At 68.7% G+C, this 922,746-nt stretch carries 750 protein-coding genes, 10 tRNA genes, 3 rRNA genes, 40 pseudogenes and 3 riboswitches (2 of these 806 only partly in view); of the genes and pseudogenes, 368 read left to right on the plus strand and 435 right to left on the minus strand.

Annotated features, from left to right (window positions below):
• On the plus strand, nt 1-749 hold the 3' portion of the coding sequence (gene clpX / locus ABS361_06915) for an ATP-dependent Clp protease ATP-binding subunit ClpX (protein XBY45964.1). Its footprint begins 514 nt before the window's first position; only the last 749 of its 1,263 coding nucleotides appear in the window; its start codon lies beyond the left edge, outside the window; it ends in the stop codon at nt 747-749.
• Nucleotides 750-890: 141 nt separating this feature from the next.
• On the opposite strand, the gene ABS361_06920 is transcribed toward clpX, so the two are convergent.
• Nucleotides 891-1,343 carry a hypothetical protein gene (locus tag ABS361_06920; GenBank protein ID XBY45965.1) on the minus strand — a complete coding sequence of 151 codons (453 nt, stop codon included), beginning with the start codon at nt 1,341-1,343 and terminating at the stop codon, nt 891-893.
• Between the two features lie 797 nt (nt 1,344-2,140).
• On the opposite strand from ABS361_06920, the gene lon reads away from it, so the two are divergent.
• From lon to ABS361_06935, 3 genes are all read left to right on the plus strand, one after another.
• Nucleotides 2,141-4,567 carry an endopeptidase La gene (lon, locus tag ABS361_06925; protein ID XBY45966.1) on the plus strand — a complete coding sequence of 809 codons (2,427 nt, stop codon included), beginning with the start codon at nt 2,141-2,143 and terminating at the stop codon, nt 4,565-4,567.
• Nucleotides 4,568-5,043: 476 nt separating this feature from the next.
• Nucleotides 5,044-5,319 (plus strand): HU family DNA-binding protein, encoded by a 276-nt coding sequence (locus tag ABS361_06930; protein XBY45967.1) that lies wholly within the window; start codon nt 5,044-5,046, stop codon nt 5,317-5,319.
• 340 nt (nt 5,320-5,659) lie between these two features.
• Nucleotides 5,660-5,735 (plus strand) — tRNA-Val (locus tag ABS361_06935).
• 124 nt (nt 5,736-5,859) lie between these two features.
• Here the strand turns inward: ABS361_06935 and ABS361_06940 are convergent.
• The 3 genes from ABS361_06940 to ABS361_06950 all read right to left on the minus strand — a co-directional run bounded on the left by ABS361_06940 (nt 5,860) and on the right by ABS361_06950 (nt 10,700).
• Nucleotides 5,860-7,050: an MFS transporter gene (locus ABS361_06940; protein XBY46839.1), complete on the minus strand. Its 1,191-nt coding sequence runs from the start codon at nt 7,048-7,050 to the stop codon at nt 5,860-5,862.
• A 275-nt stretch (nt 7,051-7,325) separates the two neighbouring features.
• Nucleotides 7,326-8,753 (minus strand): HlyD family type I secretion periplasmic adaptor subunit, encoded by a 1,428-nt coding sequence (locus tag ABS361_06945; protein ID XBY45968.1) that lies wholly within the window; start codon nt 8,751-8,753, stop codon nt 7,326-7,328.
• Nucleotides 8,754-8,756: 3 nt separating this feature from the next.
• The gene (locus ABS361_06950; protein XBY45969.1) at nt 8,757-10,700 is read right to left on the minus strand and encodes a type I secretion system permease/ATPase; all 1,944 of its coding nucleotides are present in this window, start codon (nt 10,698-10,700) and stop codon (nt 8,757-8,759) included.
• Nucleotides 10,701-11,045: 345 nt separating this feature from the next.
• Here ABS361_06950 and ABS361_06955 point away from each other — a divergent pair, with 345 nt between their 5' ends.
• Both ABS361_06955 and ABS361_06960 read left to right on the plus strand, forming a co-directional pair.
• Complete coding sequence (locus ABS361_06955; protein ID XBY45970.1) at nt 11,046-11,438, plus strand: MbcA/ParS/Xre antitoxin family protein; 393 nt, start codon at nt 11,046-11,048, stop codon at nt 11,436-11,438.
• Nucleotides 11,398-12,174, plus strand: a complete 777-nt coding sequence (locus tag ABS361_06960) for an RES family NAD+ phosphorylase (GenBank protein XBY45971.1) — start codon at nt 11,398-11,400, stop codon at nt 12,172-12,174. Before ABS361_06955 ends, ABS361_06960 begins: the two co-directional genes overlap by 41 nt.
• Nucleotides 12,175-12,238: 64 nt before the next feature.
• Here ABS361_06960 and ABS361_06965 read toward each other — a convergent pair.
• A tRNA-Lys gene (locus ABS361_06965) sits at nt 12,239-12,313 on the minus strand.
• Between the two features lie 447 nt (nt 12,314-12,760).
• On the opposite strand from ABS361_06965, the gene ABS361_06970 reads away from it, so the two are divergent.
• Nucleotides 12,761-14,629, plus strand: a complete 1,869-nt coding sequence (locus ABS361_06970) for a diguanylate cyclase (GenBank protein ID XBY45972.1) — start codon at nt 12,761-12,763, stop codon at nt 14,627-14,629.
• Nucleotides 14,630-14,653: 24 nt separating this feature from the next.
• On the opposite strand, the gene ABS361_06975 is transcribed toward ABS361_06970, so the two are convergent.
• The gene (locus ABS361_06975; GenBank protein ID XBY45973.1) at nt 14,654-15,640 is read right to left on the minus strand and encodes an alpha/beta hydrolase; all 987 of its coding nucleotides are present in this window, start codon (nt 15,638-15,640) and stop codon (nt 14,654-14,656) included.
• A gap of 416 nt (nt 15,641-16,056) precedes the next feature.
• On the opposite strand from ABS361_06975, the gene ABS361_06980 reads away from it, so the two are divergent.
• The 12 genes from ABS361_06980 (at nt 16,057) to ABS361_07035 (ending at nt 26,392) form a co-directional block, all read left to right on the plus strand.
• Nucleotides 16,057-16,938, plus strand: coding sequence for an SDR family oxidoreductase (locus tag ABS361_06980; GenBank protein ID XBY45974.1), 882 nt, complete (start codon nt 16,057-16,059; stop codon nt 16,936-16,938).
• 256 nt (nt 16,939-17,194) lie between these two features.
• The gene (locus ABS361_06985; protein ID XBY45975.1) at nt 17,195-17,530 is read left to right on the plus strand and encodes a septum formation initiator family protein; all 336 of its coding nucleotides are present in this window, start codon (nt 17,195-17,197) and stop codon (nt 17,528-17,530) included.
• A gap of 175 nt (nt 17,531-17,705) precedes the next feature.
• Nucleotides 17,706-18,719, plus strand: a complete 1,014-nt coding sequence (pdhA, locus tag ABS361_06990; GenBank protein XBY45976.1) for a pyruvate dehydrogenase (acetyl-transferring) E1 component subunit alpha — start codon at nt 17,706-17,708, stop codon at nt 18,717-18,719.
• 19 nt (nt 18,720-18,738) lie between these two features.
• Nucleotides 18,739-20,151: a pyruvate dehydrogenase complex E1 component subunit beta gene (locus tag ABS361_06995; GenBank protein ID XBY45977.1), complete on the plus strand. Its 1,413-nt coding sequence runs from the start codon at nt 18,739-18,741 to the stop codon at nt 20,149-20,151.
• A gap of 107 nt (nt 20,152-20,258) precedes the next feature.
• Nucleotides 20,259-21,632, plus strand: coding sequence for a pyruvate dehydrogenase complex dihydrolipoamide acetyltransferase (locus ABS361_07000; protein XBY45978.1), 1,374 nt, complete (start codon nt 20,259-20,261; stop codon nt 21,630-21,632).
• A gap of 78 nt (nt 21,633-21,710) precedes the next feature.
• Complete coding sequence (locus tag ABS361_07005; protein XBY45979.1) at nt 21,711-21,959, plus strand: hypothetical protein; 249 nt, start codon at nt 21,711-21,713, stop codon at nt 21,957-21,959.
• Between the two features lie 37 nt (nt 21,960-21,996).
• Nucleotides 21,997-23,409, plus strand: a complete 1,413-nt coding sequence (gene lpdA, locus ABS361_07010) for a dihydrolipoyl dehydrogenase (GenBank protein XBY45980.1) — start codon at nt 21,997-21,999, stop codon at nt 23,407-23,409.
• A gap of 189 nt (nt 23,410-23,598) precedes the next feature.
• Nucleotides 23,599-23,847, plus strand: coding sequence for a GlsB/YeaQ/YmgE family stress response membrane protein (locus ABS361_07015; GenBank protein ID XBY45981.1), 249 nt, complete (start codon nt 23,599-23,601; stop codon nt 23,845-23,847).
• A 17-nt stretch (nt 23,848-23,864) separates the two neighbouring features.
• Nucleotides 23,865-24,137, plus strand: a complete 273-nt coding sequence (locus ABS361_07020) for a GlsB/YeaQ/YmgE family stress response membrane protein (protein XBY45982.1) — start codon at nt 23,865-23,867, stop codon at nt 24,135-24,137.
• A 65-nt stretch (nt 24,138-24,202) separates the two neighbouring features.
• On the plus strand, nt 24,203-24,715 hold the full coding sequence (locus ABS361_07025) for a hypothetical protein (GenBank protein XBY45983.1): 513 nt from the start codon (nt 24,203-24,205) through the stop codon (nt 24,713-24,715).
• Between the two features lie 239 nt (nt 24,716-24,954).
• A complete protein-coding gene (lipA, locus tag ABS361_07030; protein ID XBY45984.1) occupies nt 24,955-25,911 on the plus strand; it encodes a lipoyl synthase in 957 nt (318 codons plus the stop codon).
• Nucleotides 25,912-25,936: 25 nt separating this feature from the next.
• Nucleotides 25,937-26,392 carry a type II toxin-antitoxin system RatA family toxin gene (locus tag ABS361_07035; GenBank protein ID XBY45985.1) on the plus strand — a complete coding sequence of 152 codons (456 nt, stop codon included), beginning with the start codon at nt 25,937-25,939 and terminating at the stop codon, nt 26,390-26,392.
• 11 nt (nt 26,393-26,403) lie between these two features.
• Here the strand turns inward: ABS361_07035 and ABS361_07040 are convergent, their stop codons facing one another.
• Nucleotides 26,404-26,928, minus strand: a complete 525-nt coding sequence (locus ABS361_07040) for a CinA family protein (GenBank protein XBY45986.1) — start codon at nt 26,926-26,928, stop codon at nt 26,404-26,406.
• A 57-nt stretch (nt 26,929-26,985) separates the two neighbouring features.
• A complete protein-coding gene (locus tag ABS361_07045) occupies nt 26,986-28,188 on the minus strand; it encodes a bifunctional 2-C-methyl-D-erythritol 4-phosphate cytidylyltransferase/2-C-methyl-D-erythritol 2,4-cyclodiphosphate synthase (protein XBY45987.1) in 1,203 nt (400 codons plus the stop codon).
• A 279-nt stretch (nt 28,189-28,467) separates the two neighbouring features.
• Between ABS361_07045 and ABS361_07050 the strand changes: the two are divergent.
• The 6 genes and pseudogenes from ABS361_07050 to ABS361_07075 all read left to right on the plus strand — a co-directional run bounded on the left by ABS361_07050 (nt 28,468) and on the right by ABS361_07075 (nt 33,333).
• Nucleotides 28,468-28,992: pseudogene (locus tag ABS361_07050) on the plus strand (tRNA-dihydrouridine synthase family protein).
• 88 nt (nt 28,993-29,080) lie between these two features.
• Nucleotides 29,081-29,410, plus strand: a complete 330-nt coding sequence (locus ABS361_07055; protein ID XBY46840.1) for a tRNA-dihydrouridine synthase — start codon at nt 29,081-29,083, stop codon at nt 29,408-29,410.
• Nucleotides 29,407-30,534, plus strand: coding sequence for a nitrogen regulation protein NR(II) (locus ABS361_07060; GenBank protein ID XBY46841.1), 1,128 nt, complete (start codon nt 29,407-29,409; stop codon nt 30,532-30,534). Before ABS361_07055 ends, ABS361_07060 begins: the two co-directional genes overlap by 4 nt.
• Nucleotides 30,535-30,549: 15 nt before the next feature.
• On the plus strand, nt 30,550-31,992 hold the full coding sequence (ntrC, locus tag ABS361_07065; protein ID XBY45988.1) for a nitrogen regulation protein NR(I): 1,443 nt from the start codon (nt 30,550-30,552) through the stop codon (nt 31,990-31,992).
• 24 nt (nt 31,993-32,016) lie between these two features.
• Complete coding sequence (locus ABS361_07070) at nt 32,017-32,652, plus strand: LysE family transporter (GenBank protein ID XBY45989.1); 636 nt, start codon at nt 32,017-32,019, stop codon at nt 32,650-32,652.
• A gap of 123 nt (nt 32,653-32,775) precedes the next feature.
• Complete coding sequence (locus tag ABS361_07075) at nt 32,776-33,333, plus strand: HupE/UreJ family protein (protein ID XBY45990.1); 558 nt, start codon at nt 32,776-32,778, stop codon at nt 33,331-33,333.
• Between the two features lie 50 nt (nt 33,334-33,383).
• On the opposite strand, the gene ABS361_07080 is transcribed toward ABS361_07075, so the two are convergent.
• The 12 genes from ABS361_07080 to ABS361_07135 all read right to left on the minus strand — a co-directional run bounded on the left by ABS361_07080 (nt 33,384) and on the right by ABS361_07135 (nt 45,500).
• On the minus strand, nt 33,384-34,061 hold the full coding sequence (locus ABS361_07080) for an HAD family hydrolase (protein ID XBY45991.1): 678 nt from the start codon (nt 34,059-34,061) through the stop codon (nt 33,384-33,386).
• Between the two features lie 100 nt (nt 34,062-34,161).
• Nucleotides 34,162-34,785 carry a hypothetical protein gene (locus tag ABS361_07085; GenBank protein XBY45992.1) on the minus strand — a complete coding sequence of 208 codons (624 nt, stop codon included), beginning with the start codon at nt 34,783-34,785 and terminating at the stop codon, nt 34,162-34,164.
• Between the two features lie 169 nt (nt 34,786-34,954).
• Nucleotides 34,955-36,085, minus strand: a complete 1,131-nt coding sequence (locus ABS361_07090) for an ABC transporter ATP-binding protein (protein XBY45993.1) — start codon at nt 36,083-36,085, stop codon at nt 34,955-34,957.
• Between the two features lie 116 nt (nt 36,086-36,201).
• Nucleotides 36,202-37,131, minus strand: coding sequence for a carbohydrate ABC transporter permease (locus ABS361_07095; protein XBY45994.1), 930 nt, complete (start codon nt 37,129-37,131; stop codon nt 36,202-36,204).
• Complete coding sequence (locus tag ABS361_07100; protein ID XBY45995.1) at nt 37,128-38,036, minus strand: sugar ABC transporter permease; 909 nt, start codon at nt 38,034-38,036, stop codon at nt 37,128-37,130. The genes ABS361_07095 and ABS361_07100 overlap by 4 nt, the downstream gene beginning before the upstream one ends.
• Nucleotides 38,037-38,170: 134 nt before the next feature.
• Nucleotides 38,171-39,433, minus strand: a complete 1,263-nt coding sequence (locus tag ABS361_07105) for an ABC transporter substrate-binding protein (protein XBY45996.1) — start codon at nt 39,431-39,433, stop codon at nt 38,171-38,173.
• A 169-nt stretch (nt 39,434-39,602) separates the two neighbouring features.
• A complete protein-coding gene (locus ABS361_07110) occupies nt 39,603-40,712 on the minus strand; it encodes a LacI family DNA-binding transcriptional regulator (protein ID XBY45997.1) in 1,110 nt (369 codons plus the stop codon).
• 355 nt (nt 40,713-41,067) lie between these two features.
• On the minus strand, nt 41,068-41,634 hold the full coding sequence (locus ABS361_07115) for a cytochrome b (protein ID XBY45998.1): 567 nt from the start codon (nt 41,632-41,634) through the stop codon (nt 41,068-41,070).
• Between the two features lie 186 nt (nt 41,635-41,820).
• On the minus strand, nt 41,821-42,681 hold the full coding sequence (locus tag ABS361_07120; protein ID XBY45999.1) for a hypothetical protein: 861 nt from the start codon (nt 42,679-42,681) through the stop codon (nt 41,821-41,823).
• 5 nt (nt 42,682-42,686) lie between these two features.
• Nucleotides 42,687-43,754 (minus strand): glycosyltransferase family 4 protein, encoded by a 1,068-nt coding sequence (locus ABS361_07125; protein ID XBY46000.1) that lies wholly within the window; start codon nt 43,752-43,754, stop codon nt 42,687-42,689.
• Between the two features lie 7 nt (nt 43,755-43,761).
• The gene (locus tag ABS361_07130; protein XBY46001.1) at nt 43,762-44,178 is read right to left on the minus strand and encodes a 6-carboxytetrahydropterin synthase; all 417 of its coding nucleotides are present in this window, start codon (nt 44,176-44,178) and stop codon (nt 43,762-43,764) included.
• A complete protein-coding gene (locus ABS361_07135; protein ID XBY46002.1) occupies nt 44,145-45,500 on the minus strand; it encodes a zinc-binding alcohol dehydrogenase in 1,356 nt (451 codons plus the stop codon). Before ABS361_07135 ends, ABS361_07130 begins: the two co-directional genes overlap by 34 nt.
• A gap of 141 nt (nt 45,501-45,641) precedes the next feature.
• On the opposite strand from ABS361_07135, the gene mdoH (ABS361_07140) reads away from it, so the two are divergent.
• From mdoH (ABS361_07140) to ndk, 6 genes are all read left to right on the plus strand, one after another.
• A complete protein-coding gene (gene mdoH, locus ABS361_07140) occupies nt 45,642-48,527 on the plus strand; it encodes a glucans biosynthesis glucosyltransferase MdoH (protein XBY46003.1) in 2,886 nt (961 codons plus the stop codon).
• 205 nt (nt 48,528-48,732) lie between these two features.
• Nucleotides 48,733-51,159, plus strand: a complete 2,427-nt coding sequence (locus tag ABS361_07145) for an ATP-binding protein (GenBank protein XBY46004.1) — start codon at nt 48,733-48,735, stop codon at nt 51,157-51,159.
• A complete protein-coding gene (locus ABS361_07150; protein ID XBY46842.1) occupies nt 51,152-52,921 on the plus strand; it encodes a DUF3369 domain-containing protein in 1,770 nt (589 codons plus the stop codon). The genes ABS361_07145 and ABS361_07150 overlap by 8 nt, the downstream gene beginning before the upstream one ends.
• 107 nt (nt 52,922-53,028) lie before the next feature.
• The gene (locus ABS361_07155) at nt 53,029-53,742 is read left to right on the plus strand and encodes a response regulator (GenBank protein XBY46005.1); all 714 of its coding nucleotides are present in this window, start codon (nt 53,029-53,031) and stop codon (nt 53,740-53,742) included.
• A gap of 416 nt (nt 53,743-54,158) precedes the next feature.
• Nucleotides 54,159-54,551, plus strand: a complete 393-nt coding sequence (locus ABS361_07160) for a hypothetical protein (protein XBY46006.1) — start codon at nt 54,159-54,161, stop codon at nt 54,549-54,551.
• A 301-nt stretch (nt 54,552-54,852) separates the two neighbouring features.
• A complete protein-coding gene (ndk, locus tag ABS361_07165) occupies nt 54,853-55,275 on the plus strand; it encodes a nucleoside-diphosphate kinase (GenBank protein XBY46007.1) in 423 nt (140 codons plus the stop codon).
• 100 nt (nt 55,276-55,375) lie between these two features.
• Here ndk and ABS361_07170 read toward each other — a convergent pair whose 3' ends face one another.
• From ABS361_07170 to ABS361_07185, 4 genes are all read right to left on the minus strand, one after another.
• Complete coding sequence (locus ABS361_07170; protein ID XBY46008.1) at nt 55,376-56,641, minus strand: polysaccharide biosynthesis C-terminal domain-containing protein; 1,266 nt, start codon at nt 56,639-56,641, stop codon at nt 55,376-55,378.
• Nucleotides 56,638-57,477, minus strand: a complete 840-nt coding sequence (locus ABS361_07175; protein XBY46009.1) for a glycosyltransferase — start codon at nt 57,475-57,477, stop codon at nt 56,638-56,640. Before ABS361_07175 ends, ABS361_07170 begins: the two co-directional genes overlap by 4 nt.
• Nucleotides 57,478-57,616: 139 nt before the next feature.
• Nucleotides 57,617-58,294: a class I SAM-dependent methyltransferase gene (locus ABS361_07180; protein XBY46010.1), complete on the minus strand. Its 678-nt coding sequence runs from the start codon at nt 58,292-58,294 to the stop codon at nt 57,617-57,619.
• Between the two features lie 5 nt (nt 58,295-58,299).
• On the minus strand, nt 58,300-59,514 hold the full coding sequence (locus ABS361_07185; protein ID XBY46011.1) for a DUF3419 family protein: 1,215 nt from the start codon (nt 59,512-59,514) through the stop codon (nt 58,300-58,302).
• A gap of 306 nt (nt 59,515-59,820) precedes the next feature.
• Between ABS361_07185 and ABS361_07190 the strand changes: the two genes are divergently transcribed.
• From ABS361_07190 to ABS361_07205, 4 genes are all read left to right on the plus strand, one after another.
• Complete coding sequence (locus ABS361_07190; protein ID XBY46012.1) at nt 59,821-61,923, plus strand: molybdopterin oxidoreductase family protein; 2,103 nt, start codon at nt 59,821-59,823, stop codon at nt 61,921-61,923.
• A 213-nt stretch (nt 61,924-62,136) separates the two neighbouring features.
• Nucleotides 62,137-62,487, plus strand: coding sequence for a hypothetical protein (locus ABS361_07195; protein ID XBY46013.1), 351 nt, complete (start codon nt 62,137-62,139; stop codon nt 62,485-62,487).
• Nucleotides 62,488-62,966: 479 nt separating this feature from the next.
• Complete coding sequence (locus ABS361_07200) at nt 62,967-64,949, plus strand: HAMP domain-containing methyl-accepting chemotaxis protein (GenBank protein ID XBY46014.1); 1,983 nt, start codon at nt 62,967-62,969, stop codon at nt 64,947-64,949.
• Nucleotides 64,950-65,094: 145 nt separating this feature from the next.
• Complete coding sequence (locus tag ABS361_07205) at nt 65,095-65,355, plus strand: hypothetical protein (protein ID XBY46015.1); 261 nt, start codon at nt 65,095-65,097, stop codon at nt 65,353-65,355.
• Nucleotides 65,356-65,468: 113 nt separating this feature from the next.
• Here the strand turns inward: ABS361_07205 and tyrS are convergent.
• Together tyrS and ABS361_07215 are read right to left on the minus strand one after the other, a co-directional pair.
• Nucleotides 65,469-66,721, minus strand: a pseudogene (gene tyrS, locus ABS361_07210) (tyrosine--tRNA ligase).
• Nucleotides 66,722-66,897: 176 nt separating this feature from the next.
• Nucleotides 66,898-67,173 (minus strand): hypothetical protein, encoded by a 276-nt coding sequence (locus ABS361_07215; GenBank protein XBY46016.1) that lies wholly within the window; start codon nt 67,171-67,173, stop codon nt 66,898-66,900.
• A 171-nt stretch (nt 67,174-67,344) separates the two neighbouring features.
• Between ABS361_07215 and ABS361_07220 the strand changes: the two genes are divergently transcribed.
• Nucleotides 67,345-68,484, plus strand: a complete 1,140-nt coding sequence (locus ABS361_07220) for an anhydro-N-acetylmuramic acid kinase (protein XBY46017.1) — start codon at nt 67,345-67,347, stop codon at nt 68,482-68,484.
• Nucleotides 68,485-68,586: 102 nt separating this feature from the next.
• Here ABS361_07220 and dapB read toward each other — a convergent pair whose 3' ends face one another.
• On the minus strand, nt 68,587-69,393 hold the full coding sequence (gene dapB, locus ABS361_07225; protein ID XBY46018.1) for a 4-hydroxy-tetrahydrodipicolinate reductase: 807 nt from the start codon (nt 69,391-69,393) through the stop codon (nt 68,587-68,589).
• Between the two features lie 11 nt (nt 69,394-69,404).
• Nucleotides 69,405-70,058: an alpha/beta hydrolase gene (locus ABS361_07230; GenBank protein XBY46019.1), complete on the minus strand. Its 654-nt coding sequence runs from the start codon at nt 70,056-70,058 to the stop codon at nt 69,405-69,407.
• Between the two features lie 242 nt (nt 70,059-70,300).
• Between ABS361_07230 and ABS361_07235 the strand changes: the two genes are divergently transcribed.
• Nucleotides 70,301-71,212, plus strand: a complete 912-nt coding sequence (locus tag ABS361_07235; protein XBY46020.1) for a 5'-methylthioadenosine/S-adenosylhomocysteine nucleosidase — start codon at nt 70,301-70,303, stop codon at nt 71,210-71,212.
• 75 nt (nt 71,213-71,287) lie between these two features.
• Here ABS361_07235 and ABS361_07240 read toward each other — a convergent pair whose 3' ends face one another.
• Together ABS361_07240 and ABS361_07245 are read right to left on the minus strand one after the other, a co-directional pair.
• Nucleotides 71,288-71,941, minus strand: a complete 654-nt coding sequence (locus ABS361_07240) for an energy-coupling factor ABC transporter permease (protein XBY46021.1) — start codon at nt 71,939-71,941, stop codon at nt 71,288-71,290.
• A gap of 57 nt (nt 71,942-71,998) precedes the next feature.
• A riboswitch (cobalamin riboswitch) is annotated at nt 71,999-72,205 on the minus strand.
• A 109-nt stretch (nt 72,206-72,314) separates the two neighbouring features.
• A complete protein-coding gene (locus tag ABS361_07245) occupies nt 72,315-73,085 on the minus strand; it encodes a response regulator transcription factor (protein XBY46022.1) in 771 nt (256 codons plus the stop codon).
• A 556-nt stretch (nt 73,086-73,641) separates the two neighbouring features.
• Here ABS361_07245 and ABS361_07250 point away from each other — a divergent pair.
• Entirely contained in the window at nt 73,642-74,697 is a 1,056-nt protein-coding gene (locus tag ABS361_07250) for an HD domain-containing phosphohydrolase (GenBank protein XBY46023.1), read from the plus strand.
• 159 nt (nt 74,698-74,856) lie between these two features.
• The gene (locus ABS361_07255) at nt 74,857-75,243 is read left to right on the plus strand and encodes an Hpt domain-containing protein (GenBank protein XBY46024.1); all 387 of its coding nucleotides are present in this window, start codon (nt 74,857-74,859) and stop codon (nt 75,241-75,243) included.
• Between the two features lie 47 nt (nt 75,244-75,290).
• Here the strand turns inward: ABS361_07255 and ABS361_07260 are convergent, their stop codons facing one another.
• The 3 genes from ABS361_07260 to ABS361_07270 form a co-directional block, all read right to left on the minus strand.
• Nucleotides 75,291-75,836 carry a hypothetical protein gene (locus tag ABS361_07260; protein ID XBY46025.1) on the minus strand — a complete coding sequence of 182 codons (546 nt, stop codon included), beginning with the start codon at nt 75,834-75,836 and terminating at the stop codon, nt 75,291-75,293.
• 571 nt (nt 75,837-76,407) lie between these two features.
• Nucleotides 76,408-79,050, minus strand: a complete 2,643-nt coding sequence (locus ABS361_07265) for a hypothetical protein (protein ID XBY46026.1) — start codon at nt 79,048-79,050, stop codon at nt 76,408-76,410.
• A 136-nt stretch (nt 79,051-79,186) separates the two neighbouring features.
• Nucleotides 79,187-80,071 carry a protein-L-isoaspartate O-methyltransferase gene (locus tag ABS361_07270; protein ID XBY46027.1) on the minus strand — a complete coding sequence of 295 codons (885 nt, stop codon included), beginning with the start codon at nt 80,069-80,071 and terminating at the stop codon, nt 79,187-79,189.
• Between the two features lie 425 nt (nt 80,072-80,496).
• On the opposite strand from ABS361_07270, the gene ABS361_07275 reads away from it, so the two are divergent.
• The 8 genes from ABS361_07275 (at nt 80,497) to ABS361_07310 (ending at nt 91,460) form a co-directional block, all read left to right on the plus strand.
• Nucleotides 80,497-82,872: a Tex family protein gene (locus ABS361_07275; GenBank protein XBY46028.1), complete on the plus strand. Its 2,376-nt coding sequence runs from the start codon at nt 80,497-80,499 to the stop codon at nt 82,870-82,872.
• 147 nt (nt 82,873-83,019) lie between these two features.
• Nucleotides 83,020-83,673 (plus strand): CDP-alcohol phosphatidyltransferase family protein, encoded by a 654-nt coding sequence (locus tag ABS361_07280; GenBank protein ID XBY46029.1) that lies wholly within the window; start codon nt 83,020-83,022, stop codon nt 83,671-83,673.
• The gene (locus tag ABS361_07285; GenBank protein ID XBY46030.1) at nt 83,670-84,836 is read left to right on the plus strand and encodes an AI-2E family transporter; all 1,167 of its coding nucleotides are present in this window, start codon (nt 83,670-83,672) and stop codon (nt 84,834-84,836) included. The genes ABS361_07280 and ABS361_07285 overlap by 4 nt, the downstream gene beginning before the upstream one ends.
• The gene (locus ABS361_07290; GenBank protein ID XBY46031.1) at nt 84,829-85,560 is read left to right on the plus strand and encodes a hypothetical protein; all 732 of its coding nucleotides are present in this window, start codon (nt 84,829-84,831) and stop codon (nt 85,558-85,560) included. The genes ABS361_07285 and ABS361_07290 overlap by 8 nt, the downstream gene beginning before the upstream one ends.
• 129 nt (nt 85,561-85,689) lie before the next feature.
• Entirely contained in the window at nt 85,690-87,879 is a 2,190-nt protein-coding gene (locus ABS361_07295; protein XBY46032.1) for an RNA degradosome polyphosphate kinase, read from the plus strand.
• A 7-nt stretch (nt 87,880-87,886) separates the two neighbouring features.
• Complete coding sequence (ppx, locus tag ABS361_07300) at nt 87,887-89,434, plus strand: exopolyphosphatase (protein ID XBY46843.1); 1,548 nt, start codon at nt 87,887-87,889, stop codon at nt 89,432-89,434.
• Nucleotides 89,434-90,489: a lysine-2,3-aminomutase-like protein gene (locus tag ABS361_07305; GenBank protein XBY46033.1), complete on the plus strand. Its 1,056-nt coding sequence runs from the start codon at nt 89,434-89,436 to the stop codon at nt 90,487-90,489. The genes ppx and ABS361_07305 overlap by 1 nt, the downstream gene beginning before the upstream one ends.
• Before the next feature lie 68 nt (nt 90,490-90,557).
• Nucleotides 90,558-91,460, plus strand: a complete 903-nt coding sequence (locus ABS361_07310; protein ID XBY46034.1) for a homocysteine S-methyltransferase family protein — start codon at nt 90,558-90,560, stop codon at nt 91,458-91,460.
• Nucleotides 91,461-91,565: 105 nt separating this feature from the next.
• Here the strand turns inward: ABS361_07310 and trmFO are convergent.
• Nucleotides 91,566-92,971: pseudogene (gene trmFO, locus ABS361_07315) on the minus strand (methylenetetrahydrofolate--tRNA-(uracil(54)-C(5))-methyltransferase (FADH(2)-oxidizing) TrmFO).
• A 101-nt stretch (nt 92,972-93,072) separates the two neighbouring features.
• On the opposite strand from trmFO, the gene ABS361_07320 reads away from it, so the two are divergent.
• A complete protein-coding gene (locus tag ABS361_07320; GenBank protein XBY46035.1) occupies nt 93,073-93,936 on the plus strand; it encodes a hypothetical protein in 864 nt (287 codons plus the stop codon).
• Nucleotides 93,937-94,741: 805 nt separating this feature from the next.
• On the opposite strand, the gene uvrA is transcribed toward ABS361_07320, so the two are convergent.
• Nucleotides 94,742-97,729, minus strand: coding sequence for an excinuclease ABC subunit UvrA (gene uvrA, locus ABS361_07325; GenBank protein ID XBY46036.1), 2,988 nt, complete (start codon nt 97,727-97,729; stop codon nt 94,742-94,744).
• Between the two features lie 95 nt (nt 97,730-97,824).
• Nucleotides 97,825-98,367: an SRPBCC family protein gene (locus ABS361_07330; GenBank protein ID XBY46037.1), complete on the minus strand. Its 543-nt coding sequence runs from the start codon at nt 98,365-98,367 to the stop codon at nt 97,825-97,827.
• 258 nt (nt 98,368-98,625) lie between these two features.
• On the opposite strand from ABS361_07330, the gene ssb reads away from it, so the two are divergent.
• From ssb to tmk, 5 genes are all read left to right on the plus strand, one after another.
• Nucleotides 98,626-99,156, plus strand: a complete 531-nt coding sequence (gene ssb / locus ABS361_07335) for a single-stranded DNA-binding protein (GenBank protein ID XBY46038.1) — start codon at nt 98,626-98,628, stop codon at nt 99,154-99,156.
• A 328-nt stretch (nt 99,157-99,484) separates the two neighbouring features.
• Nucleotides 99,485-100,558 (plus strand): septal ring lytic transglycosylase RlpA family protein, encoded by a 1,074-nt coding sequence (locus ABS361_07340; GenBank protein ID XBY46039.1) that lies wholly within the window; start codon nt 99,485-99,487, stop codon nt 100,556-100,558.
• Between the two features lie 234 nt (nt 100,559-100,792).
• The gene (locus ABS361_07345; GenBank protein XBY46040.1) at nt 100,793-100,951 is read left to right on the plus strand and encodes a hypothetical protein; all 159 of its coding nucleotides are present in this window, start codon (nt 100,793-100,795) and stop codon (nt 100,949-100,951) included.
• Nucleotides 100,952-101,223: 272 nt separating this feature from the next.
• Nucleotides 101,224-102,522 carry a D-alanyl-D-alanine carboxypeptidase family protein gene (locus tag ABS361_07350; protein XBY46041.1) on the plus strand — a complete coding sequence of 433 codons (1,299 nt, stop codon included), beginning with the start codon at nt 101,224-101,226 and terminating at the stop codon, nt 102,520-102,522.
• A gap of 4 nt (nt 102,523-102,526) precedes the next feature.
• Nucleotides 102,527-103,189 (plus strand): dTMP kinase, encoded by a 663-nt coding sequence (tmk, locus tag ABS361_07355; GenBank protein XBY46042.1) that lies wholly within the window; start codon nt 102,527-102,529, stop codon nt 103,187-103,189.
• Between the two features lie 56 nt (nt 103,190-103,245).
• Here tmk and mazG read toward each other — a convergent pair whose 3' ends face one another.
• Complete coding sequence (mazG, locus tag ABS361_07360) at nt 103,246-104,073, minus strand: nucleoside triphosphate pyrophosphohydrolase (protein XBY46043.1); 828 nt, start codon at nt 104,071-104,073, stop codon at nt 103,246-103,248.
• Nucleotides 104,074-104,262: 189 nt separating this feature from the next.
• Between mazG and arfB the strand changes: the two genes are divergently transcribed.
• The gene (gene arfB, locus ABS361_07365; protein ID XBY46844.1) at nt 104,263-104,688 is read left to right on the plus strand and encodes an alternative ribosome rescue aminoacyl-tRNA hydrolase ArfB; all 426 of its coding nucleotides are present in this window, start codon (nt 104,263-104,265) and stop codon (nt 104,686-104,688) included.
• A gap of 16 nt (nt 104,689-104,704) precedes the next feature.
• On the opposite strand, the gene ABS361_07370 is transcribed toward arfB, so the two are convergent.
• Nucleotides 104,705-105,397: a DUF1345 domain-containing protein gene (locus tag ABS361_07370; GenBank protein XBY46044.1), complete on the minus strand. Its 693-nt coding sequence runs from the start codon at nt 105,395-105,397 to the stop codon at nt 104,705-104,707.
• Between the two features lie 189 nt (nt 105,398-105,586).
• Between ABS361_07370 and ABS361_07375 the strand changes: the two genes are divergently transcribed.
• On the plus strand, nt 105,587-105,850 hold the full coding sequence (locus ABS361_07375) for a GlsB/YeaQ/YmgE family stress response membrane protein (protein XBY46045.1): 264 nt from the start codon (nt 105,587-105,589) through the stop codon (nt 105,848-105,850).
• A 93-nt stretch (nt 105,851-105,943) separates the two neighbouring features.
• On the opposite strand, the gene ABS361_07380 is transcribed toward ABS361_07375, so the two are convergent.
• The 10 genes from ABS361_07380 to adh form a co-directional block, all read right to left on the minus strand.
• Nucleotides 105,944-107,647 carry a HAMP domain-containing methyl-accepting chemotaxis protein gene (locus ABS361_07380; GenBank protein ID XBY46046.1) on the minus strand — a complete coding sequence of 568 codons (1,704 nt, stop codon included), beginning with the start codon at nt 107,645-107,647 and terminating at the stop codon, nt 105,944-105,946.
• Between the two features lie 384 nt (nt 107,648-108,031).
• Nucleotides 108,032-108,871: a DUF1932 domain-containing protein gene (locus ABS361_07385; protein XBY46047.1), complete on the minus strand. Its 840-nt coding sequence runs from the start codon at nt 108,869-108,871 to the stop codon at nt 108,032-108,034.
• Between the two features lie 62 nt (nt 108,872-108,933).
• Entirely contained in the window at nt 108,934-109,851 is a 918-nt protein-coding gene (locus tag ABS361_07390; protein XBY46048.1) for an AEC family transporter, read from the minus strand.
• 54 nt (nt 109,852-109,905) lie between these two features.
• Nucleotides 109,906-111,120: a hypothetical protein gene (locus ABS361_07395; protein ID XBY46049.1), complete on the minus strand. Its 1,215-nt coding sequence runs from the start codon at nt 111,118-111,120 to the stop codon at nt 109,906-109,908.
• 72 nt (nt 111,121-111,192) lie between these two features.
• Entirely contained in the window at nt 111,193-111,627 is a 435-nt protein-coding gene (locus ABS361_07400; protein ID XBY46050.1) for a c-type cytochrome, read from the minus strand.
• 11 nt (nt 111,628-111,638) lie between these two features.
• Nucleotides 111,639-113,408 (minus strand): GMC family oxidoreductase, encoded by a 1,770-nt coding sequence (locus tag ABS361_07405; GenBank protein XBY46051.1) that lies wholly within the window; start codon nt 113,406-113,408, stop codon nt 111,639-111,641.
• Nucleotides 113,409-113,452: 44 nt separating this feature from the next.
• Nucleotides 113,453-114,151 carry a gluconate 2-dehydrogenase subunit 3 family protein gene (locus ABS361_07410; protein ID XBY46052.1) on the minus strand — a complete coding sequence of 233 codons (699 nt, stop codon included), beginning with the start codon at nt 114,149-114,151 and terminating at the stop codon, nt 113,453-113,455.
• 403 nt (nt 114,152-114,554) lie between these two features.
• Nucleotides 114,555-115,511, minus strand: coding sequence for a LysR substrate-binding domain-containing protein (locus ABS361_07415; protein ID XBY46053.1), 957 nt, complete (start codon nt 115,509-115,511; stop codon nt 114,555-114,557).
• A gap of 205 nt (nt 115,512-115,716) precedes the next feature.
• On the minus strand, nt 115,717-116,109 hold the full coding sequence (locus ABS361_07420) for a DUF779 domain-containing protein (protein XBY46054.1): 393 nt from the start codon (nt 116,107-116,109) through the stop codon (nt 115,717-115,719).
• A gap of 176 nt (nt 116,110-116,285) precedes the next feature.
• Nucleotides 116,286-117,806: an aldehyde dehydrogenase gene (adh, locus tag ABS361_07425; GenBank protein XBY46055.1), complete on the minus strand. Its 1,521-nt coding sequence runs from the start codon at nt 117,804-117,806 to the stop codon at nt 116,286-116,288.
• Between the two features lie 383 nt (nt 117,807-118,189).
• Between adh and ABS361_07430 the strand changes: the two genes are divergently transcribed.
• Nucleotides 118,190-118,567 (plus strand): winged helix-turn-helix domain-containing protein, encoded by a 378-nt coding sequence (locus ABS361_07430; GenBank protein ID XBY46056.1) that lies wholly within the window; start codon nt 118,190-118,192, stop codon nt 118,565-118,567.
• A 199-nt stretch (nt 118,568-118,766) separates the two neighbouring features.
• On the opposite strand, the gene ABS361_07435 is transcribed toward ABS361_07430, so the two are convergent.
• The 11 genes from ABS361_07435 to ABS361_07485 all read right to left on the minus strand — a co-directional run bounded on the left by ABS361_07435 (nt 118,767) and on the right by ABS361_07485 (nt 129,951).
• Entirely contained in the window at nt 118,767-119,717 is a 951-nt protein-coding gene (locus tag ABS361_07435) for an energy transducer TonB (protein XBY46845.1), read from the minus strand.
• Nucleotides 119,674-119,874 (minus strand): hypothetical protein, encoded by a 201-nt coding sequence (locus ABS361_07440; GenBank protein XBY46057.1) that lies wholly within the window; start codon nt 119,872-119,874, stop codon nt 119,674-119,676. The genes ABS361_07435 and ABS361_07440 overlap by 44 nt, the downstream gene beginning before the upstream one ends.
• Nucleotides 119,874-120,230 (minus strand): biopolymer transporter ExbD, encoded by a 357-nt coding sequence (locus ABS361_07445; GenBank protein XBY46058.1) that lies wholly within the window; start codon nt 120,228-120,230, stop codon nt 119,874-119,876. Before ABS361_07445 ends, ABS361_07440 begins: the two co-directional genes overlap by 1 nt.
• Nucleotides 120,227-120,859 (minus strand): MotA/TolQ/ExbB proton channel family protein, encoded by a 633-nt coding sequence (locus ABS361_07450; protein ID XBY46059.1) that lies wholly within the window; start codon nt 120,857-120,859, stop codon nt 120,227-120,229. The genes ABS361_07445 and ABS361_07450 overlap by 4 nt, the downstream gene beginning before the upstream one ends.
• A 77-nt stretch (nt 120,860-120,936) precedes the next feature.
• Entirely contained in the window at nt 120,937-123,255 is a 2,319-nt protein-coding gene (locus ABS361_07455) for a TonB-dependent receptor (protein ID XBY46060.1), read from the minus strand.
• Between the two features lie 68 nt (nt 123,256-123,323).
• Complete coding sequence (locus tag ABS361_07460; GenBank protein ID XBY46061.1) at nt 123,324-123,728, minus strand: DUF2946 family protein; 405 nt, start codon at nt 123,726-123,728, stop codon at nt 123,324-123,326.
• 162 nt (nt 123,729-123,890) lie between these two features.
• A complete protein-coding gene (locus ABS361_07465; GenBank protein ID XBY46062.1) occupies nt 123,891-126,023 on the minus strand; it encodes a TonB-dependent receptor plug domain-containing protein in 2,133 nt (710 codons plus the stop codon).
• Between the two features lie 147 nt (nt 126,024-126,170).
• The gene (locus tag ABS361_07470) at nt 126,171-126,581 is read right to left on the minus strand and encodes a hypothetical protein (GenBank protein XBY46063.1); all 411 of its coding nucleotides are present in this window, start codon (nt 126,579-126,581) and stop codon (nt 126,171-126,173) included.
• Nucleotides 126,574-127,269: a helix-turn-helix domain-containing protein gene (locus tag ABS361_07475; protein XBY46064.1), complete on the minus strand. Its 696-nt coding sequence runs from the start codon at nt 127,267-127,269 to the stop codon at nt 126,574-126,576. Before ABS361_07475 ends, ABS361_07470 begins: the two co-directional genes overlap by 8 nt.
• Nucleotides 127,270-127,279: 10 nt before the next feature.
• A complete protein-coding gene (locus tag ABS361_07480; protein XBY46065.1) occupies nt 127,280-127,936 on the minus strand; it encodes a DUF2244 domain-containing protein in 657 nt (218 codons plus the stop codon).
• Nucleotides 127,937-128,523: 587 nt separating this feature from the next.
• Complete coding sequence (locus ABS361_07485; GenBank protein XBY46066.1) at nt 128,524-129,951, minus strand: FAD-binding oxidoreductase; 1,428 nt, start codon at nt 129,949-129,951, stop codon at nt 128,524-128,526.
• Between the two features lie 194 nt (nt 129,952-130,145).
• Here ABS361_07485 and ABS361_07490 point away from each other — a divergent pair, with 194 nt between their 5' ends.
• The 10 genes from ABS361_07490 (at nt 130,146) to xylB (ending at nt 141,367) form a co-directional block, all read left to right on the plus strand.
• Nucleotides 130,146-131,165, plus strand: a complete 1,020-nt coding sequence (locus tag ABS361_07490) for an alcohol dehydrogenase catalytic domain-containing protein (GenBank protein ID XBY46067.1) — start codon at nt 130,146-130,148, stop codon at nt 131,163-131,165.
• Nucleotides 131,166-131,282: 117 nt separating this feature from the next.
• Nucleotides 131,283-132,638 (plus strand): sugar ABC transporter substrate-binding protein, encoded by a 1,356-nt coding sequence (locus tag ABS361_07495; protein ID XBY46068.1) that lies wholly within the window; start codon nt 131,283-131,285, stop codon nt 132,636-132,638.
• A 228-nt stretch (nt 132,639-132,866) separates the two neighbouring features.
• Complete coding sequence (locus tag ABS361_07500; protein XBY46069.1) at nt 132,867-133,430, plus strand: SIS domain-containing protein; 564 nt, start codon at nt 132,867-132,869, stop codon at nt 133,428-133,430.
• A 4-nt stretch (nt 133,431-133,434) separates the two neighbouring features.
• A complete protein-coding gene (locus ABS361_07505; protein XBY46070.1) occupies nt 133,435-134,397 on the plus strand; it encodes a sugar ABC transporter permease in 963 nt (320 codons plus the stop codon).
• Entirely contained in the window at nt 134,397-135,221 is an 825-nt protein-coding gene (locus ABS361_07510; protein ID XBY46071.1) for a carbohydrate ABC transporter permease, read from the plus strand. Before ABS361_07505 ends, ABS361_07510 begins: the two co-directional genes overlap by 1 nt.
• A 26-nt stretch (nt 135,222-135,247) precedes the next feature.
• The gene (locus ABS361_07515; GenBank protein ID XBY46072.1) at nt 135,248-136,147 is read left to right on the plus strand and encodes a TIM barrel protein; all 900 of its coding nucleotides are present in this window, start codon (nt 135,248-135,250) and stop codon (nt 136,145-136,147) included.
• 8 nt (nt 136,148-136,155) lie between these two features.
• Nucleotides 136,156-137,133: a sugar-binding transcriptional regulator gene (locus ABS361_07520; GenBank protein XBY46073.1), complete on the plus strand. Its 978-nt coding sequence runs from the start codon at nt 136,156-136,158 to the stop codon at nt 137,131-137,133.
• Nucleotides 137,134-137,167: 34 nt separating this feature from the next.
• Nucleotides 137,168-138,781, plus strand: a complete 1,614-nt coding sequence (locus ABS361_07525; GenBank protein ID XBY46074.1) for an FGGY-family carbohydrate kinase — start codon at nt 137,168-137,170, stop codon at nt 138,779-138,781.
• Between the two features lie 2 nt (nt 138,782-138,783).
• On the plus strand, nt 138,784-139,869 hold the full coding sequence (gene ugpC, locus ABS361_07530; protein XBY46075.1) for a sn-glycerol-3-phosphate ABC transporter ATP-binding protein UgpC: 1,086 nt from the start codon (nt 138,784-138,786) through the stop codon (nt 139,867-139,869).
• 37 nt (nt 139,870-139,906) lie between these two features.
• Nucleotides 139,907-141,367 (plus strand): xylulokinase, encoded by a 1,461-nt coding sequence (gene xylB, locus ABS361_07535; GenBank protein ID XBY46076.1) that lies wholly within the window; start codon nt 139,907-139,909, stop codon nt 141,365-141,367.
• Nucleotides 141,368-141,437: 70 nt separating this feature from the next.
• On the opposite strand, the gene ABS361_07540 is transcribed toward xylB, so the two are convergent.
• From ABS361_07540 to ABS361_07565, 6 genes are all read right to left on the minus strand, one after another.
• Complete coding sequence (locus ABS361_07540; protein XBY46077.1) at nt 141,438-142,304, minus strand: sugar phosphate isomerase/epimerase family protein; 867 nt, start codon at nt 142,302-142,304, stop codon at nt 141,438-141,440.
• A complete protein-coding gene (locus tag ABS361_07545; GenBank protein XBY46078.1) occupies nt 142,304-143,407 on the minus strand; it encodes an ABC transporter permease in 1,104 nt (367 codons plus the stop codon). Before ABS361_07545 ends, ABS361_07540 begins: the two co-directional genes overlap by 1 nt.
• Nucleotides 143,404-144,399, minus strand: a complete 996-nt coding sequence (locus ABS361_07550; protein XBY46079.1) for an ABC transporter permease — start codon at nt 144,397-144,399, stop codon at nt 143,404-143,406. The genes ABS361_07545 and ABS361_07550 overlap by 4 nt, the downstream gene beginning before the upstream one ends.
• Complete coding sequence (locus tag ABS361_07555; protein XBY46080.1) at nt 144,392-145,891, minus strand: sugar ABC transporter ATP-binding protein; 1,500 nt, start codon at nt 145,889-145,891, stop codon at nt 144,392-144,394. Before ABS361_07555 ends, ABS361_07550 begins: the two co-directional genes overlap by 8 nt.
• A 113-nt stretch (nt 145,892-146,004) precedes the next feature.
• Nucleotides 146,005-146,931, minus strand: a complete 927-nt coding sequence (locus tag ABS361_07560) for a substrate-binding domain-containing protein (GenBank protein ID XBY46846.1) — start codon at nt 146,929-146,931, stop codon at nt 146,005-146,007.
• Nucleotides 146,932-147,034: 103 nt separating this feature from the next.
• A complete protein-coding gene (locus ABS361_07565) occupies nt 147,035-148,135 on the minus strand; it encodes a LacI family DNA-binding transcriptional regulator (protein XBY46081.1) in 1,101 nt (366 codons plus the stop codon).
• Nucleotides 148,136-148,448: 313 nt separating this feature from the next.
• Here ABS361_07565 and ABS361_07570 point away from each other — a divergent pair, with 313 nt between their 5' ends.
• Nucleotides 148,449-149,024, plus strand: coding sequence for a cytochrome b/b6 domain-containing protein (locus tag ABS361_07570; protein XBY46082.1), 576 nt, complete (start codon nt 148,449-148,451; stop codon nt 149,022-149,024).
• A 19-nt stretch (nt 149,025-149,043) separates the two neighbouring features.
• On the opposite strand, the gene ABS361_07575 is transcribed toward ABS361_07570, so the two are convergent.
• The gene (locus ABS361_07575) at nt 149,044-150,168 is read right to left on the minus strand and encodes an FAD-binding oxidoreductase (protein ID XBY46083.1); all 1,125 of its coding nucleotides are present in this window, start codon (nt 150,166-150,168) and stop codon (nt 149,044-149,046) included.
• 166 nt (nt 150,169-150,334) lie between these two features.
• Between ABS361_07575 and ABS361_07580 the strand changes: the two genes are divergently transcribed.
• The 8 genes from ABS361_07580 (at nt 150,335) to ABS361_07615 (ending at nt 159,202) form a co-directional block, all read left to right on the plus strand.
• On the plus strand, nt 150,335-151,213 hold the full coding sequence (locus ABS361_07580; GenBank protein ID XBY46084.1) for a MurR/RpiR family transcriptional regulator: 879 nt from the start codon (nt 150,335-150,337) through the stop codon (nt 151,211-151,213).
• A 49-nt stretch (nt 151,214-151,262) separates the two neighbouring features.
• A complete protein-coding gene (locus tag ABS361_07585; GenBank protein XBY46085.1) occupies nt 151,263-152,834 on the plus strand; it encodes an ABC transporter substrate-binding protein in 1,572 nt (523 codons plus the stop codon).
• A gap of 21 nt (nt 152,835-152,855) precedes the next feature.
• On the plus strand, nt 152,856-153,782 hold the full coding sequence (locus ABS361_07590) for an ABC transporter permease (GenBank protein ID XBY46086.1): 927 nt from the start codon (nt 152,856-152,858) through the stop codon (nt 153,780-153,782).
• 63 nt (nt 153,783-153,845) lie between these two features.
• The gene (locus ABS361_07595) at nt 153,846-154,628 is read left to right on the plus strand and encodes an ABC transporter permease (GenBank protein ID XBY46847.1); all 783 of its coding nucleotides are present in this window, start codon (nt 153,846-153,848) and stop codon (nt 154,626-154,628) included.
• Between the two features lies 1 nt (nt 154,629).
• Nucleotides 154,630-155,592, plus strand: coding sequence for an ABC transporter ATP-binding protein (locus ABS361_07600; GenBank protein ID XBY46087.1), 963 nt, complete (start codon nt 154,630-154,632; stop codon nt 155,590-155,592).
• Nucleotides 155,585-156,571: an ABC transporter ATP-binding protein gene (locus ABS361_07605; protein XBY46088.1), complete on the plus strand. Its 987-nt coding sequence runs from the start codon at nt 155,585-155,587 to the stop codon at nt 156,569-156,571. The genes ABS361_07600 and ABS361_07605 overlap by 8 nt, the downstream gene beginning before the upstream one ends.
• Nucleotides 156,572-156,590: 19 nt before the next feature.
• Nucleotides 156,591-158,084, plus strand: coding sequence for a M81 family metallopeptidase (locus ABS361_07610; GenBank protein ID XBY46089.1), 1,494 nt, complete (start codon nt 156,591-156,593; stop codon nt 158,082-158,084).
• Nucleotides 158,085-158,644: 560 nt separating this feature from the next.
• On the plus strand, nt 158,645-159,202 hold the full coding sequence (locus tag ABS361_07615) for a GNAT family N-acetyltransferase (protein ID XBY46090.1): 558 nt from the start codon (nt 158,645-158,647) through the stop codon (nt 159,200-159,202).
• 161 nt (nt 159,203-159,363) lie between these two features.
• On the opposite strand, the gene ABS361_07620 is transcribed toward ABS361_07615, so the two are convergent.
• The 7 genes and pseudogenes from ABS361_07620 to ABS361_07650 form a co-directional block, all read right to left on the minus strand.
• Nucleotides 159,364-160,176, minus strand: a complete 813-nt coding sequence (locus ABS361_07620) for an MBL fold metallo-hydrolase (protein XBY46091.1) — start codon at nt 160,174-160,176, stop codon at nt 159,364-159,366.
• Between the two features lie 75 nt (nt 160,177-160,251).
• Entirely contained in the window at nt 160,252-161,031 is a 780-nt protein-coding gene (locus ABS361_07625; protein ID XBY46092.1) for a TatD family hydrolase, read from the minus strand.
• A 161-nt stretch (nt 161,032-161,192) separates the two neighbouring features.
• Entirely contained in the window at nt 161,193-162,749 is a 1,557-nt protein-coding gene (gene metG, locus ABS361_07630) for a methionine--tRNA ligase (GenBank protein XBY46093.1), read from the minus strand.
• A gap of 84 nt (nt 162,750-162,833) precedes the next feature.
• A complete protein-coding gene (locus ABS361_07635; GenBank protein XBY47008.1) occupies nt 162,834-163,358 on the minus strand; it encodes a hypothetical protein in 525 nt (174 codons plus the stop codon).
• Nucleotides 163,359-163,425: 67 nt separating this feature from the next.
• A pseudogene (locus ABS361_07640) lies at nt 163,426-163,983 on the minus strand (hypothetical protein).
• A 73-nt stretch (nt 163,984-164,056) separates the two neighbouring features.
• Entirely contained in the window at nt 164,057-164,455 is a 399-nt protein-coding gene (locus ABS361_07645) for a DUF1801 domain-containing protein (protein XBY46094.1), read from the minus strand.
• A gap of 42 nt (nt 164,456-164,497) precedes the next feature.
• Nucleotides 164,498-165,601 (minus strand): pyridoxal phosphate-dependent aminotransferase, encoded by a 1,104-nt coding sequence (locus tag ABS361_07650; protein ID XBY46095.1) that lies wholly within the window; start codon nt 165,599-165,601, stop codon nt 164,498-164,500.
• Between the two features lie 194 nt (nt 165,602-165,795).
• Here ABS361_07650 and ABS361_07655 point away from each other — a divergent pair, with 194 nt between their 5' ends.
• From ABS361_07655 to ABS361_07675, 5 genes are all read left to right on the plus strand, one after another.
• Nucleotides 165,796-167,265 carry a deoxyribodipyrimidine photo-lyase gene (locus ABS361_07655; GenBank protein XBY46096.1) on the plus strand — a complete coding sequence of 490 codons (1,470 nt, stop codon included), beginning with the start codon at nt 165,796-165,798 and terminating at the stop codon, nt 167,263-167,265.
• A 64-nt stretch (nt 167,266-167,329) separates the two neighbouring features.
• The gene (locus tag ABS361_07660) at nt 167,330-168,637 is read left to right on the plus strand and encodes an FAD-dependent oxidoreductase (protein XBY46097.1); all 1,308 of its coding nucleotides are present in this window, start codon (nt 167,330-167,332) and stop codon (nt 168,635-168,637) included.
• The gene (locus ABS361_07665; protein XBY46098.1) at nt 168,634-169,548 is read left to right on the plus strand and encodes a DUF1365 domain-containing protein; all 915 of its coding nucleotides are present in this window, start codon (nt 168,634-168,636) and stop codon (nt 169,546-169,548) included. Before ABS361_07660 ends, ABS361_07665 begins: the two co-directional genes overlap by 4 nt.
• Entirely contained in the window at nt 169,545-170,774 is a 1,230-nt protein-coding gene (locus ABS361_07670) for a cyclopropane-fatty-acyl-phospholipid synthase family protein (protein XBY46099.1), read from the plus strand. Before ABS361_07665 ends, ABS361_07670 begins: the two co-directional genes overlap by 4 nt.
• A 28-nt stretch (nt 170,775-170,802) precedes the next feature.
• Nucleotides 170,803-172,392 (plus strand): MFS transporter, encoded by a 1,590-nt coding sequence (locus ABS361_07675; protein ID XBY46100.1) that lies wholly within the window; start codon nt 170,803-170,805, stop codon nt 172,390-172,392.
• A 143-nt stretch (nt 172,393-172,535) separates the two neighbouring features.
• Here the strand turns inward: ABS361_07675 and ABS361_07680 are convergent, their stop codons facing one another.
• Both ABS361_07680 and ABS361_07685 read right to left on the minus strand, forming a co-directional pair.
• Nucleotides 172,536-173,330, minus strand: coding sequence for an SDR family NAD(P)-dependent oxidoreductase (locus ABS361_07680; GenBank protein ID XBY46101.1), 795 nt, complete (start codon nt 173,328-173,330; stop codon nt 172,536-172,538).
• A 4-nt stretch (nt 173,331-173,334) separates the two neighbouring features.
• Complete coding sequence (locus ABS361_07685; GenBank protein ID XBY46102.1) at nt 173,335-173,985, minus strand: ChrR family anti-sigma-E factor; 651 nt, start codon at nt 173,983-173,985, stop codon at nt 173,335-173,337.
• Here ABS361_07685 and ABS361_07690 point away from each other — a divergent pair.
• The 5 genes from ABS361_07690 to ABS361_07710 all read left to right on the plus strand — a co-directional run bounded on the left by ABS361_07690 (nt 173,893) and on the right by ABS361_07710 (nt 179,271).
• Nucleotides 173,893-174,246, plus strand: coding sequence for a hypothetical protein (locus ABS361_07690; GenBank protein ID XBY47009.1), 354 nt, complete (start codon nt 173,893-173,895; stop codon nt 174,244-174,246). The genes ABS361_07685 and ABS361_07690 overlap by 93 nt on opposite strands.
• A gap of 79 nt (nt 174,247-174,325) precedes the next feature.
• Nucleotides 174,326-175,369, plus strand: a complete 1,044-nt coding sequence (locus ABS361_07695; protein XBY46103.1) for a cysteine synthase A — start codon at nt 174,326-174,328, stop codon at nt 175,367-175,369.
• A gap of 50 nt (nt 175,370-175,419) precedes the next feature.
• On the plus strand, nt 175,420-176,157 hold the full coding sequence (locus tag ABS361_07700) for an alanyl-tRNA editing protein (protein XBY46104.1): 738 nt from the start codon (nt 175,420-175,422) through the stop codon (nt 176,155-176,157).
• Nucleotides 176,158-176,295: 138 nt separating this feature from the next.
• A complete protein-coding gene (gene sseA, locus ABS361_07705) occupies nt 176,296-177,153 on the plus strand; it encodes a 3-mercaptopyruvate sulfurtransferase (GenBank protein XBY46105.1) in 858 nt (285 codons plus the stop codon).
• Between the two features lie 249 nt (nt 177,154-177,402).
• Nucleotides 177,403-179,271, plus strand: a complete 1,869-nt coding sequence (locus ABS361_07710; GenBank protein ID XBY46106.1) for a cation:proton antiporter — start codon at nt 177,403-177,405, stop codon at nt 179,269-179,271.
• Nucleotides 179,272-179,311: 40 nt separating this feature from the next.
• On the opposite strand, the gene ABS361_07715 is transcribed toward ABS361_07710, so the two are convergent.
• The 5 genes from ABS361_07715 to ABS361_07735 all read right to left on the minus strand — a co-directional run bounded on the left by ABS361_07715 (nt 179,312) and on the right by ABS361_07735 (nt 184,427).
• On the minus strand, nt 179,312-179,821 hold the full coding sequence (locus tag ABS361_07715) for a DUF523 domain-containing protein (protein XBY46107.1): 510 nt from the start codon (nt 179,819-179,821) through the stop codon (nt 179,312-179,314).
• Nucleotides 179,818-180,615, minus strand: a complete 798-nt coding sequence (locus ABS361_07720; protein XBY46108.1) for an amino acid ABC transporter ATP-binding protein — start codon at nt 180,613-180,615, stop codon at nt 179,818-179,820. Before ABS361_07720 ends, ABS361_07715 begins: the two co-directional genes overlap by 4 nt.
• A 17-nt stretch (nt 180,616-180,632) precedes the next feature.
• Nucleotides 180,633-181,763, minus strand: coding sequence for an amino acid ABC transporter permease (locus ABS361_07725; protein ID XBY46848.1), 1,131 nt, complete (start codon nt 181,761-181,763; stop codon nt 180,633-180,635).
• A gap of 68 nt (nt 181,764-181,831) precedes the next feature.
• A complete protein-coding gene (locus ABS361_07730; GenBank protein ID XBY46109.1) occupies nt 181,832-183,043 on the minus strand; it encodes an amino acid ABC transporter permease in 1,212 nt (403 codons plus the stop codon).
• Nucleotides 183,044-183,413: 370 nt separating this feature from the next.
• Nucleotides 183,414-184,427 (minus strand): amino acid ABC transporter substrate-binding protein, encoded by a 1,014-nt coding sequence (locus ABS361_07735; protein ID XBY46110.1) that lies wholly within the window; start codon nt 184,425-184,427, stop codon nt 183,414-183,416.
• 354 nt (nt 184,428-184,781) lie between these two features.
• Here ABS361_07735 and metC point away from each other — a divergent pair, with 354 nt between their 5' ends.
• Nucleotides 184,782-185,957 carry a cystathionine beta-lyase gene (metC, locus tag ABS361_07740; protein XBY46111.1) on the plus strand — a complete coding sequence of 392 codons (1,176 nt, stop codon included), beginning with the start codon at nt 184,782-184,784 and terminating at the stop codon, nt 185,955-185,957.
• Here metC and ABS361_07745 read toward each other — a convergent pair.
• Nucleotides 185,935-186,765 (minus strand): phosphatase PAP2 family protein, encoded by an 831-nt coding sequence (locus tag ABS361_07745; GenBank protein XBY46112.1) that lies wholly within the window; start codon nt 186,763-186,765, stop codon nt 185,935-185,937. The two genes, metC and ABS361_07745, sit on opposite strands and share 23 nt — an antisense overlap.
• A gap of 339 nt (nt 186,766-187,104) precedes the next feature.
• On the opposite strand from ABS361_07745, the gene ABS361_07750 reads away from it, so the two are divergent.
• Nucleotides 187,105-187,503, plus strand: coding sequence for a metalloregulator ArsR/SmtB family transcription factor (locus tag ABS361_07750; GenBank protein ID XBY46113.1), 399 nt, complete (start codon nt 187,105-187,107; stop codon nt 187,501-187,503).
• Between the two features lie 424 nt (nt 187,504-187,927).
• Here the strand turns inward: ABS361_07750 and ABS361_07755 are convergent, their stop codons facing one another.
• The 3 genes from ABS361_07755 to ABS361_07765 all read right to left on the minus strand — a co-directional run bounded on the left by ABS361_07755 (nt 187,928) and on the right by ABS361_07765 (nt 192,202).
• Nucleotides 187,928-188,215, minus strand: coding sequence for a hypothetical protein (locus ABS361_07755; GenBank protein XBY46114.1), 288 nt, complete (start codon nt 188,213-188,215; stop codon nt 187,928-187,930).
• Nucleotides 188,216-188,703: 488 nt separating this feature from the next.
• Nucleotides 188,704-190,794, minus strand: coding sequence for a hypothetical protein (locus tag ABS361_07760; protein XBY46115.1), 2,091 nt, complete (start codon nt 190,792-190,794; stop codon nt 188,704-188,706).
• A gap of 436 nt (nt 190,795-191,230) precedes the next feature.
• A complete protein-coding gene (locus ABS361_07765) occupies nt 191,231-192,202 on the minus strand; it encodes a radical SAM protein (protein ID XBY46116.1) in 972 nt (323 codons plus the stop codon).
• A gap of 562 nt (nt 192,203-192,764) precedes the next feature.
• Here ABS361_07765 and ABS361_07770 point away from each other — a divergent pair.
• A complete protein-coding gene (locus ABS361_07770; protein ID XBY46117.1) occupies nt 192,765-194,006 on the plus strand; it encodes a sodium:proton antiporter in 1,242 nt (413 codons plus the stop codon).
• A gap of 96 nt (nt 194,007-194,102) precedes the next feature.
• Here ABS361_07770 and gyrA read toward each other — a convergent pair whose 3' ends face one another.
• Nucleotides 194,103-196,943, minus strand: a complete 2,841-nt coding sequence (gene gyrA / locus ABS361_07775; protein ID XBY46118.1) for a DNA gyrase subunit A — start codon at nt 196,941-196,943, stop codon at nt 194,103-194,105.
• Nucleotides 196,944-197,044: 101 nt separating this feature from the next.
• Nucleotides 197,045-199,099: an EAL domain-containing protein gene (locus ABS361_07780; GenBank protein ID XBY46119.1), complete on the minus strand. Its 2,055-nt coding sequence runs from the start codon at nt 199,097-199,099 to the stop codon at nt 197,045-197,047.
• Nucleotides 199,100-199,436: 337 nt separating this feature from the next.
• On the opposite strand from ABS361_07780, the pseudogene ABS361_07785 reads away from it, so the two are divergent.
• From ABS361_07785 to ABS361_07795, 3 genes and pseudogenes are all read left to right on the plus strand, one after another.
• Nucleotides 199,437-199,664: pseudogene (locus ABS361_07785) on the plus strand (MarC family protein).
• The gene (locus ABS361_07790; GenBank protein XBY46120.1) at nt 199,600-200,058 is read left to right on the plus strand and encodes a MarC family protein; all 459 of its coding nucleotides are present in this window, start codon (nt 199,600-199,602) and stop codon (nt 200,056-200,058) included. Before ABS361_07785 ends, ABS361_07790 begins: the two are co-directional and overlap by 65 nt.
• Before the next feature lie 173 nt (nt 200,059-200,231).
• Nucleotides 200,232-200,321, plus strand: a tRNA-Ser gene (locus ABS361_07795).
• A gap of 78 nt (nt 200,322-200,399) precedes the next feature.
• On the opposite strand, the gene ABS361_07800 is transcribed toward ABS361_07795, so the two are convergent.
• Together ABS361_07800 and ABS361_07805 are read right to left on the minus strand one after the other, a co-directional pair.
• Nucleotides 200,400-200,828 carry a type II toxin-antitoxin system VapC family toxin gene (locus tag ABS361_07800; protein ID XBY46121.1) on the minus strand — a complete coding sequence of 143 codons (429 nt, stop codon included), beginning with the start codon at nt 200,826-200,828 and terminating at the stop codon, nt 200,400-200,402.
• Entirely contained in the window at nt 200,825-201,109 is a 285-nt protein-coding gene (locus tag ABS361_07805; GenBank protein XBY46122.1) for a hypothetical protein, read from the minus strand. The genes ABS361_07800 and ABS361_07805 overlap by 4 nt, the downstream gene beginning before the upstream one ends.
• A gap of 129 nt (nt 201,110-201,238) precedes the next feature.
• Between ABS361_07805 and ABS361_07810 the strand changes: the two genes are divergently transcribed.
• From ABS361_07810 to purN, 9 genes are all read left to right on the plus strand, one after another.
• Nucleotides 201,239-201,634 carry a hypothetical protein gene (locus tag ABS361_07810; protein ID XBY46123.1) on the plus strand — a complete coding sequence of 132 codons (396 nt, stop codon included), beginning with the start codon at nt 201,239-201,241 and terminating at the stop codon, nt 201,632-201,634.
• A 72-nt stretch (nt 201,635-201,706) separates the two neighbouring features.
• Nucleotides 201,707-202,012 carry a hypothetical protein gene (locus tag ABS361_07815; protein XBY46124.1) on the plus strand — a complete coding sequence of 102 codons (306 nt, stop codon included), beginning with the start codon at nt 201,707-201,709 and terminating at the stop codon, nt 202,010-202,012.
• Nucleotides 202,013-202,520: 508 nt separating this feature from the next.
• Entirely contained in the window at nt 202,521-203,897 is a 1,377-nt protein-coding gene (locus ABS361_07820; GenBank protein ID XBY46125.1) for an ABC transporter substrate-binding protein, read from the plus strand.
• 85 nt (nt 203,898-203,982) lie between these two features.
• Complete coding sequence (locus tag ABS361_07825; protein XBY46126.1) at nt 203,983-204,855, plus strand: sugar ABC transporter permease; 873 nt, start codon at nt 203,983-203,985, stop codon at nt 204,853-204,855.
• Nucleotides 204,852-205,700 carry a carbohydrate ABC transporter permease gene (locus ABS361_07830; GenBank protein ID XBY46127.1) on the plus strand — a complete coding sequence of 283 codons (849 nt, stop codon included), beginning with the start codon at nt 204,852-204,854 and terminating at the stop codon, nt 205,698-205,700. Before ABS361_07825 ends, ABS361_07830 begins: the two co-directional genes overlap by 4 nt.
• Before the next feature lie 98 nt (nt 205,701-205,798).
• Complete coding sequence (locus tag ABS361_07835; protein ID XBY46128.1) at nt 205,799-206,584, plus strand: TIGR00266 family protein; 786 nt, start codon at nt 205,799-205,801, stop codon at nt 206,582-206,584.
• Between the two features lie 76 nt (nt 206,585-206,660).
• The gene (locus ABS361_07840) at nt 206,661-207,983 is read left to right on the plus strand and encodes an Hsp70 family protein (GenBank protein XBY46129.1); all 1,323 of its coding nucleotides are present in this window, start codon (nt 206,661-206,663) and stop codon (nt 207,981-207,983) included.
• Nucleotides 207,984-208,107: 124 nt separating this feature from the next.
• Nucleotides 208,108-209,181, plus strand: a complete 1,074-nt coding sequence (gene purM, locus ABS361_07845) for a phosphoribosylformylglycinamidine cyclo-ligase (GenBank protein XBY46130.1) — start codon at nt 208,108-208,110, stop codon at nt 209,179-209,181.
• A 5-nt stretch (nt 209,182-209,186) separates the two neighbouring features.
• Nucleotides 209,187-209,855, plus strand: a complete 669-nt coding sequence (gene purN / locus ABS361_07850; protein XBY46131.1) for a phosphoribosylglycinamide formyltransferase — start codon at nt 209,187-209,189, stop codon at nt 209,853-209,855.
• Between the two features lie 58 nt (nt 209,856-209,913).
• Here the strand turns inward: purN and ABS361_07855 are convergent, their stop codons facing one another.
• Nucleotides 209,914-213,582: a DUF3971 domain-containing protein gene (locus tag ABS361_07855; protein ID XBY46132.1), complete on the minus strand. Its 3,669-nt coding sequence runs from the start codon at nt 213,580-213,582 to the stop codon at nt 209,914-209,916.
• Between the two features lie 43 nt (nt 213,583-213,625).
• Here ABS361_07855 and ABS361_07860 point away from each other — a divergent pair, with 43 nt between their 5' ends.
• Entirely contained in the window at nt 213,626-214,087 is a 462-nt protein-coding gene (locus ABS361_07860) for a peroxiredoxin (GenBank protein ID XBY46133.1), read from the plus strand.
• 68 nt (nt 214,088-214,155) lie between these two features.
• On the opposite strand, the gene ABS361_07865 is transcribed toward ABS361_07860, so the two are convergent.
• Complete coding sequence (locus ABS361_07865; GenBank protein XBY46134.1) at nt 214,156-214,677, minus strand: hypothetical protein; 522 nt, start codon at nt 214,675-214,677, stop codon at nt 214,156-214,158.
• 228 nt (nt 214,678-214,905) lie between these two features.
• The gene (locus ABS361_07870; protein ID XBY46135.1) at nt 214,906-215,325 is read right to left on the minus strand and encodes a hypothetical protein; all 420 of its coding nucleotides are present in this window, start codon (nt 215,323-215,325) and stop codon (nt 214,906-214,908) included.
• On the opposite strand from ABS361_07870, the pseudogene ABS361_07875 reads away from it, so the two are divergent.
• Nucleotides 215,243-215,668 (plus strand): annotated as a pseudogene (locus tag ABS361_07875) (M23 family metallopeptidase). The gene ABS361_07870 and the pseudogene ABS361_07875 sit on opposite strands and share 83 nt — an antisense overlap.
• A gap of 68 nt (nt 215,669-215,736) precedes the next feature.
• Here ABS361_07875 and prfB read toward each other — a convergent pair.
• Nucleotides 215,737-216,871, minus strand: a protein-coding gene (gene prfB, locus ABS361_07880) for a peptide chain release factor 2 (protein ID XBY46136.1) whose coding sequence is annotated in 2 segments (ribosomal slippage) — nt 215,737-216,801 and nt 216,803-216,871 — 1,134 coding nt in all. Because the reading frame shifts where the segments join, the coding sequence is not laid out codon by codon here.
• 233 nt (nt 216,872-217,104) lie between these two features.
• On the opposite strand from prfB, the gene ABS361_07885 reads away from it, so the two are divergent.
• Nucleotides 217,105-217,974, plus strand: coding sequence for a hypothetical protein (locus ABS361_07885; GenBank protein ID XBY46137.1), 870 nt, complete (start codon nt 217,105-217,107; stop codon nt 217,972-217,974).
• Nucleotides 217,975-218,049: 75 nt separating this feature from the next.
• On the opposite strand, the gene ABS361_07890 is transcribed toward ABS361_07885, so the two are convergent.
• Nucleotides 218,050-220,551, minus strand: a complete 2,502-nt coding sequence (locus tag ABS361_07890) for a penicillin-binding protein 1A (protein ID XBY46138.1) — start codon at nt 220,549-220,551, stop codon at nt 218,050-218,052.
• A 236-nt stretch (nt 220,552-220,787) separates the two neighbouring features.
• On the minus strand, nt 220,788-222,074 hold the full coding sequence (locus ABS361_07895) for an N-acetylmuramoyl-L-alanine amidase (GenBank protein XBY46139.1): 1,287 nt from the start codon (nt 222,072-222,074) through the stop codon (nt 220,788-220,790).
• Nucleotides 222,075-222,902: 828 nt separating this feature from the next.
• Here ABS361_07895 and ABS361_07900 point away from each other — a divergent pair.
• The 4 genes from ABS361_07900 (at nt 222,903) to ABS361_07915 (ending at nt 228,116) form a co-directional block, all read left to right on the plus strand.
• Complete coding sequence (locus ABS361_07900) at nt 222,903-225,713, plus strand: Rne/Rng family ribonuclease (protein XBY46140.1); 2,811 nt, start codon at nt 222,903-222,905, stop codon at nt 225,711-225,713.
• A gap of 236 nt (nt 225,714-225,949) precedes the next feature.
• A complete protein-coding gene (locus tag ABS361_07905; GenBank protein ID XBY46141.1) occupies nt 225,950-226,369 on the plus strand; it encodes a hypothetical protein in 420 nt (139 codons plus the stop codon).
• The gene (locus ABS361_07910) at nt 226,366-227,541 is read left to right on the plus strand and encodes a glutathionylspermidine synthase family protein (GenBank protein XBY46142.1); all 1,176 of its coding nucleotides are present in this window, start codon (nt 226,366-226,368) and stop codon (nt 227,539-227,541) included. Before ABS361_07905 ends, ABS361_07910 begins: the two co-directional genes overlap by 4 nt.
• Before the next feature lie 5 nt (nt 227,542-227,546).
• Nucleotides 227,547-228,116 carry a DUF1566 domain-containing protein gene (locus tag ABS361_07915; protein XBY46143.1) on the plus strand — a complete coding sequence of 190 codons (570 nt, stop codon included), beginning with the start codon at nt 227,547-227,549 and terminating at the stop codon, nt 228,114-228,116.
• A gap of 12 nt (nt 228,117-228,128) precedes the next feature.
• Here ABS361_07915 and ABS361_07920 read toward each other — a convergent pair whose 3' ends face one another.
• The 4 genes from ABS361_07920 to ABS361_07935 form a co-directional block, all read right to left on the minus strand.
• On the minus strand, nt 228,129-229,043 hold the full coding sequence (locus ABS361_07920; protein ID XBY46144.1) for a LysR substrate-binding domain-containing protein: 915 nt from the start codon (nt 229,041-229,043) through the stop codon (nt 228,129-228,131).
• A complete protein-coding gene (locus tag ABS361_07925; GenBank protein XBY46145.1) occupies nt 229,040-230,104 on the minus strand; it encodes a putative sulfate exporter family transporter in 1,065 nt (354 codons plus the stop codon). Before ABS361_07925 ends, ABS361_07920 begins: the two co-directional genes overlap by 4 nt.
• A gap of 174 nt (nt 230,105-230,278) precedes the next feature.
• Nucleotides 230,279-230,809 carry a peroxiredoxin gene (locus tag ABS361_07930; protein ID XBY46146.1) on the minus strand — a complete coding sequence of 177 codons (531 nt, stop codon included), beginning with the start codon at nt 230,807-230,809 and terminating at the stop codon, nt 230,279-230,281.
• 176 nt (nt 230,810-230,985) lie between these two features.
• A complete protein-coding gene (locus ABS361_07935) occupies nt 230,986-231,894 on the minus strand; it encodes a LysR substrate-binding domain-containing protein (protein XBY46147.1) in 909 nt (302 codons plus the stop codon).
• Nucleotides 231,895-232,101: 207 nt separating this feature from the next.
• Here ABS361_07935 and ABS361_07940 point away from each other — a divergent pair, with 207 nt between their 5' ends.
• The 5 genes from ABS361_07940 (at nt 232,102) to ABS361_07960 (ending at nt 238,224) form a co-directional block, all read left to right on the plus strand.
• A complete protein-coding gene (locus ABS361_07940; GenBank protein XBY46148.1) occupies nt 232,102-233,289 on the plus strand; it encodes an aminotransferase class V-fold PLP-dependent enzyme in 1,188 nt (395 codons plus the stop codon).
• A 355-nt stretch (nt 233,290-233,644) separates the two neighbouring features.
• The gene (locus ABS361_07945) at nt 233,645-234,607 is read left to right on the plus strand and encodes a CoA ester lyase (protein XBY46149.1); all 963 of its coding nucleotides are present in this window, start codon (nt 233,645-233,647) and stop codon (nt 234,605-234,607) included.
• A gap of 390 nt (nt 234,608-234,997) precedes the next feature.
• Nucleotides 234,998-236,164, plus strand: a complete 1,167-nt coding sequence (locus ABS361_07950) for a malate--CoA ligase subunit beta (GenBank protein ID XBY46150.1) — start codon at nt 234,998-235,000, stop codon at nt 236,162-236,164.
• A gap of 14 nt (nt 236,165-236,178) precedes the next feature.
• Nucleotides 236,179-237,087 (plus strand): succinate--CoA ligase subunit alpha, encoded by a 909-nt coding sequence (gene sucD / locus ABS361_07955; protein ID XBY46151.1) that lies wholly within the window; start codon nt 236,179-236,181, stop codon nt 237,085-237,087.
• A 165-nt stretch (nt 237,088-237,252) separates the two neighbouring features.
• Nucleotides 237,253-238,224, plus strand: coding sequence for a D-glycerate dehydrogenase (locus ABS361_07960; protein XBY46152.1), 972 nt, complete (start codon nt 237,253-237,255; stop codon nt 238,222-238,224).
• Nucleotides 238,225-238,369: 145 nt separating this feature from the next.
• On the opposite strand, the gene ABS361_07965 is transcribed toward ABS361_07960, so the two are convergent.
• From ABS361_07965 to ABS361_08035, 15 genes are all read right to left on the minus strand, one after another.
• Entirely contained in the window at nt 238,370-239,851 is a 1,482-nt protein-coding gene (locus ABS361_07965) for an MDR family MFS transporter (protein ID XBY46153.1), read from the minus strand.
• A gap of 222 nt (nt 239,852-240,073) precedes the next feature.
• The gene (locus ABS361_07970) at nt 240,074-241,198 is read right to left on the minus strand and encodes an ABC transporter permease (GenBank protein XBY46154.1); all 1,125 of its coding nucleotides are present in this window, start codon (nt 241,196-241,198) and stop codon (nt 240,074-240,076) included.
• Nucleotide 241,199: 1 nt separating this feature from the next.
• Nucleotides 241,200-244,025 carry a ribosome-associated ATPase/putative transporter RbbA gene (gene rbbA / locus ABS361_07975; protein XBY46155.1) on the minus strand — a complete coding sequence of 942 codons (2,826 nt, stop codon included), beginning with the start codon at nt 244,023-244,025 and terminating at the stop codon, nt 241,200-241,202.
• Nucleotides 244,012-245,004 carry an HlyD family efflux transporter periplasmic adaptor subunit gene (locus ABS361_07980; protein ID XBY46156.1) on the minus strand — a complete coding sequence of 331 codons (993 nt, stop codon included), beginning with the start codon at nt 245,002-245,004 and terminating at the stop codon, nt 244,012-244,014. The genes rbbA and ABS361_07980 overlap by 14 nt, the downstream gene beginning before the upstream one ends.
• Nucleotides 245,005-245,213: 209 nt before the next feature.
• Nucleotides 245,214-246,716 (minus strand): GTPase HflX, encoded by a 1,503-nt coding sequence (hflX, locus tag ABS361_07985; GenBank protein XBY46157.1) that lies wholly within the window; start codon nt 246,714-246,716, stop codon nt 245,214-245,216.
• A 354-nt stretch (nt 246,717-247,070) separates the two neighbouring features.
• Nucleotides 247,071-247,310, minus strand: a complete 240-nt coding sequence (hfq, locus tag ABS361_07990; protein ID XBY46158.1) for an RNA chaperone Hfq — start codon at nt 247,308-247,310, stop codon at nt 247,071-247,073.
• A 223-nt stretch (nt 247,311-247,533) separates the two neighbouring features.
• Nucleotides 247,534-248,397 carry a D-amino-acid transaminase gene (locus ABS361_07995; GenBank protein XBY46159.1) on the minus strand — a complete coding sequence of 288 codons (864 nt, stop codon included), beginning with the start codon at nt 248,395-248,397 and terminating at the stop codon, nt 247,534-247,536.
• Nucleotides 248,398-248,416: 19 nt separating this feature from the next.
• Nucleotides 248,417-249,781, minus strand: coding sequence for a sigma-54 dependent transcriptional regulator (locus ABS361_08000; GenBank protein XBY46160.1), 1,365 nt, complete (start codon nt 249,779-249,781; stop codon nt 248,417-248,419).
• Nucleotides 249,771-252,116 carry a PAS domain-containing sensor histidine kinase gene (locus ABS361_08005; protein XBY46161.1) on the minus strand — a complete coding sequence of 782 codons (2,346 nt, stop codon included), beginning with the start codon at nt 252,114-252,116 and terminating at the stop codon, nt 249,771-249,773. The genes ABS361_08000 and ABS361_08005 overlap by 11 nt, the downstream gene beginning before the upstream one ends.
• 320 nt (nt 252,117-252,436) lie before the next feature.
• The gene (locus tag ABS361_08010) at nt 252,437-253,909 is read right to left on the minus strand and encodes a hypothetical protein (GenBank protein ID XBY46162.1); all 1,473 of its coding nucleotides are present in this window, start codon (nt 253,907-253,909) and stop codon (nt 252,437-252,439) included.
• Between the two features lie 219 nt (nt 253,910-254,128).
• Nucleotides 254,129-254,779, minus strand: coding sequence for a glutathione peroxidase (locus tag ABS361_08015; GenBank protein XBY46163.1), 651 nt, complete (start codon nt 254,777-254,779; stop codon nt 254,129-254,131).
• A gap of 96 nt (nt 254,780-254,875) precedes the next feature.
• Complete coding sequence (locus tag ABS361_08020; GenBank protein XBY46164.1) at nt 254,876-255,424, minus strand: GNAT family N-acetyltransferase; 549 nt, start codon at nt 255,422-255,424, stop codon at nt 254,876-254,878.
• A gap of 27 nt (nt 255,425-255,451) precedes the next feature.
• Nucleotides 255,452-256,018, minus strand: coding sequence for an XRE family transcriptional regulator (locus ABS361_08025; protein ID XBY46165.1), 567 nt, complete (start codon nt 256,016-256,018; stop codon nt 255,452-255,454).
• 162 nt (nt 256,019-256,180) lie between these two features.
• Complete coding sequence (locus tag ABS361_08030; GenBank protein XBY46166.1) at nt 256,181-257,800, minus strand: EAL domain-containing protein; 1,620 nt, start codon at nt 257,798-257,800, stop codon at nt 256,181-256,183.
• A 184-nt stretch (nt 257,801-257,984) separates the two neighbouring features.
• Nucleotides 257,985-259,649, minus strand: a complete 1,665-nt coding sequence (locus ABS361_08035; GenBank protein XBY46167.1) for an EAL domain-containing protein — start codon at nt 259,647-259,649, stop codon at nt 257,985-257,987.
• A gap of 373 nt (nt 259,650-260,022) precedes the next feature.
• Here ABS361_08035 and ABS361_08040 point away from each other — a divergent pair, with 373 nt between their 5' ends.
• The 3 genes from ABS361_08040 (at nt 260,023) to ABS361_08050 (ending at nt 265,039) form a co-directional block, all read left to right on the plus strand.
• A complete protein-coding gene (locus tag ABS361_08040; GenBank protein XBY46168.1) occupies nt 260,023-262,002 on the plus strand; it encodes a hypothetical protein in 1,980 nt (659 codons plus the stop codon).
• Nucleotides 262,003-262,168: 166 nt separating this feature from the next.
• Nucleotides 262,169-263,323, plus strand: a complete 1,155-nt coding sequence (locus ABS361_08045) for a hypothetical protein (protein ID XBY46169.1) — start codon at nt 262,169-262,171, stop codon at nt 263,321-263,323.
• A 519-nt stretch (nt 263,324-263,842) separates the two neighbouring features.
• Complete coding sequence (locus tag ABS361_08050; GenBank protein XBY46170.1) at nt 263,843-265,039, plus strand: D-Ala-D-Ala carboxypeptidase family metallohydrolase; 1,197 nt, start codon at nt 263,843-263,845, stop codon at nt 265,037-265,039.
• 111 nt (nt 265,040-265,150) lie between these two features.
• Here ABS361_08050 and aspS read toward each other — a convergent pair whose 3' ends face one another.
• Nucleotides 265,151-266,938 (minus strand): aspartate--tRNA ligase, encoded by a 1,788-nt coding sequence (aspS, locus tag ABS361_08055; GenBank protein XBY46171.1) that lies wholly within the window; start codon nt 266,936-266,938, stop codon nt 265,151-265,153.
• Nucleotides 266,939-267,214: 276 nt separating this feature from the next.
• On the opposite strand from aspS, the gene rnd reads away from it, so the two are divergent.
• Complete coding sequence (rnd, locus tag ABS361_08060; GenBank protein XBY46849.1) at nt 267,215-268,405, plus strand: ribonuclease D; 1,191 nt, start codon at nt 267,215-267,217, stop codon at nt 268,403-268,405.
• Between the two features lie 448 nt (nt 268,406-268,853).
• Complete coding sequence (gltA, locus tag ABS361_08065) at nt 268,854-270,146, plus strand: citrate synthase (protein XBY46172.1); 1,293 nt, start codon at nt 268,854-268,856, stop codon at nt 270,144-270,146.
• Between the two features lie 105 nt (nt 270,147-270,251).
• On the opposite strand, the gene ABS361_08070 is transcribed toward gltA, so the two are convergent.
• Both ABS361_08070 and ABS361_08075 read right to left on the minus strand, forming a co-directional pair.
• Nucleotides 270,252-271,082, minus strand: coding sequence for a DUF502 domain-containing protein (locus ABS361_08070; GenBank protein XBY46173.1), 831 nt, complete (start codon nt 271,080-271,082; stop codon nt 270,252-270,254).
• A gap of 196 nt (nt 271,083-271,278) precedes the next feature.
• Nucleotides 271,279-272,502 (minus strand): alpha-D-ribose 1-methylphosphonate 5-triphosphate diphosphatase, encoded by a 1,224-nt coding sequence (locus tag ABS361_08075; protein XBY46174.1) that lies wholly within the window; start codon nt 272,500-272,502, stop codon nt 271,279-271,281.
• A 214-nt stretch (nt 272,503-272,716) separates the two neighbouring features.
• Here ABS361_08075 and ABS361_08080 point away from each other — a divergent pair, with 214 nt between their 5' ends.
• From ABS361_08080 to ABS361_08090, 3 genes are read left to right on the plus strand one after another with little or no spacing between them, the layout of a single operon-like run.
• Nucleotides 272,717-273,190, plus strand: coding sequence for a MarR family winged helix-turn-helix transcriptional regulator (locus tag ABS361_08080; protein ID XBY46175.1), 474 nt, complete (start codon nt 272,717-272,719; stop codon nt 273,188-273,190).
• Complete coding sequence (locus ABS361_08085) at nt 273,187-273,639, plus strand: hypothetical protein (protein ID XBY46176.1); 453 nt, start codon at nt 273,187-273,189, stop codon at nt 273,637-273,639. Before ABS361_08080 ends, ABS361_08085 begins: the two co-directional genes overlap by 4 nt.
• 47 nt (nt 273,640-273,686) lie before the next feature.
• A complete protein-coding gene (locus tag ABS361_08090; protein ID XBY46177.1) occupies nt 273,687-274,220 on the plus strand; it encodes a cytochrome b/b6 domain-containing protein in 534 nt (177 codons plus the stop codon).
• 114 nt (nt 274,221-274,334) lie between these two features.
• Here the strand turns inward: ABS361_08090 and glmS are convergent, their stop codons facing one another.
• Together glmS and glmU are read right to left on the minus strand one after the other, a co-directional pair.
• Nucleotides 274,335-276,191 (minus strand): glutamine--fructose-6-phosphate transaminase (isomerizing), encoded by a 1,857-nt coding sequence (gene glmS / locus ABS361_08095; GenBank protein XBY46178.1) that lies wholly within the window; start codon nt 276,189-276,191, stop codon nt 274,335-274,337.
• Between the two features lie 234 nt (nt 276,192-276,425).
• A pseudogene (glmU, locus tag ABS361_08100) lies at nt 276,426-277,786 on the minus strand (bifunctional UDP-N-acetylglucosamine diphosphorylase/glucosamine-1-phosphate N-acetyltransferase GlmU).
• A gap of 311 nt (nt 277,787-278,097) precedes the next feature.
• Here glmU and ABS361_08105 point away from each other — a divergent pair.
• Entirely contained in the window at nt 278,098-279,519 is a 1,422-nt protein-coding gene (locus tag ABS361_08105; GenBank protein XBY46179.1) for an SPOR domain-containing protein, read from the plus strand.
• 129 nt (nt 279,520-279,648) lie between these two features.
• Here ABS361_08105 and ABS361_08110 read toward each other — a convergent pair whose 3' ends face one another.
• Nucleotides 279,649-280,389 (minus strand): cytochrome c biogenesis protein CcdA, encoded by a 741-nt coding sequence (locus ABS361_08110; protein XBY46180.1) that lies wholly within the window; start codon nt 280,387-280,389, stop codon nt 279,649-279,651.
• Nucleotides 280,390-280,795: 406 nt separating this feature from the next.
• Between ABS361_08110 and ABS361_08115 the strand changes: the two genes are divergently transcribed.
• A complete protein-coding gene (locus ABS361_08115; GenBank protein XBY46181.1) occupies nt 280,796-281,179 on the plus strand; it encodes a hypothetical protein in 384 nt (127 codons plus the stop codon).
• Between the two features lie 190 nt (nt 281,180-281,369).
• Here ABS361_08115 and mfd read toward each other — a convergent pair.
• The 4 genes and pseudogenes from mfd to ABS361_08135 form a co-directional block, all read right to left on the minus strand.
• Nucleotides 281,370-284,857: pseudogene (gene mfd, locus ABS361_08120) on the minus strand (transcription-repair coupling factor).
• On the minus strand, nt 284,854-285,153 hold the full coding sequence (locus tag ABS361_08125; protein XBY46182.1) for a succinate dehydrogenase assembly factor 2: 300 nt from the start codon (nt 285,151-285,153) through the stop codon (nt 284,854-284,856). The pseudogene mfd and the gene ABS361_08125 overlap by 4 nt, the downstream one beginning before the upstream one ends.
• Before the next feature lie 147 nt (nt 285,154-285,300).
• A complete protein-coding gene (locus tag ABS361_08130; GenBank protein XBY46183.1) occupies nt 285,301-285,597 on the minus strand; it encodes a type II toxin-antitoxin system RelE/ParE family toxin in 297 nt (98 codons plus the stop codon).
• A complete protein-coding gene (locus ABS361_08135) occupies nt 285,594-285,851 on the minus strand; it encodes a type II toxin-antitoxin system ParD family antitoxin (GenBank protein ID XBY46184.1) in 258 nt (85 codons plus the stop codon). Before ABS361_08135 ends, ABS361_08130 begins: the two co-directional genes overlap by 4 nt.
• 126 nt (nt 285,852-285,977) lie before the next feature.
• Here ABS361_08135 and recG point away from each other — a divergent pair.
• Nucleotides 285,978-288,076 (plus strand): annotated as a pseudogene (recG, locus tag ABS361_08140) (ATP-dependent DNA helicase RecG).
• A gap of 31 nt (nt 288,077-288,107) precedes the next feature.
• Here recG and lpxB read toward each other — a convergent pair.
• From lpxB to ABS361_08220, 16 genes and pseudogenes are all read right to left on the minus strand, one after another.
• Entirely contained in the window at nt 288,108-289,367 is a 1,260-nt protein-coding gene (gene lpxB, locus ABS361_08145) for a lipid-A-disaccharide synthase (protein ID XBY46185.1), read from the minus strand.
• Complete coding sequence (lpxI, locus tag ABS361_08150; GenBank protein ID XBY46186.1) at nt 289,364-289,756, minus strand: UDP-2,3-diacylglucosamine diphosphatase LpxI; 393 nt, start codon at nt 289,754-289,756, stop codon at nt 289,364-289,366. Before lpxI ends, lpxB begins: the two co-directional genes overlap by 4 nt.
• A 142-nt stretch (nt 289,757-289,898) precedes the next feature.
• Nucleotides 289,899-290,294: pseudogene (locus ABS361_08155) on the minus strand (hypothetical protein).
• 4 nt (nt 290,295-290,298) lie between these two features.
• Nucleotides 290,299-291,102 (minus strand): acyl-ACP--UDP-N-acetylglucosamine O-acyltransferase, encoded by an 804-nt coding sequence (gene lpxA / locus ABS361_08160; GenBank protein XBY46187.1) that lies wholly within the window; start codon nt 291,100-291,102, stop codon nt 290,299-290,301.
• 134 nt (nt 291,103-291,236) lie between these two features.
• Nucleotides 291,237-291,701, minus strand: a complete 465-nt coding sequence (fabZ, locus tag ABS361_08165; GenBank protein XBY46188.1) for a 3-hydroxyacyl-ACP dehydratase FabZ — start codon at nt 291,699-291,701, stop codon at nt 291,237-291,239.
• A 73-nt stretch (nt 291,702-291,774) separates the two neighbouring features.
• A pseudogene (lpxD, locus tag ABS361_08170) lies at nt 291,775-292,832 on the minus strand (UDP-3-O-(3-hydroxymyristoyl)glucosamine N-acyltransferase).
• A 257-nt stretch (nt 292,833-293,089) separates the two neighbouring features.
• Entirely contained in the window at nt 293,090-295,567 is a 2,478-nt protein-coding gene (gene bamA, locus ABS361_08175; GenBank protein XBY46189.1) for an outer membrane protein assembly factor BamA, read from the minus strand.
• A 568-nt stretch (nt 295,568-296,135) separates the two neighbouring features.
• The gene (rseP, locus tag ABS361_08180) at nt 296,136-297,269 is read right to left on the minus strand and encodes an RIP metalloprotease RseP (protein XBY46190.1); all 1,134 of its coding nucleotides are present in this window, start codon (nt 297,267-297,269) and stop codon (nt 296,136-296,138) included.
• 205 nt (nt 297,270-297,474) lie between these two features.
• Entirely contained in the window at nt 297,475-298,332 is an 858-nt protein-coding gene (locus ABS361_08185) for a phosphatidate cytidylyltransferase (GenBank protein ID XBY46191.1), read from the minus strand.
• The gene (locus tag ABS361_08190; GenBank protein XBY46192.1) at nt 298,329-299,105 is read right to left on the minus strand and encodes an isoprenyl transferase; all 777 of its coding nucleotides are present in this window, start codon (nt 299,103-299,105) and stop codon (nt 298,329-298,331) included. Before ABS361_08190 ends, ABS361_08185 begins: the two co-directional genes overlap by 4 nt.
• Before the next feature lie 121 nt (nt 299,106-299,226).
• The gene (gene frr / locus ABS361_08195) at nt 299,227-299,784 is read right to left on the minus strand and encodes a ribosome recycling factor (GenBank protein ID XBY46193.1); all 558 of its coding nucleotides are present in this window, start codon (nt 299,782-299,784) and stop codon (nt 299,227-299,229) included.
• A gap of 272 nt (nt 299,785-300,056) precedes the next feature.
• Complete coding sequence (gene pyrH / locus ABS361_08200; GenBank protein XBY46194.1) at nt 300,057-300,776, minus strand: UMP kinase; 720 nt, start codon at nt 300,774-300,776, stop codon at nt 300,057-300,059.
• A gap of 182 nt (nt 300,777-300,958) precedes the next feature.
• Nucleotides 300,959-301,882: a translation elongation factor Ts gene (gene tsf, locus ABS361_08205; GenBank protein ID XBY46195.1), complete on the minus strand. Its 924-nt coding sequence runs from the start codon at nt 301,880-301,882 to the stop codon at nt 300,959-300,961.
• A 355-nt stretch (nt 301,883-302,237) separates the two neighbouring features.
• Nucleotides 302,238-302,984, minus strand: a pseudogene (gene rpsB, locus ABS361_08210) (30S ribosomal protein S2).
• Between the two features lie 585 nt (nt 302,985-303,569).
• A complete protein-coding gene (dnaE, locus tag ABS361_08215; GenBank protein XBY46196.1) occupies nt 303,570-307,055 on the minus strand; it encodes a DNA polymerase III subunit alpha in 3,486 nt (1,161 codons plus the stop codon).
• Between the two features lie 351 nt (nt 307,056-307,406).
• Nucleotides 307,407-307,688, minus strand: coding sequence for a hypothetical protein (locus tag ABS361_08220; GenBank protein XBY46197.1), 282 nt, complete (start codon nt 307,686-307,688; stop codon nt 307,407-307,409).
• A 159-nt stretch (nt 307,689-307,847) separates the two neighbouring features.
• A riboswitch (cobalamin riboswitch) is annotated at nt 307,848-308,027 on the plus strand.
• Nucleotides 308,028-308,068: 41 nt separating this feature from the next.
• Between ABS361_08220 and bluB the strand changes: the two genes are divergently transcribed.
• The 3 genes and pseudogenes from bluB to ABS361_08235 all read left to right on the plus strand — a co-directional run bounded on the left by bluB (nt 308,069) and on the right by ABS361_08235 (nt 311,259).
• Complete coding sequence (bluB, locus tag ABS361_08225) at nt 308,069-308,788, plus strand: 5,6-dimethylbenzimidazole synthase (protein XBY46198.1); 720 nt, start codon at nt 308,069-308,071, stop codon at nt 308,786-308,788.
• Nucleotides 308,789-308,930: 142 nt separating this feature from the next.
• Nucleotides 308,931-309,862, plus strand: a pseudogene (locus ABS361_08230) (dihydrodipicolinate synthase family protein).
• A 287-nt stretch (nt 309,863-310,149) separates the two neighbouring features.
• Complete coding sequence (locus ABS361_08235; protein XBY46199.1) at nt 310,150-311,259, plus strand: TonB family protein; 1,110 nt, start codon at nt 310,150-310,152, stop codon at nt 311,257-311,259.
• 18 nt (nt 311,260-311,277) lie between these two features.
• Here ABS361_08235 and ABS361_08240 read toward each other — a convergent pair whose 3' ends face one another.
• From ABS361_08240 to ABS361_08290, 11 genes and pseudogenes are all read right to left on the minus strand, one after another.
• Nucleotides 311,278-312,081 (minus strand): methyltransferase domain-containing protein, encoded by an 804-nt coding sequence (locus ABS361_08240; protein XBY46200.1) that lies wholly within the window; start codon nt 312,079-312,081, stop codon nt 311,278-311,280.
• A 64-nt stretch (nt 312,082-312,145) separates the two neighbouring features.
• Nucleotides 312,146-312,871: pseudogene (locus ABS361_08245) on the minus strand (ABC transporter ATP-binding protein).
• Entirely contained in the window at nt 312,868-313,893 is a 1,026-nt protein-coding gene (locus ABS361_08250; protein ID XBY46201.1) for an iron ABC transporter permease, read from the minus strand. The pseudogene ABS361_08245 and the gene ABS361_08250 overlap by 4 nt, the downstream one beginning before the upstream one ends.
• Nucleotides 313,893-314,936 (minus strand): ABC transporter substrate-binding protein, encoded by a 1,044-nt coding sequence (locus ABS361_08255; GenBank protein XBY46202.1) that lies wholly within the window; start codon nt 314,934-314,936, stop codon nt 313,893-313,895. Before ABS361_08255 ends, ABS361_08250 begins: the two co-directional genes overlap by 1 nt.
• Nucleotides 314,937-315,070: 134 nt before the next feature.
• A complete protein-coding gene (locus ABS361_08260) occupies nt 315,071-315,382 on the minus strand; it encodes a hypothetical protein (GenBank protein ID XBY46203.1) in 312 nt (103 codons plus the stop codon).
• Nucleotides 315,383-315,601: 219 nt separating this feature from the next.
• Nucleotides 315,602-315,800, minus strand: a riboswitch (cobalamin riboswitch).
• A gap of 63 nt (nt 315,801-315,863) precedes the next feature.
• A complete protein-coding gene (locus ABS361_08265) occupies nt 315,864-316,673 on the minus strand; it encodes a 5'-nucleotidase C-terminal domain-containing protein (protein ID XBY46850.1) in 810 nt (269 codons plus the stop codon).
• Between the two features lie 65 nt (nt 316,674-316,738).
• On the minus strand, nt 316,739-317,773 hold the full coding sequence (locus ABS361_08270; GenBank protein ID XBY46204.1) for a metallophosphoesterase: 1,035 nt from the start codon (nt 317,771-317,773) through the stop codon (nt 316,739-316,741).
• A 243-nt stretch (nt 317,774-318,016) separates the two neighbouring features.
• A complete protein-coding gene (locus ABS361_08275) occupies nt 318,017-318,613 on the minus strand; it encodes a MotA/TolQ/ExbB proton channel family protein (protein XBY46205.1) in 597 nt (198 codons plus the stop codon).
• 2 nt (nt 318,614-318,615) lie between these two features.
• The gene (locus ABS361_08280; protein XBY46206.1) at nt 318,616-321,198 is read right to left on the minus strand and encodes a TonB-dependent receptor; all 2,583 of its coding nucleotides are present in this window, start codon (nt 321,196-321,198) and stop codon (nt 318,616-318,618) included.
• 61 nt (nt 321,199-321,259) lie between these two features.
• On the minus strand, nt 321,260-322,174 hold the full coding sequence (locus ABS361_08285) for a hypothetical protein (protein XBY46207.1): 915 nt from the start codon (nt 322,172-322,174) through the stop codon (nt 321,260-321,262).
• A gap of 6 nt (nt 322,175-322,180) precedes the next feature.
• Nucleotides 322,181-322,639 carry a biopolymer transporter ExbD gene (locus tag ABS361_08290; protein XBY46851.1) on the minus strand — a complete coding sequence of 153 codons (459 nt, stop codon included), beginning with the start codon at nt 322,637-322,639 and terminating at the stop codon, nt 322,181-322,183.
• 518 nt (nt 322,640-323,157) lie between these two features.
• Between ABS361_08290 and ABS361_08295 the strand changes: the two genes are divergently transcribed.
• Nucleotides 323,158-323,823 carry an alpha/beta hydrolase gene (locus ABS361_08295; GenBank protein ID XBY46208.1) on the plus strand — a complete coding sequence of 222 codons (666 nt, stop codon included), beginning with the start codon at nt 323,158-323,160 and terminating at the stop codon, nt 323,821-323,823.
• Between the two features lie 6 nt (nt 323,824-323,829).
• Here ABS361_08295 and ABS361_08300 read toward each other — a convergent pair whose 3' ends face one another.
• From ABS361_08300 to ABS361_08320, 5 genes are read right to left on the minus strand one after another with little or no spacing between them, the layout of a single operon-like run.
• Nucleotides 323,830-324,627: a carnitinyl-CoA dehydratase gene (locus ABS361_08300; GenBank protein ID XBY46209.1), complete on the minus strand. Its 798-nt coding sequence runs from the start codon at nt 324,625-324,627 to the stop codon at nt 323,830-323,832.
• Nucleotides 324,624-326,684 carry an acetate--CoA ligase family protein gene (locus ABS361_08305; protein XBY46210.1) on the minus strand — a complete coding sequence of 687 codons (2,061 nt, stop codon included), beginning with the start codon at nt 326,682-326,684 and terminating at the stop codon, nt 324,624-324,626. The genes ABS361_08300 and ABS361_08305 overlap by 4 nt, the downstream gene beginning before the upstream one ends.
• Before the next feature lie 5 nt (nt 326,685-326,689).
• Entirely contained in the window at nt 326,690-327,850 is a 1,161-nt protein-coding gene (locus ABS361_08310; protein XBY46211.1) for an acyl-CoA dehydrogenase family protein, read from the minus strand.
• A 16-nt stretch (nt 327,851-327,866) separates the two neighbouring features.
• Nucleotides 327,867-329,360: a carnitine 3-dehydrogenase gene (locus tag ABS361_08315; protein ID XBY46212.1), complete on the minus strand. Its 1,494-nt coding sequence runs from the start codon at nt 329,358-329,360 to the stop codon at nt 327,867-327,869.
• Nucleotides 329,361-329,364: 4 nt separating this feature from the next.
• Nucleotides 329,365-330,261 carry a 3-keto-5-aminohexanoate cleavage protein gene (locus ABS361_08320; protein ID XBY46213.1) on the minus strand — a complete coding sequence of 299 codons (897 nt, stop codon included), beginning with the start codon at nt 330,259-330,261 and terminating at the stop codon, nt 329,365-329,367.
• Between the two features lie 450 nt (nt 330,262-330,711).
• On the opposite strand from ABS361_08320, the gene ABS361_08325 reads away from it, so the two are divergent.
• From ABS361_08325 to ABS361_08380, 12 genes and pseudogenes are all read left to right on the plus strand, one after another.
• Nucleotides 330,712-332,280: an ABC transporter substrate-binding protein gene (locus ABS361_08325; protein XBY46214.1), complete on the plus strand. Its 1,569-nt coding sequence runs from the start codon at nt 330,712-330,714 to the stop codon at nt 332,278-332,280.
• A 12-nt stretch (nt 332,281-332,292) separates the two neighbouring features.
• Nucleotides 332,293-333,240, plus strand: coding sequence for an ABC transporter permease (locus ABS361_08330; protein ID XBY46215.1), 948 nt, complete (start codon nt 332,293-332,295; stop codon nt 333,238-333,240).
• A gap of 2 nt (nt 333,241-333,242) precedes the next feature.
• Nucleotides 333,243-334,067, plus strand: a complete 825-nt coding sequence (locus tag ABS361_08335; protein ID XBY46216.1) for an ABC transporter permease — start codon at nt 333,243-333,245, stop codon at nt 334,065-334,067.
• A gap of 3 nt (nt 334,068-334,070) precedes the next feature.
• Nucleotides 334,071-335,717, plus strand: coding sequence for an ABC transporter ATP-binding protein (locus ABS361_08340; protein XBY46217.1), 1,647 nt, complete (start codon nt 334,071-334,073; stop codon nt 335,715-335,717).
• A 123-nt stretch (nt 335,718-335,840) separates the two neighbouring features.
• Nucleotides 335,841-337,859 (plus strand): CocE/NonD family hydrolase, encoded by a 2,019-nt coding sequence (locus ABS361_08345; protein ID XBY46218.1) that lies wholly within the window; start codon nt 335,841-335,843, stop codon nt 337,857-337,859.
• Nucleotides 337,860-337,907: 48 nt separating this feature from the next.
• The gene (locus ABS361_08350; protein ID XBY46219.1) at nt 337,908-338,933 is read left to right on the plus strand and encodes a GlxA family transcriptional regulator; all 1,026 of its coding nucleotides are present in this window, start codon (nt 337,908-337,910) and stop codon (nt 338,931-338,933) included.
• Nucleotides 338,934-339,016: 83 nt separating this feature from the next.
• Nucleotides 339,017-340,135 carry a DNA topoisomerase IB gene (locus ABS361_08355; protein ID XBY46220.1) on the plus strand — a complete coding sequence of 373 codons (1,119 nt, stop codon included), beginning with the start codon at nt 339,017-339,019 and terminating at the stop codon, nt 340,133-340,135.
• A 99-nt stretch (nt 340,136-340,234) separates the two neighbouring features.
• A complete protein-coding gene (locus ABS361_08360) occupies nt 340,235-341,056 on the plus strand; it encodes a metallophosphoesterase (GenBank protein XBY46221.1) in 822 nt (273 codons plus the stop codon).
• Between the two features lies 1 nt (nt 341,057).
• Nucleotides 341,058-342,047, plus strand: a pseudogene (locus ABS361_08365) (ABC transporter ATP-binding protein).
• Between the two features lie 183 nt (nt 342,048-342,230).
• Nucleotides 342,231-343,178: a sugar ABC transporter permease gene (locus ABS361_08370; GenBank protein ID XBY46852.1), complete on the plus strand. Its 948-nt coding sequence runs from the start codon at nt 342,231-342,233 to the stop codon at nt 343,176-343,178.
• Nucleotides 343,175-344,029, plus strand: coding sequence for a carbohydrate ABC transporter permease (locus ABS361_08375; protein ID XBY46222.1), 855 nt, complete (start codon nt 343,175-343,177; stop codon nt 344,027-344,029). Before ABS361_08370 ends, ABS361_08375 begins: the two co-directional genes overlap by 4 nt.
• Before the next feature lie 69 nt (nt 344,030-344,098).
• The gene (locus ABS361_08380; GenBank protein ID XBY46223.1) at nt 344,099-345,370 is read left to right on the plus strand and encodes an ABC transporter substrate-binding protein; all 1,272 of its coding nucleotides are present in this window, start codon (nt 344,099-344,101) and stop codon (nt 345,368-345,370) included.
• A gap of 190 nt (nt 345,371-345,560) precedes the next feature.
• Here the strand turns inward: ABS361_08380 and ABS361_08385 are convergent, their stop codons facing one another.
• A complete protein-coding gene (locus tag ABS361_08385) occupies nt 345,561-345,887 on the minus strand; it encodes a hypothetical protein (GenBank protein ID XBY46224.1) in 327 nt (108 codons plus the stop codon).
• 444 nt (nt 345,888-346,331) lie between these two features.
• Between ABS361_08385 and ABS361_08390 the strand changes: the two genes are divergently transcribed.
• The 4 genes from ABS361_08390 to ABS361_08405 all read left to right on the plus strand — a co-directional run bounded on the left by ABS361_08390 (nt 346,332) and on the right by ABS361_08405 (nt 353,057).
• Nucleotides 346,332-347,861 (plus strand): glucan biosynthesis protein, encoded by a 1,530-nt coding sequence (locus ABS361_08390; GenBank protein XBY46225.1) that lies wholly within the window; start codon nt 346,332-346,334, stop codon nt 347,859-347,861.
• Between the two features lie 277 nt (nt 347,862-348,138).
• On the plus strand, nt 348,139-350,343 hold the full coding sequence (gene mdoH, locus ABS361_08395; GenBank protein ID XBY46226.1) for a glucans biosynthesis glucosyltransferase MdoH: 2,205 nt from the start codon (nt 348,139-348,141) through the stop codon (nt 350,341-350,343).
• Nucleotides 350,344-350,496: 153 nt separating this feature from the next.
• Nucleotides 350,497-351,903 carry a cytochrome P450 gene (locus ABS361_08400; protein ID XBY46227.1) on the plus strand — a complete coding sequence of 469 codons (1,407 nt, stop codon included), beginning with the start codon at nt 350,497-350,499 and terminating at the stop codon, nt 351,901-351,903.
• Nucleotides 351,904-352,028: 125 nt separating this feature from the next.
• On the plus strand, nt 352,029-353,057 hold the full coding sequence (locus tag ABS361_08405; GenBank protein XBY46228.1) for a hypothetical protein: 1,029 nt from the start codon (nt 352,029-352,031) through the stop codon (nt 353,055-353,057).
• A 101-nt stretch (nt 353,058-353,158) separates the two neighbouring features.
• Here ABS361_08405 and eno read toward each other — a convergent pair whose 3' ends face one another.
• The 3 genes from eno to ABS361_08420 all read right to left on the minus strand — a co-directional run bounded on the left by eno (nt 353,159) and on the right by ABS361_08420 (nt 355,521).
• Nucleotides 353,159-354,436: a phosphopyruvate hydratase gene (gene eno, locus ABS361_08410; protein XBY46229.1), complete on the minus strand. Its 1,278-nt coding sequence runs from the start codon at nt 354,434-354,436 to the stop codon at nt 353,159-353,161.
• Between the two features lie 157 nt (nt 354,437-354,593).
• Nucleotides 354,594-354,881, minus strand: a complete 288-nt coding sequence (locus tag ABS361_08415) for a YciI family protein (GenBank protein ID XBY46230.1) — start codon at nt 354,879-354,881, stop codon at nt 354,594-354,596.
• A gap of 52 nt (nt 354,882-354,933) precedes the next feature.
• On the minus strand, nt 354,934-355,521 hold the full coding sequence (locus tag ABS361_08420; GenBank protein XBY46231.1) for a TetR/AcrR family transcriptional regulator: 588 nt from the start codon (nt 355,519-355,521) through the stop codon (nt 354,934-354,936).
• A 287-nt stretch (nt 355,522-355,808) separates the two neighbouring features.
• Between ABS361_08420 and queF the strand changes: the two genes are divergently transcribed.
• The 3 genes from queF (at nt 355,809) to ABS361_08435 (ending at nt 357,435) form a co-directional block, all read left to right on the plus strand.
• The gene (queF, locus tag ABS361_08425; protein XBY46232.1) at nt 355,809-356,267 is read left to right on the plus strand and encodes a preQ(1) synthase; all 459 of its coding nucleotides are present in this window, start codon (nt 355,809-355,811) and stop codon (nt 356,265-356,267) included.
• Between the two features lie 145 nt (nt 356,268-356,412).
• Nucleotides 356,413-356,721 (plus strand): hypothetical protein, encoded by a 309-nt coding sequence (locus tag ABS361_08430; GenBank protein ID XBY46233.1) that lies wholly within the window; start codon nt 356,413-356,415, stop codon nt 356,719-356,721.
• A 6-nt stretch (nt 356,722-356,727) separates the two neighbouring features.
• A complete protein-coding gene (locus tag ABS361_08435; GenBank protein XBY46234.1) occupies nt 356,728-357,435 on the plus strand; it encodes a YafY family protein in 708 nt (235 codons plus the stop codon).
• Nucleotides 357,436-357,477: 42 nt separating this feature from the next.
• On the opposite strand, the gene kdsA is transcribed toward ABS361_08435, so the two are convergent.
• The 6 genes from kdsA to tpiA all read right to left on the minus strand — a co-directional run bounded on the left by kdsA (nt 357,478) and on the right by tpiA (nt 363,521).
• Nucleotides 357,478-358,305 carry a 3-deoxy-8-phosphooctulonate synthase gene (gene kdsA / locus ABS361_08440; GenBank protein XBY46235.1) on the minus strand — a complete coding sequence of 276 codons (828 nt, stop codon included), beginning with the start codon at nt 358,303-358,305 and terminating at the stop codon, nt 357,478-357,480.
• Between the two features lie 230 nt (nt 358,306-358,535).
• Nucleotides 358,536-359,453, minus strand: a complete 918-nt coding sequence (locus ABS361_08445; protein ID XBY46236.1) for a VOC family protein — start codon at nt 359,451-359,453, stop codon at nt 358,536-358,538.
• 128 nt (nt 359,454-359,581) lie between these two features.
• Nucleotides 359,582-360,001 (minus strand): DUF350 domain-containing protein, encoded by a 420-nt coding sequence (locus ABS361_08450; protein XBY46237.1) that lies wholly within the window; start codon nt 359,999-360,001, stop codon nt 359,582-359,584.
• A 124-nt stretch (nt 360,002-360,125) separates the two neighbouring features.
• Complete coding sequence (locus tag ABS361_08455) at nt 360,126-361,754, minus strand: CTP synthase (GenBank protein XBY46238.1); 1,629 nt, start codon at nt 361,752-361,754, stop codon at nt 360,126-360,128.
• Between the two features lie 158 nt (nt 361,755-361,912).
• Nucleotides 361,913-362,563 carry a preprotein translocase subunit SecG gene (gene secG / locus ABS361_08460; GenBank protein XBY46239.1) on the minus strand — a complete coding sequence of 217 codons (651 nt, stop codon included), beginning with the start codon at nt 362,561-362,563 and terminating at the stop codon, nt 361,913-361,915.
• A gap of 202 nt (nt 362,564-362,765) precedes the next feature.
• Nucleotides 362,766-363,521 (minus strand): triose-phosphate isomerase, encoded by a 756-nt coding sequence (tpiA, locus tag ABS361_08465; GenBank protein XBY46240.1) that lies wholly within the window; start codon nt 363,519-363,521, stop codon nt 362,766-362,768.
• Between the two features lie 404 nt (nt 363,522-363,925).
• Here tpiA and ABS361_08470 point away from each other — a divergent pair, with 404 nt between their 5' ends.
• The 9 genes and pseudogenes from ABS361_08470 (at nt 363,926) to lexA (ending at nt 374,387) form a co-directional block, all read left to right on the plus strand.
• Complete coding sequence (locus tag ABS361_08470; protein XBY46241.1) at nt 363,926-365,821, plus strand: SurA N-terminal domain-containing protein; 1,896 nt, start codon at nt 363,926-363,928, stop codon at nt 365,819-365,821.
• 11 nt (nt 365,822-365,832) lie between these two features.
• Complete coding sequence (gene trpE / locus ABS361_08475; GenBank protein XBY46242.1) at nt 365,833-367,353, plus strand: anthranilate synthase component I; 1,521 nt, start codon at nt 365,833-365,835, stop codon at nt 367,351-367,353.
• A 133-nt stretch (nt 367,354-367,486) separates the two neighbouring features.
• A complete protein-coding gene (locus ABS361_08480) occupies nt 367,487-368,095 on the plus strand; it encodes an aminodeoxychorismate/anthranilate synthase component II (protein XBY46243.1) in 609 nt (202 codons plus the stop codon).
• Between the two features lie 30 nt (nt 368,096-368,125).
• The gene (trpD, locus tag ABS361_08485; GenBank protein ID XBY46244.1) at nt 368,126-369,139 is read left to right on the plus strand and encodes an anthranilate phosphoribosyltransferase; all 1,014 of its coding nucleotides are present in this window, start codon (nt 368,126-368,128) and stop codon (nt 369,137-369,139) included.
• Between the two features lie 8 nt (nt 369,140-369,147).
• Nucleotides 369,148-369,939 (plus strand): indole-3-glycerol phosphate synthase TrpC, encoded by a 792-nt coding sequence (gene trpC / locus ABS361_08490; protein ID XBY46245.1) that lies wholly within the window; start codon nt 369,148-369,150, stop codon nt 369,937-369,939.
• A 213-nt stretch (nt 369,940-370,152) separates the two neighbouring features.
• Nucleotides 370,153-371,628: a pyridoxal-dependent decarboxylase gene (locus ABS361_08495; protein XBY46246.1), complete on the plus strand. Its 1,476-nt coding sequence runs from the start codon at nt 370,153-370,155 to the stop codon at nt 371,626-371,628.
• Between the two features lie 56 nt (nt 371,629-371,684).
• Complete coding sequence (moaC, locus tag ABS361_08500) at nt 371,685-372,167, plus strand: cyclic pyranopterin monophosphate synthase MoaC (protein ID XBY46247.1); 483 nt, start codon at nt 371,685-371,687, stop codon at nt 372,165-372,167.
• Nucleotides 372,167-373,402 (plus strand): gephyrin-like molybdotransferase Glp, encoded by a 1,236-nt coding sequence (glp, locus tag ABS361_08505; protein ID XBY46248.1) that lies wholly within the window; start codon nt 372,167-372,169, stop codon nt 373,400-373,402. Before moaC ends, glp begins: the two co-directional genes overlap by 1 nt.
• Nucleotides 373,403-373,659: 257 nt before the next feature.
• A pseudogene (gene lexA / locus ABS361_08510) lies at nt 373,660-374,387 on the plus strand (transcriptional repressor LexA).
• 40 nt (nt 374,388-374,427) lie between these two features.
• Here the strand turns inward: lexA and ABS361_08515 are convergent.
• Nucleotides 374,428-376,938, minus strand: a complete 2,511-nt coding sequence (locus ABS361_08515) for a ComEC/Rec2 family competence protein (GenBank protein XBY46249.1) — start codon at nt 376,936-376,938, stop codon at nt 374,428-374,430.
• Between the two features lie 546 nt (nt 376,939-377,484).
• Between ABS361_08515 and gltX the strand changes: the two genes are divergently transcribed.
• A complete protein-coding gene (gltX, locus tag ABS361_08520; protein XBY46250.1) occupies nt 377,485-378,906 on the plus strand; it encodes a glutamate--tRNA ligase in 1,422 nt (473 codons plus the stop codon).
• Between the two features lie 106 nt (nt 378,907-379,012).
• Here the strand turns inward: gltX and ABS361_08525 are convergent, their stop codons facing one another.
• The 5 genes from ABS361_08525 to yajC all read right to left on the minus strand — a co-directional run bounded on the left by ABS361_08525 (nt 379,013) and on the right by yajC (nt 383,510).
• Complete coding sequence (locus ABS361_08525) at nt 379,013-379,885, minus strand: phytoene/squalene synthase family protein (protein XBY46251.1); 873 nt, start codon at nt 379,883-379,885, stop codon at nt 379,013-379,015.
• Between the two features lie 11 nt (nt 379,886-379,896).
• A complete protein-coding gene (locus ABS361_08530; GenBank protein XBY46252.1) occupies nt 379,897-380,283 on the minus strand; it encodes an MTH938/NDUFAF3 family protein in 387 nt (128 codons plus the stop codon).
• Between the two features lie 115 nt (nt 380,284-380,398).
• Nucleotides 380,399-381,367, minus strand: coding sequence for a protein translocase subunit SecF (secF, locus tag ABS361_08535; GenBank protein XBY46253.1), 969 nt, complete (start codon nt 381,365-381,367; stop codon nt 380,399-380,401).
• An 18-nt stretch (nt 381,368-381,385) separates the two neighbouring features.
• The gene (gene secD, locus ABS361_08540) at nt 381,386-382,987 is read right to left on the minus strand and encodes a protein translocase subunit SecD (GenBank protein XBY46254.1); all 1,602 of its coding nucleotides are present in this window, start codon (nt 382,985-382,987) and stop codon (nt 381,386-381,388) included.
• A gap of 166 nt (nt 382,988-383,153) precedes the next feature.
• Nucleotides 383,154-383,510 (minus strand): preprotein translocase subunit YajC, encoded by a 357-nt coding sequence (gene yajC / locus ABS361_08545; GenBank protein XBY46255.1) that lies wholly within the window; start codon nt 383,508-383,510, stop codon nt 383,154-383,156.
• A 365-nt stretch (nt 383,511-383,875) separates the two neighbouring features.
• Here yajC and ABS361_08550 point away from each other — a divergent pair, with 365 nt between their 5' ends.
• Nucleotides 383,876-384,775, plus strand: a complete 900-nt coding sequence (locus tag ABS361_08550) for an ATP-binding protein (protein ID XBY46256.1) — start codon at nt 383,876-383,878, stop codon at nt 384,773-384,775.
• A 158-nt stretch (nt 384,776-384,933) separates the two neighbouring features.
• Here the strand turns inward: ABS361_08550 and ABS361_08555 are convergent, their stop codons facing one another.
• The 15 genes and pseudogenes from ABS361_08555 to ABS361_08625 all read right to left on the minus strand — a co-directional run bounded on the left by ABS361_08555 (nt 384,934) and on the right by ABS361_08625 (nt 403,398).
• On the minus strand, nt 384,934-386,559 hold the full coding sequence (locus tag ABS361_08555; GenBank protein XBY46257.1) for a peptidoglycan DD-metalloendopeptidase family protein: 1,626 nt from the start codon (nt 386,557-386,559) through the stop codon (nt 384,934-384,936).
• A 308-nt stretch (nt 386,560-386,867) separates the two neighbouring features.
• Nucleotides 386,868-387,548 carry a protein-L-isoaspartate(D-aspartate) O-methyltransferase gene (locus tag ABS361_08560; GenBank protein ID XBY46853.1) on the minus strand — a complete coding sequence of 227 codons (681 nt, stop codon included), beginning with the start codon at nt 387,546-387,548 and terminating at the stop codon, nt 386,868-386,870.
• 167 nt (nt 387,549-387,715) lie between these two features.
• Nucleotides 387,716-388,474, minus strand: a complete 759-nt coding sequence (gene surE / locus ABS361_08565; GenBank protein XBY46258.1) for a 5'/3'-nucleotidase SurE — start codon at nt 388,472-388,474, stop codon at nt 387,716-387,718.
• Nucleotides 388,475-388,550: 76 nt separating this feature from the next.
• Nucleotides 388,551-390,533: an EAL domain-containing protein gene (locus ABS361_08570; GenBank protein XBY46259.1), complete on the minus strand. Its 1,983-nt coding sequence runs from the start codon at nt 390,531-390,533 to the stop codon at nt 388,551-388,553.
• Nucleotides 390,534-390,723: 190 nt separating this feature from the next.
• Entirely contained in the window at nt 390,724-392,106 is a 1,383-nt protein-coding gene (gene serS / locus ABS361_08575) for a serine--tRNA ligase (GenBank protein ID XBY46260.1), read from the minus strand.
• Nucleotides 392,107-392,264: 158 nt separating this feature from the next.
• Entirely contained in the window at nt 392,265-393,059 is a 795-nt protein-coding gene (gene tatC, locus ABS361_08580) for a twin-arginine translocase subunit TatC (GenBank protein XBY46261.1), read from the minus strand.
• On the minus strand, nt 393,056-393,673 hold the full coding sequence (gene tatB / locus ABS361_08585; protein ID XBY46262.1) for a Sec-independent protein translocase protein TatB: 618 nt from the start codon (nt 393,671-393,673) through the stop codon (nt 393,056-393,058). Before tatB ends, tatC begins: the two co-directional genes overlap by 4 nt.
• Nucleotides 393,674-393,931: 258 nt before the next feature.
• Nucleotides 393,932-394,174 carry a twin-arginine translocase TatA/TatE family subunit gene (locus ABS361_08590; protein ID XBY46263.1) on the minus strand — a complete coding sequence of 81 codons (243 nt, stop codon included), beginning with the start codon at nt 394,172-394,174 and terminating at the stop codon, nt 393,932-393,934.
• Between the two features lie 203 nt (nt 394,175-394,377).
• Nucleotides 394,378-395,490: an ABC transporter ATP-binding protein gene (locus ABS361_08595; protein XBY46854.1), complete on the minus strand. Its 1,113-nt coding sequence runs from the start codon at nt 395,488-395,490 to the stop codon at nt 394,378-394,380.
• 31 nt (nt 395,491-395,521) lie between these two features.
• Nucleotides 395,522-396,316: an SMC-Scp complex subunit ScpB gene (gene scpB / locus ABS361_08600; GenBank protein ID XBY46264.1), complete on the minus strand. Its 795-nt coding sequence runs from the start codon at nt 396,314-396,316 to the stop codon at nt 395,522-395,524.
• 97 nt (nt 396,317-396,413) lie between these two features.
• Nucleotides 396,414-397,241 (minus strand): annotated as a pseudogene (locus tag ABS361_08605) (ScpA family protein).
• A 43-nt stretch (nt 397,242-397,284) separates the two neighbouring features.
• A complete protein-coding gene (nagZ, locus tag ABS361_08610) occupies nt 397,285-398,304 on the minus strand; it encodes a beta-N-acetylhexosaminidase (GenBank protein XBY46265.1) in 1,020 nt (339 codons plus the stop codon).
• A 110-nt stretch (nt 398,305-398,414) separates the two neighbouring features.
• A complete protein-coding gene (locus ABS361_08615; protein ID XBY46266.1) occupies nt 398,415-400,184 on the minus strand; it encodes an SPOR domain-containing protein in 1,770 nt (589 codons plus the stop codon).
• Between the two features lie 78 nt (nt 400,185-400,262).
• A complete protein-coding gene (gene argS, locus ABS361_08620; GenBank protein ID XBY46267.1) occupies nt 400,263-402,026 on the minus strand; it encodes an arginine--tRNA ligase in 1,764 nt (587 codons plus the stop codon).
• A 91-nt stretch (nt 402,027-402,117) separates the two neighbouring features.
• Nucleotides 402,118-403,398, minus strand: a complete 1,281-nt coding sequence (locus ABS361_08625; protein XBY46268.1) for a deoxyguanosinetriphosphate triphosphohydrolase — start codon at nt 403,396-403,398, stop codon at nt 402,118-402,120.
• 249 nt (nt 403,399-403,647) lie between these two features.
• Between ABS361_08625 and erpA the strand changes: the two genes are divergently transcribed.
• The 3 genes from erpA to ABS361_08640 all read left to right on the plus strand — a co-directional run bounded on the left by erpA (nt 403,648) and on the right by ABS361_08640 (nt 405,516).
• Nucleotides 403,648-404,001 carry an iron-sulfur cluster insertion protein ErpA gene (erpA, locus tag ABS361_08630; protein XBY46269.1) on the plus strand — a complete coding sequence of 118 codons (354 nt, stop codon included), beginning with the start codon at nt 403,648-403,650 and terminating at the stop codon, nt 403,999-404,001.
• 148 nt (nt 404,002-404,149) lie between these two features.
• Nucleotides 404,150-404,929, plus strand: coding sequence for an exodeoxyribonuclease III (xth, locus tag ABS361_08635; protein XBY46270.1), 780 nt, complete (start codon nt 404,150-404,152; stop codon nt 404,927-404,929).
• A gap of 119 nt (nt 404,930-405,048) precedes the next feature.
• Nucleotides 405,049-405,516, plus strand: a complete 468-nt coding sequence (locus tag ABS361_08640) for a hypothetical protein (GenBank protein ID XBY46271.1) — start codon at nt 405,049-405,051, stop codon at nt 405,514-405,516.
• Between the two features lie 549 nt (nt 405,517-406,065).
• Here the strand turns inward: ABS361_08640 and ABS361_08645 are convergent.
• The 9 genes from ABS361_08645 to ABS361_08685 all read right to left on the minus strand — a co-directional run bounded on the left by ABS361_08645 (nt 406,066) and on the right by ABS361_08685 (nt 416,840).
• Nucleotides 406,066-406,848 carry a tetratricopeptide repeat protein gene (locus ABS361_08645; GenBank protein XBY46272.1) on the minus strand — a complete coding sequence of 261 codons (783 nt, stop codon included), beginning with the start codon at nt 406,846-406,848 and terminating at the stop codon, nt 406,066-406,068.
• Nucleotides 406,849-407,704: 856 nt separating this feature from the next.
• A complete protein-coding gene (locus tag ABS361_08650; GenBank protein XBY46273.1) occupies nt 407,705-410,488 on the minus strand; it encodes a valine--tRNA ligase in 2,784 nt (927 codons plus the stop codon).
• Nucleotides 410,489-410,785: 297 nt separating this feature from the next.
• Nucleotides 410,786-411,628, minus strand: coding sequence for an SGNH/GDSL hydrolase family protein (locus ABS361_08655; GenBank protein ID XBY46274.1), 843 nt, complete (start codon nt 411,626-411,628; stop codon nt 410,786-410,788).
• On the minus strand, nt 411,598-412,686 hold the full coding sequence (locus ABS361_08660; GenBank protein ID XBY46275.1) for an OpgC domain-containing protein: 1,089 nt from the start codon (nt 412,684-412,686) through the stop codon (nt 411,598-411,600). The genes ABS361_08655 and ABS361_08660 overlap by 31 nt, the downstream gene beginning before the upstream one ends.
• Nucleotides 412,687-413,200: 514 nt before the next feature.
• Entirely contained in the window at nt 413,201-413,353 is a 153-nt protein-coding gene (locus ABS361_08665) for a DUF2497 domain-containing protein (protein XBY46276.1), read from the minus strand.
• Nucleotides 413,350-413,928 carry a hypothetical protein gene (locus tag ABS361_08670; GenBank protein ID XBY46277.1) on the minus strand — a complete coding sequence of 193 codons (579 nt, stop codon included), beginning with the start codon at nt 413,926-413,928 and terminating at the stop codon, nt 413,350-413,352. Before ABS361_08670 ends, ABS361_08665 begins: the two co-directional genes overlap by 4 nt.
• A gap of 311 nt (nt 413,929-414,239) precedes the next feature.
• On the minus strand, nt 414,240-415,613 hold the full coding sequence (locus tag ABS361_08675; protein XBY46278.1) for a TolC family outer membrane protein: 1,374 nt from the start codon (nt 415,611-415,613) through the stop codon (nt 414,240-414,242).
• Between the two features lie 291 nt (nt 415,614-415,904).
• Nucleotides 415,905-416,558, minus strand: a complete 654-nt coding sequence (locus tag ABS361_08680) for a protein-L-isoaspartate O-methyltransferase (GenBank protein ID XBY46279.1) — start codon at nt 416,556-416,558, stop codon at nt 415,905-415,907.
• Nucleotides 416,559-416,766: 208 nt separating this feature from the next.
• Nucleotides 416,767-416,840 (minus strand) — tRNA-Cys (locus ABS361_08685).
• A 260-nt stretch (nt 416,841-417,100) separates the two neighbouring features.
• On the opposite strand from ABS361_08685, the gene ABS361_08690 reads away from it, so the two are divergent.
• On the plus strand, nt 417,101-417,292 hold the full coding sequence (locus tag ABS361_08690; GenBank protein ID XBY46280.1) for a hypothetical protein: 192 nt from the start codon (nt 417,101-417,103) through the stop codon (nt 417,290-417,292).
• 2 nt (nt 417,293-417,294) lie between these two features.
• Here the strand turns inward: ABS361_08690 and cobU are convergent.
• A pseudogene (gene cobU, locus ABS361_08695) lies at nt 417,295-417,833 on the minus strand (bifunctional adenosylcobinamide kinase/adenosylcobinamide-phosphate guanylyltransferase).
• Between the two features lie 391 nt (nt 417,834-418,224).
• On the opposite strand from cobU, the gene ABS361_08700 reads away from it, so the two are divergent.
• Nucleotides 418,225-418,300, plus strand: a tRNA-Asn gene (locus ABS361_08700).
• 136 nt (nt 418,301-418,436) lie between these two features.
• Here ABS361_08700 and ABS361_08705 read toward each other — a convergent pair.
• The 4 genes from ABS361_08705 to ABS361_08720 all read right to left on the minus strand — a co-directional run bounded on the left by ABS361_08705 (nt 418,437) and on the right by ABS361_08720 (nt 423,857).
• The gene (locus ABS361_08705; GenBank protein XBY46281.1) at nt 418,437-420,557 is read right to left on the minus strand and encodes a methyl-accepting chemotaxis protein; all 2,121 of its coding nucleotides are present in this window, start codon (nt 420,555-420,557) and stop codon (nt 418,437-418,439) included.
• Between the two features lie 160 nt (nt 420,558-420,717).
• Nucleotides 420,718-421,101, minus strand: coding sequence for an MAPEG family protein (locus ABS361_08710; GenBank protein ID XBY46282.1), 384 nt, complete (start codon nt 421,099-421,101; stop codon nt 420,718-420,720).
• Between the two features lie 24 nt (nt 421,102-421,125).
• Nucleotides 421,126-421,800 carry a response regulator gene (locus tag ABS361_08715; protein XBY46283.1) on the minus strand — a complete coding sequence of 225 codons (675 nt, stop codon included), beginning with the start codon at nt 421,798-421,800 and terminating at the stop codon, nt 421,126-421,128.
• Nucleotides 421,797-423,857 (minus strand): PAS domain S-box protein, encoded by a 2,061-nt coding sequence (locus ABS361_08720; protein ID XBY46284.1) that lies wholly within the window; start codon nt 423,855-423,857, stop codon nt 421,797-421,799. The genes ABS361_08715 and ABS361_08720 overlap by 4 nt, the downstream gene beginning before the upstream one ends.
• Nucleotides 423,858-424,188: 331 nt before the next feature.
• On the opposite strand from ABS361_08720, the gene ABS361_08725 reads away from it, so the two are divergent.
• The 9 genes from ABS361_08725 to ABS361_08765 all read left to right on the plus strand — a co-directional run bounded on the left by ABS361_08725 (nt 424,189) and on the right by ABS361_08765 (nt 433,940).
• Complete coding sequence (locus tag ABS361_08725) at nt 424,189-425,439, plus strand: PQQ-dependent sugar dehydrogenase (protein XBY46285.1); 1,251 nt, start codon at nt 424,189-424,191, stop codon at nt 425,437-425,439.
• Between the two features lie 127 nt (nt 425,440-425,566).
• Nucleotides 425,567-425,884: a cytochrome c gene (locus ABS361_08730; protein ID XBY46286.1), complete on the plus strand. Its 318-nt coding sequence runs from the start codon at nt 425,567-425,569 to the stop codon at nt 425,882-425,884.
• Between the two features lie 235 nt (nt 425,885-426,119).
• Nucleotides 426,120-427,595: a hypothetical protein gene (locus ABS361_08735; protein XBY46287.1), complete on the plus strand. Its 1,476-nt coding sequence runs from the start codon at nt 426,120-426,122 to the stop codon at nt 427,593-427,595.
• Nucleotides 427,596-427,787: 192 nt separating this feature from the next.
• On the plus strand, nt 427,788-428,780 hold the full coding sequence (locus ABS361_08740) for a TRAP transporter substrate-binding protein (GenBank protein ID XBY46288.1): 993 nt from the start codon (nt 427,788-427,790) through the stop codon (nt 428,778-428,780).
• Nucleotides 428,781-429,289: 509 nt separating this feature from the next.
• Nucleotides 429,290-429,916, plus strand: coding sequence for a TRAP transporter small permease (locus tag ABS361_08745; GenBank protein ID XBY46289.1), 627 nt, complete (start codon nt 429,290-429,292; stop codon nt 429,914-429,916).
• Nucleotides 429,916-431,238, plus strand: a complete 1,323-nt coding sequence (locus tag ABS361_08750; protein XBY46290.1) for a TRAP transporter large permease subunit — start codon at nt 429,916-429,918, stop codon at nt 431,236-431,238. Before ABS361_08745 ends, ABS361_08750 begins: the two co-directional genes overlap by 1 nt.
• 48 nt (nt 431,239-431,286) lie before the next feature.
• A complete protein-coding gene (locus tag ABS361_08755; protein XBY46291.1) occupies nt 431,287-432,042 on the plus strand; it encodes a hypothetical protein in 756 nt (251 codons plus the stop codon).
• Between the two features lie 12 nt (nt 432,043-432,054).
• Nucleotides 432,055-433,404 carry a 30S ribosomal protein S12 methylthiotransferase RimO gene (rimO, locus tag ABS361_08760; GenBank protein ID XBY46292.1) on the plus strand — a complete coding sequence of 450 codons (1,350 nt, stop codon included), beginning with the start codon at nt 432,055-432,057 and terminating at the stop codon, nt 433,402-433,404.
• 326 nt (nt 433,405-433,730) lie between these two features.
• Nucleotides 433,731-433,940: a hypothetical protein gene (locus ABS361_08765; protein ID XBY46293.1), complete on the plus strand. Its 210-nt coding sequence runs from the start codon at nt 433,731-433,733 to the stop codon at nt 433,938-433,940.
• An 87-nt stretch (nt 433,941-434,027) separates the two neighbouring features.
• Here ABS361_08765 and ABS361_08770 read toward each other — a convergent pair whose 3' ends face one another.
• Nucleotides 434,028-435,005 carry a quinone oxidoreductase gene (locus tag ABS361_08770; protein ID XBY46855.1) on the minus strand — a complete coding sequence of 326 codons (978 nt, stop codon included), beginning with the start codon at nt 435,003-435,005 and terminating at the stop codon, nt 434,028-434,030.
• A gap of 446 nt (nt 435,006-435,451) precedes the next feature.
• On the opposite strand from ABS361_08770, the gene ABS361_08775 reads away from it, so the two are divergent.
• The gene (locus ABS361_08775) at nt 435,452-437,116 is read left to right on the plus strand and encodes a SulP family inorganic anion transporter (protein XBY46294.1); all 1,665 of its coding nucleotides are present in this window, start codon (nt 435,452-435,454) and stop codon (nt 437,114-437,116) included.
• A 162-nt stretch (nt 437,117-437,278) separates the two neighbouring features.
• On the opposite strand, the gene ABS361_08780 is transcribed toward ABS361_08775, so the two are convergent.
• Nucleotides 437,279-438,010 (minus strand): TerC family protein, encoded by a 732-nt coding sequence (locus ABS361_08780; protein XBY46295.1) that lies wholly within the window; start codon nt 438,008-438,010, stop codon nt 437,279-437,281.
• Between the two features lie 152 nt (nt 438,011-438,162).
• The gene (locus tag ABS361_08785) at nt 438,163-439,086 is read right to left on the minus strand and encodes a DUF2182 domain-containing protein (protein ID XBY46296.1); all 924 of its coding nucleotides are present in this window, start codon (nt 439,084-439,086) and stop codon (nt 438,163-438,165) included.
• 323 nt (nt 439,087-439,409) lie between these two features.
• Between ABS361_08785 and ABS361_08790 the strand changes: the two genes are divergently transcribed.
• Both ABS361_08790 and ABS361_08795 read left to right on the plus strand, forming a co-directional pair.
• Nucleotides 439,410-439,706: an FAD-dependent monooxygenase gene (locus ABS361_08790; protein ID XBY46297.1), complete on the plus strand. Its 297-nt coding sequence runs from the start codon at nt 439,410-439,412 to the stop codon at nt 439,704-439,706.
• Nucleotides 439,628-440,662, plus strand: a complete 1,035-nt coding sequence (locus ABS361_08795) for an FAD-dependent monooxygenase (protein ID XBY46298.1) — start codon at nt 439,628-439,630, stop codon at nt 440,660-440,662. Before ABS361_08790 ends, ABS361_08795 begins: the two co-directional genes overlap by 79 nt.
• 25 nt (nt 440,663-440,687) lie before the next feature.
• On the opposite strand, the gene ABS361_08800 is transcribed toward ABS361_08795, so the two are convergent.
• Nucleotides 440,688-441,644, minus strand: coding sequence for an AEC family transporter (locus ABS361_08800; GenBank protein XBY46299.1), 957 nt, complete (start codon nt 441,642-441,644; stop codon nt 440,688-440,690).
• Between the two features lie 89 nt (nt 441,645-441,733).
• On the opposite strand from ABS361_08800, the gene ABS361_08805 reads away from it, so the two are divergent.
• From ABS361_08805 to hspQ, 3 genes are all read left to right on the plus strand, one after another.
• On the plus strand, nt 441,734-442,903 hold the full coding sequence (locus ABS361_08805; GenBank protein ID XBY46300.1) for a lauroyl acyltransferase: 1,170 nt from the start codon (nt 441,734-441,736) through the stop codon (nt 442,901-442,903).
• 144 nt (nt 442,904-443,047) lie between these two features.
• A complete protein-coding gene (locus ABS361_08810) occupies nt 443,048-444,088 on the plus strand; it encodes a CoA ester lyase (protein XBY46301.1) in 1,041 nt (346 codons plus the stop codon).
• 170 nt (nt 444,089-444,258) lie between these two features.
• Complete coding sequence (hspQ, locus tag ABS361_08815) at nt 444,259-444,591, plus strand: heat shock protein HspQ (protein ID XBY46302.1); 333 nt, start codon at nt 444,259-444,261, stop codon at nt 444,589-444,591.
• Between the two features lie 141 nt (nt 444,592-444,732).
• Here hspQ and ABS361_08820 read toward each other — a convergent pair whose 3' ends face one another.
• Nucleotides 444,733-445,425 (minus strand): invasion associated locus B family protein, encoded by a 693-nt coding sequence (locus ABS361_08820; protein ID XBY46303.1) that lies wholly within the window; start codon nt 445,423-445,425, stop codon nt 444,733-444,735.
• Nucleotides 445,426-445,999: 574 nt separating this feature from the next.
• Here ABS361_08820 and ABS361_08825 point away from each other — a divergent pair.
• From ABS361_08825 to ABS361_08845, 5 genes and pseudogenes are all read left to right on the plus strand, one after another.
• The gene (locus ABS361_08825) at nt 446,000-447,715 is read left to right on the plus strand and encodes an extracellular solute-binding protein (GenBank protein XBY46304.1); all 1,716 of its coding nucleotides are present in this window, start codon (nt 446,000-446,002) and stop codon (nt 447,713-447,715) included.
• A 157-nt stretch (nt 447,716-447,872) separates the two neighbouring features.
• A pseudogene (locus ABS361_08830) lies at nt 447,873-448,235 on the plus strand (AMP-binding protein).
• An 823-nt stretch (nt 448,236-449,058) separates the two neighbouring features.
• A complete protein-coding gene (locus ABS361_08835; protein ID XBY46856.1) occupies nt 449,059-449,529 on the plus strand; it encodes a hypothetical protein in 471 nt (156 codons plus the stop codon).
• Between the two features lie 150 nt (nt 449,530-449,679).
• Nucleotides 449,680-450,987 (plus strand): diguanylate cyclase, encoded by a 1,308-nt coding sequence (locus tag ABS361_08840; GenBank protein ID XBY46305.1) that lies wholly within the window; start codon nt 449,680-449,682, stop codon nt 450,985-450,987.
• A gap of 207 nt (nt 450,988-451,194) precedes the next feature.
• The gene (locus ABS361_08845; GenBank protein ID XBY46306.1) at nt 451,195-451,869 is read left to right on the plus strand and encodes a DsbA family oxidoreductase; all 675 of its coding nucleotides are present in this window, start codon (nt 451,195-451,197) and stop codon (nt 451,867-451,869) included.
• 75 nt (nt 451,870-451,944) lie between these two features.
• On the opposite strand, the gene ABS361_08850 is transcribed toward ABS361_08845, so the two are convergent.
• The gene (locus tag ABS361_08850) at nt 451,945-452,928 is read right to left on the minus strand and encodes a ChbG/HpnK family deacetylase (GenBank protein XBY46307.1); all 984 of its coding nucleotides are present in this window, start codon (nt 452,926-452,928) and stop codon (nt 451,945-451,947) included.
• Between ABS361_08850 and ABS361_08855 the strand changes: the two genes are divergently transcribed.
• The 6 genes from ABS361_08855 (at nt 452,927) to ABS361_08880 (ending at nt 459,487) form a co-directional block, all read left to right on the plus strand.
• Nucleotides 452,927-453,988, plus strand: coding sequence for a glycosyltransferase family 2 protein (locus ABS361_08855; protein XBY46308.1), 1,062 nt, complete (start codon nt 452,927-452,929; stop codon nt 453,986-453,988). The genes ABS361_08850 and ABS361_08855 overlap by 2 nt on opposite strands.
• The gene (locus ABS361_08860; protein ID XBY46309.1) at nt 453,978-454,772 is read left to right on the plus strand and encodes a hypothetical protein; all 795 of its coding nucleotides are present in this window, start codon (nt 453,978-453,980) and stop codon (nt 454,770-454,772) included. Before ABS361_08855 ends, ABS361_08860 begins: the two co-directional genes overlap by 11 nt.
• Nucleotides 454,745-456,358 carry a YfhO family protein gene (locus tag ABS361_08865; GenBank protein XBY46310.1) on the plus strand — a complete coding sequence of 538 codons (1,614 nt, stop codon included), beginning with the start codon at nt 454,745-454,747 and terminating at the stop codon, nt 456,356-456,358. The genes ABS361_08860 and ABS361_08865 overlap by 28 nt, the downstream gene beginning before the upstream one ends.
• Nucleotides 456,359-456,579: 221 nt before the next feature.
• A complete protein-coding gene (argE, locus tag ABS361_08870; GenBank protein XBY46311.1) occupies nt 456,580-457,743 on the plus strand; it encodes an acetylornithine deacetylase in 1,164 nt (387 codons plus the stop codon).
• A gap of 136 nt (nt 457,744-457,879) precedes the next feature.
• The gene (gene fae / locus ABS361_08875; protein XBY46312.1) at nt 457,880-458,419 is read left to right on the plus strand and encodes a formaldehyde-activating enzyme; all 540 of its coding nucleotides are present in this window, start codon (nt 457,880-457,882) and stop codon (nt 458,417-458,419) included.
• A gap of 102 nt (nt 458,420-458,521) precedes the next feature.
• A complete protein-coding gene (locus ABS361_08880; protein ID XBY46313.1) occupies nt 458,522-459,487 on the plus strand; it encodes a diguanylate cyclase in 966 nt (321 codons plus the stop codon).
• A 58-nt stretch (nt 459,488-459,545) separates the two neighbouring features.
• Here the strand turns inward: ABS361_08880 and ABS361_08885 are convergent, their stop codons facing one another.
• From ABS361_08885 to recJ, 5 genes are all read right to left on the minus strand, one after another.
• Nucleotides 459,546-460,790: an alpha/beta hydrolase gene (locus tag ABS361_08885; protein XBY46314.1), complete on the minus strand. Its 1,245-nt coding sequence runs from the start codon at nt 460,788-460,790 to the stop codon at nt 459,546-459,548.
• An 81-nt stretch (nt 460,791-460,871) separates the two neighbouring features.
• On the minus strand, nt 460,872-461,138 hold the full coding sequence (locus ABS361_08890; GenBank protein ID XBY46315.1) for an EscU/YscU/HrcU family type III secretion system export apparatus switch protein: 267 nt from the start codon (nt 461,136-461,138) through the stop codon (nt 460,872-460,874).
• Nucleotides 461,139-461,145: 7 nt separating this feature from the next.
• A complete protein-coding gene (locus ABS361_08895) occupies nt 461,146-463,209 on the minus strand; it encodes a flagellar hook-length control protein FliK (GenBank protein XBY46316.1) in 2,064 nt (687 codons plus the stop codon).
• A gap of 483 nt (nt 463,210-463,692) precedes the next feature.
• Complete coding sequence (locus ABS361_08900; GenBank protein XBY46317.1) at nt 463,693-463,902, minus strand: hypothetical protein; 210 nt, start codon at nt 463,900-463,902, stop codon at nt 463,693-463,695.
• A 102-nt stretch (nt 463,903-464,004) separates the two neighbouring features.
• Nucleotides 464,005-465,837 (minus strand): single-stranded-DNA-specific exonuclease RecJ, encoded by a 1,833-nt coding sequence (gene recJ, locus ABS361_08905; protein ID XBY46318.1) that lies wholly within the window; start codon nt 465,835-465,837, stop codon nt 464,005-464,007.
• Nucleotides 465,838-466,058: 221 nt separating this feature from the next.
• Here recJ and ABS361_08910 point away from each other — a divergent pair, with 221 nt between their 5' ends.
• Nucleotides 466,059-466,580 (plus strand): DinB family protein, encoded by a 522-nt coding sequence (locus ABS361_08910; protein XBY46319.1) that lies wholly within the window; start codon nt 466,059-466,061, stop codon nt 466,578-466,580.
• A gap of 86 nt (nt 466,581-466,666) precedes the next feature.
• On the opposite strand, the gene ABS361_08915 is transcribed toward ABS361_08910, so the two are convergent.
• A complete protein-coding gene (locus tag ABS361_08915; protein XBY46857.1) occupies nt 466,667-467,698 on the minus strand; it encodes a DMT family transporter in 1,032 nt (343 codons plus the stop codon).
• 133 nt (nt 467,699-467,831) lie between these two features.
• Between ABS361_08915 and ABS361_08920 the strand changes: the two genes are divergently transcribed.
• The gene (locus ABS361_08920; GenBank protein ID XBY46320.1) at nt 467,832-469,409 is read left to right on the plus strand and encodes a PLP-dependent aminotransferase family protein; all 1,578 of its coding nucleotides are present in this window, start codon (nt 467,832-467,834) and stop codon (nt 469,407-469,409) included.
• Nucleotides 469,410-469,701: 292 nt separating this feature from the next.
• The gene (locus ABS361_08925) at nt 469,702-471,381 is read left to right on the plus strand and encodes a peptidase S10 (protein ID XBY46321.1); all 1,680 of its coding nucleotides are present in this window, start codon (nt 469,702-469,704) and stop codon (nt 471,379-471,381) included.
• 91 nt (nt 471,382-471,472) lie between these two features.
• On the opposite strand, the gene glpX is transcribed toward ABS361_08925, so the two are convergent.
• The 5 genes from glpX to ABS361_08950 all read right to left on the minus strand — a co-directional run bounded on the left by glpX (nt 471,473) and on the right by ABS361_08950 (nt 476,319).
• Nucleotides 471,473-472,453 (minus strand): class II fructose-bisphosphatase, encoded by a 981-nt coding sequence (gene glpX, locus ABS361_08930; GenBank protein ID XBY46858.1) that lies wholly within the window; start codon nt 472,451-472,453, stop codon nt 471,473-471,475.
• Between the two features lie 53 nt (nt 472,454-472,506).
• The gene (locus tag ABS361_08935; protein ID XBY46322.1) at nt 472,507-473,829 is read right to left on the minus strand and encodes a homoserine dehydrogenase; all 1,323 of its coding nucleotides are present in this window, start codon (nt 473,827-473,829) and stop codon (nt 472,507-472,509) included.
• 153 nt (nt 473,830-473,982) lie between these two features.
• Nucleotides 473,983-474,483, minus strand: coding sequence for a GrpB family protein (locus tag ABS361_08940; protein XBY46323.1), 501 nt, complete (start codon nt 474,481-474,483; stop codon nt 473,983-473,985).
• A gap of 27 nt (nt 474,484-474,510) precedes the next feature.
• Entirely contained in the window at nt 474,511-475,728 is a 1,218-nt protein-coding gene (locus ABS361_08945) for an LL-diaminopimelate aminotransferase (protein XBY46324.1), read from the minus strand.
• A gap of 252 nt (nt 475,729-475,980) precedes the next feature.
• On the minus strand, nt 475,981-476,319 hold the full coding sequence (locus tag ABS361_08950) for a hypothetical protein (protein XBY46325.1): 339 nt from the start codon (nt 476,317-476,319) through the stop codon (nt 475,981-475,983).
• Nucleotides 476,320-476,544: 225 nt separating this feature from the next.
• On the opposite strand from ABS361_08950, the gene phaC reads away from it, so the two are divergent.
• Nucleotides 476,545-478,350, plus strand: coding sequence for a class I poly(R)-hydroxyalkanoic acid synthase (gene phaC, locus ABS361_08955; GenBank protein ID XBY46326.1), 1,806 nt, complete (start codon nt 476,545-476,547; stop codon nt 478,348-478,350).
• A gap of 174 nt (nt 478,351-478,524) precedes the next feature.
• Here the strand turns inward: phaC and ABS361_08960 are convergent, their stop codons facing one another.
• The 6 genes from ABS361_08960 to ABS361_08985 form a co-directional block, all read right to left on the minus strand.
• Nucleotides 478,525-478,956 carry a hypothetical protein gene (locus ABS361_08960; GenBank protein ID XBY46327.1) on the minus strand — a complete coding sequence of 144 codons (432 nt, stop codon included), beginning with the start codon at nt 478,954-478,956 and terminating at the stop codon, nt 478,525-478,527.
• A gap of 169 nt (nt 478,957-479,125) precedes the next feature.
• Nucleotides 479,126-480,166, minus strand: coding sequence for an N-acetyl-gamma-glutamyl-phosphate reductase (gene argC / locus ABS361_08965; GenBank protein XBY46328.1), 1,041 nt, complete (start codon nt 480,164-480,166; stop codon nt 479,126-479,128).
• Nucleotides 480,167-480,298: 132 nt separating this feature from the next.
• On the minus strand, nt 480,299-480,784 hold the full coding sequence (rpsI, locus tag ABS361_08970) for a 30S ribosomal protein S9 (protein XBY46329.1): 486 nt from the start codon (nt 480,782-480,784) through the stop codon (nt 480,299-480,301).
• A 2-nt stretch (nt 480,785-480,786) separates the two neighbouring features.
• Nucleotides 480,787-481,248 (minus strand): 50S ribosomal protein L13, encoded by a 462-nt coding sequence (rplM, locus tag ABS361_08975; protein XBY46330.1) that lies wholly within the window; start codon nt 481,246-481,248, stop codon nt 480,787-480,789.
• 286 nt (nt 481,249-481,534) lie between these two features.
• Nucleotides 481,535-482,032: a hypothetical protein gene (locus tag ABS361_08980; GenBank protein XBY46331.1), complete on the minus strand. Its 498-nt coding sequence runs from the start codon at nt 482,030-482,032 to the stop codon at nt 481,535-481,537.
• Between the two features lie 181 nt (nt 482,033-482,213).
• Nucleotides 482,214-482,645, minus strand: coding sequence for a PaaI family thioesterase (locus ABS361_08985; protein XBY46332.1), 432 nt, complete (start codon nt 482,643-482,645; stop codon nt 482,214-482,216).
• A gap of 257 nt (nt 482,646-482,902) precedes the next feature.
• Here ABS361_08985 and ABS361_08990 point away from each other — a divergent pair.
• The 4 genes and pseudogenes from ABS361_08990 to ABS361_09005 all read left to right on the plus strand — a co-directional run bounded on the left by ABS361_08990 (nt 482,903) and on the right by ABS361_09005 (nt 485,955).
• Nucleotides 482,903-483,702: pseudogene (locus ABS361_08990) on the plus strand (enoyl-CoA hydratase).
• 49 nt (nt 483,703-483,751) lie between these two features.
• The gene (locus ABS361_08995) at nt 483,752-484,030 is read left to right on the plus strand and encodes a hypothetical protein (protein XBY46333.1); all 279 of its coding nucleotides are present in this window, start codon (nt 483,752-483,754) and stop codon (nt 484,028-484,030) included.
• Nucleotides 484,027-484,563, plus strand: coding sequence for a CoA-binding protein (locus tag ABS361_09000; GenBank protein XBY46334.1), 537 nt, complete (start codon nt 484,027-484,029; stop codon nt 484,561-484,563). Before ABS361_08995 ends, ABS361_09000 begins: the two co-directional genes overlap by 4 nt.
• 111 nt (nt 484,564-484,674) lie before the next feature.
• A complete protein-coding gene (locus ABS361_09005) occupies nt 484,675-485,955 on the plus strand; it encodes an O-acetylhomoserine aminocarboxypropyltransferase (GenBank protein ID XBY46335.1) in 1,281 nt (426 codons plus the stop codon).
• A 75-nt stretch (nt 485,956-486,030) separates the two neighbouring features.
• Here ABS361_09005 and ABS361_09010 read toward each other — a convergent pair whose 3' ends face one another.
• Nucleotides 486,031-487,092: a COX15/CtaA family protein gene (locus tag ABS361_09010; protein ID XBY46336.1), complete on the minus strand. Its 1,062-nt coding sequence runs from the start codon at nt 487,090-487,092 to the stop codon at nt 486,031-486,033.
• Nucleotides 487,093-487,267: 175 nt separating this feature from the next.
• On the opposite strand from ABS361_09010, the gene ABS361_09015 reads away from it, so the two are divergent.
• Nucleotides 487,268-487,501, plus strand: a complete 234-nt coding sequence (locus ABS361_09015; protein XBY46337.1) for a DUF2842 domain-containing protein — start codon at nt 487,268-487,270, stop codon at nt 487,499-487,501.
• 177 nt (nt 487,502-487,678) lie between these two features.
• Entirely contained in the window at nt 487,679-488,893 is a 1,215-nt protein-coding gene (locus ABS361_09020; protein XBY46338.1) for a GNAT family N-acetyltransferase, read from the plus strand.
• 97 nt (nt 488,894-488,990) lie between these two features.
• On the opposite strand, the gene ABS361_09025 is transcribed toward ABS361_09020, so the two are convergent.
• Nucleotides 488,991-491,078 (minus strand): exopolysaccharide transport family protein, encoded by a 2,088-nt coding sequence (locus ABS361_09025; protein ID XBY46339.1) that lies wholly within the window; start codon nt 491,076-491,078, stop codon nt 488,991-488,993.
• A gap of 196 nt (nt 491,079-491,274) precedes the next feature.
• Between ABS361_09025 and ABS361_09030 the strand changes: the two genes are divergently transcribed.
• The 5 genes from ABS361_09030 to ABS361_09050 all read left to right on the plus strand — a co-directional run bounded on the left by ABS361_09030 (nt 491,275) and on the right by ABS361_09050 (nt 497,567).
• Nucleotides 491,275-491,814, plus strand: coding sequence for a polysaccharide biosynthesis/export family protein (locus ABS361_09030; GenBank protein XBY46859.1), 540 nt, complete (start codon nt 491,275-491,277; stop codon nt 491,812-491,814).
• A gap of 158 nt (nt 491,815-491,972) precedes the next feature.
• The gene (locus ABS361_09035; GenBank protein ID XBY46340.1) at nt 491,973-493,196 is read left to right on the plus strand and encodes a glycosyltransferase; all 1,224 of its coding nucleotides are present in this window, start codon (nt 491,973-491,975) and stop codon (nt 493,194-493,196) included.
• Nucleotides 493,197-493,262: 66 nt separating this feature from the next.
• Entirely contained in the window at nt 493,263-494,825 is a 1,563-nt protein-coding gene (locus ABS361_09040) for an undecaprenyl-phosphate glucose phosphotransferase (protein ID XBY46341.1), read from the plus strand.
• Nucleotides 494,822-496,093 (plus strand): O-antigen ligase family protein, encoded by a 1,272-nt coding sequence (locus tag ABS361_09045; protein XBY46342.1) that lies wholly within the window; start codon nt 494,822-494,824, stop codon nt 496,091-496,093. Before ABS361_09040 ends, ABS361_09045 begins: the two co-directional genes overlap by 4 nt.
• Nucleotides 496,094-496,565: 472 nt before the next feature.
• On the plus strand, nt 496,566-497,567 hold the full coding sequence (locus tag ABS361_09050) for a GlxA family transcriptional regulator (protein ID XBY46343.1): 1,002 nt from the start codon (nt 496,566-496,568) through the stop codon (nt 497,565-497,567).
• Between the two features lie 103 nt (nt 497,568-497,670).
• Here the strand turns inward: ABS361_09050 and ABS361_09055 are convergent, their stop codons facing one another.
• From ABS361_09055 to ABS361_09065, 3 genes are all read right to left on the minus strand, one after another.
• The gene (locus tag ABS361_09055) at nt 497,671-498,192 is read right to left on the minus strand and encodes a DUF2852 domain-containing protein (protein ID XBY46344.1); all 522 of its coding nucleotides are present in this window, start codon (nt 498,190-498,192) and stop codon (nt 497,671-497,673) included.
• Between the two features lie 117 nt (nt 498,193-498,309).
• The gene (locus ABS361_09060) at nt 498,310-498,648 is read right to left on the minus strand and encodes a MazG nucleotide pyrophosphohydrolase domain-containing protein (protein ID XBY46345.1); all 339 of its coding nucleotides are present in this window, start codon (nt 498,646-498,648) and stop codon (nt 498,310-498,312) included.
• Between the two features lie 38 nt (nt 498,649-498,686).
• Nucleotides 498,687-499,343 (minus strand): TetR-like C-terminal domain-containing protein, encoded by a 657-nt coding sequence (locus tag ABS361_09065; GenBank protein ID XBY46346.1) that lies wholly within the window; start codon nt 499,341-499,343, stop codon nt 498,687-498,689.
• Nucleotides 499,344-499,576: 233 nt separating this feature from the next.
• Between ABS361_09065 and ABS361_09070 the strand changes: the two genes are divergently transcribed.
• A complete protein-coding gene (locus ABS361_09070; GenBank protein ID XBY46347.1) occupies nt 499,577-501,259 on the plus strand; it encodes a cache domain-containing protein in 1,683 nt (560 codons plus the stop codon).
• Nucleotides 501,260-501,295: 36 nt separating this feature from the next.
• Here the strand turns inward: ABS361_09070 and ABS361_09075 are convergent, their stop codons facing one another.
• Nucleotides 501,296-502,267 (minus strand): hypothetical protein, encoded by a 972-nt coding sequence (locus ABS361_09075; GenBank protein ID XBY46348.1) that lies wholly within the window; start codon nt 502,265-502,267, stop codon nt 501,296-501,298.
• A gap of 286 nt (nt 502,268-502,553) precedes the next feature.
• On the opposite strand from ABS361_09075, the gene ABS361_09080 reads away from it, so the two are divergent.
• The 5 genes from ABS361_09080 to ABS361_09100 all read left to right on the plus strand — a co-directional run bounded on the left by ABS361_09080 (nt 502,554) and on the right by ABS361_09100 (nt 509,185).
• Nucleotides 502,554-504,224, plus strand: a complete 1,671-nt coding sequence (locus ABS361_09080; protein XBY46349.1) for an ABC transporter substrate-binding protein — start codon at nt 502,554-502,556, stop codon at nt 504,222-504,224.
• A gap of 204 nt (nt 504,225-504,428) precedes the next feature.
• On the plus strand, nt 504,429-505,463 hold the full coding sequence (locus ABS361_09085; GenBank protein XBY46350.1) for an ABC transporter permease: 1,035 nt from the start codon (nt 504,429-504,431) through the stop codon (nt 505,461-505,463).
• Nucleotides 505,460-506,338 carry an ABC transporter permease gene (locus ABS361_09090; GenBank protein XBY46351.1) on the plus strand — a complete coding sequence of 293 codons (879 nt, stop codon included), beginning with the start codon at nt 505,460-505,462 and terminating at the stop codon, nt 506,336-506,338. The genes ABS361_09085 and ABS361_09090 overlap by 4 nt, the downstream gene beginning before the upstream one ends.
• 21 nt (nt 506,339-506,359) lie before the next feature.
• Complete coding sequence (locus ABS361_09095; GenBank protein XBY46352.1) at nt 506,360-508,423, plus strand: ABC transporter ATP-binding protein; 2,064 nt, start codon at nt 506,360-506,362, stop codon at nt 508,421-508,423.
• 183 nt (nt 508,424-508,606) lie between these two features.
• Complete coding sequence (locus ABS361_09100) at nt 508,607-509,185, plus strand: hypothetical protein (protein ID XBY46353.1); 579 nt, start codon at nt 508,607-508,609, stop codon at nt 509,183-509,185.
• A 108-nt stretch (nt 509,186-509,293) separates the two neighbouring features.
• Here the strand turns inward: ABS361_09100 and cobT are convergent, their stop codons facing one another.
• Entirely contained in the window at nt 509,294-510,319 is a 1,026-nt protein-coding gene (gene cobT, locus ABS361_09105) for a nicotinate-nucleotide--dimethylbenzimidazole phosphoribosyltransferase (protein ID XBY46354.1), read from the minus strand.
• 341 nt (nt 510,320-510,660) lie between these two features.
• Between cobT and ABS361_09110 the strand changes: the two are divergent.
• The 4 genes and pseudogenes from ABS361_09110 to ABS361_09125 all read left to right on the plus strand — a co-directional run bounded on the left by ABS361_09110 (nt 510,661) and on the right by ABS361_09125 (nt 512,420).
• Nucleotides 510,661-511,122, plus strand: a pseudogene (locus ABS361_09110) (adenosylcobinamide-GDP ribazoletransferase).
• 155 nt (nt 511,123-511,277) lie between these two features.
• Nucleotides 511,278-511,373, plus strand: coding sequence for an adenosylcobinamide-GDP ribazoletransferase (locus ABS361_09115; GenBank protein ID XBY46860.1), 96 nt, complete (start codon nt 511,278-511,280; stop codon nt 511,371-511,373).
• Nucleotides 511,374-511,507: 134 nt separating this feature from the next.
• The gene (locus tag ABS361_09120) at nt 511,508-511,720 is read left to right on the plus strand and encodes a DUF1289 domain-containing protein (GenBank protein ID XBY46355.1); all 213 of its coding nucleotides are present in this window, start codon (nt 511,508-511,510) and stop codon (nt 511,718-511,720) included.
• Nucleotides 511,721-511,727: 7 nt separating this feature from the next.
• The gene (locus tag ABS361_09125; GenBank protein XBY46356.1) at nt 511,728-512,420 is read left to right on the plus strand and encodes a TIGR02281 family clan AA aspartic protease; all 693 of its coding nucleotides are present in this window, start codon (nt 511,728-511,730) and stop codon (nt 512,418-512,420) included.
• A 27-nt stretch (nt 512,421-512,447) separates the two neighbouring features.
• Here ABS361_09125 and dusA read toward each other — a convergent pair whose 3' ends face one another.
• From dusA to ABS361_09150, 5 genes are all read right to left on the minus strand, one after another.
• A complete protein-coding gene (gene dusA, locus ABS361_09130; protein XBY46357.1) occupies nt 512,448-513,497 on the minus strand; it encodes a tRNA dihydrouridine(20/20a) synthase DusA in 1,050 nt (349 codons plus the stop codon).
• A 167-nt stretch (nt 513,498-513,664) separates the two neighbouring features.
• A complete protein-coding gene (locus tag ABS361_09135) occupies nt 513,665-514,291 on the minus strand; it encodes a GNAT family N-acetyltransferase (GenBank protein ID XBY46358.1) in 627 nt (208 codons plus the stop codon).
• Nucleotides 514,292-514,302: 11 nt separating this feature from the next.
• Nucleotides 514,303-514,851, minus strand: coding sequence for a tail fiber protein (locus ABS361_09140; GenBank protein ID XBY46359.1), 549 nt, complete (start codon nt 514,849-514,851; stop codon nt 514,303-514,305).
• A gap of 132 nt (nt 514,852-514,983) precedes the next feature.
• On the minus strand, nt 514,984-515,523 hold the full coding sequence (locus ABS361_09145; GenBank protein XBY46360.1) for a tail fiber protein: 540 nt from the start codon (nt 515,521-515,523) through the stop codon (nt 514,984-514,986).
• Nucleotides 515,524-515,549: 26 nt separating this feature from the next.
• The gene (locus ABS361_09150; GenBank protein XBY46361.1) at nt 515,550-516,065 is read right to left on the minus strand and encodes a tail fiber protein; all 516 of its coding nucleotides are present in this window, start codon (nt 516,063-516,065) and stop codon (nt 515,550-515,552) included.
• Nucleotides 516,066-516,844: 779 nt separating this feature from the next.
• On the opposite strand from ABS361_09150, the gene ABS361_09155 reads away from it, so the two are divergent.
• Nucleotides 516,845-523,219 (plus strand): Ig-like domain repeat protein, encoded by a 6,375-nt coding sequence (locus ABS361_09155; GenBank protein ID XBY46362.1) that lies wholly within the window; start codon nt 516,845-516,847, stop codon nt 523,217-523,219.
• Nucleotides 523,220-523,358: 139 nt separating this feature from the next.
• On the opposite strand, the gene ABS361_09160 is transcribed toward ABS361_09155, so the two are convergent.
• The 14 genes and pseudogenes from ABS361_09160 to ABS361_09225 all read right to left on the minus strand — a co-directional run bounded on the left by ABS361_09160 (nt 523,359) and on the right by ABS361_09225 (nt 535,222).
• A complete protein-coding gene (locus ABS361_09160; GenBank protein ID XBY46861.1) occupies nt 523,359-523,889 on the minus strand; it encodes an MOSC domain-containing protein in 531 nt (176 codons plus the stop codon).
• A 77-nt stretch (nt 523,890-523,966) separates the two neighbouring features.
• Entirely contained in the window at nt 523,967-525,181 is a 1,215-nt protein-coding gene (locus ABS361_09165; GenBank protein XBY46363.1) for an alpha-D-ribose 1-methylphosphonate 5-triphosphate diphosphatase, read from the minus strand.
• On the minus strand, nt 525,178-525,825 hold the full coding sequence (locus ABS361_09170; protein XBY46364.1) for a DapH/DapD/GlmU-related protein: 648 nt from the start codon (nt 525,823-525,825) through the stop codon (nt 525,178-525,180). Before ABS361_09170 ends, ABS361_09165 begins: the two co-directional genes overlap by 4 nt.
• Nucleotides 525,822-526,527, minus strand: a pseudogene (gene phnL, locus ABS361_09175) (phosphonate C-P lyase system protein PhnL). Before phnL ends, ABS361_09170 begins: the two are co-directional and overlap by 4 nt.
• Before the next feature lie 11 nt (nt 526,528-526,538).
• The gene (gene phnK / locus ABS361_09180; protein ID XBY46365.1) at nt 526,539-527,375 is read right to left on the minus strand and encodes a phosphonate C-P lyase system protein PhnK; all 837 of its coding nucleotides are present in this window, start codon (nt 527,373-527,375) and stop codon (nt 526,539-526,541) included.
• Complete coding sequence (locus ABS361_09185) at nt 527,372-528,274, minus strand: alpha-D-ribose 1-methylphosphonate 5-phosphate C-P-lyase PhnJ (protein XBY46366.1); 903 nt, start codon at nt 528,272-528,274, stop codon at nt 527,372-527,374. Before ABS361_09185 ends, phnK begins: the two co-directional genes overlap by 4 nt.
• Nucleotides 528,271-529,374 (minus strand): carbon-phosphorus lyase complex subunit PhnI, encoded by a 1,104-nt coding sequence (locus tag ABS361_09190; GenBank protein XBY46367.1) that lies wholly within the window; start codon nt 529,372-529,374, stop codon nt 528,271-528,273. The genes ABS361_09185 and ABS361_09190 overlap by 4 nt, the downstream gene beginning before the upstream one ends.
• A 9-nt stretch (nt 529,375-529,383) precedes the next feature.
• The gene (phnH, locus tag ABS361_09195) at nt 529,384-529,986 is read right to left on the minus strand and encodes a phosphonate C-P lyase system protein PhnH (protein XBY46368.1); all 603 of its coding nucleotides are present in this window, start codon (nt 529,984-529,986) and stop codon (nt 529,384-529,386) included.
• A gap of 143 nt (nt 529,987-530,129) precedes the next feature.
• Nucleotides 530,130-530,592: pseudogene (gene phnG / locus ABS361_09200) on the minus strand (phosphonate C-P lyase system protein PhnG).
• Nucleotides 530,593-530,760: 168 nt separating this feature from the next.
• Nucleotides 530,761-531,624, minus strand: coding sequence for a phosphonate ABC transporter, permease protein PhnE (phnE, locus tag ABS361_09205; GenBank protein ID XBY46369.1), 864 nt, complete (start codon nt 531,622-531,624; stop codon nt 530,761-530,763).
• On the minus strand, nt 531,624-532,553 hold the full coding sequence (phnE, locus tag ABS361_09210) for a phosphonate ABC transporter, permease protein PhnE (protein XBY46370.1): 930 nt from the start codon (nt 532,551-532,553) through the stop codon (nt 531,624-531,626). The genes phnE (ABS361_09205) and phnE (ABS361_09210) overlap by 1 nt, the downstream gene beginning before the upstream one ends.
• A 155-nt stretch (nt 532,554-532,708) precedes the next feature.
• On the minus strand, nt 532,709-533,623 hold the full coding sequence (phnD, locus tag ABS361_09215) for a phosphonate ABC transporter substrate-binding protein (GenBank protein ID XBY46371.1): 915 nt from the start codon (nt 533,621-533,623) through the stop codon (nt 532,709-532,711).
• A gap of 93 nt (nt 533,624-533,716) precedes the next feature.
• Nucleotides 533,717-534,508, minus strand: coding sequence for a phosphonate ABC transporter ATP-binding protein (gene phnC, locus ABS361_09220; GenBank protein XBY46372.1), 792 nt, complete (start codon nt 534,506-534,508; stop codon nt 533,717-533,719).
• A 96-nt stretch (nt 534,509-534,604) separates the two neighbouring features.
• Nucleotides 534,605-535,222: a nucleotidyltransferase family protein gene (locus tag ABS361_09225; GenBank protein ID XBY46373.1), complete on the minus strand. Its 618-nt coding sequence runs from the start codon at nt 535,220-535,222 to the stop codon at nt 534,605-534,607.
• Nucleotides 535,223-535,383: 161 nt separating this feature from the next.
• Between ABS361_09225 and ABS361_09230 the strand changes: the two genes are divergently transcribed.
• The 3 genes from ABS361_09230 to ABS361_09240 all read left to right on the plus strand — a co-directional run bounded on the left by ABS361_09230 (nt 535,384) and on the right by ABS361_09240 (nt 538,126).
• Entirely contained in the window at nt 535,384-536,001 is a 618-nt protein-coding gene (locus ABS361_09230; protein ID XBY46374.1) for a chloramphenicol acetyltransferase, read from the plus strand.
• A 53-nt stretch (nt 536,002-536,054) separates the two neighbouring features.
• Nucleotides 536,055-537,344 (plus strand): NAD(P)/FAD-dependent oxidoreductase, encoded by a 1,290-nt coding sequence (locus tag ABS361_09235; protein ID XBY46375.1) that lies wholly within the window; start codon nt 536,055-536,057, stop codon nt 537,342-537,344.
• Between the two features lie 116 nt (nt 537,345-537,460).
• Entirely contained in the window at nt 537,461-538,126 is a 666-nt protein-coding gene (locus ABS361_09240) for a DUF4142 domain-containing protein (protein XBY46376.1), read from the plus strand.
• Nucleotides 538,127-538,224: 98 nt separating this feature from the next.
• On the opposite strand, the gene ABS361_09245 is transcribed toward ABS361_09240, so the two are convergent.
• Nucleotides 538,225-539,433, minus strand: a complete 1,209-nt coding sequence (locus ABS361_09245) for an NnrS family protein (protein ID XBY46377.1) — start codon at nt 539,431-539,433, stop codon at nt 538,225-538,227.
• Nucleotides 539,434-539,858: 425 nt separating this feature from the next.
• On the opposite strand from ABS361_09245, the gene ABS361_09250 reads away from it, so the two are divergent.
• Complete coding sequence (locus ABS361_09250) at nt 539,859-540,557, plus strand: Crp/Fnr family transcriptional regulator (GenBank protein XBY46378.1); 699 nt, start codon at nt 539,859-539,861, stop codon at nt 540,555-540,557.
• A 21-nt stretch (nt 540,558-540,578) separates the two neighbouring features.
• Here the strand turns inward: ABS361_09250 and ABS361_09255 are convergent, their stop codons facing one another.
• The 3 genes from ABS361_09255 to nirK all read right to left on the minus strand — a co-directional run bounded on the left by ABS361_09255 (nt 540,579) and on the right by nirK (nt 543,084).
• The gene (locus tag ABS361_09255) at nt 540,579-540,767 is read right to left on the minus strand and encodes a DUF1858 domain-containing protein (protein XBY46862.1); all 189 of its coding nucleotides are present in this window, start codon (nt 540,765-540,767) and stop codon (nt 540,579-540,581) included.
• Between the two features lie 141 nt (nt 540,768-540,908).
• Nucleotides 540,909-541,796: an SUMF1/EgtB/PvdO family nonheme iron enzyme gene (locus ABS361_09260; GenBank protein XBY46379.1), complete on the minus strand. Its 888-nt coding sequence runs from the start codon at nt 541,794-541,796 to the stop codon at nt 540,909-540,911.
• 154 nt (nt 541,797-541,950) lie between these two features.
• A complete protein-coding gene (gene nirK / locus ABS361_09265) occupies nt 541,951-543,084 on the minus strand; it encodes a copper-containing nitrite reductase (protein ID XBY46380.1) in 1,134 nt (377 codons plus the stop codon).
• Nucleotides 543,085-543,419: 335 nt separating this feature from the next.
• Between nirK and ABS361_09270 the strand changes: the two genes are divergently transcribed.
• Genes ABS361_09270 through ABS361_09280 form a run of 3 tightly spaced genes read left to right on the plus strand, consistent with a single transcriptional unit; the run spans nt 543,420 to nt 546,024 of the window.
• Nucleotides 543,420-544,682 carry a diaminopropionate ammonia-lyase gene (locus ABS361_09270; protein ID XBY46381.1) on the plus strand — a complete coding sequence of 421 codons (1,263 nt, stop codon included), beginning with the start codon at nt 543,420-543,422 and terminating at the stop codon, nt 544,680-544,682.
• Nucleotides 544,679-545,590, plus strand: a complete 912-nt coding sequence (locus ABS361_09275) for an N-carbamoyl-D-amino-acid hydrolase (protein XBY46382.1) — start codon at nt 544,679-544,681, stop codon at nt 545,588-545,590. The genes ABS361_09270 and ABS361_09275 overlap by 4 nt, the downstream gene beginning before the upstream one ends.
• Before the next feature lie 38 nt (nt 545,591-545,628).
• A complete protein-coding gene (locus tag ABS361_09280) occupies nt 545,629-546,024 on the plus strand; it encodes a RidA family protein (protein XBY46383.1) in 396 nt (131 codons plus the stop codon).
• 13 nt (nt 546,025-546,037) lie between these two features.
• Here ABS361_09280 and aroQ read toward each other — a convergent pair whose 3' ends face one another.
• Nucleotides 546,038-546,484 (minus strand): type II 3-dehydroquinate dehydratase, encoded by a 447-nt coding sequence (gene aroQ / locus ABS361_09285; protein XBY46384.1) that lies wholly within the window; start codon nt 546,482-546,484, stop codon nt 546,038-546,040.
• A gap of 327 nt (nt 546,485-546,811) precedes the next feature.
• On the opposite strand from aroQ, the gene ugpC (ABS361_09290) reads away from it, so the two are divergent.
• From ugpC (ABS361_09290) to ABS361_09320, 7 genes are all read left to right on the plus strand, one after another.
• The gene (gene ugpC / locus ABS361_09290; GenBank protein ID XBY46385.1) at nt 546,812-547,873 is read left to right on the plus strand and encodes a sn-glycerol-3-phosphate ABC transporter ATP-binding protein UgpC; all 1,062 of its coding nucleotides are present in this window, start codon (nt 546,812-546,814) and stop codon (nt 547,871-547,873) included.
• Between the two features lie 131 nt (nt 547,874-548,004).
• Nucleotides 548,005-549,312, plus strand: a complete 1,308-nt coding sequence (locus ABS361_09295; GenBank protein ID XBY46386.1) for an ABC transporter substrate-binding protein — start codon at nt 548,005-548,007, stop codon at nt 549,310-549,312.
• A gap of 185 nt (nt 549,313-549,497) precedes the next feature.
• Complete coding sequence (locus ABS361_09300) at nt 549,498-550,349, plus strand: sugar ABC transporter permease (GenBank protein ID XBY46863.1); 852 nt, start codon at nt 549,498-549,500, stop codon at nt 550,347-550,349.
• Between the two features lie 95 nt (nt 550,350-550,444).
• The gene (locus ABS361_09305) at nt 550,445-551,290 is read left to right on the plus strand and encodes a carbohydrate ABC transporter permease (GenBank protein XBY46864.1); all 846 of its coding nucleotides are present in this window, start codon (nt 550,445-550,447) and stop codon (nt 551,288-551,290) included.
• A 144-nt stretch (nt 551,291-551,434) separates the two neighbouring features.
• A complete protein-coding gene (otnI, locus tag ABS361_09310) occupies nt 551,435-552,214 on the plus strand; it encodes a 2-oxo-tetronate isomerase (protein ID XBY46387.1) in 780 nt (259 codons plus the stop codon).
• A gap of 163 nt (nt 552,215-552,377) precedes the next feature.
• A complete protein-coding gene (locus ABS361_09315) occupies nt 552,378-554,006 on the plus strand; it encodes a GMC family oxidoreductase N-terminal domain-containing protein (GenBank protein XBY46388.1) in 1,629 nt (542 codons plus the stop codon).
• Between the two features lie 225 nt (nt 554,007-554,231).
• Nucleotides 554,232-555,740 (plus strand): acetyl-CoA hydrolase/transferase family protein, encoded by a 1,509-nt coding sequence (locus tag ABS361_09320; GenBank protein XBY46865.1) that lies wholly within the window; start codon nt 554,232-554,234, stop codon nt 555,738-555,740.
• Between the two features lie 39 nt (nt 555,741-555,779).
• Here ABS361_09320 and ABS361_09325 read toward each other — a convergent pair whose 3' ends face one another.
• The 11 genes and pseudogenes from ABS361_09325 to ABS361_09375 all read right to left on the minus strand — a co-directional run bounded on the left by ABS361_09325 (nt 555,780) and on the right by ABS361_09375 (nt 565,326).
• Nucleotides 555,780-557,075, minus strand: a complete 1,296-nt coding sequence (locus tag ABS361_09325) for an FAD-binding oxidoreductase (protein ID XBY46389.1) — start codon at nt 557,073-557,075, stop codon at nt 555,780-555,782.
• Between the two features lie 171 nt (nt 557,076-557,246).
• Entirely contained in the window at nt 557,247-558,206 is a 960-nt protein-coding gene (locus ABS361_09330; GenBank protein ID XBY46390.1) for a Pnap_2097 family protein, read from the minus strand.
• Between the two features lie 4 nt (nt 558,207-558,210).
• On the minus strand, nt 558,211-559,518 hold the full coding sequence (locus tag ABS361_09335; GenBank protein XBY46391.1) for an MSMEG_0569 family flavin-dependent oxidoreductase: 1,308 nt from the start codon (nt 559,516-559,518) through the stop codon (nt 558,211-558,213).
• Between the two features lie 14 nt (nt 559,519-559,532).
• The gene (locus tag ABS361_09340; GenBank protein XBY46392.1) at nt 559,533-559,820 is read right to left on the minus strand and encodes an MSMEG_0570 family nitrogen starvation response protein; all 288 of its coding nucleotides are present in this window, start codon (nt 559,818-559,820) and stop codon (nt 559,533-559,535) included.
• Nucleotides 559,813-560,559, minus strand: coding sequence for a glycosyltransferase (locus tag ABS361_09345; GenBank protein XBY46866.1), 747 nt, complete (start codon nt 560,557-560,559; stop codon nt 559,813-559,815). The genes ABS361_09340 and ABS361_09345 overlap by 8 nt, the downstream gene beginning before the upstream one ends.
• A pseudogene (locus tag ABS361_09350) lies at nt 560,547-561,023 on the minus strand (glycosyltransferase). Before ABS361_09350 ends, ABS361_09345 begins: the two are co-directional and overlap by 13 nt.
• A pseudogene (locus ABS361_09355) lies at nt 561,020-562,029 on the minus strand (sll0787 family AIR synthase-like protein). Before ABS361_09355 ends, ABS361_09350 begins: the two co-directional pseudogenes overlap by 4 nt.
• The gene (locus ABS361_09360; GenBank protein ID XBY46393.1) at nt 562,026-562,565 is read right to left on the minus strand and encodes an MSMEG_0567/Sll0786 family nitrogen starvation N-acetyltransferase; all 540 of its coding nucleotides are present in this window, start codon (nt 562,563-562,565) and stop codon (nt 562,026-562,028) included. Before ABS361_09360 ends, ABS361_09355 begins: the two are co-directional and overlap by 4 nt.
• A complete protein-coding gene (locus ABS361_09365) occupies nt 562,562-563,698 on the minus strand; it encodes an MSMEG_0568 family radical SAM protein (GenBank protein XBY46394.1) in 1,137 nt (378 codons plus the stop codon). Before ABS361_09365 ends, ABS361_09360 begins: the two co-directional genes overlap by 4 nt.
• Nucleotides 563,619-564,674: a Nit6803 family nitrilase gene (locus ABS361_09370; GenBank protein XBY46395.1), complete on the minus strand. Its 1,056-nt coding sequence runs from the start codon at nt 564,672-564,674 to the stop codon at nt 563,619-563,621. Before ABS361_09370 ends, ABS361_09365 begins: the two co-directional genes overlap by 80 nt.
• Before the next feature lie 169 nt (nt 564,675-564,843).
• Nucleotides 564,844-565,326, minus strand: coding sequence for an MSMEG_0572/Sll0783 family nitrogen starvation response protein (locus ABS361_09375; GenBank protein XBY46396.1), 483 nt, complete (start codon nt 565,324-565,326; stop codon nt 564,844-564,846).
• Between the two features lie 545 nt (nt 565,327-565,871).
• Between ABS361_09375 and ABS361_09380 the strand changes: the two genes are divergently transcribed.
• Nucleotides 565,872-567,251 (plus strand): PLP-dependent aminotransferase family protein, encoded by a 1,380-nt coding sequence (locus tag ABS361_09380; protein XBY46397.1) that lies wholly within the window; start codon nt 565,872-565,874, stop codon nt 567,249-567,251.
• Nucleotides 567,252-567,264: 13 nt separating this feature from the next.
• Here ABS361_09380 and ABS361_09385 read toward each other — a convergent pair whose 3' ends face one another.
• Together ABS361_09385 and tam are read right to left on the minus strand one after the other, a co-directional pair.
• Entirely contained in the window at nt 567,265-568,053 is a 789-nt protein-coding gene (locus tag ABS361_09385; protein ID XBY46398.1) for an inositol monophosphatase family protein, read from the minus strand.
• A gap of 54 nt (nt 568,054-568,107) precedes the next feature.
• Nucleotides 568,108-568,893 carry a trans-aconitate 2-methyltransferase gene (tam, locus tag ABS361_09390; protein XBY46399.1) on the minus strand — a complete coding sequence of 262 codons (786 nt, stop codon included), beginning with the start codon at nt 568,891-568,893 and terminating at the stop codon, nt 568,108-568,110.
• A 196-nt stretch (nt 568,894-569,089) separates the two neighbouring features.
• Here tam and ABS361_09395 point away from each other — a divergent pair, with 196 nt between their 5' ends.
• The 3 genes from ABS361_09395 to ABS361_09405 all read left to right on the plus strand — a co-directional run bounded on the left by ABS361_09395 (nt 569,090) and on the right by ABS361_09405 (nt 572,261).
• Nucleotides 569,090-569,539, plus strand: coding sequence for a response regulator (locus tag ABS361_09395; GenBank protein ID XBY46400.1), 450 nt, complete (start codon nt 569,090-569,092; stop codon nt 569,537-569,539).
• A gap of 169 nt (nt 569,540-569,708) precedes the next feature.
• Nucleotides 569,709-570,992 carry a family 1 glycosylhydrolase gene (locus ABS361_09400; GenBank protein XBY46401.1) on the plus strand — a complete coding sequence of 428 codons (1,284 nt, stop codon included), beginning with the start codon at nt 569,709-569,711 and terminating at the stop codon, nt 570,990-570,992.
• A 42-nt stretch (nt 570,993-571,034) separates the two neighbouring features.
• Entirely contained in the window at nt 571,035-572,261 is a 1,227-nt protein-coding gene (locus ABS361_09405; protein ID XBY46402.1) for a glycoside hydrolase, read from the plus strand.
• A gap of 8 nt (nt 572,262-572,269) precedes the next feature.
• On the opposite strand, the gene ABS361_09410 is transcribed toward ABS361_09405, so the two are convergent.
• Both ABS361_09410 and selD read right to left on the minus strand, forming a co-directional pair.
• Nucleotides 572,270-573,115 (minus strand): 3-keto-5-aminohexanoate cleavage protein, encoded by an 846-nt coding sequence (locus ABS361_09410; protein XBY46403.1) that lies wholly within the window; start codon nt 573,113-573,115, stop codon nt 572,270-572,272.
• A gap of 24 nt (nt 573,116-573,139) precedes the next feature.
• On the minus strand, nt 573,140-574,198 hold the full coding sequence (selD, locus tag ABS361_09415; GenBank protein XBY46404.1) for a selenide, water dikinase SelD: 1,059 nt from the start codon (nt 574,196-574,198) through the stop codon (nt 573,140-573,142).
• A gap of 516 nt (nt 574,199-574,714) precedes the next feature.
• Here selD and fdnG point away from each other — a divergent pair.
• The 11 genes and pseudogenes from fdnG to ABS361_09470 all read left to right on the plus strand — a co-directional run bounded on the left by fdnG (nt 574,715) and on the right by ABS361_09470 (nt 585,757).
• Nucleotides 574,715-577,804, plus strand: coding sequence for a formate dehydrogenase-N subunit alpha (gene fdnG, locus ABS361_09420; GenBank protein ID XBY46405.1), 3,090 nt, complete (start codon nt 574,715-574,717; stop codon nt 577,802-577,804).
• A 14-nt stretch (nt 577,805-577,818) separates the two neighbouring features.
• Nucleotides 577,819-578,733 carry a formate dehydrogenase subunit beta gene (gene fdxH, locus ABS361_09425; GenBank protein XBY46406.1) on the plus strand — a complete coding sequence of 305 codons (915 nt, stop codon included), beginning with the start codon at nt 577,819-577,821 and terminating at the stop codon, nt 578,731-578,733.
• Nucleotides 578,730-579,380 carry a formate dehydrogenase subunit gamma gene (locus tag ABS361_09430; protein ID XBY46407.1) on the plus strand — a complete coding sequence of 217 codons (651 nt, stop codon included), beginning with the start codon at nt 578,730-578,732 and terminating at the stop codon, nt 579,378-579,380. Before fdxH ends, ABS361_09430 begins: the two co-directional genes overlap by 4 nt.
• A 176-nt stretch (nt 579,381-579,556) precedes the next feature.
• On the plus strand, nt 579,557-580,474 hold the full coding sequence (gene fdhE / locus ABS361_09435; GenBank protein ID XBY46408.1) for a formate dehydrogenase accessory protein FdhE: 918 nt from the start codon (nt 579,557-579,559) through the stop codon (nt 580,472-580,474).
• Between the two features lies 1 nt (nt 580,475).
• Nucleotides 580,476-581,918 (plus strand): L-seryl-tRNA(Sec) selenium transferase, encoded by a 1,443-nt coding sequence (selA, locus tag ABS361_09440; protein ID XBY46409.1) that lies wholly within the window; start codon nt 580,476-580,478, stop codon nt 581,916-581,918.
• A gap of 46 nt (nt 581,919-581,964) precedes the next feature.
• Nucleotides 581,965-582,750 carry a tetratricopeptide repeat protein gene (locus ABS361_09445; GenBank protein XBY46410.1) on the plus strand — a complete coding sequence of 262 codons (786 nt, stop codon included), beginning with the start codon at nt 581,965-581,967 and terminating at the stop codon, nt 582,748-582,750.
• On the plus strand, nt 582,747-583,931 hold the full coding sequence (gene selB, locus ABS361_09450) for a selenocysteine-specific translation elongation factor (protein XBY46411.1): 1,185 nt from the start codon (nt 582,747-582,749) through the stop codon (nt 583,929-583,931). Before ABS361_09445 ends, selB begins: the two co-directional genes overlap by 4 nt.
• Nucleotides 583,932-584,119: 188 nt before the next feature.
• Nucleotides 584,120-584,581: pseudogene (locus ABS361_09455) on the plus strand (DNA/RNA-binding winged helix domain-containing protein).
• 102 nt (nt 584,582-584,683) lie between these two features.
• Nucleotides 584,684-584,779 (plus strand) — tRNA-Sec (locus ABS361_09460).
• A gap of 26 nt (nt 584,780-584,805) precedes the next feature.
• Nucleotides 584,806-585,369: a hypothetical protein gene (locus ABS361_09465; GenBank protein XBY46412.1), complete on the plus strand. Its 564-nt coding sequence runs from the start codon at nt 584,806-584,808 to the stop codon at nt 585,367-585,369.
• The gene (locus tag ABS361_09470) at nt 585,356-585,757 is read left to right on the plus strand and encodes a hypothetical protein (protein XBY46413.1); all 402 of its coding nucleotides are present in this window, start codon (nt 585,356-585,358) and stop codon (nt 585,755-585,757) included. Before ABS361_09465 ends, ABS361_09470 begins: the two co-directional genes overlap by 14 nt.
• A gap of 41 nt (nt 585,758-585,798) precedes the next feature.
• Here the strand turns inward: ABS361_09470 and ABS361_09475 are convergent, their stop codons facing one another.
• The 4 genes from ABS361_09475 to ABS361_09490 all read right to left on the minus strand — a co-directional run bounded on the left by ABS361_09475 (nt 585,799) and on the right by ABS361_09490 (nt 590,473).
• Nucleotides 585,799-587,340 (minus strand): ABC transporter permease, encoded by a 1,542-nt coding sequence (locus ABS361_09475; GenBank protein ID XBY46414.1) that lies wholly within the window; start codon nt 587,338-587,340, stop codon nt 585,799-585,801.
• A complete protein-coding gene (locus ABS361_09480) occupies nt 587,333-587,992 on the minus strand; it encodes an ATP-binding cassette domain-containing protein (GenBank protein XBY46415.1) in 660 nt (219 codons plus the stop codon). The genes ABS361_09475 and ABS361_09480 overlap by 8 nt, the downstream gene beginning before the upstream one ends.
• 2 nt (nt 587,993-587,994) lie before the next feature.
• Entirely contained in the window at nt 587,995-588,873 is an 879-nt protein-coding gene (locus tag ABS361_09485; protein XBY46416.1) for a putative selenate ABC transporter substrate-binding protein, read from the minus strand.
• Nucleotides 588,874-589,147: 274 nt separating this feature from the next.
• Nucleotides 589,148-590,473, minus strand: coding sequence for an FAD-binding oxidoreductase (locus ABS361_09490; GenBank protein ID XBY46417.1), 1,326 nt, complete (start codon nt 590,471-590,473; stop codon nt 589,148-589,150).
• Between the two features lie 238 nt (nt 590,474-590,711).
• Between ABS361_09490 and ABS361_09495 the strand changes: the two genes are divergently transcribed.
• Nucleotides 590,712-591,194 carry an Lrp/AsnC family transcriptional regulator gene (locus ABS361_09495; GenBank protein ID XBY46418.1) on the plus strand — a complete coding sequence of 161 codons (483 nt, stop codon included), beginning with the start codon at nt 590,712-590,714 and terminating at the stop codon, nt 591,192-591,194.
• A 52-nt stretch (nt 591,195-591,246) separates the two neighbouring features.
• Here the strand turns inward: ABS361_09495 and ABS361_09500 are convergent, their stop codons facing one another.
• The 8 genes from ABS361_09500 to ABS361_09535 all read right to left on the minus strand — a co-directional run bounded on the left by ABS361_09500 (nt 591,247) and on the right by ABS361_09535 (nt 601,338).
• A complete protein-coding gene (locus ABS361_09500; GenBank protein XBY46419.1) occupies nt 591,247-591,972 on the minus strand; it encodes an FkbM family methyltransferase in 726 nt (241 codons plus the stop codon).
• 772 nt (nt 591,973-592,744) lie between these two features.
• The gene (locus ABS361_09505; protein ID XBY46420.1) at nt 592,745-594,409 is read right to left on the minus strand and encodes an ABC transporter ATP-binding protein; all 1,665 of its coding nucleotides are present in this window, start codon (nt 594,407-594,409) and stop codon (nt 592,745-592,747) included.
• Complete coding sequence (locus ABS361_09510; GenBank protein ID XBY46421.1) at nt 594,409-595,251, minus strand: ABC transporter permease; 843 nt, start codon at nt 595,249-595,251, stop codon at nt 594,409-594,411. Before ABS361_09510 ends, ABS361_09505 begins: the two co-directional genes overlap by 1 nt.
• Nucleotide 595,252: 1 nt before the next feature.
• Nucleotides 595,253-596,203 carry an ABC transporter permease gene (locus ABS361_09515; protein ID XBY46422.1) on the minus strand — a complete coding sequence of 317 codons (951 nt, stop codon included), beginning with the start codon at nt 596,201-596,203 and terminating at the stop codon, nt 595,253-595,255.
• Between the two features lie 119 nt (nt 596,204-596,322).
• Complete coding sequence (locus ABS361_09520) at nt 596,323-597,891, minus strand: ABC transporter substrate-binding protein (protein XBY46867.1); 1,569 nt, start codon at nt 597,889-597,891, stop codon at nt 596,323-596,325.
• Nucleotides 597,892-598,001: 110 nt separating this feature from the next.
• Complete coding sequence (locus ABS361_09525; protein XBY46868.1) at nt 598,002-598,688, minus strand: HAD-IA family hydrolase; 687 nt, start codon at nt 598,686-598,688, stop codon at nt 598,002-598,004.
• A gap of 342 nt (nt 598,689-599,030) precedes the next feature.
• Entirely contained in the window at nt 599,031-600,407 is a 1,377-nt protein-coding gene (locus tag ABS361_09530; GenBank protein XBY46423.1) for an aspartate aminotransferase family protein, read from the minus strand.
• Nucleotides 600,408-600,420: 13 nt separating this feature from the next.
• On the minus strand, nt 600,421-601,338 hold the full coding sequence (locus tag ABS361_09535; GenBank protein ID XBY46424.1) for a GNAT family N-acetyltransferase: 918 nt from the start codon (nt 601,336-601,338) through the stop codon (nt 600,421-600,423).
• Nucleotides 601,339-601,648: 310 nt separating this feature from the next.
• On the opposite strand from ABS361_09535, the gene ABS361_09540 reads away from it, so the two are divergent.
• Entirely contained in the window at nt 601,649-602,317 is a 669-nt protein-coding gene (locus tag ABS361_09540) for a haloacid dehalogenase type II (protein XBY46425.1), read from the plus strand.
• 160 nt (nt 602,318-602,477) lie between these two features.
• The gene (locus ABS361_09545) at nt 602,478-603,755 is read left to right on the plus strand and encodes an FAD-binding oxidoreductase (GenBank protein ID XBY46426.1); all 1,278 of its coding nucleotides are present in this window, start codon (nt 602,478-602,480) and stop codon (nt 603,753-603,755) included.
• Between the two features lie 82 nt (nt 603,756-603,837).
• Here ABS361_09545 and ABS361_09550 read toward each other — a convergent pair whose 3' ends face one another.
• The 6 genes from ABS361_09550 to argE (ABS361_09575) form a co-directional block, all read right to left on the minus strand.
• Nucleotides 603,838-605,298, minus strand: a complete 1,461-nt coding sequence (locus ABS361_09550; protein XBY46427.1) for an NAD-dependent succinate-semialdehyde dehydrogenase — start codon at nt 605,296-605,298, stop codon at nt 603,838-603,840.
• 71 nt (nt 605,299-605,369) lie between these two features.
• Nucleotides 605,370-606,413: a tartrate dehydrogenase gene (locus ABS361_09555; GenBank protein XBY46428.1), complete on the minus strand. Its 1,044-nt coding sequence runs from the start codon at nt 606,411-606,413 to the stop codon at nt 605,370-605,372.
• A 13-nt stretch (nt 606,414-606,426) separates the two neighbouring features.
• Nucleotides 606,427-607,899 carry an aldehyde dehydrogenase family protein gene (locus tag ABS361_09560; protein XBY46429.1) on the minus strand — a complete coding sequence of 491 codons (1,473 nt, stop codon included), beginning with the start codon at nt 607,897-607,899 and terminating at the stop codon, nt 606,427-606,429.
• A gap of 229 nt (nt 607,900-608,128) precedes the next feature.
• Entirely contained in the window at nt 608,129-608,482 is a 354-nt protein-coding gene (locus ABS361_09565) for a cupin domain-containing protein (protein XBY46430.1), read from the minus strand.
• A gap of 35 nt (nt 608,483-608,517) precedes the next feature.
• Nucleotides 608,518-609,441: a glyoxylate/hydroxypyruvate reductase A gene (locus ABS361_09570; GenBank protein ID XBY46431.1), complete on the minus strand. Its 924-nt coding sequence runs from the start codon at nt 609,439-609,441 to the stop codon at nt 608,518-608,520.
• Between the two features lie 67 nt (nt 609,442-609,508).
• The gene (gene argE, locus ABS361_09575) at nt 609,509-610,633 is read right to left on the minus strand and encodes an acetylornithine deacetylase (GenBank protein ID XBY46432.1); all 1,125 of its coding nucleotides are present in this window, start codon (nt 610,631-610,633) and stop codon (nt 609,509-609,511) included.
• A 259-nt stretch (nt 610,634-610,892) separates the two neighbouring features.
• On the opposite strand from argE (ABS361_09575), the gene ABS361_09580 reads away from it, so the two are divergent.
• Entirely contained in the window at nt 610,893-611,780 is an 888-nt protein-coding gene (locus ABS361_09580) for a GNAT family N-acetyltransferase (protein XBY46433.1), read from the plus strand.
• A 19-nt stretch (nt 611,781-611,799) separates the two neighbouring features.
• Here the strand turns inward: ABS361_09580 and ABS361_09585 are convergent, their stop codons facing one another.
• Entirely contained in the window at nt 611,800-612,693 is an 894-nt protein-coding gene (locus ABS361_09585) for a LysR family transcriptional regulator (GenBank protein ID XBY46434.1), read from the minus strand.
• A gap of 195 nt (nt 612,694-612,888) precedes the next feature.
• Here ABS361_09585 and ABS361_09590 point away from each other — a divergent pair, with 195 nt between their 5' ends.
• Together ABS361_09590 and ABS361_09595 are read left to right on the plus strand one after the other, a co-directional pair.
• Nucleotides 612,889-614,385, plus strand: a complete 1,497-nt coding sequence (locus ABS361_09590; GenBank protein ID XBY46435.1) for a CoA-acylating methylmalonate-semialdehyde dehydrogenase — start codon at nt 612,889-612,891, stop codon at nt 614,383-614,385.
• A 154-nt stretch (nt 614,386-614,539) separates the two neighbouring features.
• On the plus strand, nt 614,540-614,887 hold the full coding sequence (locus ABS361_09595) for a helix-turn-helix transcriptional regulator (GenBank protein ID XBY46436.1): 348 nt from the start codon (nt 614,540-614,542) through the stop codon (nt 614,885-614,887).
• A gap of 31 nt (nt 614,888-614,918) precedes the next feature.
• Here ABS361_09595 and ABS361_09600 read toward each other — a convergent pair whose 3' ends face one another.
• The 4 genes from ABS361_09600 to ABS361_09615 all read right to left on the minus strand — a co-directional run bounded on the left by ABS361_09600 (nt 614,919) and on the right by ABS361_09615 (nt 619,022).
• On the minus strand, nt 614,919-615,533 hold the full coding sequence (locus ABS361_09600; protein XBY46437.1) for an alpha/beta hydrolase: 615 nt from the start codon (nt 615,531-615,533) through the stop codon (nt 614,919-614,921).
• A gap of 187 nt (nt 615,534-615,720) precedes the next feature.
• Nucleotides 615,721-616,761: a zinc-dependent alcohol dehydrogenase family protein gene (locus tag ABS361_09605; GenBank protein XBY46438.1), complete on the minus strand. Its 1,041-nt coding sequence runs from the start codon at nt 616,759-616,761 to the stop codon at nt 615,721-615,723.
• Between the two features lie 208 nt (nt 616,762-616,969).
• The gene (cysE, locus tag ABS361_09610; GenBank protein ID XBY46439.1) at nt 616,970-617,842 is read right to left on the minus strand and encodes a serine O-acetyltransferase; all 873 of its coding nucleotides are present in this window, start codon (nt 617,840-617,842) and stop codon (nt 616,970-616,972) included.
• A gap of 235 nt (nt 617,843-618,077) precedes the next feature.
• Nucleotides 618,078-619,022, minus strand: coding sequence for a sulfonate ABC transporter substrate-binding protein (locus ABS361_09615; protein XBY46440.1), 945 nt, complete (start codon nt 619,020-619,022; stop codon nt 618,078-618,080).
• Nucleotides 619,023-619,489: 467 nt separating this feature from the next.
• Here ABS361_09615 and ABS361_09620 point away from each other — a divergent pair, with 467 nt between their 5' ends.
• From ABS361_09620 to ABS361_09665, 10 genes are all read left to right on the plus strand, one after another.
• Complete coding sequence (locus ABS361_09620) at nt 619,490-620,644, plus strand: transporter substrate-binding domain-containing protein (protein XBY46441.1); 1,155 nt, start codon at nt 619,490-619,492, stop codon at nt 620,642-620,644.
• Nucleotides 620,644-621,309, plus strand: coding sequence for an ANTAR domain-containing protein (locus ABS361_09625; GenBank protein ID XBY46442.1), 666 nt, complete (start codon nt 620,644-620,646; stop codon nt 621,307-621,309). The genes ABS361_09620 and ABS361_09625 overlap by 1 nt, the downstream gene beginning before the upstream one ends.
• Before the next feature lie 12 nt (nt 621,310-621,321).
• Nucleotides 621,322-622,560, plus strand: coding sequence for an urea ABC transporter substrate-binding protein (locus tag ABS361_09630; protein XBY46443.1), 1,239 nt, complete (start codon nt 621,322-621,324; stop codon nt 622,558-622,560).
• 103 nt (nt 622,561-622,663) lie between these two features.
• Complete coding sequence (locus ABS361_09635) at nt 622,664-623,536, plus strand: branched-chain amino acid ABC transporter permease (protein XBY46444.1); 873 nt, start codon at nt 622,664-622,666, stop codon at nt 623,534-623,536.
• Between the two features lie 14 nt (nt 623,537-623,550).
• On the plus strand, nt 623,551-624,615 hold the full coding sequence (locus tag ABS361_09640) for an ABC transporter permease (GenBank protein ID XBY46445.1): 1,065 nt from the start codon (nt 623,551-623,553) through the stop codon (nt 624,613-624,615).
• On the plus strand, nt 624,612-625,331 hold the full coding sequence (locus ABS361_09645; GenBank protein XBY46446.1) for an ABC transporter ATP-binding protein: 720 nt from the start codon (nt 624,612-624,614) through the stop codon (nt 625,329-625,331). The genes ABS361_09640 and ABS361_09645 overlap by 4 nt, the downstream gene beginning before the upstream one ends.
• Nucleotides 625,324-626,037, plus strand: a complete 714-nt coding sequence (locus ABS361_09650) for an ABC transporter ATP-binding protein (protein ID XBY46447.1) — start codon at nt 625,324-625,326, stop codon at nt 626,035-626,037. The genes ABS361_09645 and ABS361_09650 overlap by 8 nt, the downstream gene beginning before the upstream one ends.
• A gap of 45 nt (nt 626,038-626,082) precedes the next feature.
• A complete protein-coding gene (locus ABS361_09655) occupies nt 626,083-627,072 on the plus strand; it encodes an acetamidase/formamidase family protein (GenBank protein ID XBY46448.1) in 990 nt (329 codons plus the stop codon).
• A 109-nt stretch (nt 627,073-627,181) separates the two neighbouring features.
• On the plus strand, nt 627,182-628,930 hold the full coding sequence (locus ABS361_09660; GenBank protein ID XBY46449.1) for a nitrilase-related carbon-nitrogen hydrolase: 1,749 nt from the start codon (nt 627,182-627,184) through the stop codon (nt 628,928-628,930).
• Between the two features lie 34 nt (nt 628,931-628,964).
• A complete protein-coding gene (locus tag ABS361_09665; GenBank protein ID XBY46450.1) occupies nt 628,965-629,726 on the plus strand; it encodes an SDR family NAD(P)-dependent oxidoreductase in 762 nt (253 codons plus the stop codon).
• 32 nt (nt 629,727-629,758) lie between these two features.
• On the opposite strand, the gene ABS361_09670 is transcribed toward ABS361_09665, so the two are convergent.
• Entirely contained in the window at nt 629,759-630,172 is a 414-nt protein-coding gene (locus tag ABS361_09670) for an MAPEG family protein (GenBank protein XBY46451.1), read from the minus strand.
• 128 nt (nt 630,173-630,300) lie between these two features.
• On the opposite strand from ABS361_09670, the gene ABS361_09675 reads away from it, so the two are divergent.
• On the plus strand, nt 630,301-630,930 hold the full coding sequence (locus ABS361_09675) for a TetR/AcrR family transcriptional regulator (protein XBY46452.1): 630 nt from the start codon (nt 630,301-630,303) through the stop codon (nt 630,928-630,930).
• 5 nt (nt 630,931-630,935) lie between these two features.
• Here ABS361_09675 and ABS361_09680 read toward each other — a convergent pair whose 3' ends face one another.
• Together ABS361_09680 and ABS361_09685 are read right to left on the minus strand one after the other, a co-directional pair.
• Nucleotides 630,936-631,925, minus strand: a complete 990-nt coding sequence (locus tag ABS361_09680; GenBank protein ID XBY46453.1) for a transporter — start codon at nt 631,923-631,925, stop codon at nt 630,936-630,938.
• A 162-nt stretch (nt 631,926-632,087) separates the two neighbouring features.
• Nucleotides 632,088-632,816, minus strand: coding sequence for a GntR family transcriptional regulator (locus tag ABS361_09685; GenBank protein XBY46454.1), 729 nt, complete (start codon nt 632,814-632,816; stop codon nt 632,088-632,090).
• Between the two features lie 268 nt (nt 632,817-633,084).
• On the opposite strand from ABS361_09685, the gene ABS361_09690 reads away from it, so the two are divergent.
• The 5 genes from ABS361_09690 to ABS361_09710 all read left to right on the plus strand — a co-directional run bounded on the left by ABS361_09690 (nt 633,085) and on the right by ABS361_09710 (nt 637,849).
• Nucleotides 633,085-634,134, plus strand: coding sequence for an ABC transporter substrate-binding protein (locus tag ABS361_09690; GenBank protein ID XBY46455.1), 1,050 nt, complete (start codon nt 633,085-633,087; stop codon nt 634,132-634,134).
• 2 nt (nt 634,135-634,136) lie between these two features.
• Nucleotides 634,137-635,240 carry an ABC transporter ATP-binding protein gene (locus ABS361_09695; GenBank protein XBY46456.1) on the plus strand — a complete coding sequence of 368 codons (1,104 nt, stop codon included), beginning with the start codon at nt 634,137-634,139 and terminating at the stop codon, nt 635,238-635,240.
• Complete coding sequence (locus tag ABS361_09700; GenBank protein ID XBY46457.1) at nt 635,237-636,073, plus strand: ABC transporter permease; 837 nt, start codon at nt 635,237-635,239, stop codon at nt 636,071-636,073. The genes ABS361_09695 and ABS361_09700 overlap by 4 nt, the downstream gene beginning before the upstream one ends.
• Nucleotides 636,070-636,870, plus strand: coding sequence for an ABC transporter permease (locus tag ABS361_09705; protein ID XBY46458.1), 801 nt, complete (start codon nt 636,070-636,072; stop codon nt 636,868-636,870). Before ABS361_09700 ends, ABS361_09705 begins: the two co-directional genes overlap by 4 nt.
• A 241-nt stretch (nt 636,871-637,111) precedes the next feature.
• Entirely contained in the window at nt 637,112-637,849 is a 738-nt protein-coding gene (locus tag ABS361_09710) for a polysaccharide deacetylase family protein (GenBank protein ID XBY46459.1), read from the plus strand.
• On the opposite strand, the gene ABS361_09715 is transcribed toward ABS361_09710, so the two are convergent.
• Together ABS361_09715 and ABS361_09720 are read right to left on the minus strand one after the other, a co-directional pair.
• Complete coding sequence (locus tag ABS361_09715; GenBank protein XBY46460.1) at nt 637,791-638,267, minus strand: hypothetical protein; 477 nt, start codon at nt 638,265-638,267, stop codon at nt 637,791-637,793. The two genes, ABS361_09710 and ABS361_09715, sit on opposite strands and share 59 nt — an antisense overlap.
• Nucleotides 638,264-638,674 (minus strand): hypothetical protein, encoded by a 411-nt coding sequence (locus tag ABS361_09720; protein ID XBY46461.1) that lies wholly within the window; start codon nt 638,672-638,674, stop codon nt 638,264-638,266. Before ABS361_09720 ends, ABS361_09715 begins: the two co-directional genes overlap by 4 nt.
• A 311-nt stretch (nt 638,675-638,985) precedes the next feature.
• Between ABS361_09720 and ABS361_09725 the strand changes: the two genes are divergently transcribed.
• On the plus strand, nt 638,986-640,110 hold the full coding sequence (locus tag ABS361_09725) for a helix-turn-helix transcriptional regulator (GenBank protein XBY46462.1): 1,125 nt from the start codon (nt 638,986-638,988) through the stop codon (nt 640,108-640,110).
• Nucleotides 640,111-640,159: 49 nt separating this feature from the next.
• Here the strand turns inward: ABS361_09725 and ABS361_09730 are convergent, their stop codons facing one another.
• Both ABS361_09730 and ABS361_09735 read right to left on the minus strand, forming a co-directional pair.
• Entirely contained in the window at nt 640,160-640,630 is a 471-nt protein-coding gene (locus ABS361_09730; protein ID XBY46463.1) for a hypothetical protein, read from the minus strand.
• Nucleotides 640,631-640,710: 80 nt separating this feature from the next.
• Nucleotides 640,711-641,232, minus strand: a complete 522-nt coding sequence (locus ABS361_09735; protein ID XBY46464.1) for a hypothetical protein — start codon at nt 641,230-641,232, stop codon at nt 640,711-640,713.
• A 157-nt stretch (nt 641,233-641,389) separates the two neighbouring features.
• On the opposite strand from ABS361_09735, the gene ABS361_09740 reads away from it, so the two are divergent.
• Nucleotides 641,390-641,728, plus strand: a complete 339-nt coding sequence (locus tag ABS361_09740) for a hypothetical protein (protein XBY46465.1) — start codon at nt 641,390-641,392, stop codon at nt 641,726-641,728.
• Between the two features lie 39 nt (nt 641,729-641,767).
• Here ABS361_09740 and ABS361_09745 read toward each other — a convergent pair whose 3' ends face one another.
• Nucleotides 641,768-642,778: a hypothetical protein gene (locus ABS361_09745; protein ID XBY46466.1), complete on the minus strand. Its 1,011-nt coding sequence runs from the start codon at nt 642,776-642,778 to the stop codon at nt 641,768-641,770.
• A 208-nt stretch (nt 642,779-642,986) separates the two neighbouring features.
• Here ABS361_09745 and ABS361_09750 point away from each other — a divergent pair, with 208 nt between their 5' ends.
• Nucleotides 642,987-644,087, plus strand: coding sequence for a helix-turn-helix domain-containing protein (locus ABS361_09750; protein ID XBY46467.1), 1,101 nt, complete (start codon nt 642,987-642,989; stop codon nt 644,085-644,087).
• 278 nt (nt 644,088-644,365) lie between these two features.
• Nucleotides 644,366-651,862 carry an autotransporter-associated beta strand repeat-containing protein gene (locus ABS361_09755; GenBank protein ID XBY46468.1) on the plus strand — a complete coding sequence of 2,499 codons (7,497 nt, stop codon included), beginning with the start codon at nt 644,366-644,368 and terminating at the stop codon, nt 651,860-651,862.
• Between the two features lie 123 nt (nt 651,863-651,985).
• Here the strand turns inward: ABS361_09755 and ABS361_09760 are convergent.
• Nucleotides 651,986-652,835: pseudogene (locus tag ABS361_09760) on the minus strand (helix-turn-helix transcriptional regulator).
• Between the two features lie 121 nt (nt 652,836-652,956).
• Here ABS361_09760 and ABS361_09765 point away from each other — a divergent pair.
• Entirely contained in the window at nt 652,957-653,862 is a 906-nt protein-coding gene (locus ABS361_09765) for an SDR family oxidoreductase (protein ID XBY46469.1), read from the plus strand.
• A 21-nt stretch (nt 653,863-653,883) separates the two neighbouring features.
• Here the strand turns inward: ABS361_09765 and ABS361_09770 are convergent, their stop codons facing one another.
• The 17 genes and pseudogenes from ABS361_09770 to ABS361_09850 form a co-directional block, all read right to left on the minus strand.
• Nucleotides 653,884-654,417: a flavin reductase family protein gene (locus ABS361_09770; protein XBY46470.1), complete on the minus strand. Its 534-nt coding sequence runs from the start codon at nt 654,415-654,417 to the stop codon at nt 653,884-653,886.
• Nucleotides 654,414-655,589 (minus strand): HlyD family secretion protein, encoded by a 1,176-nt coding sequence (locus ABS361_09775; GenBank protein XBY46471.1) that lies wholly within the window; start codon nt 655,587-655,589, stop codon nt 654,414-654,416. The genes ABS361_09770 and ABS361_09775 overlap by 4 nt, the downstream gene beginning before the upstream one ends.
• Nucleotides 655,586-656,761 carry a thioesterase domain-containing protein gene (locus ABS361_09780; protein ID XBY46869.1) on the minus strand — a complete coding sequence of 392 codons (1,176 nt, stop codon included), beginning with the start codon at nt 656,759-656,761 and terminating at the stop codon, nt 655,586-655,588. The genes ABS361_09775 and ABS361_09780 overlap by 4 nt, the downstream gene beginning before the upstream one ends.
• Before the next feature lie 524 nt (nt 656,762-657,285).
• The gene (locus ABS361_09785) at nt 657,286-664,809 is read right to left on the minus strand and encodes an amino acid adenylation domain-containing protein (protein XBY46472.1); all 7,524 of its coding nucleotides are present in this window, start codon (nt 664,807-664,809) and stop codon (nt 657,286-657,288) included.
• Nucleotides 664,802-666,733 (minus strand): SDR family oxidoreductase, encoded by a 1,932-nt coding sequence (locus ABS361_09790; protein ID XBY46870.1) that lies wholly within the window; start codon nt 666,731-666,733, stop codon nt 664,802-664,804. Before ABS361_09790 ends, ABS361_09785 begins: the two co-directional genes overlap by 8 nt.
• A 143-nt stretch (nt 666,734-666,876) precedes the next feature.
• Nucleotides 666,877-670,353: pseudogene (locus tag ABS361_09795) on the minus strand (SDR family NAD(P)-dependent oxidoreductase).
• Nucleotides 670,296-670,772 carry a hypothetical protein gene (locus tag ABS361_09800; GenBank protein XBY47010.1) on the minus strand — a complete coding sequence of 159 codons (477 nt, stop codon included), beginning with the start codon at nt 670,770-670,772 and terminating at the stop codon, nt 670,296-670,298. The pseudogene ABS361_09795 and the gene ABS361_09800 overlap by 58 nt, the downstream one beginning before the upstream one ends.
• 146 nt (nt 670,773-670,918) lie before the next feature.
• Nucleotides 670,919-671,476, minus strand: a pseudogene (locus ABS361_09805) (polyketide synthase dehydratase domain-containing protein).
• A gap of 94 nt (nt 671,477-671,570) precedes the next feature.
• Nucleotides 671,571-673,535, minus strand: a pseudogene (locus ABS361_09810) (type I polyketide synthase).
• Nucleotides 673,536-673,588: 53 nt separating this feature from the next.
• The gene (locus ABS361_09815; protein ID XBY46473.1) at nt 673,589-677,077 is read right to left on the minus strand and encodes an amino acid adenylation domain-containing protein; all 3,489 of its coding nucleotides are present in this window, start codon (nt 677,075-677,077) and stop codon (nt 673,589-673,591) included.
• A complete protein-coding gene (locus ABS361_09820; protein ID XBY46474.1) occupies nt 677,074-677,505 on the minus strand; it encodes a hypothetical protein in 432 nt (143 codons plus the stop codon). Before ABS361_09820 ends, ABS361_09815 begins: the two co-directional genes overlap by 4 nt.
• 88 nt (nt 677,506-677,593) lie before the next feature.
• Nucleotides 677,594-680,212: a type I polyketide synthase gene (locus ABS361_09825; GenBank protein XBY46475.1), complete on the minus strand. Its 2,619-nt coding sequence runs from the start codon at nt 680,210-680,212 to the stop codon at nt 677,594-677,596.
• Nucleotides 680,213-680,287: 75 nt separating this feature from the next.
• Nucleotides 680,288-681,160, minus strand: a complete 873-nt coding sequence (gene fabD / locus ABS361_09830; protein ID XBY46476.1) for an ACP S-malonyltransferase — start codon at nt 681,158-681,160, stop codon at nt 680,288-680,290.
• 82 nt (nt 681,161-681,242) lie between these two features.
• Nucleotides 681,243-682,927 (minus strand): annotated as a pseudogene (locus ABS361_09835) (ABC transporter ATP-binding protein).
• Nucleotides 682,924-683,844 carry an ABC transporter permease gene (locus ABS361_09840; GenBank protein XBY46477.1) on the minus strand — a complete coding sequence of 307 codons (921 nt, stop codon included), beginning with the start codon at nt 683,842-683,844 and terminating at the stop codon, nt 682,924-682,926. Before ABS361_09840 ends, ABS361_09835 begins: the two are co-directional and overlap by 4 nt.
• Nucleotides 683,841-684,782 (minus strand): ABC transporter permease, encoded by a 942-nt coding sequence (locus ABS361_09845; protein XBY46478.1) that lies wholly within the window; start codon nt 684,780-684,782, stop codon nt 683,841-683,843. The genes ABS361_09840 and ABS361_09845 overlap by 4 nt, the downstream gene beginning before the upstream one ends.
• Before the next feature lie 14 nt (nt 684,783-684,796).
• A complete protein-coding gene (locus ABS361_09850) occupies nt 684,797-686,248 on the minus strand; it encodes an ABC transporter substrate-binding protein (protein XBY46479.1) in 1,452 nt (483 codons plus the stop codon).
• 349 nt (nt 686,249-686,597) lie between these two features.
• On the opposite strand from ABS361_09850, the gene ABS361_09855 reads away from it, so the two are divergent.
• The 4 genes from ABS361_09855 to ABS361_09870 all read left to right on the plus strand — a co-directional run bounded on the left by ABS361_09855 (nt 686,598) and on the right by ABS361_09870 (nt 689,477).
• Nucleotides 686,598-687,878, plus strand: a complete 1,281-nt coding sequence (locus ABS361_09855) for an SfnB family sulfur acquisition oxidoreductase (protein ID XBY46480.1) — start codon at nt 686,598-686,600, stop codon at nt 687,876-687,878.
• Nucleotides 687,879-687,943: 65 nt separating this feature from the next.
• Nucleotides 687,944-688,234, plus strand: coding sequence for a hypothetical protein (locus ABS361_09860; GenBank protein ID XBY46481.1), 291 nt, complete (start codon nt 687,944-687,946; stop codon nt 688,232-688,234).
• A 26-nt stretch (nt 688,235-688,260) separates the two neighbouring features.
• On the plus strand, nt 688,261-688,641 hold the full coding sequence (locus ABS361_09865) for a 4'-phosphopantetheinyl transferase superfamily protein (protein XBY46482.1): 381 nt from the start codon (nt 688,261-688,263) through the stop codon (nt 688,639-688,641).
• Complete coding sequence (locus tag ABS361_09870; GenBank protein XBY46483.1) at nt 688,638-689,477, plus strand: metallophosphoesterase; 840 nt, start codon at nt 688,638-688,640, stop codon at nt 689,475-689,477. The genes ABS361_09865 and ABS361_09870 overlap by 4 nt, the downstream gene beginning before the upstream one ends.
• A 15-nt stretch (nt 689,478-689,492) precedes the next feature.
• Here the strand turns inward: ABS361_09870 and ABS361_09875 are convergent, their stop codons facing one another.
• Nucleotides 689,493-690,926: an amidase family protein gene (locus tag ABS361_09875; protein XBY46484.1), complete on the minus strand. Its 1,434-nt coding sequence runs from the start codon at nt 690,924-690,926 to the stop codon at nt 689,493-689,495.
• Nucleotides 690,913-692,421 carry a DHA2 family efflux MFS transporter permease subunit gene (locus ABS361_09880; protein XBY46485.1) on the minus strand — a complete coding sequence of 503 codons (1,509 nt, stop codon included), beginning with the start codon at nt 692,419-692,421 and terminating at the stop codon, nt 690,913-690,915. Before ABS361_09880 ends, ABS361_09875 begins: the two co-directional genes overlap by 14 nt.
• Between ABS361_09880 and ABS361_09885 the strand changes: the two genes are divergently transcribed.
• Nucleotides 692,399-693,406 carry a hypothetical protein gene (locus tag ABS361_09885; GenBank protein XBY46486.1) on the plus strand — a complete coding sequence of 336 codons (1,008 nt, stop codon included), beginning with the start codon at nt 692,399-692,401 and terminating at the stop codon, nt 693,404-693,406. The two genes, ABS361_09880 and ABS361_09885, sit on opposite strands and share 23 nt — an antisense overlap.
• A 100-nt stretch (nt 693,407-693,506) precedes the next feature.
• Here ABS361_09885 and ABS361_09890 read toward each other — a convergent pair whose 3' ends face one another.
• A complete protein-coding gene (locus ABS361_09890) occupies nt 693,507-694,415 on the minus strand; it encodes a LysR substrate-binding domain-containing protein (GenBank protein ID XBY46487.1) in 909 nt (302 codons plus the stop codon).
• A gap of 236 nt (nt 694,416-694,651) precedes the next feature.
• Here ABS361_09890 and ABS361_09895 point away from each other — a divergent pair, with 236 nt between their 5' ends.
• From ABS361_09895 to ABS361_09945, 11 genes are all read left to right on the plus strand, one after another.
• Entirely contained in the window at nt 694,652-695,689 is a 1,038-nt protein-coding gene (locus ABS361_09895; GenBank protein ID XBY46488.1) for an ABC transporter substrate-binding protein, read from the plus strand.
• Between the two features lie 288 nt (nt 695,690-695,977).
• Nucleotides 695,978-697,021 (plus strand): ABC transporter ATP-binding protein, encoded by a 1,044-nt coding sequence (locus ABS361_09900; GenBank protein ID XBY46489.1) that lies wholly within the window; start codon nt 695,978-695,980, stop codon nt 697,019-697,021.
• The gene (locus tag ABS361_09905; GenBank protein ID XBY46490.1) at nt 697,018-697,923 is read left to right on the plus strand and encodes an ABC transporter permease; all 906 of its coding nucleotides are present in this window, start codon (nt 697,018-697,020) and stop codon (nt 697,921-697,923) included. Before ABS361_09900 ends, ABS361_09905 begins: the two co-directional genes overlap by 4 nt.
• Complete coding sequence (locus ABS361_09910) at nt 697,920-698,726, plus strand: ABC transporter permease (GenBank protein ID XBY46491.1); 807 nt, start codon at nt 697,920-697,922, stop codon at nt 698,724-698,726. The genes ABS361_09905 and ABS361_09910 overlap by 4 nt, the downstream gene beginning before the upstream one ends.
• Before the next feature lie 16 nt (nt 698,727-698,742).
• Entirely contained in the window at nt 698,743-699,882 is a 1,140-nt protein-coding gene (locus ABS361_09915) for an FAD-dependent oxidoreductase (protein XBY46492.1), read from the plus strand.
• A 34-nt stretch (nt 699,883-699,916) separates the two neighbouring features.
• Nucleotides 699,917-700,213, plus strand: coding sequence for a (2Fe-2S)-binding protein (locus tag ABS361_09920; GenBank protein XBY46493.1), 297 nt, complete (start codon nt 699,917-699,919; stop codon nt 700,211-700,213).
• Nucleotides 700,214-700,218: 5 nt separating this feature from the next.
• A complete protein-coding gene (locus tag ABS361_09925; protein ID XBY46871.1) occupies nt 700,219-701,667 on the plus strand; it encodes an NAD(P)/FAD-dependent oxidoreductase in 1,449 nt (482 codons plus the stop codon).
• Nucleotides 701,664-702,779, plus strand: a complete 1,116-nt coding sequence (locus ABS361_09930; GenBank protein XBY46494.1) for an FAD-dependent oxidoreductase — start codon at nt 701,664-701,666, stop codon at nt 702,777-702,779. Before ABS361_09925 ends, ABS361_09930 begins: the two co-directional genes overlap by 4 nt.
• A gap of 23 nt (nt 702,780-702,802) precedes the next feature.
• Complete coding sequence (locus ABS361_09935; GenBank protein XBY46495.1) at nt 702,803-703,150, plus strand: RidA family protein; 348 nt, start codon at nt 702,803-702,805, stop codon at nt 703,148-703,150.
• A gap of 159 nt (nt 703,151-703,309) precedes the next feature.
• Nucleotides 703,310-703,567, plus strand: a complete 258-nt coding sequence (locus tag ABS361_09940; protein ID XBY46496.1) for a hypothetical protein — start codon at nt 703,310-703,312, stop codon at nt 703,565-703,567.
• A gap of 365 nt (nt 703,568-703,932) precedes the next feature.
• Entirely contained in the window at nt 703,933-716,049 is a 12,117-nt protein-coding gene (locus tag ABS361_09945; protein ID XBY46497.1) for an autotransporter-associated beta strand repeat-containing protein, read from the plus strand.
• A gap of 224 nt (nt 716,050-716,273) precedes the next feature.
• On the opposite strand, the gene ABS361_09950 is transcribed toward ABS361_09945, so the two are convergent.
• Genes ABS361_09950 through ABS361_09980 form a run of 7 tightly spaced genes read right to left on the minus strand, consistent with a single transcriptional unit; the run spans nt 716,274 to nt 722,103 of the window.
• Nucleotides 716,274-716,804, minus strand: coding sequence for a flavin reductase (locus tag ABS361_09950; protein ID XBY46498.1), 531 nt, complete (start codon nt 716,802-716,804; stop codon nt 716,274-716,276).
• Complete coding sequence (locus tag ABS361_09955; GenBank protein XBY46499.1) at nt 716,791-717,504, minus strand: aspartate/glutamate racemase family protein; 714 nt, start codon at nt 717,502-717,504, stop codon at nt 716,791-716,793. The genes ABS361_09950 and ABS361_09955 overlap by 14 nt, the downstream gene beginning before the upstream one ends.
• A gap of 8 nt (nt 717,505-717,512) precedes the next feature.
• Nucleotides 717,513-718,298, minus strand: coding sequence for an SDR family oxidoreductase (locus ABS361_09960; GenBank protein XBY46500.1), 786 nt, complete (start codon nt 718,296-718,298; stop codon nt 717,513-717,515).
• Nucleotides 718,299-718,324: 26 nt separating this feature from the next.
• Nucleotides 718,325-719,659, minus strand: a complete 1,335-nt coding sequence (locus tag ABS361_09965; protein XBY46501.1) for an LLM class flavin-dependent oxidoreductase — start codon at nt 719,657-719,659, stop codon at nt 718,325-718,327.
• Nucleotides 719,656-720,387, minus strand: a complete 732-nt coding sequence (locus tag ABS361_09970; GenBank protein ID XBY46502.1) for a cupin domain-containing protein — start codon at nt 720,385-720,387, stop codon at nt 719,656-719,658. The genes ABS361_09965 and ABS361_09970 overlap by 4 nt, the downstream gene beginning before the upstream one ends.
• Entirely contained in the window at nt 720,363-720,650 is a 288-nt protein-coding gene (locus ABS361_09975; GenBank protein XBY46503.1) for a hypothetical protein, read from the minus strand. Before ABS361_09975 ends, ABS361_09970 begins: the two co-directional genes overlap by 25 nt.
• Before the next feature lie 10 nt (nt 720,651-720,660).
• Entirely contained in the window at nt 720,661-722,103 is a 1,443-nt protein-coding gene (locus ABS361_09980; GenBank protein ID XBY46504.1) for an amidase, read from the minus strand.
• A gap of 239 nt (nt 722,104-722,342) precedes the next feature.
• On the opposite strand from ABS361_09980, the gene ABS361_09985 reads away from it, so the two are divergent.
• The 7 genes from ABS361_09985 to ABS361_10015 are packed head-to-tail and all read left to right on the plus strand — an operon-like array spanning nt 722,343 to nt 728,038.
• The gene (locus ABS361_09985) at nt 722,343-723,353 is read left to right on the plus strand and encodes an ABC transporter substrate-binding protein (GenBank protein ID XBY46505.1); all 1,011 of its coding nucleotides are present in this window, start codon (nt 722,343-722,345) and stop codon (nt 723,351-723,353) included.
• 29 nt (nt 723,354-723,382) lie between these two features.
• Nucleotides 723,383-724,249, plus strand: coding sequence for an ABC transporter ATP-binding protein (locus ABS361_09990; GenBank protein XBY46506.1), 867 nt, complete (start codon nt 723,383-723,385; stop codon nt 724,247-724,249).
• Nucleotides 724,246-724,995: an ABC transporter permease gene (locus ABS361_09995; GenBank protein ID XBY46507.1), complete on the plus strand. Its 750-nt coding sequence runs from the start codon at nt 724,246-724,248 to the stop codon at nt 724,993-724,995. The genes ABS361_09990 and ABS361_09995 overlap by 4 nt, the downstream gene beginning before the upstream one ends.
• Nucleotides 724,977-725,732, plus strand: a complete 756-nt coding sequence (locus ABS361_10000; protein XBY46508.1) for an ABC transporter permease — start codon at nt 724,977-724,979, stop codon at nt 725,730-725,732. The genes ABS361_09995 and ABS361_10000 overlap by 19 nt, the downstream gene beginning before the upstream one ends.
• Nucleotides 725,733-725,734: 2 nt before the next feature.
• A complete protein-coding gene (locus ABS361_10005) occupies nt 725,735-726,514 on the plus strand; it encodes a class II aldolase/adducin family protein (GenBank protein ID XBY46509.1) in 780 nt (259 codons plus the stop codon).
• A gap of 50 nt (nt 726,515-726,564) precedes the next feature.
• Nucleotides 726,565-727,290: a GntR family transcriptional regulator gene (locus ABS361_10010; protein ID XBY46510.1), complete on the plus strand. Its 726-nt coding sequence runs from the start codon at nt 726,565-726,567 to the stop codon at nt 727,288-727,290.
• 7 nt (nt 727,291-727,297) lie between these two features.
• On the plus strand, nt 727,298-728,038 hold the full coding sequence (locus ABS361_10015) for an alpha/beta hydrolase (GenBank protein XBY46511.1): 741 nt from the start codon (nt 727,298-727,300) through the stop codon (nt 728,036-728,038).
• Nucleotides 728,039-728,439: 401 nt separating this feature from the next.
• Here the strand turns inward: ABS361_10015 and ABS361_10020 are convergent.
• The 15 genes from ABS361_10020 to ABS361_10090 form a co-directional block, all read right to left on the minus strand.
• Nucleotides 728,440-728,516 (minus strand) — tRNA-Met (locus ABS361_10020).
• 231 nt (nt 728,517-728,747) lie between these two features.
• Nucleotides 728,748-728,862: ribosomal RNA gene (gene rrf, locus ABS361_10025) — 5S ribosomal RNA — on the minus strand.
• 115 nt (nt 728,863-728,977) lie between these two features.
• Nucleotides 728,978-731,701: ribosomal RNA gene (locus ABS361_10030) — 23S ribosomal RNA — on the minus strand.
• A 429-nt stretch (nt 731,702-732,130) separates the two neighbouring features.
• Nucleotides 732,131-732,206: transfer RNA gene (locus ABS361_10035), tRNA-Ala, on the minus strand.
• A 22-nt stretch (nt 732,207-732,228) separates the two neighbouring features.
• Nucleotides 732,229-732,305: transfer RNA gene (locus ABS361_10040), tRNA-Ile, on the minus strand.
• Between the two features lie 266 nt (nt 732,306-732,571).
• Nucleotides 732,572-734,051 (minus strand): 16S ribosomal RNA (locus ABS361_10045).
• Together the 16S, 23S and 5S rRNA genes with 3 tRNA genes alongside form the textbook arrangement of a ribosomal RNA operon.
• Before the next feature lie 851 nt (nt 734,052-734,902).
• Nucleotides 734,903-735,301, minus strand: coding sequence for a DUF2147 domain-containing protein (locus ABS361_10050; GenBank protein XBY46512.1), 399 nt, complete (start codon nt 735,299-735,301; stop codon nt 734,903-734,905).
• A 330-nt stretch (nt 735,302-735,631) separates the two neighbouring features.
• A complete protein-coding gene (locus ABS361_10055; protein XBY46513.1) occupies nt 735,632-737,686 on the minus strand; it encodes an NADH:flavin oxidoreductase in 2,055 nt (684 codons plus the stop codon).
• Between the two features lies 1 nt (nt 737,687).
• Nucleotides 737,688-738,125: a GFA family protein gene (locus ABS361_10060; GenBank protein XBY46514.1), complete on the minus strand. Its 438-nt coding sequence runs from the start codon at nt 738,123-738,125 to the stop codon at nt 737,688-737,690.
• 165 nt (nt 738,126-738,290) lie between these two features.
• Entirely contained in the window at nt 738,291-740,429 is a 2,139-nt protein-coding gene (locus ABS361_10065) for a methyl-accepting chemotaxis protein (GenBank protein XBY46515.1), read from the minus strand.
• A 179-nt stretch (nt 740,430-740,608) separates the two neighbouring features.
• On the minus strand, nt 740,609-743,032 hold the full coding sequence (locus ABS361_10070) for an FAD-dependent oxidoreductase (GenBank protein ID XBY46516.1): 2,424 nt from the start codon (nt 743,030-743,032) through the stop codon (nt 740,609-740,611).
• Nucleotides 743,033-743,135: 103 nt separating this feature from the next.
• A complete protein-coding gene (locus tag ABS361_10075; GenBank protein ID XBY46517.1) occupies nt 743,136-744,302 on the minus strand; it encodes an MFS transporter in 1,167 nt (388 codons plus the stop codon).
• 51 nt (nt 744,303-744,353) lie between these two features.
• Nucleotides 744,354-744,578 carry a GNAT family N-acetyltransferase gene (locus tag ABS361_10080; protein ID XBY46872.1) on the minus strand — a complete coding sequence of 75 codons (225 nt, stop codon included), beginning with the start codon at nt 744,576-744,578 and terminating at the stop codon, nt 744,354-744,356.
• Nucleotides 744,497-744,805, minus strand: coding sequence for a hypothetical protein (locus ABS361_10085; protein XBY46518.1), 309 nt, complete (start codon nt 744,803-744,805; stop codon nt 744,497-744,499). Before ABS361_10085 ends, ABS361_10080 begins: the two co-directional genes overlap by 82 nt.
• A gap of 38 nt (nt 744,806-744,843) precedes the next feature.
• Nucleotides 744,844-746,430, minus strand: a complete 1,587-nt coding sequence (locus ABS361_10090; GenBank protein ID XBY46873.1) for a trimethylamine methyltransferase family protein — start codon at nt 746,428-746,430, stop codon at nt 744,844-744,846.
• Between the two features lie 249 nt (nt 746,431-746,679).
• Here ABS361_10090 and ABS361_10095 point away from each other — a divergent pair, with 249 nt between their 5' ends.
• The 4 genes from ABS361_10095 (at nt 746,680) to ABS361_10110 (ending at nt 751,116) form a co-directional block, all read left to right on the plus strand.
• Nucleotides 746,680-747,789, plus strand: coding sequence for a mandelate racemase/muconate lactonizing enzyme family protein (locus tag ABS361_10095; GenBank protein XBY46519.1), 1,110 nt, complete (start codon nt 746,680-746,682; stop codon nt 747,787-747,789).
• A 66-nt stretch (nt 747,790-747,855) separates the two neighbouring features.
• Nucleotides 747,856-748,824 carry a LysR substrate-binding domain-containing protein gene (locus tag ABS361_10100; protein ID XBY46520.1) on the plus strand — a complete coding sequence of 323 codons (969 nt, stop codon included), beginning with the start codon at nt 747,856-747,858 and terminating at the stop codon, nt 748,822-748,824.
• Between the two features lie 94 nt (nt 748,825-748,918).
• On the plus strand, nt 748,919-750,112 hold the full coding sequence (locus ABS361_10105; protein XBY46521.1) for an MFS transporter: 1,194 nt from the start codon (nt 748,919-748,921) through the stop codon (nt 750,110-750,112).
• Nucleotides 750,113-750,204: 92 nt separating this feature from the next.
• A complete protein-coding gene (locus ABS361_10110) occupies nt 750,205-751,116 on the plus strand; it encodes a DMT family transporter (protein XBY46522.1) in 912 nt (303 codons plus the stop codon).
• 191 nt (nt 751,117-751,307) lie between these two features.
• On the opposite strand, the gene ABS361_10115 is transcribed toward ABS361_10110, so the two are convergent.
• The 4 genes from ABS361_10115 to ABS361_10130 all read right to left on the minus strand — a co-directional run bounded on the left by ABS361_10115 (nt 751,308) and on the right by ABS361_10130 (nt 755,099).
• A complete protein-coding gene (locus ABS361_10115; GenBank protein ID XBY46523.1) occupies nt 751,308-751,730 on the minus strand; it encodes a hypothetical protein in 423 nt (140 codons plus the stop codon).
• Nucleotides 751,731-751,787: 57 nt separating this feature from the next.
• Entirely contained in the window at nt 751,788-752,255 is a 468-nt protein-coding gene (locus tag ABS361_10120; protein ID XBY46524.1) for a type III secretion system chaperone, read from the minus strand.
• A gap of 524 nt (nt 752,256-752,779) precedes the next feature.
• Entirely contained in the window at nt 752,780-753,832 is a 1,053-nt protein-coding gene (locus ABS361_10125) for an FAD-binding oxidoreductase (protein XBY46525.1), read from the minus strand.
• A gap of 7 nt (nt 753,833-753,839) precedes the next feature.
• Nucleotides 753,840-755,099, minus strand: a complete 1,260-nt coding sequence (locus tag ABS361_10130) for an aromatic ring-hydroxylating dioxygenase subunit alpha (GenBank protein ID XBY46526.1) — start codon at nt 755,097-755,099, stop codon at nt 753,840-753,842.
• Between the two features lie 310 nt (nt 755,100-755,409).
• Here ABS361_10130 and ABS361_10135 point away from each other — a divergent pair, with 310 nt between their 5' ends.
• Both ABS361_10135 and ABS361_10140 read left to right on the plus strand, forming a co-directional pair.
• Nucleotides 755,410-756,297 (plus strand): protein-methionine-sulfoxide reductase heme-binding subunit MsrQ, encoded by an 888-nt coding sequence (locus tag ABS361_10135; GenBank protein ID XBY46527.1) that lies wholly within the window; start codon nt 755,410-755,412, stop codon nt 756,295-756,297.
• Entirely contained in the window at nt 756,294-757,016 is a 723-nt protein-coding gene (locus ABS361_10140) for a hypothetical protein (protein ID XBY46528.1), read from the plus strand. The genes ABS361_10135 and ABS361_10140 overlap by 4 nt, the downstream gene beginning before the upstream one ends.
• A 4-nt stretch (nt 757,017-757,020) precedes the next feature.
• On the opposite strand, the gene ABS361_10145 is transcribed toward ABS361_10140, so the two are convergent.
• The 3 genes from ABS361_10145 to ABS361_10155 form a co-directional block, all read right to left on the minus strand.
• Nucleotides 757,021-759,057 (minus strand): ASKHA domain-containing protein, encoded by a 2,037-nt coding sequence (locus tag ABS361_10145; protein XBY46529.1) that lies wholly within the window; start codon nt 759,055-759,057, stop codon nt 757,021-757,023.
• A gap of 65 nt (nt 759,058-759,122) precedes the next feature.
• Complete coding sequence (locus tag ABS361_10150; protein ID XBY46530.1) at nt 759,123-760,034, minus strand: dihydropteroate synthase; 912 nt, start codon at nt 760,032-760,034, stop codon at nt 759,123-759,125.
• A 187-nt stretch (nt 760,035-760,221) separates the two neighbouring features.
• Nucleotides 760,222-761,325, minus strand: a complete 1,104-nt coding sequence (locus tag ABS361_10155; protein ID XBY46531.1) for an acyltransferase — start codon at nt 761,323-761,325, stop codon at nt 760,222-760,224.
• A gap of 318 nt (nt 761,326-761,643) precedes the next feature.
• On the opposite strand from ABS361_10155, the gene ABS361_10160 reads away from it, so the two are divergent.
• The 4 genes from ABS361_10160 to ABS361_10175 all read left to right on the plus strand — a co-directional run bounded on the left by ABS361_10160 (nt 761,644) and on the right by ABS361_10175 (nt 764,821).
• Nucleotides 761,644-762,003 carry a ribbon-helix-helix domain-containing protein gene (locus tag ABS361_10160; protein XBY46532.1) on the plus strand — a complete coding sequence of 120 codons (360 nt, stop codon included), beginning with the start codon at nt 761,644-761,646 and terminating at the stop codon, nt 762,001-762,003.
• Between the two features lie 92 nt (nt 762,004-762,095).
• Complete coding sequence (locus ABS361_10165; GenBank protein ID XBY46533.1) at nt 762,096-762,491, plus strand: VOC family protein; 396 nt, start codon at nt 762,096-762,098, stop codon at nt 762,489-762,491.
• Nucleotides 762,492-762,572: 81 nt separating this feature from the next.
• The gene (locus ABS361_10170; protein XBY46534.1) at nt 762,573-763,175 is read left to right on the plus strand and encodes a gluconate 2-dehydrogenase subunit 3 family protein; all 603 of its coding nucleotides are present in this window, start codon (nt 762,573-762,575) and stop codon (nt 763,173-763,175) included.
• Nucleotides 763,176-763,252: 77 nt separating this feature from the next.
• Nucleotides 763,253-764,821: a GMC family oxidoreductase gene (locus ABS361_10175; protein XBY46535.1), complete on the plus strand. Its 1,569-nt coding sequence runs from the start codon at nt 763,253-763,255 to the stop codon at nt 764,819-764,821.
• A gap of 96 nt (nt 764,822-764,917) precedes the next feature.
• Here ABS361_10175 and ABS361_10180 read toward each other — a convergent pair whose 3' ends face one another.
• From ABS361_10180 to ABS361_10195, 4 genes are all read right to left on the minus strand, one after another.
• A complete protein-coding gene (locus tag ABS361_10180; GenBank protein ID XBY46536.1) occupies nt 764,918-765,970 on the minus strand; it encodes a methylenetetrahydrofolate reductase in 1,053 nt (350 codons plus the stop codon).
• 17 nt (nt 765,971-765,987) lie between these two features.
• The gene (locus ABS361_10185; GenBank protein ID XBY46537.1) at nt 765,988-766,446 is read right to left on the minus strand and encodes a methylenetetrahydrofolate reductase C-terminal domain-containing protein; all 459 of its coding nucleotides are present in this window, start codon (nt 766,444-766,446) and stop codon (nt 765,988-765,990) included.
• Nucleotides 766,447-766,724: 278 nt separating this feature from the next.
• The gene (locus ABS361_10190; protein ID XBY46538.1) at nt 766,725-767,087 is read right to left on the minus strand and encodes a cupin domain-containing protein; all 363 of its coding nucleotides are present in this window, start codon (nt 767,085-767,087) and stop codon (nt 766,725-766,727) included.
• Nucleotides 767,088-767,249: 162 nt separating this feature from the next.
• The gene (locus ABS361_10195; protein ID XBY46539.1) at nt 767,250-767,561 is read right to left on the minus strand and encodes a virulence factor; all 312 of its coding nucleotides are present in this window, start codon (nt 767,559-767,561) and stop codon (nt 767,250-767,252) included.
• Between the two features lie 65 nt (nt 767,562-767,626).
• On the opposite strand from ABS361_10195, the gene ABS361_10200 reads away from it, so the two are divergent.
• Both ABS361_10200 and ABS361_10205 read left to right on the plus strand, forming a co-directional pair.
• Nucleotides 767,627-767,884: a type II toxin-antitoxin system ParD family antitoxin gene (locus tag ABS361_10200; protein ID XBY46540.1), complete on the plus strand. Its 258-nt coding sequence runs from the start codon at nt 767,627-767,629 to the stop codon at nt 767,882-767,884.
• A gap of 1 nt (nt 767,885) precedes the next feature.
• The gene (locus tag ABS361_10205; GenBank protein XBY46541.1) at nt 767,886-768,185 is read left to right on the plus strand and encodes a type II toxin-antitoxin system RelE/ParE family toxin; all 300 of its coding nucleotides are present in this window, start codon (nt 767,886-767,888) and stop codon (nt 768,183-768,185) included.
• A 6-nt stretch (nt 768,186-768,191) separates the two neighbouring features.
• Here the strand turns inward: ABS361_10205 and ABS361_10210 are convergent.
• Nucleotides 768,192-769,749 (minus strand): annotated as a pseudogene (locus ABS361_10210) (trimethylamine methyltransferase family protein).
• A gap of 292 nt (nt 769,750-770,041) precedes the next feature.
• Here ABS361_10210 and ABS361_10215 point away from each other — a divergent pair.
• Nucleotides 770,042-770,623 carry an SCO family protein gene (locus ABS361_10215; GenBank protein XBY46542.1) on the plus strand — a complete coding sequence of 194 codons (582 nt, stop codon included), beginning with the start codon at nt 770,042-770,044 and terminating at the stop codon, nt 770,621-770,623.
• 93 nt (nt 770,624-770,716) lie between these two features.
• Here the strand turns inward: ABS361_10215 and ABS361_10220 are convergent, their stop codons facing one another.
• From ABS361_10220 to ABS361_10240, 5 genes are all read right to left on the minus strand, one after another.
• Nucleotides 770,717-772,678, minus strand: coding sequence for an RICIN domain-containing protein (locus ABS361_10220; protein ID XBY46543.1), 1,962 nt, complete (start codon nt 772,676-772,678; stop codon nt 770,717-770,719).
• Between the two features lie 199 nt (nt 772,679-772,877).
• Entirely contained in the window at nt 772,878-773,480 is a 603-nt protein-coding gene (locus ABS361_10225; protein XBY46544.1) for a hypothetical protein, read from the minus strand.
• 20 nt (nt 773,481-773,500) lie between these two features.
• Entirely contained in the window at nt 773,501-773,950 is a 450-nt protein-coding gene (locus ABS361_10230; GenBank protein ID XBY46545.1) for a pilus assembly protein TadG-related protein, read from the minus strand.
• Between the two features lie 275 nt (nt 773,951-774,225).
• A complete protein-coding gene (locus ABS361_10235) occupies nt 774,226-775,278 on the minus strand; it encodes a neurotransmitter-gated ion-channel ligand-binding protein (protein ID XBY46546.1) in 1,053 nt (350 codons plus the stop codon).
• A gap of 16 nt (nt 775,279-775,294) precedes the next feature.
• The gene (locus ABS361_10240; GenBank protein ID XBY46547.1) at nt 775,295-776,287 is read right to left on the minus strand and encodes a cache domain-containing protein; all 993 of its coding nucleotides are present in this window, start codon (nt 776,285-776,287) and stop codon (nt 775,295-775,297) included.
• Nucleotides 776,288-776,618: 331 nt separating this feature from the next.
• Here ABS361_10240 and ABS361_10245 point away from each other — a divergent pair, with 331 nt between their 5' ends.
• Nucleotides 776,619-779,126, plus strand: a complete 2,508-nt coding sequence (locus ABS361_10245) for an FAD-dependent oxidoreductase (GenBank protein ID XBY46548.1) — start codon at nt 776,619-776,621, stop codon at nt 779,124-779,126.
• A gap of 165 nt (nt 779,127-779,291) precedes the next feature.
• On the opposite strand, the gene ABS361_10250 is transcribed toward ABS361_10245, so the two are convergent.
• Nucleotides 779,292-780,320 carry a sugar-binding domain-containing protein gene (locus ABS361_10250; protein ID XBY46549.1) on the minus strand — a complete coding sequence of 343 codons (1,029 nt, stop codon included), beginning with the start codon at nt 780,318-780,320 and terminating at the stop codon, nt 779,292-779,294.
• Between the two features lie 357 nt (nt 780,321-780,677).
• On the opposite strand from ABS361_10250, the gene ABS361_10255 reads away from it, so the two are divergent.
• From ABS361_10255 to ABS361_10290, 8 genes are all read left to right on the plus strand, one after another.
• Nucleotides 780,678-782,081 (plus strand): PTS transporter subunit IIC, encoded by a 1,404-nt coding sequence (locus ABS361_10255; GenBank protein ID XBY46550.1) that lies wholly within the window; start codon nt 780,678-780,680, stop codon nt 782,079-782,081.
• A gap of 2 nt (nt 782,082-782,083) precedes the next feature.
• Entirely contained in the window at nt 782,084-782,569 is a 486-nt protein-coding gene (locus tag ABS361_10260; protein XBY46551.1) for a PTS sugar transporter subunit IIA, read from the plus strand.
• 2 nt (nt 782,570-782,571) lie between these two features.
• The gene (locus ABS361_10265) at nt 782,572-782,859 is read left to right on the plus strand and encodes a PTS sugar transporter subunit IIB (protein XBY46552.1); all 288 of its coding nucleotides are present in this window, start codon (nt 782,572-782,574) and stop codon (nt 782,857-782,859) included.
• A 256-nt stretch (nt 782,860-783,115) separates the two neighbouring features.
• Nucleotides 783,116-783,817, plus strand: a complete 702-nt coding sequence (locus ABS361_10270) for a B12-binding domain-containing protein (GenBank protein XBY46553.1) — start codon at nt 783,116-783,118, stop codon at nt 783,815-783,817.
• 7 nt (nt 783,818-783,824) lie between these two features.
• Nucleotides 783,825-784,580 carry a DUF1638 domain-containing protein gene (locus tag ABS361_10275; protein XBY46554.1) on the plus strand — a complete coding sequence of 252 codons (756 nt, stop codon included), beginning with the start codon at nt 783,825-783,827 and terminating at the stop codon, nt 784,578-784,580.
• Between the two features lie 140 nt (nt 784,581-784,720).
• Entirely contained in the window at nt 784,721-785,458 is a 738-nt protein-coding gene (locus ABS361_10280; protein ID XBY46555.1) for a hypothetical protein, read from the plus strand.
• Between the two features lie 89 nt (nt 785,459-785,547).
• Entirely contained in the window at nt 785,548-785,871 is a 324-nt protein-coding gene (locus ABS361_10285) for a hypothetical protein (GenBank protein XBY46556.1), read from the plus strand.
• A 165-nt stretch (nt 785,872-786,036) separates the two neighbouring features.
• Complete coding sequence (locus ABS361_10290) at nt 786,037-786,915, plus strand: DMT family transporter (GenBank protein XBY46557.1); 879 nt, start codon at nt 786,037-786,039, stop codon at nt 786,913-786,915.
• 29 nt (nt 786,916-786,944) lie between these two features.
• On the opposite strand, the gene betA is transcribed toward ABS361_10290, so the two are convergent.
• From betA to betI, 3 genes are all read right to left on the minus strand, one after another.
• Complete coding sequence (gene betA / locus ABS361_10295; GenBank protein ID XBY46558.1) at nt 786,945-788,597, minus strand: choline dehydrogenase; 1,653 nt, start codon at nt 788,595-788,597, stop codon at nt 786,945-786,947.
• A 64-nt stretch (nt 788,598-788,661) separates the two neighbouring features.
• Nucleotides 788,662-790,137, minus strand: coding sequence for a betaine-aldehyde dehydrogenase (gene betB, locus ABS361_10300; GenBank protein XBY46559.1), 1,476 nt, complete (start codon nt 790,135-790,137; stop codon nt 788,662-788,664).
• Nucleotides 790,134-790,787, minus strand: a complete 654-nt coding sequence (gene betI, locus ABS361_10305) for a transcriptional regulator BetI (protein ID XBY46560.1) — start codon at nt 790,785-790,787, stop codon at nt 790,134-790,136. Before betI ends, betB begins: the two co-directional genes overlap by 4 nt.
• 700 nt (nt 790,788-791,487) lie before the next feature.
• On the opposite strand from betI, the gene ABS361_10310 reads away from it, so the two are divergent.
• The 3 genes from ABS361_10310 to choV all read left to right on the plus strand — a co-directional run bounded on the left by ABS361_10310 (nt 791,488) and on the right by choV (nt 794,954).
• Entirely contained in the window at nt 791,488-792,432 is a 945-nt protein-coding gene (locus ABS361_10310; GenBank protein ID XBY46561.1) for a choline ABC transporter substrate-binding protein, read from the plus strand.
• A 430-nt stretch (nt 792,433-792,862) separates the two neighbouring features.
• Entirely contained in the window at nt 792,863-793,702 is an 840-nt protein-coding gene (gene choW, locus ABS361_10315; protein ID XBY46562.1) for a choline ABC transporter permease subunit, read from the plus strand.
• Between the two features lie 4 nt (nt 793,703-793,706).
• The gene (gene choV, locus ABS361_10320; protein ID XBY46563.1) at nt 793,707-794,954 is read left to right on the plus strand and encodes a choline ABC transporter ATP-binding protein; all 1,248 of its coding nucleotides are present in this window, start codon (nt 793,707-793,709) and stop codon (nt 794,952-794,954) included.
• An 18-nt stretch (nt 794,955-794,972) separates the two neighbouring features.
• Here the strand turns inward: choV and ABS361_10325 are convergent, their stop codons facing one another.
• Nucleotides 794,973-795,668 carry a winged helix-turn-helix domain-containing protein gene (locus tag ABS361_10325; protein ID XBY46564.1) on the minus strand — a complete coding sequence of 232 codons (696 nt, stop codon included), beginning with the start codon at nt 795,666-795,668 and terminating at the stop codon, nt 794,973-794,975.
• Between the two features lie 92 nt (nt 795,669-795,760).
• Between ABS361_10325 and ABS361_10330 the strand changes: the two genes are divergently transcribed.
• Together ABS361_10330 and ABS361_10335 are read left to right on the plus strand one after the other, a co-directional pair.
• Nucleotides 795,761-796,096, plus strand: a complete 336-nt coding sequence (locus ABS361_10330) for an NIPSNAP family protein (protein ID XBY46565.1) — start codon at nt 795,761-795,763, stop codon at nt 796,094-796,096.
• Nucleotides 796,093-796,437: an antibiotic biosynthesis monooxygenase gene (locus ABS361_10335; protein ID XBY46566.1), complete on the plus strand. Its 345-nt coding sequence runs from the start codon at nt 796,093-796,095 to the stop codon at nt 796,435-796,437. The genes ABS361_10330 and ABS361_10335 overlap by 4 nt, the downstream gene beginning before the upstream one ends.
• 41 nt (nt 796,438-796,478) lie before the next feature.
• On the opposite strand, the gene bmt is transcribed toward ABS361_10335, so the two are convergent.
• The 8 genes and pseudogenes from bmt to ABS361_10375 all read right to left on the minus strand — a co-directional run bounded on the left by bmt (nt 796,479) and on the right by ABS361_10375 (nt 803,262).
• Entirely contained in the window at nt 796,479-797,510 is a 1,032-nt protein-coding gene (bmt, locus tag ABS361_10340) for a betaine--homocysteine S-methyltransferase (GenBank protein ID XBY46567.1), read from the minus strand.
• A gap of 215 nt (nt 797,511-797,725) precedes the next feature.
• Nucleotides 797,726-797,802: transfer RNA gene (locus ABS361_10345), tRNA-Pro, on the minus strand.
• A gap of 1,127 nt (nt 797,803-798,929) precedes the next feature.
• Nucleotides 798,930-799,190, minus strand: a pseudogene (locus ABS361_10350) (MerR family transcriptional regulator).
• A 24-nt stretch (nt 799,191-799,214) separates the two neighbouring features.
• Entirely contained in the window at nt 799,215-799,529 is a 315-nt protein-coding gene (locus ABS361_10355; GenBank protein ID XBY46874.1) for an integration host factor subunit alpha, read from the minus strand.
• Between the two features lie 200 nt (nt 799,530-799,729).
• Entirely contained in the window at nt 799,730-800,707 is a 978-nt protein-coding gene (locus ABS361_10360) for a beta-ketoacyl-ACP synthase III (protein ID XBY46568.1), read from the minus strand.
• On the minus strand, nt 800,704-801,771 hold the full coding sequence (plsX, locus tag ABS361_10365) for a phosphate acyltransferase PlsX (GenBank protein ID XBY46569.1): 1,068 nt from the start codon (nt 801,769-801,771) through the stop codon (nt 800,704-800,706). The genes ABS361_10360 and plsX overlap by 4 nt, the downstream gene beginning before the upstream one ends.
• A 128-nt stretch (nt 801,772-801,899) precedes the next feature.
• A complete protein-coding gene (locus ABS361_10370; protein ID XBY46570.1) occupies nt 801,900-802,472 on the minus strand; it encodes a DUF177 domain-containing protein in 573 nt (190 codons plus the stop codon).
• A gap of 208 nt (nt 802,473-802,680) precedes the next feature.
• Nucleotides 802,681-803,262 carry a ubiquinol-cytochrome C chaperone family protein gene (locus tag ABS361_10375; protein ID XBY46571.1) on the minus strand — a complete coding sequence of 194 codons (582 nt, stop codon included), beginning with the start codon at nt 803,260-803,262 and terminating at the stop codon, nt 802,681-802,683.
• Nucleotides 803,263-803,557: 295 nt separating this feature from the next.
• On the opposite strand from ABS361_10375, the gene ABS361_10380 reads away from it, so the two are divergent.
• The 3 genes from ABS361_10380 to ABS361_10390 all read left to right on the plus strand — a co-directional run bounded on the left by ABS361_10380 (nt 803,558) and on the right by ABS361_10390 (nt 806,582).
• Nucleotides 803,558-804,013, plus strand: coding sequence for an outer membrane protein assembly factor BamE (locus ABS361_10380; protein XBY46572.1), 456 nt, complete (start codon nt 803,558-803,560; stop codon nt 804,011-804,013).
• 333 nt (nt 804,014-804,346) lie between these two features.
• Complete coding sequence (locus tag ABS361_10385; GenBank protein ID XBY46573.1) at nt 804,347-805,633, plus strand: FAD/NAD(P)-binding oxidoreductase; 1,287 nt, start codon at nt 804,347-804,349, stop codon at nt 805,631-805,633.
• Nucleotides 805,634-805,805: 172 nt separating this feature from the next.
• Nucleotides 805,806-806,582 (plus strand): SRPBCC domain-containing protein, encoded by a 777-nt coding sequence (locus ABS361_10390; protein ID XBY46574.1) that lies wholly within the window; start codon nt 805,806-805,808, stop codon nt 806,580-806,582.
• A gap of 143 nt (nt 806,583-806,725) precedes the next feature.
• Here ABS361_10390 and ABS361_10395 read toward each other — a convergent pair whose 3' ends face one another.
• The 10 genes from ABS361_10395 to nrdR all read right to left on the minus strand — a co-directional run bounded on the left by ABS361_10395 (nt 806,726) and on the right by nrdR (nt 815,459).
• A complete protein-coding gene (locus ABS361_10395; GenBank protein ID XBY46575.1) occupies nt 806,726-807,358 on the minus strand; it encodes a hypothetical protein in 633 nt (210 codons plus the stop codon).
• A 172-nt stretch (nt 807,359-807,530) separates the two neighbouring features.
• Nucleotides 807,531-809,678, minus strand: a complete 2,148-nt coding sequence (locus tag ABS361_10400) for a sodium-translocating pyrophosphatase (protein ID XBY46576.1) — start codon at nt 809,676-809,678, stop codon at nt 807,531-807,533.
• Between the two features lie 228 nt (nt 809,679-809,906).
• Nucleotides 809,907-810,908, minus strand: coding sequence for a thiamine-phosphate kinase (gene thiL / locus ABS361_10405; GenBank protein ID XBY46577.1), 1,002 nt, complete (start codon nt 810,906-810,908; stop codon nt 809,907-809,909).
• A 35-nt stretch (nt 810,909-810,943) separates the two neighbouring features.
• The gene (locus ABS361_10410) at nt 810,944-811,300 is read right to left on the minus strand and encodes a type II toxin-antitoxin system RelE/ParE family toxin (GenBank protein ID XBY46578.1); all 357 of its coding nucleotides are present in this window, start codon (nt 811,298-811,300) and stop codon (nt 810,944-810,946) included.
• On the minus strand, nt 811,236-811,511 hold the full coding sequence (locus ABS361_10415) for a type II toxin-antitoxin system ParD family antitoxin (protein ID XBY46579.1): 276 nt from the start codon (nt 811,509-811,511) through the stop codon (nt 811,236-811,238). Before ABS361_10415 ends, ABS361_10410 begins: the two co-directional genes overlap by 65 nt.
• A gap of 75 nt (nt 811,512-811,586) precedes the next feature.
• Nucleotides 811,587-812,078, minus strand: a complete 492-nt coding sequence (gene nusB, locus ABS361_10420) for a transcription antitermination factor NusB (protein XBY46580.1) — start codon at nt 812,076-812,078, stop codon at nt 811,587-811,589.
• 238 nt (nt 812,079-812,316) lie between these two features.
• The gene (locus ABS361_10425) at nt 812,317-812,805 is read right to left on the minus strand and encodes a 6,7-dimethyl-8-ribityllumazine synthase (GenBank protein XBY46581.1); all 489 of its coding nucleotides are present in this window, start codon (nt 812,803-812,805) and stop codon (nt 812,317-812,319) included.
• A gap of 148 nt (nt 812,806-812,953) precedes the next feature.
• Nucleotides 812,954-813,559: a riboflavin synthase gene (locus ABS361_10430; protein ID XBY46582.1), complete on the minus strand. Its 606-nt coding sequence runs from the start codon at nt 813,557-813,559 to the stop codon at nt 812,954-812,956.
• Between the two features lie 79 nt (nt 813,560-813,638).
• The gene (gene ribD, locus ABS361_10435) at nt 813,639-814,784 is read right to left on the minus strand and encodes a bifunctional diaminohydroxyphosphoribosylaminopyrimidine deaminase/5-amino-6-(5-phosphoribosylamino)uracil reductase RibD (GenBank protein ID XBY46583.1); all 1,146 of its coding nucleotides are present in this window, start codon (nt 814,782-814,784) and stop codon (nt 813,639-813,641) included.
• A gap of 201 nt (nt 814,785-814,985) precedes the next feature.
• Nucleotides 814,986-815,459 (minus strand): transcriptional regulator NrdR, encoded by a 474-nt coding sequence (gene nrdR / locus ABS361_10440; GenBank protein ID XBY46584.1) that lies wholly within the window; start codon nt 815,457-815,459, stop codon nt 814,986-814,988.
• A gap of 262 nt (nt 815,460-815,721) precedes the next feature.
• Between nrdR and ABS361_10445 the strand changes: the two genes are divergently transcribed.
• Together ABS361_10445 and ABS361_10450 are read left to right on the plus strand one after the other, a co-directional pair.
• On the plus strand, nt 815,722-817,446 hold the full coding sequence (locus tag ABS361_10445; protein XBY46585.1) for a bifunctional metallophosphatase/5'-nucleotidase: 1,725 nt from the start codon (nt 815,722-815,724) through the stop codon (nt 817,444-817,446).
• A gap of 98 nt (nt 817,447-817,544) precedes the next feature.
• Nucleotides 817,545-818,048: a methylated-DNA--[protein]-cysteine S-methyltransferase gene (locus tag ABS361_10450; protein XBY46586.1), complete on the plus strand. Its 504-nt coding sequence runs from the start codon at nt 817,545-817,547 to the stop codon at nt 818,046-818,048.
• Between the two features lie 7 nt (nt 818,049-818,055).
• Here the strand turns inward: ABS361_10450 and ABS361_10455 are convergent, their stop codons facing one another.
• From ABS361_10455 to ABS361_10465, 3 genes are all read right to left on the minus strand, one after another.
• Nucleotides 818,056-818,694 carry a LysE family translocator gene (locus ABS361_10455; GenBank protein ID XBY46587.1) on the minus strand — a complete coding sequence of 213 codons (639 nt, stop codon included), beginning with the start codon at nt 818,692-818,694 and terminating at the stop codon, nt 818,056-818,058.
• A 178-nt stretch (nt 818,695-818,872) separates the two neighbouring features.
• A complete protein-coding gene (gene glyA, locus ABS361_10460; GenBank protein ID XBY46588.1) occupies nt 818,873-820,174 on the minus strand; it encodes a serine hydroxymethyltransferase in 1,302 nt (433 codons plus the stop codon).
• A gap of 407 nt (nt 820,175-820,581) precedes the next feature.
• Complete coding sequence (locus ABS361_10465) at nt 820,582-820,773, minus strand: serine hydroxymethyltransferase (protein ID XBY46589.1); 192 nt, start codon at nt 820,771-820,773, stop codon at nt 820,582-820,584.
• A gap of 329 nt (nt 820,774-821,102) precedes the next feature.
• Between ABS361_10465 and hemB the strand changes: the two genes are divergently transcribed.
• The 3 genes from hemB (at nt 821,103) to ABS361_10480 (ending at nt 824,365) form a co-directional block, all read left to right on the plus strand.
• Nucleotides 821,103-822,143: a porphobilinogen synthase gene (gene hemB, locus ABS361_10470; protein ID XBY46590.1), complete on the plus strand. Its 1,041-nt coding sequence runs from the start codon at nt 821,103-821,105 to the stop codon at nt 822,141-822,143.
• 107 nt (nt 822,144-822,250) lie between these two features.
• Entirely contained in the window at nt 822,251-823,609 is a 1,359-nt protein-coding gene (locus ABS361_10475; GenBank protein XBY46591.1) for a branched-chain amino acid ABC transporter permease, read from the plus strand.
• Nucleotides 823,610-823,852: 243 nt separating this feature from the next.
• Nucleotides 823,853-824,365: a winged helix DNA-binding protein gene (locus ABS361_10480; GenBank protein ID XBY46592.1), complete on the plus strand. Its 513-nt coding sequence runs from the start codon at nt 823,853-823,855 to the stop codon at nt 824,363-824,365.
• A 205-nt stretch (nt 824,366-824,570) separates the two neighbouring features.
• Here the strand turns inward: ABS361_10480 and ABS361_10485 are convergent.
• Nucleotides 824,571-825,410: pseudogene (locus ABS361_10485) on the minus strand (DUF1295 domain-containing protein).
• A 200-nt stretch (nt 825,411-825,610) separates the two neighbouring features.
• Between ABS361_10485 and ABS361_10490 the strand changes: the two are divergent.
• From ABS361_10490 to ABS361_10535, 10 genes and pseudogenes are all read left to right on the plus strand, one after another.
• Nucleotides 825,611-826,912: a L,D-transpeptidase family protein gene (locus ABS361_10490; protein ID XBY46593.1), complete on the plus strand. Its 1,302-nt coding sequence runs from the start codon at nt 825,611-825,613 to the stop codon at nt 826,910-826,912.
• Between the two features lie 181 nt (nt 826,913-827,093).
• Nucleotides 827,094-828,233, plus strand: coding sequence for an acyl-CoA dehydrogenase family protein (locus ABS361_10495; GenBank protein XBY46594.1), 1,140 nt, complete (start codon nt 827,094-827,096; stop codon nt 828,231-828,233).
• Nucleotides 828,234-828,278: 45 nt separating this feature from the next.
• Nucleotides 828,279-829,355 (plus strand): enoyl-CoA hydratase/isomerase family protein, encoded by a 1,077-nt coding sequence (locus tag ABS361_10500; GenBank protein ID XBY46595.1) that lies wholly within the window; start codon nt 828,279-828,281, stop codon nt 829,353-829,355.
• 24 nt (nt 829,356-829,379) lie between these two features.
• The gene (locus tag ABS361_10505; GenBank protein XBY46596.1) at nt 829,380-829,835 is read left to right on the plus strand and encodes a DUF6163 family protein; all 456 of its coding nucleotides are present in this window, start codon (nt 829,380-829,382) and stop codon (nt 829,833-829,835) included.
• Between the two features lie 46 nt (nt 829,836-829,881).
• Nucleotides 829,882-830,768 (plus strand): annotated as a pseudogene (gene mmsB / locus ABS361_10510) (3-hydroxyisobutyrate dehydrogenase).
• Between the two features lie 129 nt (nt 830,769-830,897).
• On the plus strand, nt 830,898-832,127 hold the full coding sequence (locus ABS361_10515) for a threonine ammonia-lyase (protein ID XBY46597.1): 1,230 nt from the start codon (nt 830,898-830,900) through the stop codon (nt 832,125-832,127).
• Between the two features lie 126 nt (nt 832,128-832,253).
• The gene (locus ABS361_10520; GenBank protein ID XBY46598.1) at nt 832,254-832,760 is read left to right on the plus strand and encodes an RDD family protein; all 507 of its coding nucleotides are present in this window, start codon (nt 832,254-832,256) and stop codon (nt 832,758-832,760) included.
• Between the two features lie 115 nt (nt 832,761-832,875).
• Entirely contained in the window at nt 832,876-833,952 is a 1,077-nt protein-coding gene (locus tag ABS361_10525) for an endonuclease/exonuclease/phosphatase family protein (GenBank protein ID XBY46599.1), read from the plus strand.
• Between the two features lie 185 nt (nt 833,953-834,137).
• A complete protein-coding gene (locus ABS361_10530; protein XBY46600.1) occupies nt 834,138-834,917 on the plus strand; it encodes an arginyltransferase in 780 nt (259 codons plus the stop codon).
• Nucleotides 834,914-835,426 carry an N-acetyltransferase gene (locus tag ABS361_10535; GenBank protein ID XBY46601.1) on the plus strand — a complete coding sequence of 171 codons (513 nt, stop codon included), beginning with the start codon at nt 834,914-834,916 and terminating at the stop codon, nt 835,424-835,426. The genes ABS361_10530 and ABS361_10535 overlap by 4 nt, the downstream gene beginning before the upstream one ends.
• A 26-nt stretch (nt 835,427-835,452) precedes the next feature.
• Here ABS361_10535 and ABS361_10540 read toward each other — a convergent pair whose 3' ends face one another.
• The 11 genes from ABS361_10540 to acpS form a co-directional block, all read right to left on the minus strand.
• Nucleotides 835,453-835,869 carry a hypothetical protein gene (locus ABS361_10540; GenBank protein ID XBY46602.1) on the minus strand — a complete coding sequence of 139 codons (417 nt, stop codon included), beginning with the start codon at nt 835,867-835,869 and terminating at the stop codon, nt 835,453-835,455.
• 439 nt (nt 835,870-836,308) lie between these two features.
• Nucleotides 836,309-838,579, minus strand: a complete 2,271-nt coding sequence (gene parC / locus ABS361_10545) for a DNA topoisomerase IV subunit A (protein ID XBY46603.1) — start codon at nt 838,577-838,579, stop codon at nt 836,309-836,311.
• A gap of 110 nt (nt 838,580-838,689) precedes the next feature.
• Nucleotides 838,690-839,307, minus strand: a complete 618-nt coding sequence (locus ABS361_10550; GenBank protein XBY46604.1) for a LysE family translocator — start codon at nt 839,305-839,307, stop codon at nt 838,690-838,692.
• Nucleotides 839,308-839,380: 73 nt separating this feature from the next.
• On the minus strand, nt 839,381-840,694 hold the full coding sequence (locus tag ABS361_10555) for a porin (GenBank protein XBY46605.1): 1,314 nt from the start codon (nt 840,692-840,694) through the stop codon (nt 839,381-839,383).
• A gap of 219 nt (nt 840,695-840,913) precedes the next feature.
• Nucleotides 840,914-841,666, minus strand: a complete 753-nt coding sequence (recO, locus tag ABS361_10560) for a DNA repair protein RecO (protein ID XBY46606.1) — start codon at nt 841,664-841,666, stop codon at nt 840,914-840,916.
• Nucleotides 841,667-841,880: 214 nt separating this feature from the next.
• Nucleotides 841,881-842,624 (minus strand): metallophosphoesterase family protein, encoded by a 744-nt coding sequence (locus ABS361_10565; protein XBY46607.1) that lies wholly within the window; start codon nt 842,622-842,624, stop codon nt 841,881-841,883.
• 51 nt (nt 842,625-842,675) lie between these two features.
• Nucleotides 842,676-843,182 (minus strand): DUF2867 domain-containing protein, encoded by a 507-nt coding sequence (locus tag ABS361_10570; GenBank protein XBY46608.1) that lies wholly within the window; start codon nt 843,180-843,182, stop codon nt 842,676-842,678.
• A 40-nt stretch (nt 843,183-843,222) separates the two neighbouring features.
• Complete coding sequence (gene era, locus ABS361_10575) at nt 843,223-844,116, minus strand: GTPase Era (protein XBY46609.1); 894 nt, start codon at nt 844,114-844,116, stop codon at nt 843,223-843,225.
• Between the two features lie 138 nt (nt 844,117-844,254).
• Nucleotides 844,255-844,995 (minus strand): ribonuclease III, encoded by a 741-nt coding sequence (rnc, locus tag ABS361_10580; protein ID XBY46610.1) that lies wholly within the window; start codon nt 844,993-844,995, stop codon nt 844,255-844,257.
• Nucleotides 844,996-845,071: 76 nt separating this feature from the next.
• A complete protein-coding gene (gene lepB / locus ABS361_10585) occupies nt 845,072-845,893 on the minus strand; it encodes a signal peptidase I (GenBank protein ID XBY46611.1) in 822 nt (273 codons plus the stop codon).
• A 111-nt stretch (nt 845,894-846,004) separates the two neighbouring features.
• Nucleotides 846,005-846,448 (minus strand): holo-ACP synthase, encoded by a 444-nt coding sequence (gene acpS / locus ABS361_10590; GenBank protein ID XBY46612.1) that lies wholly within the window; start codon nt 846,446-846,448, stop codon nt 846,005-846,007.
• A gap of 32 nt (nt 846,449-846,480) precedes the next feature.
• Between acpS and ABS361_10595 the strand changes: the two genes are divergently transcribed.
• The gene (locus tag ABS361_10595; GenBank protein ID XBY46613.1) at nt 846,481-847,245 is read left to right on the plus strand and encodes a hypothetical protein; all 765 of its coding nucleotides are present in this window, start codon (nt 846,481-846,483) and stop codon (nt 847,243-847,245) included.
• Nucleotides 847,246-847,313: 68 nt separating this feature from the next.
• Here the strand turns inward: ABS361_10595 and ABS361_10600 are convergent, their stop codons facing one another.
• On the minus strand, nt 847,314-849,530 hold the full coding sequence (locus ABS361_10600) for a bifunctional (p)ppGpp synthetase/guanosine-3',5'-bis(diphosphate) 3'-pyrophosphohydrolase (GenBank protein XBY46614.1): 2,217 nt from the start codon (nt 849,528-849,530) through the stop codon (nt 847,314-847,316).
• Nucleotides 849,531-849,907: 377 nt separating this feature from the next.
• Nucleotides 849,908-850,282, minus strand: a complete 375-nt coding sequence (rpoZ, locus tag ABS361_10605) for a DNA-directed RNA polymerase subunit omega (protein ID XBY46615.1) — start codon at nt 850,280-850,282, stop codon at nt 849,908-849,910.
• Between the two features lie 463 nt (nt 850,283-850,745).
• Here rpoZ and ABS361_10610 point away from each other — a divergent pair, with 463 nt between their 5' ends.
• From ABS361_10610 to ABS361_10620, 3 genes are all read left to right on the plus strand, one after another.
• The gene (locus ABS361_10610) at nt 850,746-851,363 is read left to right on the plus strand and encodes an NYN domain-containing protein (protein XBY46616.1); all 618 of its coding nucleotides are present in this window, start codon (nt 850,746-850,748) and stop codon (nt 851,361-851,363) included.
• A gap of 16 nt (nt 851,364-851,379) precedes the next feature.
• Nucleotides 851,380-852,057 carry a uracil-DNA glycosylase gene (locus ABS361_10615; GenBank protein ID XBY46617.1) on the plus strand — a complete coding sequence of 226 codons (678 nt, stop codon included), beginning with the start codon at nt 851,380-851,382 and terminating at the stop codon, nt 852,055-852,057.
• 69 nt (nt 852,058-852,126) lie between these two features.
• The gene (locus ABS361_10620) at nt 852,127-852,486 is read left to right on the plus strand and encodes a hypothetical protein (protein ID XBY46618.1); all 360 of its coding nucleotides are present in this window, start codon (nt 852,127-852,129) and stop codon (nt 852,484-852,486) included.
• Nucleotides 852,487-852,533: 47 nt separating this feature from the next.
• Here ABS361_10620 and smpB read toward each other — a convergent pair whose 3' ends face one another.
• Together smpB and dapA are read right to left on the minus strand one after the other, a co-directional pair.
• Nucleotides 852,534-853,004 (minus strand): SsrA-binding protein SmpB, encoded by a 471-nt coding sequence (gene smpB / locus ABS361_10625; GenBank protein ID XBY46619.1) that lies wholly within the window; start codon nt 853,002-853,004, stop codon nt 852,534-852,536.
• 94 nt (nt 853,005-853,098) lie between these two features.
• Entirely contained in the window at nt 853,099-853,977 is an 879-nt protein-coding gene (dapA, locus tag ABS361_10630) for a 4-hydroxy-tetrahydrodipicolinate synthase (GenBank protein XBY46620.1), read from the minus strand.
• A gap of 430 nt (nt 853,978-854,407) precedes the next feature.
• Here dapA and ABS361_10635 point away from each other — a divergent pair, with 430 nt between their 5' ends.
• A complete protein-coding gene (locus ABS361_10635) occupies nt 854,408-856,423 on the plus strand; it encodes a lytic transglycosylase domain-containing protein (GenBank protein ID XBY46621.1) in 2,016 nt (671 codons plus the stop codon).
• 140 nt (nt 856,424-856,563) lie between these two features.
• Nucleotides 856,564-857,496, plus strand: a complete 933-nt coding sequence (locus tag ABS361_10640; GenBank protein XBY46622.1) for an alpha/beta hydrolase — start codon at nt 856,564-856,566, stop codon at nt 857,494-857,496.
• Nucleotides 857,497-857,592: 96 nt separating this feature from the next.
• Here the strand turns inward: ABS361_10640 and ABS361_10645 are convergent, their stop codons facing one another.
• The 4 genes from ABS361_10645 to ABS361_10660 all read right to left on the minus strand — a co-directional run bounded on the left by ABS361_10645 (nt 857,593) and on the right by ABS361_10660 (nt 864,744).
• Nucleotides 857,593-858,882, minus strand: a complete 1,290-nt coding sequence (locus ABS361_10645; GenBank protein XBY46623.1) for a porin — start codon at nt 858,880-858,882, stop codon at nt 857,593-857,595.
• 657 nt (nt 858,883-859,539) lie between these two features.
• The gene (locus ABS361_10650; protein ID XBY46624.1) at nt 859,540-860,805 is read right to left on the minus strand and encodes a porin; all 1,266 of its coding nucleotides are present in this window, start codon (nt 860,803-860,805) and stop codon (nt 859,540-859,542) included.
• A 573-nt stretch (nt 860,806-861,378) separates the two neighbouring features.
• A complete protein-coding gene (locus ABS361_10655; GenBank protein XBY46625.1) occupies nt 861,379-862,698 on the minus strand; it encodes a porin in 1,320 nt (439 codons plus the stop codon).
• A 732-nt stretch (nt 862,699-863,430) separates the two neighbouring features.
• Complete coding sequence (locus ABS361_10660) at nt 863,431-864,744, minus strand: porin (GenBank protein ID XBY46626.1); 1,314 nt, start codon at nt 864,742-864,744, stop codon at nt 863,431-863,433.
• Nucleotides 864,745-865,218: 474 nt separating this feature from the next.
• Here ABS361_10660 and ABS361_10665 point away from each other — a divergent pair, with 474 nt between their 5' ends.
• Nucleotides 865,219-866,130 carry a ribokinase gene (locus ABS361_10665; protein ID XBY46627.1) on the plus strand — a complete coding sequence of 304 codons (912 nt, stop codon included), beginning with the start codon at nt 865,219-865,221 and terminating at the stop codon, nt 866,128-866,130.
• An 82-nt stretch (nt 866,131-866,212) separates the two neighbouring features.
• Nucleotides 866,213-867,319: an S-methyl-5-thioribose-1-phosphate isomerase gene (gene mtnA, locus ABS361_10670; protein XBY46628.1), complete on the plus strand. Its 1,107-nt coding sequence runs from the start codon at nt 866,213-866,215 to the stop codon at nt 867,317-867,319.
• A 187-nt stretch (nt 867,320-867,506) separates the two neighbouring features.
• Here the strand turns inward: mtnA and galE are convergent, their stop codons facing one another.
• Complete coding sequence (gene galE / locus ABS361_10675) at nt 867,507-868,496, minus strand: UDP-glucose 4-epimerase GalE (protein ID XBY46629.1); 990 nt, start codon at nt 868,494-868,496, stop codon at nt 867,507-867,509.
• Nucleotides 868,497-868,727: 231 nt separating this feature from the next.
• Between galE and ABS361_10680 the strand changes: the two are divergent.
• Nucleotides 868,728-869,913, plus strand: a pseudogene (locus ABS361_10680) (DUF1501 domain-containing protein).
• A gap of 85 nt (nt 869,914-869,998) precedes the next feature.
• Here ABS361_10680 and ABS361_10685 read toward each other — a convergent pair.
• The 3 genes from ABS361_10685 to ABS361_10695 all read right to left on the minus strand — a co-directional run bounded on the left by ABS361_10685 (nt 869,999) and on the right by ABS361_10695 (nt 872,307).
• The gene (locus ABS361_10685; protein XBY46630.1) at nt 869,999-870,691 is read right to left on the minus strand and encodes a glutathione S-transferase family protein; all 693 of its coding nucleotides are present in this window, start codon (nt 870,689-870,691) and stop codon (nt 869,999-870,001) included.
• A gap of 219 nt (nt 870,692-870,910) precedes the next feature.
• Complete coding sequence (locus tag ABS361_10690) at nt 870,911-871,099, minus strand: hypothetical protein (GenBank protein ID XBY46631.1); 189 nt, start codon at nt 871,097-871,099, stop codon at nt 870,911-870,913.
• A 374-nt stretch (nt 871,100-871,473) separates the two neighbouring features.
• Nucleotides 871,474-872,307, minus strand: coding sequence for a cyclase family protein (locus ABS361_10695; protein ID XBY46632.1), 834 nt, complete (start codon nt 872,305-872,307; stop codon nt 871,474-871,476).
• A gap of 219 nt (nt 872,308-872,526) precedes the next feature.
• Here ABS361_10695 and ABS361_10700 point away from each other — a divergent pair, with 219 nt between their 5' ends.
• Together ABS361_10700 and ABS361_10705 are read left to right on the plus strand one after the other, a co-directional pair.
• Nucleotides 872,527-873,234 (plus strand): MgtC/SapB family protein, encoded by a 708-nt coding sequence (locus ABS361_10700; protein ID XBY46633.1) that lies wholly within the window; start codon nt 872,527-872,529, stop codon nt 873,232-873,234.
• A gap of 60 nt (nt 873,235-873,294) precedes the next feature.
• Nucleotides 873,295-875,199 (plus strand): ABC-F family ATP-binding cassette domain-containing protein, encoded by a 1,905-nt coding sequence (locus ABS361_10705; protein XBY46634.1) that lies wholly within the window; start codon nt 873,295-873,297, stop codon nt 875,197-875,199.
• 100 nt (nt 875,200-875,299) lie between these two features.
• Here ABS361_10705 and ABS361_10710 read toward each other — a convergent pair whose 3' ends face one another.
• The 5 genes from ABS361_10710 to ABS361_10730 form a co-directional block, all read right to left on the minus strand.
• Entirely contained in the window at nt 875,300-875,710 is a 411-nt protein-coding gene (locus ABS361_10710) for a BLUF domain-containing protein (protein ID XBY46635.1), read from the minus strand.
• Nucleotides 875,711-876,128: 418 nt separating this feature from the next.
• On the minus strand, nt 876,129-876,773 hold the full coding sequence (locus ABS361_10715) for a TetR/AcrR family transcriptional regulator (GenBank protein XBY46636.1): 645 nt from the start codon (nt 876,771-876,773) through the stop codon (nt 876,129-876,131).
• Nucleotides 876,774-876,906: 133 nt separating this feature from the next.
• Nucleotides 876,907-877,356 (minus strand): DNA polymerase III subunit chi, encoded by a 450-nt coding sequence (locus ABS361_10720; GenBank protein ID XBY46637.1) that lies wholly within the window; start codon nt 877,354-877,356, stop codon nt 876,907-876,909.
• Nucleotides 877,357-877,466: 110 nt separating this feature from the next.
• A complete protein-coding gene (locus tag ABS361_10725; protein XBY46638.1) occupies nt 877,467-878,990 on the minus strand; it encodes a leucyl aminopeptidase in 1,524 nt (507 codons plus the stop codon).
• 207 nt (nt 878,991-879,197) lie between these two features.
• Nucleotides 879,198-881,342, minus strand: coding sequence for a bifunctional diguanylate cyclase/phosphodiesterase (locus tag ABS361_10730; GenBank protein ID XBY46639.1), 2,145 nt, complete (start codon nt 881,340-881,342; stop codon nt 879,198-879,200).
• A gap of 528 nt (nt 881,343-881,870) precedes the next feature.
• Between ABS361_10730 and lptF the strand changes: the two genes are divergently transcribed.
• The 7 genes and pseudogenes from lptF to rsmA all read left to right on the plus strand — a co-directional run bounded on the left by lptF (nt 881,871) and on the right by rsmA (nt 890,072).
• Nucleotides 881,871-883,085: an LPS export ABC transporter permease LptF gene (gene lptF, locus ABS361_10735; protein ID XBY46640.1), complete on the plus strand. Its 1,215-nt coding sequence runs from the start codon at nt 881,871-881,873 to the stop codon at nt 883,083-883,085.
• Nucleotides 883,082-884,173 carry an LPS export ABC transporter permease LptG gene (gene lptG / locus ABS361_10740; GenBank protein ID XBY46641.1) on the plus strand — a complete coding sequence of 364 codons (1,092 nt, stop codon included), beginning with the start codon at nt 883,082-883,084 and terminating at the stop codon, nt 884,171-884,173. Before lptF ends, lptG begins: the two co-directional genes overlap by 4 nt.
• 112 nt (nt 884,174-884,285) lie before the next feature.
• Nucleotides 884,286-886,790: an LPS-assembly protein LptD gene (locus ABS361_10745; protein XBY46642.1), complete on the plus strand. Its 2,505-nt coding sequence runs from the start codon at nt 884,286-884,288 to the stop codon at nt 886,788-886,790.
• 367 nt (nt 886,791-887,157) lie between these two features.
• The gene (locus tag ABS361_10750) at nt 887,158-888,117 is read left to right on the plus strand and encodes a SurA N-terminal domain-containing protein (protein ID XBY46643.1); all 960 of its coding nucleotides are present in this window, start codon (nt 887,158-887,160) and stop codon (nt 888,115-888,117) included.
• A 185-nt stretch (nt 888,118-888,302) separates the two neighbouring features.
• A pseudogene (locus tag ABS361_10755) lies at nt 888,303-888,554 on the plus strand (4-hydroxythreonine-4-phosphate dehydrogenase PdxA).
• Between the two features lie 100 nt (nt 888,555-888,654).
• Nucleotides 888,655-889,221, plus strand: coding sequence for a 4-hydroxythreonine-4-phosphate dehydrogenase PdxA (locus tag ABS361_10760; GenBank protein XBY46644.1), 567 nt, complete (start codon nt 888,655-888,657; stop codon nt 889,219-889,221).
• Nucleotides 889,221-890,072: a 16S rRNA (adenine(1518)-N(6)/adenine(1519)-N(6))-dimethyltransferase RsmA gene (gene rsmA, locus ABS361_10765; protein XBY46645.1), complete on the plus strand. Its 852-nt coding sequence runs from the start codon at nt 889,221-889,223 to the stop codon at nt 890,070-890,072. The genes ABS361_10760 and rsmA overlap by 1 nt, the downstream gene beginning before the upstream one ends.
• A 19-nt stretch (nt 890,073-890,091) precedes the next feature.
• Here the strand turns inward: rsmA and gmk are convergent, their stop codons facing one another.
• The 8 genes from gmk to ABS361_10805 all read right to left on the minus strand — a co-directional run bounded on the left by gmk (nt 890,092) and on the right by ABS361_10805 (nt 897,959).
• On the minus strand, nt 890,092-890,778 hold the full coding sequence (gene gmk / locus ABS361_10770) for a guanylate kinase (GenBank protein XBY46646.1): 687 nt from the start codon (nt 890,776-890,778) through the stop codon (nt 890,092-890,094).
• 81 nt (nt 890,779-890,859) lie between these two features.
• Complete coding sequence (locus tag ABS361_10775; GenBank protein XBY46647.1) at nt 890,860-891,744, minus strand: YicC/YloC family endoribonuclease; 885 nt, start codon at nt 891,742-891,744, stop codon at nt 890,860-890,862.
• Nucleotides 891,745-891,880: 136 nt separating this feature from the next.
• Nucleotides 891,881-893,296: an endolytic transglycosylase MltG gene (mltG, locus tag ABS361_10780; protein ID XBY46648.1), complete on the minus strand. Its 1,416-nt coding sequence runs from the start codon at nt 893,294-893,296 to the stop codon at nt 891,881-891,883.
• Nucleotides 893,297-893,644: 348 nt separating this feature from the next.
• On the minus strand, nt 893,645-894,907 hold the full coding sequence (gene fabF / locus ABS361_10785) for a beta-ketoacyl-ACP synthase II (protein XBY46649.1): 1,263 nt from the start codon (nt 894,905-894,907) through the stop codon (nt 893,645-893,647).
• 203 nt (nt 894,908-895,110) lie between these two features.
• The gene (locus ABS361_10790; GenBank protein XBY46650.1) at nt 895,111-895,347 is read right to left on the minus strand and encodes an acyl carrier protein; all 237 of its coding nucleotides are present in this window, start codon (nt 895,345-895,347) and stop codon (nt 895,111-895,113) included.
• A gap of 439 nt (nt 895,348-895,786) precedes the next feature.
• A complete protein-coding gene (fabG, locus tag ABS361_10795; GenBank protein XBY46651.1) occupies nt 895,787-896,524 on the minus strand; it encodes a 3-oxoacyl-[acyl-carrier-protein] reductase in 738 nt (245 codons plus the stop codon).
• A 128-nt stretch (nt 896,525-896,652) separates the two neighbouring features.
• The gene (fabD, locus tag ABS361_10800; GenBank protein ID XBY46652.1) at nt 896,653-897,597 is read right to left on the minus strand and encodes an ACP S-malonyltransferase; all 945 of its coding nucleotides are present in this window, start codon (nt 897,595-897,597) and stop codon (nt 896,653-896,655) included.
• 26 nt (nt 897,598-897,623) lie between these two features.
• Nucleotides 897,624-897,959, minus strand: coding sequence for a hypothetical protein (locus ABS361_10805; protein XBY46653.1), 336 nt, complete (start codon nt 897,957-897,959; stop codon nt 897,624-897,626).
• A 177-nt stretch (nt 897,960-898,136) separates the two neighbouring features.
• Here ABS361_10805 and rpsF point away from each other — a divergent pair, with 177 nt between their 5' ends.
• From rpsF to rplI, 4 genes are all read left to right on the plus strand, one after another.
• Entirely contained in the window at nt 898,137-898,592 is a 456-nt protein-coding gene (gene rpsF, locus ABS361_10810; protein XBY46654.1) for a 30S ribosomal protein S6, read from the plus strand.
• Nucleotides 898,592-898,840, plus strand: a complete 249-nt coding sequence (rpsR, locus tag ABS361_10815) for a 30S ribosomal protein S18 (protein XBY46655.1) — start codon at nt 898,592-898,594, stop codon at nt 898,838-898,840. The genes rpsF and rpsR overlap by 1 nt, the downstream gene beginning before the upstream one ends.
• A gap of 184 nt (nt 898,841-899,024) precedes the next feature.
• Nucleotides 899,025-899,990 (plus strand): DUF2232 domain-containing protein, encoded by a 966-nt coding sequence (locus ABS361_10820; protein XBY46656.1) that lies wholly within the window; start codon nt 899,025-899,027, stop codon nt 899,988-899,990.
• A gap of 47 nt (nt 899,991-900,037) precedes the next feature.
• The gene (gene rplI / locus ABS361_10825) at nt 900,038-900,595 is read left to right on the plus strand and encodes a 50S ribosomal protein L9 (protein ID XBY46657.1); all 558 of its coding nucleotides are present in this window, start codon (nt 900,038-900,040) and stop codon (nt 900,593-900,595) included.
• 193 nt (nt 900,596-900,788) lie between these two features.
• On the opposite strand, the gene ABS361_10830 is transcribed toward rplI, so the two are convergent.
• Nucleotides 900,789-901,631, minus strand: a complete 843-nt coding sequence (locus ABS361_10830) for a quinoprotein dehydrogenase-associated SoxYZ-like carrier (protein XBY46658.1) — start codon at nt 901,629-901,631, stop codon at nt 900,789-900,791.
• Between the two features lie 309 nt (nt 901,632-901,940).
• Between ABS361_10830 and ABS361_10835 the strand changes: the two genes are divergently transcribed.
• Nucleotides 901,941-903,431 (plus strand): replicative DNA helicase, encoded by a 1,491-nt coding sequence (locus tag ABS361_10835; GenBank protein ID XBY46659.1) that lies wholly within the window; start codon nt 901,941-901,943, stop codon nt 903,429-903,431.
• 49 nt (nt 903,432-903,480) lie between these two features.
• Here ABS361_10835 and ABS361_10840 read toward each other — a convergent pair whose 3' ends face one another.
• Entirely contained in the window at nt 903,481-904,980 is a 1,500-nt protein-coding gene (locus ABS361_10840; protein ID XBY46660.1) for a cytochrome P450, read from the minus strand.
• Nucleotides 904,981-905,278: 298 nt separating this feature from the next.
• Between ABS361_10840 and alr the strand changes: the two genes are divergently transcribed.
• A complete protein-coding gene (gene alr / locus ABS361_10845; protein XBY46661.1) occupies nt 905,279-906,418 on the plus strand; it encodes an alanine racemase in 1,140 nt (379 codons plus the stop codon).
• Between the two features lie 34 nt (nt 906,419-906,452).
• Here alr and ABS361_10850 read toward each other — a convergent pair whose 3' ends face one another.
• Nucleotides 906,453-907,229 carry an isocitrate lyase/phosphoenolpyruvate mutase family protein gene (locus ABS361_10850; protein ID XBY46662.1) on the minus strand — a complete coding sequence of 259 codons (777 nt, stop codon included), beginning with the start codon at nt 907,227-907,229 and terminating at the stop codon, nt 906,453-906,455.
• Between the two features lie 304 nt (nt 907,230-907,533).
• Here ABS361_10850 and radA point away from each other — a divergent pair.
• The 4 genes and pseudogenes from radA (at nt 907,534) to ABS361_10870 (ending at nt 912,655) form a co-directional block, all read left to right on the plus strand.
• A pseudogene (radA, locus tag ABS361_10855) lies at nt 907,534-908,993 on the plus strand (DNA repair protein RadA).
• A gap of 251 nt (nt 908,994-909,244) precedes the next feature.
• Entirely contained in the window at nt 909,245-909,916 is a 672-nt protein-coding gene (locus ABS361_10860; GenBank protein ID XBY46875.1) for a CvpA family protein, read from the plus strand.
• Nucleotides 909,917-910,360: 444 nt separating this feature from the next.
• The gene (gene purF / locus ABS361_10865; protein ID XBY46663.1) at nt 910,361-911,842 is read left to right on the plus strand and encodes an amidophosphoribosyltransferase; all 1,482 of its coding nucleotides are present in this window, start codon (nt 910,361-910,363) and stop codon (nt 911,840-911,842) included.
• Nucleotides 911,843-911,929: 87 nt separating this feature from the next.
• Nucleotides 911,930-912,655, plus strand: coding sequence for an SDR family NAD(P)-dependent oxidoreductase (locus tag ABS361_10870; protein ID XBY46664.1), 726 nt, complete (start codon nt 911,930-911,932; stop codon nt 912,653-912,655).
• A gap of 40 nt (nt 912,656-912,695) precedes the next feature.
• On the opposite strand, the gene ABS361_10875 is transcribed toward ABS361_10870, so the two are convergent.
• The 7 genes and pseudogenes from ABS361_10875 to ABS361_10905 all read right to left on the minus strand — a co-directional run bounded on the left by ABS361_10875 (nt 912,696) and on the right by ABS361_10905 (nt 919,480).
• The gene (locus tag ABS361_10875) at nt 912,696-913,619 is read right to left on the minus strand and encodes an alpha/beta hydrolase (protein ID XBY46665.1); all 924 of its coding nucleotides are present in this window, start codon (nt 913,617-913,619) and stop codon (nt 912,696-912,698) included.
• Between the two features lie 65 nt (nt 913,620-913,684).
• Nucleotides 913,685-915,061: a ribosome biogenesis GTPase Der gene (gene der / locus ABS361_10880; GenBank protein XBY46666.1), complete on the minus strand. Its 1,377-nt coding sequence runs from the start codon at nt 915,059-915,061 to the stop codon at nt 913,685-913,687.
• 193 nt (nt 915,062-915,254) lie between these two features.
• The gene (locus tag ABS361_10885; protein XBY46667.1) at nt 915,255-916,619 is read right to left on the minus strand and encodes a PQQ-binding-like beta-propeller repeat protein; all 1,365 of its coding nucleotides are present in this window, start codon (nt 916,617-916,619) and stop codon (nt 915,255-915,257) included.
• Entirely contained in the window at nt 916,619-917,329 is a 711-nt protein-coding gene (locus ABS361_10890; GenBank protein XBY46668.1) for a tetratricopeptide repeat protein, read from the minus strand. The genes ABS361_10885 and ABS361_10890 overlap by 1 nt, the downstream gene beginning before the upstream one ends.
• A gap of 244 nt (nt 917,330-917,573) precedes the next feature.
• Nucleotides 917,574-918,152, minus strand: coding sequence for an NnrU family protein (locus tag ABS361_10895; protein XBY46669.1), 579 nt, complete (start codon nt 918,150-918,152; stop codon nt 917,574-917,576).
• 143 nt (nt 918,153-918,295) lie between these two features.
• Nucleotides 918,296-918,650, minus strand: a pseudogene (locus ABS361_10900) (arsenate reductase).
• A gap of 131 nt (nt 918,651-918,781) precedes the next feature.
• Entirely contained in the window at nt 918,782-919,480 is a 699-nt protein-coding gene (locus ABS361_10905) for a glutathione S-transferase N-terminal domain-containing protein (protein XBY46670.1), read from the minus strand.
• A gap of 188 nt (nt 919,481-919,668) precedes the next feature.
• Between ABS361_10905 and ABS361_10910 the strand changes: the two genes are divergently transcribed.
• Nucleotides 919,669-920,436 (plus strand): hypothetical protein, encoded by a 768-nt coding sequence (locus ABS361_10910; GenBank protein ID XBY46671.1) that lies wholly within the window; start codon nt 919,669-919,671, stop codon nt 920,434-920,436.
• Nucleotides 920,437-920,550: 114 nt separating this feature from the next.
• On the opposite strand, the gene ABS361_10915 is transcribed toward ABS361_10910, so the two are convergent.
• Together ABS361_10915 and ABS361_10920 are read right to left on the minus strand one after the other, a co-directional pair.
• Complete coding sequence (locus ABS361_10915; protein ID XBY46672.1) at nt 920,551-921,081, minus strand: GNAT family protein; 531 nt, start codon at nt 921,079-921,081, stop codon at nt 920,551-920,553.
• Nucleotides 921,082-921,332: 251 nt separating this feature from the next.
• Nucleotides 921,333-922,238, minus strand: a complete 906-nt coding sequence (locus tag ABS361_10920; GenBank protein XBY46673.1) for a LysR family transcriptional regulator — start codon at nt 922,236-922,238, stop codon at nt 921,333-921,335.
• Nucleotides 922,239-922,337: 99 nt separating this feature from the next.
• On the opposite strand from ABS361_10920, the pseudogene ABS361_10925 reads away from it, so the two are divergent.
• A pseudogene (locus ABS361_10925) lies at nt 922,338-922,746 on the plus strand (MFS transporter); it runs 757 nt beyond the window's last position.

Below are 922,746 nucleotides of genomic sequence, written 5' to 3' on the forward strand. Positions count from 1 at the left end.
TCGAACGCGCGCAGCGCGGCATCGTCTACATCGACGAGGTCGACAAGATCAGCCGCAAGTCGGACAACCCCTCGATCACCCGCGACGTGTCGGGCGAGGGCGTCCAGCAGGCGCTGTTGAAGATCATGGAAGGCACGGTCGCCAGCGTGCCGCCGCAGGGCGGCCGCAAGCATCCGCAGCAGGAGTTCCTGCAGGTCGACACCACGAACATCCTGTTCGTCGTCGGCGGCGCCTTCGCGGGTCTCGACAAGATCATCGCGGACCGCGGCAAGGGCACCTCGATCGGCTTCAAGGCCAAGGTCGCGGCCCCGGAAGAGCGCCGCACCGGCGCGCTGTTCCGGATGGTCGAGCCCGAGGACTTGCTGAAGTTCGGCCTGATCCCGGAGTTCATCGGTCGTCTGCCGATCATCGCGACGCTCGAGGACCTCGACGAGGACGCGCTGATCAAGATCCTGACCGAGCCGAAGAACGCGCTCGCGCGCCAGTATCAGCGGCTGTTCGAGATGGAGGGCGTCGAGCTCGTCTTCCACGAGGACGCGCTGAAGGCGATCGCGCGCAAGGCCATCGAGCGCAAGACCGGCGCGCGCGGCCTCCGGTCGATCCTGGAGGGCATCCTGCTCGACACGATGTTCGACCTGCCGGGCCTGAAGGGCGTCAAGGAGATCGTGATCTCCGGCGAGGTCGTCGACGGCAAGGCGCGCCCGCTCTACATCTACGAGGATCAGGCCCAGGCCGCGACGTCGGCCTGAGCAGGATCTGTCGCTTCGCCGACCTGAGCCTCGATCGATGGTTCGGGCTGACGGCACAGACCAGAACGCCCGCCTTTCGGCGGGCGTTTGCGTTTTGGGGGCGGACGTCGAAGCCGGGGCTTCGGCGTCCGGCGCCGATCGTCAGGTGAACGAGCCGGTGCCGCCACCGGGCGTCCCGAGCTGGACGCCGGCGCCGGCATATTCGCCATGGCCGATGTACTTGTTGTTCTTGTACCAGGTGATCTGGAAGCCGCCGCCGCCGATGGAGAGGCCGGCCGCCTCGAAGGAGATGCCGGAGGCGCCCTTCAGCGTGTTCGGATCGACGTTGAAGCTGGCCTTGCCGGTGAGCGATCCGGTCGCGCCGAGGCCGAGCACGCCGCCCTTGCCGGTGAAGGTCAGCGTCGGGCCGCCGGGAAAGGTCAGCGTGCCGTTGACCTGCAGGTACACGAAGACATAGGCGCAGGACATCGACGACGACGAGGTCGTCCAGGTCTGCTGGCTGGCGTCGAGATCGGCGTAGAGCTTGCCCATCTCGGCGTAGTGCTGCATCAGCGCGACGTGGGTGCTGGTCGGGCTCAGATCGGTGCTGCTCATCGGACTGCCTCCTCCGGGCGGCGCCTTCGGGCGTGACGGATCGCTTCCGGTCCGCCGCCGCGACCGGGTCCGCCGACCGTCGCGGGGGCCGCGACGGATCCTGGAATGAGTTCGTCCCGGCATGCGGCCCCGGTGCGACCTGTGTGCGTGGTCCGACACGGCGTCGCCGAATGGGCCGCGGCGGCAACCGGCGCGCCGCCGCGAGGAACCCGTGGCCGGTGCCGCCACGGTGCTCCGTAGGGTACTTCTCGTGATTGTTTGGCTTTCAACTGCAACCGAGCAGACGGTAGCGCGTTGTATGCAATAGCGCAAGCGGCGGGTGCATCGCATGGGCGAAATCGGCCGGCGCGTGCAGGCGAAGATGCGGCCGAACCTTGGCTGTTCTGGGCGGGGCGCCGTCGAATCTCCGGCAGGCCCGGTGCCGGTTCCGTCGCTTCGCCGCGCCGCGGGCGGAGGTCATCCACCGGTCGTCCCAGATGCACCCAGCGGAAGCGTCTAGAATTGCTAGGTAATTTTCAGTGTCTCAATTCGTTCACACAGTCCTCGCGTCGTTCTTGACACCCCCCCGGTCGAGCGCCACCTAATAGTCTCGAACGGTGGTCCGGGAGGACCGGCGGCGGGCCTCAGGGACGCCGGCGGTTCGGCCGATGAAGGGACTGAAACGGGAGCGCGGATCGGACTGTCGTCCGGTCGACAGCGGGCTCGGCGGAAGGCCCAAGGACCGCCCGCTCGGACGGTCCGAGGATCGAGCGCCCGCTCGCGCCTCTGAAACGTCCGGCGAGAAAGGACATCACGCAATGACCGTCGAAAGCACCCGGTCCGGCGCGGGCTCCGCCGGGACGGACGTCTACCCGGTTCTTCCGCTCCGGGACATCGTCGTCTTCCCCCATATGATCGTCCCGCTGTTCGTCGGCCGCGAAAAGTCGATCCGCGCGCTCGAACAGGTCATGCGCGCCGACAAGCAGATCCTGCTGGCGACGCAGAAGAACGCCTCCGACGACGATCCGGCCAAGGACGCGATCTATACGGTCGGCACACTCGCGAGCGTGCTGCAGCTCCTGAAGCTGCCCGACGGCACCGTGAAGGTGCTGGTCGAGGGCGCCTCGCGCGCGGAAATCGTCGCCTTCACCGATCGCGACGATCTCTACGAGGCCGAGGCGCGCGCGCTGCCGGAGAGCGTCGGCCCGCGGGTCGAGATGGAAGCCTTGGCGCGGTCCGTGGTCTCGGAATTCGAGAACTACGTGAAGCTCAACAAGAAGGTCTCGCCCGAGGTTCTCGGCACGGTCACGCAGATCGACGACCACTCCAAGCTCGCCGACACGGTGGCGAGCCATCTCGCCGTGAAGATCCCGGAGAAGCAGGAGCTGCTTGCGATCGTCTCGGTTTCGGAGCGGCTCGAGAAGGTGCTCGCCTTCATGGAGTCCGAGATCTCGGTGCTCCAGGTCGAGAAGCGCATCCGCTCGCGCGTCAAGCGCCAGATGGAGAAGACGCAGCGCGAGTACTACCTGAACGAGCAGATCAAGGCGATCCAGAAGGAACTCGGCGACAACGAGGACGGCCGCGACGAGCTGGCCGAGCTCGAGGACCGGATCAAGAAGACCAAGCTCTCGAAGGAAGCCAGCGAGAAGGCGATGGGCGAGCTGAAGAAGCTGCGCCAGATGTCGCCGATGTCGGCTGAAGCCACCGTCGTGCGCAACTACCTCGACTGGCTCCTGAATATCCCGTGGGGCAAGAAGTCGAAGCTGAAGCAGGACCTCGTCAACGCGCAGGCCGTGCTCGACGACGACCACTACGGCCTCGACAAGGTCAAGGACCGCATCGTCGAGTATCTCGCCGTGCAGGCCCGCGCCAACAAGCTGAAGGGGCCGATCCTGTGCCTCGTCGGCCCTCCCGGCGTCGGCAAAACTTCGCTCGGCAAGTCGATCGCCAAGGCTACCGGCCGCGAGTTCGTGCGCGTGTCGCTCGGCGGCGTGCGTGACGAGGCGGAGATCCGCGGTCATCGGCGGACCTATATCGGCTCGATGCCGGGCAAGGTCGTGCAGTCGATGCGCAAGGCCAAGAAGTCCAACCCGCTCTTCCTGCTCGACGAGATCGACAAGATGGGCATGGACTTCCGCGGCGATCCGTCGTCTGCGCTGCTCGAAGTGCTGGATCCGGAGCAGAACGGCACGTTCATGGACCACTATCTGGAGGTCGAGTACGACCTCTCGGACGTGATGTTCGTGACGACCGCGAACACGCTGAACATCCCGGCGCCGCTCATGGACCGCATGGAGATCATCCGGATCGCGGGCTACACCGAGGACGAGAAGCTCGAGATCTCCAAGAAGCACCTGATCCCGAAGACCATGAAGGACCATGGCCTGAAGGAGAAGGAGTTCACGATCGACGACGACGCGCTGCGCCAGGTCATCCGCCGCTACACGCGGGAGGCCGGCGTCCGCAATCTCGAGCGCGAGATGGCGACGCTCGCCCGCAAGGCGACCAAGGATCTCGTGCTCAAGAAGAAGGACGTCGTGCATCTGACGGCCGATAACCTCGAGGACTATCTCGGCGTGCCGCGCTATCGGTACGGCGAGGCCGAGCGTGAGGATCAGGTCGGCGTCGTGACCGGTCTTGCCTGGACGGAAGTCGGCGGCGAGCTGCTCACGATCGAAGCCGTCATGATGCCCGGCAAGGGCAAGATGACGGTGACCGGCAACCTCAAGGACGTGATGAAGGAATCGATCTCGGCGGCGGCGTCCTACGTCCGCTCGCGGGCGATCGACTACGGCATCGAGCCGCCGCTGTTCGACAAGCGCGACATCCACGTCCACGTGCCGGAGGGCGCGACGCCGAAGGACGGGCCGTCCGCCGGCATCGCGATGGCGACGACCGTCGTGTCGGTGATGACCGGCATTCCGGTGTCGAAGGACATCGCCATGACCGGCGAGGTCACGCTGCGCGGCCGGGTGCTGCCGATCGGCGGCCTCAAGGAGAAGCTGCTCGCCGCATTGCGTGGTGGCATCAAGAAGGTGCTGATCCCGGAGGAGAACGCCAAGGATCTGGCGGACATCCCCGAGAACGTGAAGTCGGAGCTCGAAATCGTGCCGGTCTCGCGCATGGAGGAGGTGCTGAAGCACGCCCTCGTGCGCATGCCGGAGCCGATCACCTGGGAAGAACCGGCGACTTCTGCTACCGCCGTGGTCGCGGAGGACGACGCGGCCGGCATCACGGCGCACTGACGCCGCCGACGGGCCGGGCCGGCACGATTCGCCGGTGCGGCCCGGATCCTGACCGAATGCCAACACCGAGCCCCGCAGGCCGCCGCCTGCGGGGCTTTTTCACGATCGTCGATACGGTTGGTTCGGGATTTCGGACACGTTCACGCAGAAACGGTCGGAAAACAGCCGATTCTATCGAGAATTCGCTTGCGGTCCGGCCGTTTTCGGGGCTTCTGGCAGCCGGACGTGGCGGGTGGCGCTCGGGTGGTTTCGGGCGCGGCGTCACGGGCGAAGTCCGGGGCTGCACGGTCTGCTCGACCGTCCGGACCGGCCGTCGGGACCCAGCCGTTGCGGCGCGGATCCCGGCGCGGGCGCAAGTCCGATCGGCGCGATCCGCGCCGGTCGAACGACTTGCGGTGACAAGGACAAGGGAGCGATGGCGGATCGGAGCCGATCCGGATCGCTCCACGAGTTGCAACGAAGGAAGGAACTCCGCGATGAACAAGAACGACCTGATTGCCGAGGTCGCCTCCAAGACCGGCCTGACCAAGGCCGCGGCTGGCGAAGCCGTCGATGCGACCTTCGAGGCGATCACCAGCGCGCTCAAGGGCGGCGACGAGGTGAAGATCGCCGGCTTCGGCAATTTCGTGGTCGCCACCCGCGCCGCTTCCGAGGGCCGCAATCCGCGCACCGGCGAGACCATCAAGATCCCGGCCCAGAAGGCCGCCAAGTTCCGGGCCGGCAAGGGCCTCAAGGACGCCGTCAACGCCTGAGGCGGACGGGGATCCTGTCGTCCGCGGGGAAGCGCGCTCCGGTCTTGCGACATGGACGCTGCGACGATGCCCCGGGCGAATGAACTGCACGAGGGCCGATCGGCCCTCGTGCCGCTTTCCGGGACCGGCTGCCGCATTTCGAGCCGGCGTGCCGCTTTCCCGGTTCGCGTGCAGCGATCCCGGCCAGACCAAAACCGGCCAGACTGAAGCCGGCAGGCTGACGGTGGCGGGCTGACGGCGGCGAGACCATTGCGCCGGGTTCTCGGGACTGCCATAAGGGCCCCGATGGTCCGGCGCTTTTCGTTTGCCGTCTCCGTGCGCCGTTTGCCGGACCTTGGACGGGCGGTTAGCTCAGTTGGTAGAGCGCCTCGTTTACACCGAGGATGTCGGGGGTTCGAGTCCCTCACCGCCCACCAGATCCAACGTTTTCAACGACCTGTGTGGCTAAATACCAGTGTGTCCTGCTCGTGGTTGGTCGCCGGTCGCATCAACGGGCCCGCGCGGCGGCCTCGGTTCGCGTCGACCGGGCGGCTTCGCGGTTCAGCCGTGGCGCAGCTTTCCGACATTCGGCAGGAACCAGGTCAGGAGCCCGAGCGCCGGCAGGAAGGCGCAGAGGTTGTAGACGAAGCCGATCGAGGTCCGGTCGGCGATCTCGCCGAGGATCGCCGCGCCGAGGCCGCCCATGCCGAAGGCGAAGCCGAAGAACAGGCCGGCGATCATGCCGACCTTGCCGGGCACCAGATCCTGCGCGTAGACGACGATCGCCGAGAAGGCCGAGGCCAGGATCAGGCCGATCGGGATGGTCAGCGCGACGGTCCAGAACAGGTTGGCGTGGGGCAGGGCGAGCGTGAAGGGCAGCACGCCGAGGATCGACAGCCAGATCACGAACTTGCGGCCGAACCGGTCGCCGATCGGGCCGCCGAGGAAGGTGCCGACCGCCATCGCGGCCAGATAGACGAACAGATAGAGCTGCGCGTCCTTCACCGACACCTTGAACGTGTCGATCAGGTAGAAGGTGTAATAGCTCGCCATCGAGGCCGTATAGAAGAACTTCGAGAAGATCAGCACGGCGAGAATGGCGATCGAGCGGACGACCACCGGGCGGGGCAGGGCGGCGACCTTGGCGGCGACCTTGGCCGCGCCGGCGCTGGCGCGGCGCTTGGCGCGATACCAGAAGCCGACGCGCGACAGGATCATGATGCCGGCGAGAGCGACCACCGAGAACCAGGCGACGCTCTTCTGGCCGTTGGCGAGCACGATGTAGGCCGCCAGGATCGGCCCGAGCGCGGTGCCGGCGTTGCCGCCGACCTGGAACAGCGATTGCGCGAGCCCGTGCCGGCCGCCGGAGGCCATGCGGGCGACTCGCGAGGATTCCGGATGGAACACCGCCGAGCCGGTGCCGACCAGCGACACGGCGAGCAGGATCATCGGATAGGTCGAGGCGATCGACAGCAGGAGCAGGCCGCAGAGCGACATGGTCATGCCGATCGCCAGCGAGAACGGCTGCGGGTGCTTGTCGGTCCAGAAGCCGACGACCGGCTGCAGGATCGAGGCGGTCAGGTAGAAGGCCAGCGTGATCATGCCGATCTGGCCGAAGTCGAGCGCATAGTCCTGCTTCAGGATCGGGTAGATCGACGGGATCAGCGACTGGATCAGGTCGTTGAGGCCATGCGACAGGCTGATGAACAGCAGGATGTCGAACTCGGTCCGGCGCACGGCGGGGGCGGCGATGGGGGTCGCGGCGGGCGTGGCGGACGAGGAACTGGGCGCGGCGGCGTCGGTCACGGCGTATTCTCCCGGCGATTGGATGCCGTCGTGCTTCATCTGTCCGGACGCGGGCCGGAAACGGCGGTGTTTCCTCGCACGATCACGACGGCGCGGGAAAGGCGGTTTCGCGCAGGGCAGTTCTTCCGGCGCCAAGGCTCGCGCAGATGTGTAGCCGCGGCGCGCCAGATCTCGTCGAGTACGGCCGGGCGGTTCGGCGACCCGGCCGTGAACGGCGGCGATCAATACTCGCGGAAGCTCTTGTGGATCGAGTCGTAGAACGGCTTCACCAGGTACTGCAGCACGGTCCGGCTCTCGGTCGCCACGATGACGTCGGCGGGCATGCCGGGGGTCAGCTTGCCGCGCAACTCCTCCGGTAGCTTGGCCGGGTCGACCCGCACGCGCGCCTGATAGAAGCTGCCCTGCGGATTGCGCTCGTCGACCATCGAGTCGGCCGAGATCGCCTCGACCCGGCCGAAGATCACCGGCGTCTGCCGTGACTTGAAGGTCGGGAAGCGCACCTCGGCCTCGAGGCCGGTATGAAGGTGGCTGACGTCGAAGGGCGACACCCGCACGGTGACGACCAGATCGTCGTCGATCGGCACGAGGTCCATCACCGCCTCGCCGGGCTTCAGCACGCCGCCGACGGTATGGACGCGAATGTTCTGCACGACGCCGGCGATCGGCGCCTTGAGCTCGATGCGCGAGAGCACGTCGCGGGCGACGCGCAGCTTCTCGGCCATGTCGCCGATCTGGATGCGCACGTCGCGCAGACCCTGGGCGGCCTCTTCCTGAAGCTTCTGGTCGGCGAGATCGATCTGCAGATTGGTCTCGCCGATGGTCTTGCGGGCGCGGGCGATCGCCGACTGGACCTCGCCGAGCTTGCCCTCGTAGACGTCGCGATCGCGGCTCAGCTGGTTGAGCCGGTTCATCGGGAACAGGCCCTTCTCGGCGATCGATCGGATCTTGGCGATCTCCTCGGTCAGGCTCATCAGCTGTCGGTTGACGGCGGCTTCCTGCGACTGGAAGCCGGAGATCTCGCTGTCGGTCTGCTGGATGCGCGCTTCGAGGATCGCGAGCTGGTTCATGAACGAGGCGCGGCGTTCGCGGAACTGGTTGCGCTGATCGTTGAGCACCGCCGCCGTCTCGGGGTTTTCGCGCGCGCGGGCGAGCAGATCCTCGGGGAAGGCGATCGCCTCGGCGCGATCCATCTCGGCGCGGTGGCGGGCCTCGAGCGCCAGCAGGCTGTCGAACTGCTTGCCGAGGATGTCGGCGTTGGCGCGGGCCTGCACCGGCAGCATGCGCACCAGCGGCTGGCCGGGCACGACGCGGTCGGCCTCGCGGACCAGGATCTCCTCGACGATGCCGCCCTCGAGATGCTGGATCGTCTTTCGGTTCGATTCCGGCGCGACCACGCCGCTCGCGATCACCGCGCTCGACAGATCGGCGAAATAGCTCCAGGTGAAGAAGAACAGGAACACGGCGCCGATCACCGCATAGCCGAAGCTCGCCGCGCCCTCGACGTTGGTCGGCCGCTTCGGCACGAGGTCGGAGGCGGCGGCGCGGACGGTCGAGATCGCGCTGCCGATCTTCTGCGCGGGCGCCCCGCCTGTCGGGGCGGCCGACGTTACAGAACCGGATGCGAGCGCGGGGGCGGGCATCTGAGCCATGACTCAGCCTCTCTCGGCGCGGCGGAAGCCGGCGACTTCCGACGCGGGCATCTTGACCACCGGCACGCGGCCGATGGCGGTTCCCTGGGGGGTGACGGCGGCGGGGGCGGCATTGACGACCATCACCGGCGCCGGCTGCATGCCGCCGTTCGGAATGGCGCCGGCGGGGCCGGCGCCTTGCGGCATCATGCCGGGCTGCATCGGCTGGGCCATGCCGACCGGCTGGAAGCCGGGCTGCGGCGGGCCGCCCTGGACGGCACGCGGCGCACCCATGACCTGGGTCAGAACCTTGTCGCGCGGGCCGAACATGCGCACGAAGCCCTGTTCGAGCACCAGGATCTTGTCGACCAGGCCGAGCAGGTTGACCTTGTGGCTCACCACGATGACGGTCTTGCCGCGCGTCGCGAGCCGCTTCAGCGCCTCGGCGAGCGCCTCCTCGCCGGCACCGTCGAGGTTCGAATTCGGCTCGTCGAGCACGATCATCGCCGGGTCGCCATAGACCGCGCGGGCGAGGCCGACGCGTTGGCGCTGACCGCCGGAGAGCACCGCGCCGCCTTCGCCGATCTGGGTGTTGTAGCCCTCGGGGAGCTGCTGGATCATGCCGTGCACGCCGGCGAGCTGGGCGGCCTCGATCACCGCCTTCTCGTCGACCTCGCCGAAGCGGGCGATGTTCTCGGCGATCGTGCCGGCGAAGAGCTCGACGTCCTGTGGCAGGTAGCCGATGTGGCTGCCGAGCTGGACAGGATCCCAGTGCCTGAGTTCCGAGCCGTCGAGCCGCACCGCGCCGCCGGCGGTCGGCCAGACGCCGACCAGGATGCGCGCGAGCGTCGACTTGCCGGCCGCGCTCGGGCCGACGATCGCCAAGGTCTCGCCCTCGCCGAGGCTGAAGGAGACGTTCTTCAGGATCATCGCGCGCGAGCCGGGCGCGCCGGCGACCAGGCTCTCGACCGCGATGGCGCCGCGCGGCTCCGGCAGCGTCATGCGCTCGGGCTCGGCGGGCAGGCGATCGAACAGGTTGTTCAGCCGGGCGAGCGATTCGCGCGCGGTCTTGAAGCCCTTCCATTGCGAGACCGCGCCCTCGACCGGGGCGAGCGCGCGGCCGACCATGATCGAGGCGGCCATCATGGCACCGGGCGAGATCTCGCGCTCGATGGCGAGCCAGGCGCCGACCGCCATGATCGCCGACTGCAGGAACAGGCGCACGAACTTGCCGGTCGCGATGATGATGCCGGCGCGGTCGGAGGCGCGGCTCTGCCAGCCGATCATCTCCTCGTGGCGCTCCAGCCAGCGGCGACGCAGGTCGCGCTGCATGCCGAGCGCCAGAATGACTTCGGCGTTGCGGAAGGTGGCGTTGACGAAGTTGCTGTTCTCGTTGCCGGCCTTGCCGGACTCGGTCAGCGGCTCGCGCACGGCGAACTCGGTCGCGAACGTCAGCGCGATCAGGATCGCCGCACCGATCAGCGCGACGAGGCCCATCAGCGGGTGCAGCAGGAAGCACAGGAACAGGAAGATCGGGAACCAGGGCGCGTCGCAGAGCGTGATGAAGCCGGCGCCGGTCCAGAATTCGCGCACGGTGTTCATGTCGCGCAGCGCCATCGCCGGCGTGGTGTTGCGCTGGAGCAGGGTCGCGCGCAGCGCCGCGTCGAAGGTGTCGGCGGCGAGGATCTCGTCGAAGCGGTTGCCGGCGCGGACGAGCACGCGCGAACGGGCGAATTCGAGCGCCGCATAGGCGACATAGACGCCGGCGAGCACCAGCGTCAGGAACAGAAGCGTCATCTCGTTGCGGCTCGACAGCACGCGGTCGTAGACCTGCATGGAATAGATCGAGCCGGCGAGCGCCGAGAGATTGATGAAGAACGAGAACACGAGCGTCGGCACGAGCGCCCGCGCAAAGGCGCGGATCGCGATCCGGACCGGGGTTGCCCGCGGGTTCGTTACCGTGCTCAAACGTCCACCTTCCGGCCTGCAGTTCCGTCCGCGACGGATTTCCGCGATGTGTCCAAGGCTTGAGCCTCGGAATCCGTGTTTCCGGACGTGTCGACTGTGTTCCAGATTGGTTAATGAATTACGTTAATGCACCGTCAAGGTTCGGTCAGGTGGGTGGGATGCTCGGCCGTTCCCGGTGTTGCTGCGCCTCGGGCGGTGCCTTTGCAGTTTTGCGGGGTGCCGGCCGCCCCCGACCGCCGCCGTGCAGGGGCGGCGAGCGCTGGGCGCGGCGAGGCGATTGCGGGCATTTCTCTTTCCTTCGGAAGTCTCTTGTGCCATATTTTCTTCAGAAAGAGAGGTGTGCCGATGTCCGCCTTGCAGACAGCTCTTCCATCCGCCGTTGCCCCGGTGCAGGCCGGAGCGGTGGTCACCAAGGCCGTGCTCCGGGCGGCGGAGCGGCTGGCGGTGACCGCTCGTGTGCTCGCCGTCGTAATCGGCGTCAGCGAGGCGACGGTGTCGCGCATGAAGCGCGGCGAGTTCGCGCTCGAGCCGGGCACCAAGCCGTTCGAGCTCGCGGTGTTGCTCGTGCGGCTGTTCCGGTCGCTCGATGCGATCACCGGCGGCGACGAGAAGGTCGCCGCGCGCTGGCTCACGAGCCCCAACCTCGCGCTCGATGCGCGACCGATCGAGAAGCTGCAGACCGTGAGCGGGCTCGTCGATGTCATCGCTTATCTGGACGCGCGCCGCGCTCTCGTCTGAGCTGCGCCGGATCGACGGCCTGTGCTGGCGGCTGGTGGAGGCGCAGCATCGGGTTTCGACGCTGAAGCTGACCGATACGATCGCCGAGCAGGTGTTGCTGGAGGAGCTGATCGAGGCGACCAAGCCGGTCGTTCCGCCGGAGTGCCGGTATCTCGACTTCCTGCTCGCGACGCCGTTTCGCTATGGGGCTCCCTATCCGGTCGGCTCGCGGTTCCGGCGGGCAGGGCGCACGCTCGGCGTCTATTACGCGGCCGAGGCACCGCGAACCGCCGTGGCGGAGATGGCGTTCTACCGGCTGCTGTTCTTCGCCGAATCGCCCGAGACGCCCTGGCCGTCGGACGCCGGCGAGTACACGGCCTTTTCCGCCGCGCTCGCGACCGATCGGCTTCTCGACCTGACGGCCGAGCCGCTCTGCAGCGACGAGGTGCTCTGGACCGATCCGACCGATTACAGCGCCTGTCAGGCGCTCGCCGACGAAGCCCGCGGCGCCGACGTCGATGTCATCCGCTACCGGTCGGTGCGCGATCCCGGCGGCGGGGCCAATCTGGCGATCCTCGTCTGCCGCGCCTTCGCGCGCCCCGCACCGATCGAGCGACAGACCTGGCGCATGCGCCTCAGCGCGTCGGGTGTTCAGGCTCTCTGCGAGTTCCCGAAGCAGGCGATCGAGTTTCCGCGCGACGCCTTCGCCGCGGATCCACGAATCGCGGCGCTCGGCTGGGATCGCGGGCGCTCGTAATGTGCCTAGGATGTCGAAGGCGCATGCGGCGATACGCGACGTTCGAGCCACGGCACGGAAATATTGGTGAGCCGGGCGGGGATCGAACCCGCGACCACATGATTAAAAGTCACGTGCTCTACCGCTGAGCTACCGGCCCATCGTCCCTCAGCGGCAAGACGCCCGGCGGCGCGGGGCCTCGGGCGCATCTCGGCGGGTCTCTCCGCGGGGACGTCCGCGCGATGCCCTCGGGCCTCGGTCGCGAAGTGCGGCGGACCATAAGGTCAGCGTCAGGAAGGGTCAAGCGCCCCGTCACCCTGATGCCTCGGCGGAGGACCGGGATCGAGCGGCGCGCGGTCTTCGGTCGGATAGTGGGGGGCGCCGTCCTCTTTTGGGCGCTCCGATCAGAACGCGGTTCCCTTCGCGGGGCTGATCCGAGGAAAGTGACGACCTATTCCGTTGGGGTATTAATACTTTCGACATGTTCCGAAGCGTCAATGCGCGACGGGTCGTGGCCGATCCGGCGATCGCGTCGGATTTCGTGGGGCGAGAGCACGCGGTGTCGATGTCGGTGTTGTCGATCCGGGCGGGACGGAAGTTCAGGCTCATGGCGGCCTGTCTGTTCGTCGTGCTCGCCTGTGCGTCGGCGGTCGGCTTTTCGGTCTGGCGCGAGTATGTCGCGCGCGACGGCGAGATCCGCAATGCCGAGGCCGAGATGTCCAATCTCGCGCGCAGCCTCAGCCAGCAGGCCGAGGACACGATCGAGATCGCGCATTCGGTCCTGAACGGCCTCATCTTCCGGGTCGAGAACGAGGGCGCCGCCCCGCGCACGATCGCGCGGCTCACCGAGTTCATGCGCATCCGCAAGGCCACGATCCCACGCATCAAGGGGTTGTTCATCTACGGCCCCCATGGCGAATGGGTCGCCAACAGCGAGGGTGTGACGGACCCGGCCTTCAACGAGGCGAGCCGCGATTATTTCACCCATCATCGCGACCATGACGACCACGAGCTGCTGATCGGTCGGCCGGTGCGTAGCAAGATCGACGGTCGGTGGGTGATTCCGCTGTCGAAGCGGTTTCGGGCGCAGGACGGCGGTTTCGGCGGGGTCGTGCTGGCGAGCATCGAGGTGGCCTATTTCCGCGATTTCTACGCCGGCTTCGGCATCGGCGAGCGCGGCGTCATCGGGCTCTATCTGAACGACACCTGGACGCTGGTCCGATATCCGGAGCTCGGGGGGGCGATCGGCGCCGACATCTCGCCGGTCGTCGCGTCCGAGCCGGCGCTCGATCGGTCGTTCCGGCAGGGCACCTACCGGATGCGCTCGCGCTGGGACGGGCTCGAGCGCGTGGTGGCGTTCAACCGTAGCCAACGCTTTCCCGTCATGGTCATCGCGGCAAAATCGCTCGATGACGTCCTCGCCGAATGGCGCGACGGCGCCACGCACCGGCTCGCCGTGTCGATCGCCATGGCGCTCCTGTTCGGCGCCAGCGGTATCGTGATGCTGATCGGCGTCCATCGCCGGCAGGGCCTGGCGGCCCGGCTCGCTGCGCGCGATGCCGAGTTCCGCCTGATCACGGAAGGGGTCGGCGATCTGGTCGTGCGGATCGCGGCCGACGGGACGCTGACCTATGTGTCGCCCTCGGCCGGCCACGTGCTCGGCTGGGAGGCCGAGCGACTGGTCGGCACCTCGGCTCTGGCCGGCGTCCATCCCGACGACCTCGATCGGGTCCGCCGCGATATCGCCGCGCTGCTCCGCGGGGCGGTGAGCGTCAGGACCATGAGCTATCGCAATCGCCACAGGACCAAAGGGTTCATCTGGGTCGAGACCACGCTCAGGGTCATGGCCGACAGCAGCAGCGGCACGACGGCCGGCTTCGTCGGCGTCACCCGCGACGTGTCGGTTCAGAAGGCACTGGAAGCGCAGCTCGCCGATCTCGCCACCAGCGACGCGCTGACCGGCATCGCCAATCGCCGCCGCTTCGACGAGGCGATGGAGGCCGAGTGGCGGCGCTGCCGGCGCCGGCAGACCTGTCTGTCGGTGCTGCTCGTCGACGTCGACCGCTTCAAGGCGCTCAACGACCACCTCGGTCATGCCGCGGGCGACGTGGCCCTGCGCGGCATCGCGCAGGCGCTGGCGTCGGCGGTACCGCGCGCCGACGATCTGGTCGCCCGCTATGGCGGCGAGGAGTTCGCGGTCCTGTTGCCCGACACCGACGAGGCGCAGGCGGCCCAGATCGCCGAGGTGATCCGGGCCACGGTGGAGGCGGCCGGTATCAGTCACCCGACCGCGCCCGGCGGTCGGGTCACGGTCAGCGTCGGCACCGCCACCGCCTCTCCCAACCATGCCTTCGCGACGATCGAAACCCTGCTCGCGGCCTCCGACAGCGCGCTCTATCGGGCCAAGCGGGACGGGCGCAACCGCGTCGTGGCCGGTTCGCGGCTCGCGGCGCTGCCGCGCGAGCGAACCGCCTGATCGCGCCCGTCTTCTCGCCGCCGCTCAGCGCATGATCACCTCGGCGAGCCGCGTCTGGGCCTCCGGCGCATAGTGGATCATGTGGCCGACGTCGGGCAGGACCTCGAGCCGGCTGCGCGGGATCGCGCGGGCGAGCTCGGCGGACTGACGATCCGGATCGCAGACCCGGTCGTCGTCGCCGGTGACGATCTCGACCGGGACGCCGATCTCGCCGTAATGCGCCGCCAGCCGGCGGGCGGCCGGCACCATCATCGCGCTCTCCTCGGCGCTGGCGCGGATCTGCGACGGCCGGAAGCACATCTCGAGCGGGAACAGCCGCCAGAAGCGCTCCGGCACCGGCCGCGGCGCAAAGATCGTGCGCACAATCCGCTTGGCGATGGCGCGGGCGACCAGCGGCGACACCGTATGGCGCAGCATGTCGCCGACCACCGGCAGCGCCGGGGCCGAGAAGAAGGCGAGATCGGCGCGCGCGGTCGGGAAGTAGTAGCCGGAAGCGAGCACGATCTTGCTCGCCTGCGCGGGGTGGCGCAGTCCGAAGGCGGCGGCAATCAGCGCCGCCCAGGAATGGCCGACGACGATCGCGCGCTCGACACCGAGGCCTTCGAGCAGCGCCGCGAACAGGTCGGCCTCGGCCTCCGGCGTCCACTCGACGTTATGCGGCCGCGCGGAGTGGCCGAAGCCCGGCCGGTCGGGCGCGATCACGCGGTGGGTGGCGGCGAGCCGATCGATGAGACCGCTTGCCTGCCAGTCGGCGAAGCAGGCGCCGTTGCCGTGCAGGAGCAGGATCACCGGCCGATCGACCGAGCGGCGGCCGCTGTCGAACACGTGCAGGCGCACGCCCTGGACGTGGATCATGCGGCCGGTCGGTGGATGGGCACGCTCCGCACGGCGCGCGGCCGCGTCGTTGATCAGCGCGCCGGCGCCGAACGAGGCGGCGAGGGCGACGGCACCGAGCGCCGGGGAGGGCATGAAGCGGGACCGCTCGGCCGAGCGGTCTTCGGAAAAGGGCATCTGGGAGCTTTCGTCGCGCGTCGTGCGGACGGAACAGCCGCACCGACGCTGGGTGTCGAGAAAATGGGAGCCGCGGTTCGAGACGCCGCGAACATGTCCCGGCTCAACGGTGGGGGCGCCCTTGGCGTTCCGCCCGGGTGTCCCTGACTGGGACCCGCCCTGCGGGCCCCGATGCTTGGCCTTCGGGCCGTCATCGCAACGGTCGCGATCGGCGCATCGGCGGCCGATCCGGGACGAGGCGCGCATCCCGCGCGATCCTCTGTGAAGGAGAACGATACCACAACGAACGTGGCGTCACCATGGCCGCACGCGCCAGTCCAGCGCCGCGGGACGGGCGGAAATGCCGCGGCCGATGCGCTACCGTCGCAAACCTCGGGTTATCGTACCGGTATGACGTTCGGCGTGCGGGAGCTGGTATGGGGCAGGCGGTCGACGGGCAGGGCGTTGCGGAACCGGTCGGGGCGAGGACGGGGCTCGTCGCGCGTCGGCATGTGGTGATCACCGGGGCGGCGTCGGGGATCGGCCGCGCCACGGCCGAACGGCTCGCGGCCGACGGGCACAGGTTGACGCTGGTGTGTCGTCCGGGCACGGAGACGCGGCTGGCGCCCTTGGCCAAGGCGGGCGCGGCGGTGGTCGGCTGCGATCTTTCCCGGCCGCGCGAAGTGGCGCGGCTCGCCGCGCGTCTGGTCGCCGAGGGTGGCGCCGTCGACGTGCTGTTCTGCAATGCCGGCGTGCAGCCGTGGCGGCGCGAGCGCACGCCCGAGGGGCTGGAGCTCGGCTTCGCGGTCAATGTGCTCGCGGCTTACGTGCTGGTGCGCGACAGCCTTCCGTCGCTCCGTCGCTCGAGCGCGCCGCTCGTGCTCGTCACCGGCTCGCTGGTCGAGGCCTGGGGCGCGGTTCGGCTCGACGACCTGCAGTCGGCGCGCGACTTCGATCCGAACCGGGCCTATTGGACCCAGAAGCTCGCGGTGCTGCAGCTCGTGCATCACTTCGCCGGGCTCTATCGCGATGCGGGCATCGCCGTGCATGCGATCGAGCCGGGTATGACGCGCACGGCCTTTGCCCGGCACTTCCGCGGCTTCTATCGCTTCATGTCGATCGTCTGGCGACCGTTCATGCGCCGGCCGGAGGCGGTGGCGGCGGAGATCGCCGCGCTGATCAGCCGTGCCGATCTGCTCGAGACGACCGGCACGAACTGGCACCGCGGCCGGCCGAAGCAGCCTTCGGCCGCGGCGACGGACGCGGTCGCGGCACGCGCCTTGGCGGAGGCCTGCGAGCGGCTGGCGGCGGTTGGCTGAGCGCGCGCCCGGCAGATGTCCGGACTGGCGTCGGGGCAGGGCGCCTCCGCCGAAAGTGGCGGGGAAACAGCGCCGCGGAGCCATTTCCTGCCGGCTGCCCGCCGATGGCAAGTGATCCTTAACCATATGCCGGCGTAATGGAAATCGTCACGCTTCATCGCAGCGTGGCCCTCCCGGGTGCCAGCGTCCGGGCGGAGCATCCTCGCCGGGCAGCTCCTCCGGCGGCGTTCTGGTTCAGTCGAGTTGCTTCGGTTCCATGTCCACGCGTCAGCACCGCAAATCCTATCTCCGGCCACTCATCGTGCCCCTCGTCGCGGTCGCCTTCTCCGGATATTTCGCCTGGCACGGCTGGCACGGCTCGTTCGGGATCGAGGCGCGCCGCCAGCTCGACCGGGAGGCGACGCGGCTCGCCGCTGAACTCGACGCGATCCACAAGGAACGCGCCACGATCGAGCGCCGGGTCGCGCTGCTCCGGGCCTCGAGCCTGGAGAGCGACATGCTCGACGAACGCGCGCGCGAAATCCTCGGTTTTGCCAATGCCAACGAGGTCGTGGTGTTCGCCGGCGGACGCAAGCCGGTCGTGAAGAACTGAAAAACAGTTCATGCCGTGCGTTGAACCGAGGTCCGGTTCATCGCATCTTTCATTCGGAAATTCAGCACGTTACTATGCGATAATCCGAAATGGGCGGCCGCTTGATCGCCGTCGCGTTCCGACTATGCTCCGCACCGGACATAACGTCGCAACCCGTTTCCCACGGGAGGAACGCATGGCAGCAGCCAAGGCCACAAAAATCAAGGCCCAAAACGAGTCCGGACCGGCGCCGCTCACCAACGAGCAGGAACTGGACGCCTACCGCATGATGCTCCTGATCCGCCGCTTCGAGGAGAAGGCGGGCCAGATGTACGGCATGGGCCTGATCGGCGGCTTCTGCCATCTCTATATCGGTCAGGAAGCCGTCGTGGTCGGCATGCAGCTGGCCATGGAGGAGGGTGATCAGGTCATCACCGGCTATCGCGACCACGGCCACATGCTCGCCTGCGGCATGGAAGCCAACGGCGTGATGGCCGAACTCACGGGCCGCCGTGGAGGCTACTCCAAGGGCAAGGGCGGCTCGATGCACATGTTCTCCATCGAGAAGCAGTTCTTCGGCGGCCACGGCATCGTCGGCGCCCAGGTCTCGCTCGGCACCGGCCTCGCCTTCGCCAACCGCTATCGCAAGAACGGCAAGGTCTCGGTGACCTACTTCGGCGACGGCGCGGCCAACCAGGGCCAGGTCTACGAGAGCTTCAACATGGCGGAGCTCTGGCGGCTCCCCGTGGTCTACGTGATCGAGAACAACCGCTACGCCATGGGCACGGCGGTGTCGCGCGCCTCGGCGCAGGCCGACTTCTCCAAGCGTGGCGCCTCCTTCAACATCCCCGGCGAGCAGGTCGACGGCATGGACGTCCGCGCGGTGCGCGAGGCGGCCCTGCGCGCGCTCGCCCATGCCCGCTCCGGCGAAGGCCCCTACATCCTCGAGATGCAGACCTACCGCTACCGCGGCCATTCGATGTCCGATCCGGCCAAGTATCGGTCGAAGGAAGAAGTCCAGAAGATGCGCAACGAGCACGACCCGATCGAGCAGGTGCGCAATCGCCTGCTCGCCAGCGGGGCGGTCAGCGAGGACGATCTGAAAAAGATCGACGCCGACGTGCGCGCCGTCGTGCAGGACGCGGCCGAGTTCGCCCAGACCAATCCGGAGCCGGACGTGTCCGAGCTCTGGACCGACATCGTAAAGTGACCGGGAGGGGATCGGACCAATGGCTACGCAGATCCTGATGCCCGCGCTCTCCCCGACGATGGAGGAGGGCAAGCTGTCGAAGTGGCTGAAATCGGTCGGTGACACGATCAAGTCCGGCGATGTCATCGCCGAGATCGAGACCGACAAGGCCACGATGGAAGTCGAGGCGGTCGACGAAGGCACGCTCGCGCAGATCCTGGTCGAGGCCGGGACCGAGGGCGTGAAGGTCAACACGCCCATCGCCGTGATCGCGGCCGAGGGCGAGGACGCCTCCGCCGCGGCTGCCGCCGCCCCGGCGCCCGCGCCCGCCGCCGCTCCGGCGCCGGCCGTGCTCGCCGGCGAGCCGGCCAAGGCCGACGCGCGGACCGAAGCGGCCCGCGAGGACCGCGTGCCGGCGCAGCCGAAGACCGAGGCCGAGGTGCCGGAAGTCGACGTGCCGGCCGGCACCGAGATGGTGCAGATGACCGTCCGCGAAGCGCTGCGCGACGCCATGGCGGAAGAGATGCGCCGCGATGCGGACGTCTTCGTCATGGGCGAGGAGGTCGCCGAGTACCAGGGCGCCTACAAGATCACGCAGGGCCTCCTGCAGGAGTTCGGCGCCGATCGCGTCATCGACACGCCGATCACCGAGCACGGCTTCGCCGGTCTCGGCGTCGGCGCGGCGCTGACCGGCCTGAAGCCGGTCGTCGAGTTCATGACGTTCAACTTCGCCATGCAGGCGATCGACCACATCATCAACTCAGCCGCCAAGACGCTCTACATGTCCGGCGGCCAGATGGGTTGCCCGATCGTGTTCCGCGGGCCGAACGGCGCCGCGGCCCGCGTCGCCGCCCAGCACAGCCAGGATTATGCGGCCTGGTACTCGCAGATCCCCGGCCTCAAGGTGATCCAGCCCTATTCGGCCGCCGACGCCAAGGGCCTGCTCAAGGCCGCGATCCGCGATCCGAACCCGGTGATCTTCCTGGAGAACGAGATCCTCTACGGCCACTCGTTCCCGGTGCCGAAGCTCGACGACTGGACCGTGCCGATCGGCAAGGCCCGCGTCGTGCGTCCGGGCCACGACTGCACGCTCGTCTCCTTCGGCATCGGCATGACCTATGCCCTGAAGGCGGCGGAGGAGCTGGCCAAGAAGCACATCTTCGTCGAGGTGATCGACCTGCGCTCGCTGCGCCCGCTCGACATGGCGACGGTGATCCGCTCGGTTCAGAAGACCGGCCGCTGCGTCACCGTCGAAGAGGGCTGGCCGCAGGGTTCGATCGGCTCGGAGATCGCCTCGCGGCTCGTCTCGGAGGCGTTCGACTATCTCGACGCGCCTGTGCTCAAGGTCACCGGCAAGGACGTGCCGATGCCCTATGCGGCGAACCTCGAGAAGCTCGCGCTGCCGAACGTTCAGGAAGTGATCGACGCCGTTCGCGCCGTCACCTACCGCTGATCGTTGCCTGAGGGACCGCGGGCGCGCCTCGCGCGCTGCCTGCGGTCTGGCCAACGGACGTTGTCGAAGCGTCCGAGATCCGAACACGAGCCCCGAGGGGGGACCCCATGCCGATCGACGTTCTGATGCCGGCCCTGTCTCCGACGATGGAGAAGGGCAATCTGGCCAAGTGGCTGAAGCAGGAAGGCGATACGATCAAATCAGGCGATGTCATCGCCGAGATCGAGACCGACAAGGCGACCATGGAGGTCGAGGCCGTCGACGAGGGTATCCTCGCCAAGATCCTCGTCCCGGCCGGTTCCGCCGACGTGCCGGTCAACACCAAGATCGCGATCATCGCGGCCGAGGGTGAGGACGTCGCCGCGGCCGCCGCCGGCGGTTCGTCCGCCGCGGCGCCCAAGGCCGAGGCCACTCCGGCGCCGGCCGCTGCGACGCCCGCTGCCGCCCCGACGCCCACTGCCGCTCCGGCGCCTGCCGCCGCATCCGGCGAGCGCATCTTCTCCTCGCCGCTCGCGCGGCGTCTCGCCAAGGAGAAGGGCCTCGATCTCGCGCTGATCAAGGGTACCGGCCCGCACGGCCGCGTCATCCAGCGCGACGTCGAAGCCGCGGTCGCTTCCGGTGCCGCCAAGGCCGGCGCGCCGGCGCCTGTTGCTGCCTCGGCCGCCGCCCCGGCGCCCGCCGCCCCGGCGCCCGCCGCCGCGGCTCCGGCCCCGAAACCCGCTGCTGCGGCTGCGCCCTCGGGCATGTCCGACGATGCGATCCTGAAGCTGTTCGAGCCGGGCAGCTACGAGGTCGTGCCGCATGATGGCATGCGCAAGACGATCGCGCGCCGGCTGACCGAGTCGAAGCAGACCGTTCCGCACTTCTACCTGTCGATCGATGTCGATCTCGACGCGCTGATGGCGCTGCGCGAGCAGCTCAATGCGGCGGCGCCGGTCAAGGACGGCAAGCCGAGCTATAAGCTGTCGGTCAACGACTTCGTCATCAAGGCGATGGCGCTGGCGCTGCAGAAGGTTCCGGACGCGAACGTCTCCTGGACCGACAGCGGCATGCTCAAGCACAAGTCCTCGGACGTCGGCGTTGCGGTCGCGATCCCGGGCGGGCTGATCACGCCGATCATCCGCAAGGCCGAGACCAAGACGCTGTCGGTCATCTCCAACGAGATGAAGGACTTCGCCGTCCGTGCCCGCGCCCGCAAGCTCCTGCCGCAGGAGTACCAGGGCGGCACGACCGCGATCTCCAACCTCGGCATGTTCGGCATCAAGGACTTCGCCGCGGTGATCAACCCGCCGCACGCGACGATCCTGGCGGTCGGCGCGGGCGAGAAGCGGGCGGTCGTGCGCGGCGGCGAACTCGCCATCGCGACGCAGATGACGGTCACGCTGTCGACCGACCACCGCGCGGTGGACGGCGCGCTCGGCGCGGAACTGATCGGCGCCTTCAAGGAGCTGATCGAAAAGCCGATGTCGATGCTCGTCTGAGCACACGCCAAAGGTGAAATTCGGTTTGCCGCTCGGATATGTTCACGTTATATTCTCGTCAAAAGCGAGGACGTGGACATGTCCGAGGTGACGGATCTGGTGATGCCGGTTCTGAAGCGCGTGCAATCCGACATCGCTGATATCAGGACGAGCCAGCAGGGATTGGAGACCAAGGTCGATCGACTGGCCGAACGCATGGATGTCATCGAGGGGTCTTTCACCTCCACGATGGGCATCACGGCGCAGCACAAGATCGACATCGCGACGCTCCAGGCCCAGGTGAAGGAACTCACGGCGCGCATGCCTCCCACGGGTGCGAAGCCCTGACCGCGGCGACGAGGGTCGCCGCTTCGGAGTGATCCTCATGTCGCAATACGACGTCATCATCATCGGCGCAGGTCCCGGCGGCTACTATTCGGCGATCCGCGCCGCCCAGCTCGGGCTCAAGGTCGCGGTCGTCGAGGCCAAGCATCTCGGCGGCATCTGTCTCAACTGGGGCTGCATCCCGACCAAGGCGCTGCTGCGCTCGGCGGAAGTCTACGACCATATGAAGCACGCCTCGGCCTACGGCCTGACGGCGGAGAAGTTCGGGTTCGACATCGGGGCGGTGGTCAAGCGCTCGCGTGGCGTCTCGGGCCAGCTCGCGACCGGTGTCGGCTTCCTCCTGAAGAAGAACAAGGTCGATGTGATCTGGGGCCGGGCGACCATCAAGGCGCCGGGCAAGATCGCGGTCGCGGCGGCCGAGGGGGCGCCGAAGGGCGCGCTCGGCGGCGGTGACTACGAGGCCAAGCACATCGTGGTGGCGACCGGCGCGCGGCCGCGCGTGCTGCCGGGGCTCGAGCCGGACAAGAAGCTGATCTGGACCTATTTCGAGGCCATGGTCCCCGAGATCATGCCGAAGTCGCTGCTGGTCGTCGGCTCCGGCGCGATCGGTATCGAGTTCGCGAGCTTCTACAAGACCATGGGCGCGGATGTGACCGTGGTCGAGGTGCTGCCGCAGATCATGCCGGTCGAGGATCACGAGATCGCCGGCATCGCACAGAAGCAGCTCACCAAGCAGGGTCTCAAGATCTTCACCGAGACCAAGGTGACCAAGCTCGACAAGGGCGCCGACAGTGTCACGGCGACGCTCGAGTTCAAGGACGGCAAGACGCAGCAGATCACGGTCGATCGCGTGATCTCGGCCGTCGGCGTGGTCGCCAACGTCGAGGGTCTCGGGCTCGAGGCGCTCGGCGTCAAGATCGAGCGCGGCGTGGTCGTCACCGACGCCTATGGCCGCACCAATGTGCCGGGCATCTACGCGATCGGCGACGTCGCGGGGCCGCCGATGCTCGCCCACAAGGCCGAGCACGAGGGCGCGATCTGCGTCGAGGCGATCGCCGGCAAGCATCCGCATGCGATGGACAAGCTCAAGATCCCGGGCTGCACCTATTGCCATCCGCAGGTCGCCTCCGTCGGTCTCACCGAGAAGAAGGCCAAGGATGCGGGCTACGACATCAAGGTCGGCCGCTTCCCGTTCATCGGCAACGGCAAGGCCATCGCGCTCGGCGAGCCGGACGGTCTGGTGAAGACCATCTTCGACAAGAAGACCGGCCAGCTGCTCGGCGCCCACATGGTCGGCGCGGAAGTCACCGAGCTGATCCAGGGCTTCGTGATCGCGATGAACCTCGAGACCACCGAGCAGGAGCTCATCGATGCGGTGTTCCCGCATCCGACCCTGTCGGAGATGATGCACGAGAGCGTCATGGACGCCGAGGGCCGCGCGATCCACATCTGATGCGACGACGCGGCACCTGCCGCGACGGCGCGGGTTCATGTCGGGTTCATGCGCATCGGCCGAAATGGGGCCAGCCACCGCGAGCGTCGCACGGCGATCGCGGTGGCCGGCATCTCGAGCCAATCCATTGAACAACCCTTTGAACCGACGCTTCGAGCCGGTTCATCGAGCCACAAGGGAGACCCCGGCATGGACGGACGTTCGATCCTCATTCAGATCTTCATCAGCCTGGTGGCGGGCTGGCTGGCCAGCTTCGTGGTCGGTGGCGGTGGCCTGATCCGCTATATCGTGATCGGCTTCATCGGCTCCTTCGTCGGCGCCTTCCTGTTCCAGCAGCTCGGCGTCCGGCTCGGCATCGGCAACCCGATCGCCGAGCAGATCCTGATCTCGGCGGTGGGCGCGACGGTCGTGGTGCTGATCGCGCGCATGATCCAGTGAGGTAACCGATGGGCGGCATGGCGACGGGTGGCGGCTTCGACGGCGGCGGTCCGGGTCTTTTCGCCATGCTGCTGATCGGCCTGATCGCCGGCTGGGTCGCGGAGAAGGTCACCGCGTCGCGGCACGGGCTGTTCACCAATCTGGTGGTCGGCGCCCTCGGCGCCTATATCGGCGGGACGATCGCGCGGATGTTGCGGCTCGACTTCGCCGGCTTCATGGGCCATCTGATCGTGGCGACCGTCGGCGCGATCCTCGTTCTCACGCTCTGGCGGCGCATCACGGCGCGCTGAGGCGTCGAGGACCACAAAGACCAGAGGCCGCGGACGTGTTCCCCGGCCGGGAAGGCGAAGCGGCGTTGAGCGAGCAACAAGATCCGAACCGGACCGTGCGCCCGGACAGCGAGGCCGATGCGGACGCCACGCTGCTCAAGGGCGCGATCGAGGCAGCGCGTCGGCAGAACCGGCGCAACCGGGCGATCATCCTGATCTTCGTCGTGCTGGCGCTCGTCTTCGTGGTGTCGCCGCCGGTGATCCGGTGGTGGATGCAGCAGGGCATCTGTCCGGCCGAGGTGACGGCCAAGGGTCGCAACTCCGGCACCGACTGGGAAGTGACGCGGTCCGATTGCGGTGCGGCGGTCGGCACCGTCTGGCAGGTCCGCATCGTGCCGACCGCCGGCGCGTCCTGGGCGGCCTATGACGCGCGCGGCGGCCCGGTGCCGCTCGCCTACGAACAATCCGGCTTCACCGGCACGGTGACGCTCCAGACGCCGCCGAAAGGCGCGACCGAGACGACAATTCCGATCGAGCTCGACATGAAGGGGCGGCCGAAGAAGACCGTCCGCTTCGTCGACGGCGTCAGGCAGGACTGATCGGCGTCCGTGCGCTGCGACTGGCGCCGTACTGCGATGCTCGGCGGCCGCGCCCGCACCGAGAGCCCGGAACCTGGAGCCCCGGAGCCTAGCGCTCCGCGTCTGCTCTCCGCGCCAAGTTGATGCGGTCCGGACGGGCGGGGCTGCCCTGCGGGTTTCACCGCCTTGCCGCATGGGCGGGGCGACTATATCAGAGACACGACGGTGGGCCGGGCCGAGAGCCGGCGGAGCGAGGCTCGATGGTCACGGTTCTGGATCAGTCCAAGGGTTTGAAGCCGCGTCACCCGGAGAAGGCGCATCGGCCGGATCAGCCGGTCGCGCGCAAGCCGGAATGGATCCGCGTGCGCGCCCCCGGTTCGCCGGTCTACAACGAGACGCAGAAGATCGTCCGCGACAACAAGCTCGTCACCGTGTGCGAGGAGGCCGGCTGCCCGAATATCGGCGAGTGCTGGTCTAAGAAGCACGCGACCTTCATGATCATGGGCGACACCTGCACGCGGGCCTGCGCCTTCTGCAACGTCAAGACCGGCGTGCCGGAAGCGCTCGACCGCTCCGAGCCGGCCAGCGTCGCGGAGGCGGTCGCCAAGCTCGGCCTGACCCATGTCGTGATCACCTCGGTCGATCGTGACGATCTCGAGGATGGCGGCGCGCGTCATTTCGCCGAGGTGATCGGTGCGATCCGGGCGAAGAGCCCGAAGACGACGATCGAGGTGCTGACGCCGGACTTCCTGAGGAAGCCCGGCGCGCTCGAGATCGTGGTCGCGGCCAAGCCCGACGTGTTCAACCACAATCTCGAGACGGTGCCGTCGAAGTACCTGACGGTCCGCCCCGGCGCGCGCTATTTCCACTCGATCCGGCTGTTGCAGCGGGTCAAGGAACTCGATGCCGACATCTTCACCAAGTCCGGCATCATGGTCGGGCTCGGCGAGATCCGCAACGAGGTGCTGCAGCTCATGGACGACCTGCGCTCGGCCGAGGTCGACTTCCTGACCATCGGCCAGTACCTGCAGCCGACGCGCAAGCACCATCCGGTCGTGAACTTCGTCACGCCGGACAAGTTCAAGGCCTACGAGACGGTCGCCTATGCCAAGGGCTTCCACATGGTGTCCGCGAGCCCGCTGACGCGGTCCTCGCACCATGCGGGCGAGGATTTCGAGAAGCTGCGCGCGGCCCGTCGGGCGGCGATCGGCCGCTGAGCGGGCAGGCGGGACGGGTTCGACGATGCCAGCCTTTGAGACCAGCCGGCGGGTGAAGCACGGGGCGGACGACATGTTCGCCCTCGTCGCGGATGTCGAGAACTATCCGAAATTCGTGCCGCTCTGCGAGGCGCTGCGCGTGCGCGGTCGGCAGGATCTCGGCGATGGCCGGACCGTGCTGGTCGCCGACATGACCGTCGCCTACAAGATCGTGCGCGAGACCTTCACAAGCCGGGTCACGCTGATGCCGGCGGAGAACGTCATTCTGGTCGAATATCTCGACGGGCCGTTCCGGCACCTGGAAAACCGCTGGACGTTCAAGCCGATCGACGACAAGAGCTGCGACGTCGGCTTCTACATTTCCTACGAGTTCCGCTCGCGCACGCTCGGTGCGCTGATGGGCGCGATGTTCGATCGCGCCTTCCGCAAATTCGCCGACGCCTTCGAGGCGCGCGCCGACGCGGTCTACAAGCCGGCGTGAGGCTGCGGGGTTCAGAACAGCCCTTCGAGCAGATCCAGCGCCTGCGTCACGGTCGCGAGCCGGACCGGCGAACGGCCGAGATCGCCGAAGCGGCGTTCGACATGCACCACCGTGCCGCCGCGCCGGAGCGCGCCGAAATGGACGAGGCCGACCGGCTTGTCCGCCGAGCCGCCGCCGGGGCCGGCGATGCCGGTGACCGCCACGGCGAGGTCGGCGCGCGAACGGGCGATCGCGCCTTCGGCCATGGCGACGGCGACCTCGCGGCTGACCGCGCCCAGTCGGGCGATCAACGCGGCATCGACGCCGAGGAGATCGGCCTTCGCCTCGTTCGAATAGGTCACGAAGCCGCGATCGACCACGGCGGAGGAGCCGGCGATCTCGGTCAGCACGCCGGCGATCAGGCCGCCGGTGCAGGATTCCGCCGTTGCGATCATCAGGCCGGCGGCCTTGGCCCGCGCGACGAGCGCAGCGGCCGGGGCGAGGAGGGGGCGAGATCGGTCACGCGAAGTCCTTCGTGCTTGGAAAGTCCGTGCCACGGGTCGGGCCGGTGTGCCTGAGGCAGTGTGCCACGTCGCCCGGTCCGCCGGTCGGGCTCAGAGCGCGGGCAGTCGTACCGTCGCTGTCGCGATCGCCGCGATGCCTTCGCGGCGGCCGACGAAGCCGAGCTTCTCGTTGGTGGTCGCCTTGACGGCGACGCGGTCGAGCGTGATGCCGCAGATCGCCGCGATGCGCGCGCGCATCGCTTCGCGGTGCGGGCCGATCTTCGGCGCCTCGGCGATCAGCGTGATGTCGGCGTGGGCTAGGAGGCCGCCGCGTGCGGCGACCCGGCGCACGGCGTGCTCGACGAAGATCGCCGAATCCGCGCCGCGCCACTGCGGGTCGGAGGGCGGAAAATGGCTGCCGATATCGCCCTCGCCGAGCGCGCCGAGGATCGCGTCGGTCAGCGCGTGCAGCGCGACGTCGGCGTCGGAATGGCCGTTCAGCTTGGCGACATGCGGGATGCGCACGTTGCCGAGCACGACCGCGTCGCCCGGTTCGAAGGAATGGACGTCGTAGCCTGTGCCGACGCGCACGTCGGCGAGGCGCAGATAGTCTTCCAGCCGGACGCGTCGGTCGGCGGCGTCGAGATCGAAGGCGGTCGTGACCTTGGTGTTGCCGGGGTCGCCCTCGACCACCATGACGGTCGAGCCGGCCCATTCGGCGACCGCGGCATCGTCGGTGAAGTCGTGGCGGCCCGCTTTGACCGCACGGGCGTGGGCGGCGCGGATCAGGTCGTAGCGGAACGCCTGCGGCGTCTGTGCACCCCACATGCGGTCGCGCGAGACCGTGTCGACGATGCGGCGCGCGTCGTCGGTCTTCTTCAGCGTGTCGACCAGCGGCACGGCGACCAGTACGGCGTCCGAGGCCGCGAAGCCCTCGAGGATCCGGTCGATCACCGCATGGGTGATGAAGGGGCGGGCGGCGTCGTGGATCAGCACGTAGTCGGGCGGATCGCCGGCCAGCGCCTCGATGCCGGCCCGGACCGAATCTTGCCGTGTCGCGCCGCCGAAGGTCGGGGCCGCGAGCCCGTCGAGGCCGGCGACCGCATCCTGATAGGCCTCGGCCCAGTTCGGATGGATCACCGCGGTGACGCTGGAGACGGCCGGATGGGTCAGGAACTGGCGCAGGGTGCGCCGCAGCAGCGGCTCGCCGCCGATCGCTCGATATTGCTTCGGCAGCTCGATCGTGCCGCCGATCCGGGTGCCGGAGCCGGCAGCGACGATGATGGCCGCGATCCGCGGGCGTGGGGTGCTCATGCGCTCATCAACAGGGTTCGTTCCGGCGCTTGTCTATCATGTTCCCACGACATGCAAAGTGCTCCGCTCTTCGCGATGCGGCGCTTGCCCTCGGGCAAACTCCTGCCTAAGATATAGTCATCAAAAAACGCTGCGCAGCGAATGAGCAAGGTTAACCCGATCTTCCCCTGTCCCGAGTCTGCTCCGGTGCCGTCCGAGCAGGCCGCGTCCGCGCGCGCCTTCGCACGCAGCTTCGCCCTGGGGCGCTTCGCCTTCGATCGTCCCGTTTTCCTGGCGCCGATGTCGGGCGTCACAGATCTACCCTTTCGCCGTATTGCAGCGCAACATGGCGCTGACGTGGTCGTCACCGAAATGGTCGCGAGCGAATCGCTGACCGCGGGCGACGACGAGATGCGGCTGCGCATGGCCGGCGAGGGCATGAGCCCGCATGTCGTCCAGCTCGCCGGGCGCGAGGCGCATTGGATGGCCGAGGCCGCGCGCATGGCGGAAGCCAATGGCGCCGATATCATCGACATCAACATGGGTTGTCCGGCCAAGCGCGTGACCACCGGCTGGTCGGGCGCGGCGCTGATGCGCGATCTCGACCATGCCCTGACGCTGATCGAGGCGACCGTCGGCGCCGTGTCGGTGCCGGTCACGCTCAAGATGCGGCTCGGCTGGGACCGCAGCTCGATCAACGCGCCGGAGCTCGCTTGGCGGGCCGAGGACGCCGGCGTGCAGCTGGTCACCGTCCATGGCCGCACGCGCGACCAGTTCTATGAGGGGTCGGCCGACTGGCACGCGATCCGCGCCGTGCGCGAGGCGACGCGTCTGCCGCTGGTCGCCAACGGCGACGTCGAGAGTTTCGAGGATGCTCTCGTCATCCTCGAAGCGCTCCGGCGCCGATGCCGTCATGATCGGCCGCGGCGCCCAGGGGCGGCCGTGGTTCCCGGGGCAGGTGTCGCGCTTTCTCAAGGGCGCCGCGCCCGAGGCCGGTCCCGATGCGGTCGCGCTCGGCGCTCTCGTCGCCGGGCATTATGCCGCGATGCTCGATCACTACGGCATCCCGAAAGGCCTGCGCGCCGCGCGCAAGCACATCGCCTGGTATCTCGACCGTTTCGAAGCGGAGACCGGCGCCGAGACGCCGCTCCGCGCGCCCCTGCTGACATCGACCGATCCCGCGACGGTGCTCGCCCTGATCCGCGAGGCCTTCGCCGACGGGAACACCCGGAGAGCCGCATGAGTACGACCCTCAAGAAGACGGTCGAGCCGAGCGCCGGCGAGATCGCGGCGCTGGCCGTGCTGAACGCGCTGCCGCATCCCGTCGTCATGATCGACGCCGAGGGCCATATCGCCGAGGCCAACGACGCGGCGCAGAACTTCTTCCAGGCGAGCGCGGCGTTCATGCGCCGGCATGCGCTCAGCTATTTCATTCCGTTCGGCAGCCCGCTGCTCGAGCTGATCGGCCAGGTGCGCGAGCGGCAGGCGCCGGTCTCGGAATATCGCGTCGACATCGGATCTCCACGCATCGGCGGCGAGAAGATCGTCGACATCTATGCCGCGCCGATGGTCGAACGGCCGGGCGACGTCGTGGTCATGCTGCAGGAGCGCACCATGGCCGACAAGATCGACCGCCAGCTCACCCATCGCGGCGCCGCGCGCACCGTGACCGGGCTCGCGGCCATGCTGGCGCACGAGATCAAGAACCCGCTCTCCGGCATCCGCGGCGCCGCGCAGCTGCTCGAACAGTCGGTCGAGGACGACGACCGCGCGCTGACCCGGCTGATCACCGACGAGGCCGACCGGATCGTCAAGCTGGTCGACCGCATGGAGGTGTTCTCCGACGAGCGGCCGATCGAGCGCTCGGCGGTCAACATCCACACCGTGCTCGACCACGTGAAGCGGCTGGCGCAGTCGGGCTTCGCCCGCAACATCAAGATCTCCGAGGAGTACGATCCCTCGCTGCCGCCGGTGCTCGCCAACCGCGACCAGCTGATCCAGGTGTTCCTCAATCTGGTCAAGAACGCCACCGAAGCGCTCGGCGACCAGCCGGACGCCGAGATCGTGCTGACGACGGCCTATCGCCCCGGCGTGCGCCTGTCGGTGCCCGGCTCGCGCGACAAGGTCACGCTGCCGATGGAGTTCTGCGTGCGCGACAACGGCCCCGGCGTGCCGGAGGACCTGCTGCCGCATCTGTTCGATCCGTTCGTCACAACGAAGACCAATGGGTCCGGGCTCGGTCTGGCGCTCGTCGCCAAGATCGTCCGCGACCACGGCGGCGTGGTCGAATGCGAGTCCCAACCTCGGAAGACCACCTTCCGCGTCCTCATGCCGGCCTACGCCGCCGGCCAAAAACCCCTGTCCTGACGAGGGCCTACCCTGATGCCTTCCGGCAACATCCTGGTCGCTGACGACGACGCCGCGATCCGCACCGTGCTCAATCAGGCGCTCTCGCGCGCCGGCTACGAGGTCAGGCTCACCTCGAACGCCGCCACGCTCTGGCGCTGGGTCGCGCAGGGCGAGGGCGACCTCGTCATCACCGACGTCGTCATGCCCGACGAGAACGCCTTCGATCTCCTGCCACGGATCAAGAAGCTCCGGCCGGACCTGCCGGTCATCGTGATGAGCGCGCAGAACACGTTCATGACGGCGATCCGCGCCTCCGAGCGCGGCGCCTATGAATATCTGCCCAAGCCCTTCGACCTGAAGGAGCTGATCACGATCGTCGGCCGCGCGCTCGCCGAACCGAAGCAGAAGCGCGCCGACAAGGATGGCCAGCCGGATCAGGAGGGCATCCCGCTCGTCGGCCGCTCGCCGGCGATGCAGGACATCTACCGCGTGCTCGCCCGCCTCATGCAGACCGACCTCACCGTGATGATCACGGGCGAGAGCGGCACGGGCAAGGAACTCGTGGCGCGCGCGCTGCACGACTACGGCAAGCGCCGCAACGGTCCGTTCGTCGCGATCAATATGGCGGCGATCCCGCGCGATCTGATCGAGTCCGAACTGTTCGGCCACGAGAAGGGCGCCTTCACCGGCGCGGCCTCGCGTTCGGCCGGCCGGTTCGAACAGGCCGAGGGCGGCACGCTGTTCCTCGACGAGATCGGCGACATGCCGATGGACGCGCAGACCCGGCTCCTACGCGTGCTGCAGCAGGGCGAATACACGACCGTCGGCGGTCGCACGCCGATCAAGACCGACGTTCGCATCGTCGCGGCGACGAACAAGGACCTGCGCCAGCTGATCAACCAGGGTCTGTTCCGCGAGGACCTGTACTTCCGCCTCAACGTCGTGCCGATCCGGCTGCCGCCGCTGCGCGAGCGCTCTGAGGACATCCCGGATCTGGTGCGCCACTTCTTCTCGCTCGCCGAGAAGGAGGGCCTGCCGGCCAAGCAGATCGAGCAGGCCGCGCTCGACAAGCTCCGGCGCTATCGCTGGCCGGGCAACATCCGCGAGCTCGAAAACCTGATCCGGCGTCTCGCGGCGCTCTATCCGCAGGACGTCATCACCGGCGGCGTGATCGAGCAGGAGCTGGCGCAGCCGACGCTCGTCAACGAGCCGCAGGAGAAGGGCGGCGACGAGGGCCTCTCGCATTCGGTCGAGAAGCACCTCACGGCCTATTTCGACGAGTTCGGCGACAACCTGCCGCCGCCCGGCCTCTACCACCGGATCCTGCGCGAGGTCGAATATCCGCTGATCTCGGCGGCACTCGCCGCGACGCGCGGCAACCAGATCAAGGCGGCCGAGCTGCTCGGGGTCAACCGCAACACGCTCCGCAAGAAGATCCGCGATCTCGACATCCAGGTGATCCGCTCGTCGCGGTGAGCGACCCAAACGGGAGACCCTCGCATGACGCTTTGGCTGTTTCTCGAGGCGGTCGTCGCCGGGATCATCTATGTGATCGTGCCGGGTCCGGCCACGCTCGCCGTGCTGGGGCTCAGCGCGAGCCACGGACGCGGGCGGGCGGCGCTGTTTCTCGCGGCGCATTTCGCCGGCGATGTCGTCTGGTCGGTCCTGGCGCTCGCCGCGCTGCTCGGGGCGAGCCGGCTCGGGCCGGAGCTGTTCCACCTGCTCGGCCTCGCCTGTGGCGGCTACCTGATCTACGTCGGCGTGCAGGCGATCCGCACCCGTCGCGGCGCCGGCGGCGCGGCCGAGGCGGTCGGGGCGGCCAGTCCGCTGCGGACCGGGCTGCTGTTCGGCCTGACCAACCCGAAGGCCTATCCCTTCGCGCTCGCCATGTTCGGCGCGCTCGCGGTCGAGGTCGGCGGCGGCATCGCCTTGCGCGAGGCGGTGTTCCTGTTGATCGGTACCTCGCTCGGTATCGCCATGGGCGGGTTCTTCACGATCTACTGGACCGGGCTCGCGCCGATCTCTCGGCTGTTCGGCCGGTTCCGGGTCGGGCTCGTGCGCGCGGCGGGCGTCCTGTTCGTGCTGATCGGCGCCAAGACGGCCTGGGATGCCGCAGCGGCGCTCCGGCGCGGCTGAGCGATACCCCGCATATTTTCAGTCCTGACGACGCTGTGACCAATTTGCGCTGCCCGATAGGTCGGATTTTTGCTATTTGTTAACGACGATGGAATCGGACGCGGGACGGCGAGGGCGATCGCGATGAGGGGCATTCGGGCGCTTGTGCTTGCGGGCGCGACGGCGGTGACGCTGTCGCTGCCGACGGCGGCTTGTGCCGCCGGCACCGGCGGCGCCGTCGAGGGCTTCGCGGCCGGCTTCGTCCGCCCCTTTGTCAGTCTCGAGCACGTGTCCGCGGCGATCATCGTCGGGCTGCTGGCCGTCCACCTCGGCGGCCGTGCGCTCAATCGTGTGCCGGGCGGCTTCCTGATGGTGATGATCCTCGGCGCGATGATGGGCGCGGCCGGGGCCGGCATGCCGTTCGTCGAAGAGATCTGCCTCGCCGCCGTCGTGATGTTCGGCGCGCTGGCCGTCCTGTGGTCGCGGTTGTCGGTGGTAATCGCGCTCAGCATCGCCGGCGTCATCGGCGTGATGCAGGGCCATCTGCACGGCGCCGCCATGCACAACGGGATCGCGTCGACCGGTTCGCTGGTCGGGCTCGTGCTCGGCATGGCGATCCTGCTCGGCGTCGGCATCATGCTCGGCGCCTTCGTCGACACGATCGTGGTCGGCGAAATCCGCCGCCTGACGCGGCGGCTCTGACGCCGCCGCACCGCCTCCGATCGCTATTCGACGTTTCACATCGGTCGCTGTCAGCGCCGGCCGCCGACCTCGTCGATGTGCAGCAGCAGATCGGCCGGATCCTCGTAGACCCGGTAGGCGCCGGCCTTGCTCAGCTCGTCCTCGCCGTAGCCGCCCGAGAGCAGGCCGATGCCGAGCGCGCGGGCGCGGCGGGCGGCGAGCAGGTCCCAGATCGAATCGCCGACCACGCAGGAGTTCTCGATCGGCACGCCGAGCTTGTCGGCGGCGGCGAGGAACAGGTCCGGATCGGGCTTGGCGTATTTCACCATGTCGCGGGTCACGACCGGCACCTTCGACCGGTCGACGCCGAGCGTGTCGAGCACGGGGCCGGCGGTCTCCATCCGGCCGCTGGTGGCGATCGCCCAGGGGATCTCGGCGTCGGTCAGCCATGCCAGCAGTTCGCGCGCGCCGGGCAGCGGCCGGATACCGTGGGAGCGGCTGTTGTAGGCCTCGGCGTGCTTCTGGCGCAGCCGATCGAGGCGCTCGGCGCTCATCTCGGTGCCCGTCTCGCGCGCGAGCATATTGGTGAACAGCCCGCCGCTCATGCCGATGCGACGATGGATGCGCCAGATCGACAGCTCGATGCCCTCCGAGACCAGCGCCTCGTGCCAGGCGAGCACATGGTCGTAGACGCTGTCGATGAGCGTGCCGTCGAGATCGAACAGGAACGCGGTTTCGGTCCGGGCCATGCGGGTCTCCTCTGCTGAAGTCGGGCGATTGCGGTCGCGCGATCCTGCGCGACGCATGCGGCGAAAATCGCGGGCCCGGCGTGTTCGATCCGGGACGACGTCACTTTCCGTCGGCGCGGGCGAACCAGAGCCGGGCGCGCAACAGCGCCCTGCGTGCCGGCCGCAGCATTGTGCCGAGGAATGCCTTCGAGCGTGCGACGGCGGCGCGGAGGCCGGCGACCAGATCACGCCAGACCGCATTGACGCCCATCGCTTCGAGATGGCCGAGCGCCCAGTCGCGCAGACGCATGGCCTGCGTGAAGCCCCAGGCGAACCAGCCGATCCGCATCAGCTGCGGCTTGGTGACGTGGAACAGCCGCTCGATCAGGACGATCGACAGGAGATGGGCCGTGACCAGCATGATCAGGCCGGTACGGAAGTGGCCGGTGCCGAGCAGGAACAGCGCAAACAGCTTTGGCGGCTCCAGGATCACGAAAGGCACCGCGAACAGCACCAGCGTCGTGTAGGGCGACAGCGTCTCGATCCAGGCGACGAAGCGCGTGACGAGCCGGAGCTCGGCCATCCGCCGCACCAGCGGCCGGATCGCGGCGAGCACGACGTCGTCGAGCAGGAAGTACAAGCCGACCAGCACCACGAAGGGAAAGCGCAGGATCGACCGCAGCAGGCTGTTGCGGGCGCCACGCCTTTGGGCCCGTTCGGGTTCGTCTTGTTCGAAATCGGGCACGATGAAAGACCTCGTCTCGGCAATGATCGAGCGAAGATAGGGGTTGGCGCCCCCGGGGACCAGAGGGGAAGCCAGTGCCGAGGGTCCGTGGCGGGGTCGATGGCAAGAAAAGCGGCCGGCCCGCGGGTCAGGACGGGCCGGCCTTCAGGGGGAGTTCAGTCCGGTCGCTTCAGAGCCGGAGCCCGGTTGCCGGGTCGAAGACCACCGCCTTGTCGAGGTTGAAGGCGAAGGGGATGCGGGTGTGGGGCCGCACGTCGGCGTCGGCGCGCATGCGGGCGACGACCTCCTTGCCGGCGATGCGGGTCACGACGAAGGTGTCCGAGCCGGCGGGCTCGACCACGTCGACCTGCGCCTCGACGATCTCGACGGAGGAGGAGCCGCGATCGGCGCCGTCGCGGTCGGTGATCGCTTCCGGGCGGATGCCGAGGATCACCTTGGCGCCGAGCTCGAGCGCGGGGGCGCCGGGCGCGCCGGCCTTGACCGAGGCGGGCACCGGCAGGCGGATGTCGCCGGCCGCGCCGTCGCGGGCGAGCGACAGGACCGTCCGTCCGGCATCCGAGCCGACCGTCGCCTCGACCAGGTTCATCGCCGGCGAGCCCATGAAGTCGGCGACGAACAGGTTGGCCGGGCGGTTGTAGATCTCCGCCGGCGTACCGACCTGCTGGACCATGCCGTCCTTGAGCACCGCGATCTTGGTCGCGAGCGTCATCGCCTCGATCTGATCGTGGGTGACGTAGACGATCGTGGTGCCGGTGGTCTGGTGCAGACGCTTGATTTCCGTCCGCATGTCGACGCGCAGCTTGGCGTCGAGGTTCGACAGCGGCTCGTCGAACAGGAACACCCGCGGATTGCGCACCAGCGCCCGGCCCATGGCGACGCGCTGGCGCTGGCCGCCGGAGAGCTGGCTCGGCTTGCGATCGAGCAGGTGACCGATCTGCAGCGTCTTGGCGACGCCCTCGATCGCCTTGTCGCGGTCGGCCTTCGAGACGCCGCGCATCTCGAGCGCGAAGCCGATGTTCTCGGCGACCGTCATGTTCGGATAGAGCGCGTAGGACTGGAACACCATGGCGATGTCGCGCTTCGACGGATGCAGGTCGTTGACGACCTGACCGTCGATGCGGATCTCGCCGGCGGTGATCGTCTCCAGCCCGGCGATCGTGTTGAGCAGGGTCGACTTGCCGCAGCCGGACGGGCCGACCAGCACCAGGAAGCCGCCCTTGTCGAGCGTGATGTCGATGCCCTTGAGGATCTCGACCGCGCCGAAGCGCTTGCGGAGCCCGACCATTTCGAGGAACGCCATACCGCGTCTCCCACTGTTTAAACTCTGTCCGGCCGGGCGCACGCGCGCCCGGCGTTCGTCTCTCGAAAACGCTCCTGCGGAAGCGTTTCGTCGGCGGCCGGGCCGCCGACCGTTCCTCACCCTTTGACGGCGCCCGCCATCAGCCCGCGGACGAAATAGCGTCCGGCGACGACATAGACGAACAGGGTGGGGAGGGCCGCGATCATCGCCGCGGCCATGTTGACGTTGTATTCGACGACGCCGGTCGAGGTGTTGACGACGTTGTTGAGCGCCACCGTCATCGGCATCACGTCGCCGGAGCCGGCATAGGCCGAGGCGAACAGGAAGTCGTTCCAGATGTTGGTGAACTGGTAGATCACCGTCACCACGATGATCGGCGTCGAGTTCGGCAGCAGGATGCGGCGGAAGATCTGGAAGAAGCTCGCGCCGTCGACCTGCGCGGCCTTGACCAGTTCGGTCGGGAACGCCTCGTAGTAGTTGCGGAAGAACAGCGTCGTGAAGCCGAGGCCGTAGATCGTGTGCACGATCACGAGGTTCACGGTCGGGTCGCCGAAACCGAAGTTGACGCCGAACATGCCGCGCAGGTCGTTTCCGAACCGGCCGAGCGCGCCGAGGATGGTCGCCATCGGCAGCAGCACGGCCTGGAACGGGATGAAGCAGGCGAACAGCATCAGCCCGAACACCAGCTTGTGGCCCCGGAACCGCCATTTGGTCAGCACGTAGCCGTTGAGCGCGCCGAGCATGGTCGAGATCGCCACCGCCGGCACGACCATCTTGATCGAATTCCAGAAGTAGCCCTTGATCCCGGCGCAGGTCAGTCCGACGCAGGTCTCGCCCCAGGCCCGCGCCCAGGGCGCGAAGGTCGGGTCCTTCGGCAGCGCCAGCATGTTGCCGGACTGGATCTCGTCCATCGACTTGAACGAGGTCACCAGCATCACGAACAGCGGGATCAGGTAGAACGCCGCGAACAGCGCGAGCATCCCGTAGATCACCACGCGGGTGACGGCCGATCCGCCGGCCGGCGAGGAGGTCGCAGCCGCGCTCATCGACCCTTCTCCTTCAGTTCGGAATAGAGGTAGGGCACGATGATCGCGGTGATGGTCATCAGCATGATCACGGCCGACGCCGAGCCGACGGCCATCTCGTTGCGCTTGAAGGTGTATTCGTACATGAAGTTCGACGGCAGCCAGGCCGAGCCGCCGGGGCCGCCGGAGGTCAGCGCCACGACGAGGTCGTAGGACTTGATCGCCATGTGCGCGAGCACGATGAAGGCGGACAGGAACACCGGCCGGAGCATCGGGATCACGATGCGGCGGTAGAGCTGCCAGGGCGTGGCGCCGTCGATCTGCGCGGCCTTCATGATCTCGCCGTCGATGCCGCGGAGCCCCGCGAGGAACATCGCCATGACGAAGCCCGAGGCCTGCCAGACGCCGGCGATGACCACCGTGTAGATCACGCGGTCCTTGTTCTTGATCCAGTCGAAATGGAACGAGGTCCAGCCCCACTGGTGCAGCGTCTGTTCGAGGCCGAGGCCCGGATCGAGGAACCACTTCCAGGCGACGCCCGTGACGATGAACGACAGCGCCATCGGGTAGAGGTAGATCGGCCGCAGCACGCCCTCGCCGCGGATCTTCTGGTCGAGCAGGATCGCGAGCAGCAGGCCGAGCGCCAAGCACAGGCCGATGTAGAGCACGCCGAAGATGCCGAGATTGGTGATCGACGTGTACCAGGACGACGGCGGATCGGTCTCGAAGGTCCAGGTCCACAGGCGCTGATAGGCGCGGGCGCCGGTCAGCGTGTAGTTCGGGAAGGTCTTGGAGTTCGTGAACGACAGGTAGATCGTCCAGAGGATGAAGCCGTAGACGAACACGACGACGGCCGCAAAGCTCGGCGCCAGCACGAGCTTCGGCAGCGCCTCCTGCAGGCGTCCGCGGATCGACCGCGTTGGCACGGACGCGACCTCGGCTGGTCTGGATGTGGCCGTGATGGACAAGGGGCGTGTCCTCTCGATGAATTCCGCGCCGGCGCGCCGGCGTACCGTCCCGATGGAGGCACGGCGCCCCTCGCGAGGCGCCGTGCGGAGGATCACTTCGCGTCGTTGATCGCGCGGACCAGTTCGGCGACGGCCTGGTCGGACGTCTTGATCTGGTCGTGCACGAACTTGGTCACGACGTCCTTGTAGGCGTTGGCGACCGCCGGCGGGGCGCCGTAGCCCTGCGCCAGCGAGCCGAACAGCGTGCCCTTCTCGTTGGCCGCCTTCAGATCGGCGATGCCCTTCTTGCCGCAGGCGTCGAAGTCGGTGTCCGGCACGTCGGTGCGGGCCGGAACAGAGCCCTTCACGACGTTGAAGGCCGACTGGAAGCTCTTCGACAGCGTGGCGGTGGCGAGCGCGACCTGCGCGGCCTTGCGGTCGGCGCCGACGTTGAACATGCCGAACATGTCGGAGTTATAGACGACCGAGCCCTCGGTGCCGGGGAAGCGGTAGCAGAGGAAGTCCTTGCCCGGCTCCTTCTTGGCGGCGACGAACTCGCCCTTGGCCCAGTCGCCCATGACCTGCACGAGCGCGTCACCCTTGATCACCATCGCGGTGGCGAGGTTCCAGTCGCGGCCGGAGAAGTTGGCGTCCACATAGGGCTTCAGGCGGGCGAGGTTGTCGAAGGCCTTCTTCATGGTCGGCGACTTGAGCGAGGCCTCGTCGAGGTCGTTCATCGCCTTCTTGTAGAACTCCGGACCGCCGGTCGACAGCACGATGCTGTCGAACATGGTGGCTTCCTGCCAGCTCTGGCCGCCGAGCGCGAGCGGGATCACGCCGGCCTTCTTGGCCTGGTCGAGCAGCGTGACGAATTCGTCGAAGTTCTTCGGCTGCTTGCCCTCGATCTTGTCCATGACGGACTTGTTGATCCAGAGCCAGTTGACCGAGTGGACGTTGACCGGCGCGGCCACCCACTTGCCGTTATAGACAGAGAACTTCTGCAGCGCGGCCGGGACGGCCTTGTCCCAGCCTTCCTTCTTGGCGGTGTCGGTCAGGTCGCCCATCACGCCGGCGGCGGCGTAGTCGAGCACCGTGTAGCCGAGCATCTGCGAGGCGGTTGGATAGTTGCCGGCCGCGACCATCGCCTTCAGCGCCGTCATGGCGGCGTCGCCGCCGCCGCCGGCGACCGGCACGTCCTTCCAGCCGTAGCCTTCCTTGGCGAGATCCTGCTTCAGGACATTCAGCGCGGCCGCTTCGCCGCCCGAGGTCCACCAGTGCAGCATCTGCACTTCCTTGGTCTGGGCGAAAGCCGAGCCCGAGAACGCGACACCGGCGGCGAGCGCCACACCGGCGAGGATTTTCGACCGATACGTCATGGTGCATTCCTCCCAATCCGCCGGAACCGCCGGTCTTCCTGCCGGCCTTCCGGGATTTGCTTGTCATGGTGGTGCCCGTCGAAAGGACGGACGCCGGTCTTCCGGCCGGGGAGCGCCCCGGCGGCGATTCACCCGGCCGATCGGCCGGAGAAAGGACTTTCCGCGCCGCTCATGCCGACGCGCCGATCTTCAGCGCGGCAGGCTGCGCGGGCGTGTTCGAAGTCTGGGGTGCGGGGCCCGCGCCGGAGGAGGCGCGCACCACCAGCCGCGTCTCGCCGACATGGCCGACTTCGGCCGGATCGGCGCCATGAATCAGGCCGAGCAGCACCTCGGCGGCGCGCTGGCCGATGCCGCGCGTGCCGGCGTCGATGGTGGTCAGTGGCGGGTTGTTGTCGGCGGCCTCGGCAATGTCGTCGAAACCGACCACCGCGACGTCGCGGCCGACCACCAGGCCGGCTTCGGCGATCGCGCGCGTGGCGCCGATCGCGACCACGTCGTTGTAGCAGACGATCGCCGTCGGCCGCCGCGACGAGGCGAGCATGGTGGCCGCGGCCTCCAGGCCGCCGGCGCGGGTGGGCATCGATTCGAAGATCAGCGAATGGTCGGCCGGCAGCCCGGCGGCATGGAGCGCGTCGCGCCAGCCGGCGATCCGCTCCTGCTGCGTGGTGATCGAGGCATAGCCGCCGACATAGGCGATGCGGCGATGGCCGAGGCCGATCAGATGCTCGGTCGCCTTGCGCGACCCGGCGCGATTGTCCGGGCCGACATAGGGCAGGGGGCTGCCCTCGACCCGGCGCATGGTGATGACGGTCGGCACGGAGCGGGTCGGCAGGTTGGCGAGATCCCAGGCCCGCGAGCCGCGCGCCGGGCTCATGATCACGCCCGCCAGATTGTGCTCGCGCAGCGAGCGCAGCACATGGGCCTGACGCTCCAGATCCTCGTTGGTGTTGGCCAGGATCGGCACGAAGCCGAGCCGGTAGAGCGCGTCCTCGACCCCGACCGCGAGCTCGGTGAAGAACGGGTTCATCAGATCGGAGATCAGGAGACCGACGAAGCTCGAGGTCGCCTTGCGCAGGTTGGCGGCGCCGCGATTGTAGACGTAGCCGTAGCGCTCGATCACGCGCTCGACCTTCTCGCGGGTCTCCGCCTTCACGAGCGGCGAGCCGCGCAGGACGAGCGAGACCGTCGACTTCGAGACGCCGGCGGCGGCCGCAATGTCGACGATCGTCGCAGGTCTGCCGGCGCCCGCCTTCGGCGCGCCGGACCGCGTCTCCACCATGTCGCTCCTCCCATCCGCCGGTTTTCCGGCGGCGCGCGGCCATCTGTGATGGTCCGCTTCTTGGAACGTTCTCAAGACGATCGGGGCGGGCTGGCTTCCTTGGCTGGAAGTCACTGGAAAACTGAGAGGAATTTCCAGCTGCGCGCCGACTGCTCGTCTTTGGAACGTTCTAATTTTCCAGATTGATGAGACAGCGTCGCCGAACTGTCAAGCGGAACTCAATCGGTTTAAGGCGGCGGCCGCGGCGCCGTTCGGGGCGAGCGTAGGCAAAACCGTTTCGGCTCAAACGGTTGCGCTCAAGTCTTACCTTGGCGACGAATTCAATCGATTGATCACGAGACCGTGCGCCGGATCCTCAGATCGGCCACATGCGGCCGATCAGGCCGTCCTTGCGGACGAACTGGTGGTAGAGCGCGGCGGCGACATGCAGCGCGACCAGTCCGGCGATGACGAGGCCGAGGGTCTCGTGCAGGCCGAACAGCACCTTCGACAATGCCTCGTCCTTGGCAACCAGCACAGGCAGTTCGAACAGGCCGAAGATGCCGATCGGTGCGCCATAGGCATTGGTCGCGATCCAGCCGACCAGCGGGGTCAGGATCAGCAGCGCGTAGAGCGACCAGTGCACGACCGCCGCGATCGAGCGCTGCCAGAGAGGGATCGCCGCATCGAGTTCCGGCGGCCGGTTACCGAGCCGCCAGGCCAGGCGCAGCACGACCAGAACCAGCACGACGAAGCCCACCGCGCGGTGATTGTCGAACAAGCGGTTCTGCAGCGGACCGTCGCCGATGCGGACCATGGTCAGGCCGGCGGCGATGGCGCCGATGACCAGGACCGCGACCAGCCAGTGCAGAATGCGGGCGACGCGTCCGTAGCGGGGCGACCCCGGTCGGAGCGCGGCGGCGGAAGCGAGCTCGGCGGGCATGGGCGGCTTCTCCGTCTGGGCCGGCGGTTCCATGCGCGGCGGCGCGCGTCCCGGCTCCGTCGAAGATAGTTCGCTCCCGGCCATCGGGGGAGGGGCGGCGATGTTGAAACGTCCGGGATCGACGCATCGAGGCAGGGGAGGCACGGCGCCGTGAGGGGGCTCCGGGACGCCCCGCATCGGCGGCGCTCAGCGGATCGTCGGGACGGCCAGCATGTCCAGGTGACCGACGACGATCCGCAGCCGGCCGGCCGCGGCCTCGGCCGCGCGGCGCTCGCGCCAGCGGGCGAGGGCGGTCCGATCGACGAGGTCGGTCTCCGCGGCGGCGGTCGCCCAGCCGTCGACCAGCGCAGCCGCAAGCCCGGCGTCCTCGGGCCCCAGCACCCAGTCCGACCGGCCGAGTTCGACCCGGAAGCCGTTGGCGCGGAACACATGCGAGGCGATGTCGGGCGCCCGGGGCCCGAGCGCCGGCCCGAAGCCCTTGTCGCGCGTCATGTGGGCGTTGAAGGCGTCGAAGATCGCGGTGTCGACCGGATCGGACGGCTCGATCGCCAGCCGCCCGTCGACCGACAGGGTCGCGAGCACCAGGGCACGCGCGGCGGCGGCCGCTTCGGCGAGGCGCTCGGCGAAGCCGCGCGAGGCGAGATCGAGGAAGGCCGACATTGTGACCAGGTCGGCGCCCTCGATCGCCTCGTCGAGCGCGCCGTGCGCGAGATCGAAGACCTCGGCACCGACCGCGATCGGGCGACCAGCGGCATCGACGACATCGGTCAGGCGTTCGGACGCGGCGGCGAGCAGCGCCGCGTCGCGATCGACCAGAATCCATCGCTGCGGACCGGCGAGATGCGGCGCCAGCGCCCGCGCGCTCGCGCCATGGCCGGCGCCGAGATCGACGATCGCGAGGCCGTCCGCGCCGTGCTCGGCGGCTGCGAGCAGATCGGCGAGCTTTGTCACCAGGCCCTGGTTGCGCGCGCGCCGGTCGGCCGGCTCGCGCAGATCGAGCCAGGTGAGATCGAAGGTCGCGGAGTCGGGCCGGTCGGTTGCGCTCATCGCCGTCATCTCGCCTTCTGGATCGCGGCCTCGACCACACGAGCGAAGAGGCGTGCCGTGTCGGCCCATCCGGGCAGCCGCAAGGCCGCCGCGCGCGCCCTGGCGGCCAGCGCGGCGCGGCCGTCGGCATCCTCGATCATACGGCGCAACGCATCCGTCAAGGCCGGTCCGCCGCCGGGCGGCACCAGAATGGCGGCGTCGCCGAGCGTATCGGGGATGGCGCCGCCGGTCGTGCCGATCACCGGTAGGCCGTGCGCGATCGCCTCGGCATAGGCCATGCCGTAGCCCTCGTAGTACGAGTTCAACACGAAGACGTCGGCGCGGTCGTAGAGCTCCGCCAGCGTATCGCGGTCGATGGGGCCGGTCCGGGTCACGCGTGCCGTCAGTGAGGTATGGCGGCGGATCGTCTCGTCGAGGCGCAAGGCCTCGTTCGGATCGAGGCGCGGGTCGCCGACGATGTCGAGCGTCCAGTCGCTGGAGGGCAGCGCCGCCAGTGCCTCGACCAGTTCGACATGGCCCTTGCGCGGGATGATCGAGCCGACCGCGAGCAGGCGCACGGTCGGACCGCCGCTGCCGCGGGCCGGCGGCATACGGTCGGTGCCGGGGACGGCGATCGCGATCTCGTCGCGCGGAACGCCGAAGTCGGCGGCGAGAATGCCGGCGGTCGCCGGGCTCGTCACCACGATGCCGTGGGCGGCGGCGAGCGCGGTGCGCTCCGAGGCGGCCAGCGCGGCGACGGTCGCGGCATCGAGGCCGGTCTCCAGCGACAGTGGATGGTGGATCAGCGCCACCAGCGGCGCGCGGCTGGCGAGCCGCGCCATCGCCTCGGGCAGCACGGCATAGGCGAGGCCGTCGACGGCGACCGGGCCTCCGGCGGGCAGCGCATCCAGGAGACGCTCGGCTTCGGCGCGTTCGGCCGGGTTCGGAAACGGAAAGGTGTCCGGCAGGTGCAGGACGTCGATTCGCCAGCCGATCGTCTCGAGTTCCGCGAGCAGGCGGCGGTCGTAGCCATAGCCGCCGGTCGGCTTGTCGAGCGGACCGGGGACGACGAAGGTCAGCGTGCGCTCGGTCATGGTGGGGTCACGCGGCCGCGGCGGTGGCGAGCGGCGCCTCGTACCAGGCCCGCGCGACGTGGCTCTCGTGCAGCATGACCTTCAGCCGCGCGATCGCGCGGGCATCCTCGCCGAGACGTCCTTCGACGATGGCGCGGGCCATCTCGTCGAAGATGTGCTTCGCCAGCACCTCGGTCGTGGTGTTGCGGCCGGCGAAGGCCTCGACGTCGTCGAGGTTGCGATAGGCGAGCGGCGCGAGCGTTGCCTTCAGGGCGTCGTGGGCGAGGCCGATGTCGACCACGATGCCGTTCGGATCGAGCGCGGGGCGGAAGAAGGCGACGTCGACCACGAAGGTCGCACCGTGCAGCCGCTGTGCCGGCCCGAAGACGTCGCCCTTGAAACTATGGGCGATCATGATGTGGTCGCGCACCTCGACTGCGTACATCCGGGCTCTCCCCCCCTGTGCGGCCTCGGTCGCCGCCGGCTGCGTCCACCGGCCTCGCTGGGCCGGCGGGGACCAAGGGAACATGCCGGGCCGGCGCTTGTCGAGGCTCCGATCAGGCGCCGAGGATCACGATCTCGCCGGGTGGCGCATCGTCGTCGGCCCAGAGGCCCGGAGCCTCCGGAACGGGGCGGGATCGCCGCGCTCGGCGGCCGGATAGACGATGACCGCGCAGGGGCTCCCGGCCCGCCGGCCAGGATGCGCGGCATCGCCGCCGGCAGATCGGCGAAGGCGACCGGCTCGGCGAGCAGCACGTCGAGCGCCGGATCGTCGAGCAGTTCCAGCGCGGTCGTCAGCCGGCGCCGGCCGTCCCAGCGCGGCACGCGCTGCGGCGGCACGCGGCCGACCTGGCTCGACACGATCCGGAGCCTGCGGGCATGGAACGCCTCGCCGAGCGGCACCGCGACCGAACGGGCGCCGTACCAGCTCGCCTCGACCACGGTCGCCTCCGAACCGGCGAGGCCGAGCGCCGTCGTCAGGCCTTCGGCGGTGGCCGAGGCGTGGACGACGACGTCGAAGTCGCGTCCGAACAGCAGCGGCGCGTCGATCGGGGTGGCGAAGCGCGCGCCGAGGGTCTCGGCGATGAACCGGCGGCTCGGCTGTACGTCGATCAGTGCCACCTCGGTGCCCGGAATGCGGGCCGCCAGGCGTGCAACCAGCGCGCCGACCGTTCCCGCGCCGACCACAGCGACCCGGTCGCCGGCGGCGACGCCGGAATCCCACAGCACGTTCAGCGCCGTTTCCATGTTCGGGCCGAGCACCGCACGCCGGCTCGGCACATTGTCGGGCAATGGCACGGCGGCCTCGGCTTCGATCACCAGCCGGTCCTGATGCGGATGCAGCACCAGTACGCGGCGGTCGCGCAAGGGACGCGGGCCGTCGATCACGCGCCCGACGAGGCAGTAGCCGTATTTGACCGGGAAGGGGAAGTCGCCGGCCTGATTGGGCCCGCGCATGCGGGCGAACTCGCTGATCGGCACCTCGCCGCGGAACACGAGCCCTTCGGTGCCTCGCGAAACCGCGCCGTAGAGCGCCTCGACCAGCACCTCGCCCGGCAGCGCCGAACGTGAGGGCTCGAAGCGCAACTCGCCCTGGCCCGGACCGACGGTCCAATAGGCGCGCGGACGCGACGGCGGGGTGTCAGATCCGGGCGCGCTCGGTCGTGCCGGGGCCGGACGGGCGGCCTCCTCGGAACGCGCGGCCTCCTCGGGCCGTAGGGAAGGCGCGGGGGCCGTGGACGGGCCGGTCGGGTCGCTCTCGTCCATGATTTCCTTCACTGTCGAAAAGGTGCTTCCGAATTGGTGCCGCGGAACGACGCCGCGACTCTCGTCCGCACCTCCTACTTGAGCTATGCGTATCGGCCCGGTTGTTAACCGGTCCAGCAACGCAACGGCGAAAATTTCAGTATGATTGTCGATCAGAACACGCATCGGGCGAGTTACGCAACGGAGGATCGCGCTGTTGCCGTCGGGTGGCGGCGGCGGATCTTCGCGCTCGCAGGCGTTGCGATCTGGGCCGGGCTTCTGGCGTTGTTCGCGCGCGCGTTCGCTGCAGGCGGATTCGGCATCGTGGAGATCGCGATCCTGATCGCCTTCGCGCTCTATCTGCCGTGGTCGCTGTTCGGGTTCCTCAACGCGACGATCGGTTTTCTCGTCATGCGGCTGGCGCGAGATCCGCTCGCCGCCACCTGCCCGCCGGCCGCGGTTGCGGACCAGCAGGCGCCCTTGACCACCACGACCGCCGTGCTCTGGTGCATCCGCAACGAAGATGTCGATCGGGTGTTCCGGGCGGTCGCGCTGATGGCGGAGGACCTCGCTGCGCATGCGCCCGCCGGGCATTTCGCGATCCACATTCTCTCGGACACGAACCGCCCCGAGATCGGTGCCGACGAGGAGGCCGCGGTCGCGGCATTGCAGGCGCGTTTCGGCGCGGCGCTGCCGATCGCCTATCGGCGGCGCAGCTCGAACGAGGGTTACAAGGCCGGCAACATCCGCGATTTCGCCGTGACCGCGGGCGGGGCCTACGATTTCGCTCTTGTGCTCGACGCCGACAGCGCGATGACGGCGGCGAAGATCCTGTCGATGGTGCGCATCATGCAGGCGACGCCGCGGCTCGGCATCCTGCAGAGCCTCGTGGTCGGACTGCCGTCGACGAGCCCGCTCGCGCGGCTGTTCCAGTTCGGCATGCGGCTCGGCATGCGCTCCTACACGCTCGGCAGCGCCTGGTGGCATGCCGACTGCGGGCCCTATTGGGGCCACAACGCCCTGATCCGGCTCGCGCCGTTCACCGCCCATTGCGATCTGCCGCGGTTGCCGGGCAAGCCGCCGCTCGGCGGCGATATTCTCTCGCACGATCAGGTCGAGGCGGTGCTGATGCGCCGCGCCGGCTACGAGGTGCGCGTGATCCCGGAGGAGGGCGGCTCCTACGAGGAGAACCCGCCGACGCTGATCGAATTCGTGCGCCGCGAGATGCGTTGGTGCCTCGGCAACACGCAATATTGGCGGCTGCTCGATCTGCCCGGCCTGAAGCCGACCAGCCGGTTCCAGCTCGTCATCGCGGTCGTGATGTTCGTCGCCTCGCCGACCTTCCTGATCCTCTGGTCGCTCCTGTTGATCGAGGCGCTGCGGCGGCAGGGCGAGGTCTGGCTCGATCCGACGCTCGGCCTCTGGCTCGTCGCGATCGCGGTCGCGATGATCTTCGCGCCGAAGCTCGCCTCGGTCGCCGACGTGCTCATCGATCCGGCCAAGCGGCGTGGATTCGGCGGCGGCTGGCGGTTTCTCGCCAGTTTCGCGATCGAGACCGCATTCTCGTTCCTGGTGACGCCGATCTCGATGGTGGCACATACGCTGATGATGATTTCCCTGCTGTTCGGCCGTTCGATCGGTTGGACGGCGCAGGTGCGCGACGCCCACACCGTGCCTTGGCGGGAGGCGGCGGCGCGGTTCTGGCCGCAGACGCTGATCGGCGCTCTCGCCTTCACCGGCCTGTGGCGGCTGGCGCCGATCGCGACCGTCTATGCCGCGCCGGTCTATCTCGGCCTGCTCCTCGCGATCCCGCTCGCTGTCGCGACCTCGAGCCCCCGGATCGGGGCGTTCATGCGCCGGATCGGTCTCGCGGCGATCCCGGAGGAGATCGCCATGCCGGCGGAGGTCGCCCGGCTCGTCGGCGTCGATGCGCCCGGCGATGCCGCGCTCGGCGATGCGGCATCGGGCGAGGCCGCCCCCTTGCCGTGGGCGCCGCCGGAGGCTACCTCCCGACACAGTCGGAGTGACGATCGGGAGACGACCATGGCGATTGAGATGACCGCGACGAACGGCCTCGTCCGGGGGACCAGGTTCGGCCGGATGTTCGGGGCGTTGGTCGGCGCGGTCGCCGGCCTGACGGTGTTGGCCGGCAGCGGCGCTGCGGCCGAGCCGATCGCGGTCGATGTCGCCAACAAGTCGGTCAAGACCAAGTGCGCCGAGGAGGACAACGTCTACTACACGCTGTCGTCGGAGAAGATCTCGGGCTTCACCATCGAGGCGCGGACGCCGGCCTATGTGGCGAACATCCTGCGCGATTCCTCCGCGCCGGACTTCTCCGGCTGCACCTTCGGCCATGATCCGGTCGCGGTGCAGGCTAAGCCCTACATCCCGCCGACCGCCGTGCTCTACGAGGACGACCAGTTCATCCTCAAGGGCGTCGTCTATCCGGACTTCTGGCGGCCGACCACCGTGCCGGTCAAGGTTGGCAACCTGACGCAGAACTTCCTGCATCTGGTCCAGCTCTGGAAGAAGACCGCCGGCGGGCCGCTCGAATTCCTCGTCTTCTATCCGCAGGACGGCTACTGGCGCCTCAAGGCGCTGCCGCCGTTCAAGATGCACGAGGTCTCCTACGGCTCGTCGTTCCTGTTCGGCCCGGTCGAGGTGTCGACGCGGCCGTTCGTCGGCTACAAGTCGGTCGAGTTCGATCCGAAGACGCTGACCTTCACGATCGCCTTCGAGCGCGGTGGCGTCGCCAAGGCGCGCGTCACGAGCCTCGAGGTCGGCAGCGCCAAGGTCGACGTGCGCTTCGAGGGCGCGGTCGATCCGAAGTACCCGTTCGCGGGCCTGCGCTCGATGTATGTCGAGCCCGCCAATGCCGACACGGCCGAGACGGTCTGGCGCGCGACGCCGGGCGGGCCGCTCCAGAAGGACACGGTGGTCGACTTCCACTCCGGCAAGGCGGCCGAGGTCGGCTTCGTGCGCTCCGTGCTCTCGAGCCACAACACCAGCGCCCCGGACATCCTGTTCGGCGGCTTCGTCAAGGACTGACGCCTCCGTTCGTGCGCGGGGCGCGGCGGCGCGCCCCGCGCACGAAACATCTCAGTTGCATCCGCCGGCTAATCATCGACATCCCCGGTCGGATGGACAACAATGTACGCTCAGGACGGGTGATGGCGGGGTCGCTGCACGCGGCCGTGTGCGGCGACTCTTGTCTGGTCGCCGAGGATTGGAGCCGGGGCGGAGCTGTGCGGGCATGAGCGGAGGGCGGATCGCGACCGCCGGCGAGGTGCGGAGCGAGGGCGACGCGTTCTGGACCCGGCTCGTGCGCCGGGTCCCGATCGGCTGGCGCATCGTGCTCATCGTCGCGATCAACGCCGCCGGTCTCGGCCTGCTCGCCATCCTGATCGGCCAGAGCGTCGGCGAGGTCGGGCAGGCGTGGCGCGACCTCCGGGTGGTTCGCGAATACGACCGCCTGCTCGTCGACGTCGACAGCGAGGCGAGCCGGCTGCAGAGCCTGATCCACCGCTATTTCAGCCGCCCGACCGACGACGTCCTGCGCGAGATCGTGCGCCGGCAGGACGAACTGCTGTCGCGGCTCTCCGACCGCAATGTCGCCGATGCGGAGCTGCGCAGCGACCTGCGCGGCTTCGAGGAGATCACCAAGCGCTTCCTGTTCGGCTTCGATGCGCTGCGCGAGGTCAACGGCCAGATCCAGTCGACCTACGAGGACGATTTCGTGCCGCTGGCGACCGAAATCTCCGGTCTCTACGGCCAGATCGATCAGGCGACGGAAAAGAGCCGCTCGCCGATCTGGACTGCGCTCGGCCGCTCGCGCGAAGCCTTCTCGCAGATGCTCGTCGAGGCCAACGCCTTCTACCTGTCGCGCTCCACCGAAGCGCTCGACAAGGCTCGCGACCACATCGCGGCGATCGAGCGCGCGACGCCGGGCATGATCGATCTCGCCGAGAACGACGAGCAGCGCGCGGCGCTGCAGCGGCTCGGGCCGTGCGCGGCATCCTTGCGGGCCGCGCTCGAGAAGATCGCCTCGGGTTTCGACCGGCAGGCACGGTTCCTGGGCGCGGCGATCGACGGCAATCAGGCGGCCATGTCGTCCTCCATCGACAAGGCGTCCGACCGCATCCGCGCCCGCGAGGCGGCGGCGCTGCAGCGGTTCGACCAGACCCTGACCAACGCAACGCGCCGCGTCGCGGCGGTCGGCATCGGCTTCGTCGCGCTCAGCCTGGTCGCGAGCCTTGTCGTCGCCCGCTCGATCCGCGCGCCGCTGCGCGACCTGCGCGAGACGATGCGGGCGATCGTCGACGGGCAGTACGAGCGCGTCGTGCACGGGCTCGACGCGCGCGACGAGATCGGCGGCATGGCGGCCTCGGTCGAAGTGTTCCGCGACAATGTCATCGCCAAGCAGCGGGTCGAGAAGGAGCGCGAGGAACAGGAGCGTCGCTGGCGCCGCATCCTCGAGACGAGTCCGATCGGCGTCGTGATCGTGGCCGGCGACACCGGTCGCCCGGCCTTCGTCAACCGCAAGTACGAAGAACTGTTCGGGCTGAAGCCCGGCGAGGACATTTCGTCCAGCCGCTCGCTCGGCGACATCTTCGCCAGCGCCGCCGACGCGATCAGGCTCTCCGACGCCGTCAAGCGCCAGGGCGCCGTTTCGGGCTGGGAAGTCGAGATGAAGCGGGCGAACGGCGAGATCTGGTCGTGCCTGCTCGAAGTCCGGCCGATCGAGTTCGAGGGCCGGCCGGCGCATATCTTCTGGCACTACGACGTCACCGACCGGCGCCGCGCCGCCGACGAGATCCGCTTCGCCAAGGAGCGCGCCGAAGCGGCGCTCGCCGATCTCAAGGACGCGCAGGCGAGCCTGATCGAGGCAGAGAAGCTCGCCGCGATCGGCGGTCTGGTCGCCGGCGTCGCCCATGAGGTCAACAATCCGGTCGGCATCTCGCTGACGGTCGCCTCCTCGATGCAGCGCCGCGTCGAACAGTTCCAGGGCGAACTCGCCGCCGGGCCGCTGCGCAAGTCGAGGCTCGACGACTTCCTTGCCGGCGCACGGGAGGCGGCGACGCAACTCGTCGCGAATCTGACCCGCGCGGGCGAGCTGGTGCAGTCGTTCAAGCAGGTGGCGGTCGACCGGACGCATGCGGAACGGCGGTTCTTCGATCTCGCGGAATCGACCGAGCAGATCGTCGCGAGCCTCAGGCCGACGCTGAAGACCACGCCGCACCGGCTGAGCCTCGATCTCGCGCCCGGCATCGTCATGGACAGCTATCCGGGCGCCTTCGGGCAGGTCGTCACCAACCTGTTCATGAACGCGCTGACCCACGGTTTCGCCGACGGCCGGGCCGGGCAGATCTCGATCCGCGGCCGCATGCTCGACCGCGACACGGCCGAGCTCGTGGTCGCCGACGACGGCACCGGCATGGCCGAGGACGTCGCCAAGCGGGCGTTCGAACCATTCTTCACCACGCGGCGTGGTTCGGGCGGCTCGGGCCTTGGGCTCCACATCGTCTACAACATCGTCAACCGCCGGCTGGGCGGCCGCATCTCGCTGGACTCCTCGCCGGGGCAGGGCACACGATTCCGCATCGTGCTGCCGCTCGTGGCGCCGAGCGAGGAGACCGGCCCGGAGGAGACGCGCAAGGTCATGGATGTCGAACATGTCTGACGAGGATCTGGTTCTCTTCGCCGATGAGGACGGCGGCCAGCCGAGCGTTGCCGCGGTGCCCGAAAAGGTCTGGAAGATCGCGATCATCGACGACGATCAGGCGGTCCACGACGGCACGCGCTTCGCGCTCTACGACTACGCGCTGAACGGCGAGGGCATCGAGATCGTCTCGGCCTTTTCGGCCGAGGAGGGGCGCACGCTGCTCGCCCGGCATCCGGACGTCGCGGTCGTGCTGCTCGACGTGGTGATGGAGACCGAGACGGCGGGCCTCGATCTCGTCGAATACATCCGCAAGGACCTCGGCAACGAGATGGTGCGCATCATCCTGCGCACCGGCCAGCCGGGTCAGGCGCCGGAGCGGCGGGTGATCGTCGATCACGACATCAACGACTACAAGGCCAAGACCGAGCTCACCGCCGACAAGCTGTTCACAGCGCTGACCGCGGCGATCCGCAGCTATCAGCAGCTCCTGCGCATGGAAGAGACCCGGCGCGGCCTCGAGATCATCATCGACGCCGCCGCGCGGCTGTTCGATCTGCACTCGATGCAGCGGCTCGCCGAGGGGGTGCTGACCCAGATCGGTTCCCTGCTCAAGGTCGACTGCGCCGGCATGCTGGTGCTGCGCGAGGCGCTCGAGGGGGCGCAGCCGGACGGGTTTTCGGTGATCGCCGGATCGGGCGTCTATGCTCCGATCGTCGGCGAGGGCGGCGCGACCCGGCTGTCGCCGGAGGTGCGCGGCCTGGTCGAGAAGGCGTTCCAGACCCGCTCGCACCAGTTCCTGGACCGCAATTCGGCGCTCTACATCCGCACCGCCTCGGGACGAGAGGTGGCGGTCGTGCTGGAGGCGGTCAAGCGGCTGACCGACACCGACAAGACGCTGGTCGAGGTCTTCTGCGGCAAGCTCTCGATCGCGTTCGAGAACGTGCTGCTCTATTCGCGGCTGCAGGAGGCCAATGCGACGCTCGAACGCCGGGTCGTCGAGCGCACGCGCGAGCTGACCGAGGCCAATGCCCGGCTCGACGCCCAGCGCGAGACGCTGAAGCGCGCCAATGCCTTCAAGATCGACCTGCTCGGCATGGTCGCGCACGACCTGAAGAACCCGATCAGCGTCATTCTCGGCCGTGCCGAGATCATCGGCGAGCTGATCGACCGGCCGGAACCGCCGAAGGACATGCTCGCCGCGCAGGTCGGCCGCATCGTCGAGCCGGCGCGGACCATGCTCCGGATGATCCAGCAGCTCATCGAGGACGCCATGTCCGATGCGCTCGACATTACGTTGCGCCCGGTCAGGCTCGATGTCGTCGACGTCGTGCGCCGCGTGGTCGAGAGCCAGACGCCGATGGCGGAGGCGAAGGATCAGGCGATCACGATCGACGCCGCCGCTGCCGCCGCTGCGGAGGCCGATCCGGACCGGCTGCGCGAGGCGGTCGAGAACATCGTCTCCAACGCGGTGAAATACTCCCCGCGCGGCGGGCGCATTTCGATCTCGGTCGCGGCCGAAGCCGCCGCCGGCAGCCACTCCGGCGGCCGGATCGTGATCCGGGTCGTCGATCAGGGGCCGGGGTTGACCGCTGAGGACCTGTCGCGGGTGTTCGGCCGGTTCCAGCGGCTGTCGGCGACGCCGACCGGCGGCGAGAGCTCGACCGGGCTCGGCCTGTCGATCGCCAAGCAGATCGTCGAGCTGCACGGCGGCAGCGTCGCGGCGGCGAGCGCGGGGCCGGGGCAGGGTTCGACTTTCGAGATCGTGCTGCCGGGCTTGTGAGTTTCGTTGTCCCGGCATCTTGCGGGGTGCCGGGCATGACGCGAACATGCGATAAGTGTATCTGCGTCGGCGACGCCGCCGGCGCGGGAGTGAGTGGGGCCGATCTGATGACGCAGATTCCGCTGATCGCCGTGGTCGATGACGACCGAGCGACGCGCGAGACCGTGTCGGACTACCTGAAGCTCCATGGCTTCGAGGTCGCGCCGCTGTCGGGCGGGCAGGCGCTCCGCGCCGAACTCGTCCGGCGCGAGCCGGATCTGGTCGTGCTCGATCTCAACATGCCGGAGGAGGACGGGCTCTCGATCGTCCGTTTCCTCAAGGAAAAGGCGCCGCGCGTGCCGGTGATCATGTTGACCGGCACGGCCAGCCCGATCGACCGCGTCGTCGGGCTAGAGCTCGGCGCCGACGACTATATCGCCAAGCCTGCGGAGCTGCGCGAACTGGTCGCGCGTATCCGCTCCGTGCTGCGCCGGGCGACCGCGCCGGCCGTGGCCGCGCCGGTCGAGAAGGCGAAGGAAGTCCGCTTCGGAGCCAAGTGGCTCAATCTCGAGACCCGGCACCTGCGCGACGACGCCGGGTCGCAGCTGCTGACCACCTCCGAGTTCGACCTGTTGAAGGCCTTCGCCGACAATCCGAACCGGGTTTTGTCGCGCGAGCGCCTGCTCGACCTCGCCAATGCCCGCGACCCGGACGCCTTCGACCGCGCCATCGACGTGCGCATCACGCGCATTCGCAAGAAGATCGAGGCCGATCCCGGGACGCCCAAGGTGATCCGGACGATCCGCGGTGCCGGCTACATGTTCGTGCCCGACGGGAAGTGATCGTCGCCGGCGCGGCCGTGATCGCCCGATCAGGCTTGGACGCGGTCGCCCAGCCGCTCCTCCGATCCGCGGAAGGGAACCGCGACCTCGCGCGCGCGTTCGTTTCGGGTAAGGGCGTCTCGGTACACGCCGACGATGTCGAAAGTCTCCGGCACCCGTCACGACGAAATGATTCGAGCGTGATCGAAACAATTTTAGGCGCGGGAGAAAACGGGCTGTAATTCGGGTCGCGTATACCTACCTCAATCGAGTAGCGGAAACGCTGATCCGACCGGCCGGGCGATAGGAGCGCGCGGCCGGACGCACCACTTTTTGCCGGCGCACTGCCGGTCGAGAGCGAGCAAGCGGGCGGCCCGAACGGGGCCGCCGGACCGAGTGGAACCGCGTGACGCGAGGTGTGGCCGAGGGAGGCACCCATGCGCAGTGAGTTCAAGATGGTGACAGCCGGCTTCGTCGCCGGCGCTCTGGTCGGGATCCTGGCCCTGTCTTCGGTCAGTGCCTCGATCGACGCTTTTCACGCCTATCGCGGCGACCGCATCGCCGCGCCGGTCAAGGCACCGCTCGTGTTCGGCGATGTCGATCCAAAGGCGGTCGTCAGCCACGTCGAGCTGATCGGCCCGAAAGGCGCGGTCGTCGAGTTCCGCGATCCGGCCGGCAATCTCGTCTATCGCTCCGACCCGGTCGCCAACACGACCGTGGTGGTGAAGAACGCGGTGATCCCGTCCTTCACCGTGCGTCAGCACGAGGGCGACATGGCCGAGCTGAAGCTGGTGAACAGCGGACAGAAGGCCGACCGCATCCGCAACTGAACCGGCCGAGGCTCGGCTCGTCCGAGCCGGCGATCAGCATCGCCGTGCCGCCCGATTTGACGCGCGAGCCGTGCCGCCGAGGCGCGGCTCGTGCCGTTTCGTCGGCACGCGGACGGCTGTGACACCATGGCGTGCCAACGGGTTAGCGGCCGCGGTTCATGATACGCGCGAAATCCCAGGGCTCGGGCGGTTTTTCGATCGCCGAGGGCCGGCGCTCGGCTTGGCGGAGACGCGACGACACGCTATAAGCCGCGCCGACCCACCGATTTTTCCTCCCGAGACGCCCGAAAGGACAATTTCCATGGCGATCGAACGCACTTTCTCGATGATCAAGCCGGACGCGACCCGTCGCAACCTGACCGGCGCCATCGTCGCCAAGCTCGAGGCCGCCGGCCTGCGCGTCATCGCGCAGAAGCGCATCTGGCTGAGCCTCAAGCAGGCCCAGCAGTTCTACGCGGTGCACGCCGCCCGTCCGTTCTACGGCGAGCTCTGCGAGTTCATGTCGTCGGCCCCGGTCGTCGTGCAGGTGCTCGAGGGCGAGAACGCCATCCTGAAGAACCGCGAAGTGATGGGCGCCACCAACCCGGCCAACGCCGACGCCGGCACCATCCGCAAGGAATTCGCGCTGTCGATCGGCGAGAACTCGGTCCACGGCTCGGACGGCCCGGACACGGCCAAGGACGAGATCAAGTTCTTCTTCTCGGATCTCGAGATCGTCGGCTGATCGGCGCATCCGCGCTGAACCGAACGAGGGCGGTGCCGCGAGGCGCCGCCCTTTTTTCGTGGCGGCGACGGGGGCTTTTGTCGGCCGCGCGCCGGGCCCGCTACTCGGCTGCGCCTGCTCGGGCGATGCGGGGGCGCGTCGGTTGGGCGAGCCGCAGCCGTAGCGCGGTGACGACCACGCCGACCAAGAGGTAGGCGACCGCCGCACCGAGAATGCCGAGGTGCGGAATCAGCGCCAGATTGAGCGCTGCGGCAACCAGCACGCCGGCGATCGACGTCGTCGCGATCTCCCGATCCCGGTGGAGCGAATACAGCAGGAAGCCGGCCGTGTCGGCCGCCATGCGGGCCAGCGTCGCAGCAAGCACGATGGCGAAGATCCACAGGTTCTCGGCCAGCATCGGCCGATCGACCCAGGGCAACAGGACCGGCAGCGCGACGCCGACGCCGCCGGCGAGCAGCAGGCCCCAGACGCGGCTCTCGGCCATGATGCGCCGCCGCTCGGCCTCGAAGCGCCGGCTGTCGCCGCTCGCGTCGGCGGCGACCAGCTTCGGCACCTGCGGCTGGACGATGCCGTTGACCGCGAGCGTGTGCACGACGTTGGCGTAGGACCAGAAGAACGTGTAGACGCCGGTCAGCTCGAGGCCGAGGAAGGCCGAGACCAGAAACCGGTCGAGATAGAGATTGCCGATCTGGCCGATCTCGGCGATCCAGAACGGCACGCCGACCCGAAAGCCCTCGTCGAGGCCGCGCCAGTCGAAGCCGAGATGGCGCCAGCGGCCGCCGCTGAGCGACGTCGCGAGCGCGGAGGCGAGCATCAGCAGGAGACCGCCGAGCCAGCCGAGCAGCACCATGTCGAGCGTGCGCGTGCTCGGGACGAGAAGTCCGACCAGGATGACCACCGGCGGCCAGGCACCGGAGCGCAGGAAGAACTGCAGGTTGGCCGGTCCGGTCCGTTCGCGGCCGATCTCGATCGCATAGAGATCGTAGGCGACGTGTTCGAGCAGCAGGATGCCGGCGATCAGCAGCATCGTCGTCGGTGCCGGCAGGAAGCCGAGTACCGCGAGCAGACTCCAGATCACCGCCTGCACCACGACCTCGACGCCGATCGACAGCGTCAGCCGCGCCATGGCGAGCGGGATCGCCCGGGCGCGGTCGAGACCGACGACCTTGCGCGTCACCCAGTCGGAGAGGCCGAAGCCGAAGACGGCCTGAATGCCGGTGGTCGCGCCGACCAGCAGGCCGAAGACGCCGACATCGCCGAGGCCGAGATAGCGGGCCATGTAGACCGCGAGCGCGAATTTCGCCGCGGCATTCGCAAGGCGAATGCCGAGCAGGAAGCACTGGACGATCACACGCCGCGGGATCATGCGGGCACCGCTCGAGTACGCCGGGCCTTCAGGCGGGTCACGAGGCCGACGGGGGTCGCAAAGAGAACGAGCGTCTTGGCGACACCCGCCCAGGCGCGCCAGTCGAGCGGCGCGAAATAGCGGAGTTGCACCCGCAGGCGATCCCAGAGCTGGCGCCGGCGGCGGCCGAGCGACTGGCCGTTCTGGGACAAGCGGTAGTCGACCAGCACGACGGGCAAGTTGGCGAAGCGCGTGTGGCGCTGGAAGCGCCGGAGCATCTCGTAATCTTCGGCCACGACAAACGAGGTGTCGTAGCCGCCGTGCTTGCGGAACAGCGCGGTGCGCGCCATCAGCGTCGGGTGCAAAAGCGCGAGATTCGAGAACATCGCTGTCCGAATGTCGTCGTCCTCGGTCGGCATGCTCGCCTGATACACCGGCTCGAAGGTCTGCTCCGTCACCACCTGCATCGCGCTGCCCACGGCGCCGATTTCGGGATGAGCGTCGAGGAACGCTGCTTGCGCGGCGAAGCGATCGGCGCGGACGGCGTCGTCGGCGTCGACGATGGCCACGTAAGCGTAATCGGCGGCGAGGATGCGTTCGAGCGCGTGGTTGCGCGCGGCACCCGGGCCGCAGTTCTCGCTCAAGCGGAGGATGTGCAGATTGGGTGCCGTCTCCAGGATGCCGGCCACCGGCACGCGACTGGCGTCGTCGACCACAAAGAGATCGACCGTCGTCGTCGCGGCACCGCCGCGCGCGGCGTCGAGCACGCTTTGTACGGCCCGCCGGATCGTCGCCTCGGCATTATAGGCCGCCATGATCACGGCGATGCGCGCCGTCGGGTTCGTGGTCTGCGTCATCCCGTCCGCCGTCTCGATCGCCGTCTCGAGCCCGAAATGGCTCAGGGGCGTCCGGGCGGATCGACGCCCGATAGACTATGACATAAACGACAGGATGTTGCGGTCGGGTTTACGCCCCGCATTTCAGGCGGAGCGACGATTACGCCACCGGCCCGATCCGCCCGAGCTGGGCATAGCCGCCATAGGGCCGCTCGAATACGATCGGACGCCCGCTTGCGGCGGCGAGGCGGCGCATCTCGGCTTCGAGGTCAGCGCGGGGCGTGACGTGGAACAGCCTCAGCCAGGCATGAAGCGCACCGCGCGCCAGGGATCCAAGACCTTCGCAGAAGCCGAAATCGACCACCGAGAAGCTGCCGTCCGGCGCAGTCAGCCGCAGCCCCTCGGCGAGGGCGGCCTTCCAGTCCGGCACCATCGACAGCGTGTAGGAGAAGTAGACCCGGTCGAAAGCGTCCCGGCCGAAGGCACCGGCGGCATCGAAGCGGGTGGCATCACCCTGGACGAGCCAGGCGCGGCCGTCGAGGCCGGCGCGGGCGATGTTGGCGTCGGCCGTCTTCAGCATCTCGGCCGAGATGTCGAAGCCGAACAGCGCGGCCGAAGGATAGGCGCGCGCGACCGCGACCAGATTGCGCGCGGTGCCGCAGCCCATCTCGAGCACGGCGCCCCCCGGCGGCACGGCGAGGCCGGCGATCATGCGATCGCGGCCGAGCAGGTAGTGGCGGCGCGTCGCGTCATAGACGTGGCGCGTCAGCCGGTACATGCGGTCCATCGCGGCCGCGTGGCCGCGCGAGGGCTCGGCCGTGGGCGCCGGCGCGGTCATGGCCCTCAGTCCTTCAGGACGTAGAGGTGGAACGCGCCGTAGATCGACGAGCGATCCCGCGCGGTGCCCTCGCGGCTCGCCTCGGCGTCATAGGCCCAGCGATCGATCAGGTCGGCGGGCAGGGCGGTCTCCAGCGGGCTCTCCGCGCCAGCGGTGCGGAAGATCACGCGTGCGCCCAGGCGGGCCGTGCGGGTGATCTCGACCCAGAGCTCCGTCATCTGTTCGGCGCTCATCCAGTCCTGCGCGTCGAGCAGCACGTAGCCGTCGAGCGAGGCGGCGTCCTCGCTGGCGAGATGATCGGTCATCGAGGCGTGCTTGACGGCGACGCGGCGCGAGTTGTCGCGCACGCGCTCGTAGGCGTCGCGGCGCAGATAGGGCGGCACGGCGCGGCGGCCGTCGCGATCATAGGAGCGGCCGAAGGCCTGCCAGGCGAAGTAGTTGTCCTCGAGCGGGAAGTCGCAGGCGAGCCGCTCCAGCCGGCCGCGGAGCAGGCCGGCCATGTCGCCGCCCGAGGCCGCGTTCAGGTAGGCGAACTGAGCCGGCGGGATGCCGAGGCCGTAGAGCGAGACCGGCATCCGGCACAGCGCGCGCACGAGCTTGGTGTCGAAGACCGGCGCCAGCGTCTCCTCGAACAGGCGGCGCTGTTCCTCGAGGCTGGTGGCGTTCATCATCTTGCGCGGGTTCTTGCCGTAGGCGCGCGCCACGAGATGCGTGACCGAGATGAAGCGGCCGAGCAGGCCGTACTGGTAGACGTTGCGCGCGAACATGCGGATGCGCCGGCCGGAGAACAGGCGGCGCTTCTCCCAATAGGCGCGGGTCACGGGATCGATCTTGTCGGCGAGGTGGCGGTCGTAGAGCGCGACGTTCGCCTTCTCGTCGGCATGGCCGAAGAAGCGGAAGAACGGCTCGTAGCCCGGCAGTTCGCGGATCGCGGTCAGCTTGAGGTTCAGCAGCGCCACGTGGGCCGGGTTCAGGTCGACGGCGGTGATGTGCTCCGGATCGGCGGTCAGGTAGCTCATCACGTTGCAGCCGCCCGAAGCGATCGTCACGAGCCGCTTGCCGGGGCCGAGGCGCAGCGCGGCCATGTCGACGTCCGGATCCTCCCAGATCTGCGGATAGACCAGGCCCGAGAAGGCGAGCGTGAACAGCCGCTCGAGCATGCCTTGCTTCGAGGCGAGCGGATTGGCGTGCACGGCATCGCTGAGGAGTTCGTTTTTCATCGGCTTTCGAGCCCCGTCCTGTTCTGTGCGGGAAGCCGCGGTTCCCGTCTCGCTCCCGTCCACGGGGCGAGCCGCTCGCGCTCCCTCGGCGCCGCGATTCGGCAGCCGGCTATGGGGTGGGACTTCAACCATGGCTCGATCACGGATTTGCGACAGCGGCGACGGATCGAGAACAATCGTCCGCCCGTGCATAGGTGGCCGCAATCACGTTCGCTTGCGCGGGTCGGTGCCCGCGGCCATTGTCTGGCCGCCGGCGTGGCGTCGCTCCGATCGAGCGGCGTCGCCGGTCGCATTGGGAGATCGATCTTGAACAGGCCCGTCAACATGCGCATCGGCCATTCGGCCTGTCCGCACGATTGTCCGTCGACCTGCGCGCTCGACGTGGAAGTGCTCGACGAGCGCACGATCGGGCGCATCCGCGGCGCCTCCGACAATGCCTATACGGCCGGCGTCATCTGCGCCAAGGTCGCGCGCTATGCCGAGCGCGTGCACCATCCCGACCGGCTGATGCAGCCGATGCGGCGCACCGGCCCGAAGGGCTCGGGCCAGTTCGCGCCGATCTCCTGGGACGAGGCGCTCGACCGCATCGCGGAAGCCTTCATCGCGGCCGAGACCCGGCACGGCGCCGAGACCGTATGGCCTTACTTCTACGCCGGCACCATGGGGCTGGTGCAGCGCGACGGCATTGAGCGGCTGCGCCATGCCAAGCGCTACTCCGGCGAATTCGGCACGATCTGCACCAATCTCGCCTGGACCGGCTATATCGCCGGCACCGGCCGGCTCGCCGGGCCCGACCCGCGCGAGATCGCCAAGTCCGATTTCGTGGTGATCTGGGGCACCAATGTCGTGGTGACCCAAGTCAACGTGATGACCCACGCCGCCCGTGCCCGCAAGGAGCGCGGTGCCAAGATCGCGGTCGTCGACATCTACCGCAATGCCACGATGGATCAGGCCGACCTGCCGCTGATCATCCGGCCCGGCACCGACGCGGCGCTCGCCTGCGCGGTCATGCATGTGCTGTTCCGTGACGGTCTTGCCGACCGCGCCTATCTCGCCCGCTATTCCGACGCGCCGGAAGAACTGGAGGCGCATCTCCAGTCGCGGACGCCGGAATGGGCGGCGGCGATCACCGGGCTCACCGTTGCCGAGATCGAGGAATTCGCGCGGCTGATCGGCACCACCAAGCGCACGTTCTTCCGCCTCGGCTACGGTTTTTCGCGCAGCCGCAACGGCGCGGTTGCGATGCATGCGGCCGCGTCGATCGCGACGGTCGCCGGCTCCTGGCAGTACGAGGGCGGCGGCGCCTTCCACAACAACGGCGCGATCTACAAGCTGAACAAGAAGATGATCGAGGGTCTCGACGTGCGCGACCGGTCGGTGCGCATGCTCGACCAGTCGCGCATCGGCCCGATCCTGACCGGCGATGCGGACGCCCTGAAGGGCGGGCCGCCGGTCACCGCGATGCTGATCCAGAACACCAATCCGGTGACGGTCTGCCCCGAGCAGGCGCTGGTGCGCCAGGGGTTCGCGCGCGAGGATCTGTTCGTCGCGGTGCACGAGCAGTTCATGACCGACACGGCACGGATGGCCGATATCGTCCTGCCGGCGACGCAGTTCCTCGAGCACGACGACATCTACAAGGGCGGCGGCCACCAGTATATCCTGTTCGGACCGAAGCTGATCGAGGCACCGGGCGAGACGCGCGAGAACCATTTCGTGCATGTCGAACTCGCCAAGCGGCTCGGCGTCACGCATCCGGGCTTCGACATGACCGCGCGCGAGCATATCGACTGGATGCTGCGGCATTCCGGCTTTCCGGGCGGATTGCCGGAACTGGAGGAGAAGCGCTTTCTCGACTGCCAGCCGGACTTCGAGACTGCGCATTACCTGCGCGGCTTCGGCCATCCGGACGGCAAGTTCCGGTTCAAGCCGACCTGGACCAAGGTCATGGCGCCGAACGACGGCCCGATGGGGCCTTGGCGGGACATGCCGAAGCTGCCCGACCAGTGGGACGTCATCGAGGCGGCCGACGAGGCCCATCCGTTCCGGCTCGCAACGCCGCCGGCGCGCAACCTGCTGAACTCGACCTTCACCGAGACGCCGACCGCCGGCGCGCGCGAAGGCGTGCCGAGCCTGCTCATGCATCCGGAGGACGCTGCGCGGCTCGGTCTCGCCGAAGGGGCGACGGTCGAGGTCGGCAACGGGCGCGGCGTGGTGCGGCTGACGCTGAAGCTGTTCGACGGCCTGCGGCGCGGCGTGGTGATCCACGAGGGCATTCGCAGCAACACCAGCTTCGCCGACGGGCAGGGCATCAACACGCTGGTCGGCTCCGATCCGGCTGCGCCCTATGGCGGCGTCGCCTTCCATGACAACAAGGTCTGGGTGAGGGACGCGGAGCCGTTACAGTAGGCGCGGGGCGCGCGCCGCTCGAAGACTACCGTCGCGGCGCACGGTGTCCGGTCGGCAACACTGCCGGCGTCATCGCACGGACCGAAACGTCTGTGGGCACCGCCGGGCGCCGCGCCCCTTGAGCGGGCTGCCGGGCAGCGTTAACGAGGTCGCCGCGGCACCGGGCGCGAGTCCGGATATTCGGAACATGAGTTGATTTCAGAGGGGGCGGGCATGGCGACCGTGTCGATCCAGGCCGGAAAGTTGGCGTCTCTCGCGGTGGCGATCGCGCTCGCCGCGGGCAGCATTGTTCAAGGCGGCGCGGCCTTCGCGCAGTCGATCCCGGAGAAGACGGTCACGCGCGACCTCGTGCGGCGTCTCCTGGTCGATTCCTGCGTCTATTCGATCTCCGCGCGCGCCGAGGCCGACCGCAAGGTGGTCGTCGACGCCTGCCAGTGTTCGTCGGCGAAGTTCATCAAGGGCGTCGACGAGAAGGACATCGCCGAGCTCCAGGGCCGCGCCGAACTGCCGGGCGAGTGGGTCCGCACGGTCGAGGCCGGCACTGCCCAGTGCGGCAAGCGCTGATCAACAGATCGACCGAGTGTTTGGGGGCCGTCCGCCGCGAGGCGGGCGGCTCTTGTCGTTTTGAAATGCCTGCCGTGATCGCGGACGCTGCAGACATCGCGGCAGCGCCGGGTCAGATCTTGGGAAACGCTCTGCAGACAAAGGCGGCGGCGCGGCCCTGAGCGACTCCGGAGTAATACGTATGATTTCAGTCCGATCGCTGGCCCGGACAGACCATCCGGACGTCTGTGGCGGCTTCGTCTCGCCCAATTGCTGCGGTGATATGAAATTCGACTGAAGACCGTATACAATCCAATCAATTCCAATACTAAGACGATCTATTTTGTACGAGCCGATGATGTCTAATATTTCTGATAAGGCCCATAGAATATGATCTGGGTGTTTTTGCTCGCGCAAATTTACCTTACGTCATGAATTAGATTCCATTAACTCGACTCTGACATTTTCAAATAGGGAGAACTAATCGACTGAGGAATGAAATGTTCACGCGACTGGACGGCATGGTTTCGACCGCGATCAAACTTCTGGTGGTGTCGATCTTGTTCATGGTCCCGGTCGTGTTGCTGGGGCAACTTTTCGTCACCCAGTCCAACAAGGACATCGCCTTCGGCGACAAGGAGATCGCCGGGGTCGCTTATCTGAAGGTGGTGTGGCCGGTCGTGTCCGGGCTTGCCGCGGACCCGTCCCGAGGCGTCCCGGCGGCTTCGCTGGACGGGCTGGCGCGGGTCGGCGCGGCCTGGGACGCCGACATGGCCAGCGCGGCGGCGCGGCAGTCGCTCGAGGCGGCGTTGAAGAGCTTTGTGCCTGCCGCTCCCGGGCCGGCGCGCGACGCCGCGGCCGCGCTGATCGCCAAGGTGGCGGACGGCTCAAACCTCACGCTCGATCCCGATCTCGACACCTATTATGTCATGGACGCGCTGACGACCAAGCTGCCGGAAGTCGCCCGCGCTTCGGTCGATCTGCGGGACGGTCTCGCGGCCCTGGCGCCGAGCGCCTCGACGCATGAGCGCGCCGAGGTGCTGATCGCGCTCGGCCGGCTGCGCACGGCGCTCGACGGGCTCGGTAACTCGCTCGATTCGGCTCACGCGGCCCGTGTCGACGGTTCGCTCGGCGCGGCTCTGGGACAGGCACGCGGGGCGCTGGCGGATGCGGCCAAGGCCTATGCCGACGCGGTGTCGGTCGCGATCGACGCAGATGCAGGTCGTCGCAAGGCGGCGCTCGATGCGGTCGAGCGCCATCATGGCGCCGTGCAGGCGGCGGCCGACGCCCTGTGGCGCCCGGCGGCGGTGCAACTCGACCGCATGCTGCGCGAGCGTGTCGGCGGGTTCCGGGCCCACCTGCAGTTCGAGATGACCATCGTCGTGTCGGTGGTGACGGCCACGCTGCTGATCGTCGGTGCGATCGGTTGGTCGATCCGCCGCAGCCTCGACAGGCTGACGCAGCGCATGAAGGCGCTGGTCGAGGGCGACGTGCAGAGCGCGATCCCCTACGTCGGCTATCGCAACGAGATCGGCGAAATCGCACGGGCGGTCACGGTGTTCCGGGATGCCCTGGTCAGGGTCGACCAGCTTTCCGCCGAGGCGGCGGATCACGAACGCGCGGCCGCGGCTGCGCGCCGGGAAGCGACGCTGCTGCTCGCCAATCAGTTCGAGGCGCGCGTCTCGGAGGTGGTGACCGTGGTCGCCGCGGCGGCGATCGAGGTCGAGAACACGGCGCAGTCGCTGACGCGCATCGCCGAACACACCTCGCAGGAAGGGACTGCCGCGCTCGGCATGGCGCAGACGTCGGGCTCGCGGATCCGCGCCGTGGCCGGCGGCGCCGGCCAGATCGAGGCGGAGGCGCGCGCCATCGCCGGTCGTCTCGTCGAGGCCGAGCAGGTCGCGGGCGAAGCGGAGCGGCGCGCCGCCGCCACGGGCGACACGATCCGCAAGCTCGCCGATGCCGCGGATCGGATCGGCGAAGTCGGCCGGTTGATCCAGGAGATCGCCGCGCAGACCAACCTGCTGGCGCTCAACGCCACGATCGAGGCGGCGCGAGCGGGCGAGACCGGCCGAGGCTTCGCCATCGTCGCCTCGGAGGTCAAGACGCTCGCCGCCCAGACCGGCCGGGCGACGGAGGAGATCTCCGGCCATGTCGGCGGCATACAGAGCGCCACGCGCGATGCTGTCGCCGCGATCGCGGCGATCAGCGATACGATCGGGGCCATGGGCCGGATCGCGCGCGAGACGACCGCGGCGGTCGATCGGCAGAATCAGGTAATCGGCGGCATCAACGGCGAGGCCAGCGCGGCCGTCAGCGATACCGACGGGCTCGGCCGGACGATCGCGACCGTCAGCGAGGCGGCCTCGGCGACCGACGGGGCGGCGCGAGACTCGCTTGCGGCCGCGCGCGAACTCGGCGAGCAGGCCGATCGCCTGCGCCGCGAGATCGACGATTTCGTCCGTGGTCTCAGGGCCGCGTGACTAGCGGCGGCGCGGCCCGGTCGCGTTTTTGGACATGGAATACCAAACGGTCTGACGTAAGGTTATTCTGCTTCAGACGGCGGCGCCGGTATCGGCACGGCCGTTCGTTCATTGTTGCCCTTCGATCCGAACAAGGTTTTGGTCCATGAAATTCACCACCGTGATCGCGGCCGTTGTCGTCGCCGCATCGATCACCCCTTCTTTCGCCGCCTGCGATCTCAAGGAAAAGGAGAAGGAGCTGACGTCCGTCATGGAAGGCCTCAAGAACAACGAGGCCGCGCAGCAGAAGCTCCTCGATCGCCTGATGGCCGACGGGCCGAAGGTCGAGGCCCTCGAAAAGGACGGCAAGCTCGACGAGGCCTGCGAGGTCGCCGAAGGCATCATCGACTACGCCAATGGCCTCTGATCCGGGCGCGCGCCAGCCAAGCTTTCGAACGAACGAGCCCGGCGCCGCTCTCGCGGGCCGGGCTCGTTCTTTTCGGTGTCTTGCGAGACCGCCGTGCGGCGCAGGCCGGTGCCTCAGCCGGCCTTGATCAGCACGTGCTTCTTCTTGCCCCAGGAGAGCTTGGCGACGCCGTCAGCGTTGAGGTCGGCTGGCGTGATGCGACGGTTCGGGTCGGCGACGACCTCGTCGTTGAGCCGGACGCCGCCGCCGGTCACATAGCGGCGTGCCTCGCTGTTCGATGCGGCGAAGCCGACCGCGGTGCAGGCGGCGAGCACCCGAGGCCGGCCGCGAGCTCGGTCTCGGCGACCAGATGCGTCGGCAGGTCGTCGGCGAGCGCGCCTTCCTCGAAGGTTTTCCGCGCCGTCTCGGCGGCGGCCTCGGCCGCCTCGCGGCCGTGCACGATCGCGGTCGCCTCGGTCGCCAGCACCTTCTTGGCTTCGTTGATCTCCGCGCCGCCGAGCGCGCCGAGACGGGCGATCTCGTCGAGCGACAGGCGCGTGAAGATCTTGAGGAAGCGTACGACGTCGGCGTCCTCGGTGTTGCGGAAGTACTGCCAGAACTCGTAAGGCGAGAACAGGTCGCCGTTGAGCCAGACCGCGCCGTTGGCGGTCTTGCCCATCTTGGCGCCCGACGAGGTGGTCAGGAGCGGCGTCGTCAGCGCGTAGAGCTGCGGGCCGCCCATGCGATGGCTCAGGTCGACGCCGTTGATGATGTTGCCCCACTGGTCGGAGCCGCCCATCTGAAGCTGGCAGCCGTAGCGCCGGTTGAGCTCGACGAAGTCGTAGCCCTGCATGATCATGTAGTTGAATTCGAGGAACGACAGCGACTGCTCGCGGTCGAGCCTGAGCTTCACCGAATCGAAGCTCAACATGCGGTTGACCGAGAAGTGCCGGCCGACGTCGCGCAGGAACTCGACATAGTTGAGCTTCAGGAGCCAGTCGGCGTTATTGACCATGAGCCCGTCGTTCGGGCCGTCGCCGAAGTGCAGGATGCGGCTGAAGATCTTCTTGATGCCCTCGATGTTGGTCGCGATCGTCTCGGGCGTGAGCAGCTTGCGCTGATCGTCGCGGAACGACGGATCGCCGACCATCGAGGTGCCACCGCCCATCAGCGCGATCGGCCGATGCCCGGTCTCCTGGAACCAGTGCAGCATCGTCGCCGAGATGAGGTTGCCGATGTGCAGGCTGGTCGCGGTCGCGTCATAGCCGACATAGGCCGTGACCGGCCCCTTCACGCACGCCGCGTCGAGACCCTGCGGGTCCGAGATCTGGTGGATGAAGCCGCGTTCGTCGAGAACGCGCAGGAAGTCGGACTTGAATGCGCTCATGATGGTCGGAAACCCTGATCGGAGCCGGAAGCGGCTGCCGGCGTCGGGGCCGTCCGAGAGGTCGGACGGGTCGGTTCCGACGCCGTGACGGGCTCATAGCACCGTTCATCGGCGATTTCACGTGGGGAGAGAGAGAGAGAGAGAGAGAGAGAGGAGACGTCGTGGCGTCCGGCTCGTCAGCGGTGGCGCAGGGCGATAAGGCCGACGATCGCGAGGATCAAGGTCGCGGCGATCGTCAGCAGGATCGTCACGGCCAGCCGGCGACCGCGGGAGAGCGGCGGCAGGGTCGCTTCGGCCGGCTCGCGCCGCGCCCGGACCACGCCGAAGAGGCTCGTCACCGCCGCCGCGCCGACGATGGATCCGCCGATCTGCCACAGCATGACACCGCCTGCCATCGGCATCTGGCTCCGGATCAAAAAGGTGCTAAGCACGATACCGATGACGACGCCCATGAGCGCGTGCTGGACAATGATCGCGGAACGCCTGGTCATGGGGCCGATCTCCCTCTTGCGGCCCCAGCCAGACCGGCAAATGCGAGGGCGGTCAAGATCGCGTGGGGGAAGCCCGGTGCGGGGCGCGGGGGGCTGTCCGGCCCGTCGTCGGAGCCTATGGAGGAGCGGTGAATGGCGCGGCGCTTGGCGATCGGTCTGATGAGCGGAACCTCGATGGACGGCATCGATGTCGCGGCGATCACAACCGACGGCGCGGGGTTCGTCCGCTTCGGCCAGACCATGCTCAGGGCCTATACCGAGGCCGAGAAGCAGGTGATCCGCGCGGCGCTCCAGGTTGCGCCGGGGCTCCAGGACCGGGCGGAACGGCCGCCGGAGCTGGCGCTCGCCGAGAGCCTCGTCACCGAGACCCACGCCGAGGCGGTCAATGCCTTCCTGGAGGCGACCGGCTACGAGGCGACCGACGTCGCGGTGATCGGCTTCCACGGCCAGACCGTGTTCCATGCGCCGGACCGGGGTCTCACCGTCCAGCTCGGTGACGGGCTGGCGCTCGCCCGCGCGGTCGGCGTGCCGGTCGTCTACGATTTTCGCGCGGCGGATGTCGCGGCCGGCGGGGAGGGCGCGCCGCTCGTGCCGATCTATCATGCCGCGCTCGTCGCCCGCTCCGAACTGCCGTTGCCGGTCGCGGTGCTCAATATCGGCGGCGTCGCCAACATCACCTATGTCGGCCGCTCGCCGGCGGAGATGGTCGGCATCGAGCCGGAGGCCGGCGACGGGCTCCTGGCCTTTGACTGCGGCCCCGGCAATGCGCTGATCGACGACTTCTGTCTCGCGCGCACCGGGCGCGCCTACGATCTCGACGGCCGGCTCGCGGCGGCCGGCCGGGTCGACGAGGCGGTGCTCGCGGCGCTGATGGCGCATCCGTTCTTCGATCGGCCGATCCCGAAATCGCTCGACCGCAACGCGTTTTCGCGCGCCGCGGTCGATCATCTGTCGACCGAGGACGGCGCGGCGACGCTGACCGCCTTCACCGCGGCGGCGGTGGCGCGCGGGCTCGCGCAACTGCCCGAACGTCCGGAGACGCTGATCGTCGCCGGCGGCGGTGCGCATAACCCTACGCTCACCGGCATGCTCAAGCTGCGCTGCAACACGGCGATCGTGCCGGCCGCCGATCTCGGCTGGTCGACCGACGGGCTCGAGGCGCAGGCCTTCGCCTATCTGGCGGTGCGCCACGTCGCCGGCCTGCCGATCAGCTTTCCGGGCACGACCGGCGTTCCGGTGCCGACGGTCGGCGGCGTGTTGGCGGTGCCCTGAGCCAACGCGCGGGGCGCGGTCCGGACACGAAAGACGGGCGCCGTTCATGCGAACGACGCCCGTTTTCGTGCTCGAAGTTCCCGGATGCGCGGAGCGTCCCGATCAGTCGAGGATTGCGTCCAGACCGCGGGTGAGGCCGACTCGGCCGATCACCTTGCGGGCGGCGAGCAGCGTGCCGGCGACATAAGGCGCAGCCGACGAGCCGGCGTCGTGGCGGATCACGAGCCGTTCGTCCGGCGCGCCGAACACCGCCTCGCAGGCGAGGACGAAGGACGGCAGCCGCAGCGAATGGACCTGCACCGGCTCCGGACCGCCGACCGCGGCGCCGCGGGTCGCTGGCAGACCGGAGAGTTCCGAAACCGGCTTCGAGGTCGCCGCCTGCCGGACGCTCGCCAGCGTCTCGGCCAGCTCGCGCGCCGTGCCGGACGGCGTATCGGGCTTCTTGGCCGAGGCATAGTCGATGATCTCGACATCGGCGACGTACTTTGCGGCCTCGAGCGTGAAGCGCTTCAGCAGCGTCGCGGTGATCGAGAAATTGCCGGCGGCGATGACGCCCTTGCCGGCCGCCTTGGCGGCGGCGTCGATCTCAGCATAGTCGTCGGCGCCGAGGCCGGACGTGCCGATCACGACGTTGCGGCCGGCGGCGAGGGCGGCGAGCGTGTTCGCCTTCACCACATGCGGCTTGGTGTAGTCGATCACCACATCCGAGGGCGCGGCGAGCGCGGCCCCGATCTCGGCGGCGACGGTCACGCCGGTCGGCGCGAGGCCGATCGCCGTTCCGGCGTCCTGTCCGGCCGCGGCACGCGACAGGGCGCCGGCGAGTTCCAGGTCCGGGGCGGCGAGCACGGCCGGCACGAGCGCCTTGCCGACCCAGCCGGTCGCGCCGGCGACGACGATCCGAATGGTCATCGCGGCGTTCCTCAGGCGGCGTCGGAAGCGGCGAGGCGCTTGTCGAGGTAGCCCTCGCAATGCGCCATCAGATCCTCGACCTTGTTTTCGAAGAAGTGGTTGGCGCCCTCGATCACCTTCTGCTCGATGGTGATGCCCTTCTGGGTCTTCAGCTTGTCGACCAGACCCTGGACGTCCTTCAGCGGCACGACCTTGTCGATGTCGCCATGGATGATCAGGCCCGAGGACGGGCAGGGGGCGAGGAACGAGAAGTCGTTCAGGTTCGCCGGCGGGGCGATCGAGATGAAGCCTTCGATCTCCGGCCGGCGCATCAGGAGCTGCATGCCGATCCAGGCGCCGAAGGAGAAGCCGGCGATCCAGCAGGACTTGGCGTCCGGGTGGATGGTCTGCGCCCAGTCGAGCGCGGCAGCGGCGTCGGAGAGCTCGCCCGCGCCATGGTCGAATTCGCCCTGGCTGCGGCCGACGCCCCGGAAGTTGAAGCGCAGCACCGCGAAGCCGCGCTTCGCGAACATGTAGAACAGCTGGTAGACCACCTGATTGTTCATCGTGCCGCCGAACTGCGGATGCGGATGCAGGATCAGCGCGATCGGAGCATTGCGCACCTTGGCCGGCTGGAAGCGGCCTTCGATGCGGCCGGCGGGTCCGTTGAAAATGACCTCGGGCATAGGGTGGTTCGACCTCGGCTCTTGGCGGCGGCGCGCCGGGTATCGGCGCGGCCTGCGGTCGCGGGCTGGCCGCGACGGCGAAAGGGGGTTCCCTGTTAACATGGTGCGGGGGGTGGATTTCAACAATTTCGTGCGGGTCGAAAAGAAGAAGCCGGTGTCGTCCGGTTCGGCACTCGACTTGCTAGGGTTCGGCACCGGCCTCGCTCGAGTGGAGCGGCGCCAGATCCATCCGGAGATGCTTCATGGTTCGCAGTCGATCGTTCGCCCTCGTTCTGGTCGCGCTTCTGGCGTCGATCGCGCTCTGGCGCCCGGCGCGCGCCGACGACACGCCGCGGATCGCTGTCGTCTCGGCCTTCGCGCCCGAATGGACCCTGCTGCTCGGCGCGCTGGAGAACCGCAAGGACGAGACGATCGCCGGCACGACCTTCGCGACCGGACGGCTCGAGGGCAAGGAGGTCGTCTTGTTCCTGAGCGGCGTCAGCATGGTCAACGCGGCGATGACCACCGAACGGGCGCTCGACCGCTTCAAGATCACCGCGATCGTCTTCTCCGGCATCGCCGGCGGCGTCGATCCGGGTCTTTCGATCGGCGACGTCGTGGTCCCGGATACCTGGGGCCAGTATCTCGAGCTGGTCATGGCGCGGCAGGTCGGCGACGGCTGGAAGGTGCCGCCGTTCTTCGGCACGCCTTTTCCGAACTACGGCATGATGTTCCCGCAGCCGGTCGAGATCGCGCGCGCCGGCGCGGCAAAGCCGGAGAAACTGTTCTGGATCGCGGCCGACGCCAAGCTGGTGGCGCTCGCCCGCGAGATCGCGGCGACGGTCAAGCTCGATGCCTGCGCCAAGGGGGGCGCCTGCCTGTCCGCGCCGCCGAAGCTCGCCGTCGGGGGCAAGGGCGTGTCCGGATCGGCCTTCGTCGACAACGCGGCGTTCCGCGCCTGGGTGTTCGACACGTTCAAGGCCGAGGTGCTCGACATGGAGAGCGCGGCTGTGGCGCATGTCGCGTCGAGCCACGGCGTGCCCTTCGTGGTGTTTCGCAGCCTGTCCGACCTCGCGGGCGGCGGACCGGGCGAGAACGAGATCGGCACGTTCTTCCAACTGGCCTCGGACAATTCCGCCAGGGTCGTGAAGGCTTTCGTGGCGGCAATGCCGTGAGGCGCAAGAGCCGGTGCAACGAAAACGGCCCCGGCAATGTGCCGGGGCCGTCGTTCTCATCGGATCGTCTCGGGTTCAGTGCGCCAGATTGAGCCGGCCGAGCTCCGAATAGGTCGCGAGCGGCTTCAGGTCGCGCCAGCGGGCCATCACGGTCACGGTCGTGAAGGTGATCAGCGCCTCGGCCAGGAACACCGGCAGGTAGGCGAGCGCCCAGCGCGCCCAGTCCGCGACCGGCACGGCGTCGTTGGAGATCAGGAGCCAGAAGCCGACCATGGCGGAAACGCCGGCATAGTAGACCGCGTCGATGCGCAGCACGCGGGCGAGCGACAGGCGGTCCGTGCCGGAGGCGGCGAACAGACGCTTGCCGTAGGTCTCGTGGACGGCGATCAGCGGCACCATCAGCGACAGCGAATTGACGCCGATGTGGACGAGATCCTCGGGTTCGACGAGGGTCTGGAGCGCCAAGCCGAGGCCGAAGCCGACCAGCGTCGGCGAAAGGCCGAACAGGAGATACACGGTCGTCGCGCCGATCAGGTGCAGTTCGGACGGGCCGACGGCGAGATGCCAGCTCTGCATCAAAACCGAGAAGACCACTGCGGCCAGCACGGTCTTCACGATGCGGACCGGTTCCTTGATGAAGGACGGAAGCTGCGAGGCGACGAGCGTCAAGGCCACGGCATTGGCCGCGGCAACGCGCACGGGATCGATGATCCCGGGTTCGATATGCATGGGAACCCCCGAGGGCCGTGCCCGCCGCACGGCCGTGATGAACCTGCGGCGCAACGGCAGGATGGCGCCGGCTTCGGCAGGTTTCCCGGCTCGCGGCACTCGCCCCGCCACACCTTCCCAGCCGCTCGGCCAGTGGATCCGTGGGGGACCGCCGCTCACGGTCGCGGGGGCGGCTGCGGTCTCGGAGCGTCCGTGACGGACCTCTCCCCACCGCATTCCCTCTCGGGCGATCCGATCGCCCTCACCGAAGCGGAGCCATGATCGGCCGGAACCCGAGGCGGTTCAAGACCTCGGATTACGTATGGGGCAATCCAGCGCCGGTACTTTGGTCGCAGCCGGCAGTGCCTTGCGCGAGGCCGAAGCGCGCCGTCGTTCAGCGCGTCTCACCCTGGAACAGGTAGCCTTCGCCGCGCACGGTGCGGATGAAGCGCGGGCGGGTCGGGTCCGGCTCGATCTTCTTGCGCAGGCGGGTGATGCGGATGTCGATCGAACGATCGTCGTCGGCGGGGGCGCGGCCGTGGGCGAGTTCGGAGAGCTGGCCGCGCGACAGCACGCGGTTCGGCCGGCTGACCAGAACTTCGAGCAGATCGAACTCCATCGCGGTCAGATCGACGATACGGTGGTCGGCGGTGGTCAGCCGGCGGGATTCGACGTCGAGCGTCATGTCGCCGAACACCAGCCGGCGGCCGGTCGTGCGCGGAACCATCGGTTCGGGGGCCGGCGGCGCCGGGTTGATGCGCCGGAGCACGCAGCGCAGCCGGGCCGCGAGTTCGCGCAGGTCGTAGGGCTTCACCAGGTAGTCGTCGGCGCCGACCTCGAGCCCGACGATCCGGTCGATCGGCCGATCCGCGCCGGTCGCGAAGACGATGCCGGTGTCGCCAGTCTCGCGCAGCCAGCGCGCCAGCGACAGGCCGTTCTCGCCCGGCATGTGGACGTCGAGCACCGCGACGTCGATCGTCTCGGTCTCGACCATGCGCCGGAACCCGACGGCGTCGCGCGCCGTCAGTACCTTGAACCCGTGCAGGCCGAGATAGTCGGCGACCATGTCGCGGATCTCGGGATCGTCGTCGACGAGGCCGACGGTCGGCGCGGGCGCGACGGCGGTCGCGGCAGGGGCGAAGAGATGGGGGGTCGACATACCCATGTTCGTACTCCCTCGGGAGCGCTTACGACCCGCCGCTCGGTGAGCGTGCCCGCCTCGACGGCGGGTGGGCAAAGGTCGGCAGCGCGTTGAAAGATCCGGTATCGAAAAGAGATGCAGCGGCGTTCGCCTCGCAATGCAATCCGGCTCGGCACTCGCGACGGTGCCGGCGGTCCTTTCCCTCCTCGGCGCCGAAACGAGCACCTGACGGATCTGGATCGCGACCGCCGCGGCGATGCTCCGCTGCCGGATACATGCTCTATGGACCGGTTCTGTTGCGCCAGTATCTCGTCGGGGCGGGTGTCGGTGCGATTTGTTGCTTGCACGGCCCGCCGACGCAATGCGGGGCAGGGTTCCCAGTCTGGGATTCCGCCGGGGGTGATCCTACGCACAAAGTCGTACGGCCGGTCGACAATTCCGGTTCCGGCTTGTTAAGCACAGCCGGCGATTGAGACAACTTCTCTGCAATGTATCTATAATTTTATCGACCCTGTTCATGGCTCTTGTGGAATTTCAGCGCGTACCGTCGAGGTCCGAAAACTGAAATATCGGAGCCGCGATGCGTGCCCTCATCGTCGATGACGACGCAGCCAGTCTCTCGCTGACGCAAGCGCTGGTCCGGCGCATGGCCGGGCTGGAAGCGCTCTGCTACGCCGATCCGGTCGCCTGCGTCGCCGATCTCGACCGGCTCGACGTCGATGTCGTGCTGCTCGACCACTGGATGCCGGGCATCGACGGCATTGCGCTGATTCGGCGGCTGCGCGCCCATCCGCGGCACCGGACGGTGCCGATCATCGTCGTGACCGCCGAGCACGAGCGCGCGGTGCGCGTCGAGGCCTTGATCGCGGGGGCGAACGACTTTCTGACCAAGCCTCTGGAGGCAGTCGAGTTCGAGGCACGCGTCGTCAACATGCTGGCGCTCCGGCGTGCCGAGCGGGATCTCGCCGACCGCAACGTGGTGCTGCAGGCCGAGGTCGACCGGGCGACCGCGACGATCGCCGCGCGCGAGGAGGAGATCATCCAGCGGCTCGCCCGCGCGGTCGAATACCGCGACACCGACACCGGCGACCACATTCGTCGCATGGCGGAACTGAGCCGGGTGATCGCCGAGGCGCTGGGCTTCGACGCCCAGGCGGCGCGGACCATCTATCTCGCCGCCTTCATGCACGACATCGGCAAGGTCGCGGTGCCCGACGCGGTTCTGTTCAAGCCCGGTGCGTTCACGCCGGAGGAGCGCCGGACCATGGAGGGGCATGCGCTCGTCGGCGAGGAGATCCTGTCCGGCAGCGTGAGCCCGCTGGTGCGCGCCGCATCCGAGATCGCCGGCGGTCATCACGAACGCTGGGACGGCTGCGGCTATCCGCGCGGGCTCGCCGGCGAGCGGATCCCGCTGCGTGCCCGCATCGCGGCGGTCGCCGACGTGTTCGACGCGCTGACCTCGCCGCGCCGCTACAAGCGGGCCTGGAGCCCGTCGGAGGCCCGCGACTACCTGCTCGGCCAGGCCGGTACGCAGTTCGATCCCGCCTGCGTCGCGGCACTCTTGTCGCGCTGGGAGCGCGCGCTCGCCATCGTCGATCGCTCCGGGGCGCGCCTCGACCTGCGCTCGGTTGCCTGATCCTCTCGTCGAACGGTGCGTTTTTCTGTACTGTGCGGTTTAGATCTTGGTCTTGGGGTCGAGAAAATGCACAAGGGTTCGGCGTTCGACGTCCCTGGATCCGACAAGGGGCGGTCCGATGATCACAGGTTCGATGCTCGCCCGTGCGAACGCTTCGGGGTGCCGGCCGGCGCCCCGTTCTTCGATCTGGCGCGTCGGAACCTGCTCCAGGACCAGCTCGGCGCAGCGGTGCTCGACGAGCTCGATCAGGTCTACTGGGACGGCGCGCCGCGTCTGCTGCAGCGGCTGCAGGACGCGGTCGCGAGCGGCGATCGCTGGGCCTGCGAGGGCTTGCTGCACACGATCGCCGGCTCGTCGCTGGATCTCGGCCTCGCCGCGGTCGCCAAGGCTGCGCGCGAGGAGCGTCGGCACCATGCGGCGGGGCTCGCGATCGACGTCGCGGCGATCGAGGCGGCGTTGCTCGGCACGCTCTCGGCCCGGCTCGGGGTCGGCAATTCCGCAAGCGACGGCGCCGCGAGCACCGCAGCCGGCGCGCCGGCGCAGTAAGGCGGCCTGAGCCCGCGCTTTCCCGATCGGCCCGGCGGCCGGGGCGTCTAACGCCGGCTGAAGCCCGTGACGCGCGACAGGATCAGCTTCAGCGGATCCGGCGCGAAGGCGCGGGTGACGAAGTCGTTGTGGACCGCGTCGCCCGCGTGGACCAGCGCGATGGTGCCGGGCTCGATCCGGCGCGGCAGGCCGCCGAGCGGGCGGATGCCGGCATGATTGAGCCGTTCCGTCAGCTCATGCGTGCCGCTGATCGAGGACGTGCCATAGGCGGCGACCAGGAAGGAGGCGCGGTGGCTGGCGAGGAAGCCGGCGAACACGTCGATCTCGCCATAGAGCGCATCGAGCGTGATCAGGCCCGCGACGCGGCCGTCGATCCGGCCGAGCGCCAGTGCCGAAGCGGCGGGAAAATAGCCGCCGGAATAGGCCACCAGGATCACCGGCGCGCCGGCCAGCGCCTTGCGGACCGCGGGGCCGCCGAGCTGGCCGGCACGATCGGCCGCCTCGCGCAGGAACAGGTCCGCGAAGCCCGGCTCCCAGAATCGGCCGGCGCTCGAGTCCAGCGCATCGACCGCGAATTGCGGCGCGACCAGCACGGCGTTGAGCCCGCTCTCGGCGACCTGCCGGGGACCTGCTGCCGCGCGATAACGTCGCGCGCGAGCGTCGCCTTGTTGCCGTGCAGGAACAGCACGATGGCCGCGCGGCGGTTCGGATCGAAACCGCGCGAGATCGCGATCAGCGCGCGGCGGTCGGAATAGGTGTCTTCGAGCGACAGGAAGCCGCCGCGCGGCGACAGGTGGCCGCGCTGTCCGTTGTGCTCGCCGTCGAGAAACGGCGTGCCCTTGCCGGGCACGGGACCATCATAGGGGAACGGCGAGTGCTCGAACGGCACCAGCGCCATGCGGGCGACGCCCGGCGGCAGCGGCTCGGCGGCTTCGGCGGTCATCGACGGGGCGCCGCGCGGCAGGGCCAGCGGCAGGGCGACAGAGCCGCCGCGGCGCCGAGCAGGCGCCGCCGATCGGTTCCGGCCATGGTTCGCGTCTCCTCAACCGAATCCGTCTCCCAGCCGGGCATGAGGATGGCACGGACGCGCCGCTGCCGGAACCCGGTCTCGTCGTCCGGTGCCGGAGGTGGGCGTTCGGGTGCGGCGCTTCGCGGGCGGCCCGTTCAGGCCGGTATCGGCCGCGCGTTCGGCATCGGCTTCAGCACCGCGAAGAACGACGGCAGGGCGACCAGATAGGCGCAGCCCGCGACGACCAGCACCCAGTTGAGGCCGAAGGAGGTCGCCACAATCGGGACGATCGCGGCGCCGACTACCGAGAAGCAGCCGTTGATGCCCCAGGCCCACAGGAACATCGGTTCCTTGCCGAGGCGCGCCAGCGTCGCCATCGCGGTCGGCATCGGCATGCCCATCAGGAAGGCGGGCGGGAAGATCAGCACGAAACAGGCCGCCAGGCGCAGTCCGTAGGGCTGGCTGCCGATCAGGTCGAGTGCGCGATCAAGGAAGAAGCCGTAGCCGATCAGCAGGGCGCCGATGCCGAGGAACACCAGCGGCATCACGGTGCGGGCGCGGTCGAGGAAGCGCTCGGTCACGAAGCTGCCGAGGCCGGAGAAGACCAGCATGCCGGTGATCAGAACCGAGGCCGAGACCGTCGCGTTCGACAGGGCGAGCACGAAGGTCGAGATCAGGCCGACCTCGACCATGATGTAGCCGAGGCCGAGACAGGCGAAATAGACGATGGTCAGCGCCTTGCCCGGTGCACGCGAGAAGATCGTCCGCCAGCCGAACACGACCGGGATCAGGATCAGCGACAGCGCGGTCAGGCAGGCGATGGCGAGTGTCGCCCACAGGAGCAGATAGCCCCATTCGTCCTGCATGATCTCCAGCCGGTCGAGCACGCGCGGCAGGTCGCCCGGCTTCACATAGGCCGCGAAATAGGGGCGGGCGTTGGTGAGCGGCCTCGCATCGAAGACGTAGTCGCGTTCGAGCGTCGTATGGTCGCCGGCGACGAGATGCTGCCAGGCGAGCCGGCCGAGGCGGGTGGCTGGTAAAGGTCCGTCGCCGACGGGCTCATCGGCATCCGGGGCCGGTCCGGCCGCCGTCTCCGGGCTCGACCCCGCGGGGGCGACGGCCGCGGGCTTCGCCTCCGGCCGTCCGAAGATGCCGTCCTTGTAGGTCCGCAGCAGTTCGGCGTCGCCGGCCGGATCCGCCGCGATGCCCGGATAATAGATCTCGTCGAAGGACATCGCCTTCGTATGCGTCTTCAGCGCCTCGATCTCGGCCGGGGTAAAACCGCCGCGCTTGTAGAGCACGGTCGCGGTCGACAGATAGCTCGAGGCGACGAAGAAGCCGTCGGCGACGTGATCCGGATCGAGCGACCGGGCGGCGGAAGCCATGGTCGCGTAGAGCTTCAGGATCGACTTCGGCGGCTCTTCCTTGTTCCAGAGCGTCACCGACAGGATGCCGCCCGGCGCCAGCGCGCGCATGTAGGTCGACATCGCCTCGCGGGTGTAGCCGTATTTCTCGACGATCGCGAAGCCGCCGGGGTTCGACAGGCCGGCGCTGTCGGCGAGGCTCAAGTCGACCACGTCGAACTTCTCGCTCGTCTGCGCCAGATGCAGGCGGCCGTCGTAGTCGACGACCTTCACGCGCGGATCGGCGAGCACGTCGCCGGTGAAGGCCTTGACGCCGGGATCAGTGCGGAACAGCGTCAGGATCGCCGGATTTCCCTCGGCGACAGTCACCTGTTTCGAGCCGGAGCGCAGCGCGACCGTGGTCGAGATGCCGCCGCCGAACTGCACGACGAAGGTCTTCGCATCCTTCTTGAGGATGTACGGATAGACCATTGGCAGATAACGGAAATAGGCCGTCTGCGCGTCGGGCAGCGTCTTGATGATGCCGCTCGGGCCTTCGCCATCGACATAGAGGCCGAGATAAGCGTTGGCCGGCATTTCGGCGAGGTTGAAGGCGGCGTTGTCGGAGAGGCCCGGCGCGAAGTGGAGATAGGAACTGGCGTAGACCTCGATGTGGCCGAACGGGGTCGGCCGCTCGTAGGTCTTGGTCGCGTCCGGGAACTTCCGCGCGTAGGCGACACCCTTGTAGTCGGAGACCGCGAGCTTGGTCAGGCCGAAATGCGGGGCGGACGCATGGACGCCGAGCGCCAGCACGGCCGAGGCGACGACGACCGCCGCCCCGCGCCGGTCGCCGAGGCCGAAGAACCAGAACAGGCTGCCGGCTAGCCAGACGATCAGCGGCACGACGATCAGGTCTTCGGGCGGGAAGACATACATCATCGCGAGGAACACGAGGCCGGTCAGGCCGGAGCCGGTCAGATCGGCGAAATAGACCCGGCCGAAGCCGGTGCGCGCCTTCAGGAACACCGTGCCGAGGAACACCGCGCCGGCGAGGAACGGCGCCAGATAGAGCACGAAGTTGCCGAACAGGCGCCATTTCTGCGCCGGGTCGGAGACCAGGAAGATCGCGTTGAACGGAATCTGCTGGGCGAGAAGGTTGGCCCCGACCGCGAGCGGCCCGAGCAGGATCAGCGATCCGGCCGCGACCGGTTTCCAGTGCCGGTCGAACCAGCCGGTCGCCACGCACATGACCGCCGAGGTCAGGCCGAAGCCGAGCATGGCGAGCGACACGACGAAGGAGCCGAAATGCGCCCACGAGCCGACCGAGAACAGCCGCATGATGCCGATCTGCAGCGCGATCACGGCGCCGGCGACGAGGCCGACCGAAAGGTAGAGCGCGAGCGGGGATCGGAAGGCGGCGCCGAGGCCGGCGTCGGTGCGGGGCGGGGCGATCATCGGCATCCTTGGTCGCCCGCGGAGCCGGGTTCGGCCCCGCCGCGGCGAGCGGCTGAAAGGGTTGCGGGTTCGCTGCACGCGAAAGGCCCCGTTCGGAGGAACGGGGCCGATCGTCGGGTTCGTCGCGCGGCCGGCCTTACGGCTTGGCGCCGCCGTTGTGGGTGCCGCTGATCGCGTCACCCTCGAGCTTCGTGAAGGGCACGAAGGGCACGATCTTGCCGTTGAAGATGTCGGTGCGGGCGACCGTGATCGAGCCGTCGGCGGCCTGTTCCTTGGTGACCTTCAGCACGCGCTGGGCACCGGGCGGGCCGACCGGAATGCAGATCACGCCGCCGGTCTTGAGCTGCTTCAGGAGCGGCGGCGGGATGTGGTCGATGCCGCAGGTCACGATGATCTTGTCGAACGGGCCGGCCTCTTCCCAGCCGTAGTAACCGTCGGCGTTCTTCGAGGTGATCGACTTGAACTCGGTATAGCCCTTGGCGATCAGCGCGTCGTAGGTCGCGCGGGTGCGCTCGGCGAGCGGCTTGATGATCTCGATCGTCCAGACCTTGTCGGTCAGGTTGGCGAGATAGGCCGACTGATAGCCCGAGCCGGTGCCGATCTCGAGCACCTTCTCGCCGAACTTCACATCGATCGCCGAGGTCATGCGGCCGACCAGATGCGGGCCGGAGATGGTGACGCCGTAGCCGATGTCGAGGAAGGCGTGCTCGTAGGCGCGACCGAGGTTGCGCTCGAGCACGAATTCCTCGCGTGGCGTCATCAGGAAGGCGCGCTTGTTGCGCGCATCCGAGAGATCCTTGTTGGCGAGCAGGACCTGGTAGCGGTCCCAGCGCTGCGCGAGGTACTTGGGATCCTCGCCGCGATTGTCCTGCATCCACTTGATATAGGCGTCCTTCGCCCCGTCGGTCGGCGGCGTCGCCTCCCAGGCGTAGGGCTTGGGCACGGCGGCATATGCGCCGCGGGCGAGGGCGGCGGCTGCAACAGCCGCGGTGCCTCCGAGAATGAAATCACGTCTCTTCAATGGTTTGTCTCCCTTCAGACCGGGTACGGCCAGTGGTCTTGTCGCCACATTCGGGGTACCGCTCGCGCGCGGCCGGATTCGGCCTGGCGACGTCTGACGAAATTCTAACAGCGTTCACCGTCGCGCCGCCACGAGACCTTTGAGAACCCGACGTCATGACCGACGGGCGTGTCGGATCGGCAACGCCGGCGGCGCGGACGACCCGAGCAATGGGCGGTTCGTGTATCGGGATTGTTGCTTGGGGCACGGATCGACCGACAGATATCGGGGCGATCGGCAGGAGCGCCCGCAATCCCCTTCGGACGAGATCGGCAGCGGCTGTCGATAACCGGCATCGTCGGGTTGGCAGCGGCGGCGGGCGTCCGTAAGGTCCGCCGCTCGTCAGTTCGCCGCGTGCCCGCGGCCCGATCCGGAGTACCCGCGCCATGGCCTCGCCCGAGGAAGACCGCATCGCCCGTCTCATCGCCGAGGAGATTTCGGCGCGGCCGCAACAGGTGACGGCCGCGGTCGAACTGCTGGACGGCGGCGCGACGGTGCCGTTCGTCGCGCGCTACCGCAAGGAGGCGACCGGCGGGCTCGACGACACGCAGCTGCGCAAGCTCGAGGAGCGGCTGTCCTACCTGCGCGACCTCGAGGCACGGCGCGCCAGCGTCATCGAGAGCATCCGCGGCCAGGGCAAGCTCACCGACGAGCTTGAAGTGAAGCTCCGCGCCGCCACGACCAAGGCCGAAGTTGAAGACATCTATCTGCCCTATAAGCCCAAGCGCCGGACCCGTGCCGAGATCGCGCGCGAAAAGGGGCTCGGGCTGCTCGCCGAGCGCATCCTCGCCGATCGCAAGGTGGTTCCGCAGGAGATCGCGGCCGAATTCGTCAGCGAGCAGGTGCCGGACGTGAAGGCGGCGCTCGACGGCGCGCGCGACATCATCGCGGAGGGATTCTCCGAGAATGCCGACCTGATCGCGAGGCTGCGCGAGCACATGACGGCGCGGGCGGTGCTGAAGTCGAAGGTGGTCGAGGGCAAGGAAGCGGCGGGCGAGAAGTTCTCGGATTATTTCGACCATCAGGAGCGCTGGGCGACCGTGCCGGGTCACCGCGCGCTCGCCATGCTGCGCGGGCGCAATGAAGAGGTGCTGGCGCTCGAACTGGTCGTCGACGAGGACGTCACCGACGCGGTGAAGCCGGTCGAGCGGATCATCGCCGAGGTCTGCGGCATCGCGCTCGCCGGCGGGGCGGCCGACAAGTGGCTGCTCGACGCGGCGCGCTGGACCTGGCGCGTGAAGCTGTCGCTGCATCTGTCGCTCGAGCTGATGAACACCATGCGCGAGCGCGCCGAGGAGGATGCGATCGCGGTGTTCGCGCGCAATCTGAAGGACCTGCTGCTCGCGGCGCCCGCCGGATCGCGCACCACCATGGGGCTCGATCCCGGCATCCGGACCGGTGTGAAGGTCGCGATCGTCGATCGTACCGGCAAGGTGCTGGCGACGACGACCGTCTATCCCTATCCGCCGAAGAACGACGTGCAGGGCACGATCGCGACGCTGCGCATGCTGGTGCAGCGGCACAATGTCGAGCTGGTCGCGATCGGCAACGGCACCGGTTCGCGCGAGACGGACCGGCTGGTCGCGGCGATGATCGGCGAGATGCCGGCGCCGAAGCCGATCAAGGTGGTGGTTTCGGAGGCCGGAGCCTCGGTCTATTCGGCCTCCGCGCTGGCGGCGGCCGAGATGCCGGATCTCGATGTTTCGCTGCGCGGCGCCGTTTCGATCGCGCGGCGCCTGCAGGATCCGCTCGCCGAACTGGTCAAGATCGAGCCGAAGTCGATCGGCGTCGGCCAGTATCAGCACGACGTCGACCAGGGCCGGCTCGCCAAGGCGCTCGATGCGGTGGTCGAAGACGCGGTCAACGCGGTCGGCGTCGACCTCAACACCGCGTCCGCCTCGCTGCTCGCGCGCGTGTCCGGCCTCGGCACCTCGCTCGCCGAGGCGATCGTCGCGCATCGCAATGCCATCGGGCCGTTCAAGACGCGCAAGGATCTGCTCGCCGTGCCGCGGCTCGGCGCGCGCACCTTCGAGCTCGCCGCCGGCTTCCTGCGCATCCCGAACGGCGACGAGCCGCTCGACGCCTCGGCCGTGCATCCGGAAGCCTATCCGCTGGCAAAACGCATCGTCGCCGCCTGCGGCCGCGACCTGCGGACGCTGATGGGCGACAGCGCCACGCTCAAGGGGCTCAGCCCGGCGAAGTTCGTCGACGAGACCTTCGGCCTGCCGACCGTCCGCGACATCATCGCAGAGCTCGAAAAGCCCGGCCGCGATCCACGCCCGGAGTTCAAGACCGCGACCTTCGCGGAAGGGGTCGAGGAGATCTCGGACCTGAAGCCCGGCATGGTGCTCGAAGGCACCGTCACCAATGTCGCGGCTTTCGGCGCCTTCGTCGACATCGGCGTGCACCAGGACGGGCTCGTGCACGTCTCGGAACTGGCCGACCGCTTCGTCAAGGATCCGCGCGAGGTCGTGAAGGCCGGCGACATCGTCAAGGTGCGCGTGGTCGAGGTCGACGCCAAGCGCAAGCGCATCGCGCTGTCGATGCGCAAGGACGACGGCCGGGCGGCCGAGCGGCGCTCGGGACAGGGGGCGAGTGCCGGCGGGCCCGGATCCGGTCTGAGGCCGGGTGGTCCGGGTGGTGGTTCTGGTGGTCCGCGCTCGGGCGGCCCCGGCGGAGGATCGGGCCGTGGCGCGCCGCCGCCACCGAAGGGCGACAACGCCTTCGCGGCGGCGTTCAAGCGGGCGCTGAAGGACCAGTGATCGGAGCGTAGGGCCGGAAGACGCGGGCTCGCCCGCGTCTGCAGCCCCTCCGGTCGTCCCCGGTCCGGGCTTTCGCCGTCTTGTCGAACCTTCGATGCCTCACCACGTTGACCAAGCGTGACCTGTGCCATCCGCTACGAGGCGTCCTTGCCCGATCAACCCGTGCCCGATCATCCGCTGTCGAACCGCTCGATCACCATCCCGAACATCATCACCGTGGTCCGGCTGGTGCTGGTGCCGGTGGCGGTCTGGGCGATCTCCGACGAGCAACTGGGTCTCGCATTCTGGATCTTCCTGATCGCGGGCGTTTCCGACGGCATCGACGGCTATATCGCGCGGCGCTGGAGCCTCCGGTCCAAGCTCGGCTCGTATCTCGACCCGATCGCCGACAAGGCGTTGCTGGTCTCGATCTACGTGACGCTCGGCATCGAGGGCGTGCTGCCGCGCTGGCTGGTCATTCTGGTGGTGTCGCGCGACCTCTTGATCGTGGGGGGCATCGTGTTGTCGTGGGTCATGGGGCGGCCGGTCGAGGTGAAGCCGATCTTCGTCTCCAAGGCCAACACGACCGCTCAGATCGGCTTCGCCGCCGCGATCCTCGGATCGCGGGCGTTCCATCTCGATCTCGGGGCCTTGCGAGACCTCGGGATCGGGCTCGTCGGCGTGTTGACGGTGGCGTCGGGGGCCGCCTACTGCGTACAATGGCTGCGCGCCATGTCGGAGGGCCCCGATGCGGCCGGCCCTGGAGCGGTCGGCCCTAGAGCGGTCGGACCGAGGCGCGGCGAGGGAGGGGACGCAAGGTGACGCTGGAGCGGCAGATCAAGTTCTGGCTCGGCGCGCTCGCCGTCCTCGTCCTGTTCCTGTGGCTGTTCTCGGGCATCCTGCTGCCCTTCGTGGCCGGCATGGCGCTCGCCTATCTGCTCGACCCGCTGGCCGACCGATTCGAGCGGCTCGGCTTGTCGCGCGGTGCCTCGACGCTGGTCATCGTGCTGATCTTCGCCCTGGTGGTGACACTGGTCGCCGTGCTGATCATGCCGATCCTGGCGAACCAGCTCGGCGGGCTCGTCGAGCGGCTGCCGAGCTATGTCGCCAAGGTGCAGGCGCTGGCGGCGAGCGCCATGGAGGGACCGCTCGGCCGGGTGCTCGGCTCGTCCTCGAAGGATCTGGAGAGCCAGGTCGCCGGGCTCGTGTCGCAGGGCGCCGGCTGGGTGACCAATGTCCTGAATTCGCTCTGGAACGGCGGGCAGGCGGTGGTGTCGATCGTCTCGGTCGCCGTGATCGCGCCGGTCATCGCCTTCTACATGCTGCTCGACTGGGATCGGATGATCGCGCGGATCGATTCCTGGCTACCCTTGCAGCATCGGGCGACCGTGCGCCGGCTCGCGAGCGAGATGAACAACGCGGTCGCTGGCTTCGTGCGCGGACAGATCTCGGTCTGCATGGCGATGGGCATCTTCTACGCGGCGGGGCTCGCGCTGATCGGACTGAACTTCGGCCTGCTGATCGGCCTCTCGGCCGGGCTGCTCGGCTTCGTGCCCTATGTCGGTTTCGGTTCTGGATTGATCGCGGGCGTGATCGTCGCGGTCGTGCAGTTCTGGCCGGACTGGCACTATGTCGTCGCGGTGCTCGCGGTGTTCGGCGCCGGCCAGATCCTGGAGGGCTATGTCCTGCAGCCGAACTGGGTCGGCAAGTCGGTCGGGCTGCATCCGGTCTGGCTGTTGTTCTCGCTGTTCGCCTTCGGCTCGCTGTTCGGCTTCGTCGGCCTGCTGGTCGCCGTGCCGCTCGCGGCGTCGGTCGGCGTGCTGGCGCGCTTCGCGCTCGAGCAATATCTGGCGAGCCCGCTCTACGATCCGAGCGGCGCGGCACATCATCCCCATCCGGCCGTGGCCCATCCGCCCCTCATCGAGCCGGCGCCGCAGGCGGATCGGCCGCAGGTGGCGGCGAGCGTTCGTCCCCTCGATGCCTGAGACCCCGAGACAGATCCCGCTCGACCTCGGCCATGCCTCGCGCCGGGGCCGCGACGACTTCGTCGTCGGGGCGTCGAACCGTGCCGCCTTCGATTGGGTGCTGCGCTGGCCCGACTGGCCGGCGCCGGTGGTGCTGATCGTCGGGCCGACCGGTGCGGGCAAGAGCCACCTCGTCCAGATTTTCGCCGAGGCGAGCGGCGCGCTCGTCGTCGCCGCGGCCGACCTCGACGGTCAGGGCGTCGCGGCGGTCCGCTCCGACCGGCCGGTCGTGGTCGAGGATCTCGGCCCTGGCGTGCCGGAGCGGGCGCTGTTTCATCTGCTGAACGCCGCGCGCGAGGCGGGCGTGCAGGTGCTGCTGACCGCCCGCGACGAGCCGGCGGCCTGGGGCGTCGCTTTGCCCGATCTCGCCTCGCGGCTTCGGGCGGCGACGCCGGTGCATGTCGGCGAGCCGGACGACGCGCTGCTGGAGGCCGTGCTGGCCAAGCTGTTCACCGACCGGCAGACGATCGTCGATCCGCAGGTGATCGCCTATCTGTCGCTGCGCATCGAACGGTCCTACGCTGCGGCCGCGGCGATCGTGGAGGCGCTCGACCGGGAGGCGCTGGCGCTGAAATCGCCGATTACGCGGGCGGTCGCCGCGCAGGTGCTGCGGCGTTCGGGCGGCCGCGAGCCGCTGTTGCCCGGCATCGGCGACGAAGATCCGTCAGGCGACGACGCGGACTGACAGCCGGCTTTGCAAGCGGCCGCGAATGTCGTCAAGCTGACGGCTGCGGGCGCGTGTGACGGTCCGTCACAAAAACGCGACAGCGGCCGTAATAGTGTTTGCCCGTATCAATCTCGGAAGGGGAGAGCCATGGAAGCGATCGTCCGTACTGTCGAGGCGCCGGTTGCGGCGAACGAAACGAACGCAGACGACCTGATGGCGAGCCCCAGCCGTTTTGTGAATCGCGAGATCTCCTGGCTCGGCTTCAATCGCCGGGTGCTCGAAGAGAGCGCCAACGTCAATCATCCCCTGCTGGAGCGCCTGCGCTTCCTGTCGATCTCGGCGAACAATCTCGACGAGTTCTTCATGGTGCGCGTGTCGGGCCTGGTCGAACAGCAGCGCGCCGGCATCCAGACCCGCTCCGACGACGGCCTGACGCCGAGCGAGCAGCTCGACGCGATCGGCAAGTACGTCGACCAGCTGACGGCCGAGCAGCAGCGCCTGCTCGCGGAGCTGAAGCGTGAGCTGGTGCAGGTCGGTATCGCCGTCGTCGATGGTTCCGACCTCGACAAGTCCGATCGGCAGTGGCTCGAGAATCATTTCCTGAGCCACATCTTCCCGGTGCTGACGCCGCTCGCCTGCGATCCGGCGCATCCGTTCCCGTTCATTCCGAACCTCGGCTTCTCGCTGGTGCTCGACCTCGCCAAGGTCGGCGGCGGCAACGGCATGACGGCGCTGATCCGCATGCCCGCGACGCTCGAGCGCTTCATCGAGCTGCCGGCGCGCGAGGGCGTTTCGGCCAAGCGCTTCATGAGCCTGGAAAATGTCGTCGGCCTGCATATCGAGGGCCTGTTCCCGGGCTATCAGGTCCGCGCCAAGGGCGCGTTCCGCGTCATCCGCGACTCGGACATCGAGATCGAGGAAGAGGCCGAGGATCTCGTCCGCGTGTTCGAGAGCATGCTGAAGCGCCGGCGGCGCGGTTCGGTGATCCGGCTCGAGATCGAGGCCGCGACGCCCGAGAAGCTGCGCGGCTTCGTCGCCGAGGCGCTCGGCGTCGATCAGGACGGTGTGTTTCTGGTCGAGGGCATGCTGGCGCTCGCCGAGCTGTCGCAGCTCGTCGGCGTCGAGCGGCCGGAACTGAAGTTCGTGCCCTACGCGCCGCGCTTCCCCGAGCGCATCCGCGAGTTCGGCGGCGACTGCTTCGCCGCGGTCAAGGCGAAGGACCTCGTCGTCCATCACCCGTACGAATCGTTCGACGTCGTCGTGCAGTACCTGACCCAGGCGGCGCGCGATCCGGACGTTGTGGCGATCAAGCAGACGCTCTACCGCACATCCAAGGACAGCCCGATCGTCAAGGCGCTGGCGGAGGCGGCCGAGGCCGGCAAGTCGGTGACCGCGGTCGTCGAGCTCAAGGCGCGCTTCGATGAAGAGGCGAACATCCGCTGGGCGCGCGACCTCGAACGCGCCGGCGCGCAGGTGATCTTCGGCTTCGTCGAGCTGAAGACCCATGCCAAGCTGTCGATGGTGGTGCGCCGCGAGCAGGGCACGCTCGCGACCTACTGCCACATCGGCACCGGCAACTATCATCCGATCACGGCGAAGATCTACACCGACCTCAGCTACTTCACCGCCGATCCGGTGATCGGCCGCGACGTCGCGCGGATCTTCAATTTCATCACCGGCTACGCCATGCCGCAGACGCTCGAGAAGATGGCGATTTCGCCGATCTCCTCGCGCGCCCGGATTCTCGAGCACATTCAGGGCGAGATCGACCACGCCAGGGCCGGCCGCCCGGCCCATATCTGGGCCAAGATGAACAGCCTGGTCGATCCGAAGGTCATCGACGCGTTCTACGAGGCGAGCCGGGCGGGCGTGAAGGTCGATCTGGTCGTGCGCGGCATCTGCTGCCTCAGGCCCGGGATTCCGGGCCTCTCGGAGAACATCCGGGCCCGCTCGATCGTCGGCCGCTTCCTCGAGCACAGCCGCATCTTCGCCTTCGGCAACGGCCATGGGCTTCCCAGCCCGCAGGCGATCGTCTACATCGGTTCCGCCGATATGATGCCGCGCAATCTCGATCGGCGAGTCGAGGCGCTCGCGCCTCTGACCAATCCGACAGTGCACGAGCAGGTGCTCGACCAGATCATGGTCGCCAACCTGAAGGACAACCAGCAGAGCTGGCGGCTGTTGCCCGACGGCAGCCACGAGCGCATCGGTCCGGAGGAGGGCGAGGAGCCCTTCAACGTGCACAATTACTTCATGACGAACCCGTCGCTGTCTGGCCGTGGAAAATCTCTCAAGTCGAACCAACCCCGAAACTTCGCCCACAAGCTGCGGGGCTGAAGGGGCCATCGCGGCCGCGCCCGAGCGGGCGGCCGGCCGGCTCTACGGCCACGGACCGATCGCGGTCATCGACATCGGGTCGAACTCGGTCCGGCTCGTCGTCTATGAGCGGTTGTGCCGGTCGCCGACGCTCTTGTTCAACGAGAAGATCCTCGCGGGCCTCGGCCGGGGCGTCGGCAAGACCGGGCGCCTCGCCGACAAGTCGGTCGATGACGCGCTCGCCGCGGTCTCCCGCTTCAAGCAGCTCGCCGATCAGTGCGAGGCGGCCGAGATCCATGTGCTCGCCACGGCGGCCTCGCGCGAGGCCTCCAATGGCCCGGCTTTCATCGCCGAGCTCGAACGCATCACCGGCACGACGGTGCAGGTCCTGTCCGGCGCCGAGGAGGCGCGCGTCGCCGCGCTCGGCGTGCTCGCCGGCTTCCACGAGCCGAACGGCATCGCCGGCGACCTCGGCGGCGGCTCGCTCGAACTGATCGACGTCGCCGCCGGCGCGATCGGGCAGGGCAAGACCTATCCGCTCGGCGGCATTCGCCTGTCGGAATCGGCCGACGGCTCGATCCGCAAGGCCGAGCGCATCGCCGAGGACGTGCTCAAGGGCTCCGACGTGCTCGCCAAGCTGCAGGGCCGGCCGTTCTACGCCGTCGGCGGTACCTGGCGCTCGCTCGCGCGCCTGCACATGTTCCAGAAGGGCTACCCCCTTCACGTCATGCACCACTACGCGATCCCGGCCGCCGAGGCGCTCGAGTTCTGCCGCGTGGTGGCGCGCGGCGACGTCGACAGTCTCGACCGCATCGAGGTGATCTCCAAGCAGCGCCGCGAACTGCTGCCCTATGGCGCGATCGTGCTCGGCCAGATCATCCGCACCGGCCAGCCGAGCGAGATCGTCGTCTCGGCGCTCGGCCTGCGTGAAGGCCATCTCTACGAGCTGCTCGACGCCGAAGAGAAGGCCAAGGATCCGCTGATCGCGGCGGCGGAAGAGCTCTCCGAGCTGCGGTCGCGCTCGCCCCGGCACACGGCCGAGCTCTACGATTGGACCAGCGAGGCGATCGCCGCGCTCGGCATCGACGAGACCGAGGACGAGAAGCGCCTGCGGCGTGCGGCCTGCCTGCTCGCCGACATCGGCTGGCGCGCGCATCCCGACTATCGCGGCGAGCAGAGCCTCAACATCATCGCACACGCCGCCTTCATCGGTGTCGATCATCCCGGCCGCGCCTATCTGGCGCTGGCGAGCTACTACCGGCACATGGGCCTCGTCGACGACGCGCTGAGCCCGCGGATCCGGGAACTCGCCTCGACACGGCTGAAGGAGCGGGCGCGGGCGCTCGGCGCGGCCTTCCGCGTCGCCTACATCCTGTCGGCGGCGATGCCGGGGGTGATTGCCGACACGCGGCTGCGCGCGCAAGGCGACGCTCTCGTGCTGCAGCTTCCGCCCGCGCGCGCCGCGCTCGCCGGCGACGTCGTGCTGCGCCGGCTGAAGCAGCTCGCGCGGCTCGGGGCGCTCGATGCGCGCATCGAGGTCGCCCCGCTCGACGGCCGGATCTCGGGGCGGGCGTGATGGCGCGTGCCGTCGGCAGCGTGGACGATCTCGTCCGCGCCGGGCTGGTACAGGCGTCGGCCGCGCCGGGCCTCGACGCGGTCGTCGAGCGGTTCCAACTGCGCATCACGCCGACCATGGTCGAGCGGATCGATGCCGGATCGGCGGCCGATCGCGCGGCGCTTGCCGCGCAGTTCGTGCCCGGAACGGCGGAGTTGGAGATCGGGACGCAAGAGCTCGCCGACCCGATCGGCGACGATGCCTTTTCGCCGATCCGCGGCCTCACCCATCGCTATGCCGACCGGGTGCTCCTGAAGCCGACGCATCTCTGCCAGGTCTATTGCCGCTTCTGCTTCCGGCGCGAGAAGGTCGGCCACGGCGAGGAGAACCTCGACGAGGCGGCCATCGCCGCCGCGCTCGACTATGTCCGTGCGCGGCCGGAGATCTTCGAGGTGATCCTGACCGGCGGCGATCCGCTGGTCCTGTCCAGCCGCCGGCTCGCCGCGATCATGGACGGGCTCGCGGCGATCCCGCATGTCGCGGTCGTGCGGTTGCACAGCCGCGCGCCGGTGGTCGACCCGGGCCGGATCGACGCCGAACTGGTCGCCGCGCTCAGGCGCCGCTTCGCGACATGGATCGTGGTGCACACCAACCATCCGGCCGAGATCGGCGAGGCGGCGCGCGCCGCGCTCGGCCGGCTTGTCGACGGCGGTATTCCGCTCCTGTCGCAGACGGTGCTGCTCAAGGGCGTCAACGATGACGCCGCGACGCTCGAGGCGCTGTTCCGCGCGCTCGTCGCTTCCCGCGTCAAGCCCTACTACCTGCACCACCTCGATCTCGCGGCCGGCACGGGCCATTTCCGCACTTCGATCGCGCAAGGCCGCGCGCTGATGCGCGACTTGCGCGGTCGCGTCACCGGCATCGCGCAACCGACCTACGTGCTCGACATCCCCGGCGGCCACGGCAAGGTGCCGATCGGCCCGGATTATCTCGAACCGACGGACCAGGGCGGCTACAGGGTGGAAGATCCGAATGGCCGGGTGCACGACTATGTCGACCCGACGGGCGAGGCGTGACTGCGCCGCGCCGGTCGGCGATCCACATGCATTGCGCTGTTCGGCGCGGAGAAGATGGGGCAGGGCGCATGGTGACGATCCTCGACGGCGGCATGGGCCGCGAACTGAAACGCATGGGCGCGCCGTTCCGGCAGCCGGAATGGTCGGCGCTGGCGCTGATCGAGGCGCCGGATTTCGTCGAACGCGCCCATGACGGCTTCGTCGCCGCCGGCGCCGACGTGATCACCACCAACTCCTACGCGGTCGTGCCCTTCCACATCGGCGACCACCGCTTCGCCGCGCAGGGCGTGGCGCTCGCGGCGGAAGCTGGCGCGCGGGCACGGGCGAGCGCCGCCAAGGGCGGGCGGCCGGTCAAGGTCGCAGGCTCGCTGCCGCCGGTGTTCGGTTCGTATCGACCCGACCTCTATGACGGCGATGCCGCGCCGCGCATCCTCGGACCGCTGATCGAGGGGCTGTCCGCGCATGTCGACGTCTGGCTCGCCGAGACGCAGAGCGCGATTGCCGAGATCGAGACGGTCACGCGCGTGCTCGGCGACGATGCGCGGCCCCGCTGGTTCTCGTTCACGATCGAGGACGATCCGCACCGCATGACCGCCGGGCCGATCCTGCGCTCCGGCGAGCCGGTCGGCGAGGCGGTCAAGCGCGCGCTCGATCTCGGCGCTTCGGCCGTGCTGTTCAACTGCTCGCAGCCGGAAGCAATGGCCGACGCGCTCGATCGCGCGCTCCGGGCGCTCGGCGCTCGGCGTTCGGGCCCGAATGCCGTTGCGCTCGGCGTCTACGCCAACGCCTTCCCGCCGCAGGGCGCGGAAGCCGAGGCGAACTCGACGCTGCACGACATCCGCGCCGACCTGACGCCCGAGCGCTATCTCGGCTTCGCGCGCGACTGGGCCGAGCGCGGCGCGACCATCATCGGCGGCTGCTGCGGCATCGGCCCGGACCACGTCGCGGCGCTGGCGGCGGGCCTGCGCTGAGTTGAGCACCGCCGGCGTGGTCGCCCCGATCGCGCGGGGCTTGATCCACCCGACCTGACGGTCGATCCCTCCGGTTCGGCCGTCAGCTCGTCCGCGACTGCCGGTTCACTCGGCGGCTTGATCAGCCGCCGGCACGAGCGCGGTCTCGGCGAGCCAGCGCTCGCAGTCGACGAGCGCGCGGGCGGCCTGCGCGCGCTTCTTGAGCAGGGTCTTCTCCGCGCCTCGGATCCGCTTGCCGTCCGGCGACTTCGGCGTCTCGATCGAGGGAAAAGGCCGAAGTTGACGTTCATCGGCTGGAACGAGCGCGGGCTGCCGGCTTCCTCGACCGCGATATGGCCGCCCGTGATATGGCCGATCAGCGCGCCCATCGCGGTCGTCGCCGGCGGCGGCACGGGCTCGCGGCCCAGCCGCTCGGCCGCCGCGAACCGGCCGACCATCAGGCCGACGGCCGCGCTCTCGACATAGCCCTCGCAGCCGGTGATCTGGCCGGCAAACCGGAGCCGCGGCTCGGCCTTGAGCCGCAGCGTCGCATCGAGCAGGCGCGGGCTGTCGAGATAGGTGTTGCGGTGCAGGCCGCCCAGGCGGGCGAACTCGGCCTTCTCGAGCCCGGGGATCATCCGGAACACGCGGACCTGTTCGGCGTGCTTGAGCTTGGTCTGGAAGCCGACCATGTTCCACAGCGTGCCGAGCGCGTTGTCCTGCCGGAGCTGCACGATCGCATAGGGCTTTGTTCCCGGATCGCGCGGATTGGTCAGCCCGACCGGCTTCATCGGCCCGTGGCGCAGGGTCTCGCGGCCGCGCTCGGCCATGACCTCGATCGGCAGGCAGCCGTCGAAATAAGGCGTCGAGGCTTCCCATTCCTTGAACGAGGTCTTCTCGCCGGCGATCAACGCGTCGACGAAGGCCTCGTACTGCTCCTTGGTCATCGGGCAGTTGAGATAGTCCGCCCCCGTGCCGCCGGGGCCGGCCTTGTCGTAGCGCGACTGGCGCCAGGCGATGTCATGGTCGATCGTGTCGAAGTGCACGATCGGGGCGATGGCGTCGAAGAAGGCGAGGCCGGCGCTGCCGGTCAGACCCGCAACCGCCTCGGCGAGCGCAGGGGCGGTCAGCGGGCCGGTGGCGATGACCACCGACGACCACTCGGCCGGCGGCAGGCCGGCGATCTCGCCGCGCTCGATCGTCACCAGCGGATGGGCTGCGAGCGCCGCGGTCACGGCGGCCGAAAAGCCGTCGCGGTCGACGGCGAGCGCGCCGCCGGCCGGCACCTGATGGGCATCGGCGGAGCGCATGATCAGCGAGCCGGCGCGCCGCATCTCTGCATGGAGCACGCCGACCGCATTGGACGTCGCGTCGTCGGAGCGGAACGAGTTCGAGCAGACCAGTTCGGCGAGACCGTCGGTCTGGTGCGCCTCGGTGCCGCGCACCGGCCGCATCTCGTGCAGCACCACGGGCACGCCGGCGCTGGCGATCTGCCAGGCCGCCTCGGAGCCCGCGAGGCCGCCGCCGATCACATGGACCGGCGCGAGGCCGGCGTCGGCGGAATGCGCGCGCGGGCGCGATCGGGTCGTTGGTCATGTCGGTCATGGCGCCTCGGTAGCACCGGCCGCGTCGCTTGCAAAGCGCCGGCGCGGCAATTGCGCTGAGGCGGCTTCGTGCGCCGTCGGCAGTGACGGCGATCGTGGGACTTGAGACAATCGCTCGAGACGTGCGATTCGACGGAGGACGCGGAATGCGCATGGCCTGTCTGGCCGTTATCGGCCTGGGACTACTCGTATCCGCGTGCAACAGTACCAAATCGGAACAGACCGGCTCGATCGCAGCATCGGACCTCGCCATCGGCTCAGGTCGTGGCGAAGCGGCGCGTGGAGACGGCGGCGGCGCCGATCCGGTCACGACCGGGTCGATCAAACCGACCGCGCCGGTGCGGTCGGCCGAGGTCGATCCGGGCGTCGTGTCCTGGTACGCCGAGCGTCACGCCCGGTTCCCCGATGGCGAAGTGCTCACCTATTGCCATGCCTATGGCTGCGAGCTTCAGACCGCGATCCAGATCACCGAGGCGGATCTCGGCGAGCTCAAGGCGATCTTCGCCAATGCCAAGACGCCGGCGGACGAGCGGATCGGGATCGACCATGCGGTGAGTTGGTGGGAGAACCGCGCGGCGCCGCATCTCGGCGGTCCGCCCGACCGCCGCGGCTCGGAGCCGAAGGACGCGCATGTGCCCGGGCAGACCGACTGTCTGGACGAGGCGACCAATTCGACGACCATTCTCGTCTACCTCGAGCGCAAGGGGCTCCTGCAGTTCCACCACACCCTGCGACCGGACTCGCGTGGTGGTCTGCTCTATGCCCACGCGACGGCGGTCTTCCGCGACACGGTCGCAGGCAAGGACTGGATCGTCGACAGCTGGATGCGCGACAGCGGTGATCCCAACGACGTGATGCCGCTCGACGAGTGGCTGTCGAAGCCGATGGGGTGAGGGCCGGGGTCCAGGCGGCCAGTCCGGGGCTGGGGCCGGCCTTCTCCGCGTCTGGACTGCCGAGAGCGTTGCACGAGCGCGCGGCGCGGCGACCGCAGTCATCCAAGAACGGCGTCGTGCGTCGCGGCCGGCGCGTTGCCGGCCGTCGCGAAGCGCCACGGCAAGGCGGGCCTGCGGCTGTCGAACGCCGGATCTCGTGCACAGCCGCATCTCGTGCACACCCGCGCGGCGCACGTGGCCTCGCCCGGGCTGACGCCTTCTCTCGCACGTGTTTCGCTCGCCCCAGAATCGAGACGCCCGCCGGTGGGAGGAACCGGCGGGCGCTCGATCAACCGAGAGGGGCGGGAAGAAGATCCCCTCCGGAGCGGGGCGGTCGTTCGGGAGGAGAGAACGAACCGTCCCAGGCAAACGGCCGGCGCAGCCTTCACGGGAACCGGTCTGGGAGGAGTGACCGTTCCGGTGAGTCCGTCATGGGCGAACCATCAACGGGCGGCGCAGCATCGTGCCGTTCACGAAACATACATAAGACTTTTCGCACTGCGGCATAAGGAGGGCCACCGCATGTCCGGCATGCGCATTGTGCAGTGCGATATGGGCGGTCGTTCGAGCCTGTGGCTCTGAACTAGGGGCGGGGCCACGAGATACGAGATCTCCAGGACCGCATCTTTTGGAGCTCCGCATTCCGGGATTGTGCCGTGCCGTGCCGTCCGGACCTTTCCGTCAGAACCGCGCCGCCGGCTGTCGCGATCGGGCGGCCGGGCCGAAATGAACCATGAAGGTGTCCGGTGCCCGAGCCGTGCGACCATCAACCGGCAGCGGCAACCGGCGTCCGGCGCGGCCGCCGCTCCAGCAACTCGGCGAGAAATTGCCCCGTGTAGCTCCGTGGCTCGGAGACGATATCCTCGGGGCGCCCGACCGCCACGATTTCGCCGCCGCCGTCGCCGCCTTCCGGGCCGAGATCGATGATCCAGTCCGCCGTCTTGATCACCTCGAGATTGTGCTCGATCACGACGACAGTGTTGCCCTGATCGACCAGCTCGTGCAGCACTTCGAGCAGCTTGGCCACATCATGGAAATGCAGGCCCGTGGTCGGCTCGTCGAGAATGTAGAGTGTCCGGCCGGTCGAGCGGCGCGACAGCTCCTTGGACAGCTTGACGCGCTGCGCCTCGCCGCCGGAGAGCGTCGTCGCCTGCTGGCCGATATGGACGTAGCCGAGGCCGACCCGTGACAGGGTCTCGAGCTTCTCGCGGATGATCGGCACGGCCGCGAAGAACTCGACGCCCTCATCGACCGTCATGTCGAGCACGTCGGCGATCGACTTGCCCTTGAACACGACGTCGAGCGTCTCGCGATTGTAGCGCTTGCCCTTGCAGACGTCGCAGGTCACGTAGACGTCCGGCAGGAAGTGCATCTCGATCTTGATGACGCCGTCGCCCTGGCAGGCCTCGCAGCGACCGCCCTTGACGTTGAAGGAGAAGCGACCGGGTCCGTAGCCCCGCGCCTTCGCTTCGGGAAGACCAGCGAACCACTCGCGGATCGGTGTGAACGCACCGGTGTAGGTCGCCGGGTTCGACCGCGGCGTGCGGCCAATCGGCGACTGGTCGATGTCGATCACCTTGTCGAGGAACTCCAGCCCATCGATGCGGTCGTGCGGCGCCGGATTCTCCTTGGCGCCGTTCAGCCGGCGCGCGACGGACCGGAACAGGGTGTCGATCAGGAAGGTCGACTTGCCGCCGCCCGAGACCCCGGTCACGCATGTCATGGTGCCCAACGGAATATCCGCCGAGACGTTCTTCAGGTTGTTGCCGCGTGCGCCGATCACCCGGATCTTCTTGGCCTTGTCGATACGCCGGCGCTTGGAGGGCAGCGGGATCTCCAGCGTGCCGGACAGATACTGCCCGGTCAACGAATTCGGATCCGCCAGGATTTCGGCCGGCGTCCCGGCGGCGATGATCCGGCCGCCGTGCACGCCGGCGCCCGGCCCGACATCGACGACATAGTCGGCCGCGAGAATGGCGTCCTCGTCGTGCTCGACCACGATGACGGTGTTGCCGAGGTCGCGCAGATGCCGCAGCGTGTCGAGCAGGCGGGCATTGTCGCGCTGATGCAGACCGATGGAGGGTTCGTCGAGCACGTAGAGCACGCCGGTGAGCCCGGATCCGATCTGCGACGCAAGGCGGATGCGCTGGCTCTCGCCGCCGGACAGCGTGCCCGAGTTGCGCGACAGCGTCAGGTAGTCGAGGCCCACGTCATTCAGGAACTGCAGCCGCTCCCGGATTTCCTTCAGAATCCGGCCGGCGATCTCGTTGCGCTTGGCGTCGAGTTCGGCCGGGAGACATTCGAACCAGGCGCCGGCGCTGCGGATCGACAGGCTCGACACTTCACCGATGTGTCGACCGGCAATCTTGACCGCCAGCGCCTCCGGCTTCAGCCGATAGCCGTTGCAGGCGCGGCACGGCGTATCGGCGAAATAGCGCTCGATCTCCTCGCGCGACCAGTCGGACTCGGTTTCGCGCCAGCGCCGTTCGAGGTTCGGGATCACGCCCTCGAAAGTCTTGCGCGTCTGGTAGCTGCGCAGCCCGTCGTCATAGGTGAACGTGACCTCGGTCGCCCCCGTGCCGAGCAGAATCGCGGTGCGGCCCTCCTCGGGCAGATCGCGCCAGGGCTTGGTCAGCGAGAAGCCGTAATGCTTGCCGAGCGCGTCGAGCGTCTGCATGTAGAAGGGCGACGTCGACTTGGCCCAGGGTGCTATCGCGCCCTGGCGCAAGGACAACGACTGGTCGGGCACGATCAGCTCGGGATCGATCTTCTGCTCCGATCCGAGACCGCCGCAGGTCGGACACGCGCCGAACGGGTTGTTGAACGAGAACAACCGCGGCTCGATCTCGGGAATGGTGAAGCCCGAGACGGGGCAGGCGAACTTCTCCGAAAACATGATCCGGCGCGGCTGACCGTCCTCGCCTGCCGCGTCGGCAAACTCGGCCACCGCGATCCCGTCGGCGAGCTTCAACGCCGTCTCGAACGAATCCGCCAACCGGCTCGCCATGTCGGCACGGACCACGATGCGGTCGACGACCACGTCGATGTCGTGCTTCAGCTTCTTGTCGAGCGCCGGTGCTTCGGCGATCTCGTAGAAGGTGCCGTCGATCTTGACGCGCTGAAAGCCCTTCTTCTGGAAGTCGGCCAGCTCCTTCCGATACTCGCCTTTGCGCCCGCGAACCACAGGGGCGAGCAGGTAGAGCCGCGTGCCCTCGTCGAGCCCGAGCACCCGATCGACCATCTGGCTGACCGTCTGGCTCTCGATCGGCAGGCCGGTCGCGGGTGAATAGGGGATGCCCACGCGCGCAAACAGAAGGCGCATGTAATCGTAGATCTCGGTGACGGTGCCGACCGTCGAGCGTGGGTTGCGCGACGTGGTCTTCTGCTCGATCGAGATTGCCGGCGACAGGCCATCGATCTGATCGACGTCCGGCTTCTGCATCATTTCGAGGAACTGACGCGCGTAGGCCGAGAGGCTCTCGACATACCGACGCTGGCCCTCCGCATAAATCGTGTCGAAGGCCAGAGACGATTTGCCCGAACCCGAGAGACCGGTCATGACCACGAGCTTGTCACGTGGCAAGTCGAGATCGACGTTCTTCAGATTGTGTTCGCGCGCGCCGCGAATCGAGATCGTCTTGCCGGAAAACAGCGAGGCGACCGCCGATGCCGGCGTCGAAGCCGCGGAACCGGTCGAACCCGCCTTGGCACCACCCTGGCCCGCGTCGATCAACCGGTTATCCGTCGCACCCATCGTCATGCTCGCGCTCCTCCGGCGGCCGCCGGTTCGAATTTCCACGGATCGAGGCGGCGACGCCGACCTTATACGCCGACCGGATCACCGGAGGTTCAGGTCTTGTGTCGCTCGGCCAGCGCCTTGAGGCCCGCATCGTAGAAGGCGCGGACCGCGCCCCAGGCCTTGCCAGTGGCGACTCCGTTTGCGGGCGCGTAGCTGCCGGACCAGACGATGCGACTGCCGCCGTCATGCCGACGGACGGCGAGCGTCGCCTGAAGGTCCACGACCGACGCTCCCCCCTCGACGAGCCGATAGGTATAGGTTCGCGCCCGATCATTCCAGTCCACCAGACGTTCGACCTGGGTCGCGCCGTCGGCAAGTGTCAGGGTGCGCGTGAGCTTGCCGTCGACCTCGACGGCGCTGCACGCCTTGACCATGGGATGCCAAGTCTCGATCGCGCAGAAATCGCCGAGTTCCTTCCAGACAGCATCGGGATCACCGGAGACATCGACCCAACGCGCGGTGTCGAGCGCGATCGCGCCAGAGGTGGTCCAGCCGGTCGCGGAGCATGCGACCGCGATAAGGAGGGCCAGGCGGACGAGTTGTTCGCCTACGTACTGTCCGGCGCGCCGCCGGTGCATTCCGTGCCTTGTCATGATCCGCTCCCCGTGCAGGCTCTTGCGAAACACGAGCAGATGCTATAGAACGAACGCGGAACATGTCAAGCGATGTTCCACTAATGTACTCGTCGATCGCGGTTCTCACCTCGCCATCGGGCCGTGTGTCATGGGTGGGATGCGACCATGGCCGGGTGGCAGTTTTCCGTGGATGGTAGCCTGCGGTCGCTGCGTTCCGGTCGCCAAGGGAATGCTACGGGAGTAAGGTGGCCAGCAAATCGAGGTGCGGAGGACGGCATGGCCGGAAGCGTGAACAAGGTCATCCTGGTCGGCAATCTGGGTGCCGATCCGGAGGTGCGGCGTACTCAGGATGGTCGGCCGATCGTCAACCTGAGGCTCGCCACGTCGGACACCTGGCGGGATCGGCAGTCGGGTGAGCGCCGGGAGCGCACCGAGTGGCACCGTGTCGTCATCTTCAACGAAGCGCTTGCCAAGATCGCCGAGCAGTATCTGCGGAAGGGCTCGAAGGTCTATGTCGAGGGGGCGCTGCAGACCCGTGAGTGGGAAGACCAGCAGGGTCAGAAGCGGTATTCGACCGAAGTCGTCCTGCAGAACTTCAATGGACAATTGACGCTGCTGGATCGACCGGGTGGCGGCGGCGGCGACGACTTCGGCGACGAGGCGATGTCCGGGGGGCGTGGCGGCGGCGGAGGCGGTCGCGTCGGTTACGACCGAGGCGGCGATCGGGGCGCTTCGGCGCCGCGGGGCGCGCCGAAGCAGCCGGCCTATTCGGGTGGCGGCGACATCGACGACGAAATTCCGTTCTGAGGCCGAACGGATTACCGCGTTCCGGGTGGGTCTGGCCGCGGCATCCGGCTCGATGGGGCGAGCGGTTTGGTTATGGGGCGTCGAGCCGGCGGCGTTCGACGCCGACGCCTGTCGAGCCGGTGGTCCGAATTCTGTGTGGGAGGAGAGGGCTGCTGCGCGAATGGGGCGCATCGTGGCGGCGGCCGGAGGAACGGCCGGCATGTGTGGAGGATTGGCTTAACCTGTCGTTAATGGGGCTCGCTCAATTTAGGATTCACGATATCCACGCGGGTTTTGTATCCGTTTCGCCGGCTGACGGCGGACAGTTACCCGCCGCGAAAGACGAGCGATGCGCCATACTCCGATCGAGCCGCCGACCGCGAGCCGCCTTTCGCTGTTCGCTTCCGTTTCGGTGGTCGTCCTCGGCGGACTTGTGCTCGCGGGATGCGCCTCGCATCCCGAGAAGGGCGTCCGGCGCGAGAAGATTACGCAGAACAAGGTGATCACCTCCGGACCGATCCCGCCCGGCGGCGGACGGCGGCAGATCGGCCAGCCGTATCAGGTCGGCGACAGGGTCTATGTGCCGCGGGAGGATCCGACCTACGACCGTGTCGGCGTGGCGTCCTGGTACGGCGGCGAGTATCACCACGGCACGTTGACGGCGAACGGCGAGGTCTATGATCGCGGCACGATCTCGGCCGCGCATCCGACGCTGCCGCTGCCGTCCTATGCGCGCGTCACCAATGTCGAGAACGGTCGCTCGATCATGGTGCGCGTCAACGATCGCGGCCCCTATGTCGGCAACCGGATCATCGACCTCTCGGAACGAACCGCGGATCTGCTCGGCATGCAGGGCAAGGGCCTCGGTCAGGTCCGCGTGCAATATGTCGGTCCGGCGGGGCTCGCGGGTTCGGACCAGCGGGTGCTGCTGTCGTCGTTGCGCGGCCCGGGCTCGGGCAATGTCGCGCAGGATCGCACCATGATCGCCATGGCCGATCGCAGCCCGAGCGGCCCGTTGGGCGGCGGCGGGCGCGAGGCGCCGAAGGTTGCGCCGGCGCCCACGATGGTGGCCCAGGCCGAGATTCCGTCGCGGATCGCCAACGAGCGTGCGGGAGCCGCCGAGGCGCGGTTGCCGTCGCCGTCGTTCCAGGCCTCGCTCGCCTCGACGGGTCTGTTCGGTGGAGCGCAGCCGACCCGCGCGGCCAGTCTGGCGCCGACGTCGGGCGCGCGGATCGCGTTGCCGCCCAGCGCAAAGGCCGAACCGCTGCCGGTGCGGGTTGCCAACACTTCGGCGGAGTCGGTCGCGGCCGGGCTCGGCGATGCCGGCCAGCCGCTGTCGATCCTGCCGCCGGCACCGGTCGGCGGCGCCGCTCAGGCCGTGATCCCAGTTTCGGCCCCCGTCCAGTCCGCGCCTGCGGCATAGCCGGCGGGTGCGATCCAATATCGCTGGACGACGCCGCAGCCGCATTCGGTCTATTCCAACTCCTTCGCGGATACGACCGACGCGCGCATCGCCGCCGCGCACGAGGCGTTCCGGGCCATTACGGTCGGCGCGGACTTCGCGTCGCTGGCGCAGGCCGAGGCGCGGGCGCGCCCGGCGACGATCGATCTCGGCCGGCACGCCGGCAAGCGCGAGATCGAGCGTGTCGCGCTCGGGATGCAGCGGTTCGGCACGGTCGTGATCCTGCCAGCGGCGGGGCGGGGCGATGCCAAGCATACGTTGCTTCTGCTCGCCGACGGTTCTGCGCCGGTCGCGGACGTGATCGGTGCGGCGCGCGGGCTCGGCGCGCCGGAGGCCCGGATTCTGGCCAATTGAGCGACGCCGCGGGCGGGTCGACGGGACGAGCGCCCGTCGCCCCGACGGCCTATGCCCCGATTTCCGGCTTGCGTGATACGTCGATTCCGGGCTTTCTCGTCGGGTCCGGTGCGGCGTAACAAATCCGCCGCCTTGGCCGTCGTATTAGCGGGGCACTCAGCGCGTCGCCCGATCGGGCGCATCCGCCGGATGGGCGGTAAGGAGATCGCATCGTGGCGGCATACGTCGATCCGGCTCGATCCGACCGGCCGCGGGCGGATTTTCGCCCGGCCATGGCTTCGCATGAGCATTTCGTCCCGAGGGGGATCGACCCGAATGCCAGCGGACTGTCGCGGCGCGGCGTTCTCACGCGCGGGCTCGTTGCGCTCGCGGGCGCTGCCTCGCCCGCGCTTCTGCTCGGGTCGCGTGACGCCGATGCCAAGCCGCGCGCCGTGACCGGCCGTCAGGCCGCGCAGGCGGGGGCGGCGCAGGCGAAGGATTCGGGCGTCTTCGAGACCAAGGGCGAGAACGCGATCCTGGTCGACTACGAATCCGGCACGGTCCTGTTCGAGAAGAATCCGGACCGACAGTTTCCGCCTGCCAGTCTCGCCAAGATGATGACGGTCGCGGTTCTGTTCAACGAGATCCGTGAAGGACGGGTCAAACTGGAGCAGGACTTCCTGGTCTCCGAACATGCCTGGCGGACCGGCGGTGCGCCGTCGCGGACGTCCTGCATGTTCGCGCCGGTCAACAGCCGGGTGAAGATCGTCGATCTGATCCAGGGCATCATGATCCAGTCGGCGAACGACGGCGCCATCGCGGTCGCCGAGGGCATCGCCGGCTCGGAGGACGCCTTCGCGGAACTGATGAACAAGCGTGCCAAGGAGATCGGGCTGAAGAGCACCAGCTTCGGCAACCCGACCGGCCTGCCGCATTTCAACAACAAGGCGACCGCGCGCGATCTCTATCTGCTGGCGCGGCATCTGATCGCCGAATTTCCGGAATTCTATAAATATTATTCGCAGCGCGAGTTCACCTACAACAATATCCGCCAGTTCAACCGTAATCCGCTGCTCAATGACGGTATCGGCGCGGACGGACTGAAGACCGGCTACATCAAGGAATCCGGCTACAACATCGTCGGCTCGGCCAATCAGAACGGTCAGCGGCTGATCATGGTGATGAGCGGCTGCAAGAGCGAGAAGGAGCGGGCCGAGGAGGCGCGCAAGCTCATGGACTGGGGCTTCCGCACTTTCGAGCAGATAAAGCTCTACGACAAGGACGAGGTGGTCGGGGAGGCGAGCGTCTATGGCGGCGCGTCGGGCCGCGTGCCGCTCGTCTCGGAGAAGACCGTCAACGTGCTGGTGCCGCGCGGCAATCGCGACAAGCTCAAGGGCCGGGTGGTCTATTCCGGGCCGGTCAAGGCGCCGGTCGAGAAGGGCCGGCCGATCGGGCGGCTGCTCGTGCTGCGCGACGACCAGGTGATGCAGGAGACGCCGCTCGTCGCGGCCGGATCGGTCGAGATCGGCACGCTCAGGCAGCGCGCGTTCGATGCGGTCGGCGAACTGCTCGTCGGCTGGATCAAGGGCTGAAGCGGTGGCTGTCGCCGATCCGTCCCATCCGCCCGTCGGCCGCTTCATCACCTTCGAAGGCGGCGAGGGCGCGGGCAAGTCCACCCAGGTCAAGCGTCTGGCCGAGCGGCTGCGCAGGAGTGGCCTGACCGTCGTGGTCACGCGCGAGCCGGGCGGCTCGGCGGGCGCGGAGGTCGTCCGGCATGTGATCTTATCCGGCGCGGCGGAGGCGCTCGGGCCCGAGGCCGAGGCGATGCTGTTCGCGGCGGCGCGGGCGGACCATGTCGACGAGACGATCCGGCCGGCGCTCGAGGCCGGGCAGTGGGTCATCTCGGACCGGTTCGCCGACTCGACGCGCGTCTATCAGGGCGTGACGGGACGGGTGCCCGCGGCCCTGATCGACGAACTCGAGCGTGTGGCGCTCGACGGCGTGGCGCCGGATCTGACGATCCTGCTCGACCTGCCGGCCGAGGTCGGGCTGAAGCGTGCCGCGGTTCGGCGGGGCAGTGCCGACGCCGACCGGTTCGAGAAGGAGGATGTCGCGATGCATGCCGCGCGGCGCGACGCGTTCCTGGCGATCGCGCGTTCCGAACCGCGACGTTTCGCGGTCGTCGATGCGAGCCATGACCCGGACATGGTCGCCGAAGACGTCTGGCACGCTGTGTCCGCGCGGCTGGGGCTGCGCTGACCGGGGGCGGGATGCCGCCGCGCCCCGGCATGGTTCACGCTCGCGCGTGTCGCGCCTCACTCGCGCGTGGCGCGCTTCGCCTGCTGCCAGATCTCCTCCATTTCGTCGAGGCTCGCGGCGCCGAGCGGGCGGCCCTGCTCGGCGAGGCGACGTTCGATGAAGGCGAAGCGGCGGCGGAATTTCTCGTTGCCGCGCCGGAGTGCCTTTTCCGGGTCGAGCTTCAGATGGCGGGCGAGATTGGCGACGGCGAACAGCACGTCGCCGAGTTCCTCCTCGAGCGCCTCGTCGCTGCGCGGCTTCTCGATCTCGGCCTCGATCTCCTCCAGCTCCTCTCGGATCTTGGCGATGACGGCATGGGGATCGTCCCAGTCGAAACCGACCGTGCCGGCCTTGGCGGTCAGGCGCACGGCGCGTTCGAGCGCGGGCAGGCCGGAATTGACGCTGTCGAGCAAGCCCTTCGGACCCTCGACGATGCCGCGTGCCGCCTTGCGGGCGGCTTTGTCGACCTTTTCCTCGGCCTTGATCCGCTCCCAGCTGTCCTTGGCCATGCCGGCGTCGCGGGCTTCGGCGTCGCCGAACACGTGCGGATGGCGGCGGATCATCTTGGTCGTGATCGCCTCGACCACGTCGCCGAAGTCGAACTGGCCGTCCTCCGACCCCATCTGGGCATGGAAGACCACCTGCAGTAGCAGGTCGCCGAGTTCGTCCTTCAGATCCTCGATATCGCCGCGCTCGATCGCGTCGGCGACCTCGTAAGCCTCCTCGATCGTGTAGGGCGCGATCGTCGCGAAGGTCTGTTCGAGGTCCCACGGGCAGCCCGTGACCGGCGTCCTCAGCGCCTTCATGATCTCGAGCAGCCGTGCGATATCGCGAGACGGGGTCATTCAGGGCCTCTCACCCGGAGAAAAAGGAGGGCGGGACCGTCCGTCCCGCCCACGCGAACGCGAGCCTATATCATCGCCGCCGCGATCGGGCCATGATCGCGCCGCATCGAAGACCCGCCGCAACGCCGCGTCCGCCCACGGCTTCCGCGCACGAGACCCCCCGCGAGATCCTCCATGTCCGACGGCCGCATGATCCCCGTGACCCGCCGCATCGCGATCGACGAGCGCGAGCTGTCGGAGACGTTCGTGCGCGCCTCCGGACCGGGCGGGCAGAACGTCAACAAGGTCTCGACCGCGGTCGAACTGCGTTTCGACGTCGCCGGGTCGCCGAACCTGCCGGAGGAGGTGCGTCAACGGCTCGCGCGGCTCGCCGGCCGGCGGCTGACGCTCGACGGCGTGCTTGTGCTGCGCGCCGACCGGTTCCGTACCCAGGAGCGCAATCGCGAGGACGCGCTGGAGCGGCTTCTCGGTCTCATCCGCGAGGCGGCGGTGCCGCCGCCGCCGCCGCGCAAGGCGACCAAGCCGACCCGCTCGTCGCAGATCAAGCGGGTCGACGAGAAGAAGCGGCGCGGCAACGTCAAGGGGCTCAGGCGCGGCCGGATCGACCACGACTGAGCACGGCGAGCCCCGCTCAGATCAGCCCGGCGCCGATGTTGACCATCAGGGCGAGGATCGTGGTGTTGAACACGAAGGCGAGCACGCAGTGCAGGAGCCCGATCCGGCGCACGCGGGTCGAGGCCATGGCGACGTCGGCGGTCTGGCCGGAGGTGCCGACCACGAAGGCGAAGTAGAGAAAATCGCTGTAGATCGGCTTGTCCTGGCCGGGAAACTCCAGGCAGGCCGCATGGCCGCGGCCGATCGCGTTGTAATATTCGTGCGCGTAGTGCAGCGCGAACATGGTGTGGGTGAAAGCCCAGGCCGAGGCGAGCGTCAGGGCGGCGAGGCCGATATGGGCGGCCTTGGAGAAGCCGGTCAGATCCTTGACGACGGTCAGCTCCGCGACGATCGCGACGAGGCTCGCCGTGGCGGCGAGCACGGTCATCACCAGGATCGTCGTCTGGCCCTCGTCCTGGAGCTTGGCGCGGTTGCGCATCTTGTCGAGCGAGGCACGCGCCATCATGGTCCAGGCGAGGCCGAGGTAGAGCACGCTGCCGACGTTCCAGGCGACCAGCAGCCGCGTCTGGACGCGCCAGGCCGTCACCACGTCGAGCAGGATCAGGGTCAGAACCCCGATCAGCGCCGAGAGTGTGAGCCGCGGGCGTGTCCGAGCGTGGCGGATCACCGGCAGGCGGTGCAGGCGATGGGGGAACGGCGGATGGGTCATGCTGGATCCTGGCGGAGGGGCGCGCGTCGACTCGCGCATCTGCGGGGCACTCAGTCTGCGCCACGAGCCCTGTCGAAGCGCTGACCGTGCCTTAGCGCGGAACAATGCGACGGCGCTTGTGCTTTTTCCGCTCGACAGACGCGCCTCGCGACCGGTCACGCCGGCGGCGCGCCAAGCGGGAGAGCCGACATGAGCATTCTATGGACCATCATTATTGGATTTGTCGCCGGCGTCATCGCCAAGTGGATCATGCCCGGCCGCAACGAGCCGAGCGGCTTCATCCTCACCGCCATTCTCGGCATCGTCGGCGCTTTCGTCGCGACCTATCTCGGCCAGTCGCTCGGCTGGTATCGCGCCGGCGAGGGCGCCGGGCTGATCGGGGCGGTGGTCGGCTCGATCATCGTGCTGTTCGTCTGGGGCATGATCGCCGGCCGGCGCGACAGCCTGACCTGACGAACCCATGCGCACGTCCCTTCGGAAGCGGCAAGGCCGCCGGATCGGCGATCCGGCGGCCTTGTGCTTGTCGGGGGCGCCTTCAGGGCGGCGTCAGCCGACGCGGATCTGCTTGACCAGGTCGACGACCTCCTGCTGCAGCTCGTTCGCCTGACCGGAGAGCGAGTTCGACAGGCCCATCAGCTGCGTCGAAGCGGCGCCGGTCATTTCGGCGGCGCGGCCGACGCCGTTGATGTTGCTGGTCACGGCCTCGGTGCCGCGCGCGGCCTGCTGGGTGTTGGCCGAGATCTCGTCGGTCGCGGCCGCCTGCTGCTCGATCGCGGCGGCGATGTCGCCGGAGATCTGCTGGATCTGCGCGATCGTGCCGTTGATCTTGTCGATCGAACCGACCGTGCGATCGGTCGCGGCCTGGATCTCGCCGATCTTGGCGGAGATCTCTTCCGTCGCCTTGGCGGTCTGCGAGGCGAGCTGCTTCACCTCCGAGGCGACGACCGCGAAGCCGCGGCCGGCCTCACCCGCACGGGCCGCCTCGATGGTGGCGTTGAGCGCGAGCAGATTGGTCTGCGCGGCGATATTGCTGATCAGCTCGACGACTTCACCGATCTTGGTCGCGGCGACTGCGAGCGCCTTCACGTCGGTGTCGGTGCGGGTCGCTTCCGCCGCGGCCGTGTCGGCGATCTCGTTGGAGCGTGCGACCTGCCGGGAAATGTCGCGGATCGAGGCCGACATCTCCTCGGTCGAGGCGGCCGTGGTCTGGACGTTGGCCGAGGCCTCCTCGGCCGCGCCGGAAACCGCCTGCGCCTGGCGCGAGGTCTCTTCGGCGGTGGCGGAGAGGTTCTTGGCGCTGTCCGCCACTTCCTGCGCCGAGCGCACGAAGGTCTCGGCGAGCGATCCCATGCGGGCCTGGAACTGGTCGGCGATCTCGATCCGCGCCCGGCGCATCTCCTCGGCGCGCTGCTGCTCGGTTTCGGCGGCACGGGCGCGCAGCACCTCGGCCTCGCGGAGCTGGGTGCGCAGGATCTCCAGCGCGGTGGCGAGCGAGCCGATCTCGTCGGAACGCTTGCCGAGATCGAAGCGCTGATCGAGCTCACCGCGGCCGAGCGCCTCGGTCTGCTTCATCATCGCAAGGAGGGGAGCGACCACGACGCGGCGGGTCATGAAGAAGGCGAGCGCCACGATCGCGATGATCGTCGCGGCGATGCCGGCGAGCGTCACGGTCGCGCTCCACTGCGCGCCGGCGGCGGTCTCGGCCTTCTGCTGATCGCGCAGGGCCTTGAAGTCCTCGATCATCGCCGCGGTGAGCTTCAGCGTCTCGTTCAGCGCCGGTCCGCAGGTGCGGTTCATCAGGTCGTCGGCTTTTGCACGGGCCTCGAGCGTCGATCCGGGCATTTCCGCGAGCCGAATCGTTTCGGCACAGGTCTTGTCCAGTGCCGTGCGATAGACCTTGCGGACCTGGTCGACGCGATCGGCATAGGCGGGTACGAAGCGCGCCGCCTTGGTCATATAGAGTTCGAAACTGTCGATGCCGTCCTTGCGCGCCTTCGACGCGGCGGCTTCTTCGGCGTCGGACTGGGCGACGATGCTCTGGTAGATCCCCGCAACCGTCTTCGACACACCGCCGTCGGCCCGCGCGACCGCGACCGCACCGACGCCCGGACCTTCCAGGATCGCGGTATTCTGCTTGTCGATGATCGAAAACTGGGACGTGGCATAGAGGGCGCCGGCCAGACTGGCGCTCCCGAGGATGAGCAGCAGGCTGACGACCTTCCAGATCATGGGCCAATTCTTGACGTTCATCGATCGTGTCTCCGGCGATGCCTTCGGTGAAGCGCGGCAGGTTCCATGGGGTTTCATCCTCGGCGGGCTTGTCGTCGTTCGGGCTGCTTGTGGCCCGATTGAGTCTGAATCATAGGAGACTGGACTTAATCAATCCTTGATTGGAAAAAGTAATTTCAGTATTCGACCACGTGAATTATAATATGATCGTGTAAAATTACAGAAATACAGAAAGCCGGCAGTGCGGGTGGCACTCCGGTTTTTTCGTTCGGCGCATCGACCCATGGGGTGAAATCGGTCCGCTACATTGAAAGCGCCTCGATGGTCACGATCGATGGAGATGCTTTGACTTGACGCTTGGCGCCGACCGCAGGTGGCCGGCGCCGCGTTCGCGGTACGCCCGGCTCAGCTCCTGCCGAGGAAGCGGTCCATGACGGCCTTCTCGCCCGGACCGAGGTCTTCGGAGGCGATCCGCTCATAGAGGCGAGCGGCGCCCCGGTAGAAGGACGATTCCGGGTAGTCGGCGCCGACGAAGTCGGCGATGGCGTGCATCTCCTCGACCCAGCGATAGGCCTTGCCGTACATGTCGGGCAGGGTCTTCTCGAAACGGGTGAGGAGCTGCGGCTGGCTGGCTGCGAGTTCGGCATGCAGCGCCGGACCGGCGCCGGCGCGGTCGGCGGCGAGGATCATCGCGGCGGCGATCGCGACCAGGCCCTTGGTGATGCCGGCATAGGAGAGCTTCAGCGCCGAGGCGGCGCCGATCGGGCCATCGACGATGCGGACGTCGAGACCGAGATCGCCGAGCACGGCCGCATCGTTGGCGGCGGCGCCGGAGAAGTAGAACGCCGGCCCGCGCTCGCCGTCTTTCGGCGGAAAGCCGATGATGGCGCCGTCGATGCAGCGGGCGCCGGTCTCGCCGAGCGTTTCGGCGATGGCGGCCATGGTCTCGGTACCGACGGCGTTGCAGTCGACGAAGGCCGGCGCACCGCTGCGGCCGATCAACGGCGCGAAGCGCGCGGCCAGCGCCTTGGCATCGGCCGGCGGCACGATCGACAGGATCAGCGAGGCATTTTCGGCGATGGTGCGGTCGTCGGCATCGATCATGCCGGCGGCGGTGGCGCGGGCGCGGCTCGCCTCGCCGCGACCGGCGAGCGAGGTCAGCACGGTGGCGCCGTTGGCGGAAAGGCGGCGGCCGACGGCGCTACCCATGGCGCCGGCGGCGATCACGGCGATGGTCTCGGTCATGGGGCGTGTGCTCCTCGGGTCGAACGGCGCGGCGGCGCCGGATGGAAAAGGGGGCGTCCGGCTCATGCGAAGGCCATGACGACGGCGGTGATGGTGAACAGGGAGGCGGTGGTCGCGACCGCGAAGGCGCAGGCCGCCTCCTCGGCATAGCGGCCGAACTGCGATGCCATGACATAGACGTTGACGCCCGGCGGCAAGGCGGCGGTGATGGTTGCGACGGCCACCGCCTCGCGCGGCAGATCGGCCGCCCAGGCGAGTGCGAACACCAGCACCGGGTGGACGACGAGCTTCAACGCGGCGGCTGCCAGCGGCGGGCCGGCGGCTTCCGGCCATTCGAGCCGATAGACCAGGGCGCCGAGCGCGACGAGGGCCAGCGGCGAGGCGGCGGTCGCGAGCGCGGCGATCACCTGATCGACCGGTCCGGGCAGGGCCAGGCCGCTCATGCGCACCGCGAAGCCGGCGATGAGCGCTAGCGTCATCGGATTGCCGAAGGCGGCGACGAGCGTCGGCCGCAGCCGCACCCTTTCGCCGCCGACGCCGGCCGCGACCAGCAGCGTGGCGGCCGGAATCAGGATCAGCGAGTGAACGGCGATGATCTCGGTGATCTCGACCACGCCGCGGTCGCCGAACAGGGCGTGCACGACCGGCACGCCGATCAGCGAGGAATTCGAATAGACCGCGCCCATGCCGAACACGCCGGCCTCCGACAGGCCGAGGCCGAGCACGCGGCGGGCATAGACATGGGCGATCAGCAGCAGCAGCGCGCAGGCGACGAAGTAGACGATCGCGATCGTCGGCAGTCCGCCGCCTCCGGTCTCGTGCGCGAGCGCCCGAAACAGGAGTGCCGGCACCGCGAGCGTGCCGACCACCTTCACCAGACCGCGCGTACCGGCCTCGTCGACGATGTGAAAGCGCGCGGCCGCCCATCCGACCGCGAGCAAGCCGAACACCGGAGCGAGAACCACGAGGGCTGCCAACACGTGTCTTCCGTCCTTCTTTGTTGCCGCCGCCGGCCCGTTCCGGCGGCGTGCCGGTCACGCGGCCTTGCGAAGCAGCGGCGCGCGCCGCTCGGTGATGTGGGAGGGGTCCAAGATCAGGCTCGCGCCGCAGCGGTCGAGCGCATCCGCGGCGTAGCGGCAGAGTTCGACGTTGTTGGTCGGGCGGACCACGCCGTCGGCACCGAGCAGATACGGGGCGTCCTCCATGCCGACGCGCAGGACATCGACCTCGCTGTCGTCCTGCGCGGCATAGCCGGCAAGGCGACGGACCGGATCGACGATCAGACCCGCATCCGGGCCGACGTCCATTGCCGAGGCGATGCCGGCGGCATGATGGGGCAGGACCGCAGCGCCGACCGTGATCGAGATCCGCCGCCGCTTCGGGCCGCCCGGATAGTCGCGCTCGAGCGACTTCGCCGCGGCGACAACGTTTCGGAACTCGCCGTAGGTCTGCGGGAACGGCAGCTTGGGCGAGAAGCCGAACAGCAGCGTGATGTTGAGCTGATCGGCTCCGGCGAGGGCGAGATCGCGGCGGGCGATCGCCATACGCGACATGGCGAAGCTGCGCACGAACTGCACCCATTCGATCTCGTCGAGCAGGTGCAGGCGGCGCCGCGCGGCGATGGCGCGGGCGTAGGCCTCCATCTGCACGGCCGGCGAGGATTGGCCGTAGCGGTTGCCGTTGGCGGTCGAGTGGGTCTCCATCGTGACGTCTTCCATGCGGGTCGATGGCCGGTAGCGGTCGACGGCGTCGAGGAAGGCATCGCTCTCGATGAAGTCCTTGGTCAGCCGGCCGGTCGCGTGCTCGAGATCGCAGACGATCTGAAGCTCGATCGCGGCCTGCATGGTGATGAAGTGCGCGCCGCCCTCGGCCAGCGACAGGTCGGCGTGGCTGACGCGTTCCCATTCGCCGTGATCGGCGATCCGCTGCATGACCTCCGGTCCGTTGCGGCTGGCGCCGAAGCTGATCAGCATGTCCGGATCGAGCGCCTGGACGAGGCGACCGACGCGGGCATAGACCGCATTGTCGGTCGTCTGCTCACGCGTGGAGAAGTTCCGCGCGTGGTAGTGGTAATAGCGGACGCCGAGATCGGAAAGCTGTTCGACTTCCCAGGCGATCTCGTCCTCGCCGACTGCGATGTCGACACCCGTGCAGATCCGGTCCAGCACCGCATCCCCCGTGAGACGATGGTTTCTCGGCGTGTATTTTGCCCCGGTGGAGCAGCAGCCGAGGATCAGTTCTTTGGGCATGGCCAATTCCTCGTTCCTAGTACGATGAGTTTTGGTCCGAGTACCTAGGGCCCAAGCCGAACGTTATTCTCCCTATTTGCTTACCTTCGTCTCAAGTCTTTTTATGTATGCGACGACATCGAGGCCGTCGTCTTTTGTTTCAAAGCCCGCAAATGGCATGCGATTGCCTGGAACGACTTGTTGCGGATCGACCAGGTAGTCGGAGAGCTTGTCGTCGTTCCAGACGATCGGGCTCTGCTGCATGGCGCGGGAGTAGGGGAAGCCGGGCACCCGGCCGGCGGGCCGGCCGATCACGCCGATCAGCGACGGGCCGCGATCGGTGCCGGCGCCGCGTTCGCCGTGGCAGGCGACGCACTGGCCGAACAGCGTGGCGCCGTGGTCGGCGTCGGCTGCGTGCGCCGGCGCTGCGATCGACTGTGCTGCGATCGACAGCGCCGCGGCGACGAGCGGACCCGTGGCCGCGGCCTTGGCGCGGCTTGCGGAGCGATGGCCGATCGGGCCGGTCACGCGCGCCGCCGTCATGCCGGAACCAGCGGAGCAGGATGCTTGACGTAGGCGCCGGCGATCGCCTGCGCGGCCCAGTAGGTCAGCGCGGCCGCGGCGGCGGTCGGGTTGTAGCCGGCGTTCTGCGGGAAGGCGGAGGCACCGACCACGAACAGATTGTGGGCGTCCCAGTGCTGCAGATAGCGGTTCACGACGCTGTCGGCGGGCGACTTGCCCATGATCGCGCCGCCGGAATTGTGGCTCGACTGATAGGCGGTGACGTTGAAGTCGCCCTTGCGCGGCTTCGGCGCGACGACGGTCGCGCCCATGGCGCGGCCGATCTCGGCGGCCTTGCCGAGCACCCAGTCGGCCATGGCGCGGTCGTTGTCGGTGAAGTTGTAGGTGACGCGCAGCAGCGGGTCGCCAAAGACGTTTCGGTAGTTCGGATCGAGGTCGAGGAAGTTCGCCCGCGAGGAATAGTTGGTGCCTTCAACGAGCATGCTCGCGGTCCGGCGATACCATTTCGCCGTCTCGGACTTCCATTTCGCGCCCCAGCGCGGTGTGCCCGGCGGCGTCGGGCGGAAGTTGATCGGCCGGCCGTTCGTCGAGCCGAGCGAGATGTAGCCGCCACCGAAGAAGTTCAGGTTGGAATGGTCGAAGTTGTCGCCGTTGAAGTCGTCGACGACCATGCCGAGGCCGCCGGCGCCCATGAACGGGTTCAGTTCCTCGGTTTCGAAGAACACCTCGCAGGTCGGCTGGATCTGATAGCAGTAGTTCTTGCCGACGACGCCGCTGCCGGTCTTCGGATCGTAAGGCGTGCCGATGCCGGAATTGAGCAGCAGCCGGGTGTTGCCGAACACCCAGGTGGCGAGCACGACGATCTCGGCCGGCTGGTCGAAGGTCTCGCCCGACCGCACGTCGATGTAGCGGACGCCGGTCGCGCGTTTGGCGGCCTTGTCGTAGAGCACGCGCGAGACATAGGCCTGCGTCAGCTTGCGAAACTTGGCCTCGCCGGTCAGCGCCGGTCCGAGCGTCGACCAGGGTGTGGCCTTGGCGTCGGCCTCGCAGCCGAAGCGGTCGCAGTGGCCGCAATATTGGCAGCCGCCGAGCTTGGCACCTTCCGGGTTGGTGTAAGGCGCGCTCGAATTGGACGCCGGCGCGGGAAACGGGTGCAGGCCGAGGTCGCCGGCGCCCTTGCGGAACAACTCGTTGGCATGGGACGGCGTCAGCGGCTTGTTCGGATATTCGCCGCTGCGCGGGCCTTCGAACGGGTTGCCGCCGGCCTGGATCGCGCCGCGGATGTTGCCGGCCTTGCCCGAGACGCCGCAGACGGCCTCGAACTTCGCATAATGCGGCTCGAGCTCGTCGTAGCTGACGTCCCAGTCCTGGATCGTCATGTAGTCCGGGATGCGCGCGGCGCCGTAGCGTTCGGTCAGATGGCTCTTCAGCCGATGGTCGGTCGGCAGGAAGCGGAAGGTGTTGCCGTTCCAGTGCGTGCCCATGCCGCCGACGCCGTCGCCGGGCAGGAAGGCGCCGAAGCGGCGGATCGGCAGCGCCTCGTCGGTCGGGCGATGGCGGAACGAGACCGGATCGGTCTTGGCGTCCTGCATCAGTTCCTGCCGGATCGAATAGCGCAGCTCGTCGCGGATCGACGGCAGCGCGAAGCTCGACGCGGCATCGCGATCCGGGCCGCGCTCGATCGCCAGCACTTCGAGGCCGGCCTTGGTCAATTCACGCGCCATGATGGCGCCGGTCCATCCGAGCCCGACGACGACCACGTCGACGGGCTTGAGCTGCTGAACCATGGGTCGAGCCTCGCGAGAAACGGGACAGATCGGATGGGGATTGGTCAGGCGAAATCGGCGATCGACTTCGGCTCGGCCTCGTAGCGCTTGCCGCGATGGGTCCGGATCGCCTTGGCGTAGGTCGCCGGCAGGCCGGGGTAGCCGATCATCCGCCAGGCGGCCTTGTCGCGATTGCCGCCGTAGATCGGGTCGGCGAAGAAGCCTTCCATCGTGAGCTGGAGCAGCATCTCGAAGAAGGCGGTCGCCTTGACGCGGCCGAGCGTGATCTTGCCGGCCTCGAGATCCTTCAGAACCGGATCGAGCTCGGCGGCGGGCAGGGCGGCGATCGGCTTGCCGCGCTGGGCCGTGCTCCAGTCGTCGAGCTCGGCCGCGCCGGCCTGGACCAGTTGCAGCGGGGTCATCGCGGACTGGTAGCCGAACACGGCCGGCGCATTCGGCCGGAACGGACCTTCGAGATAGAGCCGCGCACCGGCGCCGAAAGCCCCCGCGAGCTGGCGGTCGATGTAGGTGACCACGCCGCACTGGGAGGCGGAAGGCGACAGGTCGTCGGCCGGGATCAGGCGATCGACCAGCGCCGTCAGCAGCGCGGCCTCCTTGGGCGTCAGGGTGAGCAGTGCCTCAGGCGCGCCCGACGCCGGTGCGGCGACGGTGTCTGCCGTTGCGGAAGGTGCAGCCTCCGCGATCGATGTATTCGTGAGTGCCGCAGTGCCGACACTTAGAATAAAACTGCGCCGATCCAGCATGTTCGCCCCTCGCAACACTGCATCGTCCATGAAGGAAACTATGACAGTGCTGCAGATGAGGCGTCTAATTCCGAGCTAGAATAGTTATATGACGAACTCGCATCGAATCACGCGCTGCTCGTATTCGTTACAATCTGATGAATTTTTGGGATCTTCTATGCCGCATCGCCGGGCACTGCGGGTGCTCTCGGCCGGTCTCGCCCCATCACTGCATCGGCCCAGCGGCACCGAAGGCACCTGATCGAGACATTGGCCGAACCGGCGCTGCAGCGGATCCTGCGCATGACGCGGCGCGCCAGAAGCGGCGGTGGCCGATCCTGGTTGAGGAAAACTCTCTAGAGCGTTGATTAAAACGGATATGTGTGCGGATCAGCTCAGCCTTCGGCGACCCGCGAGCCGTGCCTCAGACCGCAATCGCCTCTGCCGGTTGAGCCCGCGGGCGCTGGGCCGTGAGCAGGGTCTGCCAGAGGTCTTCGGCCTTCTTGGAGAGGCGCTGTTGCGAGCGGTAGACGCGGATGTCGAGGTCGATGGTCATATCCGCGCCACCGGCCCGGACCAGACGGCCGCGCATCATGTCGCCCTCGGTCATGGTCAGCGGCAGCCAGGCGACGCCGAGGCCGGCGAGGGCCATGGTCCGGAGGCCGTCGGCGAGCGAATTGTCGTAGAGCGTCTGCAGATGCGTGAGGGCCGGGCGCCGTCCGAGCAGGCCTTCGACGGCCCAGCCGAGCGAACATTCCGGGCTGTAGGCGAGATAGGAGACCGCGCGGCTCGTGGCGGTCGCGAGCGCGTGCACCGGGGTTACACCGTCCGGCCCTGGCGCGGACAGCGGCACGAGGCTCTCGCGGCCGACCGAGATCCAGGCCTCGCCGGCGAGCGACCGATCGGCGCGGGCCGCGATCTCGCCTTCGCAGTCCATCAGGCAGACGACGAAATCGGCCGTGCCGTCGCGCAGCATGCCGACGCAGCCGGGCAGGTTGTCGGAGGCGACCGACAGGCGCACGCTGCCGAGCCCGGTCTGGATCGCCGGCAGCCAGTGCGGAAAGAACGACACCGAAAGGATGTGCGGCGCGGCGAACCGGATCTGGCGCAGGCGCTCGGTCTTGTCCTGCCGAATGGTGAGGCGGGCGGAATTCAGCCGCGCCAGCGTCTCGCTCGCGGCTTCGAGGAACTTGGTGCCGGCGTCGGTCAGGTCGATCTGGGCGTGGCGGCGGTCGATCAGCGGCGCGCCGACCCAATGTTCCAGGGACTGAATCCGTCGGCTGAGGCCGGACTGGGTGATGTTGCGGAGCTCGGCCGCCCGCGTGATGTTCCGCGTCTCGGCGACGGCGACCAGATCTTCAAGCCAGCGGATATCGAGCATCTGGACCCCATCGCGAGTCGTCGTCCGGGCGGACTCAACCACAGGATCATGTCATGGGGCTCGTGAATTCATCCATCCGCATATGACCGTATGTGTGCGACGCTGCTATGTTTTTTCGACGGATCGGCGCAATGGTCGACGGTTGCGGTCGAGCTTGTCGGTCCGCGGTCCGGCGTCGACCGTGCGGTGACGGTCGGTCGGCCGCTCACGTCAGTGGCGCGAGCGCGTCGCATTCGGCGTCGGTGAACACGCGGCTGCGGGTCAGGAACCGCACGCCCTCGGGCGCCTCGAGCGAGAAGCCGGAACCGCGGCCCGGCACGACGTCGATGATCAGCTGCGTGTGCTGCCAATAGGCGAACTGCGCGGCGCCGATGAAGAACGGCATGCCGCCGATTTCGCCGAGGCGGACGTCGCTGCCGCCGGTGCGGAAGTCGCCGGCCGGGTAGCACATCGGCGCCGAGCCGTCGCAGCAGCCGCCGGATTGATGGAACATCAGCGGTCCGTGCCGGGCCGCGAGCTTGGCGATCAGCGCCAGCGCGGCGTCCGTCGCCGTCACGCGCTCGACCGGCGCGTGTTCGTCCACCACGCGTTCGACCATGATCGGTCTCCTCATCCGATGAAAAACGAAACCCTGGGCGCCGCCCCAGATGCAGGAAGGACGGTGTCCGGGGTGGCCCCGAGGGGTATGGCGCCTCGAGGCGTGTCGGGTCGAGAGAAACGCCGGTCCTTGCGCCTCGGGGCGAGGGACCGGCGTTCGATGCTCGGACGGGCGGCTCAGAAGAAGCCGAGCGCCTTGGTCGAGTAGCTGACCAGCATGTTCTTGGTCTGCTGATAGTGGTCGAGCATCATCTTGTGGGTCTCGCGACCGATGCCCGACTGCTTGTAGCCGCCGAAGGCCGCGTGGGCCGGGTAGGCGTGGTAGCAGTTGGTCCACACGCGGCCGGCCTGGATCGAACGGCCGAAGCGGTAGGCGTGGTTGATGTTGCGGGTCCACACGCCGGCGCCGAGGCCGTAGAGCGTGTCGTTGGCGATCTCGAGCGCCTCTTCCGGGGTCTCGAAGGTGGTCACCGACAGCACCGGGCCGAAGATCTCCTCCTGGAAGATCCGCATCTTGTTGTGGCCCTCGAACACGGTCGGCTGGACGTAGAAGCCCTCTTCGAGCTCGCCGCCGAGATGGGCGCGACCGCCGCCGGCGAGGAGCTTGGCGCCCTCCTGCTTGCCGATGTCGATGTAGGCCAGGATCTTCTCGAGCTGGTCGTTGGAGGCCTGCGCGCCGATCATGGTCGAGGGATCGAAGGGATGGCCCTGGACGATCTTGGCGACGCGGGCGAGCGCCTTCTCCATGAAGCGATCATAGACCGACTTCTGCACCAGCGCGCGGCTCGGGCAGGTGCAGACCTCGCCCTGGTTCAGCGCGAACATCGTGAAGCCTTCGAGCGCCTTGTCGAGGAAGTCGTCGTCCTCGTTCATGACGTCGGCGAAGAAGATGTTCGGCGACTTGCCGCCGAGCTCGAGCGTCACCGGGATGATGTTCTCCGACGCGTACTGCATGATCAGACGGCCGGTCGAGGTCTCGCCGGTGAAGGCGATCTTGGCGATACGCTTGTTCTGGGCGAGCGGCTTGCCGGCTTCGACGCCGAAGCCGTTGACGACGTTGATGACGCCGTCCGGGATCGCTTCCTTGATGATGTCGATCAGCACCATGATCGACAGCGGGGTCTGCTCGGCCGGCTTCAGCACGACGCAGTTGCCGGCGGCGATCGCCGGGGCGAGCTTCCACACGGCCATCAGCAGCGGGAAGTTCCAGGGAATGATCTGACCGACGACGCCGAGCGGCTCGTGGAAGTGATAGGCGACCGTGTCGTGGTCGATCTCGGCGATCGAACCTTCCTGGGCGCGGATGCAGCCGGCGAAGTAGCGGAAGTGGTCGATGGCGAGCGGCAGGTCGGCGTGGGTCGTCTCGCGGATCGGCTTGCCGTTGTCGATGGTCTCGACGAGGGCGAGCACGTCGAGGTTCGCCTCCATGAGGTCGGCGATCTTGTTGAGCACGCGGGCGCGCTCGGCCGGCGAGGTGCGGCCCCAGGCGTCCTTGGCCTTGTGGGCGGCGTCGAGGGCGAGCTCGATGTCCTGCGCCTGGCTGCGCGCCACCTCGCAGACGATCTTGCCGGTGACCGGGCTCAGGTTGGCGAAATACTCGCCGTTGACCGGGGCGACCCACTTGCCACCGATGAAGTTGTCGTAGCGGGCGCGCCAGATCACGCGCGACTTCAGCTTCTCGATTTCCTGATGGAACATGACGTCCTCCCTTCGGCGCGGCGGGTCGACGCCTCGCGCCTTTGTTGTCTTCGGCCTGTGGGCCGATCCGCGCGGTCTTGCCCTGCAGAGGTCGAGGGCAAGTCCTGCGGACCACGCCCGTTCGGTTGCGGTGCAGCATGACCGATCGCGGGCGACGTTATATTCATGCATAAATAACGCAAGCTGTACGCTCGCGTGAAACACCTACACCTTCGTAGTGGATGGTCAGGTGCGGGACAGGTCTCGGCCGGCTCCGCACATGCGGAAATCGGCATACCAGCCGCTGTCCACCTCTGGCGGTGGCGGACGCGGCGGGCCATAGTCGCCGCGGGCGCGTGTGCGCCGAGGCCCCCGCGGCCACCATCAAGACCCGGAACCGCCGAATGCCGACCCTGAGCCTCCGCATCGATCTCGACTCCGACGGCCGGATCGGTCCCGGCAAGATCGAACTGCTCGAGAAGATCGCCGCTTTCGGCTCGATCTCGGCGGCCGGGCGGGCGATGGATATGTCGTATCGGCGGGCCTGGGAATTGGTCGAAGAGCTGAATTCGATCTTCGGCAAGGCGGTTGTCGAGAGCCAGACCGGCGGTCGCAAGGGCGGCGGGGCCCGGCTGACCGTGCTCGGACTGGCGCTGATCGCGCGCTATCGGGCAATCGAGCGCGCGGCGGTCGATGCGGCCGCGCCGCATCTGAAGGCGCTCCAGGACGAGATCGCGCGGTCGCCGGACGTGGCCGATTCCGCGGCGGCGTCCGAGGCCTGAGTCGACCCATCCATACTGCGGCAGGCCTCCGGCCGTGTTGCCCCGCGGCGCAAACGCCGATCCGATGAGCGGTCGGATACGGCGCGCATGCGCGTGTCGCTATCGTCCGAGAAATACAACGAACGACGTACGCTATATTCATTAGGTAATAACGCGAGGTCGGTCTGCGTGCGTTGCGGCATGGCGCATCGCGTGACGCTCACCGCAGATGGAAGCGGATGTTGGTCGAGGTCGAAAACCGCCCGCCGGGGGGCGGCGGTGTGCGTACGCGGCCGAGGATGGTCAGCGCGGCGGCATCGAGGCTCGGATCGCCGGAGGAACGGATCACCGACCGCTCGGTGACCGTGCCCGACGGTCCGACAGTCAGGGAGACGCCGACGCTGCCGGCGGCGTTGCGGGCCCGGGCCTCGGCCGGGAAGAACGTGTTGCGCGCGATCTCGGCGGCCAGCAGCGAGGCGTAGCTCGCGCGTGCTGCGGCGGCCGCCTCGGCCTGCGGCTGCGCCGCCGCGATCGAGCGCGGCGGCGGCCGGACGGGTGTCTCGGGCGATACGGCGTGGCTTCTCCGGCGGGTTCTCCCGACGCTTCGGCGGCTCCGGCGGCGGGGCGACGAAAACGCTCGGTTCGCGCACGGCCGGTGCCACGATGACGGGGGCCGGCCGCTCCGGTTCGGGCGCCGGAGCCGGGGGGCTCGGGCAAGGCCACGGGCTCCGGAGGCTGCGGTTCCGGTTCGGCCGGCTTGGTCTCGACGGGAGACGGCTCGGGCGCGAGAGGGGCGGGCGCCGGTTCGGGCTTGGGCGGCTCTGCCTGCGTCGGCGCCGGCTCGGGAGGAGCCGTCGTCTCGGGCGGAGCCGGCGGAGCCGCGGCGACGGGCACCGCAGCGGTCGTCTCGGATGCTGGTTCGGGAACCGTGGATTCGGCCGCGATCGTGACCTCGATCGTCTCGACCGCGGGCGCGGGAGCCGGGCTCGGCGCCAGCGACCAGAGCGCAACCGCCGCATGGCCCGAGAGCGCGAGGCCGATCGCGGCCGGCCGCAGCCAGCGGGCACGCAGGTCGGTGGGGCGAAGCAGCGGGGCAGGACGCGGCACGAAGGCACTCATGGCGATCGTCAGTGATGATCGTGTACGCCGGCGGGCGCGGCCTGCTCGGCAGACAGGGACTGAGTGGCCGGTGCCTGCGATGCGGGCGGTCCGGCGACGGGGCTTGCGGGCACAGGCGCGTCGATGCCCGATCGGGCGGCGGCCGTTCTGGTGGTTCGGTCGGTGACGATCGCGATCCGGGTCAGGCCGGCGCCGGCGAGGCGGTCCATCACGGCGACGATGTCGCCGAACGGCGTTTCCGATCGCCGCGCAACTGGATGGTCGCGGCCGGATCGCCGCCGGCCGCCGCGCGCACCTTGTCCACCAACGTGTCGAGCGTGACCGGGTCGGTGCCGACCGCGATGCGGCCGTCCTTGGCGACGCTGAGCGGTATGGGCTTCTTCGGGTCGAGCGGCTTGGCGACGGCGGCGGCCGGCAGGTCGAGCTTCAATCCGCTGGCGAGCAGCGGCGCCGTGATCATGAACACGACGAGCAGCACCAGCATCACGTCGACGAGCGGCGTGACGTTGATGTCGGCGAGCGGCCGGAAGCCGCCTCGTCCGGATGACGGGTCCGAGGGGGTCATCGACGGTCCTCCGGGTCCGGGCGACCGGCGAGGCCGGCCGCGATGAGAATCGCGCGGGCATCGACGATGTGGCCGATGCGTTCGGCCCGGCGGGCGAAGCCGGCGCCGAGGCGCGAATAGCCGATCGAGGCGGGAATCGCGGCGACGAGGCCGTAGGCGGTGGCCGCGAGCGCCTCGGCGATGCCGGGGGCGACGGTGGCGAGGCTCGTGTCCTTGGTCGCGGCGATGCCGACGAAGCTGGTCATGATGCCCCAGACCGTGCCGAACAGGCCGACGAAGGGCGCGACCGAGGCGATCACGGCGAGGTTCGGCAGGCCGCCCTCGGCTTGCGCGAGACGAGCCCGCGCGGTTCGGTGCATCGCTTCCGCGACCCGATGGCGTCGCTCGCCGACCGTCTCGCCGGGGATGGCGAGACGGGCCGCGTCGCGGCCGGCGTCGTCGATCTCGCCGATCAGGCCGCCGGCCGCGCCGGCCCTGAGCGTCCGGCCCAAGCGGGCCAGCACGGCGACGGCCTCGATGATCAGGATCCAGCACCAGACGGAGGCGCCGAGCAGCAGGATCATGACGGTCTTGCCGACCGGACCGGCCTGCAGGAACAGACCGACGGGCGACAGGGTGATGCTATCCATGGGGTCGGCTCCCGATCGGGGAACCGGCGGCGCCGCGTCCCGACATCGTCGGGCCCGACGCCACCGGTCTGGCGGGGTCAGAGTTTGATCTTGGCGCTGGCGAAGAAGGTTCGACCCGGGAACGGGTGGAACAGCATGTAGCGGTAGTCGGCGATGTTATCGATGCCGAAGTCGAGCGTGGCCCAGGCGTTGAGCTTGTACTGGGCATGCAGGTCGGCAACGAGGAAGCGGTCGAACGACTGGTAGACCTTCGAGATCACATCGGCGTTGTCGAGGGTCGCGAACTGGCGGCCGCTGTAGCGTGCCGCGAGCGTGAAGGCCCAGACGTCGTTCGGGCGATAGGTCGCGGCGATGGTCGAGCGGAAGTCGGGCACGTAGGGCACGTGCTTGCCGACGACGGAGGTCGCGCCGCCCCAGGAGCGGTCGGCGATGATCCGGCTATCGACCCAGGTCACGCTGCCGGAAAGCTGAAGGCCGTCGATCAGGACGTTGTTCTTCTCCGCGGCGATCTCGATGCCTCGGTTGCGGATGTGATCGACATTGCCGACGACCGTGAACAGCGTCGTCGTATTGGGTGCCACGTAGCTCGACTGCGAAACGAGCGCGTCGAACGTGTCCTCGGTGAACAGAGACAACCGGACGCGACCGCCGTCGAGCCGGCGCTCGATCGCGACTTCCCCGGAGAGTGCCCGTTCCGGCTTGAGGTTCGGGTTCGGCGAGATGATCGTCGTGCCCGATGTGACGGTTTGGTAGAGCTCGGTCACGGTCGGGAAGCGGTTGGCGACGCCGAAGGCGCCGGAGACCGTCCAGTCGGGCGTCGCCTGCCACTCCAGCGCGGCCTTCGGCGAGAAGCGCAGCGCCGAGACGCTCGCTTGGTTCACGCCACTCGTGCCGGTGATCGCGCCGGTCGTTGCATTGGTGGTGGTGTTCAGCGTGAAGCCGTTCGAGGCCGTCCAGTCCTCCAGCCGGCCACCGAGCGTCGCCTTGAAGCCGGGGGCGAACTTCCAGGCGTCTTGCAGGAAAACGGCATTGGTGGCCGTCGTGCCGCGGCTGGTCGAGTAGAGCGTGCCGTCGCCGCCCGAGGGGCCGCTCTCCCAGGTCGCGGTCCGATAGACCGGATTGGACAGGCGATAGAGATCGGCATGGACGCCGAAGCTCACCTCGTGTGCGCCGCCGGGACCGAACGGTCGCCAGATGCCCTTGGCATCGGCGTTGGTCCAGTTGGTGCCGTCGAGGCGGGTGATCTTGCCATAGGTCGAGAAGCCGGTGCCGGTGGTCACCGTCCACGGATTGCGCTGGATATCGTCGAGCACGTCATAGCGCGAGACCGAGACGTCCCAGTCGAACACGTCCTTCATGTCGGTTTTCAGCGACAGGGACTGGGCGAGGTGGCGCTCCTGGATCGAGTAGCGGCCGCTTGCGAAGCCGCTGAGCCCGCCGAAGGTCGGCCGGCCCGTGGCGGTCGCGGTCAGGTAGGTGTCGACGTCGGAGCGGCCGATGTTCTGCCAGAGCGCCGCAGTGTAGGTCGCGCGAAGCCAGGGCGTGATGTCGAGGGCGAACTTCGACTTGAGGTTCACCATGTCGGTGTGCAGCAGGCCGCCGGCGCCGACCACATTGGCGACGCCCCCAGTGCGGTTCAGCGCGGCATATGTGCCAGTGGTGCCGGCCGGCGCGGTCGCACTGGTGACATAGGTCAGCGGCTGGCTGTAGCTGTCCTGGAAGTTGCCGGACAGCAACCAGGAGAAAGCCTCCGACCGACCGCCGATCGAGCCGCTGGTCTGCGTGGTCGGCAGGAGTTTGCTCGTGCCGTATTGCGTGAAGGTCTGCCAGGCCGTCGTCTGCTTCGCCGACCATTCGAACTTGTCGGGCATGCGGGTGGTGAACTGCAGCACGCCGCCGATCGAATTGCCGGGGAAGGCGGCCGCATAGGGGCCATAGAGGAAATCGACGCGCTCGATCTCCTCCGGCGCGACCAGACCCCAGCGCGGGGCGCCGATCGTGTTGTTGTTGGCGATCAGCGCGCTGAGCAGGATGTCGTCGGCGTAGACCAGCGTGCGCGCCGAGGAATTGACGCCCCAGGTACGGGTCGCGAGCACGGGCTGCGTGTCGCCGGCATTGCGTTTGCGCACGAACAGGCTCGGCAGGTATTTCACCGCGTCTTCGCTGTCGATCACGTTGACCTGCGCGTCGATCGTCTCCTTGGTGACGCTCGCGGCGGTCTGCGGCAGGTTCTGCCGGTCCTTGATCGGCGCCGCGCCGGCGCCGACACGGTCGGCGGTCACTTCGATATCGGGCAGGGTGTCGCCGTTGGCGCCGGCGGCGGCTGCGGGCGACGCGAGACAGGCGGCAGCGACGGCGAGAGCGCTCGCGCCGCACAGGATGGAATGACGGATCATGGATGTCTCCCGACGGCCCGCGAGGGGGCCCGGAACGAAAGGATCGGCCGTGAGGCCGGGCTCGATCGTCAGGAGAAGCTTGGTGGCGCGCGGGCGCGGAATCGTTGTTCCAGCGCAAGATTCAGCCGCGTGACATTGGTCGTGCGCCAGCCATGCGGGTCGAGGATGAGGGTAGCGGGCGGCACCGGGGCCGCGAGCGGGACCGGCGGCGTGCCGACCGGCGCAGCCGCTGTACAGAAGGCGCAGCAGTCGTCGCCGGAGGCGGGATGGGCCGGGCCGGCGTCGTTTGGGGTGGCGGCGACATGCGTGCAGATCACCGCGCCGGCGAGCGGATCGAGGGCGGCAACGGCGGCCGTATTCGCCCCGACCGGCGCAATGAATTGCGCCAGCCAAGCGATCAGCAGAAGCGGCAGGATCGCATGGATCCGACGCAAGCCCACGGTGAGCCCCGATCTCGATTGTGTCGAGATCATGGCTAGCACGGGCGATGCCGTCGCGTCGATGCGGCGTTTTTGGAATTACACCGACCATTGGGCCGCGTCTCCTCTGCGCCACAGGCGCGGCGGGGTGTACCGCCGCGCCGGTCAGTAAACCGAGCGGCAGGCGCGACCGCCCGCCGCTCGATCCGCCGGTGGTCAAAACTTCATCGAGACGCCCGCATAGATCGTCCGACCCGGGCCGGGCAGGGCGCTGATCGTGCCGACCGAGCCGCCGGCCTTGTAGTCGGCGAAGTCGACGCCGCCGAGCGGCAGGGCGTAGCGCTGGTCGAAGATGTTCTCGACGCCGAGATCGAACCGGATCGCGCCCCACTGGTAGCCGGTGCGGTAGGCCAAAAGCGCGTAGCCGGGCGTGGTCGGCTCGTTGCGGGTGTTCGACACGCGCGTCTTCTCGGAGACCAGCTGCAGCTCGAGCGCATTCGACCAGGCGCCGAGCCCGTGCTCCAGCGCGATCCGGCCGTTGAGCGGCATGATGCGATAGAGCCCGTCGCGGGTGTCGAGGTTCTCGCCATGGGCATAGGCGAGCGAACCCGTGACGGCGAAGCTGCCCCAGGTCTCGTTGGTCCAAAGACGGGCGCGCGCCGAGGCGTCGAAGCCCCAGAGCTCGGCATCGTGGTTGGCGAAGCGCAGCAGCGGGAAGGCGCCGGTCGAGAGCTGCTGCGGATGCCGGTCGGCGTCGATGTAGTTCTCGACATAGGAGTACCAGGGCGTGACCTTGAGCTCCCAGTCGCGCCGGGCGGCATCGTGCAGGCCGAGCGTGAACGAGGCGATGTGGGCGACCTCGGGCTTCAGGTTGACGTTGCCGACATAGCCGTTGGCGTCGCCGGCCCAGGAGATCATGCGGCTCGCCATGGTGCCGGTCGACCAGGCATAGCGCTCGTAGAGGTTCGGCGAGCGCGTCTTGCGGGCGTAGCCGAACTCGGTGTCGACCAGTTCGGTCGGCTTCCAGCGCGCGAGCGCGGTCAAGTCGAAGTTGATGTCGGTCTTGGCATGGTCGAGCGCGTTGAAGGCGGTGGAGTCGCGCAGGTAGTTCACCATGCCGTTGACGGCGCTGTAGCCCTGGACGTTACCGGTATCCATCCACACCGTGTCGTTGCGGATGCCGAGCAGCGTCGACCACTCCTTCGACCAGGTCTTCTCCCATTCGGCGAAGGTCGAGAGCCGGTCGCGGCGGCCGCCGTTGATGTTCCAGAACGTGTTGCAGCACATGCCCGGATACATGCCGGCGACCGGCGGCCACCAGTCGTCGAGGGTGGTGTGGCGGAACTCGTTGCCGAGACGCAGCAGGTCGGTCTTGGTCAGCGCGAACTCGGCCTTGACCGCCCAGCCGATATCGTCGCCGCGCGTGTACATCGGCATGCCGGTGGTCGAGGTCACGATCCGGCCGCCGTACTTGTCGGCGAGGAAGTTCATGTAGTGCTCGGTGTGCTGGTAGTAGGCGCGCGCGTCGAGCGCCCCCCAGTCGAACGCGCCCTGATAGCGGGCGTTCAGGAAGCCGACGTGATTGCCGAGCATGTCCATGCGGACGTTCGGGAAACCCTGGTAGGGGATGTTCTGGATGCCGCCGGTCAGGGTCGCGACGCCGTTGTCGAGCCGGCGCGACAGCCTGAGCGTATGGTTCAGCGCCTCGTAGAGCGTCGACCGGACGACGCGGCCGCCGCCGGCCTCGTAGTTGGACGCCTTGGTCCAGGAGCCGTCGTAGTCGAGCGCCCAGTCCTTGTTGGCGACCGAGGCATTGAGGTTGGCGGCGACGCCGTTGCCGTTCGAGCGATAGACGATCCCGGCGCCGCCGTGGATCTCGATGCCGGGGCCGGTCGCGAAGCGCGGCGCGCGCGGCTCCACGATGATCGTGCCGCCGATGCTGTCGCCGCCCTTGGAGACCGGCACGAGACCCGCCAGCACCTCGACCGAGCCGACATTCGACGGGTCGATGTAGGAGAGCGGCGGGTTCATGTGGTTGCCGCAGGCCGAGGTGATCGCCATGCCGGCCGTCAGCACGTTGATCTGGTCGTCGGAAAAGCCGCGGATCACCGGCAGCGACGAGACGCCGCCGCCGGCGGCGGTGGTCACGCCCGGTACGGCATTGAGCAGCCCGGCGGTATCGCTGGTCGCGACCGCGCGCTCGGCCAGCGGCTGGCCGGTCAGGGTGAAGCTGGCGAGCGGGCTGTCGAGGCCGCCCTTGCCGGTGCCGACAGGTGCGGTGCGCTCGCCATAGACGACGATGTCCTGCAGCGCCTGCTCGGCGGCCGCTTGGGCCGGTGCCGCGAGCACCGCGAGGCCGAGCAGGCCGGTCGCCCGGCAGATGGCGGCACGGTGGATGGGGAACTGGGCATGAACGTCTCCCGTCCCGACGCCGTCTCGCGGTCATCGGGGACTGTGAACCGAGTGTGGAGCCCTTGCGGGCGTGCCGGATGGGATTCAGGCCGGGAGCGGCGGGGCACGAGCACGCGCGGCGACGCAGCGTCGGCGTGGCAGTGCCTCGTCATCGTGGGCCGGCCAGTCCTGCACCGCCACGGTCTCGACGATCGGAGCGCCTGCTGCGTCCGGTTCGGTCGGCGGCGGCGCGGCCGTGGCGATCGAGCAGAACTGGCAACAATCGGCGTGGATGGTCGGCAGATGGCGCGGGCCACCGTGATCGCCGCAGATCACGACAGCCGCGAGCGGATCGAGACGCGTGACGAAGGCGTTGGTGGTGGCGACCGGCGCCGCGAGAAAGACGAGCCAGGCGAGCAGGAACGGCAGCAGCGCCGCCGGGACGCAGCGACGCCGGACGGCGGTCGTCGCCGCCGTCCGGTCCTGCGTCCCGACGATGTGCCGCGCGTCATGCATGGGCGGCGCCCCCCGGTTCGAGCAGGCGATCGAGCCCGGCGCGGTCGCGGATCTCGAAGCGCGTGAAGCGCGCCACGCCGATCAGGCCGCGTCGCTGCAGCGCGGTCAGGTTCCGGCTCACCGTCTCGATCACGAGGCCGAGCCAGTCGGCGAGATCCTGCCGCGACAGCGGGCAATCGAAGCCGACGCCGTCCGCCGACAGAACCTCGGAGAGCCGCAGCACGCCGGCCGCAACGCGTTCGAGCGCGGTCAGCCGGCCGAGCAGCATCGCGTGACGGTGCTGGCGGGCGATGGTCGCCAGCGCGGCCGCCACGACATCGGCCGCCTGCGTCTGCGCGGAGCCAAACGGCTCGGTGACACAGTCGGTCAGCGCGACGGCGTCGTGGCCATGGACCGGCCGGTCGCTGAGGCCGAACACGTCGCCGGGGCCGAGGATATCGTAGATCTGGCGCCGGCCGTCCGGCAGCGTGCCGACCAGCATGACCGCGCCGCGCCGGACAACGAAGGCGCCGCAGGCAGGATCGCCGCTGCGGTGGATGGTGTCGCGGGCGCGGATAGGGCGCGGGGCCGTCGTAGCGGCGAAAGGATCGGACCGCACCGGCGCGGGTATGGCGGCGGCTGCGAGCGCGCCAGCGAGTGGCGGGGCGATCAGGGCGGCGGGCGAGAGGGCTTCGTTCGAGCGATACATCCGTGCCTCCTCAAGCCGCGAGCAGAGGAAGGGCGGCGGTCGTCTCGACGCGCATCGGCGTGCCGTCCGCGGCGAGGGCGCGGGTCAGGGCGTCGAGGAACGCCACGCGCTCGGCCGGCGCCAGATCGCGGGCGATCTCGACGCGGCGCTGTCGGTGGCGCAGGCGGATCGCACGGCAGCCATAGTCGGGATCCTGGTCGCGTTCGACCACCGATCCCCAGACCGGCAGTTCGATCCGGTCGACGATCGCGTCGCCGCGCCGATGCTCGATCCGGATCGTCCCGGCCTCGACCGTGATCCGCTCGGCGCGATCGGCCTCGGCGCGGAACACGGTCAGCGCGAAGGCGAGGACGACGCCATCGATCAGCACATAGACGCCGGCGACCCAGACGCCGATCAGCAGAAAGAAGATCTGCACCAGCAGGGCGGCGGCGAGCACGCCGACGATCAACCAAGTGTAGCCCCGGTCGGCCAGGGATAGATGCGGCGTGACGATCACGTCGAAGACGGGGGAGCGGGAGGGGCTGTCGGAGGGACCGTCGGAGCCGGGCGCCTGCCGGTCGTGGACCGGGCTTCCGGAATGCACGCCATCGGCAGCGGCCGGACCGCCCTCGCGGGCAGGGCTAAGCGGACGGCCGGGCGCGGCCGTGGAAGTGAGGATCGACATCGGGATTTTCTCCACCACGCGGGGGAGCGAACGGCCATGGGCCGTCGCAAGACCGGTTCCGGATCGCAGGACCGGAGCCTGTTCGGGTCAGTGCGTGGTGTGAGCGGGCGGCCCGCGTGAGGCGGGGCGAAGACCGGCGAGGCCGGAATCAGGTCGGCGACGGTCAGGCCGTTCTCGACCGTCTTGCCCGCCGGCAACGGCAGGTTCGGCGGGGTCGGCAGCAGGCCGGGCGCGGAGGAGACACGGCAGGCGTCGCAGGGGGCATCATGGGCGGCGTGGCCGCCATGACCGGCCGGGGCGCCGGGATGGCCCGAATCGGACGAGCAGATCGCCACGACGGTGCCGTCGGGCAGGGTCAGGGCCGCCTGCACGGCTTCGATTTCGGCGGCGGCTGCGCTGTCGGGGCCGAGGCTGAGCGGACGGTGACCGAAGCCGAGCGCGATCGTCGCGAGCGCGAAGAGCGCCGCGAACCACAGTCGCATCGTTCGGGTCCGGAACCGGATCAGCATCCGCGCACCGTGCCGGCCAAGCTCGCTCCGGTCAATCGGTGGTTTTCCGGGTGCGGCGAATGGGTGGCTGCCGGAGGCTCAGAGCACCTTGCCGGGATTGAGAATGCCGAGCGGATCGAGCGATGCCTTGAGCGTCCGCATCAGGTCGAGACCGACCGGATCCTTCATCTCCGGCAGCAGATCCCGCTTCAGGATGCCGATGCCGTGCTCGGCCGATATCGAGCCGCCGAGCCGGGTCGCGATGGCGTGGACGATCGCGTTCATCGCCTCCCAGCCGGCTATGTAGGCTGCCTTGTCGGCGCCCGGCGGCTGGGAGACGTTGAAATGGATGTTGCCGTCGCCGGCGTGGCCGAAGGCGGCGGGCCGGCAACCGGGCACCAGCGCCTCGACGGCGGCGATCGCCTCGTCGAGGAACGCCGGCATCGCCGCGAGCGGCACCGCGATGTCGTGCTTGATCGAGCCGCCCTCGTGGGCCTGGACCTCGGACATCAGATCGCGGATGCGCCAGAACGCCCTGGCCTGGTCGAGCGAGGCGGCGAGGGCCGCGTCCGTCGCCTCCCCGGCCTCGATGGCCGCGCCGAGGATCGCCTCCATGCGTTCGGCGAGCGCGGCTTCGTCCTGTCCGGTCAGTTCGATCAGCACGTACCAGGGCGCGGTGTCGGCGAGCGGATCGCGGACGCCGGTGCCGTGGCTCAGCACGAATTCGACCGCGCGGCGCATCATCAGCTCGAAGGTGGTCAGCGCACCGCCGGCCTCGCCCCGCGCGCGTTCGAGGATGCGCATCGCGCTCGCCGGATCCGGCACGGCGACGAAGGCGGTCGCGCTGGCGCGCGGCTTCGGGAACAGCTTCAGGACCGCCGCGGTGATCACACCGAGCGTGCCTTCCGAGCCGACGAACAGGTGCTTCAGGTCGTAGCCGGTGTTGTCCTTGCGCAGCCGGCCGAGGCCGTTCCAGATCCGGCCGTCGGCGAGCACGACCTCCAGGCCGAGCACCAGATCGCGGGCGTTGCCATAGGCGAGCACGGCCGTGCCGCCGGCATTGGTGGCGAGATTGCCGCCGATCGTGCAGGAGCCCTCGGCCGCGATCGAGAGCGGGAACAGCCGGTCGACGCCGTCCGCCGCCTCGCGCAGCCGCTGCAGCGTGACGCCGGCCTCGGCGACGATCGTGTCGGTGACGGGATCGACGTCGCGCAGGCGGTCGAGCCGTCCGAGCGACAGCACGATCTGATCGTCGCCGAACGGGATCTGGCCGCCGACGAGGCCGGTGTTGCCGCCCTGCGGCACCACAGGCACGCGCCGTTCGGACGCGAGCCGCATCACCGCCGCCACCTCGGCCGTCGAGCCGGGCCGGACCACCGCGCGCGCCGTGCCGCGATAGAGCCCGCGCCATTCGACCAGATGCGGCGCCATCGCCTGCGGCTCGGTCAGCACATGACGCGTGCCGACGATCGCGGCGAGCGCGTCGATAAGGGCGGTTTCGGGCGAGGACGGCGCGGGCAGGGACATCGGGCGGCTCCCGGTCGGAGGGCGGCGGGCATGATCGCTTATGCCGCGCTGCGATAACAAATGAAAAAATGAAAATCCATATGTTGATTTCGTGGCGAGGCGATTGTATTGGGAATCCCGACGAACACGGGGACGCGTTCCTTGCGGGTCCGGCCACGGCGGACCGTCCGGTACGCGTCGAGGGATCGGATTTCATGAGCCGAGCACTTTTCATCCACGGCCCGAACGACGCGCGCGTGGCGCCCTTCAACCTGCGTGAAGGCCGGCCCGACGAGGTGCTGCTCGACGTCGCCGCCGTGGGTCTCTGCGGCAGCGACCTGCACTACTACAAGGACGGCGGCATCGGCGCGGCGGTGATCAAGGCGCCGTTCGTGCCGGGGCACGAGTTCGGCGGTTTCCTGTGCGAGGATCTGGAGCCGCTCGGCCTGCCCAAGGGCGCGCTCGTCGCGGTCGATCCGAACAAGGCCTGCGGGCACTGCGAATGGTGCCACGAGGGGCATTTCAATCTGTGCCCGAACGTCGAGTTCATCGGCGCGCCGCCGTTCGACGGCGCCATGACGGACCGGATCTGGGTGCCGAAGTCGCAGATCGTGCCGCTGCCGGCGGCGTTCGATCCGCTCGAGGCCGTGATGCTCGAGCCGCTCGGCGTCGCGATCCATGCCGTCGATCTCGCCAAGCCGAAGCTGCTCGAGCGCGTGGCCGTGCTCGGCTGCGGGCCGATCGGCCTCCTGGTGATCCAGGTGCTGAAGGCGGCCGGCGCGGGCGAGATCCTCGCCTGCGATCCGCTCGCCCATCGCCGCGACACGGCGAAGAAAATCGGCGCCGACAAGGTCGGCGCGAGTGTCGCCGAGATCGTCGAATGGTCGGCCGGCGGCTGCCCGCTGACGTTGGAGGCGACCAACTCGCCGGTCGGCTTCCGCGACGCCGTCACCGCGACCCGCATCGGCGGTCGCGTCGTGCTGGTCGGCATTCCGGACGGGGACACCTACACGCTGCCGGCCGCCGACGCGCGCCGCCGCGGCCTCAAGATCAAGTTCGCCCGCCGCATGGGCGAGGTCTATCCGCGCGCCATCGCGCTCGTCGCTGCGGGCAAGGTCGACGTCCGGTCGGTCGTCAGCCACACCGTCGGGCTCGAGGAGGCACCGGCGGTGTTCGCGGCGCTCGCCGTCAACGCGCCCGGTTACATCAAGGCTCTGATCGACCCGCGGGCTTGAGACGCGTTTCGCAGACAGGCGGCTCGCCCGGGCGTCGTTTCGCCGCCCGGATCGGGTCTCCCGAGGAATACCCGGCGCATGGAAAGGCGTCGGTCGAAGAAACGGGAGGAACTTCCAATGAAGAAGTGGCTTTTGGCTTCCTTGAGCGCCTTGGCGATTACCGCCGGCGCGGCCCTGGTCGGCCCGGCTCCGGCCCATGCCGAATGGGCGATCGAAAAGGCGGCGGCGCCCTACAAGGGCACCGAGATCAACGTGATCTTCCTTGATCGGCCGGGCTATCGCGCGGTGATCAAGCTCCTGCCGGAGTTCGAGAAGAAGACCGGCATCAAGGTCAATTACGAGATCGTTCCTTACGAGAACACCCGCGAGAAGCAGGTGCTGAACTTCAACTCGAAGGGCGACCTGACAATGGCGCTCGTCGATCTGGTCTGGATCGGTGAATTCGCCGAGAACGGCTGGATCGAGCCGGTCGAGAAGTTCACCGGTGATGCCTCGATCACCGATCCGAACCTTAACCTCAAGGGCTTCTTCCCGCTGCTCCTCGACGCGTTCGGCTCGTGGGGCGGCAAGGTCTACGGCCTGCCGTTCGACAACTATTCGGGCCTGCTGTTCTACAACCAGTGCATGCTCAAGGCTGCGGGCTTCGACAAGCCGCCGGCGACCTGGGACGAGGTGCTCAACGTCTACGGTCCGAAGCTGACCGATGCGTCGAAGAAGCAGTATGCCTTCGCGCTGCAGTCGCTGCGCGGCGAGACCCAGTCGGCCGACAGCTTCATGCGCGTGCTGTGGCCGTTCGGCGGCTCGCTGCTCGACAAGAATTTCAAGTCGAACCTGCTCTCCAAGGAGAGCCAGGCCGGTCTGAAATTCCGTCAGGATCTCATGAAGTACATGCCGCCGGGCGTGGCGGCGTTCGACCACTCCGAGGCGGTCAACGCGCTCGCCCAGGGTCAGGTCGCGATGATCACCGAGTGGTCGGCCTTCTACGGCACGCTGACCGATCCGAAGACATCGAAGCTCGGCGACTGCCTCGCGGTGGCGCCGGAGCCGGCGGGTCCGGCCGGCCGCTTGCCGGCGCTCGGCGGCTTCTCGCTCGCCGTCGCCTCGCAGGCGACCGAGGCGCAGAAGAAGGCGTCGTGGATCTTCATCCAGTGGGCGACGTCGGAAGACATCGCGCGCGCCTATGTCGAGGCCGGCGGCGTCTCGGGCCGCACCTCGATCTACCAGCAGGCCGACATCAAGGCGAAGTACAAGTTCGTCGAGCCGATGGTCGCCTCTTGGCAAAAGGGCGTGCCGGAGTTCCGTCCGCGCTTCCCGGCCTGGCCGCAGATCTCGGAGATCGTCGCGGAGTTCGGCTCCAAGATGATGCTCGGCGAGGTCTCGACCGAAGAGGGCGCCAAGCAGATCGGCACCCGCATGGAAGAGATCCTGAAGAAGGAAGGCTACTACGACGGCAAGAAGGCGCTGCGTCAGTGACGTGAGCGCCGGGGCGGCGAAGCGGCGTTCCGCGCCGCCGCCCGGCTGTCGAGACCGGCTCCGTTCGGGTGTTCTCCCTCCCGAACGGCGTCGTCCGGCCCCGTCCGCGCCGGGGCCGGGCGACGCTCGGCCGGCACGAGCCTTGATCGCGAAGTCTTCATCCAGAATCCGGCGCTCTCGACCCGCGACGCCGACCGCCTCTCTCGGGGCGATCTCAGGGGACCCGCCATGACGACACTCTACCGCGCCGCGCTCGACGATCTCGCGCGTGTGTTCGACCGCATCGACGAAGCGGCCGTGACCCGGGCCGTCGAGGAGATCGCACGGGCGAAGCGCATCGCGCTCTATGGCGTCGGGCGCGAGGGCTTGCAGATCAAGGGCTTCTGCATGCGCCTGTTCCATCTCGGCCGGCAGGCGGCGATGGTCGGCGACATGACCACGCCGTATCTCGGGACCGGCGATCTCCTGATCGTCTCGGCCGGACCTGGGCATTTCTCGACCGTCGAGGCGTTGATGGGCGTGGCCCGCCGCGACGGCGCGCGCACGCTGGTCGTGACCGCGCAACCGGACGGCGCCTGTCCGAAGGCGGCCGATATCGTGCTGCCGGTGCCGGCGCAGACCATGGCCGACGACATGAACGCCGGGCAGGGCGCGGCGCCGTCGGTGCTGCCGATGGGCTCGCTCTATGAGGGCGCGCAGTACATCCTGTTCGAGGTCATGATCCTCAAGCTGCGCGATCGGCTCGGCGTCACGCCCGAAGCCATGCGCGGCAATCACACCAATCTGGAATGAACCCATGACGGCGTCCGCGGCCTCTTCGCAAGCCTCAGCCTCGCCCGGTTCCGCCTCGCCCGGTCCGGCGCGGCGGCACCATCCCGGCTACGGCCGCTTCACGCCGTTCCTGTTCCTGGCACCGGCGGTGCTGGCGCTGCTCGCGATCGGCATCTATCCGACCATCTTCGCGGTCGTGACGTCGTTCCGGCGCTACAACATCACGCGGCGCGCCGACATGCAGGACGGGTTTCCGTTCGTCGGTCTCGACAACTATCTCTCGGTGCTGCGCGACCAGAGTTTCTGGGACAGCCTGCTGCTAACCGGAAAATTCTATCTGACCGTCGTGCCGCTGCAGATCCTGCTCGGCATCCTGATCGCCCTGATGCTGCACAAGCCGGGCTGGGGATTGCTCCGCGCCGTGACCCGCGTGTCGCTGGTCGTGCCGCTCGCGACGACCTACGCGGTCGTCGGCCTGATCGGCCGTCTGATCTTCAACCGCGACTTCGGCGTCGCCAACCAGTTCATGGGCTGGCTCGGCATCCCGTCGTCCGACTGGCTCGGCAACCAGACCGGCGCCTTCGTCGCGATCGTGATCATGGACATCTGGCAGTGGACCCCGTTCGTGGCGCTGATCTTCCTCGCCGGCCTGTCGATGGTGCCGGTCGAGATCGAGGAGGCGGCGCGGCTCGAGACCAAGAGCCACTGGGCGCTGCTGCGCCATGTCCAGCTGCCCTACATGCTGCCGGGCCTGACCGCCGTGCTGATCCTGCGTTCGGCCGACGTGTTGAAACTGTTCGACATGGTGTTCGTCATGACGCGCGGCGGGCCGGGCGCGGCGACCGACCTGATCTCGATCTACGTCCAGCGCGCCGGCTTCAAGGTGTTCGATCTCGGCGTCGCGTCGGCGCAGGCAATCCTGCTGCTCGCGCTGACCATTCTGCTCAGCCGCATCTATATCCGCATCTTCTATCGGGAGATCGAATGATGAGCCATTCGCGCCTCGGCTCGTTCCTGCACGGCCTCGGTCTCCTGATCGTACTCGCGCTCGCGCTGTTCCCGTTCTACTGGATGGTGACATCCAGCCTGAAGGACCAGACCGAGCTCCTGGCCTCGCCGCCGCACTGGCTGTTCGTGCCGACGCTGGCGAACTATCAGGATATCTTCGCCGACACGAAGGTTACGACTGCGGTCTTGAATTCGCTGATCGTCGCGACGTCGACGACCGCGCTGTCGGTCCTGCTCGGTACGCCGGCGGCCTATGCGCTGGCGCGGTTCGAATTCCGCGGCAAGTCGGACCTGTGGTTCTGGTTCATCTCGAACCGGATGATCAGCCCGATCGTGCTGGCGCTGCCGGTCTATCTCTTGTCGCGGCAGGTCGGGTTGCTCAACACCCACATGGTGCTGATCCTGATCTACCTGACCTTCAACCTGCCGATCGTGGTCTGGATCTGCACCGACCAGTTCCGCTCGATCCCGCGCGATCTGGAACAGTCGGCACGGCTCGAAGGGGCGAACCAGTTCGACATCTTCTGGCGGATCTACCTGCCGCTCGGCCTGCCGGGCGTAGCGGTGTCGGCGATCTTCGCCTTCATCTTCTCGTGGAACGAGCTCCTCTATGCGCTCGTGCTGATCACCAGCCAGGGCCTGAAGACCGCGCCGGTCGTCGCGACCAACTTCATGTCCGGCTACGAGCTGCCGTGGGGAAAGATCATGGCGACCGGCACGGTCATCGTCCTGCCGGTGACCATCTTCGCGCTCCTGGTCAGCCGCCACATGGTGCGCGGCCTGACCATGGGCGCGACCAAGTAACAACAATCGCAAGGGGGAGGGGATCCATGGCCACGCCGTTCGGAGTGAATCTGTCCTTCTGCGTCAAGCGCTGGGTGACGCCGGCGCTTTGGGCGCCGATCGTCGCCGAGGATCTCGGGCTCGATCTCGTACAATTGTCGTTCGACCTGATCGATCCGATGTGGCCGGACGATGTGCTCGACCGAATGGCCGGCGACATCCGCCGCGAGGCCGCAGCGGCCGGCGTGACGGTGCACAGCGCCTTCATCGGGCTCGCGCATTACACCTTCAATCAGATGCTGCATCCGGATCCGGCCGTGCGCGACCTCGCCGAGGCCTGGCTGAAGCGCGCCTACCGTGTGGCCGCGCTGGCCGGCATCACCCGGGTCGGCGGTCCGCTCGGCGCCATCGCCTCGCGCCGCGACGGCCGCGAGGCGGAGAGCATTTCGGAAGCCGACTACGCCGAGTTGATCGTGCGCATGCACCGGCTCGCCGAGGCAGCGAAGGCGGAAGGGCTGACCGAACTCTATGTCGAGCCGACGCCAATGCGGCGGGAATGGCCCTGGACGGTCGCGCAGGCGCAGACAATGGCCTCGGACACGGCCGGAGCGGCCGTGCCGTGGAAATTCTGCGTCGACTGGGGACACGGCACCTTCGAGCCGCTCTATGGCCGCTATCGGGCCGGCATGGCCGACTGGTACGCAGGCCTCGGCGACCGGATCGGCGCGATCCACATCCAGCAGACCGACTTCCAGCTCGACCGGCACTGGGACTTCACCGAGACGGGCGCGGTCGATCCGGTCGCTGCAGTGGCCTTGCAACGGGCGAACGGACTTGAAGACGTGCCCGTCTTCCTGGAGGTTTTCTATCCCTTCGAACGTGACGACGCGTCGATCCTCGACGTGCTCAAGCGGTCGATGGCGATCCTGAAACCCGCTTTCGCCTGAGGTCATCCGTGGACGACACCACCGACGCCCCCGCCGGCCTGCCCGGCCTCTCGGCCGCCGACCTGACCGAGGCGCAGATCCAGGCGCGCGCCTGCTGGTATTACTATGTCGGCGCGATGACGCAGCAGGAGATCGCCGACCGGCTCGGGCTGACGCGGCTCAAGGTCAACAAGATCGTCGGTCAGGCGCGCGCGGACGGGCTCGTCAACATCGAGATCAAGCTGCCGCTCGCCTCCTGCGTGGCACTGGAGGAGCGGCTGAAGGCGCGTTTCGCGCTCGACGACGTCTCGGTCGTGCCGACGCTGCCGGATCCCGACACGCTGCAACAGGTGATCGGCGAGGCGGCCGGCGTGATGCTCGATCCGCTCTTGACCGATGGCGTCGGGCTCGGTGTCGGCTGGGGGCGGACGCTGCGCGCCGCCGTCCGCCGGCTGACGCCCAAGCGCCGCAGCAATTCCTGGGTCACGTCGCTGATGGGCGGGCTGACGCGCGGCTCGGGCACCAACACCTTCGAAGTCTCGACCGAGTTCGCCCGCGTGCTCGGCGCCGAATGCTATTACGTCGCCGCGCCGATCTATCTGCCCTCCGTCGAAAGCCGGTCGACGCTGCTCACCCACTACGGCCTCGCAGAGGTGATGCGCCGGGCGCGCGACGGCGCGGTCGCGCTCGTCTCCTGCGGCGATCTCACCAACCGTTCGCTGCTCGCCTCGACCCATATCGTCACCGAGGCGCTCGACGAGCTCAAGGCGGCCGGCGCGGTCGGCGATCTGCTCGGCACCTTCCTCGACGAATACGGCCGGCCGGTCGCCCATCCGCTCAACGAACGCGTGATGGCGCTGAACCCGCAGGATCTCAAGGCCTATCCGGCCTCGATCCTGGCCTCGGGTGGCGTCAGCAAGGTGCCGGTGATCCGCGGCATTCTCAACGCGCGCTATGTCCGGCGGCTCGTCACCGACGAGGCTGCTGCCGAGGCGCTGCTGGCATGATGCGCGGCCTCAACCTCGATACCGGAGCCCGGCGATGACCCATCTGCTCGCGATCGACGTCGGCACGCTGTCGGCCCGCGCCGGCGTGTTCGATACCGCCGGCACGCTGCTTGCGACCCGCAGCGCCGGCTTTGAACTGATGCGGCCGGCCGAGCACCAGGCGGTCTATCGCATGGACGAGATCTGGGCCGCGATCGTGACCGCCGTGCGCGGCGCGCTCGCCGAAGTGCCGGGCGCGGCCGCCACGATCGCCGGCATCGCGGTCGATGCGACCTCCTCGACCGTGTTCGAGGCGTCCGGCGCGCGGCCGCTCGCCGGCGACGCCGATGTCATCTGCTGGATGGACCACCGCGGCGAGCACGAGGCCGAGGAGATCGCCTCGACCGGTGATCGCTATGTCGACTATGTCGGCGGCACGGTCTCGCCGGAGATGTACCTGCCGAAAATCCTGTGGGTGAAGCGGCACACGCCGGAGGCCTGGGGCCGGGTCACGGCCGTGCGCGACCTCGCCGACGAGATCGCGTTCCGGCTGACCGGCACGGACCGGGCCTCGACCTGCGCGCTCGCCTGCAAGTTCCCGTATCTGCCGAACGATCCGGAGCCGTGGCGGCGCGATCTGCTCGCGCGGCTCGGCGTCGCCGATCTCATCGATCGCGGCGCGCTGGCACACCCGCCCGGCCGGGTCGGCGAGGTGCACGGCCGCGTCTCGGACGAGGCGTCGGCGGCGCTCGGTCTTCCGGCCGGCGTGCCGGTCGCGGTCGGGCTCATCGATGCCGAGGCCGGCGCGCTCGGCGTGCTCGGCCGCGGCTTCCGCGACACGATGAACCGGACGCTGGCACTGATCGGCGGCACCTCGTCCTGCTACATGGCCTGGGCGGCCGACGAACGGCGGATTTCCGGCGTCTGGGGGCCGTTCAAGGACGCGGTGTTCCCGGGCTTCTGGATGCACGAGGCGGGGCAGAGCTTTGCCGGGGCGGCGCTCGATGCCGTGCTGGAGCAGCATCCGGCGAGCCCGTGTCGCGCCGATGGCGGCAAGGCGAGCGCCGAGCTTCACGCCGAGACGATCAGGGACATCCTGGCCTTGCTCGATGCCGAGGGGCCGGCCTTCGCGGCGCGGCGGCACGTCGTGCCGGACTGGCTCGGCAACCGCGCGCCGCTCGGCGATGGCAGCGTGCGCGCGCTCGTCACGGGCGTCGGGCTCGAAGTCACGCGCCGTGCATTCCTCGAGCAGTACTACGCGACCGCTCGCGCACTGGCGCTGCAGGCCCGGCACATTCGCGAGCATCTGAACGGCCACGGCTATGCGATCGACCGCGTCAGCCTGTCGGGCGGGCACAACAAGAACCCGCTCATGGTGCGGCTCTACCGCGACGCGCTCGGCGCGGATCTCGTCATCTCGGAGGCGCCGGAGCCGGTGCTGCTCGGCACCGCGATGGTGGCTGCGGTCGCGGCCGGACTGCACGCCGACCTTTTCGCCGCGCTCGATGCCATGGCGCCGCGCCAGACCGTGCACCGCGCGGATCCGACATGGGTGGCCGCGCATGATGCGGCCTACGCGATCTATCTGAAACTGTTCTCGATCCGCAACGAGATCGAGGCCGACGGCCGCCGCGTGTCCCGCGGCGCGGCCGCGACCGCGGGAGTGTGAGTATGTCGTTCCTTCAGCTCGACAACGTCGTGAAGCGCTATGGCGCGGCCTCGGTGGTGCACGGCGTCAGCCTCCAGGCGGAGAAAGGCGAGTTCGTCGTCTTTGTCGGCCCGTCCGGCTGCGGCAAGTCGACATTGCTGCGCATGATCGCCGGCCTCGAGGAGGTCACGGAGGGCGACGTCTCGATCGACGGCCGCGTCGTCACCGGCGTCGCGCCGGCCGACCGCGAAGTGTCGATGGTGTTCCAGTCCTACGCGCTCTATCCACACATGAGCGTCTACGAGAACATCGCCTTCGGCCTCAAAATGGCGAAGATGCCGAAGGACCAGATCCGCGCCCGCGTCGACGAGGCGGCGCGCATCCTGCAGATCGGGCCGCTGCTCGATCGAAAGCCACGCCAGCTCTCCGGCGGCCAGCGCCAGCGCGTCGCCATCGGCCGCGCCATCGTGCGGCATCCGAAGCTGTTCCTGTTCGACGAGCCCTTGTCGAACCTCGACGCCGAGCTGCGCACGCAGATGCGCGTCGAGATCGCCAAGCTGCACCGCGACCTCGGCGTGACGATGATCTACGTCACCCACGATCAGGTCGAGGCGATGACGCTCGCCGACCGCATCGTGGTGCTGCGCGGCGGCCTGATCGAGCAGGTCGGCTCGCCGGCCGCGCTGTACGACAATCCGGCGAACAAGTTCGTCGCCGGCTTCATCGGCTCGCCGAAGATGAACTTCATCGAGGCGCGGGTCGAGGCGGCAGGCGCTGCCTCGGTGACGCTCGCGCATCCGGCCTTCGTCGATGGCCGGCTCACGGTCGAGCGGCCGCTCGCGCGGGCTGTGAAGCCGGGCGACGCGGTCTCGGTCGGTCTCAGGCCGGACAATCTGGTGATCGGCGACAGCCGTCCGGTGTTGAACCTCACGGCCGATTTCACCGAGAACCTCGGCGGCCAGAGCCAGATCTACGCGACCGCGCCGGAGGCACCCTCGATCGCCATCGTCGCCAATGGCCGGCCGGCGATCGCGCGCGGCGACGCGCTGCGCGTCGGCCTCGGCGAGGGCCGCGTCTATCTGTTCGACGCGGAGGGCCTGGCGCTCTAAACCTGTCGGCAGCGAATAAGAATATCAGGGGAGACGCATGAGCCATCTCGGCATCGACATCGGCACATCGTCGGTGAAGGCCGTCCTGCTGGACGAGAACCAGACGCTGGTCGCCGAGGGTTCGGCGGCGCTCGCGGTCGACCGGCCGCGGCCGCTCTGGTCCGAGCAGGATCCCGAAGCCTGGTGGACAGCGACCGAAGCCGCGGTCGCCGCCGTGCGCGCCGCGGCCCCGAAGGCCTGGGGCGCACTCGCTTCGATCGGTCTCTCCGGCCAGCAGCATGGCGCGACGCTGCTCGATGCCGAGGGACGGGTGCTCCGGCCCTGCATCCTGTGGAACGATGGCCGTTCAGGCGCGGAATGCCGCGAACTGACCGAGCGCGTGCCCGACTTCACCAAGCGCGCATCGAACATCGCCATGCCCGGTTTCACCGCGCCGAAGCTCTTGTGGGTCGCCAAGCACGAGCCGGAGATCTTCGCGAAAACCGCCATGGTGCTGCTGCCGAAGGATCATGTCCGCTACCGGCTCTCGGGCGACACCGTCTCCGAGATGTCGGACAGCGCCGGAACGCTCTGGCTCGACGTCGCCGGCCGGCGCTGGGACGCGACCCTGCTCGACGCCTGCGGTCTCAGCGAACGGCAGATGCCGCGGCTGGTCGAGGGGTCCGAGGTCTCGGCGCTCTTGTCCGAGACGGTCGCGGCGAGCTGGGGCCTGTCGGGCCGGCGGATCCCGATTGCGGGCGGGGGCGGCGACAACGCCTGTTCGGCCGTCGGCATCGGCGCGACGCGCGGCGGGGACGGTTTCCTGTCGCTCGGCACGTCGGGCGTGATCTTTGTGGCGACCGACCACCCGGTCGCGCTGCCGGAGCGCACGCTGCACGCCTTCTGCCACGCGCTGCCGAAGCGCTGGCACGGCATGGCGGTGGCGCTGTCGGCCGCCTCGGCGCTGTCGTGGATCGCGGGAATCGTCGGCGCATCCGGCGATATCGGCGGCTTGCTGGCGCGCGCGGAAGCCTTCGTCGCCGATCCGGTGCGCCGGGCGCATGCGCCGGTGTTCCTGCCCTATCTGACCGGCGAGCGCACGCCGCACAACGATCCGCATGCGACCGCCGGTTTCGCGGGCCTCACGGCCGAGCACGGCGCGGAGGCCATGGCCTATGCGGTCATCGAGGGCGTGTCCTTCGCGCTCGCCGACTGTCTCGACGTGCTGGTTGCGGGCAATGCCGCGCCGACCTCGTGCATGCTGGTCGGCGGCGGCTCGCGCAGTGCCTTCTGGGCGCAGCTTCTGGCCGACGCGACCGGGTTGACGCTCGACGTGCCGCAGGGCTCCGAACTGGGCGCCGCCTTCGGCGCCGCGCGCCTCGGCATGCTGGCGGCCGGCGGCACCGAGGATGCGGTCTGCACCAAGCCGCCGATCAAGCGCAGCTTCGCGCCGGATGCCGGGCAGAAGGACCTGCTCGCCGAGCGGTCGGCGCGGATGCGGGCGCTCTATCGGGCCTGAACGCGCGGTCGGCCCCATTCCGAGACGACGCGGGCGCCGATCGGCGCCCGCTTTGCTTTCCGAGAAGGCGTCAGCCGAGCCCGTAGACCCGCGCGAGGCTCTGCAGATAGGGCACGCCCTTTTCGAGCACGTCCTGCCGGTCGCGCGCGACGTCGCGCCACACGCACAGCGCCGAGGCGATCTCGGGCGGCAGCGTCACGAAGCTTTCCATGACCAGATCGCCCTTGAAGCCGGTCTCGGCCAGCGCCCGGAACGTGTCGGTCCAGTCGATCGTGCCGGAGCCGGGCACGCCGCGGTCGCTCTCGGAGAGATGCACGTAGGAGCAATGCGCGCCAGCGACGCGGATGCCGTGGCCGACGCCCTTTTCCTCGATGTTCATGTGGTAGGTATCGAGGTGGATGGTGACGTTCGGTTCGTCGAGGCGTTCGAGGAACTTGAGCGACTGGTCGGCCGTGTTGAGCAGATGCGTCTCGTAACGGTTGCAGGGCTCGATGCCGATCAGCATGCCGTAATCGCGCGCCTTGCGAACAACCGGCTTCAAAGCCTTGGCCATGTTGGCATATTCCGCCTCGGTCGGGCGCTTGCCGGACTTCCAGCCGAGCACGCCGTAGGTGACGCCGCACAGGATCGAGCAGCCGAGCTCGTGCGCCTTGTCGAGCGCCGGCATCAGGAAGGCGGTGGCGCGGTCCGGATCGAGCGCGGCGTTGGAATGCTCCGGCAGGCAGAGCGAGGCGGTCGGCTCGACGCCGTGCTTCTCGAACAGTTTTCGGCTATGGGCGGCGTCGACGCCGGCGGGGTTCAAGAGCGCGATCTCGAGCACTTCGAGCCCGTGCTCGGCAGCCTCGGGGATTGCCAGCTCGGCCGCCTCGCGCGTCCATTCGGACGCCCAGAGGCTCGTGTGCATGCCGATGCGGATGCGGTCGGGACGGAACGACATCAGGTCTTCTCCTGGGGCGTGGGATTGGATTTGGAAACGGAGAGCGAGGTCCCCCGCGCACTGCGGCGCTGGGCGAGCGCGGTCGCGATCGAGCGGATCGCCATGACGCCGATCAGGGTCAGGCCCCAGATCGCCAGCGTCAGATGCTGGTTGGCGCCGAGCTGGTTCAGCCCGGACGAGATCACCTGCAGGACGATCAGCGCCATCACGAGGCCCGAGACGCGGCCGAAGCCGCCGTTCGGGTCGACGCCGCCGAGCACGGCGGCGAGGATGGTCACGAGCAGGTAGGATTGCGCGTAGCCGGCGCTCGCCGAATTGAACCGCGCCATCATCAGCACCGCGGCGACGAAGCAGAGCACCGACGACATCGTGTAGACGCCGATCAGCACGCGCTTGGTGTCGACGCCGGAATAGCGCGTCGCCTCGAGGTTGGAGCCGATCATCGCGACCGAGATGCCGAACGGCGTGCGGCTCAAGATCACCGCCACCAGCGCGGCGACCGCGACGAAGATCAGGAACGGCAGCGGCAGGCCGAGGATCACCGCGTTGCCGATCGCCTGGAAGGCATCCGGAAAGCCGGCGATCACCAGACCGCGGGTCAGATAGATGCTGACACCATCGATGATCGACATGGTGCCGAGCGTGACCAGGATCGGGTGCACGCCCATGTTGGCGACCAGCCAGCCGGTGGCGAGCCCGACGACGAGGCAATGGACGAAGCCGGCGGCGAGCGCCACCGCGATCCAGAGCGCGACGATCGCGGGCTCCGAGCCCGGCGCGATCGCCTTCGTCATGATGAAGGCCATCAGCAGCGCCGACTGGTTGGCGGTCGCAATGATCGCGAGGTTGAGCCCGCTCGAGATGAGCGGGATCACCATGGCGAGCGCGAGGAGCCCGAGTTCCGGCAGCTGGAACATCATCGACTGCGCGGTGCCGAGCGTCGGGAAGCGGTCCGGCATCAGCACCGAGAACAGGCCGACCAGCCCGACGCAGAGGGCGGCGAGGCCGACCGGGCTCTGGCCATCGCCGTTGCCGCGCAGGAGCCGGGTCAGGTGATCGAGCTGGGCGGCGAGGGGGGATGGGGCGGGGCGGGTATCGATCATGCAAGCGCCCTCCGGCTGCGCCGCGAGGGCCGGTTCGACAGGCCGGTGGCCGAGGTCGACACGAGGATCACGAGGCCGATCACGATCTGGAAGAAGTACGGCGAGACGCCGATCAGGTTCAGGCCGTTCTGGATGATCGCCAGCATCAGGATGCCGAGGATCACGCCGCCGACCGAGCCGATGCCGCCGGTGAGGCTCGCGCCGCCGAGCACGGCGGCCGCGACGACATTGAGCTCGCTGCCGACCATGGCGTTGGGCACGCTCTCGCCGACGCGGTGCGCCTGCAGGAGCCCGGCGACGGCGGCCATGAAACCCATGAAGCCATAGACGAACAGGTGCAGCCGGCCGATGCCGATGCCGACGCGGCGCGCGGCTTCCGGGTTGCCGCCCATGGCATAGACCTGCCGGCCGACGGCGGTCTTGTTCATCAGGGCCCAGGTGCCGACGACCGCGGCGACCATGACCAGGAGCGGCAACGTGATGCGGATGATGTCGCCGCCGGCGGTCTCGGTCCGGTAGAAGGTCACGCGCTTCGACCACCAGTCGGGCAGGTCGTAGATCGACTTGCCGCCGGTAAAGTACATGAGCAGCGCGAAATAGACGCTCATGGTCGCGATCGTCACGATGATCGAGGTGATCTTCACGCCGTGGATCAGCACGGCGTTGATCAGGCCGAGCAGGACGCCCACCGCGAGGCCGATGCCGAGCGCGGCGGCCGGCGGCCAGCCCCAGCGCGCGGCGGCGAGCGCGGCGATGTACTGCGCGACCGAGGCGGTCGCGGCGAAGGAGATGTCGATGCCGCCCGAAACCAGCACGACGAACAGGCCCATCGCGAGCACCGCTGTCACCGTGTAGCTCTCGACGAGATCGATCAGGTTCGGCACTGTGAGGAAATGCGGGGTGGCGATCGTCCAGACCACGGCGAGGACCAGGATCGCGAGCGCGAGCCAGGCCTCGGTGGAGTATTTCAGCGCGCGGATCGCCTCAGGCATCGATGCGGCTCCGGATGGTGGCTTCGTCGACCTGGCCCGGCACGAAGCTCTCGACGATGCGGCCGGCGCGCATGTGCAGCACGCGGTCGCAGGTGGTCATGACCTCGGGGATCTCGTCGGAGATGATCAGGATCGCGACGCCGGAGCGGGCGAGGTCGCGGACGAGCGCGTAGATGCCGGCCTTGTTGCCGATGTCGACGCCGACCGTGGGGCTGTCGAGGATCAGCACCTTCGGCTTGGTCTCCAGCCACTTGGCGAGCACCACGCGCTGCTGGTTGCCGCCCGACAGCGTTGAGACCGGGCGGTCGAGGCCGGGGATCTTGATCCGGAGGCGCTCGATCCAGCCCTCGGCGACGCCGCGCTTGGCGTGTCCGGGGATCAGGCCGAGCGGGCCCTTCAGGCGATCGAGGCTCGCCAGCACGAGATTGTCGGCGATCGACTGGCGCATGTTGAGGCCGAGGTTCAGCCGGTCCTCGGAGACATAGGCGATGCCGGCGCGGATCGCGTCGCGGTTGGAGGCGATGCGGATCTCGCGGCCGTCGAGCCGGATCGCGCCGCGATCCGGCCGGCGCATGCCGAACAGCGCCAGCGCAAGCTCGGTGCGCCCGGCGCCGAGCAGGCCGGTGAGGCCAAGCACTTCGCCGGCATGGAGCGAGAACGACACCTCCGCGAACTCGCCGTCGCGGGACAGACCCTCGACGCCGAGCACCTCCGGGCCGTCGATCGGCCGGGCATGGATCGCGTGATCGAAGTTGCGGCCGGTCATCAGCTCGCCGATGCGCCGCTCGTCGAGCTCGCGCGCGGCCCACGTGCCGACTTTGACGCCGTCGCGCATGACCGTGACACGATCGGCGATCTCGATCACCTCGTCGAGGCGATGCGAGACGAACACGATCGCGAGGCCGTCGGCCTTGAGCCGGCCCACGATGGCGAGCAGGCGATCGACCTCGGAGCGGGTCAGCGAAGCGGTCGGCTCGTCCATGAACAGGAGCCGTGCCCGGGACGCGAGGCCCCGGCAGATGGCGACGATCTGGCGCTCGGCGATCGGCAGATCGCCGACGCGGGCATCGAGCGGGAGATCGAAGGCGAGGCGATCGAGCACGCCGCGGGCGATCTGGCGCATCCGGCTCATGCGGGCAGGGCGGGCGAGGCCCTGCAGCACCTCGTCGATTGCGATGTTCTCGGCGACGGAGAGGTTCGGGAACAGCGACAGGTCCTGAAAGATCACCTGCACGCCGAGCGCCTTGGCCTCGGCCGGGGTCAGGCGATCGAAGCGGCGGCCGGCGATGGTGATGGCGCTGCCGGGATCGGGCGCATGCACGCCGGCGACCATCTTGATGATCGTCGACTTGCCGCAGCCGTTCTCGCCGCACAGGCAATGGACCTCGCCGCTTTTCACGTCCCAGTCGACGCGATCGACGGCGATGGCGCCGCCGAAGCGCTTGGTGACGCTTTCGAGCGTGAGAAAGGGTGGCTCCGTGGCGGTTGCCATGGCGGCCTCTCGATTTTGCAGCAGGGGGGCGTTGCTCCCGGCCAGTCTTGGCCGGGAGACGCGGGCCATGTCGGGCTATCCGCCGAGGGCAGACACCCGGCTCGGAGGCAGGCTCAGAGGCCGATGCCGACGAGCTCGTCGATGGTCGACTTGTTGATCGCCTGCAGCTTCTGGCCGAGGATCAACTTCTTCTCGGCATCGACCTTGACCTTGCCGAGGCCGGGGATCTCCATGCCGTCGGCCGGCTTCTGGCCCTTGGCGAGCATGTCGCCGACCCGCACGATCACCTCGCCGGCGAGCATGGGATTCCAGATGTAGCCTTCCGAGATGGCGCCCGACTTGATGTACTTGGCGCCCTGGCCCGGCGAGAACGGCCCGACGACAGCGACCTTGCCGATCACCTCGCGCGCCTCGACGGCCTTGGCGGCGCCGATCGGGCCCTGGCTGCCGAAGGCGAGAATGCCCTTGAGATCCGGGTTGGCGCGCATCTGGTCCTGCGCGGTCTTGAAGCTGTCGTCGAGGCTCTCGGCGACGCCGAAGCGGTCGGCGACGAGCTGCATCTTCGGGTACTTCGCCTTCTGCAGCGCGATCGCGGCATCGGCCCAGGCGTTGTGCAGCGGCACCGTCAGCGAGCCGACGTAGACGATGTACTTGCCTTCGCCGCCCATGGCCTTGGCCAGCGCTTCCATGTGCTGCTCGCCAAAGCCGGTGACGGTGGTCAGCTCGATGTCCCAGTCGTGGTTCTTCTGGTCAGGGCTCTCGTGGGTGATCACGGTGATGCCGGCGGCCTTGGCGCGGGCGAACACCGGCTCGAGCGCGGTCGCGTCGTTCGGCACGACGCAGATGACGTTGACCTTGCGGGCGATCAGGTCCTCGACCGCGCGGACCTGCTGGGCCGCGTCGGCCTGGGTCGGGCCGATCATCCAGGCGTCGACGCCGAGTTCGCCGCCGGCCTTCTTGATGCCGGCTTCCATGGCGTTGAACCACGGGATGCCGCCGATCTTCACGACCGTGGCGATCTGCGCCTTGCCCGCGGCCATGGCGCCGGTCGCGCCGCCGAATGCACCGGCCGCGGCGACGCCGCCCATCAGTTTCAGGGCGCTGCGGCGCGAGACTTCATATCGAGACATGGAATTCCTCCCTTCATCGTTGCACCGCGTGGGTTTGTTTGCGTCCCACGTCGTCTGCCCCGTCCGCTCCGAGGAGCGACGGGCCGACAGCCCTGGCGGACTGGCGGATTTCGAGCCGACAGCCGAGTTTCAGGCGGTCGGGATGGCTGGGCGTGTCGCTCGAGGACACGCCGTCGATCCGGGCGCGCAGCCGCTCCCAGGCGGCGAGCGCCATGGCATCGACGGGCTGGGCGATGGCGGTGATCGAGGGCTTCGAGATGCGCATCCAGGCGTAGTCGTCGAAGCCGAGCACTGAAATGTCGTCGGGCACGGCGAAATCGAGCCGGTTCAGGCAGGCGATCGCGCCCATCGTGGCGAAATTGGTCAGGGCGACGACGCCGGTCGGTGTGCCCTGCGCGGCCAGATAGCGATCGATGCGCTCGTCGATCTCCTCGAAGGACAGGCCGACCTCGAGTACCGGCGGGCGCGGCAGGCCGATCTCGGCATAGGCGCCGGCGATGCCGGCGACGCGTTCGCGGATGTTGGCGAGATCGAGCGAGGAGGCGACCACCAGCAGGTTGCGATGGCCGAGTTCGAGCATGTGGCGGGCCGCGAGGCGGCCGGCGCCCTCGTTGTCGACGGTGACGACGTCCGAGCCGACATCGTCGGCGACGCGGTCGACCACGACATAGGGCACGCGCGCACCCTCGAGCAGGTCGCGGCCGGCGAAGGCGTCGGTGCTCGGCACCACCACGACCCCGGCCGGACGCCAGGAGAGCAGTGCCGCGAGCCGAGCGCGTTCGACCGCGTCGTCGTCGTGGCCGCTGGCGAGGACGATGTCGTAGCCCTCGTCGCGTACCGCGCGTTCGATCGCCGCGATCAGGCCGGTGAAGAACGGGTTGTCGAGGCTCGGCACCAGCACGCAGACGATGCGCGCCCGGCCCGAGCGAAGTTGCGAGGCGACGCGATCGACCTGATAGCCGAGCGCGGCGGCGGCCGCGCGGACCTTGGCGACCAGCGCGGCATCGACCGGCTTGCGATCGGCCAGCACGTTGGAAACCGTCGCGACCGACACGCCGGCGCGCGCGGCGACGTCCTTCATGGTGGCGGGTTTCGTGGCGGCGGTCTTGCGCAACAGAACCTCGGCGCGGGCTCGTAAAACGATTTACGTAAATCGTTTTACGAGACGTCGCGGACAGGGTCAATCGGGTTTCGACGGGCTGTGGATGGTCGATGCCGGCCGCCGTTTCGGCGCGGATCGCGGGCGGGGCGGGCGACCGGCATCGGCGGCTCGCGGGGCGCCGCGGCTGCAGGACGCCGGTGCGGCGCCGGCGATCTCCATCGAACCTCGACCGTTTCTCGCGGCAATCGCCACGGACGCGGTGTCATTGCTGCTGAGGCACGGGTGAACGGGCGGGGTGGGCGTCGTGCGAGGTGAGGGGACAGCTATGACGGCCGACACGGCGATGGACGCAATTCGCAGCCGCTATCCGCTTTCGATCCGGGTGCTGCATTGGCTGCGCGCGGTGCTGATTCTCGGCCTGCTGGCGTCGGGGTGGTACATGACCCGGCTGCCGGAGAGCGATCTCTCGACCGCCAACCTGTTCTATCCGAACCACAAGCAGTTCGGCGTGCTGGTCTGGCTGCTGGCGATCGTGCATCTCGGCTTGCGCTGGCGCCATGCGCGGCTCATGCCGGAGGCGCCAACGGCGTTGTCCGCGTGGGAGAGGGTCCTGTCACACGCGACCCACCGCGCGCTCATCGTGCTGACCCTGTTCGTGCCGTTCTTCGGCTATGCGCTGTCGAGCAGTTTCGTCGAGAGCGACGGCGTGCCGTTCTTCGTCGTCGCGCATCTGCCCGAGCTGCTGCCGAAGAGCGACGCGGCGTTCAAGGTGTTCCAGGCGCTGCACCGGTACTCGGCGTATCTGCTGCTCGCGCTCGTCCTGCTGCATGTGGCGGGGGCGCTGAAACACCGGATCCTCGATCGCGGCGGGGCGACCGACGTGCTGCCGCGGATGGTCTGAGGGCTGGGCGGAGCCACAGTCAGGCGCGGCAGCGGTCCGGCGCGAGATCGGCGGGGTCGATGCCGGCGGCGGCGATATCGGCGGGGAGGCGGCGGCCGGTCGCCAGCGCGGCGGCGATGCGGGCGAGCGTCGGCGACATCATGATGCCGTAGCCGCCCTGGCCGACCAGCCAGAACAGGCCCGGCTGCTCGGGATCGAAGCCGACGACCGGGTTCTTGTCGGCGACGAAGCTGCGCAGGCCGGCCCAGGTGCGCGGTGCCTTGCGGACCGTCACATGGGTGTGGCTCTCGAGCCAGTCGACCAGCACGGCGATGTCCATGTCGTCGGGCTGCGCGTCCTGCGGCTCGACCGGCGTCTCGTCGGCGAGCGAGGCCATCAGGCGACCGCCGTCCGGCTTCAGGTAGGGCGCGTCGCCGGCGAACTCGACCAGCGGCATGGCGTGGAGATCGAGGCCGTCCGGGCCCTCGGTCACCAGTGCGGTGCGACGCTTCGGGACCAGGCCGACCGGCCGCGCGCCGGCCATGCGGCCGAGCACATCGCCCCAGGCGCCGGCGGCATTGACCACGGTTGCGGCGCGGATCTCCTCGTCGCCGGCGGTGAGGCGCCATTCGCCGTCGACACGAACCAGCGCGGTCACCGGCTGGGCGCGGCGAAGCGTGCCGCCGCGCTGCCGGAAGCCGCGCAGAAAGCCCTGGTGGATCGCGGCGACGTCCATGTCGGTCACGCCGGGCTCGAAGCAAGCCGCCCCGACCGCCTCGGGGCGCAGCACGGGCGCCAGGCGCAGCGCCTCGGCGACCGAAATGCGGTGGATGGGATCGCGCGCCGTGCCGTTGGCGAGCAGAGCTGCGATCGGGGCTTCGTCGTCGGTCTTGAAGATGGTCAGCGCGCCACGCGGCGACAGGAGCGGGGTCTCGGCGAAACCCTCCGGCGGTTCCTCGAAAAAGCGGCGGCCGGCCGCATTCAGCCGTCGGACGACGGAGGGGCCGAAGTTCGGCGTGTAGAGCGCCGCCGAGCGGCCGGTCGAATGGTAACCCGGCTGCGCCTCGGCCTCGATCAGCACGACGCTGGCCTCGTTCTGGAGCTCGTAGGCCACCGAGGCGCCGGAAACGCCGGCGCCGATCACCGCAAAATCATATGTCGCCATATCGACCCGCTCATCCGCGCGGCCCACTGCCGACGGGCCGCATTGGCGCGCCGGCTCGGAGCCGCTGCTCAGGAAATGACCCGAACGCTCAAATTTTGCAAGTAAACAATCTTCTATTGACGCTTTGAAAGAAAACTTTCACTCTTGCCGCCAGAGGAGATCACGGATGGAAGGGACGCTCAGAGATCGGCTCCGCGCCTGTCTGACGACCGGGTCGAAGGCCGACCGGGCGCTGGCGAGCTACATCCTCGCCAAGACCGGCAGCGTGCCGTTCGAGACCGCGACGACGCTGGCGGCCAAGGTCGGCGTCAGCGAGCCGACCGTGGGCCGCTTCTGCCGGTCGCTCGGCTATGCGAGCTTCAAGGATCTCAAGAGCCAGCTGAAGCAGGACATCGGCGATCGGCCCTGGCTGATCTCCGATCGGCTGAAGGCGTTCCAGGCGCGTGCGCTTGCGGGCGAAAACGCGCTCGCGCAGTCGCTGCAGCTCGAGATGGCCGGCCTCGTCGCCGTCTACGAGCTGACCCAGTCGGAGAGCTGGAAATCGTTCGTAAAGCGGCTTTCCGTGTCGCGTCGGGTGTTCGCGGTCGGGTTCCAGACCGAGCGGGCGATGGCGCACATGTTCGCCCATCAGCTCCAGTATCTGCGCGACGGCGTGCAGCTGCTCGACCTCGACGGCGGCCATTTCGCGGAGATCCTGGCAACCGAGCCCGAGGGCGCCACACTCGTGATGTTCGAGGCGCGGCGCTATTCGCGGCTGGCGCGGCTTCTCGCCCGCGAGGCCCGCGCGAGCGGCATCCCGGTCACGCTCGTCACCGATGCCTTCTGCGACTGGGGCGCGGAGCTCGCCGACGAGATGTTCGTCGTGCCGACCGAATTCAACCTGTTCTGGGATTCGACCGCCCAGATGGCGAGCCTCATCAACCTGATGATGAACGCCGTCTCGATCGAGATCGGCCCGAGCGTCGAGGCGCGCATGACGCGGGTCTCGCAGCTCTATGCCCGCTTCACCGGCCACGTGGGCGACGCCCACGGGCCCGAGACCTGATCACCGGAGACACCTCACGGCCATTTCCACTTTTGGGGGGAGAAGCATCATGCGGCATTTCACGAGAATTGCGTTGCTCACGGTCTCGGCGCTGGCCGTCTCCGGCACGGCGCTCAAGGCCCAGGAAGCGACCTTCGCCGTCACGGCGCGCGAGGTCGGCGCGCCCTCCTACAACCCGATCACCGGCACGAAGCTCAACAGCGCCAACTCGCTGATCTTCGACCGCCTGCTGCTGCAGGATGCCGATCAGAGCTTCCATGGAGCGCTGGCGCAGTCCTGGGAACAGACCCCGGACGGCATGCAGTGGACGTTCAAGCTGAAGCCGGGCGTCAAGTTCCATGACGGCGAGCCGTTCAACGCCAAGGTCATCGAGTGGTGGATCCCGAAATTCGCGGGCACCGAGAACGCCTACATGGTCGCCAACATCGACAAGGTCGAGGTGGTCGACGATCTGACCGTGCGCTTTCACATGAAGGCACCGGATCCGAACCTGCTGTTCAACTTCGCCTCGTCGTTCATGGGCGTGCCCTCGCCGAAGGCCTATGACCAGCTCGGCGACAAGTTCGGCGTCACGGCGGCGATCGGCACCGGGCCGTACAAGATGGAGTCCTTCACTGTCGGCCAGCAGACGGTGCTGACCCGCAACGACGACTACACCTGGGGTTCGGACCTCTCGGCCAATCGCGGCCCGGCCAAGATCAAGAAGATCACGGTGCGCGAGATCGCGGAGGACTCGACCGCCTTCCTCGAGTTGCAGACCGGCGGCGTCGACCTGCTCTATACCGTGCCGACCGACTTCCTGCCGCGGCTCAAGGCCGAGAAGACGGTCAAGGTGATGATGATCCCGGGTACCGAGATCGTCTACATGCCGATCAACGTCACGGTCGAGCCGTTCACCGACATCAAGGTCCGCGCGGCGGCGGCCTATGCGATCAACCAGAAGGCCATCTGGCAGACGCTCTATGGCGGCGTCGGCACGCCGGCGAACCAGTTCCTGATCTCGTCCCTGCAGGAATCCAAGGTCGATCCGAAGTTCGCGATCTCCTACGATCCGGCGCGGTCGAAGAAGCTGCTCGACGAGGCCGGCTGGACCATGGGTCCGGACGGCGTGCGCGTGAAGAACGGCCAGAAGCTCCAGGTCAAGCTCTGGACCTCGAACGGCACCGAGTTCAAGCGCATCACCGAGGCCGTGCAGGCCGAGCTCAAGGATGTCGGCTTCCAGGCGGACATCACGGTCTTCGACGCCTCCTCGATCAATGCCCAGTACAAGAAGAAGACCGAGCACCAGCTCGCGGTCCGGTCCTATTCCTGGACCAACGCCGACATCATCGACTGGTTCTTCTCGGGCAAGCGCCTCGGCTATCCGAACGTCTCGATGCTCGACGATCCGAAGGCCGAAGAGCTCAACGTCATCGCGATGACCAAGTCGAAGACCTGGGAGGAGCGCGTCGCGAACTTCAAGGCGTATCACGAGTACATTCTCTCGCAGTACGCCTTCGCCCCGATCTACGAGCCGGCCAACATCTTCGCCTATTCGACGAAGCGGCTGAAGCTGCCGGAGGCGATCCGCGGCACGCGCCTGACCAGCCAGACCATCCTCGACGCCGACGTGACCAAGTAAGGGCCATTGGGATCGACCGGGATGTTCGGCTATTTCCTCAAGCGTCTGCTGCTGCTCATTCCGGTCTTCCTGGCCATGTCGGCGGTCGTGTTCGCCATCGTGCACCTGGTGCCGGGTGATCCGATCGACAACATGTTGCAGATCGGCTCGTCGCCCGAGCGACGGGCCGCGCTGACCGCGAAGTTCGGGCTCGACCGGCCGCTCGTCGTGCAATACGGCGTGTGGCTCGGCCGGGTCTTCCACGGCGATTTCGGCGATGCGATCGTGCTGAAGCAGCCGGTCGCGACGCTGATCCTCACCAATCTGCCGCATAGTCTGGCGCTCGGCGGCCTCGCGCTCCTCTTCTCGACCGTGGTCGGCGTTTCGATCGGAGCGGCGGCGGCGTTCTTCAAGGACAGCTGGTTCGACCGCTCGGTCATGGGCCTGATCCTCGCCGGCGCGACGATCCCGAATTTCTGGCTCGGGCTCCTGCTGATCCTCGTCTTCGCGGTCGAACTCGGCTGGTTCCCCGTGTCGGGCGCCCGCAGCCTCGATGCGCTGGTGCTGCCGGTCCTGACCGTCGGGCTCGGCGGCGTCGCGTTGATCGCGCGCGTCACGCGTGCCGCCATGGTCGAGGTCGCCCGGCAGGACTTCGTCATGATGCTGCACGCCAAGGGGCTCAGCCGGCGACAGATCTACCTCGGCCATGTGCTGCGCCACGCGCTGCTGCCGGTCGTGACCATCCTCGGCCTCAAGGTCGGCTGGGTGGTCGGTGGCGCGGTGACGATCGAATATGTCTTCGCGCGCCCCGGCCTCGGTTCGCTCCTGATCTCCGCGCTCAATCAGCGGGACTACCCGCTGGTGCAGGGCTGCCTGCTGATGCTCGGCGTCGCGGTCATGCTCGGTACGCTGCTCGGCGATCTCGCGCAGGCCGCCATGGACCCGCGCATCCGCAACGGATTGCGCTGACATGGCCGCGCTCTCCGCCCTCCGCACCGCCATCGCGTCCCCCGCGGTGCGCCGTCCGCGGCGATCCTCGTGATCGCGATCGCCGCCGCAGTCGCGGCGCCTTGGCTCGCGCCTTACCCTTATGCGGCGCAGAACCTCGGCGACGCCATGATGGAGCCCTCGGCGGCGCACCTCCTCGGCACCGACGAGTTCGGCCGCGATCTCCTGTCGCGCATTATATTCGGCGCGCGCGTCTCGCTCGGCGTCGCGGTGACGTCGATCTCGCTGTCGGTGCTGATCGGCCTCGTGATCGGCGCGGTCGCGGGCTACGCGGGCGGATGGGTCGACCGCGCGCTGATGGCGGTGGTCGACCTGACCTGGTCGTTTCCCGAGATCCTGATCGCCCTGGTGCTGATCGCGATCCTCGGGCCGGGCCTGTCCTCGGCCGGCGTCGCGATCACGATCGGCTATCTCGCACAGTTCGCGCGGCTGACCCGCAGCCAGATCATCGCGCTGAAGGGCGAGACCTATGTGGAGGCCGCAGTCAGCCTCGGCGCGGGCCACGCGCATCTGCTGCTCCGGCATCTGATCCCGAACGCGCTGACGCCGGTGATCGTCGCCGGCATGCTCGCGACCGGCGATGCGATCATCCTGGAGGCGACGCTCGGCTTCTTCGGCCTCGGCGCGCAGCCGCCGCTGCCGAGCTGGGGCGCCTTGATGAGCTCCGGCGTCGCCCAGATCTATCTGGCGCCCTGGGTGATCCTGTTTCCGGGCATCGCCATCGCGATCACGGTCGTGGCGATCAACCTGTTCGGCGATGCGCTGATCGACGCGCTCGACATCCGCAACCGGCTGAAGGAGCGCTGAGATGAGCCTTCTCGCCGTCGAGGATCTTTCGGTTGCCATCGGAACCGTGCCGCTGATCGATCGCGTCGGCTTCACGCTCGACCGCGGCGAGGTGCTCGGCCTCGTCGGCGAGTCCGGTTCGGGCAAATCGCTGACCGCGACGACGCTGATGGGCCTCTTGCCGCTCATCGGCGGGCGGATCACGGCCGGTGCGGTCCGGTTCGACGGGCTCGATCTCACCACCTTGGCCGAACCGGCCTACCGCCGCCTGCGCGGCGGCCGGATCGCGCTGATCGCGCAGAACCCGATGACCTCGCTCGATCCGATCAAGACCGTCGGCGCGCAGATCGATCAGGTCTCGCGGCTGCATGCCGGCTTGTCGCCGGCTGCCGCGCGGGCGCGCAGCCTCGAACTCATGGACCAGCTCCGGATCCCCGAGGCGGCGGCCATCCACGGTCATTATCCGCACCAGCTCTCGGGCGGCATGAAGCAGCGCGTCGTCATCGCCATGGCGCTCGCCGGCGACCCGGACCTGATCATCGCCGACGAGCCGACCACCGCGCTCGACGTCACCATCCAGGCGCAGATCATCCAGATCCTCTGCGATCTGGTCGCGAGCCGGGGGCTCGCGCTCTTGCTGATCACCCACGACATGGGCGTGGTCGCGCAGGCCTGTCACCGCGTCGGCGTGCTCTATGCCGGCCGGCTCGCCGAGACAGGGCCGGTCGAGGCGATCTTCGCCCAGCCGCGACATCCCTACACCAAGGCACTGATCGGCTGCATTCCGGAGGCGGGGCAGGCGGCGGGCACGCTCGTCGGCATTCCCGGCATGGTGCCGACGCCGATCGCCTATCCCGCCGGCTGCCGCTTCCATCCGCGCTGCGCAGTCGCGCGATCCGATTGCGGCACGACGGTGCCGGCAGGATCGGGCAGGGGAGCGAGCACGGCCTACTGCCTGCACCCGCTGGAGGCGGCCGATGCCTGATCCGATCTCTGCTCCGGTGTCCGATCCGATCGTGCGGCTCGACAACGTCGCCAAGTATTTCACCTCGCGCGCCGGCCTGTTCGGCCGCAAGCGCACCATGCGGGCCGTCGACGGCGTGACGCTGGATGTTCCCCGCGGCGGCGTTACTGGCGTGGTCGGCGAATCCGGCTGCGGGAAGTCGACGCTGGCGCGGCTCGTGCTCCGGCTGATGCCGCCGAGCGGAGGGCGCGTGCTGTTCGACGGCGCCGATCTCGCCAGTCTCGGGCCGGCGGCACTGCGCCAGCAGCGCCGGCGCATGCAGATGGTGTTTCAGGACCCCTATTCGTCGATCGATCCGCGCTTCACGATGCAGGACGCGGTGCTCGAGCCGTTGCGGGTGCAGCGCGTGCGGCTCTCCGGCGCGGAGGCGGCTGAGAAGGCGGCGCGATTGCTCGAGATGGTCGGGCTCGCGCCCGAACTCGCCTCGCGCTATCCGCACCAGCTCTCCGGCGGCCAGAAGCAGCGCGTCGGCATCGCCCGCGCGCTTGCGCTGTCGCCGGATCTCATCGTGCTCGACGAGCCGACAGCGTCGCTCGACGTCTCGATCCAGGCGCAGATCATCACGCTGCTCGCCGATCTCAGGGCGCGGCTCGGGCTCACCTACCTGTTCATCTCCCACGATCTCGGGCTCGTGCGCTACTTTTGCGACCGGATCGTCGTCATGTACCTCGGCTCGGTGGTCGAGATCCTGCCGTCGCCCGACGCGCCGCAGCGCCATCCCTATACGCGGACGCTGATGGAGAGCGCCTTCGTGCCCGATCCGGCACGGCGCAAGACAGTCGCGCGGCTGACCGGCGAGATCCCGAGCGCCTTCGATCGCCCGCCGGGCTGCGCCTTCGTGGCGCGCTGTCCACAGGCGAGCAGCCGCTGCCGGACGGAAAAGCCGGCGCTGACCGCCTCGCATGGTCATCCGGTCGCCTGCCATCACCCGCTCGATTGAGATTTCGGAGCCGTTCCCCATGTCGTTCACGGTGCTCACCGCCGAGTTCCAGCACGAGAGCAACACGTTCTCCTGCCGCAGGACCGACCTCAAGGCGTTCCACGAGCGCTACTATTACGAGGGCGAGGCCGCGATCGCCGAACGCGGCGACGCCAATACGCCGCTTGCCGGATTCCTCGATGTCGCCCGGCGTGAGGGCTGGAAGGTGGTCCATCCGATCAGCACCGGCGCGACGCCGTCCGGGCCGGTGACCGAAGCCGCCTACGAGCATATCGCCGGCATCATCGTCGATGCCGTCTCGGCGCATCGCGGCGCGATCGACGGCGTCCTGCTCGGCCTGCACGGCGCCATGGTGACCGAGCACCTGGAGGACGGGGAGGGCGAGCTCATCGCGCGCATCCGCGCCGTTCTCGGGCCGGATATTCCGATCGGCATCACGCTCGACCCGCATGCCAATGTCACCGAGGCGATGGTCGCGCACGCGCAGATCGTCATCGGCTACAAGACCTATCCGCATGTCGACATGCGCGAGCGCGGCAATCAGGCGGCGGAGATTCTCGCGCGTGCGATGGCCGGCGAGATTCGGCCCGTGACGCTGCGCGAGCATCGGCCGATGCTCGAGGAGGCGACCGGCGGGCGCACCGACAAGGGGCCGATGGTCGATCGGCTCGCGCGGGCCGTGGCCTATGAGCAGGAGCCGGACGTGTTCGCGGTATCGGTCAACGGCGCCTTCGGCAATGCCGATATCGCCGAGGTCGGCCCGACCGTGCTGGTGACCTGCCAGGGCGATCACGCCAGGCATCGCGCCTTCATCCGCGAGATCGCCGACGATATCTGGAACCGGCGCAACGAGGTGGTCAACACCTATCTAACGGTCGAGCAAGCGGCGGGGAGGGCGCGCGACTATCGGGCCGACAAGGGGCCGCTGGTGATCGCCGACTATGCCGACAATCCCGGCGGCGGCGCCTATGGCGACTCGACCAATCTGCTGGCGGCGCTGATCGCGGCGGGCGCGACCGAGGCCTGTTTCGGCGGTCTGGTGGATCCGGAGGCCGTCGCGACGCTGTCGCGCTCCAAGCCCGGCGAGACCGTCCGTCTCGCGCTCGGCGGCAAGACCGATCCGAGCTTCGGCGGCGGGCCGCTCGACGTGACGGCGACGCTGGTCGGCCTCTTTGCCGGGGACTATCGCGGCGAGGGGCCGATGATGGCGGGGCTGAAGGGCAGCTTCGGGTCGACGGCGGTCGTCCGGATCGGCGGGATCGACGTGCTCGTCATCGCCAATGCCGCACAGCTGCTCGATACCGGACAGTTCCGCGCCTTCGGCATCGCGCCGGAGCGCTATCGCTCGGTGACGGTCAAGTCGATGCAGCACTTCAGGGCGTCGTTCGAGCCGATCGCCGGCGAGGTGATCGTCGCCGACAGCGGCGCCTTGTGCACGCCGGATCTGACCAAGCTGCCGTATCGCCGCGCGCGTCGGCCGATCTTTCCGCTCGACCGCGACATGGTGCTTTGATCGACGGCGGCCGAACCGTCGCGCCGACCCGATGGATGCCGACCCGATGGATGACGGATGTCGCAAGCCGATCGTCTGCTCGCCGCAGAGCGCGGAGGGCAACTGCGCCCGGTGTGCTGCAAGGACGGTTCGGCGGGCGTGAGATTGACGACGGCGATCCGTCGGTATCGCGCCATGCAAGGCGATCGGTCGGCGCACCCGACAGGGGAGCGCGGCCTGCGCTGCCGTCTGCGCAAGGCGGCGAGGTCGAGCCGGCAACGGGGCGACCGGGATAAGACAAAGGCAGCGAGATCGCGACGGCGACAGGCGACCAGATCGCGGAGCCCATCGGCCCGTGTCTGCCCATCCTTGATTCGCATAAGGATGATTATGGAATAATTTTATATGCGTTGAATGGGTGTTTTGGGCTCCTTATGGTTCTGCGGCCTCCGTTTCGGGCTCGGTAAAGCGTGCCTTCGGGCGCTGTAGTGCGCCAATATGGCGCCGAAACGTCTCGAAACGTCTCTCTCTCTCTCTCTCTCTCTCTCTCTGGGCCGTCTCGGCACGCTGGAACCACACTGATGTCGTCCGTCGCACCCGTCGATCTCCACATCGCGCCGGCCACGGCGGACGATCTGCCGACTATTGCCGAGATCCATGTGCGGTCATGGCAAGCGGCCTATCGAGAGCTGCTGCCGGCCGCCTATCTCGCCGGGCTCGATATCGCCGATCGGCTGGCGCGTTGGCGGATGGTCGTCGACCGGCATGGCCCGGACGACGCGCTCATGATCGCGACCACCGCGGTGGGTCCGGTCGGCTTCGTCAGCGCCGGCCGCGGTCGGCAGGCGCCGCGCACGGATCAGGGCGAGATCCATGCGATCTATCTTGTCGAGAACGCCTGGGGTCTGGGTGTCGGCCGCGCCTTGTTCGAGGTCTGCGCAAGACATTTTCGGGACCGTGGCTTCGCCCTTGCGCATCTGTGGGTGCTGGCGGACAACGCGCGGGCGATCCGGGCCTATCGTGCCTGGGGCGGCACGCTCGTGACCGACGATGCGATCGAGACGACCATCGCGGGTCGGACACTGCGGGAGTTTGCCGTCGAGTTCGACCTGGTGGACCCGGATCCAACTGCGAGCTGACATCCGATTATATACAGATATATCAGCTATGTTTTCGGCATTGGTGTGCCGCGTCGAACCCGGTCGGGCGTGGTTCGCGTGAGAAAAGACGTGTATAATATTGATATGTCAGTATAATCGACCTGATGGCGATGAGGGGGAGGCCCTTACCTCCGAACCCCTCAGTCCCGCACGCTGAACGTCAGGCCGTCATAGGCCGGTTCGACGCCGGGCGGCACGTAGGCCGCGAGTTTCTCGTAGTCGAGCTCGGTGTGCATGTGGGTCAGGATCGCGCGTTTCGGCGCCATGCGCGCGATCCAGCCGAGCGACTCGTCGACCGAGAAATGGCTCGCATGCGGCTTCCAGCGCAGTGCGTCGACGATCCAGACGTCGAGATCGCGCAGGTGGTCGAAGCTCTCTTCGGGGATGTCGCTGACGTCCGGCGAATAGGCGATGGCGCCGAAGCGGAAGCCGAGGCTGTCGATTTCGCCGTGGACCTGGCGATAGGGCATCGCCGTGATCGGACCGCCCTCGCCTTCGACCGTGACCGGCTCGCCCGGCCGGATGCGATGCTCGTTGAGGATCGGCGGATAGCTCGAACCCGGTGGGGTCGTGAAACAGTAATCGAACGCCTCGCGCACGCGCGCCGAGGTCGGCGCGTCGAGATAGACGTCGACGCGGCGGCGGCGATTGAGCACGAAGGCGCGCAGGTCGTCGATGCCGTGGATGTGGTCGGCGTGGGCGTGCGTGTAGAGCACGCCGTCGATCCAGTCGACGCCGGCGTCGAGCATCTGGTCGCGCAGATCCGGGCCGGTGTCGACCAGCACGCGCGTCATCCGGCCGGCCGCATCGGTCCTGGTCACGAGCAGAGCGGCCCGGCGGCGACGGTTCTTCGGGTTCGACGGATCGCAGGCCCCCCAGTCGTTGCCGATCCGGGGGACGCCGGGCGACGAGGCGCAGCCGAGAATTCGGAAGGTCAGCGTCGCGCCGGTCATATCGGGATCCGTGCCTCGTGGTTCGGGTGGCGTCGGTCGATTGTTCGGGTCTGGTGTTCGGGTCTGGCGTTCGGCTCAGGCCGGAACCTTCGAGAACAGCCGATGGAAATTCTCGGTGGTGATGCGCGCGATCTCGGCCTCCGAGACGCCGCGGACCTCGGCGAGCACCGCCGCGGTCTTGGCGACATAGGCCGGCTCGTTGCGCTTGCCGCGCCAGGGCGGCGGCGCGAGATAGGGCGCGTCTGTCTCGACCAGCAGACGATCGAGCGGGATCTCGCGCGCGATGGCGCGGATATCCTCGGAGTTTTTGAAGGTGAGAATCCCCGAGAACGATACGTAGAGACCGAGCTCGACGCCTTTCAGGGCCAGATCGCGGCCGGACGAGAAGCAGTGCAGCACGGCCGGGAAGGCGCCCTTCCCCGTCTCGTCCTCGAGGATCTCCGCGATGCGGGCATCGGCCTCGCGGGCATGGATCACGAGCGGCAGCTGCATGATCCGCGCGGCGGCGATGTGGGTCAGGAAGCCGGCTTCCTGAACGTCGCGTGGGCTCGATTCATAGTGATAGTCGAGGCCGGCCTCGCCGATGGCGACGCATTTCGGATGCTCGGCCAGACGGCAGAGATCGTCGACCGTGATCTCCGGCTCCTCGGCCGCATGCAGGCAATGCGTGCCGACCGAGCACCAGACGCTGTCATGGCGTTCGGCGATCGCGCGGATCTGATCGAAGCGCTTCACGCGGGTCGAGATCGTGACCATCTTGGCGACGCCGGCCGCATGCGCGCGCGCGACGACATCGTCGAGCTCGGCCACGAGGTCGGGAAAGTCGAGATGGCAGTGGCTGTCGACGAGGCTCATGGGGGGCTTGCTCGGTCGGGATCGGGGCGGAACGGCGTTCGGTCGAGATCGGCCGGTCTGACGCGGCGATCGCACGAGACGAACGCCCGCGCCGGGGAAAGGGTAGCAATCGGCGTGCCGCGAAAGGGTTGCGGGGCCTCTGAAGGCCCGCGCGAGCCCCCTCACCCGGCGGTCTCGTCCGCCGGTTCGACGTATTTCGGGAACACCGGGGTCGGCGCCGGCAGCGTGGTGCCGCCGGCGATGCGCGTCGACAGCGCCGCGAAGCTGCGCGCGGCTTCGGGCTGGCCGAGCAGGTCGAGCAGCTTCGCCGACGAGTCGGGCATCACCGGCTGGGTCAGGATCGCGACGATCCGGATCACCTCCGCCGTGACCCACAGGACCGTCTCCATGCGCGCGAAGTCGGTCTTGCGCAGCGCCCAGGGTTCCTGCGCGGTGAAATAGCGGTTCGCCTCCGCGACCACGGCCCAGATCGCCTCGAGCGCGCGGTGGATCTCCTGCGTCTCGAAAGCGGCGCGGGCGGTCGCGAGCAGCGCATCGGCCTGGGCGAGCAGCGCCTGATCCGCCTCGGCCAGCGGGCCCGGCGCGGCCAGCACGCCATTGCAATTCTTGGCGATCATCGACAGCGAGCGCTGCGCCAGATTGCCGAGGTCGTTGGCGAGATCGGCGTTCATGCGCGCCACGATCGCCTCGTGGCTGTAGCTGCCGTCCTGGCCGAACGGCACCTCGCGCAGGAAGAAGAAGCGCATCTGGTCGACGCCATAGGCGGCGGCGAGCGAGAACGGGTCGACGACGTTGCCGACCGACTTCGACATCTTCTCGCCCTTGTTGAAGATGAAGCCGTGGGCATAGACCCGCTTCGGCAGCGGCAGGTTCGCCGACATCAGGAACGCGGGCCAGTAGACGGCGTGGAACCGGACGATATCCTTGCCGATCACATGCAGGTCCGCCGGCCAGTATTTCTTGTACTTGTCCGAGGCCTCGTCCGGGAAGCCGGCGCCGGTGATATAATTGGTCAGCGCGTCGACCCAGACGTACATGACGTGCTTGGGATCGTTCGGCACCGGCACGCCCCAGTCGAAGGTCGTCCGGCTGATCGACAGGTCCTCGAGGCCGCCCTTCACGAAGCTGATCACCTCGTTGCGGCGCGTCGCCGGGCCGATGAACTCCGGATGCGCCTCGTAATGGGCGAGCAGGCGATCCTGATAGGCGGAGAGCCGGAAGAAGTAGGTCTCCTCGACCGTCCACTCGACCGGTGTGCCGGTCGTAATCGCGCGGCGCACCTCGTCGCTGCCGAGTTCGGTCTCGGCCTCGGCGTAGTAGGCCTCGTCGCGGACCGAATACCAGCCGGAGTAGGTCGACTTGTAGACGTCGCCGTTCGCCTCCATGCGGCGCCAGATCTCCTGCACCGAGGCGTAGTGCCGGGGTTCGGTGGTGCGGATGAAATCGTCGTAGGAGACTTGAAGAAGCGCGTCCATCTCCTTGAACACGCTGGAATTCCGAGTCGCGAGATCCGCGACGGACAGACCCTCCTTCGCCGCGGTCTGCAGCATCTTCAGGCCGTGCTCGTCGGTGCCGGTCAGGAACAGGACGTCGTAGCCGTCGAGGCGCTTGAAGCGGGCGAGCGCGTCGGTCGCGATCTTCTCGTAGGCGTGGCCGACGTGCGGACGGCCGTTCGGATAGTCGATGGCCGTGGTGATGAAATAGGTCGGCTTGGTCATTTCGCGTCCTCGGGGCCGGTTCGGGCGGCGGGGGCCGGCGGCGGTCCCGTCAGGGTTCAGATCGGGTTCAGGCCAAGGGATTACTCAATGATCGGCTGCTTCCGCAAGTCTGCGAAAGGCCGCGATCAGGGCTGCCTTGCGATCGAGGTTGAGCGCGTCGGCGGTGCCGAGCAGGCTGCGGATCGCCGACAGCGCTTCGGCGAGCGCGGCGGCGCGGCCGAGACGGCCGGTTTCGGCGGCCGCAGCCGCGCGGGCGGCAATCTGGTCGGTCAGGAAGTCGAGCGCGATCTCGAAGCGATCGTCGGCGCCGCGCTGGGTGACGAGATCGGCGAGCTGGTAGAGCGCCGCGACGTCGAGCTTCGGGATGCCGCGCGTCAGGCCCTCGATCATCCGCCAGAGCTTTGCGCCGTCGTTCTCGACCATCAGGATCGCGCGGCGGATCGAGCCGGCGGCGAGTTCGGCCGCGGTGACGGCGGTCGCGGGATCGTCGTCGTAGCCGAATTCGGCTAGCGCGCCGGAGACGACGCCGGCTTCGAGCGGGGCCATGTCGAGGCGGCGGCAGCGCGAGCGGATCGTCGGCAGGAGCCGGCCGGGCTGGTGGGCGACCACCAGGAACAGCGAGCGGCGGCGGCTCCTCGAGGATCTTTAGGAGCGCGTTGGCGGCGTTGGCGTTGAGATCGTCGGCCGGGTCGACGACGGCGATGCGCCAGCCGCCCTCGCCCGCCGTCGAGCCGAAGAAGCCGACGGTCCGCCGCACCTCGTCGACCGGCAGTTCGGTCTTGAAGCGCTTGGCCTTGTCGTCCCAGGGCCGGCGCAGGTGCAACAGGTCGATGTGGGCGCCGACCGCGACGCGGCGGGCGACCGGATGATCCGACGGCACCGCGAGGCTCGTGGCGCGCTGCACGTCGGGCGCGCGCGGATCGGGATGGGCGAGCACGAAGCGGGCGAAGCGGAAGGCGAGCGTCGCCTTGCCGATGCCCTTCGGGCCGCCGAGGATCCAGGCGTGATGGATGCGGCCCGAGCGATAGGCGTCGAGCAGCGCCGTTTCCGCCGCCGTCTGGCCGAGCAGGATTTCGCGCTCGCGCGGCAGCGGCAGGCCGTCGATCGCGTCGACTTCCGGTGCGGCTTCCAGGGCGGTGGCGGCGCGAGCCATGGGGGTCCTCGGTGTATCGGCGGCGGACGGCAGGGTGGCCCGGCCGCGATCGGTGGATTGCGAGTGCGGCGTACGAGGCATCGTACGGCCGCGGCGCCGATCGCGCTCCCCTTAGAGCATAGATCGAGCGCAATGGGCGAGGTTCGAGACGCGCCTAGCGTTTACCGCGGGCGGTGTTCAGCGCGATCGCGGCGCGGATCAGCGCCTTGAACGCCTCCTCGTCGATGGTTGCCGTCTCGGAAATATCGATGGCGCGGCGGGTGTTGCCGTCGAGACTTGCGTTGAACAGGCCGGCCGGATCGTCGAGCGAGGCCCCTTTGGCGAAGGTCAGCTTGACCACCGTCTTGTAGGTTTCGCCCGTGCAGACGATGCCGGCGTGGGACCAGACCGGCACGCCGCGCCACTTCCAGTCCTCGACGATGTCCGGGGCGGCCTCATGGATCAGGCGCCGCATCCGCGCGAGTGTCGCCCCGCGCCAGTCGTCGAGTTCGGCGATGCGGGCATCGATCAGCTCGGTGGGCGATTTCGCCGGGCCGGTTGGGTCTTCGGTCATGGTCGTCACCTCGTTCGCTGGTTCGGTCGGCCCGCGCGCGGCTCAGCCCGCGGCGGCGAGCGCTTCCGGCAGAACCTCGGCGAGGTAGTCGAGTTCCGCATCGAGCCCGCAGCCGATGCGGATGCAGCGGTCCTGCGGTGCGACGCCGGGCATGCGCACGAAGACGTCGCGCTCGACCAGCGCCGCCAATACCCTGCGGGCGTAGTCGCCGTCGCGACCGAGATCGACCGTGACGAAGTTGGTCGCGCTCGGCAGCGCCTGCAAACCGTTGTCGGCGGCGATGCGCGCGATGCGTTCGCGCGCGGCGCCGACCTTGCCCCGGATCCAGGTCAGATGGTCGGTATCCGCCAGCGCGGCAAGCGCGCCGGCCTGGCCGATCCGGTTGACGCCGAAGTGGTTGCGGATCTTGTCGAAGGACCGGACCAGTTCCGCCTCGCCGATCGCATAGCCGATGCGGATGCCGGCGAGGCCATAGGCCTTCGAAAACGTGCGGAACCGGAGCACGCGCGGATCCGCACAGTCGAGCCTCGGCGCCGTGCCTTCGGGCGCGAACTCGACATAGGCCTCGTCGAGCACGAGCAGCGTGCCCTCGGGGATCGCGGCGGCGAAGCGCTCGACTGTCTCCGCCGGCCACCACGAGCCCATCGGATTGTCGGGATTGGCGAAATAGACCATGGCCGGGCGTTCACGGCGCACGGCGTCGATGAGCGCGTCGGGGCTCTCGCGGTCGGCGACGTAGGGCACGGTGACGAGCCGGCCGCCGAAACCGGCAACATGAAAGTTGAAGGTCGGGTAGGCGCCGAGCGAGGTCACCACCGCCCTGCCCGGCTCGACCAGCAGCCGCACGGCGAGGCCGAGCAGGCCGTCGATGCCCTCGCCGACCACGACATTCTCGGGGCCGACGCCGTGGACGGCCGCGATCGCCTGCTTCAGGTCGTGATTTTCGGGATCGCCGTATTTCCAGGCCTCGCCCGCGGCGGCCGCCATCGCGGCGACGGCCGTCGGCGACGGTCCGAATCCGTTTTCGTTGGCGCCGATGCGCGCCTTGAACGGACGGCCACGCCGACGCTCCTGCGTCTCGGGGCCGACGAAGGGCACCGTCGACGGCAGGCTGTCGACGAGCGGCGTATAGGGCGGTCGAAGCATCGCGGGATCCGAAAGCGGGCATGGGCACGACGCGCGGCAGGAGCCGGCGCGCGGTCCGCCTTTCTGGCAGATCCGCACGGACTTTCACAAGCCATCCATTTTCCTGACGCCAAGGTCATGATGGAATTGATCCGCTGCGGAACGAGACGCGTAGACCATGCAGTTCCTCACGTCCGTCCAGGATCGTTCGACCGATGCCCGCCGACCCGTCCGTTCAGCACCGCTCCGCGATCGTCTGGTTCCGAGATGATCTGCGCGTCGCCGATCATCCGGCCCTGACGGCGGCGGTCGACAGCGGGCGGCCGGTCGTCTGTGTCTACTGCTTCGACCAGGTTTCGGCCGATGTCCGGCGGCTCGGTGCGGCGTCGCTCTGGTGGCTTCATCATGCGCTGGCGGCGCTTGACCAGGATCTCGCCGCGCTCGGCGCCCGGCTGGTGCTGCGGCGCGGACCGGCCGGCGACGCGATCCGCGCTCTGGTGCGCGAGGTCGATGCGGGCGCGGTCTACTGGAACCGGCGCTATGACGCGGCCGGGATCGCGATCGACAGCGCCCTCAAGACGGAGCTCAAGGCGGGCGGTTGCGAGGTGAAGAGCTTCCACGCCAACGTCCTCTACGAGCCGCAGGCGATCCGGACCCAGACCGGCGGACCGTTCCGCGTGTTCACGCCGTTCTGGCGGGCGGCGCGGGCGAGTGGCGTGCCGCGACGGCCGCTGCCGGCGCCGGTAGCGATCGCCGGGTTCGACGGGGCCGTCGCGTCCGACGCGCTGGAGGACTGGCGCCTGTTGCCGACGGCACCGGACTGGGCCGGCGGCCTGCGGGCGACGTGGACCCCGGGCGCCGCCGGAGCCCAGTCGCAGCTCGCGCGCTTCATCGCGGACGGGCTTCCGAACTATGCCGACGAACGCGACCGTCCGGACCTGCCGGCGACGTCGCGGCTGTCGCCGCACATGCGTTTCGGCGAGATCTCACCCTTCGAAGTCTGGCATGCGGTGGCACCGCTCGCCCTGACCGGCGACATCGGCCACGCGCATGTCGAAAAATTCCTCGCCGAAGTCGGCTGGCGCGAGTTCGCGCATCACCTGCTGCACCATTTCCCGGCGCTCGCGACCGAGAATTTCCAGCCGGCCTTCGATGCCTTCCCGTGGCGGGCCGACGAGGCCTTCGTCGCCGCCTGGCGCAAGGGCCTGACCGGCTATCCGATCATCGACGCCGGCATGCGCGAGCTGTGGGCGACCGGCTGGATGCACAACCGCGTCCGGATGATCGTCGCCTCGTTCCTGGTCAAGCATGGCTTACAAGACTGGCGCGCCGGCGAGGCCTGGTTCTGGGACACGCTGGTCGACGCCTGCCCGGCCAACAATGCCGCGAGCTGGCAATGGGTCGCCGGCTCGGGCGCGGATGCGGCGCCGTATTTCCGCATCTTCAATCCGGTGCTGCAGGCCGCGAAGTTCGACCCTGAAGGCGCCTACGTGCGCCGTTGGGTGCCCGAACTCGCGGATCTGCCGGCGAAATGGCTGCACGAGCCCTGGAAGGCGCCGCGCTCGGTGCTCGCCGCCGCCGGCGTCACGCTCGGCGCGACCTATCCCACCCCGATCATCGATCTCGACGCGGGCCGCGAGCGCGCGCTCGCCGCCTTTGCCACGCTCAAGGCGCATGCGGCCTGAAACCCGGCTGCGCCTCCCTCCGTATCTGCGCTCGTGACATCATAGAAGAAGGATTTCAGCACCCATGCGCATCGCCATCGTCGGAACCGGCATTTCGGGCAATGCGGCCGCCTGGGCCCTGAACGAGACGCACCAGATCACCGTCTACGAGAAGGAGGCGCGGCCGGGCGGCCACGCCCATACCGTCGAGATCGATTACGACGGCGCCCGGATCGCGGTCGATACCGGGTTCATCGTCTATAACGAGCTCAATTATCCGAACATGACGGCGCTGTTCGACCTGCTCGGGGTCGAGACGCAGGCGAGCGACATGAGTTTTGCCGTCTCGGTCGACGGCGGCCGGCGCGAGTGGAAGGGCGGAGAGCCGCTGCTCTCCGGCCTGTTCGCCATGAAGCGCTCGATCTTCTCGCCGACGCATTACTGGATGCTGCGCGAGATCATGCGCTTCAACAAGCTGGCGCTCGCCGAGCGCCGGGACGGGCTGATCGGCGAGCAGAGCCTCGGCGAATGGCTGGCGAAGCACGGCTTCAAGGGCCGCTTCGTGTCGGACTATATCCTGCCGATGGGCGCGGCGATCTGGTCGACGCCGGTCGAGGACATGCTGGCCTTCCCGGCGCGGTCGTTCATCACCTTCTTCGAGAACCACCGGCTCGTGCACATGGAGCGGCCGGTCTGGCGCACCGTGACGGGCGGCAGCCGGCGCTATGTCGAGAAGCTGATCGCGCCGTTCCGGCATCGCATCCGCTACGGCGCGGAGGTCGTGCATGTCGAGCGCCGCGACGGACTTGTGTTCGTCACCGATCGCTCGGGGACGACGGACGTCTATGACGCGATCATCCTCGCCTCGCACACGGACGAGACGCTCGCGATGCTCGGCGATGCGAGCGAAGCCGAGCGCTCGATCCTGTCGGCGATCCAGTATCGGCCCAATGTCGCGATCCTGCATCGCGACGCGAGCCTGATGCCGAAGCGGACCTCGGCCTGGGCGGCCTGGAACGTGCTGACCTTCCCGTCCATGCCCGCGCGGCCGAAGGACGTCGCCGTCACCTACTGGATGAACGCGTTGCAGGGTATCGATCGAGCGACGCCCTTGTTCGTGTCGCTGAACCCGCCCTTCGCGCCCAAGCCGGAGACGGTGTTCGCGCGGTTCTCCTACGATCACCCCCAGTATGATCAGGCAGCGATCGCCGCGCAGGCGCGGCTGCCGGCGATCCAGGGCGAGCGCAACACGTTCTTCTGCGGCGCCTGGACCAACTACGGCTTCCACGAGGATGGCCTTGCGTCCGGGCTCTCGGTCGCCGAGCGGCTCGGCGCGCGCATTCCGTGGCGGGCGCCGGTCGCCGCCGCGCCGCTGCTCGAGGCGGCGGAATGACCCTCTCGCGCGTCACCACGTTGGCGGACAACGGTCCGCCGCCGGACGATCCGGCCGTGCTCTACGACGGCACGGTGATGCATGCGCGCATGAAGCCGGTCGCGCATCGCTTCACCTACCGGATCTTCACGCTCGTCATCGATATCGACCGTCTCGCCGAAGCGGGACGGCTGTCGCCGCTGTTCTCGATCGGCCGCTTCAACCTGTTCTCGTTCTCCGAGGCCGATCACGGCGCGGCCGACGGCACGGCGCTCCGCCCCTGGGTCGAGCGTGCGCTCGGCGAAGCTGGGCTGCCGGCCCCTGCCCGCGTGCTGTTGCAGGCGACGCCGCGCGTGCTCGGGCGCGTGTTCGATCCGCTGTCGATCTTCTACTGCTACGACGATGCGGGCGCGCTCGCGGCGATGATCTACGAGGTTCGCAACACCTTCGGCGAGCGCCATGCCTATGTCGCCAAGGTCGAAGCGGGCGATATCGGCCCCGAGGGGCTCCGGCAGGAACGCGCGAAGCTCTTCTACGTTTCCCCGTTCGTGCCGATGGAGATGCGCTACCGGTTTCGCATCCTGCCGCCGGGCAAGACCCTGCGGGTCCGGATTCTCGAGACCGATGCGCAGGGGCCGCTGCTCGCGGCCACCTTCGTCGGTGCGTCTCATCCCTTGACGTCCCGCCGGCTGGTGGGAACATTCGTGAAGGTTCCATTCCTCGCTCTCAAGATCCTCGGCGCCATCCATTGGGAGGCGCTGAAGCTCTGGCTGAAAGGCGTGCCGTTCTTCACGCGACCGCCGGCGCCACCACCGGTCAGCGCGACCGACGGCACCGCTGCCCGTGCAACGGCCGGCGTGGGGAACCGGAACCCATCGGCAACTCCGGGTGCCGCTGCGCTGGCGCCCGTCTCAGAGGGGCACCCCGCATGACGACTGCGATCGAACTCACGCGTCAAAACGTTGCCACCCTGACCCGCGGCCTGCCGCGCTCGGCGCGGTTCGGGCTCAAGGTCGCGCTGGCGATCCGCAAGGGCGACCTCGTCATCGAACTGCCGACCGGCGAGCGCTTTCGCGTGCGCGGCGCCGAGGCGGGGCCGTCGGCCGAGGTGAAGCTGTTCAACTGGGGGCTCGTCTCTCGCGCGCTGCGCGCCGGCGATCTCGGCGTCCACGAGAGCTATCTCGCGGGCGAATGGACGAGCCCGGACGTGACGGCCTTCCTCGAGCTCTTCTGCGTCAACGACGAGATCCTGACGCGCGAACTCGCCGCCGGGCCGTTCGTGCGGATCTTCCTGCGGCTGAGGCATTGGCTGAACCGCAACTCGCGCTCCGGCTCGCGCCGCAACATCGCCGCGCACTACGATCTCGGCAACGACTTCTACCGGCTCTGGCTCGACCCCTCGATGACCTATTCCTCGGCCGTGTTTGAGCCGGGCGAGAAGGATCTGACCGCCGCGCAGATCGCCAAGTATCGCTCGCTCGCCGAGCGCACCGAGATCGGTGCCGGCGACCACGTGCTCGAGATCGGCTGCGGCTGGGGCGGCTTCGCCGAATTCGCCGCGCGGGAGCGCGGCGCGCGGGTTACGGGGCTGACGATCAGCCGCGAGCAATACGATTTTGCCCGCCGGCGGATCTTCGAGGCCGGGCTCGCCGATCGGGTCGACATCCGGTTTCAGGACTATCGCGAGGTCGAGGGCAGCTTCGACCGCATCGCCTCGATCGAGATGTTCGAGGCGGTGGGCGAGGAATATTGGCCGGTCTACTTCGATCGGATCGGCCGGGTGCTGAAGCCGGGCGGCCGGGCGGGCATCCAGGTCATCACGATCCAGGACCGGATCTTCCCCAATTACAAGCGCACGCCCGACTTCATCCAGCGCTACGTCTTCCCCGGAGGCATGCTGCCGACCCCGACCCACATGAGCGAGCTCGGGCATCGGTTCGGTCTGGCATTGACATCGGAGAAGGTGTTCGGGCAGGACTACGCCCGCACGCTGGCGGAGTGGCGCCAGCGCTTCCTCGACGCTTGGCCGCGCATCGTGCCGCTCGGCTTCGATGACCGGTTCAAGCGCCTGTGGGAGTACTATCTCCACTACTGCGAGGCCGGATTCCGGTCGGGCAACATCGACGTGAGACAGCTCGTCTACGTCAAGGGCGCCTGATGGGGCGCCTGGAGGATATTGGTTCGGCATGAGCGTTTCCACGACGTCCCCGGTCGAGGCCAAAGGGCCCAAGGCCAAAGGGGAACTGAGCCTCGCCCAGCTGGTCGCCTTCGCGCTGCCGGCGCTCCCGGTGGCAGCATTCCAGCTTCCGTTCGTGATCATCGTGCCGAAGTTCTACGCCGAGACCGTGGGGCTCAGCCTCACGGCGGTCGGCGTGATCATGTTCGTCGTGCGCCTGATCGATGCGGTGCTCGACCCGATCATCGGCTTCAAGGCCGACCATGTCCGCTCCCGCTGGGGCCGGCGCCGGACCGTGTTCCTCGGCGCGGCCATCCCGACCACCATCGGCGCGCTGATGGTGTTCAACCCGTTCCCCGCGGTGCCCGAGAGCGCGGCGTGGTTCTGGGGCCTGTGGTTCTTCGTCTGGAGCATGATGCTCTCGATCGGCTACACGGCGCTGTCGCTGTCGCACCAGAGCTGGGCGGCAGAATCGAGCCCGAGCTACCTCGGCCGCAACCGGATCTTCGCCGCGCGCGAGGTGATGGTGGTCGGCGGCACGCTGGTCGCGACCGGGCTGCCCTTCGTCCTGTCGCTGATGGGCTACAAGGGCGACGGTCCGGTGCTGATCTCGCTCTCGGTGCTGGTCGGCATCACGCTGCCGCTGTTCGCGATCCTGACCGTCTTCGTCGTGCCGGAGCCGCGCGACACGACGCAGCATCCGCTGAACTTCTGGGCCGGCCTCAGGGGTATGACCAGCAACAAGGCCTTCGTGCGCCTGCTGATCGCCTTCGCGCTGTCCTACATGGCGAACGGCGTGCCCGGCGCGCTGATCCTGTTCTTCGTGCGCGACTATCTGCACGGCAACGAGGAGACGCAGCGCCTCTTCCTGCTGCTCTACTTCCTGTTCGGCGTGCTCTCGACGCCGCTCTGGCTCTGGCTGTCGAAGAAGACGTCGAAGCACCGCGCCTGGTGCATCGCCATGCTGGTCGCCTGCGCGGCCTTCATCTGGCCGCCGTTCATCGGCCAGCATTTCGTCGGCGAGTGGAGCCTGTGGCTGTTCGGCGTGCTGATGCTGTTCACCGGCCTCGCCGTCGGCGCCGACCTCATGCTGCCGCCGTCGATGCAGGCCGACGTCATCGACGTCGACACCGCCAAGTCGGGCGAGCAGCACACCGGCTTCTATTTCGCGATCTGGGCGCTCGCGACCAAGGTCGCGCTGTCGGTGGCGCTCGGCCTCAGCCTCGCGATCCTCGCGGCCTTCGGCTTCAAGACCGAGAACCACGGCGCGGTCGATCCGGTCGCGCATCTGGAGCAGGTGCAGACGCCCGGTGCGTCCGATGCGCCGGTGCCGACAACCCGCGTGCCGGTCGACCCCGAGAAGAAGAAGACCGAGCAGCAGAAGCGCCACGAACGCGGCTCGGCCGAATCGAAGCCGGTCAAGCAGACGCCGATGGCGCTGTGGGCGCTGGCGATCCTCTATGCCTGGGTGCCGGTGGTGCTCAAGCTGATCGCGGTCGCCTTGATGTGGAACTTCCCGATCGACGCCAAGGAGCAGGCCCGCCTGCGTCGCGAGATCGACGAGCACCTGAAGGCCGAAGGTGGCGCGCCGGCGGCGTGAAGCCGCCTGTCCGAGGTGCCCGATAGACCCATGTGAACGGCCGGCGCCCTTGTGGCGCCGGTCTTTTTTGTGGCTCGATGATGGGGACCAACGACAGGCGCGCTCGTGCCGCCTTCAGGTGGCCCGCTTCCGGGCCCCCACTTTCAGGGGCGCTTGCCCCGCCATCCCGTCGCGCGGGCGACCAGCGGGAAATAGAGCCCGTAGGGCAGCATCCGGAGCAGCTTCAGCACGTAGGTGAAGCGCCGCGGGAAGGTGATCTCGAACCGGCCGCTCGCCAGACCTGTCGCGATCCGCGCGGCGGCGGTTTCGACCGGCACCAGACACGGCATGGGGAACGGGTTCTTGGCGGTCGCAGGCGTCTCGACGAAGCCGGGATGGACGATCTGGATCAGCACGTCGGCGCGGTCGAGATCGAACTTCAGCGACTCCGCCAGATTGGTCAGCCCCGCCTTGGTCGCGCCATAGGCGGCCGAGGTCGGCAGGCCGGAATAGCCGGCGACCGAGGAGACGATCGCGATCTGACCGCGCCGGCGCGCGACCATGCGCTCGATCAGCGGCGCGAGGCAATTGACCGTGCCGTCGAGGTTGACCGCGAAGGATTTCGTGAAACGCCCGATGTCGGGGGCGAGGCCGTCGACAGGCAGGTAGATGCCGGCGTTCAGCACGGCAAGCGCGATCGGGCCATGGCGGGCCTCGATCGCGGCGATCAGGTCCTGCGCCGCCGCGCGGTCGGTCACGTCGAGCACGGCCGGCACGATGCGAGTGCCGGCGCTTTGCGCTTCGGCTTCGAGCGCGGTGAGATCGTCGGCGCTACGGGCGCTCGCGACCACGGTGAAGCCCTGCGCGGCGAGCTTCAGCGCCAGCGCACGGCCGATGCCGGAGCTGGCGCCGGTCACCCAGGCGATGCCGTCCTTGGGGCCGACCGGCGTCGGGGCCATGGCGTCAGCGCATGAAGGCGTTGAAGAAGCGGGAGAACCGGCCGGTCAGCCGGATCGGCGCCTCGGTGACGGCGAAGCAGATGCAGTCGCGGCCCATCTCGGCGATCGGCGTGTGATCGATGTCGTCGTCCGCCACGGCCACGTCGCCGCGACCATAGCGCCCGGATTCGTCGGCGAAGGCGCCGTCGAGCACGAGGGTCAGTTCCAGGCCGGTGTGGGTGTGCGCCGGCAGCGGCTTGCCGGCGCGGATCGAATAGAGGATCGGGTTGAAGCCGTCGACCGTCGTGCCGCGATACTCGCGGATGCCCGGCAGCAGCGTGCGCCAGGGGATCGCGTCGAGTTCACGGCCGAGGAACCGCGACAACGCCTGCGGCATCGTGTGGCTGGCGATCGGTGCGCGCGGCCGGGGCGGCGCGATGCGCGCGGCCGGCCGCTCGGCCAGGATCGCAGCCAGCATGGCGTCCGGATCGCGCAGGCCGGCGGGCGGCAGGCGCTCGAGCTCGTTGCCGGCGAGAACCTCGAGGTCGGTCACGAACGACCGGTTCGCTCCGGAGATTTCCAGATGCGATTCGACCAGAACCCGAACGGGCTCGGGCAAGTCGCCGGCCACGTAGCCCGCGAGGATCTGATCGAATGCGCTGTTCACCTGTTTCATCCGCCGTTCTTCCGTCTGTCTCGGGGCGACCGGATTGCCTTATTTGCCTGGCGTAATACGGTCGGCCGCGGGACGCGGATCATCAGTATGACGGAGCAAAGGCCGAGGGAAGCACGTCGTCCGCAGAAAAACGTCGCGGTCATTCTCGTCCCAGGCAACAATGTCGGATCGGATCGCCGGACCGCTTTGGCCCGAGCCGGACAAATCCGTACCTCGATACCGGCATTCGGCGCAAATCCATACCTGAACATCGGCCGGTGAGCATGGTATTTCCGAAAGCCGTTGCGCGCGGCGGGGTTCGGGGTCTGCCTGCGCGGTTCGGTCGATTGGAGAGGGTCCCATGCACATCCGCAACGGCGTCGTCGAGGCGATCGGCAATACGCCGCTCATCCGCCTGAAGAAGGCCTCCGAGCTGACCGGCTGCGAGATTCTCGGCAAGGCGGAGTTCATGAACCCCGGCCAGTCGGTCAAGGACCGCGCCGCGCTCGCCATCATCGAGGATGCGGTCGCGCGCGGTGAGTTGCGGCCCGGCGGCGTCATCGTCGAGGGCACGGCCGGCAACACCGGCATCGGGCTCGCGCTCGTCGGCAACGCGCTCGGGTTCCGGACCGTGATCGTGATCCCGGAAACGCAGAGCCAGGAGAAGAAGGACATGCTCCGGCTCTGCGGCGCGGAGCTGATCGAGGTGCCGGCGGTCCCCTACAAGAACCCGAACAACTACGTGAAGCTCTCCGGGCGCCTCGCGGCGGAACTCGCCAAGACCGAGCCGAACGGCGCGATCTGGGCCAACCAGTTCGACAACGTCGCCAATCGCGCCGGCCACTACCGGACCACGGCGCCGGAGATCTGGGAGCAGACCGGCGGCAAGGTCGACGGTTTCGTCTGCGCGGTCGGCTCCGGCGGCACGCTCGGCGGCGTCAGCCTCGGGCTTAAGGAGAAGAGCCACGACGTGAAGATCGGCATCGCCGATCCGAAGGGGGCCGCGCTCTATGCCTGGTACACGCGCGGTGTGCTCGAGGCCGAAGGCTCGTCGATCACCGAGGGCATCGGCCAAGGCCGCGTCACCGCCAATCTCGAGGATGTCGCGGTCGATCTCGCCTGGCAGATCCCCGACGAGGAGGCGCTGCCGATCGTGTTCGACCTGCTGCAGGACGAAGGCCTGTGCCTCGGTGGCTCGTCCGGCGTCAACATCGCCGGCGCGATCCGCATGGCGCGCGAACTCGGCCCAGGCCATACGATCGTGACAATCCTCTGCGACTACGGCACGCGCTATCAGTCGAAGATGTTCAATCCCGACTTCCTGCGCGAGAAGAACCTGCCGGTTCCCGCTTGGCTCGCCGGCCCGAAACGCGATATCCCGGTGCCCTACCAGCCGGTCGGCTGACCGGAACGGAGCGCGATGCGGCCGTCCGGGGCGATGGGGAGTTCGATGCCGTGACCGAAGCGCTGTTCCGCGACGATCCCTACCTGAAGACGCTGGAGGCGACCGTCGTCGACCGGCGCGACGACGGCGCGCTCGTGTTTGACCGCACGCTGTTCTACGCCGTCGGCGGCGGTCAGCCGAGCGACATCGGTACGCTCGCCCGGGCCGACGGGACGACGATCCCGATCGTCTCGGCCGCCTATGGCGACGACGCCAAGGTGACGATCCTGCACCGTTCGGCCGACGGCGCGGCGCTGCCGGGGATCGGCGAGCGCGTCGTGCTGTCGCTCGACTGGGCGAGCCGCTACCGGCACATGCGCATGCACACCGCGCTGCATCTCCTGTCGGTCGCCCTGCCCTACGCCGTGACCGGCGGCTCGATCGGCGCGGCCGAGAGCCGGCTCGACTTCGACATTCCCGATCCGGATATCGACCGCGAGGCGATCGAGGCGGCCGTCAACGAGACGATCGCGGGCGATCATCCGGTGTCGTTCGAATGGATCACCGATGCCGAGCTCGACGCCAATCCGGGCCTCGTGAAAACACTGAGCGTGAAGCCGCCGCGCGGCAGCGGCCGGATCCGGCTGGTGCGCATCGGCCGCCCCGATGCGACCGTCGATCTGCAGCCCTGTGGCGGCACGCATGTGCGTTCGACGGCGGAAATCGGCCGGATCGCGATCACCAAGATCGAGAAGAAGGGCAAGATCAATCGCCGCGTGCGCATCGCACTCGTCGACGACGCCGTCTGAGCGCGGCGGGGCCGCGCCGCCGATGCGGGGCGGCCATGTGGCCGCGGGGCTGGTGGCACAGCGGCGGCTCGGGTTCCACTCAGCCGGTGCCGCGCCCGACAAGCGAGACCAGAACAAACTATCCCAGGAGGATGTCCGATGCCGTCGACCGATCGTTCCCGCTGGTTCGTCACGACCGAGTGGCTCGCGGAACACCTCTCCGCGCCCGATGTCGTGGTGGTCGACGCCTCCTGGTACATGCCGGCGATGAACCGTGACGGCCGGCAGGAATATCTCTCGGCGCATATTCCGGGCGCCGTGTTCTTCGATCTCGACGGCATCTCGGACCACAGCTCCGGCCTGCCGCACATGCTGCCGTCGCCCGAGCAGTTTTCCTCCGCGATGCGCAAGCTCGGCATCGGCGACGGCATGAAGGTCGTGATCTACGACGGGCTCGGCCTGTTCTCCGCGCCGCGGGTCTGGTGGACCTTCAAGGTGATGGGCGCGCGCGATGTCGTGCTGCTCGACGGCGGCCTGCCGAAGTGGCGTCGCGAAGGCCGTCCTCTCGAGGACGGTCCGGTCGCGCGTCCTCCGCGGCACTTCACGGCTCGGATGGATCATGGCCTCGTGCGCGACCTCGAAGACGTGCGCAAGGCCTCGGAAAGCGGCAGCGCGCTGATCGTCGATGCACGCGCGGGCGACCGGTTCCGCGGCGAGGTGCCGGAGCCGCGTGCCGGCCTGCGCTCGGGCCATATGCCGGGGTCGGTGAACGTGCCCCATTCGGAGATCGTCGCGGATGGGCGGCTCGCCGATCCGGCGACGGTTGCGGCGGTCTTCGCCAAGGCCGGCGTCAGCGGCGACAAGCCGATCATCACGAGCTGCGGCTCGGGCGTTTCGGCCGCGATCCTGTGGCTGGCGCTGGAGACGCTCGGACACACGCGCCTCGGCCTCTATGACGGTTCGTGGACCGAATGGGGCGGGCGCGAGGACACCACGGTGCTGACCGGGCCGGCGTGACGGAATTCTTCGTCAGATCCGCTCGGAAGCCCTTGTATTTCCGCGGCCTTCGGGCTTGACGCGCGGCGCTCGCTCCCCACATCCGGTCAAGGTGCCGGCGTGATCGCGTCTGCGCATCTGTGGTCGCGCTTCCTTCGGCTGAACCTAGCCGGCGCGGCTTTCCGGCCCTCGATTCGGGCCGATGCCTCGATCGGGTTCCGTCCGGTCGCCCAGACAACGGACGCCGACGTCCCGCACGAGGAGAGCCCCATGCCGCATGCGACGCCCCTGATCTCGACCATCGTGGCCGGTCTCGGGCTCGCATTCCTGCTCGGTGCTCTCGCGCATCGGCTGCGGCTGTCGCCGCTGGTCGGCTATCTGATCGCCGGCATTCTGGTTGGGCCGTATACGCCCGGCTATGTCGCCGACCAGAGCCTGGCGCCAGAGCTCGCCGAGATCGGCGTCATCCTCCTGATGTTCGGCGTCGGGCTGCATTTCTCGCTCAAGGATCTGTTGTCGGTCCGCGTGATCGCCGTGCCGGGCGCGCTCGCGCAGATCGGGTTCGCGACCGCGCTCGGCTGGGGCCTCGGCACGCTGATGGGCTGGTCGACCGGCGGCAGCCTCGTTTTCGGTCTGGCGCTGTCGGTCGCCTCGACCGTCGTGCTGCTCAAGGCGCTGCAGGAGCGCCGGATCGTCGACACCGGACGCGGGCGGATCGCGATTGGCTGGCTGATCGTCGAAGATCTGGCGATGGTGCTGGCGCTGGTGTTGATCCCGGCGGCGGCCAGCGTCGCGGGCGGCGAGCATGCCGCGCCGGATCCGCTGGCCGCGACGCTCTCCGACTGGCTCGGCTTCGATCCCGGCCTCTGGGGCATCATTGCGATCACCCTGCTGAAGGTCGCGGCCTTCGTCGGCTTCATGCTGGTGGTCGGTCGGCGCGTGATTCCGTGGGTGCTGCACCGGATCGCACACTCCGGCTCGCGCGAGCTGTTCCGGCTCGGCGTGCTCGCCATCGCGCTCGGCGTCGCCTACGGCGCTGCCAAGCTGTTCGGCGTCTCGTTTGCGCTCGGGGCGTTCTTCGCCGGCATGATCCTGTCCGAAAGCGAGCTCTCCCATCGCGCCGCGCAGGAGAGCCTGCCGCTGCGCGACGCCTTCGCGGTGCTGTTCTTCGTTTCGGTCGGCATGCTGTTCGATCCGGGCATCGTGCTCAAGAGCCCGCTGCCGCTGGTCGCGACCGTGGCGATCATCGTGCTCGGCAAGTCGATCGCGGCGTTCCTGATCGTGATCGCCTTCGGCCGCTCGGTCGGCGCGGCGGCGATGATCTCGGCCTCGCTCGCCCAGATCGGCGAATTCTCGTTCATTCTGGCCGATCTCGGCGTCGGCCTGAAGCTGCTGCCCGAGGAAGGCCGCGCGCTGATCCTCGCCGGCGCGATCATCTCGATCATCCTCAATCCGCTCGTGTTCCTGCTCGTCGAGCGCGTGACCCCGACATTGGAGGCGCGGCTGTTTCCCGGCCGTGCCCGCGAGGGCGCCGAGACCCTGCCGCCGGGCGCGACGGCCACGGGGGCGACGCTGACCGCGGCGGTATCCGCCTCGGCTCCGGTCGGCGAAGCGTCCGGCACCGAGCGGGTCGACCAGGTCGCCGGCACGGTCGTCGGGGACGCCCGGGCGCCCGAACCGACCACGCTCACCGGGCACACGGTGCTGGTCGGCTATGGCCGTGTCGGCGGGGTCGTCGGCGACGCGCTGCAGGGGCGTCAGGCGCCGCTGATCGTGATCGAGGATGCCGGCAAGCCGGTGCAGGCGCTGCGCGATGCCGGCATCGAGCTGATCGTCGGCAATGCCGCCTCGGACGAGGTGCTGGCGCTCGCCAATCTCGCGGCGGCCAAGAGCCTCGTCGTCGCGATCCCGGAGTCCTTCGAGGCCGGTCAGGTGGTCGAGAAGGCACGCAAGGCCAATCCGGCGCTGCTGATCGTCGCCCGCGCTCACTCCGACGCCGAGGTCGACTATCTGACCAAGCGCGGCGCCGACACTGTCATCATGGGCGAACGCGAGATCGCGCTGGCGATGCTGAACCGGCTCGACGGCGGTGCGGTCTCGCAGCGGGCCGCAGGCACGCCTGAGGCCGGCGCGGCTTGAGGGCGGTTCTGGTCGGAAGACCGGCAGTGGGTGATCGCGGTCAGCGCCCCAGCGCCGCCAGGCGCGCGTCGAGCGCGTCGATCTCGGCGGGCGCATAGACCTCGATGCCGTTCCGGCGCAGGAGCGCCGTCGTGACACCCGCGCCCGGCTGGCGGCGTCCGGAAAAGCTGCCGTCGTAGATGAAGCCGCTGCCGCAGGACGGACTGCCATCGATCAGCAGGGCAAAGTGGCAATCGTGCTTACGAGCGAGCGCCAACGCGGCCTCCGCACCGGCGACGAACAGCGCGGTCACGTCCGCCCCGCCGATCTCGCGCACGGCCGCGCGGCCGTCGAGCACACCGGCACCTTCGACTTGGTCCGTGGCAGTCGCCGCGATCTCGGCCGGCGGGCGCGGGATCGCGAAGCCGGCGGTGACTTCCGGGCAGATCGACACGATCCGCCCCTCCTCGTGCCACCGCGCCAGCGTCGGGTGACGGAGCGGCTTCGCCGCCCCGTCGTAGCGCACCGCCTGCCCGAGCAGGCAGGCGCTGACCAGGATCTTCTCGCTCAATGCAGGATCTGGCTCAGGAACAGCCGCGTGCGCTCGTGCTGCGGGTTTTTGAAGAACTCGTTCGGCTCGTTCATCTCGATGATCTGGCCGGCGTCCATGAAGATGACCCGGTTCGCCACCTGCCGGGCGAAGCCCATCTCGTGGGTCACGCAAAGCATGGTCATGCCGGACTCGGCGAGCCCGATCATGACCTCGAGCACCTCCTTGACCATTTCCGGATCGAGCGCCGAGGTCGGCTCGTCGAACAGCATGATCTTCGGGTTCATGCACAGCGAACGCGCGATCGCCACGCGCTGCTGCTGACCGCCGGAGAGCTGGCCGGGGTACTTGTTGGCCTGTTCGGGAATGCGGACGCGCTTCAGATACTGCATCGCGATCTCTTCGGCGTCCTTCTTGGGCATCTTCTTGACCCAGATGGGCGCCAGCGTGCAGTTCTCGAGGATGGTCAGGTGCGGGAACAGGTTGAAGTGCTGGAACACCATGCCGACCTCGCGGCGCACCTCGTCGATGCGCTTCAGGTCGTTGGTCAGTTCCGTGCCGTCCACGACGATCTGACCGGCCTGATGCTCTTCCAGGCGATTGATGCAGCGGATCATCGTCGATTTGCCGGAGCCCGAGGGGCCGCAGATCACGATGCGCTCGCCCTTGCGGACGGTCAGATTGACGTCCTTCAGCACGTGGAACTCGCCGTACCACTTGTTGACGCCGGTCAGTGAGACCGCGACTTCCTTGCTCACGTGCATCTTCGAGCGGTCGGCGTGGAGCTCGTTCGCGTCGATGGTGTTGTCGATCATGGGAGGAACTCCGGGACTCAACGTTTGTGGCCGGTATTGAGGCGACGCTCCATCCATTGGGAGTAGCGGCTCATACCGAAGCAGAAGACGAAGAAGGTGAGCGCGGCGACCAGATAGCCAGTCGTCACCGTCGAGGGCGCGAACCAGTTCGGATCGGTGCGGCTCGACTGGATCATGCCGAGCAGGTCGAAGATCGAGACGATCAGCACCAGCGTCGTGTCCTTGAACAGCGAGATGAAGCTGTTGACGATGCCGGGGATCACCAGCTTCAGCGCCTGGGGCATGACGACGAGGCCCATCATCTTCCAGTAGCTGAGGCCGAGCGCCATGGCGCCCTCGTACTGGCCCTTCGGGATCGCCTGCAGGCCGCCGCGAATGACCTCCGCGAGGTAGGCCGCGGTGAACAGCGACACGCCGACCAGCGGCCGCACCAGCTTATCGACCTCGACGCCCTGCGGCATGAACAGGGGCAGCATGTTCGAGGCCATGAACAGCACGGTGATCAGCGGCACGCCGCGCCAGAACTCGATGAAGATGATCGAGAGCAGGCGGATCACCGGCAGCTTCGAGCGCCGGCCGAGCGCGAGCAGCACGCCGAGCGGCAGCGAGGCGACGATGCCGGTCACGGCGACGATCAGGGTGACGAGCAGGCCGCCCCACAGCGTCGTCTCGACGTGGACGAGGCCGAAGCCGCCCGAGAGCAGGATCGTCGCGACCACCGGGAACACCAGGAAGAACAGGATGGCGTTCAGACGCTTGAACGGCACCTTCGGGATCATCAGCGGCACCAGCAGCACCGCGAAGAGCGCGAAGACCAGCGTCGGGCGCCAGCGCTCGATCTCGGGATATCGCCCGAACACGAACTGCTTCCAATAGGCCTGGACATAGGGCCAGCAGGCCCCTGCCCCGGGCTTGCGGCACGCCTCGCCGCTCGTGCCGGTCCAGATGGCGCGGAGAATCGCGAAATCGACCAGCGTCCACACGACCCAGGCGAACAGCGCCGCGCCGATCACCGTCAGCACCGTGTCGAGCGGGGTCGCAAACAGGTTCTTGCGCATCCAGGCGACCGGGCCGACCACCGAGCGCGGCGGCGGGCTCGCCTGGAGCATCTCGCGGCGCACGAAACCCAGCAGGGCGTCGGAGCGCATCGGGCCGGTCGGTTGCGTCGGGCCGGTCGCGGGGCTCTGGGAGCCCATCGGAACATCCGTCATGGGTCTCACCTCTCCACGATCGCCACGCGGGCGTTGTACCAGTTCATGAACACCGAGGTCGCGACCGACAGGCCGAGGTAGATCGCCATCCAGATCGCGATGATCTCGATCGCCTGGCCGGTCTGGTTCAGCACCGTGCCGCCGACGTAGACGAGATCGGGGAAGCCGATCGCGACCGCGAGCGAGGAGTTCTTGGTCAGGTTCAGGTATTGGTTGGTGAGCGGCGGGATGATCACGCGCATCGCCTGCGGGATGATGATCAGCCGGAGCGTCGGCCCGTTCGGCAGGCCGAGCGAGCGCGCCGCCTCGGTCTGGCCCCAACTGACGGCCAGGATGCCGGCGCGGACGATCTCGGCGATGTAGGTGCCGGTATAGACCGACAGCGCCACGACGAGGGCGGCGAACTCCGGGATCACGCGCGTGCCGCCGGCGACGTTGAAGCCGCCCTTGACCGGGGCGACCAGCGTCAGGCCGAGGCCGGTCACGACGAGGCCGAGGATTGGCAGGCCGAGGATCAGCGCGAGCCCGACCTTGCCGGCCGGGAACTGCGCGCCGGTCGCGATCTGCCGCTGGCGCGCCCAGCGCGACACCGCGATCGCGCCGATGACGCCGACGACGAGGCCGCCGAGGATCGCCCAGCCGGTCGCCTCGGTGAGCTTGACCTCGGGCAGGAACAGGCCGCGGTTGTTGAGGAAGATCCAGCCCGGGATCGGCTCGACCGAATTGCGCGGGTTCGGCAGCACCTGCAGAACCGCGAAATACCAGAAGAAGATCTGCAGCAGCAGCGGCACGTTGCGGCAGACCTCGACATAGATGGTCGAGACCCGCGAGATCAGGTAGTTCTGCGACAGCCGCCCGACGCCGGCCAGGAAGCCGAACAGCGAGGCAAAGATGATGCCGATCGCGGCGACCAGCAGCGTGTTGACCAGGCCGACCATGATCGCGCGGCCGTAGGTCGCGTCGCGCGGGAAGTCGATCGGCGTCATCGCCAGATCGAAGCCGGCGCTGGTGGTCAGGAACCCGTAGCCCTGCGCGATGTTGCGCGAGGCGAGGTTGACGGCGGTGTTGTGAATGATGATCGCGGCGAGCGCGACCACGGCGCCGAGCGTGATCACCTGATAGATCACGCCCCGGACCTTCGGATCGTAATACCACGTCACCTTGGCAGAGCCGCTCGGCCCTGCGCCAGACGTGCCCGCATTGGACGATGTGCTCATCGGCTGCTTCCCACGCCCCAACGGCGGGACCGGCGCCGCGGCGCGATCCCGGCGGATGCCCTTCACCCCCGCCGGCAGGCTCCGAGCCCGGCCGGCGTTACGACGTCGTCGCGAAACATCGATTGTCGTTCGGATCGCAGTTCCGGCGTGCATGATGCCGCCCGAACGCGTGCCGGCCCGACCTCTCCCGATTTCGCAGCCGGAGGGCGGGACATCGACGCCCTTCCGTAGCCGATCCGGTGCCCCACCTGGAAAACCCGATCGGAAAGCACTGGATCGGAAGACATTAGACCGATGCGGACCGCCGGATGGCGCCGCCGGTCGGATCCGGTCCGAACCCGCGGGGTTCGGACCGGATCGGCTTCACCGATCAGCGGATCGGCGGGGCGTACTGGAGACCGCCCTTCGACCACAGCGCGTTGACGCCGCGCGCGATCTTCAGCGGGCTGCCCATGCCGACGTTCTTCTCGAACATCTCGCCGTAGTTGCCGACGGCCTTGATCGCCTGGTAGGCCCAGGCGTTCGAGAGGCCGAGCGCCTCGCCGAACTTGCCGTCCTTGCCGAGCAGACGCTTCACTTCCGGGTTGGTCGAGTTGAGCTGCTCGTCGGCGTTCTTCGACGTGACGCCCATCTCCTCGGCGTTGATAAGCGCGAAGAGGGTCCACTTCACGACGTTGAACCACACGTCGTCGCCCTGGCGCACCAGCGGGCCGAGCGGCTCCTTCGAGATGATCTCCGGCAGCACGACGTGGTCGTCCGGGTTGGTGAGCTTCAGGCGCACCGAATAGAGGCCCGAGGCGTCGGTGGTGTAGACGTCGCAACGGCCCGCGTCGTAGGCGCGCACGGCCTCTTCGTTCTTTTCGAAGGTGACCGGGTCGTACTTCATGTTCTTGGTGCGGAAGTAGTCCGCGAGGTTCAGCTCGGTCGTGGTGCCGGTCTCGGTGCAGACCGAGGCGCCGGAGAGCTGCAGGGCCGAGGTGATGTTCATCGACTTGCGGACGATGAAGCCCTGGCCGTCATAGTAGTTGACGCCGGCGAACAGCAGGCCGAGCGAGGTGTCGCGCGACATGGTCCAGGTCGAATTGCGCGTCAGCAGGTCGATCTCGCCCGATTGCAGCGCGGTGAAGCGTTCCTTGGCCGAGAGCGGCGTGAACTTCACCTTGGTCGGGTCGTTGAAGACCGCGGCGGCGACCGCGCGGCAGACGTCGACGTCGATGCCCGACCAGTTGCCCTTGTCGTCCGGGTTGGAGAAGCCGGCGAGGCCCTGGCTCACGCCGCACTGCAGGAAACCCTTGGCCTTGACGTTGTCGAGCGTGCCGGCCGAGGCGCCGGTGGCGAACCCGACGACGGCGGCGAACGCGGCCGCGAAGACTGACTTTTTCATGTTCGACAGAGCCCCTGTGCACTCTTTTCGTTGGTAGGACCGCATGTGGATCGTCCGGCCTCGCGGCCGACGTTTGGACTACCCGGCCTCGCGCCCGCCCGGCCGCCGCGGTTCACGCGGCAAGGCCAGACAACGGTCGCGGTCCAGGCGCGCAGGACGGCGCCTCCTCCTCTTCGAAAACGCCGCCGACTGCCCGCTTTAACGGCATGCAGGAATGCATGGCCGCTATCGCCCGATCCATGAGCACATAGCAGGCCAATTGCGGCCAACGGTCAAGGGGGGCAGAATGGTTGTCGAAATCCATGCGGCGAATCCTGGCCGGTCATCAGCAGCAAATTCCAAGAGTTGTGTAAAATGTCGAAATCCATTCCAAACAGGAACCGCTCCGTAGAAACGATTGTCACGCACAGCGGTCGCCCCGATCCGCGCGACACGCCGTTCGTCAACACGCCGGTCGTGCGCGCCTCGACCGTGCTGTTCGAAAATCTGGCGGCGACCAAAAATCCAGGCACCAAATATGTCTACGGACGGCGCGGAACGCCCACTTCGGAGGCACTGACCGACGTACTGTCCGAGCTCGAGGGCGCGGCCGGCACGCTGGTGACGCCGTCCGGCCTCGCCGCGGTCTCGATTGCGCTGCTGTCGGTGCTGTCGACCGGCGACCATCTGCTGATGACCGACAGCGCCTATGGCCCGACGCGCCTGTTCTGCGAGGGCGTGCTGAAGCGCTACGGCGTCGAGACCACCTACTACGATCCCCTGATCGGAGCGGACATTGCCGGGCTGATCAGGCCGAACACACGCGCGGTGTTCATGGAGAGCCCGGGCTCGCTCACCTTCGAGGTGCAGGACGTGCCGGCGATCGTCGCGGCTGCCAAGGCGCGCGGCATCGTCACGCTGATCGACAACACTTGGGCGACGCCGGTCTATTTCAAGCCGCTGGCCCACGGCATAGACATCGCGCTGATGGCGGGCACCAAATATGTCGTCGGCCATTCCGACGCGATGATCGGCACCATCGCCTGCGCAGAGAGCGTCTGGGCGGCGGTCAAGCGGACCTATGGCGACATGGGCATGTTCACCGGTCCGGACGACATGTATCTGGCGCTGCGCGGCCTGCGCACCATGCCGGTCCGGTTGGCACGGCACTTCGAGAGCGCATTGACCGTTGCCCGCTGGCTTGAACAGCGGTCGGAGGTCGCGCGCGTGCTGCACCCGGCGCTCCCCTCCGATCCGGGCCATGCGATCTGGAAGCGCGACTTCGGCGGCGCGTCGGGACTGTTCGCCTTCGAGCTGCAGCCGGTCGCGCACGAGCGCATCGCGGCGATGATCGACGGGTTGGAACTGTTCGGGATCGGCTATTCCTGGGGCGGATTCGAAAGTCTGGTCACGCTCGTCGATCTCAAGGGGATCCGGACCGCGTCCGCCGCACCGACGCGTCCGGTCGTGCGGCTGCACGTCGGGCTCGAGGATCCGGCCGATCTGATCGCCGATCTGGACGCCGGCTTCAGCCGACTTGCGGGCGGCTGAACAGCGCGGCCAGGGAACGGAACGACTCGCCGGGGGCCGGCACCAGCCGGCCCTCCCAGTCGTAACGGAACACGAAGTCGCGGCGGGCCAGGAGATGGGCGAACAGCAGGGTTCCTGCCATCCCCAGGCCGACACCAGCGACGACGTCGGACGGAAAATGCGCTTCGAGCAGCGTCCGTGTCACCGCGACGAGCAGGCCGGCGATCAGGATCGGCCAGCGCCAGCGCGGGAACATCAAGGCGAGCACCATGGCGGTCGCGCCGGCCGTGGTCGAATGTCCCGATGGGAACGCCGCGTAACGGGGTTGGAACGCGAAGGCGTGGAACTGGAGCACCGCATCGCCGTCGATCGCATGCGGCCGCGCCCGGCCGATGGCGTTCTTGACCAGCGCCGCCATCAACCCGCTGCCGGCGACCGACGCAAAGGCGAAGGCTGACAGCGCAGCCAGCCGCTGCAGGGCCGCGCGGGTCGGCGCCGGCAGACGGCGCGAATCGATCACCAGGAAGCCGATCACCACCAGGCCGGAGCCGACCAGGATCTCCCAGCCCTCTCCCAGGGCGGTGACGCGCTGAAGCGACGGCCGCCACTCGGGCGCGATCAGGCTCGACATCGAGAACGCGACCGCATCGACGAGCGGGATCGCCGCGATCGCGACCACCAGCGCCATCACGAGCACCACCGCCGGGCTCTCGCCGAGCGGCGAGCACCGGGGACAGGGCTTTGGTCGGGCCGCAAGAACGGCCGCGATCGCCGCGCGACACCGTTCGAGCGCGCCGACCGGATCGAAGATCGCGAGCCAGGACCTCATTCTTTCTAGCTATCACGGACAACCACAATTGACGAGAGCGCTCGTCCTTCCGTTACTGGAACCTTACGGTGCAGCCGACGTTATGTGATTGTTGGCATCTAACGATTGGAAAGGCGCGCATATGACGCAGCTAATCGGATACAATCGCCAAATATCGAATATGAAATCCCTGAAAGCGTTGATGTGGGTATCGGAATAAATCCTATTATATTCATAATAGATGCATGCGTGATGACTATAATTACAGATAACCAGCTTGTAACTGATTGTGTCTAACGTTAGTGTCGTCAATAACTTTACCTCGCAGGTGGGGCCGAGGTTTGGGAGTCAATATTGGTGATGCCGCAGACTGATGTTCCTGATCATGACGTGAGCCTCGATGGATCGGAAGCTAGCGGAACGTCCCATCTGAACTTCGAACTTGCACGGCCTCACATTAGGGAAGCCGCGGAGTTCCTCAAGGCGCTCGCGCATGAGCATCGCCTGTTGATGCTGTTTTTGCTCGCCGGTCGGGAGTACTCGGTCCGCGAGCTCGAGGTTGCGCTCGACCTTCGGCAGCCTGCCGTCTCTCAGCAACTCGCGCGCCTGCGCACCGACGGTCTCGTCAGCACCCGCCGTCAGGGCAAGATGATCTATTATTCGCTGGCGAGCGTGGAGATCCGCTGCTTTGTCGTCACGCTCTACCGGCTGTTGTGCCGGTCTGGCGGGGGTGGCGACCAGACGGATCAGGCGGGGTAATCGAGGCTTGGCAGCGAGACCCGGCGGCGAGACGTGGCGCCCCGGTGTCGCGTGTGGCGAGCCGGTCCTGATCCATGGCCGCCTCATAGCCGCGTGATCGTATCTGGTCCGGAGATGCTGCGATTCCGTGTGCAGGACGGTCGCGCGGAACTCTGCCGCGCGCGGTCGCAGGCGTGGATGAGCCGCGGCCGTCCTTGGTGTTTCGGCCGCAGAGACGATGTCGCGCGGCCATCCGGTGCCGGACGCGCGTTGCTTTACAGATGGATTGGCGAGCCGTCATCGAGGGGGTGTCGCGGCCGGTCTTCCCCGGACGCGAACATGCGCCAAATCGACGCTCGCCAAACGCGATCATCCGATCGCGGGCGGCCGAACTCGACCGCTCCATCGCGCGGGGGCATGTCTCGCCCAGCCCGCCGGGAGGGCCTCACTGAAGCGTGGTCGCACCGGCATAGGCGGTCCGCGCGTTCGACGGCGGCACCGGCGGCAGCAACGGCATCTTGCCCGCACGCGACGGAGTGGGCTCGATCGGCATCATCATGTTGGCATTGGCGACCGGCTGGGGAGCCGGCTGCGCGCTCACGACTTGCGGCGCGATGGACTCGAAGCGATCCAGCCCGTCCGAGCAGGCCGCGAGGCCCAGCATCGCGCTGCCCGACAGGACGGCGATCCCGAGACGGCGGACGGAGGCGGAAAGGACGTCGATCATCGCCATCGGGGCTCCCTTCTGTCGGTCGGCTGCGCGCGCCTACGGTTCCGAAACAATCGCTCCGCACTGATCCGGCGCTGTGAGATCATCGGTGCGACGGCCAATCTCGCCAGACGGTTTGAACAATTCCTTAAACCTAAGGAGGCGCTAAGCCGCATGGTTAGCGGGGCGTTGCCCGTTCCCCTCCCTGCCCTGCGTCCTATCCGGCCCCCTCCTCCCCTCACCTTGTGCTTGCGCTGTTTGGGACAGCGGTCGGCCGGTGCCCCTGATCCTCGGCGGCCTATCGCCTCATATGTATGCAGCAATGATCGGCGGACGGTGCTCGGCCAAAGGATCACAAGGGCACCGCCCACGATCGCGCGCTGCCCGAGCGGCACTCGCGATCGTGCTTCGCATCCGCGGACGCTCCCGGGCGACACGGTCGCGATATGCGCGCTGCACGCATGTCGAGGCGCGGGGGGCGCGCCGTGATTTCGCGACGATCGGGCGAGCGGTCAGCCGGCGGCGCGCAGGAGCGCGACCGTCTCGGCTGGCTCCTCGGTGTGACGCGCCTCGGCCGCCGCGGTCCCCGGCTCGGCCGCGTGCTTTCCTTCCGAGCCGTAGGCCTCCGAGACCGCCCGTTCGAAGAAGGCTTCGAGCGCGCGCGTCGGTACCGTGTCGCCGAACAGGCGGTGCTTCTCGGATTTCACCTTGGCGATAGCCAGCACGCGACGGGTCGGATCGGCGAGATCGACGGCACGCGCCACATAGTCGGCCGTGCTGTCGGCGATGAAGGCATCGATGCCCATCATCTTGGCGATCGCGTAGCTGTGCCGGCCGCGCATCGGGCCGACCGGCAGCGTCACGAACGGCAGATCGCAGGTCACGGCCTCCAGCGTCGTGTTGCCGCCCGACCAGCCGATCGAGTCGAGATAGACGTCGCCGCACTTGAGGAACGACGGGAACAGCTCGAACGGCACCGGCCGGCAGATGACGACGTGGCGGCCGAAATCGAGATCGGCCTCGGCGAACACCTTCGCCAGGCGCGTCCGGAACGTCACGGTCACCGGGCTCGCCGGATCGCCGATGAACAGGAAGGTCGCGTCGGGCACGCGGCGCGCGATCTCGACGAAGACGGCGTCGTAGCGCGGCAGATACTTGAACAGCGACTGGCAGCAGACATAGACGGTCGCGTCGGCGCGCAGTCCGATGTCGGCGCGCGCCAGGCGCCCGCCCTCGGACGGCAGCGGGCTATAGGCGACCGACAGGTTCGGCAGCCGGATCAGCCGCTCGGTATAGTGCTTCTCGCCGTCGGCCGGCTCCATCAGGTCGCTCGACAGGAAATAGTCCATGTCGGGCAGACCGGAGGTTTCCGGGTGGCCCCATGTCATGCACTGAACCGGGGCGAGCCGGGTCGCGGCGACCTGGATCGCGGTCTGGTCCATGCCGAGTTCGAGATAGACCATCACATGCGGCGCGGCCTCGCGGATCGTGGCGACCCACTCGGCGGCCGATTTCTGGGCCGAGTGATAATGATCGACGGCCGCGATCGCGCGCTCGGTCAGTCCGTCCTGCGCGGTGCCGAAGTGGAACAGGCTGATCTCGAAGCGCGAGCGGTCGATCGTCTCCAGCCAGCCGAGGAACAGCTTCAGGACCGAATGGGTGTAGGCGTAGAGCGTGGCGAAGCCGATGCGGATCTTCTCGCCCGGCTCCGGCGCGGCCGGAGGCGTCCAGCCCCGGTTGACGCCGGATGCTTCGATGAGCCGCGCGATGACGCCGCCGTAGACGGCCTGCAAGGCGCGATCCTCATAGCCCTGATAGGCGAGGAAGAACGGCTTGGCGACGCCGACGATCGACGCGGCCGCGGCGAGCTCCGTCTCGGGCGCCGCGGTGACCGCATCCGCGACCGCGGCGATGGCGTCGTGATAGCGCCGGCGGCGCTCGTCGATCTCGTCCTCGGACGCATGTACGATGGCAAGGCCGGCCATCGCCTTGGTCATGAGCGCCGGGATATCGGCCGGGCGATGGGCGAGGCGCAAGGCGAGCAGCCGCAGCGCCTCGTCCTGCCGTCCGGCGATGCGCAGCAGATTGGCGAGTACAATCGCGGTCTTCGGCTCCAGGCCGATCGCCTCGATCGCTTCGATCGATTGCGCGATCCGCGCGCCGTCGGCGACCTTCAGCGCGCGCTCGGCCAGCACGCCGAAGACGTCGGCCGCGCCCTGCCGGTCGCCGGTCGCGAGCAGTTCACCGGCCAGCATCTGGTGCAGGCCGAGATGATCGGGCGTGCGGGCGAGCGCCTCGCGCGCGAGCGCGATCGCATCCTCGTGCCGTCCGGCGCGGGCGAGCGCCACCGTGGTGTTGAAGGCGATCCGCGTGTCCGGCGACAGCGTGCGCGCGGCTTCGAGCAGGCGCACGCCCTCGGCGACCGCGCCGCGCTGGAGCGCGCCGAGGCCGAGCCGATGCAGCACCTCGGCGGTTTCGCCATGGCCGGCGAGCGCGCGCAGCAGCGTCTCGGCGGCGGCAAAATCGCCGGCGACCTGCAGGCCGATCGCGCGATCGATGGCCGCCTTGGGCGTCAGGGGCGCAGGCGCCGGCGGGGGCGACATCGGGGGCGACATCTGGGGCGACATGGGCGCTGGTATCGCGGCCGGCCTGCCGCCCGCGCCCGTTGCGGCGGGGGCGTCCGCCTGCGCGACGGAATGGGGCGCCGCGGCTGGCGGCGCCGAGCGCGGGGCTTCGGGGATCCGGCCGGCGGTTCGCGCTTCGCTGTCTCGGCAGCGGTCGTGACGGCCTCGGTCGCGACGGTCTCGGTCCCGGTGGGCGCTTCGTCGTCCTTGGCCGACGCGGTCGATACGGGTGCCGATGGTGCGCTCGCGACCGGCGCCGCCGGCGCGACGATTTCCGGTCTTGTGCCGCCTTCGGCCGCAACCGCCTCGGCGATCGGGGGCAGAGTGGCCTCGGCAGGCACGGCTTCCGGGATCGGACTGCCCTTGGGCGTGGACGGTTCACTCGCGCGGCGGGCCGGTTTGCTGGAACGGGTCATCATCGTCTCCGCGGCCGGATCGATCGGCGCAACCGTCGCCGGATCGAGGGCCGGATTGAAACCGCAGCCGTGGCAGGCCGCGGGGGCGGTGGTGCGATAGGCATCGAGCCAGGCCGCCAGGGCCGGATCGGATCGCCGGGTCTCGAAGGCGCGCTCGGCGAGGTCGAAGCGTCCGAAGGTCGCGTCGTCCCGGTTCGGTCCGCAGGGGACCGCGATCCCTCGACCGTCACGGTCAGCACCCGCTCCGGCAGCGCGCAGCGGCCGCCGGCCGGCTGAAGCGCCGGAGCGCCGAACAGGCCGATCTTGCCGAGGGTCGGGCCGAAGGCGGCGAGCCGCGCGACAAGGCTCGCCCGCGCTGCGTCATCCAGGCACCACGCGGCGTGGTCGGGATGGTGCGCTTGCACGGGAACGACTTCGATGGCGCGAACGCCGGTCTGAGCCAGTCGCGCCAGGGTGGCCGTAATCGCATCACTATTGAGCCGGCTTATACATAATTTAGCCGTCGTAATTTCGATCGAGCGGGCGATTTCGGTGACCGCGCGCGCTAGGCGATCGACGTCCGTGCCGGCGCGCAGCCGAGCCGCGGCGGCCGGATCGAAGGTATCGACCGAGATCGTTGCGCGCCGGAGCCCGGCGGCGGCGAGGCCCATAAAATAGCTGGGATCTCGCGCCAACCCGTTGGTGGTGACGCCGATCACCCCGAACTTAGCCGTTGCGCGCGCCGCCGCGACAAACGCCGGAAAATCAGGGTGCAGGGTCGGCTCGCCGGCGCCGTCGAACTGCAGGACACGGGCGGGCGGCAGGTTCTCCAGGATGCGGCGAAAACGGGCAAGCCGCATATGGACCGTCGCCGGTGCACCGCGACCGACCGCAACCGTGCGCGGGCACGCGGCGCAACCGAGATTGCAGGCCGTCGTGACCTCGATGTCGATCCGGTCGACCCCGGCGCCGGCCACCTGCTCGTCCGACACGCTGCCCCCTGCTCCGACTCGCGCGGAAACTCTTGTCCCAGTTGATCTTGAGTTGGCGCCGATCGTGGTTAACGAAGTATTAGCGGACACCTTGAAGACGGCGCCCAGCCGCAGGCCTGGCGACCCTGGCCCGGACCGTTGGGTGCAGCGTTATCCTCCGCGCCCACACCGATTGCTGCCGAGGACGAGGCGGCCGCATCGCTCCTCCCCTCTCGTCCGGCACAAGCGCGTGCGTTCCGCGTTGGCCTCGGTGACGTCCGGCCCGCTCGACTTGTCACGGGCTCGGCCGGGGTCCGCCACACGTGCCGGCCCACTGATGCGTGGGCGGTCGGCCCGGCACCATTTCGTCCGACTCCAATTCGCCGGAGGCCGGTCCGCCCGACACCATTTCGTCCGAGCCCGGTTCGCCCGGAGCGGTCCCGACCGGAGGGGGCGGCGCTGTTCGGGGCCAGCCGGTGCCGAGCCGACGAAGCTGCGGTGGCCAGCTGGCGAGGGCACCGCGCCCTGCCCCTGCTGTCCGCCGCTGTGTTTCGTCCGCGGGCGCGATCGAGAGGGAGGCTTCATGTCGTGGTTCGAGATCGTTGCGCTGTTGCTGGTGTCGACCGCAGGCTTCGGCTGGCTCAATCGGCGCTGGTTCGGCCTTCCGAACGCGGTCGCCTTCGTGGCGAGCGGACTCGCGCTCTCCGGCGCCGTTGCGCTCGAGGAGTGGCTCTGGCCCGGATCGGGGCTTCACGACGTGGTCGGTGGTGCGGTTCGGCAGATCGACTTCTCGGCCGTTGTGATGAACGGCATGCTGGCGTTCCTGCTCTTCGCCGGCGCGTTCGACCTCGATCTCGGCCGGCTGCGGGCGCGCGCCGGGCCGGTGTTCGCGCTGGCGGCGATCGGCTCCGCGCTCTCGGCGGTCCTGGTCGGCGGAGCGCTCTGGTGGGTCGCCGATTGGCTCGGGGCTGCCATCCCGCTCGTCTGGTGCCTCTTGTTCGGCGCCCTGATCAGCCCGACCGACCCGGTCGCGGTGATCTCGATCCTGCGCGGCGTCGAGGTACCGGAGAAGATCGAGATCGAGTTGCAGGGCGAGGCGCTTTTCAATGACGGGGCCGCCGTCTTCCTGGTGACGCTCCTGCTCGGCGCACTCGCCGGCGGCGAGACGCCGCGCGGGTGGGACGAGGTCGTGCTCGTCGGTTTGCGCGAGGTCGGCGGCGGTATCGCGATCGGGCTTGCGACCGGCTTCGTCGCCTATCGCGCGATCCACGCGATCGATGATTTTCGCATCGAGGTCCTGATCACGCTCGCGCTCGTGTCGGGCACCAATGTGCTCGCCCAGCGGCTCGAGGCCAGCGGGCCGCTCGCCGTCGTGACCGCCGGGCTGCTGGTCGGTGATCGCGGCCCGCGCTTCGCGATGAGCGATCGCAGCCAGCGCATCGTGTCGGGTCTCTGGCGGCTGATCGACGAGGTGCTCAACGCCGTCCTGTTTCTGCTGATCGGTCTCGAGGTGCTCGTGCTGCGCTTCGCGGACATCGATCTCCGCTTCGTGCTTGCCGCGATCCCGATCGTGCTGGTCAGCCGGTTGATCGCGGTCGCGGCCCCCGCGCTCGTGACACCCTGGAGCCGAGCGCTGTCGCTCGGCAACGTCCCGCTGCTGACCTGGGCGGGCATTCGCGGCGGTGTCTCGATCGCGCTGGCGCTGGCGCTCCCGGATGCGCCGGCGAAGCCGGCCGTGCTCGGCGCGACCTATGCGGTCGTGATCTTCTCGATCCTGGTGCAGGGCCTGACGCTCGGCGCGGTGGCGCGCCGATACGCGAAATGAGCCCTCGCGTCGCACGTGCCGCCGAAACGGACGAGGGCGGGACACCCGAGGTGCCCCGCCCCTTTTAAGTCGTCCGGTTGTCGTGCCGGTCGGCGATCAGGCTTCCGGCGGCATCTCGCCTTCGCCCGGCCCGGCCTCACCGTCCGGACCGCCCTGCTCGCCCGACGGATCGGCAGCATCGGAACCGAGCTCGCTCGCCCCCTCGGCGCTCCCGGCCTCGGCACCATCGGCGGCGGCGTCCTCGTCCTCGCGGATGCGCTCGACCGAGACGACATGTTCGCCCTCGGCCGTATTGAAGACGATGACGCCCTGCGTGGCGCGGCCGGCGATGCGGATGCCGTCGACCGGGCAGCGGATGAGCTGGCCGGCGTCGGTCACCAGCATGATCTGGTCGGCGTCCTCGACGGGGAAGCTCGCGATCAGCTTGCCATTGCGGGCGTTGGTGGCCATGGCGGTGATGCCCTTGCCGCCGCGGCCGGTGATCCGGTACTCGAAGGACGACGTGCGCTTGCCGTAGCCGTTCTCCGAGATGGTCAGGATCAGTTGTTCGGCCGTGCTCATCACGGTGTAGCGGTCGCCGAGCTCGATGCCGCCGGTCGCCTCCTCGCCCTCGGCCTCGATCGCGTCGACTTCGGCCTCGAGCTCGCCGCGCATGGCGCGGCTGCGGCGCAGGTATTCGGCGCGCTCCTCGGCCGAGGCCTCGAAGTGGCGGATCACCGCCATCGAGATCACCCGATCCTCGTCGGCGAGCGAGATGCCGCGCACGCCCATGGAGTCACGGCCCTTGAACACGCGCACGTCGGTGACGGGGAAGCGGATGCACTGGCCGTTCGCGGTCGTGATCAACACGTCGTCCTGCTCGGTGCAGGTCTCGACCGACACGATGCCCTCGCCCTCGTCGAGCTTCATGGCGATCTTGCCGTTGCGGTTCACCTGCACGAAGTCGGAGAGCTTGTTGCGCCGGATCGTGCCCTTGGTGGTGGCGAACACGACGTCGAGCGTCTCCCATCTCGTTTCGTCCTCGGGCAACGGCAGGATCGAGGTGATCCGTTCGCCCTGCTCGAGCGGCAGCATGTTGACCAGCGCCTTGCCGCGCGCCTGCGGGGCCGCGAGCGGCAGGCGCCAGACCTTGGTCTTGTAGGCCTGGCCGCGCGAGGAGAAGAACAGGATCGGCGTGTGCGTGTTGGCGACGAAGAGCCGGGAGACGAAATCCTCGTCCTTGGTCGCCATGCCGGAGCGGCCCTTGCCGCCGCGTCGCTGCGCCCGGTAGGTCGACAGCGGCACGCGCTTGATCCAGCCGGCATGGGTCACGGTGACGACCATGTCCTCGCGCTGGATCAGATCCTCGTCGTCCATATCGCCTTCGACGTCGAGAATCTCGGTCTGGCGCGGCGTGGCGAACTCGGCCTTCACCTCGGCGAGCTCGGTCTTGACGATGCCGAGGATCTTCTCGCGCGAGCGCAGGATCTCGAGATAGGTCTCGATCTCCTTGGCGAGCTTTTCCAGTTCCTCGGCGATCTCGTCGCGGCCGAGCGCGGTCAGGCGCTGCAGGCGCAGGTCGAGGATCGCCTTGGCCTGCTCTTCAGACAGGTGATAGGTGTCGTCGGCGTTGAGCGAATGACGCGGATCGGCGATCAGCGCGATCAGCGGCGCCATGTCCTTGGCCGGCCAGGCACGCTCCATGAGCTGCGCGCGCGCGGTCGCCGGATCCGGCGCGTTGCGGATCAGGTGAATCACTTCGTCGATGTTGGCGACCGCAATGGCGAGGCCGACCAACACATGGGCGCGGTCGCGCGCCTTGGCGAGCAGATAGCGGGTGCGCCGGCCGATGACCTCCTCGCGGAACGCGACGAAGGCCGCCAGCATGTCCTTGAGGTTCATCAGCATCGGCCGGCCGCCGTTGAGTGCGACCATGTTGCAGCCGAAGCTCGTCTGCAGCGCCGTGAAGCGGTAAAGCTGGTTCAGCACCACGTCGGCATTGGCGTCGCGCCGGAGTTCGATCACGACGCGGTAGCCCTCGCGATCGGACTCGTCGCGCACCTCGGCGATGCCCTCGACCTTCTTCTCGCGCACCAGCTCGCCGATGCGCTCGACCATCGAGGCCTTGTTCACCTGATACGGGATCTCGGTGATGATCAGCGCCTCGCGGCCGCCGCGCACGGTCTCGACCTTGACGCGGCCGCGCATCAGCACGGAGCCGCGGCCGGTGTGATAGGCCGAGCGGATGCCGCCGCGGCCGAGGATGACGCCGCCGGTCGGGAAGTCCGGACCCGGCACGATCTCGATCAGATCCTCGATCGTGATCTCGGGGCGCTCGATCAGCGCGATCGCCGCGTCGATGACCTCGCCCAGATTGTGCGGCGGGATGTTGGTCGCCATGCCGACCGCGATGCCGCCGGCGCCGTTGACGAGCAGGTTCGGGAAGCGGGCCGGAATGACCACCGGCTCCCGCTCGGAATTGTCGTAGTTCGGCTGGAAGTCGACCGTGTCCTTGTCGATGTCGTCGAGCAGCTTGTGCGCGACCTTCTCGAGCCTGACTTCGGTGTATCGCATCGCCGCGGCGCTATCGCCGTCGACCGAGCCGAAGTTGCCCTGGCCGTCGATCAACGGCACGCGCATGGAGAAGTCCTGCGCCATGCGGACGAGCGCGTCGTAGATCGACTGGTCGCCGTGCGGATGGTATTTACCCATCACGTCGCCGACGATCAGCGCCGACTTGCGGTAAGGCTTGTTCCAGTCGCGGCCGTTTTCGTACATCGAGTAGAGAATGCGTCGATGCACCGGCTTCAGCCCGTCGCGCGCATCCGGCAGCGCGCGGCTCACGATCACGCTCATCGCGTAATCGAGATACGAACGCTTCATTTCATCGGCGATGGAAACGGGCTTGATTTCGGACGGCAGGCCGCTCGGGGCGGGTGTCTTCTCGGTGTCGGACAAAGGGATCTCGCTGTCTCGATTCTGGACGACAGTCTATCCCATCAGACGGCTTGACCGCAACCCGCGCAGCCCAAATCCCCAAGCTGCTTTATCTTTTCATATCAAGTGGTTACGGTATTAGCCCCGGCTATTTCCCGCTTGAACGGCCGGAAGCCGGCCTGCGCCTTCGGCGTGACGACCGAAAGCCATGCGATCACGTCGCTCGGCGGCAGCGCCGGCGAGAACAGATAACCTTGCGCAACCGAGCAGCCGAGCTCGGCGACCGTCTCCAGCTGCTCGAAGGTTTCGATGCCCTCCGCGACCAGTTCGATATCGAGGCTGCGACCGACCGCGGTGATCGCCTGGAACAGCGCCCGGTCGCCGGCATTCTCGGCGACGCCCTGGACGAAGCGCTTGTCGATCTTCAACCGGTCGATCTTCAAATCGCGCAGACGGGCGAGCGAGGAATAGCCGACGCCGAAATCGTCGACCGCCAGCGGCACGCCGAGCCGTTCCAGCCGCTCGAGCTGCGGACCGGCGGCGTCGAGGTTCAGCATCGCGTCCTCGGTGATCTCGACCTCGATCAGCGACGGCGGCAGCTGCCGGCGCCGGATCACGGTCTCGACCAGTCCCGCGACGTCGAAAGCGAGGAAGTCGAGCGGACTGACGTTGACGGCGACGCGCACGCGTTCCTGGCCGATCTGCGCGAGCCGGTGCAGCATGTCGGCGGCGGCATCGAGCGCGAGCTCCAGCAACGCCTCGGCCTGATTGGAACGATGGGCGGCGGCGACCACCACGTCCGGGGCCACGGCGCCATGCACGGGGTGCGTCCAGCGCATCAGGGCCTCGAAGCCGATCGGGCGGCGGTCGAGGATCGAGATCTGCGGCTGGAAATGGTAGCGGATCGCGCCGTCGCGGATGGCGACACGCAGATCGGCCTCGATCTCGCGTTCTTCGCGCGCCTTCTCGCCGAGCCGGCGATCGAACAGCGCCCAGCGGCTGCGGCCGTGCTGCTTGGAGGCATAGAGCGCGATATCGGCATGGGCGAGGAGGTCGTCCGGCGACGTGCCGTCGACCGGATAGACCGCGATGCCCATGCTGACACCGATGGTCGACTGGCGGCCCTGGAGCAGGAACGGCGCCTCGAAGGCCGCCAGCACCCGATCAGCGACCGAGGCCGGATCGCGGCCCTCGCCGAGATCGAACATGAGCGCGAACTCGTCACCGCCGACACGCGCGACCATATCCTCCTCGGCGAGCGCCCCCCGCAGCCGCGAGGCGACCTCGACGAGGAGCCGGTCGCCGGTGGGGTGGCCGAGCACGTCGTTGACCTGCTTGAAGTGATCGACGTCGAGCATGACGACGCCGACCTGACGGCGCGCCACGGCGGCGCGTTTCAGGCGCATGTTGAGCCGATCCGAGGCGGCGGCGCGGTTCGGCAGACCAGTCAGCGCATCGTGGGTCGCCAGCCGTTCGAACTCCTGGGCGGCGGCGCGGGCCCGCTGGTTGGCGATCCGCAGCGACCGGACCAGCACGGCGCGGTCGGCGGCCGTGCGGCTCGACTTGTCGAAGGCGCGCTCGGTCCTGAGCGCGATCATGATCAGGAAGCCCGACAGGGCAAGCGTGCAGAAGGCGAGCAGCGGGCCATCGACCGACGGATCGATGATGAAGAACACGGTGATGCCGAGGACCGCCGGCATGGCGAAGGCGAGCGAAAACGTCGTCATGGCGCCCGATAGCGCGACGACGCCGGTCGCGCAGCCGACCGAGGCGACGGCCGCAACGAAGCCGAGGCGCGAATCGACCGTCAGCGCCGCCACGACCGGGCAGAGTCCCCAGAGCGCGCCGTTCAGAAAGCTGCCGATCACGGCGAAGCGGATCACCGTCCACGGCGATGTTTCGGCCATCGATCGTCGCTTGAGCGGGATCGCCATCAGCACGCGAATGACCTGAAACACGCAATAGGGCACGAGGATCCACAGCACATCGAGCTTGCCGGTGCGCAGTTCGGCCGCAAAGGCGACCACCATCGCGCAGAACGTGCTGCCGAGGACGCCGATGTCGACCGAGCCGAGCAGAGCGCGCGCCTTGTCGCGCAGAACGATCTGCTCGACATCGTCGCTGAGGTCGACCTGCCCCGGAATATCCGGGGTTGAAATGTCAGGACTCTGGACCACGCTCCGCTCCGAAGGTCGATCGACGTAAACACCTTGTAACGCAGATCTTTTACTGAAACAAAAACGCCAGGCCCGCTCACTCGACCTGAACGGCTGCTACACGCCAGCCGCGAACACCTACCCGAACGTCATGCTTCCGATGCGATGACGGCACGCGGACTGGACAAACACCCCTGCCCCGCTCACGATCCGCGACAGCGCAGTCGCGCGCGGATCTGAGGGGCCCACCGGCTTGGCGAGGCGCTCCGGTGATCGCCCCGGCAGTCCACCCGGACCGCGCCGCCCGCCGGCACGGCAAGGGCGGCCATGGCGCGGGGAATCAGCGAGGAGCGGCCCTATGCTTGATTATCTCACGACGGCGTTCGTGACGATCTTTGTCACGGTCGATCCGCCCGGCGTGGCGCCGCTGTTTCTCGCGCTGACCGCCGGCCTCAGCCGCGAAGAACGCCGCGTCGTCGCCTGGCGCGGCGTCGCGACCGCGACGCTGGTGCTGATCTTCTTTGCGGTGGCGGGCGAGATCCTGCTCCGGGCGCTCGGCATCTCGATCGCGGCGTTCCGGACCGCGGGCGGATTGCTGTTGTTCTACATCGCCTTCGAGATGGTTTCGCCCAGCGCACCGAGCGCAAGGCGGGCGCGGTGCGCGAGCCGGCGACGGCCGAGCGGCTGCATGCCATGGCCGTGTTCCCGGTGGCGATCCGCTGCTCGCCGGGCCCGGCGCGATCTCGGCGACCATTCTGGCCGCCGCGAAGGCGCTGAACCCGCTGTCGCTCGCGCTGTTTCTCGGCGCGCTCGTGGTGGTGATGGCGATCGCGCTCGCCGCGATGCTCTCCGCCGGCCGCATCGACCGCGCCCTCGGCGCCACCGGCCGCGCGGTTGTCGAACGCCTGCTCGGCCTGATCCTGTCGGCGCTGGCCGTCCAGTTCGTCGCCGACGGCATCAAGGCGCTGATCGCGGCGTGAGCGCGGAGGTACCCGCCCTTACTCATCGCTTCCCGCCGAGCGCAACGTCCCCTGCCGCAGTGCCCGGACGGCTCGCGTCGATCGGCTCGAAGGGCACGCAGCAAGCTCGGGCGCGGGCATCGTCGGGAGGGGGCTTGTGTTTCGGCGCGCGACCTTTCATTGAAAGCCGGACCGGATGGGTGGCCGAGTGGTTTAAGGCAGCGGTCTTGAAAACCGCCGAGGGTGCAAGCCCTCCGTGGGTTCGAATCCCACCCCATCCGCCATTTTTATTTGCGCGCAGCCGCCACGCCAACCCTGCGCGCGTGGCTCCGAGTTCGAACTTATGTTCTCACTCTCCGCCATCACCGATGATCGGCTTCAGCACTGAACGGGTTGAACACGCTGGCACCGAGGCCCGCCACATCGCGTTCGTTACGCGTAACAAGTGTCAGACCGTTGGCCAGCGCGGTGGCGGCGAGAAGGCCGTCGATGACAGGGATCGGACGGATCGCGGTCATGCGTCCCCATTGATCGGCGACGGCATTGTCGATCCCGAGCACGCGGCCGGCAAAGGCAATCTCGATGGCGCGCAGCCAGCGCTCGAGCGCCGAAGCCTTGTCGCGATCTCGTGCGCGCGCCAGTTCGATCCCCTTGCGGATCTCTCCGAGCACGAGCGTGCTGAGGAACAAGTCGGCGTCCGCGATCCCGGCATACCAGGCGGCGACGCCGGTATTGCAACGTTCGCCCTTGCGGATCTCCGAGATGATGTTCGTGTCGATCAGATAGGTCAAAGATCGACGTCCCTGCCGAGGTCGCGAGCACGATCGAGGTCGATGCCGTCGAGCGGCGCCGAGGCCAGCAATGACTTCAAGCCGATCTCGGCAGGATCGGCAAAGGTCCGGCGAAGGGCGGCACGCGCCTCTCCCTGCCGGACCGGATCCGACAAGGCCGACGCGACACGGCGGACCAGAACTGCGTCCTCCTTGCGAACGCTGACCTCGACGCGAACGTATCCTTCATCGCTCCTTCGGGCCCGGTGGGCCGCGACAGGGGACTTTGACTTGATGGTCATTTCGGCTGCCTCGATTTTCCGGAAGTATATCCGGAAACGCCGGACAAGGCAAATCGCCGTTCAGGTGATGATCCAACCCCGCGCCCATCCGTATCTCCCGTTACCCCCAACGACGACGGAGATCAGGGCATGCGCAAGGTTTCTTCCCTCGCTGTCATCGCGCTCCTGGCGGTGGCCGGTGCCACGCCGGTGAGCGCGAACGAAAAGCAGCTCTCGGGCCAGGAGATCGACCGGACCGTGCGCGGCAAGCGGGTCTATCTCTCGGTGCCGCTCGGCGGCGAGTTTCCGCTCTATTACAAGGCCAATGGGCAGGTCGACGGCTCGGGCGAGGCGCTCGGGCTCGGGCGCGTCATGGCGCCGAAGGACAAGGGGCGCTGGTGGGTCGCCGGCAACAAGCTCTGCCAGAAGTGGGAGCAGTGGTACGACGGCAACGTGTTCTGCTTCCAGATCCGCCAGACCGGGCCGACCTCGATCGCCTGGGTGCGCGACGACGGCTATTCGGGCACGGCGCGCATCGGGCAGTGATCGGCCGCGCCCCCTGTTCGACGGACGAGCGGGCGCGGCGCCCCGTCCGGGCCGCGTGATGCCGATCAGCCGGTGGCTCGGCGCCTCAAGTCTGATATTCTATTCGCCTGCCCGATGGGAAACCGCTATTTTGAGCGGGTTATCGTCACCGGGAGTTGGTCCCATGAAAAGATCCTCGCATTCGTTCTTCTCGCCGCCGCCGCCGTTTCGGCGCTTCCCGATCCCGCCGAGGCGTGGATGTGCGTCGCAACCAGTTCGCGTGCTCGCGGCTGGGGCACCAGCGGCAGCATGGTCGCCGCCAAGAACCGCGCACTTGCCGAATGCGCTATGCGCACGCCCCGTGGCCGCACCTGCTACATCCGCTATTGCCGCCCCTGAGCGGCGCGCGCTGCGCCGGTCCGCGCGGGCTCCATCGCTCGGCTTGAGGGGCCGGCTCCGGGACCTCGGAGCCGGCCTTTGCTTTTCGCCGCCCGCGTAGGACACTGGAGATCGGCCGCGAGGGGGTGGACAAAGCCGCCGCGCGCGGCGAATGTAATATATCAATTCGGTGCAACCCGTTCGAGAAGTCGCGACAAGCGATCGGCGGGTCCGAGGGGAGGAAGCGCGTCACCGCGTGGTCTTGGGAAGAGACCGCGGCGGTGCGGAGATGAGGCGGCGCACGGCCGTCGGTCGTCGGGAGCGACCGGCGCCGGCCGACCCTCTTCTGTGGCCTCGGGCCACCATCCTTCCATCCCAGGCTGTGCCGAAGTGCGAGAGACCGTGCGGGTTCCAGAGACCCGCAGGCACAAATCCGCCTCCGGCCCGGGCGACCGGAGGCGAACGGGCGCGACGCCCGCAAGCCCGACGACAAGAGCCGCCAAAAGGCTCGGCCATGGGAGGAAACAGGATGCGCAGACCCTTGCTGTCGGCACTCGCCGGCGCCGTATTCTCGGTCGCGGCCGGCGCCGGCACGGCCGGCGCCCAGGAAACCCTGACCGTGTGGTGGGTGAAGGGCTTCTACAAGTCGGAGGACGACGCCCTCTATGCGGCGATCAAGAAGTTCCAGGACAAGACCGGCGTCAAAATCGAGCTGTCGCAGTATCCGGTCCAGGACATGATCCCGAAGACCGTCTCGGCGCTCGACAGCGGCAACCCGCCCGACGTGTCATTCGGCGATGTCTACGACTTCCAGGTCACCGGCAAATGGGCCTTCGACGGCAAGCTCGAGGACATTTCCGACATCCTGACGCCGATGAAGAGCGCCTTCGCGCCGAACACGCTGGAGACGACCTGGCTCTACAACGACAAGGACAAGAAGCGGGCCTACTACGCCTTCCCGCTCAAACAGCAGACGATGCATATCGAATACTGGACCGATATGCTCGAGCAGGCCGGATTCAAGGAAGCCGATATTCCGAAGGGTTGGAGCGACTACTGGTCGTTCTGGTGCGACAAGGTCCAGCCGGCCTATCGCAAGGCCTCGGGACAGCGCGGTTTCGCGATCGGCCAGCCGATGGGTGTCGACAGCTCGGACAGCTTCTTCTCGTTCCTGACCTTCGCCGACGCCTACGGCGTCAAGATGGTCGATGACGAGGGCAAGCTGACCGTCGACGATCCGAAGGTGCGCCAGGGCCTGATCGGCGCGCTGACCGATTACACCTCGATCTACACCAAGGGCTGCACGCCGCCGTCGTCGACGAGCTGGAAGGATCCGGACAATAACGTCGCCTTCCACAACCGCACGACGATCCTGACCCACAATGCGACGATCTCGATCGCCGCGAAGTGGCTCGACGACATGAACAACACGACGCTGACCGATGATCAGCGCGCCGCGGCCAAGGTCAATTACTACGAGAAGATCCGCACCGCCGGCTTCCCGAACCGGCCGGACGGCAAGCCGATGCAGTATCGCTCGGCGGTGAAGACCGGCGTGGTGTTCGCCGGCGCCAAGAACAAGGCGCGGGCGAAGGAGTTCGTCACCTTCCTGATGCAGGAGGAGAATCTGACCCCCTACGTCGAAGGCGCGCTCGGCCGCTGGTTCCCGGTGACCAAGGCCGGTCAGGCGCGGCCGTTCTGGCAGGAGGATCGGCACCGGAAGTCGGTGTTCGACCAGTACGCCTCCGGGACCGTGACGTTCGAATTCACCAAGAACTACAAGTTCACGATCCTGAACAACGAGAACGTCTGGGCCAAGGCGATGAACCGCGTCGTCAACGAGAAGGTGCCGGTCGACAAGGCCGTCGACGAGATGATCGCACGGATCAAGCAGGTCGCGGGCTGAACCGCACTGCCCTGCCTTTTCCCCGCCGGTCCGCTTGCGCGCGGGCCGGCGGGTCGTCCGCGTCAAGATCCGATCGGAGACACCGATGAGCCTGACGGCCACGTCCGCCGAGGTCGAAGCCCCGCCCGCCGCGCGCCGACCGATGTCGGCCGCGGAGGCGTGGGGGCTGATGATGCTCGCCCCTTATGTCCTCGTCTTCCTCGTCTTCGTGGTCTATCCGGTCGGCTACGGCCTGTGGCTCGCGCGGCATCCGGCGAGCTACGTCCATCTGTTCGAAGACCCCATCTTCACGCGCGCGATCTGGAACACGCTGGCGTTCCTCTTGATCGGTATCAACGCCAAGATGCTGATCGCGCTCGTGCTTTCCGGCTTCTTCGTCACCGAACGGGTCTGGATCCGCTGGCTGTCGCTCCTGTTCATCCTGCCCTGGGCGGTGCCGTCGATCCCGACGATCCTGTCGATCCGGTTCATGCTCAATCCCGAATGGGGCATCGTCAATTCGCTGATCTTCCGGCTGACCGGCGACGATGGTCCGAACTGGCTCAACGACCCGACGCTGGCGCTCGCCTTCTCGATGGTCGTGCATGTCTGGAAATCGCTGCCGTTCTGGACGCTGATCCTGATCGCCGGGCGGCTGGCGATCCCGGCCGATCTCTACGAGGCGTCGTCGGTCGACGGCGCCAGTTCCTGGCAGAAGTTCCGCTATGTGACCTGGCCGTCGATGCAGAACCTCTACCTGACCTGCACGGTCCTCTCGATGATCTGGACGCTCGGCGACTTCAACAGCGTCTATCTGCTGACCGGCGGCGGACCGGCCGATCTGACCCACGTGCTCGCGACGCTCGGCATCCGCTATCTGAGGCTCGATCAGGTCGACATGTCGCTCGCGGCCGTCGTCTGCGCGCTGCCCCTGGTGCTGCCGCTCGTGTTCTTCATGATGCGGAGGCTGGCGAAATGAGGCTGTCGCTCCGCGCCATCACCACCGAGGCGAAGCTGCTGTTGATCGGCATTCCGGTGCTGATCTGGACCATGCTGCCGATCTACCATCTCGTGCTGTTCTCGATCAGTCCGAAGGACAGCGCGCTGTCGGGCAAGCTGTGGCCCGATCATCCGACGCTCGACAACTTCCGTAAGGTATTCCTGCAGCAGCACCACTACCTCGACCATTTCTGGCAGCAGATGTGGAATTCCTTCGTGATCTCGGCGGCGACCGGCATCCTGACCCTGCTGGTCGCGACGCTCGCCGCCTTCGCGATCAGCCGGCTCAAAGTGCGGTTCGGCGGGCTGGTGCTGAACCTGGCGCTGTTCACCTACTTCATTCCGGCGGCGTTCCTGGCCGTGCCGATGTACCGGACCATGGGGCTCTACGGGCTGCTCAACAATCAATGGGCGCTGATCCTGGCGATGGTCACGATCGCGAGCCCCTATGCGATCTGGGTGCTGAAACAGGCGTCCGACAAGCTGCCGCACGAGCTCGACGAGGCGGCGGTCATGGATGGCGCGACGCCCTTGCAGATCTTCCGGCTCGTCTATCTGCCGCTGATGGCGCCGTCGCTGGTCGCGGTCGGCACCTATGCGCTGCTGCTCGCCTGGAACGAATATCTCTATGCGTTCCTGCTCCTGTCGCGCGACACGGACGTCACGCTGTCGGTCGGGCTCGGCAACTTTCTCGCCGCGGATGACAGCCCGTGGGAGCTCTTGATGACCACAGGCCTGATCTACGCCCTGCCGCCGGCAGCGATCTACTACGTGTTCAAGCGCTACATGGTCTCGGGGCTCACGGCCGGTGCCGTGAAGAGCTGACGCGCGGCGACGCAATCAATCGCACATGCGGCCGGGCGTAGCATGCGCCCGGCGCGGCGGGTCGACCGCTCCGCGCCGGCCCTGCGGAGACAGCGACGATGCGCTACGAAGTTCACGGCACGACCATGCAGACGGTCGCGATCGACCTCGCGCCCGGCGAGACCGTCTATAGCCAGACCAACTCGATGGCCTGGATGAACGATGCGATCGAGATGAACACCCACACCGGCGGCGGGCTCTGGGCCGGCATCAAGCGCAGCCTCGGCGGCGGCGGCCTGTTCATCACCGAGTTCGCAGCGCACGGCCGCGAGGGCCATATCGCCTTCGCGCCGCGGTTTCCCGGCGCGATCGTCGTGCGCCGACTGGCACCCGGCGAGTCGCTGATCTGCGAGAAGCGCGCGTTCCTTTGCGCGGAGACCTCGGTCACGCTGGACATCTTCCTGCGCCGGCAACTCGGCGCCGGCTTCTTCGGCGGCGAAGGTTTTATTCTGCAGAAGGTCACCGGTCCGGGATATGTCTTCCTCGACCTCTCCGGCGAAGTGGTCGAGCGCGTGCTGGCGCCGGGCGAGAAGCTGCTCGTCCATGCCGGACATGTCGGCGTACACGAGCCGACCGTCGGCTTCGACATCCAGATGGTGCGCGGCTTCCGCAATGTGCTGTTCGGCGGCGAAGGCCTGTTCCTCGCGACGCTGACCGGCCCCGGCAGGGTCTGGCTGCAGAGCATGCCGATCGTGAACCTCGCGGAGGCGATCGCGCCCTACCTGCCGCTCGGCGAGAAGACCACCTCCGGCAGCATCGGCACCGCCGCCGCGATCGGCGGTCTCGGCGGCATTCTCGGCTCGATCCTGTCGAGCGGCGGCAAGGACGGCGGCACGGAAGCGTGACGCCGGCGGCTCTTGCCAGCACGCGGGCGTGCCTGTAGACACCGCGCTCCCGTTTCCCAGCCCCGCGAGAGCCCCCATGTCGAGCGCCCCCGTCTCGAGCGCTGCCGCCGTCGCGTCGATCGGCGTCGACTTCGGCACGAGCAATACCGTCGTCGCGCTCGTCGCCGAGGACGGTTCGGTCGAGACGCTGCGCTTCGAGCATGGCGGCACGCGGCACAGCGTCTATGCCACCGCGCTGTGCTTCCAGCAGGAACGCGCCGGCCTACCACCGAGCGCGGAGGGTGGGCCATGGGCGATCGAACGGCTGGTCGAGGCGCATTCGGCCGTGCGTTTCGTGCAGTCCTTCAAGACCTTCGCGGCGAGCGCGGCGTTCCAGACCACGCAGATCTTCCAGCAGCGCTATACGTTCCAGGATCTGCTCGCGGCCTTCCTGCGCACGCTGACGCGCCATGCCGGGCCGCGGCTCGACCTTGGCGCGCCGCGTGTCGTGGTCGGACGGCCGGTGACGTTCGCGGGCGCCAATCCCGACGAGGCGCTGGCGATGGAGCGCTATCGCGACGCCTTCGGCCGGCTCGGCGCGGCGGAGGCGCACTACGTGTTCGAGCCGGTCGGCGCCGCCTTCTCCTACGGCCGCAGGCTCGATCGCGACGCGACCGTGCTGGTTGCCGACTTCGGCGGCGGCACCAGCGACTTCTCGATCATCCGCTTCGCCCGTCACGGGGGCCGGCTCAAGGCCGAGGCGCTGGGCAGTTCCGGCATCGGCGTCGCCGGCGACACGTTCGATGCCCGGATCGTCGAGCGCGTGGTCGCGCCGCGACTCGGGCGCGGCGGCAGCTATCGCTCGTTCGGCAAGGTGTTGCCGCTGCCGACGCACTACTACACGCGACTGACGCGCTGGAACGAGCTCGCCATGATGAAGGGCAGCGGCGACCTGCGCGAATTGCGCGAGCTCGCCCGCTCCGCGCTCGAGCCCGAACCGCTCGAGGACTTCATCACGCTCGTCGAGATGGATCTCGGTTTCTCGCTCTATCGCTCGGTGTCGGCCGCGAAAGTCGCGCTCTCGGCCGAAGATCAGGTCGACTTCCGCTTCGCCGACGGCGGGGTCGAGATCGGCTCGACCATCCGCCGCGCCGACTTCGAACAGTGGATCGCGGACGATCTGACGCGGATCTCGGCGACCGTCGATCGCGTGCTCGCCGAGACACGTCTCGCGCCCGCCGCCATCGACCGGGTGTTCCTGACCGGCGGCACCTCCTTCGTGCCGGCGGTGCAGGCGCTGTTCGCGGACCGGTTCGGAGTGGACAAGCTGGTCTCGGCCGACCAGTTCGAGGCGATCGCGACGGGCCTGGCGCTGATCGGGGCATCGGAAGAGCCGGCGCGCTGGGCGGTCGCGGCGTGACGGTTTCGCCCGTGCAGACGGACTCGCGCGCGTGCAGTGCGGAAAGACCGGCGCGGACCCTTGCATTTCCCGCCCTAATCGTCCAATCCCACGGCCTGTGAAGATCGGACGACAAGAGGACCGGATGAGCGACGACACGAACCGCTGGACCTACGCCAAGGCGGGCGTGGACATCGATGCCGGCAATGCGCTCGTCCGCCGGATCAAGCCGGCGCTGAAGCTGACCGCGCGTCCGGGCGCGGACGCCGAGATCGGCGGCTTCGGCGGGCTCTTCGACCTCAAGGCCTGCGGCTACAAGGATCCGGTGCTGGTCGCCGCCAACGACGGGGTCGGCACCAAGCTCAAGGTCGCCATCGACGCCGGCATTCACGACACGGTCGGCATCGACCTCGTCGCCATGTCGGTCAACGACCTGGTGGTCCAGGGCGCCGAGCCGCTGTTCTTCCTCGACTACTTCGCCACCGGCAAGCTCGACGTCGATACCGCGACACTGGTCGTCGAAGGCATCGCGTCGGGTTGCCGCGAGGCCGGCTGTGCGCTGATCGGCGGCGAGACGGCCGAGATGCCCGGCATGTACCAGCCGGGCGACTACGATCTCGCCGGCTTCTCGGTCGGTGCGGTCGAGCGCGAGGCGATCCTGCCGCGCCGCGACGTCGGCCCTGGCGACGTGATCCTCGGCCTGACCTCGTCGGGCATCCATTCGAACGGCTTCTCGCTGGTGCGCCGCCTCGTGGCCGAGACCGGCCTCGGCTGGGGCGACGACGCGCCGTTCCAGCGCGGCTCGACGCTCGGCCGCGCGTTGCTCGCGCCGACCCGCATCTACGTGAAGCCGCTGCTCGCAGCGATCCGCGCGACCGGCGGCGTCAAGGCGCTCGCGCATATCACCGGCGGCGGTTTCTGGGAGAACATCCCGCGTGTGCTGCCGGCCGGGACCGCCGCCAAGGTCGACCTGTCGGCGATCCCGGTGCTGCCGGTGTTCCGCTGGCTGTCGTCGATCGGCGGCGTCGAGGCGCGTGAGATGCTGCGCACGTTCAACTGCGGCATCGGCATGGTCGTGGTGGTCGAGGCCGACAAGGCCGAGGCGGTCACGGCGGCGCTGACGGCCGAGAGCGAGACCGTCGTGCGGCTCGGCGTCATCGAACTCGGGCCGGACGAGCCCTTCGTCGATTCCATCGGCACTCTCGATCTTTCCTGGTGAACGGCATGCGCAAGAAGCGCGTCGGCGTCCTGATCTCCGGCCGCGGCTCCAACATGGTCGCGCTGATCGAGGCCGCGCGCGATCCCGCCTTTCCGGCCGAGATTGCGGTCGTGCTGTCGAACCGGCCGGACGCTGGCGGCATCGAGCGCGCGCGGGCGGCCGGCATCCCGGCGCTGGCGATGGACCACAAGGCGCATGGCTCGCGCGAGGACTTTGAACGGGCCATGCACGCCGAGCTCGAGCACCACGGCGTAGAGCTCGTCTGCCTCGCCGGCTTCCTGCGGCTGCTGACGCCCTGGTTCATCGAGACCTGGCGCGACCGGATGATCAACATCCATCCGGCGCTGCTGCCCTCCTACAAGGGCCTGCATACGCATGAGCGCGCCATGGCCGACGGCGTGCGTATCGCCGGCTGCACGGTGCATTTCGTCCGCCACGAGATGGATGTCGGCCCGATCGTCGCGCAGGCTGCCGTGCCGGTGCTGCCGTCCGATACCGCCGACAGCCTTGCCGCGCGCGTGCTGGAGGCCGAGCATCGGCTGTTCCCGCTCGCGCTCCGGCTGGTCGCGACCGGCGCGGCGCGGGTCGAGACCCGCGCCAACGGCTCCGAGCATGTCGTCATCGACCGGATAGCCGCGCCGCCGGCCGCCCTGGTCTGGCCGCAGGTCGACTGAGGCTCGCCTCGGGACCGCCCGCCGGCGCCGCCTCGCCCTTCCCTAACCTTCGTTCCGATCAGTTCGGCAAGATCCGTGTCGGCCCTGCCTCGCCCACCGGGGCCGGGGGCGTCGGGCTGCGCCGCTCGTCGGAGCGGAACTCGAAGATGCGGCGGAAGATGCCCGGCGCAATCGCGGAGATCGGGTTGATCTGGAGCACGGGATCGTCGAGCGGACCGACGATCCGGAACGTCACGCCGACCAGCCCCTCGTTGCGCCCGGCGCCGGCGATCTCGCCGATCAGCGGGATGCGGCCGACCAGATTGTTGAGCCCGTAGAGCGGGATGTAGGTGCCGGCGAGACCGGCGCGCTGATTGTTGAGATCGAGCTGGCCGTTCACGGTCGCGCCGGTCTGCTGGCCCTTGATGATGCCGTCGGTGACCGTCACGACGCCGCGCCGGAGCGCGAAATGCGCGGTCGCGCGGTCGAAGTCGGTGCCGGGCGGGATCGGCGCGCGGCGGACGTAGATCTGCTCGGTGCCGTCGGCGAGGCGCTCGATGCCGGCGCCGCGGCCAGATTTCGGTTGTTCGAGCAGCCGGAAATCGGTCAACCGGATCTGGCCGTCGGCGCTGCCGACCGCCGGCATCGCCGCCTGCACGGCCAGCGAACCGCCACGGATGCGATCGAAAACGTCGAGGAAGCTCAGAACCGAGCCGGCATCGTCGGTCTGCAGCACCATGATCCGGCGCGCGCCGTCGGGCTGGATGCGGATGTCGACCGACCGGCCGCCAGACACGCGGCCAGTCATCTGCAGGCGCGCGATCGTGCCGGCCTTGACCTGCGCGTCAATAGCGACGTCACTCAGCACGACATCGTTGAAGCCAACCAGCTTGGCGACCCTAGCCTTGATGTTCAGATCGGCCGAGCGCGTCTTCGGGTCGTTGTCGGATGCCGACGACGACTGCCGCGCCGACAGGATCAGGCCGCGGATATCGAAGGTGCCGGCCTCGAAACTGGCATTCATCGACTGATCCGGGGCGCGGACGAGCTTCAGCTTGGCGTCGTCGCCCTTGCGGAGCTGGAGCCTGGCGATATCGACCTGCGCCAGGTGCTTGTCCTTGTCGACGACGGCCGAGCCCTTGACCGCGAAGTTCTCCGACTCGATCGACAGGTTGTCGATCCGCGTGCCCTTGTCGTCCTCGACGAGGTCCATCACCGCCTTGGCCGGTACCCCCGGGCCTTTCGACCAGCCGAACTGGCCGAGCGTCAGGCGTGCCTGTGCCAGATCGGCCTCGATGTGGCGGGTCTTGTCAGTCGGCTGACTGATCGCGAGCGTGACCGGGCCGGACATCATGTCGGCGAGGTCGAGGCCCATGCGCTGGCGGGCCGCGTCGTCGAGCACGATCTTCAGATCGCGGCGGTCGCCCTGGCCCGAGCCGCGTGCGGTGTACATGTTGAGATCGGCCGGCACGCCGTCGATCGAGGCCTTGCCGGTGATCGCGGTGCCGTTCTGGTCGGCGACGATCTTGAGCTTGCCGTCCTGAATGCGCCGGCCACCGACCGGGGCTGTGCTCGAGAACTTGTCGACGGTCGCATCCATGCGGAAGGTGACCGAGCTCGGCTTGATCGGATCCTCGAACAGGATGTCGATGTTGGCCGTGATCGCCGCCGCGCCCGACAGCGTCTCGGGCTTGATGCCGGCCTCGTCGAGAACCGCGAGCGGTTCGGCGTTCAGCACCTCGCCGATCGATGCGACATCGCCGGAAACCTGCAACTTGACGGCAGCGCGCGGCGGCTTCTGGAACACGTCCGGCATCGTGAAGCGCAGCATGTCGACCGACGGCCGCTTCGGCGCCTTGGTGGCGATCTGCGCGCGGTCGATCACGACCTCGAGCTTCTTGTCGGCGAGCGTCACCCGCCCCTCGGCGCCGGTGACCGGCGGCAGGTTGCCGAACGAGCCGGCGGAGCCCTGCTCGATGCGCGCGCGCACGTCGATCGCCTTCGCCGGCCAGTGCGGCGGATCGTCGGTGAACGGGATATCGAGCTTCATGACCGCGTCGATGAAGCGGCCCTGGTTCATTTCCTTCAGGAACCACTCGCGCGCCTCGGGCGCGGTGAAGGTCGGCCACCAGCGCTTGGCCTGCTCGACGTCGAGCGGCGAGAAGGCGATGTTGGCCAGAAACCGGGGCTTCGGCCCGGTCAGATCGAGGCGAGATGTGATGCCGAAGGCGCCGCCGGCATAGTGGATCTCGCCCTTGGGCAGATCGAGCACCTTGCGGACCGGATCCCAGGTGCCTTCGATGGTGCCGCCCTCGACTGCGAGTGGCTCGCCCTCGACGTCGCGCGCCTTGATGCGCCCGGGATCGGCGACGATCGACACGGTCCAGGGATCGTCGGCTCCGGCGCCCGGTACCACGCGGCCGTGCAGCGCCATGTGGGTCTCGCCCGAATCGATGGTGATCCGGTCGAGCGAAAAGGCGCCGTCGGTCCGGTTCCAGGTGAGCGCGGACTGCGCGGCGTCGATGAACACCTCGTCGCTCGCATCCTTGCCGAACCGGAATAGGCCGGCGCCGAACCGCGTCTCGACCTTGACCCGATCGACGGCGTCGTCGGCGCCGAGGCCGACGCGGATCGTCGGGTTGCCAGGCAGGCGCGGATCGAACTGGTCGACCGGCGGGCCGAACAGGTCGCGATGGGTCACGTCGGCGCCCTCGAAGACGAAATCGCGGCCGGTGCCATCGGCACGCGCGAGTTCGCGCAGGCGCATGGTCCAGCGCCCGACTTCGCCGCGCGCGGAAAAGCCCATGTCGAAGGCGCCGCCCGGCCCGTCGATCAGGCCCGAGATCTCGATCTCGGGGACGACCACCTTGCGCGGCCGGCCGAGCGCATCGGTGCGGGTGATCTCGATCGTGCCTTGCGTGACCGTCGTGGAGCGCAGGCCCTCGCTGCGCGAGGCCTCGACGCCGCGGTGGATCGCCTTGGCGAAGCCCTCGAGAATCGCGATCGAATCCGGCAGCGGCCGTTTGCCGGCAGCGCCTGCGGTCGCCGCCGTGCGCGCGCCGGGCTGCGTCTGGGCGGACGATGCGCCAGTCGCCGCCTGGCCAGCAGTCGCCGCCGGGCCCGCGGAAGCCGGGGCCGCGTTGTCGTCGCCGAGCAGGCGTGACAGATCGATCGAGAGGCGCGGCGAGGCGATCTCGAACCCGCTCGGCTTCACCGATCCGACCAGGATCGGCAGCATATTCAGGGTGATGCGTGCTTGCGGGATCGCCGCCGCGACGGCGCCGCTGCCGTCGGCGACGGTGATGTCGCGCAGTTCGACCGCCAACCCGTCGGAGAGGCTCCAGCTCAGCCGCGCCGCGTCGACCTTGGCCTTGGCGCCGTCGCCGATCGTTGCCGCGAGCACCGTCTCGGCGGAGCGCGCGGCGGCCGCGAGCTCGACCGGACCGCGCATGAACCATGCGAGCGCGCCGACGAGGCAGAGCCCGGCCAGAAGGACGATCACGCCGAGCCCGACAGCCGCGAGGCGGCAGGCCCTCAGCGTATGACGACGCAGTCCCGGACCGTATCGTTCGATCTTGGCTCTCATTCCGTGCCGATCATCTCCGGCCGGCCCCCCCACGGCGCCGGTTGGTACGGTCGGTCGCAGCCGCCGCCTGAGGCCGGTCTGCGAACGGGCAGATGCATGGCAGACCCGGATCGACCGTCGCCGATCCAAACGATCCGCCGCAGCGTCTGCCGCGTATGCCATAGTGACCTGTCCTCACCACCCAAAGGCGACGAAAGGAAGGCATATGGCTCTCGGTATCGGCGATTCGGCCCCGGATTTCGACCTCGAAACTGCCAACGGCCGCGTACGACGCCAGGATTTCGTGGGAAAACCCTACGTCATCTATTTCTATCCGAAGGATGACACGCCCGGCTGCACCAAGGAGGCGATCGGTTTCTCTTGCCTCGCCTCCGAATTCGCGAATGCGGGCGTCACGGTCATCGGAATTTCTCCGGACAATACCAAGTCGCATGAGAAATTTCGGGTCAAGCACGAGCTGAGCGTGACCCTCGCCTCGGACCCCGAACACCAGCTCATGGAGGCGTTCGGCGTCTGGGTCGAGAAGAGCATGTACGGCCGCACCTACATGGGCGTCGAACGCGCGACCTTCCTGATCGGCGCCGATGGCCGCATCGCCGCCGCCTGGCCCAAGGTCAAGGTCGACGGCCACGCCGAGGCCGTACTCGCCGCCGCCAAGGCGCTCTGAGAGAGGCTCCCACGGCCGCGCGCGATCCCCTCGCGCCGGCCGTTGCGCCTCCATCGCGCAAGGCGATGTTAACCATAACAAATCGATACTCCCAGTCGCCGGTGGTCGAGCCGGCGGCGGGCAACCCCCGCCCTCAGGCAGTACGGCGTGGGCGCGACATGAACGGCACCGGGGACGGCACCGACAGGGAAGAGACCGAGAAGCGCATCCGCAGCTTCGGCAAGCGCTCGGATCCGCCGCGCATCACGATCGCGGCCGGCGACACGGTCCGGACTTTCGAGATCGACACGACGATGATCGTCGGCGGCGTCGTTGCGGTGACGATCTTCACCGTCGTCTACGTCGGCGCCACGGCCTATGCCTTTTTCCGCGACGACCTGATGACCGGCATGATCCAGCGACAGGTCAATCAGGCGCGCGCCTACGAGGACCGGGTCTCCACGCTCCGCGCCGAGATCGACCGGATCAACGCGCGCCAGCTGATCGATCAAGAAGCCTTCGAGGCCAAGATCGACACGCTGCTCGCCCGCCAGACACAGCTGTCGAAGAGCCAGGTCGACATCGCGGCCATCATCGATCGGGCCCGGCAACAGGGCCTGAAGCTCGCGACGCCGGCATCGGCATCGCTTGTCGCTCCGGCGGCGGCCAAGGCCGGCGCGGCCGGGCTCCCGCGGCTGCCGGCCCTCGGCGGCGCGACGGAGATGGGCACGACGCAGACGGGCGCGCCGGGCGCGGGATCGCCGGGCGCAGCCCTCGCCCCTGCGGCGCCCGCGCCGCTCGATATCGACGGTTTCCGCGCGCCGCTTCGGAGTTCCTGGCTACCGTCGCTGATCGGCACCGCGCATGCCGCGAACCCGGTGCGCGATCCGGCGGCGCGAATTGCCGCGGTCGAACACCAGCTCGATTTGATCGCCGGCGCGCAGATGCAGGCGTCCGAGGCGATCGCGCGCGCGGCCGAGACGGACGCGGGGCGCATCGAAGGCATCGTCGGCCGGCTCGGTTTCCGCATTCCGGACCCGAAAGCCGGCCAGCCGCGGCCGAAGCCGCTCGCCGAGGACGTCGGCGGGCCGTTCGTGCCGGCCGATCCGTCGGTGGCGGCCGACCGCGCCGCCGATCAGCTCGAAGCGCTTCGATCGGGCGACCCGGGCGGCGCGCAGCCTGCCGCTCGGCAAGCCGGTCGACGGCGATCCGCCGATCACCTCGCCGTTCGGCACGCGGCCGGATCCGTTCCTCGGCACGATGGCGCTTCACACCGGCCTCGATCTGCGCGCGCCGGAAGGCGAGCCCGTGCATGCAACCGCCGCCGGCACGGTCACCGACGCCGGCCGGCAGGGTGGCTACGGCATCATGGTCGAGATCGACCACGGCAACGGCGTCTCGACGCGCTTCGGGCATCTGTCGCGGGTGGCGGTCGCCGACGGCCAGAAGGTCGCGACCGGCGACATCATCGGCTACGCCGGCTCGACCGGCCGCTCGACCGGTCCGCATCTGCACTACGAGACCCGCGTCAACGGCGAACCGCTCGATCCCGAACCCTGGCTCGAAGCCGGCAGGCGGCTGCGCGCCGTGTTCGCGCGCTGATAAAGACAAAGGGCGCCGGATCTCGCGATCGGCGCCCTCGATTATTTCCGGCAGCGTCCGATCGTGGATCAGTCGATATCGGTGTCGTGCACGTCGACCGAACCGCCCTTCACGCGCTGCGCCAGCGCCGCTTCCATGAAGGCGTCGAGGTCGCCGTTCAGCACGCGGTCCGGATCGGTGGTCTGCACGCCGGTGCGCAGGTCCTTGACCATCTGGTAGGGCTGCAGCACGTAGGAACGGATCTGGTGGCCCCAGCCGATGTCGGTCTTCGACGCGGCCTCGGCGTTGGCCTTCTCCTCGCGCTTCTTCAGCTCGATCTCGTAGAGACGGGCGCGCAGCATGTCCCAGGCGGTGGCGCGGTTCTTGTGCTGCGAGCGTTCCTGCTGGCAGGCGACCGCGATGCCGGTCGGGATATGGGTCAGGCGCACGGCCGAGTCGGTCGTGTTGACGTGCTGGCCGCCGGCGCCGGACGAGCGGAACGTGTCGACGCGGACGTCGGACTCGTTGATCTGGATGTCGATCGAGTCGTCGATGACCGGATAGACCCAGCAGCTCGCGAAGCTCGTGTGCCGGCGCGCGTTCGAATCGAACGGCGAGATGCGCACGAGGCGGTGCACGCCCGATTCGGTCTTGAGCCAGCCGTAAGCGGCCGGGCCCTTGAACAGCATGGTCGCCGACTTGATGCCGGCCTCTTCGCCGCCCTGATACTCGATCGTCTCGACCTTGTAGCCGTGCGCCTCGCCCCAGCGCATGTACATGCGCATGAGCATTTCGGCCCAGTCCTGCGACTCGGTGCCGCCGGCGCCGGCGTGGATTTCGACGTAGGTGTCGTTGGCGTCGGCCTCGCCGGAGAGGAGCGCGGCGACCTGGCGCTTGGCGACATCGTGGCCGAGCTGCTTCAGGAGCCCCTCGGCCTCGGCGATCGAGCCCTCGTCGCCCTCCATTTCGCCCAGTTCGAGCAGGGTCAGCGCGTCGTCGAGCTCGCGCTCGATCGCCTTGACGACGTCGACGGATTTGGCGAGCTGGTCGCGTTCGCGCATCATCTTCTGCGCGGCGGTCGGATCGTTCCAGAGGTCGGGGTGCTCGGACTTGGCATTGAGCTCATCGAGCCGCTTCAGCGCGATGTCCCAGTCAAAGATGCCTCCTCAGCAGGCTGAGCGCCTGCTGGATCTCTTCGACGATCGAAGAAATCTCTGCCTTCATCGGATCGGTTCCCCTGGAATGGACCACGGATTCGTTCCGGCCATGCGGCGGCCGGCCGAGAGGCGCGGACCATAGCGACGGCCGGCGGGGATGTAAACGCCGGCCGGGCGATGGCCGACCGCGATGGCTCTCGTCCGGCCGGGCCTTGCTCGCCGGGCGCGGGAGCGGGCATGGTTTCGCTACGACAAGCCATGCTCGGCCCTTCGACCTCGGGGGCCGATGCGGAGACCCTGATGCCGCCCCGTTCCGCCCTGCCCCGCGCCTGCTTCGCCCGATCTGCCGCGTTGTCGGCCGTCGCGCTCTCGATCTTCACAATCGCCTGCGCGACGCCGGCCCGCGCGGCCGAGATGGTGCAGATCCCGTCGCGCAACGGCACGATGGTCGCGGAGGTGTTCAAGCCTTCGACGCCGCCGCCCTACCCTGTCGTGGTGTTCTCGCATGGTCGTTCGGGCGATCCGGCGACGCGCGCGGCGCTCAGTCATCCGATGCCGGCGCATCATGTCGCGTTCTGGACCGCCCGCGGCGTGGCGGTCGTCGCGCCGATCCGGCCGGGCTATGGCGCGACCGGTGGGCCTGACGTCGAGGCCAACGGCGTCAGCCACTGCAATGGCGTCCCGAACTACGCGCGGACGGCCGGCAATGCGGCGCTGGCGATCGAGGCGACGGTCGCCTGGGTCCGGCAACAGCCCTGGGCGCGGCCGAAGGCGATCCTGCTCGAGGGCCAATCGGTCGGTGGGCTCGGCACGGTCGCGGCCGCCGCGCGTCATCCGCCGGGGGTGGTCGCCTACGTGAACTTCGCCGGCGGCTCGGGCGGCGATCCGGACCGGACGCCCGGCGCGAGCTGCCGCCCAGATCTGCTGACCGCGCTCTACGGCCGCTCGACGTCGTCGCTGCCGGGTCTCTGGTTCTACGCCGCCAACGACGAGTACTGGGGCGCCGAGGCGCCGCGCGCCTGGGCGAGCGCCTACCGCGCCGGCGGCGGCCGCGCGCAGTTCGTGTTCACGGCGCCCACGCCGAACGGCAAGGGGCACTCGCTGCTGCGATCCGCGCCGTCGCTCTATGAGGGCGCTCTTGCGGAATTCGCGGGCCGGCATGGCTTCTGAAGCCGATCGGCTGCCCGTCGAACAGGTCGCGAAAAACGAAAACGGCGCCCGCCGGGCGCCGCTCTGGTGTCTTGCTCAGTACAACCCGCCGGGCTCGAGGCCCTTCTCCTGCTCCGGCGTGACCTTGCGGGCCTTGCCGAACTCGGTCTGGTCGTAGCCGATGATCGAGTAGGTGTCGGCCGGGCCGGTGCCGGGCTTGTAGGCTTCCATGATCGTGTCGGGATCGCCCGGGCCGGCGCGCATGCCGGACTTGCGGTTGATCGCGATCAGCTTGATGCCGGCCGGTACGCGGAACGGCACGGCGGGCGTGTCTTTCAGGGCTTCGGCGAAGAAGTCCTTGACGATCGGCGCCGCGGTATGGCCGCCCGAGGTGCCGTAGCCCATGGGCTTCGGCGTGTCGTAGCCGATGTAGGTGCCGACCACGAGGTCCGGCGTGAAGCCGACGAACCAGGCGTCCTTCTCGTCGTTGGTCGTGCCGGTCTTGCCCGCGATCGGGCGCTTCAGGTCGGCGAGCGCCGTCGCGGTGCCGCGCTGGATGACGCCTTCCATGATGTAGGTGATCTGGTAGGCCGTCATCGGGTCGAGCACCTGCTCGCGGTCGTCGACCAGCTTCGGCTCCTCCTGGTTCGCCCAGCTGTTGGCGTCGCAGGTGTCGCAGATGCGCTGATCGTGGCGGAACACGGTGTGGCCGTAGCGGTCCTGGATACGGTCGATGAAGCTCGCCTTCACCTTGCGGCCGCCGTTGGCGATGGTCGCGTACGCCGCGGTCAGACGCAGCACGGTGGTCTCGCCGGCGCCGAGCGACATCGGCAGATAGGGTGCGAGGTCGTCGTAGATGCCGAAGCGCTTGGCGTATTCGACCACGAGCGGCATGCCCATGTCCTTGGCCAGACGCACCGTCATCGTGTTGCGCGACTGCTCGATGCCGATGCGCAGCGTCGAGGGGCCGTAGAACTTCTGGGAATAGTTCTCCGGCCGCCAGATCGGCTGGCCCGGACCCGGCTGGATCTCGATCGGACCGTCGAGCACCACGGACGACGGCGTGTAGCCGTTGTCGAGCGCGGCCGAATAGACGAAGGGCTTGAACGACGAGCCCGGCTGGCGCCACGCCTGCGTGGCGCGGTTGAACTCGGATGCCGCGAAGGAGAAGCCGCCCGAGACCGCCAGCACGCGACCCGTGTGCGGATCCATGACGACCATCGCGCCGCCGACCTCGGGCACCTGACGCAAACGGTAGATCTGCCGGTCCGGATTGCCGTGCGCGGTGCTGTTGGCGGGGCCGGCCAGCTTCTCGACATAGACCACATCGCCGGCCTGCACGATGCCGGCGAGGCCGCGGCCGATCGCCGAGCGCTTGGCGCCCTCGGCCCACTTGTTCGCCCATTTGGCATATTCGAGCGTGACGACACCACGCTCGCGATTGAGGCTGATCGCGCCGACGGCGTCGCGGCCGGGCTGCAGACCGATCTGCGCCTCCTGTTCGCTGACCGACAGCACGACCGCAAGGCGCCACTCCGGCACGTCGCCGAGCGCCTTCACCTCGGCGAGTTTCGGACCCCAGTCGCCGGCGAGGTCGAGCTTGGCGACCGGACCGCGCCAGCCGGCGATGGTGGTGTCGTATTCCATCAGGCCCTTGTTCAGGGTCTTGCGGGCGATCAGCTGCAGGCGCGGGTCGAGCGAGGTGCGGACCGACAGGCCGCCCTGGTAGAGGCCCTTCTCGCCATAACGCTCGATCAGCTCGCGGCGCACTTCCTCGGCGAAATAGTCGGCGGCGAAGATGTGCGGGCCGGTCGGGCGCTGGGTGACGACCAGCGGCTCCTTCTTGGCCTTTTCGGCGTCGGCGGCGGTGATGTAGCCGTTGCGCGCCATCAAATCGATGATGTCGTTGCGGCGGCCGATCGCGCGCTCGCGGTTGCGGATCGGATGATAGTTCGACGGCGCCTTCGGCAGCGCGGCGAGGTAGGCGCACTCGGCGATCGTCAGTTCATGGACCGACTTGTCGAAATAGAGCAGCGAGGCGGCGGCGACGCCGTAGGCCGAGAAGCCGAGATAGATCTGGTTCAGGTAGAGTTCGAGGATCTGGTCCTTCGAATAGGCCTGCTCGATGCGGATGGCGAGAACCGCCTCCTTCATCTTGCGCTCGATCGAGACCTCGTTGGTCAGGAAGAAGTTCTTGGCGACCTGCTGGGTGATCGTCGAGGCGCCCTGCGCCTTGCGGCTGCCGCCCGACAGGCGGTCGGCGGCGAGCGAATAGACCGCGCGGGCGAGACCTTCGGGATCGAGGCCGACGTGCTGGTAGAAATTCTTGTCCTCGGCCGAGATGAAGGCTTCCTTGAGCAGCGCCGGGATCGCCTGGCTCGGCAGGAACAGGCGCCGCTCGGTCGCGTATTCGGCGACGAGCGAACCGTCGGCGGCGTGGACGCGGCTCATCACCGGCGGCTCGTAGCGCTTCAGCGCGGCGAGATCGGGCAGATCGGCGGCATAATGCTCATAGGCGAGCCAAGTCGCGCCGGCAGCGCCCAGGACGACGACGACCCCGAGGCCGAACAGGTAGCCGATGAACCGGAACAGGAACATGCCGTCCGTTCTTCCTCTCGTTGATCGCAATCGGGGCCGGACCGCAGTCGGTCGGGCCTGCAAGGATCGGGGCGCCGCACGCGCGACAATGCCCGCGGTCCGGCCATGCCGGACGCGCCACCGCCGCATCGGCGGTGTTTAGGCGCTGAGCCTTTCTTTTTCAAGTTTATGGCGAAGCTGGGGCGCCCACGGAAACCGGCCGTCCACCGCTGTTTTCGAGCCGCGTCCGGACGACGTCAGTTCGGCGCGCGCGCCACATGCTTGGCGAAGAAGCCGTCGATCGAGTCGAGGATCGCGGCGGTCGACTTCTCCTGCCATTCGGGCGAGCGCATCAGGGCCTCGTCCTCCTTGTTCGACAGGAAGCCGATTTCGACCAGCGCCGAGGGCACGTCGTGCGCCTTCAGGACGCGCAGGTTGCCATAACGGTGCGGATTGCCCTTCACCAGCCGGCCGACCGTCTTCATGCGATCGAGCAGCGCGGTCGCGAAATCGTGGCTGAACTGCTTGGTCTCGCGCATGGTGAGGTCGATCAGGATGTCGGCGACCTCCTCGCCGGCCTCCTCCGGCAGGATGCCCGCGATCTGGTCGGACTGGTTCTCCTTGGCCGCGAGCGCCGCGGCCTGGGCGTCGGAGGCCTTTTCGGCCAGTGTATAGACCGTCGTGCCGCGCACCGAGTGGTCATACTCCGCGTCGCAGTGGATCGAGAGCAGCAGGTCGGCGTGGTGCGAACGGGCGAATTTCACCCGATCGCCGAGCGGCACGAAGCGATCGTCGGTGCGGGTGAGCAGCACCTCGTAGCGGCCGGAGGCCTCGATCTTCTTCTTCAGCCGCTGGGCGATTTCGAGCACCACGACCTTCTCGGGCGTGCCGGTCGCCGGGCTGACCGTGCCGGCATCGAGGCCGCCGTGACCGGGGTCGAGCACGATCAACGGCTTGGCGCGCCGCGGTTTGTCGGTCTGCGGCAGCGCCACGGCGGTCGCGGTTTCCTCCGCGAGGCCCGCGTCGCCTTCGGGGCGCCAGGCGCGCATGCGCCCCTGTTCGGCGGTCGCCTCCTGGCGGGTCGCAGGCGCAAAGCCGACGACGAGCAGCGCCGCGCCGTCGTCGCCGACGCTGACATCGAGGCGCTCCAGCCGGACGGGGCCCGAAAGATCGAAGACGAGCCGCGAGCGGCCGGTCGCGAACAGGCCGTAGCGCCAGCCGGTGATCGACCCTGCCTTCAGCCGCGTCGGATCGGTGCCGAGGTCGAAGCGGACCTCGGGGAGATCGATGACCACGCGGTTCGGGGCGGTCAGCACGAAGGCGTCGACCGCGACCGGGCGGTCTATGCGGATCTCGAAGCGGGTTTCGCCGCCCGCCTCGAACAGGCGGACGTCGCGCGCGACCGGGACGCCGGCCTTGGGAGACCGCGCGATCTTGGGCACGACCGAGGTCGCCGGCGCGGCCACGGCCGTCGCCTTCGACGTCGTTTCGGCGCCGATCAGCGCAGGTTGCGTGCAGATCAGCGCCGCGCTCGCGATCAACACGCGCGCGACACCGCCACCGCCCAAACCGAATCGCCCTGCTCTCATGGTCGTCGATCGGTCCCGCTTATTTCGGTCATCTCGACCGCGCCCCCGTCCAGTACATGGCCAGAGGGCGGTTAACCGTGGCTTTACGATCGCGGCTCTCGACGCGGTCGCGAGAAGTCATCGTTCGGGCAAGACTTGCAAAGTCTGGTCCCGGGCCTTAAAGATGCGGACAAGGAATTCGTCCTCAGTCCGAGTCCGTTCCGGGCCACTCAGCCGCCCTCACGACGTTCGGATCCGGTACGTTCCGATCCCGGTCCGCCTCGTGCATACGATCGCGGGCCCCATGGCATCAAGAGGGTCGAGGGCGTGATGCGCCCCGGCACTCCGATCCGCCGATCAAGGGATCGTCGACGCAGTCCTCCGGGTCCCACGTCCGCGGCCATCGCGCCCGGAGCTCCGGCTCACCGCCGGATCGCTTCGGAGGGCGTTCTCGATGCCGCAAACCGGGGTTTTCCGGTCGGCGTGGACATCGATCCGACATGTGGGCGTGACGCGTTTCGCAGGCCCGCTTCGCGAAGTACTTCGGGCCGGTTCCCACAAGGGACGCCGGCCCGTCCAAGAAACAAGGGTCGTGTCAACGGCCATGGTCGATACGAATGGCACTGTCGTGGCGAACGATCGGGGTGAAGTGACCCCCGGTTCTTCGTTGCGTCGCCGTTCACTGACCGCTGCCCCGACGGCGACCCCATCTCTCCCAACTTTCGAACCATGCGGCCTGCGCGCGACGGTTCCGTCCCCGAGGGGACGGCGGATCGCGGACGCGGGCCGTGGAGCTTTGCATCCATGGCCAACAAGATGCTCATCGACGCCACCCATCCGGAGGAGACCCGGGTGGTGGTGGTCCGTGGCAGCCGCGTCGAGGAATTCGACTTCGAGGCGGCCTCCAAGAAGCAACTGCGCGGGAACATCTATCTCGCGAAGGTGACCCGGGTCGAACCGTCGCTGCAGGCGGCGTTCGTCGACTACGGCGGCAACCGGCACGGCTTCCTCGCCTTCTCCGAAATCCATCCGGACTACTATCAGATCCCGATGGCCGACCGGCAGGCGCTGCTCGAAGAGGAAGCGCGCATTCAGGCCGAGGCCGATCGTGACGAGGGCCGTCGCCGGCCGGCGCGCGCCGCGGCGGCGTCCGAGAACGGCGACGAGGTGTCCGACGAGGACGCCGAGGACCAGGTCGAGGTGACCGGTGCGGAAGACGCGCTGGAAGAGCTGCCCGAGCGCCGGTCCAACCCGCGCTCCAGCCGTCGCCAGTACAAGATCCAGGAAGTGATCAAGCGCCGGCAGATCCTGCTGGTGCAGGTCGTCAAAGAAGAGCGCGGCAACAAGGGTGCGGCGCTCACGACCTATCTGTCGCTCGCCGGCCGCTATTCGGTGCTGATGCCGAACACCGCACGCGGTGGCGGCATCTCCCGCAAGATCACCTCGCCGACCGACCGCAAGCGTCTGAAGGCGATCGCGACCGATCTCGAAGTGCCCGAGGGCATGGGCGTGATCGTGCGCACCGCCGGCGCGGCGCGCACCAAGGCCGAGATCAAGCGTGACTTCGAGTACCTGCTGCGCCTGTGGGAGAACGTGCGTGAGCTCACGCTCAAGTCCTCCGCGCCGAAGCTGGTCTATGAAGAGGGTTCGCTGATCAAGCGCTCGATCCGCGACCTCTACAACAAGGACATCGACGAAATCCTGGTCTCGGGCGACGACGGCTATCGCGAGGCCAAGGACTTCATGCGCATGCTCATGCCGAGCCATGCCAAGAACGTCCAGCACTACAAGGAGCCGACGCCGATCTTCACCCGCTTCTCGGTGGAGAGCCAGCTCGACGCGATGTTCTCGCCGCAGGTCACGCTGCGCTCCGGCGGCTACATCGTGATCAACCAGACCGAGGCGCTGGTCTCGATCGACGTCAACTCCGGCAAGTCGACCCGCGAACACAACATCGAGGACACCGCGCTCCAGACCAATCTGGAAGCGGCGGAAGAGGTGTCGCGCCAGCTCAGGCTGCGCGACCTCGCCGGCCTGATCGTGATCGACTTCATCGACATGGAGGAGAAGCGGAACAACCGTTCCGTCGAGCGCAAGCTCAAGGATTGCCTCAAGAACGATCGCGCGCGCATCCAGGTCGGCCGGATCTCGCACTTCGGCCTGATGGAGATGTCGCGCCAGCGCATCCGCACCGGCGTGCTCGAGAGCTCGATGGTGATCTGCCCGCACTGCGCGGGCACCGGCATGGTGCGCTCGACCGAGTCGGTCGCGCTGCATGTGCTGCGCAGCCTGGAGGAGAGCCTGATCCGCCACGTCACGCACGACCTGATCGTGCGCACCCGTTCGGCGGTCGCGCTCTACATCCTGAACCAGAAGCGCGCGCATCTGTTCGATCTCGAGCGCCGGTTCGGCCTGGAGATCACGATCCTCGCCGATGATCATGCCGCCTCCAACGGCCACCTGTTCACGGTCGAGAAGGGCGAACCGGTCACGCCGCGGGCCATCCCGGTCCAGCAGATGGTCACGCCGCAGTCGGTCGCGATCGACGACGAGGTCGAGGATCTGGTCGACGAGGTCGAAGAGGACGAGATCGAAGAGGACGAGGAGGCCGGCGAGAGCCGCGAGCCGTCGCGTCGCGACGAGCGTCCGCGCGGCGAACGCGGCCAGGGTGAGCGTGGCCAGGGCGAGCGCGCCTCGGGCGAACGGGCCCAGGGCGAACGTCCGCAGGGCGAACGCGGCGAAGGTGACGAAGGCGGCCGCCGGCGTCGGCGCCGGCGTCGGCGCGGCCGGGGCCGCAATGGCGAGGGTGATCGTCCGGTGGGCGGCCAGCCGCGTGCCGATCGCGGCGAATTCGTCGACGATCAGGCCGAGGAGGGCGACGCCGAGTTCGAGGAGAACGAGGATCTCGCCGCCGAGGGCATGGAGACCGAAGGCGCCGAGACCGAGTCGAACGGCGGTGACGCCGAGGGCGGCAACGGCGACCAGCCGCGCAAGAAGCGCCGGCGCGGCCGTCGCGGCGGCCGTCGCAACCGTCGCGAAGGCGGCGAGAATGGTGCCGAGGGCGGTTTTGAAGCCGGTTCCGAGGACGAGGGCGACGACAGCGACGCCGATGGCGACGAGTCGGATGCGGGCGAGATCCGCGGTGACGCGGTCGAGGCCGTGCCGGCGCCCGCCGTCGAGGCGCCGACCGTCGAAGCGCCCGCAGCCGAGGAGATCCCGGACGTGGTCGTGATCGACCGCGAGACGCTGGTCGCCGAGGTCGAGGCGCAGAAGAAGCCGCGCAAGCGGGCGCCGGCCAAGCCGCGCGCGCCTCGCAAGACCAAGGCCGGGGCCGCCGCGGAAGCGGCCGCCGCCGAAGGCGTGCAGGCCGAGGCCGAGCCGGTGGTGCCGGTGCCGGCGGTCGAGCCTGTGGTCGAGGCCCCTGCCCCGGCGATCGAAGCGACGGTCGTCGAGGCTGCGCCGGCGAGCGAGGCTCCGGTCAACGTCGAGGCCGAGGTTGCGTCCGAAGCCGAACCCGAAGAGGCCGCGCCGGCGAAGCCGGAGTTGACCTCCACGGAGGCGGATCCGACGAAGCCGAAGCGGTCCGGCTGGTGGGCGCGCAAGGGCTTCCTCTGATCCCGGCGACCGATGCCGCCCGGTCTCCCACGCGGGATGATCTGAAGGTGACATCACAGTGAAACGGACCCCGGCCCAGTCTCCGACTCGGCCGGGGTTTTCGTCTCGCGGCGCGGCGCGGCCTCCCCCCCGGCGGCTCGACAGAGACGACGAAAGGCAAGTGGGCGTGGACGGGGCCGGTATCGGTGCATGATCGTTGCCGGATCGGCGCGTCGACCAGGGAGGGTCGCGTCGGAATGAAGAGTTCGACCCAGATTACCTTGCTCGCGGCCGGGCTGTCGGTCGTCGGTGCCGGCGCGATGAGCGAGATCATGCGCGGCCGCGACGCCTGCCGCGGCATCAGTCCGGAGATGCTGCAGCGAAGCATCCCGCTGTCGCCGGAACAGCTCCAGCGCGTCGAAGCCTGCGAGAAGGACCGGGCCGGCCATCGCGGCAGCGGCTCGTCGAGCAGCCGGCGCTGGTGGTCGTGGTCGTCGGGGTCCGGATGGTCGGGGTCGTCATCCGGCTCCGCGTCGACCGCTCCCTCCTCGAGCCTATCGTCAGGCGGCACGCGCGCGCCCGCCGGCACCGTATCGAAGAGCGGGACCAGCACGACGCACGTCTCGACCGGGGGCTTCGGCTCGACCGGTTCCTTCCACATGTCGGGGGGCTCATGAAGCGCATCCGCTCGCGGCCGCGTGCCAACCTCGATGTGCGCGCCGCCGAACTCGGCTTCGGGCTTATCACCATCGACGGCGCGCCGTACTGGGACGAGAGCGCCTACTACGCCTTCACGCTGGACCAGATCGAACAGGATCTGGAAGCCCCGAGCGCCGAGCTCGCCGAGATGGCGCTCGCGCTCGTGTCGCTGGTGGTGCGCGACGAGCGCCGCCTCGCCCGGCTCGGCGTGCCCGAGCATGCCTGGGATCTGGTCCGCGAGAGCTGGAGCCGCACCGATCCGAGCCTCTACGGCCGCTTCGATCTCGCCTATGACGGCCAGGGGCCGGCGAAACTGCTCGAATACAATGCCGATACGCCGACCGCGCTCTACGAGGCGGCGGTGTTCCAGTGGTTCTGGAAGGAGGATCTGCTCGCCGCCGGGCAGTTGGCGCCCGGCACGGACCAGTTCAATTCCATCCACGAAAAGCTGGTCGCGCGCTTCGCGGCCATCGCGGGCGGGCGGTTCCTGCACCTGACCGCGATGGCCGACAGCGACGAGGACCGGCTGCTGGTCGACTATCTCGCCGATTGCGCCCGGCAGGCCGGCATGGCGACGCATTTCGTGGCGCTCGGCGCGATCGGTCTCGAAACCGGCGCGGCGCCGTTCATCCCGCGCTTCGTCGACGACGAGCGCCGGCAGATCGACCTGCTGTTCAAGCTCTATCCCTGGGAATGGGTGTTCGCGGACAGTTTCGGCCAGGCCGAGCCGATGCGGCATGTCGGCTTCATCGAGCCGGCGTGGAAGGCGATCCTGTCGAACAAGGGCATCCTGCCGATGCTCTGGGACATGGAGCCCGGCCACCCGAACCTGCTGCCGGCCTTTTTCGAGGACGATCCGCGCGCGGGCGAACTCGGGCGGTCCTATGCGCGCAAGCCGCTCCACTCGCGCGAGGGCGCCAATGTCACCCTCTACGACGGCAGCCGCATCGTCGATCGCGAGGGCGGCACCTATGGCGCGGAAGGCTTCATCCGCCAGGCGCTGGCGCCGATCCCGAACTTCGACGGCAATTTCGCCACGATCGGAAGCTGGATTGTCGGCGACGAGGCCTGCGGCATCGGCATCCGCGAGGACGCGACGCCGATCACCAAGAACACCAGCCGCTTCGTGCCGCATGTGATTGTCGGATGAGGCCCTTGATCCATCGTTTCCGGCCCCTCCGGACCGTCACGCGCGGCGGTTCGATCGTCGGCACCGTTTTGGCGCTCGCCCTTTCGGCCGCGTCGCCGGCGCGTGCGGCCGGGCAGCAATGCGATCCGGCCCGACCGCTCGATACGCCGACCAAGAACTTCGAGATCAAGGGGGCGACCGCCATCGACAGCCAGACCGGGCTCGAATGGCAGCGGTGCGCCCACGGTCTCACCTGGAGCGACGGCGCCTGCACCGGCACGCGCAAGGGCTTCACCCTGAACGAGGCCCTGGCCGCGGCCGAAGCGGCCGGCGACGGCTGGCGTCTGCCCTCGGCGCAGGAGATGGATTCGATCCTGGAGAGTGCCTGCACCGGTCCGGCGATCAATCTCGACGTGTTCCCGGACGTGCGCCCGACGGCCGACGATTCCGAGGACGACTGGGTCTTCTGGAGCACGACCCACTACGACATCATCCCGGAGATGGCCTACATCTTCAATTTCGCGACCGGCATCGCCGACGTCCGCTCGCCGGCCTTTCCGTTGTCGGTCAGACTGGTGCGACCGGTCAAACGCTGACGCACAAGGCTTTCACGTGTCCGCATCCGCCAGCCGCTCCGCCTCGCTGCGATAGCGGTCGACCAGCGCCATGAAGGCGGTCGCGGCGCCTGTCGGGGTGCGGTCGGCGTTGCGGAGCATCTGGAACGGGCGTTCGGCGAAGAAACTGTCGAGCGCGACGAGGCGACCGCTGGCGATGGCGCCGGCGGCGGCGAGCGCCGAGACGGCGGTCACGCCCGCGCCGGCGGCGACCGCCGCCATGACCGCCTCGTTGGACGGCAGCTCGAGCGCGACGTCGAGCGCCTTCGGGTCGCCGCCGCGGCGGATCGCGGCCTCGAATTCCGAGCGGGTGCCCGAACCGCGCTCGCGCAGCACCCAAGTGCGTCCGACGAGCGCTTCCAGCGCGAGCGGCGCCTCCGGGCCCGTGTGCCGCGCGGCCGAGCCGACGATCATCAGCCGGTCGCGCGCGACGGTGCGTACCGAAAGCCCCTCGCCGCGCACCTCGCCCTCGACGAAGCCGAGATCGGCCGTGCCCTCCGCGACCGCGCGCGCGACCGCCTCGGTGTTGCCGATCGCGAGCTCGACCGCGACATCCGGGTGGGCGGTACGGAAGGCGACGATTCGCGCCGGCAGCCAATAGGCCGAAATCGTCTGGCTCGCCTCGATGCGCAATGCGCCGGCAATGCGGCCGGCGAGTTCGGCGAGCCTGAGTTCGGCCCGGCGCGCCTCGGCCAGCACGGCGCGAGCGTCGTCCAGGAAGGCGCGGCCGAGATCGGTCAGCACGATCCGGCCGGCCGGCCGGTCGAACAGGCGGACGTCATGCCGGGTCTCGAGCGCGCGGATCGCGGAACTGACGGCGGACGGGGTCAGACGCAGCACCGCCGCGGCGCGGGTCAGATGTTCCGCTTCCGCGACGGCGATGAAGATCCGCAACTGTTCCAGCGTCATGCACCGCCTGCGACGAAGACTGCCACCATCAGATAAGAGAACACCGTCACGAAGGTCCAGGACAAGGCCGCCAGCGCGAGGGGCCGCCATCCTTCGCGCGCAAGGTCGGCGGGGCGGATCGCGAGGCCGAGCGCGCCGAGCGCCCCGGTCAGCAGCACGGTGGCGACCACGCCTGCGATCGAGACCACCACGGGCGGGATGTCGATCACGCTCCCGGCGAAGGCCAGCGCCGCGAAGCCGAGCACGAACAGAGGGAACGGCACCTTCGCCGCCGCCTCGCCCGCCTCCGCGCGGCGCAGTCGGCCGACGAGCAGGACCATCGGTGCGAGCAGCACGACCCGATCGAGCTTGGCGATGGTCGCGATCGTGCCGGCCTCGGTGCCGCGCTGGAAGCCGGCCGCGACCACCTGCGCCACCTCGTGGATCGCCGCGCCGGTCCAGATGCCATAGGCGCGCGCGGTCAGGCCGAAAAGGTCGCCGAGCAGCGGAAACAGGATCATCGAGACGCTGCCGAACACGGTCACGCAGGCGATCGCATAGGCGACGTCCTCGCGGCGGCTCCGGCTGACCGAGGTCATCGCGGCGATCGCCGAAGCGCCGCAGATCGAGGTTCCGGCGGCAACCAGATCGCCGAGTTCGCGGCGGATCCCCATCCAGCGGCCGACGAGGCTCGTGAAGGTGAAGGTCGCGACCAGCGTCGCGGCGGCGATCGCAAAGCCGATCCAGCCAAGGCCGGCGAGCTTTTGCGGCGTGATCTGGAATCCGAGCAGCACGACGCCGAAACGCAAGGCGAAGCGCGCGATGTCGGACAGACCCGGCCCGGCGAAGGTCGTGATCCGGCCGCCGGCGACAAAATTGGCGAGCATGCCGATGGCAATGGCCAGAATCAGCGGCGACACCGCGCCGAACAGCGACACGGCGTGAAGTCCGAAGGCCGCGGCGGTCAGCCCGGCGGCGGCGACGAGGGCCGGGCCGAGCACGGCCAAGCGGGCAAGGGCCGGCGTGACGCGGCCGGTCAGGCCGACCGGCGGGGCGGACGATGGGGCGGCGTGGTTCGACATGGACGGCACTCCCGAGGATGTGCGTCATCCATGCGACCGGGCGGACGATCCTTGCCATGTCGAAATATCGAACGCGGCGTTCCGATCCAGCGAACGGCGGCGCCGAACGCCGCGTTCGAGCGGCTCGAAGCGCACTCGGCAGCGGCGCCCCCTGCATCGCCCCGGAGCGCTGGATCAGCGCGCCCGGAGATACTCGAGCATGGTCTCCGCGCCCGAGACGGTGACGCCGACGCCCGGTGGATCGTCGCGGAGGCCGGGCTCGACGAAGAACTTCCTGACCGCGCCGTCCTCGACATGGGCCGAATAGCGCCAGCTTCTCAGGCCCATGCCGGTCGACGTGCGCTTGACCAGCAGTCCCATCAGGCGGGCGAAATCGCCGTTGCCGTCCGGCAGCATGAACACTTTCGAGACGCCGAGCGCCTTCGCCCATTGGAACATCACGAAAGCATCGTTGACCGAGGTGCACAGGACGGCGTCGATGCCGAGCGCGCGGAACTGGTCGTAGGTGGTCTCGTAGCCGGGCAGATGCGTCTCGGAGCAGGCCGGCGTGAAGGCACCGGGCACGCCGACGAGCACGACGTTGCGGCCGGCGAACAGATCGGCCGTGGTCACCGACTTCCATTCGTAAGGGTTCGGGCCCGCGAGCGCGTCGTTGCGGACGCGGGTCGCGAAGGTCACGTCGGGTACGCGGTCGATGGTCGGCATGGGCTCTGGCCTCCCGAGGCGGTCGAGAACGGCGGCGTCTTCAGCGCCGCCTTTGCGCGGCGGATGCTAGTCAGCGGCGCCGCCGCGGCCAAGCCATCGGAGGGCTCGCGGCTCGATAACCGTCCCCGTCCGGTGACCGACTACCGCGGAGCCATGATTCTTTTTCATGGAGTACCTCACGCCGCGGCCTTGCCGCCCTCGGCGATGAGCCAGTCCTTGAACAGCGCGGCCGGCTCGGAGAGCGGGATATCCTTCGGGTGAACGACGTAGAACGACCGCTCCGAAGTCAGCGCGACAGGCACCGGGCGCACCAGATCGCCGCGGGCGATGAAGTCTTCGGCCAGACGCTGGCCGCACAGCGCGATGCCTTCGCCGCGCACCGCAGCCTGAAGCAGGATGAGGTAGTTATCGAAAGTAAATCCGCGCTTCAATTTTTTTAAATCGATACCAAGACCCTTGAACCACGTGTCCCATGTCACCCAGTTGCGATCGAATGCTCCGAGATGGAGTAGAGTTTCTTCGGCGAGATCTGCGGCATTCTGAAGCGGTGGGCGCTTTTCGAGATATTGCGGTGCACAAACGGGCCATATCTCATTGCCGAAAAGCGGCTCGACCTCGACACCGTCCCAGCCTCCCGAGCCATAGCGGATCGCAATGTCGATACCGGCCGAGACCAGGTCGGCGACCGGGGCCGAGGCGACCAGCCGGAGGTCCACATCCGGGTGCTCGGCACGGAACTTCGCCAGCCGCGACATGAGCCAATAGGAGGCAAAACTGACGCTCGACGAGACGGTCAGTTCGCGGGGGTGACGCTTCCTGCGGATATCGACGCAAGTCTTTGAAATATATTCAAGACCCATGGTCACCGCATACTGCAGCCGCGTGCCCTCGCGCGTCATCGTCAGGCCGCGGGCCTGACGGATGAACAGCGTCACGCCGAGGTTCTCCTCGAGCACCTGGATCTGTCGACTGACGGCCGCCTGGGTGAGGCCCATCTCGGCCGCGGCCCGGGTGAAATTCAGGTGCCGGGCGGCGGCCTCGAAGATGACGAGACTGTTCACCGGCGGCAGTGTGCGACGCAGCATAGCCATTACCTCCGCTTATGCCTCCATCATGACGCCGGGGTTTTCTTTTTCAATGACCGAATGCATGGTCTGTCCATCGAGACGGTCACGGGCGACGACGCGGCAACGACAAGCCGGCGCCGGGCGGTCCGGGCGGAGAGCGATCTCCCCTCGGCAACGAGCCCCCTCCCCGGCCGTCGGAGGCAAACATTCATCGAGGCGAGACCCATGCGCTATCATCCCGGCCTGTTCATCCCCGGCCCCACCAATGTCCCGGACGCGGTCCGGCGCGCCATGAACCTGCCGCAGGAGGACATGCGCTCGCCCGACTTCCCGAAGCTGACGCTGCCGCTGTTCGCCGACCTCAAGAAGGTGTTCAAGACCGAGACCGGCCAGCCGTTCATCTACCCGTCGTCGGGCACCGGCGGCTGGGAAGCCGTGCTGACCAACACGCTGAACCCCGGCGACAAGGTTCTGATCTCGAGCTTCGGCCAGTTCTCGCTTCTGTGGGCCGACATGTGCCAGCGCCTCGGCTTCGAGACCGAGGTGGTCGAGGTCGAGTGGGGCGAGGGCGTGCCGGTCGAGCGGTTCGAGCAGATCCTGTCGGCCGACAAGAGCCACAAGATCCGCGCCGTGCTGACGACGCAGAACGAGACCGCCACGGGCGTGACCTCGGACATCGCCGGCGTCCGCAAGGCGCTCGACGCCGCCGGCCACCCGGCGCTGCTCTACGTCGACGGCGTGTCGTCGGTCGCCTCGATCGACTTCCGCATGGACGAATGGGGCGTCGACGGCATCGTGTCGGGCTCGCAGAAGGGCTTCATGCTGCCGACCGGCCTCGCGATCATCTGCGTGAGCCAGAAGGCGATGGAAGCGCACAAGTCCTCGAAGTTCCCGCGCTGCTTCTTCTCCTTCGAGGACATGCTGCGCACGAACAAGGACGGCTACTTCCCCTACACGCCGGCGACGACGCTGCTGCGCGGTCTGCGCGCCTCGCTCGACCTCCTGTTCGAGGAAGGGCTCGAGAACGTGTTCGCCCGCCATCATCACGTCGCCGAGGGCGTGCGCCGCGCGGTCGACGCATGGGGCTTCAAGCTCGTCGCCAAGGAGCCGAAGTGGCACTCCGACACCGTGTCGGCGATCTGGGTGCCGTCGAACGTCGACGCCGTGCAGGTGATCCGCCGCGCCTTCGATCGCTACCAGGTGTCGTTCGGCTCGGGCCTCAACAAGCTCAACGGCAAGGTCTTCCGCATCGGCCATCTCGGCGCGACCAACGAGCTGATGCTGCTCGGCGCGGTCGCCGCGGCCGAGATGGCGCTGGTCGACTGCGGGGCCGAGATCGAGTTCGGCTCGGGCGTCGCCGCCGCGCAGGCCTACTACGGCAGCCGCCGTAACGATCTCGCCAAGGCGGCGTGATCGGCCGGTCGGGGCGGCAACGCCACGGCCTGGGATAGCAGCAACAGGTGCCGGGGCGCTGAGCCCCGGTCATCGAGACAAGTGCCCGATCCGCTTTGCGCCCGGAAGGCGAGAAGCTGATCGGGGACAGAGGTGTAGCCGGATTATTTCCTTTTTGGAAAAAGACCTCATGCGGGACGGAAGCCCCGCTCGCGGTCTCCGGCGGCCCCTCGGTGCCAAGAAATCGGCTAGGGTCGCGGCCGGGGACGGAGAACCGTTTCCCCGAACGGGCGAGCCTTGCCCCGACCCTTCAATGTCGCGGATCAGGAACGATCGCTCGATCGAACAACAATTCGGCGAGCAGCAGGAGTTTTCGATGAGCCATACCCTCTACAAGCCCGTCGCGACGCGCGTGCAGCGTTCGGAGCTCGCGTGCCCGGGCTCCAACCCGACGATGATCGACAAGGCCGCCGACAGCGCCGCCGACTACGTGTTCCTCGACCTCGAGGACGCGGTCGCGCCGGGCGACAAGGAGCAGGCGCGCAAGAACATCATCCAGGCACTGAACGACATCGACTGGAAGGCCAAGGGCAAGACCGTCTCGGTCCGCATCAACGGCCTCGACACGCACTACATGTACCGCGACGTCGTCGATGTCATGGAACAGGCCGGCGACAAGCTCGACACGATCCTGATCCCGAAGGTCGGCACCCCGCACGACGTCTACATGGTCGAGGCGATGGTCAACCAGATCGAACAGGCCAAGAAGCTGCCGAACACGGTCGGCCTCGAGGCCCTGATCGAGACCGCGCTCGGCATGGCCAACGTCGAGGAGATCGCGCGCCAGCAGTATACGCGCCGGCTCGAGGCGCTGCACTTCGGCGTCGCCGACTTCTCGGCCTCGCGCCGTTCGCGCACCGTCGTCATCGGCGGCCTGAACCCGGACTATCCGGGCGACCAGTGGCATGCCGCGATCGACCGCATGGTCACCGCCTGCCGCGCCTTCGGCCTGCGCGCGATCGACGGTCCGTTCGGCGATTTCTCGTCGCCCGACGACTACATCAAGTCGGCCAAGCGCGCCGCCGTGCTCGGCTGCGAAGGCAAGTGGGCGATCCATCCCTCTCAGATCGCACTCGCCAACGACGTGTTCTCGCCGCCGCCGGCCGAGGTCGACCGCGCCCGCCGCATCATCGCGGCGCTGGCGGAAGCCGCCGCCCAGGGCAAGGGCGCGGCCTCGCTCGACGGCCGCATGATCGACGCAGCGTCGGAGCGCATGGCGCAGAACGTCGTGCAGGTCGCCGATGCGATCGCGGCCAAGCAGGGCGCCGCGGCTGCCTGATCGGAATTCCGTTCCGGGCGGCTCGCGCCGCCCGGAACCGCCAAGTTCGAACCGCGCCGCTGGCGCGGTTCGGGCGGCGGGCCCCGGCTCGCACCGCCCGAGGTTTACCGAGTTCGAACCGCACCACCGGTGCGGTTCGGGCGGCAGTCGCCCTCCCCTCGGGCCTTGATCGAGGTGAGCGCCGCTGCCGTTCAGCGACTTCAACGACGAGCCGGCTCCCACGAGGAGCGACGCGGCGCGGACGAGCTTTCGTCCGCGAACGGCAAGGTGCGCCGGCTCGGGCGATACGCATGCGTCATGAATGCCATACGTATGCATGGCGCATGCAAGTCGATCGTTGCTGACGGCATACGGATCAAAATTCGGATTTCAGGGATCGGAGGAAAACCCATGGATATCCACGAGTATCAGGCCAAGGAGATCCTGGCCAAGTTCGGCGTGCCGGTGCCGCGCGGCGGCCTCGCCTATTCGCCCGAGCAGGCCGCCTACCGCGCCCGCGAGATCGGCGGCTCGGTGTGGGTCGTCAAGGCGCAGGTGCACACCGGCGGCCGCGGCAAGGCCGGCGGCGTCAAGGTCTGCAAGTCGGAGCACGAGGTCGAGGAAGCCGCCGACCGCATGCTCGGCCGCAAGCTCGTCACCCATCAGTCCGGCCCGGCCGGCAAGATGGTCAACCGCCTCTACATCGAGGGCGGCGTCAACATCGCCAAGGAGTTCTATCTCGGCTTCGTGCTCGATCGCTCGCTGCAGCGCGTGATCGTGATCGCCTCGTCGGAAGGCGGCATGGACATCGAGGAGATCGCCGAGAAGAACCCGGACTCGATCGTCCGCGTGCCGGTCGAGCCGGCGGTCGGCATGCAGGCCTTCCAGGCCCGCGAGATCGCTTTCGCGCTCGGCATCCCCGGTGCGGCCGTCACCGAGGCGGCGCAGACGATCCTCGGCTGCTACCGCGCCTTCCGCGACAAGGACGGCACGATGCTCGAGATCAACCCGCTGGTGCTGACCGGCGAGAACCATCTCGTCGCGCTCGACGCCAAGATGAGCTTCGACGACAACGCGCTGTTCCGCCATCCGGACATCTCGGAGCTGCGCGACAAGAGCCAGGAGGATCCGCGCGAGACGCAGGCCGCCGACCGTGGCCTCTCCTACGTCGGTCTCGACGGCGACGTCGGCTGCATCGTCAACGGCGCCGGCCTGGCGATGGCCACGATGGACATGATCCTGCTCGCCGGCGGCGCGCCCGCGAACTTCCTCGACATCGGCGGCGGCGCGACCCCCGACCGCGTGGCGAAGGCGTTCCGGCTCGTCACCCAGGACAAGAACGTCAAGGCGATCCTGGTCAACATCTTCGCCGGCATCAACCGCTGCGACTGGGTCGCGCAGGGCGTCGTCAAGGCGGTCGAAATGACCGACCTCAAGCTGCCGCTGATCGTCCGCCTCGCCGGCACCCACGTCGAGGAAGGCCGCCGCATCCTCGCGGAGTCCGGCATCAACGTCATCACCGCCGCCAACCTCGCCGAAGCCGCGAGCAAGTCGGTCGCCGCCGCCAAGGCCGCGTGAGGGAGACAAGACCAATGTCCGTTCTGATCAACAAGAACACGCCCGTGCTCGTGCAGGGCATCACCGGCAAGATCGGTTCGTTCCACACCGAAGAGATGATTGCCTACGGCACCCCGGTCGTCGGCGGCGTCACGCCGGGCAAGGGCGGCACGACCGTCCACGGCGTGCCGGTGTTCGACACGATGAAGGAAGCCGTCGCCAAGACCGGCGCCGTCGCCTCGATCGTGTTCGTGCCGCCGCCCTTCGCGGCCGATTCGATCATGGAAGCCGCCGATGCGGGCATCAAGACCTGCGTCTGCATCACCGACGGCATCCCGGCCCAGGACATGATGCGCGTCAAGCGCTACATGTACCGCTACAAGGCCGAGAACCGCATGCGCCTGCTCGGGCCGAACTGCGCCGGCGTGATCACGCCGGGCGAGAACCTGCTCGGCATCATGCCCGGCCACATCTACCTGCCGGGCCGCGTCGGCATCGTCGGCCGCTCGGGCACCCTCGGCTACGAGGCGGCCGAGCAGCTGAAGGCGCGCGGCATCGGCATCTCGACCTCGGTCGGCATCGGCGGCGACCCCATCAACGGTTCGTCGCACCGCGACATCCTCGAGCTGTTCGAGAACGATCCGGACACCGACGCGGTGATCATGATCGGCGAAATCGGCGGCCCGCAGGAGGCTGAGGCCGGCATGTACGCCCGCGACCACATGACCAAGCCGGTGTGCGCCTATATCGCAGGCCTGTCGGCGCCGAAGGGCCGCAAGATGGGCCATGCGGGCGCGATCGTGTCGTCTTTCGGCGAGAGCGCGGCGGAGAAGGTCGAGATCCTCAAAGGCTGCGGCGTGACGATCGTGCCGACGCCGGCGGAGTTCGGCTCGACCGTCGAGCGCATGCTCGCGGAATGGAAGAAGCCGGTCGCGGCCGAGTGATGATGATGCGCCCGGTCCCGCTCAGGACCGGGCGTTTCGCCGTCGCCGAGGGTTGGGCCCCGACGCGCGGGCTCTGAGCCGCCGATCGGCGCACGCATCGAACGAAACGCCGGCCCGTCGCCATGCCGACCGGTGGGCCGGTCCAGAACAGAAGCGGGAGGAACGATGACGAAGAAGAAGGTTCTGATCACACGGCGCTGGCCGGAGGCGGTCGAGGCCCGGTTGAAGGAGCTCTACGACGTCACGCTCAACGAGACCGACACGCCGATGACGGCCGAGGCCATGCGCGCCGCGCTCGCCGACTACGACGCGGTCTGCCCGACGGTCTCCGACAAGGTCGACGCCTCGGTGCTGGCGGTCTCCGGCCAGCGCGCCAAGATCCTCGCCTCCTACGGCGTCGGCTACAGCCATATCGATACCGAAGCCGCCAAGAAAGCCGGCCTCGTCGTCACCAACACCCCGGAAGTGCTGTCGGAATGCACCGCCGATCTCGCGCTCACGCTCATGCTGATGGCCGCGCGCCGCGCCGGTGAAGGCGAGCGCGAGGTCCGCGCCGGCAACTGGACCGGCTGGCGGCCGACCCACATGATCGGCACCAAGGTCTCCGGCGGCGTGTTCGGCGTGCTCGGCTTCGGCCGTATCGGCCGCGAGGCCGCCAAGCGCGCGCACCACGGCTTCGGCATGAAGGTGATCTATTTCGACCCGTTCCCGGTCAAGCCGGAGCTGGCGGCGGAAACCAATGCCGAGAAGCGCGACACCATCGAGGAGGTGCTGCGCGAGGCCGACGTCGTGTCGCTGCATATGCCCGGCGGCAAGGACAACTACCACCTGATCAGCACCGAGCGCCTCAAGCTCATGAAGCCGACCGCGATCCTGGTCAACACCGCGCGTGGCGAGGTCGTCGACGGCAAGGCGCTGGCCGCGGCGCTGAAGGCCGGCACGATCGCGGGGGCCGGCCTCGACGTGTTCGAGGGCGAGCCGAAGATCGAGCCGACGCTGTTCGAGTGCGAGAACGCCGTGCTGCTGCCGCATCTGGGCTCGGCCACCAAGGCGACCCGCGATGCCATGGGCTACCGCGTCATCGATAATCTGGAAGCCTTCTTCCGGGGCGACGCGCCACGCGACCGCGTGGCGTGATCGAGACGGGCCCGATCTCGCCGGCCTCTGACCGGCCGGCGAGGCCCCCCTGAACGATCGATCGGAATGACCGACGGACTTCAAACACATGCAGCGGGATCGTGAGATCCCGCTGCTCTTGTTTGGTCGGGACTTGCGCTGCCGATCACTCGACCGTCGCGGCCACGGCCTCCTTCGCCACCCGGCCGCGCAGCGGCAGTTCCTTCATCAGGGCCATCGACACGAAGGCGAAGCACTGGATGATCGCCGCGGCGCCGAAGACATGGACGAAGGCCGCGGCCGCCTTGACGCGTTCGACCCCGGCCGCCGCCGCGACTGGGCCATGGCCGGCGCCCTCGAGCCCCTGCACGATGCCGTTCGCCAGCACGATCGCACCGAGCACGGCGATGCCGATCACGCTGCCGAGCGAGCGCAGGAAGCCCATCGCAGCCGTCGCGGTGCCGAGATCGTGCGGATCGGCGGCGTTCTGGACCGAGACCGTGCCGATCGGCCACTGCGTGCCCTGGCCGAGACCGGCGATCACGAGCAGGATCTCGAAGGCCCAGAACGGCAGATAGGGCGCGCCGAGCGCGAAGGTCGTCATCGCGGCGATCGCGACGGCGCTGCCGCCGAGCGCGATGTGCTTGTAGTGCTTGACCCGCGGCGTGAAGCGGCCGGCGATGTTGGCGCCGGCGACCGTGCCGGCGAGCAGCGCGACCAGCGCCGTGCCGGAGAGCGACGGCGGCATGTCGTAGACCTGCTCCAGGAAGATCGGCACGTAGACCGCGAGGCCGACATAGACCGCCGAGGTGAAGAACAGGCTGGTCGCGGCCGCCGCGATCACCTTGTTGCCGAGCACGCGCGGCGGCACGAGGGCCTCTTCGGCGCGCACGACATGGAAGCCGAACACCGCGAACAGGATGACGGCCGCGGCGCCGAGGCCGAGGATCTCGCGCGAGGTCCAGGCGTAGCGCGTGCCGCCCCAGGTCAGCGCCAGCATCAGCGACACGGTCGCGACGACCATCAGCACCGCGCCCAGGATGTCGAGCTTGTGCGGCCGGTGCACCGGCGGCAGGCGCTTCAGGATCGGCGAGGTGATCGACAGCGCCATGGCGCCGATCGGCAGGTTGATCCAGAAGATCAGCGACCAGTGCAGATGCTCGGCGAAGACGCCGCCGAGCACCGGTCCGGCGATCGAGGCGATCGCCCAGGTGCCGGAGATATAGACCATGTAGCGGGCGCGCTCATAGGGCGGCACGATATCGCCGATGATGGTCTGCGCCAGCGCGATCAGGCCGCCGCCGCCGATACCCTGCAGCGCGCGGGCGACGATCAGCACGCCCATGCTCGGCGCCAGCGCGCAGAGCACCGAGCCGACCAGGAAGATCGCCACACCCGCGATCATCACCGGCCGGCGCCCCTTGATGTCGGCAAGCTTGCCGTAGAGCGGCGTCACGGCGGTCGCGGTCAGGAAGTAGGCCGAGACCACCCAGGACAGCCAGTCCGGACTACCAAGGGACGCGCCGATGGTCGGCAGGGCGGGCGCGACGATGGTCTGATCGAGCGCGGCGAGCATCATCGACACGAGCGCGCCGATGACGATCCAGCGGCGGTCCTCGTCCGAGACCGTTTGCGCGGGTGCGTGCATGGGATCTCATCCTGGGGTCTGGCGGCGGCGCGCGCAACGCGCGGAGCGGCCGGACCATAGAGCGGGGAAACTACGGATGCGAGGGGAGATTAGCGCGGAACCCGCACGCGGCCAGCGCATGGCGGCGTGGATCCGGTCGACAGCGGCGAAACCTAGCCGACCCGCGCTCCGGCGGGGTTCAAAGATCGGTGAACCGCCTGCCCTCGTCCGCTGCGCTCGCCCTCACCCCGCCTTCGCCAGCATCGCCCGGAACCGCGTGATCGCCCAGACCAGGAACACCGCGCCGATGCCGGCCATGGTCAGGAGCTGCGGCCAGACCACCGAGAGGCCGGCGCCGCGGTAGAGGATCGCTTGGGCGAACTGGACGAAATAGACCGAGGGCGAGACATGCATCGCCTTCTGCAGCGCGTCCGGCATCGACTCGAGCGGCGTGATGCCGCCGGAGAGCAGCTGCATGGTCACGAAGACCGGGATGGCCAGCAGGCCGAGCTGCGGCATCGAATTGGCGACGGTCGCGAGCAGGATGCCGAGCGAGGTGGTCGAGAACAGGTAGATCGCCGTGCCGGCCAGGAACAGCGGCATCGAGCCGGCGACCGGCACGCCGAGCAGCTTCTTGACCACGATCTCGACCGAGAAGGTCACGACGACCAGGATCACGAGACTGTTGGCGAGCACCTTCGACAGCGCGATCTCGGCGGCGCTGACCGGCATGACGAGCAGGTGCTCGATCGTGCCGTGCTCGCGCTCGCGCACGACCGCCGCGCCGACCAGGATGATCGACAGGATCGTGATCGAGTTGATCACCTGCATCACCGCGTTGAAGCGGGTACCGTCGAGGTTCGGATTGAAATACATCCGCATGGTCGTCGCGATCGGCAGGCGCGCGTCGACCCCTTGCGCGAGCAGATAGGTCGCGACCTCCTGCGTCACGATCTGCTGGATATAGGCGACGCCGTTGCCGGCCTGCGCCATGGCGGTGGCGTCGACCGTGACGCCGATCTCCGGGCGCCGCCCGCGCAGGACATCGGCCTCGAAAGCCGGCGGGATCTCGATGGCGAAGGAATAGGCGCCGTGGTCCATGCCGCGATCGGCTTCCGCCCGCGAGACCTGCACGGGCCTGCGGAAATAGGGCGCGGTCAGCGCATCGGCGAGGCGGCCGGAGAGCACGGAGTGGTCGAGGTCGACCATCGCCACGGCGGCGTTGGAGACCTCGAGCTTGACGCCCTTGGCGACCGTCACGACCGCCGCCGTGAAGGCGTAGACGATCAGCACCATCATCACCGGGTCGGCGCGCAGGCTCCAGAGTTCCTTGACCGACAGGCGGAAGACGTTGAGCACCCGGCGCATATCACGGCTCCTGCTTTCTGAGCCCGACGCAGGCGATCGCGATGAAGACGAGGCCGAAGGCACCGAGCGCCAGATAGGGGCCGATGAAGTCCGTCGGCCCGAGGCCCTTGGCGAAGGTGCCGAGGCAGATGGTCTGGAACCATGCCGCCGGGAAGAACTGGCCGACGATGCGCGGCGCCCCCTCGATCGAGGAGACCGGATAGAGGAAGCCGGAGAAGTTGATCGCCGGGATGATCGTCACGATCGCGGTCGCGAAGATCGCCGCGACCTGGCTGCGCACCATGGTCGAGATCAGGAGCCCGAAGGCGGTCGTCGCCAGCACATAGAGCGCCGCGCCGATCGACAAGGCGATCAGCGAACCGGTGAAGGGCACCCGGAAGAAGAAAACCGCCATCGCGACCAGCGTCGCATAGGAGAGGAAGCCGATCGCCACATAGGGGATCTGCTTGCCGATCAGAAATTCCGGCACGGTCGCGGGCGAGGCTTCGAGATTGGCGATCGAGCCGATCTCGCGCTCGCGCACCACGCCGAGCGCGGTCATCATCGCCGGCACCAGCACGAGCAGCAGCATGATGACGCCGGGCGCAATCGCGTTGACCGACAGGAACGCCTGATTATAAGCGAAGCGCGGCTCCAGGCCGACGGTCGCGAGCTGCACCGAACCCGGGCCGAGCTCGCGGCCGGCGAGATCGGCGACATAGTTCGAGATCACGCCGGAGATGTAGGAGCGCGTGGTCTCGCCGCGATAGGTGTTGGCGCCGTCGACCCAGAACGATACTTCCGGCCGCCGGCCGAGCAGCAGGTCGCGGCCGAACTCGGGCGGCACGCCGATGACGAGCCTGAGTTCACCATCGATCAGCCGCCGGTCGGCCTCCGCGTCGGAACGCGCGGGCGGTTGCTCGACGAAATAGCGCGAACCGGCGAAGGCGTCGATCAACACGCGGGATTCGATCGACTGATCGCGGTCGTAGGCCGCAAAAGGCAGCTTCTCGACGTCGAACGAGATGCCGAAGCCGAAGGCGAGCAGCAGGACCAGCGGTCCGGCGACCGCAAAGGCGAGGCGGACCTTGTCGCGCATGATCTCCAGCGCCTCGCGACGGGCGAAGGCCCAGACCCGGCCGAGCGGACCGAGGCGCGACAGGTGGATCTTCGGCAGATGCCGGTGCGCGGCGCGGGAGCCTTTAGCCTCCGGCGCGGCCCCCGCCGCCGCTGCCGGCGATGGCGCTTCGGCCTTGTCGGCCCCGGCCTCCTCCAGATGGGCGATGAAGGCGGCTTCCAGATCCTCGGCACCCTTGCCCGCGACGATCTCGGCCGGCGTGCCGACCACCAGCACGCGGCCCTGATGCATGAGCGAGATCCGGTCGCAGCGCTCGGCCTCGTTCATGAAATGGGTCGAGACGAAGATCGTGACCTTGTCCTCGCGCGACAGCCGGGCGAGATGGCGCCAGAAGCCGTCGCGCGCGGCGGGATCGACGCCGGAGGTCGGCTCGTCGAGGATCAGCACCTCGGGCTCGTGCAGCAGCGCGGCGGCGAGCTGCAGGCGCTGGCGGATGCCGAGCGGCAGGCTCGAGGGGTAGTCGTCGGCGTGTGCGGCGAGTTCGAAGCGCTGCATCGCCTCGACCACCCGGCCGTGGACGCGCGGTTCCTCGACCCGGTAGAGCCGCGCGTGCAGCACGAGATTGTCGCGGACGGTCAGTTCCTCGTAGAGCGAGAAGCTCTGCGACATGTAGCCGACGCGCATGCGCACGGCCATGTCGCCGGCGTCGACCGGCGTGCCGAGCAGCTCGGCCGAGCCCTCGGTCGCTGGCAGAAGGCCGGTCAGCATCTTCATGGTCGTGGTCTTGCCGCAGCCGTTCGAGCCGAGGAAGCCGAAGATCTCGCCGCGCGCGATCCGAAAACTCACATGATCGACGGCCGTGAAGTCGCCGAACCGGCGGGTCAGGCCCTCGGCGGCGATCGCGATGTCGTGGTCGTCGGCGACGAGCGGCGCGATCGTGAAGGCGCCGGGGGTGGTCCCCTCACCCGCTCCGGCGGTCTGGAGCGCGACATAGGCCTCTTCGAGCGTGCGCGTGCCGGTCTTCGCCAGGATGTCGGCGAGCGCGCCGTCGGCGATGACCCGGCCGTCGTCCATGGCGACGATACGCTCGAAGCGCGCGGCCTCGTCCATGTAGGCGGTGGCGACGAGCACGGTCATGCCCGGCCGATCGGCGCGGATCGCCGCGATCAGCTCCCAGAACTGCCGGCGCGACAGCGGATCGACGCCGGTGGTCGGCTCGTCGAGCACGAGCAGGTCGGGATCGTGGACGAGCGCGCAGCAGAGCGACAGCTTCTGCTTCATGCCGCCGGAGAGTTTTCCCGCCGGCCGGTTCGGGAACGGATCGAGCCCAGTGGCGGCGAGGAGCCGCGCGATCCGCGCCTCGCGCTCGGCCGTGCCGAGGCCGAACAGGCGGCCATGAAAGTCGATGTTCTCGGTGACCGAGAGCGTCGGGTAGAGATTGCGGCCGAGACCCTGCGGCATGTAGGCGATGCGATTGGCGACGACATCGCGGTGGGCACGATCGGCCATCGAGCCGCCGAAGACGGCGATCGCGCCGGCCTGCAGCCGGCGCACGCCCGAGATCAGGCCGAGCAGCGTCGACTTGCCGACGCCGTCCGGGCCGATGATCGCGGTCGAGGAGCCGGTCGGAAAGGTCAGGGTGGCGTCGGCGAGCGCGGCGGTTTTGCCGTAGCGATGCGAGACGCCGGCGACCTCGACCGCCGGCCCCGCATCGCCCGCGCCGTGCGTGCCCTCGCCGATCGCTGCCGCCGTGCCGTCAGGATTTGACATCGGGCAGCTTCGGCTCGAGCCAGGCCGGCCAGGCGGCATCGGGCGAGACCAGAACATAGGCCATGCCGGTCAGGCCGGACTTCACGTAGTCGCGGTAGGTGTCGAGGATCTTGCGATCGACCTGCACCTTGATCCGGTACATGAGCTTCTCGCGCTCGCTCTCGGTCTCGACCGCCTTCGGCGTGAACTGCGCCTCGGCCGCGACGAAGGAGATCCGCGCCGGGATCACGTAATCCTTGGCGGCGTCGAGCACGATGCGCGCCTCGCCGCCGAGCTTGACGCGGCCGGCGTAACGGGTCGGCAGGAACACGGTCATGTAGACGTCGGTCAGGTCGAGCAGGGTCGCGACCTTGCCGCCCGCACCGACCACCTCGCCGGGTTCGACCAGCCGATATTCGACCCGGCCGCCCATCGGCGCCTTCAGTGTCATGTCGGCGATCGAGGCCTCGATCTGGGCGACCTGTGCCTCGGCGACGTCCTTCGCGGCGACGGCGTCGCCGACGGCGGCCTTGGCGGAATTGACCGCGGCGGCGGCGACATCGCGCTGGGCGGTGCGCTGGTCGAGATCGGCCTGCGAGTTGACGGCGCGGTCGCGCAGTTCCGCGGAGCGCTTCAGCACGACCTCGGCGAGGTTCAGATCCGCCTCGCGGGCCGCGACCTCGGCATGGGCGCGGGCGATGCCCTGCACGGCGCGCTGCGCGGTCGCGCGGGCGGCGGCGAGCTGGGCGCGCACCTCGGCCTGATCGAGCACGGCGACAATCGCGTCCTGCGCGATGTAATCGCCTTCGCGGACGCGGATCTCGGCGATGCGGCCGGGAACCTTGGCGGCGATATCGACGCGGTTGACCTCGATCCGGCCGTTCGCACTGGTGATGCCGGCCGGAAGCTTCGATGCTTCGGCCTTGCGCCACTGGTCGAAGCCATACCATCCGCCGGCCACAAGGGCGGCCAGCACCACGGCGACGGTCGCTGCACGCATGAAGGACAACATCCTCTCGACACCAGATCGGCCGCGCGCCTCCGGATTCGGGCGATGCGGCAGGGGTCGGAACGTTTTCGTCCGATCCGCCGTCCAATACCATGAGAATGATCAAGGCCGATGACGCGATGCAGCATCGACGAGCGATCGTCGTCCCGGCGTGGCCGCCGGATCACGGCGACCAGACGGAAGGCGTCAGTCCGTCCCGATCACGCGCGACGGCGCTTCGGCCCGGCCTCGACGATGTAGCGGCCCGCGCGCGACCGGAACAGATCGAGCGCCTTGGGCGGAATGCGCACGTTGAGCGCGACCGTCTCGTCGCGATCCTCGCGGCCGAGCACTTCGGCCGAACGGTAGAGCCAGGCGAGCAATTCGCCCTCGGTCGAGGGCACCGCGAGCCGGAAGGCCGCGCGGTCGCGGTTCAGCCGCTCCTCGACCAGATCGAGCAGGATATCGACGCCCTCTCCGGTCAGCGCCGAGACCGGCACGGTCGCGGGGCCCTCGCCGGCGGCGCGGCCTCCTTCGGCGAGGAGCTTGTCGCGATAGTCCGGATCGAGCCGGTCGATCTTGTTCCAGACCTCGATGACCTTCTCGGCGTCGGTCACGTCGACCCCGAGGATGCGCAGCACCTCGGCGACGTCCTTCGCCTGTGCGGCCGTGTCCTCGTGCGCGATATCACGGACGTGCAGGATCAGGTCGGCCTCGATCACCTCCTCGAGCGTCGCCCGGAACGCCGCAACCAGGGTCGTCGGCAGATCGGAGACGAAGCCGACGGTGTCGGACAGGATCACGTCGCTGCCGCCCGGCAACTTCACACGCCGGAGCGTCGGGTCGAGGGTCGCGAACAGGAGGTCCTTGGCGAAGACGTCGGCGGCGGTCAGGCGATTGAACAGCGTCGACTTGCCGGCGTTGGTGTAGCCGACCAGCGCCACGACCGGATGCGGCACCTTCTTGCGCGTCTTGCGATGCAGCGCGCGGGTGCGCTTGACCGCCTCGAGCTCGCGCTCGAGCTTCGAGATGCGCTCCTGAATGACGCGCCGGTCGGCCTCGATCTGGGTTTCGCCCGGACCGCCGAGGAAGCCGAAGCCGCCGCGTTGGCGCTCCAAGTGGGTCCAGGAGCGGACGAGGCGGCTCTTCTGATAGGTCAGATGCGCGTGCTCGACCTGGAGGCGACCCTCCTTGGTGCGCGCGCGCTCGCCGAAGATCTCCAGGATCAGGCCGGTCCGGTCGAGGACCTTGGCCTCCCAGGCCTTTTCGAGGTTGCGCTGCTGGATCGGCGTCAGCGCATGATCGACGATCACGAGTTCGACCTCGTGGGTCTTCACTAGGTTGCCGATCTCCTCGACCTTGCCGGAGCCGAGCAGCGTGCCGGGCTTCGGATCGGCGAGGCGCACGACCAGGCTCTCGGCGATGTCGAGATCGATGGCACGCGCGAGCCCGATCGCTTCTTCCCGGCGCGCCTCCACCGAGCGGCGCACGTCGGGCGATCCGGCGGCGCCGGCCGTGTCCAGCACGCGCTCGCGGGCCTCGGCGCTGGAGCCGGTGCGCACCGGCACGACCACGATGGCGCGGGTGCGCTTCGCCCGGCGATCGACGCCTTCGCGGCGGCCACCACGGCGGCGCTTCGGTTCGGCTTCGATGGCGTCGTCGAGGTCCAGCCCTGCGGCAGCTTCCTCAGCCCGATCTTCGTCGGCGTTCGTATGATCGACCAAATACCCTCACTCCCGCGCAACCGATCGGGTCCGCGGTTCGTGCGACGTTCCTGCCCGCGCCAAGGGGCCTGTCCACACCAGAGCGGGACCGCCCGTGGACCCGGCAGGGTCGCGCCCGTACGCACCGACGTGCGCAGCAACGCGCGCATCATACGCGCGCTCTCGATCGGTATCGACGGGCAATTCACGGATCGCGAAGGCGGTTCCGCGCCGCCGCGACCAATCACATCCGGATCGACGCGGCGCGGTCGCGCCTGCGTCCGGCGCCTTCGAGGCCGCTCGACCGGATCGACCATGCGCCCGGCTCCCGCGCCAACCCCGCCCCCGGGGCGCCGTATCGGGAGCCGATCGCGATCAGGCCTCTTCGTTCGGCTCGAACAGCTGCAGCGGCGCGCCCGGCATGATCGTCGAGATCGCATGCTTGTAGACGAGCTGCGAATGTCCGTCGCGCCGGAGAAGAACGCAGAAATTGTCGAACCAGGTCACGACACCCTGGAGCTTGACCCCGTTGACGAGAAAGATGGTCAGAGGAGTCTTGTTCTTACGAACATAGTTCAGGAACGTGTCCTGGAGATTTTGTGCGCGGTCCGCCATTTTTGATCGGCCTTTTTTCTCATTAGCGTGACTTACGACTGGGATCCCGGTTGTTCCCGGAAAGTTTTCACCCCGAACGGCCGAGGCTACCCAGGCGTCACCTGCCACAATGATACGGTCAACCTGTTCGAGAGAACAGCCCTCGTATGCAACAGTCACGCGGTCATCGTGATGAAAAATGCATCAACGAGAAATTTCTGTTGTCGTTCAAAGCACTTGACCATCAGATCTCGAGAAATTCCGCAGCCTCGTGAAAGCGACGGCGCAATTCGGTGGCGACGGAACCGGGATGGCCATTGGCAATCGCCGTCTCGTCGATGCGGACGACCGGCATCACGAGCGTCGACGCCGCGGTGATGAACGCTTCGCGCGCGGCCTTGGCCTCGGCGACGCTGAACGGCCGTTCCTCGACCGTCAGGCCGAGGCGGCCGGCGAGATCGAGCAGTACGGTGCGGGTGATGCCGCGCAGGATGCCATGGTCGGCCGGCCGGGTCACCAGCTTGCCGTCCTGGGTCACGATCCAGGCGTTGGTCGAACCGCCCTCGGTGACGTTGCCGGCGGCATCGACGAACCAGGCCTCCTTGGCGCCCTGCTCCTTGGCCGCCTGCTTGGCGAGCACGTTCGGCAGCAGGCCGACGGTCTTGATGTCGACGCGGTCCCAGCGGTTGTCCGGCACGGTGATGACCGAGATACCGGCCTCCGCGGCCTTATTCGCCTTGGCGCGATCGGTCGCGCGCGCGGTCACGACCAGCGTCGGCGGCGTCTCCGGTGCCGGGAACACGTGATCGCGCGGCGCGACCCCGCGGGTGACCTGCAGGTAGAGGAAACCGTTGCGCACCCGGTTGCGGCGCGCGACCTCGCGCAGCACGATTTCCAGCGCCTTGCGGCCCATCGGCGGCCGGATCCGCAGTTCGGCGAGTGACCGGTCGAGGCGATCGAGATGCCGGCGGCTGTCGACGATCCGGCCCTCGAAGATCTCGCAGGCCTCGTAGACGCCGTCCGCGAACTGATAGCCGCGATCCTCGATATGCACGGCGGCGGCGGCATGCGGCAGGTAGCGGCCATTGACGTAGGCGATGCGGCTCATTGGTGCAGTTCCCTTCAACTCAGCCCACGCCGAGCGACTTCAGCTTGCGATGCAGCGCCGAGCGCTCCATGCCGACGAATTCCGCGGTGCGCGAGATATTGCCGCCGAAGCGGTTGATCTGCGCGACCAGATATTCGCGCTCGAAGATCTCGCGCGCATCGCGCAAGGGCAAGCTCATCAGGTGCTCGCCGCCGGTGGTGGTGGGCAGCGCCGGCAGCATGGCTCCGATCTCGGACGGCAGAAGATCGGCCGTGATCACCGCCTCGGCGTCGCCGCGGGTCAGAATCATCAGGCGCTCGACGTTGTTGCGCAGCTGGCGGATGTTGCCGGGCCAGTCGTGGGCCTGCAGCACGGCCATGGCGTCGTCGCCGATCCGGCGGATCGGCAGGCCGGAGGCGCGCGCGATCTGCTCCTGGAAGGTCGAGATCAACAGCGGGATGTCCTCGCGCCGCTCTGCCAGCGCCGGCACGCGGATCGGCACGACCGCCAGGCGGTGGAACAGGTCCTCGCGGAAGCGGCCGTCCTGGATCTCGCGCGGCAGGTCGCGCGCGGTCGAGGAGATGATGCGCACGTCGACCTGCACCTTGGTGGTGCCGCCGACGCGGGTGAAGCTCTGCTCGACCAGCACGCGCAGGATCTTGTTCTGCGTCTCGCGCGGCATGTCGGCGACCTCGTCGAGGTAGAAGGTGCCGCCGTGCGCCTCCTCGAAGGCGCCGACCTTGCGGCCACCCTCGCCGCCCTCCGTGCCGAACAGCTCAATTTCCATGCGTTCCGGCGTAATCGCGGCGGCATTGAGCGCCACGAACGGGCCGTTGGCGCGGCCGGAGAGCTGGTGGATCATGCGCGCGACCAGTTCCTTGCCGGAGCCGGACGGGCCGTTGATCATGATGCGCGAATTGGTCGGCGCGACGCGCTCCACCGCCGAGCGGAGCTGGTTCATCACGGTCGAGGTGCCGATCAGCTGGCCGGCATCGCCGGAGCGCTCCTTGAGGTCGCGGATCTCGCGCCGGAGTTTCGAGGCTTCCAGGGCGCGCTCGGCGATCAGCACCAGCCGGTCGGCCTTGAACGGCTTCTCGATGTAGTCGTAGGCACCGCGCTTGATCGCGGAGACGGCCGTCTCGATGTTGCCGTGGCCCGAGATCACCACGACCGGCAGGTCGGGATGCTGGCTCTTGATCACGTCGAGCAGCGCCAGACCGTCGAGCTTGGAGCCCTGCAGCCAGATGTCGAGGAACACCATGGTCGGCCGGCGCTTCTCGACCGCGGCGATCGCCTCGTCGCTGTTGCCGGCGGTGCGCGTGCCGTGGCCCTCGTCCTCGAGGATGCCCGCGACCAGTTCCCGGATGTCGTGCTCGTCGTCGACGATGAGGATGTCAGACGCCATGGTTTTCGTTTTCCGTTTGTGGCGGGGATGACGGGGATGGGTGCGAGGTGGAGCGCGACGGCGCGGTTCCGGCCTCTGCGCCGACGCCTGGGCGACCGGCGGCCGGCTCGTCGCGATCCGCGGCCGGCAGGGTCATGCGCACCATGGCGCCGCGGCCGCCATGCGCGACGGCGGGCGCATCGACGAGGTCGATCGTGCCGCCATGGTCTTCCAGGATCTTGCGCACGATCGCGAGCCCGAGGCCGGTGCCCTTCTCGCGCGTCGTCACATAGGGCTCGAGCAGTCGATGCCGGTTCTCGCTCGGCAGGCCGATGCCGTTGTCGATCACGTCGATGACGATCTCGCCGTCGGTTCGGCGGATGTCGACCTCGATCCGGCCCTTGCCGCGCAGCTCCGGCGGCACAGCCTCGACCGCCTCGCAGGCGTTCTTGACGATGTTGGTGAAGGCCTGGCGAAGCAGCCGGTGATCGTAGCGGCCGTAGATCGGCTCGACCGGCCAATCCGAGACGAAATCGATGTCCGGCTCCTGCACCGACAGCAGGAACACGCTCTCCTTCAAGGCCTCGAGCACATCGGCGCGCTCGAGCTGCGGCTTCGGCATGCGGGCAAAGGACGAGAACTCGTTGACCATGCGCTCGATGTCGCCGACCTGGCGGATGATCGTGTCGATGCACTGGTCGAACACCTGCCGGTCGTCCTCGATCTTCTTGCCATAGCGCCGCTTGATGCGTTCGGCCGAGAGCTGGATCGGGGTCAGCGGGTTCTTGATCTCGTGGGCGATGCGGCGCGCGACGTCGGCCCAGGCCGAGGAGCGCTGCGCGGTGACCAGATCGGTGATGTCGTCGAGCGTGACGACGAAGCCGGTATGCGCGGCTTCGGTCGTTTCGGAGGTGATGCGGACGATGACGGTCCGCTCCTTGCCGGCGCGGATCAGCGTGATCTGCGCCTGCCGGCCGCGATGGGACGGATCGTCCATCGCCTCGCCGACCGGGCCGACCAGTTCGGGCACGGCGTCCTCGACCGCCTTGCCGAGAAGGTTCGCCTCGCCTGTGTCGAGCAGCGCGACCGCCGAGCGGTTCGCGAGCGTGATCCGGCCGTCGCGGTCGAGGCCGAGCACGCCCGCGGTCACGCCGGCAAGCACGGCCTCGGTGAAGCGGCGCCGGAGGTCGATCTGCTCGTTGGCGTCGATCAGTTCGGCGCGCTGCGAGCGCAGTTCCGATGTCATGGTGTTGAAGGTCTCGGCCAGATGCGCGAGATCGCCCTCCTTGCGGCGGACCGGCACCTGCACCGCGAGATTGCCCTTCGAAACATAGTCCGCGGCGAGGATCAGGCGGCGGATCGGCGCGACCAGCCGGTTCGCAAAGCCGATGCCGATCCAGATCGCCGCGAGCAGGAAGATCAGCGACACGCCGACGAAGATCAGGCCGAAGGCGAGCTGCGCGCCGAAACGGCTCGATTCGAGCTGCGTGTAGTCGGCCGCCGCCTCCTTCGACAGGCCGACCTGGCGCAGGATGCGCGGATCGAGCGGCCGGGCGACGTAGAGGACCATGTCCTCGTAATCCTTGAGCTTCATCACCGCGCCGACCTGATTGGCCTGGCCCGGGCCGATGACGATCGGCTCGTCCTTCTCCATCGCCTGGGTCAGCGCCTCCTGCGGCGGCTGCAAGACGTCCGACCAGCGGGGATCGAGCAGCGTGCGGGTGACGACCGTGCCGTCCGACTTCAAGAGATAGGCAGCCGGGATGCCGCGGATCGAGCATTGGGCTTCGAAAAGCTGATCGAAGCGCGAGGGCTCGAAGTCGTAGACCGATTTCAGCCGGTCGATGTCGGTCGCCATCGCGAAAGTGTCGGCGCGCAGCGCGCGCGCATGTTCGGCGAGGTAGGCCTCGCCGACATTGGCGGCGTTCTCGACGATCGTGCGCGTGCGGCTCTCGAACCAGCGATCGAGGCCCTGGTTGAGCGTGACCGAGGCGAGCACCGCGACGATGATGGCCGGCGCGGCGGCGATCAGGATGAACAGCGCGATGACGCGCCAGTGCAGGCCGGCGGCGGCTCGGCCGTCGCGCCATGCGACCCAGAGGCCGACCAGTTCCCAGGCGATCAGGCCGGTCAGCGCCACCAGGAGCGCGCCGTTCACGCCGAGCGTGACCTGCAGCACATCGGTGGTGACGTCGATCGGCGTCATGCCGGTCAGGATCGCGAAGGACGCCGCTACTGAGATAAGCGCCGCGACGACCGCGACGAGACCCGAGATCCGGACAAGGCGCGAGGATTCTCCGATCGGAGCCGACACGCTGCGCGGGATCGTCAGGATCTTCTCGGCTTCTGTCGTCATGCGGTCGACTTGGGCTCCTGGCGAACGGGTCGCGACGATAGCCGGCTCGCATCGCGGCGCTGGACCGAACCGGCCGCGCAGCGGCGCTGATGCCGATCCGATTCTCTTCCTCGGCCCGAATTGTTGCAAATTTACGGCACTGTGACCAGCAGGGCACAGGCATCCCCACCGAACCGAGGGCCAAGGCCGAGCAGAAACCGGCAGCGCCGATCCGTTATGACGGCCGCCCGGGTGGGGGCACGCCAGCCCCCGGCCGAACGCCCTGATGTCGGCGGTGAGACCGAAGGCGCTACGATCGGTGGCGCGGGGCGAGCCGCGGCTCAGAACCGCCCGACCACCTTGAGGCTCGCGTCGCGGATCGAACCGTCGATCTGCTTCAGCTTGTCGTCGGCGCCGGCGCCCTCGCGCGGCATCACCGAGACGACGAAGAAGCCGCCCTTCTTGCGCGAGAGGATGGTGTAGCGCGAGGCGGTCGGCGTGCCGGTCCGGTCGCAGCCGGTGAAGACATGCGCGACGTCCTGGCGCCCGTCCGCCGCCGGGACGACGCCGGAGGCGAACTGGCCGGTGCAGGTCTGCGAATCCTGCGTCACGAGACTGGTCGCGATCGCCTTCGGATCGGTACCGGGGTTCAAGCGGACCGCGCCGACCAGACCATCGGCGGCGAAGACGACCTCCGCGCCGACCATCGAGGCGGGCGCCTCGGACGGCGGCAGGATGCGATAGCCGGAGATCCCGGCGCTCGCCATCAGGTTCGCCAGCATCACGGTCGCCTCGACGCGGGTCTCGATCGAGCCGCCGGTGACGGCGTCGAGCGCGGCATTGGTCGAGGGCGCGGCGGCCGGGCTCGATGAAGCGGCGCTCGGGGTGGTCGCCGGAGCGGCGGCGGTCTGGACCGGCGTCTGTCCCGGCGTCTGCGGCTGATTCGCCGGCGCGGCGTTCGGCTTCGGCGGCACCGGATCGGGCGCGCGCGCCTCGATCAACGGCGGCTTCGCTGGCGTGGCCGGCGTCGTCGGCGCGGTCTCGATCACCGGCGGCGGATCGATGCGCGGCGGGATCGCCGGTGCGGTCTTCGGTACCTCGATCGCAGTCGGGCTGTCGGGCGCCATGCCCCTGTCGGCGGCCATCGCGCCGATGCCCCAGGCTTTGGCGGCGAAGGTGGCGATCGAAATCCGGCGTGTCTCGGTTCGACCCGGCACAGCTTCGGTCTTGGCGGCCTGCTGCTTCGGCGGCGTCCCGTCAAACGGGTTGCCGGCCTTGGCGGTCGGCGGCACCCAGGTCTCGTAGCGCTTCACGCAGGAGACCAGCCAGGCGAGGCCGTCGCTGGTGCCGTCGAGGCGGAACTGGAACGTGTCGGACGCCGCGCGGATCTCGAGCAGTTCGCCGGCGCGGAAGGCGTTGAACAGCGCGGCATTGTCGGCGAGCGGGATGCCGACCATGGTGCGCGACAGCACCTTCGCCTGCGCATTGAAGGGCTTCAGATCGTCGATGGCGAAGCGGATCGGGTGCACGGCGCCGACGGTCAGCTTCCAGTCCGGATCGACCAGCGCCATCGACCACTCGTACTTCTTGTCGATCGAGAACAGGAGCGTGATGCCGCTCTTGTAGCTGACCGACATGGTGCAGCGGGTGAAGGCGCCGGTCTGGTCGTCGCTATAGGCCCCCGCGGTCCAGTTGCGGATCTTGCGGGCCTCGAGTTCGGCTGCGGCCGCGGGAGACGCGCAGGCGGCGAGACATGCGAGGCCGGCCGCCAAGGCCGTGACCGCCCGCAGGCGATCGGAAACAAAGGGCTTCATCGATCGTGTCCCAGTCGTCTGATCAAAGGGCGCGACCCGGACGGCGGTCGCCCGCCTTGCCCCGTGCCGCTTGTCGCTCGAAACGAGCGCCGGCGGACTGAGCGTCCGACCGACGGATGGCGCGCCGCGCTCGAAATGACGTCGCGGCGAACCTCCGGCGGGACAATGACCGAGTTGGCGGCGCTCGGCAACTGGCCGAGCCGCCGAAGCGATGCGAGATCAGCTCTGGGCGCGTTCCGCGAGTGCGGCCTCGATGGCGGCGATCAGCGTCGGGTTCTCCGGCTCGACCAGACCGCCGTAGCCGCCGCGCAGACGGCCGTCGCGGCCGACGAGGTACTTGTGGAAGTTCCAGCGCGGCACCCGATCCGGGCCGAGCGTCTCGGCGGCCCAGCGATAGAACGGATGCGCTTCGGGCCCGCGCACCACAGATTTCGCCGCGAGCGGAAAGGTCACGCCGTAGGTGCCACCGCAGAAGCCCTTGATCTCCTCGTTGGAGCCCGGCTCCTGGCCGCCGAAATCGTTCGAGGGCACGCCGACGACCACGAGGCCGCGGCCCTTGAACCGGTCGTAGACCGCCTGCAAGCCCTTGTACTGGTAGGTGAAGCCGCAGTGCGATGCGGTGTTGACGACGAGCAGCACCTTGCCGCGCCATTGGGTGAGCGGCATCGGCGCGCCATCGACAGTCTCGAAGGCGAAGCGCCAGGCTTCACCGGGCGTGCCGGCCGCGCGGGCCTCGTTCCGGGGCAGGAACGGTGCCGCGATCGCGCAGAGTGCTGCACCCAGGCCAGCCCGGCGCGTCTGCGGCGACCGCACGAAGCTGGCGAACCGGGACCAGGCGTTGGCAGATCGATCGTCGGGCCTGTCGGACATGGGAGCCGCCTCCTTGGCTGTCGTCCTTCGTCACACAGTGCCACTTACGAGGCCGGGCGGGAATCGGTTTCGTCCGCGTCCGTCGCAAGAGCGGCGTCAGGCGGCGGCGCCGATCCGCTTCCAGTAGAGGAGCGTGCCGGTCAGCCCGCCATGCGGCTTCAGCGCATAGTCGGGGATCTCGCCGGCGAGGCGGAAGCCGAAGCGCTCGTAGAGCGCGGCGGCGCCGCCGTCGCTCGCGGTGTCGAGCACGATCAGCGTTCGACCGGCCGCGACCGCCGCCGCTTCCGCCGCCTCGATCAGGGCCGAGGCGACGCCGCGGCCGCGCGCCGCGACGCGCGTCATCATCTTGGCGAACTCGGCGCGGTGCGGCTGGTTCGGCGGGCAGTCGAGGAGCAGCGTCAGCGTCCCGACGAGCTGCCCGCGCTCGAAGGCTCCGAACACGACGCGCTCGCCCCGATCGGCGGCGGCGAGCGAGCCGGTCCAGAAGCGTCGGGCGTCATCGCGCTCGAGCGGATGCATGAAGCTGACCGAGCCGCCGTGTGCGACGACTTCGATCAGAAGGTCGCTCAGGGCTTCGAGGATGGCGGGATCGGAGCGCAGCGCGCGGATCTCGACGGCGGAACGGGTGATCTCGGCAGCGGTCATGATGATGTCTCCGGCGGACCGGTTCGGTCAGTTGCGGGCGAGTGCCACGACATAGAGGCAGGGTGCGTCGGTCTCGTTGGCGAAGACAACGTCCGAGGGCGGCCCGAAGCCGAGGCAATCGCCGGTGCCGACGCGGGTGGTCTCCGGCCCCTCGACCACGGTCAGGGTGCCGGCGCGGACCCAGACCACCTGCCGGATCCGGGCATAGGACGAGGCCGGGATCGCGACCCGGCCGCCGGCCGGCATCTCGACCTCGACCAGTTCGACCGGATTGCCGGGCCGGCTGTAGATCTGCCGGCGCACATAGCCGGTTTCCGGGTCGCGCCAGAGCGGCTGGTCGGCGGCGCGCGACAGGCGGTCGTCCCCGCCCTCGACGCGCAGCAGGAGACCCGCCAGCGTCAGCTCGAACGCGCTCGCCAGCCTGAGCAGGATGGTCGCGGTCGGGCTCATCTCGTCGCGTTCGATCTTGCTGATCGTGGCCTTCGAAACGCCGGACCGCTCGGCCAGATCGGCGAGCGACCAGTTGCGGGCCTCCCGCTCGAGCCGGATGCGACGGGCGATGGCAGGGCCGGGATCTTCAACTATGTTTGACATTCGTCTCTTATACGAGACGATCCGATCGCGGGCAAGAGGCCGCGAAGCGAGGCGTGAAGGATCGCCGGGGCGTCTAAGGGGGCGGCGCTAGGGGGCAGCCGTTCGGGGGCGGTCGGCGACGGAACCGGAGCGATCTCCGCGGGTCTCGGGGCCGGACCGTGATCAGGCCGCCTGCCGGTCCTCGGGACCGCCGGCTTCGGCGGCCGGCGTGCCCTCGCCCTCGCCGAGCAGCGCGCTCGCGAGTTCGATGAACATCTTGCCCGGCAGCGGCGGGGCGAAGATGTAGCCCTGCGCGGCGGTGACGCCCTTTTCGCGCAGACGCTGGAGCTGGTCCTCCCGCTCGACGCCCTCGGCGACGATGCCCATGCCGAGCGAATTGGCCAGTTCGACCAGCACGTCGACGATGGTCGAGGCGCCGAGGTCGGTGCCCATCGCGTCGATGAACATCTTGTCGATCTTCACGATGTCGATGCCGAGCTGCTGCAGGTAGGCGAGGCCGCCATGGCCGGTGCCGGTGTCGTCGAGCGCGACACGGCAGCCGAGCACGTGCATCTCGGCGATGATCTTGCGCGCCTTGTCGATGTCGCGCAGCGGGTAGCGCTCGGTGACCTCGAAGACCAGCTGATCGTAGGAGATCCGGCCACCCTCGAAGATCGAGACGATGTCCTCGAGGATGCGGCGGTCGTCGAAATGGCCGGCGAACAGGTTGATCGAGATCTTCAGCTCCGGGTGATCGCCGAACAGCGGCCCGAGCTCCTCGCGCGTCTTGCGCATGAGCTGCCGGGTCATCTCGAACACGTGGCCGGAGGTCTCGGCATAGGTCATGAATGCGCCGGGCGAGACGACCTTGCCGTCGGGCTTCACCCAGCGCACCAGCACCTCGCAGCCTTCGATGCGGCCCGTGTCGATATTCATGACCGGCTGGTAGAACGGCTTGAACTCCTCGCGCTGGAGCGCGGTCAGGAATTCGTCGTCGACTTCGGCGACCGGGCGGAAGAACATCCAGAACACGATGCCGCCGAGCACCACGCCGGCGGCCATGGTGGCGACCGAGAGTGTGATCTCGAGCGGTGTGACCAGTTCCAGCACCGCGGCGGCCGGAACCTCGACCATCACCTCGACCGGGAAAGTCGCGGATCGGGCGACCGCGCGAATCATCTCGCCGTCGCCCCCGCCCGAAGGCGACTGGCCGATGGCGACCCAGGTCTTCGAACCGTCGATGGTCACGACGACATGGCGCACGACGCGCAGATACTCGGGGCCGGGATCGAGATCGAGCGCGGCGGCGGCGACCTCGGCCACCAGCCGGGCGCCGTTGGCCGACCGCCACGCCACCATCAGGGTCCCCGGCGCGGCGTCCGTGACCCTTTCGGGATCGAGCAGCGTCAGCGTGACCTGCCGATCACCTTCGGCGACCGGCGGCAGCACGGCGCCACGCCGGGCCGCGGGCGCCGGGTAGAGGCACATCGCATAGCCCTGGCGATCGACCACGCCGAGGCGGCGCAGAAACTGCGAGCGGGCGGTCGTCTCGCCGAGCAGGACCAGATCGTTGGTGGCGCAGGAGCCGCCATTGCGCCGGTCGACATCGCGCAGCGCGCTCACGGCCTCGGCGAGAATGCGTTCGGCGCGAACCAGATAGCGATCGGCGTTGGAGCGCATTTCCTCATTGCCGAACCGCATGCCATAGGCGCGCAGAATCATCTTGCCGACGACCAGCGGCGCGAGCGCGATGGTTACGACGGCCAGAATGGCCAGCACGAAGTTGACTGTCTTCTTCGGCACCGATCGGATCCGGACAAAACCTGGTCCGACCTTGGATGAATTCGGTAAACGCCCGATCAACAAATATGACCGAAGGCGACGAAAGGCCCGATCGGCACGGCGCTGCGCCGCATCCGGGCCGAGACAATCGGCCGGCAGAGTTCAAGCTGTGGAAACAGGCGTGCGGCGGTCGCGCCCCGGATGATCAGGCGGCGCGCGCGCGATCGCGGCCGATGGCGCCAGCGGCGGTCGGCCAAGGCCGCGCCGCGCCCTCCCCGGCCGGATCGCCGGACGACGCCCCGCCGGAACCCGCGGTCGTGGCGCGATCGATCGGGTCCATGCGCTCGAGCAGGTCGAGGTACGACTTCGTGCTCAGCGCCGGCGCGAAGACGTAGCCCTGCGCCTGTTCGACGCCGCGCTGGCGCAGATAGTGCACCTGATCGAAGGTCTCGACGCCCTCTGCGATGACCAGCATGCCCATGCGGCGGCCGATGTCGATCAGCGCGTCGACGATCGGGGCACTGGTGGTCTCGGCGTCGATCTGATCGATGAACAGCTTGTCGATCTTGATGACGTCCATGCCGAGCTGCTGCAGGTAGGCGAGCCCGCCGTGGCCCGTGCCGGCGTCGTCGAGCGCGACCCGCGCGCCGAGGTCGCGCAGCCGGCGGATGATGACCTTGGCCTTGTCGATGTTGGGCAGCGGCTGGCGCTCGGTGATCTCGAACACGAGCTGGTCGTAGCGCACGCCAGCGCCGTCGAAGATGGTCTGGACGTCCTTGACAATGCCGAGATTGTCGAAGTGGTCGTCGAAGAGGTTGATGCTGACCTTGAGCTGCGGCCGTTTCTCGTAGGCGGCTGCGAGCTCGTCGCGGGTCTTCTCCATCAGCGCGCGCGTCATCGGGATCGCGAGGCCCGTCGCTTCGGCAAGCCCGATGAAGGCGCCGGGCGAGACGATCGTGCCGTCGGGCTTGCGCCAGCGGATCAGCACCTCGCATCCGGCGAGGCGGCCGTTCTGGATGTCGATGACCGGCTGGTAGAACGGCACGAACTCGCCGTTGCGGATGCCGCGTTCGATCTCGCTGGCGGGGGACGGCGGCTGCGTGGTCAGGTGGAAGATCAGGCCGATCATGACGAAGCCGACCGCCGCGGCCGCGATGTTCACGATGCTGCGGAGCTCCTCGACATCGTGGAGATATTCCGCCAGCGGCACGGCCAGCGTCACCTCGAGCGGAAAGCGCTCCGACTTGCGCGCGTCGCGCACCCAGCGGACGCTGTCGGACAGGGCCACGAGATCCTCGTCGGTCTCGCGGGCGACGTGACCTTCGCGGATCTGCACGAGCATCGTGCCGTCCGAGAGCTGGATCCGTACCAAGCCCGCCTTCGCCAGATGCGGCGGCAGATAGCCGGCCGCGAACCGCGAGGACGACACGAAGGCGGCGAAGGCGAGCGTATCCGGCGGCGTGCGACGCATGACCCGCACCGCCGAATAGGGCGGATCGACGAACCGCACCGCCGCTATCTGAATGTCGGTCTCGCCGGCGTCGAGCACGGACGACCGCACCTCGACGCGACGCGAGATGCCCAGTGGATCGCAGACCACCTGCCCGACCGGACCGACGATCGCCGTCGACTTGACGCCGTTCAGAACCAGCGTCCGCGACAGCATCGCCTCGCGTTGGGCGGGCGCGCAGAGCGTGGCGCCGTCGTCGAAGGACTGCGACAGGTCGTCGACGAGGCTCGCGGCGCTCGACAGATGGCGGTCGGCCTGCTCGAGCAACACACCGGAGACAGCATCGAGATCGGCACGGGCCCGATCCAGCGCGGTCCGGTCGAGCATGGCGTTCAGCGTCACCAGGACGAACGCCAGCACGGTCACTCCCGCCAGGGGTATGATCCACCGCCGAACCGACACCGAATCCCGTCCTCTCGAGACCTGCTCCACCAAGTCCCGAATATGCCGCACAGGTTAATGGTTCGTTAACCATACCGATGCACGTCGTGGGGCGGGCTGCCTCAGGCATTGCGATTTTGCACTTGCGTCCGGGAGGACACACGGTCGAAACAAGAAGCGCTTTGACCTTATGGTCGACGCGGCTTATCCGGCCGGCATCACCGGACATCGAAGAGGATCGGATGGTCCGCTTCGGGCATCGAGACCACTCGCTTCTTGACACGGGTCCGGGCGATCCGTCCGATGCGAGCCGCACGCGCTGAGATTTCAACGACCGGGGCACGAGACGACCATGCTGGCTCGCCAACCACGCAGCACGATCCGCCGAACCACGCTCGCCGCCTGTGTCCTGACGGTCGCGCTCGGCGCGACGGTACCGGTCGCGCTGGCGGCGTCGGAGGCCGAAACGCTGGTCGGTGGCTGGCTGGACCAGATCCGCGCCTCCGGTGCCAAGGTCGAGACGGGCGCGATGGTCTACACGGCCGGCGACGATCGGCTCGAGATCAAGGATCTCAAGATCATCCCGCCTGGCAAGGACGGCAAACCGGACGGCGCGATCAGGGTGCCGTCGGCGGTGTTCGTCGGCCTGTCCGCCGGTCCGAACGGCGGCCTGGCCGCCAAGGCGCTCGCGATCGGCGGCGTCGAGGGCGGCTCGGACGACAAGACCGTGACCTTCTCGCTCGCCGCCATCGAGGGGCGCGACATCGTCCTGCCCGGCTTCGCCGACTATCGCTACGACGAGAAACAGCCGTTCCGCTCAATGTCGGACCTGTTCCGTCGCCTCGCGACCACGCGGATCGGCGGCTTCACCATCGGTCGCTTCGCCGCGCATGTGGTGATCGACGACGGCCCGCTCGACATCACCTATGACGGCGTCGCGGTCGCCGACCTCGCCGAGGGTCGGCTCGCGCGGCTGTCCTCCGGCGCGGCCAGCATCAGCGGCCCGAGCAAGGACGGTCCGGTCGATGTCCGGATCGGCACGATCGAGCTCACCGGCTACGATTTCGGTGCCTACGCGCGCATCTTCGACGACACGGCCTATGTCGGCGGCAAAGGTGACGGCATCTGGAGGACCGTGCAGGGCTCGGTCGCGATGAACGGCATCAGCATCAATGCCGGTCCGGTCAAGGTCGCGCTGGCTCGGATCGCCGGCGCCGACGTGCGCATGCGCCAGTTCGACCGCGCCCCCGGCGCGGTGCTCGACAAGCTCGTTCACGATCCGAAGGCAGTGCCCGAAGCCGAATCCGCGCGGTTCAGCCTGGACATGATGCGGTCGATCTCGATCGGCTCCTACGCGCTCGAAGGCTTCACCATTGCGGCGCCCGACCTCGACAGCGGCGCGATCGGCCGCGTGCTCGTCTCGCAGGTCTCCTCGGAGGGCATTGGCGAGATCTCGATCGACGGGCTCGCCTTCCAGGCCAAGGGCGGCGCGTTCCAGCTCGGCCGGTTCGCGATCGCCAAGGTCGGCTTCCCGGACTACGCCGACGTGCTGCGCGCGCTCGAGGCCTCCAAGAGCCCGGGCGTCGAGATCGATCCGATGTCGCTCGTCCCCACCATCGGCCATTTCGGCATCGACGGGCTGGTGGTCGACGTACCCGACAAGGGGCGGCTGCAGCTCGGTGCCTTCGCGATCGATCTCGGCCGCTTCATCAAGGCGATGCCGACGGTCGCGACGGTCGCGCTGCGCCATCTGATCATCCCGGCCGGCTTTGCCGACACCGCGGAGGAGCGCCAGCTGTTCAAGCGGCTCGGCTACGAGCGGCTCGACATGTCCGGCGACATCGCGATGGCGTGGGACGAGAAGAGCCAGGATCTCAAGATCGAGACCGTCGCGGCCTCGGTCGCCGATGCGGGCGTTGTGACCGCACAGGCGAGCTTTGGCGGCATTCCGCGCGTCGTGTTCGAGCGGCCGGATCAGGCGCAGGTCGCGCTGGCGACGGCGACCGTGAAGAGCTTCTCGGTCACGGCGACGAACGGCTCGCTGATCGACCGCATGCTGCGGATGGTCGCCGAGGACAAGGGCAAGTCGCTCGAGGCCTATCGCGCCGAGCTGATCGGCCGCTTGGTGCAGCAACTCGAGGTCCTGCCGGACGTTGCACAGAGGCGTCGTTTCCAGGAGGCTGTGACGACGTTTCTCAAGGTACCGAAGGCGATCCGCGTCACCGCGAAGATCGCCGCGCCGGTGCCCGCGACGCAACTCGTCGGCATCGGCGTGACCGCGCCGCAGCAGATCCCAGGCCTTCTGAAACTCGACGCCGAAGCCGAACGGTGACGGTGGTCGAGCGGACTGCGATCCCTTTGGGATCACTGGCGACCGGACCGGGACCCCGGCCGGATCGCCCCTCCAGGAACACGCGCCGGATCCTCGCGGCTCCGTGCGGGCAAGACAGGTTTCACGCCGACCGGTGCCCGGTCGGCCCGAACGAAGGACGATTTCGATGACTTCCAGGTTCTTCCGAACGACCCTCGCCTCGGCGTCGCTGCTGACCGTGATCATGGTCGGCAGCGCGCAGGCGCAGTCCGCCCGTGACGCGGTGATCGCCAATATCGAAGCCGCCGCCAAGGCTGGCGGTGTCGCCACCGTCAGCCACGGCGCGGTGACCGGCGACGACGCCAAGTTCACGGTCGCCGACCAGACCTTCGTGATCAAGGACGGCAAGGACGAGACGACGATCACCGTCGCCACGACCACCTACACCAACGCCAAGCCGACCCCGACCGGCGGCTACTCGGCCGACCGCGTCGAATTCGGCGAGATCGGCGTCGAGGCCAAGGACGGCAGCGCCTCGATCGACAAGCTCGTCGTCGAAGGCCTCGTCGGCCCGTCGGCGGACGACATCAAGGCGAAGAAGCCGAACGGCAAGTTCGACCGTCTCGAGATCGCGACGCTCGAAGCCGGCACCGACGACAAGACCGTCACGCTCGACAGCATGGTGGTGACCGCCGCCAGCTACGTGGACGGCATCCCGCACAAGACCCTGATCGACATCAAGGGCCTGGTCGTGCCGCTCGACAAGGACGACAAGGACGTCAAGGACCTGATCGCCCTCGGCTACGAGGAGCTCAACCTCGACGTGTCGATCGGCTCGAACTGGATGGACAAGGACGGCAAGCTCGCCGTCGAGCCGGTCGCGATCTCCGGCAAGGACATCGGCGCGCTGCGTCTGTCGTTCAACCTCGGCGGTGTGACGCCGGAGTTCGTCGCCCAGCTGAAGGCCGCCGAGGGCGACAGCAACAAGCAGGTCGAGCTCCTGCAGAGCCTGCAGGTCCAGGACGTGTCGATCCGCTTCGACAATGCCTCGATCGTCGATCGGCTGCTCGACAAGCAGGCCAAGGACCAGGGCGTCAAGAAGGCCGATCTCGTCAAGCAGCTCTCGACCATGGCGCCGATGCTGCTCGCCCAGCTCAACAACAAGGACTTCGAGAAGAAGGTGGCCGACGCGATCGGCGCGTTCCTCTCGGCGCCGAAGTCGCTGACCGTGACCGCCAAGCCGCCGGCCGCGATCCCGGTCGCCCAGCTCGTCGGCACGGTGCTGGTCGCCCCGCAGACGCTGCCGAACGTGTTGGCCGTCGACGTCGTCGCCAACAAGTGATGCTTCCGGGACCGTCGCCGGTCCCGGTACCCTTTCGAGCACGGCGCACCGGCCCTCCGGCGCGCCGTTTTCGTTTCCGGTCGATGACGGAACGTTGCCGCGCCCCGGACCGGCTCCCGCCTTTGCCTCATCTCCGCCGCGATCTCGACTTACCCGGACGGTCGCCGTTCGTGCGATCCGCTCCTGCCCCGTTCGGCAGCCGGCGCGCGCGAGCACCGGCTCGTGCAAGGCTCGGTAGGTTTGCCTATGGCGCGAGCGCGGCTATTTACGGGGCGGCTACGATATCCTAGTGTCGTGCGCCAAAAGTCGGGGTGGCTCCTCGGATTCCGCCGGGTGCGGATCATGTGTGCGGGCTGCATTTCGACTGCCGGGAGGCGATCGACTTCGGCGCAAGCGCCAGCCGCGGTAACGCGGTCGGACCGGGGCACCAAGCGCCTCGGGATCAGCTGCGCGCCGATGGTTCTTCGGAGGTCTTCGGTCGAGATGCCATGAGGCACCGGCCGGATCGGGAGGCAGCGGATGATCGATTACCGTCGCTTGAGCGCCGCAGTGGCGCTCATCAGCGCAGGTGCCGTCGTCCTCATCACCGTTGGCCCGTGGTCGAGCGCGCCCGCCGACCCGAACAAGGCCTATGCCATGGCCCTGGTCGAGGCCCACAACGGCCGTGAAGCCACGGCGCGCGACACGGCCGAACGTGCCTCCGACGCAGCCATCGCAACGACGGTCGACGTCGCCTCAAAGGCGGACCGGCTCGCCGTCACCTTCGCGCGCGTCTCGGCCATCCCGGTCGCGAACGGCCCGGACGCCGAGCACGCCGCCTTCACCATCACCACCAACATGCCCGACGAACCCGGCACGATCGCGATGCCGCTGTTCGCCTTCGCCTCCTTCGAGCCGACGCAGGATGCCGCCGCCGCGATCTCGCGGCTGGTCGATCCCGACGCCTATCTGCCGGATCGCGGCCAGCGCGCGCGTGCCGTCGAGACGCCGTCGGTGGCAGAGGAAGACGAAGAGGTGGCGATCCCGCTACCGAGCCCGCCGCAGCCGCGGCCGCAATTCGCCGATCACGGCCTGCCGATGCCGCGGCTCAAACCGAGCCTGCCGCCGCCGGGCGGCCCGATCGACCTCGCGCGCCTGCCGCCGCCGCCCTCCCGGCCCGGCGCCATCGGCGGCCCGCCGCCGGGCGTGGCGCTGCCCGACCCGTCGAAGGGTCGGCCGCTCGACGCGCAGCAGGGCAAACAGGGCAACACGATCCTCGCCTATCTCGGCGCGGATCCGACCGCGCCGACGCCGTCGGACCGCGACAAGGTCATCCTCAACACGCCGTTCGGCGTGCCGTTCATTCCCCAGACCGCCAGCGTCGAGACCGCCTGCCTCCGTCCGGAGCTGATCGACATCCTGCGCAAGATGGAGAGCCACTACCACAAGAAGGTGATCATCACCTCCGGCCAGCGCAGCCGCGGCCGGCCCGGCTCGCTGCACCGCCAATGCGCGGCCGCGGACATCGTGGTGCCCGGCGTCGACGCCAAGGCGCTGGCGACCTTCGCCCGCTCGATCCCGAACGTCGGCGGCGTCGGCACCTACTGCCACCCGGAAATGATTCACGTCGACATCGGCACGCCGCGCGACTGGAAATATGGCTGCGGCAGCTACTTCGCCATGCGCGACGGCTCGGCCCATTGGGGCAAGATGCCGGCCGGCATGGGGATGGAGTGAGGGCAGCGGCACCGCATGACGCTGTGGCAGCTCGGCCACTGAACAAAAAAGGCCGGGGCATGCCCCGGCCTTCTCGCATCTCTCAAGCCATTCGCGGCGGGCGATCCGCCCTCACCCCTGCTGCGGCAGGTTCAACCGGATGTGCAGTTCGCGGAGCTGCTTGGTGGTCGCCGCCGAGGGGGCGCCCATGAGGAGGTCCTCGGCGCGCTGGTTCATCGGGAACAGCGTGATCTCGCGCAGGTTCTCCGCGCCGCACAAGAGCATCACGATGCGGTCGATGCCGAAGGCGCAGCCGCCGTGCGGCGGGGCGCCGTACTGGAACGCGCGGTACATGCCGCCGAAGCGCTCCTCGACGTCGGCCTTGGTCAGGCCGGCGATCTCGAAGGCCTTGACCATGATGTCCGGCAACTGGTTGCGGATCGAGCCCGAGGCGATCTCGAAGCCGTTGCAGACGGCGTCGTACTGGTAGGCCTTGATGGTCAGCGGATCCTGCGAGGTCAGCGCCTCCATGCCGCCCTGCGGCATCGAGAACGGGTTGTGCGCGAACTCGACCTTCTTCTCCTCCTCGTCCCACTCATAGAACGGGAAGTCGACGATCCAGCAAAGCTCGTAGCGCTCGGTGTCGACGAGGTTGAGGTCGAAGCCGACGCGATTGCGCGCTTCGCCGGCGAACTTGTAGAACTTCGACGGATCGCCGGCGACGAAGAACACCGCGTCGCCTTCGGCCAAGCCCAGCTGGGTGCGGATCGCCTCGGTGCGCTCCGGGCCGATGTTCTTGGCGAGCGGGCCGGCGCCTTCGAGCGCGCCGTTCTCCGTGCGCCAGAAGATGTAGCCGAGACCCGGCTGGCCGACCGACTGCGCCCAGCCGTTCATGCGGTCGCAGAAGGCGCGGGAACCGCCGGTCTTGGCGGGGATCGCCCACACCTCGACCTTCGGGTCGCTCTCGATCATGCGCGCGAACACCTTGAAGCCCGAGCCGGCGAAATGCTCGGTCACGGCCTGCATCTCGATCGGGTTGCGCAGATCCGGCTTGTCGGAGCCGTACTTGCGGATCGCGACATCGTAGGGGATGCGCGGCCAGTCCTTGGTGACCGGCTTGCCCTCGGCGAACTGTTCAAAAACGCTGGTGATCACCGGCGTCATCGTCTCCCAGACGTCCTCCTGGGTGACGAAGCTCATTTCGAGGTCGAGCTGGTAGAACTCGCCCGGCAGACGGTCGGCGCGCGGATCCTCGTCGCGGAAGCACGGCGCGATCTGGAAATAGCGGTCGAAGCCGGCGACCATCAGCAGCTGCTTGTACTGCTGCGGCGCCTGCGGCAGCGCGAAGAACTTGCCCGGATGGATGCGGCTCGGCACCAGGAAGTCGCGCGCACCCTCGGGGCTCGAAGCGGTCAGGATCGGCGTCGAATACTCGGCGAAGCCGGCCGCGTCCATGCCGCGGCGCATCGCCGAGATGATCTTGGTGCGCTTGACGATGTTCGCGTGCAGCGTCTCGCGGCGCAGGTCGAGGAAGCGGTAGCGCAGGCGCACGTCTTCCGGATAGTCGGGCTCGCCGAACACCGGCAGCGGCAGGTCCTTGGCGGCCGCCAGAACCTCGATCTCGCGGGCGTAGATCTCGATCTCGCCGGTCGAGAGGTTCGGGTTCACGGTCTCCGGCGTGCGCGCCTTGACGTTGCCGTCGAGGCGGATGACCCACTCCGAGCGAACCGCCTCGGCGGTCTTGAACGCCGGGCTGTCCGGATCGACCACGACCTGAGTGATGCCGTAGTGGTCGCGTAGGTCGACGAACAGCACGCCGCCGTGATCGCGCACGCGATGCACCCAGCCCGACAGCCGGACGGTCTCGCCGACGTTCTTCGCCGAGAGCTGACCACAGGTATGGCTACGGTAGCGATGCATGGAGGCATGATCCTCGAGAGGCGCGCGGTCGCGGCAAGGGCGGCGCAGCGCGGAATGCGGGGCGGCCGGGGAAGCGCACCGCGCCCCGGCGAAATCGCGCGGACAAACGCATGCAGGGCGCAGCTTGTCAAGAACGGCGCCGGCTGGGCTCCGGAACGTCGGCGGCCGAGCTCGAGGCGCTGCGAATCCGCAACGCCGCCGGGCAGATTTGCGGCAGAACAGAGGCCCGACCGGCGACAGCGGCCGAGACTCGCGCTATAGACCGCATTCATGCGCATGATCACCAAGACTCAAGACCTCGCCGCCGCCTGTGAACGCCTCGCCGCCCACGATTATGTGGCCGTCGACACCGAATTCCTCCGCGAGACGACCTATTGGCCGAAGCTCTGCGTCGTCCAGCTCGCAGGGCCGGACACGGCCGTGGTGATCGACGCGCTCGCCGAAGGGCTCGACATGGCGCCCCTTCTCGATCTGATGAAGAACGAGAAGGTCCTCAAGGTCTTCCACGCCGGCCGCCAGGACATCGAGATCGTGTTCAACATGGGCGGCTTCGTGCCCCACCCGGTGTTCGACACGCAGGTCGCGGCCATGGTCTGCGGCTTCGGCGATTCGATCTCGTATGATCAGCTCGTCTACCGCATCAACGGACACCACATCGACAAGTCGTCGCGCTTCACCGACTGGAGCCGGCGGCCGCTCAGCGACAAGCAGCTCAACTACGCACTCTCCGACGTCACGCACCTGCGCGACGTCTATCATTATCTCGCACAGAGCCTCGCCGAGCAGGGCCGCGCCGATTGGGTGTCGGAGGAGATGGAGGTGCTGACCTCGATCGATACCTACGACCTCAAGCCGGAGAATGCTTGGGAACGGCTCAAGATGCGGGTGAAGAAACCCATCGAACTCGCTGTTCTCAAAGAGCTTGCCGCTTGGCGAGAGCGCGAGGCGCGGGCCCGCGACGTGCCGCGCTCGCGCGTCATCAAGGACGAGACGATCTACGAGATCGCCGGCGACCAGCCGACCGACGCGGCCGCGCTCGCCAATCTGCGCAGCCTGTCGAAGGGTTTCGAGCGCAGCCGGGCCGGCGAGGAGATCATCGCCTGCGTGAAGCGGGCGCTGGCGCTGCCGAAGTCGGAGCTGCCGCAGGTGCCGAAGGGCCGCGTGGTGCCCGAGGGTGCCGGCGCGGCGGTCGACCTGATGAAGGTGCTCCTGAAGCTGATCTCGGAGCGCCACGGCGTCGCCGCCAAGGTCATCGCGACGGTCGACGAGCTCGAGGCGATCGCCGCCGACGACGAGGCCGACGTCGCGGTGCTCAAGGGCTGGCGGCGCGAGCTGTTCGGCGAGCAGGCGCTCCGGCTGAAGCGCGGCGAGCTGGCGCTGTCCTTCGACGGCCGCAAGGTGATCGCGGTCGAGACCGGCACCTCGCACGAACGCCAGCCGGGCCGGACCAAGCGCGCCGCGGGTTGAGGGCCCCGCCCTCCCCGCCTCGCCGCCCCGTTATGCGAATCCCGACCGCCGGTCGACAGCTTCTGTCCGAGCCCCGCCGGAGGCTGACGTCCCGCGCCCGCTTTGCGCTGCGGTAGGCGGCGCATCACTTTGTCGTGCAATTTTCGGGCTTTGCGCCGTGCGAACGGGCAATTTCCGCCGCCGCGGCCGAACTTCCGCAACGCCTTGGCGCGAGAGCGCTTTTGAATTGATTTTGCACTGCACAGGAAATAGCGTGTCGGGGACGAGCCTTTCGCACTGCACTCAGACCTTGGCAGTGCTTGTTAGGTGGTCCTGGATGGGCTACGCAGCCGGTCCAGGCACCCTCAGCGCGACGACGGGCACCCCGCGGACGTCCCCCGCCCGCATGCCCGCCCGAACCGTACGGGTTCGCCGCCCCACACCCTCCTTCCGAGCTCGGGGGTAGTTCATGAGCGACAAGTCCGCGACGTTGACGATCGGCAATCAGTCCTGGTCCATGCCGATCAAGCCGGGCACGATCGGCCCGGAAGTCATCGACATCTCGAAGCTGTATGCCGGCTCCAAGATGTTCACCTACGACCCGGGATTCACCTCTACCGCCTCGTGCGAGTCGAAGATCACCTATATCGACGGCGACGAAGGCGTTCTGCTCTACCGCGGCTACCCGATCGAGCAACTGGCCGAAAACGGCAACTTCCTCGAGACCTGTTATCTGCTGCTCTACGGCGAGCTGCCGACCGCGGCGCAGTACGAGGATTTCGCCTCGCGTGTGACCCGTCACACCATGGTGCACGAGCAGATGAACCGGTTCTTCTCCGGTTTCCGCCGCGACGCGCATCCGATGGCGGTCATGGTCGGCACGGTCGGCGCGCTGTCGGCCTTCTACCATGACAGCCTGGACATCGCCGATCCGTTCCAGCGGATGGTCGCCTCGATCCGCATGATCGCGAAGATGCCGACCATCGCCGCCATGGCGTACAAGTATTCGGTCGGCCAGCCCTTCGTCTATCCGAAGAACAGCCTCGACTATACCGCCAACTTCCTGCAAATGTGCTTCTCGATCCCGTGCGAGGAGTACAAGGTCGACCCGGTCCTGTCGCGCGCGCTCGACCGGATCTTCATCCTGCACGCCGACCACGAGCAGAACGCGTCGACCTCGACGGTTCGTCTCGCCGGTTCGTCGGGTGCCAACCCGTTCGCCTGCATCGCGGCCGGCATCGCCTGCCTCTGGGGCCCGGCGCACGGCGGCGCCAACGAGGCGGCGCTGGCGATGCTTCAGGAGATCGGCTCGGTCGAGCGGATCCCCGAGTACATCGCCAAGGCCAAGGACAAGAACGATCCGTTCCGTCTGATGGGCTTCGGCCACCGGGTCTACAAGAACTACGACCCGCGCGCCAAGATCATGCAGAAGACCTGCCACGAGGTTCTGACCACCCTCGGCATCAAGGACGATCCGCTGCTCGACGTGGCGATCGAACTCGAGCGGATCGCGCTGCACGACGAGTACTTCATCGAGAAGAAGCTCTATCCGAACATCGATTTCTACTCGGGCATCACGCTGAAGGCGATGGGCTTCCCGACCTCGATGTTCACCGTGCTGTTCGCGCTGGCCCGTACGGTCGGCTGGATCGCGCAGTGGAAGGAGATGATCGAGGACCCGTCGCAGAAGATCGGCCGTCCGCGTCAGCTCTACACCGGCGCCACCCGCCGCGACTATATCGCGGTCGAAGACCGCGTCTGAGCCGCGGCGACACGGATCCCGACCTCAACGGGGCGCCTTCGGGCGCCCCGTTTCGTTTGGCATGGTGTGTCCGCGCGTATTGCTCCGGGAGTTCGGTTCCGCCGCTCAGGACGCTGACCCGTGCTCGGGCGGCGCGCTCGGCGCGGCGACCGCCTCGGACGCTCCCCGCCCCTCCGGCGCGACGATGCCGCCGGAGATGACGAACTTGGCGGCATCTTCAACGGACATGCCGAGAATCGTGACGTCCGCAGCTGGCAGGAACATCAGATAGCCGCCGGTCGGATTGGGTGTGGTCGGGATGAACACCGCCAGCACGTCGTCCTCGGCCGTGGATCCATCGGCCCCCAGCGCACCGGAGGCCGTGCCGACGTCCTCCGGCACATTGTCCGGCTCGGTTGCCTGCGCACTCATGAGCCGCTCCGCCTCGGCGAGCCGCGCCGCGCGGGCCTCGCCGATCCGGCGCGCGATCTCGCCGCGGACCGGGCCGGCGACGAAGACGATCGACCAGATCCCCGGCCGCGGCCATTCGATCAGGCCGACCTGCCGAAAGCTCTGTTCCTTGTTGGCGACGAAGGTCTCGAAAACCTGCTTCAACGTCTTGTAGACCGGTCGCACGAAGGGCATGCGGTCGACGAGCTGTTCGCCGTAGGACAGCATGGTGCGGCCGAGCAGGCTCGCCATCAGCGCACCGAGCATGGTGAAGCCGAGGAGCGCCACGACCAGGCCGAAGCCCGGCAGGGCGAAGGGCAAATAGCTGTCCGGGTTCCAGGCGGCCGGCACCATCGGCTTGACGGTCGCGTCGACCCACTCGAGGAACGACTTCGCCAGATAGACCGTGATCGCCAGCGGACCGGCGACGACCACGCCGGTGATGAAGCTGTTTCTCAGCCGAGCCGTCCAGCTCGTGCCGTGCAGACCGTCGGGACGTTCGGCCATCCGGTTCTCCGCCAAGGCAGGCCTGCGCGCTGGTGGTCCGCCCCGCGTGCGCGGCAGGCGCGCCGTTGGCCGGGCCCTCATCCGGGCCGCCGAACCGGATCTAACCGTGCTGCGCTGCAACGCAAGGGCGGCGCGCCGCCGCTTCTGGCGAGGGGTCGATTGCGCCGGTCGGATCGCGTCGGCCGAGCGGACTTTCTCAGCCGGCCGGGATCGCGCGATAGGCTTCGCGGCCGGCGACGAAGGTGCGCCGGATCGCCGGCGCGCCGGCCTCGGGCCAGTCGACCAGAACGAGGTCGGCGCGCTTGCCCTCGGCGATCACGCCGCGATCGTCGAGCCCGGAGGCGCGGGCGGCATTGCCGGAGACCAGCGGCCAGAGCTGTTCCAACGGCGCGACATCATCGGCCTTCAGCCGCGCCATGGCGAGCAGCATGGCCGGATAGTAATAGTCGGAGGCGAGCACGTCACAGAGGCCGGCGCGGATCATGTCGGCCGCGCCGGGCGAGCCGAGGTGGCTGCCGCCGCGCGCGGCGTTCGGCGCGCCGAACACCAGAATGTCGCCGGCCTCGCGCGCCGCACGCGCGACGGTCAGGTTCATCGGGAACTCGCTGACACGCGCGCCGAGGCCGCGATAATAGTCGCGCGTCTCGGTTCGGCTGTCGTCGTGCGAGAACATCGGCACGCCGCGCGCGCGGCCGGCGCTCGCGACCTTGGCGATCGCCGCGGGCACCTCGGGACGGCGGTCCCAGATGTTGCGGATCAGCCGGACGAAGTCCTGCTTCGTCATGTGCGAACGCTTGGCGCGTTCCTCCATCTTGCCCTCGAAGGCCGGGCTGTCGATGTCGACCACGGGGAAGTTGGGATCCTGATCGAACGGCCGGTCCTGCATCGGCACGGCCGGGTCGAGCAGCGCCATGGACGTGTGATCGTTGAAGGCGATCGAGGGTGCGAGCGGGCCGGCGAGCGCCGCCTCGATCAGCTCGATCGCCTCGAAGCAGAAGGTCTCCCAGCGCAGCTGCACCCGGTTCTCGACCGTCAGGCGGGGCGCGAGGTCACGCAGACCCTCGACGATGGCGCGCCCGTTGGCGACCGAGCGCAGGCCCGGCTCCCAGCTCAGCGTCAGTGCGTGATAGGTGGTGGCGATGCCGTTGGCGGCGAGCTGGCGATCGGTCTCGAGCAGCGCCGGCGCGATCGGCAGGCCGACGCCGGGGCGCGGCATGACCTGGCGCTCGAAGGCGTCGCCATGGACGTCGATTAGCGCCGGCGCGAGCAGGAAGCCGCGACCGTCGATCACGGTCGCCCCGTCGCGGGCGCCGTCAATTGCGGTGATCACGCCATCCTCGAAGCGAACCGATGCGGTCGCGACGCGATCCGCGAAAATCACCCGCGCCCCTTCGATCACCGTCGCCGATTGCTCCGCCATCTGCCGCCCCTTCTCGAATCGCGATGCGCCCGTCCCCAGGGCGCCGAGCGGCGACCTTTGGAGCGCGATCGTGACGTTGCGATGTCGCGGGAGGACGATGGCGGGCATGGCTGGGTGGCCGAGATGCGCGGGGGGGGGACGGGCGGTACGCCCATCGACAAGATGCCCACCTTAAGTGTTGGACAGCATACTGCCAATTTGGCAGTATGCTGTCATGACAAACGACAGCGCCCCTTTCGATCATCCCGCGAACGCGCTCGTGCTGGAGGTTTTCCGCCTCAACGGCGCCCTGATCCGGTTCGGCGACGCGCTGGTCCGGCCCCTGGGTCTGACCAGCGCCCGCTGGCAGGTGCTGGGCTCGATCGCGCATGGCCGAGGCACGTTCTCGGTCGCCCGGCTCGCCGACAACATGGGTCTGGCGCGCCAGTCGGTGCAGCGGGTCGTCGACGAGCTTGCCGACGCCGGGCTGGTCGGCTTCGCGCCGAACCCGGCCCATAAGCGCGCCAAACTGGTCTTGATGACACCGGCCGGCGAAGACGCATTCAACCGGGCCAGCGCGCTCTGGCGGCCAGTCGCCGAGGCGATGCTGGCATCGCTCGAAGCGCGACGGATCGCCGAAACCACCGAGGCTCTCGCCACGCTGCGCGTGCAGATCGAGGAGCGAGACATGGACAGGAGTGAGGAATGATCAAGATGCTGCACCCGGTCGCCGGGATCATCGCCTTTTTCACCATCCTCGCCTTCTGGACGTCCTCGGTCGCCGCCGAGCTCGGCGGCGTCGAAGCCTGGATCGCCGTCGTCAAGCGCGACATCCTCTGGGGATTGCTGCTGCTGATCCCCTGCATGGCCATCACCGGCAGCACGGGTTTCAGGCTGGGCGGCACGTCGCCGAGCCCGGTGGTCGCGAGGAAGCGGTGCCGGATGCCGCTGATCGCTCTCAACGGCCTGATCGTGCTCCTCCCCTGCGCCGTCATCCTGCATCTGCGCGCGAGCGCGGGCCTGTTCGATCTGACGTTCGGCATCGTCCAGGCGGTGGAACTCATCGCCGGCGCGCTCAACCTGACCCTGATCGGCCTCAACATTCGGGACGGCTTCAAGCGGACCGGCCGCTTCCGTCGAAAAGCATCGGCCACCTAACAACCGCCGACCATGGCCCGCTCCGAGAAGACGGAAGGACTTGACCCATGTCGCTGAAGAGCTCACCCGATCGGTACGGGATCGTCGCGGTCACGGTCCATTGGCTCGCCGCCGGTCTGATCGTGGCCCTGTTGTTTTCCGGCTTCCGGGCTGCCGGACTGCACGACGCCGCCGCCAAGGCCATGGTGCTGCGGATCCATTTTATGGCCGCCGTTCTCGTCCTGAGTTTGACGGCGTTCCGGATCGGCTGGTGGCTGTTGTGGGACGACAAACCGTCTCCGCCACCCGGCTCCACGCGACTGCAGGCCTTCCTGGCCGCTGCCGTGCACGGGCTGCTCTATGTCGTGGTGCTCGGCATGATCGCCAGCGGCGTCGGCATGGTCGGCGTCAGCGGCGCCATTGCGATCCTCACCACCGATGTGACCGTCCTACCGGACTTCTGGCGCTATCCCCCGCGCATCCCGCACGGATTGGGCGCCAGTCTCATGCTCGGTCTCCTCGGCCTCCACGTCGCGGCCGCGCTCTATCACCATTTCGTCCGCCGGGACGGAGCGCTCGGACGCATGTGGCTCTCAAGGTGAGAGGCGCCTTTCGGTCAGCGCAGCTCTGCCGGGCCGCCGGAGACCTCGTCCGGCCCATTCAGGATCATGGCGGACACAGGTCGAGACCCGGTCTGCCATTCGTCCCCTTCTCCCTCACTCCACCGTCACCGACTTCGCCAGGTTGCGCGGCTGGTCCACGTCCGTGCCCATCAGCACCGCCGTGTGGTAGGCGAGCAGCTGTACCGGTACGGCGTAGACGATCGGGGCGACCAGGTCGGACATGGTCGGCAGCACGATCGTCTCGGTCGCCTCGAGGCTGATCGCCTCGGCGCCGGCCTCGTCGGTGATCAGGATGATGCGGCCGCCGCGGGCGGCGACTTCCTGCATGTTCGAGACGGTCTTCTCGTAGAGCCGGTCGTGCGGCGCGATCACCACGACCGGCATGGTCTCGTCGATCAGCGCGATCGGGCCGTGCTTCAGCTCGCCTGCGGCATAGCCCTCAGCGTGGATGTAGGAGATCTCCTTGAGCTTAAGCGCGCCCTCGAGCGCGAGCGGGAAGCTGGTGCCGCGGCCGAGATAGAGCACGTCCTTGGCCTTCGAGATGCGCTTGGCCAGCCGCTCGATCGTCAGTTCGAGCCGCAGCGCCTCGGTGACGAGGCGCGGCACGGCGGCGAGTTCGGCGACCAGCGCCTGTTCCTCGGCCTCGTTGATGGCGCCGCGCGCCCGACCGGCGGCGACCGCCAGCGCGGCGAGCACCGAGAGCTGGCAGGTGAAAGCCTTGGTCGAGGCGACGCCGATCTCGGCGCCGGCGAGCGTCGGGAACACGATGTCGGCCTCGCGGCCGATGCTCGAGGCCGGCACGTTGACGACCGCGCCGATGGTCTGGCCGTGCTGCTTGCAGTAGCGCAGCGAGGCGAGCGTATCGGCGGTCTCGCCCGACTGCGAGACGAACAGCGCCAGGCCCTTCTCCGGCAGCGGCGCCTCGCGGTAGCGGAACTCGGAGGCGACGTCGATATCGACGCCGATGCGCGCGATCCGCTCGAACCAGTACTTGGCGACCAGGCCCGCGTAGTAGGCGGTGCCGCAGGCCGAGATGGTGATGCGGTCGAGCGAAGCCCAGTCGACCCCGCCGACACCGACGCTGGCACGGGGGCCGCTCGCCTCGGGCAGGCGCGTGCGGCCGGCGGTCAGGTCGAGGTAGTGGCCGAGCGTATGGCCGATCACCTCGGGCTGCTCGTGGATCTCCTTGGCCATGAAGTGCCGATAGTTGCCGCGATCGACCGTGAAGGCGGCGGCGTTGGAGATCACCATCGGACGCTGGACCGGATTGTCAGCGGCGTCATAGATCGCCGCGCCCGAGCGATGCAGCACGGCGTAGTCGCCGTCTTCGAGATAGGTGACGCGGTCGGTGAAGGGGGCGAGCGCGATCGCATCCGAGCCGAAATACATCTCGCCGTCGCCCCAGCCGATCGCGAGCGGCGGGCCGGAGCGGGCGCCGATCAGGAGATCGCCGTCGGTCGGAAACAGGAACAGCAGCGCGTAGGCGCCGGTCAGCAGCTTCAGCGTCGCGGCGACGGCCTCCTTGGGCGGCAGCCCTTCGTCGAGATAGCGCGTGACCAGATGCGCGACGACCTCGGTGTCGGTCTCCGACTTGAACTCGTGGCCGGCGCCGATCAGGAAGGTCTTCAGCTCGCGGAAGTTCTCGATGATGCCGTTGTGCACGACCGCGACGCGCTCGGTCGCGTGCGGGTGGGCGTTCTTCTCGGTGACGCCGCCGTGGGTCGCCCAGCGGGTGTGGCCGATGCCGATCGCGCCGGCGAGCGGCGATTCGCTAAGCACGGCCTCGAGATTGCGCAGCTTGCCGACCGCGCGGCGGCGCGCGAACGTGCCGTCCGGCTCGATCGTGGCGACGCCGGCGGAATCATAGCCGCGGTATTCGAGACGCTTCAGCGCATCGACGAGTTCGTGGGCGACCGAGCTCTTGCCGAGAATTCCAATGATGCCGCACATGAAGCCGTCTTCCTCTCATCGATCGATCGCCGACGCCCGCCCGGTCTTCAACGACCCGCGTGCCTTCCGCTTGTCACATCCGCCGAGAGACCATGTGGTCCCGGCCGTCCCATTCCGAGCACTGCGGCGAAACACGTAGCCGAGCGCGTGCAAGCCTCGAAATCACATTCCGTGTCGGAGTTTGACAGGCAGGCCGGACGACGCCCGGCCGATGCCCGAACCGGACACGGATTTTCATCCGCGCTTCTTCGCCGCCACCTCGGCCGCCTTGGCGGCGCGGAACGTCGCCGCCCAGCCATCCTTGACCACCTGCCGGCCGCGACCGATCGCCAGCGCATCGGCCGGCACATCGTCGGTGATCACGCTGCCGGAGCCGATATAGGCGCCGTCGCCGATCTTGACGGGGGCGACCAGCGACGAGTTCGAGCCGACGAAGGCGCCGGCGCCGATCTCGGTCAGGTACTTGCCGAAGCCGTCGTAATTGCAGGTGATCGTGCCGGCGCCGATGTTCGACTTGGCGCCGACCACGGCATCGCCGATGTAGGTCAGGTGGTTGACCTTGGCGCCATCGCCGATGCGGCCGTTCTTGATCTCGACGAAGTTGCCGACATGCGCGTCGGCGCCGATGTCGGCCCCCGGGCGCAGACGCGAATAGGGGCCGACGATTGCGCCGCCCGCGACCTTGGCGCCTTCGAGATGGGAAAAGGCGCGGATGCGCGCGCCCGCCTCGATCGCGACGCCGGGGCCGAACACGACGTTCGGCTCGACGATCACGTCGCGACCGATGACCGTGTCATGGGCGAAGAACACGGTCTCCGGCGCGACCAGCGTGACGCCGGCGGCCATGGCACGGGTGCGGGCGCGGGTCTGGAACACCGCCTCGCAGGCGGCGAGCTGGGCGCGATCGTTGACGCCGAGGAACTCCTCGGCCGGGCCTTCGACCGCGACCGCCTGGAGCCCGCGCGCGGTGGCGATCTCGACCGCATCGGTCAGATAGTACTCGCCCTTGGCATTGGCGTTGCCGATCGCGTCGAGGATCGACAGCAGGCCGGCGCCGCGGAAGCCCATGATGCCGGAATTGCAGAAGTCGATCGCCTTCTCGGCGGCGCTGGCGTCCTTTTCCTCGCGGATGGCGACGAGCCGGCCGCCCTCGGTCAGGAGCCGGCCGTAGCCGGTTGGCGTCGGCGTGCGGAAGCCGAGCACCACGACATGGGCGCCGCCGGCAAGCCGATCGCGCACGCCGCGCAGGGTCTCGGGCGTGACTAGCGGCGTGTCGCCATAGAGGACAATGACGTCGTCTACGCCGGCCTCGATGGCGGTGCGCGCCTGGAGCACCGCATGGGCGGTGCCGAGCCGGTCGGTCTGAACGAAGACGCCGGCCGCCGGCGCGGCGGCGCGCACGGTCTTCTCGACGGCGCTCGCGTTCGGACCGATCACGGCGGCGAGGCTGTCCGCGCCCGCGGCCTGCGCCGCCGCGATCACATGCCCGACCATCGGCCGACCGGCGATCTCGTGCAGCACCTTGGGCAGGGCGGACTTCATCCGCGTCCCTCGCCCGCCGCGAGCACGATCATCAGACAGGAACGCTCAGCCATCGGCTCCTCCGCCCTTCGCACCGCAAATGCGCGGCCCGGAGCGCCGGGACCGCCGGCCTGCCGCCGCGGCGGTGCCTCGGCTGCGCGGAAGACCATGCCGAACCGGCGCCGTCAAGCGCAACGGTCGCCCCGGACGGCCGCCCGCCGCGGCCGGCGAGCCCGCCCTTTGGGAAAGCGTGCCTTTTCGGCCGCACCGGGCGAGGACCCGCACCCTTCGCCACGCAAAAGTCTTCGCGCGGGTGCTATCGTGATCCATCATGATTCCCAGACGCATGGCCGGAGCCGGAGCCGTGGCGGATACCCGCAGTGCCTTGAGTGAACTGATCGAAGACGAAGACCGCCGCACGACCGGGCTCGCGCTCGCGGGCTGGGGATTCGTGGCCGTGCTCGCGACCGTCGGCGCGGTCGGCGCTTGGCAGTTCGCGCCCGCCCGCTCGATCGCGGGTGGCGATCTCATCGCGCGCGCCGCGCCACTCGGCGATCCGGCGGAGACCACCGGTTCGATCGCCCGGGCGTCCGGCGATGCGTCGGGGCGTGCAGCGCGGCCCGCGCCGCAGGTTCTCCCGGCCGACGGCCAGGCGGCGTCGATCCAGGATTTCGAGGCACTGCGCGCCGACATTCGCGAGCTGCAGAAGAAGGTGCAGCAGGGCACGACCGCCGGCCTGCCCTCGGGCGCCTTCGAGCAGCTCTCGCGCCGGCTCGCGACGGTCGAGGACCGGCTCGACAAGCTCGAAGCGGGGACGTGGCGACGGCACGGGGCCGCAGGCGCGGCTCGGGACCGGCACGGCCGCGCCGCTCGCCGCCGCCGATCCCGCCACGCGCGCCGCCGCCGATCGTCTCGCCGCGGCGGACCGGATCCTGCAGGCCGAACGCGAGGTCGCCGCGCACGCGCGGCTGCCGCCGCCGAGGAACGGCCGGTTCAGGTCGCGCAGGCGGACCAGCCGCCCGCTCGGCCGCCCTTGTCGGTCTCGGTCGGTCAGGGCAACGCGCAGCCGCCGCAAGGCGCGCGCGGTGTCGACATGACGTCGACCGGCACGGTGGCGAAACCGCCGATGCCGGTGAAGCCGGTGCCGGTGCAAGTGCCGTTGCAGCCGGTCACCTCGGTCGACGACGACATGAAGTCGCTGATGGACAAGGCCAACGGCGGCATCGACAAGCCGATCAGCAACGAGCCGAAGCCGGTCACCTTCGCGATCCCGATGCCGAAGCCGGCCGATCTCGCCGGCCCGAAACCGACCGAAGCCTCCGTCGCAGCCGATGCCGCGGCCAAGGCCTCACCTGCGCCGGCGGCGCGCGCGGACACGCTTCAGACAGCCGTGGCTTCCGCCCAGGCACCCTCCGCCCAAGCACCTTCCGCTCAGGCCCCTTCCGCGCAGGCTGCACCCGTTCAGACGGCGACCGCCCAGGCGCCGGCCGGACAGGCCCTCGCACTCCAGGCCGCAGCACCGGCGGCCGGCGGCGGCGCCGAAGGACCGATCGCCGTCGATCTCGGATCGTACAAGTCGCTCGCCGGCCTGAAACGGACCTGGGTCGATCTGGAGAAGCGTCATGCCGAGGCCACGAACGGCATCGGTGCGCTGGCGCAGATCAAGGAGACCAAGGACGGCACGGAGATCCGCCTCGTCGCCGGCCCCTACGCCAACTCGGCCGATGCGGCCAAGGCCTGTGCGCGGTTCAAGACGGCCGGGTTCTCCTGCTCGGCCGGCACCTTCATCGGCCAGCCGATCCGCTGAGGACACGCGTCCCGGCCCCTTCATCGATGGAGCGTGCGGAGGGCGGCGTACGGCGACGCGCGCATGGTTGCCGTCGCCGCGCCTTGCGCGGGCCGCCAGGCGCGTCCCTGCGTTCGCGGTGCGGGCCGATCAGCCGAGGTTCGAAAAGGCCGGGAAGGTTTCCAAGAGCCAGAAGGCGATGCGCTCGATCTGGCCGGTCAGGAACATGACGCCGGTCACGACCAGGAGCACGCCCATGCCCTTCTCGACCTTGCCGAGATGGCGGCGGAAACGGACCATCACGCTCATGAACGGCTGCGAGAACAGTGCCGCGATCAGGAACGGCACGCCGAGGCCGAGCGAATAGACCGCCAGCATGAGCGCGCCCTGCCCGACCGTGTCGCGGCTGCCGGCCACGGCGAGAATCGCGGCCAGCACCGGGCCGATGCACGGCGTCCAGCCGAAGCCGAAGGCGAGCCCGATCACATAGGCGCCGAGCGGGCCGGCGCTCTGCCGCGCCCCGGCCTGAAAACGCGCCTCGCGATAGAGCAGCGCGATCCGGAACACGCCGAGAAAATGCAGCCCCATCACGATGATCGCCGCGCCGGCGATCCAGCCGAGCACATCGAGATACTGGCGCACGACCTGCCCGAGCACCGAGGCGGTCGCGCCGAGCAGCACGAACACGGTGGAGAAGCCGAGCACGAAGCACAGCGCCGACAGGATCACGCGGATGCGTGCCGCATGCAGGCCGCGCGTCTCGGAGAGTTCGTCCAGGCTGACGCCGGCCATGAAGGCGAGATAGGGCGGCACCAGCGGCAGCACGCAAGGCGACACGAAGGAGATCACGCCCGCGCTGAAGGCGCCGAGGAGGGTCACGCTGTCGTTCATCGTCGGATCTCGTGTCCCTTCGGGTGCTTCTCACCGGTCGCATCGCCCGGCGCGTCCGGGCGAACGGCATCGCGCCTCGCGATCTCCGTGGGGCTCCTATAGGGCATGGCCGCGGATAGCGAAAAGTCACCTTCGCGCGAACGGTGGCACTACGGACCTTTCCGGGGCCGGGTCATGGACCGATATCGGGTGGGAGACGCCGGGCACGCGGCCGCGCTATGAGGTGCCCGCGTTTGCGGAATGCCGTTCCACGGTCATCGCCGCGTCGGAGATGTTCGCACCGGACATGTTCGCACAGGAGACGGCCGCCGCGCCCCTGACTGATGGCGGGTCTGCAAGACGTGGCCAGAGCGGTGCCGATCCCGGCCTCGACCCCGTCCGGCCGAGGAAACTACGAGGAGACGTCATGGGTTCGAACCGTTGGTCGCATCGCTCCGGTCGATCGAGGTCGCTGGCGCTCGCGGTCTGCCTTGCGGCCGCAACGCTGCTCGCGGCCGTCGCCGCGACGCCTGCCGCCGCCGACCCTCCGGTGGCCGGCCGCTGGATCTATTCGATGGAGCGCGGCGGCTGGCGGTTCGAGCCGGCCGAGGGCACGCCGGAGGGCGATGCCTACGGCTCGCGCGTCTACAGCCCGAATCGGGGCGTCGAGTGGCAGGGCGGCCCCGGCCCCGGTCAGCAGTTGGAGCGGTTCGGCACCGCGCCGGCCGTACCGAACCGCGTGGTGCCGACCATCCCGCCGGCGGTGGTTCCAGCCCCGCCGGCGATCAAGATCTGCCCGGGCGGTTGCTGAAGGGCGTCCCGAATGCCGGGGTCGCGGGTACGGCTCAGAACCGCCGCTTGCCGATCGACTGAAGCGACGGATAGCGCCCGCGCCGGGTCTGCGGCGGTGGCGGCGGCGGCGGGGTCGGTTCGAGCTTGAGGTTGCCCTTGGTGCCGGCGTTCGGCGGCGGCACGACCGGGGCGCCCGAATCCGTGGTCTCGGCGATCTTCACGAGCTGGGCGAGGATCACCGCCGCGCCCTTGAGCCGCGCCTCCGGTTGCGGCCAGTCGCGGGTCAGCACGATCTTCTGGTCCGGCCGGATCTTCGCCAGGCTGCCCTGCTCGCCGATGTAGCGGACGAGCCCGGCCGCGTTGGCGAAGTAGTTGTTGCGGAAGGCGATGACGATGCCCTTCGGGCCGGCGTCGATCTTCTCGACATTGGCCCGCCGGCACAGCGCCTTCACGTAGACGATCTTCAGGAGGTGCTCGACCTCCTCCGGCAGCGGGCCGAAGCGGTCGATCAGCTCGGCGCCGAAGCCGTCGATCTCCTCGGGCGTATTGAGATCGGCGAGGCGCTTGTAGAGGCCGAGCCGCAATTGCAGATCGGCGACATAGGTCTCCGGGATCATCACCGGCGTCCCGACCGTGATCGACGGCGACCACTGGTCCTCCGGCATCTCGGTATCGCCCGATTTCAGCGAGGCGACCGCCTCCTCGAGCATCTGCTGATAGAGCTCGTAGCCGACCTCGCGGATGTGGCCGGACTGTTCCTCGCCGAGCAGATTGCCGGCGCCGCGGATGTCGAGGTCGTGGCTTGCGAGCTGGAAGCCGGCACCGAGGCTGTCGAGCGACTGCAAGACCTTGAGCCGGCGCTCGGCACCGGTGGTCATCTTGCGCTCGGCCGGCGTGGTCAACAGCGCATAGGCGCGGAGCTTCGATCGGCCGACGCGGCCGCGCAGCTGATAGAGCTGCGCCAGACCGAACATGTCGGCGCGATGCACGATCAGCGTGTTCGCGGTCGGAATGTCGAGGCCGGACTCGACGATCGTGGTCGACAGGAGCACGTCGTACTTGCCCTCGTAGAAGGCGTTCATGACGTCCTCGAGTTCGGTCGAGGCCATCTGGCCGTGCGCGACCGCGACCTTAACCTCCGGCACGGTCGCCGTCAGGAACTCGCGCATCTCCGCGAGGTCCGACACGCGTGGCACGACGAAGAACGACTGTCCGCCGCGATAGTGCTCGCGCAGCAGCGCCTCGCGGATCGTCAGCGGGTCGAATGGCGCGATGAAGGTGCGGACAGCCAGACGGTCGACCGGCGGCGTCGCGATGATCGACAGTTCGCGCAGGCCCGTCAGCGCCGACTGCAGCGTGCGCGGGATCGGCGTCGCGGTCAGGGTCAGCACGTGGACGTCGGCGCGCAGTTCCTTCAGCCGCTCCTTGTGCTTCACGCCGAAGTGCTGCTCCTCGTCGATGATCAGGAGCCCGAGGTCGCGGAAGTCGACGCCCTTGCCGAGCAGCGCATGGGTGCCGACGACGATGTCGACCTGCCCGTCCTTGAGGCCCTGCTTGGTCTTCGCGAGATCCTGCGCCGAGACGAGCCGCGAGGCCTGTTCGATGCGGAACGGCATGCCGCGGAACCGCTCCTGGAAGGTGCGGAAATGCTGGCGGGCGAGCAGCGTGGTCGGCACGACGACCGCGACCTGCTTGCCGGAGGCCGCGACCGCGAAGGCGGCGCGCAGCGCCACTTCGGTCTTGCCGAAACCGACGTCGCCGCAGACCAGCCGGTCCATCGGCCGGCCGGAGTTGAGGTCCTCGAACACCGACTGGATCGCGTTCAGCTGATCCTCGGTCTCGTCGTAGGGGAAGCGCGCGGCGAACTCGTCGTAGAGCCCTTCCGGCGGGCTGATCGCGGTCGCGGTCTTCAGGAGACGCGCGGCGGCGGTCTTGATCAGCGCGTCCGCGATCTCGCGGATGCGCTTCTTCATCTTGGCCTTGCGCGCCTGCCAGGCGACGCCGCCGAGCTTGTCGAGCTGGGCGTCGGTCTCGTCCGAACCGTAGCGCGACAGGAGCTCGATGTTCTCGACCGGCAGATAGAGCTTGTCGCCGCCGGCGTATTGCAGTTCCAAGCAATCGTGCGGCGCGCCGGCTGCGGTGATGGTCTTCAGGCCGGTGAAGCGGCCGATGCCGTGGTCGACATGGACCACGAGGTCGCCTTCCGAGAGGCCGGCGACCTCGGTCAGGAAGTCCGAACCCTTCGAGCGCTTGCGCTTCTGGCGGATCAGGCGGTCGCCGAGGATGTCCTGCTCGGCGATGACGGCGAGATCGTCGACCTCGAAGCCGGTCTCCAGCCCGACGACGCCGAGGCCGACCACGCCGTGACCGAGCGCGAGGCTTTCGGGATAGGTCTTCACGACCGCGGTGTTCTTCAGGCCGTGGTCGGCGAGCACCTGGGTCAGGCGATCGAGCGCGCCGTCCGACCAGCCGGCGATCAGCACGCGCTTCTTGGCCTCGCGCAGGCTCGCGACATGGGCGAGCACCGCATCGAAGACATTGACGTCGCCCGCCGCCCGCTCGGCCGCGAAGCTGCGGCCGCCGCGGCCGCCGAGGTCGACAATCGTGCCGGGCCCGCGCCGTCCGGCCGCGCGAAGGGCGTGACCTCGGCGGTCTTGAGGTCGGCGAGCCGGCTCGTCCACTCGTCCTTGGTGAGATAGAGCCGCGCCGGCTCGATCGGCTTGTAAGGGACGGCGCCCGCCGAGGGCTGCGCCAGCGCCTCGCGGCGATTGTCGTAGTGATCGGCGATCATGGCGAGGCGTTCGTCGAGCGCCTCGGTCGCGAGCGGATCGGTCATGACGACCGCGCCGTCGCAATAGTCGAACACCGTGTCGAGCCGGTCGTGGAACAGCGGCAGCCAGTGTTCCATGCCGGCATAGCGCCGGCCGTCGGAGATCGCGGCATAGAGTGCGTCGTCGCGCGTCGTCGCGCCGAAGGCGGCGACATAGTTGCGCCGGAAGCGCGAGATGTTCTCGGGCGTGAGCGTCACTTCGCTCATCGGCACCCATTCGAGCTTCTTCAGCGTGCCGGTCGAGCGCTGGCTCTCCGGATCAAAACGGCGGATCGATTCCAGCGTGTCGCCGAAGAAGTCGAGCCGGACCGGCGCCTCGGTGCCCGGCGCATAGAGATCGAGAATGCCGCCGCGCACGGCGTATTCGCCGGTGTCGCGGACGGTGGCGGTGCGCTCGAAACCGTTGTTCTCCAGCCAGCGGGTCAGCTCGGCCATGTCGATGCGGTTGCCGGGGGCCGCCGCAAAAGTCTCGCCCGCGATCAGCGACTTCGCCGGCACGCGCTGGAGGCTGGCGTTGATCGTGGTCAGCACGACGAGCGGCTTCGTCCGCTCGCGCGGCCGCGCCAGGTGCGACAGCGCGGTCATGCGCCGGGCGACGATCACCGGGTTCGGCGAGACGCGGTCATAGGGCTGGCAGTCCCAGGACGGCAGGGACAGGACCGCGATGTCCGGCGCGAAGAAGCCGAGCGCCTGTTCGAGCATCGCCATGCGCGTGCCGTCGCGGGCGACGAACAGCACCGCCGGCTTGCCGTCGCGCGCCCCGAGCGCGCGGGCGAGATCGCCGAGCACGAGCGCCTCGAGCCCGTCCGGCACGCTCGACAGCGTGACGTAGGCGGCGCGGTCGAACAGTCCCTTGAAACTCTTCACGGACGCGTCTGCCCCAGGCCGTCGAGGTGGAAGGTGCGGATCCGCTCGACGAGCGGGGTCGCGTGCGCGGTCGGCATGGTCGCGGGATTGGTCATCCAGCCGAACAGGTCGACGTCGGGCAGGTCGAGCAGGCGCTCGAACGCGTCGAGGTCCGCGTCCGAGAGATCGCCGATATGAGCGTCGGCATAGGGCCCGAGCACGAGGTCCATCTCCTTGGTACCGCGGTGCCAGGCGCGATAGAGCGCCTTCTTGCGACGGGGCTCGAGGCCAGCGGTCGAACGGGTGGTGCCGGTCATGGGACGGTCTCCGGAGACGTCGCGCGTAATAGCCGATCTCCGCCGTGGCTCGGGCGAGCGACGTCGGTTCGCCGACTATCTAGCGCGGTATCGTGCGCATGTCAGGGGGAGTTTTGGTTATGGGCGCCCGCAAGTTCGAGGCGAACGTCAGAGGTCACGCTCCAGGATCGCTTCCCAATCCTGGGCCGCATGCAGAACGTGGACGATCTCGATGGCTTCCCTGATCCGATAGAAGATCAAGTAGTTGCCGTACGTCCGTCGTCGGAGACCGAGCGCGGCGAAGCGCGGGACGACCTCGTAGCCGCGTGGCGTATCGGCGATCCTCAGGCACTTCTCGACGAGTTCGCGCACGAATGTCTCTGCGCGATGCGGGTTATCGGCGGCGATCCAGTCCGAAATGCGCTCGAGCTCCCGCTCGGCCGCCTCGGTAATGACGACGATCATCGTATGCCGCGCGTCATCGCCGAGTACTTCGCTGCGAGCCGCGCCAAAACCTCTTCGGCCGGCTTTACACGACCGGCGTCGGCATCTGCGATTCCGCGGGCGATCGCCTCGTCCAAGGCCGCGAGCTTGTGCTCTTGGGCCTGCAGCAGGCGCAACGCTTCGGTGACCACTTCGGCTTCCGACCCGTACCGGCCGGAACGCACCAGTTCTGCGACGAAGCCTTCGAGCTTGCCCAGATCGACGTTGATCGTCATGGCACCAATCCTCCGCCGTGCAGTGTGCCTGTCGCCTCGGGGGTTATCAAGGCTGCCGTTTCCGTAGCTCCGATGGCCTGACCCGGCTAAGTTGGTCGCCCGATCGAATCCAGTGCCCCATACCCCATGCGCCCCGAGATCCTGAACCCCTATTTCGCCGGCCTCGAAGGTCTGCCGGGCGTCGGCCCGAAGACCGCGGCGCATTTCGCGCGGCTGTTCGGCGGCGACGGACGGCCGGCGCGGGTGGTCGATCTCCTGTTCCACCTGCCGACCGGGCTGATCGACCGGCGCAATCAGCCCGGCGTCGCGCGCGCGGCCGAGGGCGCGATCGTGACGCTCGACGTGCGCGTCGACCGGCACAAGGCCGCCGCCGCGGCACGCGCCTGCCCTACCGGGTCTATGCCCATGACGACACCGGCGAGATCGCGCTCGTGTTCTTCAACGCGCGCGCCGACTGGCTGCAGAAGATCCTGCCCGAGGGCGAGCGGCGCTGGGTGTCCGGCAAGGTCGAATGGTTCAACGGCGCGCCGCAGATGGTGCATCCGGACCATGTCGTCGCGCCGGAGGAGTTCGGCTCGCTGCCGCTGGTCGAGCCGGTCTATGGCCTGACCGAGGGCCTGTCATTGCGCGCGGTCGGCCGCGCGGCGGTCGCGGCGCTCGACAAGGTGCCGGTGCTGCCGGAATGGCAGGAGCCGGACTGGATCGCGCGCAAGCGCTGGCCGGGCTTTCTCGATGCGCTGAAAACCTTGCACAGGCCGGAAGGCGCGATCGAGGCCGAGCCGCAAGCGACCGCGCTGGCCCGCCTCGCCTATGACGAACTGCTCGCCAGCCAGCTGGCGCTGGCGCTGGTGCGCGCGGAGGTCCGGCGCGGGGCGAAGGCGCCGCGGATCGGCACGGGCGCCTTGTCCGAGAAGGTTCTCGGCGCCCTGCCCTTCTCCCTGACCGGATCGCAGACGCGCGCGGTCGAGGAGATCCGCGCCGACATGGGGCAGCCCGTGCGCATGTTGCGGCTCCTGCAAGGCGACGTCGGCGCCGGCAAGACCGTCGTCGCCATGCTCGCCGCCGCCACGGCCTGCGAGACCGGCGGTCAGGCGGCGCTGATGGCACCGACCGAGTTGCTTGCCCGCCAGCACGCCCGCACGCTGCAACCGCTCGCCGAGGCCGCCGGCATCGGCTTTGCGGTGCTGACCGGCCGCGAGAAGGGCAAGGAGCGCGCGCGCATCCTCGAAGGGCTCGCGGACGGCTCGATCGGCCTCCTGGTCGGCACGCATGCGTTGTTCCAGGACGACGTCGTCTTCGCCGACCTCGCGCTCGCGATCATCGACGAACAACACCGGTTCGGCGTGCACCAGCGGCTCGCGCTCGCGGCCAAGGGCCGCGGCACCGACCTGCTGATCATGACCGCGACGCCGATCCCGCGCACGCTCCTGCTCTCGGCCTTCGGCGACGTCGATGCCTCGCGCCTGACCGAGAAGCCGGCGGGTCGGCAGCCGATCGATACGCGGCTGGTCTCGGCCGAGCGCATCGGCGAGGTGGTCGAGGGTCTGAAGCGCAAGATCGCCGAGGGCGCCAAGGTCTATTGGGTATCGCCGCTGGTGGAGGAGTCCGAGCAGATCGACCTCGCCGCGGCCGAGGAGCGCTTCGGCGATCTGACCCGCACGCTCGGGCCGATCGTCGGCCTCGTCCACGGCCGCCTGAAGCCGGCCGAGAAGGATGCCGCAATGCGCGACTTCCAGGAGGGGCGCACGCGCTTGCTCGTTGCCACCACCGTCATCGAAGTCGGCGTCGACGTGCCGGACGCCACGATCATGGTGATCGAACATGCCGAGCGCTTCGGCCTCGCCCAGCTCCACCAGCTGCGCGGCCGGGTCGGCCGCGGCAAGGCCGCATCAACGTGCCTGCTCGTGTACAAGGGCCCGCTCGGCGAGGTCGCCCGCGCGCGGCTCGAGATCATGCGCGAGACGGAAGATGGCTTCCGGATCGCCGAGGAGGACCTGAAGCTGCGCGGCGGCGGCGAGGTGCTCGGCACCCGGCAGTCGGGCCTGCCCGGCTTCAAGCTCGCCAGGCTCGACCTCCACGCCGAGATGATGGAGACCGCGCGCGACGACGCCCGGCTGATCCTCGCGCGCGATCCCGATCTCGCGAGCCCACGCGGCGCGGAGCTGCGCGTGCTGCTCTATCTGTTCGAGCGCGACGAGGGCGTGCGGCTGCTGAAGGCCGGGTGATCGGTCCCGTGTGCACGGGCTCGGCGTCCGGTCAGGGCTTCGGCAGCAAATTCCGGCGCTGCGCCATGGTCGCGACGACTGCCTCGGCGGCCACATCCGAGGGCGAACGACCGCCGGGCAAGGCCATCACCGCCTCGAGGCGCGCGAAGGCATCGATCTGCGCGCGCCGCTCCGGGCTGTCGCGCAGCAGCGCGGCGAGCGCGCCGGCGAGATTTTCCGGCGTGCAATCCTCGTCGATGAATTCCGGCACGGCCTTCTCGCCGACGATCAGGTTCGGCAGGATCGCCGAGCGCACTTTCAAGAGCGGCCGGACCGGTTCGGGGATATCGAGGAAGCGCTTCACCACGCGACCGAGCGCGTCGAGCTTGTAGGCCGCGACCGTCGGAAGGCCGGCGAGCGCCAGTTCGAGCGTCACGGTGCCGGAGGCCGCCAGCGCGGCATCGGCAGTCCGGAACGCCTCGAATTTGGCCGCTTCGCCGGCGACCAGCGTCGGCGCGACCGGCCAGCCGGCGACGGCCGCCTCGATCGCCGGCCGGACATGGTCGACGGCGGGCAGCGTGAGGTCGAACGGCCCGATCCGATCGCGCAACAGGCCGAGCGCGGCGCCGAACGGCGCCATCAAACGGCGGATCTCGCCGGTGCGGCTGCCGGGCAGCACGACGATGCGGGGCCGACGCCCGGCGCCGAGCGGCGCGGTGCGCGGCGTCGCCGGGCGGACCAGATCGCGCTTCTCGATGAAGGGATGGCCGACGTAAGTCGTTGGCGGGCCGCCGAGCACCGCGTGGGCCGCCGGCTCGAACGGCAGGAGCGCCAGCAGGCGATCGGTGAAGGCCGCGATCTTCTTCGCCCGGCCCGGCCGCCAGGCCCAGACGGTCGGCGAGACATAGAGCACGATCGGCAGATCCGGCATGGCGGCCCGGAGCGGCGCGGCGATGCGATGGCAGAAATCCGGGCTGTCGATCAGCACGAGCGCGTCGGGCCGGGCCGCCAGCGCGGCCTCGCGGGTGATCTTGATCCTGTTGAAGATCGTCGGCAGCCGCGCCAGCACCGGGCCGATGCCCATGACCGCGATGTCGCTCATCGGGAACAGGCTGGCGAGGCCGGCCGCCGTCATCGCCGGACCACCAACGCCGACGAAATCAACAGCGCCGAGCCGCGCGCGCAGGCCCTGCATCAGCGCAGCACCGAGCGCGTCGCCGGAGCTCTCGCCGGCGACGATGAAAATGCGGGGCGTACGGCCGCCCGCCGGAGTCATCCCGTCACCGGAGGCGATCGCGTCGAAATCGGTCATGGCGCGCCCTCACCGGCTTCCGGCCCGTGTCGGCCTGCGGACCCCGAGGCCTCGCCATCGCCAGCGGTCCCATAGACGAACAGTGCCGCCGCATCGGCCGCCGCGATCGTCGCGCCGCGATGGGCGACGATCGCGCGGCCGGTTTCGACCGCAACGCCGGCGAGGCCGGCGGCATGGGCATTGGCAACGGTGTCCGGCCCGATCGCCGGCAGGTCGAGACGGGGATCCTGCGTCGGCTTCATCGCCTTGACCAGCACGCCGCCCTGCGCCGTACCGGCGGCCGCGACGCGCGCCAGCATCGCGTCGGTGCCATCGGGGCCTTCTTCGGCGACCACGCGGCCGGCCGCGACCACGACGCCCTGCCCCTTGTCGCGACGGCCGAGGCGCACGCGCGGCGGCGAGCCCCACGGCGATGTCCGCGAGCGCGGCGTCGGTCGGCACGACACGGCCGAGCGGGCCGGCCGGCGCCAACAGGCCGGGCGCGACGTCGGCGATCGACAGGACGCGAAAACCCTCGGCCTCGATGATGCGTGCGATCCGACGCAGGACGCCGTCGTCGCCGCGCGTCAGCAGGTGCCAATGGCGGATCACCTGAAAGACACCGCCGAGATCGATTTCGGAGAGGCGCGGCATGCGGCGCTGGCGCATGCCGCCGATCATCACGAGCTCGCGCGCGTCGGCCCGCCGCAAAGCCCGGAAGAAGCGGCCGAGCTGGCCGCGCCGGATCGGGACGGTCTCGAAGCCGGCGAGCGCGGCGAGATCGGCTTCGTCCTCGATGGCGACGACCACGACGCGCCGGCCCTCGGCCTGTACGCTCGCCGCGACCAGCGCCGGAAACGCGCCGCCGCCGGCGAGGATGCCGAGCGGCGGGAGCGCGCCGCCGTTCGCGACGGAGGGTTCGGCCGGCGGGGCAGCGCGCGCCGGCACGGGATCAGACTTCCTTGGCTGTGGCGCGCGGCGCGCAGAGGCCGCGGTCGCCGACGCCGCGCACGAAATCGACCACCTGCATGACCAGCGGCTCGCCGCCGAACATGGTCGCGACGTCCTCGACGCGCTCCATCAGCGTGCCCTCGTCCGAGAACAGCATGCGATAGGCGGCGCGCAGCTTGTGGATGCTCTCGCGCTCGAAGCCGCGGCGGCGCAAGCCGACGAGGTTCAGGCCGCCGAGCCGCGCGCGATCGCCGATCGCCGAGCCGTAGGGGATCAAGTCGCTCTCGAGACCCGAGAGGCCGCCGAGGAAGGCGTGTTCGCCGACGCGCACCCACTGGTGCACGGCCGAGAGGCCGCCGAGGATCGCATGATCGCCGACCGTCACATGGCCCGCGAGGGTCGCATTGTTGACCAGGATCACGTGATTGCCGACGCGGCAGTCGTGCGCGACATGGGCGCCGACCATGATCAGGCAGCCATCGCCGACGGAGGTGATCATGCCGCCGCCCTCGGTGCCGGGGTTGATCGTCACCTGTTCGCGAATGACGGTCTTCCGGCCGATCACGACCTTGCTCGGTTCGCCCTTGAACTTGAGATCCTGCGGCGGATGGCCGATCGAGGCGAAGGGGTAGACCTTGGTCTCGGCGCCGATCTCGGTGATGCCGGCGAGCGACACGTGGCTGACCAGTTCGACGCCGTCGCCGAGGACGACGTCCTTGCCCACCACGCAGAACGGCCCGACGACGACATCGGCGCCGAGAACGGCGCCATCCTCGATCACGGCGGAGGGGTGGATTTTCGACATGGAGATACGAATCCTCGAAGGCGCGGCGACAGGTCCGATCTAGCGGCCCCGGTTCCGCGCCGGAAATCACATTGCGTGTCCGATTGTGACCGTGCGGGCGGCGGCCGTGCGGGCGCCGCGATCACCGCATCGCCTCAGTCGCGCACCAGCATGGCGCTGACCTCGGCCTCGGCGACGGTCTTGCCGTCGACCTTGGCCTCGCCGCGATACCACCACATGTTCGACCGCTGCTTCAGCTTGGTCAGGTGGTAGTGAACCACGTCACCCGGCTCGACGGGCTTGCGGAACTTCACCTTGTCGATGGTCATGAAGTAGACGACCTTCGGCGGGCCGGCTTCCGCCGTCGCGGCCACGCACATGGCGCCGGCGGTCTGGGCCATGCCCTCGATCAGCAGCACGCCGGGGAACACCGGCCGACCGGGAAAGTGGCCGAGGAACTGCGGCTCGTTGAACGTGACGTTCTTGATGCCGATGCCGGCGTTGTCGCCGTCGATGTCGATGATGCGATCGACCATCAGGAACGGATAGCGGTGCGGCAGCAGTTCCAGGATCTTCAGGATGTCGGCCGTTGCCAGCGTCTTCGGCGGCGCTTCGGACATGCGGTCTGTCCCCTTTTCTCTCGATCATCGGTCGCCGGCCCGCCGTGCTGGCGCTCCGGACGACCGATCGTCTTCAGTCTTCGGATGGTCCCGTATCGCGGGCGGCGAGTTTCTTCAAGGTCGCGATCTCGCGCGCGAACTGCAGCACGGGCTTCGCCGGCGAGCCGACGATGCGCGCGCCGGCCGGCACGTCGCCCATGACGCCGGCCTGGGCGCCGACTTGCGCGCCGCTGCCGATCTTCAGATGACCGGTGATGCCGGCCTGGCCGGCGACGACGACGAAGTCGCCGAGCGTGGTCGAGCCGCTGATGCCGGACTGCGATACGATCACGCAATGCCGGCCGATCGTGACGTTGTGGGCGATCTGCACCAGGTTGTCGATCTTGGTGCCCTCGCCGATCACCGTGTCGCGGTTGGCGCCGCGGTCGATCGTCGTGTTGGCGCCGATCTCCACGTCGTCCTGGATCACCACCCGGCCGATCTGCGGCACCTTCAAGTGACCTTTCGGCCCCATCGCAAAGCCGAAGCCGTCCTGGCCGACGCGCACGCCGGAATGGATGATGACCCGGTTGCCGATCAGGGCATGAAGAAGCGTGACGCCCGAGGCAATGAAGCCGTTGCGACCGATGCGGACGTCGTGACCGATCACCGTGCCCGCGCCAATCACCGTGCCGGCGCCGATCTCGGCGCGCGCGCCGATCACCGCGCCGGGCTCGACCGTCACGCCCGGCTCGAGCCGGGCGGAGGGATGCACATGTGCGCCCGGCGCGATCGTCCCCGCCGCCTCGCCGAAGGCCCTTCGAGCCGCATCGCGGCCGGGTAGAGCTTAGCGACCGCCGTCGCGAAGGCGCGATAGGGTTCGTTGGTCTCGAGCGCGACGACGCCCTCGGGCACGCGGTCGGCGAAGCGCGGATTGATCAGGCAGGCGCTGGCACGGGTCGCGGCGAGTTCGCCGAGGTATTTCTTGTTGTCGAGGAAGGTCAGGTCGCCGGGGCCGGCGAGATCGAGCGGCCCGACGCCCTCGATGCGGACATAGGCCGCGTTGCCTTCGGCGAGGCGCGCGCCGGTCCAGGAGGCGATTTCGGCGAGGCTCGCCGGCTTCGGCTTGGCAAAGAAGGTCGGATCGCTCATCGGCGGCTTTCGTCTTTCTCGATCTCGCGCGCCCCGGCCCGCGCGCGCTGGTCGCCCGGCCGGATGCGACGCCTACCCCGTCTCCCTGGTCGGATCCGGGCCGGCGGCGCCGGCGGGGCGCGGCGCGACGGACCGGCTATGGCCCCTCGGCCCGGCCGCACCGTCGCAGCGCCCGTCCTACACCGTCGGCGACGTCCCGTCATAGAAAAAGGCCGCCACCCGAGGGGTAGCGGCCTCGATCTTCCACTGTTTCGCGATCAGAACTGGGTGCCGCCCGAGAAGCGGAACACCTGGGTGCGATCGTAACGCGACTTCGTGACCGGAACCGCGAAGTCCGCGCGCAGCGGGCCGAACGGCGAGCGCCACAGGATACCGAAGCCGACCGACGACCGGATCGTGTTGTCGTCGACGTAGGTGAAGCCGTTGGAGAAGTTGTTGCCGTTGTACTTGCCCGAGATGATCGTGCCCGACGCCGGCAGCGAGCCCTTGTCGATGCCCCAGGCGGTGCCCGCGTCGGCGAAGACGGCCGTGTAGAGACCGAACTCCTCCGGGGTGAACGGGAACGGCGCCATGAGTTCGGCCGAACCGGCGACGTAGTTCTTGGCACCGAGCGCTTCGTTCGACGTGTAGCCGTTGGCGGCGCTGCCGATCCGCGTGATGTCGCGCGGGCCGATGCCCATCGACGCGAAGCCACGGATGGTTTCGCCGCCGATGAAGAAGTTGTCGAAGATGCGGACGTTCTTGCCGAGACCCGAGATGTTGCCACCACGGACACGCAGCATGCCGACCAGACCCCAATCGGCGTTGAGCTCCTTGTAGAAGCGGCCGTCGAAGGTCGTGCGGATGAAGGCGACGTCGCCGCCGGCGCCCGCGTAATCCTGCTGCAGCTTCGCGTAGAAGCCGTCACGCGGGAATTGGATGTTGTCGAGCGAGTTGTAGGTCAGGCTGATGCTCGGCATCGAGACCCAGACCTGACGGTTCCACTTGCTCGTATCCGCCGGGCAGCCGACCGGATAGGTCGGGCAGACGTAGGTCTTGTAGGCCAGCGACGCTTCGCCGTTGTCGAAGTTCATGTCGACGTCGGACGACTGCAGCGAGATCTTCTGCGCATAGAGCGAGTAGCTCGCGCCGAAGGTCAGGTTGTCGGTGATCGGCAGGCCGAAGCGGACCGCGCCACCGTTCGTCTCTTCGTTGTAGTTCCGGTACGTCGAGACCAGATACTGCTTGTGATAGAGATCGAAGCCGGCCGAGATGCGCTGACCGAGGAAGTACGGCTCGGTAAACGAGAAGTCGTAACCGCGCTGATACTGACCGTACTGGACCGCCGCCTTGATATACTGGCCGCGGCCGAGGAAGTTGCGATCGGAGTACGAGACGTCGCCGATCACGCCTTCCGTGGTCGAGTAACCGGCGCCGAAGCCGATTTCGCCCGTCGACTGTTCCTCGACATCCACGTTCACGACCACGCGGTCGGGCTGGCTGCCGGGCTCGGTGCCGATCTTGACGTTCTTGAAGAAGCCGAGGCGGTTCAGGCGACGCTCGGCCTTCTGGACGAGGACGCGATTGTAGGCGTCGCCCTCGGCCATATCGAACTCGCGACGGACCACATATTCACGCGTGCGGTTGTTGCCGCGCACGTTGATCCGCTCGACGTAGACCCGCTGGCCTTCCTCGACATAGTAGGTGATGGCGATCGTGTGACCCTGGTAGTCGCGCGTGGCGCGCGGACGGACCTGGGCGAAGGCGTAGCCGGCCTTGGACGCCTCAAGCACGAGGGCTTCCATGGTCTTCTCGACTTCCTCGGCGCTGTAGACGCCGCCGGCCCGCGTGCCGACCGCGCTCTTCAGGCGGGCGGTGTCGAGGCCGGAGAGCGACGTCTGAACGTCGATGTCGCCGTAGGTGTACTGATCGCCCTCGTCGACCGTGAAGGTCACGAAGAAGATGTTGCGTTCGCGGTCGAGGTCGGCCGTCGCGGAGACCACACGGAAGTCGGCGTAGCCGTTCTTCATGTAGTAGCGGCGCAGGGCCTCCTGGTCCGACTGCAGGCGATCCGGATCATAGGTGTCGGTCGTGCGCAGCCAGCCGAGCAGGCCGGTTTCGCGCGTCTTGATGACGTCGCGCAGGCGACCCGACGAGAAGGCGTGATTGCCGACGAACGAGATGCGCGACACGGCGGTCTTGTCGCCCTCGTCGACCTCGTAGACGAGGTTCACGCGGTTGTCCGGCAGCTGGATGATCTTCGGCACGACAGCGGCGCGGAAGCGGCCGTTGCGGCGATAGGCCTCGAGCAGGCGCTGGGTGTCCGACTGCACGCGGGATTTCGACAGGAAGCCGCGCGCCTTCGACTCGATCACCGTGCCGAGCTGCTCGTCGGTGAGACGCTTGTTGCCCTCGAAGGCGACCTTGTTGATCAGCGGGCTCTCGACCACGGTCACGGCGAGCGCGCCGCCCTCGCGGGAGATCTTCACATCGCTGAACAGGTCGGTCGCGTAGAGCGCCTTGAGGCTGTCGTCGATCTCCTTGGCGGAGAAGCTCCGGCCCGGCTTGACGGCGACATAGGACCGGACCGTCTCGGCCTCGACCCGCTTGTTGCCACGCACCACCACGGAGGAGACCGAATCGGCCTTGGCAATGCTGACACCGAGAATGTCGATGCCGGCGCCACCTGCCGGGACAAGGGTCATGAAGACGGCAGCGAGCGCGGTCTTCTTAACTACAGTCGCGAAAGCTCGCATCGAATCCGGGCCCTGTTTCAAAATTCCCCTCGGCGCACCGAGCGGTACGCCTCGCAATCCGGCTCCCCCACGAGAGGCCCCGGCTTCCACGGTCGCATCGACGAGCGATGCGCCTGGATCAGTCGACGCCCCAACCGGCACGTCGCCTGAATTCGTCACGCCGCGAGGCGCTTCGAAATACGGAATCCTTCGATCCGTAGAGGGTGTTGTACAAGCTTTCGAAGCCGTTGCAAGCGCACCGGTCGCCTCCGGAGTGCCGAATGAACCGGACCGTTGCCCCGGAGCCACTCCCGAACCCAGATCATTGCCGCGCATGCCGCCCACCGTTGGAGTTACGCAAAACACAAGAGACCCCAAGCTTCCCCACAGCGAAAGCGCCGCGTCGGACGCCCTCTACTTGACCCTTCCGCCGGAGAGACCACGTCAGGCCGCTCTCCGGAGCCGGACACATGCCGAAAAAACGTCGGCATGCGCCTGCAGATTTCTCCAGCCCCGACCCGCTCGACTATCCGGCGGCGGCATTCGCCCCCGCCGGCGCGGGTCTCGGCGCACCTAATCGACCGCTCCGTCAGAGCGAGCGAAAGTGCACCACGTCGTTCCAGGTCGCGAACACGACCAGCATCAGCACGATCGCCATGCCGATGCGGAATCCCATATCCTGCGACCGTTCGGACAGCGGCCGTCCACGGGCCGCCTCGATCGCATAGAAGACGAGATGGCCGCCGTCGAGCATCGGAATCGGCATCAGATTGAGCAGGCCGATCGACACCGACAGCAGTGCAGCGAGATTGAGCAGCGCCGAGAAGCCGATCTCGGCCACCTCGCCGGAGATCTGCGCGACCCGCAGCGGTCCGCCGAGCTGGTCGGCCGATTCCCGCCCGGCGACGATGCCGCCGAGATAGGCGCCGGTGCGCTCGACCACGAACCAGGTCTCCTTGACCGCCTCGACCACCGCCTGATGCGGCAGATAGGTCTTCAGCGTCCGATCGGCCGGATCGAGGCTGGCGCGGATGCCGAGCAGGCCGCGGCGCTGGATGCCGAAGCGGCTCTTCTCCTCGACGAGCCGCGGCGTCACCGACAGTTCGATGGTCTTGCCGCCGCGATCGAGTGTCAGCGCGGTCGGTTCGCCCGCGCGCACCGAGACGATGCGCATCAGGTCGTTGAAGCTCTCGACCGGCGTGCCGGCGACGGACAGGATCACGTCGCCCTTCTCGATGCCGGCCTCGGCGGCAGCGCTCTGCGCCGCCACATCACCGACCTTCGGGGCGATGATCTGACGGCCGGCGAGCGTAAACAGTGCCGCGAAGATGACGATGGCGAGGATGAAATTCGCGATCGGGCCCGCCGCGACGATCGCCGCGCGCTGCCCGACGCTCTTGCCGACGAAGCTCGACGCGCGCTCGTCCGGCGTCATCGCCGCGAGCGCCTCGTGGTCGGGAACGCTCGCCGCGTTCTCGTCGCCCTCGAACTTGACATAGCCGCCGAGCGGCAGCAGCGCGATGCGCCAACGCGTGCCATGGCGGTCGTTCCAGCCGACGAGCTCCGGACCGAAGCCGATCGAGAAGGCTTTCACCGCCACACCGCACCAGCGGGCGACGAGGAAGTGGCCGAGTTCATGGAAGAACACGACCAGCGTCAGCACGAAGAGGAAGGGGGGCCCATATGACACGAGCGTGGTCGCCGCCCCTTTCAGGAGTTCCATGATCGTCCTCTTCTCCGCCCACCGGGGGCGTCCGACCCGTGTCGAGATTGGCACGGGAGAAGTGAATAAAACTCTATTGATCGTGGCCCGTTGATGGCACGGCGGCAAGGGCCGCGGGCGCGCCGGAAGACCGGGGCGCCGGTGCCGGCGTCACGATCCACCACTTTCGCGGCCGCTCCCCGAGCCTGCGCGAACGGCGATCCGCTCACCAGCCGAGCAACCCGGCCACCGGATCGGCGAAGCCACCGCGGGCCCAGCCGAGTAGAATCGCCAGCGCCGCCGCGGCGACGAGCCCGTCGACACGATCGAGGATGCCGCCGTGACCAGGGATGATCCGGCCGCTGTCCTTGACCCCGAAATGGCGTTTCACCGACGATTCGAAAAGGTCTCCGGCCTGCGAGGCGATCGAAAGCACCGCAGCGACCACGGCGATCGCGATCCAGGCAAGGAAGCCGAAGCCATGGGCGACGAGCGCGCCGACGATCACGGCGCCGGTGAGGCCGCCGATGGCGCCGGACCAGGTCTTTTTCGGCGAGACGCGCGGCCAGAGCTTCGGGCCGCCGATCGCGCGGCCGGCGAAGAACGCCGCGATGTCGGTTGTCCAGACGACCGCGAACAGGAACACGATCGCCGCGAGCCCGCCGGTGCCGTCGCGCAGCTCGACCAACGCCAGCCCCGGCAGCCCGGCATAGACCGGCCCGGCGACGAGCCAGATTCGGCGTCCGGGCTGCGCGACCAACCCACACAGGGCGGCCGCGCCGATCAGGCCGAGCGCGATCGCGACCACCGTCGGCACCGGCCAGCCGAGCGTCACGGCCAGCGCCGCGAGCAGCACGGCACCGGCCGTCAGCGCGGTCGCCAGGAGCGTCGCGCCACGCGGCGCGGTCCCGGTCACGATCGTCGTCCACTCGACCATCATCACGGTGACGGAAAAAGTCACGAGTGCCCCGAACCACAGGCCGCCGGCCCAGGTCAGAATCAGGGCTGCCGGACCGATCACCGCGGCGGACAGGATGCGCAGCCGCAGTTCGTCGGATCTGGAACGCCCGGCCGGATCGGTCATCGCGCGGTCCCGACCCGCTCGCCGAGGCCGCCGAAGCGGCGCTCGCGTGCCTGGAAGTCCGCGATCGCGCGGCCGAAGGCGTCCTCGTCGAAGTCCGGCCAGAAGCCCGCGGGGAAGACGAATTCGGCGTAGGCCGCCTGCCAGAGCAGGAAATTCGACAGGCGCTGCTCGCCGCTGGTGCGGATCACCAGATCCGGATCCGGGATGCCCGCGGTGTCGAGTGCGGACGAGACCGCGTCGACGTCGATGTCCGCGGCGGCGATCTCGCCACGCGCGACCCGCTCGGCGAGCCGGCGCATCGCGCGGACGATCTCCTGGCGGGCGCCGTAGTTGAAGGCGATGACCAGCGTCAGGCCGGTGTTATTGCGCGTCGCGGTTTCGGCCTCGTCGAGCAGGGCCGCGATGTCGGCCCGGAGATCCGCGCGGTCGCCGATCACGCGGACGCGCACGTTGTTGGCGTGGAGATCCGCGAGATCGCGCCGGATGAACAGCTTCAGCAGGCCCATCAGATAGCCGACTTCGTCGGCCGGGCGGCGCCAGTTCTCGGTCGAGAACGAGTAGAGCGTCAGATAGTCGATGCCGACCTTGTCGGCGTAGGAGACGGCCCGGCGGACCATCTCGACGCCCTTGCGGTGGCCCTCGGTGCGCGGCAGACCGCGGGACAGTGCCCAGCGGCCGTTGCCGTCCATGATGATGGCGACATGCTTCGGGACGGCGGCCGATCCGCCCTCGACGGAGGGCGGCGTGCGGGAGGCGTCAAGGCTCGCCGACATGATGATGTCTATCCCCGGTGGGCCGTCGGACCGCGGCGCGCCGCCGGTCACGGACATTCGATGGAAGCGCCGAACGACATGGGCCCGGTCGCCGCCCCCCGGCGCGACGCGGGACCGGCCGTCACACGCGCAGAATATCCTGTTCCTTGGCGGCGAGAAGCTTGTCGATCTCGACGATCGTCTCGTCGGTCTGCTTCTGGATGCGATCCTCGAGGCGCTTCTCCTCGTCCTCGCCCATGCCGTCCTTGGCCGCCTTCTTCAGAAGGTCCATGCCGTCGCGGCGGACGTGGCGCACGGCCACCTTGGCCTGCTCGGCATATTTATGCGCGACCTTGACGAGCTCCTTGCGGCGCTCGGCATTGAGCTCCGGGATCGGCACGCGCATGGTCGCACCCTCGACGATCGGGTTGAGGCCGAGATTGGCCTCGCGGATCGCCTTGTCGACGGCCGACGCCATGCCGCGGTCCCAGACCTGGACCATGAGCATGCGCGGCTCGGGCACGGTCACGGTCGCCACCTGGTTCAGCGGCATGCGCGCGCCGTAGGCGTCGACGGTGATCGGCTCCAGCAGGTTCACCGACGCGCGGCCGGTGCGCAGACCCGCGAGCTCGTCCTTGTAGACGTTGACCGCCTGGCCCATGCGGCGCTTGAGATCCTCGAGGTCGAATTTCGCTGCCATGATCGTCTCGGCTTTCTCTTCTTCGTTTCGCGACCGCGCCGTCGCGTGTCCGATCCTTGCGCATCGACCCGGACGCGGCCGGTGCCACTGCGAACGCCTGCCGGTATACTGGCGCTCGGCGTCGACCCGTTGCGGTTCGCGCGGTCGTCGCCCGCGGCTCGCGAAACCTGCGGTCCGCCCGAGGGCTCGTCGCGGTTTTGCCCAAGGGCACCATGGGAGTCAACTGTGCCGAAAACGGGCCGGTCGCGCCGCCGCGCCGTCCCTCGCCCTCGTCAGCTCGCCACCACGGTCCCGCGCCCCTCGCCCTTCAGGATATCGACGAGCGCCCCCGGCTCGTCGGCCGAGAACACAATGATCGGCACACGATTGTCGCGGGCGATCGCGAAGGCGGCGGTATCCATCACCTTCAGATTGCGCGCGATCGCCTCCTCGTAGCTGACACGGTCGTAGCGGGTCGCGGTCGGATCGGTCTTCGGATCGGCCGTGTAGACGCCGTCGACATTGGTCGCCTTCAGCACCGCGTCGGCGCCGAGTTCGGCCGCACGCAGCGCCGCCGTCGTATCGGTGGTGAAGAACGGACAGCCGATACCGCCCGGGAACAGCACGATCCGGTCGCTCGCCAGACGCTCGCGCGCGTCGCGCTGCGTGAAGCTGTCGACCACCTCGGGGATCGCCAGACCGGAGAGCGCCGAGGCCTTCACACCGCGGGCGGCGAGCGCCTCGCGCATCGCCAGCGCATTCATCACCGTCGCCAGCATGCCCATGTGGTCGCCGACGACCCGGTCGGTGCCCTGCTTCTGCAGCCAGGCGCCGCGGAACAGGTTGCCGCCGCCGATCACGACGCCGATCTCGGCGCCGAGCGCATGCGCGGCGACGATGTCGTCGGCGATGCGCCCGACCACGTCCGGATCGATTCCCATCGCCGCACCGCCGGCCAGGGCCTCGCCGGAAAGCTTCAGGATGACCCGTTTCCAGCGTAGCGTCATGGACATGCGGCGATCTCCTCACAAAACGGACGAAATGACGGAGCGGGCCCGTCGGGCCTCCGGGCCCAACGAGAGCGCCTGCGGAGGTCGGACCGCCGGATACACGAAGGGCGCCGGAATGTCATCCGGCGCCCTCGCGGATTTCAACATGCGCGCGGTCGAAGCGAACGCCGACCGGGGCGCCTCGATCAGTGACCGGCGGCCGCCGCGACTTCCGCCGCGAAGTCCGTGGTCTCCTTCTCGATGCCCTCGCCGAGCACGTAGCGCACGAAGGCCTTGATCTCGACCGGCGCGCCGGCTTCCTTCGCCACAGCGGCGACGGCGGCTTCGACGGTCTGGTCAGGGTTCACGACGAAGGCCTGCTTCAGCAGGGTGACTTCCTCGTAGAACTTGCGGATGCGGCCCTCGACCATCTTCTCGATGACCGCTTCCGGCTTGCCGGACTGGCGGGCCTGATCGGCGAAGATCGCCTTCTCGCGCTCGAGCGTCGAGGCGTCGACCTCTTCCGGGCGCACCGCGAGCGGCGTCGCGGCGGCGATGTGCATCGCCACCTGACGGGCGAAGCCCGAGACGATGCCCTTGTCGCCGGCCGATTCGATCGCGACGAGCACGCCGATCTTGCCGAGACCGTCGGCGACCGCGTTGTGCACGTAGGTGCCGACCACGCCGGCGCCGACCTCGAGATAGGCGGTGCGGCGCAGCTGCATGTTCTCGCCGATGGTGGCGACCGCGTCGGTCAGACGATCGGCGACCGTCTTGCCCGAATCCGGGTACGGCAGGCCGGCGAGCTTGTCGACGTCGCCCTTGGCGTCGAGGCCGAGGTTGGCGACGGTCGAGACGATCGCCTGGAACTGGTCGTTGCGCGCGACGAAGTCGGTCTCGGAGTTGACCTCGACGACCGCCGCGGCGGTGCCGGCGCTCGCAATGCCGACCAGGCCCTCGGCCGCGGTGCGGCCCGACTTCTTGGCCGCCTTGGCGAGGCCCTTCTTGCGCAGCCAGTCGATCGCCGCCTCGACGTCGCCGCCGTTCTCGGTCAGCGCCGTCTTGCAATCCATCATGCCCGCGCCGGTCTTGTCGCGCAGGTCCTTCACCATAGCAGCCGTAATCGTCATGGCGTCCTCTGAGATGCGGTGGACGGCCCGGTCCGGCCGGTCCGTCGTGATCCTGCCCGAGCGGCGGCGGCGCCGTCCCGGGCATCGTTCGAAATGGGTCGGCGCGATCCGCGGTGGACGGCGCCGGTCTATGACAGCGAGGGTCCGCCCACCCGCCTGCGACCGCACACGACCGAGCGAGTCGGACCGCAGGGTCGCGGGTACGGACAAGGCAAGGAGCCGATGCTCGGCGACGATACGATGACGGCCGCGGGAGACCCGCGGCCGGAGATCGTCGCTCGGGCCGGTCAAGGCGCGGCGCGCGGCCTTACGGCCCGCACATGCCGCGCTTACTGCCTCACTCCGCGGCGGCTTCCGCGACCGCCGGCTCTTCCGGCGGGACTTCCGCGGCGCCGACGTCGTAGCCGCTGTCGCCCTGGGCGCGCGAGATGCCGTCGATGGCGGCGCGCGCGATCAGGTCGCAGTAGAGCGCGATGGCGCGGCCGGCGTCGTCGTTGCCCGGGATCGGGAAGGTGATGCCGTCCGGATCGCAGTTCGAATCGAGCACCGCGGCGACCGGAATGCCGAGGCGACGCGCCTCCTGGATGGCGATCGCCTCACGGTTCGTGTCGATCACGAACACGAGGTCCGGCAGACCGCCCATGTCCTTGATGCCGCCGAGGGCGCGCTCGAGCTTCTCGCGCTCGCGATCGAGCGTGAGGCGCTCCTTCTTGGTCAGGCCGGTCGGGTTGGCGAGGGTCTCCTCGACCTTGCGCAGGCGCTGGATCGACTGGGAGATCGTCTTCCAGTTGGTCAGCATGCCGCCGAGCCAGCGGCTGTTGACGAAGTACTGGGCCGAACGGCGCGCCGCGTCGGCGACCGAGTCCTGGGCCTGACGCTTGGTGCCGACGATCAGCACGCGACCGCCGCGGGCGACCGTGTCGCTGATGGCCTTGAGGGCCTGATGCAGCAGCGGGACCGTCTGGGCGAGGTCGATGATGTGGATGTTGTTGCGGGTGCCGAAGATGAACTGCGCCATCTTCGGGTTCCAGCGATGCTTCTGGTGGCCGAAGTGGACGCCGGCCTCGAGCAGCTGACGCATATCGTAATCGGGCAGAGCCATGGCTCCGTCACTCCTTCATTTTCCGGTTCGTGCCTCCGCGGGTCGTTGCGCTCGCCGCTCGCCCGAAGGCGAAACGAAAAAGCACCGGATGGACGCCGCGCCCAGGGATCCCTCCCCGGCCGCACGCCCGAACCCGCGTGTGGAATGCGGCGGGTTATAGGTGCGCCGGCACAGGATTGCAAGGGTGACCGCCGCACTTCGTGATCGGCGCCGATGCCGACCGCCCCGCGTCTCGGGGGCTCTTGCGCGCGGCACCCCTTGCGGCTCGGGACCCTGGCGTCGACGCGCTCGTCTCGGTCGCGGCGCCGGACGTCGAGCCTCGGACCTCGCCAAAGGACCGGTCCGCAGACCGCCGCCGACCGGCCAGTCCGCGGAGCGCCGCCGAAGGGCCAGACCGACGGAACCGATCGAAGGATTTGGCTCACTCGGACGCTGCCGCGTGGAACCTCGGACTTCGAACCTTCGCCCAGCGATCAAGAACCTCGCTTCGTAGCGGCGAATCGGTTGCGGCATACGCGTGGAGAGCCGCCGTCCGCGTCGGCGCGCCGCTCTCGGCACGGATCCGGCCGCCGGATCGAGCTCACCTCACGCCAGCTGCACCTGCACGACGCCGGGCACGGCCTTCAGCGCGCTCGCGATCTGCGGCGATACCCGGTACTTGCCGGGCAGCTTCACCTCGACCTCCTGCCGGCCCTCGCCGAGCAGGAGAACGAAACTCACCTCGCCCTCGCCGCGCGGCTCTATCTGCCGGCTGAGGCTATCGAGCGGCCCCATGTCGCGCAGGAACACGCGCAGGTTCTGGCTCTGCCGGCCGGCGAGCAGCTCGAGCGGCTCGACCTTCTCGATGCGGACGCTGATGCCCTCGCTGCGTTCCTCGGCCGAGGCGTAGACGACCACCGACTGGCCGCTCTCGAGCAGGTCGCGATACTGCGACAGGCCCTCGGAGAAGATCACCGCCTCGTATTGGCCGGTCGGATCGGACATGCGCACGATGCCCATCTTGTTGCCGGTCTTGGTCTTGCGCTCCTGCCGGCTGGTGACCGTGCCGGCGAGGCGGCCGAAGTTCGAGCCGCGTTTCACCGATTCGGCGAAGTCCGACCACATCTGGACGCGCATCTTCTCGAGCACCGGCCGATACTCGTCGAGCGGATGGGCGGACAGATAGAAACCGACGGCGGCGTGCTCGCGTTGCAGGCGCTCGGCCGGCAGCCAGGCCGGGACTTGCGGCAGGCGGATCGCCTCCTCGCTCGCGACGCCGCCGAACAGCGCGCCCTGCCCTTCCCGCTGGTCCTCGCGCGTGCGGTTCGCCGCCGCGAGCACGACGTCGAGGCCTTCGGAGAGGCGCGCGCGATCGGGCTCGAGCGTATCGAAGGCGCCGGCCGCGACGAGATTTTCCAAGGTCCGCCGGTTCAGGATCTTCGGATCGATCCGGCGCGCGAAATCGCCGAGATCCTTGAACGGCCGGTCGCCGCGCGCCTCGACCAGATGGTCGACCGCACCGCCGCCGACGCCCTTGACCGCAGCGAGCGAATAGATGATCCGGCCGTCGCGGACGTCGAAATAGCCGTTCGAGCGATTGACGTCGGGGGCGAGCACCGCGATGCCGAGCCGCATCGCCTCGCGGCGGAAGTCGTTGATCTTGTCGGTGTTCGACATGTCGAGCGTCATCGACGCCGCCATGAACTCGACCGGATGATTGGCCTTCAGATAGGCCGTCTGATAGGCGACGAGCGCGTAGGCGGCGGCGTGGCTCTTGTTGAAGCCGTAGTCGGCGAACTTGGCGAGCAGGTCGAAGATCGTGTCGGCCTGGTCGCGGGTCAGTCCCTGCTTGACCGCGCCATCGACGAAACGGACGCGCTGGGCGTCCATTTCGGCCTTGATCTTCTTGCCCATGGCGCGGCGCAGCAGGTCGGCTTCGCCGAGCGAGTAGCCCGACAGGATCTGCGCGATCTGCATCACCTGCTCCTGGTAGACGATGATGCCGAAGGTCTCCTTCAGCACAGGCTCCAGCAGCGGGTTCAGGTAGTCGGGCGTCTCCAGCCCCTGCTTGCGCGCGCCGTAGACCGGGATGTTCGCCATCGGGCCCGGACGGTAGAGCGCGACGAGCGCGATGATGTCCTCGAACCGGTCGGGCTTGATGTCGGCGATCGCCTTGCGCATGCCCTGGCTTTCCAGCTGGAACACGCCGACGGTCTCTCCGCGGGCGAGAAGCGCATAAGTCTTCGGATCGTCGAGTGGGATTTGCGCCAGATCGACCGTGATGCCGCGGCGCGCGATCAGCTTCACCGCGGTGTCGAGCACGGTCAGCGTCTTCAGGCCGAGGAAGTCGAACTTCACCAGGCCGGCGCTCTCGACCCATTTCATGTTGTACTGCGTGACCGGCATGTCGGAGCGCGGGTCGCGGTAGAGCGGCACCAGGCGATCGAGCGGCCGGTCGCCGATCACGATGCCGGCGGCGTGGGTCGAGGCGTGGCGATAGAGCCCCTCGAGCTTCATCGCGATGTCGAGCAGCTGATCGACGATCGGTTCCTGTTCGCGCGCCTCTTGGAGGCGCGGCTCGTCCTTGACGGCCTGCGCGAGCGTCACCGGGTTGGCCGGGTTCTGCGGCACCAGCTTGGCGAGGCGGTCCACCTGACCGTAGGACATCTGCAACACGCGGCCGACGTCGCGCAGAACGGCGCGCGCCTGCAGGGTTCCGTAGGTGATGATCTGCGCGACCTGATCGCGGCCGTATTTCTCCTGGACGTAGCGGATGACCTCGTCGCGCCGGTCCTGGCAGAAGTCGATGTCGAAGTCCGGCATCGACACGCGTTCCGGGTTGAGGAAGCGTTCGAACAGCAGGGCGAAGCGCAGCGGATCGAGGTCGGTGATGGTCAGCGACCAGGCGACCAGCGAGCCCGCGCCGGAGCCGCGGCCCGGTCCGACCGGGATGCCATGCGCCTTGGCCCACTTGATGAAGTCCGACACGATCAGGAAGTAGCCGGGGAACTTCATCCGCTGGATGATGCCGAGCTCGAATTCGAGCCGGCTGCGGTACTCCGCCTCGGAGATCCCCGGCGCGGTGCCATGCACGGCCAGCCGCTGTTCGAGGCCTTCCCAGGCCTGGCGCTCGAGTTCCGCGGCCTCCGCCTTCTCGGCGAGCGCCACATCGTCGACGTCCGCGCCGGCGAAGCGCGGCAGGATCGGCTTGCGTTTCAGCGTCCGATAAGAGCAGCGCCGCGCAATCTCGACCGTGTTCTGCAGCGCCTCCGGCAGATCCGCGAACAGCGCTTCCATCTCCGCGCGGCTCTTGAAATAGTGCTCGGGCGTCAAGCGACGCCGATCCTCCTCGGCGATGACCCGGCCCTCGGCGATCGCGATCAGGGCGTCGTGGGCCTCGAAGTCGTCGCGCTTGGCAAAATAGGGCTCGTTGGTCGCCACGATGGGCAGTTGGAGGTCGTAGGCGAGATCGAGCAGGCCGGCCTCGGCCTTCTTCTCCGTGTCGAGCCCGTGGCGCTGGATCTCGACGTAGAGCCGATCGCCGAAGATCCGGTGCAGCGCCACCAGCCGCTCGCGCGCGATCTCTTCGTGATCGGCGACCAGGACGCGGTCGATCGGCCCGTCCGGACCGCCGGTCAGCGCGATGATGCCGGCCGAGAACGTCTCCAGCGCCGAGATCGGCAGATGCGGATCCTCTGCACCCTGCGTGCCGAGATAGGAGCGCGACACCAGCCGGACCAGATTGGCCCAGCCGGTCTCGTTGGCGGCGATCAACACCAGACGCGGCAGGGGCACACCCGGCTTGCGCGTCTCGGCCGGGTCGTCGAAGGCGACCGCGATTGCGCAGCCGACGATCGGCTGCAGCCCCTTGTCGGCGCCCTTCTCGGAGAACTCCAGCGCGCCGAACAGGTTGCCGGTGTCGCAGAGCCCGAGCGCCGGCTGGTAGTCGGCCTTGGCGAGGTCGATGAGCTTGCCGAGCGTCAGCGCACCTTCGAGCAGGGAATAGGCCGAATGCACGCGCAGATGCACGAAGCCCAGCGTCTCCGTGCCGCCCGTCCCCGCACCGCCTGCCGCTGCATCGTCCGCCGCCATCGCGCGTCCCTCCGTCGCGAGCCCCGAGATCCGGACGTGGCGCCGACTTCGGCGCCACCCGCTCCATCAGGATCCGCCGACCGGATCCGTCCGGAGCAAGGCTCTCGGATCGAGCCGGCCGAATCGCGGCACGATCCGTCGGCCCGCCAGCGAGCGACCATGCGGCGCCGGCCGGATCGCTTCAACGGTCAACACCCGTCATCCAACAGCAAATGCGCCGACCTGTGGATGACGCCACCTTTCTCGCCCCCGCCGCGACGAGCCGAACGGCTCGCGACCCCGCCCGGCCCACGCTTGCGACGGTGCGCCTCTCTGCCCAACGGCCCGATATTCACCGTTTGTTCGGCACTCTCAGCCAAGACGGATGATGACGTCGGCCCACAAGGTGAGGACGGCGACCAGCGACAGAAGGCCGATGGCACTCGCGCCATCGCCGACCACGGCGACCGTGTTCTCGATCCAAGCAGGCAGGCGACGGCGACGCGCCTTCGGCACGGTCATGCGCAGCGGGCGGACGAGGAGACGCCGCCGCTCGGGAACGAAGATGCGCCGGGTGTCGACTGCGGAGATCACGCCGGAAGGCGTTGCGGTACGGATTTCGGAAACGCGACCAAACATGCGAACCATGTCCATTTCCTCCGTTCTGTGCCGGATATGATCACAGTATGTTCACATCATGTTCGTCCGTCAAGTCCCCTATTCGTCCCCAACTCCGCAGACAGCCCGATTGTCGCAGCACCGTCCCCCGCACACCGATCCGGCATTCGCGGCTTGGCGCGGCGACACGGGCATGCGATCGTTCAGGCTTCGGGTGCCCGGCATAACCGGGAGAATCGGGAAGACGGTTGAAATCCGTCGCGTGCCCAACGCTGTGAGGGGGACCACCGGGCAAGGTGCCACTGGCTCAGGCCGGGAAGGCGTCCGGGGGGATGAACCCGAGCCAGAAGACCGGCCCGGAGACATAGGCCGCCGCCGTGGACGGGCGAGCGGTCATTCGTTCCGTGAGGGGACCCATGGACACGACAGCGGACGCGGATCACGCGTTCTCCGCCGACGAACGCGCGGCCGTCTACAGGTGCATCTTCGAACGCCGCGACGTGCGCGGCGAATTTCGCCCGGCCCAAGTGCCGGATGCGGTGCTCGCGCGCGTGCTCGTCGCCGCGCATCACGCGCCCTCGGTCGGTTTCATGCAGCCCTGGGATTTCATCGTCGTGCGCGACGCGGCCGTGAAGGCCGCGATCCATGACGGCTTCGCGGAGGCGCATCGCGAGGCGGCCGCGATGTTCGACGACGACCGTGCCCGACAGTACGCGGCGCTCAAGCTGGAAGGAATTCGGGAGGCGCCGGTCGGGATCTGCGTGACCTGCGATCGCGACCGCGCCGGACCGGTCGTGCTCGGCCGTACGCATCAGCCGGACATGGATCTCTACAGCACGGTCTGCGCGGTCCAGAACCTCTGGCTCGCGGCGCGCGCGGAAGGGCTCGGCGTCGGCTGGGTCAGCATCATCCGGCCGGAGCGGCTGCGGGCGGCGCTCGGCATTCCCGAGGCGATCGTGCCGATCGCCTATCTGTGCCTCGGCCATGTCGCCCGCTTCCACGATCGGCCGGAGCTCGAGACGCGCGGCTGGGCGAAGCGCGCGAGCCTCGCCGGGCGCATCGCCTTCGACCGTTGGGGGCATGCGGACCGCGAGGCCGGGCTGATCCGGGAGATCGAGGCGCGGGGTGCGGCGTGACGGTGGCCGGGCACGCCGCTTGCCGAATGACAGGATCGACCACCGAGCGATTTCGCCGCCGTCGATCCTCGTCTAGGGTTCGGCGCGCCGATGGCTGCCGCCATCTTTCGTAGAGCCCGATCGAAGCAGGACGAATCCGCCCATGCCCCTCCTGGATGCCAGCGCCCGCGGCGTTTACATCATCGCCGTCACCCCCTTCCATGACGACGGCCGGATCGACTTCGACAGCATCGATCGGCTGACCGACTTCTATCTGGAGCACGGCGTCACCGGCTTCACCGTGCTCGGCCAGCTCGGCGAGGCGCCGAAGCTCACGAGCGCGGAGAGCGCGGCGGTGGCCGAACGGTTTCTGAAGCGGATCGACGGCCGGGTGCCGACCATCGTCGGCGTCTCGTCGCCCGGCTTTGCCGCCATGGGCGAGTTGACGGCGCGGGTCATGGACGGCGGTGCGGCCGGCGTCATGATCGCCCCGCCCGCGCATCTGCGCACCGACGATCAGATCGTCGGCTACTACGCCGGCGCCGCCGCGACGATCGGCGCGAACGTGCCGTTCGTGATCCAGGATTATCCGCTGACGCTGACGGTCGTGATGACGCCGCAGGTGATCCGGCGCATCGTCGAGGCCAACGCCAACTGCGTGATGCTGAAACACGAGGATTGGCCGGGCCTGGCCAAGATCTCGACCTTGCGCGCATGGGAAACCGCGGGCGAGATGCGGCGCATCTCGATCCTGACCGGCAACGGCGGCATCTTCCTCGCCGAGGAGATGCGGCGCGGCGCGGACGGCGCGATGACCGGCTTCGCCTTCCCCGAGATGATGGTCGGGGTCGTCGCGGCGCACGGCCGTGGCGATCTCGAGCGCGCGCAGGACATCTTCGACGCCTACCTGCCGTTCGCCCGCTACGAGCAGCAGCCGGGGCTCGGGCTCGCGATCCGCAAGCATGTGCTCGCCCGCCGCGGCGCGATCGGCTCCGCCACCTGCGGGCGCCGGGACCGAAGCTCAGTGCGGCGGACATCGCCGACATCGACTTCCTGCTCGCGCGTCAGGAGTGGCGGCTCGCGGCGCTCGGCTGAGCCGGCGGTCGGGATCAGGGGCGAGATCGGGGTCGGGCGCGCCGACGCGCGTTCGCGCCCCAGGATCCCGGATGCCGGCCGAACCGGCTCCGGACCTGCCGCGACGTCCGGATGGATTTGGATTGGAATAGATCAAAATCATTGTATTTGCAGGGACTTGTATATCCGCTTATCGTCCGCCGCGGCCTCGGACGGGCCGCCGATCCCGGGATTGTCCCGGATGAGTGCGATCGAGACGGATGCCATGACCCTGCGTGCGACGCGCGTCGCCGACTTCTCTGCCGTGAATGCCGCGCCGCGGAGCGCCGCGCGCCGCTGCGGCCGCCATTCCCCGGAGCGCATTCCCGTGCCCGTTGACCCTCGGAGGGCGCCGTGAGTGCGCCGTCGAACGCGGCGAGACCGGGTGCGGCCGGTCTCGACGTTGCGCCGGCGTTCGGCTGGACGCTCGCCTGCGTCGCGGCGACCGGGCTGCATGCGGCGCTGCTCTGGCATCTGGCGACGCGTCCGCCGGTGCTGATCGATCCGATCGGCGCGCCGGCCGTGGCGGTGGAGATCGACCTCGAGCCGGTCGTCTCGACGCCCGATGCGCCGGCGCAGGAGCCCGCGCGCACGGCCGAGGTCGCCCCTGCGCCCCCAGAGGCACCACCGGTCCAGTCCGCGCCGCCCGAACCGCCCCAGCCGGACATCGCGCGGCCAGACATGGCGCGGCCGGAGCCCCCGCTCGCGGACATGCCCCCGCCCGAGACCGTGGCCGAACAGCTCCCGAAGGAGCCGCCGCCCCCGGAGATGCCACCAGAGACGCCACCAGAACCCGAAAAGACCGCCACCGTTCAGCCGGCGCCGCCGCCCGAGCCGACGCCGCCCGAGCCGACGCCATCGGTGCCTGCGCCTCCGGAGCCGGCCCTGCCAATTCCGCCCGATGCCGCAGTCCTGCCGCCGCCTCCCGCCCCGGCGAAGCCGGTCGAGGCGCACAAGCCTCCCCGAAGCGGCAGCCGGCCGAGCGTCGCCAGCCGGAGCCGAAGCATCGGCAACCCGAGCGTCCGACCCCGCCCCGCGTCGCGGAAACGCGGCCGGCACCCGCCCCGACACCGGCGGTCAGCAGCGCGCCGTCTAGCGCCGCGGCGACAGCGGCGTGGAAGGAGCGGCTTTCCTCGCATCTCAACCGGCACAAGCGGTTTCCGCCCGGCGCCGGCACGGGCGTCAGCGTGGTCGCCTTCACCATCGGGGCGAGCGGCGACGTCGTCTCGGCGCGGCTCGTGCGGTCCTCCGGCGATGCCGCGCTCGATGCCGAGGCGACAGCGTTGCCGCGCCGGGCGAGCCCGTTGCCGTCCCCGCCGGCAGAGGTGGCGCGCGGCGGATCGATCACGCTCAGCGTGCCCGTCCGCTTCAGCCGTTGAGCGGAGCGCGTATCGTCCTCAGCGCGATCGCGCGACGCTCGGTCCTTCGACCCGGCAGGACAGGACGAAGCGCCGATAGACGAAGGTTCTCATGCGATTGCGAAGATTGGCGCCGCGCCGTTGCGCGGCGGCGATCGGGGCATGCGAGCCGATCGCGATGTCGGAGAAGCCCGCCGCCGCCAGCATGGGGACCAAGCGCTCGGGCGTCAGGCCATCGGCGAAGGGGAGACGGCCCATGATGCCGCGATGCCGATCGCCGAGCGCGCCGTCATAGTGCCGGTCCGGGCCGAACAGCCGGTCGAGACCGGCGATCGCCAGTGCCGCCACACGGCCGAGGCCGAAGGGGCTCGACCAATCGCCGTCGAAGACGACGAGACGGCCGCCGGGCCGGAGCAGACGGCGCCATTCCACGAGCGCGGCAGCCGGATCGGTCAGCGTCCAGACCAGATGCCGGCAGACGATCGCGTCGAAGCTCGCCTCCGGCAACATCGGGTTTTCGGCATCGGCGAGCAGCAGGCGAAGCCGCGGCCTGCCGGCGTGTTTGGCGCGGGCGACCGCGAGCATGTCCTCGGAGAAGTCGAGCGCCGTCACCTCGTGGCCGAGCGCGAGCAAGAGCGCGGTGACCTCGCCGGTGCCGCAGGCGAGTTCGAGCACGCGCTGGGGCGCGGGCCCGATCCGGTCGGCGATGGCGGCCGACCAGGCCTCGAACTCCGGCCCGCCGCGCGGGATTCGATGGCCGAAGGCGAGATCGAATGTCTTCGACCGCTCCGACCAGTAGTCGCGAATGTCGTCCTTCAGCGAACGGTTGGTCGCGGCCGTCATGCCGCCGCCACCGCGCGAACCGCCGATGCGCCCGGGCGCAGATAGCGGATGAACGGCGCCCCTCGCCGTCGTGCCGGATCTCGGCCTCGACGCGGAACACGTCAGCCAGCCGGCGGCGCGTCAGCACCTCGGCGGGCGCGCCGATCGCGTCGAGCCGACCGTCGCGGAGCACGGCGACGCGGTCGCAGAACATCAGCGCGTGATTGAGGTCGTGCAGCACCGCGACGACGGTGACGCGGAGACCGCGCACGAGATCGAGCAGGCCGATCTGGTGTTCGACGTCGAGGTGGTTGGTCGGCTCGTCGAGCAGCAGGACGCGCGGCTCCTGCGCCACCGCGCGGGCGATGTGCAGGCGCTGGCGCTCGCCGCCCGACAGCGTATGCCAGAGCCGGCCGGCGCGGCCGGCCATGTCGACGGCCACGAGCGCGCGCTCGATGATGGCGTCGTCGCGCGCCGACCAGGGTTCGAGCGCGGAGAGATAGGGCGTGCGGCCGAGTTCGACGACCTGCCGGCCGGTCAGCCGCTCGGCGGTATCGGCCTGCTGCTCGACCAGCGCCAGAAGCCGGGCCAGCGGGCGGCGGCCGATCGAGCCGATCGGTGCACCGTCGAGCGTCACGGCCCCGGTCGCCGGGCGACGCAGCCCGGCGAGCAGCGACAGGAGCGTGCTCTTGCCCGAGCCGTTCGGCCCGACCACGCCGAAGAACTCGCCGGGCCGGACCTCGAGCGAGACACCGTCGACCACGGGCCGGCGACCGGCGATCCAGCTGACTTCACGGGCTTCGACCTTCATCGGTCGATCCTCCTGTGTACGAGAATGACGGCGAAGATCGGCGCGCCGACGAGCGCGGTCATGACGCCGATCGGCAGAACCTGGCCCTGGACGACGACGCGCGATAACACATCGGCGGCGATCATGAACACAGCCCCGGCGACCGCGCTCGCCGGCAGGAGCGCGCCGTGGCGCACGCCGACGAACATGCGCGCGACATGCGGAACCACCAGCCCGACGAAGCCGATCGAGCCGACGAAGCCGACCATCACGGCGGTCATGGCGGCGGCGGCCAGCACGAGCGTGACCTGCACACGCCGGACCGGTACGCCGAGCGAGGCGGCCGAGTCGGTGCCGAAGGCGAAGGCGTCGAGCGCGCGGGCGTGGGCGACGCAGACGGCGGTGCCGATCAGCGCGGCCGGCACGGCGACCGTGACATCCGGCCAGCGCGTGCCGGAGAGATTGCCGAGCAGCCAGAACAGGATGCCGCGCGCCTGATCGGCGGTCGCGGCCTTTGCAACCACGAAGGAGGTCAGGGCATTGAACAGCTGCGAACCGGCGATGCCGGCGAGGATCACCGAGGCCGCGCCCCGCCCGGCCCGCCAGGCCAGAAAGGCCACGAGCGCAAATGCCAGAAGCGCGCCGGCGAGCGCGCCGGAGGTCAGCGACAGCGCGCCGCCGCCGAGGCCGAGCACGGCGACGCTGACCGCGCCCGTCGAGGCGCCGGCCGAGATGCCGAGCAGGTAGGGATCGGCGAGCGGGTTGCGCAGCAGCGACTGCAGCACCGCGCCGCTGACGGCCAGCGCCATGCCGCACGCCGCCGCCATCAGCGCGCGGGCGATGCGGTAGTTCCAGACGATGCCGGCATCGATGGCGTCGACCGAGGTCGCCGCGCCCCATAGCTTCTGAGCGACGGTCGCGGCCACGGTCGAGAGCGGGATCGCGGTCTCGCCGAGCGCGGCACCGGCCGCGACCGCCAGGATGAGGAGGGCGAGCGCGAGGGCGCCCGCCCCTGCCCGGCGCAGGATCAACGCTGGCGTCATCACTCCGAGAGCCGCGCCTTGTCGACCGCTTCGGCCAGGGCCTCGATGCCGTCGATGGTGCGGATGGTCGGGTTCATCGCCTGGGCGTCGAGTTCGACGATGCGGTCGGCCTTGACCGCCGGCATCAGGCTCGTGACCGGGTCGGACTTCAGGAACGCGAGCTTGGCGGTGATGTCGTCGGCCGGATAGCGGCGACGGTCCATCTTGCCGGCGACGATCACGGTCGGGTTGGCGCGCGCGATCGTCTCCCAGCCGATGGTCGGCCATTCCTCGTCGGTCTCGATCACGTTGCGGATGCCGAGCGTCGCCATGATGTAGGCCGGCGCGCCACGGCGGCCGGCGACATAGGGGTCCGCCTTCATCTGCGAGCTGGAGAACCAGAACACCGCCGAGACCTTGCCGCCATAGCCGGCGATCTTCTTGCGCGCCGCCTCCTCGCGCGCCTTCAGCTCGGCGATCAGCTTGTCGCCGCGATCCTTGACGTCGAAGATGCGGGCCATGTCGTCGATCTCGCGATAGATCAGGCCCATGTCGAAGGCGGCCGTGCGCAGGCCGTCGCCGGCGCCGGCGTTGTCCTTGCCCTGGCAATCGGCCGGCGAGGTGTAGACCGGGATGCCGAGGTCGGCGAACTGCTGCGGCGTGCCGACCACGCCCTTCGGGCCGATCTGCCATTCGAACTGGGTCGTGACCAGCTGCGGCTTGCGCGAGACGACGCTCTCGAAGCTCGGGTCGTTGTCGGCGAGCCGCGGCACCTTGGCGTTGATCGCCTCGTAGCCCTTCAGCACCGGCCCGAGCCAGACCGCCGTGCCGGCGACCTTGTCGGCGAGGCCGAGCAGATAGAGGATCTCGGTCGAGCTCTGTCCGACCGAGACGACCCGCTCCGGCGGGTGCTCGAAGGTCAGCGTGCGACCGCAGTTTTCGATCGTGACAGGTGCCGCAGCCGCCGACGAGGCGAGTTGCGGGGCGATCAGGGCCGTCGTCAGCAGCAGCGGCAAGGCGAAGCGGCGCGCTGCGGCGACCGGAATGAAGCTGTTCAGGGACATGGGAAAATCCGCTGGTTCAGGGAAGGAGGCGGCGGACCGATCCGGTTCGCACGGCATATGTTATGTTATAACATAACGTTTGATGGAGATGTCAACGCCCGGACACGTGAGCCGCGCCGGGGCATGTCCGGCGCTCAGCCATCGGCGAGGCTGAGGCTCTTCAGCTCGGCAAAGCGGCGCTCGGCGATGTCGAAGGCGCGCGCCATGTCAGCCCGATCGACGCCGGCGCGGAGCTGTCGCGCGATTAGGCCGATGTCGGCACCGGCCGCGGTTGCCGAGAGCGTCAGGATCACGGTGGCGATATCGGTGGGATCGAGCCTCGGCGGCTGCGGTCTGGAGGGCCGCCGGCGCGTCGGTGCCGGCGTCATCGATCCGGCGCCGCCGCGCCGGGCACCGACGGGCACGGGCTGGCCTTCGATCAGCGTGACGCGGGTGCGGGCGGTCACGTCCGATCCCGGCGGTTCGGAGCCGGTCGCATCCAGCGGGTGGGGATTTCGAAAATGGGACTTACCGCGCATGAGCCCTCCGCTCTGCCGAGACCGGATGGGGCATGACGCAGGATACACGGGCGAGCCGCCGGGCGGCGGCCATCTCCGGACGAACGGCCGCGCGAGGCGACGGGTCGGCGAAGGCCCATGTTTCCGCCGCCGAGGCACCCCGCCCGGTCGAGTTGGAACAGCGTCGGCAGGTCTCCCGGCTCGCGGTTCAGCGGACCCTTCGGCCTTCCCGGGTCACCCCAGTGGCACGCATGAAGGGCCCTCTCCGCTCACGGTTGCGGGGGCAGCTCCGGCCATGCCGGTCTTGCGACCGGCGTTCCGGATTCCCTGTTAGGTCCATCAGGACACCGACACGGCCAAGGGACCATATCGTCTCCGGCGCGTCAACGGTCGGGCTCGAGATTGAACGCCACGGAACAGGTGGCCTCGCTCAGATCTCGAAGGTCACCCGCACATAGCCAGCCTTGGCACCCTCGCCGAGTTTCAGCTTCGGCCGCTCGCCCACGAGCGCACGCGCGGCCGTGCCGGTATCGAAGCCGACCACAATCGGCCCGCCGGTGACCGCGTAGCGCCACGGCGTCGTGGCCGCGACCGAGACCGGATCATGCGCCTTGATCCAGGCGACCACCACGTCGCGGCTGAGGTCCGGCGCGCGCAGGACCACATTGTCGCCGCCGAGGCCCGGAAACTTGCCGCCACCATCGGCGCGGTAGTTGTTGGTGACGACCAGGAATTCCGCCGCCGGATCGATCGGCTTGCCCTCGAAGCTCAGATCGACGATGCGGCCGCCGTCCGGCGTGACGATCGCGCCGTTCTGGTCGGTGCGCGCCGGCCTGGTCGGGTCGATGCCGTAGCTCACGCCGGCGATGGCGTCGAAATTGTAGGACGGCACATGGCCGTCGAGCAGCGGCTGCGGCTCGCCCGCCCCCGGCTTCAGCGTGTTGAACACGCGCGCACCGTGTTCGAGCCACTCGCGCACGGTCGCGCCCGTCACCCGGACGACCGCGAGCGTGTTCGGATAGGTGTAGAGATCGGCCGCGTCGCGCAGCGCGACCGGGCCGGCGGCGACATCAGTGAACCAGTCGGGCGTGTAGCCGGTCTTGAACGGCGCGACCGCCGACAGGATCGGCAGACCGGCATGCGGCGTGCCGGCGAGCATCCGCTTGGCGTAGTCGATCTGGGCGGCGTGGACCACGTTCGACGGTGCGTCCTCGCCGGTCCAGACGAAATAGCTCTGCACCCGCTCGGCGAAGCGGCCGACCGGCGTCTCGATCCAGGCCTTGGTCGCCTCGTGCGCCGGCTTGATCAGCGCCGCGATGGCCGCATCGGGCTCGACGGTGGCGACCAGCTTGCCGTCGATGCGCCTGGCGATCGGGCGGGTCTCGACGTGGAAGTCGGCGAGCTTCCAGCGCTCGCCGTCGCGCACCAGATCGAGATCGAGCACGCCGAGGTGGCTGCCCCAGAAGCCCGGCATCGCGGCCGGCACGCCGGCGAGCGTGCCGCGCGTCGCATCGGCATGGTCGGTCTTGGCGTAGTCCGGGCCGGGAAAACCCGGTGCGAATGGCCGGTCAGCACGATGTCGAGGCCGGCGGCCTCGGCGAGATGCAGCGCGGCGTTCTCCTCGCCGACCAGTCGCGGACCGCCGCCGATGCCGGCATGGCAGAGGCCGACGACGATATCGGCGCGGGCGCGCAGGTCCGGCACGACCGCGTGCGCCGCATCGACGATGTCGAAAGCCTTCAGCCGGCCTTCGAGCTTCGACCTGTCCCAGTTCATGATCTGCGGCGTGACGAAACCGACCACACCGATCCTCAACGTGTGCGCCGCGCCGTTCGCATCGACGAAGGTTCGCTCCAGCACGACGGTCTTCGGCAGGAAGTCCGAGCCGTCGGCACGTTCGATATTGGCGCAGACGAACGGGAACTTGGCGCCGGCGAGCGAGCGCTCGAGGAAGTCGAGGCCGAAGTTGAATTCGTGATTGCCGACTGTCGCCGCATCGGTGCCGAGGGCCTCCAGAACCGCGACCAGCGGATGGCGCTCGCCCGCGGCGAGGCCGCCGGGCCGGGCGACGTAGTCGCCCAGCGGATTGCCCTGGATCAGGTCGCCGTTGTCGAACAGCAGGCAGTTCGGGGCCTCGGCCCGCGCGGCGCGCACCAGCGAGGCAGTGCGGACCACGCCCTGCGAGAGATCCTGCTTCGCCCGGTAGTAGTCCCAGTCCATCACCGCGGTGTGGAGATCCGAGGTCTCCAGCACGCGCAACCTGAGCCGGGGCGCATCGGCGGCGCGTGCTGCGGGGCCGGCGAGGAAGGCCGCGCCGAGACAGGCGAAGCCGGCGAGCACGTCACGACGACGCGGGCCGGTCGTCAGGGGCTCGGCACTCGCAGGGGTCACGGCATGGCGCATGGACAGGCTCCTCGGCGGGTCTGGACCGGCATCGTGGCCGGGAACGGTGACGGTTGTTCGACCGCCCGGGCGAAGCCGGCGGCGGACCGGAAGATGACGGGCAGGACAGCGGCTGCGGACAAAAAGAACGCCCGGGCTTTGGGCCCGGGCGCGAGGAGCTGGAGACGGCGCGGTCGCCGTTCAGGCGCGCGTCGCGGCGAGAAGGAAGCCCTTGAACTCCTCCAGGATCACGTCGGCGATCCGGTGCAGGATGTTGTGGGCGATCAGGCCGTAGAGCGCGGTGCCGATGCCGATCGCGGTGGCGAGCAGCGCGGCGGCGATGCCGCGGCTGACCGCCGCCGGATCGGAGATGCCGCCGGCCGAGAGCGCGGCGAACGTGTCCATGATGCCGAGAATGGTGCCGAGCAGACCGATCAGCGGCGCCGCCGTGACGATCGTGTCGAGCACCCAGAGGCGCGAGGTGACCCGCGCATCGAGGTTCAGGTAGAGCGAGGCCGACAGATCCTCCACCCGCGACCGCGAGGTCGCGGGGTTGTCCTGCTCGGCGATGTAGTCGGCGACCTGGGAGGCGAGTTCGCCCTTGCCCGTGATCGTCCGACCCGGCTTCAGCTTGCCGTCCACCCCGACGCTCCCACGGATCCGACCGACGCGGAACCGCAGGATGCCGTAGTAGACCATCCGCTCGATCAGCACGAAGGTCAGCAACCCGATGCACCCGTAGAGCACGAAGATGCAGATCTCGTGGAAATAGGCGGTGTCGACGTGCAGGCCGAACATGATCAGAACGCCGACTTGAAGGTGACCATGACCGCGAAGCCTTCACCCTGATAGTAGTTCGGTGTGCCGGACGCCTTGATCGTGCCGCCGTTGACGCCGGTCGTGTCCTTGGCGTTGGCCTGCACCGAGTTCACGCCGGTGAGCTGGCGGGCGTCGAGCAGGTTGTAGAAGTTGAGCTTCAGCTCCGGCGCCTTGATCTTGCCCGTCTCGCCGAGCGCGACGTCGGCGAAGCGGTAGCCGATGCCGGCATCGATGCGGCCGAAGCCCGGGATGCTCTCGTCGTTCATGAAGGTCGAATACTGGCGGCCGATGTACTTGTAGGCGAGGTTGCCGAGGATGTGGCCGTCGTCGTAGTCGAGGCCGATCGCGCCGGTGAAGTTCGGCGCGCGCGGCAGCTGCTTGCCGACGGTCGGCAGGTAATCGGTCTTGCCGGCGGTGTTGGTGGTCTGCAGGTTGTTGTTCAGACGGGTCTGCAGCAGCTCCATCGACGCATAGGGCCGGAAGCCGCCCCACAGCGGACGCGTGCCGATCTCGAAGTCGAGGCCGTAGCTCTCGACCGAACCGGCGTTGAAGTTGAAGCTGGTGGTCGAGCCCGGGCTGGTCGGGTCGACGATGTTGCTGGTGACCTGCCGGTTCGAGTAGCGCGTGCCGAACAGCGACAGCGAGGTTGCGAACAGGTCGCCCTGATAGCGGTGGCCGATCTCGCCGGTGACGGCGCGTTCAGGCGCCAGCGAGCCCGTGCCGAGCGTCGAGCGGGCGCCGGTGTTGGTGTTGTACTGGTCGGCGAGCGCGTAGTTCGGCGTGACGCGGAACGAGGTCGCGATGCTCGCGAACACCTGGTTCTGCTCGTTGAGCTTATAGGAGATGCCGGCGGTCGGCAGCGTCGCGGTGTTGCTGGTGGTGACCGACGGGGTCGCGCCCGGGATCCGGTTGTTCAGCGTACGGTCGACGAAGGCCTGCTTGATGCCGTATTCGAGCTTGAGCTGGTCGCCGAGCAGCGACCAGGTGTCGCCCGCGAAGATCACGTTGGTGGTCGTGCGGGTGGTCCAGTCGCGGCGCTGCAGGACCTGGCCGGCGTAGGTGCCGTTCGGGATCACGAAGCCGTCGCTGTTCGACATGAACGCGTCCTGGATCGTGCGGTCGCCGGCGAGCGCCTGATACGGCGCGGTCTGCTTGTGCGAGGCCGACTCGAACCAGTAGCCGAGCACGAACTTGTGCTCACCGATGTCGTAGGTCAGCTTGTTGATGATGCCCGGACGCCAGGTCTCGGTGATCGACGGATTGTAATAGTTGACCTTGCCGCCGGCGGTGACGACGCCGTTGCCGCTCCAGTCGATGTTGTTGAGGCGGGTGTTGCCGTAATAGACGCGGCCGGTCGCGGTGGTGTTGGCACCGGCGTCCTCGGTCATCGTCGACACGCCGCCGCCGGAACCGAAGCCGTACCAGAGATAGGGCACGACGTCATAGGTCAGGTTGTCGGTGATCTTGAAGTCCGACGGCAGCGACGCGATCAGGTTCCGGAACGGATTGATGCGGTAGCCATACCAGCTCGTGTCGGTCGACGCGTTACCGGTCAGGGCCGCGTTGTAATTCGGCTTGTAGCCGGCCGTGTTGAATTGGGCAAGCGACGGGTTGGCGTAGAAGTTGTTCTTCGCCTCGTTGTAGATCAGCGACGCGCGGACGTGGTTCGCCTCGCCGACGTCCCAGACGAACTTGCCGTCGAGATGCCAACGGTTGTCGCCGCCGACGCCCGACCAGTGGTCGCGGGTGTAGCGCGAATAGGAGATCATGCCGCGGAAGTTGCCGATCTGACCGGAGTCGACGCGGGCGAACATGCGGGCGAGGTTGTGCGAGCCGTAGGTGAAGGAGGTGTAGACCTGCCGCTCCTTCGACGGATCGCGCATGTAGAGGTTGATCACGCCGCCGGTCGCGCCGATGTGCGGGCTGTCCAGATCAGCCGCGCCCTGGGCGATCGAGACCTGCTGGATGTTCTCGCTGTCGACGTATTCCTGCGGGTAGAGCGCGTAGTTGCCGGAGTCGTTGACCGGCGCGCCCTCAATCGTCATGCCGAGCTGGTCGGAGTTGAAGCCGCGCAGCGTGATGTTGCCGCCGTTGAGACCGCCGGCGTCCGGCGAGGTCACGTTGGCGCCCGGCAGCATGTTGATCATCTGGTACGGGTTGGCGGTCGGCGACAGCTTGTCGATCGCGTCGCGCGTGACGGTCGAACGGGTCTTCGGCACCTCCTCGGCGATCATGTTGCCGCCGCCGAGATCCTGGCGCGTCACGCCGCCCGGCGTGGCCTGCTGGCCACCGCCGGCGAACACCGTGCCGAAGTCGGTCGGGGCCGAGGTCAGGCCGCCGCCGAGCGCGCGCGGATCGCGCTTCGCCTGGGCGGTGTCGGCCGGCGCGGCCTGAGCCGGCGCCGCGGCAGCCGCCGGAGCGGCGGCCGGCTTGGCGGCGACGGGCTTCTTGACCTGGCGGACGGTGTCGGCGGACGCGCTCGTCGGCTGGGTCGACTGGGCGAGCGCCGGGCCGGCGATCGCCGTCGTCGCGAGCAGCGCGGCGGCTAGGAGACGGAGAGACATGGTTCGCACCCCTGCGTTTTAGACTTCGGAAGACTGGCTGTTTTCTTGGTTTTTGATCCGGTCAGAACACGATCCGACCGGAGAGCGTGGTCGCTCCGCCGGCCAGCGATCCGCAGCCGGAGGAGAGGATGCTGGAGCGCGCCGCGGCATCGAGCAGCGACGAGCCGGAACTCGCGGTGATCGCCACCCCGACGATCGAACCGCCGGAGATCGACACCGTCACGCCGACGGTGCCGTGCGGGTTCTGCAGCCGCGCCTCCTTCGAGGTCGGGTAGCGCGCGTGCCCCTGCAGGCAGGCATTGAACTGCGCGGCGCTCGCCTTCGACGGCGCCGAGGCCGCCGCAGGCTTCGCCGCCTGAGTGGCGGGCTTCGCCTCGGTGCGCGGGCGCGGATCCACCGGCTTCGGCGGTTCCTTGCGCGGCTCCTCCTTGCGAGGCTCGGGGCGCGGCTCGTGCTTCTTCTCCTCGCGCTTCGGCGGCGGCTCCTTCTTCGGCTCCGGCTTGAGAGGCTCGGGCTTCGGCGGTTCCGGCTTCGGCGGCTCGGCCTTGGGAGGCTCGGGCGGCGGCGAGAGCAGCGGCGCGGGAGGCGGCGGCGGCTCCATCGGCTCCGCGTCGGGCAGCGGTGGCTCCGGCGGCGGCGGCGGTGGAGGCGGCGCCTCGGGCGGTGGAGGCGGCGGTGGCTCCGGCGCGGGTGGCGGCGGCTCCGGTGGCGGTGGAGGCGGCGGCGGTTCGGGCGGTGGAGGCGGCGGCGGCTCCGGCTCCTTCGGCGGTTCCGGCTGGGGTGGCGGCGGTTCGGGCTGCGCCGGCGCGACAGCCGGTTCGGCCGGCGCGGCTTCCGGCACGTCCATCGAGATCTCGATCTCGGGCTTCGCCTCGGTCAGATCGGGCTGCGTCGGCATGGCGAAGGCGGACGCCAGCCCGACGGTCGCGAGCAGCGCGAGAGCATTCGAAAGCAGGTCGGCCTTTTCGAAACGCATGCCACACTACCTGGCCCTCGTGACGATCTTCGCGCTGCCGATGCCCGCCGACTTCAGCGTATCCAGCACGTCGACCACCGATTGCAGCGCCGCGCCCTGGTCACCGGCGATCACGACGGCAATCGGCTTGCCCTCGGTGTTCGCGGCCTTCAGGCGATCGGAGATGTCGGCGAGCGCCATCGCCTCGCCGTCCAGGTAGGTCTTGCCGTCCTTGTCGATGCCGACCGTATATTTGGTGCGCTCGATGATCTTGTCCGGCGTCGAGGTCGTCGGCGGCGAGATCTTGAGCCCCAGCGCCGGCAGCACGTTCGTGCTGATCAGCACGAAGAACACCAACAGGAACATCATCACGTCGATCATCGGGATGATCTCGATACGTGCGTGACGCTCTTTCCGCTCCGGCCAGGACCGCATGACCCATTCCATTGTGCAGCGCGATAGAAGGCCTCTCTGACGCAGCGACATGACGGAGCGATCACGGTTCCGTGACGATGAGGTGAATGTGACGACATAACGGCAGCTGTGTTGCCGCTGTTGCCGGACGGCCACCATTGTTCAGCCGGCTTTTATTGTGTAATCAGCATGTTAGCGAGATCGAACCAATACGTTACGGATGGCCGTATTCGGCAGGTTCCGCCGTATTTCCGCCACAGGGGGAGCCACACCCTGACCACCGCACGCTAGGACAGCGGCGCCCATTCGGACGAGGTCCATGAGCCCGATCGACGACCCGGAAATCCTCGCCTTCATCGCCGACACCGAGGCCGCCTACCCCGCCGATACCAACGGCGCGACGGCCGCCGACAATCGGCGCTTCTATGATGCGATGTGCGCGGTGTTCCGGGTCGCGCGGCCGGCGGGCGTCGCGGTCCTGGACGAGATCATCGGCGGGGTTCCGGTGCGGGTCTATCGACACGCGGGAACGCCGGCGCCGGTCGCCGCCGGCGGCGGCGGCGGTCGTCTATGCTCATGGCGGCGGCTTCGTGGTCGGCTCGCTCGAGAGCCACGACGACGTCTGCGCCGAGCTCTGTCTCGCCACCGACGCGGCGGTGGTGGCGGTCGATTATCGGCTGGCGCCCGAGCACCGGCATCCGGCCCAGCTCGACGATGTCGCGACGGTGTTCGCGGCGGTCGCCCGGGCCTTCGCAACGGTCGCCGTCGCCGGCGACAGCGCCGGGGCGACGCTGGTCGCCGGGCTCTGCGTGCGGCTCGCCCGGCAGGGCAAGCCGAAGCCGGCCGGCGCTGTGCTGATCTATCCCTGGCTCGGCGGCGAGCTCGATTGGCCGTCCTATATCGACAATGCCGAGGCGCCGATGCTTCGGACCAGCGATCTGTCGTTCTACGCCGAGGCGCGTTACGGCGGCAGCGTCCCGGCCGGGCCGCTCGACGAGGCGATGCCGCTCGAGGCGACCGATTTCGGCATTTTCCCGCCGAGCTTCGTAGTGACCGCCGATGTCGATCCGCTGCGGGACGACGGCTCGGTGTTCGCGGCGCGGCTCACGGAAGCCGGCGTGCCGGCGACCTGCCGTAACGAGGCACAGCTCGTCCACGGCTTTCTGCGCGCCCGGCATCGCAGCGCGCGGGCGAGGGTCGCGTTCGAGGCGATCGGCGCGGCGCTGCGCGATCTGCTCGGCGCTCGCCAGACCTGAGCCGGCTCAGCGCCCTTTCCAGACCGGGTCGCGCTTCTCGGCGAAGGCGCGCGCGCCTTCGAGCTGGTCTTCGGACTCGTAGAGCCGCTTCACCGTCGGCAGGCTCTTCGATGTGACGAGGCCGAGCGCTTCGTTGAACGGCAGCGCCTCGGTCAGGCGCGCGGTCTCCTTGATCGCGGCGAAGACGAGCGGCGGGCCGCTCGCCAGCAGATCGGCGAGCGCGCGGGCGCGCGGCAGCAGGGAGTCCGGCGCGAGGATCTCGTTGACGAGCCCCCAGCGATGGGCCTCCTCGGCCTCCATCCAGCGGCCGGTATAGAGCAGGTCCATGGCGACATGGTACGGCATGCGGCGCGGCAGCTTGACGGTTGCGGCATCGGCCAGCGTGCCGGCGCGGATCTCGGGAAGCGCGAAGCGAGCCTCCGACGAGGCCAGGATCAGATCGCAGGCGAGCGCCCATTCAAAGCCGCCGCCGACGGCCAGGCCGTTCACGGCGGCGATCACCGGCTTGTTGAGATCGGGCAGCTCCTGCAGCCCGGCGAAGCCGCCGACGCCATAGTCGACATCCGGCCGTTCGCCCTCGGCCGCGGCCTTCAGATCCCAGCCGGCGGAGAAGAACCGGCCGGTGCCGGTGACGATCGCCACGCGCAGGTCCGGATCGTCACGAAAGCCGGCGAAGACCTCGCCCATCTGCCGGCTCGTCGCCGCGTCGATGGCGTTGGCCTTCGGGCGATCGAGCCGCACTTCGAGCACGGCACCGCGGCGCTCGACGATCAGCGGGTGGGCAGCCGGGTCGGCGGTCGTCATTCGGTATCCTCCACCAGCATCACCAGGGCGTCGGCCGCGACCGCGCCGAGACCGGCGGGCCTGACCATCAGCGGATTGACGTCGAGCCCGTCGAGCCGATCGGCGTTCGCTTGCGCGAAGCGGGCGATCGCGAGCACGGCATCGACGGCGGCGGCGCGGTCGCCGGCAGGCTTGCCGCGCCAGCCGTCGATGAGTTTAGACACCTTCAGCGCCCCGATCGCGGCTTCGACATCGGCGCGCTCGGCCGGCAACAGCACGATCGATGTATCGGCGACCAGCTCGGCGAGCACCCCGCCGGAGCCGACCACGAGATGCAGCCCGATGACCGGATCGCGCGCCACGCCGACGATGAGTTCGGCGACCGCGTCCGTCACCATCGCCTCGATGAGCACGGCCTCGCCGAGCGGCGCGAGCCGGTCATAGGCGGCCGCGAGAGCGCCGGGATCGCGCAGGTTCAAGATCACCGCGCCGCGCTCGGTCTTGTGGGTCAGATCGGCGCCGACCGCCTTGGCGACCAGCGGGAAACCGATCGCCTCTGCCGCGGCGAGCGCGGCTTCCCTTGTCGTGACCACCTGCGAGCGCGGCACGGCCACGCCGAAGCGGGCGAGTTCGGCCTTGGCCACCGGCTCGGTCAAGGCGACCACCCTGCCCGGCCGGCGCGCGATGGGTGCAGCGACGGTCCTGGGCTCGTTCGTGCCGAGCCGGGCGGCGGCCGCGATGGCTTCCAGGCCGTCGGCGATGCCGCAGAGCGGCGCCACGCCGCCGGCGACCAGCGCCGCGCCCCAGGTCTCGGGCAGGCATTCCGGCAGGGTCGCGATCAGCGCCGCGCGGCGGCCGGTCCGGGCATGGGCATCCATGATCGCGTAGGCGGAGGCATCCCAGGCCGGCGCCGGACCGAGCTCCGGTCGCGGCCAGTCGAGCACCAGCACGGTCAGATCCTGGCCTGCCTCCATCACGGCCGAGAACGTATCGGCGAGGCGGTCGCGGTTGCCCCAGTCGAAGGTGTGATAGTCGAACGGGTTAGACACGGTCACCAGCGGATTGCAGGTCGCGCGGATCTTCGCCTCGGCCTCGGGCGGATAGGCCGGCAGATCGAGCCCATGCGCTTCCGCCGCGTCCGACATCAGCGACGCCTCGCCGCCCGAGCAGGACAGGCTGACCAGCCGTCGCCCCGGCAGCGGTCCGCCGAGATGCAGGAGCTTCAGCGTCTCGATCAGCGCCGGGATCGAGCCGACCTCGGCGATGCCGATCCTCTCGAGAAACGCGCTCGTCACGCGGTGCGAGCCGGCGAGCGAGGCCGTATGGGTCATGGCGATGCGCGAGCCCATCTCGGAGCGGCCGGCCTTCAGCGCCACCACCGAGACGCCGCGCCGATGCGCGATCTCGACCGCGCTCGCGAGCGCGGCCGGATCCGAAATGCCTTCCACATGCAGCCCGATCGCGGTGACGCGATCGTCGGCGGCCAGCGCCTCGATCGCCTCCGCGAGGCCGACCATGGCCTGATTGCCGACCGCGACCATGAAGGCGATCGGCAGGCCGCGGCGGTTCATGGTCAGGTTGATGGCGATGTTCGACGACTGCGTCACGAAGGCGACGCCCCGCTCGACGCGGGCCGCGCCGTGGTGATCCGGCCAGAGCAGCGCGCCGTCGAGCGCATTGATGAAGCCGTAGCAGTTCGGACCGAGCACCGGCATGGCACCCGCCGCCGCGACCAGCGCCGTCTGCAACGCCTCGCCCTCGGCGCCCACCTCGCGAAACCCCGAGGCGTAGGAGACCGCCCCGCCCGCGCCCATCGCCGCGAGGGTGCGGACGACGTCGACAGTCGCATGCCGGTTGACGCCGACGAAGGCGGCGTCGGGCACGCCCGGCAGGGCGTCGAGACCGACATAGGCGCGGTGGCCGCCGATCTCGGCCTTGTTCGGATGCACGGGCCAGATCTCGCCCGCATAGCCCATGCGGTCGCATTGCCGGATCACCTCGGCCGCGCTCGCGCCGCCGATCACGGCGATGCGGCGCGGGTGCAGGAGCCGGTCGAGACCGGTCGTGAGCGCCGTCATGCGGGTCAGGCTCCGAGCGGGCGCAGCAGATCGCGCGCGATGATATGGCGCTGGATCTCGCTGGTGCCGTCCCAGATCCGCTCGACGCGGGCATCGCGCCAGAACCGTTCGAGCGGCAGGTCGTCCATCAGGCCCATGCCGCCATGAACCTGGATCGCCGCATCGGTGACGCGGCCGAGCATCTCGGAGGCGTAGAGCTTGGCCGAGGATACCTCTCGATTAGCCGGCAAACCCTGATCGATGCGCCAGGCGGCGGCGAGCGTCAGCCAGTCGGCGGCGTCGATCTCGGTGATCATGTCGGCGAGCTGGAAGCCGACGCCCTGGAACCGGCCGATCGGCTCGCCGAACTGCTTTCGCTTCGCGGCCCAATCGAGCGCCAGATCGAAGGCGCGGCGGGCGCGGCCGACGCAGGTCGCCGCGACGGTCAGGCGCGTCGCCGACAGCCACTCGTTCATGACGTCGAAGCCGCGATCCACCTCGCCGAGCACGTTCTCGGCCGGGATGCGGCAATCGTCGAAGCTCAGGATGCAATTGTGATAGCCGCGGTGCGAGACCGAGCGATAGCCAGGCTCGATCGCGAAACCCGGCGTGCCGCGATCGACCAGGAAGCCGGTGATGCGCTTCTTCTTGCCCTTCGGTCCGTCGTCCTCGCCGGTCGCGGCGAAGACGATGACGAAGTCGGCGACATCCGCGTGGCTGATAAAGTGCTTCGTGCCGTTCAGCACGAAGTCGGCGCCGTCCCGCCGCGCCGTCGTGCGCATGCCGCGCACGTCGGAGCCGGCGTCGGGCTCGGTGATCGCGAGCGCGTCGATCTTCTCACCGCGCACGGCCGGCAGCAGATACCGTTCACGCTGCTCGGGCGTGCAGGCGCACAGGATGTTCGAGGGTCGGCCCCAGAACACGGTCAGCGCCATCGAGGCGCGGCCGAGTTCGCGTTCGAGCAGCGTCATGGTGGTGACGTCGAGCCCGCCGCCGCCGTATTCGACCGGCACGTTCGGCGCGTAGAAGCCGAGATCGAGCACCTTGCGCCGGATCTCGGCCCCGACTTCAGGGCGGACTTGGCCGGTCCGCTCGACCTCGGCTTCGAGCGGGTAGAGTTCGTTCTCGACGAAGGACCGGACCGTCGAGACGACCATGTCCTGTTCGGGGCTCAGCGCGAAGTCCATGGTCGTCCCTCCCCGGTCAGGATGCCTTGATCGCCCGGCCCGCCTTGTCGGGCGGCGGCAGATGGGCTTGCGCGGCCGCGATCGTCTTGCAGCGCTCGGCGATCGCTGCCGGCGGCTCCGCGGCCTTTGACGCCTTGGTATCGACGTGGAGCAGCAGGTGCTCGGCCGTCGCCAGCCGGGTGCCGTCCCGATCGCGGAAAAGCTCGTGATAGAGCTGCAGCTTCTTGCCCTCGGCCGCGAGCACGCGGGTCGCGACCGTCATCGGCTCGCCCGCCCGGACCTCGGCGATATGGCAGATGTGGGTCTCGACCGTGTAGCAGGACCGCCCGGTCGCCAGATAATCCGCATCGATGCCGACCAGGCGCAGGAGCGCGTCGGTGGCATCGCCGAAGACCTGGAGATAGCGGTACTCGGTCATGTGGCCGTTGTAGTCGGTCCACTCGGGCAGCACGCTCGGCCGATGCAGCTTCAAGGGCTGCGACAGGTCGGGCTCGGCCGCGACCGCCCCGGCATGGGCGCGATCGTAGAGCGTCTTCTCGAACGCCGCGAGATCGGCGCCATAGGCGAAGTCGCGCGCCTTGAGGCCCTGGAACACATTGACGAGGCAATCGTCGCGCAGACGCTCCAGATCGCGCAGATCCGTGCCGACGGCTTGCGCAGCCGCCTGCGCGTCGGACTGGTCGGCGAGCTTGTCGATCAGCGCGTCGGTCAGGTCCGGCACGTCCATCAGCTTGGTCCAGGGCCATTTCAGCGCCGGGCCGAACTGGGCCATGAAGTGGCGCATGCCGGCCTCGCCGCCGGCGATGCGGTAGATCAGGAACGTGCCCATGAAGGCCCAGCGCAGGCCGGGGCCGAAGCGGACCGCGTCGTCGATCTCGTCGACGGTCGCGACATCGTCATTGACCAGCCACAGCGCCTCGCGCCACAGCGCCTCCATGAGCCGGTCGGCGATGAAGCCGTCGATCTCCTTGCGCACGTGCAGCGGATGCATGCCGAGCGTGCGATAGAAGGCCATCGCGCGCTCCTTGGTCTCCAGGGTCGTCTGCGCACCGCCGCAGACTTCCACCAGAGGCATCAGGTAGACCGGGTTGAACGGATGACCGACCGTGAAACGCTCGGGCGCGATCATCTCGGACTGAAGTTTGGTCGGCAGCAGGCCGGAGGTCGAGGAGCCGAACACGACGTCCTTGCGCGCCGCGCGGCTCGCCTCGGCGAGCAGGCGGATCTTCAGGTCCTCGCGCTCCGGGGCCGATTCCTGGATGAAGTCGGCGCCTTCGGCCGCTTCCGCCGGCGTCCGGACCAGCGTCAGCCGGCCTTCCTTCGGCAGCGGCGCCTGGGTCATGCGGCCCCAGGCGCGGCGGGCGTTGGCGAGCATCTCGCCGACCTTGCGGTCCGCCTCCGGGTCCGGGTCGTAGAGTACGACATCGTAGCCGTTGACGAGGCAACGCGCCGCCCAGCCGCCGCCGATGACGCCCGCGCCGAGCAGGCCGACCGTCTTCACATCCGCCATGGGATCAGCCCCGCTTCTTCAGGTTGAGCTTGGCGCGCACATCTTCGGGACCGAGCACGCGGGCATTCATCGCCGTCAGGATGGTCGCGGCGCGCTCGACCAGATCGGCGTTCGATGCGAGCTTGCCGCGCGACAGATAGATGTTGTCCTCGAGGCCGACGCGGACATTGCCGCCGGCGAGCGCGGCCATCGCCACGTAAGGCAGTTGCATCCGGCCGATCGAGAAGGCCGAGAACACCGCGCCGGGAGGCACCTGCAAAGCCATCGCCATCAGCGTCAGCGGATCGTCCGGCGCGCCGTAGGGGATGCCCATGCAGAGCTGGATCATCAGCGGATCGTCGAGTAGCCCCTCCTTGACCAGATCCTTGACCATGACGAGGTGGCCGGTGTCGAACACCTCGAGCTCCGGCTTAACCCCGAGCGCCTGGATGCGCTTCGCCATGGCGCGTAGCGTGTCCGGCGTGTTGGTCATCACGTAGTCGCCGCCGGCGGCGAAGTTCATCGAGCCGCAGTCGAGCGTGCAGATCTCCGGGAGCAGCTGCTCGACATGGACCAAACGCTCGGTCGCGCCGACGACGTCGGTCCAGGTCGGATCGAGCGGCAGCGGCGTCTCTGCGCCGCCGAGCACGAGATCGCCTCCCATGCCGGCCGTCAGGTTGATCACCACGTCGGTGCCCGAAGAGCGGATCCGGTCGACGACCTCGGCGTAGAGCTTCGGATCGCGCGAGCCGCGCCCCGTGGCCGGATCGCGGACGTGGATGTGGACGACCGCCGCGCCCGCCTTGGCCGCATCGATCGCGGAGGTGGCGATCTGCTCGGGGGTTACCGGCACCTTGTCGGACTTGCCCGTCGTGTCGCCGGCACCGGTCACCGCGCAGGTGATGAAGACGTCCCAGTTCATGGGGTTGCTCCCTTCCTCGTTGCGACGAGCCTAGCGCAGCCTCGGACTGTACGTTCGTGCAAGGAACGGCACGCAGGAAGCAAAATCCGACAAGCATGCCGAAACCGACATGAAGCGCGCCTCAGGTGGCGGATCGAAGGGTTCGATCGGGCGTTTGCATACAATGGTGCAGTGCGAGATTCTCGCTTCTGGGCAATCCCTTACGACATTTGCCCAATGCGATGTCGGATCTTGCGCTCTCATGTCGCTCCTTGCACCATCCTGCCCGACAAGCGGGCGCATCATCCTGTCACAGGGGGCGGTATCGACCGCCTGCCGGTGGTTCGATCGCGGCTTCCATCCGGAGGCGGCTTGTCGGACGGCCAGTTCAGGGACCCTGGTCCAGCAGTCCGTGCCGGCGGGAGGCCGCCATCGGATCTGGATCCGAAACGATGCAGGGGGAAGGCGACAATGACCGAGATCGGAAACGGCCGCCGCAGCGGCTTGGTGGTGGATCGGCGCGAACTCCTGGCCGGCGCGGCGGCGCTCGGCCTCTCCACCGCCTTCGGCGCGCGACCGGCGGCCGCGCAGGCCGCGCCCAAGAAGGGCGGCACCTTGAAGCTCGGCATGTCGGGCGGCTCGACCAGCGACACGCTCGATCCGCGCACCTTCACCGACTGGGTGCCGACCAACATCGCCTACACGATGATGAACGGCCTCGTCGAAATCGACGAGAAGAACCAGGCGACGCCGGAACTGTTCGAGAGCTGGGAAGCGAAGCCCGGTGCGGCGACCTGGGTGTTCGCCGTGCGCAAGGGCGTCACCTTCCACAACGGGAAGACGCTCGACGCCGACGATGTCATCTATTCGCTGAACCTGCATCGCGGCGACACCAAGTCGGCCGCCAAGGCGGTGCTCGCCGACATCACCGAGATCAAGAAGCTCGACACCCACCAGGTCGAGATCACGCTGAAGTCGGGCAATGCCGACCTGCCCTATATCCTGTCGGACTACCACATCATCGTGGTGCCGAACGGCTTCACCGATTTCTCGAAGCCGATCGGCACCGGCGGCTACATGTTCGAGATGATGGAGCCGGGCGTCCGCGCCGTCGTGAAGAAGCACGGCAGCTACTGGAAGCCGAACCGCGCCTGGGTCGACTCGGTCGAATTCCGCGTCATCAATGACGCGACCGCGCGCGTGAATGCGCTGATCTCCGGCCAGGTCGACGTGATCAACCGTCTCGACGGCCGCACGGTCGACCTCCTCGGCAAGAACCCGAACCTGCAGATCATCCGCTCGCAGGCCGGCCAGCACGCCGTGTTCGTCATGAACACAACGAGCGGCCCCTTCGCCAATGCCGACGCGCGGCTGGCGCTCAAGTACGGCATCGACCGCCAGAAGGTCGTCGACACGATTCTCAAGGGCTACGGCACGATCGGCAACGACCATCCGATCCCGAAGACCAACCCCTATCATGCGAGCGAGCTCGCCCAGCACACCTACGATCCGGACAAGGCCAAGTTCCATCTGAACAAGGCCGGCATGACCGGCGAGAAGTTCGTGCTGCAGGTGTCGGACGCCGCCTTCACCGGCGCGACCGATGCGGCCGTGCTCTACCAGCAGGCCGCCTCCAAGGCCGGCATCAATCTCGAGGTCAAGCGCGAGCCGTCCGACGGCTACTGGGACAATGTCTGGATGAAGGCGCCGTTCTGCGCCTCCTACTGGGGCGGCCGGCCGACGGCCGACCAGATGCTGTCGATCGCCTATCTCTCCGACGCCAAGTGGAACGACACCGCCTGGAAGCGGCCGGAGTTCGACAAGATCGTCGTGGCGGCGCGCGCCGAACTCGATCAGGCCAAGCGCAAGGCGCTCTACGTCGAGGCGCAGACGATGATCAACCAGGACGGCGGCGCGCTGATCCCGATGTTCATCGACTATCTCGAGGCCGGCTCGAAGAAGGTCGGCGGCATGGGTCCGCATCCGATGTTCGACTTCCTCGGCCTGCGCCTGGCCGAGAAGGTCTGGCTGAACGCCTGATCGGATAGGCAAGTGCTTCGTCTCATCGCCATCCGGCTCGGGCTCGGGCTTCTCACGCTTCTGGCGGTCTCGGTGCTGGTGTTCGCCGGCACCGAGATCCTGCCGGGCGACGTGGCATCCGCCATTCTGGGCCAGCAGGCGACGCCCGAGGCGCTCGCCAACATCCGCCTGTCGCTCGGCCTCGACCGGCCGGCGACGGTACGCTACCTCGCGTGGCTCACCGGCGTCGTCCATGGCGACTTCGGCACCTCGCTCGCCAACGGCCGACCGGTGATCCAGGATCTCGCCGGCCGGTTCGGCAACACGATCTTCCTCGCGGCCTACGCGGCCGTGGTCGCCGTGCCGCTGTCGGTCGGCCTCGGCATCGTCGCGGCGGTCAACGAGGGCAAGTTCGTCGACCGGGCGATCAACATCCTGACCCTGACCACGATCTCGGTGCCGGAGTTCTTCGTCGGCTATCTGCTGATCATCGTGCTCGCGGTCAATCTCGGTTGGTTCCCGAGCCTCGCCATGGTCGATCCGAGCATGGGCTTCTGGGAGCGGGTCAGCACCACGACGCTGCCGGCGCTCGCGCTGGTGCTGGTGGTGATGGCCCACATCATCCGCATGACGCGCAGCTCGGTGCTGGCGATCATGTCGCTGCCGCACATCGAGATGGCGTTCCTCAAAGGCCTGTCGCGGACGCGCGTCGTGGTGCGGCACGCGCTGCCGGGCGCGGCGGCGCCGATCATATCGGTGATCGCGCTGAACCTCGCCTATCTGATCGTCGGCGTGATCCTGGTCGAGGTCGTGTTCGTCTATCCCGGCGTCGGGCAGATGATGGTCGATGCGGTCTCCAAGCGCGACGTGCCGGTCGTGCAGGCCTGCGCGATCGTGTTCGCGACCGCCTTCGTCGGCCTCAACACGATCGCCGACGTGCTGTCGATCCTGGTCAACCCGCGCCTGAGGCATCCGAGGTGAGCATGAAGCACCGCCCGCCGCTCATCGCGTGGATCGGCATCGCGATCATCGCCGTGAACCTGATCATGTGCCTGATCGGCCCGTGGCTGACGCCCTATGGCGAGGCCGACCTCGTCGGCGGCGTCTGGGAGGGACCGAGCGCGCAGTTCTGGTTCGGCACCGACAATCTCGGCCGGGACATGCTGACGCGCATCATCTACGGCTCGCGCAACACCATCCTGATGGCGCTGCTGATCACCTGTCTCTGCTTCCTGATCGGCGTGACGCTCGGCTTCATCGCGGCGGTCGCCGGCGGCATCGTCGACATGGTGCTGGCGCGCCTCGTCGACGTCATGCAGGCGCTGCCGGTGCTGATCTTCGCGCTGGTGGTGCTGAGCGTGCTCGGCACCTCGATCCCGGTGCTGATCGGCACGATCGCGATCCTGGAGTCGACCCGCGTGTTCCGGGTCGCGCGCGCGGTCGGCATGAACATCGCCGTGATGGAATATGTCGAGGTGGCCAAGCTGCGCGGCGAGGGGCTCGGCTGGATCATCCGCCGGGAGATCCTGCCCAATGCGCTCGCCCCGCTCGCGGCCGATTTCGGGCTGCGGTTCTGCTTCGTGTTCCTGTTCATCGCGGCCTTGAGCTTCCTCGGGCTCGGCATCCAGCCGCCGCATGCGGACTGGGGCGGCATGGTTCGCGACAACGCGCCGTCGATCAACTTCGGCCTGACCGCGCCGCTGTTCCCCGCAGCCGCGATCGCGCTCCTGTCGATCGGCGTCAATCTGGTGGTCGACTGGCTGCTTTCCATCGAGGCGCGACCGTCGGGCGCGCAGGCGGAGCTCTAATCCATGACCGGCACGGCGCCCTCCTCCACCTCCACCGACATCCTGCGCATCGAGGATCTGCGCGTCGAGAGCGTCTCCGGGCAGGTGCTGGTCGACGGCGTGTCGCTCGATCTGAAGCGCGGCGAAGTGCTCGGGCTGATCGGCGAGTCCGGCGCCGGCAAGTCGACGATCGGTCTCTCGGCGCTGTGTTTCGCGCGCGCCGGCTGCCGGATCACCGGCGGGCGCATCGCACTCGACGGCATCGAGCTGCGCGGCCTGTCGGTCGACGACCGCCGCAGCCTGCGCGGCCGGCGCGTCGCCTATATCGCCCAGAGTGCGGCGGCGGCCTTCGATCCGAACATGACGATCATGGATCAGGTCTGCGAGGGGCCGCTCGTCCATGGCCTCATGACCCGGGTCGAGGCCGAGAAACAGGCGGTCGAGCTGTTCCGCGCGCTCGATCTGCCCGCGCCCGAGAGCTTCGGCGCGCGCTATCCGCATCAGGTCTCCGGGGGCCAGTTGCAGCGCGCCATGGCGGCCATGGCGATGGCGTGCCGGCCCGACGTGCTGGTGCTCGACGAGCCGACCACCGCGCTCGACGTCACGACCCAGATCGAGGTGCTGGCGGAGCTGAAGAAGCTGATCCGCGAGCACCACACCGCCGCGCTCTACATCACGCACGACCTCGCCGTGGTCGCGCAGGTCGCCGACCGGATCATGGTGCTGCGGCACGGCAAGACCGTCGAGGTCGGTCCGACCGAAAAGATCCTCGGCACGCCCGACACGGCCTATGCCAAGGCGCTGGTCGCCGAGCGGCGCGCGCACGATCATGTCGAGGTCGCGCCGAAGGCGTTCTTCGGCGAACCGATCCTGGCGCTCGATGCGGTGCGCTCGTCCTATGGGCCGCTGACCGTGGTCAAGGACATCACGCTCGCGGTCCATCGCGGCGAGACGGTCGCGATCGTCGGCGAGTCCGGATCCGGCAAATCCTCGCTGGCGCGGACGGTCGTCGGGCTCCTGCCCCGACAGGCCGGCGCGATCCGCTTCGACGGCGAGGCGCTGTCGCCTGCGCTCGCGGGCCGGACGCGCGAGCAGATGCGGCGGATCCAGTTCGTCTATCAGCTGCCCGACGTGGCGCTGAACCCGCGTCAGACCATCGGCGAGATCCTGGGCCGGCCGGTCGCGCTCTATTTCGGCCGCAAGCGCGACGTGAAGGCGCGCGTCGCCGAGCTGTTGACGCTGGTCGGCCTGCCGGCCGACTTCGCCAAGCGTCGGCCGGGACAGCTCTCGGGCGGCCAGAAGCAGCGCGTCTGCATCGCCCGCGCGCTCGCCGCCGAGCCGGACGTGATCATCTGCGACGAGCCGACCTCGGCACTCGATCCGCTGGTCGCCGAGGAGATCCTGAAGCTGCTCGGCCGGCTCCAGAGCGAGCTCGACCTCGCCTATCTGTTCATCACCCACGATCTCGGCATCGTCCGGCGCATCGCGCATCGCACGCTGGTCATGCTCAAGGGCGAGGCGGTGGCGTCCGGGCCGACGGCCGAGATCTTCCGGCCGCCGTGGCATCCCTACACCGAGCGGCTGATCGCGAGCGTGCCCGAGATGCGCACCGACTGGCTCGACGAGCGGCTGGCGGCACGCGGGGACGGCCTCGCCTTGGCGGCTCCATGATTGGGGGATGAACTGCCCGGTCTGGAATCGTGTCGCGCGGCGCCCGCCGCGTCATGAATCCAGTCGCGCGGCGTCGCCGCGCCATGCAGGCTCACACCGGCGCCCGCCGGCCGAAGGGACATCATGAGCGAAGCGACCAAGTCCGTCCGCGTCATCGAAAATCTGTTCATCCCGCTTTCCGACGGCACGCGGCTCGCCGCTCGGCTCTGGCTGCCGGAGGATGCCGAGGCCCATCCGGTGCCGGGCATCCTCGAATACATCCCCTACCGCAAGCGAGACGGAACCCGCGGCCGCGACGAGCCGATGCACGGCTTCTTCGCCGCCGCCGGCTATGCGGCGCTGCGCGTCGACATGCGCGGCTCCGGCGAGAGCGACGGGCTGCTCGACGACGAGTATCTGGCGCAGGAGCAGGACGACGCGCTGGAGGTGATCGCCTGGATGGCCGCGCAGCCCTGGTGCACCGGCGCGGTCGGCATGATGGGCAAGAGCTGGGGCGGCTTCAATTGCCTGCAAGTCGCCGCGCGCCGGCCGCCGGCCCTGAAGGCCGTGCTCAGCGTCTGTTCGACCGACGACCGCTTCGCCGACGACATCCACTACATGGGCGGCTGCCTGCTCAACGATAATCTCTGGTGGGGCTCGATCATGCTCGCCTATCAGGCGAGGCCGCCGGAGCGTGCGCTCCGGCCCGACTGGCGCGAGGAATGGGTGCGCCGGCTCGAGCACATGCCGTTCTTCCCGGCGCTCTGGCTCGAACACCAGACGCGCGACGCCTATTGGCGGCACGGCTCGATCGGCGAGGACTTTGCGGCCGTCGAATGTCCGGTCTTCGCCGTCGGCGGCTGGGCGGATTCCTACACCAATGCGGTGTCGCGGCTGCTCACCGGCCTCAGCGTGCCGCGGCTCGGCCTGATCGGCCCCTGGGCGCACATCTATCCGCAGGACGGCGTGCCGGGCCCGGCAATCGGCTTCCTGCAGGAGGCCCTGCGCTGGTGGGATCACTGGCTGAAGGGCATCGACACCGGCATCATGGCCGAGCCGATGCTGCGCGCCTATGTCGAGGACTGGCATCCGGCCGGCGCCTGGGCCGATCCGATGCCGGGGCACTGGGTCGCGGAAGCCGTCTGGCCGAGCCCGCGTGTCCATCCGCGCAGCCTGCATCTGGCGCCCGGTCGGCTGGTCGCCCATGCCGGCGAGACCTCGACCGATCTCGCCATCCACTCGCCGGCCTGGACCGGTTCCACCTGCGGCGAATGGATGGGCACGGGCTGTCGCGGCGAACAGCCGAGCGACCAGCGCTTCGACGACGGCCTGTCGCTGGTGTTCGATTCCGAGCCGCTCGCCGAGGATGCCGAGATCCTCGGCACGCCGCTCGCGACGCTGGAACTCGCCTCCGACAAGCCGGTCGCGCAGCTCTGCATCCGGCTCTGCGACGTCGCCCCGGACGGTTCGTCGCTGAGGGTCTCCTATCAGGTCCTGAACCTCACCCACCGCAACGGCTCGGCCGAGCCGGCGCCGCTGGTGCCGGGTCGGTTCGAGACCGTGCGGGTGAAGCTCAACGATTGCGGCCATCGGTTCCGGGCCGGCCATCGCATCCGCATCGCGATCTCGACCGCCTACTGGCCGCTGATCTGGCCGGCGCCGGAAGCCGCAACGCTGACGATCCGTACCGGCGGCAGCAGCTTCGCCCTGCCCGTGCGGTCGCGCGGGCCGGCCGACGACGCGGTGCGGTTCGAGCCGCCGGCCCGCGGCACCCCGGCGCCGATCACGCAGGTCGATCCGGGACGGCTCGGGCGCGAGGTCACGTTCGATCTCCTCAACGGCGTGTCGCGCTACCGGACGATCGGCGAAGGCGGCGTGTTCGGCGAAGGCGTGCTGCGCTTCGACGAGATCGGCGTGGCGCTGTCGCACGACCTGACCCGCGATCTCGAGATCGGCGCCGACGATCCGCTTTCGGCCGCCTACACGGTCTCGCAGGCCTATACGATGACCGGCCCGGACTGGAACATCCGGATCGAGACCGTCGCCGCCATGGAGGCGACCGCGACGGCGTTCCAGATCGCCGGCCGCATGGTCGTGCAGGAGGACGGCGCGGAGATCGCGCGGCGGGAGTGGACGCAGTCGGTTCCGCGGGTGATGATCTGACGGCAGAACAAGCCGGGCACGAACCGGCCGGCGATCGAGGGAGCGCGCATGTCGGCCACGGCACAGAAGACAAGGGATTTTGCCTTCCTGCTCGTGCCGGGCTTCTCGATGATGGCGCTGTTCTCGGCGGTCGAGCCGTTGCGCGTCGCCAACCGGCTCTCCGGCCGCACGCTCTATTCCTGGCGGTTCATCACCTGCAGCGGCGAGCCGGCCGAAGCCTCCAACGGCATGACCGTCATGGCCGATGTCGCGCTCGCCGATCTGGCGACCTCGGACACGCTGGTCGTCGTCGCCGGCTTCGATCCCGAGCGCGGCGCGACCAAGACCGTGCTCGCGGCGCTGCGCCGGCACGCGCGGCTCGGCGCCACGATCGGGGCGCTCGATACCGGCACCTTCGTGCTCGCCGCCGCCGGTCTCCTCGACGGCCGGCCGGCGACCATGCACTGGGAGGCCGTGCCGGCGTTCCGGCAGGCGTTCCCGCGGCTCGACGTGACCGACGAGCTGTTCGAGGTGCACGGCAAGCTGTTCACCTGCGCCGGCGGCACGGCGGCGCTCGATCTGGTGCTGCATTTCATTGCCGAGGCACACGGCTACGGGCTGGCGACATCGGTCTCCGAACAGTTCATCTACGAGCGGATCCGCGACCGGCGCTCGCACCAGCGCATGCAGGTCGCCAACCGGCTCGGCCTCGCCAATCCGAAGCTCGTGCGCGTCATCGAGGCGATGGAGCAGAACATCGAGGATCCCCTTGAGATCTCGGCGCTGGTCGCGATCTCGGGCGTGTCGGATCGCCAACTCGAACGGCTGTTCCGCGCGCATCTGAACACGACGCCGATCGGCTACTACAACCGTATCCGCGTCGCCCGCGCCCGCGAACTCCTGCAACAGACCAATCTCAGCGTCCTCGACGTCGCCTTGTCGACCGGCTTCACCTCCGCCTCGTGTCTGGCGCGCGCCTACCGGGCGCAGTTCGGCCTGTCGCCACGCCGCGACCGCCAGAGCGTCGGCCGCGTCGGCGCCGGGCCGGGCACGGCGATGGGGCGCAGCGACCCGCTCGCGGTCCGCCCATCCTGAGCGTGGGACCATCCTGAGCATCCGAAGATCCTGAGCCGGCTCGAAGGCGCGGAACCGGCCGGCGGCGTGCGCGTTCGCTCGGGATGCTGCAGCACACCGCGCCGATCGATCCCGCCGAAGCCGTCGACCCTTCCACCGCGATCGACAGCCGCGAGGCGGCCGAGAGCGCGGGACTGCGCTATCTGATCGACGATCGGCCCGGCATCACGCGGCGCCGGTCCGGCAAGGGCTTCTCCTACCGCGACCCCAAGGGCGCGCTGATCAAGGATGCGGCCGTGCTCGGAAGGATCCGCGCGCTCGCCATCCCGCCAGCCTGGACGGAAGTCTGGATCGCGCCCAATCCGCGCGGCCACATCCAGGCGACCGGCCGGGATGCCAAGGGGCGCAAGCAGTATCGCTACCACGCCGATTTCCGTGCGGTGCGCGACGAGGTGAAGTTCAAGCATCTGGTCACCTTCGCCCGGCTGCTGCCGAAGATCCGCGAGCGGGTCGACGCCGACATGTCGCGGCGCGGCCTGCCGCGCGAAAAGGTACTGGCGACCGTGGTCCGGCTTTTGGAGACGACGCTGATCCGGGTCGGCAACGACGACTATGCCCGGCAGAACGAGAGCTATGGGCTGACCACGCTGCACGCGCGCCATGTCCGCGTCGAAGGCTCGGATCTGAAGTTCCGCTTCAAGGGCAAGAGCGGCAAACTGTGGAACCTTGGGCTCAAGGATCGGCGCATCGCCCGGATCGTGCGCGCCTGCCAGGAACTGCCGGGCCAGGAACTGTTCCAGTATCGCGACGACGACGGCGAGATCCGCGACGTGACCTCGGCCGACGTCAACGGCTACCTGCGCGAGATCACCGGCGCGGACATCACCGCCAAGGACTTCCGGACCTGGGCCGGCACGGTGCTCGCCGCCATGGCACTCGACGAGTTCGAGGCCTTCGACACGGCCGCCAAGGCCAAGAAGAACCTTCGCGCCGCGATCGAACGGGTCGCGGCGCGGCTCGGCAACACGCCGACGATCTGCCGGAAGTGCTACGTCCACCCGGACGTGGTCGACGCCTATCTCGACCGCTCGCTGCTGCTCGAAATCCGACGCGAGGTCGAGGACGAGCTCCGCGACGCGATCGACGCGCTCGATCCGGCGGAGGCGGCGGTGCTGGCCTTCCTGCATGCCCGCCTGCGCCGCCGGCTCGATGCGGCCGCTTGAGGGACCTTTCCCACAGGCGACGCCTGTCGCGTCGGAATCGTCATCGAACCGTTACGCCCCCGGCCTAGACCCCCCTCCGAAAGAACGAGGGGCCGACCCATGCGGATCATCCAGATCTCCGACACGCACCTGTCGCCGCGCCATCGGCACTTCGCCGAGAATGCCGAGGCGATGCGCGCCTGGCTGGCGGCGGAGCAGGCGGACCTGATCGTCAACACCGGCGATCTCTCCATGAACGGCGCCATCGACGCCGACGACATGGCCTTCGCGGCCGATTGGCATCGCGCGCTCGGCGTGCCGTTCCTGGCTGTGCCGGGCAATCACGACGTCGGCGACGTCGCGACCATCCGCGCCGATCAGGTCGTCAACGACGAACGCCTCGCCCGCTTCCGCGACGAGGTCGCCGACGATCGCTGGACGCTCGACATTCCCGGCTGGCGCCTGATCGGCCTCAACGCCATGCTCTACGGCACCGGCCACCGCGAGGAGGCCGAACAGTTCGAGTGGCTGCGCGGCGCGGTCGAGACGACGTCGAAGATCGCGCTGTTCCAGCACAAGCCGATGTTCATCGAGGCGGCCGACGAGGGGCCGCGCGGCTATTGGACGGTGACGCCGGAGCCGCGCAAGATCCTCCTCGACATCCTGCGCAAGGCCGATGTCCAGCTCGTCTCCTCCGGTCATCTGCACATCGCCAAGAAGGTGCAGCACGGTCCCGTCGAGCACCTCTGGAGCCCGTCGAGCGCCTTCGTCTGCGGCGACAGCCAGGAAGATCTCGGCGGCAGCCGGCGCATCGGCGCGGTGATCCTCGAATTCGATGCCGACGGCGTCGTCAGCCGGTTCGAGCGCCCCGCCGCGGTCGCCGATCTGCAGATCGACCCGCACATGGACGCGATCTATCCGCGTTCGCAGGCGGTGGCCTGAGATGGCGCCCCGCTCCCAGCCCCCCGAGACCCAGATCCGCCTCGACCACATCGCCAAGCACTATGGCGGCAACGGCGTGCTGCACGACCTGTCGCTCGCCGTTGCCGAGGGCGAATTCATCGCGCTGGTCGGCCCGTCCGGCTGCGGAAAGTCGACGCTCCTGCGCATCATCGCCGGCCTCGAGCGGCCGGACTCGGGCGTCGTCTCGATCGCGAACCGCGACGTGACCCCGCTGCGCGCCGCCGACCGCGACGTCGCGATGGTGTTCCAGTCCTACGCGCTCTATCCGCACCTGACCGCGCGCCAGAACATGGCGATGCCGCTGGTGATGCGGCGCATGAACGGCTGGCAGCGCCTGCCGATCCTCGGCCCGCTGTTCGGCCGCGGCGCGATCGCCAAGGGCATCGCCGCCGATGTCGAGACCGCCGCGGCGAGCCTCAAGATCACCCAGCTTCTCGACCGCAAGCCGGCGCAGATGTCCGGCGGCCAGCGCCAGCGCATCGCGCTCGGCCGCGCCATCGTGCGCCGCCCGGCGGCGTTCCTCATGGACGAGCCGCTGTCGAACCTCGACGCCGCGCTGCGCGTCCACATGCGCGGCGAGATCGTCGCGCTGCACCGCCGGCTCGGCGCGACCACCGTCTATGTCACGCACGATCAGGAAGAGGCGCTGAGCATGGCCGACCGCATCGCGGTCATGCTCGGCGGCAAGCTCCTGCAGGTCGCGGCGCCGGCCGAGATCTACCGCAACCCGGCGCATCTCGACGTCGCGGAGTTCATCGGCAGCCCGAAGATCAACGTCATCGCCGCCAAGGTCGAGCGCGACGGCTCGGCGATGCGCTTCGGCGCGCGACTCGCGACGGGTCTCGAGGCGATCGCCGGCGACGACGTCAAGCTCGGGATCCGGCCGGAAGACCTCGTCGTCGACGGCACGCCCGGTCCGGGTGCGCTGCCGGTCAATCTCGACCGTCTGGAGTTCCACGGCGCGCAGGTGCTGGTGCATCTGCGCATCGCCGACGGCGAGGATCCGCTGATCGCCCGCATCGCGCCGGAAGCGGTCGGCACGCTCGGCCAGGGCCGCTCTTCGCCCATGACCGTACCGCCAAGCCGCTGGTCTTCGCCAAGAGCGGCGCGCGGATCGCGGCCGACGGCCTGCCGGTCGGCGCGGAGCTCGCGCATGTCTGACGCAACGCTCTCGCCCGGCCTCGCGCCCGCGCCGATCCCGGTCGCGGCGGCGCGCAAGGTGCGGCGCAACAGCCACGACGAGCGCGCGGCCTGGGGCCTCACCGCCCCGACCGCGGTGCTGATGGCGATCCTGCTGGTCGCGCCGACGCTGGCGATCTTCGCCCTGTCGCTGACCGATGCCGAACTCGGCTCGTCCGACTGGCGGTTCATCGGCCTCGATACCTACCGCGACCTGCTCTCCGATCGCACCTTCCTGACCTCGATCCGTAACACCGCGGTCTATGTCGCGATCGTCACGCCGGTCTCGGTCGCGCTCGGCCTCGGGCTCGCGCTCTTGATCGAGGCGGAGGTGGGGCTGAAGAGCGTGTTCCGCTCGATCTACTTCCTGCCGGTCGTGTCGCTGACCGTCGCGATGGCGACGGTCTGGCAGTACCTGATGCATCCGGTGATCGGCCCGATCAATCTCCTCGCCAAGATGCTCGGCCTGCCGATGCTGAACTGGCTCGGCTCGTCCGACACGGTGCTGATCGCGCTGGCGCTGATCGGTATCTGGCAGTCGGTCGGCTTCAACATGGTGCTGTTCCTCGCCGGGCTGACCGCGATCAACCGCGAGCTCTATCAGGCGGCCGAGATCGACGGCGCGAAGTCGGCGCTCGACCGGTTCCGGCTGGTGACCTGGCCCATGCTCGGACCGACGACGCTGTTCGTCGTCACGATCCAGATGATCAACGCGGTCAAGGTGTTCGAGACGGTGGCGACCCTGACCCAGGGCGGTCCCGGCAAGGCGAGCGAAGTGCTCCTCTACACGATCTACGAGGAGGGTTTCGTCTACCTGCACACCGGCGTCGCCTCGGCCATGGCGGTCGCGTTCATCGCGGTGCTGGTGGTGCTGCTCATCATCCAGACGCGCGTCCTCGACAAGCGGGTGCACTATTCATGAGCGCGGCGCCCTACTCCCAAGGCTCGGCCTATTCGCCCGGCCGGCTGATCCGGCTCGCGGTGCTGATCGCGGGCGCGGCGATCGTGCTCCTGCCCTACGCCTGGATGGTATCGACCTCGCTGAAGCCGCAGGCCGAGGTGTTCTCCTCCGGCCTTTCGCTGGTCCCGCATGACTGGGCGGTCGTCGAGAACTACGGCAAGGCGCTGACGCGCATCCCGATGCTCCGGATCCTGATCAACGGCGTCGTGGTCTGCGCGGCGATCGTCCTGTTCCAGATCCTGTTCGCGCTGCCCTGCGCCTACGCGATGGCGAAGCTCGAATTCCGCGGCCGCGAGGTCCTGTTCGGGCTCGTACTGACCGGCCTCCTCGTGCCGATCCACGCGATCTCGATCCCGCTCTACTGGGCGGCGCGCGAGAGCGGGCTCCTCAACACGCTCGCCGTGCTGATCGCGCCGTTCACGCTGTCGGTGTTCGCGATCTTCCTGTTCCGCCAGTTCATCAAGGCGATGCCGGACGACCTGATTGCGGCGGCGCGCATGGACGGGCTGTCGGAACTGGCGATCGTCTGGCGGGTCGTGCTGCCGAACGCCTGGCCGGCGGCGACCGCCTTCGCGGTGTTCTCGATCGTCGCGCACTGGAACGACCTCTATTGGCCGCTGATCGCGATCTCGAAGACCGATCTCGCCACGCCGCCGCTCGGGCTCCTGTTCTTCCGCGCGGCCGAGGTCGGCGACGACTACGGCGCGCTGATGGCCGCGACCGTCGTCATCACCGCGCCATTGGTCGCGATGTTCCTGGTCGCGCAACGCACCTTCATCGAAGGCATCACCATGACGGGCCTCAAGGGCTGAACCCGTCGGGACTGCCGTCCAACAACCAAGAAGACGTCACCCCGAAAACTCAAGAGAAGGAGAGAACCCATGCGCCGTTGGCTCGCCGGTCTCGCCGCCGGTCTCGCGTTCCTCGCCACGCCCGTCCGGGCCGAGCAGACCGAGATCGTCGTGCACTACCCCATGCCGGGCTTCTTCAAGTCCGTCATGGAGACGATCTCGACCGAGTACATGAAGCAGAACCCGGACGTGAAGATCACCTTCGCGTCGCCGTCGCCGACCTATGAGGAGGGCCTGCAGCTGATCCTGCGTCAGGCCAACTCGGCCGACATGCCGGACATGAGCTTCATCGGGCTCAACCGCCTGCGCGTGCTCGCCGAGCGCGGCGTCGGCGTCGATCTGAAGCCGTTCATCGCGAAGGACGCCGGCTTCAAGGACGAGGGCTTCTCCGAGACGCTCTTGAACCTCGCCCGCTTCAACGGCAAGCAGATGGGTCTCGCCTTCGCGGCCTCGAACCCGATCTTCTATTACAACGCCGATCTGGTCCGGAAGGCCGGCGGCGATCCCGAGCACATGCCGACCAAGTGGGACGACGTGCTGAAGCTCGCCGCCAAGATCGACGCGCTCGGCGACGGCACCGTCGGCATGGGCTACCGCTGGATGGGCGACGACTGGATGTTCTCCGCGCTCCTGTTCGGCAACGGCGGCACCATGCTGACCGCGGACGAGAAGAAGGTCGCCTTCGACGGACCTGAAGGCCTCGCCGCGCTGACGCTGCTCGATCGCATGGTCAAGGAAGGCAAAATGCCGGCGCTGACCTCGGATGCGATGGTGCAGTCGTTCACGGCCGGCAAGATGGGCCTGTTCTTCTGGACCACCGGCGGTCTGAAGTCGATCATCAACGGCGTCGGCGGCAAGTTCGACCTGCGCACGACCAAGATGCCGGTCATCAACGCCGAAAAGGGCCGCCTGCCGACCGGCGGCAACGCCGCGGTGATGTTCACCAAGGACCCCAAGAAGCAGGAAGCGGTCTACAAGTTCATCAAGTTCGTCGCCGGCCCGTTCGGCCAGTCGGTCGTGGTGCCGGGCACCGGCTACGTGCCGACCAACGAACTCGCCGCCAAGGACGACCGGTTCCTGAAGACCTTCTACGAGAAGAACCCGCTCTATCAGGCCGGCCTGTCGCAGCTCGATCTGATGATCCCGTGGTATTCGTTCCCGGGCAACAACGGCGTCAAGGTCACGCAGTCGATGGTCGACAACATCGCCCAGCTCGTCGAGCAGAAGGTCACGCCGGAGCAGGCGCTGAAGGCGATGAGCCAGGACGTCACCAAGCTCCTGCCGAAGGGCAACCTGCCCTGAGCCATGCCCGGGGCGGCGCCCGACGCGGCCTCTCGTACCACCGATCGAAAGGCCGCCGGGAAACCGGCGGCCTTTTTACCATGGGCACACGCCCGCTTGTCTCAGCAGCACAAACTGTGCAGTGCGGCACGCAGATTGTGCACGTACGCCCACCCGCGCCACCGCCGACCCTCCGGACCGACGAGCGGCGTCAACTCCCCGGCGCCAGGATCTCGAACACGTTGCCGCCGGTGGTCGCGTACTGGTTCGAGGCGATCTTGCGGACGCGGTAGCACTTCTCGAGGCCGCCGCGGGCGCGCTGCCAGGTGGTGCAGAGCTGATCGCCGGCGAAGCGCCAGCTGCCTTCGTCGAGCGTCTGCGGATCGTCGCTGGCGATCGCCGCGCGACCGCTCGGATCGAAGACGACCTCGCCGTGGAACCGCTGGTCCTCGGCCCACCAATGGATGGTCGGGCCGATCAGCTCGCGACGGATGTCATCCGCGCCGAGTTCGGCGGCGAAGGCCGGCGCAACCCCCATTGCGACCGCCAAGGCGGCGCATCCCCACGCGGTCGGTCCGAACCCGGTCCAGTCAATCCCAGACGCCATCCCGTGTCTCTCCCTTCGGGCGATGCACAGTTCCGTGACAATGGAATGACGGTTCACGAGTCGTGTCCAGATGAAATTCGGTCGCGGCGCCGGCCGGCGCACGGATTGTCGTTCGTGTCCGGGGACGACCAGAGCGCGCGGGGCCTCGAAAGTGACGTCCGCGCATTCGAACATTTTGAAACACTTGATCGAATGGTCTATGGTCGCGCCGGTTCCAGCGGGGGCGCCGGAGCCGAACGAACGAGGCGTTGCGCGGGCCGGAGACGGACGGCCCCCGGCGCCGATTCGGCGCGCGACCGGCCTGCCGCGGTCGCGTGTATCACATGATCGACCGGCTTCGCCGGTCGCACCTCCGGCCTGTCGCGGATCGCATTGATGGATCGTCGTGAATTCCTGCAGTCCTTCGCTCTCGCGGCCGTTGCGGCGCTCGCGGGCGAGGCCGCCCTGTCTCCGGCCGAAGCGGCGGCTCCGCCCGCGGCCCGCTTCGCCTTCTCCCGGTCCGCCCTGCTCGACGAGGCGCGCAAGCTCGCCGCCGAGCCCTATCAGGAATCGACCCTCGACCTGCCGGCCCGTTTCGCCGATCTCTCCTATGAGCAGTATCGCGAGATCCGCTGGAAGCGCGACCTGACGATCTGGAAGGACGAGGGCCGCGGCTTCCGGCTCGAGCCGCTGCACACCGGCTCGGTCTACCGCCAGCCGGTCATGCTCTATCTGGTCGAGGACGGCACCGCCTCGCGGCTCGCCTTCAACCGCGACATGTTCGACTACGGGCCGAATGTGAAGCCGCCCGAGGATCCCAAGCAGGATCTGGCCTTCTCCGGCTTCAGGCTGCGGCGGCCGCTCGCCGAGCCAGACCGCTGGAACGAGTTCGCGACCTTCCAGGGCGCGACCTATTTCAAGGCGCTGTCGAAGGGTCTCAACTACGGCCTGACCGCGCGCGGTCTCGCCATCAACACGGCCGATCCAGACGGCGAGGAATTCCCGGTCTTCACGCGCTTCTACATCGAGCGGCCGGAGACCGGCGCCAGTTCGGTCATCGTGCACGCGCTGCTCGACAGCAAGTCGACCACCGGCGTCTACCGCTTCACGCTGCGCCCGGGCGACGAGACGACCATCGACGTCGAGCTGACCCTGTTTCCGCGCGTCGAGATCGGCCATGTCGGCCTCGGCGCACTGAACTCGATGTTCCTCTACGACGCCACCAACCGGACCCGGTTCGACGACCAGCGCCCGGCCGTGCATCTTTCGGACGGTCTGGCGATCACGACAGGCTCGGGCGAACGGATCTGGCGGCCGCTCGCCAACCCGCGCAACCTGCAGATCTCCGCCTTCGTCGACCAGAGCCCGCGCGGCTTCGCGCTCGCGCAGCGCCGGCGCAGCTTCGCCGAGTTCCAGGATCTCGAGACCCGCTACGACCTGAAGCCCTCGGCCTGGATCGAGCCGGTCGGCGACTGGGGCCAAGGCTCGGTCGTGCTGGTCGAGATCCCGTCGGAGAGCGAGATCCACGAGAACATCGTCGCCTATTGGCGGCCGAAGGCGAAGCTGCCCGCAGGCCAGGAGTTCTCGGCCGCCTATCGGCTGCACTGGGCGCCCGGCGCGCCGACCAATCCGGAACTCGGCGTCTGCACCGACACGCGCGAGGGTCAGGGAACCAACGGGACGAGCCGCCGTTTCGTCGTCGATTTCCAGGGCAACATGCCCGCCGCCGGCGCCGTGAGGCTCGAAATCTCGGCCTCGGCCGGCAAGATCCTGAACCCGATCCTGCGCCCGAATCCGGTCTGGGGCGGCTTCCGGGTGACCTTCGATCTCGACACGCGCAACGTGCCGCTCTCCGAATTGCGGCTGCTGCTGACCGACGGGACCAAGCCGGTGAGCGAGACCTGGCTCTACCGCTGGACGCCGTGAGCGCGCGCGCGGCCTGACCGGCTCGCCGCAATTCCGGCGTCGGGCCGGGCCAGAGTGCCCCGCCGTCCACAGGCAGGCGTCCCGCTGCAAAGCGACGGCACCGCCTCGCGAAACGCTGTCATATTCTCGAAATTCCGGCGTGTTTCGGAATTCCGCGACGTGACGAAAACGGCTACCAATACGCCGTCGGACGGGCCTCCCGGTCGACGGCAGACCTTTGGCTCCGCCTTGCAGACCCCGTCTGGCGGAGCGATCGATCCCGAGCGGAAGGTCCATGATGGACGGCACGACCACGGAATTGAGACCGGCGACCGACCTGGCACATCTCCCCCCGGTGCCGCCGGAGGTGACGCTCGCCATGCCGGTGCAGAACCTCCGGGCGTGGAAGGGGCCGCGGCCGACTCGCGTCGACGGCCGCCCCTCCGGCTGGACGCTGTTCGCCCGCCTGTTCGTGTTCGGCAGCGCGATCGCGCTCTCCGCCTTCGGCATCCGGCAGATGGTCGAAGTGGTGAAGGCCGGCGGCATCGTCGGCCTGGAATGGCCGCTGATCGTGCTGTTCGGCGTCACCTTCTCGTGGATCGCGCTATCGGCGGCGAGCGGCATCGCCGGCTTCGTCGCGGGCTTCTTCGAGCGCGCGCGCAAGACGCCGGAGCCGCGGCCGCTCCGGACCCGCACGGCGCTGATCATGCCGGTCTATAACGAGAGCCCGGCCCGCACGATGGCCGCGCTCGAGGCCATGGGCAACGAGATCGCGGCGCTCGGCGCCGGCGACAATTTCGAGATCTTCATCCTCTCCGACACGACCGATCCGACGGTCTGGATCGAGGAGGAGATCGCCTTCATGCGGCTCCGGCACAAGCTCGCCGGCCGCATGGCGGTCTGGTATCGCCGCCGGCACAAGAACATCGCGCGCAAGGCCGGCAACGTCGCCGATTTCGTCACCCGCTGGGGCGGCCGCTACGAGCACATGCTCGTGCTCGACGCCGACAGCCTGATGAGCGGCTCGACGCTGACCATGCTCGCGCAGCTGATGGAAGACGATCCGAAGGCCGGCATCATCCAGACGCTGCCGGTGATCGTGAACCGCAACACGCTGTTCGCCCGGCTCCAGCAGTTCGCCGGCCGGGTCTATGGACCGGTGATCGCGCGCGGGCTCGCGGTCTGGTCGGGCCGCGACGGCAACTATTGGGGCCACAACGCGATCATCCGCACGGTCGCCTTCGCGCAGTCCTGTGGCCTGCCCGACATCCGCGGTCGCAAGCCGTTCGGCGGCCACATCATGAGCCACGACTTCGTCGAGGCGGCGCTGATCCGGCGCTCCGGCTGGGGCGTCTACATGGTGCCGTGGCTCGGCGGCTCCTACGAGGAGAGCCCGCCGTCGCTGCTCGACGTCGCCGCGCGCGACCGGCGCTGGGCGCAGGGCAATCTCCAGCACATGGCCGTGCTGCCGTCGCGCGGGCTCGCCTGGCCGAGCCGCATCCATTTCGCGACCGGCATCATGAGCTATCTCGCCTCGCCGATCTGGCTGGCGCTGCTGCTCGTCGGCCTCGCGCTCGCCTTGCAGGCGAAGTTCATCCGGCCGGAGTACTTCTCCAAGGAGTTCTCGCTCTATCCGGCCTGGCCGCGGTTCGACTCGGAACGCGCGCTTCAGCTGTTCCTGATCACCATGTTCGTGCTGCTCTTGCCCAAGCTGCTCGGCACGATCGAGACGCTGTTGCAGCCGAGGCTGCGCCGGCAGTGCGGCGGCGCGCTCGGCATCGTCGCGAGCTTGCTGCTCGAGACGCTGCTCTCGGCGCTGGTCGCGCCGGTGATGATGCTGTTGCAGAGCCGGCACGTGATCGAGATCCTGTCGGGGCGCGACTCCGGCTGGTCGACGCAGCGGCGCGACGACGGCGGCATCCCGGTCGCCGAGGTGATCCGCCACCATTGGCAGCATGCCGCGATCGGCGTGTTCATGGGGCTCGCGGCCTATGTGATCTCGCCGGCGATCGTCGCCTGGATGGCGCCGACGCTCATCGGGCTCGTGCTCGCGGTGCCGGTGTCCTGGGCGAGCGGCTCGGCCGCGGCCGGGCTCGCGCTGAAGCGGCTCGACCTCATGATGATCCCCGAGGAGACCGACGCGCCGACCATCATCGTCGAGGCGAACCTGCTGCAGGCCGAGACCGAGGCCGAGCTGCCGGAAGTCGAGGACGGTCTGACGCTGGTCGTCGCCGATCCGCGCGTGCGCGAACTGCACGAACGGCTCCTGCTGCCGGCCCCGCTGCGCGAGCGCGGCAAGCCGGAGCTCGAGCCGGTCATGGCGGAAGCCAAGATCCGCGAGGCGACGAGCCTGGAGGAAGCGCTGCGCTGGCTGTCGACCAAGGAGCGGCTCGCCGTGCTGGCGCGGCCGCAGCTCGTCTCGGAGCTGCAGCGGCTGGCGACCGTCAGCGAACCGGCGCCGACCATCGTGCCGCAGGGCGAGATGCCGGTCGCGGTTTCCTGAGCCTTATCCACCGCCTAAGCCCGCCATAGGGGAGATGCCGGAGGCGCCGCGCTTCGGGCATCTCCCGGTTGACACGGGCCGGGCAGCGGCGTCTTCTCCGCCTCATTCTCGCGTGGGGGCGAGAGCCTTCAGATCTCTTCAGGGGCCGAGCCCATGCTGCATCTCTTTCACAAGCCCGCGCCTTACCTCGAGGAGAGCGGGCCCGGCTGGTTCGAACCGGCGCGCCCCCGCCCCCCGTCGCACACGCTCGGTACGCTCGACACGATCCTGGCCGCGAAGCGCAGCCTGATCTCGATCTTCCCCGAGTCCGCCTACATGTCGCAGGTGCATTCCCAGCGCGTGCTCGGCCGGCAGGTGATCCTGGCCAATTCGCCGGAATCGGTGAAATACGTCATGGCGACCCGCCACGACAATTTCGAGCGCAAGAGCCCGCAGATGCGGCGCGCGCTCGAATACCTGATCGGCGACGGCCTGTTCATCTCCGACGGCGAGACCTGGAAGCGGCGCCGGCCGCTGGTCGCCGACATCGTGCACAAGAACCGCGTGCCGGTGTTCGGAAAGACCATGGAGGCCGTGACGGTCGCCATGGCCGAGCGCTGGGCCGACTATGGCGACACGCCGTTCAACGCCCTCGTCGAGATGGCCGAGCTCACCGCCGAGATCATCGCGCGCACCGTGTTCGGCAACGACCTCGGCGCCGAGGCCGCGCATGAGGTCATCGAGGGCTTCACGCGCTATCAGGACGTCATCGACAGTTTCAACATCGGCTACTTCCTCGGCATGGACGAGGGCATGCCGATCATCCGCGGCCCGCGGCTGCGCCGCTCGGTGGCGCGCGTCGACAAGGTGATCGGCAAGGTCATCGACGACCATCTGCAGGGCAAGGGCGACCACAACTCGATGGTCGACCTGCTGGTCAAGCGCCAGCAGAAGAGCCCGGAACTCGGGCTCGACGTCTCGGCGCTCCGCAACGAGGCCGCGACCATCTTCATGGCCGGCCACGAGACCACCGCCGCGACGCTGACCTGGGCCTGGTATCTGATCGCCAACGCGCCCTGGGTCGAGGAAGCCGTGCTCGGCGAGATCGAGCGGGTCTGCGGCGGACGCACGCCGACGGTCGCCGATGTCGACAAGCTCGATTGGTGCCGCGCCGTGATCGAGGAGACGCTGCGGCTCTATCCGCCGGTGCCGATCCTGGCCCGGCAGGCCAAAAACGCCGACCGCGTCATCGACGTCGACGTCGATCCGGCCGCGCTCGTGCTGGTCGTGCCGTGGCTCCTGCATCGCACGCGCGACCTCTGGGAGCAGCCGGACCGGTTCCTGCCCGAGCGCTTCGTCGGCACCGGCCGACCGACGCCCTACACCTACATACCCTTCGCGATCGGCCCGCGCATCTGCGCCGGCCTGTCGTTTGGTCTGACAGAAGCGATCCTGTGCTTCGCGATCCTGATCCAGCGGTTCAAGGTCCGCCCGGTGCCGGGCACCAAGGTCGAACCGATCTGCCGGCTGACGCTGCGCCCGGACGGCGGCCTGCCGGTCACGGTGACGCCGCGCGCCTGAGCCGAGGTTGATGTGAGCGAGGGCGGATGATCGAGGGGGGATCGGACCAAGCGACCGGTTCGGCGTCGCATGACAGGACCAACGCCGGGACGGCGGTGGGGGCGAGCGCCGAGACGGCGACGGGGATGCGCGCCGCCGACCCGCGTGGCGCGACGCCCGACGAGGCGCAGCGCGATGCGGCCGGTCCGGCCAAGACGCGCAAGCCGTGGATCTGGACGCCGCCGGACATTCCGACGCTGAAGGATCTCGTCGCCGGGCCCGAGCGGCGCCGGGCCTTTTTCCGCTACTGGCGGGCGAACGGCGCTTCCTGGGCGCTCGAAATCACGCTGCATCATGTGTTCCGGCTGCTGCCGACCGAGGCCTGCTCGTCGGTCGGCGCCTGGATCGGCCGCGTGCTCGGGCCGCGCGTGCAGCCGAACACAGCGATCGGCGCGCGCCGGAACCTCAAGCGCATTCATCCCGACTGGTCGGACGAGCGCATCGAGCGCGCCGTGATCTCGCACTACGAGAACGGCGGCCGGCTGATGACCGAGTTCTCGGTGCTGCATCGGCTGAAGCGCGAGGGCCGCATCGCGGTCGAGGGCGCGGAAGACCTGATGCGCGTGCGGCGCGCCGGGCCGACGATTCTGGTCTGCTGCCACACCGGCAACTGGGAGGTGATGTTCCCGGTCCTGTCCGAACTCGGCTTCGACTGGTCGATCAACTACACGCCGCCGCACGAGCACGCGCGCGACTATGTCGCCCGCGAGGTCCGCACCAGCTTCGGCGCCGGCCTGCTGCCGCCCGGCAAGGCCGGCACGCGGCCGGCGATCCGGCTTCTGGAGGCCGGCGGGGCGGTGTCGATCTATTGCGACGAGACGCACGAGCGAAAGGTCATGGCGCCGTTCTTCGACCGGCCGCCGCATCTCGACGGCAATCTCGCCATCGCGGTCCGGATGAAGCGCATGACCGGCGCGCGGATCTGCGTCTACAACTGCACCCGCGTCGAGGGGGCGCGGTTTCGTGTCCGCTTCCAGGCCCCGATCGACCTGCCGTCCGACCGCGACCCGAAGGCGCCGCTGATCGACGACGTGATCGCGCTCAACGCCGTGATCGAGCCGATCGTGCTGGCACATTCGGATCAGTGGTTTTTTCTCGACAACCGGTTCGAGTGAGGGCCCTCGACGGGCCGGCACATCCGCCATCGTGCCCCGAAAATGCAATCGCCCGCTCACGAGGAGCGGGCGATTTCGTTCGAGCCGATGGATTCGGCGCCTCAGCCCTTCAGGATCGAGCGACCCGCATAGCGCGCGGTGTCGCCGAGCATCTGCTCAATGCGCAGGAGCTGGTTGTACTTGGCGAGCCGGTCCGAGCGGGCGAGCGAGCCGGTCTTGATCTGACCGCAGTTGGTCGCGACCGCGAGATCGGCGATGGTCGAGTCCTCGGTCTCGCCGGAGCGGTGCGACATGACCGCGGTATAGGCGGCGCGGTGGGCGGTGTCGACGGCGTCGAGCGTCTCGGTCAGCGAGCCGATCTGGTTGACCTTGACCAGGATCGAGTTGGCGACGCCCTGGGCGATGCCCTGGCGCAGGCGGGTCGAGTTGGTCACGAACAGGTCGTCGCCGACGAGCTGGACCGACTTGCCGATCTTGTCGGTCACGAGCTTCCAGCCGTGCCAGTCATCCTCGGACATGCCGTCCTCGATCGAGATGATCGGGTACTTCGACGCGAGATCGGCGAGATAGGCCGCCTGTTCGGCCGGCGAACGGGTCACGCCCTCGCCCTCATAGACGTAATTGCCGTCCTTGAAGAACTCGGTCGCGGCGCAGTCGAGCGCGAGGTAGATGTCCTGGCCCGGCTTGAAGCCGGCCTTCTCGATCGCGGCGACGACGAAGTCGAGCGCGGCGGTCGCCGAGGCGAGGTTCGGGGCGAAGCCGCCCTCGTCGCCGACGTTGGTGTTGTGGCCGGCCTTCTTCAGCTCGGCCTTGAGGGTGTGGAATACTTCCGCACCCCAGCGCAGGCCTTCCGAGAAGGTCGGCGCGCCGGCCGGCATGATCATGAATTCCTGGAAGTCGATCGGGTTGTCGGCATGCACGCCGCCGTTGATGATGTTCATCATCGGCACCGGCAGGACGCGGGCGCTCGGGCCGCCGACGTACTTGTAGAGCGGCAGGTTCGCGGCTTCCGCTGCCGCCTTGGCCACCGCCAGCGAGACTCCGAGGATGGCGTTGGCGCCGAGGCGGGCCTTGTTCGGCGTGCCGTCGAGCGCGATCAGCGTCTCGTCGATCTTGTTCTGGTCCTCGGCGTCGAAGCCGGCGATCGCGTCGTAGATCTCGCCGTTGACGGCGTCGACGGCCTTCGTGACGCCCTTGCCGAGATACTTCGACTTGTCGCCGTCACGCAGCTCGACCGCCTCATGGGCGCCGGTGGAGGCGCCCGACGGCACCGCGGCGCGGCCGAAGGAGCCGTCCTCGAGCACGACGTCGACCTCGACGGTCGGGTTGCCACGGCTGTCGAGGATCTGGCGGCCGACGATATCGACGATGGCGGTCATGGACGTCTCCTGGCTATCGAGGCCCGGCGCACCGGATGCGCGGCGCCGGTTTCGGCGCTGCTATAGCCGAGCCACATGACGATGCCTAGACCGATCGCGATGCGACCTAAGGCGGCGGCGCTGACAATCCGCCGCCGCCCTCGGTCGGTGTGGAGCCTCACGCCGCGAGGAACGCCAGCCGCGGATCGGTCCGGCGCGGCGTGATCTCGACGATGTCGACGCGCACGACGTCCTCGGCGACGAACGGATCCTGCTTCAGCCGCGCCTCGAGCTCGGCGCGCGACAGGCCGTCGGCCACGATCGCGCCGCCGGCGGCGGGCTGCAGATTGCCGGTCAGCAGGAATACGCCATCGGCGAAGCCGCGCGCGATCCAGGCATTATGGCCTTCCATGAAGTCCGGCGCGCGCGCCTTGTTGGCCGAGAACGACAGCGAGACGACGAACATGACTTCCCCCTCCTCGACGGCCGGACCTGCGCCGGCTCGTGATCCGTCTTGATCAGTGACCGGCGATATCCCGGCCGCCCTGGAGCGCCGCGAGCCAGGCTTCCACGCCCGTGACCTCGCGGCGAATGAAGGCCTCGTCGCAGAACGCGCTGGCGAGCGTCGCCACGCCCTGCGTGCGCGCGAGCAGATGCAGCGCCAGGGCATCGGCCTCCTCGGCGTGGCCGAGGGCGGCGAACTGCACGGCGAGCCAGTTCTGGAAAGCGGTGAAGATCGCGGCGGCCGCATTCTTCGCGGCATGATCGAGCTTGGCGAGCTCGTTGCAGAGCGTGCCGACCGGGCAGCCATGGCGCATGATCTTGGCGCGGTTGTCGATCAGGATGCGGACGAAGCGCCGGATGCGGTCCGCCGGATCGGCGCCTTCATGCTCCCAGACATCGAGCATGGCCCGCGTCCGGTCGAGCCGCGCGGCGACGACCGCGTCGAGGATCTCGTCCTTCGTCTTGAAGTGATAATAGAAATTGCCGCGCGAGATACCGACCGCCGCCGCGACGTCGGCAAAGGACGTGTGGTCGAAGCCCTGTTCGTAGAACAGACGGTCGGCCGCCTCGACGATCTGTTCGCGCGTGTCGGTCGCCGCCATCGTTGCCCCTTTCTTCGCCTCCGCAACCGTGCTGGCCACGCGCCCCACGACATTAGGACAATCGTCCTATACAAGTTCTAGGACATTTGTCCGAGACGATCAAGGCCGAGCGATCAGGCTGGCTCGATCGGGCCGGAATGCGCTATGGGATCGCGACAGAGCGCGATCGCGCCGGCGGCCGCGTCCCGCGGACGCCGAGGCGGGCCGGCCAGACGCGCCGCCCCCACCGCCCGCCTCGCCTGACCACGACATCCCGCCGGCGACGGCGACCGCAGCAGGACCGACGCATGACCATCGACCCTTCGACCCTCCAGCTGGGCCACGCGATCGAGCAGCCGGCGTCTCCGGACGAGGCGCGGCTCGACCGGGTGCCGAACCCGCATGCCGACGCGCTCTATTGCGCGCGTTTCACGGTGCCGGAGTTCACCTCGCTCTGCCCCGTGACGGGCCAACCGGACTTCGCCCATCTGGTCATCGACTATGTGCCGAACGGCTGGCTGGTCGAGTCGAAGTCGCTGAAGCTCTACCTGACCAGCTTCCGCAATCACGGCGCCTTCCACGAGGACTGCACGGTCGCGATAGGCCGTCGTCTGGCCGAGCTGCTGGCGCCGCACTGGCTGCGGATCGGCGGCTACTGGTATCCGCGCGGCGGCATCCCGATTGACGTGTTCTACCAGACCGGCGAGCCCCCGAAGGGCGTCTGGATCCCGGACCAGGGCGTCCCCGGCTATCGCGGGCGTGGGTGAGGAAAGCACGCGAGCCCCAGCGCGCGGGCCGGACGAGGGGCGTTCGCGTGCGCCGCCGATTTCGCCGGCGCGCCTCAGCCTGCTGACACCATGCTGGCAGTTGGGCTCCGGTATGAGCGATCCCGTGCCAACCGGGAGACATCTCATGCACAGCGAAGTCATCGAACACATCACGTTTCGCCTGAAGCCGGGCATCGGCGAGGCCGCCTTCCAGGCCGCGGCCGCGCCGGCCTATGCGATCTGCGACAGTCAGCCGGGGTTCCGCTGGCGCCGGCAGTTGCATCGTGCCGACGGCGCGATGATCGACATCATCGAATGGGCCGACATGGCGGCCGCCGAAGCGGCCTCGGCGGTCATCGGCAACTCGCCGGACTGCGCGGCCTTCCTCAACACCATCGACATGGCGAGCACGGTGATCGAACATCTCCCCGTGCAAGCACGCTCCAAGACCTGAGGACCCATGCGCCGGGCGGACCGCCTCCTCGATATCCTGCAGGCGTTGCGCGGCGGGCGGCTCCGCACCGCGCGCGACCTCGCCGAGGAACTCGAGGTCGCGGTCCGGACCATCTACCGCGACATGGAGACCCTGATCGGCAGCGGCGCGCCGATCGAGGGCGAGCGCGGCGTCGGCTATCTGATGCGCGGCGACGGCTTCCTGCCACCGCTGACGCTGACGCCCGGAGAACTCTCCGCGCTGCGGATCGGCGCGGATCTGGTCGCCGCCCTCGCGGACGAGGAAACCGGCCGCGCCTTCGCGGAGCTGATGGTCAAGGTCGAGGCCGTGGTGCCGGACGCGAACCGGCGGCGCGCGTCGCGGGACGGCATCGCGGTGTTCGCCACCACGGCGCCGAAGGTCAAGCAGCGCATCGCCCTCGCCCGCCGCGCGATCCGAGACCGTGTCCGGCTCGCGCTCGACTACGAGGACGAACACGCACGCCGGTCCGGCCGGATCGTCCGGCCGCTCGAACTCGAATTCTGGGGTGGTGTCTGGACGCTGACCGCCTGGTGCGACCTGCGCGACGGCTTTCGCTGTTTCCGGCTGGACCGATGCCACGCGATGGAGGCGACGGCGGAGCGCTTTGCGCCCGAGCCGGGCAGGACGATCGCCGACTTCTATGCGCTTGAGTGCCACCAGATGCCGCGACCGCTGCCGAAGTCGCCGGCCTGAGGCAAGCCGGCGCCGCCTGGTTCGGGCTGGTTCGGGCCGCGATCAGCCCTTCGCGAGCTTGTCGAAGGCCATCAGCGTCTTCGCCAGCGCCTCGAAATCCTTGAGCGGCACCATGTTCGGGCCGTCCGAGGGCGCCTTGTCCGGATCCGGATGCGTCTCGACGAAGACGCCGGCGACGCCGACCGCGACGGCGGCGCGGGCGAGCACCGGCACGAACTCGCGCTGGCCGCCGGTCGAGGTGCCCTGCCCGCCCGGCTGCTGGACCGAATGGGTCGCATCGAAGATCACAGGGAAACCGGTCTCGGCCATGATCGGCAGCGCGCGCATGTCGGAGACCAGCGTGTTGTAGCCGAAGCTCGCGCCGCGCTCGGTCAGGAGCACCTTGTCGTTGCCCGCGCCGGTCAGCTTGGCGGCGACGTTCCTCATGTCCCAGGGCGCCAGGAACTGGCCCTTCTTGACGTTGACGACCCGGCCGGTCCGGGCGGCGGCGAGCAGCAGATCGGTCTGGCGGCACAGGAAGGCCGGGATCTGCAAGACGTCGACGGCCTCAGCCACCGGCGCGCACTGGGCGGCGTCGTGGACGTCGGTCAGGACGGGAAGCCCGAGGCTCTCGCGGATCTCGGCGAAGATCGGCAGCGCCGCCTCGAGGCCGACGCCACGGGCGGCCGTGCCGCTCGTGCGGTTCGCCTTGTCGAACGAGGTCTTGTAGACGAGCCCGACGCCGAGGCGGGTCGCGATCTCCTTGAGCGCGGCGGCGGTCTCCAGCGCATGGGCGCGGCTTTCGAGCTGGCACGGGCCGGCAATGAAGGCGAGCGGCAGATGATTGCCGAACCGGACGGGGCCTGCGGCGACTTCGAAAGCTGCGGTCATGGAGCAAATACCTCGAGGTCCGAAGCATCGGACGAAGGGACGGCCGGACGGCCGGGATCGGTCAGCGCTGACTTAGAGCGGCCTCCGATCGGATGGGATCGGATGCCGCTCCAGCCTATTTGTAAACGCAAGCCTTTTCCGATCGGAGTGAATCACTCCGATCGGGCCTTGCTCTAATGGCTCGGCCGCGCGCCGGCAACCGCTTCGGCGACGGCCAGCGGCGAGCCGCCTCATGCCTCGCGGAACGCCACGGCTATGCCGTGCGCGGCCGCAGCCGGCACGACGAGTGCGCCGAGCCGATCGGCGACGTCGAAACCGCCGGCGATCAGCTGCGCGGCGGCATCGCCGAACCGGTCGACCTTGATCACGATCGCCCCGAACATCAGGGCGTCCGGATCGGCGGGCAGGTTCTCCGCGCCGTACCAATGACGGAACGCGACCGGGGTCAGGCAGCTCACCACGCCGCGAGGCGTGGCGATCGACAGGCCGCGGCCGGTGGCGTGGATCTCGCGCTCGCCGGTGAAGGCCGACAGGAAGGCATGGTGATCGGCCGGATCGCGCGCCACCAACACGACCTCGGCGAGGCCGGTCGCGGAATTGGCGTGCGCCTGGTAGTCCGGATTCCAGAAGTTTTCCGGGTGGATCTGCCGGCAGGTGAAGAAGCCGGCGTCCCGCTCCGCGCGCGGACCGGTGAAGGCCAGGCTGAAGGCGACGTCGCGCGGCTCGCCGTCGGGCGTGATCGCGGTGCGGGCGAAATCGAAGCGCCGGTAGGTCGTCAGGCCGTGCGCGCGGAAGTTCTCGATATCGCCGTCGGTGTCCTGCGATTCGAGCACGAGCATCGACATGCCTTCGCGGCGCTTGAGGAAGTCGCGGTTGAAGGCGCCGAAGGAGAAGTTCGCGCCGCGCGCGGCCGCGATCTTCTCCGGCGCCGCGACCGACAGGATCTCCAGGAACGAGCCCGGAAACTGTACGAGCCGGTTCGCCGTGCCCCAGGGGTGTTCGGCGCGCGGCGTCAGGGTGAAGCCCATGCGGGCCCAGGTCTCGGCGCCGGCGTCGAGATCGCGCACCGCGAGGACCAGATGGTCGATGCCGCGCGGCGTCCAGAACGGGGCTTGCACGGCGGCGAGTTCGGCACTTGCGCGGGCCATCGGGCGCCTCCGCTTCGAGAAGTCGTGTTGTCGCAGGTGCGCCCCGGGATCGAGGCGGCGGTCGGGTCGAGGGAGCCTCGTCCGCGGCACCCAGTCGCCGTTGTTCAGCGCCGTATCGGGCGCCGCAATCAGGTCGCGAGCGCGGCGGCGTTGACGATGCCGCCGACCAGCGACGCGGCGGCGAGCAGCGTGCCGGTCGCGGCTTCGTTGCGCGTGATGCGGGCCGAGACGTCACGGATCATGAGCAGGCGGAAGAACCAGTAGATACCGACCTGAACGACGAGAGCGATCACGCCCCACATCAGGAATTCGAGCACTGTCCGCGTGTTGAGGATCAGTGCCGCGATCGGCAGCGTGTAGCCGATCAGGCTGCCGGAAAAGGCGACCGCGGCGGAGAAGTTGCCGTCGCGGATCAGCGCGAGCTCGTCATGCGCGGTCGTCCAGGTGTAGACGGCGGCATAGATCGCGATCAGGCCGAGCGACAGGCCGACGTAAAGCAGGAACGGCCCGAAACCCTGCAGGCTCTCGGTCAGATGCGCGAAGTCCATGCCGTCACCTCCCCGGCTCGAACGGAACCGTCTCGTTCGTAGCCCAGATGCGTGACGGGCTCAATGCGATCGCGCGTCGGCAGACGAGAAGCGCGGCGCCGGCCGCCGCGCGTCCGTCGATCCCTCACACCAACCGGCTCTGCACGATCGCCGCTTCGACGAAGCTGCGGAACAGTGGGTGCGGCTCGAAGGGGCGGCTCTTCAGTTCCGGATGGTACTGCACGCCGACGAACCACGGATGGTCGACGAGTTCGACCGTCTCCGGCAGCACGCCGTCGGGCGACATGCCGGCGAAGCGCATGCCCTTGGCCTCGAGGCGATCGCGATAGGCGATGTTGACCTCGTAGCGGTGGCGATGGCGCTCGGAGATCTGGCTCGCGCCGTAGATCTCGGCGATCTTCGAGCCCGAGGCGAGATGCGCACGGTAGGCGCCGAGGCGCATCGTTCCGCCGAGGTCGCCGCCTTCGACGCGCCGCTGCAGCTCGTTGCCCTGCACCCATTCGGTCAGCAAGCCGACCACCGGCTCCTCGCAGGGGCCGAATTCGGTCGAGCTCGCGTTCGAAACGCCGGCGAGACTGCGGGTCGCCTCGATCACGGCCATCTGCATGCCGAAGCAGATGCCGAAATACGGGATGCCGCGCTTGCGGGCATAGCCGGCCGCGGCGATCTTGCCCTCGGTGCCGCGCTTGCCGAAGCCGCCGGGCACGAGGATGCCGTGCACATGCTCGAGAAACGGCGCCGGATCCTCCTGCTCGAAGATCTCCGACTCGATCCAGTCGATGTTGACCTTGACCTTGTTGGCGATGCCGCCGTGGGTCAGTGCCTCGATCAGCGATTTGTAGGCGTCCTTGAGGCCGGTGTACTTGCCGACGACGGCGATCGTGACCTCGCCTTCCGGGTTCTTGATGCGGCTGGAAATCTCCTGCCAGCGATCGAGATTCGGCGCCGGCGCATCGTGGATGCCGAAGGCGGCGAGGACTTCGTCGTCGAGGCCTTCGCGGTGATAGGCGATCGGCACGTCGTAGATCGACGCGACGTCGAGCGCCTGGATCACGGCGGAGGGGCGCACATTGCAGAACAGCGACAGCTTCTTGCGCTCGCCCTCGGGGATCTCGCGATCGGCGCGCACCAGGAGGATATCAGGCTGAATGCCGATCGAGCGCAGTTCCTTGACCGAGTGCTGGGTCGGCTTGGTCTTCAGCTCGCCCGCGGCCGGGATCCACGGCATCAGGGTCAGGTGGATATAGACCGCCTGACCGCGCGGCAGATCGTTGCCGAGCTGGCGGATCGCCTCGAAGAACGGCAGGCCCTCGATGTCGCCGACCGTGCCGCCGATCTCGACCAGCACGAAGTCGAAATCCTCGTTGCCGGTCAGCACGAAGTCCTTGATCGCGTCGGTGACGTGCGGAATGACCTGGACCGTGCCGCCGAGGTAGTCGCCGCGGCGCTCCTTGGTGATGATGTCCTGATAGATCCGGCCGGTCGTGATGTTGTCCTGCCGGTTGGCCGGACGCCCGGTGAAGCGCTCGTAGTGACCGAGGTCGAGATCGGTCTCCGCGCCGTCATCGGTCACGAAGCATTCGCCGTGTTGATACGGCGACATCGTCCCCGGATCGACGTTCAGATAGGGGTCGAGCTTGCGAAGCCGGACCTTGTAGCCGCGTGACTGGAGAAGCGCTCCGAGGGCCGCAGACGCAAGCCCCTTGCCGAGCGAAGATACCACGCCGCCGGTGATGAAAACGTACCGCGCCATGGGCCTCGACCATAACAAGAGCGCCCCCGATTCGCAGGCGCGAAAAACGGGGTGCGCAACAAAAATTGGGGATGGACCGCGAGGGGACCCGCGGCGCCGTTCGGATCGGATCGGCGTGCCCGCGTTCGGGCGCGGCACGCCGGATGTCTACGCTTGGATCACTGAGCCGCGGGCTTGTCGGCCTGCGGCGCCGGAGCCGGGGCTTCGGCAGCGGGCGCGGCCGGAGCGGGAGCGGCCGGAGCCTGCGCCGCGGGGGCCGCCTCGGTTGCCGGAGCGGTCGACTGCTGTTCGGACGCCGCCGGTGCCGGCGCCGGAGCGGCCGGAGCCGGGATGGCCGGGGTCTGGGCAGCCGGAGCAGCGGGCGCCGGAGCGGGCGCAGCCGGGGCCTGGGCCGCAGGCGCAGCGGGCGCCGGAGCCGGGGTAGCCGGAGCCGCGGCGCCGGGCTGGCCGCCGCGCTGCATCTGCTGCAGCTGGTCGAGGATGCCGCCCTGGCCGGTGCCGAGCGCCGGCTGGTTGCCCGCCGGACGCGCCGCGCCGCCGGCCGGAGCCGTCTGGCCCGGCTGGTCGAGGATCGACGACGGCCGCTCGACGCCGTTCTTGGCGAGCAGCGCCAGCACCATCGAGGTGACGAAGAAGCCGGTGCCGAGGATCGCCGTCATCCGGGTCAGCGCATTGGCGGTGCCGCGGTTCGACATGAAGCCGCCGCCACCGCCCACGCCGAGCGCGCCGCCCTCGGACCGCTGCAGCAGGACGACGCCGACGAGCGCGGCGACGATCATCAGGTGAATGACGATGATGACGGTTTCCATCGATCCGTCCGATCCGTTTCTCTCATGGCCGACCGGCGCGCCGGACCCGTTCGGTCCGGCGCTGCCTCGATCCGGGCGTGCATATGGGGCGCCGCGGGCCGCGACGCAATTCGGCCGGCGTCTTACACGATCGGCGCACGCGGCGCCACCCCGTCGGGACGAGACCTGCGCTGTCGCGGCGATCCGGCCTCGCTCCGCGGCCTCATCCGCGCGGCGCGGCGGCTGCAATCGCGAGGAAATCCGCCGCGGTCAGGCTCGCGCCGCCGACGAGCGCGCCGTCGACATTCTCGACCGCGAGCAGCTCGGCCGCGTTCGACGGCTTCACCGAGCCGCCATAGAGAATCCGGATCCTGTCGCCGATCGCGGCGCCATAGCGGTCGACGAGCTTGCCGCGGATCAGGTCGTGCACCTCGGCGACATCGTCGACCGTCGGGGTCAGGCCGCTGCCGATCGCCCAGACAGGCTCGTAGGCGACGACGAGTGTCTCGGGCGTCGCCTCGTCCGGCAGCGAGCCTTCGAGCTGATCGACGATCACCGCGAGGGTGCGGCCGCCGCGCCGCTCCTCGGCGGTTTCGCCGATGCAGAGCACCGCGACGAGGCCGGCCCGGCGGGCGGCCATCGCCTTGGCCTTGACCACCGGATCGCTCTCGCCATGGTCCGAGCGGCGCTCGGAATGGCCGACGATCACGAACTCGGCGCCGGCATCGCGCAGCATCTCGGCCGAGATGTCGCCGGTGTGCGCCCCGCACGGCTTCACATGGCAATCCTGGCCGCCGAGCCGGACGCCGGTGCCGCCAGCGCGCATTCGGAACGCGCCGAGCAGCGTCGCCGGCGGACAGACCAGGAGATCACAGCGCGCCTGCAGATCAGCGTCATAACCGGAAGTCATCAAGTCGAACTCCCGACCGGAGGCGGCCGTGCCGTTCATCTTCCAGTTTCCCGCGATCAGCGGCTTCATGTTCTTCTCCGATCCCATGGCTCGAGCGGCACTCCGCTAACAGAAGAATCGGTCCGCGAGCAATCGTACCAATGTGCGGTGCGGCAAATTTCAACGAGGAAGCTGGCGCGAGTGCAACAACAGTCGCGAGATCCACCATTCCTTCAAGAAATTGCACTTGGAGAACACGGCCGGACGGGGCCTTTGGGGACCGTCCCGGCGCGTCGCAGCGTCGTTCCGACGGCTTGTTCCGTCACGCTCCGGCCATCGCGCGGCCGCGCTTCGGTGGCATCGGCGGAGCCGGTCGATGACGAGCCGCTCTGTCGGCTTGCTCTCCGGGGTCGTGGTTCCTATGATCCGCGCCTCTCGCGACGGCCGCTCACGCGCGCCGTCCTCATCCCTATTCGTGTTCGGTGTTCCGCTCGATGCTCGACGTCCTGCGCCGCGGCGCTTCCACCTGGGTCTCCAAGCTTCTCCTCGGCCTGCTCATCGTCAGCTTCGCGGTCTGGGGCATCGCGGACGTGTTCCGCGGCTTCGGCAGCAACACGATCGTCAGCGTCGGCAGTCGCGACATCACCGCCCAGGACTTCGACTTCGCCTATCGCCGCGAACTCGACCGCATCTCGCAACAGGTCGGCCGGCCGATCAGCCGCGAGCAGGCGCTCGCCTTCGGCATGCCGAGCCAGATCCTGTCGCAGCTCGTCCAGGACGCGACCTTCACCGAGCAGGCACGCCGGCTCGGCATCGGCGTCTCGAACGCCGGCGTCGCCGACCAGATCCGCGCCGATCCGGCGTTCCAGACCGGCGGCAAGTTCGACCGCGCGATGTTCTCCGAGCTCCTGCGCCGCAACGGCTGGACCGAGGACACCTATATCGTGACCGCGCGCGACGCGGCCAAGCGCCAGCAGCTCATCCAGGGGCTGATCGGCGGCATGGCGGCGCCGAAGACCATGCTGGAGGCGACCAACCAGTTTCTCAACGAGGAGCGCAAGGTCGCGTATGTGGTGCTGCCGCCATCGGTCGTCGGCACGATCGACCCGCCGTCGGACGCCGATCTCGCCAAGTACTACGAGGACAAGAAGGGCGGCTTCCGGGCGCCGGAGTACCGCGACTTCGCGGTGCTCGTGCTCGATGCCGCCTCGATCACCAAGGCGTCCGACGTCACCGACGACGACGTGAAGGCCGAGTACGAACGCCAGAAGAGCCGCTACACCCAGCCGGAGCGCCGGCGGGTCGACCAGCTCGCCTTCGACAAGCCCGAGGACGCCGCCGCCGCGGCCGATCGGATCAAGGCCGGCACGCGCTTCGACGAGATCGTCAAGGAAAAGAACCTGAAGCCGGAGGACATCGACCTTGGCCTCCTGCCGAAGGACGGTTTCCTCGATCCGGCGGTCGCCGACGCCGCCTTCGCGCTCGCCAAGGCCGGCGACGTCTCCGCGCCGGTCAAGGGCCGGTTCTCGACCGTGCTCGTGCGTCTCGCCGACGTGAAGCCGGCCGGCTCGAAGTCGCTCGACGAGGTCAAGGACGAGCTGCGCGCCGGCCTCGCCAAGGCGCGCGCCGAGGACGAGGTCGGCCAGCGTCGCGCGCAGATCGAGGACGCGCTCGCCGGCGGCGCCAAGCTCGCCGACATCGCCAAGCGCTTCGACATGAAGATCGTGCAGACCGGCGATGTCACCCGTGACGGCAAGACCACCGACGGCAAAGAGCTGACCGGCTTCCCCGAGGTGCCGCGCATCCTGCGCGCCGCCTGGGAGAGCGACGTCGGCGTCGAGAACGAGCCGATCGCCTACGGCCAGAACGGCTACATCTGGTACGAGGTCAGCGCGATCAAGCCGGCGCACGACCGGCCGCTCGACGAGGTCCGCGCCGACGTCGTCGCGCGCTGGATCGCCGAGCAGACCAAGCAGCGCCTGGCGCAGAAGTCGGTCGAGATGGTCGCCGCGATCCAGGGTGGCAAGACGATCGAGGAGGTCGCCACCGCGGCGGGGCTCAAGGTCGAGACCGCCGAGAAGGTCAAGCGCACGCCGGCGCTGCCCGCGCTCGGCGAGTCGGCCACCCAGGTCGCCTTCGAGGGACCGGAAGGCCACGTCGGCACCGCCAACGGGCCGAACGACAGCCGCATCGTGCTGAAGGTCACGGGCGTCGAGGCGCCGGTGTTCTTCGCCGAGGCGGAGGATCTGAAGACCCCCGCGCACGACCTCGAGGCCTCGGTCCGCGACGCGATGCTCGACCAGTACCTGCGCTATTCGCAGAGCCAGTTGCTCGGCTCGGTCAACAGCGCCGTGCTCCAGCGCACTATCGGTGCGCCGACCCGGAACTGAGGACCGCGACGATGCGCATCGAACCGTCCGAGGAGGCCTTCGCCGCGATCCACGACGCCGGTCGGCCGACCGTCGTTTGGACGACGCTGGTCGCCGATCTCGAGACGCCGGTCTCGGCCTACATGAAGCTCTGCGGGACGCGCGACCACTGCTTCCTGCTCGAATCGGTCGAGGGCGGCGCCGTGCGCGGCCGCTATTCGATGATCGGGCTCGATCCGGATCTCGTCTTCCGCGCCCGCGGCGAGGCCGGCGAGGTCAATCGCCGCTTCGCCACCGACCGGGACGCCTTCGAGCCGATCGAGGGCAAGAGCCTGGAAGCGCTGCGCAGACTTCTCAAGGAGAGCGAGTTCGCGCTGCCCGAGGGTCTGCCGCCGATGGCGGCCGGCATGTTCGGCTATCTCGGCTACGACATGGTCCGCCAGATGGAGGAGCTCGGCCAGCCGAAGAACGAGGGCCTCGGCCTGCCGGATTCGATCATGGTCCGGCCGCGCACGATCCTCGCCTTCGACGCGGTCAAGGACGAGATCACCGTCGTGACGCAGATCCGGCCGCAGCCGGGCGTGTCGGCGCGCGAGGCCTATGCCCGCGCGGTCGACCGGCTGACCGACGTGGTCGAGGCGCTCGACCGGGCCGTCGACAAGACACCCTACGAGGGCGCCGAACTGGCGCTCGACGTGCCGATGGTGTCGAACACCAGCGAGGCGGAATTCGCGCGCATGGTCGGCCGCGCCAAGGAGTACATCGCGGCCGGCGACATCTTCCAGGTGGTGCTGTCGCAGCGGTTCGAGGCGCCGTTCGCCCTGCCCGCCTTCGCGCTCTACCGGGCGCTCAGGCGCGTCAATCCGGCGCCGTTCCTCTACTTCCTCGACTTCGGCGCCTTCGCGGTCTGCGGCTCGTCGCCGGAGATCCTGGTCCGGGTTCGCGACGGCGACGTCACGATCCGGCCGATCGCCGGCACGCGCCGGCGCGGCGCGACGCCGGCCGAGGACAAGGCGCTCGCCGAGGAACTGCTCGCCGATCCGAAGGAACTGGCCGAGCACCTGATGCTGCTCGATCTCGGCCGCAACGATGTCGGCCGCGTCGCGGAGATCGGCACGGTGCGCGTCACCGACAAGTTCTTCCTCGAGTACTACAGCCACGTCATGCATATCGTGTCGAACGTGGTCGGCCGGCTCGACACCGCCAACCACGATGCGCTCGATGCGCTCGCGGCCGGCTTCCCGGCCGGCACGGTCTCGGGCGCGCCGAAGGTGCGCGCGATGGAGATCATCGACGAGCTGGAGACCGACAAGCGCGGCATCTATGCCGGCACGGTCGGCTACTTCTCCGCCGACGGCTCGATGGACACCTGCATCATTCTCCGCACCGCGATCGTCAAGGACGGCAAGATGTACGCCCAGGCGGGCGCCGGCATCGTCGCCGACTCGGTCGCGGCCTCGGAGAACCTGGAATGCGTGAACAAGGCCAAGGCCCTGTTCCGCGCGGCCGAAGAGGCGGTACGCTTCGCCTCGGCCTCGCGACGGGGACAATAAGGGCGATGGCGATGCACAGGAACGCGATGCTCGGCGAGCGATGGTGAAGCGGGGTCGACCGGCAATCGAAACCCGTTGAAGACGGCGCGCAAATGATCCCGCGCCCTCGCCTCTCGAAGAGAAGATCGCTTCCATGTTTCTCGTCATCGACAACTATGACAGCTTTACCTACAATCTCGTCCACTACATCGGCGAGCTCGGCGCATCGCTGAAGGTCGTGCGCAACGACAAGATCTCGGTCGACGAGATCATCGCGCTCGACCCGGAAGGCATCGTGCTGTCGCCGGGGCCCTGCACGCCGACCGAGGCCGGCATCTGTCTCGAGGTGATCGAGCGGCTGGGCGCGACCATGCCGATCTTCGGCGTCTGCCTCGGCCATCAGGCGATCGGCCAGGCCTACGGCGGCAAGGTGATCCGCGCGCCGCATCTCATGCACGGCAAGACCTCGACCATCCACCACGACGGCCGCGGCGTGTTCCGCGGGCTCAACAACGACTTCACGGCGACGCGCTACCATTCGCTGATCGTCGAGCGGGCGAGCATGCCGGCCTCGCTCGTGCCGGTGGCGACCAGCGAAGACGGTCTGGTGATGGGGCTCATGCATGTCGAGCACCCGATCCATGGCGTGCAGTTCCATCCGGAATCGATCGCCAGCGAGCACGGTCATCAGATCATCAAGAACTTCCTCGACATCGCTCGCGACTACAACGGCCGGCACCGCGGCCGGCCGGTCGCGGCCTGATCGGACCGATCGAGACAAACGGGGCGAGACATGTCCGAACTCAGAACTCTGATCGGCAAGGTGGCCGGGGGCCAGTCGCTGAGCCGCGCCGAAGCGCGCGCCGCCTTCGACGTGATGATGTCCGGCGAGGCGACGCCGGCCCAGATCGGCGGCTTCCTGATGGCCCTGCGCGTGCGCGGCGAGACCGTCGAGGAGATCACCGGCGCCGTCGAAGTGATGCGCGCCAAGATGTTGCGCGTCGAGGCGCCCGACGGCGCCATCGACATCGTCGGCACCGGCGGCGACGGCTCCGGCAGCTACAACGTCTCCACCGCCTCGGCCTTCGTGGTCGCGGCGGCGGGGGTGCCGGTCGCCAAGCACGGCAACCGCGCGCTGTCGTCGCGCACCGGGGCGGCCGACGTGCTGATGGCGCTCGGCGTCAAGATCGACATCGGGCCGGATCGGATCGCGGCATGCGTCCGCGAGGCCGGGCTCGGCTTCATGTTCGCGCCGGCGCATCATTCCGCGATGAAGCACGTCGGTCCGGCGCGCGTCGAACTCGGCACGCGCACGATCTTCAACGTGCTCGGCCCGCTGTCGAACCCGGCGGGCGTCAAGCGGCAGATGACCGGCGTCTACATGAAGGCGCTGGTCGAGCCGATCGCCGCGGCGCTCGGCCAGCTCGGCGCCGAGCGGGCGTGGGTCGTGCACGGCTCCGACGGGCTCGACGAGATCACCACGACGGGCGTCAGCCATGTCGCCGAATGGACCGGCACGGAGGTGCGGCTCTTCGACGTGTCGCCGACCGAGGTCGGGCTCGCGGTCGCCAACCCCGACGACCTGAAGGGCGGCGACAGCACGCGCAACGCCGAGGCGCTGCGCGGCGTGCTCGACGGCAAGCCCTCGGCCTACCGCGACACGGTGCTGATGAACGCCGGCGCGGCACTGGTCGTCGCGGGCAAGGCTACGAGCCTGAAGGAAGGCGTCGAACGGGCGGCCGACGCGATCGACACTGGCGGGGCGCGGGCCCGGCTCGATGCGCTGATCCTGGTCTCGAACCGCTGAGCACCCCGATGACCGACATCCTGAAGAAGATCGAGCTCTACAAGCGCGAAGAGATCGCGGCCGCCAAGGCCGCGGTGCCGCTCGCCGAGATCAAGGCGCGCGCCGCCGACCAACCGGCACCGCGCGGCTTCGCCGCCGCGCTGAAGGCCAAGCATGCGGCCGGGCAGTTCGCACTGATCGCCGAGATCAAGAAGGCGAGCCCGTCCAAGGGCCTGATCCGCGCCGACTTCGACCCGCCGGCGCTCGCTTGCGCCTATGAGGCCGGCGGTGCCGCCTGCCTGTCGGTGCTGACCGACACGCCGTCGTTCCAGGGCCGGCCCGAATATCTGACCGCCGCGCGCGCAGCGACTTCGCTGCCGGCGCTGCGCAAGGACTTTCTCTACGACACCTACCAGGTCTACGAGGCGCGCGCCTGGGGCGCCGACTGCATCCTGATCATCATGGCCTCGGTCGACGACGATCTCGCCCGCGCGCTCGAGGCGACCGCCTTCGAGCTCGGCATGGACGCGCTGATCGAGGTCCATGACGAGGCCGAGCTCGAACGCGCATTGACGCTCGCCTCGCCGATGGTCGGCATCAACAACCGCAACCTCAAGACCTTCGAGGTGACGCTCGCGACCTCCGAGCGGCTGGCGCCGATGATCCCCGCCGATCGCGTCATCGTCGGCGAGAGCGGCATCTTCACGCCCGCCGATCTCGCGCGTCTCGCAGCCGTCAGGATCGAGACCTTCCTGGTCGGCGAGAGCCTGATGCGCCAGGACGACGTCGCCGCCGCGACGCGGACGCTGCTTACGCGCTGACATCAGGGCAGAGGCCGGCCGAGGCCTCGCCCATCCGGTCGCGGCGCGAGGCCGACCCGCCGCGACCGCCCGCCGCAGGCAAGCCCCGTGCCGCACGGCACCTCAGCGCGGCGGCGCTGGCGCTTTCGGTACGATCGGCTATCGATCCGTTCCCAACGAGGCGACGGCCCGCATCCGCCGGCCGGTCGCGACAACAAAATCCGGGAGAGACGGATGGCGATGCGCGCCGAAGACACGATCGACCTCCGGACCTGGGCGCACAGGGCGGCCGACTGGACCGCCGACTATCGCGACGGTCTCGACGCCCTGCCCGTCCGGCCGCGCGTGGTACCGGGCTCGATCGCGGCCGAGATCGCGGCCGCGCCGCCCGAGGCGGCCGAGCCGATGGAGGCGATCTTCGCCGATTTCGACCGCGTGATCGCGCCCGGCATGACGCATTGGCAGCATCCGCGCTTCTTCGCCTACTTCCCCGGCAACGCGGCGCCCGCCGCCGTGGTCGCCGAGATGCTGGTCGCCGGCATGTCGGCGCAATGCATGCTCTGGCAGACCTCGCCGGCGGCGACCGAACTCGAAACGCGCGTACTCGACTGGCTGCGGCAGGCGCTCGATCTGCCGGCGACGTTCCAGGGCGTGATCCACGACACGGCCTCCTCGGCGACGCTCGCCGCGGTACTGACCATGCGCGAGCGCGCGCTCGGCTTCACCGGCAACGCGACCGGCCTCGCCGGCGGGCCGCGGCTCCGGATCTACGCCAGCGGCGAGGTGCATTCCTCGATCGACAAGGCCGTCCGCATCGCGGGCATCGGCGAGGACAATCTGGTCCGCGTGCCGACCGCCGGCCCGACGCGCGGCATGGACCCGACCGGGCTCGAAGCCGCGATCGCCGCCGACCGCGCGGCCGGGCACAAGCCCGCCGGCATCATCGCCTGCGTCGGCGGCACCAGCGTCGGCGCGCTCGACGACGTCACCGCAATCGCCGCGATCGCGAACCGCGAGGGCTTGCATCTGCACGTCGATGCCGCCTGGGCCGGCGCGGCGATGATCTGCCCGGAGTTTCGGCCGCTCTGGGAGGGTGTCGCCGCGGCCGACAGCGTGGTGATGAACCCGCACAAGTGGCTCGGCGCGCCGTTCGACTGTTCGACCTATTTCGTCCGCGCGCCGGGAGATCTGGTGCGGACGCTGGCGATCCATCCGGAATACCTGAAGACCTACGGCCGCGACGGCATGGTCAACTATTCGGAGTGGTCGATCCAGCTCGGCCGGCGGTTCCGGGCGCTGAAGCTCTGGTTCCTGATCCGCGCCCACGGGCTCGAAGGCCTGCGCGCGATGATCCGCGACCATGTCGCCTGGAGCCGCGATCTCGCCGCCCGGCTCGGTGCCGAGCCGGATTTCGAGATCGTCACGGAACCGATGCTGTCGCTGTTCACCTTCCGCCATCTCAGCGCAGCGGATGGCGCGGCCGACGCGCATAATCTGGCGCTGGTCGAGGCGATCAACGACGACGGCCGCACCTACCTGACCCAGACCCGCGTCGACGGCCGCATCGCGATCCGCCTGCAGGTCGGCTCGTTCCAGACCACGGCGGCGGATCTCGACATCGCCTTCGAGGCGATCACCGAGATCGCGCGCCGGCTCGACAGCGCGACTACCGTCACCGAACCGCTTTCGCGCGCCCGGACGGCCGGCTAGATTGCCGCTCACGCGAGGACGACACCAAAGCGCGGCAGCCCGACCGGAGACATGGTTTGACGGCGAAACTCACCCATCTCGATGAGACCGGCGCCGCCCACATGGTCGATGTCGGCGACAAGGCCGTGACCAGCCGCACGGCGGTCGTCAGCGGCCATGTCGCGATGTTGCCGGAGACGCTGGCGCTGATCCGCGCCGGCCAGGCCAAGAAGGGCGACGTGATCGCGACCGCGCGCATCGCCGGCATCATGGCGGCCAAACGCACCCATGAGTTGATCCCGCTCTGCCATCCGCTGCCGATCTCCAAGGTCTCGATCGAGATCGAGCCCGACGACGCTCTGCCCGGCCTTGTCGTGACCGCGACCGTCAAGGTCTCCGGCCAGACCGGCGTCGAGATGGAAGCGCTGACCGCCTGCTCGGTCGCCTGCTTGACCATCTACGACATGGCCAAGGCCGTCGACCGCGGCATGGTGATCGGTGACATCCGCCTGCTCACCAAGACCGGCGGCAAGTCCGGCGACTGGCACGCGGAGGCCTGATGGCGGGCGCGCCCACCTCCCCGAAGTCCGAGCTGCTCGCCATCGCCGACGCGCAAGCCCGGCTGCTCGACGGCGTCGCGCCGGTCGAGGCCGAGACCGTCGCGCTCGCCGAGGCCAACCGGCGCGTGCTGGCGGAAGATCTGGTCGCCACGCGCACGCAACCGCCCTTCGCCGCCTCCGCGATGGACGGCTACGCGGTCCGCCACGCCGATCTGGCGCTCGACGTCGCGCTCCGGCTCGTCGGCGAGGCGCCCGCCGGCCGCGCCTTCGCCGGCACCGTCGACGCGGGCGAGTGCGTCCGCATCTTCACCGGCGCCCCATTGCCGGCCGGCGCCGACACCGTGCTGATCCAGGAAGACGCCGCGGTCGCGGCCGATGGCGGCATCAGGCCGACCGAGATCCCGGCGCCCGGCCGCAACGTGCGCGCCGCCGGTCTCGATTTCGCCGCCGGCGACCGGCTGCTGCGGGCCGGACAGCGGCTCGACTATCGCGCGCTGGCGCTCGCCGCCGCGATGAACCATGCGACCATCCCCGTGCGCCGCCGGCCGCGGGTCGCGATCCTGGCGACCGGCGATGAGCTGGTCGAGCCGGGTGCGACCCCGCGCCCCGACCAGATCGTCGCCTCGAACGCCCATGCCATCGCGGCGTTGGTCGAAGATCTCGGCGGCACGCCGCTGCCGCTCGGCATCGCACCGGACCGGGCGGACGTCATCGCCGCCCGCGCCGTCGCCGCCGTCGAGGCGCGCGCGGATGTGCTCGTCACGCTCGGCGGCGCGTCGGTCGGCGACCATGATCTCGTGCAGCGCGCGCTCGCCGGCGAAGGGCTTCAACTCGGCTTCTGGAAGATCGCGATGCGGCCCGGCAAGCCGCTGATGTCGGGTCGGCTCGGGCCGACGCGCGTGCTCGGCCTGCCGGGCAATCCGGTGTCGAGCCTCGTCACCGCGATCCTGTTCCTGAAGCCGCTCCTGCGGGCGCTGCTCGCCGAGCCGACGCTGTTCGATCCCGAGCGCGAGGCGATCCTGGCCGGCGATCTCAAGCCGAACGACCGGCGTCAGGACTACCTGCGTGCCCGCATCGTCGACTGGCGCGACGGCCTGCCGGTGGTCGAGCCGCTCGCCCTGCAGGACTCCTCGATGCTGTCGAGCTTCGCCGCCGCCGATTGCCTGATCGTCCGGCCGCCGAACGCGCCCGCTCTCGCCGCCGGCGCCGGTTGCCGCATCGTTCTGCTCGGCTGAGCGCCTTATTCGACGGAATTTCCTATTTCGGCGATCGTTCCCGTTTTCACCTTTACGGTTCCTTCACTCTTGTGGAACATCAAGGGAACGTGTAACGTGAGTTCGTGATTTGTACCCGCTCTGCTCGGCCCAACAGGATCCTGAGCGGCGGGTCCAGATGGAACCGCACGTTGCACGCCGCAACGTTCGAGCGGCGGTCCTTCGGGATTGCACCGCCCGGTGCGGATCGAGGACCGAGGACGACGAGGGGCGCACCGATGCTGACGCGCAAGCAGTTCGAACTGCTGATGTTCATCCATGAGCGCCTGAAGGAATCGGGCGTGCCGCCGTCCTTCGACGAAATGAAGGACGCCCTCGATCTGAGGTCGAAGTCCGGCATCCATCGGTTGATCACGGCGCTCGAGGAGCGCGGCTTCATTCGCCGCCTGCCGAACCGGGCGCGGGCGCTCGAAGTGCTGCGGCTGCCCGATTCGGTCGCGCCGAGCCTCGCCTCGCCGCGCGGGGGCGCGGCTTTGCCCCGGCCGTCGTCGAGGGCGGTCTCGGCAAGCCGAAACCCGCACCCAACCTCGCGCCACCGCCGCCGGTCGCCGAGGACCGTCCGGGCGTCGTGTCGATCCCGGTCATGGGCCGGATCGCCGCCGGCACGCCGATCTCGGCGATCCAGACCTTCAGCCACAGCGTGCCGATGCCGGCCGACATGCTCGGCAGCGGCGAGCACTTCGCCCTCGAGGTGCGCGGCGATTCGATGATCGAGGCCGGCATCCTCGACGGCGACACCGTCGTGATCAAACGGGCCGACGCGGCCGATACGGGCGACATCGTCGTGGCGCTCGTCGACGACGAGGAGGCGACGCTGAAGCGGCTGCGCAAGCGCGGCGGCACGATCGCGCTCGAGGCCGCCAACCCGGCCTACGAGACGCGCATCTTCGGACCGGACCGGGTCAAGATCCAGGGCCGGCTGATCGGGCTCGTGCGGCGCTATTGAGCGCCGTGCCGGCCTCGCCTCGGCCCGCGATAGGCACGGATCAGGGCTCGACCGGAGAAGGCGGCGGGGCGGCCTGATCGGGCGGCTCCGGCCCGCCCTCGGAGTTGGAATGCTCGTCGGGTGCAGTCGGGTCGATCGCCGGATCGGCCGTCCTCGCCCGGACTGCGTCGTCGCGAGCGGCGGCGATCATGGCGGCGCGGGCGTCGATCGGGGTCCAGGGGCGCGGCGCCGGGCCGAGGCTGGTACGGATCGACGGCCGGCGCGGATCGTCGGTCCAGTCGAGCGCGACGGCGCCGGTGCGAGCGAGCATCAGGCGATCGATCACTAGGGCATGGTCGGCGCAGGCGGGCGGCGCGACCAGCGCCGTGATGACGATGGCGGCGAGCCGGCAGTCCTCGTCGAAGGCGCGCGGGTCGCGCACGACCGAGATGGTGACGGGGGGCCCCGGCGTGGTTTCGATAGCGGGCGCGATGGCGCTTTCGATGCCGGGATTCGGTTCGGTCTCGGCCGCCCATCGCGTTTCGGCCGAGGGCGCGACGATGTCGGCCGGAGCTGCGATGGCGGCCGCGGCTCCGAGAGAGCTGGATGATACGGTTTTCGATGGAGCGGCGTACGCTGCTGCCGGCCTTCGGACCCAGCGATAGGCGCAGCCGAGTTTGTCGCAGGTCCAGCCGTCCGCAAGGCCCGCGTGACCGGGTTTGCGCGGGTCGCCATCGGCGGAGAGAAAGTTCGCGACTTCGAAGGCATCGCGGCGGTCGGCCAGCACCGCGAGGCGACCGTCGGGACCACGGATTGCGATCGTGCCGGCGCGGGCGGCAACGATCAGATCGGGCCGCGGCCCCATGAGGGCGAGCCCCAGCGACAGGAAGGCCGGGAGAATGCCGAACAGCCTGAGGCGTGTGCGCCAGAACGACAGCCAGAGCACGGCGAGCACGCCGACCGGCGCCGTCCAGGGATGGACCGCGCCGATCAGTCCCTCACCGCCCGGCCAGTTCGAGACGATCCGGCCGACCGCGACCATGTAGTCGATCCCGAGCCCCATGATCGCGAGCGGCAGCGGATCGAGACCGAAGGGCATCGCCAGCAGGGCGAGACAGGCGGCCGGCATGACGACGAGGCCGACCGAGGGCAGGACGACCATGTTCGCGACGAGGCTGTAGGGTGCGCCGCGATAGAAGGTCTGCGCGATCACCGGCGCGGTCGCCACGCCCGCGATCAGCGACGAGAAGGCCAGCCCCTCGACATGACGGAGCGCCGAGACGGCGCCCCAGCGCAGGAGGCCGACGTCGCGCCAGTCGCCCGGGCCGGGACGGTCGAGGGCCCGCCACGCATCGTAGCTCGCGACGAGGGTCACGACGGCGAGATAGGACATGAGAAAGCTGGGATCGAGCGCATTGGAAGGATCGAGACCGAGCAGGAACAGCGCCGTCACCGCGACGGTGCGCTGGGTGATGGCAGGTCGATCGAGCAGCACGGCCAGCAGCGCGACCGACAGCATCAGATAGGAGCGCATCGCGGCGACCGCGCCGCCGGAGAGCAGCAGGTACACCGTCGAGGCGAAGAAGGCCGCGACGGCGGCCCATTTCTTGATCGGATAGCGCAGAGCGAGCCGGGGCGACAGCGCGAGCAGGCCCCGCACGAAGGCGATCATGCCGCCGGCGACCAAGGTCATGTGCAGACCGGAGATCGACACGATATGGGTCAGGCCCGAGTTGCGCAGCCAGTCGTTCTCGAGGTTCGGGATCGCGCGCTGCTCGCCGACGATCATGGCGGCCGCGATCGCGCCGCTCGCGCCGGGCAAGGTCGCGCGGATGCGGTCGGCGATCGCGTGGCGCAACTCGGCGACCGGATCGAGGACCGTGCGGGCGAGAAGGCCTCGCTCGCCGGGCTCCAGCCGTTCGACCCGGCCGAGCGCATAGCCATAGGCGCCGCGACCATCGAACCAGGCGCGCCGCGCGAAGTCGTAGCCGCCCGGCAGCACCGGGCCGTCCGGCGGCTTCAGCCGCGCCTTGAAGCGCACACGATCGCCGGCCGCGACCGCGAGGCCGCGCGGGTTCACCGTCGCGGTGATGCGGGTCGGCGTATCGGCGGGGCCGAGGCCACGCGCGGTCATGGTCTCGACCCGCAATGCCAGCCGCAGCGAGCCGCGCTGCGTGGTCTCCAGGCCTTCGACCCGGCCGGTCACGTCGACGGTGCGTTCGCGATCGAGCCGGGGGGCGGCGACCAGCCGGGCCTCGACCGCGCCGGCGAGCACGCCGACCACGAGCGCGGTCGCCGCGAGCAGCAGCCGCGCCTCGCCGCCGCGCCGGCGGGTGAGGATCGCGGCGCCGGCCAGGACGAGCGCCACGGCGCCGAGCGCGGGCGGCCAAGGCTCGCGCGGCAGGTTGAAATAGATCGCCGCGCCGGCCCCGAAACAGGCGACCAGCCAGAGAAAGCCGTGGCCGGCCGCAAACTCGGCGTCGAGCGTGTCGCGAAGCCATGCGATGGCGCGCTCGGGACCGAGCGCGAGCCGGACACGCCAGGCAGGCCGCGGAAACAGGCGGGCCAGCACGCGTCCGCTCCGTCCGCGCCAAGAGGTGGGCGACAGCCCATCGGGCAGCATCGGGTTGCCGCGGCCCGGGCCCACCGCGTCGATTGGTGCCGGCGCGAGCGGCGCACCTGCTCGCCCGGCATCGCGGCCGTCATCGGAGCGAGGCCAGCCTGGAGTGGGGTCGTGGGCAGCGGGATCGTGGGCAATCGGACCACTGGCGGAAGCATCCGGACGCGCGTCGGCCCGCCCGGCGGCGCGCCGCCGGCCGTTGCCGCTTCGCCGAGTGCCCCCGGCCGGCCCGGATCGCGCGGATCGGCGGCCAATCGCCCCTTGCCCCCTTGGTTTTTGCGGTCAGCGTGCTACAGGAACGCGCCTCGCCCGGGATCATCCGCCGCGTTGCGCGCGCATGCAACCCCGACGACCCTCGTCACACGTCCAGGTCGCCACGGCTGTGCCGGCTGGCGGCTCCGGCGCACGTCCATCGGTTCGGCCGGATCCGCGGTCCGGCCGCCTCATCGCCGCACGGCCCTCCCCGAGCGGCGCGCCCCTGATTGGTCCGGTGTTCCCATGTCCGATGTCGTCACCCGCTTCGCCCCCTCCCCGACCGGCTTCCTGCACATCGGCGGTGCGCGCACCGCGCTGTTCAACTGGCTCTACGCCAAGCACACCGGCGGCAAGATGCTGCTCCGGATCGAGGACACCGACCGCGAACGTTCGACGGATGCCGCGATCGAGGCGATCATCGACGGGCTGAAGTGGCTCGGGCTGACCTGGGAGGGCGAGCCGATCTTCCAGTTCGCGCGCGCGAGCCGCCATGCCGAGGTCGCGAATGAGCTGCTCGCTGGCGGCAAGGCCTACAAGTGTTTCGCCACGCAGGAAGAGCTCGAGGAGATGCGCGCGCTCGCCATGGCCGAGGGCCGGCCGCCGCGCTACGACGGGCGCTGGCGCGACCGCGACCCGTCCGAGGCGCCGGCCGGCGCCAAATACGTGATCCGGCTGAAGAGCCCGAACGAGGGCGAGACGGTCGTCGACGACCTCGTGCAGGGCCGCGTCGTGTTCCGCAACGATGTGCTCGACGACTTCGTGCTGCTGCGCTCCGACGGCACGCCGACCTACATGCTGGCGGTCGTGGTCGACGACCACGATATGGGCGTCACGCACATCATCCGTGGCGACGACCACCTGACCAACGCCGCCCGCCAGAGCCAGATCTACGAGGCGATGGGCTGGACGGTGCCGTCGATGAGCCACATCCCGCTGATCCACGGGCCGGACGGCGCAAAGCTCTCCAAGCGCCACGGCGCACTCGGCACCGATGCCTATCGCGCGATGGGCTATCTGCCGGCGGCGCTGCGCAACTATCTGGCCCGGCTCGGCTGGAGCCATGGCGACGACGAGATCTTCTCGACCGAGCAGGCGGTGGCGTGGTTCGAGGTCGGCGACATCAACAAGGGTCCGGCCCGGTTCGACTTCGCCAAGCTCGAAAACCTGAACGGCCACTACATGCGCGCGGCGCCGGATGCCGAGCTCCTGGCGGCGCTGGTCGATCTGCTCGACCACATCCCGGAGGGGGCGGCGCTGAAGCCGCTGTTCACCGAGACCGTGCAGGCGCAGATCCTGAAGGCCATGCCGGGCCTCAAGGAGCGGGCGAAGACGCTGGTGGAGCTGCTCGACGGTGCGCGCTTCATCTTCGCAACGCGGCCGTTGCCGATCGACGAGAAGGCCGCGGCGCTGCTCGACGCAGCCGGCAAGACGACCCTCGCCGGATTGCTGCCGCGGCTCGAGGCGATCGAGGCCGCTGCGTGGTCGGCCGCGACCACCGAGGCCGCCGTCCGCACCTATGCCGAGGAAACCGGGCTGAAGCTCGGCAAGGCGGCGCAGCCGCTGCGCGCCGCGCTGACCGGCCGCGCGACCTCGCCCGGCATCTTCGACGTGCTCGACGTGCTCGGCCGCGACGAGAGCCTGGCGCGGATCCGCGACGTCGCCTGAGCGGCGCGAAACCAAGTTGCTGACACAACAATGGCCCGTCCGACGCTGTCGGGCGGGCCTTTTGCTTGCCAAGTCGGGGATCCGGTCGCCTCTGTGCGGCGGGAGCTCAGCCGCGGCGCGCCTTCCGGGACGCACGCCAGAGGATCCATTGCCGGCGCCACTGCGGCAGCTCGACCGCATGGCGGAACGGCAGGTAGTCGCGTCGGTCCATCCGGTCGAGATAGGGCTCGACCAGCGCCACCGGCAGGAACGCCGCCGCGGCGGAGGGCGGCACTGCGCCGATCAGCCGCCGCGTCGCGCCGAGATGCCGGCGTGCGACGCCGCGGATCTCGGCGAGCGCAGCGCGCAAGCCGGGGCTGTCCTCGCCCGCGACGATCTGATCGCGCGTGACGCCATGGCCGGCGAAGACGTCCATCGGCAGGAAGATCTGGCCGCGCGAGGCATGGAACGCGAAAGCACGGCAGAGGCCGGTCACCGCATAGGCGACGCCGGCATGGCCGGCCGCGTCGGCGGTGCCAGGGTCGCGCCCCTCGGCGAGAATGATCGCGGCGAGCTGAATGAGCGCCGAGGAGGTGTCGCCGGTATAGCCCTCGAGCTCCGGCACGCTCGGCATCGGATCGTCGTAGAGATCGAAGATGCGCGCATCGATCAACCGGACGAAGGCTTCGACCGGCAGCGAGAAGCGCTCGATCGTGTCGAGCAGTGCAGCGCCGACGGGATGCGCCCGGCCCTCGCCGGCGCGCTCACCCTCGATCACCTCGCGCCACCACTGGCAACGTACCTCGCCGGGCAGCGGATCGGAGACCAGATCGCGGATGCGCGCGATCTCGCCCGCGAAGGCGAGGACCGCATGGACGTGGCGCCGCGCCGCTTCGGGCATGAACAGCGCCGCGAGCCAGCGGTCGCGATCGCGCTCCCTGACCAGCGCTTCGCACTGGGCGTAGACCTCGTTGAGCGCACCGGCCGGATCGGCTGCCATGGTCAGTCGCCTCAATCGACCGCGAGAAGGCCGGCCGCGACGCGGCGCCCCTCGGCGAGCATGACGTTGTAGGTCCGTACGGCGGCGCCGGTCGACATGGTGTCGGCCTGGATGCCGAGTTCGCGAAAGCGCCAGCGGAGCCGCTCCGGGATCGCGCCGATCTCCGGACCGGTGCCGATCAGGCAGAAATCGAGCGTGTCGGCGAGCGCGAAGACCCGTTCATAGGCCGAGGTCGCGGCAAGATCGGCCGGCGTGACCGGATCCCAGGCGAAGATCCCGGTCGGCAGGCACAGGATCGAGCCGCGGTGGCTCATGTCGGCGAAGCGGAAGCCACCACGGCCGTAGGCCTCCACCGGCGCGAGACCCGGGAAGTGCGCCACTTTGACGTCTTCGGCCATGGTCGCCTCCCCGGACGATGCTTGATGGATCACACAACACGCGACAGAACCGCCGCACGGGGCGGCGGTTCCGATGGTCCGGCCGGCGAAATCGCCCTGCCGTGCTTTTCGCGCCTCAGGGCGTGGCGGGCTTGGCGACGTCCGTGCCCGGCTTCTTCGCCTTGGACGGCTTCTTGTCGCCGTCCGCATCGCCGGGACGCAGGTGCAGGAAGATCAGCAGCGGCGCCGAGACAATGATCGACGAATAGGTGCCGATCACGATGCCAAACACCATGATCATGTTGAACCCGCGCAGCGCATCACCGCCGAAGAGCAGCAGCGAGAGTGCGGCGATGAACACGGTGATGGCGGTGACGATCGTGCGCGACAGCGTCTGATTGATCGACAGATCGATCAGCTCGTCGACCGGCATCTTCTTGTACTTGCGCAGCATCTCGCGCACGCGGTCGTAGATGACCACCGTGTCGTTCAGCGAATAGCCGACGATGGTCAGGACCGCGGCGAGGATCGGCAGATCGAAGGAGATGTGCGTCCAGGCCATGAAGCCGAGCGTCAGCGCGACGTCGTGGATCGTGGTCAGGATCGCACCGACGGCGAACTGCCATTCGAAGCGGAACCACAGATAGGCCAGGATCAGGAGCAGCGACAGCACGACCGCGATGGCAGCGTCGCGGCGCAGGTCGGCCGAGACCGCCGGGCCGACGACTTCCGTCCTGCGGAACTCGTAGGCGTCGCCGAGCACGTCGCGGACCTTGCCGATCGCCGCCTGCTGCGCCTGTTCGCCGCCCTCCTGGTACCCGATGCGGACGAGGGCGTCCTCCGGGCCGCCGAACGACTGGATCTGCACCTCGCCGATATGCAGGGCCTCGATCTTCTGGCGGATGGCATGGGTGTCGGCCGGACCGGTCTTCGAGCGGACCTCGATCACCGTGCCGCCGACGAAATCGATGCCGTAGTTGAAGCCGAACACGGCCCAGCCGGCGAGCGACGAAACGACCAGGATCAGCGCGAGCGGGAACGTGACCCGCCGCCAGGACATGAACGGGATCTTGGTTCCGTCCGGAATGAGACGAAGGAGCTTCATGGGTCGCTTGTCTCCCGATCAGAGCGGAACGCGCGTCGGGCGCACGTAGCGATACCAGAGCGCGATGATCATGCGCGTCACGGTGACCGCGGTGAAGAAGGACGTCATGGTGCCGATGATCAGCGTCAGGGCGAAGCCCTTGATCGGACCGGTGCCGAAGAAGAACAGCACGGCGGCGGCGATGACGTGGGTGAGGTTGGTGTCGGTGATCGTCGCGATGGCGCGCTGATAGCCGGTCTGGATCGCCGAAATCGCCGAGGCGCCGGCGAGCTGCTCCTCGCGGATGCGCTCGTAGATCAGCACGTTGGCATCGACCGCCATGCCGACCCCGAGCACGATGCCGGCGATGCCGGGCAGCGTCAGCGTGGCGCCGAAGCTCGACAGGATGGCGAGCGTGAACATCACGTTGATCACCACGGCCACATTGGCGAACATGCCGAGCAGGCCGTAGTTGAGCACCATGTAGAGCGCGACGCCGGCCGTGCCGATCACGGCGGCGAGCGCGCCGGCGCGGATCGAATCGGAGCCAAGGCCCGGACCGACCGTGCGTTCCTCGACGATGGTCAGGTTCGCCGGCAGCGCGCCCGCGCGCATCAGGAGCGCGAGGTCGTTGGCCGACTGCACCGTGAACGATCCCGAGATCTGGCCGGAGCCGCCGCGGATCGCATCGCGGATGACCGGATAGCTCAGCACGTCCTTGTCGAGCACGATCGCGAAGGGGCGACCGACGTTCTGCTCGGTGATGGTCGCGAACTTCTGCGCTCCGGAGGTGTTGAAGCGGAAGCTGACGATCGGCTCGTTGGTGTTCGGCGCGAAACCGGCCTGCGCGTCGACCAGTTCTTCACCGGTCAGCATGGCGCGGCGCTGCACCACGACCGGGACCGGCGGGTTGTCGCGCGTATAGAGCACGTCGGTGTCGCCGGCGCGGGCGGACTGCGCGGCTTGCGGGCCGACGCCCTCGACCATGTGGAAGGTCAGGCGCGCGGTCTGCGCGAGAATCGACTTGAGGCGGCCGATGTCCTGCAAGCCCGGCACCTGCACGAGCAGGCGGTTCGAGCCCTGGCGGGCGATCAGCGGCTCGGTCGTGCCGAGCTGGTCGACGCGGCGGCGGATGACCTCGATCGACTGCTCGACCGCGCGGCGGGCGCGGTATTCGAGACCGGCGTCGGTCAGCTGCAGGCGGAACAGGCCGCCGTCCTGCTGCTGCACCTCGACATCGACGATGCGCGTGCCGGTAAAGACGCTGTCGGTGACCGGCTGCGCCAGCTCCCTGAGCTTGGTCGCGGCATTGTCGGCCTGGGCGGCGTCGGTCACGCGGACCTGCACGCCATTGCCGGAGATGCCGAGGCCGGTATAGCCGATCTTGGCCTCGCGCAGCACGCGGCGGATGTCGTCACGCAGCACGTCGAGCCGGTCCTTGACCAGCGAGGCGGTGTCGACCTCGAGCAGCAGATGCGCGCCGCCCTGAAGATCGAGGCCGAGCGTCATGGTCCGCTGCGGCATCCAGGACGGCAGGCTCTTCAGCGTGTCCTTGGACAGGAAATTCGGCACGGCCAGGACGAGGCCGGCGAGGCACGTCAGCGTGATGGCGATCAGCTTCCAGCGGGAAAAGTACAGCATGGACCTCGTCCGTCGGCCTGTCGCAGGCGGTTCGCGCGCGCGGACCGCTCCCGAACAGAGGGCGTCCCGACCGATCCCGGGACCGCGACCCCTGCCCTATCTCATGAGGCGCGGCGGCGAACCCGCCGGCGCCGGTCCGGTGCGACCTCGGCCGCACCCGGCTTCGTCACTTCGCGTCCTTGGCGTCCTTGGCCGCGTCCTTGACCGGCTCGCCCTTGGCGCGGACCTCCGAGATGGTCGAACGGACCACCTGGACCTTCACGCCCGGCGCGATTTCGACCTCGACCTCGGCATCGGCGGTCTTGGAAACCTTGCCGATGATGCCGCTCGACAGCACGACGGTGTCGCCGCGACGGATGTTCGCGATCAGCTCCTGATGCTTCTTCATCTGCTGGCGCTGCGGCCGGATGATCAGCACGTACATGATCACCAGGATGAAGACGAAAGGCGCCAGCGAGATCAGCATTTCCGACCCGGCCGGGGCGGCGGCCCCGGCTTGGGCGTAGGCAGGGGTGACGAACATCCGGAACTCCTCGTTGGCGTCGGCGCGACGGCGCGACGCAACCGAAAGGGATAGGATCGGGCGGGACCGCATCGCGGCGGGCGGGTCACGCCTTCGCGAATGTCACGCCCTCGCCGCGCCGGGAAGAACCCGTCGCGAAGGCGCGCGGACTATAGCGACCGGCGACCCGAATGCAAATGGAACGCGCGTGTCGGGGTTTCCAGTCCCGGCCGCGCTGAAACCGGCTCCTTCCACGGGCTGGACCTCGTCCGAGCGCGACGCATCCGCGCCCTGCGGCCCGATGGCGTTCTCAGTGCCGGCATCGCCGTGCTAATGCGGCACAGGCCGCGCGGAGCGCCGCCGAGAGATACGGAAACGTTGCGACCATGGCCGATATGCCCGCCCCCGCCCCCGCCGACTTCGCCCTCCTCGCCGCCAGGCTCGACGCGCTCGTCGCCCTGGTGGCGCGCGCCGTGCCGCCCGCGCCGGCGCTGCCGGATTTCGACGCCGCCGACGCCTTCGTCTGGCAGCCGGTCGGCGCCGTCCTGCAGCCGGTGCGCCGGGTCGCGCGCGTCGAGATGATCCTCTTGCAGGGTATCGACCGCGCCCGCGACATCCTGATCGACAACACCGAGCGCTTCGCCCGCGGCCTGCCGGCCAACAATGCGCTGCTGTGGGGCGCGCGCGGCATGGGCAAGTCGTCGCTGGTCAAGGCCGCGCACGCGACCGTTAACCGCCGGCTCGCGGCGCAGGCGCTCGGGCCCTTGAAACTCGTCGAGATCCACCGGGAAGACATCGAGAGCCTGCCGGTGCTGATGGGGCTGCTGCGCGACAGCGCCCACCGCTTCCTGCTGTTCTGCGACGACCTCTCCTTCGACGCCGACGACACGTCCTACAAGTCGCTGAAGGCGGTGCTCGAGGGCGGCATCGAGGGGCGGCCGGCGAATGTCGTGTTCTATGCGACCTCCAACCGTCGCCATCTGCTGCCGCGCGACATGATGGAGAACGAGCGCTCGACGGCGATCAATCCCGGCGAAGCGGTCGAGGAGAAGGTCTCGCTGTCCGACCGCTTCGGCCTGTGGCTCGGCTTCCACAAGTGCAGCCAGGACGATTATCTCGCCATGGTCAGGGGTTACGCCCGTCACTTCAACCTCGCGATCGAAGACGAGACACTCGTGCGCGACAGCCTGGAATGGGCGACGACGCGCGGCGCGCGCTCGGGGCGCACGGCCTGGCAATATATTCAGGATCTGGCCGGGCGGCTCGGGGCGCGGCTGGAGGACTGAGCGCGATCCGGCGAAGCGCGTGTCCGGCTGGACCGACCCGCCGGATGGGAAAACGCTCCACAAAAGAAATGAGGCGGCTGCCGGGTGTTGGGACCCGGCAGCCGCCTCGCTTTTCCGTCCGCGTGGCCTCCGACAGACGGAAACGCGTTCCGCCTGCCTCAGTTGGAGGCGAGATAGGGCTTCGGATCGACCGGCTTCTGGCCCTTGCGCAGCTCGAAGTGCAGCTGCGGCTGGTTGACGTTACCGGTGGTGCCGGCGCGGGCGATGATCTGGCCGCGGTTCACCTTGTCGCCGCGGTTGACCAGGATGTCGCTGGCGTGGGCGTAGGCCGAGACCCAGCCGTCGGCGTGGCGCACGAGGACGAGGTTGCCGTAGCCCTTCAGCTCGTTGCCCGCATAGATGACCTCGCCGTCCTCGGCCGCCTTCACGGAGGTGCCTTCCGGTACGGCGAGATTGATACCGTCGTTGCGTTCGCCGCCCGGCTTGGCGCCGAACTCGCCGATCACACGGCCGCGCACCGGCCAGCGGAACGACAGCGGGCCGTTCTTGGCAGCATGCGATTCGGTCTCGGTGATCTCGCGAGCGACCGCGGCCTCCTGCTTGGCGGGCGCCGTCGGGGCCGTCGAGGCGACCTTGACCTCACCGGGCTTCGGCACGGGCGCGGTCGCGACAGGCGTGACCGGAGCCGGCGTGATCGGCCCGGGCTTGGCCGGCGCGAGCTGGGCGGTCTGGCCGAGGGCGGCCGGCGGCGCGCCGGCAGCGGGCGTCAATGCGGGAGCGAGCGGCGCGGCGACCGGCGCCTGAGCCGTGCGAACCGTGACCTTGGCGCCGGCGGGCAGCGTCAGCCTCTGGCCGGCCGCAACCGCCTCGGCCTTGAGGCCGTTGCGCTGCATCAGCGCATGCTTGGTCACGCCGTAATGCTTGGCGATCGCGTCGAGCGTCTCGCCGCGCACGACCGTGTGCTGGGCGACGATGGCGATCGGCTGGGCGGCGGGCGCATTCGCGAGCGCCGGGGTCGGCGCCTGCGGCTTGGCACCGGCGAGCAGATGCGCGGCCGGCTTGGCGCCCGGCTGGATCGCCACGGGGGCAGCGACCGGCGCGGCTGCCGCGCGCTGCGGCACCGGAGCCGGCTGCACCACCGGAGCGGTCACGGTGCGCTGGGCGGGCGCCTGCACGGCCGGTGCGTTCGAGGTATAGACCGGAATCAGCAGCTGCTGACCGGGTACGAGACGATTCGGGTCGGAAAGGCCGTTCGACTGGATCAGCACCGTCGCCGGCACTCCGTAGCGGCGCGCGACCGCATCGGCGGTGTCGCCGGCCTGAACCGCGACCGGCGTCGCGCCCTGCATCGTCCAACCGGCCGGGGCCGAAGCCACGATCGGCCGAGAACCGATGCTGCCGGTGGTCTGCGGCACGGCGGGCGGCGGCGGCGCGTAGGACTGCTGCTGCGGCACGTAAGGCGCCGGGGCGACCGGAGCCGGCGCCGCGGGAGCGGCAACGGGCGGCGGCAGCTGCTGACGCTGAACACCGACCGAGCCGGTCACATCAGACTGCGGCGGATAAGCCGGCTGGGCATAGCCAGGCTGGGCGTAGCCGCCGCCGTAGGCCGGCTGGGCCGGTGCGCCACCGAGGATCGACTTCTGGTTGGGCGTCGAACCGGTATAGACCGGCTCACCGAAGCGCGAGAAGTCGCTCGAGCAACCGGCCGCGCCCGCCGAGAGCAGCGCAACCAGGGCCACCTGGGTCAGATTGTGGGACCGCCACCGATTCTTGAGCTGACGCATCGCACCACTCACGCCACGAAAGACAACGAATTCCATGGGTGTTATTTAACGGCCTGTAACGTTGATAAACGCTTAAGACCGGCAGCGAATGCGTAAATTCCGGGCCGGCGATGTCGCGAAAACCGTTGGAAAAGCGGGCGCTCCCGGCAACTTTCGATCCATCGGACCGGGATCCGTGAAAACGGCCCCAACGCCGCGGCAGCTGTCGACCGGATCCGCTTCCGCGCAACTTTCGCGAGTCGCGCTCCGCGCACGATGAGCGATCCGGCGCCGCATATTCAGCAGGCAAAGCACGCGAATCCGCTCGATCAGAGCGCGGCCGCCCGGCCCGGCGAAAGCGCTATCATCCGAATCGCGCCGAGCGGCGTCGCGTCGATGTGCTTTTCGCGCGCGACGAAGCGCGTCAGCACCTGCTCGGCACCGGCGCGGCCGATCGGAGCGACCAGGATACCCTCGGGCTTCAGCTGCGCGGCGAGCGCCAGCGGCAGCTGGCCGACGGCGCCTTGCACGACGATCCGGTCATAGGGCGCAAAGCGCGCATAGCCCTCGAGGCCGTCGTGCTGGGCGATGGTGACATTGCCGAGCCGGAGGCTCGCCATCCGCTCCTCGGCCAGCTCGGCGAGGGTCCGATAACGCTCGACGGAGGTCACGCGTTCGGCGAGCCGCGCCATCACGGCCGCGGCGAAGCCCGATCCGGTGCCGACCTCCAGAACCTTGTGGTGCGGCTCGATCGCGGCGGCCTGGATGATACGGGCCTGTACGGCCGGCGGCGGCAGGGTCTGGCCGCATTCGATGGCGATCGGGAACGCGTCATAGGCCCGGTCGCGGTCGCCGGAGGCCACGAACAGGGTGCGCGGCGTCGCTTCGAAGGCGGCGAGAATCCTGTTCTCGGCGATGCCTTCGGAACGAAGTGCCAGAAGCATGGCCGCGACGTGCTCGCGGTCCTCCCCGGACAGGCCATCCGCCAAGCGGCGGACGGCGGCCGACATACGCACGGCCAAGAACGCCTCCGTGATTCACTTGAGCCGGTTCCATGCAGCGCCGCCGAGGGGGCGGAAGCATGGCGAAGACCGGCCTCCCGCCGGGGCGTGCCGTTCGGACGGCCTACTTCCCTGACGTGAGACTCAAGGCCTAGGCGCGAATGGTTGATGCGATCTCAACGAAACGCGTGCTGCAGCGATTGCCGGACCGCGTGGTCGGTGAAATCCAGCCGCAGTGGCGTAATGGACACAGCGCCCTGATCGAGCGCCCAGAGATCGGTGCCGACCTCCGGGTTCAGCCACTTCGGCCGGTAGCCGATCCAGTAGTAAGGGAAGCCGCGACCGTCGATGCGCTCCTCGACGTGGATCAGGTCCTCGTTGCGGGCGCCCTGGCGCGTCACCTCGATGCCGGAGACCTCCTCGGGCTTCCGGTCGGGGAAGTTGACGTTCATCAGCACGCCCTTCGGGATGCCGACCTCCAGGATCTTCCGGACCACATCGACACCGAGCGCTTCGGCGCAGTCCCAGCCCGGCTCGGCGTCCTTCTTCCACGGAAACGCCTGCGACAGCGCGATCGACGGCACACCGAGGATCGTGCCCTCCATCGCACCGGCGACCGTGCCGGAATAGGTGACGTCATCGGCGATGTTCGAGCCGCGATTGATGCCTGACAGCACCAGATCCGGCTTCTCGGGCAGCACGTGGCGGATGCCCATGATCACGCAGTCGGTCGGCGTGCCGCGCACCGCATAGCGCCGACCTTCGATGTGGCGCAGGCGTAGCGGATCGGACAGCGTCAGCGAATGGGCCTTGCCGGACTGGTCGGTCTCCGGCGCGACGACCCAGACCTCGTCGCCGATCGCCGCCGCGATCGTCTCGAGCACGGCGAGGCCGGGCGCATGAATACCGTCGTCGTTGGTGATCAGGATGCGCATGGCCGCCCTCGTCGCCTCTGAGGTCCAATCGGCCGCGAGTCGGCCGTTCGGCCCCGATAGACAGCGTCCGCGCCGGCTAGGCAACCCCTGCCTGACGCTCGGGCCGGCGGGCCAGATATGCCGATACCTCGGCGGCCGGCATCGGCTTGGAGAACAGGTAGCCCTGCGCCATTTCGCAGTGCATGCCCTGCACGATCGCGAACTGGTTCGGCGTCTCGACGCCCTCGACGATGCATTCGAGATTCATGTCGTCGCAGAGACCGACGATGGTGCGCACGATCTTGTGACTGACCTCGTCGTTCTCGATGTTGGCGACGAAGCTGCGGTCGACCTTCACGCGATCGAGCGGCAGCGTGTGCACGTAGCTCAGCGACGAATAGCCGGTGCCGAAGTCGTCGAGCGAGATCTTGCAGCCGAGCGCCTTCAGCGCGCCCACCGTGCGGCGCGCCTGGTTGAAGTCGAAGGCCATCGCCGTCTCGGTGATCTCGAAATCGACCCGGCGCGGGTCGACCCCGCTCGCGTTCACCGCCGCGATCAGCCGCATCGCGCCTTCGGCGGCGCAGATGTCGTAGGCGGAGAGATTGAACGAGATGCCGATGTCGCGCGGCCAGGTCTTCAGGCAGGCGAGCGCCTGGGCGAGCAGCACGCGCGTGATGTCGCCGATCGAGCCGGAACGCTCGGCGATCGGGATGAAGCGGTCGGGCGGCACGAGGCCGAGCGTCGGGCTGTTCCAGCGCGCCAGCGCCTCGAAGCAGACGACCCGGCCCGCGCGGACGTCGAGAATCGGCTGGAAGCTCAGCGACAGCTCGCGTTCGAGATCGGCCGTGCGCAGCGCCTGCTCGATCGTACCGAGCGCACGGATCTGGTCCTCGTGCTCGCGGGAGAACAGCACCACGCTGCCGCGCTGGCTGCGCTTGCCGTGGTAGAGCGCGTAGTCGGCGCGTTCGAACAGCGTACCGCCGTCCGTGCCGGTGTCGGGATAGAGCGCGAAGCCGACCGAGCAGGAGATCGCCGCATGCGAGGCGCCGATCCGGTACGGCCGGCGCACGGCCTCGCCGAGACGATGGCCGATCGCCGTCAGGCTGGCGCGCGACGGATCGCCGGTGACCAGCACACCGAATTCGTCGCCGCCCAGCCGATAGACCGTCGCCCGGCAGGGGCCGGTCTCGGCGGCGCAGACCTCCGCCATCCGGCGGCCGGCCTCGATCAGCACGCCGTCGCCGGTGGTGTGGCCGAAGGTGTCGTTGACCGGCTTGAAGCCGTCGAGATCCAGAATGCCGACCGCCATCGCATGGCCTTCCGTCTCCGCGTCCGCGAAGGCGCGGTCGAGATCGGCGAAAAAGCGCCGGCGGTTCGGCAGTTCGGTCAGCGAGTCGAGATTGGCCATGCGCAGGTTCTCGTCGGAGAGCCGCTGCGTCTCGGCCTGTTTGATGATCAGGTCGCGGCGGGATTCCACCAGTTTGGCGAAGTCGCGATAGTAGACGAACAGGATGCGGATCATCGCGCCGCAAACGAGCGCCAGATTGATCGCGATCGCCTTGTGCGTCGTCTCGCCGACGATCGACAGGAACAGGATGAAGGGCACGTTCACGACCAGGGTGACCGCGATGGCCGCCGAACGCAGGTGCATCAGGCAGAAGATGCAGGCGATGACGGTCAGGCCCATGTAGAAGGCGATGTGGCCCTGCCCATAGGCATCGCCGTAGCCGTAGAGCGACAGGCCCCAGGCGGTGAAGACGACGGCGAGGACGACGGCGAGACGGTTGGTGCCGGTCAGATGGCGATAGGCGCGCTCGGGGGTCACCTCGACATAGCGCTGCCGGATCCACCAGATCGCCCGCGCCGTCGAGATCGCCGAGAGCCCGACAGGCAGTCCGACGGCGAGCCAGAGCGGCGCGCGATCGTGGTAAGTATACGCAATCGCGAGGGAATTGAGGATGAGGGTGCCGTAGAGCAGCGGGATCTGCTGCACGAAGGCGCGGAACTGTGCCTGGACGAGCTCCGGGTTGTCCTTGGGGACCTGGAACAACGAACAGATCTTCGCGAAGCTGAGCGCCATATGCCTGCCGCGTCCGATGCCACCTTTTATCCGTGGCATACTAGCGCACTTGACTTAAGGCATGATTACGGTGCGACAGATCAGAGAACGCGATCCTTCCTCTAGGGCATCTCGCGTTGTTCAGCCGAACAGATAAACGCCCGGCGCGTGGCCGGGCGTTCAAGTCATTCGCGCCGAGCGCCGCAGAATGTCAGGCCGAAATAACTTCCAGTCCGCCCATATAGGGACGAAGGACTTCCGGCACCGTGATCGAACCGTCCTCGTTCTGGTAGTTCTCCATCACGGCGATCAGGCACCGGCCGACGGCGACGCCCGAGCCGTTCAGCGTATGGACGAAGCGCGTGCCCTTGCCCTCGGCGGGGCGATAGCGCGCGTTCATGCGCCGGGCCTGGAAGTCGCCGCAGTTCGAGCAGGACGAGATCTCGCGATAGGTGTCCTGCCCCGGCAGCCAGACCTCGATGTCGTAGGTCTTGCGCGAGGAGAAGCCCATGTCGCCGGTGCACAGCACGATGGTGCGGAACGGCAGGCCGAGCCTGGTCAGCACGTCCTCGGCCGCCGCCGTCATGCGCTGATGCTCGGCCTCCGACTGCTCCGGCGTCGTCACCGAAACCATCTCGACCTTGGCGAACTGGTGCTGGCGGATCATGCCGCGCGTGTCGCGCCCAGCCGAACCGGCCTCCGAGCGGAAGCACGGCGTCCAGGCGGTGAACCGGAACGGCAGCTTCGCTTCGTCGAGGATCTCTTCGCGCACGATGTTGGTGAGCGGGATCTCGGCAGTCGGGATCAGCCACTTCCGGTCAATCAATTGGCCAACGCGAACGTTAATGGTCATCCCTTCTGGCAAAGTCCCGGTATCGTGTTCTTCCAGCGCCTTTTCGAACGCTGCACGGAAGGATTCAGACGTGTAGGTGCCAAAAAGATCATCAGCGAACTTCGGCAAGTTGCCCGTGCCATAGGCCGAGGCCGTATTGACCAGGAACGGCGGGTTCACCTCGGTGTAGCCGTGTTCTTCCGTGTGCAGGTCGAGCATGAACTGGGCGAGCGCGCGTTCCAGACGGGCGAGCTTGCCCTTCAGGAACACGAAACGGGCGCCCGAGACCTTGGTCGCGGTCTCGAAGTCCATCATGCCGAGCGCCTCGCCGAGCTCGAAATGCTGCTTCGGCGCGTAGTTGAACGAACGCGGCGCGCCGACCTTGCGGATCTCGACGTTGTCGTGCTCGTCGCGGCCGACCGGCACGTCGGCCTCCGGCACGTTCGGGATGCCGGCGAGCGCGGCCTCGAGTTCCGCCTCGATCGTGCGCTCCTCGGCCTCGCCGGCCTGGATGAACGCCTTCAGCTCGGCGACCTCGGCCATCAGCGACTGCGCCTTGGCCTCGTCCTTGGTGGCCTTGGCCTTGCCGATCTCCTTGGAGGCGGCGTTCTGGCGCGCCTGCGCGTCCTGCAGCCTGGTCAGGTGCTGGCGGCGGCGTTCGTCGATGGCGAGCAGGTCCGACGACAGGGGCGACTTGCCACGATTGATCAGCGCCTGGTCGAAGGCTTGCGGGTTGTCGCGGATCAGCTTGATGTCGTGCATGTGTCACCTGTCGATGGACCCGCGCGACGCGAAGGCGCGCGCGGCACGACGGGGCATAGCGGGCGGACCCGGCACACGCAAGCTTCGCGAAGACCCGAGGGACGCGAAGCCGCGGGCGCGCCCGGCGCCCGGCCCCAGCGTCTCTTCAGTCCGTCGGCTCAGTCGTCGACTGTGGCGACCGCGCGGCCGGCCTTCTTCTCGACCATGCGCACGGAGATGATCGTCAGCTCGTAAAGGATGATCGTCGGGATCGCGAGCGAGATCTGGCTCAGCGGATCCGGCGGCGTCAGCACGGCCGCGACGATGAAGGCGACCAGGATCGCCCAGCGCCGGCGCTTGCGCAGCGCCTCGGAGGTGACGATGCCGATGCGGCCGAGCAGCGTCAGCACGACCGGCATCTGGAACACGATACCGAAGGCGAAGGTCAGCGACATGATCAGCGACAGGTATTCGCTGACCTTCGGCAACAGCTCGATCTTGATGCCGTCCTCGCTGGTCTGCTGCATCGAGGCGAAGAAGCCGAGCACCATGGGCAGCATGAAATAGACGAGCGTCGCGCCGGCGAGGAAGAAAACCGGCGTCGCAACCAGATACGGCAGGAAGGCGTGGCGCTCGTGCTTGTAGAGGCCGGGCGCCACGAACATGTAGATCTGGGTCGCGATCACGGGGAACGCGATGCAGATCGCGCCATAGAACGCGACTTTGATCTGGGTGATGAAGAACTCCTGCGGCGCCGTGAAGATCATCGTCGCCGGCTTGCCGGTCATGTTCCGGATGACATAATCATACGGCCAGACCAGGAAGTTGTAGATCCCCTTGGCGAAGAAGAAGCAGACCAGGAAGGCGATCACGAGCGCGATCAGCGATTTCACCAGCCGGGCGCGCAGTTCGATCAGATGTTCGATCAGCGGCGCGCGCGAGGCCTCGATGTCGTCTTGGTCCTTGTCGGTCATTGGCCTCGAGCCTTGGGAGATGCGTCGGCCTCGACCGCCGGAGCGAGCGCGGCGGTCTCGATCTTCTCGATTTTCTCAGGTGTCGCTTCAGCCGGAACGGCTTCGACGGGCGGGGCCTCGACATGGAAGCTCGGCGGCTCGAACACCGTATCGGGCGCCGGAACCGCCGCATCGATCCGCGCGGCGACCTCGGTCTCCGTCAATACGGGGGCGCTGACGCCCTCGCCTGCCGCGCCGGCCAGAGCCGCGGCCTCGCCCTCCGCGAGCGCCGCATTCGCCTGCGAGGGCGCGGTCACGCCGGCCTCGATACCGGCCAGTTCGGCGCGCGCCTCGGTCTCGATCGCGGTCACCGGCGCGGTGAACTGTTCGAGCTCGTTGCGGATCATCGAGGCGGGGCTGAGACTGCGCAGATCCTCGACGCTCTTCTTGACGTCGTCGAGCTCGGCCTCGCGGATCGCCTCGTTCATCTGGTTCTGGAACTCGCCGGCCATGCGTCGGACCTTGCCGACCCACTGGCCGACGGTGCGCAGGAGCTGCGGGAGTTCCTCGGGGCCGACCACGACCAGCGCCACGACGCCGATGATGAGCAGTTCGCTCCAACCGATATCAAGCATTTCGCCCATCCGTGACGCGCCATCGGCAGCGGCAGTCCTGCCGCGCGACGGGTCTTCCAAAGTCGTCGCTCGCGCGCCGCCGTCGCCCACATGCCGTCAGCCCGAACGCCCGGCCAGAACACCCGGCCAGAACGCCTGGCAAGACAGGGCGGCGGAACCGATCGTCTCTGCCAAGCTCACGCCGAAACGGCCGACAGGCTCGCGCCGCCGGCCGTGGGCCGGGTACCGGGCGGCGGAGCGACCGCCGCCATTCGCGGGTCAGCTCGCGCGGGTCTTGTCCACCGTGGCGGCTTCCGGCGCGCGATTGTCGATCGTGCGCGGGGCGGCCGGGTCGGTCGCGGCCGGCGGAGCCGCCGCGGTGTCGTCCTCGGACATGCCCTTCTTGAAGCTCTTGATGCCCTTGGCGACGTCGCCCATCAGGTCCGAGATCTTGCCCTTGCCGAACAGGAGCATGACCACAACGAGGACCAGGAGCCAGTGCCAGATGCTGAAGGAACCCATCGATGTCTCCGTCGGGGCGTTGCGCCCCTTTCCGCCGGGCCGTCGCCCGAACGTCGCGCGGCCTCCTCTCCCGAAGGCCGCCTGATTTCAACACGGACGGACGTCGCCGTCCGTCCCGCTCGTCCGATGCCTCGTGGCTCTCGAGGCGTCGAGCGGGCGCAATATGGCAAATAGGCCAAGCGCCCGCAACACGCCTATGACCGTCATATGGGGCGTGTCGGCCGCCTGGGGAAGACGAGCACGTCGGATGGCTCGACACCGAGGCCGACGTCGCGTCCGGGCCGGAGCGACTGGCCGCCGCGCACCCGCGCCTTGATCGGCTTTTCGAGCCCCTGCACGGCGATCTCGTAGAGGTCGACCTCGCCCAGGAACCGGCGCGAGACGATGCGGCCGGCGACGCCCTCGCCCGCCGGCAGGACCAGAACACCCTCGGGCCTTATGCAGATGTCGACCGGCGCGCCGCGCGTCACGCTCTCGGCCGGGTGCCGGCCGAACGGGCTCTCGGCCTCGCCGTCGCCGGCGGTGCCCTCGATCACGTTGATCTCGGAGAAGAAGCGCGCGACGAACAGTTCGGCCGGCTTGTGATAGAGGTCGTGCGCGGTGCCGACCTGCACGAGCCGGCCCTTGCGCATCAGGGCGATCCGATCGCCCATGCGCATGGCCTCCTCCGGATCGTGGGTGACGACCACGGCGGTCGCGCGCGTCTCGCGCAAGACCGCAAGCGTCTCGTCGCGGACGCTGTCCCGAAGCCGGCGATCGAGCCCGGAGAACGGCTCGTCCATCAGCAGCACCGACGGGCGCGGCGCCACCGCGCGGGCGAGCGCCACGCGCTGCTGTTCGCCGCCCGAGAGCTCGTGCGGATAGTCGAAGGCGTAGCCCTCGAGCCCGACGCGGCCGAGCGCCAGCAGCGCCTCGCGCTCGGCATCGGCACGCGGCAGCGCGGTCAGGCCGAACATGACGTTCTCGATGATCGTCATGTGCGGGAACAGCGCGTAATCCTGGAACACGAGCCCGATGCCGCGCTTCTCCGGCGCGACGAAGACCCCCGGTCCGGCGATCTCGCGATCGTCGACCAGCACGCGGCCGCCCGACTGCCGTTCGACGCCGGCCGCGATCCGAAGCAGCGTGGTCTTGCCGCAACCGGACTGGCCGAGCAAACACAGCACCTCTCCCGGCTCGACCGTCAGGCTGACGTCCTTGACCGAAGCCATGCCGTCATAGTGATGGCTGACGGTCTCGAAGGTCAGACGGCCCGCGATCACCGCGGCTGCGCGCGGCGGCGGCACCACGGCCCGGCGCGCGGCGGCCTCGGTCATCGGCGATGGGGGATCGAGCAGCGGCATCGGCTTAGCGGTCCTGTTCCTCGTCGTCTTGGCCCTCGTCCGGCATCTCGGAACCCGTCTCGCCGTCGCGCTCGCTTTCCATCAGCGCGACGAGGTCGGTCTCCTCGAGCGGTTCCTCGTCGTCGGTCAGGCCAGCCTGATCGGACGGGATCGGCACATGGAAGCCGGCCGGGATCTGGCCGTCGAGCAGGCCGGCGCCCTTCAGTTCCTCGAGCCCCGGCAGATCCTGGATCGCCTCCAGGCCGAAATGGACAAGGAAGCCCTCCGTGGTGCCGTAGGTCACCGGCCGGCCCGGCGTGCGGCGGCGGCCGCGCATGCGGATGAAGCCGGCGGCGAGCAGCACGTCGAGCGTGCCCTTCGACATGGTCACGCCGCGGATCGCCTCGATCTCGGCGCGCGTGACCGGCTGGTGATAGGCGATGATCGCCAGCGTCTCCAGCGTGGCGCGCGACAGCTTGCGCTGCTCGACCGCCTCGCGGTGGAGCAGGAAGGCGAGATCGTCGGCGGTGCGGAACTGCCACTTGCCGGCGACACGGACCAGGTTGACGCCGCGGCCGGCATAATCCTCGCCGAGCCGATCCAGAATCGCGCGGATATCTGCTCCCTCGGGCAGGCGTTCGGCGAGAACGTCCTCGCCGAGCGGCGCGTCGGAGGCGAACAGCAGCGCCTCGACCACGCGCGCGGCGATGCGTTCGTCGATGATGCCGCCCGTCGACGGGGCGCGGTCGCTCGCGGCCGCGGAGGCATCGCCCGCAGCGTCAAGCGTCGTCGCGTCGTCCTCGGCCGGCGCCGTCGTCATCGTCCATCCCCGGCTCGGCCCCGTCCGTCTCGACGTCGTCGAGCGGCGCGGGGGCGATGTCATCGTCTCCGGCTCCGTCAATAGCGGAAGCGCGGTCGCGGAGATAGATCGGTGCGAAGGGGTTCGCCTGCCGGATCTCGACGCGACCTTCCCGGACCAGCTCCAGCGTCGCCGAGAAAGAGCTCGCGAGCACGGTGGCGCGCATGCCGGGACTCAGGAAGCGGACCAGGATATCGGCGATCGGCGTCCAGTCATGCACGGTGCCGACGAGCCGTTCCAGGATCTGGCGCGCCTCGACCAGCGACCAGACCTTGCGGCGGGCGACGCGGACGTTGGTCACCATCGTGCGCTGCCGATGCGCGGCATAGGCGGTCAGGAGGTCGTAGAGCGTCGCGGTCCATTCGATCTTCGAGCGCACCACCACCGGCTCGGGCGCACCGCGCAGAAACACGTCGCGACCGACGCGGTTGCGGTTGACCAGCTTGGCCGCCGCCTCGCGCATCGCCTCCAGGCGGCGCAGGCGGAACGCGAGTTCGGCGGCGAGCTCCTCGCCCGACGGCTCGTCGTCCTTGGGCGGATCGGGAATGAGCAACCGCGACTTCAGATAGGCGAGCCACGCCGCCATCACGAGATAGTCGGCGGCGAGTTCCAGGCGCGTCTTGCGCACCTCCTCGATGAAGGCGAGATACTGCTCGGCGAGCGCCAGGATCGAGATCTTGGTCAGGTCGACCTTCTGGCTGCGCGCGAGCGACAGGAGCAGGTCGAGCGGGCCCTCGAAGCCCTCGACGTCGACGACCAGCGTCGGGTCGCCCGGCCGGGCCTCGACGCCGGGCGTCGCGCCGCGATCCCACGCCTCCGCGCCCGGCAGACGCGGCGGTACGGATGGGCTCGCCTGCGGGCCTTCGATCTCCTCCGCCGCGCTCATCGACGCCTGTCTGGTCCCCCGCTTGTATCAGTCCTTGTCCGACTCACGCATCTGCGAGCGCGAGAAGTTCGGCCAGTTCCGCCCGCGCGGCCGGCTCGTCGAGCGGTGCCGGCACGCGGCGCCAGGTCAGCGCGCGGGCCGCGCGATCGGCGGCGATGCCGTCGAGCGGACCGACCACCTCGGCAACCGCGCGCATCTGGTCGAGCTTGCCGTTGCAATGAAGCACGATGTCGATGCCGGCGTCGAGGGAGCGGCGCGCCCGATCCGCCGGCGTGCCCGACAGCGCCTCCATGCCGAGGTCGTCGGTCATCAGCAAGCCGTCGAAGCCGATCTCGCCGCGGATCACATCGGCGATGACGGGCGCGGACTGCGTCGCGGGCGCGTCCGGATCGATCGCCTCGAACACGACATGGGCCGACATCGCCATCGGCAGGTCGGCATTGGCGCGGAACGGCGCGAAATCGGTTTGCGACAGCGTCGCCCGGTCGGTCGCGACGTGCGGCAGCGACAGATGGCTGTCGACGCCTGCGCGGCCGTGGCCGGGCATGTGTTTGACGATCGGCAGCACGCCGCCGGCGAGCAGGCCTTCCGCGACCGCGCGGCCGATCGCGGCGACCGGCTCCGGCGTGCGGCCATAGGCGCGTGCGCCGATCACGTCGTGGGCGCCCCGCACGGGAACATCGAGCACCGGCAGGCAGTCGACGTCGATGCCGAGCGCGAGCAGATCGTGGGCAATGAGCCGTGCGCCCAGCGTGGCGGCGCGCAGGCCCTTGGCCTGATCCTTCGCGTGGATCGCGCCGTAGACCGCGCCGGCCGGATAGACCGGCCAATGCGGCGGCCCGAGACGCTGGACGCGGCCGCCCTCCTGATCGATCAGCACCGGCGCCTCGGGCCGGCCGACCGCATCGCGCAGCGCGCGCGTCAGCGCCGCGATCTGCTCAGGGGTCTCGCAATTGCGCTTGAACAGGATGAAGCCCCAGGGTCGCGCCTCCCGGAAGAAGGCGATCTCGTCCTCGGAGAGCGTCGGGCCGGCGCAGCCGGAGATGAAGGCGGATACGGTCATCGCGGGTCTCCGCGCCGTTTCGGGACGGCCCGAGCGGCGGCTGTCGTGAAAAGACCGCCGGGGGCGGCCGGCGGTCTCGTCGTTGATCGATCGCGCGCGGTCCGGACAGGTCAGCGCTTGACCACCATGCAGCTGCCGCCCGCCGACTTCAGCTGTTCGCAGAGCGCGACGGCCTGGTCGCGCGAGCCGGCGGAAACGCGGACGCGGTGATAGCTCTTGCCGTTCACGTCGGCCTGCTGGACCACCAGCGAACGGCCGCCGAGCACCGGATACTTGCGCTGCGCCTCGGCGAAAGCACGCTTGGCCTCGGCGTCGGAACCGGTTGCGGCGATCTGGACCAGGAAGTCGCCGGCGCCGGCCGGCGGGGTGATCGAGACCGGCTGGGTCGAGGCCGTCGTGGCAGGCGCGGCCGCCGGCGGCGCGGCGGCGAGACGCGTCGGGCCGACCGGGCCGAGCGCGATCGGCGCACCGGCCGTCGTGGTCGGAGCCGCAGCCGGGGCCGGCTGCAGCTGCACCGGGCGCGGCTGGGCCGGCTGCACCGGCGTGGTGGCGACCACGGTCGGGGCCGGCGCGGGCTTCACGACCGGCTTGATCGTGGTGATCTGCGGCGCAGTCGGCGCCTGGGCAGCGGGAGCCTGCGCGGCAGGAACCTGGACCAGCGGGTTCGGCGGATATGGCATGTCGGCGGTCGCCGACGGGCGCGCCGGCGCTTGGGCCGCGGGGACATGGGCCACCGGCGGCAGCGCCGGAGCCTGGGTGGCGGGCGGCGTGGCCGGATCGGCGAGCGCGGTGCGCGGCGGCTTCGGCGCATCGCCGACGACCGTGCCGTCCGGGCGCACGATGACCGTCTTCACATGGCGCGGCTGGTCGTTGACGCCCACGCCGCCCGGCGCGATGACGCGCACGTCCTGGCCGTCGGCGGTCTTGCCCTTGACGGCATCGACCGGATCTTCCTGCAGGCGCACGATCTTCGATGCGCCGCTGCCGTCATCCGGCTTCAGCGACGGCGTGTTGTCGGCGACCGCCTTGCCCGGCGGCGGCACGACCTTCATCGGCTTGCCGTCGGCATGCACCGTCACCGGTGCGCCGCCGACGCCGAGCGAGGGCGCGAACATGCGCCAGCCGGCATAGCCGACACCGCCGACCGCGACGAGGCCGACCAGCGCCGCGACCAGACCGACGCCGATGCGCTGGCCATTGCGGGCGTTCTTGGCGGCGGCGCGCACCTGGCGGCCGGAGTGGCCCGGCAGGGCCTCCTCGAGCGAGGCATGCGGCCGGGCTTCATAGGCAGCCGCAGCGATGTCGTCGCGGCTGAAATCGGCATAGGGCGAGCGCGGCGCGGCGTGCGCGACCGCCGGGTGCACATGCACCGAGGCGGTGTGCGGCGCGCGGCCGTCGACGCCGTCATCGTAGCCTTGATCGAAGGCCGGATCGTAGCTGCCGGCGGCAACGCCGCTCTGGCCGTGGCCGGGCTGCGCGTAGCCCGGATGACCGGCCGAAGACGGCGCATAGTTCTGTGGCGCGTCACGCGACGCGGCAACACGGAGATTGGGGGCCTGACGCTGCACGGGTTCGCCCTCCGGCGCATGTTCGGCGGTGCGCGCCGAGCGCGCCTGTGCCGGACCGACCGAGGCGCGCAGCTCATTGAAGAGCTCGGCTTCGAGTTCGGTCAACTGTTGAGGCATGGGCTGCGCGGTCACGGGACGACGTTGTCCACTGCGCGGTTCGGGACGGACCGGATAGGCCGCCCCTTCGCTGACGATCCGCGCCAGTTCGACCAGCGGATCCTCCGCCTCCGGCATCCCGCCCGTCACCTGACCGGCCGGAGCCGCCCCTCCCGCGACACGCGCGGCGGCGACATGCTGAAGCTTCTCGGGCATCGAACCAGACTTCCTCCGGTGCCGCATGGAACGCTCCCGCGGCCCATGCACTGAACACGACACCCGAAGCCGCAACCGTCACCGCATTTCGTCAGGCGCGTTCACGCCCAATATAGCGAGCCCGGACGCGAGTACCAACGCAACGGCATCGACCATTGCCAATCGGGCCGAAGACGACAATGGGTCGTCAACGTTAATAAACCGTAATTGCGGCAAGTCCTTGCCTCGGTTCCACTGCCCGTGGAGCTCGCTCGCCAGTTCATACAAATAGAAGGCGATCCGGTGCGGTTCGTGAGCCGTCGCAGCGCTTTCGACGATGCGCGGCCACTCCGCGAGGCGCTTGATCAGCGCGATCTCGCCCGAATCAGTCAGCCGGTCGAGCGGCGTGGCGGCGAGGCTGGCGCGATCGAGCGCAATCGACGGCACGTCCGCCGCCGCCTGCCGGAACACCGAGCGACAGCGCGCATGCGCGTACTGTACGTAGAAGACCGGGTTATCCTTCGACTGTTCGGTGACCTTCTGGAAGTCGAAGTCGAGCGGCGCGTCGTTCTTGCGGTAGAGCATCATGAAGCGCACGGCATCGCAGCCGACTTCCTCGACCACGTCACGCAGCGTGACGAAGTCGCCCGAGCGCTTCGACATCTTCACCGGCTCGCCGGCGCGGAACAGTTTTACGAGCTGGCAGAGCCGGACGACGACCTTGGCCTTGCCGGCCGAGATCGCGTTGCCGACCGCCTCGAGGCGCTTGACGTAACCGCCGTGGTCGGCGCCGAGGATGAAGATCATCTCCTCGAAACCGCGACGCCACTTGTCGCGCATATAGGCGACGTCCGCAGCGAAATAGGTGTAGTCGCCGTTCGACTTGGCGAGCGGCCGATCGGTGTCGTCGCCATAGGCCGAGGCGCGGAACAGCAGCTGCTCGCGGTCCTCCCAGTCCTCCGGCAGCTGGCCCTTCGGCGGCGGCAGGCGGCCGTTGTAGACGAGGTCGCGGCCGCGCAGATCCTCGATCATCTCGTCGATCGAGGACGTGCCGGAGGCGCGATCGTGCAGCGTGCGCTCGGAGAAGAACACCTCGTGGGTGACGCCGAGCGCGGCGAGATCGGCGCGGATCATGTCCATCATCATCGCGACCGCGACCGGCTTGACGATCGGCAGCCACGCGGCCTCGGCCAGCGCGAGCAGCTTGTCGCCATGGTCGGCCTTCAGCTTTTCGCCGACCGGCACGAGATAGTCGCCCGGATAGAGCCCTTCCGGGATCGTGATCGTCTCGCCGAGCGCCTCGCGGTAGCGCAGGAAGGCGGAGCGGGCGAGCACGTCGATCTGTCCGCCGGCGTCGTTGATGTAATATTCCTTGGTCACGTTCTGGCCGGCGAAGGCGAGCAGATTCGCCAGCGCGTCGCCGACCACGGCGCCGCGGCAATGGCCGACGTGCATCGGGCCGGTCGGATTGGCCGAGACGTACTCGACGTTGGTCTTGCGGCCGCCGCCGATGGTCGAGCGGCCGAAATCGGCGCCGGCATTGAGGATCGCGCCGAGCAGCGTCGCGAAGGTCTCCGGCTTCAGGCGCAGATTGATGAAGCCGGGACCGGCGACCTCGACCTCGGCGACGTCCGGATCGGTCGCCAGTTCGCCCATCAGCGCGATGGCGAGTTGGCGCGGGTTCTGCCCCATGGGCTTCGCCAGCACCATGGCGGCGTTGACCGCGAGATCGCCGTGCGAGGCATCGCGAGGCGGCTCGACCAGCACGCGGGTCGTGTCGAGCGCCGACCCGTCTGCCGCCTTCCAGCCGAGGCGATCGATGGCGGCGAGCACACGCGAGGTGAAGTCCGCAAAGATATTCATGGGGTTGAGGCCGTTTCTGCAGATACCGCGAGAGCTCGTGCGGGAGCCGTCCACCGCCGGGACCAGCCCGGGAATGCGTCGGACGCGGGGCCTAACGCAAAACCGGAGTAGCGTCAAACAATCGGCCGTGTTCGAGCGCGGCGAAGCGATCGGTCATGCCGGCGATGTAGTCGCAGATCCGGCGCGCGCGCTGGGCCTCGTCGGTCGGATCGAGCCCGGCGCACCACTCCGTCGGCATCGCGGCCGGATCCTCGAAGAAGCGGGCGAACAGCTCCTCGACCACCTGCTCGACCGCGCGCATGACCTCCATGACCGGCTCGGACCGGTAGACGTGGCGATAGAGGAAGGCCTTGATCGCCTTGTCGGCGGCGGCGACCTCTTCGGAGAACGTCGCGATCGGGCCCGACAGCCGGCGGACCGCATCGGCGCTCTCCGGCTCGGCGTCGCCGAGGCGCCGCAGTGCCTCGCGGATGACATCCTCGACCATACGGGTGATGACGCGGCGCGTCACTTCCTGCACCACGCGCGGCCGCGACAGGTCCGGATGGCGCTCGCGCACCTCGCGCAGCGCCGGGCCGACCAAGGGCAGTTCTTCGAGCGCATCGAGATCGATCAGACCGGCGCGCAGGCCGTCGTCGATGTCGTGGGCGTCATAGGCGATGTCGTCGGCGACCGCCGCGATCTGCGCCTCGATGCTCGGTTGGCTCCAGAGCCACAGGTCGTTCGAACGGCCGTAGTCGCGGATCGGATAAGGCAATTCGGCCGGCGTCACGCCATGGTGCGGCAGCGGCCGGCCTTGCGGATCGGCGAGCGGGCCGTTGTGCTTGACGAGGCCCTCCAGCGTCTCCCAGGCGAGATTGAGCCCGTCGAAGCCGGCGTAGCGGCGTTCGAGCTTGGTGACGATGCGCAGGGTCTGGGCGTTGTGATCGAAGCCGCCCCAGCGCGCCATGGCACGATCGAGCGCACGCTCGCCGGCATGGCCGAACGGCGTATGGCCGAGATCGTGGCCTAGCGCGACCGCCTCGGCCAGATCCTCGTCGAGCCGGAGCGCACGGGCGAGCGCGCGGGCGATCTGGGCGACCTCGATCGTGTGGGTCAGCCGCGTGCGGAAATGATCGCCCTCGTGATAGATGAAGACCTGCGTCTTATGGGCGAGACGGCGGAACGCGGTCGAGTGCACGATGCGGTCGCGGTCGCGCTGGAACGGCGTGCGGGTCGGGCTCTCGGGCTCGGCGACGAGCCGGCCGCGCGAGTGGTCCGGGTCGACGGCGAAGACCGCGCGCGGCTCACGGCCGAGGCCGATGCGCGCGCGGATCGCGGCGGCGGCCTCGCGTGCCGTGCCGGTTCCATCCTTCGGCGCGTCGTCGCCCATCGGTCTTCCTCCACTCGATCCCACGATGCCGCCCCAAACCGCCGGCGCCCGAACCGCCGAAGCCTGAACCGCCGAAGCCTGAACCGCCGGGCTCGGCGTGCCGACGGCCCTGCCCGCCTGCGCGCCCCCGCCATGCGGCACCGAGCCGTCGAAGCGCATTGACCCGGCCGCGCGCGGACTTAACTATCAGGCATGCTTTCCATGTCCAGCCGACGACGTTCGGCGGCGGACCGACTAAGGAGCCATCCCATGGATGCCGCGACGCTCGACGCCGGCCTCTCGCCCCTCACCCTCACCGAGCGCGCCGCGCGCCGCATCGCCAAGATCGCGGCCAAGGAAGCGCCCGGCACGGTCTTGCGCGTTTCGGTCTCCGGCGGCGGCTGCTCGGGCTTTTCCTATGGCTTCGAACTGACCACTGCGCGCGAGGCGGACGATATCGTCATCACCCGTGACGAGGCGACCGTGCTGATCGATCCGGTCTCGGTCGATTACATCAAGGGCTCGGAGATCGACTTCGTCGACAATCTGATGGGCCAGTCGTTCCAGGTGAAGAACCCGAACGCGACGGCTACCTGCGGCTGCGGCACCAGCTTCTCGGTCTGATCGCCGGGCCGGACGCGGCCAGCGATCTGTGCACGAGCGGCCGTGACGGCGCCCGGACGGCGTGACCGGCGGCGCGAACCGCCCTATGGTGCCGGTCCCGCACGCTTTCCCGCGTGTCTCCGCCCTGCCCCGCCGACGAGCCTGACCGATGAAGATCGCGACCTGGAACATCAACGGCGTCAAGGCGCGCATCGAGGCGCTGACCGCCTGGCTGCGCGAGGCCTCGCCCGACCTCGTCTGCCTGCAGGAGATCAAGTCGGTCGACGAGGGTTTTCCGCGGCTGGAGATCGAGAGCCTCGGCTATAATGTCGCGACCCACGGCCAAAAAGGCTTCAACGGCGTCGCGATCCTGTCGAAGCTGCCGCTCGAAGATGTGACGCGCGGCCTGCCCGGCGACCCGACCGACGAGCAGGCGCGCTACATCGAGGCGGTGGTCTCGGTCGGGCCGCGGGTGTTGCGCGTCGGCGGGCTCTACCTGCCGAACGGCAATCCGCTCGGCACCGAGAAGTTTCCCTACAAGCTCGCCTGGATGCGCCGGCTCGAGCAGCATGCCGCCGAGCGGCTCGCCTACGAGGAGCCGTTCGTGCTGATGGGCGACTACAACGTCATCCCAGACCCGATCGATGCGCGCCGACCCGACGCCTGGCTCGGCGATGCGCTGTTCCAGCCGGAGAGCCGGCAGGCCTACCGGCGACTGCTGGCGCTCGGCTTCACCGATGCGGTGCGCGCGACCACCGAGGCTCAGGTGTTCACCTTCTGGGATTATCAGGCCGGCGCCTACCAGAAGAACGACGGCATCCGCATCGACCACGTGCTGCTGTCGCCCCAGGCGGCCGATGCTCTGGTCGGCGTCCACATCGACAGCCATGTGCGCGGCTGGGACAAGCCGTCGGATCACGTGCCGGTCGTGGTCGAATTGGCGCTCTGACGTTTCGCATGACCGGACCGGCGGCTTCGCGCGCGCCAGCGCAAGCCCGCCGAATCTGGCCGGGCTCCAGACGTCGGGAGATCGGCGGCCGCCTCTGACGCGTGCGCCGCCACCGTGCTATGCTCGCGGGCATGGCAGACGACGCGCCCTGTGGCCGGTCGCACCGGCCTTCCGTCCTTGGCTCCACCGCCGCCCGACCTCCGGTCGCGCTGGCGGCTGCAGGCGGTTTCGTCCGCAGCATTCGCCCCAACGCCCACCATGACCTGCGATCGCTCGGCTGGCGCCCGGCGCTGATCGCCGCCCTGCTCCTTGCGGCGGGCCCGACGCCGGCGACCGCCGATCCCGATTGTACCTGTCGTGGTCCGGGCGGGCGGCTGTTCCATCAAGGCGAGACGACCTGTCTGCCGTCGCCCGACGGTCCGCGGCTGGCGCGCTGCGCAATGGCGCTCAACAACACGTCCTGGGCCTACACGAAGGAGCGCTGCGAGCCGGTGGCGCATCTGTCGCCGCGCCGGGATCGCACCGCCCGTGCGGGCGCACTTCAAGTGAATGAGAAACAGAGTCCGGAAACGCCTCCAACACTCTGACTCTACGGCATTTTGAACGTCTACTTCGAGTCGAATCCGAACCCTCGGGACTCGCATGTCCTGCAGATCCGTCGCGGCGCCGGATATCACCGATCGCCGCGGTACGACCGCCGGGACGATGCGATCTCGAACGGCATTTCGGCGGGGTTCCGAGCGAATTTCATGTCGCGGCGCCGGTCGGGAGGCGTCCGCGTCGCGAGGGGGGTGTCGGGCGATGCCGCGCAACATCCGGGTTGGAGGCGAGCTCTCCCGCCGGACGTGGCACGGGGCTTTTCGATCCGAGTCGAAGAGTCGACGCTAACGACATAAGAGTCTGAGCTGATTCAGATTTCTTCGAGTCGAAGTCGAACCGACCCAGACCACCGACCCGAATTCATCAGACGGATTAACAAGACATGAAAAAGGCGAGCCAAGAGATTGGCTCGCCTTCATGATTCAAATCGAGATCGATCCTGTCACGCGGACGCCGTGGCTCGGGTCTTCGAGCGACCTCGGTCGAGCCGAACCGCCTTCGCGTCCCTGCCACGCGGCCCTTTCATCGGGCGCTGTTCACGGGCTGCCGCTCTTGGCGATCCATTCCTGCGCCAGGGTGACGGCCTGACGGCGTTCCGGCTCGCTGGCGACCGAGAAGGCCTGTTCCTGGGCTTCGCGAATCCACTCGTCGCCACGGCCCTGCGGTGCGGTCTGGCGGGCGATCGTGAGCCACATCAGGCCCTGAACCGAGCGGCGCGGCACATCGTCGTCGCCGACGAACAGCAGCTGGCCGAGCAGCGCCTGCGCGGCGGAATGGCCCTTCTTGGCGGCGAGGCGCAGCCAGCGCGCGGCCTGCTTCGGATCGCGCTCGTTGGCACTCTCCAGATACAGCCGGCCGAGATTGTACTGGGCATCCGGGTCGCCGAAATAGGACGCGGCATAGGTGAAGATGTCGCGCGCCTTGTCGACATTCGGCTTGACCGCCGTGTCCTTGATGCCGTTCAGGTAGTAGGAGCCGAGCGCGACGAAGGCGCTCGCCACGAAGGCGGCCTCGGGCGAACCCGGCGCATCGTCGGCGTGGCTGTTGGCGACCTGATTGTAATATTCGAAGGCCTTCACATCGTTCGCGGGAACGCCGTCGCCCATCTGGTAGATGCGGCCGAGCTTCCACTGCGCGATCGGATGACCGCTCTCGGCGGCGCGGCGCAGCTGCTCGATGGCGGCCTTCTTGTCGCCCTCGTAGAACAGACGCGTGCCATTGCGGAACGCGTCGACGGGAGACGCCGCGGCCGCGGGGGATCGGGTCGTCGACGCAGGGTCGAGCGCGTAGGCCGTGCTATAGCCCGCGGCGAATCCCAATCCGAATATGGTCGCCAGAAGTCCAGTCCTGAGACACCCGACCACGCGCATCGCTTCTCATCACCTCGACGGCGGATCCTTTGGATCGCGGCCGCCCCACACGCCCCCAACGCCCGCTCGTGCGGGGCCCGACAGACGCGCAGGCGCGCGTCGGCAGATCGGGCCTGCCGGCCGAACGACTTCCGTTTCCAGGGTTGCTCGAAGGTTGTGCATCCGGTTTTCGGCGACAGTAGGGCCGAGGCATGTCACGACCGCGCCAACGCGTCAGACCTTACACTCGACCCCGTCCATCGCCGCATTCTCGCGACGCCGCCCGGCTCCCCCGCCCGATCCCGACCGGTCTGCCGCGACACGACGCTCGATCGATGCCAGACATCTGGCACCGGTCGGTTCGACACGCCTCGCGATCCTCTCGGCCCCATCGGATGACACTTGCCGGCTCCAGCATCGTCATCCGTCCCGAGGATCGGCGGTCGAACGAAGGTCGTCCCGCAGAATTCCGCCCGCTTTTCGGACAGGCTGCACGCTCGGCGTACTTTGTGACCGAATGGCGGCGGATCGGACGGGTGAAACCTTAGACGAAATTCATTGAAAGACCGTGTTGCACCGACGTCACATTGTTTCGGCGCGGCGGTCTACGCCCATCGACACGTGTCGCGGCGCACACGGTCTCGACGCGCCCCAGGGACCGGACGCGGCTCAAAGGCCGAGGCGCGCCCTTGCGGCGCGCGAGCGATGTTCGCGCGCCAGGTCTTGCTCGGCGGTTCGGCAGCAAATCGCTTGTCGCGGCATCCGGAATGCGGCTGCAGGTCACGAGAGGGGCGCGAGCCGCGCCTCTCCGGACCTCGGCATGGCGTCAGACGAGCCGCGAGAGCGCCTCGCGGACCTTCTCGGCGCGGGCGCGGTATTCCTCGCGCTTCTCGCGGTTCTCCTCGACGACCTCTTCCGGCGCCTTGGCGACGAAGGCCTCGTTGCCGAGCTTGGCGTCGATGCGCCTCACCTCGTCGTCGAGCTTCTTCAGCTCCTTGTCGAGGCGGCTCTTCTCGGCGCCGAGATCGATGACGCCCTCGAGTGGCAGGCAGAAGGTCGCCTCGCCGAGCACGATCTGCGCCGAGGCACGCGGCGCGGCGTCGGCGAAGCCGATCTCCGACAGGCGTGCCAGACGCTGGATCGCCGCGCCATGGGTCTCGGCCCAGCCGCGCGTCGTCGCCGAGGCGCCGACCACGACCAGCGGCATCTGGGTCGCCGGCGGCACGTTCATCTCCGAACGCACCGAGCGGATCTCCGAGATGATGCCGATCAGCCAGTTGATCTCGTCGGCCGCGTCGCCGGTGGTCGCGCCGGCCTTCGGCCATTCGGTCAGCACCAGCATGGCTGGACGGCGAAGGCCTGCGACCTCGGCGGTCTTGGCCCAGATCTCCTCGGTGATGAAGGGCATGAACGGATGCAGCAGCTTCAGCGCCTCGTCGAAGATCGCCGCATAGGTCGCGCGCACTTCGTCCTTGGCCGCCTGATCGTCGCCGAGCAGGATCGGCTTGGCCAGTTCCACGTACCAGTCGCAGAACGTGTCCCAGACGAAGCGATAGGCCGCCGCGGCCGCGTCGTTGAAGCGGTAGGCCAGGATCGCCTCGGTGACCGCCTCGACGGCCCGCGCGCATTCGACCGCGATCCAGCGGTTGACCGTCAGCCTGGCGCCGGCCGGCTCGAAGCCGTCGACGTTGACGCAGCCGTTCATCTCGCCGAAGCGGGCGGCGTTCCAGAGCTTGGTCGCGAAGTTGCGGTAGCCCTCGACGCGCTTGGTCGACAACTTGATGTCGCGGCCCTGCGCGGCCATGGCGGCGAGCGTGAAGCGCAACGCATCGGCGCCGTACTCGTCGACGAGGTTCAGCGGGTCGATGACGTTGCCCTTGGACTTCGACATCTTGGCGCCCTTCTCGTCGCGGACGAGGGCGTGGATGTAGACGTCCTTGAACGGCTCGACGGGCTTCCCGTCGGCGTCCTTCATGAACTCCATGCCCATCATCATCATCCGGGCGACCCAGAAGAAGATGATGTCGAAGCCGGTCACCAGCACGCTGGTCGGGTAGTAGCGCGCGACCTCGGGCGTGGCATCCGGCCAGCCGAGCGTCGAGAACGGCCACAGCGCCGAGGAGAACCAGGTGTCGAGGACGTCCTCGTCGCGCTTCAGCTCGACGTCGGCGCCATAATGCGCCTTCGCCTTGGCGGCGGCATCGGCCTCCGACAGGGCGACGAAGGCCTCGCCGTCCGGGCCGTACCAGGCCGGGATCTGATGGCCCCACCAGAGCTGGCGCGACACGCACCAGGGCTGGATGTTCTCCATCCACTGATAGTAGGTGTTCTCCCAGTTCTTGGGCACGAAATTGGTGCGGCCCTCGCGCACTGCGGCGATCGCGGGCTTGGCCAGCGTCGCGGCGTCGACGTACCACTGCAGCGTCAGATAGGGCTCGATCGGCACGTTACCGCGGTCGCCATGCGGGACCATGTGCGTGTGCGGCTCGATCTTGTCGAGCAGGCCACGCTCCTCCATCGCCTTCACCACCGCCTTGCGCGCGACGAAGCGATCGAGGCCGTGGAGCGCCGCAATGGTCGCGTCGAGCTCGGCGGAGGCCGGCACGCCGGCGAGGAAGTCCTCATTGTCCTTCAGAACAATGGCCGCTTCCTCGTTCATGACCGAGATCATGGCCAACCCGTTGCGCTTGCCGACCTCGAAGTCATTAAAGTCGTGTGCCGGGGTGATCTTGACCGCGCCGGTGCCCTTCTCCTTGTCGGAGTAGTCGTCGGCGACGATCTTGATCCGGCGGCCGACCAGCGGCAGCACGACGTCCTTGCCGATCAGGCTCGTGTAGCGCTCGTCGGTCGGGTTCACCGCGACGCCGGTATCGCCGAGCATGGTCTCGGGGCGCGTCGTCGCCACGACGATGTAGTCGCGGGTTTCGAACTCGGTCGGCGCCCCCGCCTCGTCGAAGGCGATCGGATGCTGATAGGTGACGCTGTCGGCAAGCGGATAGCGGAAGTGCCAGAGGTTGCCCTTGACCTCGACCTGCACGACCTCGAGATCCGAGATCGCGGTGAGGAGCTTCGGATCCCAGTTCACCAGCCGCTTGTCGCGGTAGATCAGCCCCTTGGCGTGCAGGTCGACGAAGACCTTGAGCACGGCGCGCGACAGGCCCTCGTCCATGGTGAAGCGCTCGCGCGACCAGTCGCAGGAGGCGCCGAGGCGCTTCAGCTGGTTGACGATCGTGCCGCCGGATTCGGCCTTCCAGGCCCAGACCTTCTCGAGGAATTTTTCGCGGCCGATCGCGCGACGGCCCGGCTCCTGACGCTCCATCATCTGACGCTCGACGACCATCTGGGTCGCGATGCCGGCGTGGTCGGTGCCCGGCTGCCAGAGCACGTCCTTGCCCCGCATACGCTCGAAGCGGATCAGAATGTCCTGCAGCGTGTTGTTGAGCGCGTGGCCCATGTGGAGCGAGCCGGTGACGTTCGGCGGCGGGATCACGATCGTGTAGGGTTCGGCACCCGGCTTGGCGCCCGCACCGGCCTTGAAGGCACCGGCGGCGTCCCAAGCGGCGGAAATGCGCGGCTCGAACTCGGCCGCCTTGAACTTGTCTTCGAACATGATCGATCCGGATTCTATCAGGAGTGCGCCGGCTCACGCGCCCGTGGCCCACGGGAAGCCCGGCCGAAAGTCAGGGGTCCGATAAGGCAGAGGGCTCGGGCGCTGTCAACCGCATTGGACCGCGGCCAAGCGCTTGAGCGCGCATGGCTCGAGTGTTCCGCGCAAGGCCGAGCCGCCGATCGGACCGGTCGCCCGACCCGACGCGCTCTCGAGGCGCGGACGCCCGTCTGGCTCGAATGCAAAACGCCGGCTCGCGGGGAGCCGGCGTCGAACACGATCGGATTTCCAAGCCGCTCGTCAGTGCACGCGCGCGGTCTGGGCGACCGACAGCATGATCTGGTTCGTGAGCAGGTCGGCGAGGCAGGCGTAGCCGCGGTCGCCCATGTGGAAACTGTCCTTCGACAACAAGGGCATGATGCCGCCGCCGCCCTCGACCTGGGCATCGATCGCCTTCATCAGCCGATAGCGCGGGAACAGGCCGATGTGGTTCTCCTCCGCCGTCGCCTTGACCACGCCGACATAGCGTTCATAGCGGCCGACATCGGCGATCTTGGGGAAATATTGCGGGTCGATCAGGATCATGTCGACGCCGCGCGAACGCGTCGCGCGCACGCCGGACTCGATCAGGGTACGGAACTGCGCCTCGCTGTTGCCGGCCGTGATCGCATCGTTGGTGCCGACCTGCCAAATCACCAGATCGGGCTTGTAGCGCTCCAGCTCGAGCTGGAGGCGGACGATCGTCTTGTCGATGGTCTCGCCGCCGATGCCGGCATTGCGGACATCGACCTTCACGCTGCGCATGCGGGCGCCGAGATCGACCGCCAACTGGGCCGGGTAGCTCTTCTGCGGGCTCGACGCGCCGATGCCCTCGGTCGACGAGGAGCCGATAGCGAGCACCTTCAAGCCCATGCGGCGGGCGAGCCGATCGGCCGTGCGCTCCATCGCGCCGCCGGTGCGGAGCGAGAACGTCTTGGGCAGACACATCGGATCCGGCGCCGGCTCGGCCTCCTCGGCCCGCACGGGTGCGCCGGTCAAGGCCGTCCCCGCGGCGAAAACCGCGAGGAGAAAGCCGAAGGTCGTGAAAAACTTGGAGAGACGCGTACGCGCTGTCAGCGGGAAGCCGGCGAGAGTCGTTGCCATTCGAGTCGGTTCACCATCCAGCACAGTGCGTAAATGCCCGCGCCGACGAACACTATATCGAACAACACCGAGTCCTGCCAAGTCTGCTTCAGAATCTGTCCGAGAGCACTGAGCAGGCTGACCGAGCAGAAGGCAAACAGAGAGTTGCGTCCGAGCAAGGTCACCGGCGCGTAGATCGGCGTTCTCTTCAGCTTGGCCGTCAGGGAAAGATGAGCCAGCAAATAGGCATGGGCCAGGAAGTCGATGATCCGGATGGTACCGAGGTCGGTCTTGCTCCAATCCAGGTAGGTACCGACATGGTCGACCAGCCCGGGCATCGTGCCGAACACGTTCGACACGACGAAGGCGACCACGACCGCGTAGACGGCCGCCATCCAGAACAGCACGCGGTTGTACGGGATCGGCTCGGCGCGGATGGTGAAGCCGATGAACATGCCGATCGCGAAGATGAACTGCCAGCAGAGCGGATCGAAGTACCAACCGCTGTCGGCCGGCCAGGTCGGCAGGTTGATATCGAAGACACGCGCAACGAGATAGAGCGTCGCCGCCCCGCCCAGCATGACCCAGCGGTTGCGCATGCCGACCATCAGGTAGAGCGGCGCGGCCAGCATCAGCACGACATAGAGCGGCAGGATGTTGAAGTAGCCGATCTGGTGGGACAGCGCGAAGATCGCCGGGAGCGCGCGGTACGGATCGTAGATCAACGCGGCGCGGCCGTAGTCGTGGATCAGATCGTCGGCGTGGGTGACCAGGAAGGCAGCGCCGACCAGAGCCAGACCCAGGAAGGTCAGCACGAGGTGCGTCACATAGAGCCGCAGCGCGCGCTTCAGCACCGGCACCGACGCCTTGTCGGCACTCTGCGACAGGAAGCGGTTGCCGTAGGCGAGCACGACCGAGAGACCGGACAGGAATACGAAGGCTTCGGCCGAGTCAGAGAAGCCGAAGTTCCGAGGCGTGACGAATTCGAGCACGTTGCCCGGGATATGGTTGACGAAGATGATCAGCAGGACCAGACCCCGCCAGAAATCGATCGCATCGATTCTCTTCGTCATCGCCATGGTTGCTCTCCGGCCAGCACAAACAACGCACCAGTCAGATGAACGTCAGCTTCGCGTAATCACGCAAAGGACGTCGCCCGGGCCCGTTCCCTCATTTTACCTGACAAACGCGCAAAGACACTGCTTTTTCGCACCTGCGACATCTTGATATCGCGGTTCCCGAGAAGTGAACACATCGGAGGGCAACACGTTCCATGCCCCGAGGATCACAAGCACGCGACTTCTACGTCAGGGTACCGACAGCTTAGCTGCAGAGCAGCATCGCCACGGACGCCCGCGCCCTTACGAAGACTGGCCGGGTCTTTGAAAAAATTGAAGAATCCGGATCGCGGGTCCCTCACCCGCCGAACCGCCCCCTGCCAATCCGCCGCCCTGACCCAAGGCCGGTGCCCGCGCTAAAACGAAAGAGCCCGAACGACGCGTTCGGGCTCGATCCATTTTTCGCTTTGCGGGGACGGACGCCTCGGCGCGCCGCAAAGGCGGCCCGCCGCGGCGGAAGAGAAAAGCGGCGCGCTCAGCGGCCGCGGCTGACCCGCTCGATCTCGGCGCGCACGAGGCGCTCGACCATGGTGGGCAGGTTCTGGTCCAGCCAGCCCTTCAGCATCGGCCGCAGCATGTCCTGCACCAGATCCTCGAGCGTGCGCGCGTTCGACGATAGAACCGTCATCGCCAGCTGATTGAACGCCTGCGATACGACCTGATCGGTCGTGTCGGAGACCAGACGCTCCATCGGGTCAGGCTCGACCGGCGGCGGGGCCGGCCGGGGCGGCGGCGGAGGGGCGGCGGCGCGGCCATGCGCACGGGCTCGGGCGCCGGCTTCGGTGGCGGAGCCGGTTCGGGCTCCGGTTCGGGCTCGGCGTCGAATTCCGCGTCGATCTCCTCGAAGGCGAGATCGCCGCCATCGGCAATCCCTTCGACCAGCGGCGGATCCTCGGCGAGTTCGGGGGTCAGCTCGAGGACTTCCTCGTCCTCGTCTTCCTCCTCAGGCTCGGCTTCGTCCATCGCCAGTTCGGGCTCCGGCTCGGGCTCCTCGGCGGCGCTGTCGGCGAACAGCTTGTCGAGATCGTCCTCCGAAACGGTATCGGATACCGGTTCGGGTTCCGGCTCCGGTTCCGGCGCGGGCGGCGGCGCCGGCTTGGCTTCGGCCTTCGGCTTGGCCGCCCCGTCCTCGTCGGCGATGATCCGCCGGATCGAGGCCAGGATCTCCTCCATGGAGGGTTCCTGCGCTTGCGGCTTTGCCATGCACGTCTCCAGCGCCGGCGATCCGGCGAAGCTCTGCAACGCGAATCAAGAAGATCCACGTTCGCGATTTCGAAATACTACAATGGCGGGCGCCGAACGGAAGGAACCGCGCCCTGCCCGGTTGCGGTTTTCCCCCGCCGTGCACCTCGGATCATTTCGAGCCCATCTCGCGCCGCATTACAAAACGCGAAACGGCCCCTTCGCAGGAAGGGGCCGCATCTTGATCATTTTCGGTTCGTCATTGGCGGTTCGTCATTGGCGATCCGTCGGCCGGCGAACCTCGTCGGCGGCCGCCAGCGACGACGATCGGCTCAGCGTCCGTCCGGCGTGCGCAGGCCGAACCAGCTGTCCTTGACCGCATTGTAGTGCTGGCTCGGATCGTACCGCGTCACCCGCAGGTTCAGGTGCCCCGAATCGAGCCGGCCGATCGCCTGCGCGAGCTGGAAGGCGAGAACCACGCGGTTGGTCTCCGCGGTCACGAGGTTCGAGCGCGCGTTGACCAGTTCGGTCTGCGCGTTCAGCACGTCGAGCGTGGTGCGCTGGCCGACGCGCTGTTCCTCGACGACGCCGTTGAGGGCGAGCTGGTCGGCCTCGACCTGGGCGCGGGCGGCGGCGACCGAGGCACCGGCCGCCTGCAGCGAGCCCCAGGCCGCGACCACGGCCTGACGGACCTGATCGCGCGCGAGATCGACCTGGATGCGCGCCGTGCCGAGTTGCTCCTTGGCCTGGCGCACCTTGGCGTATTCGGAACCGCCCTGATAGATCGGCACAGTCAGATTGAGGCCTACCGAAGCCGAGTTCGTCGAATGCGCGCTCGGCGACTGGTCCCACTGGCGGCTGACGCCCGCCTGCGCGCTCAACTGCGGCAGGAGCTGGCCTTCGAGCACCTTCACGTTGAAGGCGGCGACGTCGACGTTGTGCACGCTCGAGCGGATCGCCGGATGCTCGCTCTGGCCGGCCGAGACCGCCGCCTCGATCTTCTTCGGGAACAGCTTTTCGACCGGCACGGAGCCGGTCAGCTTCTTCGGCTCGACGCCGACGATCTGGCGGAACGTCGCGCGCGAGGCGTTGAGCGTCGCGCGGGCGGCGTTCAGCTGCGACACGGCGAGCTGGTAGCGCGCTTCGGCCTGGGCGACGTCGGTCTGCGTGCCTTCACCGACGCCGAAGCGATCCTTGGCCGCGCGAACCTGCTCGGACAGGAACTTCGTGTTGCTCTCCTGGAGCGCGACGAGCGCCTGATCGCGGATCACTTCCATGAAGATCTGCGCGGCCGAATAGAGCACCTGCTGCTCGGTGTTGCGCAGCGCCTCGCGCTGGGCGAGCACCGAGGCCTCGGCCTGCTTGACGCCGTTCTCGACCTGAAAGCCGGTGAACAGCGGCTGCACCAGCGTGACCGACATGGACGCCGGATTCGACGCATAGCCGACCCTGCCGGTCGGCGCGCCGATCTGCAGATCCTGGGCGCCATAGCTGCCGGACGCCGAAATGCGCGGGCGATTGCCCGCCTGAGCGATCGAGACGTTCTCGTCCGTCGCCCGACCGGTCGAACGGGCGATATTGATCTGGGGGTTGTTATTGTAGGCGAGCGCCAGGGCTTCTTGGAACGTTTGCGCTCCGGCCGGAGCGACCGGGCCGAGCAGAGCCGCAGCCGCGATGCCGAACCAGACCGATTTCTTCACCGCCACGGAGGTGCTCCTTCAGTCATCCACGGAGACATCGGCGCGCTCCATCCCCCACAGACGGAATCGAACCACATCGGAGCCATTTGTAGAGATGCGGAAGGCCAGTGAGAACCACCGGCCGGGCCTCGCGGGGACAAATCAGCAGACCGATGCTCGTAAGCAACAGTTAATGAATGTTACCGAATTCCGGCCGCCGGTCCGTAACGCTCACGCTGGCCCCGAACAAGCGAAAGGCGGCTGGCCGTCGCCGGCCGCCGCCTTGTCGGAGAGCCCGGATCGCGTCCGTACGATGCCTCAGAAGACGAATTCCTTCGGGCGCGCGAAGCCCGGCAGCGGCTTGACGTTGCAGTTGAACGCCGTGCGCGTCCCGACGTCCGCGCCCGAGCGGGTCATGATCGTGGCGCGGCCGGCGAGGCTGCGACCGACGACCGTCACCAGCCGGCCGCGATCGGCGAGCTGGGCGACGAGCGCATCGGGGATGAGTTCGACCGAGCCGTCGATCAGAATCAGGTCATAGGGCGCGCCGGCCGGCCAGCCCGCGGCGAGCGCGCCGGTCGCGACCTCGGCGTTGTCGATCGCCAGACGTCCGAGGGTCGCGGTCGCCTCGGCGGCGAGGGCGGTATCCTCCTCGAGCGCGACGACTGACCGGACCAGATCCGCCAGCAGCGCGGTCGCATAGCCGGTTGCGGCACCGACCACCAGCGCCTTGTCGGTCTTGCGCGGCTCGCCGAGCTGGATGAGCTTGCCGAGCGGATGCGGCTGGGTGACGAAGCGGCCCGGCGCCACCTCGATGTGCTCGTCGATATAGGCGAGCGGCTTCAGACGATCCGGAACGAAGGCCTCGCGCGGAACGGCGCCGAAGGCGTCCAGGATGCCGTGGTCGGTGACGTCGTTGGTGCGCAGCTGGGTGTCGACCATCTGCCTGCGGCTCGTCGCGAAATCCGGCATGTCGTTCCTCGATGGCGGGGACGGATCGGAGGCTTCATAAGCCCGCGCCCGCAGGGACACAAGAGGGACAGGCGGCCGGGATCGGCAGGTCCGTCGAGCGGCCCGCCCCTGCCCGACGGCGGGCTCAGCGTCCGGCGCGAGGGTCGAAGGAAAGAGGCCGAAAAAACGAAAGCGCCGCGACGATGCGCGGCGCTTTCGAAAAACCGGTTGGAGGCCTCGTCCGGATTCGAACCGGAGTACACGGATTTGCAGTCCGCTGCGTAGCCACTCCGCCACGAGGCCGCCTGAGCGGGGTTCTTTAAGGGGCTCCAACTGCTTGCGCAAGGGCTGGCTTTGATCTTCCGCAGATTTTTCGACATCCGATCCGCGAAGGCTCGTCGGAGGGCAAGCCCGATTCACGTCGATTCGGCTCCTGAGCCCCAACGAGACCCAGCTCTGTCCGGCGGCTCGATCGAGCACAACCCGGCAGCAACCTCTCTTTGGTTGTATAAAGCAAAAATACAAATCTTGATGGCATCCCCACCTATGTCGTCGGGGGAACCATGCTCAAGTCGTCAATCATCGCCGCCGCTACGGCCGCGTTCGTGCTCGCCGGCTTCGGCATTTCGGACGCCGATGCCCGGTCCCGGAGCTACGGCTACCATGCAACGAAGTTCAGGACCGGGACCTGCAAGCGGTCGAGCTGCTTCGCCAAGCATCCGACCGGCCGCTACGTCTACCCGCTGCGACGCTGAACTCACCCGCCCTTCATCACCAGCGGCAATCCCGCCGCGACGAAGGTCACGCGGTCGGCCACGGCGGCGGCGCGTTGGTTGAGGCGGCCCTGATGGTCGCGGAAGCGGCGCGACAGGGCGTCGGCGGGGACGAGGCCGAGGCCGATCTCGTTGGAGACGAGGATGATCGGACCGCCGGCCAAGCGGAGCGATTCGATCAGGGTCGCGATCTCGGCTTCGACGTCGCGGTCCGAAAAGGTCACGTTCGACAGCCAGAGCGTCAGGCAGTCGACCACCATCACGCGATCCGGCCGCGCCTCACGCGCGAAAACGCCGGCGAGATCGACGCCCTCCTCGATCGTCGACCAGCGGGGCCGCGCTCGGCGCGGTGGCGGGCGATGCGGTCGGCCATTTCGGTGTCTCCCGCGGACGCGGTCGCCACCATGAACGGCGCGAGGCCGCTCGCCTCGGCGCGGTCGAGCGCGATCCGCGTCTTGCCGGAGCGGGCGCCGCCGAGCACGAAATCGATCCGGGGCAGGACGGGGACGGGCGACGCGGACATGTTCGGCCTCTCCAACTCTCTCGGCACGCGCCGCACCGTCGTCGAAGCCGCGGCGGAAGACAACGGCTTTCCACCCGGCGCAAGTGTGGCCGACCGTTTCGACGCTCGCGACCGCGCCGGCAGCGCGGCACCCTGCCGGATTCGTCCCGAGCCGTTCCGCGGCAACGGGATTCGGCTGCGCCGGCAAAGCGTCCTTTCCCTCGGGGCGACTTTTCCACAGTGCGCGGATAGAACGGGGCCTGCGCCGAAACACGGCCGAAAACCGCGCATTCGGCGCGACGGGGCATCGCCGGAGCGCCCTCCCCGCGCGGTGGCGGAACGCAGGACGACTTCAGGGGTTGGCAAGCCGGAACGACCTTGCTATAGACCCCGCCCACACGCCGACGCGTGATCCGCGATAGCTCAGTTGGTAGAGCGTTCGACTGTTAATCGAATGGTCGCAGGTTCGAGTCCTGCTCGCGGAGCCAGTTTCAAAGAAAGCGCCCGGACGATGGTCCGGGCGCTTTCTTCTTTTCAGACCACAGTCAGGCTTCTTTTCAGACCAAAGCCCGGGTCGAGATCATGCCTCGGGCCACAAGGCCGAGGCGTCTCGGCAAATGCCGCTCAGGACGCCTGCCGGATCGTGCCGAGGAAGCGATCGACTTCCGAGCCGAGCACATCGGCCTGACGGTGCAGGTTGGTCGCCGCGGTCAGCACGTCGCCGGAGGCGGTGCTGGTACGGCCCACGGCTTCGATCACCGACGAGATGTTCTGATGCACGACGCCGGCGCCGCGCGAGGCCTCGTGGATATTCCGGGCGATGTCCTGCGTGGCGATGCCCTGCTGGTCGACCGACTGGGCGATCTCGTTGGCGATGCCGTTGATCTTCTTGATCGTGTCGGAGATGCCGACCATCGAGTTGACCGCGCCGTTGGTGGCGTTCTGGATCTCGGCGATCTGCTCGCCGATCTGCGCGGTCGCCTTGCTGGTCTGGTCGGCGAGCTGCTTCACCTCGGCCGCCACGACGGCAAAGCCCTTGCCGGCCTCGCCGGCGCGCGCGGCCTCGATGGTGGCATTGAGCGCGAGCAGGTTGGTCTGGCTGGCGACGCCGGAGATCAGGTTGACGATGTTGCTGATCCGCTCGACCGCACGCGACAGGCCGCGGACCTGATCCATGACACCGTCGGCTTCCTGCACGGCCTCGCCCGAGGTTTCGGTCGAGGACACGACGAGGCGGCGGATCTCGTCGATCGAGGCGGAGAGCTCGGTGGTCGCGGAGGCGACCGTGCCGACGTTCTCGGCCGCCTGCTCCGAGGCGCGCACGACCGCATGCGAGCGATCGGACGTCTCGCCGGCGGTCACGTCCAGCGAACTGGCCGAGACCTGGAGCTGCTCGGACGCCTTGCGGACGGTCACGATCACCGAGCCGACGACGTTCTCGAAGCTCTCGGCGAAGGCGCGCATGGCGGCGCGGCGTTCGCCGGCCATCGCCTGCTCCTGCTCGGCCCGTTCGTGGCGCAGGCGCTCGGCATCCGCCATGTTGTCGCGGAACACGGCCATGGCCTTGCCGAGGTCGCCGATCTCGTCGGCGCGGTCGGCATAGGGCGCGTCGGTGGAGAGGTCGCCGTGTGCGAGCCGCTCGATGCGGTCGCGCAGCACGCTGAGCGGGGTCGTGACACGGCGGACGAGGAAGGTCGACACGGCAACGACGACGACGACGAGGCCGACCAGTGCGCCGAGCGAGCGCCACAGCGCGCTGTTGGCGGCCGCCTCCTCAGCCTCAGCCGCATCGGTTGCCGCCCCGAGCGCCGCAACGGCGACGTCGACGGCGGTGTCCATGCGCGGCACGATATAGGCAATGAACTCCTGCGAGGTCATCGCGGGCTTCTGCCCGGTGGCGAGCGCCTCGGCGATACCGGCCTGAACATCGAGCACCTCGGGGACGAAGTACTCCCGATCGGCCCGTTCGATCGCCCGGGCCAGCTCGGCCGGCAGCGCAACGCCCTTGGTCAGGTCCTTGGCGCTGCCCCAGCTCTCCACGCCGCGGCTCAGCTGGCCGGACAAGGTCCACGCCAGGCTCTTGCCCGGGCCGCCGGCGGCGGTGCCCGTGGTCGCGGAGATCTTGGCGAGCGCGTCGACGACCGTGGTCGACGCGTCGCCGATGCCGAGCCGCGCCTTCCAACTCAGCATCTTGATCGCGAACATGCGATCGACGAAGCCCGACTTGTTCGACACTTCCTGCGAGATGCGATCGTCGAGCCGCGCCAGCAGATCGAGCAGCGCGGTGTTGGTGTCGTAATAGTCCTTGGCGAGGTCGGGACGGCGATCCTTGAGCGGCAGGCCGAAGGCCGCGACGGTCTCCTTCTGAAGGGTCGCCTGCCGATCCACGAGCCGCTTCAGCGCGTCACGCTCCTTGTCGAGCGAGGTCAACACGGAGCCCTGCATCAGCGACAGCGTCTCGGCCAGCGACGCATTGGCGACGTCCCGCGAGGTCTTGATCACCGGCGGCACCGCACCGAGCACGGCCTCGGCGCGCAGCGCCCGGCTGGTGTTGGTGCGATCGACGCGCAACTTCGGCAGCGCGCGGAAGGCTGCCGCGTTGATCGACGCGGCATCGACGACCTGTTTGGCGACTCTGGTCCCAACCCATGCCGTTACGGCACTCTCCACCGCCATTCCAAAGATGACGAGCGAGAACAAGCCGAAGATGGAGAGAAGAAGAACCTTGATGGAAACCGATCGCATGTCGACACCCGCAGTGCAGTTTGCCTGAGGTGATCGGTAGGAGGAAAAGATTAATACATACTTTGATTGCCAAAATTCAGGATATCAACGCTGAGCCGTCTTAACAGCAACAGCGCGTTGAAATGTCTTAGAATTCACGGCAATCGCACGCAGGTCGCGTTCAAACATGGCTGATCAACAGCACGATCGCGATGGCCAGGAAGGCCGCGTGAGTCGTGATCATGCCGAAGGCGCGCGACGGCAGGCGGCCGGTCAGCATGCCGTGGGCATGGGCGGCGCGGCCGAGTGCGAAGATCCCGCCGAGGGCCGCCACACCCCATATCGCGACGCCCGAGGCCTCGACCAGGCCGAGGCCGATCAGTCCGAACGGCACGTTCTCGACGAAGTTGCCGTGGGTGCGCATGCGGCGGAGCAGCAGGTCGTCGGCCCCCGCGCCGGTCGAGATGTTGGTCGCCTTGCGCCGGAACGACACCGACAGCGACAGCACGACCAGGGCGACGAGCGCGCCCGCGGCAAACAGCGACGTAACCGGCAGTGACGACATGTTTCCCCCCTCTTCTTTCTCTTCTCAGCGCACGCGCGCCAGCGCCTGCGCCAGTTCGACGGCCGAGCGGACGGCGAACTTGTCGAACAGCCGCGCCCGGTGCACCTCGACCGTGCGCATGGTGATCCCGAGCCGATCGGCGATCTGCTTGTTCAGAAAGCCGTCGAGCACGAGATCCATGACCTCGCGCTCGCGCGTCGACAGGCTCTGCAGCCGCTCCTGCACGGAGGCCGCCGCCCGCGCGGCACCGAGGCGGCGGCGCGATTCGGCGAGCGCGACGACCAGCCGGTCGACCAACTCGTTCGGATCGAACGGCTTCTCGATGAAGTCGGCCGCGCCCTGCTTCAGCGACTGTACCGCGAGCGGCACGTCGCCGTGGCCGGTCAGCATGATGACCACGAACACCGTGTTGCGGCGGCGCAGTTCTTCCAGCACGTCGAGGCCGGAGAGCCCGGCCATGCGGATGTCGAGCACCACGGCGGCGGGGCGGGCGTGATCGGCGCCGGCGAGGAAGGCCTCGCCCGACTCCCAGGTCAGCGCCGTCAGCCCGCGCGAGCGCATCAGCCACGTCAGCGAATCGCGCATGGCCGGATCGTCATCGACGACGTGAATGTCCCCGCCCTCGGCGCTCGCGTCCACAGCGCCGACCGGATTCGTCCCGGCCGAGACGGCTTCCGTATCCGGATGCTCCTCGCTCATGCCTGCCCTCCCTCGGCGGCGGGAAGATAGATGACCGCGAGCGTGCCGCCACCCGGCCGGTCGTCGAGCGAGAGCCGGCCGCGGTGCAGCTCGACGATGGACCGACAGATGTTGAGGCCCATGCCCATACCTTCGGTCTTGGTGGTCAGGAACGGCTCGAACAGCCGGGGCTTGAGGTCGGGCGCGATCCCGGGGCCGCGGTCGGCCACCTCGAGCGCGATGCCGCCGGCCGGCTCGCTGTTCACGTCGTCGGCCGGGCCGCGTTCGCCGGGTACAGGCCGGAGCGTGATCTCCAGCATGCGCGCGCCCGGCCCGGCGCCCGATCCCGCCATCGCCTCGATGCCGTTGCGAATCAGATTGTGCAGGACCTGCTCGAGCAGGATGCGGTCGCCGGCGACGGCCGGCAGACCCGCGTCGATATGGACGACGAGCTCGGTCCGCGACTTCCGGGCATCCGGGTCGACGAAGGTGGCGACATCCTGCACCAGCGCCGCCAGATCGACGGTCGAGAACCGGGGTTCGCGCTTGCGGACGAAATCGTGCACGCGCTTCAGGATCCGACCGGCGCGACGGGCCTCGTGCTCGAGCTTGGCGAGCGCCTCGCCGATCAGGCCGCGGTCGGCCTTCGGATCGGCGAGCAGGTTCGAGCAGCCGGCGGCGTAGGTCGCGATCGCGGCGAGCGGCTGGTTCAGCTCGTGGGCGATGGTCGAGGCCATTTCGCCCATGGTGATCAGGCGTGCGGTGCGCACCAGTTTCTCGGCCTCGAGCCGCTCGCGCTCGGCGCGCTGCTTGGCGTCGGTCACGTCGATGATCGAGCCCATCCAGCCACGGTGCTCGCCCTCGGCATCGACCAGGGGCGCCTCGTAGACCATGACGTCGAAGATGCGGCCGTCGCGGTGGCGGAACCGCGTCTCGAACTCCTGGATCGGCGCGGCGGCGCCGGTGGCGAGCGCGTCGTGGCGGGCGAGCGTCTCGTCGATCAGGTCGGGCACCCAATAAGGCATCGGCGGCCGATGACCGATCAGTTCCTCGGCCGAATAGCCGACCAGGCGGCAGAACGCCGGGTTCACGTAGGAGATCGTGCCGTCGAGATCGCGGGCGCGCATGCCGACGGTCAGGCTCTCCTCCATGGCCTTGCGGAAGGCGTGCGCCTCGGTCAGGCGCGCCTCGGCCGCCATCCGGCGCTTCAGTTGCCGGCTGCGCGCGAAGATCGAGGCGGCGGCGAGCAGCGCCAGACCGCAGATGACCGAGACCAGCAGATCATAGGTGAAGTTCGAGCCGGCCTTCAGCGGCACCAGGCTGAGGCCGACGCCGGGAAACGGCGGATCGAAGGAGATCGTGTGCCGGAGCGCCGGCGAGCCGCCGTGGACGGTCGAGCGTTGGGCGAGTTCGGTGCCGTCCTTGTCGATCAGCGAGACGAGTTCGTTCTGCGCGATCCACCAGGGCACGTGCTGCTGCAGCAGCCGATCGAGTTGGTAGACGACGACGATCGCCCCTTCGGTCGCCGTGCCGCGCCAGACCGGCGCGACCAGATCGATCTTGGCGCCGTCGGCAATCGGCGGACGAACGGCGCCGAAGACGGGCCGGCCGACCGAGCGGGCGAATTCGACCGCCGCCTCGGCCGCTCCGGTCAGCGGCACGTCGGCCGCCGAGGGCGGCACCGCGACGCGCGCCGTGCCGTCCGGCCGGCGCCAGACGATCTCGGTCGCTTCCGAATGCGCCGCCAGGAAGGTTCTGAAACGCGAGGCGGCGGCCGCATCGTCGAGACCGCCGGCGATCTCGAAGGCGGTCCGCTCGACCACCTCGCGGCCGGCCTGGATCTGGAAGCGCAGCGCTTGTTCGACCCAGAGCGCGTCGCGAATGACGCCGAGGCGGACTTCCTCGCGCTCGTCGCGGTCGACGATCGCCATCAGAACGGCGATCAGCGCTGCGATCAGGATGACCGCGATCACCGGCGTCGCCTCGATCGCTCGATCGATCAGCCGCGTGCCGCGCGCCGCCGAGACGGCGGCCGGCGGTGCGGCGTCGAACAGCGTTGGATCGGGGCGCGGCGTCATGGGGCTCCGGGGCACGGGGCGGCGTTCGACATCGCAGTCTATCCGCTCGCCGCGCCGTGCGGAACCGACCCTGCGACGGCGCATTGCGTCGGGCGCGCCGCGTACCGCGTCGGCACAGGGCGCGGTCGCGGTCTAGTCCCACGCACGAGTTCGCCTCGCTCGGCGAGCTAGCCGCTGGAGACTCGGTCGGCGTTCTGCAGTGCACACAAGAATTCCGTCATTGAAGGCCAGCTTAATTGCATACCGGAAATGCACTATTCAATCGTTTGAATCTTGATCATGATTTCCCCTGGGCCAAGCAGCCCATAAGAAACATCGGGAGGAAGAATCCATGAAACCGATCACGGCGCTTTTCGCCGCGACCTTGCTCGCCTCTGCGACCGCGGCCGTCGCGGACGACAACTTGGAAAAGCTCGGGCAGTTCAAGACGACCGGCGCCTCGCCGGAAATCCCGACCATCCCCCAGACCGGCCCCAAGGCCGACGCGATCAAGAAGACGCTCGCCAAGATCAAGCTGCCGTCCGGCTTCAAGATCTCGCTCTATGCACTGGTGCCGGACGCGCGCCACATGGCGGTCGGCCCGCAGGGCGTCGTCACCTTCGTCGGCACGCGCAAGAACAAGGTCTATGCGGTCACCGACCGCGCCAAGTCCGGCGTCGCCGACGACGTGAAGCCCTTCGCCTCGACCATCGATCTCTCGATCCCGAACGGGCCGTGCTTCTCGAAGGACGGCTTCCTCTACATCGTCGAGCAGAACCGGGTGCTGGTCTATCCGGCGGCGGAGTTCTTCTACGAGAGCCCGGACGTGGTCGCGGTGCCGATCGTGCCGAAGGGCGAGCTCATTCCGAAGGACGAGGAAAGCTACAACCATACCGCCCGCGTCTGCCGCGTCGGGCCGGACGACAAGCTCTACATCACGCTCGGCCAGCCCTTCAACGTGCCGGCACCCGAGAAGCTCGAACTCTACAAGAAGTGGGGCATCGGCGGCATCATCCGCATGGACCGCGACGGCAAGAACCGCGAGGTCTTCGTCAACGGCATCCGCAATTCCGTCGGCATGGACTTCAACCCGAAGGACAAGTCGCTCTGGTTCACCGACAACCAGGTCGACGGCATGGGCGACAAGATCCCGCCGGGCGAGCTCAACCGCGCCACCGAGGCCGGCCAGAACTTCGGCTTCCCGTGGTACGGCGGCGGCAAGGTCCGCACCAACGAATACAAGAGCGAGACGCCGCCGGCGAACGTCGTGTTCCCGCAGGTCGAGATGGACGCCCACGCGGCCGATCTCGGCATGGTGTTCTACACGGGCAAGAAGTTCCCGAAGAAGTACCAGGGTGCGATCTTCTCGGCCCAGCACGGTTCGTGGAACCGTACCGATCCGGTTGGCGCACGTGTCATGGTGACCTATCTCAAGGAGGACGGTACGGCCGACAAGACGGAGACCTTCGCGGAGGGCTGGCTGACCAGCGACGGCGAATATCTCGGCCGGCCGGTCGACGTCGCGATGCTGCGTGACGGCTCGCTGCTCGTTTCCGACGATTTCGCCGGAGCGCTCTACCGGATCAGCTACGAGGGTCACTGATCCGGCCCACCTTCTGATCGCCCGTCGGTGACGGCGTGCGGCCCCCGCGATCGGCGGGGGCCGCACGGTACGGGAGAGACCACGCATGACATTTTCGACCAGTACAGTCCGCGAAACCGGTTCGCGGATGCTTCTGTTTTCGCTTCTCGCGCTCCTGTTCGGGGGCGCGCCGGCGCAGGCGGCGGGGGACGTCGCGGCCGGCAAGCAGAAGGCGCGGCAGTGCCAGACCTGCCACGGGCTCGACGGCGTCGCCAAGATCGCCGAGGCGCCGAACCTCGCCGGCCAGAACGAGCACTATCTGGTCAAGGCGCTCGGCGATTATAGGTCCGGCGCACGCAAGAACGAGATGATGTCGGTGATCGCGCCGAACCTGTCCGACCAGGACATCGCCGATCTCGCCGCCTATTACGCCGCCATCGAGGTCACGGTCGGCAAGCGGCCCTGACCCGTCGGTCTTTCAAGCCTCACTGCAGTTCGGCGTCGCGCCCCTCCCCGGCGGCGGACGCCGCTCCATCTTTGCCGCATGGCCGACGTCGTTCGGCCGCCGTTCATCGAAACGTCGCCACGATGGCGCGACAACGATGGGCGATGCCACGGGTCGCGGGACCGGGCCGGCGCTGCGCGCGCCGGTGCCGCCCCGCCCGATCCGGCAGGCAACGCCGGCCAAGAAGGAGCCAGCTTTGACGTCTCTGAAGATGAACGCCCTCATGGGCTTCACCGCCCTCGCCTCGCTCGTCGCGCCCCTCACCGCCTCGGCGGCCGAGATCAGCCGGGCGGAAGCGGATCGGATCCAGTCGAACATCCGCTCGATCATTCCGGCGATCTCGGGTGGCGCGGCCGGCGTCACCGTCGATCCCGACGGCGATCACTATCGGCTGAAGATGGACATCGGCGCGCTGTTCCGGGCGCTCGAGCCGTTCGATCTGCACTTCTCGGCGCCGGGGCCGTACGAGCTGTCGCTGGCACCGCTGCCGAACGGCGACTTCCGCTTCTACGACGCCGTCATGCAGCCGATGTCGCTCAAGGCGAAGGATCAGACCAGCACCGTCCGCTTCGAAGGCGTCACCTACGACGGCATCGCCGACCCGACGCTGTCGCTCACGCGCCAGGCGACCCTGACCATCGCGCGAACCGTCAAGGAAGCCACCGCGCCGAAGCTCGTCTCGACCGGAGAGGAGAGCGGCAGCCGCTTCGACATCGCCGCCACGGAGACGGCTCCCGGGCTCGTCGACATGAAGGTGGTGCACTCCGTCAAGCAGATGATCAATCACTACGCCTTCGGCGACGACCCGAAAGGCGCGCCGGAGTTCACGCTCGACGTGGCGACGGGCGCCTACAAGGCGACCGTGACCGGCACCGGCGTGCGCTGGGAGGCGCTCCGGGCGCTGGTGCGTTGGGCCGCGCCGAAGCAGACCCGCGCCGAATTCGTCGCCGACGGGGCGACCGGCAAGACGCTGCTCAAGGCCGCGCTGCCGACCGGCGACTCGCTCGGCTACGAGGCGTCGGTGGCGGACCTGTCCGTGTCGGCCAACCACTTCGGCACCGCGACGATCGCCAGGATCGAGGCGACCATGGGCATGGGCGCCGCGGCAAAGGTCGAGGCGTCCGGAACGGGCGCGTCGGCCAGTCCGCTGACCTACGGCGCCAGGGCGACCGGCATCGCCGTCGCATCGCCGATGATGCCGGACTGGGCGAAGGGGCTGGTGCCGCACACGATGGACGGCTCGGTCGGTGCCCGCGGCATCGACCTGCCGAAGCTGCTTACGGCCGCGATCGACAAGGCCGACTTCGCGGCGCCGGAGCCGCTCACCGAGGCCGACTGGGCGACGCTCGTCGCCGCCTCGGGCACCGAGACCGTCTACCCGAAACTCTCGGCCACCTCCGATCTCTACGACATCAAGGTCACAGGCGAAATCGCGGTCAAGGCGCCGCATCCGACCGGCACGCTCATGGTCCGCGCCAAGGGCCTCGACAAGGTGCTCGCCGCGCTGCAGGCCGCCAAGGGCGCGGGCGGCAGCGGTCAGGCGATGGTCGGTCTCTACGCCGCCAAGGCGCTGTCGAAGCCGCAGGCCGGCGAGGACGTCTGGGGCATCGAGTTCACCGAGGACGGCCGAATGCTGATCAACGGCCAGGAGTTCGGCGGCAAGAAGAAGTGAGTTTTGCTCGGATCCGCCAGGGTCCGGCGCACCATCGACAACCCAGACGGCCCGGCCTTGAGCCGGGCCGTTCTCGTTCTGGCGCTGTCATCGGAGCATGGTATTTCGGAAAACCACAAGGGTGCAGACGGCGGTCACGCGGTGTAAGGTTTTTGTTACGGATCGTGAGAATCCGACAAGGGAGATTTCGTCATGAGGAAAATTGCCACGCTCGCGCTCGCCTGCGTTTTCGCGGGTCTCGCCGCCGGGTCGGCCGCCGCCCAGGACATCGTGATCAAGTTCAGCCACGTGGTGGCGCCGGACACGCCGAAGGGCAAGGGCGCCGACCGGTTCAAGGAACTTGCCGAGAAGTACACCAACGGCAAGGTCAAGGTCGAAGTCTATCCGAACAGCCAGCTCTACAAGGACAAGGAAGAGCTCGAGGCGCTCCAGCTCGGCGCCGTCCAGATGCTGGCGCCGTCGCTCGCCAAGTTCGGGCCGCTCGGCGCGAAGGAATTCGAGCTCTTCGACCTGCCCTACATCTTCCCGGACACCAACGCACTGCGGGCGGTGACCAACGGGCCGATCGGCAAGGCACTGTTCCAGAAGCTCGAGACGAAGGGCATCGTCGGTCTCGCCTATTGGGACAACGGCTTCAAGATCATGAGCGCCAACAAGGCGATCACCAAGCCGGAGGATCTCCGCGGCCTGAAGGTGCGCATCCAGTCCTCCCAGGTGCTCGCGGCGCAGATGAAGGCGCTCGGCGCGCTGCCGCAGGTCATGGCCTTCTCCGAGGTGTACCAGGCGCTGCAGACCGGCGTCGTCGACGGCACCGAGAACCCGCCGTCGAACATGTACACCCAGAAGATGCACGAGGTGCAGAAGTACGCGGCGCTCACGAACCACGGCTATCTCGGCTACGCCGTGATCGTGAACAAGAAGTTCTGGGACGGCCTGCCGCCCGATACGCGCGCCGCGCTCGAAAAGGCGATGAAGGAGGCCACCACCTACGCCAATACGATCGCCCAGGCCGAGAACGACAGCGCGCTCGAGGCGATGAAGAAGTCGGGCAAGACGACGTTCTACACCCTGACCGATGCGGACCGCGCCGCGTGGATGACCGCGCTGAAGCCCGTGCACCAGGAAATGGCAAGCCGTATCGGCAAGGATCTGCTCGAGAAGATCTACGCCACGACCAAGCGCTGATGCCTGCACCGCGCCCGGCGACGGTCAGAGTCTCCATCGAGATCATCTGAGTCGGCCGGGCGCGGCTCGGCGCACAGTCGAAATTGTCCGCCCGCCGTTTGCGCGGGTCCAGCGTGCCGCGCAGGAATCGCAGCGGTTAGCCGCGGGAGCGGCTCCGGGAGCCATACGGCCGTCGCCCTTCACTGACGGCGGTTATCGGACCGGATCGAGACCCGGCCCGCCGTTGCGGGCACCACAATGACAGCTTCGAACCGGCCCGAGGTCGGCGCCCGCGCCCGGCCGCGCAGGACCAGCACGCCACAGACCATGGGCCGAACGTTCGGCGGCGTCGTTCGACCGGCGATTGTCGCGATGGTCGGTGCAGGAAACCGCGCCCTCCGGCGGCGCGACCTCGGCGCCCGACCTCGGCGCCCGACCTCGACGCCCCGACAAGGGGGCGTCGACCCGGCCGCACCGGACCCGCGCCACAGAAGTCTGCGAATTAAAGTACATTTTCGGGGGAAACCGCCATGCTCCGCATACTCGACCGGCTCGAGGAGGTGCTGATCGCCTTCCTCATAGCGGCCGCGACAATCGTGATCTTTGTCGCCGTGGTCCATCGCTACAGCCTCGGCTTCACCGCCTCGATGATCACCAGGGGCGAGGCCTGGGGCCTGCCCGTCGTCTCGAACGGCGCGCTGGCGACCTACACGTGGCTCTCCGACATCTCGATGACCTGGGCGCAGGAACTGTGCATCTACATGTTCGTGTGGATGGCGAAGTTCGGCGCCGCCTACGGCGTGCGCACCGGCATCCATGTCGGCGTCGACGTGCTGATCAACACTCTGTCGCCGAAGAACCGCGCCGTGTTCGTGCTGATCGGCCTCTTCGCAGGCGCACTGTTCACCGGGATCATCGGCACGCTCGGCGCGCGCTTCGTGTTCGAGATGGCGCACACCGAACAGACCTCGGCCGATCTCGAAGTGCCGATGTGGCTCGTCTACCTGTGCGTGCCGCTCGGCTCGTATCTGATGAGCTTCCGCTTCCTGCAGGTCGCCTGGACCTTCCACAAGACCGGCGAGCTGCCGCACCACGACCACGGCAAGGTCGAGGGGCTCGAGACCGAGACTGCCGCGCCGATCGGGGGGACGCGCTGATGACCGCACTCATCATCTTCGGCCTTCTGGTCATCCTGATGCTGACCGGCATGCCGATCTCGATCGCGCTCGGCCTGACGGTGCTGACGTTCCTCGTCACGATGACGACCGTCCCGATCGAGGCGGTGGCGCTCAAGCTGTTCACCGGCATCGAGAAGTTTGAGATCATGGCGATCCCGTTCTTCATCCTGGCCGGCAACTTCCTGACCCACGGCGGCGTCGCACGGCGCATGATCCGGTTCGCGACCTCGATGGTCGGGCATTGGCACGGCGGCCTCGGCCTGGCCGGCGTGCTCGCCTGCGCGCTGTTCGCCGCCGTGTCGGGCTCGTCGCCGGCGACGGTGGTCGCGATCGGCTCGATCATCCTGCCGGCCATGGTCGCGCAGGGCTTCCCCAAGCGGTTCGGCGCCGGCGTGATCACGACCTCGGGCGCGCTCGGCATCCTGATCCCGCCCTCGATCGTGATGGTCATGTATTCGGTCGCGACCTCCGGCATGGTGGTCCAGGGACCGAACGGCCAACCGGTAATGTCCGCCTCGGTCGGTCAGCTGTTCATGGCCGGCGTGGTGCCGGGCCTCGTGCTCGCGACGCTGCTCGGCGTGACGACCTGGTATCGCGCCTGGAAGTTCGGCTACCCGCGCCTGCCGCGCGCGACCTGGGCCGAGCGGCTGAAGGCGCTCGGCGAGAGCTTCTGGGGTCTGGCGCTGATCGTCATCGTGATCGGCGGCATCTACTCGGGCGCCTTCACGCCCACGGAAGCGGCGGCGATGAGCGCGGTCTACGCCTTCATCATCGCGGTGTTCGTCTACAAGGACATGCGGCTGGCGCAGGTCGGCAAGGTGCTGCTCGACAGCGCCTCGATGTCGGCGATGCTGCTCTACATCATCACCAATGCCGTGCTGTTCTCGTTCCTCATGACGAGCGAGCACATCCCGCAGACCATGGCGGCCTGGATGGTCGACCAGGGGCTCGGCTGGATCACGTTCCTCTTGTTCGTGAACATCCTGCTCCTGCTCGCCGGCAATGTGATGGAGCCGTCCTCGATCGTGCTGATCATGGCGCCGATCCTGTTCCCGGTCGCCGTCAAGCTCGGCATCGACCCGGTGCACTTCGGCATCCTGATCGTGGTCAACATGGAGGTCGGCATGTGCCACCCGCCGGTCGGCCTCAATCTCTATGTCGCGAGCGGCATCACCAAGATGGGCATCACCGAACTGACCGTCGCGGTCTGGCCATGGCTCCTGACCATGCTCGGCTTCCTGGCGGTCGTGACCTACTGGCCGTTCCTGTCCCTGGGTCTGCCGCGGGCGCTGGGCATGTAAGTGAAAGTCGGGAGCTCGTGGCTTGACGCCACGGCTCCCGACGCCATCTTGGCCGCCATGACCATGAACCACCCTCCCCGCACCATCTCCGCCGTCCTGATCTGCGCCCATGGCGACGGCGGCGATGCGCAGCGCAATGCGGCGATCCGCGCCGTCGCCGAGCGCGTCGCCAAGCGGATCGATCTGCCGGTCGCCTGGGCCGTCATCAAGCAGCCCGAGACCTTTGCGGCCGCGCATGCCGCCCTCGGCGCGGCGGCGCAAGGCACGGTCGCGATCTATCCGTTCTTCATGGCGGAGGGCTATTTCGTCCGGGTGAAGCTGCCGAAACTGCTCGCCGAGGCCGGGTTCGCCGACACGATCCGGCTCGGCTGCTTCGGGCTCGATCCGGATCTGGTCGACATCGTCGAGCATCGGCTGCGCTCGCTCGCCTCCATGATGGGCGGCCGCGAACCGCAGGATTGCCGGATCGCGATGATCGCCCACGGATCGGGCTCGGGCGAGACCGCGTCCAGAACCGCAGCGGAAGCGGTGGTCGCAACGCTCGCGAGCCGCGACCTCGGACCGATCGGGCTCGGTTTCATCGAGGAGGCGCCGTTCTTCGACGATGTCATTCACGACCTGCGCCCCGAGATCGTGCTCGGCTTCTTCGTCTCGGAGGGCACGCACGCGCTCGACGACGTCAAGACGCTCGTCGATGCGACGCCATCCGTCGTTCACCACATCACCGCGATCGGCACCGATTTCACCGCCGCGGACCTGATCGCCAAGCGCATTGAAGCTTGCGTTTCGGGCGAAATCGCCTAATCCGTTTCCGCCATGACCGACATCGCGACCTCCGAGGCGCCCCCGAGCGGGCCGGCGCCGAAAATCTCTTTCGTCAGCCTCGGCTGCCCCAAGGCGCTCGTCGACAGCGAGCGTATCATCACGCAGCTTCGGGCCGAAGGCTACGAGCTGACCAAGAGCCATGGCGGCGCCGACGTCGTCATCGTCAACACATGCGGCTTCCTCGACAGCGCCAAGGCGGAAAGCCTCGACGCGATCGGCAAGGCGATGGGCGAGAACGGCAAGGTCATCGTGACCGGCTGCATGGGCGCCGAGCCCGGCCCGATCATCGAGCGCTTCCCGAACGTGCTGGCGATCACCGGCCCGCAGGCCTACGAGAGCGTGGTCGGCGCGGTGCACGAGGCGGTGCCGCCGGCGCACGATCCGTTCGTCGACCTGATCCCGCCGCAGGGCGTCAAGCTGACGCCGCGCCATTACGCCTATCTGAAGATCTCCGAGGGCTGCAACAACCGCTGCACCTTCTGCATCATTCCGAAACTGCGCGGCGATCTCGTCTCGCGCCCGGCGGCGGATGTGCTGCGCGAAGCTGAAAAGCTGGTCAAGGCCGGCGTCAAGGAGATCCTGGTCATCAGCCAGGACACCTCCGCCTACGGCGTCGACCTCAAGTATGCGACCTCGCCCTGGAAGGACCGCGAGGTCAGAGCAAAATTCCTGGACCTGTCGCGCGAGCTCGGCGAGCTCGGCGTCTGGATCCGGATGCACTACGTCTACCCGTATCCGCACGTCGACGAGGTGATCCCGTTGATGAGCGAGGGCAAGATCCTGCCCTACCTCGACATCCCGTTCCAGCATGCGTCGCCGACGGTCCTGAAGGCGATGCGCCGGCCCGCGGCGCAGGAGAAGCAGCTCGAGCGGATCCAGAAGTGGCGCGAGATCTGCCCCGATCTCGCGATCCGCTCGACCTTCATCGTCGGCTTCCCCGGCGAGACCGAAGAGGACGTCGACTTCCTGGTCGACTGGCTCGGCGAGGCCAAGCTCGATCGCGTCGGCTGCTTCAAATACGAGGCGGTCGCGGGCGCGCCGGCCAACGAGATCGCCGGCGCCGTGCCGGAGGAGGTCAAGGAGGCGCGCTGGCACAGGTTCATGGCGGCGCAGCAGAAGGTCGCCGAGCGCGTCCAGAAGGCGCGCGTCGGCCGCCGCGTCCAGGTGATCATCGACGAGCCGGGCCCGACGGTGTCGAAGGGCCGCACCAAGTGGGACGCGCCGGAGATCGACGGCACGACCTATGTCGCGAGCCGCCGGCCGCTCCGGGCCGGCGAGATCGTCACCGTGAAGATCGAACGCGCCGACGCCTACGACCTGCACGGCGTCGCGGTCGGCTGACGGCGACGCGCATCGGCCTTGCATGTTCTGGAAGTGTCCGAGGACCGCTGCCCTCGGATCGCGCAGCCACCGTCCTTTGTACGGACGCTTGCGCCAGATGTTTGCGCCAGATGTTTGCGATTGCGCAGCCATGCCGGCGAAACCCGCGCCGCCGCGACGCTTTGGGCGTTGCCGCGGCAGGGCGGCTGGTCTAGGCAGATCCTCGGACGGAATACCGGCTCGAGGCGGGGTCGGATCGGAGGCGAGCCCTCCGACGGCCGCGCCGCGTTCCATCGGCCGTCGACCGATCGGACCGCCTGCCGGCGACACAACGAGGAGCTCTTCCTATGGCGAACGACACTTCCGCCGCGGTTGCGACCGCTGACGCCCCGGCCTCGCGCTCGAATGGCCTGCTGATTCCGGTCGTCCTGGCCGTCGTTGCGGCGCTGATCTGGGGGGTGGTCACGATCGGCTATCCGCTCGTGATCGTGCTCGCACTGATCGCCACCGCGACCATGCTGATCGGCATCGTGGTGGTCACCGCCACCGGGTTGTGAGGCAGGCCGCGGGTTTGCGATCCGCGGCCAGTATCCCGCCCGCGCCGAACAACCTCGGCGCGGGGCGGCATCGGACGAGACTGGTCCTTACGGGATCAGCACCATCGTGCCCGTGGTCTTGCGCGCTTCCAGGTCGATATGGGCCTGAGCGGCGTCCTTCAGGGCGTAGCGGCGGGCGACCGGGATCTTCACCGCGCCGGAACGGACGACGTCGAACAAGCCGGACGAGGCCGCCTCGAGGTCGGTGCGTTTGGCGATGTAGGTGAACAGCGTCGGCCGGGTCGCGAACAGCGAGCCCTTCTGCGACAGGAGCGCCATCTGGAACGGCGGCACCGGGCCCGATGCGCTGCCGAAGGAGCAGAACAGGCCGAGCGGCTTCAGGACGTCGAGCGAGGCCGGGAACGTGTCCTTGCCGATCGAGTCATAGACCACGTCGACCCCGGCGCCGCCGGTGATGTCCTTCACCGCCGCAACGAAGTCCTGCGAGCGGTAGTCGATCACGTGATCGTAGCCGTGACTCTTGGCGAGCGCGCATTTCTCCGGGCCGCCGGCGGTGCCGATCACGGTGGCGCCGAGATGCTTCGCCCATTGGCCGGCGATCAGGCCGACGCCACCGGCCGCGGCGTGGAACAGGATCGTCGTGCCGGGGCCGACCTTGTAGGTGCGATTGAGCAGATACTGCACCGTCATGCCTTTCAGCATCATGCCGGCCGCCTCGTCGTCCGGGACAGCGTCCGGCACGCGCACCAGGCGGTCGGCCGGCACGTTGCGCTCGGTCACGTAGGAGCCCGGGCCGACCACGTAGGCGACGCGGTCGCCGGGCTGGACGGTCGTCACGCCGTCGCCGACCGCGACCACCACGCCCGCCCCTTCGCTGCCCGGCACGAGCGGCAGCCCGTTCGGCGCCGGATAGAGGCCGGTGCGGAAATAGACATCGAGGAAGTTCAGGCCGATCGCGGCATGACGCACGCGCGCCTCGCCCGGACCGGGCTCGGGCAGATCGAAGCTCTCGTAGCGCAGGACCTCCGGTCCGCCGGTCTCGTGTACCCTGATGCCCTGAACCAAGCCCATGACGTCCTCCCTCGTGCATTGCGCATTTTCAGTGCCGTGCGGCGGTCATGACGGCGCCGGCGCGGTTGCCGTGAAGATGGCGCCGGCCTCCGAGCACGGCAAGCGCATAGGTGCCGCGCTCGAATTAAGCGTGCCGCGATGTCATCGGGGCCTGTGCGGGGCTTGCGAACCCCTGTGCCCCGCATGCTAGCCTCTCGCTATCGTTCGACCGACGGCGCCGCCCCTTCCTCGCGAGTCGCCCCCGCGCGCTCACTTCCGAGCGTCCGCCGCCGCGCCGCCTTCCCTCCCGCGCCCGGCCGGCCCTCGGCCCGGCGCCGAACGACGAAATGGTTCGACAGATGCCGACGTCCGGCTCCGCGCTTCCCGGCTCCACAATGCCCGGCTCTCCCCTGCCCGGCCCCTCCTCGCGGGCTCCGGCCCCGACCTTCTCCGATCTCTTCATGCCGAAGCTCGTCAGCTCGCTCCGCGAGGGCTACAGCTTCAATCGCTTCGTCGCCGACACGGTCGCGGGCCTGACCGTCGCCATCGTCGCGCTGCCGCTCGCGATGGGCATCGCGATCGCCTCCGGCGCGACGCCGGACAAGGGCCTGTTCACGGCGATCGTCGCCGGCTTCATCATCTCGGCCTTCGGCGGCAGCCGGTTCCAGATCGGCGGGCCGACGGCGGCCTTCATCGTGGTCGTCTACCGGATCATGGAGCATCACGGCTACGCGGGCCTGGCGCTCGCTACGCTGCTCGCGGGCTTCATCCTCGTCGCGGTCGGGTTCCTCAGGCTCGGAACCTACATCAAATACATCCCCTATCCGGTCACGATCGGCTTCACCGCCGGCATCGGCATCACGATCTTCGTCAGCCAGGTCGCCGATCTGTTCGGCCTGGAGGCCGGCAAGCTGCCCGGCGACTTCATTCCGAAGGTCGAGGCGTTGATCAAGGCCTTGCCGACGGTGAACCCGGAAGCGCTGGTGCTGTCGGCCTTCTCGATCGCCATCATTCTGGTCCTGCGCCGCCACCGGCCGAAATGGCCGGGCTTCCTGATCGCGGTCGTCGCCGCCTCGGCGGTCGTCACGCTGTTTCATCTGCCGGTCGTGACGATCGGCTCCAAGTTCGGCGGCATTCCGCGCGTGCCTCCGTCGCCGGCGCTGCCGGCCTTCTCGCTCGAGATGGTGCAGGCGGTCCTTCCGGACGCGATCACGATCGCGGTGCTCGCCGGCATCGAATCGCTGCTCTCGGCCGTGGTCGCCGACGGCATGACCGGGAGGCGGCACCGGTCGAACTGCGAACTGGTCGCGCAGGGGCTCGCCAACATCGTGTCGCCGCTGTTCGGCGGCCTGCCGGCGACCGGCGCTATCGCCCGCACCGCGACCAATATCCGCTCCGGCTCGACCGGCCCGATCTCGGGCATCCTGCACGCGGTGTTCCTGCTCGCCTTCATGCTGGTCGCCGCCCCGCTCGCCTCCTACGTGCCGCTCGCCGTGCTCGCCGCGATCCTGGCGATCGTCGCCTGGAACATGAGCGAGGTGCATGTCGTGATGCGCCTGCTCGAGAATTCCAGCTGGGGCGACCGGACGGTGCTGCTCGCCACCATGGGTCTGACGGTGTTCTACGACCTCACGGTCGGCATCGAGGTCGGCGTGGTTCTGTCGGCGATTCTGTTCATGCACCACATGGCCGAGGCGGTGGCGATCGAGCGTACCGTCGCCGGACCGCTGGTCGAGGGCGACCGCAAGGACGACCGCTCGCGGCCCTACGATCCGACGCTCGCGACCGACCGCGACACGGTGGTCTACCGGATCAACGGGCCGTTCTTCTTCGGCGCGGCCAACCAGCTCGCGGTGACGCTCGACCGGATCGGCACGCGGCCGAAGCGGCTGATCCTCGACTTCGCCGGCGTGCCGCTGGTCGATTCGACCGGCGCGGCGGCGCTGAAGGGCGTCATCGACGATGCAGCGAAGAAGGGCACCACGGTGGTGCTGGCCGCGACCTCGCGGCCGGTGCGGCGCTCGCTGGTGCGCTTCGGCATCAAGCGGCCACATGTGGCGGTCACGACGGCGCCGAGCGTCGAGGACGCGCTCGGCGGCAAGGTGTCGGAGACGCTGGCGGAGTGACCGGCACGCCGCCCGCTGGCAGCACGACCAGTCGCGGTCGATATTCCACCACATCGACAAAGGGGTGCGGCCAACGCCGCACCCTTTTTTCATGTCCGCGCGGGCAAGAACCGGCGGCGCGGTCCGACATTCATTCAACCCGCTCGAGGCGATGCGCGGGGCTCAATGCCCCCTGCGGGCCTTCTCGCGCTTGGCCTTGGCCATCACGTTCAGCGCCTCGACGCCGGCGGCGAAGGCCATGGCCGAGTAGATGTAGCCGCGCGGGATATGGAAGCCGAGGCCGTCGGCGACCAGCGCCACGCCGATCAGCATCAGGAAGGCGAGCGCCAGCACCTTGGTGGTCGGGTGGCGCTCGATGAAGGCCGAGACCGGGCCGGAGGCGACATACATGACGCCGACGGCGATGATCACCGCGGCGATCATGATCGGCACATGCTGGGCGAGGCCGACGGCGGTGATGATGCTGTCGAGCGAGAAGACGATGTCGATGACGATGATCTGGCCGACGACGGCGCTGAAGGCGGTCTTCACCGCCGCCTTGTATTCGACGCCCGGCTCCTCCTCGATCTCCTCATGGATATGGCCGACCGCCTTGTAGATCAGGAAGCCGCCGCCGAGGATCAGGATGATGTCCTTGATCGACAGATCGAAGCCCTGGACGCTGACGATCGGATCCTTGAGACCGACGATCCAGGAGATGAAGAACAGGAGCACGATCCGGAAGCCGAGCGCCAGGAGCAGGCCGAGCTGGCGCGCGCGCTTCGCCTCGGCCGCCGGCAGATGGCCGGTCGCGACCGACAGGAACACGACGTTATCGATGCCGAGCACGATTTCGAGCACAGTCAGGGTGAGAAGGCTCGCCCAGGCCTGCGGGTCGGTCAGAAGTTCGATCACGTGGCGGGGTCCGTCGCTCGTTGTTCGGAAGGGTGCGTCCCACCCAAGCCCGACAAGGCTCTGACGGTCAAGCGTGGACAGGCACTTTGCCGCCGCGGACGGTCGCTCCGCGCTTCAACCGAGCGATCCGGCGCGCGCTCTTCATGTTGACGTCAAAGATGAAGCAGCCGCGCACCGACCGGCGAGGCGGCGATGAGGCCGAGGCCCCAGGCGATCAGGGCGACGCCGATGACGCGGCTGACCCAGGGATTGAGCGTCGCCTTCTCCAGCCCCATGACGAGGCCGAGCACGGCGATCCAGACGACATTCATGACGCCGACCGCGAACATGACGGCCATCAGCGCCCAGCAGCAGCCGAGGCAGTTCAGCCCCTGCTCGAGGCCGAGCCGGTAGACCTGCGCGGTCTCGCTCGACCAGCGCACGGCGAAGAACGACGCCGGCAGGCGGCAGCGCGTCAGGCAGGCCTGCTTCAGCGGCGTGAACTGGTAGACGCCGGCGGCGAGGAGCGTGGTGGCGCCGAGCACCAGCGTCATCGGCCCCATGGCGGCGTTGAAGGCGCGCAGCGCCGTGAGACCCGCCTGCGCGCCCGTCGCGACGATCGCGAAGCCGAGCCAGACGGTCAGATAGCCGGCGGCCGGCACCAGCACCGAGACCGGCCGCTCGCCGGCCGCAATGGCGATCTCGGCGCGGCCGGCATAGGCGGCGAGCATCGGCGCGGCGGTCGGCAGCATCATCGCCAGCACCATGGTCACCCACATGGCAAAGACACTGGCCACATCGCCGAGGCTCCAGGCAGCGCCGGGCGCCGGCGCGCAAAGCACCGCAAGTCCCGCACGCACACTCTCCGGAATCTCAGTCAAGCCATTGAAATAATTGAAGAGCTCCATGCCCGGCCCGAGCGCCGCCATGTCGGTCGCGGCGAGCATGGCGGCGATCATCGCCGCGAGCCAGGCCCAGCCGATCGCAGCGCCGACGAAGACGGTCGCCAGCATCAGACCGCGCGGATGCCGGGCCAGGAAGGCGAGGCCGCGGTCGGGCGCAGGCAGCATCGGCGGCGGGGCGACGTGATCGGTCATGGGTCTCGGGGAGCGATGCAAGGGGCGGAGGTCAGTGCAAGGGGCGGCACCGCGACGGCGATGATCGGGCATCGACGGCGATCGCCACCGGCGCGGACCCCATTCTATAGCCGATCCGATCGCCCGCGCGTATGCGCGAGATCAACGTCAGCCCATTGGATCGGACTAGGATCGGCAACCGTTCGGGGTGGGTCGACCGCCCTTGTCGGCATTGGCGAGGGCTCGGCTTTTGCCGGCACGGGGGCTGCCCGCCGCACCGAACGGGTCTATATGCAGCGCGTGTCGCCGCTCGTGGCAGCGCCGGCCAACCGAGGACTTATGCGATGACCGCGATCGAGCCCAGCCGTTCGGACACCCATTCGAACCCGGCACCCGCCGCCTTCGACGTCGCCGTGGTCGGCGCCGGCCCCTCCGGGCTGATGGCGGCGTTGCTGGTCGCCGGGCTCGGCTTCGAGACCGCGCTGATCGCGCCCGAATCGCGCCCCGACGACACGCGCACGACGGCGTTGCTCGGTGGCTCGGTGAAGCTGCTTTCGAGCGCATGGGCCTCTGGGAGGCGCTCGCCGCGCGCGGCCAGCCGCTCGAAGTCATGCGGCTCGTCGACGACACCGGCCGGTTGATCCGCGCGCCGGAGGCGGTGTTCCGCGCGCCGGAGATCGGCATCGGCACCTTCGGCTCCAACATCACCAATCGCGACATCACCGAAGTGCTCGACGCCCGCGCGGCGGCCGAACCGAAACTGACCCGCATCCTCGGCGCGGTCACCGACGTGCGGACGCGCGAGACCGGCATCGATCTCACCCTCGACGACGGCCGCACGATCGCCGCCGCGGTCGCGGTCGCCGCCGACGGGCGCCGGTCGAAGCTGCGCGAGGCGGCCGGCATCGAGGTCTCGACCTGGAGCTATCCGCAGTCGGCACTCGTGCTCAACATGCGCCACACCGCTGAACACAATGATGTTTCGACGGAATTTCATACCCGCAGCGGGCCGTTCGTGCTGGTGCCGCTGCCGGGCAAGCGCACCTCGATCGTGCTGGTCGAAAAGCCGGAGGTCGCCGAGCGGCTCAACGCGATGAACGACGCCGATCTGGCGATCGAGCTCGAACGCCGCTCGCATTCGATTCTCGGCCGCATCGAGATCGAGAGCGAGCGCCAGCTGTGGCCGCTGTCGGGCATGACAGCCAAGCGCGTCGCGGCCAAACGCGTGTTCCTGGTCGGCGAGACCGCGCATGTGTTCCCGCCGATCGGCGCGCAGGGGCTGAACCTGTCGGCGCGCGACGTCGCGGCGCTCGGCGAGGTGCTGGCGCGGGCGCGCCGTGAGGGGCGCGACCTCGGCTCGGCCGGCACGATGGACGCCTACGAGCGCGCCCGGCGCATCGACGTCGAGACACGCACGCGCGGCGTCGACATGGCCGACCGGCTGCTGCTCTCCGACGCGCTGCCGGCGCAGGTCGTCCGCAGCCTCGGCTTCTGGGCGATCAACCGCTTCGCGCCGCTGCGCCATCTCGTCATGCGCGAGGGCCTGATGCCGAGCTTCGCCGCGCCGCGCATGATGCGCGGGCTCAAGGTCGGGTGAGCAAGTCCGGCCGCGCCTGCACCACTCAGTGCCCGCCGCCGAGCGGGATCATGCCGTGTGAGATCCAGTAGAGCACGGTCGTCAGCGTCACCACCGAGACGACCGTGCCGACCAGAACGATCGAGGACGCGCGCTCGACATAGACGTCGTATTGCTGGGCAATCACGAAGACATTGAGCGCCGGCGGCAGGCTCGCCATCAGAAGCGCGGTCGTGACCCAGACCGGATCGAAGCCGCCGATGCCCTGCAGCACCGCGAAGACCAAGAGCGGGTGCGCGACGAGCTTGATCAGGAGCACGAAGGGGATCTCGTGCGGGATGCGCTTCAAGGGCCGGAGCGCGACCGTGACGCCCATGGTGAACAGCGCGCAGGGCGCGGCGGCGCCCATCAACGCGTTCAGCATCTTCTCGATCGCGACCGGCGGCTGAAACCTCAACGCTGCTGCCGCGACGCCCAGGATCGTGGCGATGATGAACGGGTGCAGGAAGATCCGCTTCAGGATGATCCACACGGTCGCGAGCGGCGACTGCTTGCCGTGTGCCATCGCCATCAGCAGCGGCGCCAGCGTGAACAAGAGCGCGCTGTCGAAGCAGAAGATCAGCGCGGTCGGCACCGTCGCCTGCGGGCCGATCGCGGCGAGCGTCAGGCCCGGGCCCATATAGCCGACGTTGGAATAGGCGCCCGCGACGCCGACGATGGTCGCCTCGTCGAGCCGGCGCGTGACGACGAAGCCGATCGCCAGCGCCGCACAGAAGGCCGCGAAGGTCGACAGCGTCGTCACCAGAATGAAGCGGCCATTGGCGAGTTCGTCGATCGGCGTCTTGGCGAGGAGCTGGAAGAACAGGGCCGGCAGCGCGACATAGACGATGAAGAAGCCGAGCCAGGCGAGACCGTCGGCCGGCAACTGGCGGATCTTGCCGCAGACGAATCCGATGAAGATCAGGCCGAAGAACGGCATCGCCAGCCCGATCACCTGCTCCATCGCCTCGTCTCCCGCTTCGAATGGACCGCCGTCGCGGCGACACGTCCCCTGCCCGCGCGCAGTTTCGCCGCTCCTCGCCGCGACGCGCGTTGCCCGAGGCGCCGCGCTCCGGTAGGTACGCAGGCCAAGGGGCCGGTCTCGGCCGTAGCGGCTCGACCGGAGGTGGTCAACGCCGCACCCCGCATGGGAGCTTCACGAAGGCCGCCCACAGGGTCCACGTCATGGACCGGGCGGCCACGCGCGATCCGGCAGACATGACGATCGACACTGAATCCGCTCACCCCACGCCCGAGACCGCCAGCTCCGGCACCGACGGCCCGGCCCGCGCGCGCCCTGCGGCATCCGGCCCGGTCGTGTCCGGTGGTTCGTCGGCCGATCGGCCGATCCGGTTCTCGCACCGGTTGGAGGCGGCGGGTCTGCGGCTCGCGACAGGACTGATGCGGCTGTTGCCGCTCGATGCGGCGTCCTGGTTCATGGGCACCTGCTGGCGCCTCGTCGCGCCGCTGACCCGGCGCCAGCGGCGCGTCGAGGCGCATCTGGCGCTGGCCTTCCCGGAGAAGAGCGCCGACGAGCGCCGCGCCATCGCGCTGGCGCAATGGGAGAACCTCGGCCGTACCTTCGTCGAGGCCCTGATGCTCGACCGGATCGCCGCCGATCCGAGCCGCATCGCCCTGCCCCCGGCGGTGGTCGACGGCCGTCCGCTCACAGATTTCGCCGCCAACGGCCTCGTGCTCGTGTCGCTGCATGCCGGCAACTGGGAGCTCGCGACGCTCGCGGCGATGCGCATGGGCCTGTCGCCGGCCGGTGTCTACCGGCCGCTATCGAACCCGCTGTCGGAGGCCGTACTCAGGCGCGAGCGCGAACCTTATTATCCGGGCGGGCTCTTTTCGCGCCGGGAGGGCTCCGCCCTGGCGCGGCGGATCATCCAAAGGACGCGCGCGGGCGGCGCGACCGCGATCGTCGCCGATCTGCGCGAGGCCGGCGGCGTGACCGTCAGATTCTTCGGCCACCCGGCCTCGGCGACGCCGTTTCCCGCCATGATCGCGCGCACCACCGGCGTACCCGTGCTCGCGGGTCGGGTGATCCGCACCGGGGGGGCACGATTCCGGGTCGAGATCGAGCCCGTGCCGATCCCGCACACGCCCGACAAGGCGGCCGACATCCAGGCCGGCACGCAAGCGATCCACGACCTGTTCGAGCGCTGGATCCGTGAGCGGCCCGAACAATGGTTCTGGCCGCATCCGAAGTGGACCCCCTGAGCGGTCGGCCCGAGCACGGTAACCCCGCCGCCTCTGCCATGTCGTCGCATCGACGAAGGGACGTCTTGCCGAGGCCGGCTCCGGCTGGTTCAACCGCGGGAACGGCCGCGCGACGCGGCGACGCCTTCGGAGGAACAGAGCCCCATGAAGTCCCCGCGCGCCTTCTTCAAGCCGCTCGCCATCGGCGCTCCCGAGCCCTACCGCGACCTGCCGGTCCGGCTCGAGCGCATGATCCACTTCGTGCCGCCGCACAACGACAAGGTCCGCGCGAAGGTCGGCGAACTCGCCGCCAAGGTCGACGTCGTGCTCGGCAACCTCGAAGACGCGGTGCCGGCCGACCAGAAGCTCAACGCGCGCCGCGGCTTCATCGAGATGGCGAAGACCGTCGACTTCGGCTCGACGGGCCTGTGGACCCGCATCAACTGCCTGAACTCGCCCTGGGTGCTCGACGACATCACCGAGATCGTCGCGGAGGTCGGCGACAAGCTCGACGTGATCATGCTGCCGAAGGTCGAGGGGCCGTGGGATGTCCATTATCTCGACCAGCTGCTCGCCCAGCTCGAGGCGCGGCACGGGGTCAAGAAGCCGATCCTGATCCACGCGATCCTGGAGACGGCGGAGGGCGTCAAGAACGTCGACCAGATCGCCGCCGCCTCGCCGCGCATGCACGGCATGAGCCTCGGCCCGGCCGATCTCGCGGCCTCGCGCGGCATGAAGACGACGCGCGTCGGCGGCGGCCATCCGGACTACGCCGTGCTGGCGGACGCGGCCGGCGACGCGCCGCGTGCCGCCTTCCAGCAGGATCTCTGGCACTATACGGTCGCCAAGATGGTCGACGCGTGCCAGTCGGTCGGCATCAAGGCCTTCTACGGCCCGTTCGGCGACTTCTCGGACGCCGCCGCCTGCGAGGCGCAGTTCCGCAACGCCTTCCTGATGGGCTGCCTCGGCGCTTGGTCGCTGCATCCGACCCAGATCGACATCGCCAAGCGCGTGTTCTCGCCGGATCCGAACGAGGTCGCCTTCGCCAAGAAGATCCTCGATGCCATGCCCGACGGCACCGGCGCGGTGATGATCGACGGCAAGATGCAGGACGATGCGACCTGGAAACAGGCCAAGGTCATCGTCGATCTCGCCAAGCTGGTCGCGAGCAAGGATCCGGACCTGGCGGCCAAATACGGCTTCTGATCGGCCGCGCGGCGCTCTGCCGCGCCTCCATAACAGACCCAATATTTCAGCCGTTCGCGGGCGGAAGCCAGCGAACGGCAGGATTTCGCACCGCGGTGCCGCGCTTGACAGGCCGCGCGGACCATGCATCTACGGAACAAATGAGTGATGTTCCGTTGTCCCGTGATGCTATGCCCCAAGCTCGAACGGCGAAATTCAGGATCGGGGAAGTCGTCCGCCACCGGCTGTATCCCTTCCGGGGCGTGGTGTTCGACGTCGACCCGGTGTTCAACAATACCGAGGAATGGTGGCTCTCGATTCCGGAAGACATCCGGCCGGACAAGAACCAGCCCTTCTACCATCTCTATGCCGAGAACGCCGAGAACGAGTACGTCGCCTACGTCTCGGAACAGAATCTCGTTCCCGACACATCGGGGGAGCCGCTGCGCCACCCGCAGGTCGAGGCGAGCTTCGTCGAGGACGACGACGGCAATCTCGTCGCGCGCGACCAGTCGCTGAACTGAGAGACGCCAGCGGGACGGTCGAGGTCTGCCATCGCGGATCCGGCAAGCCGGTCGCACCGTGCCGCTGCGCAGTCGCCGACAAACGAAAAACGCCGCGGACATCATCCGCGGCGTCGTCGTTTCAGCCAGTGACTTCGACGATCAGGGCTTCGGAGCCGCGGCGCCGTTGTTGAGCTTCTGGCGGGCCTCTTCGGCGCGCTTCTGCAGTTCCTGCTGGAGCTGGTCCTGGCTCTCCTGCTTGGCGGTCGGGTCGATGCCCTCGCTCTCCTGCGCGGCCTTGAAGCCGACGAGCTGGAAGCCGAGCGGCAGCGGCTTGCCCTGATAGTTGAGCGCGGTGACCTTGAGCGCCTGGCCCTTCTTCATCGTCGCGATGAACTGGTCGGTGACCGTCATCTCGGCGTAGCAGGCGTTCGGGAAGCAGATCGTGTACTTGGCCTCTTCCTGCTTGCCGGTGTCGACGGCGAGACGCAGGCCCGGCTGGATCAGCACCACCGGCGGCACGGCGATCAGCACGGTCTTCTTGGCCTCGCCCTCGATGTCGCGCAACGCGACCGAGGCGATCAGCTGGCCCTGGTCGGACCGCAGTTCCTGCGCGACGAGGCAGACCTTGCGCTTCTCGGGATCGCGCGAGCAGTACTTCACCCAGGGATTCGGCTGGTCGGGCGCGAGCGTCGCCTCCGGCGCGGCGGCAGGCGCGGCCGGCTTCGCCGGGGCAGCGGGCTTCGGCTTGGCCGGGGTGGCCGGCGCCGCCTGCTGGGCGAGAGCGCCGGTCGAGAACGCGCCGGCACCGACGAGCAGCGCACCAACGAGCAGCGCGGTGTGCGTGAGGGCCACCCGAACAACCGGCCCCGCCGTGCGAACAGACTTCGAGATCATTTTTGACCAATCCCCGGAACGATTGACGGCCGCCCGACCCGGATCGGTCCGGTGTCGGCGACCGGTACGGCCGCGCCACGCGGGCCCGGACCATTCGGCTGGCGCCTCAGTGGTCTGCGATTGAGGCGACATGGTGGTATCGTCCCCGGGCGTCGGCGGCGACCGTTCCTTACAGTCTCGCGACAGGGATTTCCAGCCGCTTCGCGCAACGGATCGCAACAGATCGACGCGCCCGCGCCGGACCACAGCCGCGCCCGAGCCGTGACCCCGCCGCGGATTCGCCACGGCGAAGGTGAGAATCGCCACGTGGCGGCGTGATAGCATCGCGCGCGAGAATCAAAGCGGCGCGCCCTGACGGCGTGGTCCGACGGCGTCCCTTGAAAGGCGAACCCTGGCAGTGTTTCGATCCGTTCTCCTTCCGCACGCCCGTCCCTGCTTCACCCGGCACCTCGCGGTTGCGGCGACGGCCGCCGTCATCGCGGTCCTGCCCCTCGGCTCGGGCCCTCGCGCCGCCGAGCAGCCGGCGATCGCGATGCATGGCGAACCGCGCTATGCGGCGGACTTCAAAGCCTATTCCTATGCCGATCCGGATGCGCCCAAGGGCGGGCGCATCACCTATGGCGTGGTCGGCACGTTCGACAACGTCAACCCGTTCATCTTCAAGGGCAATTACGTCGTCGGGTTGCGCGAGGGCATCGGAGGCACCAACGTCTACGAAAGCCTGATGGACCGGAGCTTCGACGAGGCCTTCTCGCTCTACGGCCTCATCGCCGAGACGATCGACGTCGCCGACGATCATGCGAGCGTGACGTTCAAGCTCCGCTCGATCGCCCGCTTCTCCGACGGCCGGCCGATCACGCCCGAGGACGTGATCTTCTCGCTCGAGACGCTGAAGGAGAAGGGCCTCCCCTTCATGCGTCTCAACTATTCCGGCGTGACCAAGGCCGAGGCGATCGGCGCGGACCGGGTGAAGTTCACCTTCAAGGACGGCAACAACCGCGAACTGCCGCTGATCGTCGCGCTGATGCCGATCCTGCCCAAGCATGTCTGGGAAGGCCGCGACTTCGAGAAGACCACGCTGGAGACGCCGATCGGCAGCGGGCCCTATCTGGTCGACCGCATCGAGGCCGGCACGCGGCTGGTGCTGAAGCGGGATCCGAACTACTGGGCGAAGGACCTGCCGGTCCGCCGCGGCCTCTATAACTTCGACGAGATCCGCTACGAGTATTATCGCGAGCAGAACGCACTGTTCGAGGCCTTCAAGAAGGGCCTGATCGACGTGTTGCCGGAAGGCGATCCGGGCCGCTGGAGCCAGGCCTACGACTTTCCGGCCGTGCGCGACGGGCAGGTCGTCAAGGAGAGCTTCGCGACCGCGCTGCCGAAGGGCATGACCGGCTTCGTCATGAACACCCGGCGCGCACTGTTCCGGGACGTGCGCGTGCGCGAGGCGCTGGCGCGACTCTATGATTTCGAATGGGCCAACAAGAACCTGTTCTTCGGCCTCTATCGGCGTACCGGCAGCTATTTCGAAGGCTCCGAGCTCTCCTTCGCCGGCCGGCCGATCGATGCGCGCGAGACCGCCATTCTCGGCGATGCCGCGGCGAAGCTGCGCAAGGATGTCGCCGACGGCTCCTGGCGCCCGTCGCGGACCGATGGTTCAGGCCGCGACCGCGCCACGCTGAAGGCGGCGCTCGATCTGCTCGGCGCCGCCGGCTGGGTGCTCGACGGCGCCAAGCTGGTCGATGCCAAGACGCGCGAGCCGATGGTGTTCGAGATCCTGTGCGCGACGCGCGAACACGAGCGCATCGCGATCGGCTATCAGCGCACGCTCGCCTCGATCGGCATCGAGGCGCGCATCCGCACCGTCGATCCGGCGCAGTTCGAGCTTCGCCGCAAGACCTTCGACTACGACATGACGATGTGGTCGTGGGGCGCCTCGCTGTCGCCCGGCAACGAGCAGATCAATCGCTGGTCCTCGGGCGCCGCCGATCAGGAGGGTTCGCTGAACCTGCCGGGCGTCAAGGAACCGGGTGCGGACGCGGCGATCAAGGCGCTGCTTTCCGCCTCCAGCCGCGAGGATCTGGTCGCGGCCGCGCGCGCGCTCGACCGGGTGCTCATCAACGGTTTCTACGTCGTGCCGTTATTCCACGTACCGGAACAGTGGATGGCGCGCTGGACACGAATCGAGCATCCGGCCAAGACTTCCGTTTGGGGATACGTCCTGCCGGCTTGGTGGGCGAAGCCCTGACGCATCCGGTGGCGCCTCGACGGGCCATGCAGGCGGCCGCGACTTTGGAAAACACGGGCGCACCGCGGAGAGAAGCGCGGGCGCGGGGGGCGAAACGGTGATCGTTGCCACGGAAGACGACAGCCAACGGCATCTCGCCACCGGCGTCTGGGGACGCGTGGCGCTCGATCAGCTCGTCGCCAAGACCGCAACCGCCACGCCGGACCGGATCGCCGTCGCCGATTTCTCCGATCGCGCCGACTGGACCAGCGGTGCGGCGCGCACGCTGACCTATGGCGAGCTGCACCAGCGTTCGGACGCGCTCGCCGCCTTCTTCGCCGGCGTCGGCCTGTCGCCGGACATGGTGGTCGCGATCCAGATGCCGCCGACGACCGACGCGATCGCGGTGATGCTCGCCTGTTTCAAGGCCGGCCTCATCGTGCTGCCGCTGCCGCTCGCGCTGCGCGAGGCCGATGTGATCGAGGCGATCGAGGCCTCGGGCGCCAAGGCGATCGCCACCGTGGCGCAGACCGAGAACGAGTTGCACGGCGAGCGCATGCGCACCGTCGCCTCGGAGGTGTTCCAGATCCGCTTCGTGTTCGGCGCCGGCGGCGACGTGCCCGACGGGCTGATCGACCTCGAGCGCGTCTACGAGGAAGCCGCCTCGCTTGGGCCCGCGCCGGTGATCCAGCGCAAGGGCATCGCCGCCGACCATTGCGCGACGCTGTCGCTGCATCACGTGCTGCACGAGCCGGCCGCGGGCACCGAGCCGGCCGAGGCCAAGCCGCAGGCCGGCGTGCCGCTCGAGGCGGTGCCGCGCTCGCACAATCACTGGATTGCCACCGGGCTCATGACGCTGCTCGAAGCGCGGATCGAGCCGGCGGCGACGATCGTCTGCCCCTTCGCGCTGACCAGTCTCGAAGCGCTCGGCGGCGCGTTCATGCCCTGGCTGCTCGCCGGCGGCACGCTGGTGCTCGGTATGCCGCGCTCGACCGATCGCATCGCCGAGGAGGCCGCGAGCCGACAGGCGAGCCATGTGCTCGTGCCGGCATCGTTCGCGCGACGCGTGGCCGAGCGGCTCGACGCGCACAAGCATGAGGCGGCGCTGATCGTGGTCGGCCGCACCGCCGACGATCCGGCGCTGCCGCGGGGCACGCAGGCGGTCGATCTCGTGGCCCTCGGCGAGCACGGCCTGGTCGCGCGCCGCCGCAGCGATCCGGCGACCCCCGTGGCGCTGCCGATCGGCGCGATCGGTGCGCCGGCCGGCACCAGCATGGCGCCGACACTGATCGAGACGCGCATCCAGGGCCAGCCGCAGCGCGCCTCGCGGGTCGCGGCGAGCGACCTGCTCGCCGGCGAGCTGCATGTGCGCGGCGCCATGGTGCCGACCGAGGCCTGGCCGCCGCGCGCCGGCGAAGGGCCGTCGCCCGCGCAGCGAGGACGGCTTCGTCGCGACCGGCGTCACCGCCCGCGTGGTGCAGCCGCATCCGGCCGCGGCCGAACTGACCGGGCGCGTCGGCGAGATCGCCCGGATCGGCGCGGCCGATGTCGATCTCGACCAGCTCGACCGGCTGTTCATCGGCGTCGCCGGCGTGCTCGACGCGGCTGCGATCGTCGTATACGACCAGCCGGGCGGCGCGCGGATCGCGGCCGCCGTGGTACCGAAGCCCGGGGTCGCCTTCGACACTCAGGGCTACCTCGCCGCGCTGGCCGATGCCCGAATCGGCCTGCACAAGATGCCGGCCCGCGTCTACACAGTGCCGGCTATCGCGCGCGGTCCGTCCGGGCGCGTGCTGCGCGCCGGCATGGCGCAGCATCTGGCTGCCCGCGGCTGAGGCTTCGAGGTCGTCCGACGTGCGCAAGCGCCCCGGGGGCGGCGGCTCTCCCTGACATTCCATTCCTTAGACAGCTAAGCTAACGCGACTGTAAGGTTCCGTTAAGCATACGCGTGGCCAACTGAATTCCGAATTGGAGTTCCCCATCCCATGGTCGCCCGCGGTCGTGTTCTCGTCATCGAAGAGGTTCCGTCTCAAGAGACTTTCGCGCTCTGGGACGGCGTGCGCGCCGAGGGTTGGGATGTGACCGCAGCCCCGCTCGCCGCCACCGTCGATGCGGTCCGCCGCGCCGCGCCCGACGTCGTCGTGCTCAACCTGCACGGCGCCGGCGATGCGGATCGGCGCGCGCTCTACCTGCAGGCCGCGGGACGGCTCGCACTGACCCGCACGCCGCGGCGGCCGCCGATCCTGCTCGTCGGCGATGCCGGGCCGGACGAGAAGCCGCTCGGCGTCGCGGACGTGATCCGCGGCCCCTACTCCGCGCGCCACGTCGCACAGCGCATCGGCTCGCTGTCGCGGCTGTCGACCATGCAGCAGGAGATGATGCGGCGGGTGGAGACGGCCGGGCAGTACGGGGTCGTGCCGCCCGAGCTCGAGCCCTCCAACCAGTTTCACGAGCCGAAGGTGCTCGTCGTCGGCGCGGGCATCCGCTATTTCGCCATCGAGCGCACGCTCGCCCGGCGCGCGACGCTGGTCGGCGCCTTCACCGTCGATACCGCGCTCGACTATCTGGAGCGGCAGGCGTTCGACTGTGTGGTGCTCAACATGCGGGTCCAGGAGGCGGCCGAGTTCACCGCGCGGCTGCGGCGCAATGTCGATCACTTCGCGCTGCCGGTCGTCGTGCTCGCCGATCCGCGCGAGGTCGACGAGGTCGATGCCGCCTATGCGGCCGGGGCCGACGACGTCGTGTTCCACTCCGGCGAGAGCGCCATCTTCGCCGAGCGCGTCGCCACGGTGCTGAAAGAGCACCGGCTGCGCGAGAGCCTGAAGGCGGCCTATGCCCGCTCGCGCGACCGGGCGACCAATGATGCGCTGACCGGCCTGTTCGCCCGCGGCTTCCTGCTCGATCACCTGTCGCGCATGGTCGAAGCGGCGGCACACGGCGGGCGACTGTCGATCGTCGGCTTCCGGATCGCCAATATCGACGAGGTCAATCGGCAGCATGGCTATGCCGCCGGCGATCACCTGATCCGGCAGGTCGGCACGGTGATCGGCCGGTTGGTGCGCGGCGAGGATCTCGCGGCCCGGCCGGGTGGCGGCCGCTTCGTGATCGTGCTGCCGGATACCCATGTCGACGACGCGGCCGGCGTTGCCGCCCGGCTCGGCGCGGTGCTGCGCGCGACGCGCTTCGCCCTGCCCGGCGCCTCCGAGCCGGTCTCGGCCGAGGTGGTCAGCGCGGTCGCCGATCGCATCGATGGCGACGATGCCGAGAGCCTGGTCGCGCGCGTCACGCTCTGAGCGGCGACGGGTACCAATTCGACGCGAACCGCCCTACATGTCGCAGGATGTCCGCCGGCTGCGGATGCCGTACCTCCGGGCCCTGACCCCCTGGCGCGGATCCGTCGGCCGCGCGCCACCCTTCCTCCCGGCCGTCGCGGGCCGCGCCGAACCCGGATCTCGTCGGGGCGGCTCGGGCCTTCCGGTCGCCGCAACCGGAGTCCGCCCTTGGCCCTCGCCCCTGCCGCCGATCCGATCCGGATCGATATCGTCTCCGACGTGATCTGCCCCTGGTGCTTCCTCGGCAAGCGCCGGCTCGATCTGGCGCTGAAGATGGTGCCGGAGATCCCGTTCGAGATCGTGTTCCGGCCGTTCCAGCTCGACCCGACGATTCCCGACGGCGGCGTCGATCGCCGCGAACGGCTCGCCGCCAAGTTCGGCGGCATCGACCGCGTGCGCGCCACCGAGGAGCGGCTGGTCGAACTCGGCCGCGAGATCGGCGTGGCGTTCCATTGGGACGAGGTCCGGCTGTCGCCGAACACGCTCGACGCCCACCGCCTGATCCGCTGGGCGACCGAGGCGGGCGTCGGCGCGGCCATGGCCGACCGGCTGTTCGAGATGTATTTCTCCGAAGGCCGCGACATCGGCGATGCGGCCGTGCTGGTCGAGGCGGCCGGCGAGCTCGGCCTCGATACGGCGCTGGTCGCCGAACGGCTCGGCAGCGAGATCGACGCCGATTCGATCCGCGAGGAGGTCGAGGAGGCGCAGCGCATCGGCGTCACCGGCGTGCCCTGCTTCATCCTCGACCGGCGCTACGCGGTGATGGGCGCGCAGGAGGTCGAGGTGCTGGCCGACGCCTTCAAGCAGCTCGCCGAGGAAAAGCGCATCGCCCGTATCGGGTGAAGATTCGACGGACCAGCCCGGCGCGGGCTCGCGCCGGGTCGATCGCGCACCAAGCGAGATCGCGCATTCGCGCGTTCATGAGAAATCGCGCATTCGCGCGGGCTTCATGCCGGCTGCCGTCAGATCGGCCGCGAAGGCCGGGCCGGCGTAATAGGCGAATTCGTGCATGCGCGCCGCACCGATCGGGTCGGTCGCGTGGAACGGACCGCCGATTGCCGGATGGCACATGGCGAGCGGTACCCGGCCGCCGGCATCGAGGAACAGCCGGAACGTTTCGCCGAACGGCCGGTCGGTCCGGAACGCGGTCACGCCGCGAAAGCTGTCGTTGGTCCGGATGCCGCGCGCGGCGCATTCCCGCACCAGACCGCCCGCGAGCAGCGACAGGAACGCCGTCTTCGGCACCTCGATGCCGCGCCGGACGATGCGTGCCATCGGCTCGGCGCAACTGCGAACATAAGTGCGGTCGGCGCGCAGTCTTCCGCTGTCGAAATGCGCCATCAGCGCGTTGCGGACCTGCGGCAGCAGGTGGACGTGCTGGTGGCCGTCGACGTGATCCGGAGCGCGGCCGAACAATGCTTCGAAACGGTCGATTTGCCGCCCGATCTCGGCCTTGATCTCCGAATACGGCAGCAACATTGCGACACCCTTCGCAACGAGGGGGCCGAGGCGCGGCGGAACACCTTGCGGTGCGAAGCCGGGCATGGCCCCGAGCGGCGCGAGGTCGGTCAGCGTCAGGTGCAGGCCGATGTCGGCCAGATCGGCGCGCGCGAGGAGGCGCGCGGCATTCTGTTCGGCAGTCGGGCCGCCCACCATGACGCTGGTCGCGGTCATTCGCCCGTCGTCGATCAACGCGATGACGGCTTCGTCGATACCTTCGGACAGACCGAAGTCATCGATGCAGAGAATGATGCGACCGTGGTTCATGCGCGTCTCGGATCTCCGCGACGGGATTGACGTTTCGTCCCTCGGCGTGCACGTCTTTCGCGCGCCGATCGTCACATTTCGGATCGGCCATCGGCTTACTACGGTCGAGGGCACCAAGGAAAGGAAAAGGTCCATGTCGGTCGATGAGGCGTCGCGTAGCGCGACCGCACCGGTCGTGAGCGTCGTGCTGCCGATGCGCAACGAATCGCGCGGGCTCCAGCGCCTGTTCGAACGCCTGACCCCGGCCCTGACCGCGCTCGGCCTGCCCTACGAGATCATCACCGTCGACGACGGCTCGACCGACGACACGCTCGACAAGCTCAAGGCCTATCGCGCCACCGTGCCGGGCCTGAAGGTGGTCAGCCTGTCGCGCAATTTCGGCAAGGAGATCGCGGTCACCGCCGGCCTCGGTCGCACCTCGGGCCGGGTCGTCGTGCTGATGGACAGCGACCTGCAGCACCCGCCGGAGTCGATCCCGGCACTGCTCGAGCCCTGGACCAAGGGCTATGCGGTCGTGTTCGCCCGGCGCATGAACTTCGATCGCGGCAGCTTGGCGCGCCGCGCGTTCAGCCACGGCTTCTACAAGCTCTTTGACATGATGAGCGAGGTGAAGATCGACCGCGAGACCGGCGATTTCCTCGCCATCGACCGCAAGGTCGTCGATGCGTTCCTGGCCATGCCGGAGCGCAATCGCTTCAACCGCGGCCTCCTGTCCTGGGCCGGGTTCCGCACCACGACGATTTCGGTGCACATCGAGGAGCGCCACGCCGGCACCTCGCAGTGGGGCTTCCTGAAGCTGCTGCGGCTCGCGACCAACGCGATCACTTCGTTCGGCACGCTGCCGCTCCGGATCTGGACCTACATCGGCGGCGTCGTGTCGGCGGTCGCGCTGCTCTACGGCGCCTATGTCATCCTGCGCACGCTGATTTTCGGTGCCGACGTTCCGGGCTATCCCTCGATCATCGTCGCGGTGCTGCTGTCGGCCGGCGTGCAGCTGATCGGCCTCGGCATCATCGGCGAGTACCTCGGCCACGTGTTCTCGGAAGTGAAGCGCCGGCCGCTCTACTTCGTGCAGGAGGCCGTCGGCTTCGACGAGCCGCCGGCCCATCCGCGCGCGGCCGAAACCGGCATCGAGCAGGCGACCGTCGAGCAGGCCGGCGGCCTCGACGCGCAGGCCACCGACCATGCCGGCTGATCGCGGTTCAAGCGCGCCGCAGGCCGAAGGGGCCGCGGCGGGCGCGGCAGGCCGGGCGCGCTCGCTCGTGCTGCTCGTGATCACGGTCCTGTTCCTGGCCGCGGCCTGGACCTACGTTGCCTGGCCCTGGATCTCCGGCCGCTTCACGGTGCCGTGGGACGCCAAGGCGCATTTCCAGGCGCAACTCGACTTCCTCGCCGACTCGATCCATCGCGGCGAGAGCTTCCTCTGGAACCCCTACATCTTCGCCGGCTGGCCGCAGATCGCCGACCCGCAGTCGCTGATCTTCGTGCCGGCCTTCATGGTGCTGTCGCTGATCGACGCGGCGCCGAGCTTCGTGGCGATGGACGCGACCGTCTATGTCGCGCTCGGCCTCGGCGGCCTCGCGCTGCTCGGCTATTTCCGCGATCGCGGCTGGGCCACGGCGGCCGGTGCCGTGGCGGCGTTGTCGTTCACCTTCGGCGGCGCGGCCGCTTGGCGCGTGCAGCACACCGGGCAGGTGATGAGCCTCGCGCTGCTGCCGATCGTGTTGTTCTTCCTCGCCCGCGCGATCGAGCGCCGGTCCTTTGTCAATGGCATCCTCGCCGGCGTCGCCGCTGCCTTCATGGCTGCCGGCCGCGACCAGATCGCGCTGCTCGGCCTCTATATGCTGGCCGCCTATGCGCTGGTGGAATTGTTCGGCGCGCCGGGCCGCGTCAGCCGGCTCAAGGGGCGCTGCCGCCGCTCGTCGCCGGCGGTGTCGCCGCGCTGCTCGTCGTGGCCGTGCCCGTGGCGCTGTCGGTGATCCTGCTCGGCGAATCGAACCGGCCGGAAATCGACTTCATCGGCGCCGGTCGCGGTTCGCTGCATCCGGCCTCGATGATCACCGCGGCGATCTCCGACCTGTTCGGTCAAGGTGCGCAGGAGGTCGACTACTGGGGCCCGCCGAGCGAGGCCTTCGGCGTCACCGACATCTATCTCGCCCAAAACATGGGCGCCTTCTATGCCGGCGCGATCCCGATCGCGGCGATCCTGTTCCTCGGCATCGTGCGCGGCGAGTTGCTCCGGCGCGAGATCGTGTTCTTCACGATCTTCGGCGTGCTGTTCGTGCTCTATGCCTTCGGCTGGTACACACCGGCGTTCCGGCTCATGTACGACTTCCTGCCGGGCGTGAAGATCTACCGCCGGCCGGCCGACGCGACCTTCATGATCGGCTTCGCGATCAGCATGCTCGGCGGCTACTGCGCGCACCGCTGGATTTCCGGCGAGGTCGCGCCGGCGAGCCGCGCGACGCGGGTCGCGCAGTGGATCCTCGCCGCGATCGTGTTCGTCGCGCTGCCGACCGCCTTCGCGCTGCATGCCGATCGCGTCGCTGTCGCGATCAAGCCGACGCTGGTTGCGATGGGCTTCACGCTGGTCGCGGTCGGGCTGATGATCCTCGGCCGCCGGCTCGGCTCGCGGCTCGCGGTCGTCACGATCGGCCTGTTCGTCGCCTTCACCGCCGTCGACCTGCACATCAACAACGCGCCGAACGAGTCGACCGCCTATCCGTCGGAAATGTTCAACGCGATCCGGCAGGACACCGACGATCCGACCATCCGCTTCCTGAAGGAAGCCACCGCCCGCGATCAGAGCCCGACGGTGCGCGACCGCGTCGAGCTGGTCGGTCTCGGCTTCCACTGGCCGAACGCCAGCATGATCCACCGGCTCGACAACACGCTCGGCTACAACCCGCTGCGGATCAAGTCCTACGCACAGGCGACCGGCGCCGAGGACCACGTGGCACTGCCGCAGCAGCGCGTGTTCTCGGCCCTGATGCCGAACTACGACTCGCTGCTCGCCGACATGCTCGGCCTGCGCTACATCGCGATCGGCGTTCCGCTTGCGCAGATCGATCCGCAGGCGTCGAGCCGGCAGGTGCACGAGGTCGCGCATTTCGAGGGTTCGTGGATCTACGAAAACCCGAACACGCTGCCGCGCGTGCTGTTCGTGCCGCAGGCGGCGACGGCCGACTTCGACCAGATCATCAAGACCGGCCAGTGGCCGGAGGGTTTCGATCCGCGCAAGACGGTTCTGCTCGGCGCCGGCGCGCCGGTCGGCGGTGCCCCGGCGCCCGAGGGCACGGATCTGACCAAGGCCGTGGCGATCACCGCCTACCACAACGCCACGGTCGAGATCGCCGTCGATGCGCCGGTCGAAGGCTGGATCGTGCTCAACGACGTCTATCATCGCTGGTGGGGTGCGACCGTCGACGGCCGGGACGCACCGATCGAGAAGGCCAACGTCCTGTTCCGGGCGGTCAAGGTGCCGGCCGGCAAGCATACGCTGGTGTTCACCTTCCATCCGTTCCGCGGCGCGATCGCGGATCTGAAGGCGAAGTACCTGCCCTGACGGCCTGCCCCGCCCTAGTGGTCAAAATCTGACGCTTGCATCCTGCAAGCATCAGATTGATTTGACCACAACGTCAATAAGTTAGTGGTTCGGATTCACGAGACGGATGGGATCCATCCGTCTCGATCGAGCCACTAGCGGCGGGGCAAGCCCCTTTCGCGGCGCAGCAGGGACGGCTAGGGTCGGGTCTTCAGAATCCCCGAGCAGTGCCGCGTGACCCGATGACCGACCTCGCGACCGAGATCCTCGCCAATCTCGTCTCCTTCGACACGACCAGCCGCAACTCGAACATTCCGCTGATCGAGTGGGTCGAGGACTATCTCGGGCGCCACGGCACCGCGTCGACGCGGACTTACGACCCGACCGGCCGCAAGGCCAATCTCTGGGCGACGATCGGCCCGAAGGACGTCGCCGGCTACGTGCTCTCCGGCCACACCGACGTGGTGCCGGTCGACGGTCAGGCCTGGACACGCAATCCGTTCGAGCTGACCGAGGAGAACGGTCGCCTCTATGGCCGCGGCACCACCGACATGAAGGGCTTCCTCGCGGTGTGTCTCGCCAAGGTGCCGGACATGGTCGCGGCGAAGCTCGCCCGGCCGATCCACCTCTGCTTCAGCCATGACGAGGAAGTCGGCTGCATCGGCGTGCGCTACGCGCTCGAGAAGATCGACGAACTGGCGCCGGCGACGCCGCTCGGCTGCTTCGTCGGCGAGCCGACCTCGATGCAGGTGGTCGTCGCCCACAAGGGCAAGCACAACTACCGCGCCACGGTCACCGGCCGGCCCTGCCACTCGTCGCTGGCGCCGCGCGGCGTCAACGCGATCGACGCGGCAGCCGAACTGATCCTCGCCATCAAGGCGATCGAGAAGCGGCTCGAGCGCGAGGGACGGCGCGACCCGCTCTATGACATCCAGCATTCGACCGCGCATACCGGCACGATCCAGGGCGGCACGATCCTCAACATCGTGCCGGAGGCCTGCAGCTTCGTGTTCGAGTTCCGCATGCTGCCCGGCGACGACCACAAGCCGCTCGAGGACGAGCTCCGCGCCTATGCCCGCGACGTGATCGAGCCGTGGATGAAGGCGATCGATCCGGCCACCGGCATCGAGATCGAGCTGATCACCGGCATGCCGGGTTTCGACACGGCGCCGGAGGAGGACGTGGTCGCGCTGTCGAAGCGCTTCGCCGGCCGCAACGACCACGCCAAGGTCGCCTACGGGACCGAGGCGGGCCTGTTCGTCGCGATGGCCGGGATTCCGGCGGTGGTGGTCGGCCCCGGCGCGATCGCGCAGGCCCATACGCCCGACGAATGGATCGAAAAGGCCGAGCTCGACCGCTGCGGCACCTTCATCGATCACCTGATCCGCCACTGTGAGATCGCCTGATCGCGGCATCGCGGCGGCGGAATGCCGCGCCGTGTCTGTCGGCGGCGGACAATCGGCCGCGGCCGGACCGTGCTAATCCGCTCTCCCCGAGGCCATCCGGCCCCATCCATCCCTGTCCTGAACGGAGACTTCTTTCATGAGCGACATCTGGTTCCGCACCGGCGAGGCCACTGTGCTGGCCGCCGATGGCCAGGTCACGGACGCGATGCCCGAAGTGCTGATCGGTTCGGTCCGCGGTCCGGTCGGCCAGGCCTTCGCCTCGATGATGGGGCAGGTCCAGGGCCACACCCGCATGTTCGTCGTGCGCGACCTCAACCAGCAGGTCCGCCCGGCGACCATGATGACGACCAAGGCGACGATCCAGTCGCTCGAATACGTCAACCTGCTCGGCGGCGTCGTGCAGGGCGCGACCGGCGACGCCATCATCGACTGCATCATCGAAGGCATCCTGCCGAAGGACGGCCTCGACGATCTGTGCATGATCATCATGGTCTGGCTCGATCCGCGCACCGCGGAAGATCCGAACCTCGACAAGCAAGACCTCTATCGCACCAACTACGAGGCGACCAAGCTCGCCATCGCGCGCGCGATGAAGAACGAGCCGTCGATCGACACGCTGATCGCCAACCGCAAGACGGTGAAGCACTACGCGCTCGACGGCGTCATCGATTACTGAAAACTGACAAGCCGGCCGAGGGCGGATATCGCGTCGGCCGGCGCGGTCAATTTGTTGACCTGCCGTAACGTTTCCTTCAGCGCCGACCTATAACGTCGTCGCATGGTTTCCGTAGCGACCAAAGCGAGTTCCGACGAGATCCACCTTCTCGTCGGCGCTCTCACCAACATCGACCAGGCCGTCCTGCTCGTGGACGGTCAGCATCGGATTGCCTACACCAACCCCCAGTTTTGCGGCCTGTTCAAGCTCCCGCCGGCGCTCGTGCGGCCCGGCAGTACGACCCGCCGTCTGCACCGCTATCTGGCCGAGGCCGGGGAATACGGCGACGGCGACCGCGACGAGCTGGTCCGGCAGCGTGAGAGCGTGATCGAGTCGCGCAGTCGATATCGGCTCGAACGGCTGCGCCCGAACGGCATGTATGTCGAGGTGGTCGGTAATCCGGTTGCGGGATTCGGCTACGTCTTCACCTTCACCGACGTCACCGAGCGCAAGCTCCGGCAGCTCGATCTAGAGGCGGCGGTGCAGGAGCGGACCGAGGAGTTGCGCCGGGCGAACAGGGAACTGGCGCGGCTCGCCAATCTCGATCCGCTGCTCGGGATCATCAACCGCCGCGCCTTCATGCAGATCGCCGAGGAGAAATGCCGGGCCGCCCGGGCCTCCGGCCAGCCGCTCGCTGTGCTCATGGTCGACCTCGACCATTTCAAGTCGATCAACGACCGTTTCGGCCATGCCGGCGGCGACCTCGTGCTGGGTGCCGCGGCGCGCGCGATGCAGGAGGTGATCGGAGCGGACGACGTCCTCGCCCGGCACGGCGGCGAGGAGTTCGTGATCCTGCTATCGAACAGCACCGTTGAGAGCGCCGTGGCGACCGCCGAGGCCCTGCGTCGGGCGATCGCCGGGATCGAACTCGATCTCGCGGGCCGGTGCGCGCGCATCACCAGCTCGGTCGGCGTGTCGACGGTCGCTTCTTCCGAGCCGACGGTGTCGGTGGCGATCGTCCGCGCCGACATGGCGGTCTATTCCGCCAAGGCGGCGGGCCGCGACCGCGTGATCTGCCTGCCCGCCTGATCTCGGCACGCGGACGCCGGATCCTCCGACCGCGGCCTCTTCCTTCATCGCCTTCGGTTCAGCGCGTCCCCGTCGCGACACTCGACAGCGATCCGCCGACCTGCTGGATCCGATCTCCGAAACCTTCGCGCGAGTTGGCATCGACGATCGCCGCCGGCGCCGTGACGATGGCGGCCGCGGTGTTGCCGACCGCGCCGGTGACGCCAGTCACGATCGTGCCGAGCCGGTCGCCGACACTGGCCTGACCCGTGCCCATCGAGCGGTCGCCCTCGATCATGCCGACGCCGATCGCCTGCACGATCTCCGGGGATTCCGCAAAGCGTCCATGGCGCGCCGGATCGGTCGCCTCGACCCCGGTGATGTCGATCGGACGGATGCCTTCCTTGACCAGCTCGGCCATGACCGTCGCGTCGCGCGGATCGGCGCCGAGCGCGCCGAGCCGGGTGCCGGCGCCCCAGACCTTGGTCGAGAAGCCGAGTGCGCGGTCGTCGCGCGAGATCAGCACGGTGATGGTCGGATGCGGCTGCGGGATCTCCGCCATCTGCTTGCGGAAGACGTCGGTGTCGAGGTCGGGGGCCGCGAGCACGACGTTCTTCAGCTTCGGCACCAGCCGCTTGTTGCGGATCGCCATCTGGCGAAGCGCCTCGACCGCAACCCAGTTGCCCATCGAGTGCGCCACCAGCGTGATCTCGCGGACGCTCGGATTGCGCTGCAGGGCCTGCAGCCCCTCCTCCAGCATGTCACGCGAGAAATTCGCGCTCTCCCGATCGTAGCCGTAGTCGAGCAGCCGGCCGCGCGACGGCCAGGTGAACAGGATCGGTGCAGCGACATCGCCTGTATCGTTTGCGAACTGCGCGAAGCGATAGACCGCTTCCTCGAACTTGGTGTTGTAGCCATGCACGAAGACCAACACGCGGCCCTTGTGCTTGGCGGCGAGCGAGGCGAAGCGCGCCTCGGCCGCCGGGCGGGTCATGTTGGCGACGACATTGGTGGTGACGAAGTCGGTCGCCGGGTTGCCGGGCAATTGCTGAGGCCAGTTGACCTCGCCGATCTTGCGGGCACCCTTCGGCGGGATCGAGATCTCGATCTCGGTCAGTTCCACGCCGTGGGCGCGCTCTCCGTTGTAGAGCTTGGCGCGGTTGTGGTCGCGCAGGCGGTTGGTGACCACGATCATGTCGATGCAGTTCGCCGGGGCGGCGCAGCGCGCCTGCGGCGCCATCACGCCCTCGGCATGGCCCGCACAGCCCGCGAGACCGAGACCCGCGAACAGCGCCAGATGGCGGATCCGCAACAGTCGGTGCATGTATCCACTCCGTTGCCCCGACATCATCCCACGCCCGCGACGTTCGAGGCTCCTCCTTCGTAGAGGCGGAGCATGACACGTTCAAGGTTTTGCGCGCGCGGCCCGCAACACGAAGGCGATCACCTCGGCCACGGCCCGGTAAAGCTCCTCGGGGATTTCCGCGTCGAGATCGACCGAGCTCAGCGCGGTGGCAAGCAAGGGGTTCTGCTCGATCACCACACCGCTCGCCGCCGCCTTGTCGAGAATCGCGTCGGCGATCGCGCCGCGCCCCTTGGCGACCACGCGCGGCGCGGCGGGCGCCTCATAGCGGAGCGCGACGGCGATGCGGGGCTTGTCTGGCTCGCTCATCGGCGCCTCACAAGCTGAGATCGACGATGCGCGTCGAGGGCTTCACCTCGTCACGCGGCGGCGTGCCGGCGGCGAGCCGGATCTCGTCGACCGGTAGCGCGGCGGCCTCGAGCGCGCCGCGCAGATCGCCGACCTCGGCGCCGAGCGCTGCGGCGACTTCCGGGCGCTCGGCCCAGAGGCCGATCGCCAGCCGGCCGCCGGAAAAGCCGATCCGGGCGTGCACCGCGCCGATCGGTTCCATGTCGATCGAGAAGCGGACACGGATGGTCGGCTCGCCCGGCGCTTCCGGACCGGAACGGCCGCGGCCGTCGCGCTCGACGCGCACCTGCATCATCGCCGTGCCGTCGCGGGCGGCGATCGGCACCTCGAAGGTCCACTCCCGGCCGGTCTGCCGAACCTGGTCGGCATCGCGCGGCTGGCCGGACAGCTTGGCCGGATCGATCGAGGCATATTGTTCGAGGACGATCCGCTGGACCGCGCTCTCGGCCGCCTCGGCCGCATGGGCGCCGAGGCGCTTCGGATCGGCGGTGATGGCCGGGTCGAGCGCTGCCGGCGGCTGACCGTGCAGCGGCTGGCCGCGCCGGGGCGCCTCGGCACGCGCGGCGCCCGGACCGGCCGGGTCGTCGTTCGCCGGGCGACCGCCGGCCGCGTTCGGGTCGAGGCCGGCCTTGGCAGCACCGTCGTCGCCGCTGCCGAGGAGCGCGGCCGGATCGAGCCCTCGCCCGGCAGCGCCGGGCTGCCCGGCCGCCGGCACAATGCCGGGCGACGTTGCGGCCAGAGGTGCGCCATCGAGATCGATCGGTTGGGCCGCGCCAGCGCCAACAGCGGCTGGAGCGACGTTGCTCGACTGCGCACCGGCAGGAACAACGCCGCCGGACTGACCGGGGCTGCGACCGGCGGCACCGAGCGCCGCATCGGTGGCGGCACCGGGAGATGCGGTTCCGGCAGCCGGCTGGGGCGCGCCCGCGAGCGCGGCGAGGCCCGGCCGGCGCGCTCCGGCATAGGCCGCCGCGGCTGCGGCGGCCCGCAGATCCGCCGGCGATTGCGGTGCATTTTCGGCGGCGGGCTGGGTCGCCGCCGACGCGGCTGTCTTGTCGGCGGCCGCAACCCCGTTGCCCGCCCCAACGACCGCCGCGCTGCTCCCCGATCCGGCACCGCCGCCTGCAACAGACACAGCGGCCCCGGCACCGGCACCGGCCGATGCGCCGGCCGTCGGCCCCGCGCCACCGACGGCGGCCCGGCCGATCCAGGCTTCAATGGCCGTTTTCAATCCCGCGAAGGCGGCCTTGAGATCCTGTGTGGTCGCCGGGGCGGACGCGCCATCGGCGAGCTTGGCCTCCAGGAACACGCCCGAGTTCAGGAAGGCGCTGCGCACGGTGGCGGCGTCGATCTTGCCGTCGCCGAGACGCGTACCGACAATGCGGGCGGCCAGCGCCCGGACCGCGTCGGGCACCCCGGCGCCCTTCGCCTGCGCCAGGGCCTGCGCCGCGGCGAAGGCGGGCGCCAGACTGTCCTGCCGGGCGGCCGCGCGACCGACCGCATCGGCCAGTGCCGCGCCGAGGTCGGCCGCCGTCGGCCCGGCGGCTACCGGCTTGTCGCCGGCGGACGGCGCCAGGATGGTCAGCACCGGCAGACCACCCTCGTCAGATGCGCCGACCGACAGCCGCAAGGTATCGCCGGGTGCGAGCGCCGCGCCCGTTGCGCCGGTCAGATCGGCGGACAGCGTACCGAAGCGGGTCGCGAGCGTGGCGAGCGCGTTCTCGAGCGCGATGACGCGCGCCTCGATCACGCGGCCGGCGGCGAGCGTCGGATTGCCCTCGCCGAGCACCGCGAGCGTGCGCGCGAAGACCGCTTCGACCGGTTCGATGGCCACCTCAGCCGCTCCCCCTCGCCGAGGGGCGCCGGACGAGCCCGGCGCCACGGATTGCATGAAGTGTAGCCGAGCAAGCGTCGCTTGGAAGGGGCGAGATCGCGGGATCCCGGCGCCCCCATGCGCGGCCGGGTGCCCTTGCGGAATGCGTTTGCGCAGAAGTCGTGCGCAATGGCTGCACAGAATTCGTGCGCACTGCAAATTTCGAACGACTTGCTGAACTTTCCACGCCGTTTTTACATTATGTTCGCAGAAGGCGCCTATAGGTGCCGCTGCCGGCCGTCGCCGGCTGCCTTCCCCTTATCGAACGAGCGTCGCCGTGCAAGAGTTCAAGCGCGTTCTCGGTCATTTGTCTGCGCCCAGCGCCTTCGATTTCGGCCTGATTCTGTGCCTTCTCGGCATGGCCGCGATCGGCTTCAGCCTGTCCTGAAGGCCGGCCTTTCAGCGAGATCTCGTCCGACGACGTGGCGAGGTCGCCGCGCTCCTGCCGCTCCGTATCCGCCGCCGCGCCCTCGTCGGCCCGGCCGCGCGGCTTATAGCATCATCGCCAAAGGGATCAGGTGATCCGCTCAACCCCTCGTGCGCCCGCGCTCGGGGGCTTCCCTGTTTGTGTCACGGACGGGTCGGGGCACAAAAAAGCCCGGGCAGGACCCGGGCTTGTTGCAGGCGTCCGATCGGCTCGGATCAGAAGAGCCTCGCCAGATAGAACAGCGCGTCGAGGCCGGCCAGCACCACGATCAGGCCGAGCGCGAAGCGCACGCGCCGCAAATCCGCCGCCGCCACCTCCGGCTTGGCCGGAGCCGCCGCCGTATCGGCACCCAGAGCCGTTCCGCCCAGCGAAGTCCCAGCGAGAGCCGTCCCGACGACCGAACCCGTATCACTCACGAACGACATATTTCCGCCCTCGAATTTCAAAGCTCCGACCTTCCGAGCATCGCCTTCGGTTGCTTACCGATTTCTGAATCTCGGTGAGCAACGAACCGGAAAAGCTGGGCATCACAAGGGCCTCGTGCCCGTCTCGGCCACATCGGCGACGCGCAGTTGCACTCTTGCATCACCTTGCCAGTGGTCCAGCCCGAGGTAGCCGGCCACATGCAACGGCCGACCGCGCGCACCGAGGATGGCGCGGCCGAGCGGCTCGTCGGCGGCGCGGAAGGCGATGGCCTTCAGGGTCGAGCCGTCACCCGCCGCGAGCTGCAGCCGCACATGGCCGCTGCCGACCGTATCGGCGAAGGTGATGCGATGGGCCGGGAAGGCGAAGACCGGCTCGGAATGGCCCGAGCCATAGGGGCCGGCCTTCTCGATCATCTCGACGAAGGCGCGCGTCGCCGCCCCGGCCGACAAGGCGCCATCGACCTTCAAGGCCACATGCGCACTCGCCGCCGCGACCGGATCGCTCAGGCGCGCTTCGAGAAATGCGGTCAGGTCGTCGAGCCGGTCGCGCGCCACCGTGAGACCGGCCGCCATCGCATGACCGCCGCCCTTGACCAGGATCCCGGCTTCGACCGCGGCACGCACGGCGGCGCCGAGATCGACGCCGGGGATCGAGCGGCCCGAGCCGGTGCCGTGGCTGCCGCGATCGAACGAGATCGCGAAGGCCGGGCGCCGCAGCCGCTCCTTCAGCCGCGCCGAGATGAGGCCGACGATGCCCGGATGCCAGGTCTCGGCATGGGCGACCACCACCGCCGGCGGCTGATCGCCATGGGCGGCGAAGACCTGCGCGTCGGCTTCCGCCAGCATGCCGGCCTCGATCGCCTGCCGCTCCTTGTTCAGCGTATCGAGCTCGGCCGCGATGCGCTCGGCCTCGACCGGATCGTCGGTGGCGAGCAGGCGCGCGCCGAGCGCGGCGTCGCCGATGCGGCCGCCGGCATTGATGCGCGGGCCGATCATGAAACCGAGGTGATAGGGCGAGACCGGGCCGGACAGGCGTGCGACGTCGGCGAGCGCAGCAAGGCCGGCATTGCGGCGCCCGCGCGCGGCGGCGAGCCCCTTCACCACGAAGGCGCGGTTCAGCCCGACGAGCGGCACGACGTCCGCGACGGTGCCGAGCGCGACCAGATCGAGCAGCTCGAGCAGGTTCGGTTCGGCCCGGCCACGGAACGCGCCGCGGGCGCGCAAGACCCGATTGAGCGCCACGACGGTCAGGAAGGTCACGCCGACGGCGGCCAGATGGCCGAGGCCGGACAGATCGTCGTGGCGGTTCGGGTTCACGATCGCGACCGCCGACGGCAGGCTCGCGCCGACCTGATGGTGATCGACCACGACGGTGTCGAGCCCGATCTTCGCCGCCGTTTCCAGCGCCTCGTGGCTGGTCGTGCCGCAATCGAGCGTCACGAGCAGCCGGGCGCCGCGGCCGGCGAGCGTCTTCAAGGCCTCGGAGTTCGGGCCATAGCCCTCGATCAGGCGATCGGGGATGTAGATCTCGGGATCGGCGCCGACCTGGCGCAGGTAGCGCGCGAGCACGGCGGCGCTGGTCGCGCCGTCGACGTCGTAGTCGGCGAAGATCGCGATGCGCTCGCCGGTCCGGACCGCATCGGCGATGCGCTCGACGGCGGCGCCCATGTCGGTCAGCGTCGCGGGATCCGGCATCAGATCCTTGATGGTCGGATCGAGGAAGGCGAGCGCCGCATCGATGCCAACGCCGCGGCCGGCGAGCACGCGCGCGACGAGATCCGGCAGGTCGTGCCGTTGCACCATGGCAAGCGCCGCCGCCGCGCCGGACGTATCGAGCCGGTCGCGCCAGGGCCGGCCGGTCGCCGAACGCTCGACACCGAGGACCGCGCGCGCCGCGTCGTCCTCGGCAAAGCCGGAGAATCGCTGGAAAGTCATGGCGCGATTCTAGCGGATTTTCCGCGGCGGCGGGGAGCGATCGGCAGCCGCCTGCCGGATACCGGACTTGAGGCAGCGTAAAGCGGCCCGCGGTGAGGCGCTCGGGTCGATCCCGCGGCTCTTGACGGACCATCGGCCGGCCATAAAAATCACTGCGCCCTCGACGGCCTGCTCGACATTTCGGCGGAGCGCCGTCCCGCGGCAGCCTCGTGGAGGCTTCCTTGATCCTGAAATCGCTGCTCCTTTCGCTCGTCCGCTACAAGGCGGCGGCCGATGACGCATTGCTCGATGCCGTGCGCGCCTGCGCGGACACCGCCGACCCGACCGACCACGCGAAGGCCCTGCGGCTCCTGAACCACATCCACGTCGTCGACCGGATCTTCCGCGCCCATCTGACCGGCGTCGCCCATGGTTATACGGCCGAGGCGCCGCCCGTGCCGCCCATCGCCACGCTCGCCGAGGCGATCCGCGCGACCGACCGCTGGTATGTCGATCATGTCGCCGCGAGCGATCCCGCCACCCTCGACGAGCCGGTCGCCTTCACCTTCACCGACGGGCAGGCCGGGCGGATGACGCGCGCCGAGATCCTGGCCCATGTCGTCACCCATGCCGGCTATCATCGCGGCGAGATCGGCCGACTGCTGCCGGGTGTCGGTGCCGCGAGCGAGCGGGACGTCTTCGCGGGGCATCTGCATCGGGCCGAGCCTGCGCGACGGATGCAGGCGAGCGCCGCCGTCGCGTGACCGGCCGCGCGCTCATTCGCTCCTGAACCGAACCGGTGGCCGGGCGGCGAATGCCGACGCCCGGCCACACCGTCACCGCCGCCGCGTCACCGAGCGGCGAAGCGCTTGGCGCCGGCGACGCAGGCGACGATGCCGAGCGTGACGACGAGCATCGCCGGGGTGACCGCGTCGCCGAGCAGTACGGCGGAGAGCACAAGGCCGAAGAACGGCTGCAGGAGCTGCAGCTGTCCAACCGCCGCGGCGCCGCCGGCGAGGCCGCGATACCAGAACACGAAACCGATCAGCATCGAGAAGATCGAGACATAGCCGAGCCCGGCCCAGGCGGAGGGCGGGACGGCGCCGAGGCCGGTCGGCATCAGCCCGAGCGCCAGCGGCAGAACCAGCGGCAGCGCGATGACCAGCGCCCAGCAGATCACCTGCCAGCCGCCCAGCCGGCGCGACAGGCGCGCGCCCTCCGCATAGCCGAAACCGCAGGCGAGGATCGCACCGAGCATCAGCGCGGCGCCGACGAGCGGGTCCGCGCCCGGACGCAGTCCCACACCGACGGGGGTTGTCGGCCCGGCCGAAGAGGCGCCCGACCCCGCTCCCGAACCGGCCATGCGCGCCAAACCGTCCGCCGCGTGCTCCACGCCGGAACCCACCGACCCGAGGGTCGCCGGTTCCGTTCCCGCCGAGCCAAGTCCAACCCCTGCCCTGAGCCCGGCCAATGCAAAGCCGACGACCAGGGCGGCGCCGACGAGGGCGAACGCCCAGAAGGCCGGCCGCGGCCGCTCGCCGCCGCGCAGGACCGCGAAGACGGCCGTGCTCAGCGGCAACAGGCCGATGAAGACGACCGACTGCGCCGAGGTGATGTGCTGCAGGGCGAAAGCAGTCAGCAACGGAAAGCCGATCACGACGCCGAGCCCGGTCGCGGCTAGAGCCCACAAATCCGCGCGGTCCGGACGGCGCTCACCGAGCAGCAGCAGCGCCCCAGCGGCCAGAATTCCTGCGATCGCTGCACGCGCATTGGTCAGGAACAGTGGCGCAAAACCGGACACGGCGATCTTCGTTGCCGGCAACGATGCACTGAAAATCAGAACACCGATGAAGCCGTCGAGCCAGCCTCTTGCACCATTCATTGCTCGTTTTCCTCGTCTTTTTGCCGCAATCAGCAATACGGCCTCAGACACAGGATGGTGTACAGCACGTGGTCATGCTAGAAACAGTTCAGTACGATTTCCATGAACTGTATTGAATTTTGGACCAATACGGATGATCAACCGTACTGATGACAAAACACCATCCGTGACGCTCGTCGAGCGGATCGCGCGATCGGTCCGCGACCGCGTCGCCGAGGGGGCGCTGGTCGCCGGGTCGAGGCTCCTGTCGGTCCGGCGCGCGGCCGAGACCTACGGCGTCTCGAAGTCGACGGTGGTCGAGGCCTATGACCGGCTGGTCGCCGAAGGGGTGATCATCTCGCGGCCCGGCTCGGGCTTCACCGTCGCCGGACGGCCGGCGCCTGTGTCACCGGCCGAGGTCGGCCCGAAGCGGGATCGGGCGATCGATCCGTTCTGGGTTTCGCGGCAGGCGCTCGAGGCCGAGGGCGCGCGCACTGTGCCGGGCTGCGGCTGGGTGCCGGCGAGCTGGTTGCCGCAAGACGCCGTCCGCAAGGCGCTGCGTTCCGCCTCCCGCCTGCCCTCGGTCGAGATCGCCGATTATGCGACGCCGCTCGGTTCGCCGACGCTGCGCGCGGTAATCGCCCGGCGGATCGCGGCGCAGGGGCTCGAGATTTCGTCCGACGCCGTCATGCTGACCGAGTCCGGCACGCAGGCGATCGACCTCGTCTGCCGGCTCATGATCGAGCGTGGCGACACCGTGCTGGTCGACGACCCGTGCTACTTCAATTTCCAGGCGCTGCTGCGCGTGCACCGGGCCAAGGTCGTCGGTGTGCCGATGACGCCGTCCGGCCCCGATCCGGCCGCCTTCGCCGCGCTCGTCGCCGAACATCGGCCGCGGCTCTACCTGACCAATTCCGGCATCCACAATCCGACCGGCGCGAACCTCGCCCCGGCGATCGCGCACCGGATCCTCAAGGTCGCGGAAGCCTTCGACCTCACCATCGTCGAGGACGACATCTTCGCCGATTTCGAGACCGAGCCGAGCCCGCGGCTCGCCACTCTCGACGGTCTCGAGCGCGTCGTCCGCGTCGGGTCGTTCTCCAAGACCCTGTCGGCGTCGCTGCGCGCCGGCTATGTCGCCGCCCGACCGGACTGGATCGAGGCGCTGGTCGACCTGAAGATCGCCACCAGCTTCGGCGGCGGCCGGCTCGCCGCCGATGTGATCGCGGCGGTGCTCCAGGACGGCGCCTATCGCCGGCACCTCGGCGCGCTCCACGCCAAGCTTGCCGGCGCGCGCGAACGGGTCGGCCGGAACCTGCGCACGATCGGCATCGAGCCCTGGATCGAGCCCGCGGGCGGGCTGTTCCTCTGGTGCCAGCTGCCCGACGGGCTCGACTCCGCCGAGATCGCCGCCAAGGCGCTGAAGGAGGGCATCGTGCTCGCGCCCGGCAACGTGTTCTCGCCGAGCGAGACGGCCGGGCGGTTCCTGCGTTTCAACGTGGCGCAGTCGCTCGATTCCAAACTCTACAAGGTGCTCGCCGGCGTCATGGGCGCGAAGGCGCGCCCGCGCGAACCGTCGAAGATCGAACAGATGTCGCTGTTCGCCGCCGACCGCCCGAAGCCGAAACGCGGGCGGCGCAAGGATGGGGTAGCGACCGAGGTCGACACGCTCGACGGGGCCGCGATCGCGCTGGCCGGGTCATCGGCCGAAGACGACGCGGTCGCAGGTTGAGCGCCGGTCGCTCGACCGGTCACGCGCTGCGTGCTTCGTCCGATTATTTGTCTGAGCGCGGTCGGACGGTGCGACCGACGGCTCGACAGCGTCACTCCGTCAGTCCCTGCCCTTCCTTGGCCCTATCGCGCGCCCGCGGCGCCGGTCAGGGGCGACGCTACGTGAGCGCCACGGCCGAGCGGGCGCGGCTCTCGGCGGGTCACGTTTTCGCCAACCCGGACGAAGCGTCTTGGCTTCGACACGGTGCGCGACGTCATATGGGCTCGAACCATACGAGCGAGGCACCGCGCCCATGACCATCTCCCGCAAGCCCGGCGCCGTCGCGGCGCTCGCCCTCGCGCTCATCGCAGGCGCGCCGGCTTCCTTCGCCGAGGACGTCGCGCCGGCCGCATCCGAGACCCGCACCGCGCCGGAGGCGCGGCCGGCGCAGCGCGATCAGCGGACCGGACAGCCGAGTGCGCCTCGCGATGCGGGCCGACAGGGCGGCGAGCGCGGCAACGCGCAGGAAGCGCGCGATCAGGGCGACCGCGATGGGCCGGACCGGCCGAACGAGCGCCGGCGCGACACCTCTCAAGGCAGCACGAGCGCCGCCGACCATCGCCGACTGCCGCCTGACAGCACGACGCGGCAGACGCTCGCGCTGCCCGGCCGCACGCTCGCCTTCACCGCAACGGCCGGATCGATCCGGCTCTTCGACGACAAGAACGAGCCGGAAGCCGACATCGCCTACACGGCCTACATCCGCGACGGCGAGGATCCGCGCAGCCGCCCCGTGACCTTCGTGTTCAACGGCGGTCCGGGCGCCTCCTCGGCCTGGCTGCAGCTCGGCAATGCCGGCCCGTGGCGGCTACCGATGGCGGGCGAGGCGCTCAGCCCCTCGGCGCCGCCGGAGGTGCAGCCGAACGCCGAGACCTGGCTCGACTTCACCGACCTCGTCTTCATCGACCCGGTCGGCACCGGCTACAGCCGCTTCGCCGGCTCCGGCGAGGACCTGCGCAAGCGCTACTTCTCGGTCGAGGGCGATGCGCGCTCGATCGCGCGCGTGATCCGGCGCTGGGTGGAGCGGTCGAACCGGCTCCTGTCGCCCAAGTATGTCATGGGCGAGAGCTACGGCGGCATCCGCGGGCCGAAGGTCGTGCACGACCTGCAGACCCGCGAGGGCATCGGCGTGCGCGGCCTGATTCTGGTCTCGCCGGTCATGGATTTCCGCCTGTCGGGCTCGCCCGTCCTGCGCCATGTCGCCAACCTGCCGACCATGACGGCGGTGGCGCGCGAGGCGAAGGGGCCGGTAACGCGCGCCGATCTCGCCGACGTCGAGGCTTACGCGCAGAGCGATTTCCTGATGGATCTGGTCAAGGGCGAGGCCGACCAGGCTGCCACCGACCGGCTCGCCGACAAGGTCTCGGGCTTCACCGGCCTCGACCGCACGCTCGTCGCCCGGCTCGGCGCGCGCGTCGATGCGATCGAGTTCCGCCGTGCCCTCGACCGCGCCGATGGCCGGGTCGCCGGGCGCTACGACGCCTCGGTCTCGATGCTCGATCCGTTCCCGGATTCGAGCTTCTTCCGCTTCGGCGACGCCTCCTCGGATCCGCTGATCGCGCCGATGACGAGCGCGGCGGTCGACCTGACCACGCGCCGGCTCGGCTGGCGGCCGGAGGGCAACTATGCGCTGCTGAGCGAGCAGGTGAACCGCGCCTGGGACTGGGGCCGCGGCACCAATCCGGTCGAGTCGGTCCAGCAGATCCGTCAGATCCTGGCGCTCGACCCGAAGCTGAAGCTGATCGTCGCGCACGGCATCTTCGATCTGGCGACGCCCTACTTCGGCTCCAAGATCGAGCTCGACCAGCTGCCGCCGACCCTGACCCGTCCCGACCGCGTCAAGCTGGTCGTCTACCCCGGCGGCCACATGTTCTATTCGCGCGACGACAGCCGCAAGGCGCTGCGCGCCGAGGCGGAGGCCTTGATGAGGTGAGCGGGGCCTGAGGGGCGCGAACGAAAGCGGCCGGAGCGAATGCCCCGGCCGAACAAATCCTACGCCAGTCAGAGCAAGCCGAGGCCCTCGCTCACTCGAACTTGTCGAGCTGCGTGTGCATGGCGCGGATCCAGCGGACCGTGCCGGTCGAGGAGCGCATCACCACGGTGTTGGTGGTGATCGAGTTGCGGCCGAACTTCACGCCTTGCAGGAAATTGCCGTCGGTGACGCCGGTGGCGGCGAACAGGACGTCGCCCTTGGCCATTTCTTCGAGGCCGTATTTCTTGCGCGGGTCCTTGATGCCCATGCGCGCGGCGCGCTCGATCTTCTCGGGGCGATCGAGGATCAGCCGGCCCTGCATCTGGCCGCCGATGCAGCGCAGCGCGGCGGCCGCCAGCACGCCTTCCGGCGCGCCGCCGATGCCCAAATAGATGTCGATGCCGGTCTCGGTCGGCTCGGTCGTGTGGATCACGCCGGCGACGTCGCCGTCGCCGATCAGGCGGATCGAGGCGCCGGTGGCGCGGACGTCCTCGATCAGCTTGGCGTGGCGCGGGCGATCGAGGATGCAGGCGGTGATCTCGCCGACCGGCACACCCTTGGCGGCCGCGACGGCGCGGATATTGTCGGCCGGCGGGGCGTCGAGATCGACGATGCCGGCCGGGAAGCCCGGGCCGATCGCGATCTTGTCCATGTAGACGTCCGGCGCATTCAGGAGGCTGCCGGCCTCGGCGAGCGCGATGACCGCGATCGAGTTCGGCAGGTTCTTGGCGCAGATCGTCGTGCCTTCCAGCGGGTCGAGCGCAATGTCGACCGCCGGGCCCTTGCCCGTGCCGACCTTCTCGCCGATGTAGAGCATCGGCGCCTCGTCGCGCTCGCCCTCGCCGATGACCACCGTGCCGTCGATCGGCAGATGGTTCAGCTCCTGGCGCATGGCGTCGACGGCGGCCTGATCGGCGGCCATCTCGTCGCCGCGGCCGCGCAACCGCGCCGCCGCGACCGCCGCGCGTTCGGTGACGCGCGCCAGTTCGAGGGTCAGGATCCGATCGAGGGACGACGCTTCGACGGGCTTCATCGACTTCTGCTTGCTCGACGCCATGGACTGTTCGCTCCCGAACGCCGGGCCCGTCACATCGCCTCGATGCGGATGAATTGCGCCGGGTCCGACACGTGCCCGTCTTGTTCGATGCGGGCGAGCGCCTCTCTTATCGCGGCTTCGGTGGTTTGGTAAGTCACCATGATCACCTGCCGCGTCATCGCGGGAGAACCCGTATTCGGCTGGTCGGCCATCGGACGACCGGCGCGCTGGACGATGCTCTCGAGCGAAATTCCGCGTTCCGCCATGCGGTTGGCGATGGCCGCGAAGGCACCGGGGCGGTCGTAGACCGACAGGCGCACATAGAAGCCGCCGGCGTGGCTTTCCACATCCGACTTTCGATAGGGCTTCATCTGCTCGGCCGGCCGGCCCATGGTATTGAGCGCCGTGCCACGCGCGATGTCGGCGATGTCGCCGACCACCGACGAGGCGGTCGCGTCGCCGCCGGCGCCCGGACCGACCAGCATCAGCTTGCCGACGAAGTCCGCATCGACCGCAACGGCGTTCAGAACGCCGTCGACCCGGCCGATCGCGGAGGTCTTCGGCACCAGCGTCGGGTGGACGCGCTGCTCGATCCCGCCCTCGTTCTTCTCGGCGATGGCGAGCAGCTTGATCCGGTAGCCGAGTTCGTCGGCCGCCTCGATGTCGGGCAGGCCGATCGAGGTGATGCCCTCGATGAAGATCTGGTCGACATCGATCTCGCTGCCGAAAGCGAGCGAGGTCAGCAGCGCCAGCTTATGCGCCGTATCGAAGCCACCGACATCGAAGGTCGGGTCGGCTTCGGCATAGCCGAGGCGCTGGGCATCCTTCAGGCACTCGTCGAACGAGATCCGCTCGCGCTCCATCCGGGTCAGGATGTAGTTGCAGGTGCCGTTGAGGATGCCGGCGAGCCGGGTGATCTCGTTGCCGGCGAGCGCCTCGCGCAGCGTCTTGATGATCGGAATGCCGCCGGCGACCGCGGCCTCGAAGTTCAGGCTGACGCCCTTCTTCTCGGCGAGGCGCGCGAGCTCGACGCCGTGGCGGGCGAGCAGCGCCTTGTTGGCGGTGACCACATGCTTGCCGTGCTCGAGCGCGGTGCGGACACTCTCCTCGGCCGGTCCGGAGGCGCCGCCGATCAGCTCCACGAACACATCGATGTCCGGATTGGCCGCGAGCTTCACCGGGTCCTGGAACCAGTTCACGTTGGCGAGGTCGATGCCGCGATCCCGCGTCCGGTCGCGCGCGGAGACGGCGCGCAGCGAAATGCGCCGACCGCAACGCACGGCGAGATCGTCGCCATGCTTGGCGAGGAGACGGACGACGGAGGCACCGACGGTGCCGAGGCCGGCGAGACCCAGGCGAAGACTGGACTGCATCAGGACATCCCGGTTGGCGGGTCATGGCCGCATGCCCGCAAGGCATGCGATCGGGCCCAAGCCTATAGAGCCGGAATCGGCGGAGATAAAGGTGCGCCGACGAAAGGGGGTCATGCCACGACGGATTTGCCCGCCCGCCGCGACACCATGGCCTCACAATCGCGAGACCGGGTCGGCCAGCACCTGTTCGACGAATGCCGCCTTGGCCGCGCGATAGGCGTCCATCGGCCGGCCGTCGAAGCCGGCCTTCAAGCCGTTGTAGTCAGCGACCAAGGCCGGATCGGCCCGCAGGGCGTCGCGGAACCGGACGAAGACGTCGAGTTCGCCGCCGCGGACCACAAGTTGGACGCCGAGCGGCGGATCGGCTTCCTCGGCGGCAAAGGCCGAGAATGCCTCGGTGCGGATCGAGCCGTCATTTCGCGCAAACCGCGCGGCAAGTGCCGCATCGGCGGCGACGAAGTCAGCCCGATCGACGCGGACACACATGTCGAGATCGCCCTTGGTCAGGCAACCGGGCACGGCCGTTGCGCCGACATGCTGAATGTCGGCGCTCTCCGGCAGCAGGGCGGCGATATCCAGGCGCCACCGCTCGAAGGCGGCCGCTGCGTGAGCCGCAGCGGTCTGCGCTGGCACGAGGCGGAAGGTCTCCGTCACGGCGACCTCCGCCGGGTCCGAATCCCTTCAGCCGGCCGCGCTGATCGGGATCACGTTGTGCAGGGTCTTTTCCGCGCCGTCGAAGAAGCGACGGATGTTGCGGGCGGCCTGGCGGATGCGCTGTTCGTTCTCGACGAGCGCGATGCGAACGAACTCGTCGCCGTTCTCGCCGAAGCCGACGCCCGGCGCGACCGCGACATCGGCCTTCTCGATCAGCAGCTTGGAGAACTCGAGACTGCCGAGGTGGCGGAACTTCTCCGGGATCGGCACCCAGGCGAACATCGACGCCTTCGGTGCCGGCACCGGGAAACCGGCCTTCTCGAAGCTCTCGACCATCACGTCGCGACGCTTCTTGTAGACCTCGCGGATCTCCTTGATGCATTCGTCGCCCGAGTTCAGCGCGTGGGCGGTCGCGACCTGGATCGGCGTGTAGGCGCCGTAGTCGAGATAGCTCTTCACGCGGCCGAGCGCGGCGATGAGCCGCTCGTTGCCGACCGCGAAGCCCATACGCCAGCCGGGCATGGAAAAGCTCTTCGACATCGAGGTGAACTCGACCGCGACGTCGATCGCGCCCGGCACCTGCAGCACCGAGGGCGGCGGATCATCGTCGAAATAGATCTCGGCATAGGCGAGATCGGAGAGCACGAACAGCTCGTGCTTCTTCGCGAAGGCGATCACGTCCTTGTAGAAATCGAGATCCGCCGTCACCGCGGTCGGGTTCGACGGATAGCAGAGGATGACCGCGAGCGGCTTCGGGATCGAATGGGCGACCGCGCGTTCCATCGCGTGGAAGAACGACGGGCCCGGCTCGATCGGCACCGAGCGGATCACACCGCCGACCATCAGGAAGCCGAAGGCGTGGATCGGGTAGCTCGGGTTCGGCGCCAGGATCACGTCGCCGGGGGCGGTGATCGCCTGCGCCATGTTGACGAAACCCTCCTTCGACCCGAGCGTCGCGACGATCTGGGTGTCCGGGTTGAGCTTCACGCCGAAGCGGCGGGCGTAATAGGTCGCCTGGGCACGGCGCAGGCCCGGAATGCCCTTGGAGGCCGAATAGCGGTTCGTGCGCGGCTTGCCGATCGTCTCGATCAGCTTCTCCTCGATGAAACGCGGCGTCGGCAGGTCCGGGTTGCCCATGCCGAGATCGATGATGTCGGCGCCGTTCGCTCGAGCCTGTGCCTTCAGACGATTGACCTGCTCGAACACGTACGGCGGCAGCCGTCGGATCTTGTGGAACTCGTCCATGGCGTCGGCCCTTCCCTTGGCTCTCTCTTCTCGGGATCCGCCGCTCTCCTCACGGGAGGAACGGTGTCGATCGGACCCCCGGCTGGCATGCGGCGATTCGAACCGTCCGATCTTTTCGGACGGGGCGTCGCTTGTAACAGATCGATGTCGCCTTCGCGACCGCGACAACGTCGCGGCCAACGAAAGTCCTACCGCGTCATGGCGGAAACGCGGCGGCGCGCCGCGCCTCCCTCATCGCCCACCGGCATCCGCTCACTTCGCCGGCGCGGCACGGTCGATCTCGTCGACCGCCTTGCGATTCTGCGCCCGGAGCTTCTCCAGTTCGCCGACCGCGGATTTCGCCTTGCCGCCGCGCCCTTGAGCCTGCGCGCGGGCACCAGCGGAGCGCAGCGACTTCTCGAGCTTCTGCTGGCCCTCGGCATCGCGCGGACGCGCGGCGTCGAAGCGGGCGGTGTCGACGCTCACGTTCGGGTAGCCGTCCGGCGTGGTCGCCGGCACGGCGGCGCGGGGCGCCGGTGCGGCGACCGGCGTCGTGCCGGTCCCGGAAATGTCGTTCGCACACGCCGTCAGCGTGAGTACGAGGGTCGACACGACCGGAACGAGCCCCCATCTTGGCGGGCGAGCCGGGGCGGCGCGGCGTGCGCGGAGGAAACTCAGCGTTGCCCTATCGTCACGGAACTGCAAGGATTCCTCCCCAATTGACGGGCGCGATGATAGCTGACCGCTCCAGCTTGTCACTCGACCTCGATACGCGTCAGATAGGGTTCCGGTGCCCGGACACGCGAACAACAAAGCCGGACGAGGGAACGCAGACCCATGGCTGAGCAAGGCGAGAGCCCGCTCCTCAAGTATATCGTGAAGAACCCGGAAGCCTTCGCGAACAATCTGGCCCGGGTGGTCGAGCAGGCCGGCAAGGCCGCCGCCGCCTATCTGAAGCCGCGCGAAGAGGGCTCCAACAAAGGGGAATTCGCCGAGGACATAGCCAACGTGGTCAAGACATTCGCCCATGTCGGCGAATACTGGCTGTCTGACCCAGGCCGCGCCCTCGAAGCGCAGACCAAACTCTTCACGGGCTACATCGACCTGTGGAGCACGATGGTCAAGCGCATGTCGGGCGAGGAGGCGCAAGCCGTCGCGGAGCCCGACCCGCGCGACAAGCGCTTTCAGGATCCGGAGTGGCGGGAGAACCAGTTCTTCGACTTCCTGAAGCAAATGTACCTGATCACCTCGCGCTGGGCCGAGGATCTGGTCGAGCGCGCCGAGGGGCTCGACGATCACACGCGCCACAAGGCGGATTTCTACGTCCGGCAGCTCGCGGCAGCGGTCGCGCCGTCGAACTTCCTGCTGACCAATCCCGAGCTGCTGCGCGAGACGATGGAATCGAACGGCGAGAATCTCGTGCGCGGCATGCGCATGCTCGCCGAGGACATCGCGGCCGGCGGCGGCGACCTGAAGATCCGGCAGGCGAGCCCCGGCACGTTCAAGGTCGGAGAGAACCTCGCCACCACGCCGGGCAAGGTCATCCACCGCAATGATGTCTGCGAGATCATCCAGTACACGCCGGTGACCGAGACGGTGCTGAAGCGGCCGCTGCTGATCGTGCCGCCCTGGATCAACAAGTTCTACATTCTCGACCTCAATCCGGAAAAGAGCTTCATCCGCTGGGCCGTCGCGCAGGGCCACACGGTGTTCGTGATCTCCTGGGTCAATCCGGACGAGCGTCAGGCGCAGAAGTCCTTCGAGCATTACATGCGCGAGGGCATCCTGGAGGCGCTCGACGTCGTCGAGAAGGCGACCGGCGAGCGCGAGGTCAACACGATCGGCTATTGCGTCGGCGGCACGCTCCTCGGCGTGACGCTCGCCTATTGCGCGGCGGTCGGCGACGACCGGATCAAGAGCGCGACCTTCTTCACGACCCAGGTCGACTTCCGCTATGCCGGCGACCTCAAGGTGTTCGTCGACGAGGAACAGATCCGCGCGACCGAAGAGAAGATGAAGGCCAAGGGCTATCTCGAAGGCACGAAGATGGCCGCGGCCTTCAACATGCTGCGGTCGAACGACCTGATCTGGCCCTATGTCGTCAACAATTACATGCGCGGTAAGGAACCGTTCCCGTTCGACCTTCTGTACTGGAACTCCGACGCCACCCGGATGCCGGCGGCGAACCACAGTTTCTACCTGCGGAATTGCTATCTCGACAACAAGTTGACCAAGGGCGAGATGGAGATCGCGGGCGTCAAGCTCGACCTCTCCAAGTCGAAGGTGCCGATCTACAATCTCGCCACCCGCGAGGATCACATCGCCCCGGCGAAATCGGTGTTTCTCGGCAGCCGCTATTTCGGCGGTCCGGTGACCTTCGTGCTGGCCGGCTCCGGCCATATCGCCGGCGTGGTGAACCCGGCGACGAAGCCGAAGTACCAGTTCTGGACCGGCGCGCCGCCGGCCGGCGAACTCGATGACTGGATCGCCAAGGCCGAGGAGCATCCGGGCACGTGGTGGCCGCATTGGCACCAGTGGGTCAGCGCGCTCGCGCCGGAGACAGTCAAGGCACGCAAGCCCGGCGGCCGCAAGCTGAAGCCGCTCGGCGATGCACCCGGCACCTATGTGGTGATCCGGGCCTGAAGGGCTCGGGCTATCACCTGACACCATCCGTGGGCGGGACTTTCCCGCTCTGATACGCGAAAACCGCCCGGATCGACCGGGCGGCTCGGTAGCGGCGTTCGGCGATGTCAGTGCGCGCGCGTGAGGAAAGTGCGTGCCGGACCGGCCGCCTCGCCTGCCTCACGCGCGACGGCCTTACTTGGCAACGCAGATCGCGACGGCCTTGCCGTTCTCACAGCCGATGGCGCCATCGTCGCCGATGGTCAGCGTGGCGCCAGTTCCGACGCAGTAGCCGGACAGCAGCATCTCGCCGCTCGAGCAGGAGGCCGAGGCATCGCCCGGCACCTTGCGCAGGCTCAGCGCCGGGGCAGCAGCACCCGGTTCGCCGCGCGGACCGGCGGCGCCCTGCTCGCCCTTCGGGCCGGCGGGACCAGCGGGGCCGGCCGGACCGGCGTCACCCTTCGGACCGGCGGGGCCGGCGGGACCAGCCGGACCGGCGGGGCCCTGCGCGCCCGGCGCGCCGCTCGGACCGGTTTCGCCCTTCGGGCCGGCCGGACCGGGCTTGCCCTCACAGGCGGCGAGGCCGAGCGCCAGAAGGCCGACGGCAAGATATTTCAGAGACTTCATGAAGATCCTCCCAACCCCTCGCCATGCGAGGCATGGGAGGATGTCCGCGAATTTCATGACACGTCAATGGCTGTCGACGCCACGAAACCGTCATTCGCTGACACGATTGCGGAGTGGCGACACAGCGCGTCATCCAGCCGTCGCTGACGTCGCATCGGAACAGGTCCGTTCAGGGGAAATGGCCGATGCGGGTGAGGCCGAGCCCTTCGTCGAACCCCATCATGAGGTTGGCGTTCTGGACCGCCTGCCCGGCCGACCCCTTCATCAGATCGTCGAGCGCAACGGCGAGGATCGCGCGACCCGGCCGGCGGTCGCGCAACACGCCGATCAGCGCCCGGTTGGCGCCGCGCACGTGGCCGAAATCCGGCGCGCGTCCGAAAGGCAGCACATCGACGAAACGCTCGGTCAGAAAGCGCCCGGTCAGGATGTGATGGAGATCCTCGACCATATGACCGCGCACGAACTTGACGTAGAGCGTCGCCAGCACGCCGCGCCCCGTGGGCACGCGATGGATCGCGAGGCTCGGCACCACCGAGCGGCCCGCGGCCCGCGAGAGTGCCAGTTCGATCTCAGCCGCATCATGGTCGGTGCCGGCGAAGCCGACGTCCTCGACCGCACCGGCCGTGGCCCCGGAGGGCCCAGGCCTGGACAGGGCGCCGGCGGCCGCCTTGATGTCGATCGTGATCTCGCCCGGATCGATGGCGAGCGCCTCGATCAGCGGCACGAGCGCGAGTTCGACGGCGGTGGCGAGCGCGCCCGGATTGCCGACCATGCGGGCGGCGGGGATCTCACTGCGGAAGAACTCGGTCAGACCACAGACGGCGTTCGGGGCCGGCTCCGGCGCGCGAGCGACCTCGCGGCCGCGGCGCTGGCCCGCGCCGGTGGCGCAGAGGCTCGCAGCCGTGTCGACGATCCGCACCGTGTCCGGCAATCCGGCGAGGATCGCCGTCTCCGATCCGTCGGCGAGCGCGCCGAAGACCAGATCGACCTGCGACCAGTCCTGCGCCTCGGGCGGGATAGGACGCGGCAGAGACACGCCTGCAAGATGAGGGTAGACCCCGCTCATGGATCCGGCGGCATGTTCGGGGACGATCAATGCCCGGATATTGAAGCGAGGATGTTCGGCGAGCAGGCGAACGATCTCGGCACCGACCCGACTGGTGGCACCCAGCACCGCGACGTCCGCGCCTTCGAGAGAGAGAACCGACATGAGCTACATTCCATCGGATCTCGGCGCGACGACCGGGACGTGACCGCTGATGAAAGTTAACAAACAACGAAAAAGGCGGACCCGCAAGGCCCGCCTTTCCGCAGAGGATCGCGCAAATTGACGCGACGTCGATCAGCGCTTCGAGAACTGGAAGGACCGGCGGGCCTTGCGGCGGCCGTACTTCTTGCGCTCGACGACGCGGCTGTCGCGGGTCAGGAAGCCGTAGGGCTTCAGCACGCCGCGCAGTTCCGGCTCGAAGTAGGTCATCGCCTTCGAGATGCCGTGACGCAGCGCGCCGGCCTGACCGGAGAGACCACCACCCTCGACCGAGGCGTTGATGTCGAACTGGTTGTCGCGATCGGCGGCCAGGATCGGCTGCATGATCAGCATCTGCAGCACCGGACGGGCGAAATACGCCGTGAAGTCCTTGCCGTTGACGACGATCTTGCCCGAACCGCGCGACAGCCAAACGCGGGCGACCGCGTCCTTGCGCTTGCCGGTGGCGTAGGAGCGGCCGAGGGCGTCGACCTTGCGCTCGTGGACCGGAGCCGGCTCACCGCCGACCGGACGAGCGCCCATGGCCTCGCCGAGCTGTTCCAGAGACTGAATCTCGGCCATGTTCAGGCCCTCACGTTCTTGCGGTTGAGGCTCTTGACGTCGAGCACGGCCGGCTGCTGAGCCTCGTGCGGATGAGCGCCGCCCGCGTAGATCTTCAGGTGGGTCATCTGCTTGCGGGCGAGGGGCCCGCGCGGCAGCATGCGCTGCACGGCCTTCTCGATCACGCGCTCGGGGAAACGGCCCTCGAGGATCTTGCGCGCGGTGCGCTCCTTGATGCCGCCCGGATGACCGGTGTGCCAGTAGTAGACCTTGTCCTCACGCTTGTTGCCGGTGAAGACCACCTTGTCCGCGTTGATGACGATGACGTTGTCACCGTCGTCGACGTGGGGGGTGTAGGTCGGCAGGTGCTTGCCGCGCAGCCGCATGGCGATCAGAGAAGCGAGGCGGCCGACGACCAGACCCTGGGCGTCGATCAGGACCCACTTCTTCTCGACCTCAGCCGGCTTGGCCGAATACGTCGTCATTGTTTTCGTCCCTTGTTCGAGGGGTGTCCCCTCTTCCGCGCAGCCGGATCCCTGTCGAGACGCCGGTGCGGGCAAACGAAGAGGCGGCCCGCAGGGGCCGCCGTTTCGAGGGTGGGGATAATCGATACCCGGCCGAACGTCAAGAGGACGTCACGAACTCACGTCGGACATAAAATATTGAATTTCAATGGCTTGTCTATAGCGGTATTATAATACGCGGTGATTCTTATCGGAATACCACACAAAATGCGGCCAGCGCCCGGTGATCGGGCGCCGGCCGGCGGCGTCAGCGGCAGACCCTCCGCATATGACCGGCGCCGCGATAATCTTCGACGTAGACCCGGCGGCAGTCCGGCGCGCGGTAGCTGCCGTAGTCGTCATAGGCGCGGGCGGTCTCGTCGTGGCGATGGCGGTACGGCTGCTCTGCATAGCCGTAGCCGGCCGAGTCGTAGCGGCGCTGACCGTAGCCATAGCCGTCGCCGTCGTAGCGACGCCGCTCGTAGCGCGCCTCGCCGCCGTAGCTCCGATAGGGCTCGGTGTAGCGCGGGCGGTCGTAGCTCTCGTCGCTGGTGTAGCGCGGCGCGGGCTCGACATAGCGCTGCTGCACGACCGGTTCGTCGTCGGAGGCCTGCGCGGCCTGGGCGATCACGCCGCCGAGGATGAGACCGCCGACGATGCCGGCGGCGATGGCGCCCTCGTCTCCGGCGCGGGCCTGGGACACCGGCGCGAAGGAAGCGGCCGTCAAAGTGAGGGCGGCGACGGCAGCGGCGACGAACCTGTTCATGGCGATCATCCTGATCTCTTCGACCGGCAAGCGAGCCGGCATCGGCGACACCGGACTTCGGTGCCGCGTCGATGGTCAGGAGAGTACGGGGCCGCCCGTGCACCGGGGCTGAGCGCCGAATTCAGAACGCGTTCATCGCCTGGGCATTGTCGTGACGATGCCGCCGTTTCGCCTTGCGGCTTCAACGGTTCGGGATCGAATAGGTCATCGTGGTATGGGCGACGAGGTCTTCCGACCCGTCCGAGCGGATGCCGATCTCGACGACCACGAGCCGCTTGCCGAGCTTCAGGATGCGCGCCTCGCCGATCAGGTCGCCGGGCTCCGGCTTGCGCAGGAAATTGATCGTCGCCGTGGTGGTGACCGCGAGCGCGACCGGGCCGATATGGGCGAGGATCACGACATAGGCCGCGAGGTCGGCGAGCGTGAACAGCGCCGGGCCGGACACAGTGCCGCCCGGCCGCAGATGCCGATCGCCGGCCGAGAAGCGCATGACGCCCAAGCCCGGCGCCACGCCCTCGACGCTGAAGGCGCGGCCGCCCTCGTGGATCTGCGGAAACTCGCGATCGAGAAACTCGGAGACCTCCTCGGCCGTCATCACCGGCTGCAGGACCATGCGCGCCCTCCCCTCGTGGTTCGGAGCCTCTGCCCCGTCGACCTCTCGCATTCTGCCTCTCGGGCGTAGCGGCTCCGCATCCCGGCGGCAAGGGACGAGGATACCCCCCGAAAATCGGACTGGTCGGCCGCGACCGTTCGGGCCTATTCTCGCCCGAACAACGACAAGCGGCCGCTCGCAGCGGCGAACCCTCCGGTTCGCGCCGCGCGAGGAAGCCGGGAGGAGACGCCGTGAACCAGACCGCAACCGCCGCAGCCTTGCACAACGCCGGGCCGATCCTGCGCGAGGCGCTGGCCGACGGCGTCCTGCGCCTGACGCTCGCCAATCCGTCGCGTCGCAATGCACTGTCCGAGGCGATGATGGGCGCGCTGCAGGGCGCGCTCGATCGCGCGGCCGCCGATCCGGCCGTGCGTGTGGTGGTGATCGCGGCCGAAGGCGCGGTGTTCTCGGCCGGGCACGATCTCAAGGAACTGACCGGCCGGCGCAGCGACGCCGATCGCGGGCGGGCCTATTTCTCCGAGATCATGGCGACCTGCGCGCGGCTGATGACCTCGATCGTCCGGCTGCCCAAGCCGGTGATCGCCGAGGTCGCGGGCTCGCCACCGCCGCCGGCTGCCAGCTCGTCGCCAGTTGCGACCTGGCCGTCGCGGCCGAGGGCGCGCGCTTCGCGACGCCGGGCGTCCACATCGGCCTGTTCTGTTCGACGCCGATGGTGGCACTGTCGCGCAATGTCGCGCGCAAGCACGCCATGGAAATGCTGCTTCTCGGCGAGCCGGTTTCAGCGACGGAAGCGCGCGCGATCGGCCTCGTCAACCGCGTGGTGCCGGCCGACCGGCTCGAAGCCGAGACCGGGACCATCGCGGCGGCGATCGTCGCGAAGTCGCCGCTGACGGTGAAGATCGGCAAGGAGGCGTTCTACGCCCAAGCCGAGATGGATCTCGAGGCCGCCTATCGCTACACGGCCGAGGTCATGGTCGAGAACATGCTGGCGCGCGATGCCGAAGAGGGCATGGGCGCCTTCATCGAAAAGCGGCAACCGCAATGGACCGGATCGTGATCCCGATGCGCGCCACCGACCGCGCTTCCCTCTCGAGCCGGGGCCCGCGATGACCCGCGCCCGTTTCGCGACGCTCTGGCGCTTCCTGCTGCCGATCGCCATCGCCCTCCTGGCCTCCGCCGTCGTGACCGGCTTTGCCGACACGACCGCCCGGCCGGCCTGGATCTTCGGGCTCGGCATCGTGCTCGGCCTGATCGGCGGCGTCAGCTTCCTGATGCACCTTCTCGGCCTCGCCGCCACCCTGCCCGACAAGCGCAAGGGCCGCCCCGCGCACACCCCCGAGACCGGCGCCGGGCGCCGGCCGCCGTCCGCCCCGGAACCGCGATGAACCACGACACCTACGCCGACAACTACATCCGGAGCATCCTGACGTCGGTGCGCACGATCGCCATCGTGGGCGCGAGCGCCAACGAGACGCGACCGTCCTACTTCGTGCTCAAGTATCTGGCGCAGAAGGGCTACGAGGTCTACGCGATCAATCCGGGCCATGCCGGACGGACCATCGCCGACCGGCCGGTCTATGCCACGCTCGCCGATGTGCCGGTGCCGATCGACATGGTCGACGTGTTCCGCGCTGCCGAGCATGTCGGTCCCGTGGTCGACGAGGCGATCGCGGTCGGGGCCAAGGTCGTGTGGATGCAGCTCGGCATCCGCAACGACGAGGCCGCCGACAGGGCCGAAGCCGCCGGGCTCCAGGTGGTGATGAACCGGTGTCCGAAGATCGAATACGGCCGGCTCTCCGGCGAGATCTCATGGGCCGGCGTCAATTCGCGGCAGCTCTCGGCCAAGCGGCCGGTGCGCCGCGAGGGCTTCCAGCGGCTCGGGATCGCGCGACCGGGCCCAGGGCCGCGAGAGGATTGATCGACTGACCGGCGGCACCTTCACAATCGAGGCGATCATCCGCTATCGCTGACGGCGAGACCGCTGATCGCGGCACGAGACCCCGAGAGCGGCACCAGGGAGAGAACCAGCATGAGCACCACCGAACCGGGCTTTGCGACGCTCGCGGTCCACGCCGGCGCCCAGCCGGATCCCACCACGGGCGCGCGGGCGACGCCGATCTACCAGACCACGTCCTTCGTGTTCGACGACGTCGACCATGCCGCCTCGCTGTTCGGACTGCAGGCGTTCGGCAATATCTACACGCGCATCGGCAACCCGACCCAGGCCGTGCTCGAGGAGCGCGTCGCCGCGCTCGAGGGCGGCACGGCGGCGCTGGCGGTCGCCTCGGGCCACGCCGCGCAGCATCTCGTGTTCCACACGCTGATGCGCCCCGGCGACGAGATCGTCGCCTCGCGCAAGCTCTACGGCGGCTCGATCAACCAGCTGAACCACGCCTTCAAGAACTACGGCTGGGAGGTGGTCTGGGCCGATCCGGACGATCTCGGCTCGTTCGAGCGCGCCATGACCGACAAGACGCGCGCGATCTTCATCGAGAGCCTCGCCAATCCGGGCGGCGTGGTGCTCGACATCGCCGGCGTCGCCGAGATCGCGCGGCGCCACCATGTGCCGCTCGTCGTCGACAACACGCTGGCGACGCCCTATCTCTGCCGGCCGATCGAGCACGGCGCCGACATCGTCGTCCACTCGGCGACCAAGTTCCTCGGCGGCCACGGCAATTCGATCGGCGGCCTGCTCGTCGACGGCGGCCGCTTCGACTGGCGGCGCGACGGCAAGTACCCGATGCTGTCCGAGCCGCGGCCGGAGTATCAGGGCATGGTGCTCGCCGAGACCTTCGGCAACTTCGCCTTCGCGATCGCCGCCCGCGTGCTCGGCCTGCGCGACCTCGGCCCGGCGATCTCGCCGTTCAACGCCTTCATGATCCTGACCGGCATCGAGACGCTGCCGCTGCGCATGGCGAAGCATTGCGCCAATGCGCAGGCGATCGCCGAATTCCTGAGCCAGCATCCGGCCGTGTCGTGGGTGTCCTACGCCGGCCTGCCGGGCGACAAGTACCATGCGCTGGCGGGCCGCTATATGCCGAAGGGTGCCGGAGCGGTGTTCACCTTCGGGCTCAAGGGCGGCTACGAGGCGGGCATCAAGCTCGTGTCGAAGGTCGGGCTGTTCTCGCATCTCGCCAATGTCGGCGACACGCGCAGCCTGGTCATCCATCCCGCCTCGACCACGCATCGCCAGCTCACCGACGCGCAGAAGACCGCCGCCGGCGCCGGCCCTGATGTCGTTCGCCTGTCGATCGGCATCGAGGATGCCGCCGATCTGATCGCCGATCTCGATCAGGCGCTCGCGGGCTGATCCGGGGCCCGGAAACGACGACGGCGAGATCCTCGGGTCCCGCCGTTTCGATTCGAACCGATGGCCTTCGCTTCGTCAGGTCGCGGCGGTCGCGGCGCGCAGATGCAGCGTCGCGGCGGTCAGGACCAGGATGCCGAAGGCCTGGTGCAGCAGCGCCATGCCGAGCGGCACGACCATGACCAGCGTGCCGATGCCGATCACGACCTGCGCCAGCACGGCAAGGATCAGGAACACGGCCGAGCGCCGGACCGGCGCCGACTGCCCGAGCCGGAGCGCGACGATCGCCTGGATCAGCGCCAGCGCAGTCAGGATATAGGCGCCGCCGCGATGGACGAATTGCACCGTCGCGTGATTCTCGAAGAAGTTCCGCCACATGGGCTCCATGGCGAGCCACTCCGGCGGCACGACAAAGCCGTTCATGCTCGGCCAGGTGTTGTAGACGAGCCCGGCGTCGTTGCCCGCGACGAGCGCGCCGAGGAAGATCTGCACGAACACCATGGCGACGACCAGCGCAGCCCCCGTCCTGATGCGCGGCGCCTCGTTCTCGCGCCGATCGTTGCGGCCGAGCGAGGCCGCGGTCCAGACGAGCGCGGCGAAGATGATGCTGGCGAGCGTCAGGTGCACGGCGAGCCGATAAGGCGCGACCGAGACGCGGTCGACGAGGCCGGAGGCCACCATCCACCAGCCGACGGCGCCCTGGATGCCGCCGAGCACGAAGATCGCGGCGAAGCGGCCGGCGTCGCGGCGCGCGATCAGGCCGGTCGCCAGGAAGGCGACGAAGGGCACGAAGAACACCACGCCGATCATGCGACCGAGGAACCGGTGCGCCCATTCCCACCAGAAGATGAACTTGAAGGCGGCGAGGTCCATGCCCTGGTTCATCTGGGTGTATTGCGGGATCGCCTTGTACTTGGCGAAGGCCTCGGCCCAGGCGGCATCGGTCATCGGCGGGATGGCGCCGAGCAGCGGCTGCCATTCGGTGATCGACAGGCCGGAATCGGTCAGCCGGGTCGCGCCGCCGACGATCACCATGGCGAAGACCATCAGTGCGACCAGCACGAGCCAGGCCCGCACGAGCCCCTGCCCGCGGCGCCCCGGACTGGCCCCGGCCGGGGCATCGAGTGCGATCGTGGTCATGGTTTTCCTTTTCTCCTCGTTCGCGGGCGAGATATAGAGCCCTCGACCGCGATCGGTAAGTCACCTCGACGTGACGCCCGACGTCGCAGCACCCGCATCGCGTCCGCTCGGATCGATCCATCCGCGACACGATCCGTATGCCGGATCGATCGGACCACCAGGAGACACGCGTCGCATGCCCGGCAAACTGAAGCGCCTGATCGGCAACACCGTGCTGGTCGTGTTCGTGCTCGTCTATATCCTGATCGCCATGGGCGTCGGCAACATCATTGCCGCGACCAAGCCGATGTGGGTGCAGATCATCTATTTCGCGGTCGCGGGCCTCGGCTGGGTGCCGATCGCGATGCTGATCGTGAGCTGGATGTACCGGGGGGCCAAGAAGGCGCCGGCCGACGGCGCCTCGCGCTGAGGCAGCCCCACAGCCGGAGCCTCGGCGGTCTCCCGCAAAGACCGGAGCGCCGTCACAAGGTTCCTTTACACGTCGCCGCTATGATGCCGCTCGATCTTCGAACGTGATGAGAGCGGTTCGATCGACGAAACGGCCGAATGGCTCCGCATCGATCGCCCGCTCGGAGAGCGGTCCGCGATGTCGGTCGGCAGTGTTCCTGTTGAGACGGTCCCGTTGCAGACCGCGGCGCTCGGCGCACGCCTGTCGGTGAGCGTCCACGCCGATCCGGCCGAGATCGAAGCCGTCTGGCGCACACTCGAAACCGAGGCGCTGCCCGCGCCATTCCAACGCTACGACTGGATGGCCGCCTGGATCGCCCATGTCGCGCCGACCATCGGACAGACGCCGCTGCTCGTGCTCGGACGCATCGACGGTCGTCCGGCGTTCCTGTGGCCGCTCGGCGTCAGGCGCCGTGGCTTCGCGCGGATCGCCGAATGGCTCGGCGGCTCGCACCTCGGCTATCACGGCGGCCTCCACACGGCCGAGGCGATCGCGGCGCTCGATCCGGCGACGGTACGCGCCCTCCTCCGCGACATCGGCCGTCAGCACCGTGTTCATTGCTACCTCCTGACCAGCCAGCGCACCGAGAACGACGGTCTGGCCGACCCGATCGTGGCGGCGCTGCCGGCGGCGCGCTCGGTCAACGACGGCTATGAACTGACGCTGGCGCCGTCGTTCGACGGCATCCTCGAGCGGCATAGCGGCAAGCGCAAACGCAAGAACGCGCGCCGCAAGGAGCGCATGCTCGCGGAGGCCGGCGACTACCGGATCGAGGTGCTGCCGCCGGCCGCCGCGGTCGCGGCGCTGGCGGATCTGTTCGCGCAGAAGTCCCGTCGCCTGAAGGCGCAGGGCCTGCACGACGTGTTCGGCGATCCGGGCATCCCCGCCTTCTATGCGGCGGTCGCCGGAACCGCGCAGCCCGGCGACGACGCCGCCATCGAGATCTGGGCCTTGAGGGCCGGCGGCGGGGCGCAGGCCTATTCGGCGGTCAGCCTCCGCGGCGGCCGGGTGACCGGCATGCTGCTGTCCTTCGCGGACGGCGATCTGGCGCGGGCGAGCCCGGGCGAGATCCTGATCCACCGCCAGATCGAAGCCTTCGTCGCGCGCGGCTTCGAGACCTACGATTTCGGCGCCGGCCAGGAACGCTACAAGTCGAGCTGGGCCGACCGCACGATCCCACTCGTCGACACGTTTCTCGCGCTGACGCCGCTCGGCCATGTCCAGGTCGCTGAACGGCGTCTGCGCGCGGCGCTCCTCGGCGCGATCCGCCGCAACGCGGTGTGGTGGGAGCGGGTGCGGGCATTCCGACGCTTCAAGGCCAAGCTCGGCGACGATGCCGAGGAGCGCGACTGAGCCTTCGCCCGTCAGACGAAAAAGGCCGGCTCGCTCGCGCGGCCGGCCGATTCCGATGCAGGCGCGGCCATGCCGCCGCGCGGTCCGCCATCCCCGATCAGGCGGCGATCTCGACCAGCGACTTCGCCTCCGAGCTCTCCACCGAGAGCACGAAGACATTCTCCCCGCCCGAGGCCGACAGCGCCTCGTAGCAGCGATGCGTGCGCGGGTCGTTGCCGGCGCCGTCGGCGGCAACGACGATGGCGCGCGCGGTCTCGGCGAGATCGGCATGCGCCTCGTTGACGAGGCCGAGGTCGAGCACGACGAAGTCGTAGGTCGCCTCCAGAGCCTCGATGACGGTCGCAAGCCGCGGATGCGACACGAGATCCTCGCCGACCGGGCCGGCGGGCACGATGTGCGCGCGGGACCGGCGGTCGCGGTAGATGACCTGCGCGAAGCTGACACGGCCGGCGAGCAGGTCCGGCAGGCCGGGGCCCTCGGCCCCTGCCTCGTCGTCGGGCTCTCGGCCGTTGAGATCGAGCAGGCAGACGCGGGCGCCGGACTTGGCGGCGACACGCGACAGGGCAATGGCAGCGATATCGGCGGCCTTGCGCGAGGTGGCGGAGGCGACGAGCACGCGGCCGGACGGGCTGTCGAGCTTGGCGAGCTCCGACCAGATCCGCGACACCGAGGCGACGCCCTCCGCATCGAGCGGCTCGTCGTCGTCCTTCGGCATCAGGCGCGACACCGTAGCGCCACGCGGACGACGCATGCGGCCGTCGACCGGCACGCCGCCGGCGACCGCGGGCGGCTCGCCGGCCACGATCGGCCGACGCACCATGGCCTCACCCGACAGGATCGAGCGCAGCGTCACGAAGGTGGCGCCGAGCAGGAAGGCGGCGGCGGCGGCGACCGAGGTCAGCGGCACCAGCTTCGGGAAGGCCGGCTGAACCGGGACGGTCGCCTCGGAGATCACGCGCGCATCGGCCGGCGCGGCTTCGGCGCGCTGCTTGGCGACCGCCTCGCGATAGCGGGCGAGGAAGGTCTCGAGCAGGTCGCGCTGCGCCTTGGCCTCGCGCTCCAGGGCGCGGAGCTGGATCTCGTTCTCGCCCGCCTTGACCGACTGCGCCTTGTACTCGCCCGCCTGGGCGGTCAGTTCGCGAATGCGGCCCTCGGCGACGCGCAGGTCTGTCTCGAGGCCCGAGAGCACCTTGCGCGCCTCGATGCGCATCTGGGCCTCGACGTCGCCGATCTGCGCCTGCAGCGCCTGGATCTGCGGATGGCCCGGCAGGTAGACCGTTCCGAGTTCGGCGATGCGCGAACGCAGCGCGCTCTGGCGCTCGCGCAGCCGCTGGATGGTCGGCGCGTTGAGCACGTCGGAGGCGCCGTCGAGCGCGGCGTTCGAATCGATCAGGCGCTTCAGCTGGCGGACCTTGACGTCGAGGTCGGTCTTCAGCGACCGCGCCGAAGACAGCTGCGAGCCGATGTCGCCGAGCTGCTGCTCGGTCAGCGGCGTGCGATTCTGCCCGGCGTAGAGGTCGGTGCCGGAGCGGAATTTCTCGACCTTTTCCTCGGCCTCGCCGACCTTGCGGCGCAGGTCGTCGATCTCGGACTGGAGCCAGCGGGTGGCGTCGCTGTTGGTCTGCAGCTTGGCCTCGCCCTGCGCTTTCAGGAACTCCGTGACGATCATGTTGGCGACGCGCGCCGACAGGGCCGGGTCACGGGAGGAGAATTCGATCGTGATGACGCGCGACTTCTCGACCTGATAGACGTTCAGGCGTTCGAAATAGGCATCGAGCACGCGGTCCTCGGCAGCGCCGCGGCGGCTCCCGAGGAGCCGCGACAGCATCCCACCGGCGGAATTGAACTCCGGCTCGTCGGCGAGCTTGGTCGCAGCGACGACACGGCGCGCGAGATCGCGGGAGGTCAGGAGCTGGACCTGACTGCCGATGCCGGCCTCGTCATAGACCGCCCGCTCCGTTTCGGCGCCACGCTGGCGAACATCGAGCGGCAGATCGCGCGCCTCGATGACGACCTTGGCCTCCGATTTGTAGCGGGGCGGCACCATAGACAAGCCGATCGCCGTTGCGCCGGCAACGAAGAGCGTAAACAGAAGAAGCCCGAACTTCGCGCGCCAAAGCGCCCGGAGGATCACTCCGAGGTCGATGTCCACATCGTCGAAACTGCTGTCGCTGCGAACGGCCATAACCGACTACTCCGTCACTGACAGCTGGATTATGGATCCGTTAGGGTCAATGACCGGTTAATCGCAGCGGCCGCCCGTTAGAGTTTGGGCAAGGCTCTCGCCGACGTGAAATCTCGGTTCAGATTTCATTAACCATAAGCTCCCAATGTCCTCTCAAGGATTCCTTGCGAGGCTGATCATGCGTTTCGGACTGGCCATGGCGGTCGTGCTGGCCTCCCTCGTCGGGGGGTGTTCGGGCTACGTTCGCCCCTCCCCGGCCTTCCACGAGGTACTCAACCAACCCTATCGCTTCGACGCGGGCGACAGGCTGCGCATCACCGTGTTCGACCAGCCGAACCTGTCGAACACATACCAGATCGACGCGTCCGGCAGCCTCGCCTTCCCGCTGATCGGCTCCGTGCCGGCGCGCGGCAAGACGACCGATCAGCTGCAGGCCGACATCGCCGGACGGCTGCGCAACGGCTATCTGCGCCATCCGGACGTCACTGTCGAAGTGGAGCAATACCGGCCGTTCTTCGTCATGGGCGAGGTCCGCAACGCCGGCCAGTACCCCTACGTCGCCGGCATGACCGCCCAGACCGCGGTCGCCATCTCCGGCGGCTATACGGCGCGCGCGGATCAGAGCTCGGTCGACATCACCCGCCAGATCAACGGCGAGATCATGAGCGGCCGGGTGCCGGTCACCGATCCGATCCGTCCGGGCGACACGATCTACGTCCGCGAACGCTTTTTCTGAGCGCTGTTTTTCTGGCTCTTGTCTGTCGGAGCAAGGTTAACCGAACCTTGCTCCAATAGTCGCAAAATTGCGACTAGATCTAACTTGGATTTCAGTCGCCTCTGTCATTGTCGACCCCGGACAAACGGGACAGCCCGATCACGGGCCGGGGTCGCATCATGGGCGAGACCAATTCACTGCGCATCATTCATTTCGTGCGCGCACCGATAGGCGGCATCTTCCGCCATATCGTCGATCTCGCATTGGCGCAGACGGCCGAAGGCCATCGGGTCGGCATCGTCTGCGATTCGACGACGGGTTCGGACTTCGAGGCCGGGATCATCGCGCAGGTCGCGCCGAAGCTCGCCTTCGGCGTCACGCGGCTGCCGATGATGCGACAGGTCACGCCAGGCGACATGGTCGCCATGGTTCGGATCTACCGTCATGTCGCGCGAATCGAGCCCGACGTCATCCACGGCCACGGCTCGAAGGGCGGCACCTATGCGCGCCTGATCGGCACGTTGCTGCGCGCGTTCGGACACCGCACGCTGCGCATCTACTGCCCGCACGGCGGCAGCCTGCACTTCGACAAGCGTTCCGGCGCCGGTCGCGCCTATCTGCTGGTCGAGCGCCTGCTCGAGTACCTGACCGACGGCCTCGTCTTCGTCTCGGACTTCGAGCGGGCCGCCTACCGGACCAAGATCGGCGAGCCGACCGTGCCGCATGTTCTGGCGCACAACGGCCTGGCACCCGAGGAATTCGCGCCGGTCGACCGCGTGCCGGGGGCCGCGGACTTCATGCACATCGGCATGCTGCGTGCGCTGAAGGGCACCGACGTCTTCATCCGGGCGATGGCGGCGCTGAAGGAGCGCGGCTCGACCGCGACCGCGATCATCGTCGGCATCGGCGAGGAACGCGCCGCCTACGAGCGCATGGTCGACGATATGGGGCTGGCGGACCGGGTCCGTTTTCTGGACCCGATGCCGATCCGGCGAGCGCTGAGCCTCGCGCGAGCGGTGGTCGTGCCGTCGCGCGCCGAATCGCTGCCCTATGTGGTACTCGAGACGATCGCCGCGGACACGCCGCTGATCGCGACCCGCGTCGGCGGCATTCCGGAGATCTACGGCGATCTCACCGATCGCCTGGTGCCGCCCGGAGACGTCGATCGCCTCGCCGAGACGATGGAAGCCTTCATGCGGCGCCCCGCGCAGGCGGTGGTGGAGGCCGAGGAACTGCGTCGGCGAATCCGTCCGATCTTCTCGATCGAGACCATGGCCCGCACGATCGGCGCCTTCTACGAATCGTTCAGTCCGGTCGATATCACGCGCACCCGCCCGGAGGCGGCGGTAGCCAATGCGCCGCCCGCTCCGGCGGTGGTGAGGCTTCCCGCCCGCGTGCCCTGACCGGTCCGTCGGTCAAACGATCATTAGCCTTTCGCGAGTAACCTCGTCGCAACGAGGGTGCGGTGCATGAGCGAGTACGATCCCAAGATCCGTTTCCGCGGCGCGGCGCATTTGGCGCTCGCCTCCGAGACCGTGGCCAGCTTCACGGCCCTGCCGCCGTCCGATGGCAAGCGCCCCGAGCTCTCGGCGACGGCGCGCGAGGTGGCGTCGCATTTCTCCGACCGGCCGATCTCCGGATCGTTGCTGGCGGGACTGGTGCGGCTGACTGACATTTTCGCGATCACCGGTATCGGACTGGCGATGCACACGTCGATGGTCGCCGATGCGACCGTGCTCGACGTCTGGACGCTGTTCGGCACCGGCCTCGGCGGCCTGCTGCTGGCGCTGTTCATTCAGGCGTTCGACGGCTACCACATTCCGGTCTTCCGCCAGTATGCCGCGCAGATCGGCCGCGTGATGGCCGGCTGGACCATGGTGTTCGTCGTCATCGGCGTCGTCGCGGTGCTGATCGATGCCGGCGCCTGGGACGGCCGGGCCTGGCTCGCCGGCTGGTATCTCGGCGGCCTGCTCTATCTGGTGCTGTCCCGCCCGGTGCTGACGCGGCTCGTTCGGCGCTGGACCGCCGACGGGCGGCTCGAGCGGCGCGCGGTCGTGGTCGGCGGCGGCGCGGCGGCCGAAAGCCTGATCACCCAGCTCGAATCGCAGCCCGACAACGACATCCGCATCTGCGGGATCTTCGACGACCGCAGCGACGATCGCTCGCCGCCGCTGGTGCGCGGCTACCCGAAGCTCGGGACGATCCCGGAACTGATCGAATTCGGACGCATCTGCTCGTTCGACATGCTGATCGTGACGCTGCCGCTGACGGCCGAGAGCCGGGTGCTGCAGATGCTCAAGCAGCTCTGGGTGCTGCCCGTCGACATTCGCCTGTCGGCGCACACCAACAAGCTCAAGTTCCGGCAGCGCTCCTATTCCTATGTCGGCTCGGTGCCGTTCCTGGACATCTTCGACAAGCCGCTCGCCGACTGGGACGCGGTGTCGAAGCGGATCTTCGATCTGGTCATCGGGACGATCGCGCTCGTGATCCTGTCGCCGCTGATGCTCGCGACCGCGCTCGCGATCAAGCTCGACAGCCGCGGTCCGGTGTTCTTCCGCCAGAAGCGCCATGGCTTCAACAACGAGATCATCGACGTCTGGAAGTTCCGGTCGATGTACACCGACAAGACCGATGCCGAGGTGCGCAAGGCGGTCACCAAGGGTGATCCGCGCGTGACCCGGGTCGGCCGGTTCATCCGCAAGACCTCGATCGACGAGTTGCCGCAGCTCTTCAACGTTTTGAAGGGCGAATTGTCCCTCGTCGGGCCGCGGCCGCACGCGGTCAACGCCCAGACCGAGAATCGCGCCTGGGGCGAGGTCGTCGACGGCTACTACGCCCGCCACAAGGTGAAGCCCGGCGTCACCGGCTGGGCGCAGATCAACGGCTGGCGCGGCGAGGTCGACACGCCGGAGAAGATCCGCCGGCGCGTCGAACACGACCTCTACTACATCGAGAACTGGTCGCTGCTGCTCGATCTGAAGATCCTGATCCTGACACCGATCAGCCTCTTCAACACCGAGAACGCATATTGAGCGCGGGGATCTCCTCCGCGTATCACCCGGACGCCCTCGGGCCGTCCGGGCTCAATGCCGTTCCGATCGTGCGGATCGGCGACATCGTGCTGTGGTTCGGCGTGTTTGCCGGCAGCGCCGTGATGATCGAGCCGGCGCCCTACGACCTGATCATCACACTTCAGGCGATCGCGGCGCTCGCGCTCGGTCTGGTTCTACCGCGCGCCATCGCGCCCCTCATCATTCTGCTGATGCTGTATAATGTCGGCGGCCTTCTGGCGCTGACGCAGGTCGTCTATTGGGAAGAAAACCCGCCGGTCTTCGTGGCGATCTCGTTCTTCCTGATGCTGAGCGCGATCTTCATCGCCGCGACCGTCGCCGCCCATCCCCATCGCATCAAGCTGATCATGTCGGCGACCGTCTGGTCCGGCCTGTTCGCGGCGATCATCGGCATCATCGGCTACAAGCTGCAGATCGAAGCCTTGATGCGCTTCGGCCGCGCCAAGGCGCTGTTCAAGGATCCGAACGTCTACGGCCCGTTCCTCGTGCTCGCGGCGGTCTGGTTGACCCGCGAGGTGCTGACCGCACGGTTCCGCAGGACCATCGTGCCCGCGCTGATGCTGATGCCGCTGATGCTGGCGATCCTTCTGTCCTTTTCCCGCGCGGCGTGGGGCCTCGCAGCCGGCTGTCTCGTCGCCATCTGGTTCGTCGTACTGGTCGACACGCCGAGGACGCGCGACCGGGCGCGCCTGTTCCTTTTTGCGGCCCTCGGCATTCTTGCCGTGGTCGGCATGATCGCGATCGTGCTCGCCAATGAAGAACTGCGCTCGATGCTGCTCGAGCGCGCCAAGCTCGTGCAGTCCTACGACGGCGCGCGCCTCGGCCGCTTCGCCCGTCACCTGATCGGCTTCCTATGGGCGACCGAGCTGCCGCTCGGCCTCGGCCCCTACCAGTTCGGCCACTATCTTCCGGAAGATCCGCACAACGTCTATCTGAAGTCGCTGATCACCTACGGCTGGATCGGCGGGGTCGCCTATCCGGTCCTGGCGTTCTGGACGCTGTGGAAGCTGTTCCCGCTGATGTTCCGGCCGCGCCCCTGGAAGCCCTACGCCCAGTGCGTCTGGGTCGCGCTTGCCGGGCACCAGGTCATGAGCTGGATCATCGACAGCGACCACTGGCGGCACTTCTTCCTGCTCTGGGGCCTGTCCTGGGGCATGATCGCGCTCGAGGTGAAGTGGCGCAGGACAGCGCGGGCCGGCGGGCGCGACGCGCTGTCAGGGCTTTCCTGACGGCTCTCCGCAGCCGCCCCTCTGGATGGCGAACTCACCACCCAAGGCTCCTCGTCGCCGGCCGATGCGCGACCGTCGAGCATGGTTGTCGTCCGCCTTGCGACCGCTGCGCCCTTCTCTCGATCCGGCACGCGGCCGGTCGATTTCAAGACAGCCGCGCCACAACGCAGGTGCAGCATGGCTTCAGACTGCACGAGGCGGCTCAATTTCGTCACCTGATGTCGGATTCGCGATAATCTGCCCACGATCGGCTGCTAGCCTCGACCCTACGCGACCTCGGAATTCCGAGCGATCCCAAGCCGTCATGGCGGCTCATGACGGCATGACAAAAAGTCGGTCGCAAAAGGGCCAGGGGCGTGCAGGAATTCGGTCCGGCCGACGCGATGCCCTCGCGGAGTGTCGTCGTATCGAGGACAGTCGCAGCAGGTCGTGTCGCAGCTTGATTGTCGCGGGGGCGACGACGGAGGCATCGATGAACGTCAGACCGGAGATCGGCGGTACGCACACGGTCGGGTTCCTGATGGTGCCCAACTTCTCGATGATCGCCTTCGCCTCGGCGATCGAGGTGCTGCGGCTCGCGAACTACGTGACCGGAGCAAAACTGTTCGCGTGGAAGCTCTATTCCGCCGACGGCGCGCCGGTTCCCTCATCGAACGGCGTCGAAGTCTCGGTCGACGGCTCCTATCGCGATGTCGGGCCGATGCCGGAGATCATCGTCTGCGCCGGTCTCGACGTGCAGAAATATGAGCACTCGGCGCTGATCGCGCAGCTGCGGCGGCTCGCCTTCTACGGTGTGTCGATCGGCGCAGTCTGCACGGGCACCTATGTGCTCGCACGCGCCGGCCTGCTCGACGGTCACCGCTGCGCGATCCACTGGGAGAACTATGACGCGTTCCGGGAAGAGTTCCCGGAGATCGAGGTCACGCAGGAGCTGTTCGAGATCGACCGCAACCGCTTCACCTGCGCCGGCGGCACCGCCGCGGTCGATATGATGCTGGCGCTGGTCGCCAACAAGAAGGGGCCGTCGGTCGCCGCGCTGATCACCGACGAGATGATCCATCATCGCATGCGCGACAGCCACGAGCGCCAGCGCATGGAACTGCGCGCCCGGCTCGGCGTCAGCCATCCGAAACTACTCGCGGTGATCGCCGAGATGGACAAGCGGCTCGAGCGGCCGCTCTCCTGCGCACAGCTCTCCAAGCTCGTGCACCTGTCGCCGCGCCAGCTCGAGCGGCTGTTCCAGCGCTATCTCGACACGACGCCGACGCGCTACTACCTCGGCCTGCGCCTCAACCGCGCGCGGCACCTGATCCGTCAGACCTCGATGCCGATCCTGTCGGTCGGGCTCGCCTGCGGCTTCGTCTCGGCCTCGCATTTCTCGAAGTGCTACAGCGAGTTCTTCAAGCACACGCCGAGCGAGGAACGCTCCGGTGCGCGCGGCTCCGGCCGACGGATGCTCGCCGCGGCGGAGTGAGGCTTTCCGCAATTCACCATCGCTTCAAACACGAAGGCCGCGCCCTGCCGAGCGCGGCCTTCGTCGTTACCGGACCCGAGATCCGGTCAGATCGCCCTGCCCGTCATGCGTTCGGGGTGAAAGGCTGGACCTCGTCGCGCGGGGTATCCCGCGGCGGAGTCGGCCGGCTGCGGCGCTCGGACATGAACTGGTCGAACTCCGCCTTGTCCTTGGCCATGCGCAGACGCTCCAGGAAGTCCTTGAACTCGCGCTGCTCGTCCTCGAGCCGGCGGATCGTCTCGGCGCGGTACTCGTCGAAGGCGCGGTTGCCGCTCGAGGGCGGGCCGCCCCAGCCACCGCCGAAGCCGGCGAAGCCGCGACCGTCCATGCGCTCGCGCAGGCGGTCCATCTTCTCCTGCAGGCGGGTCATCTTGTACTGCCAGCGATCGCCGCTCTCAGCGTTCCAGCAAGCCATTTTCCGTCTCCCGAACATGTAGGCGAGGATCGCCAGGCCGATCGGCCAGGCGACGATGAAGCCGATGACCATCATGACGATCATGGCCGGCCGGAACGGGTTGTCCGGCATGAAGCGGGGGTCGCGCCACGGTCCCCGCTCGGTGAAGGATGGGTCGGATGCGTAGGACATGGGTTGGCCTCCATGTGAATGTGAATAACATTTACATTGATAGGGAGCACCGAGCGGAGCGTCAAGGGGCGGGCGTCAAGGGCTGAGCGGGATTTTTGCGCCGGAGGGCGACCGAAGCTAGGAGGCCGGCGCGGGGGCGACCATCCAGTTCCGTGCCATGTTCACGCGCTCCTTGGCCCGGAACGCCTCCTCGAGGTCGACCCCGTAGCGATTGGCGACGGCGCACAGATAGATGATCAGGTCGGCGAGTTCGTCAGCGATCGGCAATGCGCCCGCTTCGCAATCGATCGGCAGACCCTCGCGCTTGCGAACGGCCTTGAACAACTCGCCCATCTCTTCGCCCATCAGCAAACATTTCTGAACCGCTGTCTGGTCGGCGAAACCGCGCTGCGTCTCCAACTCTGCGACGTAGCGCTGAATGTCGGCAAGCGTCGCGCCGCGGCGGAGTTCTTCCATGACGGTGTACCCTCTGGTGCAAGAGCGACAGCCCGGATCTACCGCGCCTCCGCCGGCCCGTTGAAGCCGAGACCCTGCAGGTAGACCAGCAAACCGGCCTCGACGAGCTCTTCCGGTGACATCGGCAGGGCGCGGCGGCCGCCGTCGTTGCGGCAGAACAGCGTCGCGATGCCGTGGGCGAGCGCCCACATGTGCAGGCTCATCATCAGCGCCGGCGGCCGCTTGCCCTCGGGCATGCGCGCCGACAGGCGCTCGGAGGCGAGGCGCAGCACGCCGAAGGCGCGGTCGGCGGCGGTGCGCAGTTCGACCGACCGATCGAGCGGCACACCCGCTTCGAACATGGCCGAATAGAGCGCCGGCTCGTCACGCGCGAAGGTCAGATAGGCGCGGCCGACCGCCTCGAAGGCGGTGAAGGCGTCGGGACGGCCCTCGTTCCAGGCCAGTTCAAGTGCGCGGGTCAGCTCGTCGAAGCCGCGCCGCGCGACATCGGCGATCAGGTCGTCGCGGTCGCGGAAGTGGCGGTAGGGCGCGGCCGCGCTGACACCGGCGGCCCGCGCGGCCTCGGCGAAGGTGAAGCCCATGGCCCCTTTCTCGGCGATCAGCGACAACGCGGCGCTCACCAGCGCCTCACGCAGGTTGCCGTGGTGGTAGCCGCGTTCCTTGTCGGGGTGTTCGGGTTTCTTCGACCAGCTCATGTGAAGAGGTCTTACATGACGGATCGACCGCCGTCGACCGGGCCGCGCAACGCCTCCAAGGCGAGCGATCGGCCGAGAACCTCACCCGCTCGTCGGGCCAGGGTTCCACCTGACATCGCGGCATCCCTCTACTGAGGTCGAGGACGAGACAAGTCATTTATGGTTACCAAGTCGAACATTATTTAAGATTTCAGGCCGATCCTCCGTTCCGACATTCGACGGGAGACGAGATCATGATTCGGTTCGGCGGGATCACGCGGCAGTTCGGGATCGTCGTGGTGTTGAGCACGCTCGTCATCATGGCGATCTTCGCCGTGACGATCGTACAGGTGCGCAACACCATGCTCGAACAGAAGCGCAGTGACATCAGGCACTCCGTCGAAGCGGCCACCTCGATCGTCGAGGGCTTCCGGCAGCGCGCCGAAAAGGGCGAACTGTCGGTCGAGGCCGCCAAGTCGATGGCGATGGAGGGCCTGCGCGCGGCCCGCTTCGACGGCGGCAACTACTATTCGATCTACGACTTCGACGGCGTGACGCTCATGCACCCGATCCGCAAGGATCTCGAGGGTAAGAACAACTCGGGGCTCAAGGACGCCAACGGCTTTCTGATGATCCAGGACTGGATCCGGATCGGGCGCGGGCCGGGCGCCGGCTTCTCGGAATACCTCTGGGTGAAGCCGGGCGACGCGGAGGCCACCGTCAAGGTCGCCTACGTCGCGGGCGTCAAGGGCTGGAACTGGCTGATCGGCGCCGGACTGCACGTCCACGACGTCGACCGCGCGCTCGTCGGCATCGTCGGCCAGATCTCGGCCGTCGCGCTGCCGCTGTTCGCGGTCACGATCGGGCTCGCGGTCTGGATCGGCCGGCGCATCTCCACGTCGCTCGCCGACCTGACCGGGACGACCGAGCGACTCGCCGCCGGCGACCTCTCGGTCGAGATCCATGCCGCCGACCGACGCGACGAGGTCGGCGTCATGGCGCGCGCGCTCGAAGTGTTTCAGCGGAATCTGCTCGCCAAGCGCGACGCGGACGCGGCCGCGGCGGCCGAGGCCGATGCGCGCGTCCGGCGCTCCGAACTGCTCGATCGGCTGACCCGGGCATTCGAAGAGAAGACCGTGACGCTCGGGCGCGCACTGCAATCGGCCGCGGAACGGCTGCAGACGAGCGCGGTGACGATGTCGCGCACCGCCGATGACACCGCCCGCCAATCGGTCGAAGGCCTTTCCGCCGCATCGACCACCGGCGCCAACGTGCGCAGCGTCGCGGCGGCGGCCGAAGAGCTTTCCACCTCGGTGCGCGAGATCGCGCAGCAGGTCGCCATGTCGTCGGCCGTCGCCGCCAAGGCCGTGGCCGAGACCGGCAAGACCGACGCCGCGGTCGACGCGCTCGAACGCGGCGCGCAGAAGATCGGCGACGTCGTCGCGCTGATCAACACGATCGCCGAGCAGACCAACCTGCTCGCCCTCAACGCCACGATCGAAGCGGCGCGCGCAGGCGAGGCCGGCAAGGGCTTCGCCGTGGTCGCGGCCGAGGTCAAGGCGCTGGCGGGTCAGACGACCAAGGCGACCGAGGAGATCGACGGCCAGATCCGCGAGATCCAGGACATGACCCGGACCGTGGTCGGCGCCGTCCGCGAGATCCGCTCGGTCATCGAGGAGATCTCGGTGATCTCCGGCGCGATCGCCTCGGCGATGACCGAGCAGGACGCCACGACTACCGAGATCGCGCGTTCCGTCCACGATGCCGCGCGCGGCACGACGATCGTCACCGACAACATCACCGCCGTCGACGCCGCGGCGCGCCACACCGGGGCCGCCGCCCAGGAGGTCCGTGGCGCCGCCGATGACGTCGCCCGGCAGTCGACCGTGCTGCAGGCGGAAGTCGACGCGTTCCTGGCGCAGATCCGCGCGGCCTGATCCGCGCCAGCCGACCCGATCCGGACCGCGGGGGCGTTACGCGCCCCCGCTCTCGTCCGTGCCGGTCGCGAAACGGTAGAATGCGACGGCCGTCATCAGATCCAGGTGGCCGCCGCCGGCGTTCTTGAACAGCGTGATCTCGTCGTCGGCGCGCCGGCCGGGCGCCCAGCCCCGGCAGAGGTCGTAGAGGTCGCCGACAATGTCCTCGGGGCGCAAAGCACCGCTCGCGATCGGACCGGCGATGTCGCCGCAATCCTTCACCGTGAACTGCCGGGTGTCGACGAAGACGCGGGCGTGCCGGACCGCGTCGTCGTCGGCCTCGCGCATCGCCGGGGTGAAGCCGCCGACCAGATCGACGTGGGTTCCCGGCCGCAGCCGCGCGCCGAGGACGATCGGTACGGTCGACGACGTGACCGCTGTCACGATGTCGGCGGCGCCGACCGCCGTATCGGCATCGACGGCCACGACGGCATCGAGGCCGTCCTCGCGAAGCCGCGCCACGAGCCGTTCGACCTTTTCGGCGGTCCGGTTCCAGACCACGATTCGCTCGATCGACGGGCGCACGGCCCGGAGCGCCGCGATCTGGGTCGCGGCCTGCGCGCCGGCGCCGAGGCAGGCGAGGACGCGGGCATCCGGCCGGGCGAGATACCGGGCCGCGAGCGCGCTGTCTGCCGCCGTCTTCATCATGGTGAAACAATCGCCGGTCAGAACGGCGAGCGGTCGCCCGTCGGCGCCGTCGAACAGCACGTAGACGGTGGCATTGGTCGGCCGTCCGACCGCGGCATTGCCGGGGAAGACCGAAACGAGCTTGGCGCCGGCATAGGCGCCGAACCGCCACGCCGGCCAGACCAGCAGATGGTTCGGGCCGCCGGGCTCATCGGCGCGCGGCTCGGTCAGCAGCGCGCGCTCGACGCGGTCCACTCCGTTGCGATGGTCCTTGTCGAGGGCGGCGACGAGGGCGTCGAGACCGAGTTGAGGACCGAGAATGTCGCAGTCGAGCGCGATCATGTCGAACTCCGGCAAGAAAGTGCGCGGGAAAGCGGCTTTTATCGTATTCGTAGCCTAGTGTCGGGATCGAGTCCCGATTTCTTTTGTGCGCCTGCAACCGGCCGACGCTTTCGACGTCCGGATTGCTATTTCGTCTTAGAATTGTTCGCGCGCCCAAAGACTCCACTGCCTACACAACTCTCAAAAAATCTAAAAGATGCCGCTAGACACTGCGGCACATACGCAGATACGCTGCCCACCACTCCGCGCATGGCAGTGTCGCAGCGCGGTCTGAGGGCGTATGTCTATGAGCAACGACAAGAAGATCCCGCACATCGACAAGCTGTCGCGCCAGCTGGCTGACAAGACCATGGATCGCCGCGAGTTCGTGCGCTACGCCGCGCTGCTCGGCATGGCCGCCCCTGCGGCCTATGCGCTCGCCGGGTCGATCACCGGCGAGCCCTTCGCGCCGCCGGCTTCGGCGCAGACCACGCTGCCCAAGGGCGGCATTCTGCGCATCGGCAACCGCGTCAAGGAAATCAAGAGCCCGCACAGCTACTCCTGGGGCGGCTACGACTCCAACATGTCCCGTCAGGTGCTCGAGTACCTGACCTATACGGACATCGACGGCGTCACCAAGCCGTATCTCTGCGAGAGCTGGACCGTCTCAGACGACCTGAAGACCTGGACGTTCAAGATCCGCAAGGGAATCAAGTGGCGCAAGGGTTCCGACTTCACCGCGGAGCATGCGGTGTGGAACCTCAAGCGCGTGCTCGACCCGGCGGTCGGCTCCTCGATGATCGGCCTGATGAAGGGCTATCTGCTCAACGAGAAGACCGGCGCCGACGGCAAGGCGACCACCGAGATCTGGGCGCCGAACGCGATCGAGATCGTCGATCCGCTGACCTTCCGCATCAACTGCAAGGTGCCGCAGGTCGCGGTGCCCGAGCATCTGTTCCATTACCCGATGGCGATCATGCACCCGTCGGAGAACGGCGTGTTCGGCGTCGGTTCGGACGGCACGGGTGCCTTCGAGCTGACCGAGTTCGAGCTCGGCAAGAAGGCGGTGTTCAAGAAGAACCCGAACTACTGGGGCGGCGCCGTCGCGCTCGACGGCATGGAGCACATCGACACCGGTGACGATCCGACCGCCGCGATCGCCGCGCTGGCGTCGAAGCAGCTGCACGGCCTCGTGTTCGCCGACCCGATCCAGTACGAGGCGTTGAAGGCGCAGCCGCACCTCGCCTTCTACGACGTCGCGACCGCCGAGACGGCCGTCATGCGCATGCGGCCGGACGCCAAGCCCTTCGACAATCCGAAGGTCCGCAAGGCGCTGCGCCTCGCCTCCGATCCGGCGGCGACCGTCAAGATCGCGCTGCAGGGCCTCGGCCTCGGCGGCGAGCATCACCACTGCTCGCCCGCGCATCCCGACTACGCCAAGATCGCGCCGTTCCCGCGCGACGTCGCCGGCGCCAAGAAGCTGCTCGCGGAGGCCGGCTTCCCGAACGGTGTCGACGGCGAGATCTTCTGCCCGACCGACAATCCGTGGATCCAGACCATGGTCGAGGCGTCGGTCGAGCAGTGGAAGGAAGCGGGCATCCGCATCAAGATCACCTTGATGCCGGGCGCGCAGTATTGGGACGTGTGGACCAAGGTGCCGTTCGGCGCCACGATCTGGTACCACCGGCCGCTGTCGATCATGTGCCTCGGTCTTGCCTACCGTACGGGCGTTCCGTGGAATGAGTCTGGCTATTCCAACAAGGAGTTCGACGAGATCCTGACGGTCGCCGAAGGCACCGTCGACCTCGCCAAGCGCAAGGAACTGGTCGCCAAGCTCGAGAAGATCATGCAGGACGACGGCCCGATCGTGCAGCCGATCTTCCGCTCGACCTTCACCTTCATGGACAAGAAGGTGAAGGGCTTCACGATGCATCCGACCAACTACCTGTTCGGCTGGAAGATCGGCCTCGAGGCCTGATCGGGTCGGCGCTCGACGCGGACCAGAACAACAACGAGGAGCGGCCCGTCGCGGGCCGCTCCTCGGACTTTGCCGACCACCGAGCAAAAGAGCCGGCAATGTGGAATCCGCGTTTTCTCGGATCTCCGGCGCGCGGTCGGATTCGGAATAGTCGCCGCCCTGACGTCGTGATCAGATAAATGGAAGGGGCGATATGACCTCGGTATGGGAGAGCGCGGCGTCAACATGATCCAGGCGATCGGCAAAAAGCTTTTGACCACCGTGCTGACGCTGCTGGCGGCCTCGTTCCTCGTGTTCGCGACTGCCGAGTTCTCGCCCGGCAACGTCGCCCGCAAGACGCTCGGGCCCTTCGCCTCCCAGCAGTCGGTCGACATTCTCTACGAGCGCCTGCAGCTCAACGATCCGCTGCCGATCCGCTACGCGCGCTGGCTCGGCGTCCTGCTCGGTCTCAAGGCCGATCCGCTGCAGGATCCGGTGCTGAAGCTCGACTTCAAGGATCCGCGCGGCGACCAGTACTTCGGCAATTTCGGCTATTCGACGCTCTACAAGGCGCCGGTCAACGACGTGATCTGGGGCCGGCTCGCCAACACCGGCCTGCTCGCCGGCCTCGCCTTCGCGATCATCGTGCCCTTGTCGCTGTCGCTCGGCATCCTCGCCGGCATGCGCGAGGGCGGGCCACTCGACAGATCCATATCGATCTTCGGCATCGTCACCACCTCGATCCCGGAATTCGCCTCCGGCGTCTTCCTGGTGGCGGTCTTCGTGGTCTGGCTCGGCTGGCTGCCCGGCACTTCGCCGCTGGCCGGCTCGACCGGCTGGCCGGTCTGGACGCAGCTCGTGCTGCCCGTCACCGTGCTCGTGCTCTACGACTCCGGCTACCTGATCCGCATGGTGCGCGGTTCGATGGCCGAGGTCATGGCCAAGCCCTACATCCGCACCGCGATCCTGAAAGGCCTGCCGTTCCGCGAGGTCGTGACCCGCCACGCGATGCGCAACGCCATGATCGCGCCGTTCACAGTCATCCTGTTGCAGATCAACTTCCTGATCTCCGGCGTGGTCGTCACCGAACTCGTGTTCGCCTATCCCGGCTTCGGCCGCATGATCCTCGACGCCTCGCTGTTCGGCGATATCGCGCTGATCGAGGCGGCAACGCTGATCGCGCTCGTCGTCGCGATCACCACCCAATTCCTGGGCGACCTCGGCTACGCCCTGCTCAACCCGCAGATCCGGCTGTCATGACCGCGACCGAAGCCCCCTCCCCGCCGCCCGCCCGCGTGGTCGCCGACCGGCCGCCGTCGCTGTTGCGCCGCCTGCCGCGCTCGCGCGTCGCGATGATCGGCCTCGGCATCATCATCTTCTGGGCGGTCGTCGCGATCGTCGCGCCGCTCTTGCCGCTCGATCCGCCGAACAAGCAGTTCCTGGCCGCGATGGGCAATCCCGGCCCGTCGGCCACGCACTGGCTCGGCGTCGACATCAAGGGCCGCGACATCCTCGCGCGCATCGCCTTCGGGGCGCAGCGCGTGCTCGGCGTCGCGCCGCTCGCCGCGCTCTGCGCCTACCTGGTCGGCTGCCCGCTCGGGCTGATGGCCGGCTACTACGGCGGCAAGGTCGACATGGTGATCAGCCGCGTCTGCGACGTCATTCTGTCGTTCCCGGTCATCGTGCTCTACGTGATCCTGATCGCGACCGTCGGGCCGTCGATCCTCAACATCATCCTGGCGGTGGTGATCGCGTCGGGCCCGGGCATCGCACGCATCGTGCGCGGCCTGACGCTCGAGCAACGCCACCTCGACTATGTGGCCGCGGCCGAACTTCGGCGCGAGTCGGCGTTCCACATCATGTTCATCGAGCTCCTGCCGAACTGCCGCGGGCCGCTGATCACCGATTTCTGCCTGCGCGTCGGCTACACGATCATCACGATCGGCATCCTCGGCTTCCTCGGCCTCGGCCTGCCGCCGCCGGATCCGGACTGGGGCACCATGGTCAAGGAAGGCACCGCGATGATCTCGGTCCGGCCGCACATGTCGCTGTTCCCGGCGATTGCGATCGTGACGTTGGTCCTCGGCTTCAACCTGCTCGCCGACGGCCTGCGCGAGCTGACCCTCAACGACTGACGAGCGGAAACGAGACGCGCCATGGCCGAGCAGCCTATCCTCGCCATCGAAAACCTGAGGGTCGACTATCACTCGGCCGCCGGCGTCGTCACCGCGATCCCGAACCTCACGTTCCGGATCATGCCGGGCGAGAGCTACGGCGTCGTCGGGGAGTCCGGGTGCGGGAAGTCGACGCTCCTGATGGCGATCATGCGCCATCTCGGCGCGACCGGCCGGATCGCCGGCGGGCGCATCGTCTTCGAGGGCAAGGATCTCGCGACCGCGAGCGAGAAGGATCTCGCCCGCGTGCGCGGCGGCGGCATTTCGATGGTCTACCAGGACCCGAACGCCGCGCTCAATCCGACGCTCAAGATCGGCGCCCAGCTCATGGAAGTGCCGATGCTGCACCAGGGGCTCGGCCGGCGCGCGGCGGCGGAGAAGGCGAAGCGCATGCTCGCCGACGTCAACCTGCCCGATCCCGACAGCGTCATGGAGCGCTATCCGTTCCAGCTCTCCGGCGGTCAGAAGCAGCGCGTCGTCATCGCCATGGCGCTGCTCGCCAATCCGCGGCTGCTGCTGCTCGACGAGCCGACCACCGGCCTCGACGTCACCGTCGAGGCGGCCGTGCTCGATCTGGTCGCCGGACTGAAGGAGAAGTTCGGCACCGCGCTCGTCTACATCACCCACAATCTCGGCGTGGTGGCGAAGGTCTGCGAGCGTGTCGGCGTCATGTATCTCGGCGACATGGTCGAGGAGGCGCCGGTGCGCGAGCTGTTCGCGCACCCGAAGCATCCTTACACGCGCCGCCTGATGGCCTGCGTGCCGCATCTCGGCGCCGACAAGTACACGACCTCGTTCCTGCCGATCCCCGGCCAGCCGCCGGGGCTCGCGCGGCGGCCGCAAGGTTGCGGCTTCGCGCCGCGCTGTGCCGGCTTCGATCAGACGGCCTGCACGACCCGGCTCGTGGAGGAACCGGTGGCGGAGGCCCATCGCGTGCTGTGCGCACGCTGGCGCGATGCCGAGGCCTTCGCGGAGAGCTCGCCGGAGGCGGTCGCGCCGGGGCGGCCGACCGAGACGCTGGTGATGGCAGCCGAGCACCTGTCGAAGGTCTACGATCTCGGCTCGGCGATGTTCTCGCTCGGCGGCGCCAAGCGCAAGCTGACCGCCAACGAGGATCTGAACTTCGATGCGCGCGAGGGCGAAATCCTGGCGATCGTCGGCGAGTCCGGTTCCGGCAAGTCGACCTTCGCCCGCGTGCTCGCCGGGCTCCAGGACGCGACCTCGGGGCATCTGATCGTCAAGGGCGAGGATGTCGGCGCCAAGACGGCGCGGCAGCGCTCGCATGACGAACTCGCCGCAATCCAGATGGTGTTCCAGAACCCCGATGCGACGCTCAATCCCTCGCATTCGGTCGCCTATCCGATCGCGCGCGTGCTGAAGAAGTTCGGCATCGCCAAGACGAAGAAGGAGATCGACGAGCGGATCGACCGGCTGTTCGACATGGTGCGGCTGCCGCGCGCGCTGAAGAGCCAGCGGCCGCCGCGGCTCTCCGGCGGCCAGAAGCAGCGCGTCGCGATCGCGCGCGCCTTCGCGGCCGAACCGTCGATCCTGGTCGCCGACGAGCCGGTCTCGGCGCTCGACGTTTCGGTGCAGGCGGCGATCGTCAATCTGCTGCTCGACATCCAGCGCGAGAAGAAGACCACGATCGTGTTCATCAGCCACGATCTGGCGCTGGTGCGACACCTCGCCGACCGGGTGATCGTGATGTATCTCGGCAAGATCATGGAACAGGGGCCGGTCGAGGCGCTGTTCCAGCCGCCGTACCACCCCTACACGGAAGCGCTGCTGTCCGCAGTGCCGATCGCCGATCCGACCGTCGAGCAGAAGCGCATCCGGCTCGAGGGCGATCCGCCCTCCCCGATCAGTGTGCCGAAGGGCTGCCGGTTCTCCAAGCGCTGCCCGCGCAAGCTGGGTCCGGTCTGCGACGAGACCCCGCCGCCGTTGCGCGACGTGCCGGACGGCTCGTCGATCCTCTGCCACATCCCGATCGAGGAACTCGCCAAGGTCGAGCCGATCGTCCGGGCGCCGGCTCACGCGGCGGAGTAAGAGGCAGCCGATCGCACTGTCGAGCCGAAGGCGCACGGGCGGGCTGGATTGGCGCCCGACATCGCGGTGTGCGCCCCCAGGCGCCCCGGCGGCAATTATGATTACACCGCGCTGACAAAGTCACTTGACAGAAACATGAGGGCTCTATCAGGTCATTCGCGTGACTTTTGGACGGAGGCACCCTTGTCGTACGGAAAGACTACTTTATCGATTTCGCTCCTCGGCGCGGTCACCTTGCTCGGCGCAGGTACTGCATCGGCGATGCCCCCGTTGCAATGCCAGGATTTCGTGAACTTCGCCATGCGCGCGCAGAGCGAATATTACGCACTCGGCTGCCCGCGGACGCCGCTGATGCATGCCAATCGCGAGGGGCACTTCCAGTGGTGTCTCGCGCGCAACGAGTTCCAGGTGCGCGCCGATCGCAACGCCAAGGCGGCGGCGCTCCGGAGCTGCCAGGCGAATGCGCGGGGCCCGCGCGGCGGCAATGGCTTCGGAGGACAGGGCTTCGGCGGAGGCCCCGGTTTCGGCGGTCAGGGAACCTGTGCGCGGATCGCCGGCTTCTATAACGGCCGCGCCGGCACCATCGCCTCGCTCGGCGGCGACCGCATCCAGGTCACGGTCGGTCGGAACCGCCCGGTCGCCTATGGCACCTGCCGCGGCAACCGTCTGGTCGTGGACTTCACCGACGACCACGTGATCTCGGGCGTCTTCGACGGCCGCGTGATCCGCTGGGACAACCGTACCAACTGGACCAAGAGCTGACGGGCCGACACCCGATACGTATCGCGCGGCGGATGAATTCGGCCGCGCGATCCCTCTTCATTCAAACGCCGCGGCCGGCCGAACGACGGCTCGCCGCAATCGATCGCCTCAGTCCTTGTCGCTGACGCCGGCCTCGCCGAAGGTCGCCATGCCGGCGTGGGTCGCCGCCGCCGCGCGAACGATATTCGCCGCGATCGCCGCGCCTGTGCCTTCGCCAAGGCGCATGCCGAGATCGAGCAGCGGGCGCTTGCCGAGCTTCGCCAGCACCTTGGCATGCGCGCTCTCGGCCGAGACATGCGCGAACAGGCAATGGTCGATCGCGGCCGGGTTGATTGCATGGATGACCGCCGCCGCCGCCGTGGTCACGAAGCCGTCGACGATCACCGGCACCTTCTGGTGGCGCGCGCCGATGATCAGACCCGCCATGGCCGCGATCTCGCGGCCGCCGAGCCGGCGCAGCACTTCGAACGGGTTCTTGCGCGCCTCGCCGATGCGCGCGACCGCCTGACCGACAACCGCCGCCTTGTGAGCGAGCGCATCGCCGGCGACGCCGGTGCCGGCGCCGACCCAATCGGCCGCCGTGCCCCCGTAGAGCGCGTGGTAGATCGCGCTGGCGACCGCCGTGTTGGCGATGCCCATCTCACCGAGGCAGACCAGATCCGGCTGGCCGGCGAGCGCCTCCATGCCGAAGGCCATGGTCGCCGCGCAGCCGGCCTCGTCGAACGCGTCGGTTTCCGAGATGTCCGGGGTCGGCACCTCGAGCGCCAGTTCGAACACCTTCAGGCCGATGTCGAAGGCGGCGCAGAGCTGGTTGATCGCGGCACCGCCGGCGGCGAAATTCGCCACCATCTGCACCGTGACCTCCTTCGGGAAGGCGGAGACGCCCTTGTCGGCGATGCCGTGATTGGCCGCGAACACCGCGACCAGCGGCCGCTGCACGGCCGGTCGCGCCCGGCCCTGCCAGGCGGCGAGCCACTCGACGATCTCTTCCAGCCGGCCGAGCGCGCCGGGCGGCTTGGTGAGTTGGCTGTCGCGGATGCGCACCGCGTCGACCGCGGCCGTGTCGGGCCCCGGCGCGAGCAGCACGAGGTCGCGGAAATCGTCGAACGGAAGAGCGGTGGGAGCGAACGCCATCGAACTGGTCTTTCCTGTTGGCCGGGGCGCGGTCTACAACGGGGACGGCCGGCCCACAAGCGCGGCCAACGCCGGATCGCCCATGGCGGCCGCGCATTCCGCCAGTCTGACCGCCCGCGCCGAGTTGCAGTCGCCCGATGACGACCCTCCCTGATCCGACGCCGTCCGATCGCCCGGCCGCCGCGCCGTCGCCGGCCGGACCGCTCGACCATGGGCCAGTCGAGAATCGGCCAGTCGAGCATGGGCCAGTCGCGACGCTCGCCGCCGATGTCGCCGCGATGGTGCGCTTCTATTCGCGCCTGCCGGTGCCGCGCTGCGGACCGGCGGACGACCCGGCCGCGATGCCCGATTTCGCCCGCGCCGTGCGCATGCTCCCCTTGGCCGCGCTGCCGATCGCGCTGCCCGCGGCGCTGGCGCTCGCGGCGCTCGGCCTCACCAATCTGCCCGCGCTCGCCATCGCCGGGCTGGCGCTCGCGGTCGGACTGATCGCGACCGGCGTCTTCCACGAGGACGGGCTCGCCGACATCGCGGACGGATTCGGCGGCGGCGCGACTGTGGCACGCAAGCTCGAGATCATGAAGGACAGCCGCATCGGCGCCTTCGGCGGGGCGGCGCTGGTGCTGGCACTGCTCGTCAAGGCAAGCCTCTATGCCGGGTTCGTCGCGCCGTCCGGCGCGGCCGGGCTCGCCGAAGGCGGGCGCGCTGCCGCGGCAGCGCTGGTGCTCGTCGGGCTCGCCCCGATCTCGCGCGTGCTGCCGCTCTACCTGTTTCGCGCCCTGCCGCCGGCGCGTGCGGACGGGCTCGGCCGGTCGGTCGGCGTGCCGGGCCGGGCGACGCTCGGGGTCGCGACCGGCCTTGCGGTCGGGATCGCGCTCGGTCTCGCCGGACCGATCTTGGGGGCGCGCGCGTCGCGGCCGCCCTCCTCGCCGGCGCGCTTGCGACCACCGGGCTCGGCCTCATCGCCAAGCGCCAGATCGGCGGCCAGACCGGCGACGTGCTCGGCGCCGGGCAGCCGATCGCCGAGATCGCGATGCTGATCGTCCTCGCGGCGTGAGGTTCCTGGCGCGGCGCGGCAAGATGACCTCGCCGCCACGCCGAGACACCGCGCCGCAGACGCCCTTGTTCCCCGCGCGGGCGTCACCGATATCTAATCGGGCGCCGGGCCTTCGCCCGCGCTTCGAGGATCCCATGCCGCCCCGCCCCATCGCCAGCCCTTGCGTGAAAATCTGCAGCGTCGACCCGATCGCGCGCGTCTGCATCGGTTGCGATCGCACGCTCGACGAGATCGGCGCCTGGGGATCGATGACGGACGCGGCACGCGCCGCCGTGATGGCCCTGTTGCCGGAGCGGCGGCGACGGCGCGAGGCGGCACGGGCCGCCGCCGCGCAACAGCAGCAGTGAGGCGCGAATGGTGTTCGGTCTCGCCCTCGCCGTTCTCTGCGGCGCCCTCGCGATCCTCATCTTCAACCATTCGGCCGGAACGAGCTTCGGGCTCGCCAACGACGATTTCGCGCGCCTCGTCATGTTCGGCGTCATCGGCCTCACGATTGCGGCCGGCATCGCGCAGAGCGGCCGACATCGGTTCGGCACGATCGCAAGGGCGGCGCTCGTCTGGCTCGCGCTGATCCTCGGCCTGGTGGCAGCCTACGGCTATCGCGACAATCTCGTCGGCGTCGCCGATCGGGTGCAGAGCCTGCTCTTACCCGGCACGCCCGCGGACGGGCCGGAGCCCGGCAGCATCACGATTGCCAAGAGCATGGACGGCCATTTCCGCGTCCGCGCGATGGTCGACGGCCGGATCGTGACCATGGTGGTCGATACCGGCGCGAGCGAGGTCGTGCTGACCGAGCGCGATGCGATCGCCGCCGGCATCGATCCGGCGGGCCTCATCTATGACGCGCGCGTCTCGACCGCCAATGGCGAGACGACCGCCGCGACGATCCGGATCGGCACGCTGGCGATCGGCAGCATCGCGGAGAAGAACATCCGCGCCCTGGTCGCGCGCCCCGGCTCGCTGCAGCAGAGCCTGCTCGGCATGAATTTTCTCAATCGGCTGTCGTCGTTCACGGTCGAGCGGCGGCAACTCGTCATGCGCCGCTGACGGGCGCCTGCGCCCCTCCGACCGCGATCATTCCGCAGCCGTCGCATCGAGCGCCCCTTCCGCTGCCCGTGCCAGCGCCCGCGCCTCCGCCGCGGCCATCGCCTCGCGCACGGCGGCAGCCGCCCGATCGATGATCTCCGGTCCGGCGCCCGGCTCCGCTGCCTCGACGGTCAGGATGCGGCGCCAGAGCCGCGCGCCCGGACGGCCGTTGAACAGGCCGAGCATGTGGCGCGTGACATTGGCGATCCGAAATCCGGCCGCGACCACGCCGGCGGCGTAGTCGCGCATCGCCTCGACAACCGCGAAGAGATCCGGATCCTCGACCGCCTCGCCGAAGATCTCGCGATCGACGCGGGCGAGCAGCGCCGGGTTCTCATAGGCGGCACGGCCGAGCATGACGCCATCCATATGGACGAGTTCGGCCGCAGCGGTCTCCAGATCCGCGATGCCGCCATTGATCGCGATGGTGAGGTCGGGATGCGCCTCTTTCAAGCGATGCACGAGCGCATGGTCGAGCGGCGGCACGGTGCGGTTCTCCTTGGGGCTCAGCCCCTGGAGCCAGGCCTTGCGGGCATGGACGATCAGCCCGTCGACGCCGGCCGCCTTCACAGCCGAAACCAGACGCGGCAGCGCCTGTTCGGGATCCTGATCGTCAATGCCGATCCGGCATTTGACCGTGACCGGCACGCGGACCGCGGCCTTCATCGCCGCGACCGCCTCGGCGACCAGGTCCGGCTCGGCCATCAGGCAGGCGCCGAACCGGCCGGACTGCACGCGATCGGACGGGCAGCCGCAATTGAGATTGATCTCGTCGTAGCCCCAGTCCTCGCCGACACGGGCCGCGAAGGCGAGCTCGGCCGGCTCGGAGCCGCCGAGCTGCAGGGCGACCGGATGCTCCACGGCTGAAAAGCCGAGCAGGCGCTCGCGATCGCCGAAGCGGATCGCGGCCGTGGTCACCATTTCCGAATAGAGCAGCGCGCGCCGGCTGAGCAGCCGGTGGAAGGTCCGGCAATGCCGATCCGTCCAGTCCATCATCGGTGCGACCGAGAAGCGGTGGCTGCCCGCCCAAGGAGCCATGACCGACGCGCGCGGGCGCACGGCCGCGGCCGAAACATCGGCGGCGGGCGGCGATGGGACGGTCTCGGCCGTCGATGACAAGGCGGATGCCGGCGGCGCGGGCGGGATCGCGGTCACGTCGTCTCCTTCGGGGAACGGCGCGACATGGCCACAACTCCTCGGCCGGATCAAGGCGCCCGCATCGGATCGCCGGACCGGCGCGCCGGCTGCGACGGTCCGGAAAGCGGCCGGACCATCTCGACGAAGGCGACCGCCTCGCCGTCCGGCGGCGCGACATCGACGAAGCCGTGGCGGGCATAGAGACGGCGCGCGGCGACATTGGCGAAGAAGACGGAGAGGCGGAGCGCCTCGGGCGCGACGCCCGCGTCCGCGATCGCCTCCGGCTCATCCCGCTTGGCGTCGGCGGCATCGATCAGCGCTGCGAGCAGCGCCGAACCGAGGCCCTGCCCGCGCAGCCCGGCCGAGACGGCGAAATCGACGATGCGCCAGGCGGCGTCCTCGCGCACGACGGAGAGCCGGCCGGCCGGGGCGTCGTCGACCTCGACGATCAGGCGCTCGAGCGCGGGATAGCGCGCGATGTGGCCGGCGAACTGCGCGCGGATCTGCATGTCGATCAGGTTGTGCGCAATTTCGGGCGGCAGGCCGACGAAATCGCCGGCCCGCTCGGCGCGCAGGCTGGCATAGAGGAAAGGCCCGTCGGCCGGTTCGGCCGGGCGCACCGTCGGGCGGTCGCCGCGCGCGGAGAGGCGCGCGGCGAGAAGGGCACCGATCGTGGACTGTCGGGACTCGGACATGTCCGCCCCGCTCAGCCGAACGACGGGAAGATGCCCTCGTAGCAAATACAATAGAACAGCGAGAGCGCCGGCTGATCGTTGTTGTGGGCCTGACCGCCGCCGGCCGGGCCGATCGTCACCGGGGCGAGGGTCGTGTCGGGCGGCGCGATGCTCGGATCGACGAAGCCGGTGTAGGTCGGATCGACCAAGATGCCGCCGGCCGGCGGAACTTCGGTCTTGCCCTGCGCGCCGCTGAACAGCGCGAACGCATGGTTATGCATCGGCATTTCCTGCGTCGTGATCGTGTGGGCGTCCTCGCCGAAGGCCTGGCCGATGACACGTGGCGTCAGGCCCGGGCCGTTGCCCTGCCCGAGCGCAATGCGCACCGCCTGGTCGCTCGTGGACGTATTGAGGTTCGGCAAGGCGAAATTCGTCCGCCCGTCGCCGCCATAGGTCACCCCGATCAGGGCGTAGAGCGCTGAATAGCTGGCGATGGAGAGCAGCTGGCCACTGCAGGGAAACCAGCCTCTGGGGGCGAAATTGTAGGGGAACGGCATCACGGTCCCGATGAAGACTTCCATGACGACCTCATTCGAAAAGCGACAAAGGACGAAACCGGACACGGTCTCGGCAGCCGAGCCCTCGGGCACGATCCCGACGAGGAACGCGTTCTCCGGAGCAAACCAGCGCGCCGGGATGCGGGCGCGGGGCGATCAGGGCGGAGTGGGATAAACGCCGTAGAGCGAGATGCAGTAGTTCATCACCAGCGACGGCATCATGTTGTTGTGCGGGACGTTGCCGCCCGACATCCAAACGGTCTGCTGGGCGAGGATGCGCGGCAGCGCGCCGGTCGCGTTCGGCGCGTAGGCGGTAACACCGCCGGCCGTCGTCGCGAAGCCGACGTCCGATCCGGGCGTCGGACTGGGACCGCTCGGCGGGTTCGCCGTCGATGCCGCCACCGCGTGACCGTGGCTCGGCAGATTGGAGATGAGCAGCGTCACGTCCTCCGTGCCGGACTCCTCGCCGAGCACGAACATCGGACGTCCGGGCTGCTGGCCCTGGTGCAGCGGCACGCGGCCGCGCAGGTCCGGCAAAGCGAACGTCACCTGACCGTCGCCGCCATAGGTCGTGCCGATCAGGGCGAAGAGGGTATCATACTGCGCGATCGGCAGCAGGCTGCCGTCGCACAGATGCCAGCCGGTCGGCACGCGCGGAAATGCGAAGAGCAAAATCTGCCCGACATAAGTTTCCATCAATCTCTCCCGAGGCTTCGACCGGTTCAGCTGCGTGACGGGTAGATGCCCTGCAGCGCAATGATGAAGTTCAGCACCGTGAAGGGCTGCATATTGTTATGCGCCAGCCCGACGCCCATCGGGATTACGTTGACACTGTCGGCCAACGCGACCTCCGAGACCGGCGACCCGAAAATCGACTGCGTCGGCGAGTTCGGTGTCGCGAAGATCTTATCGGTCGGCACGACGGCGCGGCTGGCCGAACTCTGCGCGGTGGTCGCAACCAGATTGTGGGTGTGAGCGGGGATCTCGGCGGTGGTCAGCGTGACCGTGTCCGCGCCGTAGACGAGGCCGGGAAACGCCGCAGCGAGGCCCGCGGCGGCACGGCCACGGAGGTCCGGCAGCATGAAGGTGCGGACGCCGTCGCCACCGAAATAGGTTCCGATCAAAGAGAAAAGCGCCTGATTCTGCTGGATGAGCATGGTTTGCCCGTCGCACAAGGCCCACCCTTTCGGCGCATAGCCGAAGGCGACGGGCATGATCGTCCCGATGAACGGCTGCAAGTTCCCCTCCCTGAAGGTTGCCGAACGTTATGTATGCAATCTAGACTTTAATTTCAACGTAACGCAAGCGGAGATTGGACTGGCGACCGACTTGGACAGGAGCGCCCCGATCGTGCCGCGCCTCTCCGCGAGGGTCGGTAGCCTGCGAACCATGAGGTCACCACCAGGCCCATCGCGACGTTCCGTCTTTCGACCGGCGCATACCCTGTCGTGATCGCGGCGCCATGGGCGACGGCCTGAAACCACGCTGGCCGCGCGGTGGGCCGAAACGCCCGAGTGCCCCTGAATGAGGTCGCGATTTGCAACGCCTCCGGGCAAGCGGAGCCCGGAAGCCTTGTTAAATCCGACCGGCACAAGACGCGCCGATACCTTTGATTGTGCAACTTTTTGCCGGGCATGAGCCCCGTCCGCTCCGCGGAACACACAAAAACCGCACACCTCCCAATGCGCGTGTTTCTTGTATGCAACACCTATAAATCAATAATGTTTCATTCTAGATGTCAACCATTGATTTATGATTTTGTCCATTGCCGCCATACTGCGTCGTGATACAACCTAAGGAAATTGCATTTCGGGTTTATCACGCGAGTCAAATACACCTAAAGGTGCATCGCGTCGACCGTGCGAAGCGAGGATCAGGGGCGCTTCGCACCGGGGGGATCATGGCGAACATGAGGATGCGTGGCTGGCGTGAGGCCGGAGCGGGCCTGATATGCAGCCTTCTGCTACTTTTTCGGGTGCAACCTATTTTTCTCGCGGCGGCAACGCTCACGCTCGGCATGGCGGCCGGCACGGGCGAGGCCGGCGCCGTGGTCTGCTCGGCAACGCTCGATTTCTCCGGCAAGGCGCTCAACGACACGGTGCGGCTGGTCGTCGGCAACTGCGACGACAGCGGTAATTTCGCCGGCGTCAAGGATTGGGGCTTCTCGCAAGTCCAGGGCGTCGACCTCAACCAGCAATATCCGGTCAGCGGCACCGGCGGTACGACCAACACCACCGTCACCAACATGTCGGGGAACTCGACCGCCGCGAAGTTCACCATCGCGCCGCAGTATTCCGGGTCGAGCACGCTTCCGACCTACTACGACTTCACGATCACGGCGCTCGGAAACGCGACTTCGGACAGCTTGACCTTCTATGCGCCCCAGGCCGGATGGGACACGACGCCGGAGTTCGCCTCCAACAACACCGTCTATGCCTCGCGCACCTTTACGATCTCGCTGACCAATCTGCCGCTGGCGCTGGCGACGACCTCGACCTCGGTCTCGTCGAACAACAATCCGTCGACCTACGGTCAGTCCGTCACCTTCACGGCGACGGTCTCCGGCGGTTCGTCGCCGACCGGCACCGTCACCTTCAAGGACGGCGGCACCACGCTCGGCACCGGCACGCTCTCCGGCACCACCGCGACCTACACGACCTCGGCGTTGGGCGCCGGATCGCACTCGATCACCGCCGTCTACGGCGGCGACAGCAACAACGCGACCTCGACCTCGTCGGCCCTGACCCAGACCGTCAACCAGGCGACCACGACGACCGCCGTCACGTCGAACAACAATCCGTCGACCTACGGCCAGTCGGTCACCTTCACCGCGACCATCTCGGGCGGGTCGTCGCCCACCGGCACCGTGACCTTCAAGGACGGCGGCACCACGCTCGGCACCGGCACCGTCTCCGGCGGCACCGCGACCTACGCAACCTCGGCCTTGACGGCGGGGTCGCATTCGATCACCGCCGTCTATGGCGGCGATACCAACAACGCGACCTCGACCTCCTCGGCGCTGACCCAGACCGTCAACCAGACGACCACCACGACCGCTGTCTCATCGAGCGCGAATCCGTCGAGCTACGGGCAGTCGGTGACCTTCACCGCGACGGTCTCGGGTGGCTCGTCGCCGTCCGGCACCGTCACCTTCAAGGACGGCGGCACCACGCTCGGCACCGGGACCGTCTCGGGTGGCACGGCGACCTACGCGACATCGGCGCTCACCGTCGGCTCGCATTCGATCACGGCCGTCTACGGCGGCGATACCAACAATGCGACCTCGACCTCCTCGGCCCTGACCCAGACCGTCAATCAGGCGGCGACCACGACCTCGGTCGCGTCGAGCGCCAATCCGTCGACCATCGGCCAGTCGGTGACCTTCACCGCGACGGTCTCCGGCGGCTCGTCGCCATCGGGAACCGTCACTTTCAAGGACGGTGGCACCACGCTCGGCACCGGCACGCTCTCGGGCGGTTCGGCGACCTTCGCGACGGCGGCGCTCGCGGTCGGGTCGCATTCGATCACGGCCGTCTACGAGGGCGACACCAACAACGCGACCTCGACCTCGTCGGCGCTGACCCAGACGGTGAACCAGGCGACGACCACGACGTCGGTGTCATCGGGCACCAATCCATCGACCATCGGTCAGTCGGTGACATTCACGGCGACCGTCTCGGGCGGTTCGTCGCCGACCGGCACCATCACCTTCAAGGACGGCGGCACCACGCTCGGCACCGGCACGCTCTCGAGCGGTTCGGCGACCTTCTCGACGTCGTCGCTCGCGGTCGGGTCGCACTCGATCACCGCCGTCTATGCCGGCGACACCAACAACGCGACCTCGACCTCCTCGGCGCTGACCCAGACCGTCAATCAGGCGACGACCACGACCTCGGTCGCGTCGAGCGCCAACCCCTCGACCTACGGCCAGTCGGTGACCTTCACCGCGACGGTCTCCGGCGGCGTCTCGGCCTCGGGCACGGTCACGTTCAAGGACGGCGGCACCACGCTCGGCACCGGCACGCTCTCCGGCACCACCGCGACCTACACGACCTCGGCCCTGACGGCGGGATCGCATTCGATCACCGCCGTCTACGGCGGCGACACCGACAACGCGACCTCGACCTCCTCGGCGTTGACGCAGACCGTCAATCAGGCGACGACGACGACTGCGGTGACGTCGAGTGCCAATCCGTCCAGCTTCGGCCAGTCGGTCACCTTCACGGCCACCATCTCCGGAGGCTCGTCGCCGTCCGGCACCGTGACCTTCAAGGACGGCGGCACCACGCTCGGCACCGGCACGGTCTCGGGCGGTTCGGCGACCTTCGCGACGGCGGCGCTCGCGGTCGGATCGCATTCGATCACCGCCGTCTACGGCGGTGACACCAACAACGCCACCTCGACCTCTTCGGCACTGACCCAGACGGTGAACCAGGCGGCGACCACGACGGCGGTGTCATCGGGCACCAACCCATCGACCATCGGCCAGTCGGTGACCTTCACCGCGACGGTCTCCGGCGGCTCGTCGCCGTCCGGCACGGTCACGTTCAAGGACGGCGGCACCACGCTCGGCACCGGCACGCTCGCGGGCGGCTCGGCGACCTTCTCGACCTCGGCCCTGGCGGCCGGATCGCATTCGATCACGGCCGTCTATGGCGGCGACACCAACAACGCGACCTCGACCTCCTCGGCGCTGACGCAGTCGGTCAATGCGGCCGCCACGACCACCAGCGTGAGCTCGAGCGTCAATCCCTCGACCTTCGGCCAATCGGTGACCTTCACCGCGACGGTCTCCGGCGGCTCGTCGCCGACCGGCACCGTCACCTTCAAGGACGGCGGCACCACGCTCGGCACCGGCACGCTCTCGGGCGGTTCGGCGACCTTTTCGACCTCGGCCCTCAGTGGCGGCACGCATACGATCACCGCCGTCTACGGCGGCGACAGCAACAATGCGACCTCGACCTCTTCGGGCCTGACCCAGACGGTCAACACGCTGACCACGACCGTGAGCGTGAGCTCGAGCCTCAACCCGTCGAGCTTCGGCCAGTCGGTGACCTTCACCGCCACGATCTCCGGCGCCTCGTCACCGACCGGCACCGTGACCTTCAAGGACGGCGGCACCACGCTCGGCACCGGCACGGTCTCGGGCGGCAGCGCCACCTTCGCGACCGCCGCGCTCTCGGTCGGCTCGCATTCGATCACCGCCGTCTACGGCGGCGACAGCAACAACGCCACCTCGACCTCCTCCGCCCTGACCCAGACGGTCAACACCGCCGCCACGACGACCACCGTCGCCTCGAGCGTCAACCCCTCGGCCTTCGGGCAATCGGTGACCTTCACCGCGACGGTCTCGGGCGGGTCGCCGACCGGCACCGTCACGTTCAAGGACGGCGCGACCACGCTCGGCACCGGCACGATCTCGAGCGGCAGCGCCACCTTCTCGACCGCGGCGCTGACCATCGGATCGCACGCGATCACCGCCGTCTACGGCGGCGACAGCAACAACACGGCCTCGACCTCCTCCGCGCTGACCCAGACCGTCAGCACGCTGGCGACGACGACCAGCGTGACATCCGGCCTCAATCCCTCGACCGCCGGCCAGTCGGTGACCTTCACCGCGACGGTGTCGGGCGGCTCGTCGCCGACCGGCACCGTCACCTTCAAGGACGGCGGCACCACGCTCGGCGCCGGCACGTTGTCGGGCGGGTCGACGACCTTCTCGACGGCGGCGCTCACGACCGGGTCGCATGCGATCACCGCCGTCTATGGCGGTGACGCCACCAACAGCGCCTCGACCTCGGCCGCGCTCACGCAGACCGTCAACGGCGCGGTCACGGCGACGCAGGCCGTGGCCTCGACGACGCTGACGGTCGGCCGGGCGGCGAGTGCCTTCACGCCGGTCACCGGCACGGGCGGGACCGCGCCGCTCAGCTATTCGGTCGCCCCCGCCCTGCCCGCCGGCCTCGGCTTCGCGGGCGGAAGCGGCCAGATCACGGGCACGCCGAGCGCGGCGCAGGTCGCGACCACCTATACGGTCACGGTTCGCGACACGAACAATGCGACCGCGACGGCGACCTTCACGCTGGCGGTGGTCAACGGGCCGACCGCCAGCACGGCCATCGCCACCAAAGTGCTGACCGCCGGCGCCGGACCAGTCGCGTTCACGCCGGTGACCGGTGCCGGGGGCGCGGGCAGCCTCGCCTATTCGATCACACCGGCGCTGCCGAGCGGCCTGTCGCTATCGTCGAGTTCCGGCACGATCTCCGGTACGCCGACGGCGACGCTGTCGGCGACGACCATGACTGTCACGGTCACGGATGCGAATGGCGCGACGGCGAGTGCCACCTTCTCGCTGACTGTCAACGCCGGCGTGGTCGCGACCCAGGCGATCGCGACAAAGGTTCTGACGGTCAATACGGCCGCAGCCACCTTCACGCCCGTGACCGGCTCGGGCGGCACGGCGCCGCTCACCTACGCGATCACGCCGGCGCTGCCGGCGGGGCTCGGCTTCGACACCACATCCGGCGCGATCTCCGGCACGGCGACCGCGACCCAGGCGACGGTCTCGCACACGGTCACGGTCACCGATGCGAACGGCAATTCCGCCAACGCGTCGTTCTCGCTGACGGTCAATGGCGCGGTGACGGCGACGGTGGCGATCGCCGACAAGCTCGCCTCGATCGGCCAGGCCCAGGACTTCCAGCCGATCACCTTCTCCGGCGGCACGACGCCGTACACGATCGCGGTCGCGCCGGCGCTGCCGGCCGGCCTGTCGCTCGCGGCCGCGACCGGACGCATCACGGGAACGCCGACCGCGACCTCGGCGGCGACCAGCTACACGCTGACCGCGACCGATGCCAATGGGGCGGCCGCGGCGGCCGCGTTCCGGCTGACCGTCGTCGCGGTCACCGCCACCGACGACGAGGCGACGACCACCCAGCACACGCCGGTGACCATCGCGGTCACCGCGAACGACAGCGGCGGACCGTTCAGCGCCGTCGCGGTGGCAAGCGCGCCGAGCCGCGGCACGGCCGTGGTCCGCAACCTCGACGTCGTCTACACACCGGACGAAACGTTTCAGGGCGTCGACAGCTTCACCTATACGGTGAGCAAGGGTGGCTCCACTTCGGCGCCGGCGACGGTCAGGATCCGCGTCGAGCCGCGCCCGGATCCCTCGAAGGATCCGAACGTGGTCGGACTGGTCACGGCGCAGATGGAGACCGCGCAGCGCTTCGCCGAGACCCAGATCAGCAATTTCGAGCACCGGCTCGAGACGCTGCATGGCGACGGCTACGGCGTCGACAATTTCGCCGTGGCGCTGCTGCCGGCCGACACGACCAATCCGGCCGATCGGCCGCAGGCCGGCGGTCCGATGGCCTGGGCGCCGGATTATTCGCCGGCGACCGACAGCGTGAAGGCGCGGTCGGCCGCGGCGCGCTCGGCCGCCGACGGTCTCGCCGTCGGCCGCAAGAGCGACCGCGATGCCGCCTGGGTGCGCGGCCGGCGTGCCGATCAACCGGCGGCCGGACGGGCCAATGACGGCGCGGTCAACGCGATGGTCGACCGTGCCTTCTCGTTCTGGACCAGCGGCGCGATCACGGTCGGCACCTTGGCCGCGCGCAGCAGCACGTCCAATGCGAATTTCAGGACCTCGGGCATCAGCGCCGGCGTCGACTATCGCTGGAACCAGTATCTCTCGACCGGCATCGGCATCGGCTACGGCTACGACAAGACCAGCATCGGCTCGGGAACCACGCGCACGTCGGGATCGAGCTACAGCGTCGTCGGCTACACCTCGATCCGGCCGGATCGCAACTGGTTCGTCGACGGTGTCCTCGGCCTGTCGCTGCTCGACTATGCCTCGACGCGTTCGATCTCCGGCACCGCCGACACCGCGACCGGCAACCGCTACGGCCGCCAGGTGTTCGGCTCGCTGACCTTCGGCTACGAGTTCCGTGGCAAGAGGTGGCTGCTGTCGCCCTACGGCCGGTTGAGCGGCGTCTCGACCGAGCTCGATCCGTTCACCGAGACCGGCGGCAATCTCGGCGCCCTGCATTACGGTCGGCAGAGCCTGACCACGGCGACAGCCTCGGTCGGCCTGCGCGGCCGCTACACGTTCGAGGTCGACTGGGGGCTGGTGGCTCCGTTCTTCCGGACGGAATACCGCTACGGCATGCAGGGCGACAGCAAGCTGGCGCTCAACTATGCCGACCTGCCGAACCTGTCCTATCTGGTCGACCTGCCCGGCCGCCATGCCTCGACCGTCATGATCGGGGTCGGCGTCGACATGCTGATCGACGACATCAACCTCGGGCTCGAATATCTCTACACGCACTCGACCGACAGCAGCGAGAGCCAGGGGTTCAGGGCGCGGGTGATGAAGCGGCTCTGAGGGGCGAGCCCCCGGCGGCGCGTACGCGCGCCTCGCCGGACCGAGCGGCAGGACGGGATCGACGCGGAGCCGTGACAGGAGCCGCGTAGCTTCGGCGCAACTCCACCGGCTCAGCGCCGTGCGATCGGTCGAAGCCGGATCAAACCCGTTCGAGCGGCCGATGCGGCCCCGCGGGCAAGGTCACGGTGATCGCGTCACCCGGGCGGATCGTGCCGCCCGCGACGACCACGCCCATGATGCCGGCCTTGCGGACGAGGCCGCCGCCCGCCAGGCGCTCGAGCACCCGGTCGAGCAGCCCGGACCGAAAGTCCTCGATCTGCTGGCACGGGTTGCGCAGCCCCGTGATTTCAACAAGGGCGCCGGAGGGGAATGCGAGCCGCGTCCCGACCGGCAAGCCGAGAAGATCGATGCCGCGCGTGGTGACATTCTCGCCGAGCCGGCCGGGCGCGAGATCGAAGCCCTCGCACGCCAGCGCATCGAGCATCTCGGCGGCGAAGAGATGCACCTGCCGGAGGTTAGGCTGGGTCGGGTCGACGCGGACCCGCGAGCGGTGCTTGACCGTCGCGCCGCAATGGGCGTCGCCCTCGACGCCGAGACCGGCGAGAAGCCGGATCTCGGCCGTGGTCGGCTTGGAGAAGCGATGACCGTCGTCGCGGGCGACCGCCACCACGGTTCCGACCGCCGACGGACCCGGAACGGCGGTATCGCCGAGCGCGCCGGGATCGATCGTGCCGGCTCCCGATCCGCTCACGACACCCGCCGCCCGACCCTGTAGACCTCGCGCACGACCGGATGCGCCTCGACGAGCGCGACGCGGACGAGATCGGCGCGGCGGCCGACCGCGATGGCGCCGCGGTCGTTCAGGCCGACCGCACGGGCCGGATTGGCGGTCACGGTGCGGATCGCGCCGGGCAGACCGCCCATGGCGGCGACGTCGGCGAGCCCGAAGGCGCCCTCGATGAGCGACACCGGCACATAGTCCGACGACAGGATGTCGAGCACGCCGGCCTCGGCCAGTTCGCGGGCCGAGACGTTGCCGGAGTGCGAGCCGCCGCGCACCACGTTCGGCGCACCCATCAGGACGGCGAGCCCGGCCTCGTGGCTGGCGCGTGCCGCTTCCATCGTGGTCGGAAACTCCGCGATCGCCACACCGTCGGAGAGCGACTCCGCGACATGGTCGAGCGTGGTGTCGTCGTGGCTCGCCATGGCGATCGTGTGCTCGCGGGCGAGCGCGATCAGATTGCGGCGGTGCGCGATGCCGTACTGGGCGTTCAGCGCCTTGCGCTCGGCGAAATAGGCGTCGAGTTCGGCCTCGGTGCGCGTCGAGCCCTTGCCGCGATAGTAGATGCGCAGCTTCTCCTCGTCGCGAAACTGGCGCTGGCCGGGCGTGTGGTCCATCAGCGACATGAGCCGGACGTCGAAGCGGGCGACATAGGCGCGCGCGGTCTCGACCACGTCGGTCGAGCAGATCTCGCAGCGCAGGTGCGTGTGGTGGTCGACGCGCAGCAGGCCCGTGGTGCGGGCGTTCTCGATCGCCTCGCCGAGCGCGAACAGGCCGGCGGCGACCGTCTGCGGATCGCGGTCGGCGCCGGCGCGCAGGCTGTCGAACACGGTGGTGATGCCGGCGGCGGCGATCTGCGCGTCATAGGCGAAGACGGCCGAGAACGGCTTCCAGAACACCTTCGGCCGCGGCTGATAATGCGGCTCGAGATGGTCGGTGTGCAGCTCGACCAGGCCGGGGATCAGCAGATCGTCGCCGAAATCGACCGCCGCCGGATCGATCCGATCCTCGTCGATACCGACGATCCGGCCGTTCTCGACATGGACGGTGCCGGCGACGACCCGGTCCTCCAGCACGATGCGGCGCGCGGCGATGGCGATCGAGGCAGACGCTTCGGCAGGAGCTCCGACCGAGGCGGTGCCACCCGCGGCAAAGTTCGGCGCGACGTCTAGGGCGTTCATTCGTATCTCTCGAGAAAGGCTTCGACCGTGAGGTCGCGGAAGTCCGGTAGCGCGGCTTCGAGGCGTTCGTGCGGCCAGTTCCACCAGGCGAGGCGGGCATAGCGTTCGGCGAGATCGCGCGGCATGCGCCGGCGGATCTCCTTCGCCGGCACGCCGCCGACGATCGTATAGGGTTCGACGTCGCGGGTCACGACCGCGCCGGCCGCGATCACCGCCCCGTCGCCGACGGTGACGCCCGACAGCACGACCGCGCCATGGCCGATCCAGACATCGTTGCCGATCACCGTGCGCGACGCGCGCCGCTCGGCGAAGAAGGCGCGGTCGCGCGCGGCGCCCGGCCAATAGTATTCCGGCGTGTAGGAGAGCCGGTGGATGGTCGGACGGTCGAGCGGATGGTTCGGCGGCCCGATCCGGCACGAGGCGGCGATGGCCGTGAAGCGGCCGATGTCGCAGTCCGCGACCATGCAGCCGTGCATCACGTAGGAATAGTCGCCGACGGTCGAATACTCGATGCGGACGCCGTCGGCGATCTCGACCCAGCGTCCGAGCGTCGTCTCGCGCATGCGCACATCCGCGCCGATCAGCCCCTCGGGCGGGATCGCGGGATGCGGGGCGGCGACGCGGACCTCGGACGGGGCGTTCATGCGGCGGCCCCGGCGGCAAAGCCGGTCACATCGACGATCCGGTCGGCGACGCGCTCGCGGACGTCCTCGTCGTGGAAGATCGCCAGCATGGCGACGCCGCGGCGCTTCTTCTCGTCGATCAGGTCGACGACGGCAGCGCGATTCTTCGCGTCGAGCGAGGCGGTCGGCTCGTCGAGCAGCAGCACCGCATGATCGGCGACGAAGCCGCGCGCGATGTTGACGCGCTGCTGTTCGCCGCCCGAGAAGGTCGCCGGCGGCAGGCCCCAGAGCCGTTCCGGCACATTGAGCCGGCCGAGCAGGTCGCGGGCGCGCGCCTCGGCCTCTTGCGGCCCGATGCCCTGGTCGCGCGCGGCCGAGGCGACGACCTCGAAGCGCGGAGACGCGCGGGATCACGCGCAGGAACTGGCTGACATAGCCGAGCGTGCGCCGGCGCAGGCGCACGATGCGGCGCGGCTCGGCGCTCGCGACATCGACCGGCTCGTCGCCGTCACGGACGAGGATGCGGCCGGTGTCGCAGCGGTAGTTGCCGTAGATCATCTTCAGGATCGACGATTTGCCCGCGCCCGACGGGCCGCCGAGCACCACGCATTCGCCGCGCGCGACCTGAAGTTCGACATTCGCCACCACCGGCAGGTGCTTGGAGCCCTGCAGATGCATCACGAAAGTCTTGGAGACGCCGTCGAGGCTGATCATCGCGGTCATGCCGGGCCCCATCAGGCGAGAACGGAGGAAACGAGGAGCTGGGTGTAGGGCTCGCGCGGGTCGTCGAGCACCTGGTCGGTCAGACCGGCCTCGATCACCCGGCCCTGGCGCATGACCATGATCCGGTGCGACAAGAGCCGCGCAACCGCGAGATCGTGCGTAACGATCACGACCGCGAGGCCGAGATCGGCGACGAGGCCGCGCAACAGGTCGAGCAGACGCGCCTGCACCGACACGTCGAGGCCGCCGGTCGGCTCGTCCATGAACACGAGCCGCGGCTTGGTAACCAGATTGCGCGCGATCTGCAGCCGCTGGCGCATGCCGCCGGAGAAGGTGCGCGGCGTATCGTCGATACGGCCGGCCTCGATCTCGACACGGCCGAGCCAGTCGATCGCGGTGTCGCGGATGTCGCCGTAGTGGCGCTCGCCGACCGCCATCAGCCGCTCGCCGACATTGCCGCCGGCCGAGACGCCCATGCGCAGGCCCTCGCGCGCGTCCTGGTGCACGAAGCCCCAGTCGGTGCGCATGAGCAGGCGGCGCTCGGCCTCGTTGAGCAGGTAGACGTCGCGCATCACGCCGTCGCGCATGCGGTATTCGACGCGGCCGGCGCTCGGTTCCAGCCGCGTCGACAGCACCGACAGGAGCGTCGACTTGCCGGAGCCGGACTCGCCGACGATCGCCAGCACTTCGCCGGCGTAGAGATCGAACGAGACGTCCGTGCAGCCGATCCGCGCGCCGTAGCGCTTGGTGACGCCGCGCGCGGAGAGCAGCGGCCGGTCGTCGGCGAGGTAGTCGAGGCCGGCGGATCCGGCGTTCGCCCCGGCGTTCGCGTTGGCTCGTCCGCTCATTCCGCCCTCCCCGCATCGCTCGCGCCATAGCCTTCCGGCGGTGCCATCTCGCCGCGGTGGCCCGCGGCCCGGCGGGTTTCGCAGAAGTCCGTGTCCGAGCAGACGAACATGCGCCCGCCGCGGTCGTCGAGCACCACTTCGTCGAGATAGACGCCATCCGCGCCGCAGAGCGCGCAGGGCTTATCGAACTTGTTGACCTCGAAAGGATGGTCGTCGAAGTCGAGGCTGACCACCTGCGTGTAGGGCGGCACGGCGTAGATGCGCTTCTCGCGGCCGGCGCCGAAGAGCTGCAGCGCCGGGCTCATGTCCATCTTCGGATTGTCGAACTTCGGCGTCGGCGACGGATCCATCAGATAGCGGCCGGCGACCGTCACCGGATAGGCGTAGGTCGTCGCGATATGGCCGTGGCGCGCAATGTCCTCATAGAGCTTCACATGCATGAGGCCGTATTCGGCCAGCGCATGCATCTTGCGCGTCTCGGTTTCGCGCGGCTCGAGAAAGCGCAGCGGCTCGGGGATCGGCACCTGGTAGACCAGCACCTGGCCCTCGGCGAGCGGTTCCTCGGGGATCCGGTGCCGGGTCTGGATCACGGTCGCTTCCGTTGTGCGCGTCGTGGTCGCGACCCCGGCGGTCTTGACGAAGAACTTCCGGATCGACACCGCATTGGTGGTGTCGTCGGAGCCCTGGTCGATCACCTTCAGCGTGTCGTCCCGGCCCAGGATCGAGGCGGTGACCTGCACGCCGCCGGTGCCCCAGCCGTAGGGCATCGGCATCTCGCGGCTGGCGAAGGGGACCTGATAGCCGGGCACCGCGATCGCCTTCAGGATCGCGCGGCGGATCATCCGCTTGGTCTGCTCGTCGAGGTAGGCGAAATTGTATGCGGACGTCTCGGCGTTCATTCCGCGGCCTCCTGTTCCCCGGCCGCGGCGTAGCGTTCGGCGTGTTCCTTGCGCATCTGACGGACGAGGCCGAGCTCGGCCTGGAAGTCGACGTAATGCGGCAGCTTCAGGTGCTCGACGAAGCCGGTCGCCTGGACGTTGTCGGCGTGGGAGAGCACGAATTCCTGGTCCTGCGCCGGCGCGCCGGTCTCCTCGCCGAGCTCTTCGGCGCGCAGCGCTCGGTCGACCAGCGCCATCGACATGGCCTTGCGCTCGAGCTGGCCGAACACGAGGCCGTAGCCGCGCGTGAACTGCGGCGGCACGGTCGCGGAGCCCTGGAACTGGTTGACCATCTCGCATTCGGTGACGCGGACGCGGCCGAGCGGGACCGAAAAGCCCAGTTCCTCGGCGAAGAATTCGACCTCGACGTCGCCGATGCGGATCTCGCCGGCGAAAGCGTGGGTGCGGCCGTAGCCGCGCTGGGTCGAATAGCCGAGGGAGAGCAGGAAGCCCTCGTCGCCGCGCGCCAGCGTCTGCAGGCGCAGGTCGCGGCCGGCGGGGAAGCTGATCGGCTCGCGGGTGATGTCGCCGGGCTCGGCGCCGCCCTCCATGGCCGGATTGCGCTCGATCAGACCCTCGCAGTCGAGCAGGCTGGTCACATGCGGCGCCGGGTCGAGCGGCGCCGCGGCGACGGCGGGCGCGGCCGGCGCTCCGGCCTCCGCGAGGTCGAAGTCGATCAGGCGATGGGTGTAGTCGAAGGTGGGCCCGAGCACCTGTCCGCCGGGCAGATCCTTGTAGGTCGCCGAGACGCGGCGGATCACGTCCATCGCATCAGTGTCGATCGGCACGGTGTAGCCGAAGCGCGGCAGCGTCGTGCGATAGGCGCGGACCAGAAACACCGCCTCGATCATGTCGCCGCGCGCCTGCTTGATGGCGAGGCTGGCGATCTCGGGATCGTAGAGCGAACCCTCGGCCATCACCCGATCGGTGGCGAGCGTCAGCTGCTCCCGGATCTGCTCCGGCGTGATTTCGGGGACGGCCGGATCGCCGCGCCTTTCATGGCCGAGCAGCCGGTGGGCATTGTCGATGGCCTTCTCGCCACCCTTCACCGCGACATACATGACTGATCCTCAGACGGTGATCCGCGTCGAGCGCGGCAGGGCGGCGATCCGCGTGCCGCAGACGAAGTAGACGTCGATGCCGCGCGGGAACAGCTCGTGATTGATCGTCAGTGCCTCGACCAGCTCGGCGGTCTGCGGCGTGATCGCGAGCCGCGCCTCGCCCTTGATGCCGGGGCCGGCAAGACGCCAGCCCTCGCCGGCCTCGAGCCGCTCGACCTGGATGATCACCGTGGTCGAGCGATCCGGATATTCGAGCGAGCCTTCGGCGAAGCCGTGCTTGCGGGTCAGACCGGCCGGGCCGGTCAACACCGCGAAGCCGGCCTTCGAGCGATCGTCCGTCACCGGCGCACCGGTCTGGAAGCGCAGGAAGCCGCTCGGGCCCTCGGCGGCGCGGATCGCCGGATCGAGCCAGATCGGCGTCTCGTAGTCGGCGAGCGCCAAGAGCAGCGCGGCGGTGCCGGCCATCAGCGGCGCCGGCGGCGCGACGTCGGCGCCGAGCGTGCGGATCGTGCCGGGCTCGGCCAGCGCGCGCATCGCACAGCGGAACGTCGCCTGCGCATCGTGCACGGGATCGCGGAAGCCGCTCTCGCGGGCATCTCGTTCATGTCTCACTCCTCGGCCGGCGCGTCTCGACGACGGGCGGCGTCAGGATCGAAGGCATCCAGAGCAGGTTCCGATCCGGCCGGTTCGGCCTGACCGAGGAGACCGTGCTCCACTGAAGAACCCGGGCGGCGGGGCTCGGGCCGAAACGGCCGTCAGTCCTCGCCGCGGACCATCGTGAAGAAATCGACGCGGGTCGCGGCGGCGCCGCGAGGCCGCTTCCCGTTCGGCCGTAAGCCGCGCCTCGACCGGGCCGATCAGATCGGCCTCGATCGCCGCGCGGGTCTCCGCGTCCTGCCAGAGCGCATCGGCGATCGCCGCGAGCCGCGCGGCGGCCGTGTCGCGGCCCAGGCGATAGGCGTGGCCGGTGGTGCCGGTCGCGATGCGGACCGAGGCGCGCGCCACGGTCGCCTCGCCGAGATTGAACGGGCCGCCGTCGCCGCCGACGCGGCCGCGGACCATGACGAGGCCGGCTTCGGGCCGGCGCAGGTCGACCGCTTCGGCGGCCGCCGCATGACGCGTCACCGCGAGCTCGAGCTCGGCAGGGGCCGCCTCCGCAAAGGCGGCGAGCGCCCGGCGGCGCGCCTCGGCGCCGGCATCGGTTCGGGTATCGACCATTGAGGACAAGGCCTTCCTTCGCAGCGGGAGCGGGCGCAGGCGAGAGCGGGTGGCGGGCCTTGCGGCCGCACCCTGCCCTCGGATCAGTCGCCGGTTCTGTGGGCCGAAGCCGTGACCGTATGATGACGCGCGCCAGAGCACGGTGAAAGCACGCTTTTCAGGTGCATTTCAGACCGGCGTGGCGGCGCGGCCGATGATGGCGAATCGCAGCTTGCTCGACACGAAATCGATGCCGGCGACGGCGATCAGCACCAGGATGATCAGGAACGACACCTGCTGCCATTCGAGCGTGCGGATCGCCTCGGAGAGATGCAGGCCGATGCCGCCCGCGCCGACGATGCCGATGATGGTCGCGGAGCGCGTGTTCGATTCGATCTGGTAGAGCACCTGGCTCAGCATGACCGGCAGGATCTGCGGGATGATGCCGAAGCGCACTGCGTGCAGGCCCGAGCCGCCCGAAGCGACGATGCCCTCGACCGGCTTCTTGTCGGCGACCTCGATGGCCTCGGAGAACAGTTTGCCGAACAGGCCGAAGTCCGAGCAGATGATCGCCAGAACGCCCGCGAAGGGGCCGAGGCCGACGACGTTGATCCAGATCAGCGCCCAGATCAGCTTGTCGACCGCGCGCAGGCTGTCGAGGCCGCGGCGGAGCAGGAAGTGGACGATGCGCTGCGGGATCACGTTGGCGGCAGCGAGCACGCCGAAGGGGAAGGCCAGGAGCGCGGCGCCCAACGTGCCGAGGATCGCGATCGCGACCGTCTCCACCATCGAGTGGAGATAGAGCATGAGCTTCGCCCAGGTGCCCCACTCCGGCGGCACCATGAGGATCGCGAATTCGCCGAGCCGCGAGAGGCCGCGCAGCATGGCGGCCGGCGAGAATTCGAGCGCCCACAGCCCGTAGCAGAACAGGCCGACGACCGCGGCGACGACGCCGAGCCGCGTCCCACGGGCGACCGGGTCGACGCGGAACACCTCCGGATGGCGCGCGACGATGCCGGCGCGGTCGAGGTCGGCGAAGATGGCGCGGCTCATCAGCGGAACTCCCGGCCGATCAGGACGTGACGGAGCCGCTCGGTCAGGAAGTCGATGATCATCACGGTGACGATGATCATGACCAGGATCGCGCTCACGTCGGAATAGTAGAACTTGCGCACGGCCTCGAGCAGGTCCTGGCCGATGCCGCCGGCGCCGACGAAGCCCATGATCCCGGCCTCGCGGACGTTGATCTCGAAGCGCAGCAGCGTGTAGCTGGTGAAGTTCGACAGGATCTGGGGCAGCACCGCGAAGCGGACGATTTGCACGAAGCCGGCACCGGCGGAGGTGAGGCCTTCGACCGGTTTCAGGTCGATGTTCTCCACCACTTCGGCGAAGAGCTTGCCGAGCGCGCCCATGGTGTGGATCGCCAGCGCCAGCACGCCGGGGATCGGGCCGAGCCCGAAGGCGACCACGAAGATCAGCGCGAAGACGATCTCCGGCACCGTGCGGGAAACCTCGAGGAAGCGCTTGGCGCCGGCGCGGATCCAGGGCGACGAGACGAGGTTGCTCGCGGCCAGGAACGACAGCACGAAGGCGCCGAGCGCGCCGAGGATCGTGCCGACATAGGCGATCAGCAGCGTCTCGCCGAGCAGGCGCAGCCAGCGTTTCCAGCCCCAGAACCATTCGGCGAAATCGGCCGGCAGGCTCGACCAGTGCAGGGTCGGAGCGATGTCGACGATGTACTTGGTGAAGCGGCTGAAATTGGCGAAGAACTTCGACAGGTCGATCTCGGCGAAATAGCCGGAGACCAGGAGCACGGCGAAGAGGATCGCGGCACCGGACAGCGTGCGGCGGCGGCGGGCGGCGGTGGCGTCCCGATAGTCCCGTTCGAGGCGCGCGCGGGTCGCGGGGTCCAGACCGGGAAGCGTCGGCCCGGAGAGAGCGGGTCCAGCAGGCGCGGGTCCGGGAAGCGTCGTCGTCGCCATGGCCATCCGTCAGGATTGCGGGAAGGAAAAGGGCTTACGGACCAGAGACTTGCGAAAATCTGCGGGATGCCGGCTCGCCGACACCCCGCACCTGTCACCAATCCATGCTCAAACAGGTGTCCGGCGCCCCCAAGACCGCCGGGCATTTCACGCGATCAGGACGACTTCTTCTTGCGCAGCTCGTCGACGAACTTGTTCAGCTCGATGATCGGCTTGTAGACGTCGTTGCTGGTCGGCTGGAACGGCTCGTTCTTGCCGTCCGAGAGCTTGTCGAAAGCGGCCTTGTCCTTGGTCGACGCCTCGAAGAAGGCATTGCGGATCTTGGCCTTGAGGTCTTCCGGCAGGGTGTTCAGATAGGCGACCGGCGAGTTGACGATCTGCTCGGACTTGTAGAGGACGCGGAAATCGTCCTTCTTGGCCATGCCCTTGGTGACCATGCGGGTCAGGTTGGAATCGTCTTCCGAGTTCCACCAGTTGGCGGCGACATCGACAGTGCCCTGCTGCAGCGCGATGACCGCGTTCTCATGGCTGCCGGTGTAGACGACCTTGCCGAAGAAGGTCTCCGGATCGATCTTCATCGAATTGAGCGCGAAGCGCGGCACGTTGTTGCCCGAGGTCGAGTTCGGGTCGACGAGGCCGAGGTTCTTGCCCTTCAGGTCCTCGATCTTCTGATAGGGGCTGTCCTTCTTCACGTAGAAGACGGAATAGTAGCCCTTGACGCCGCCCTTGGAGACTTCGATCGCGAAGGCCGAGATGTCGGCGCCGGTCATCAGCGCGCGGGCGAAGGACGACGGGCCGTAGTAGCCGATGTGGATCTGGCCGGCGCGCTGGCCCTCGATCACCGCGGCGTAGTCCTGCGCGACACGCAGGGTCACCTTGGTGCCGATCTCCTTGGAGAGGTACTCCATGAAGGGGGCGAGGCGCTCGGAGACGCCGGCGGCGTTCTCGGACGGCACGTAGGCGAAGACGAGCTCCGGATACTTGGCCTTCCAGTCCTGGGCCAGCGCCGGGGTGGCGACGACGGCGAGCGAAGCGGCGAGCGTGCCGAGAACGGCGCGACGGGTGAACATGGTTTCTCTCTCCCGGTATCGGACCCTCGGGCGGATGCCGGAGGGGGTGTTCGGCGGCGACCGGGACGGACCCGACCGCGACGCGGAATGGGGTCAGGCGTGGGCGAGCGCCTTGGGCGCGGCCGCGTGGTGATCGTCCATCACCTCGCCGGCCTCCAGGCCATAGAGCTCGCGCGCGACGTCCTCGGTCAGGTCGAAGCCGCGGCCGTCGAACACGACGCGGCCGGCCGACATGCCGATCAGCCGGTCGCAATAGGCGCGGGCCAGATCGAGCGAATGCAGGTTGCAGAGCACGGTGATGCCGAACTCCTTGTTCACCCGTTGCAGCGCGTCCATGACGATCTTGGTGTTGCGCGGATCGAGCGAGGCGATCGGCTCGTCGGCGAGCAGGATCTTGGGCTCCTGGACCAGGGCGCGGGCGATCGCCACGCGCTGCTGCTGGCCGCCGGAGAGGCTGTCGGCGCGCTGATGCGCCAGATTGCCGATATCGAAGGCCTCGAGCGCGGCGAGCGCGATGGCGCGGTCGTCCTTGCTCCACAGGTTCAGCACGCTGCGCGGCGTCGAGACCTTGTTGAGCCGGCCCATCAGCACGTTGGTCAGCACATCGAGGCGTCCGACCAGATTGAACTGCTGGAAGATCATGGCGCAGTCGGCGCGCCAGGCGCGCAGGCCCGCGCCCTTCAACGAGGAGACCTCGCGATCACCGAAGCCGATCGTACCCTCGGAGGGATCGACCAGCCGGTTGATCAGGCGCAGCAGCGTCGACTTGCCGGCACCCGAGCGACCGATGACGCCGACAAAGGCGCCGGGCTCGATCGACAGCGACACGTCCCCGACGGCGGTCTTGTTGCCGAATCGTCGGGACAGGCGATCGATGACGAGCATGTACGGGTTCCTCCGGCCGTTGCGACCGGAGCCGATCCCTAGTCCCGTTCCTTGAAGCTCCTGTGACGGTCGGCGCCGAAACGCCGCCGCGTCATTTCACCAGTCGATGACCGTGATGCCCGGCCAGATCGCCGCAGCTCGCGCGCCCTTGGCATGATGGGTCTTTCGGTTGTCGCCGACGTAATTCGGCCGGATGATCAACCCGAAAATATCCTGAAGCCCGAACGGGGCGCAGACGTCGATTCGACCATCGGCTTCCAGTCGGACCGCGACGGCGTGGGTCTTCGAGGCGTAGCGGATCAGGCTCTCGTCGGCCGAGGCGAGCGGCGGATAGGGGAAGCCGAAGCGCTGCTCGAACCACAGATGCACGCGCGCCTGATTGCGCACTTCGACCGGCCCGGCGAGCACGTCCGCGAGGCCGGCCGTCGCCGCCTCGACCCGCCGGATCACGGCGTCCTCGGCCTCATAAGAGGGGTCCGACGGATCGAAATAGATCACGTCGTAGTCCTTGAGGCCGGTGCCGCGCGGCAGGCCGGTCAGCGCGTTCCAGACCGTCTGATAGATCGCGCCGGAGGTGATCCGCCATTGCGGCAGGTCGAGGTCGCGCAAGGCACCCAGCAGCGCCATCAGGCCCGGATCCGCCCGCACGATGGCGATCAGGCGAGCCTCGAGATCGGCGGACGGCACGGCCGCTGCGGCGGTCGAGGCACTCATGGGACAAGCTCGCAAGGATCGGAGGGTTGCGCGGAAGGCGGCGCCTGGCCGGGCCGTCATCGAACCGTCGCAGGGCGGCGGCAAGGGAGGCGGACCTCGAAACCGGACATCACGTGGGGTCGCCTGCGCTCGCGCAACAGCGCCCCCCAAGGAGACGCCCCATGGCCAAGAAACTCGGCCTCGAACCGCTGATCGACCCGACCGCGATCGTCCGCGATTCGAGCTTCGGCCGCTACACGGAAGTCGGCGCGCGGACCATGATCGCCGAGAGTTCGTTCGACGACTATTCCTATGTCGTCAATGATTCCAACATCATCTACACCACCGTCGGCAAGTTCGTGTCGATCGCGGCGATGACCCGCATCAACCCGGGCAATCATCCGATACACCGGGTCACGCAGGCCCATTTTACCTATCGCGCCTCGTCCTATTTCGAGGGCGAGGAGGACGATCACGCCTTCTTCGACTGGCGCCGCGCCCATGCGGTGACGATCGGCCACGACGTCTGGATCGGCCATGGCGCGATCATTCTGCCCGGCCGCACCATCGGCAACGGGGCCGTGGTCGCCGGCGGCGCGGTCGTGACCAAGGACGTCGATCCCTATACGATCGTCGCCGGCGTACCGGCGAAGCCGGTGAAGCGCCGGTTTCCCGAGCCGATCGCCGAGCGCATCCAGGCGCTCGGCTGGTGGGACTGGAGCCACGATCGGCTGCGCGCGGCGCTGCCCGACATCCGGGCTCTGGACATCGAGGCCTTCCTGGAGAAATACGGCGGCTGACGCCCCTTCGTCCCGAACGAGGGGGTCTGAGGTTCCTTTGCCGGAGAAGCCCCGTGATCATCAGCCGCCCGACGCGTGACCAGAGTGCGACCGCCCGCCGGCCGATCGATCTGGCAAAGATCGACGTGGCGGTGATCGGCGCCGGCGCGGCCGGGCTCGCGGCGGCGCGGCGGCTCAGGGCCGGCGGGCTCGCGACCGTCGTGCTGGAGGCGCGCGGCCGGATCGGCGGGCGCGCCTTCACCGTGACCAAGAGCGGCCTTCCGCTCGATCTCGGCTGCGGCTGGCTGCATTCGGCCGACGTCAACCCGTGGGTCGACAAGGCGCGCGCGCTCGGCTTCCGCATCGACGAGACGCCGCCGCCGTGGTTCCGGCAGACCGACGACCTCGGCTTTTCCCGTGCCGAGCAGACGGCCTATCAGACGGCGTCCGACGCCTTCTACGACCGCCTCGAAGCGGCCAAGGACGCCGAGCCGGACCAGCCGGCGGCCGCGCATCTCGAAGCCGGCAATCGCTGGAACCCGCTGATCGATGCGATCAGCTCCTACGTCAACGGCGTCGAGCTCGACCGGCTGTCGACACGCGACTTCGGCCGCTATGCCGACACGGAAGTCAACTGGCGTGTCGGCCAAGGCTATGGCGCGCTGATCGCCGCCTATGGCGCCGATGTCGACGTGCTCACCGACTGCCCGGTCCGGCAGGTCGACCATCGCGGACCGGGCGTCGTGCTCGACACCGGGCGCGGCGAGATCCGCGCCAAGGCGGCGATCGTCGCGGTGCCGACGCCTATCATCGCGCGGGAGACGCTGACGTTCCTGCCGAAGCTTCCGGCGAAGATCGAGGCCGCGCATGCGTTGCCGCTCGGGCTCGCCAACAAGATCCTGTTCGGCCTGCCGCGCCCGGAGGTTTTCGCCGAGAACGGGCACCTGATCGGCTCGACCACGACGGTCGCGACCGGCAGCTACGATCTTCGGCCGCTGGGACGTCCGATCATTGAGGGCTATGTCGGCGGCCGGCTCGCGGCCGAGCTGGAGGCAGCCGGCGAACGCGCCTTCGCCGACTTCGCAGCGGCGGAGCTGATCGGGCTCATGGGCGCGGAGATCCGCAAGGAGCTCGTGTTTCTCACCGCGACGGCCTGGGGCTCGGACCCGTGGTCGCTCGGCTCCTATTCGGCCGCCCTGCCCGGCGGCGCCGAGCAGCGGGCCGTGCTCGCGGCTCCCGTCGGCACCAATCTCTTCTTTGCCGGCGAAGCAACATCGATGCACGACTTCTCGACCGCCCACGGCGCCTACCGGAGCGGGATCGCCGCTGCCGAGGCCGCGCTTGCAGTCATTTCAAGGGGTTAACCTAGGGAGAGCGCCCGGTTTCTCGGAACCGGGCGCCGCGCCGCCGGTTGTTCGGGCGAGCGTTGCGCCGGCCGTTATAGGGCCGGCAGCGACGTCCAACCCGAGGAGTTCACCCCATGAACAAGCTCATGCTGGCCGGCGCCGTCGTCGGTCTCGGCGCCGCACTCGCGGCCACCCCTGCCCTCGCGCAGTCCAAGCAGAACCGCCAGGAAGCGAAGTTCGTCCACGACGCGATCGAGGGCAATTTCGCCGAACAATCGATGGGCGACCTCGCCCAGCAGAACGGCCAGTCCCAGGCGATCAAGGACTTCGGCGCCGAACTGAAGCGCGACCACTCGGCGGCCAATGACAAGGTCATGCCGCTGTCGCAGCAGGTCGGCGTCCGCGCGCCGAGCGAGCCGAGCGCCAAGCACAAGCAGGACTACGAGAAGCTGGCAAAACTGTCGGGCGCGCGCTTCGATCAGGCCTTCGCCCAGCACATGGTGATGGACCACAAGCAGGACATCACCAAGTACCAGCGCGCCGCCAGCGGCTCCGGCCCGGTCGCCTCCTACGCGCAGGAGACCCTGCCGGTGCTCCAGCGCCACCTCGCGACCGCGCAGTCGCTCGCCGGCGGCAATCGCGGCGCCATGGGTGCCGGCTCGGGCTCCGACATGAACATGAACGGCTCGGCGAGCGGCTCGATGGGCTCCGGCGGCAATCCGTCGATGGGCAACGGCAACTCGACCGGCACCGGCTACGGCTCGGGCTCGTCCGGCGGCCGGGTACAGCAGCCGCAGTAGGCGCCGTCCGGTCTTGAAGGACGAACGAGATACCGAGATCGAAGGCCGGCGCAGAGCGCCGGCCTTTTCGCATTTCAGAGGACCACGTGCGGCAAGCGTCACGGACGCCCAGCCGCACGCGGCCCCGCCAGCACACGGAAATAAGCGGCGACGAACAGGCCGAAGGCGGCGACCCAGGCGAAGGCCGCGATGTGCAGCCCCTCGAAGGCCCATTCCGGCCGCACCGCCGCACAAATGCGAGCGAGCGTCGCCGCGACCACCGCGAGATAGGCCAGTTGCGCGGCCGGGCTCGCCACCAGCGCCCGCCCGGTGTGGCCGAGGCTCGCCCGCGACATCACCGCCAGCGACATGGTGCCTACCGCGCCGACGGCCCAGGCGTGCAGGCCCGCCGAGGCCGGCACCAGGTCGAGCGCGGCGGCGGCATTGAGCGCGAAGCCGAGCGGCACGAAGGCATAGGCCACGTGCAGGATCAGCACGAGCCGGTCGCGCCAGGTCCGGTCGCCGGCCCAGCGCGCGAACCGGATCGCCTGCAACGCGGCCGAGAGCGCCAGGAGCGCGGCCGTCGATGCCGCCTGCGGCAGGGCAATCCAGGCCGCAATCGAGACCACCGCGACCAGCGTCGCGACGATGTCGAAGCGGTTCGGAGTGACCGGCAGCCGGCCGGGGTTTTCGCGCGCGAGCCAGTTGCGCGTGAAGCTCGGCACGATGCGGCCGCCGATCAGCATGATCAGCAGCACGCCGGCGCCGAGGCCGATGCGGATGCCGTAATGGCCGACCGTATGGTCATGGTGGCCGCCGATGACGCCCGAGGCCTCGAGGTGGAAGACCAGATTGCCGATCGCGAAGACGCTCAGGATGCCGACGACCTTCAGATTGCGCCAGTTGCCGCCAGCGACGACCTCACGGCCGGCGGCGAGCCCGACCAGCACCAGAAAGGCGAGATCGACCGCCGCCGCGAAGCCGAGCGACGTCCAGGCCGAGGTCAGGATCGCGATCCGGCCGGCGAGCCAGACGGCGGCGAGCACGATGAGCGGCCGGCCCTGCAGGGGCAGGCGGCCGGTCCAGTTCGGAATGGCGGTCAGCAGGAAGCCCGTGACCATCGCCGGCAGGAAGCCATAGAGCATCTCGTGGACGTGCCAATCGAGGCCCGAGAAGGCGGTCGGCAGGGCGATCTCGCCAAAGTAGGCCGGTAGCCAGAGCCCGATCGCAATCGCCGCCCAGATCGAGCCGGCGAGGAAGAACGGGCGGAAGCCGTAGGAGAACAACGGCGGGCCGTCATAGGCGGCGAGACGGGGAATCGGGGCCATGGGACGCACCTCTCGAAGGCTGGTATCTGCCCCGATCGATAGGCGCCCCGCCGCGCGTCATCGTTGTCGGGCCGCAAGCAACGAGGCGATCGTCAGGATTTCCGCCGATTTGTCGGATGATACGGTGGGTTACGCGTCCGTAGGACGCCGCATGCCCAGCATGGCGGCGAGGACGTAAGATCTTCTCAGTCGCCGATCGGCCGTTCCGATATTCGTCGGAACAACGCGAAGCCATCCGCCGACGTCTTTCCGGGTGCCGAAGCCGCCGCCCCTCTCCACCGTGAAGCGCTGTCGCGCCGGGTCGTGCCCGGCCGCGGTCCGGCGCGCGCGGCGATCCATCCTACCAAAAATCATCCGAAAACATGGCTGTCGCCGCCCGCGCCCCTCGGGCTGCCGGCGCGAAGCCCATTCAGGACGGAACGACCATGGCCCTGCTCGATCGCTCCCTGCTCGCCGACATGCCGCTCTTCGCCGGCCTCGGCCCCGCCGCCCTCGACGACATCATCGCCGAGGCGCGCTCCGCCCGCGTCGCCAAGGGGGCGACCGTATTCGAGCAGGACGCCGATGCGACCTCGTTCTTCGTGCTGCTGCACGGCCATCTGCAGGTGCTCCGGATCACGCCGGCCGGCGCGCAGGTGATCGTGCGCTATGTCGTGCCGGGCGAACTGTTCGGCATCGCGGTGCAGATGGGCCGCGCGACCTATCCGGCGACCGCGCTCGCGGTGGTCGACAGCGTGGCGCTGTCCTGGTCCTCGATCGCCTGGCCGCGCATGATGGAGCGCTTCCCGTCGCTGGCGGTCGGCATGATGCGCACGCTCGGGCAGCGGATCGACGACGCCCATGGCCGGGTCGTGGAAATGTCGACCGAGGAGGTCGAGCGGCGCGTCGCCCATGCGATCCTGCGGCTGGTCAAGCAGGCCGGCCGGCGCGGCGATCGCGGCATCACCATCGATTTCCCGATCTCGCGCCAGGACGTCGCCGAGATGACCGGCACGACACTGCATACGGTCAGCCGCATCTTGAGTGGCTGGGAGACCCGCGGTCTGGTCGAGGGCGGTCGGCAGAAGATCACGGTCTGCGATCCGCACCGGCTGTTCCTGCTCGCCGAGAACCGCGCCGAGTGATCGGCATCACCGACACCGTTCTCAGGCGCCTTCCGTTTCGATCGCCTCGCGCAGCGCGGCGAGGAACTTGTCCGGGTTGGCGAAATGCTCCCGGCTCGCATCGGCGACCGTGTGGAAGCACGCGATCGGGCAGCCGACGCACATGAAGCGGAAGTCGAGGAAGACCCGGATCGTCTCGGGCCAGCGCGACATCACCTCGTCGACGAGCATGTCGAAATCCACATCGCCCGCCGCACCGCGGCGGGTGATGCGCAGGGCGGTCTCCGCTTCGGCAGTCTCGGTCATCGGAACCTCCCTTCGGCAAGAAGCCTGTTGTCGCAAGTGTTTGTGGTTCGGCCTTCACGGATTGAGTCAGAGCCCGGCGACGCGGCCGAAGCCGCGCCGGACGCGTTCCTCGATCCGGGCCACGAGGTCCGGCTCGTCGCGGACCAGCCGGAACCCGAGATGGGTCGGCGGCACGCCGGCCGCGCAGCCGCCGGCGCGCGCGTCGCGGATGAAGTCGGTGACGTAGGTCCGGTGCCGGCCCTCGACGACGCGCACGCCGCAATTGACCGTGCCGGGGCCGATCGCGCGGCCTTTCGTGTCGAGCGCCTGCCGGACGAAGCAGCTGTCGGTCCATTCCCAGACGTTGCCGTCGAGATCGTCGAGGCCACGCTCGTTGGCGCCGAAGCCGCCGGGCGGACGCAGCGCCGTCTCGACCGCAGCACTCGCCTCGGCCTCGCGCTCGTAGCGGGCGATCCACCGCTCGGCGAAGCCCGTGCCGGTCGCCTCGGTCGAGGGCTCGCCGGTGAACTTCGAGCCGGCCGCGAAGGCCCATTCGGCGTCGGTCGGCAGCCGCCACGGCCGGCCGGTGCGCTGGGCGAACCAGCGCGCATAGGCGGTCGCGTCGAGATGGCTGACGCCGATCACCGCGCGATCCGGCCGACCGGCTCGATCGGCGTCGCCACGCGGCGCGCAGGCGCCGGCTGCGACACAGCGGTCATAGTCGGCCGCCGTGACGTGGTTCTTCATCATCGCGAAGGGCCGCGCGATCCGGGTTTCACGGACCGGGCCGTCGACCTGCCGGCCGGCGCGGGTGAAGTCGCCGCTGGCGCGATAGGCGAAACGACCGGCCTCGACCCGCACGACCGCGACCGGATCGGGATCGGGGGCGCGGAAGCCCTGCCCCGCCAGCATCACCACCGACAGCGTGCCGGCCAGCATCCACTTCGAACGCATCATCTTCATCAGGGGTCCCATGGCGGACCTCCTTCGAACGGGTGACGGACGGTCCGCCACTGGAGCAGCCTCGATCGGCGGGCCCGGGCCGATCCGAACCGGCCTGCGGGCGTCTCGGGAAAGCGACCGGCCCGACCTCGAACGTCGAGGCGGGCCGGCCTGCATCAGTTGTGGATTACTCGTCCATCACCACAGGCGTCTCGAGCGCGCCGGTCTTGGCGCCCGTGCCGATCGGGGACGGCGGCTGGACCTGCTTCATGAAGTCGTCGTTCCACTTGCCCTCGACCTTGAAGTGGGCGGTGGCGCCGAGTTCGACGGCCTCGATCAGGTTATGCGTCACGTAGGCGTAGACGCCCGGCTCGCGGAAGGTGTAGAGCGCCGCACCCGCGGAGCCGCCACGGATGAACCAGGTCTCCAGATCCTTCTCCGGCCGGTTGGCGAACTTGCCGGTCTCCCAGACGTAGTCGCCGTGACCGCCGATCAGATGCGGGCGGCTGTCGCGATTGGCCTGGCTGTGGACGATCAGCACCTTGGCGCCGACCTTGGCGGTCAGGGCATTCTTGCCGGTCAGCGCACCGGCGCGGCCGTTGAAGACCACGTGGGTCGGGATCAGCTTGCGCATCACCTCGACGGTGTCGGCATAGGCGTCACCCGGGCTTTCGTAGGTCTTGTAGTGGCCCTTGTCGTCCTTCGGGACATAGAAGTCGTTCTCGCCGATGTAGACGACCTTGTCGTAGCTGAGCGGCTTGCCCTGATCGTCCTTCAGGCCGTCGCGCGGCAGCACCATCACGGCGCCGCTCATGCCGGATACGACGTGCCACGGGATCATCGGGCCGCCGGGGGCGCAGTGGTAGACGAACACGCCGGGGCGGGTCGCCTTCCAGCGCAGCACGACCTGTTCGCCGGGGTTGATCAGGGTCAGCGCGCCGCCGCCGAGGGCGCCGGTCGCGGAATGGAAGTCGATGTTGTGGGCGAGCGTGTTGGTCTCGGGATTGACCAGCGTCAGCTCGACGTAGTCGCCTTCGTGGACGACCATCATCGGGCCCGGAACCGAGCCGTCGAAGGTCATCGCCTGCATCTTGGTGCCCTGTTCGTCGATGACGATCTCCTTCTCCTGGACGGTCATCTTGAACTCGATCACCTTCGGGCCGGCCTTGGTGGCCTGCTCGTGGGCGTGGACGAAGGGCGGCGCGACCAGCTCGACCTTCTCGCGCGGCAGCTTCGACACGTCGTCGGCGGCGAGGGCGGGAACGGCGGCCATCACGGCGACGGCAGCGGCGGCGGTCATCAGGGTACGGCGAGTGAGCATGGCGACCTCCTTAGGTCGATCTCTTGCTTTCGAATGACCAGACGATGCGCCTTTGCCGCCGACCGCTCTTTGTCGGGGAACAAGCTTCGTGAGCTTTGAGATTTCTCAAGTTTCCGCGCCCCGATCGCAGGCGGCTTCCGCGACGACGGGCGGCCATGCGTCGTCTGCCCAAGGATGCGGCTTGACGCAGGACGAGGCAGTCGTGATCGTCTGGTCAAAATCGCCGATGTCGAAAGCGTCGAGAGGGAGTCCCGAACCTTGCCGCATCCGCCCGCCTCCCCTCGCCCACGATCCACCGATCGGATGCACGCCGGCGGCGAGGGAGCGCGGTCGAGATGAAACGCCGGGGCTCCGACGAGGACCCGTTCGCGATCGCGGGCAGCCTGATCGCCTTCAACGCGGGGGCCGGCTCGCGCTACCTGCCGGCCATGACGGAGGTTCTGAACGACGAGGCGTTCGCGACCGCGGCGGCGACGATCAGCGGCTGGCAGAACTATGCGCCGACGCCGCTCGTCGAGCTTCCCGGGCTCGCGGCGCGGCTCGGCGTCGGGCGGCTCTGGTTCAAGGACGAGGGCGGGCGATTCGGGCTCGGCAGCTTCAAGGCACTCGGCGGTGCCTATGCGGTGGCGCGACTGATCGCGCGCGAAGTCGAACGGCGCACCGGCAAGGCGCCCTCGCCCGCGGAAATCGGTTCCAGCGCCTTCGCCGAGATCGCCGCATCGATCACCGTCACCTGCGCCACGGACGGCAATCACGGCCGCTCGGTCGCCTGGGGCGCCCGGCTGTTCGGGGCGAAGGCGGTGATCTTCATCCATGCGACGGTCAGCGAGGGCCGGCGGGCGGCGATCGCAGCCTATGGCGCTGACGTGCGCCGCACCGGCGGGAACTACGACGACAGCGTCCGCGAGGCGCAGGAGACCGCCGAGCGGGAGGGCTGGTTCGTCGTCTCCGACACGTCCTATCCCGGCTATCGGACGGTGCCGCGCGACGTCATGCAGGGCTACGAGATCATGGCGGCCGAGGCGCATGCCGCGCTCGGGCGCCTGCCGACGCACGTGTTCCTGCAGACCGGTGTCGGCGGCATGGCGGCGGCGGTCGCGGCGCATCTGTGGCGCATTGCCGAGCGCGAAGGCGCGCCGCGGCCCAAAATCGTGCTCGGTGATCCGGAAAACGCGGCCTGCTGGTATGAGACCATCCGCGCCGGCCATCCGGTCGCGGTCGGCGGCGATCTCGACACGATGATGGCCGGGCTCGCCTGCGGCGAGATCTCCGATCTCGCCTGGGAGATCCTCGCGACGGGCTGCGACGCCGCCGTGCGCCTGCCCGACGCGGCGGCGATCGCCGCGATGCGTGTCCTCGCCGAGGGCGCGTTCGGCGACCGGCCGGTGGTCGCGGGCGAATCGGCCGTCGCCGGGCTCGCAGCACTCGCGGTCGCGACCGCCGAGGCCGAGGCGCGCGCGGCGCTCGGGCTCGATGCCGATTCGGTCGTGCTCTGCCTCGGCACCGAGGGCGACACGGATCCCGCGCTCTACAAGACGATCATCGGCCGCGACGGCGATGCCGTGCGCGCAGCCGCGACTGCCTGGAGACCCGCATGAGCCGCCGCTTCATCGCCGCCGCCGCGCAACTCGGGCCGATCGGCCGCGACGAGCCGCGCGCCTCGGTCGTCACCCGCATGATCGCGCTCGTCGACGAGGGCAGGCGCCGGGGCGTCCGCTTCATGGTGTTCCCCGAACTGGCGCTGACGACCTTCTTTCCCCGCTGGTTCATCGCCGATCCGGCCGAACTCGACCGCTTCTACGAGCGCTCGATGCCGAACCCGGACGTCGCGCCGCTGTTCGAGGCGGCGCGCGCGGCCGGCATCGGCTTCCACCTCGGCTATGCCGAGCTCGACGGGACGACGCGCTACAACACGGCTATCATCGTCGACGAGGCCGGCACGATCGTCTCGAAATATCGCAAGATCCACCTGCCCGGCCATCGCGAGCACGAGCCGGAGCGGCCGTTCCAGCATCTGGAGAAGCGCTATTTCGAACGCGGCGATCTCGGCTTCGTGGTCGCGGATGCCTTCGGCGGCAAGGTCGGCACGCTGATCTGCAACGACCGGCGCTGGCCGGAGGCGTTCCGCTCGCTCGGGCTCCAGGGCGTCGAACTGGTCGCCGCCGGCTACAACACGCCGCGGCACTATCCGCTCGCGCCCGAGCACGACCGGCTGCAGGACTTCCACAACCACCTGTCGCTGCAGGCCGGCGCCTATCAGAACGGCACCTATGTGATCGGCACGGCCAAGGCCGGCGTCGAGGAGGGCTGCGAGCTGATCGGCGGCAGCTGCATCGTGGCGCCGACCGGCGAGATCGTCAGCGTCGCGCAGACGCTCGGCGACGAGCTGGTCACGGCGGAGGTCGATCTCGACCGGTGCCGCGAGATCAAGGCCAACATCTTCAACTTCGCGCTCCACCGCGAGCCGGACACCTACGGGCTGCTCACCGCGCCGAAGCGCGCCTGAGCCCCGTCATTCCCATCGCCCAGCCCGACCGGAGCCCCATGTCGACCGAACCGCTCTTCCACATGATCGCCGGTGCGACCCGGCCGGTCGCTCCGTTCAGCCACGCGGTCGAGACCGACGGCTTCGTGTTCCTGACCGGCCAGATGCCGGACAGCCCCGAGACGCCCGGCGTGCTGCCGGACGGCATCGAGGCACAGACGCGCAACACGATGACCAACCTCGCCACGATTCTCGCGGGGCTCGGGCTCGGACTCGAGCATGTTGTGCAGGTGCGGATCTACCTGACCGAGTTCAAGCGCGACTACGCCGCGATGAACGCGGTCTATCGGACCTATTTCCCGGCCGACCGCTTGCCGGCGCGCACCTGCATCGGCACGACGGGTCTCGCCTACGACGCGCTGATCGAGATCGACATGGTGGCGCGGCGGCCCTGAGCCGCCGCCCATCTCAGGTCTTCTGGTCGAGGAGCCGCGCGACCCGCTGCAGCGCCAGCGTGTAGCCTTGCGTGCCGAAGCCGGCCATGACGCCGTCGGCGCGCAGCGAGACGTAGGATTTGTGCCGGAATTCCTCGCGCTTGTGCACGTTCGAGATATGCACCTCGATCACCACGCCGTCGAAGGCGTTGAGCGCATCGAGGATGGCGATCGAGGTATGGGTGAAGGCGCCCGGATTGATCACGATGCCGCCGGCGGTCTCGCGCGCCTCGTGGATCCAGTCGATCAGCTCGTATTCGCGGTTCGACTGGTGGAACCGGAGCTGCAGGCCGAGCGCGGCGGCGGCCTTCAGGCAGTCGGCCTCGACGTCGGCCAATGTCTCGCGGCCGTAGATCTCCGGCTGGCGCTTGCCGAGCAGGTTCAGGTTCGGACCGTTCAACACATAGACGAGGCGGCTCATGTCGTTTCCTCAAGTCGGGCCGATCGGCGCGCGTCCCGGCCGGACAGCGTGATCGCCCCTCTCCGATAGCCGTTTTCGTCGCGGCGCGCACGCGGAAGCGCCTCGCCATCCGCCAGGCGGGTGTCTGGGCCGCCGTGCCGACCGCTGTTCGCATGCCTTGCGTCAGGCACGCGACAGCTTCGAGACATGCGAAAACGCGATTGGCAGGGGTCAACTACCATGTTACGACTCCGTCAAGATACTAATCGGTTTACGAAAATCGATCGGTTCAGACGCCTCGTGAAGAAGGCGGCCCGTCGGACAAGCGACGGCATGGGGAGGACGTGTATGGCATCGGTCGCAATTCGCGGCGTGCGCAAGGCGTACGGCGCCGTCTCGGTCATCAAGGGTGTCGACGTCGACATCCGCGAAGGCGAGTTCGTGATTCTGGTCGGCCCGTCGGGCTGTGGAAAGTCGACGCTCTTGCGCATGATCGCGGGGCTCGAACACATCACCGGCGGCGAGATCGCGATCGGCGACCGCGTGGTCAACAACGTTCCGCCGAAGGAACGCGACATCGCGATGGTCTTCCAGAACTACGCGCTCTATCCGCACATGAAGGTCGCCGACAACATGGCCTTCTCGCTGAAGCTGCGCGGCGCGCCGAAGACCGAGATCGACACCCGCGTGAAGCGCGCGGCCGAGATCCTGTCGCTCACCCCCCTGCTCGACCGCTACCCGCGCCAGCTCTCCGGCGGTCAGCGCCAGCGCGTCGCCATGGGCCGCGCGATCGTGCGCGATCCGCAGGTGTTCCTGTTCGACGAGCCGCTGTCGAACCTCGACGCGAAACTCCGCGTGCAGATGCGCACCGAGATCAAGGAGTTGCACCAGCGGCTCAAGACCACGACGGTCTACGTCACCCACGACCAGATCGAGGCCATGACCATGGCCGACAAGATCGTGGTCATGCATGACGGCATCGTCGAGCAGGTCGGCGCGCCGCTCGATCTCTACGACCGGCCGGCGAACCTGTTCGTCGCCGGCTTCATCGGCTCGCCGGCCATGAACTTCGTCGAAGGCAAGATCCGCGGCGGCACCCCGCCGAGCCTCGTCACCGCAGACGGCTCGTCGCTGCCGCTCGCAGGCGCTCCCGCGGGCTCCGACGGCCGGCCGGTCGTCTACGGCATCCGGCCCGAGCATGTCCGCCTCGATGCCGGCGGCCTGCCGGCCAAGGTGGTCGTGACCGAGCCGACCGGCGCGGAGACCCATGTGGTGGTCGAACTCGCCGGCAAGGAGATCACCTGCGTGTTCCGCGAGCGCGTCACCGCGCGCCACGGCGAGACGATCCACATCGCGATCGATCCGACGCTGGTGCACCTGTTCGACGCGGAGACCGGCGCACGGCTCTGACGCGCGATCCCACGGTCTCGCGCCTTCGCACGCAAGAACCTCTTTCCAAGGACAGGCATCAGGGAGCCAAACGCGCCGCAGAGCGCATCCCGGATGTCCGGAATACCGAACAAGCACAGGGAGGAATATCCATGTCTCTGACACGTCGCGATCTTCTCGCCGGCGCGGCCGTCGGCGCCGCCGGTATCCCGCTCATCGGCTCGCTGCCGGCGCTCGCCCAGTCGAAGCCGACCTTCACGCCCGAGAAGGGCGCGAGCCTGCGCGTGCTGCGCTGGGCGCCGTTCGTGAAGGGCGACGAGGACGCCTGGATCGCCAACACCAAGAAGTTCACCGAGAAGACCGGCATCGAGGTCCGCATCGACAAGGAGAGCTGGGAAGACATCCGGCCGAAGTCCGCCGTCGCCGCCAACATGGGCGCGGGTCCGGACATCGTCTGGGTGTGGTTCGACGACGCCCAGCAGTATCCGGACAAGCTGGTCGACCTGACCCAGCTCGCGACCTCGATCGGCCAGGCCGGCGGCGGCTGGTATCCGGGCAACGAGGGCTACGCCAAGCGCGACGGCAAGTTCATCGGCCTGCCGATCGCCGCGATCGGCAACGCGATCTGCTATCGCGAGAGCCATGTGAAAGCGGCCGGCTTCCAGTCGGTGCCGAACGACACCAAGGGCTTCCTCGAGCTCTGCAAGGCGCTGAAGGCCAAGGGCACGCCCGCCGGCTTCGCGCATGGCAAGGCGGTCGGCGACGGCAACAACTACGCCCACTGGCTGCTGTGGAGCCATGGCGGCAAGACCGTCGACGAGAACGGCAAGGTGGCGATCAACAGCCCCGAGACGCTCGCGGCGCTCAACTATGCCAAGGCGCTCTACGAGACCTTCATCCCGGGCACCGAGAGCTGGCTCGACATCAACAACAACCGCGCCTATCTCGCCAACCAGATCTCGCTGACCGCGAACGGCGTCTCGCTCTATTACGCGGCCAAGAACGATCCGAAGCTCGCCGAGATCGCCGCCGACACCAAGACCACGACCATGCCGATCGGCCCGGTCGGCCAGTCGGTCGAGCTGCATCAGACCACGACCATGGTGCTGTTCAAGCACTCGAAGTTCCCGCAGGCCGCGCAGGCCTACATGCAGTTCATGTACGAGCCGGAACAGATGAACGCCTGGATCGGCGGCTCGTCGGCCTATTGCTGCTCGGCGCTGAAGGCCTACCAGAACCATCCGATCTGGGAGGCCGATCCGGTCCACAAGCCCTACGCCAAGGCCTCCGCGTCGCTGCGCCCGAACGGCTATGCCGGCCCGCTCGGCTACGCCTCGGCCGGCGTCATGGCCGACTATGTGCTGGTCGACATGTTCGCCGAGGCCGTCACCGGCGCGCAGAAGCCGGAAGACGCCATGAAGCGCGCCGAGGCGCGGGTCAACCGCTACTACCGCGTCTGATCGGACGCCGTCCGGCCGTTCCGGGCTCGCCCGGAACGGCCGGGTCAGCGCCTTTTCGCGATCCCGCGCAAACCCGCCGGAGCCCCCCAATGTCCGATGTCGCCGCCGCACCCCGGCGTGCCGCCGCCCCGCCATCGCTGCTCGGCCGTCTCGGCCAGAGCCGCAATGCGCTCGGCTTCCTGTTCATGCTGCCCGCGGCGGTGTTCCTCGTCTGCTTCCTGACCTACCCGCTCGGGCTCGGCGTCTGGCTGGGCTTCACCGACGCCAAGATCGGCCGGCCGGGCGTGTTCATCGGACTGGAGAACTACGAGTTCCTCTGGATCGACTCGGTGTTCTGGCTGTCGGTGTTCAACACGCTGCTCTACACGTTCGGCGCCTCGATCCTGAAGTTCGTGCTCGGACTCTGGCTGGCGCTGATCCTCAACAATCACATGCCGTTCAAGGCATTCTTTCGCGCGGTCATCCTGCTGCCCTGGGTCGTGCCGACCGTGCTCTCGGGCATCGCGTTCTGGTGGATCTACGACGCGCAGTTCTCGATCGTGTCCTGGTCGCTGATCAAGATGGGGCTCATCGATCACCCGATCAACTTCCTCGGCGAGGCCGGCAACGCGCGCGCGTCGGTGATCGCGGCGAACGTCTGGCGCGGCATTCCGTTCGTGGCGATCTCGCTGCTCGCGGGCCTGCAGACGATCCCGCCGTCGCTGCACGAAGCCGCGACGCTCGACGGGGCGACCGCCTGGCAGCGCTTCCGCTATGTGACGCTGCCGATGCTGTCGCCGATCATCTCGGTGGTGATGACCTTCTCGGTCCTGTTCACCTTCACCGACTTCCAGCTCATCTACGTGCTGACCAAGGGCGGCCCGGTCAACGCCACCCATCTGATGGCGACGCTGTCGTTCCAGCGCGCCATTCCCGGCGGCCAGCTCGGCGAAGGCGCGGCGATCGCGGTGGCGATGATCCCGTTCCTGCTCGCGGCCATCCTGTTCAGCTTCTTCGGCCTGCAGCGGCGTCGCTGGCAGCAGGGCGGCCAGGATTGAGGAGATCCCCCATGGCAACCGCTCCGACCCTCGCCTCATCCGCCCCGCCCGCTCGCGGGCCCGCGGCGGCGCCCGAGATCGACGACAGCGTCGGCATGGACTATCTCGACAGCCTGCCGCGGCGGATCCTGGTCGTGTACCTGCCGCTGGCGCTGTTCGTGTTCGTCCTGCTGTTCCCGTTCTATTGGATGACGATCACGGCGATCAAACCGAACCACCAACTCACCGACTACGAGCATTATTCGCCGTTCTGGGTGGTCGAACCGACGCTGCAGCACATCAAGTACCTGCTGTTCGAAACGTCCTATCCGGGCTGGCTCTGGAACACGCTGGTGGTCTCGGTCTGCTCGACGGTGCTCGCGCTGGCGGCCTCCGTCTTCGCTGCCTATGCGATCGAGCGGCTGCGTTTCACCGGTGCGCGCTTCGTCGGGCTGGCGATCTTCCTCGCCTATCTGGTGCCGCCGTCGATCCTGTTCATCCCGCTGGCGCTGATCGTGTTCGGCTTCGGCATGTACGACACCAAGCTCGCGCTGATCTTCACCTATCCGACGTTCCTGATCCCGTTCTGCACCTGGCTCTTGATGGGCTACTTCCGCTCGATCCCCTACGAGCTGGAGGAATGCGCGCTGATCGACGGCGCCTCGCGCTGGCAGATCCTGACCAAGGTCATCCTGCCGCTCGCGGTGCCGGGCCTGATCTCGGCCGGCATCTTCGCCTTCACGCTCTCGTGGAACGAGTTCATCTACGCGCTGACCTTCATCCAGTCGTCGGAGAACAAGACCGTGCCGGTCGGCGTGCTGACCGAGCTGGTGCGCGGCGACGTGTTCGAGTGGGGCTCGCTGATGGCCGGCGCATTGATCGGCTCGCTGCCGGTGGTGATCCTCTACTCGTTCTTCGTCGACTACTACGTGTCGTCGATGACGGGCGCGGTGAAGGAATGACGTCCTCCGGCCTGTAACGACTGGGCTGCGACGGACCGGGCTGCGACGACAGGGCTGCGACGGACGGGCGGCGGCGCGGCGCTGGCCCGCGGCGCCGCAGCCTGTTAGGCACGGGTTCTCCCGTTGCGATCCCCGAGGATCTCCATGCCGAAATTCGCCGCCAATCTGACCCTGATGTTCACCGAGCGGGACTTCCTCGACCGCTTCGACGCCGCAGCCGATGCCGGCTTCGCGGCGGTTGAGTTCATGTTTCCCTATGACCACGCGCCGGAAGCGATCGCCGAGCGGCTGACGCGCAACGATCTGACGCTCGCGCTGTTCAACCTGCCGCCCGGCAACTGGGCGGCCGGCGAACGCGGCTTCGCCGCCCTGCCCGGCCGGTTCGACGACGTGAAGGCGAGCGTCGACAAGGCGCTCGACTATGCGCGGGCGACCGGCGTCAAGCGGCTGCACATGATGGCCGGGCTCGCCGACGCGAATGCGCCCGAGGCGCAGGTCGCCTATCGCCGCGCAGTCGAATACGCGGCCGAGCGGCTCGGCGCGGTCGGCGTAGACGTCGTGCTCGAGCCGATCAACGGCCGCAACATGCCCGGCTATTTCATGAACTCGTTCAAGGCCGCGGCGGCGCTGATCGAGGATCTCGGGCGCCCGAACGTCAAGCTGCTGTTCGACATCTACCATCGCCAGATCCTCCACGGCGATGTCACCGTAGCGCTGCGCGAGCTGCTGCCCCTGATCGGCCATGTGCAGGTCGCCTCGGTACCGTCGCGCAACGAGCCGGACGGCGAGGAGCTGAACTACGTCTACCTGTTCGCGCAACTCGACCGGCTCGGCTACGCCGGCTTCGTCGGCTGCGAGTACAATCCGCGCGGACCGACGCTCGAAGGGCTCGGCTGGTTCGAGCGCTACAAGCGGCGGCGCTGACGGGCGGGCGGGGCGAAGAGCACGCGCGTCGAACACGCGAGTACGCGCCCCCTCCGATCGTCCCTCCCCGACTTCCGTCTCGTTCCGCAGCGGCGGCCGGCCGGCTAATGTCGGCGTCGAAGAGCCGCGTCGAACCGGCCCCGCGCGAGAGGATCCGCATCCCATGACCACCCCCGTCGAGCGCCTGGACGGAGACTTCGACTATATCGTCGTCGGAGCCGGCTCCGCCGGCTGCGTGCTGGCGAACCGGCTCTCCGCCGATCCGACCAAGCGCGTGCTGGTGCTGGAGGCCGGCGGGCGCGACAACTGGATCTGGTTCCACATCCCGGTCGGCTACCTGTTCGCGATCGGCAATCCGCGCGCTGACTGGCTGTTCGAGACCGAGAAGGAGCCGGGCCTCAACGGCCGCTCGCTCAAGTATCCGCGCGGCAAGGTGATCGGCGGCTGCTCGGCGATCAACGGCATGATCTCGATGCGCGGTCAGGCGGCCGACTACGATCATTGGCGGCAACTGGGGCTCGCCGGCTGGGGCTGGGACGAGGTCCGGCCGATCTTCCGCAAGCTCGACGACCATTTCCTCGGCGACAGCGAGCACCATGCGGTCGGCGGTGAGTATCGGGTCGAGAAGGCGCGACTGCACTGGGCCGTGCTCGACGCGGTCGCGGCTGCCGCGCAGGAGATGGGTGTACCCGCGACCGAGGACTTCAACCGCGGCGACAATACCGGGGTCGGCTATTTCCACGTCAATCAGAAGCGCGGCATCCGCTGGTCGACCGCGCGCGGCTTCCTGAAGCCGGCGCTGAAGCGGCCGAACCTGAAGCTCGAAACCGGCGTATTGGTCGAGAAGGTCCTGGTCGAGAACGGCCGCGCGACCGGCGTCAGGTTCCGGCGCGATGGCCGGACCATCGAGGCACGCGCGCGCGGCGAGGTGATCCTGTCGGCCGGCGCGATCGGCTCGATCCAGATCCTGCAACTCTCCGGCATCGGGCCGGGCGAATGGCTGGCCGAACACGGGCTTCCGGTCGTGCTCGACAAGCCGGGCGTCGGCCGCAACCTGCAAGACCATCTGCAACAGCGGGCGATCTTCAAAGTCTCGGGCATCAAGACGCTCAACGAGACCTATCATTCGCTGACCGGCCGGGCGCTGATGGGGCTCGAATATCTGGTGAACCAGAGCGGGCCGATGGCGATGGCGCCGTCGCAGCTCGGCATCTTCACCAAGTCCTCGCCCGACCACGAGCGCTCGAACATCGAGTTCCACGTCCAGCCGCTGTCGCTCGACAAGTTCGGCGAGCCGCTGCATCGCTTCCCCGCCATCACGGTCAGCGCCTGCAATCTGCGGCCATCCTCGCGCGGCGTCGTCAAGCTGCGCTCGGCCGACCCGAGCGCCAAGCCGATCATCGCGCCGAACTACCTCTCGACCGACGACGACCGCACGGTGGCGGCGGATGCGATCCGGGTGACGCGCCGGCTGATGAAGCAGGCGGCGATGGCGCCCTATCGGCCGGAAGAGTATCTTCCCGGCCCTACGGTGGGCGACGACGACGCGGCGCTCGCCAAGGCGGCCGGCGACATCGGCACGACGATTTTCCACCCCGTCGGCACCGCCAAGATGGGCCTCGCCTCCGACCCGATGGCGGTCGTCGACGAGCGTCTGCGCGTGTTCGGCATCGAAGGCCTGCGCGTGATCGACGCCTCGATCATGCCGACCATCACCTCCGGCAACACCAACACGCCGACGCTCATGATCGCCGACAAGGGCGCGCGGATGGTGCTGGAGGACGCGGGCTGACGCGCGAGCAATGACCTCGCCGATCGACCCGCACGAAACGCATATCGTCATTATGCATATATGCAAAAATCGCATATCATCCCTGCATAAAATGCAAAATTCTCCTTTTTGATGAAGCGCTTAGCTCTTCCGGTCTCCGCGATCTTCTCTTAAATCGGTGTGATCCACCGCAACGGTGCCGCTCGCGTCCTCGAGACGGCCCTTCCGGAGAGTTTCGCGATGCTGATGTCCGTGCATTCCCGCATTCATTCCCCCGCGCTCGCCGACAAGCTGATGACCGCGGAGGAAGCGGCCGAACTGATCCCGTCCGGCGCGACGATCGGCATGAGCGGCTTCACGGGCGCCGGCTACCCGAAGGCGGTGCCGCAGGCGCTCGCCAAGCGCATCGAGGCCGAGCATGCGCGCGGGCGGCCGTTCAAGGTCAGCGTCTGGACCGGCGCCTCGACCGCACCGGAGCTCGACGGCGCGCTCGCCAAGGCCGACGGCATCGAGATGCGCCTGCCCTACCAGTCCGATCCGACCTGCCGCGAGCGCATCAACGCCGGCCAGATGGAATATATCGACATCCATCTCTCCCACGTCGCCCAGCACGTCTGGTTCGGCTTTCTCGGCAAGCTCGACGTGGCGGTGGTCGAGGTGGTCGGCATCCATGCCGACGGCAGCCTGATCCCGTCGACCTCGATCGGCAACAACAAGACCTGGCTCGATCAGGCCGACAAGATCATCATCGAGGTCAACACGCGCCAGGATGCCCGGCTCGCCGGCATGCACGACGTCTATTACGGTACGCAGATCCCGCCGCACAGGAAGCCGATCCCGATCCTGTCGGCCGGCGACCGGATCGGCGAGGCATCGCTGCGCTGCGATCCGTCGAAGGTCATCGCCGTGGTCGAGACCGACGCGCCGGACCGCAACTCGGCCTTCGCCGCGCCCGACGCGACGTCGGAGGCGATCGCCGGCCACATCATCGACTTCCTCGGCCACGAGGTGAAGAAGGGCCGCCTGCCGGCCTCGCTGCTGCCGCTGCAGTCCGGCGTCGGCAACGTCGCCAATGCGGTGATGGCGGGCCTGCAGACGAGCCCGTTCGAGGAGATGACCGCCTACACCGAGGTGTTGCAGGACGGCATGCTGAACCTGCTGCGCTCCGGCAAGCTCGCCTTCGCCTCGGCGACCGCGCTGTCGCTGAGCCCGGCCGGCAACGAGGCGTTCGAGCGCGATCTCTCTTTCTACCGCGACCGCATCGTGCTGCGGCCGCAGGAGATCTCCAACCATCCGGAGGTGATCCGCCGCCTCGGCGTGATCGCCATGAACGGGCTGATCGAGGCCGACATCTATGGCAACGTCAATTCGACGCACATCGGCGGCACCCGGATCATGAACGGCATCGGCGGCTCGGGCGATTTCGCCCGCAATGCCTATCTGTCGTTCTTCATGACGCCGTCGACCGCCAAGCACGGCACGATCTCGGCGATCGTGCCGATGGTGACCCATGTCGATCACACCGAGCACGACGTGCAGGTGATCGTCACCGAACAGGGCCTCGCGGATCTGCGCGGCCTGTCACCGAAGAAGCGCGCGGGCCAGATCATCGCCAATTGCGCGCATCCGAGCTTCCGCCCGGCGCTCTCGGCCTATTATGACGCGGCGATGCACCGGTCGCCCGGCCTGCACACGCCGCATCTGATGTCGGAAGCCTTCGACTGGATCCCGAACTGGAAGGCGGCTCAGGGCTGAGCCGCCGTCTCCTCTCGGATCGCGCCGTCCGGCGGCGGCTCAGAAGCCCATCCGCTCGCGGAACTTCTCCCAGAACAGCCGGCCCTTCACCGCGAAGGGCCAGGCGACATGGCCGAAGATCGGGTCGATCTTCGTGACCGGCAGATCGAGCTCCTCGGCCGTGCCGCCCGCGGTCCGGCGGGCGAGCATGCGGCCCATGGCGGTCGCCATCGCGACGCCGCGGCCGTTGTAGCCAAGGCCGATGTGAAGGCCCGGCGCCGGCTCGTGCACATGCGGCAGGTGATCCCAGGTGATCGCGGTCTGGCCGTTCCACACATGCGTCCAGAGCGCGTTCTCGAGCGCCGGGAACAGGCGCCGCGCATGCGAGACCAACCCGCGATAGTCGGAGAAGGTCGCGCTGTCGCGCAGCACGCTGCGGCCGCCCATCAGGAACCGGCCCTGATCGTCGACCCGGTAATAGGCATAGGCCGCCGACATCTCGTAGAGCACCGGCCGTGTCGGCATGATCGCGGCCGCGATCTCCGCCGGCAGCGGCGCGGTCGCGGCGATCGCCGAGAAGGCCGGCACGATCGAGCGGCGCAGGCCCGGCCACAGATCGTCGGAATAGCCGTTGGTGGCGATGACGACCCGGTCGGCCGTGACTGTTCCGGTGGCCGTCCGCAGCGTCCAGCCCGCGCCCGTCTGCGTCAGGCCGAGCACCGCGGTGCGCGTGACGATCCGGGCGCCGGCGGCGAGCGCCGCCTTGGCGAGGCCACGCGCGTAGCCGAGCGGGTTCACCTGACCGCCGCGCCGATCGTAGGCGCCGAACGAATAGGCATGCGAACCGGTCAGCGCGACCATCTTTTCGGCATCGGCGAGTTCGACCGGCGCACCGCGCTCGGCCCACTGCCGCTGATAGGTCCGGATGCCTGCCTCCGAACGCTTCGAGACCGCGGCCCGAATTGTCCCGCCGCGCACCGGCGCGCAGTCGATGCCGTGCTTCTGGATCAGCTCGAAGACGAGATCGGGCGCGCTGTCGCCGAGCCGGGCCATGCGCTTGCCGAGATCGGCGCCGAAGCCGCTCTCCAGCTCCTCGGGCTCCCACTTGAGCCCGGCGTTGACCTGCCCGCCATTGCGTCCCGACGCGCCCCAGCCGATCTCGTTTGCCTCGATGACGATGACGTCAATGCCGGCTTCCGCCAGATGCAGCGCGGTCGACAGGCCGGTGTAGCCGCCGCCGACGATGGCGACCCGGGTTGTGACATCGCCGGCAAGCGGTGCGGTTTCCGGCGCCGGCTGGGCGGTCTCGGCATAGAGGGACTTCGGCAGCGGCTTCTGGGGGACGACGACGGACAACGGGGCAACTCCGGAGCATGGCGGGGCGGTGGTATCCCGGCCGGCCCGGACGGGCCAAGGATCGCGATGCCGAGACCAAGCGGCGCGGCCTCACCTCGGCGACGCTGGCGCCGAACAATAGCAAGGCTCACGCCGTCGAGCCGCGCGCCGGATGCGGGTCCGGCCTGCCTCTCAAGCCGCCGTCGCCTTGCGCGTGAAGGCAAGCGCCAGCGCGCCGCCGGTCGCGGCTGCCGCGAGCCGGGCGCGATGGGTAAATGCGCCCGGACGCCCCGCCGCCCAATCGTCGAGCGTGACGTGCAGATCCTCGCCCGGATCGAGATTGCCGGTGTAGAGCACGAGGCGGTCCGTAGTCGAAGCCGTGCGCGCCGCGACCGGATCGGCGCGCCATTCGGCGCGATCGAGAAAGGCGACGAAGGACGCGAAGTAAAGGAAACCCGCGCCGTTGAAGTCGGTCGCCGGACAAGGCGAGAAGATCGCCGGGCCGAACCGCTCGGCCAGGCGCGCGGTGGCGGTCGGCGCTTCGAGATCGCCCGTAGCGAAGTCGTCCGTAACGACCGGGCGGCCGGCACGATGCTCGCCGGCGATCCGCGCCAGCTCGCTGCCGAACCCGTCTGCCGCGGCGAGCGGCAGGCCCGGCACCTCGAAGCGTGCGATCGTGTGATTGCCGCCGCCGGTGCGGTGGACGAAGGTCGAGACGAGTTCGACCTCGCCGGCCGGCGCGCCATCGAGCGCGAGCCGGTGCAGGCTCGCGATCTGGGTCTTCGACACTCGGCCGACGCGGGAGCGGATCGTCAACCGGCCGTTCTCGACCGCGGCGACGAAGCGCGCGCCGCGGATCCTGAGCGCGCAGAAGGCGGCATAGACCGGTTCGCCACGCACGGTGGCGAAGTCCGGCACCGCGCGGCCGGCGGCTTGCGCCAGCATCAGCCAATGGATGTGGCCGAGTTCCTTGAGCAGCCACTGCTCCGACAGCCCCATCAGCGCCAGATGCGGCATGCCGAGCACGACCGCGGTCTCCATCTCGCCCGTCGCCGGCGCCGACCCTGCCGACACCGATGCGGAGGCGAGCGCGACGCGGACCTCCTCGGCCGTGGCCGAACCCGGGGCGAAGGATCGGAGCGGCTGGTTCATGGGCTCACTCCGCCGCCGAGAGGTTGGTCGCCGCCTGCATGCGCTCGACGATACGATCGGCGATGTGGGCCGCGTCGCGGGCGACGCCGGAGAAGCGGCCCGAGCCCCAGGTGTGCAGCCACGGCAGGCCGAGGAAATAGACGCCCGGCGTGCCGGTGACGCCGCGATGGTGCTTCGGATGGCCGGCGCCGTTGAAGACCGGCGCGTCGAGCCAGGAGAAATCCGGCCGGAAGCCGATGCACCAGATGATCGAGCCGATGCCGGCCGCGTCGAGATCGAGCGTCGGCGACGGCGCATCCGGCTGCCAGACCGGCGTGTAGACCGAGGCCGGCGGGGCCTCGATGCCCTGTTCGGCGATCCACTTGTCGATGGCGGCGTTGATGCCGTTGTAGACGCGGTCGGCCTCGTCGAGCGCCGCCGTCAACGTGTCCTTGAAGCGCAATACCGCGCCGTCGGCGCCGTCGAGCAGCCCGTAGAGGCGCATGCCCTCGAGCGCGAAGCGGCGCAGGTCGATATCGCGGCCGCCGTCGCGGCCGGTGACATAGTGGTTGGTGTTGTCGCGCACCCCCTCGCGCAGGGGATGCTTCTCGACCGGCATGTCGTAGTAGCCCATGTCGTGCAGCCAGGCGACGACGTCGCGGCCCCGGTAGAAGCGTGCGCAGCGCGGCGCATCGCCGACCGCCAGATGCACCTCGCGGCCGGCGAGATGCAGATCCTCGGCGATCTGCGCCCCGGACTGGCCCGAGCCGACCACCAGCACGGCGCCGTCCGGCAGCGCCTGCGGATTGCGGTACTGCTCGGAATGGAGCTGCGCGACATGGCCCGGCAGCCGCTCGGCGAGGCGCGGGATGATCGGCTGGTGATAGCCGCCGGAGGTCACGACGACCTGATCGGCGATGGTGGTGCCGACTGTGGTCGCGACGACGAAGGCGCCGTCCTCGCGCGGGGTGACGCGCAACACCGCGACCCCCTCGAGAATCGGCGGTGCGACCTTGGCGCGGAAAGCATCGAGATAGGCGACGATCTCGTCGCGCTTCATGAAGCCGTGCGGATCCGGGCCGTCGTAAGGATGCCCCGGCAACTGGCACTGCCAGTTCGGCGTCACGAGGCAGAAATTGTCCCAGCGCTGCGTGCGCCAGGCGTGCATGGCCGTCTCCTTCTCGAACACGACATGATCGATGCCGCGCGTCTTGAGGAAATGGCTGATCGACAGACCGGCTTGCCCACCGCCGATCACGGCGACGGAGACGTGCTCGGGGGCGGTCCTGTTGGCCGTGGCGGTCTTGAGGGCCGAGGTCTGGGCAGACGACATGGGCGCGATCCTCGTCATTCTTCGAAGCGGACGACGCCGACACGGGCGTCGGGTGTGGCGCGGAAGCGTTCGGCGGCTGCCTCGATGCGGGCGAGCTGGCCGAGCGCGAGCGAGCAGGCGTGGCCGTAGCGCGCCTTGACCCGTTCGCTCGCCGTGTGGAGCGCCGTCGAGGCGCGACCGAGGAAATCGTCGAGCGCGTAGGTCTCGCCGACGGCGAGGTGGTCCTTGACGACCAGGGAGGGCGAGTAGCAGCTCTCGGTGCTGCCATCCGGCCAGCGGACGTGGAAGCGCATCTCAGGCAAGGGCGAACTCCGTCGATCGAGTGGCGGCCGGCGCCGGGGCGGCCGATCCGACCGTGGCGGACAGCCGGGCGTAGGCGGGCAGATGGGCTTCGGCGACGGCCGCCCACGCGTGGCGGGCAGCGACCGCGAAGCCGGCGACGATCAGGGCGCGGCGCCGCCCCGGCGCGAGGCTCGCGGCCATGGCGGCCGCGATCGAATGCGGATCGGCCGGTTCGCACCACGCGGCGTCCGCCGGACCGAGATATTCGGTGAAGGGCGCGATGCGCGACGCGATCACCGGCGTGCCGCAGGCCATCGCCTCGATCACCGCGAGGCCGAAGCCCTCCGCGATCGAGGGAAACAAGAGCGCGTCGGCGGCGCGGTAGAGCGCGGCGACCTCGGGATCCGGCAGCGGGCCGAGGATGGTGACGGCATCCTCGGGAAGCCCGCTCGCCGCGCGTGCGGCATCGAAGGCAGCGCGATAGGCGCCGTGATCGAGCACGGAGGCGCCGCCCGCGATGATCCAGCGTGCCCCGGGGTGCTCGGCCCGGAACAGCCGGAACGCTTCGAGCGCGCGCGCACTGTTCTTGCGCGGCTCGATGCCGCCGAGCGACACGAAGACGGGACCGCGCCGGGGCCGAGGCGCTCGGCGAGCGTGACGTCCGCCGCATCGGGCTGCGGGCTGAATCGGGAGAGATCGACACCGTTGCCGACCACGGTCGTCGCGCGGTCGAAATCCGCGCGGAGACGCGCCTGCCAGTGCCGGCTGACGACGAAGAGTTCGTCCGCGGCCTCGACCGAGCGGCGTTGCAGGGCCATCAGGCGCGGGTCGTCGAAATCGTCGAGATGGTGCACGGTGCGGGCGAAGCCGGGGATCAGGCCCCTCGCCTTCAGCCGCGCCAGCGCATTGCCGCCGATGCCGTCGCCGGTGTGCCAGACGTCGAAGTCGCGGGCGTGCGCCGGTTCGAAGTGGCGGACGAAGTCCTCGATCCGCGTCTCGACCACATCGGCGAGCGAGCCCGTGGCGGCGCTCCCTCGCACGACGACGGTCTCCGAGGCCGTGTCGCGGAAGAAGCCACGCCCGGCGACGCCCGGCGCGTGGACGACGACGCGGTGCCCGAGCGCCGTCAGCGCCTCGCCGAGTTGCAGCGCATGGACCACGCCGCCGCGCGGGTTGGTCGAGTGGGTCAAGAGCGCGATACGCAGGCGGAAGCGGCGGCTCATGGCGTAGCCTCCGACAGAGGTTCGACAGCCGCGAAGCCGGGCGGCGCGCAGCCGAGCAGTTCCGTACGGCCGAGATCGACGATGACTTCGCGCGCCGTGCCCTGCCGGATCGCGACCTCGTGGCCGGGTTCGATCGCACCGATATCCGCGGCGGCGATGTCTCGGCCGGCGAACAGCGCCAGCACCGCGCCGACGGTCTCCGGCCGGACCGCGATCAGATAGCCGTAGCTCGGGAAACTCTGGAACCAGCGCGCGAGCGGCACGCCGGGCGGGGCCGGCACGGCTTCGATATCGATGGTCACGCCGACGCCCGAGCATTCCGCCAGCATCGCGGCGGTGCCGACGATGCCGGCCTGGCTGATGTCCTTGGCGGCCATGGCGAGACCCGTCTCGGCGATCAGCGGCAGGAGTTCGAGGTCGCCGCGCAGGCGTGCGGGCGGAGCGGTCGTCGCGGCCTCCCAGTTGGAGAACGGCTCGCGATAGCGGCCGCGCAGGTCGACCGCCATGACGAGCCGGTCGCCGGGGCGCGCGTCGAAGCTGGTCAGCAGCGCCTTGGCCTTGCCGAGGATCGCGACCGCGAGCTGCGATTGGCCGGTCGCGAGGTTGGAATGACCGCCGACGATGGGCACGCCGAAGGCATCCGCGGCTGCCCGCATGCCGGCGAGCACCGGCTCGGCCGCCGCCTCGCCGGCCGCCCACAGCGCATCGACCACCGCGACGGGCCGACCGCCCATCGCGGCGACGTCGGAGATGTTGACCATCACCCCGCACCAGCCGGCGAACCACGGATCGCCGGCGACGAACTCGTTCATGAAGCCTTCGATGGCGAACAGGCTGTAGCCGTCGCCATGGGGATCGCCGCGCAATCGTCGCCGACCGGCACCGTGTCTCGGCCCGCGAGCCCGAGCCGGCGCGCGACCCGGCCGATATCGGCCTTGGCGGCGAGGCCACGGGCGGCGCGGAGCGCGGCGGCGAGATCGGCGAGGACGGGCGGGGCTTGCGTCATGCCGCCTTCCTCCAGGTCCGGAAGCCGGTCTCGGCGGCCTCGAATGGCGGATAGTGCGCGAGGTCGGCTTGCATCAGGTGATGCGGTCGGCCGTGCAGCTCGACGATGTCGAGCGTCTGCCAGTGCAGACGGCGGAACAGCAACGCGTTCTGCGCCTGCACATGGGCGAGGAAGCGCGTGCAGCCGCGCGCGTGGGCGGAGGAGACCGCCAGTCGGATCAGCGCCGCGCCGAGGTGGCCCACTTTCCGAAACTCCGGCGCGACCGCGAGCCGCGAGCCCCACCAGAGGCCGGGCTCCGCCTCATGGATACGCACCGTACCGACCACCGCATCGGCGGCGACGCCGAGCATGGAGATCGCAACGATCGGGATCGCGACCTCATCGATCGCGTCGCGATCATGGGTGTCGAACAGGCCCTGTTCGACGCAGAACACCTCGCGCCGGAGCCGCGCCGCGCCGGCGCGCTCCCAGGGCGTGGTCGCGAACTTGACCTGGTATTCGGCCGCGACGAAAGGGGCGACGGGTTCGAAGATCATGCGCAGCCCCCCGCCTGGCGGCCACGCTCGTAGGTCGACAGCGCCGAACAGGCGCCGCATTTGGCGCATCCGGCCTTGGCGTCGATCGCCTTCAGGCCGCTCGCAACCAGCATGGCCGACAGCGGCTCGAGGATCGCATGCATGAAAGCCGGCGACGGCGTCGGGTGGCTTTCGAGCGGCGTGCCGGAGATCGGTACGAAGGGCACGACGAAGGGATAGACGCCGAGATCGGTCAGCCGGCGCGACACGGCGAGGATGTCTTCGACGCTGTCGCCGAGGCCGGCGAGAATGTAGGTCGAGACTTGGCCCCGCCCGAACACCAGCACGGCGGCGGCGAAGGCGTCAAAATAGGTCTCGACGCCGACCTGCGCCTTGCCCGGCATGATGCGCTGGCGCACGGGCTCGGTGACCGCTTCGAGATGCATGCCTAGCGCGTCGGCGCCGGCGTCCTTCAGGCGGCGGAACCAGCCGAAATCGTCCGGCGGCTCGCATTGGACCTGGATGGGCAGATCGACGGCGGCCTTCACCGCCCGCACGCTCTCCTCGAGGATGGCGGCGCCGCGATCGTGGCCCGGCGGCGTGCCGGTGGTCATCACCATGTGCCGCACCCCGTCGAGTTCGACGGCGGCCTTGGCGACCTCGGCCAGTTGTTCGGGCGTCTTGCGCTCGATCGTCCGGCCGGCGGCGAGCGACTGGCCGATGGCGCAGAACTGGCAGGTCTTGGTGCGGCTCTGATAGCGCACACAGGTCTGCAGCACGGTCGTCGCCAACACGTCGCGGCCGTGCAGGACGGCGATCTTCGAGTAAGGCACGCCGTCGGCGGTCTGCCGGGCATAGAAGCGCGGCGTGCCGGGGAAGCTCACCTCCGCGATCGGCAGACCGTCGATCAGCAGACGGCTGCGGCCGAAGGCGTCGGGCTTCTCGACCAGATACGGGCTCTCGAAGGCCGGCGCGGTGTGGACCGGCACCATGACCGTCATACCGTCGATGGTGATCGCCTTGTGGTCGGACGGACCGGCGCCGCCGCGTCGGCTTTCGTGGCCGGCCTTCGGATCAACGAGCCGGACGCCCGAAGACTGCAACGCGTTGATCAGTTCCGCGGTCGGCATCGGCAGGGGCTTCGTCTGTTCCATGGGGCTCACTCGCGCTGGAGAAGACGGTCTCGGGCCGGCCCCCATGCAGGGGCACGGCCGGGCGGGCATCGAGATTGAGGCTGAGCAGTTCAGGGCGGGCGTAATGGCCGACGCTGTCCATCATGCGCTTGCGCTTGGTGATCAGGCCGAGGTCCAGATCCGCGACGAGCAGGCCCTCGCCGCTCGTCAGCGGCGGCACGACGTGGGCGCCCTCGGGGCTGACGATCGCGGTCATGCAGCCGCCGGAGACGGCGCGGCGCAGCGCCGGCTCGGGCGAGATCGAGGCGATCTGCTCCTCGGTCAGCCAGCCGGTGGCATTGATGACGAAGCAGCCGGATTCGAGTGCATGGTGGCGGATCGTCACCTCGATCTGGTCGGCGAAGATCGGACCGACCAGCGAGCCTGGAAACTGCGCGACGTGGATCTCCTCGTGCTGCGCCATCAGGGCGTAGCGGGCGAGCGGGTTGTAGTGCTCCCAGCAGGCGAGCGCGCCGACCCGACCGACCGCGGTATCGACCACCTTGAGGCCGGCGCCGTCGCCCTGGCCCCAGATCATTCGCTCATGGAAGGTCGGCGTGATCTTGCGGCGCTTGAGTTTCAGCAAGCCGTCGGCATCGAAGATCAGTTGGGCGTTGTAGAGCGAGCCGTGGTCGCGCTCGTTGACGCCGAGGACGATCACCATGCCGTGCCGGCGCGCGCTCGCGGCGACCGCGTCGGTCGCCGGGCTTGGCACCACGACGGCATTCTCATAGAGCCGCAGGTGCTCCTTGCCGGTCAGGACCGGCGGCAGGATGAACGAAAAATACGGATACCAGGGCACGAAGGTCTCGGGAAACACGAGGATCTTCACGCCCTTGGCGGCGGCCTCGTCGATCGCGGCGAGTACCTTCTCGATCGTGCCCTCGCGGGAGACGAGATCTGGCGCGATCTGCGCGGCGGCGGCGCGGACGATGGTCGGTCGGGTCGGTTCGGCCATGGGGCGACCTCTTGAGCGTGCTTCGAGCGATGTCCGGGAGCGCCGGCTTTCGGCGCGGTCCCGGACCGAGGGCGCGGGACCGGGGCAGGCCGCGCCGGGGGTATCGATCCCTCGCGGCCTGCCCGGTCTCATCATCGGCGGACGCCGGCGGCGCCCGCCCTGGCCTCGCTCAGAGGGTCCAGGTGTCGAGGATGAAGGCGTTGTCCCGGCGGTGCAGGAGGATGATGTCCATCACGTCGAGCGGGCTGATCGGGGTGATGCCAGGGATCAGCGCGCCCTCGCCGTGACCGTAGAGCGCCTGGAGCGCGAAGCGGCAGGCGTAGACCTTGCCGCCGTCGGCGAGGATCTTCTCGATGCGGTTGTTGAAGTTCAGGTGGCCGGGGAAGGCCTCGTCGCCGAGCTTGGGGAAGCCGCGCTGGACACCGAGCGTCACGCCCGGACCGTAGAGCAGCACCGAGGTCTCGAAACCCTTCTGGATCAGGCGCGAGGCCTGCAGCAGGTTGACGAGGCCGATCGAGCCCTCGAAGGCGACGGTGTGGAAGGTCACCAGCGCCTTCTCGCCCGGTTGCGCCTTCACGTCCTCGAACACCTTGCTCTCGTAGTCGACGAGGAAATCGCCCTTCTGGTTCGCGGGCTTGGTGACAGCAGGCATGGACCACCTCTCTCAATCGGAATGGGAACGCCGGATCGGGCCCGGGCGGCGCCCGTCGATCCGGCGGGATCACGTCCTCTACGAGAGCAATCGACGTGCCAATTGAATGCTCGCCTTATGAATCAATGACTCACATCAATATGCATTCAATTATACACTCAATTTCATCAGACCCTTTTGCCCAGGATAAGGGCAATTGCCTAGGTCCAAATGCCTAGTTTCGGGCCTTTATCAAAGCCCAAAGCCGATGGTTCGCGATCCTATCGGCAGACATTTGAAGCCCTTGACGCCGACCGATCCAGTCACAATCCATACAATCAAACACCGCGTCCATACCCAGTGTTTCAATCTCCGTGCCACCCATGCATTGCGCGCGAAACGGCCACGCTCGCGCAGGACGTGACAGAGGGGCTTGCAACAAGATACAGTCAATTTCGACAAGGCCGGCCGCGCAGGCGACTGCTGTGCCCGGATCGACCGCCCTGCCCCATCCCAAGCGCTGGCCGCGGCGCTGCCCCTCCGACGAGCCGACCAGACAAACACCGATGCCCGATTGGATCCCCGATATCGCCGCAAGCCCGCTGCCCCGCTATCTCGCCATCGCCGAGGCGATCCAGGACGACGTCCGGGCCGGGCGGCTCGCGGTCGGCGACCGGCTGCCGCCGCAGCGCGCGCTGGCCGTCCGGCTCGGCATCGACTTCACCACGGTGGCCCGCGGCTATACCGAGGCGCAGAAGCGCGGGCTGATCGACAGCCATGTCGGCCAGGGCACGTTCGTGCGCGGCACGCGGGCGCCCGCCGCGCGGCCGAGCGGCAGGCCCTCGCCGGTCGACCATTCGATGAACCTGCCGCCGGAGCCGGATGATCCGGCGCTGATCGAGCGCATGCGCGGCGGGTTGGAGGCGGTCGGGCAGGATCTCGTCTCGTTGCTGCGCTACCAGGGTTTTGGCGGCAACGAGGCCGACAAGGATGCCGCCGCCAACTGGCTCGGGCGGCGTGCGCTCGTGCCGGCGCAGGAGCGCATCTTCGTGACGCCGGGCGCGCATCCGGCGCTGCTCGGCATCTTCTCGGTGCTCGCCAAGCCCGGCGATGTCGTGCTCGCCGAGGCGATCACCTATCCGGGCGCCCGGTCGATCACCGCGCAGCTCGGCCTGCGGCTCGTCGGCCTGCCGATGGACGCCGACGGCATCGAGCCGGCCGCCTTCGCCGAGGCCTGCCGGCGCCATCAGCCGAAGGCGCTCTATCTCAATCCGACGCTGCAGAACCCGACCACGCTGACAGTCCCTGAAAAGCGGCGCACCGAGATCGCCGCGATCGCGCGGCGCTACGGCGTGCCCATCGTCGAGGACGACGCCTATGGCTTCATCCCCGCGCATGGGCCGGCGCCGTTCGCCGCGATCGCGCCCGACATCACCTGGCACGTCGCCGGGCTCGCCAAATGCATCGGCGCCGGCCTGCGCGCGGCCTATACGGTGGTGCCGAACGCCAAGGCGGGCTGGCCGTTCGTCGCCGCGATGCGGGCGGCGAGCGTCATGGCCTCGCCGCTGACCGCAGCACTCGCAACGCGCTGGATCGAGGACGGTACGGCGGATGCGATCCTGCGCTTCATCCGTCAGGAGACGGTCGAACGGCAGGCGCTCGCGGCGCGCATCCTGCCGCCGGGCAGTTTTCGCGCCGATCCGCTCAGCTTCTGTCTGTGGGTGCCGCTGCCCGAACCCTGGACGCGGTCGCATTTCGTCGGCCACATGCGCGCGACCGGCCTCGGCGTCGTGGCGAGCGACGCCTTCACGGTCGAGGGTACGCCGATCGAGGCGGTGCGCGTCTGTCTCGGCGGGCCGATCTCGCGCGCCACGCTCGAGCACTCGCTCGAATACATGGCGCACGCACTGACGGAATCGCCGGCGATGGCGTCGTCGTTCCTCTGAGCGAGAAGCGGTCTCAGCCGACCAGCGCCTCGGCGGCGGCGAAGGCCGGCGGCGTGCCGGCGAGCAGCGCGCCGCCCTTCTCCAGGCGGTCCGGCCCGCCGAAACGCACGGTGCCGCCGGCCTCCGCGACCAGCACCATGCCGGCGAAACAGTCCCAGGCGTTGATCTTCTCGTCGTAGTAGCCGACGAGCCGGCCGTCGGCGACATAGGCGAGCATCATCGCGCCCGAGCCGTTGTGATAGGCGACGCCGCCGTTCTGCATCAGCCGCGTCACGAGACCGCCGGTCGCGGCCGCGTCGCAGCGCAGGCTGCCGCCGAAGGCGAACATGCCGCCGCCGAGGCCCCGGCCGACGTCCATGCCGAGCGGCCGGCCGTTGACCGAACCGCCGCGACCGCGTGCAGCGACGAAGGTCTCGCCATGGCGCGGCGCGTGAATGACGCCGAGCACCGGTTCGCCGTCGACCGCCACCGCGATCGAGATGCACCAGTCGGCGAGACCGGCGAGGAACGGGCTCGTGCCGTCGATCGGATCGACGACCCATAGATAGGGAGACTGGCCGGCGGCGACGCCGTATTCCTCGCCCATGAAGGCATCGTCCGGGAAGGCGGCCGCGACCGCGTCGCGGATCAGCCGCTCGACGCGGCGGTCGGCCTCGGAGACGCGATCCTGGCTGCCCTTCTCGGCGATCTCGAGCGTCGCGCGTGCCTCGAAGAAGGCCATGGCGACTTCGCCGGCCTCGCGCGCGATGCGCTCGGCGGCACGCAGACGGACGGCGATCGGATCGTTGGGCTCGGACGACAACGGCATTCTCCTGATCGGGATGAAGACGGGTGACGGCGGGCGATACCGGGAGGCTCAGGCCGACCGGCGGGCGACCACGAACAGGCGCGGGAAGCGCAACAGCACCGTGCCGTCCGGCTGCGCCGGATAGGCCTCGGCGATCCGCGCCTCGTAGGCTGCGAGATAGGCCTCGCGCTCCGGTCCCGACAAGGGGTCGACATAGGGCTTGAGGCCGGTGCTCAGGAACCAGTCGACGATCGCGCGCGGGCCGGCGAGGACGTGGATATAGGTCGTGCGCCAGATGTCGACCGTGCAGCCGGCCGCGCGAAGCCAGTGGTAGTAATCGTCGACGGATGCGATCTCGGAGCGCGCCGCATCGGCCTGCGCGAGCTTGGCCGCCCAGGGGCCGCCGCGCGCCACGTCGCGCATGGCGGCGTGCGAGGGCTCGTCGAGATTGTCCGGCATCTGCACCGCCAGTGATCCGCCGGGCGCGAGCGCGCGCGCAAGGCGCGGCAGCAGCGTGGCGTGATCCGGCAGCCATTGCAGCACCGCGTTGGCGAAGATCACGTCATAGGGCCGCTCCGGCGCCCAGGTCGCGACGTCGCCGAGCGAAAAAGCGACGTTGCCCAAGCGCTTGCGCGCCTTCTCGATCATGTCGGGCGAACTGTCGAGCCCCTCGACGGCCGCGTCGGGATAGCGCGCGACCAGCAGTTCCGTGCTGTTGCCGGGGCCGCAGCCGAGATCGATGCAGGCGCGCGGATCGGCGGTCGCGACCCGGGCGAGCAGATCGACGGACGGCCGCGTCCGCTCGTCCTCAAAGGCGAGATAGCGCGCGGCATTCCAGTCTGCGGTCAACGTCATCTGCCGAACTCCGAAGATCGCGCCCTCAAGCCGCGCGGACACTGCACCCGAAGCCCGACAGGAACAAGCGCGACACCGGCAGACTTGGCACGCATTCCGGGCGGCGCTCGAACCGGATCGGACATTATTTTCCGAAATGGAAACAATTGACACCACTGCGCGTTGATCTTCTTCAAGAATGAAAAGGTCGAGTGTGATGAGCGAGTTGATGGAACACGGAGCGGGCGCGCCGCAGAACGACGGCACGACCGACGGCATGGGTTCCGTTCGCCGTGACGAGCCGACGACCTGCATCATCCTGGAAGACGAGGCTCTGGTCGCCGAGGTGATCCAGAACGACCTCGAGGAGGTCGGCTATCGCTGCATCGGCAGTTTTGCGCGAGCGGCGGACGCGATGGACTGGCTGACGACCGGGACCCCGCATATCGCCATCCTCGACTACCGTCTGGCCGACGGCGACTGCCTGCAGCCGGCCGCGCTGTTGCGCGAGCGTGGCGTACCGATCCTGATCTATTCCGCGCTGAGGCCGCGCGGCGCCATGCCCGAGGCGATCGAGGGCGCGCCCTGGCTTCTCAAGCCGGCCGGACCGATGGGCCTGAAGGCGGCGGTCTGGAAGCTCGCCGGGCTGATCGAGCGCAAGTCCTGAGGTTCCGGTCGTCGGCGCCGGGCGGGAACTTCGCTGCATCGGAAGAGTTGGCCGAACGAGTCCCGTCGTTTCGCGCGACGGGCCCGACACGTTGCGCTGTGCCCCAAGCACCGCGCAAACCGTGCGGGACCGACTGCCTCCGACATTGTGCGGGTCGACACCGATGGCGATGCTCCCTCCCCGCTCCCGGCTCGGAGAGCTGACCCGGCCGGACAGTTTCTGGTGGTCGACCGGCATCGAGGATACGTTCATCACCGCCCCGCATCCGACGACCGGCCGCACGCTCGACGAATACGAACTGACCGATCATTACCGTCGCTGGACCGACGATCTGAGCCTGATGGCGGATCTCGGCGTGACCTGCGCGCGCTACGGCGTGCCTTGGCATCGCATCCAGCCGGAGCCATCCCGCTGGGACTGGCGTCATGCCGACGAAACGCTCGAGCATCTGCTCGCGCTCGGCATCGCGCCGCAGGTCGATCTCGTCCATTACGGCCTGCCGCCCTGGCTGAGCGAGGCCTATCTCGATCCGGATTATCCTGTTCGTGTCGCGGATTATGCCGGTCGGCTCGCGGATCGATTCAAGGGCCGCATCCACTGGTACACGCCGCTCAACGAGCCGCGCATCACCGCCTGGTATTGCGGCCGCCTCGGCTGGTGGCCCCCCTATCGGCGCAGCTGGAAGGGCTTCGTCGCGGTCATGCTCGCCGTTGCCGAGGGGATCCAGCGGACGGTCGCCGCGCTTCGCGCCGTCGATCCCGAAATCGTCGCCTATCATGTCGATGCGACCGATCTCTACGAGACCGACGACCCCGCGCTGGAGCCGGAGGTCCGGCGTCGGCGGGATCTCGTCTTCCTGGCGCTCGACCTCGTCGCGGGCCGGGTCGACGACCGGCACCCGCTGTTCGGCTGGCTGATCGCCCAAGGCGCCGATCCGTCACGGCTGGAACGGCTCGCTGCGCGGGCGGAACCGCCGGAGGTGATCGGGCTCAACCTCTATCCGATGTTCACGCGCAAACGGCTCGTCGCCGACGCGCGCGGCCGCCTGCGCGTCCACATGCCTTATACCGAAGCCGGCCTCGTCGAAGGCGTCGCGCGCGCCTACCACGAGCACTTCGGCGTGCCGCTGATGATCTCGGAGATCGCTACGGCCGGCTCGGTCCGACGCCGGCTCGGCTGGCTCGACCGCTCGGTCGAGGCGGTCGCGCGGCTCCGCGCCGAGGGTGTGCCGGTGGTCGGCTACACATGGTGGCCGATGTTCTCGCTGGTGACCTGGGCCTGGCGACAGGGCCGCCGCGACGTCGCCGCGCATTTGGCGCGCATGGGGCTCTATGATCTCGACGCCGAGCTGAACCGAAACCACACCCCTGTCGTTGATGCGTACCGCGCGCTCGCCGCGGGCGGGGCCGACCGGGTCGGTGCGCTGCGCCCGCCGGGTCTACACCCGACCTGAGCCGACGAGATGTGGCACCAGGACGAGGCACGAGGAGATCGCATGCTGCGGAGTTTCTTTCTGGCCGGCTTCGAAGGGTCGACCGGCACCAATCGCCATGGCGATTGGTTCGATCAGGTCGAGGCGACCGGGCACGCGCGGCGGGTCGAAGCGGACTACCGTGAGGTCGCCTCCGCCGGACTGCTGGCGGCACGCGAGAGCGTGCGCTGGCCGCTCGTCGACCTCGGCCGCGGACGCTACGACTTCGCCTCGCTCGATCCGTTCATCGCGGCGGCCCGACGCCACGACGTCGACGTGATCTGGGATCTGTTCCACTACGGCTTTCCGGCCGGGCTCGATCTGCTGGGTGCGGAGTTTCCCAAGCGCTTCGCCGATTATTGTTACGCCGTCGGCCGGCACATCGCGGCCCGGACCGACGGCACCCCATGGTTCACGCCGGTCAACGAGCCGAGCTACATGGCGTTCGCGGGCGGCGACGAGGCGCTGTTCGCGCCGCATCTGACCGGGCGCGGCTTCGATCTGAAAGTGGCGCTGTGCCGGGCCGCCATCGGCGGCATCGACGCGCTCCGGGCCGCCGCGCCGGGCGCGCGGATGGTCAACGCCGACCCGCTCTGCCATGTCGCGGCGCGGCCGGGCCGGCCGGAGGATCTCGCAGCCGTCCGGCGCTTCAACACCGAGATCGTGTTCCAGTCCTGGGACATGCTCGCCGGCCGCCTGCTGCCCGAACTCGGCGGCTCGCGCGATCATCTCGACGTGGTCGGCATCAACTACTACTGGACCAATCAGTGGGAGTGGCAGGCGGCGCCCGGCGCCGACGGCCGCGTGCCGCCGCTCGGCGACCATGATCTGCGCCGCGTGCGGCTCGGCGATCTGGTGCGCTCGGTCTGGCATCGCTATGGCGGCGCGGTGATGATCAGCGAGACCGCCCATGTCGGCGATCGCCGCGCCGCCTGGATCCGCGAGTTGGCCCGTGAATGCGCCGGCGTCATCGCCGACGGCGTGCCGCTCATCGGCGCCTGCCTCTACCCGATCCACGGCATGCCGGAGTGGCACGATCCGGCGATCTGGACCGCCATGGGCCTCTGGGATCCCGTGTTTCCGGATCGGCCCCACGACGGCCGCACCGTGCATCGGCCGATGCTGAAGGCGCTGCGGGAGGCGGAGGCCGGCGTCGCGGCCGCCGCCGCCCGCGCCGAACTGAGTGCCGCGCCCGGAGCAGCGGTCGCGATCGATGCGCCGCGCCGGGCGACTGGGGCCGCCCGACGCTGAGGGATCGATCAGGCAGCCGCGCTCGCCGGCGCACGCAGGCCGAGGATCGCGCGGGCCTCGCGCCAGGTCGCGACCGGGCGCTCGTATTTCTCGCAGAGTTCGACGGCACGGCGCACCAGCGCCGCGTTCGAGGGGGCGAGCCGGTCGCGATCGAGCCGGACGTTGTCCTCAAGGCCCGTGCGGGTATGGCCGCCCTTGGCGATGCACCACTCGTTGATCCGGATCTGGTCGGCGCCGATCCCGGCCGCGCACCAGGACGCGCCGGGCGCCAGCCGGTTCAGCGTCTCGATGTAAAAATCGAAGATGCGCTCGTCGGCCGGCATGGCATTCTTCACGCCCATGACGAATTGCACATAGAGCGGCCCCTTCAGCCGCCCGTCGGCGGCCATGCGCGACGCCTGCACGATGTGCGACAGATCGAAGGCCTCGATTTCCGGCTTCACGCCGTAGTTCAGCATCTCGGACGCGAGCCAATCGACCAGATCCGGCGGGTTCTCATAGACGCGGGTCGGGAAATTGTTCGAGCCGACCGTCAGCGACGCCATGTCGGGCCTCAAAGGCAGCATGCCGCCGCGCACCTTGCCGGCGCCCGAGCGGCCGCCGGTCGACAGTTGCACGATCATGCCGGGGCAATGGGCCTCGATACCCTCCTTCAGCCGCGCGAAGCGCTCCGGATCGGAGGTCGGCTTGCCGGCGTCGTCGCGCACGTGGCAGTGCGCGATCGTGGCGCCGGCCTCGAAGGCCTCATGCGTGCTCTCGACCTGCTCGGCGATGGTGATCGGCACCGCGGGATTGTTTTCCTTGGTGGGCAGGCTGCCGGTGATCGCGACGCAGATGATGCAGGGGTTCGTCATGTCTCGCTTCCTATCGGCCTCTCGTCAGACCACGCTGATCCGGCCGGCGCCCTCGTGCACCGTACCGATGATCGTCGCCGCGGGATAACCCGCCGCGCGGATCGATGCCAGGATGGTTTCGGCCTCCTCGGCCGCGCAGCTGACCAGCAGGCCGCCCGAAGTCTGCGGATCGGTGAGGAGGTCGACGCGCCAGGGCTCGATGCCCTCGGCGAGATCGACATCCGCGCCATAGCTCGCCCAGTTGCGCTTGGAGGCGCCGGTCACGAAACCGTCCTTCGCCCATGTCTCGGCACGCGCGAGCAGCGGCACGCGGCCCGCCTCGATCTCGACCGTGGCGCCCGAGCCGCGCGCGACCTCGAGCCCGTGGCCGAGGATGCCGAAGCCGGTCACGTCGGTCATGGCATGGACGGCCGGATTCTTGGCGAGATCGGCGCCGATCTTGTTCAGGAGCGTCGTCGAGGCGACCATCTCGGCATAGGCGTCGCCGTCGAGCGCGCCCTTCTTGAGCGCGGCCGAATAGATACCGATGCCGATGCTCTTGGTCAGGATCAGCCGGTCGCCCGGTCGGGCCATGCTGTTGCGGCGGACCTCCGAGGGGTGGCACAGGCCGATCACGGCGAGGCCGTAGATCGGCTCCGGCGCATCGATCGAATGGCCGCCGGCGACCGGGATGCCCGCCCCGGCGCAGGCGGCCGCGCCGCCCGCAAGAATATCCCGGACCATCTCGACCGGCAGCTTGCCGAGCGGCATGCCGAGGATCGCCAGCGCGAAGATCGGCCGGCCGCCCATGGCATAGACGTCGGAGATCGCGTTGGTCGCGGCGATTCGGCCGAAGTCCGTCGGGTCGTCGACCACCGGCATGAAGAAGTCCGTGGTGGCGATCACGCAGGTCTGATCGTCGATCTGCCAGACCGCCGCGTCGTCCGAGGTCTCGGTGCCGACCAGCAGCGAGGCGAAGGGGGCGGCCTTCGGCTGATCGGCGAGCAGCGCCTGCAGGACGCCGGGCGCGAGCTTGCAGCCGCAGCCGCCGCCGTGCGCGAGCGAGGTCAGCCGGAATTCGGAAGGCGACAGGATCGTGTTCATTGCGTCACCCCAAGTCTTGTTCTGACCCAGATTGGAATTGTTTGGATTCGAGAATGCACCGGCCGAGACAACCGGGCGCCGCGCCGCGTTGTGACGGCCTGCCGAAGTGGTGCGCCCGTGCACGACCGCCGGAAATTACGTAAGTAGTCGACGCATAATTCCATCGCCACATCGGACCTTTCAGTCGGCTGACACGATTCACTCATCGCAGTCCATATCACGTCATTTGGCGAAGCTTCCTCGACCTTATCGGCTTCCGCGACGCTTTGGAAGGAATTCGGTTCATTCTTGTACAGAATTGCCATTTCCCCACAAATCATTGTGCGATGCAGCATTGTGGAGAAACTTAGCCGAGACTTCATAGCACCGCTCGACCAGTGCCGGATATTGCCAAGCAACAGGCCAGAGACGCGGGACAGGCATTGACGCAGCGGCTCTCTCGCCGCATGTTCCATGCTTGGACCGCGGATGGACCCGACCGAGCGGTCCCCAGAAGCTGCATGGAGTTTCACGAAAATGCAGATCGAAATTTCCCGACGGCAGTTCCTCGGAGCGGCCGGTGCGGGGATTGCCGGGACGGCGATTGGAGCCTTCGGCTTCGGCGGCGCGGAGGAGGCCCTCGCGGCATCCATCCGGCCGTTCAAGCTCACCGGGCTCACCGAGACCCGCAATACCTGCCCGTACTGCTCCGTCGCCTGCGGCATCATCATGTACTCGAAGGGCGCCGATCCTTCGAAGGGCAAGCGCGGCGAGGTCGTCCATATCGAGGGTGACCCCGACCATCCGACCAACAAGGGCACGCTGTGCCCGAAGGGCGCGGCTCTGCTCGACTTCGTCAAGGCGCCGACGCGCACGACGAAGCCGCTCTACCGCAAGCCCGGCACCGACAAGTTCGAGGAAGTTTCCTGGGACTTCGCGCTCGACCGCATCGCGCGGCTGATGAAGGACGATCGCGACAAGAACTTCGTCGCGAAGAACGCCAAGGGCACCACGGTCAACCGGTGGATCACGACCGGCTTCCTGGCCGCCTCGGCGACGACGAACGAAACGGCGTTCCTCACCTACAAGGTGGTGCGCAGCGCCGGCATGCTGGTGTTCGACAACCAGGCGCGTGTCTGACACGGCCCGACGGTGGCGAGTCTCGCTCCGACGTTTGGCCGTGGTGCAATGACCAACTCCTGGACGGACATCAAGAATACCGATCTCGTCCTGATCATGGGCGGCAACGCCGCCGAAGCGCATCCGTGCGGCTTCAAGTGGGTCACGGAGGCGAAGGCCAACCGTGGCGCCAAGCTCGTCGTCGTCGATCCGCGCTTCACGCGCTCGGCGTCGGTCGCCGACTTCTATGCCCCGATCCGGCAGGGAACCGACATCGCGTTCCTGCTCGGCGTGATCAACTATCTGATCGCGAACGACAAGGTTCAGTGGGAGTATACCAAGGCCTTCACCAACGCGAGTTACATCGTCAAGGAAGGTTTCGGTTACGCCGACGGCCTGTTCTCGGGCTATGACGAAACGAAGCGCGACTACGACCGGTCGAGCTGGGAACACGAATTCGACGAGAACGGCTTCGTCAAGACCGATCCGACGCTCACGCATCCGCGCTGCGTCTGGAACCTGCTCAAGGAGCACGTGAAGGTCTACACGCCGGAATTCGTCGAGCGCGTCTGCGGCACGCCGAAGGACAAGTTCCTGAAGGTCGCCCAGATGATCGGCGAGACGTCGCGGCCCGACAAGGTCATGACGTCGATGTACGCGCTCGGCTGGACCCAGCACTCGAAGGGGTCGCAGAACATCCGCTGCATGGCCATGATCCAGCTGATCCTGGGCAACATGGGCATGCGGGGTGGCGGCATGAACGCGCTGCGCGGCCACTCGAACATCCAGGGTCTGACCGACCTCGGCCTGATGTCGAACCTGCTTCCGGGGTATCTGACGATCCCGACCGAAGCGGAGGCCGACTTCGCCACCTACATCGGCAAACGCGGCTTCAAGCCGCTGCAGCCGAACCAGATGAGCTACTGGCAGAACTACAAGAAGTTCTTCGTAAGCTTCCAGAAGTCCATGTGGGGCCAGGCTGCGACCAAGGAGAACGACTTCGCCTATGACTGGCTGCCGAAGCTCGACGTGCCGGGATACGACATCCTGCGCGCCTTCGAGCTGATGAGCCAGGGCAAGATGAACGGCTACTTCTGCCAGGGCTTCAATCCCCTGCAGTCATTCCCGAACCGGGAGAAGATCCGTTCGTCGCTGTCGAAGCTGAAGTTCCTGGTCGTCATGGACCCGCTGAAGACCGAGACCGCCCGGTTCTTCGAGAACCACGGCGAGATCAACGTCTCCAAACCGGCCGACATCCAGACCGAAGTCTTCGAACTGCCGACCACCTGCTTCGCCGAGGACGAGGGTTCGCTGACGAACTCCTCGCGCCTGCTGCAATGGCACTGGCCGGCCGGCGATGCGCCGGGCGAGGCGAAGTCGGACGTCTGGATCATGTCGCAGCTCCATCTGCGGCTGAAGACGCTGTACCAGAAGGAGGGCGGCGCCTTCGCCGACCCGATCCTGAACCTGCACTGGCCCTACAAGGACGCGAACGAGGCGACGCCGGAGGAACTGGCCAAGGAAGTCAACGGCTACGCCGTCGAGACCCTGGCCGATCCCGCCGATCCGACCAAGGTCGTGCTCGAAAAGGGCAAGCAGCTCCCCGGCTTCGCGGCGTTGCGCGACGACGGCACCACGGCCTGCGGCAACTGGATCTATTCCGGCTGCTTCACCGAGGCCGGCAACATGATGGCACGGCGGGACAACTCCGATCCGGGCGACACGGGCAACAACCCGAAATGGGCGTTCTCGTGGCCGGCCAATCGGCGCATCCTCTACAATCGTGCCTCGGCGAACCTCGAAGGCAAGGCCTGGGATCCGTCCCGCAAGCTGATCGAGTGGGACGGGACCAAGTGGGCCGGCAGCGACGTGCCGGACATCGCGCCGGGAGCCAAGCCTGGCGTGGTGATGCCCTTCATCATGAACCCCGAGGGCGTCGCGCGCCTCTGGGTTCGCGGCATGATGAAGGACGGCCCGTTCCCGGTGCACTACGAGCCGTTCGAGAGCCCGGTCGCCAACCCCTTGAACCCCAAGCTCAAGGGCAACCCGGCGGCGCGCGTCTTCGCCGGCGACATGGCGCAGTTCGGGACGTCCGAGAAGTTCCCCTACGCGGCGACGACCTATCGGCTGACCGAGCATTTCCACTACTGGACCAAGCACAACCGGGTGAACGCGATGCTCCAGCCGGAGTCGATCGTGGAGATCTCGGAGGAGCTCGCGAAGGAGAAGAAGATCGCCAAGGGCGACTGGGTGAAGGTCACCTCCAACCGCGGCTACATGAAAGCCAAGGCGGTGGTGACGAAGCGGATCAAGCCGCTCATCTGCGACGGCAAGCCCGTCCACGTGATCGGCATCCCGATCCACTACGGCTTCATGGGCGCCGCCCAGCCCGGTTTCGGCACCAACTCGCTCTCGCCCTTCGTCGGTGACGCCAATATCGAGACGCCGGAGTTCAAGGCGTTCCTTGTCGATATCGAGCGTATCGACGCCGGCCCGGCGATCGCGTGAGGGAGGGGACGATCATGGCAACCGCAACCATCGCCCCCGCCCTCGACCTGGTCCGCCAGTCGGCCTCGAAGGGGTTCTCGGGCCCGCTGGCGCCGTCCGACAAGGACGTCGCCAAGCTCATCGACGTGTCGAAGTGCATCGGCTGCAAGGCCTGCCAGGCGGCATGTCTGGAATGGAACGACCTCGTCGAGCCGGTGGGTCACAACACCGGCTCGCTCGACAACCCCCATGACCTGACCGAGAACTCGCTCACGGTCATGCGGTTCACGGAATGGGACAACCCCTCGACCGGCAATCTGGAGTGGCTGATCCGCAAGGACGGCTGCATGCATTGCGCCGATCCGGGCTGTCTCAAGGCCTGCCCGAGCCCGGGCGCGATCGTCCAGTACCAGAACGGCATCGTGGACTTCGTGCACGACAAGTGCATCGGCTGCGGCTACTGCGTGAAGGGCTGCCCGTTCAATATCCCGCGGATCTCCAAGGCGGATTCCAAGGCCTACAAGTGCACGCTCTGCGTGGACCGCGTGGCCGTGGGTCAGGGGCCGGCCTGTGCCAAGGCCTGCCCGACCAAGGCGATCAGCTTCGGCTCCAAGACGGACATGAAGGCGCTCGCCGATGCCCGCATCAAGGATCTGAAGTCGCGCGGCTACGCCCAGGCCGGTCTCTACGACCCGCCGGGCGTCGGCGGGACGCATGTCATGTACGTGCTGCACCACGCCGACCAGCCGTCGCTCTACGCGGGCCTGCCGGACCAGCCGAAGATCTCGGCCATCGTCGAGGTCTGGAAGGGCGTGACCAAGTACGCCGGTCTCGGCGTGATCGGTCTCGCCGCACTCGCCGGCCTCGTCCACCACACGCTGCTCGGCGCGAACCGGGTCACCGAGGAGGACGAGGAGAACGGCGCCAAGGTCAAGGAGGGCAAGGTATGAGCGAGCACCGTCCGACGGTCCGCCGCTACACGGCGGCGGCGAGGGCGAACCACTGGGTCACAGCGATCTCGCTGATCCTGCTGGCGATCTCGGGCCTCAGCCTGTTCCACCCCGACCTGTTCTTCCTGACCGCCCTGTTCGGGGGCGGTCAGGTGACGCGCATGATCCATCCCTGGATCGGTGTCGTGCTGGTCGTGAGCTTCCTCGGCCTGTTCGTGCGGTTCTTCAAGCTGAACCTGCCGACCACCGACGACGCGCAATGGGTCAAGGCGCTGCCGGATGTGATCCGGGGTCACGAAGAGGGCGTTCCCGAGATCGGCAAGTACAATGCCGGCCAGAAGGGCGTCTTCTGGGGCATGAGCATCCTGATCCTGGTGCTGATCAGCTCCGGTCTGGTGATCTGGGATCAGTACTTCTACCAGTACACCACGATCGAACAGAAGCGCATCGCCGTGCTCATCCATGCGATCGCCGCCGTCGGCGCCATCGTGATCTGGATCGTACACGTCTATGCGGCGATCTGGGTGCGTGGCACGATCTCGGCCATGACGCGCGGCATCGTGACGGCCGGCTGGGCCTGGCGGCACCATCGCAAGTGGCTGCGCGAGGAAGCGCAGAAGGAACGGTCCGGCACGCCGGCGGAGTGATCCGCCGCCCCGGACGGACCCGATCATCGAACGCCGGACCCGACGGGCCCGGCGTTCGACCACATGGAAGGGAATGAGTGGTTCCGTCTCGGCGCAGGTCCGCCTGTCGCGAAGCAGAGCCGCGGGATCGAGACGCCGATGGGGCCGGTCCGGTCCTCGACACTCGAAGGAAACGCATGTCGGACGTCAGCACACCCCAGTTTCCGCCGGTCGAGATCGGCACGGAATCCCGGCCGCCGACCGTGATCGTGCCCGACGCCAAGGCCGTGTTCGAACGCCGCGCCGCCCGCTTCCGGGCCCTCGCGCCGGGCCACCAGCTCGAAGCCTATCTGACTTTCGCCGCGGATCTGTCGGACGCACAGGCTGCGATCCAGCACGGGCTCGGCGCGCCCGCCCTGCCCGATCCGGCCGCGATCGACCGCTCGATCAGCTTCGGCATGCCGGTCCTGTCGCGGACGCCGTTCGAAGCCTCGGCCGAGGCGGCCGAGACGCTGCATCGTCTGTTCGACCGTGCGCTCGAGATCCGCATGCCGGATGCCGCCCGCGCCGCGCTCGGCCGCGTGCGGCTCGCGGGCGAGGAGGATCTGGCGCGTCTCTGCGACGCCGTGCTCAGCGACGCGATCCCGGTCGAGACCATCGCCGAACACGTGTTCGTCGGTCTGGCGCTGCAGGTCCATTTCACCCGCGCCGCATCGCTCCTGAAGGGCCGGCGGCTCGAATTCATCGGCGACGGCGTCTGCCCGGTCTGCGGCGGCCCGCCGGCGAGTTCCGGCATCGTCGGCTGGAACGGCTCGGAGCGCACGCGCTTCGCGACCTGCTCGCTCTGCGCGACACGCTGGAACGTCGTGCGCGTGAAATGCCTCGCCTGTTCCTCGACCAAGGGCATCCACTATCTGGCCATCGAGGGCGTCGCCGACACGATCAAGGCCGAGTGTTGCGACACGTGCCGGTCCTACGTGAAGATCATGGCCGTGGACGAGGATCCGCGGCTCGATCCGATCGCCGACGATGTCGCGAGCCTCGGGCTCGACCTCCTGGTCAAGGAGCGCGGCTACGGCCGCGCCGGCGTCAACCTGCTCATGGTCGGAGCCTGACATGGGCGAGCCGTCCGCCCCGATCCCGGCTCAGGCCACGCGGCCGCGGCTTCCCGCCGTCGACGAGGTGCTGCGCTCGGATGTGGCCGCGGCGGCGCTCGCCACCCATGGCCGGCAGCCGACCACCGATGCGGTGCGGGCGGTGCTCGACGATCTGCGGCGGATGATCCGCGACGGCGCGACGCCGGTCGCGACCGCCGAGGCCGTGTTGCGCGCTGCCGAAGCCAAGCTCGCCGCGGCCGCCCTGCCCTCGCAGCGGCGCGTGTTCAACCTGACCGGCACGGTGCTGCACACGAATCTCGGCCGCGCGATCCTGGCCGAGGAGGCGGTGGCGGCGGTGGTCGAGGCGATGCGCGGGCCGACGAGCCTCGAATACGATCTCGGCGGCGGCGAGCGCGGCGAACGCGACGACCATGTCCGCGGTCTCGTCCGCGAGTTGACCGGCGCTGAGGACTGCATCGTCGTCAACAACAATGCCGCCGCCGTGCTGCTGGTGCTCGCCACGCATTCCGCGGGCCGCGAGACCATCGTTTCGCGCGGCGAGCTGATCGAGATCGGCGGTGCGTTCCGCATCCCGGAGATCATGAAGCGCGCCGGGGCGCGGCTCGTCGAAGTCGGCACCACCAACCGTACGCATCCGAAGGATTTTCGCGAGGCCATCGGGCCGGACACCGGCCTCGTCATGAAGGTGCACACGTCGAATTACGTCGTGACCGGCTTCACCAAGGCGGTCGACGGACCCGAGCTGGCCGAGATTGCCCATGCCGGCGGGGTACCGTACGTCGAAGACCTCGGCTCGGGCACGCTGGTCGATCTGGCGAAATGGGGCCTGCCGCACGAGCGCACGGTCTCCGACGTGCTCGGCGAGGGCGCCGATCTCGTGACCTTCTCGGGCGACAAGCTGCTCGGCGGCCCGCAGGCGGGCTTCATCGCCGGCCGCGCGGATCTCGTGCGCGCCTGCCAGAAGAACCACCTGAAGCGCGCGCTGCGGCTCGACAAGCTCCGGCTGGCCGCGCTCGAGGCGACGCTGCGCCTCTATCGCGATCCGGACCGGCTCGCCGAGCGGCTGCCGACGCTGCGCTATTTCACCCGCACCCGCACGGAAATCCGCGCGCGCGCCGAGGCGCTGAAGCCCGCCTTCGCGGCGGCGCTCGGTCCGGACTGGACCGTGGATATCGTCGACTGCGCGAGCCAGATCGGCTCCGGCGCGCTGCCCGTCGATCGTCTGGCCTCGGCGGCGCTCGTTGCCGCACCGGCCGGGCGCCAGAAGGGCCGCGCGCTGGCCCACCTGTCGCAGCGCCTGCGTGACCTCTCGGTGCCGGTGATCGGCCGCATCGCCGAGGATCGGCTCTGGCTCGACCTGCGCTGTCTCGACGATGTCGCGGGCTTCGAGCGCTTGCTCGGCGAGCTCGCGCGCGGCACGGGCGTGGAGGCGGCGCCATGATCCTGTCGCTGTTCCGGCGTCGGGCGCCGGGGCCGCGGCTCCGGCCGTGCCACCGCCGACCGCTTCGGTCGACGACCAGCTCGCCCGCGCGAAGGCGCTGTCGGAGGCCGGCAACCATGATGCGGCGCTGGCGATCTGGGGGCCGCTCGCCCACCAGGGTGTCGGCCGCGCGGCGAACAACATCGCCGCCTGCTTCCTCGACGGGCTCGGCGTCGAGCGCGATCCGGCGCTGGCGCTGCAATGGCTGGAGGCGGCGGCGAAGGCCGGCGATCCGGTCGGCCAGCGCAACTACGCCACCGCGCTGTTTCAGGGCGTCGGCGGCACCGACGATCCGGCCGGCGCCTACGAATGGTACGGCAAGGCGGCCAAGGCCGGCGACGCGCAGGCGCAGGACATGCTGTCCTGGATGCTGCTCGAAGGCGAGGTCGCGCCTTACGATCCGGCGGGCGCCAAGGCGTGGGCACACAAAGCGGCATCGGCCGGCATCGGGCCGTCGATGACCCGGCTCGGTCTGATCTTCCACCACGCGCTCGGGGTCGAGCGCGACGCGGAAGCGGCGGTCAAATGGTGGACCAAGGCGGTCGAAGCCGGGGACGCCGACGGCGCGGCCATGCTCGGTGCCGCGCATTTTCTCGGCCAGGGCATCGACCGCGATCCGGCGCGCGCGCTCGTGCTGCTGATCCTCGCCCGCCGCTTCGGCTCGACGCTCGCCGACGCCTATCGCCCGGCCGTCGAGGCCGCGCTCGACGCGCCGAGCCGCGAGCGCGCCTCCGAACTCGCCGCCGACATCGCGGCGCGGCCGCCATGGGCAGACCTGGAGGCGCCGCGATGATCGTCGGCACCGCAGGCCACATCGACCACGGCAAGACCTCGCTCGTGAAGGCGCTGACCGGCGTCGACACCGATCGTCTGAAGGAGGAGAAGGCGCGCGGCATCACGATCGATCTCGGCTTCGCCTATCGGCAACTCGCCGACGGCTCGGTGATGGGCTTCGTCGACGTGCCCGGCCACGAGCGCTTCGTGCCGACCATGCTCGCGGGTGCGCACGGCATCGATTTCGTCGTGCTGGTGATCGCCGCCGACGACGGCGTCATGCCGCAGACGCGCGAGCACCTGCAGGTGCTCGACCTGCTCGGGCTCGATCGTGGGCTCGTCGCGCTGACCAAGGCCGATCTCGTCGACGCCGACACGCTCGTCCAGCGCGAACTCGAGATCGCCGAGCTCCTTGCCGGCACCTCGCTCGCCGGCGCGGAAGTCTTCCCGGTCTCGACCGTCACGGACGCCGGCGTGGCCGACCTGCTCGACCGGCTGGAGGCTGAAGCCGGCGAGGACCGCGCGCGGGACGCGGGACGCGGCTTCCGACTGGCGGTCGATCGTTCGTTCACGCTGCAGGGGGCCGGCACGGTGGTGACCGGCACCGTGCTCGGCGGTCGGGTCGCGGTCGGCGACACGGCGGTGCTGTCGCCGGCGGGGCTCACCGTGCGCGTGCGTTCGATCCATGCCCAGAACCGCAAGGCCGAGACAGCGGTCGCCGGCGACCGTGCGGCGCTCAATCTGGTCGCGCCGGGGCTCTCCAAAGACGCGATCCGGCGCGGCGACATGATCCTCGCGCCGTCCCTGCATGCGCCGACGCTGCGGATCGATGCCGAATTGCGCGTGCTGCCGGGCGAACCAAGCCGATCCAGCAATGGATGCCGGTTCGGCTGCACCATGGCGCGGTCTCGGTCGGCGCGCGGATCGTGCTGCTCGGCGATGCGCCGGGGCCCGGCGAAACCGCCGACGTCCAGCTCGTGCTCGAACGGCCGATCGCGGCGACGGCTCGCGACCGCTTCGTGCTGCGCGACGTCTCGGAGAGCCGCAACATCGGCGGCGGCCGCTTCCTCGACCTGCGCGCGCCCGAGCGGCGACGGCGCACCGAGGAGCGCGCCCGGATCCGCGATGCCTGGCGGCAGGCGGACGATGGCGCCGCGCTCGCCGCGCTGCTGGCGGAGCCGCCGGGCTTCGTCGATCTGACCGGCTTCCTCGCCGATCGCGGGCTCGATCCCGCGAGCGCCGAGGCACTGGCCGCGGCCGGCGCTCTCGCACTGTTCACCCTCGACGGGCGCCTGCATGCGGCCCGGCGAGACCGGCTCGATACGCTCGGCGCCGAGATCGCGGCGACGCTCGGCGCCTATCACCGCGACAATCCGGACGAGCCGGGCATGGGCTTCGAGCGGCTCCGGCAGCAGACCGCCGCGCGGGTCGGCGCGCCGCTCTACCGCGCGCTGTTGCGACGGTATCAGGACGCCGGCCTGATCGCGACCGAGGGCGCCTGGGTACGGCTCGCCTCGCACAAGGTCGAGCTGACGCCCGAGGACGAGGCGCTTTGGGACGAGATCCGGCCGCTGATCTCGGGCGAGGCGCGGTTCCGGCCGCCGCGCGTGCGCGACATCGCCCACGCGCTCGAACTCGACGAGGACAAGGTGCGCCGGCTCATGCGCCGCATGCAGCGCGCCGCGCGCGTCGACGAGGTTGCGCTCGACCACTTCTTCATGCGAGGGACGGTCGCCGAGATCGTCGCCGTCGCACGCGAGATCGCGGACGCCGCGCCCGGTAGCTGGTTCAACGCCGCCACCCTGCGCGACCGGCTCGACAACGGCCGCAAGGTCGCGATCCAGATCCTGGAATTCCTCGATCGCCACGGCGTCACGCTGCGCCGCGGCGATCTGAGGCGGCTCAATCCGCATCGGCAGGACCTGTTCCGGCTCGATGTGGATGCGCCACAAGGAGGAGAATCGTCCCCGGTGGGGCGGCCGGACTTCAAATCCGGATGGGGCCGCGAGACGGTCCCTGGTGGGTTCGACTCCCATTCTCCTCCGCCAATCCCCGCCCGCGAGAGGGCCGCGCGATGACCGGCGCCGTCCCCCACGCCGACGTTCTCGTCCAGGGCTTCCGCGCCGCGGCCGAGGCCGCGCTGGAGGCCGAGCAGCGCTTTCGCGCCTCCTGGCGCGAGCGGCTGGAGACGCTGGAGCGCGAGCGCACGCTCGCCTTCCTGCGCTTCCATCTGGTCGCCGATCTGCTGCGGATCGCAGGCGAAGCCGCCGACGCGCCGGCCGCGCAGACCGTCTGCCTCGGCCATGTGGCGACCGCGTTCCGGCTCGATCGCGGCAGCGCCGCGCATGCGGAGATTTTCGGCCGGCTCGGGCCGGTGGTTGCGGCCTTTGCAGAGGTAGCGCATCCCGTTCCGGGCGAGGTGCTTGATACGGCGGGCGAAGTGACGGACGCTGAAGAGGCACCCGGCGCCGAGACGGTCGCCTCGCCCTCGGAAGCTTCTGTCGCAATGCTCCCTGCCCCGCCCGATGCGGCGGCCGCCCTCGCCGCTTTTGAGACCTGGTACGCCGAGCGCTACGGCGCGGCGTTTCTCGCCCGCGCCGACCTGCCCATGCCGGAGACGCCGCTTGTCGACTGGTGAAACGCCCGCGACCGACTTCGACCGCTGGCTCGCAGAAGAATATGCCGCCGGCGATCCGGCCGGGTTCACGGCGCTGATCGTGCTGGTGCGGATCAAGAAGGCGAGCGTCAAGCCGGTCGCCTCGACCTATGCGCATGTGATCGGCACCGAGCTCGACTGGGGCGCAACGACCGCGCTGCTCAATGGCGCCGGCAAGCGCTGGGACGGCGTCGCGTTCTTCCCGCGCCGTGATCATCGCAGCGGCGGCCCGCTCGACGACGTCTCGGCGCGGCTCTGGCGCATGGACATCGAAGAGCGGATCGGCGACGACCGGCTCGTGCTCAACGAGGGGCACTTCTTCGACGCCTTCGGCCGGCGCATGCGCATCGACGAGGTCGAGGCGGACTGAAGGCGCCTCCCGCCGCATCCAATCCCACCGCGCCTCGCCGCTCAGGACATCGACACCGAAGCGACGCCGAGCCGGCGGCGCAGCGCGCGCGACAGGCGGTCGACGGCGGCGGTCATGGCGATCATGGCCAAGAGCAGCACGAAAGCGCGATCGAGCCGCAGCTCCGAGATCGCGCTGTCGATGTGGAAGCCGATGGTCGCGACGCCGAGCACGCCGAGGATGGCGCTCTCGCGCAGGATGATCTCGCCGCGATAGAGCACGAGCGCATAGAAGCCGCTCGCAAGCCGCGGCAACAGCTCGAAACCCCAGAGGTTGGGTCCGCGCGGCCGGTCGGGCCGGAGCCCGGCAACGACGGCCGTCCCCTGCCGCGACATCAGATGCGCGATGATCGCGCCATTGTGCAGCGCCAGCGCCACGATCGCCGGCAGCATCGACGGCCCGAGCATCTGCACGCCGACGAAGACCAGCATATATTCCGGCGTCGAGCGCAGCACGACCAGCAGGAGATGGCCGAGCCCGGCGCCGAGCCGGCCGACGAAGGCCGGCATGCCGAACGGAAAGCCGAGGAGCGCGACCGCTCCCGTCGCGACGATCGCGAGCCAGCCGAGCACCAGTGTGGCCGCGAGGCCGGGCGCGATCTGGTTCAGCGTCATCATGCGCAGCCAGTCGCCGAAGCGCGCCCAGGTCGAGAGGCTCGCGAGATCGCCGCTCCGCAGCGGCGCCGGGATGAGGTCATGGGCAAGGCCGAGGAACGAGCCGCCCGAGACCGGGGGTCCGGGCAGCACCGCGAGCCAGACGAGCGCGGCGGCCAGATAAAGCGGCACCAGCGCCCGCCGCAGCCAGAACGGGATCGTCGCGATCGCGGCATAGGTCGCGATCAGCACGGCGGCGGCGCCGGCGTAGTCGGCCTGCTTGAACAGCGTGTCGAGCTCGAAGCCGAGCGTCGGCAGGCCGACGAAACCGAGCACGGCGCTGGAGCGGATACCGCATTCGATCCGGTACGACAGATAGGCGCGCATCTGCGGCGCGGCGAGCGGCATGACCGCGAAGAAGAAGGCCGACAGGCTGCGCGGCCGCGCCAGGGCCTCGGCGGGGCGTCGGTCGGTCTCCTCGACGATCTCGCCGAAGACTTTCGCGAAGATGCCGGCATAGGCGAGCGCCAGCGCGGTCACCGCCGTCGTCGCGGTCGGCCCGGTCACCGTCATCAGGAACAGCGCCCAGATCAGTTCATGGACGCCGCGCAGGCAGGCGGCGAGCGCACGAACCGCTGCAAGCCGCCAGAGGAGCGCGAGGCCGAAGCCGATCGTCGCGCCGAGCCCGACGCCTACGAAGGCGACCGCCAGCGTCGAGGCGGTCGCGCTGGCGAGGCTGCGCGCAAGGCTGAAGTCCGGATGGGCGAAGCCCGACAGGATCGCCAGCGCGGTGCGGCCGGGGCTGGTCGTCGTGATCGCGAGATCGGCGAAGGGCAGTGTCAGCGCGGCGAGCGCGAGCGCGACGTACGCCGCCTTGCGCCGGCCGAAGCCGCTCTCGGGCGCTACCGATCGGCGCGCCGTCCCGGCCGGATCCGCCGCGACATCAGCCATAGAGCGCCTCGATCTCACTGCGCGGCACGGCCTCGGCTCGCCCGTCGAACACGATCCGCCCGGCGGCGATACCGATCAGCCGCGTTGCGGTGGCGCGGGCGAGATCGACATCATGGAGCGCAACGATCGAGGTCTCGAAGCGCTCGGTGAGCAGCCCCAACACATCCACCGACTGCCGCTCGTCGAGCGCGGAGACCGGCTCGTCGGCGAGCAGCACGGCGCCGCCGGCGTGCAGCGCGCGACCGACCGCCGTGCGCTGGCGCTGGCCGCCCGACAGCGCCTCGACCTTCTGCCAGAGATGATCGCCGAGGCCGAGCCGCCCGGCGAGCGGCGCGATCTCGGCGACGTCGCCGGCGAAGGGCCGGAGCAGCGTCGCGAGATTGCGCAGCGTCGAGCGGCGGTCGAGCCGGCCCATGTAGATGTTGTGGAACACCGACAGGGGCGGCACGAGCGCGTGGTCCTGCGGCACGAGCGCGGTCGCGACCCTGTCGGCCGCGAGCCGCGCGCGGATCGCGCCGAGCAGCGTCGACTTGCCGGCGCCGCTCTTGCCGAGCAGAGCCACCCGCTCGCCGCGCTCGACGCCAAGCGTCAGGCCGGCCAGCACCGGCCGGCCGCCATAGCCGAGATCCGCGCCCTCGAACCGGACCAGCATGGTCAGTCGAGCAGCTGGAGTTCTTTGGCCGTCTCCTCGATCGGCGCGTAGTCGGCGTTGGTCGCCGGCACGAACTTCGAGCGCGGGAAGGCTTTCAGGATCTCCGGATCGTCGATGGCGAGCAACGCGGCCTTGACCTTGTCGATGAAGCCGGGGCCGAAGGTCTTGTCGACATCGCCGCGGATGGTGAAGTTGTAGTCGGGGAAGGACGGCGTCTTCCACAGGATCTTCACGACCTTCGGATCGACCTTTCCGGCCGCGACCATGTCGTCGAAGCTCGTGTAATTGACCGCGCCGACCTCGTAGGCGCCGCTCGCGACCAGTTCGACCGTCTTGGTGTGGTCGCCCGAGAAGCCGACGCGCGAGAAGAACTTCTCCGGCGCCTCGCCGGTCTCCTTGCGGATATAGAACTCCGGCATCAGGCGACCCGACGTCGAGGTCTTGGCGCCAAAGGTGAAGGACTTGCCCTTCGCCGCCTTCGGGAAGGTCGCGGCGGGCTCGAGGCCGGTCGCGGCGTTGGCGATGATGTAGCTGACGAAGGCGGTGTCCTCGGCGCCTTGCACGATCGACTGCGAGCCGGGCACGGCGAGACGCGCCTGCACGCTGGTCAGGCCGCCGAACCAGGCGAGCTGCACCTGGCCGTTCTTGAAGGCCGTGACCGAGGCCGGGTAGCTCTTCACCGGCACATAGGTGACCGGCACGCCGAGCTTGGCCTCCAGGTACTTCGCCACCTTGCCGAAGCGCTCGACCAGCTTGGTCGCGTCCTCGTCGGGGATGGCGGTGAAGGACAGGGTCGGCTTGGCCGACTGCGCCTGTGCCGCGAGCGGCGCGGCAACGAGAGCGGCGGCGCCGAGCGCGGCCGCGAGGATGCTGCGGATCATGACGTCCCCTCCGGCGCGGCCGAACCGGCGAGCGCCGTCCCGATCCGCGCGGCCGAAGCGGCGGCACGCGGAAGTCGGGCCGCGGACGCACGTCCCGGCACCACGCCAAGCGTTTCCATTCGTTTGGGAAGGGCGGCATCGATGGCCGGCGCGAGGGCCGTCCGTCACCGGGACCGGGCAGCACGTGCCACGATCGAAATCGCCGATGACCCGAGTGTTAGCGGGCAACCAGGGCGCTGGCAATCCCCTGACCGGACCGGGGCGGGACGGCGGATCAGAACCCGGCGACCTTGCCCCAGACCGAACCTTCGAGCCGCTCCGGCCGATAGTCGACCGGGTCGACGATCGGCGTCGCTCCGGTGATCATGTCGGCGATCAGGTGACCGGCGCCGGGGCCGATGCCGAAGCCATGGCCCGAGAAGCCGGCGGCGAGGATGAAGCCGGGCAACCCGGCGATCTCGCCGATCGCCGGCACGCCGTCGGGGGTCGAGTCGATATAGCCGGCCCAGCGTGCCGCGACCGGCACGGCCTTCAAGCCCGGCAGCAGGCGCAGGGCGCGGGCGTGGATCTCCTCGGCCTGGCGCCGGTCGGGACGCGGATCGAGGATGCGGTTCGCCTCCATCGGCGTCGGCTGGTCCAGCCGCCAGCGCGACAGCGTCTCGTGGCCGGACTGCCAGCCCTGGAGGCCGCCGACCGCAAGGCTGCGCCAGCGGTTCAGGAACATCGGCATGAACTGCCGGGTGAATCGCAGCATCTGCAGCGTCGGGTCGACGCAGGCGCCGCCGGAGATCGCCAATGTATAGCCGCCGTTGCCGCGCCGGGTGATCGAGACCTGCGTGGTGTGGAGCGCGTCAGGAATGCCGGCCGCGCCCGGCGCAAGCGACACAATCGACGATCTGATCGAGGCTTGCGGGAAGCGGATGCCATATTGATTCAGGAACGACGAGGCCCAGGCGCCGCCGGCGTGGACCACGATCTTCGTGCGGATCGTGCCCTTCTCGGTCACGACGCCGGCGACGCGGCCGCCGGCGATCTCCAGGCCGCGCGCGGCGCAGAACTGGTGCACCGTGCCGCCGGCCTTCATGATGCCGCGGGCGATGATCGGCGCGGCCCGCTCCGTGTCAGCGATGCCGTCGGTCGGCGAGAACACGCCGCCCTTCCACGCCTTGCCGGTCGCCGCGCCGCGCGCGCTCGCCTCGGCCGACGACAGCATGTGGGTCACCACGCCCTCGCCGATCGCAAAGTCGCGCCACTTGGCCCAGGTCTGCAGCTGCGCGTCGTCGTCGCTGAGGTAGAGCAGGCCGCAGCGGCGGAAGCCCAGATCCTCGCCGATCTCCTCGGCGAAGCGGTCCCAGAGCCCGAGGCTCTTGGTCGCCATCGGCAGTTCGCGCGCGTCCCGGTTCTGCTGCCGGCACCAGCCCCAATTGCGGCTCGACTGCTCGGCGCCGACCCGGCCCTTCTCGACCAGCGCCACGGCGAGGCCACGGCGGGCGAGATAGTAGGCGGCCGAGACGCCGACGATGCCGCCGCCGATCACCACCACGTCGGCGGTCGCGGGCAGAGCGGGGCTCGATTCGATTTCGTAGAGCGGTACCGGCATGCTGGTCTCCGTGATCGGGACCGAGATTAGCCGGGTGCTCGCGGTCGCCGATACCGCAGTCGGAGCGGCGACGGCATATCGTTCCGTTTGAGGGCCGCGGAACGGACCAATCTGCGATCGCGGGTGACCGGCCGGCGCATTGCCGCCACGCTCCGGTTCCGTCACAATGGGGCTCCGGCCGGCGGCCGGACATGGTCGCGCTCAGACCATTTCACGTGTGCGTTCCGGCGGTTGGCCCATGAAGCTCGATCAGATCGACATCAAGATCCTCTACGAACTTCAGAAGAACGGCCGCATCACCAACGTCGAACTCGCCGAACTCGTGAACCTGTCGCCGAGCCCGTGCCTGATGCGGGTCAAGAAGCTGCAGCAGGAGGGCTACATCACCGGCTACTCGGCGCGGATCAACATCGCCAAGCTCGGCCAGGCGCTGACCGTCTTCACCGAGATCACGCTGAAGAACCACCGCCAGTCCGACTTCGCCCGCTTCCTCGCCGCGATCGACAAGCTCGACCAGGTGGTGGAATGCCACCTCGTTTCCGGCGGTTACGACTATCTGGTGAAGTTCGTGACCAGCGGCATCATCGAGTACCAGACGCTGATGGAACGCCTGATCGACCTCGATATCGGCATCGACAAGTACTTCAGCTTCGTCGTGCTGAAGTCGCCGATCGTGAAGCCGCACATGCCGCTGACGAGCCTGTTCCAGCCGCAGGGGTGACGCGGCGGCCGGCGCGCGAAGCGCCGCGCCCGGTCGGCAAGATCGCCCTCACTCAGCGAAACAGCCCCTTCAAGGTCGTCCAGATCGTTCGCGCCGGCGGTTTGAACGGCAGGATGCCGACGAGCTCTTCCGGGCAGGCGACATAGTCCCAAAACGTTTGCTTTGCACTGTTTTCGATCAGCTTGGTGCGGTTCATCGGAAGACCGGTGATCGAAAACAGCCGATAGCGGCGCTGGGCAAAGAAATCGAAAAAATCGGCGGCGCCGTAGTCGAAATTGATCAGGGCATTGTCACCCATTTCGAAGGTGATGATCGGACGGGCCTTGTCGATCAACCCCGTGGCTCCGCGGAGAATCTGGAGATCGCCGCCTTCGGCATCGATCTTGATGTATCGCAGATTCTTTGTCGTGACGACCTCATCCAGACGCCGGACTTTGACCTCGATCACCTGTCTGGCGATGTTCTGATCGTGATAAATACGCTCCTTGAAGCCGCTATACTCCGGAAATTCGGGGACATAGACAAAGGAAGCGACCGTCTCGGTCTCGCCGAGCGCGATATTCTCGGCCAGGACATTGGGATGGCCTTCCAGCGCCTGCTTGAGCTTCGAGAAGATCGGCCCGAGAGGTTCGAAGGCGAACACCTTTCCCTCTGAGCCGACCGCCCGTGCCATCGGCACCGTGTGGCGCCCCTGATGCGCCCCACAGTCGATAGCGATATCGCCGGGGCGAAGCACGGCAATGTATAGATCTTCCACCATTTTCTCGTAGTCTATCATAATATTATCCAATATACACTTGCGCTTTCCAATGAAAACGACGGGTTAATACCGCACTCGATCGCTCCCTCGGGGTCGCCAACCATTCACTCAGGAGCTGATTAGAAAAATTATAATATGATGGAATATCTGTCCATCGGCCTAGGGTTTGTACGAACCTGACAATTATGACAGGGATGCTTTTTGTAAATTCCGCAGCGGTTATTTCCCCATACCAAAGCAATCCGCTGGATAGCGAAATCCAATTAAGATATTGATATAAAAGATTTCTCGAAAATAACGCCGACATAGTCAATGCACAGATTCTGATGCAAACGCGACTTTGCGGGCCCCATTTATAGCTCAATCGTCTGCCAATTTCGCAAAAAGTGTTTCATTCTAGTTTTCTAATTTAAGATGTAACTACAACTTTTAATGTTTAATCGGCCGCCATATCCCGAAATCCGGATCCATCGGCGAAAACTCGGACATTACTTTCTTATGATGCTCTTATAGATTCCTCACAAGGCAAAATCGCCAGACATTTCAAACCGGGCATTCCGCGTCTGTGGGCACTGGCGCGATCGAGCGGGCCGGACCGTTGGCGCGTCGACCATTCCAGTAAGGCTCATCGGCGAAAGCGCGAGTCCGTTACTTCGTGGGTGCGGAAAGGACGGCATGGAAACGCGAATACCCCGGGGCATACCGCCGCCGCATCCACGCTTCTGGAGGTCTGACGATGACACCTGGATCGGAAAGGATGGCGCGGACGGCCCTACAGGAGCCCCGCCCCTCACCGCTTGGCGAAGGCCGCCACCAGTTCGGGGTCGCGTTCGAGCGTGTCGAGCCAGGTCGGGTCGAGCTTCGGCACCGACGACATGAGCAGGCGCGAATAGGGATGGCCGGCGGCGCTGCCGACGATCGAGGGTTCGAGCTGTTCGATCTTCTCGCCCGCATACATGACCGCGACCTCGTCGCAGATCGCCTGCACGGTCGGCAGGTCGTGACTGATGAAGATGTAGGAGAGCCCGAGTTCGCGCTGCAGCTCCTTCAGGAGATCGATGATCGCGGCGGCGACCACCGTGTCGAGCGCGGAAGTGATCTCGTCGCAGAGGATCAGCTTCGGGTCGGCGGCGAGCGCGCGGGCGAGGTTCACGCGCTGCTTCTGGCCGCCGGAGAGTTCGGGCGGTCGTCGGTGCTTCAGGGCGCGCGGCAGGTGCACCATGTCGAGCAGCCGGTCGACACGCGCCTCGCGCTCGGCGCCGCGGAGCCCGAAGTAGAACGCGAGCGGCCGGCCGAGGATATCGCCGATCGACTTCGCCGGATTGAGCGCGGTGTCGGCGGACTGGAACACGATTTGAAGCTTGCGCAGTTCGTCGCGCGAGCGGGCTCGCGCATCGGCCGGCAGTTCCTTGCCGTCGAACAGGATGTGGCCCGCCGCCGGCGGCAGGATGCCGGCAATGGTGCGGGCGAGCGTCGACTTCCCGCAGCCGCTCTCGCCGATGATGCCGAGGTTCCGGCCCTGTTCGAGCGAGAAGCTCACCTGCTTGACCACCAGCATCGCCGGCAGGCCGTTGTCGAGCGGCTTGCCGTAACCGGCGGTCACCGCATTGACCTCGAGCAGCGGATGATGATGCACCGCTTCGGCGACCGCGGCCGCCGGCACGTGCGCGGCGGGCGCGAAGGCGGCGAGCAGCTGCTTGGTATAGGGATGCGTCGGGGCGTCGAGGATTTGCCGGGTCGTGCCGACCTCCTGGATCTCGCCGCCCTTGAGCACGACGATGCGGTCGGCGATCTGCGCCACGACCGCGAGGTCGTGCGAGACATAGACGCCGGAGATGCGGCCGCGTTTCATCACCGCCTTGAAGGCGCGCAGCACCTCGATCTGGGTGGTGACGTCGAGCGCGGTCGTCGGCTCGTCGAAGATCACCAGCTTCGGATCGCCGATCAGCGCCATGGCCGCCGACAGGCGCTGCAACTGGCCGCCGGAGACCTGGTGCGGATAGCGCGCGCCGATCGTCTCGGGCGACGGTAGCGACAAGGCGCGGAAGAGTTCGACCGCTTTCTTCTCAGCCTCGGCGCGCGGCATCAGGTCGTGGATGCGGGTGATCTCGATCACCTGATCCATGATGCGCTGCGCCGGATTGAACGCCGCCGCCGCGCTCTGCGGCACATAGGCGACCGCCGTGCCGCGCACCGCCGCGCGCGCCCGTTCGGGCAGCGCCGCCATGTCGTGGCCGGCGACCGAAACGCTGCCGCCGGTGATGCGGCAGCCGGCGCGGGCGTGGCCGAGCAGGGTCAGCGCGATCGTGGTCTTGCCCGATCCGCTCTCACCGATCAGCGCGACGATCTCGCCTTCGGCGATGTCGAAGCCGACGCCTTTGATGATCTCGATGCGGCGACCGGAATCGGTGGTCGCTTCGACGTGCAGGTCCCGGATTTCGACGAGATTGGTCATCACGCGCTCCGGTCCCGGATTTTCTGCGGCAGGTTGTCGATCAGCATGTTGACCGCGATGGTCAGGCTGGCGATCGCGAAGGACGGCGCCATGACGGCGGGCGCGCCGAACGGCAGGCCGCCGATGTTCTCGCGCACGAGCGCGCCCCAGTCGGCGTTCGGCGGTTGAACGCCGAGGCCGAGGAACGACAGGCCGGAGAGCAGCAGCACGACGAAGACGAAGCGGATGCCGACATCGGCGAAGACCGGGCCGATGATGTTGGGCAGGATCTCCTGCCCGATCAGGTAGCCGAGCCCCTCGCCGCGGATGCGCGCGACGGTCACGAAGTCCATCGTGTTGACGTTGACGGCGAGCGCGCGGGCGAACCGGTAGGAGCCGGGCGTGTAGATCACGGCCAGCGTGAAGATCAGCACCGGGATCGACGACCCGACGCCGGCGACCACGACGAGGCCGAACAGTTTCGACGGGATCGAATTCAGCGCATCGAGGAACCGGCTCAGCGCCATGTCGAACCAGCCGCCGGTCACGGCGGCGGCCATGCCGAGCGTGACGCCGGTCGTGCAGGCGATCAGCACGGCGGCGAGCGAGATACCGACCGTGTAGCGCGCGCCGAGAATGATGCGCGAGAGCATGTCGCGGCCGAGATAGTCGGAGCCGAGCAGGAATTCGCGGCTCATCGGGCCGAAATAGTCCGTGTCGACGATATCGCCGACGCCGTAGGGCGTGAGCAGCGGCGCGAAGATCGCGACCAGCGCCCAGGCGAGGATGATCGCGAAGCTGATCCGGCCGGTCCAGTTGAACCGGTAGGCCGGAAGCCGCGCCTTCAGAACGGACGTGGTCATGTCAGCGCAGCCTCGGGTTGGACAGGATCGCGACGATGTCGGCGGTCGTGATCAGCATCAGGTAGACGAGACAGAACAGCATCGCGCAGGTCTGGATCAGCGGCAGGTCGCGGGTCGCGACCGCATCGACCATCAGCTTGGCGACGCCGGGATAGTTGAAGATGGTCTCGACGATGATCACGCCGCCGAGCAGGTAGGAGAGCGACAGCGCCACCGCGTTGACGATCGGGCCGAGCGCGTTCGGCAGCGCGTGCTTCAGCACGATGCGCGTGCGCGAGGCGCCCTTCAGCAGCGCCATCTCGACATAGGGCGTGTTCAGCGCCTCCACGACGGCGGCCCGCGTCATGCGGATCATCTGCGCCGAGATCACGAAGCTCAGCGTGAACACCGGCATGGCATAGATGCGGATCAGCTCGCCGAAGGAATGGACGTCGCGAGCGATCGACAGCGACGGCAGCCACTTCAGCCAGACCGCGAAGACGAGCACGCCGGCGGTCGCGACCATGAATTCCGGCACCGAGATCACCATGATCGTGGCGATCGTGACCGTGCGGTCGTAGACCGAGCCGCGCAGCATCGCAGAGGTGATGCCGAGCATCAGCGCGATCGGCACCGCGAAGACGGCCGTCGCGGCGGCGAGCTGCAGCGAGCTTGCCAGACGGCCGCCGATCAGCTTCGCGATCGGCATGTTGTTGGCGTAGGAGATGCCGAGATCGCCGGTCGCAAGTCCCCCGAGCCAGCGGAAGAAACGCAGGATCGCCGGATCGTTCAGATGCATCGCCGCGCGCAGGCCCGCGACCGCCTCCGGCGTCGCGGACTGGCCGAGCAGCACCTCGGCGACGTCGCCGGGCAGGATCTCGGTCGCGCAGAACACCGTGAACGACACGATCAGCAACGTGATCAGCGCGATCACCAGACGGGCACCCAGGAGGGAAAGCAGTGAAGTGTTCATGGGTGTTCCCGCGACGCTCCCGTCGGGGTGATCGGCCCCGCTTTGGATGATCGATGTCCGAGTTTGGCATGGAAGCGGGCCGGGAGCGAACGCCCCCGGCCCGGTGGGGAAGACGAGGATCAGGCCTCGAGCCAGACGTATTCGGCGAAGGTGTAGCCCATCATGCCGCCGAGCGGGTTCGGCAGCAGGCCCTTGAGCTTCTGCGAGATCGCATCGACGTTGGAGATGTAGACCGGGATCGCGGTGCCGGCCTCCTCGGCGACCATGACCTGCATGGCGCCGTAGATCTCCTTGCGCTTGGCGGTATCGAGCGAGCCGCGCGCCTCGAGCAGCATGCGGTCGAACTTCTCGGACTTGTACTGGCTTTCGTTCCACGGCGCGGTCGAGGCGTAGAGCAGCGAGAACAGGATGTCCGGAGTCGGGCGCGGGTTGATGTTGCCGAAGTGGACCGGCGCCTTCAGCCAGTAGTTCGACCAGTAGCCGTCGGACGGGACGCGCTGGACGTCGAACTTCATGCCGATCGCGCTGCCGGCCTGCTGGAGCAGCACCGCCATGTCGATCGACGAGCCGGCGGCGTCCGAGGCGATGATCGGGATCGTCTGCCCGACGAGACCGGCCTTCTGGAAGTGGAACTTCGCCTTCTCGGGATCGAACGCCTTCGGCTTCAGATCCTTGTTGTGGTAGAAATTCGCCGGTGAGATCGGCTGGTCGTTGGCGATCTCGGCGAGACCGCGCAGCGCCGACTTCTGGATCTGCTCACGGTTGAGCAGATACTTCATGCCGGTCACGAAATCCATCTTGTCGCCCGGCGTCATGTCGAGGCGCATGTTGAGGTTCGTGTAGTTGCCCGAGGTCGACTTCGACAGGACGACGCCGGGCTGGCTCTCGACCAGGCGCATCGAGCGCGGGTTGATCGCGGCGGCGAGATGGATGTCGCCGGAAAGTAGCGCGTTGACGCGCGCGGTGTCGTCGGAGATCGCGAAGAACTCGAAGCTGTCGACGTTCGGACCGCCGGACTTGAAGTAGTTCTTGTTCTTCAGGCCGATCGAGCGCACGCCGGGCTCGAAGTTCTCGCAGACGAAGGCGCCGGTGCCGTTGGCCTTGGCGAAGTTGGTGGTGCCGTCGGCAATGATCATGAAGTGATGCATCGCCAGGATCGTCGGCAGGTCGCCGTTCGGGGCGGCGAGCGTGATCTCGACGGTCAGCGGATCGACGGCCTTGAACTCGGTCATCTGCTTGGCGAGCGCGTTGACCTTCGAGCCGGTCGCCGGATCGAGGTGGCGCTTCAACGAATAGATCACGTCGGCCGAGGTCAGCGCCTTGCCGTCATGGAAGGTCACGCCCTTCTTCAGTGTGATGGTCCAGACCTTGGCGTCCTTGGTCTCGATCTTGTCGGCGAGCTCCATCTGGGGCTGGCCGGACTGATCGAGGAAGGTCAGGCGGTTATAGAAGGCGCAGCAGCGCACGTAGTCGGTCGACAGCGAGGCCTTGGCCGGGTCGAGCGTGTCGGCGGTCGAGGACGACCAGCCGGCAGCCTTGAGGTTGCCGCCCTTGACCGGCGTCGCGGCCAGCGCCGCGGTGGCGCGGCCGAGGACGAGGCTGCTCGCGGAAGCGGCGAGACCGCCGGCCAGCAGCATCTGCATCAGATCGCGCCGGGTCGCTCCGCGGCGGATCGCGTTCTCGACCATGGCGTCGTCGGCCCTGGTCCAATCGTGAGGCGTCTTGTCGGTCACGTCTTTCCCCTTCCGTGGCTCGCTGCTGTCTGGATTGGATCGGCCTGCTGTCGTGTCCGGGGGGCTCACGCCGCCCGGTTGCTCTCCACCGCGTCGGCGAGGCCGGCCATCGAGGTGAAGTGGAAATCCGGCACCGTGAAGCTCTCCGGCTCGATCGTGCCGCCGTAGCCGGGCTGGGCATGACGCCGCTGGATCCAGCAGTTGGTCAGCCCGAGTTTTCGAGAGATGCCGATGTCGTGGTACTGGCTCTGCGCGACGTGCAGGATCTGGCCGCGCGTGCCGCCATCCTTCTCGACGAAGGCGAAGACCTGCTCGAAGAAGGCCGGGTCCGGCTTCTCGGTGCCGGTGTCGTCGGCCGTGAAGGCGGCATAGAACGGATTGCCGAGCGCGCGGTTGAAGTGCTCGAACGCCCAGCGCCGGGCATTGGTCATCGCGATCAGCCGGTAGCGCGTCGCGAGCCGCGCCAGCGCGTCGGGCGCATCGGGGAAGGCCTTCCAGCCGGGCACGGAGGCGAGCAGCTGCTCGCCATAGCGCGCGTCCGTCGGCAGGCCGAGCTTCGGCGCGATCACGCCATAGACGCGGGAGAGATCGTCCGGAAACCTGAGCGCCTCGGGCATGTAGCGCGCGGCGCGATAATGGGCGAGCGCCGCTTCGGCATCGACCGCGACGCCGGCCTCGCGCCCGATCGCGGCGAGCGCGCCGGTGATGCCGCCCTCGAAGTCGATCAGTGTGCCGACCACATCGAAGGTCATGTACTGGAACGCGTCGAACGATGTGGCCACGATCCCGACCCTTTGGCGAGGCGCAACCCGCGGCACGGCGGGAGCGCGTTAAAATCCAATGCAGAAGAATGTGCTGCGCGAGCGCCGTCGCCGACGGCCATCACGGACGGCATGCTTCCGCGTCCGGCCGACCGTTTTCTGCGTTTTTCTTCGTCGGCTACACGATCAGTGTCGCAACTCGGCGTCGCCGGATCATCTGAAAGTATGAAATTCCGCGGCACAAAATTGCGATTTCGGCGACTTACCGGAATTTCCCGTACTGCGCCGGCGATCCCGCGGGGGAACCGGTTCCCCCCGCGGGATCCTGTCGGATCACGCCATCGCGGCGCGGACGGCCGGATCGGCCAGCGTCTGGTCGAGCGTCAGCTTGGTGCGCTCGACGATCGCGTCGATCTCGGCCTCGGTGCAGCAGAGCGGCGGGGCGTAGCCGAGCACGCCATTGGCGAAGGCGCGGATGACGAGGCCGTTGTCCCAGGCGCGATCGAAGACGCGGCGCGCCGGCTCGGCGGCGGCCGGCAGCGGCGTCTTCTTCTCCTTGTCGGTGACCATCTCGATCGCGGCCAGCATGCCGCGGCCGCGCACGTCGCCGACGAGCGGATGATCGCGCAGGCTCTCGAGCCCCGCCATCAGGCGGGCGCCCATCTTACGGCCGTTGTCGAGCAGGCCGCCCTCGTAGAGCTTCAGCACGGCAAGGCCGACCGCGGCGCTGACCGGGTGGGCCGAATAGGTGTAGCCGTGGCCGACCGCGGCCGCGCCCGCCCCGTCCGCGATCGTCTGATAGACGTGATCGGACAGGAACACCGCACCCATCGGCACATAGCCGGAGGTCAGGCCCTTGGCGGTCGTCATCAGATCCGGAACGATGCCCTCGTCCTCCGAGGCGAACAGCGGGCCGGTGCGGCCGAAGCCGGTGATGACCTCGTCGGCGACGAACAGGATGTCGAGCTCGCGGCAGACCTCGCGCATCGCCTTGACCCAGCCGGGCGGCGGCACCAGCACGCCGCCGGAGCCCTGGATCGGCTCGCAATAGAAGGCCGCGACGCGCTCGGCGCCGCCGACCGCCTCGACCTTGGCCTTCAGGGCCGCGACCGAGGCAGCGATGATCGCCGCCGTGTCGGAGCCGACCGGGTTGCGGTAGGCGTAGTGCGACGGAATCTTGTGCTGCCAGTCATAGGGCACGCCGAAGCCGGCATGGAAGGCCGGCAAGGCGGTCAGGCCGGCACCGACGGTCGAGGAGCCGTGATAGCCGCTCTCGATCGAGATGAACTGGTCCTTCTGCGGCTTGCCGCGTGCCTGCTGGTAATAGCGGATGAAGCGCACGGTGCTGTCGACCGCGTCGGAGCCGCCGAGGGTGAAATAGACGTGGTCGAGATCGCCCGGCGCGCGCTCGGCCAGTTCCGCGGCAAGGCGGATCGCCGGCTCGGAGCCGAGGCCGAAGTAGCCGGTCGCGTAGGCGAGTTCGCGCATCTGGTTGGTGGCCGCCTCGATGATGCTCTCCTGGCCGTAGCCGACGTTGACGCACCAGAGGCCCGCGAAGCCGTCGATCATCTGATGGCCGGTCGCGTCGGTGACCGTCGCGCCCTTGGCGGAGCGCAGCACACGCACGCCGGCCTTCTCGTGACCTCGGTAGGAGGCGACCGGATGGACGAGGTGGGCGCGGTCGAGTTCGATCAGCGAATTGCTCAGCATGGGGTTCTCCGGTTCAGCCGAGGGCCTGACTGGCGAGGGCATAGGTTCGGAACGGGGTCGGGACGGTGCCGCGGGGGGCATCGGCGCGTTTGGCCGGCGTCGACACACCAGCGGGTCGCGTCATGGCGATGCCTCCGCCGGCATGGGCCAGGCCGAGGCTCTCGAGCCAGGGGCCGAGCCCGACCGCCTCCGGCGCGTCGACACGCAGGAAGCGGCCCGAGCGGGCCGCGAAAGCGAAGGTGAGGAGCGCGCGGGCATCGGCATCCGAGGTCGCGACCACCGGACCGACGACCTCGCCTCGGCCGAAGGCACGCAAGGCCGCAAAGCCGGCGACTGCGCCGTCGCGGCGCAATACGGCGATGCGGCCGAGCGCCGTCAGCATGGCGATCAGCCCCCGGCGCTCCATGCTGATCGCGGCACGATCGCTGGCGACCAGCGCATCGAGCTCGCTCGCCTCGAGGCGACCGCGGTCGATCCAGGCGATGTCGGCGCCGGCCGGCAGCGTGGTCGTGGCGGACGGCACGAATTCGCCCTGGTGCTGGCGGATCTCGTGGGTGGCGCGGAAGCCGAGCTTCTCATAGAGCGGCAGGCCGTCGCGCGTGGCGGTGAGCCGGCATTCACGCGTACCGCAGGCGGCGAGTGCCGCCTCCATCAGGCGCCGACCGAGCCCGCGCCCACGCATCGCCTCTGCAACGATGACCATGTTCACCGTGGCCGCGGTGTCGCCATAGGGCGTCATCATCGCGGTGCCGACCACGCGATTGCCATCGAGGGCCACGAAGCCGCGGCCGAGCGAGAGCACCAGAGCCCAGTCCTCGCGCCGATGCGGCCAGCCGGCCTCGATCGACAGGGCGAGCGCACCGTCGAGGTGGGCTTCTCCGAATTCAACGAGTTCGATCACGTCGGACGTCATCTGCTTCCGCCTGTTCATTCGCCTCCCTTCGGAATAGCCCCTCAGCCGAGGCAGTTCGTCCCGACCTTCGGGCTCGCGCAGCATATTCGACCATGCGAACCGGCGGTGACCGCATCGCGTGCCACGGCCCGCGGTTTTCAAGGCCGAGAACGGCCTCGAAACGCGGCTCCCGGGGCTCGCGCAGCACAACTCTCTGCCAAAGGTCGCGATCGATACGGCAGGATCTGCTTTGCCCGACCGGCAATGCGGTGATCGGGGCCTGCGAACGCTGACTATGATCCTCCCCAGTTCCGGACGACCACCGTCCATTGAGGGAGGAATTACGCGTATGTCCGTCTTCAAGCCGAAATACGTGACCTTCGACTGCCATGGCACGCTGATCTACTTCGCCATGGACAAGGCCGCGCGCTCGCTCTACGGCGACCAGCTCGACGAGCCGCGCATGCAGACGTTCATCAAGGACTTCTCGGCCTATCGGCTCGACGAGATCATGGGCGCGTGGAAGCCCTATGCGGAGGTCGTCCACAACGCGGTCGAGCGGACCTGCAAGCGCAATGGCGTCGCCTTCAAGCCCGAGGATGCGGCCTGGATCTACGAGCAGGTGCCGACCTGGGGTCCGCACCCGGACGTGCCGGCCGGCCTCGCCAAGGTCGCCAAGGAGATCCCGCTCGTCATCCTGTCGAATGCGATGAACGTGCAGATCCCGCACAATGTCGCCAAGCTCGGCGCGCCGTTCCACGCCGTCTACACGGCCGAGCAGGCGCAAGCCTACAAGCCGCGCTTCCAGGCGTTCGAGTACATGTTCGACATGCTCGGCTGCGGTCCGGAGGACATCGTCCATTGCTCGTCGTCGTTCCGCTACGACCACATGTCGGCGCACGACCTCGGCATCAAGAACAAGGTGTGGGTCAACCGCGGCCATGAGCCGGCGAACCCCTACTACGGCTACGTCGAGATCAAGGACATCTCGGGTCTGCCCGGCGTCTTCGGGCTCTGACACCGGTCCGGCGGGTCGCCGCCGGACCACCACCTCGACCGGGCGGGAGTGGGCCGCCCCGACAGAAACGACCTAACGGTCATTGGATGAGCGGCTCCGGCTCACGACACGGACGTGCAGGTCCATGCGTGCCGAACCGCTCGAGACAGGATTTCGTCGGATGCAGCTCAAGAGCTATTGGCACGCGACGGCCACCCCGTTCGCGGGCGCGGCCGCCGGCCCGGTCGAGGGCGACTACGATATCGCGATCGTCGGCGGCGGCTTCACCGGCCTCTCGGCCGCCCGCCATCTCGCCAAGCAAGGCGTGAAAGTGGTCGTTCTGGAAGCCGCGACCGTCGGGTCGGGCGCCTCGGGCCGCAACGGCGGCCACCTCAACAACGGCCTCGCGCACAGCTTCATCGCCGCCAAGGCACACCTCGGCACCGAGCGGGCGATCGCGCTCTACAAGGCCTTCGACGCTTCGATCGACACGATCGAGGCGATCATCGCCGAGGAAGGCATCGATTGCGCGTTCCGCCGCTCCGGCAAGCTCAAGCTCGCCTCCAAGCCGGAACATTTCGCGACGCTCGCCAAGAACTTCGAGGCCATCAATCGCGAAGTCGACCCCGACACCGCGATGCTGACCAAGGCCGAGATCGCGTGCGAGGTGGTCTCCGACCAGTTCCACGGCGGCATGCTGTCGAAGAAGAGCGCCATGATGCACATGGGCCGCTACGTCGCGGGGCTCGCGACCGCCGCTGCCCGGCGCGGGGCGACCATCTTCGAGACCGCGCCCGTCACCGAACGGCGCGTCGAGAACGGCCGGCACACGCTCGTCACGCCGCGCGGCCGCGTGACCGCGCGCGAGGTGCTGATCGCGACCGGCGCCTATACCTCGGGGCCGTTCTCGTGGTTCCGCCGCCGCATCGTGGCGGTCGGCAGCTTCATCATCGCGACCCGGCCGCTGAGCGATGCCGAGATCGCGGGCGCCGTGCCGGGCAACCGGACCTTTGTGAATTCGCTCAATATCGGCAACTACTTCCGGCTCGCGCCGGACAATCGCCTGATCTTCGGCGGCCGGGCGCGCTTCTCGGCGACCTCCGACCAGCGCTCGGATGCCAAGAGCGGCGCCATCCTCCAGGCGAGCCTGGAGAAGCTCCTGCCCTCGCTCGCCCATGTCGAGACCGACTATTGCTGGGGCGGCCTCGTCGACATGACCAAGGACCGTTACCCGCGCGCCGGCCGGCACGACGGCGTCTGGTACGCGATGGGTTATTCCGGCCACGGCGCGCAGCTCGCGAGCCACATGGGCATCATCATCGCCGACGCCATGCTCGGCCGGGAGGACCGCAACCCGGTCGCCGGTCTCGCCTGGCCGGCCGTGCCGGGGCACTTCGGCCAGCCGTGGTTCCTGCCGCTGGTCGGGATGTATTACAAGTTTCTCGACAAGATCCAGTGAGCGGATCGCAAGACCGATCAAGCAAAGGGGGCGCGGCCAGGCCGCGCCCCCTTTTTGATGTCGGAACCAGCCCTGACGCGGCTCAGCCCAGGCCGCCGACGTGCAGCGCCTTGACCTCGAGATATTCCTCGATGCCGAGCTTGGAGCCCTCGCGGCCGAGGCCCGACTGCTTGACGCCGCCGAACGGGGCGACCTCGGTCGAGATCGCGCCGGTGTTCAGGCCGATCATGCCGAATTCGAGCGCCTCGGCGACGCGCCAGGAGCGCTTCAGGTTCTCGGTGAAGAAATAGGACGCGAGACCGAAGGGCGTGCCGTTGGCGATCTCGATCGCCTCTTCTTCCGCCGAGAAGCGGAACAGCGGCGCGACCGGGCCGAAGGTCTCCTCCGAGGCGAGCAGCATGTCGGTGGTGGCACCGCCGAGCACGAGGGGCCGCGCATACTGCGGGCCGTTCGGCACCTCGGCCGAGGCGAGACGGGTCGCGCCCTTCGACAGCGCGTCTTCAACGTGGCGGTCGATCTTCTCGATCGCGGCCTTGTTGATCATAGGGCCGATGTCGGTGTCGGCCGCCACGCCCGGACCGACCTTCATCTTGGCGACGCGCGCCGAGAGCTTCTCGGCGAAGCGGTCGTAGATGCCGTCCTGAACCAGAATGCGGTTGGAGCAGACACAGGTCTGGCCGCCATTGCGGAATTTCGAGGCGATGGCGCCCTCGATCGCGAGATCGATATCGGCGTCGTCGAAGACGATGAAGGGGGCATTGCCGCCGAGCTCGAGGCTCAAGCGCTTGACGCTGTCCGACGCCTGCCGCATCAGCAGCGCGCCGACGCGGGTCGAGCCCGTGAAGGAGATCTTGCGCACCGTCTCGTTGCCCGTCAGCTCGGCGCCGATCGCGGTCGGCAGACCGGTGACGATGTTGATCACACCGGCCGGAATGCCCGCGCGCTCGGCCAGCACGCCGAGCGCCAGCGCCGAAAAGGGCGTCAGTTCGGAGGGCTTGATCACCACGGTGCAACCGGCGGCGAGCGCCGGGGCGACCTTGCGGGTGATCATCGCGTTCGGGAAGTTCCACGGCGTGACGATGCCGCAGACGCCGACCGGTTCCTTGAGCACCAGGATGCGGCGATCCGGCGTCGGCGAGGGAATGGTCGAGCCGTCGATGCGGCGGGCTTCCTCGGCGAACCACTTCACGAAGGAGGCGCCGTAGCGGATCTCGGTGCGCGCCTCGGAGAGCGGCTTGCCCTGCTCGCGGGTCAGGATCAGCGCCAGATCCTCGAGGTGCTCGATCATCAGATCGTGCCAGGCCTGCACCAGGGCGGCGCGCTCGGCGTGGGTCTTGCGGCGCCAGCTGCGGAACGCCTTGGCGGCGGCGTCGATGGCGGCGCGGGTCTCGGTCGCGTCGGCGTCCGGCACGGTGCCGATCGGCAGGCCGGTCGCCGGGTCGGTGACGTCGAGCGTGGATTGAGAGGCGGCCACGATCCATTCGCCGCCGACGAGGCAGCGCTCGCGGAAGAGGCCGGGGTCGCGCAGACCTTCGAGGGACATGGGTTTTCTCCGTAAGGCGGGGCCGCGGGACGCGCGGCAGGTCAGGCGAGCACCGCGAGCACCGCGGCAGATCAGGCGAGAGCCGCGAGCACCGCGGCGGTGATTTCCGATGTCTTGTTCTGACCCGGCACGGTGCCGATGCCGCGCGCGGTCGCCGCCTCGATGGCGCCCATCACGGCCTTGGCCGCGCCCGCCTCGCCGAGGTGGTCGAGCATCATCGCGCCCGACCAGATCGCCGCGATCGGATTGGCGATGCCGAGATGGGCGATGTCCGGCGCCGAGCCGTGCACGGGCTCGAACATCGAGGGCGCCGTGCGGTCCGGATTGATATTGGCCGAGGCCGCGAAGCCGAGGCCGCCCTGGATGGCGGCGCCGAGGTCGGTCAGGATGTCGCCGAACAGGTTCGAGGCGACCACGACATCGAGGCTCTCCGGCGCCATGACCATGCGCGCCGCCATGGCGTCGATGTGATAGCCGGTGACTTCGACGTCCGGATATTCGGCCGCGAGTTCGGCCGTCACCGCGTCCCAGAACACCATCGAATACTTCTGCGCGTTCGACTTGGTCACCGAGGCGAGCTTGCCGCGGCGCTTGCGCGCCTGTTCGAAGCCGAAGCGCAGGATGCGCTCGACGGCCGTGCGCGTGAAGATCGAGGTCTCGACCGCGACCTCGTCGGAGGTGCCCTGATGCACGCGGCCGCCGGCGCCGGAATACTCGCCTTCGGTGTTCTCGCGGATGCAGAGGATGTCGAAGTCGGTCTTCTTCAACGGTCCCTCGACGCCGGCGAGCAGCCGGTGCGGCCGGATATTGGCGTATTGCACGAAGGACTTGCGGATCGGCAGCAGCAGGCCGTGCAGCGAGACCGAATCCGGCACGCGCACCGGCCAGCCGACCGCGCCGAGCAGGATCGCGTCGAACTTGCGCAAGGTCGCGATGCCGTCGGCCGGCATCATCGCGCCGGTCTCCTCGTAGAAGGCGCAGGACCAGGGGAAGGTCGTCCCCTCGAGCGCGAAGCCGGCGCCGGCCGCGGCCTTGGTCAGCACGGACCAGGCGGCCTCGGTCACGTCGACGCCGATGCCGTCACCGGGGATCAGGGCGATCTCATAGGATTTCATGGACGTCTCCGGTTCAGATGGCGATCAGTACGCTCTTCGATTTGCGATTTGCCAGATAGGCCTCGCGGCCGAGATCCTTGCCGAGGCCGGAACTCTTATAGCCGCCGGTCGGCAGGATGTGGTCGCGCGAGCGACCGTAGCGGTTGACCCAGACCGTGCCGGCCTGGAGCTTGCGCGTCACGCGAACGGCGCGCGCCAGATCGCGCGTGTAGAGGCCGGCGCAGAGCCCGTAGGTCGGGTGATCGGCGAGTGCCAGCGCCGCATCCTCGTCGCCGTCCTGGAAGGTCTGCACGGTCAGCACCGGGCCGAAGATCTCCTCGGTGACCGCCGGCGAGGCCTCATCGACGCCGTCGATCAGGGTCGGCGCGAAGAAGTATCCTTCGCGGTCGATCCGCCCTCCCCCATGGCGGCAGGTGCCGCCGCCCGCGACAGTGGCCTCGACGATCGAGGCCATGCGGGCGAGCTGGCGCTCGGAGATGATCGGGGCGTAGCCGCTGGTCGCGGCGTCCCAGGTCGGGCCCGGCCGGACCGCGGCCATGGCGGCGACGATCTTGTCGACCACCGCTTCCGCCACGCTCGCCTCGACCACCAGTCGCGACCCCGCCACGCACGCCTGGCCCGCATTGCCGAGCACCGAGCGGGCGATCGCCGCGCAGGCGCGTTCGAGATCGGCGTCGGCGAACACGACCTGCGGGCTCTTGCCGCCGAGTTCGAGCGTCATCGGCTTGATGCCGGTGCGCGCGACGTTGGCCATGATCGCCGCACCCGCGGCGGTCGAGCCGGTGAAGCTCACCTTGGCGATGCCGGGATGGCCGGTGATGGCCGTGCCGGTCGTGCGGCCGTCACCGTTGACGATGTTGATCAGTCCGGCGGGCACGCCGGCCCGCACCGCCAGTTCCGCCATGTAGAGGGTTGCGAAGGGCGTCATCTCGGACGGCTTCAGCACCACCGCGTTGCCGGCCGCGAGCGCCGGGCCGAGCTTCCAGGCCGCCATCGAGATCGGGAAATTCCACGGCGTGATCGCGCCGACGACGCCGTAGGGCTCGGTCGCGATCAGGCCGAGACTGTCGTCGGCGGTCGGCACGAGATCGCCGCCTTCCTTGTCGGCGAACTCGGCGAAGAAGCGGATCTGCTCGGCGGTGATCGGGATATCGATCGTCATCATCTCGGCGATCGGCCGGGTCGAGGCGACGGCCTCCAGCCGGGCGAGCGTCACGGCTTCCTGCTCGATCAGATCGGCCCAGCGATGCAGAGCGTTGGTGCGCTCGCGCGGGCGGGCCGAGGCCCAGCCGCTCGTCGCGAGCGCCTGCTTCGCCGTGTCGACCGCGCGGTCGACGAGGTCTTCGCTCGCGACGGGGCAGGCCGCGAAGGCGACGCCGTCGGACGGGCGATGCAGATCGAGCGCGCCTTCGGCGGCGATGCGTTCGCCGCCGATGAAGTGCTCGGCCGGAAAGCGGATCGAGGACGGATCGAAGCTGAGCGTCACAGCGCGGGTTCCCGGGGCGCGGGCGGACCGGCGGCCCACCTCGCCCTCACCTCTAGCGCCCCGGCCGGCGCAGTTTGCGCCGAGACGCAGGGCCCCACCGACGCAAAACCCCGTTTGCCGGGGGGCGAACAGCGGATTGTTCCGGACCCTCGGACATCTGGTCCGGTCGAGAGCATGGACGAGAGGCCGGCGGCGGAAACCACTATGGTCCGCCGCCAGCCACAGGGCGTCAGCCGACGGTGACGTAGATCTTGCGGACGGTCTCGATCGTCTTCCAGACGCCGACGTAGCCCGGCTTCATCACGAAGCTGTCGCCAGCCTTGAAGATGCGCGGCGCCTCGCCCTTCTCGGTCAGTTCGACGACGCCTTCGAGGATGTAGCAGAACTCGAAGACCTCACCCTTGATCGAGTGCGTCTCGCCCGGCGTCGCCTCCCAGATGCCGGTGCGGACCGGCTCGCCGCGGGACTCGTCGAACGCCCAGGTCTTGAACGACGGATCGCCGGCGATCAGCCGCTCGGCCGTCGGCTTGGCGTGCTTGGGTTCGAAGGTCGGATTGGTATCGAGCTTGATCAGGAGCGACATGGATCTCTCTCGGTTGGGGATGGTGAAGGGATGGCTCAGTAGCCGCGCGCCGGGTCGATGAGGCCGATCGGGTCCAGCCCGGCCTCGTGGCGGCGGATGTTCTCGATGACGGCGCGCGCGGCGCCGTCGGCCTGGGTGACGCTCGCCACATGCGGCGTCAGGATCACCTTCGGGTGGCGCCAGAGCGGATGCTCGGCCGGCAGCGGCTCGGGATCGGTCACGTCGACGACGGCGCCAGCGAGCCGGCCGCTGTCGAGCGCCGCAACAAGCGCCGCCTGATCGAGCTGCGGCCCGCGGCCGACATGGACGAGGCCGGCGCCCTCCGGCAGCTTGGCGAACAGATCGGCGTTCAGGATGCCGGTCGTCTCCGGCGTCAGCGGCAGGAGGCAGACGAGGATGTCCGTCTCGGCCAGCATCGCGTCGAGCCCGTCCGCGCCGTGGAAGGTCGTCACGCCCTCGATCGCCCGCGGCGACCGGCTCCAGCCGGCGAGCGGGAAGCCGAACGGCTTCAGCCGCTCCAGGACCGCACTGCCGAGCTGGCCGAGCCCGAGCACGCCGACGCGGCGCTCCGGGGCCTGCCGAACGGGGCGCATCTTCCAGACGCGGTCGGCCTGCTGGCCGAGATAGCCCGGCAGGTCGCGATGCAGCGCCAGCACCCCGAGCGTCACATATTCCTGCATCATCCGGACGATGCCCTCCTCGACCATGCGGACGAGGCGGACACCCTTCGGCAGCGCCGCCGGATCGATCTGGTCGATGCCGGCGCCGATGGAGAACACGATCTCGAGGTTCGTGTAGCGGGCGATATCCGCCGGCGGCATCCAGGTCAGCAGATAGCGGATCGAGGCCGGATCAACCCCTTCGGTCGAAGTCAGGAACGGCACATGCGGCAGGTCGGCCGCGAAGCGGGGCGCGAACACCTTCACGCGTTCGCCGGTCAGATTGAAGAAGAAGGCCATGACGCGCGAGCTCCGGCGGCGGCGTGAATGAGAGGACGGGCGATGACGCCGTTCGGCGGGGTGCCGCTCAGGCGTTGAAGCTCAGGGCCAGACGCTCGAGCAGCCTGGTGCAGGCGGCGAGCTCGCCGCGCTCGATGTACTCGTCGGGTTTGTGGGCGCGACCGATGTCGCCGGGACCGCAGATGATCGCGTCGACGCCGGCGGCCTGGAACAGGCCGGCTTCGGTGCCATAGCTGACCGCCGGGATCGGCCTCGCGCCGGTCAGCCCCACGAGCGCGCGGGCGATCGGCGCGTCCGGAGCGAGCGCCAGCGCCGGATAGTCCGCGATCTCGGTCCAGTCGACGCCGTAGCCGCGCGCCGCCAACCGCTCGGCCGCCGCGCGCACCGGCCCCAGCAGCGCGACCGGCGACACGCCGGCGATGGCGCGCGCCTCGACCTCGGCGACCACGCGATCCGGCACGATATTCAGCGCATCACCGCCGCGGATCGTGCCGACCTGCAGCGTCGAATAGGGCGGCGCGAAAGTCTCGTCACGCTCGGCGGTCGTCAGCGCCTCCGAGGCGGCGACGGCGGCGGCGAGCACCTCGGCCATGCCATGGATGGCGTTCAGCGCCAGATCCGGACGCGACGAGTGCCCGGACTTGCCGCGGATCTCGATCCGCGCCGCCGCCTTGCCCTTGTGGGCGAGCACCGGCACCAGACCGGACGGCTCGCCGATGACGGCGGCGGCCGGGGCCGCGCAGAGTTCGGGCAGCCGCGCGATCATGTGCGGCACGCCGCGGCAGCCGGATTCCTCGTCATAGGAGAAGGCGATATGGACCGGCCGACAGAGCCCGGCCGCCTTGATCGCGGGCACCGCCGCGAGCACGCAGGCGAGGAAGCCCTTCATGTCCGAGGTGCCGCGCGCGTAGAGCTTGTCGCCGTCGGCGCGCAGGCGGAACGGGTCGGAGGTCCAGGTCGGCTCCTCGGCGGGCACGACGTCCATGTGGCCGGAGAGGATCAGGCCGGCGCCCTCGGCCGGGCCGATGGTCGCGAACAGGTTGGCGCGGTCGCCTTCCGGTCCGGGCAGTACCTTCGCCTCGACGCCATGACCCGCCAGATAGTCCGCGACCCAGCCGACCACCGCCGCATTGGGGCGCCCGACGACCGAGGGAATGGCGACCAGCGCGGCAAGGATCTCTTCGGCGGACATGAGGTCTCCGGCAGGATTGTTCGATCGCCCGCAGCATAGGGGGCGCTCGCGCGAGCGCACGCCGATTTCGGCGGCATCCACAGTGACAAGTGCCGAAAACCGCATCGAGAACGGTGCATTCTGTCGCGCCGATCGGTTACGACTGGAGGTGGACAATTCACGGTTTCCCGCCCCTCCTGTTTCACGCGCGGGAGGGCGGCGAACCGGTTTCCACCTCACCCGGGGAGCCCCGGCGGCTGCGTGGAAGGAGATCGACGTCTTGGATCAGGCCCCGCATCTTCACGTCGATGCCTACGAGGTCACGCTCGAGGACATCGGCACGGCCGACCTCGATCGGCTGCATGCGCTGTCGATGGGCGTGAACTGGCCCCATCGCGCCGACGACTGGCGCATGCTGCTCGATCTCGGTTCGGGGCTGGTGGCCGTCGACGAGATCGGGCGCGTGATCGGCTCGGCCATGTGGTTCCACTACGAGCCCGACGTCACCGTGATCGGCATGATGATCACCACGCCGCGGCTGCAGGAGCTCGGCGCCGGACGCCGGCTGCTGACCGAGGTGCTGGCGCGCAATCAGGGGCGCCGCTGCGTGCTGACCGCGACGCACGGCGGCAAGCGGCTCTATCGCTCGCTGGGCTTCGGCTTCGAGCGGCCGATCCACCAGTGCCAGGGCGAGGCGATCGCACCGCCGCCGCTGGTGCTCGCCCCCGGCGACACGCTGCGCCCGGTCGGGCCCGACGACTTCGTCGCCCTGCTCGCGTTCGAGACCGAGGCGATCGGCTATCGGCGCCCTGCCCTGCTGCACAGGCTGCTCGCCGGATCGACCGGCGTCGCGCTGATGCGCGAGGGGCGGATCGCGGCGATGTCGCTCTGCCGGCGGTTCGGGCGTGGCCATGTGGTCGGGCCGCTCTACGCCGCGACCGACGCCGATGCCATCGCCGTGCTGACGCCGCATGTCGAGGCGCATGCGGGGCGCTTCCTGCGCACCGACACGCCCGAGGTCGGCGGCGATTACACGCGCTTCATCGCCGACTGCGGCCTGCTGGTGTTCGACATCGTCTGGTCGATGGGCCTGCAAGCGCCGGCCTTCACGTCGGTGGTGCCGGACGGCATCCGCCGCTACGGTCTCGCGAGCCAGGCGCTCGGCTGAGGCCGTCCGTCGACCGCGCTCAATAGCGGAACCGCGTCCTCTCCTTGGCGACGATCTCGGCGATGAAGTCACAGGTCGCGCGGACGCGCGACAGGTCTTTCCGATCCTCGTGCACGATCAGCCAGAAGCTGCGCGTCAGCTCGACCTCCGGCAGCACGCGCACCAGCGTCGGATCGGCGTCGGCGAGAAACTTCGGCAGCACGCCGATGCCGGCGGAGGCGGCGATGAGCTTCATCTGCGCGATCAGGTTCGAGCATTTGATCTGCGTATGCAGCCCGCGATCGATCTGCGGCAGATAGTCGAGCACGGGATTGAACAGGAGATCGTCGACGTAGCCGATCAGCCGGTGCCCGGCGAGCGCGGCGCGGTCGGCGACCGGCCGCGCCTCGGCATAGGCTCGGGCCGCGTAGAGGCCGAGCGCGTAGTCGGTCAGCTTGCGCGCGTGCATGCGGCCCTCGACCGGCCGCGACAGGCCGATCGCGATATCCGCCTCGCGGCGCGACAGGCTCGGGAACCGCGCCATGGTCACGAGGTGGATCTCCAGATCCGGATGCAGATCGGCGAGCTGGCCGAGCCGCGGCGCCAGAAATCCCATGCCGAAGCCGTCCGGGGCGCCGACCCGGACCACGCCGGAGACCTGCACGCGCTCGCGGGACAGATCCTCGACCACGCGGCCGAGCGTGCTGTCGATGCCGTCGGCGGCCTCGAGCAGGCGCTCGCCGGCCGCCGTCAGCGTGAAGCCGGTGGTGTGGCGCTCGAACAGGCGCGTGCCGATCGCAGCTTCGAGCGCGGTCACATGGCGGCTCAGCGTCGAATGGTTCACGCCCTCGATCTCGGCGGCGCGTGTGATGCGGCCGGCGCGGGCAATCGCGAGGAACGAGCGCAGGTGCGACCAGTCGATCGGATCAGGCATGCGAATTTCTGCAAAACCGCTTTGGATTTCTCGCGATTGTCGAGCAGTTCTGCACGTCTGTAAACAGCGCTGACACGAACGACGCCGCGCGCTCGCGCCATCGGCGAATTGCGCGCATCAACAAGAACGGCGGCACAGGCGGACCGGCTCCCGACGAGCCGGCCGCGACGAGCCGGTCGCCAGGGAGGACCTGCAATGATCACCTACGGACATTTCATCGGCGGCCGGCGCGTCGAAGGCACCTCCGGGCGCTTCGCCGACGTGTTCCAGCCGATGGACGGCTCGGTCAGGGCGCGGGTCGCGCTGGCGAGCGCGGCCGAGCTGCGCGCCGCGGTCGAAAACGCCAAGGCCGCGCAGCCGGCCTGGGGCGCCACCAATCCGCAGCGGCGGGCGCGCGTGCTGATGCGCTTCATCGATCTCGTCGCCCGCAACAACGACGAACTCGCCGAGCTGCTCGCCCGCGAGCACGGCAAGACCATTCCGGACGCCAAGGGCGACATCCAGCGCGGCATCGAGGTGATCGAGACCTGTCTCGGCGCGCCGCACATGCTGAAGGGCGAATTCACCGATGGCGCCGGTCCGGGCATCGACATCTATTCGATGCGCCAGCCGCTCGGCGTGGTCGCCGGCATCACGCCGTTCAACTTCCCGGCCATGATCCCGCTCTGGAAGATGGGCCCGGCGATCGCCAGCGGCAACGCCTTCATCCTGAAGCCGTCCGAGCGCGATCCCGGCGTGCCGCTGCGCCTCGCCGAGCTCATGCTCGAGGCGGGCCTGCCGGCCGGCATCTGCAACGTCGTCAACGGCGACAAGGAAGTGGTCGACGCGATCCTCGACGATCGCGACATCAAGGCGGTCGGCTTCGTCGGCTCGACCGGTATCGCCGAATACATCTACGCCCGCGGCTGCGCGGCGGGGAAGCGCGTGCAGTGCTTCGGCGGCGCCAAGAACCACATGGTGGTCATGCCCGACGCCGACATGGACCAGGCGGTCGATGCGCTGATCGGCGCGGGCTACGGCGCGGCCGGCGAGCGCTGCATGGCGATCTCGGTCGCGGTGCCGGTCGGCGAAAAGACCGCGGATGAGCTGGTGCGCCGGCTGATCCCGCGCGTCGAGGCGCTGAAGGTCGGTCCCTCGACCGACCACAGCGCCGATTTCGGCCCGCTCGTCACCCGCCAGCACCTCGATCGCGTGAAGTCCTACGTCGATCTCGGCGTTCAGGAGGGTGCGAAGCTGGTCGTCGACGGCCGCGGCTTCACCATGCAGGGCTACGAGAACGGCTTCTACATGGGCGGCTGCCTGTTCGACCGCGTGACGCCGGAGATGCGGATCTACAAGGAGGAGATCTTCGGCCCCGTGCTGTCGGTCGTGCGCGCCAAGGGCTACGACGAGGCGCTGGCGCTCGCCAACGACCACGAATACGGCAACGGCGTCGCGATCTTCACCCGCGACGGCGACGCCGCGCGCGACTTCGCCAGCAAGGTCGACGTCGGCATGGTCGGCGTCAACGTGCCGATCCCGGTGCCGCTCGCCTACTACACCTTCGGCGGCTGGAAGCGCTCGGGCTTCGGCGACCTCAACCAGCACGGCTCCGACGCGTTCCGCTTCTACACCAAGACCAAGACCGTCACCTCGCGCTGGCCGTCGGGCATCAAGGACGGCGCGAGCTTCGTCATCCCGACCATGGGCTGATCGAGGCCGACGGGGTCGATCGGGATCAGGGGAGCCGGGCGCCGCCGCCCGGCTCCCCTGCCCTGACCCGGGATCGAGATCAGCCCGGATCGAGACCGGCCCCGCCTCGAGACCAGCCGGAGCGCCGGATCCGCAGTCGTTGGAGTGTGACGCCATGAGCCTGACCACCTGGACCACCGATCCCGTGCCGTCGCGCGGCACCACCTCCGGCCGCGGCGCCGGTGCTGACGGCATCACCGATTTCGACGACGACGGCTTCGGCCGCCGCCTGGCGACGCTGAGCCCGACGCAGCGCCGCACGCTGCATCTGCTCGCGCGCGGCCTGCAGAACAAGCAGATCGCCTACGCCTGCTCGAACTCGGAGGCGACCACCAAGGCGCATGTGACCGAAGTGCTGCGCAAGACCGGCGCGACTTCGCGCGTCGAGGCGGCGGTCAAATACGCGCTCTACCTCGAACGCCGGCGCATCCCGTTGCAATCGGACGCACTGCCGGCGCTCTGAAGGGTCAGCCGCGGAGGATCGCCCGACGGCCTCAGGCCTTTCGCGACCGCGCGGCGAAGCCACGCGAGGCGGCGTGCGCCGGCACATCGCGGCTCGCGATCAGGAACGGCTTCGGATGGCGGCCGGCGAGCAGGTCGACGAACAGCCGCCCCTCGGGCCAGGGCCCATGGCCGCTCGCGACATTGATGTGGCCGGCGTTGCCGAGATCGATCAGTTTCGCGTCCCACAGGGACGCAAACCGGCGCGTCCGCTCCCAGCGCATGTAGGGATCGTTGCGGCTGCCGACGACGATGGCCGGGAACGGCAGGGCCGCCTGCGGCAGCGGGCCGAAGCCCGCGATGGCCGGCGCCCGCGCGGCGGCTTCCTCGACATCGGCGGGGGCGACCAGCAGGGCGCCGCGCACGGGCAGATCCGGCCGCCGCGCCGCCAGATGTGCGATCAACACCGCGCCGAGACTGTGGCCGACCAGGACCGCATCCGGCGCGGCCTCGATCGCGGCAATGGCGATGGCGAGCCAGTCATCGAGATCCGGACGATCGAAATCGCGCTGTTCGACAAAGCGGGCCTCATCGAGGGCCTCGACCCAATGGCGCTGCCAATGGCCGGGGCCCGACCCCGCGAGCCCCTGAAAGAACAGAACCGTCATGGCGCCCTCCTCTTCGTCGATGCCGGCAGCCGAGCTGCTGATCGACGAGGCAAGCATGCGCCCCGAGGCTTGCGTCTGAAAGAAATCGACACCCGATCTCCGCGCGTTCCGGGACATTCCATCCCACGAGACGCACTGTCCTGAGTGTCGCGCCGGCCGGATCGCCTGTCCCGGCCGGCGGTGCGGCTCAGAACGAGGTGATCACGCTCATGCCGATCGTCGAGGCGGTCGCCATCTCGGTCAGCGCGGGGATACCCTCCTCGAGCGTGATGCGGCGACCGATCAGCCGCTCGGGCGCGATCTTGCCGGCCTTCATCATGGTCAGCAGCGCATCGTAGCGCCACGCCTGCATGCCGTGGCTGCCGTAGATCTCCAGCTCGTGCCCGATCACCTGCGCCATCGGGATGCGCGGCGTCGCATGTTCGCCGAGCATGAGGCCGACCTGCACATGGCGGCCGCGCCGGCGCAGGTTCTGGATCGAGTTGAAGCAGGTCGACGGGTGCCCGAGCGCGTCGATCGAGACATGGGCGCCGCCCCTGGTGATCTCGCGCACCGCCTCGACGACCGAGGCGACCTCCGACGCGTTGATCGTCGCCACCGCGCCGCAGGTGCGGGCGAAGGCGAGCTTGTCCTCGGCGAGGTCGATCGCGATCGGATTGGCGCCGAGCGCGGCGGCGATCATGATCGCGGAGAGCCCGACGCCGCCGCAGCCGTGCACGGCGACCCATTCGCCGGGTCCGACCCGCGCCTGATCGACCACGGCGCGGAACGAGGTCGCGAAGCGGCAGCCGAGGCTCGCGGCGGTCGCGTCGTCGACGTCGTCGGGCAGCGCGACGAGGTTGGTATCTGCGAAGTCGATCGCGACGAATTCCGCGAACGAACCCCAATGGGTGAAGCCGGGCTGGAACTGGTCCGGGCAGACCTGCTGGTTGCCCGACCGGCATTCGGCGCAGCGGCCGCAGCCGGAGACGAACGGCACCGTCACACGCGTGCCGACGCGGAATTTTTCGACGTCCTGGCCGACCGCGACGATGCGGCCGGCGAATTCGTGACCCGGCACATGCGGCAGGTGGATGTCGGGGTCGTGTCCCAGCCAGCCGTGCCAGTCGGAGCGGCAGACGCCGGTCGCCGCGACCTCGACGACGACGCCGCGGCGGGTCGGGCTCGGATCGGGCACGGTCTCGACCGTCGGCACCTTGCCGAACAGGTCATAGAACATCGCTTTCATGGCAGGACGGGACTCCGGAAACGCGGCCTCGGTGCCGGTGGCCGGTTCGCCGGCCGCCGTGACACTGCCATAGGCGCCGGATCGATCCATCGCAACTGGCCGCCTTGCCGCCGGGTCTCGCGCCGGACGCAGAGCAGCAGGTCGCCCCGGGGCGGCAGCAAGACGCGCGAGGCGGGCGCCTCGGGCCGCCAGGCCACCCGGAGGATGTTCAGATCATGTAGGTGAAGCTGTCGTAGTCGAGGTCGGTCAGCATCTGATCCATCACCTCGGACTGCGCGCCGTCGCGCTTGTGATGGACGATGCGTGCCGGCACGCCGACGGCGGTCGAGTGGCCGGGCACGTCCTGGGTGACGACCGAGCCGGCTGCGATGCGGGCGTTCTCGCCGATCGTGATCGGCCCGAGCACGCGCGCGCCGGCGCCGATCATCACGCCGTTGCCGATCTTCGGATGCCGGTCGCCGCACATGATGCCGGAACCGCCGAGTGTGACGTTCTGCAGGATCGAGACGTCGTCGCCGATCACGGTCGTCTCGCCGACGACGAGGCCGGTCGCATGGTCGACGAACACGCCCTTGCCGAAGCGGGCCGCCGGGTGAATGTCGGTCTGGAACACTTCCGACGATCGGCTCTGCAGATAGAGCGCAAAATCGCGGCGCCCCTCGAGCCAGAGCCGGTGCGCGATCCGGTGCGTCTGGATCGCGGCATAGCCCTTGAAGAACAGGAACGGTTCGAGCAGCCGCCCCGAGGCCGGGTCGCGGGCGACCACGGCGGCGATGTCGGCCCGGAACGCCTCGCCGAGGTCGGGTTCGGCCTCGAAAGCCTCGACGAAGGCGCCCTGCAGCAGGTCGGCCGAGATCGACGGCGAGGCGAGCCGCTTGGCGAGCCGCTGGATCACCGCATCCTCGAAGCTCGGGCGATGCAGGATCGCGGCATAGATCAGCGAGGCCAGCACCGGTTCGGTCTTCAGCGCCGCCGAGGCCTCGTCACGCAGCCGCTGCCAGATCGGGTCCGGGCCGGAGCGCCCCTCGCCGACGAACCGGTCCTGCGACACGAGGCTGATGAAGGCGGCATTTCGGGACATGCTCAGGGCTCCGCGCGCAACCGGCCTTCGTCAACGCAAGATCGTCCGCGACGTTCGATCGTCGGCCGCCATTCTAGCCGCACGACGGCGACGGCGCGCCGTCGCCGATGGCGAAATGCGGGCATTTCGAGAAATGCCGTTCCTTTGCCCCATCAGAACGCGCAACGCCGGCGCGGCCGAAGCCTTTCGCCGACGTGCTTCGGGACGCGTCCCATGGGGAGGGCTGGAGCGCGTTTCAGGTTCCCGGCTTGCGCACCACGTCGGCGATCGCGACTGGCTTCGGCAGCAGGCCGAGCTTGAAGAACGCATCCGCGATCTTCTGCTGCTCGGCGACCACGTCGGCCGACAGCGGCTTGATGCCGTAAGCTTGGCGCTGCACCGCGATCTTGATGACGGAGGCCGGAATGCCGGTCGCCGGGCCGAGCTGTTCGGCGGCCGCCTGCGGGTTGGCGGCGATCCACTGGTCGATCTCGGCGAGCGCGGCGATCACCGTGTCGACGGCCTGCGGATGCGCGGCCGTGAAGGGCTGCGCGGCTAGGTAGAACTGGTGGTTCGGCACGAGGCCTCCGCCGTTGGCGAGCGTCTTGGCCTGGATCGCCGCCTCGGCGGCGGCCTGGAACGGGTCCCAGATCGCCCAGGCATCGACCGCGCCGCGCTCGAAGGCAGCGCGCGCATCGGCGGGCGCGAGGAACACCTTTTCGACCTCGTCATAGGCGACCCCGGCCTTCTCCAGCGCCCGCACGAGCAAGTAGTGCACGTTCGAGCCCTTGTTGAGCGCGACCTTCTTGCCCTTCAGCTCCGCGACCGACTTCAACGGGCTGTCCTTCGGCACGAGGATCGCCTCGCCCTGCGGCGCCGGCGGCTCGTGGGCGACATATTGCAGCTTGGCGCCGGCGGCCTGCGCGAAGATCGGCGGTGCCTCGCCGGTCGAGCCGAAGTCGATCGCGCCGGCGTTGAGCGCCTCGAGCAGTTGCGGGCCGGCCGGGAACTCCGACCAGACGACGCTGTAGCCGAGCGGCTTCAGCTTCTGTTCGAGCGAGCCCTTGGCCTTGAGCAGGATCAGCGTGCCGTACTTCTGGTAGCCGATGCGGACCACCTTGTCCTCGGCCCGCGCCAGGGGGGCGACGAGCGGCAGCGCGAGCAGCGCCGCGGCGGCGGCGAGGAACGTGCGACGGAACATGGGCAGGATCTCCTTTGCGTGGCAGCGCCACCTGTCCCGGAAATCATGCGGATCGCCCCCGCACCGGTCGAGAAAACCACGGCTGTTTTGGCGCGCGTCCGGCGGATCGGCTTTGCGTCGAAGGGGTATCTGGAGAATTCCGATTACTTCAGTCGCAATTTTGGCGTCGCGCGCGCCGCCCCGACCGCCCCACCTCGCGCGGTGCGTGCGGGCGGGTTGGCGGTCACAACGCAGGCCGGTCAGAGACACTCGCGACGCGGTGAAATGTCATTTCGAAATGATGACAGGCCGCTTGACATAAGGAGAATTCCGGTCCAGCCTACTTTTCGAGCGTTGGGCAAGGTTGCCTAGAAACGCAGCACTCCGAACCATTTCCAACATGTCGCACCGCTTGGTGCGGCCTCGGTTGGCGGCGATGGCGCCCTCGGCTTCACGGTCGACGGGCGCTTTTTTATTTGGGTTGTACGATGGCGATCCGACACTTCCGCATCGGCGTGATGCTCTCGACGACCGGCCCCTACGAGGTGGTCGCGCGGTCGATGCTGAACGGCGCCCTGCTCGCCTTCGCCGAGACAGCGGCGACCGGCGACGTCGTGCTCGAACCCGTCATCGTCGATCCGCGCGGCGACCTCTCCCGCTATCGCAGCCTCGCGCAGGAGCTGCTCGGCTCCGGCATCCGGCATGTGGTCGGCTGCTACACGTCGTCGAGCCGCAAGGAAGTCATCCCGTGCTTCGAGAAGCATGACGGGCTGCTCTGGTACCCCTCGCACTATGAGGGCTTCGAGAGCTCCGACAACGTCATCTACACCGGCGCGGCGCCCAACCAGCACGTGCTGCCGCTCGTGGACTACATGGTCTCGCGGGTCGGCAACCGCGCCTTCTGCATCGGCTCGAACTACATCTGGGCCTGGGAGAACAACCGCATCTTCCGCGAGGCGCTGAGCGCCATGGGCGGCACGGTGTCGGCGGAACGGTACTTCCCGGTCGGCGACACCGACTTCGCGGCGGTCGCCGAGACGATCGCCGAGCAGCGACCCGCCTTCGTGTTCAACAACCTGATCGGCACCAGCGCCTATGCCTTCTTCCGGCAGTTCCGCGAGGCCTGCACGCGGCGCGGCATTGATCAGGCGGCCGAGATCCCGGTCGCGAGCTGCACGCTTTCCGAGCCGGAGCTCGACGAGCTGGGCGCGGCCTCGATCGATGGCCACCTGAGCTCCAGCGTCTACTTCTCCTCGCTGCAGACGCCGGAGAACGCTGCGTTCCTGAAGGCCTATGCGGCGCGGTTCCCGACCGGCCCCGCCGTCTCGGCGGACGCGGAATCCTCCTATATCGCGGTCAAGCTGCTCGCCGCCGCGCTGGCGCGGGCCGGCTCGCAGGAGGCCCGGCGCGTGCGCGCCGCCGTCGCCGGGCAGACGCTCAATGCGCCGCAGGGCGAGATCCGGATCGATCCGGAGACCTTCCACGCCTGGCTCACGCCGCGGATCGGGCGATCGACGCCCGACAAGCAGTTCCAGGTGCTCCTGGAAGCCCGACAGCCGGTTCGTCCCGATCCGTATCTGATCGAAACGTCGCCCCGCTTCGCGGTCGCGATGCGCCCCCCCCTGTTGAGAGTGGTGCAGTGATGGCTACGCGACTGCTTCAGAACTTCAACGGCGGCCACGCGCTGATCGTCACCGCCGCCCCGGGCTCCGAGGGCGCGCTGGTCGCCACGCTCGCCAAGCTCGGCGTCTCGGCCGAATACCCGCCGCTGGTCGACGGCCGCGCGGACGTCGCCGTCGGCGAGCTGAAGAGCGATCGCGACATCCTGTTCGTCGACGGCGACCTCGAGGGCGCGGTGGAGCTTCCGATCGATCCGGAGACACGGCTCGCGCCGATCCCGGTAATCGGCCTCGTCGGCGTCGAGGCGCCGAGCCGGCTCAAGGCGCTGGTCAACCTCGGCGCCTCCGCCTTCCTGCGCAAGCCGGTGCACGGCGGCGCCGTCTATGCCTCGCTGTTCATGGGCATCAACCAGTTCCTGATGCGCAGCGACCTGTCGAACCGAATTCAGGACCTCGAAGCCCGGCGCCGGTCGCGGCGCGCTGTGATCAGCGCGACGCTCACCGTGATGCGCGAGACCGGCCTCGACGAGGACCAAGCCTATTCCCGTCTCCGGCGCGAGAGCATGCGCTCGCGTCTGAGCCTGGAGCACTACTGCGAGATGCTGCTCTCGGAGCAGCGCCTCGCACCAGACCGTCCCGGCTGTTCCGAGAGCCTCCCGCTCCCCGGACGCCGACCTGAAGCTCTGTAGGAGATCACCGACATGACCGAGAACTTGTTGCGGGGGCTGCGTGCCGCGGCCCTCACGGGAACGCTCGTCCTTTCGTCCGGCCTCGCGATGGCCGCCGATCCGATCAAGCTCGGCGTCCTCGAAGATCAGTCCGGTGACTTCGCCGCCGCGACGATCGGCAAGGTCCACGCCATTCAGCTCGCGGCCGAAGAGATCAACAAGGCCGGCGGCATCGCCGGCCGGCCGCTCGAACTGGTGATCTACGACACCCAGTCCGACAACACCCGCTACCAGGAATTCATGCGCCGCGTCCTGCAGCGCGACAAGGTCGACGCGGTGTTCGCCGGCTTCTCGTCGGCGTCGCGCGAAGCCTATCGGCCGATCGTCGACCAGATGAACGGCTTCGCCTTCTACAACAACCAGTACGAAGGCGGCGTCTGCGACGCGCACATGATCGTCACGGGCGCGGTGCCGGAGCAGCAGTTCTCGACGCTCATCCCGTGGATGATGGAGAAGTACGGCAAGAACGTCTACACGCTCGCCGCCGACTACAACTTCGGCCAGATCTCGGCCGAATGGGTGCGCAACATCGTCAAGGAGAACGGCGGCAAGATGGCCGGCGAGGAGTTCATCCCGCTCGGCGTCTCGCAATTCTCGCAGTCGATCCAGAACATCCAGAAGGTGAAGCCGGACTTCGTCGTCACGCTGCTGGTCGGCACCGCGCAGGCCTCCTACTACGAGCAGGCCGCCGCCGCGAACGTGAACCTGCCGATGGCCTCGTCGGTCAACGTCGGCCAGGGCTACGAGCACAAGCGCTTCAAGCCGCCGTCGCTCAAGGACATGTATGTCACGACCAACTGGATCGAAGAGATCGACGACCAGAAGAGCAAGGAATTCACCGCCAAGTTCAAGGCGAAGTTCCCGAACGAGCCCTACGTGAACCAGGAGGCCGAGAACTCCTATCTCGCGGTCTACCTCTACAAGCAGATGGTGGAACGCGCCGGTTCGACCAAGCGTGACGAGATCCGCAAGGTGATCGCCAAGGGCGACGTCTGCATGGAGGCGCCGGAAGGCAAGGTCTGCATCGACCCGAAGAGCCAGCACATGTCGCACACGATCTACCTCGCGCATGTCGACGGCAACCACAAGATCTCGTTCCCGAAGGTCTGGCAGGACATCAAGCCCTACTGGCTCGGTGACGCGGGCTGCGACCTGACCAAGAAGGATCCGATGGCGCAGTACACGCCGTCGAACCCGCCGCCGAAGAACTGATCGAGCCTCCTCTCCCCCCAACTCCGCTCGATCATACCGTCCCGGGGCGCATGCCGCTCCGGGACGGTCCCCTCCGGCCTCGAACCCACGGGACCGCCCGACGATGGATGTCGTGACCCTGGTCTTTTCGGCGCTCTACCAGTTCGCCGACGCATTTGCCTTTCTCGTGCTCTCCGCCGCCGGGCTCGCGGTGATCTTCGGCATGATGGGCGTCATCAATCTCGCCCATGGCGAGTTCATCATGTGCGGCGCCTATGTGACGGTCTCGGCCGCGCACGCCGGGCTGCCGCTGCCGCTCGCGATCCTGATCGGCGCGGTCGTCTCCGGCCTCGTCGGCGCGCTCGTCGAGATGATCGTGATCCGGCACCTCTACGAGCGGCCGCTCGACACGATCGTCGCGACCTGGGGCATCAGCCTGATCGCGACGCAGGGCACGCTGATCCTGCTCGGCTCGACCATGCAGGGCGTCGGCACGCCGTTCGGCAGCTTCCAGGTCGGCGCCTACTCCTATTCCGTCTACCGGGTCGTGCTCGCCGGCGCGGCCGTCGCGGTGCTCGCCGGGCTCTATGCGCTGTTCAACTGGACGAGGTTCGGCGTCATCGCCCGTGCCACCATCCAGGTGCCTCACATGGCGGCCGCGCTCGGCGTCGATACGCGCGTCATCTATTCGCTGACCTTCGGCCTCGGCGCCGGCCTCGCCGGTCTCGCCGGCGGCCTTTATGCGCCGACCATGACGCTGGTGCCGACCATGGGGGCGACCTTCATCATGGAGGCCTTCGTGACCGTGGTGGTCGGCGGCGCCGACGTGTTCCTCGGCACGGCGCCGGCGGCGGCGATCCTCGGCATCGTCAAGGCGACGACGACCTCCTGGGCCGGCCAGCTCGCCGGCCAGATCGGCCTGCTCGTCACCGTCATCGTGGTGATCCGCGTGCTTCCGCGCGGCATCTCCGGCTTCCTGCTTCGCGAACGCGCTTGAGAGGCTCCGAAACCATGCAAGGCGTGCTCCGCTTTCTCGGCCAGCTGGAGGGACCGCAGACCATCGGTCGCGGTCCCGGCTTCTGGTCCCTGTTCGTCGTGGTGGTCGCGGCGGCCGCGGCCTACCCGCTGTTCAGCGACGGCTACACGGTCGGCAACTCGGTCTACTTCTTCACCTGGGTGTTCATGGCGCTCGGCCTCAGCCTGATCTGGGGCTACGGCGGCGCGCTGTCCTTCGGCCAGACCGCGTTTTTCGGCATCGCCGGCTACGGCTACGGCATCCTGACCATCAACTTCGGGTCTGACTACGGCTTCACGCTGGTCGCCCTGGTGCTGGCGCTGGTGTTCGCGGCCGCCTTCGCGCTGCTGCTCGGCTACTTCATGTTCTACGGCCGCATCGCCGGCGTGTTCCTCGGCATCGTGACGCTGTCGATCACGCTCGTGCTCGAGCGCTTCATGGCGCAGACCGCCGGGCCGGAATGGAAGATCGGCGCCGCGCGGCTCAACGGCTTCAACGGCATGAGCGCGATGCCGCCGCTGACGGTTCCCTGGCCGGGAGGACCGCTGGTGCTGTTCCCCGACGTCGAGCTCTACTATTTCGTGCTCGGCCTGCTGGTGCTCGTCTATCTGGCCTTGCGGATCCTGGTGAACTCGTCCTTCGGCAACGTGCTGGTGGCGATCCGCGAGAACCCGCAGCGCGCCGAGATGCTCGGCTACGACATCCGCAAGTATCAGCTGATCGCCTTCGTGATCGGCGCGGCGCTCGCCGGCCTCTCGGGCGTGCTCTACACGACCTGGGGCCAGTACATCACGCCGTCGTCGATGGGCATGACCGCCGCCTCGCTGCCGATCGTCTGGGTCGCGGTCGGCGGGCGCTCCGACCTGACCGCGACCGTGATCGGCACGATCGCCGTGCTCTCGGGCTTCCAGGCGCTGACCATCTACGGCAGCCAGTATGCGCTGGTCGTCATGGGGCTCCTGCTGGTCGTCACGGTGCTCGCCGCGCCGAAGGGGCTGATCCTCGGCCTCGCCGAGGCCGCCGGCCGGCTCACCCGCCGCAAGGGGAGCGACGCACGATGACCGCCCTGCTCGAAACCCGTGCGCTGAACAAGCATTTCGGCGGCCTGCACGTCACGAACGCCGTCGATCTGGCGCTCCAGCCCGGCGAGATCCATTGCCTGATCGGCCCAAACGGCGCCGGCAAGTCGACGCTGTTCCGGCTCGTGCTCGGCGAGCACATGCCCTCCTCCGGCCAGATCCTATTCAATGGCGAGGACATCACGCGGCTGAAGTCGTTCGAACGCATCGACCGCGGCATGTCGGTCAAATTCCAGGTACCCGGCGTATTCAAGGGCCTGTCGGCCCGGCAGAACCTCGAGATCGCGCTGCAGCGCCGGCGCTCGCGCGCCGCGCTCGGCCGCGAGATCGACGAGCGGCTCGAATTCCTCGGGCTCAAGGACGCGGCCAACACGCTCGCCGGCGCGCTCAGTCACGGCCAGAAGCAGTGGCTCGAAATCGGCATGGCGATCGCGCTCGAACCGAAGCTGCTGCTGCTCGACGAGCCGACCGCCGGCATGTCGCCGGAGGAGACCTTTGCGACCGGCGAGCTGGTGCTCGGCCTCAACGCGCGCGGCATGACCGTGCTCGCCGTCGAGCACGACATGACCTTCGTCCGGCAGGTCGCCCACAAGGTGACGGTCCTCCATCTCGGCCAGGTGTTCGCGCAAGGCTCGATCGACCAGATCGTCGCCGACGAGCGCGTGGCCGCCATCTACCTGGGGCAGGCCCATGCGTAAGGAAGTGCTGATCAACACGATCGGGCTTCGCGCCGGCTACGGCGGCAAGCCCGTGCTCCAGGGCCTCGAGATCGAGGTCCGCGAGGGCGAGATCGTCGCGGTGATCGGGCGCAACGGCGTCGGCAAGTCGACGCTGATGAAGAGCCTGATCGGGCTCGTGCCGACCATGGACGGCTCGATCGTCTACGAGGGCGCGCCGATCGAGCAGCTCCCCGCCCACAAGCGCGCCAAGCTCGGCATCGGCTACGTGCCGCAGGGCCGCGACGTGTTCCCGCGCCTGACGGTGGCCGAGAACGTCACCGTCGGCGCGGCGATCAAGGGCGATGTGCCGAAGGCCGGGCTGGAAGCGATCTTCGCGGCATTCCCGATCCTGAAGGAGCGCTGGAACCAGCGCGCCGGCACCATGTCCGGCGGCCAGCAGCAGCAGCTCGCGATCGCCCGCGTCCTGATCGCCGAGCCGAAGCTGATCCTGCTCGACGAGCCGTCCGAGGGCATCCAGCCGAACATCGTGCAGGACATCGCCCGCAACATGGTCCGGCTCAACGCCGAGACCGGCGCGACCGTGATCCTGGTCGAGCAGAACATCGACATGATCCGGGCGATGGCCCAGCGCTGCTACGTGCTCGACAAGGGCCGCATCGTCGCAAGCCTCGATCGCGCCGCGCTCGACGATGCGGCGGAGATGCGCCGCCACCTCGCCGTCTGACCGAACGCCGACTTCAGAACCAACAAGGCAACAAGGAGAAGCACCATGTCCTGGCTCGAAAGCTCCATCATGGCCAAGAAGGGCGTCGCCAAGGGTGCGGCGAACGCCAGCTTCGCGATCACCGAGGAAAGCCAAGGCAAGTACCACTACGTCTACGGGCCGTTCGTCGATCCCGTGCTGACGGTCGACCCGGGCGCGGTCGTCTCGGCCGAGACGCACGACGCCTTCGAGGGCAAGATCAAGCATGAGACCGACAAGCCCTCGGAGATCCTGAACTTCCCCTATCTCAATCCGCAGAACGGCCCGATCTACGTGAACGGCGCCGAGAAGGGCGATGCGCTCGCGGTCTATATCGAGAGCATCGTGCCGCGCGGCGAGCAGCCCCGCGGCACCACCTGCGTGATGCCCTACTTCGGCGGCCTGGTCTCGACCGACAACACCGCGATGCTGCACGCGCCGCTGCCGGAGCGGGTAAAGAAGGTCGACATCACCCTCGAAGAGGGCACGAAGTGGACCGACAAGATCACCCTGCCCTACGAGCCGTTCATCGGCACGATCGGCACGTCGCCGGAAATCGAGGCGATCTCGTCGCTGCAGCCGGACTACTACGGCGGCAACATGGACCTGCCCGACGTCGGCGTCGGCGCGGTCGTCTACCTGCCGGTCAACACCAAGGGTGCGCTACTCTATCTCGGCGACTGCCACGCCGCGCAGGGCGACGGCGAGCTCTGCGGCGTCGCGATCGAGCATCCGACCGTGACCACGGTGCGTATCGACCTGATCAAGGGCTGGACCATCAAGTGGCCGCGGCTCGAAACCAAGGACTTCATCATGTCGATCGGCTCGGGCCGGCCGATGGAGGACGCCGCGCGCATCGCCTATCGCGACCTGATCGCCTGGATGGCGGCCGACTACGGCTTCACCGAGATGGACGCCTACATGCTCCTGACCCAGGCCGGCCGCATGCGGCTCGGCAACATGGTCGACCCCAAGTACACGATGGGCGCATCGATCAAGAAGAGCTTCCTGGTCTGATCATCTGACCGCCTGACCTCACTCCGCTTCTGATGCGAACCCGCGCCCACCCGTCGATCCGGGCGGGCGAACGGGGCCGTCTGCCCGCATTCCAGACAGGACCGATCCGATGCCGAACGTCCACAAGGTCGCCACCGTCCAGTTCGAACCCACGATGTTCGAGAAGGAGCGCAACGTCGGCCGCCTCCTCGACCTGTGCAAGGCCGCGGCGCAAGCCGGCGCCAAGCTGATCGTCACGCCCGAAATGGGCACGACCGGCTATTGCTGGTTCGACCGCGCCGAGGTCGCCGCCGAGGTCGAGACCGTGCCGGGGCCGACCACCGCGCGGTTCGAGGCGCTGTGCCGCGACCATGGCTGCTGGATCGTGATCGGCATGCCGGAGGTCGACGCCGACGACATCTACTACAATTCCGCCGTGCTGATCGGTCCCGACGGCGTCGTCGGCACCCATCGCAAGAGCCACCCCTACATCTCCGAGCCGAAGTGGTCGGCGCCGGGCGATGTCGGCCATCAGGTGTTCGAGACGCCGATCGGCCGGATCGCGCTCCTGATCTGCATGGACATCCACTTCATCGAGACCGCGCGGCTCTGCGCGCTCGGCGGCGCGGACGTGATCTGCCACATCTCCAACTGGCTCGCCGAGCGGACGCCCGCGCCGTACTGGATCAGCCGCGGCTTCGAGAACGGCTGCTATGTGATCGAGTCGAACCGCTGGGGCCTGGAACGCACGGTGCAATTCTCCGGCGGCTCCTGCGTGATCGAGCCGGACGGCACGCTCGCCACCGTGATCGACACGGGCGACGGCTTCGCGCTCGCCGACATGGACCTCGACAAGGCGCGGGCCCAGATCGTGCTCGGCGAACCGGTGTTCGACCAGCGCCGGCCGGAGCTCTACCCGGAGCTGCTCGCCGATACGTTCAGCTGGAATCCGCTCGACTTCTTCGGCCTCTACACCCATCGGCCGCTGCCGCCCGGCAAGCGGTCCGAAATGGCGGTCGCGCAGTTCGCGCCCGGCGCCGACGCGGCGGCGAACCTCGCCCGGATCGAGGAACTCGCGGCGAATGCCAAGGCGGAAGGCGCGGAACTGGTGGTGTTCCCTGAACTCGCCGTCTCCGGCCTCGTCGACCCGGCCGCGGCGGCGGAGTCGATCCCCGGTCCGTCGACCTGGCGGCTGATGGCGCTCGCCAAGCAGCTGAAGCTGCATCTGGTCGTCGGCATCGCCGAGGCGGCGGGGCACACGCGCTACAACAGTGCGGTCCTGATCGGACCGGAGGGCGTCGTCGCGGTGCATCGCAAGCTGCATCTTAATGCCGCCGACCGCGCCTGGGCGACGGCCGGCGACAGCTGGACCGTCGCGGACATCCCGATCGGCCGCGTCGGCCTGCTCATCGGCCATGACGCGGTATTCCCGGAATCGGGCCGCGTGCTGTCGCTCCGGGGCTGCGACGTGATCGCCTGCCCGGCCGCTATCGCGGGGCGGTTCTCCTACGGCCACGAGGGCACGGCGATCGCGCAGAGCTGGCCGATCCCGACCGGCGCCGACGCCTATCACTGGCATCATTTCCGCGCGCGCGCCGGCGAGAACAACGTGTTCCTCGCCTTCGCCAATGTCTGCGACCCGGCACGCGACATGCAGGGGCTCAGCGGCGTGTTCGGCCCGGACACGTTCGAGTTCCCGCGCCGCGAGGCGATCGTGACGACGGCCGAGGGCATCGCCGCGGCGACCGTCGACACGACCAACCTCGCGACGCGCTACCCGACCAATGTCGTGCGCCGCAAGGACATCGTCTGCATGCGCCTGCCGCATCACTACCGGGCGCTGGTCCGCCAGCCGAACCGCGCCCATCCGGCCGCCTGACTCGCACCGCCACAAACACAAGGGAGATGCATTGATGGATCTCGGTCTCAAGGGTTCGAAGGTTTTGATCACCGGCGGCACCAAGGGCATCGGCCGCGCGATTGCCGAAACCTTCGCCGCCGAGGGCGCGGATGTCGGCATCTGTGCGCGCAATGCGGCGGAAGTCGCCGACACGGTCGAGGCACTGAAGGCGCGCGGCGTCGCGGCCTATGGCGAGGCGGTCGATGTCGCCGACGGCGCGGCGCTGAAGGCCTGGGTCGGCCGCATGGCCGACCGGCTCGGCGGCATCGACGTGGTGGTGGCCAACGTCTCGGCGCTGGCGATCGGTGCCGACGAGGAGAGCTGGCGCAAGGAATTCGAGACCGACATGATGGGCACCGTCCGGCTGGTCGACGCCGCGATGCCCTATCTCGAGAAGAGCCCGGCCGGCGCGATCGTGACGATCTCGAGCGTCTCCGGCCGCGAAATCGACTTCGCGGCCGGGCCCTATGGGACATTCAAGGCGGCGATCATCCACTACACCCAGGGCCTCGCCTACCAACTCGCCGCCAAAGGCATCCGTGCCAACACCGTCTCGCCGGGCAACACCTATTTCGACGGCGGCGTCTGGAACTCGATCAAGGACGGCAATCCGGCGCTCTACGCCGAGGCGCTGGCGCTGAACCCGACCGGCCGGATGGGCACGCCGCAGGAGATGGCCAACGCGGCGGTGTTCCTGGCGAGCCGCGCGGCGAGCTTCATCACCGGCACCAACCTCGTCGTGGACGGCGCGCTGACCCGCGGCGTGCAGTTCTGAGCGGCGCTCCTGAGTTGGCGGCGTGACGGGCGTCAGCCGCCGAACAGGATGAGGCCGCCCAACGCGATCTGGCAGCCGAAGCCGGTGAGAAATGCCGCCGTGCGGATCGGAATCGGCAGGCCCGCGATCGTCACGAGCGCATGGGCGAGCCGGGCGAAGAAATAGACGCCGCAGGCGGAGGCGACCGCCGCCGACGCGCCGACGGCCCAATGGGCAACGAAGGCGAGCGGCGCAAACACCACGAGGTTTTCGACCGCATTGACATGGGCCTGTACCGCGCGGCCCGCCCAGGGCGCGCGCGGCGGCGGATCGGCGGGCGGGAACAGCGCCCAGCCCGGCGGACCCAACTCGCGAAAACGATTGGCGACATAGGGGATCCACAGGATCGCGGTCAGAAGAACCGTCGCAGTGAGCCAGAACAGTGCCGGAGACTGGGCGATCGACATCCGGTTCCCTCGTTTTGGACGGCATCCGGAGCCGGTCGAACCGCGCCGAACGCCCTGCTCCGGCGACCATCGCCAAAGCTCTCATAATTTTGTACGATATCGCACAGAACTATGAGGACAAGTTTTTTATGCAAGACCGCACAAAATCGACCGCGCGCAGCGGGCGTCCGCGCCAATTCGACGAGGACGAGGCCGCAGCGCGCATGCAGCGCCTGCTCTGGACGACGGGATTGTCGAGCCCGTCGCTCGATGCCATCGGCCGGTCCGCCGGCCTCAACCGGCCGAGCCTGGCCGCGGCCTTCGGCGACAAGAACGCCATCTACGAACGGGCGGCGCGCGACTATGCGGCAATGATGGACGATCGGCTCCGTCGGGCGCTCGCGGCGGACGATCTCCCGGTCGCGCTTCACGAGGCGTTCGAGGCCGTCATCGACATCTACACGGCCGAGGGGCCGGACGGCTGCTTCGTCCTCTGCACGGCGCCGGCGGAGGCACGCGCCAATCCGATCTGCCGCGACATTCTCGACCGGTCGATCCTGGCCATCGACGCGCTGTTCCTCGATCGCCTGCAACGCGAGCAGGCGCGCGAGGGCTCGGCCCTCGCAGACTACGCCGGCCTCGCGGCGATGCTCGGCGCCACGGTGCACAGCATCGCGCTGCGCGCCCGTGCCGGCTGGAGCCGTGAACGGCTGCTGCAACTGGCGCACGACACGGTCGATCGCCTGACGGCGATCTCGGGAGAGCGCGGCGCGAGCTGACGCCGTCAGGGCTTCGGCGGGTTGGGCACCCAGACCGGCATGGACACGGTCAGAAACGCGGCGGTGCCGTTTTCGAGCCGATTGCGCGCCTCGAACTCGCGGAACAGCTTGATCCGGGTCTGGATCGGAATGCCGTTGACCGAGAAGCCGTATCCGACCGTGCCGCCGAGCGCGGCGACGCGGCCGCGGAAGGCGCCGAAGGTCGCGCCGGCGCCGCTGTCGCCGGTGGTCTGCTCATAGTAGTAGCCGAGCACGCCGACCGAGAGCTCCTTGGTCAGCGCTTTGGAGACCGAGGCCTCGAGGTGGAACTCGTTGCCGGTGCGATAGCTGGTCGCCGTGTTCGTGCCGTTGAAGGTGTAGCCGACCGTGGCGGAGACATCGATGCCGGTCGCCGGATCGAGCCAGGTCACGGCAAGGAACGGATCGACCGCCCAGCGATGGAACGACATGTTGGCGAAACCCGCCGCGTCGTACTGGCCGATCGGCACGTTCACCGATGTACCGGCCTGGACGTTCCAATTGCCGGACTGCCAAGCGAGGAAACCCGAGACCACCGGGTCGCCGAAGAAGGAAGCGCTGTCGCGGGCACCGACGGTCAGCGGCATGCGGGCCCCGAACGGCGGAACCACCGTCGCGGAGGCCGTCAGCGTCGGGCCGCCGTAAGGCTGCGTCAGCGACAGGCCGAGACGACCGTCCAGGACCCGCGCCGGCGTCATCCAGAGCGCCGTCAGCATGTTGGCGGTCGCGTTGGCACCGATGCCGGCGCCGATCGAGGTGCCGTAAGGCAGGCTGACCTCCCGACGGACCGCCCCCATGTAGCGATAGAGATCGTTCTGGAGGAACACGCCCTCGACCGGCGGTGCCACCGCGGCACCCGGGCCGCGCAGGCCGAGCAGATACCAGCTGAGCGCATTTTCGGCCGCCGCGGCCGGACCGGCAGCCGCCAGTGCGGCAATGAAGAAACCGACGCGCAAAAGGCGGCTCTCTGAGGTCATGGGCGCTTCCGTCTCCGCCTGCGATTCGCAAGGACTCGTGCCGTAACGTTATCATAACGCAGCGGTATACGAGCGACGTCTCCGCCGCCGTGGCCGGTTCGAACGGGACAAGGGACGAGCGGCTCCGCGGGACGCCGCGCTTTCCGCGTCCGTCTCGCGCGGTCAGGCCTCGATCGTGGCGCCGGCGGGGAGCAGATCCGCGCCGTACTCGGCGACGAGGCTCTCGATCGTCGGACCGGCGTCGACACAGGCGAGCGGCCTCAGCCGCGTCTCCACCAGGGCCAGATGGCCCGACATCGCCTTGACCGCACGGCCGCGTTCGCCGGCGGCGAGCGCGCGGAAGATGCCGCGATGCTCGTCGCAGCCGCATTGTGAGCCGGCGGTGTTCTCGTAGAAGGCGACCAGCATCGTCGTGCGGCCGACCAGCTCCTGCGCGTGACGCTGGATGATCGGGTTGCCGGTCATGTCGGCGAGCAGGAAGTGGAACTCGGCGGAGAGCTTCAGCCACTCGTCGCGCCGGCCGGCCTTCAGCGCCTCGGCCTCGCACTCGACATGATCGCGCAGCCGGTCGAGCTGGGCCGAGGTCAGCGTTTCGGCGAGATGCGCGGCGATGCCGCTCTCCAGGATGCGGCGTGCCTCGAACACGGCGTGGATCTCGCCGAGGTCGGGCGCGATCGTGAAGGCGCCGCGGTTCTTGACCAGCTCCAGCAGCCGCTCGTGGCCGAGCCGATGCAGCACCTTGCGGATGCGCTCGCGACTGACGCCGAAGATCTCGGCGAGCTTGTGCTCGCCGAGCTTCGTGCCGCCCGGCAGGCGGCCGGCCAGCAGGATGCGCGACAGCACCGCGTGGATCGCGGTCTCGTCCGGCGGCGAAGATCGACTCTCGTCCATGACGGTCAGAATCGGCGGAAGCGCGGCGCCTGTCGAGTCCGCATCATACACCGATGCCGCACATTTTGGCACCGATTGTGCACAATTTCTCATCCAAGAACGGGCGCCGCCCTTTCACCCCTCCGGAGGAAAATCCGATAACTCGTTGTTTTTGCTAATTTCGCTAAACCGAGAGGGTCTCGCTCTTCGTTGGCACGCCCGTTGCGAATGATCCAGCATCGCCTTTCTCGCATCGACGCTCTCGTCGCCCCGATCACGAGGTTCTGCCATGACCACGCTTCTCACCGGCCGCCCGACCCGTCGCAACCTGCTGAAGGCATCCGCCGCGGCCGCCGGCCTTCTCGCGGCACCGTCCATCGTGCGGGCCCAGACCAAGGAACTCGTCGTCGGCGGCGCGGCCGGGCACAAGCCCTGGGTCGAGCAGATCGTCGTGCCGATGTTCGAGAAGAAGTACGGCTGCAAGGTCATCTTCGAGGGCACGCGCTCGCTTGTGAACCTCGAGAAGATGCAGAAGAACAAGGGCGCGCAGTACATGTCGGTTGTCCAGATGGACGATCCGGTCATGATCCTGGCGGTCAAGGAAGGGTTGCTCGAGCCGATCACGCCGGCCAAGGTGCCGAACATGGCCGAGATCACGCCGGCGGCCGTGCACATGGACGGCATGTGGGCGAACTACCTGCAGCCCTGGCTCGGCATCGCCTACAACAAGACCGCGATGCCGACGCCGCCGAAGTCCTGGGCCGAGCTGTTCGACCCTAAGTACAAGGGCCGCATCGTCGTGCCGTCGCTGCAGAACACCGAGGGCCTGCCGCTGATCTTCGCCGCCGGCCTGCTCGCCGGCCAGTCGCTCGAGGCGGCGCAGAAGGATGTCGACGCCGGCTTCAAGAAGCTCGCCACGCTGAAGCCGAACCTGCTGACGATCTATACCCAGCAGCCGCAGGCCTACAACCTGCTCGAACAGGCCGAGGCGACCATGATCGGACCGGCGATGTCGTCCTATGCGCTGGAGCGCAAGGCGGCCGGCGCGCCGATCGATCTCGTCGCCCCGAGCGAGGGCGTGTTCGCGATGCCGTCGGGCATCGCGGTCATCAAGGGCGCGCCGCAATCGGATCTCGCCTTTGCCTATGTCAACGAACTGCTCGGCGCCGAGCTTCAGACCAAGCTCGCCGGCCCGACCTATTCGCTCGCCACCAACAAGGCGGTGCCGCGCCCGGCCGGCCTCGCGCCGGATCTGAAGATCTACCAGATCGACTGGGCCAACGTGGCGGCCGAGCGCAACAACTGGATCTCGCGCTGGGATCGCGAGATGGCGCTCTGACCATGGCGGACAGGGCGGGCTTTCTCTCCGTATCGGGCGCAGCGAAGACCTTCGGCGCCGCGACCGTGCTCGACGGCGTCGACCTCTCGGTCGCGCGCGGCGAATTCGTGTCGCTGCTCGGTCCCTCCGGCTGCGGCAAGACCACGCTGCTTCGGATCGTGGCCGGGCTCATGATGCCCGATCGCGGCCGGGTCGTGCTCGACGGCGACGACATGACCCGCCGGCCGCCGCATCGGCGCGACATCGGCGTCGTGTTCCAGAGCTATGCCCTGTTCCCGCATCTCGACGTCGCCGGCAATGTGGCCTTCGGCCTCAAGGCCCGTGGCGCCGCGCCGGCGACGATCGCCGCGACGGTGGCGCGCACGCTCGATCTCGTGCGCATGTCCGCCTTCGCCGGCCGCCCGGTCCGGGCGCTGTCGGGCGGCCAGCAGCAGCGCGTCGCGGTCGCCCGCGCGCTGGCGGTCGGGCCGAAACTGCTGCTGCTCGACGAACCGTTCTCCGCGCTGGATCGAAAACTCCGCGAGGCGATGCAGATCGACTTGAAGCGCATCCTGCGCGAGGTCGGCACCACCGCGATCTTCGTCACCCACGATCAGGACGAGGCGCTGACCATGTCCGACCGGATCGCGGTGATGAACGGCGGCCGGATCGAACAGCTCGATACGCCGGAGGCGATCTACCATCGTCCGGCGACGCCCTTCGCGCTCGGCTTCGTCGGCCTGTCGACGCGACTGCCGGGCGTGGTCACGACCGCCGCCGACGGCACGGTCGCGATCGACACGCCGCTCGGGACGCTCCGCGCGCCGGCGCATTTCCTGCCCGGCAGCGCGGTCACGATCGGGGTGCGACCGGAGCGGATCCGTGTCGCCGCCTCCGAGAACGCCGCGCCCGCCGACAACCGCATCCGCGCCCGGCTTGCCGACGTCGCCTTCCAAGGCGCGCGCGTGCTCCTGCATTTCAGCGCAACCGACGGCGTCCAGATCCTGGTCGAGGCTCCGCAGCTGCCGGCCGGCGCCGGACCGGGCAGCGAACTCGACCTCGTCTGGCCCGTCGCGGACACGCTGATTTATCCCGGCACCGCCCCGACCCTGGAGGACGCGCCATGACCGCCCGGTTGCGTTTCGACCCGGTCGCGCTGCTGATCGTGCCCGCGGTCGCCTATCTCGCCTTCGCCTACGGCATACCGCTGTTCGTGCTGCTCGCGCGCGCCTTCGTCGTCGATGGCGTGCCGTCGGTGTCATCCTTCGTGCGGTTCTTCTCCGATCCGTTCGACTGGCTGGTGATCGGCAACACGCTGCGCATCGCGGTCGCCGTGACGCTGGTGTCGCTCGCGATCGGCTACCCGACCGCGGTCGCGCTGGCGCGGGCCAAGGGCGCCGCGCAGGCCGCGATCCTGGTCGCGATCATCCTGCCCTTGTCGGTCGGCGTGGTGGTCAAGGCCTTCGCCTGGCAGATCGTGCTGCGCCGCGACGGCGTCGTTTCGCAGACGCTGGTCGCGCTGCACCTCTGGGATACGCCGCAGCGGCTGCTGTTCACCGAGACCGGCCTCGTCATCGGCGCGGTCAACGTGTTCGTGCCCTTCATGATCCTGCCGATCTATTCGGTGCTGAAGCTCGTCGATCCGCGGCTCGACGAGGCGGCGGCGACGCTCGGGGCGACGCCGCTCTACCGCTTCTTCCGCGTCGCGCTGCCGCTGTCGCTGCCCGGCATCGTCACCGGCATCGCCTTCGTGTTCTCGATGGCGGTGTCGATGTACGTCGTGCCCAACCTCCTGATCGGCGACCGCTTCCAGACGCTGGCGACGCTGACCGGCCGCTCGTTCCTGTTCATGCGCAACGAACAGCTCGGCTCGACCACGGCGGTCGTGCTGCTGGCGCTCGCGGTCGCGACGGTGGTCGGCAGCGCGGCACTCCCCAGACGCTTCGGGGGCGCGTCATGACCGGGATCGAACGACTGGCAAAGGCGCTCGTCTGGATCGTGGCCGCCGCCACGGTGGTGTTCCTGATGACGCCGCTCGCGGTCGCGGTGGCGGTCTCGTTCGGCTCCAGCGCGGTGTTCACGCTGCCGGCGCCGGGCTGGTCGCTGCGCTGGTACGAGGCGCTCGGCCGCTCGCGCGATCTGTGGGCCGCGGTCGCGACCTCGGCCGAGATCGCCGCGCTCTCGACGGTCATCGCGCTCGTGCTCGGCACGCTGGCGGCGATCGGTCTCGTGCGCGGCTCGTTCCGCGGCCGCGAGGCGATCGTGACCTTCCTGGTCTCACCGCTGATGCTGCCGGGTCTCGTCGTCGGCATCGCCATGCTCGAGGCTTTTCGCGGCATGGGGTTGCGCCATGTCTGGGCGAGCCTGATGGTCGCCCATGTGGTGATCACGCTGCCCTATGTGGTGCGGACGGTCTATGCGGCGCTGGCGCTGTTCGATTTCACCCTGATCGATGCGGCGCGCACGCTCGGCCTCTCCTATCCGCGCGCGGTGCTCGCCGTGCTGGTGCCGGCGCTGGCGCCCGCCTTCATCACCTCCGGCATGTTCGCCTTCCTGGCCTCCATGGACAATTACCCGATCTCGATCTTCTTCACCGACGCCTGGACCAAGACCTTGCCGATCCAGATGCTGCAATATGTCGAGGAGAGCCCCGATCCGACCATCGCGGCGATCTCGACCCTGCTGATCCTGCTGGCCGGCGCCGTGCTCGTCGTCGGCGACCGGCTCGTCGGCCTCCGGCGCATGGCGGATCTCTGATGAACCGGGGCAACGCACAGGACCGCGACTTCCGCGGCTACGGCGGCCGGGTGCCGCAGGTCCGCTGGCTGGGCGACGCGCGCGTGGCGGTCTCGGTGGTCGTCAATGTCGAGGAAGGCGCCGAGCTCGCGATCTCGCAGGGCGACGAGCGCAACGAGGCGGTCTACGAGGTCGTCGAGGAGATCGTCGGCGCGCGCGATCTCTGCATGGAGTCGCATTTCGAATACGGCCCGCGCGCCGGATGGCCGCGGATCCGGGCGCTGCTCGCCGCCCATGGCGTGACGGCGACGCTCAACGCCAATGGCCGGGCGCTGGTCGCGACCCCTGGATCGCCGAGGAGGCGGTCGCCGACGGGCACGAGGTCGCCGCGCATGGCTGGCGCTGGGAGCGCCACGCGCACATGGACGAGGCGGAGGAGCGCACCGCAATCGAGAGAACCGTCGCGGCGATCCGCGCGACCGCCGGCGCGCCGCCGCGCGGCTGGCACACGCGCTCGGCGACCTCGCCGAACACGCGCCGCCTGCTTATTGAGCACGGCGGTTTTCTCTACGATTCCAACGCCTACAACGACGATCTTCCCTATCTGACCCGGGTCCAGACGGCGGCGGGGTCGGTCGACCACCTCGTGCTGCCCTACGCCTTCGACACCAACGACATGCGCTTCCAGCGCGGCGGCGGCTTCGTGTTCGGCGACGACTTCGCGCGCTACTGCATCGACGCTTACGACCGGCTCCATGCCGAAGGCGCGACCGCGCCGCGCATGTTGTCGATCGGTCTGCACCTGCGCATCATCGGCCGCCCCGGCCGGATCGGCGGCCTCGAACGCTTCCTCGCCCACGTGGCGACGAAGGGCGGGGCGTGGTTCGCGCGCCGCGACGCGATCGCCGAGCACTGGCTCACGGCGATCGGGCGGACGGACATCATCGACCGGAGCCGCAAGGCGCCGTATCCGCCGTCGGGGGATCGACGACCAGAGTGACAGGATCGCAGGCCTCCTCGCCGCAGACCCCGGCCTCGATCGAGAGCTTCGGGAGCTTGCGGCGCTGATCCAACAGGGCGATCGGTATCAGCATCGGGCTCTTGAAATAATCATCGCCGGTGCTGAGCTCGATCGGTAGCCGGGTCCGGAAGCGTCGCGGCTCCGGCGAGGTTACGGTAATGCCCAGCGAGCCGTTCAGATGCCGTCCAGCCACCACGTCGAGGCAGACCGAGAGCATGTCGCCATCGCGCGCGACGGCGGCATGAAGTCCCTCTTCCTCGGCATGGGTCGGCTCGACACGGACCGGCTCGGCATGAACCGGCTCGGCTCCGGCGGCCATCGCGGGGGCAGGCCCGAGGATGATCGCCCCGAACAGCGCGGCCGCACCTGCGACGGAACGGAAGTCGCGGCGGCTCACCCGAGTGCCTTCTGGATGGCGGGCAGCACCTTTTCCTCCCAGTGCTTGCCGCCGGCCTTGCCGAAGAAGATCTTCTTGTCCCCCCTCATGACGACGACCTTCGGCGTTCCGGGCTTGACGCCCGCCGCCTGGATCACCCAACGCAGGTCCGCCGGCCATTCCTCGGCATTGTCACTCCAATTAAACGAGAGCGTCTTCACCTCGCGGGTGGTCACCTGTCGGGCGAGCTGCGATTGCAGGAAGGGCTTCCACTTCTGGTTCTCGAACGACGGACACCACGGGCAGTTCTTGGCGCCGACATAGATCACCAGCACGTTGCCCTTGGCCTCGGCTTCCGACATTGCGCCGAGCGTGCCCAGCCCCAGGCCGGTGGCGACCATGCCGGTCAGAAATTCGCGACGGTCCATGTCGATGACTCCCGCTGATTTGATGTCGGAAAGTCTATCACGGCACCGACGGTGGACATGCCTCAATTGGGGGCGCTGCAGGTAGCAAGTGACCGCACCGCCCGAACCTGACATCTACGTAACATTACATTGAGACCGGGCGGGCTTACCTCATTTGGGGTATGTCGCTCGCCTCAAATCGCGCCAGAATTCGTTTGCATTCAGCCCGTCGGCTCGTAGCCTGAGATCGCCGTCCACTTTGGAACCGCAGCGCCTGCCAGCCTCGCACCGCCAGTTTCGCACAGACGATGATGTTTCGATCCGACCCCCGAATGATCATCGGAGAACTGGCCGAGATCATTGCCATTCCCGCCCCGGACGCAGACGTCTGGTCCGCATTTGCGCGACGCTTCTCGGAGCTGGTTCCGGGGACCAAGACACTGTTCATGGCGAACGATCGGGTCGCCGACTGCGACATCCCCCTGGTTCAGTTCGGGTTCGACAAAGGGCTCATCGCCGAATTCGCGACCCATTACGGCAACAGAAATCCGTGGGCCCCTTTCAATCGTCAGCTGCGGTCACTCATTCCCGAACGGACCGAGCAAAGATTACCGGCATCGTCGTTCAAACATACCGAGTTCTACAATGATTTCCTGCCGCGGATCGGCGAGAGCGATGCGGCGACAGCCATGAAGATCTGGAACGGCGACCAGCGCAACGCCGAGTTCATCGTTCACTACGCTGCGGCTCGTGACACGCGCCTCAATACCTTGCTCGATCCCGTCCTGAAAGCACTGGGTCCCGTGATGAGCGAAGCCTTTGCGTCACTCCGCATTCGGATGGATCGCGAGCGTGCCGATCGTCGCACCGCGATGGTCGAGGCGATGGTCGATCCGGCGTTTGTCGTCGCGAAGAACGGTAAGGTCCTGGCCGTGAATGCCGCCGGCGAGGCGCTGGCTCGGGAGGCCGAACTGGTCCGGATCGCGGCCGGCGACAAGCTCGAGGTTCTCTCAACCGCCGCTGCACAGGCCGTCGCAGAGGCGATCGCGACGGTCGTGCGCGGCGATCGGTTGGCGGCCGGCAGCGAACTGACCCGCCTCGGCGCGCCCGGCCGCACGCATACGATCACCGTCTATCCGATGATGGCGCATCTCGGCGCCGGCTTCGGCCTGCTGTCGCCGTCGGAAGCCTGCGTGCTGCTCATCGTCCGCCCGCTGCTTCAGACGGCGGCGCAGCCGGTCGAGCTGTTGCGCGAGCGCTTCGGCCTGACCGCGGCCGAAGCAAGGCTCGCGCTGAAACTGATGGGCGGAGGCTCGCTTCCAGAGGTCAGCAAGGCCCTCGGCATCAGCTATCTGACCGGACGCTCGCAGTTGAAGTCGATCTTCGCCAAGGTGAACGTGCGCCGGCAGTCGGAACTGGTGGCGACCTTGCTTTCCTGCTGCGGCTGGATGCTCTGACACCGCCCCGCTCTCGCACCGGCACGGCAGCGTGCCTTACGGCGGTACGCTATTTGTACCGAGCCAGAAACTCCAGAATGACGTATCCCTCGCCGCGCAGCACCTCGATCGGCATCTGGGCGTCATCGACCGCCTCGATGTTCGAGCAGGTGCCGCACTGGCCGTATTGCGCCTTCTTGCCGGACGGCAAGGTCACATTGATGTCGTAGCCGGTGTCCGCCCAGACGAAGTCCACGGAGTATCCGTTCTGGCTGCACCGATCGCCGTTGCATCGAACTCGGGCAACACAGGTCCGCGCGTCGCAGAGAATATCGTCCCTCATCTTGGCGGTGAGCTGATTGGCCACCTTCCAGATGCAGGCCCGCCGTTCGGCGTTGCTCTTCGCCCGTTCGCCGCAGCCCTCCTTCGCCTGAAAGAGGCGGAACGACATGACGGCGTCGGCTTCCTGCGCATGCAACGTCCCGAACGAAAGGAACAGGAAGACCGCGGCGAGGGCTGAGCGGATTATACGAAATCCCATGGCTTTCGACCTTTGTTCGCGCTCTGGCGCCATCGGCACCGTGCGCGGTAGCGCCAGTTCGACCGGATGATCTGACGGACCTATTTGCTCTTGCCGCGTACCGGCGCGCTCACCGGCGTCAGCCCCATCAGCACCGAGTCGGTGCCCTTCTGAGGTGCCGCCTCCATGTCTTTCTTTCTTTGCTTCTCCTCCGCCTCGCGTTGCATCTCGTCCCGCTTCAGCAGTTCGAAATAAGCGATGCAGTTCTCTTTCAGGCGCGGGGTCACGATCGCCTTGCAGTCCGACAAGCGGCGGGCCTTCTTCCTGATCCCGAGATCGAGGTCGAACTGGCGTTGCTTCTGTTCTTGCTCGATGTGCTCCTGCTCGATCCGCTGCATCATCTGGTTGTCGTCCGGTTCGGGGGCCGCCGCCCTTCCGATCAACTCCCCGACACCGTTGATGAAGTTCTGGATCGCCTGGGAGTTCGAGCCGGCGTTGCTGCTTCCCCTGGCACCGCTGCCCCGCGACGAAAAGTCGGAACTCATGGTCGCGTTGGCGCTGCCGTGCGCCGACAGAAGTAACGTCGCCAATAAAAACGCATCGCGTGCGATCCGACGGCACATCGCTGGCGCCCCCCAAAGATCATCGTCAATGCCGGAATCGTAGCGGGAGCACCGCGCGGCGTCTTACCCCAATTGGAGCATGAAGCGCGTCTGGTTCGATGGCCCTATCGGCACATCGGATCGCAACCCTTTGCTGGAAAGCTGCGGGAGACGTGTCATGGAACACCAACGGACCGGGTGCCACCAGAAGACCAATCCGCGACGGCTCTACCGTCGTCTGGTCGGGTCGGCGGGCCTGATCGTCGCAACGCTCGCCTCCGGCGACGCCTGGGCCGGATGCATGATGCAGCGTCAGTGCCGGCCCGCCTATCGCAACGAGCAGGTCATTCGCTACCAGCAGCAATGCAACACGTTCTATTTCGCCGGCCGCCGCCAAACGAGCTGCCAGAACGTTCCCGTGCGGACGATCCAGCCCGTGGCTTATCAGGACTGCTCGCAGGTCGTGCGGGTCTGCAACGACCTCGGCTCGCTGATCGGCGGTGGCCGCCGCCGTTGAGCCCGTGAGGGGGCGCAGGCGACCGCGGGCGCGTGACGATCAGGGTCGCGTGCCCATGACGCTCACGTATGGCGCCGAACGGCAGCGGCCGAGGGGCGTGGCGTCGTCGACGGGTGCGTCGTCGTCGCCCTCCGAGCCGGCGGTCGTCGCGATGCCGCCGGCCGTCTCGCGCCGTCCCCGTGCCGCCAGCGCCCGGCGCTCGCAGGCACGATAGAAGCTCAGGCTGTCCCGGAGCCAAACATCGGTCGCCTGCCACAGGCGCGGCGAGAGCCGGATGTGCCGTCCGCCCGGTTCGAGGATCGTCAGCAGGCCGGCGCGCTCGGCGTCTTCGATCAACATGCGGACATGGGTGCGCGATACCGAGGCGATTTCCGCGCCGAGGTCGTAGCGCAGGCTGGTGTCGAGGCCCTCCGACCCCTCCGCCGCCTGCAGCAGCAGGAAGAGGATCAGGCAGCCGCTGTCCCTTTCGAGGAAGATCGTCATCTTGCGATGCCGGCGCGCGGCGCGGTGCAGAAGGCCGAGGTGCCGCATCATCTCGCGACGGATTGCGAGGTGGTGGGCCGGCCGGGGACCCCGCGCCTCCGGCTCGATCTCGCGATCCTCCGATACCCGTACCGCCGCCTCGAGGATGCCGAGGAACGCCGCGTCGAGCAGGATGAGCCGCTCCGTCGGCGTGATCAGGGTGACACGTCGATCGCCCGAGCTGCGGCGCTTCTCGATGAAGCCGTAGCGCTCGAGATAGGCGACGTAACTGTCGAGGCGATTGCGGCTGATGAATCGGAAGTCGCCGAGCGCGGCATGCAGGCGGCTGAGAGTCGGCCACGTCGCGCGGTTTTTGTCCTCCAGCCCCGCATGGAGCCCGAGCACCGCGGCCGTGCTCACGCAGCGCCCGATTTCCAGATAGAGACGGCTCGCATGCGCCCGCCGGGCGCAAAAGCCGATGAGACCTTCGATAAAGGTCGAGCGAGCCCTCGCGTACGAGGCTTCCGAAACAATTGGGAAGCCACGGTCACGCCCGAGTGAAATTTCTCTAATAGATGATACTGCCAAGTACAATTCCTCGAATTCTTACAAAAAACTGTCTGTCCAGCCTCGACGAACCGAACAAGCGGCAACATGAAATCTTGACTCAGGCCGTTCAATTGCCTGCCGACATCGCGAAACGGTCGGTATGGAGAATGGGACGAATTGCAAAACGCTCTGCGCGATATTGACCTCGGGTTATTCGTGCACCTACAATTTTGCATGGGAGGAGCAGGTGCCCGCGACAGCGCAGAAATCCAGCGGACTCGACACAGCCGGTCCCGCACCGGGCGGCATCGCGGTTCCCTTCGGGGCCGTGACCAACGAGCGCGGCTTCGAGATGTGGGCGGAGATGCTCGCGCCGATCTTCGACGTCGAGGCGCCGCGCGACGTGGTGTCGGATTTCGCCTTCGGCATCGAAAGCTGGACGCTCGGATCGGCGGTGATCGGGCGCTGCCAGGCGCCGGCCCACGCCTTCGACCGCTCGCGCCAGACCATCGCGCGGAGCGGCATCGATCATGTGATGATCCAGTTCCACAGCGACGGCGGTCTCGTCGGCGATTTCGAGGGCCGATCGGTCCACGGCCGTCCCGGCGATATCTGTGTGTTCGACCTGGCCCGGCCGGCGCGCACCGTCTCGCCCGATTTCCGCAATACGACGCTGGTCGTGCCGCGTTCGATGCTGGAGCCGCTGGTGGCCGACTACGACGGTCTGCACGGCCTCGTCCTCCCGGCCAAGAATCCGCGCATCCGGCTGCTGCGTCGCCACATCGAGGAATTGACCGACCAGATCGCCGGCCTCGGCGCGGAGGATCTGCTCGCCCTGGTCGAGCCGACGGTCCACCTCGCCGCCGCCTGTCTCGGCACGTCGGCGGACGGCCGGATGATCACCGCTCCGGCGGTCGACCGCGCCAAGCTCGCCGCGGTCCGGAGCTTCATCGAGCGCCATCTCGCCGATCCGGCGCTCGACGCCGCGATGATCTGCCGGCAGATGGGCCTGTCCCGTTCGGTGCTCTATCGGCTGTTCGAGCCACTCGGCAGCGTCGCGGCGCACATCCGGCAGCGGCGGCTGAACCAGTGCCTGCGCGAACTCGTCTCGCCGCGCCATCGGGCCCGGCGAATCTCGGAGATCGCCTTCGGATGGGGCTTCACCAACGAAGCCTCGTTCAGCCGCGCGTTCCGCCAGGCCTTCGACGTTTCGCCGAGCGATGCCCGCCTCGCCGGCGAGCTGCGGCTGCGCCGGCGGCTCCGCGACGACGGGCCGGCCGACGGCACGGGCGCCCTGGAGCCGGAGACCGCCCTCGCCGACTGGATGATCGACCTGATGCGGGTGTGACATCAGCCGCATCAATGGGTTGGCGCGCTTGCCTGACACTTTTGGGGGCGATCCCCGATCTTATCAGGTGCATCGGGGCGCCCGCGCCGGCCATTGCAGCCTGCATACAGCTTTATCCAACTGTTTCTTATAGGTATTTTTATTGATTATGGAATTTTGATTGGCACTCCGAACGCCGTTCCAGGCGCATTGATCAGCACGTCCACTCGCATCTATGTGCGAACCCGAGGGGTGACGAACCGGTGCCTACACCGGCCGATCGCCATTGGGGGAACAGCATGATTTCGATGCAGACGATGGCGGACGGTGCGGGACCGGAAGATGGTCGGGGCGCCCGGTCGGCACGTCCGAACGCGGGGCCAGATCGCGGTTTCGCGCGGCTGCGCCGGCGCGCCCGGCTGCTCGCCAGTGCCAGCTTCGCGGCCACGCTCATTCTGGCCATGCCGCGCGCCGAGGCCGATCCGGTCGGCGGTAGTGGCGGTGCCGACCCGTATCGGCCCTCCATGCTCCGTGGCGGTGCCGGCGGCACGCTGGCCGCGCCGAACGCGCCGGCCTTGTCCAATCCGACCACGAGTGCCGCCGGTGGCGGTGGCGGCGGCCCCGGCGGCACCGGCGCCGCCGGCAGCTCAGCGACGAACACCGGGACGGGCGGGAGCGGTGGCGACGGTGGCGCCAACGGCTCGGTTGGCGCGGCGTTGCCGACCGGCGCGGCGGCGACCGGTGGCGCGGGCGGCAACGGCGGCAACGGTACGACCAGCACGGGCGGCTATTTCGGTGGCGCCGGCGGCGGCGGCGCGGGCGGCTTTGGTGCGATCGTCAGCGGCACCGGCGATCTCGGCACGCTCGGGGTCAATGTCGCCGGCGGCAACGGCGGCAACGGCGGCGCGGGTGCGAACGGCACGGAGTTGCAGGGTGCCAACTACGGCGGCTACGGCGGCATCGGCGGCGGCGGTGGCGGCGGCGGCACCGGCCTCAACCTGACCGGCACAGGCGTCACGATCACCATCGGGGCCGGCGTCTCGGCGACCGGTGGCAACGGCGGCAATGGCGGCGCCGCCGGTATCGGCGACTCGCCCAATTCCTGGGCGCGCCCCGGCGCGGCGGGCAATGCCGGCGACGGCATCAGCGCCAACAACGCGACGATCACCGTCAACGGCTCCGTCAGCGGCGGTGCCGGCGGCACGGTTCCCGGCGGCACGAACGGCACCGATGGTGCCGGCATCGTCGGCTCGGGTCTCACCATCAACGTCGGCGCGACCGGCGTCATCACGGGCGGCGGCACACAGGGCCTCGCGCTGAACCTCTCCGGCACCAACACGCTGTCGCTCGCGACCGGCGCCACGGTGACGGGCGGCGTCGCGACCGGCGACGCGCTCACTTTCGATCAGGCCGCCGACGCCAGCCTGTCGAGCGTGATCTCGGGCGCCGGTACGGTGACCAAGCAAGGCACCGGCAAGCTGACCCTGTCCGGCATCAACACCTACACGGGTGCGACCGCCATCAACGCCGGCACGCTCGCGCTTTCCGGCGCGGGCTCGATCGCCTCGTCGGCGTCGGTGACGCTCGCCGGCACCGGCGCATTCGACATTTCGGCGTTGACCGGCAGCGGCACCACGATCACCTCGCTGAGCAGTGCGGCGACCGGCACGTCGGTCGCGCTCGGCGCCAAGGCGCTGACCGTCGGCGACGGCAACGACAAGACCTTCGCCGGCGTGATCAACGGCACCGGCGGTTCGCTCGTGAAGCAGGGCAGCGGCAGCCTCGTCCTGACCGGCGCCAACACCTTCACCGGCGATACCGTCATCAACGCCGGCACGATCGAGATTCGCGGCGGCGTGGCGCTCTCCGACACGACCAAGGTGGTGCTGGCGAATGCCGCCGGCGTCGGCCTCGTCGTGACCAACAATTTCGGCGGTGCCCTGAGCGCGGCCAACACCGAAACGATCGGAAGTCTCTCCGGCGGCGGCGCGAACGGCGGCTTCGTGTCGATCGCCAGCGGGCAAAGCCTCTACATCGCGAACGGCGGCGGCAACACCTTCGGCGGCGTCCTTTCCGGCTCCGGCACCCTGCAACTGCAAGCCGGTACGTTGACGCTGACCGGTGCCAGCACGATCACGGGATCGGTCCTGCCCAGCGGCGGTTCGACCCTGGTGCTCAGCGGTGACGGCTCTCTCGCCGCGGCGCGCGTCCAGTTCGGCGTCGGCAGCACGCTCGACATATCCGGCGTGAACGGCAGCGGGACGTCGGTCAGGACCATCCACGCCAACCCGTCCAACGCACAGATCGTCCTCGGCTCCAAGACGCTGTCGTTCGGGGGCAACCCGGACCCCGACCAGCAGGGCTCCAACTATGCCTTCAACGGCACGATCTCCGGCAGCGGCGGCATCACGCTGACCTCGGGTGGATACCGCCTCCTCGGCGACAACACCTATACGGGCGCGACCACAGTCGACGGCGGAATCCTGTGGCTCATCCCGAGGACGAACACGTCGATCGCGTCGTCGAGCGGGCTCGTCCTCAACGGCTCCGGCGGCCTGTCGCTCGCGCGGGCGGGAAACGCCCTGGTGCCTCAGATCAAGACGCTGACCAGTTCGAGCGCGGACACCTTCGTCGACCTCGGCGCGTTGACCCTGAACCTCACCGCCGCCAACAGCAGCTTCGCCGGCGTCATCTCCGGCGCCGGCGGGTTGAAGCTCTCCGCCGGCACCGAGACGCTGACCGGCGTCAACACCTATACCGGCGCGACCACCATCGACGGCGGCACGCTGGCGCTCTCCGGCTCCGGCTCGATCGCAGCCTCGTCGGGCGTCACGCTGAACGGCACGGCCACGTTCGACATCTCCGGCCGGACCACCAGCACCTCGGTCACCGGCCTCGCCAGCACATCGGCGACGAGCACGGTGAAACTCGGCGCGCTGGCGCTGACCGTCAACGGCACCGGCACCTCGACGCTCGCCGCCAGGGTCACCGGCACCGGCGGCAGCCTCGTCGTCACCGGCGGCACGCTGACGCTGCAGAACGGCGTCAACGATTTTACGGGCGGCATCACGGTGGGATCCGGCGGCACGCTCCGGCTGGAGGCCGACGGCGCGGCCGGCACCGGCACGATCAGCACGACCGGCTCGGTGATCGACTACGCCAACGGCGTCACCATCGGCAACGCGGTGAACGTCGCCTCGAACACGACGCAGTTTCAGGTCGTTACCGGCACGGCGACGCAGGCGGGCGCCATCGGGGAAACAGGCGGGCCCCGACCGATCGAGAAGATCGGCGACGGCGCGCTGATCCTCGCCGGCCCCAACACCTTCACGGGTGATACGACCATCACCGGCGGCGTGCTCGAGGCGCGCAACGGCTCGGCCCTGTCCGATACGGCCAAGGTCACGCTGGCGAACGCCGCCGGCGTGGGCCTGACCGTGACCGACTCCGAGACGATCGGCGCGCTCGCCGGGGGTGGGACGAACCGCGGCACGGTGGCGATCAACACGGGGCAGACGCTGACGCTGACCAACGGCGGCGGCAACGCCTTCGCCGGCACCATCACCGGCCAGGGCGGCCTCGCGCTCCTCGCCGGTACCCAGACGCTGTCGGGCTCCAACGACTATGCCGGCGGCACCAGCATCGCCGCCGGCGCCACGCTGCAGATCGGTGTCAGCGGCGCGCTCGGCACCGGCACTGTGACCTTCACGGGCACAGCGACGCTCGCAGGCCTCGCGGATGCGGGGATCTCCAACCAGATCGACCTCGGCGACGGCGCGGCCGTCACGATCGGCGCTGCGGCGGGCACCAGCCTCACGCTTTCGCCGAACGCCTTCAACCTCAACGGTTCGACGGCGCGCACCCTGCACATCGGCTCGACCGCGGCCGGCCTGACCGGCCGCGTCGTGCTGTCGGCGGCCGCCATTTCGGCCGGCGCGAACCAGTCGATCGCCATCGACGCGGGCACGCTCGTCGTCGGCTCCGATCAGGTCGCCGACAACCTGTCGGGCGTCGCCGCGATCGCTGTCAATACCGGCGCAGCGTTCGACCTCCGGGGCCGGCAGGTCAACGTCAACAACCTGACCGGCGCGGGCACGGTCACCAGCCGCTTCGAGGGCACCGCCGTCCTCCAGCTCAACAATACCGTCGACACGACCTTCTCGGGCCAGATCGTCGATGGCCCCACCCGCGCCTATGTCGCGGTGACCAAGGCCGGCGCCGGCACGATCACGCTCTCGGGCACCAATACCTTCAGCCGCGGCCTGATCATCGGCGGCGGCACCGTTGTGGCGTCGCATGTGACCGGCGGCGTCGTGGACGGCATCGGCTCGGGCGTGCTCACTCTCTCGGGCGGCACTTTCGCGACGGCGCAGACCAGCACCGTGAACAACAGCGTCGTCGTGGACGGCGGCGGCACCGTGGCCGCGGCGACCGGCACGACCCTGACGCTCGCAGGGCTGCTGCAAACCGAGAACGGCGGCCAGACGCTGCATTTCGGCTCGGCCGGCGCCACGGGCACGGTCGTGCTCGGCCAGAGCAGCAACAGCGTCGGCAACGGCACGCGCTTCGCCGTCGATGCCGGCACCTTGCTGATCAGCACCACCACCGCGGCGGCCTTCACACAGGATCCGAACTTCGCCGGCGCGACGGTTGCGGCCGGCGCGACGCTCGCCGTCTCCGGCGGCCTGACGATCGGCGGCGCGAGCACGGCGAGCGGCACGATCCGTAACCTCGGCGGCGACAACCGCCTCTCCGGCACGATGACGCTCTCGGGCGACGCGAGCATCGTCTCGCTCGGCGGCACGCTGACGATCGACACGATCGCCGGCGGCGCGCGCAATCTGTCGATCGCCGGGCCGGGCAACACCTCGATCGGCTCGGCAAGCACCACCGGCGTGCTGACCGTGACGAGCGGGACGACGACGCTGACCGGCACGAACGCGTTCGGCGGCATCGTCAACCGGGCCGGTGCGACCATCGTCAACACCGGCCGAACGACCGACGACCTCGACAACGCCGGCACCTATACGAACAGCGGCACGCAGACGGCGGTGGTCGCCTCGAACACGGGCACGATCACCAACACCGCCGCCGGGACCTGGACCGGCAATGTCGTCTCGAATGCCAGCAGCATCACCAACAACGGCATCTGGAACGGCAACGTTCTCAACAACGCCGGGCAGATCACCAACACCGGCACCTGGAACGGCACGCTGGTCAACACCGCGACCGGGACCTTGATCAACACCGGCACGTGGAACGGCACGATCACCTCGACGTCGCTCAACGTGACCAATTCCGGCACGGTGAACGCCTCCGGCTCGATCGGCGGCCGGGTCGACAACCAGAACGGCGGCGCGTTGAGGGTCTCGTCCGGCGGCGCGACGATCGGCGGCGATCTGAACAACACCGGCACGGCGACCGTGACCGCCGCCGACGGCAACCTGACCGTCAGGGGCACCCTGACCAACGGTTCGACCGCCGGGACCGGCATCCAGGTGGCGGCCGATCGGACGCTGACCGCCGGTGCGATCCAGAACGGCGCCGGCGCCACCACCGCCAGCGCGGGCACGATCATCGCGTCGGTCGCCAACGCCGGCGGAACGATCAACCTCGCCGGCACCGTCACCGGCGCGATCACCAACACGAGCGGCACGATCAACGTCACCGGCACGCTCGGCCACACCGGCGCGCTCGCCAATGCCGGCACACTGAACGTGACCGCCGGCACGTTCACGACCTCCGGCCGGGTGACCAATGGCGGCGCGCTCTCGGTCGCGAGCGGTGCCACGCTGGTCGCCACCGTCGGCGGCATCGCCAACGCGGCCACCGGCACGATCGTCAACGGCGGCACGATCAACGACGACCTCGACAACGCCGGCACGGTGACCAACAACGCCACTTTCAACGCCGTGGTGGCCACCAACACCGGCACGATCACCAATGCGGCGACCGGCACCTGGACCGGCGCCGTCAACTCCAACGCCGGCACGCTCATCAATCAGGGCGCCTGGACCGGCAACGTCGCCGCCAACACGGGCCGGCTGACGAACAGCGGCACCTGGACCGGCACGATCGCCAACGCGGCCGGCGGCACGCTCAACAACGCGGCCTCCGGCCGGATCTCGGGCTCGGTCGGCAATGCCGGCACCTTCACCAACACGGGCCTGCTTTCGGGCGGTCTGGCCAACAGCGGCACCGTTTTCGCCAACGGCGGCTCGATTCTCGGCGCCGTCGCCAACACGAGCGGCAGCTTCACGCTCGCCACGGCGACGACGACGTTCGACAACACCGTTTCGAACGCCGCGCAGTTCACGCTCGCCGCCGGCGGCGGCGCGACCGGCATCACCACCTTCACCAACACCGGCACGACGACCTTCGCGGTCGCCGGCACGCTCGGCGCGACGACCTTCTCGAACACGGCGTCGGGCCTCATCGACGCGAAGACGGCGGGCGGCGCGATCACGGGCTCGCTCGCCAATGCCGGAACGGTCGACATGCGCAACGATGCGGCGACCTATACGACGCTGACGGTCGGCGGCTACACCGGCTCGGGCGCAGCGACGGTGCGCGTCGACATCGACCGCAGCGCCGGGGCGACCGGCACGCGCGCCGATCGGCTGGTCGTCGCCGGGACGGGCTCGTCGGGGACGACGGTGATCAGCTTCGCGGACGTGCCCGGCAAGACGCCGGGCCTGATCGGCACGCCGATCACCGTGGTGACCGACGCGGGTAACGCCACTTATACCGCGAGCGGCCTGACCCCGAGCGGGCTGATCCAATATGCCTTCAACAAGGTCGGCGCCGACTGGCAGGTGTCGTCGTCGCTGGCGCCGAGTTCCTCGGGCGCGATCGCGGCGAGCATGGCCGCGGCGGTGACCTCGATCGCGACCGGCTTCGTCGAGCCGGCCAGCGGCTTCGCCCCGGTGGCACTCGATCCGGTCGAGAGCCAGCTCTCGCTCAGTCTGTGGTCGCGCGCCAAAGCGGGTCGCTACGACATCGCGAGCGAGACCACGACCGGCATGACGTCCGCGTCGCGATTCCGCTCGGCCTTCGACGGCTTCCAGGTCGGCGTCGACGGCTCGGTCACCGACATCCGCGGCTCGGGCTGGACCGCGCATCTCGGCGTGACCGCAGGCGACGTCCGGGTGTTCGCCTCCGATCGCCTGTCGGCCACGACGTCGAAGGCCAATGTCGACGCGCCGTTCTTCGGCCTCTACGGCGCCCTCGTCGGCCACGGCTATTTCTGGGACGCGCAGATCCTGCGCAACTACTACGACATTAAGCTCAGCAACGGTCAGGCCGGCATGACCGACCAGAAGACCGCCGCGCAGGGCTGGTCGTTCCAGTCGACGGCGGGCAAGCAGATCCCGTTCGCCGGAACCTGGTTCGTCGAGCCGTCGGTGAGCCTCAGCTACGTGACCGTGACGGTGGGCACCGTGACGACGCCGGGCGGCGTGACGATCAGCGCGCGCGACCTCGACAGCCTGATCGGTTCGGCGCGGCTGCGCGTCGGCACCAGCTTCGCGGCGACCGAGACGCTGATGGTGCGGCCGTCGGTGCAGGCGTCCATCTGGCGCGAGTTCGCGGGCAATGCGACGGCGCTCGCGAACGGCGCGTGTCTCTCCAATCAGGAGATCACGACGACGCGGGTCGGCACCTTCGGCCAGATCGGCGTCGCGATCGGAGCGGACTCCCGCGATCTCGGCCTCTCCGGCTTCGTCCGCGGCGACCTGCGCTTCGGCGACAAGATCAACGGCGGGTCGGTCACCGCGGGGCTGAGATACCAGTTCTGAGGCCGGCGGTGGACAGGACGCAAGGCCGGTCCGCCTCCGGTCGCGGCGCCCTGCCCGGCGCCGCCGGCACGCCGTGCTTCAGACCGGAGCGGCCTCATCCGGATACAGCAGCGGCTCGATCCGTCACGCCCCCGGCGGCTGCCGGTCGGGCTCGGCCTCGCCGCGCACCAGCCGGCGGATCTCTGCCTTCACGCGCGCGTCGACCGGGTTGTAGACGAGCAGCCCGAGGTCGGGGCGACCATCGACCGCGAAGGCGGAGTATTCCAGTTCGATCGACCCGAGCACCGGGTGATGCAGGTGCTTGACGCCCTCCCCCGGCGCATGGACCTCGTTCTCGCTCCAGAGCCTGGCGAAATGCTCGCTGGTCGCGCTCAGTTCTTCGACCAGATCGGCAATCTCCTTGCCGGCGCCGGCGCGCGCGGCATCGATCCGGAACGCGCCGACCAGGAACCGCGCCACGGCCTCCCAGTCCCGCTGCTTGCTGCGGATCTCCGGGTTGCCAAACACCAGACGCAGGATGTTGCGCCGCTCGGGCGCGAGCGCGGCATAATCGGTGAGCACGATCGTCGCGGCGCGGTTCCAGGCGACGACGTCCCAGGTGGCGGTCTTGATGAAGGCGGGGCAGCCGTCGAGATCGTCCAGCAGGCGTTGCAGCCGGGGGCTGACACCCTGGCCCGGCCGGTAGCGCGGCTCCGGCGGCCGCCCGAGCCCGAGCATGAACAGGTGCTCGCGCTCCAGATCGGTCAGCATCAGGCCGGTCGCGATCCGATCCAGAACATCGGCGGAGGGCGCCGCCGCGGCCCTGCTCCAGCCAAGTGTACCACGTGGTACTGATATTGGCGCGCTGCGCGACCTCCTCCCGGCGCAGGCCCGGCGTTCGGCGTCGGCCCGCGAAGCCGAAGGCGGCCGGATCGAGCCGCAGGCGGCGATCCCTCAGGAAGCCGGCGAGCGTATGGGTCTGATCGGTCGCCATCGGTGAACCGGAGTTTGAGGGGCGATCCTGGAACGAATTATAGCAGGATAAGATCACTACTTTAATAGTGTAACGCACCGTCGCACAGTCGGGAAGTCACAGCTTTCCATGAGGATTTCCCATGCGCATTTTCCTGACCGGCGCCACCGGCTTCATCGGCTCGGCCGTGGTGACAGAACTCCTGAACACCGGCCACGAGGTCATCGGCATGACCCGGTCGGACGCCGGCGCCGCAGCCTTGACCGCCGCGGGCGCCGAGCCCTATCGCGCCACGCTCGAAGACCCGGACGGCATCCGGGCCGGCGCCGAGGCGGCCGACGCCGTCATCCACACCGCCTTCGACCACGACTTCTCCCGCTTCCAGGAGAATTGCGAAAAGGATCGCCGCGTGATCGGCGCGCTCGGCGCCGCGCTCAAGGGATCCGATCGCCCGCTCCTCATCACCTCCGGCGTCGGGATGGGCAGCGCCGGTCCCGGGCAGCTCGCGCGGGAGGACGTCTTCAACGACCACCATCCGAACCCGCGCATCGCTTCCGAACGCGCCGGCCACGCGCTGCTCGACGCCGGCATCAACGTCTCGGTGATGCGGCTGCCGCAGGTACACGACACCCGGCGGCAGGGGCTGATCACGCCGCTGATCCAGATCTTCCGCGACAAGGGCCTCGCGGCTTATGTCGGGGACGGCAGCAATCGCTGGTCGGCCGCGCATGTGCGCGACGTCGCCGTGCTCTACCGGCTGGCGATCGAGCACGCCCAGCCGGGCGTACGCTGGAATGCCGTCACCGAGGAGGGCGTCGAGACCCGCCGGATCGTCGAGACGGTGGCACGCGGGCTCGGCATCCCGGCCGTGTCGGTCACGCCGGAGGCCGCGGCCGAACATCTCGGATGGATGGCGATGTTCGCGGCGATGGACCTGCCGGCGTCGAGCGAGCAGACGCGCGCCACACTCGGCTGGCGGCCGACGGGCCCGTCCCTGCTGGCCGACCTCGACGCGATGGACTATCGCACGACCGCCGCGGCCGAGTGACGAGCGCAAGGCGGGGCGGCCTCAGCCGGGCGCCCCGCCCTCCGGCACCAGGTGCGCATAGCGCCCGTCGAAGAAGACCAGCGGCGCCGCCCGACGCGCTTCGGTCCGGACCACCGCGCCGACGAAGATCGTATGGGTGCCGGCCTCGTGGGCGTCGTGGAGCACGCACTCAATCGTGGTACCGACGTCGTCGAGGACCGGGCAGCCGGTGACGCCCGGCCGGTGAGCGGCGATATCCGCCGCCTTGCCCGAGCCGGTCGCGAACCGCGCGGCGAGCTCGACCTGATCCTCGCGGAGCAGATTGAGCGCGAAGACGCCGGTTCGGCAGATCGTCGCGTGGGTGTTGCTCGCACGATTGAGCGTCGCGAGCACCAGCGGCGGCGCGGTGCTGACGCTGCAGATCGCCGTCGCGGTCATGCCCGCGAACACCTCGCGATCCCCGCTCGTCACCACCGCGACGCCGCCGGCGAGCCCGCGCATCGCCTGCCGGAAGCACGCTTCGTCGACGGCCGCGAACGGAACGATCGCGGCGGAAGCCTCCGAAACATCGGTCATGGCGTCGTCTCCTGCGACAGGACCCGGCTCGTCTTCGGCAGTTCTTCCGCGGGCGCCGGCCCCGAACCCGGTGCCGCGGGCACGGGGGCGCAGTCGGCCTCGCAGCCCGGCGACGCGGTATCGACCGCGACCACGACCGACAGGCCCGAGGCGAGACGCTCAGTGCGGCCGTCGAGGCCGAGCAGTTCCAGACGGACCGGGATCCGCTGCACCACCTTGGTGAAGTTGCCGGTCGCGTTCTCAGGCGGCAGCAGGCTGAATTCCGAGCCGGTCGCGGGTGCGAAACTCTCGACACGGGCGGCGAGATCGAGGCCGGGAAAGGCATCGACCGTGATCCGCGCCGCCTGGCCGGGCCGCATGCGGGCGAGCTGCGTTTCCTTGAAATTGGCGACCACATAGGGCCGTCGCGGCACGAGCGTCAGCAGCGACAGGCCCGGTCGCACATATTGCCCGGTTCGCGCGGCCATGTTGCCGACCACGCCATCGAAGGGCGCGACGAGACGCGTGTCGTCGAGATCGGCGCGCACCAGCGCGACCGCGGCCTCGGCTTCGTCGAGTTCGGCGAGCGACTGCGCGAGCCGCGCCTCGGCCTTCAGGCGATCGGCTTCGAATATCGCCAATCGCTGCTCGTCGGCGGCGACCTGCGCGGCGGCGCGGCGGCGCTCGGCGTCGGCCTTCAGGTGATCCGAGGTCGCACTCTCGAGCCGCTGCGCCGTCGAGGCGTTGGTCGCGGTCAGCGAGCGATAGCGCTCATAGTCGAGCCGCGCCCGTTCAGCCTCCGCGATCGCGGCGGCTTCGCTCGCGCGCGCCTGCTCGATGATGCTCCCCTGGAGCGCGCGCTGCGCCTCGATCGACGCCAATGTGGCGCGATCGCCGTCGACCTGGGCGCGCTTGGCCTGCCGTGTCGCCACGGCCTGCTCGACACGGGCCCGGAAGCGGGTCTCGTCCACGCGCGCGAGGACGTCGCCCTTGGCGACCGGCTGGTTCTCGCGCACCCGGATCTCGGTCAGATGGCCCTCGATGCGCGGCGCGACCACGATCGCATCGGCGCGGAGATACGCGTTGTCGGTCACCTGGATCGCCCCGCCCGAGGCCCAGAGCCAGCCGGCAACGGCCGCAGCGCCGACGCCGGCGACCGCCACGACCCCGCCGAACGCACCGCGCCACGTCATCCCGCCCTCCTCAGGTCGTCGGCCCGCGCCTCGATCGCGGCGGCGACCGCCGCGATATGGGGCGGACGCAGCAGCGAGACATGATCGCCCGGCAGCGTCACGGTCGATCCGGCGCCGGCGAGCGCCGCCCAGTCGGGGAAGAGCCGTCCCATCGCGGCCGGATCCGGCCCGTCGGCGGCCCGGATCAGCGTCATCGGCACCGGCGTCGATATCGCCTGCGGACGGTAGGCGGCCCAGGCCTGCATGTTGCGGGCGAAGGTGCCGTAGAGCGCCACGAGATCCGCCGCGCGAAGCCGCGGATGGCGCTGGACCAACGCCGCGAAGTCGCCGACCGGCGGTGCGACCGCCTCGAGCGTCTCCGCGCCGATCACGTCGGCGGCGAGGACATGAGCAAAGGCCGCCCAGACCTCATCGGAGGAGAAGCCGTCACCCGGGCCACGGATGGGCAGGCACGCGTCGATCAGCGCGACCGCGCGCGGCGGCCGTCCCCGGTCGATCAGCTGCCGCGCGGCCTCGTAGGCGACGACGCCGCCGAACGACCAGCCGATCAACCGCGCATCGCCCTCCGGTGCCAGCCGTTCGATCTCGTCGGCCCAATCGCGACCGAGCGTTTCGACGTCGGCGGGCGCATCGTCGCGCAGACCGTTCAGGCCATGGACCGGACCGGACAGGCCGAGCGCATCGACCAGCGGACCGTAGACACCGAGCCCGCCGCCGATCGCATGGAACAGCACGAGCGGCGCGCCCGTTCCGGGCCTCAGCAGTACCGAGCGGCCCTGCCCGCTGGCCGGCGAGGACGGGGTTTCCAGCCGTCCGCTTCGGCTGCCGAGACGTTCCGCGAGTGCCGCGACCGTCGGCGCCTCGAACAGGTCGCGCATGACCAGTTCGACACCGAGCGCCTCGCGCACGCCGATCACCACCCGCATCACCAGCAGCGAATGGCCGCCGAGCGCGAAGAAGTCGTCATCCGCGCCGACATCGGCAACGCCGAGCACCTTCGACCAGATCGCCGCGAGTGCGGTCTCGGTCGGTCCGGTCGGCGCCCGCCGGCTGTCCGGGCCGCGCGCCCGGCCCTGCCGCGCCGTATCAGGAGACGGCAGCGCGGCCCGATCGATCTTGCCGTTCGGCGTGAGCGGCAGTTTGGGCAGCACCACGATATCCGGAGGCACCATGTGCTCGGGCAGGCTCTCGCGCAGCCGCGTCGCGAGGCGGCCGGCGAGGCCGCCGTCGCCCTCGGGCCGGCGCAGGTCGGCGGCATAGGCGGCCGCGTTGCGCAGCACCGCCGGCCGGCCGAGCGCGAGACTGGCCGGATCGACGCGCTCGGGATCGTAGAACGCGCCGTCGATCGTCCCGGCCGGGGCATCCGCCGCCCAGGCCGCGACGAAGCGGTAGCCGTGGCGCTCGGCAAGCGCGCTCGCCGCCACCGGATCGAGGCTGCCGCCGGTCTCGTCGACGGCGATCCGGATCGCTTCGACGGCGATGTCCCCGTCGGCGCCGTCGAGCGCCGCGGCCCAGGCGAGATCGCGCGTCAGGCGGGCGTTGCCGATGCCGCGCAGCACGAGCGCCGGCGGGCGGTCGGCAACGAGCCGGGCCGCGATCGTCCCGAGGGCGACATCGCCGGTCCAGTCAACGACGCCGTCCGGGGCCGTCGTGCGATCGCCCTCGACGCGCAGCACGACGTCGTAGCGATAGCGCGTCAGCTCGTTGTCCGTGCCGGCCGCCTTGAGGCGGATCTCGACGCCCGAGAGCCGCGGGTATCGTTCCGCCAGCGCAAAGAAGAAGCCGGGGTCGAGCGTGAGCTCCGCTTCCGCGGCCTCAGCCCGCCGGGCGCGCTCGCGCGCGTCCCGGACGCTGTCGTCCGCCGACGCACGCGAGACTTCGGCCGCTCGGATCTGCACCGGCAACAGGCTGCGCGGCCGGACATCGCCGACGAAGATCGCCCCACCGCCGGGTGCCATGGCGACGGCACGGGCGAGCACGGTCTCGAGATGGTCGGCGTCCGGGAAATACTGGACCACGGAGTTGAGCAAGACGAGGTCGAACGCCCCTCCTCCGCATCCCAGTAGTCGGCCGCCTCGCGGCGAGCCAACCGGACATGGCCGAGCCCCGGCCGGCGGCGGATCCAGCGGGCGAGCCGCGCGATTGCGGTCGGCGAGACGTCGGCGCCGCAATAGACGTCAACCTTCGGCGCCAACCGATCGAGCAGCAGCCCGAGGCCGCAGCCGATTTCGAGCAGGTGCTTCGGCCGAAGCGCCTCGATGCGGGCGCAGGTCTCGTCGAGCCAGACCCGCATCTCCGCCTCCGGGATCGCCTCGCCGGTGAACCGGGTGGTCCAGCCGGCGAAGCCCGGCGCGGCATCGTCGCCGGCTTCGCGATAGGTGCCGTCCCAGACGTCGCGCCAGGCCTCGATCCGGTCCGCGTCGTCCGCCGCCGGCGCTTCGGCCGAGGCGGTGTCCGCCACGACATAGGCCGCAAGCCGCCGGTCGCCGGGGCCAACGTCGCGCGCGACGACCACCGCCTCCCGGACCGCGGCGTCGTCGCGGAGCGCCGTCTCGATCTCGCCGAGCTCGATGCGGTGGCCGCGGATCTTCACCTGATGGTCGAGACGGCCGAGGTACTCGATCTCGCCATCCGGCCGCGCGCGGACGAGATCGCCGGTGCGGTAGAGGCGCGCGCCGTGCGGGCCGAACGGATCGGGCGGGAACCGCACCGCCGTTAAGTCGTCACGGCCGAGATAGCCGAGCGCGAGCCCGGCGCCGGTGATCGCCAGTTCGCCCGGCGCCCAGGGCGGCAGCAGCCGGCCGCGGCGATCGAGCACATAGAGCTGCGTGTTGTCGATCGGCCGGCCGATCGAGCCGCCGCGCCACTCCGGCGACAGCTTCAGCGCCGTCGACCAGATTGTCGTTTCGGTCGGGCCATAGAGGTTCCAGGCCGTTGCGCCATCGGCGGTCAGAGCCTGCGCGAGATCGGGCGTCAGCGCCTCGCCGCCGCAGAGCGCGGTGAGCCCCGGCCGCGCCTGCCAGCCGGCCTCGACCAACATCCGCCAGGTCGCAGGCGTCGCCTGCAACACGCTCGCCCCGACCGCGTCGAGGAAGGCGGCGAGCGCCGGGCCCGATGTCGCGGTCGCCCGATCGGCAATCGCGACCGTCGCGCCCGAGGCGAGCGGCAGCCACAGCTCGAGCCCCGCGATGTCGAAGGAGAGCGGCGTCACCGCCGCGAGCACGTCGCCGGCTGAGAGCGGGACACGATCCGCCATCGCCGCGATGAAATTCGACAGCGCGCGATGCGGGATCATCACGCCCTTGGGCCGTCCGGTGGAGCCGGAGGTATAGAGCACATAGGCGAGATCGCGAGCCGGGTCGTCCGCGACCGGGGCTTCGTCCGGCATCTCTGCCGGGGCCGCTTCCGAAAGGTCGTCGACGAAAACCACCGCCGCCGATCCGGCGGGCACGACGTCGGCGAGCCCCGACCGCGTGACGAGCACCCCGGCGCCGGAATCGGCAAACATCATGCCGAGCCGCGCGGCCGGATAGGACGGATCGAGCGGCAGATAGGCGCCACCCGCCTTCCAGACCGCCAGCAGCGCGGCGACTGCATCGAACGAGCGCTCCAGGCAGACACCGACGATCGCGCCCCGGCCCACGCCGGACGCCCGCAGTGCCGCCGCGAGCCGATCCGACCGCCGGCCGAGCTCGGCATAGGAGAAGCGCTCGCCGGCGAAGAGGATGGCCGGAGCATCGGGCGTGCAGGCGGCCTGGTCGCCGATCTGGCGATACGCGGGCGCCAGTCCGTCGAGGGGACGCGCGGGACCGGCGAGCGCCGCGAGCATGCGATCGCGCGCATCGACGCTCATCAGGGCAAGGTCGCCGATCGCGGTTTCCGGTGCGGCGACAGCCGCTTCCAGCAGAGTCTGCAGATTTTCGGCGAGCCGGAGCACCGCGTCGCGGCCGTAGAGATCGAGTGCGTATTCCAGCGTGCCGGTGATCGCGTCCGGCCCTTCCAGCAGATGCAGCATCGCGTCGAACGGCGTCGCGCGGATGCCGGGGTCGACCGGCTCCGCGGTCGCCTCGGGACCGAAAGGAACCGCGCCCGCCGACCCTTGGCGGCGCAGCGTCAGCATGACCTGGAACAGCGGATGCCGCGCCAGATCGCGATCCGGATTCAGCGCTTCGATCAGCCGCTCGAAGCCGATGCCCTGATGGGCATAGGCCCGTTCCGCCGCCGCGCGGACGCGCTGGACCAACGCGGCGAAGCTCGGATCGCCGGCGAGGTCGACGCGCAGCGGCAGCGTATCAGCGAAGAAGCCGACCACGTGCTCGCGGTCGCGGCTGTCCCGACCGGCGATCGCGGTGCCGATCACCACGTCGTCCTGACCCGACAGCCGGGCGATCAGCGTCTGCACCCCGGCGGCGAGCACCATGAACAGCGTCGCGCCGGTCTCGCGGGCGAGGCGCCGCAGCCCGATCACCAGCGGCGCCGGCCAGACAAAGCGGATGGCCTCGCCGCGATGGCTGCGCTTGGCCGGGCGCGGGAATTCGGTCGGAAACGTGCTCTCGGGCGGCGCGCCGGCGAGTTCGGTCCGCCAGTGATCGAGATGCGCCGGGTCGGGGGCGGCATCGGCGCGGATGGCATCGGCGAAAGTCGAGGTGGGCCGCTCGAGCGCCGCGGGGCGATCCTCCAGCGCGGCCCGGTAGAGCTCCGGCAACTCGGCGCCGATCAGGTCCATCGACCAGCCGTCGGTCACGATGTGATGGATCACCAGCACGAACAGAGCCTCGGCCGCATCCAGGCGGATCAGCGTCGCGCGCATGAGCGGCCCGGCCGCGAGATCGAAGGGTTCGGCGACGATCTCGCGCTTGCGCCGCTCGGCCGCGGCTTCGCGCGCGTCCGGTGCGTCGCCGGGCGCCTGCTCGACGCGGAACGACGGCTCGCCCGGCGGGTCGATCACCTGCACCGCCTCCGCGCCGGCCGGCACGATCCGGGTGCGCAAGGCCTCGTGCCGCGCGGCGAGCGCGGCGACCGCGCGCCGCAGCGCGTCGGCATCGATCGTTCCCCTCAGCTGCAGCACGACGGGCACGTGATAGGCCGCGCCGAGGTCTTCCATCTGTTCGACCAGCCAGAGCCGTCGCTGCGCGGCCGACAGCGGCGCGGTCCGACCGGCGGGGGCCGATCCGGCCGGGGCGTCGGCGTTCGATACTTGCGTTTCCGTCCCTGTGAACGGCTCCACCGCGATTGATGCCGGTGCCGGAAAGGCCGCGGCGACCGCCGGTGCGCGCACGCGTCGAAGCCGCGCGATCACCGCCCCGAGCGTCCGATCCTCGAAGAAGTCGCTCGCGGCGAGCCCGAGGTCATGGGCCTCGTTCAGCCGGTTGGCGAGCTGCGCGAAGGTGATGGAATCGAAGCCGTAGGCGACCAGTTCGGCATCATCGGCAATCTGCTCGGGCCGCAGTTTCAGGACCGCCGCGGCGGCGGTCCTGAACACAGCCGACATGGCGGCGGCCGGCGAGACGACCAGGTCCGGGGCGACCCGGCTCGGCGCAGCCTGTGGAATTCGGATCGCCTCGGCGGCGGCGGCTCGCGGCGGCGGCGCATGAGGCGTCGGCCCGGTCCGGGGCTCGGTGAGGACGACCGGCTGCTGCGAAAGGCCCGGCGTGGCGTTCGGCGTGGCGTTCGGGGTCGCCTCGATCCAGTACCGCTCGCGCTCGAACGGATAGGTCGGCAGCCGCACGCGTCGGCGCGGGCCGTCGTGCAGACGCCGCCAGTCGATCGCGATGCCGCGCGTCCAGGCCTCGGCGAGCCGGGCGAGATCGCCGCGCTCGAGCCAACGCTCGACGATGCCGGCGAGATCGTCCTCGTCGACCAGCGCCAGCACGCCGTCGGCCTCGCGTCGGGCTGTGCCTATCCAAAGCTGGCCCGGCGCCTGGCCGCCGTTGATCCAGTCCTCGAGCTGCCGCCGGAACGCCGCGACACTGTCGGCGACCATCGCCAGCCGATGATCCAGCGCTTCGCGGCCGAGCTGGAGCGTGAAGGCAATGTCTGCGAGATCCACCCCGGCGAGATCGTCGCCGCCGAGCGCCGCGACGAGGTCGGCGGCGCGGCGGCGCAACTGATCCTCGGTCCGCGCCGACAGGACCAGCACCTGCGGTCCGGTCGCCACGTCGCGCCGCGCACTGGCCTGCGCCGGCACGAACTCCTCGATCACGACATGCGCATTCGCGCCGCCCGCCCCGAAGGACGAGATGCCGGCGATCCGCGGCTTTTCCCGTCCGTCCGGCCCGATCGGCCGCAGCCAGGGCGCACGCTCGCGCTGGACCACGAAGGGTGTCGCATCGAAGTCGATGTGCGGATTGAGGGTCTCGGCATGGAGCGACGGCGCCAGTTCACCGTGCTTCATCTGCAGCAGCACCTTGGTCAGGCCGGCGATGCCGGCCGCGCTTTCGCAATGACCGATGTTCGATTTCGCCGAGCCGATCGCGCAGAAGCCGCGATCGGGCGTGAAGGCTTCGAAGGCGCGGGCGAGGCCGGCGATCTCGATCGGATCGCCGAGCGCGGTGCCGGTGCCGTGCGCTTCAACGTAACTCAGATCGCGGGCGTCGACGCCGGACGCTCTGAGCGCCTTCTCGATCACGCGGGCCTGCGCCTGCGGGTTGGGCACCGTATAGCCGTTGGTCTTGCCGCCGTGGTTCAGCGCCGTGCCCCTGATGACGCCGTAGATCCGGTCGCCGTCGGACATCGCCCGGTCGAGCGACTTCAAGAGCACCGCGCCGACGCCTTCGCCATCGACGAAGCCGTCGGCCTCTGCTCCGAAGGCGCGCACCTTGTCGCCGGAGGACAGCATCGTCGCTTCGCAGAGGCCGACATAGTGGCGCGGATCGACGATCAGATTGACGCCGCCGGCGAGCGCCGCGGCGATGCCGCCGGCGCGCAGGGCCTCGACGGCGAGATGGATCGCCGTCAGCGACGAGGAACAGGCCGTATCGACCGCGAGGCTCGGACCGGCGAAGTCGAAGACGTAGGAAACCCGGTTGGCGATCGACCAGGCGCGGGCGCCGGTCGGATAATAGGCGTTCATCGCGCCGACGAAGACGCCGACGGCGCGATCGGCATCGAGATCGCGCGGCCGGTAGCCGGCGTCTTCGAGACAGGCATGCGCGATCTCGAGGAACAGCCGCTCCTGCGGATCCATGCGCTCGGCCTCGCGCGGCGAGATGCGGAAGAACAGCGGATCGAACCGGTCGACCCCGTCGATGAAGCCGCCGAAGCGGGCATAGCTGCGCCCTTCCCGGCCGCGCTCCGCATCGAAGTGACGTCGCCAATCCCAGCGCTCGGGCGGGATCTCACGAATGGCGCTCTGTCCCTGTCGCAACAGGCTCCAGAACGCGTCGACCGTGTCGCCCCCCGGATAGCGACCGGCGAGGCCGACGATGGCGACATCGAGCGCCGGACGCGCCTCGCGCGGCGGCCTGCGCCCGAAGCGCGCGGCCGGCACGGGATCGCGCGCCGGACGCGGCAACGGCGCCGCCTCCGCCGGCAAGGCCTCGAAGGCGGCCGGCTCCGGATCGAAGCCGATCTCCTCAGGCACGCCGACGAGGCTGCGCACGGTGTCGGGTTCCGAGCGACACAGGTGATCGGCGAGCGAGACGATCGTGTTGTGCTCGAAGAACAGCGTCGCGCCGACGTTCCGGAACGTCCGGCCGAGATCGCTGGCGAGTTGTACGGTCAGGATCGAATCGACGCCGTAGCTCTCGACCGGCGCCTTCACGTCGATCTCGGAGCGACCGAGGCCGAGCACCGAGCCGAACCGCTCGCGCAGGTGCTCGACCAGGCCGGGGCGCAGATCGACATCGGCGCGCGGCGCTCCGGTGGAAGGGCGCGATCCGGCGGTCGCCCCGCGTTGGGTCGGCGCGGCTGCGGCTTCGACGGGGACGCGTCGCCGAGGTGGCGGGGCCAAGAACGGACGGGCAGGCATCGATCGAGCGGGCACCGGGCGGACGGCCTCCCTGTCGGGCACATCGATGTCGGACCTCTCGATCCGGACGGCGGTCGCCCGGACCGAACCCGCCCGTGCGGCCGGCCGAGGCGCCTCGGCCGGCCTTGTTCCATCGCGGTCCGCCGCGACATCGGCCGGCAGCCGGACCAGGCCGTCGCTCTCGGCGACGATCACCTGCTGCCCGAGCGCGCGGTCCGCGGCCGCCGGACAGATCACCGCGCGAAATCCCTCCGCTTCGAGCGCGATGCGCCAGCTCTCCGGGGTGAGGATCGGACTGCCGGGGATGCGCAGGGCCGCGTCCTCATAGAGCCACCAGCCTTCGAGCAGGCCGAAGGTCGCATGCGCGAAAACCGTGTTGTCGGCGAGTTCGTTGAGGATCAGCACGCCGTTCGGCCGTAGTGCCGCCTTGACGTTGCGCAGCGTGCGGCGGATGTCGCGGGTCGCATGCAGCACGTTGGCGGCGATGGCGATATCGTAGCCCCCGGCCGGCACGCCCTGCGCCGTCACCGGCTTTTCGACATTGACGATCCGGGTCTTCAGATAGGGATGGGCGGCGCCGAAGGTCGCCTCGGCGTGATTCAGGAACGCGCGCGACAGATCGCTGTAGCCGTATTCCTCCACGCGGTCGGGGAAGTCGAGCAGCCGGGCCAGCACGCCCGTGCTGGTGCCGCCGGTGCCGGCGCCGAATTCGATCAGCCGCAGCCGGGCGGCGGGATCGATCGCGAAGCGCGCCTCGAGAAGCGCCGCCACCGTGTCCGCCACCACGGTGTTGAAGCGATCGGCGATCGGATTGTTCTTGTAGACGCCCTCGACCAGATCGAGCGAACCGCCCGGGAACAGCACGTCCGTCGCCCGCCGACGGCCGGCGAGGATTTCCGGCAAGGCCCGGAGTGCTGCCTCGGCGACGTCGACGAGCGGGGCGACCGCCGGATCGGCGCGCCAGACCGGACGCTGGGCCGCCCAGTCCGACCATGTCGGAACCGGCCGGGCCGGCGTCCGCGCGATCCAGGTCTCGCCGTGGCGTTCGACGAGGCCATCGCGATCGAGAAAGGCGAGCGTCGCCTCGAGCCATCGCTCCAGAAAGCCCGAGACGCCGATCGCCCGTGCGATCTCGGCGAGCGAGCCGCCCGCCGCCGGCAGGCCGGCGGTCTGCAACTCGGTCCAGATCAGGCCGAGGATCATGTCCTCGAACACCTGCCGCTCGTCGGCGTGCCGCGCCCGATCATCCATGGCGGGTTCTCCCGAACAGTTCGAGGCCGGCGAGAACCGGCGGTGCTTGATTGGGCAGGGCGATCAGCGTGTCGTCCGTGACGCCATCGACGTCGCGGGTCAGCGCGCGCTCGGTCTTCAGGAACGCGACCTGGCCGACCGGCGCGGCCAGCAGCGTTTCGAGCGCCGCCATGCCCTCCTCGGGCTCGACCGAGCCGAAGCCGTAGCGCCGCATCCGTTCGCGGTGGATGTCGGTCGCGACCACGCCGACCGAGCCCCAGAAGCCCCAGTTGATGATTTTCGCCGGGATGCCCGTCGCGTGCCCGAAGGCATGGGCGAAGGCATCGACGAAGGTGCAGCCGGCGGCGTAGTTCGCTTGGCCCGCGCTCTTGGCGAAGCTCATCATCGAGGAGAAGAAGATCGCCGTTTCCAGCGGTTCGCGGGCGAAGGCGGCGGCCAGATGCACGCTCGCATCGACCTTGGCGGCGAGTGCTGCCCGGAACGTCGCCTCGTCCATGCGGGCGAGGCTCGCGTCCTGCAGCACCAGCGCGGAATGGACGATGCCGGTGACCGGCCCGAGCCGGTCGCGGACCGTGTCGCGCACCCTCTCCATGGCCGCTGGGTCGGTCGCGTCGGCGGCGATGTAGATCGGCGCCGGGCCGACCTTGCCGATGCGCGCGATCACGGCGCGGATCCCGTCGTCCTCGGCGCGCCGGCCGATCCAGGCGACGCGCGCGCCATGGCGGCGGACGACATGTTCCGTCCAGACGGCGCCGATGCCGCCCGCGCCACCGAGCACGACATAGACGCCGTCGTCGCGGTAGACGGGCGCGGTCGGGGCCGCGAACCGGCTCGGCACCAGCGCACGGCGCAGCCAGCCGCCGTCGCGCAGCGCCAGGACGTCGCCGCCCGGATCCTCCGTCGCCCGCAAGGCCGCTGCGACGAGCGCGGCTGCCGACGCATCGCTGCCGGCGCGCGGCAGGTCGAGCACGCGCAGCCGCCAGGCGGGAGAAAACTCCTTGGCGAGCGATCCGAGCAGACCGTGGATCGAGGCGTGGGTCGGGTCGATCGGCTCGTCGCCCCGGGTCGGAGCAGCGGCGACGGTCGTGGTCGTCCAGCCGAACGGCCGCGTCGCATAGCCGAGTGCGATCAGCGCCTTGGCGATCCTGAACCCGCGCAAGACGCCGTCCTCCTGCCCGGTGACGAGACCGGGCGCGGGCCTGCCGTCGCCACCCGGATCGCCGAGCGCCCAGACGAGATGATCGAGCGCGCCGAGATCGCCGATCCGCCGCGCGACCTCCGCCTCATCGGCGCCGGCCGGCAGGATCAACCGCCTCGCATCCGGTAGGGCGTGCGCGAAAGCCTCCGCGATCGGGCCGTCGCCGAGCACCGCGACCGCCTCGTTGGCGGCCGGCCAGGGCCGCTCGCCGGCCGGGGTCGCCGGCTCCCATACCGGCGTCAGCAGAATGGTGCCAGTGCCGGCGGCCGGGATCTCGCTGCGGTTCGCATGGCCCGCGACGGCGGCATCGTCGGTTCCGCGAAGCTCGGTCGCCGCACGACCGGCAAGCCCGCGCAGTGCGGCGAAGATCGTGCCGTCCTCCGCCGCGATGTCGAGGTCGACCTTGCGCACCGCCGGACCGGAGCCCGCCGCGAGACGCACGACGGCGATCGCGCGCTTCGGCAGCGGTCCATGGAGCGTCACTTCGTCGAGCGCGTAAGGCAGCGGTGGCGCGCCGTCGCCGAGGTCGGGATCCAGCGCGAGCGTCGCCTGAAGCGCCGCATCGAAGACGGCGGCTTCGGTCGCGCCGTCGGGAGCTTCGATCTCGGCGACGACGATCCGGTCGTCGCCCGCGCCGCGCACGCGAAGCCGACGCAGCCCGCGCATGCGCGGTCCATAGACGAGGCCGAGCCCGGTGAGGCGGTCGTAGAGGTCGTCGACTGCGATGTCGTGCCAGCCCGCGCCGGTGAGATCGTCGAGATCGAGCCGTGCGGCACGCGCTGTCGCCGGTTCGGCCTCGCCTTGCGAGAACGGCCGGGGGCGCCGTCGTTCGGCGCGGCGTCATCCGCGCTGGCCGCGATGGTCCAGCCGATCGCGACGTCGTCGAGCGCTTCGAGCGTGACCGTAAGATCGAGCCCGCGATCCCCGGCGACGGCCGGGCGCAGCCAGACCACGTTGCGAAGCGTGACCGGGCCGTCGAGCCGGCCGCCGATCGCCGCGGCCACACGCGCCATTTCGAGCTGGGCGACGCCGGGCAACACTTTCTCGCCATGGACGACATGGTCGGCGAGGAACGGCTCGTCGCCCGAGAAGCGCGAGCGGAAGCTCTGGCCGAACAAGTCGGAGCGGTTCTCATGCACGAGCGGATGAAGTCGCGGCGCCGTCGGCGCAGCGAGGCCGTCATGTGCCTCCGCGGGCCAAAGGCGCCGACGCTCGAACGGATAGGTCGGCAGCCGCACGCGCCGGCGCGGGTCCTGGTGCAGCCGCCGCCAATCGATCGCGATGCCGCGCGTCCAGGCCTCGGCGAGCCGCGCGAGATCGCCGCGCGCCTGCCAGCGCTCGACGATGCCGGCGAGATCGTCCTCGTCGACCAGCGCGAGCACGCCGTCGGCCTCGCGTCGCGCTGTGCCGATCCAAAGCTGGCCCGACGCTTGGCCGCCGTCGAGCCAGTCCTCGAGCTGCCGCCGGACGGCCGCGACACTGTCGGCGACCATCGCCAGCCGATGATCCAGCGCTTCGCGGCCGAGCTGGAGCGTGAAGGCAATGTCTGCGAGATCCACCCCGGCGAGATCGTCGCCGCCGAGCGCTGCAACGAGGTCGGCGGCGCGGCGGCGCAACTGGCCCTCGGTCCGCGCCGACAGGACCAGCACCTGCGGTCCGGTCGCCACGTCGCGCCGCGCACTGGCCTGCGCCGGCACGAACTCCTCGATCACGACATGCGCATTCGCGCCGCCCGCCCCGAAGGACGAGATGCCGGCGATCCGCGGCTTTTCCCGTCCGTCCGGCCCGACCGGCCGCCGCCAGGGGGCGCGTTCGCGCTGGACCACGAAGGGTGTCGCATCGAAGTCGATGTGCGGATTGAGGGTCTCGGCATGGAGCGACGGCGCCAATTCGCCGTGCTTCATCTGAAGCAGGACCTTGGTCAGTCCCGCGATGCCGGCCGCGCTCTCGCAGTGGCCGATGTTCGACTTCGCCGAGCCGATCGCGCAGAAGCCGCGATCGGGCGTGAAGGCCTCAAAGGCACGGGCGAGGCCGGCGATCTCGATCGGATCGCCGAGCGCGGTGCCGGTGCCGTGCGCTTCAACGTAACTCAGATCGCGGGCGTCGACGCCGGACGCTCTGAGCGCCTTCTCGATCACGCGGGCCTGCGCCTGCGGATTGGGCACGGTGTAGCCGTTGGTCTTGCCGCCGTGGTTCAGCGCCGTGCCCCTGATGACGCCATAGATCCGGTCGCCGTCGGCCATCGCCCGGTCGAGCGGCTTCAAGAGCACCGCGCCGACGCCTTCGCCCGGCACATAGCCGTCGCCGCCCTCGCCGAAGCTCTGGCAGCGGCCGAGGCTCGACACGAAACCGCGCTGGCCGAGGAACAGGTACTTGTTCGGGTGCACGGAGACGTTGACGCCGCCGGCGACGGCATAGTCGCAGCCCTCGGCGAGATCGCGGCAGGCGAGATGGATCGCCGTCAGCGACGACGAACACATCGTGTCGACGGCGATGCTCGGGCCGGTGAAGTCGAAGAAATACGAAACCCGGTTGGCGATCGAGGCCGGGCTGCCGGTCAGCGTCAGCGGCACGCCGCGGCTCTGCGCCTGCGCGCCGTAGAGCTGGTACTCGGCATACATGACCCCGACATAGACGCCGACTTCCGCGCTCTCGCCGGGCTTTCGGGCGAGCGTCCGGCGCGTATAGCCGGCGTCCTCGATCGCCTCGTAGGCGCATTGCAGTAACAGCCGTTCCTGCGGATCGATCGCCTCCATCTCGCGCGGCGCGATGCCGAAGAACAGCGGGTCGCACTCGTCGACGCCGTCGATGAAGCCGCCCCATTTGCTGTAGGTCTTGTCGCGCCGCGACTTGTCCGGATCGAAGTAGCGGGAATGATCCCAGCGATCTCCAGGGATCTCGCCGATCGCATCGACGCCGTCGCGCAGGTTCTGCCAGAAGGCGTCGACGTCGCGCGCCTTCGGATAGCGCCCGGCGAGCCCGATGATGGCGATGTCCGGCCGCGACGATGCCGGAGCGGCACGCGGGACTCGGCGGGTCGAGCGGGCGAGCGGGACGCGTCCCGTCCCGGAGGCGGCGGCAGACACGGCAGGCACCGACGCTGGAGCGCCGGACGGACGGCCGTCGTCGCCCCGGCCGAGTGGAGGCACCGCGACCGCGGGCCCGGCGGCGGACTGCGTCGCCCCGAGCAGCGCTGGGAGCCGGTCGGCCCGCCGCGCCATGACATGATCCGCGAGCGCGCCGAGGCTGCGGTATTCGAACAGCAGCGTCTTCGGCAGGGCTCCGAAAACCTTTTCGAGCGCGCCGACCAGTTCGACCGCCATGACCGAGTCGATGCCGTAGCGCTCGAACGCGGCATCGGCTTCGATCCGCGCCGGCGGCAGACCGACCACGGGCGCGACCAGCCGCTTCAGGGCCTCGATGACGGCGCGGCGGTCGGTGTCGACAGCACCGGCCGCCGCAACCAACGGAACCGCAGCCCGTTCGGCCGCAGCGGGAACCGGCCGCGCGCGGCTTTCGGACAGTGCGACAACCGGAGCCGTTTCCGGCACGGCCACTGCCTCCGACACCGTCGCCCCGAACAGGGTCTCGCGCAGCCGCGCCGGCTCGCCGTGCAGCACGAGCACCCGGCCCTCGCCCGAGGCGATCGCCCGATCGAAGGCGGCGAGGCCGGCGACCCGCGGCAGCGGCGTGCGGCCGAGGGCGCCGAGCGCGCGCGCCGTGCCCGCGCCGATGCGCATGCCACCGTCCGCCCACAGCGGCCAATCGAGCGCGATCGTGCGTCCCTGCCGCAGCCCCTGCGCCACGAGATGGTTGCGGCGCTCGGCGAAGGCATCGAGGAAGGCGTTGGCGGCGGCATAGTCGGTCTGGCCGACATTGCCGAAAGCGCCGGAGGTCGAGGCGAACAGCACGAAGAGCTCGAGCGGTTCGCCGGCCGTCGCCGTGTCGAGCGCATCGACGCCGTCCGTCTTCGGCCGCATCACGGCTTCGAGCGTGCGAGCCGGCTTCGACGCCATCAGCCCGTCGGCGAGCCGACCGGCGGCGTGCAACACGCCCGTGAGCGGGCCGAAGGCCGCCGTGATCTCGGCGACCAGCGCGCGCATCGCCGCTTCGTCCGCGACGTCGGCCGCGCGATGCACGAGCCGCGTGCCTGTCGCCTCGATCGCGGCGAACCTCGCCTTGTCGGCGGCGCGCGGTCCGGAACGGCCGAGCAGGACGACGGTCGCGCCGGTTGCGCGCCGGGCGATGTCCTCCGCGAACAGCAGGCCGAGACCGCCGTGACCGCCGGTCACCAGATAGACGCCGCCATCCCGCCACGGAACCGGCGCCTCGGCGGCGAGCGGCATTCCTCCCAGTTCGGGATTTCCCGGCGCCCGGCGTGATGCCGGACCAAGCCTTCGGCGCCCGCCGAGACCTCGTCGGCGAGCATGGCGACGACCGCGTCCGCTGGGAGCGGGTCGACGATGCGGATCACCTGCCCGACCAGGCGCGGATGCTCCATCCGCGCGCTGGCGAGCAGCGCGTGCAGGCCTTCGAAAATCGCTTCCGGCCCGTCGCCGAACGCGACGACCTGCACCAGAAGCGGCGCGTCGCCCGGCTCGGCGGCGAGCGCCTTCAGCTCGATCAGCAGCTCGGCGGCGGCCTTGCGGAACGCCCGCCCAACGCGCTCGCCGGCGTCGCCGAGCAGCACGCGGCCGATCTCGGGTGCTGCCTGCGCCAGCTCCGCCGCCACGGCACGCGCCCGCTCGCGCTCGCCGCAGAGCACGACCAGCCGCCGCTCCGGCGTCGGCACGACCGGTTTCGCCGGCACGGCCCCCAGACCGGTCGCGCGAGCACGACGCCGTCTTCCGTCGTGGCCACGGAGCGGCTGGCAAAGCCGCGGATCGTGACCAGCACGCGGCCGGTCTCGTCGGCAAGATCGATATCGAGCGCCGCCGCGCCCATGTCACCGCCGGCCGTTGCCGGTCGTGCCAGCACGACGCCGTGCTCCGGCATGGGGCCGAACGCCTGCACCGTCTCGACCGCGAAGGGCATCGACGGCGGCAGCGCGGCGCCGATGCCCGTCAGCACGCGATCGAGGCCGATCCGCGCCTGCAGCATCGCGTCGAGGATCGAGGGATGGAGGCCGAAGGCGGGATCGCCCTGCCCGGTCGGCATTGCGACCTCTGCAAGGACGAACGCCGTTCCGTCCGCGGCCTGCCCGACGGCCAAGCCGGTCAGCGCGCGCTGTGCCGGGCCGTAGTCGAAGCCGAGGTCCGTGAAGCGCCGGTAGATGGCCGCCGCGTCGATCCGGCCGCCGCAAGCGCCGCGCAGAGCGGCGAGGTCGAGCGGCGGAATGGTCGCATCGGCGGACACCAATGCCACGCGTCCGCGGCTGAACGGCGGCTCCGTCTCGCCCTCGGCCGGACGGATCGCCCAGGCGATCGTGTCGTCGCTGTCCGCCTCGATCTCGATCACGACCTTGCACATGTGCTCGACCGTGAGCGGCCTCAGCCAGGTCGCGCCTTCGATCGCGAGCCCGGCCGCGCCGGCGTCGAGCGACAAGGCCGCCGCCGCGCGCCATCTCGAGATGCGCCACGCCGGGCAGGACCGGCACGCCGCGGAACCGGTGATCGGCGAGGAACGGCTCGCGGCCCGAGAAGGTCGCGGCGAAGCGCTGGCCTGCCAGCGTCGAGGTGTTCTCGTGCACGAGCGGATGCAGCCGGCCGGCATTCGCCGCACCGTGTGCTTCGCCGCTCGCCGCCACGCGCGCCGACGACCGAAGCCAGAACGCCTCGCGCGCAAAGGGATAGCCCGGCAGCGGCAGACGGCGGGCCGCGTGATCCCGCCAGAGCGCGCGCCAGTCGACATCATGGCCGCGCACCCAGATCGCCGCCAGCGGCGCCAAGCGCCGGCCGCCGATCCAGCGGCGCACCGTCTCCGCGAAGTCCGGATCGGCCGCGAAGGCCGAGGCCAACCCTGCCGCATCCGCCTGCCCGGCCTCGACACCGTCGACCGCAGCCTCACCGGCGAGCCAGCGATCGAGCCGATCGGCGAGCTCGGCGCTGTCGCGCGCGATCACCGCCAGCCGGGCGTCCATCGGTTGGCGACCGACCGCGAGCGTGTGGGCGAGATCGGAAAAGTCCGTTTCGGCGATCGCGCCGAGCGCAGCGCGCAGATCGCGCGCCCGGCGCTTCAGCGCGTCGCCGTCACGGGCCGAGAGCAGGACGAGGTGCGGCTCGTCCGCGCTGTGCGTCGCCGGTTCGCGCGCCGGGGCGCGGCCGAGGATCACATGCGCGTCCGTGCCGCCGATGCCAAACGAGCTGACGGCGACGTGGACATCCGCGTCCGCCGGCAGCCGCATCGGCTCCGCGACCACGAAGAAGGGCGAACCTTCGAGCGGCAAATGCGGATTGGGCGCCTCGAAATGCAGTGTCGGCGGCACGATGCCGTGCTGGAGCGCGAGCGCCGCCTTGATCAGGCCGGCGAGCCCCGCCGCCGCGTCGAGATGGCCGATGTTGCTCTTGACCGACCCGAGGCCGCAGCCTTGCAATGTCGCGCCGCCGAAGGCCTCGGCGAGCGCCGCAACCTCGATCGGATCGCCGAGCGCCGTGCCGGTGCCATGGGCTTCGACATAGCGCACGGTCGCCCGATCGATGCGGGCGGCCGCCAGCGCGCCCCTGATGGCCGCAACCTGGCCCTTGGCGCCCGGCGCATAGAACCCCGCCTTGTCGGCGCCGTCGTTGGAGACCGCGATGCCGCGGATCACGGCGCGGATCGTATCGCCGTCGCGGACCGCGTCGGCGAGCCGCTTCAGCATGACCACCGCGACCCCCTCGCCGCCGACCATGCCGTCGGCGGCGGCATCGAAGGCCTTGACCCGGCCGTCGGAGGAGAAATTGAGCCCGTCCTGGTGGACGTAGCCGCTCGACCAGTCGGTCAGCATCGAGGCGGCGCCGACCAGCGCCTGCCCGACAGTGCCGTCGCGGAGCGCGCGGCAGGCGAGATCGAGTGCGACCAGCGACGAGGAGCAGTTCGAGTGGACGAAGCAGCTCGGGCCGGTGAAGCCGAGCCGATGCGAGACGAGCGTCGGGATCGTGCCGGGCTGGGCGAGCAGCCAGGCCTGATAGGGGCCGAAGCCGGCGAGCACGCGGGCGCCGTCCGGCTCCGAGGGCTCGGCAGTCGCCGTTTCGCCATAGGCGGTGTTGCTCGCCGTCATGTAGACGGCCGTGTCGGGGATGTCGCGCACGGCATAGCCGGCGTCCTCGACCGCGTTCCAGGCGTGGGCGAGCAGCAGGCGCATCTGCGGATGCATGCGTTCCGCGTCGCGCGGCGCGACGCGGAAGAAGGCCGCGTCGAACAGCGCCTTGCCGGCGATGGTCGCCTCGGCCGACACGAAGCGCGGATCGCGAACGACCGCCTCCGGCGCGCCGGCCGCGCGCAGATCATCCACGGACGGGCGCCGCACGGCGTCGATGCCGGCGAGCAGGTTGTCCCAGAACGCGGCGATGGTATCCGCGCCCGGGAAGGCGCCGGACATGCCGACGATGGCAACGGCGTCCGCATGCGGAGACGGCGCGACCCGGCCGGCCGCGGGGGCACCTACCTCGCGGGCCGGGACCGGGGGCGTGTCGGATGCGGCGGCGGTGCCGGATGGGGCACCCGCGGCCGGAACGGCGGCGCCGACCGCCCGAGATGCGCCGCGATCGCGGCGATGCTCGGATGCCGGAACAGGTCGGTGACGCCGAACGGGCGATCCGCCGCCGTCGCGATCCGCCGCGCGACGATCACGGCCAGGATGGAATCGCCGCCGACCTCGAAGAAGCCGTCGTCGCGGCCGATCTCCGGCCGCCGCAGCACTTCGCGCCAGATCGCGGCGATGCGCCGTTCCAGGCCGTCGTCCTGCCGCCCGCGCGGTGCGATGATCGCTTCCGCCTGAACCACAGCCGCGGCGGCCAGCGCGGCGCGGTCGACCTTGCCGTTCGGCGTCAGCGGGAAGGCGGTCTGCACCACGAAGCGGGCCGGCACCATGTAGTGCGGCACACGCGCTTTCATGTGGTCGCGCAGATCCGTCTCGGCGACCCGCGCATCGCGCCGCAGCAGGACATGCGCGGCGAGCCGGGCGTGGCCCTCGACGGTCTCGACCACCGCGATCGCCTCGCGGACCGCCGGATGCGCGGCGAGATGGGTCTCGACGTCGCCGAGCTCGATGCGGTAGCCGCGGATCTTGACCTGATCGTCGGCACGGCCGAGCAGGTCGACCGAGCCGTCCGGCAACCAGCGCGCCCGGTCGCCGGTCCGATAGAGCCGGCCGCCGGGCTCGAACGGATTGGCGAGGAACCGCGCCGCCGTCAGGTCCGGCCGGCCGAGATAGCCCTCGGCGATCGCCTGGCCGCCGATACAGAGTTCGCCGATCACGCCGATCGGAACGGGGCGGAGCGCCCGGTCGAGCACGTAGATCCGACTGTTGGCGAGCGGACGGCCGACACCGCGCGGCGCGTCGGCAGCGATGCGTTCGGCCGTGGCCCAGATGGTCGCCTCTGTCGGCCCGTACATGTTCCAGGCCTCGCCGGCCGAGGCCTCGAAGCGGCGGCGCAGCCCGTCCGGCAACGGCTCGCCGCCGCAGAGGAGCCGCAAGCCGGCGTGCGGCCGCCAGCCGCTCTCGAACAGCATGTCCCAGAGCGACGGCGTCGCTTGGATCAGCGTCGGCCGCTCCGCCTCGATCGTCGCCCGCAGCCGGTCGGCGTCCTGCACCACATCGGCCGGACAGAGACTGCAGGTCGCGCCGACGACGAGCGGTCCGAGCAGTTCGAAGCCGGCGATGTCGAAGCCGAAGGTGGTGACCGCGAGCAGCCGGTCGCCGGCCGCGAGGCCGGGCGTCCGGGCGAGCGCCAGCAGCGCGCTGACATAGGCCGACTGGCGGATCATCACGCCCTTCGGGCGGCCTGTGCTGCCGGAGGTATAGATCACGTAGGCGAGCCCGTCCGGCGTCGCGCGGCCGTCGCCTGTTGCGAGGGCCGGATCGGCCTCGCCGCCGACCGGCCGCGTCGCCCCGCTTTCGGCTTCGAGGATCGCGATCCCCGCCGGGGCGACGGCCGCGATCCGGTCACGCAAAGCCGGCTCGGTCAGGATCATCCGCAGGCCGGCGTCCTCGGCCATGAACCGCAGCCGCGGCTCCGGCAGATCGGGTTCGAGCGGCACATAGGCGGCGCCGGCCATGAACACACCGAGCAGCGCGACCGGCAGCATCGGCGTCCGCCTGAGCGCGATGCCGACGCGGTCGCCCGGCTGAATGCCGGCCGAAAGAAGGGATTGCGCCACCTGTCGCGCCGCGACCGCGACAGCCGTGTAAGTGAGCCTCGTATCGCCTTGCACGACGGCGAGGGCATCGGGCGTGCGCGCCGCCTGCGCCAGGACCAGCCGATCGACGGTGGTCCCGGCCTCGACGCTGTCGACCCCGGCCCAGGGTCCGAGGATCACGCGGCGCTCGGCTTCGGTCAGCATGTCGAGGGCGCCGAGCGGTTCGGCCGGGCGGGCGATCCCCTCGGCAATCAGGGCGCGGAGATGCCCGACGATCCGTTCGGCGGTCGCGGGGCGGAACAGGCCGCTATCGAACTTCAGCCGCAGCTCGTAAGCGCCTGCCGCTTCGGAGATTTCCAATTCGAGCGCGTATTCGCTGCGCTGGTGCAGATCGGGCAGGAACCGGACGCCGGCATGCTTCGCCTCGATCATGCGCAACGCGTCACCGACATGGGGCGTGTGGTTGAACGCGACCTGGAACACCGGCGTCCGAAGGTCGGACCGCTCCGGCCGGAGATCGCGGACCAGACGTGCGAAGGGATAGGCCGCGTGGTCGAGGTCGCCGGTCAGCGCCCGCTGCGCCGCGCGCAGCGTTTCGGCCCAGGTGTTTTCCTCCGCGAAGGCGAGCCGCACCGGCACCATGTTGACGCAATAGCCGACCAGATCCGCAAACTCGCGCCGGCGCCGGACGGAGGCCGTGACGCCGACGACGACGTCGTCGGTGCCGGCCCATCGGCCGAGCACGGCGCCGAAAGCGCCGAGGAACAGACTGGCAGGCGTCACCCCGGCCGTGCGGCAGAAGCCGGCGATGCGCCCGGCCTCCTCCGCCTCGATCCGCTGGACCACAGCGGCATCGGCGTCATGGCGGCCGGTTTCTTGCGGCGGGTCGAACAGCAGGTCGAGCGCCGGCGCGGCGCCGGCGAGGCGGCTGGCGAAATGCCGGCGCGCGCGATCGGCGGCCTCGCCGGCGATGGTCTCGGCCTCGGCGGCGACGAAGGCATCGAAATCGCTGCCCTCCGGTCCGGCGATGCTCGCCCCCGCATAAGCCCCGAGCAGCGTCTCGAAGAACGGCGCCACCGATGCGCCGTCGAAGGCGATGTGATGGACGACGACGAGCAGCAGCGTCGCCCCATTCCGATCGATCCGATGGACCCGCAGCGGCGCCTCGTCGGCGAGCCGGAACGGCACCGTCGCCAGCGCCTCCAGCCGCGCCGACAGGGCGGCCTTGTCGAGGTCGTGTGCGGTCTCGCGCATGACCATCGCGACGGCGCCGCCCACCCGGCGGGGGCCGTCCACCTGCTCGACGATCCGTTCGCCGAGCACCGGATGCCGCGCGGTCGCGGCCCGGATCGCGGCCTCCAGCCGTGCGTCGTCGAGCCGGTGCTCAAAGGCGAGCAGGAAGGGAAGATTGTAGGCGGCATTGCCCGGATGGGCCGCCTGGAACGCCCAGAGCCCCTTCTGGCCTTCCGACAGCGGCCGATCGGGGGCGGCCACCGGCAGCGATGGCGACCGCGTCTCCGCGAGGGTTTCGGGCCCGAGCCGCGCGCCGATCTCCGCCACCAACGCGGCGAGATCGGCGCTTTCGAGGATGTCGAGCCCGCTCAACGCGACGCCGAGGTCGTCGGCCAGCCGCTCCTGAAGCTTGATGCCGCCGATCGAGTCCAGACCGTAGGACCTGAGCGGCGCCGTCTCGTCCAATGCGTCCGCCGGCATGGCGAGCACCGCGGCAACATGGGCCCGCACGCGCGCCGCGAGATCGGATGCCGGGCCGACCGCGGGTTCGGCCGTCATTGCCGGCGCATCGAAGGCCCAGTGGCGATCGCCGCCGAACCGGTGGGTCGGCAAGGCGAGCCGCCGGGGTCGCCGCCCGCCCCAGAGCGGAGCCCAATCGACGGTCGCCCCGCGCCCCAGAGCCGCGCCAGATCGTCGAGGCGGCGATCCCGCAACGCATCGGCCGCTTCCTTGTCGATGTCCTGCCTCGTCGTCCCCGCGGGCACCGTCACACGCTTCTCGCCCGCCGCGATGCCGGCGAGCGCCCGCCGCAGCCCGGCGACTTCTTCGACGACGGCCGCCGCGCGCGCGTCGAAAGCCTCGCGGCCGAGCTGAAGCGTGTAGGCGATATCGCCGATCTCGGGACCGGCCGCGCGGTCGAGCCACGCCGCGAGATCCGCCGCCCGCGCGCGCAGCCCGACCTCGTCGCGCGCCGAGAGCGGGATCACGAAAGGCCCCGATCGGGAGAACCGGCCGCCGCGTGCGGCGCCTCCTCAAGGACCGCATGGGCGTTCGCGCCGCCGGAGCCGAAGCTGCTCACGCCCGCCCGGCGCGGCGCGCTCGGCACCGCCACCCAGGGGTGGCGGCCGTCGTAACCGCGAACCGGCTGCCTTCGAACGACAGATGCGGATTGAGCGTCGAGAAGTTCAGCGAGGCCGGGATCGTGCCGGCCCTGAGCGCCAGCACGGTCTTGATGAGGCCGGCGAGCCCGGCGGCGGCTTCGAGATGGCCGATGTTGGTCTTGACCGATCCGATCAGACAGACCGGCGCCGCCGCGCCGTCCGGTCCGGCTCCATCCGAGACGCCGAAGGCCTGTTTCAGCCCGCGCACCTCGATCGGGTCGCCGAGCGCGGTGCCGGTGCCGTGGGCTTCGATGTAGCTGATCGTCTCCGGCCCGATGCCGGCGGCGGCGAGCGCCTTGCGGACGAGATCGGCCTGCCGGGCCGGATTGGGCACGGTGAGGCCGGCGGCCTGGCCGCCGTGGTTGGTCGCGGTGCCCTTGATCACGGCCTCGATCCGGTCGCCGTCGGCCAGTGCCGCCGCGAGCGGCTTCAGTACCAGCGCGACGACGCCCTCGCCACGGACATAGCCGTCGGCGGCGGCGTCGAAGGTCTTGCAGCGGCCGTCCTTCGACAGCATGCCCGCGCGCCAGTAGCCGATGCTCGCCGCCGCATGGCAGAGCACGTTCACCCCCGCGACCAGCGCCCGCCCGCAGGTGCCGGCCCGGAGCGCCGCGACGGCCTCGTTGAGCGCGACCAGCGAGCTCGAACAGGCGGTGTCGATCTGCAGGCTCGGACCGTCGAAGTCGAAGAAATACGAGATCCGGTTCGCCAGCACCGCCATCGACGCGCCGAGCGCGTAATGGCCCTCGATCTCGGTCTCGGCCTCGGCGAGCCGCAGGTGGTAGTCCGATCCGGAGGCACCGACGAAGACGCCGGTGTCGCTGCCGGCGAGATCCGACGGGCGCCAGCCGGCATCCTCGAAGGCCGTCCAGGCGGCTTCCAGCAGCAGGCGTTGCTGCGGATCCATGACCCGCGCCTCCTTCGGCGAGATGCGGAAGAAGGCGGCGTCGAAGCGCGCGACATCGTCGAGGAAGCCGCCGCGATCGATGCCGGGATGGGTGGCGGGGTCGAAGCCGGCCGGCCACGCCCAGCGGTCCGCCGGCCGCGCGCCGACCGCGTTCCGCCCCTCGGCCAGGAGCTGCCAAAACGCCTCGGGCGAGCCGACGCCACCCGGCAGCCGGCAGGCTAAGCCGACGATGGCGATATCCTCCCGCCGCACGTCGCCCGCTTTTGCGGTCACACTCTCGGTCGTCTCGATCGGCGCGCGGGTCGCCCCGTCGCGGTCGAGCGCGGCGGCAATCCGCGCCGCCGTGTTGTGCTCGAAGAAGAAGGCCGGCTCGATCATGCGCCCGAAGACGGCGCTCAGCCGTTCGTTGAGGTCCAGCAGATCGGCGGAATCGAGCCCGAGCTCGAAGAGCGGCGCGGTCGGCGGCACCGCATCCGGCCCGCCCCGACCGAGCACCGTCGCGATCGCCTCGCGCACCGGCGCCAAGGCATCGCGCGGAGGCGCATCCATCGCAAGCACATCGGCCGACGGGGACGTGATCGTTTGCGGTTCGATCGCGCGGCGCTGCCGCCGCTTCGGATCGTAGCGCACCAGAACGCCGGCGCCGCCATTGACCGCGTCCTTCGGCCGGTAGCCTTCGACCGGACCGATGATCTCCGCGCCATGAAGCTCGTGCATGCGCAGCACCGGGTCGAGCCGGCGCCCGGCCGGGTTGGTGAGCGCGATATAGTCGGCGTGCGACAGGTCGGGGCGCTTCCCGGCGTCCTTGCAGCGCGTGACGCCGACGATCGCCTCGACGCCGGGCAGCGTCGCCGCCCGCTCCAGCGCGAATTCGAGCAGCACGTCGCCGTAAGCGCGGTCCTGCACCGTGGGCGCGATGTTGAGCGCCAGCAGCTGCAGCACGGGCCCGTCCGGCCGATGCAGCCGATGCACATCCGTCGCGGTCACGCCTTCGAAACGGGGTTCGGCGATGCGCTGGGAATAGACCGCGCCGACGACGGCACCGGCGTGCTCGAGCACGAGCTGGCCGAGCGGAAACCTTTCGATCCGGCGCGCGAGCGTCCGCGTCGGCATCTGGAGCCCCGGCGCCCAACAGTCCCGTTCGAGCCGCTCCAGTACCGGCAGATCAGCCGCTACGGCGAGCCGGATCGCGAAATCGCGCCGCTCCAGGCGGAAGACGGCCCAGGCCCCCTCGCCGGCCGCATGGTCGCGGCCCTCTGGCGTCCAGCCCCGTTCGGAAAAGGCGATCAGCGCCGCCGCCGCGCCGACGGACGAGCCGTCGCGCGGCGCGGCGAGCAGGACGATGCTGCCGGCCGGCAGCGCCGCCGCCGCCCTCGCCACGGGCGCGAGGTCCGTGGTCGCGTCGTCGCAGACGACGACCGCCGCCCGGTGCCCGGACAGGCCCGGCGCCTCATCCGGCCGGCTCCGATCGGCCGCCAGGGGAAGCCCCGTCGCCGCGCCCACCCGCGCCAGCGTCGGTTCCACATCGGCAGTCAGCGCCACGAGCTCGGCAATCGCCGGATCCTCGCTCGCCAGCGTGGCGAGGAGAGCGGCGGGATCGGCGTCGGCGGCATGGGTCTCCGACATGGAACGATCTCCGACTGGAGCGAAACAGGATGTCCGCGCCCGATGCTGCGGGCGCGCCTTGCCGTTCGCGGCGGGTCAGGCCGCGGCGGCGACGTCGATCTGTTGGTTGAGCCGGGTCAGGACCTTGCCCGGACCGAGCTCCTCGAAGCTGTGCGCCCCATGATCGAGGAGCCAGAGGATCGTCTCGTGCCAGCGCACCGGGCTCGCGACCTGCTCGCCGAGCCGCGCCTTGACGATCCCGTCCGCGGCGCCCTCCGGATAGGGTCGGCCGGTGACGTTGCACGTCACCGGCGTGACGAGATCCCGGAAGCGGAAGGTGCGCAGGAAGGCGCGGAATTCGGCCGCCGCCTCGGCCATGTAGCGCGAGTGGAACGCCGCGCTCACCGGCAGGCGGACCACCATCTTGGCGCCGGCGGCCGTCAGCGCCCGCTCCGCCGCAGCGATGGCAGCTTCCGGCCCGGACAGCACGGTCTGGGTCGGCGCGTTGTAGTTGGCGACGTCGAGCCCGGTGACGCCGGCCTCGCGCAGCGCGGCTTCCAGCCGCTCCACCGTGAGCCCGAGCACGGCCGCCATGCCGCCGCCGGTCGCACGGGCCATCAGCGCCCCGCGCTTCTGCACGATGCGGACACCGTCGAGGAGATCGAACGCGCCCGCGGCATGCAGGGCGTTGAACTCGCCGAGACTGTGGCCGGCCAGGATATCCGCCTGCCGCCCCTCTGCCCTTGCGCGGGCGAGATGCAGCGCATTGACGACGAACAGCGCCGGCTGCGTGAACGCCGTCTGCTTCAGCCGGCCGTCCGGATCGTTGAGGCAGAGATCGCGCAGCGAGTAGCCGAGGATCGCGTCGATCTCGGCTTCGTGCGAGACAAACTCGTCGACCGCATCGAACAGATCCGCACCCATCCCTACATATTGAGAGCCCTGCCCCGGAAAGAGGAAGACATGCACGACGACCTCCCGAATATTATTCGGCAGCGAACAATGAAGAACGTTTGTTCTTATTATTATTGATCGTGCCGCTTCTATTTATCTACATGATACGGGACTCTACAGACATTTCACAAGCACCATAAAGCTCTTCGCCCGATTTTTTACTTTCCGTCGGGGCACGATTTCTCCCAGGAGCGGATGCGATCAGTTCGCGCGTATAGGGATGGGTGGGCGCGGCGAAGATCTGTTGCGGCGTTCCCGCTTCCACGACGCGGCCGCCGCGCATGACGACCACGCCGTCGCAAAAGCCGGCGGCGATGCGCAGGTCGTGGGTGACGAGCAGCATCGACAGGCCGAGCCGATCGCGCAGATCGCGAAGCAGTTCGAGGATCTCGGCCTGGATGGAGACGTCGAGCGCCGAGGTCGCCTCGTCGGCGATCAGCAGCGCCGGCTCCAGCGCGAGCGCACGGGCGATGCAGATCCGCTGGCGCTGGCCGCCGGAGAATTGCTGCGGATAGCGGTCGAGCGCCTCGGTGCCGAGCCGCACCAGCTCGAGGCAATGCGCGGCCCGCGTCCGCGCCTCGGCGCGCGGGACGCCGTAGTTGGTCGGCCCTCCATCAGCGCCTCGGCGACCGTCTGGCGCGGGTCGAGCGAGCGATAGGGATCCTGAAACACGATCTGCACACGGCGGCGGAACTGCTTGAGCGCGGCGCCGCCGAGTGCGGCGAGATCGGCTCCGTCGAGCAGGATCCGCCCGGCATCGGGCGCGACCAGACGCGCGACGCAGCGCGCCACGGTCGACTTGCCCGATCCGGACTCGCCGACGATCCCGAGCGTCTGGCCGTGCCTGACCGCGAAGGAGACATCCTCGGCGCCGACCACCGTCGTGCGGCGGAAACCCCGCCGATCCCGATAGATCTTGGTCAGCCCCTCGACCGACAGCAGCACCGGCGGCGGCGGATCGGCACGGGGCGTCGCGGGCGGTTCGAGCCGCGGGATCGCCGCGATCAGCGCGCGCGTGTAAGGCGCCGTCGGCCGATCGAGCACTGTCGTGGCGGGGCCTTGCTCGACGAGCCGGCCGGCCTTCAGCACGGCCACGCTGTCGGCGATGTCCGCGACGACGCCGAAGTCGTGGGTGACGAACAGCACGCCCATGCCGCGCTCGCGCCGGATCGAACGGATCAGCGCCAGGATCTGCGCCTGCGTCGTCACATCGAGCGCCGTCGTCGGCTCGTCGGCGACGAACAGCACCGGCCTCAGCGCCAGCGCCATGGCAATGACGACCCGCTGCCGCTGGCCGCCCGAGAGCTGATGCGGGTAGGACCGCGCGATCCGCGCCGCATCGACGAGCCCGACCTCGGCAAAGGCCGCGAGCGCGCGCCGGCGCCGCTCGGCGCCGCCGCCGAAACCGTGGCCGCCGATCCCATGGATCGCGAACACCTCCTCGACCTGCGCGCCGCAGGTCATCACCGGGTTCAGCGCCGTCATCGGCTCCTGGAACGCCATGCCGACGGTGCTCGCGCGAAGCGCGCGCAGCCGTGGCTCCGGCGCGCCGAGAATTTCCTCGCCGGCGAGCCGGATCGACCCGGCCACCCGCGCCCCGGCGGGCAGCAGGCCCATCACCGCCAGCGCCGTGGTCGACTTGCCCGAACCGGACTCGCCCACGAGACAGGCGAGTTCGCCGGCCGCGACGTCGAGCGACAGGCCCTCGAGCGCGCGGACCGGCGGATGGCCGGGCATTTCAACCACGAGGTCGCGGATGGAGAGCACCGGCGCCGCCGTCATCGCGCCCTCCCGACCGGATCGAAGGCATCGCGCAGGCCATCGCCAACCAGATTGACCGCCAGCACCGTCACCGCGACGAAGACGCCGGGGATCAGGATCGTCTGGGGATAGAGACGGAACCACTGCCGCCCCTCGGACATGACATTGCCCCAGGTCGGCGTTTCGAGCGGCACGCCGACCCCGAGAAAGCTGAGCGCCGCCTCGATCAGGATCGCGGTCGCGCAGGCGAAGGCGCATTGCACGGCGAGCGGGCCGAGCACGCCCGGCGTCACATGGCGCCAGATGATCCGCGCGGACGACGAGCCGACGGCCTCGGCCGCCTCGACATACGGCTCGGCGCGGATGCGCAGCGCGACCGAGCGCACCAGCCGCGCGACCCGCGGCATCTCCGGCACCATGATCGCGATCACGACCGTGATCACCCCCGCGCGCCACACCGAGACGAGGCCGATCGCGAGCAGGATGCCCGGGATCGCCATCAGCCCGTCCATCACGCGCATGGCGATCCAGTCGAACCAGCGCCAATAGCCGGCCAGGAGCCCGATCACCGCGCCGCAGACGCCGCTGAGCAGCGCCGCGCTGATCCCGATCGCGAGCGAGGCGCGACCGCCGTAGAGCACACGGCTCCAGAGGTCGCGGCCGAGCCCGTCGGTGCCGAACAGCGCGAGGCGCTCGATCGTGCTGCCGTCCGGCCGCGTCACCGTCATGATCGCGCCGGGCGGCAGATTGCGCGCGATCGGATCGATGGCGACCGGGTCGACGGTGCCGAGCCATGGCGCGAGCACCGCCGCGCCGGCGATCAACAGCAACAGGACGCCGCCGACCAGCGCCTCCGGCCGGCGGAGCGCACGGGCCAGCGCCCCGCGCGAGGCCGTGACGGACGTCGTCCCGATCGGCAGTCCGGCCGGCATGCTCATGTCCGGATCCTCGGGTCGATCAGGCCGTAGACGATGTCGATCGCCAGATTGGCGCCGAGACAGATCACGGCCGAAACCAGGATCGCGCCCTGCACGACCGGGTAGTCGCCGGCGACGACGGAATCGACCACGAGCCGGCCGAGACCGGGCAGATTGAACACGTTCTCGATCACCACCACGCCGCCCATCAGCAGGCCGATCGCGACGCCGATCACGGTCAGGACCGGCGCCGCGGCGTTGGGCAGCGCATGGCGCAGCAGCACGCGAACGGGTGCCGCGCCCTTGGCGCGGGCGGTGCGGACATAATCCTCGCCGAGCGTCTCGGCGACGCTCGCCCGGGTCATGCGCGCGATCACCGCGACATAGACCGGCGCGAGCGACAGGACCGGCAGGACGAGATGCGCGAGCCATGTCCCGAGCCCGGCCGAGAGCGGCGCATAGCCCTGCACCGGTAGCCAGCCGAGCCGGATCGCGAAGATGTAGACGCAGGCATAGGCGACGACGAAGCTCGGCGCGGAGAAGCCGACCACGGTGAAACCCATCAGCGTCCGGTCGAGCCAGCGGCCGCGCCGGTTGGCGGCCGCGACCCCGAGCGGCACGCCGAGCGCCACGGCCACCGCCAGAGTCAGAGCCGCGAGCGAGACCGTCGGGCCGAACCGCTCGCCGATCAGATCGGCGACCGGCACCCGGAAATAGAAGCTCGTGCCGAGGTCGCCGCGCGCGGCATGGCCGAGCCAGGTCGCGAACTGCACGGCGACCGGCTGATCGAGCCCGAACTGCGTGCGGATCGCGGCGAGTTGCGCGGTCGAGGCGGCGTCCCCGGCCATCGAGGCCGCGGGATCGCCGATCCCGATCCGGAGCAGCAGGAATACCGTCGCCGCCACCGTGAGCAGCACCGGAACCATCGCCGCCAGCCGACCGACGAGTGCCGAAGCCATCCGATGTCCCCCGCTCAGTGCTTGACGAGGTTCCAGAACACCGGCGCCGGCGCCTCAATGACGCCTTCGACAGTCGACCGTGTCGCGATCGGCACATGGAACTGGCCGATCGGGATATGGGTCGAGATCTCGACCGCGCGCTTCTGCGCCGCATCGGCCGCGGCCTTCTGCGCTTCGAGATCGGTCGCGTCCATGAACGCCTGCCGCAGCTTCTCGAGCTCGGCATCGCAGGGCCAGCCGGGCTGCGCCTTGTCGCAACTGGCGTCCATCATGTCGACGACCAGCGGGTTGATCGTGTCGATGCCGGTCGGCCCGGTCATGAAGGCGCTCCAGCCGCCGGCGTTCGACGGCGCCCGGCTCTTCTGCCGCGCCACCCAGGTCGCGATGTCGGAGACCTGCATGTCGACCTTGAAGCCGCCGCGCTCGAGCAGCGCCTTGGCGACCGGCCCGATGTTCGAGCCGAGGCCGGTGAACTGGATCAGCACGACCGGCGTCCCGTCGTAACCGGCCTCCTTCAGCAGCGCCTTCGACTTGTCGACGGTGGACTCCAGCTTGCCCTCCATGCCGACGTTGGTCTCGAAGGCGGTGCCGCAGGCGTACATCGACTTGCAGATCCGGTACTGCTTCGGATCGCCGACCGCCGCGGCCATGAAGTCGCGCTGATTGAGCGCGTACCAGACCGCCTGCCGGATCTTCGGATCGTCGAACGGCTTGGTGGTGTGGTTCATCCGGAACGCCATCATGATGCCGAGCGGGTTGTACTCGGTCAGCCGGACGTTCTTGTCGTCGCGCAGCAGCGGCAGCAGGTCGACGAGCGGCATTTCGAGATAGTCGATCTCGCCGGCGGCGAGCGCGTTCACCTGCGCCTGCGGATCCGGCATCGACAGCCAGACCACCCGGTCGACATTGACCTTCTTGCCCCCGGCGAGGCCCGAGGGCGGCTCGTCGCGGGGCTTGTACTTGTCGAACTTGACGTAAACCGCCTTCACGCCCGGCTGCCACTCGTCGGTCTTGAACACGAACGGGCCGGAGCCGGTATAGTCGGTGATCTGCTTGAACGGATCGGTCTCCGCAACCCGCTTCGGCATCATGAAGGCCGGGTAGGACGACGGCTTGGCGAGGCCGAACAGCAGAACGCCGGTCGGCTTCGTCAGCGTGATCCGGAACGACTTCGCGTCGACGACGTCGATCGCGCGGGTGATCGCCATCAGTTTCTGGCCGAGCGAGTCCTTCGCGGCCCAGCGCCGGATCGAGGCGACGCAGTCCTCCGCCGTGACCGGCTGGCCGTCGTGCCAGAGCAGACCATCACGCAACGTAAAGGTGTAGACCAGTCGATCCGGCGACACGTCGTACCGATCGACCATCTGCGGAGCGACCTTGCCGTCCCGATCGAGCGCGAACAACGTGTCGTAGATCATGTAGCCGTGGTTGCGGGTCGGACGTGAATTGGTCCATATCGGATCCAATATCTTCACATCGAACGACATAACCGCCTTGATCTCAGCGGCGTAAGCCAGCTTTATCATCAGCAGCGACACAAGAGTCGCCATGATCATTATTATTGATCTATTATTTTTCATTGTTTTTGCTCCCTAGATCTAGCATCATGCTATCATAGGAAAGCTTGATTACAAGCCGACCACTCTGTTATGACAGACAACAGCATGAGCCGTCGGCCGCGTGCGGCTCACCCAAAACAACCAAGAGCTTCAATGCCTTCTGCGGTGACGCTTTCGCCCTGGTTGTGACGACCTGCGGCGAATGATCCCACCTCCGAAGCCGAACCTCGAAGCCGAAGGGACAAGGAGACATCCGATGGTGATGGGAGCCGCCGCCGAGAACATCGAGCCGCTGCGGGAGCGGCCGCGGGTGAACCAACCCGACGTGTCGCTGCCGCCGAGCCCCTACCCGCGCCAACCCGCGCGGATCATTCGCGACCACGACGAGGCGGTCGCGGTCGCCCGCGAACTCGCCGCCGACTTCGCCGTGGAAGCGGCCCTGCGCGATCGCGAGGGCTTCCTGCCGATCGACGAGATCGAGCGCTTCTCGCAGAGCGGATTGTGGGCGATCACGGTGCCGAAAGCCTATGGCGGCCCGGAGCTGTCGTTCGTCACCGTCACCGAGGTGCTGAAGATCATCTCGGCCGTCGATCCGAGCCTCGGGCAGATGCCGCACAACCACTTCGCCTTCGTCGAACACCTGAAGAGCGACGCGACCGAGGAGCAGCGGCGCCATTTCTTCGCCGAGGTGCTGAAGGGCGTCCGCTTCGGCAACGCCATGTCCGAACCCGGCAACCGGCCGGTCAACGACATGCAGACCAAGCTGACCCACGTCGATGGCGGCGTGCTGGTCAACGGAACGAAATTCTACTCGACCTGCGCACTGCTCTCCCACGTGGTCGTCATCGTCGGCAAGGACGACAAGAACGAGCATTTCTTTGCCTTCGCCGATCGCGCGGCCGACGGGCTGACCATCGTCAACGACTGGTCGAGCTTCGGCCAGCGCACGACGGCCTCCGGCACGGTGATCGCGAAGGACGTGTTCGTGCCCTACGACCGGCTGGTGCCGACCCCCTTCTCCAAGGGGCTGCCGACCGCCCACGGCGCCGTGAACCAGATCCTGACCGCGATCGTCGATCTCGGCATCGCAAAGGGTGCGCTCGACGACACCGTCGCCTTCGTGCGCGGCAAGTCGCGGGCCTGGGTCGACAGCGGCAAGGCGATGGCGAGCGAGGACCCGTTCACGATCGCGGCCGTCGGCGATCTGGCGATCCGGCTGCATGCCGCGGAAGCGATGATGGAACGCGCCGCGCGGCTCGTCGACGTCGGCCTCGCCGACCCGACCGCCGACACCTCCGCCGCGGCGTCGATCGCGACCGCCGAGGCCAAGGTTCTGTCGACCGAGATCGCGCTGGCTGCGACCAACCGCCTGTTCGAGCTCGCCGGCAGCCGCGCGACGCTCGCCACCCACGGCCTCGATCGGCACTGGCGCAATGCCCGGACCCATACGCTGCACGATCCGGTCCGCTGGAAATTCTTCCACATCGGCAACTTCGTCCTGAACGAGGTCCGGCCGCCGCAAGGAGCCTTCATCTGAGCGCTCTCGAGGTCCGGACCGAGCCCGCGCCGCGCGCGACGCATCTCGAGGCGGGACGCGTCGACGTGTGGCTCGCCGATCCGGCGGCTATTCATGATCCGGACGGCGCGCTCGCGCTTCTCGACGACGAGGAGCGCGCCGTCCATGCGCGCTTCCTAATCGAGCCGCCGCGCCGGCTCTATCTGGCTGCTCACGCCCTGGTGCGACTGACGCTGTCGCGTTACGCCGACGTGCCGCCCGCGGCCTGGCGTTTCGCCCGCAATGACTACGGCCGGCCCCATGTTGCCGGTCCCGCGGCGGGGGCGGCCTCCACTTCAACCTGTCGCACACGACCGGGCTCGTCGCCCTCGCCGTAGCCGCGACGGAGGATGTCGGGATCGACGTGGAGAACACCGCGCGGACGCTCGACCACGACCGGCTCGCGCCGAGCGTCTTCGCGCCGGCCGAGCTCGCCGCGCTCCGGCGCATCGCCGATCCGGTGGCGCGGCGCACGCGGTTCTTCGTGCTGTGGACCTTGAAGGAGGCCTATATCAAGGCGCGCGGCATGGGCCTGTCGCTGCCGCTCGATGGCTTTTCCTTCGATCTCGACGGCCCGGAGCCGACGATCGCCTTCGCGGCGAGTTGCCCGGACGATCCGGCGCGCTGGCGGTTCCGGTACGACGCGCCGACGCCGACCCATCGGCTCGCGCTCGCCGTGCCGGCCGCGACGGACGAGATCCGCCTGTTCAGGGTGTCGCTCGGGGCCGAGGCGGTCGGCGCATGAGGCTCTTCGCCGTCGGCGATCTCCATCTCGGCTCGGACGTCAATCGCCGGATGCTGGCGACCGTGCCGCCGCACCCCGACGACTGGCTGATCCTCGCCGGCGATACCGGCGAGACGGTCGCGCATCTGACCTATGCGCTCGACCATCTGGTGCCCCGGTTCCGGCAGGTGGTCTGGGTGCCGGGCAACCATGAACTCTGGTCGGCGCGCGATCCGGATGCGCCGCGCGGCGTCGCCAAATACGAGCTGCTGGTCGAGGTCTGCCGCCGCTACGGCGTGCTGACGCCGGAGGATCCTTTCGCGATCGCCGCGTTCGGCGGCCGGCGGCTGCGGATCGTGCCGCTGTTCCTGCTCTACGACTACAGCTTCCGTCCGCCCGATGTTCCGCTCGAGGCCGCGGTGGCCTGGTCGCGGGAGACCGGGGTCGAATGCGCCGACGAACACCTGCTGAGCCCGGCCCCCTATCCGTCGCGCATCGCCTGGTGCCATGCGCGGGTCGCCGCAACGCTGGCCCGGCTCGAAGCCGAGCCGCCGATGCCGACCGTGCTCATCAATCACTTCCCGCTCCATCGCGATCTCGCTGTGCTGCCGCGCATCCCGCGCTTCTCGATCTGGTGCGGCACGACGCTGACCGCGGACTGGCACCGCCGCTTCGGCACCGAAGTGGTCGTCTACGGCCATCTGCACATTCGCCGGACACGCTGGCTCGACGGCGTCCGGTTCGAGGAGGTCTCGCTCGGCTATCCGCGCCAATGGGAAGGTCGGATCGGTCCGGGCGATCTCCTGCGCGAGATCGAGCCCGGGGCCGCGGCGCCCGAAGCGATCTGCTTCGGCTGAACCGGCACCGTCGGATCAGAAGGCGCCGGCCCAGAGCGGCGGCCGGCGATCGATCCAGGGATGCGCGACTTCCAGGCTCGCCGCGAGCCGGAGCAGCACGTCCTCGCGCCCGAACCGGCCGACGAACTGCACACCGATCGGCAGCCCGTCCGCCGCCCAGCCGAGCGGCAGCGAGATCGCCGGCTGGCCGGTGGCGTTGAAGAGCGCCGTGAACGGCGCGAAGGCGAAGATCGCCGCCGTCCAGCTCTCCGCGGTCCAGCCGGGCGCGGCGCCACTGAGGAGCCCGAGCGGCGGCGCGGTCCGCGCCACGGTCGGCGTGATCAGCACGTCCCAATCGGCGAAGAAGCCCCCGACCTTGCGCGACACGGCGTTGATCAGGTCGTCGGCCTCATAGATATCCGCGGCCGTGACGCGCCGGCCGTGCTCGTAACAGGCGAGCGTCGCGACCTCGAGCGTATCGGGTTCCGGCTGCCGCCCGGTCGCGGCGGCGATCTTGTCGACGGCATAGGCGATCGAGCCGGTCCAGAGCCGCAGGTTCGCCCTGTCGAAGGCTTCGACATCGAAGGACGGCGCCGCCTCGGCCACATCGTGGCCGAGCGCTTCACAGAGCCGCGCGGCAGCCTGCGTCGCCGCGACCACATCCGCATCGACGTCGGCGCCGTTCCAGGCGTCGGTTGCGACCGCGATGCGCAGCCGCTCGACGGGCGCCCCGACCTCCTCGGCATAGGGCCTGACCGGCGCGGGCAGCACGAAGGGATCACCGATCGCCGGCCCGTGGGTCGCATCGAGCAGGGCGGCACAGTCCCGCACGGTGCGGGTCACGGCGTGCTCGATGCCGAGGCCGAGCAGCACGCTGCCGTGCCCCGGTCCGAGCGAGACCCGGCCGCGGGTCGGCTTCAGCCCGACGAGCCCGGTGCAGGCGGCCGGGATTCGGATCGAGCCGCCGCCGTCGTTGGCATGCGCCATCGGCACCATGCCGGAGGCGACCGCCGCCGCCGCGCCGCCGCTCGAACCGCCGGCGGTCCGATCCGGCTGCCAGGGATTGCGCACCGGTCCGGTCGCGACCGGTTCGGTGACGACGCTGAAGCCGAGTTCGGGCGTCGCCGTGCGCCCGAGCGTCACGAGCCCGGCCGCATCGTGTCGGTGGGTGAGCTCGCTGGTCACCTTGGCCCTGAGCCCCTCGGCGAGTCGGCTGCCGCATTCGTTGAGCGCGCCGGCCGCCTGCGCGACGAGATCCTTGCGCAGGAACGGCACGCCGCGGAAGCGCCCGTCCGGCAATGGCCGGCCCGGCGCGGCCGGCTCGATCTCGATCACCGCATTCACCGTCGGGTTCAGCGCGGCGATGGCGGCGCGCGCCGCGGTCTCGACCTCGGCCGCGCTCACGTCGCCGCGCCGGATCAGTTCGGCGAGACCACAAGCGTCCTCGTTTGCATAGTCATGCAGGTTCATGGGCCTTGCCCTCGACGGCCGCCGCCACCTGTTCCTTGCGGCGCAGGAACGGCACGGCGGCGAGACCGATGAAAAACAGCGCCGCCATCCATTTCAGAACGTCCGAGATCGCCAGAACGAACGCCTCGCGTTCGGCGATTTTGGTCAGCCGTGACAATCCGGCCCGGTCGGCGCGCCGATCGTCGGCGAAGACCGTGCCGAAGCGGCTCGCGAGGCCGTCGCGGACCTCGGCCGCATGGGCCACGAAGGGCGTCACGCGCTCGGCCATGCGCGCGTAGTGGACCGTCTGGCCCTGCTGCAGCATGGCGCTGATCACGGCGATGCCGACCGCGCCGCCGAGATTGCGCATCAGGTTGAACAGCCCGCTCGCCGACGGCAGGCGCGGCCGGGGCACGCCGGCGAGCGCGAAGCTCGTGATCGGCACGACGACCGCCATGCTGGCCGCGCCGCGCAGCACCAGCGCCCAGAAGAACTCGGCGCCGCCCCAATCGTGGGTGAGCCGCGTCATCATCGCGAGCGAGGCGCCGTAGCCGACCAGCCCGACCGCGAGCAGCAGTCGCTGGTCGACGCGATTGGCGGTCGCCGCGATCACGATCGTGGTCAGCACCTGCGCCACACCCGTCACGAAGATCGCACGGCCGATGTCGAGGCTGTTGAACGCCCTGACCTCGCCGAGGAACACCGGCAGCACATAGATCGCGCCGTAGTTGCCGACGCCGACGATGAAGGCGAGCGCGCAGCCGAGCCCGTAGTTCGGGATCGCGAGCGCGCCGAAATCGAGCACGGGCCGCCGATGGGTCAACCCGCGCCAGATCACCACCACGAAGCTCGCCAATGCCGCGGCCGCGCTGGCCGCGATGATCGGCGAGGCGAACCAGTCTTTGCGGACGCCCTCCTCCAGCACATAGCCGAGGCCGCCGAACGCGATCGCGATGAACGGGATCGACAGAGCGTCGAAGCCGCGCAGCCGCGACAGGTCCGGCTCGTCGACCCGAACGAAGACCGGCACCGCGACGGCGATGACAAGGCCCGGCACGATGTTGACGTAGAACAGATGGCGCCAGGACAGCGTCTCGGTGATCCAGCCGCCGAGCGTCGGCCCGAGCGTCGGGGCGAGCGTGCCCATGACGCCGAGCACGGCCGGGATCAGCGCCGCCTTGGGCCCACGGAACAACGCGAAACCGGCCGAGAAGGCGAGCGGGATCATCGCGCCGCCGACGAAACCCTGCACGACGCGGAACACGATCATCGACTCGATGCTCCAGGCGAGCCCGCACAGCAGGCTCGCCACGGTGAACAGCACCGCCGAGGCCGTGAACAGCCAGCGCGTCGAGAAGACGCTCGCGAGCCAGCCGGTCAGCGGGATCATGACGATCTCCGCCACCAGATAGGAGGTCTGGACCCAGGACATCTCGTCCCGGCTGGCCGACAGCCCACCCTGGATGTCGCGCAGCGAGCCGGAGACGATCTGGATGTCGATCAGGGCCATGAACATGCCCAGCGCCATGGCCAGGAAGCCCAGAAAGCGACCCGTTTCGCCGACGGTACGCCGATCCAAGGTCCATCCTCCGGAGTTCGATGCGGCGTTGCGCGCTGAGAATACCCGGCCGACGGGCGACACTCCACGCCGTCCCGCCGAATTCGCGTCACGATCCGCCCGATGGCCGGCCCACCGGTCGCGCGTCCCGCAAAATCCGATCCGCCATGCGGCCGCGCGCCGGTCGCCGTCCGTCCGGATGGCCGGGCGAGAGCTTCCAGTCGCGAAGCTCGTCGCCCCGGCGCCTCAGCCCCAGCGCCGTGCCTGCGCAAGGCGCGGCGGCAAGTCCCGCTTCGTTGTCGCCATCGGGTTCCGCAGCCTTGCCGAACCTGCTGAATTCGGCGAACTTGAGCGCCGAACTGCCCAGCTTCGGCAGTTCTCGATAGGTTTTTGTCCCTGCGGTTCCTATGGATTGCGAACCGTCCAACCGGAAGATTGCCAGATGACCCGATCGTTCCCGTCACTCGCGCTCGGCGCCGCCCTCGCCTTCACCGCGCTCGTCAGCCCCGCGCTGGCGCAGGTCAAACCGTTCGGACCCGGCTTCGACGGCTGGGCTTTTACCGCGACGCTGGAGGCCAACGGCGTGACCAACTGCCGCGCCACGCGCCGGGTCGGCGGGCGCGACGACATCCTGGCGCTGAAGACCGATCGGAAAGACTATGTCAGCGTCCGCGCGGAAGACCGGAAGGGCCGCTGGCCGGGTTCCTTCATCGTCCCCTTCCGCGAGCCGAATAACGGTCAGCAACATGACGGCACGGCCGCGGCCGACGGCAAGCGGCTGTGGATGATGGTCGATCGCAACTTCATCGAGGTACTCGCCCAGCGCGGCGGCTTCGATCTCTATCTCGGCGGCACCGAAGACAACGACAAGGTTCCGCTCGGCAACCAGGCGACCAAGGCCTTCATTCGCCTGAAGGAATGCATTGTCGCCAACGGCGGCTGATCGCCATCGGCCGGCCTCGTACGGGTGGATCCGCTCGGCCCGATCGTGCTCGAAGAGCGGGCCGACGATCCGGGCGAAGGCCCGCCCGCGCGGGCGCCCGTCAGACCTCGGCGGCCGTCATGGCGATGATCGACTGCCGCACCGCCTCGACCAGATCCTGCGCGACCGGCGACGGGCTGCGCTGGGGCGGGAACACGGCCGCGAACTCGAAGTCGATCGGCGGCTCGAAACGGCGCGCGACCACGCCGCGGCCGGCGAATTCGCGCGCCGTGAAAGGGTCGCAGATCCCGACGCCGAGGCCGGAGGAGACCATGCCGCACATGATCTCCGACAGGCTGGTCTCGACCCGGAGCACGCGCGAGATGTCCTCGCGGTTGAACACCTGATCGATGACGTGCCGGCTCGACGAGCCGGCCGACAGCGAGACGAAGGTCTCGCCCTCGAAATCACGCGGCACGATCACCGCCTTGGTCGCGAGCCGATGTCCCTCCGGCATGACCGCGACGCGCGGCAGTGGCGGCATGCGCACGCTCGGCAGGCCGGCGTGCGCGATCGGCACTTCCGCAAAGCCGAGGTCGCATTGGTTGTTGAGCACCCAGTCGACGACGAGCGGCGAGATCACGCCGAAGAACGACAGGTTGAGGCTCGGCCGCTCCACCAGGAACCGGCCGGCAAGGCGCGGCAGATAGCCGTTGGCGAGCGCCGGCAGCGCGGCGACCCGCAACATGCCGATGCGTCGGCCGCGGATCTCCTCGGCCGCGGCCGAGATGCGATCGAGACCGACGAAGGAGCGCTCGACTTCGGTGTAGAGCGTCGTCGCCGCCGCGGTCGGCACCAGGCCGGTGCCGCGCTTCTCGAACAGCTTCATCTTGAGCAGCGCCTGGAAGTCGCGCAGCAGCCGGCTCGCCGCCGGCTGCGTGACGCCCATCAGCGCCGCGGCTTCCGTGACGCTGCCGGTCAGCATCATGGCGCGGAAGGCCTCGACCTGCCGCAGATTGATCCGGGCCATGCCAGTCTCAATTCATAATATTTCGACATGAAGAGGATGTCATTATTCATTGGACGATGAAAGCCCCGATTGCGACGCTCTGCCTCGATCGAAGGCACGGCGTGTTTTTGCGCAAGTGGGGCGAAGCCCGACCGCCGCGGCAGCGATGGCGACAGATCAAGGGGTCACAAGCGGACGATCGCGACGAGCGCCCGACCTGCGGCCCACCGACAGCACTGATGAGGAGATCGGTCCAGATGAAAAAGCTCGGCCTTTTGACCGCCGCCGGCGTCGTGGCGCTCGGCGCCTCGCTCGTGCCGGCGACGGCTCAGCAGAAGACGCTCTATGTCGCCGGCTACGGCGGCTCGTTCGAGAAGACGATCCGCGACGAGGTGATCCCGGCCTTCGAACAGGCGAACGGCGTCAAGGTCGAGTATGTCGCCGGCAACTCGACCGATACGCTCGCCAAGCTGCAGGCGCAGAAGGGCAATCAGCAGATCGACGTCGCCATCGTCGACGACGGCCCGATGTATCAGGCGATCCAGCTCGGCTTCTGCGGCAAGGTCGAAGGCCTGCCGAAGGCCGATCTCTACGATGCCGCGCAGTTCAAGGACGACAAGGCCGTCGCCATCGGTCTGGTCGCGACCGGCATCATGTACAACACCAAGATCTTCGCCGAGAAGGGCTGGGCGGCGCCGACCTCCTGGAACGATCTCAAGGATCCCAAATACGCCAAGCAGCTGGTGATCCCGCCGATCAACAACACCTACGGCCTGCATGCTCTGCTGATGCATGCCAAGATGAACGGCGGCAGCGAGGCGAACGTCGACGCCGGCTTCAAGATCTTCAAGAACGACATCAATCCGAACGTGCTCGCCTATGAGCCGTCGCCGGGCAAGATGACCGAGCTGTTCCAGTCCGGCCAGGCGGTGATCGCGGTCTGGGGCACCGGCCGCGTCCAGGGCCTCGCCAACACCGGCTTCCCGGTCGACTTCGTCTATCCGAAGGAAGGCGCGGTGACGCTGCTCACCACCGCCTGCCCGATCGCCAAGCCGAATGCCTCGCCGCTCGCCTCGGCCTTCATCAAGGCGCTGCTCGACCCGAAGCTCCAGCTCGTGATGCTGAAGGACTACGGCTACGGCCCGGTTCTGAAGTCGATCGTGGTGCCGCCTGAGATGATCAAGATGGCCCCGGTCGGCGCGCGCGCCGCGGCGCTCTACACGCCGGACTGGAGCATCATCAACGACAAGCGCGAGGAATGGACCAAGCGCTGGAACCGCGAAGTCGAGCGTTGAGCTCCGATCGAGCGTCGAGCCAGGGCTGAGGCCCGCTCCGCTCCCGTTCGGCGGGATCCCCTGTCACCGCCGGACACGCTGAGCCCGCCGCGACCGACCGAACCTCAACAGGTCGGCGCGGCCGGGCAACGGTTCCCGGGCGGCGGCACCGCGTCCGCCGCCCGGGCCCCGACCGACCGCGACCGCGCATTCCCGTGCCGCGGTCCCTTATCCCGCGACCGGACTGATGACCGTCGGCCGGAATGTCCCGCCGGCGCCGGCGAAGCCTCGACACGGAAACCCGACACCATGTCCTTCCTCGTCCTCGACCACGTCGGGAAAAACTTCGGCCCGCAGACCGCCGTGGAGGATTTCAGCCTCTCGGTCGGAAAAGGCGAGTTCATCTCCTTTCTCGGTCCATCGGGCTGCGGCAAGACGACGACACTTCAGATGATCGCGGGCTTCCTCGATCCGACGCGCGGCGCGATCCGGCTCGAGGGCCGCGACCTGACCACGGTGCACCCGTCGAAGCGCGGCCTCGGGATCGTGTTCCAGAGCTACGCGCTGTTTCCGCATATGACCGCGGCCGAGAATGTCGCCTTCGGCCTGGAAATGCGCGGCGTGGCACGGGCAGAGCGCGAGACGCGCGTCCGCGACGCGCTCGCCATGGTCGGCCTCGCCGGCTACGAGGATCGCCACCCGCGTCGCATGTCCGGCGGCCAGCAGCAGCGCGTGGCCCTCGCCCGTGCGCTCGTCATCCGCCCGAACGTGCTGCTGCTCGACGAACCGCTGTCGAACCTCGACGCCAAGCTGCGCGAGGACATGCAGATCGAGTTGCGCCAGATCCAGCGCAATCTCGGCACCACCACCATCCTCGTCACCCACGACCAGATCGAGGCGATGTCGCTATCCGACCGGATCGTGGTCATGAGCAAGGGCCGCATCGAGCAGATCGGCACGCCGCAGGAGACCTACGAGAAGCCGGCCTCCGCCTTCGTCTCGCAGTTCCTCGGCAAGACCAACGACTTCGCCGCCACCGTCGACGGCACCACCTCCCCGCCCCGGCTGGCGATCGGCGCATGGCACCTCCCCGCGCCCGCCGGCGTCTCGGGCACGGTGACGGTCAGCGTCCGCCCGGAACGTACGGGGTTCGGCGACACGGGCCTCGCGGCCCGGATCACGACCCGGATCTTCCAGGGCAATCACTGGCTGTTCCAGTGCGAAACCGCATGCGGCACCGCCATCGTGATCCGTCCGAACGACGGCGGCGCGCAGCCCGCCGAGGGCGAGGCCGTGCATCTGACCTGGCGGCCCGAGGACATGAGCCTGCGCCCCGCGGGAGACCGGCCATGAGCGTCGCCGCGCCCGCCCCTGCTTCCGGCCCGGCCGCCGCGCCCGCCTCTGCCGCCCGCGCGGCCTGGGCGCTCGCCCTGCCGGCGCTGATGCTGTTCGTCGGCGTCGTGGTGATCCCGCTCGCCATGACGGTGATGCTGTCGTTCCACGACTGGGGTCAGTACAAGGGCATCGAGCGGGTCTTCATCCTGAAGAACTGGCAGGAGATCGCCTCCGATCCCTATTATGCCGAAATGTTCTGGCGGACCTTCCGGGTCGCGATCCTCGCGACGCTGATCACCGCCGTGCTCGGCGCGCCCGAGGCCTACATCCTGAACCGCATGAGTGGTCGCTGGCGGAGCTTCTTCCTGCTGGTGATCCTCGGCCCGCTGCTGATCTCGGTCGTCGCGCGCACGCTCGGCTGGGCGCTCCTGTTCGGCGGCAACAACGGCCTCGTCAACAAGCTCCTGATGTCGTTCGGCCTGATCAAGGCGCCGCTGCCGTTCATGTTCACCGAGACCGGCATGGTCGTGGCGCTGGCGCACGTCATGATGCCGTTTATGGTGCTGTCGGTCTGGGCGGCGCTGCAGCGGCTCGATCCGCAGATCGAGAATGCGGCGCTGTCGCTCGGCGCCGGGCCGCTGACCATCGTGCGCCGGATCATCCTGCCGCAGATCATGCCGGGCGTGCTCTCCGGCGCGATCATCGTGTTCTCGCTGTCGGCGAGCGCCTTTGCGACGCCCGCAATCATCGGCGGCCGCCGGCTCAAGGTCGCGGCCACACTCGCCTACGACGAGTTCCTCAACACGCTGAACTGGCCGCTCGGCGCGGCCGTCGCCGTGCTGCTGCTCGTCGCCTTGGTGCTGATCGTCGCCGGCTCGAACGCACTCGTCGAACGGCGCTACGCGGAGGTGTTCCGATGAGCAGGAACGGCCCGATCGCGCTGATCTTCCATACCCTTTTCGTCGTCTTCATGCTGGCGCCGATCGTCGTGGTCTGCCTCGTCGCCTTCACGCCCGAAGGCTTCCTGTCGCTGCCGACCAACGGCTTCTCGCTGCGCTGGTTCAGGACGATCGCGGACTATCCCGAGTTCGTGCATGCGTTTTGGGTCAGCCTCGGCCTCGGCGCGCTGTCCTCGGCCATCGCGCTCGTCTTCGCGGTGCCGGCGGCGCTCGCCATCGCCCGCTACGAGTTCCGCGGCCGCGACGCGCTCTCGGCGTTGTTCCTGTCGCCCTTGATGATCCCGCACGTCGTGCTCGGCATCGCCTTCCTGCGCTTCTTCACCGCGCTCGGGATCGGCGGCACGTTCGGCGCGCTGCTCGTCGCCCATGTCGTCGTCGTGTTCCCCTTCGCGCTGCGGCTGACGCTCGCCGCCGCGACCGGCATGGACCGCTCCGTCGAGATGGCGGCGGTCTCGCTCGGCGCCGATGGCTTCACGCTGTTCCGGCGCGTGACGCTGCCCTTGATCATGCCGGGCGTCGTCAGCGGCTGGGCGCTCGCCTTCATCCAGTCGTTCGACGACCTGACCATGACCGTCTTCCTGGCCGCACCCGGCACCGAGACGCTGCCGGTGCGCATGTTCCTCTACATCCAGGACAATATCGATCCGCTGGTGACCTCGGTGTCCGCCTGCGTGATCGCCGTCACCATGACCGCCCTCGTGTTGCTCGACCGTCTCTACGGGCTCGACCGCGTGCTCGCCGGCAGAAGCGACCACGGCAGATAGGGCGAGAGGAGAAACCATGTCCAAGGATTATGACGTCGCCGTCGTCGGCGGCGGCCTGCTCGGCTCGGCGATCGCCTGGGGTCTGGGCCGGCTCGGCAAGCGTGTCGCCGTGCTCGACGAGGGCGACATCGCCAAGCGCGCGTCGCGGGCGAACTTCGCGCTCGTCTGGGTGCAGAGCAAGGGGCTCGGCATGCCGGCCTACACGACCTGGACCGTCCGGGCCTCGGAAACCTGGGGCCGGCTCGCGGCCGAACTGAAGGATCAGACCGGCCTCGACGTCGCGCTGCAGCAGAACGGCGGTTTCCACCTGACCCTCGGCGACAAGGAATTCGAGCAGCGCGGCGAACTCGTCACGCGCATGCACAACCAGATCGGCGCGGCCGACTACAAGATGGACATGCTGACCGCGGCGGAGGTCAAGACGATGCTGCCGCTGATCGGCCCGGAGGTCTCCGGCGGCAGCTTCTGTCCGCTCGACGGCCACGTGAACTCGCTCAGGACCTTCCGCGCGCTCCACGCCGGCCTCAAGCAGTTCGGCGTGGACTACCTGCCCGAACGGCCGGTCTCGACCATCACGCGCGACGGCGGCGAATTCCGCCTGGCGACGCCCGCCGGCGAAATCCGCGCCGCCAAGGTCGTGCTCGCGGCCGGCAACGCCAACCAGACGCTGGCGCCGCAGGTCGGGCTCTCCGCGCCGATGGGCCCGACGCGCGGCCAGATCGTCGTCACCGAACGGACCGTGCCGTTCCTGCCGTTCGCGCTCTCGACGCTGCGCCAGACCGACGAGGGCACGGTGATGATCGGCGACAGCAAGGAAGAGCAGCTCGACGACCGGATGCTCAATCATTCCGTCAGCGCCGTGATGGCGGATCGCGCGCAGCGGCTTTTCCCGCATCTGGCGCGGCTCAACGTCGTGCGCTCGTGGTCGGGCATCCGCGTGATGCCGAAGGACGGCTTCCCGATCTACGACCAGTCGGAAACGCATCCCGGCGCCTTCGTCGCCTGCTGCCATTCCGGCGTGACGCTCGCCTCCAACCACGCCTTCGAGATCGCCCGCATGGTCGCGGACGGCGGGCTCGCCCCCGATCTGGTCGGCGCCTTCTCGGCCGCGCGCTTTGATGCCGCGCCGGCAAAGACGGGCAGCGGCTACTACTGACAACGAGACGGCCGGCGACGGCCCGGAGACATCCATGTTCAAGCGAACCGAACAGGACACGAGACGATCCGTGCGGATCTTCGTCGAAGGCACCGCAGTCGAGGCGCGCGAGGGCGACACGGTGTCGGCCGCCCTCCTCGCTTCCGGGCTCGACGTGGCCCGCGCGACCGCGGTCAGCGGCGCTCCGCGTCTGCCCTATTGCATGATGGGCGTGTGCTTCGACTGCCTCGTCACCATCGACGGCGTCGGCAACCGGCAGGGCTGCCTGGTGCCGGTCGCCGAGGGCATGCAGATCGAAATCCAGAAGGGCAAGCGGGAGATCGGCCGATGAACGCCATGTCGCCGGGAGCCCCGTCGGGGGCCTCCCCGTCCACCGCGCCGAAGCGCGACCAGTACGACGTCGTGGTGATCGGCGCCGGCCCGGCCGGCCTCGCCGCCGCCGCGACCACGGCCGAAGCGGGTCTCTCGACGCTGCTCCTCGACGAGAACGCCGGCCCCGGCGGTCAGGTCTGGCGCGCGATCGCCTCGACCCCGGTCAAGGCGCGCGACACGCTCGGCACCGATTTCTGGGCCGGCGCGGCGCTGGTCGAGGCGGTCGCGGCGAGCGGCGCGGAGGTGATCCAGCGCGCGACCGTCTGGTCGCTCGACAAGAGCCTGGATGTCGGCCTCTCGGTCGCCGGCGGCTCGACCTTCGTGAAGGCCGGCCGCGTGATCCTCGCGACCGGCGCGCTCGAGCGGCCGTTCCCGATCCCGGGCTGGACGCTGCCCGGCGTGATGACCGCCGGCGCGGCGCAGACCATGCTGAAATCCTCCGGCCTCGTCCCCGACGGGAAGACGGTGATCGCCGGCCAGGGGCCGCTCTTGTGGCTGCTCGCCGCGCAGGTCCTGCGCCTCGGCGGTCGCATCGACCGGATCCTCGATACGACCGAGCGCAAGAACTGGCTCGCTGCGCTGCCGCATGCGTTTGCGTTCCTGACCTCGCCCTATTTCGCCAAGGGCCTCGCCATGATGCGCGAGGTGCGGGCCAAGGTGCCGGTCGTGAGCGGCGTCACGGAACTCGCGGCGGAGGGCGACGGCCGGCTGGCGCGTGTCGTCTACACGGCCGGGGGCAAGCGCGAGACCGTCGCCGCCGAGCTCCTGCTCCTGCATCAGGGCGTGGTGCCGAACGTCAATCTCGCGATGGCCGCCGGCATCGAGCATCGCTGGGACGACGTGCAGCTGTGCTGGTCGCCGGTCATCGACCCGACCGGCGCCACCTCGGTCGCCGGCATCGCGATCGCCGGCGACGGCGCGGGCATCGGTGGCGCCGGAGCGGCCGTGTTCCGTGGTCGGATCGCCGCCCGTGCCGCGATCGAGGCGCTGGCACCGGACGCCGCGGCCAAGATCGAGCCGATGAGCGGATTGCAGGCCGCGCTCGCCCGCGCGACCCGCGGCCGCGCCTTCCTCGACACGCTGTTCCGCCCGGCGAAGCAGTTCCGCATCCCGAGCGGCGACACGATCGTCTGCCGCTGCGAGGAGGTCACCGCCAAGGACATCCTGGACTCCGTCGCGATCGGTGCGACAGGCCCGAACCAGCTGAAGGCCTATCGCCGAACCGGCATGGGCCCATGCCAGGGCCGGCTCTGCGGCCTGACCGTGACCGAGCTGATGGCCGAGGCGCGCGGCAAGAGCCCTGAGGAGATCGGCTACTATCGGCTGCGCGCGCCGGTGAAGCCGATCTCGCTCGGCGAACTCGCCGCGCTGCCCAAGACCGAGGACAGCGTCAAAGCCGTGGTGCGCGGATGACCACCCGGGTGGACGCCATCGTCGTGGGCGGCGGCATCCACGGCTGCTCGACCGCGCTGCACCTCTGCCTGCGCGGTCTGAAGCCGGTGCTGATCGAGAAGGACTACGCCGGCCGCCACGCCTCCGGCGTCAACGCCGGCGGTGTCCGCCAGCTCGCGCGCCACGTCGCGGAGATCCCGCTGTCGAACCGCTCGATGGACATCTGGGAGCGGATCGCCGACCTCGTCGACGACGACTGCGGCTTCGAGAGCCATGGCCAGGTGCTGGTCGCGGAGGACGACGGCGAACTCGCCGCCTGCCGCATCCGTGTCGACGATCTGAACGCGCGCGGCTTCGTCCACGAGGAGCTGATGGACGCCGCCGAACTGCGCCGTCTCGTGCCCGCCGTCGCCGAGACCTGTCCCGGCGGGGTGGTGTCACGCCGCGACGGCGCCGCCAATCCGGCACGCACGACGACGGCGTTCCGCCGCAAGGCCGAACGCCTCGGCGCACTCGTCCGCGAGGGCGAGCCGGCGCGCAACGTCCGCAAGGACGCCGGGCTCTGGCGCGTCGACGTCGGAACGGAAACCTTCGAGGCGCCGATCCTGGTCAACGCCGCCGGCGCCTGGGCCGGCCGCATCGCCGCCGCGCTCGGCGAGCCGGTGCCGGTCGAGACCGTCGCGCCGATGCTGATGATCACCTCGCGCGTGCCGCATTTCATCGACCCGGTCGTGATCCTGCGCGGCCGCAAGCTGTCGTTCAAGCAGTTCGCCAACGGCACGGTGCTGATCGGTGGAGGCCATCTGGCGACGCCCGACCAGGACCGCAACGAAACCATCCTCGACTGGCGCAAGCTCTCCGAGAGCGCGCGCACCGTGTTCGACCTGTTCCCGGTCATGCGCGGCGCGACGATCGTGCGCGCCTGGGCCGGCATCGAGGCGAAGACCCGCGACGACCTGCCCGTGTTCGGTCCGAGCGCACGCCACGACGGGCTCTATCACCAGTTCGGCTTCTCGCTGCACGGCTTCCAGCTCGGCCCCGGCGCCGGCGCCGTGATGGCCGAGATCATCGTCGACGGCGGCACGCAGACGCGCGTCGCCGAGCTCGGCATCGGCCGTTTCCAGCTCCCCTGATCCCCAACCAGAAGAGAAGACGCATGACCATTACCCGCAGCATCCGCACGCCGATCATGCACCGCGCCGTCGAGGCGAACGGCTTCGTGTTCCTCGGCGGAACGATCGCCGACGACACGACCGTCTCGATGGGCGAGCAGACGACCAACATCCTCGAAAAGATCGCGGGCTATCTGAAGGAGGCCGGCACCGACGCCTCGCGCGTCGTGCAGGCCTCGATCTTCGTGACCGACCTCTCCAAGAAGAAGGAGATGGACGCGTCCTGGACCGCCTTCTTCGGCGACAACCTGCCGACGCGGGCGACGGTCGGCGTCTCCGATCTCGGCGGCGGCGCCATGATCGAGGTGGTGGTGACCGCGCTCAAGGGCTGAGCCGCGTCTCCGCCACGCGACCGGAGCCGAACGCTCCGGTCGCCCCCCGAGGACCGGCCTCAGGCGCTTTCGAGGTCCGGCCGTTCGCGCCGGGGCAGTTCAAAACCGGCGGTGAACCCAAAGCCGCCACGGCCGAATGTCAGCCGGCCGTGGTGGCTCGTGACCACATCCTTGACGATCGCGAGCCCCAGGCCCGAGCCCGACGAGCCGGCGCCGGCCTTGAACGGCTCGGTCAACAAGGTCAGCAAGGAAGAGGTGCTGGAGATCCTGAACGACAAGGACACCCGGTTCTCGACCACGCCCGACGGCGTGATGCAATACGCCGAGTTCATGCATCTGGCCGGCACGATCAAGCAGAAGCCGGCCGTGTGGTCAGACATGTTCATTGCCGCGATGAAAGGCCGCAACGGCAGCTGATCATCTTGCCGGGGCGAGCGTTGTCGCACGCCCCGGCCCCTGCCTCCATTGATCCGGTCGTCGGTCCATGCTTCGCCGCATCGCCAGCAGGGCGCGCGGAGCTGTCCGGCCCTTGTCCGGCGCTCACGGAACAACCGACGCAGCGTCACGCACCGATGCACCGAGACCTGTTGAAAAAGCTGTGCAATCCGGCATCCGGGGGCCGACATCCCCGAGGGAAAGGCGTATCGTTAACATTGAGTTAACTGACGAGGCCTTGCGATTCGCCCCGTCATTGCAGCTCGATGTTCGGTTGCGTTGCGTGAGGCTCGTCGCCCTGCGGCGCCGGTTCGAAGGCGTGGGGGCGGGAGTTGAGCGGCTCTTCGTTGAGAGGACGCAAGACACGTCTGGCGGCAGGCGTTTCGGTGCTGTCGCTCATTCTCGCCGCCGGCGCGACGCAGGTCCGCGCCGATTCCGTCGTCGTGACCGACCAGAGCGGTTTCGAGTCCGCGGTCAGTTCAGCCATCAACTCCGGCCAGCCGACGAGCATCACCGCACAGGGCGGATCGACCTTCGTCGTCCCGCCCGGCTGGGATTTGCCGGGCAACGCCTCTTCCCTGCTTCTGACCTTCAACACCTCTCCCCTCGACATCGGCACAGCTAACGGCGACTCGGACCTGACGCTGCGGAGCGGCACCACCCTGACGTTGAACACCACGTCGGGATCGTCGGCGGGACGGATCGAGCTCGGGAACGGCAACGGCAGCACCGGGACGCTCAACATCTCGGGCGGCACCGTGCAGGTGAACCTCGCAAACACCAGCACGGCCCCGGCGACTTCGATCGGCCGCATCTGGGTCGGCGGCGGCGCGACCAACACGGACGGCGGCACCGGCACGCTGAACATGACAGCCGGCGAGCTGCACTACGTGGCCAATGCCGGCAGCCTGAACTACGGCGGTCTCGCGATCGGGCGTGGTACGGCCGTGACCGGGACCTTCGACCAGTCCGGCGGCACGGTGCGCTTCTCGAGCGCCGGCATGCTGGACCTCGGCACGGTCGGCGCCACCGGCAGCTACACCCTCTCCGGTGACGCGGTCTTCGACGCCACCTCGGGCGGGATGACCGCCTATATCGGCTCGCGCACGTCCGGTGCCGGCGGCAGCGGCACCGCCTCGAACGGTACGCTGACCATCTCGGACAACGCGCAGTTTTCGATCACCACCGGCAGCTTCGCTGGCGGACAGCTCTACGTCGGCGATTCCAAGGGGACCGGCGTCATCAACCAGAACGGCGCCGGGTCGGTCGTGACCCTCGGCCTCGCCAATCCGATCCGCTTCGGCAGCGACGTCAGCAATTACGGCACCGGCGGCTCCGGCACCTACAATCTCTCCGCCGGAACGCTGTCGGTCCAGAACGTCGGCGGCTCGGCGCAGATCGTCTTCGGCGCGTCTTCCGGCGGCACGGGAACGTTCAACATCTCGGGCGGCTCGGCGAACGTCGCGACCCAGCTCGTCCTTGCGTCCGTCGCGGGATCGACCGGCACCGTCAATCTGACCGGCGGCAGCCTCACCCTTTCGGGCTCGAGCTACCTGAACTTCGGATCGGGCACCGGCACGTTCAACCTCAGCGGCGGCAGCTTCACCGTCGGTGGCACGAACGGCATCCGCGGCACGGGCGCGTTCAACTTCGACGGCGGCACGCTCGTCGCCGGCGCGGGCCTGACCACGTCGAACGCGATGACCATCAACGCGGGCAAGACCGCGACGATCAACACCAACGGCAACACCGCCACCTTGTCGGGCGTGCTGTCGGGCAGCGGCGCGCTGACCAAGACCGGTACCGGGAGCTTGATCCTCTCGGGCACCAACACCTACAGCGGCGGCACCACGATCTCGGCCGGAACGCTGCAACTCGGCGCCGGCGGCACCACGGGCATGGTCCCCGGCGACATCACCGACAACGGTGACCTGGCGTTCAACCGGTCGGACGACCTCACCTATTCGGCCATCGTCTCCGGCACCGGCTCCCTGACGCAGGCGGGCAGCGGCATTCTCACCCTCTCGGGCGCGAACACGTTCGGCGGCGGCGTGATCGTCTCGGCGGGCACGCTGTCGGTGGGCAGCGACGGGGTCATGGGCGCCAGCACCGGAGCGGTGACGCTCGCCGGCGGCGGCATTCTGTCCCCGAGCGCCGCCTTCTCCAGCGGCCGCGCCGTCCACTTCGGCACCGGTGGCGGCACGATCGACATCGCCTCCGGCAACGATCTCACCTTGACGGGGACGCTCGACGGCAGCGGCGGCCTGACGAAGTCCGGGGCCGGTACGCTCATCCTGTCCGGTGCCGCCTCGTATACCGGGGCCACCACGATCTCCGCCGGCAGCGTTCAGATCAACGGAACGAGCTTCTCGTCGGACATCGCCAACAGCGGCACGCTCTTCTTCGGCTCCGACCTCACCTATGCCGGCACGCTCTCCGGAACCGGGACGGTCACGAAGAACGGCACGGGCACGCTCATCCTGAGCGGCACCAACACCTATTCCGGCGGCACGACCATCTCCGCCGGCACGGTGCAGATCGCCGCCGATGCGGCCCTGGGCAGCGGGTCGCTGACCCTCTCCGGCGGCACCCTGACCAGCACGGCCACGTTCAGTTCCAGCCGGGACGCCACCCTGTCCAGCGGTTCCACGATTTCGGTGGCCACGGGCACGGTACTGACGCTCACCGGCGTCCTCGGCGGCACCGGCGGGCTCACCGCGAGCGGCGCGGGCACGCTGGTCCTGTCCGGCACGAACACTTATACCGGCGGCACGACCATTTCCGCCGGCACGTTGCAGATCGCCAGCAATACCGCACTCGGCAGCGGGGCGCTGAGCCTGGGTGGGGGCACCCTGTCGACCACCGGCACGTTCACGTTCAACCGGAATGTCACCCTTACCAGCAGTTCCGCCGTATCCGTCGCCACCGGCACGACACTGACGCTCAGCGGCGTCGTGTCCGGCGGCGGTGGGCTCACGACGAATGGCGCCGGCACCCTCGTCCTCTCCGGCGCCAACACCTATACGGGCGGCACCACCATCGCGGGTGGCACGGTCCAGATCGCGGCGAACAGCGGCCTTGGAAACAGCGGCGGGGCCGTCACGCTTTCGGACGGGACGCTGGCCGTCACGGCAACGTTTTCCAGTTCGCGCGTCACCACCCTATCCGGAAGCGGCGGCACAATCGTGCCGGCATCCGGCACGTCTCTGATCTGGAGCGGGAAAATCAGCGGGTCCGGCGCTTTGACCAAGTCCGGCGCCGGCACCTTGGTTCTGGGCGGGGCCAATGACTATACCGGCGGCACGACCATCAATTCCGGCACCGTGAGCATCAATGCCGACAACCGCCTCGGCGATACGAGCGGTGCCCTGACCATGGCGGGCGGCACGCTGGCCACGAGCGCCTCGCTGACGATCTCGCGCGCCGTCTCGCTCAGCGCCGACGCGACCTTCAGTGCGGCGGCGACGACGATCATATCGGGTGCGATCACCGGCTCGGGCCGGCTCACCAAGAGCGGCACCGCCACGCTGTCGCTCACGGGCGCGAACACCTATTCCGGCGGCACGACCATCTCGCAGGGCACGCTGCAGATCGGCAATCAAGGAACGACCGGCAGCATCACCGGCGACATCACAAACAATGCGACGCTCGCCTTCGCTCGGAGCGACGACATCACCTTCGACGGTGTGATTTCCGGCACCGGCACCGTCACGAAGCGGGGCGTCGGGACCCTGACGTTGACGGGGACCAACACCTACAGTGGTATCACCAGCGTTTCCGCCGGCACCCTGCAGGTTTCCGCCGACGCTAATCTCGGCGGCTCGGGCAACGTTGCGTTCAACGGCGGCACGCTGGCGACCACAGAGACGTTCTCGTCCAGCCGCAACGTCACGCTGAACGTGATGGGCCTCCTCGCACCCGCCACCGGCACCGCGCTCACGCTCTCCGGCGTCGTCTCCGGTAGCGGCGGACTGACGCAGACCGGCGCCGGAACCCTCGTCCTTGCCGGCACCAACACCTATACGGGCGGCACGACCGTTTCGGCCGGCACGCTCGAGGTCTCCGCGGACACGAACCTCGGCGGTTCAGGCACGCTCACGCTCTCGGGCGGCACGTTCGCGACGACGGCGGATCTGACGTCGGCGCGGTCGGTCGTGCTGAGCAACAGCAGCACCATCGCGCCCGCCGTCGGCACGACGCTCACCCTCTCCAACGTGGTCTCCGGCAGCGGTGGGCTGATCAAAGCCGGCGCCGGTACGCTGGTCCTGGAGGCCTCCAACAACACCTATTCCGGCGGCACCACGGTCGCGGCCGGCACGCTGGAAATCGGCAACGACGGCAACCTCGGCAACGGCTCCGCGGGCTTGACCCTGTCGGGCGGCACGCTGTCGACCATCGGGGCGTTCACCTCGAACCGCGCCGTCGCGATCACGGCCGACAGCACGGTTTCGACGGACGCCGGTACGACGCTGACCCTCGGCGGGATCGTCTCCGGCACCGGCGCTCTGACCAAGAGCGGCGCCGGCACGCTGGTCCTGACCGGGACCAACACCTATTCCGGAGGCACGGTCCTCGCGGGCGGCATCCTGCAGATGTCCGACGACGCCCAACTCGGCGCCGCGAGTGGCGGCCTGACCCTCGATGGCGGCACACTCGCGATCGTCACGGACATCAGCTCCGCCCGCTCCGTCTCCGTGGCGAGCAACAGCGCCATCAACATCGACCCGGGAGTGACGCTGACCCTCACCGGCACCATCTCCGACGGCGGCTCCTATTCGAAGACCGGCGACGGCACGCTCGTGCTCGCCGGAACCGATGCCCATATCGGTGGTACGGTCGTCACCGCTGGAACGCTGCAGGTCGGTGACGGAGCGACGTCCGGCAGCCTCGTCGGCAGCGTGAGCCTGGATAGTGGCGCGTCGCTCGTCTTCAACCGTACTGACGCGACCACCTTCGGGGGCGAGATATCCGGGAACGGCTCGGTGACCCAGGCGGGCACCGGCACGCTGACCCTTGCCGGAGAGAACAGCTACAGCGGCGGCACCTTCGTCACCGCGGGCACGCTGCAGGTCGGCAACGGCGGCACGACGGGCCACATCTCGGGCGACGTCGTGAATAATGCCGCCCTGGTGTTCGACCGCTCGGATGCCGTCACCTTCGCGGGCGTGATCTCCGGCACGGGTACGGTCACGCAGGCGGGCACCGGCACGCTGACCCTGTCCGGCACCAGCACCTACACCGGCGGAACGACGGTCTCGGCCGGCACGCTGCAAATCTCCGCCAACGCCAATCTCGGCGACGCCTCGGGCGGGCTGACGCTAGCGGGCGGTACACTCGCGACGTCCGCGGACGTCACCACGGGACGCACCATCACCCTGACCGGCGGCGGCACGGTCGCGCCGGCCTCCAGCAAGAGCCTGACGCTCGCCGGTGTCGTCTCCGGCACCGGCGGCCTGACCATGGCCGGCGCAGGGCGGCTGACCCTCTCGGGCACCAACACCTATGGCGGCGGCACCACGGTTTCGGCCGGGACGCTCGTTATTTCGTCCGACGGCAACCTCGGCGACGCCGCGGGTGGCCTCGCGCTCTCCGGCGCCATACTCAACACGGGCAACAGCACGATCAGCTCCGCCCGCGCGGTGTCGCTGTCGGGAAGTTCTTCGATCGCGACGACCGGGGCCGGCACTCTCACCCTCAGCGGCGTCGTGTCGGGGACCGGTTCGCTGAGCAAGGGCTCCGCCGGCACGCTCGTCCTGTCGGGCACCAACACCTACAGCGGCGGAACCACCATCCGGGCCGGGACGGTGCAGGTCTCGTCCGACGCCAATCTCGGCGGCGCGACCGGCGGTCTCGTCATGGGCGGCGGCACGCTCGCGACGACGGCGTCGTTCACCTCCAACCGTGGCGTCGACTTCACCAATATCGGAACGTTCCAGACCGCGACCGGCACGACGCTGACCCTGACCGGCGGCATCACCGGGCTCGGCGTGATCAACAAGACGGGCGCCGGCACGCTCGTCCTCGCGGGCACCAACACCGACAACGACGGCGGCGCGACGATCTCGGCCGGCACGCTGCAGGTCGGCAATGGTGGCACCTCCGGTGTGCTCCTGGGCGACGTGAGCAACAACGCGTCCCTCGTCTTCGATCGATCGGACGCGGTGACCTTCCTCTATGCGATCGACGGTTCGGGCTCCCTCACCCAGGCGGGCACGGGCACGCTCACGCTCAGCGGCAGCAGCTCCTATACCGGCGGGACCACGGTCTCGTCCGGCTCGCTGGTGGTCTCCGGCTCGATCGCCGGCGCGGTGTCGGTGGCGAGCGGCGCGACGCTCGGCGGCGGCGGGTCGATCGCCGGAATCGTCACACTTTCGAGCGGTGCGACGCTCGCTCCCGGTGTCGCCGGAACGCCCGGCACGCTGTCGGTCGGCGGTCTGTCGGTCGCCTCCGGCGCCACGCTGGCCTTCAACCTCGCGCAGCCGAACGGGCCGACGAGCAACCTCAACGACCGCATCGCCGTGACCGGAAACGTCACCCTGTCGGGCGGGCTCCTGACCGTGAACGACGGGGCCAGCTTCCAGGCCGGCAGCTATCGGCTGATCGATTATTCGGGCACGCTCACCCTGACGGGCGCCGGGCTGTCGGTTTCCGGCACACCCGCTTCCCTCACTTCGAGCGTGATCCAGACCGCGGTCGCGGGACAGGTCAATCTCGTGGCGCTCGTCGACGGGGTCTCGACACAGTGGTGGAACGGCGCCGGCACGGCCGGCAGCGGCACCATTTCCGGCGGCGCCGGCACCTGGAGCGCGGCCGCGACCAACTGGACGAACGTCAACGGCACCATCGCCCAAGCCTGGATCGACGGCGGCCTCGGCATCTTCAATGGCATCGCGGGCAATGTGGCCGTCAGCGGGACGGTGAACGCCAGCGGCCTGCAATTCGCGATCACCGGCTACACGCTCGGCGGCACGGGGACGCTCACGCTCGTGTCGCAGGCCGGTGGCGGCGCGCCCTATGTCCAGGTCGACAGCGGCACGGCCACGATCACGACGGTCATCGCCGGCACGGTCGGGTTGACCAAGACCGGCACAGGGACACTCGTCCTCGGCGGCACCAATACTTATACCGGCGGCACCACGCTCTCCGCCGGCACGCTGCAGGTCGCCTCCGACGCCAATCTCGGCGACACGTCCGGAAGCCTGACGCTCGCCGGCGGCACGCTGGCGACGACCGTGTCGTTCACGTCAGGTCGCGCGGTCGCGCTGACCGGGGCCGGTGCCGTCGCTCCCGCCACCGCCACCACCCTGACCCTCGGCGGCGTCATCTCCGGCACCGGTGCACTGACGAAGTCGGGCGCCGGCACGCTGGTGCTCTCGGGCAGCAACACCTACACGGGCGGCACCACCGTCTCCGCCGGCACGCTGCAGGTCGCCTCCGACGGCAACCTCGGCGACGCGTCGGGAGGCCTGACGCTCGCCGGCGGTACGCTGGCGACGACTGCGTCGTTCACGTCGAACCGCGCCGTGACCCTCGCCGGGGGCGCCCTCGCGCCGGCCGCCGCCACGACGCTGACGATCGGGACCGCGATCTCCGGCTCGGGCGGGCTGACGCACGCGGGTGCTGGCACGCTCGTCCTCGGCGGCGCCAACACCTATACCGGCACCACGACCGTGACCGCCGGCACGCTGCGCGCCACCAACGCCGGCGCGATTCCGGGCGCCGTCGCCAACGGCGGCACGGTGATTTTCGACACCTCCGCCGACATCACCATGGGCGGCGCAATCACCGGCACGGGCGCGCTCGTGCAGCAGGGCACCGGCAAGCTCACGCTCGCCGGCGCGAACAGCGCGAGCGGCGGCACGACCGTCTCGGCCGGCACGCTCGAACTTCCGAACGGCGTCACCCTGACGGGCGACGTCCTGGTCCAGAGCGGCGGCACGTTGCAGGGCGCGACGGACAGCACCGGCGGCCCGTCCGTGGCCGGCACGGTGACGATCCAGAACGGCGCCACCCTCAAGGCGACGGTGCCGGCCGCGGGCGGCCTCGGCAGCCTGTCGATGACCGGCCTTGCCCTGTCGAACCTGTCGAACGTCGCCGTGACGCTCGGAGCGAGCACGGGCACGACAGCCGTCTCCGTGGGCGATCTCACGCTCGACGGCGTCCTCAATGTGACGGACGCCGGCGCGCTGTCGCTCGGCGTCTACCGGCTCGTGTCCTATTCGACCCTCGTGGCGGACAACGGCCTCGTGCTCGGCACCACCCCGTCGGGGTTCGCCTACCAGATCCAGCAGGCCCCGGGCGCGGTCAATCTCGCCGTGCTGAGCGGCGACATGCTCTACTGGAACGGCACGACGACGAGCGCCGACGGCACCGTCCATGGCGGCAGCGGTACCTGGACGGCGAGCGGTTCCAGCCCGAACTGGCTGACCTCGCCGCTCAACCAGTCGCGGGCCTGGAACAGCCAGTTCGCCGTGTTCACGGGCACCGCCGGGAGTGTCGCCGTCTCGGGATCTGTGACCAGCACCGGCATGCAGTTCATGGTCGACGGCTACGGCGTGACCGGGGACGCGATTACGCTTGCCGCCACCGCCGGACGGCCCCCCGTGCGCGTCGGCGACGGCACGGGCGCGGGCGCCGCCTTCGTGGCGACCATCGCCTCGCCGCTCGCCGGCACGACCGGGCTCGAGAAGACCGACCTCGGCACGCTGGTCCTGACCGGGGCGTCGACCTACAGCGGCGGCACGGTCGTGACGCAGGGCCGCCTGCAGATCGGCGACGGCGGCACGGCCGGCTCGATCGCCGGCGACGTCGCGGTCGCGTCGGGCGCGACGCTCGCGTTCAAGCGCAGCGATACGGTCGCCTTTGCCGGCGCCGTCAGCGGTGCCGGCGGCATCGCGCAGCTCGGCACGGGCACGCTGACGCTGACCGGCGCCAACACCTTCACCGGCGGCGCGACCATCGCGGCGGGCACGCTGCAGATCGGCGGCGGCGGCACGCAGGGCGCCCTCGCCGGCGACGTGGTCGATAACGGACGGCTCGTCTTCGACCGCTCCGACGACATCGCCTTCGGCGGCGCCATCTCGGGGACGGGATCGCTGACCAAGGACGGCGCGGGCACGCTCACCCTCTCCGGCGCCGGCACCTACACCGGCGGGACGGACGTCACGCGCGGCACGCTCGCGCTGACCGGCAGCCTCGCCGGCGACGTGACCGTCCGCGATCAGGCGACGCTCACCGGCTCGGGCGCGACGACCGGCACGGTCCACGTGCTGAGCGGCGCGACGCTCGCCGGCGCGCAGGGTGCCGCCCTGACCATGGGCGGCCTCGCGCTCGACGCCGGATCGCACCTCGCCGTCACGCTCGGCGGCACCAGCGGCGGCGGCGTCTTCACCGCGAACGGCGGCGTCACCCTCGACGGCACGCTCGACGTCGTGGCTTCGACCGGCTTCGGCGCCGGCGTCTACCGGATCGTCAGCTATACGGGCGCCCTCACCGACAACGGCCTCGATCCGAGCGCGCTCGGCGGCAGCCTGTCGGGCCGAGTGCAGACCTCGGTCGGCGGACAGGTCAACCTCGTCGTGGCGCGGACCGACGCGCCGATCCTGGCCTGGAACGGATCCCAGACCGTGGCGAACGGCTCGGTGGTCGGCGGCTCGGGAACCTGGTCGGCCTCCGCCGCGACGAATTGGACCAATCCGGCCGGCGATACGGCTCTGTCGTGGAACGGCGGCTTCGCCGTATTCCAGGCGACGGGCGGCACCGTCACCGTCGACAACGGCGCGGGCCAGGTTTCCGTGACCGGCCTGCAGTTCGCCGATACCGGGTACGTCGTGACCGGCGGGGCGATCGCGCTCGCGGGAACCGGGACGGCGACGATCCGGGTCGGCGACGGCACCACGGCGGGCGCGTCCAAGGTCGCGACCATCCAGAGCGCGCTGATCGGCGCCGCCGGCATCGAGAAGACCGATCTCGGCACGCTGATCCTCGCCGGCAGCAACACCTACACCGGCGGCACGACGGTCTCCGCCGGCACGCTCCGCGTCGGCGACGGCGCCACCGCCGGCTCCATCCTCGGCGACGTGGTGAATAACGCGGCGCTGGTCTTCGACCGGTCCGACGCCACGCGGTTCGACGGCGCGATCTCGGGCACAGGCTCGGTGACAAAGGCCGGCGCGGGCACACTGACGCTTGCCGGCGCCAACAGCTATTCGGGTGGCACGACCGTGGCCGGCGGCACGCTGCGCCTGCTCGCCGCGCAGGCGCTCGGCAGCGGCGGCCTGACGCTCGGCGGCGGGGGCACCCTGCAGGCGGGCGACAGCTTCGCCTACGCCGGCGCCGTTCTGCTCGGCGGTCCGGGCGCCGCGGGCATCGCCGTGGATGCGGACAAGACCCTGACCCTGTCCGGCGTCCTGTCCGGCACCGGCGGCTTCACCAAGACCGGAACCGGCACGCTCGTCCTCTCCGGAACCAACAGCTACACCGGCGGCACCACGGTCGGCGCCGGGACGCTGGTCGGCAACGCCTCGAGCCTCTCCGGCAACATCACCAACAACGCCGCCGTCGTGTTCGACCAGACCGGCACCGGCACCTACGGTTCGGTGATCTCCGGTACCGGCTCGCTCACCAAGACCGGCTCCGGCACCCTGATCCTGACCGGCGACAACACCTATACCGGCGGCACCACGGTCTCGGCCGGCGTGCTCCAGGTCGGCAACGGCGGCACGACCGGCGCCATCGTGGGCGACGTGGTCAACAACGCCACGCTGATCTTCAACCGCTCCGACGCCTACACCTTCACGGGCGCCATCACCGGCTCGGGCAAGGTCATCTTCTCCGGTGGCGGGCTCGTCCAGTTTGCGGCGCCCTATACGGGCGCGGTGACGACCGAGAACAGCTTCTTGCGGCTGGCCCCGGGTACGACCACCAGCTCGACCATCACGGTCAACGCCGGCGGCGTTCTCGGCGGCACGGCCCAGATCGGCGGCCTCACCGTCAATGCGGGCGGCACCGCGGCGCCGGGCTATTCGCCGGGCACCCTCACGGTCGCGGGCGCGGTGACGTTCAACGCCGGCGCCGTCTATGCCGTCGACGTGACGCCCGAGGGCGCCCACGACCTGATCATCGCCACCGGGGACGTGTCGATCTCGTCGGGTGCATCGGTGCGGGTCACGCCGGTGGCCGGCACCTATCCGAACCGGAGCACGATGACGATCCTCACCACTTCGGGGACGGTGACGGGACGGTTCGGCAGCGTCACCTCGGACTATGCCTTCCTGCAGCCGGAGCTCGGCTACGATCTGCGGAACGTCTATCTGAACCTCGTCTATACCGGCGCGGCCTTCGCGGATCAGGCGCAAACCCCGAACCAGGCCAGGGTCGCCGTGGCGGCGCAGGCGCTCGGCGCAGGCAACGCCGTCTACGACGCCCTGCTCACGCAGGCGAAGGGGGCCGTCGCCCCGGCTCTCGACCAGCTCGGCGGGGACATCTATCCGTCGCTCAGCACGCTCTCCCAGCAGAGCTCGATCCGTCTGCGCGACGCGGTCGGCGCGCGGCTGCGTCAGACCGCCCCCGGCGCCGGCGCCCTCGCCACCGCGGCGAGGCTCGGCGGCCCCGGCACGGCCGCCTTCGGCCACGATCTGACGGCGACGGTCTGGGCGCAGGGTCACGGCGGCTGGGGCGATTTCTATGGCGACGGCAACGCGGCCGGCCTCTCCTCGTCCGCAGGCGGCTTGCTCGCGGGCGTCGATGCGATGGTCTTCGACGACATTCAGGCCGGCATCGTCGCCGGCTTCACCCAGACGCGGTTCACCGCCAGCGCGCGAAACGCCTCCGGCGCGATCGACAGCTACGATCTCGGCCTCTATGTCGGCACGCAACAAGGGCCGTTCGCGCTGCGCGGCGGCGTCTCCTATACGTGGCAGGATCTGCGGGTGACGCGCGCCGTGGCCTTCCCCGGCTTCACCGCCGCGCAGAAGGCCGGATACGGCCTCGGCACGACGCAGATCTTCGGCGAGGCGTCCTACAGGATGGCCTTCGCCGGCTTTGAGTTCGAGCCCTTCGCGGGCCTCGCCCACGTGTCGGTGTCCGGCGGATCGGCCATCGAGACCGGCGGCAGCGCCGATCTTTCGGTGCGGGTCCGCGGGCAGCAGACGCTCTACAGCACACTCGGCGCCCGTGCCGCCACCACGTTCACCGTCGGCGGCCACACGCTGACGCCGAGCCTGAGTGTGGGCTGGCAGCATGCGTTCGGCGACACGGCCTCGACGGCAGACATGGCCTTCGCGGCCGGTGCGACGCCGTTCCAGGTGCGCGGGCTGCCCATCGCGCGCGACACGCTCGTGGTCGGCGCGGGCCTCTCCTATGCCCTGTCGGACCAGGCGACCATTCAGGTGAACTACGCCGGCCAGCTCGCCGCGGGGGCGCGCCAGAACGCCATTTCCGCCCGGTTCTCGCTGAAGTTCTGACGGGGCCGCCGGTCCTGCCAAGGAAGCCTCGGTCCCTGTACCCGAGACGGCGCTCCTCCGGCACGGCGCGATCCGGAGCGGGCTGCCGCTCGCCCGCGGGAGCGGCCTTCTCGGCTCTCTCGCCCCGCTGCTCGCCGGCATCCGCCTCGACACGGCCCGCCTCACCCGCGAGCCGCGAGACGGCAGTCGAAGGCAGCGCCGGGGTTCGGTTCAGAGGCGCCGGCTCACCTGGCCGTCAATGGATGATAGCCGCGCGCAAAATAGGCGAGGCCCGTCGACTGCTCCGACAGATGGACTGCCATCACGGCGCAGAAGAGCACATGATGCGATCCGACCTCCGCCCGCCCGGTGATGCGGCATTCGAACACCGCCGCCGCGTCAACCAGGAAGGGCGCGCCGGTTGCGCCGCTCTGCCATGTCGCGCCGGCAAAGCGTTCTTCCATTGGCGTCCTGCCGCCGAAGCGGTCGGCGAGCGGCTGCTGGCCGGACGAAAGCACGTTGACCGCGACGACGCCGTTGGTCTTGACGGCATGGAAGGCCGAACTGAGCTGGTTGATGCACACGATGAGCGTCGCCGGCGTGTCGGTCACGCTGCAGACCGCGGTCGCCGTGAAGCCGGCACGCCCCGCCGGGCCGTCCGACGTCACAATGTTCACCGCCGCGCCGAGGCGCGCCATGCCGTCCCGGTAGAGCGCGGCCGGTACGGTCTCCAACGGCGCCGCACTCACGGCCGATACCACGTCATGCCTGCTCACGAGCCGTCCCCTTGTCCTTGGTGCCGCCGAGGAGAGCGAGGCTGTGTTCGAGCGCCACGACGACGGAGTCGAGCACGGGAATGCCGAGTTCCGCCGACAGCGGCGGGGCGATGCCGGCGCCGGCGAGATTGGTGCACAGGATCAGGATCGCATCGACCGGCGTTCGCGCCACCGCACGCGCCATATCGGCGATCCGCGCGGGCGGGATCGCCGCATAGTCGGTGTTCTCGGTCAGATCCGCCCGCACGGCCGCCGCGACGGTGAAGCCGGCCGCCTCGTAGTGGGCGATGATCCGCCGTTCGAGCGCCTCGACATAAGGTGTGACGAGCCCGATGCGCCTGGCGCCGAGCGCGGCGAGCCGGTCGTTGAGCGCGATGATCGCCGTCGTGGCGGGAATGCCGGTCGCCCGCTCGATCGCCTCGACCATGGCCGTATCGCGGGCGAAGCCGAGCCAGCTCGCCGCCGTGCCGTTCCACAGGATCAGATCGACCTTGGCATCCGCCAGCAGTTCCGCCGCGGTCAGCACGCGGTCGAGCTCGAACTGTTGCAGCGAGCCGTCGTCGGCGGTCAGCTGCACGACCTTGAGCCGCGAGACATGCACGCTGACGCCACCATCCGGCGGCAGGAGCCGGGCCGTCTCCGGCTCGACCACCGTGTTCGACGACGGCACCAGCATGCCGAGGCGCTTCGGTTCAGCCATCGCCGGCCTCAGACGATCGAGCGGCGCGAGGCGATGCCGCCGTCGACGGTGAGGATCGTGCCGGTCGTGTAGCCCGAGCGGAACGAGGCGAGGAAGACGATCAGGTCGGTGATCTCGTGGACATGGGCGGCGCGGCCGAGCGGATAGGTCGCGGCGAGCTCCCTGTAGCGGGACGGGTCGCCGTAGAGGTCGCTCGCCCGCTTCTTCAGCATGTTGTAGATGCGGTCGGTGTCGACGGGCCCCGGATTGACCCCGACCACGCGGATGTTGTCGTCGAGGCTCGAGCCGCCGAGCGCCCGGGTGAAGGCCATGAGGCTCGCATTGCCGACCGCGCCGGCGATGTAGCGCGGATCGGAGATTTCGCCGCCGTTGCCGATGTTGTTGATGATGACGCCGCCGCCGGCCGCCTTCATGCGCGGATAGTAGAGCCGGCACAGGTTGATGTAGCCGAACACCTTCAGCTCCCAGCCCGCGCGCCACTTGGCCTCGTCGACATCGAACAGCGTGCCGGATGGAATGACGCCCGCGTTGTTGACCAGGATGTCGACGTCGCCGACCGCTTCCGCGAGTTCTTCGCAGGCGCCCGGCCGGGTCAGGTCGCAAGGGTGCAGCGTGACGGTGACGGCCGGAAAGCGCTCGGCGATCTCGCTTTTCACCGCTGTGAGGTTGTCGACGTTGCGCGCCGTCAGATGCAGATGGCAGCCTTCCTCGGCGAAGGCTTTCGCGAGGCCCGCGCCGATGCCCTGCGAGGCACCGGTGATGAGGACGGTCTTGCCGTCGAGACGAAGATCCATGGTGCTTGTTCCTGTTGCGGCGTGGCTCAGACGGAGACGGTCGACCCGTTCCGCGCAGGGGCGGGGCGGGAGAGGCCGAGATGGTCGCGCAGCGTCGTGCCCGTGTAGTCGGCCCGGAACAGGCCGCGCTCCTGCAGGATCGGCACGACCAGATCGACGAAATCGTCGAAGCCGTCGGGGAAGTAGGGCGGCATGATGTTGAAGCCGTCGGCGGCGCGGGCCTCGAACCAGGTCTGCAGCGTGTCGGCGACCTCGACGGCCGAACCGCACAACACCCAGTGTCCGCGCGCGGCCGCCATCAGATTGTAGACATCGCGCAGGCTCATGTTCTCGCGCCGCGCCTTGGCGAGCATAACACTCGAGAACGAGTGATAGCTGTCGGAGGTCGCGATCTCGGGCACCGGTCCATCGAGATCGTAGCCGCTCATGTCGGTACCGAAGCGGTCGGAGAGCAGCGCCAGCGCGTTGGTCTCGGAGACGAAGCTCTGCAAGGTCGCGAGCTTGTCGAAGGCCTCGCGCGCGGTGCGCCCGACCACCGGCATGACGCCCGGCAGCATGGTCACGTCCTCGGGGCGCCGCCCGAACGGGGGCAGCAGCGCCTTCAGCGCCGCATACTGCTTCTGCGCCTCGCCCATGTCCTGCACGACGGAGAAGACGACGTCGGCGGTGCGCGCCGCGAGCCGCTGCCCTGGCGCCGAGCCGCCCGCCTGCAGCACGACCGGCTGGCCCTGCGGCGAGCGCGAGATGTTGAGCGGTCCCTTGACCTGAAAATAGGTGCCGTCGTGGTCGAGGGCATGCACCTTCGCCGGGTCGATATAGACGCCCGTCTCGCGGTCGGCGACGATCGCCCCCTCGTCCCAGCAGTCCCACAGGCCCTTGACCGTCGAGACGAATTCCTCGGCGATCTCGTAGCGCAGGCTGTGATCGGGATGGTTGCGGCCGAAATTGGCGGCCGAGACCGGATTGGCCGTCGTCACCGCGTTCCAGGCCGCGCGGCCGGCGCTGATGTGATCGAGCGAGGCGAAGGCGCGCGCGGTCGAGAACGGATCGCCATAGGTCGTCGAGGCGGTCGCGCCGAGGCCGATCCGCGACGTGGTCATCGCGATCGCGGCGAGCATCGTCAGCGGCTCGAGCCGCGACGTGTAGGACGGATGCGCGGCGGGATCGGCGTAGAGATTGTCGCCCATGAAGATGAGGTCGAACTTGCCGCGCTCGGCGATCTCCGCGATCCGGCGCACCTGATCGATGCTCTCGAAGCGATCGAACGCATTCGGATAGCGCCAGCCGGCGACATGGCTGCCCGTGCCGAGGATGAAGAGGCCGAGATGCATCTGGCGCCGCGGCGCACTGCTGGCGGTCATGTATTCTGTCCGGAGGGTTCGAGGAAACGGAAGCCCATCGTGCGGGCGCGGTAGTGAAGGCCGCCGTCCTGGACGATCAGGAACGCCGCCCTCGCCTCGCCCGGATTGTGGTGCGAGTGCGGAAGCGTCGCCGGCGTGACCAGCGTCGCATGCTCCGACCAGTCGCACCGCTCGCCGCCGACCATCGAATAGGCGCCCTCGCCGGCGAGGATCAGCGTGATGGCGGCGGAGTTGTGCTCATGCGCCCGCTGGTGCTCGCCCGGCGGCACGGTGTTCAGCGACAGCGTCAGGGTCGGCAGGATGTTGCGGCCGGCCTCGAGCGTGTCGCTAGAGAAGATCAGCGCGATCCCCGAGGTGGTCGCATTCTGCGCGGCCTCGACGACCTTCTGGAGCTGGCGGGCGATCTCATCGGCGGGATAGTGGACGGGCGCGACGCTGGTCTGCCGTGGATCGGGCACCGCGCCGGCAAAGCGGTAGAGCGGCTCGTCGGTCACGAGCCAGAGGAGCGCGCCCGACGATCCGCCGGCGAGCACCGTCTCGACGCCGCCCGGCGTCAGCATGACGTCGCCGGCCGCGAAGGCGAACCGCTCGCCCCCGACGCTCATGTCGCCCGCGCCCGCGATCACATACCAGATCGCCCCGGACGCGACCGGGCGGAGCGTCAGCGCATCGGCGGCCGCGAGCGCGACGTAGCGCGCGAGCATCAGCGGCGTGGTCGCCGGGTCCACCCGCCGATGCCCGCCCCGCCGATGCCCGCCCCTCCGATGACGGCCGACTGGTCGCAGGCGACGAGGCCGGACGTCCCCGCCTCGACCATCGCTCGCGCGACGCCGACCTCGCCACGGAAGGCCGCCGCCGGAACGGCCGGCAGCTTGATGTTGAAGGCGTTGCCCGAATTGAAGAAGCGCGCCCGGGCGCCGGCGGCGCTCGTCGGCGCTTCGGGCACTTGAACGGGCATCTCGGCCATGTCGATGCGCCGGCTTGCGGTCATCACGTGCTCCTCATGCCAGGGACGCCAGATCGGGACGTCGCCGATGCCAGGTGGTCACCGCCTGATAGGCATGCCCCGCCCGGCAGACGAGGCTCTCGGCGAAGGGACGGGCGACGAACTGGAAGCCGATCGGAATGCCGGCCGCGCTCTCGCCGCAGGGCAGCGTGACGGTCGGATAGCCGCAGACGTCGAAGGGCGCGGTGAAGGGGCCGATCGCGAGAATGGCGGCCGGGTCTTCGCCGAGCGAGCCCATGAAGTCGAGCGTCGGCCCCGCGACCGGCAAGCCCGGCACGACAAGAAGGTCGATGTCCGCGAAGAGCCGCGCCATCTGGCCGTTGAAGGTCCGCCGCGCGGCGAGCGCGTCCGCGAGATCGAAACCCGAGACCTTGTGACCACGCTCGAGGAGGGCCGACAGGCGCGGGCCGTATTCGCTCTTGCGGGCCGGATAGGTGTCCCGATGCGCCCGCGCCGCCTCGACCGCGCATTGCACGGCCCAGCCGCGCAGGATCGCGTCGGTGTCGGGGAAGCGCACGGGTACGATCTCCGCGCCGAGCGAGGCGACGGTCGCGAGCACCGCCTCGATCGACGCGACCACTTCGGCCGTCGCCTTGGCCGCGATGAAGCCGAGGTCGACGCCGACCCTGAGCCCCGCGATGCCGCGGTCGATCTCGGCGAGGTAGTCCGGCACGGCGACCGGCGCCGCCGTCGGATCGGCCGGGTCCGCGCCGGCGATCAGGCCGAGCAGCAGAGCGGCGTCGGCGACGGTGCGCGCCATCGGCCCGACGTGATCGAGCGAGTCGGCGAGCGGGAAGACGCCGTGCCGGCTGACGCGGCCCCAGGTCGGCTTGATGCCGACGACGCCGCAGCACGAGGACGGCAGGCGGATCGAGCCACCGGTGTCCGTGCCGAGCGAGCCGTAGGTCAGCCCGGCGGTCAGCGCCACGCCCGAACCGCTGGAGGAATTCCCCGTCCAGTGCGCCGCGCCGAACGGATTGAGCGGCTCCTGGATCGTCGGATGATGCTCGGCGTAGACGCCTTCGGTGCAGGTCAGCTTGCCGACCATGACGGCGCCGGCCGCGGCGAGCCGGGCCGTCGCGGTCGACTCGTAGGGCGGCGTCCAGCCGGCGTAGATCGAGCTGCCGAGCCCGGTCCGGATCGCCTGGGTATAGAAGACGTCCTTGACCGCGATCGGCACGCCGTGCAGGGGCCCGCGCCAGCCGCCCCGCGCGATCTCAGCCTCCGCGATCCGCGCCTGCTTGAGCGCGCCATCGGCCGCCACGGCGACATAGGCATGCAGACGCCCATCATAGGCCGCGATCCGATCGAGCATCAGCTCGGTCAGCGTCACCGGCGAAAGAGCGCCGTCGCGAATGCGCGGCGCCAGCGCCAGGATCGGGGCGGCCCACAATGGCTCGGCTGGATGAATGTCGGAGGAAGATGGCAGTGCGGACATGAGGTCCCTGCGCTCGTGCTTGGTTTACGATTATACGGTACACCCGATTTCGTATAATCGATGCCCGTATTTTCACCTCATGCTGCCCCCGAAGTGGCCAATTCATGACAAGTCCCGGGGACTTCACGGCGGTCGAAGGGGATCATGCGTCCCTAATCCGGGCTTTTCGCATACGGCAAATAATTGGTACGCATATTGCTATACAGTTTTCCGCATACACAAAACCCCTGGAGGTTTGCATGGCCTTCGCATTCGTTCGTACGCTGACGGGCGCAGCCGCCGCCCTGGCCTTCGGCCTCATCGCCTCGTCCGCCGCTATCGCCGGCGAAAAGGTCTCCATCCGCCTGAAGTGGGTCGCGCAGGCCCAGTTCGCCGGCATCTACGTCGCGAAGGCCAAGGGCTTCTATGCCGACGCCGGCCTCGACGCGACGATCAACCCGGGCGGCCCCAACATCAACGTCGAGACGCTCGTCGCCTCCGGCGCCGACACGTTCGGCATCGCGAGCGGCACCGAGGGCATGCTCTATGCCCGCGAGAAGGGCCTGCCGCTCGTATGCGTCGGCATGTCCCAGCAGATGACGCCCTTCGCCTTCGTCACCTACGACAATTCCGGCATCAAGTCGGTCAAGGACTTCAAGGGCAAGAAGGTCGCCGTCTGGTTCACCGGCGTGCAGTACACGCTCTATTCGGTGCTCGCGCACGAAGGTCTGAGCCAGAAGGACGCCCAGATCGTCGCGCAGCCCTTCTCGATGCAGCCCTTCATCGACAAGCAGTACGACGTCGCCACCGTGACGCTCTACAACGAGCTGAACACGCTGAAGGAACAGGGCATCAACAACATCAAGCTGTTCATGCCCGACGATTCCGGCGTGACCACCCAGCAGGATGCGCTCGTCACCTCCGAGAAGATGATCAAGGAGAAGCCGGCGCAGGTTCAGGCCTTCGTCTCCGCGACGCTGAAGGGCTGGAAATACGCCTTCGAGCACAAGGCCGAGGCCGTCGACATCGTCATGGCCGCCGGCTCCGGTCTCGACCGCAAGCACCAGGAGCTCATGCTCGACGAGATCCAGCGCATCATGACCGCCAAGCTCGGCAGCGCCGAAGGTCTCGGCGCGATCGACATGAAGGCGATCGGCGATGTGCAGGACAGCCTGCTCAAGTTCGAGGCGCTGAAGAAGCCCGTCGACCTGAAGGCCGCCTTCGACGCCTCCTTCTGGGCGAAGGTTCCGGCGGCGGACAAGAAGCTCTGACAAGCGGGCGGCGGGAGATGGATATCCCTATGGCAGAACCCTCCACTGCGGCCGACCATCGGCCCGCCCACCTGCAGCTCGTCAATGTCTGGAAGCGCTTCGGTCCGCCGGAGCGTCAGACGGTGGCGGTGCGCAACATCGACTTGTCGATCCGTCCGGGCGAATTCGTCACCCTGATCGGCCCATCCGGATGCGGCAAGTCGACCCTCTTCAACATGATCGCCGGGCTCGTCGCCCCCGATGACGACGGCTCCATTCTGCTCTCCAATCAGGTGCAGCAGGATTACGGCCTGCTCGGCAAGGTCGCCTTCATGCCGCAGCGCGACCTGCTGTTCCCCTGGCGCACGGTCATCGACAACGCGACGCTGGCCCTGGAAGTCGAGGGCGTGCCGCGCAAGGCCGCCCGCGCCCGTGCCGCCGCGCTGTTCCCCGAATTCGGCCTCGAAGGCTTCGAGGACCATTATCCGCACCAGCTGTCCGGCGGCATGCGCCAGCGCGTCGCCATGATGCGCACCTTCCTGTTCGAGCGCGACCTCGTGTTGCTCGACGAACCGTTCGGCGCGCTCGACGCGCTGACCCGCGCCATGATGCAGCGCTGGCTTCTGGACGTCTGGGCGAGGCATCGCCGGACGGTGATCTTCATCACCCACGACATCGACGAGGCGATCTTCCTCGGCGACAAGGTCGTCGTCATGACGGCGCGGCCCGGCACGGTCAAATGCGAGGAACGCATCGACCTGCCGCGCCCGCGTGCCGCCTCGGTGACGACGACGCCCGCGTTCATCGAGCTGAAGCGCAAGCTCCTCGCCGTCCTCGAGGAGGAGAGCCTCAAGACCTTCACCGGGGCCATGCCGGGCGCGGGATCGCTGCCGACCGCGGGAGCCCTGCCCGCATGATCCGCGACGCTCTCCTCCGTTCGCCCCTGCCCATGCTCGTGATCGTCGGGCTGTCGTGGTGGCTGCTCGTGCCGGCGCTGAAGGTCGAGCCGCGCTACCTGCCGCCGCTCGCCGCGGTGATCGCCGACATCCGCTCGGTCTGGCCCGATCTCCTGGCGGGGTTCTGGCGCACCTTCGTCGAGACGGTCGTCGGCTTCCTGTTCGGGGCCGGAGCCGGTGTCGCGGCCGGCATCGGTTTCGCCCGTTGGCGCTGGCTGGAACGCGGCATCTTCCCGATCTTCGTGGCGCTGCAGAGCGTCCCGGTCATCGCCTTCGGCGCGATCGTGGTGATCTGGTTCGGCAACACGCTCGCCTCGAAGGTCGTGATCGCGCTCTATCTGGCTTTCTTCCCGATCGCGGTGAACACGCTGCGTGGGCTCCAGGCGGTCGATCCGCAGCGCGTGGCGCTGATGCGGAGCTTCGGCGCCTCGCCTCGGCAGATGTTCTTCACGCTCAGCCTGCCGACGGCGCTGCCGACGATCATGATCGGCCTCAAGATCGGCCTGTCGCTGTCGCTCGCCGGCGCGATCGTCGGCGAATGGTTCGGCGACACGGTCGGGCTCGGCGTGATGCTGCTGCAGGCGCTCTACTTCGAGCAGGTGCCGCGGCTCTGGGGGCTGATCCTGACCTGCGGGGCGCTCGGCACCCTGCTCTATGGCGGCGCGGAATGGATCGAGCGGAGGTTCATATGGTGGCGGGCGGAGTGACCTGGGGCGACCGGCTGGCCGTCGCGATCGGCCTGGCGGCGCTGTTCCTGATCTGGCAGGGCGGCACCATGCTGTTCGCCGTGCCCGACTACATCCTGCCGCGCCCGCTCGACATCGCCGCCGCGATCGTCGAGCGCCGCGATCCGATCACGCAGGCGCTCATCGTCACCGGGACCGAGACGATCGCCGGCTTCCTGATCGGCGCCGCCGTCGGCGTCGGCCTCGCGGTCTGCCTCGTGCTGGTCCCGCCGCTCGAGCCGCTGCTGATGCCGCTTGCGGTCGCGATCAACGCCGTGCCGTCGGTCGCCTTCGTGCCGCTGGCGCTGATCTGGTTCGGCCTCGGCATGGGTTCCAAGATCGCCATGGCCGTGCTGGCCGTCGGCTTCATCGTGCTCCTGAACGCGCTCTCCGGCCTGAAGAAGCCCGAACAGGGGCACATCGACCTGATGCGCTCGTTCGGCGCCGGGCGGATCGGCATCCTGTGGCGGTTGCGGCTGCCGGCGGCGATGCCGTCGATCGCCACGGGCCTGCGCGTCGGGCTCGGCCGCAGCACCATTGCGGTCATCGTCGCGGAGATGCTCGGCGCCTACGACGGCATCGGCCAGATCGTCTACCAGTCGACCGCGCAGGTCGACTACCTGAACGTCTGGGCCGCCGTTCTCGCCGCCATGCTGGGCAGCCTCGCCCTCTATGGCTGCCTCGTCGCAATCGATCGCAAGCTGATCTGGTGGAGATGACAATGACCATTCCGTTCGAGGCGATCGCCAATCCGGAGGCGCACGACGAGCCGACCCTGCGCGCACAACTGGCCGCCTGCTTCCGGCTCGTCGCGCATTTCGGCATGGACGACCTGATCTACAATCACATCTCGGTGCGCGTGCCCGGCTCGACCGAGCATTTCCTGATCAACCCCTACGGGCTCCTCTTCTCCGAGGTCACCGCCTCGTGCTTCGTCAAGATCGATCTCGATGGCAACAAGGTCGAGCCCTCGCCGCACCCGGTGAACCAGGCCGGATTCGTGATCCACAGCGCGATCCACTCGGCGCGCGAGGATGCCGTCTGCGTGCTGCACACCCACTCGGAGGCCGCGACCGCGGTCTCGGCGCTCGATGTCGGGCTCCTGCCGGTGAGTCAGTTCGCGATGCGCTATCAGGGCCACATGGGCCTGCACGACTATGAGGGCGTCGCCCTCGACACCGACGAGCGCAGCCGCCTCATTGCCGATGTCGGGCCGCACAATGTGCTCGTCCTGCGCAACCATGGCGTTCTGACCATCGGCCGCACGATTCCCGAGGCCTTCATTCTGATGTACTACTTCGAGAAGGCGGCGCGCGTGCAGTTGCTCGCCCAGTCGGCGGTCGCCGCCGGCGCCCGCCTCGCCCTGCCACCGACGCCCGTCACCGAGAAGACCGCCCAACAGTTCAACGATCACCACGGCGACATCCGCGCCGCCGGATCGCGCGAATGGCCGGCCTTCATCCGGCTGATGGATCGGATCGACCCGAGCTATCGCGACTGATCACGCCGCGCGCAGAGAACCCCACGACAGCAAGTCACGAGAAACGAACCATGGTGCAGGGGCAGGACACGGCAGGCGAGACCTTGGAGCCGAGCGACGAACCGACCCGGGCGCGAGGAACCCTTTCGGAGACGCTGCGCGCCCAGCTCGAGGAGATGATCGTCGACGGCCGGCTGAAGCCCGGCGAGCGGCTCGACGAGTTCGAACTCGCTCAGCGCTTCAAGGTCTCGCGGACGCCGGTGCGCGAGGCCGTGAAGGCATTGGTCGCGGTCGGACTGATCGAGGTCCGCCCGCGGCAGGGGCTCGTGGTCGCGACGATCTCGATCCCCGTGCTGCTCGAGATGTTCCAGATGATGGCGTCGCTCGAGGGGCTCTGCGCCAAGCTCGCGGCCCGGCGCGCAACGCTCGCCGAGCGCGCTACGCTGCGCGAGATCCACGCCCGGCTCGTCGCCGCGCTCGCCGATGGCGATCCGGCGCGCTTCTACGACATCAACACCGAGTTCCACGAACTCATCTACGACGCCTCGCACACGCAGTTCATCGCCAGCCAGACCCGCAGCCTCCGACGGCGCGTCGCCGCCTATCGGCGCTACGTGACCTATCAGCCCGGCCGCATGGCCAACACGATCGTCGAACACGAGCGCATCCTGGACGCCCTCGACCGCGCCGACGCCGAGGCCGCCTTCAAGGCCGCCAGCGAGCATGTCAACCTGCTCGGCGACGACATGGCCGACTTCATCGCCGCCGTGCCGCTGGCGATGTTCGAAGAGGCCTGAGGCGACCATGGCGACGCTGCGAGCCTTCGGTCATGGAAACCAAGGCCCGCCCGTCGTGCTCGTCCACGGTTGGTGCTGCTCCGGCGACGTCTGGCGCCACCAGATCGAGGCCTTCGCCGGCCGGTGCCGGCTGCTCGTGGCCGAACTCGGCCATCCCGATCCGGAGACGCAGGACGTTTCGATCGCCGCGACCGGCGCGGCGCTCGTCACCGCTCTCGACCGCGAAGGCATCGACGCCTGCACGCTCGTCGGGCATTCGATGGGCGGTCCGGTGGCGCTCGAAGCGGCCCGACGGCTGCGCAGCCGATGCCGCGCGGTGATCGGCGTCGATACCTTCACCGACGCCGCCTTCTACGCGGCCCGCCCCGACGCCGAGATCGCGACGCGACTGGAGCCGTTCCGGCGCGACTTCGCCGGCACGATGACGACGATGATCGACCGGATCACGCTCGGCGGACCCGCCGACCTGCGCCGATGGGTCACGCGGATGATGGCCGAGGCGCCGCGCCCGAGCGCGCTCGCCCGCATGGCCTCGCTGCTCGCCCACGACATCGAGGCGCTCTGGCCGACCGTGCCCTGCCCCGTCGCCACGATCAACTCGGCGCCCCTCGACCGGCCCGAAGCGCGTCTGACCCTCGCTGGACTGGACGCGACCTGGATGCCCGACGTCGGCCATTTCCCGATGCTCGAAGCCCCGGAGGCATTCAACCGACAACTCGCCCGAGCCTTGACCATGGCGTCGCCCTAGGCCGATGCGAACCCTGAATGGCGAGTGGAGGCGGCCGAGGCGTATTTCAACCTGGGTCCCGAGCTCATCCCCCCTGATCGCCCTCCCACGCTTCTCATTAACATCGACACTCTCTCGAGAGACGCAACGCCGGTTTCAACTATGCTCGATCGCGCTGAGATCCTCTTCAAGGCGCTGAACGCGGTCGCTACGCCCCCGTTTGTCGCGGCTAGCCGCAAAGTGGTCAGCCCCTCCGCATCTGGTCCTCGAGTTGGGCCAGAGCGAACTTCAAGCTGGATCAGGGCTGAGGGGTAACGTCACAATTGTCGCGGATTTGTCGTGTCGTCGGAAGCGAGTCCGTGTCTCGACACACGAAAGCCCGCCGGTTTTTTGACCTGGCGGGCTTTGGTGTGTGTTTTGTTTGGTTGCGGGGGCCAGATTTGAACTGACGACCTTCAGGTTATGAGCCTGACGAGCTACCGGGCTGCTCCACCCCGCGTGAGGTGTTTTTCGTGCTTGTGTCCGATGGTGTGGGTCCTTGTCCGGTCGGGACGTGGGGGCCACGGGATCGGGTCGACCAAGCAACGACGCCCTCGGACTTCGGGAAGAAGTGCGAGGGCGTTGGAGAGGATTGTCCGTCGGATCGAGAAGGTTTCGCGCGGCGGGCGCCGTCCGGAGGACCGGGGGCCGCGCCTTGCGGGTTCGTGTGTGATTGACTTGCGCTCTGCAGGCCTGGCAGCGACCTACTCTCCCGCGTCTTGAGACGAAGTACCATTGGCGCTGGGGGGTTTTACGGCCGAGTTCGGAATGGGATCGGGTACAGGCCCCCCGCTAGAACCACCAGGCCGGCGGAACGCAAGGGTGAAGAGGTCTTCGGCAGTGTTTTGTCACCGCCGCGTGCAGGGATGAATGTCGATCCTTCGCTTGGAAGGATCATTCGATGGATATCGACAAATGAGAGCGATCAAGCCGATCGAGCTATTAGTACCAGTCAGCTCAACGCATTACTGCGCTTACACATCTGGCCTATCGACGTGGTCGTCTTCCACGGCTCTGTTTTGCGAGACCTTGTTTTGACGTGGGTTTCCCGCTTAGATGCCTTCAGCGGTTATCCCGTCCGCACATAGCTACCCTGCACTGCCGTTGGCACGACAACAGGTCCACCAGTGGTGCGTCCATCCCGGTCCTCTCGTACTAAGGACAGATCGTCTCAAGTCTCGAACACCCACGGCAGATAGGGACCGAACTGTCTCACGACGTTCTGAACCCAACTCACGTACCACTTTAATCGGCGAACAGCCGAACCCTTGGGACCTGCTCCAGCCCCAGGATGTGATGAGTCGACATCGAGGTGCCAAACCTTCCCGTCGATATGGACTCTTGGGGAAGATCAGCCTGTTATCCCCGGCGTACCTTTTATCCGTTGAGCGATGGCCCGTCCACGTGGGACCACCGGATCACTATGGCCGACTTTCGTCTCTGCTCGACTTGTCAGTCTCGCAGTCAGGCAGGCTTATGCCATTGCACTCAACGAGCGATTTCCGACCGCTCTGAGCCCACCATCGCGCGCCTCCGTTACTCTTTGGGAGGCGACCGCCCCAGTCAAACTGCCCACCATGCGCTGTCCTGGACCCTGTGGGGCCGCAGTTAGACAGTCATGACGATAAGGGTGGTATTTCAAGGATGGCTCCACACGAGCTGGCGCCCATGCTTCAATGCCTACCACCTATCCTACACATGCCGACACGAATGCCAGCGCAAAGTTGCAGTAAAGGTGCACGGGGTCTTTCCGTCTAACCGCAGGAACCCCGCATCTTCACGGGGAATTCAATTTCACTGAGTCTCTGCTGGAGACAGCGGGGAAGTCGTTACGCCATTCGTGCAGGTCGGAACTTACCCGACAAGGAATTTCGCTACCTTAGGACCGTTATAGTTACGGCCGCCGTTTACCGGGGCTTCGATTCAAAGCTTGCACCTCTCCTCTTAACCTTCCGGCACCGGGCAGGCGTCAGACCCTATACGTCGCCTTGCGGCTTCGCAGAGCCCTGTGTTTTAGGTAAACAGTCGCCACCCCCTGGCTTGTGCCCCTGAACCTGCTTGCGCAAGCCCAGGGCCTCCTTATCCCGAAGTTACGGAGGCAATTTGCCGAGTTCCTTCAGCAGAGTTCTCTCAAGCGCCTTGGTATGCTCTACCAGTCCACCTGTGTCGGTTTCGGGTACGGTCTATACGGGAGGCTGTTTCCTGGAACTCCTTCGCTGCCCGATCAATCCGATAAGATCGAACAACACACGGAATTCGTCACTACTCCCAGGCCCTCGATTGTTCACGAGGTTCCCATCGACTACGCCTTTCGGCCTCGCCTTAGGGGCCGGCTAACCCTGCGCAGATTAACTTTACGCAGGAACCCTTGGACTTTCGGCGAGAGTGTCTCTCACACTCTTTATCGTTACTCATGTCAGCATTCGCACTTCCCATACCTCCACGGCGTCTCGCGACTACCGCTTCATCAGCTTAGGGAACGCTCCGCTACCGCTCTTTCGAGCCCACAGCTTCGGCACGTGGCTTGAGCCCCGTTACATTTTCGGCGCAGGAACCCTTGTCTAGACCAGTGAGCTGTTACGCTTTCTTTAAATGATGGCTGCTTCTAAGCCAACATCCTGGTTGTTTTGGGATCCCCACATCCTTTCCCACTTAGCCACGATTTAGGGGCCTTAGCTGGTGATCAGGGTTTTTTCCCTCTCCACGACGGACGTTAGCACCCGCCGTGTGTCTCCCGGGTAGTACTCGCGGGTATTCGGAGTTTGGTTAGGTTTGGTAGATCGGTAAGACCCCCTAGCCCATCCAGTGCTCTACCCCCCGCGGTATTCGCCCGAGGCGCTACCTAAATAGCTTTCGCGGAGAACCAGCTATTTCCGAGTTTGGTTGGCCTTTCACCCCTAGCCACAGCTCATCCGAGACTTTTTCAACAGGCACCGGTTCGGCCCTCCAGTGCGTGTTACCGCACCTTCAGCCTGGCCATGGCTAGATCACTCGGTTTCGGGTCTGGTCCGACGAACTGAACGCCCTGTTCAGACTCGCTTTCGCTGCGCCTACACCTTACGGCTTAAGCTTGCTCGTCAAACCAACTCGCTGACCCATTATACAAAAGGTACGCCGTCACCCAGGACGAACCTTGGGCTCCGACTGTTTGTAGGTATCCGGTTTCAGGATCTGTTTCACTCCCCTTGTCGGGGTGCTTTTCACCTTTCCCTCACGGTACTTGTTCGCTATCGGTCGCTGAGGAGTACTTAGGCTTGGAGGGTGGTCCCCCCATGTTCGGACAGGGTTTCACGTGCCCCGCCCTACTCATGTCCCTTTATTCACAACACTCCTACGGGGCTGTCACCCGCTATGGCCCGACTTTCCAGACGGTTCGGATTAGTGAATAAAAGGCACTGGCCTGGTCCGCGTTCGCTCGCCACTACTAGCGGAGTCTCTGTTGATGTCCTTTCCTCCGGGTACTGAGATGTTTCAGTTCTCCGGGTTAGCTCCCATTGCTGGGTGACCTTGCGGCCGGGTTGCCCCATTCGGAAATCCTCGGATCAAAGCTTGTTCGCAGCTCCCCAAGGCTTATCGCAGCGTACCACGTCCTTCATCGCCTCTCAGCGCCTAGGCATCCACCGAATACCCTTATGGCACTTGATCGCTCTCATTTTCGATATCCATCGCAAACCTCTCGGTTTTCGATGAACATTCTATCTTTCTGCTTTTAGAAAGACCTCTTACACACACGAAGCTCACCCGAAGATCCCGCAATCTCTCGCAGGACCAGTATCCATTCCGAACCGATCCCGGGAACCGACGCATCGCGCGCCTATCCCCGCTCTCGATCCGGCAGCGGTCGCTTGCTCGGCTAAAGCATGCGACCGGCCAGCCTCTGACAGGTTGCCCTGTCATCCGGCTTCCGGATGAACCTTCTCTTCACGATGTCAAGACGGACAGGCCGCATCCGAAGCATCCCTGCCTCGGACCAGCCAAACTGGTTTTCTTCCAGACGAGTTGTTTGCTTGCCCGAGGATGGCCGATGCCACCTCGGGTGCCGACGATCAACCGATCAGCACCATTCCAAGGATTTGGTGGAGCTAGACGGGATCGAACCGACGACCTCATGCTTGCAAAGCACGCGCTCTCCCAACTGAGCTATAGCCCCGTATCGAGGATCAGTAGAAGATTGGTGGGCCTGGAAAGATTTGAACTTTCGACCTCACGCTTATCAAGCGCGCGCTCTAACCAGCTGAGCTACAGGCCCCAACCGATGATGTGTTTCCACATACCGGCGAACCCGCGAAGCCTTCGTGACGAAGACACTGCAAAGCCGGACACGAGAACTCGTCCGAGAAGAAAGAGAAACGAAGACGGCGGCGTCCCGCGCTTGGTGACGTCAATCCAGAAAGCGTCGTGAGCTTTCTGAAAGCGTCGGTGTTCTAAGCGATCGGGATCAATGGTCCAGTGGGCGTTCATTTCTGGCGAACCAGATCAAAACGGGCACCAGGCACCGAAAACGATCTTCCTTAGAAAGGAGGCGATCCAGCCGCAGGTTCCCCTACGGCTACCTTGTTACGACTTCACCCCAGTCGCTGAGCCTACCGTGGTCAGCTGCCCCCTTGCGGTTAGCGCACTGCCTTCGGGTAAACCCAACTCCCATGGTGTGACGGGCGGTGTGTACAAGGCCCGGGAACGTATTCACCGCGCCATGCTGTTGCGCGATTACTAGCGATTCCGACTTCATGCACTCGAGTTGCAGAGTGCAATCCGAACTGAGACGGCTTTTTGGGATTGGCTACTCCTCGCGAAGTTGCTGCCCACTGTCACCGCCATTGTAGCACGTGTGTAGCCCAGCCCGTAAGGGCCATGAGGACTTGACGTCATCCCCACCTTCCTCTCGGCTTATCACCGGCAGTCCCCCTAGAGTGCCCAACTGAATGCTGGCAACTAGGGGCGAGGGTTGCGCTCGTTGCGGGACTTAACCCAACATCTCACGACACGAGCTGACGACAGCCATGCAGCACCTGTCTCCAAGTCCCCGAAGGGAAAACCAGATCTCTCTGGCGGTCTTGGGATGTCAAGAGCTGGTAAGGTTCTGCGCGTTGCTTCGAATTAAACCACATGCTCCACCGCTTGTGCGGGCCCCGTCAATTCCTTTGAGTTTTAATCTTGCGACCGTACTCCCCAGGCGGGAAGCTTAATGCGTTAGCTGCGCCACCGACCAGCATGCTGGCCAACGGCTGGCTTCCATCGTTTACGGCGTGGACTACCAGGGTATCTAATCCTGTTTGCTCCCCACGCTTTCGCACCTCAGCGTCAGTACCGGGCCAGTGAGCCGCCTTCGCCACTGGTGTTCTTGCTAATATCTACGAATTTCACCTCTACACTAGCAGTTCCACTCACCTCTCCCGGACTCAAGATATGCAGTATCAAAGGCAGTTCTGAAGTTGAGCTCCAGGCTTTCACCTCTGACTTACATATCCGCCTACGTGCGCTTTACGCCCAGTGATTCCGAACAACGCTAGCCCCCTTCGTATTACCGCGGCTGCTGGCACGAAGTTAGCCGGGGCTTCTTATCCCGCTACCGTCATTATCCTCGCGGGCGAAAGAGCTTTACAACCCTAAGGCCGTCATCACTCACGCGGCATGGCTGGATCAGGCTTGCGCCCATTGTCCAATATTCCCCACTGCTGCCTCCCGTAGGAGTCTGGGCCGTGTCTCAGTCCCAGTGTGGCTGATCATCCTCTCAGACCAGCTAAGGATCGTCGCCTTGGTAGGCCATTACCCTACCAACTAGCTAATCCTACGCGGGCACATCCCTTGGCGATAAATCTTTCTCCCGAAGGACACATACGGTATTAGCACAAATTTCTCTGTGTTATTCCGTACCAAGGGGTAGTTTCCCACGCGTTACTCACCCGTCTGCCGCTCGTATTGCTACGCGCTCGACTTGCATGTGTTAAGCCTGCCGCCAGCGTTCGTTCTGAGCCAGGATCAAACTCTCAGGTTGGATTTTGAGAACTTTTGATCTCGGCATTCATGGTCGCACGTTTGACGAGGGTCCGACAATCTACGCCCTTCAACCCGATCTAACCGTCTCACGACAGTAAAACCAGAGGGCGGATCATCAGATCCTAAAACGTGTACCGCCGAAGTCTCTCATCCAAAGACAGTCGCGATCCGAAAACCTCGACCGTCCTTCGCAAGGACTCCGCCGTCCACGTTTCTCTTTCTTCTTATTCAGTTGTCAAAGAACCCGAAGCCCGTATCCCGAACCTCGCCTCGCTCAACTCTGGTAGTACAAACCACCAAAATTCAGCGAACACAAAACCACCTCCGGTTCACCGGAGACAATTGCTTCAGTCTCTACTGAGAGAAGCCGAGGAAGTCTCAACCGCGTTTCGCGGCCGCCGTCCTCGTTGGTGAGGCGGGTTATAGGCCCGTCTTTTTCGCTCGTCAACAGCGTCACGAAAAAAACGGCCAGAGCTGGCGCCGCCTCGCGCAAGCTCTGGGGATAACTCACCTTTTTGGAACGATTCAGTCGGGAGAAAAGCTGGGCTTTCCGAGAATCGGACCTGATGGAACGAGTGTAGCCTCCCCGACGTGACGCTTGCATGTCGCTTTTGGCGTCAGTTGCCGCTCAATCGGCAGGCAGAAACGGCGCAAAACAGCGCCAAAGCGAGCCGTCTCACGCAAACAGGCCGCCTCATAGGCGGCCTGTCGATCTCGGCTAGGGCGGCATCCGATCAGATTGGATCGGATGCCGCCCTAGCCTACTTTTAAACGCAAGCCTTTCCGATCGGAGTGAATCACTCCGATCGGGCCTTGCTCTAGGGCGAACGGGTGGCGCGGAGCGGCGGCTCAGTCGATCCGCTTCCAGGTCGCGGACTTGCAGATGAGCCCGCCGAGCACGCAACCCGAGGTGGTCAGTGTCTTGCCGGCAAGGGTCATCTTGCCCGTGTAGGTCTTGCCATCCTCGGGGTTGAACGCCTTGCCTTCCCAGCTGTCGGCACCCGACGGCACCATATCGAAGAAGATCTGCTGGCCAACCTTGGCCTTGGCCTCGGCCTTCGGGCTCAGCCAGACGATGCTGCCGCACTGGGCCTTGCCGCAGGCGGAGAACTTGATCCGGCTCTGGCCGCTGTCGCGCTCCCAGGTGCCGCCGAGATCGGCGGCCACCGCCGGCCCGGCGGTGGCGATCACGGCCAGAGCGACCGCAAGACCACGGACATCGCCGCGAAGTTTTGAAAATCCCAACATGGCGTTTCTCCCGTTTCGGCGCGGGCGGGCATGCGCGCCGCGTCTCGATGCCCAATAGGAGCGCAACCTTCCCAATTGGTCAACGGTCATGATCGCACCCACCGACCAGGCCGGCGGCGCGCGCCGCGCGACGGGGTCGGCCGGCACGAACCTGACGCGACTGGCCGGACGCAACCGGTCCGCCGCCCGACGAGTGCCGGAGGCCGGCCGGCATCCATAGCGACCACCCGCGACGTTCACGCTCGCCGCGCATCTCGCCTCTTGCGGGGCGGGAGCATGGCCGAAGCGTGCCGAGGCAGCCACGGCCCGCCTCCGGTGCCCTGCCCCCGGTCAGAAATGCATCAGGAACCGGATCGCGTCGTAGATCGCCGCGTGGATGTTGCGCGAGGCGACCGCGTCGCCGATCCTCACCAGGGCGTAGCCGCCCTCCCCTGCTCGCGCGAACGGCAGCTCGCGGCCGCGCGCCAGCACCTCGTAGTCGACAGCGCCGCCGTTGGCCGAACCCGGCTTCAGCGCGAAGTAGAGCTCGTCCATCGGCAATGTGCCGTGCTCGACCACGACCTGGTCGGCCTCTCTCTCGACCATCCCGCCGCCGTACTCCTGCTCGAAGCGGGCGACGAGCCGGTTGCCGTCACGGCGGACGCCGCGCAGGCGCAGGTTCAGCGTGGTGGTGACGCCCTTGGCCGAGAACACCCGGAAATAGGCCGGGTAGTTGGTGCCGCCCACCTCCGGCGCCAGCGTGCGCTCGGGCGTGACGATCTCGACCTTGGCGCCGGTCTCGGCCAGGAACTCGGCCGCCGTCATGCCCGGATGGTTGCCGTTGTCGTCATAGACCAGCACCTGCGCCGCTGGCGGCACGCTGCCGGTCAGCACGTCCCACGTGGATGTAACCAGATCCTCGCCTTCGTCCAGGAACGCGGTGTTCGGGATGCCGCCGGTCGCGATCACGACCAGATCCGGCTTCTCGGCCAGCACGTCCGACGCCTCCGCCCAGGTATCGAAGCGGAACTCGGCGCCGTCGCGGGTCGCCTCGGCCATGCGCCAGTCGACCAGCCCCATGATCTCGCGCCGACGCTTCAGACCGGCGGTCACGCGCACCTGACCGCCCGGTTCGGACGCCGCCTCGAACACGACGACCTTGTGGCCGCGCGCCGCCGCGACGCGCGCCGCCTCCAGGCCCGCCGGGCCGGCGCCGACGATCACCACCTTGCGCGGCGTGTCGGTCCTGGTGGTGATCTCGTGCGGGATCATATCCTCGCGGCCGGTCGCGGCGTTGTGCACGCAGAGCGCGTCGCCGCCGTAGTAGATGCGGTCGATGCAGTAGCCCATGCCGACGCAGGGCCGGATCTGATGCTCGCGGCCGGTCGCGACCTTGCGGGCGATATGCGGATCGGCGATGTGGGCGCGGGTCATGCCGACGAGATCGAGCTTGCCGCTCTCGACGGCGTGACGGGCGGTGGCGACGTCCTGGATGCGGGCGGCGTGGAACACCGGCACCTTGGCGGTGTGGCGGACCTCGCCGGCGAAATCGAGATGCGGCGCGGAGCGGTAGCCCATGCCGGGGATGACGTGGCTCAGGGCCTCGTCGGTGTCGATGTGGCCCTTGATGACGTTGATGAAGTCGATCTGGCCCGAGCCGGCGAGCCGGCGGGCGATCTCAAGGCCCTCGGCCTTCGACAGGCCGCGGTCCCAATCCTCGTCGCAGACCATGCGCGTGCCGACGATGAAATCCGACCCGACGCGCTCGCGGATCGCGGCGAGCACCTCCATGCCGAAGCGCATGCGGTTCTCCAGCACGCCGCCGTAGTCGTCGTCGCGGGTATTGGTCGCCGGCGACCAGAACTGGTCGATCAGATGGCCGTACATCTCCAGCTCGATGCCGTCCATGCCGCCGGCCTTCACGCGCTCGGCCGCATCGGCATAGGCCTTGATCACGCGCGTGATGTCCCAGTCCTCCATCGCCTTCGGAAAGGCGCGGTGGGCCGGCTCGCGCACGGCCGAGGGCGCGATCACCGGCAGCCAGTCGGCCTTGTTCCAGCCGGTGCGGCGGCCGAGATGGGTGACCTGGATCATCACATGGGCGCCGTGCTCGTGGACCTCGTCGGTCAGTTCCTTGAGCCAGCGCACCACCTCGTCCTTGTAGAGCAGGATGTTGCCGAAGGCCTCGGGGCTGTCGGAGGCGACGACCGAGGAGCCGCCGATCATGGTCAGCGCGATGCCGCCCTTGGCCTTCTCGGCATGGTAGCGGCGGTAGCGCTCGGTCGGCATGCCGTTCACGGTGTAGAACGGCTCGTGCGCCGTCGACATGAAGCGGTTGCGGAAGACGAGATGCTTCAGGTGGTAGGGCTGTAGCAACGGGTCTTTCGACGAAACGGCCATGTTCATGTCAGAGATCCTCGGGATAGAGCGGCATGTCGGTGGGAAGGTCGTAGTAGTCGCCCTTCACATCACAGAAGATGTGGGCGACGGTGGTCAGTCCGCTCGGGCCGTCGATGGAGCCGGCGGTGATGTAGATGCTGTCCGCGCCGTCCTCGCGCCAGAACAGATTGCCGCCACAGGTCCGGCAGAACCCGCGCGAGACGGTGGGTGACGAGCGATACCAGGCGAGGCTCGCCTGCTCGACGAGGTCGAAGCGCGCGAGCGGCGCGTGGGTCATGGCGGCGAAATGGCCGCTGGTCTTGTGGCATTGCCCGCAGTGGCAGGCGACGACATCGGCGAGAGCGCCACGGACGCGCCAACGGACGCCGCTGCACAGACAGCCGCCGCATGGAAAGGCGCCTTCGTGCTTTCCGGGCGCCTGCGCGCCTGCCGTGCCGGTCGTCATGACCGCTGTCCTCCACGCGGGCGGCGCGCCGTCGCGCGACTCCACCGGTATCGAACCTGCACCGCTGGACGCGAAACCGCTATCGCGGAGCCGACATACGAGAACGGCGCGCGACATGGGTCGCGCGCCGTCCGCGGTCTTCTCAGGGGGAGACGAGAGGGCCGGTCAGGCGGCCAGCAACTGGTCGAGGAAGCTCTTCAGGCCCTCGCGCAGATGTTGCGCTTCGGCACCGAGAGCGCGCGAGCGATCGGCGACGTGGCGCGCGGCCGTATCGGTCGAGCCGACCGCCTGCGACACATCGGCGATGTTGGCCGAGACGATCTGGGTGCCCTGGGCGGCGTTCTGGGTCGCGCGGGCGATCTCGCTGGTCGCGGCGCTCTGCTCCTCGACGGCCGAGGCGACCGAGCCGACGGCCTGGCCGATGTCGTCGACGACGTGCCGGATCTTGCCGATCGCGTCGACCGCCTCCTTGGTCGCGGCACGCATGGCCTCGATCTGGGCGGCGATCTCCTCGGTCGCGCGGGCGGTCTGACCGGCGAGACCCTTGACCTCGCCGGCGACGATGGCGAAGCCGCGGCCGGCCTCGCCGGCACGCGCGGCTTCGATGGTCGCGTTGAGGGCGAGCAGGTTGGTCTGTTCGGCGATCGACTGGATGATGTCGACCACGGTGCCGATCTTGGCCGCAGTGCCGGCGAGCGACTCCACGATCGCGTGGGTCGACTCGGCGTGACGGTCGGCCTCGGTGGCGATCGAGCCGGAACGCTGGATCAGCTGCGACACTTCGCGGATCGAGGTGAACAGCTGATCCGAGGCGGCGGCGACCGAACGGACGTCGGCGCTGGCGGCCTCGGAGGCGTCGGCGACGGTCGCGGAGCGGTCGCGCGACTGGTTGGCGAGCTTCTCCATGTCCTGCGCCGAGCGCTCGAGCTCGACGGCGGCGCGGGCCACCGCCTCGACGGTGACGCCGACGCGGTCCTCGAAGTCGCGGGCGAGCAGGCGCGTCATCTCGCGACGCTGCTCCTCGCGCTCGACGCGCTCGCGCTCGGCGGCTTCAGCCCGGCGGATCGCATCGCCCGCGGTCTGCTCGCGGATCATCTCGACCGCGCGGGCGATCTCGCCGATCTCGTCGGAGCGGTTGCGGCCGGCGATCTCCTCCGAGAGGCTGCCGCCGGCGATGGCGCGCAGCGCCACGGTCAACCGGTTGATCGGCCGCACCACGCCGCGGGCGGCGAGCAGGCCGAGAATGGTGGCACCGCCGAGGATCAGCGCGGCCGACATCATCATGTTGCGGCCGACGGTGTTGGCGGCGCTGAGCGCCTCGTCGAGCGACTGCTCGGCATAGATGCCCCACTTGGCGCCGAGCACGTCGGTTTCCGAACGGGCGGCCAGATAGGTGGCGCCGTCATGAACGAAGGTGGTCTTGCCGTTGGCTTCCGCCAGACCGAAGTCGGCGACCGAAAGGCCGGCCGTGGGCTTGGCGGACAGGGGCGCATTCGAACGCAGCACGCCGTCGGCACCGACCGCGACGGTCTCGCCGGTTTCACCGAGGCCGTCGCGCGACTTCATCACACGGTCGAACAGCGAGGGACCGATGCGCACCACCACGAAGCCGGCCCGCTCGTTGGCCTGCGCCTCGCCCATGGCGACGTTCGCCTTGCGCACGATCGGGGTCGCGACAAAGGCTGCCGGCCGGCCGCCGTCCGGCGCGTAGGCCTTGAAGTCGATGTAGGTGATGTCCTGGTCGCCGCCGGTCTTCAGCTTGTCCCAGACCTGCGCGAGCGGCGTCGCGGCGAGCGACGGATCGCTGATCGGCTTGCCGAACTCCGGGCCCTTGTTGGCGGTGTAGACGACCCGGCCGTTGCGGTCGAACAGCAGCACGTCGTCGTAGCCACCCTGTTCGAGGCCGGTGATCACCGCCGGATGCAGCTTGGAGTGCCGGAGGCCGTACATCGTGCCGCTCTTGGCACCGTCGAGCGCGCGGCGGTCGGCGACCGAAGCACCGTCGAAGCTCTCGCGGTTCTTGGCGAATTCCTGATTGCGACCGTCGATCGTCTCCTCGAGGTCGCCGATGTTTCCAGCAATCATCCGGTTGCTGGCGAGGTTGGCAACCTCGGTCTTGAGCCGATCGGCGATCAGCGACAGCGCGATACCGCGCGACTGCGCTGCCAGTTCGAGACGCTGGATCGCGGCCGCTTCGAGGCTCGTCTGCGCTCCGTACCATCCGATCGCGCCCATGATGGCGGAGCTGCCGAGCGCAAGGCCGATCAGGGACAACGGAAGGCGGACTGACAGGGTCTTCAACATATGCAGCGACTCCTCAAGACAATAATAAGCTACGTGGGGAAAGTGTCCCGAACGTTAAGCAATCAGCCGTCTGAGGATTGCCTGCCGCGACAGAGTGCCGCCGCGGAATATATGTAAAATTGAGAATGCATGGAGCCGGCCGGTCCGAGCCGGCTCCCCGATTGCTTTCGAGCCCAGGGTCAACCGCGCATGCGCAACCCCTTGGGATCGAACAACGGCTCGGTCAGAGCTCGCGCCGACCGGCGTTCGCCGATGATCTCGATTTCGTACGGCGCGGCGAAATCATGCGCCGCCGCCTCGACATAGCCGAGCGCCACCGAGGCGTTGGAGGCGTGGGCATAGCCGCCCGAGGTGACCCAGCCGACGACCTTGCCGTCGCGCCAGACCGGCTCGTCGCCGATCACGTCGGCGTCGAGCGCGTCGACGACGAAGGTCGTCAGGATCCGCTCCCGCCCCTTGTCGCGCGCGGCGAGCAGCGCGTCGCGGCCGACGAAGTCGGCCTTCTGGATCGAGACGAAGCGGTCGAGCCCGGCCTCCCACGGCGTATAGATCGGCCGGTACTCGCGCGACCACGAGCCGAAGCTCTTCTCGAGCCGGAGCGCATTGAGCGCGCGGGCGCCGAACGGCTTTGCTCCGAACTCCGCGCCGGCGGCGAGGAGCAGGTCGAACAGGCCGCGCAGATGCTCGGGCTTCACCCAGATCTCGTAACCGAGGTCGCCCGTGTAGGTGACGCGGCCGACCAGCGCAGGGAACGGACCGACGTCGAACTCGGCGACATCCATGAACTTCATCGTCGCCGCCGAGACATCGCGGCCGGCGATCTTGGCGAGCAGATCGCGCGCCTTCGGGCCGGCGATCTGGATGCCGGTCAGGCCGAGGCCCAGCGCCCGGACCGCGACATTCGCCGGCGCATGCGCCAGGAACCAGCGCATGTGATAGGCCTCGGCGAGGCCGGAGCCGAAGATCATGTAGCGGTCGTCGGCGAGGCGGGCGACGGTGAAGTCGCCGATCAGCTTGCCCGCGGGGTTCAGCATCGGCGTCAGCACCATGCGGCCGACCGCGGGCAGGCGGTTCGGCAGCAGCCGGTCGAGGAAGGCCTCCGCGCCGGCGCCGGTCACTTCATACTTGGCGAAGTTGGAGATCTCGAGCAGGCCGACGCCCTCGCGCACATTGCGCGCCTCGGCGCCGACGTGGTCGAAGTCGGTCGAGCGCCGGAACGAGAATTCGTCCTTGGCCTCGGCCTTCGACGGCGCGAACCAGAGCGCGTGTTCGAGCCCCTGACTGTCGCCCATCACGCCGCCCATCTCGACGAGCCGGTCATAGATCGCGGTCGTGCGGAACGGGCGGGCGGCCGGCAGTTCCTCGTTCGGGAAGCGGATCCGGAAGCGGCGGGCGTAGTTCTCGCGCACCTTCGCATTGGTGTGGCCGAGCGTGGTCCAGTCGCCGTAGCGCGCGACGTCCATGCCGAACACGTCGAAGCCCGGATCACCATCGACGATCCAGTTCGACAAGGCGAGGCCGACGCCGCCGCCCTGGCTGAAGCCGGCCATGACGCCGCAAGCGACCCAGTAGTTGCGCAGGCCCTTGATCGGGCCGACCAGCGGATTGCCGTCGGGCGCGAAGGTGAAGGGGCCGTTGATGATGCGCCGGATGCCGGCGTTGGCGAAGGCCGGGAAGTGTTCGAAGCCGACCTCGAGCGACGGCGCGATGCGGTCGAGGTCCGGCTCCAGCAGCTCATGGCCGAACGACCACGGCGTCTCCTTCTCCGACCAGGGCTTGCAGGCCTTCTCGTAGGTGCCGAGCAGCATGCCGCCACGCTCCTGGCGGGTGTAGATCTCGCCCTCGAAGTCGAGCGCGGTGATCACCTCCTTGCCGGTCGAGGCGTTGATCTCGGCGACCTCGGGCATGTCCTCGGTCAGGAGGTACATGTGCTCCATGGCGAGGATCGGCAGTTCGAGCCCGACCATGCGGCCGCACTCGCGCGCCCACAGGCCGCCGGCGTTGACGATGTGCTCGGCATGCACGGTGCCCTGTTCGGTCACGACGTCCCAGGTGCCGTCGGCGCGCTGGATCGTGTCGATCACGCGGTTGCGGAGCACGATCTCGGCGCCCTTCAGCCGCGCCGACTTGGCATAGGCGTGGGTGGTGCCATAGGGGTCGAGGTGGCCCTCGAAGGGGTCGTACATCGCCCCGACGAACTTGCTCTCGTCGATCAGCGGCATCAGCTTCTTGGCCTCGGCGGCCGAGATGATCTCGGTGTGCATGCCGAGATAGCGGCCCTTGGCGTGGGCCATCTTGAGCCAGTCCATGCGCTCCTTGGTGCCGGCGAGCATGACGCCGCCGGTCAGGTGCAGGCCGCAGGACTGACCGGAGAGCTCCTCGATCTCCTTGTAGAGCTCGACCGTGTACTGCTGCAGCTTGGCGACGTTCGGGTCGCCGTTCAGCGTATGAAAGCCGCCGGCGGCATGCCAAGTCGAGCCGGAGGTCAGTTCCGACCGCTCGATCAGCATGACATCGGTCCAGCCACGCTTGGTCAGGTGATAGAGCACCGAACAGCCGACGACACCGCCGCCGATCACGACAACACGAGCCGAGGATTTCATGGAACGCTGACCTCTTGCAGGATAACGGCGCGCGAACGCGATCGAGCGAGCGTCGCAAGCGCGACGCCGGCTCGACAGGTCCCCGTGCGGGAAGACGGAAGAGTTAGTTGACGCGCGGGCCTCGCGCGCTTCGCGCCTTGGCGCCCATCGCGATCGAGATCGCCAGCGCCACGGCGAAGAGCAGCGTGAAGCCGCCGAAGGCGAGCGCGAAGGAGAAGCGCTCGACCGCGACGCCGAACAGCGCCGGCATCGGCGCGCGCGGCAGCGCGGTCACGAGCGTCACCACCGCCAGCGCCGCCGAGGCCGCCAGCCCTGACGACGTCACGGCGAGCGCGAAACTGCAGGGGACGATCGAGGCCGTGCCCATGCCGATCAGCGCGAAGCCGACCACGCTCGGCCAGAAGCCGGCACCGTAGGCGACGATGCCGAAGCCGGAGATCGCCACCACCAGTGAGACATTGACCAGCCGGGCATCGCCGAGCCGGGCGCGCAGCCGGTCGGCGAAGACGCGGATGCTCCATTGGAAGCCTGCGAAGAAGGCCGCGCCGGTCCCTGCGATCGCCGCGAGCCGGGGCGCCTCGGTCGCCAGCAGCGACGACGACCACATGATCGCCGCCAGTTCGCCGGCCATGGAAATGCCGGCGACCAGTCCGATCGCGACCAGCACCCAGGAGAAGCGCGAGGATCCGGCCGCCCGCGTCATGGTGCGTCCGCCGTCGTGCGGCCGCTCCGGCGTGCCGCGCCAGACGAGCACGACCGCCGCCAGATGCAGCACCACCGCGAGAGCCGAGATCGACCAGGGTCCAAGCGTGGTGACGAGCAGGCTCGACGGGATGGCCGAGACCGCGATGCCGCCCGAGGCCATCGCATGCAGGCCGGCGAGCACCGGCCGGCGCTGGTCGTGCTCCACCGCGACGCCCTCGGCATTCATGATCAGGTCGACCGTGCCGGCGAAGATGCCCATGACCGTCAGCGCGATCATGAACCAGAGCGGATCGCGCGCGAAAAACAGCCCGACCAGCGTGGCGCCCAGCGTCGGGACCGAGACGAGCAGGATGCGGCGCAACGAGATCCGGCGCGCGATGACGCCGGCAAAGGACATCGCGGCCAGATAGCCGACGATGAACAGCGTGAAACCGATGCCGAGCTGTGCCGGCGACACGTGCGCCGCGGCGGCAACCGTCGGCACGGCGCCCGACCACAGGCCGAGCACGGTGCCGAACACGAAAAACACCGCGCGAACGGCGCCGATGGGCGTCGAGATGGCCAAGCGTTGTGATCCTCGGCTCGTGTTTCGGGGCTCCGTACACGAATCCCCCCCTCAGAGCTTCAGATCATAAGTCACCCACGCCGTCTCCGCGGCGACGGCGTCATACACTTTGCGCGCACGAGCATTGTCCCTGGCGGTGATCCAGCGGATCACGCTCCAGCCGCGCGCGCGGCCTTCCGCGGCGATGGCCGCGATCAGCGCCTGCGCCGCGCCCGAGCCACGCGCGGAGGCATCGACGAACAGATCGTCGAGAAACCCGCCGGTCGTCGCCGACAGCGGCCGGGCGAAGGGCGGAAATGCGCGAGCCCGACCGGCTCGCCGTCGGCGCCGATCGCGACGATGCCGTTCACCTCGTGGGCCGGATCCATGATCCAGGACCAGACGCGCGCGCGCATCTCCGCGGTCTGCGCGACGCGGTAGAATGCGGCATAGCCGGCATAGAGCCGTTCCCAGGCGGGCCGATGGCCCTCGGCCAGGGGCTCGATGCGGATGGCAGCGGTCACGGCGGCTCCTCTCTCGGTCGGCTCGGTCGTCGGTCCGCTCAGTAGTCGGTCGGCGCGCCGCCCTCGGCCTTGCGGCGGGCGACGAAGGCCTCGAGCTCCTCGCGGACAGCCGGATCGATCGGCGGCGGCGTGTAGGCCGCGAGCTTCTCGCGATAGAGCGCCTCGGCCTTGTCGTAGGCGGTGGGCGATCCGGCCTCGCGCCAGGTCTCGTAGTTGCGCCAGTCGGAGATCATCGGCGAGAAGAACGCGGTCCGGTAGCGCGACTGCGTGTGCGCGCAGCCGAAGAAGTGGCCGCCGGGACCGACCTCGCGGATCGCCTCCAACGCCAGCTCCTCCGGATCGACCTTCACGGGCTTCAGGAACTCGGCGACCATGCCGAGCAGGTCGGCGTCGAGCACCATCTTCTCGAACGAGGCATGCAGCCCGCCTTCCATCCAGCCGGCGCCGTGCATGAGCAGGTTCACGCCGCCCATGATCGCGCCCCAGAGCGAGAAGACGCTCTCATAGGCCGCCTGCGCGTCGACCGTGTTGGCCGCGCAGGCGTTCGACGAGCGGTACGGCAGGCCGTAGCGCCGGGCGAGCTGGCCGCCGAGCAGCGCCGACTTCATGTATTCCGGCGTGCCGAAGGCCGGGGCGCCGGACTTCATGTCGACGTTGGAGGTGAAGCCGCCGTAGACGAACGGGCTCCCCGGACGCACGGTCTGGGCGACGACAAGACCGGCGAGCGCCTCGGCGTTCTGCTGGGCGACCGCGCCGGCGATCGTGACCGGGGCCATCGCCCCCGCCAGCGTGAACGGCGTCAGCACCACGACCTGGTTCGCGGTCGCCATGCGGATGATGCCTTCGAGCATCGGACCGTCGAGGCGCAGCGGCGAGGACGAGTTGATGATCGTGAAAACCGACGGCTCGAGCTCGAGCTGTTCCTTCGAGATGCCGCGCGCGATGCGGGTCATCTCGAGGCCGTCGAGATTGCGCTCGGTGCCGAGCGAATAGGCGTGGATCGGCTTGTCCGACAGCGTCAGCATGGCGAAGAGCGCGTCGAGATGCCGGATCGAGGCGTGGATATCGGCCGGCTCGACCGGATAGCCGCCCCACAGATGCACCTGATCGAGGCTGTGGCCGAGCCGGATCAGGCTCTCGTAGTCGACCATGTTGCCGGGGCGCCGGCCGCCGGCGCGGTCGGCGGCGTTCGGGGCGCTGGCGACGGCGCAGAAGGCGACATGATCACCGCCGATCTTGAGGCTGCGGGCGGGATTGCGCGCATGCAGCGTGAAGGAGCGCGGCGCGAGGCCGATCATCGAGGTGACCAGGCCGCGATCGAAGCGGACGCGGTTCGAGTTCGGATCGACGTCGGCGCCGGCCGCCTTGACGAGCTGCTTGGCGCCCTCGTGCAGGAAGTCGATGCCGATCTCTTCCAGGATGATCAGCGAGGCCTCGTGGATCGCCTCGAGTTCGTCCTCGGAGACCGCCGGCACCGGCTGCATCCGGAGCCGCGGCTGCTCGAAGGCCGCCGTCGGCGCATGGGCGCGCTGGCGCTCCTCGCGGCCGCGGCGGCGCGGCCGGTCGGTGGCTTCGGCCGAAGCGGCCATCGCGGGATCGCTCGAAGTCAGGTCGTTCGCAGTCACGCCGGTCGCAGTCACGGGGCCTGTTTCCTCGGGGTCGCCTGGAGCAGTCGTTCGGGACGAGCGGGCGCTCCTCGCCCGCCTCCGATCCTGCACCGTGACGCGGCGGCGGCGGCCTGGGAAGGGGCGATCTGCACGCATCGCTTTTTTGGATCAGCGCATTCGATAAAGGCCGCATCCGGCCAGCCCGGGTTCCGCTAGACCTTGTCGCTGGAATGCAACCAGCTCCAGCACGAGGCGGAGAACGGCGCCATGAAGATCACCGGCATCGAGATCACCCATCACCGACTGCCGCTCGATCCGCCGTTCAACGCCAGTTGGGACACCAAACCGCGCGTGCATTTCGATGCCACGATCGTGCGGGTGACCACCGACGAGGGGCTGACCGGCGTCGCCTCGGGCGACACGATGACCGGCTTCGCCGGCCACGAGCCCTTCTTCATCGGCCAGGATCCGCTGGCGATCGAGCGGCACTACCGGATCCTGTCGAACATCCAGTTCCACTACGGCCGGTGCTGGCCGCTCGACCTCGCGCTCTGGGATCTCGCCGGCAAGATCACCGGCCAGCCGGTGTGGAAACTCGCCGGCGGTCTCTCCAACACCGTCCGCGCCTACGCCTCCTCCGGAACGTTGCGCGCACCGGACCAGCTCGCCGATCTCGCCGAGCAGTTCCTCGCCCGCGGCTTCAAGGCCATGAAGATCCGCTTCCATCGCGGCGACTGGAAGAAGGACATCGCGGCGCTCGAAGCCGTACGCGCCCGGGTCGGCGACCGGCTCGACCTGATGGTCGACTGCAATCAGGGTTGGCGCATGTCGTGGGACGCCTATGCGCCGTGGTCGCTCAAGGACGCGATCAAGGTCGCGCGCGAGCTCGAACGCATCGGGGCCTATTGGATGGAGGAGCCGCTGCACCGCTCCGACCGCGAGGGCATGCGGCGGCTGCGCGAGATGACCGACGTGCGCATCGCCGGCGGCGAGATGACGCGCGAACTCTACGAGTTCCGCGACCTGATCCGCGACGGCTGTCTCGACGTGATCCAACCCGACGCCGCCCTCGTCGGCGGTATCACCGGGCTCAGGCGCGTCGCCCATATGGCGCAGGAGAACAACCTCGTCTTCACGCCCCATACGTGGACGAATGGCATGGGGGTCGTCGCAAATGCGCATCTGACCGCCGCCTGCTGCGATGCGCCCTATCTCGAATTCCCCTACGATCCGCCGGAATGGAGTCTCGCGCGCCGCGATTTCATGATGGCCGAACCGCTCGACGTCGATGCGGAGGGCAACATCGTGCTCTCCGACGCGCCGGGTCTCGGCTACGCGCTCGACGAGGCGACGCTGGCGAAGACGCGCATCGGCTGACGACCGGCACCCGCCGTTCGCCGGCCGCCGGGCTGCGCGGCCCGAGGGGAACGGACGGGAGGACGCATGGATCGCCGCTGGCTGCCGCTCAATGCCCTGCGCGCCTTCGAGGCCGCAGGGCGCCACAAGGGTTTCACCGCCGCGGCGCAGAGCCTGCTCGTCTCGCAATCGGCGGTGAGCCGGCACGTCATCGGGCTCGAAGACCTCATCGGCGTCGCGCTGTTCGACCGCAAGCCGCACCAGCTCGCGCTGACCGAGCCGGGCCGCCGGCTGCTGCCGGTCGTGACCAAGGCGTTCGACCGCATCGACGAGGCGCTTGAGGAGATCATCCGAGAACGCGGCACGCGCCGGCGCTCGATCCGGATCGCGCTGCCGCACACGTTCGCACATCAGCTCGCCGTGCCGATCCTCAAGGATTTTCGCGCCGAACACCCCGACATCGCCATCGACATCGACAGTCGCCTCGGCGCCGGGCCGACCGAGCGCGGCGCCGACGTGTCGGTGATCTACTCCGAGCCGCGCGTCACCGACCGCGTGCTCGACCTGCTCTGGATGGTGCGGCTGACGCTGGTCTGCCACCCGTCCGTCGTGGAGCGCACGCCGCCGACCGACATAGCGTCGTTCATCGCCGCGAACGACCTCCTGCATGTCCGGCTCGACGACCGGTCGCGCACCTATCTCTGGGAAATCTACACCCGCCACGCCGGCTGTCCGGAGGCGAAGGTCGATCGGGGGCTCGTGTTCGACACCGCGCAGATGGCGGTGCTCTATGCGCTGTCGGGCGAGGGCCTGGCGCTCGTCGATCCGCTGCTGTTCCAGGACGAGATCGCCAGCGGCAAACTGGTCCGACCTTTCGATATTTCCATGGACGACGGCTATGGCTACTACCTTGCCATACATCCGGACGATCTCGGCGATACCGCCGTCTCGGTCTTCCGTTCCTGGCTGATTCGCCGGTTCTCTCAGCCACCGTTCAACGACCGTATCGCCCTCACCTCGACCGCCGCCGTTCCGGCCGCGCCGACCGCCGACTGATTTCCCATTCCCTAGCGAGATCGCGCGTCGCCCGCGCCGGCCCCGCCCCCTCGTCCCGCCGATTGTCCCGCCCCTGTCCCGGAGTGCCGTTCCCGTGGCCCTGCCCGCCGTCTATCGTTCCGTCGCCGCTCTGCTCGTGTCCGTCACCTTCTTCGTGATGGGCGGTGGCCTGCTCACCACCATCATCCCGCTCGGCGGGCGAGCGCACGGCTTCTCGGAACGCGAACTGGGCGCGATCGGGTCGTGCTATTTCGCCGGCATGCTGATCGGCGCGCTGATCAATCCGCTCGCGGTGCGCCACTCCGGCCATGCGCGCGCCTTCGTCGGCTCGATCGCGATCTCGGTGATCGCGACGCTGATCCTGCCGGTGTTCCAGTCGCCGATCGCCTGGATGATGTCGCGCGGCCTGATCGGCTTCGCCTTCGCCGGGCTCTACGCCACGGTCGAAGGCTGGTTGCAGGGCAAGGCCGACAACAAGACGCGCGGCAGCGTGCTGGCGCTCTATTCGGTCACGCAGTACGGCGGCTGGGCGATCGGCAATCAGCTCGTCCATCTCGACGAGCCGACCTCTTTCGTCCTCTATTCGATTGCCGCGGCGGCGCTGACCGCGGGCATCCTGCCGCTGGTCGTCACCACCCAGGAGCCGCCCGAGCGGCCGGCGACGCCGAAGCTGCCGTTCCTTTGGTTGATCCGGACCGCGCCGATCGGCGTCGTCTCGGTGTTCCTGATCGGCGCGGCGAACGGGCCGTTCTGGTCGCTGGTGCCGGTCTATGCCGCCACGCTCGGCTATACGCCGGATCAGGTTGCGGTGTTCGTCACCTTCATCACGCTCGGATCCGCGGCGCTGCAGATCCCGATCGGGCGCGTCTCCGACCGGTTCGACCGCCGTCTGGTGTTGATCGCGCTCGTGCTGAGCGCCGCGACCATCGAGATGGCGCTGGCGCGCTTCGGCGGTGCGTTGCCGTTCTGGGGCCTGCTCGCGACCGGTTTCGCGCTCGGCACCGTCCTGTCGACGCCCTACTATGTCGCGACCGCCCATACCAACGACCGCGCCGGCCGCACCCAGGCGGTCGGCGTCGCGGCGGTGCTGCTGTTCGCCTATTGTGTCGGCGCCATCATTGGCCCGCTGACGGCGGCGGAAGGCATCCGGCGCTTCGGGCCGGGTGCGCTGCATGTCCATAATGCCATCGTTCACGCCACGATCGCCGCCTTCGTGCTCTATCGCACGCTGGTGCGCGCGGCGCCGGAACGGCGGCCCGAAACCCCGCAGGTGCGTCCGCCGGCGTGAGCCGCACGCTCCCCGCTTCCGTCTTCCGCCGCTTGCCCCCACCGTCCGATCCCGCTCCGATCCCGCCCATTCGACCCTGAAAGGCCGCTCCCTTGTCCGCCCTCGCTCCCGCCGTTCCGATGCCGCGCCTCGTCGGCCCGATCCTCGCGCTCTCGGCCGGCGTGCTGTGGAGTTTCGGCTCGCTCGCCGTCAAGCTCGCCGAGGATGCCGATCCGTTCCAGTATCTGGTCTGGCGCTCGCTCGGGCTGGTGGTCGCGCTCGAACTCCTGTCGCGGGCGCAGCGCGGGCCGGGGCTTCTGCCGCGCCTCGCCTCGCTCGACAAGCTCGGCTGGATCGGTGCCGCCGGCCTCGGGCTCGCGGCGGTCGCCTTCATCTTCGCGCTGAAGACCACGACGGTCGCCAATGCCGTGCTGTTCTCCTCGACCGCGCCGCTGATCTCGGCCGCGATCGGCCGCGTGGCTCTCGGCGAGAAGATCGGCGTCGCCGGCACGATCGCGATCACGCTCGGCCTATCGGGCCTCGCAGTGATGACGGGAGGCGATCTCGGCGGCGGCGCGATCATCGGCAATGTCGCGGGCTTCCTGTCCGCGCTCGGCTTCGCGACCTATGCCGTCGCGGTCCGGTTGGCGCAGGGCCGCGACTGGACGCCTGCGCTGTCGGGCTACGGCGTGCTGACGGTCGTCGTCTGCGTCGCGGCTTCGTTGATGAACGGCCGGCCGCTGGTCGTGCCGCCGATCGACATCGGCCTCGCGGTCGTGCACGGCGCGGTGCTGATCGGCATCGGCACGCTGTTGTTCAACCGCGCCTCGCGCGTGGTGCCGGCGGTCGGCCTGACCGTGCTCGCTCAGTCGGAGACGGTGTTCGCGCCGCTATGGGTCTATCTGGCGCTCGGCGAGACGCCGAAGGCGACCACCCTGATCGGCGGCGGCCTCGTGCTGGCCGCGATCCTGATCAAGGCACTGGCAAAGCCGCCGCAGCCGGACGAAACCGCGGCGGTGGGGTGACGGGCCACGGCCGCGATCGTGGTCGACAGCCGTGCGACCATGCGAGTCACCCTTTGAACGCGGGCCGATGGCGTCGTGTCGGTGTTCGCCGGCGACACGACGCTCGGTCCCCGCGTTCGCTCCGCCGAACTCGGTCGCTCGGTGGCGGACCACGGTTCAGGAGTGCGCGTCGCCCGTATGCGGGCCGCGGATCAACCGCCGCTGCGGAAGTCGTTTGCGAGTGCGAGCATGTGGCGCGCGTCGCTGACTTTCAACGCCTTCATGTCGATGTCCTGCTCCCGCATCGTCCTGATCACGCGACGGGCAACGTCGGGGAAGTCGCGCTTCAACGCATCGACGAGAACCTTCGAACCCGCCTTCTGCCGATCGCTCATCCGATTATAGGCGGAATCTGGCTTACGGCCGAGCATCGCGTCTTCGAGCGTTTCCCGCTTGGGGCTGCTGAACAGTTTGGTCAGGGCCGTCTTCAGCGCGCCGAACCGGCCGGAGACATGGAGATCACGAATGCCGTCGTGCTGAATGTGCTTGCTGCTCTTGAGGCCGTGCATATCGCCGACCATGTGATCCAGCGAATAGCCCTGAATCTTCCGCCCAACATCCATCGGCGTACGCATTTCGAAATCCTCCGCTTCGAACGAAAAGTGGGTCGCTTGCTCGTGATCCCGCGTCGGTCAGACGCGCATCATGGTCTCGGAACCGAGTTCCGACAGAGCGTCGGTCCGGTCGGCCTTCTGGCCGAGAACCATCTCTCGCCATCCGGCGACACGCTCCGCGAACGCCGCGATCGCAGCGATCAGCAGGTCCTCGGTGAGAACCGACACCGCAATCGCGCAGATCGCGGCAGCGGAACCGTCTTCGGGGTCGATGACGATCGCGGTTCCGTCGGTCTCGCGCCACATCCAACCGTAGCGCAGCGCGAGTGCATTGAATTCGGCCGACCACACGTCGGACGGAACGCCGAGATCCGCGTCGAGAACAATGACCTCGCGGTTTTCGTCGTAGGAGAGGTCGATGCGGGTCTTCTCGTCGAGCGCGACGGCCCAGGTGGAACCGGCCTCGAACTCGACCACGGCCGCGAAATCTGCCTTCGGTCCAATCGCGGCTACGAGGTTAGAAAGCTTGTCCTTCATCGATTCCATGCCGGGCTCCACCGTCCGATTGGTTCGTGCGGACGATATTTAGCCCCGCCGTCGGCGCACGGTGTGTCGGGCATGACAGGTCGGCAAATGCTCGCGGCTTTCCGGCCGGCCGGGGCGACCCGGACGAGGGGAACAGCCCCCTCTTTCTCCACGCAGCCTCATGGTGAGGTGCCGGCCGGGAGGCCGGCCTCGAACCACGAGGCGGTCCACCGGCACGGCGCCGCAAGGAGCGCGTGGCCGAGCGGTGCCGTCGCCTCGTGGTCCGAGGCTCGGCTCGCGCCTCGCCGTGAGGCGAAACGGGGGGTGCCGTCGGAGATGGCCGGCGCTCGGGGAACTCGGGCGCAAGGCCCGATTTGGAGACTTGTCTTTGTCTCGGGCGGGCTCGACCCGGTCATCCAGAGCGGCGAGCCTCCGTCACCGACACCCGCACCCGTCGCCCCCTGGATGCCGGGGTCTGGCCCCGGCATGGCAAAGGAGCCAGGTGTGACAAGGGACAGGCGCGACGAGGGTCGCGCCCCCCGCCCTCACTTGTCGACCGTGACGTCCGAGCGCGGCTTGGAGCAGCAGAGCAGGATCATGCCGGCGTCGATCTCGCGCTGGCGGATGCCGCCGGAATGGCTCATCTCGACGTCGCCGGCGAGCTTCTTCTGCTTGCAGGTGCCGCACAGGCCCTTGGTGCAGGCCGAGGGCAGCGCGATGCCGCCTTTCTTGGCGGCGGCGAGAATCGAGGTCGAACCGTCGCACTCGATCACCTTGCCGGTCTTGGCGAAGGTCACCTTGTAGACCTGCGCGCCCGGATCGACCGGGGCCGCTTCCGCGGCCTCGCCCGAGCCGAACACGAAGCTCTCCTCGAAGTAGCGCGCCGGGTCGTGGCCGAGCGAGGCGAGAGCCGCCTTCGCCGCCGCCATGAAGCCGTCCGGACCGCAGCAATAGACCTCGCGCCCGGCGAGATCTGGCGCGATCGCCTTCAGCTGCGTGGCATCGATCCGGCCGCGATGGCCGGCCCAGGCATCGCGGCCGGTGGGCCGGGTCAGCACATGGGCGAGGCTCAGGCTCGGGTGCCGGCGCGCGGCATGCGCCAGTTCCTCGGCGAAGACGATGTCGGCCGCGGCCTGGTTCCAGGTCGCGAACACGACGTCGACCGGCTCGTGGCGGTCGACGATCGTGCGCAGCATCGACATCAGCGGCGTCACGCCGACGCCGGCCGCGAGGAACAGGATCTTGCGCGGGGCACGGCGGGCATGGGTGAAGTCGCCGAGCGGCAGCTGCACCTTGAGCTTCGCCCCGACCTCGAGCGTCTCGTGCAGGTGGTTCGACACCACACCGCCGGGGATGCGCTTGACCGTGATCGCCACCAGATCCGGCCGGGTCGGTGCGGACGAGAGCGTGTAGGACCGCGTCTCGACCGTGCCACCGACCTCGACCTCGATATTGGCGAACTGCCCCGGCTCATAGGCGAAGCGCCGAGGCGTCGCAGCCCCGAACAGGAACGTGCGCACGTCGTGCGTCTCGTCGATCACACCACGGCAGACGAGCGTGTCGTCGGCCTCGACGTTCCAGAGCGGGGCTTCGGTCATCGCGCCCTCACTTGCCCATATGCGCGGAGAGGCGCTCGACGTACCAGGTCGCGAAGGCGTCGACGAGGCCTTCGGTCAGCGGCGAGTAAGGACCCGGCTCATAAGCCTGGCTGCGGGTGCCGCACTGCGCGAGCTTCACCAGCGACGCGTCCTGATCGTTGGTGGCGATCCAGACCGAGGCGAGATGATCGACGTCGTAGTCGACACCCTCGACGGCGTCCTTGTGGACGAGCCAGCGCGTCTTCACCAGCGTGTGCTCGGCGTCGAGTGGCAGCGCGGTGAAGGTCACGGCGTGGTCGGACATGAAGTGCGCCCACATGTTCGGCTGCGTCCACAGATGCAGGCCGCCGAGCTTGCGCTCGGTGATCGCGCCCATCAGCTTCTTGCAGGCGATCTTGGTGTCCATGGTCTGGCTCTCGCCCTCGCCGCCGAGGACGATGCGCTCGGTGCGGAAGCCGGTCGGGCGGCCGGTCAGTTCCTCGAACGGGCGCGAGATGAAACCGTTGGCCTCCCAGGCCTGGACCTGACGCTCGACGTCGGCCGCATAAGCCGCCGCTTCCGCCTGGCCCTCGAGATCGTCGGCGTCGGGCACGAAGCCGACGGCGTACTTGTTGAACGAGAGGCCGAGCTCGGGATGATTGCCCGCGCAGTGATAGCACTCGCGGTTGTTCTCCATCGTGAGCTTCCAGTTGCCTTCCTCGATCAGGTCGAGCTCCTTGACGACCTTGGCGTTGCGCAGGTCGAAGGGGGCGAGGCGCGGCTCCATCTCGGCGGCGAAGCTGTCGAAATCCGCCGGCGGCTCGGCCGCGAGGCAGACATAGAGCAGGCCGCTGACCGAGCGCAGGTGCACCGGCTTCAGGCCGTGGCACTTGGCGTCGAAGTCGTCGCCCATGTGGGTCGCATGCACGAGATCGCCGGTCAGCTCGTAGGTCCACTGGTGATAGGGGCAGACCAGCTTGCCGACGGTCGAATGTTCTTCCGTCACGATCCGCGCGCCGCGGTGGCGGCAGACGTTATGGAAGGCGCGCACCTCGTTGTCGTCGTCGCGCACAATCAGGATCGAGTTCAGGCCGATGTCGATCTTCATGACGTCGCCGGGCTCGGGAACGTCGGGTTCGACGCCGACGAAGATCCAGTGGCGTGCGAAGATCACGTCGAGATCGAGATCGAAGATCTCTTTCGAGCGGTAGAACGGCGCGGCCAGCGTGTAGCCCGGACGGCGGGCGGCGATCAGGGACGCGACATCGAGGGGGGCGCGGGTCAGCATGCGTCCAGGCTCCGAATGGGTCAGGTCTATCGGGAAGACCTCCGTAACATCGCATACGGCGGCCGGACGGGTTGTCGTTATGCGACACCTGAGGTCGCATCGGTCCAAGTGCTGCGTCGCGGCATCATAGGATTTTGAGATGGCAGGCGTCGGTGGATGGAATTACAGGATAGCCGCTGCACAACGAAACGGCGGCTCCGCGTTTCGTGAACGGGCATCGGAAACCGAAAGCGCGCCGGCGCTGTAATACTCTGACGAGCCGCAGCGTCGCAGAGACGCCCATCCCCGCCGGAAGCCGGAGATCCGCCCCTTGGCCCTCGCCGACCGCATCCGCTCCCTGTCGCCCCTGCACGAACGCAACGGCCGCCTCTCGGTGCTGCGTGCGCTCACATTCGCCGGCCTGGTCGTGCCGGCGCTCTGGCTCGCCTGGCGGGCGGGCATCGGCGATCTCGGCGCGCGGCCCTGGACCGAGGCGATCCATCGCTCCGGCGACTGGGCGATCCGGTTCCTGGCGCTGTCGCTACTCGTTACGCCGCTGCGCAACGCCAGCGGCTGGTCGAAACTCGTCGGCCTGCGACGCATGGTCGGCGTCGCCGCGCTCTTCTACGCGCTGCTGCATGTGGCGCTCTACATCGGCGACCAGAGCCTCGACCTCGCCAAGGTCGTCAGCGAGATCGCGCTCAGGATCTATCTCACCATCGGCTTCATCGCGCTCGTCGGCCTGATCGCGCTCGGCGTCACCTCGACCGACGGCATGATCAAGCGGCTCGGCGCCGAGCGCTGGCACCGGCTGCATGCGCTCGTCCATCCGATCGCGATCCTGGCGCTCATCCATTTCTACATGCAATCGAAGCTCGACATCTCCGATGCGCTGATCATGAGCGGCCTCATGCTGGCGCTTTGGATCTGTCGCGGGGTATCACGCCACCGGATCGCGCTGTCGCTGCCCGTCCTCATCGCGATCGCTGCCGGTTGCGGCATCGTCACGGCGCTCGCCGAAGCGGTCTATTTCTCGATCAAGACCGGCGTCGATCCACGCCTCGTGCTCCCGGCGAACCTGATGTTCGAGCCGGTGATCCGGCCCGCGTGGTGGGTCGCGGGGATCGTGGCGGCGGTGTCGGTCGTTGCCGTGGCAGCGAAGGCGATCTGGTTCACCAAGGCGGCACCCGCGCTCCGGCCGGCGCGGAGCGCGCGGTGATCCCTGCCGATTTTCCGCGATTGGGTGAGGTCCAGTCTCTCGTTCTTCGGAAGGCACCGAAGCACGCGCTGTTTTGCAACGCGGTCGGGGAACTGGCTCACAACGCGCGGCTTTCGGCGATCTTTGGCGATGTCGAGGACCTGCTCGCCGTCGTCCCCTCTCCCGACTGGCCGGAATTCCGAGCCGATCTTGCGGCCAAGTTCAACGAAGGCCGCCGACCGGAGCAGTCTCGACGCTCTGGACTGCGGCGCTATCAGCCGGCTTGGGACAAGCTGAACGAGGCGCGGGCTTCCCGCCGGCTGGTTCAGGACGGTTTTGAGGCCGTCCGCTTCGTCCGGTCGCTGCACGGCACCAAAACGCCGGATCTGGTCGGCTTCCTCGGCGACGAACCGGTGTTCTGTGAGGTGAAGACGGTCAACATCTCGGACAGAGAGGCCACGCGCCGCGCCGAGGACGGCGTGGGCATGACAGAGACCGCAGCGAACGACACGCTGCTTGCCAAGTCGCTCGACGTCGCGGTCCGCGCGCTCGCGCAGATCCGCGGCTACGAATGCGACTGTCGCGCGATCGTCTTTCTGTTCCTGAACCCCGACGACAGTTTGGGCGAGCCCATCGCAACGATCGCCGCGCAGGTGAAAACGCATCTCGACCGCGCCCCGGAACTGGCGGGCGCGACGATCCACATCGACCACCACCCGCCGTTCCATTTCGCCGTCTGACGCCTTACCCGCGCCGCCGCCGGCGCTCGCGGCCCGTGCCACCCTCGCCACCCGGCGGGGTGCCGCGGTCGAAGACCCGGCCGAGATCGGCTTCGAGGTGCGGGAACGGATCGGACTTGTGCGGGATCGCCATGGCGTCGACGAAATGCGCCTGGAAGCTCGGTTCGATTGCCGTTTCGATCTTCTCGATCCGGCGCACGACGCCCTCGATCTCGGCGCGCGACGCCTTGTTCAGGAGCGCGATGCGCGCGCCGGTGCCGGCGGCATTGCCGGCCGAACCGACCTTGGCCAGATCGCAATCCGGGATCAGGCCGAGGATCATCGCATAGCGCACGTCGATGTGGCTGCCGAAGGCGCCGGCGAGCGTGATGCGGTCGACGCTCGCGATGCCGTAGCGGTCCATCAGCAGGCGGATGCCGGCGTAGAGGGCCGCCTTGGCGAGCTGGATCGCGCGGATGTCGCCCTGGGTCACGGCGATGCGCGGGCCTTTGTCGTCGGCCTCGCGGATCACATAGGCGAAGGTGCGGCCCTCGCCGACAACGCGGGGCGTGCGCTCGGCGAGCGCGCCGTCGACGATGCCGTCCGGCGTCACGAGCCCGGCGAGCAGCATCTCGGCCACCGCCTCGATGATGCCGGAGCCGCAAATGCCGGTGATGCCCGTCCCCGCTGTCGCCTCGGCGAAGCCCGGCTCGTCGGACCAGAGGTCCGAGCCGATCACGCGGAAGCGTGGTTCGAGCGTTTCGGCATCGATGCGGATGCGCTCGATCGCGCCGGGGGCGGCGCGCTGGCCCGACGAGATCTGCGCGCCCTCGAAGGCCGGACCGGTCGGCGAGGAACAGGCGAGCAGCCGATCCTTGTTGCCGAGCACAATCTCGGCATTGGTGCCGACATCGACCAGCAACGTGATCTCGTCCTTCAGATAGGGCCCTTCCGACAGCACGACGCCGGCGGTATCGGCGCCGACATGGCCGGCGATCAGCGGCAGGCCATAGACCTTGGCGCCCGGCGCGAGCGCGAGCCCGACGTCGGCGGCCGGCACGTCGAGGCCGCCGTCGACCGCCAGCGCGAAAGGCGCGCCGCCGAGTTCGACCGGGTCGATGCCGAAGAACAGATGATGCATGATCGGGTTGCCGACCACGGTCGCCTCGAGGATCTGATCGGCCGAGAAACCGGCCTCCCTGGCGACCGCCTCGGCGAGATCCTGCAGGGCGCCGCGCACGGCGGCGGTCATCTCGACCTCGCCGCCGGGGTTCATCATCACGTAGGACACCCGGCTCATCAGGTCTTCGCCGAAGCGAATTTGTGGGTTCATCAGACCGGACGAGGCGAGCACGTCGCCGGTGACGAGGTCGCAGAGATGCGCGGCGATGGTGGTCGAGCCGATGTCGACCGCGAGCCCGAGCGCGCGCTCGTGGAAGCCGGGGAACACCGCGACCACCTCGGCCCCGCGCAGCGCGGCGGTGACGGTCCAGCCGCCCTTGCGCAGCACCTTCTGCAGCGTCTTCAGAACCGCGAGCCCGCAGGTCGCGTCCCTGACGCCCCACTGCGCCTCGAGCGCTTCGGCGAGGCGCCGGAAGTCGGAGGCCGGATCATGCATGTCCGGCTCGCGCACCTCGACGTAGTGCAGCGTCACGACCGGATCGACCGCGATCGGATGCGCTTCGGCGCGCTTGCGCACGACCTGGCGATGGACCTGACTGTCCGGCGGCACGTCGATGACGAGATCGCCACAGACCTTCGCCTGACAGCCGAGCCGGCGGCCCTCGGCGAGGGCGCCGCGCTTGGAGGTGTAGCGTTCCTCGACCGCGTTCCAGGGGCTCAGGTGGTCGGCCGCGCTCTCGATGCCGAGCTTCGGATTCGCGCCCTCGACCGGCACCACCTGGCAGCGCCCGCAGATGCCGCGGCCACCGCAGACGGAATCGAGATCGACGCCGAGCTTGCGCGCGGCCTCCAGAACGGACGTGCCCTCGGCGAAGCGCTCGCGCTTCCCCGAGGGTGCAAAGAAGACCAGATGGTCGTTCGCGATAGCGTCGTTCGCCAATGCGGGCCCTCTCTCCCGGTTAGCGCGGTCGGATAGCACGATTCAGATGCGGGCGCCGCCCGCGATCAGCCGCGCCGGCGCCGGCCTTCACGACCGCCGCGCGCGCCGCCCTCGCCGGCCGCGCCTTCCGGCGTCGGCTCGCGATACTTGCGGATCCAGCTCATGCAGTTCGGATCGTGGCCCATGACGACGTCGGCGCCGAGCACGGCCTGGATGTCCTCGGCGTGCAGCGGGTTCATGATCGCGCTCGTCATGCCGGCGCCGATCATCATCGGCAGGAACGCCGCGTTGAGGCCGCGCCGGTTCGGCAGGCCGAACGAGAAGTTCGAGGCGCCGCAGGTGGTGTTGACCTTGAGTTCCTCGCGCAGGCGGCGCAGCAGGTACATGAGGCGGATGCCGGCGTCGTTGATCGCGCCGACCGGCATGACCAGCGGGTCGACGACGATGTTCTCCTTCGGGATGCCGAAGTCGGCGGCGCGCTCGACGATCTTCTTGGCGACGGCGTAGCGCACGTCCGGATCCTCGGAGATGCCGGTCTCGTCGTTGGAGATCGCGACCACCGCGGCGTCGTACTTCTTGACCAGCGGCAGGACGGCCTCGAGCCGCTCCTCCTCGCCGGTCACCGAATTGACCAGCGCCTTGCCCTGATAGACCGACAAGCCGGCCTCGAGCGCGGCGACGATCGATGAGTCGATCGACAGCGGCACATCGACGGTCTCCTGCACGAGCTTGACGCATTCGGCCAGGATCTTCGGCTCGTCGGCGAGCGGGATGCCGGCGTTGACGTCGAGCATCTGCGCGCCGGCCTCGACCTGGGCGAGAGCGTCGGCGACCACGCGGCTGTAGTCGCCGCGCGCCATCTCCTCGGCGAGCAGCTTGCGGCCGGTCGGATTGATGCGCTCGCCGATCATGACGAACCGTCGCTCGAAGCCGAGAACGACCTCACGCTTGGCGGACGAGATGACGGTTTCGGTCATGGGCGCTTTCCTCTCACGCGATCCGACGAGCCTGCCGGCCCTTTCATGTGCCCACCACTAGCGTGCGCGGCCGGCCCCGGTCTGTCCTGCAAACGACCGGCCGGTGGCGCGGCGCGAACGGAGGCCGCGTGTCGGATCCGTATCAGTGCGGAGACGGAAGCGGCGCGAGCCGCCATCCGAGCGCCGATCAGAGCGCGGGAGCCGCCTCGTCGGGCGGCGCCGGCGCGCGCTTCAGCCGCTGCTTCAGCGCCAGGAAACGCTTCTCGACCAGATGGTAGGACAAGGTCGCGAGCAGGATCGACACGGCCGAAACGATGACGAAGTCCGCCATGTCGGCCGAGAGCCCGACGACAGCGCCGAGCCGTTCCAGATCGACGTTCTTCTCCAGCCATTCGCCGACCGGCAGATGCACGATGTAGAGCGCGTAGGAGATCAGCCCGAGGAAGCGCAGCGACCGCGTTTCCAGGATCGCGACGGTCCAGGACAGCGGCCGGCCGAGGATGCCGAGCATCACGGTCGAGAGCGCCAGCGCCGAGGCGACGATCAGCACGACGTAGGGCAGCTTCACGATGTGATTGCGCTCGGCGACCGGATAGAGCGCCAGCGCCACCACCAGCACGACCGCGAGCAGGAACACCGGCCGCGACGACACCCAGGCCGGCACGCGCCCGCGGGTCGCGGCCATGATCGCGCCGCAGGCCATGAACACGAAGCCGGTCGAGGGCGAGGTGTAGAGCGTCACCATCTCGAAGCCGCGGCTCATCAGGACCAGCGTCGCCACGAGGCAGAGCCCGATCGCGCCGGCGAAGAAGGCGAGCTGGAGCCGGCTCGGCACGATCAGCACGAGCGGGGCGAAGAAGACGTAATATTGCTGCTCGACCGCCAGGCTCCAGGTGTGGGTGAACTCGGCCCAGGCGAAGGTGACGTAGCCGATCAGGAAATTCTGCAGGTAGAGGACGTACCAGGGCCAATAGGGCAGCGTCTTCTCGCCGAATGCGAGCTCGTCGACGACCAGGAACACGACGAACCAGAAGTAATAGGCCGGGAAGATCCGGAGCGCGCGTTGCAGCCAGAACGCCTTCAGCGCCGTGCCGATCGTCTCGCCCCCCGCCTCGATCGCCTTGCGCTGGCCGATCAGGATGCCGGTGATCAGGAATCCCGATAGGATGAAGAACATGAACACCGACAGGCCGCCGATGTCCGTACCCTTGATCGCCGTGTGATGGACGATGACCATGAAGGCGGCGAGGCCGCGCAGGCCGTCGAGGCCGAGAATGCGGGAGTGGGACAAGGGAGCGCACCGGAACCGTGGCAATCCCCCGCGGATAGCCGGCCGGCGCGGCGAACACAAGGCGGGATGTGTCCGGATCACGCGGACGGACCGGCCATCGCGGCCTTGGATCTGTTCCAAACTGCGCGGTGGACCGAGGCGTCCTTGCGGCATAGTCTTGCCGCAGAGACCCGGGACCGGCAGCAAAGCCGTTCCGGCGCGGCCGCCTTGGCGACGGCCGGGCCGGCGAGAGCCCGGGCTCTGAGAGCGGACGTCTCGGGCGGTGCGGCGGACGGAGGATCCGCTTGCGGCCGACCCTCGTCCGACGGGAGGAAACCGATGTGCTTCATGTTCGCCAGCCAGCCGCCGGAGAGCTACGCGTTCGAGACACGCTCGATCCGCCTCAACGGCCAGAGCACCAGCATCCGGCTCGAACGAATCTTCTGGGACATGCTCGAGCAGGTCGCCGCCGACCAGGGCTTCCCCACGGTCGGGCGGTTCATCTCGACGCTGCACAACGAGGTGCTGGCGTTGCGCGGCGAGGCGCCGAACTTCACCTCGCACCTGCGCTGCGTGTGTCTGGTCGCGCTCGAAAACAAGGTGCCGGCGCCCGAAACCAAAGCATCCGAGGCCAAGGCGGCGGCCGTGCGTCCCGCCGCGGCCGCGGCGCACCGGCCGCAGGCGCGTTACGGCACGTAGTATCCCTATAACACCCGCGCGAGCGGGACCGCCTTAGCCTGTCCTTCCAACGCCCCGGACCGCCCGGCCGGGGCGCCAACGAGGAAGGCAGAATGGCCAAGGCAATCCATATGATGATCCGCGTGCTCGACGAGGCGCGGTCGGTCGACTTCTACGCGCGCGCTTTCGGGCTCTCGGTCGCCGATCGGCTCGACTTCGCCGATTTCACGCTGGTCTACCTGCGCAATCCGGAAGCCGACTTCGAAGTCGAACTGACCATCAACAAGGGCAGGACCGAGCCCTACGCCCTCGGCGACGGCTATGGCCATGTCGCCTTCTGCGTCGATGATCTCGACGCCGAGCACGCCCGCTTCACCGAGGCCGGCCTCGCCCCGCGCAAGATCGTCGAGTTCAAGACCGACGCCGGCCTCCTCGCGCGGTTCTTCTTCGTCGAAGACCCCGACGGCTACAAGATCGAGGTCCTGCAACGCCACGGCCGCTACCGCTGACCCCCATTTCGCAGGGAGGAGCGGACGGACCCACCGCCCCTCCCCGCCCAAACAAGAAGACAATTCGGGAGAGGAAACCCCATGAGCCAGCATCATCACCACGGTCCCGACGGGGCGCATGTCCACGGTGCGCGTGAGCACGACGCCCACGACCACGACGCGCCGCGCTCGCCCGCGCGCCGGCAGTTCCTGCGCCGCTCCTCCGAGATCTCACTAGCCGCGGCCATCACCATCGTCGGCGGCAATTCGCTCCTGAACGCGAGCGAGGCCTGGGCCGTCGAGACCAAGGGGCTGAAGCCCGAGACCATGAAGACGCTGATCCTGGTCGCGCGCGACATCTACCCGCACGACCGCCTGCCCGACCGGTTCTACGCGGTCGCCATCAAGGGCCATGCGACCAAGGCCGAGACCGACGCCGGCCATCGCAAGCTGATCGAAGATGGTATCGCCGGGCTCGACAAGGCCGCCGGCGCCGGCGGCTATCTCGGCCAGGCCTGGGAGGCCAAGCGGGTGAAGCTGCTCGAGGCGATCGAGACCACGCCGTTCTTCCAGGCCGTGCGCGGCGACCTCGTGGTCAGCCTCTACAATCAGAAGGAGCTCTGGCCGCTGTTCGGCTACGAGGGCGAATCCTACTCCAAGGGCGGCTACATCCACCGCGGCTTCGACGACATCGACTGGCTCTGACCGCGCCACCCGCACGCGTGCGGCAGGCGCGCGAATTCAATCGATTCAATAAACAAGACACCCAGGGAAGAAACGTCATGGCTGCCAAATATGCAGGCGACAACGACGGCGTCGTCGTGATCATCGGATCGGGTGCCGGCGGCGGCACGCTCGGTAACGAACTCGCCCAGAAGGGCATCGACGTCGTGATCCTCGAGGCCGGTGCCCGGCACGAGTACGACGAGTTCATCAACGACGAGTGGGCGAGCTTCTCGCAGCTCGCCTGGACCGACCCGCGCACGACCACCGGCTCGTGGCGCGTGCACCAGAACTTCCCGAACCTGCCGGCCTGGATCGTCAAGGCGGTCGGCGGCTCGACCACCCATTGGGCGGGTGCCTCGCTGCGCTTCCAGGAGCACGAGTTCAAGACGCTGACGACCTACGGCAAGGTCGCCGGCGCCAATCTGCTCGACTGGCCGATCACGCTCGCCGACCTCGAGCCCTATTACGACAAGGCCGAGGCCAAGATGGGCGTGACCCGCACCAACGACCTGCCCGGTCTGCCCGGCAACAACAACTTCAAGATCATGAAGGCCGGCGCCGACAAGGTCGGCTACACCGAATGCAACACCGGCCGCATGGCGATCAACTCGGTGCAGCGCGACGGCCGCAACTCCTGCCAGCAGACCGGCTTCTGCTTCCAGGGCTGCAAGTGGGGCGCCAAATGGTCGACGCTCTATACCGAGATCCCCAAGGGCGAGGCGACCGGCAAGCTCGAGGTCCGGCCGAACAGCCATGTGCTGCGCATCGAGCATGACGCGGGCGGCAAGGTCACCGGCGTCGTCTACGCCGACAAGGACGGCAAGGAGCAGCGCCAGAAGGCGCGCATCGTCTGCGTCGCCGGCAACTCGATCGAGAGCCCGCGCATCCTGCTGAACTCGCACTCGGCGAAGTTCCCGCACGGGCTTGGCAATTCGTCGGGCCAGGTCGGCCGCAACTACATGCGGCACATGACCGGCTCGGTCTATGCCGTGTTCGAGAAGCCGGTGCACATGTACCGCGGCACGACCATGGCCGGCATCGTCCGCGACGAGGCCAAGCACGACCCGCGTCGCGGCTTCGTCGGCGGTTTCGAGATGGAGACCCTGTCGCTCGGCCTGCCGTTCATGGCGGCGTTCCTCGATCCGGGCGCCTGGGGCCGCTCGTTCACCTCGGCGCTCGACGACTATCCCAACATGGCCGGCATGTGGCTGGTCGGCGAGGACATGCCGCAGGAGAAGAACGGCGTCACGCTGTCGGCGACCAAGGACAAGTACGGCATGCCGGTCGCCAACGTGAACTTCGACGACCACGCCAACGACATTGCGATGCGCGACTACGCCTACGGCCGCGGCAAGGCGATCTACGACGCGGTCGGCGCGGTCCGCACCTTCCCGACCGCGCCCTACCCCTCGACCCACAATCTCGGCACCAATCGCATGAGCGAGAAGGCCGCGGACGGCGTCGTCAACAAGTGGGGCCAGGCCCACGACGTGAAGAACCTGTTCGTCTCCGACGGCAGTCAGTTCACCACCGGCGGCGCCGAGAACCCGACGCTGACCATCGTGGCGCTGGCGATCCGGCAGGCGGAATACATCGCCAGGCAGATGAGCTCGGGCATGATCTGAGCGCGCCGATCGGGCGCGTGCGGGCGACAGAACGGCCGCGGCATCGCGAGACGCCGCGGCCGTTTCGCGTCGGAAGCAGGGATCAGAGCGTGGGCCTCAGAGCCCGAGGTTCTCGCTCAGCCGCTCGTCGAGGTCGAAGCCCGGCTTGGTCAGGTCGCGGCGCCACGGCTGGCGGCCCTTCAGCACGCCGGAGTCGTGCACCATCTCGGCGACGTATTCCTCCTGCCGGTAGGCCATCACATGGATGCCGGAGACGCCCTTGATCTCCTTCACCTGCTGGATGATGTCGACGCAGAGCTTCTTTCCTTCCGCCTTCTGGTCGGTCGCCTTCTCCAGCCGGTCGATGATCGCATCGGGAATATGCACGCCGGCGACGTTGGAGCGCATCCAGCGCGCGGTCTTGGCGCTCGCGAGCGGGCCGACGCCGACCAGGATGAACACCTGCTCGTCGAGCCCCATGTCGCGGACGCGCGTCATGAAGCGTTCGAGCAGGGCCACGTCGTAGCAATATTGCGTCTGGATGAACTGCGCGCCGGCGGCGACCTTCTTGGCGAGCCGGATCGGCCGGAAATCGTAAGGCGGCGCGAAGGGGTTCTCGGCCGCGCCGAGAAAGACCGGCGGCGGCGTGGTGATCTTGCGGCCGGAGAGGAACTTCGCCTCGTCGCGCATGCGCTTGATCACGGCGAGCAGCGAGGTCGAGTCGAGATCGAACACCGGTTTGGCTTCCGGATGGTCGCCCGACTGCACGCCGTCGCCGGTCAGGCACAGCACGTTGTTGACGCCGAGCGCCGAGGCGCCGAGCACGTTGCCCTGGATGGCGATGCGGTTGTAATCGCGGCAGGAGATCTGCAGCACCGGCGAGAAGCCGATCCGCGTCAGGAGCGCGCAGATCGCCACCGACGACATGTGGCAGTTGGCGCCGGAGCCGTCGGTCGCGTTGATCGCATCGACCCAGCCCTCGAAGATCAGCGCGCGCCGGTAGACGTCCTCGGCGTCGGCGCTGTCGGGCGGGTTCAATTCGGCGGTGACGGCGAATTCGCCGCGGCGCAGCACGCGCTCGAGCCGGCCGCGCGAGGAGTGGCCGGGCAGTTCCGGCAACGGATCCCAGGGGTTTTCGCCGAAGTCTTCCGGATGCAGACGCGGGTTCATGGGACGGGCTCCGAGACTCAGGCGGCGGGCTTGTCGGCGGGTTTCTTCTTCGGCTCCGGCGGTGGAGGCGGCGGCAGGCCCTTGTCGCGCATCACCGCGAGCCAGGTCGACCGGCCCTTGAGACGGTGGTCGATCGGCGGCTGGACATTGCGGATCCTGGCCCCCTCGCGCATGGCCTCCGCCCCCTCGAAGGCCTTCACCCAGACGCAGGGCATCTCGGGATAGACCTCGCAATGGCCGTTGCCGCGCACGCCGCCACAGGGGCCGTTGCGCAGGTTCTTCGGGCAGTTCATCGGGCAGGACATGCCGGTCGACGACAGCGCGCACTGGCCGCACATGCGGCAGTCGAACAGCGCGCCCTTGACCGTGCGCTCGACCGCGGCGACCGGGCGCTCCAGCCGGTCGAAGCCGATCCTGGCGGCGAGTGGCGCGAGCGCGACGAGGACGCGCTCGAAGCCGGCATAGAAGGCCTCCATCGCGCGCGAATGGCGGATCGACCAGAAGCGCAGGGCAAAGCGGTCGGCCGCGCGGCGGCTTGCCGGGCGGCTCGAAGGCGGCGGGAACGCGGGTCACGGGGCCTCCATGGTCGGTGCGGTCCGGCGGCCATGCGAACGTCGGGCCCCTGCCCGACCGTCCGCACGGCCGCCTGTCGATCGCATGAGCATGAGGGCTGGCGCGACGTCGCGCCGACGCGTTTGCGACCTCGGCTAAGGGTTCCGCGTCACCGGGGGATACGCAGAAACCCGAGGCGCGCTCAGGGCAGCCGGATCACGAACAGCTTGCGGACCGTCTCGATCACCTCCCAGACGCCGTCGAAGCCCGGGCGGATGACGAAGCTGTCGCCGGGCCCGAGCCGGCGCGACGGCTCGCCGTCCGGATGGAGCACCACCGCGCCCGACAGGATCGAGCAGAACTCCCACTCTTCATAGGACGCGCGCCAGCTGCCGGGCGTCGATTCCCATACGCCGGTGATGGTCTTGCCGTCGGCGCTCTCGTCGACGATCCAGGTCCGGTTGGTCGGCTGACCAGCGAGGATCTTCTCGGCCGGCGGCGCATCGTCCTCGGGCGTGATGGCGGCGAGATCGAAGGGCACGAGGGTCGGGGTCGTCGGGGTCATGGGAAGGGTCCGATCGAAACTGGGAGAGGAAACGTGCGACGGGGCACGAGCGCTGCGCGCCGTCGTCGCCAGCGCGCTCGATAACGACGGAGGCGCCATAAGCCAAGGGCGCCAGACCGATGGCTGTGCTGCGCGCAACCGCGTCAGCCGGCCGCGACCGCCTCAGCCGGTCGCGCTCTCGTCATGGCCGCCGGCCTCGACCAGCCGCTTGACGCGCTCCGCGTCATAGGCGGCGTCGAGTTCGGCGGCGACCGCCGCGACGATCGCTTCCGGTTCGCCCTCGCGCGCGCCGACCGGCTGCTTGCGCCAGCCCTCGAGATAGGCGTCGGTCTCGCGTGCGCCGCCACGCATCGCCGCCATGTCGATCGCGACCGCGAACCGCTCCGGCAGTTCGCGCTTCACGGCCCGACGGCCGGAGCCGACCATGACCTGAGCCGGGATGTCGCGCCAGTAGATCAGGGTGACGTCGGGCATGGGAATCCTCTTGCCGAATGGCAAATAATGCCAATCTGTGGTTATATGAGGCTCGGAGGTGAGCCATGGCGACCATGAACGTATCGCTGCCGGACCCCATGCGCGACTGGGTCCAGAGTCGGATTGACAGCGGGCGCTATGCCAGCGTCAGCGACTACGTTCGCGACCTGATCCGCAAGGATCAGGAAACGACCGCCGCGCGCGAACTGAGCGTCGCCCAAATCCGCCAGTCGATCGAGGACAGCCGTCGCGACGGTGCACTCGTGCCGGCCGACGAGGTCTTCGCCGCGCTCGATGCGAAGCTGAAGGCGATGGGCGGCTGACGTGGCCGCCCTGCCGCTCGTTTTCGCCGCCCTTGCGATCGACGATCTCGATCAGATTGCCCTCGCGATCGCCGTCGACAGTCCCCGCCGAGCCCGAACGTTCGTCGCCGAACTGCGAGCGAAATGCTCTGTCATCGCCGAAAACCCGGCGGCCTATCCGCTGCGCGAGGAATTCGGCGCCGGCGTTCGGCTGACGATGCACGGGCGTTACATCATCTTCCACGCGATCCGGGACGAACGGGTCGTGATCGAGCGCATCCTGCATGGTGCGCGCGATCTCGAGTCCATCAATCTCGGATGACGCCCCTCAATGCGTCGCGTCGGGCATCGACGCCTTCTTCTCGGCGATGAACGCCAAGAGCGCCTCGTCGATGCCGGGGTCGAGCGGCGGGGCCTCGTAGTCGGCGAGCCACTTCTTCCAGATGCCGTTGGCGCGGGTGGCGGCGTCCTTCGAGCCCTCGGCCATCCACTGCTCGACCGAGTTATTGTCGGCGATGAACGAACGATAGAACGCCGTCTCGAAGTTCGCCTGCGTATGCGCGCAGCCGAGGAAGTGCCCGCCTGGGCCGACTTCGCGGAAGGCGTCGAGCGCCTGGCCGTTCTCCGAGAGGTCGATGCCCTTGGCCAGCACGTGCATCATGCCGAGCTGGTCGCAATCCATGACAAACTTCTCGTAGGAACTGGCGAGGCCGCCCTCCATCCAGCCGGCGGCGTGCAGCACGAAGTTGGTGCCGGCGTGCAGCGTCGGGATCAGCGTCTGGGCGCTCTCGTAGGCCGCCTGCGCGTCCGCCGTCTTCGAGGCGCAGAGCGAGCCGCCGGTGCGGAACGGCATCTTCATGCGCCGGGCGAGCTGCGCGGCGCCGTAGATCGCCAGCGCCGCCTCGGGCGTGCCGAAGGTCGGGGCGCCCGACTGCATCGACAGGGTCGACACGAAGGTGCCGAAGATCACCGGCGCACCGGGCCGCACGAGCTGGCAGAAGGCGGTGCCGGCCCAGACCTCGGCCAGAACCTGCGTCAGCGTGCCGGCGACAGAGACCGGGCTCATCGCGCCCGACAGGATGAACGGCGTGATGATGCAGGCCTGATTGTTCGAGGCATAGACCTCGGCCGCACCGAGCATGGTCGCGTCCCAGACCAGCGGCGAATTGGCGTTGATCAGGCTGGTCAGCACCGTGTTCGACTGGATGAACTCCTTGCCGAACACGATCTCGGCCATGGTCACGGTGTCGGCGGCGCGCAGCGGATGCGTGACCGAGCCCATGAACGGCTTGTCGGAGTACTTGATGTGGGCATAGACCATGTCGAGATGCCGCTTGTTCACAGGCAGGTCGACCGGCTCGCACACGGTGCCACCGGAGTGGTGCATGTGCGGGCTCACATAGGCCATCTTCACGAAGTTGCGGAAGTCCTCGATCGTGCCGTAGCGGCGGCCGTTGTCGATGTCGTGCACGAAGGGCGAGCCGTAGACCGGCGCGAACACGGTCGCCTTGCCGCCGATCTGAACGCTGCGCTCGGGGTTGCGGGCGTGCTGGGTGTATTCGGCCGGCACGGTCGCGATCAGCTTGCGGGCGAGGCCGCGCGGGAAGCGCACGCGCTCGCCCTTGACGTCGGCGCCGGCCGCCTTGAAGCGCTTCGAGCGCGGTCGGATAATCACGGAACTCGATGCCGATCTCCTCGAGCAGGGTCTCGGCGTTGTGTTCGATCAGCGCCAACCCCTCCTCCGTGAGCACCTCGGTCAGCGGCAGGTTGCGCGTGATGTAGGGGATCGAGGCCGCCCCGCGCGCCGAGCGGGCGGCGCGCCGCGCCTCGCGACCGCGCCGTGCGTCGCGTCCGCCGGCTGATGGGGTCTCGGTCACGTCGGTCATGGCGGCCTCTCTCGATCGGTCCGTCGGTCATCTGATGGGCAGGCGGCGATCACGTCTCCGGGCGTGGCCCTCGCGGCGGATCATACGCCATGCCATGAACTCATGGCAGGATGAGGCGACGCCGCATCCTGCCCGAAAGCTAGTCGCAGGCCCTGCGCCCGAGTTCTCCGCGCCCGTCACGCACTCGCCCAAAGGCGACACCGGAGACGAAGGCGACATAAGCCGCGCGGGCGGAAACCGTTCACGCGCCGTTAGACCTCTGCCGCCAGAGTACCGGCGGAGGATCGAGCCCATGTCCAGCAGCATCACGCGCCGCCGCTTTCACGGAAACGCCCTGGGCCTCACCGCGCTCGCGATCGCAGCGCTTCGGCCGGGACGGTCCGCGACCGCGCAGGTCCCGGCCGAAGTGCGCGGCCGCTTCCGGCTCGCGACCACGGACGGCAAGGTCTTCACCGAGGCGGATCTCCTGGGGCGCCCGAGCCTGGTGGTGTTCGGCTTCATGTCGTGTCCCGACGTCTGCCCGACCACGCTGATGAACCTCGCGCTTCTGATGAAGGCGCTCGGACCCAAGGCGGACGCCCTGCGCGTCGCCTTCATCTCGGTCGATCCGGAACGCGACGATCCCGCCTCGCTCGGCAAGTTCGTCACCAGCTTCGATCCGCGCATCATCGGCCTCACCGGCAGCCCGGAGGCGGTCCGGGCGGCGGTCGTCTCCTATCATGCGCTCGCCGAGAAGATCCCGCAGGGCGACAGCTACACGATGATGCATTCGACAGGACTTTATCTGGCCGACAAGACGGGCCTCGTCCGCGATCTGCTCGAGCCGACCGACACGACCGAGGCGCTGGTCGCGCACATCACCCCCTGGCTCTGAACGCGAAAGCCGGCCGGAGCATGGGCGCCGACCGGCTTTCATTTCATGCGGCTCGTGGCCGGCGCCTCGGCGCCGGCCGCTGCCCTCATTGGCTCAGCGGATGTTGACCACCTTCGCGATGCTCGGCGTGCCGGTCGCCGACAGGGCGAACAGCATGTAGTTGCCGGGGATCGCCACGCCGTTCGCGGCCGGGATCTGCAGCGTCGCGGTGTCGCCGTTCTTGGCGACGACCTGCAGCGGCACGCGGCGCTGGTCGTTGTTGAGAGAATGCGTGACCGAGCTCATGCGGACCAGCGCGAAGGACGCCGCATTGGCGGCCGTGACGCTGATCCGCTCGCCGCGCGCGGCGCTCGCCGGCGCGGAGGAGATCGTCGGGCGCTGGGCCGCCGAGCCGTCCTTGTTGAACAGGTAGGGCGGCGAATAGATCTCGCCGTCCGGATGGTCGGACGCGCAGTTGCAGAGACCGCCGCCGGCGGCGAGCACGCGACCGTCCATCAGCAGCATCGCGACCGAATGATAGTTGCGCGGCGTCGTCATCGACGCGCCGGTGGTGAAGCGGCCGGTCGACGGATCCCAGACTTCGGCCGCCAGCGCCGAATTCGCATCCGAGAACGGCGTCGCTCCGGCCGCGCTCTGGCCGCCGATCGCGACGACCTGACCGGTCGGCAGGACGACCGAATTCAGGAAGGTGCGCGCGTACTGCATCGATCCGGTCTGGGTGACGCTCGGCGCACGGCCGGCGCCGCCGGTGATGTCGATGGTGAAGGCCGCGTTGGACGGCGTGGCGTTGTCGTAGGTCGGCGCGCCGCCGAGGGTCAGGATCTTGCCGACATCATAGAGCACGGCGTTGCCGTTCATGGCGTCGGCGTTGCCGCGCTGGCCGGCCGAAGACACGGCTCCGCTGCCGCTGGTGTTGACCCAGTGCATCTTCTTGGACGGGCCGGCGTGGAAGACCCAACCGTCGTCGGCGGCCAGCAGCCACATGTGGTTGTCGCCCCGGTAGGCGCCCGTGGGATCGGCAATGATGAAGTCGTCCGGCAAGATGTTGGGCAGCAGGGTCCAGGAGCCGCCCGGCGTGTAGAGCTCGCCCTTCTTGCCGCCGGTGCCGCCCGACCACGAGCCGCCGAGCACGAAGACCTGCCCCTTGGAGGTCAGTGTCTGGCCGGCATAGCCGCGCGAGATGTTGACGCCGGGCCCGTTCGAGAAGCGGCCGCCGGTGTCCATCAGCGAGCTGGTCGCCGGGTTGGAGCCGCCGGTCACGAGCAGGCGACCGTCCGGCAGCAGCGAGGTGGCCTCGCAGAAATATTCGAGCGCCGGCGAGGTGAGCAGCGTGCTCGTCATCGTGCCGGTGTCGGGATCGTAGAGCACCGAATAGGTCTGGTTGCCGCCGCCGAAGCTCGTGCGGCCGCTGCCGGACCAGAGCATGACCTTGCCGTTGCCGAGCATGCTGGCCGAGACCGGCACGAGCGGGAAGCTGACGCGCGCCGACCATTGACCCTGGGTCGACAGCGGCGATGTCCCGCCGGCGGTGCCGCCGATCGGCGAGCCGTCCGGATTGGTGGCCTTCCACTGCTGGTTCGCACCGCCGTGGCACGGCCACTGGATCAGCTTCGTGCCGAAATCGGCGAGCCCGCCGAACACGTCGAGACACTGATTGCTGTGGGCGGCGACGAGCTGCCAGTTGGCGCCCGAATAGGAGACCTTCCAGGTCTGGTTCGGACCACTATGACACCAGTACTGGATGACATTGGTGGCCGCCGCCGTGAAGGCGCCATAGACGTCCAGGCACTTGCCGCTGAACACGTTGACGACATGGTAGCCGCCGGGAACCGGCTCGAAGCGCCATTGCTGATTGGCGCCGCCGTGACACCCCCACTGCACGATCGGCGTGGCATCGTCTCGCGACCAGCCGTAGTCGTCGAGACACTGGCCGGTGTGCTGCACCTTGAGCAGCACCGGCCCGGTCGGCACCGTCTGGGCCGATGCAGGCGCACTCGCCAAGGCGAGCCAAAGCGTCGCGGCGACGAGCGCCGACAGCAGTTTCAGGATTTTCATTCGGCCTCCTCATGCCTGTCCGAGGCACCCGCCGCAACGCGGGGCACGGGAACAGGCTCCAAACTCACGTCTTATGCATAGTCACGCATATAACCCCGCGATCGGACTTGCCGATCAGGTCGTGTCGAGACCTTCGCCTCGACATCATTTCCTTCGAGTAAGCAGCAATGATCTGCCGCTCGACTTGGTAAACCCAGCGTCAAGCGTGCGCAGCACCGGCCCGGCCGTCGCGACCGACGCGCTCAGCCCCGACGACGAAGCCGAGCGCGAGCACCACGAAGGTGACGAGCACCGACAGCGTGTAGGCGTCGAGGATGCGCCCGGCCGGGACGACGTAGTTCCACTCGCGCGCCACGCCGAGCACGACAGGGAAGATCCAGGAGTTGATCGACAGCGCGCCGGCGAAGGCCCAGCGCGCCAGCGTCTTGTTGTCGAGATCGGCGAGCAGCGGCCGGCCGAGACGGGCGCGGACCATCGGCAGGATGTTGCGATGGATGTTCACCGCGCCGATGGTCAGGAACGACACGATGAGCACCTTCGCCCAGATCTTCTCGTTGCCGAGGACGCGGGGGTCGATCGTGTAGAGCCGCCAGGTCAGCACGATGCCGCTCACCCAGAGCATCGCCAGGCCGGCCGAGACGAGGTGCGACAGGAACGTCACCGTGTCCATCAGGTCCGCACCGGCCCTGCGCAGCATCGCGCCGCGCAGCAGCAGAAGATCGACGGCGATGGCGCCGCCGACGCCGAGCACGAGTCCGGCGAGGTGGAAGATGATCATCGCGGTGTGAAACGAAGGGATCATCGGGCTGGCCTCCAACACGCTCACAGGAAGGTTCCGCACTTCAGGCGCTGCACGTCCTCGGGACGACCGATGTGGCAGAGCATGCGGCGCTGCTGCGCGGCGCCGAGATCCTGCTCGGAGCGGACCACCACCGCGAGGTTGACGTTCGGCATGTGAAACAGCTCGCCGAACACCAGACTGACGCTCGAGCGCACGGTGACCGAGGCGGACACCTTGGACGGATCGACCGCGACCGCGACCTCGGCCGGCGCGGTGACCGCGACGCCATTGGCGGGGGCGAAGCTGGCGTAGGCCGAGCGCGCGTCGGCGATGCGCAGCGCGGCCGGACGGTCGGCGGCGCCGGACATCGCGCTCTGCAGCGCGGTCTCGGCGGCGACCTGCATCTTCTGGCGATACTGATACATGCGCGCGACGTCGATCGACGCACCGACACACATCATCAGCGGCAGCGAGACCACAGCAAAGACCACTGCGGTGGCACCGCGTTCATCGCGGGAAAAGCGGCCGAATTTACCAAGAAGTCGCTGCACAAAGGGCATCAGGGAAGACCTCTTTAATCAAGGCTCCCCCGCTTTTTACTTCTCATTAGGAAATCAGCAACTCATTTCAAATTTAACGATTAATCTCAACCATCGTCCTGAGAATTCGGTAACCTTACCTGCCGCATCCATGACCCAAGCTACGTCCCGCCGCGCGGGGCGTCGGCGGGTTTCCTTGGTGGGGACAGCGGAGGCTATCCGGCGTCTCAGACCGGCAGGGCGCGCACGACTGCGCCGGCGCAGACGATCACCATGATCAGCGGCAGCGACCAGGTCATGTGCCGGCGGATGGCCCGGCAGGGCCGGTGCAGCGCGGAGTCCGGCTTCTCGCAGGCGGCCGACACGACGCTGTCGAGCAGCAGCACGATGACGAGGTAGATGTAGCCGAGCGAGATGATCTGGGCGACCGGCGTGTTGAGCGAGATCGAGCCGGGGAAACTCGACTCGAACGTGAAGCTCAAGGCCGCCAGCGCCAAGAGCGCCGAGAAGATCATGTTGCCCTTCTCGGTCGCCTTCAGCCCCGGCGCCCACAGCACATAGACCGACACCGCCAGCACCGCGACGATCGGCACGAAGATGCGCAGGATATAGCGCTCGGACAGCCGGTCGATCGTGACCGAAGCCTCCAGCCGCGAATAGGCGCGTGCGTTCCAGCCGGTCGTCTCGGCATTGGCGAAACCGAGCCCGAGCGGCTGCCAGTCGACCACCGACAGCGTCGGCTCCACGTGGGAGAACAAGCGATCGGCCTCGGTCGTGACCAGCATCGCCTCCTGCTTCGGATAGCGCGGCAGCGAAAACGTGATCTTGAGCTGCTGCTGGTCGAACGGGAAAGCCGCCATGGTCATGGCGACGCGGAAATCGGACTCGTAGCGTTCGACGACGACGATCTCGCCACTCGCATGGGCGGAGACCGCGATCGAGCGCGCCTTGGCCTCGCCGATCTGGTTGTCGGCGACGAGGCCCGGCGTCCAGATCGCCTTCAGGAACTGGTCGGCGTCCTCGCCGACGCGGTCGACGCGGGCCGCGCCGACCTCGACCGCGTCGAAGCGGCGGCGCGGATCGGTCCAGCGCTGCGTGACCTCGACGGCGAGATGCGCCTGGCCGGCGACCTCCTTGACCTCGGTCACGTTGAGCACGCGGACCGCGATGCGCACCGCGATCGGCAGCTCGACACCGGCCGGCAGTTCGTCGTGCTCGGCAGCGACCGCGGTGGTCGCTGCGGCGAACAGCGCGACGAGACCGAGGACGAGCGCGCGCAAAGGGCGGCGGGCCGGCTCATGCCTCGGTCTCCGGCCGGGCGCGCAGGCCGGCGAGGATCGTGAACAGCACGAAGGCCAGAATACCGCCGACCAGCGCGGTCACGGTCAGTTCCGTGCGCACCTGCTGGCTGAGCGCCCGCTGGTCCGGGAACGACTTCACCGCGACGAGGTCGCCGACCATGCGGCCCGAGAAATCGACCAGCGGCTGGATCAGCATCGTGCTGGCGACGCCGTCCTGCCGGATCTCGCGCACTTCCGCCTCGCGGGCGAGCCGGATCGTTCCGGCGCGGGCGAGCGCGGCGAAGCGCGCGTCGTCGGTGGAATCGGAGATCACCAGATCGCCGATCACCTCGCCGCCGCCCCTGCCCTTGCCGGCGCCCGAGAGCCCGGCGAGCGACTGGCCGAGCACGACCGCGACATCGGCATTGGTGACGGTCTTCACCTGCTGGATGATCGGCTCCGGATCGAGGCCGACCTCCATGGTGCCGAGGAAGGCGTCGCCGGCCTGCACGACCGCGATGCCGCGCATGCTGACGATGCCGGTGACGCCGATTTCGAGGCCCATCTGCGACCGGCGCGTCTTGTTGGCGGCGAGCACCATCGGCCGCGCCTTGGAGATGTCGTCGATCGCGTCGTCGGGACGGTGCACGCGCAGGAAATAGCGCAGATCCGGCGTGTGATAGCCGAACACGGTGACGCCGGTCTGGTTGCGCAGGTAGTCGTAGGTGCCGACCGACAGCCGCAGCAACTCGGCGCGATCGCCCTTCGCGAGCGCGGCCTGCACCGCCTGGCGGCGCACCATCGTCTCGGCCTGGGCGAGCGCGAAGCGGCCGGCCTGATCGAGCGCCTGACCGAGCGCCTGGCCGACCGAGCGCATCTGCGCCTCCCGATCGCGGCGCATCACCTCCTCGGTGGTGCCGAACACGAGATGGAGCATGACGCCGAGCGTCGCCGCGATCACGGCGGCGGCCGCGAGGCCGACCGAGGCGGAGATCGAAAGCCGGCGCATGCGCAAAAATCGCGAGCTCATGGAGGGTTACACCGTCACAAATTGAAACAATTTCTCGGCGGACTCGCCGATTGTTCAGCGATCGAGCAATTGCGATTTCGGTGACCGCGGTCAAGCCCGCGCCGCTACGGCCGAGCGGACCGCGCCGCCCGGCCCTGCTCTGCGCGGCCGGGCGCAATGATACGTATTGTTCCCCACCCGACACACCCCGTCGCGCGGACGCAAGAAGCCGGACCCTGCCGCCGGGAGACTGCGCCTCGACGAGCGGCCGGGTGACAAGTCCCGCCGCAGACTAAGGACCGGCCCCGCGGGGCCGCGGGGGACCTGACCGATGAGAACTCATGCGCGCGTGGTGGTGATCGGCGGCGGCGTGGTGGGCGTGTCGACGCTCTATCACCTCGCCAAGAAGGGCTGGACCGACGTCGTGCTCATCGAGCGCAAGGAGCTGACCTCCGGCTCGACCTGGCATGCCGCCGGCCTGCTGCCGCTGTTCAATCTCTCCTACTCGAGCGGCCAGATCCACAAGTATTCGGTCAAGCTCTACGAGAGCCTCGAGGCCGAGACCGGCCAGCATGTCGGCTTCAAGAAGGTCTCGAACATCCGCGTCGCCCGGCAGAAGGACCGCTGGGACGAGTACATGTACTACAAGGGCATCGCCGATACGCTCGGCGTGCGCGTCAATGTGCTGACGCCGGCCGAGATCAAGGAGATCTGGCCGCTCTGCGACACGACCAACCTGATCGGCGGCATCCAGCACCCGGACGACGGCTACATCCAGCCGGCCGACCTGACCCAGGCGCTCGCGAAGGGCGCGCGCCAGATGGGCGCGGAGATCAACCGCTTCACCACCGTGACGGCGATCGAGCAGCAGCCGAACGGCGAATGGCTCGTGAAGACCGACAAGGGCGACATCACCTGCGAGCATGTCGTCACCGCGACCGGCAACTTCGTGCGCCAGACCGGCGCCATGGTCGGGCTCGACATCCCGGTCATCCCGGTCGAGCACCAATATATCGTCACCGAGCCACATCCGGACATCCAGGCGCGCCACGCCAAGGGCCTGCCGGAGATGGGCGTGCTGCGCGACGCCGACAGCGCCTGGTACATGCGCGAGGAGGCCGGCGGCCTGATCCTCGGCCCCTATGAGCAGGGCGCGCCGTGCTGCTACATGGACGGCCCGTCGGCGGAGAGCGAGTACGAGCTGTTTCAGGAGGAGCTGGAGCGCCTGGCGCCGCATATCGAGACCGCGATGGAGCTGGTGCCCGCCTTCGGCGAGGTCGGCGTCAAGAAGGTCTATAACGGCGCGATCTGCTACACGCCGGACGGCTCGCCGATCGTCGGTCCGGCCTGGGGGCTCAAGAACTTCTGGCTCAACGAGGGCCACTCCTTCGGCGTGACGGCCGCCGGCGGCGCCGGCTGGCAGCTCGCCGAATGGATGGTCGAGGGCGAACCGACCATCGACATGGCCGGCGTCGATCCGCGCCGCTTCGGCCCCTACGCCTCGCGCGGCTACCTGAAGGTCAAGAACGAGGAGGCGTATGAAAACGTCTTCACGCCGCACTATCCGGACGAGGAGCGCGAGGCCGGCCGACCGCTGAAGACCTCGCCCTGCTATGACCGCATGAAGGCGCTCGGCGCGGTGTTCGGCTCGGTCTACGGCTGGGAGCGGCCGAACTGGTTCGCGCCGGCGGGCTACGGCATCGACGTCGCGTCCATCGAGAAGCCGAACGTCCTTACCAACCACAATCACCCGAAGCCGGATGCCGACGGCAAGGTCCGCGAGATCTGGTCGTTCCGCCGCTCGAACTACTTCGAGCATGTCGGCAACGAGGTAAAGGCCGTCACCAGCGGCGTCGGCCTGCAGGATCTGACCGCCTTCGCCAAGTGCCTCGTCACCGGTCCGGGCGCGCGCGACTGGCTCGACTCGATCCTCGCCAACAAGATCCCGAAGCGCGGCCGCATCGCGCTCTGCCATCTCCTGACGCCGCGCGGCGGCGTGCGCGCCGAGTTCACGCTCTATGAGCGGGCGGCGAACGAGTTCTATCTCGTCTCGGCCGGCGCGCTGGAGCGGCATGATCACGACGTGCTGTGGCGGCTCTTGCCGACCGACGGCTCGGTCAAGCTGCAACCGATCACCGGCCAGATGGGCGTGCTCGCGGTCAACGGTCCGCGCTCGCGCGAGGTGCTGCAGAAGCTGACCGACACCGACCTGTCGAACGCCGCCTTCCCGTGGCTGACCGGCAAGCGGCTGTCGATCGGCCCGGTCGTGGTCGATGCGCTGCGCGTCAACTTCGTCGGCGAGCTCGGCTTCGAGCTGCATCATCCGATCGAGATGCAGAACGCGCTGTTCGACCTGATCATGAAGGCCGGCGCCGAGTTCGGCATCAAGCCCTATGGCGTGCGGGCCATGATGTCGATGGCGATCGAGAAGTCGTACCGCAACGTCGGTCGCGAGCTGTCGATCGAATATGCGGCGCTCGAATCCGGCCTCGACCGGTTCGTGCACCTCAACAAGGGCTCGTTCATCGGCCGCGATGCGCTGGTCGCCTGGCGCGAGAAGGGTTTCGCCAACCGCTTCGTGGCTCTGGAAGTGCTCGGCGTCACCGACGTCGACGCGCGCGGCAACGAGCCGATCACGCTGAACGGCGAACTGGTCGGCCGCGTCACGCTCGGCGGCTACGGCTGGCGCGTGGCGAAGTCGCTGGCGCAGGGCATGGTGCGGCCAGACCTCGGCGCGGTCGGCACCGAGCTCGACGTGACCATCCTGGGCAAGCCGCACAAGGCCGTCATCATTCCGGAGAGCGTGTTCGATCCCGACAACGCCCGCCTCCGGGCCTGATCGCGCGAGCGCGACCACACAACCGCGACGGCGCCCGTTCCGGACAGGACGGGCGCCGTCGGCGTTTCGGGGGCCGAGACCCGCGGACGCCCCGGCGCGCATGTTCGCCTGTCGCGGGTCCCTGCCCCCGTCCCTAGCTACTATTGCTCAGGCCTTTGCTGGCGGTCAGGCGCTCGCGGGCGCCGGCTCGCCGCGGCGGGCGGCGCGTTCGGCGAGCGCCTGGGCGACCTCGTCGTCGATGATGATGGTGCGCGGGATGCCGGCCTTGAGCAGCGCTTCCAGCGGCTCGGCCTTGCGGCGGCCGGCCGCGAGCACGATCACGTCGGCGGCGACCAGCGTCTCGTGATCGATGCCGAGCGTGCGGTCGTTGAGCGGCGTCGCCGCGGGCCGGCCGTTGCGGTCGAGGAACCGGCCGGCGATCTCGCAGACCGCGCCGACCTCCTTCAGGCCCCGGATCGTCTCCGACCCGAGACCGGCGGCGGCGAAATAGAGATTGTCCATCGACACGTCGCCGACGCCGAGAATGTGGAAGTCGCTGTCGGCGGCGATGGCGAGCGTCTCGCGGATCGCACCGTCCTGCCGCAGCAGCGCGGCGACGGCCGGGTCGTCGACGATCAGCGGCGCGGCGAAGGTGTGGGCGCGGCCGCCGGTCGCGGCGGCGAATTTCAGCGCCAGTGAATAAGAGCCGCTGCCGTCGTCGTTGGACGAGGCGCCGAGCAGCGAGACGAGCGTCAGATCCGGCTTCGACAGCGCCGGCAGCGCGGTGATCATCTCCGACACCGTGCGGCCCCAGCCGAGGCCGACCGTGATCCGCCCGGAGGCGAGGAGCCGGCGCGCGATGTGGTTCGCCGCCACGATGCCGACCGCCTGCCGGCCGGCACGGTCGGCCGCGGCGCGATCGGCGATCTCGGGCCGGGCGAAGGGCGTCAGGATCACCTCCTCGACGCCGAAGTGATTCGAGATCCAGTCGGCGAGCGCGAGGCTCTCGACCGTCTCGTGCTCGACCGACACCTTCACGAACCCCGCCTCGCGCGCCTGCGACAGCAGGCGCGTCACCTTGGACCGCGAAAGGTTGAGCCGGCGGGCGACCTCCTCCTGGCCGAGCCCGTGCACGTAATAGAGCCAGGCGGCGCGGATGGAGAGGTCGATCTCCGGCGACCGGGCATGGGCGTCGATCGGGCGAACGTCGGACATTGGGCTTCTCGATGGTCGGTCGGCACGGGCGGCTTCCGCAGCGACATTCCAGGTCGGGGATTTCCGTTCGAATGCTTCGCCGCGCATCGCTTTGCGGTGGCGGGACACCTCGCTGCGCGTGAACAATTGTGCAGCCGCTGCACACTTGACTCAAGTGTCCGTCGGTCACATAAACGAATGCGCAGCGAATGAACATTTGTTCACGCGCGCCGGCTTCTCCGACACAGATCCTTCCCCTGCTGCTCTCCGGAATGTCTTCACGCCGTCTCCACCGAGCGTGAACCGAGTACAGGAACAAGAGGGACACCCGGCGAGGCCGCCTTTGAATTCATCGCGCTCGAACGGGAGGTTGGCGCAATGGATGTCCTGCTCACGACACTGAAGGCCGTCGTCGATCAACTCGGCGCGACCGTACTTCTGCCCATCGTCATCTTCGTGATCGCCACGGTGCTCGGCGCCAAGCCGTCGCGCGCCTTCCGGGCGGGCATCACCATCGGCGTCGCCTTCATCGGCATCAATCTCGTCGTCGGCCTGATGTGGACGAGCCTCAGCGACGTCGCCCAGGCGATCGTCACCAACACCGGCATCAAGCGCGACGTCGTGGACGTGGGCTGGCCGTCGGCCGCCGCGATCGCCTTCGGCTCATCCGTCGGCTTGTGGGTGATTCCGGTCGGCATCGCGGTCAATGTGGCGCTGCTGTTCACCGGCCTGACGCGCACGCTCAACGTCGACGTCTGGAACTTCTGGCATTTCGCCTTCATCGGCTCGCTCGTGACCGCCGCGACCGGCAGCCTCGCCATGGGCATCGGCGCCGCCGCGATCATGGCCGCGCTGGCGCTCCTGTTCGCCGACTGGTCGGCGAAGGGCGTGCAGCGCTTCTATGGCGTGCCGGGCGTGTCGGTGCCGCACCTCGCCTCGGCACAGATCCTGCCGATCGCGATCGTGCTCAACTGGATCATCGACCGCATCCCGGGCATCCGCGACATCAAGATCGACACCGACACGATCCAGAGCCGCCTCGGCGTGTTCGGCGAGCCGGTCGTGCTCGGCCTCGTCATCGGTCTGGTGCTCGGCCTCGTCGGCTACTGGAACCCGGCCGCGCCGGCCGAGATGGTCGTCAAGGTGCTCAAGGCCGGCATGAACCTCGCCGCGGTCATGGTGCTCCTGCCGCGCATGGTGAAGATCCTGATGGAGGGTCTGATCCCGGTCTCGGAGGCCGCGCGCGAATTCGTGCAGAAGCGCGCCGGCTCGCGCGAGATCAACGTCGGCCTCGATTCGGCGATCCTGATCGGCCACCCGGCCGCGATCTCGAGCGCGCTGATCCTGGTGCCGATCGCGATCCTCTTGTCGGTGATCCTGCCGGGCAACCGCGTGATCCTGTTCGCCGACCTCGCGGTGATCCCGTTCCTGGTCGCCATGACCGCGCCGGTCGTCAACGGCAACGTGTTCCGCATGGTGATCATCGGCACGATCACGCTGGCCGTCGGCTTCTACGTCGCGACCGCGCTCGCGCCGCTGTTCACCTCGGCCGCGACCGCCGCCGGCTTCGCGCTGCCGAAGAACGCCGCGCAGGTGACCAGCATCGTCGACGGCTTCCTTTGGATCTCCTGGGTGACGGTGGAAGCGGTCAACCGCCTCGGCGCGCTCGGCCTCGGCCTGCTCGCGGTCGTCGTGCTCGGCGGCATCGTCGCCTTCACCCGCAATCGCGCCGGCTGGGAACGTCTCGCCGGCACCGAAACGGCCGAAGCCGCCGGGGAATAATGATGAGCGCATCGATCCTCGCCCGTTACATCGACCCCGCCGCGATCGCCCTCGGCATTGCGGCGGAGACGGCCGAGCAGGTGATCGACGATCTGGCCCGGCGCCTCGAGGCGTCGGGCTATGTCGGGGCGACCTACCGGGACGCCGTGATCGCCCGCGAGGCGGCGATGCCGACCGGGCTGCCGTTGCTGGACGATCTGGCGGTCGCCGTGCCGCACACCGATCCGGTGCATGTGCTGAAGCCCGGCGTCGCGATCGCGACGCTGGCGAAGCCGGTGGAATTTCGCAGCATGGAAGACCCGGACGAGGCACTCTCGGTCCGGGTGGTCTTCGCGCTCGCCCTCAAGGACAAGCACGAGCAGATCGAAATGCTGCAGACCATCGCGCTGATGTTGCAAGATCCGGCTCGCATCCGCGCGGTCATCGCCGCGGGATCGATCCAGGAGCTGCTCGCGGCCGTGGCGGCCGACGACGACAAGGGAGAATGACGATGCCGGCCCCGAAGACCGTGCTGGTCGCGTGCGGAACCGCCGTGGCGACCTCGACCGTGGTCGCCAATGCGATCGAGGAGGAGATGAAGGCGCGCGGCATCGCCGTGCAGACGCGCCAGTGCAAGGTCACGGAAGTACCGAGCCTGGTCGCCGACGCCGATCTCGTCGTCTCGACGACGCCGGTGCCGGCCAATCTGCCGAAGCCCGCGATCGTGACGCTGGCGTTCCTGACCGGCGTCGGCAAGGCCGACGTCATCGAGAAGATCGCGGGCATCCTCAAGGGGTGATGCCCGCCACCAATTCCGGCGGCGGCCCCTTCCCCTGGTCATACGGCGTGGTCCGCTCGGGCGCGCGCCGCCGCCGCCGGAGCCCTTCTTCGCAGACCCGATTCGGCGACCCGTGCCGTCCGCGGCGGCCGATGCGAGGTCGTCCCGGCGCTAGCAATTGTCCGTGTGACGCAAGTCCGGACGGTCGTGACCGGGTCATGATAGGGTGAAATGGTCCCATACGGGACCGATCCCATCCAGACCGGGAGCCTCAGCCTTGGCCGACGACGATCTCGACCTCAATTCGCTCTCCGACGACGAGCTCGTCGAACAGATGTGGGACGACCTCTACGACGGTCTCGCCGACGCGATCGAAGAGGGCGTCAACATCCTGCTGTCGCGCGGCTGGACGCCCTACGACATCCTGACCAAGGCGCTGGTCGAGGGCATGCGCATCGTCGGCGTCGACTTCCGCGACGGCATCCTGTTCGTGCCGGAAGTGCTGATGTCGGCCAATTCGATGAAGGCCGGCATGTCGATCCTGCGCCCGCTGCTCGCGGAGACCGGCGCGCCGAAGATCGGCAAGATGGTGATCGGCACCGTCAAGGGCGACATCCACGACATCGGCAAGAACCTCGTCTGCATGATGATGGAAGGCGCCGGCTTCGAGGTCGTCGACCTCGGCATCAACAATCCGGTCGAGAAGTACCTCGACGCGATCGCCGAGCATCAGCCGGAAATCCTCGGCATGTCGGCGCTTCTGACCACCACCATGCCCTACATGAAGGTCGTCATCGACACGCTCAAGGAAAAGGGCATGCGGAACGACTACATCGTGCTGGTCGGCGGCGCGCCGCTCAACGAGGCCTTCGCCGATGCGATCGGCGCCGATGCCTATTGCCGCGACGCCGCGGTCGCGGTCGAGACCGCCAAGTCGCTGCTCGCCCGCCGTCAGGGCTCGCTGCAGTCGCAGGGCTGAGGCCATGATGGCCGACCGGGGACATACGGCGGCACAGATGCCGCCGGACGGCTCCGGACAGCCGGCGAGCGCCCCGCAGACGGGCGGAGACCCGCCCGTCGTTTCCGGCCGCCGCCCCGCCCCCGATCCGGCCGTCCTCGCCGGGCGGACGCTGGTGATCGCCTGCGGGGCGCTGGCGCGCGAGCTCCTCGCGGTGATCGAGCTGAACGCCTGGACGCATATGGACGTCGCCGGCATTCCGGCGAAGCTGCACAACCGCCCCGAACAGATCCCCGATGCGGTGCGCTGCAAGATCCGCTCGTCGCGCCGCAAGGGCTATGGCCGCATCCTCTGCCTCTACGGCGATTGCGGCACCGGCGGACTTCTCGACGACATGCTGAAGGCCGAGGGCGTCGAGCGCATCGATGGCGCGCACTGCTACGCCTTCTTCACCGGCATCGAGGCGTTCGAGGCGCTGCATGACACCGAGCCGGGCACCTTCTACCTGACCGACTATCTGGTCCGGCACTTCGACAGCCTGGTCTGGAAAGGCCTCGGGCTCGACCGCTTCCCGCAGCTGCGAGACGCCTATTTCGGCAACTACACGCGGCTCGTCTATCTGGCGCAGATCCCGGCGCCCGAGATCGAGGCGCGCGCCCACAAGGCGGCCGAGCGGCTCGGCCTCGCCTTCGAGGCGCGGATCACCGGGCTCGGCGGGCTCGACGATTTTCTGAAGGCGCGCGGCGCGCCGCAGTCGTCGGGGCCGGTCGCGGTGAAGACCTGAAAGGTATCGCGCATGCAGGTGGCGCACGCCGCCCACGCGATCGACGCGCCTTCCGCTCGGGCAACGAAATGCTGCCGAAACCAACCTCCAGCAAGGTCTCCCCGCCGCCGTCGAGCCCCGGCGGTCCTGCTGGAGCCATCATGTCGCCTCGTCTGTTCGTCGCCGCGCTCGCGGCCGTGCTGTTGATCCCCTCCGTCGCCGCCCGGACCGCCATCGCCTCTGAAGGCGATGTCGAGTGCGCGGGCTTCGGCTTCGACCCGAACGCTCCGATCGCGGTCTACGAGGTGACGCAGGCGCAGAAGCAGCTGAACTTCGTCAAGAGCCGGTCGGAGGGGCCGTCCTGCCCATCCAACGCCGCCGCCTGCCGTATGCGCGCCTACATCATGCCGGCGGACGTCGTGGTGGTGGCGTCGACCCGCAATGGCTTCGCCTGCGCCGGCTATCGCGGCCTCAAGGGCGGCTACACCTTCGGCTGGCTGCCGGCCGCAGGGCTGCAGGAGCTGACGCCGATCAGCAATCCGACCGCCGCCGACTGGGTCGGCAACTGGCAGCGCGCCGAGGCGACGATCGCGATCAAGTCGGCGCCGAAGGGCCAGATCGCCATCTCGGCCGAAGGCACCTACGGCGCCTTCGTCAAGGAGATGGTCGCGCGCGGCAATGTCCGCTCCGGCACGTTCGCGGCCACGATCAAGCCGACCGGCGACCGCCTGACCTTCACCGATGGCGACGAGGGTAAGGCAACGTTCGCCACCGACGGCTCCTGCCGCGTGCGCATGTGGCTCGTGCAGGCGACGCGCGGCAAGCGCCTGATCGTCGAGGACGACACCCAGTGCGGCGGCATGGGCATGAGTTTTACCGGCGTCTACGAGGCGAAGTGATCGATCGCGTGCGGGTTCGACGCTCTTGACGCAGACGCACAGACAAAACTATCCTAAGTTGCATATCCTGCGACTTCGGGGGTGGTGCCATGAGCCTCGATCCGCTGATCGATTTTGATCGCTTTCCAGTCACTCCGGCCCGCTCGGACGTCGCTCCCGGACCGATGATCGATCCGGTCGAACTCGTCATGGAACGCGCGCCCGCGCCCGGGCGGGACATCGCGTTCACCGCCGCCGGGATCGCCGATCGCCTGAAGTCCGATCCGGAGCGCACGGCCGAGCCCGCGGCTCGCACGAGCGCAAAACCCGGCGACGCGTCCCGGCATGGGCTCGAAGCCTATCTCGCCTGGATCGGGCAATCCGGGTTCAGGCCGGAGACGATGATCCATCCTGGGCGCGATGATCCGTCCTGAGCGAATGGCAGCGCGTGGAGCCTGACGATCGTGCCGGTTGAAGCCCGGTACGGCCATACGCGGACGGGCCCAATCGAATCGTGCGATGCACGGGCATCAGCGCTGGACACTCGTACAATTTGACGACAGGCTGCGCGCCCCTGCCCTTCAGCCGAGCCCGCGCCCTTGTCCCGCACCACCGCCAATCTGCTGCTGCTCCTGACCGCCGCGATCTGGGGCGCCGCCTTCGTCGCGCAATCGACCGCGATGGCCCTGCTGTCGCCGCTCTGGTTCGTGGCGCTGCGCTTCATCCTGACCGCGATCGTCTCGGCACCGCTTGCCTTCATCGAGGCGCGGCGGCGACCGCGGCCGATCGGCTGGGGCGATCTCGGCGTCATGGCCGGGCTGACCGCGTCGTTCGTCGCCGGCGTGATCGTGCAGCAGCAGGGGATTCTGAAGACCACCGTCACCAACGCCGGCTTCCTGACCAGCCTCTATGTGCTGTTCACGCCCTTCGTGGCGCTGGTGATGCTCGGCCATCGGCTGGCGAGCCGCGACTTCCTGACCGCCGGCCTCGCGCTCGTCGGCGCGTGGCTGATGTCGGGCGGACTCTCCGGCATCGGCGTCGGCGACGCCTATATCGCGGCAAGCGCGCTGTTCTGGGCGATGCAGCTCGTGTTCATGGAAAAGGCCGTCAAACAGACCGGCCGGCCGTTCTTCGTCGTCTTCGCGCAATATGTCTTCACCGCAACGATCGGTCTCGCGATCGCGCTTGCGGTCGACCCGATCGACTGGGCGGCGATCCGCGCGACCTGGCCTGAAGTCGTCTATGCCGGCGTGTTCTCCGGCGGCGTCGGCTACACGCTGCAGGCGGTAGCGCAGAAGCACACCCGGTCGAGCGACGCGGCCATCATCTTCGCCATGGAGGCGCCGTTCGCCATGCTCGCCGGCGCGCTGCTGCTCCACGAGCGCATCGGTCTCGTCGGCGCGATCGGCGCGGCGCTGATCTTCGTCGCCGTGCTGATCGTGTCGCTGATGCCGGCACGCAAGACGGAGCCGGCCTGAGGCGGCCGGCCGCCCTTCCCCGCTCCCGTTCAGCGCTGCGCGGTCTGCCAGTCGGAATGCACGAAGTAAGGCGCGTTCGACGGCGGCAGTGGCGTCCGGCCGAGGATCGCGTCGGCCATCTTCTCGCCGATCATGATGGTCGGCGCGTTGAGATTGCCGTTGGTGATCGACGGCATCACCGAACTGTCGACCACGCGCAGGCCCTCGACGCCGTGCACCCGACCTTGCGCATCGACCACAGCCATCGGATCGCCGGCGCGGCCCATCTTGGCGGTGCAGGACGGGTGATAGGCGCTCTCGACATGCTGGCGCGTCCAGGCGTCGATCGCCTCGTCGGAGGTCACGTCCCCGCCGGGCTGGATCTCCTCGGCGCGGTACTTCGCGAAGGCCGGTTGTGCGAAGATCTCGCGGGTCAACCGCACGCAGGCGCGCATCTCCTCGAGGTCGTCGGGATGCGTCATGTAGTTGAAGCGGATCTTCGGCTTGTCGCGCATGTCGGCCGAGGTGAGGCGCACGTCGCCGCGCGACTTCGAGCGCATCGGGCCGACATGGGCCTGGAAGCCGTGCCGATCGGCCTTGGCGGCGCCGTCGTAGCGGATCGCGGCCGGCAGGAAGTGATACTGGATGTCCGGATAGCGCACGCCGGCGCGGCTGCGGATGAAGCCGCAGGTCTCGAAGTGATTGGTCGCGCCGAGGCCGGTGCGGGTGAACAGCCAGCGCGCGCCGATCAGCGCCTTGCCGAACAGATTGAGGTGCTTGTAGAGCGTGATCGGCTCCTTGCAGGCGACCTGGAAATAGAACTCCAGGTGATCCTGCAGGTTCTCGCCGACGCCGGCGCGATCGGCGACGACCGGGATGCCATGCGCGGTCAACTCGGCGGCCGGGCCGATGCCGGAGACCTTCAGGAGCTGCGGCGAGGCGATCGGGCCGGCAGAGAGGATCACCTCGCGACCGGCACGCAGGATCTCGCGTGCGCCGCCGCGCTCGATCTCGATGCCGACCGCGCGCTTGCCCTCGAAGATCACGCGCAGCACCTGCACGCCGGTCATGACCTGAAGATTCGACCGCTTCATCGCCGGCTTCAGATAGGCGCGCGCGGCCGACCAGCGCTCGCCCTTGTGGACCGTCATGTCCATCCGGCCGAAGCCTTCCTGGCGATAGCCGTTGACGTCCGTGGTCTCGGCATAGCCGGCCTCGACGCCCGCCTGCACGAAGGCGCGATAGAGCGGGTTCTCGGTCGGCCCATAGCTCGTGTGCAGCGGGCCGTCGGCGCCGCGGTATTCATCACCGCCTTCGGCGCGGGTCTCGGCGCGGCGGAAGTAGGGCAGCACGTCGGCGTAGGACCAGCCGTCGGCGCCCTGTTCGGCCCAACTGTCGAAATCGCAGGCGTTGCCGCGGATATAGACCATGCCGTTGATCGAGGACGAGCCACCGAGAACCTTGCCGCGCGGGCAATGCATGACGCGGCCGCCGAGACCGGGCTCCGGCTCGGTCTCGTAGAACCAGTTGTACTTCTCCATGTTCATCGGGATCGACAGCGCGGTCGGCATCCGGATGAAGATCGAGCCGTCCGAGCCGCCGCGCTCGACGACCAGCACGCGGTTCTTGCCGTCTTCCGAGAGCCGGGCGGCAAGCACGCAGCCGGCCGATCCGGCCCCGACGATGATGTAGTCGGCGTTCATGGTCGCCTCGCTCAGGTTGTTCATTCGTCGCGGCGCAGTGGGTGGCGTGCGGGGCGGGAAGCCGTCAGTACGGCCCCTCGACGTCGGTCATCGCCACGTAGACGCTCTTCGCCTGCGTGAAATGCTCGATCGCGGCCTTCGAGTTCTCGCGGCCGAGGCCGGAGCGCTTGACGCCGCCGAAGGGCAGTTCGATCGGCGTGATGTTGTAGGCGTTGATCCAGCAGGTGCCGGCCTCGAGGTTCGCCACCACGCGGTGCGCGCGGGTCAGGTCGCGGGTGAACACGCCGGCGGCGAGGCCGAAGTCGGTCGCGTTGGCGCGGGCGACGACCTCGTCCTCGTCCTCGAACGAAAGCACGGTCATCACCGGGCCGAAGATCTCCTCGCGCACGATCGCCATGTCGTCGGAGCAGCCGTCGAAGATGGTCGGGGCGACAAAGGCGCCGCGATCGAGGCCGTCGCGGGTGACGCGCTCGCCGCCGACCAGCACGCGGGCGCCTTCCGCCCTGCCCTTCTCGATGTAGCCGAGCACCTTTTCCATGTGGTCGCGCGAGATCAGCGCGCCGACATGGGTCTTCGGGTCGAGCGGATCGCCGATCACCATCGCCTCGGTGCGCGCCTTCAGGCGCTCCAGGAAGGCGTCGCGGATCTTGCGATGCACGAAGACGCGGGTGCCGTTCGAGCAGACCTCGCCGGCGGAATAGAAGTTGCCGAGCAGCGCGCCGGTGACGGCGTTCTCGATGCCGGCGTCGTCGAACACGATCAGCGGCGACTTGCCGCCGAGTTCGAGCGTCACGTGCTTCAGCGTCTCGGCGGCGGCGGCCATGACGCGCTTGCCGGTGCCGACCTCGCCGGTCAGCGAGACTTTCGCGACGTCGGGATGGGCGACCAGCGCCCGGCCGGTGCGGGCGTCGCCCTGGATCACGTTGAAGACGCCATCGGGCAGCCCCGCCTCGGCGAAGATCTCGGCGAGCTTGGCGGCGGTCAGCGGCGTCAGTTCGGCCGGCTTGAACACCATGGCGTTGCCGCAGGCGAGCGCGGGGGCCGACTTCCAACAGGCGATCTGGATCGGATAGTTCCAGGCGCCGATGCCGCCGACGACGCCGAGCGGCTCGCGCCGGACATAGCCGAACGCCGACGGGCCGAGGTCGACGTGCTCGCCGGTCAGCGTCGGCGCGAGGCCGGCGAAATATTCGAGGCAGTCGGCGCCGGAGATGATGTCGACGACGCTGGTCTCCTGGATCGGCTTGCCGGTGTCGCGGGTCTCGATCTCGGCCAGTTCGTCGTTGCGGGCGCGCAAGAGGTCGGCGGCGCGGCGCAGGATGCGGCCGCGCTCGGTGCCGGTCATGCGCGACCAGATCTTGAAGCCGGCCCGTGCCGCCTCGACCGCGCGGTCGACCAGCGCCGCATCGGCCTGCTCGATCTCGGCGATCGTCTCGCCGCGCGCCGGATCGATCGAGACGAATCGCTCCGCATTGCCGACGTCGACGTAGGCGCCGCCGATGTGGTTGCGGATCAGGCCGTAGCGCGGGGCGGCGGTCATGAACGCGGGTCCTTTCTGAACAGGGCGATGCCGACCAGCGCGAGCTGCGCGTCGACGAAGGTGGAGACCATGGCGCGCGCCTCGCCGGCATGGCGCGGCTCGGCGGAGAGCGTGGCGCGCAGCCAGGCGCCGTCGATCATCGCCGCGGTGGCGGCGGCGAGCCGCGCGGCTTCGGGACGCGCCAGCACCATGGCGAAGTCGTGCGTCAGGTTGGCGACCATGCGGCGCTCGTAGACGCGCTGGATGCGGGCGAACCGGGGCCGGACCGGCACCTGGCCCCAGAAAGCGAGCCAGACCGTCGCAATGCGGCGATCGAACTGCTCGGCGCCGAGGTTCGCCTCGATCATCGCCTCGATGCGGGCGCGCGGCGAGGCGGCATGGCGCAGGAGATCGACGTAGGTCGCGGCCAGCTGGCCGGCCAGATGCCTGAGTGTCGCTTCGAGGAGGCCGTCCTTGTCCTGGAAGTAGAAGGCGACCAGTCCGACCGAGACTCCGGCCCGGCGCGCGATCTCGCCGACGGTCGCGGCATTGAAACCGACCTCGGCGATGGCCTCGATGGTCGCCAGGATCAGCTGGCGACGGCGGACGTCCTCGGGCTCGAGACGCCTAACCTTCTCTGTCGACTTTGCTTTCTCGGATCTCGCGCCCATCGCCGCCGCCTCGTTCGTGCCAGCAGCATAGTTTGAACACTTATTCAGTCAAGCCGATCGAGCAGTTGACGAGGGCTCGCCAGCGCCCGGGCCGTCGCGGCGCGCGGTGCGCCGACGCAACCGAAAGCCAGGCGAGATCGGGATCTGGCCGTTGCGAATTCATGTTTCGATTCAGATTCCGCACTGCGGCGTAAGTTTTTGCATTTGCTTATTTTCACGGCTCAGATTTCGACTCAGCACTAAGCTGCCGTTGAAAGTTCAAGGGTTTTCTCCACAGCACGACCTTCGCAACCGCCGCAAGAATGCCCGCGTCGCAGGCACCCGGCGTATTTGCCCGTTCAGAGATCACATCGGGGGACTTGCGTATCAGATTGATCGCGTATTCAATCGATTTCGGGCGGGCCGAGAGAGCGCCGCCGATCGGGGAGAGACGTTCGGGAGACGAGGTCGGACGGGGCCGGCGAACCGCTTTGACGCGGGTCGGCGGAGAGCGCTACGACTGGCGCACCGGCGGTTCCGTCGAGGGTCGGAAGGGAGATCATCCGGACCTCGACAAGCGAGCCGTCGACCTTCGGCCAGAGGGGCCCATCGGTCCTCGTGCGCCAGCGGCGCCACGGGACCGGGATCCTCTGACGGAGGCACCGGCCCGGACCGGCATCGACGTCGTCAGCCGCCCCCGGTTTTCTTGGGAGGAGAGAACATGTCCCGCACCCGTACCGTCATCGCCGCGCTCGCCGTGGTGCTCGCCCAGTCCGTCGCGGCCGTGGCGGCCGAGCCGGAAAGCTGCAAGACCGTCCGCTTCGCCGACGTCGGCTGGACCGACATCACCGCGACCACCGGAACGGCCTCGCGCGTCCTCTCCGCCCTCGGCTACACGCCGAAGTCGGAGGTGCTCTCGGTTCCGGTCACCTATACGGCAATGAAGAACAAGAGCATCGACGTCTTCCTCGGCAACTGGATGCCGACCATGGAAGCCGACCGGAAGCCCTACGTCGACGACAAGTCGATCGATGTGGTCGGCGTCAACCTCGACGGCGCCAAGTACACCCTGGCGGTGCTCGAACCGACCTATAACGCCGGGCTCAAGACCTTCGCCGACATCAAGAAGTTCAAGGACAAGCTCAAGGGCAAGATCGTCGGCATCGAGCCGGGCAACGACGGCAACCGGCTGATCCTCGACATGATCAAGGACGACAAGTTCGGCCTCAAGGGCTTCGAGCTGGTCGAGTCGTCCGAGCAGGGCATGGTCGCCGAGGTCGAGCGCGCCTCCAAGCGCAAGGAAGACGTGATCTTCCTCGGCTGGGAGCCGCATCCGATGAACACCAAGTTCAAGATGCGCTACCTCGAGGGCGGCGACGACGTGTTCGGTCCGAACCTCGGCGGCGCCACCATCTACACCAACACCCGCGCCGGCTACACGGCCGAATGCCCGAACGTCGGCCAGTTCATCAAGAACCTCAAGTTCTCCCTGATCCAGGAGAACGAGACGATGGGCTACATCCTCGATGGCGGTCTCGACGGCGAGAAGGCCGGCGAGAAGTGGCTGAAGGCGCATCCGGCCGCGCTCGAAGGCTGGCTGAAGGGCGTCACCACCTTCGACGGCAAGCCGGGCCTGCCGGCGGTCAAGAAGAGCCTCGGCCTCTGAACCATGCCTGACGCCGGCCGGATCTTCGCGGGTCCGGCCGGCTCGCGTGATGCCGGTCGGCCATCTCCGATCGAACCGGGCTTTGGCCGGGCCGTTCGGCGCTCGACCGGCAACGATCGTCGGTGCCAGGGCTGCCCGATCGAGGGGGCTGCCCCGATTGAGGGGCTGCCCGATTGAGGCAACCGCGGCTGCAGCGCTAGTCTGCTCGGCGCAAATTCATTGCGGACGACGGCGGCGGTCATGCTGCCGGCACCCGCAATCCGCCGACGCGTGATCAGGGCCTTCGCCGCCGAAGCGATCCGCGCGGCCGTTTGCTCACTTGTCTGGCTGCGCCGGCCGCATAGCCCGGCCCACCTAGCCCATGCGCCCGAATACCCCGTCGCGCGCCGCGCGGCGCATCGATCACCGTCGCTGAAAAGGGGATCAGCCGATGGAATCCTGGATCACATCCCACAAGATCCCGCTTGGGGCCTGGATGAAGGTCGTCATCGAGTTCATCCAGGACCATTTCGGCCCGGCGATCGATCTCATTTCCGACGGCCTCAAGGTGCTGATCGAGGGGCTGACCAAGCTCCTGCTGCTGCCGCCGCCGCTCCTGATGCTCGCCGCGATCGCGCTCGCGGCCGGCTTCTATCACCGCAGCGCCAAACTCGGCGTCGGCGTCGGCCTGTCGCTCCTCTTGATCATGAACCTCGGCTACTGGGACGCGACGATGGAGACGCTGTCGCTCGTCGGCGTCGCCACGCTGGTGTCGGTGGTCATCGGCGTGCCGATCGGCGTCTACACCGCGCATCGGCCCTGGGCCTACGAGGCGCTCAGGCCGGTGCTCGATCTCATGCAAACGCTGCCGACCTTCGTCTACCTGATCCCGACGCTGGTGCTGTTCGGCCTGGGCGTCGTGCCGGGCATGATCTCGACCGTGATCTTCGCCGTCCCCGCGCCGATCCGGCTCACCTATCTCGGCATCACCTCGGTGCCGAAGCCGCTGATCGAGGCCGGCGAGGCGTTCGGCGCGACCAAGAGCCAGCTGCTCTGGAAGGTCGAGCTGCCCTCGGCGCTGCCGACCATCATGGCCGGCGTCAACCAGTGCATCATGCTGAGCCTGTCGATGGTGGTCATCGCCGCGCTCGTCGGCGCGGGCGGGCTCGGCAAGCCGGTCGTGCGCGCACTCAACACCGTCAACATTCCGATGGGCTTCGAGGCCGGCTTCGCGATCGTGCTGCTCGCGATCGTGCTCGACCGGGTCGCCAAGCGCCGTGAGAGGATCTGACGCCATGCACCAGACCGTTTCGCGTCCGCTCGCCGACGAAGGCGCCCCGATCGCGGCGCGGGCCACGCCGCCGGCCGTGTCGATCCGCGGCCTCGACATCGTGTTCGCCAAGGACACCCGCCGCGCGGTGCAGCTGCTTGACGAGGGCCGGACGCGCGAGGAGATCCTGGCCGAGACCGGCGCCGTGCTCGGCGCGGCCAATGTCGACATCACTGTCGAGCGCGGCGAGATCTGCGTGCTGATGGGCCTGTCGGGCTCGGGCAAATCGACCATCCTGCGCGCCATCAACGGCCTCAACCCGATCACGCGCGGCCACATCCTGGTCGACGACGGCGGCACGCCCGTCGATGTCGCGACCTGCGATCCGGCGAGCCTGCGCCGGCTCAGGCAGAAGCGCGTCGCCATGGTGTTCCAGCAGTTCGCGCTGCTGCCCTGGCGCACGGTGCGCGAGAACGTCGGCTTCGGCCTCGAACTGCGCGGCATGGCCAAGGCCGAGCGCGACGCCATCGTCGATGCCAAGCTCGCCATGGTCGGGCTCACCAAATGGGCCGACAAATACGCCCATGAGCTTTCCGGCGGCATGCAGCAGCGCGTCGGGCTCGCCCGCGCCTTCGCGACCGATGCCGACATCCTGCTGATGGACGAGCCGTTCTCCGCGCTCGATCCGCTGATCCGCACCAAGCTGCAGGACGAGCTGCTCGTGCTGCAGAAGGAGCTGAAGAAGACCATCGTCTTCGTCAGCCACGACCTCGACGAGGCGCTGAAGCTCGGCAACCACATCGCCATCCTCGAGGGCGGGCGGGTCGTCCAGATGGGCCCGCCGGAGGAGATCGTGCTGCATCCGGCGAACGCCTACGTCCGCGAGTTCGTCGCCAACGTGAACCCGCTCAACGTCCTGACCGCCTACAACGTCATGCGCGACGCGCGCGACCTGGAGACGACCGACGACGGCTGGGTCTGGCTCGACCGGCGCAAGACGACGCGGTTCCGGCTCGGGCCGGATCGCAAGGTGGTCGAGGCGGTGCGCGACGGCCTGCCGGCAAGCTGGGTCGCCTGCGAGGCGGCCGAGGCGCCGGTACCCGACGAGGCGCATGTCGTGTTCTGGGCGCGGCCGAAGACGCCACTGAAGACGGTCATGCTCGCCATGCACCGCGACGCCGCGCCGGTGGCGCTGTTCGACGACGAGGACCGTTTCGTCGGCGCGATCGGCGTCCGCGACGTGCTGCAGGCCGTGCTCCGGCGCGACAAGTAGCAGCCGACGGCAGCGCGCTCACGCCGCCGCGCAGCGCATCGTACCGAGCCAGCCGTCGAACGCCCGTTCGCCGGCCGGCGTGAAGGCGACGATGCGCGTGCCGTCGACGCGGCTCGCCCAGCCGAGCTCGAGGGTGCGCGCCAGGATCGCGCGGCCGATCGGGCCGGCGAGATGGTGGCGGCGCTCGCTCCAATCGAGGCAGCAGCGGCAGGCCGGCCGGCGCGGCCGGTCGGCGACCGGCTCGACGCCGAAGCGGGCGACGAGGTCGCGGCCGCTGGCGGTGAGTGCCGCGCCCTCCCCTTCGACCGCCAGATGGCCGCCGCCGCGCAGCGCCTCGAACAGCGCGACGCCCTTGTCACCCGCCAGATGATCGAAACAGACGCGCGCCTTGCGCAGCGCCGGCTCGCGCGGGCCGAAGCGGCTACGCAGCCGGCCGGTGCGCGCCGCGACGCCCATCAGCGCCTCGATCGCCGCGGCGACATCGCCGTCGGTCAGTCGATAGTAGCGATGCCGGCCCTGCTTGGTCGGCGCGACCAGGCCGCCCTCGACCAGCCGGGACAGATGCGAACTGGCGGTCGGCGCGGTCACGCCGGCCTCGGCCGCCAGTTCGGTCGCGGTCAGCGCCACGCCGGCCATCAGCGCGGCGAGCATGTTGGCGCGGGCGGGATCGCCGATCAGCGCGGCGACGGCGGCAATGTCCGGACCTGTCTTCATGCTTCGATGGTGATCGAAACATGAGCGCCGTGCAAGCGGCTAGTTTCGTGCCTGTCCAGCGCCGGACGGTCCGGCGCGACGGGAGACAGCCCATGATCGTCGTCCACATCCGCTACCAGATCGATCCGTTCAAGCGTGCGCTGTTCCAGGCCTATGCGGAGGCCTGGGGGCGGATCATCCCGCGCGTCGGCGGCCGGTTGATCGGCTATTTCCTGCCGCACGAGGGGACGAACGACATCGCCCATGCGATGATCGGTTTTGCGAGCCTCGCGGACTACGAGGCCTACCGGGCGCGGCTCAGAGCCGACCCGGCCGGCTTCGAGAATTTCCAGTTCGCCGAGCTCGAACACCTGATCCTGAGAGAAGAGCGCACGTTCCTGGCGCCGGTCGCCGGCACGATGCGCCTCGCCGAAGAGGAAGCCCGATGATCGCCGTCATCTTCGAAGTGCGCCCACATCCCGACCGCATCGAGGAGTATCTCGCCCGCGCCGCCGAGCTGCGACCGATCGTCGAGGCGCTCGACGGCTTCGTGTCCGTCGAGCGGTTTCGCAGCATCACCGATCCGGGCAAGATCCTGTCGGTGTCGTTCTTCCGCGACGAGGCCGCGCTCGACGAATGGCGGCGCACGGCGGCGCATCGCGAGGCGCAAGCCGCGGGTCGCGGCGGCATCTTCGAGGGCTACCGGCTGCGCATCGCCGAGGTCATCCGCGATTACGGCATGGACGATCGCGCTCAGGCGCCGCGCGACAGCGTCGCGGCGCATGGCTGAGCCGGCCGGGTGCGTGATTGCGCCCCCTCGGCCGAGACGTCTCAACCGCGCCGGCGGTTGCGGCGCTCGCGGCCTTCGCCTTCTGTCGCGGCCGGGGGCGGCGATTGCAGCGGGCCGACGTCGGCGACGATGGCCTCGAAGGTCGGCCGGTCGCCGCGCGTGTGCGTGTCGATGGCATGGCGCATGGCGGCGAGGTGCGTCGGCGAGGTGCCGCAGCAGCCGCCGATGATGCGGACGCCTGAATCGATCGCGAGCTTGGCGTAACGGCCCATCAGCTCGGGCGTGCCGGTGTATTTGACCTGATCGCCATCGACCTGCGGGATGCCGCAATTGGCCTTGGAGATCACGATCAGATCCGGATCGGCCGCCGTCATCGTGCCGACCGAGACCAGCGTATCGGAGGCGCCGACGCCGCAATTGGCGCCGATCGCGACCGGCGCCGGATGGAGCGCGTGGGCGAGATCGGGCATGCCCTGCGGCGGCAGGCCCATCATGGTGCGGCCGGCGGTGTCGAAGCTGCCGGTGATCGTGTAGGGCATGCCGAGCGCCTGGGCGGCCGCGGCGGCGGCGCGCATCTCTTCCGGCGCCGACATGGTCTCGATCCACACCACGTCGATGCCGCCGTCGATCAGGCCCTCGATCTGCTCCTTGAACACGTCGACCGCTTCGGTCTCGGTCATCGGGCCGAGCGGCTCGAACAGGTCGCCGGTCGGGCCGACCGAACCGGCGACGATCACCGGGCGTCCGGCCGCATCGGCGACGGCGCGGGCGTTCTCGGCCGCCATCCGGTTCAGTTCGCGGGTGCGCGCCTGCAGATCGTGCAGCATCAGCCGGCGACGATTGCAGCCGAAGGAGTTGGTGAGGATGATGTCGGCGCCGGCATCGACGAAGCTCTGATGCAGCGCGCGGATCCGATCGGGGTGGATCTCGTTCCAGAGCTCGGGCGCGTCGCCGGAGGTCAGGCCCATGTTGAACAGGTTGGTGCCGGTGGCCCCATCGGCGAGCAGCACCGGCTTCGTCGCCATCAGCTCGGCAAGCCGATTCGGGCGGGCGGCAACGGCTGTGTCGGACATGGCTCAACCTCTTCTCGAACGGGCGGTCGGCGGCGCGCGCACCATGCGGACCCGGGCTGCCGGCTCTATGATATGGGCACGCTTGTCTCAGAGAACGAGCGCCGTGTCATGTCCTCGCGCGACATGGCAGACGGCAGGCATGGTTTTGAGCGCGGCGGCGCGATCTGCGGCGGCTCGCGCCGTGGGGCAACCACTTGTCCGATCTCTTTGGAAAATGGTCGGAGCGAGAGGATTCGAACCTCCGACCCCCTGCACCCCATGCAGGTGCGCTACCAGGCTGCGCTACGCTCCGACTGAGCGCCGGATTAGACTGTTTCCGAGACCCGCGCAACCTCTTTCAGGGCACGGCGGCGGCGCCTTCCACCGGCATCGGCCGGCCGTGCGGACCTGCAAGCGCCCCGCCCCGCCGCAGTCCGACGGCGGCTCCGGAGTGGGATACCATCCGATGGGATCGGATAGGCTCTCTCGATCTCGCGGACGCAAACCTGTTCCGACCGGAGCGGCTCCCTCCGGCCGGGCCTTGCTCTAGCGCACCTGATCGAGCAGGCGCTTGCACTCGAGCAGCTCGAACAGCGTCGACTGCAGGCGCCGGATTTCGTCGCGGGTGAGGCCCTGCTGAGCGCGGGGCGCACCCGGCGCGGCGTGGGCCTCATCGTGGCGGCCGTGCGGGCGCAGCTTGTCGATCAGTGCGCCGATCGCCGAGCGCGGCTGATGATCGGGCTCGTCGTCCTCGATCGGCACGGCGCGGGCCTGCTGGGCCGGGGCTGCGGCCGGCGCGCGCGCAACACGCAGCGGATGGGCGATCGGCTCGACGGCGCGGACATGGGTCGCGCGTGGCACGGGCGCCTCGACCGAGGGCTGGGACGCAGGCTGCGGGGATTGCGAGGTCGGGCCAGGCCGGGCGCCCGGCTCGGCGCCGGCGAGCCGAGGCGCGAAGCGTTGGGCGATCGCCGCGGCCGAGCCCTCGGCATCCTCGTCGTCGCCGGCCTGGGTCCGCGCGTTTTCGCCGGCCGCGAAGCGCGGATCGGGGCGGGCGTCGCCGCGCGCGACGGGCGGGCGCTCGTCGGCCGGCAGACGGGCGGCGAGCGGCGCCCGCGGATCGAAGCGCGGCTCGTCGAAACGGGGTTCCTCGAAGCGCGGGCCTTCGAAGCGCGGCCCGTCGAAGCGAGGCGGTTCCGAGCGCGGATCGGGCCTGAGCGGCCGCGGATCGGGCTCGCGGCCCTGATCGACGAAGCCGCGATCGCCGAGCTCGGGCGCATGGGCACGCGCCTCGTCGGCGAAATCCTCCGGCGCGTCGAAATCCGCATAGGCCGCGGACGCATCGTCGAAATCGTCTTCGGCTTCGGGGAAATGGCCGGGTGCGGGGCTCCGTGCCGGGCCGCCTTCGACCCGCGACGGCTGCGGGGCGCCCTCGTGCCAGACGTTCATGACGAAGCGGACGCCCTGATCCTTCAGGATGCGCTGGACGCCGCGGATCGTATAGCCTTCGCCATAGAGCAGGTGCCGGATGCCCTTGAGCAGTTCGACATCGTCGGGCCGGTAGTAACGACGGCCGCCGCCGCGCTTCAGCGGCTTGATCTGGGCGAAACGCGTCTCCCAGAAACGCAGCACATGTTGCGGGAGATCGAGATCCCCCGCGACTTCGCTGATCGTCCGGAATGCATCAGGGCTCTTGTCCACGGCACGCAACCACGAGGGCTACGATCAGTTGCCGCTGTCGTCGCCCAATGTCTCGTTGATCCGCTGCTTCAAAACGTTCGATGGCTTGAAAACCATGACCCGCCGCGGAGAGATCGGCACTTCCTCTCCGGTCTTGGGATTACGTCCGATGCGCTCGCCCTTAGAGCGGACAAGGAACGATCCGAACGACGAGAGTTTCACCGACTCGCCCCGGACGAGGCAATCAGAAATTTCGTCGAGGACCATCTCGACGAGATCGGCCGACTCCGTGCGGGACAGGCCGACCTTCTGATAGACCGCCTCACAGAGGTCGGCACGCGTGACAGTCCTACCCCCCATAATGCTCACCCCCGGATCAACCCATGAGAAGACCGCGCCGATCCGGCGAAGTCTCTCTGTCATGAAGACAATTTCCGTTCTCAACCCAGGAGACGGTAGGGCGTCCGAGCCGGACGGTCAACTGCGCGCGGCGCCGCGCAGGCCGATTCCGTGATGAAAAATATAAACGAAATCAATGGTGCAGTGCGATATGTCAGCGATCACCAGCGGATCATCACCGAACCCCAGGTAAAGCCGCCGCCCATCGCCTCCAGAAGGACCACGTCGCCGGGCTTCACACGCCCGTCGCGAACCGCCGCATCGAGGGCGAGCGGGATCGATGCGGCCGAGGTGTTGCCGTGGTGATCGACGGTCAGGATCACTTTTTCGGCATCGATGCCGAGCTTCTTGGCGCTGGCGTCGATGATGCGCTTGTTGGCCTGATGCGGCACGAACCAGTCGATGTCGGCGGCGGTCATGCCGGTCGCGGCGAAGGCGGCCTCGATCACGTCGGCGATCATGCCGACCGCGTGCTTGAAGACCTCCCGACCTTCCATGCGCAGATGGCCGGCGGTCTGGGTCGTCGACGGGCCGCCGTCGACGTAGAGCTTGGCCTTGTGCCGGCCGTCGGAGCGCAGGCAGGAGGCGAGCACGCCGCGATCGGCCATGGTCCCCTCGCCTTCCGCTGCCTCGACCACGATGGCGCCGGCGCCATCGCCGAACAGCACGCAGGTCGTGCGGTCGTTCCAGTCGAGGATGCGCGTAAAAGTCTCCGCGCCGATCACCAGCGCGCGGCGCGCCATGCCGGCACGGATCTGCGCATCGACGGTCGCCAACGCATAGACGAAGCCCGAGCAGACCGCCTGGATGTCGTAGGCGAAGCCGCGCGTGATGCCGAGCCGCGCCTGCACCTCGACGGCGGTCGCGGGGAAGGTGTTGTCCGGCGTGGCGGTGGCGAGCACGACGAGGTCGATGTCATCGGCCGTCACGCCGGCCGCCGCCATGGCGCGACGGGCGGCTTCGGCGGCGAGATCGGAGGTGTATTCACCCGGCGCGGCGCGGTGGCGTTCCTTGATGCCGGTGCGCTCGACGATCCACTCGTCCGTGGTGTCGACGAATTTGGCCAGATCGTCGTTGGTCAACGTCTCGGCCGGCAGATAGCTGCCCGTGCCGCGCACAACGGTTCTCACGACGGTCACTGCTCTTCACCTTGTTCGGCCGTCAGCTCGGCGTCGAGCCCGGCGCGCTGATAGAGGGAGACGCCGCGGGCGATCCGGCTCTGCAGATCGTTGCGGACCATCTCGTAGCCGAGTTCGATCGCGGCCGCGAAGCCTTCGGCGTCGGTGCCGCCGTGGCTCTTGATCACCACGCCGTTGAGACCGAGGAACACGCCGCCGTTGACCTTGCGCGGATCCATCTTCTCGCGCAGGCGGTCGAAAGCGGACTTGGCCAGGATGTAGCCGAGCTTGGCGAGCCAGGTCCGGCTCATCGCCTGCCGCAGATAGGCGGCGATCTGCTTGGCGGTGCCTTCGGCGGTCTTCAGCGCGATGTTGCCGGCGAAGCCCTCGGTGACGACCACATCGACCGTCCCCTTGCCGATGTCATCGCCCTCGACGAAGCCGACGTAGTCGAGCTCGGCGAGGTTCGCCTCCTTCAGCAGGCGCGCGGCGGTGCGGACCTCCTCGACGCCCTTGATCTCCTCGACGCCGACATTGAGCAGGCCGACGGTCGGCCGCTCGATGCCGAACAGCGCGCGCGACATGGCCGCGCCCATCACGGCGAAGGAGACGAGCTGATCGGAATCGGCGCCGACGGTGGCGCCGACGTCGAGCACGATCGACTCGCCCCGCGTCGTCGGCCAGATCGCCGCGATCGCCGGGCGCTCGATGTCCGCCATCATGCGCAGGCAGAACTTCGACATGGCCATCAGCGCGCCGGTGTTGCCGGCGGAGACGCAGACATTGGCCTCGCCGGTCTTCACGGCGTCGATCGCCTTCCACATGCTCGACTTGCCGCGCCCCTGGCGCAGCGCCTGGCTCGGCTTGTCGTCCATGCGGACGACCACGTCGGTGTGGACGATCTTGGCGGCGTTGACGAGCGCCGGGTGCGCGGCGACCAGCGGCTCGAGGCGCGCCTTGTCGCCGTAGAGCACGAAGCGGATGTCCGGGCGACGCTCGAGGGCGAGCGCAGCTCCGGGCACGACCATCTCGGGCCCGGCGTCGCCGCCCATGGCATCGAGCGATATGATGATGGATTGAGGCATCGGTCCGTGTCAGAGGCGCCGGTGGTCCGGCGAGGCGCGGACAATAGCGCTTTCGAAGGGGCTGACAACAGCAAACTGCGGCCCGGAACCGGTCCGGGCCGCAGGGTTGCACGCGATCCCGCGCAAAGTCAGTCCTTCTTGAGCTGGGCGAGCGCGGCGAAGGGCGAGATCTTCTCGTCCGCCGGCGGCGCCAGCCCGAAGGCGTCGGGATCGAAGGCGATGCCAGGCTTGCGCGGATAGGGATCGAGGCCGAGCGCCAGATGCTCGGCCGCGAGCACGCCGACATCGATGCCGTCGCCGTCGAGCACGTCGGGGATGTCGAGCGTCTCGGCATCGAGCTCGATCTCGCCCTCCTCGTTGTGCTTGGGCTCGAACTTGGCGATCTCCGAGGCCGGCACGAACTTGACGTCGAGCGCCTCGTCGACGGTGTTCTCGACCGGCTCGAGCGTCACGACGCAGCTCTGTACCACTGTCGCGACCACGCGGCCCTCGACGCGGTAGCCGTGGGCCGTCCAGGGCTTGACCGTCAGGGTCGCCTCGAAGGACGGCAGGTCGACGAGATCGAAGGCCTCGGCGAGCGCCTGGCGCTCGGTCGGGCTCGCGGTCAGCGTGACGGTGGTGCCGGACAGGCCGACGTCGGCCAGCGGCACGACGCGGCTGAAGGGGGGAGCATCCTCGGCTCCGGTGACTTGGGTGATCATGAACAGTGTCTCCTCGTCGCCGCCCGGCGACGGTTGGAATGGCTCGCATCGCCGCGGCGACCGTCGAGATCCTGCGGCGCCGACCAGCGGCGTCGCAGCGGGATCGTCTGCGCCTCTCGCCGGAGACGGCGCGCTCGCCACGTCCGTTACCGGACGGCGAGCCCGCCGGCCACCCGCGCGGGGAACGACCGGACGCGGCGCGGGTTCCTCAGGCCGGCACAGCACGGGCCAGATCGGGGTAAGCCGGATCGGGCCTGGGCAGTTTGCCTGCTTCCATGTGTTGAAGGGATGTCGCCGCGAGGCACGCGCGCGCGGCGACCGCATAGGTCGCGAGAACCGGGACGCCCGACGGCGGCGGGGCCGCGCCGGGGAAGACATTGCGGCAGAAGGCCGCCTCCAGGCCCGCACGGTCGCCGGCATCGAGTGCCGCCGTGTAGGCCTGCAGGCGACCGTTGTAGGCGGCCGCCAGCTTCTTCATGCGTTTGGGGATCGCGACGTCGCCGATGCCCATTTCGCGCAAGGACCGGTCGAGCTCCAGGAAGAAGCGATCGACCAGCGCCTGGGCGAGCGGGCTCGGCCCTTTTGTTTCCTCCTCCCCGCTCCGCGCATCGGCGGCGAGACGGTCGACGGCGAGAGCCATGTGCAGCACGAGCATCTCGAAGCGACCCTCGACGCTGTCGGGAACACCGGCGTCGAGATAGAGCGCCGGCTGCCGCGCCGCGGCCACGATCGCATCATAGAGCGCTTCGGACGGATCCGGCGCCTTGCGTCGGAACAGCGACAGGATCATGGGGCTCTCTCGTCGACGCGCCGGCGAACCGCCGCCGCGCGAATGGGTTGACTGGCGTCGAATGATCCGGGGCCGTACCGACCACCGGCGAAGCGGCCGAAGGTGCGATGCACCGCGGCCGTTTCGTTGCCATCCGGTCCTTGCGGACCGGGCGCCGTTGTCATTCGACCTATCGCAGGATAGGGAGAATGCCAAGCAAGCTTCGAGACGCGGTGCGAACCGCGCCCAAAAGGCGATTTCGACGAGCGGGAGTATCGAGATGAATTGTGGCGTTTCCTTCGGGGCCGGTTCCGCGATGCGCGCCGGTCGGACCCGCGGCCTGCGCGGCCTCGCCCTCGCCGGCCTGACCGGCTTGGCGCTGGCACTCGGCGCCTGCGCGGAGGAGATCGACCACGGCTACGTGCTGTCGGAGAACGCGCTCGCCCAAGTCCAGGTCGGCTCCAGCCGCGAGCAGGTGCTGCTCGTGCTCGGCACGCCCTCGACCACCGCGACGATCGGCGGCGAGGCCTTCTACTACATTTCTCAGAAGTCGAACCGCATCGCGGCGTTCATGACGCCGAAGGTCTACGATCAGACCGTGCTCGCCGTGTATTTCGACGACAAGGGCAAGGTCAAGGAGATCAGCAACTACGGTCTGCAGGACGGCAAGGTGTTCGACTTCATCGGCCGCAAGACCAAGACCACCGGTCAGGACATCGGCCTGATTTCGCAGATCCTCAAGGCGAACCCGGCCGTGCCGATCCCCAAGTGAGCGCCGCCGGGCCCCGCCCGGTCCCCTGCATCGCCGTCAGAGATTTACCCCCGTCCGGGATCCCGGGCGGGGGTTTTGTTTTTCCGCGCCGCGCCCGGCCTCTCGCTCCGGTCGCCGTCAGAGCACTCGTCGCGGCATCCGCTCAGCGGACCAGCCGGGCACACCCGCTCCGTCATGCCCACCCCGTCGTGCCCGTTCATCAAGCCCGCGGCATCCCCCGAAAGGACTAGATTGCGTTTTCCCATAATATAAGCATATGCTAAATTACAAAGATAAGAGAGCGCGTGTCAGCGACAGGGCTACCGGACAACAGGCTCTCGGGAGGAGACGGACATGGCAAAGGTTGTCGTACTGGGCGCCGGTCTCGGCGGCGTCGTGATGGCTTATGAACTGCGCGACGTGCTCGGGCGCGAGCACGAGATCGCGGTCGTGAACAAGGGCACGCGCTATTCGTTCGTGCCGTCCAATCCCTGGATCGCGGTCGGCTGGCGCGAACGGGAGGACATCGAGGTCGATCTCGCGCCGGTGTTCGCACGGCGGGGCATCGCGCTGCATGCCGAGGGTGCGGCGCGCGTGCACCCGGCCGAGAACCGCATCGAACTGACCGACGGCACGATGGTCGACTACGACCACCTGGTGATCGCGACCGGCCCCGAACTGGCCTTCGACGAGATCGAGGGTTTCGGCCCGTCGGGCCATACCCATTCGATCTGCCATGTTGACCACGCGCTCGACACCAAGGCGGCGTTTCAGCGGCTGATCGCCAATCCCGGGCCGGTGGTGCTCGGCGCGGCGCAGGGTGCGTCGTGCTACGGGCCGGCCTACGAGTTCACCTTCATCCTCGACAAGGCGCTGCGCGACGCCAAGGTGCGCGACCGCGTGCCGATGACCTTCGTGACCGCCGAGCCCTATATCGGCCATCTCGGCCTCGACGGCGTCGGCGACACCAAGAGCCTGCTCGAGAGCGAGCTGCGCCAGCATCACGTCAAGTGGATCTGCAACGCCAAGGTCGACAAGGTCGAGGCCGGCCAGATGCAGGTCACAGAGCACAACGACGACGGCAGCGTCCGGCAGAGCCATGAACTGCCCTTCGCCTTCTCGATGCTGCTGCCGGCGTTTCGCGGCGTCGAGGCCGTGCGCGGCATCGAGGGGCTGACCAACCCGCGCGGCTTCATCATCGTCGACAAGCATCAGCGCAACCCGACCTTCCCGAACGTGTTCGCCGTCGGCGTCTGCGTCGCGATCCCGCCGGTCGGCAAGACCGCCGTGCCGGTCGGCGTGCCGAAGACCGGCTTCATGATCGAATCCATGGTGACGGCGACCGCGCACAACGTCGCCGGCCTCCTCGCCGGCAAGACACCCGACGCGCAGGCGACCTGGAACGCCGTCTGCCTCGCCGACTTCGGCGATGGCGGCGTCGCCTTCGTGGCCCAGCCGCAGATCCCGCCGCGCAACGTGAACTGGTCGTCGTCCGGCCGCTGGGTGCACGCGGCCAAGATCGGTTTCGAGAAGTACTTCCTGCGCAAGATCCGGCTCGGCCAGGCCGAACCGTTCTACGAGCGCCTCGCCCTGCAGGCGCTCGGCATCGACAAGCTCAAGGCGATCAAGCTCGACGCTTGAGGCCCCCACCGGCGCTCGGGCTCCCGACCGGATCCCCCTCCCCGATCCGGGGCCCCTCTTCCCCTGGCGCACGCGACGGCGGCCGGAGCGATCCGGCCGCCGTCGTCGTTTGCAGAGACGTCGACATGTGACCACCTAGACACGTGACTATAAAGGCACGTATAAGGAGGTCATGGACGACATCTTCGAGGCGCTCGCTCACCCGATCCGCCGCGCGCTGCTCGACGCCCTTCGCGAGAAGGACGGCCAGCGGCTCGCCGATCTCGAACGCGGACACGGCATCACCCGCTTCGGGGTGATGAAGCACTTGCGCATCCTGGAAGCCGCCCATCTCGTCGTGACGCGCAAGGTCGGACGCGAGAAGCTCCACTATCTGAATCCGGTGCCGATCCAACAGGCCGCCGATCGGTGGATCTCCCGCTATGCCGCGCCGTTCGCGCGCACGCTGAACGATCTCTCCCGTGTAGTCGAAGGAGACAGGTCCATGGCCGACAAGGCGCCGAAACACGTCTGGGAACTGTTCGTGCGGGCGACGCCCGCCGCGATCTGGGCGATCCTCACCGACGACGCCAAGACGCCGCTCTGGCAGCATTTCAACATGACGTCGCAGACGGACTGGCGGCCGGGCGGCGCGATCACGTTCTTCGCCGGCGACCGGCCGATGATCGTCGGCGCAATCGTCGCGCTGGAGCCGCCGCACCGGCTGGTGCACAGTTTCAGCGCGCAGTGGTCGCCGGATGTCGCCAGCGACCTGCCGTCGCGGGTGACCTGGGAGCTCGTGGCGATCGGCGACAGCGCGACCAAGATCGTGCTGACCCACGACGACTTCGCCGGCGAAACCGCGACCAGCAAGGCGGTCGGCGGCGGCTGGCCGGAGGCGCTGTCACGGCTGAAGACGCTGGTGGAGACCGGCGAACCGTTCATCATCCCGGCGCCGAGCGCGGCGTGACGCGGCCCCGAGCAACCTAATGGACCGGGCGTCCGATCAGGACGCCCGATCAGCGTGACATCAGAGCGACCGGCCCGGCGTCGCGTGTGCCTTGATCGGCGTTTCGGCACGATCCGATGGCGCCACCGGACGCCGGCCGCGCCTCACTTCTCCGGAAAGCTCATGACGATCGACTCGACGACCGGGCCCCACTTGAGCAGGCGCTTGTCGTCGGAGGCGACCGAGACACCGTCGCCCGACAACGCATCCGGCGGATTCTCGCCACCGAAGCGGATGCTCAGCGTGCAACCGCCGGCGAGCGGCTGGCCGAGCGCCCCGCCCTTCCAGTCGTTGACATAGCCGCCGTAGTCCCAGCCGAAGCCGGCGATCCGGAACGGCTTGCCGTTCACCTTCTGCACGGCGGCCGGACCGGCGCCGACCGCAAGGCCGGCGATCGACCACCGGTGCGGTGCGGCCCCGCGCGACAGCGTCGCGGTGACGTCGCTCGGGCGCGTCATGGCCTTGTCGGCGAAGGCGATCTCCAGCCGCCGATCCGGCGATTTCGGATAGAGCACCAGCACCTTGATCTCGGTGCCCTCCTCGCCGACCACCTTCTTGGCGAAGGCCGCATCGGCGCCGAAGCGCTTCATGATGTCCTTGGCGCTGTCCTTCGGGCCGACGGGCGCGGTGCAGGAGACCGTATCGGCGGTCTCGGCGCGGGCCGCGCCTGTGGCTCCGGCCGCGCTCAGGCCTGCGAGGACGACGACGGCGGTGGAGGTGTGGGAGATCCTGGCCATTGCGTCTCCTCGGGGCGGAAATCGGCATCGTCGACAGGGTCGCGGCCGTCTGTTTCAGCCGCATGTTCTGCGGCCGCCGCGACCGCCGGGCGTACAACGAAAAAGGCGCGGCGGCGGGTTCTGACGAACCGCGCCGCCGCGCCCTGTCATCTGTCTCGCGAGCCGTCGATCCTCACCCGTGAGCGAGGACCGCGAGCAGCAACAGCGCGACGATGTTGGTGATCTTGATCGCCGGGTTCACCGCGGGGCCCGCGGTGTCCTTGTAGGGGTCGCCGACGGTGTCGCCGGTCACCGAGGCCTTGTGCGCGTCGGAGCCCTTGAAGTGCTGCTTGCCGTCCTTGTCGACGAAGCCGTCCTCGAAGGACTTCTTGGCGTTGTCCCAGGCGCCGCCGCCGGCGGTCATCGAGATCGCCACGAACAGGCCCGTGACGATGACGCCGAGCAGCATCGCGCCGACCGCCGCGAAGGCGTCCGACTTCGAGCCCGAGATGGTCAGCACGCCGAAATAGACCACGATCGGCGACAGGACCGGCAGCAGCGACGGGATGATCATCTCCCGGATCGCGGCGCGGGTCAGGATGTCGACGGCGCGGCCGTAGTCCGGCTTCACCTTGTATTCCATGATGCCGGGGTTCTCGCGGAACTGCCGGCGCACCTCCTCGACGATCGAGCCCGCCGCCTTGCCGACGGCGGTCATCGCGATGCCGCTGAACAGGTACGGGATCAGGCCGCCGAACAACAGGCCGACGACCACGAAGGGGTTCGCCAGCGAGAAGTCCGGCTTCACATTGAGGAAGTACGGATAGATCGTCGCGTTGGCCGCAAAGTAGCTGAGGTCCGAGGTATAGGCCGCGAACAGCACCAGCGCGCCGAGACCGGCCGAGCCGATAGCGTAGCCCTTGGTGACCGCCTTGGTCGTGTTGCCGACCGCGTCGAGCGCGTCGGTCGACTTGCGGACCTCCTTCGGCAGGCCGGCCATCTCGGCGATGCCGCCGGCGTTGTCGGTGACCGGGCCGAAGGCGTCGAGCGCGACCACCATGCCGGCCAGCGCCAGCATCGTGGTGACGGCGATCGCCGTACCGTAGAGGCCGGCCAGCATGTAGGTCGAGATTATGCCGCCGATGATCACCATCGTCGGCAGCGCGGTCGCCTCGAGGCTGACCGCGAGGCCCTGGATCACGTTGGTGCCGTGACCGGTGACCGAGGCCTGGCTGATCGAGCGCACCGGTCGGTAGCCGATGCCGGTGTAGTACTCGGTGATCCAGACGATCAGGCCGGTCACGACCAGGCCGACGAGGCCGCAGACGAACAGGTTCTGGCCGGTGATCACCTTGCCCGCGACCTGGCCGACCTCGCCCCAGCCGATCAAGAGCGACGTCGCCGCGCCGAGGCCGAGCACGGACAGCACCGCCGAGGCGATGAAGCCCTTGTAGAGCGCGCCCATGATCGAGTTGTTCATGCCGAGCTTGACGAAGAACGTGCCGATGATCGACGTGATGATGCAGGCGCCGCCGATCGCGAGCGGATAGACGAGCAGATCCGCGAGCTTCGGCGAGCCGGCGAACAGGATCGCCGAGAGCACCATGGTCGCGACCAGCGTCACCGCGTAGGTCTCGAACAGGTCGGCCGCCATGCCGGCGCAGTCGCCGACATTGTCGCCGACGTTGTCGGCGATGGTGGCCGGATTGCGCGGATCGTCTTCCGGGATACCGGCCTCGACCTTGCCGACGAGGTCGCCGCCGACGTCGGCGCCCTTGGTGAAGATGCCGCCGCCGAGACGGGCGAAGATCGAGATCAGCGAGGCGCCGAAGCCGAGCGCGACCAGGCCGTCGATGATCTCGCGCGCCTGTTTCGGATCGGCGAAGCTCTTGTGCAGCGGGCCGACGAGCACGCCGTAATAGACCGTGACCCCGAGCAGCGCGAGGCCGGCCACGAGCATGCCGGTCACGGCACCGGCCTTGAAGGCGATGTCCAGACCGCCGGCCAGCGACTGAGTCGCGGCCTGCGCCGTGCGTACGTTGGCGCGGACCGACACATGCATGCCGATGAAGCCCGCGACGCCCGACAGGATCGCACCGATGGCGAAGCCGACCGCGGCGTAAACGTTCAGGAACAGGACGGCGAGGACGAGAATGAGGATGCCGACCACCGCGATGGTGGTGTACTGCCGGCGCAGATAGGCCTGCGCGCCCTCGCGGATCGCGCCCGCGATTTCCTGCATGCGCGCGGACCCGGCGTCCGCGGCCATGACGGTCTGGATGGCCCAGACGCCATAGACGACGGACAGAAGTCCGCACAATACGACGACGATGATGGACATGACGCCTCCCAGTTGACCCCTCGTCGGGCGCTCGCACACATGCGCGGGCGGCCACTGTCGTGGTCGGGCCTTCGTTTGGTGGACCGGGGAACCGACCCGTCCATTCCCCGGCTCTGCTAGGCGGGGTCCAGCCTATCGGCCATGGGGGCGTCGTCAAGGCGGGGAGACAACCGATCCGGTAAAAAACGCAAGCACCTGCGCGGCGCCTCGCGGCAGGGCCGGATCGATTCAGAAATGCGCGAAGCCCGAGGTGCCGAGCACGAGCGCCGTGCCGTCGGGCGCAAGGAAGCTCGGCGGCGTGTCGGCGGCCCCGACCGTGCCGACCGGCGTCACCGCGACGCCGGCGGCGCGCGCCTCGGCTTCGAAGCCGGCCACCGCCGACGGGGGTATCGCGGCGAGGATCTCGTAGTCGTCGCCGCCGCCGACGATGCGGCCGATCAGCTCCGCATCGGCTCCGAGCGCCCGGCGCGCCGCGGTCGAAAGCGGCAGCCGCGCCGTCTCGACCGTCGCGGTGACCTTCGACACCCGCGTCATGCGCGTCAGATCGAGGCCGAGCCCGTCGGAAATATCCATCGAGGCGGAGGCATGCCGGCGCACCGCTTCGGCCAGAGGCAGACGCGGTTCCGGCAGCAGATAGCGGCGGGCGAGGTGGTCGCGCTCGTCCGACGACAGGCTCCAGGCGTCCGCCTTGGTGGGATCGAGCCGCAGAGCGAGGCCCAGCGCACTGTCGCCGAGCGTGCCGGAGACATAGAGGACGTCGCCGGGCCGGGCGCCGCCGCGCCGCACGATGGTGTCGCGCGGCAAGCCGCCGAGCACGGTGATCGAGACGACCAGTCCGTCCGGCGAGCGGATCGTATCGCCGCCGAGCAGCGAGACGTCGAAGGCGGCCTGATCCTCGGCGAGCCCACGCGAGAAGGCCGCGAGCTGGTCCTCGCGCCAGTCCGCCGGCAGCGCGATCGACAACAGGTATCCGAGCGGCCGCGCGCCCTTGGCGGCGAGATCGGAGAGGTTCACGCGCAGCGCCTTCTTCGCCACCAGATCCCAGGGATCGTCGGCGAAGAAGTGGATGCCCGCGGCGACCGCATCGGTCTTCAGCACGAGATCGGTGCCGTCCGGCGGGCTCAACGTCGCGCAATCGTCGCCGAGCCGGAACGCGCCGGGATCGGTCGCCAGCGGCCGGAAATAGCGCGCGACGAGCTCGTCTTCATGGGGGCGCGTTGCGGGGGACATGGGCGCAGGCTTCCTTGCGAAACGGCCGTTCGGGCTCAGGGTTCGAAATTCGCTTCGAAGTCTCGCCCGCCGTGAGCGATGGTCAGGATCTCGACGGCCGTGTCGGCAACCCGAAATACGATGGTCGCGCGCCGTTCGAAGCCGACCGTTCGAACACCCGGACCGAGATCCTCGCGACGCGTGCCGCGCTCGGAGGTTTCCGCCAGCGCCCGGCAGGCGCTCTCGAGGCGATCGATGTAGTCGCCGACCACGCGCGGACCGGCGGCATCGGCGACATAGTCGTAGATCGACAGAAGGTCGGCCATCGCCATGGGGCGCAGGCGAACCTCACGCCTTTTCATCGTCGCGGCCGAGGCGTTCGGCGTGGCGGGCCCGAACCTGGGCGAAGGCATCGTCGAGGGTGAGGCTCGGGCGAGGGTCCGCGAGCGAGGCCTCGACGCGCTGCTTCAGCACCGCATCGAGCGCGGCGTCCTCCCGGTCGAGCGCACGCAGCGCGGCACGGATCACTTCGCTGGCCGAGCCGTATTCGCCGGAGGCGACGCGCTCATCGACCCGATGCTGCAAGGGGCCGAGCGTGACGGTCAGGGGTTTGCTGGATCGCACGGGGCATCTCCTTCATCCTGCCGAAGGATAGCATGCCCGGACAGTGTCATACAGCCGGCGGCGGTGCCCCCACCCTCACTTCTTGTCGAAATCCTCGCCGCGCAGGTCGTGGCCGAGCTTGTCGAGCACGCCGTTGACGATCTTCGGCTCGTCCTCGACGAAGAAGGCCTTCGCGACGTCGACGTATTCGGTGATGATGACGCGGGCCGGCACGTCCTTGCGCTTCATCAGCTCGTAGGTGCCGGCGCGCAGGATCTCGCGCAGCGTCACGTCGATGCGCTTCAGCGGCCAGTCCTTCTCGAGCGTGGTGTGAACCAGCGGGTCGATCGCGCGCTGCTCCCGCACAACGCCGGCGACCACGTCGCGAAACCACGCCGGGTCGGCCTCGCGGAACTCGAGACCGTCGATCTCCTTGCCCAGCCGGAATGCCTCGAACTCGGCGAGCACGTCGCCGAGTTCGGCGCCGCCGATCTCCATCTGGTAAAGCGCCTGCACGGCGGCGAGGCGGGCCGAGCCGCGCTTGTTCGCCGGCTTGACCTCGCGCGGCTGGGGGGAAGTCTCGGTCATTCTGTCTCGTCCATGTCAACCAATGCCAAAGTCCGCGGGGCATCGCATCCGCCGCGGATCTGGCCGGGATTCAATCAGTTGGTGGCTTCGTTTCCCGAAGCGGGCGCATCCGTCCGCTTCGGTCGAACCACGGAACAGGCATGCTCGCAGCGCGCTCGGCGCGACGCGAACATGCCGTCTATCGGTAGTCCAACGGTCCAACCCTTCACCGGCCGGCCCGTTATCAGCCAACCCGCTATCAGCCAGCGAGCTGGCGACGCAGCGCGATCATCGCGAGGCAGGCGGCCGCGGCGCCGCCGCCCTTGTCGAGCCGGTCGGCACGGGCGCGGTCCCAGGCCTGATCGTCGTTCTCGACGGTCAGGATGCCGTTGCCGATCGGCACGCAGCGGTCGACCGCGAGGTCCATCAGCGCGCGCGAGGATTCGTTGGAGACGATGTCGTAATGCGTGGTCTCGCCGCGGATCACGCAGCCGAGCGCGACATAGCCGTCGTAGGTGCGGCCGCGGGCGTCCTCGGCCTTCAGCGCGAAGGCGATCGCCGCCGGAATCTCCAGGGCGCCCGGCACCGAGATGACGTCGTGGCTGACGTTCGCCTGCTCCAGGACCGCGACGGCGCCGGCCTTCAGCGCGTCGGCGATCTCGGCGTTGAAGCGCGCCTCGACGATCAGGACATGCGAGCCGGCGACCTCTTCGGCGCTGTAGTCGGCGTGGTGGAGCTTGGTCGACATCGGGGTTCCGGTTCGAAGAGGGATCTCAGGCGATCCGCGGCGGCAACGGCGCGCGGATCGGGCCGCGCCCGATAAACAGCGCGGCGCGCGGCTTGTCCAGCGCAAAGACGGTCGCGGAGCTGCTCGCAGCCCAGCTGTCCGGCCCGGCTCAGGCGATGGTCTCGGCCAGACGCGCCGCATAGCGCGCCATCAGGTCGACCTCGAAGTTGACCTTGTCGCCGGCGCGCTTCGGGCCCCAGGACGTCACCGCCAGCGTATGCGGGATCATCATGATGCTGAACGTGTCGCGGTCGACCGTGTTGACGGTCAGCGAGGTGCCGTCCAGTGCGACCGAGCCCTTGGCCGCGACGAAACGGGCATGGCTGACGGGAACCCGGAAGGTGAAGCGCGCCATATCGCCCTCGTCGCGCCGCTCGACGATCTCGGCGACGCCGTCGACATGGCCGGTGACGATATGGCCGCCCATCTCCTGGCCGAGGGTCAGCGAGCGTTCCAGATTGATGCGGTCGCCGACCTGCCACGATCCCATCGTGGTCACGGCCAGCGTCTCCGGCGAGGCCTCGACGTCGAACCAGTTGCGATTCCCTGTCGTGCCCTTCTCGACCACGGTTAGGCAGATGCCGGCATGGGCGATCGAGGCACCGAGGTCGATGCCGGCGACGTCATAGGCCGTGCCGATCCGAAGTCGGATGCCGGTCTCGCGCGGGGTCAGGGCGAGGATCTCGCCGACGTCGGTGACGATGCCCGTGAACATGGCAAGTCCTTTCCTTGATCGCCGCGACGCGCCGAGCCTGCCGGAGGGTCGCCGTACGATCGGTCGGGTCGCGCGGGGCTCAGCGGCCCAGGCGACGGTAGCGGATGTGCTCGTCCGTGCCGATCGCGCGGCGGCTTTCGAGCGTGAAGCGGTCGTCGCGGCCTTCGAGCACGGGGCGCAGACCGGCCGGGGCCGGTACGCCGCGCGCGCCGACCACCACCGGCGACCGCAGGATCGATATCTCGTCGACGAGGTCGCGCGCCATCAGGGCCTCCCCGAAGACGGCGCCGCCCTCGACCAGGAGCGAGCCGATGCCCTTCCAGGAGAGGCTGTTCAGCGCCTGGATCAGGTCGAGGTGGCCGTCGGGAGCGGTCGGCACCAGCAGCGGGTCGACGCCCGCCGCGTGCATCTGCTCGATGCGCGTGCGGCCGGCCCCCGTGGTCGTGACCCAGACCACCGGCACCTGCCGCGCGGACTGCACGAGGCGCGATTCCAGCGCGAGCCTGCCGCGGGTGTCGAACACGACCCGGACCGGCGACGTGTCGGCCATGCCGGGCAGGCGCACGTCAAGCATCGGGTCGTCGATCGCGGCGGTCGCACCGCCGACCGCGATGGCGTCGGCCTCGGCGCGCATGACATGGACGAGGCCGCGCGCCGCCTCGCAGGAAACGGCGAAATTCGGCACGCCGTCCTTGCCGATCATGCCGTCGGCGGAGACAGCGAGCTTCAGCGTGACGCGCGGCCGGCCGCGGCGCATGCGCGTCAGGAAGCCGGCCATGCCGCGTTCGGCCTCGGCACGACCGACGCCGAGCACGACCTCGACACCGTGGCGGCGCAGATAGGCGTGGCCCTTGCCGGCGACCCGGCTGTCCGGATCCTCCATGGCGGTCACGACCCGGGCGATGCCGGCCTCGACCACGGCCTCGGCGCAGGGCGGCGTCTTGCCGTGATGGGCGCAGGGCTCGAGCGTGACATAGAGCGTCGCGCCGCGCGCGAGCTCGCCGGCGGCCGCGATCGCCTGCCGCTCGGCATGCGGACGACCGCCGCGCGCCGTGACACCGCGGCCGACCACGCGCGGCCCTTCGGGCTCGAAACGGACGATCAGCGCGCCGACGGACGGGTTCGGCCAGGCGAGGCCGAGGTGCCGGCGCGCGAAGCGCACGGTCGCGTCCATGAAACGGGCGTCCAATGCGGCGAGATCTGGGGCGGAATCGGGAGCGGTCACGGAGAGATCCGGTGGAGCATTCCGGCGGGACATGCCGCGCGGGTCGCGGCACCGCTCCGAGATAGATCACGGCCCCCTGCCCTTCAAGGCATGGCGATGCCGAACGGACCGTCTTCGAAAGGCGATCCTTGCGAGCGCGGCCGCTCGAGCGGAACGGCGGCCGCCTCGCGGGCCCGGTGGCAAGCGACGCCGCGCCCGCCCCTACTTGCGGGCGGACGGCGTCTCGTCGGCGCTCAGTTCGCCGAGCACCTGCTCGAAGTCCTTGGCCTCGCGGAAGTTCTTGTAGACCGAGGCGAAGCGGACATAAGCGACATCGTCGAGGCTCTTCAGCCCCTCCATCAATGCTTCGCCGATCTGTTCGGAGGCGATCTCCGGCTCGCCGCTCGACTCGAGCTGGCGCACGATGCCGTTGACCATGCGCTCGACCCGCTCCGGATCGACCGGCCGCTTGCGCAGCGCCACCTCGACCGAGCGCATCAGCTTGTCGCGGTCGAACGGCACGCGCCGGCCCGACCGCTTGACCACGATCAGCTCGCGCAATTGCACACGCTCGAAGGTGGTGAACCGGCCGCCGCAGCTCGGGCAGACCCGGCGGCGACGGATCGCGGCGCCGTCCTCGGTCGGACGGCTGTCCTTCACCTGGGTGTCCTCGCCACCGCAATAGGGGCAACGCATGCGTTTTCGACCTCTCTCGACAGCGCAGACTCGCAGCAAGCCTTGAGTCGCGCACTCGGCCCCATGGTTAGCAGACTTCCCGGGCTTTCGCCGAGCCCCTTGGCGCCCAGCCGACGGGCGCGGGAGGCGCCGGCCGATTACCGGAACACGCGATCCAAATGCGCCGCCGATGCAGGGTGCCGTCGCCGATCATTCACACGGTTGTCGCAACTGTCACACGGTGCGAAAAGACAATGGCGTCACACCCACGTCCGAGGTCGCCATGGTCCGCCCGCTCCGCTTCCCCGTCTCTGCCGCGTTCGGCTCCCGCCCCCTCGCTTCCCTGGCGCGGGTCGCCGCCGTGGCGCTCCTCGCCGGTGCCGGCTTCGCAGCCGTGGCGCCCGCGCGCGGGGCCGATGGCGTGGTCGACCTCACCATCCTCGCCATCAACGATTTCCACGGCAACCTCAAGCCGCCGGCCGGCGGCATCAAGATCCCGGACCCGGCCGATCCGTCGAAGACGATCACGGTCGATGCCGGCGGCGCGGAGGCGATGGCGACGCTGGTGAAGACCGAGCGGGCCAAGTTCCCGAACTCGATCTTCGTCGCGGCCGGCGACCTCGTCGGTGCCTCGCCGTTGCTGTCGGCACTGTTCGCCGACGAGCCGACGGTCGAAGCGCTGTCGCTGATGGGCCTGGAGATCTCGGCGGTCGGCAATCACGAGTTCGACAAGGGCGTGGTCGAGCTGCTGCGCAAGCAGAACGGCGGTTGCGGTTCCGACAAGAGCTGTCTGGCGCTGCATCCGTTCCTCGGCGCCAAGTACCAGTATCTGGCGGCCTCGACGATCGATCTCAAGACCGGCAAGCCGATCCTGCCGGCGTACCGAATCCGCAGCTTCGAGGGCGTGCCGGTCGCCTTCGTCGGCCTGACGCTCAAGGGCACCAAGGATATCGTCTCGCCGTCGGGCGTGGCGGGCGTCGAGTTCCGCGACGAGGCGGAGACCATCAACGCGCTCGTGCCGGAACTGAAGGCCCAGGGCGTCGAGGCGATCGTCGTGCTGATCCACGAAGGCGGCTACGCGACCGGCGACTACAACGGATGCAACGGCATCTCCGGCGCGATCTTCGACATCATCAAGAAGCTCGACCCGGCAGTCCGCATCGTCATCTCGGGTCACACGCACCAGGCCTACAATTGCTCGATCGACGGCCGGCTGGTGACCTCGGGCCATCGCTTCGGCACGCTGGTCACCGAGATCGGCGTGAAGCTCGACCGCGCGAGCAAGCGCATCGTCGAGGCCAAGGCGGACAACATGATCGTCCGCACCGACACCTACGCCAAGGATCCCGACCAGACCCGGCTGCTCGACGCCTATGAGAAGGTCGCCAAGCCGCTCGCCGACCGGCCGGTCGGCAAGATCGCCGCGACATTGCTCAAGGAGGCCGGCCCCAACGGGGAATCACCGCTCGGCGACGTCGTCGCCGACGGGCAGCTCGCCGCGACACGGGATCCCGACAAGGGGGCGGCGGTCATCGCGGTGACCAATCCGGGCGGCATCCGCACCGATCTGGTCAAGCTGCGCGAGGACGGCACCGTCACCTATGGCGACGTCTTCGCCGCCCAGCCGTTCGGCAACAACCTCGTGACCATGACGCTGACCGGCGCCGACCTGAAGACCATGCTCGAGCAGCAGTGGGACGGTCAGCCAAAGCCGACGATCCTGCAGATCTCGAAGGGCTTCGCCTACGCCTGGGACGAGAAGCGCCCGGTCGGCGACCGGGTCGTGCCCGGCTCGATCACGCTCGACGGCAAGCCGATCGAGCCGGCGGCGTCCTATCGCGTGACCATGAACAACTTCCTCGCCGACGGCGGCGACCGCTTCAAGGTGTTCAAGCGCGGCAAGGATCTGCTCGCCGGCGGCGCCGATGTCGATGCGCTGGAGGCCTATCTCGGCGCGGCCGGCACGCTCACGCCGATGCCGGGCGAGCGGATCCGCAAGGTGAACTGACGACGGCATCTCGGGCTGACATCTCGACGGCGGAACGGGCCGGCGGCATGATGGCCGCGGCCGCGTTCCCCCTCTCTGCCGCCCCGATGAGTCGCCCGATGCAGACCCTCTACACCGTCATGGAGAGCCCGATCGGGCCATTGCTGATCGCAGGCGACGGTGAACGGCTGTCGACGATCGGGTTTCCGAGCGGCAAGGGCCATGTCGCACCGCGCGAGAACTGGCGGCGCGACGACAGCGCGTTCGACGCCGTGCAAGACCAGCTCCGCGGCTACTTCGCCGGCGAGCGACAGGTGTTCGACCTCGATCTCGACCCGCAGGGCACGCCGTTCCAGCGCGAGGTCTGGCGGGCGCTGACGGAGATCCCGTTCGGCACCACGACCAGCTATGGCGCGCTCGCCGCGCGGATCGGCCGGCCGGATGCGAGCCGTGCGGTCGGCGCGGCCAACGGCGCCAACCCGATCCCGATCGTCGTGCCGTGCCACCGGGTGATCGGCGCCAACGGCAGCCTCACCGGCTTCGGCGGCGGCATCGAGACCAAGCGCTGGCTGCTCGCGCATGAGCGCGAACGCATGCCCGGCGCCCAGGCGAGCCTGTTCTGAGCAGCCGTCAGGTCGCGGCGCGGCGCCAGCCGAGCGCGAGCAGGCCGGCGCCGATCATCAACGAACCGCCGGTGCGATTGACCCAACGCCGCACGTCCGGCCGGCGGATCGACTGGCGCGCCATCGAGGCCATCAGGCCGTAGGCGGCGGCATTGAGGGTGGCGAGCACCAGGAAGGTCGCCTCGAAAATCACCATCTGCGGCAGCACCGGCTGCCCCATGTCGAGAAATTGCGGCAGGAAAGCCACGAAGAACACGATGCTCTTCGGGTTCAGCGCGGTGACTACATAGGTGTGCAGGAAGATCCGCCAGGGGCGCTCTTTCCCGGTCTCGCCGGCATCCTCGTCGGGCCCGGCGGCGGCGACCGGCACGCGCCAGAGCTTCACGCCGAGATAGATCAGATAGGCCGCGCCGATCCACTTCAGCACCGTGAACAATGCCGCAGAGGCCGCGAGCAGCGCGCCGAGGCCGAGCATCGAGGCGGTCATGGCGGTAAAGTCGCCGAGCGCGACGCCCGCGACCGTCGCGGTCGCCGACTTCCGGCCATGGCCGAGCGCGTAGGAGATCACGAGCAGGACCGTCGGCCCCGGAATGGCGAGCAGAACCGCCGATGCGGCCGCGAAGGCCAGCCAATGATCGATCGACATGGATTGCGTTCTCCCGGTCTCGGACAGGCAGCAATCCACAGTGCGGCACTGCTGGCAAGTGCCGGATCGGGGCTCGCAGGCGGCAGTCGCACCGTCGCGACCTGCGATGCCCCCAAAAGCAGAAGGGCGGGGATGATCCCCGCCCTTCGCCGTCGTTTCCGTTTCGGGGTGTCGCCGCTCAGCGATAGATCGGGAAGCGGTGGCAGAGCGCCTCGGCCTGCTCCTTGACCTTCTGCTCGATCTGGGCGTCGCCGGCCTCGCCGTTCTTCATGATGCCGTCGACCACGTTCGCGATCATCTTGCCGATCTCGCGGAACTCGGCCGGGCCGAAGCCGCGGGTGGTGCCGGCCGGGGTGCCGAGGCGCACGCCCGAGGTCACCATCGGCTTCTCCGGGTCGAACGGGATGCCGTTCTTGTTGCAGGTGATCGCGGCGCGCTTCAGCGCCTTCTCGGTCACGTTGCCGGTCGCCTTCTTCGGACGCAGGTCGACCAGCATCAGATGCGTGTCGGTGCCGCCGGAGACGAGGTCGAGGCCCTCTTCCACGAGGCTCGAGGCGAGCGCCTTGGCGTTCTCGACCACCGCGGCCGCATAGGACTTGAACTCCGGACGCAGCGCCTCGCCGAAGGCGACCGCCTTCGCCGCGATCACGTGCATCAGCGGACCGCCCTGCAGGCCCGGGAACACGGCCGAGTTGATCTTCTTGCCGAGGTCGGCGTCGCGCGACAGGATCATGCCGCCACGCGGACCGCGCAGGGTCTTGTGGGTCGTGGTGGTCACGACATGGGCGTAGTCGAGCGGGTTCGGATGCACGCCGCCGGCGACGAGACCGGCGAAATGCGCCATGTCGACCATGAAGGTCGCGCCGACTTCATCGGCGATCTCGCGGAACGCCTTGAAGTCGATGATGCGCGGATAGCCCGAGCCGCCGGCGATGATCAGCTTGGGGCTGTTCGCCTTGGCGAGCGAGCGGACCTCGTCCATGTCGATGCGCTGGTTGTCCTGGCGCACCTTGTAGGGCACCGGCTTGAACCACTTGCCCGACTGGTTGACCGGCGAACCGTGGGTCAGGTGACCGCCGCAGGCGAGGTCAAGACCCATGTAGGTGTCGCCCGGCTGCAGGAAGGTGAAGAACACCGCCTGGTTCGCCTGGGCGCCGGAGTGCGGCTGCACGTTGGCATATTCGGCGCCGAACAGCTGCTTGGCGCGATCGATCGCGAGGCTCTCGGCCACGTCGACGAACTCGCAGCCGCCGTAGTAGCGCTTGCCCGGATAGCCCTCGGCGTACTTGTTGGTCATCACCGAGCCCTGGGCCTCCATCACGGCCTTGGACACGATGTTCTCGGAAGCGATCAGCTCGATCTCGTCCTTCTGACGACCGAGCTCGCCTTCGATCGAACCGTAGAGGGCCGGATCGCTGTCCTTCAGCGACTGGGTGAAGAACCCGGGATACAGCGCCGCACCAGCGGAATGATCGGTCATGGACATAGCGATCGCCTCTTGACTTGAGCCCTACCTCGGCCGTCGTTCCCCGGTCCGGTCGGACGGGACGATGCGGCGCGACGGGACCGCGGCCGCACGGCCCGGTTCCCTTATTCGTTCGCGCGCATTGTCCTTGAACGCCGCCGGGGCGCAACGGACACGCGGTCGCGCCGACTGCGGCGAACGGACGCGAAGCCCCTCGCCCTCTCGCCGGACGCGCGGTTCGCCTAGCACGGAACGCCGCGATATTCCAAGCATATGCGCCCGCCGACTGTCGACGCTCCGACATCCGCCGTCGTACGTGCGGCAAATGGGCCCGCCCGCCGCTGCGGCAGCATTTTGGCCGGCGGTGCCGGTCGCATCCGGTCGAAAGGCCGGCGGAGGCGTCGGGCGCGCCATGCGCCGGCTCAGCGATTCCCGCCCGCCGCGAGCGTCTCGATCCGGCGCTTGAGCTTGCGCAGCGCCAGCGCCTGCATGTCGGCGCGCGCGGCACCGGCCGGGCCGATGACCGACACCTCGATCCCGGTCGCGCCGTCGATCGCGGAGACCTTCATCGATCCGCCGATCGCCACGAACTCGAAATAGACCTCGCCCTGCACGCCGGTTCCGCTCCTCGGGGCCGCTTTCGGCCGGATCATAGCGCAAGGCACGGGACGACGGCAGCATGGGGCGGCGCGGCAGCGCGGGCCGGTCGGACGCGCCTGCTTCGGCCGCGCGCCCGCCACACCGACGAACGCCCCGCATTGGGGCAGACCGGATCGCGCTCCTACGCATCGCGGCGCGCATGGCGAAGGGCGGCGAAGGGTGATATTCGGTCTCGACCCGAAACGACGCGCCATCTTCGGGTTGGCGCGGGCGGGGCAGAGGCGCGATCCGGCGGGCAAGGCCCCGCGGGAGACCGGACGCGCAGGACGGGAAAGGCGAAGCGATGAATTTCGAACATCGGCCCGGACGCGGCAAGCCCGCGATCGACGTGGACGCCATCGTCGGCAGCCGCCGGCTGCGCCGCAACCGCCGAACCGACTGGGCACGCCGGCTGGTGCGCGAGAACACGCTGACCGTCGACGACCTGATCTGGCCGATCTTCGTTGTCGCCGGCGAGAACGCCCGCACGCCGGTCGCCTCGATGCCCGGCGTCGAACGGCTGACCGTCGATCAGGCCGTGCGCGACGCAGAACGTGCCGCCAAGCTCGGCATCCCGGCGATCGCCATCTTCCCCTACACCGACCCGGCGCTGCGCGATCCGGTCGGCAGCGAGGCGCTCAACGACGACAACCTCGTCTGCCGCGCCGTCCGTGCCATCAAGGCCGAGGTGCCGAACCTCGGCATCATCACCGACGTCGCGCTCGATCCGTTCACCAGCCACGGCCACGACGGCCTGATGGACGGCGACGCGATCCTCAACGACGAGACCGTCGAGCAGTTGGTCCGCGCCGCGCTCGTGCAGGCCGAGGCGGGCGCCGACGTGATCGGCCCCTCGGACATGATGGACGGCCGCGTCGGCGCGATCCGCGCCGGGCTCGATGCCGCCGGCTTCGGCCACGTGCAGATCATGTCCTACGCGGTCAAGTATGCCTCGGCGTTCTACGGGCCGTTCCGCGACGCGGTCGGCACCAACAAGACGCTGATCGGCGACAAGCGGACCTACCAGATGGATCCCGCCAACACGGAAGAAGCCCTGCGCGAGGCCGAGCAGGACATCGCCGAGGGCGCCGACATGATCATGGTCAAGCCGGGCATGCCCTATCTCGACATCGTGCACCGGCTGAAGGCGACCTTCGGCATGCCGACCTACGCCTATCAGGTGTCCGGCGAGTACGCGATGATCATGGGCGCGGCCGAGCGCGGCTGGATCGACGGCGAGCGCGCGATGGTCGAGAGCCTGCTGGCGTTCAAGCGCGCCGGCGCCGACGGCGTGCTGACCTATTTTGCTCCCGCCGTTGCCGAGAGGCTGAAGGCGGGCGCCTGATCTTGCGCGGGCGCCCGACCTTGTGGCGGTGCCCGCCCCTGCCGTGGCGCCCTGCCCTTCCGAAGCACTCCGGCGTCGGATGGCGCATCGTCGCCGTCGTCATCGGCGTGCTCGGGCTCCTCGGCCTCGCCGGCTGTGGCGGGGTCGACGAGGTCCAGCGCTCGGTCTGCGAGAGCGTGGTCCCCGTCGTCGAGCCGGACGGGGCGCGCATCACCATCCTCTCCGTCGAGCCCGATCCGGCGCGACCGGCCAATGTCCGGATCGTTTATCGCACGGAGCGCCGGCCCGCGCCGGACGCGCCCGTCCTCGCGGCGGTGAAGACGCTGACCTGCGCCTTCGCCGGCGAAGGTTTCGAGGGCGGCAAGGGCGATCTCGTCGGCGTGCTGACCTCGACCGGCAAGCTCTCGGACGTCCGCCTGCATGTCCTGAAGCGGTTCTGGCTCTCCGACCGGGCGGCGACCACGGCGGCGCGCGCCGCACTCGCCCATGGTCCCGAGGCCGGCCGCAAGGGCTTGTTCCGGCTCGATCCGGGCCCCGCCTTCTTCCTGCAGCAGATCGTCAACGCAGCCGCGCCGTCGGCGCTCTACGCGTTGCTCGCGCTCGCCTATTCGCTGGTCTACGGGCTCGTCAACCGCATCAACCTCGCCTTCGGCGACCTCGCCATGCTCGGCGCCTTCGGCGCGCTCGCCGGCGTCGCGGGCGCGCTTGCGCTCGGCCTGCCCGGCGCGGCGGTCGCGCTGCCGGTCGCAGCCCTCGCGGCGATGACGATCGGGGCGGCCTGGGGCGGCGCGGTCGGCCGGCTGGTGTTCGCGCCGCTCCTGTCGCGCCGATCGCAGCCGCTGCTGGTCGCCACGATCGGCGTGTCGCTGGCGCTGCAGGAGTTCGTCGCGCGGACACAAGGCGCGCGCGAGCGCTGGCTGGAGCCGATCCTGACCACGCCGACCGTGATCGCGCATGGCCCCTTCGACGTGGTGATCACCACCATGCAGATGCTGGTGGTCGCAACCGCGACCGCCGTCACCGTGCTGGTCGCGATCGTGCTGCCGCGGACCCGGTTCGGGCGCCAGTGGCGGGCCGTCGCCGACGATGCGCTGATGGCCCGGCTCGTCGGCATCGATCCGGCGCGCGTGCTGCTCGGCACGTTTGCACTCTCAGGCGCCCTCGCCGGGCTCGCGGGGGCGATCTTCACGCTCCACTACGGCGGCACCAATTTCGCGATGGGGACCGTGGTCGGGCTGAAGGCGCTGGTCGCCGCGATCGTCGGCGGCATCGGCTCGGCGCCGGGCGCGATCCTCGGCGGCGTCGTCATCGGCATCGGCGAGACCTTGTGGTCGGCCTATGAGGACATCGTCTGGCGCGACGCCGCGGTGCTGGCGCTGATGGCCGTGTTCCTGGTGCTGCAGCCCGACGGATTGCTCGGGCCGCGCCGGGCGCTCGAGGAACGGCCCGGCCGCGACGACGCCTGAACCGGCGAGGCGCCGACGCTGCGTCGTCCACAGGCTTTCCCACAGACTAACAGTTATCGTGAATCGATCTTAAGCACTTTCAGAAGATCCGATTCAACTTTCATTTAGTACGACGCAAGCACCCTCGGCTTTACGGAAATTTTAGGATGCAATTTAAGCCGATTTTAGATCGGATCGCCTAGTATCAACTGCAACAACGAGGCTTAAGGCCGACAAATAATTCGAACAGCGAGGCGAAATCCAATGCTCAACGCCAAGCGCGCGGTCGACACGCTGCCCAGCGCCAGCGAAGACGTCGCAATCAAGCCACTCTACCTCGAAGCGCTGACGCTCGTCGAACGCCTTCATCGCCGTCTGCTCGACGTGATCAAGGACGAGTTCGACCGCATGGGCCGCGACGATGTCAATTCGGTGCAGGCTCTGCTCTTGTTCAATATCGGCGGCGCCGAGTTGACTGCCGGCGAACTTCGCACCCGCGGCTACTATCTCGGCTCGAACGTCTCGTACAATCTCAAGAAGCTCGTCGAGGGCGGCTACGTGAAGCACGAGCGGTCGCGCATCGACCGTCGCTCGGTGCGCGTCAGCCTGACTGACAAGGGCCGCGAGATCGCCACCGTCATCGATCGTCTCTACGAGCGCCACATCCGCTCGATCGAGCAGGTCGGCGGCATCGGCCCGGGCGAGTTCAAGACGCTCAACAAGTCGCTGCACCGGCTGGAGCGCTTCTGGACCGACCAGATCCTGTACCGGCTCTGAGCCGAGCGCTCCTTAAGAGACAAGTGGTTCAAGTCGGCAACAGCCGACTTGAACGAGCGCTTCTGGACCGACCAGATCCTGTACCGGCTCTGAGCCGAGCGACGCGGTCCTGACCCGGCCGGCCCAAGACTTCCCCCAGAGACGCGGAGGCTCCGGATCGCGAGATCCGGGGCCTTCGTGCATTCAGGGGACCGCCGAACGCGGCTCAAGCGGCGGGCCGGTGTGTCCCGGCCGCCGTCCGGTCGCCACGCGGCGGCCAGGGGACGAAGGCGCTGGTGCGGGCGGCATAGGCCGCCCATCCGGGCCGCTTGGCCAGTTCCGCCTCGAGCGGCGGGATGCCGGAGACCTTCAGCAGCAGCAGCGTCAGCGCGGCCGGGCCGAGCAGCACCAGCGCCGTGCCGGTCGCGGAGACCGCGACGAGGCCGAGCCCCCACCAGAGCACCGCCTCGCCGAAATAGTTCGGATGCCGGCTCCAGGCGAACAGGCCCGTGGTCAGCAGGCGGCCACGGTTCGCCGGATCGGACCGGAAGCGCATCAGCGCGTGATCGGCGAGCGCCTCGACCACGAAGCCGATCACGTAGAGACCGATGCCGGCGATCGCCAGCGGGCCGATCGCGCCGTCGCCCGCGGGCCGCAGAATCGCGATCAGCACAGGCAGCGCCAGCAGCCATTGCACGGCCGCCTGCACCCAGAACACGGTCACGAGATTGCGCCGCGGCTAGGTCGGGCCGCCCCCGGCCCGCATCGTGGCATACCGGGGGTCTTCACGCCCCCCGGCGCGCAGGTGCCGGACCAGGATATGGCCGGTCAGACGGGCCGCCCAGAGCCCGACGAGCGCGAGCAGCAGACGCTGCACGGAGCCCAGCGGCGGCGCGAACAGTGACGCAAATGCCGCCATGGCAAAAAACCCGCCGCCCCACCACAGGTCGACCACCCCGGCATCCCGTCGCGCGACATGAATCAGCCACATTACGGTGAAAACCACGAGTGTAAGCAACAAGGTCGAGACGATTCCGAGCGCTGGCGATAGCATTGCTTCGCTCATCGGGACACCTCTCTGGTGTGGGCCACCTCAGTGCGGCACATCTGCATCGGTCGAACTCACCTCGGTCACGTTCACGTGCGGTTCGGCGCGGTCGCCGTAGTCGGTCATTGAACCGCCCGGATCTCGCGTGATACCGGCAGCACTCGCAGCAACACCGGCTTCCTCCGCGGTCGCCCTCGATAGGTTCATGGAGTTTCCACGTGGTCTTACGCAAAGTTCCCGCTCTCGGATCTGACGTCAGCCGCCGGTCGCTCCTCACCGGTCTCGGGCTCGGTCTCGGTGCGCTCGCCGGCCTCCGTGCCGCGCCGGCGCTGGCCCAGGAAACGCCGCTGCAGGCGATGATGCGGGCGCAGGCGGTCCGCGAATGGCAGGACAAGTTCGACGCCGGTTCGGCCGCGCCGGTCAACCAGCTCAAGTCGGACGTTCCGCTCCTGTCGCCGGAGACCGCGTCGGCGATCGAGGCGGTGATCCCGCAGTATCAGTCGATCGTGATGCAGGGCGGCTGGGGCCGCGTCTCGGCGCCGATGCGCATGAAGGTCGGCACCCGTTCCGACTCGGTGCTGGCGCTGCGCAAGCGCCTGCAGGTCACGGGCGACATTCCGGCCCAGGCCGTCACCACCGGCTATGGCGACATCTTCGACAGCTACGTCGACGCCGCGGTCCGCCGTTTCCAGGTCCGCCACGGCCTGCGTCCGGACGGCATCGTCGACAAGACCGTGCTCGACGTCATGAACGTGCCGGCCGACATCCGCCTGCGCCAGCTCGAGACCAATCTCGTGCGTGTGCGCTCGATGTCGGGCTTCCTCGGCGAGCGCTACATCTTCCTGAACATCCCGGCCGCCGAGCTGGAGATGGTCGAGAACGGCCGCGTGGTCGAGCGCCACAACGCCGTCGTCGGCAAGATCGATCGCCAGACCCCGGTGCTGACCTCCAAGGTCACCGAGATCAACTTCAATCCCTATTGGCACGTGCCGGTCTCGATCATCCGCAAGGATCTGATCCCGAAGATGCGCGTCGAGCCGGATTACCTCGCCAAGAACCGCATCCGCGTGTTCGACAACCGCGGCCAGGAGATCCCGCCCCAGGCGATCAACTGGGAGACGGATCAGGCGATGCAGTACCAGTTCCGCCAGGATCCGGGCGAGATCAACGCCATGGCGACGGTGAAGATCACCTTCCCGAACCCGCATGACGTCTACATGCACGACACGCCGTTCCGCGACCTGTTCGGCGACAACAACCGCTTCTATTCGTCGGGCTGCATGCGTCTGCAGAACATCCGCTCGGTGATCGGCTGGCTCTTGCGCGACACGCCGCAGTGGCCGTCGCAGGCGATCGACGACGCGATCCGCAACGGCACGCGCGTCGACGCCAAGCTGAAGACGCCGGTGCCGGTCTACACGAACTACATCACCGCCTGGGCGACCCGCGAGGGCGTCGTCCATTTCCGCGACGACATCTACGCCCGCGACGGCGTCGGCGAGCTCGCCTCGGTGCAGTGACTTTTTCGGCCGATCGGCCTTGCATGGGTCTCGAACGGGCTCCGGAGCGATCCGGGGCCCGTTTTATTTGCGCCGATCGCAAGCCCGCGCCCTCCCCCTCCGATCCGCCGATTGCGCCCCGCCTCGGCCTCGCCTACCCTGCCAAGAAACGAACGATCGTTCTTTTTGGGAGGGAACGGCGATGGATTTCGAACCGTCGGAGGAGACGCGCGCGATCCGCGAGCTGGCGGCCGACTTCGCCGCCGCGGAGCTGGCGCCGAACGCGCGCGCCTGGGACGAAGGCGGCATCTTTCCGCGCGCGACCTGCGTCAAGGCGGCCGAGCTCGGCTTCGGCGGGCTCTATGTCTCGGAGGCGAGCGGCGGCGCGGGCATCTCGCGGCTCGACGCGGCCGTGGTGTTCGAGGAACTGGCGCGCGGCGACACCTCGATCTCGGCGTTCCTGTCGATCCACAACATGGTCGCCGGCCTGATCGACCGGTTCGGCACGGACGCGCTCCGCGCCGCGTTCCTGCCGAAGCTCGTCACCATGGAGACGATCGCGAGCTATTGCCTGACCGAACCCGGTTCGGGCTCCGACGCGGCCTCGCTGCGCACGCGCGCGGTCCGCGACGGCGACGACTATGTGCTCTCCGGCGCCAAGGCGTTCATCTCCGGCGGCGGCGCCTCCGATCTCTACCTCGTGATGGCGCGCACCGGCGGCGAGGGCCCGAAGGGCATCTCGGCGATCCTGGTGCCGGCCGGCACGCCGGGGCTCTCCTTCGGCGCCAATGAGAAGAAGATGGGCTGGCGCAACCAGCCGACCGCGGTCGTCAACTTCGACGGCGTGCGCGTGCCGGTCGCCAACCGCGTCGGCGCGGAGGGCGACGGCTTCAAGCTCGCCATGACCGGGCTCGACGGCGGGCGCATCAACATCGCCGCCTGCTCGGTCGGCGCCGCTGCCGAGTGCCTCGACCGCGCGATCCGCTACACCAGGGAGCGCAAGCAGTTCGGCCAGCCGATCGCCGATTTCCAGGCCACGCGGTTCCGCCTCGCCGACATGGCGACCGAGCTCGAGGCCGCGCGGCTGATGGTCTGGCGTGCCGCCGCGCTGCTCGACGCGAAGTCGCCCAAGGCCCCGCAAGCTGCCGCGATGGCGAAGCGCTTCGCCACCGACACCGGCTTCAGGATCGTCGACGAGGCGTTGCAGCTCCACGGCGGCTACGGCTATCTCGCCGACTACGAGATCGAGCGTTTTTTGCGCGACACGCGCGTGCACCGCATCCTCGAAGGCACCAACGAGATCATGCGCGTGATCATCGCGCGCGGTCTGCTCGACGCCTGAGAATTCGACGCCTGCGATCACGATTCGACAAACGGAGCCGAGCCCTTGAGCGCCGAGGACTTTTCGACCGACGAGATCCGCTTCTCCCGCCTCGACCGCGCCGGGCTCGCGACGCTGTCGCGGCCGGCGGCGCTCAACGCGCTGAGCCACGGCATGGTCAAGGCGCTCGCGGCGCAGCTCGCGGCCTGGGCGGATGATGCAGCGGTCGAGCACGTCGTCATAGAGGGTTCGGGCGGCAAGGCTTTCTCGGCCGGCGGCGACATCCGGCGCATCTACGAGATGGGCATGGCGCAGGAGCCGGGCCAGCTCGACTTCTTCGCCGACGAGTACCGGCTCAACACCCTGATCAAGCGCTATCCGAAGCCCTACACGGCGCTGATCGACGGCATCGTCATGGGCGGCGGCGTCGGGCTGTCGGTGCATGGCCGCTACCGGGTCGGCACGGAGAAGACGCTGTTCGCCATGCCCGAGGTCGGCATCGGCTTCTTCCCGGACGTCGGCGGTACGGCGTTCCTGCCGCGCTGTCCGGGCGGGCTCGGCACCTATCTCGCCATGACCGGCGCGCGCATCGGCCAGGCGGATGCACTGGCGGCGGGCGTGCTGACTCACACCGTCGCGCGCGACCGGCTCGAGGATCTGAAGGCCGCCTTGGCCGAGGTCGCCGATCCGGCCGGCGTGTTCGACGCCTTCGCGAGCGATCCCGGCCCGGCCTCGCTCGCCTGGCACCGCAAGGTGATCGACCATGCCTTCGCCGCGCCGAGCGTCGCCGCGATCCTCGCGGCGCTCGAAGGCGAGACCGGCCCGAGCGCGGCCTTCGCGCAGGAAGCCGCCGCGCTGATCCGGTCGAAATCGCCGACCTCGGTCATGATCGCATTCCGGCAGGTGCGCGCCGGCGCCGACCTCGATTTCGAGGCCTGCATGCGGCTCGAATTCCGCATCGTGTCGCGGATCCTGCAGGGCCACGACTTCTATGAGGGCGTGCGCGCCGTGCTGGTCGACAAGGACAACAAGCCGGCTTGGCGGCCAGCCTCGCTTTCCGAGGTCGACCCGGTCGACATCGACGCCCATTTCGTGGCACCCGAGGGGGGTGATCTGGAAATCCCCTCCCCGCCCGGCGCCTGAGCCGGGCCGACCAAGGCGCATCCCATGTCCGATACGTCCAAGACCGATGGCGAGAGCGAAGGCCGCCGGTTCGGCTTTCGCCTCGTGCTCGACATCTATACGCGGCTCGTCGCCGTGGTGCTGCTCGGCTACGGGCTCTGGGCCTGGGCGAGCGTGATCGGCGCGACGCCGGACGGCATCGCACCGTTCCTCGGGCTCAACGCCCACCAGCGCGCCGAAGTCGTGTTCACCGCGATCGTCGATCCGGTCGCGGCGACCGGCATGTGGATCGGCAGCCCGTGGGGCGCGGTGATCTGGTTCTTCGCCAATCTGGCGCGGGTCATCGTCCACACCGGCTTCGCGCATTTCTTCGGCTGGACCACGGTCACCACCGGCATCCAGATCGGCTCGATCCTGGTCTATGTCGTGCTGGTCTTCCTCGCCGAGCGCGAGGATCGCATCCGCGAGGCCAAGCGGCGCTCGCGGCGCGGCACGACCTGATCGCGGTCGCGCGCAGGACAACAAGATCACAAGGGGAGGACTTCCAATGGCGACGATCGGTTTTCTCGGGCTCGGCAACATGGGCGGCCCGATGGCGGCGAACCTCGTGAAGGCCGGCCACACCGTGCAGGGCTTCGACTTCGTCGCGGCCGCGCGCGACAAGCTGGTCGCGGCCGGCGGACGGGCCGCGGCGGATGTCGGCGCGGCGGCCGAGGGTGCGGACGTGCTGGTCAGCATGCTGCCGGAGGGACGGCACGTCGAAGAAGCCTATGCGGGCGTCGGCGGCGTTTTCGACCGCGCCAATCCGGGGCCCTCTTCATCGACTGCTCCACTATCCAGGTCGACACCGCGCGCAAGGTGGCCGGCCTCGCCGAGACACGCGGCTTCGCGATGATCGACGCGCCGGTCTCGGGCGGCGTCGGCGGCGCGAGCGCCGGCACGCTGACCTTCATGGTCGGCGGTGCGGACGAGGCGTTCGAGCGCGCGAAGCCCTATCTGGAGGCCATGGGCAAGACCATCGTCCACGCCGGGGCGAGCGGCGCCGGTCAGGCGGCGAAGATCTGCAACAACATGGTGCTCGGCATCTCGATGATCGCGGTCTCGGAGGCCTTCGCGCTCGCCGACAAGCTCGGGCTCGACCGGCAACGGCTGTTCGACATCGCGTCGAAGTCCTCCGGCCAGTGCTGGTCGCTGACCACCTATTGCCCGGTGCCGGGGCCGGTGCCGACCAGCCCGGCCAACCGCGACTACGCCCCCGGCTTCACCGCCGCGATGATGCTGAAGGACCTGAAGCTCGCGCAGGAGGCGGCCGCCTCGGCGGGAGCCGCGACGCCGCTCGGCGCCGAGGCCGCGCAGATCTACCGGCTGTTCGTCAACGGCGGCAATGCCGGGGTCGACTTCTCCGGCATCTTCAAGATGCTGTCGGGCGCCTGAGACGGGGTCTCGGTCGCGGCACGGTATCCGCCCGGGGGCCGATCCACGCGAGGGGCTGCGGCGCGTCCGCCGCATTCCCTCCGCGGCGGCAACGCGCTATGCGGAGGGCCGAAACGCCCGGAGCGCGCCATGGCCACGAACGAACTCGTCCTGCCCACCCTCGACGACATCCGCGACGCGGAGCGGCTGATCGCGGGGCATGTGCTCCGGACGCCGTTCCTGCCGGCGCCGCGGCTCTCGGAGCTGACCGGGGCGATCGTCTCGGTCAAATACGAGAACCTGCAGGTCACCAACGCCTTCAAGGAGCGCGGCGCGCTCGTGAAGCTGCTCTCGCTCTCCGACGACGAGAAGGCGCGCGGCGTCGTCGCCATGTCGGCCGGCAACCATGCGCAGGCGGTCGCCTATCACGCGACGCGGCTCGGCATCCCGTCGACGATCGTCATGCCGGAGACGACGCCGCATGTGAAGGTCGCCGCGACACGCGGCTTCGGCGCGGAGGTCGTGCTCAAGGGTGAGACGGTCGCCGAGAGCGAGCGCGAGGCCGACCGGCTCGCGCGCGACCGCGGGCTCACCTGGGTGCACCCTTACGACGACTTTCATGTCGTGCGCGGCCAGGGCACGATCGCGCTCGAAATGCTCGCCGATGTGCCGGATCTCGACGTGCTGGTGATTCCGGTCGGCGGCGGCGGGCTGGCCGGCGGCATGGCGATCGCCGCCAAGGCGCTGAAGCCCGAGATCGAGATCATCGGCGTCGAGACGCGGCTCTACCCCTCCATGTGGGCGGAGCTGCGCGGCCTGCCCGTCGAGGCAGGCGGCACCACGCTCGCGGAGGGCATCGCGGTGCGCCGCGTCGGCCGGCTGACGCTCGAGATCGCGCGCCGGCTGATGGACGATCTGATCCTCGTCGACGAGGACCAGATCGAGCGCGCCGTGAACAGCTATCTGACGCTGCAGAAGACCATGGCCGAGGGCGCCGCCGGTGCCGGGCTCGCGGCGCTGGTGGCGGAAGCGGACCGCTTCAAGGGCCGCAAGGTCGGGCTCGTGCTCTGCGGCGGCAACATCGATCCGCGCATCCTGTCGTCGATCATGGTGCGCGAGCTCGCCCGCCAGGAGAAGATCGTCGGCATCCGCCTGATCATCCCGGACCGGCCGGGCCTGCTCGGCGAGATCTCGACCGTGATCGGCGCGCTCGGCGGCAACATCCTCGAGGTCGAGCACCACCGGACCTTCCTCAAGGTGCCGGCCAAGGGCGCGACGCTCGACGTCGTGTTCGAGGCGCGCGACGGCGCCCATGCCCGCGAGATTGTCGCGGCGCTCGAGGCGCGCGACTTCACCGTCGAGCGGCTCGGGCAAGCCTGAGGCTCGGAGGCGGTCCGGAAGCGGCAGCGGAACCTCGGGCACCGGCCGCGATTGCATGGGAGGGTCGCGATCCCCATCTTGGGCCCTTGGGACGGCGACGGCGCCGGCCGACCGCAGGAGAAGCCGATGTCCGACATGACGCGTGGCCAGCCGGCCTGGGTGTTCGATCCGCTCGACCGGCCGGAGCTGTTCGAGGGTACGCTGTCGCGCCGGGTCTTCGCCTATCTGCTCGACATCTTCTTCGTGACGCTGTTCTGGCTGATGGCCGGACTGGTGGTGTTCTTCCTCGGCATCGCCACCTTCGGCCTCGCCTGGGCGATCTACCCGGCGCTGTGGCCGATCGTCGGCATCCTCTACGTGACCGCCACGCTCGGCGGCGCCAATGCCGCGACGCCGGGCATGGGCATGATGGGCCTCACCATGCGGCTCTGGCACGGCGGGCGGCCCGATCCGCTGATCGCGCTGATGCATGTCGTGCTGTTCTACGCCGCCTCGGCCGTGCTGACGCCGCTGATCCACCTGATCGGCCTGTTCACCGCGCGCCGGCAATTGCTGCAAGACCTGATCCTCGGCACTGTGGTCATCAACGCCCGGATGCTCGACCGCACCATCGCGCCGCCGCCGGGCCGCTGACCCGAAGCCGGTCTCAGCCGCGCCGGCCACGCTCCCGCCACGCTCACGTCGCACGGCCGTCATCGCCCGCCGCTTACCTCGCGCCCGAGGGGCCGACGAGTCGATGGAGTGCCACGTGGACGGAAGCAGCCTGCATGATCGCGAGCGGATCGTGACCGCCGTCACGGACCAGTTGCCGCCGCTCGCCGAGGCCGTTCGCGCGGCCGCGCTGACCGGGTCGGCCGGGTCCGATCGGCACGCGGAGCTCGCCGCGCGCGTACCGGCGCTGCATGCGATCGAGGTCGGTGGCGATGTCGATCGCGCGACCGCCGCATCGCTCGCCGGCCGTGATCGCCTGCGCGTCGTCGCCTGGAACATGGAGCGCTGCAAGTTCGTCGAGCCGTCCGCCGATCTGGTCGGGGCACTCGGGGCGGACGTGGTTCTCGCCACCGAGATGGACCTCGGCATGGCGCGCGCCGGCAACCGCCACACCACGCGCGACATGGCCGAGCAGCTCGGCGCGGCCTACATCTATGGCGTCGAGTTCGCCGAGCTCGGGCTCGGCGACGTGCGCGAGACGGTCTGGCATGCCGGCGAGACCAACAGCCACGGCTACCACGGCAACGGCATCATCGCGTGCGGGCGCCTCGCCGATCCGCATCTGGTACGGCTCGACGACGGCGGCGTCTGGTTCGGCGGCATCGGCAAGCCGGACCAGCGCCGGCTCGGTCATCGCCAGGCGATGGCCGCGCGGCTGGAAGGCTGGGCCGTCCCGGTCTGGCTCGTCTCGGTGCATCTGGAGAGCCGCGGCGACGCGGGGCTCCGCGACGCGCAGATCGCGCGCCTGCTCGATGCGCTCGATGGTATCGTCGGCGACGCACCGGTGATCCTCGGCGGCGATCTCAACACCGGCGCACTGCCGGCGGGCTCGGCGGCCGATGTCGCGACGATTGCCGACCAGATCGGGCTCGTCGAGCCGTTGTTCGCGCGCATGGCCGCGGCCGGCTACGTCTGGACCGAGGCCAACACCTGGGAGCCGACGCTGCGGACGCGGCCGGACGGCACGCCGCCGCCGCCGTTCACCCGCATCGACTGGCTGTTCTGCCGCGGCCTCGTGGCGACGAACGCCGCGACCGTGCCGGCAGTCGACCGGCACGGCTCGGCGATCTCGGATCATGAGGCGGTTGTCGCCGACTTCCTGCTGCCGGGTTGAAACGGGGCGGCATACCACACCGGCAGCGGCGTGGTCCGGTGACGATCGGCCCCAAGATCGCCGCGCCACGGTGCCGCAAGGCTGTCGCGCGGGCGTTTGCCGTCATTGCAATTCGATCGCGCAGTGCCGATGATGGGCAAGGGCAACCCCGCGCCGCGCCGCGGCGCACTCCCTCCTCGAGGCCGATGACCCAGCATCCCGTCGACGCCCCGCAATTCTATCTGACCGCCCCGGCGACCTGCCCCTATCTTCCGGGCAAGCAGGAGCGGAAGGTTTTCACGCATCTGGTCGGCAGCCGGGCGCCGATGCTCAACGACGTGCTGACGCAGGGCGGCTTCCGGCGCAGCCAGAACATCGCCTATCGCCCGGCCTGCGACGGCTGCCGGGCCTGCGTCTCGGTGCGCGTGCAGGCGGGCGACTTCGACTGGGCCAAGAGCTTCCGGCGCAACCTGCGCACCAATGCCGACCTCGTCGGCACCGAGATCGCCGCAGCGCCGACCTCCGAACAGTATTCGCTGTTCCGCCGCTATCTCGACGCCCGCCATTCCGACGGCGGCATGGCGGACATGACCGTGCTCGACTACGCGATGATGATCGAGGACACCCACGTCGACACGATGGTGGTCGAATACCGCCGCCGCGGCCCCGATACCGCGATCACCGGGCGCGGCGTCGGCCCGCTCGTCGCCGTGTCGCTGACCGACATCCTCTCGGACGGGCTGTCGATGGTCTATTCCTTCTACGACCCGGAGCTCGACGAGCGCGGCCTCGGCACCTTCATGATCCTCGATCACGTCCGGCGCGCCGCCAGCCGCAAGCTGCCCTATGTCTATCTCGGCTATTGGGTCGAGGGCTCGCGCAAGATGGACTACAAGCGCCGCTTCCTGCCGCAGGAGCATCTCGGACCGCAAGGGTGGGCCGAGCCCGGCATGGAGGATACGCTTCCCGGCATCCTGCCGAAATGAAGCCGGCCGGCTTCATCCGCGCCGAAACGGATGCAGACGTCGCGACCATCGCGGCGATCACGACGGCCGCCTTCACGGGACATCCGTACAGCGCCGGCACGGAGGCGGCGATCGTCGCCGGGCTTCGGGCCGCCGGCGCGCTGACGATCTCCCTGGTCGCGGAACGTGACGGCGCCGTGGTCGGGCATGTCGCCGTGTCGCCGGTGTCGCTGCCGAATGCGGCGACCGGCTGGTATGGGCTCGGCCCGGTCTCGGTCCGGCCGGACATGCAGGCCCGCGGCATCGGCTCGGCGCTGGTCGAAGCGGCGCTCCAGCGGCTCGGCACACTCGGCGCCGAGGGCTGCGTGCTCGTCGGCAACCCGGCCTTCTACAATCGCTTCGGCTTTTCGAGCCACCCCGGGCTCGTCTACCCGGGCGTACCCGACATGTATGTGCTGGCGAAGCCGTTGCGGGGCGCGGCGCCGACCGGCGCGATCGCCTTCCACGCGGCGTTCGCGGCCACGCCGTGACGGCGCGGCCGACGACCCGGCGTCCTTCAACGCGAGATCAGCTTGGCGATGAAGCCGGGCACGAATGCCGAGCGGCGCGCGATGGGCGCGACGGCGGGAATCGCCGCCGGCATCGGCGCGCGCAGCGGATCGGCACCACAGAAGCCGCGCAACTCGGCCGCGATGTCGCGCGAGGCGCGCGCGCCGAACTTGCGACCATCACGCAGCACGACGACGAAATGGCGCTCGCGTCCCGTCGCATCGCCGGAAACCAGCCAGCGGTTCATCGTCTCGCCGAGCCGAGGATCCGGGACCTCCGCGACGAGCTTCAGATCGCGCTCGAGAAACAGGTCTTCGACCAGACCATCGGTCGATGTCAGCCGCAGATACGGCCGGCCGGCCGCCGAATAGCGGATCCGCACGACCTCCGGTTCGAACTCGCCGACACTGACTTCGATCGACATCGATACGCCTCCCACGCCCCACGGCCGTGCCGCCGTGTTGGTGAAGGTTGTATGTGACTCGCAGGGTCTGGAATTCCGATCGCGGACGCTATCCACAGCAGCTGTGACGCAGCCACCGTGAACGGGCCGCAGATCCGCCGCTGAAATGTCATGGTGACACGAACCATGCGATCGAGCAACGAGAGGACGAGAGACCTGCCGTTACGTTCGATCAGAAATTCATTAAAATTTTCACGGGTTTCGGAGCGGCCGACCGTCTCGGATCGAATCACGCCGCAGCTTCCGTCAGCGCCTAGCGCATACGCCGATTGCAGTCCGTCAGCGCGCTTCCGGGCCGCCCCTCGCCAGTCCTGACGAGTGCCTCTACGGTCCATCCGCGTGCCATCGCTCGCGATCGGACGCCAGGGCGGGCGGGACCGTGAGCCGCCGCCCGCGTCCGTCAGGTCCGGTCGAAGCGGTTCGACTTCGGGAAGCCCGCCGGCGGCAGCCGGCCGGCGTCGGCGCGGTTGCCGACCCAGTCCTTGAGCTCGTCGAGCGAGCGACGGAACTCGCGACCGGCGCTGTCGGACCAGCTCAGGCCCTCGGCGCCGTTGAAGAGCTTGAGATCGGCGATGCCGCCGTCCTTGTAGCGCTGCAGCCTGACGCCGGCGCCCCGCGCCATCTCCTGGATCTGCTCGAGCGGGAACACCAGGAGCTTGCGGTTGTCGCCGATGATAGCGACATGGGTCGCGCCCTCGGGCACCGGGCGGATCAGCCGGGCCTCGTCGGTGGTGCCGACATTCAGCACCTGCTTGCCCTTGCGCGTCTGGGCGACGACCTCGTTTTCGGCGACGATGAAGCCCTTGCCCTCCTTGGAGGCGATCAGGAGCTTGCGATCCGGCCGCGACACGAAGACGTCGACGATGTCCTGATCCTGCTCGATGTCGACCTGGATGCGGATCGGCTCGCCGTGGCCGCGGCCGCCCGGCAGCTTCGAGGCCTCGAGCGTGAAGAAGCGGCCGCCGGTCGAGAACACCAGGAGCTTGTCGGTGGTCTCGGCCTTGAAGGCGAGCCTGAGCTTGTCGCCCTGCTTGAACTCGAGCCGCGACAGGTCGTCCATGTGGCCCTTGAGCGCGCGGATCCAGCCCTTGTCGGAGACCACGACAGTGATCGGCTCGCGCTCGATCATCGCCTCGGCGACCGCCGCCGCGTCGTGCTCCGGCGCCTCGGCGAAAGTCGAGCGGCGCTTGCCGAGCTTGGTATCGGGGCCGAAGTCCTTGGCGACGCCGGCGATCTCCATCGAGATCACCTTCCATTGCTTGGCGTCGGAGGCGAGCAGCGCGCGGATCTGCTCGGCTTCCTTGGTCAGCTCGTCGTGCTCCTTGCGGATCTCCATCTCCTCGAGCTTGCGCAGGTTGCGCAGGCGCATGTTGAGGATCGCGTCCGCCTGCACCTCGGTGAGCGAGAAGGTCGCCATGAGGACCTCCTTCGGCTCGTCCTCGTAGCGAATGATGCGGATCACCTCGTCGAGGTTCAGATAGGCGACCAGCAGGCCGGCGAGGATCTCCAACCGCTTCTCGATCACGCCGAGCCGGTAGCGCGACCGGCGGAGCAGCACGTCCTTGCGATGGTCGAGCCACTGGCGCAGCACGTCCTTGAGGCCGAGAACGTTCGGCACCAAGCCGTGCGACAGCACGTTCATGTTGAGCGGGATGCGGCTTTCGAGCTCGGAGAGCTTGAACAGGCTCTCCATCATCAGCGCCGGATCGACGTTGCGGCTCTTCGGCACGATGACGACGCGGACGTCCTCGGCCGACTCGTCGCGCACGTCCTCGACCAGCGGCACCTTGCGATCGTTGATCAGCTCGGCAAGCTTCTCGATCAGCCGGCTCTTCGGCACCAGCCAGGGGATCTCGGTGACCACCACCACCCAAGTACCGCGGCCGGTATCCTCGGTCGACCAGCGCGCCCGGACCTTGAAACCGCCGCGGCCGGTCCGGTAGCTCTCCAGGATCGAGGCGCGGCTTTCGACGATGACGCCGCCGGTCGGGAAGTCCGGACCGGGGACGTAATCCATGAGCTTCTCGACCGGGGTCTCCGGCTCGTCGATCAGCTTCAGCGCCGCCTGACAGAGCTCATAGGCATTGTGCGGCGGGATCGAGGTCGCCATGCCGACCGCGATGCCCTGGCTGCCGTTGGCGAGCAGGTTCGGGAAGGCGCCGGGCAGCACGACGGGCTCCTCCTCGGAGCCGTCGTAGGTCAGGCGGAAGTCGACCGCGTCCTCGTCGATGCCTTCGAGCAGCAGCCCGGCGACCTCGGTCAGTCGCGCCTCGGTGTAACGCATCGCGGCCGGGCTATCGCCGTCGATGTTGCCGAAGTTGCCCTGGCCGTCGACCAGCGGATAGCGCTGGGCGAAATCCTGGGCCAGACGCGTCATGGCGTCGTAGACGGCCTGGTCGCCGTGCGGGTGGAACTTGCCGATCACGTCGCCGACGACGCGCGCGCATTTCTTGAACGCCGAGCCCGGATCGAGGCGCAGCTCGCGCATGGCATGGAGCAGACGCCGGTGCACGGGCTTGAGGCCGTCGCGCACGTCGGGCAGCGCCCGGTGCATGATGGTCGACAGCGCATAGGCGAGGTAGCGCTCCTCGAGCGCCTCGCGCAGATTGATCGGCAGGATCTCGCCGCCGTCCTCACCGTCGCCCGAAGGCGGAATCACCCTGTTTCCCATATGTTCTGGTTACCCGCGCGCGCGGCGACGCGCAAGGAGAACCGCGCGGTTCTCCCCGCTATTCCGCCGTTTCCGACGTCGAACAGGGCCTGTCTCGACCGAGGTTTCGATCAGCCGGCGCGCCGCGCCGACGCGAGGCCGAGCGCGGCGGCGAGGTAGAAGCCGCCGGTCAGCCGGTTGCGCAGCCGGCCGCGCATGGCGAGCACCTGCCGGAGCCGCCCGGCGGCGAGCGCCCAGCAGCTGTCGAGACCGGCGGCGAGCACCACGAAAGTCACCGACAGGAGCACGAGCTGCGGCAGCAGCGCGGCGCCGGGATCGACGAACTGCGGCAGGAACGCGCCGTAGAACAGCAGCGTCTTCGGATTGGTCAGCGAGACCAGAAATCCGCGCAGCAGGATGTCGCGCGGCCGCTTCGGCTCGGGCCGGACACGGGTCAGGTCGACCGCCGGCGCGCGCAGCGCCTGGATGCCGAGATAGACCAGATAAGCGACGCCGGCCCAGCGCACCCATTCGAACACATGCGAGAGCAGCGTCAGCGCGCCGGTCATTCCGGCGACGGTCAGCACGAGCTGCGGAACCATGGCGGCGGTGGTGCCTGCGACCGTGAGGAGCCCGTAGCCGCGGCCATGCGCGACCGAATTCGCCACGATCAGCGCCACGTTCGGCCCCGGCAGGGCGATCAGCACGACGGTGGCGAGCACGAAAGCGGCATAGAGATCGAGCGGCATGGGCGGCACCTCGGCGAAAGAACGCCGGCCGATTGAAGCACGCTTTCAGCGTCGACGGCAGGCGCGTTTCTGCTCAGAGGTTCCGCTGCAGGCGCACGACACCGACCAGGATATGGGCGTTGCGCAGCGTGACCGTCGCGCTCGAGTGGTCTGCGATGGTGGCGTTGGAGAACGCGACATTGCGGTATTCGAAGCCCGAGGAGATCTGGAAGCCCGGCGCGGCCGTGTAGACGATGTTGCCGCCAAGATCGAACTGGCGGTAGTCGCGATTGCCGTAGCCGTCGACGCTCATCAGCGCGCCGCCGATGTTGCCCTGCCAGCGCGGCGTGAAATTGTGGCGCAGGCCCGCGATCACGTTCCAGGCCGTGGTCAGGTGCATCGACCGGAAGCCGGCACCATCGGCGACGAAATCGGCGCCGAGATTGGCGAGCGGCGTCGTGCCGCTCAGGATCTGGTAGTTGCTCGAGGCGACGAAGTCGGTCGCGCCGCGGGCATAGGCCGTCTGCAGCACCATCTCGTCGCCCTTGGCGAGCATCGGCAGGCCGATCTTGACGCCGGCCATCACCGCGAAACCGGCCGCGCTCGTCGCCGGCCCCTCGACCGTATGGCTCGCCGCCGCGATCTGCGCCTGCCCCCACTCCTGCTTCAGATTGAAGGCGGCGACGAAGTCCGGCTGCTTCAGCGCGCCGGTGTAGGCGCCCTGCCCCGGCTTGGAGCCGAAATAGAAACCGGCCTCGGAGGTGACGCCGTTGGTGTTGCGGCCGCCGGTGGTCGGGTCTTCGACCGAGACCGTCATCGACACGCCCTTGGCCAGCGTCGCCGTGTAGGCGAGCAGCGCCACCTTGGTATAGGAATAGTAGTCGAGCGTCCGATTGTAGGAATAGGACGTGAAGAAGTCGAAGAACGATTCCGCGCGGCCGGCGGTCAGGCCGGCGAACTGAATATAGGCATTGTCGATCAGGATCGTCGGGCCGGCGGCGCCGGTGTCGAGCGTCATCCAGATGTCCTGGAAGCTGCGCAGCAGGCCGAATTCGGTCTGCGTGCGCGCATCGATCGACATGGACACGCGCGAACGACTCCATGCGCCATTGCGGCTGCGCTGGTCCCAGCCCTGCGCGCCGACATAGCCGCCGAGCGTGCCGGCCGCGGTCGACCGCCGGGCCCAGTTCGAGTCGCCGATACGGTATTCGGCGCGGACATAGCCGCCGATCTTGATGCAGGTGTCGGTGCCCGGCAGCGCGAAGAAGCCGGCGCCGTAGGCATCGCAGACCTTGACGTAGTCGACCGCGGCCGGCCGGGGCACCGGTCGACCGACGTCGGCGGCGGCGGCGAGGCCGGTCGATGCAACGACGAAGACGGCGGCGAGCGCCGAACGCGACAGGATCATGCTTCCCCCGACCGAGCCCGCATCGCGCGGCCACTCGCATCCCGAATTTCTTATGGTTGACTTATATTACCGAGACGATCTTCTCGATCGCCACGAAATAGCCTGAATATGTCCTGGATTTCCAGCAGAAAGACGCGACCTTTGATCTTATTGTTCTCTCATCGATGTCGCAGGCAACCGGACGGGCGATGGACACGAGCGCGGGTCGGCGCGCGCCCCTTACGCCGCGCGCGCGGCACGCTCGATGGCATGGGCCAATGCGTCGCGCACGGCGGGCGGCTCGATCGAGCGCGGCTCCCAGACGTGGCGGGCGAGAAAATGCCCGGTCAGGCGGAAGCCGTCGCGGATCGCCTCGGGGCTCGCGCCGCCCCAGCCGCGCGGATCCTCGGCGGCGCGGCCGGTCAGGAACGGCGGCAGGCGCAACAGCCGCGGCGCATGGATGCCGGCCGCGGCGGCGGTGGCGGCGCGGCCGCTCTTCGGGCTGACATAGGCGAGCCCATCGCGGTCGCCGGTCAGTGCACAGCTCGCCAGGTCGAGACCGAAGCCGAGCGCGTCGAGGATCGCCAGTTCGAAACGCACGACCAGTTCGCCGACCAGCGCGGGCGCGTCGAGATGCAGCATGATCGCCTCGACGGCATCGAGCAGTTCGGCGTGCGGTTCACGCTCGGGCAGCAGGCGCAGATGCGCGGCGAGCGTCTGCACCGCGTTGAGCCCGATCGCGGAGCCCATCAGGTCGGCGGTACGCTGGACGGATAGCTCGATCGCGAAATTGCCGAGATGCTCGTCGAGCCGGGCGCGCCAGACCGCGCGCACGCCGTTGCCGGCCTGCAGCACCGCCGCATGGCGCGGCGCGCGGCCGCCGCGCACGATCCCCAGATGCCGGCCGTGCTCGCGCGTCATCAGTTCCAGCACGACGGAGGATTCGCCATGCCGCCGCGTGCCGAGCACCAAGCCTTCGTCGGTCCATTCCATGGCATCGTCATACAGCAGATTCGGGGCCGGTTGCGCATTCCGCCAAGCGAGCATGGCCCCGTTGCACGCGGGCAAAGCCCGCAAAGCTGTTCCGGCCCGCCCTTGAATTCACAATCGGATTGCCTGGAACGATCTCCGACGCTTCTCGAGGGGCGCAACGTCGGCAAGCTGATCGTCGAGGTTGCTTGAAACGTCCGGTCGGGAGCGTCGGCCGTCAGCGCATGCGCCCGGTGCGCAGCGCAAGGGCCCACTCGGCGCGCCCGTTCGCCTCGGCCCGCCGCGCGGCCGTTTCCCAGTCGTAGGCGACGGCTTCGAGCCGAACCGCCTCGACGCCGGCGGCCCTGAGCCGCACCAGCGCGAAACGGGCGTGCGGGCTGCCGCTCTCCGACACGTGCGGCGGCTGGTCGTCGTCATAGGCCGGACAGCCGACGCTGCCGGGGTTGAGCATCATCGCGCCGTTCGGCAGGTGCGCCAGGAACGGGCGGTGGCTGTGGCCGGCCAGAATCAGCGTCCGGCCCGGCGCGACGCCGACGAGATCGGCCGCAATCGCCTCGATGTCGCGATGCACGAGCGCACCGGCCTCGATCCGCTCGGTCAGATAACGCAGGTCGTTGTCGGGGCTCGCATGGAAGGCGAGTACGCCCGGCGCCGGCGTCGCGGTCGCCGGCAGGGCGCCGAGCGCCGCGCGATCGGCCGCGTCGATCGCCTCGGCGGCGTAGAGGTCGGACTTCCCCATCGCATTGAGTGCGCGCGTAGCGACTTCGCGGTCGTGATTGCCGCGCACGCCGACGACGTCGAGGCCGCGGAAGAGCTCGACGGTCTCGCGCGGCCAGAGCGGCCCGGAGACGCGGTCGCCGAGGTCGACGATCAGATCGGGAGCCTCGGAGCGGATAGCGGCCAACACCGCCTCGAGCGCGAGGGCGTTGCCGTGGACATCGGCGATAACGGCGAGCTTCATCGCGTCACGCTAGCCGGCGTCGACCCGCACCGCAATGCGTGCGGTGGGCCGTCAGAGGCGCCCGTTGCGCATGGTGGCGCGAACAACGAAGGGATGCGCGATGCCGACCGGGAGCATGTAGAGCCGGCCGAGCCAATTGTGCCTCTTCACGCTGGTCGCCACGACATAGCGCTGCCCGTCGACGGACTTCAGCACCGACACGCGGACGTCGAGATGGCTGTCGTCGATGCCGAGCAGCACTTCGTCGTCCGACATGGCGAAGATCTCGAAGATGCCGATCCGGTCGCCGACCCGGTACGCGGCCGCAGGCTTCGACCCGGCCGCACTCAGAACGCCCGGCGTCTTCAGTCCGAACCAGGACACGACCCAATTGCGCGCCGCCATGGCCTGATCGACCCAAACCGGCGTCCGCCTGAAGACGGCGAGAGCGATCTCGACGGGAGTGACGGACGGATCACCGAGCGGTGCGGTCCAGGCATCGGCGAAATCGACCGCCGGCAAGGCCCGGCCGATCAGGCTGTCCAGCGGAAACGCGGTCGCGGTCACGGCGGTGGCCATATCGTTCCTCCCGTGGTCTCCCGCGCCAGAGCGGCGGCGCTCACCCCTTGGGGAATTCGAGCCCCATCTCGCGGTAGCGCTCCGGATCGTCGGACCAGTTCTCGCGCACCTTCACGAACAGGAACAGGTGCACCGGCCGCTCGACGATCTCGGTGAGCTCCTTGCGGGCCGCCATCGAGATCGCCTTGATCGTCTCGCCCTTGTTGCCGAGCACGATCGCCTTCTGGCTCTCGCGGGCGACGTAGATCGTCTGCTCCACGCGCACGCCGTTCTTCTGCTCCTTCCAGAGCTCCGTCTCTACCGTCGACTCGTAGGGCAGTTCCTCGTGCAGACGCAGGAACACCTTCTCGCGCGTGATCTCGGCTGCGAGCATGCGCATCGGCAGGTCGGAGACCTGATCGTCCGGGAACATCCACGGGCCGGCCGGCACCTTGCCGGCGAACCACTTCAGCACGTCCTCGACGCCCGATCCGTCGAGCGCGGAAACCATGAAGGTCGCCTCGAACGGCGTGCGCGCGTTCGCTTCCGCCGTCAGCGCCAGCAGCGTGTCGCGCTTGACGAGGTCGATCTTGTTCAGGATCAGGATCTTCGGCTGGCGCACCTCGGCGAGCTTGTCGAGCACGGCGAGCGCGGCCTCGTCGAGGCCCTTCTTGGCGTCGACCAGGAAGGCGACGAGGTCGGCGTCGGCGGCGCCGCCCCAGGCGGTGGTCACCATGGCGCGGTCGAGACGTCGGCGCGGCTTGAAGATGCCGGGCGTGTCGACAAAAATCACCTGCGCCTCGTCGACCATGGCGATACCGCGGATCAGCGCGCGCGTGGTCTGCACCTTGTGGGTGACGATCGAGACCTTCGAGCCGACCAGACTGTTCAGCAGCGTCGACTTGCCGGCGTTCGGGGCGCCGATCAGCGCGACGAAGCCGGCGCGCGTCGCCATGCCCCCTCGGCCGGGCCGCCGATGCGGCGATGCTCAGGCGCGGCGGCGCGAGGCCTCTTTGCCTTGTCGGCCTTTGCCGGATCGGCGGCGGTCTGCGCTACGACCGAAGTGTCGGTGTCGGCGGTCTTGTCGGTCTCGTCAGGCATCGGTGGTTCCTTCGGTCCAGACGCCATCGCGCCAACTGCCCTCGCGCCAGATCGCCTCGCGGACCAGCACGGCCGCGGCGGCGTTCTGCTCGGCCTCGCGCTTGGACCGGCCGGTCCCGGTCGCCATCTCGACGCCGGGGATTTCGACCGCGATCGTGAACATCGGATCGTGGTCGGGGCCGGTGCGGTCGGTCTGGCGATAGGTCGGGGTCGGCAGGCCGCGGCCCTGGGCCCATTCCTGCAGGGTGGTCTTGGCGTCGCGCTGCGCGCCGCCGGCGGTTTTCATGCGGGCCGCCCAGTTGCGCTCGACGAAGGCGAGCGCCGGGGCGACGCCGGCATCGAGATAGATCGCGGCGATCACCGCTTCGGCGATGTCGCCGAGAATGGCGACCTTGGTGCGGCCGCCGGTCTGCGCCTCGCCGCCACCGAGCCGCACCGCCTCGCCCAGATGCAGGCTCTTGGCGACCTCGGCGCAGGTCTCGCGCTTGACCAGCGCGTTGAGCCGGCGCGCGAGTTCGCCCTCGTCGGCCTTCGGATAGGCCCGGTACAGCATGCCGGCGACGCCGAGCGCCAGCACGCGGTCGCCGAGAAACTCCAGCCGCTGATAGCTGTCGGCGGCGTTCGAGACCGCGCTCGTGTGGGTCAGCGCCTGCGCGAGCAGGCGCCGGTCGGCGAAGACATGGCCGATCCGCGCCTCGATCGCCGCGAGCCTGTCCTTGTCCCTGCCGCTCATGCCGGTTCCGCCGCGTTCTTGCCGAGACCGGCCCGGGCCGGCACGAGCCCGGCCGGCGGTCTCGCCTTGCCTGATCTCACAGCGTGTCGAGCATCCGCGACCAGCGGATCGTCCACGGCCAGGTCCAGAACTGCCAGGCCTGCGCACCTTCCTCGATGGAGAAGAAGATGATCTCGGCGCGGCCGACCAGATTTTCCGCCGGCACGTAGCCGACCTGCGGGAACCGGCTATCCTGGGAATTGTCGCGGTTGTCGCCCATCATGAAGTAGTGGCCTTCGGGCACGACATATTCCTGGCTGTCGCTCGCCGCGCCGTTCAGGGCCACGCAGTCGTTCATGGTGGCCGACGCGCGCGGCCTCGGGCAGTTGTCGCCCGGCCCTTCCTCGATCGCGTCGAGCACCAGATAGGACCGCCCCTCGGGCAGGGTCTCGCGATAGCGGCGCGTCTTGACCTCGCCGCCGAAGCGATCCTGCTCGACGAAGGCGTCGACGGGCTCCTTCTTCACCGCGGTGCCGTTGATGAAGAGCACGCCGTGCTTGGTCTGGATACGGTCGCCCGGCAGGCCGATCACGCGCTTGATGAAATCGACGTCGGTGTTGTTCGGCTGGCGGAACACCACCACGTCGCCGCGCTTCGGCTGGCTGCCGAGCACCCGGCCGTGCACCGGCACGTCCGAGAACACCCACGGCAGCGAGAAGCGGCTGTAGCCGTAGCTGAACTTCGACACGAACAGATAGTCGCCGACGAGCAGCGTCGACTTCATCGAGCCGGAGGGGATGTTGAAGGGCTGGTACAGGAACGTGCGGACCAGGACCGCCAGGATCAGCGCCTGGACGATCACCTTGATGGTCTCGCCCCAGCCGCCTTCTTTCGTTTCGGGTTCGGTGGTCACGCTCATGGGCCCTTCGGATGCCTCGCCTGTCAGTCTGCCGGTGATAACGCCTCGCCCGACCCGCCGCAACAGAGCGACCCGATTACGGCGGCGGAGAGGCACGCAGCCGGCCGTGCCTCAGCTCGGTTCGTCCGCCTCGGTTCGGGCCCGGGGCATCGGCCAGTCCGCCGGCCAGGCCGAGATCACGACGAAGGCCTGGGCGAGCGGGTAGTCGTCGGTGATGGTGAGGTCGATGCGCGCGGTGAAGCCCGGCGGCGTCATGGCGGCGAGCCGTTCCGCCGCACCGCCGGTCAGCGCGACGGTCGGCTTGCCGGAGGGCAGATTGACGACGCCCATCTCGCGCCACGCCACGCCCATGCGGATGCCGGAGCCGAGCGCCTTCGAACAGGCTTCCTTCGCGGCGAAGCGCTTGGCATAGGACGCCGCGCGCTCCTTGCGGCCTTCCGAGCGCGCGCGCTCGACCTCGGTGAAGACACGGTGCGTGAAGCGTTCGCCGAATCGCTCGAGCGTCTGCTCGACCCGCCGGATGTCGATGAGGTCCGATCCGATGCCGATGATCATTGCGGGCGCCCCGTTGACGCAGGTGTAGGACGGTGATCCGATCAGCCCGACCGAGATGCCGGGACGGCCGACATCTCTTGATGACCTGTTTACGTAAACGCCTTATTCATCGGCTGACGGCCAAGGTCGAATCGATCGCCGGAGACTTCAACAGCATGCCCTCGCCGCTCTCGTCCACTGCCATCGTCGTCGTCGGAAACGATCCGCTCGCCCAGAGCCTGCTCGGCGCGGCCGCGCGCCTCGGTGTCGGCCGCTGCGTCGCCGCCGAACGGATCGACGCCGACACGCTTCGCGAGCCCGTGCGGTTCCACATCGTGACCGATCCGCTCGCCCCCGGCGCCTCGGCCTATCTGAAGGCGCTGCGCAAGGCGCCGAACGCCGCCGATCGCGCCGCGCCGGTCTATGCCGTCGTCGCGCCCGGTGATCGTGTCGGCGTGCGCAAGCTGGTCGGCGAAGGCTATGACGAGCTTCTCGTGCGCGACCGGCACCTGATGCCGCGGCTCGTGCACCGGCTCGCCGATCAGCTCAACCGCGAGATCCTCTACTACGAAACCGCGACCTATTTCGGCCCCGATCGCCGACGCTACGAATTCGCCGGCAGCTCCGACATCGAACGTCGCGGTGTCGCGAACGACAAGTACTGGTTCCGCTGCCTCGGCATCTACCGGGATCCGGAGTTCGGCGTCTCGGTCGTCGACAAGTCCGAAGCGGAAGCGGCGGCGATGATCGCCGAGCGCGGCATCGAGGCGCTGCCCGACGGGCTGTCGTTCCCGCCGGCGCTGCCGCCGCGCGCCTGAGGCTCGATCCACGGAGCGCGATACAAACCGGCCGCAATGCGGCCGGTTTTGCTTTGACGGGGGCTTGCTCAGCCGTTCACGCGCTCGGCCGCAGAGACGATCGGCTTGGTGCGCAGCTGGTTGATGATCCGGTTCAGGTGCTTCAGGTCCCAGACTTCCAGGTCGATCATGATGTCGTGGAAGTCGGCGCCCTTGCGGATCATCTTGATGTTGTCGATGTTGCCGTCGTTGTCCGCGATCACCTGGGCGATCGCGGCGAGCGAGCCCGGCTCGTTCAGCGAGGTGATGCTGATCCGCGCCGGGAACCGCTCGGGATCGTTGGCATCGATATCCCAGCGCACATCGAGCCAGCGCGACGGCTCGTCGTCGAAGTCCTTCAGGGCCGGCGACTGGATCGGATAGATCGTGATGCCCTCGCCCGGCGTCAGGATGCCGACGATGCGGTCGCCCGGCACCGCGCCGCCCTCGGGCGCGAAGCGCACCGGCAGATCGCCGGAGAGTCCGCGGATCGGAATCGAGCGCTGGTCGTCGCTGCCCGGCACGCGGAACTTCATCTTCTGGCGCCGGCCGCCGATGTCGAACCAGCCCTCGCCGCTCGCCGTCTTGGCGGCGGCGTTGGCGCGCTCGTCCTGATAGTCCGGATAGACCGCCTTCAGCACCGCCTCCGACGGCACCTCGCCGCGACCGACCGCCGCGAGAACGTCATTGAGCGACTGGTGGCCGAGCCGACCCATGGCGCCCGACAACAGACTGTCCGAGAAGCTGCGGCCGGCGCGCTCGAAGGCGCGGACCAGGATCTGCCGGCCGAGGCCGCCGAACTGCTTTCTGACCGCCTCGCGCGTGGCGCGCCGGATCGCGGCGCGCGCCTTGCCGGTGACGGCGATCTGTTCCCAGGCCGGCGGCGGCACCTGCGCCTTCGAGCGGATGATCTCGACCTCGTCGCCATTGGCGAGCTCGGTCATCAAGGGTGTGATGCGGCGATTGACCTTGGCGCCGACGCAGGTGTTGCCGACGTCGGTATGGACCGCATAAGCGAAGTCGATCGGCGTCGCGCCGCGCGGCAGCGCGATGATCTTGCCCTTGGGCGTGAAGCAGAACACCTGATCGTGGAACAGCTCGAGCTTGGTGTTCTCGAGGAATTCCTCCGGATTGAGGTTCGGGTCGTTCAGCCGCTCGATCGTGTCGCGCAGCCAGCCGTAGGCGCCCGATGCCTCCGACAGGCGCGCGATGTTGCGGCCGCCGGCGATCTTGTCGCCGTCCTTGTAGAGCGCGTGCGCGGCGATGCCGTATTCGGCGAAGCGGTGCATCTCCTCGGTGCGGAACTGCAGCTCGACGCGCTGGCGACCGGGGCCGACCACGGTGGTGTGGATCGAGCGATAGTCGTTCTGCTTCGGGGTCGAGATGTAGTCCTTGAACCGGCCCGGCACCATCGACCAGGTCCGGTGCACGATGCCGAGCGCCAGATAGCACTGCTCGACCGACTGCACGACGACCCGGAAGCCGTAGATGTCGGAAAGCTGCTCGAAGGTCAGGCCCTTGCGCTGGACCTTCACATAGATCGAATAGGGCTTCTTCTCACGACCCTTGACGCGCGCCTGGATGCCGTTGGCCGCCAGTTTCTCGGTCAGCGCGGTTTCGATCTCGGGGATGAGGTTCTTGTTCTCCTCCCGCATCGCGGCGAGCCGGTTGGAGATCATCTGATAGGCTTCCGGCTGCAGGTGCCGGAAGGCCAGATCCTCCAGTTCCTCGCGCATGCCCTGCATGCCCATGCGGCCGGCGAGCGGCGCATAGATCTCCATCGTCTCCTCGGCGATGCGGAAGCGCTTCGCCTCGGGCACGTAGTGGAGCGTGCGCATGTTGTGCAGACGATCGGCGAGCTTGACCAGGAGCACGCGGATGTCGTCGGAGACCGCCAGCAGCAGGCGGCGGAAATTCTCGGCCTGCTCGGTCTTCTTGGAGACGAAGTCGAGCTTCTTGAGCTTGGTCAGGCTCTCGACCAGCCCGCCGATCTCCGGGCCGAACTTGCCGTCGATCTCGGCGCGGGTGGCGTCGGTGTCCTCGATCGTGTCGTGCAGCAGGGCGACCGCGATCGAGGAATCGTCGAGGCGCAGATCGGTCAGGATCGCGGCGACTTCGAGCGGGTGGGAGAAGTAGGGATCGCCGGAGGCCCGCTTCTGCGAGCCGTGCTTCATCATCCCGTAGACATAGGCCTTGTCGAGCAGCGCCTCGTCGGCGTTCGGATTGTATCGCTTGACCCGTTCGACGAGTTCGTACTGCCGCATCATCGTCGGTTCTGGTCCTCCCGGAAGGCCTTTTGTTGTCGTCCCGACCCGCGGTCGTCCCGGTCCAAAGAACCGGGGTGCGCGGGTCTCCTTTTCACGATACGGGATCGCGAATCCGGCCGGACGCCACGACGCCGATCCCCGAACCTACGAGTCGGAACGGAATATTCGGTGAATATGGCACGGGACGGCACCGCCCGTCAGTGGTGATGCGACACGCCTGCCCTGGCGTCGACGCGCCGCTGGCGAAGCCGCGGCCGCCAGAGCGGGGCCGACAGAGGGCGCCCGGCCTGAAAACACGACGACCGCCCGGAGGGGCGGTCGCGAATGGGAGCCGATGCCGGCCCGGGATCGAGCCCTCTCGGGCGTCGCGAGGAGGATCAGTCCTCCTCCTCCTTGTCCGGCGGCACGAGGCCCTCGAGGCCCTTGAGCAGTTCCTCTTCCGACATGCGGTCGAACTGGATCGAGTCGTCGTCCTCCGAGGAGGCGGCGATCATCGGGACCGTCTCCGGCTCCGGCTCGTCGACCTCGACGAACTTCTGGAGCGAGTGGATGAACTCCTCCTTCAGATCCTCGGGGATGACCGTCTCGTCGGCGATCTCGCGCAGCGCGACGACCGGGTTCTTGTCGTTGTCCCGATCGATCGTGATCGGCGAACCGGACGAGATCATCCGCGCGCGATGGCTCGCGAGCAGCACGAGCTCGAAGCGATTCTCGACCTTGTCGATGCAGTCCTCGACGGTGACGCGCGCCATTCCCAATTCTCCTGAGGCGAAACCAGAGCGGACATTTAGGCGCCCGCACGCAAAAAAGCAACGGTTTCTCGGCCGCTCCCGACCGCACGGTCGAAACCGGGTCCGATCCCTCGCGCGGCCGGCGATCCGTCGGCCCGTTGCACAGCGCCAAATGCCACCCGCCAGCCGAAGCGGCCCAGTGTCTCACGTCCTGGAACAACGAGCACATTCCAGCAAACGCGTATAGATCCGTCAACACTGTTGCTGAACGGATGATCAAATCTCGCCGATCGTACAAGGATTGCTGGCACCGGGGGACGAAATCGTCTAGGCTGTTCCGGTTCGATGACCGCCGGTCAGGAACATTCGTTCGCTGCAGATTTCTCGACGGCGAATGTCGGCCCATCGAAATTTCATCTGAGGCGAGCCCAACGAAATCATTACGTTTCTGTCGGGCTGCATATCAGCAAAAGAACTGGACACGATGTTCGATCCACGTGAAAAGATTGCCCTGTTCATCGATGGGGCCAACCTCTACGCAACCTCCAAGGCGTTGGGGTTCGATATCGACTACAAGCGGCTGTTGCAGGAGTTTCAGAGCAAGGGCTACCTGCTGCGCGCGTTCTACTACACCGCCCTGATCGAGGATCAGGAGTACTCGTCGATCCGCCCCCTGATCGACTGGCTGGATTACAACGGCTACAAGGTCGTCACCAAGCCGACCAAGGAGTTCTTCGACTCGTCGGGCCGCCGCAAGATCAAGGCGAACATGGACATCGAGCTCGCGGTCGATGCCATGGAGATCGCCGATCATATCGATCATCTGGTGCTGTTCTCCGGCGACGGCGACTTCCGCCGTCTGGTCGAGGCGATCCAGCGGCGCGGCAAGAAGGTGTCGGTCATTTCGACGCTGCAGACGCAGCCGCCGATGATCGCCGACGACCTGCGCCGTCAGGCCGACCACTTCGTCGACCTGTCGACGCTGCAGGCCAAGATCGGTCGCGACCCGGCCGAACGCGCCGCGCGCATGGCCGAGCGTGAGGCGCAGCGCCGCCAGCACACGCCGGACTACGAAGAAGACGAATTCGACGACGACGTCTGAGCGCGCCGATCTGCCGATGGCCCGCTCAGCCAAACCTGCCGTCGCGCATGCCGGGATCGACACCCCCGCCGATCCCGGTCGCGACTGCCCGCTCTGCCCCCGGCTCGTCGCCTTCCGCGAGGAATGGCGCGCGCGCGAACCGGGGTGGTTCAATGCGCCGGTGCCGTCGTTTCGCGGCGATGCGCCGAAGCTGCTCGTCGTCGGCCTCGCCCCCGGGATCCGCGGTGCCAACCGCACGGGCAGGCCCTTCACCGGCGACTATGCCGGCGACCTCCTCTACGCGACGATGATCGACTACGGCTTTGCGCGCGGCACGTTTCAGGCGCGGCCGGACGACGGGCTTCAGCTCGTCGATGCGGCGATCACCAATGCGGTCCGCTGCGTGCCGCCCGAGAACAAGCCGACCCCGGCCGAAATCAACACCTGCCGGCCGTTCCTCGTCTCGACCACGGCCTCGTTCGACGGGCTGAAGGCGGTGCTCGCGCTCGGCCGCATCGCCCACGACAGCGTCGTGCGCGCCTTCGGCCTCGTACCGTCGCGCGTGCCCTTCGGCCACGGCGCGGTGCACCGGCTCGACGGTCGCCCGGTGCTCTTCGACAGCTACCACTGCTCCCGCTACAACACGAACACCGGCGTGCTCACGACCGAGATGTTTCGGAACGTGTTCGCGGCGATCCGGGCGGAGATCGGGTGACGCCTCGACTCGCCTTCCGGTCGCAAGCAGTGACATAGTTCTCCCTTCTCGACCGAGGGAGACCGCATCATGGCGACGTTCCGCATTCCCGGGTTGCCGGCGATCCAACTGCCCTTTTCCGGCGATGTCAGCCAGGTCATCGCGCCGCTGACCTCCTGGTTCAGCGGCAATCGCTACAGCCTGTTCTCGATTGATCTCGGCCGATCCAGCGCCCCGGAGGTCGAGCGGGTGATCCTCGACGAGGTCGGCAGCTACGGACGCCAACTCGGCCGCATCGGCGAAGCCTTGGCCGTGCTGGTCGACCATTTCGAGCCCAAGGGCGAATTGTCGCCACGCGAGCGCAAAGCGCTCGCGGCACTCACCGTCATGATCGACGAGATCGAGGCGATCAAGCGTCGTCAGGAACAGGACGCGAAGGCCGAGGGCTGATCACGCTCGGCGCGACCGGCGAACGGCCCTCTGCCGGCAACCGGGCATCAATCCCGCGCCTTGAGCAAACGCCCCTGCTCGCGCTTCCAGTCGCGTTCCTTGTCGCTCTCGCGCTTGTCGTGCAGCTTCTTGCCGCGAGCCAGTGCCAGTTTGACCTTGGCGCGGCCCTTGTCGTTGAAGTGGATGTCGAGCGGCACGACGGTCAGGCCTTCGCGCTCGGTGGCGCCGAGGAGCTTGTTGATCTCGCGGCGGTGCATCAGTAGCCGGCGCGGGCGGCGCGTCTCGTGATTGAAGCGGTTCGCCTGCAGATATTCGGGGATATAGGCGTTGTAGAGCACGAAGTTCGTGCCCTCGGCGGCGGCGTAACTGTCGCCGATGTTGGCCTTGCCGCCACGCAGCGACTTGATCTCCGTGCCGGTCAGCGCGATGCCGGCCTCGTAGACGTCGATGACTTCGTAATTGAACCGGGCCTTGCGGTTCTCGGCCGCAAGCTTGTTGTGGCCCGCATCCTTGCTCATCGTCTTTCCACTTTCCCGAGTTCGTCCGCTGCGGTCGAACCCGGTCAGATGGGAACGGCGCGGCCGCACGTCAACGCGCGGCCGCCGTCCCGGTTCAGTTGATCAGGCCCGCGTGGCGCATGGCCTTGTCCATCTCGGCCTCGACGGCGGCCGAGACGGCGACCATCGGCAGGCGCAGCTCGTTCTGGATGCGGCCGAGCTTGGCGAGGCCGTACTTCGGGCCGCCCGGATTCGGCTCCAGGAACATGGCGCGATGCAGCGGCATCAGCTTGTCCTGATAGTCGAGCGCGGCGGCATAGTCGCCGCGCATGCAGGCTTCCTGGAAGGCGGCGCAGAGCTTCGGCGCGACGTTCGCCGTCACCGAGATGCAGCCGTTGCCGCCATGGGCCATGTAGCCGAGCGCGGTGCCGTCCTCGCCCGACAGCATGACCCAGTCCTTGCCGATCGCCATGCGCTCGAGCGAGGGCCGGTTCAGGTTCATCGTCGCGTCCTTGACGCCGATGATGTTGCGGCTGTCGGTCTTCAGGCGAAGCATGGTCTCGACCGAGATGTCGACGATCGAACGCGGCGGGATGTTGTAGAGGATGATCGGAATGCCGACCGCGGCATCGACCGCCATGAAGTGGCGGTAGAGGCCTTCCTGGCTCGGCTTGTTGTAGTAGGGCGCGACCACCAGCAGGCCGTCGGCGCCGGCCTTCTCGGCGAAGCGCGCGAGGTCGATCGCCTCTTCGGTGTTGTTCGAGCCGGCGCCGGCGATCACCGGCACGCGGCCCTTGGCCACCTCGAGGGTCAGTTCGACGACGCGCTTGTGCTCGGCGTGCGAGAGCGTCGGGCTCTCGCCCGTGGTGCCGCACGGCACGAGGCCGTGGCTGCCCTGATCGATCTGCCAAGCCACGAGGTCCTGGAACGCTTTCTCGTCGACCGCCCCGTTCCGGAACGGCGTGACGAGTGCTGGCATGGACCCCTTGAACATCGACCGACCCTCTTCGAAATGTGCCGGAAACCCAAAAACACGTGGAAACTGGCATTCCGACCCGGAACAGGGCATGATCCCGGTCGGACACACAGTCCGCGACCCGTCCATCTCGGCCATCGCGCGTAGAGAAGAGCGCGACATCCGGGCAGAGCGGCGTGGGGCCGGACAATAGTCACTGCCGCCCATGGGAGCAAGGGCAGCAGAGCTAAGGCCTTGCCGGCGGCGGAGGGAGCCCCGCGAAACGTCGGCCGGCCCCGAAAGCGCCGGTCCCGAAAGCGCCGGGTGCGGCGCCGAGCAACAAGACCGCGAGCGGGGATCGCGGCCTTCGGTAAGTCTTTGTTCACCATGCGGGCCCTAGGGTCGGAGGGGGCATGGTGTCCGGTCGCAGGCCAATTCGGCGCGGCCGCTGGTGTTTCGGAGATTTGGGATGTTCGGTCAGCTCCGCTCGACGGCCCTCGTGGCCCTCGCCCTTGGCGCGACCGCCGTGCTCGCCGCGCCCGCGCAGGCCGACACGGCCTTTTCCAAGGCGATGGAGGCCGCCGGCCGCGGCGATGTCGCGACCATCGCTGCCATGCGCCCGTCGCTCGACCGCGTCGAACAGAAGCTGGTCGACTGGTATCTGATCCGCATGGGCTCGGGCCTGCCCGCGGCCGCGATCACGCGTTTTGCGATCGAGAACCCGACCTGGCCGGATCCGGAGTTCTTCCGCCGCCGCGCCGAGCAGGCGCTCGAGAAGGAGAACCCGGCGCCGGACGACGTGATCGGCGCCTTCGCCGGCAGCCGCCCCTATTCCGACAAGGGCCGGATCATGCTCGCCCGCGCCCTGGTCGCGAAGGGCCGGCGCGACGAGGCCGCGCGCTGGGCGCGCGAGGCCTATCGCAACGAAAAGCTCTCCGACGACGAGGAACGCATCCTCACCACGGAATTCGCCGCGCTGCTCACCCCAGCCGACCACAAGGCGCGGCTCGACATGCTGCTCCTGAAGAACCGGACCGGCGAGGCGCTGCGCGTCGCCGGCCGGCTCGGCGGCGGCTATGTCGCGCTCGCGCAGGCGCGCGTCGCGGTCGAGAAGAAGCAGGGCAACGCCAGCGCGCTGCTCGATGCCGTGCCGTCCGATCTGAAGCGCGATCCGGCCTATCTGTTCGGCCGCGCCCAGTGGGCCCGCCGCCAGGAGCGCTGGCGCGATGCCGGCGAGATGCTCGCAGCCGCGCCGAAGGATCCGCGCGCGATGGTGATGCCGGACGAGTGGTGGGAAGAAAAGCGCATCGTCAGCCGCAAGCTGATCGACATGGGCGATGCGCGGCTCGCCTACAAGGTCGTCGTCGGCCACGCCGGATCGACCAGCGCCAATCAGGCAGAAGCCGATTTCCATGCCGGCTGGTACGCGCTGCGCTTCCTGAACGAGCCGTCGGCCGCGCTGAAGCACTTCACCGCGATCCTAGACGACTCGGTCAAGCCGGTATCGCGTGCCCGCGCCTATTACTGGATGGGCCGCGCGGCAGAGGCCGGCGGTGGCGGATCGGCCAACGAATATTATCGTCAGGCGGCGGCCTACGGCTTCACCTTCTATGGCCAGATGGCGCGCGCCAAGCTCGGCGTCGCCGACCTCGGCCTGCCGCGATCGGTCGGGCCGAGCGGTTCCGATCGGGCGGCGATCGAGCGCGACGACCGGTTCGCGGCGTTGAAGAAGATCGGCCAGCTCGGCCGCAAGGATCTCGCGGCGACCTTCTATCGCCACATGGCCGAAACGCTGCCGACCTCTGGCCAGGTCGCCGCGCTGGTCGAGCTCGCCGAAGCGCAGGGCTGGACCCATTATGCCGTGATGGCCGGCAAGATCGGCGCCCAGCGCGGCCTCGACATGGCCGTGATGGCCTTCCCCGTGCGCGGCGCGCCGGCGAACCTCGACACGAGCGGGCTCGAGAAGTCGCTCGCCTACGCGATCATGCGGCAGGAGAGCGAGTTCAATCAGGAGGTCGTCTCCTCCGCCGGCGCGGTCGGCATCTTCCAGGTCATGCCGGATACCGGGCGCGACGCGGCCAAGTATCTCGGCATCCCCTATGATGCGCGCGCCTGGCGGCAGAACGCCCACTACAACGTCCGGCTCGGCGCGGCCTATGTCGCGCGGCTCGTCAACAATTACGACGGCAACTACGTGATGGCGATCGCCGGCTACAACGCCGGTCCGGGCCGCATCCGCGACTGGGTGCAGGCCTATGGCGATCCGCGCACGGGTCAGGTCGACATCGTCGACTGGATGGAGCGGATTCCGTTCTCGGAAACCCGCAACTACGTCCAGCGGGTGCTCGAGAACCTGCAGATCTACCGCTACCGGCTCGAGAATCGCCGGCTCGAGATCGCACAGGATCTGAAGCGCGGCATCGGCGCCCGGCCGCCGGTCGCGACCGGGTCGATCCCGGCCGCCGCGGCCGCGATGAACGATTGAGTCCGGCCTTGAGCGGGGCGGAGACGAATAGCGCGGAGGATCCACGGGCCGGTGCTGACCCCACCGCCCCGGCGCCGGCTGCGCCCTCCCCCACTCCGCCGCCCGCGGTCGCGCGCTTCGAAGCGCCGACCGCGGATGCGATGGGAACCCCGTTCGTCCCGTTCACCTATGACGGCGCCGACGGCGTTCGGCTGGCTGGCCGGCTCTACCGTCCGACCGAGGGGACCGGCGCGGGTGACGGCGGCCGTGGCGTCGCGGTTCCCCTCGTCTGCCTGCCCGGCCTCACCCGCAATGTCCGCGATTTCGAGCCGGTCGCGGCGCATGTCGCGACGGCCGGCCGAACCGTCGTCGCCTTCGATCTGCGCGGACGCGGACGATCGGCGCCGGCGGATGCCGCCACCTACACGCCGGCCCATGAGGCCGGCGACGTCATCCGCGGCCTGACAGCACTCGGTCTCGCCCGCGTCGCGCTGCTTGGCACCTCGCGCGGCGGGCTGGTCGGCATGCTGATTCCGGCCTTCGCGCCGGGGCTCCTCGCCGGCCTGATCCTCAACGACATCGGCCCCGAGATCGAGCTCGCCGGCCTGCTCAGGCTGCGCGACGAATTCACCGGCCGCGCCGCAACCGACGACGCCGCGACGCCGCTGCCGCTCGACTGGGAGCGCGCGACCGCGCTCGTCGCGCGCCGGTTCGCGTCGATCTATCCGCGCCTGGACGCGCCCGGTTTCGCGCGGCTCGCCCGCCGCCTGCTCAAGGACGTCGATGGGCGCCCTGCCCCGGACTTCGATCCGGCCATCACCGCCGGCCTCGCCGCCCTCACGCCCGAGACCCGTCTGCCGAACCTGTGGGCGCAGTTCGATGCGCTGCGTGCCATCCCGGTCCTGGCGATCCGCGGCGGACTGTCGGACCTGCTCTCCGAGCACGTCGTCGCCATGATGGCGGCGCGGCATCCCGACTTCGTCGAATTCACCGTCGCCGACGAAGGTCACGCGCCGCTGCTCGAGGACGCAGCGTCGCTCGCCGCGATCTCCGCGTTGCTCGCCCGGGTGGACGCGGCCGGCGCAGCGCGCTGAGCGCTCGGCGCCGCCGCGACTCCCGCTTGCCCGGAAATGCAGAAAGCCCGGCGGAGCATCCTCCGCCGGGCTTTCCATTTCGATCGCAGCTCCGGATCAGAAGGTCCGGTTGACGCGGACGAGGCCGGTCCAGCCGTCGACGTTCTGCAGCAGCGGATGTGCCGTCCGGGTGGCGGTGGAGAACTCCATCGAGCCGTACTCGGCGCCGACGCCGATGTAGAAGTTCGACACCGGCTTCCAACGCACGTCGGCCTGCAGGCCGTAGGTCGCGTAGTCGCGGGCACCGAAGCCGTCGACGTTCTCGTAAGAGGCGTCGAAGTTGAACTCCCACTTCTTGTTGAACTCGTGATGGAAGCTGCCCATCACGCCCCAGCTGCGGGTCTGCTGGATACGGCCAAAGCCGTCGACGGCCCAGTCCTCACCGATATAGTCGCCCGGCACCACGACATTGCGGACGTTGCCGGTCGAGTACTGGCTGTAGGCCGTGATGAAGCCCTGCGCGCCTTCACCATAAGCGCCGCCGAAGGCGATCTTGTCGCCCGGCGCCAACATCGGCAGCAGGATCTCGAAGCCGCCGAGCACGGCCCAACCGGCGCGGTCGCCGTTGGCGAGGCTGTAGTTGTCGTGATAGGCAGCCGAGATCTGCGCGCTGCCCCAAGCCTGCTTGATGTTCAGCTTGCCGACGACATCGGGCGCCTTGAGGGCGCCGTACGCCGCCTGACCGGCATAGAGCGCGGTGAAGACGCCGGTCGAGGCGACCCGGCGCGAGTTGTTGTAGTTGATGTCCGCCGAGGTCGGATCTTCCACGGACACCGTCGCGGTGATGCCGTTGCCGAAGGCGAAGGTGTAGCCGATCTGGTTCAGGATCACGTTCGACTGGAACGCGTTGTAGTCGACGCCGAACGTGTAGCCGAGCGGCGTGAAGTCGAAGGCCGACCGCGTCATGCCTGCGGTCAGGCCACCGAACTGGATGAAGCCGTCTTGCAGCACGATCTCGGCCGCCGCCGATCCGGTCGAAAAGCGCTGGCGCAGATTGATGAACGAACGCAGCAGGCCGTACTCGGTGTTGGTGCGCGCGTCGAAGGTCTCGTAGGCGGCGGTGCGCGTGAAGATGTTATTGCCGGAGCGGCGGCGATCCGAGTAGTTCGACAGCTGGTGATCGAGGCGCGAGAACGCGCCCGAACCGGTGCGCATGTCGAAATAGACGCGGCCACCGATCTTCAGACAGGTGTCCGAGCCCGGGATGTAGAAGAAGCCGGCGCCATAGGCATCGCAGACCTTGACGTAGTCGACGGCGGCCGGGGCCGGGCGGCCCAGGTCGGCCGCCGAAGCGACGGAGGCGGTGCCGACAAGTGCCGCGGCCGCCAGAGCCAACTTGAATTGCATGAGAGTCCCCCTTGCACGAGCCATGTGCCGGGGCGGACCTGACCCGTCCTCCGGACGCGAGCGTTTTGTTCCGCCCGTCGCGACCCCGACTGGTCTTCACCATAAGAAATGCCCGCATTTTGAACAGTCTAAAATATCAAATGACGTTAGATAACTCCGATCCGTCGCGCCACACTGTTGCCATCCAACAACAATCATACTTCCGCGCTGTCTTTTACTTTCTATAACTTCCAATCGCACCTACACCTGATCGAACGGTGCCCTCTTGACAATAACCTTTGTCATCACGCGGTCTGTTTTAATTGAATGGAGCACCTACCCCGATCTCTGCCCCTGCCAAACAGGCTAACCGACCCGCGCCGATGCTGGTTATGCAAAACGCTTCGACGTCATCCGGGATCCAGGGGGGAACATTTGCCCCGCTCCACGGCCGCGACACCGCGTCGAGATCGATAAACCACCCGCCCCGTCGTTCCGCATCTAGGGCATCGGAGAGCGACGCGCGCCCAAGGCGGCCGAACAGAAGCAGCGGTTCGGCTCTGCTCCGGCGCAAGCGTCCGAGCGTACCGCGGACCGAATCATGCCCGAGGTGCCGCACAAAAAAAACGAGCCCGCCGTGAGGCGGGCTCGTCATCAGCTTCAGACCGAAGGATCGGATCAGAAGTTGCGGCGGACGCGGACCAGCGTGGTCCAGCCGTCGTAGGTCTTCTTCGAGGTGCCGAGAAGAGCCTGGGTGCCGGTCGAGTAGGAGAGCGAGCCGTACTCCGCGTCGAGCGCGATGTACATGTTCGACACCGGCTTCCAACGGATGTCGCCGCCGACGCCCACGAAGGAGTAATCGCGGGTGCCGAAGCCGTCGACGTTCACGTAGCCCGCGTCGAAGTTGAACTCCCACTTCGGGTTGAACTCGTGATGGAAGCCACCGTTCACCGACCAGGTCTTGGTCTTGCGGATCGCGATGCCGTCATCGACGAAGTCCGAGCCAACGGTGCCGTTCAGCGCGACTTCCTTGACGCGGCCGGTCGCGTTGCCGAGCTGCGAGGCGTAAGACACAGCGCCGTCCGCGTAAGCGGCCGTCACGTAGATCTTGTCGCCCTTGGCGATCATCGGCAGCAGAACCTCGACGCCACCAGCGATGGCCCAGCCGTCGGCCGAACGGAAGGTGCCGTAGTCCTGATGATACGCGGCGGCGATCTGCGCCGAACCCCAAGCCTGGCTGACGGCGAGGTTGGCGACGACGTCCGGAACCTTCATGCCGCCGTAGGTGGTGGCAGCGTTGGTCGACTGGACGCGACGCGGCGAGCCCGACATGTTCGGGTCGACCGAGGTCGGATCTTCGATCGACACGGTCGCCGAGATGCCGTTGCCGAAGGCGAAGGTGTAGCCGAGCTGGTTGACGACCGACGACGAGTAGGCGTTGGTCTGATAGTCGGCACCGAGGCTGTAGCCGGCCTTGGTGAAGTCGAAGGCCGAGTTCTTCAGACCGGCGGTCAGGCCACCGAACTGGATGTAGGCGGCCGGGAGAACGGTGGTCACCGCAGTGGCGCCGGTGTTCACTTCCCAGCGGGCGTCGATGTACGAACGCAGCAGGCCGAACTCGGTGTTGGTGCGGGCGTCGAAGTTCACCTGCGTACGGGCGCGGGTGTAGAAGACGTTGCCCGAACGGGTGCGGTCACCGAAGGAGCTGGCGGTCGAGTCGAAGCGCGACAGCTTGCCACCGCCGGTGCGGAGGTCGGCGAGCACGAAGCCACCGATCTTCAGGCAGGTGTCCGAGCCCGGGATGTAGAAGAAGCCCGCGCCGTAGGCGTCGCAGACCTTGACGTAATCGACGGCGGCCGGGGCCGGGCGGCCGAGGTCGGCAGCCTGGGCGGCGGTGGCGACACCCGCGAAAGCGGCGGCCATCGTAGCCAGCTTCAGGTTCATCAGGAATTCCCCCTTGAATTTGAACAGCGCAATCGACGAAGGACCTGACCCGTCCCTGGAAGCCATGGTGTTGCCACGCCTCCGCCGCCGACTGATCGCAACTTACGCCATGAGACCGGAAATGGAAGTCTCCGCGGCATGCCGCGTCGGCCTTCGGTCACCTTTGCGTCAGCCGTGTTGCCAATAAAACACGCTCTCGCGGTGCGAATTGACGACGCTTAGACAGCCGGCAAATCAACACCCGAAGGTCTTCTCGCCCTTCGCTGCGTCGCCTATCTGCTTTCACTGAGTCTCATGGCAATCGGTGATCATCCATCCACGTAATCGTGCATAGACATCGCGTTCGATCGCTACGGATACCGTTTCCTCTGACCGATCGCAGAAGAAGAAACCCGCGGAGGGCGATACGGCACACCGCCGAATGATTGATCTCGAGCCCGTGATGACGCTCAAGCGGCCCATCAAACCGTCATCGTCGCCAAACCGTCGTATTCGAGGCGATGGCGACGACAAAAAGCCCCGGCGGTCTCCCGCCGGGGCTGGTCGATTCGTCGCTGGAGAAGCGCGTGCGCCTCAGAACGAGCGCTTGACGTGCAGGATGCCGAGCCAGCTGTTCGAATTGCCGAGCGCGGTTCCGGCCGGACCGCCCACCGACGCCGCGTAGGCGTTGCGGGTCGCGGTCGTGTAGTCGATCGACTGGTATTCGAGGCCGACGCCGATATCGAGGTTGGTCACCGGCGTCCACACGAGGTCGGAGGCCAGACGCCACGAGCGGAAGTCGTTCGGCCCGGCGGCGTCGACGTTCAGATAGGACGCGTCGATGTCGAAGGCGAACTGGCGCGTGAACACGTGGTGCCAGCCGCCGCTGATCTGCCAGGCCTTGGTCTGGGCGATCGAACGGGCACCGCCGATGATATTGGTCGCGGCGAAGTAGTCGGCGTAGGAGAGCGCGTTCGAGATATAGAAGTTCGAACCCTCGCCATAGGCGCCCTGCAGGGCGAGCTGGTCGCCCGCGCCGAGCATCGGCAGGTTGACCTTCACGCCGGCACCGACCGCCCAGCCCCACTTGGAGCCATAACCGCCGGCCGTGTTGTCGTAGTTCTCATGCGCGGCGCCCATGATCTGGGCCGAACCCCAGGCCTGGTCGACGCGGATGTTGCCGACGAAGTCCGGGCTCTTCAGACCGCCGTAGACGGGGGTCGCATAGACCTGGCTCGCCGTCGCGTAGGGCGCGACACCGGTGAACAGCGGGCCGACCTGACGGACCGCGGCGGTGGTGCCGGAGACCGTCGGATCTTCGACCGCGATGCTCGCCGAGATGCCGTTGCCGAAGGCGAAGGTGTAGGCGAGCAGGTTGGTGGTGTGATCCGACCAATGCGGCTCACGCACGCCGAACGAGTAGCCGGTGAAGAAGTCGAAGAAGGACTGCGCATAGCCGGCGGTCAGGCCGCCGAACTGCACATAGGCCTTGTCGACATAGGACACCGTGCCGGTACGGGTGTTCACGTCCCACCGCGCGTCGACGAACGAACGCAGCAGACCGAACTCGGTGTTCGTGCGGGCGTCGAACGTGACAGAGACTTCCGTCTGGCTCGCGAAGTTGTCGCGGCCGCGGCCGCCGCCGAGACCGAAGGGCGCCGGCACGAAGGTGACGCCCGGGGCGCCGTAGAAATTCTTGGAATTGTCGTCACCCGCGAAGAAGCGGGCGCGGACGTATCCGCCGATCTTCAGGCAGGTGTCGCTGCCCGGGATGTAGAAGAACCCGGCGCCGTAGGCGTCGCAGACCTTCACATAGTCGACCGCGGCCGGAGCCGGCCGACCAAGATCGGCTGCCTCGGCGGTCGACGCGGCGCCCGCGACCAACGCGGCGGCCATCGCCAGCTTCATCTTCATTATGGAACTCCTCGTTTGTCCAAACCTGGCGGACCGGTCCCCCCGCCCGACCAGAGTGCGCGTCGACCTCGGCCAATCGCACGATGCCGTCGACTGAGCGCGACGATACGAGAAACGAGACAGCATGGAAGAAGCAGTTCGATGTATTACGCTCGGTCAATGACGTACACGCCACACGTTGTTGCAGCTTTGTCACGTCTTACGTCAAGTTACTTCTTGCCGCACCCGACGGAATAACAAGATCTTTTTCGGGATTAAATTCGCCAATGCGATTGTATTTCAAAGAAATTTAATTCCATAAATCGACTTTACGCATACGTCGCCCGAAGGCTGCAGTATCGATCATTCGGCGATTAAGCCGATCGAACACCGCGTCGGGAATACCGAGACCCTTGGGGAATGGTGCGCAGCCACGCTCGGGCAGGTCGGGCCAGACCTGCCGAGCGACGAGCAGGTCGTCGCGATAACGGCGAGCCAGAACGTTCGAACATCTGGAGCCGGGACGCAGCCGGCGGGTCGGAGCAAATCCGGCGAGAATTCGTCCGTCACGGGGCGATGGGGACGCGCGATCGCAGAGGCGCCAGCATGGCCAGGCGGCGCGCGATTCGACAGGCGACGACACGTCGCCCGAACAGAGGCGAGGCGGCGGGGCTTCACCGATCCTCCAAAACGAAACGGCCCGGCGGTTTCCCGCCGGGCCGAGGATCACGCGGATCCGATCTCGCGAGGAGATCAGAACTTGCGCTTGACGTGGAGCAGGCCGACCCAGGCATTCGAGTTGCCGAGGGTGCCAGCCGCAGCGCCACCAGCAGCAGCGTAGGCCGCCTTGGTCGCCGAGGTGTACTGCAGGCCCTGGTACTCGAGGCCGACGCCGAGCTCGAGGTTCGAGACCGGGGTCCAGACGACGTCCGACGACAGGCGGACGAGGCTGAAGTCGTTCGGGCCGACGGCGTCGACCGAAGCGTAGCCGGCGTCGAAGTCGAACGAAACGGTCTTGGTGAAGCCGTGGTGGAAGCCACCGCTGATCTGCCAAGCCTTCGTCTGAGCGATGCTGTTCACGCCGCCCGAGGTGGCGCGGAAGTAGTCGCTCGAGTACAGGCCCCAGGCCACGTAGTTGAGCGCGCCTTCACCGTAGGCACCCTGCAGAGCGACGTAGTCACCCACGCCGATCATCGGCAGGTTGGCCTTCACGCCGGCGCCGATCGCCCAGCCCATCTTGTCGCCGTACAGAGCCGACGAGTCGTAGTTCTGGTGGAGAGCGCCCATGATCTGGGCCGAGCCCCAGGCCTGGTCGACGCGAACGTTCGCGACGAAGTCCGGAACCTTGTGGCCGCCGTAGGTGCCAGCGGTCACGGTCGTGCCGGCCGGGCTGTACGGGCCGATCAGCTGGCCACCCTGGACGCGGTCAGCGGTGAAGTTCGCGCTGATGGTCGGGTCCTGGATCGACACGGTGGCCGAGATGCCGTTGCCGAAGGCAAAGGTGTAGGCCAGGAGGTTGGTGGTGTGGTCAGCCCAGGTCGGCTCGAACACCGAACCGAACGACGCGCCGGTGAAGAAGTCGAAGAACGACTCGGCGAAGCCGGCGGTCAGGCCACCGAACTGGATGTAGGCCTTGTCGACCGTGGCGGTCGCGCCGGTCGCACCCGAACCGATGGTCCAGCGGGCGTCGACGAACGAACGCAGCAGGCCGAACTCGGTGTTCGTGCGGGCGTCGAAGGTGACCGAAGCCTGGGTCTGGGTCAGCGCGTTGTTGCGGAGACGCGAGCCAGCGACATTCGAGAAGCCACCGTTGGTCGACGGACGGAAGGTCGCGCCGACGCCAGCGGCCGAGTAGTTGTCGCCACCGACGAAGTAACGAGCGCGGACGTAGCCACCGATCTGGAGGCAGGTGTCCGAACCCGGGATGTAGAAGAAGCCAGCGCCGTAGGCGTCGCAAACCTTGACGTAGTCGACAGCGGCCGGGGCCGGACGGCCGAGGTCGGCGGCCTGGGCAGCGGTGGCACCACCGAGGACGGTGGCGGCCAGCAGAGCCAGTTTGAACTTCATGAAAACCCCCTGAGGTTTGACTTTCGACGACAGGCCCGTATCGGCCCTGCCTCGGGTTACCACGGTGATGGCGTCGAGCCTCCACCGAAGACGACCGCGGCATCCGCTCGGAACCATCGATCGAGTGAGACCATAACCGATCATTCCTTCGTGGAAAGTAGTCAGGCGGACCCGAAGCCGTTCCGGAGACCGTTTGGGAAACATCTGTTGCAGACGCGTCACATTTCCGAGGGGTGCCCCCTGCGCCGGTGCGTAAAACCCCGCAGAACTCGCGGTAAACCGAGGATAAAGCACGTCATCGCGCGTATGACGACACGGCGTTTCGAATCGTCGGCGCCCGCTTTCCGGGCCGGTTCGGCGTGCTAGAAAGCCCGCAGGACGGCGGGCCTTGCCGCGTGGCCGAGCCCGCAGCGACCGGCACGACCGACTCGCGGAACCACGCAGAACGACGCAGAACGACTCGGGGAAAGCGCGATGATCACGGTGTTCGGCTCGGTAAACCTCGATCTCGTCACGCGAGTCGCGCAGCTGCCGCGGCCGGGCGAGACGGTCCCCGGCGAGGACGCGCTGCTGGTGCCGGGCGGCAAGGGCGCCAATCAGGCACTCGCCGCGCGCCGCGCCGGGGCGGCGGTGCGCATGGCGGGCGCGGTCGGCGGCGACGCCTTCGCCGAAACGGCCCTGTCGCTGCTCCGGGAATCAGGGGTCGACCTCGCCGCTGTCCTGATCGTCGACCGGCCGACCGGCCTCGCCTCGATCACGGTCGATTCGTCCGGCGAAAACGTCATCGTGCTCTCGCCTGGCGCCAACGCCCGCGTGACCGAGGCTTCGGCCGCCGATCTGACCTTCGCGCCCGGCGACACGCTGCTCCTGCAGATGGAGATCGCGACCGCCGCCTCGCTCGCCGCCGCCTCACGAGCGCGCGCGGCCGGCGCGCGAACTGTTTTGAGCCTCGCGCCGTTTCGTCCGCTGCCGGCCGATTCGTTCGCGCCGCTGTCCCTGCTGATCGTGAACGAGACCGAGGCAGCGGATCTCGCCGCCCAGCTCGGCCTCGCGGCAGGAGACGCGACCGAGACCGTGCGCGGGCTCGCGGATCGGCTCGGGCCCACCGTGGTCGCGACGCTCGGACCGCGCGGCGCGGTCGCGGCGACGCCTGCGGGAGAGACGGTCGCGGTGCCGGCTCTGCCGGTGACGCCGGTCGACACGACCGGTGCGGGCGATACGTTCGCCGGCGTGCTCGGTGCCGCGCTCGATGCCGGCCTGCCGCTGGAACCCGCGATGCGGCGGGCAGCCGTCGCCGGATCGCTCGCCTGCACGAAGGTCGGGGCCCAGCTCAGCATGCCGACCGCTGCCGAGATCGACAGCGCGCTCGCAGGCTTTGCGTCATGATCGGCGGCTAAGACGGCCGCAGAGCCGGGCGATTGCATGGATCGAGAAGAGAGCCCGACCGGCGCTCTCGGGAGCCAAGACGATGAAAGTCGACGGAAACAGCTATCGGACGATCTGGCGCGCGGACAACGGGTCGGTCGCGATCATCGACCAGACGCGCCTGCCGCACGCCTTCGAGGTCGTCGCGCTCGTGACGCTCGATGATGCCGCAGTGGCCATCGAAACCATGCAGGTGCGCGGCGCGCCGTTGATCGGAGCCACCGCGGCCTGGGGCATGGTGCTCGGGCTCGAGCGCGATTCGTCGGATGCCGGTCTTGCCGCCGCCTATGACCGGCTGGTCCGGACGCGGCCGACCGCGATCAATCTGCGCTGGGCGCTCGATCAGGTCCGCGCCGCGCTCGCGCCGCTGCCGGCGGCCGAGCGCGCCCTGGCGGCGGCCCGTCTCGCGACCGAGATCGCCGACGAGGATGTCGAGCTCAATGCCGCGATCGGCCGGCACGGTCTCGATCTGATTCGGACGATCGCGGCCGACAAGCCCGCCGGCGCGCCGGTGCGCGTGCTGACCCATTGCAATGCCGGCTGGCTCGCGACCGTCGACTGGGGCACCGCGACCGCCCCGATCTACATGGCGCACAACGAGGGGATCGCGGTCGAGGTCTGGGTCGACGAGACGCGGCCGCGCAATCAGGGCGCGGCGCTGACGGCCTGGGAGCTCGGCCACCATGGCGTGCCGCACACGGTCGTGCCGGACAATACCGGCGGCCACCTGATGCAGCATGGGCTCGTCGACCTCGTCATCGTCGGCACCGACCGCACCACCGCGACCGGCGACGTCTGCAACAAGATCGGCACCTATCTGAAAGCGCTCGCAGCCCACGACAACGGCGTGCCGTTCTACGTCGCCCTGCCCTCGCCCTCGATCGACTTCACGGTCGCCGACGGCGTTCGCGAGATCCCGATCGAGCAGCGCGGCGCCCGCGAGGTGACCCATATGACCGGTCTCGCCGACGACGGCCGGATCGAGACCGTGCAGATCACGCCGGCGGGATCGCCGGTCGCCAACTACGCTTTCGACGTGACACCGGCGCGGCTGGTGACCGGGCTCATCACCGAGCGGGGCGTGGTCCGCGCCGCGCGCGACGCGCTCGCCGCCGCATTTCCGGAGCGAGTCGCGGCAGCGAACGTGTAGTCAGTCGACGGACTGATTCGTTTTCGGGCTCGCTTTAAAGCCTCGACGCAGGCTGCAGCACCGCGGTGGATCGGCGGCGCTGCGGATCGATGACTGGTGGACGCGCCGGGCGTCGATGCTGCAACAGGCGAATGGCAGCGAGCAGCACGGCTCATTCGCCGCGGCCTTCCGCGTCGAATCGCGCGCCTCAGATCTGGTTGCGCTGACCGAGGTGTCGCTCCCAGGCCAGCGCATGGGCGACGATCACATCGAGGTCGGCGTAGGCGGGCTTCCAGTCGAGCGTCGCTCGGATCCGATCGACGCCGGCGACCACCTTGGGGCTGTCGCCGGGCCGCCGCGGGCCATAGACGACCGGCAGCTTGCCACCGCCGACCCGTTCGACCGCCCCGAGCACGTCGAGCACCGAGAAGCCGTTGCCGTAGCCGCAGTTGCAGACCAGCACCTCGCCGGTGTCGCGGAGGTGGCGCAGCGCCAGCAGGTGCGCGGCGACGAGATCGCTCACGTGAATGTAGTCGCGCACGCCGGTGCCGTCCGGCGTGTCATAATCGGTGCCGAACACCTCGATCCGGTCGCGCTTGCCGAGCAGGGCTTCGCAGGCGACCTTGATCAGGTGCGTCGCGCCCTTGGTCGACTGGCCGGTGCGCAGCCGCGGATCGGCGCCGGCGACGTTGAAGTAGCGCAGCGCCGCGTAGCGAAAGTCGTGCGCCTTGGCCACGTCGGCGAGCATGATCTCGGTCATCAGCTTCGACGTGCCATAGGGCGACAGCGGCTTCAGCGGCTCGTCCTCGCCGACGGGTATCGTCTTCGGGTCGCCGTAGACGGCGGCGGTCGAGGAGAACACGAAGTGCTTCACGCCGTTGCGAACGGCGGCGGCGATCAGCTCGCGCGATTTGACCGTGTTGTTCAGATAGTAGCCGAGCGGGTCGGCGACCGAGTCCGGCACCACGATCGAGCCGGCGAAGTGGATGATCGCATCGACGGCGTGATCGCGGATCACGCCGTCGAGCAGCGCGGCGTCGCCGACATCGCCCTGGACGAATTTCGCCTCCGGCGCCATGGCCCAACGGAACCCGGTCGACAGATTATCGAGAATGACGACTTCCTGACCGTCGTCGACGAGAGCCCAAACCATGTGGCTGCCGATATAGCCGCCACCGCCCGTCACGAGAACCGTCATGGCCACTCCCGAATAACAATCTGGTCGAAGACATTGAGCAAGCGATCGAACATTCCATTCGATCCATTTCGAAACAATGAAGGATCGGGCGCTCCTGTTCCCTACGGCCCCGCCGCAGACGTCCCATGATCCGTCCATGATTTGGACACCGATCTCGTTTGCTATGGTGATGCTCGGCTCCGGGGGGACGGGCCCCGGTCGGGGCTCGCGGCCGATGGAGGAGGATCATCCATGGCCTTGCACGCTGTTTCCCGGCGCGGCTTCCTGTTGACCACGGGCGCTCTGGTCGCCTGGGCCAACGTGCCGCGCGTCGCCTCCGCGGCGCCGGCGCGCGACCCGCGCTTCGTCTTCATCAACCTGCGCGGCGCGCTCGACGGCCTCGCCGCGGTCGCGCCGATCGGCGATCCGAACTACGAGCGCGCGCCAGGGCCTGACGCTCGCTGGCGGCGTGCCGCTCGACGGGCTGTTCGCGCTCAATCCGGCGATGCCGACCATCGCCGGCCTCTATCGCGACAAGCAGGCGATCGTGTTCCACGCCGTCGCCTCGCCCTATCGCGAGCGCTCGCACTTCGACGGCCAGGACGTGCTCGAAAGCGGCATGCCCGGCGTCGGCAAGGTCGACAGCGGCTGGATGAACCGGGCGCTCGCCGCCCTGCCCGTCGGCGAGCGGCACAACGGTCGCGGCCTGTCGGTCGGCGCCGGCCTGCCGCTCGTGATGCGCGGCAAGGCGCAGGTGGTCACCTGGATCCCGCCGGGCTTCCAGCCGGCCTCCGAGGACACGCGCACGCGCCTGCTATCGCTCTACCAGCACCGCGACCAGGAGCTGGCGACGCGGCTGACCGACGCGATCAAGCTCGAGGCCTCGACCGGCTCGATGATGGACCGCAACAAGCAGCGCGGTCCGCAGAACTTCCGCGAGGCCGGCCTCGCCGCCGGCCGGCTGCTCGCGACGCCGGACGGGCCGCGCATCGGCACGATGAGCTTCCTCGGCTGGGACACTCACGCCTCGGAGGACCCGACCAAGGGCACGCTGTCGAAGCTGCTCGCCTCGCTCGACGCCGCCGTCGACGGGCTCAAGATCGAGCTCGGCCCGGCCTGGAACGAGACGGTGGTGCTGGTCGCGACCGAGTTCGGCCGCACGGTCCGGATGAACGGCACCGACGGCACCGATCACGGCACCGGCACCGTGGCCTTTCTCATCGGCGGCGCGGTCAAGGGCGGACGGGTCGTCGCCGACTGGCCCGGCCTCGCCGAAGCGCAGCTCTACGAGAAGCGCGACCTGAAGCCGACCATCGACATCCGTTCGGTCGCCAAGGGCGTGCTGCGCGATCATCTCGGCATCGGCGACGACCAGCTCACGCGCGCGATCTTCCCGTCGAGCGGCGGCGTGAAATCTCTGGATGGCCTGATCGTCTGAGCGTCGACGGAACGGAAGCCGGCACGGCCGCCCTGGCGGCGGCCGTACGGCGATTCCGGCGCCCGGCCCTCATCAATGCCCGCAATCAATGCCCGGTCGCGGGCGCCTTTCGCGCAAATCCGTCGTGCGCGTCGAGGACACGGTCGAACCAGGCGCGCGCGACGTCGTCGCGGGCGACGAGTTCGAAGGCCGAGACCATGCGCGGCCACTGCAGCGAGCCGAACACGACATAGTCGGCATAGTTTGGCGCAGCGCCGCCGATGAAGGGCTGCTTCTTCAGCATGAGCCGGAGCGGCAGCAGCGATTCCCGGAATGCCTCGAGCCGGTCCTCGCGGCGGGCGACGATCTGCTCGAGCGGCGCGCCCATGCGCTGCTCGCGCGACTTGCGGAAATAGGCCCGATCCTCGGGCAGCAGCCGGTCGTGGATCTCCAGCACGACCATGCGCCCGATCGGCCCGTGCAGCACGTTCGCCCAGCTCTCGACGAAGCGCGCCATGGCGTGGCCGCCGGAACCGCCGAACAGGCTCGGCCGGTCGGGGTAAGTCTTCTCCAAATATTCCGCGATGGCGAAACTGTCGGAGACGATCGTGTCGCCGTCCTCGATCACCGGTACGGTCTTGCCGGTCCCGCCTGCAATCGCCGGAATCGCGGTGAACGGCGTGCCTCTGGTGCGGAAGGCCAACCCCTTATGGGCGAGCGCGAGCTTCACGCGCCAGCAATAAGGGCTGAAGCGCAGATCGCTCAGGCCGACCAGATCATGAAGCAGAATCGTAGACACCGAATCACCGGCTCCGGAATTGGATGCGGCGAAGTCTCGGCGATGGTCATGGTATTGTTCAAGCACTTCCGTGCGGGAGCACAAGAATTACTGTTACATTCCTGTACGTCGCTTCACGCTGGGCCGATCGGCGTGATTCGAGACTCGTTTGCTTCGTCGCGTCCAGGGGCGCGGTCACGCAGCCGGACGCTCCGAACCGCCGGTCGACCGCGGACAAGATCAGTTGCGCTCGACCGGACCCGGACAGGAACACGGCATGAAGCGGTCGTGCTGGTGCCGCACCAGCCCGGCGATCGAGCCTGTCTCGATCGGGTCCGTGGCGCGGCGTTGATCCTGGCGCTCGGCGAGGACCGCGATCAGGGCGAGGATCCCGAGCAGCACACAGCGGGTATCGATCATCCGGATCATGGTCGCCCTCTTCCACGCAAGACTGGAACACAAGGACGACGCGGCAAAACGGGGACTTCCGCGCCCCCGGGTGGCGGGGCGCGTCAGGTGTCTGGCTGTCGTCCGATGCCCTTCTTCAAACGCCCGCAACCTTAACCGGGAGTTAAGATCCACCTCCGTCCACAGGGCAGCCGAATCGCGCGATACGGGACGCTTTCGCCATGAAATGGCCGGGCCCGGGAGTCCGCGACCGCCGCCGAGCGCATCGAGGACCGAGCGGCGGCGCCCGCTCGACCGTGCAGCCGAGAATACCGTCCGTGGCGCGGACTGCAGAGGCTGTTCGACGCGGGCGATCGGACGAGACGGAGGGCGCTCGAGGGGCTGAACCGGCGCGGTTACACCAGCGCGATCAGCCGGCAGGGTCCGCCGCTCGCGCCCCTGACCTTCGGGGCGCCGACGACCAGCGTGGCGCCGCGGGGCGGCACGTCGTGCAGGTTGGCGACGCATTCCAGGCCCCAGCGCCCCGAACCGAGCCAGACCTTGTGGACCCGGAAATTCTTCGACGAGCCGTGGTCGAGCGACAGCGTGTCGACCGCGAGCCCGGCGGCGTCGCGCTCGCGCGCCAGAAACTCCGCCGCCTCGGCGTGGAAGCCGGGGAAGCGCATCACGCCCTTGTCGTCGCGGTTGCGATAGCGCGGCGTGCCGATGTGGCGGCCCCAGCCCGAATACATCGCCACGCAGGAGCCACGCCGCAGCCGCCCGTGGATGCGCTCCCATTCGAGGATGTCGTAGATGTTGAGCCGGTAGTCCGGCTCGCTCTCGGCCTTGTGGGCGATATCGACGACCGCGAGCGGCACGACCAGCTTCTCGACCGGAATCAGCTCGACGGTCTGACCGGTCGCCGAAATGTGGAACGGCGCGTCGATATGGGTGCCGGAATGCTCGGCGAGGTTCCATTCGAAGATGTTGAAGCCGTCGGTCTCGACCGAGGCGACCTTCTTCAGCTCGATGCCGGGATGGCCGTCCCAGGTCGGAAAGCGCGGATCGAGCGTGTGGGTCAGATCCACGAAGCGCCGGACGCGGATTTGCTTCGGGCGCGGCGGTACGGCCTCGGCCGGGCCGGGCATGGTCGCGACCGCGCCCGCCGCACCGGCGGCCGCCAGTCGCGTCAGCAGGCCGCGGCGCGAGAAATGGCGCTCCAGCTCTTCACGGCACCCGGGCACACACATCGGTCTCGCTCCTGTTGGCGAACCGGGTCCTCTTCGAACGCCGCGCCCCCGGCCTTCGACACCACCCGATCCGACGATCCCTGTTCTCCCGAAAGGTCGGAGGCCGAGCATAACCCGGTTCTCGCCCGCGGTCGCGCCCGGCCTTGCCATCGGCTTGCCCTCGCCTTGCGGCCGATGTTAGACGGCCCGCGGCAAGGCGACGTCGGGAGAGCCGGACGCATGGCGACGTTCAATTCGAGCGAGTTCCTGACCACGCTGATCGCACTCGGCACGGCCTTCGTGCTCGGCACCGCGATCGGGTTCGAGCGCCAGTTCCGGCAGCGCACGGCCGGGCTCCGGACCAATGTGTTGGTCGCGCTCGGCGCGGCCGCCTTCGCCGATCTCGGCATCCGGCTCTACGGTTTCGACGGCGGCACGCGCATCATCGCCTATGTCGTCTCGGGCGTCGGCTTTCTCGGCGCCGGCGTGATCATGAAGGACGGCACCAACATCCGCGGCCTCAACACGGCCGCGACCCTCTGGTGTTCGGCGGCGGTCGGCGCCTTCTCCGGCAGCGGCCTTGTCGCCGAAGCGGTGCTGCTGACGTCGTTCGTGCTCGCCGGCAACACGTTCCTGCGGCCGCTGGTCAACTACATCAACCGCAGCCCGATCGACGAGACTCTGACGGAAGCGGAATACCGCGTGATCGTCACCTGCGATCCGACCGACGCATCGGACGTCCGCGATCTGATCGCGGAGGAGTTGGAAAAGCGCAGCTATCCGATCCGCGAGATCGAGGTCGTGCTGGAGGCCGAGGACCACGTCGAGCTGTCTGCGACGCTGATTCCGACCGCGGTGAGCGCCAAGGAACTCGACGCGGTCGCCGCGCATCTGGAAAAGAACCCGCTGATCCGCAACGCGACCTGGACGGTCAGCACCTCGGCGTGAGCCGTTTCGCGCGGCTCGGCGGTTGACCGCGGCGACGCGAGACCGCATGAGAGGCGCGCCATGCTCGTCGTCTCCGATCTCACCTTCCGTATCGCCGGCCGCACGCTCCTCGACGGGGCGAGCGTGACCATTCCCACGGGCGCCAAGGTCGGCTTTGTCGGCAAGAACGGCACCGGCAAGACCACGCTGTTCAAGCTGCTGGTCGGCGATCTCGCGCCCGAATCCGGCACGATCTCGGTGCCGAAGGGCGCGCGGATCGGCCAGGTCGCGCAGGAGGCGCCGGGCAATTCGGTCAGCCTGATCGACACGGTGCTCGCCGCCGACAAGGAGCGCGCGGCGCTGCTCGCGGAGGCCGAGACGGCGACCGATCCGCACCGGATCGCGGAGATCCATACCCGGCTCTCCGACATCCGCGCCCATTCGGCCGAGGCGCGGGCGGCGACGATCCTGTCCGGCCTCGGCTTCGACCACGAGGCGCAGCAGCGGCCCTGCTCGGACTTCTCGGGCGGCTGGCGCATGCGCGTGGCGCTCGCCGGCGTGCTGTTCTCCGAGCCGGACCTCCTGCTGCTCGACGAGCCGACCAACTACCTCGATCTCGAAGGCACGCTCTGGCTCGAGACCTACATCGCGCGCTATCCGCACACGGTGGTCATCATCAGCCACGACCGCGATCTCCTGAACGCGGCGGTCGACACGATCGTGCATCTCGACCAGGGCAAACTCGTCGCCTATCGCGGCGACTATGACGGGTTCGAGCGGCAGCGGCGCGAGCGCATGCTCCTGAACCAGAAGGCGCGCGAGAAGCAGGAAGCCGCGCGCGCCCACATGCAGGCCTTCATCGACCGTTTCAAGGCCAAGGCGACCAAGGCGCGACAGGCGCAGTCGCGCATGAAGATGCTGGCCAAGATGGAACCGATCGCCGCGATCGTCGAGGACGAGGCGATGCCGTTCGCGTTCCAGCCGCCGGCGGGACGCCTGTCGCCGCCGATTTTGGCGCTCGACAACGTCTCGGTCGGCTACGAGCCGGGCAAGCCGATCCTGAAGAAGCTGACGCTCCGGATCGACACCGACGACCGCATCGCCCTGCTCGGCTCGAACGGCAACGGCAAGTCGACCTTCGCCAAGCTGATCGCCGGCCGGCTCCAGCAGGAAGCCGGCGAGATCAAGCGCGCCAACAAGCTTCAAATCGGCTTCTTCGCCCAGCACCAGCTCGACGACCTCGTGCCGGCCGAGACGCCGGTGCAGCATGTCGCGCCGCTGATGAAGGGCGAGCCGGAGGCGCGGATCCGGTCGCGCGTGGCACAGATGGGCCTGCCGACCAACCGCATGGACACGCCCGCCAAGGATCTTTCCGGCGGCGAGAAGGCGCGGCTGCTGATGGGCCTTGCGACCTTCGCCGGCCCGAACCTGATGATTCTCGACGAACCGACCAACCATCTCGACATCGACAGCCGCGAAGCGCTCGTGCAGGCGCTCAACGAATACGACGGTGCGGTGATCCTGATCAGCCACGACCGGCATCTGGTCGAGGCAACCGTCGACCGGCTGCTGCTGGTCGCCGACGGCACGGTGTCGGCCTTCGACGGCGACATCGAGGACTACAAGAAATACATCCTCGAACGCGCCTCGGCAGCCGCGCGCGGCGGCGCCGACAAGGCCGACGAGGCGCCGAAGACCTCGGCGCAGGACCGCCGTCGCCAGGCCGCGCAGTTGCGCGAACAGCTCGCGCCGCTCCGCAAGCAGATCCGCGACGCCGAGACCCGGACCGAGAAGCTGCAAGCCGAGATCGCCAAGCTCGACAAGGAGCTGGCCGACCCGGCGCTGTTCACCAGGGACGCGGCGCGCGGCACGAAACTCTCCAAGCAGCGCGCCGACGCCGAAAAGGCGCTCGCCGCCGAGGAGGAGCGCTGGCTCATGCTTTCGGCGGAATACGAAGAGGCCGAAAAGGCCGCCGCCGAGGCCTGAGGGTGCCACGCGTCACCGGGCGCGCGACCCCGCGAGCGAAGTTTGGGTGGTCTGGCGGGACGTTTGGGTGGTCCCGGGCGGGGTGTTCGCTCCCGCGCCGTCAGTGAACGCGCAGCATGGCACCGATCTCGGCGAGATCGACGGCAAGCGGGATCGGAACCAGCTTCGGTTCGAGCCGGATCAGCGGTGGCGGCGGCGGTGTCCGATGCAGCGGCCGGAAATGCACATCCCAAGTCTCGAACATCCGAGCGCGCGCCGGGCCGTGGGCGACGACCTCGACGTCGCCGTGGCGCTCGTCCTTCATGATCCGCTGGAACAGTGCGCCGAGCAGCACGTCGTCGCCTTCCAGGCACTGGAAGATGATCCGCTCGTCGGAGATCATGATGCCGGTGAAGCCGTGCTTCTTGTTGTGCTCGCGCGAGATGACGACGATGTCGGACAAATCGTGCCAGCGCCCGGCCGCCGTCTCCGCGGTCAGGCGAGAAAAGAACGAGAAGCGAAGCAGCGCCATCAACGCCTCCAGTAACGCTTCCGATCCCGTGCCGCCGAGGGAACCTGTCGTTCCGTCGCGGACCGCGCGTCCATCGCCGGCGCAGGGTTATTCCCAAGCCGACGCAACGACGGTACTACGTAGTTTGCCGTTTGCAATAGATTTGTAGAATTTCAGGTCAACTAAACCAATATATCGGTGCATTATTCGCGCATTCGGCTTACGAACCGACCGCTACCGCGGGCGGCGCCGGCCGCCGAACCGGCCTCGGGGCCGGTTCCCAGCGATCGCGCGCGGCGCTTTTCGGCGCTGGCCCACCGATTCGAAGGTGCGCGGCGCCGCCGCCGTCATCACGTCAGCCCCTCGGCCGACCACCGGATCCGCTCGTCGCATCGAAACACGGGCTCTGTAACGGGCTGACGACGGAGCGCCGTCCGTATCATTCCCGCCCCCGACTACCCTCGCCCGCCATGGCCTCTCCGGCGCCGAGTGCACGGCGGCCGGCCAGATAGACCGTCACGAGGCGCCGGACCATGTCGGTCGCAGTCGCGCCGGTCACGAAGCCGAGCTTGCCGCGCCGGCCGAGCGCAGCGATGCCGTGGACCGAGGCCCAAAGCACATCGACCCCGGCGTTTGTCTCCGCATCGGACCGGCCGCCGAGTGCCTCGGCCGCGCCGGCGCGGACCGCCGCGACCAGCCGCGCCACCCGGTCGGCATGCCAGTCCGGCACAGGGCGGTCGTTGGCCAGATTGTGCTCGAACAGCATCGACCAGAGTTCGGGCTCGCCGGCGGCGAAGGCGACATAGCGCTCGGCCATCGCGACGACGCGGGCGGCCGGCTCGTCCGGCAGGGGCGCGTCGAAGACCGCAGCCATCAGTTCGTCGAGCACCTCCGCCGAGAGGTGCAGGACGATGTCGTCGAGGTCCAGGAACAGATTGTAGACACTGCCGACCGAGCAGCCCACCGCCTCGGCGATCCGCCGGACCGTCAGGCCTGCGACGCCATCGGCGCGCACCATGGCGCGGGCGGCGACGACGGCGTCGGCCCGCAGATCCTCGTGGCTCTTTCCCATGCGTCGCGGCATGCGTCCCCCGCTTTCGAGGGCAGCATATGAGCACCGTTCACAATCGCAAGGGCCCGGGTGTCAAATCGAGGCGACAGCCGATCCGGACCACGGCGGCGAAGAGAAATCCGGCGCGGGCGATCCGCCGCCGACCTCATGCCTTCTTGATCCAGCGGCCGCGATCGTCCTGTTGCCAGTAGGTCAGGGCGTGGCCGGCGTCCTTCAGCGCCTTCCAATGGGCGCGGGCGTCGCCGAGCGCGTCGGGGTCGTTGCCGTCGAAGACGAGCACGACGCGCGCATAGGCGGCGACGTCGGCGGGACGGGCGCGGTCGACCAGGAAGCGCACCGTGGCGCCGTTCGGATTGTCGGGACCGTCGGTCAGGAAGATCGGCTGCTCTTCGGGATCGCCATCGCGGCGCGTGCCGTGCGGCAGAAAACTGTCTTCCTTGTAGGTCCACAGTTCGGCGTCGAGCGCGTCGCGGCGCTCCGGCGAGCCGGTCTCGACCACGACCCGCCAGCCGCGCTCGATGCATTTCTCGAGCAGGCTCGGCAGCACCCGCTCGAGCGGCTGATTCTGGAGGTGGTAGAACAGGATCTCGGTCATCGCGCCGATCGCTTCACGCCCTCGCGGGGCCCCCGCCCGGCCGGTGTCAGGCTCTCGCGGCGGCCCGAATGCCGGTCCGGTGGCGGCAGTACCGCCACCGGACCCGACCGTCACTTCTCATAATGATCGGCGACGAGCCGATCGAGCAGGCGCACGCCCCAGCCCGAGGACCAGACCCGGTTGGTCTCGGTCTGCGGGCTGCCGATCGCGGTACCGGCGATGTCGATGTGCAACCACGGCACGTCGTTGGTGAAGCGCTTGATGAACTGCGCGGCGGTGATCGAACCGCCGTCGCGACCGCCGGTGTTCTTCATATCGGCGAACTGGCTGTCGATCATCTTGTCGTAGTCGGCCGACAGCGGCATGCGCCAGACGTGCTCGCCGGTCGCCTCGCCGGCGGCGGCGAGCTGGGTCGCGAGATCCTCGGACGTCGAGAAGATGCCGGCGTAATGCTTGCCGAGCGCGACCACGATCGCGCCGGTCAGCGTCGCCAGATCGATCATGAACTGCGGCTTGAAACGGTCCTGGATGTACCAGACCACGTCGGCGAGCACGAGGCGGCCCTCGGCGTCGGTGTTGATGATCTCGATGGTCTGGCCGGACATGGAGGTGACGATGTCACCCGGGCGCTGGGCGTTGCCGTCCGGCATGTTCTCGACGAGACCGATGGCGGCGACGACGTTGACCTTGGCCTTGCGCGCGGCGAGCGCGTGCATCAGGCCGGTGACGCAGGCGGCGCCGCCCATGTCGGCCTTCATGTCCTCCATGCCGCCGGCCGGCTTGATCGAGATGCCGCCGGAATCGAACACGACGCCCTTGCCGATGAAGGAAATCGGCTTGTCCTTCTCCTTGCCGCCGTTCCAGCGCATGACGACGAGGCGCGGCGGGCGCGACGAACCCTGGCCGACGCCGAGGAAGGCACCCATGCCGAGCTTCTTCATGTCCTTCTCGGTCAGGATCTCGACCTCGACGCCGAGCTTCTCGAGCTCCTTGGCGCGGCGGGCGAACTCCTCCGGGCCGAGCACGTTCGGCGGCTCGAGGATCAGCTCGCGGGCGAGATTGACGCCCTCGCCGATCGCCTCACGCGCGCCGTAGACCTTCTTGGCAGCGAGGTGCCCGTCGACGGCCAGCGCGAGCTTGAGGCCCTTGTCGCCCGTCTTCTCGCCCTTCTCGCTGCCGCTGTCCTCGTCCTTCTTCTTGGTCTTGTAGCGATCGAAGACATAGCCGCGCAGGAAGGCGCCGAGGCCGATGTCGGCGGCCGCCTCGGCCTCGACCTCGCCGCCGGCCGGACGCTCGACCACCACGGTCGCGCCCGAGGCCTTGATCTCGGCGAGCTTGCCGGCGATGGCGCCGCCGAGGCGCTGCCAGTCGCGCTCCTTCCAGTCAGCACCCTTGCCGAGGCCGACGACCAGGATGCGGTCGAGGCCGGAGCCCGCCGGCGCGATCAGGTCGAGAAACTGGAACTGCTTGCCCTTGAAGGCCGCCTTTTCGATCGCGCGCGTGACCAGCCCGCCATGGGCGGCGTCGATGGCGCTCGCGAGAGCGCCGAGCTTCGCGCCGTCGTCCGCCAGGAGCACCGCGACGCCGGTCTCGGGCGCGGCGAGCTTGACGAAGGAGATGGTGGGAAGGGCCATAATGATGATTCTCCTCGGCATTCTGGGACGGCGCTCACCGGGGGCGAGAGCGCGGGTCGGCAGAACATGAGGCCTCGGGACCGCTCAGGCAAGGTGTCCGCAGCGTCAATCACGGCGCTTTGCGGCCGCGACGAGCGCGTTGGATCGTCGAGGCACGGACGTCGAACCGTCGGCGGGACGCAGTGCTCGCGGACAGGGCGAGCGGCCTCAGGCCGCCGTCACGGCCACGCCCGCACGGCGGATCAGCGCCTGCACCTCGCCGGCCGGCGCGGGGTGGCCGAGCAGGAAGCCTTGCACTTCCGAACAGGCGAGACGGGCGAGATAATCGAGCTGATCCGGGCGCTCGACGCCCTCCGCCGTGACGGTCATTCCCAGCGAACGCCCGAGATAGACGATCGTGCGCAGGATGATGCCGGCGGTCGCGGTCGGATCCTCGAGGTCGAAGCCGGCCAGAAAGGCCCGGTCGATCTTGAGCTTGTCGATCGGCAGCGCGCTCAGATAGCCGAGGCTCGAATAACCGCAGCCGAAATCGTCGAGCGCAATGCGCACGCCGAGCGCCTTCCATTGTTCGAGCCGGGCCCGGGCGCCGTCGGCATCGTTGAGGAACACCGACTCGGTGATCTCGAGTTCGAGCCGCTGCGGCGGCAGACCGCTGCGCATCAGGGCGTCGGCGAGTGTCAGGGTGAAGCGCGGGCTGCGGACCTGCAGCGGCGAGACGTTGACCGCGATCTTCAGACCGTCCGGCCAAGTGTTCGCCTCGGCGCAGGCGGTTTCCAGAACCCAGGCGCCGAGCGTCTCGATCAGCCCGTATTCCTCCATGATCGGTATGAACACGGCGGGCGAGATCATGCCGTGGTCCGGGTGCCGCCAGCGGGCGAGCGCCTCGAAGCCGACCAGCCGGCGCGAGCGCGTCTCGAACTGCGGCTGATAATGCACTTCGAACTCGCCGCGCTTCAGGGCGGTGCGCACATCCTCGACCAGTCGCGCCCGCTCGACGAAAGCGGCCCGGAGGCCCGGCTCGAACAGCGCGACGCCGCCGCCCTTGGTCCGCTTGGCCTCGGCCATGGCCAGATCGGCGTCGCCGAGAAGCGTGCCGAGATCGCCGCCGGGCGCCGAGCGCGCGACGCCGATGCTCGCGCCGACCCGGATCGCCAGTTCGTCGCGCATCATCGGCTCGGAGATCAGCGCCGCGATCTGGCGGGCGATGTCGGTCGCCGCCTCGTCGTCGATCGCGCGCTCGAACAGCACGAGGAACTCGTCCACGCCGAGACGGACCACGTCCTGCGCGTCCGGCAGGCCGTGCGAGAGCCGGTCGGCGATGTTGCGCAGCACCTGGTCGCCACGGTCGTGGCCATAAGTGTCGTTGAGGATCTTGAAGCCGTCGATATCGACGAGGAACACCGCGACATCGGCCTGGCCGCCGGAAGCGGCACGCGCCTCGATGCCGGCGAGGCGCTCGCGCAGATAGGCGCGATTGTAGAGGCCGGTCAGCGGGTCGAGAAACGCCAGCGCATGCAGTTCGCGTTCGCGCTCGCGCAGCCGCGCCTCGGTCGCGGCCTGTTCGGTGACGTCGATGCGGCGCGACATGGTCGCGCCGGTCTTGGAGCGCGAGCGGGTGTAGATGTAGCTGCGACCGCCGACGGTCTGAATCTCGCGCTGGCGCGCGACCAGATCCCGCGACCGTCGTTCGCGGTCGGCGAGGTAGGCGTCCGGATCGGAACGGGCGAGCGGATCGTCGATGACGCCGGCCGCCAGGTCCAGCCGGTAGAGATCGAGGTGCGACATGCCGAGAACGCCGCGGCGATCCGGCAGATGCGGAAAGACGCGGTGGTAGGCATCGTTGGAGAAGATGATGCCGTCGGCCTCGTCGTAGAACGAGATCGCCTCCTCGCTCTGCTCGAGCGCTTCCAGCACCATCTGCGAGAGGCGGCGCTGGTGCAGATCGGCGATATTGGCGGCCGCGAGGCGGATCAGGCGCGCACAGCGCTGGCGCATGGTCCCGTCGAGACCGGGGATCGCGATCACGACGGCGCCGATGACACGCCCGCCGGCGATCAGACGCTCGGCGATCATGCCGTTCGGGTCGGTCGGCCAAGTGGGAGCACCATCGGTCAACAGCCACGCCACCACCTGGTCGAAACACGGTGGCGAAGCGGGTCCGAAACCGGCGATGTGGTGCACGTTCCGGCCGTTCATCGCGACCGCATAGCCGTCGAGGCGCGCGCATTCGTCGCCGCCGCATGCCCAGTACAGCGCGGCAAAGACGTCGGCCCCGGAAACCGCGTTTCGCATCCGCACGGCCGCTTCGGCGATTGTCCCGGCTTCATCGGCGCCGAGAGCGTCCTGCCGCATCTCCATGGTCTCCCCGGCGCCAGCTTATCCGATGTCAACGGTAGGGCCAAAACGTTAATAGAGCATCAGCGCACCGTTGTAACACCCCTTTGACGACGACCTTCACGTGAAATTCCAGTTTATTGATCGACCGTTCAAAATGAACGTGGGTGATCCGCACAGCGAAGGGCGAAGGTTCTTTGATCTATTGATGGCCAGAACCCCAATTCCGTAGCGTAATTACTTTCATCCACCCCGTCTTGTACGGACTTTGCCGAAGACCAACGCGATCACGATCGGAACGCAACACCCGTGCGAGGGCGTGCAAGAGTGCCACGCCGAGGCCGGAATGAGATCGTTAACCATGTTTGTTTGACAAGCTTTAGCCATTCCGCTCTTGGATGAAGGCTGGTGGTTTGCGATATGACGGGCGTTTCCGGCCGTTCGATCGCGGGCGGTACGGCCCTGGTCCTTCTCGTCGCCCGGCGGCTCGCCGAGGCCGACCGTGCGGGTCCCGGCGGGAGAGAGCGAGTCGGGATCGGACCACCCATGAAGCTGATCGAGCGCTACATCTTCGGCCGGGCGGCGGGCGCGTTCCTGCTGACGCTGATCGCGCTCGCCGGCGTGGTCTGGATGACCCAGGCTCTGCGCCAGATGAACCTGATCACCGCCAAGGGGCAGACGCTGCTGGTCTTCCTGGAGATCACCCTGCTCGCGGTGCCGTTCCTGCTGATCGTGATCGCGCCCTTCGCCATGGTGATCGCAGCGATCTACACGCTGTCGGCGCTGAATTCCGAGAGCGAGCTCGTCGTGCTGTCGGCGAGCGGCGCCTCGCGCTTCGTGCCGATGCGGCCGCTGGTGGTGCTGTCGGGCACCGTCGCGATCGTGATGCTGATGATGACGACGGTCGCGGCGCCGCTGGCGCTGCGCCAGTTGCGGGTCGAGCTGACGCGGGTCAACGTCGACCTGATCGCCAACATCGTGCGTCCGGGCCGGTTCACCGAGATCGAGGACGGGCTGACCTTCCACATCCGCAACCGCGCCGCCGACGGGTCGATGGCGGGCCTGTTCATCGAGGACCGGCGCGACAAGGATATCGCCTTCACCTACATCGCCGACCGCGCCAACATCGTCGAGATGGTCGGCAAGACGCTGCTCGTCATGCGCGATGGCGCGATCCATCGGCTGACCAATCGCGACGGCGCGCTGTCGATCGTCAAGTTCGAGGCCTACGCCTTCGACCTGACCGGCATGACGCCGCAGAACACCCAGCCGATCTATCGCCCCTCGGAGCGCTTCACCGGCGAGCTGCTGGCACCCGACCTTTCCGACGACTACACCGCGCGCAACATCGGCCGATTCCGGTCGGAGCTGAACGAGCGCTTCTCGCAGCCGCTGCTGCCGATCGCCTTCACCGTGATCGCCTTCATGGCGCTCGGCGAGCCGCGCACGACCCGGCAGGGTCGCGGCATGGCGGTGTTCTCGGCCGTGCTCGGCGCCTCGGCGCTGCGCGGCATCCATTTCGCCGCCTCCAGCGCATCGGTGAACAGCGTCGCCGCCGCGGCCTTCATGTATATCGCGCCGCTCGCGGTGATCGTCGGGGGCCTGGCGCTCGCGGCCTCCGATCGCGGCTTCGCCCTGCCCCGACCGGTCGAGCGCGCGATCGACAACGCCGCCGACGGTGTCGGCGCGGTGCTCGGGGCGATCGGCCGACGCTTCGGCCTCGCCGGCGACGAGCAAGGCAACGAGGGAGGTGGCCGATGATCGGACGCACCCTCGGCAGCTATTTCGCGCTCCGGTTCCTGAAGTCGATCGCGGCGATCTTCTTCATCGCCTTCTTCATCATTCTGCTCGCCGACCTGCTCGAGATGCTGCGGCAGACCGCGGACCGGCCGAACTTCTCGTGGTTCAAGGTGCTGCTGGTGTCGCTGTTCAAGGTGCCCAGTCTCAGCGAGCAGGTGTTGCCGTTCGCGACGCTGTTCGGCGCCATGGCGGCGTTCCTCAGCCTGTCGCGCCGGCTCGAACTGGTGGTGGCGCGCGCCGCCGGCATCTCGGTCTGGCAGTTCACCCTGCCGGCGCTGCTCGTCGCGCTCGGGCTCGGGGTCTTCGCGGCGACCGTCTACAATCCCGGCGCGGCCTATCTGAAGGCGCGCTCCGACGAGATCTATATCGATCTCTCCGGCGCGGTCGCGCGGCTTGCGGCGCAGACGACGCGCGACGCCTGGCTGACGCAGGACGGCAAGGACGGCGAGTCGATCCTGCATGCGCGGCAGTCGCTCGACCAGGGCGCCCGGCTCGCCACCGTCACCGCCTACCTGTTCGACAAGACCGGCCGCTTCCGCGAACGCATCGACGCCGACGAGGCGCGCTACCAGGACGGGCACTGGACGCTCACCAACGCCACGGTACGCACCGCCGAGGCCGGACCGCAGACGTTTTCCACATATGCGATCGCGACCTATCTGACGCTCGAGCAGATCCGCGAGACGCTCGGCGCGCCCGACGCCGTGTCGTTCTGGGCGCTGCCCTCCTTCATCGAAGCGGCGCGGAACGCCGGACTTCCGGCGTTCCAGTACGAGCTCCAGCTGCAGATCCTGCTCGCGCGGCCGCTGCTGCTCGCCGCCATGGTGTTGATCGCAGCGACGGTTTCGCTCCGCGTGTTTCGGTTCGGCAACATCGGAAGGCTCATTCTCGGTGGCGTGGGCGCAGGCTTCGTGCTTTATGTGGCGGGTGAAATCGCCCGGGATCTCGGGAGCGCCGGAATCGTTCCGCCGCCCCTCGCCGCATGGTCCCCGGCCGTGGTCGCGACACTGATGGGGTTCACGATTCTGCTCTTCCAGGAGGACGGCTAAGGCCATGACCGGCGCCTCTCCTCCTCGCGGCCGAACGGAATCGCGGCGCCTCCCGGCGCGGCGGACGACCCCGCATTTCCAGATGCCTTCGCTTGGCCGGACACTCGGTCTCGTGTCGACGATCGCGCTCGGCCTCGCGGCCCTGCCGGCGGGTGCGCTCGCCCAGACCACGACGGCGAAGGCCACGACGACGAAGACCACGACGGCGACGACCACGACGGCTCCCGCGCGCACCGCTGCGCCTGTCGGCACGTCCGCGCCCGCCCCGGCCACCGCCGGCATCACGCAGGACGCGCCGATGCTGCTGGAGGCCGATCAGGTCATCTACGATCGTGACCGGGACAGCGTCACGGCGACCGGCAAGGTCCACATCTACTACAAGGGCAACACGCTCACCGCCGACAAGGTGACCTACCTGCGCAAGACCAAGCGCGCGGTCGCCGACGGCGACGCGCGCCTGACCGAGCCGGGCGGCAACGTCATCACGGCGACGCATCTCGACGTGTCGGAAGGGTTCGGCGAAGGCTTCGCGCAGTCGCTGCGCGTCGACTCGGTCGAGCGCTCGCGCTTCGCCGCCGAGAGCGCGCGCCGCGAGGCCGGCAACGTCACGGTGTTCGAAAAGGGCGTCTACACCGCCTGCCAATCCTGCGTGAACGAGCCGGAGAAGCCGCCTTTCTGGCAGATCAAGGCCGCCAAGATCATCCACAACCAGCAGGAAAAGACGGTCTATTACGAGGACGCGCGCCTCGAGTTCCTCGGCGTGCCGATCGCCTATGTGCCGTATTTCCAGCATCCCGACCCGTCGGTGAAGCGCAAGACCGGCTTTCTGACGCCGAGCTTCGTTGCATCGAGCAAGCTCGGCTTCGGCATCCAGCAGCCGTTCTACTGGGCGCCGAGCGCCGACTGGGACGTGACCTTCTCGCCGGGCTTCCTGTCGAACCAGGGCATCCTCGGCGACGTCGAGGTCCGCCACGCGTTCGAGAACGGCCGCGTGTCGGTGCGCGGCATCGGCATCAACCAGATGGACCCGGGCGCCTTCGCCGGCACCAGCGGCCAACGCCGCGAGCGCGGCGCCGTGATCACCAAGGGCGAGTTCGACATCAACGAGCGATGGAAGTGGGGCTGGGACGCGACGCTCCTCAAGGACCGCCGCTTCCTGACCGACTACCACATCGTGCCCTCGACCCAGACCGAGGCGATCTCGACGCTCTACCTGCAGGGTCAGGGCGACAAGAACTGGTTCGACGCGCGGTTCTACAAGTTCAACGTCCTGATCGACGACAATCCGACCGACAAGCTGAACCGCACCCTGCCGAACGGCGTCGGCACCAAGCTGCAGCAGAAGCAGGCGGTCGCCCATCCGGTCGTCGACTACGACGTCGTGTTCGGCGACCCGATCTGGGGCGGCGAGCTGTCGGCCAACGCCAATCTGACCAGCCTGACCCGCAACGCGACCGACAAGGACATTGCCGGCCGGATCTACGGCATCGCCGGCAACTATACCCGGCTGACCGGCCAGGTCGGCTGGCGGCGCGAGTTCATCGACGACTACGGGCAGGTGTTCCAGCCGTTCTTCCGCGCCCGCGGCGACGTGTTCTTCGACAAGAACACCGACAAGAACCTCGCGCCCTTCGTCTCCGACGGCGCCGCGGCCCGGTTCACGCCGACCGCCGGCATCGAATACCGCTATCCGTGGCTGATCGCCGCGTCGTCCGGCGCGCATGTGGTCGAGCCGATCGTGCAGGTCGTGGCGCGACCGAACGAGACCTATATCGGCCGGCTGCCGAACAACGACGCCCAGAGCCTCGTGTTCGACACGACCACGCTGTTCCAGGCCGACAAGTTCTCCGGCTACGACCGCGCCGAAGGCGGTACGCGTGCCAACGTCGGCCTGTCCTACACGTTCACGCCGCTCGACGGCGGCTCGGTGTCGATGATGTTCGGCCGGTCCTACCTGCTCGCCGGCACCAACTCCTTCGCGACGCCGGACCTTCAGACGCTGCTCAACAGCAACGCCAATTTCGGCTCGGTGCCGCTGACCGGCTATGGCTCGGGTCTGGAGTCCCGCCAGTCGGACTATGTCGGCCACGTCAAGGTCGACACGGCCAAGGGCCTGACCATCGGCGCGCAAAGCCGCTTCGATACGAGCTCGTTCCGCCTGAACCGCGCGGATGTCTATGCGAGCGGCAGCAGCGGCCCGGTGACGGCGTCGGTGACCTACACCTATTACAAGACGCCGAAGTACATCTACGATCTGATCGACTCGCAATATGCGAACTCGCCGACCGATCGGCAGATCGCGCTGCAGTACGTCAAGCCGGAGCGGCAGGAAGTCCAGACGGCGCTGAACCTGCGCATGGCGGAGACCTGGCGGTTGTTCGGCGCGGTGCGCTACGACGTGAAGGGCAACTTCGTCGCCGGCGACTCGATCGGCATCGGCTACGACAACGACAGCTTCTCGGCCTCGCTCGCCTTCCAGGAGTCGAGCAACATCGCGCTCGACAAGTCCGGCAATGTCGTCACCGGCGCCCGCACCGTGTTCGACCGCACGCTCTACTTCCGCTTCGGCCTGCGGACGCTCGGCGACGGCCAGGTGTCGAACAGCCTGCGGCGCTGAACGATCGCGCCACGAACGATCGCACCGAACGATTGCGCACGAGCCCGATCCTTTATGCGATCTCGGCGTTGTGAGACAGGCGCGGCTGCCGCCGTGTTGCCGACGTCAGATTTTGACCACGATGCTCGGAAATGGATGCTGTCTCCCGGCGTCGCGCGAGACATGCGGCGTTCGGCCGGATCGTCGAGGCAATCCGGCTGAAGCATAGCGTTCGCAAGGGTCGAGACCTGCGCGGCGCCGATGCGTCCGACGGCGTCGGCCGCACGCCCCCTCGACGCGGGGCGCGCGGCGTGCCACAGAGCAGAACTTGCGAGGACCAGGGTCCGGGGTCCGTTTTGCCCGCGGCCGAACACGAGGGTTCAATACGATGCAGTTCGCGAAGAGAGCCGGTGCGGTCGCGGCGATCGCGCTCTCGGCGCTGATCCTCCAGGGTGCGGTCGGGCGCGTAGAGGCCCAGACCACCATCAAGGTCGTTGTCAACGGCGAGCCGATCACCTCGAACGAGATCAATCAGCGCGCCAAGCTGCTCGGCCTGTTCATGCGCGGCCAGTCGGCGGCCTCGATCCAGCGAGCGGCCGAGGAAGAGCTGATCGACGACAAGCTCAAGATCCTCGAGGCCAAGCGCGTCGGCATCTCGATCTCCGACCGCGAGATCGACACGGCCTTCGCAGGCTTCGCCCAGCGTCTCAAGATCACGCCCGCGCAGATGACGCAGGCGCTGGCGCAGCAGGGCGTGGATGCCTCGAGCTTCAAGACCCGGCTGCGCACGCAGATGATGTGGCAGCAGCTCGTCGTCGGCCGCTTCCGCAGCACGATCAACATCTCCGATGCCGAGATCCTCGACGCGCTCGACAAGAAGGGCGACACCAAGGACAAGGAGAAGCTGGTCAAGCGCGAAGGCACGACCAACGAGTACAATCTCCAGCAGGTGATCCTCGTCGTGCCTGCGCAGGGCGGCAACGCCGAGGCGCGTCTGCGCGAGGCGGAGGCGCTGCGCGCCAAGGCCAACGGCTGCGACGGGCTCCAGAGTCTGGTCCGGCCGCTCAAGGAGGCTGTGGTCAAGCCGCTCGGCAAGCGCACCGAGGACGAGCTGCCCGACGTGTTCCGCGGCGTGCTGGCCGATGTGCCGATCGGCAAGCTGTCGAAGCCGCAGCGCACGCCGCTCGGCATCGAGATGGTCGCCGTCTGCGAGAAGCGCCAGATTTCGGGCGACTTCACCATCCGTTCGAAGGTCGAGGACGAGCTGCGCCAGAAGCAGGGCGAGCTCATGTCGCGCCGCTATCTGAACGATCTGAAGCGCATCGCCGTCATCAACTACCGGCGCTGAGCCGCGCGATGAAGGCCACTCCAGCGACGGCGCCGCATGCGCGCGCATCGACGATCGGCGGCGCCCTGCCGCTGGTCCTGACCATGGGCGAGCCGGCCGGCATCGGCCCGGACATCACGCTCGATGCCTATCTGCAGCGCCGCGCGCTCGAGCTGCCGGCTTTCTACGTGCGCGCCGACGCGGTGATGCTGCGCCGCCGCGCCGAGCAGCTCGGCCTCGATGTCCCGATCGCCGAAGCGTCACCGGGCGAAGCGGTCGCGCTTTTCGACGAGGCACTGCCGGTGGTCGATGTCGGCACGGCCGTCGCAGGCGTGCCGGGCACGGCAACGCCGAGCGACGCGCCGGCCGTGATCCGCTCGATCGAGCAGGCGGTCGACGATGTGCGCGCGGCCCGCGCCGCGGCGGTCGTCACCAACCCGATCAACAAGCACGCGCTCTACGGCACCGGCTTCGCCTTCCCCGGCCACACCGAGTTCCTTGCCGAGCTCGCGCGCTCTGGGGCCCGGCCCGGGTGCGGACGGCTCCTGGACGCCGGTGATGCTGCTCGCCGGGCCGGAGCTCTCGACCGTGCCGGTGACGGTCCATATCGCGCTTTCCGAGGTGCCGAAGCGGCTGACGCGGGACTCGATCGTCGAGATCGGCCGTATCACGGCTCGCGATCTGAAAAGCCGGTTCGGCATCGCCGCGCCGCGGCTGGCCGTCGCCGGGCTCAATCCGCACGCGGGTGAGAACGGCGCCATGGGCACCGAGGACGACGCGATCGTCGCTCCGGCGATCGCAGCGCTCCGCGCCGAGGGCATCGACGCCTTCGGACCCCTGCCCTCGGACACGATGTTCCATGCCCGCGCCCGCGCCGCCTACGACGTGGCGCTGTGCATGTATCACGACCAGGCGCTGATCCCGGTCAAGACGATCGGCTTCGACGAGACCGTCAATGTCACGCTCGGTCTGCCCTTCGTGCGCACGTCGCCCGACCACGGCACGGCCTACGACATCGCGGCCAAGGGCGTCGCGCGCGCCGACAGTCTGGTCGCCGCCTTGAGGCTCGCGGCGCGGCTCGCAGCGACGGCGCAGGCCCCGACCACGCGCGCCGGAGCCGCCTGATGGCGCAGATCGACGACCTGCCGCCGCTGCGCGACGTCATCGCCCGCCACGGGCTGATGGCGATGAAGTCGCTCGGCCAGAACTTTCTTCTCGACCTCAACCTGACCGCCCGCATCGCCCGCGCGGGCGGACGCATCGACGGCGCGACCGTCATCGAAGTCGGTCCCGGTCCGGGCGGGCTCACGCGGGCACTGCTCGCGGAGGGCGCCGGCCGCGTGATCGCGATCGAGCGCGACCGCCGCTGCCTCGCCGCGCTCGCCGAGGTGCAGGCGCATTATCCGGGCCGGCTCGAGGTGATCGAGGCCGACGCGCTCGAGATCGACATGCCGAGCCTCGTCGGCGGGCCGGACGGCACAGGCCGGGCGCGGATCATCGCCAACCTGCCCTACAATGTCGCGACGCCGCTGCTGGTCGGCTGGCTGCGCGCCGAGCCCTGGCCGGCGTGGTGGGAGAGCGCGACGCTCATGTTCCAGCGCGAGGTCGCGGAACGCATCGTCGCGCGCCCGGGCGACGATGCCTATGGCCGGCTCGGCGTGCTGACCGGCTGGCGCACCGAGGCGAAGATCGCTTTCGACGTCGCGCGGCAGGCTTTCGTGCCACCGCCGAAGGTCACGTCGTCGGTGGTCCATCTTGTGCCGCGCGAAAAGCCGCTCGCGGTCGACAAGGATGCGCTGGAGAAGGTCGTGGCGGCGGCGTTCAACCAGCGCCGCAAGATGCTGCGCTCCAGCCTGAAAAGCGTCGCGGCCGATCCGGAGGCGCTGCTCGCGGCCGCCGGCATCGAGCCGACCCGGCGCGCCGAAGAGATCGACGTCGCCGGCTTCGTGGCGCTCGCCAACGCGCTCGCGGGCTGAGATCCGCCCCTGACGTCTCTCAGCCGAGGTCGCCGGCGATCAGCCGGTCGATGAACGGCTGTACGCCCATGCGGCGCTTGCGCTTCAGTCGCTCGGCGCGAAGGATCGCCTTGACGTCGGCGAAGGCGGCATCGAGGTCGTCGTTGACGATCACGTAGTCGAAGCGGGACCATTCGGCCATTTCGCGCGACGAGTTCTTCAGCCGCTTCTCGATCACGTCGGCCGCGTCCTCGGCGCGGCGCTGCAGGCGCTGGCGCAGTTCGCCCATGCTCGGCGGCAGGATGAAGATCGTGACCACGTCGTCCGGCATGCGCTCGACGAGCTGCGCGGCGCCCTGCCAGTCGATGTCGAACAGCACGTCGCGACCGTCGGCGATCGCCTGCTCGACCGGCGCGATCGGCGTGCCGTAGTAGTTGCCGTGCACCTCGGCCCATTCGAGCAGGCCGTTGCGGTCGCGCAGGCTCTCGAATTCCGGCACCGAGATGAAGTGGTAGTGGACGCCGTGGACCTCGCTCGGCCGGCGCGGCCGGGTCGTCACAGAGATCGACAGCTTGATGTCGGTCTCGGTGTCGAGCACGAGCCGCGACAGCGTGCCCTTGCCGGCGCCGGAGGGCGACGACAGCACCAGCATCACGCCGCGGCGGGCGATCTCGACGCGCGGGTTGCGGGAGGACTGGTGAGCCTGGGGCAGATCGGCGGAGGACATGGGGAAGCGGGTCTCGGTCGGGTTCGGGCGGTGATGGGGGAGGCTATGGGCGCCGCCCACGGAAAGGGCAGCGAGTCGTGGTCACTCGATGTTCTGGATCTGCTCGCGGAGCTGGTCGACCACGGCCTTGAGGTCGAGACCGATCGCGGTCAGTTCGCGGTCGTTCGACTTCGAACAGAGCGTGTTGGTCTCGCGGTTGAACTCCTGGGCGAGGAAGTCGAGCTTGCGGCCGATCGGGCCGCCGTCGGCGACGAGGGCGCGGGCCTGTGCGACATGGGCATAGAGCCGGTCGAGTTCCTCGCGGATGTCGGCGCGGGTCGCGATCAGCACCGCCTCCTGATGCAGCCGCTGCGGGTCGAGCGCCGGAACGGCGTCCATGAGCTCGCGGACCTGCTCGGCGAGCCGGGCCTTGATCGCGTCCGGCCGCCGCGCCGGGCAGTCCTCGGCGGCGCGGGCGAGGCGCTCGATCTCGGCGACATGGCCGAGCAGCACACGGCCGACGGCCTCGCCCTCGCGCGCCCGCGCATCGACGAGCCCGTCGAGCGCGCCGTCGAGGCCGGCGAGGACAGCGGCGTCGAGCGCCTTGCGGCTCTCCTCGCTCTCCTCGGCGTCGGCCGTCTCGAGCACGCCGCGGATGTTCAGAATGCCGTCGAGCGTCGGGGGCGTGGTCGGGATACGACCGGCGACGCGCTCCATGATGCCGAGCACCGCGGCGAGCACATCCTCGTTGACCTTCAGCGTCGCGCCGGCCTCGCGGGCGACCGACAGACCGGCCTGCACCGAGCCGCGCGTCAACCGTTTTGCGAGCTTGTCGCGGCTCGGGATCTCGAGCCGGTCGAGCCCCGGCGGCAGGCGGAGGCGGAGGTCGAGGCCCTTGCCGTTGACCGAGCGCAGTTCCCAGGTCCAGCGCTGGCCGGCCGTCGATCCGTCCATCCGGGCGAACCCGGTCATGCTCAGAAGACCCATGCTCCGACCTCGTCAGCATCGTGGCCCCGCGCTCACCCGAACAGGCGGGCGCGGCGCGCGACGCAGGGACAATATTGTCTTTCGGCCGGAAACGAAATCGCCGGGATCCGGCCGGTGAGTGGCGTGCGGGGGACCGTCAGTTGATCTTGGCGGGGAACTGCCCGGCCGGAGTGGCGGGGTTCTGCGAGGGGCTGGCCGGCTGGGGCGTGGCGCCGGAACGGTTCTGGCGCAGCGGGGTCGGCGCGATCGGCGCCGTGGCGCTGCCCGCCGGGGCGGTCGTGGCGCCAGGGGCCGGCGCATCGCTGCGACGCTGCTGCTCGATCTGCCGCCAGCGCTGGACGTTCTTGTTGTGCTCGTCGAGCGTCTCGGCGAAGACGTGGCCGCCGGTGCCGTCGGCGACGAAGAACAGTTCGTTGGTCTTGGCCGGATTGGCGACTGCCTCCATGGCCGCGCGGCCCGGATTGGCGATCGGGCCCGGCGGCAGGCCGTTGATACGATAGGTGTTGTAGGGGTTCGGCGCGGCGAGGTCCGAGCGCGTGATCGTGCGCCCCTCGACCCAGGCCTTGCCGCCGTAGAGGCCGTAGAGCACGGTCGGATCGGTCTCGAGCCGCATGTTCTTGCGCAGCCGGTTCACGAACACCGCGGCGATGCGCGCGCGCTCCTCGGGCTTGGCGGTCTCCTTCTCGACGATCGAGGCGAGGATCACCAGATCGCGCGGCGTGGCGAGCGGCAGGCCCTCGGCACGCGCCTTCCAGATCTCGGCGAGCCGGCGATCCTGCTCGCGGCGCATCTTCTCGAGCACGGAGATCTTGGTGTCGCCGCGGGTGAACTTGTAGGTCTCCGGCAGCAGCGAACCTTCTTCGGGGATCGCGGTGATCCGGGTCGCGAGCATCTGCTCGTCGTTGAGCCGCGCCACGACCTGCTCGCTCGACCAGCCCTCCGGGAAGGTCACGGTGTGCTGGACCGAACGGCCCTCGACCATGATCTCGGCGACCTCGGCCATGCTGACGCCGGGATGGAATTCGTACTCGCCGGCCTTCATCTGTCCGGTGAGGCTCAGGAGCTTGGTGCCGAGCGCGAAGATCCACGCTTCGGAGACGACGCCGGCCTTCTGCAGCGTGTCGCCGATCGTGTCGATGGTCGAGCCCTTGGAGATCAGGACGACCTTGGTCTCGGTCAGCGGCCCCGGCTGCTCGAAGCGGTTCTTGCCATAGACCGCGGCGATCACCGCCACGACCGCGATGAAGGTCAGGAGGCTCATCGCGCCGTTCAGGAACACCACGATCGGGTTGCGCGCGGCCTTGGAGCGCCGGCGGCGCGGCGGTGGCGGCGGCACGGCCGTCGGCTCGATCGCGGCACGCGGGCTCTTCGGCGCGGCGCGCGGCGCCTCGCGCGGCTGGAACGGCTCGCGCGGCGGCGGTGGCGCCACGTCGGGCGCCGCGGCCGCCGACGACGCACCTGTGCCCTGCGGCGAACCGACGGACGGCGGCGTGGCAGCGGCGTCGGTTTCCGGGCGGAGGTCGTTCGGCTGATCGCTATCGGCGGGGGTCATGGGTACGGATCAACTCCCTGCGACAGACGTTCCGGACTTTTCCATCGCCGCCCGAGGTGGGCGAAGAATATGGCGAAACCGGGTTCCGAGCCCTCTCGGGGCGCCAGCCGCGACCGAGCGCCGCTCGTGTCCGGCGATACCGACTCGCACGATCGAAGACCGGTGCGGGCCGCCGCCATTTAGCGGCTCACGCCCCCTCTCGGCAAGCGAAGCCCGCGCCCGGTCGGGTCGATCACCTGAAAACGTTCGGGCGAAAAACACGAAAGCCGCCCGGCGTGGGGCGGCTTTCGGATGGGAGCGCGGCGCGCCTCGGCGGAGGACATGATCGCCCTGCCGCACGAAAACGGCTCAGGCGACCTTGCGCAGGATCAGCGTCGCGTTGGTGCCGCCGAAGCCGAAGGAGTTCGACAGCGCGATGTCGATCGTCTTCTTCTTCGGGGTGTGCGGCACCAGGTCGATCGCGGTCTCGACCGAGGGATCGTCGAGGTTGATCGTCGGCGGACAGATGCCGTCGCGGATCGCCAGCGCCGAGAAGATCGCCTCGATGGCGCCCGCGGCGCCGAGCAGGTGACCGGTCATCGACTTGGTCGACGACATCGAGATGCTCGCCGCCGCATTGCCGACCAGACGCTGCACCGCGCCGAGTTCGATCTCGTCGCCGAGCGGCGTCGAGGTGCCGTGCGAGTTGATGTAGTCGATATCGGAGGCCGAGATGCCGGCCCGCTTCATCGCGGCCGACATGCAGCGGAACGCACCGTCGCCGTCCTCGGAGGGGGCGGTGATGTGGTGGGCGTCGCCGGACATGCCGTAGCCGATGATCTCGGCATAGATCTTGGCACCGCGCGCCTTGGCGTGCTCGTACTCCTCGACCACCACGACGCCGGCGCCCTCGCCCATGACGAAGCCGTCGCGGCCCTTGTCGTAGGGACGCGAAGCCTTGGTCGGATCGTCGTTGTAGCCGGTCGACAGCGCGCGGCAGGCGGCGAAGCCGGCGATCGACAGCCGGTTGATCGGCGATTCGGCGCCGCCCGCGACCATGACGTCGGCATCGCCGAGCGCGACGAGACGCGCCGCGTCGCCGATCGCATGAGCGCCGGTCGAACAGGCCGTGACGACCGCCGAGTTCGGGCCCTTCAGGCCGTGGGTGATCGAGACGTAACCGCCGGCGAGGTTGATCAGGCGGCCGGGGATGAAGAACGGCGACACGCGGCGCGGGCCCTTCTCCTTCAGCGTGATCGAGGCATCGTAGATGCCGCCGATGCCGCCGATGCCGGAGCCGATCAGCACGCCGGTCGTGATCTGCTCTTCATAGGTCTTCGGATGCCAGCCGGCGTCGTCGAGCGCCTGCTTCGCCGCCGCCATCGAGAAGACGATGAACTCGTCCACCTTGCGCTGTTCCTTCGGCTCCATCCACTGGTCGGGATTGTAGGTGCCGTTGGAACCGTCGCCACGCGGGATCTGCGCCGCGATCTTGCAGGCGAGATCGTCGACCTCGAAATGCGTGACCCTCGAGACGCCGCTCTTGCCGGCGAGGATGTTCGCCCAGGAGGTTTCCACGTCGCCGCCGACCGGCGTGACCATTCCCAAACCCGTGATGACGACCCTGCGCATTTTTCTCTTGTGCCCGAATGGTCCGGAGCGCCGGAGCCTCGGCCGGCTCGCCGGGGCGCCCTCAGGCAATGCCCCAACGATCCACCCGGCCCGATCGGCCGGCGCTCGCTGTCGCGGAGTCGGAGCTCCGCCTCAAACAGAGTTCCGACCGGGCGCGTCGGCACCCGGTCGGCATAAATTCGTTCGCGTTGCGAGAAGGCCGATCAGCCGGCGTTCTTCTCGAGGAACTTCACCGCGTCGCCGACGGTGAGGATCGTCTCGGCCGCATCGTCCGGGATCTCGACGCCGAATTCCTCTTCGAACGCCATGACGAGTTCGACGACGTCGAGGGAGTCCGAGCCGAGATCGTCGATGAAGCTCGCGTTCTCGGTCACCTTCTCCGGGTCCACGCCGAGGTGCTCGACCACGATCTTCTTCACCCGTTCAGCGATATCGCTCATGTTTCTCTTCCTTGAAGACACTGGATTCGGAATTACTCACGCGCCGGGACGCCCGCCCGTTCGTGGGCGCCCTGCCGGCGAGCGGCCGCCTGCCATCGAAGCGAGAGGATGCCCCACACGGCGGCTCTCCGTCCGTCTTCCGCCCGTCGGCGGAGGCCGGATGTCGTGGCCGACCGTCTGTCAGCGGTCCGAAGCGCATCCGGGCAAACGCCCGGATCGTCCGATCCGCCGGGGACCCTCCATTCCGGAAATCCTCCGAAGCTTCACTTCGGTACGGACGCCCCCGGAGTCCACGCTTCCGACCCGATCGTTGGATCGATCTTGTCTGTTCTCTTGATGAGACGGGGTGGTGCTACCACACTTTATTTGGCTTGACCAGTGACAGGAGCCGCCCCGACAACCCCGTATGGAGCCATGGAAACGCGCGGAAAACCGCGCTTCAGACCATGGCCATGCCGCCGTTCACGTGCAGCGTTTCGCCGGTCACGTAGGCCGCCTCCTCGCTCGACAGATACAGCACCGCGGCAGCGATTTCCGCGCCGGTGCCGAGTCGGCCGGCCGGCACCGCGGCGAGGATGCCTTCCTTCTGCTTTTCGTTCAGCGCATCGGTCATCGGGCTCTCGATGAAGCCCGGCGCCACGCAGTTGACGGTGATGTTGCGGCTCGCGACTTCCTTGGCCAGCGACTTCGACATACCGATCATGCCGGCCTTGGCTGCGGCATAGTTGCCCTGCCCCGCATTGCCGGTCACGCCGACCACCGAGGTGATGCCGACGATGCGGCCGAAGCGGCGCTTCATCATGCCCTTCAGCGCGGCGCGCGACAGGCGGAAGCCGGCGGTCAGGTTCACCTCGATGACCTGATCCCACTCCTCGTCCTTCATGCGCATGAACAGATTGTCGCGCGTGATGCCGGCGTTGTTGACCAGGATGTCGAGCTTGCCGAGCCCGGCCTCGACGGCCGGCACCAGCGCATCGACCGAGGCCCGATCGGAGAGATTGGCGGCGAAGACATGCGCGCGTTCGCCAAGTTCGGCCTTCAGGCCTTCGAGCACCTCGGCACGGGTGCCGGAAAGCGCGACGGTCGCGCCGCGGGCGTGCAGCGTGCGGGCGATGGCGTTGCCGATGCCGCCGGTCGCGCCGGTGACGAGGGCGACCTTGCCGGTCAGGTCGAACATTGAGATCTCTCCTTCGGGAGCGAACCGCAAGCGCGGGCGACGGCATGTCGCCCGGCTCCGCGGTCGCCGGGATCGGGCGCGCGCCGGGTCTCGCGAGGCCCGGCGTGCTGGACTTCAGGACTTCGCGCTCACGCCTCGGCGGGCGCGAGCAGCTTGTCGATATCTTCGGGCGTATTGAGCGAGACCGCCTCGACACCGTCGACGATGCGCTTGACGAGGCCGGTCAGCACCTTGCCCGAGCCGACCTCGACCAGGCGGGTCACGCCGGCGCCGGCGAGGAAGCGCACGCTCTCGCGCCAGCGCACCGTGCCGGTTACCTGCTCGACCAGCCGGCGGCGGATCTCGGCCGGGTCGGAGATCGGCGCGGCCAGCACGTTGGCGACCAGCGGCACGACCGGAGCGGCGATCGCGACATTCGCGAGCGCCTCGGCCATGGCTTCGGCGGCCGGCGCCATCAGCGCACAATGGAACGGCGCGGAGACATTGAGCAGCATCGCGCGCTTGGCGCCCTTGGCCTTGGCGATCGCGACCGCGCGCTCCACGGCTGTCTTGGTGCCGGAGACCACGACCTGGCCATCGGCATTGTCGTTGGCGGCCTGGCAGACCTCGCCCTCGGCCGCCTCGGCGGCGACCGCGACGGCGGCGGCGTAGTCGAGGCCGAGCAGCGCCGCCATGGCGCCCTCGCCGACCGGCACGGCCGACTGCATCGCGCGCCCGCGCGTCTTGAGAAGACGAGCGGCGTCGCCGATCGAGAAGCTGCCGGCGGCGGCGAGCGCCGAATATTCGCCGAGCGAGTGGCCCGCGACGTAGGCGACATGGCGGGCGAGGTCGAAGCCGCGTGCCTCGAGCACCCGAATGGTCGCGAGGCTGACGGCCATCAGCGCCGGCTGCGCGTTCTCGGTCAGGGTCAGGTCGCCGTCCGGCCCGTTCCACATCACGTCGGAGAGCTTGCGGCCGAGGGCGGCGTCCACTTCGTCGAAGACCGCGCGGGCTTCCGGATAGGTGTCGGCCAGCGTCTTGCCCATGCCGATCGTCTGGCTTCCCTGTCCGGGGAAGGTGAATGCCGTGGTCATCCCGTCTCTCGTCCCGCGCTCCGCCCTCAAGACACGTCTTCTTGGCGTGGTGATTTTTCGTCGGCGCCATGATAGCCGGACACGCTCGCGCCGGCTTGCGCCTCTTGGGCAGGCAGATGCGTCGGGCGGCTGCGACTGTCAAGGCCGGGCCAGCGTCGAGGCGGGCGGTTTTCCGCCGATTTCGCGCATTGGTGACCGGAAAGGACCGCCGCTGCGGCTTTCCGGGCGACCGCGCCTGTCGAAGCGTCGCGCAAGGGCGTCGCTTCGACGATGCGTTTCGGGGTTGCGTTTCGGGCGAAAATCTGTAGAACCCGCGCATTCTGTCGGACACCCGGCCGGTGGCTGAACGGACGGTTCTGCATTTGCCCTGCTTCTTCGCAAGCGCGGCCCGTGCCGGACAGGGATCGAAGGATCCCGGCGTCCCGTGTCTCCGCTCTCCGACTGTCGAACGTTTCGGTGCCTCCTTCCTCGCGAGGCCCCGGGAGGCTTGGCGCCGGTGTCGGACAGGTTCGAGGACCATACGAGACAAGGAACGACACATGCCGCTCTACGAGCATGTTTTCCTCGCTCGTCAGGACATTTCGCCCCAGCAGGTGGATGCCCTGGTCGAGCAGTACAAGGCGGTTATCGAGGGCAACGGTGGCAAGGTCTCCAAGGTGGAGAACTGGGGCCTGAAGTCGCTCGCCTACCGCATCAAGAAGAACCGCAAGGCTCACTACGCGCTGATGAACATCGAGGCCCCGGCTCCGGCCGTCGCCGAGATGGAGCGCCAGATGGGCATCTCCGAAGACGTGCTGCGCTTCATGACCATCAAGGTCGAGGCCCTCGAAGAGGGTCAGTCGGTCATGCTGCAGAAGCGTGATCGCGACGAGCGTCGCGACGACCGCCGCGGTGACCGTGGCGATCGTGGGGACCGCGGCGATCGTGGTCCGCGTCGCGAGCGCGGCCCGCGCCGTGACGATTTCGGTGGCGAAGGCGCTGAGGACAACGAGTGATGGTCGATATCAACCAGATCCCGACGCGTCGGCCGTTCTTCCGTCGTCGCAAGACCTGCCCGTTCTCCGGCGCAAATGCTCCGAAGATCGACTACAAGGACGTCAAGCTCCTGCAGCGCTTCATCTCGGAGCGCGGCAAGATCGTCCCGAGCCGCATCACCGCGGTGTCGACCAAGAAGCAGCGCGAGCTCGCCAAGGCGATCAAGCGCGCCCGCTTCCTCGGCCTGCTGCCGTTCGTGATCAAGTGATCATGGCGCGGATCCCGGCGCATGCCGGGGTCCGCACTCTCTTCTCCGAGCGTCCGACGCTTCGGAGGTGATCGGAATACCCAAGGGGTGACGTGGCCGACCCCGCTCAGAACCGGCCGCCGAACGATCGGGTTGGGGCTAGCCGCCTCTAACCGCTCAAGAGCGGGACAGCTGGACGATGGCCATGACGGCTGATCGATCCTCCATCTTTGTCGGTCTCGGCGCGGGGCTCGCCTCCGCGGCGCTCGTCGTGTCTTTGGCGGGCGGGACGACGCTCGCCGTGCCGCTGTCGATGCTGTCGGCACTGCCGATCGCGATCGCCGCGCTCGGCTGGGGACGGATCGCGGGCCTGATCGCCGGCGGCATCAGCGCCCTGGTGCTCGGCGTGCTGCTCGGCCCCTTCGCGGCGCTCAACCATCTCGTCACCGGCACCGTCCCGACCCTGGTCGCGGTCCATATGATCGGCCTGTCGCGCGCCGTGCCGGCCGAAGCGCGGCCGTTCGGCGGCCCGGCGCTCGAATGGTATCCGCTCGGCCGCATGCTGCTCGCGCTGTCGCTCGCGACCGCCTTCGGTGTGATCGTGGTCGGCGTCGCCTCGGGCTATGACACCGAGACGGTCGGCAAGGCGATGAGCGAGGCGTTCTTCGAGATGGTGGAGCGCGGCGACCGTCCGCTCGATCCGCGGATCAAGGCCGAGCTCGAGCCCGTGGTGCGGGCCGTGTCGGTGTTCCTGCCGGCGTTTCTGGCGATCAGCCGCGTGCTGGTGACGGTCGTCAATCTGTGGATCGCGGCCCATGTCGTGCGCAAGTCGGACCGGCTCGAGCGGCCGTGGGAGGACCTCGCCGCGATCGAGCTGCCGCGCGGCAGCGGCATCGGTTTCGCCGCCGCCTTCGTGCTCGCCTTCGCGCCCTCCCCGCTCGGGCTCCTGGCGCTGCCCTTCGCGGGCGCGCTGTTCGCGGCGCATTTCATCGTCGGTCTCGCCGTGCTGCATGCGGCGACGCGCGGATCCGGCCTTCGGATCCTGGTGCTCGCCGCCGTCTACGGCCTGATCTTCCTGTTCACCTTCCCGGCGCTGCTCGTCGCCGTGGTCGGACTGCTGGAGCCGTTCCTCGGCTTCCGGCGGCGCGGCCGGGCCGGCACCGCCGGCTGAGTTTTCATCCCCTTCGAAACAGCGAACCATCGCAAAGGAGAAACCCCATGGAAGTCATCCTTCTGGAGCGCATCGGCCGCCTCGGCCAGATGGGCGATGTCGTCAAGGTCAAGGACGGCTTTGCCCGTAACTTCCTGCTGCCGCGCCACAAGGCGCTGCGCGCCACCAAGGCCAACAAGGAGCGCTTCGAGCGCGAGCGCGTGCAGCTCGAGGCCCGCAACCTCGAGCGCAAGAGCGAGGCCCAGGCCGTCGCCGAGAAGCTCGACGGTCAGAGCTTCATCGTCATCCGTTCGGCCGGTGAGATGGGCCAGCTCTACGGTTCGGTGTCGAGCCGCGACGTGGCGGAGATCCTGGAGGCCGGCGGCTTCACCGTCGAGCGCTCGCAGGTCGTGCTGAACATGCCGATCAAGACCATCGGCCTGCACACGGTCGTCGTCGCCCTGCACGCCGAGGTCGAGGCCAAGGTCACGGTCAACGTCGCCCGTTCGGCCGACGAGGCCGAGCGTCAGGCCCGCGGCGAGGCCGTGCTTGTGCGCGAGCAGGACACCTTCGAGCGTGAAGTCGGCCCGATCACCGACGAAGACGGCTACGCCGACGAGGAATGATCGCGATCCCCGAGCGATCGGGAGACGCGCTTCGGTTCCATCGCCGCGCCCGACCGGGATCATCGATCACGGTCGAAGCGTCCAGCGCCGAGACCAGAAACAAGACCGGCCGGATCCGCAAGGGTCCGGCCGTTCTTCGTTGGACATGACGTTTGGCGGCGGCGCGGCTTTCCCGCTCCGGACTGCCGCAAGCTCAGCCGCCGAGGCCGAGCGGGAAGGTCCGGTCGAAGGCGGCGCCCTCGGTGTCCTTCACATGCACCGCCATCTCGGCCGCGCCGTTGAGGCGGTAGTCGAACTCCAGCCGCGGATTCTCCGACATGGCGAAGCCGGTCTTGGCGGTGAACAGCTTCTCGTCGCCGAGCGAGACCGTGACCTCGTCCATGTAGCGGGCGGGGATGTAGAGCAGCGTGATCTGGTCCATCTGCATGCCGGTGTTCATCGGATGCTTGACGTCCAGCCGCGCCCGGCGATTGAGCGCGGTCGTGTTGCCGGCGGTCGGCGCGGTGACGTCGGTCACGACCATCTGGCCGAGCGACTTCAGCGCCTGCTTGGGGTCGCCGACCGGCGGCGCGGCGCAGGCGCCGAGGCCGGAGGTGCGCACCATGCTCTCGGCCATGTAGAGCGTGCCGTCGCTCGCCTCGACCACGACATGCACCGGCGACGGGCCGTTCATGCGCAGATCGAGGCCGAGGCCGATGCGGTCGAGCGGCTTCTCGAACTTGACGTCGGCCGCGACCGGCATCGGGTTCTCGTCGACGATGACCGACACCGCCTTGACCGTACGGCCGTCGGTGAAGGCCGCCGTCAGCGACACCGGCACCCGACGATCGTCCTCGGCGCGATAGGGCGCCTTGAAGGTCACGATGCCATGGCCGTCGCGGATCGGGCGTGCGCCGTAGATCATCGGCCTGAGATCGGACCAGGCCCCGGAGTCCGCGCGCGCCAGTCCCGGCGTCCCGACGATCGCGACCGCGGCGACAGCGCCGGCCGCCACTCCAAGGAATGAGCGACGCGTGATCGGGCACTGGCGGGGCATGGCGTTTCCTCTAAGAGTTTTATGAACCGTTTCGTATTCCAATTTCTCCCGGAAAACGGCGCGAACGTCAATCTCCCCGCCGACATCGGAACGCCCACGACATCGGAAATTCTGCGTAGAGGCGAGTGCCGGTGCCCGAGTCGTGCGCCTCGACAGCCTACGGCCAAGGACTCCAATGGCACGCAGAATCAATGCCGCAATCGGCCGGCGTCGAAAAACGCTGTGGACGGCATGGGGAAATCCGCTGGATGCTTTTCGCGTCTCCGCCGCCCCGTTAAGACTTGGGACAACGAGAACGGACCCAATCCCATGAAGCTCCCCGCACGCCGCGTCGAAGAGGCGCCTTCGGCGCTCGCCCGTATCGCGCCTCACAACGCCGAGGCGGAACGGCAGTTGATCGGCGCGATCCTGGTCAACAACGAGACCTACTACCGCGTCTCGGACTTTCTCGAGCCGGCGCACTTCTTCCTCGAGCCGCATCGGCAGATCTTCGAGAAGATCGGCCAGATGATCCGGGCCGGCAAGGTCGCCTCGCCGATCACGCTGAAGACCTTCTTCCCGGTCGATCACCAGATCGCCGACATGAGCGTCGCGCAGTACCTGCTGCGGCTCGCCTCCGATTCGACCACGATCATCAACGCCGACGACCATGGCCGGCAGATCCAGGACCTCGCGATCCGGCGCAACCTGATCCGGATCGGCGAGGACATGGTCAACATCGCCTTCGATGCGCCGATCGACATGATGCCGCGCGCGCAGATCGAGGACGCCGAGCGCCGTCTGTTCGAACTGGCCGAGGCCGGCCGCTACGACGGCGGTTTCGTCTCCTTCGCCGATGCGCTGCGCGGCTCGATCGACATGGCGGCGGCGGCGTTCCAGCGCGCCGGCAAGCTCTCGGGCATCTCGACCGGCATCTCCTCGCTCGACCAGCGGCTCGGCGGCCTGCAGCGCTCGGACCTCGTGATCCTCGCCGGCCGACCGGCCATGGGCAAGACCTCGCTCGCCACCAACATCGCCTTCAACATCGCCGCCGCCTATCGCGCCGAGGAGGCGCCGGACGGCACGATGAAGGCGGTCGACGGCGGCGTGGTCGGCTTCTTCTCGCTCGAAATGAGTTCCGAACAGCTCGCGACCCGCATCATCTCCGAGCAGACCGAGATCCCGTCGAACCGGATCCGCCGCGGCGACATCTCCGACCAGGATTTCGAGAAGCTGGTCGCCGCCAGCCAGATGATGCAGTCGATCCCGCTCTACGTCGACCAGACCGGCGGCATCTCGATCGCCCAGCTCGCCGCGCGCGCGCGCCGCCTGAAGCGCCAGAAGGGGCTCGACGTCTTGATCGTCGACTACCTGCAGCTGCTGACCGGCTCGTCGAAGAAGGGCGAGAACCGCGTTCAGGAGATCACCGAGATCACGACGGGCCTCAAGGCGCTGGCGAAAGAGCTCAACGTCCCGATCGTCGCGCTGTCGCAGCTCTCGCGCCAGGTCGAGAACCGCGACGACAAGCGTCCGCAGCTCGCCGACCTGCGCGAATCCGGCTCGATCGAGCAGGACGCCGACGTCGTCATGTTCGTCTACCGCGAAGAATACTATCTCAAGATGAAGGAGCCGGCCGAAAAGGGTTCGGAGGCCTGGTTCAAGTGGGAAGCCGACATGAACCGCATGAAGGGCGTCGCCGAAGTCATCGTCGGCAAGCAGCGTCACGGTCCCACGGGCTCGGTCGAACTGCACTTCGCCGGCGAGGTCACGCGCTTCTCGGATCTCATCCGCGACGAGCAACTGCCGGAACGGCACGAATAACCTCGGCCCAGCCCGGGACGTTACTTCGCCGCGGCGCGAACGCGCCTCCTCAGCGCGGCAGCACCCGCATCGGCAGGCCCGGCTCGGGCCGAAGGGTGATGCGGGCCTTCAGCTCCGGTACGAAACCGGGGACCGGAGAGACCTCGAGGCCGCGCAGCAGCGTCGCCAGGACGACGACCGCCTCGACGAGCGCGAAGCTCATGCCGATGCAGATGCGCGGCCCCGCCCCGAACGGCAGATAGGCATAGCGCGGCCGGCTCTTCGGCGCCTCGCCCAGAAAGCGCGTCGGATCGAACCGGTCGGGATCGCTCCAGAGCCGCCGGTGGCGCTGGATGGCATAGACCGGGATGATCACCGGCGCGCCCTTCCGGACCAGACCGAGGCCGGGCAGTTCGACGTCCTCGGTCGCCTGGCGCGGGATGATCGGCGCCGGCGGATAGAGCCGCATCGCCTCGTCGATCACGGCGCGCGTGTAGACGAGCCGGTCGACATGTCCGGCCTCGACGGCACCGCCGCCGGTGACCGCGTCGACTTCGGCCCGGATCGTCTCGGTCGCCTCCGGGTGAAGCGTCAGCAGGTAGAGCGCCCAGGTCAGCGCCAGCGCGGTCGTCTCGTGACCCGCGACCATGAAGGTCAACAGATTATCGGCGACGTCGCGGTCACCCATGCGCTGACCGGTCTCGGGATCCTCGGCCTCGATCAGGCGCGTCAGCAGGTCGGCGCGGGGGGCCGGATCCGCCCGGCGTGCCCGAACCAGCGCTTCGACCCGGGCCCGCAGCCGCGCGCGCGGCATCGACCCGCCGCTTGCCCGGATAGGGCGTCCATTCGGGTAGGCGGAACAGGGTATAGGCGACGATCCAGCCCGTCCCTCCATCGCCGCCGTGATGTCGGCGGCGAAGGCCGGCACGTCGATCCCGTCGGGGCCGGAGAACAAGGCATCGAGCACGATGTCGAAGGTGGTCAGCATCATGTCCTCGGCCGCGTCGGTGATCGCCGTCGGGTCGGTGGCGAGCGCCAGCCAGCGGCGGCGCGTCGCCTCGGCGCGCGCGACCATGACGGGGACGAAATCGAGGATGCGCTCGGGGCGGAACATCGGCGCGAGCGCGCGCCGCTGCCAGCGCCAGCGCTCGCCCTCCGCCGTCAGCACCGCCCGACCGACCGCCGGCACCAGCGCCCGCTGCGCCGCCTCGGACTTCACGAAGCGATCCGAGCCGTCGAGCAGAACCGCACGGACGAGATCGGGATCGCAGAGATGAAACGTCTCGCGGCCGAGCAGCGGCACGCGCACGAAGGGCTCGCGATAGGCCTGTTCCGGAATGCTCGCGAGCGGATTGCGCGCGACCGTGCGGAACAGCGTCGCGATCGAGGCCGGCAGCCGGATCGGCTCGACGCGCGCCGGGATCGGCGGCTCGGCGGCGGGACCGCGGGAGAGGACGGGGCGTTCATGGCGCGATCTCCAGATCCGGCACGGCTTCGCGAGGCAGATACGACGGGGAGCCCCCAGGAGGCCGTCCCGGCCGCCGAGAGGGCGGGGGCACGCCTCCAACACGTATCCCGGACATCGATCCGCCGACGGCCCGCGACGAGCGACAAACTCTCGCACCGACCGCCCGTCGCGCGGATCACGACCGCGCCGGCACGATCGCCGAGCATTGCAGTGATTTTGCGACAGCCGCAATGCGAGGGCCACCGCGCGCGGCCTTGGCGGGCGGCTGTAGCGGGCGGGCGTGGCGGGCGGGCGTGGCGGATAGCGCTTTGAGGGTAGTCGTGTCCGCCCCCGATCCGGCCAACTGGCCCCCGAGCATCGGCTTGACACGCTGCGGTCTGAGGAACCAACTCGGCGCGTCATGCAAGATCCGCTGCCCACGATCGACTCGCGCTTCGGCGCCCGGCTCACCATCGACCTCGCGGCCCTGGCGGCGAATTGGCTCGATCTCGCGGGCCGGGTCGCTCCGGCCGAATGCGCCGCCGTGGTCAAGGCCGATGCCTATGGCACCAGGCTCGAACGGGCGGTCGACGCGCTCGCCCGCGTCGGCGCGAGGACCTTCTTCGTCGCGCACGCGACGGAGGGACTGCGCGTTCGTGGCCGCGCTCCGGCCGCGCGCGTCTTCGTGCTCAACGGCCTGCCGCCCGGCTTCGCTGCCGATTTCGCCGAGAACGATCTCGCGCCGGTGCTCGGCTCGGTGCCGGAAATCGAGGACTGGGCCGACGCCGCACGGATGCTCGGCCGGCCACTCGCCTGCGCGCTGCATGTCGACACGGGCCTGAACCGGCTCGGCCTGTCGCTTGCCGAGGCGGCCGAGATCGCCGCCGACACACGGCTCACGTCCGCACTCGACGTCCGCGTCCTGATCACCCATCTCGCCTGCGCCGACGAACCCGACCATCCGGCGACCGCCCGTCAGGCCGAACGTTTCGCCGAGGCCCGTGCCCTGTTTCCACAGGCGCGGTTTCCGGGCCTCGCCGCCTCGATCGCCAACTCGGCCGGGATCTTTCGGGACCAGGCGCTGCACGCCGATTTGGTCCGCCCCGGCGCGGCGCTCTACGGCGGCGCGGTCAGCACCGGCGAACCGAGCCCGATGCGACCGGTCGTCGAACTCGAGGCACGCGTGATCCAGGTCCGCGATGTGGCGGCGGGCGACAGCGTCGGCTATGGCGCCGCCGAGCACGTCGCCCGGCCCTCGCGCGTCGCGATCCTGTCGGCCGGCTACGCCGACGGCTACCACCGCCTCGCCTCCTCCTCCGATGACCGCCCCGGCGGCCATGTCGCGTTCGACGGCCGGCGCGCACCGATCGTCGGCCGCCTGTCGATGGACCTCATGGCCGTCGACGTGACCGACATGCCTGCGGTCGCGCGTGGCACGCCTGCGACGCTGATCGGCCCCGGCGCCGCGCTCGCCGACATCGCCCGCGCCATGGGCACCATCGACTACGAAGTCCTGACCAGCCTCGGCCGCCGCTACGAGCGGGTCTGGCGCGAGGCTTGATGCACGGGCTCTCGCGCCGTGTGCGAAGCCGATCTCAGCGAAACTCGGTGCGCCGCGGAAGCACACGCCCCTCGTCACGGAACAGGCGGGCCGCGGCCTCGAAGCCGGTCCAGGCCGCCGCCGCCAATGCGCCGCCGACGCTCACGCGCCGGACACCCCGCTCGACCAGGTCGGCGACGCGCATGTCGGGCCCCCAGAGCAGAACGTTCACGGGCTTCGGCGCGACCGCCGCGACGATCTCCGATATCAGGCCGAGATCGGTGACGCAGGGTGCATAGAGGCAGTCCGCTCCGGCGCTCGCATAGGCGACCAGGCGCGCGACCAGATCGCCGCCGTCGTCGTGCCCGAGCAGCGCGCCTTCCGCGCGGCCGACCAGTATCACGTCCGCGCCGGTCGCATCGATCGCTGCACGCGCCGTCGCGATCCGTTCGACCGCTGCAGACTGTTCATAGAGCGCCCCGCCGCGCTGATCCTCGATCGAAACACCGCACACGCCCGCGGCGACCGCCCTGGCCACATTGCTTCCGAGGCCACCGAGATCATCGGCATAGCCGTTCTCGAAATCGGCATTGACCGGCAGATCGGTCGCCGCGCACAAGCGGCCGAGATGATCGAGCACCTCGTCGAGCGTCACCTCGCCATCGTCCTTGCCGAGTGACCAGGCAAGGCCCGAACTGGTCGAAGCGACCGCCGCGAAGCCGAGCGCCTCCAACCGTCGCAGGCTACCGACATCCCATGGATTGGGCAGAAGAAAACACCCTTCCGCATGCAAGGCACGAAAGCGCCGCCGCTTCTCCGCCAGATCGAGCATCGTCGCTTCCTCCCCTGCGCCGCACGCGCCCTGCGGTCACCCTGCCCGCGCGAGCCGCGCTCCCATCGACGTTCCGCGCCGCCGTCGGCGCCTCCCCGCCATCTGCTTCGCCCGATACCGGGGCCGCTCGAGCCCGATACACGGCCGAACCGGAGGTCCATCCCGTCAATCCCGAAAGGGCCGACGCCCCGGAAAGCGCCCACTCTCGCGAGACCTCCACAGGAATGCTTCTGCTGCCGCCCCCCTGGACAAATCGTGAACATGATGCCATGATCCAGATCGTCGTCAAGGGGGATCGTCGTCGATGGCCAAGCGCAGCAGCCGTTTCGTCTGCCAGAACTGCGGATCGGTGACAGCCCGATGGGCAGGGCGCTGCGATGGGTGCGGCGAGTGGAACACCATCGTCGAAGAGCTTGACGGTGGACCGAGCGGCGTCGGTGCCGCGCCGGCGAGCCTGTCGGTCTCGGCCCGGCGCGGCCGGGTCGTGCCGCTCGTCGCGTTGTCGGGCGAGGCCAAGGAAGCCCCCGCATCGTGACCGGGCTGACGGAGCTCGACCGCGTCACGGGCGGCGGTTTCGTGCGCGGGTCGGCGCTGCTCGTCGGCGGCGATCCGGGCATCGGCAAGTCGACGCTGCTCATCCAGGCCTCGGCGGTGCTCGCGAGCCTCGGCCATCGCGTCGTCTACGTCTCCGGCGAAGAGGCGGTCGGGCAGGTGCGGCTGCGGGCCGAACGGCTGGGCCTCGCGCAGGCGCCGGTCGCGCTCGCCGCCGAGACCAGCGTCGAGGACATTCTCGCCACCCTGCAGGCCGGGCCGACACCGGCGCTGGTCGTGGTCGATTCGATCCAGACGCTCTGGACCGAACTCGCCGAATCCGCGCCCGGCACCGTCACGCAGGTCCGCACCGCCGCACAGGCCTTGATCCGCTACGCCAAGGCGAGCGGCGCGACGGTGGTGCTGGTCGGCCACGTCACCAAGGACGGGCAGATCGCCGGGCCGCGCGTCGTCGAGCACATGGTCGACGCCGTGCTCTATTTCGAGGGCGACGGCGCGCATCAGTTTCGCGTGCTGCGGTCGGTCAAGAATCGGTTCGGACCGACGGACGAGATCGGCGTGTTCGAGATGACCGGGCTCGGGCTGCGCGAGGTCGCCAACCCGTCGGAGCTGTTTCTCGGCGAGCGCGACGGCCGCTCGCCGGGCACCGCGGTCTTCGCCGGCATGGAGGGATCGCGGCCGCTGCTGGTCGAGATCCAGGCGCTGGTCGCGCCCTCCTCGCTCGGCACGCCGCGGCGGGCCGTGGTCGGCTGGGACGGCAATCGCCTGTCGATGATCCTCGCCGTGCTCGAGGCCCATTGCGGCGTCAAGCTCGGACAGAGCGACGTCTATCTCAGCGTCGCCGGCGGCCTGCGCATCCAGGAGCCGGCGGCGGACCTCGCGGTCGCGGCCGCGCTCGTGTCGTCCTTGACCGGCGCGGCGCTGCCGGCCGAGGCGGTCTATTTCGGCGAGGTCGGGCTCTCCGGAGCGTTGCGGCCGGTCGCGCGCGGCGAAGCGCGAATCAAGGAGGCCGAGCGGCTCGGCTTCCGGCATGCGGTGATGCCGGTCGGCAATCTCGGCGAGACCACGACGCCGGGCGGGATCGAGACGACCGGGCTCGATGCCCTCGCCGGGCTCGTCGCGCGGATCGCGGCGAGCGCGCGAGACGACCGATCACGGGGTGACCAGCCGCGGACACCGCGGCCCGTGGCGATGGGCATCGCGGGCCGTTGAACCGCCGGATGCGGTCGATCGGTCGTACCGGCTCGCCGCCATTGCTTCCAAGGACCAAGGCGGCGGGCCAAGGCGGCGGACCAAGGCGACGCATCGTGCTCGAGGTGCTGTTTCGCGAATCCGTGAAAGGCCGCATCTGGCCGGTCGCGCGTCGCGAGGAAACGTGCTATCGGGTCCGGCGCTTGGGCGAAGGCTCGGGCGGCTCCATTCGCGCGGGGGACGCGCGGTCGCAGCGAGGCGAGATTTCACCGATGGACTTCATCACGCTTCTCGACGGAATTGTCATCGTCGTGATGCTCGTGTCGGCGTTGCTCGCCATGTATCGCGGTTTCCTGCGCGAGGTTCTGTCGATCGGCTCCTGGGTCGCGGCGGCCGCCGCCGCCTACCTGCTGCACAAGCAGGCGCTGCCCTACGTCAAGCCGTATATTTCCAGCGAGCAGGTCGCACTCGGCGTCTCTGCCGCCGTCATCTTCGTCGTGACGCTGCTGGTCGTCAGCTACATCACCATGAAGATCTCCGATTTCGTGCTCGATTCGGCCTTCGGTGCCCTCGACCGCTCGGCCGGCTTTCTGTTCGGCGCCGCGCGCGGCCTGCTCCTGATCGTGGTCGCGATGCAGTTCTTCAACTGGTTCGTCGAGGCCGACAAGCAGCCGACCTGGGTCGCCAAGGCGAAGTCGAAGCCGGTGATCGACTTCCTCGGCCAGCGGCTCGTCGCCGCCTTGCCGGAGGACGCCGAAAAGACCATCCTGAACAAGTTCGGCAAACGGCGCGAAGATACCGCGCCGGCCGATACGCAGCAGCCCGACGAATCGAAGCTCGCGCCGCAGAAGCGCACGGAACTCGCTCCCGGCAACCCCGGCTACAAGCCGAGCGAGAAACGCGGCCTCGACCAGTTGATCACCGGAAGCGCGAAGACGCAGTAAGACGTCGCCGCATGGCAGCCAAGCGGTGTCATGTTTCGGTCGCATAGGCCAAGAAAGTCCCGGGTCCGCGCCCCATATGGCGGTCGGACCCGTTCGCGTTGGAGAGGCCGCATAGTCCGAGAGGGCCGTGCGGCCGCGCCGGAGCGAACGGACGTGCCCGGCATGATCTCGGGATCGTCGCCTCGACGGTCCGGGGTCCGATCGGGAACCTCGGTCCCGAAATGCCCTGACGACGACGGCGGGGACAAAGGGCGGGACGGTGGGGTCTGGACGATGGCGTCTGGTCGAGGCGGCGAGACGGTGGCGGTAAAACGCCGACCGCAGGACGACGGTGGGTTTCGATGCCCGGCATCTCGACGAGCGCCTGCGCCACAGGGGCCTCGGAGAGAGGGCGTTCGACAAGATGCTGTGGACGCCCTCTGGGCGCAGGCGAAGGAGCTGAGCATGACGGACGCGAACGGGCACCACGAGACGGATTTCGGCGGATTGCCCTTCGACGACGATCGTCTCCATGAGGAATGCGGCGTCTTCGGCGTGTTCGGTCACCCGGAGGCGGCGGCGCTGACCGCGCTCGGCCTGCACGCGCTCCAGCATCGCGGCCAGGAGGCCGCGGGCATCGTCACCTTCGACGGCCAGCAGTTCCACGTCGAGCGCCATATCGGCCTCGTCGGCGACAACTTCTCCAAGCCCGCCGTGATCCAGCGCCTGAAGGGCGCGCGCGGCATCGGCCACACGCGCTACGCCACGACCGGCGGTCAGGTGCTGCGCAACGTCCAGCCGATGTTCGCCGAGTTCCACGGCGGCGGCTTCTCGATCGCCCACAACGGCAACCTCACCAACGCCCTCACGCTGCAGCGGCAGCTGCAGCGGCGCGGCTCGATCTTCCAGTCGACCTCCGATACCGAGACCGTGATCCACCTGATCGCGACCTCCGAGAAGGGCGATCTGGTCGAGCGCTTCATCGACGCCCTGCAGCAGATCGAGGGCGCCTACGCCTTCGTCGCCCTGTCGGGCAAGAAAATGATCGGCGTGCGCGATCCGCTCGGCGTGCGTCCGCTGGTGCTCGGCGACGTCGACGGTGCCTTCGTGCTGGCGTCGGAGACCTGTGCGCTCGACATCATCGGCGGCCGCGCGATCCGCGAGATCGAGCCGGGCGAAATGGTGGTGATCACCGAGGACGGCATCCAGTCGCTGCGCCCGCTCGCACAGGAGCGGTCGCGCTTCTGCATCTTCGAATATGTCTACTTCGCGCGACCGGACAGCCTGGTCGGCACGACGTCGATCTACGGCGTGCGCAAGCGCATCGGCGCGGAACTGGCGCGCGAGTCGCCCGTGCCGGCCGACGTGGTCATTCCGGTGCCGGATTCGGGCACCCCGGCGGCGATGGGCTTCGCCGAGGCGTCCGGCCTGCCGTTCGATCTCGGCATCATCCGCAACCACTATGTCGGCCGGACCTTCATCCAGCCGACGGATTCGATCCGCCACATGGGCGTCAAGCTCAAGCACAATCCGAACAAGGCGGTGATCGAGGGCAAGCGCGTCGTGCTGGTCGACGATTCGATCGTGCGCGGCACGACCTCGCAGAAGATCGTGCAGATGGTGCGCGACGCCGGCGCGGCCGAGGTGCACATGCGCATCGCCTCGCCGCCGACGACGGACCCGTGCTTCTACGGCGTCGACACGCCGGAGAAGTCGAAGCTGATCGCCTCGCGCATGTCGCTCGCCGAGCTCGCGGCCTACATCAACGTCGACAGTCTGGCGTTCCTGTCGATCGACGGCCTCTATCGCGCCGTCGGCGAGGCCAAGCGCAATGGCGAGGCGCCGCAGTTCTGCGACGCCTGCTTCACCGGCGAATACCCGACCAAGCTGACCGATCGCGGCCAGACCAACATCCGCCCGCTCGACGTGTTCTCCGAAGCGAGCTGACCGCCCTCCCTTCCTCCGGCCGCGGACGGGGCGATCCTCGTTTCGCGGCCGATCTCCCTCACGAACAAGCATCCGGAGCTCCGCGTCATGACGGACAAACCTCTGCTCGGCCGTATCGTCGTCGTCACCGGCGCCTCGCGCGGCATCGGCCGCGCGGCGGCGCTCGGCGTCGCGGCGGCCGGCGCCCATGTGGTCGCGGTGGCGCGCACCGTCGGCGGGCTCGAGGAACTCGACGACGCGATCCGGGCGGTCGGCGGCGAGGCGACACTGGTGCCGCTCGACCTTAAGGACTTTCCGGCGATCGACCGGCTCGGCGCGGCGCTCTACGAGCGGTACGGCAAGCTCGACGGCCTCGTCGGCAATGCCGGCGTGCTCGGGCCGATCTCGCCGGTCGGCCATGTCGATCCCAAGGACTTCGACGAGGTGCTGGCGGTCAACGTTACCGCGAACTATCGGCTGATCCGCTCGCTCGACCCGCTGCTGCGCCTCTCCGGCCGCGGCCGGGCGGTGTTCCTGTCGTCGGGCGCGGTGCGGAACCTCAGGCCGTTCTGGGGCGCCTACTCGCTGTCGAAGGCGGCGCTCGAGGCGCTGGTCGTCACCTACGCGCGCGAGAGCGAGACGCACGGCATCAAGGCCAATCTGGTCAACCCGGGACCGATGCGCACCAAGATGCGCGCCAAGGCGATGCCGGGCGAAGATCCGGAGACACTGCCGGCGCCCGAGGCGTTGGTGCCGCATATCGTGCGCCTGCTCGGCGACGATGTCGCCGAGACGGGTCGCGTGTGGGATTTCCCCAAGCAGGCCTGGCTCTGATCCGCCGCACCGGCCCGCGGGCACTCGCCAGCCGGGCCGCTCAGCGCAGGCGGTCGGCGATGAAGGCGTCGACCGCGGCCGTGTAGGCGCCGGGAGCACCGAGGGTCGCGTTGATCGCGCCGTGGCTCAGCGGCTCGGGCAGCACCGGCGTCGTCCGGCCGCCCTTCGCCGTCCGGGCCGCGAAGGCGCGCGCCTCGTCGCAGGGGCGATCGGCACGCTCGGTCGAGCAGACGAGCAGCATCGGCACGGCCGTCGGCGACCAATGGTCGAGCGGCGAGGTCTTGCGCCAATAGGCCGGATCGCTCCCGAAAGCCTCGTCGTAGAAGCCGGCATGGCGGCCGGCCATCTTGGCGGGCACGTCGAGCACGGCCGTGTCGAGCACGACCGTGCCGGCCCAGGGCCGTCCGACGCGCGCGGGTTCGGTCGACAGCAGCGCGGCGAGATGGGCGCCGGCGGAATGGCCCATCAGCACGATCCGGCGCGGATCGCCGCCGAATTCGGCCGCATGCGCCTGCACCCACCGGAGCGCGGCAGCGACGTCGTCGGCCTGGGTATCGGCCATGACTTCGGGCAGCATGCGATAGTTGACGCTGACGAACACGAAGCCCTTCGGCAGCCAGTGCTTCAGCTTGTTGACGACGACCTCGGCGCGCGCCTTGTCCCCGACCCGCCACGCGCCGCCATGCACCATGACCAGGACCGGCGCAGCCCGGGCGCCAGGCGGCGTATAGACGTCGAGGCGCTGGGCGCCGGCCGGGCCATAGGCGCGGGTCGCGACCGTACTGCCCGGCAGGATCGTCGCCGGATCGGGCGGGGGCGCATCGGCGATGCGCGCCTGGACGCGCTCGGCGATCCGGTCGCGCATCATGTCGCGCAGCGGCCCGGCCGCGGCTGGCGCCACGAGCAGGCCGGCCGCCAAGGGCAGCGCGAAGAGCCTGGCGATCCACGCAGAGACAATGCGCATCCGATCGGTCCTCCTCGCTCCGCTTTGCGTCAGTCGCGGCCGGCCCTCGAGGACCGCATCCCGCGTCAGTCCTTGTCCTTGTCGAACGGGTTGTCGCTGCCGCGCAGGCTGAGGCGCAGCGGGATGCCGTCGAGTTCGAAGCTCTCGCGCAGATTGTTGACCAGATAGCGCGTGTAGCTCTCCGGCACCGCGTCGGGGCGCGAGGTGAACACGATGAAGTGCGGCGGCCGCGACTTCGCCTGCGTCATGTAGCGGATCTTGATCCGGCGGCCGGCGACGGCCGGCGGCGGATGGCGCTCGATGATGTTCTCGAGCCAGCGGTTGAGCTGGGAGGTCGAGACGCGGCGGTTCCAGGTCTGGTGGACCTTGGTGACTGCCTTCATCAGATCGTCGAGCCCGTCGCCCATCAGGCCGGAGAGGCGCACCAGCGGCACGCCGCGGACCTGCGGCAGCAGGCGCTCGCAGGTCTCGCGCATGTCCTTCCAGGCCTTGCCGCGATCCTCGATCAGATCCCACTTGTTGAGCGCGATCACGACCGCGCGGCCCTCGCGCACGACCAGATCGACGATTTGAAGATCCTGCTTCTCGAACGGGATCGTCGCGTCGAGCATGACCACGACCACCTCGGCGAAGCGGATCGCGCGCAGCGCGTCGGCGACCGAGAGCTTCTCGAGCTTGTCCTGCACGCGCGACTTGCGACGCAGGCCGGCCGTGTCGAACAGCTTCACCGGCCGGCCGTGCCAGTCCCAGTCGACCGAGATGCTGTCGCGTGTGATGCCGGCCTCCGGGCCGGTCAACAGGCGGTCCTCGCCGATGATGCGGTTGATCATCGTCGACTTGCCGGCGTTCGGCCGGCCGACGATGCAGATGCGCAGCGGCTTCGAGGTGTCGATCTCACCCTCATCGCCGTCCGCGACCTCCTCGCCGAGATCGACATCGACCTCGGGCTCGGTGCAATAGGGCTCCAGCGCCTCGTAGAGCGAGGCCATGCCCTCGCCGTGCTCGGCAGAGACCGCGACCGGGTCGCCGAAGCCCATCTCGTAGGCCTCGTAGGCGCCGGCCATGCCGGCCGTGCCCTCGCTCTTATTGGCGACCAGCACGACGTTCTGGCCCGTGCGGCGCAGGAGCTCGCCGAAGGTCTTGTCGAGCGGCGTCAGGCCGGAGCGGCTGTCGACCACGAACAGCACGACGTCGGCGGCGCGGATCGCCTCCTCGGTCTGGGCGCGCATGCGGCCGGTCAGGCTGTCGGCGTCGGCCTCCTCGAGGCCGGCTGTGTCGACGATGGTGAAGCGCAGGTCGCCGAGGCGCGCGTCGCCCTCGCGACGGTCACGGGTCACGCCGGGCGTATCGTCCACCAGCGCGAGCCGCTTGCCGACGAGGCGGTTGAAGAGCGTCGACTTGCCGACATTGGGTCGACCGACGATCGCGACGGTGGCGGGCATTGCGTCCTTGTTCCATTGGGGCGCGGCGGCGACGCCGCGCTCGGGTGTGGGCAGCCGGATCGGCCGCATTCGACAGTGCGGCCAGCGTGCCGCGTTCGGATCAACGCGACAAGCGCCCCGTGGTCCTCGCGGCCACGGAGCGCTTGCCGAAACAGTCATGCAGCCGGCCCGGACGGACCGGCCTGTGCGCCGGTCAGTTGTAGGCGGCGAGCGTCCCACCGGCGGAGAGCACGATCAGCTTACCGCCGACCGCGATCGGCGCGATCATGGCCGGATCGCCGATCGACTGCGTGCCGGTCACCTGACCCGACTTCGGATCGACCGAGATCATGCCGCCCTCGTTGGAGACGAGCCAGAGCTGACCGCCGGCGAGCAGCGGGCCGGCCCAGTTGGTGCGCTTCTTCTTCTCACGCGTGACCGGCAGGCGGCTCGACCACAGGACCTCGCCGGTCTTGCGGTCGAGAGCGATGAGATTGTCGTCGAGGTCGTTCAGGAACACCGCGTTGCCCGAAACCGCCGGCGTGTGGGCGGAGCCGACCGACTGGTCCCACAGGCGCTGGCCGGTCTTCAGCGAGATCGCCGCGGTGCGGCTGCCGACGCCGGTCACGTAGACGACGCCGTCGGAGACGACCGGGCTCGCCGAGATGTCCGAGAGGCCGGAGACCGCGAAGCTACGGCTGGCGCGCGCCAGCGCGTCGCCCCAGACCGGCTTGCCGGTCTTGATGTCGAGCGCGACGAGCTCACCCGAGGTGAAGGGCGCGACCACGATGCCGCCGACGACGGCGGGATTGGCCGAGCTCAACAGGCCGCCGATTTCCGGCACGCCGTTGAAGGTCCACAGTTCCTTGCCGTCGGCGGCCGACAGGCAATAGATGATGTTGGCCTGGCTGACCACGAAGATCTTGCCGTCGCCGACGGTCGGCGCGCCACGCGCCGGCTCGTTCAGCTTCTTGTCCCAGAGCTTGTTGCCCGAGGCGGCATCGAAGGCGACCACGTTGCCGTAGCCGGTCGCCGCATAGACGCGCGGGCCGTCGGTGGTCACGCCGCCGCCGGTCGTCACGGCGTCGATGTCGGCCGGACGGGCGCTGACGCGCCAGAGCCGGCCGCCGCCGTCGAGCGACGATGCGGTGATGTTGCCGTTCGGATCGTAGACGAAGATGCGGCCGTCCGCGGCGACGGGCCGGGCGAACAGGCGCACGGTCTCGCGCGTCATGCTGCCGGCGCCGATGTCGGCGGCGCTGGTCGACCAGACACGGCCGCTGCCGCCGGCGATCGCGACGTTGCCGGGATCGTTGCCGGTCGGGCCGCCCGCGCCGACCCAGGCGTTGACGTTGCGCGTGCCGCCGATCGAAACCGGCTTGTTCTTGGACATCTGCGCCGGGCTCTGGTCGCTCAGCACCGGCAGGCGTTCGCCGGGAAGCTGCTTCTTCGACGAGCCGAACGGGTTGATGGCGCCGATCGCGTCCTGAATGTCGTCGGTCGAGGTGCAGCCCGCGAGGCCCGCTGCAAGAAGAACGGCGGCGGCGAGACGGAACGGCTTCCGGGTGGCGAAGGACATCAGGGGGCCTTTCCGGTCGATGCGGCGGGGGCAGAGCCGGCGGCGCCGGCGGCCTTCTTCTCGGTGGCGGCGGTGATCAGGCCGGTGAGCATCTTGGCATGCTCGGCGAGCACGCGCGGCGTCTGCGGATCGGCGTCGATCTCGTCCAGCCGCTTGGAGGCCCCGGCATAGTCGCCGGCCTTCCAGGCCGCGAAGGCCAGGATCTCGCGTGCGGAATGGCGCCAGGCACCGGTCGCCGTATCCAGACCGGCGACGCGCGCCTCGACCTTGGCACGGTCCTCGATGTCGAGCGCGATGTAGCCGGCACGCACGCGGGCGAAGTCGGCGAGCAACGGCGGCGTGCCGGCCTTTGCGGCGACCGCGTCGAAGGCCTTGAGCGCGCCCTCGGCGTCGCCGGTCTGCTGCCGGGCGCTCGCGGCGCGGATCAGGGCCAGCGCCGGATAGCCGCCGTCCGCGGTCTTGGCGAAGGCCTCCAGATTGGTCTCGGCGCCGGCGAGATCGCCGGTCTCGATCTGCTTCAGCGCGGCGACATACTGATCGCCCTGCGCCTGGGCGCGGGTGTCCTGCCAATACTCCCAGGCGCGCCAGCCGGCGACGCCGAGCACGATCAGAACGGCCACGGCGAGGAGAAGACCACTGTAGCGATCCCAGAGCCTGCGCAGCTGGTCGCGCCGCAGGTCCTCGTCGATCTCGTTGAAGATATCCGCCATTCCGACCCACACTCCGGCGGTTGCCCCGCCTTCTATGAAAACCACACGCACCGACCGTTCTGCCGACGCGTGCGACACGCCGGCTCCCGCTCGGGGGCCGCACCATACAATCTCGTTCCGCGCCCGGCAAACCGAGGCCGCGGGCGGGTTTCTACACGGGACCGCGCGCCTGAGAAAGCACGAGCCCCACGGTCGGCTCGGGAAGTGAACCGGATTCGTGGCGCCCGCGTGGCAAAGCGGCCGTTCACGCCGATGGAAGCGGAGAGACGCCGATCAGCAACAGGTGCAGGCGCGCGACGAACAGGCCGTAGACCACGAGGCCGAGCACGATCGCGATCGCGTCGTTGCGGGTGAAGCCGGCGACCGGCGCCGGCACCGGCGCGCCGCGACGCTTCAGCGAAATTCGGTCGATCACGCCCCAGGCGAGAAACCCGCCGAACAGGAGGAGATCCGGCAGCGTACCGTTGGCGAGCAGGTGGCCGAAGGCCCACAGCTTCACGGCGGTGATCATCGGATGCTTGAGCGTCGCGCGAATCCGGCCGGGCAGATAGGCCGCGAACAGGAGCGGGAACACCGGCAACATCAAGAGAAGGTTCAGGTGCACGAGCGCCTTCGGCGGCGTCCAGAGCACCAGCGCGCCGTCGGCGCGCGCCTGACCATAGCCGATCACGATCAGCACCAGACCGACCAGCGAGACGAGCGCGAACAGGCCCTTGTAGGGCGTCTCGCCGAGCCGCGTCGCGAGACCGGCACGCAAGCCGGGACTGGCGGGCACGAGATGGGCGCCGAGAAAGACGACGAGACCCAGAACCAACAGCAGCATGACCGATCCCTTCCCGCTCCGGAGCGCGCCGTTTTTCGCACCCCCACGGGCGCGGTGCAACGCCTCCCGTGCCGAACGGCTACCGTTGTCGACCGAGGCCGGGGCGCACCGACCGATGCCCGAGAGCGGGCCGAACGCGTGCCTCAGCCGCCGAGTGTGGCGGCAAAGGCGGCCGGGTCAAACCCGACGAGCAGCGCCTCGCCCGCCTCGACGACCGGCCGCTTGATCATGCTCGGCTGCGCGCGCATGAGCGCGACCGCCTTGGCACGATCGATATCGGCCCTGTCGGCGTCGGGCAGCTTCTTGAAGGTCGTGCCGGCGCGGTTCAGCACCTTCTCCCAGCCGACGCGTTCGACCCAGCCCTCGAAGCGCGTTCGGGGCGCCAGCCTTCTTGTAGTCGACGAAGCGATAGGCGACGCCCTGCGCATCGAGCCAGGCGAAAGCCTTCTTCATCGTGTCGCAATTTTTTATTCCGTAGATCGTGACGGGGGCGGACATCGGGGGCGTCTCCGGGTGGGATGGTTCCGGGCTAGCGGACGATGCGCCCGCCGGCAAGAGGCCGCGGCCGGCGCGGCGCGAGCCCGGATCCGCCGAGCCGTTCGCGCTGGGACAGATCAGGCCGGATCCGATCAGGCGGGCACCGTCAGGCCGCGCTGGACCGCGGGGCGCGCGAGGCCGCGCTCGAGCCACGCCGGCACGGCCTTCAACGCGTCGTAGCCGACGATGTCGCGGGCGCCGTAGAAGCCGATCAGGTTGCGGACCCAGCCGAGGATCGCGATGTCGGCGATCGTGTAGTCGGTACCCATGATCCAGTCGCGCCCCGCGAGCCGCGCCTCGAGCACGCCGAGCAGGCGCTGCGTCTCGGCGCGGTAGCGCTCGTGCGGACGCTTGTCCTCGTACTCGCGGCCGGCAAACTTGTGGAAGAAGCCGAGCTGCCCGAACATCGGCCCGATCGCGGCCATCTGGAAGAAAACCCACTGTAGCGTCTCGTATCGCGCGGCCGGGTCGGCGGGGATGAACCGGCCGGCCTTCTCGGCGAGATAGACCAGGATCGCACCGGACTCGAACAGCGCAAGCGGCTTGCCGCCCGGACCGTCGGGATCGATGATCGCGGGGATCTTTCCGTTCGGGTTCAGCGACAGATACTCGGGCGTCCAGGTCTCGTTGGCGCCGATGTCGATCCGGTGCGCCTCATAAGGCAGGCCGATCTCCTCGAGCAGGATCGAGACCTTCACGCCGTTCGGCGTCGGCGTCGAAAACAGCTGCAGCCGATCGGGATGCGCGGCCGGCCACCGGCCCAGGATCGGAAAGGTCGTCGCGTCGAGCATGGGGGTCTCCGGATGGGGCGGGACGGCAGGGCCGAGGGAGGTCGGCGAAGCGGCACACGATATACGAGAATTTAGTGATCCGTTGCCTACGTAACGCTCGTCAGATAAATTCAACCAGAGAGAATACAGCACCACAATGCACCCAGCCCATTTTATCCATGGGCTCTTCGAGAGCGACGGGCTGTCATATGAGCATCTACAACAGTCGAGATTTTATCACTGAGATAAAGAAGAACCCCGAGAATTTCTATATTATTCATTATTCATGCCAGAGCTTGTATGATGATAACGAGGCCCTATCACCTCGAATAACATCGATCGCCATAACTCATTTTGCGACAGAGCAGACACTGAGCTTTTCAACTCATTCGATAGCTGAAGAGTTACACATCGGACGCGACGCCGTTCGCGACCGCTTCGATGAAGTGGAAAGGAAACTTCTCAGAGACTTCTATGCTTTCGTCCGCGATCGGCGCGATAAGTATTGGATTCATTGGAATATGAGGAATCTCACCTACGGGTTCGAGCACCTGGAACATAGGTTCCGTGTACTTGGCGAAGTGGATAGCCCGGTCATACCCGTCGAAAGGCGCCTCAATCTTAACGATCTTCTTTCAGATCGCTATGGAAATGACTACGCAAAACATCCGAAGATGAGGTCTTTGATGGAACTTAACGGCGGAATCCACCGCCACTTTCTTACTGGAGAAGAAGAAGTCCAAGCGTTTAGAAACCATGAATTCATACGTATGCACAATTCCACATTATCAAAAGTTGGCTTTCTTAGTTCTACGATCAAGAAACTTATCAGCGGCAAATTGCGAACTGCGTCTCGCGGGATCGGAGTTATGCTGGATCGGATCTTTGAAAGTCGAGCCGCGAAGGCTGTTGGCCTAGGCGGCACAGCAATTTCGATCTGCGTGGGCGCTTGGCAGACATATCTTTGGTTAAAATGACTGAAAATATAATATTTTCCGATCCAATTATCACAGAAACCGATTTCATTATCAGTTTTATCGATTTTTATTAATACGAAGCTCGCAAGGAGACTGATAGTCACCTTTCTGCACCTACCCCACCCACTCCTTGCTCAAAATCGCATACTGCATCGTGTCCACGTACCGCGGCATCCCGTCTTCCCCGGTCTCGAACGAGATGAACTCACGGAACAGCCCCTCGGCGCGCATGCCGAGCCGTTCGCACAGGCGGCGGGAGGGGTGGTTGTCTTCTTCGACATAGGCGTAGAGCCGCCGCGCGCCTTCGACGCGGAAAAGGTGGGAGAACAACGCGCGCGCCGCTTCCGACGCGTAGCCGGCGCCGGCGACGTCCTCGTGAAAATTCCAGCCGACGGAATAGGTGTCGGGCGGCTCGTGAAAGCGGAACAGGTCGCCGATCACGCGGCCGCCCTCGCGCAGACAGACCGCGACATAGTCGTCGGCGCGAGCGCGCGTCTCGGCCTCAGCGCGGGCGGCGTCGAGGTCCGCGAGCGCCATATCGAGGAAGCAGGCCGAACGCGGCGCGTGCAGATAGGCGAACAGGTCGGCGGCATCTTCCGACCGGAAGTTCCTGAGCACGAGGCGCTCGGTCTCGACGGTGTCCATGTGGGCCTCCTGTCTCGTCGACGGAGCAGGCCCCTAGTCGAGAGCCGTGGCCGAAACACGGCATGGCTCCAGGTCGGACCGCGACGGGACGTGCGCCGTCGCCGCATCCCGGACTCCGCGCCCCGGGCTCCGCGACCCGGTCGGCCGTCGGCGGTTGGGGACAGGTCCCCGATCAGGAGATCGAGGAACCTGCGGTGAAGGACGGTGCCCGCCGACGCGTGGTCGCTCGCGCCCGCGACACGACCGCCCGCCTATCCGACCTTGCCGCGCTCGCCGAGGAAATCGAGCAGCGCGCGGACGCGCGAGGGCAGCGGGCCGCCCTGTCCGATGTGAATGGCATGGAAGGCCTCGCGATCGCCGGGGTTGAGGTGTTCGAGCACGGGTACGAGGCGGCCGCTCGCGATGTCGGCGCGCACCGTGAAGGCGGCGAGGCGGGCAAGGCCGCCGCCGCCGAGGGCGAGGTGCCGTAGCGCTTCGCCGTCGCTCGCCTGCACGCGGCCGACCGTCGGAACGACGATCGTCTCGTCGCCCTGCTTCAAAGGCCATCCATCGACGGTGCGGACATAGCCGAAGCCGAGGCGGCGATGGGTATCGAGATCGTCGAGGGTCTTCGGCTCGCCGAAGCGGGCGAGATAGGCCGGCGCGGCGACGATCACCATCGCGGTCTCGCCGAGCTTGCGGGCGACGAGGCTCGAGCTCTTCAAGGGCCCCGCCCGCACCGCGACGTCGGTGCGTTCGGCCAGGAGATCGACGATCTGGTCGGTTTGCACCAGATCGAGCGTCACACCGGGGTGGCGCTCCAGGAACGCGGGCAGGATCGGCGCAAGAATATGGGTGGCGTAGGAGGCGCTGGTGTTGAGCCGGATGCGCCCGACCGGTTGCTCGCCGGCGCCGGCATTGCGCTCGGCATCCTCGATATCCGCCAGGATGCGCGTCGCCCGCTCGAAGAAGGCGCAGCCCTCCGGGGTCAGCTGGAAGGCGCGCGTGGAGCGGTTGACGAGCCGGGTGCCGAGCCGCGTCTCGAGCCTTGCGACGAGCTTGCTCACCGCCGACGGCGTCATGCGGCAAATGCGGGCGGCGGCCGAGAAGCCGCCGTGTTCGACCACGCGGGTGAACACTTCCATCTCGCCGGAGCGGTTGATCTCGGGGCGCGCCATGGTCCTTCAATTCACAAATGATGTTCCATCTCGCATTCTATATCATCTACGCCGGCATCGCTATCTCTCGTCCCGACAGTCACAATCGCGGGACGGATCATGCCTTTGGCCCTTTATGCCCTGACCGCCGGCGCCTTCGGCATCGGCGTCACCGAATTCGTCATCATGGGACTGCTGCTGGAGGTCAGCGCCGATTTCGGCGTGACGATCGCAGCGGCGGGCCTGCTCATCTCCGGCTATGCGCTCGGCGTCGTGGTCGGCGCTCCGGTGTTGACCGTCGCGACCGCGCGACTGTCGCGCAAGACCGTGCTCATCGCCTTGATGGCGATCTTCGTCGCCGGCAATACGGCTTGTGCGCTCGCGCCAAGCTACGGGTTTCTGATGGCGGCCCGCGTGCTGACCGCTTTCGCGCACGGCACCTTCTTCGGCGTCGGATCGGTGGTCGCGACGAGCCTCGTCGCCGCCGATCGCAAGGCCTCGGCCATTGCGGTGATGTTCACCGGGCTCA

It is taken from the genome of Ancalomicrobiaceae bacterium S20 (assembly GCA_040269895.1).
GTDB classification, from domain to species: Bacteria; Pseudomonadota; Alphaproteobacteria; order Rhizobiales; family Ancalomicrobiaceae; genus Methyloraptor; species Methyloraptor flagellatus.

Bases quoted from the DNA above. Each gene is read 5' to 3' on its own strand.
- ABS361_06920 (XBY45965.1), bottom strand. From the start codon at position 1,343: ATGAGCAGCACCGATCTGAGCCCGACCAGCACCCACGTCGCGCTGATG.
- lon (XBY45966.1), top strand. From the start codon at position 2,141: ATGACCGTCGAAAGCACCCGGTCCGGCGCGGGCTCCGCCGGGACGGAC.
- ABS361_06930 (XBY45967.1), top strand. From the start codon at position 5,044: ATGAACAAGAACGACCTGATTGCCGAGGTCGCCTCCAAGACCGGCCTG.
- ABS361_06945 (XBY45968.1), bottom strand. From the start codon at position 8,753: ATGGCTCAGATGCCCGCCCCCGCGCTCGCATCCGGTTCTGTAACGTCG.
- ABS361_06955 (XBY45970.1), top strand. From the start codon at position 11,046: ATGTCCGCCTTGCAGACAGCTCTTCCATCCGCCGTTGCCCCGGTGCAG.
- ABS361_06960 (XBY45971.1), top strand. From the start codon at position 11,398: ATGTCATCGCTTATCTGGACGCGCGCCGCGCTCTCGTCTGAGCTGCGC.
- ABS361_06970 (XBY45972.1), top strand. From the start codon at position 12,761: ATGGCGGCCTGTCTGTTCGTCGTGCTCGCCTGTGCGTCGGCGGTCGGC.
- ABS361_06975 (XBY45973.1), bottom strand. From the start codon at position 15,640: ATGCCCTTTTCCGAAGACCGCTCGGCCGAGCGGTCCCGCTTCATGCCC.
- ABS361_06980 (XBY45974.1), top strand. From the start codon at position 16,057: ATGGGGCAGGCGGTCGACGGGCAGGGCGTTGCGGAACCGGTCGGGGCG.
- ABS361_06985 (XBY45975.1), top strand. From the start codon at position 17,195: ATGTCCACGCGTCAGCACCGCAAATCCTATCTCCGGCCACTCATCGTG.
- pdhA (XBY45976.1), top strand. From the start codon at position 17,706: ATGGCAGCAGCCAAGGCCACAAAAATCAAGGCCCAAAACGAGTCCGGA.
- ABS361_06995 (XBY45977.1), top strand. From the start codon at position 18,739: ATGGCTACGCAGATCCTGATGCCCGCGCTCTCCCCGACGATGGAGGAG.
- ABS361_07000 (XBY45978.1), top strand. From the start codon at position 20,259: ATGCCGATCGACGTTCTGATGCCGGCCCTGTCTCCGACGATGGAGAAG.
- ABS361_07005 (XBY45979.1), top strand. From the start codon at position 21,711: ATGTCCGAGGTGACGGATCTGGTGATGCCGGTTCTGAAGCGCGTGCAA.
- lpdA (XBY45980.1), top strand. From the start codon at position 21,997: ATGTCGCAATACGACGTCATCATCATCGGCGCAGGTCCCGGCGGCTAC.
- ABS361_07015 (XBY45981.1), top strand. From the start codon at position 23,599: ATGGACGGACGTTCGATCCTCATTCAGATCTTCATCAGCCTGGTGGCG.
- ABS361_07020 (XBY45982.1), top strand. From the start codon at position 23,865: ATGGCGACGGGTGGCGGCTTCGACGGCGGCGGTCCGGGTCTTTTCGCC.
- lipA (XBY45984.1), top strand. From the start codon at position 24,955: ATGGTCACGGTTCTGGATCAGTCCAAGGGTTTGAAGCCGCGTCACCCG.
- ABS361_07035 (XBY45985.1), top strand. From the start codon at position 25,937: ATGCCAGCCTTTGAGACCAGCCGGCGGGTGAAGCACGGGGCGGACGAC.
- ABS361_07045 (XBY45987.1), bottom strand. From the start codon at position 28,188: ATGAGCACCCCACGCCCGCGGATCGCGGCCATCATCGTCGCTGCCGGC.
- ABS361_07055 (XBY46840.1), top strand. From the start codon at position 29,081: ATGATCGGCCGCGGCGCCCAGGGGCGGCCGTGGTTCCCGGGGCAGGTG.
- ABS361_07060 (XBY46841.1), top strand. From the start codon at position 29,407: ATGAGTACGACCCTCAAGAAGACGGTCGAGCCGAGCGCCGGCGAGATC.
- ntrC (XBY45988.1), top strand. From the start codon at position 30,550: ATGCCTTCCGGCAACATCCTGGTCGCTGACGACGACGCCGCGATCCGC.
- ABS361_07070 (XBY45989.1), top strand. From the start codon at position 32,017: ATGACGCTTTGGCTGTTTCTCGAGGCGGTCGTCGCCGGGATCATCTAT.
- ABS361_07075 (XBY45990.1), top strand. From the start codon at position 32,776: ATGAGGGGCATTCGGGCGCTTGTGCTTGCGGGCGCGACGGCGGTGACG.
- ABS361_07080 (XBY45991.1), bottom strand. From the start codon at position 34,061: ATGGCCCGGACCGAAACCGCGTTCCTGTTCGATCTCGACGGCACGCTC.
- ABS361_07090 (XBY45993.1), bottom strand. From the start codon at position 36,085: ATGGCGTTCCTCGAAATGGTCGGGCTCCGCAAGCGCTTCGGCGCGGTC.
- ABS361_07095 (XBY45994.1), bottom strand. From the start codon at position 37,131: ATGAGCGCGGCTGCGACCTCCTCGCCGGCCGGCGGATCGGCCGTCACC.
- ABS361_07105 (XBY45996.1), bottom strand. From the start codon at position 39,433: ATGACGTATCGGTCGAAAATCCTCGCCGGTGTGGCGCTCGCCGCCGGT.
- ABS361_07110 (XBY45997.1), bottom strand. From the start codon at position 40,712: ATGGTGGAGACGCGGTCCGGCGCGCCGAAGGCGGGCGCCGGCAGACCT.
- ABS361_07115 (XBY45998.1), bottom strand. From the start codon at position 41,634: ATGCCCGCCGAGCTCGCTTCCGCCGCCGCGCTCCGACCGGGGTCGCCC.
- ABS361_07120 (XBY45999.1), bottom strand. From the start codon at position 42,681: ATGAGCGCAACCGACCGGCCCGACTCCGCGACCTTCGATCTCACCTGG.
- ABS361_07125 (XBY46000.1), bottom strand. From the start codon at position 43,754: ATGACCGAGCGCACGCTGACCTTCGTCGTCCCCGGTCCGCTCGACAAG.
- ABS361_07130 (XBY46001.1), bottom strand. From the start codon at position 44,178: ATGTACGCAGTCGAGGTGCGCGACCACATCATGATCGCCCATAGTTTC.
- ABS361_07135 (XBY46002.1), bottom strand. From the start codon at position 45,500: ATGGACGAGAGCGACCCGACCGGCCCGTCCACGGCCCCCGCGCCTTCC.
- mdoH (XBY46003.1), top strand. From the start codon at position 45,642: ATGATTGTCGATCAGAACACGCATCGGGCGAGTTACGCAACGGAGGAT.
- ABS361_07145 (XBY46004.1), top strand. From the start codon at position 48,733: ATGAGCGGAGGGCGGATCGCGACCGCCGGCGAGGTGCGGAGCGAGGGC.
- ABS361_07150 (XBY46842.1), top strand. From the start codon at position 51,152: ATGTCTGACGAGGATCTGGTTCTCTTCGCCGATGAGGACGGCGGCCAG.
- ABS361_07155 (XBY46005.1), top strand. From the start codon at position 53,029: ATGACGCAGATTCCGCTGATCGCCGTGGTCGATGACGACCGAGCGACG.
- ABS361_07160 (XBY46006.1), top strand. From the start codon at position 54,159: ATGCGCAGTGAGTTCAAGATGGTGACAGCCGGCTTCGTCGCCGGCGCT.
- ndk (XBY46007.1), top strand. From the start codon at position 54,853: ATGGCGATCGAACGCACTTTCTCGATGATCAAGCCGGACGCGACCCGT.
- ABS361_07170 (XBY46008.1), bottom strand. From the start codon at position 56,641: ATGATCCCGCGGCGTGTGATCGTCCAGTGCTTCCTGCTCGGCATTCGC.
- ABS361_07175 (XBY46009.1), bottom strand. From the start codon at position 57,477: ATGACGCAGACCACGAACCCGACGGCGCGCATCGCCGTGATCATGGCG.
- ABS361_07180 (XBY46010.1), bottom strand. From the start codon at position 58,294: ATGACCGCGCCGGCGCCCACGGCCGAGCCCTCGCGCGGCCACGCGGCC.
- ABS361_07185 (XBY46011.1), bottom strand. From the start codon at position 59,514: ATGAAAAACGAACTCCTCAGCGATGCCGTGCACGCCAATCCGCTCGCC.
- ABS361_07195 (XBY46013.1), top strand. From the start codon at position 62,137: ATGGCGACCGTGTCGATCCAGGCCGGAAAGTTGGCGTCTCTCGCGGTG.
- ABS361_07200 (XBY46014.1), top strand. From the start codon at position 62,967: ATGTTCACGCGACTGGACGGCATGGTTTCGACCGCGATCAAACTTCTG.
- ABS361_07205 (XBY46015.1), top strand. From the start codon at position 65,095: ATGAAATTCACCACCGTGATCGCGGCCGTTGTCGTCGCCGCATCGATC.
- ABS361_07215 (XBY46016.1), bottom strand. From the start codon at position 67,173: ATGGGCGTCGTCATCGGTATCGTGCTTAGCACCTTTTTGATCCGGAGC.
- ABS361_07220 (XBY46017.1), top strand. From the start codon at position 67,345: ATGGCGCGGCGCTTGGCGATCGGTCTGATGAGCGGAACCTCGATGGAC.
- dapB (XBY46018.1), bottom strand. From the start codon at position 69,393: ATGACCATTCGGATCGTCGTCGCCGGCGCGACCGGCTGGGTCGGCAAG.
- ABS361_07230 (XBY46019.1), bottom strand. From the start codon at position 70,058: ATGCCCGAGGTCATTTTCAACGGACCCGCCGGCCGCATCGAAGGCCGC.
- ABS361_07235 (XBY46020.1), top strand. From the start codon at position 70,301: ATGGTTCGCAGTCGATCGTTCGCCCTCGTTCTGGTCGCGCTTCTGGCG.
- ABS361_07240 (XBY46021.1), bottom strand. From the start codon at position 71,941: ATGCATATCGAACCCGGGATCATCGATCCCGTGCGCGTTGCCGCGGCC.
- ABS361_07245 (XBY46022.1), bottom strand. From the start codon at position 73,085: ATGGGTATGTCGACCCCCCATCTCTTCGCCCCTGCCGCGACCGCCGTC.
- ABS361_07250 (XBY46023.1), top strand. From the start codon at position 73,642: ATGCGTGCCCTCATCGTCGATGACGACGCAGCCAGTCTCTCGCTGACG.
- ABS361_07265 (XBY46026.1), bottom strand. From the start codon at position 79,050: ATGATCGCCCCGCCCCGCACCGACGCCGGCCTCGGCGCCGCCTTCCGA.
- ABS361_07275 (XBY46028.1), top strand. From the start codon at position 80,497: ATGGCCTCGCCCGAGGAAGACCGCATCGCCCGTCTCATCGCCGAGGAG.
- ABS361_07290 (XBY46031.1), top strand. From the start codon at position 84,829: ATGCCTGAGACCCCGAGACAGATCCCGCTCGACCTCGGCCATGCCTCG.
- ABS361_07295 (XBY46032.1), top strand. From the start codon at position 85,690: ATGGAAGCGATCGTCCGTACTGTCGAGGCGCCGGTTGCGGCGAACGAA.
- ABS361_07305 (XBY46033.1), top strand. From the start codon at position 89,434: ATGGCGCGTGCCGTCGGCAGCGTGGACGATCTCGTCCGCGCCGGGCTG.
- ABS361_07310 (XBY46034.1), top strand. From the start codon at position 90,558: ATGGTGACGATCCTCGACGGCGGCATGGGCCGCGAACTGAAACGCATG.
- uvrA (XBY46036.1), bottom strand. From the start codon at position 97,729: ATGGGTGCGACGGATAACCGGTTGATCGACGCGGGCCAGGGTGGTGCC.
- ABS361_07330 (XBY46037.1), bottom strand. From the start codon at position 98,367: ATGACAAGGCACGGAATGCACCGGCGGCGCGCCGGACAGTACGTAGGC.
- ssb (XBY46038.1), top strand. From the start codon at position 98,626: ATGGCCGGAAGCGTGAACAAGGTCATCCTGGTCGGCAATCTGGGTGCC.
- ABS361_07340 (XBY46039.1), top strand. From the start codon at position 99,485: ATGCGCCATACTCCGATCGAGCCGCCGACCGCGAGCCGCCTTTCGCTG.
- ABS361_07345 (XBY46040.1), top strand. From the start codon at position 100,793: ATGCAGCGGTTCGGCACGGTCGTGATCCTGCCAGCGGCGGGGCGGGGC.
- ABS361_07350 (XBY46041.1), top strand. From the start codon at position 101,224: ATGGCTTCGCATGAGCATTTCGTCCCGAGGGGGATCGACCCGAATGCC.
- mazG (XBY46043.1), bottom strand. From the start codon at position 104,073: ATGACCCCGTCTCGCGATATCGCACGGCTGCTCGAGATCATGAAGGCG.
- arfB (XBY46844.1), top strand. From the start codon at position 104,263: ATGATCCCCGTGACCCGCCGCATCGCGATCGACGAGCGCGAGCTGTCG.
- ABS361_07370 (XBY46044.1), bottom strand. From the start codon at position 105,397: ATGACCCATCCGCCGTTCCCCCATCGCCTGCACCGCCTGCCGGTGATC.
- ABS361_07375 (XBY46045.1), top strand. From the start codon at position 105,587: ATGAGCATTCTATGGACCATCATTATTGGATTTGTCGCCGGCGTCATC.
- ABS361_07380 (XBY46046.1), bottom strand. From the start codon at position 107,647: ATGAACGTCAAGAATTGGCCCATGATCTGGAAGGTCGTCAGCCTGCTG.
- ABS361_07385 (XBY46047.1), bottom strand. From the start codon at position 108,871: ATGACCGAGACCATCGCCGTGATCGCCGCCGGCGCCATGGGTAGCGCC.
- ABS361_07395 (XBY46049.1), bottom strand. From the start codon at position 111,120: ATGCCCAAAGAACTGATCCTCGGCTGCTGCTCCACCGGGGCAAAATAC.
- ABS361_07405 (XBY46051.1), bottom strand. From the start codon at position 113,408: ATGGTTCAGCAGCTCAAGCCCGTCGACGTGGTCGTCGTCGGGCTCGGA.
- ABS361_07410 (XBY46052.1), bottom strand. From the start codon at position 114,151: ATGCTGGATCGGCGCAGTTTTATTCTAAGTGTCGGCACTGCGGCACTC.
- ABS361_07415 (XBY46053.1), bottom strand. From the start codon at position 115,511: ATGCTCGATATCCGCTGGCTTGAAGATCTGGTCGCCGTCGCCGAGACG.
- ABS361_07420 (XBY46054.1), bottom strand. From the start codon at position 116,109: ATGGTCGAACGCGTGGTGGACGAACACGCGCCGGTCGAGCGCGTGACG.
- adh (XBY46055.1), bottom strand. From the start codon at position 117,806: ATGTTCCATCAGGAAATCGAGAAGCTGAAGTCGCGCGTGATCTGGCGC.
- ABS361_07430 (XBY46056.1), top strand. From the start codon at position 118,190: ATGCCGACCCTGAGCCTCCGCATCGATCTCGACTCCGACGGCCGGATC.
- ABS361_07440 (XBY46057.1), bottom strand. From the start codon at position 119,874: ATGGACCGCCTCGCCGGCGCCGGCCTGACCCGGATCGCGATCGTCACC.
- ABS361_07445 (XBY46058.1), bottom strand. From the start codon at position 120,230: ATGACCCCCTCGGACCCGTCATCCGGACGAGGCGGCTTCCGGCCGCTC.
- ABS361_07450 (XBY46059.1), bottom strand. From the start codon at position 120,859: ATGGATAGCATCACCCTGTCGCCCGTCGGTCTGTTCCTGCAGGCCGGT.
- ABS361_07455 (XBY46060.1), bottom strand. From the start codon at position 123,255: ATGATCCGTCATTCCATCCTGTGCGGCGCGAGCGCTCTCGCCGTCGCT.
- ABS361_07460 (XBY46061.1), bottom strand. From the start codon at position 123,728: ATGATCTCGACACAATCGAGATCGGGGCTCACCGTGGGCTTGCGTCGG.
- ABS361_07470 (XBY46063.1), bottom strand. From the start codon at position 126,581: ATGCATGACGCGCGGCACATCGTCGGGACGCAGGACCGGACGGCGGCG.
- ABS361_07475 (XBY46064.1), bottom strand. From the start codon at position 127,269: ATGTATCGCTCGAACGAAGCCCTCTCGCCCGCCGCCCTGATCGCCCCG.
- ABS361_07480 (XBY46065.1), bottom strand. From the start codon at position 127,936: ATGTCGATCCTCACTTCCACGGCCGCGCCCGGCCGTCCGCTTAGCCCT.
- ABS361_07485 (XBY46066.1), bottom strand. From the start codon at position 129,951: ATGTCCCTGCCCGCGCCGTCCTCGCCCGAAACCGCCCTTATCGACGCG.
- ABS361_07490 (XBY46067.1), top strand. From the start codon at position 130,146: ATGAGCCGAGCACTTTTCATCCACGGCCCGAACGACGCGCGCGTGGCG.
- ABS361_07495 (XBY46068.1), top strand. From the start codon at position 131,283: ATGAAGAAGTGGCTTTTGGCTTCCTTGAGCGCCTTGGCGATTACCGCC.
- ABS361_07500 (XBY46069.1), top strand. From the start codon at position 132,867: ATGACGACACTCTACCGCGCCGCGCTCGACGATCTCGCGCGTGTGTTC.
- ABS361_07505 (XBY46070.1), top strand. From the start codon at position 133,435: ATGACGGCGTCCGCGGCCTCTTCGCAAGCCTCAGCCTCGCCCGGTTCC.
- ABS361_07510 (XBY46071.1), top strand. From the start codon at position 134,397: ATGAGCCATTCGCGCCTCGGCTCGTTCCTGCACGGCCTCGGTCTCCTG.
- ABS361_07515 (XBY46072.1), top strand. From the start codon at position 135,248: ATGGCCACGCCGTTCGGAGTGAATCTGTCCTTCTGCGTCAAGCGCTGG.
- ABS361_07525 (XBY46074.1), top strand. From the start codon at position 137,168: ATGACCCATCTGCTCGCGATCGACGTCGGCACGCTGTCGGCCCGCGCC.
- ugpC (XBY46075.1), top strand. From the start codon at position 138,784: ATGTCGTTCCTTCAGCTCGACAACGTCGTGAAGCGCTATGGCGCGGCC.
- xylB (XBY46076.1), top strand. From the start codon at position 139,907: ATGAGCCATCTCGGCATCGACATCGGCACATCGTCGGTGAAGGCCGTC.
- ABS361_07540 (XBY46077.1), bottom strand. From the start codon at position 142,304: ATGTCGTTCCGTCCCGACCGCATCCGCATCGGCATGCACACGAGCCTC.
- ABS361_07545 (XBY46078.1), bottom strand. From the start codon at position 143,407: ATGATCGATACCCGCCCCGCCCCATCCCCCCTCGCCGCCCAGCTCGAT.
- ABS361_07550 (XBY46079.1), bottom strand. From the start codon at position 144,399: ATGCCTGAGGCGATCCGCGCGCTGAAATACTCCACCGAGGCCTGGCTC.
- ABS361_07555 (XBY46080.1), bottom strand. From the start codon at position 145,891: ATGGCAACCGCCACGGAGCCACCCTTTCTCACGCTCGAAAGCGTCACC.
- ABS361_07560 (XBY46846.1), bottom strand. From the start codon at position 146,931: ATGGCCGCGGGCAAGGCGCAGATCGCCACGGTCGTGAAGATCGGCGGC.
- ABS361_07570 (XBY46082.1), top strand. From the start codon at position 148,449: ATGACGGCCGACACGGCGATGGACGCAATTCGCAGCCGCTATCCGCTT.
- ABS361_07575 (XBY46083.1), bottom strand. From the start codon at position 150,168: ATGGCGACATATGATTTTGCGGTGATCGGCGCCGGCGTTTCCGGCGCC.
- ABS361_07580 (XBY46084.1), top strand. From the start codon at position 150,335: ATGGAAGGGACGCTCAGAGATCGGCTCCGCGCCTGTCTGACGACCGGG.
- ABS361_07585 (XBY46085.1), top strand. From the start codon at position 151,263: ATGCGGCATTTCACGAGAATTGCGTTGCTCACGGTCTCGGCGCTGGCC.
- ABS361_07590 (XBY46086.1), top strand. From the start codon at position 152,856: ATGTTCGGCTATTTCCTCAAGCGTCTGCTGCTGCTCATTCCGGTCTTC.
- ABS361_07600 (XBY46087.1), top strand. From the start codon at position 154,630: ATGAGCCTTCTCGCCGTCGAGGATCTTTCGGTTGCCATCGGAACCGTG.
- ABS361_07605 (XBY46088.1), top strand. From the start codon at position 155,585: ATGCCTGATCCGATCTCTGCTCCGGTGTCCGATCCGATCGTGCGGCTC.
- ABS361_07610 (XBY46089.1), top strand. From the start codon at position 156,591: ATGTCGTTCACGGTGCTCACCGCCGAGTTCCAGCACGAGAGCAACACG.
- ABS361_07615 (XBY46090.1), top strand. From the start codon at position 158,645: ATGTCGTCCGTCGCACCCGTCGATCTCCACATCGCGCCGGCCACGGCG.
- ABS361_07620 (XBY46091.1), bottom strand. From the start codon at position 160,176: ATGACCGGCGCGACGCTGACCTTCCGAATTCTCGGCTGCGCCTCGTCG.
- ABS361_07625 (XBY46092.1), bottom strand. From the start codon at position 161,031: ATGAGCCTCGTCGACAGCCACTGCCATCTCGACTTTCCCGACCTCGTG.
- metG (XBY46093.1), bottom strand. From the start codon at position 162,749: ATGACCAAGCCGACCTATTTCATCACCACGGCCATCGACTATCCGAAC.
- ABS361_07645 (XBY46094.1), bottom strand. From the start codon at position 164,455: ATGACCGAAGACCCAACCGGCCCGGCGAAATCGCCCACCGAGCTGATC.
- ABS361_07650 (XBY46095.1), bottom strand. From the start codon at position 165,601: ATGCTTCGACCGCCCTATACGCCGCTCGTCGACAGCCTGCCGTCGACG.
- ABS361_07655 (XBY46096.1), top strand. From the start codon at position 165,796: ATGCCCGCCGACCCGTCCGTTCAGCACCGCTCCGCGATCGTCTGGTTC.
- ABS361_07660 (XBY46097.1), top strand. From the start codon at position 167,330: ATGCGCATCGCCATCGTCGGAACCGGCATTTCGGGCAATGCGGCCGCC.
- ABS361_07665 (XBY46098.1), top strand. From the start codon at position 168,634: ATGACCCTCTCGCGCGTCACCACGTTGGCGGACAACGGTCCGCCGCCG.
- ABS361_07670 (XBY46099.1), top strand. From the start codon at position 169,545: ATGACGACTGCGATCGAACTCACGCGTCAAAACGTTGCCACCCTGACC.
- ABS361_07675 (XBY46100.1), top strand. From the start codon at position 170,803: ATGAGCGTTTCCACGACGTCCCCGGTCGAGGCCAAAGGGCCCAAGGCC.
- ABS361_07680 (XBY46101.1), bottom strand. From the start codon at position 173,330: ATGGCCCCGACGCCGGTCGGCCCCAAGGACGGCATCGCCTGGGTGACC.
- ABS361_07690 (XBY47009.1), top strand. From the start codon at position 173,893: ATGCGATTCGACCAGAACCCGAACGGGCTCGGGCAAGTCGCCGGCCAC.
- ABS361_07685 (XBY46102.1), bottom strand. From the start codon at position 173,985: ATGAAACAGGTGAACAGCGCATTCGATCAGATCCTCGCGGGCTACGTG.
- ABS361_07695 (XBY46103.1), top strand. From the start codon at position 174,326: ATGCACATCCGCAACGGCGTCGTCGAGGCGATCGGCAATACGCCGCTC.
- sseA (XBY46105.1), top strand. From the start codon at position 176,296: ATGCCGTCGACCGATCGTTCCCGCTGGTTCGTCACGACCGAGTGGCTC.
- ABS361_07710 (XBY46106.1), top strand. From the start codon at position 177,403: ATGCCGCATGCGACGCCCCTGATCTCGACCATCGTGGCCGGTCTCGGG.
- ABS361_07720 (XBY46108.1), bottom strand. From the start codon at position 180,615: ATGATCGACAACACCATCGACGCGAACGAGCTCCACGCCGACCGCTCG.
- ABS361_07725 (XBY46848.1), bottom strand. From the start codon at position 181,763: ATGCGCTCCGACGCCCTGCTGGGTTTCGTGCGCCGCGAGATGCTCCAG.
- ABS361_07730 (XBY46109.1), bottom strand. From the start codon at position 183,043: ATGAGCACATCGTCCAATGCGGGCACGTCTGGCGCAGGGCCGAGCGGC.
- ABS361_07735 (XBY46110.1), bottom strand. From the start codon at position 184,427: ATGAAAAAGTCAGTCTTCGCGGCCGCGTTCGCCGCCGTCGTCGGGTTC.
- metC (XBY46111.1), top strand. From the start codon at position 184,782: ATGTCGAAATCCATTCCAAACAGGAACCGCTCCGTAGAAACGATTGTC.
- ABS361_07745 (XBY46112.1), bottom strand. From the start codon at position 186,765: ATGAGGTCCTGGCTCGCGATCTTCGATCCGGTCGGCGCGCTCGAACGG.
- ABS361_07750 (XBY46113.1), top strand. From the start codon at position 187,105: ATGCCGCAGACTGATGTTCCTGATCATGACGTGAGCCTCGATGGATCG.
- ABS361_07755 (XBY46114.1), bottom strand. From the start codon at position 188,215: ATGGCGATGATCGACGTCCTTTCCGCCTCCGTCCGCCGTCTCGGGATC.
- ABS361_07760 (XBY46115.1), bottom strand. From the start codon at position 190,794: ATGTCGCCCCCGCCGGCGCCTGCGCCCCTGACGCCCAAGGCGGCCATC.
- ABS361_07770 (XBY46117.1), top strand. From the start codon at position 192,765: ATGTCGTGGTTCGAGATCGTTGCGCTGTTGCTGGTGTCGACCGCAGGC.
- ABS361_07805 (XBY46122.1), bottom strand. From the start codon at position 201,109: ATGACCATCAAGTCAAAGTCCCCTGTCGCGGCCCACCGGGCCCGAAGG.
- ABS361_07810 (XBY46123.1), top strand. From the start codon at position 201,239: ATGCGCAAGGTTTCTTCCCTCGCTGTCATCGCGCTCCTGGCGGTGGCC.
- ABS361_07820 (XBY46125.1), top strand. From the start codon at position 202,521: ATGCGCAGACCCTTGCTGTCGGCACTCGCCGGCGCCGTATTCTCGGTC.
- ABS361_07825 (XBY46126.1), top strand. From the start codon at position 203,983: ATGAGCCTGACGGCCACGTCCGCCGAGGTCGAAGCCCCGCCCGCCGCG.
- ABS361_07830 (XBY46127.1), top strand. From the start codon at position 204,852: ATGAGGCTGTCGCTCCGCGCCATCACCACCGAGGCGAAGCTGCTGTTG.
- ABS361_07835 (XBY46128.1), top strand. From the start codon at position 205,799: ATGCGCTACGAAGTTCACGGCACGACCATGCAGACGGTCGCGATCGAC.
- ABS361_07840 (XBY46129.1), top strand. From the start codon at position 206,661: ATGTCGAGCGCCCCCGTCTCGAGCGCTGCCGCCGTCGCGTCGATCGGC.
- purM (XBY46130.1), top strand. From the start codon at position 208,108: ATGAGCGACGACACGAACCGCTGGACCTACGCCAAGGCGGGCGTGGAC.
- purN (XBY46131.1), top strand. From the start codon at position 209,187: ATGCGCAAGAAGCGCGTCGGCGTCCTGATCTCCGGCCGCGGCTCCAAC.
- ABS361_07855 (XBY46132.1), bottom strand. From the start codon at position 213,582: ATGGCATACGCGGCAGACGCTGCGGCGGATCGTTTGGATCGGCGACGG.
- ABS361_07860 (XBY46133.1), top strand. From the start codon at position 213,626: ATGGCTCTCGGTATCGGCGATTCGGCCCCGGATTTCGACCTCGAAACT.
- ABS361_07885 (XBY46137.1), top strand. From the start codon at position 217,105: ATGCCGCCCCGTTCCGCCCTGCCCCGCGCCTGCTTCGCCCGATCTGCC.
- ABS361_07890 (XBY46138.1), bottom strand. From the start codon at position 220,551: ATGTTCCTGTTCCGGTTCATCGGCTACCTGTTCGGCCTCGGGGTCGTC.
- ABS361_07900 (XBY46140.1), top strand. From the start codon at position 222,903: ATGGCCAACAAGATGCTCATCGACGCCACCCATCCGGAGGAGACCCGG.
- ABS361_07905 (XBY46141.1), top strand. From the start codon at position 225,950: ATGAAGAGTTCGACCCAGATTACCTTGCTCGCGGCCGGGCTGTCGGTC.
- ABS361_07910 (XBY46142.1), top strand. From the start codon at position 226,366: ATGAAGCGCATCCGCTCGCGGCCGCGTGCCAACCTCGATGTGCGCGCC.
- ABS361_07920 (XBY46144.1), bottom strand. From the start codon at position 229,043: ATGACGCTGGAACAGTTGCGGATCTTCATCGCCGTCGCGGAAGCGGAA.
- ABS361_07925 (XBY46145.1), bottom strand. From the start codon at position 230,104: ATGTCGAACCACGCCGCCCCATCGTCCGCCCCGCCGGTCGGCCTGACC.
- ABS361_07930 (XBY46146.1), bottom strand. From the start codon at position 230,809: ATGCCGACCATCGACCGCGTACCCGACGTGACCTTCGCGACCCGCGTC.
- ABS361_07935 (XBY46147.1), bottom strand. From the start codon at position 231,894: ATGCTGCGTCGCACACTGCCGCCGGTGAACAGTCTCGTCATCTTCGAG.
- ABS361_07940 (XBY46148.1), top strand. From the start codon at position 232,102: ATGCGCTATCATCCCGGCCTGTTCATCCCCGGCCCCACCAATGTCCCG.
- ABS361_07945 (XBY46149.1), top strand. From the start codon at position 233,645: ATGAGCCATACCCTCTACAAGCCCGTCGCGACGCGCGTGCAGCGTTCG.
- ABS361_07950 (XBY46150.1), top strand. From the start codon at position 234,998: ATGGATATCCACGAGTATCAGGCCAAGGAGATCCTGGCCAAGTTCGGC.
- sucD (XBY46151.1), top strand. From the start codon at position 236,179: ATGTCCGTTCTGATCAACAAGAACACGCCCGTGCTCGTGCAGGGCATC.
- ABS361_07960 (XBY46152.1), top strand. From the start codon at position 237,253: ATGACGAAGAAGAAGGTTCTGATCACACGGCGCTGGCCGGAGGCGGTC.
- ABS361_07965 (XBY46153.1), bottom strand. From the start codon at position 239,851: ATGCACGCACCCGCGCAAACGGTCTCGGACGAGGACCGCCGCTGGATC.
- ABS361_07970 (XBY46154.1), bottom strand. From the start codon at position 241,198: ATGCGCCGGGTGCTCAACGTCTTCCGCCTGTCGGTCAAGGAACTCTGG.
- rbbA (XBY46155.1), bottom strand. From the start codon at position 244,025: ATGTCAAATCCTGACGGCACGGCGGCAGCGATCGGCGAGGGCACGCAC.
- ABS361_07980 (XBY46156.1), bottom strand. From the start codon at position 245,004: ATGCGTGCAGCGACCGTCGCCGTGGTGCTGGCCGCCCTTGTGGCCGGC.
- hfq (XBY46158.1), bottom strand. From the start codon at position 247,310: ATGGCGGACCGCGCACAAAATCTCCAGGACACGTTCCTGAACTATGTT.
- ABS361_07995 (XBY46159.1), bottom strand. From the start codon at position 248,397: ATGAGCCGCATCGCCTACGTCAATGGCCGCTACCTGCCGCATGCCGCC.
- ABS361_08000 (XBY46160.1), bottom strand. From the start codon at position 249,781: ATGGCGTCTGACATCCTCATCGTCGACGACGAGCACGACATCCGGGAA.
- ABS361_08005 (XBY46161.1), bottom strand. From the start codon at position 252,116: ATGACGACAGAAGCCGAGAAGATCCTGACGATCCCGCGCAGCGTGTCG.
- ABS361_08010 (XBY46162.1), bottom strand. From the start codon at position 253,909: ATGAAGCCCTTTGTTTCCGATCGCCTGCGGGCGGTCACGGCCTTGGCG.
- ABS361_08015 (XBY46163.1), bottom strand. From the start codon at position 254,779: ATGTCCGACAGGCCCGACGATCGATCTGCCAACGCCTGGTCCCGGTTC.
- ABS361_08020 (XBY46164.1), bottom strand. From the start codon at position 255,424: ATGACCGCTGCCGAGATCACCCGTTCCGCCGTCGAGATCCGCGCGCTG.
- ABS361_08025 (XBY46165.1), bottom strand. From the start codon at position 256,018: ATGTCAAACATAGTTGAAGATCCCGGCCCTGCCATCGCCCGTCGCATC.
- ABS361_08040 (XBY46168.1), top strand. From the start codon at position 260,023: ATGCTGGCTCGCCAACCACGCAGCACGATCCGCCGAACCACGCTCGCC.
- ABS361_08045 (XBY46169.1), top strand. From the start codon at position 262,169: ATGACTTCCAGGTTCTTCCGAACGACCCTCGCCTCGGCGTCGCTGCTG.
- ABS361_08050 (XBY46170.1), top strand. From the start codon at position 263,843: ATGATCGATTACCGTCGCTTGAGCGCCGCAGTGGCGCTCATCAGCGCA.
- aspS (XBY46171.1), bottom strand. From the start codon at position 266,938: ATGCATCGCTACCGTAGCCATACCTGTGGTCAGCTCTCGGCGAAGAAC.
- rnd (XBY46849.1), top strand. From the start codon at position 267,215: ATGATCACCAAGACTCAAGACCTCGCCGCCGCCTGTGAACGCCTCGCC.
- gltA (XBY46172.1), top strand. From the start codon at position 268,854: ATGAGCGACAAGTCCGCGACGTTGACGATCGGCAATCAGTCCTGGTCC.
- ABS361_08070 (XBY46173.1), bottom strand. From the start codon at position 271,082: ATGGCCGAACGTCCCGACGGTCTGCACGGCACGAGCTGGACGGCTCGG.
- ABS361_08075 (XBY46174.1), bottom strand. From the start codon at position 272,502: ATGGCGGAGCAATCGGCGACGGTGATCGAAGGGGCGCGGGTGATTTTC.
- ABS361_08080 (XBY46175.1), top strand. From the start codon at position 272,717: ATGACAAACGACAGCGCCCCTTTCGATCATCCCGCGAACGCGCTCGTG.
- ABS361_08085 (XBY46176.1), top strand. From the start codon at position 273,187: ATGATCAAGATGCTGCACCCGGTCGCCGGGATCATCGCCTTTTTCACC.
- ABS361_08090 (XBY46177.1), top strand. From the start codon at position 273,687: ATGTCGCTGAAGAGCTCACCCGATCGGTACGGGATCGTCGCGGTCACG.
- glmS (XBY46178.1), bottom strand. From the start codon at position 276,191: ATGTGCGGCATCATTGGAATTCTCGGCAAGAGCTCGGTCGCCCACGAA.
- ABS361_08110 (XBY46180.1), bottom strand. From the start codon at position 280,389: ATGAACGACAGCGTGACCCTCCTCGGCGCCTTCAGCGCGGGCGTGATC.
- ABS361_08115 (XBY46181.1), top strand. From the start codon at position 280,796: ATGGGTTCGAACCGTTGGTCGCATCGCTCCGGTCGATCGAGGTCGCTG.
- ABS361_08125 (XBY46182.1), bottom strand. From the start codon at position 285,153: ATGACCGGCACCACCCGTTCGACCGCTGGCCTCGAGCCCCGTCGCAAG.
- ABS361_08130 (XBY46183.1), bottom strand. From the start codon at position 285,597: ATGATCGTCGTCATTACCGAGGCGGCCGAGCGGGAGCTCGAGCGCATT.
- ABS361_08135 (XBY46184.1), bottom strand. From the start codon at position 285,851: ATGACGATCAACGTCGATCTGGGCAAGCTCGAAGGCTTCGTCGCAGAA.
- lpxB (XBY46185.1), bottom strand. From the start codon at position 289,367: ATGACCGATTTCGACGCGATCGCCTCCGGTGACGGGATGACTCCGGCG.
- lpxA (XBY46187.1), bottom strand. From the start codon at position 291,102: ATGTCGAAAATCCACCCCTCCGCCGTGATCGAGGATGGCGCCGTTCTC.
- fabZ (XBY46188.1), bottom strand. From the start codon at position 291,701: ATGTCCGAAGCGCCGCCGAAGACGCTGGCAACGGCCGACATCCTGAAG.
- bamA (XBY46189.1), bottom strand. From the start codon at position 295,567: ATGCGAGCTTTCGCGACTGTAGTTAAGAAGACCGCGCTCGCTGCCGTC.
- rseP (XBY46190.1), bottom strand. From the start codon at position 297,269: ATGGAACTCCTGAAAGGGGCGGCGACCACGCTCGTGTCATATGGGCCC.
- ABS361_08185 (XBY46191.1), bottom strand. From the start codon at position 298,332: ATGACCGATCCGGCCGGGCGTTCCAGATCCGACGAACTGCGGCTGCGC.
- ABS361_08190 (XBY46192.1), bottom strand. From the start codon at position 299,105: ATGTCGGCGAGCCTTGACGCCTCCCGCACGCCGCCCTCCGTCGAGGGC.
- frr (XBY46193.1), bottom strand. From the start codon at position 299,784: ATGGCAGCGAAATTCGACCTCGAGGATCTCAAGCGCCGCATGGGCCAG.
- pyrH (XBY46194.1), bottom strand. From the start codon at position 300,776: ATGTCCATGACGCTACGCTGGAAACGGGTCATCCTGAAGCTTTCCGGC.
- tsf (XBY46195.1), bottom strand. From the start codon at position 301,882: ATGACGATTACGGCTGCTATGGTGAAGGACCTGCGCGACAAGACCGGC.
- dnaE (XBY46196.1), bottom strand. From the start codon at position 307,055: ATGGCGGCGGACGATGCAGCGGCAGGCGGTGCGGGGACGGGCGGCACG.
- ABS361_08220 (XBY46197.1), bottom strand. From the start codon at position 307,688: ATGGACATGGTTCGCATGTTTGGTCGCGTTTCCGAAATCCGTACCGCA.
- bluB (XBY46198.1), top strand. From the start codon at position 308,069: ATGGACACGACAGCGGACGCGGATCACGCGTTCTCCGCCGACGAACGC.
- ABS361_08235 (XBY46199.1), top strand. From the start codon at position 310,150: ATGCCGCGCCGCGGAGCGCCGCGCGCCGCTGCGGCCGCCATTCCCCGG.
- ABS361_08240 (XBY46200.1), bottom strand. From the start codon at position 312,081: ATGACGGCCGCGACCAACCGTTCGCTGAAGGACGACATTCGCGACTAC.
- ABS361_08250 (XBY46201.1), bottom strand. From the start codon at position 313,893: ATGACGCCAGCGTTGATCCTGCGCCGGGCAGGGGCGGGCGCCCTCGCG.
- ABS361_08255 (XBY46202.1), bottom strand. From the start codon at position 314,936: ATGTCCCTGAACAGCTTCATTCCGGTCGCCGCAGCGCGCCGCTTCGCC.
- ABS361_08275 (XBY46205.1), bottom strand. From the start codon at position 318,613: ATGTTCGGCCTGCACGTCGACACCGCCTATTTCCACGAGATCTGCATC.
- ABS361_08280 (XBY46206.1), bottom strand. From the start codon at position 321,198: ATGTCTCTCCGTCTCCTAGCCGCCGCGCTGCTCGCGACGACGGCGATC.
- ABS361_08285 (XBY46207.1), bottom strand. From the start codon at position 322,174: ATGCGTTTCGAAAAGGCCGACCTGCTTTCGAATGCTCTCGCGCTGCTC.
- ABS361_08290 (XBY46851.1), bottom strand. From the start codon at position 322,639: ATGTCGCTGCGTCAGAGAGGCCTTCTATCGCGCTGCACAATGGAATGG.
- ABS361_08300 (XBY46209.1), bottom strand. From the start codon at position 324,627: ATGACGACCGCCGACCCGGCTGCCCACCCGCTGATCGTCGAGCGCCGC.
- ABS361_08305 (XBY46210.1), bottom strand. From the start codon at position 326,684: ATGACGGCGCTCACGACCGGTCTCGACCGGCTCCTGCACCCGCGCCGC.
- ABS361_08310 (XBY46211.1), bottom strand. From the start codon at position 327,850: ATGGACTTCGCGCTGAGCCCCGAACAGGACATGGTCGTCTCGACGGTC.
- ABS361_08315 (XBY46212.1), bottom strand. From the start codon at position 329,360: ATGGCGGATGTGAAGACGGTCGGCCTGCTCGGCGCGGGCGTCATCGGC.
- ABS361_08320 (XBY46213.1), bottom strand. From the start codon at position 330,261: ATGAACTGGGACGTCTTCATCACCTGCGCGGTGACCGGTGCCGGCGAC.
- ABS361_08325 (XBY46214.1), top strand. From the start codon at position 330,712: ATGACCGAGATCGGAAACGGCCGCCGCAGCGGCTTGGTGGTGGATCGG.
- ABS361_08335 (XBY46216.1), top strand. From the start codon at position 333,243: ATGAAGCACCGCCCGCCGCTCATCGCGTGGATCGGCATCGCGATCATC.
- ABS361_08340 (XBY46217.1), top strand. From the start codon at position 334,071: ATGACCGGCACGGCGCCCTCCTCCACCTCCACCGACATCCTGCGCATC.
- ABS361_08345 (XBY46218.1), top strand. From the start codon at position 335,841: ATGAGCGAAGCGACCAAGTCCGTCCGCGTCATCGAAAATCTGTTCATC.
- ABS361_08350 (XBY46219.1), top strand. From the start codon at position 337,908: ATGTCGGCCACGGCACAGAAGACAAGGGATTTTGCCTTCCTGCTCGTG.
- ABS361_08355 (XBY46220.1), top strand. From the start codon at position 339,017: ATGCTGCAGCACACCGCGCCGATCGATCCCGCCGAAGCCGTCGACCCT.
- ABS361_08360 (XBY46221.1), top strand. From the start codon at position 340,235: ATGCGGATCATCCAGATCTCCGACACGCACCTGTCGCCGCGCCATCGG.
- ABS361_08370 (XBY46852.1), top strand. From the start codon at position 342,231: ATGTCTGACGCAACGCTCTCGCCCGGCCTCGCGCCCGCGCCGATCCCG.
- ABS361_08375 (XBY46222.1), top strand. From the start codon at position 343,175: ATGAGCGCGGCGCCCTACTCCCAAGGCTCGGCCTATTCGCCCGGCCGG.
- ABS361_08380 (XBY46223.1), top strand. From the start codon at position 344,099: ATGCGCCGTTGGCTCGCCGGTCTCGCCGCCGGTCTCGCGTTCCTCGCC.
- ABS361_08385 (XBY46224.1), bottom strand. From the start codon at position 345,887: ATGGGGGTTGCGCCGGCCTTCGCCGCCGAACTCGGCGCGGATGACATC.
- ABS361_08390 (XBY46225.1), top strand. From the start codon at position 346,332: ATGGATCGTCGTGAATTCCTGCAGTCCTTCGCTCTCGCGGCCGTTGCG.
- mdoH (XBY46226.1), top strand. From the start codon at position 348,139: ATGGACGGCACGACCACGGAATTGAGACCGGCGACCGACCTGGCACAT.
- ABS361_08400 (XBY46227.1), top strand. From the start codon at position 350,497: ATGCTGCATCTCTTTCACAAGCCCGCGCCTTACCTCGAGGAGAGCGGG.
- ABS361_08405 (XBY46228.1), top strand. From the start codon at position 352,029: ATGCGCGCCGCCGACCCGCGTGGCGCGACGCCCGACGAGGCGCAGCGC.
- eno (XBY46229.1), bottom strand. From the start codon at position 354,436: ATGACCGCCATCGTCGATATCGTCGGCCGCCAGATCCTCGACAGCCGT.
- ABS361_08415 (XBY46230.1), bottom strand. From the start codon at position 354,881: ATGTTCGTCGTCTCGCTGTCGTTCTCGGCCAACAAGGCGCGCGCGCCG.
- ABS361_08420 (XBY46231.1), bottom strand. From the start codon at position 355,521: ATGGCGGCGACCGACACGCGCGAACAGATCGTCGAGGCGGCCGACCGT.
- queF (XBY46232.1), top strand. From the start codon at position 355,809: ATGACCATCGACCCTTCGACCCTCCAGCTGGGCCACGCGATCGAGCAG.
- ABS361_08430 (XBY46233.1), top strand. From the start codon at position 356,413: ATGCACAGCGAAGTCATCGAACACATCACGTTTCGCCTGAAGCCGGGC.
- ABS361_08435 (XBY46234.1), top strand. From the start codon at position 356,728: ATGCGCCGGGCGGACCGCCTCCTCGATATCCTGCAGGCGTTGCGCGGC.
- kdsA (XBY46235.1), bottom strand. From the start codon at position 358,305: ATGACCGCAGCTTTCGAAGTCGCCGCAGGCCCCGTCCGGTTCGGCAAT.
- ABS361_08445 (XBY46236.1), bottom strand. From the start codon at position 359,453: ATGGCCCGCGCAAGTGCCGAACTCGCCGCCGTGCAAGCCCCGTTCTGG.
- ABS361_08450 (XBY46237.1), bottom strand. From the start codon at position 360,001: ATGGACTTCGCGCATCTGACCGAGAGCCTGCAGGGTTTCGGGCCGTTC.
- ABS361_08455 (XBY46238.1), bottom strand. From the start codon at position 361,754: ATGGCGCGGTACGTTTTCATCACCGGCGGCGTGGTATCTTCGCTCGGC.
- secG (XBY46239.1), bottom strand. From the start codon at position 362,563: ATGGAAACCGTCATCATCGTCATTCACCTGATGATCGTCGCCGCGCTC.
- tpiA (XBY46240.1), bottom strand. From the start codon at position 363,521: ATGAAGCCGCTGATCGCGGGAAACTGGAAGATGAACGGCACGGCCGCC.
- ABS361_08470 (XBY46241.1), top strand. From the start codon at position 363,926: ATGCTCGACGTCCTGCGCCGCGGCGCTTCCACCTGGGTCTCCAAGCTT.
- trpE (XBY46242.1), top strand. From the start codon at position 365,833: ATGCGCATCGAACCGTCCGAGGAGGCCTTCGCCGCGATCCACGACGCC.
- ABS361_08480 (XBY46243.1), top strand. From the start codon at position 367,487: ATGTTTCTCGTCATCGACAACTATGACAGCTTTACCTACAATCTCGTC.
- trpD (XBY46244.1), top strand. From the start codon at position 368,126: ATGTCCGAACTCAGAACTCTGATCGGCAAGGTGGCCGGGGGCCAGTCG.
- trpC (XBY46245.1), top strand. From the start codon at position 369,148: ATGACCGACATCCTGAAGAAGATCGAGCTCTACAAGCGCGAAGAGATC.
- ABS361_08495 (XBY46246.1), top strand. From the start codon at position 370,153: ATGGCGATGCGCGCCGAAGACACGATCGACCTCCGGACCTGGGCGCAC.
- glp (XBY46248.1), top strand. From the start codon at position 372,167: ATGGCGGGCGCGCCCACCTCCCCGAAGTCCGAGCTGCTCGCCATCGCC.
- gltX (XBY46250.1), top strand. From the start codon at position 377,485: ATGTCCGATGTCGTCACCCGCTTCGCCCCCTCCCCGACCGGCTTCCTG.
- ABS361_08525 (XBY46251.1), bottom strand. From the start codon at position 379,885: ATGGCAGCCGATCCGGCCGGTGCGCTCAACGAGGTCTACGCCCAGTGC.
- ABS361_08530 (XBY46252.1), bottom strand. From the start codon at position 380,283: ATGGCCGAAGACGTCAAAGTGGCGCACTTCCCGGGTCTCGCGCCGGTG.
- secF (XBY46253.1), bottom strand. From the start codon at position 381,367: ATGAAGCTCCTTCGTCTCATTCCGGACGGAACCAAGATCCCGTTCATG.
- secD (XBY46254.1), bottom strand. From the start codon at position 382,987: ATGCTGTACTTTTCCCGCTGGAAGCTGATCGCCATCACGCTGACGTGC.
- yajC (XBY46255.1), bottom strand. From the start codon at position 383,510: ATGTTCGTCACCCCTGCCTACGCCCAAGCCGGGGCCGCCGCCCCGGCC.
- ABS361_08550 (XBY46256.1), top strand. From the start codon at position 383,876: ATGGCCGATATGCCCGCCCCCGCCCCCGCCGACTTCGCCCTCCTCGCC.
- ABS361_08555 (XBY46257.1), bottom strand. From the start codon at position 386,559: ATGCGTCAGCTCAAGAATCGGTGGCGGTCCCACAATCTGACCCAGGTG.
- ABS361_08560 (XBY46853.1), bottom strand. From the start codon at position 387,548: ATGTCGGCCGCCGTCCGCCGCTTGGCGGATGGCCTGTCCGGGGAGGAC.
- surE (XBY46258.1), bottom strand. From the start codon at position 388,474: ATGCGCATCCTGATCACCAACGACGACGGTATTCATGCGCCCGGCCTC.
- ABS361_08570 (XBY46259.1), bottom strand. From the start codon at position 390,533: ATGGCGCTCAGCTTCGCGAAGATCTGTTCGTTGTTCCAGGTCCCCAAG.
- serS (XBY46260.1), bottom strand. From the start codon at position 392,106: ATGCACGACATCAAGCTGATCCGCGACAACCCGCAAGCCTTCGACCAG.
- tatC (XBY46261.1), bottom strand. From the start codon at position 393,059: ATGACCGACAAGGACCAAGACGACATCGAGGCCTCGCGCGCGCCGCTG.
- tatB (XBY46262.1), bottom strand. From the start codon at position 393,673: ATGCTTGATATCGGTTGGAGCGAACTGCTCATCATCGGCGTCGTGGCG.
- ABS361_08590 (XBY46263.1), bottom strand. From the start codon at position 394,174: ATGGGTTCCTTCAGCATCTGGCACTGGCTCCTGGTCCTCGTTGTGGTC.
- ABS361_08595 (XBY46854.1), bottom strand. From the start codon at position 395,490: ATGACCGAGGCCGCCGCGCGCCGGGCCGTGGTGCCGCCGCCGCGCGCA.
- scpB (XBY46264.1), bottom strand. From the start codon at position 396,316: ATGACGACGGCGCCGGCCGAGGACGACGCGACGACGCTTGACGCTGCG.
- nagZ (XBY46265.1), bottom strand. From the start codon at position 398,304: ATGACCGTATCCGCCTTCATCTCCGGCTGCGCCGGCCCGACGCTCTCC.
- ABS361_08615 (XBY46266.1), bottom strand. From the start codon at position 400,184: ATGCCCGAGAAGCTTCAGCATGTCGCCGCCGCGCGTGTCGCGGGAGGG.
- argS (XBY46267.1), bottom strand. From the start codon at position 402,026: ATGAATATCTTTGCGGACTTCACCTCGCGTGTGCTCGCCGCCATCGAT.
- ABS361_08625 (XBY46268.1), bottom strand. From the start codon at position 403,398: ATGGGCGACGACGCGCCGAAGGATGGAACCGGCACGGCACGCGAGGCC.
- erpA (XBY46269.1), top strand. From the start codon at position 403,648: ATGGATGCCGCGACGCTCGACGCCGGCCTCTCGCCCCTCACCCTCACC.
- xth (XBY46270.1), top strand. From the start codon at position 404,150: ATGAAGATCGCGACCTGGAACATCAACGGCGTCAAGGCGCGCATCGAG.
- ABS361_08640 (XBY46271.1), top strand. From the start codon at position 405,049: ATGCTCGCGGGCATGGCAGACGACGCGCCCTGTGGCCGGTCGCACCGG.
- ABS361_08650 (XBY46273.1), bottom strand. From the start codon at position 410,488: ATGTTCGAAGACAAGTTCAAGGCGGCCGAGTTCGAGCCGCGCATTTCC.
- ABS361_08655 (XBY46274.1), bottom strand. From the start codon at position 411,628: ATGGCAACGACTCTCGCCGGCTTCCCGCTGACAGCGCGTACGCGTCTC.
- ABS361_08660 (XBY46275.1), bottom strand. From the start codon at position 412,686: ATGGCGATGACGAAGAGAATCGATGCGATCGATTTCTGGCGGGGTCTG.
- ABS361_08665 (XBY46276.1), bottom strand. From the start codon at position 413,353: ATGACGGTTCTATCGTCGAACGCGCGCACGCTCGAGGATCTGGTGCAG.
- ABS361_08670 (XBY46277.1), bottom strand. From the start codon at position 413,928: ATGGCAAAGCCGCAAGCGCAGGAACCCTCCATGGAGGAGATCCTGGCC.
- ABS361_08680 (XBY46279.1), bottom strand. From the start codon at position 416,558: ATGCCGGATTTCGCGACGAGCCGCAGGCAGATGGTCGACACCCAGCTG.
- ABS361_08690 (XBY46280.1), top strand. From the start codon at position 417,101: ATGCTCAAGTCGTCAATCATCGCCGCCGCTACGGCCGCGTTCGTGCTC.
- ABS361_08705 (XBY46281.1), bottom strand. From the start codon at position 420,557: ATGCGATCGGTTTCCATCAAGGTTCTTCTTCTCTCCATCTTCGGCTTG.
- ABS361_08710 (XBY46282.1), bottom strand. From the start codon at position 421,101: ATGTCGTCACTGCCGGTTACGTCGCTGTTTGCCGCGGGCGCGCTCGTC.
- ABS361_08715 (XBY46283.1), bottom strand. From the start codon at position 421,800: ATGAGCGAGGAGCATCCGGATACGGAAGCCGTCTCGGCCGGGACGAAT.
- ABS361_08720 (XBY46284.1), bottom strand. From the start codon at position 423,857: ATGACGCCGCGCCCCGATCCAACGCTGTTCGACGCCGCACCGCCGGCC.
- ABS361_08725 (XBY46285.1), top strand. From the start codon at position 424,189: ATGAAACCGATCACGGCGCTTTTCGCCGCGACCTTGCTCGCCTCTGCG.
- ABS361_08730 (XBY46286.1), top strand. From the start codon at position 425,567: ATGCTTCTGTTTTCGCTTCTCGCGCTCCTGTTCGGGGGCGCGCCGGCG.
- ABS361_08740 (XBY46288.1), top strand. From the start codon at position 427,788: ATGAGGAAAATTGCCACGCTCGCGCTCGCCTGCGTTTTCGCGGGTCTC.
- ABS361_08745 (XBY46289.1), top strand. From the start codon at position 429,290: ATGCTCCGCATACTCGACCGGCTCGAGGAGGTGCTGATCGCCTTCCTC.
- ABS361_08750 (XBY46290.1), top strand. From the start codon at position 429,916: ATGACCGCACTCATCATCTTCGGCCTTCTGGTCATCCTGATGCTGACC.
- rimO (XBY46292.1), top strand. From the start codon at position 432,055: ATGACCGACATCGCGACCTCCGAGGCGCCCCCGAGCGGGCCGGCGCCG.
- ABS361_08765 (XBY46293.1), top strand. From the start codon at position 433,731: ATGGCGAACGACACTTCCGCCGCGGTTGCGACCGCTGACGCCCCGGCC.
- ABS361_08775 (XBY46294.1), top strand. From the start codon at position 435,452: ATGCCGAAGCTCGTCAGCTCGCTCCGCGAGGGCTACAGCTTCAATCGC.
- ABS361_08785 (XBY46296.1), bottom strand. From the start codon at position 439,086: ATGACCGATCACGTCGCCCCGCCGCCGATGCTGCCTGCGCCCGACCGC.
- ABS361_08790 (XBY46297.1), top strand. From the start codon at position 439,410: ATGACCGCGATCGAGCCCAGCCGTTCGGACACCCATTCGAACCCGGCA.
- ABS361_08795 (XBY46298.1), top strand. From the start codon at position 439,628: ATGGGCCTCTGGGAGGCGCTCGCCGCGCGCGGCCAGCCGCTCGAAGTC.
- ABS361_08800 (XBY46299.1), bottom strand. From the start codon at position 441,644: ATGGAGCAGGTGATCGGGCTGGCGATGCCGTTCTTCGGCCTGATCTTC.
- ABS361_08810 (XBY46301.1), top strand. From the start codon at position 443,048: ATGAAGTCCCCGCGCGCCTTCTTCAAGCCGCTCGCCATCGGCGCTCCC.
- hspQ (XBY46302.1), top strand. From the start codon at position 444,259: ATGCCCCAAGCTCGAACGGCGAAATTCAGGATCGGGGAAGTCGTCCGC.
- ABS361_08825 (XBY46304.1), top strand. From the start codon at position 446,000: ATGCATGGCGAACCGCGCTATGCGGCGGACTTCAAAGCCTATTCCTAT.
- ABS361_08835 (XBY46856.1), top strand. From the start codon at position 449,059: ATGTGCGCGGCGCCATGGTGCCGACCGAGGCCTGGCCGCCGCGCGCCG.
- ABS361_08840 (XBY46305.1), top strand. From the start codon at position 449,680: ATGGTCGCCCGCGGTCGTGTTCTCGTCATCGAAGAGGTTCCGTCTCAA.
- ABS361_08855 (XBY46308.1), top strand. From the start codon at position 452,927: ATGTCGGTCGATGAGGCGTCGCGTAGCGCGACCGCACCGGTCGTGAGC.
- ABS361_08850 (XBY46307.1), bottom strand. From the start codon at position 452,928: ATGGACCTTTTCCTTTCCTTGGTGCCCTCGACCGTAGTAAGCCGATGG.
- ABS361_08860 (XBY46309.1), top strand. From the start codon at position 453,978: ATGCCGGCTGATCGCGGTTCAAGCGCGCCGCAGGCCGAAGGGGCCGCG.
- argE (XBY46311.1), top strand. From the start codon at position 456,580: ATGACCGACCTCGCGACCGAGATCCTCGCCAATCTCGTCTCCTTCGAC.
- fae (XBY46312.1), top strand. From the start codon at position 457,880: ATGAGCGACATCTGGTTCCGCACCGGCGAGGCCACTGTGCTGGCCGCC.
- ABS361_08880 (XBY46313.1), top strand. From the start codon at position 458,522: ATGGTTTCCGTAGCGACCAAAGCGAGTTCCGACGAGATCCACCTTCTC.
- ABS361_08885 (XBY46314.1), bottom strand. From the start codon at position 460,790: ATGCACCGACTGTTGCGGATCCGCCATCTGGCGCTGTTCGCGGGTCTC.
- ABS361_08890 (XBY46315.1), bottom strand. From the start codon at position 461,138: ATGAGCGAGCCAGACAAGCCCCGCATCGCCGTCGCGCTCCGCTATGAG.
- ABS361_08900 (XBY46317.1), bottom strand. From the start codon at position 463,902: ATGTCGTTCGTGAGTGATACGGGTTCGGTCGTCGGGACGGCTCTCGCT.
- recJ (XBY46318.1), bottom strand. From the start codon at position 465,837: ATGACTTTCCAGCGATTCTCCGGCTTTGCCGAGGACGACGCGGCGCGC.
- ABS361_08915 (XBY46857.1), bottom strand. From the start codon at position 467,698: ATGAATGGTGCAAGAGGCTGGCTCGACGGCTTCATCGGTGTTCTGATT.
- ABS361_08920 (XBY46320.1), top strand. From the start codon at position 467,832: ATGATCAACCGTACTGATGACAAAACACCATCCGTGACGCTCGTCGAG.
- ABS361_08925 (XBY46321.1), top strand. From the start codon at position 469,702: ATGACCATCTCCCGCAAGCCCGGCGCCGTCGCGGCGCTCGCCCTCGCG.
- glpX (XBY46858.1), bottom strand. From the start codon at position 472,453: ATGAAGCCCGTCGAAGCGTCGTCCCTCGATCGGATCCTGACCCTCGAA.
- ABS361_08935 (XBY46322.1), bottom strand. From the start codon at position 473,829: ATGCAGTCCAGTCTTCGCCTGGGTCTCGCCGGCCTCGGCACCGTCGGT.
- ABS361_08945 (XBY46324.1), bottom strand. From the start codon at position 475,728: ATGGACGAGTTCCACAAGATCCGACGGCTGCCGCCGTACGTGTTCGAG.
- phaC (XBY46326.1), top strand. From the start codon at position 476,545: ATGGCTGAGCAAGGCGAGAGCCCGCTCCTCAAGTATATCGTGAAGAAC.
- ABS361_08960 (XBY46327.1), bottom strand. From the start codon at position 478,956: ATGAAGTCTCTGAAATATCTTGCCGTCGGCCTTCTGGCGCTCGGCCTC.
- argC (XBY46328.1), bottom strand. From the start codon at position 480,166: ATGTCGGTTCTCTCTCTCGAAGGCGCGGACGTCGCGGTGCTGGGTGCC.
- rpsI (XBY46329.1), bottom strand. From the start codon at position 480,784: ATGGCCGAGATTCAGTCTCTGGAACAGCTCGGCGAGGCCATGGGCGCT.
- rplM (XBY46330.1), bottom strand. From the start codon at position 481,248: ATGACGACGTATTCGGCCAAGCCGGCTGAGGTCGAGAAGAAGTGGGTC.
- ABS361_08980 (XBY46331.1), bottom strand. From the start codon at position 482,032: ATGAACAGGTTCGTCGCCGCTGCCGTCGCCGCCCTCACTTTGACGGCC.
- ABS361_08985 (XBY46332.1), bottom strand. From the start codon at position 482,645: ATGGTCCTGCAGCCGGTGATGACGGCCGAGGAGGTCTCCGAGTTTCTC.
- ABS361_08995 (XBY46333.1), top strand. From the start codon at position 483,752: ATGACCCGCGCCCGTTTCGCGACGCTCTGGCGCTTCCTGCTGCCGATC.
- ABS361_09000 (XBY46334.1), top strand. From the start codon at position 484,027: ATGAACCACGACACCTACGCCGACAACTACATCCGGAGCATCCTGACG.
- ABS361_09005 (XBY46335.1), top strand. From the start codon at position 484,675: ATGAGCACCACCGAACCGGGCTTTGCGACGCTCGCGGTCCACGCCGGC.
- ABS361_09010 (XBY46336.1), bottom strand. From the start codon at position 487,092: ATGACCACGATCGCACTCGATGCCCCGGCCGGGGCCAGTCCGGGGCGC.
- ABS361_09015 (XBY46337.1), top strand. From the start codon at position 487,268: ATGCCCGGCAAACTGAAGCGCCTGATCGGCAACACCGTGCTGGTCGTG.
- ABS361_09020 (XBY46338.1), top strand. From the start codon at position 487,679: ATGTCGGTCGGCAGTGTTCCTGTTGAGACGGTCCCGTTGCAGACCGCG.
- ABS361_09025 (XBY46339.1), bottom strand. From the start codon at position 491,078: ATGGCCGTTCGCAGCGACAGCAGTTTCGACGATGTGGACATCGACCTC.
- ABS361_09030 (XBY46859.1), top strand. From the start codon at position 491,275: ATGGCGGTCGTGCTGGCCTCCCTCGTCGGGGGGTGTTCGGGCTACGTT.
- ABS361_09035 (XBY46340.1), top strand. From the start codon at position 491,973: ATGGGCGAGACCAATTCACTGCGCATCATTCATTTCGTGCGCGCACCG.
- ABS361_09040 (XBY46341.1), top strand. From the start codon at position 493,263: ATGAGCGAGTACGATCCCAAGATCCGTTTCCGCGGCGCGGCGCATTTG.
- ABS361_09050 (XBY46343.1), top strand. From the start codon at position 496,566: ATGAACGTCAGACCGGAGATCGGCGGTACGCACACGGTCGGGTTCCTG.
- ABS361_09055 (XBY46344.1), bottom strand. From the start codon at position 498,192: ATGTCCTACGCATCCGACCCATCCTTCACCGAGCGGGGACCGTGGCGC.
- ABS361_09060 (XBY46345.1), bottom strand. From the start codon at position 498,648: ATGGAAGAACTCCGCCGCGGCGCGACGCTTGCCGACATTCAGCGCTAC.
- ABS361_09065 (XBY46346.1), bottom strand. From the start codon at position 499,343: ATGAGCTGGTCGAAGAAACCCGAACACCCCGACAAGGAACGCGGCTAC.
- ABS361_09070 (XBY46347.1), top strand. From the start codon at position 499,577: ATGATTCGGTTCGGCGGGATCACGCGGCAGTTCGGGATCGTCGTGGTG.
- ABS361_09075 (XBY46348.1), bottom strand. From the start codon at position 502,267: ATGATCGCGCTCGACTGCGACATTCTCGGTCCTCAACTCGGTCTCGAC.
- ABS361_09080 (XBY46349.1), top strand. From the start codon at position 502,554: ATGAGCAACGACAAGAAGATCCCGCACATCGACAAGCTGTCGCGCCAG.
- ABS361_09085 (XBY46350.1), top strand. From the start codon at position 504,429: ATGGGAGAGCGCGGCGTCAACATGATCCAGGCGATCGGCAAAAAGCTT.
- ABS361_09090 (XBY46351.1), top strand. From the start codon at position 505,460: ATGACCGCGACCGAAGCCCCCTCCCCGCCGCCCGCCCGCGTGGTCGCC.
- ABS361_09095 (XBY46352.1), top strand. From the start codon at position 506,360: ATGGCCGAGCAGCCTATCCTCGCCATCGAAAACCTGAGGGTCGACTAT.
- cobT (XBY46354.1), bottom strand. From the start codon at position 510,319: ATGGCGTTCGCTCCCACCGCTCTTCCGTTCGACGATTTCCGCGACCTC.
- ABS361_09120 (XBY46355.1), top strand. From the start codon at position 511,508: ATGCCGCCCCGCCCCATCGCCAGCCCTTGCGTGAAAATCTGCAGCGTC.
- ABS361_09125 (XBY46356.1), top strand. From the start codon at position 511,728: ATGGTGTTCGGTCTCGCCCTCGCCGTTCTCTGCGGCGCCCTCGCGATC.
- dusA (XBY46357.1), bottom strand. From the start codon at position 513,497: ATGGCTCCTTGGGCGGGCAGCCACCGCTTCTCGGTCGCACCGATGATG.
- ABS361_09135 (XBY46358.1), bottom strand. From the start codon at position 514,291: ATGTCCGAGTCCCGACAGTCCACGATCGGTGCCCTTCTCGCCGCGCGC.
- ABS361_09140 (XBY46359.1), bottom strand. From the start codon at position 514,851: ATGGAAGTCTTCATCGGGACCGTGATGCCGTTCCCCTACAATTTCGCC.
- ABS361_09145 (XBY46360.1), bottom strand. From the start codon at position 515,523: ATGGAAACTTATGTCGGGCAGATTTTGCTCTTCGCATTTCCGCGCGTG.
- ABS361_09155 (XBY46362.1), top strand. From the start codon at position 516,845: ATGGCGGCCGGCACGGGCGAGGCCGGCGCCGTGGTCTGCTCGGCAACG.
- ABS361_09165 (XBY46363.1), bottom strand. From the start codon at position 525,181: ATGAACGCCCTAGACGTCGCGCCGAACTTTGCCGCGGGTGGCACCGCC.
- ABS361_09170 (XBY46364.1), bottom strand. From the start codon at position 525,825: ATGAACGCCCCGTCCGAGGTCCGCGTCGCCGCCCCGCATCCCGCGATC.
- phnK (XBY46365.1), bottom strand. From the start codon at position 527,375: ATGAGCGGACGAGCCAACGCGAACGCCGGGGCGAACGCCGGATCCGCC.
- ABS361_09185 (XBY46366.1), bottom strand. From the start codon at position 528,274: ATGAACGCCGAGACGTCCGCATACAATTTCGCCTACCTCGACGAGCAG.
- ABS361_09190 (XBY46367.1), bottom strand. From the start codon at position 529,374: ATGTATGTCGCGGTGAAGGGTGGCGAGAAGGCCATCGACAATGCCCAC.
- phnE (XBY46369.1), bottom strand. From the start codon at position 531,624: ATGAGCCGCGCCATCTTCGCCGACCTCGACCGCGCCGGCATCGTCGCG.
- phnE (XBY46370.1), bottom strand. From the start codon at position 532,553: ATGGCGACGACGACGCTTCCCGGACCCGCGCCTGCTGGACCCGCTCTC.
- phnD (XBY46371.1), bottom strand. From the start codon at position 533,623: ATGTTCACCCGTCGCGCCGTTCTCGGCACGCTCGCCGCTTCGCTCGCC.
- phnC (XBY46372.1), bottom strand. From the start codon at position 534,508: ATGCTCGTCATCGATCGCCTGTCCCGACGATTCGGCAACAAGACCGCC.
- ABS361_09225 (XBY46373.1), bottom strand. From the start codon at position 535,222: ATGAGTGCCTCGACCGCCGCAGCGGCCGTGCCGTCCGCCGATCTCGAG.
- ABS361_09230 (XBY46374.1), top strand. From the start codon at position 535,384: ATGGCCAAGAAACTCGGCCTCGAACCGCTGATCGACCCGACCGCGATC.
- ABS361_09240 (XBY46376.1), top strand. From the start codon at position 537,461: ATGAACAAGCTCATGCTGGCCGGCGCCGTCGTCGGTCTCGGCGCCGCA.
- ABS361_09245 (XBY46377.1), bottom strand. From the start codon at position 539,433: ATGGCCCCGATTCCCCGTCTCGCCGCCTATGACGGCCCGCCGTTGTTC.
- ABS361_09250 (XBY46378.1), top strand. From the start codon at position 539,859: ATGGCCCTGCTCGATCGCTCCCTGCTCGCCGACATGCCGCTCTTCGCC.
- ABS361_09255 (XBY46862.1), bottom strand. From the start codon at position 540,767: ATGCTCGTCGACGAGGTGATGTCGCGCTGGCCCGAGACGATCCGGGTC.
- ABS361_09260 (XBY46379.1), bottom strand. From the start codon at position 541,796: ATGGGACCCCTGATGAAGATGATGCGTTCGAAGTGGATGCTGGCCGGC.
- nirK (XBY46380.1), bottom strand. From the start codon at position 543,084: ATGCTCACTCGCCGTACCCTGATGACCGCCGCCGCTGCCGTCGCCGTG.
- ABS361_09270 (XBY46381.1), top strand. From the start codon at position 543,420: ATGAAACGCCGGGGCTCCGACGAGGACCCGTTCGCGATCGCGGGCAGC.
- ABS361_09275 (XBY46382.1), top strand. From the start codon at position 544,679: ATGAGCCGCCGCTTCATCGCCGCCGCCGCGCAACTCGGGCCGATCGGC.
- ABS361_09280 (XBY46383.1), top strand. From the start codon at position 545,629: ATGTCGACCGAACCGCTCTTCCACATGATCGCCGGTGCGACCCGGCCG.
- aroQ (XBY46384.1), bottom strand. From the start codon at position 546,484: ATGAGCCGCCTCGTCTATGTGTTGAACGGTCCGAACCTGAACCTGCTC.
- ugpC (XBY46385.1), top strand. From the start codon at position 546,812: ATGGCATCGGTCGCAATTCGCGGCGTGCGCAAGGCGTACGGCGCCGTC.
- ABS361_09295 (XBY46386.1), top strand. From the start codon at position 548,005: ATGTCTCTGACACGTCGCGATCTTCTCGCCGGCGCGGCCGTCGGCGCC.
- ABS361_09300 (XBY46863.1), top strand. From the start codon at position 549,498: ATGCTGCCCGCGGCGGTGTTCCTCGTCTGCTTCCTGACCTACCCGCTC.
- ABS361_09305 (XBY46864.1), top strand. From the start codon at position 550,445: ATGGACTATCTCGACAGCCTGCCGCGGCGGATCCTGGTCGTGTACCTG.
- otnI (XBY46387.1), top strand. From the start codon at position 551,435: ATGCCGAAATTCGCCGCCAATCTGACCCTGATGTTCACCGAGCGGGAC.
- ABS361_09315 (XBY46388.1), top strand. From the start codon at position 552,378: ATGACCACCCCCGTCGAGCGCCTGGACGGAGACTTCGACTATATCGTC.
- ABS361_09320 (XBY46865.1), top strand. From the start codon at position 554,232: ATGTCCGTGCATTCCCGCATTCATTCCCCCGCGCTCGCCGACAAGCTG.
- ABS361_09330 (XBY46390.1), bottom strand. From the start codon at position 558,206: ATGAACCAGCCGCTCCGATCCTTCGCCCCGGGTTCGGCCACGGCCGAG.
- ABS361_09335 (XBY46391.1), bottom strand. From the start codon at position 559,518: ATGTCGTCTGCCCAGACCTCGGCCCTCAAGACCGCCACGGCCAACAGG.
- ABS361_09360 (XBY46393.1), bottom strand. From the start codon at position 562,565: ATGATCTTCGAACCCGTCGCCCCTTTCGTCGCGGCCGAATACCAGGTC.
- ABS361_09365 (XBY46394.1), bottom strand. From the start codon at position 563,698: ATGGAACAGACGAAGCCCCTGCCGATGCCGACCGCGGAACTGATCAAC.
- ABS361_09370 (XBY46395.1), bottom strand. From the start codon at position 564,674: ATGGCCGAACCGACCCGACCGACCATCGTCCGCGCCGCCGCCGCGCAG.
- ABS361_09375 (XBY46396.1), bottom strand. From the start codon at position 565,326: ATGCCTGCTGTCACCAAGCCCGCGAACCAGAAGGGCGATTTCCTCGTC.
- ABS361_09380 (XBY46397.1), top strand. From the start codon at position 565,872: ATGCCCGATTGGATCCCCGATATCGCCGCAAGCCCGCTGCCCCGCTAT.
- tam (XBY46399.1), bottom strand. From the start codon at position 568,893: ATGACGTTGACCGCAGACTGGAATGCCGCGCGCTATCTCGCCTTTGAG.
- ABS361_09395 (XBY46400.1), top strand. From the start codon at position 569,090: ATGAGCGAGTTGATGGAACACGGAGCGGGCGCGCCGCAGAACGACGGC.
- ABS361_09400 (XBY46401.1), top strand. From the start codon at position 569,709: ATGCTCCCTCCCCGCTCCCGGCTCGGAGAGCTGACCCGGCCGGACAGT.
- ABS361_09405 (XBY46402.1), top strand. From the start codon at position 571,035: ATGCTGCGGAGTTTCTTTCTGGCCGGCTTCGAAGGGTCGACCGGCACC.
- ABS361_09410 (XBY46403.1), bottom strand. From the start codon at position 573,115: ATGACGAACCCCTGCATCATCTGCGTCGCGATCACCGGCAGCCTGCCC.
- selD (XBY46404.1), bottom strand. From the start codon at position 574,198: ATGAACACGATCCTGTCGCCTTCCGAATTCCGGCTGACCTCGCTCGCG.
- fdxH (XBY46406.1), top strand. From the start codon at position 577,819: ATGGCAACCGCAACCATCGCCCCCGCCCTCGACCTGGTCCGCCAGTCG.
- ABS361_09430 (XBY46407.1), top strand. From the start codon at position 578,730: ATGAGCGAGCACCGTCCGACGGTCCGCCGCTACACGGCGGCGGCGAGG.
- fdhE (XBY46408.1), top strand. From the start codon at position 579,557: ATGTCGGACGTCAGCACACCCCAGTTTCCGCCGGTCGAGATCGGCACG.
- selA (XBY46409.1), top strand. From the start codon at position 580,476: ATGGGCGAGCCGTCCGCCCCGATCCCGGCTCAGGCCACGCGGCCGCGG.
- selB (XBY46411.1), top strand. From the start codon at position 582,747: ATGATCGTCGGCACCGCAGGCCACATCGACCACGGCAAGACCTCGCTC.
- ABS361_09465 (XBY46412.1), top strand. From the start codon at position 584,806: ATGACCGGCGCCGTCCCCCACGCCGACGTTCTCGTCCAGGGCTTCCGC.
- ABS361_09475 (XBY46414.1), bottom strand. From the start codon at position 587,340: ATGGCTGATGTCGCGGCGGATCCGGCCGGGACGGCGCGCCGATCGGTA.
- ABS361_09480 (XBY46415.1), bottom strand. From the start codon at position 587,992: ATGCTGGTCCGGTTCGAGGGCGCGGATCTCGGCTATGGCGGCCGGCCG.
- ABS361_09485 (XBY46416.1), bottom strand. From the start codon at position 588,873: ATGATCCGCAGCATCCTCGCGGCCGCGCTCGGCGCCGCCGCTCTCGTT.
- ABS361_09490 (XBY46417.1), bottom strand. From the start codon at position 590,473: ATGCCGGTACCGCTCTACGAAATCGAATCGAGCCCCGCTCTGCCCGCG.
- ABS361_09495 (XBY46418.1), top strand. From the start codon at position 590,712: ATGAAGCTCGATCAGATCGACATCAAGATCCTCTACGAACTTCAGAAG.
- ABS361_09500 (XBY46419.1), bottom strand. From the start codon at position 591,972: ATGATAGACTACGAGAAAATGGTGGAAGATCTATACATTGCCGTGCTT.
- ABS361_09505 (XBY46420.1), bottom strand. From the start codon at position 594,409: ATGACCAATCTCGTCGAAATCCGGGACCTGCACGTCGAAGCGACCACC.
- ABS361_09510 (XBY46421.1), bottom strand. From the start codon at position 595,251: ATGACCACGTCCGTTCTGAAGGCGCGGCTTCCGGCCTACCGGTTCAAC.
- ABS361_09515 (XBY46422.1), bottom strand. From the start codon at position 596,203: ATGAACACTTCACTGCTTTCCCTCCTGGGTGCCCGTCTGGTGATCGCG.
- ABS361_09520 (XBY46867.1), bottom strand. From the start codon at position 597,891: ATGGTCGAGAACGCGATCCGCCGCGGAGCGACCCGGCGCGATCTGATG.
- ABS361_09525 (XBY46868.1), bottom strand. From the start codon at position 598,688: ATGACCTTCGATGTGGTCGGCACACTGATCGACTTCGAGGGCGGCATC.
- ABS361_09530 (XBY46423.1), bottom strand. From the start codon at position 600,407: ATGCTGAGCAATTCGCTGATCGAACTCGACCGCGCCCACCTCGTCCAT.
- ABS361_09535 (XBY46424.1), bottom strand. From the start codon at position 601,338: ATGAACAGGCGGAAGCAGATGACGTCCGACGTGATCGAACTCGTTGAA.
- ABS361_09540 (XBY46425.1), top strand. From the start codon at position 601,649: ATGTCCGTCTTCAAGCCGAAATACGTGACCTTCGACTGCCATGGCACG.
- ABS361_09545 (XBY46426.1), top strand. From the start codon at position 602,478: ATGCAGCTCAAGAGCTATTGGCACGCGACGGCCACCCCGTTCGCGGGC.
- ABS361_09550 (XBY46427.1), bottom strand. From the start codon at position 605,298: ATGTCCCTCGAAGGTCTGCGCGACCCCGGCCTCTTCCGCGAGCGCTGC.
- ABS361_09555 (XBY46428.1), bottom strand. From the start codon at position 606,413: ATGAAATCCTATGAGATCGCCCTGATCCCCGGTGACGGCATCGGCGTC.
- ABS361_09565 (XBY46430.1), bottom strand. From the start codon at position 608,482: ATGTCGCTCCTGATCAAGCTCGATACCAATCCGACCTTCGAACCCAAG.
- ABS361_09570 (XBY46431.1), bottom strand. From the start codon at position 609,441: ATGGCCTTCTTCTTCAATCTGACCGGCGAACGCGTGAAGGTGTTCGCG.
- argE (XBY46432.1), bottom strand. From the start codon at position 610,633: ATGTCCGCCGAAGAGATCCTTGCCGCGCTGGTCGCCATTCCCTCGGTC.
- ABS361_09585 (XBY46434.1), bottom strand. From the start codon at position 612,693: ATGCCTGATCCGATCGACTGGTCGCACCTGCGCTCGTTCCTCGCGATT.
- ABS361_09590 (XBY46435.1), top strand. From the start codon at position 612,889: ATGATCACCTACGGACATTTCATCGGCGGCCGGCGCGTCGAAGGCACC.
- ABS361_09595 (XBY46436.1), top strand. From the start codon at position 614,540: ATGAGCCTGACCACCTGGACCACCGATCCCGTGCCGTCGCGCGGCACC.
- ABS361_09600 (XBY46437.1), bottom strand. From the start codon at position 615,533: ATGACGGTTCTGTTCTTTCAGGGGCTCGCGGGGTCGGGCCCCGGCCAT.
- ABS361_09605 (XBY46438.1), bottom strand. From the start codon at position 616,761: ATGAAAGCGATGTTCTATGACCTGTTCGGCAAGGTGCCGACGGTCGAG.
- cysE (XBY46439.1), bottom strand. From the start codon at position 617,842: ATGTCCCGAAATGCCGCCTTCATCAGCCTCGTGTCGCAGGACCGGTTC.
- ABS361_09615 (XBY46440.1), bottom strand. From the start codon at position 619,022: ATGTTCCGTCGCACGTTCCTCGCCGCCGCCGCGGCGCTGCTCGCGCTG.
- ABS361_09620 (XBY46441.1), top strand. From the start codon at position 619,490: ATGGCGATCCGACACTTCCGCATCGGCGTGATGCTCTCGACGACCGGC.
- ABS361_09625 (XBY46442.1), top strand. From the start codon at position 620,644: ATGGCTACGCGACTGCTTCAGAACTTCAACGGCGGCCACGCGCTGATC.
- ABS361_09630 (XBY46443.1), top strand. From the start codon at position 621,322: ATGACCGAGAACTTGTTGCGGGGGCTGCGTGCCGCGGCCCTCACGGGA.
- ABS361_09635 (XBY46444.1), top strand. From the start codon at position 622,664: ATGGATGTCGTGACCCTGGTCTTTTCGGCGCTCTACCAGTTCGCCGAC.
- ABS361_09640 (XBY46445.1), top strand. From the start codon at position 623,551: ATGCAAGGCGTGCTCCGCTTTCTCGGCCAGCTGGAGGGACCGCAGACC.
- ABS361_09645 (XBY46446.1), top strand. From the start codon at position 624,612: ATGACCGCCCTGCTCGAAACCCGTGCGCTGAACAAGCATTTCGGCGGC.
- ABS361_09650 (XBY46447.1), top strand. From the start codon at position 625,324: ATGCGTAAGGAAGTGCTGATCAACACGATCGGGCTTCGCGCCGGCTAC.
- ABS361_09655 (XBY46448.1), top strand. From the start codon at position 626,083: ATGTCCTGGCTCGAAAGCTCCATCATGGCCAAGAAGGGCGTCGCCAAG.
- ABS361_09660 (XBY46449.1), top strand. From the start codon at position 627,182: ATGCCGAACGTCCACAAGGTCGCCACCGTCCAGTTCGAACCCACGATG.
- ABS361_09665 (XBY46450.1), top strand. From the start codon at position 628,965: ATGGATCTCGGTCTCAAGGGTTCGAAGGTTTTGATCACCGGCGGCACC.
- ABS361_09670 (XBY46451.1), bottom strand. From the start codon at position 630,172: ATGTCGATCGCCCAGTCTCCGGCACTGTTCTGGCTCACTGCGACGGTT.
- ABS361_09675 (XBY46452.1), top strand. From the start codon at position 630,301: ATGCAAGACCGCACAAAATCGACCGCGCGCAGCGGGCGTCCGCGCCAA.
- ABS361_09680 (XBY46453.1), bottom strand. From the start codon at position 631,925: ATGACCTCAGAGAGCCGCCTTTTGCGCGTCGGTTTCTTCATTGCCGCA.
- ABS361_09685 (XBY46454.1), bottom strand. From the start codon at position 632,816: ATGGACGAGAGTCGATCTTCGCCGCCGGACGAGACCGCGATCCACGCG.
- ABS361_09690 (XBY46455.1), top strand. From the start codon at position 633,085: ATGACCACGCTTCTCACCGGCCGCCCGACCCGTCGCAACCTGCTGAAG.
- ABS361_09695 (XBY46456.1), top strand. From the start codon at position 634,137: ATGGCGGACAGGGCGGGCTTTCTCTCCGTATCGGGCGCAGCGAAGACC.
- ABS361_09700 (XBY46457.1), top strand. From the start codon at position 635,237: ATGACCGCCCGGTTGCGTTTCGACCCGGTCGCGCTGCTGATCGTGCCC.
- ABS361_09705 (XBY46458.1), top strand. From the start codon at position 636,070: ATGACCGGGATCGAACGACTGGCAAAGGCGCTCGTCTGGATCGTGGCC.
- ABS361_09710 (XBY46459.1), top strand. From the start codon at position 637,112: ATGGCCGCGGATCCGGGCGCTGCTCGCCGCCCATGGCGTGACGGCGAC.
- ABS361_09720 (XBY46461.1), bottom strand. From the start codon at position 638,674: ATGGACCGTCGCGAATTTCTGACCGGCATGGTCGCCACCGGCCTGGGG.
- ABS361_09725 (XBY46462.1), top strand. From the start codon at position 638,986: ATGATCATCGGAGAACTGGCCGAGATCATTGCCATTCCCGCCCCGGAC.
- ABS361_09730 (XBY46463.1), bottom strand. From the start codon at position 640,630: ATGGGATTTCGTATAATCCGCTCAGCCCTCGCCGCGGTCTTCCTGTTC.
- ABS361_09735 (XBY46464.1), bottom strand. From the start codon at position 641,232: ATGTGCCGTCGGATCGCACGCGATGCGTTTTTATTGGCGACGTTACTT.
- ABS361_09740 (XBY46465.1), top strand. From the start codon at position 641,390: ATGGAACACCAACGGACCGGGTGCCACCAGAAGACCAATCCGCGACGG.
- ABS361_09755 (XBY46468.1), top strand. From the start codon at position 644,366: ATGATTTCGATGCAGACGATGGCGGACGGTGCGGGACCGGAAGATGGT.
- ABS361_09765 (XBY46469.1), top strand. From the start codon at position 652,957: ATGCGCATTTTCCTGACCGGCGCCACCGGCTTCATCGGCTCGGCCGTG.
- ABS361_09770 (XBY46470.1), bottom strand. From the start codon at position 654,417: ATGACCGATGTTTCGGAGGCTTCCGCCGCGATCGTTCCGTTCGCGGCC.
- ABS361_09775 (XBY46471.1), bottom strand. From the start codon at position 655,589: ATGACGTGGCGCGGTGCGTTCGGCGGGGTCGTGGCGGTCGCCGGCGTC.
- ABS361_09780 (XBY46869.1), bottom strand. From the start codon at position 656,761: ATGGTGCCTCCGGATATCGTGGTGCTGCCCAAACTGCCGCTCACGCCG.
- ABS361_09785 (XBY46472.1), bottom strand. From the start codon at position 664,809: ATGGATGATCGGGCGCGGCACGCCGACGAGCGGCAGGTGTTCGAGGAC.
- ABS361_09815 (XBY46473.1), bottom strand. From the start codon at position 677,077: ATGACGGCCGAACCCGCGGTCGGCCCGGCATCCGATCTCGCGGCGCGC.
- ABS361_09825 (XBY46475.1), bottom strand. From the start codon at position 680,212: ATGTCGGAGACCCATGCCGCCGACGCCGATCCCGCCGCTCTCCTCGCC.
- ABS361_09840 (XBY46477.1), bottom strand. From the start codon at position 683,844: ATGAGCATGCCGGCCGGACTGCCGATCGGGACGACGTCCGTCACGGCC.
- ABS361_09845 (XBY46478.1), bottom strand. From the start codon at position 684,782: ATGGCTTCGGCACTCGTCGGTCGGCTGGCGGCGATGGTTCCGGTGCTG.
- ABS361_09855 (XBY46480.1), top strand. From the start codon at position 686,598: ATGGTGATGGGAGCCGCCGCCGAGAACATCGAGCCGCTGCGGGAGCGG.
- ABS361_09870 (XBY46483.1), top strand. From the start codon at position 688,638: ATGAGGCTCTTCGCCGTCGGCGATCTCCATCTCGGCTCGGACGTCAAT.
- ABS361_09875 (XBY46484.1), bottom strand. From the start codon at position 690,926: ATGAACCTGCATGACTATGCAAACGAGGACGCTTGTGGTCTCGCCGAA.
- ABS361_09885 (XBY46486.1), top strand. From the start codon at position 692,399: ATGTCGATCAGGGCCATGAACATGCCCAGCGCCATGGCCAGGAAGCCC.
- ABS361_09880 (XBY46485.1), bottom strand. From the start codon at position 692,421: ATGTTCATGGCCCTGATCGACATCCAGATCGTCTCCGGCTCGCTGCGC.
- ABS361_09890 (XBY46487.1), bottom strand. From the start codon at position 694,415: ATGGCCCGGATCAATCTGCGGCAGGTCGAGGCCTTCCGCGCCATGATG.
- ABS361_09895 (XBY46488.1), top strand. From the start codon at position 694,652: ATGAAAAAGCTCGGCCTTTTGACCGCCGCCGGCGTCGTGGCGCTCGGC.
- ABS361_09900 (XBY46489.1), top strand. From the start codon at position 695,978: ATGTCCTTCCTCGTCCTCGACCACGTCGGGAAAAACTTCGGCCCGCAG.
- ABS361_09905 (XBY46490.1), top strand. From the start codon at position 697,018: ATGAGCGTCGCCGCGCCCGCCCCTGCTTCCGGCCCGGCCGCCGCGCCC.
- ABS361_09910 (XBY46491.1), top strand. From the start codon at position 697,920: ATGAGCAGGAACGGCCCGATCGCGCTGATCTTCCATACCCTTTTCGTC.
- ABS361_09915 (XBY46492.1), top strand. From the start codon at position 698,743: ATGTCCAAGGATTATGACGTCGCCGTCGTCGGCGGCGGCCTGCTCGGC.
- ABS361_09920 (XBY46493.1), top strand. From the start codon at position 699,917: ATGTTCAAGCGAACCGAACAGGACACGAGACGATCCGTGCGGATCTTC.
- ABS361_09925 (XBY46871.1), top strand. From the start codon at position 700,219: ATGTCGCCGGGAGCCCCGTCGGGGGCCTCCCCGTCCACCGCGCCGAAG.
- ABS361_09930 (XBY46494.1), top strand. From the start codon at position 701,664: ATGACCACCCGGGTGGACGCCATCGTCGTGGGCGGCGGCATCCACGGC.
- ABS361_09935 (XBY46495.1), top strand. From the start codon at position 702,803: ATGACCATTACCCGCAGCATCCGCACGCCGATCATGCACCGCGCCGTC.
- ABS361_09955 (XBY46499.1), bottom strand. From the start codon at position 717,504: ATGGCTGAACCGAAGCGCCTCGGCATGCTGGTGCCGTCGTCGAACACG.
- ABS361_09960 (XBY46500.1), bottom strand. From the start codon at position 718,298: ATGGATCTTCGTCTCGACGGCAAGACCGTCCTCATCACCGGTGCCTCG.
- ABS361_09965 (XBY46501.1), bottom strand. From the start codon at position 719,659: ATGACCGCCAGCAGTGCGCCGCGGCGCCAGATGCATCTCGGCCTCTTC.
- ABS361_09975 (XBY46503.1), bottom strand. From the start codon at position 720,650: ATGACCGCAAGCCGGCGCATCGACATGGCCGAGATGCCCGTTCAAGTG.
- ABS361_09980 (XBY46504.1), bottom strand. From the start codon at position 722,103: ATGTCCGCACTGCCATCTTCCTCCGACATTCATCCAGCCGAGCCATTG.
- ABS361_09985 (XBY46505.1), top strand. From the start codon at position 722,343: ATGGCCTTCGCATTCGTTCGTACGCTGACGGGCGCAGCCGCCGCCCTG.
- ABS361_09990 (XBY46506.1), top strand. From the start codon at position 723,383: ATGGCAGAACCCTCCACTGCGGCCGACCATCGGCCCGCCCACCTGCAG.
- ABS361_09995 (XBY46507.1), top strand. From the start codon at position 724,246: ATGATCCGCGACGCTCTCCTCCGTTCGCCCCTGCCCATGCTCGTGATC.
- ABS361_10000 (XBY46508.1), top strand. From the start codon at position 724,977: ATGGTGGCGGGCGGAGTGACCTGGGGCGACCGGCTGGCCGTCGCGATC.
- ABS361_10005 (XBY46509.1), top strand. From the start codon at position 725,735: ATGACCATTCCGTTCGAGGCGATCGCCAATCCGGAGGCGCACGACGAG.
- ABS361_10010 (XBY46510.1), top strand. From the start codon at position 726,565: ATGGTGCAGGGGCAGGACACGGCAGGCGAGACCTTGGAGCCGAGCGAC.
- ABS361_10015 (XBY46511.1), top strand. From the start codon at position 727,298: ATGGCGACGCTGCGAGCCTTCGGTCATGGAAACCAAGGCCCGCCCGTC.
- ABS361_10050 (XBY46512.1), bottom strand. From the start codon at position 735,301: ATGTTGGGATTTTCAAAACTTCGCGGCGATGTCCGTGGTCTTGCGGTC.
- ABS361_10055 (XBY46513.1), bottom strand. From the start codon at position 737,686: ATGAACATGGCCGTTTCGTCGAAAGACCCGTTGCTACAGCCCTACCAC.
- ABS361_10060 (XBY46514.1), bottom strand. From the start codon at position 738,125: ATGACGACCGGCACGGCAGGCGCGCAGGCGCCCGGAAAGCACGAAGGC.
- ABS361_10065 (XBY46515.1), bottom strand. From the start codon at position 740,429: ATGTTGAAGACCCTGTCAGTCCGCCTTCCGTTGTCCCTGATCGGCCTT.
- ABS361_10070 (XBY46516.1), bottom strand. From the start codon at position 743,032: ATGAAATCCTCGGCTCGTGTTGTCGTGATCGGCGGCGGTGTCGTCGGC.
- ABS361_10095 (XBY46519.1), top strand. From the start codon at position 746,680: ATGAAGATCACCGGCATCGAGATCACCCATCACCGACTGCCGCTCGAT.
- ABS361_10100 (XBY46520.1), top strand. From the start codon at position 747,856: ATGGATCGCCGCTGGCTGCCGCTCAATGCCCTGCGCGCCTTCGAGGCC.
- ABS361_10115 (XBY46523.1), bottom strand. From the start codon at position 751,730: ATGCGTACGCCGATGGATGTTGGGCGGAAGATTCAGGGCTATTCGCTG.
- ABS361_10120 (XBY46524.1), bottom strand. From the start codon at position 752,255: ATGGAATCGATGAAGGACAAGCTTTCTAACCTCGTAGCCGCGATTGGA.
- ABS361_10125 (XBY46525.1), bottom strand. From the start codon at position 753,832: ATGACCGAAGCCCCGCTCTGGAACGTCGAGGCCGACGACACGCTCGTC.
- ABS361_10130 (XBY46526.1), bottom strand. From the start codon at position 755,099: ATGCTGACCCGCGCCCCCCTCGATGTCGCGTCCCTGATCGCCGCCCGC.
- ABS361_10150 (XBY46530.1), bottom strand. From the start codon at position 760,034: ATGACCGAAACCGTCATCTCGTCCGCCAAGCGTGAGGTCGTTCTCGGC.
- ABS361_10160 (XBY46532.1), top strand. From the start codon at position 761,644: ATGTGCTTCATGTTCGCCAGCCAGCCGCCGGAGAGCTACGCGTTCGAG.
- ABS361_10165 (XBY46533.1), top strand. From the start codon at position 762,096: ATGGCCAAGGCAATCCATATGATGATCCGCGTGCTCGACGAGGCGCGG.
- ABS361_10170 (XBY46534.1), top strand. From the start codon at position 762,573: ATGAGCCAGCATCATCACCACGGTCCCGACGGGGCGCATGTCCACGGT.
- ABS361_10175 (XBY46535.1), top strand. From the start codon at position 763,253: ATGGCTGCCAAATATGCAGGCGACAACGACGGCGTCGTCGTGATCATC.
- ABS361_10180 (XBY46536.1), bottom strand. From the start codon at position 765,970: ATGAACCCGCGTCTGCATCCGGAAGACTTCGGCGAAAACCCCTGGGAT.
- ABS361_10185 (XBY46537.1), bottom strand. From the start codon at position 766,446: ATGGAGGCCTTCTATGCCGGCTTCGAGCGCGTCCTCGTCGCGCTCGCG.
- ABS361_10190 (XBY46538.1), bottom strand. From the start codon at position 767,087: ATGACCCCGACGACCCCGACCCTCGTGCCCTTCGATCTCGCCGCCATC.
- ABS361_10195 (XBY46539.1), bottom strand. From the start codon at position 767,561: ATGCCCGACGTCACCCTGATCTACTGGCGCGACATCCCGGCTCAGGTC.
- ABS361_10200 (XBY46540.1), top strand. From the start codon at position 767,627: ATGGCGACCATGAACGTATCGCTGCCGGACCCCATGCGCGACTGGGTC.
- ABS361_10215 (XBY46542.1), top strand. From the start codon at position 770,042: ATGTCCAGCAGCATCACGCGCCGCCGCTTTCACGGAAACGCCCTGGGC.
- ABS361_10220 (XBY46543.1), bottom strand. From the start codon at position 772,678: ATGAAAATCCTGAAACTGCTGTCGGCGCTCGTCGCCGCGACGCTTTGG.
- ABS361_10225 (XBY46544.1), bottom strand. From the start codon at position 773,480: ATGATCCCTTCGTTTCACACCGCGATGATCATCTTCCACCTCGCCGGA.
- ABS361_10240 (XBY46547.1), bottom strand. From the start codon at position 776,287: ATGCGCCGGCTTTCGATCTCCGCCTCGGTCGGCCTCGCGGCCGCCGCC.
- ABS361_10245 (XBY46548.1), top strand. From the start codon at position 776,619: ATGAGAACTCATGCGCGCGTGGTGGTGATCGGCGGCGGCGTGGTGGGC.
- ABS361_10250 (XBY46549.1), bottom strand. From the start codon at position 780,320: ATGTCCGACGTTCGCCCGATCGACGCCCATGCCCGGTCGCCGGAGATC.
- ABS361_10255 (XBY46550.1), top strand. From the start codon at position 780,678: ATGGATGTCCTGCTCACGACACTGAAGGCCGTCGTCGATCAACTCGGC.
- ABS361_10260 (XBY46551.1), top strand. From the start codon at position 782,084: ATGAGCGCATCGATCCTCGCCCGTTACATCGACCCCGCCGCGATCGCC.
- ABS361_10265 (XBY46552.1), top strand. From the start codon at position 782,572: ATGCCGGCCCCGAAGACCGTGCTGGTCGCGTGCGGAACCGCCGTGGCG.
- ABS361_10275 (XBY46554.1), top strand. From the start codon at position 783,825: ATGGCCGACCGGGGACATACGGCGGCACAGATGCCGCCGGACGGCTCC.
- ABS361_10280 (XBY46555.1), top strand. From the start codon at position 784,721: ATGTCGCCTCGTCTGTTCGTCGCCGCGCTCGCGGCCGTGCTGTTGATC.
- ABS361_10285 (XBY46556.1), top strand. From the start codon at position 785,548: ATGAGCCTCGATCCGCTGATCGATTTTGATCGCTTTCCAGTCACTCCG.
- betA (XBY46558.1), bottom strand. From the start codon at position 788,597: ATGAACGCCGACTACATCATCGTCGGGGCCGGATCGGCCGGCTGCGTG.
- betB (XBY46559.1), bottom strand. From the start codon at position 790,137: ATGACCGCCGCCCCGCGCTACGGCCTGATCCGCAACCACATCGGCGGC.
- betI (XBY46560.1), bottom strand. From the start codon at position 790,787: ATGGGCGCGAGATCCGAGAAAGCAAAGTCGACAGAGAAGGTTAGGCGT.
- ABS361_10310 (XBY46561.1), top strand. From the start codon at position 791,488: ATGTCCCGCACCCGTACCGTCATCGCCGCGCTCGCCGTGGTGCTCGCC.
- choW (XBY46562.1), top strand. From the start codon at position 792,863: ATGGAATCCTGGATCACATCCCACAAGATCCCGCTTGGGGCCTGGATG.
- choV (XBY46563.1), top strand. From the start codon at position 793,707: ATGCACCAGACCGTTTCGCGTCCGCTCGCCGACGAAGGCGCCCCGATC.
- ABS361_10325 (XBY46564.1), bottom strand. From the start codon at position 795,668: ATGAAGACAGGTCCGGACATTGCCGCCGTCGCCGCGCTGATCGGCGAT.
- ABS361_10330 (XBY46565.1), top strand. From the start codon at position 795,761: ATGATCGTCGTCCACATCCGCTACCAGATCGATCCGTTCAAGCGTGCG.
- ABS361_10335 (XBY46566.1), top strand. From the start codon at position 796,093: ATGATCGCCGTCATCTTCGAAGTGCGCCCACATCCCGACCGCATCGAG.
- bmt (XBY46567.1), bottom strand. From the start codon at position 797,510: ATGTCCGACACAGCCGTTGCCGCCCGCCCGAATCGGCTTGCCGAGCTG.
- ABS361_10355 (XBY46874.1), bottom strand. From the start codon at position 799,529: ATGGGGGGTAGGACTGTCACGCGTGCCGACCTCTGTGAGGCGGTCTAT.
- plsX (XBY46569.1), bottom strand. From the start codon at position 801,771: ATGCCTCAATCCATCATCATATCGCTCGATGCCATGGGCGGCGACGCC.
- ABS361_10370 (XBY46570.1), bottom strand. From the start codon at position 802,472: ATGATCACCCAAGTCACCGGAGCCGAGGATGCTCCCCCCTTCAGCCGC.
- ABS361_10375 (XBY46571.1), bottom strand. From the start codon at position 803,262: ATGATCCTGTCGCTGTTCCGACGCAAGGCGCCGGATCCGTCCGAAGCG.
- ABS361_10380 (XBY46572.1), top strand. From the start codon at position 803,558: ATGCGCGCCGGTCGGACCCGCGGCCTGCGCGGCCTCGCCCTCGCCGGC.
- ABS361_10385 (XBY46573.1), top strand. From the start codon at position 804,347: ATGGCAAAGGTTGTCGTACTGGGCGCCGGTCTCGGCGGCGTCGTGATG.
- ABS361_10390 (XBY46574.1), top strand. From the start codon at position 805,806: ATGGACGACATCTTCGAGGCGCTCGCTCACCCGATCCGCCGCGCGCTG.
- ABS361_10395 (XBY46575.1), bottom strand. From the start codon at position 807,358: ATGGCCAGGATCTCCCACACCTCCACCGCCGTCGTCGTCCTCGCAGGC.
- ABS361_10400 (XBY46576.1), bottom strand. From the start codon at position 809,678: ATGTCCATCATCGTCGTCGTATTGTGCGGACTTCTGTCCGTCGTCTAT.
- thiL (XBY46577.1), bottom strand. From the start codon at position 810,908: ATGTCCCCCGCAACGCGCCCCCATGAAGACGAGCTCGTCGCGCGCTAT.
- ABS361_10410 (XBY46578.1), bottom strand. From the start codon at position 811,300: ATGCCTTCGCCCAGGTTCGGGCCCGCCACGCCGAACGCCTCGGCCGCG.
- nusB (XBY46580.1), bottom strand. From the start codon at position 812,078: ATGACCGAGACTTCCCCCCAGCCGCGCGAGGTCAAGCCGGCGAACAAG.
- ABS361_10425 (XBY46581.1), bottom strand. From the start codon at position 812,805: ATGTCGACCAAGCTCCACCACGCCGACTACAGCGCCGAAGAGGTCGCC.
- ABS361_10430 (XBY46582.1), bottom strand. From the start codon at position 813,559: ATGTTCACGGGCATCGTCACCGACGTCGGCGAGATCCTCGCCCTGACC.
- nrdR (XBY46584.1), bottom strand. From the start codon at position 815,459: ATGCGTTGCCCCTATTGCGGTGGCGAGGACACCCAGGTGAAGGACAGC.
- ABS361_10445 (XBY46585.1), top strand. From the start codon at position 815,722: ATGGTCCGCCCGCTCCGCTTCCCCGTCTCTGCCGCGTTCGGCTCCCGC.
- ABS361_10450 (XBY46586.1), top strand. From the start codon at position 817,545: ATGCAGACCCTCTACACCGTCATGGAGAGCCCGATCGGGCCATTGCTG.
- ABS361_10455 (XBY46587.1), bottom strand. From the start codon at position 818,694: ATGTCGATCGATCATTGGCTGGCCTTCGCGGCCGCATCGGCGGTTCTG.
- glyA (XBY46588.1), bottom strand. From the start codon at position 820,174: ATGACCGATCATTCCGCTGGTGCGGCGCTGTATCCCGGGTTCTTCACC.
- hemB (XBY46590.1), top strand. From the start codon at position 821,103: ATGAATTTCGAACATCGGCCCGGACGCGGCAAGCCCGCGATCGACGTG.
- ABS361_10480 (XBY46592.1), top strand. From the start codon at position 823,853: ATGCTCAACGCCAAGCGCGCGGTCGACACGCTGCCCAGCGCCAGCGAA.
- ABS361_10495 (XBY46594.1), top strand. From the start codon at position 827,094: ATGGATTTCGAACCGTCGGAGGAGACGCGCGCGATCCGCGAGCTGGCG.
- ABS361_10505 (XBY46596.1), top strand. From the start codon at position 829,380: ATGTCCGATACGTCCAAGACCGATGGCGAGAGCGAAGGCCGCCGGTTC.
- ABS361_10515 (XBY46597.1), top strand. From the start codon at position 830,898: ATGGCCACGAACGAACTCGTCCTGCCCACCCTCGACGACATCCGCGAC.
- ABS361_10520 (XBY46598.1), top strand. From the start codon at position 832,254: ATGTCCGACATGACGCGTGGCCAGCCGGCCTGGGTGTTCGATCCGCTC.
- ABS361_10530 (XBY46600.1), top strand. From the start codon at position 834,138: ATGACCCAGCATCCCGTCGACGCCCCGCAATTCTATCTGACCGCCCCG.
- ABS361_10535 (XBY46601.1), top strand. From the start codon at position 834,914: ATGAAGCCGGCCGGCTTCATCCGCGCCGAAACGGATGCAGACGTCGCG.
- ABS361_10540 (XBY46602.1), bottom strand. From the start codon at position 835,869: ATGTCGATCGAAGTCAGTGTCGGCGAGTTCGAACCGGAGGTCGTGCGG.
- parC (XBY46603.1), bottom strand. From the start codon at position 838,579: ATGGGAAACAGGGTGATTCCGCCTTCGGGCGACGGTGAGGACGGCGGC.
- ABS361_10550 (XBY46604.1), bottom strand. From the start codon at position 839,307: ATGCCGCTCGATCTCTATGCCGCTTTCGTGCTCGCCACCGTCGTGCTG.
- ABS361_10555 (XBY46605.1), bottom strand. From the start codon at position 840,694: ATGATCCTGTCGCGTTCGGCGCTCGCCGCCGTCTTCGTCGTTGCATCG.
- recO (XBY46606.1), bottom strand. From the start codon at position 841,666: ATGGAATGGACCGACGAAGGCTTGGTGCTCGGCACGCGGCGGCATGGC.
- ABS361_10565 (XBY46607.1), bottom strand. From the start codon at position 842,624: ATGAAGCTCGCCGTTATCGCCGATGTCCACGGCAACGCCCTCGCGCTC.
- ABS361_10570 (XBY46608.1), bottom strand. From the start codon at position 843,182: ATGGCCACCGCCGTGACCGCGACCGCGTTTCCGCTGGACAGCCTGATC.
- era (XBY46609.1), bottom strand. From the start codon at position 844,116: ATGGCGACGCGCGCCGGCTTCGTCGCGCTGATCGGCGCCCCGAACGCC.
- rnc (XBY46610.1), bottom strand. From the start codon at position 844,995: ATGAGCGGCAGGGACAAGGACAGGCTCGCGGCGATCGAGGCGCGGATC.
- lepB (XBY46611.1), bottom strand. From the start codon at position 845,893: ATGAGCGTGACCACCGAACCCGAAACGAAAGAAGGCGGCTGGGGCGAG.
- acpS (XBY46612.1), bottom strand. From the start codon at position 846,448: ATGATCATCGGCATCGGATCGGACCTCATCGACATCCGGCGGGTCGAG.
- ABS361_10600 (XBY46614.1), bottom strand. From the start codon at position 849,530: ATGATGCGGCAGTACGAACTCGTCGAACGGGTCAAGCGATACAATCCG.
- rpoZ (XBY46615.1), bottom strand. From the start codon at position 850,282: ATGGCGCGCGTCACCGTCGAGGACTGCATCGACAAGGTCGAGAATCGC.
- ABS361_10610 (XBY46616.1), top strand. From the start codon at position 850,746: ATGTTCGATCCACGTGAAAAGATTGCCCTGTTCATCGATGGGGCCAAC.
- ABS361_10615 (XBY46617.1), top strand. From the start codon at position 851,380: ATGGCCCGCTCAGCCAAACCTGCCGTCGCGCATGCCGGGATCGACACC.
- ABS361_10620 (XBY46618.1), top strand. From the start codon at position 852,127: ATGGCGACGTTCCGCATTCCCGGGTTGCCGGCGATCCAACTGCCCTTT.
- smpB (XBY46619.1), bottom strand. From the start codon at position 853,004: ATGAGCAAGGATGCGGGCCACAACAAGCTTGCGGCCGAGAACCGCAAG.
- dapA (XBY46620.1), bottom strand. From the start codon at position 853,977: ATGTTCAAGGGGTCCATGCCAGCACTCGTCACGCCGTTCCGGAACGGG.
- ABS361_10635 (XBY46621.1), top strand. From the start codon at position 854,408: ATGTTCGGTCAGCTCCGCTCGACGGCCCTCGTGGCCCTCGCCCTTGGC.
- ABS361_10640 (XBY46622.1), top strand. From the start codon at position 856,564: ATGGGAACCCCGTTCGTCCCGTTCACCTATGACGGCGCCGACGGCGTT.
- ABS361_10645 (XBY46623.1), bottom strand. From the start codon at position 858,882: ATGCAATTCAAGTTGGCTCTGGCGGCCGCGGCACTTGTCGGCACCGCC.
- ABS361_10650 (XBY46624.1), bottom strand. From the start codon at position 860,805: ATGAACCTGAAGCTGGCTACGATGGCCGCCGCTTTCGCGGGTGTCGCC.
- ABS361_10655 (XBY46625.1), bottom strand. From the start codon at position 862,698: ATGAAGATGAAGCTGGCGATGGCCGCCGCGTTGGTCGCGGGCGCCGCG.
- ABS361_10660 (XBY46626.1), bottom strand. From the start codon at position 864,744: ATGAAGTTCAAACTGGCTCTGCTGGCCGCCACCGTCCTCGGTGGTGCC.
- ABS361_10665 (XBY46627.1), top strand. From the start codon at position 865,219: ATGATCACGGTGTTCGGCTCGGTAAACCTCGATCTCGTCACGCGAGTC.
- mtnA (XBY46628.1), top strand. From the start codon at position 866,213: ATGAAAGTCGACGGAAACAGCTATCGGACGATCTGGCGCGCGGACAAC.
- galE (XBY46629.1), bottom strand. From the start codon at position 868,496: ATGACGGTTCTCGTGACGGGCGGTGGCGGCTATATCGGCAGCCACATG.
- ABS361_10690 (XBY46631.1), bottom strand. From the start codon at position 871,099: ATGATCCGGATGATCGATACCCGCTGTGTGCTGCTCGGGATCCTCGCC.
- ABS361_10695 (XBY46632.1), bottom strand. From the start codon at position 872,307: ATGTGTGTGCCCGGGTGCCGTGAAGAGCTGGAGCGCCATTTCTCGCGC.
- ABS361_10700 (XBY46633.1), top strand. From the start codon at position 872,527: ATGGCGACGTTCAATTCGAGCGAGTTCCTGACCACGCTGATCGCACTC.
- ABS361_10705 (XBY46634.1), top strand. From the start codon at position 873,295: ATGCTCGTCGTCTCCGATCTCACCTTCCGTATCGCCGGCCGCACGCTC.
- ABS361_10710 (XBY46635.1), bottom strand. From the start codon at position 875,710: ATGGCGCTGCTTCGCTTCTCGTTCTTTTCTCGCCTGACCGCGGAGACG.
- ABS361_10715 (XBY46636.1), bottom strand. From the start codon at position 876,773: ATGCCGCGACGCATGGGAAAGAGCCACGAGGATCTGCGGGCCGACGCC.
- ABS361_10720 (XBY46637.1), bottom strand. From the start codon at position 877,356: ATGACCGAGATCCTGTTCTACCACCTCCAGAATCAGCCGCTCGAGCGG.
- ABS361_10725 (XBY46638.1), bottom strand. From the start codon at position 878,990: ATGGCCCTTCCCACCATCTCCTTCGTCAAGCTCGCCGCGCCCGAGACC.
- ABS361_10730 (XBY46639.1), bottom strand. From the start codon at position 881,342: ATGCGGCAGGACGCTCTCGGCGCCGATGAAGCCGGGACAATCGCCGAA.
- lptF (XBY46640.1), top strand. From the start codon at position 881,871: ATGAAGCTGATCGAGCGCTACATCTTCGGCCGGGCGGCGGGCGCGTTC.
- lptG (XBY46641.1), top strand. From the start codon at position 883,082: ATGATCGGACGCACCCTCGGCAGCTATTTCGCGCTCCGGTTCCTGAAG.
- ABS361_10750 (XBY46643.1), top strand. From the start codon at position 887,158: ATGCAGTTCGCGAAGAGAGCCGGTGCGGTCGCGGCGATCGCGCTCTCG.
- ABS361_10760 (XBY46644.1), top strand. From the start codon at position 888,655: ATGCTGCTCGCCGGGCCGGAGCTCTCGACCGTGCCGGTGACGGTCCAT.
- rsmA (XBY46645.1), top strand. From the start codon at position 889,221: ATGGCGCAGATCGACGACCTGCCGCCGCTGCGCGACGTCATCGCCCGC.
- gmk (XBY46646.1), bottom strand. From the start codon at position 890,778: ATGTCCTCCGCCGATCTGCCCCAGGCTCACCAGTCCTCCCGCAACCCG.
- ABS361_10775 (XBY46647.1), bottom strand. From the start codon at position 891,744: ATGGGTCTTCTGAGCATGACCGGGTTCGCCCGGATGGACGGATCGACG.
- mltG (XBY46648.1), bottom strand. From the start codon at position 893,296: ATGACCCCCGCCGATAGCGATCAGCCGAACGACCTCCGCCCGGAAACC.
- fabF (XBY46649.1), bottom strand. From the start codon at position 894,907: ATGCGCAGGGTCGTCATCACGGGTTTGGGAATGGTCACGCCGGTCGGC.
- ABS361_10790 (XBY46650.1), bottom strand. From the start codon at position 895,347: ATGAGCGATATCGCTGAACGGGTGAAGAAGATCGTGGTCGAGCACCTC.
- fabG (XBY46651.1), bottom strand. From the start codon at position 896,524: ATGTTCGACCTGACCGGCAAGGTCGCCCTCGTCACCGGCGCGACCGGC.
- fabD (XBY46652.1), bottom strand. From the start codon at position 897,597: ATGACCACGGCATTCACCTTCCCCGGACAGGGAAGCCAGACGATCGGC.
- ABS361_10805 (XBY46653.1), bottom strand. From the start codon at position 897,959: ATGCAGAACCGTCCGTTCAGCCACCGGCCGGGTGTCCGACAGAATGCG.
- rpsF (XBY46654.1), top strand. From the start codon at position 898,137: ATGCCGCTCTACGAGCATGTTTTCCTCGCTCGTCAGGACATTTCGCCC.
- rpsR (XBY46655.1), top strand. From the start codon at position 898,592: ATGGTCGATATCAACCAGATCCCGACGCGTCGGCCGTTCTTCCGTCGT.
- ABS361_10820 (XBY46656.1), top strand. From the start codon at position 899,025: ATGACGGCTGATCGATCCTCCATCTTTGTCGGTCTCGGCGCGGGGCTC.
- rplI (XBY46657.1), top strand. From the start codon at position 900,038: ATGGAAGTCATCCTTCTGGAGCGCATCGGCCGCCTCGGCCAGATGGGC.
- ABS361_10830 (XBY46658.1), bottom strand. From the start codon at position 901,631: ATGCCCCGCCAGTGCCCGATCACGCGTCGCTCATTCCTTGGAGTGGCG.
- ABS361_10835 (XBY46659.1), top strand. From the start codon at position 901,941: ATGAAGCTCCCCGCACGCCGCGTCGAAGAGGCGCCTTCGGCGCTCGCC.
- alr (XBY46661.1), top strand. From the start codon at position 905,279: ATGCAAGATCCGCTGCCCACGATCGACTCGCGCTTCGGCGCCCGGCTC.
- ABS361_10850 (XBY46662.1), bottom strand. From the start codon at position 907,229: ATGCTCGATCTGGCGGAGAAGCGGCGGCGCTTTCGTGCCTTGCATGCG.
- ABS361_10860 (XBY46875.1), top strand. From the start codon at position 909,245: ATGGACTTCATCACGCTTCTCGACGGAATTGTCATCGTCGTGATGCTC.
- purF (XBY46663.1), top strand. From the start codon at position 910,361: ATGACGGACGCGAACGGGCACCACGAGACGGATTTCGGCGGATTGCCC.
- ABS361_10870 (XBY46664.1), top strand. From the start codon at position 911,930: ATGACGGACAAACCTCTGCTCGGCCGTATCGTCGTCGTCACCGGCGCC.
- ABS361_10875 (XBY46665.1), bottom strand. From the start codon at position 913,619: ATGCGCATTGTCTCTGCGTGGATCGCCAGGCTCTTCGCGCTGCCCTTG.
- der (XBY46666.1), bottom strand. From the start codon at position 915,061: ATGCCCGCCACCGTCGCGATCGTCGGTCGACCCAATGTCGGCAAGTCG.
- ABS361_10885 (XBY46667.1), bottom strand. From the start codon at position 916,619: ATGTCCTTCGCCACCCGGAAGCCGTTCCGTCTCGCCGCCGCCGTTCTT.
- ABS361_10890 (XBY46668.1), bottom strand. From the start codon at position 917,329: ATGGCGGATATCTTCAACGAGATCGACGAGGACCTGCGGCGCGACCAG.
- ABS361_10895 (XBY46669.1), bottom strand. From the start codon at position 918,152: ATGCTGCTGTTGGTTCTGGGTCTCGTCGTCTTTCTCGGCGCCCATCTC.
- ABS361_10905 (XBY46670.1), bottom strand. From the start codon at position 919,480: ATGCTCGACGCGACGACCTTTCCGATCCTGGGCCGGTGGCCGGCCGCG.
- ABS361_10910 (XBY46671.1), top strand. From the start codon at position 919,669: ATGAGCATCTACAACAGTCGAGATTTTATCACTGAGATAAAGAAGAAC.
- ABS361_10915 (XBY46672.1), bottom strand. From the start codon at position 921,081: ATGGACACCGTCGAGACCGAGCGCCTCGTGCTCAGGAACTTCCGGTCG.
- ABS361_10920 (XBY46673.1), bottom strand. From the start codon at position 922,238: ATGGCGCGCCCCGAGATCAACCGCTCCGGCGAGATGGAAGTGTTCACC.